This is a genomic window from Staphylococcus succinus (assembly GCF_029024945.1).
GTDB lineage: Bacteria > Bacillota > Bacilli > Staphylococcales > Staphylococcaceae > Staphylococcus > Staphylococcus succinus.
On sequence record NZ_CP118976.1, the window covers coordinates 57,672 to 980,417 of the forward strand.

Consider the following 922,746-nt stretch of genomic DNA (forward strand, 5'->3'; position numbering starts at 1 on the left):
TAGATTAAGGCATACATTAAAAATATCCAACGAAGCGCAATAAATTTAATGATTACTGAAGCAAATAAAGGACCTATCATTAATGCAACTTGATTTATTGTCATTGAAAGGGAACTATACTGGTTAATAAATAGTTCACTTTTCTTTTCGACTAATTGTGAAAACCAAAATTCTAAACTTGTTTCCAATAGAAAAAATACAATCCATAAAGCAAAATTTAGAATAATTAATTGCAGTGCATTTTGATAGCATATCGTTATGACAATGACTATATAAAATAGTATTAAGAAAGATAATTTTGTAAGGCTATCACCTGAATAATTTTTAAAGAATAACTTTATTAGAAATGGAGTGAATATTGCTGGAACAAATGAAAGAATTGTAGCAATTGCTAACTCACTGGTAGATTCAGGGTTTGCTAGTTCCCAATTTATAATGAGGATTAAACCACCACAGATAAATCGGTATAGTGCAGTAATGGTTAAATAGTTAGTCATTGTGAGCATCACTGCAATCAAAAATTTTATTTGCTAATTCATTGGCTTTGTGAATATGTTTGTATGTTTTGGTAGTTGGTAACTCAGGCCAGTTAAATTGAATAAGCCCCTCACGATTGCTCCAATTTTCAGGATCAGTTACGGTTTCCCCAACATTTTTAAATACATTTATTTTTTTGATTTCGGTATCTTTTGATACATCTGGATAATTAATCTGCATTATCTTACCTTTTTGTGCTTTCATAAATGCTATGGCAGATGCTTTTTTGGGCGTAAATGCATGTGTAGGCTTTACTTCATTATTTATATACATGGATATATGAAGTCTGTAGGGGTTAATGTCATAAGAAGATTCGACTAAATCCATAATAGCATCGCCACCAGGTCTAGCTGCAACTTCTATAACATAGAGGTTGTTGTCTTTTATTTTTATTTCAACATGAGCGACTCCACGCGTAATACCTAAAGATTTACACGCTTGTATTGCAAGATCTTTAATATTTTTATCTTTATACCTGAAACTGGGAACTAAATGTCCCATTTCTGTAAACCACGGTCGAGGTGATAAATATTTCTCTGTAACAGTAATAACTTCATAGAAATTGTGTCCGCACAATACTTCAACTGAAACTTCGTCATCACTATCAATAAATTCTTCGATTAGGAATTCATTTTTAGATACTTGAAAGTCATCTGCATAAATCTCCATCGTTTGTTTCGATTTAGTATAGGCGTCCATACATTCTTGTTTATTATTAGCTAAGTAAACACCGCCACTACCTCCAAAATCAACTGGCTTTATAATTACTGGAAAATTGAATTTATTCATTAGCTGTTTTAATTGTAAAGCATTATCAAAATACATAGACTTTGGTGTGGGAATATTAACTTTTTTAAATATTGATTTCATGATGCTTTTATTTCTACATGCATCGATAACTTGTTCCTCAAGGTAAGGCAAACCGTAGTCTTGATTTAGTCTGTTGGCTACTTTTAGCGTCCAATCATTTAAAGGAACGATAGCTTTTGGTTCGTAACCTTGAGATTTATGATAAGCTAGTTCATTTTTTAAATCTTCATAGCTTAAAGGATTGGCATTTATACAATAATCAAAATATGAATTATATTGATATTTCGCATTTTTAATAGCTGTCCAAATTTGAAAATCTCCGATTGCTTTACCTCCTGCATAAGACCGTTCTCTAAGAAATTGATCTGCACCTAACAACAATAGATATGCTTTCATATTAGCCTCCTCATTTTATGAAATGTTTATTATATAAAAATAATACCATATAAATTTAAGTTATAAAATATTAGAGAAATGAATTGTAGGATATCTATATAGATGCTTCTCAGAAGATGTTACCTTTAAAATATAGTGAATTAATTTCAGTAAGGATTACATATTAGAGAAATTTATATTCAAATATAATTAGCTATAATTCTTGTTGTGACAATGAAATTCCGTTTTTACATAATTTCAGTTAAAATAGAAATAATAAAAACATTAAATTAGTAATAGAGATAAATATTAATTTTTAAAAAAATAATAATTGGGATATGTTTTAATATGTGTTCCTATAAAAGGGAGAATATATGGCTGTTTTTTATGTGTTTCAAGGTTTAACGTATGATATAGAAAGAAAGGGTGGATATGTGTGGTCACCTCAATTAACTAAGAATGGGAAAAAGAATGCTGGATATAGTAACATGACAAAAATTAAAAAAGGTGATTTTATCCTCCATAATCAAAATGGTAAAGTAATTGCCATAAGCGTTGCTAAAGACGACTGTAAGGAAGCAAATCAACCTAGTGAGCTTATGGAAGATGAATCATCAAGTTTATGGAATAACGAAGGATATCTTGTTCAATTAATCTATTATCCTTTTGATGTAAATATCAGCACTGCTGATTTTAGACAGTGGCTTATAGACAATTATAAGAAAAATAGTGCTTTTGGGGTGGATGGTAAAGGAAAGCAGCAATACATGTGTAATTTAGCTGAAGAGCATGCGGTATTTATTCTAGAAAAAGCGATTGAAATTCAAGAGAATCCTGAAGTATTACTACATTTAAAAGGAGCATTGAGTGAAATTGTAGATGAAAAAAATCCAGAATATGATCAAGTGGAAAAAGATTTAATCAATATAGACTTAGAGAATAAAATAAATGAAGATCAAATCGATACAGAGACATCGAAATTTGAACCGCAAACAACAACGATTTCTAATTCAACTGGAAGAGAAATCCCTAAAAGAAATCCTAAAAAGGCAGTGGCAGCTCTAATATTAGCTGATTATAAGTGTGAATATAATCCAGAAGATAGAACGTTTACTAGAAAAAATGGTAAGGAATATACTGAGCCTCATCATCTAATTCCAATAAGTAAGTATCGAGAGTTCGATAGAAGCCTAGACGTTAAAGAAAATATTGTTTCCTTGTGTAGCCATTGCCATAACCTGATTCATTATGGGAGGTTAGAGGAGAAAAAAGAAATATTAGAAAAATTATTACTTGATAGACAAGATCAGTTAAGTAAATATGGCATTTTCATAGATTTAGAACAATTATATATTTATTATAAATAAACCAAATAATAATATCTAATGATGAATCGCAGCAAGGTTTGTAATTTTTAGCTGGATTAGGAACCCATATGAACTGAATTATAGAAGTTCAGCCATCTGATTCTAGTAATATAATCGATGAATTATAGACTATTAACGAGTTATGCTATTTTGTTATCAACATTATAAATATCATCATTTGTAGGTGGTGTAAGCATTCATCCCTGTCTTAAACCTATCAGTATTATAAACAGTCCTATTGTTAACCAATAATAATTTGATGAATGAATTAATATTAATTATCCTACTACCAATACGCCACTTTTTTATAAAAAAACCCCTCCGAATCAATTCATATTAATATGAAAAGTTCGGAGGGGTCTTTATTTTACTACCACTAATTGGCTTTAGTACCATTAGTGCAAATGCTCAAGGTGAAACGGCAAGCCTTATGACTTTATGTCATCCATTTGGGCTTCGAAGGCATCGAGCAATGCGAGAGCTTCGTCTGTCGTATTTGTATGCATCAATTGATGGCGGAGTTCACTAGCACCTCTCATGCCACGTACGTAAATTTTAAAGAATCTACGTAGAGGCTTGAATAGTCGAGGTTCATCTTTGGAATATTTTTTGAACAATGCTAGATGTAATCTCAATAGGCCTAATAGTTCTTTATTCGTATGTTCGCGTGGTTCTTTTTCAAAGGCATAGGGATTATGAAAAATACCTCTGCCAATCATTACACCATCAATGCCATATTTTTCTGCAAGTTCAAGGCCAGTTTTTCTATCTGGAATATCACCGTTAATAGTTAACAATGTATTTGGAGCAATGTTGTCGCGCAATTTTTTGACTGCTTCGATTAATTCCCAATGTGCATCTACTTTACTCATCTCTTTACGCGTACGGAGATGGATAGATAAGTTTGCAATGTCTTGTTCGAAGACGTGTTTTAACCAATCTTTCCACTCGTCTATTTCATAATAACCGAGACGTGTTTTAACACTTACCGGTAGACCGCCTGCTTTAGTTGCTTGAATAATTTCGGCTGCGGTTTCAGGGCGTAGAATCAGGCCAGAACCTTTACCTTTGCTTGCAACATTAGCTACTGGACAGCCCATATTTAAATCAATGCCTTTAAAGCCCATCTCTGCCATACCGATACTCATTTCTCGGAAATGCTCTGGCTTGTCCCCCCATATATGAGCGACCATAGGCTGTTCATCTTCACTGAATGTTAAGCGTCCGCGAACACTGTGTATACCTTCAGGGTGACAAAAGCTTTCAGTGTTTGTAAATTCAGTGAAAAATACATCAGGTCTACCTGCTTCACTAACAACATGGCGAAAGACGATATCAGTAACGTCTTCCATAGGCGCCAAAATAAAAAATGGACGTGGTAAGTCACGCCAAAAATTTTCTTTCATAATATATTTAAACCTTCTTTTCTATTAATATATCGACTTTTTATCCATGATGATATTACCATAAATTGACAACTTACACAAAAGGATATTGACTCGTCACTGCCTTAACGGAGGGATGTCTCTCAGTAGTCTAAAAGGAGAATTAGGACTATGGCGACGCTACCAATGGAGACTGAAATAAATAATTGCCTTTACTTATTTACAGTTATTAAAAGATTGCTTCAAAAAATCACGAGTAATTGTAGCAGCAAAGATAGAAAATACTGTAGCGAACCAATTAGGTATATCACAATAGCTCATATTTAAAAAAAGCTAAATAATATTTGAATAGATCAATTACGCACTCAAATGTCTTAATTTACATTTTAAAAAATAATCAATTTATTAAAGAAAACGAGAGAGTTTATATATTTAAATATGTAAAGTAGTAGCAGTTATTGAAATGTCTAATGGAGAAAGCAAAGACTGAATCTTGAAGGACAAATCTAAAGTGATGCTTGATAATAGTCTTATTGCAAAGGACCAAGTAAAACAAACGATATTTGAGGCATAATGTTTCATGTGGAACAGTTTTTTGATTTTAGTCAATTTGAAACTATGGTCATAGACTCACAAATAGTAAAAAACTTTTAGATGCTAGTGAAGAAATATTAAATGTATAAATAAAGAGAGTGAATCATATATAATTCACTCTCTTTATTTATAGTTTATTAAGAAATGTTTGAGTGCACACGTCGTAAATCGATAAATAGAATTTTACGTCCTACACTCATGCCATATATTAACACTATTTAATTGTCGTCATTTAAAATAAAATTAATCGCTTTTTTAGAATGTAGCAGGCTTAAGCTTTCAGTTGCTTCTTTAAGTCCACTAAGCGAATCATCAAAATAAATAATTGTTACTTGATAGATGCCATTCCCTGTATCTAAAAATGTAGCTCTTACATTTTCTTTACCTAATCGAGCCATAACCATTTTAGAAGATTTAACATACTCTGCTAATGCTTCTATCATTAATGGATAGCTTTGTGCTATACAAAAATAACGTTCTACGCCATTATCTTTTTGAGTTCGCTTCAAATAATGAGTGTCTATGGGCTGCACTTCATATTTATCATTTTCTATAATACTTGTTTTAGTTTTAAACATATTTCAACCTCTGCTTTCATAATCAAGGTATTAAGTGGGCAGTACTTTGAATCATTTATTCAAGTATTTTAAAGGAATTACTGATATACCGACGTGCGTATGTTACCAACACTACACGTTATTTGAGTGAATTTTATGATTAATTTTTATATAAAAAAAGTATATGTATATTTAATTTAAATTATTCCTTTAATGTTTACTGTTTCTACTTAATCACTTACGATTCAACATCATAACAATTTTTATAATAATAATCACGGTTTATTATCCATAAAAATGCATAGAAATGAAATTGTAAATTCTCAGTAATTTTTATGTAATATACTACATCAGAATTTAATGAATGTTTTAACTAAAGGTATGGATTAAAGGAATTCACTTGTTCAAAGTGGTGTGTAAGACTCTTATATATTAGAAAAAAATGATGTACAACAAAGTATAGTTGTTTATAGAAAAAATGAATATATATAAATAATTGTATCAATTATACAGCCATTCTCGACAAGAGAAGAATTTGAAAATATACTTCAGGATAATCAAGAATTTTAATAATTTAATATCAAAAAAAGCTGGGACATTATAAATAATAGTATCCCAGTCTTTTTTATGTTTATTGAAGATATGTCATTTTTGATTTGAGTATAATCAATATATAACTATCATTTTGCTAATTTTTCTTTTGTTTCTTTTAGACCATGTATCAAAAAATATACTATACCAGTTAAAAGTATAATAATAGCCATTAGTCCAAACATATGAGCATAACCGGTGATTGGCGTGATATAACCTAATAAATAGGGGGAGAGCCCTAGACCTGCATCGAAACATATAAAGTATGTCGATGTCGCTACGCTGATACGTGATTTAGATGCAGATTTAACTGCGATGACTTGCGTAGCAGATTGTAAATTACCAAATCCGAGCCCCATAATGCCACCGATAAGTAATAGTACGAAACCATTGTTAACCGTACTCAGCATAAACATACTTAAAGCGTAAAAAATAAAAGCTGGATACATAACAATATTATGTCCTCTATAATCCATTAGTTTTCCGGTTAAAGGTCGTGATAAAAATACCATAATCGAATACATGATGAAGAAGAAACTAGCAATATGAGTTAAATTGATTTGAGATGCATATAAATTAAGGTACGTAAGCACGCCAGAATAGGCAAAACTTAATAATAGAATGATAATCCCAATAGGAATCGTATTAATTTCTATAGAATTCTTGATAATATCCTTGAACTTAAGCGCTTTGGTATGAATCGCTTGGGATTGATCGTCTGATATGAATTTAACAGAAAAACTAATCATTAAAGATAATCCCATTAAAATTAAGCAAACTAGAAATAATACAGGGAATGTTGTATGTTGAGTCATAAAAATCCCTAAGAATGGACCAAAGGCAGTGGCTAAAGTAGTACTCATACTATAATAATTGATGCCTTCAGATTTTCTGGATTCAGGAATATTTTGAGCAACAATCGAACTTATTGCAGTTAATGCCATTCCATGAGGCACCCCATGTAAAAATCGTAGCAAAACTAAAAAAACAATACCGAAATCCATAAAGTAAAGTCCAATCAAGATAATACATATGCTAATCGTTATTATCAGTAAACGATTAGCACCTAATTTATGAATTAAAGCGCCACTAATTAAGCGACCGGTTAAGCCTCCGATAACGAACAAACCACTAACTAGACCAGACGTACTGATAGAAGCATGATATTGTTCGATGGCATAAGTAGCCATTGTAACTATCAGTAAATAAAAGACTAAAGTTAGGAAAAAATTTATAAACGAGGACCCTATAAAGTCCTTCGTCCAAAGTTTATGAGATTGCATGAAATTCCTCTTTTCTAAATTATGAATGCATAAAAAAATAGACAACTTGAAGACCAAGTTGTCTATATATCTAATCTGTGAACGAACGCTAATAAAGATATGACTTATTTATTAGAGTATGGGCTAAGATAAAAGATTTGGTCGCTGTAATGAATATAAATGGATTAAAAATAGATAGATTTCTCCCGTGGCAACGTATCTTTTCGTGTCTTAAATAATTTTTTAATCGAATTGGCATAATATATACAACGTCCATAGCTTTTACCTCCTCCTTTTTTGCAACATGCTTCATCATACGCTGTAGCTATTGAAAAGACAATAGGATACAACCAAATTGCTAATTTTAAAATAATTAAGAGACGCCTTATTAATAAAGCGTCTCTTTTGCTATAACTTATGATGATGAAAGGTTATGGCATCTAGCTATTTGCTTCATCATAAATGGATGTAGCGTGATTTTTTAATGATTATTAACGATCTATAAAAGAATTTGTTAAAAAATGATCAATAACTTGACTCATTTCGATATATCGTTTAAATTAACGATATATCGAAAAAGGAAAGGTGATTATAATGTTTAATAGACTATTTCACAATCAAAGGTTTGCAATGATGCAGCAAGAAGGTAGTGGTGGCCGTGATTTTGATGGATTTGAAAGAATGTTTTCTGCTATGAATGGAAGAGACCGCTTCTTTAAAAAAGGGAATTTACAATTTAGTATATTAAAGTTATTAGAAGAAGAGCCTCAACATGGCTATCAAATCATTAAAGGTCTAGAAGCACGATTTAAAGGATTTTATTCACCAAGTCCAGGTAGTGTTTATCCGATTCTACAAATGTTAGAAGATCGTGGATTTGTTTCAGTTTCAAAAGAAGGTAAAAAGAAAATCTACACAGTGACAAAAGAAGGATCACAATTTTTAAAAGAAAATGGTAGTAACGACGCATTTACAAAACGTATGGAACAATTCGAAAATATGGACATGGATAAAATGCAAGAATCAAGAGATAAATTACAAGCATTGTTCAAATCATTTATGTTAGCGGGTCAAAGCGCAATGCAAGACGAGCAAACATATGAAGCATTTCAGCAACTTATTAAAGAAACTAATGACAAACTATTACAATTCCGTAAAGAGAAATAAATTTGAAAAAGAAGGTTTAATGATGAAAAAACAAGATTTAAAACATATAGCAATTATTGGCGGAGGGCCAGGTGGACTGATGTTAGGTTTACTCTTACAACGCCAAGGGTTACCCTTTACCATCTATGAACGTGGATATAAAACCACGAACAATGATCGAGGCGGTTCCCTAGATATTCATGAGGAAAGTGGCCAGTTACCATTGAAAGAAGCAGGTATATATGATGATTTCCGTAAATACGCGCGCTATGAAGGGGAAGATACGCGCATTGTACGTAAAGATGGAACAATATTATACGATGAAGATGCAGAAGATGAGGGTGAAAGACCTGAAATCGATCGAGGAAAATTATGTGATATTATTATTGAACAAATTCACCCAGAACATATGAAATATGGTTATCAATATGAAAAGATGATACCACAAAAGAATGGCCAAGTTGAACTCATATTTGAATCAGGTGCCACAGTAATGACAGATTTAGTTGTTGGTGCAGATGGCGCATTTTCAAAAATCCGTCCATATTTAACAACTGCTGAGCCCGAGTATACAGGCATTTCTATGATAGAGATGAATTCAAATGAAAATGAACATCCAGATCTTCTGAAGTTCAATAAAAATGGGAAAGTCATGGGACTAGGTGGCGATCAAGCAATATTAGGTCAACGTAATGGAGATGGACGTATTATGGCATACATCAGTTCTAAAATGAGCTATGAAAGACTTGATGATTACCGCAACCTTTCGTTAGATGAATTAAAAGCCACACTGTTAAATGAGTTTGCTGAGTGGGGCACAGAGCTAAAAAAATATATTGCATATAGTTATGACGATATTAAGTTTCGTCGTATTTACAAACTCCCTATAGGATTAACATGGAAAACACAACCTAATATTACAATTATTGGAGATGCTGCTCACCTTATGAGTCCATTTGCAGGTGAAGGAGTAAATATGGCTTTATATGATGCATACCTTTTAGCGGAGTCATTCAAAACTTACGATAATCTGTCTGAAATATTGAAAGTTTATGAGCAACAAATGTTCGAAATTACAGAAGTTCACGCGAAAGAATCGCAAGATAATTTAGAAATATTCTTCTCAGAAAATGGTGCAGAAACCATGGCGGAATTCTTTACGGGTATGGAATAAGTGCTACTAAGAAAATAAAAATATGACTGATCTATGGGTGGTTATATTATTTGTTGTAATACTTTCTAAAAGTTTTGTTATTAAAGTGAAACTTAATTATTTAAACTTTAGTAATGATTTCAGAAAAAGAAAGGTGAGCGCGAATGATGATAAGTACAGGGGTTATCGAATGTAGGAGATACAGCAAAGATGGAATTGTTGTATCTCCTATTCACTAAATGTAAAAAATCCTCAAAACCGTTTAGTGTAACTGGCAGATTGTGGAACAATTAGAAAAGGATATGAAATAGTAAAATAGCTAAAAAGTAAAAATCATAAGAAAAGCTATTTATAGAATTAAAAATAATAGTTAAAAATGATGATAATTTTAAAAAATAGAAAACTATCTAAAAATAAATATCGTCTCCTATATACTTAAAACTACATTTATAATAAAATAATTAAAGTGAACAATTATTAAATGACATATATGATTAGGAGACTAGTAACATGAATTTATTAATATTAATTGGCATTGCTGCTATAGTCGGGATTTTGCTACTTGCCGCTATAGTTTGGTATCTTTACATGAAAGCAAGATTTAAGACGGTTCCATCAAATGAAGCTTTAATCATTACAGGCCCAAATATTGGTGATCCAAAAACTGAGTCGAATGTTTATCAAGACGATGAAGGTCGTCATATGAGAGTAGTGCGTGGCGGCGGTTATAGAATGAAAATGTTCCAATCTTCAACACGGGTTTCATTAAAATCATTTCAATTAGAAATCAAAACACCTGTGGTTTGGACGAAAGCTGGCGTTGGCATTGAAGCTGAGGCAGTCGCTACGGTTAAGGTTGCTGATCAATTACAAGGTATCGTTAAATATGCTGAACAATTCTTAGGTAAGTCAAAAGACGAAGTATCAGATGAGATATCCCAAGTCTTAAATACAAACTTACGAGCTATTCTATCTAAGATGACAGTTGAGGAAATCAACTCAGATAGAGAAGCATTTAACAATAAAGTAACTGAGGTTGCGCAAGAACAACTGAATAATATGGGCTTTAGCATCACTTCATTAGGTTTATCTGACATTAGCGATAACGAAGGCTATTTAGAAAATCTAGGTAAGCCAGAGATTGCTAAAATTAAGAAAAAAGCTGATATTGCTGAAAGTGATGCTTTACGAGAAACTGAAATGAAAGTAGCAGAAAACACTGAATTAACTGAGAAAGAAAAGATTTCTCGTCAAATGAATGTAGCCGATTCTCGTAGAGAGAAAGACCTAAAAGAACAATCCATATTGAGTGAAACAAATAAAGCACAAGCTCAGGCCGAAGCTTCTGGTCAATTAGAGAAAGAGTCTAGAGCTTTAGAAATTAAAGAAAAACAATTGAATGTTGAACGTACTGAGAAAGAAAATGAGTTGCATTTAATCCAGATGGAACGTGAGAATGATGTACGTATCCAACGTCAAAAAGATGATGTGCGTCGTCAACAATCAGAAACAGATGCAGCAATCAAGATTAAACAAGCTGAAGCATCATATGAAGCACGTATCAAAGAAGGTAAGGCTGAAGCTGAAGTTATTAGAGAACAAGAAAAAGCAAAAGCTGATGGCTTAAGAGAAAGAGCTAATGCACTTGCTGAAAATAAAGACGTTATGTTAGCTGAATTGATGATTAAAACATTACCTGAATTCGCTAAAGCAATTGCCGAACCATTATCTAATGTTGAGAATATCCGTATTCTTGATGGTGGTAATGGCGAAGGTATAAACAGTTTATCAAATGGCATTATATCTCAAATGGCTAATGCTGAAGAAGGTTTAAACCAAATGACGGGCTTTAATCTAACTCAGATGCTTGAAAACGTCTCAAATCAAAAGAAAACGTATGCCTTTGAACAAAATGCATCATCTGATGAGGAAGTAGAAGTTCCAATTGAAAATGATGCGCCTCATGATGAAGATATAAGTGAAGACGAGAAATAATTTAATCGTATAAATATTACATTGTAATCTCAAAAGTAAAATAATGAGCTATTAAATGTGTTATTGGTAGCAATAGTTGAAAAGTGAAAATGAAATAGTAGCTCACACTAAAAGAGAAGATATTGTAGAACATTTTGAGTTTAAAATAATTAAGAGACGCCTTATTAATAAGGCGTCTCTTTTAATATGTCTATGTGTCTAATATCCATCAATGATGAGAAGACATCCCAATCAACGAGGAACATTTATTATTTCCTTAATTCAGATAAAATAACATGATTTAGTGTCGAAGATACTCTACACATTACTGTCTTTATATTACCTTATTCATATACAAATTGTAGGTTATATATAAATTAATTTTTGTTTAATTAAAATATAAGGTTGTGTTGAAATTAATTTTCGGAGTGATATAATAAGTTGTGTAATACATAATGTGAGGGGTGAAAATAATGGACCTTATATTGAAATTATTCGGGCTTAATGAAGTGAATTTAGGTATTGTGAAATACAAATACAAAGGCAAAAAGCACCGTTGGTAATAAGGTGAAGGCTGGCTCCAAGAGTCAGTCTTCACTCTTATAAAGTGAGGAAGCACATATACATGAATATTTTAAAGATAAATAGTTACTCTAAAATAGAAAGTATTTTTCTTTGTTTAGCACTTACAATACTTGCGGTATTTATTCTGAATGTAGGAAGCTTGTTTATGATTTTACTTCCAATTGCTAATGGTAATAAGCTTCAACTCATTGGGGCGGGTGTAAGTATGATATTGGGATTTATATTAATTCCAGTATTAGTTTTAAAATCTTTGATAGGTTTTAATTACAGTATTTTAAATATTTTTAATTTAAAGAGATTTTTAATATATACAATCATTATTTTCATAGTATTATCATTGTGTTCTATAAACATAGAAGAAATAATCCATCCTTTCATTGTGGCTACTTGTGAAGAATTTCTTTTTAGAGGGCTAATGTTTAGCTTGTTGTTAAATAAATTTACTAAATTCAAATCTATAGTTATTGGATCATTGATTTTTTCTTTACTACTACACTTGAATGGAAATTTCGTAGGTAATTTTCTAACTAAGTTTCCTTCAAGCATAATTCTATATTTAGTAAGAGATAAATTTGGATTACCAGAAGCTATCATAACGCATTGGCTATACAATTTGTTCATAACAAAATTATTATATTAGGAGGCAAAACATGTTCTTAAAATATTTTTTGATAGCACTTAGTAATATTTTCATATTTTCTATTGGAATATTATGGAATACACGTATGTCGTTGTTAGCATTTATTTTAATAGCATATTTATTGCCTATAATTCTCAATAATATTATTAATCTTTCTATAGAAAGTACACGTAATGTAAAAATTTATGTAATAACTTCTGGAATCACTACATTTTGTTATTTTATTTTCAGTATTTATTTCATTTCACGTCCTGGTTTTGATTATTTTATTTCTGAAAATCAAATAGACACAGGAAATGTTTCTATAGAGATTAATACAGGTTTGGCAAATATAGAACAATTAATCTTTGTATTTTTATTAAATTTTATAGCTTTATTTTTAATAAGCCTATTTATTAGAAAGAAGGATTTAAATGTTAGAAATAAAAAATTTAAGTAAAAAATTTAAAAAAAACGACAGGTATTCACTTAAAGATGTAAGCTTCAAAGTGGAACAAGGAGAGATAGTTGGATTAATAGGAAAAAATGGTGCTGGTAAAACCACACTAATGAAACTTATAGCTAAAGCAATCAAACCAACTAGCGGGGATGTACTAATTAACGAAAAGAGTATATTAACTACGTCAAATGGACTTCAGAATTTTGGATTTATGATTGAGAGTGCATTATTTAATCATCTGAATGCGCTAGATCATTTAAAATATTTCATTAGTTTAAATGGAAAAGAAACACATTATCAAAACATTGAAGAAGTATTAAAACTTGTTGATTTGTGGGAGAAACGAAAAGTAAATCCTAACAATTTTTCATTCGGTATGAAACAAAGACTTTCATTAGCAGTTTGTTTAGTAACAGAACCCAAGATACTCATATTAGATGAACCATTTGTAGGTTTAGACCCTAATGGTGTAGAAAAATTAATTTCTACATTACAACAATGGGTGCAAAAGCAAGATACAGCTATAATTATTTCTAGTCATCAACTAAGTGAATTAGAAGCAATTTGCAATCGTTATTTATTTATAGATAACGGAGAGCTAAAAGAAGATTTTAATTCCGAAAAAAATGACGGAACCATAATAGAATTGAACAAAGATTTTGTTCTAACTTCTGTTTTTAAAGAGAAGTATAAAGATTATATCGCGATAACTTCTGCAAATAATGTTATTGAAGTAACGACTAAAAAAGATATTTTAAATGAGTTGCTTTCAGATTTAATACAAGAATATAAAATATTAAGCATAAAAGATAAAAAAGACTACATACATCAAAAATTCAAAGGAGAAAATAGATAGTATGGTAAAATTTAAACCTATTTTTTTAAATTTACTTAAAATGAAGGCTTCATGGCTTTATCTAGCGTTCGGTATGTTTCCATTAATACTTTTTATCGTAGCTTTCTTTAATACTAATTTTATGCAGTTAAGTGGAGAGAAGCATGCTTTAAGTTTCTTAGAGTTCTTTTCATCTGTATTTGTGATACAAAACAATGCTGTTATTCCTTTAGTTATATTAACTTATATTATTGGACTTAATTTTTACTCTGAAAAGGTTAAAGGGCAACTGTATTTCTACAAAGATCTTCATAGAGCAAAATTATTTAATAGTAAATTACTTTCTCTAATATATTTATACTTAATTTTTATATTAATACTTTTGATTAGTTCTTTAATACTATACTATTTCCACATCAATAACATGGAATTATCTGCACATAGAGTCTTTCCATCTAATATGAGTGATTTACAGTACGTTATCATAGAATTTTTAGGTACGTTTTGTATACAAATATTATGTATTATGTTAGCAGTCTTACTTTCTATTAATTTACCAAATGGTTACACGATATTAGGGGTCTTAGCTTTCTTTATCATAAGTTCTATTGCTCCATTTTTAAAATCATTAAAATTCATATTTCCAAATGGGTATCAAGAACAGTATACAAACTCTAATTTTGGCAGTGTATTTATTTTAATTATAGGTATATTTTTGGCATACACTTTAATATTTTATGCGATTAGTGTATACAAATATAAAAAACTTGAATTTTAAGGAGATGTTACTTATGAAAATTAGAGATTATATTTCACAAGTAAAAGAAAATGTACTGAACATGGAAGTTAAGTCTAAGAGCTTTGTTATAATGATAGTTTCTATAATTATTTTAAGTATTGTTTTCACACCGTTTATCGGTGTGCCAGCAGGATTCATTATTGGCTCATATTCATACTCAAAACATTGATAACTTATTTATAACAATACTTCTATAATAAAAAACTGATTGATATTGTGAAATAAATGCAGCAATCAGTTTTTTATGTTGAATATAGACAACAATAAAAGAAGCGTAGCTAATATAATTAAATAAGATTAAAATATTTTGTTTTATATAAAAGTAGTACGCTAAAATGACATTTTTAGCGTACTACTTAAAAGCGTTATTAAATTATTATTTAAGTGAATTTATAATTGCTTCGTTAAACGCATTAAGGTCATCTGGTGTTCTACTAGTTATTATGTTGCCATCAATAACAACAGGTTGTTCTAATATTTGTGCACCAGCATTTTTCAAATCTTTTCTAACAGAAATGAAACTTGTAAGTTGTTTGCCTTGAATAAGGTCCGTATCTATTAATAACTGAGGTCCGTGACAGATAGCAAAAGAAGGTTTATCTTCTTCTAAAAAGTGTTTAGTAAATAAACCAAATCTTCCTTTTTCATCACCACGTAGCAAATCTGGAGAAAATCCACCAGGTAAAAGTAAGCCATCAAAGTTTGATGGAATTGCATCCTCAATACCTTGATCAACTTTGTATTCTGTACCATGCTTGCCTATTACAACTTGCTTGTTGTCTTCACTAATAATTGTTAAAGTATGTCCTTCATTTTTTAAAGATTCTTCAGGACTAGTTAATTCAATATCCTCGAATTGATCGGTAACTAATACAGCTATATTTGCCATAATATCTCTCCTTTATTTTGCTTATATATATTACTCTACAAGAAATAAGACATAAAAAAAATAACGCACAATTTTGTGCGTTATCTTCAATCATCAGAAATATTATATTTAGGAGTTAACTTTAACGCGTCAATTCTTTGCTCTCCCCAGTCATACATGGCATCAATAATAGGTATTAAACTCTCTCCAATTGATGTCAAAACATAAAATGTATATTTACGATGATTGATTGTTTCATTATATCTATAAATCACTCCATCTTCTTCTAATTCTCTTAACTGTTTAGTTAAGATACGATGTGTAATCTTAGGCAATAAACGCATTAACTCATTAAAGTGATAAGCACCTTCATGGCCTAAATGGTATAAAATAACAATCTTCCATTTTCCACTAATAATTGAAAGTGTATACTCTTTAGAACAACTATAATCTCCATTTAGTAATCTTTTTTTAACATCTTCTCTAATATTTAGTTTTTCCATTTTAATCTCCTATTTTTTTATAATTATATACATGAATGCCCCATTTATATAACTCTTCAGCTAAAGGTTTTAAAGATTCTCCTAGTTCGGTTAATGTATATTCAACTTTAGGAGGCATGACCGGATAAATCGTACGTGTGACAAGCGCATCTTTTTCTAATTCTTTTAATTGATTAATTAATACACGTTGATGTGCGTTAGGAATAGCTTTTTCAATTTGATTTAAACGTAATGGTGCGCCACGTAATAACTCCCATACAATCATAAGTTTCCATTTTCCGCCAATGATACTTAGTGCAAGCTCTTTTTCGCAATTAAAGCTTTGATTTTTAAACTCTATCAATTTGTTCAATCCTTTCATAATCTATACTGTTAAAATAATCAGTATATCTATTTTTACACTGTATTTACTATATAGTACATAGGCATTATATTATAACAAAAAGGAGGTCGTTATTATGAATAAATTATTTATTAACGGGCAATTTGTAGAAAGTGATTCTACGAATCAATTATCAGTTATTAATCCTGTTACAGAAGAAATTATTGATACAGTCACTTTAGCTAATGAAAAAGATACGAAAAAAGCAATCAATGGCGCCAAAGAGGCACAATTGAAATGGGAAAAAGTTAATATTGTTAAAAGAGCTAAAATTGTTCAAGATTTAGCTGAGGAATTGGAAAAATATAAACATGAATTGGCTGAAATTTATGTTGAAGAACAAGGTAAACCACTATATGCAGCAATAGGTGAAATAGAGAAATCTATTGAGTATATTAATTACATGTGTAGTTTAGCTAGAAAAAATAATGGTGAAGTTTTACAAAGTGAAGTTGAAAACGAGACAATTATATTAACTAAAAAGCCTGTAGGTAATACTGCTGGTATCATTCCTTGGAATGCGCCTATCTTTGTTTTAATACGGAAACTTATTCCTGCTTTAGTTACTGGTTGTTCTATTGTTATAAAACCAAGCGAAGAGACACCCTTTGGCGCGTTTAAAATTGCTGAATATATTCAAAAGACTGACATTCCAAATGGCTTAGTCCAAATTATAACAGGGACAGGTTCAGAAGTTGGTAACTTATTATCACAAAGCGAAGACATTGACTTGATTTCAATTACAGGTAGTACTGGTGCCGGTAAATCAGTTATGGCAAGCGCAGCAAATAATGTGAAAGGCGTGAACTTGGAACTAGGCGGTAAAGCCCCTGCAATTGTTACGAAGAATGCCGATATTGAAAAAGCAGCTAGTTATATTGTACAGGCAAGAATTAATAACAGCGGTCAGGTATGTACATGTCCTGAACGTATCTATGTAGCCAAAGATATATTTGCTGAATTTATAACACTCGTTAAAGACAAAATGAATAAAGTTCGTCCTGGAGATCCCTATGATAAGGATACGACAATGGGTCCTATTATTAATCACAAACAATTAGACGCTATAAACGAAAAAGTACAAACTGCAGTAGCTGAAGGTGCCACGATAGAATTAGGCGGTCATATCATAGATAGGAAAGGTTTCTTCTACGCACCAACAATTTTAACCAACCTTTCCAAAGATTCTATAGTTATGAAAGAAGAAATTTTTGGACCTGTACTTCCGATTGTAAGTTTTGAAAACTTTGAAGAAGTATTAGATGAAGCAAATAATTCTGATTATGGCCTTTCTTCTTATGTTTTTACAGAAAACCTAAAAGAAGCTATGGTAGCTAGTGAAAGACTAAAATTCGGTGAAGTTTATGTTAACTGTGAAGCTGAAGAAGCTATTGTTGGCTATCATGCGGGATGGCGTCAATCAGGTCTTGGTGGTGCAGATGGTGTAAATGGTTTTGACGAATATTTAAATACAACTGTAACTTATATTCGATATGAGTAAATCAATATTAAAGTTATGCACATACCTTATCTAAAATAAAATATACAAGACGTTTGTTAAATTGATTAGCTGATCTCGTTGGTGTTAAGTATAAAGCATAAGTATATAGAACTATAAAAAGTATGCAGACTAGCAAAAACACAGTTTGACAATGTAGTTAAAGATAAATAAAAAATGATGCCCATATGATATGGGCATCATTTTCTATAATATTACATTGTACTTATATCAATTACAAAACGATATTTAACATCTGAAGATAAGACTCTCTCATATGCTTCATCAATTTGATCAGCTGAAATGACTTCAATTTGAGGTTCAATATTGTGTTTTGAACAAAAGTCTAGCATTTCCTGAGTCTCTCTAATACCACCAATAGCTGAACCAGCAAATGATCTACGATGACCAATTAAATTGGCAACACGTAATGATATAGGTTCTGCTGGCGCTCCAACATTAACAATTGTGCCATCTAACGCTAATAATTTAAGATAATCATCTAATTTTAGGTTAGCACTTACTGTATTAATAATTAAGTCAAATGAGCTTGCAAGTTGTTCGAACGTTGCTTCATCACTTGTTGCATAATAATGTGATGCGCCTAATTTCAAACCGTCTTCTTTTTTATTTAATGTTCTTGATAATACCGTTACATCAGCACCCATAGCATGTGCAATTTGAACAGCCATGTGTCCAAGTCCACCCATACCTATTACCGCTACCTTTTTACCTTCATATGCTTTCCAATGATTTAAAGGCGAATAAGTCGTAATACCAGCACAGAGTAAAGGTGCAGCAGCATCTAAACCAATATTGTCAGGAATACGTAGTACAAAGTCTTCATGTACGACGATATGAGTTGAGTATCCACCTTGCGTTGGTTCACCATATCTATCTGTACCTGCATATGTACCGACATTTCCTTTTAAACAGTATTGTTCTTCACCGTTTTGGCAATGTTCACATTCTCCACAAGAATCTACCATGCAACCAACACCGACACGGTCATCTATTTGATATTTACTTACTTCAGAACCGACTTCTTTAACAATACCAGCGATTTCATGACCTGGGACTAATGGATAATGAACAGGTCCCCATTCTCCATGTGCAGTGTGAATATCAGAATGGCAGATTCCTGCGTATTTAATTTCTATCAAAATATCGTGTGTATCAAGGTCACGTCTTTTAATTTCTGTAGCGTAAAAATCAGAATCTGGACTATTTACAGCTCTAGCTTTGGCATTTATCATAAATTAATTCCTCCATTATTTTACAATAGAATATTTTCATTAATATTCTTCATTGCTTATCATAGACCCTGGAGTGGACTCTAGGTCAATAGAAATGACTTTTCGTATTAATTTAATGTATGCACTTAGATAACAAATAATTAAAAGTGCGAGCATTATAAAACAATACTGTTTATTTAGACGATGATTATATTGATATTCATTCTATCGATATGGCAAAATGTATGTATTACCATAAGGGGTGTTATATGAAAATAAATAAAATCATAAATAACAACGTGATTAGTGTCAATCAAAATGACCAAGAACGTGTCGTGATGGGTAAAGGGATTGGGTTTCAAAAGCAAGAAGGTGACATAGTAGAAGAATCAAAGATTGATAAGATTTTTGATTTAAGTAACCAAGAAATATCAGAACGCTTCAAAACGTTATTAATTGAAGTTCCTATTGAGGTAGTTCAAGCAGTTGAGAAAATTATTGAGGTTACTAAGAAGGAATATCATAAAGACTTAAGTGATACGATTTATGTTGCACTTACGGATCATATTAACTTTGCAATTGAGCGCCAACAAACAGGTATGGCAATAAAAAATGGCTTGTTATGGGAAATTAAAAAATTCTATCCGACTGAGTATGAAATTGGGATACGTGCTTTAGGATGGATTGAAGAAAGTGTTGGTATTAAATTACCTGTTGATGAAGCGGCATTTATCGCGATTCATTTGTTAAATGCAGAGCATAATAATCTAGCAGACTACAATCAGGTGACTGAAATGGTACAGAATATTTTAAGTTTAGTAAAATATCATTTTAGGTTAGAGTTTGATGAAGAAAGCCTAACTTATTTCAGGTTTGTGACACACTTAAAGTTTCTTGCGCAACGTATTTATGCTAAGCAGCCACTCAATACAAGTGAAATGGAACTTTATGATATTGTGAAAGAGAAGTATCAAGGTGCATTTAAGTGTGTGAAGAAGATTGAAACTTTTTTACAGAAAAAATATCATTATGAAATGACACATGACGAAGCGTTATATTTAACTATTCATGTGCAAAGATTAATTTCTAGAAATGAAAGCGTTGACAATTTGTGATTATGTGGTAGATTTATGTTAAGAAAACAAAATAAACAATTAATCGTTTAGGATTGTAACTGTTCGGCAGGCGAGACCTAGACCATTAATAGATGATTTTATCTTAGGATAAGTGTGTCTATTTATGGTTTAGGTCTCTTTTTATTGTTCTAAATCACATGGGAGTGAGAAAAATGGGAAATGATCAAAGAATGGCTGATGAAATTTTAAAAAATATCGGGGGTATTGATAATGTAAAAAATTTAACACATTGTATGACACGTTTAAGATTTGTATTAAAAGATGACAGTAAAGCAAATGATGAGAACATAAAAGATATAGATGGAGTAATGGGTTTGCGTAAACAAGGGGGACAATACCAAGTTATCGTCGGTAATAACGTTTCGAAGACGTATGCTGAATTAATGAAATTAGGTGTGAGCGGTGGTGCTAAAAGTAATGAACCAGTTAAAAAGAAAAAATTAACACTCAAACAAATTGGTATTAACATTTTGGATGCCATCATTGGTACGATGTCACCGTTAATTCCAGCCATTATCGGTGGATCAATGATTAAATTATTGGTAATGATTTTGAATATGACGGGGGTATTATCGGAAGAAAGTTCCACATATAATATATTAAATACCATAGGAGATGCGCCGTTCTTCTTCTTACCGATGCTTGTCGCAGTATCGGCAGCTAAGAAATTTAACAGCAATGTGTTCCTAGCTCTAGCAGTCGCAGGAGTCATGGTTCATCCAGTATTTATGGAAATTATGGAAAAGGCATCTGAAGGTCAAGCAGCAACATTTGCATATATTCCAGTTATGTCTGTGAAGTACACGTATACAATTATACCTGCAATTGTCATGACTTGGTTACTAAAATACATTGAAGATTTAGTAGATTATATTACGCCAATTGTTATGAAAAACTTTTTGAAACCGATGTTAATCTTATTAATCGCAGCGCCCATTGCGATTGTTATTGTAGGACCGACTGGTATTTTAATTGGTACAGGATTATCTCAAATTGTATTTTTTGTACATGGTCAATTAGGATTTCTAGCAGTAGCAATTGTTGGTGCGTTATGGCCATTATTAGTTATGACAGGCATGCACCGTGTGTTTACACCAACGATTGTGCAAACTATTGCAGAAACAGGAAAAGAAGGCATGGTGATGCCATCAGAGATTGGTGCAAATTTATCTCTTGGCGGTGTTTCGCTGGCAGTAGCATTGAAAACTAAAAATAGAGAATTACGTCAAACCGCATTGGCAGCAGCATCATCAGCCATTATTGCCGGTATTACTGAACCCGCACTATATGGCGTAGCAATCCGATTAAAGCGTCCAATGATTGCAGCAATGATTACGGGATTTGTTGCGGGAGCGGTTGCGGGGCTTGCAGGGCTTGCAAGTCGATCTATGGCAGCCCCTGGATTGTTTACAAGTGTGCAATTTATAGATCAAGATAATCCCATGAGTATCATATGGATTATAGTCGTTATGGTCTTATCCATTGTGCTGTCGTTTATTTTAACGTTAGTGCTTGGCTTTGAAGATATTCCTGAATCAGAAGATGATGCATTAGATATAGGGACGAGAGGAAATATGATTGTTGAATCTCCAGTTAAAGGTAAAGTGAAACCAATTGAAAGTGTTGAAGATGATGTATTCAGTAGAGAGGTGATTGGAAAGAGTGTTGCGATTGAACCCATCGGTCATAACATTTATGCGCCTGTCACAGGTACAGTGACTTCCGTCTTCCCAACAAAACATGCAGTTGGTATTACAAGTGACGATGGTGTTGAAGTGTTAATTCACGTAGGTATCGATACAGTGAAGTTAGGTGGAGCGCCATTCACTTCTGCAATTGCACAAGGTGATCACGTAAAAAGTGGTGACGTCATTGGTACTTTTGATTTATCCCAAATTATTGAAGCGGGTTATGACCCTACAACAATCGTAGTAATTACAAATACAGATGATTATGACGCTATTACAGCATTCGACAGCACTGATGTTGAGGCGCATACATCAATATTAGGAGTGGTTAAAAAATGACTATAAATTATTTCCCAGAAAATTTTCTTTGGGGTGGCGCTATTGCAGCAAATCAGACTGAAGGTGCGTGGGACATAGATGGTAGAGGATTAAGTAATATAGACTTAATCCCTCATGGCCCTGACCGTCAATCCATTAAATTAGGATATAAAAAAGCTAAGATGAGTGATAACGAATATTATCCGAGTCACACAGGAATAGATTTTTATCATCGTTATAAAGAAGATATTGCTTTACTTGCTGAAATGGGATTGAAAGTGTTTAGAACCTCTATTTCTTGGAGTAGAATTTATCCAAATGGCGATGAAGCTACACCAAACCAAGCAGGTATCGATTATTACACTGATTTATTTAAAACATGTAAAGCCCATAATATGGAGTTACTCGTGACACTTGCGCACTTTGATATTCCAATGGGTATTGTAGAGCAATATAATGGTTGGAAGCACCGAGCAACCATCGATTTATATGTTAAGTTTGCAGAAACGTGTTTTGAATGTTTTGGGGATTATGTTAATTACTGGATTCCATTTAATGAAATTAACGTAGTGTTACATAGTCCATTTTCAGGCGGTGGATTATACTTTGATGATACTGAGAATAGAGAAGAGAAGTTATATCAAGCAGCGCATTATATGTTAGTCGCAAGTGCAAGCGCTGTTGAAAGTTGTCATCGTATTACACCAAAAGCTAAAATTGGGTGTATGATCGCTGGTGGCAGTTTCTATCCTTATAGCTGTAATCCGGAAGATGTTTGGCAGTCTATGAACGATGAGAGAACAAATACATTCTTTGTAGATGTCCAAGCGAAAGGGAAATACCCTTATTATATGGATGCATTCTTTAAATCTAAAGGTATTCATGTTGATATCAGTGAAAATGATAAAGACATATTGAAACAAACTGTAGACTTTGTAGCCTTCAGTTATTATGCATCTAGAACTTCCATTGCTGATATTTCAAGAGTGGAAAAGAATGAAGGAAATATTATTGTATCTGCCAAGAACCCTTACTTGAAAATGAGTGACTGGGGATGGGTCATTGATCCACTTGGTTTAAGAATTACGATGAACCAAATATATGAAAGATTTGAGAAACCACTTTTTGTCGTAGAAAATGGTTTAGGTGCAAAAGATATCATAGAAGCAGATGGAACCATTCAAGATGATTATCGTATTGATTACATGAACCAACATTTTCAAGCGATGTATGATGGCATCCAAGATGGCGTGCCACTATTAGGCTATATTAGTTGGGGCGTTATTGATTTAGTATCCGCATCAACAGGAGAAATGAGTAAGCGCTACGGAATGATTTTTGTAGATAAAGATGATGCTGGTGACGGAACTTTAGCGCGTAAAAAGAAAAAATCCTTCGATTGGTATAAACAAGTCATACAACAAAATGGAGTAGAAATATAAATAGAGAGAATCAAGTGTTTACACTTGATTCTCTCTCTATTTATGAAGCCTTATTGGGTTTGAACTTTTGCCTAGTAATTCTGTAACTTCACTAGAGACATCACTTTAGAGGATTGAGTTCATTAATTACTGATACCATATCTTCATGAAGCACTAAGCTGGCACGACTGTCATAAGGTGTAGCATCTCTATTGATAATAATAAGATTTTGACCTTTGAAATTTGAAATAAGCCCTGCTGCTGGTTGAACTACGAGCGATGACCCTAGGACGACTAATGTATCTGCTTCTTTAATTTTATGTAAGGCATTAAATATAGTGCTTTGATTTAATATTTCTCCATACAGCACAATGTCGGGTCTGATCGCGTTGCCACATGACTCACAAGTACGTAAATCATTGTCAATGACATCACATTTCGAATAATGATTATGGCACTGCACACAATAAAAGTGATTTAAGGTACCATGTAGTTCGTCTACGTTCACACTGCCTGCATCTGTATGTAGACCGTCAATATTTTGGGTAATCACACCTAAGGATTGATGGTTTTTTTCAAGTTGTGCTATCCATTGATGAACAATATTAGGCTGTTTATTAGCAAAAAGTAAGTATTTATGACAAAAATTAATAAATCCTGTTGGGTCACTTTGTAAATAATCTGCACTTAATAAGTATTCCGGTAAGTAGCCATCTTTCGAAACTTTGTCATATAAACCACCTATAGAACGAAAATCAGGAATGCCACTTGCCACAGAAATCCCTGCACCTGTAAAAAATGTAATTTTATCGGAAGTATCAATAATGTCTTTGAACAGTTCAATATTACGATTCATAGCAAACAACTCCACTTAAAGATTAAATTTCAATTTCAAAACTTATTTTAGCAAATATAGAAAAATAAAGAAATGCGATGAACAGAGTAATAAGATGCTAGATACGTATTTAGTCATACAACTAATAAGTAGGGTATATTATTATAAATTAAAAAAAAGGGAGCATTTTATTTAAAATGCTCCCTTAAACTTCTTATATTTATGTTTGTTCTTCAATTTCTTTTATTTTTAGTTCGGGATCTTTTGTAACGCTATCCAGTATATCAATAAATGTATTTAGCATTTGTTCGATTGTTGTTGCATCAAACAATTCACTGGCATATTTTAATGATAATTGATAATCCTCATGACCTTCGATCATCATGTGTAAATCAAATTTAACATTGGTGCCGGAAACTTCTTTTTCTTCAATTTCCCAATCGTCTATTTCCAATATTGTATTATTGATATTTTGAAATGCGAATGTTACATCATGCAATGTAGAGCGTTTTAAACCATGTTTTTCGGTTACTTCATCTTTCAATTTTTCAATAGGATAATCTTGATTGTCTAAAGCTTTTAATGATAAGTCTGTAATTTCTGATAGTAATTGATTGAATGATTTATGACTTTCTGGGTATCCACGCATAGCAATCCTGTTAAAAAAGGCGCCTATGACTTTTTCAGTGTTTTTGTGGGTACGTCCGGAAACAGGACTACCAATGACAATATCTTCTTGATGTGTATATTTACGTAATAAAATAAATAATGAAGTTAATAAAATCGTGTAGTCGGTGCTACCAGTTGTTTGCGCTAAACTTTGCATTGCATCTTTCAGTGCACTCGGCATATTTACAGTAACGGTTTTACCTTCAAAAGTCTGTTGCTTAGGTCTCGGACGGTCTAAAGGTAAGTCTAAAATAGGTAATGTATCTTCAAATTGTGATAACCAGAATGTGCGTTGTTTACTAAAATCAGTATTATTAATCCATTCACTGTAATCTTTATACTGTAATTTGACTTCTCCTAACTTGTGCCCTTGATACAATTGTGAAAATTCTCTAATGACATTGTAGATGGATGCACCATCTGAAATAATGTGATGGATATCAAATAGTAAAATATAACGTTGATCATCACGTTTCACTATCTTAACTTTGAATAAAGGCGCTATTTGTAAGTTAAATGGTTTTACAAAATCTTCTAAAAGTTCGTCAATATCAGCGTTTGGTTCTTTTTCATAGTCTATCTTAATCTGTGTATGTGGTTCGATGACTTGTACAAGAGATCCATCAATTGTTTCAAAGCGTGTTCTTAATGCTTCATGTCGATGAATTAAAGATTGAAAAGCGTATTGTACGCGTTCAATATCTACGTTACCTGTAATATTAAATATGCCCGGCATATTATAGGCTGTCGTTTGTTTACCTGCTATTTCGTTCAATATATAAATATGCTGTTGTATTGGAGAAATAGCATAATATGGCTTATCTGTAGCTTTTGGAATATCTTGAATATGTTTCATGTCGCTGCTATTTTTTATAAATTTAGCCAATTGTTCAATCGTTGGTCTTTCAAAAATAATTTTTACCGGTATACGTATACCGGTCTCATTTTCGATTTCGTTTATGATACCTAATGCTTTAAGCGAATGGCCCCCAATATCAAAGAAATTATCCTCTATACCTACACGTTCAATATTCAAGATGTTTTCAAATACTTGAGTCAGCATGATTTCTGTATTATTTGTGGGCGCGACATAACTTTTACTTTCAATTTTAATATCAGGTAATTGTTGTTTATCTAACTTACCGTTAGCTGTGACTGGTATTTGTTCAATTTGTTCTATATATGTTGGAACCATATAATTTGGTAATTGTTTGCTTAATTCTGTTTTAATAGCATCAAACGCAATTACTTTATCTGATACTAAGTAAGCGCATATCGCTAATTCTTCATCTGCCATTGCTTTGGCAATGACTGCAACATCTATAATATCTTCAATTTGACGCAAGATACTTTCAATTTCACCAAGTTCAATGCGATAGCCACGTATTTTTACTTGATCGTCGATACGTCCTAAATATGCAATATTTCCATCATCTTGCCACTTTGCTAAATCACCCGTACGATATAATTTACCTTCACCGAATGGATTGTCGATGAATTTTTCTTGAGTTAATTCTGGACGATTTAAGTAACCATCAGTTACGCCTACACCACCAATACAAAGTTCTCCAGGCATATTAATGCCCATAAGATTATTGTCTTCGTTCATAATATACGCTTGCGTATTGGCAATAGGCTGACCAATGGGTATAGCCTCATAGGTAACATGGCTTTCACAATCAAAATTGGTAACATCAATCGTAGTTTCAGTGGGCCCATACACATTAATTAATTGTGTATTGTTTGTTTGGCCAATCCATTTGTTAAATTCATTCACTAATTCTGCTGTCACTGCCTCACCGCCAACTAAGACATAGTTTAAACTAGAAAGTAAGTGTGCTTGTTTTGTCGACTTAATGTAAGTGATAAACGGATTAAACATAGAAGGCACAAAGACAGCTAGTGTTACTTTAGAATTTTGAATTAATGAAGTAATGCGTTCTGGGTTACCTTCTTCACCTGAAGGTAATATTGTTGCCTGTGCACCCACCATTGCCCATCCAAATAATTCCCATATAGACGGATCAAAGGTAAAAGGCATTTTAAACAGAATGTTGTCATCACTACTGATATTAAATCGATGAATTCTTCTATTAAGATTATTCATCACGCTTCTGTAAGACATCATGACACCTTTAGGCTTTCCAGTTGTTCCAGAAGTATAAATAACACACATTAAATGAGTTACATCTGTGACATGCGGCAAGTTTTCTACAGGTTCTGTTGATGCGTTAGCATGGTCCTTCAAATCTATAATTGTTTGATTAAATTCAATAGCATTGTCTATAGCGCAATCGGTTAGTAATACTGTCGCTCGACTATCTTCTAGGATATAGTCGATACGGTCATTGGGATAATTTGGATCAATTGGAACGTATGCGGCGCCAGCTTTTAGAATGGCATAAATACCAATAACCATTTCTAAATGACGGTGTGTCATTATGCCTACAAGACGATTAGGTTTAACGCCATTATTACGTAACTGATGCGCTAATTGATTCGCACGAGCATTTAATGCTTGATAGCTTAGACTTTCACCTTCATATGTGATTGCTGTTTTCTCTGGTGTTTTAGCTACTTGATTTTCAAAACGTTCTATAAATGTCGCTGAATTATTAAGTGATAGTTGTGTATCGTTAAAATCATTTAAAACGAGTGACCTTTCTTCTTTTGCAATAATCTCAATTTCACTGATTTTTTGCATTGGGTTTTCTAATATTGCATTTAAAATTTCTATAATATTAGTGTGTAAGCGCATAACTTCTTTTTTACTAACAATATCTATTTGGTAATCATAATCTATATCTAAATTATCTTCGCCATGCCTATTACTTATATTAAGATTTAATGGGACATTAGTAGTTCCGGAGTCTAACCACTCCTCTGAATATCCTCTTTTTATAAAGTCAGCATTATGTTGTGTATTTTGGAATGAAAGGACGAAATCTAGTAAGCCTTTAGCATTGCCACTATCTTCTAATATATAACTATTTGCATACTTTCGGTGTTTTAATACGTTGAAAGTTTCCTTTTTTATTGTTCGTAAAAAAGTATCGATAGATGAGTGTTTATCAATTTCAACGATGATAGGTAACACTCTTGAATAAACGCCCGTTACTTTCTTTTCAAATTGCGTATTCCTATTGTGTAATACTAATCCAATCGAGTTTTTGTTTGATGAAGTTTTTTTATGTTTTAAAATCTGCATAACTGCAGAAAATAAATTACTAATACTTAATGTGTTTCTTTCACAAAAATTTATAATTTTTTGTGTGAAGTCGTCTGATAATTGATAATTTAGTCTATCTCCTTGAGCGCTATGCATCCAGTTATTCTCGAATAACTCATTATCTTCTAAATTTTCTGTTTTTTTGAGCCAAAATTGTTTATCTTTTACGAACCTTCCAGAATTTTTATAATTTATTTCATCTTCAATACAATTTAAATACGTATACTCAAAATTCTCATTTTTGTTCCCGTAAATTAAAGATTCACATAAGGTGTTTCCAGCTATGGTCATACTCCATCCATCTGAAATAATATGATGCTGCAGTAATAATATACCGGTATCTCCTTGGGGAAGTGTTAAAATCACAAATTTAAATAAGTCACTATTCAAATTGAATATATTTGATTTTACCTGTGTATGAATCCATTGATCAAAGCCTTTTTGATTGGCATTAAAATCGATATAATCAAACGTTTTACTTTGAAATGCATCAATATATTGCTTATACTCGGTGTTCACTTTTTTGATTTTAATTCTATAACTATCATGTATTTGTATTAAATGATTTAGAGATTTCTCAATATCTGATGTTTTAACTTTATCTTTGATAGTCACAAGCGCTGCAATATTATTAATACTTGTATTTTCATAATATTCCTCTAACTGAATAATTTCACGTTGTGCTTCAGATAATATATAGTCTTTCATTGAATTTATCCTCCATGTTTTCAATTTATATAATATTTAATTATATAAATTATATATGTTCGAAGTGTTTTGAATAGTGACTTGTGGTTACATGTCACTACACTATGATGTTATAACATAATTAGCAGAGATAGGCACCTATTTGTCTGTTTTTTTATTTACTTAAGTTACTATAAAAATAAAATGACACCTTTGGAAGTGACTATAATTGTGAGTTAACAAAGTAAGTATTACAATTAAAATCTCGTAAAATACATGGATAGTATTAGGTGCATTTTATTAGTGGTAAAAATGATTAGATGTCTGTGAAGCAAATAAATTAAGAAGAAGCTAAGCAAATACTTGCTTAGCTTCGTTAAAACACTACTTGTCTAAAGGCAATACTCAAAATAAAATAGATATGCTTTTTGACCATAGGTATCAATGTTAATTAACATATAAACGATTGGGACATCAATTTAATATTAAAAGTCAAATACCGTAATTTGGTAATAGGCTTTTTATAATGCTAGAGTCAGGATGTTATAGTTCCGGGTAGAACATCACTTTATCGAAGTGTTTCTTTTTATGAACAATTGCATCAAAAGTTTCAGGCCCTTTTTTTAATTCTAATCGGTCTGAAATCATAGGGGCGACTTTGATGTCACCTGTAGACATGTAATGGAGTGTTGCAGACCATTCTTCTCCAGGGAAAGGCGCAGACAGACCATTCCAAGATCCAATCACATTAAGCTCATTTCGTAATATTTTTTCGAAGTGTGTGCGTTCCATTTCGATATCGGAGTAGGGAATACCGAGTAGTAACACTTCTCCACCTTTGGTCGGCAGTGTTAGGACTTGGCCAATTGTAAATGGTGAACCTGCGGACTCCACCGCCACATCTATATTAAATGGAATCCGAGCTATAGCTGCATCTAAATTTTCATTTTTAGAGTTGATGACATAATCAGCGCCAAAGGTTTGGGCAATGTCTAATTTATGGGAGTCAATATCAATAGCAATGATATTCGCAGCACCAAATATTTTAGACCACTGGATGGCTAACAATCCAATACTACCACAACCCATGATAGCTACTGTCGCACCCGGTTTCATACTTGTTCTATAGAAACCATGTGCGACAACTGCAGAAGGTTCCACCATAGCAGCTGTATCAAAGTCTACATTTTCTGGTAATTTTAAAACGTTAGAAGCAGAGAGCTTAACGTATTCTGCAAAACAGCCCGGTTGATAGGAACCTATGACAAATAGCTGTGCACATCTTGAATAATTTCCTTTTTCGCATTGCTCACAAGCATGACAAACAATAGCTGGACATCCAGTGACTGCATCGCCAATTTGGACATGTGTAACTTGACTCCCGATACTTTCGACAATACCTGAAAATTCATGTCCAAATGTCATGCCTGTTTGATAAGGGCCTAATTTTTTATAACGAGAGATATCTGACCCACATATACCTGTGGCTACGACTTTGATAATCACATCGTCTGCTGCCATAATTTGGGGCGAGGAAGTGTCTTCATATCTCAAATCTTCAGTATGATAAAGGTTTAAAGCTTTCAAAGAGATTCACCTCTTTATTTTCTATAATTTAAAGTTCTAGTTTTATTCGGAAACAACTTTTCTTTTTTTAAATAATTTAGCGCCAAAATAGCCTAAAAATACAACTGCATTACAATAAAGTAAATGATCCATATAAAAGTCAGTAATTCCTCTCATTGGCCCAAGCATAAAATCTAACATCATTTCTACCATAATGACTATCTCCTTATCATTTGAATTTTAAAATGAAATGTAATGAACCAGATTAATTAATGGGGCGGAGTAGTACTTTAATGCCTGCACCATCCTTAATATGCTTGTAACCTTCATCCCATTGTGAAATATCAAGTTCATTGGTGATCAGTGCTTCAGCGTCAACATCTCCATTACTTAATAACTGAAGTGATGGTTCCCAATCAGCGGGCTTTTGGCTTCTACTTCCTACTACACGTATTTCTTTTTGCACGATTTTTTCTAAACTGAAAGGAATTTCAGGTTCTTTAAAAATGCCAACTTGCACATATAACCCTTTTTTACGTAAGATATCAAGCCCTTGTTTGGCTGCAGGTACAGCGCCAGAACATTCTAAGACAATATCGGCACCGTTGCCATCAGTAAGCTCATTTACATACGCTTTTAAATCTGTTTTTTGAATATTTACAACATGGTCTAAATTAAGCTCAGTAGCTTTATCTAATCTTGCTTTATCAGCATCTAATCCCGTGATAATTACTTTAGCCCCTTTACTTTTAACGACTTGGGCTACAAGTAATCCGATAGGCCCAGGACCCATAATTACAGCGACATCATCGGGTTTTATTTCTATTTTAGAGACAGCGTGATGCGCACATGCTAAAGGTTCTGTCATTGCTGCTGCCTTATAAGAAACGTTATCGGGTAGATGGTGAACACTCGCTGCACGTGCTACTAAGTATTGCGTAAATCCACCATTTTGCTGAGTGCCTAAGCCTTTTCGATAGTTACATAAATTATAATCTCCACTTTGACAGTACTGGCATTCACCACATATATAATATGTCGTTTCAGATGTAACGCGATCACCAATTTTGAAGTTTGTGACATTTGCCCCTATGTCTACAACTTCTCCTGAAAATTCATGGCCCAGTGTAACAGGAACATTTACTTTATAATGTCCTTCGTAAGTATGAATATCAGTACCACAAATACCGGCATAATGAACTTTGATTTTGACTTCATCTGCAGTAGGAGAGGGGATTTCTCTATCTAATAATGCTAAGTTTCCGAATCCTAATCCAGTTTTTACAAGTGCTTTCATGTAAAGTCAGCTCCTATATATTAATTAAATAAACTAAAGAATTTGAAAATAATATAATTCAAGATGTTACCACCTTGGTCAAGACTTGAAATTTGAGCGGCTCCAGAAGGCATTTTGACTTTCGTACCATCTGCCATACTTGTGAAAATTGGTGCTACATCTGTTGCAATATATAAGGAAATAGCAATCATGATGGTACCGACAATAACAGAGTGTATGATATTACCACGCGCAGCACCAACGATAAACGCTATAATAAATGGAATCGTGGCTAAATCACCAAACGGTAATACTTGGTTACCAGGTAAAATCACTGCTAATAATACAGTAATAGGTACTAAAATTAGTGCAGTAGCGATTACTGCAGGATGTCCTAATGCTACTGCAGCATCTAGACCAATATAAATCTCACGATCTCCAAAGCGTTTGTTTAACCATGTACGGGCAGATTCTGAGACAGGCATAAGTCCTTCCATAAGAATCTTAACCATGCGAGGCATTAATACCATTACTGCAGCCATCGACATACCCAGATTAATAACGTCTCCTACGTTATAGCCTGCTAATATACCAATTGCTAAACCAAGTACTAAGCCAACAAAGATAGACTCTCCAAATGCACCAAAACGTTTTTGAATTGTTTCTGGATCTGCATTCAATTTATTGATGCCAGGAATTTTTTGTAATCCCTGAACTAGAAAGATACCAGGGACATAAGAAATTGTACTACCAGTAGCAATAGAAACACCTGGCAAATCATAGAATTTGCTCATCATTGGTGCAGTCCAATCTGCTACTTTTAAACAGACGATTTGGAATATAACTGCAGCAACTAAAGATTGCCACAGGCTGCCAGATACAGCGTAGACCATCGCACCACAAAACGTATAATGCCAAAAGTTCCATATATCTACGTTCATCGTGCGGGTAGTCTTCGTTAATAGCATAGCAATATTAATAATGATATCTAAGGGGATAATAAAGGCTGCAATGACTGAAGCCCATGCAATAGAAGAAGTTGCTGGCCAACCGACATCAATCACATTTAGACTTACCCCTAAGTTTTTAACCATGGCTTGTGCAGCGGGCCCTAAATTATTTACTAATAAATCAATAACTAAGAAAATACCTACAAATGCGACACCAATCGTCAAACCAGATCTAAAGGCAGAACCTATTTTTTGTCTGAAAAATAATCCAAGTATAAATATGACGATTGGAAGAATAACGGTTGCCCCTAAATCTAGAAATGCTTGTATAAAATCTACAAATCTACCCATCCCTTACACCATCCTCTTTAATATAAAGTGATGTTGGAATAAATAAAGATGCCATTTTCTAATGAATGAACTTCTTTTATGATATTTATCCCAACTGTTGATTTCATTTAAATTAGCTTTTTAATACATCTAGAATTTCTTTTTTAGTATCTTCAACGCCGATGCCTGTTAAGAAATTACGAGCGTTAATGACAGGGAAATCATATTCTTTTTGTGTCATAGCTGTTGTGACTAATAAATCTGCAGTATCTACGTAAGCACTGACTTCCGATATTTTGATTTGCTTTAAATCTACTTTAATATTATGTTCTTTTGCCATTTCTTCGATTGCGCTATTAACTACCGTTGACGTTGCAATACCTGCACCACATGCGACTAATACTTGTTTCATAATAAATTCCTCCTAATTTTGAGCATTCCATCTTTGAATTGCTCATCCTGTTAAATGTTTAGTGAATAAATATTTACGTTTCAGCTAACTCTTGTTCTATAACTTGTGCGATTTCATTGCGTGTTTTGGCATTTACGATTGTTTTGAGTAATTGATCGTTTTGAAAAACGCCCATTAATTTTTGTAATAATGATAATTGCGCATCTTCTTTATCCATCGCAAGCATAAATATCAATTTGACGTCAGTTGTCTCTTTAACTTCTCCCATAATGACGAATGGGACAGTATCTTTAAGTACGGCGACACCTATGGATTTAGCTTCTACATGCTCAATATCTGTGTGTGGAATAGCCACAGAACAATACACAGTGGGTAACCCAGTAGCAAATGACTTTTCTCTTGCGATAACTGCATCTTTATAAGATGCCTTTACATAGCCATTGCTATACATTAATTCAGCTAATTCACTCAATGCTGCATCGCTTGTTCTAGCCTCTAAATTAAGAATGATATTTGAGGCATCTATCTTTAAACCTTGCATATGACATAACCCCTTTGCTTTAATCTATATTTGAGAACGTCTTAATCGTCTCAAAAATTTGTGATTTCGATTCAGATTGTATGATACTTTGAATGCTTTTATGGTCTTGTGCTAAATCTCGTAATTGTAATAGGGGTCTTAAATGTTTGAATTTATCTGTTGCTGCGATAACTACAAAGATATGAACGTCAAACCCAGTACTGAGTGTTAAGGGTTCTTCTAATACCAACATACTCATAGCTGTTCTATTTACATTTTGTTCATTCTCAGCATGAGGTATAGCAATATTTTGGTGAATAACCATATAAGTTTCGTCAAAGGATTTAATCATTGAATCAATGTAGTTAGCATCTATATATTGTTGTGTCAAAAGTGGTTCGGCTGCTAAACGTATTGCTACTTCCATATCTGAAATGCACTGCGCAAACTGGATATGGTGTATTGGCAATAAATCTTGTAAATTCAAATTACCATTTAACGAAATAGATGATGATGTTATTGAAGCATATGCATGAATATCATCAAATTGATTTTTAATTTCTCGTAACAATACTTGTTCGTTATGAATGTGAGCATGCTCACGTATGATAGCTAGCATTTTTTCAGCGTATATGTCTGTTTCGAAAGTATGATTGAGTTGACCCAACACGTGTTGTCGGAGATCTTGTTTTTCTTGTGCGGTTAATATTGCTTTAGTAATATACAGCCTTTTATGTGTCATGACTTGCATGGGCGAGAACACAACATCAAAATCTAGTGTATAGTGATTAAACTCACGTAGTGAAAGTGCATCTAAAAATATAAATTCTGGAAACACATTTCGTAGTTCTTGTAACATTAATTGAGAAATGGAGGTTCCTTGTGTGCATACGACTACTGCTTTTACTTTTTTATCGATATCTTCGTTTTGTCTTCTTAAAGTGCCACCGATAAGTATTGTTAAATAAGCAATTTCATTATCGGGTAAAGGACGTTGAAAGAACTGTTCCATAGGTTTAGAAGATAATTTAACTAAATGAAATAGTTCTTTGTAATCATCTTTCAGAGTATTCTGTAAACTTTCGATATCAGATAAGTCATATTTGATCCTGTAAAAAGCTGGCTTCATATGAAACATTAGTTGATTGATTAAAGTGTGCCGGTCTTCAAATGTAATAAAAGTGAGTTTCTCGAATTGATTAATCATAGCTTCCAACGCTAATTGTAATGATGGTAAATACTTAGCATCATTTAATTCTGACCATTGCACACTTGTAGATAAAAGTTGCAAGGTAATAAATAATTTCTCTTGTCGAGGTATATCAGGATAGTTTGATGTTAAAATTTCAGTCGCTTGATATTCCTCAGTGTCAGATAGATCATCGTAACCAATTGAAAAAGGTGAAATGATTTTGCCATGTTGAATTCTTCTTATAATGAAATACAGTTTATAGCGCAATGTTTCTGTACTTTGATCAATAAACTTATTCTCTAAATATTGTTCAATTTTGTTAATTTGATCATCAATGATATGAAGTTTTTTTTCTTTTAATTTTAAATTTCGCAAAATATCATCTTGAGTGATATTTAAAGTAAAGATTCTATCAATTAAATTGGTTAAAAGTTTTCTGATTTCAAATTCATTACCCTTGAGATAATATCCCTCCTGTCGTGAATATTTCAGGCTAATTTCATAAGGTGTCAGTAATGATTTTAGTTTTTTCAAATCATTTAATATGGTATTCTTACTCACTTTTAAATCTATTGCAAAATGATTTAATGATAACATTTCATCTTCCCTTAACAACATCAGCAAAATGAGGTGCGCGCGTTGGTAAGCAGTATATACCTGCTCATTTTCCTGTTGGAGAGATGTTGTGGATACATTAAGAAAATTTTTAATCATATCATCAACTATGAAGAAACCTTGACTCGTACGTTCGATTGGCGGGCAATTTTGTTCTACTAACCAATCATTAATTTTTTGGATACGATAGCCAAGCTGTCTTCGCGAAATCTTGAACATCGTTTCTAAGTCTTTCCCTTTAACATTGGGGTTTTTAATCATTTCAGTAATGATATTAAAGTTTTCTGTTTGTATATTAACTCCCTCCTTTGTTGTTGAATCTAATTTAGCACAGGTCATCAAAGAGTTGTACAACTGTTAGACACAAATGTTTTTGTATATAATGTACAATGCTGTGATGATGATGAAAGAAACGCTAACCTACGCATTTAGGCTAATACTTGTACAATGACTTTTTATTTAAGCATTCTAGTGATATATGATTGACTATAATTATTTTTAAATTCAAGTTGATAGTATTTAGACATAAAAATATCCCCAAAAGTTAGATTGTTAAGTCCAAATTTGGGGGAACCTCAGAATATGCGTGTGTGTATTAGATATCTTGATTTTAAGATGCAACATTCAAGTGTTTATTTATATTCATAAATATGATACATAATCTTGATAAAAAGTCATAGAATTTCTTAAGTTTATTTAAAAAATCAAAAGACTCAATGGTATGGTAATTAATAATGTGAGCACTACTCTTAAGAACCAAATTACGATTAGCTTCCAAACTGGTATCTTGATTTCTGTAGCTAAGATACACGGGACTAATGCTGAAAAGAAAATGATGGCAGAGACGCTGACAACGCCAACGATGAATTTTGTACTTAGCGCTGCTTTTGCAACGAGTAATGATGGTAAGAACATTTCGATAATTGATATTGCGGATGCCTTGGCAAGTAATGCTTGGTCTGGTGTTGGGAATATATAAATAAATGGATAGAATATATAGCTCATCCAGTCTATTATGGGTGTAAAGTTTGCTAATAGTAACCCCAAGAAACCAATAGATAGAATAGAAGGTAAGATTGCGATAGTCATTTCTAAGCCATCTTTTAAATTTCCCCACACATTTTTAGCTAAAGAAGGTGTAGTGGCATTCTTTTTTAAAGCTTCGGCATATGCTGTTTTTAATCGGCTACCCACAATTTCTACATCGGCTTCACCTTTTTGATTATTATAATAGTCTGTTGACTCATTTACAATGGGCGGCAACCATGCTGTAATAGCAGTTACGACAAATGTAATCACTAACGTACCCCAGAAGTATAAATTCCAATGTGGCATTAAGCCAAGTGTATTTGCAACGATAATCATAAATGTGGCTGAAACCGTAGAGAAACCAGTGGCAATGATAGTAGCCTCTCTTTTGTTATAAAGACCTTCTTTATATACTCTATTTGTAATTAATAGCCCCAAAGAATAACTACCCACAAATGAGGCGACGGCATCTACCGCAGATTTTCCTGGTGTCTTAAATATGGGACGCATTACTGGTTCCATGAATACACCGACAAATTCAAGTAGACCATAGCTAATAAGTAAAGATAGTGCTATGGCACCAACAGGAATAAGTACACTTAATGGCAACATTAATTGATCAAATAGAAACGGACCGTAGTCCTTTTTAAATAACAGTGTAGGACCTATTTTAAAGACATACATGATACCAATCACTGCACCAAGTACTTTAAATACAATGATGACAAAATCAGCAATTGACTTTTTATAACTTTGTCTTATCAAAGGTAAAATAGCACCTGCTAAAATCATAGCTAGCGCGATATATTGCATGAATCCACCGAATAGAGCGCGAATGGCTAGGTGAACGTGATCTACTATAATAGAACTTGTGCCATTAATTTGAATTGGTACGAAAAAGCATAAAATACCGATAAAACTAAAAACAAAAAATCTCCATTTAATATTGCGATGTTGTGATTGAACATACCCCTTATTCATAATATCACCCTAAATTTTTGAATTAAGAAATCTTATTTTAGCGTCTTCAAAGCATGTTTGTATCATCCCTTATACAAAAACATGTAAGACTTTGCCTTCATAAATGAATTTTTCAGATAACTTATTATTATTTATTGTATAGGGGTAAAATGTAAACAACCAATATAAAAAAGTTAATTATTTATAGTTTTAAACTATAAGGGTGAAAATTTTTATGGGATGTCCATTTATTTTTAGCTAAATTAGTGATCATATGTAAATAAAAACCCAACGGTGAATATGTTCACCGTTGGGTTTGTTGATTTTATATCTTAAAATTTATCTTTTAAATCTTTCGCTTTATCTTGCGCTTGATCTTTTAGCTCATCTTTTTTTTCATCGTCATTTTTAATTTCGTTGGCTTTATCTTCTGCTTGATCTTTGAATTCATCAAATTTACTCATAATAAATGCCTCCTTTTAAAAGTTATATTAATGTCATTCCACTGATAGCAAAAGTTAAACATATTTTATTTACTGAGTAATATTAAAGGAGAGTAACGAATTCAATTTCCATATGTTTTTCTTTTATTTTTGTCTCTAAATATTAATGATATGTAATGAATTTTACATTTGGGTGTGTTCGCACTTTGTTTCAAAAATTCAAAAATTAGTTTTATTTTTAATTTATATAATAAATTGACTAAATTTTAACACAGTGATAACATAATCCTTACTAAAACAATCGGAGTAAATTGATGTTGGAGGGATTAGGTTGAAGCGAATGACATTAGGCTATTTTTTAACTGGTTATGGGCATCATATAGCAAGTTATAGACATCCAAATACACAAAAAAATGGAGGAATGAATTTCAAAGAAATTATCGAACAAGCAAAAATTGCGGAAAAAGCTAAATTTGATTTTTTATTTATTTCAGATAATTTGTATCTTGATAAAAAAACACATCCAGATGCAGTAACACGTTTTGAACCGTTTACTTTAATGCCAATTATTGCTATGGAAACACAACATTTAGGATTGGTGGTTACAGCATCTACTTCCTTTTCAGAACCGTTTCATCTAGCTAGAAGTTTGTCCTCATTAGATCATTTGAGTAATGGAAGGGCAGGATGGAATATTGTTACATCTGGTGTTAGTGATGCTGCTAAAAACTTTAGCAAAACAACTACTATGGAACATGATTTAAGGTATCATCAAGCAGATGAATTTCTAGATGTAACAGTGAAATTGTGGGATTCTTGGAAAAATATAAGCCAATCAAACGCAGAATTCATTAACACTCAAAGGCCTGAACCAATTAACTATGTAGGCCAATTTTATAGTGTTAAAGGACCTCTAAATATAGAGCAATCACCACAAATACGACCGTTACTTGTTCAAGCGGGTTCTTCTAAAAAAGGAATCGAATTTGCTTCAAAACATGCAGAAGTTGTTTTTACTGCTCAAAACGATATTGATGATGCAGTTACATTTGCAAAAGATTTAAAAAAACAAGTGAAACAAAAAAGAGCTTCGCAACAAGACGTTTTAATCATGCCAGGTATTTTTCCAGTGATTGGGGAAACTCGAGCAAAGGCAAATGCTAATTATCAAGAATTACAAGATTTGATAGTACCAGAAATAGGGTTAGAATTATTATCTCACTATTTAGGGGATATTGATTTGAGTCACTATGATTTAACTACACCCTTTGACAATATAGTGCTCGAAGGCAGTAATAGTATACAAAGCCGAGTAGATCTTATTAAAGAAACAGCACAAAAGCATCACTTAACTTTAGAAGATGTAATGAAATATGTTGCTGGTGGAAGAGGGCACCATATAGTCATTGGAACAGCTCAAGATGTAGCAGATAGAATGGAGGAATGGTTTATAAAAGGTGCTGCAGATGGATTTAATATTATGCCACCGTTAAACCCAACGCAATTCGAATTGTTTGTTAAAGAAGTCATTCCGATTTTGCAGGATAAAGGATTGGTTCAAAACAAATATAACAATGGAACATTACGTGAAAAATTAGGCTTAATATAGCGCATAGCGCGATAAATCAATGTTCATTATTTATAGTTCATTTGCATAAGGGGATTTCATATAATAATTTGTCAGAATTTTCTTTCATTTTTTCGAGCGATAGATTTAATTAAATATAGCAATATCATCTTAATAATTTCAAAAGGGGTTGGAAATTATAATGTATATAGCGTTCACGTTAATATCATGTGCATTTTTTATGGGTTTAGTAGCTTGGTATTCTTATTATAAAACTAAAAATACAATAAGTAGTTCAGGTGGATTTTTTTTAGGAGGAAGAGGGTTAACCGGTAGTTTTATTGCGGGAGCTCTAATTTTAACTAATTTATCTGCTGAACAATTAATTGGTTTAAATGGTCAAGGTTATAAGAATAATCTATCGAGTATGGGGTGGGAAGTAACTGCTGGTATTTCTATTATTATTCTAGCAACTATTTTACTTCCTAAATATTTGGGTGGTGCATTTACAACACTTCCAGAATTTATTAATCATCGTTTTGATCAGCAGACACGATTTTTAGTCGTTTTATTATTCATGGTAGGTTATGGACTAATAACGATACCTTCTGTACTCTATTCAGGCTCTATAGCTGTGTTACAAATATTTGATATACCTAAAATGTTTGGAATAACGTTTGAACAATCTATATGGATTATCGTTTGGGTTATTGGAATAGTTGGAACTTTGTATGCAATTTTAGGTGGTTTGAAAGCTATCGCAATATCAGACACTTTAAATGGTATTGGTTTACTAATAGTTGGTATTTTAGTACCCATACTTGGATTTATTACGCTTGGTCATGGGAGTTTGCTTGAAGGTATGAAGACAATTGCGACAGTACACCCAGAAAAACTGAATGCCATCGGTTCTAGTAAAGATGATGTGCCATTTGGAACAATTTTTACTGGTATTATATTTGCAAATTTGTTTTATTGGGGAACAAATCAATATGTTATACAAAGAACGTTAGGTGCTAAAAGTTTGGCTGAAGGTCAAAAAGGAGCGTTATTTACAGGTTTTCTTAAAGTACTCGTACCGTTTTTAATGATGATTCCTGGCGTCATTGCATTTCATTTATATGGCGCAGGGTTGAAAAATATGGATTTAGCCTATCCTACATTAATCAAAGATATTTTCCCTACATTCTTAAACGGTTTTTTTCTTGCAGTATTATTAGGAGCAGTGTTTTCTAGTTTTAATGCATTGTTAAATAGTGCTTCAACGTTGTTTGTATATGATATTTATAAAGTTATGATAAATAAAAATGCAAGCGATAGACAAATGATACATGTAAGCCAATGGTTTGGAGTTATTTTAGCTTTAGTGACATTTTTTATTTCACCAATGTTAATCAATGCACCTAAAGGTTTATGGACTATTATCCGTGAATTTACGGGATTTTTTAATATACCTATTATAGCAATTGTATTAATTGGTATTTTTTCAAAAAAAGTTCCTGCAATAGCTCCCAAAATCATCATTATTTCACATGTAGTTGTGTATTATTTAATGATTTGGGGATTGCCGATGTTGTTTCATATTGAATTTTCTATAAATTTTATTTACATTCAAGGATTAATGTTTGTAGTAGAAATTTTAGTGATGCTGATAATTGGATGGATAAATCCATTAAAGAGTCCATTTACTTTTAAATCCAATCCTAAAGTCGATATGACGCCTTGGAAATATACTCTGCCTGTCACAGTGATTTTACTCGGCACAATAGTATTCACATACATTTTATTTTCTCCAATTGGCCTAGCTTCACAACATAATATTGTATCTTTCTGGTTCTGGCCAGTAACTTTCTTGTTAATTGTGATAGTCACAATCTGTTATTATTTTGCTTTAAAACATTGGAGTGAAAAATATAATTTACTTATAAAACAGCAGTATAAAAGAAGTATTAATGAAGAAATATATACTAATGAAAAGATAGAAAAACAGCTTGTTTAAATATATTTGATAATCTACTCACTTCCTACAATAATAAGTGAGTGGATTTTTTATGATATTACAAATGAATATCTAAATGTTTATTATAGTTATTAAGTTGGATAGATTTCATAAAGTAACACCGCTTTATATTTTAGTAATATATGATAATATGATTATTATGGAAAAAAAGAAAATAACTCGACGTTTAATTATTGATACAGCACATACATTGATTCAGGAAACGCAAAAATCCGAAATTTCTCTCTCAAAAATTGCTACATCATTGCATATTACACACGCAGCAATATATAAACATTTTGAAAATAAAAAGGACTTATGGATTGCTGTTTGTGCGGACTGGTTTGAAACATATATTATTAATCATATTGATATCAATGATGATGATTATGAAGATAAACAGCAATGGTTACATGATTATCTTTGGGCATTCGTTAATGCTAAAAAGGCGGCATATCAAACAAATCGTTTAATGTTTGATTTAAACACTCGGTATGTTGAAAAAGATCCTTTTATATTACAAGAAATTTTAAAACCGTGTTTTATACGTATACAACAAAAAATGGGTTATGATGACAGTAATTTATATAAACCAGAAGTGATTCTTTCGGCCTTTTCGACATTTACTCTGCCTATGTTTAAAGACACTTGGAACCAGCCAGACTATGACTTGAGATTTGAGATGACTTGGGATTTAATCAAATTCAATGTATAGCATAAGCGATGATTTATCATCGCTTATTTTTATTGTAATGTTTACAATTTTAACACCATGTAATGATGAATTACGAGAAGCGTAGGTATCAATATAGCCAAGCTAAAGGTTTGAATCCCGTTAGCTTGGCTTTTAATTTGAAAGGATAATAAAGGCGAAAATACTGATTTGATACAAAGTCAGCCTTCGGGTTGTCTGACGTTATTGTTCGCGTAGTCTAATAACGAGTAGGAATTACAGCCCAAAACGTTTTTCATTTTTGAATGATATTAACTATGACGTTTTAACATAAATTCAAATAACTCTATTTTTGAGAGCTAGTTACTTAAATAGTTGAATATAGGTTTTGGTCGATCTAAGTATAAATCGGTAATGATGTGTTGTCCATCTACGATTTTATGAACGGGAAAGTCTGCTAATGGTGCCATAACGTGTTCAAATAATTGGAGTCTTGCGGGTGAACGGTAGGCTTCTTTGATTTCTAGATTTGTGATTTGACTACGTGTTAGTTCACTTTTTTCGAGATTTCCATCATAATCGCGTACTTGTTTTAACATAAATTGAGGTTTAGATATAATATGTTGAGCCTCTTGTTTGTCTATGGGGAAGTATTTATAACCCATGGTCATCTGAGCCACACGTAATGATCCATAATCTAGAGTACCAACAACGACATCGTTATCGGTGTATAGGTTAGGTTGACCGGCTTTTTTAGGATAGGCAGCAATTTCACGACCTGAAGTAATGGCTGCTTGGTTATTGACGTACATACTTAAATAGAATTCTCCCTCTTCACCATTATATTCAACTGGGATGACTTGACCTGCCTCAAGATAAGCCCCTAGTCCTGTGCTATCAGGCATATTAATTACTTCAAATTTAATTAAATTACTTATTACTTTTAACGGTTCAGGAACAACTGCCTTTAAAGCATCTATGTCAGTTTCATATAACACTTGTACAAATTCTCTGTTTTTAAAAAAAGGATTGATTGGTGGAAATGCTGGTGCATTTATTGGTGTAGTAATGATATTATTTACATCTTCTTTTCTCAAAGTGATTCACCTCTATACATTTTGTAATAAACTCTTTAAAGATTTTTCAAATTCGGGAAGTTGATTGGTTTGAGATGCTGTGGTTACAATATCAACGATTTTCTGATTAAAAGGTGTAGGTATTTTTACTTTTTCCCCAATTTCTACAATTAATCCATTGATATTATTAATTTCAGTCTGTCGCTGTTTTCTTAAATCTTGTAACATACTTGCTTCTAAATTTTTACTAGGTTGCATGAAGGAATTTAGCTTTTCAGGGGCATTATGATTTTCGAAATTATCTATGGGATGGTTAGCCATATGTGCAAATTTTATATGATTGGCATGTCCTACTTTAATGCCCTCATCTAGAATAATCATTGCAATTTTAAATGCTAAAGGGTGTTTTAATACATCTCCATATGTGCAATTTAAAGCAGCGGAGAGACCGCTGAAAGCACTATTTATCAATAATTTAGACCATTTCGTTCCCAGTAAATTGTCGGATAAATGTGTGTTTCCGATACTATCTAATATAGTTTTTATTGTTTTTAGCCTAAGCGTTATTTCACCATTCAACTCACCAATTTGTAGGGCGTAATTTTTAAAGGCTGTGAAGTCAGTTGTTAACGCTGACACACCAGGACTTTTGAAAGTGGCGCCAAATTCAACTGCTCCTGCAATGATATTTTTTTTAGGTATATGCTGCTGAATCAATTCTTCAGGTACACCATTTTGTAACGATAATAGGACACCGTCTGTTTTTAATATATTTTTTATCATTGGTAATACAGTTGAATTATAAGTTTGTTTTGTTAATAAAAGAATTAAATCATAGGTCTTCGTAATTTCTTCTGGTTTTAACGCGTGAACGTTTATGTGGAAATCTGTTGTGCCTTCTACAGTTGCACCTTCTTTATTTAGTGTGTCGATATGTGCATCATATGTATCAATAAGATCTACGCTATGTTCCGTTGTTGATAAATAAGCACCTATTATTGTGCCTAATGAACCACATCCATAAACTGCTATATTCATTAAATATCACCTCGATGACTACTATATAATCAACGATACATATATACTAATATATATTATTGATAGTTATATAAATAGAAACTTATATAAAGGTAGGGGATTTTTTGGAATTATTGCATTTAAAGTACTTTAAATATGTAGCGGAACATTTGAATTATACTAAAGCTGCCCACGAACTTAATATTAGTCAGCCTGCATTGAGTATGATGATAAAAAAATTAGAGCAAGAATTGAATACTAAATTATTCTATAAAAAAGGAAGAAATATATTTTTAACTGACAATGGATACATTTTATTAAAATCAGTAGATAATATTATGTATGAATTAAGCAAAGCAGGGGATTTAATTTATAAAAATGAGCACAGTAAACAGAATACGATAAATTTTGCATCTTCGCATAGTAGATTGATTTCTTATATATTTGATGATTATATAGTCCGTAATCCACAATATATGTTTAATTGTGGAATTGAAACGATGGGACAAATAATTGAAAAGTTACTAAACTATAATATTCAATTTGCACTGAGTATGATGCGAATCCAACATCCAGATATTGAATGTAGAGCTATTATCGATGAAGATATTGTCATTACTTATCCTAAGCAGTTTGATAGTGAACAAACAATTGATTTTTTATATAATGATAATGTATATAAAACATTTGTCTTTCCTTCTCATAATGAGGATTATAATAATTTAGCGAAAAATAAGGTTCTGGAAATGAATCTTACAATTAATAATGTCAATTATATAGATGATGCATTTATCACTTCTATAGCAAAACAAAGACAATACTTTGCATTTATGCCAGTTAGTATGTGTAAAAAACTTAACTTACCATATATTAATGATGATGAATTAATTATCCAGACTTCAATCTACTTATCTTCGATAAAAAACGTAGAGTTAGGTAAGGCAAATTTTGATATGTATCAATTTATTGAAACTTATTTTAAACAAAACCAAGCATTTTATCTTGCTGATTGATGGATTGAGTATACATAATTTTAGGTATGTAATTGTATTTTAATTTTTATATAATATATAAGAACAAGGTGAATTTTATGAAATATTTAAAAATAATTGGAATGTTTATGCTATCTTTAGTGATTATGGGAATTGCGCAGGGCATAGCTCAGCTATTTGATAGTCTAATTCCTTTTTTGAGAGGTACTATCTTTTTTGCCTTTATGTACGTTATCTTCGCATACGTTGCAGTGAAGTTTGTTGTAACTAGAGTATTAAGCGGTGTGTTAGAATCATATCGTATTACTTTACCTCGTTTTAATAAAATATATGTGATATTAGGATTCATGTTACCAATTGTGGTCTATAGTACTTATGTCATTTTTGTACCAGGAGAATTTTTAATACAAAGATTGGAGTTTTCACAGGATTATTTAAGGAATATCTTTTGGGCTATATTTGTGAACGGTTTTGCGGCAGCAATCGTTGAGGAAATGGTGTGTAGGGGGTTACTTATGGGATATGTTGAAAAGAAAACTAACATATACATAGCTGTGGTTTCTTCTGCACTATTTTTTGCTCTTATTCATCTACTTAATGGTGGATTAAATACAATTAGTTTTTGTATGCTATTGATAAGTGGTACGTTAGTAGGTCTAATGTTTGGCATGGCGACATATATATTTAACACTATTTGGGCGAGTATTACTTTGCATTTCCTGTGGAACATAAGTCAGCTTCTATTCATTAGTGGGAAGGCAAGTAACGACCAACCCTTCCAGTATATTTTACATAATCAAAGTATCCTATTAACAGGTGGAGAATTTGGCATAGAGTCTTCTATTATATCAACCGTTGGATACAGTATGGTTATTTTAATATTACTGATTATACATAGAAGAAAAGCTATTTAATAAATCAAAATTCTAAAATAATAAAAAGTGAAGCGACTTTATAGCCACTTCACTTTTTATTTATTATTATTTTTTGTTCTTAGCATTTTGATTGGCTTGTTTCAAATCTATTGTTGCAACTAAAGGATCATGGTCACTTGCACGACCGGACATATCAGTAAAATCACTGTTTACATGCACGGCGTCTAATTTTGTAAATTCAGCTAGATTATTTGATACGAGTACATGATCTAGTGTTTGAGCATTACCTTGATAGTTGTATGAATAACGCGATTTTAGGGGCACACTGTTAATCATATTTGTCATATTATAACTTTCTAATGTTTTCAGTGGTTTTGACCAAGGGAAATCGTTATAGTCACCTACAGATATGATATTCGCATCAGGGTTGTCTTTATGAACTTGCTCGATGAAATGGCCCACTGCTTTAGCAATTTCAACACGTTGGTTCTCACTTTTTAACACTGGTGGTTGTTGACTACCGAACATCGGCGTATCGCCATTTTTAGAATTCCAATGATTAGCTAACATAATAACTTGTTCTCCATGAAATTTAAATTGAGCTGCTAAAGGTTTTCTAGAATCATCAAAAGCAGGGTTGTTCGGATCGATACGTCCAGGATTTAATGTCAAGTTGCCATCTTCATAAGATACAGCAGTATCGGCATCTCCAGATTTAATAGATTTATCAAATTGGACTCGCTTCGGATTGTATAGATAACCAACACGAATATTTGCGTTGGGCTGCCCACCATCTTCATTCATGTCAGGGTCGATATTGGCGTATTTATACTTTGGACCACCAGATTCTTCAATTTTATGAATTAAACGTTCATAAGATTCATTCGCTTTAGGGCCACCTTCTTTAGGGCCGTCGTTATCTTGTACTTCTGTAACGCCAATAATATCAGGATTCTTCATATTTTCTGTAATACCTTTTGCTATTTTTTGTGCTTTATCGTCTGTGGTAGAAGTAGCATTATTTGAGAAATTTTCTAGATTATATGAAGCGACATTGAGTTTTTGTTGGCTTGGCTCTAGAGAAGTTGCTTTTGGTTTAGTATCACCTTTAATATGAGCTTTCTTTATTGCATCAAAATCCACATTCAATTTATAGTTTTGATATCCATAATTTACATAACCAATGATTGGGCCTTTAAATTTATCACCAGTAGCTACATCAAAATCACGTGCTGCTTTATTGTCATATATTTTGAGTGGGATACGTTCGCCATGTTGATTGTTCTCTTTTAATCGGATACCGCCATTATTTGTTTCATGCGGTTGGTCATCGCTCACAGTAAAGACTTCCCCGTGTTCCTGAGGTGCAACACTTCTGACATCACCAATTTGGACACGCATACCTTCTAAAGATTCCCAAAAGTCAATGGCGTAGTGATTACGGTCAAATGTTTGGAATTGATCATTTGCTGAAATTTTATTTGGTACTTTATCAATGACATAAGGTTTTGGCAGCTTTTGGTTGTGGGATTCAATTGAAATATTACCGCCTTTATCATCGCGTGCGTTGATTTGAGTTACAGGTAAGTCAGTCTTACTTTTGTCGCTATAACCATCGATATGATATTCATCTACGGTGCCAGTAACTTTTATAGCATCACCAACTTTAGCATTATAGTCTTGGTTCCCCATATAGACAATTAGCCCTTCTGAGGTATTCAGATTATCATCCTTTTTACTATCAGGTGTTTGGATATGTAAATAATTAGCTCCATTTAATTTATATTTATAAGTCACTATTCCCTCTATATTATTGACCTTCTTATTGTCGTAAGGTGATTGATATCCTTCTCCTTGAATATCATGAATAGATACATTTTTCATTCCGGCTTCCTTTGTCGTAGTCGAACTATGATTAGCTTTTGCGTGCATTGTATTCGGTACCAATAACATCAAAGCTATAGATGCAATAATCGAGCATGTAAGTTTTTTCAAAATAACTCCCCCTTAAAATTTAAACTTTAATATATTGTACCAAAGGTAATTAGATGGGAATATTAAGATAAGGTAAATTTATATGAAATTTAAAACAATGTTATGACGATAATAGAAAATAAAGGTTATTATGGTCTTTAGTTTATTATAATTAAATTTTATGGTTGATAGATATATAATTAGAATAAGTTATTAAGATGAAAAAATACTTCCTTTCAGGGTCTACTGATGGAGGTGATTCTTTAGTACATCATAATATTTCCTCGGAAATATTAAACGATGTTTTAATCAATGCATAGGCTGAATTAAGCACAATATGAAGGTGCACTTTTATGAATTATAAATAAAACATCTAGTCTTTTATTATAAAAAGAAAAAACACCTCCTCGTTGAATACATGTTTCCAAGTGAGCCACGAAATCAGTGGGATATAAGATGGAAAATATTCAAAAAGGAAGGTGTTTTTAGTTTTTACTTATTGATATTCTACCCATTGGGAACCTTGATCTGCTGAGGCCACGCAATTTTCAATCCAACATACGCCTTCAATACCCGAATTAATATCAGGATAGATGAGTTGAGACAGTGTTTCTTCATCACCGCGGTTTTTAGCATCAATTGCTAATGCTATGTTTAAGTAAATGTTGCCCCACGCTTCTGTTAATCCTTCTTGATGGAGGATGCCGAGACGTTCATTTTGTTTAGCTAAGTCATCTAAATATTCTGCTCCTCTATATAAAGTTTGATTCGGCGCGCCTTGCGGTTGGTAAAGGAGTTCATTCGGTGCGCTATCCCACCATTCTAAACTGCCAGTTGATCCTACAATACGGATGCGTTGACCATCCATTTGACCTGAATCTACAGCTGATGTCCACATGCGTCCAACTGCGCCATTATCATAATGCATCAATACATATGCGTTGTCTTCAAGAGGGTAACGTGAACCCACAAAACTTTGTCTATCACACAATAATTTCTTGATTGATAAATGAGGGAGTACAAGTTTTGAAATATAATACGTATGAATAGATAAGTCACCAATGACGAATGTAGGACCAGCTATTTTAGGATCGACACGCCATTTTTGTGCAGCGTTGTCTTTATCTCCTTGTGAATTACCTGCGTATCCATGCGTATATTGCATTTCAACTAAATGGATGTCGCCGATTTTATTTTGTTCAATCATAGATCTCATTTGTAAAATGATTGAATTTCCGGAATAACCGTAAGTGACACCTACAATAAGGCCTTGTTGTTCAGCAAATGCTTTTATCTCTTCAGCTTCTTTAGTTGTGAAAACTAAAGGCTTTTCACAAATTACATGTAGACCAGCTTCTAGTGCTGCCATCGTAATTTCATAATGAGTGCCATTTGGTGTGGCAATAGATACAACTTCTACACCGTCCGTGCGTTTAGCTTCTTCTTCAATTAGCGTTTGATAATCATCATAACAGCGATTTTTATCTACACCCAAATTAACACCGAAGGACTTGCCACGTTCACTATCAATATCGAATGCACCAGCAACTAATTCATAAGTTCTATCACGTAAAGCGCCACTGCGGTGTTTATATCCTACTTGACTTGTTCTACCGCCACCAATCATACCCCAACGCAAAGATCTTTCCATTTTCTTTTCACCATTATTCATATAAAAAACTCCCTTCATTTAATAGCATAATTTTATTACACAATGACTTGTTGCAAAGCTTCTATAGACACGTCAACACCGTCTTCAGCAGACATTGTAAAGTCTTCCATCTCTAGAGATACATAACCATCGTAACCGACCATCCTAACAACAGAGAAGAAAGTCTTCCACCACTGTAAATCATGCCCATGGCCTACAGCGACATAATTCCATGCTCTATTTTTAGTATCTTTGATATCTTTTGTTTCTAGCACAGTATTTAAACCAACGGGTCCAGCTTCAATTCTCAAATCTTTACCATGCATGTGGTGTATGGCGTCTTCAAGCTTTCGCGCACATTGAATGGGGTCACCACCCATCCAAAATAAATGGCTTGGATCTAGGTTCATGCCAATCATAGGATCAACAGCCTGTCTTAATTTAAATAAAGTTTCTGGATTATAGACGAGCTGTGTCCCGTGGTTTTCTAGCGCTATTTTTTCAATGCCATATTGCTTGGCAATAGGTACGAGCTGTTTCCAATAAGGAATAGCTACTTCATACCATTGGTAATCCAGTGACACTTTTAACTCTGGCGGCCAACTTACAGTGGTTGTAATCCAATTCGGTGTTTCATCATTTGGTGAAGCGGGAGGCAATCCACTCATCATAACAATCGTCTTTACGTCGAGAAGTTTCGCTAATTTAAATGTGTTTAATGTAACTTCTCGATGTTGCTTACCAGTTTCTCTTGGATCCAAAGGGTTACCTGAGCAGTTTAAAGCAACGATTTTCACGCCATACTTAGCAAGTAGTGATTGTAAGTCAGCACGTGCTGTATCATTGGATAGAAGTTCGTTAAGATTTAAGTGAGGCGCAGGGGACCAACCTCCTGTCGCCAGTTCTATATGATAGACACCTTGTTGTGTAATCTTTTTTAATACTGCTTCAAGTGACATATGAGGAAGACTATCTGTGTAATATGCAAGTTTCATTATTCATACCTCCGCTTATCATTTATATTGTTTAACGATGTTTTGCGTATTTTGTTTTTTTGTTTTCATTTGTGATTTGAAATAATCTTCAATATCTTCAAGTGATTTGCCTTTTGTTTCAGGTAAGAACTTTTTAACGAAAATAATTGAAATGACATTAAGCACTGCAAATATGATGAATGTGTTAGATAAACCGATATTGCCTAGAAGGATAGGGAATATTAAGCTAACTAAAAAATTAGCAATCCATAAGAAAAATACACTAGCCCCCATGCCAAAACCTCTAACCTTTAACGGGAATATTTCAGATAGCATCAACCACGTTACCGGAGCGATAGCGCCTTGCATAAACCCTAAAAAGGTCACGGTTAAAGCAAGTACAATATATGGAAATATGGGGCTATCCCCTAATATAATTGGGAAAATACCTAGCAAAGTGAGTGTAGAAATAACCCCTAATTGACCAACCATTAACATAGGTTTCCGTCCAACTTTACCTAATAACCAAATGCCTACAAATACAGCTAATACTGACACAATGCCGTTAGCTATGTTACCAATGAGTGCTGCTTTGGTAGCAAGCCCTGCATCTCTTAATATCTCCGTCCCATAATACATAATTGAATTAACACCAGTAACTTGTTGAACGACGCCAATTCCAATACCAATATAAAGGATACGTCGAACCCATGGTTGTTTAAATGAGATTCTAGATTCTAATTTTAAACGTTGTTCATTATCAATATGTGTCTTAATTTCACGTACTTCAGTTTCTGCGGTTTTTTCATCTCTTAATGATCGTAAAATGTTGTAAGCTGGCCAGTATTTATGTTTACTTGCGTACCACCTAGGACTTTCTGGCACAGTGAGCATGCCAAACCATAGGAAGATTGCAGGCACAGTTGCGACTAATAACATAACACGCCAAATACCTTCATTATCGACGACATTACCTAAAACAGCATTGACTATATAAGCGGTGAGCTGACCAGTAACAATCATGAGTTCGTTTTGTGTAACCATTCGGCCACGCTGTTCTTTAGAAGCCATTTCAGATAAGAATGTAGGGACGATTACTGAAGCACCACCAACAGCTAAACCTAAAATGATTCGAAATAAGACCATCGAAAAGACGTTAGGTGATAATCCACAGCCAATTGTTGCGAAGAAGAAAATGATGGCTAAACACATAATCATTTTCTTCCTGCCAAATGTATCTGAAAGTGTACCTCCTGATATTGCACCAAAAGCTGCACCGAAGATGAGCGAACTCGATACTAAGCCTTCTGTGGCTGGTGTTAAATCCAGTTGACTTGAAAGTGACATATACGGTAGTGCACCATTAATAACCCCTGTATCAAACCCAAAAAGTAAACCACCTAATGTAGAAATAATTGTAATTTTGAGCATCTTTCTGTTTTTTATATCATTTGATGAGTGTTTTATGATTAAAACCTCCGTTCTTTATAAGAAAAACCAATAAATTACTAAAATATAATCAACAGTTGTTATTAAAAACACTATAATTGTAAACCTTTCCTAGTCAAATATTTTTTGGCTTATAATGGTTTTAATATTTAGTGAAAATGCTAGAGTGTTCGTAAATAGTGGGATTGAGAGGATTAATAAAAATTTATTTAAAAAGTAATATTACAAGTTTGAGTTGCGAGATAATTCGAAAAAATGTACAAAAATATAGTTATATAAAATGTTTCACGAAAAACAATTTTTAATCAAAGAAGTTTAATTATTTGAATGTGTAAGAGGGGATAGGTTGCTTGTTATAACATAAAGTGTAGAAAATTTAAGAAATGCATTAGTAAAATAAAAAACACGCAATAATGTAAATAGGTCTCGTGTGATGTCGATATAACACGGGGCACTAAATCAAAAATGCGTGTTCGTTATAAACTAATTTTGATAAATATACTTTTTATTCAGAAGGCTTTATTTTTTGACCTTCTTGAAGATTGGATTTAGGATGCTTAATTAGTTTTTCTCCAACTTTCAAGCCTTGTTTAACGATAACTTTATCATCTGTATGACCAGTTATGATAGCACGTTTGTGAACTCTGTTGTGCTCGTCGACTACAAATACGTTGTTATCTTTGGTTAGGACAGTTGTTGGCAATTGAATTGTATTTACATGAATATTCATGTCTACAGTAAAGCCATCTTTAATAGGTGTATTTAAATTGCCAACTGTTACCGCATATTTAGAAGGCTTACTTACATCTTGAATGGGTGTTGATTTATCTTTAGAAGCATGATCGACACTTTTTTGTGATTCTGTCGACAAATCTGCAATTTGTATCACTTTACCTTGTAGTTTTTTATCCCCTTTATTGACCGAAATATTTACTTTATCGCCTTCTTTTACTTTATCTATATCATATTCTGAAATAGTCGTTTTAATTTGAGGTTGATTAGAGATAAGTTGGAGAATATTTCCATTTTTATCAATATCTTTATTAATATAATTTACTTTACCATCAAATGTGGCGTAGATATCTTTACTTGATTTGTTGTCATGTAACGTTAAGTTTTGTTGAGCTTGACTTAATTTATCCTGATCTTTACTCAATCGTTGTTGATACGTTTGATTATTAGGATGTTTATTAATTAAATCATAATCTCTCTCAATATAGTTTTGCATTTTTTTAACATCTTCAACTAACTTCGGTCGAATACTATGATTAGTATCGTAATACACAAGCGGTGTTCCTTTGCGTACTGTTTGGTTATTTTGAATTTGTGGACGTATGTATTCTCCAATTTCTCGATTTTCTTGGTAAGTTTTAATTGTTTGTGGAGAGGACTTGCCTTTTAATTTTAAAGCATTTGATTTTTTTACCGTATAAGTTTGGTAAGAACTATGTTGTTTTTGATCTATTACATGCGTTTGTTTTAATACAAAATAGGACACTACAATAATTAATACAATAAGCATGATAATAAATATCCATAATTTTTTATTTTTCATTATATATCACCTGCCAACTTGATAAGTACCCATAGAAAATAAGTTGAAACGTTGTTCACAACTGTATTGAAGGTCGTTGAACTGAGTGGGAAAACTTTAAGGGCATTTTATTTGTACATAATACTTTTTAACAAAATAAATTTTTAAAACTTTTAAATCAATTGTCCTACATATATAATTAGAGTTAATATATTAAACATAGATGTTTATTAATAGGGGTGAGTGTATGTACTTAGCATGGAATGAAATACGTAGAAATAAGCTGAAATTCGGACTAATTATTGGGATTTTAGTTATGGTTAGTTACCTTTTATTCTTTTTATCCGGGTTGGCGAACGGGTTAATTAATATGAACCGAGAAGGTATAGATAAGTGGCATGCAGATGCCATTATTTTAAATAAAGATGCCAATAAGACAGTAGCACAGTCAGTGATTGATAAAAAAGAAGTAGATGGAAATTTTAAAAAAGAAGCATATTTAACACAAACAGGAGTTATTGTTTCCAATGCTAAGGAAAAAGAAAATGCACTGTTGTTTGGCGTTGCATCTAAATCCTTTTTAATGCCTAAATTAATTTCTGGTCATGCTTTTAAGGAAAATAATGAAGTCGTTGCAGACAAAACTTTAAAGGAAAAAGGATTCAAATTAGGTGATAAGTTAACGTTGTCTCAGTCAGATGAATCCTTGACCATCGTTGGCTTTAGTGAAAGTGCTAAGTATAATGCTTCTCCGGTGCTGTTTTCTAATGCTCAAACAATGGAGAAGATAAATCCTATGTTTAATGAGGATAAGACAAATGCAGTAGTAATTAAAGATGAAAATTGGAAAGAGCAAGATTTAAGTAATAATTTAGAAGCAGTTGCCATTTCAGATTTTGTGGAATCATTACCAGGGTACCAAGCACAGAATACGACGTTGAATTTTATGATTGTCTTCTTGTTTATTATTTCTGCAGCTGTAATAGGTATTTTCTTGTATGTAATTACGCTACAAAAAACGAGTTTATTTGGTGTACTTAAGGCACAAGGTTTTACTAATGGCTATTTAGCTAGAGTCGTTTTAGCACAAACGTTTATTATCGCCCTTATAGGCACTGTTATAGGTTTAGTACTTACATTAATTACAGGTGCTTTTATACCAGCAGCTGTTCCTGTCGCGTTTAATGCACTAACATTGATTCTTTTTGGAATAGGATTGATTTTAGTATCTATTGTTGGCAGTTTATTTTCAATATTGACAGTTCGAAAAGTAGATCCATTGAAAGCTATAGGCTAAAGGAGTGATTAAAATGTTAGAGTTTAAAAAGGTTACAAAATCTTTTAAAGACGGTGATAGGACCATTGAAGCTGTAAAATCTACAGATTTAACTTTTCATAAAGGGGAAGTGGTAGGTATTGTTGGCCCTTCTGGTTCAGGGAAGAGTACTTTCCTTACTATGGCAGGCGCTTTACAGACACCGACTTCCGGTAGAATCATTATAAATAGCAAAGATATTACTGAAATGAATCAAAAACAATTGTCTCAATCGAGAATGGCGGAAATTGGTTTCATTTTACAAGCAACCAATTTAGTACCATTTTTAACGGTAAAACAACAATTTGTATTATTAAAAAAACATAGCAACCAAGTATTAAAAGATAATACATTACGTGAACTCATGGACAAGCTTGGCTTATCAACTATCAAAAATAAATTACCCAATGAAATTTCTGGGGGACAAAAGCAACGTGTAGCGATTGTCAAAGCGCTTTATACAAATCCAAGTATCATCCTAGCAGACGAACCCACGGCTTCTTTAGATACTGATAATGCTTTAGAAGTAATGAATATCTTAAAACAACAAACAAAAGATTTAAATAAAGTGTGTCTCGTTGTGACACATGATGAAAGATTAAAAAGTTATTGCGATAAAGTTTATACTATGGAAGATGGCAAACTGAGTTTAGAAACTGTTGAAAGATAATCTACAAAATCACCTTATTAACGATTTATAAGTTAGTGAGGTGGTTTTATTTTGTATGAGGTTCTAATAAACAGAAGTGAACAGACCGATATAGGTCACTGTGCCGGGAGTGTTAATAGATAAATAATAGTATCTGTATAATGATAATTAATTCAAATAGTTTTCTAATATTAACCTAGAGTTAACTCTAGAGTGTACACTTTTTTGCATCGGGTAATATTAACTAGAGTTAAATGACATATAGTTAACATTTTTGATCTTCATATAAAATATAAAGGTGGAATGCTGATATGTGTGAAAAATGCCAAACACGTGTGATACAAGCCGTAACTTCAGATTATGAATCATTTGAAACAAATATAATTACAAGAAGAGAATTAAGAGAAGACGATATAGCAATTGATATTAAATATTGTGGGATTTGTCATTCGGATATTCACGTGGTAGATAATGATTTTGGTAGTGCAAATTTCCCGATAGTACCAGGACATGAAATTACTGGTGTTGTGTCAGCAGTAGGTAGTGATGTAACCAAATTTAAAGTTGGAGATCGTGTTGGCGTAGGTTGTTTTGTCGATTCATGTGGGGTGTGTGAACATTGCCAAAATGGTGATGAACAATTCTGTATAGAAGGTGTAGTTGTCGTCTTTAACAGTAAAGGTTACGATGGCGAACTTACTTATGGTGGTTACGCTAATGATATTGTTGTTAAAGATCATTTTGTAATTGGTATTCCAGATACATTGGACTTGGATGTGGCTAGTCCACTTCTATGCGCGGGCGTGACTACTTATAATCCTATGAAAAAATGGAATGTAGGTCCTGGAAAGAAAGTTGGCATTATTGGAATGGGTGGACTTGGTCATTTAGCAGTCCAATTTGCACATAAAATGGGAGCCGAAGTAACAGTACTGGGTCATTCTAAAGGTAAGAATGAAGAAGCCAAAAGATTTGGTGCGGATGCCTATGAATTAACAACTGAAGTTGAAACTTTTAATAAATTAAAAGGTAAATTTGATTTTATATTAAATACAGTAGCGGTAAGTTTAGATGTTGATGCCTATGTTAGCTTATTAAAAGTAAATGGTGCGATGGTTTATGTTGGACTCGCTGGCGAACCGCAAACATTCCATGTAGGCAGTTTATTTGGAAAACAAGCTATATTAACAGCGTCAAATGTAGGTGGTATAGCGATTACTGAAGAAATGATACAATTTGCAGCCGATAATCAAGTTCTACCGATGATTGAAACAATTCAAGCCAATCCTAAAGCAGTTCAAGAGGCATATAACCGTATATTAGCAAGTGATGTAAGATATCGTTTTGTTATAGATATGGAAATATTATAAAAATATAAGATAAAAGCGCCTACTTCTAATGATAGAAGTGGGTGTTTTTTATATTAAAAAACAACTGAAATATATATTATAAAATTTCGAATATAAAATTTACATAATATTAATAAAACGACTTATTATATTAACTAATTATTAACATTTTATTTATATAATAAAATATAAGAAGGTAAAGGAGGGGCTAATGTGAAGAAAAGTAAATTGAAATTTTTAACAACAGGGGCAGCGAGTTTATTGCTCATGTTATCATTCGGAATGCCAACAAATAGTGTAGAAGCGAGTGCACCAGGTGGCGAGCCAAATACACAAACTGAAAGTACACAGCAAGAAAATAAGGGAATCAAAATTTTAAAAAATAAACCAGAGGTAGCACCAGTACCTGAAAAGAACAACCCTAATCGAATTATTACTAATTTTAATGGTGACACTAAGAATAAGATGGGATTCAATTGGTATACTACGGATAAATTTAAAGATGCAAAAGTATGGGTCTCGGAAACGGGTGATTTTAGTGACGCAAAATCATTTGATGCAAAAGCTAAGAAAGTAAAGTCGAAGTACATAGAAAGAGATAAGAATGGGAACTTTATATTTGCTGACATAGAAAAAGATGATGAAGGTAAGGCAATTAAAGATGAAAATGGGAAAGAAAAAGTGAACGGCTATTATACTGATAAAAACGCTAGTGGCCCTGAATGGACACGTGGTGACATGCAAGGTAAATCAGAAATGACAAATGTTGAAGAGTATAATTATAAAGCTAAAGCTAAAAATTTGAAACCGAACACCAAGTATTACTATAAAGTCGGTAGTGAAAATGGTCCTCAAAGTGAAGTAGGCCAATTTCAAACATCTGGAGATAAAGGCGATCCATTTAAGTTTGTCCAATACACAGATACTCAAAATGCCTATTGGAACGAACATGTAAGAAATGAAGCGCAGTTTGGTGCAGATACTTTGAACCAAGCCATCAACACTGCAGGAAATCCTAATTTTGCTTTACATACAGGAGATTATGTAGAAACAGCGCAAGTCGAAGATGAATGGTTAGATTTATATGAACAATCAAGACCATCATTCATGTCTTTACCTATAGCTACTGCAGCAGGTAACCATGATGAATACGCATTAAATGAAGAAGATGATAAATTATTAAATGCATATAATAACCATGTCAATGTACCAAAAGAAAATAACGCTGTAAATGGAGGATCGTATTATTCATTTGATTACAATGGTGCACATATGGTTGTAGCGAATACGAATGATAATAAAAAATCAAAAGATAATCCAGATGAAAAAGCAATTGGTAAAGAACAAATGAAATGGATTAAAGAAGATATCAAGAAGGCTAAAGCAAATGGAGCGAACTGGGTTGTCTTGAATCTTCACAAACCAATGTATTCTAAATCTTATCATGCACTATCAGATGAAGATGTCCGTAAGATAAGAAAAGAATTAACGAAACAAATTGATGAATTAGATGTAGATTTAGTACTACAAGGTCATGACCATGTGTTATCTCGTACACATCCTTTAGAACACACATCTACTAAGAATAGTTTTGTTAATGCGAAACGAGAAGATGCGTCTCAAGTTCTAGGTAAAGATAATGTAGAATACTATGATAATCCTAAAGGTTCAGTTTATGTATTACCTAATACAGGTGGCACAAAAGCTTATGATAATTTATATGACAGATCCTTAGAGCATATTAAAAAAGTACGTCCAGAGTTGAGTAATTTAACGCAAAAACAACTGGATCACTATAACAGTTTGTTTGCATTAGGTAATCAACCACATAAATCTAAAGCATTTAAAGACAGTCATGAAAATAACCGTGATGCTTCAGAGCAAAACTTCTCTGTATATGAAGTAGAAGGCGATAAACTTAAAGTTAAAATTTATCAGCTATATGGAGACATCAGTAAAGGTGAACAACGCGAAGTTAAATTAGTAGACGAATTCGGAATTTTAAAAGATAAAGCACCTCAAAAATAGTCATGTGTGTTAAATCATATACGAGATTGGTTTGGTATGACATTACCATGCTAATCTCGTATATTCATATATTATAAGGAGTTTTGACATGAAAAGCGTAATTTATAGTTTGCTATCATTGGGTATCATACTTTCTGCTACGGGTTGTCAGAGTCAACAACATCATGAAAAATCAGAAAAAGATACACAAGCAGCACATCAGAAAAAAGAAACCAAATCATTTACAAAGGCACAAAGACAGCAGCTTAAAAAAGACGTATTAAATATATCTGATCAAGTAGCTAAAAAGCAAGGTTTAGCTGTGTCGAATCGTTATTTAAGCAACGGAAGTTATACTAATAGTGATTTTTACGGTTTAACGAATGACGGAGAAATTCAAGTCATTGATAATAAAAAACCCGGTACCAAGCATTTTAAAATACATAACCTAGTGGGAGTTTCAATGTACACATCAAATAATAAAACTAAAGGATATGATGAAGCGGCAAAGCAGCTCTCAAATATTGAGGGATACCAATCTGTTGCAAACATGGAACAACCCATTAAAAAGTATTTGTTCGCAGACAACGGTAAAGTATATTATTATGCTTTTCAATCGGACGAATCTGTGACGCTATCTAGTGGTTTTTCATATAAAGACTATAATGACAAAGATCCAAACTTAAAGCCGAATGTCATTTTCAAAGAAACGAAAAATAAAACGTTGAAGAAAGAATGGAAAAAAATATTGGAGAAATCTAAAGATTGATAAGACCAGTCTAAAACAATGAAGTGCTCATCAAAACGTTACGTTTGATGAGTTTTTTTGTCGTTCATAGCAAAATATATCACCACTTGTATTAAAATTATTACCGTTAATCTATGCTATATTTAAAAAAAGCATCGCATTTGATTTAATATTAGTTAGGGAGGGTAACTTGATGAAATTGAAAGTAAACATCGATTCCAATTTAACAGAAAATGCTGTCTACATTGATGCCATTGAGATGTCTAGTGATATTAATTGTTTAATACAGTATGTTCAATCAATTGATGCTACAAAGGTATTAATTGGTAAATTAGGCGACCATATTTATCGCGTGAATTTATCTGAAGTTTATAGGTTTTTTACTGAAAACAAAGTTGTAAAAATGGAGACAGAGACAAAAAAATTTGTGCTTAATAAAAGACTTTATGAAATTGAAGCAATCATCAATCATCATTTCATAAAGATATCTAAATCAGAAATTATTAATATACACTATCTTGATCACCTTTCAATGACGACCACAGGTCAAATTAAAATTTTTTTCAAAAATGATATTGTCACTTATTCATCTAGACGTTACCTAAAATCTATAAAAGAGAGGTTGGAATTATGATAAGAATTTTTAAGGGTGTTTCAGTAGGGTGGTTTATAGGTATAGTGATTTCTATTTTCTTTTCGTTCTTGGCGAAAGATGGATGTTATCATCCAGTTAGCAGTTCTTCATACATGGGTGAAATTTATGAAAAGCATTTAAATGCCCTACAAATTTTTGTTATTGCGTTGTTAATATGGGCAGCAATAGGAATTATATTTGCTTTTGCTAGCATGATTTTTTCTCACACTGACATGAATATTACTCAGGCAACAATAACGCATTTTTTAGTGATTTTATTTTTATTTTTTCCAATGGCTATACTGGCAGGCTGGTTTCCTTTGAAAATATATAGTCTTCTTAGTTTTGTAATTATATTTCTCACTCTTTATTTTATTATATGGTTTATTGCTCGATCAAAAAATCAAAAAACTATCGATAATATTAATAATAAATTGCATAATCTTAAATAAAAGGACATGCATGTACAATGAAAACTAATTGTACGTCCATGTCTTTTTTTTATCCAATTATTCAACGAAACGACAATAAGCGCTTAATATAAACTCAGTAAAATTATTCTTCCACAATAAATTGATGATCTGATAAATCACGGACTGCGTTGTCTAATATTTTTTCAGTATGGGCAGAGATCGTATGTAAGTGCATACCATCAGTTAAGTTTGCGATCATTTTACCTTTATATTTGTCCATACGTTCTAAAAATTGTTGTAAATCTTTATGCGTTTCTATCATTAAGTCGGCTTTTAATGTGCCATATACGGGATGTTCAATGGATACATCATCAATCATTGCCCCATTATCGAGTATGATTTGCAGTTCTTCAGCCATAGATTCTTGAGCATGTTGGCAAACGATGATGCGTTTGTAGCCTTTACCTTGGGGTGCTATATCGATATGATAACCCTTGCTCGTAGCATTGATATTATAGTGATGCGACTTCAGTATTGAAATATCTTTAACGATAATTTGACGAGAAACATCAAATTGTTCACTTAATTGTTTACCGCTAATAGGTTGTTGTGAAGCGGTAAGTAATTGTACGATTTGGCTTCTACGTTGATCAGGTGTTTCCATAACAATCTCTCCTTAAATAATCATTGCTAAATGGTTAAAGCAACTATCAATGTCTGCAATCGTATTGTTTTTAGAAAATGACAGACGCATATATTGGTCTAACGCATCATGAGCTATTGTATTTATTTTAACCTGTAAACCCTCACTTAACAACATACCATGCCCACAAGCAGTTCCTGTAGAGATACAAATATTTTTACTCGAAAGTGACTGCATGATATATTGCGCCTCAAATTTAGGAGATAATAATGCCAGTATATGAGAGGATTCCTTATTGAATCGAATAGGAGAAAAATTCAAAGCTTGTGCGCGTTTAAGTGCATGCGTCTTTAATTGAACCATATGTTTCAAGTCAGTTGTCATAGATAAAGCTTTAGTCATTGCCACAATACTTGGAGTATCTAGTGTGCCATTTTGTGTGAACTGTTCATGAAAATAATGACTATTTAATGGTTTTACATATTCATGGCTAATTAATAAAGTCCCCACGCCTTTCGTACCATGAAATTTATGACTTGAAAATGCATAAGAGGTAAACATAGATATATCTATGTCAGGTAACTTGTTTACAGCTTGGACACCGTCAACATGAATAGGTATACAATATTGTTGCGCGTATTTAGCAATAGTATCTACTGGTAAAATATATCCGGTTTCGGAATTAACATGCTGCATAATAATCAAAGCAATGTCACCGTTCAATAAAGCTTGTGTTTGATTAATATCAATTTCTCCCTCGTCATTAAGTGGAGTAAATATGATGGTAAATTGATCTTTAAAAGACTCTAGTGCTGAGAAAATAGAAGGATGTTCAAATGGTGACACTAATATTTTGGATCTTGTGCTATAAGTTAAATAGCTATGTATGGCAATTTCATTACCATGGGAACCACTACGTGTAAAAATGACTTCTTTTTCAGTATTGAAATAAGATTTTAAATAGTTTCTACAATCTCTCAAGAGATAATCTACATGATTTCCCCCAGTATGTAAGCTTTCACTATTATAAAATGCATTGTGCTGTGTTTGCTGATAGATATCGAGTACTACCTTATCAGGTTGAGTTGTCGCTGCATTGTCTAAATAAATCATTGTTTTTTACCCCCACTTGTAATATACAGTAATTTGTGTAAATATAGTTGTAAACTAAATGTTAACATATATGTAAAGTTAGGTGTAAATTTGAAGAAAATTATTGTAATTGGTTCAGGTATTGCCGCATTGTCATTTGTACATGCACTTCATAAAGACATTCAAATTATATGTATGACAAAAGACACTTTGAAACAAAATAATAGTCATTTGGCACAAGGGGGCGTTTGTTTTTCCAATCAAGAAAAGGATTTAGCTAGATTACATGTTGAAGATACATTTATGTCTGGGCACAAATTAGGTGATGAGTATATTATTCAAGAAATGATACAGCATAGTCATGTGTGTATCCAACAACTAATAGATGAAGGTATGAATTTTGATAAACGGATTGATGGAGAAACCTTGGCATTAGCAATGGAAGGGGCACATTCAAAGCCGCGTATTGTACATGCTGGTGGAGATCAAACAGGGCAATACATCATGAAACATTTAATACAAGCAGTTAAAGATAAGGCTGTCACATTTTATGAAGAAACTGAAGTTGTGGATTTATTACGAGATGATAATGGTGAAGTTTCAGGTGTGTTAGCCATTGATAAAAATAATCATCAAATAGTAGTTCAAGGTGATGAAATTGTTTTAGCATCCGGAGGTTATAGTAATTTATTCCAAACACATTCGAGTGCTTCAAACACTTTAAGTACAGGGCATTTAATAGCACTACATCATGGGATCCCACTAAGACATATGGAAATGATTCAATTTCATCCAACTTTATTAGGTACATCCACGCAAACATTTGGTTTAGTATCTGAAGCAGTACGGGGCGATGGAGGTAAGTTAGTTAATGAATATGGAAAGCAATTTATGGATGAAGTACATCCATTGGCAAGTCTAGCGCCAAGAGATATTACCAGTAGAACCATATTTCACCAACAGCGTTTGGGTCATACATGCATGATTGATATTAAACCTATTGAAGACTTCTCCAAAAAATTTCCCGGGATATACCGCAACGTTATAACATACTTTCCGGATGAATATAAATCGCAACGAATTCCTGTTTCGTGTGGGGCGCATTATACGATGGGAGGAATTAAGGCGAATATTGATGGCACAACGTCACTGGCGCATGTATATGCCATTGGTGAAGTCAGTAATACGAATTTTCATGGTGCGAATCGTTTAGCAAGTAACTCATTATTGGAAGGTCTAGTGATGGGACAACGGTGTGCGGCCATCGTAAATAACTTGCCGATACGTCAAAAATCAAGATGTCAGCCGTCTCAACTTCGAATTCCAAAAATTGATCAAAGACTATATGAACAATTAATCTCACAGAGCTTTGACAAATTAGGTATAGAAAGAGATGGGCAATCTATGAAGCGCTATTTGAAAGAGCTTCAGCAATGCCTTATGGAACATACAATAGTAGAAGACTTCACACGAGAGGATTGGCAAAAATATGCCAGACTAAAAACTTTGGAAATTGTATGTATGTCAGCTGTAAATAGAACAGAATCAAGAGGAGCACATTATCGTATAGATTATCCAAAGCGCAATAAAAATTTTCAAAATATTGATATTGAAATAGAAATGGGGGCAGCATTACGTGTTAAACAAATTAAACGTTCAAGAGAAACTCAAGCAATTTTACATAGAGGATAATCATTATGGAGATCTCGCTACAAGTATTTTTGATGTACAGCAATGTGGAACGTTAACGATTGTATCTAAAGCAGAAGGTATATTTTGTGGAACTATCATTATTAATGAAAGTTTTAAATTAATTGAACCTAGTATTCATATTGATCTATTAGTGGAAGATGGTGATACAATTCAGCAAGGTCAAACGCTAGCGATAGTACAAGGGCATGTACAAACGTTACTTACAATGGAACGTATCACTTTAAATTTAATTCAACGTATGTCTGGTATTGCTACGATGACAAATGAAATTGTCAGCAAGGTTAGACACACGGGCGTCCAAATTGTAGATACTAGAAAGACTACACCAGGGTTAGGCATGTTTGAAAAGTATGCTGTACAAGTTGGTGGTGGGTATAATCATCGACGTACATTAAATGACGGCATTATGTTGAAAGATAACCATATTGCCTATAGTGAATCATTATCACAAGCGGTGCTTAAAGCAAAGACAATGATGGGGCCTATGGATAAGATAGAAGTAGAAATTGAGACGCTTGAAGCACTGGATGAAGCGATTCAAGTAGGCGTAGATATCATCATGTTTGATAATAGATCTCCTTCTTGGATTCAGCAATACATCACCCGCGTGCCTTCTAATATTAAGACAGAAGCTTCTGGCAATATTAATATTAATAATGTCATAGATTATGCAAATACAGGTGTCAATTATATTTCGATTGGTGCCATTTTTTATACACAACGTGCATTAGATATATCAGCAAAGGTGGTCATGTAATGTTTAATCCTATATTAGAAGATGCTCAAGCTTTACCAGAAAAATATGTTAATATGTCAGAAACTGAATTAATCGACAAAATAAAGGCGATTAAAGAAACGTTAGGGTCTAGGTTGTTTATGCCAACGCATCATTATCAAAAGGATGAAGTTGCACAGTTTGCAGATGTAATGGGCGACTCATTGGAATTGGCTAGAATATGTAAGGAAAACACTGAAGCGGAGTATTTCATATTTAATGGTGTGCATTTTATGGCTGAAACTGCAGATATATTAACCAATGACAATCAACATATTTATTTACCTGATTTATCTGCGGGTTGTTCCATGGCAGATATGGCAAATATTGAACAAGCTTTATACGGGTACAAAGTCCTTACCGAGCGATTAGGTGATGATATATTACCATTAACATACGTCAACTCTACAGCTGCTATTAAAAAGTTTGTTGGTGAAAATGGGGGATCATGCGTTACTAGTGGTAACGCTGATAGTGTTATTCAGTGGGCACTTGATCAAGGATCCAAAATTTTATTTTTACCGGATCAACATTTAGGCAGAAATACCGCTTATAAATTGGGGATCGATTTAGATGCAATGGCTGTTTGGAACCCTATTACTAAGGAACTAGAATATGACGGCGATGAAGAGAACATTAGTATTATCTTATGGAAAGGGCACTGCTCTGTACATGAAAAATTTTATCCTGCGCATATTGATTATGCCCGCGAGCGTGATCCAGAAGTAAATGTTATCGTTCATCCAGAATGCACCTTTGAGGTCGTTGAAAAAGCGGATTATGCAGGGTCAACAAAATATATTATTGATACCATTAAGCATGCTCCCAAAGGAAGTAAATGGGTGATTGGTACAGAGATGAACTTGGTTCATCGATTGAAGCAAACCTATACAGACATTGAAATAGAGTCATTGAATCGGTTGATGTGTTCATGTTTGACAATGAATCGGATAGACTTACCCCATCTTGCGTGGTGTCTAGATAAAATACAACAGGGTAATCATGATAATATTATTAAAGTAGATGCAGCTACAACATATTATGCTAAACAATCTTTAGAGCGCATGTTAGCTATAACATAAGTAATGAATATATAAAGATAGAATAAAGAAAGGCCCTTAAACAACATTCAAACTTGTTTAAGGGCTTTATTTATTTTGTGACACTTTTAATATGAATAAGATGTAGTTTTGTCAGGTTGTGTAATTTCTAAATCTGTTAATGACGTGTTATAACTAGCGTGAAATTGTTCTAAAATATGCATTAAACTCTCATGCATGCGTTCAATTTGTGTTTCATTGAGAAAAGCTGTTTTAAAGTCATAATCAACGTCTAATACATCTGAATTAATTCTGTTATGAAGGTGTACTTTTAAAGTGTTACCCATTGCGTCGTTGGATAACCATTCGTGGCTGAATCCTTTGTTGTCTAGTGCCTTATCACGTTGTTGATTTTGATATGAGACGAAACAGGAACTTAACCCCTTGGCATGTTTATTGTCAGCAAGAATTTTAAGGAATGGGTATCTTTTATGTTTCATTAACCTGAAATTTTCCTGACGAATCATTTCGAGGTATATACCCACTGACGCATTGTAGTCTATATCTATGACGAAAGGCAACAATCTGGCAAATTGACCACAAATTGATTTTTCTTGATAAGTATTTCTATTATGAAATAACAAACTGATAGCATTATTGTTTGTATTCGTCGTATATCCCATATATAAATGTAGTAAAGATGAGAATAATGTACTCACACCGATAGAAAAGTCATCACAAATTTTATAAAGCATGCTTGCTCTATCTTTATTTAATTGATGTGATGAGCGAGATGCTGTGATGGGTGTCTCAGCTGTCGGAATCGGAAAGGCGCTCTGTTCATAGTTTGATAATTTATTTAACCAATAGGCACGGTCACGTTCAAAGCGTGGTGACAATTGATATTGTTCATCTATTTTTACTGTTTCAAGGTAACTGTGATAATTGATTTGTGTTTCATAGCCGGTAAGCTGTTTCATTATAAAATGATTTGTAATAGCCATGCTCCAACCATCTGAAATTAAATGATGGTGAAGTAGCATTATAGTATATTGATTGTTTGCGTTTTTAATAATTTTAAAGTCATAAAGTGGTTGATTATAATCAAACACACATCTATGTCTCTGTTCATTTAAATAGTTTTCATAATGTGTATAATCACTAAATTCAATTAATGGAAATTCTTGAAATTGAAATGCTGTTATATACTGTTTTGTGATTTGATGAGAATTATCAATGCGTAATCTATAAGCGTCATAATTTTCAATAAGTTGATTTAAACTTTCGTTAATAGCATTGTAAGTATAGTCGCCATCAATGTGAAGTAAAGTTAAAATATTATTGATGTTAGTATTTGGAACCAATAAATCCATGATAATATTCTCTTCTTGTGCATAAGTAAGTCCTTCTAAAGACATTTAAGCCCTCCTGTAAAAATCATTTAAAAGAATCTACTTAGTATATTATATTTTCTTAAAAAAATAAACACACTTTTATAATACCCTTTTATAAAAAGAGTAAAACAAGAAAATAATAATTTTATTAAAGTTTATTGAATGTTTTATTAAGAATTTTAATTTTTTGTGTAGTTACGTTCGAATGGTGGTGGGTGGCACGTTGCGTCATTTATTTAGAGCGATTTTAAAGGGGATAGGTTTAAACTATACATTTTAGACAAGAAGTAAATCGTACATAGTTGTTATAATTATTAGATTTGACTATAGAAAAGAGGGTAAACAACTAGAAATATTAATTGTAAGCGCTTACTGTGGTGGCGTCTTTTAAATATAGCTTCAAAGGAGAATGCTTAATGAAGGATAAAGTGATTTTGGTAACAGGCGGTAGTAGTGGTATGGGGAAAGCAATGGCTCAACGATTTGCGAAAGAAGGTGCCAAGGTCGTAATAACGGGACGTACTTTAGAACGGTTAGAGATGACAAAAAAAGAGATTGAACAGTATGAGGGACAAGTACTATGCATTGATATGGACGTACGGGATTCTGAAAGAGTGCAGTATACTATAGAAGAAACGATTAAAAAATTTGGCAAGATTGATGGTTTAGTTAATAACGCGGCTGGTAATTTTATTTGTCCTGCAGAGGATTTATCTATTAATGGATGGAATTCTGTAATTGATATTGTATTGAATGGCACTTGGAATTGTACACAAGCAGTGGGTAAGCTATGGATTAAAAATGGTCAAAAAGGGCGTATCCTCAATATGGTAGCAACATATGCGTGGAGAGCTGGTCCTGGTGTTGTTCATTCAGCGAGTGCCAAAGCAGGTGTATTAGCTATGACAAGAACACTTGCTGTGGAATGGGGATCAAAATATGGTATTTGTGTGAATGCTATTGCACCAGGTCCGATTGAAAACACTGGTGGCGCCCAGAAACTAACGTTATCAGAAACAGCCCGTCAACAAACACTTGAAAGTATACCAATAGGAAGAATGGGACGAACTGAAGAAATAGCAGGTCTAGCACGGTTTCTATTTTCTGATGATGCAGACTTTATTAATGGTGAATGTATTACGATGGATGGCGGACAGTGGCTAAACCAGAATGCATTTTAAATAAAAAGATATTTCCTTTACTTCCTATAAGAGAAGTTGCAATAGGCAAAGTTAATTATAAAAAAGCATCTTTGGTACTATTAATATATTACAAAGGTGCGATTTGTCGTGCCTTTATTACAAAGAATTACATATAATTTTGTGCGTTTACCGAATTATAGACCTCCATAGCAGTTTTTTTGATTATTACAGACTGAGTTATTAAGTTATAACATGTCATTTGAGTGTAATGAAGTGGCTGTTATTTTCACCTCACTGTAACCTGCTAGGGTTTTATAGGTGTTATAGTGAATCTAGCAAATTAATCATAAAACTAATTACCTTATAGGAGGATTTTTTAATAATGAAAAAAACAGTAATCGCGTCAACGTTAGCAGTAGGTCTAGGAGTAACAGGAGCAGCATCAGCAGGAAATGCAGCAGACGCTTCAGAACAAGGTGTAGATAAAGCACAATTAGCACAACAAGCACAATCAAATTCAAGCCAATTAAATGAATCAGCTATCCAAGATGGTTCATATAACTATAATTTTAGTCAAGATGGTGTAAACTATAACTTCAAATCAGATGGTGAAAACTTTAGCTGGAGTTACGGTGAAGGTTCAAATACTTCATCTAACCAATCTACAGATAATAGTTCACAACAAGCTTCAGGGGAACAAGCACAACAATCAGCTCCACAACAAACAGAACAAGCACAACAACCACAACAAGAAGCGGCACCACAAACAGAACAAACTGAACAGCCACAACAAGCATCAACTTCAACACAGTCATCAAATGAATCAAGTGAAGCTTCGGAAGGTTCATCAGTAAATGTTAACTCTCATTTAAAACAAATTGCAGAACGTGAATCTGGTGGCGATCTTAAAGCAGTTAATCCATCATCAGGTGCAGCAGGTAAATACCAATTCTTACAAAGCACTTGGGATTCAGTAGCACCTGACGAATATAAAGGTCAATCACCAACTGAAGCACCAGAATCAGTACAAGACCAAGCAGCAGTAGATTTATATAACTCAGCAGGTGCATCACAATGGGTTACTGCATAATCTAAAAAATGAATTATTATAAAATAAAGTGTTTCATCCCCGCCTCGATATAGAGGCGGGTTTTTTATAGCGTATAAAAAATAAGTTATGGTATAGATTTCCGAGGAAATAAAGTAGCATTAAATGTTGTAGCTATAATCTATCATAAATAAACGTATTAAGAGTTAAGCGTTTATTTAAATCTAAAAAAGTGAATATTAAATGAGGATAGATATGTTTTTAAATATTTAATTATAGAGAAAAGGTGATTGAAATGGATGTGAAATTCCCTATTGGACCTTTAGAAGTTCCAGAGGTAGTAACTTTAGACAATGTTCAATATTGGTTAGGAGAAATAAATACATATACTGACCAATTAAGAGAGACAGTAGATACCTTGAATGATGTAGACTTGACTAAAACATATCGTGAAGGTAGCTGGACAGTTCGTCAACTTGTACACCATATTGCAGATTCGCAATTAAATATGTATCAGCGTTTAAAGCTAGCTTTAACGGAGAATAATCCGACAATAACTACGTTTGATCAAGAAAAGTGGGCAATTCAACCTGACACTGCCTTGCCTGTAGAAAGTTCGATTAAATTGTTAGAAGGTTTAAATAATCGAATTGTAGCGTTAGGAAATAGTTTGAATGAATCAGATTTACATCGAATATTTACGCTTGAGGGTAGTGGTGAAATTTCAGTTGCTAAAAAAATAGCCAAATTAGCTTGGCATGAAGCACACCATCTAGCACATATTAAAATAGCATTATCAAAATAAAAGTAAGCTGCCTAAGATAAAGCGTTTTAGGCGGCTTACTTTGTTGTAAAACAATAATAATTACTTGTAAAATACATATTCAAAAAATAGTTTGCATCAAATGTTTTTAAAAAATGAAATATCTATTTAAAAAAGTATAAATACGGATTTTTCGTAACTTGTTACACTTGTGTTACAGTGGAATACAACGTAATTTATGTAATTAAAGCTTACATGAAAGTATTTGAATCGCTTTTTGCCAAGAAAAGCATTATTTTTCTTGTCATTAGGATGTAAAGAAAGACTTGTTTTTTTCACCTGCCTGTAACCTACAACTCATTTTTAGGTGTTATAGTAAATCTAGCAAATTAATCGAACGACTAATTATCTTATTTGGGAGGACTTTTTAATAATGAAAAAAGCAGTAATCGTATCAACGTTAGCAGTAGGACTTGGGGTAACAGCAGGAGCAGCAGGAAATTCAGCGGATGCTTCAGAAACAGGGATTAATGAGGCACAATTAGCGCAACAAGCACAAACAAATTCAAGCCAATTAAATGCATCACCTATTCAAGAAGGTGCATATAACTATAACTTTAATGTAGATGGTGTTAATTATCACTTTGAATCAGACGGTCAAAACTTTAGCTGGGGCTTTGGTGGAGATGCTAATGGTTCAGTAGAACAATCTACAGATAACAGTGAACAAGCTCAACAAACAGAACAACCACAACAAGAAGCGGCACCACAACAAGAAGCGGCACCACAACAAGAAGCGGCACCACAACAAGAAGCGGCACCACAAACAGCAGAAACACAACAACCACAACAAGAAGCGACTACAACTCAATCAAGTCAAGCTTCAGAAGGTTCATCAGTAAATGTTAACGCTCATTTACAACAAATCGCTCAACGTGAATCAGGTGGCGATCTTAAAGCTGTAAACCCTTCATCAGGTGCAGCAGGTAAATACCAATTCTTACAAAGTACATGGGATTCAGTAGCACCTGCAGAATATAAAGGTGTATCACCAACTGAAGCACCAGAATCAGTACAAGACCAAGCAGCAGTAGATTTATACAACTCAGCTGGTGCATCACAATGGGTTACTGCATAATTTAAAAAGCAGTATTTACTTAATATAAAAGACATAAGATACCCCTATTTCTATTTTAGAGATAGGGGGTTTTTTGTGTTAACTTAGTTAAATAAATATATATCACTTTGGATTCATTTTACTCAATTTTTTACTACCCATAAATAACATTGATAAATAAAAATGTTGCTATTGATAAGCATATAGATGTAATAATGACAGCGACTAATGGTTTGAACGCACGATTTTTTAAATCTTTAAATGATACATTTAAGCCTAAAGCTACCATAGCCATAAGTAAGCTCAGCGTAGTGATGATATTGATTACTTGCATCAATACTGCGGGTATATCAACATAAGTATGAATAAAAGCCATTACCACAAATCCTATTAAGAAATAGGGGATATCAATTCGTTGTGGTCTTGTAGACGTTTTTGATTTTAAATTCATTACAATAATCAAAATAATACTTAATGGTATTAATAAGAACACACGACCAAGTTTGCCTAATAAACCGAGCTCTAATGCTGTTTGACCTGAGTAGTCTGCGGCAAGAATAACGTGGGCTATTTCATGTAAGCTAATACCTGACCATATACCGTAAACTTGTGGGGAAATTGTAAAAATAGAATATATCAGTGTATAAGCCAGTGAAAATACAGTGCCAATTAGAGCAATAATACCAATACTTATTGCGGAATCTTTTTCACGAGATTTCAAGATAGGCGAAACAGCTGCAACGGCAGCAGCACCGCACACAGCAGTACCTATACCTAAAAGTAACACTAAGTGTTTGTCACCTTTTAAAAATATGTTAATTACAAATATAAATGCAATGGTCAAAATGATGACGCCAATATCTATAAATAGTAAGCCGCTACCTTGGCCAATAACATCATAAATATTTAATTTTAGACCGTATAAAATAATAGCGAATTTCAATAATCGTTTAGAAGAGAAAGTAATACCCTGACGGTACTTTTCTGGATAACCTTTAAAATGTCTATATATAATCGCAATTAATATTGCTATAGATAAGGCGCCAACTTTATCTAATATTGGTAACTTTGTAACTAATAAACTAATGATCGCAATCATAAATGTAAATAATAGGCCAATGACGAATGATTTATTTTTAAAAGTTATCACGGTTATCTCCTCCTTATATTGAAAGTCTAGCACCATATTTCTATAACGAGAAATAAATATTTGGTATGTAACCCATAACAAAATTGTTATAATATGAGAGATAATAATGAGGAGGTATGACTTGTGGATCCATTTAAAGTGTTAACTGAAGTAGTAAAGGCGCAAAGTTTCACTAAAGCTGCTGAGAATTTATACACATCTCAACCATCTATCAGTCGAGATATTAAACGACTTGAAACACAATATGATGTAAAAATATTCGAGTTTAGACATGCACAATTAACATTAACAAATGATGGTAAAAAGTTATTTCAATATGCATTGCAACGTGCACATTTAGAAGAAGCACTATGGCATGATTTAAAAATGAAGCCAAATACAATTTCAGGCGAGATTACAATAGGAAGTAGTTTCACCTATGGAGAATATCGATTATCTCAACACCTTACAGATTTAGCAGAGAGATATCCCGAACTATACATCCATGTACACTTAGATAATTCAGAATCAATGATACAAAATATTAAAAACAACATTATTGATTTAGGGATTATTGAAAAAGAAATTCATGATCATATGATACACAGTACACGTATTGCGAAAGATGAAATGGTGTTAATTCATAAAAAAACAAAATCAGTGCTTACAGATACGTGTTTTATTCGTGAAAGAGGTTCCGGTACGCGTGTCTATCAAGAAATTGGCTTATCACAGTTACAATTACATCCGAACTTAGTAGAAATTAATAATACGAGTTTAATTAAGCATATGGTTCATTCAGGGAATGGGTTCGCTATTGTTTCAAAAACAACGCTTACACCATACGATTTTGAAAAGTTAGATGTTCAACCATTAAACATAGAACGTTATTTTTATTTACTGACACATAAAAATAAATATATAGATACAAATTTAAAAATTTTAATTGAAAATTTGAAGAAGGATTATTAACTCTAGAGTCAACGATAGGAGAGATTGCTAGTTATTACTATAAATTGATAAGAACTATAAATCAGCTATACAAAGAAAACGGATTTGGAATTTTAAATATAGGGAATCAATATAGGGCAAATAAAATTAAAATGCATTACTGTTGACTCGGTCTGAACTCGAGGGTGTATGATAAAACGAGATAAAGGAAGTGAGAATTTGCTTATATCAGAAGTAAGTAAAAAAATGGAAATAAGTATAGATACACTTCGTTATTATGAAAAAATTGGGATCATTCCACAAATTTCTAGAACAAATGGTGGTGTCAGAAATTATACTGAAGATGATTTGAATTGGATTAATTTAGCGAAATGTATGAGACAGTCTGGACTTTCAATCGAGGCATTGGCACATTACTTAGAGCTCTTTCAGCAAGGTGAAGATACTCAAGCGGAGCGACTGGCCATATTATCAGAGCAAAGAGAAACGGTATTAAATACAATACAACAAATGAATGATACTTTAGAGCTTCTCAATAAAAAGATAGATAATTATGAAACAGTTTTAAAGCCAAGGGAAGAAGCGCTTAGACAATGATTGATACATCGCGTATCATAGTATTTAAAATAGATACAAGAATATTTTAAATAGAAATCACCTGGAATCTAGGTAGTAAAATTATATTAGATAACAAATTAATATTAAAAAAAGCCAAATGCATTTTAGCATTTGACTTGTCTGTGTGCTAAACCAACATATTATTATGTTGGTTTTATTTAGCTATAAGCGCGGTTAATTCACCTTTAAAGACAATATCATCGTCTTGATTAAATGTCGATAAACGCACAGTTAATAGACCACTGTCTGGTTTGATAGAATGTTTATCTATGACTTTAATAACAACATGTAAAGAATCATTGGGAAAGACGGGTTTAATAAATTTAATATTATTCATTTGTGTTCCAGCAATGATGTCTTCACCATATTTTTTGGTTTCAACCCATAATTTAAAAGAAAGTGAAAGGGTATGTATACCAGAAGCAATAATCCCTTTAAAGCGACCTTGCTCAGCTTTTTCTTTATCTATATGTATATATTGTGGATCAAATTCGCTGGCAAATTCATGAATATCTTTATCTGTCACTTTATAATCGTTGGTTGTAAATGTATCTCCAATTGAGAATTCATCAAATTTCATAATAAGTACCTCACTTGTTAATATTTAAAAAATTATACTATAAATATTTTCGCACTACATAAGAAGTAGATAGGAAAGAGAACAAGCTTTATAGCACTAATAATCATATCATTTATAATAAAAGCTATCCATTAAACTGCTAGGCTTTACGCAAGATTCTCAATAAATAATATGACATTGGAAAATGTTAGTCGTGTGATACAAATTTAAGGTCTAATGTATCAATATTTGCGATGACCTTTTCAAAGCTTAAAGGTTGGGGTTCATTAGGGAACGTCGTGAAATCATAGGGTTCACCTAATGTTCGGAAGAAAGGTTCAAATAATCCAGGTACTAATAAACCAATCATTTTACTATAGTGTGCATCGAAACGATAAGAGTGTATTGTCCCTGCTGGTGCATGTAAAAAATCACCAGGATATAAAACAATTTCCTGACTTTGTTCTCCTACCCACATTGTGACTTTGCCATCAAAGCAGTAAAACGTTTCTGTATGTTTTTCATGATAATGAGATACAATCGCATCTCCAATTGGTCCTTCTGTAGACACGACAATATAGTTGTCTTCTGTGTCTTTTTGAGTTGTTATTAATGAATGTAACTGATCACCTGTTAAGACATTGTCTCCCTCGCCTGAAGGCCAATATAAAATTTTAGAATCAGTGGAATTTTTATCAGTAAATTTTATATCAAATTGAGTTTCTAAGTCTAATTTCGCTAAAGTTTCAGCCCGACTAATATAAGCAGGGTGTTTGGAATGACTATACTGTTGACCTATAAATTGATACATCTCCGTTATGTTGCCGTCAATCGTATAAGTTAGTATTTTTGTACGGTGGGCTTGCATACTATAGCCATGACTTAAACCAGGTGGGATAAGTACATAATCACCTCTGTTTAATGTTAATGTTTTGTTTTCTAAATGAATATCAAGTACACCTTCCGTTACTAATATGGACTCATACATTTTTTCATGTAGATGCGCAGGAAAACATTCATTTTTTCCACCTGTAATAGTGACAACTTCAAACATATTTCCTGTACTTTTGTTTGTTGATAAAAAGGTGAATACTTGTCTATTCCATATAAAATGTTCGCCAGAACCATTTTCGATAATATAAGGTATCTTTGTAGTAGGTAACTCATTTCTTAATATATCCAAATTGAATCTCCTCATTTTCTTCTATATTTATAAGTAAAGTGAACGTATATAAATCAACACTATCTTTTTATTTTATATAAATTATAACTCTTTCATAAGTGACAATTTTAAGAACAATATAAACGCTTCTAGTTGAAATTTTACGTTATTTTTAAAATTTGTTTAGTTTATCTATTTGAAATGAAGGGGATTATGTACTAGTATAGTAGCTTGTGTGATTATAACGAACGTCATAAAAATATGTTTAAAACTTTTTAGTAGCGAACTAGAGAGTTTCTTTTTTATGTTTATAGATAGGTTGTTAAATGATTGGGGAACGGGTTTTGATTTAAAAAAATAACCTGAGAAAGAGAGGGAGCAATATGTTATATAGAATTCATTTTAAAAATATATGCTATTGTATTTTAGGGACTTTTATCATTGCTATTGGAATCAATGCATTTATCATTGCTTCTAATTTAGGTGAGGGTGGTACTGTCGGTGTTTCATTAAACTTAAAATATACACTTGGATTATCGCCAGCACTCACTTCACTGATTATAAATTTGATTCTGATTGTTGTCGGTTGGAAATATTTAAGTAAAACGACAGCGATTTATACTTTAATTACAGTTATTTCAAGTTCTTTTTTTATTGGTATCACAGAACCATTAAATTTACACATAGAATCTGATTTTATAAATACTGTCTTTTCTGGTGTATTAATAGGGATAGGTTCAGGACTAGTTATCGCAGCACGCAGTACACTTGGGGGAACATCTGTTATTGCGAAGATTATCAATAAATACACTGAAATTAAGACTTCCCAAGCGTTGTTTGTCTTGGACTCATTGATTGTATTATCATTCTTAATTGTTTTACCTATAGAAAAAGTATTGTATACCATCGTAATGTTATTCATTGTGGAAAAAAGTATGTCATTTGTCATCGAAGGGTTTAACCCTAAAAAGGCAATTACCATTATTTCTGAAGCTAATACGAAGATTAGTAATCAAATTAATCGGGAGACGGGTCGTGGATCAACATTATTAAATGGCGTAGGCGGTTTTGGGCAAAAAGAGAGACAAGTACTGTATGTGGTCGTGCCTCAAAACCAACTTTCGCATATAAAGAAAATCGTAAATTCACACGATGAACATGCATTTCTTGTTATTCATGATGTGAGAGATGTGTTGGGTAATGGCTTTATGAATCTACAATAATTAAATAGTATTAAAAATCCTGCCATGGCTAAAGCATGGCAGGATTTTTTAATACTATTGATGTACAAGGTCTTTAAAGTTTTCTAAGCGTTGTGTTTTTTCTTCATCACTGATGTTATGCGTTTTTACATAACGATTGCTTTCTTGTGCAGCACAATCATGTGAGCAAGCACCTAAATAACGTGCTTCGTTTTCTTCTGAAACTAGAATTTGACGATTACATTCAGGGTTACTACAGTTGATATAACGCTCGCAAGGTGTACCATCGAACCATTCTTTGCCTACAACATTTTTATCTACTTGGTTGATTTCTACACTAATACGTTCATCGAAGACGTACATTTTACCGTCCCATAATTCGCCTTGAGTTTCAGGGTCTTTACCATAAGTAGCGATACCACCTTCAAGTTGGCTAACATCTTCAAAGCCTTCTTTTAATAAGAAGCCAGAGAATTTTTCACAACGAATACCGCCAGTACAATAAGTGACAATTTTCTTGTCCATAAATTGTTCTTTGTTTTCTTTAATCCAGTCAGGTAAGTCTCTAAATCTAGTAATATTTGGACGAACAGCACCACGGAAATGACCTAAGTCATATTCATAGTCATTACGCGCATCGATGACTACAGTATCATCTGATTGTAATGCTTCTTTAAATTCTTTTGGAGATAAGTATGCTCCTGTTAATTCTCTAGGATTAACGTCATCTTCTAAGTCTAAAGCAACAATTTCCTCACGCGCACGCACGTGCATCTTCTTGAATGCATGACCTTCAGATTCATCAATTTTAAAAGTAATTCCTTTAAATCTTTCGTCTGATTGTAATGCTTCCATATATTGGTCAGTTGCTTCAACAGTACCAGATACAGTACCATTAATTCCTTCTGTTGATACTAAAATACGACCTTTAAGATCTAATGATTTACAAAAATCTAAGTGCTCAGTAGCAAATGTTTCGGGCTCATCAAGTGATGTATATTTATAATACAATAATACTCTATAATCCATAATTCAATTCTCCTCTAGTATAGTCTTTTCATTATTTGTTTATATAAAATTTAAGTTTGAACGGTTGTTATATATAATCTATAGCTGTTATCTTCAACTTTAAAAGTTTTAATCACACCGATTAAGTCACTTTGAATAAAAGAACAAAATTCTCCTCACTATATTGTAACAAAAAAGGTATATTATTCAATTCAAAAATTCCGATAAAAGAAGTAATTTTTGAATTGAATGAAAATAGCAAATAACGGCAAAGATAACCAACAAAAATATATGAATTTTAATTGTTAATGATACATTAAGTAAGATATCAAAGGCATATTGGTTTAACCTTTCATGATATAAGAATAAACATTATAATGATTGCGTTTACAAACATTATAATGTTATAATCTTTTTCGAGAGGTGAGACATTGTGGAAAGTACAGGACTTATCAAAAATATTGCAACTATAGAAGGAAAACGGATAGATATTTTACTTGAAAAGGGTATCATCAAGAAAATAAGCGAGGGCGATACATTAGAAGGGAACATTTTATTTGATGGCTCTGATTCGTTTGTGTCAACTGGGTGGATTGATATGCACGTTCATGCGTTCTCTGATTTTAGCCCATATGGTGATGAAATAGACGCTATAGGAGTAAAACAAGGTGTGACCACAATAGTGGATGCTGGTAGCTGTGGAGCAAATAGAATAAATGAGTTATATCAAAGAGCGCAACAGAGTCAAACGAATGTTTTAGCATTTATAAATATATCTAATATTGGCCTCGAAAGAATTGATGAACTATCCAACTTAGATTGGATTAATCAACATCAATGCATAGCAGCTTGTAAGTTATACGAGGATATGATTATTGGATTAAAAACACGTATCAGTAGCAGTGTTGTTAAAGGGAATGGCGTTATCCCATTAGAAAAAGCGATAGAGATTAGTAATGAAATAAGCTTGCCTATCATGACACATATTGGCTCGGCGCCGCCAAAAATTGAAGATGTTATTCCATTGCTTAGAAAAGGGGATATCATTACACATTATTTAAATGGTAAGGAGAATAATTTGTTTGATGAAAACGGCGAACCGTTGACTGTATTGAAAGACGCAGTTGATAGAGGTGTTTATTTAGACGTCGGGCATGGTAATGCGAGTTTTTCATTTAAAGTGGCTCAACAAGCTCGAAAGGCGCATGTAAAATTCAATACGATTAGTACTGATATTTATAAAAAAAATAGGGTCGAAGGGCCAGTGTTTAGTTTATCTAACGTATTAACTAAGTTTTTATGTTTGGGTTATACGTTAGAAGATATTATTAGTGCAGTAACTACTATGCCAGCAAAAATAATCGATAGACCTGAACTAGCAGAATTGAAAGAAGGTATTAAAGCTAATTTAACGATATTTGATGTGTCGGACAACAACCAAAAACTGATAGATTCAGATAATCAAATCATGAATAGTTCTAAAATAATTAAAGAAAGAGGCGTGGTTTCAAATGGTAGATTCATTAAACTCTAAATATGGATTAAAACAAGTAATTAATGCGAGTGGCAGAATGAGTATCCTCGGCGTTTCATCACCAACTGATACTGTAATGAATGCAATGAAATTTGGCGGTCAAAATTATGTTGAAATTTCAGACTTAGTTAATAAATCAGGACGCTATATTGCAGAAAAAATAAATGCTGAAGATGCAGTAGTTGTGAACTCAGCCTCTAGTGGTATCGCGTTATCAGTTGCTGGAGTAATTACAGGCGGAAATAAACGTATGAGTCAGCGCTTGCACAATGACCACATAGATAAAAAAGAAATAATTATATTTAAGGGACACAATGTACAATATGGTGCCCCGATAGAGACTATGATTTATTTAGGTGGAGGCTCAGTAGTTGAAGTTGGTTATGCCAATGAAGGGAATGCCACTCATGTACAAGAGGCTATTAATAATAATACTGCTGCCATTTTATATGTCAAATCACACCACGCAGTTCAAAAAAATATGGCATCTGTAGAAGACATTTATGCAATAGCGCAAGAATATCATATCCCATTAATTGTAGATGCAGCTGCGGAAGAAGACTTGGAAAAATATGTAAAATATTCAGATTTAGCGATATACAGTGGATCAAAAGCAATTCAAGGTCCTACGACTGGTATTGTAGCTGGAAAAAGATTACTCATTGAATCAGTAAAAGTACAATTAAACTTTATTGGAAGAAGTATGAAAGTAGGCAAGGAGTCAACCTTTGGTCTGCTGCAAGCTTTAGACGAATATTTTGAGAAAAAAGATAACTCACAATATGAAAGAAATGAGTTAAAAAAACTAGAGCCACTAAATGATTATGACGGTGTGAATTTAGAGATGATACAAGATGAAGCCGGAAGAGCAATTTATAGAACACGTGTGCATGTAGCCCCTAAAATATTGAATCTAACTGCAGAAGTATTTACAGAAAAATTAAAGCAAGCTGAAATTGCAATCTATACGCGTGATTATGGCGTGAAACAAGGGTATTTTGATATTGACCCTAGACCATTAAAGCAAGGTGAAATTGAAGTGATTTTTAAAACGATGACTCAAATTATAGAGGGGGAAATATAAATGAAAATTTCAAACAGATTTTATAAAGATAGAGTCTCGCTTAATGTATTGGCAAAAGGTGAGAAAAACATTATAGATATTTATCAAGCAGCAGAAAAAAATGTAGTGATAGGGGTTTTATCGAAGGATTATGAAAGTGTAGCTGAAGCTGTAGACGGGATGCGTGCGTATGGTGTGCATGTAGATGATGCAATTTCAATAGGACTAGGTGCTGGAGATAATAGACAAGCGAAAGTTGTATCAGATATTGCACGCTCATACCAAGGATCTCATATTAACCAAGTATTCACGAGTGTCGGTCAAACGGCAGCCAATAGTGGAGAAGATACCTGGGTGAATGCATTAGTATCTCCTTCTGGCAAGACTGGGTATGTCAATATTTCAACTGGGCCTTTTAGTAGTGCATGTTCTGAAAAAGCGATTATACCTGTTGAAGCTGCAATTCAATTAATTAAAGATATGGGTGGAGCTTCAATTAAATTTTTCCCAATGAACGGTTTAGAAACAATTGAAGAGTATAAATATGTCGCACAAGCATGTGGTGCTGCAGGTTTTGGATTAGAACCAACCGGGGGCATTACCAAGGAGAATTTTGAAGAAATTTTACAAATTGCATTAGAATCTAATGTGCCTAAAATTATTCCTCATGTTTATTCTTCGATTATTGATAAAGATACTGGATTAACGAATATCGATGATGTGGCATGGCTTACGCATAAAATAAAAAGCTTAGTTGATCATTATGAATAAAAAACATGTTGCAGCATACGGAGAAATAATGATGCGCTTAGAAGCACCAAACCATTTACTACTAAGACAATCTGAGAATTTGAATTTTTCGTTTACTGGCACAGGTGTTAATGTAACAGGCTTACTCGCACAATTTGGATATGATTCAAGTTTGATTAGTGCTGTACCGAATAATTCTATTGGGACGGCAGCTATTGGTGCGATACGCAAGCTAGGTATTCGTAGTGAATTTATTATTAAAAATAATGATAATTTAGGAATGTATTTTTTAGAAAAAGGATTTGGTCCTAGGGCTAGTATAGTAACTTATGCCAATAGACAACAGAGTAGTTTTAACACGACTGATATTTCGCAATACAATCTTTTACAGAAGCTCGAAAATGTCGATGTACTACATATTTGTGGTATTACTTTAGCGATGAATTCACTTACCAGAGAAAACGTATTAAGTTTAGTGAAATTAGCGAAAACACAAGGAATAAAAATTGTGTTTGATTGTAATTTTAGACCCTCATTATGGGGGGATAATGGAAATATCAATGCTAAACCATTCTATGAAAAGATTTTAGCAGAAGCGGATATAGTTATCATGAGTGAAAAAGACGCTATGCTCACGCTGGGTTTACAAACAACTGAACTAACTCGAGAGGGACAACTAGAGTCATTGTTACCTGTAGTGGCTGATAAATATAATATTAATACAATTGCTGGAACAATACGTACGATTCGTGGTAGCAATCATAATGTCATTAAAGGTTACTTATATAGTGGGAATGAGATGTACTATTCGAAATCATTTAATGTAGACATTTTAGATAGAATTGGTACAGGCGATGCATACACTTGTGGCGTCATTCATGGCACACTTTCCAACATGAATCACCAAGATACAGTTAACTTTTCAGCTGCATCATGTATTCTTGCACATACTATTTCGGGAGATACACCATTGTTTGATACTGATGATATAATTAAAATCATAAATGAGGAAAAAAATGATATAGAGAGGTAATTGATTTATGACTAAATTATCATCAGATAAAGGCCCGTTATATTTACAAATAAAGCAAATTATTGAAGATAGAATTATTCACGGTATATATACTGTAGGTAATCTTATCCCTACTGAAATTGAATTTGAAAAAGAATTCAATGTAAGTAAAGTAACAGTGAGAGCCGCCATCAAAGAGTTAGTAGCTTTAGGTTATTTAGAGAAAAAAAGCGGCAAAGGAACGACGGTTATCAATCACAAAGTACAAAATAGTGTTACACACAATAAAAACTTTACAGAAAAACTCGTAGAGCAAGGGAATAAAATTCAGAAGATTATTAAAGATATTACGGTAGTTACACACGAAAAAGAAAGTAAACTATTTCAAATGTTTGGTGTGAAATCCTATAAGATTACAAGAGTCTATCTATTAAATGATACGCCCTATATTCTATTTAATCATTATTTACCGTATTCGATCAATCGTTTAAATGAGTCTGCGGAGCTCAAACAAAATAATGATTTATCTGTGTATAAAATTCTAGAAGAAGATGGGATAGAAATTGAAGCAATAGAAGATCATTTCTCTGTAGGGTTTGATGAGCAAGCGACAACAGAATTAAATCTTGACTCATCAGAACCAGTATTAATTAGAGAAAGAGAATCTTATTCAACGCAAGGTGATATTGTTGAATATAGTATCGGTTATTATAATAGTAAATTTAAAAAATATAGTATTAGTTTAAAAGACTAATGTAAAACTTTTGTAACTTGTTGGTAGCGCTAGCATTATTGGGGGAAAAGGGATGGATACTAATATTTATTTATTAATTATTACGCTACTTTCAATTGTTATTGTCATATTAGGAGTTGCATGGTGGAAATGGCATGCATTTATTAGTTTAACTGTTGCTGGATTATTTTTAGCAATTATGGCTGGTTTATCACCAGAAAAGATAGTGACTGCATACGAGACAGGTGTCGGCGATGTATTAGGTCATTTAGTTGGCATTTTAGCTTTAGGAACGATACTAGGAAAATTAATGTCTGATTCAGGGGCAGGCATGCAAATATCTGATTATCTTATTAAGTCTTTAGGTTATAAAAAATTACCTTGGGCGATGATGTTATCAGGTTTTATAATTGGTATTCCTGTATTTTTCGAAGTTGGTATCGTTATTTTATTACCACTTGTGATTTCTATTCATAAAACGACGAAAACAAATATATTACTTATAGCGATTCCCTTATTAGCTGGATTATCTATTGTACATGGTATTGTGCCACCACATCCTGGCGCGATGACAGCTATTGGTATTTATGATGCTAATTTAGGAAAAGTATTATTATACTCATTAATCATAGCCTTACCGACTGCCATATTAGCTGGTCCAGTCTTTGGGAAGTTTATAAGTAAACGACTCATTCCAGAAAATCCGCCAAATATTATTAAAGTTAGTAATAAAACCAATGGATTTCCAAGCGTACCAGTATCATTTCTAGTTATTGTACTACCTGTATTATTGATGTTGTTATCTATCGTTACACCCTACTTAGGTGAGATACCAACCATACTAAAAAATGCGTTATTATTTATAGGTAGTCCAGTCATAGCTTTATTAATTTCATGTTTTGTTGCTTTTTATTTATTAGGATTCAAGCAAGGGATGACTAAAAATGTAATTAAAGATTTAGTTGAGGAATGTATTATACCAGTGGGCTCTATTATATTAATTATAGGTGCTGGTGGTGGTTTTAAACAAATTTTAATTGAAACTGGCGTAGGTAACACGATTGCACAAATGACAGAACATCTTTCGCTTTCACCTTTATTATTAGCTTTTTTAGTAGCTGGATTAATACGTGTGGCTACAGGTTCTGCTACTGTAGCATTAACAACAGCAGCGGGCATTGTATCGCCGATTATTCAACACATGTCTGGCGTAAATTTAGAATTACTCGTTATTGCTACTGGTGCAGGTTCGCTGATGTTATCACATGTAAATGATGCTGGATTTTGGATGGTCAAAGAATACTTAGGGTTAAATGTCATAGAAACCTTTAAAACATGGACGGTAATGGAAACATTATTAGCTGTAATCGCATTTACTTTTGCATTTATTATTGATGCCTTAGTATAGTGCAGCATATATAAAATATTAAAAAAATATAAAAGTTTCACTTAGGAGGTATGTATCGGCATATCTCCTTTTATTTGGTTTCTCGTTGACTTTTTTTAAGCAAAATTTCATAATAGGTTAAGAATAAAATTTTCTAAAAATTCACAACATTATATTGTTTGGAATGATGCATGATTAATAAGACGAGAAAAATATGTAAGAAGCATACAAGTTTAACGGAATTAGAAATTTTAAAAATAGAGCAACTTGCGGATCATTTACAAGAAATTGCAGATTTGAATAATGCTGATGTATTTATAGATTGTCCTGCAGTTGAATTTAATCAAATTATCGTTGTAGCAGAAGCGGCGCCTAAGCACGTGAAAACCCTGTACCAAAATTCTGTATTAGAACAAAATGTCTACGAGAAATTTGAACCAGCTGTATTTCGAACATTAAAGACAGGTCAATCAGAACACCAGCACAGAGCAGTGTCGCAAGAAGGGAAAGTCGTAGAACAAAATGTAACGCCTGTGACCTTAAACAATCACACTATTGGTGCATTAATTATGGAAAAAGATGTGAGTAATAAAGTTTTGGAAGAAGATAAGATGAAGGCACTCACGCATGCTACCGACACATTGAGTCGTATTGTTTCCCAATCCAATGAAAGCCAAATATTTTTTCCAGACATGATAGAAGAGAGTTTGTTCAACATTGATCGGGATTTGAATATAAGATATTTTAACCTGACCGCTGAAGAGCTTGTGCAAGATTTATTAAATGTGACTTGTGAAACTGGAAAGTCGTTTATAGACTTATTTCCAAGTATTGAAGATATGTTAACGGACGGCCAAATTATTACTATAGAAGAACGCGAAATGGAACAATACTACTTCCAAGTTAAATGTATTAGGCTTTTTGAACATAATTGTGTGACAGGCCATCTTATTATGTTAAAAGATATTACAGATTTAAAAGAAAAAGAAAAAGAATTGATTTCCAAATCTGTAGCCATTAGAGAAGTACATCATCGTGTTAAAAATAACTTACAAACTGTAGCGAGTTTATTAAGATTACAAATGCGACGAGGCTTACCAGACGATAGTAAACCATATTTTCAAGAAAGTCTGAATCGTATATTAAGTATTGCTTCTGTATATGAAGTGATACTAGACGAATCTTATACAGATAGAGTTAATATAGGAAAATTAATAAAGAAAATAGGGAACATGCTCGTTTATAATGAATCAACTACTGATACAACGATACATATGACTTACAACTTGAGTGATTCCATATTTTTACCTTCTAATGTGGCAGTGTCGTTAGCTCTAATCGCAAATGAATTGATTACTAATTGCGTGAAACACGCATTTAACCAGCAGAGCGTGGGGAGAATATGTGTAGCTTTAACTTATGAAAGTAATTCAAAGACGCTAAATTTATCAATTCAAGACGATGGAGAAGCAGAGTCGAAATTTCAAGAATCATTTGGTTTGAATATTGTTAATACAATTACAGAAAATGATTTAGATGGATCTTTTGATATCGTGAGGAATTCAATAGGTACTTTAGGACAAATTACATTTCATTATAAGGAGCGTATCTGATATGAAGAAAATTATGGTCGTTGAAGACGAATCAATTGTTCGTTTAGATATTGTGGAAATGTTAAAAGCAGCAAGATATGACATTGCCTCTGCAGTTAGCAATGGTGAAAAAGCAATTGAAGCAACTGAAAAGGTTAAGCCAGATTTAATTATCATGGATATTAAAATGCCGAAGTTAAATGGGCTAAAAGCAAGTAAGATTATTGGAAAGAAATACGAAGACATACCTATCCTGATACTTACTGCATATAGTCAAAGTGAATTTGTAGAAGAAGCAAAGCAACCTAACATTGTAGGATATATCGTCAAACCTATTTCAGAATCACAATTATTACCAGCAGTCGAAATTGCATTAGCACAGTCTGATAAAATGAAAACATTAAAAAATGAAATCGAACAATCTTATATTGAGATTGAAAATCGAAAAATCATTGAAAAAGCCAAAGGACATCTGATGACACAGCTTAAAATCAGTGAAAATGAGGCCTATCAAAAGCTTAGGAAACTGAGCATGGATAATCAAGTGGGTATTGATATCGTAGCGCGAAAAGTTATTAGTCAATAAAATTGAAAAGTAAATTTTAAAAGTGAATATATTAAAGCAAAGATGCTTATTTGGTACAACCGATAGGCATCTTTTTGTTTTCTATATGAAATTGTAAATTATGGGGTGGATGAGTTATGGAACATATTGGAACGATAATTATTTATATTATTATGGCATGTGCGGTGATGGGGGCTTTTGGCGCAATTAGAAATGCACAAAAGGGTATAGGTAAAGAATTTATGGAAGGTATATATACGATAGGGCCGATATTTGCGAATTCTGCTGGGATTATGGCTTCTATTCCGTTTATTTCCAAATTTATTGAAAATGTATTCGGACCTATGTTTGATAAAATAGGTGCGGATCCTGCGATTGCAGCGACATCTATTCTAGCTACCGACATGGGAGGGTATCAGCTGGCGGAAGTCTTAAAGCAAAGTTATGAAGGTTGGATTATGGCGATGGTTGTTGGATTTATGGCGGGTGCTACTATTGTCTTTACTATTCCGTTAGGCTTACCGATGTTAGATAAAAGGGACCATAAATACATGGCTTTAGGTATTATGTCTGGATTACTAGCAATTCCATTTGGTGTATTTATTTCAACGACTATTATGTTGCTCAGTCATATGAAGGTGCGTACGGCCATTGAGACGGCTGGAGCAGCATCCCATATATTTTCAATAAGTTTTACGTCGATATTTTTGAATTTATTACCATTGATTATTTTTGTAGTTGTAACGGCGCTAGGTTTATATTTCTTCTCTGATATGATGATTAAATTATTTATCATTTTTGGTAAAATACTTGATACTGTAATTAAACTGGTATTTGTTTTTTCAGTAGTAGAAATTTTCACAGGGTTTTTCACACACGTATTTGGCGTATGGGGATTTGATCCCATTATGGCTGATAAAGAAGATAATTTTAGAGCCTTAGAAAATGCAGGTAATATTGCTATTATGTTATCAGGTGCATTCCCAATGGTGTACTTGATAAGGAAATATTTTTCTGGCATCTTAACTAAGGCAGGTAAAAAAGTTGGTTTAAGTGAAGTAGGAAGTGCTGGCATTATAGCAACAATAGCTAATATTTTAGCGATGTTTAAATTGGTTAAAGATATGCCACCTAAGGATAAAGTGATTAACATTGCGTTCGGTGTATGTGCGGCTTTCTTATTAGGAGATCATTTATCTTATACTGCCAACTTCCAACCGACATTAATTCCAGCAGTATTAGTAGGAAAGTTGAGTGCAGGGGTGCTAGCAATTATCTTTGCCTACTTACTTTGTCTACCAAAAGCAAGGAAGCTTGAAGCTATTGATAGACAGTCAGGGATTATCGGCCCAGATGAATATATTAAAAAATAACATTTAATCATGGTATAAAGTATTTTGTGAAAATCGGTTATAGCTGTGTGTTTGGTAGTCGCAGTTACTGTTAGACAAATTGAAACAGCTTATAGATTACCTGAATGGTAGTTTATAAGCTGTTTTATGTTGTTGAAATATTTTTTGTTTTAGAAATAGTTAGCGGTAATACCACCGTCAACGTTAATATTAGCGCCGTTTGTCCAATCAGACTCATCAGAAGCTAAGTATAAAGCGCAGTTTACGATATCTTCAGGTTTACCGAAACGACCTGCGGGTTGTCTATTTAAGCGTACATTTTTAGCGTCTTCGTCAGAAACGAGCCATTCCATAAGTAATGGTGTTTCTATAGGTCCTGGACTGATAGCATTTGTGCGAATCCCTTTAGGTCTAAATTGGATAGCCAATGATTTCGTAAGTGATACAACTGCGCCTTTTGAAGCAGTGTAAGCATCTTGAGGGACTGAGCAACCCATTTGGGCAACAAATGAAGCGATATTAATAATAGAGCCTGATTGATTTTTTTCCATTTCGGGAATCACATATTTGGTCATTAAGAAAATCCCTTTAACATTGATGTTCATGACTAAATCCCAAACGTCTTCACTTGTATTTACAACTGAATTATCAGCTTCTGGCATGACGCCAGCATTATTGTATAATACATCAATCTTTCCAAATGTTTGTACTGTTGCTTCTACAGCATTTTTAACATTATCTTCATTGGCAATATCTACTTTAAAGAATTGAGCTTGGCCACCATTTTTGGTAATTTCATCTACAGTTGTTTGGCCAGCTTGTGCATCTCTTTCAAAAACGGCAATTTTGGCACCTTCATTCGCAAACATTTGTGCGGCAACTCGGCCCATACCTCCGCCAGCACCTGTGATAATACATACTTTATCTTGTAATCTCATATGATTATTCCTCCTTATTATCAATTAGCTTTGTTCAAAGTACCTTGAACGCTCCCATGTCGTTACATATGAATCAAAATCATTTTGTTCTGTTTGAGCGGCGTGTAAATAATGTTGTGCGACATCTTCGCCAAGCACTGATTTAACTACATCACTGTTTTTCCAAGTGAGTATAGCTTCATGTAAAGATGAAGGTATACGTTCAACGTCATCTTGGTTATATGCGTTACCTTTTAATTCTTCGGAAAGTGGTATTTTATGTTCTATACCATATAAACCAGCACCGATTAATGCAGAGTATGCCAAGTAGGGATTCATGTCTGCGCCTGCAATGCGAGATTCAAATCTTAATGCATTACCACAACCTACCATTCGATATCCAGCAGAACGGTTATCTTTACTCCACGCAATACTGACTGGTGCCCATGAGTTAGGTGCAAAACGCTTATAGGAGTTCACATATGGTGCAAACATTAATGCAAAATCTCTTGTGTATTTGATGATGCCTGCTAAAAAGTGACGCATAGTTTCGGACATTGGATTTTCAGCGTCTTCACCATTGTAAAATGCATTATTGTGTGTACCTTTTTCCATCATACTAAGATGGATATGACCACTAGAACCTGTCCACGCTTCGTATGGTTTAGCCATAAAAGTAACGGATTTATCATTTTGAATACAAATTTCTTTCATGCCATGTTTAAACATTAAATGCTGATCGGCAGCTTTTAATGCATTTGAGTATTTTAAGTTAATTTCATGTTGTCCTTTGTAAGCTTCGCCTTTAGATGATTCAATGACAATGCCCATAAGATGCATTTGATGTCTAATTTCTTGATAAATTGGCTCGTTTTTAGATCCTTGCAATAAGTTATAATCTTCATTTAGATGGCCAGCTGGTTCTAATTGGCTGTATCCTTTTTTATTAATATTTGAGAAAGAATCATTAAATAAATAAAATTCAAGCTCACTTGCCATATGTGGAGATAAACCATGAGCTTCAGCTTTTTCAATTTGTTTTTTGAGTATATTTCGTGGGGCAATTTCAATTTTTTCTTCGCCATCCACGGTGTAAACATCACAAAATACTAAAGCTGTTCTTTCCAGCCAAGGTACTACTTTCAAAGTGTCCAAATCAGGTTTAGCTAAATAATCTCCATAGCCTTTGTCCCAATTCATATATTCGTATCCATCATTTGTATCCATTTCAAAATTAGTACCTAGTAAATAGTTACAAAAGTGTGTACCTTCTGAGATATCATTTTCTAAAATAAAATCACCTGTGATACGTTTTCCCATAAGACGTCCCTGCATATCGCAAAATCCAAGTACGACAGTATCAATCTTTTCTTCTTTTATTAATTCGAGTAACTTATCTTTAGTAATGCTTCCAGTTATGTTTGATTCAGTCATAATATCTAACTCCTTTGAGTAATTAGTCTTGCAACGATAATGAAATATATTTTAATTCTAGGAACCCATCTAAGCCATGATGTCCACCTTCGCGTCCCATGCCGCTTTCTTTAATGCCACCAAAAGGCGCTTGAGGTACGCTAAGTTGCGTGCCATTGACACCAATCATGCCAAATTCAAGATTTTCACTCATGTTGTAAATAGTATTAACATTATTAGTGAAGAAATAAGCTGCAAGGCCAAATTGGGACGCATTGGCAATTTCGATTGCTTCATCTATAGTATCGAATTGAATGATTGGAGCTACAGGACCAAATATTTCTTCTTGTGCAATTGCCATCGTATGTTTTACGTCGGTAATAACGGTAGGTTCATAAAACAATCCAAAGTCTGAGATAGCTGATTTTTGACCACCCGTTACAATTTGAGCACCATTATCTTGTGCATCTGAGACTAATTTTTCTACTTTTTCAATTGCAGCAGCGTTAATTAGTGGGCCAACTTGAACACCATCTTCAGTTGCAGGACCAACTTTCAACTGTTGAACACGTGCAACGATTTTTTCAGTCATTGCTGATTTAATATCTTTATGCACGAGAATTGTATTAATTCCGTTACACATTTGTCCTGTATTTTCGAATTTATTTTCTACGATTGCATCAGCAGCATTATCTAAGTCTGCATCTGGTAAAACAATTGTAGGGGCATTGCCGCCAAGTTCTAATGAAATCCGTTTCACTTGATCTGCTGCTTGTTTCATTAACGTTTTACCAATAGCAGTTGATCCAGTAAATGAAATTTTACGTACTCTTTGATCACTAAATAATGTATTAGAAATCATTGATGAGCGACCGGTTATGATATTAGCCACGCCCTTATCGATATTTGTGGCCATTAATTCATCAAATATTGCAATAGCAATTCTTGGTGTTTCGCTTGAAGGTTTTACAATTACTGTGCAACCTGCAGCTAATGCTGGCGCTACTTTACGGGCAATCATTGCTCCTGGAAAGTTCCATGGGGTGATGAGACCGCAGACTCCAACGGGCTGTTTGATAACAGAGATGCGCTGTTGAGGTGAAGACGGAGGAATAATTTCTCCGTAAATTCTTTTTCCTTCTTCTGCATTCCATTTTATGAATTTTGCACATACACCTATTTCGCCATATGCTTCAGCAAACGGTTTACCTTGTTCTTCACTCATGATGTGTGCAAGTTCATCTTGCTTGTTCAACAAATTGGTAGCCCATTGATTTAAAATATCTCCACGTTGCTCTGCAGTGTATTTTGACCATTTTTTAAATGCTTGATGGGCTGATTCTATGGATTGCTTTACCTTATTTTCATCAATGCTTGGTACTTGACCGATGACATTTCCATTCGCTGGATTAATCACTTCTGTCGTTTGATCTGTATGAACTTTTTCACCGTTAATCCAATTGTAATTAAATTTTTCGACCATTTAATATCCCCCTTAATATAAAAAAAGACCTACATAACCATCCTATAGATGTGTTATATAAGCCTCATTGCTCAATAAGTATTCACTTTTAAAATAATGCATCGACTGAAAACGCATGCATTTAATTTAGTTGAAGTTTACTAAATTTTCAAAACCTTGTCAATTTTCAATCATTAAATTATACTTTGAAAGAATTTACTATCGAAGGAGGAAATGTATATTATGACGAAAACACTTAATTTATTATTGGATCTCATAGCATTTGATAGCTCTACTAAAGAAAGAGCCAATGACACCATACAATATTGTTATGATTGGTTAAAAGAAGCATCACTTCATCCTGAGATATTATCGAATAATGGATATCAAATGTTAGTTTGTAATGTAGGTAAAGGTGACAAGAAGCTTATTTTAAATGGACATGTCGATGTCGTCAGTGGTAAGGCAAGCCAATTTAGCCCTGAAATTAAAGATGGTAAAGTATATGGCAGGGGAACAGCTGACATGAAGGCTGGCGTAAGTGCAATGATGGTTGCTTTAACTGAGCTTCAAGAAAGCGATTTGAATGAGACTACAGTACAATTACAGCTGATGTCTGATGAAGAAATCGGTGGTTATAATTGTGCCGCTTATTTAACAGAGCAAGGTTATTTAGGTGATTTTGTTATTTGTGCAGAACCAACTCAACTTGGTATTGGTTTTCAAGCGAAAGGGATCTTACAAATAGATATTGAATTAAGAGGTGCTTCAGCACATAGTAGTAGGCCGTGGGAAGGAGAAAATGCAGTCGTAAAAGCTTTTGAATTATATCAACAGCTTATTAGCTTACCATTTGCTAAGGAATCTACAGAGGTTTACGACCAACCTTCTATAAATTTAGCTAAAATTAATGCTGGAGATGTATATAATAAGGTGCCAGATATATGCCATATATCATTTGATATCCGCTACTTACCAACACAAAATAAAGAACAAATTATAAAAGAAATTGAAAGTATTATGGATGGTCATATTGATATTCACTTAGAAGGTGCAGCTGTCCAAAATGATGTAGATGACGTGTATATTCAAAAATTAATAAAACATATAAAGCAAATGACTGGTGAAAGTTCTGTGGATATTTTTGGGCAACATGGCTATGCAGATACAAGGTATTTTTCAAGGTATCATGTACCTGCTATTGAATTTGGACCTAGTGGTGGCGCCTGGCATGGAGATGGTGAATATGCAGATATAGAATCTATAGAGGCTTTTAAAGACACCTTAGTTTCATTTGCGAAAAGATTTAATGACTAAAAGATAGATAATAAATGAGGAGGTATATAAACATGGCTCCTTATTTTTATTGGATATGAATATAAAGACTTACGTATAGCGCATAGTCATATTGCAGTATGCTCATCGCTTGTCATAACGTCACTAAATGCGAAGGAAGGAGATTCACAATGAAAGAAACAATATATTTAGCAGGAGGATGCCTTTGGGGTGTCCAGGCATTTTTTAAGTTAATTCCTGGCGTAATTGACACAGAAGCAGGGAGAGCAAATGGAAAATCTCAAACGATCGATGGTGTTTACGATGGTTATACAGAATGTGTGAAAATTACATTTAATACTGAAGTGGTGACAGTTAAAGTATTAATGGGACATCTGTTTGAAATTATTGATCCTTATAGTTTGAATAAACAAGGTGAAGATGTAGGTTTAAAATATCGTACTGGTGTTTACAGTGAGCAATCACAGCATTTGAATGAAGCTCAAAATTTTATTGCAAAAAGAGCTGATTGTAAACGTATTGCTGTTGAGGTATTACCATTAACAAACTATGTGAAAAGCTCAGAAGTACATCAAGATAGATTAGATAAGTTTCCTAAAGATTATTGTCACATCCCAATAGAATTAATGAAAAAATACAAAAGAAACGGTAAATCGTAGCCTGAAAATATTGCTTTTATATGCTTGACAAATGATTTTAAAGGGCGTATTATTTGTGAATGTACAAGGGGTGTACTATGTATGGTGAATAGTGCACACGACGTAGAAAAGGTGTAGTATTGTATCTTTAAAACCCATTGCAAAGGAACTTTGATGCTGTGGGTATAATTTTATTTTAATGGTACACGGGGTGTACAATAGAAAGGAAAGGTAGTCAAAATATGTTTAATGAGTTCAAGTTTATATTCAGAAATAAAATGTTAGTTGTGGCACTTTTTTCAGTTGCTATAGTGTCTATGCTTTACGTTGCACTGTTTGTTGGTTCAATTTGGGATCCATACGACAAAACAGATCAATTAAAAATTTCAGTCGTTAACCATGATGAATCTGCAAAATTGAATGGTAAAAAGGTATCGATTGGTGATGATTTAGTTGATAAGTTAAAAGATAATGATAAATTTAAATTCCAAGAGGTTTCTGAAAAAGAAGCTTCAAAACAATTGAAAAAAGGGAATAGTGTAGGTACGATTATCGTCCCTAAAGATGCTTCTCATAATGCGACAACATTATTAGATAAACATCCTAAAAAGATAAATTTAGAAACACAAGTTAACCCTGGATCTAGTTATACAGGTAGTCAGTCAGCACAAAAAGCGATTAATACAGTAACTGATACGATTAAAGATAATATTCGTTCAAATTACTTAGATGAATTATTTGCCAGTGCTAAGAAATCAAAATCTGGTTATGAAGATACATCAAATGCTCTAGGTAAAATGTCGGACTCAGAGTCACAATTGATTGATGGCAATCAACAAGTGACAGATGGTCTTAAACAATTGGCACCTTCAGTTGGTCAACCAGCACAACAATTAATTTCTGGTAATCAGCAAGTGACAGATGGTCTAAATCAGTTACAAGCTAATAATGATAAATTAAAAGAGAAAATCGATAGTTCAGTTACACAGCAAAAAAATGTAGCTTTTGAAAGTAAAAATGAGAAGGCTTTAAATAATGTGACAAAAGTGAATGAAAACAACCCTACACATGCAGATAAATATGGTGAGACAATCGTTCCTTATATGGCTAGTGTAAGTATATTTGTATCAGCAGTTTCATTCAGTGCGATATATCCATTGAGAAAAACAGTTGATAAAGGGGTATCTTCATTGAAACAAGCCTTAGGTAAATTGTTATTGTATATCATCCAAGGTTCGTTAACGGCATTACTTATGAGTAGTTGGGTTATCTTTGTATTCAACATGTCTATCGACAATGTAGGTAAATTTATATTGGTCGGATTGCTTTGGGCAATTGCTTCAATTACAATTACGACATTCTTAGGTTTATTTTTAGATAGAATTGGCTTATTCTTATCTATGTTGTTATTGATATTACAATTAAGTTCTAGTGAAGGTATGTTCCCGATTGAACAATCAGCACAGTTCTTTAGATGGATCCACCCATTTTCACCAATGTCATATGCAATTCAAGGTTATAGAGAAGCAATCTTTACGAATGCTGGACACTTTAGCTTTGCCTTTATCATAGTTGTATTGACAAGTATTATTGTAGGTATGATGTTATTACAATACTTGGTATTGTTATGGTTTAATAAGAGAGATAGAGTGCCGTTTTCAATGCAATTTAAGTAAAGTTCAGAAATAAGGGGAGTAACATATGGAAAATGTTGATCAAACGATTGAAGTAGCGATTAATAAATTTCAAGTAGTCATGTTGCGTTTGAATAAAGAAATAGTCGAAATCGTTAAAGAAACTGGATTAGCAAATTTACTTTCTAGAGAACAAATTGAAGCAATGCGAATTATACAGACCGAAGGTAAAGTAACCATCAATGAATTAGCAACATTGCAAAATATATTTAAGACAGCAGCTTCTAAACGTGTGGCTAAATTAGAAGATATGGGATATGTTCAAAGAGCGCATTCGGACAATAAACGTATAAAGTTGATAATGTTAAGCTCGGAAGGTGAAGCATTTTTAAAAGAAGCAACTACTGTGATAACAAAAGCTGTGAAAGCACGTTTAGGGAATAAATTTACAACGGATGAGATAGAACAGTTTGTAGATCAGTTGACGCATATTGATGAAGTTTTTCGAGAAAGCAAAAGTTAATACTAACAAATAGTAAAAGTGGGAATATTATTTGAATCTAAAACTGATAGGAGTCCTAGTCTGAAATGGCTTGAACTTCTGTCAGTTTTTTTGTAGTATTTGGGTGCATACTTTTGCTATTTGCTAGTAAAATATTTAGATTTACAACATTTTACATATATAATGTTAGTTATTCAATGTATACTGAAATTAAGCATAGAGTGTGAGGTTAAATGTCTTAATTTTATTACCTAAAAATGATTTGAAGGAGACTTTATTATGATAAAAAGAACAATAGAGCGTGTACTTTCATGGATTGGTATTGTTTTGCAGCTAATCGGAGTCGTTGCTATGGCACTTTTCTTACCTTTAATGGGGAATAGTGACTTTAAAGATACAGTAGTTCAAAGTATGCAAGAACAAGATAGTAGTTTCACCAAACAAGACAGTACAGAGATATTGGATATATTGAGTAGTCTAATTACATTTGGATTGGTATTCTCTATTATTGTACTTATCATAGCAATTATTGCTGCTACACTTATTGGTAAGAAAGCAAAATTGGCTGGAGTTTTGTTAATTATTGCGGGTGTTGTTTCTATATTAGGAAACTGGATTAATGCAATTTTATGGATTGTAGCTGGTATCATGCTACTAGTTAGAAAACCTAAAAACGACAATGATGATAATAAAGTTCATACACAAGATGATGATTTAGAATATTTGGATAAAGAGGAACAATCAGCATCTCAACACCAAAATGATCGAGATAATAATTATAAGTATTAATTAGAATTTAAATATAATTAATTTAAGAAAGTCTAGAATGCCAATTGGAGCATTCTAGGCTTTTTAATTAGAGATTTTGATAGATAAATACATTATTAAAATAACAGAATTAATGTATCTTTAGTGACATTATTGTCATAGCAGATGACTTAAGATAGAAAAATACGCTATGATATTTTTAAGCATTGTACTTAGTTAAAATTTAAATAATTATTTATATAAATGAGGTGAGTCAAATGATGATATTAGTGATGTTATCTCCATTATTGATAGTTGGTTTTATCATAATGGCTATTATGGAAGAAAAGAAAAGAAAAAAATAAATGTTAGGAACAAAACAGCTCAATAGATAGGGGAGGGGAGATGCAAGTCTAATTATTATGGAAAAGTAAAGCTATACACACCAAGTTAGACTAACACTTGTCTTCCCGAAGACTTACGGTAGTCTTGATTAATGTGATTTCTTGATAGATTATAAATTTTTGAAAAATAGATATACGAAGTTGTAAGTCAAATGGGAGTGTTTGACGTGAAACATTTTTGAATGACTACTAGAATACTTAAAATTACTATGTTGTAAAATGAGTGTTTTAGTCACAAACAGTATATTCTCATGTATAATTTCGATTAAGGGGGGTTATGCTATGAGTGAAATGTTGTACATCTTGCAGACTGTACTATTGCCCATTTTTATCATGATCATTTTAGGTTTTGTTTTACACAAGAAATTTACATTAGACTTAAATACACTAGCGAAACTAAACATATATGTTTTTGTGCCAGGGTTTATCTTTGTTAAATTTTACAAAACAAAATTTGAACTAAGTTTATTATTTTATATTGTTGTATTTTTTATAATTTACATGCTGGTATTGTATATTTTAGGGCGTGTAATAACGAAGTTGAGGAAAGGCGACAAAGGGGAAGCCACGACGCTGACCAATAGTATTTTATTTTTTAATTCTGGAAATTATGGAGTTCCTGTAAATGACTTAGTGTTTAAGGGAGACCCATTAGCAATGTCAGTGCAAGTAATTGTGCTTTCGTTGCAAAATATATTTACATTTTCATACGGTATTTTCGCTATTCAATCTGTACAAATCGGTAAATTAAAAGCTTTGGTTGGATATTTTAAAATGCCTGTATTATATGCTTTGTTACTAGCAATTATATTGAATTATAATCATGTACCCATTCCCAAATTTATTTGGACGCCAGCAAACTATGTCGCTGACGCTATGATTGCGATTGCCTTATTATTACTTGGAGCCCAAATTGCGAACATTAAATTTAGTTTGAAATTGTCGGCCTCATACATATATATATTAATTAGACTGATCATTGGTCCGTTAATTGGGCTTGTAATTATTAAGTTTATGGGGATAGAAGGCATTATTGCCCAGACCTTGTTTATTGCCTCAGCCATGCCAACATCAGTAAATAGTTCGGTCATTGCGCAAGAATATGATAATAATCCTGAACTTGCAGCAGAATTGGTGTTTTTATCCACTTTATTTAGTGCGATTACGGTTGTTGTAGTTATATATCTCTCTAAGATATTATTTTAATGAATTTGTATATTAAGCAAACTCAAAAAGGATAACACTCATCTGATAAGATGGTGTTATCCTTTTTATTTGTAGAAGTTCATGAGGCATATTTAACTTAAAATTCTACAACTGTATATTGTTTCAAAACTTTTTTGAACGGGCTTTGAGGCTTGTCCCCTTCTTTAGCTTTTTTGTTCATTTCTTTATGTTCAGCCACATGAGATGGTCTGGAAACCCAAGCTTGGAAGTGTTGCTTTTCTTGCCACTTACTGACAATAACGTACTCGACTTCATCACCTTTAGATTTTGTCCATACCTCTGCATCGATTAAGCCGTCAACATCCACTAATTCATTGGCGTTTTTTTCGACTTTATCATACAATTTTTGTTCATTTTCTTTAGTTGTTGAAAATGCTACTTCAGTAATAAACATGATGGACCTCCTTAAAAAATTAAATATGGTATTTATGCTATCACTTTTAAAATTTTTTCTCTAGCGGAATTTTTAAAGCATTTGATTTTTATTTTTAACGTGTTATAACTAGTTCTTGTAAAAACCAAAACTGTATGACTATATATTATTTTTAAAAATCTACTTAAAAAGGACGATTAAATTGACTGAAGCTGTATTAGGTATTGATGTAGGCACGAGCTCTGTAAAAGTAATCGCAGTAAATAGAAATGGTGAAGTAATACAAACGGTAAGTGAACCCTTAAAAATAATTCAACATCAATCTGGGTTTAATGAACAATGTCCAAACGATTGGTTTGAAACTACTCAAAGTTGTATTAAGCAATTATTAAAAACACATGAAATGCGTCATATTGATGTTAAGGGGTTATCGCTATCGGGTCAAATGCATAGTTTAGTTATATTAGACCATGCACATCAACCGATACGTGATGCCATTTTATGGAATGACACTAGGTCAACTATACAGTGCGAACAAATTAAAAAGGAATTAGGAGAATATGTATTATCAAACCCTGTGTTAGAGGGGTTTACTTTAACCAAATTATTATGGATTAAAGATAATGAACCACATAATTGGGAGAAGATAGAGGTCTTTTTACTGCCTAAAGATTATGTGCGTTTCAAATTAACTGGAAAAATAAATATGGAATACTCTGATGCATCTAGTACGTTACTGTTAAATCCTAAGGAAAAAGCATGGTCTAAAGAAATAGGAGGACGGTTTGGTCTTCGTGATATATACCCAGATCTTGTCGCATCGCATGATTTCGTGGGCTATGTCGATACTTCTATTGCTAATGATTTAGGGTTTAATAACGATGTAGCGGTATTCGCAGGTGGGGGCGATAATGCTTGTGGTGCATTGGGAGCTGGTATTACTCAGGTTGATGAAACATTGTGCAGTATAGGGACCTCAGGTGTTATCTTGGCATGTGAAAATTCACAAGATGCAGTATATAAACAAAATATACATTACTTTAATCATGCTATGGACCAAATGTCTTATGTTATGGGGGTTACATTGGCAGCTGGTGATAGTCTGCACTGGTTACGTAATAAAGTATTGTCAGACCTGAGCTTTGAACAAATTATAGATTTAGCAAGTCAATCGCCATTAGGAAGTCGAGGATTACTGTTTACGCCATATTTATCTGGAGAGCGCACTCCTCATGGAGATGCCAGTATTAGAGGGAGCTTTATAGGTCTTAGTATGTTGCATAATAACAGTGATATAGCAAGATCAGTGATTGAAGGTATTACATTTTCTCTCTATGAATCCATCAAATACTTACGTGAAAGTGGTAAGGATATACGACATATTGTATCAATTGGTGGAGGTGCTAAAAGTGATTTTTGGTTACAATTGCAAGCGGATACATTTGATGCAAAGATTAGTCGACTTAAGTATGAAGAAGGTCCGTGCATGGGTGCGGCAATCTTAGCAGTATATGGATTGGGGTGGTATAATAATTTCGAAAAAATTATTCAGAAATTCATATGTTATGAAAAATCTTTTGTACCACATCAACAGTATCATCAATTGTACATGAAATACTTTGAAGTGTACGAAGGGGTATATCGTCAAACACAACCCCTAACACAACGCTTATTAAAGTTATCTGAAGGATCAAAATGATTATAATTTGGAATTTTGTGTTGTTAGAGATATGATAAAGTTAATCTTATATTTTGACGTATCATTTGTCTTTTTTATCAAAGAAACTTGAAAAAATAAAGATAATGCGTTAGATTGAATGTAATAATTCTTGCACTAAAAGCAAGTGTAATTTATGTAATTCAAAATTTAATAGATGCTTGACCACTGGAAGTGCCTTTTAATAAAGGCTGAGACCGAAGTAGCAACTGAGGGATTCCTTGAACCTGATCCAGCTTATACTGGCGTAGGAAAGTGGCGTTATAGACAATGTATATTCGTTAATTCAACGTTATTTTTCCAGCCGGAGAAATAACGTTTTTTTTATTATTTGAGGTGAGAAAATTGTTTGTTGCAATTACACAGTATGATTATTTGTCGAAACAAGACGCCAAACATTATCAACACATTGAACAATATATTGATTACTTGATTGTCAGAACGCCGATGCCCACAGCCATGTTAGTGTCATGGATAACGGACCTCGTACAATATGGTTTTCCTAAAGACAAAATTATTATCCACGACAATGTATGTGTCTTAAGGCGCTGTAATTTAAAGGCAATCCATTTTAGAGAATGTGATGCACGCGTGAAACGTTTTAAATATAATCAACCGGAAATTCAAGTGAGTATGTCAACACATAGTCAGACGGCTATTAGGTATGCTGAGCAATTAAATCTAGACTTCGTATTGTTTGGTCATGTGTTCGAAACCAATTCAAAAGTTGGAAAAATGCCAAGAACAACGGCTGAAATAATCGAAGCGGTTAATAGCAACATTCCTATTATTGCGTTGGGAGGGATTAATCAACAAACCTTAAAGCAATTACCTAAAGGATTCAATGGTATAGCAGGTATTTCTATTTTTCAGAGGAAAAGTGACACAAATATAGGTCGTCTAAAGGAGGTTTGGACTGAATATGTATGATGCCATCATTGTTGGTTCAGGGGTTATAGGAATGTCAGTGGCAAGAACAATGAGTGAATTGGGAATGCATATTGCTGTTGTAGATCGTGATGTCCCAGGTATGCATGCTTCATACAAAGCAGGAGGCATGCTTGGCGCACAGAATGAATTTACGGAAGAAAGTAGTCTTTTTCATATAGCTCAAACTTCTCGAAGTATGTTCGAAGATTTGCGTAACAATTTGTTAGACGAAGTAGGTGTAGATATTGAATATTTAAGTAGTGGCTTAATTAAAATGGCTGCAAATCTTGAAGATAATGCCAGTGTCATACAACAATATCAATTTTTACACCAGCACGACGATTCAGTGAAGATGCTATCTTCAGAAGGTGTGTCGCAACTTTCTAATGGCGGTATTATATCAGATGGTTTATCAGCAATCCATATTCCTAATGATCATCAAATTAATGCGAATCAATATACTAAAGCACTTTTAAAATCATTAAGTCATCGTCATATTCATCGTATTTATAATACGGAAGTTCATAACATTGAGTGCCATCACCTTGGTGGTTATCGCGTTGTGACAAAAGATGAAGTGCTATTATCAGAAAAGGTAATAGTGGCAGGAGGCGCCTGGAGCGGTAAATTATTGAATAACTATATGCCACGAAATAAAGTCAGTGGTATCAAAGGTGAGGCGTTACTCGTTGAACATACTAAGTTAGATTTAAAAACCACGCTCTTTATGACAAATGGTTGTTATATTATACCTAAAATGAACCATCGTTATTTAATTGGAGCTACTAGTTATATGGATGATTTTTCAGTTGGTGTGTCAGAAAGTGGAAAGCAATGGTTGTTAACGCATGCAATACAATATATGCCTAAGCTAAAAGAGAGTCAGTTAATAAAACAATGGTCGGGAATCAGACCGTATTGTACAAATGAACAACCCATTATGGATGAAGTAGATAAAGGTTTATTTGTGATTACTGGTCATTATCGTAATGGTATTTTACTTTCACCATACATAGGATCATTGATGGGTAGATGGATTCAAAGTGGTCATAGACCTACTCAACTCGAAGATTTTCAATTTGAAGGGAGCCAAAAAAATGAGATGTATCATAAACGGTGATCATTTTACATTTGAGAGATCATTAAATATTCAAGAATTAATACATGAGATTGGTTTAGATGAGCAACGCGTCATAGTAGAACATAATGAAGAACTCATCAGTCAAAAACAATTTCCAACACAAATAGTTAACGACAAAGATTGTTTAGAATTACTAGAATTTGTAGGAGGCGGATAGGATGTTCAATATAGGACCATTTACATTAAATTCAAGATTATTATTAGGTACTGGAAAATTTGAAGATGAGGTCACGCAAACAAAAGCGATTAATGCTTCAGAGACGGAAGTATTAACATTTGCTGTACGTAGAATGAACTTGTATGACAAAAACTTACCGAATCCTTTAGCTAAAGTAGATTTAACGAAATTTACTACCTTTCCAAATACTGCAGGTGCTAAATCAGCAAAAGAAGCGGTGCGTATTGCTGAAATTGCAAACCATGCCGGCGTATGTGACATGATTAAAGTAGAGGTTATCGGTGATGACGAAACGTTATTACCAGATCCAATAGAAACGTATGAGGCATGCAAAATATTATTAGAAAAAGGTTATATAGTATGTCCTTATATTTCGAACGATGTTGTATTGGCTAAACGTTTAGAAACATTAGGTGTCCATGCAGTCATGCCACTGGCATCGCCTATAGGTACGGGGAGAGGTATTAATAATCCTTTGAATTTACGTTATATTATTGAGCGTGCAAATGTACCAGTTATTGTAGACGCAGGTATTGGCTCACCTAAAGATGCTTGTCATGCCATGGAGTTAGGTGCAGACGGTATCTTATTGAACACAGCGATTTCAAGTGCACAAGATCCAGTGAAAATGGCTGAAGCAATGAAATTAGGTATTCATGCAGGTCGAATGAGCTATGAAGCAGGAAGAATACCAGTGAAATATACAGCGCAAGCAAGTAGTCCAACTGAAGGTATAGGATTCTTATGATACAACGCTATAACCGTCAAATTCGATATGACGCTTTTGGTGAGAGCGGTCAACATCAATTGCAACATACGCACGTTATGATTATGGGAGCAGGCGCACTTGGGAGCCATTGCGCAGAATTATTAACCCGTATGGGCGTGGGAAAACTGACAATTATAGACATGGATATTGTAGAGGAATCTAATCTACATAGACAAGCATTATATGATGAAAAAGATGCAGCACAAATGCTTCCCAAAGTTGTAGCGCTAAAAGCGAAACTTGAATGTATCAATAGTGAAGTAGATATTACAGCAGTTTATCGAGAGCTGACAAATACTAATATAGAAGCAATAATCAATGATTATCAACCACATATCATTATGGATGGCATGGATCATTTTGAGATTAGATATTTAATCAATGAAATTTGTCACAAATATCGTCTCCCGTGGATTTATGGTGCAGCAGTAGGTAGTAAAGGTACTGTTTATGGTATCGATTATGAAGGCCCTTGTTTGAAATGTTTACTAGAAACTATACCTTCAACTGGAGAAAGCTGTGCTATTAATGGGGTCTTACCACCAGTGATTTATCAAGTTGCCAGCGCAGAAGTATCGGAATTAATTAGATGGGTATCTGGATATGGTTTTTCCCACAAACTTTTAACTATGGATTGTTTTAAGATGAACTTTAAAGCATTGAATATTAATAAGTTGAAAAACGAGGATTGCCATGTTTGTGAACTAAGTGAATATAAGTTACTGAATCATCCCAGCCAAAGTAAAATAGAAAAACAATGTGGAGATGCATTTTTGCTAAGATTTAATCAAAAAATATTTGATCATGTGGATTATTTGCCTGTTAAAATTGTTAGGTATAACCCATTTGCAAAAGTAATGCGCTATAAAGACTGTCATATGACTGTTTTTAAAGATGGTCGAATGAATGTGTATGGCATTGAAAATGAGCAACAAGCGAGATCGTTATATGAAAAGTTTATTAAATGTTTGAAATGATAGGATGAGTTGTTAATCGTCTTGTTGAAGTCAACGTAATATTGAATATATAAGCGATACAGTCTTATAATCTTAAAATTTATAAGACTGTACTTTTTTGAGAAAGAAACTAAAGTTCATGAAAATTTCTAAAAGTTATTGCAAATTTGTTAACAACCTACCTTCGAATTGAAACTATATATAGTGCTCTATATTTTTTAGACATAATATAGAGAATGAACTGGGATAATATGAATCACTTAGAAATAGATTTAAAAAACTTGGTTAATAAAGCTCCAACGGTAGTGAATGAAAATCCCAATATTGATTCTCGTAGAGTATATGAATATATCAAAAGTTAAAAACAGCTATTATTTATTAAAAGAGCAGCAGTTATGAATAATCATAACTACTACTCTCTTTTTTTATATTGAAATTCAATAGGCGTTTGCTAATGATAAATGAGTTAATTTTTTAAATGTTTTTGAACAGCAGGAATAATTTCGTTACCAATAAGTTCAATATTTTTCATGATTTGATTAAATGGAACGCCACCAAAATCAATTTGTCCCATGAATCGTTGATGATGATACAACTCATGTTGGTAGAGTATTTTTTCTATAATTTGTTGTGGACTGCCCACCATTAAGGCATCTCTATAATCTGGCGCATTATCAAATTGTTGTTTTGGGTAACCGTTGCCTCTAATAAATGATGTCCCTACGTTAAGGTGCGGGTAAAATTCTTTTAAAGCGTCCTGAGTTGTTTTCGCAGTATAAAATAGGCTGGCAGTTGAAACAGGTAAGACTTCCGGAGAAGTATCAAAACCATGTTCTTTAGCAGTTGAACGATAAACATCTATTGAGTTTTTAAATGTTTGAGCAGGCCCACCCAATGTGGTAATCATCATCGGTATACCTTGACGTCCAGCTTTGATTGCACTATCAGGCCCACCGCCAACAGCACGCCATATAGGAAGTACATCATCAATAGGTCTAGGAAATATTTTCATATTATTTAAATCTGGTCTAAATTTGCCAGACCATGTTATTTTATCGTTTTGATTAAGCTCTAATAATAAATTAAGCTTTTCTTCATATAATTCTTCATAATCGTTGATGTCTAAGCCAAATAGATCGAACAGACCAGTTCGTGATGCTCTGCCAGCTACAATTTCTGCGCGACCATGTGAAATCAAATCAAGTGTGGCAAAATCTTCGAAGACTCTAACTGGATCTGCTGCACTGATAATTGATGAAGAGCTAGACACTTTAATGCTATTTGTGGCTTGTGCAATAGCGCCAAGCACAACAGTGTGTGCTTGTGTCGTAAAATGTTCTTGATGACTTTCACCAACAGCGAAGACATCCATGCCTGCTTGTTCAGCTAACTGGCTAGCTTCTATGAGTTCTTGAATACGTTGCTCGTAACTAATCTTTTGCCCATTTGTTGGATTAAGCAGATGGTCTCCAAGTGAATAGATACCAAATTCTAGTGCTTTATTTTTATTAATATTTAATTGTGCCACGATATGTGCCTCCTTTTATAAATCGTGTAAGTTACTTTCGATTTCTTTCCTTTGATTCTCTAAAAAATCAGGTAAATTAAGTGATTGTCCTAAATCTTCTATGCGTGTATCAATGGTAAAACCGGGATCTGCTGTGGCAAACTCATACAAAATTTTATTTTGACGATAATATAAAGATTTGAAAAAATAGCGATCTATAATACCTGAGTTACTTTTAGGTAGTTGCTCTATTTTATGATATACGGCATCCAAATCAGCACCAGTTGGTGTATTGACGGCGATATGGTGAATATAACCTTGACCGGGTCTCGCACGTTCACCTTGTTGTTCAACAATGACAAAATCGCTATACAACCCATTACTATCGAGCGTCAACGTTGTTTCATCGGTATTAGGACGTATTTGATATTGAAGTGTATTTGTCAAGAATTCTATCGTTGGTTTGGCTTCGCGCACTCTTAACTCTACAGGTCCCATGCCGAGTATTTGATACTGTTGTGGTATATCGCTATAAGGGTTTTTGCGCCATGCTTGAGGCGTTTGGTACGTATCATTCACAATTAACAACACTTCAAGACCATCCATATCTTTAAATGATAGTGCTGATTGGTTTAAATATGTGAGACCTTCCCATGCCACTTTATATTTATTCAAGCGCTGTTTGAAATATTCCAGTGATGCATTGTCAGGGATGAGTAAAGAAAGACGGTATATCGAATCTGTTCCGCGTCTGGGTTTACCTAAGTTAGGGATTTCAAAGAAGCTTAATAGTGTGCCTTCTGAACCAATCTCATCTCCAAAAAATAAATGATACATAGATGGATTATCCTGATTTACAGATTTTTCAACTAAACGTAATCCTAATATTTGCGTATAAAATGCTTTGTTCTGCTGAGCATTTTTTGTATACATTGAAATGTGATGATGACCAATAATGTTCATAATGTGAACCTCCCTATAAATGAGTTCATTTCAAAAGTAAAATAAGGTACTAGAGATATTTAGAATAACCATATCCGTTTTGGTGGCATTTAAAACAGTTAGAGTATAAAAAATATACTTCTTGTTTATAATATATCTCGAATTCGAGATAATTGCAAGTGCTGTGATTTAAAATAAATATTTAATGTTAATTAGCATCAGCTATTATTTGGTTGTTGCTATAGTTAATACAAAAAGCAGGAAAATTTTAGAATTTTCCTGCTGAATCACACTATTCACTTTTTTTGAAATCTAAATAATAAAGGCTAAATTCAAGATCATTTTTTAAATGAGTTTCTAACAATGATACTGCTAAATCAATGTTTCTGTCGAAAAGTGCATCTACGATTTCTCTGTGCTCTTCAATAAGACCGGGACGACGTTGGTAGATGACAGTTTGGCTAAATAAGTAAATGAAACTTTTATATTTTTGATATGTGTCGAGTATAAATTGATTTCTTGTAGCTGCGATAATTTTTTGATGGAATTTATCATTAGTTGCGATAATTTTATCTTCATGTTCTTGATGCATATCGATTTCTGTATAGCTTTTTAACTCTTCTAAATCAGCATCTGTATAAACAATCGCTGCTTTTTTTAAGGCATGCGTTTCTAATAGAATACGCATCTCAAAAATCTGTCTATATTCTTCAGTTGTAGGAATAAAAATATAAGAGTTCTTTATAAAATATTCCAGTTCTAATTGTTTGAGTGCTTCACGTATAGGTGTTCGGCTGACTTCGTATTTTTTGGCAAGTTTTGCTTCAGTAATTTTTTCATCCTTCTTCAATGCACCTGAAATAATATCATTTCTTATCTTTTGATATATCGTTAATTCGTTTGTATTCAATTTATTCACCTCATCATCTTAAGTGTACTATAAAAAATTTCTCTTTAAAATGTATACATTTTATTGATTTTAGTATACACTATTCACTGTAAACGTTTTCAATAGGAGGAGTATTTATGATGAAGGTAGGATTTATAGGATTAGGTATTATGGGAAAACCCATGGTTAAAAATTTATTGAAAGCAAATATAGATGTATATGTGAATGATTTAAACAAAGAAGCTGAGCAAGAAGTAGTTTCTGACGGTGCACAATCAGTGTCAATTGAACAAATGGCACAAGAAGTAGATCATATTATTACTTCATTACCGAATGGTGCCATTGTTAAAGCTGTTTTATATAGTGGAGAAGATGCGATTTTAAAGCAATCAGAAATTAAAGTACAATCTGTGATTGATACAAGCTCGCTAACACCAAATGAATCTTTAGAGATAAGTAAAGTTTTAGAAAAGAAAGCTGTGAAATATATTGATGCACCAGTAAGTGGTGGAGAGCCTTTAGCAATCACAGGCGAGTTATCTGTGATGATTGGTTGTGATGAAAGTGATTTAGCTACGATACAAGACGTGTTAGCGCCGATATCATCATCGGTGATTAGAGTTGGTGATGTCGGCGCAGGCAGTGTTGTTAAGTTGGCAAATCAAATTATCGTAAATACCAATATAGCAGCATTGTCCGAGGCTGTGGTTTTAGCCAAAAAATTTGATATAGAGCTGGAAAGTATGTATGAAGCCATCAAAGGTGGCCTTGCGGGATCAAGCGTTATGGATGCGAAATTCCCTAAGATGATACAAGAGGATTATCGACCTGGGGGCACATTAAATATTAATTTAAAGGATATGAAAAATGTGAGTTCTACGGCTGATACAGTAGGCTTAACTTTACCTTTGTCCAACCAAGTTAAAGAAATATATAAATCAGAAGTAGCACATGGTAATGGGATGAATGACCATTCAGGGATTATTAAATACTTTGAAAAAATAAATAAGATGTAGGTGAGGCAATGTTAACAGATAAGCTAATTAACCAATATAAAAATGATGCTATCGACAAACAATTAAAGGATTTTAAATATAAAGTGATTGTCTTAGATGATGATCCAACAGGTACACAAACTGTTAAAGATTTACCGGTATATACAGAATGGTCAGAAACGTTGATAGAGGATGGATTTAATCAACAAAATCACATGTTCTACATATTAACCAATTCAAGAGCATTAAATGAGCAAGAAACGATGCGATTACATCAAGAAATTAGTCATAATATTGAACGCGTATCACAACGATTAAATCATCCTTATATCATTATCAGTAGAGGTGATTCCACGTTACGGGGACACTTTTACATTGAACCTAAGGTATTAAGCGATGCGTCAGATAGCGCATTTGATGGTGTATTCTACCTTCCAGAATTTTTTGAAGGCAATCGCTATACGTATAACGGTGTACATTATCTTAAAGAAAATGACCAATATATACCAGTTGCTGATAGTGAATTTGCTAAAGATACAACATTTGGTTTTAAATCTAAAAATATGGCTGATTTTATAGAAGAGAAAAGTGATGGACAAATTAAAGCAGAAAATGTACGTCATATTACATTAATGCAAATACGTGAGCGTAATGAAAAAGCAATCATGCAAGTATTCAATGATGTTTCAAATTTTGACGCTGTCATCGTGGATGCATTAAATGATGAAGATATGGATTATTTTGTTGCTTGTTTAACCCATTTCTTAGCACATAATAAGAAAAAGTTTATATTTAGAACGGCTGCTTCATTTGTAAAAGCGCTGTGCCCGACACCTGGTGAGATTATTAATCTTAACCAATTCAGTGATAACAATCATGGAGGCATTATTATAGTGGGCTCCCACGTTAAGAAGACCTCATCACAATTGCAGCATTTATTAAAGCATGTGGCGATTTCATCGATTGAATTTGATGTTAAGGAAGTAACTAAAGATAAATTATCATATTATATTAAACAACAAATTCATAAAGTTGAGTCATTGATTGCAAATGGAAAGGATGTAGTGGTCTATACATCACGAGATGTGATAAAAACAGAAGATTTAACAAATAACTTAAGTATTTCTACGAATATTTCTAATGCTTTAGTTGAAATTGTTAAAGGTCTAACAATAAAGCCAAGATTTATTATTGCCAAGGGTGGAATCACTTCTAGCGATGTTGCAACAAAGGGATTAAATATCAAAAAAGCACAGGTTATTGGTCAAATAACACAAGGGGTACCTGTTTGGTTAACAGGTGATGAAGCGAAATATAGCCATATGCCATACGTTATTTTCCCGGGAAATATCGGGGATGTAGATACGTTAACAGAAGTTTATAAAATGAATAAACGCGTTCAAGAGTAATAGGAAGTAGGGATATAGTATGTTGGGAGAAATTTGGCCATTAATTGCAGTGGTAATTGGGGTATTAATATTATTAATGTTAATTATGGCATTCAAGTTAAATACATTTATAGCATTAATTATTACATCGATGGTAACTGGCATATTACTAGGTATGCCATTAGATACAATTGTGACAACAATTGAAAAAGGTATGGGTGACACATTAGGTCATATCGCTATTATTTTTGGATTAGGTTCGATTTTAGGTAAATTATTATCAGATGGTGGCGGTGCAACCAGTATCGCAGATACATTAATTCGCATATTTGGAAAAAAATATGTCACATGGGCCATGATTATTGCTTCATTTATTATTGGTATTTCATTATTTTTAGAAGTTGCTTTTGTATTGCTAGTACCACTAGTATTTACGTTAGCAAGAAGAATGGAAATTTCTAATCTTAAAGTTGGTTTACCAATGGCTACATCTATTGCGGTGACACATGGCTTTTTACCACCGCATCCAGGTCCAGTGGCTATTTCTGAAGCAGTGAATGCGAACATTGGTCATGTGCTTATGTATGGAATCATTGTAGGTGTTCCGTTAGCTATCATTGTAGGTGGTACTTTTCCTAAGTTAGCACTTAAGTTATCGCCAAATGCTTTTAAGAGGGAAGGTAACACGGCAGCAGTAGGTGAGATGAAGCATATAGAACAAGCACAGTTACCTAGTTTTGGTTTAAGCTTATTAACAGCACTTGCACCAGTCATTTTAATGTTATTAGCGACAATAGTACAACTTGTTACGGGGAATGAAGCAGGTCATGCTAAAGGATTTGAAGGATTCATTTACTTTATTGGTACATCAGTCACAGCGATGTTAATTGCAGTTTTATTTGCTATTTATACCATGGGTGTGCGACGTAAACAAAGTATGAAAGAAATTATGGACACAGTGACGAATGCAATCACACCTATAGCAATGTTAATTCTAATTATTGGTGGCGGTGGCACATTTAAACAAGTATTAATTGACGGTGGCGTAGGAGATACAATTTCAGAAATATTTAAAGGTACTGAAATGTCACCACTTATTCTTGCGTGGTTAGCGGCAGCCTTATTACGTACTGCACTGGGTTCAACGACAGTTGCTGCAATATCTTCAGTTGGTATTGTGTTACCATTGTTGCAGACGACAGACGTTAATACGTCATTGGTTGTATTAGCAATTGGTGCAGGGAGCATCTTCTGTTCACACGTGAATGATGCCGGTTTCTGGATGTTTAAAGAATATTTTGGTTTAACGATGAAAGAAACCTTTTTAACATGGACACTACTCGAATCAATCTTATCAGTCGTAGGATTAGGTCTTATTTTAATCGTGAACTTAATGGTATAAATAATTATAAGTTGAAGCTTTTGTAATACGTTGATGAACGTATTACAAAAGCTTTTTTGAATCTATTGAAATGATCTTATGTACATATAAGTATATTCATAAAAGTGATATTTATATTTTGTTATTGATATAGTTTGACTCTATAAGCGTTAAGTGTTATTTTAAAACATACTAAAGTAATCGGATTGATAAGAAAAAAGGAGTGGCGTAATGGGGGAAATGAAATTAGGTCTTTTTTTAGCGGGTTATGGTCATCATCTTGCAAGTTGGAGGCATCCAAAATCGATTGAAAAAGGACCAATAGATATCGATCACTTAGTCAATATAAGTCAGTTAGCTGAACAAGGTAAATTTGATTTAGTATTTTTATCAGATGCTTTATATATCGATGACACAGCACACCCAGATCTGATGAGTCGTTTAGACCCATTCACTTTAATGTCCATCATAGCGAGAGAGACGTCGGATATTGGTTTAGCGGCCACAGTATCGACAACGTATTCTCAGCCATTCCATCTAGCTAGATCGTTCAGTTCACTAGATCACATTAGTGGTGGACGCGCAGCATGGAATATTGTAACTTCTGCAGTGAATAATACTGCACAAAATTTTAATGGCAATGTGAACGTTGATCATGATTTAAGATACGAGCAAGCAGAAGAATTTGTAGACGTAGCCAATAAATTATGGAAGTCATGGGAACCAGATGCCTTTAAAAAGGATAAAGTAGAAGGCGTGTTTGTAGATGAAACAAAATTACATGAGGTAAACCATGATGGTAAGTATTACAAGGTTAAAGGCCCACTTAATTTGGAACATTCACCACAAGGGCAGCCATTATTGATTCAAGCAGGGTCTTCGCCGACCGGTACAGATTTAGCAGCTCGTGTTGCTGATGTTGTTTTTACAGCACAAACAAATGCAGAAGAAGCGAAAGTATTTAATGATAGATTACGTTCAAAATTGGTGAAACAAGGAAGATCAGAATCAGACCTCACTATCATGCCAGGTCTTTTTCCAGTAATTGGTGATACTGAAGCAGAGGCACAGGCTAATTATAATGAATTGCAAGATTTGATTTTACCAGAAATAGGATTAAAACTATTGTCACCTTATGTTGGGGATGTTGATTTGATGCAATATGATATTAAGACACCCTTTGCTGATATAGATGCTTCTGAAGGTAATGGTATTAAAAGTAGATATGAATTAATTAAAAAAGAAGCCATTGAGCAAAATTTAACGTTAGAAGATGTTATGAAAAAAATAGCCGGTGCTCGAGGCCATTATATTGTTGTTGGTACACCAGAGAAAATTGCTGATACGATGCAATATTGGTATGAAATCGGTGCGGCTGATGGTTTTAATATTATGCCACCACTTTTTCCGACACAATTACAGCTTTTTGTTGATAAAGTTGTTCCGATTTTACAATCACGTGGATTAACACAAACAGAATACAAAGCAGGTACGTTACGTGAAAAATTCGATTTACCAAATTTATAATTTTAAAGCTAATGCACCGCACATATCTATAAATATATCAAAGCCACTCACTAGTACTAGTGAGTGGCTTTTTATAATTTAAGCATTTAACTCTTCAGGTGTTTTTAAGAAAGGCGTAAGAATCGCACTTATAATATAGAATCCTGAATAAATGAATAATACAACACCAGCGCCAAACGGTTCGAAAAATAAAGTTACAATTGCTGGAGCGATAAAAGTACTCAGGCCAGCTCCTAAATTTAACACAGACATAGCAGCTCCTTTATTATCTGGAGCAAGCATTGGGAACAGTGCTGATAAAGGTACATAACCAGCCATACCGATTCCACACAGACATAATATTATCGTCATTAGCCAATAATTGTGGCCAATCGTCATAGGTGCAAAGTATATGAGCAGCATGACTAAAGCATAAAATACACCGCCAACCCATTGCACGGTTTTTCGCCAGCCCCACTTATCGCCAATATATCCGAAGAATAGATTAGCAAAAATTGCTACGGTGAATATAGTTGACCACATTCTTAACCATTCTGTGTCTGTATAACCAAATTCCCTTAAGTATAAAGGTAAAAATAACAACAAGCCATATTGAGCAAAGCCATTAATACTTTTAACGATGAGTCCTATTGCTATCACGGGACGTTTGATAATGGTCACAGCTTTAATTAATTCTGAAACTTTGAAATCTGTGATTTCTGATTGAGGTACATGATCTTTGTTAATAATAATAGCTAAAAAAGCCCCTATTAACGTGAAAATGATACCTGTCCACATAGCATTGATATGTCCGACAATCGGTATGATAAAAGAAGCATATAAAGGTCCAAATACGCTCAATCCTAAAGAAAACATAAATCAAAACCAACCCGCAGCAGTACTTCTTCTTTCTAGTGGTGTACTATAATTTATCCACACTAAAAATGAATAAGCAAACATAGGATAACCAAAACCACGTATGGCATAAAAGGGTGCCATGATATAATAATTCAAACTATACATCCCTAAACCAATAAATCCTATGCTACCTATTAAAAAAGCAATTGTACCTAATATCATAGCCTTTCTAGGCCCTAAAGTTTGAACAAACACGCCTGATAGCCATGCGGAAATAGTAACAGTAACACCATAAATTGTAATTAGAAATGACGCTGCGGAGGCAGACATATTCTGATCGACTAAATATGGTACGAGCCAAGCTTGTTCGATGCCATCACCAATCATAAATAATACTAATCCGATATATCCCCAAATTAAGTTACTAGGTAAACCTATTTTTCTAAGCATGTAAAACATCCCCTTTGAATAACTATGATTCATATTTTCTTATTACTTTAAGAGCGAATAAGAGAATTTTTGTATTTCTGTAGAGTCTTTCGTATTTATTAAATATTCGATATTTTCTACTCCATACTCATAGATAGTTTGTTCAAGTTTTTTATACATAGCTATATTCATTTCACATTCTTTAACCGGATCTTCGCGAATAGGGAAAGTATCAAAATAAATTAAACCTTCATAGTTATATTTTATGGCATAGTATATAAACTCTATAGTTTGTAAAAGGTGGACACTACCCAACATTAATCCATCATCATTATCTTTATAACCATCATTTAAATGAAAGCCCATCAAACGGTTTTTTCTTGCTGCAAGTGCTAAAGCGTATGCAGGATTTTCTTTTTTCATTAGCATATGACAAAAATCTAAAGTTACTCCAAAATTAGGTAAATTGACATCATCTAATAATAAAAGTGTTAACCCAATATCACCAACGAGAGCAAAAGACCTTGGTTGATAAGGTTTATATTCAAAACTAATATTCATTTCGGGATATTGTTCTCCTATATCCCTTAAAGCTGCAACAGTTTTATCCCAAGATTTTTCATAATCTATTTGGAATGGATAATCAAATCCATCATTTGCCAACCAAATAGTAGTTGTATTTCCCCCTAATTTTTTACAGGTCTCTATAGCCTCTTTAGTTGTTTTAATGGCTTTATTTCTTATACTGTCATCAGGATTAATAAATTCACCATCATCATATATTTCACTAAATCGCAAAGCTATACCACTTACCGTTAAATGAGAATTTTCTAATGCTTCATTGATTTCGGTAAGGGTATTTTTTTTGAAATGTTCTGGGTAATTGAGTTCAATTTGAGTCAGCCCCTCCACTGTGGCCATGCGTTTAATTAATGAGACGGTATTGATATTGTCCTCCTCATTAAAAAAGAGTTCGGGTTTAGTTTTAAATGAATTTAATCTTGCTGAAAAGTTCATAATTAGTCATCCTTTCAAAGTGTTTACGTATCCAAACGTTGTTCACTGATTATTGAAAATGTTAATAATATTTCACAATAAAGTAAATAAAAACAAATTATTTTACCGAAAATATTTTATTGTAAGCTTAATAATTGTTAATATTTTACTTTTGTAAAATCGAAAATAAAAAATGTAGATATAAATTGAGGTATTGTGATAACATAATTGAAACGTATCCAAATGAAAGGATTTTCTATCTTATGGAAAGTAAAACATTCACTGGTAAAGAAATTGTTTTATATGCAAGAAGCATTTCGCCTTCTCTAGCAAATAAAGAACGTCGAGTTGCTCAATTTATTGCAAATAATTATGAAGTTCTAGCAGAAAGTACAATTAGCGATGTAGCAGAACATTTAAAAATAAGTGAAGCGACAATTACAAAAGTTTGTAAGAAGTTGCAATGCAGCGGTTATTTACAATTGAAGAAATCGATAAAAGCATATATTGAAAACACGCACAAATCAGAGTCTTATGAAGAATATTCTGATTTCAGGAAAGAAGATTCTAATACGCTTATTGCAGAAAAAGTTTTATTAAATGCGATGTTAGCACTTCAAGAAACATTAGATATTTTTAATTATGATGCGTTCAATAAAGCGTGTGAAATTTTCAATAACAAGAATAGAAATAATAAAATTATATTAGTCGGTAGCGGTGGTTCTTCGGTTATATGTGAAGATTTTCAACATAAATTATTAAAAATAGGAATTGTATCACATGTATATAAAGATTCACATATGCAGCTCATGTTCACTTCATTGATTGATGAAGGGGATATTGTGTTAGGCGTTTCGCATTCTGGTACTACACAACATATTGTGAACGTAATCAAAGCAGCAAAAGATAGAGGCGCACACACTATTAGTGTGACAAACTATATGAATAGTGAAATTACAAAAGTGGCAGAGGTCAATCTTGTTTCAACAGCACAAAACACACCTATTACAGGAGAAAATGCAGCTGCACGTATTGTACAGTTAACGATATTAGATGCGCTTTATACAAATTTAGCTATTAAAGGGTCTGAAGAATACTCTGAAAGTTTAATAAAAACAAGTGATGTTGTTAAAGACTACCGTTATTGAATAAAGGGGTTTATATTCAAATGGAAAATAAAAATGTTGTTGTGTTAGGTAGTTTGAATTACGATTTAATATTAACGCAGGAACGTTTACCACATAAAGGTGAAACGTTTTATGCAGATAGTTTACTGCAAGGACCAGGTGGAAAAGGGGCAAACCAAGCTGTACAATGTGCGAAGTTAGGATTAAATACAACACTCATTGGAAAAGTTGGAGAAGATCGATTTGGTGAAGCACTGATTGGCTCTATGCGTTCAGCAGGTATTCATACTGAGAAAATAAAACAAAAAGGGCAGAGTGGTTTAGGATTAGTCAATGTATTATATGATGGAGACTATCATAGTACTATTTTAAAAGGAGCGAATTATTTACTTGATATAGAAGATGTTGAAAAAGAGGACGCATTGTTTAAATCCGCAGACTATATTATATTGCAACAGGAGATTCCAGCTCATGTTAATGATTATGTGATAAAAAAATACAACGATAATACAACGATTATTTTGAATAATGCACCTGCCCGAAACATAGAAAAAAATATATTGAAAAAGCTAGACTATTTGGTCGTTAATGAAACAGAGGCTGAATTTATGGTGGGTAAAGTCGTATCAAATGTCAAGCAAGCGTTTGAAGCAGCTCAAGAATTGTATTCAAAAATAGAAACAACGATTGTTTTAACGCTAGGTAAATCAGGTGTTGTCTTAAATGATGGGAAACAAATTTTTCATGTGCCTGCAGAAGAAGTCAAAGCTATAGATACTACTGGAGCTGGAGATTCTTTTATAGGCGCTTTTGTTTATAGTTTAACTCAAGGATATCATTTAAAAGAGGCAGTACAATTTGCCAATCATGTCAGTGCACTAACCGTTAAAAATAACGGAGGAAGTGAATCCTTTCCTGTGTTAAAAGATTGTGTAGCAGCGGATTCGAACAAAATATAGTGACTTAGATACTTTCATAATGGGCATGTTTACTTCTGAATTCTAATTTCTTTATGATACAGATATTTTCTTGTACAATAACGCTTATTAATAGCATAAGAGGTATAATTCAAATCAGCTATTGCGCAATGTAATATAATAACATAATCATGATTTCGAATAGATTTCAAAGGTGTACAAAAAATAGGATGAAAAGGAGATTTGGAGTAAGTTGAAAAAATTCATGGCATTATGTGGAAGTAATCATCGTAATTCTCAGAATCAAAAATTATTACTTGATTTAAAGCAAAGCCTTTCTACAAATCATACATTTCAAATTTATAATAAAATTTATGATTTTCCGATATTTCATTCTAATATTGAATACGAAGATTATCCAACCATTATTAAAAATTTTATGAATGATATAGAGCAAAGTGATCATATTGTAATCGCCACTCCGGAGTATATAAAAGGTGTACCTGCAGCTTTGAAAAACGCATTAGAATGGTTAGTAGCTTCAGCTGTACTTTATGATAAACCTGTTTCTTTTATAGTAAATAGCCCACATGGAGAGTCATGTTATCAATCATTACTCAAACATTTGAAAATTTTAAATCCACAAATGCAAGAGGAAGGTATGCTATTAATATCAGGGAAAGACCGACTGAGAAATGAGGATGGAACGTTTTGTTCTTTAAAAACTCAAAAAGAAGTAGCTGAATTTTTAACATTTTTAGAAAAAAATTAATTGTAATTATAGCTGGATTTATAGAAGAGCCTGGGATGATATCCTAGGCTCTTTTAACTATAACTCTGAAGCGCAGAAGTCCAACCATTCAATATAAGCTTGCTCACGTAATATAGCTTTTTTCAATATTAAAATGTGTTGTAAATCATTCTGAGGGTCGAGTTGATTATATATAGAGTTTAAGTAAGTTAACTTTTCGGTTTTAGCATTTTTCTTTTGGGATAATAATTTTTGTTTGTCTTCATGGTCTAAGTGCTCAAAGAAATATATTTTAATAGCAAAAGGATCTTTGTTATTTTCTTCCTCTTCTGCCGTTTCAATCCAATGATACAGTGCTTCTTTACCAAGTGATGTAATACTATATACTTTTTTAGTAACTTTGCTAGATTCATCTATGTTTGAAATATAGATATGCTCACTTTGTAATAACTTTTTGAGTTCGTTATAGATTTGACTATGTTTAGCTGTCCAAATCTCACCAATAACCTCACTAAAAGATTTGTAAATTTCGTAACCAGTTAATGCTTTATTGTTTAGTAACCCTAAAATTGTGTATTGTAGAACATTTTTCATATCTTTCACTCCTGAATGTTTTGACAGATTTAGTTTAAAGGATTATCATGTAAAAGTAAACATGTAATTAATTACATATATAGGAGGTAATTATGGAAACTTTAAATGATTTTATAGGCACACATATGATTTATACTTATGATAATGGATGGGAATATGAAATGTACGTAAAAAATGAAAATACCATTGACTATCGTATCCACTCAGGAATGGTTGCAGGTAGATGGGTAAAAGAACAACGTGCAGATATTGTACAAATTGTTGAAGGCGTATATAAAATTTCTTGGACAGAACCAACAGGGACAGACGTTTCATTGAATTTTGTACCAGACAAAAATATTATGCATGGCGTGATTTTCTTCCCTAAATGGGTTCACGAACGTCCAGATATTACAGTTTGTTACCAAAATGATTATATAGATTTAATGGAAGCATCTAGAGAAAAATACGAAACTTATCCTAAATATGTTGTTCCTGAGTTTGCGACAATAACATATGTAGGACAGCCCGGCATAGATAATGAACAAGTTGTTGCATTAGCGCCATATGAAGGCATGACTCAAGATATTAGAGATGGCAAACTAGTATTTTAAACACAAAGTTATGAGATGATTATCAATGAATGAAAAAATATTTGAAATTAGAATGAAAGTAGGAAAACCAATAGTAGTTGGTCAAGATGATATCGTGGGGAGACGACAGTTAATACCTATTGAATCTGGTACGGTATCTGGAAACCATGTTTCTGGGCATGTATTGCCTGGAGGAGTTGATAGCCAACTGATTGATTCAGATGGAAAGTGCACATTGTCTGCGAGATATGCCATAAAATTAACTGACGGCGCAACGATTTATATAGAGAATAATGGCATACGCACAGTGCCAGAAAGTTATAAAAAGGCAGTAACTAAAGGAGAATTTATTGATTCTGAGTTATATTACTTTCGTACTGTACCGATATTTGAGACTTATGATACTCCATATAAATGGTTAATGGAAAAAATATTTGTTGGTTATGCCTCAAGAACGACGGATGAAGTTCTATTAACGATTTATATGGTTTGATAAAATAAGAAACACTTTATAAGCGACTAAGACTGTAATTTATTAAAAATTGCAGTCTTTTTTAATGAAATTACAGGCGAAAAGTTATTAGAATATCATTAACAACGTTCCGATTATGATAGCGAAATATTTTTTATAACAGCATATGTAAAATAACTTTCGCATTATTTTTTAAAAATTCAATGAATTCTGAATTTATATTGACGCTTAAAAGATAATAGCCTATAATTTCATTATTCTTATTAGATTAGTAAGGATTAATGGAGGGGGCTACGCGTTGATTGAATTTGAACATGTAAATAAAGTATTTCACAAGAAAAAAGAACGTATTCATGCTTTGAAAAATGTATCATTTACCGTGAATAAGCATGACATATTTGGAGTTATTGGTTATAGTGGCGCTGGAAAAAGCACACTAGTTCGGTTAGTAAATCAATTAGAACGTGTGAGTGAAGGTAAAGTGGTCGTCGATGGCCATGCACTAGATACATATAAAGAAAAAGAATTGAGAGCTGTAAAAAAAGAGATTGGAATGATTTTCCAACACTTTAACCTGTTAAATTCAAGTACGGTATATAAAAACGTTGCAATGCCGCTTATTTTGAGTGGGGAAAATAAGAATGATATTAAGAAAAAAGTAGAAGAAATGTTAGCATTTGTTAATTTGTCGGATAAAATACATCAGTACCCAGATGAACTTTCTGGAGGACAAAAGCAGCGTGTAGCGATTGCGCGTGCTTTAGTAACGAATCCTAAAATTTTACTGTGCGATGAAGCTACAAGTGCTTTAGACCCTGCGACAACGAGTTCGATTTTAGATTTGTTAAAACGTGTAAACCAAACATTTGGCATTACAATTTTAATCATTACACATGAAATGGGTGTTATTCAAAAAATTTGTAATAGGGTCGCTGTAATGGAACAAGGGGAAGTTGTAGAAATTGGAAATGTTAAGAATGTATTTAGTCATCCTCAAACAAGCACGGCTAAAAACTTTGTATCTACTGTTATCAATACAGAACCATCCAAGTCACTGAAAGCAGTATTTAACCATCGACCAGATCAAAATTACATAGACTATAAATTATTTTTAGAAACGGAGCAAATTGAACAACCTATTTTAAATGAATTAACGCAAAAATATCAATTGAACGTCAATGTACTATTTTCCTCTATGTCAACGATTCAAGAGGAAACGGTGTGTTACCTTTGGCTGAGATTTGAAAAAGACCAACACTTTAATAAAGATATAGTAGAACAATATTTCCAAAATAAAGTTATTACGTTTGAGGAGGTTTAGTCATATGCTTGGTTCAAGTATTGATAGCGCACAGTTGTTTGAGTCTTTATATCAAACATTATATATGGTTACAGTTTCATTGATTATTGGAGCAATAATAGGTATACCACTCGGTGTACTACTGGTTGCTACCAGAAAAAAGGGGATATGGCCGAATACGATTGTTCACCAAATATTGAATCCAGTGATTAATATATTAAGATCTATTCCGTTTATTATTTTATTGATTTCAATTGTACCGTTCACTAAATTATTAGTTGGTACATCTATTGGCACAACAGCAGCAATTGTACCATTAACAGTGTATGTAGCTCCTTATATTGCACGACTTGTAGAGAACTCACTATTAGAAGTAGACGAGGGGATTGTGGAAGCAGCTAAAGCTATGGGGGCGTCCCCAGTACAAATTATCTGGCACTTCTTATTGCCAGAAGCACTAGGTTCACTCGTATTAGCGATTACGACTGCGATCATAGGACTCGTAGGAGCTACAGCTATGGCAGGTGCCGTTGGTGGTGGAGGAATTGGTGATTTAGCGCTTGTATATGGTTATCAACGTTTTGATACATTGGTCATCATAATTACTGTTGTAGTATTGGTAATTATTGTACAAATCATCCAATCACTAGGCAATTATTTATCTAAAACAATTAGAAGAAATTAACATAAGGGAGTTTTAATATGAAAAGATTATTAATTTTAGTGCTTTCTGCTTTATTTGTGTTAGCAGCATGTTCAGGAAGTAAAGAGAAAGTGACTATTGGTGTTGCTTTAAATGATACTAAAGCTTGGGAGAAGGTTAAAGATTTAGCTAAAGAAGAAGATATTGAGTTAGAGATTAAACAATTCTCTGATTATAATGTACCTAACAAAGCTTTGAGTGATGGTGATATCGATATGAATGCATTCCAGCACTTTGCATTTTTAAATGAATATAAAAAAGCGCATAAAGATGCAGATATTTCATCCTTAAGCACTACTGTTCTAGCTCCATTGGGCATTTATTCAGATGATATTAAAAATATTAAAAAGGTAAGAAATGGTGCGAAAGTCATTGTGCCAAATGATGTTTCAAACCAAGCGCGTTCATTAAAATTATTAGAAGCAGCAGGGCTTATTAAGCTAGATAAAGATTTTGATTTAAGTGGCTCGATTAAAGACATTAAAGAAAATCCTAAAAAGTTAAAATTTAAAGCTGTAGATGCACAACAAACTGCGCGAGCGTTATCGGATGTTGATTTATCAGTAATTAATAATGGGGTAGCTTCAAAAGCAGGATTAGATCCTAGGAAAGATCCAATTTATACTGAAAATGCTAAAAATGATGCAGTAAAACCATACATTAATGTTGTAGCGACAAAAGACAGTGAAAAAAATAATCAAACATATAAAAAAATCATAAAGCTATATCATTCAAAAGAACCGCAACAAGCACTTAAAAAAGATACAAAAGATGGAGAGTACCCTATAGACTTATCCAAAAAAGAAATTGAAAAAATCGAAAGTAACTTAAAAAACAAAAAATAATTAAACGTTCGTTCAAATACTAGTCTTAGACTGTCAGCAAAGTTTCCAACTTTGTGGCAGTTTTTTATGTATATTTCCCTGAGTACTGCTTCATAATTTAGGCAAGTCGTTTATAGATGAATCTTAAAAAGTTGCAACTCGTCTAAGTTCTGATATTAACTTAACAACTAGCACTTTTGATTTTTTAGTAGGCCATTTTGACAGTAGAAAAAGGGATAGTAAATGAATAATTATGTAATGAAATTATATATATAGTGGAGGGATTTTGAATGATTCTGGAAGGCGCAATGTTACAAGTCAAAGAGGGTATGGAGCATAATTTTGAATTAACATTTCAAGAAGCATCGAAGATTATTGCTTCGATGGAGGGATATATTGAACACTCAATACATAGGTGTTTTGAAGTTGAGGGTAAATATTTATTATTAGTAAAATGGGAGCGATTAGAAGACCATACTATAGGTTTTCGCCAATCTGAGAAATATGAAAAATGGAAAACGATGTTACACCATTATTATGAACCATTTCCAATTGTTGAACATTTTCAGAAAATAGAATTATAATAGCATTAATACTCAAAAATTAATAACATGACCATAATCTAACAATTATAATTTAGTGAAAAAGTGAATGGCAACATTCACTTTTTTATATTGTGATAACAAAACAGCATTAGTCATAGTGGTGTGTAAAAAAATAAGGTAATAGCGCTAGTGCCATTATCTTGAAAAAACGATGTTAACAAGACTAGAAGTAACTGATTTTATATGAAAATTTAGGTTTACAATGATGATTGCACCAATCAAAGCGATTATCCTAAAATGTCAGCGAATGATGTGATAAATCGCTTTAATTTTTGGATTTAACATGACAAGTATGTATTCTCTTAAAGCATGAGTTTACTTTAATTGATAAGTTTTCCATACGAGATATAGTGCTTCTATCAAATTGATGAAAAAAGCAATCACTCATACAATTACGACTAGAATTACAATCCTCTTTCTAAACTCAAAATTTTATTTATCTTCAACGTTATGTCTATTTTTAAATTTAACAATCATAGAACTGATAATAACTATTCCCCAAATTAGGAATACTGTAGCAGTTACATAAGATGACGTGTAGAAATTCCATAGCGCATAAACAATAGCAATTAAAAAGGTTAAGGCTTGTATTATAAAAGCTAAGTTCTTATTCACATGATATCTGTCCCTTTAAAATATTATGGTATTTAAAAAAACACCTTATTTATAATAACATAAAATATTTTTGTTTTGGACTACCATTTAAATGATACTAAGCAAAGAGAGAAGTGCATACCATTATGTCTTTAGTTAAATAATATACAAGGTATCTCTGTGAAGTTAAAGAAAAAATGACACCAATAGTTAAATACTATTGGTGTCATTTTTGTAGGATGTCATCGGTAATACAGATGAATAGCCTAATATTTGGGAACTGTTGGGACTTCCGATATAAGTTTTTGCGTGTAAGGTGCTTGTGGATTTGTGATAAGACGTTCAGTATCATTGAGTTCAATAATTTTGCCATTTTGCATTACAGCGATTCGGTCACACATTTCATTGATAACACCCATGTCATGCGTTATAAAGATGTATGTAATACCCATATCTTCTTGTAATTGCTTCAATAACTGGATAATTTCTTTTTGGATAGAGACATCTAGTGCAGAGACTGCTTCATCACAGACGATAACTTTTGGATTCATAGAAATCGCACGTGCGATACTGATTCTTTGGCGTTGGCCACCTGATAATTCATGAGGAAAACGATAAAGGAAACTTTCATCAAGCCCCACGCGATGTAACAATGCAATGACTGCTGTTTCTAATGCATTTTCATCATTTATCATATTGTGAATTTTCAAAGGTCGGCCAATAATATCAATCACTTTAAACCTTGGATTAATGGAAGCATAAGGATCTTGGAAAATCATTTGGATATCCTTTCTTAAACTTTTCATTTCTTTAGCGCTAAATAGATTTAAAGGAAGATTTTTATACCAAATATAGCCTTCTGAGATTTCATTTAGACCGACGACCGTCTTAGCTAGAGATGATTTTCCGGAACCGGATTCTCCAACAATACCTAAAGCTTCTCCACTTTTAATGTTTAAATTAACATGTTTTACCGCTCTAAACTGTGCGCCATTGCCTATAGGGTAATCGACACTCACATCTTCAAACTTCAAAAGTGTATCGCTATTTATTTGACGCGGCGTTTTGGGCGCGTATAAATCTGGAATAGAGTCAATTAAGTGGCGCGTATATGCAGATTGTGGGTTTTGAAATATGGTTTCGACACTACCGCTTTCTACAACTTCGCCTTGTTTCATGACTATAAGTTCATCACAAAATTGGTAAACGATACCTAAATCGTGTGTGATAAATAAAATAGATGTATCAATGTATTCATATAAGCTTTTCATCAGTTCGAGTAATTGATTTTGTGTACTTACATCGAGTGCGGTAGTCGGTTCATCTGCGATTAATACTTGTGGTTCTAATACGAGTGCCATTGCAATCATGACACGTTGACGCATGCCACCGGAAAATTCATAGGGATAAGCATTAAAATTACGTTCTATGTTTTGAATGCCTACTTTTTCTAAGATATCAATTGTCATCGCTTTTGCTTGTTTTTTATCAATTTTCTTATGTTGCAATATAACTTCAGTAATTTGTTTACCTATTGTAATACGTGGATTCAATGATGAAATAGGATCTTGAAAAATCATCGCAATATCTTTGCCACGAATTTTCTGAAAGGATTGATTCGAAAAGTTATTTAAATGGGCATCGTTAAATATAATCTCACCCGATAAAGTATGGTCAGGATAATCAGGTAACAAACCCATAATTGATTTTGCAGTAATACTTTTTCCAGAACCAGACTCCCCAACAATTCCTAAAATTTTCTTTTTATCTAGTTTGAAACTAATGTCTTTAACAGCTTGAATTGATGTTTCTTCATAATTGAAAGTCACGCCTAGATTTTTGACCTCTAATAAAGTTGGCATGAGGTAATTCCTCCCTATTCACAAATAGTTACTTTTAATCTATACTTTATATATCATACTAATCTACTCGAGTATAAGTTACAAGGAGTGATATTTTATTAACCATTATCAACAGGCTTTCAAACGATTATATAACAAAACGTTTTATCGCATTCTTTTTTCTCTATTAAGTTTACCGCTTTTTATATATGCAATTTGTAAGTATTTAATCATAGCGGATAAAATAACTGAGCCAGCACAAACTTCTGAAATTGAAGAAATCGTTGCTGCATTAAAGCAAAAGTATATATTTTTAGAACAACTTCGATCTGATATGCAACTGCAAAAGGAAGCACATCAAATATATCGTCGGCGCTACCGTAATAACGATACAAAAACTACAAATGATTTTACTTCATTTTATCAAGGTATTTTATTTAAAAACTTAATTGCATTAAAAATAATATTTGCTATTCCTTTGTTTATTGTACTGAGTTTTTATTTAAATCCAATGATCCGATACATATTTGAACGTATAGTAATGGCGGTTGTCGTTATTATTGGAGTGATAGTTGTTGTATTTACTATTCTTTATCTGTCTCCATTAGATGCTGCATACAGTATATTAGGACCAGATGCAACGAAGGCGCAAATCTATCAATTTAATGAAGCGCACCATTTAAATAGTCCTTATCTTGTGCAGTTATGGGATGCAATTAAAGGTGTATTTACATTCGATTTAGGTACGACGTATAAAGGGAATGAAGTCGTAACACATGCTGTGGCTTCAAGAATACCTATTACATTATTACTTACTGTGATTGCGTTAATTATTGCGGTTGTAATTGCCATCCCTATTGGTGTTGTGAGCGCTCTAAAACGTAACAGTTGGTTAGATGTCATACTTATGACACTAGCGCTCATTGGTTTATCGATTCCTAATTTTTGGCAAGGTTTGTTATTTATATTAGCTTTTTCACTGAAATTAGACGTCCTGCCACCATCTTATATGCCAGATAATCCTTTATCATTAATTTTACCAGTGTTGGTGATTGGGACAGCGATTGCTGCCTCTATCACACGCATGACAAGATCTTCTGTATTAGAAGTCATGAGAAATGATTACGTGATGACAGCATATGCTAAAGGCTTGTCAACAACACAAGTCGTCACTAGACATATATTGAAAAATGCAATTATTCCAATCATTACACTAATCGGTTTACTTGTTGCAGAATTACTTGGTGGGTCGGCTGTAACAGAGCAAGTCTTTAACATTAATGGTATTGGCCGCTATATCGTTCAGAAACAACTTGTCCCTGACATACCTGCAGTTATGGGCGGTGTAGTTTATATTTCAATTGTCATATCGCTGGTCAATTTAGCGATTGATATTTTCTATGCAATCGTCGATCCAAAACTTCGTAGTGAAATTAAGGAAAGGGAGTAATTATATGTCACAAAGAAAATCAAAAATAGCTTCCTTACATTTCTTCACAATATGTGCAGTTTTCACATATATAGTTACTATATTGACAGGATGTATTAATTTATTTAAAGGGTATGTAGCAGATACATTTTATATAGCGCAATTGGCACTTGTCATTCTTACAATTTTAATCGCTGTGATTGCAATGTGTGAAAGGTATTGGCGTTATAATCAAACTTTACGCTACGTAGTCTATGTGATACTTATTGCGGCAACGTTTACTGGAAATGTATTTACATTACTTATGTTTGTGAGCGTTCTGCGATATTACCAAACTTCTATGAAAGGTATTTACAATGGCTGGGAATCTTTTGTGAAGAAAATGAAGTCAAATCGTATTGCTATGATTGGTATGATTATTCTAGTGTTTATGTTGACCTTATCTACTGCGTCTAACTTTGTGTTTGATACCACTTTGGCCACACAAAATCAATTTAACGATTTATTGAAACGCCCTAGTTTGGTACATCCATTTGGGACAGATGATTTTGGCCGTGATTTATTTACGCGCATTGTGGTTGGCACTAAATTAACGTTCTTTATTTCAATTATTTCTGTAGTGATATCTGTAATATTAGGTATGATCTTAGGCATGATTGCTGGTTATTTTGTGAAGGTAGATAACACTATTATGCGTTTCCTAGATGTCATTTTTGCTATTCCATCCTTATTATTAGCTGTTGCGATTATAGCTTCATTTGGAGCAAGTACGATGAATCTAATCATTGCATTGAGTATTGGAAATATTCCTTCTTTCGCAAGGACTATGCGGGCCAATGTATTAGAAGTCAAACGTACAGAGTACGTGGATGCAGCACGTATCACAGGGGAAAGTACTTTACGCATTTTATGGAGTTATATTCTGCCAAATGCCTTGTCACCAATGATTGTACGTTTTTCACTTAACATAGGTGTAGTGGTATTAACAACAAGTAGTCTAAGCTTTTTAGGTTTAGGCGTATCGCCAGAAGTACCTGAGTGGGGAAATATCTTACGTACAGGTAGTAATTATCTTGAAACACATAGTAACCTCGCAGTATTTCCTGGGTTATGTATTATGTTGCTTGTCTTATCATTTAACTTTATTGGAGATGCAGTGCGTGATGCACTCGATCCAAAAATTCAATAGAAGGGTAGGGAACGAAGTTGAAGAAAATCATAAGTATCGCCACGTTAAGTTTGGCATTAATTTTAAGCGGTTGTAGTGTTCCTACCAAATCTGAATTGCCGGATAAAGCCCAAAAAGTAGATGTTAAAGGTAAAAAACCTACAATTCGTTTTTTAGGACAAGCAAGTTATGAAAATGATATGAATATTGTTAAAGAACAGTTAGAACAGGCAGGATTTAATGTGAAAATGAACATCCAACCTGACTATGGAAGCTATCGAACACAACGAGAAGCAGGAAATTATGATATTCAAATCGATGATTGGACGACTGTATTCGGTGATCCTAACTATTCAATGAGCGCTTTATTTAGTTCCGAAGGGTCAAACAGTTTGTTAAAAAATAAGAAAATAGATCAAATGATTAATACTGCATCTACGGAAGAAAAATCAGAAGCCAAACAAGCATATAAAGCATTAGAAGATGAAGTTATCTTTAATAAAGCTTATATGGCACCTTTATATGGCGCGAAGAAAAATTTAGTTTATGACAATCAAGTATTGGATAAAAATAGCGTAGGATTACCAAACTCTCGCGCATTAATATGGCAACAATTTGATTATAAAAATAAAAAAGAGCGTGATACGAGACCGCTTGTAATGACGCAACCTGATGGTGAGATTTCTACATTGGATCCAATTCGTTCAATAGCGCCATCTGTTTATGGTATAGATATGAATATGTATACGCGGTTATTAACATTAGATGAAAATGACCAGATTACAACTAAAGGTTCTTTAAGTCGTGATTATGCCACGAATAAAGAGAATAATGAATTTTATTTCTTATTACGTGATGATGATTACTTTGCGAAAGTTGAGAATGGTCAAGCTAAACGTACAAATGAAAGCGTAACTGCCGACGACGTGACATTCTCACTAAATCGTGCCAAAGATCAACACTCAGTTCCTGATAATAACACCTACAATATGCATCAACATATTAAAAACATAAGTGAGTTATCGGATTCCGATATAGAGAACCTAAAGGATACCAAAAGTAAAGGTAATCAATCTGTATATGATAAATTGATAAAGCAACATCAAGTCAAATCTTTAACTACGGATGACTCACAAGTAAGTAATAAAGATGGAAAATATCAAATGGTTAAAATTACTACAGATCAACCCATGCCTAAAGAAGTGAATTACCTCACACATTCATCGGCAGGTATTTTGTCTAAAAAATATGTTACAGAAATGAATGATGACAAACAATCAAAAGATTATGGTGATAGTAGCACTGTACCATCCAAAGATAGTGGGAAAAACCAACTCTATGCAAGTGGTGCTTACATTATGACTAAGAAAAATTCATATCAAGCGACGTTACAACGTAATCCTGGTTTTAATGAAAAAGAAAATAATGCCTATGGACCTGGGAAAATTAAAAACATAACGATGAAATTTAATGATGATCCAGACAATACAGTTTCTGAAGTAAGAAACCATTCGATTGATATGTTAGCGGATGTGGATCAAAAAAACTTTGATCTAATTAAATCTGATAGCGATTTAAGTATTGCACGTAAAAACGGTCGCAAATCAGTATTTTTAATGTTGAATAGTAAAAGAGGTATATTTAAAGATCAACCTGCCTTAAGACGAGCAGTTGTTAATGCAGTAGATCAAGATCAGTTTATTAAATTCTATAGAGGCGATAAGTTTAGAATTGCATCACCTGTTACGCCGTTATTAGACACGGGAAATAAGCAACGACAAAATTTAGAACAAGTTGAAAAAGAAATGAATCAAACAAGAAAATAACTCATAGAAAAGTTAGGTCTTATAATGGTCCTAACTTTTCATTATGATTAAGGAGGCATTAAATGTCAGCAAATAATCACAAAGTACATAATGAGACGCAATCTACAGAAGGGCTTATCTCTGTATCTCATCCTCTAGCAGCCGAAGTGGGGAAAAAAGTATTAGAGCAAGGCGGTAATGCAATGGATGCCGTCATCGCTATACAGCTTTCTTTGAATGTAGTTGAACCTTTTACTTCAGGAATCGGAGGCGGGGGGTACTTACTCTATTTTGATAATACAACAAAAGAAATAACAGCTTTTGATGCACGAGAAACAGCGCCAGCAGATATAGACCGTCAATTTTATCTCGATGACAAAGGGCAACATAAGACATTTTTTGAATTAAGTACGCATGGTAAAACAGTAGCAGTTCCAGCTATTCCTAAATTATTTGAATACATTCATGCAAAGTATAGTAATTTATCATTGGAGGATTTAATTAACCCAGCAATTGAACAAGCCGAAAAAGGACATCGAGCGAACTGGGCTACTGAAAAATATTCTTGGCATCAAATTGAGCGCATCCATAAATTTGCTGAAACACGTAAAGTATATACTAATGCACATGATGACTATTTCCATGAAGGAGATTGGGTAACATTGCCCGATCTTGCGAAAACATTTCGTATTTTAAGAGATGAGGGATTTAGTGCTTTTTATAAAGGTGACATCGCTAATCAACTCGTGAATATCGTTCGAGAAAATGGTGGAACAATGACTGAAAAGGATTTAGCGGCATATGATATACGTATTAAACAACCGATTTCAGCTAATTACAGAGGTTATGATATTCATGCAATGGGACCTTCTAGTTCTGGTGGCATCACTACAATTCAGATTTTAAAATTATTAGAGCAATTTGATATTCAATCAATGGGTCCACGCTCGACCGATTATTTGAATCATTTAATTCAAGCAATGCATATTGCATACAGTGATCGTGCACATTATTTAGCAGACGATGACTTTTATGATATTCCTGTAGATGCTTTAATTGATGAAGGTTATTTAAAAGAACGTAGCAATTTAATACAAAGTAACAGGGCGAATTTTGATATCGAGCACGGCACTAGCATCCCTTCATCTATAGCACATACTGATGTTGATGAAAAACATACTGAAACAACGCATTTTTCAGTAACAGATCAATATGGTAATGTGGCATCATTCACAACTTCTATAGGTATGATCTATGGTTCGGGTATGACAGTTCCGGGCTATGGCGTCCTATTAAATACAACGATTGATGGCTTTGATGTTGTGACAGGTGGCATAAATGAAATTGAGCCACGGAAACGTTCATTGAGCAACATGGCACCGACTATTGTTACTAAAAATGGTAAACCTATACTTGAAGTTGGAGCGCCGGGAGCGATTAGTATTATCGCAAGTGTTGTTCAAACACTAATCAATGTGATTGACTTTGATATGACCATTCAACAAGCGATTGATGAACCGAGAATTTATAGTAGTAACCCATCACGTATTGAATGGGAACCTCAGTTTACGCAAAGTACAATTTTAAAACTGATTGCTAAAGGACATGCATTTGAACGTAAACCTGAAATTTATATTGGAGATGTACATGGTTTACAGATAGATGAAAAAACAAATGCAGCCTCAGGTGGCGCTGATGATACGCGAGAAGGTGTCATTATCGGAGGCGACGTTCATATTGTTCGAGACAAACCATCAGTGATTAAATTTAAGGATGGAGCTGATTATAATGTGACGTTAAATCGTGTAGCATTACCACTTTATCATGATCAAACACTTATTTCAGAACAACGCTATTGGTTGCGCCAAGACGTAGCCATTGATGTGTTTTCAAACGATATTTCTCATATAGAAAATCATGCTTGTCAAAAATTCGACAACCAAAGCTATATTGATATTTTTGTGTTTGCTGAAGCACTCGGATATCAAGTAGAGATAAAAAATAATCATATTTCACTATTTAAAGATTATGAGCAACGTGTTGATGAAGAAGAAGCGGCATATTATCGCTATGACAAAGAAAGTATCACAAGATAATATTAGTGGTGTGAAATAGGTGTTTATAGTTGTAGGTACAGTATTTCAAACCTGAAATAGAGCGCATCGAATAGGCTTTTATGTGAGAAAACATGACTTTTGAAGTTATGTTTTTTTACACAAATTTTTAAAAAATAGAATATTCAGATAATATATGTGTATACCTATTAGAAATGGAGTGATACATATGTTATCAGGCGTATTGAAACCAATTGTTGACTTAGTAGCTGCATTAGGATTGTAATTTTTAAGGCATGAGTAATAGTGTATAAGATATGAAATAGCTAGTATATTTATATAGAAATGGAGTGATAAACATGTTATCAGGATTATTAAAACCAATTGTTGATTTAGTAGCTGCATTAGGATTGTAATGTTATAAGACGAGGAAAAACAGTGCATAAGATAAATAAATCCAGTATATTTATATAGAAAAAATCTGAAGCTTACAGTAAGTTATCTTGTTCACACCATGATTGCTGACTTCAGTAACGCAAACATATCTTCTTTGAATCATTGAGCGAAAATTGGCGATGCTAATCCTAATCCTATCTAAAAAAAGCCCTCACTATACGGGAGTGAGGGCTTTTTTAGATTTAGTATATAAAATCTAAACATCTACTAGAAAAGATAAAAAGTCTGTTTTAGGTCTGGATTTTTATTAAAAACATTAATGAATATCAAAATTTAAAAGGCAAAAAAGTTGCCGGAGTCATGGGATCAAATCATACAGAGGCTTTAGAGCAGTTTAATAAAGACAAACAGTATGATATTAAAACTAAGACCTATGAAAATAGAGAAAGTGCTATGTTAGATTTAGATAATAAACGTATAGATGGCTACATTAATTCCAGTTCGGTATTATCTGCAGAGAAAAACAAAAAAGGGAAAGATATTAAATTCATAGAAAAAGCAATCAATGTTGAACCTACCAGTTTCCCATTCAAAAAAGATAATGCAGATAAGAAAAAAGCTATAGATAAAGGTATCAAAGCATTAAAAGATGATGGAGAATTAAAAAAATCGTCAGAGAAATATTTGGGGGAAGATACTACCCAAAAATAATGTGACATATTAATTTGATTAAGAAGAAAGGTATGATTAAATTCACCTAAAAAGACGAAAAAACTGTTTTCACAAATTTTTGAAAACAGTTTTTTCGTCTTTTTAGTTAATGCGAATTGAAGATTGTATCTATAAAAATATAAGTTTTAAGTTTGATGAAGATATAAGTTAAATAGATTTAACGAGTAAAGAAAATGTTCTCCAATTTTTAATGAGTCAATTCAATAAGCAGTTAAAGGAGAAGGAAGTAGCTTTAAAAAACGAATATTTCTATCTTAGATTTGCACAAAAATCTATTTTGAAAGCGATTAATAGTGGTTGGATTAATCAAGTTGATAATTTACAGCAATTAAAGGGTAGTGTAAATAATAGACAAAGTGGACAGCGCAATGCGATTTTTGAATATCACAAAAGCGCGCTAGATTCTTTTGAAAGTATGAATTATAAAATCAAGGGAAATATAATTAGAAATCTCTGTCAGAGTATGATTACCTATGACGAAGATGGTGATTTAGTCATTCATTTCCCATAATTATTGAGGTGTATTGAAATGACGATTTATAATATGAATTTTGGCATAGGATGGGCGAGTAGTGGTGTTGAATATGCACAGGCATATCGTGCAAAATTGCTAAGAAATACGCAACATTCGATGAAGTTTATATTTTTAGACTTTATTCAGTCTGAAAATATTCAAACACTAACAAGTAATATGGGTTTTCATGATACTGAAGTAATATGGTTGTATCAATATTTTACAGATATAAAGATAGCGCCAACGTCTTATACAATTGAAGATATTAAAAGTAAGCTTGGAACAGAGGTCACACATGTTGAGCATAAGGGGAAAATCAAAAGACTTTATCTAAACAACGCACAAACCTTTGTAACATGTTATTTAAAAGAAGTAGATAAAGATTTGGTTGATCGTGCTGAATTTGTAGTAAATGGCATGCTCATCAGGAAAGATTTTTATAGTTATGTAAGAATTTTCTCAGAATATTACGCACCACATGATAATAAATCCAAACTTTATATGAGGCAATTTTATAATGAAGATGGGTCTATTGTATATAATGAATATATTGATGGTGATTCAAATATCTATGCGTTTGAAGATGCTAAATTATATAGTAAAGAAGAATTGGTTGGTTATTTTATCCAGCAATTACAATTAACAAAGCAAGACATTATTATTTTAGATAGGTCATCTAAAATTGGTCAAGCTGTATTACAACATAAAGGCTCAAGTAGGATTGGCGTAGTTGTACATGCCGAACATTTTAGTAAAAGTATTAAAGACGATGATCATATCTTATGGAATAACTACTATGAGTATCAATTTTCACAGGCGAAGGATATTGATTTCTTTATTACAGCTACAGATCTACAAAACAAAATTTTACGAGAGCAATTCAAAAAATATTATGGGATTATACCAAGAATTCGAACGATACCAGTGGGAAGCTTGGATCAATTAAAATATCCTACACAACCACGCAAACCGTATGCTATGGTTACAGCTTCACGACTAGCAACTGAGAAACATATTGACTGGTTGGTTCGGGCTGCAATAAAAGCCAAAGCAGAGGTCCCAGAATTAACATTAGATATATATGGGGAAGGTGCAGAAAAAGCACACATTACCCATATAATTGATGATTATAATGCGCAAAGTTATATCAACATGTTAGGACATGTTAAATTGGATGATATTTACGCAAAATATGAATTGTTTGTCTCCGCATCGACGAGTGAGGGATTCGGACTCACACTGATGGAAGCGGTTGGTTCCGGATTGAGTATGTTAGGTTTTGATGTGAATTATGGAAATCCAACGTTTATACGTAATAATAAGAATGGATTTTTGGTTCCAATTTCACTAAATGATGATGGCATGGAAGTTATAGTGAATCGCTTAGCTGAATATATGATTAGATATTTTAATAAAGGACTTCAACAGCCTCATGAAATTTCTTATGAAATTGCTAAACCATTTATGACTGCCCAAATAGAGCAAAAATGGAATAAACTAATAGAAGAGGTGCTGCATGATTAATTTATTTGAACGCTTTGATTCTAAAACACAAGTGTTATATAAATCCTTGCAGTTAGCAGGGCATCAAAATTATACAATTGTCATTCATGATGATGGATTTTTACCAGATAATATAACTTCCCCGTATCAGTTTTTTGCCAATAATCCAACTTCAGCTAATGATAAGTCGATGTTTTTTAATGGCATTGAAATTCCAAAATACTGGGAAATCGAAGGTAATAATGATGAAGCATGGATAAAAGATATGGGAGAAATACGCGGCAAAATTGTTTATCAAAAACAATATAAATCTAGGATTGTCAATCGAGTAGAATGGCTTGATAAAAATGGGAAAGTTCGTTTTATAGATCATTATACTAAAAATGGCATCAAATTTTCTCAAACTGTATTGGATGAAAATGGGAAAGCGATATTAAAAAAATATATGAATCGAGAAGGCAAGGAAGTCATTTATGAAAACTATATAACAAAAGATATTGTTTTAGAATGGCAAGATAAGACATATTTCTTTGATTCTGAAGTTGCTTTCATATTATTCTATTTACAAGCTTTAAATATCGAAATGAACCAATTTGTGATTAATTCTTTATCAACTCCATTTGCTGTATTATATAATATGAATATATCAGGAAATGATGTATTGTTTTGGCAAGAACAAAGTGGCGGAAGCATTCCTGGAAATATGAAATTGATTTTTAATGCAGATATGGTGCGCCAATTTAAAATCATTGTGCCTGAACATGCAGAACATCAAACTTTGACGAATTCTATGCAAGCATTTGAAAAAACATGTGTATTTAAATCTGGGTATCTCTATGACTATGTTAAAAGAAATGAATATACAAAAAATGCATTAATTATGACAAATTCAGATCAATTAGAACATATTGAATCTATTGTAGCGGCGGTACCATACGTGTCATTCCATATCGCTGCGTTAACTGATATGTCTTCAAAGTTATTGAATTTAAGTCAGTATAATAATGTGAAACTATTTCCAACAGTAGATGAAGATACAATTCAGGCATTATATGAAAAGTGTGATGTCTATTTAGATATTAATGAAGGTAAAGAAATAGTGGACGCGTTAAGAAAAGCGCTTGATTATGACATGTTGATTATGGGCTACGAAGATATTGTACATAATAAAACTGTTACTGCCATTGAAAACTTATTCACTAAAGAAGATGAGGCACAGGCGTTAATTCAAGCATTGCACAAAATTTATAAAAGAAGAAAAGTGTTCAACCAACGTTTACAATTTCAGAAGGAGCATATTAACGAAGTAAGTGTTCAATTATTTAATCATAAATTAAAGGTGTAATTCGCTTTATGGAATTTTAAACAAGTGAAAAAGTTATAAAAAAACAGATTGTTTACTTATTATAGTAAGCAATCTGTTTTTTTTATAGTGAAAATAACTTAGCAGTTAACCATATTGGTATTATAAATCACCGGTTAAGAATTGTGCTTTGCCGTTAAAAAAGCTCCAATCTTCATCAGTATTTTCTACTAAACTAATCATGATGTCCTCTTTACGTATGTCAGTATGTTCATGCAACGTATCTGCAAGCTTTTGATAGAAGTTTGTTTTCTCGCTTTGAGTTCTTGGTCTCGTAACAATCGTAAACACAAGCACATTTTCTGTGCGTTCAACACCTAAACCGGTATCTAATATTTGCATTTCGTAATCCTCATGTTGATTTACAATTTGGTATCTATCTCCCTCAGGCGCACCAAACGTTTCAAGCATTACACGATAAGATATATCTAATATCTCTTTGATTTCTGCTTTTTCTCTACCTTTGATCATATCAATTTTAATTAATGGCATTTTTAGGCTCCTCTTCTTCTATAAAAATTTTGTGTATTATATTATTTTTAAATATGCACAATCATATACGAGTTATAGTATATGCTATACCCCACTTATAACAATTTAATTGCCCAGGAAATATACATAAAAAGCATTAAAAGGCTTTAATTAAAAAATACATTTAATCTTAAGCCGATTATTTGAATTGATATTAATATCAGCGTAATATTCGATTGGTCTTAATTTATATCAGAATGTAATTTAAGCTGAATATGAATATAAAAGGTTAAGAGGAGTGGTAATATGTTCGATCAAACAAAACAATATATTAATGGCCAATGGGTCGAAAGTCACAGTAATGAAACAATGGATGTCATTAATCCAGCGACAGAAGAGGCTTTTGGTAAAATAGCTAAAGGTAATGCACAAGACGTGGAAGATGCAGTCAATGCAGCTGATAGTGTTTACTTAGAATTCAGACATTCATCAATTGAATATCGTAAAAATTTGCTTAACGATATTGTAAAAGAATATGAAAATCGTAAAGCAGATCTAGTTGAGGCGATGACTTTAGAACTTGGTACGCCTGTTACTGCTTCTGAAAACGTACATTATGAAATGGGATTAGCGCATTTTAAAGCAGCTAGAGATGCATTAGATAACTTCAACTTCAGAGAACGTCGAGGCAACAATATCGTAATTAAAGAAGCGATTGGTGTGGCAGGATTAATTACACCTTGGAACTTCCCTACCAATCAAACGGCATTAAAACTAGCTGGGGCATTTGCTGCAGGTAGTACTGTTGTCTTAAAACCTTCTGAAGAAACGCCGTTTGCAGCGATTATTCTAGCTGAAATTTTTGATAAAGTTGGCATGCCTAAAGGTGTATTCAACTTAGTAAATGGTGATGGATTAGGTGTAGGAAATCCAATTTCTGAAAATGAAAAAATTAGAATGGTTTCATTTACAGGATCAGGTAATACGGGTAGTAAAATTATGGAAAAAGCAAGTAAAGACTTCAAAAAAGTTTCGCTAGAATTAGGTGGGAAATCACCTTATATAATTTTAGAAGATGCTGATTTGGATAAAGCGGCTGATGCAGCTGTGCATAAAGTTGTCGATAATTCTGGACAAGTATGTATCGCTGGTTCAAGAACGATTGTTCCTGAATCTATCAAAGATGCGTTCATAGAAAAAGTTAAAGAAAAAATGAGCGACATTAAAGTCGGAGATCCACAAGATGCTACAGTTGATATGGGTCCAGTTATAAACAGCAAACAATTTAATCAAATTCAAGAATTTATTAAAATTGGTGCACAAGAAGGTGCTACAATTGAATTCGGTGGCGAAGGTAAACCTGAAGGTCTTGAAACGGGATACTTTGTAAAACCTACAATTTTCACTAACGTCGAAAATAGCATGACAATAGCACAAGAAGAAATATTTGGCCCAGTGATGTCTATTATTACTTACAGTGATGTTGATGAAGCAATTCGAATCGCAAATGATACAAAATATGGCCTAGCTGGTTATGTATATGGTACAGATATGGAAGTATTACAAAAAGTAGCTACTTCACTTGAAGCTGGTGTGATTGAAATTAATGAATATCCAAGAAGTGCTGATATGCCATTTGGTGGTTATAAACAATCTGGTATTGGCAGAGAATGGGGAGACTATGGTATTGAAGAATTCTTAGAAGTTAAAACAATTTCTGGTTTCTTCCAATAATCATAAGCAAAAATCCGTAGACAATAAGTTGTCTGCGGATTTTTTTATTTGTTGATAGGGTTAATTGATTACATCATTTGTAACTTCAATAAATCTAGTACGCCACTTGAACTGCCAGGGAAAGCAAAAATCATTTGATTTAACTCTTGAGCAGTTATTTGTTTATTAATAATAAAAGTCATTAAATTAATTAAGTCTGGCGCATCATTGGCGTAAATTTCAACACCAACGAGTCGTTTTTGTTGGTCGAGTATAATATCCATTTCAGCGGTTACTTCATTTTTATATTCAAATAAAAGTTGTTGGCCAAAGGGAATCGTCTTAATCGTATAAGATGATTCTTTATCTTGTGCTTCTTCAACAGTCACACCAATTTGTGCAAGGCGTGGTAAAGAATATAATACAGAAGGGATAGCAGGATATGTGATAGGGTTAACTTCTGTACCTAAAATGTGACTAGCAATATAATTAGACTCAAATGTGGCTGTAGGTGTTAACTTAGGAATGGTTTTATCTAATACGTCGCCACTTGCATAAACATTTGGGATATTTGTTCTTAAATATTCATCAACTTGAATTCCACTGTGACTATATTCAATACCAACATGCTCTAAACCAATGCCTTCCACATTTGGAAGACGTCCAGTTGCATCAAGAATATAGTCTGTATTGATCACATCGCCATTATTGGTTTGAATAACCAAACCGTTATCTGTTTTATTAATTTCTTTAGGAGAAGTACTTAGATAAAATTGAACTCCTTCTTGTGATAATTTATTTATTAATTTAGTCACATGATTGCGATTAAATCCTCTTAGCGGTTCGTTTGAATGATGTATGACTTTAACTTCTGAACCATTTTTTACAGCAATAGATGCAAATTCAATACCAATAATACCTGCGCCAACAATAGTCATACGTTTAGGAAATTGCTCTAATGATAAGAAATCACGACTGTCATTAGTGAATGAAGATCCCACGATATCTAATTTATTACTGTGTTGTCCGGTAGCAAGTACAATATGATTTGAAGTGATATGGGTTTTATTAACAGATACAGTATGTGGGTCGACTAAAGTGCCGGCACCATGGAATACATCAATGCCATATTGTGTGAACATATGTTCTAAAGTATTTGATAATGGTGATATCACTTGGTGTTTATAGTTCATCAAATTAGACCAGTTTATAGATAATTGGTCTTGATTAATGATATTAGGGTAACTTTGGGCAGCTTCTAAAATTTCATATGGGCCTTCAAGTAAAATTTTTGCATTACATCCATAGTTTGTACAAGTGCCAGCGATTTTGTCTTTTTCAATAATTGCTACTTTTTTATTAGCTTGTTTCAGTGTGATGGCAGCATGCCAAGCTGCATGACCACTTCCGATAAATACGACGTCATAATTGTATGTTTCTGACATGTATAATTCCTCCTGTTTTTGTGTTAAGACACAATGTTTTTTAATGAAAGCTCTAATTTATCCATAATATCTTTAGCTTCTTGATATTCTTGTAAATTCATTTGTTCTGAGACACATTGAGATATAGCCTGATAAATATCATGTTGCTGAGATTTGCCTTTGTCAGTGAGCTTAATGAGTAGTTGTCTTTTATCGGATGCAATTTTTTTTCGTTCAATCCAACCAGCTGTCTCTAATCGTTTTAGTAATGGTGTGAGTGTATTGCTTTTGAGATTCAGTGATTGACCAATGTTATATAGTGTTTGATTATCTTGTTCCCACAATGAAACAAGTACTAAATATTGTGAATAAGTTAAACCAAAATCTGAAAGCACTTGCTCATAAAATTTAGTGAATAAGCGACTGACATTATAGACTGAGAAACACAGTTGATTGGTTAGTTTCATTGTTTCATCCAAATAAAGCACCTCCTGATATATATTAATCGCGCGCGATTGATTATATGTTAACGCCAGCTCAAATGAATTGCAAGCAATTAGTTTGGAGATTTATTATTTAGAGAAGTAGGATGCTTTCTTTAAAGCATGTAAGACTATCAATTATAAAATAAAAATACTAGGTGCTAAGAAAGGCTATCATGCAAGGAGAAAATAAACTTGATAGATATAAGTATGGTTTTATAGCTGAAATGTAGAAATCATGATGCTTTATTCGAAAATCATCATACATGCTAATATAACTAAACACGAAGCCATGGATATTTTATAGAACAAGTTATATTTGAGAATCCACTTTTTGAAACAAAGCCCCATCAATGCCCACGTAATTGCTCCAGATACACCTATTAAAGCAATAATAAGTGTATAAGAAATACTTATAAAAATTCCGGTAGTTTGTGATGTAATATATGTGATAATTGCAGTGATAACGTAAACAATTGTTTTAGGGTTCATATACTGAAGATATAGGCCATCTCTTAAACGATAACAATTATGATTGTGAGTATCACTTTGTTTGTGCGTAAACACAGAATATGCGAGATATAATAAGTAAATAAAACCGATGATTTTAATAATGGTAATGAACTTGTCAAAATATGAAGCGACATATGTGCTAAATAGTAGGCAAATTAATGATAGTGATAAGAAACCTAAACCGATTCCTATTAAAAATCTTAGTGTACCTCTGATACCTAAACGTAGAGCACCGTCTAATGCTAATAAATTATTAGGACCGGGTGTATAACTCATGAAAAGTGTATAGATTATAAATGAAATGAACAAATTGCATTCTCCTTATCACATCCTGTATCATGGATATATATTAGATTGATTTCCAGTATATAGGAAATTCCCTTTAAAGGGAATTTATATCCGCTATACTGGAAAGTCAATAAAAAAAGGAGTCATAATTGTGGAGTTCCATAAAATAGTAGCTAAAAATATTTATTTATACAGAAAGAAAAATAAAATTAGTTTGGAACAATTATCTAAACTCACGGGTGTGAGCACTTCGTCATTAAACGAGATTGAAAAAGGCAATACAATTCCATCAATTAATACAGTATGGAAAATTAGTAACGGTTTGAAGTTGTCATTTAGTAGTTTAATGAATGAAGCAGAGTCAGATTATACTCAAGTAAATAAAGAAGATATTGTACCTGTAACAGAAGACGAAGGGAAATATCGTGTATATCCATATTTTCCATTTGAAAAGAGCAAGTCTTTTGAATTCTTTTATGTAGAACTTGATCCAGGTGCAAAGTTAGATTCTGAACCACATTTATCCGGTTCAGAAGAATCTATTATAGTAATCAAAGGACAATTGGAAATGCACTTAGAAAGTAATGTACTGAATTTAAATAAAAGAGACGCTTTAAGATTTAAGTCAGATGTAAAGCATAGCTATATTAATAATGGCGATGATGTTACAGTCATTTCTATGGTCATAGACTATCAATAAAATGATATATAAATTAAAGTATTAATTCATGAATAGGTGTATATGGTAGTGTATTTGAAATGTAGTTGATACAAAGGAGAAATCATATGATTGCTAGACTATAGATTTAAATCTACTTTTAGATATCTACGTTTGTGACATATAGTTAGGATTTTATCTTGAAAAAGTACATTATACTTTTAATAGAAGGCGTACTTTTCATTAGCTACTGATGCTTTTGTTATGGACATATTTCAAAGAATGAAAAGGTTATTTGTTTGTTTTTGAACAATATTACAACGAAGGTGTGTGCGGTTTGTCTGACTCAAGAAGGAAAGATGTCTAAAAATTACAATATTATTGTAGTTGGAACGAATAAATTAATACACTGATATTGATATTTTTACATGGCAAAGTTTAACTCCTAAATTTAAAGAGATGTATATAAGCATAAGCAGTCATAAAATTATGACTGCTTTAATTCATATATCTTATAATCAATGCAAAATAAAATGAGTATAATTAATCATGTTTATCCATGGCGTCATCATTTTTGGCTCGATCAAACCAAAAATGTGCATTAGGTGCTTCTTGTTGTGTCGGTCTGAAAACAGCAAGCTTCCCAGAACCTTTTGCTTTCTTTTGTTGTTCAAAATCTTTTAAAGCATGGAATGCAGGTTTACAAAGTATCCAAATGGCGACGATATTTAACCATGCCATCATACCGACACCTAAATCACCCATTGCCCAAGCAGCGTCAGCAGTCTTAAGTGTTCCATATGCAGTGGCAAAAATTAATATTAATCGTGTTATAGTGATAAAAATATTGGATTTTTTGGCACTCATCTTTCGTGTGAGATAAGCAGTATTCGTTTCTGTAATATAGGAATATGCCAAAATAGTTGTAAATGCAAAGAAAAATAGTGCAATAGCGATAAAGTAAGAACCAAAACCAGCGAAATTAGGATCGAAATGATAATCGCCTCCTTGAAATGCTTTATCGATACCAGATTGGACATACATTGCTGTGCCAGAAGGGTCTTTAGAACCATCTGCATTTAATACATAAACCCCATTATCTTCAACTAAATTCGGTTTTCCATTTGCATTTTCCGTGCCATCTGTTGTATTGAAAGTTCCTGAAATCAAGATGATTAATGCAGTTGCTGTACAGACAAAAAGTGTATCTATATAAGCAGAAAATGCTTGTACCAGTCCTTGTTTAGCAGGATGAGATACTTCGGCAGCTGAAGCAGCATGTGGACCAGTACCTTGACCCGCTTCATTAGAATAAAGTCCTCGCTTTACCCCAATTTCTATCATGGCGCCAATAATTCCACCGAAAGTAGAGTGTAAACCAAATGCCGATTTAAAGATAAGTGTTAGGAGTTCAGGCACTTGGCTAATATTTAAACAAATTACAATAGCGGCTAAAAGTATATAAGCAATAGCCATAAAAGGAACGATAGCAGTTGCCATACTCGCAATTCGTTTAATACCACCAAATATAATAAGTGACAGTAATACTACAAGAAATATAGTAACTATCCATTTAGGAATGTTAAAAGCACTATGTAAAGAAGTAGCAATAGCGTTGGATTGTACGCCAGGCATTAATAAACCTATTGAGATAATTGTAATGACTGCAAAAATTAGAGCGAATATTTTACCAAATTTTCCGCCTATACCATTTTCGATATAATAAGCTGGTCCACCTCTATACTCGCCATTTTCTTTTTGTTTGTATATTTGACCTAAAGTTGATTCTACAAAAGCTGTACTCGCGCCTAATAAAGCAGTAACCCACATCCAGAATACTGCGCCAGGGCCACCAATAAATATTGCAGCTGAAACGCCCACGATATTACCGGTTCCTACTCTTCCAGCTAAAGATAATGAAATAGCTTGAAAACTAGAAATACCTTGAGGAGATTTCTCGCCTTTAAATAAAAGACGAATCATTTCTTTGAACTGTCTAACTTGTGCAAAACGTGTAACAATTGAAAATAATAGTCCAGTAATTAATAACCCAAATACTAATGGTGGGCTCCATACAATCTTATCTAACGTATCAATAATTTCTGTAAGCAAAATAACTCTCCTAACTTAAGATGAATGAATATCACAAAATGTAAGCGCTTGCTAGCCATTTTACACTTTTGAAAATTGTTAGCAAGAGTGTCAATTAATTCGTTAACAGTTTAATGAATTAAATTATTGAATGAATAGTTAATATGTTTAGTATTTTTATTTATAAAAAAAGAACAAAGTGAGTTTGGTGTTAAAACCTTAATCGCCCACTTCGTTCTAATTATTTTGTAACTTTTATATTATGTTATTTTGTTGTGTGTATATTGATACGTTTATTCAATAGAATAAAGAACAATACGAAAGCCACTGTTAGAAAAATATGGCCTAAACCAGCGATTCCAGCAATTGCAGGACTGACGCTGAAATCTTTAATTGTAGCTATACCATTTACGAATTGCATAGCTACTGTTACTAGAACACCTAAGTGAAAAATATAGAAAAAACTATTAAATAGTTTACTATGTTTAGTTAATTTAAGTTGGTACTCAATCATCATAAATATCAAGAACATTATTGTACCTAATACCAATAGGTGCGTGTGTGTTATGTTTAATTGTGAATAACCACTAAAATTTTCTCCTTTCGCCATTTCACGATAAAATAAGCCGCTGAGTAATCCTAATAACGTATAAAATGCAGAGCTGTACATTAATTTTTTCATTTTATTCGACCTCCAATTTCTTAATACTGGAAATATACATTACTTTTGTGAACTGTTTATGAACTGTTTAAAAGTACATAAAGCTTCACTATATACCAGTAATATCGAAGGCCAACTGTACGACTGAAAATAATTTTTGATTATTAAATAAAAGTGGATATGAGTATTCAAATGATTGAAAAGCAATTTAGAAATGCTGTAAATAGTGTGTCATAATGAGTTGTTAACGTCTTAACATATCATGACTGACAACTTAATATTTTTGTTGTGCTAACAATAATGGATAAACGGTATCTAACACAGGTGTAAATAATTTATGAGTTCTAGCTTTATTAAATAAAAAGCCTTGAATACCTTCAATTTCTAATGGTTTGTTCGAGATAATATCATAATACATACTCGTACCCATTTCATTAGGATAGCCGTTATATATAGACATAATATCTTGTATGACATCTTTATTGAAATTTACATTTTCCGCCTGGGCGATGCTAACACCTTCTGTCAATAATTGCTGACATAACGTTTTTATGCCAGGTGTTTGGAGTACGATTGCAGTTTGTCTCGTAAGTGCAGTGACGGTATTTATAGCTAAATTAACTAACAGTTTGTACCATATCGCTTGATTGATATCACTTGTAAGTTCAATGTTTAAATCAGTATTTGTGGCCATTTTTTTTATTAACCGTGTTTGAGGCGCGTCTTGTAAAACGAGCTTGTGGTCTCGATAATGTGTTACAGTAGCCCCATTTTTTTGACCACTAATATAGACAACGGCTTGAAAGACATTGGGATATTGAAGACGGGATAATTGGCCATAGCCATTTTGTGCTAAAATAATTATCGTTTGATCATGGATGAGATCATCTATTTTTGGTAGTATCGATTCAAGTTGGGGTATTTTAACTGCAATGATTAATACGTCAATCTTGGAGTAGCTTGCTTTTAAAGATGATACTGTTAATGTGTATGGATGTTTTGTATTACCATTGGCATAGTATGTCAGGTCATAATCTTGTCGTCCAAGTAATAGTAAGGATTTGTATTTAGGGTAAAGGTCGAAAGCGATTGTGCTACCAACTGCTCCAGGTCCAATGATTGCAATATTATTCATATTTTTATTTCCTTTTCTATATAGATTCGTTAAGATATTGATAGTATTATAAATATAACAAATTGTGAGGTAGATTTTAATTGAAAACGTTAAACCAATTAATGACAATGAAACAAAATAATGAAAAGATTTCTATGATTACTGCCTATGATTTTCCGAGTGCAAAGCAAGCAGAAGCAGCGCAAATAGACACGATATTAGTTGGAGATTCTTTAGGAATGACAGTGCTAGGTTATGAAAGCACTGTTCAAGTGACGATTGAAGATATGATTCACCATGCTAAGGCTGTAAGACGTGGTGCGCCAAATACATATGTGATTGTAGACGTTCCTTTTGGTGCTGTGGGTCTAAATGAGCAGTATGATTTAGAACTAGCAGTGAAATTATACCGAGATACGCAGGCAAACGCGCTTAAGGCAGAAGGTGCACATTTAACGCAATACATTAAAAACTGTAGAAATATGGGCATTCCAATTGTGTCACATCTTGGACTGACACCACAAAGTGTGGGTATCACTGGATATAAAATGCAAGCAAGTACGAAAGCAGCGGCACAGCAACTTGTTGATGACGCATTGGCTGTTCAACAAGCAGGTGCATCTATGATAGTTCTAGAGGCAGTACCTAGTGATTTAGCGCAGGACATCACACTTAAACTGGATGTCCCAGTTATAGGTATTGGTGCTGGGAATAGCACAGATGGTCAAGTATTGGTATATCATGATGTACTAAACTATGGGGTAGAACATCAAGCGAAATTTGTAAAACAATATGGCGACTTTTCCGTTGGAACAGAAGCATTAGCGAAATATAATGAAGAAGTCAAAGCACAACAATTTCCAGATGCGGCACATACATATAAGAAGCAAGTGTTAGAAGCAGGTGAAGAGTCAGAATGACAAGTTTAGTTACCACTATAGAAGAAATGAATCAGATTTCACGACAATGCGCTGAAGACAAAAAACGCATTGGTTTTGTACCAACAATGGGGGCTTTACACGAAGGACATTTAAAAATGATGAAACAGTCAGTTGGAGAAAATGATGTGACAGTCATTAGTGTGTTTGTTAATCCGTTACAGTTTGGTCCTAATGAAGATTTAGCAGCATATCCTCGTGACATTCAAACCGATATGGCTAAAGCCGAAACAGTTGGAGTAGATTATATTTTTTATCCGAATGAACAAGAAATGTACCCACAACGGCCTACTATTGAAATTAAAGCAGGACGTCTGGCATCAGTCTTAGAAGGTGAACAACGTCCCGGACATTTTGATGGAGTAGTAACTGTAGTTAATAAATTATTTAATATCGTCAAACCACAACAAGCATATTTTGGTAAGAAAGATGCGCAACAATTAGCAATAGTAGAGAAGTTGGTAGAAGATTTTAATCATCCTATAAAAATTGTAGGTATTGATACTGTTCGTGAATCTGATGGTTTAGCGAAAAGTTCACGTAATGTCTATTTATCTGAAGCAGAGAGAATCGAAGCACCGCATCTTTACCAAAGCCTAAAATTAGCCCAAAGACTATATAATCAAGGCGAACGTAATAGTGCGACATTAATAGCGGAAGCACAAAACTATATTGAACAACATACAAGTGGTGTCGTAGAAACTGTAGCTGTATATAGTTATCCAGAACTAGTAGAACAATCCAAAATCAGCGGAAGTATTTTTATTTCTTTAGCCGTCAAATTTAGCCAAGCACGTTTGATTGACAATATTATTATTGAATCATGATACACTTAAAACTTTTATACTAATAGGCATATAATCATAAAAAGTAAGCGTTATCTTAATATACATTTTACATTTTATGAGTGTTGATTTATTATAGGTTATGAGAGATATTTATCGATAAAACTAGTATAGAATAATTCGAATAGTACAAAGGTGTGCCTAAAATAAATCATTAAAGTGATTTGTTTTTTGTTGTATCTTAGAAAAACTATTCAGTATTTTATATGATTTATTCAAAAAAGTGATTATGAAAGGTGGTAAAAAAATGAGTGAATCAAACTCAAAAGACGTCATTTTAATTGGCGCGGGTGTTTTAAGTACAACATTCGGCTCATTTTTAAAAGATCTTGCACCAGATTGGAATATTAAACTTTTTGAAAGACTTGAAAAGCCTGCAATTGAAAGTTCAAATGAGCGTCACAATGCCGGTACTGGACATGCTGCATTATGTGAATTGAACTATACAGTTGAGCAAAAAGATGGTTCTATCGATATTGAAAAAGCAAAAGAGATTAACGAACAATTCGAAATTTCTAAACAATTTTGGTCATACTTAGTAAAAAGTAAACAAATCCAAAATCCACAAGAATTTATTAGACCTTTACCGCATATTAGTTTTGTGCAAGGGGAAAAAAATGTAAATTTCTTGAAAAGACGTTTTGAAGCACTGTCTCCATTATCAATGTTCAAAGGTATAGAATATACTGAAGATCATAATAAGTTAAAAGAATGGATGCCATTAGTAATGGAAGGCCGAGATCCAAATGAAAAAGTTGCTGCTAGTAAAATTGATGAAGGTACAGATGTTAACTTTGGAGAGCTTACTAGAAAAATGGCTAAAAATCTAAATGAACATGATAATGCAGAGCTCTTCTATAAACATGAAGTACAGGATTTTAACCGTCGTAAAGATGGTAAATGGGAAGTTAAGGTTAAAGATCTTAACACGAATAAAGTAGAACATCACATTACGGATTATTTATTTATTGGCGCAGGTGGCGCAGCAATACCATTATTACAAAAAACTGGTATCCCAGAGAGCAAACATTTAGGTGGCTTCCCGATAACAGGAGAATTCTTAGTATGTAATAACCCTGAAGTCGTAGCCAAACATGAAGTTAAAGCTTATGGAAAAGAACCAGAAGGTACACCGCCAATGACTGTACCGCATTTAGATAGACGTTATATTCAAGATGAAAACTCACTGTTATTCGGACCATTTGCAGCAATTGGACCTAAATTCTTAAAAAATGGTTCTAACTTAGATTTATTTAAGTCTATTAATACGAGTAACGTGGTTACTATGTTATCATCAGCAGTTAAGAACTTCCCGTTAATTAAATATTCTATTCAAGAAGTTTTGGCTAAGAAAGCAGATAGAATGAAAGAGTTACGTCGATTTGTACCTGATGCAAAAGATGAAGATTGGGATATTATGCAAGCTGGTAAACGCGTTCAAGTTATTAAAGATACGAAAGAACATGGCAGAGGCTTTATCCAATTTGGTACAGAAGTAGTTAATTCAAAAGACCACTCAGTTATTGCATTGTTAGGTGAGTCTCCAGGAGCTTCTACATCAGTTTCCGTAGCATTAGAAGTCATAGAGAAAAACTTCTCAGAATATATTAATGAATGGGAACCTAAAATCCAAGAAATGATTCCATCTTATGGCAAATCGTTAATTGAGGATTATGCATTGCTAAAAGAAGTACGTCAAGCAAGTGATAACGAGTTACAACTAAATAATATATAATCAAAAACTCCTTGAGCCTCATTGGTTTCAAGGGGTTTTTTGTATGGGAATGATTAAATAGAATAAATAAGTATTAATTTATACATAAGATAAGATGTGAAATAAAAATATAATTCACAAAATATTTTGACAAATGTACATGTTATGAGTAATAATAAACTAAAGTAGACAAAAAGTACTCAGGGGTTGTTACAAATTGAAATATCGTATTAGTTTATTATTCGCTTCAGCTATTTTAATCACCTTAACTTTATTATTAACAGCACATTATTCTATTGGACCGAATGCTATTAGCTTTAATGAGCCTTATGAATTAATGATAAATATTGCATTTACGTTATTATTATTTTTGCCAGCCTTAATATTAGGCGTATTTAAATATACAGCAACAGGTATATTATCTGGTATATGGCAATTATGTTTCGCCTTCATTTTTATAATGGGTGGATTAGTACTTACTTTTATATCACCAATTATTCTATTGTTATTCATGTTATTTTTGACTGGAATCATATTGGTTATCAGTTCTATCGTCTCAATGACCACACGTTGATTTACTTTTATACATAGCTTTATTAGGCTATTATGTCTCAATTTATATGAGGGACATGATAGTCTTTTTTGTAGATTTTAAGGTAAGCGCTTACTATAAGGGCGTCAAGGGTATAGAAGTGAATAAAGGGGGCTATACTATGATATTTACTAATCCAAATGAAAAAGATGCAAAGTATAAAGTTAAATCACAATATGCCAATTTTATTGGAGGTCAATGGACAGAACCTCAAGAGGGCAATTATTTTGATAATATTTCGCCAATTACAGGAGAAGCATATGCCAAGATTCCAAGGTCTACAAAAAAGGATGTAGATTTAGCAGTTGTAGCAGCACGTAAAGCACAAGAAGACTGGGGGAAAAAATCTCCAGCCGAAAGATCACAATTACTACTTAATATTGCTGATAGAGTAGAAGAAAATTTAGAATATTTAGCAGTGATAGAAACATTTGATAATGGAAAGCCTGTTAGAGAAACGCTTACCGCAGATTTACCATTAGTCGTGGATCATTTTAGATATTTTGCAGGGGTGATACGTGCAGAAGAAGGTGGTATTTCCCAAATCGATAACGATACAGTCGCTTATCATTATAAAGAGCCACTCGGCGTTGTAGGACAAATTATACCGTGGAATTTCCCGCTACTTATGGCAACGTGGAAGATAGCTCCAGCGTTAGTTACAGGTAATACAGTTGTACTTAAGCCAGCAGAACAAACACCAGTATCTATTTTGCATTTTATTGAGTTGATAGAAGATTTATTACCAGCAGGTGTATTAAATGTAGTAAATGGATTTGGTGCAGAAACGGGAGAAGCACTTGCGACGCATAATGATATTAATAAAGTAGCGTTCACAGGAGAAACTACAACCGGAAAAATTATTATGAAAAATGCTAGTGATCGTGTTATTCCGGTGACGTTAGAACTTGGTGGCAAATCACCAAACGTCTTTTTTAAAGATATTATGGATGAAAAAGATGAATTTTTAGACAAAGCGGTTGAAGGCTTAGTGATGTTTGCATTGAACCAAGGTGAAGTGTGTACTTGTCCTTCAAGAGCACTCATACATGAGGATATATATGAATCATTTATTGATTTATGTATAGATAAAGTTAAAAAAATTAAACTTGGAAATCCTTTAGATGATACTACGATGGTAGGCGCACAAACTTCAAATGAGCAACAAGAAAAGATAGAGAGATACTTAAATATCGGAAAATCAGAAGGCGCAGAACTACTCGTCGGTGGAAATACTAGAAAAGAAAGTAATGATTTAGAAAACGGATTTTATATTGAGCCAACCATATTTAAAGGAACTCAAGATATGAGAATATTCCAAGAAGAAATATTTGGACCTGTGCTTTCAGTCGCAACATTTAAAGATGATGATGAAGCAGTAAAAATGGCCAATGACACAATGTATGGATTAGGCGCAGGTATTTGGACACGAAATCAAAATACAGCATATCGTGCGGGTAGAGGTATTCAAGCTGGACGAGTGTGGGTTAATAATTACCATACTTATCCGGCGCATGCAGCATTCGGTGGTTATAAAATGAGTGGTATTGGTCGAGAAAACCATTTAATGATGCTAGATCATTATCAACAAACAAAAAACTTGCTTGTCAGTTATGATACGAAACCAACGGGATTATTTTAATAAATAAAATAATCCAATAATAATAAAATCCCTTCCAAAAGTTTACCTTTGGAAGGGATTTTTTAAGCGAAACGCCTTTGAATATTAGAGTACTAACAATTTCATATCAAAATTAATTTGTTCTATTAGTAGTGAAATTAAATCCGTACAATTAAAAATATTATTAAGCACGATAAAGCCCACTGTTGAAAAACAATGGGTTTTTAATGTTTTTAGCTATATAAAAAATCCTAAGTATTATACAAGAGTATCATATAATTAAAAGTTAAAAACTTTTCGAAATTACTTAAAAAAATTATCGTATTGTGCTATCATATAAAATGTAATTATTTTCAAATTATACAATGTGGAGGAAACTAATGAATAATAATTGTAATTTTATGTCGAGTCATTTGAATAAGTATTCGATAAGAAAGCTTACAGTTGGTACAGCATCACTACTTATAGGTGCAACATTAGTATTTGGATTAAATAAAGAGGCAAAAGCAGATGAAATAGAAAAAAATCAATTTGCTCAAAGCTCTGAATATTCAAATGAAAATTCTGAAACGCTTAAAGAAAATGATGAAGCTTCAACAGTTAATGAAGAACACATTGATAGCGACGCAACTTCAGAGAATCAACCAACTAACAATGTAGAAATGAAAAAGGCTAACTTATCGCAAATAACTTCAGAAAGCCAAAATACAGAGAATATAAATGCAGAGGAGGAGGTTGATAATGTTCAACTCCCTTCTAAAGAGAAAGATATTATTTCAAATACCGATGATACAACAGAAGGCGTAAAAGAAGATATAAGAGATGAACTAGATAAACCCAATACATCTAAAACCTCAAAAGATGACTTTAATAAACAAAGCACTGTACATACAAAATCATCTGAATATAAACATAATGTTGAGAGTGAAAATGCTAAGGATAAAATAATAGATGTACAAACATCTCAAAACGCACCATCAATGACAAAAGCATATTTGCAAAGTTCTAAGGAACCAATAGGTAAGAAGGAAAATAGAAAGACACTCCGACAAACGCGATCCACGCAACTAACTGCCATGCCAAAGGCTAGGCGCAACTTCAAAACATCACCTAACATTTCGACAAGAGAGGCTACTGAGGATAATTCATTGGAAACATTGCCTTACTCAGATAACTATACGTTTCAGTCACTTATTTTTGATCCAGAAAATTTAACAGAAAAAAAAGTTTTGAAAAGTAAAGTCATTCCTTTTAAAATACATAGCTACTTAACAGGAGCTAATTCAGGGGATAGGTATAAAATTAATTTACAACTAGATCCTTTTATAGCTGACCACGTCAAAAGTATTACAATTAAACCAGCAAATAGGGAAAATATTGTTGCATTTAATCGTGTCATCAATAATGTAGGTAAGAAGACTAATATTTGGCAAATAAATTATATTAGAGCAAATGGAGGATTATTTGGTGGAGCAGAAATTCTCAGCCAATACACTGCTGAAGGAGGAAGAATAGAATTAGATGACACAGTAGAAAATGTTTTAGCGAAAGTTGAAAATTTAGATAACGATAAAATGAATTATTTAATTTACGTGAAAGATTCATTGGAAAATAAAAAAATCAGAACTTCTGAGAGTAGTGGTTATTTTTTAACGTTGTCTGAAACAACTTATAATAATTTAAAACATTCGAAATCTGTTGCTGCTAATAGTGCATTTAAAGCAAGCAGTGGTTCGGTACAATACGATCCATCAATTGGTGGATTTGGTGGTCTTGTGGCAGATCAGCAAATAATGAAAAATGGGATATTTAATTATGGCGGTCCTTTACTAGATTTAGGTTTAAATAAGCAATGGACATATAATTATAAAATTGATCCAGAACTTTTACCATTTATTGAATCATTAGAGTTACATAGATATGATTTTGAAGGTGTATCAGGATTTGATAAAAAATATTATGAAAATAACAAAGTTGCTAACCTTACAGTAGATTCACAAGGTCATGGATCTATATCTGCTGAAAATTTAAATACACTTATAGAATTTAATAATGCATTACCAGAAACAGTTGGTATAAGAATAGTGGCTAAATTTAATCAAAGTCCAAATAACATATTAACTAGAGAGTCAGGTTTTGATGACCAAGATGGAAATTTAATAGGGCAAACATCCAAAATCAAAGAAGATTTTACTTTTTACGGATATTTGACTGATAGAGATGGTGGTATGATTGACAATACTTTTGGAACATCATCTTACTATATTCAAGATATTGATCAAGATGGGCTTACAGATAATTTTGAAATACATCAATCACTTTCAGATCCTATGAATCAAGATACGGATAATGATGGTAAAAAAGATGGGGAAGAATATTTAATCCATAAAACATCACCATTAGTAGGAAGACCTATTGTTTCAGACATAACTACAGATGAAACAGTTGTCTCAGGAAATGTATACCTTGCACCAAATGCAGTAGGACAAATAGCAAAAGTATTGAATGAAAAAGGTGAAGAAATAGGTAGAAATAACGTGGAACCTAATGGAGATTTTACGATAGATATAGCTAATGCATCGGCTGGGAAATATACTATTGCTATTGAATCACCTCATTATGACAATGATGAAATCAGTGAATTTAATATTATTGATATGCATGAAATATTAAAACCGACACTGGATCCTATTACGGATGCAGATAAAGAGATAACAATTCATGGTATAGAAGGGGCAACGGTTACTTTACAAGATGATAATGGAAATATTATAGGTAGTGCTAAAATTGAGAAAGGAAAAAATGATGTCTCAATAAAATTGATAAAACCACTAGCTGCTGGAACAATCGTAACAGCTCTAGCAGAAAAAGATGGAACAGAAAGTTACCCATCAGATTTAATTATAGTTTCAGATGGAACCCCTCCGACAGCACCAACGGTGAATCAAGTGACAAGTGAAGATACTGAAATTCGTGGGACAGTGGAAGCAGGATCCACGGTCAAAGTAATACTGCCAAGTGGAGTAGAGCTGATAACAGAAGCAGACGACGAAGGAAATTATATTGTCGATTTACCGGAGAATGAGAAATATGAAGGCGGAGAAGTATTACAAGTAACAGCGGTTGACGCATCAGGAAATGAATCCGAATTGGTAGAAGTTGTGATAGAAGATAAGACGCCACCAACAGCACCAACGGTGAATCAAGTGACAAGTGAAGATAGCGAAATTCATGGAACAGCAGAACCAGGATCCACAGTTAAAGTAACATTACCAAGTGGCCAAGAGCTGACAACAGAAGCAGATGACGAAGGGAATTACAGTGTTGATTTACCAGAGAATGAGAAATATGAAGGTGGAGAAGTACTACAAGTCACAGCAACGGATGAAGCAGGAAATGAATCCGAATTGGTAGAAGTTGTGATAGAAGATAAGACGCCACCAGCAGTACCGACGGTGAATCAAGTAACGAGTGAAGATACTGAAATTCGTGGAACAGCAGAGCCAGGATCCACGGTCAAAGTAACACTACCAAGTGGAAAAGAACTGACAACAGAAGCAGACAATCAAGGCAATTACAGTGTTGATTTACCGGAGAATGAGAAATATGAAGGCGGAGAAGTACTACAAGTCGCAGCAACGGATGAAGCAGGCAACGAATCAGAAGAGAGAGAAGTTGTGATAGAAGATAAGACGCCACCAACAGCACCAACGGTGAATCAAGTGACAAGTGAATCGCCACAAGTGAGTGGAACAGCAGAACCTGGATCAACGGTCAAAGTAACACTGCCAAGTGGCCAAGAACTGACAACAGAAGCAGACGATGAAGGCAATTACAGCATTGATTTACCAGAGAATGAGAAATATGAAGGTGGAGAAGTAATACAAGTCACAGCAACGGATGAAGCAGGAAATGAATCGGAAGAGAGAGAAGTTGTGATAGAAGATAAGACACCGCCGACAGCACCAACGGTGAACCAAGTGACAAGTGAAGATACTGAAATTCGTGGAACAGCAGAACCAGGAGCAACAGTCAAAGTAACACTGCCAAGTGGCCAAGAACTGACAACAGAAGCAGATGACGAAGGCAATTACACTATTGATTTACCAGAGAATGAGAAATATGAAGGTGGAGAAGTACTACAAGTCACAGCGATTGATGCATCAGGAAATGAATCGGAAGAGAATGAAGTTGTGATAGAAGATAAGACACCACCAACAGCACCGACGGTGAATCAAGTGACAAGTGAATCGCCACAAGTGAGTGGAACAGCAGAACCAGGATCCACAGTCAAAGTAACACTACCAAGTGGCCAAGAGCTGACAACAGAAGCAGACGATGAAGGCAATTATATTGTCGATTTACCGGAGAATGAGAAATATGAAGGTGGAGAAGTAATACAAGTCACAGCAACGGATGAAGCAGGAAACGAATCGGAAGAGAATGAAGTTGTGATAGAAGATAAGACGCCACCAACAGCACCGACGGTGAATCAAGTGACAAGCGAATCGCCACAAGTGAGTGGAACAGCAGAACCAGGATCCACAGTCAAAGTAACACTACCAAGTGGCCAAGAGCTGACAACAGAAGCAGACGATGAAGGCAATTATATTGTCGATTTACCGGAGAATGAGAAATATGAAGGTGGAGAAGTAATACAAGTCACAGCAACGGATGAAGCAGGAAACGAATCGGAAGAGAATGAAGTTGTGATAGAAGATAAGACGCCACCAACAGCACCGACGGTGAATCAAGTGACAAGTGAATCGCCACAAGTGAGTGGAACAGCAGAGCCAGGATCAACAGTTAAAGTAACATTACCAAGTGGCCATGAGCTGACAACAGAAGCAGATGATGAAGGCAATTATAGTGTCGATTTACCAGAGAATGAGAAATATAAAGGCGGAGAAGTACTACAAGTTACAGCAACGGATGAAGCAGGCAACGAATCGGAAGAGAGAGAAGTGGTGATAGAAGATAAGACACCACCAACAGCACCGACGGTGAATCAAGTGACAAGTGAATCGCCGCAAGTGAGTGGAACAGCAGAGCCAGGATCCACGGTCAAAGTAACACTGCCAAATGGACAAGAGCTGACAACAGAAGCAGATGACGAAGGAAATTACAGCATTAATTTACCAGAGAATGAGAAATATGAAGGTGGAGAAGTACTACAAGTTACAGCAACGGATGAAGCAGGCAACGAATCAGAAGAGAGAGAAGTTGTGATAGAAGATAAGACACCTCCGAGAGTACCGACGGTGAATCAAGTGACAAGTGAAGATACTGAAATTCATGGAACAGCAGAGCCAGGATCAACAGTTAAAGTAACATTACCAAGTGGCCAAGAGCTGACAACAGAAGCAGACGATGAAGGAAATTACACTATTGATTTACCAGAGAAAGAGAAATATGAAGGCGGAGAAGTACTACAAGTCACAGCAACGGATGAAGCAGGAAATGAATCCGAATTGGTAGAAGTTGTGATAGAAGATAAGACACCTCCGACAGCACCAACGGTGAATCAAGTGACAAGTGAAGATACCGAAATTCGTGGAACAGCAGAGCCAGGATCCACAGTCAAAGTAACACTACCAAGTGGACAAGAGCTGATAACAGAAGCAGACGACGAAGGAAATTATATTGTCGATTTACCGGATAATGAGAAATATGAAGGTGGAGAAACGCTACAAGTCACAGCGGTTGACGCATCAGGAAATGAATCCGAATTGGTAGAAGTTGTGATAGAAGATAAGACGCCACCAGCAGTACCGACGGTGAATCAAGTGACAAGTGAAGATACTGAAATTCATGGAACAGCAGAGCCAGGATCCACAGTTAAAGTAACATTACCAAGTGGCCAAGAGCTGACAACAGAAGCAGACGACGAAGGAAATTACACTATTGATTTATCAGAGAATGAGAAATATGAAGGCGGAGAAGTATTACAAGTAACAGCGGTTGACGCATCAGGAAATGAATCCGAAGTGGTAGAAGTTGTGATAGAAGATAAGACGCCACCAGCAGTACCGACGGTGAATCAAGTAACAAGTGAAGATAGCGAAATTCATGGAACAGCAGAACCAGGATCCACGGTCAAAGTAACACTACCAAGTGGAAAAGAACTGACAACAGAAGCAGACAATCAAGGCAATTACATTATTGATTTACCGGAGAATGAGAAATATGAAGGCGGAGAAGTATTACAAGTAACAGCGGTTGACGCATCAGGAAATGAATCCGAAGTGGTAGAAGTTGTGATAGAAGATAAGACGCCACCAGCAGTACCGACGGTGAATCAAGTAACAAGTGAAGATAGCGAAATTCATGGAACAGCAGAACCAGGATCCACAGTCAAAGTAACACTGCCAAGTGGCCAAGAACTGACAACAGAAGCAGATGACGAAGGAAATTACAGCATTGATTTACCAGAGAATGAGAAATATAAAGGTGGAGAAGTACTACAAGTCACAGCGATTGATGCATCAGGAAATGAATCGGAAGAGAGAGAAGTGGTGGTAGAAGATAAGACGCCGCCGACAGCACCAACGGTGAATCAAGTGACAAGTGAAGATACTGAAATTCGTGGAACAGCAGAACCAGGAGCAACAGTCAAAGTAACACTGCCAAGTGGCCAAGAACTGACAACAGAAGCAGATGACGAAGGCAATTACACTATTGATTTACCAGAGAATGAGAAATATGAAGGTGGAGAAGTAATACAAGTCACAGCGATTGATGCATCAGGAAATGAATCGGAAGAGAATGAAGTTGTGATAGAAGATAAGACACCACCAACAGCACCGACGGTGAATCAAGTGACAAGTGAATCGCCACAAGTGAGTGGAACAGCAGAACCAGGAGCAACAGTCAAAGTAACACTACCAAGTGGCCAAGAGCTGACAACAGAAGCAGACGATGAAGGCAATTATATTGTCGATTTACCGGAGAATGAGAAATATGAAGGTGGAGAAGTAATACAAGTCACAGCAACGGATGAAGCAGGAAACGAATCGGAAGAGAATGAAGTTGTGATAGAAGATAAGACACCTCCGAGAGTACCAACGGTGAATCAAGTGACGAGTGAGGATACCGAAATTCGTGGAACAGCAGAGCCGGGAGTAACGGTCAAAGTAACACTACCAAGTGGCCAAGAGCTGACAACAGAAGCAGACGATGAAGGAAATTACAGCATTGATTTACCGGAGAATGAGAAATATGAAGGTGGAGAAGTAATACAAGTCACAGCGACGGATGAAGCAGGCAACGAATCGGAAGAGAGAGAAGTTGTGATAGAAGATAAGACGCCTCCGAGAGTACCGACGGTGAATCAAGTGACAAGTGAAGATACTGAAATTCGTGGAACAGCAGAACCAGGAGCAACAGTTAAAGTAACATTACCAAATGGACAAGAGCTGACAACAGAAGCAGACGATGAAGGAAATTACAGCATTGATTTACCAGAGAATGAGAAATATAAAGGCGGAGAAGTACTACAAATCACAGCGGTTGATGCATCAGGCAACGAATCGGAAGAGAGAGAAGTATTAATAGAAGATAAGACACCACCAACAGCACCGACGGTGAATCAAGTGACAAGTGAATCGCCGCAAGTGAGTGGAACAGCAGAGCCAGGATCCACAGTAATAATCGTATTACCAAATGAAAAAGAAATAAAACACGTAGTTGATAATAATGGTCACTTTGTGATTACTTTACCTAAAGATGGCCATCTTCATGCTGATGATATTATAATGATACAAGCTATAGACAAAAATGGTAATGCTTCTGAACATGTGAATATAATTGTAAAAACGGCACAAACAGCTATTTCAAATCAAGCAGACGAGCCGCATAAGACTAAACAAATAAACCATTTAATAGATGAAACGAAAAATAATACTATTGATGTGCCAGACCAATTGGTTAAAGTGAAAGATAAAGATGCGATGAAAAATAATATAATGTCATTGAGCAAGCAAAATTTAGAGCGGATGAATCAAGACAATGCCACGCTTAATTCAAGTAATAGAAAAGAATCAATACATCGAAATAAGCAATTGCCTAAAACTGGTATTAATTATGAGACACACAGTATGTTATTGAGTAGTTTGTTCGTTACAATAGGAACGTTATTGTTACTTGGAAAACGTCGTAAAAAAACATCCTCAGATCAATAATATGTATCATTTATATTTTAAATTAGTAAAGTAAGTATCAAAAAATGCCCCTACTGAGAAGTAGGGGCATTTTGGGTTTAAGAAAATGATGTCTAGCCAATAAAATAAGATTTATACTATGCCTTGAAGGCGTAATACAATTTCTGCGACTACAGCAGAACCTACGTAGGTGCTAATAAGTATAACGATTCCTACTACTACTGTTTTCCACCCTAATTTTGCGAAATCTGTCCAAGAATTCCCGATAGATACACCAGCATAGGCTACTACAGGGGTAGCTAATGAAAGTAAGTCAACTTTTTCAGTCCATTCAATGATATGCATTGAGCCGGGGACGCCTGGAATGGTTAATATTAAACCAAGAATACCGATATACGCAATACTAGGGATATTGTGCGGTATAATATTGCAAAGTATTAAACCAATTAAAGCTATTACCATAAGCACGATTATGCCTGGAAGTGCGTTGAAAGGTAGCGTGCCATAGCCAATCCAATTACTCATAAGTGAAATAAAACCTACAACGATTAATGTGAGAATCCAATTTGAAATTTTAGCCGACACTTTAATCACTCCTTGCTTTTGCTGAATTTATTTTTAACTTTCATAATTAAATTGTAGTATTTACGTGTTAGTGGTAGTGCTATCAACATACCTATGTAAAGTCCTGTTACGGAAGTTAACAAATTACTAACGCCTGAAAATGCGGTTATAGTACTCGTCTGATTGGGATACATTTCAACTAGTGGACCCAATGCTGCTGCTGTCATTACACCACTCCCAACTCCAGTAGCCATCGCATAAGCAATAGGACTTAACGGTAAAATAGATATGATAAGTCCAGAAAAAATACTAAAAAATATAGCGCCAAATATGGTGCCGAAAATATACATAGACATTACACCGCGCCATTCGGGGGAAGCGATCCCAAATTTTTCAGTAATCAGTGCTAAGTTTGGCTCACGGCCAATAGAATGAGTCATACCAATGGATTCTCGTCGAAGACCAAGTAGTATCGCTAAAGGTAATGAGAGAATAATGGTTCCTAAATTACCTAACTCTTGTAATATAAGAGCGGGGCCAGCAGCAATAATTTTGGGTAATGCAGGACCGGCTTCAACACCAAATTTTGCAATGAGTAAAGCAACTGATATGAAAACCATAGATTCAGAATTTTTAGCTTGCTTTTGCTTAATAATTGGCGTGAAGTAAACAGCTAACCCTAGTAATACAGCGTAGACTACCGGTAACAAGAGGATTGAAGTCATACCTAAAGGAATCTTGTGTGCGCCAATAACTTCCGAAATAATCATTATCAACAACACAATACCGTGTAACCTCCAGTCTTTCCATAGTGTATTTGAATGTTCCATTTCAAAGCCTCCTCAATTTTAATTTAAAGAATATTCTGACATTAATGTTATCTATTCTATACTTCTGTTTTTAAAAATGAAAGAGCATATAGTATATTTTAAGTATTTAAATTGTTAAAAAGTAGTATCGCATGTATGTAATATTTAAAGTTAAGCGTATAATGGCATTATGATATATAAAGGGGCGTAAAAGATGCAGCATGCATATAAACAGTTGATATTAGGAATGGTTTGTTTGTTCATCGTTATGGCTATTGGGCGTTTTGCATACACGCCAATTATGCCATTTATGCAACATGTAGAAGGAATGAATGACCAAAATGCAGGTATACTAGCAACGATTAACTATTTAGGTTATTTGATTGGGGCAATAATCCCTATTTGGATTATAATATTTAATAAAGTGACAGACTTAAAAATATATTTATTAATAAATATTATTACTACTTTATTAATGGGGATTTCTGAGAATTTCACATTATGGATAACGTTTAGGCTTATTTCTGGCATAACAAGTGGTACTGTGTTTGTTTTAGCATCGAATATAACGCTAGAAGCTTTGAGGTTAGCTAACAAAGAACGTATGTCAGGTATGTTGTATAGTGCAGTAGGTTTAGGGATTTTTGCAAGTAGTATATTTGTATTTATATTTACTACTTCTCAATCATGGTCAATGACATGGATAATACTTGGTCTATGTTCTTTGGTTATAGGAAGTTTTGTTGTTATGGGAATGAGACAAAATCCTACCTTTGATAATAGGGAGTCAGTAGCACATGAAAAAGTTTCTGCATCTCGGGTTAAGCTGAATAAAAGATTTATGTTTTGGTTTTCTGTATCTTATTTTTGTGAAGGTGCAGGTTATATCATTACAGGGACCTTCTTAGTAGCAATTGTTAAATCGATTCCAGCATTGTCCGAGTATGCGGCATTGAGCTGGATGTTTGTAGGATTAGGTGCTATCCCTTCTACCATTTTGTGGTCTGTATTGGCTGATAAAATAGGACGTGGTAAGGCAATTTATCTAGCATTTATTTTACAAATCATAGGTGTGGTATTACCAGTATTCTCTGAAAGCATGGTCAGTCTCATCATTAGTTCACTATTATTTGGAGGTACGTTTCTGGGTCTAACAACATTATTTATGTCTGAAGGACAAAATTTAATGTTCAAAAGTGAAAGTAAAATCAATTTAGTAGCCACTTTAACTGTAATATATAGTTTGGGTCAGATGATTGCGCCTACCGTATCAGGTGTACTGATTGGAAACAGCGGAAATTATAATGCAGCATTGATTTTTGCTTCAGTTATTTTAATTCTGGGTTTATTAGCGAGTATGTATAGTTATAAGACAGTATAAGTATAAGCTAACGAAGTTCAAACGATAAAAAAAGGGGCTGATAATTTCAGCCCCTTTTTTATAATGGTCTAACCTAATAAAGTTCAGCGTTGTTTGATTGTTGCTGAAATAATGAATGCAATAATCATAAATAATGTGATCATCATAACCACACCTGACCATTGGAATAAACCATAGAAATAACCTGCTAAAGTTCCTCCGACAGAAGACCCCATGTAATAAAATAATAAGTATAAACTTGAAGCTTGTGCTCTATGGTGTTCAGCACGTCCAGCGACTACTGCACTTGATATAGCGTGGCCGCTGAAAAATGCGTAAACACTAAAAGCTAAGCCGATTATTTTAAAACCTAATGGCGGTAAGAGGGTGATCCAAATTCCAAAAATTAACATGAGTATACTGAATTTCAAAGCATTTAACGTCCCTAACTTTGCACGTAATTTTGCGTTTAAAATAGAAGACAACATGCCAATGAGAAATAATAAGTAAATAAAGCTAATGATACTATCATGTAATTGATAAGGTCTAGATGCTAAAACAAAGCTAATATAGTTAAAAGCAGCAATATTACATCCTAAGAGTAAAAAACCTAGCATAAAGGGTTTTAATAACCGAATGTTTTTTAAATGTTGGGCATAGCTAGAAAATAAATCCTTAATTGAAAAACGTTGCTTTTCAAAATGATTAGACGGTGGTAGTAGAATTGTGAATAGTAATGCAGCTATAACGCTTATAATTCCGATGGACAGTAAGCCTACTTGGTAGCCGTAGATACTTGAAATAAAACCTGTAAAAATTCTTCCAAACGCACCCCCAAAAGCATTTCCACTAATATAGATACCCATAGCTTCGGGCAAATTTTTGATGGAGATTTCTTCCCCAATATAGGCCATCGCTATAGAAGGTAATCCTGCTAGACAAATACCCTGAATGAACCGAATAATTAAAAAAGTATTAAAATCTGTAATGAAGGATTGTACTAAAGCTAATATAGATACAGAAATAACTGAGAATACCATGATTGGTTTACGACCAATGACTTCTGATATAGCACCAAAAAACAACATAGCTATGGCTAACGTTAAAGTAGTTGAAGATAAAGCTAAACTTGCCATTGTTTCACTGACGTGAAATGTTTTGGTGAAATGAGGTATTAACGGTTGTACACTATACAGTATTGAGAATATAGTGAAGCCTGAGATGAAGAGGGCAACAATGATTTTTATGTATGATTTTGAACCCTTTTCAACATAGTTGTTACTTAGATTATCCAATTGCACTTACCTCACTTATGGTTGATGATTTTATGTTAGCATGGAATAGATAAGATAAAAAATGCATAATTATCATATAATCAATGTGTTTAGTGCATAAGAGGTGAAAGTAATGGAATGGCATCATTTTGAATACTTTAAACAATTAGCGAAATCAGAAAATATGTCTGAGACTGCAAAGACTTTAAATGTAAGCCAATCTGCATTGAGTAGGTCAATTAAAAATTTGGAAAAAGAATTAGGTGTCCCTTTGTTTAATCGAATAGGTAGGACGATAAAGTTAAATAAATATGGGACAGAATTTCTTCAAACGACAAATAATATTATGAGTGAGATGGAAATATATAGAAGTAATATTATAAATTCTACGCATGCCTATCATGGTAAACTGACGATTGGATTTTTACATTCTGTGGGTGTGACTTATATTTCAGAATTTCTTAAATCATTTAAGCTTAAATTTCCAGATATTCAATTAAAACTTGTACAGAACAATGCTAAAAATCTGTTGAAAATGGTAGATGACGGAGAGGCAGATATTGTAATTACCACTGTGTCTGAAATTACACAAAACACCCAATTTGAGCCATTATTAAAGGAAGCGTTATACGTAACACTGAATGAAACGCATCCATTAGCGCAGCGAACAGAGATATCCATAAAGGAACTCATTGATGAAAAGTTTATTTTACTTAAACAAGACTACGTTTTAAGAGAACAAGTAGATGAAATATTCAAAGCATATGAATTTAGTCCAGAAATTAATTTTGAAGGTGATGAGACGATTACTATTGCCGCTTTTATTAGCTCTGGATTGGGTATATCCATATTACCGCATCTAAGAAATATAGAAATTGCAAATTTAAAGCAAATTCCAATTAAAAACTATGTAGCAAATAGAACGATAGGTATTTGTTATAAAAGTAAAAGTAATATGGTTCCCATTATTAATAAAACAAGAGAAAGTATTGTGGAATATTTTGAAAATCTAAAAAGTAAATCGTCTCTAGAAGTCGAATGATAAAAATACTATAAACACATATTTTTGATTATTTGTAATATACTGTTTATCATATTCATAATTACTTTAAATTACATTTTTAAGGAGAAGAGTAGATGTTTACAGTATATGGTCATAGAGGGTTACCGAGCAAAGCACCAGAAAATACATTGGCTTCGTATAAAGCTGCTTCGAAAGTATCGGGATTAAAATGGGTTGAATTCGACGTAGCAATTACCAAAGATGAGCAGTTAGTCATTATCCATGATGATTATTTAGATCGTACCACAGATATGGTAGGAGAGGTTACACAGCTCAATTATAACGAATTACAGAATGCATCAGCAGGTAGTTGGTTTGGTCCTAATTTCAAAGAGGAAAAGTTACCTACATTTGATGATGTCATAAAATTTGCGAATTCAGCACAAGTGAATTTAAATGTAGAATTAAAAGGTGTCACTGGAGACCAAGGTACAAAGTTGTCTAAAAGTATGGTCACACAAGTTGCAGAAAAATTAAAAGTATTAGATGCACATTTAGAGGTAATGATATCGAGCTTTAATATTCCATTAGTAAAATTATCTGAGCGTATTATGCCAAAATATAAAAGAGCAGTGCTTTTTAAAGCAGCGGCCTTTGAGAGTGATTGGAGAACTGTATTAGAATTTTGTGGGTCGAAAACAGTGAATATCGAAGATGCGAAACTAACACAAGCACGTGTTAAAATGATAAAAAATGCTGGATATGAACTTAATGTTTGGACAGTTAATAAAAAATTAAGAGCAAACCAATTAGCAAATTGGGGTGTAGACGGCATTTTTACAGATAAAGCTGATGATATGGTTCATTTAGAAAAATCTTAATATAATATTATAAGATGCTGTGAATGGTGTGATGTATCTTATAAATATGGTTTAATCAATGAAAGCCTATTTGCTAAGTGATATACACGAACAAATAGGTCTTTTTTACGGAAAAATATAAAGATAAATAACGTCCTTTGTCTTTATTATACTATAAATAAAAATATTATTATAGACTACTTCTTGAGACTGCAGAGGTTTATACTGATGAATAGCTTAAGGAGAAACGGAGTGTTGAGTGATGATTGAACAAAATGATGTATTAGACCAAGGGCCATTCTTTCATGGTACGAAAGCTGCGTTAGAGTTAGGAACATTACTTCATGCACAACGTAAGTCAAATTATCAAGATAGAATCATGAATCATATTTACTTTACTGGATCATTAGATACTGCTAAATGGGGAGCGGAACTTGCTGCGGCGTTAAGTGATGGACCAGCTAAAGAACATATTTATATTGTTGAACCTACAGGAGATTTTGAAAATGACCCTAACGTTACCGATAAAAAACTTCCTGGCAACCCTACACGTTCATATCGTTCAACTGAACCATTAAGAATTATTGGCGAATTAGCTACATGGGAAAGTCATTCAGAAGACACAATTAATCAAATGCTAGAGGGCTTGGGCTTGAAGGAACTAAGAGAAAAAGGGTTAGATATTATCGAAAATTAATACGTATTAAAGTATTTATGGCTTAAAGCATAGTGTAACCTTGCTTTAAGCTATTTTTTATATTTAAAATTTTGATTTAATCTAAATATAACTTTTTATGAAAAATATACGCCAAAAATTTATATAAAAATGATTACTCAATTTTTACTAGGGTATCTTATCATAAAAAGGGGGCAATCATTATGAATAAAATATTAGATTCTTTAATGAGTGTATTAGATAAAATTATTAGCTTTGTTCCAAACATTATTGGCGCGCTTATATTCTTACTTATTGCATGGATAATCGCAGTAATAGTTAAGAAAATTATAGTCAAGGGTCTTGGAGCATTAGGATTTGAATCTTGGTTACAAAAGAAAGGATTAGTAGATGCTGACAGTGGCAAGTCCGAATCTTCAGGTATTATACAAACATTTGGTAAACTTGCTTATTTCTTAGTATTCCTATTATTCTTACCATCAGTATTTGATACTTTAAATATGCAATCAGTATCAAAACCGATTAAAGGTATGACAAGTAGCATACTTAACTTTGCACCTAAAATTATTGTTGCTGTAATTATTCTAGTCTTAGGATTGTTTATCGCAAAAGTTTTAGGTACGTTAGTGAAAAACTTACTCGCAAGTTTAAATGTAAGTCGTTTTAATCGTTATGTGAATTTTGGTGAGAACAAAGATAGTATTGATATACCAACAGCAGCGGGATGGGTTATAACTACATTAATTGGTCTGTTTTTCACAGTACAAGCGTTAAATACTGTTAATTTATCAGTATTAAATAAAATCGGTGAAGCCATTATTGGTTATTTACCATTAGTAATTTCAGCGGCTATTATCTTAGCATTAGGATTAATTGGTGGTAATTTAGTATCAAAATTAATCAATAAATCTACAGGTAACGCTATGTTAGCTGAAATTGTGAAATATTTAGTGATTATTGTTTCGGTATTTATGACATTGGATCAACTGAACTTCGCTCAAAGCATTGTTAACGTAGCATTCTTGTTAATTCTAGGTGCCGTTGCGGTAGCATTTGCGATTGCATTTGGTATTGGTGGTAAAGCATTTGCAGAGAAACAATTAAGTAAGTTCTCGGATAAAATTGATTCAGAAAAAGATAAGCGCTAAGTAAGATAAGATTTTATCATCTTACTGATATTATTTAGGCTATTGTACCTAATTACTAGGTACAATAGCCTATTTTTATCACTTTATTCTATTGAACAATGGAAAGTTATACTTTAAAAATAGGTTAATAGTGATAAGATAAAGATGTTCGTATCATTGTGATGAAAATGTTTAAAATAGTATATATCGGTTGTAAAGGAATGTGAGTAATGGAAGGAAATAATAATGATTATGAAAATTTGCTGTTTTATTTTGCATATAAAACATTTATAAATACAGCGGATGAAATTATTGAAGCGTATGGTTTAAATAGACAACATCATAGATTTTTATTTTTTATAGAAAAAGTCCCTGGAATTACTATCAAAGATTTATTGAAAAGTATGGAAATTTCAAAACAAGGTAGTCATGCAGCCCTTAAAAAATTAAAAGATGAAGCATATATTATAGAAAAGCAAACTGAAGCGGACAAGCGAATTAAAGCGTTATACCCTACAGAAAAAGGTACAAAGTTGGTTAAGGAACTTAATAAAGCACAAAATGACTTATTCCAAGAAATTCAAAAAAAAGTGGGTAACGATTGGTATGCTATTATGGAAGAATTTGCTTCATACCGCACAGGTTTTCAAGAAGTTAAATACTTAAAAGATGAAATAGAATAAAGCATATAGCATATTGTTAAGCACAGCTCACGAGCTGTGCTTTTTTCATTGTTGTGGATGGGTTGCGTGGTAAATCAATTCATTCTACGATAAAGATAGATAAACAAAGGGGGATTTAGATGTATAAAATAGCAATAGCAGGAACTGGTGCAATGGGTGGACGTGTAGGTATACAAATGGCACAAGCTGGGTATGATGTTACGCTAGTGGATGAATGGGCTGAACATATTGAATGTATCAATAAAGAGGGTATGAGCGTCCAAACGGAAACAAGTACATATCAATATGACATTAAAGCACGATACCCAGAACAAGTCACTGACACTTATGATTTAATTATTGTTTTGACTAAAGCTATGGATTCAGAAACGATGATTAAAAAACTCAATATAGCACATGCAATTAAAGAAGATACTGCAATTCTGACCATGATGAATGGTCTTGGGCATGATGAACGGTTCGCAAATATTGTTCCGAAATCCCAAATATTTTTAGCGGTAACGATGTGGACGGCTGGTCTTAAAGGGCCGGGCCAATTACTCTTAGAAGGTACAGGTACGATTGAATTGCAACGCTCAGATGGCCACGAAGATCAACGTACGATTGAGATTAACAACGTTTTTAATGAAGCTAAATTAAATTCAAAGATTAGTGACGATGTCTTTCAATCCATTTGGTCGAAAGCAACGTTAAATAGTGTACTCAATCCATTATGTACAATTTTAGATAAGACAATTAATCAATTCTCACAATATCCTAATACACGACAAATGATTGAACCTGTTATTGAAGAAATCGTTGCAGTCGCTAAAGCAAGGGGTTTGGAACTTGATTTTGAAACTTTAGTTAATAAGATTGAGGCAGCATACCCTATAGAGGCTCAAGGGTTACATTATCCATCTATGCATCAAGATCTATACAAAGGAAGATTAACAGAAATAGACTATTTAAATGGTCAAATCGTAAAATATGGAAAAAAAGTTGGCATACCAACGCCTAACAATGAAATGTTGATGCATATGATTCACCAATTAGAATTAAAAGCAGAAAGTTAAACTATTTATTTAAGTCAATATAGTTGACCTTTTTTATTGTTTGAGTTACGTTTGTAGTGTAGTAAAGAAAGATAAAAAGGGGAAATGATGTATGAAAAAACGTATAGGGCAATATTTAATGGACTGTATTAGTGCTGTAGGCGTGGACAAAGTTTTCGGAGTTCCTGGAGATTTTAATCTTACATTTTTAGACGATATTATAAGTAGAGATGACATGGAATGGATTGGTAATACAAATGAATTAAATGCAAGTTATGCTGCAGACGGTTATGCACGCATTAAAGGTATTGGAGCCATGGTTACAACGTTTGGCGTCGGTGAATTAAGTGCAGTTAACGGAATTGCAGGGGCCTTTGCTGAGCGTGTCCCAGTTATACAAATTACTGGCGCGCCAACACGTAAGGTAGAAAGTGCAGGTAAATATGTCCATCATTCTTTAGGAGAAGGGAATTTTGATGACTATAGAAAAATGTACGAACCAATTACAACAGCACAAGCGTATATCGCACCTGAAAACGCACAAATTGAAATTCCAAGAGTAATTAAAGCGGCTATTAATGAAAAAAGACCAGTGCACATACATCTACCTATTGATGTAGCAGCGATTGAAATAGAAGTAACTGAAGCATTTCAATTTGACGATAATCAGTTTAAAGATACTGAAAAATATATCAATATGGTTAAAGAAAAATTGCAAAGCGCAGATCACCCTGTAATTATTGTAGGTCATGAAATTAACAGTTTTAATTTACACAAAAAATTTGTGGAATTTGTAGAAAAAACACATATTCCAGTTGCACAATTATCATTAGGTAAAGGTGCATTTAATGAAGAACACCCATACTATATGGGGGTTTATGACGGTATTTTAGCAGAAGAAGGAATTAGAGATTATGTAGATCAAAGCGATGCAATTTTAAATATTGGAGCTAAATTGACTGATTCGGCAACAGCCGGTTATTCTTACCAATTTGACATAGATGATGTAGTAATGATGAACCATCGTAATTTTAAAATGAATGAAACGGAAAATGAGCATATTACACTTTCAGAATTACTAGATGCTTTAATCTCAATAGATTATGTGAATCATTCAGATTTTCCAAAATATCAACGTCCAAAATCACAAGACTATGAATTGAATCGTGATCCTTTGACTCAAGCGACCTACTTTAAAATGATGCAAGATTTTATTAAAGACGATGACGTCGTTATCGCTGAGCAGGGAACTTCTTTCTTTGGGGCATATGATTTAGCATTATACAGTACTAATAAATTTATTGGACAACCACTATGGGGTTCTATAGGTTATACACTACCTTCGACACTAGGCACACAAATAGCGGATCCTAATCGAAGAAATGTGCTACTAATTGGTGATGGGTCATTGCAACTCACAGTACAAGAAATGTCGACAATGATTAGAGAAAAAGTTAAGCCAGTTATCTTTATAATTAATAATGATGGCTACACAGTAGAGCGTAAGATTCATGGTGAACATGCTGTGTATAATGACATTAAAATGTGGGACTATAAATTATTACCTACAGTGTTTGGCGGTGCTGATGAAGTGAGTGTTCATGATGTTTCTACTAGCGAATCATTGCAACAAGCCTTTGACCAAATTAATGAACAACCTCATATGATGCATTTAATCGAAGTGAAGATGGGCGTACATGATGCCCCAATAAAACTCAATGCTATTGGACAAGCATTTGCAAAACAGAACGGTTAATCAAATAAATATAATGTTAACTAAAAGCACCGATAACATGATAGATGTTACTGGTGCTTTTTTATACATGAAATATTGTAAAATAAAAGTGCATTTGTCATAAGGTCATTTGAAATCAGTTAAATGATTGGAAAGTTGATATTTCAATTAATAGAATTACCAATCTATAATCAAATTTTCTTTATTAGTGTCATTAAACCATGTATGATGCAAAGTGAAAAGGGAATCGTAGTATAGCATTTCACACAAACCATAATCATTTTACATATAGTAGAACAATACTATAACAAGAGAGAAGAAGTGAATTTATTTTGTATGCTATACTTGAAATTATTAATAATATAACGGTAGAACTAGGAGATTGTATTTATGAATAAGCCCAAATATCAAGTGATAGCGGATGAAATTAAAAGCAAAATAATTAGTAAAGACTACCAAGTAGGTACTTTATTACCTACGGAAAAAGACTTTCAAACCATGTACAGTGTCAGTCGATACACGATTAGGCAAGCGATGGAATTACTTGTGACTGAAGGATACATAAAGAAAAGAAAAGGTTCCGGATCGTACGTAAGTTATGAGTATTTGAATTTAGATCAAAAAAACAATTCAAAGAAAATCGGACTTATTGTCACATATCTATCTGATTATATATTTCCAAGTATCATTCGTGGTATAGAAACAGTATTAAGAGAAAATGGTTATTCATTAATATTAGCCAGCACTAATAATAATCATATTGATGAAAGACAATGTCTAGAAATGATGTTGAATCAAGGTATTAAAGGGCTAATCGTTGAGCCTACTAAGAGTAATATATATAATCCTAATTTATCTTACTATTCATTATTTAAACAACGTCATATCCCAATATTATCTATAAATGCAAAGTATGAAGAGTTGAATTTACCCTATATTGCTATTGATGATATTAAATCAGGGCATTTAGCTACAAAATATTTAATAGATAAAGGTCATGATAATATCGCATTAATTACTAAAATTGATGACAATCAGGGTAAGTTACGAATGAAAGGATATTTCAATGCTTTTGAGAGCAATCATAAAGTATTTAAAGGTGAATATATCTATACCTATGATACAGAAAGTAAAGATTCTGTGTTAAACCAATTTATTCAACATGTTAAAGACAAACAAATTAATATCTCTGCTGTAGTTTGTTATAACGATCAAATCGCATATTATATTATGAAAAACCTAGAAAAAATAGGGGTTTCTGTCCCAGAGGATATATCTATCGTAGGTGAAGATAATTCAGTACTTAGTAAGTTAGATGATATAAAATTAACGACAACATCCCATCCTCAAGAGTTGCTAGGTGAAAAGGCAGCGAATTGGATGTTAAAAACGATTGAAACCGGAAAAATGCAGCCTTCAGAATTGATTGATACATACATTATTGAAAGAAATTCAGTTAAATAGTAGTTAAACCCAAGCCTAATAGTATTAGGCTTTTTTTAATGTATTACTTATACGGACAAAAAATAATTTGTGTTGACATGTACGGACAAATATTCTATGATGTTAATGAAAACGATTACAAGAGAAGGTGTTAATAATGCAAAGGGCTACACAATTGAAGGATAGCTCAGGTATTTCAATAGGCATAGAGTTTGGATCCACAAGAATTAAGACGGTTGCGATTGATGAACAATTCAATACTTTAGCATCTGGCTATTATGAATGGGAGAATCAATTTACAAACGGTTATTGGACATATTCTGTAAATGATATCTGGATTGGAATACAAAAAAGTTATAAAGATATGGCAACAACATTCCAAACACAATATGGTTTAACGTTGAAAACGATAAATAGTATTGGCATAAGTGGTATGATGCATGGTTACTTAGCATTTAATGAATATGAAGACTTATTGGTACCTTTTAGAACATGGAGAAATAGCTATACGACAGAAGCGGCACAGAAACTTCGAGAAGTATTTAAATATAATATACCTGAAAGATGGAGTGTTGCACACTTATATCAAGCAATATTAAACAAGGAAACACACGTTTCAAGCGTGAATTATATAACTACGCTATCGGGTTATATTCATTGGTATTTAACAGGTGAAAAAGTATTAGGTATTGGGGATGCATCGGGGATGTTCCCTGTAGATGTCCAAAACCAAAGTTATAGAAAAGATTTATTAGCCAAAGCTGACCAGTTATTACAAGCACATGGATTTAATAAATCAATGTGTGACATGTTACCTTCAATTAAATCAGCTGGTGAAGTAGCGGGATATCTTACTAAAGAAGGTGCACAACTACTTGATCCAGAGGGCAACTTAGAGCCTGGATGTATTATGTGTCCACCAGAAGGGGATGCAGGCACTGGAATGGTAGCCACGAATGCCATTACGCCACAATCAGGTAATATATCAGCGGGTACGAGTGCTTTTGCAATGATTGTCCTAGATCATTCACTTCAAAAGGTATACCCAGAAGTTGATATTGTTGCTACACCGTCAAGCAGTGAAGTAGCGATGATTCATTCAAATAACTGTACATCAGAAATCAATGCTTGGATGAATTTATTTGAAGAGCTTTTTAAAACAATGGGCGTGAACTTTTCACAAGATGATTTGTACGGACAAATTTTAAAGGCATCTGAAAAGAGTGATGATGACTTAGGAGGCTTATTATCTTATGGATATGTATCAGGAGAAAATATTACCAATGTTGAAGTTGGTTACCCATTATTTATAAGAGAACCGAACCATAACTTTACGATAGCAAACTTTATGAAAATGCAATTATTTAGTGCATTCAGTACGTTGAAAATAGGTATGGATTTATTAAAAAATAATGAAAATATAACAATAAATAAGCTGATTGCACATGGTGGCATTTTTAAAACAGAAGGTATTGCACAGTCAGTTTTAGCTGCTGCTATGGATGCTCCAATCACAGTGATGAAGCATGCCAGTGAAGGTGGAGCATGGGGGATAAGTGTCTTAGCACAGTTCGCTACATTAAAGCACAAGACAACATTAGAAGCATTCTTAAGCGAAAGGGTGTTTGCTACTGCAGATGAGACAACGCTAACACCTCAAAAGAAAGATGTGGATAACTTTAATCATTATATTGAAAAGACAATAAAAGCCTTGCCTATAGAACAATCGATGAATAAATATCTAGAGGGTGAATAAAATGCTAGAAAAATTAAAACAAGAAGTTTATCAAGCAAATTTAGAACTTCCTCAAAGAGGATTAATTAAATATACGTGGGGAAATGTCAGTGGATTTGATGAAGCAACGCAACTATTTGTCATCAAACCTAGCGGTGTTGATTACGATGAAATGAGTGCTGACGACATGGTTGTTTGTAATTTGAACTGTGAAGTAGTAGAAGGTAATTTAAATCCATCGTCGGATATGCCTACACACGCGGTACTTTATAAATCATTTGAGGGCATTGGAAGTGTAGTACATACACATTCTCCTTGGGCGACGGTATGGGCACAAGCTGGAATGGATGTTCCAGCAATGGGTACAACACATGCAGATACATTTTATGGTGCAGTACCTTGTGCGCGATTTTTAACTGCCGAAGAAGTAAATAGTAATTATGAGTATGAAACAGGAAAACTCATAGTTGAAACATTTGAAGATAAGAATATTAAACCAAATGAAGTACCTGCCGTTTTATTACAAGGGCATGCACCTTTTGTTTGGGCAAAAGATTGTGCGCACGCTGTGATGAATGCAGTAGTACTTGAAGAAGTATGTAAAATGAATTTATTTTCTAAACAACTTAACCAAGAAGCTCCAGCATTGCCACAAGAAATATTAGATAAACATTATGAACGTAAACATGGAAAAAACGCATATTATGGACAAAATTAAGGAGGAAATTTTATGACTAACAATAAAAAGTTTTGGTTTGTTATAGGATCACAAGAACTGTATGGGAAAGAAGCTTTAGAACAAGTAAGAGAAGATGCACAAGTAATTGCTGACTATTTAAATGAAAATGCCAATTTACCTTTTAAATTAGAATTGCATGAACAATTGGCAACTTCTGCAGATGTAATTACAGACATTATGAAAGAAGTAAATTACAGAGAAGAAATAGCAGGTGTAGTGACATGGATGCATACATTTTCTCCAGCCAAAATGTGGATACAAGGAACACAGTTATTACAAAAGCCATTATTACACTTAGCGACGCAATTCTACAATGATATTTCCTGGGAAAACATTGATATGGATTATATGAACTTACACCAATCAGCTCATGGTGACAGAGAATATGGTTATATAAACAAACGATTAAATAAAAATAATGAGATTGTATTTGGGCATTGGAAAGATGAAGGTACTCAGATTAAGGTCAGAGAATGGATGCTTATTGCAAATGCATATAATGAAAGTTTCAACTTAAAAGTAGCAAGATTTGGTGATAATATGCGAAATGTTGCAGTTACAGATGGAGATAAAATAGAAGCCCAAATCAAATTTGGTTGGACTGTAGACTACTACGGAATTGGAGATTTAGTAGCTTATGTTAACGAGGTTTCAGATAGTGAAATTAATGAACAATTTGAAACGTATCAACAGCTGTATGATTTTGATTACAGAGATTATTCAGTTGAAAAATTCAATGAATCAGTCATTGAACAAATTAAATATGAAGTTGCGATTAAAAAATTCTTAGATGATGGCGCATATACAGCCTTCACTACAAACTTTGAAGACTTACATGGGATGAAGCAATTACCTGGATTAGCGGTACAAAGATTGAATGAACAAGGGTATGGCTTTGCAGGTGAAGGCGACTGGAAAACGGCAGCGTTAGACAGATTATTGAAAATTGCAACTCAAAATAAATCAACAGGATTTATGGAAGATTACACTTATGATCTGAGAAGTAATCAACAACGTATTTTAGGTTCTCACATGTTAGAAGTTGATCCAACGTTAGCAGGAGAAAGACCAAAAATCGTAGTAAATCCATTAGGTATAGGAGATAAAAATGACCCTGCCCGTCTTGTTTTTGATGGTAAAGCAGGAGATGGCGTAGTAGTTACGATGCTAGATTTGGGGACACACTTTAAATTTATCGTAAATGAAATCACTGCGGAAACATTAACAGCGCCAGCACCGAACTTGCCAGTTGCGAGAGTATTATGGAAAGTCAAACCATCATTAGAAGAGGGCGTGAAAAGCTGGATTGAAGAAGGCGGTGGCCACCATACGGTATTATCACTTGAACTCAATACCAATCAATTAGTAACACTTATGAAAATGTTTGATGCAGAGTATGCATTAATACGATAACAAGCGACTTGTTTTGCGAATTACAAAAAGAGGGTGAATGGGATGAAAACGAATAGTAAGGTGTCCAATAGTTTTATATATTTCTTTGGTGCATTTGGGGGTATACTATTTGGTTATGACATTGGTGTGATGACTGGAGCTTTACCATTTTTGAGAGAAGATTGGGGTATAGAAAGTGGATTTATTATAGGTTTAATTACTTCTTCTGTAATGTTAGGAGCTATATTTGGGGGAATATTAGCTGGAAGATTATCAGATAGACTCGGACGTCGAAAAATGATATTAATCTCTGCATTAATTTTCATCGTAGGGTCTATATTATCTGGTATAGCACCACATGAAGGTAGTTACTTTTTGATTTTCTCAAGAATAATTTTAGGATTAGCGGTTGGTGCAGCATCAGCTTTAGTACCTGCATATATGTCTGAAATGGCACCAGCAAAGTATAGAGGGCAACTTTCAGGGTTAAATCAAACTATGATTGTTTCTGGAATGCTCTTGTCATATATTGTCGATTATTTATTAAGAGATTTACCTGTAGAATTAGGATGGAGATTAATGCTAGGTGTAGCAGCGGTACCAGCATTAATATTATTTTTAGGTGTATTAAGATTACCAGAATCTCCAAGATTTTTAATAAAAAATCAAAAGTTCGAAGAAGCTAAACATGTACTGTTAAATTTAAGAAAACAAGGTGATATTAAAAATGAATTGGAAGAAATTCAAACAACCATTCAAAAAGAAAGTAAATTGACGACAAATCATACCTTGAGCACACTGTTTAATAGTAAATATAAATACTTAGTTGTTGCAGGTTTAGGTGTAGCAGCATTTCAACAATTCCAAGGTGCGAATGCAATTTTTTACTATATACCTTTAATTGTTGAACAAGCAACAGGCAGTTCGGCAAGTTCAGCATTGTTATGGCCAATTATTCAAGGTATTATTTTAGTACTTGGATCATTGTTATTTATATGTATTGCAGATAAATTCAACAGAAGAACTTTGTTAATATTAGGTGGAACAGTAATGGGATTATCCTTTATATTACCAGTATTTATCAAAATGATTATTCCCAATGTAAACCCAATTATTATTGTAGTATTTTTAAGTATCTATGTTGCCTTTTATTCGTTCACTTGGGCACCACTTACTTGGGTAATCGTTGGAGAGATATTCCCATTAACAATAAGAGGATTTGCGTCTGGTTTCGCTTCTTCGTTAAACTGGATAGGATCATTTATGGTGGGGTTATTGTTCCCAATTATGACAGCTTATTTTTCTCAAGAAATTGTGTTTGCCATTTTCGGGATAATTTGTATGTTAGGTGTAGTGTTTGTTAAAAAATGTGTTCCAGAATCTAGAGGTAAAACATTAGAAGAAATTGAAAGCATTGGTGATAATAAACAATGTGACAAAGACAAAGACAAAGTTTTTGTATAATAATATAAAATGAGGCTAACTATATAGATGAGTTAGCCTTTTTTTATTTATCAATCTATTTTACGTTATGCTATAGTTTATAGTAAGTGAAAATGTTGTATTTATTGCTATTTTTGAGAGGTGAAGCAATTTGGATGAATTAAACGTGCTTAAATTAGATGAAAACCAAAAGCGAGTGATACAGCAAATATTTAAAAATAAATTGATTTCTAGAATTCAAATATCAAAAAACTTGGGAATTAACAAGGCAACTATTTCTAATATTTTAAATAAATTAAAGGATAAAGGTTTTGTTAATGAAGTCGGACAAGGTAAAAGTACTAAAAGTGGAGGACGTAAACCAATTCTTTTAGAGATTAACCCTCATTTTGGATATGTCATATCTATGGATATTGCATACCATTCCATTGAATTAATGTATAATTATTTTGATGGAAAGATATTAAAGCATGAATCGATACCACTAACTAATAATAAAATGAGTAGTATTTTAGAAGTGTTAGCAAACCATATTGATTCAGAAGAGAAATATCAAACAAATTATGGCTTATTGGGGATGTCTATTTCTATTCATGGTATCGTAAATGATAACCAAGAGATTACTCATTTACCATTTCACGATATTGAAAATATTTCTATAACTGAAAAATTAAAAACAATTGCCGATGTTCCTGTGATTGTTGAAAATGAAGCTAACTTATCAGCTATTTACGAAAGAGATTATGGTAGTCATAAAAATATTAATAATTTAATCACATTGAGTATACATAAAGGTATTGGTGCAGGGTTAATTATTGATAAAAAATTGTATAGAGGTACAAATGGTGAAGCTGGAGAAATAGGTAAAACTTTGGTATCCACTTATGAAAATGGGGAAAAGGTTTATTACAAAATCGAAGATCTATGCTCACAGGAAGCATTGATTCAAACCATCAATAGTAGGATGCAAAGCGAAGTATCTATTGATAAGATTAAAGATTTATACTATGACCACAATCCAATCATTACTGAAGAAATTAAACAATTTTCAACTAGAATTGCTATCTTAATACATAATCTGAATACACAAATTAGCCCTGAAGCAATATATATTAATTGTCCACTTATTAATGAAATTCCTGAAATATTAGAAGACATCAAAAATGAATTTATTATATATACAAGTAAAAAAGTACATATAAAATTAACGTCTAATGTACAATATGCAACATTACTAGGCGCGGCGTTAGCTATAACGCAAAAATTATTAGATATTGAACATATCAAACTTAATTTTTAAAAAAGCATTAAAGTCTTTCAACACTTGTTGAGAGACTTTTTTTAATTAGAATTAACGAAAGCGTTTACAAAAAGTGAGGGAGGTGTTATATTAAATAAAAAGTTAGTTAGTTTAATAAACAAACTAACCAAAAATTCTTCAGGAGGAATTCAAATGACATATTTTGATATTGAAAAAGTTAAGTACGAAGGTCCTAAATCGAACAATCCGTTTAGTTTTAAGTATTATAATCCAGAGGAGAAATTTGGAAATAAAACGATGTCAGAACATTTAAGATTTAGTGTAGCTTATTGGCACACATTCACAGCTGACTTATCAGATCCTTTTGGAGTGGGAGCAGCAGAACGTGATTGGGATGAGTTAAATGACATGGATAAAGCAAAAGCAAGGGTAGAAGCTATTTTTGAATTTATGGAAAAAACGGGCATTGAATATTTTTGTTTCCATGACATTGATATTGCGCCAGAAGGTGAAAACTTAAAAGAATCTAATGAGAATTTAGATGAAATTGTTTCTTTAATTAAACAAAAAATGGATGAAACAGGTAAAAAGCTGCTTTGGAATACTACTAATAATTTTACACATCAAAGATTTGTACATGGTGCAGCAACATCTTCTAATGCAGACGTGTTCGCATACGCTGCAGCTAAGGTAAAGAAATCTCTTGAAATAGCTAAAACTTTAGGTGCAGAGAATTTTGTCTTTTGGGGTGGAAGAGAAGGTTATGAAAGTTTATTAAATACAGACATGAAGTTAGAATTAGATAATTTAGCAAAATTCTTTAAATTAGCAATAGCATATGCTAAAGAAATAGGATTTAATGGCCAGTTCTTAATTGAACCTAAACCGAAAGAACCCACAACACATCAATATGATACAGATGTTGCAACAGCACATGCATTTCTTCAAAAGTATGGTTTAGACAAAGATTTTAAATTTAATATTGAGGCAAATCATGCAACACTAGCTGGTCATTCATTCCAACATGAATTGAGATATGCCAGAGATAATCAAATGCTTGGTTCTGTAGATGCTAACCAAGGACATCCACAATTAGGGTGGGATACAGATGAGTTTCCTACGGATATTTATGATACAACATTAGCCATGTACGAAATATTGAAAAATGGAGGATTGTCATCTGGTGGTCTTAATTTTGATGCTAAACCAAGACGTACCTCATTTAAACAAGAAGATTTAGTATTGACACATATTGCTGGTATGGATGCTTTTGCGTTAGGTTTAAGAATTGCTTATAAAATGATAGACGATCAATTCTTTGAAAATATTGTTAAAGATAAATATCAATCATATACGACAGGTATCGGTCAGAAAATTGTAGATGACCAAACTTCATTTGCCGAATTAGAAAAATATGCTTTGAATTTGTCTGAAATCACCAATGAATCAGACCATTTAGAAGTTATTAAGGCACAAATAAATCAATATATTTTAAATATAAATAATGGGGATTAAATATGGAAAAATATGTGATTGGAATGGATATTGGGACGAGTGGACTCAAGAGTATCGTTGTTAATCAAACAGGTCAGGTAGTAGATAGTTACAGCATCTCTTATCAAACACAACATCCTCATACAGGATATAGCGAAATAGATCCTAATATTTGGTACGAAGCGACGTTAGATAGTTTGAAACATTTAATGGCTAAATACGATTCAAATTTGATATCCGGTATAAGTTTTTCTGGTCAAATGCATGGTCTAGTTGTAGTGAACCGTAAAGGTGACGTGATTAGACCAGCTATATTATGGAATGACACGCGCACGTCTGATGAAGTAGAAAATATTAAAACACAACTCGGTTTAGAATTTTTATTAGAACACACGCAAAATACTGTGTTAGAAGGTTTTACATTACCGAAACTTATATGGTTGAAAAATCATGAGCCAAGCCACTTTGAAAATATATATAAATTTATGCTGCCTAAAGATTACGTTATATATAAATTGACCGGGCATATATCTACTGATCCATCTGATGCAGCTGGTACGATTATGTTTAATGTGAAAGAAGAAAGCTGGTCTAACGCTATTCTAGAAAAATTAGATATTGAGCCATCTATTTGCCCTGAAGTAATAGCATCACATGGGAAAAGTGGAGAATTAACAAAAGAAATTATGGAAAGTATTGGTATTGAAAATTCTATTCATGTTTATCAAGGTGGCGCTGATAATGCTTGTGGTGCATTAGGTGCAGGTATCACTGATGATAGTATGCAGCTAGTAAGTATTGGTACATCTGGTGTGACGTTATCTATACAAAATGATAAAGAATATAAAAATGATGGGAAAGTACATTATTTTAATCACTGTGTACCTAATCAAAAATATATTATGGGCGTGACACTATCGGCAGGATATAGTTTAGAATGGTTAAAACAATTAATGGCAGCTGAAGAAAGTTTCGATGAATTCTTAAAAGATATTAATCAAACGAAAATTGGCGCGTGCGGATTAATCTATACACCCTATTTATTAGGGGAACGTACGCCACATAATGATGCTGATATTAGAGGAAGTATAGTAGGATTAGATGCCAAAACGAATTTAACTGATATCAAACGCGCTGTATTAGAAGGTATAACATTTTCACTTAAAGATAGTATAGAAATTATAAAAAAAGAAGGTAAATGTATCTCTGAAATTGTTTCTATCGGCGGAGGTGCTAAAAATAAAAACTGGTTGCAAATGCAATCTGATATATTTGAAGCACAAGTCACTACGAGAACAGAGGAACAAGGTCCTGCCTATGGTGCTGCGATGTTAGCTGCAATGGGAGCACAATGGTTTAAAGATTTTGATGAGATTAGCCGAGCGTGGATAAAATATAATGACTTTGTTTCATATCATAACGACGACGTTAATCTATATAAAGATTTATATAAAATTTATAAGACTGTGTACTTTAATACTAAGCAAATATCGAAGGAATTAGTTCAATTTAAGTAGTGACTAAGGGGATGGGAACATGTCATCTTATAATAATAAGAAGTTTATCTTTACTATTGCATTAATAGCGACATTAGGTGGATTGTTATTTGGTTATGACACTGCGGTGATTTCAGGGGCTGAGCAATCATTACAGAAATATCTAACAGCTGATTATGGAAGTTTTATCCATGGTATGACTGTCTCAAGTGCTTTAATAGGGTGTGTCATTGGTGGATTATTATCTTCAAGTTTTTCCAGCCGATTAGGTCGAAAGCGTTCATTACAAGTAGCTTCAGTGTTGTTTATTATTTCTGCATTATTGTCTGGGTACCCAGAGTTTATATTTTTTGAACCTGGACAATCAACTTTAGGGTTATTGTTAATGTTTAATTGCTATAGGATTTTAGGGGGCATTGGCGTTGGATTAGCTTCTGCAATTTCGCCAATGTATATCAGTGAAATATCTCCTTCCTCGATAAGAGGGACACTTGTGTCATGGAATCAGTTTGCGATTATATTTGGAATGTTAGTTGTATATTTTGTAAACTATGGTATAACATTTGGAGAAACACAACAGTGGATTGATTCAACAGGCTGGCGTTATATGTTTATGACAGCCGCTTTACCAGCAGTGCTATTTTTCGTATTACTATTCTTTGTGCCAGAGACACCAAGATATCTCACTTTGGTGAATAAGAATGAAGATGCGCTTTCAGTACTTAATAAAATATATCTTTCAAAAGAACATGCACAAAAAGTGTTGAATGATATTTTATCAACTAAAAATAAAAAAACAGATGTAAAAGCACCACTATTTAGTTTCGGTAAAACAGTGATTATTATCGGCATTGTTTTATCGATTTTCCAACAATTTATAGGTATCAATGTTGCGCTGTATTATGCACCTAGAATTTTTGAAAACTTAGGTGCAGGAGGACATGCATCGATGATCCAAACTGTAGTAATGGGGTTTGTAAATGTAATATTCACAATCATTGCTATCATTTATGTAGATAAGTTTGGACGTAAACCTTTATTGATTATTGGATCAACAGGTATGGCAATAGGCATGCTTGGTATGAGTATTTTAACTGCTAATGGTACGTTTGGTGTTATAACATTAGTCTTTATGGTCATTTATACAGCTTAATTTATGATGAGTTGGGGACCAATTATCTGGGTATTATTGTCAGAGATATTCCCGAATAGAATTAGAAGTGCAGCAATGGCTTTAGCTGTAGCTGTTCAATGGCTTGCGAATTTCACAATAACATCTACATATCCTTTTATGATGGATATCAGTGGGACGATGACTTATGGTTTTTATGCGTTGATGAGTATTTTATCAGGCATATTTATTTGGAAATTTATCCCTGAAACAAAAGGTAGAACATTAGAAGAAATTGAAGATATCTGGAAATCTGCTTAGTCATTTAAAGAAGAGGTTGGGTCAATGGTTTGTATTGGTATACCGTTCAACGGATATCAGTGCGTAAACTATTAATGTCCCAGCCTTTTTTATATGAGTATGAAAAAATGAATTAATTAAATCATATTTAGAGTAAAGAAACTTATTAAAATTGACAAAAATATGATAACGATTATGCTTACTAGTAAGTGTAATATAAATTTTCTAGTTAAAAGGGGTATAGAATATGAATATTGGTATAGTAGGCGCAGGTAAAATTGTTAAAGAGGCATTGCCGATTATGGAACAAATTCCAGATATCGTCTTTCAAAGTATTGTTTCGTCAGGGCGAAATCCTCAAAACGTTGAAGCCTTACAAAAGCAATTTAACATTAAAACAGTATATGAAGATTACGATAAATTTTTAGCAGATGAAAATATAGATACTATATATTTAGCAGTACCAAATCACTTACATTTTACATATGCTCGAAAAGCAATTGAACAGCAGAAAAATGTGATTTGTGAAAAACCATTTACTTTAACAAAAGAAGAACTGGAAACGTTGAAATCTCTAGCTGAAACACATAGTGTAATCATTATTGAAGCGATTACGAATCTTTATTTAAGTAACTTTGATGTCTTGAAGCAATCACTAAAAGAAATAGGAACATGTAAAATTGCGCAATTTAACTATTCACAGTATTCTTCAAGATATGACAACTTTAAACAAGGTATTATACAACCTGCTTTCGATCCTCAAAAAGGTGGTGGCGCATTGATGGACATTAACGTTTATAATATCCATCTGGCCATTGGGCTTTTCGGTATGCCTAAAGGTGTGGCGTATTTTGCAAATGTAGAAAACCATATAGATACGTCTGGCATTTTACAACTTGATTATGATGGAATGAAAGTGGTTTGTATCGGGGCAAAAGACTCAAGTTCTGATAATCAATCTTATATTCAAGGTGAAGCGGCAACGATCCAGATAAAGGGCCCAACGAATGAACTCAATGAGTTTGAATTAAAATATCATACCGGTGGTACACAAGTATTTAAAGTGAATCAACATGAACACCGAATGTATGAAGAATTTGTAAAAATCACTGAAATTATTCAAAATAAAAATTACGACTTTGTGCGTCAACAGTTGGAACATAGTATTCATGTGATAGAGGTATTAGAATTAGCCTTAGATAGCGCGAATATCAAGGTAGGACCTTCTTACAAATAATTAAAAGAGGATGGGGTATAAATTTCATCCTCAAAATAAAAGACTAATCCATATGAGAATGGATTAGTCCTTTTTATATTTAAAATGAAGAAGTGAAAGTGACGAGCAGAAGAAATAAAGTAATATACATAAACGTAAGTATGAAGGGAGCGGAGCATAGGAGAGCGCCCGCTTCTTTTTTTGTTATTTTGATTAACGAAAATCAAATAGAATAAACCAAGCAAAAGAATACTAACTAACACAAAGCGTATCTTATTCATCGTACAGAAAGGGCGCTAACATCTTACGCATAGCGCGATCTATTATAACCCTTGCTTTTGTTTATAGACTTTAATTAGTCATAATATGATTTTTAATTTCATTTTGTATATGATTGTATACATTTGAAAATGATTCGTCAGACTGGAGCGCTGCATTTTTTACATCTTCAAATTCAGGTTTTGCTTTAATGATTTGATCTTGAAATATGCCTAATTTCACTGAAATTTCACCATACTTAGTATGTATCTTTTGGAATTGACGCTGCAGAATTTTGCGATGAACTGCGAAACTTCTCAAGCCTAAAGAAGTGGTGTGTCTCAGTATATAGTTTTCGAAGTGTTGCGCATTTTCAACACTACATAAGACGGTAAGTTGTATAGCAGGTCTACTTTTTTTCATAGTAACGGGTGTGTAGTAAGCATCTAATGCACCATCATCTATGACTTGTTCAATAAAAAAACCTAGCATTTCTGGTGTCATGTCATCGATTTGGCACTCAAGTACTTGAACTTGTGTGGGAGTACTTTTAGGTTCAGTATATTGTATTACACGTAAGACATTGGGAAAATCAAAGTCCTTTGTACCCCCTCCATAGCCAATATGTTCCATAGTGATAGCAGGTAAAGCGCAAACATCGGAAACCAAAGCTTTAATAAACCCCGCTCCAGTTGGTGTTGTAAGTTCGCTATTAACATCAAATGAAGCAAGTGGAATACCTTTAAGTATTTCAGCAGTAGCTGGTGCAGGGACAGGATATATACCATGGGCGATATTGATTTTTCCGTTACCAGTAGGGATGGGGGATGCATATATTTTATCGATATCTAAAGATTCAAGTGCAAGGCATCCCCCGATAATATCGATAATCGAATCCATGGCACCAACTTCATGAAAGTGCACATCTTCTATAGGCATACCGTGAATCTTAGCCTCTGCTTGTGCGATGATTTCAAAGATATCTAAACTTCTTTGTTTAACACGTTTAGGTAAGGAGCTTTGTTTAATGATTTTAAAGATATCTGAAGCTTTACGATGGTGATGTCCTTCCTCAAAATCAATGGATAAAGTTGTTGCTTGTATACCTTGTTTATTTTGAATTGAAAAATTAAGTTTAAAATTACTCAAAGGTAATTGTTGCAATTGTTGTTCAATATAATTTGTATCTGCACCTAAATCAACTAAAGCAGATAATAGCATGTCACCGGCGATACCCGCGTGACAATCAAGATAAATAGTTTTTGTCATTGCAATTCACTCCGCTTCTAATGACTTTCAATCATTTTAACAATCATGGCAGCGTTATATCCGCCTCCAAAGCCATTATCGATATTCAACACACTTGTACCAGGCGCACAACTATTAATCATAGCTAAAAGGGTAGTAACACCTTCTAGATTCGCGCCATATCCGATACTCGTTGGTACTGAGTATAAGGGATGATCAACCAAACCTGAGACTACACTAGATAAAGCGCCTTCCATTCCAGCAATTACAACGGATACTTTTCCTTTACGAATTGCCTCAATATGTGCGAATAGGCGATGAATTCCTGATACACCAACATCGTAAAAGCGTTGCACAGAGACACCCATAACTTCAGCAGTAATCGCAGCTTCTTCGGCTATCGGCAAATCAGACGTACCGGCACAAATAATTGAAGCATAGTGTTTGGTTTTTTCGATAGAGTCTATAGGTGTGCATACAATATTGGCAATAGTATGATATTCGAGTTGTGGATAATGTGCGATAATAGCATTTGCTTTTGACTTATCGATACGCGTAATCAATATAATTTCATTGTGCTTCAATAAACTCTCAATAATTTTAATTAATTGAGCTTTAGTTTTACCTTCTCCAAAAATGACTTCTGGAAATCCTTGACGTTTCTTTCTGTGCAAATCGATTTTAGCAAAACCAAGTTCGTCGTAGTGACTTAACTGCTGTTTTGCTTCGTCAATCGAAAGCGTATTATGTTTGACTGCTTTAAGCAAGGATTCAATTGGATCATGTTTTTCAGTCATAACTGTGCCACCTTCACTATGTTATATTTCATTGTGCGTTTGAATAACTTCGTTCATACTACCTGTGCGATAGCCTTCCATGTCTATCGTCACATAATCAAAACCAAGCGCTTTTAAACGTTGTGTGATTTGTGTTCGAAGTTGGATAATTGTAGAAATATCATTTTCAGGCACTTCGATTCTGGCAATATTATGATGATAACGCACTCTTACATTATCTACGCCTAAATTTAAAATGAATTTCTCGGCTTCATTCACTTTATTTACTTTAGCAAAAGTTAAAGTTTCTCCATATGGGATACGGGAAGCTAAACTACATAAGGCCGGTTTATTCCATACTGGGAGGCCATTAGATTTGCTGATTGCTCTTACTTCTGATTTATATAAGTTAGATTCTTGTAATACACTTCTAACGTTGAATTCAGTTCTAGCTTTTAAACCAGGTCTGAAATCATCTAAGTCATCCATAATCATACCGTCTAACACATAATTAAAGTGATTAGCTACTCTGATATTTTCAAGTTGTGTATACAATAAGCGTTTGCTGTAATACCAACTTTCCGGAGTGTTTTCAATAATATAAGGGTTTTTTAACTCTTCTATTTCAGTTTCAGTAACATGCGCATTTAAATTTTCCGCTAAGCGATAGGCTTGTTCAAATTCTTCATTTCTAAAAAGTTCAGATTTTACTATAACCGCTTTAACATTATCAGTGCCTAAAACGTCGATGGCTTTTTTTAGTACAAGGCTACTATCGACACCGCCAGAAAAAGCAACAATGACACGTTCCATGTCACTTAAGATAGTTTCCAATTGTTGTTCTTTATTCATTATTTTAGTTAACATAGTTTTTCCTCCTATAATTATGATTCTACATATGGAATCGTAAGTGGACCCAAAGGCATCACGCCAATAGACATATCTTGCCCATATTTATGTTCAAGATCTTCGAGTGTGTCAGCGATATTATGAATAGGATGTATCATCGCATCTCGTGCTTGTTGGTCGCTAAGCGTTGAATATAAATAAACGTCTGCAAAATTTTGAATAGAGGCTTGCTTTTGAACTTGCCATTGATCAAGCATCCCAAATTTAGGGTCATTAATCATATCGAGTAATTTCTGTGGCGAATCTGCCATTTTCAAGATTTCAGCAAAATTACCATGGTCAGGATATCCATCAATACACTCTGAAAACATAATAATGCTACCGCCTTTTTTAACAACTTTATGTGCCGCACTCATGCCTTTAACGGTTTGATATAAATTTTGGTCTAATGGATAACCTGAATTAGAAGCTATAACAACATCAAAGCGTTTTTCACACTTGAACATTGCATGTGCTTTAGCATATTCACAGCCTTTATCATGTGCTTGATATAACTCTCCAGAAAATACTGCAGTAATATTCTTTTCCTTATTTAATGTAACGTTAAGCATAAAGTCCGGTTTACACATAGCATTTATTTCCCGGGTCATATTTTGTACGGGATTGTCATACATATTGCCCCAAGTAGAACGTATATCACCAATCATCTTAGCATTATGAAAAGTCATAATTGTTTCGATACCAGCAATTCCTGGCATGATGCCTTTAGGGCCACCTGAAAATCCAGCAAAGAAATGAGGCTCAATAAAACCAGTGACAATCTTAAAATCAGATTCTACATATTCTTTATTTAAATAAACGTCACAACCATATCGACTATGACCGACTTTTTTCAAAGCAGCTTTATCATTACAGTGGTTATGGACAATCTTAACTTTATTAACGATATCTTCGCCAAGCATTTGAATGAGTTCATCTCGTGTTTGATCACGATGTGTACCAGTTCCATTAATAATGACAAAATTTTCTATAGGTACATGGCTCAGTGTTTCTATGAGTAAAGGTACTAAAATGTGATTAGGTGTAGGACGAGTAATATCGCTTATCACAATTGATACAGTTTGATCAGATCGAACCATTTCTTGTAAAGGTTTAGTGCCAATAGGGTGTTGTAAAGATGATTTAATTGCTCCAATATCATCGTCAAGTGCTGCTATATTTTGGGGTTCAATTAGTATGCTGTGTTCAGGTAAATCTAATTCAATTTCAGATTGACCATATAATATATTTGTTTTCAAAATGGGCCTCCTTAACTTTTGAACTTAATTTCGGTACTGATATCGAGATGCAGTTACCTGTTTTAATTTATAAAATTTTGGTTTAGTTTTTTTAAAATGTTCTTCTGTACCAATAATTCCTTTGTTTTTTTGATATTTATCTATTAAAATGACGCCAATTGGACATAGTATCGCTGTTGTAATAGAAGAAACTGAAATTTGTGCTGTAGCGATGGGGGCTACTTTTTCTATCATTTGAAATTCACTATGACTTAAATTACCATTAGCTAAAGCTGTTGAAGCTGCAGCTACAACAGCTGCAGGTGTAGAGACTGCATTACCTGCCGTAGATGCTTCTGAAATCGGAGCGATGACGCTTTTTTCTTTAAATAATTTGAATGCTAAAATACCTGTAATTGCAGTACCAATAAATGTTAAAACTGCTAAAGTTAAACCACCAGATAGCACAGAAAAATTAAAGAATTCAGCTAAATTCATGCCTGCTCCTAGTGAAAAAGCAAAAAAAGGTATGAGTATAGATTCCCCAGGTCTTAAAAAATCCGAAATCTTAGAATCTAAATTACCTAAAATCATACCTATACTCAGTGGAAGTAGGACTGAAATAAATGAAATTATCGGGAAACTTGTACCTATAAAGCCTAAAGATATTAACGTCAGTAATGGGCCGTCATTTATTGCTAGTATAGATAATCCACCTATATCCGAACGGTTTCCATATGAACTAGTCAAAGCTGCATACACACCGCTATTACTATTAGTCATTGCAGCGATGATAGCTATAGTAGATAATCCAAACAAGCCTGACCATGGATCAAATATACTACCGAGCAATAGACCGACACCTAATCCAGAAAAATATTTCGTAGATGTAAGTAATATACCCTTTTTTAAAGCTTTACCACCGATTTTTAAGTTCATTTGGCTCCCTACGCAGAAGATAAAGAGCGCAATGAGTACTAAAGAACTATCTTTAAATAGTTCTTGGGAAAATCCACCAATTTGCAACATTTCATAATTGCCATTTTCTGTTTCAGGTGCGCCTAAAAATTTTAATGTATTCATAATAATAGGTAAATGTAATTGATCAATTGTATTGATAGTAGCTCCTAATAGTAATGGAACAACCATTAATCCCCCAGGTATTTTTTCTATTGTATCTTTGATTCTCATAACAAACATCCCCTTAAATATGTGATTAGTTATGGAAAAATGTTCTTACAATATTCTTAGTTGCTTTTTTTATTAATTTTTCCGAATTTGCTATTGTCTCTGCAAGTGACCTTGGACCATCCGATAAACTAAAAGCACTAACTACACCGAAATCTTTATATTGTTCAATGTCTATATCCACAGTACCTCCGATAAAAATAACTGGAACATTATAGCGTTTGGCACATTTCGCAATCCCTATAGGTGTTTTTCCAAAAAATGTTTGAAAATCTATTTTGCCTTCACCGGTAATTAGTAAATCTGCATTCGGTAAATAGCTTTCTAAATGAGTGTGGGCAATAACGACTTGGATTCCATCTTCAAAATGACTTGGAAAAAATGCTTTGAAGGCACCACCAAGTCCTCCAGCAGCACCAGCGCCTGGTAGGGTATGTAGACGAATACCTGTGTAACTTTCTATGATATTTGCCCAATGTGCCATATATTTATCTAGTTGTTGGCGCTCAATTTCCGAAGCACCTTTTTGTTTGGCAAATACATGAGAAGCACCATCCGGACCAATGAATGGATTTTGTACATCTGTAGCGATTGTAAATTCACTGTGTGCAATACGATCATCGAAAGAAGATAAATCAATTTGCTTAATATGTTGTAAGTTACCGCCACCAAAATTGATCTGATTACCAAAATCATCTATTAACTGTGCACCTAACGCTTGTAACATACCAGCGCCACCATCATTCGTTGCAGAACCACCGATAGCTAAAATAAATTTAGTATATCCTTTGTCTAAAGCATGTTTAATTATTTCACCAGTACCAAAAGTTGTAGTCAGCATAGCATTTAAGCGATGCTCTGGAACATGCTTTAAGCCAGATGCTTCTGCCATTTCAATGACACATGTTTCGTTATCGCCTAATATTCCGTACTGTGCACGCACTTTATTACCTAGCGGACCGGTTACATTAACGGGGATAAATTGGCCAGTAGTAGCATTAACTAAAGCTTCCATAGTTCCTTCGCCACCATCTCCGACAGGTAAGGCGTGTATCTCTGCTAATGGATAGACTTCTCTGATACTCTCAGTCATAAATTGTGTCACTTCTGTAGCTGACATACTTCCTTTGAATGAATCTGGAGCTAGAATAATTTTCAATTTAAACACCTCTTTGTAAGCGATTTCTTTTTGCGTTGTTATTTTATTGTATCGATTTAATTTTGGTCAGAATAGGGTTAAAATGTACAAATATAGTGCACTGAATTTGTATAAAAAGGATAGGGGATAATCGTATGGATGTCTTAACAGCAGATATAGCAGCATTAATCGTTGATGAAACTGTAAAAAGAACACAACACAATATCAATATAATGAATTTTAATGGAGAAATTCTTGCTTCTTATGATAAATCAAGAATTGGCACACGTCATGAAGGGGCATGTATGGTTATCGAAGAAGGGCGAACAATGGTATTTTCAGATAGTGAGAGTGAAGGTATGCAAGGTACACAAGCAGGTGTGAATTTACCGATTATTTTTCAAGATAATATCGTGGGTGTTATAGGAATTACAGGGGATCCTAAAGCATTGGAGCAAATAGCAGATCTCGTGAAAATGTCCACAGAACTATTACTGTATCAAAATTATTTTACATATGAATTGGAAGGTAACATACGTAGTCAGGAATTATTAGTTGAAGAATTATTGAAAAGTGAACCCTCAAAATCTTTCATTCAGTATTTAACCCAACAATTAAATACACAGTTATATACTTTTAGAAAATGCATTATTGTTAATATAGAGAAGCAAATATTTTCTAAAAATAGTATTGTTCGTACGTTAGCAAGTCAATTGGAGACGCAATCTTTTATTATTGCATTTACAAATTCCAATAGAATTGTCATTTTAATTACAGGCGAGGTACAAAATGAACTCGACTTTAAAGTTAAAAATATATATCAAATCTTTAAGAGGTTAAAGTTAGATATTCAAATGGCATCAAGTCTTGTATTTAAGCATTTAAAGGATTTTAAAAATGCATATGAAGAATGTGAACTTGTCTTTATGTTAAACGAGCACAATCAACCATTAATGTCATTTGAAGATGTTGAAGAAAAAACACTACTTTACCAAATTGATAAAGAAATTAGAGAGCGCTATAAGAAGCGAGTACTTGGTTCACTAGATTTACAAAGTATTGAAACACTAAAACACTTTTTTAAAAATGATTTAAACATTGCCAAAACCGCTAAGTATTTATATATTCATCGTAATACATTACTTTATCGCTTAGAAAAATGTGAAGCAATAACAGGATTAAATCCTAAAAAATATGCAGATGCTTTAAAATTACAAATAGCGCTGTGGTGCTAAGATTAAAATATGATATAACCGGAATGGTGGTAAAGATTTACTCTATAAAATTTAGTTAATCAAAAGCCCCCACTATTTAAACAGTGAGGGCTTTTTAAAGTGTCTTACGTATTGTGTATGATTACGTTTAACTAGAGCGTTAAACGTGATTAGATTACAATGTTACTCTAGGTTTTCAGTAAAGAGTTCAGCATCATTTTTATTTTTTGATGACATTTTTGTGCTTATTAAAATATAAAGCGTATTGAATGCTACAAATGCGATACCAATGATAACGGAGATCCGCGTTTCACTGTTAAAAATCATACCTATAACAACTGCAATGAGCATAATAAAGGTGATGATATTTGAATAAGGTGCAAAAGGCATTTTAAATGGATGATTCTTAATTTTTTCTTTCTTTCTGAAATATAAATGACTAATTAATATAGCAAACCAAGGCACCATACCAGGGAACACACCAGCACTAAAGACATAGACAAATATATTAGTACCTTTACCTAAAATAAGCGGTAAAAGAATGTTGAGTAATACGCCACCCAAAATACCAACACAAACTGCGATGACTGAATAATAAGGAACGCCGTTAGCATTTGTTTTTTGAAATATTTTAGGTGCGTGATTTTGTTTAGATAAAGTATATAACATTCTACTCGTACTAAATATACCTGAGTTACAACCAGACATAGCTGCAGTGATGACCACAAAGTTTATAATCGTAGCAGCTGAAGTAATACCAACTTTTGTAAAAGTAGCTACAAAAGGTGAACCCAGTTCACTAATAGCATTCCATGGATAAACAGTTACGATAATAAATATAGATCCAATATAAAATATAAGAATTCTCCATATTACACCATTGATAGATTTGACGACTGTTTTTTGTGGGTTTTTAGCCTCTCCGGCAGTCGTTCCTATTAACTCAATACCGATATAAGATCCAAATATAATAGATAGTGAAAAGAAAAAGCCAGTAAATCCATTTGTAAAGAATCCGCCATGACTCCATAAATTGGATAGACCTATTGGATGGAAACCATTGCCAATTCCAAAGAATACAATACCCAATCCAGCAATAATCATTAAAATAATAGTTATCACTTTGATTAATGCAAACCAAAATTCAAATTCACCAAACCATTTTACTGAAGCCAAATTGGCAGTTAATAGTAAAAGGACAACAATCAGTCCTGGGACCCAGCCAGGTAAATCTGGCCACCAAAACTTCATGTAAGAGCCAACAGCTATGACCTCACTCATGCCTACGACAATCCAATTAAATATACTACTACTTGCTGTTATGTAACCAATAGAAGGGTGAATATAATCGCTGGCAAACTTAGCAAATGAACCAGTATCGGGATATGTATATACCATTTCGCCTAATGCTCTCATAATTAGAAAAACAAATACACCTGCAATCAAATAGGAAAGTATGACTGAAGGGCCTGTCCATTTAATCGTACTAGATGCCCCCATAAATAATCCAACGCCAATAGTTCCTCCAAGTGCAATCATCTGTATTTGTCTAGAAGTTAATTCTCTTTTTAATTCGGTCTTCATAAAGATTCTCCTACTTTTAAATAATAAAATCACTAACTTTACATTATTTACTTAAAGTTATTCTTCCTATTATATCATTTGTATAATAAATATATATATATAAACATTTTGTTAACGCTTTATTTATAAACTGAATGAATGGAGCCTCATTAGAAGTGTATTTATATTTAAATTTAAATTAGTTTTGCCTTTTCAAATAGAATCAAAACAACCTCTAAAAGGAGGGAATTTGGAAGAATTGATTGCGATATTTCTAATTACAATAAGTATGGATAAAAATTAAATAAAAAATGAAAAAAATAACTTTACAAACTTCATGAACGACAATATAATAAAAATAAGTTATTGCTAAATAATTCTATAATTTTTACAAAAAATATTTTATAGGTAAAATATCAAGATGATTAACTTGGTAAAGTAGGGCGCCCACAGTGAATTATTGAGTAGTAACGTAGATCAATGGCATGTCATTGATTTAGTTTATATCATAAGGAGTGTGAGTAACATGAATTGATAAGAATTTTATATTATGAAATGTATCCATTACTTAAGACGCAAGTTAAAAAATATATTACACTACATTTAGCATAGAAAACATTGAATTATAATATTAGTATGTCATAAATAGTATAATTCAAACATATTTCCTCTTAATACTACGAAAGCAATGATTATATATTAAAAACTTACCCATTTCAGACTGTTGATTGATAGTTGAACCGTCGAATTGAATGAATTAAACCACCATTATCGTCTCCACATATCAAATAATATTAGTTTAAGTTATCTATTTATCCCACTTTACAATTTCTTTTTAAATATATCGACCAGTTTATAACCAGAATAACAAATTAAAATAGGACAATACTTATATTGAAAGCGAATAAGATGATATGAAGGTGACATAATGGAATATTATAGAAAATGCGTATGATTAAGCCCCCAATATTTGTGAAATCATAATTGAAGCGTATTTAATGCGATATGGATCATTCAATACTGACAATAAGCTGGTGGAATGAGAAGTCCCGAGTAACGATACAAGTTGCTCGGGACTTTTTTTTATGAAGGATTATGAGTAACAAAAGAAATATATTTTGTTAAATTTCAATATATGAGTTGTCATTTTCATAATATTATGACATACTCTATAACAATTAGTATAACATATTTAGGAGTAGAGGTGTTTAGTATGACAAAATACATTTATGCATTTGATGAAGGTCAGAAATCAATGAAAGATTTACTTGGAGGTAAAGGTGCAAATTTAGCTGAAATGAAACGATTGGGTTTACCAGTACCAGATGGGTTCACGCTTACAACAGAAGCCTGCATAGAATACTTGAAGCATGATTTAAAACTTCCAGAAGCTTTAATGGATCAATTGGAGACACAACTAGAATCATTTTCACAACGTACAGGAAAGTCATTTTCTTCAAACGAACAATTATTACTCGTATCTGTACGTAGCGGTGCAAAGATATCTATGCCTGGTATGATGGACACAATTTTAAATTTAGGATTAAATGATGAGAACGTAGAAAAATTATCTGAGAAAACGAACGATTGCCGCTTTGCGTATGACTGTTACCGCAGATTGTTACAAATGTTTGGCCAAGTTGTATATAACATTCCTATGGCATCTTTTGATACATACTTTGAGGAATATAAACAACAGCATAGTTATCAAAATGATGCAGATATTCCTGCTGAAGGATTACAAGAAATTTGTAATTATTTCAAAGAAGTATATTTAAATGAAGTTTACAAACCATTTCCTCAAAAACCATTAGAACAATTAACAGAAGCAATCGAAGCTGTATTTAAATCGTGGGATAATGATCGGGCACGTGTCTATCGTCAATTAAACGAAATACCGCACGATATTGGTACTGCAGTTAATATTCAAGAAATGGTGTTTGGCAATAGTGGAGAGCGAAGTGGTACAGGTGTTGCATTTACTCGAAATCCAGTAACAGGTGATGCAAAATTATTCGGAGAATATTTGTTAAATGCACAAGGCGAAGATGTAGTAGCCGGCATTCGTACACCTAAAGATATTGAGACATTAAAAAAACAAATGCCACATGTACATCAACAATTTTTAGAAGTTTCTCAAAGATTAGAGACGCACTATAAAGATATGCAAGATATTGAGTTTACAATCGAAAACGAGCAACTCTATATTTTACAGACGCGTAGTGGGAAACGTACGGCTCATGCAGCAATACACATTGCAGTCGATCTAGTTGAAGAAGGGATATTGACTCAATCAGAGGCTGTTATGAATGTTGAAGTTAAATCTATAGATCAATTGTTACATCCAAGCTTTGATGCACAGGCTTTACAACAGGCAACTATAATATCTAAACTTGGCTTGCCTGCTAGCCCTGGGGCAGCGAGTGGTAAAATCGTATTTTCAGCTGAAGAGGCGAAAATACAACACGAACAAGGTGAACGAGTGATATTAATGCGTCCTGAAACATCACCAGAAGATATTGAAGGGATGATTGCTAGTGAAGCAATTGTAACGACACATGGAGGTATGACCTCTCATGCTGCAGTAGTCGCAAGAGGTATGGGGAAATGTTGTGTGACAGGATGTTCTGATTTAGAAATAAATGTCGTGGATAAAGTTGTTAAATATGGTACAGGTACCTTAAAAGAAGGGGATATGGTTTCTGTCGATGGTGCTAAAGGTGATATTTACTTTGGAGAAGTGGCAACGATGAAGGCAGAACGTAGTCATGCATTTGAACAATTCATGAAATGGTCCAAAGATATAGCACGGTTAGATGTACGTATGAACGCTGAAACGCCTCAAGATATCCAAGCTGGGTATCAGTTTTGCGCTACAGGTATTGGGTTGGTTCGTACAGAGCATATGTTCTTTGGGCCGGAACGATTAGTTGAAATGCGACGTTTTATTTTGTCAGATACACGAGAAAAACGTATTGAAGCATTAAATCAAATTAGAGAATACCAAACTGAAGATTTCGAAGAGATATTAAGGTTATCTGGATCACGCCCTACAATTATTAGGTTATTGGATCCACCATTACATGAGTTTTTACCGAAGTCAGAGGAAGAAAAGGCAGTAGTTGCAAAGCAATTAAACGTTTCAGGTCGAACTTTGACACAATATATAGAAAGTTTAGAAGAGGTTAATCCGATGTTAGGACATCGAGGTTGTCGTTTAGCAATTACGTATCCTGAACTTTATATTATGCAGACGGAAGCAATAATTAAGAGTGCACTATACCTAAAATCTCAAGGCATTCATTGTCAGCCAGAAATTATGATACCACTTGTTTCAACAGTATCAGAATTCACGATATTAAAAAATCAAATTAATGAACGTATTGAAACGCTATTTGAAGAGCACGGTGAGTCACTCCATTACCTCATTGGTACGATGATAGAAACGCCACGTGCATGTCTTATTGCAGGTGATTTAGCAAGAGAGTGTGATTTCTTTAGTTTTGGGACAAATGATTTAACTCAATTAACGTTTGGTTTCTCACGTGACGATGCCGGTAAATTTATTGGAGCATATGCTGAACAAGGTATTTTGGATACAGACCCTTTCCAGACTTTAGACCAACACGGGGTAGGCCAACTTGTGAAAACTGCGACAGAACAAGCAAAAGCGATTAATCCTACAATTAAAATAGGCGTTTGTGGAGAATTAGGTGGAGACCATAAATCAATACAATATTTTAATACATTAGACATTGATTATGTATCATGCTCACCATTCAGGGTATCAGGAGCCTTGCTTTCTACCGCACAAAGTGAAGTTAAAGGCGGTCGATTACGTGTATAGTAAAACCTCCAATCCACAACTAAGGTTATTTGTTGTATCTGATTCAATTGGTGAAACAGCACAACGTATGATACATGCTACATTGACACAATTTCCTGATTTAGCACAAATTGAAATAAAAAAGTATCCATTTATTAAAAATGAAGAAGAACTATTACAGGTGTTAAATCGGGCACAAATACAGTCAGCAGTAGTGGTTACGACGTTAGTGAATCCTGCTTTCAATAAAGTTGGGCAAAATTATGCGCGTGAACACAATATTCCATATGTAGACTATATGTCAAATTTAATAGGTATTATTCAGCAACAGACCCATTGTTCACCTATCATGGAAAGCGGTGCATTACGTAAGCTAGATGAAAGTTACTTTAAACGTATAGAAGCAATAGAGTATTCTGTAAAATATGATGATGGCAAACATTTTACAGATATAGGGGAAGCGGATGCTTTAATCGTAGGTGTATCAAGAACTTCTAAGACACCATTGAGTATGTATTTAGCTAATAAAGGATATAAAGTAGCTAATATTCCATTAGTTCCAGAAATTGATATACCAGATGAAGTATTTAAGTATAAGAATTTAAAGGTATTTGGTTTAACTGCTAGTCCACATTATATTTTAAATATACGTAATGAGCGGGTTAAAGTATTGGGGCTTCATGGTCCAACAAATTATAATAGTATAGAACGAATTAAAACAGAGTTAACATATGCAGAAGAAGTTTTTGAAAAATTAAATGCAACTATTATTAATACTGAATATAAATCTATTGAAGAATCGGCATTTTATATTGAAAAATTTTTATGAGCGTATCATTATTTAAGCATTGAACGCTTTGATTATTTTATATAGAACTATTTTAAAATATGTTATTTAAGCGGTTGGATTGTGTTTATTAATTACAAATGACTGTCCTGTCATTATTTGGGTATTGTCATATAAGTGTGTTTTTAAACACTATATAAGGAGTGAATATTATGCTCAAAAGTGTGACGCCATATTTATTTTTTAATGGTACATGTAAAGTAGCGCTCGATTTTTACAGTGAGGCATTAGGGGGTAGTATCAAAGAAATAATGACTTACGGAGAGGCTAATCAACAAGTTACAGATGATTTCGATCGAATTATTCATGGACAACTTGAAATTGATGGTCAAATGTTTATGTTATCAGATATTCCTAAAGATGACTCAACGATGTTAGAAGACCGAAATGTTTATATTGTTTTAGAATTTGATAGTGAATCAGCAGTAACAGAAGCGTACGAAAGGCTTAAGGATGGCGGAGAAGTACAAATGGAATTAGCTGATATGTTTTGGGGAGCAAAGTATGCCAAACTTGTAGATAAATATGATATTGGTTGGGATTTAAGTTACACATATCCAAAGTCATAATAATTACTGTGTGATTTTAGAACGGTGACAAATAGTATTACATTATTAAAACTAAAGACACTTTCATTGAATCCAGTATATGGATACCAATGAAAGTGTTTTTTTAGGTGTCAAAATAAAAACGGTAGTAAGAAGAAATAAAACATTTAAAAGATGTCATAGTCTCTATTTTCATTTAAATAGGTTTGGGCAATTTTAGGTGTGTAGCTGTCTTTTCGCCAAGCAATTTTAGTTTTTGTAATCCATGGATTAGATTTAATACGCTTGATTGTGTAGTTATTTAAAATATCTGACGTTATCGTAGCGGAGGGGAGTATGGTTACGCCAACGCCTTTGGATAAAAGTTGTATTAGCATAGAAGAATCATGACATTCACATAGAATATTAGCTTTTAACTTACGCTGAGTAAAACTATTTAAAATTTGTTTGTGCAAACCAGAATCAGTATTTGCTACTAATAGCACTAAAGGTAAATTAGCTAATTCTTCAACAGAAATTTCTTCTTTAGATATACAGACATTAATGTTTTGAGGGACTACGCAAACGCAATAATCATTCATAACTGTTTCAGTAATTATACCATCGGCTTGAACATCTTCGGTTATATAAGCCACATCTATTTTTCTTTCTTTTAATAACTGAAGTAAGCGAACACTATCTGATTCCCATATGTTAAACCTTACATGTGGTTTATCTTGCTTAAACGCTTCAATTTGATTAAACATGATTTGAGAGCTGTAGATAGTAGTACCTATGGCGAGTGTTTGGTTAATTTGTTCATGATATTCTCGAGATTCTACAAGAGAATCTTCCAATATATTTAATAGATTTTTGGACTTATTTAAGAAAAATTGACCCTGTAATGTTAGTGTTACTTTTTTCTTTTTATTTCTTTCAAATAAATCAAAGCCTAGTTCACTTTCTAAATCTTTAAGCTGTCTACTCAATGGTGGTTGGGCAATATGCAAATTCTCTGCTGCTTTCGTGATACTCCCAGCTTCAGCAATCGCTAAAAAATAACGTAAATGTCGTAATTCCATTTACAAATAACCTCCTTAATACCTTAAAAGTATATAAAGCATATTTAATATATATTTATTGTATTATATCTATTACTTTTATACTAATTGTTGAGAGGAGCGTTAAAGTAATGAAATTAATTATTGGTATTTCGGGGGCCACAGGAGCAATTTTTGGCGTTCGCTTATTAGAAATATTGCGAGATGTTGAAGATGTTGAAACACATTTAGTAATGTCCAACTGGGCAAAGACTACAATCATTGAAGAAACAAATTATAGTGTAGCAGAAGTCCAATCATTGGCTGATTATCAATATTCACCAAAAGATTTAGGGGCTGCTATTTCTAGTGGATCTTTCCACATTGATGGCATGATTGTAGCGCCGTGTAGTATGAAATCTCTTGCGTCAATAAGCATAGGGTTAGCAGATAATTTAATTACGCGTGCTGCAGACGTGATGCTCAAGGAAAGCAAAAAAATAGTCTTAATGACGCGAGAAACGCCATTAAACCAAATACATTTAGAAAACATGTTGAAATTATCACAAATGGGAGTAACTATTTTCCCGCCAATGCCAGCTTTTTATAATCATCCTAAAGATTTAGCAGATATGATTGATCACATTATATATCGGTTGATTGCACAATTTGGTATTGATCAATTACCTCAAGAAAAAGTTTGGACGGGGTTTTCGAATAAAGCACAACATATTTAAATATATTCAGAAAGGGAGATACAATAATGGCTTACAAAGATTTAAGAGGATTTTTAGATTTGTTAGAAGCGGAACAGCAATTGATTAGAGTAAAAGATGAAGTTATGCCAGAACCTGATTTGAGTGCGATTGGAAGAAGCGCACCAGATATGGAAAGTGCACCTGCAGTACTAGTAGAAAATATAAGAGGCTATCATACGCCTGTGGTTTTAAATGTACATGGCAGCTGGCAAAATCATGCATTAATGCTTAACTTACCTAAAAATACACCTACCAAAGATCAATTCTTTGCTTTAAAAGAAAAATGGGATAGATATCCGATTAAGCCTAAATGGGTGGATGCGAAAGATGCACCAGTAAAGGAAAATATTATAACTGAAGAAGATGGAATAAATTTATTTGATGTATTACCACTATTTAGAATAAATGAATTTGATGCAGGGTTTTATTTATCTAAAGCTCTAATTGTTAGTAAAGATCCTAATAAACCTGATAATTATGAAGAACAAAATGCTGGAACATACCGTGTTCAAGTTAAAGGCAAGGATAAAGTGGGGATTCAACCGTTACCATTCCATGATATTGCTGTACATTTACAACATGCAGAGGAAAAAAATGAGCGTTTACCTATAGCGATTTGTCTTGGTAATGATCCGGTATTGAGTTTTATGGCAAGTACACCAATTGAATATGTTCAATCAGAATATGACTTTGCAGGTGCTCTAAAAGGGGAACCGATAGAACTAACGAAAAGTGAGTACGGCAATTTAGATATTCCCGCACGTAGTGAAATTGTGTTAGAAGGATATATAGAGCCACGTGAACGTGAGATAGAAGGACCATTTGGTGAATTTCCTGGTAGTTACTCAGGTGCAAGAAAGCAACCTATTGTAAAAATCACGAAGATTACGCATAGAGATAATCCAATATTTGAAAACTTGTATCTCGGTATGCCATGGACTGAAATTGATTATCTTATTGCTTTGAACACAAGTTTACCGCTATATAAACAATTAAAAAGAGATTTTCCAGAGGTAGAAGCAGTAAATGCTATGTATACACATGGTATTGGAGCAATCGTGTCTACTAAATCTAGATTAGGCGGTTATGGTAAAGCGGTGGCCATGCGTTTACTATCAACACCACATGGAATGCCATATACCAAAATAGCCATTATAGTAGATGAGTTTGTGGATCCATTTAATCTTGAGCAAGTGATGTGGGCGCTAACAACACGAGTTCGACCAGATAAAGATGTTTTTAAAGTGCCTTATGCACCAGGAATGCCATTAGATCCGTCTTCTGAACCGGCTGGACTGCACACGAAATTAGTTATTGATGCTACAACACCAGTAGGTGCAGATATTGGGCGAGATACTGAATTACTTGGTACACCTAAAGATGCGAATGAATGGAAAGAAAGACTTAGTCATTTAAATAGAGGAAAGGAAGATTAATATGATATGTCCAAGATGTGATTCAGAAAAAGTAGAATTGTTAACGACAGCACCTAAAGATAATGCCTGGGAAGTCTATATATGTGAGACTTGCACATTTTCTTGGAGAAATACAGAAGGTGAAAACATTACTAATCCTGAACAATATAGCTCTAAATTCAAATTAAAACCAGAAGAATTTGAGCATTTAGATCAAATTCCACCTATTCCTGATTTGATTAATAAATAAGCGAGGTATAGATTATGAATTTACCTAAAGAAATTATTGAATTATTGAACGGGCAGGACTTAGAAGACAAAAAACATTTAGTTATGATGTTACAGTCTATTACAGCTGAAGGATACCCACATACAGCTATGGTGAGCGTAGGGGAAATTGTTGCTATAGATTCTGATAATATAAGAATAGCTTTATGGCCAGATACCCAAACAGCACAACGTTTAGTTGAAACAGGAAAAGGCAGTCTTGTTATTGTTTACGCTAAAAAAATATATTATATTGAATTGGATTTAAGCGTATTACCTAGCTTGAACAATGAAATTTATTGCAGGTTACGATTTGAAGCATCGGTCAAAACAGTAAAAGAAGATAATGCAAAATATGCAGAGATTATTTCAGGTATATCAATACAATTATATGACGCTGAAAATGTCGTTGAACGCTGGAAAGTAACTGTGAAAGAGTTGCTTGATGCTTAAAATAATTACAGAAATTGTAATGGACAATAGTTTGTATAGAATAGTTTGTTGAGTCATAATTATAATTTAAAATAGGCCAGTTCACTTGTCAAAAAGTGGACTGGCCTATTATTGGATGGAATTGACTTGGTGAAAATAAACAGTACATATGCGCACTTTATTTTTCAAGAAATATATATATACTATTAACACTTGTAATATATAAGTATAAGAATTATTGATAGTAAATTGTAGCAGTAAATACGACTGTTTTATCTAACGGGTTAAAGTATGTGTGTGTGACATCACTTTTAAAACGAAACGCTTGATTACTATTTATTGTATATTTTTCAGAATTAATCGCAATTTCCAACTGACCAGCACTTACAATAATGTATTCTTCAGATTCTGGATGATGAGGCTCGGAAATCATTTTTCCACCAGGTTCAATTTGCATTTTAAACATTTCGAATTTTTTTTGATCATCATACGGAAAGTAAGGATAGATAGCGACTTGGTCTTCGATAATTGGGATAATGTCGGATTCATCGATAAAGTCTATACTTTCATCATTTACAGCAGTTAATTGTGACAATGATAAATGCAAGCCATTGGCAATTTTCCATAAAGTAGTAATGGTCGGATTAGAAGCGCCCTTTTCAATTTGACTTAACATATTTTTGCTGACGCCAGTCATTGTTGCTAATTTATCTAAACTGAGTTGATGCTTTTTACGATAATTTAAAATATTTTTAGCTACTATGTTTTGGATATTATACAAATAATCGCTCCCTATTTACATTATAACGTACATATTGTACCATATAATGTGTTGTTTTTAAAAAATAAGTTTTAAGGCGGTCAAAAAATGGACTCATATAAGAAAAATAAACCAGTTAATTGGTTATTATTTATAGGCATATTATTAGTTGCAGCAAACCTTAGAGCACCTATTACATCTATTGGTGTTGCGTTACCTGATATAAAAACGGATTTAGCGATGTCTAATAGTGCCGTTAGTGTGATAACGGTTGTTCCATTATTAGCATTTGCAGTGATTTCTCTATTTGCGGCGAGAACGAGTAATAAGTTTGGATTAGAGAAAACCATTTTTGTTGCATTGTGTCTTATACTTATCGGCATAATTGTAAGGTCAATCACTGGCATTTCATGGCTTTATATAGGTACCGTGTTGATTGGTGTTGGGATAGGTTTTGGCAACGTGCTTGCACCAGCAGTAATCAAATCAAAATTCCCATTACATATTGGGGTAATGACAGGTTATTATACAGTCGTGATGAATGTATTTGGTGGCCTATCATCTTATGGTACAGCTCCTTTAGTTAAAGCGTTTAATTATAATATTGCTATAAGTGCAATTGGTTTGATTACGCTACTAACACTAGTCGTTTGGTCATTTCAAATAAAAGGCAAGCAAGAAACTGCTACGGCACTATCGTATGAAAGTGTCAATGTATGGAAATCCCCACTATCGTGGCAAATTACGATACTCATGGGTGGGCAATCTCTTATATTTTATTCTTTGATTAATTGGATGCCAGCTTATTTATCACAAAATGGACTCTCTATTAGCGAAGCGGGTGCGTATCTATCTATAATGCAAATAGCTATTATCCCTTTTACTTTTATTACACCAATATTCGCAACAAAAATGAAATCACAATTTCTGTTGACGTTTATTACCGGACTACTCTTTGTTGCAGGGGTTGCTATTATGCTATTTATGCCAACACTTGCAATTATTTCTACTATATTAATAGGTATTGCAGGAGGATTGGCATTTGGATTGGTGAATACGTTCTTTAGTTTAAGAACAGAGCACATACAAACATCAGCGAAACTATCAGGTATGGCCCAATCGGTTGGCTATCTTTTTGCAGCATTAGGCCCGTTATTATTTGGTATATTACATGACTTAACAGGACAATGGCTTGCTTCATTAAGTATATTATTGATTACAGCGGTTGGTATAACTTTATTTGGTTCGCAAGCAGGGCGTAATCGCACAATAGAACAAACATTGAAAAAATAGTTTTATTATATTTATAAATAAATCTAGATAAAGCATAATAAATAGCAACTGTATGCACTTTAGAATATAATGGAAACCATTCATAGTAGGTAACAGGTGTATAAAAAATGCATTGCTTACAGAAATTATTATAGAAAATTTATAGTGGAGATGAAAAGAGAAAGTATGAGGTGATTTGATGCAACTAATATTTGATGCAAGTGTAAGCCCGATATATCGAGGTGTATTAGCTTTTTTCTTTATAATTAATATTGTTTTAGCTTTATTAATTGTATTTTTAGACAGAGATAGAAGGGATGCAACTGCAACATGGGCTTGGTTGTTCTTGCTTTTTGTTATGCCAATCCTAGGTTTCATCGTCTATATATTCTTTGGACGAGGCATTCGTAAAAAACGTGAAAAGGGATTTCAACATAATCAAATTGAAGATGGAATGAATAGGGTGAAAGCACAACTCCAAGATTCAACGAATCATATCTTTAATTCGGAAAACCCGATTGTTAGAAAGCATGCAGATATTGCCCAAACGTTAATGTCTAAAGAATCATCATTTTTAAGTAATGATAATAAAGTAGACATCTATACAGATGGTCATGATTTATATGATCAAATGAAAGCAGATTTACGTAATGCCAAAAGCTATATTCATATGGAATATTATGTTTTAGAATTAGATGGTTTAGGTACCGAAATCATAAATATTTTAGAACAAAAGGCTAGTGAAGGATTAGAAGTTAAATTACTTTATGACGCAGTAGGATCTAAAACGGTACATAAATCAAAATTTAAAAAATTTCAATCTTTAGGTGGACAAGTTGAAGCCTTTTTCAAAGCTAAAATTCCGTTTGTGAATTTTAGAGTGAATAACCGAAATCATCGAAAAATAGTTGTCATTGATGGTATGACGGGATATGTAGGCGGTTTTAATATCGGTGATGAGTACCTAGGTTTAAATGAAAAATTTGGCTATTGGAGAGACACGCATCTCAGAGTTAAAGGTGACGGCGTTGATGCATTACAATTAAGTTTTATTCACGATTGGAATTCACAAGCAAAACGAGAGCAATTGGATTATAATGCGAAATATTTCCCAGATAACGCACAACAGGGCGGGGATGTATCTATGCAAATGGCGGTCAGTGCACCAAGTGACAATTGGCACCAAATAGAATTTGGTTATATGAAAATGATTATGAATGCTAAAGAATCTATATACATGCACAGTCCATATTTTATACCTGATAAAGGTTATATCAATGCATTACGCATTGCAGCTAAATCCGGTGTCGATGTCCAATTAATTATTCCATGTAAACCGGACCATATTTTTGTTTATTGGGCTACCATCACTAGTGTGGCGCAATTGATAAAAGATGGGGTTAAAGTGTACACATATGAGAATGGATTTATTCATTCGAAAATGATGATTATAGATGATGAAGTTTCAAGTGTAGGGTCATCAAACATGGATATCCGTAGTTTCGAATTGAATTTTGAAATTAATGCTTTTATGTATGATGAACAAATTGCTAAAAAACTAAAAGCTGCTTTCTTTGAGGATTTAAAAGTATCGAAGGAGCTTACTATAGAACGTTATGAACAACGTTCTAATTGGATCAAGTTTAAGCAAGCTATAGCAAAGTTAGCATCACCTATTTTATAGAATGAAATTGAATGTTATTAATGAATGAGTATTTTAAAACAGTGGTTATCGAGAGGATAATCGCTGTTTTTGATTAGAAATTAAAAATGTAGAGCGATTTATAAATTCATTAACAACTCTATCTAAACAATGTGTATAATATATAAATTATAGAAAGAATTAAAGGGGTGTAATCATGCAACGAGACACAGAGCAGTATATTTATCGAGAAATATATAATCGTTTAAAAGAAGACATACTTGCATTTAAATACGATAGCCATGAAAAGTTACCGTCTAAAAGGGGAATGGCAGAACATCTTAGTGTGAGTGTCAATAGTGTGAAATCAGCTTATGAACAATTATTAGCAGAGGGATATATTTACACTAAAGAACGGAAAGGATATTTTATTGAACCCTTAGATAAATTAATTATTGATCCACATGCGCATATTACATTAGAAGCACATGAAAGTAATCTTGAAGAGGCTTATGATTTTTCTTTTTCTCATATGAGTACCGACATCTCAGAATTTCCAGTAGATACGTGGACGAAATTAATGAAAAGAGTATTTCAAAATTACGATTATTATTTATCCGCGATACCACATATCAAAGGGCCAGTAGAACTGAGACAGTCTATAGCTAAGTTAGTATCATATCAAAGAGGGATACAGTGCCATCCAGAGCAAATTGTTATAGGGTCTGGGACGAATACATTATTAATGAAGTTAATCCAGCTAATGGAAGATGACGTTAAGGTTGCAGTGGAAAATCCTGGCTATTCGAGGTTTCGAGCGTTGTTAAAGCAAACAGAGACACACATTTTACCTATAGAATTAGATCATAAAGGCATATCTATAAATCAAATTAAACAGCTGCAGCCACAAGCTGTAATTGTGACGCCTTCACATCAATTTCCAATGGGAACAATTATGCCTGTTTCAAGACGAATCGATTTATTAAATTGGGCGAGTCAAAACCATAGCTATATTATAGAAGATGATTACGACAGTGAATTTAAATATGAAACTGATAATATCCCCTCATTATTCAGTTTCGATAAAAATGAAAGTGTCATCTATTTAGGTACATTTTCGAAAACACTTATGCCTGGACTTCGTATAAGTTATATGATTTTACCAAGTACATTAATTAAAAAGTTTGAATCACAGAATCATAATATGATTCCTGATTTTTCTATGTTAAATGCATTGACATTAAATTTAATGATTAAAGAAGGACACTATGAAAAATATCTTAAGAAAATGCATCAACTCTATGGCAAAAAAAGAGCGTATTTAATAGCAGAGCTCAATAAAGTATTAAAATCTGATATCACGATTAAAGATACGCAAGCAGGATTACATTTTATAGTAGAAGCAAAGTCTCGATACACATACAAAGAAATTGAAACACGTGCAAGAGCTCAAAAATTAGAACTTTATACAATAAACAGGTTTTCTGTGAAAGCGCTTCAAAATAATTCTGAATCTAAATTACTAATCATAGGTTTCTCTAAAATTCAGCAACAGCAAGTACCAGAAGCTGTTCAACGTTTAAAAAAAGTATTGTTAGGATGAGTTGGTACCATCTATTAAGGGAAACTGGTGCTTTACACAATACCAATAATATTCTAAATTTTTAGATAACATTAAAATTTTGAATATAAAAGTGTAGGGGGTTTCTTTATGTCAGAGCAATTTGAATATTATAAAGCAAAAAGAGAACAATATGTAGCACGCGGTGTTGGTAACGGTAATTTACATGTTGCAGATAAAGCACAAGGTTCTACGATTACCGATATAGATGGCAATACATTCATTGATTTTGCAGGTGCAATTGGTACATTGAATGTAGGACACACACATCCTAAAATAACAAAACATTTAAAAGAACAGTTAGATAAATTCATACATCCCGGTTTTAATGTCATTATGTATGAAAGTTATTTGAATTTAGCCCAAAAACTAACTGAAATTACACCTGGTCATTTTGATAAAAAAGCAATTTTACTTAATTCTGGTGCTGAAGCAGTTGAAAACGCTGTGAAAATTGCACGTAAATATACAGGAAGACAGGCAGTTGTTTCATTTGTCAGAGGTTTCCATGGGCGTACAAATTTAACGATGTCTATGACAAGTAAAGTAAGACCTTATAAGTATGGATTTGGACCATTTGCTCCAGAAGTCTATCAAGCCCCATATCCAAATGTCTCTGAAAAAGCCGAATCATTATCAGAAGCTGAATACATTGATCAAGTCATTAATAAATTACATGATTTCTTTATCGAAACAGTAGATCCAAGTGAAGTAGCATGTATTGTTATGGAGCCAGTACAAGGTGAAGGTGGATTTATTATTCCAGATTCAAAATTTGTGGCAGCAGTTAAACAAATTTGTGAAGATAATGGTATTGTTTTTGTTGTAGATGAAATTCAGACAGGATTTGCACGTACTGGGAAAACATTTGCAATAGAACACTTTGATATTGCGCCCGATTTAATCACAGTTTCAAAATCATTGGCTGCAGGTTTTCCGTTAAGTGCAGTTGTAGGTAAAGCGGAAATTGTTGATAGTGCATCCCCAGGTGAATTAGGTGGGACATATGCTGGTAATCCATTAGCTTGTGAAGCGGCATTAAAAGTTATTGATATTATAGAAGAAGAGCAGTTAAATGAGAAAGCAGAAACATTAGGATATAATTTAGAAAATTATTTATACACGTTAAGTGAAAAACATGACAGTATAGCAAATATTCGTCGTTTGGGGGCAATGGTTGCATTAGAGATTATAGATCCTAAAACGGGGCAACCAGATAAAGTACGCACTGGAAAAATTGTACAGGCAGCAAACCAAAACGGTTTATTATTATTATCTGCTGGTATAAAAGGAAATGTGATTCGTTTCTTAGCGCCATTAGTTATTACTGATGAAGAACTTAACCAAGGATTGACAATCTTAAAAGAAGTATTTGATCAAGTTGCAACGACACACCGTATATCATAAATTGACATAAAATAGAGCCAGTTTAAAGCATACGTTTTTAAAGGTAATGATTTAGTATAACTAAAGTTAAAAAGGGGAGTCGAACATATGACACAATTGGAAGTTACTAATCCAGCGACAAATGAAGTCATTGAACGTCTAGAATATACAAGCCATGAGGATATTCATACACAAATTGAACGTACACATCAAGCTTTTGAAAAGTGGAAATATAAAGATGCTCATGAACGTTCAGCTAAGTTATTACAGTGGGCAACACTTATTGATGAACATCAGGATGAACTTGCACGTCTTATTACATTAGAGGGCGGTAAGCCATTAGCAGAAGCAAAAGGCGAAGTTATTTACGCGAATTCATATGTAAAATGGTATGCCGAAGAAGCTAAGCGTGTATATGGACGTACAATACCAGCTAACACACCGTCTAAGAAGATTGTTGTAGATAAGTTTCCTGTAGGCGTTGTTGGTGCAATAACACCATGGAATTTCCCAGCAGCTATGATAACACGCAAAATCGCACCAGCTTTGGCAGCAGGGTGTACAATTATATGTAAACCAGCAGTTAAGACGCCTTTAACAACGATTAGACTAGTAGAACTTGCGCATGAAGCGGGGATACCAAAAGATGCTGTGTCTTATATTATTGCTTCCGGCAAAGATGCTGGCGATATATTTACAAGTCATGAGCTTATCAATAAAGTGACCTTTACTGGATCGACAGGTGTGGGGAAAACACTTATTGAACAATCCGCGCAGACAGTTAAAAATGTAACGATGGAACTCGGTGGTTTGGCACCGTTTATTGTCCATAAGGATGCGGACTTAGAGGCTGCGGTGGATGGAACAATAGCTTCTAAATTTAGAAATGCAGGACAAACGTGTATTTGTGCAAACCGTATATATGTACATGAAGATATTGCTGACCAATATATTGAAAGCCTTACAGAAAAAGTCCATGACTTAAAAATTGGTAATGGATTAGATGAAGGTGTGAAGGTTGGTCCAGTCATCGATGCTAATGCAGTGGAAAAAGTCCTGTCACACATTACAGATGCTCAAGATAAAGGTGGTAAATTATCTAGAAGTGTTGATGATATCCAATCACTAGGTGGTAATTTCTTGAAACCAGTTGTGATATCTAATGCAAATACAAATATGAAGGCAATGTATGAGGAGACTTTCGGTCCCGTAGCGCCAGTCATGACATATAGTGACTTAGATGAAGTCATTCGTATTGCTAATGATACAGAATTTGGCTTAGCATCATACTTCTTTACTAATGATTATCGTACAGGATTAAAATTATTTAACGAGTTAGATTATGGTGTAATTGGTTGGAATGATGGTGGACCATCTGCAGCACATGCACCGTTTGGCGGATTGAAAGAAAGTGGATATGGCAGAGAAGGCGGTACAGAAGGTATTGAACCATACTTAGAAACAAAATATCTCTCTGTAGAAGTCTAAAAATAGAAATACATGAAAGTTAACAATATATATAAACAAAGGCAGTCATAAATGAAATATAGCAATTAACTGATGGTAGGTTAAGGATGAAAAAGACAGTAATTTCAATCTTAACCTATCACTTTTTAAAATTTAATGAATGTTATGGGGTATGTTCAATGAAATCGAAATCGCAATTTAATAAAACGATGAATGTTGTTGACGTCTTGTTCCTTGCTATTGGTGCCATGCTAGGATGGGGTTGGGTTGTCCTTTCGGGGGAATGGGTGTCTACAGCAGGTTTTGTAGGTAGTATTATCGCATTTTTACTAGGTGGATTTTTAGTTATAGTAATTGGATTAACTTATGCGGAACTTGCTTCTGCTATACCAGAAACGGGTGGAGGCTTCATCTTTGTGAAGAAAGCTTTTTCTCCGGGGATCGCATTTATCTCTGGTTGGTCTGTATTATTTGGATACGTTTCAGTTATAACGTTTGAAGCTGTGGCATTACCAACTGTAATTGATTATGTAGTACCCTTTGAACACCAAGGTTTAATGTGGAATATTGCTGGATGGGATGTTTATGTTACGTGGGTATTAATTGGTTCTGTAGGTAGTATTTTATTGACGTCGTTGAATTATTTTGGCGTCAAACCAGCAGCTATTATGCAAACGGTATTTACTATTTTTATTGTTGCAGTAGGTTTATTATTAGTATTCGGTGCTGGATTTAACGGTGACTTTAGTAATTTAAAACCTTTTGAAAATGGTGTGGGCGGTACCATGTCTGTGCTAATGATGATACCATTCCTATTTGTTGGATTTGATGTTATACCTTAAATTGCTGAAGAAGTAAAAGCGCCTTCGAAAAAAATTGGTGGCATTTTAATATTCTCCATTGTTGCTTCGGTAATATTTTACTTACTTATCGTATTTGGTGTGGCAACAGGACTTTCTCCAAAGGCGTTATCAAGCAGTAATTTAGCGACTGCTGACGCTATGGTTAATCTGTTTGGCAGTAATGGGTTTGGTGTCTTACTTGTACTTGGTGGCGTAGCAGGTATTATTACAAGTTGGAACGCCTTTATTATAGGAGGCAGCCGCATATTGTATGCAATGGCAAACAACGGAATGATTCCCAAGTGGTTCGCCTATATACATCCGAAATTTAAAACACCAACACATGGTATTCTATTCTTAGGTATTCTAGCTTTTGTAGCGCCTTTATTAGGACGACCGGCCCTTTTATGGATTGTTAATGCGGGAGGAATTGGTGTGGTGTTAGGCTACTTGCTTGTTGCTTTTTCATTTCTGAAGTTACGTAAGAGCCAACCAGGATTGGAACGACCTTATCGTATTAAGAATGGCAGAGCGGTGGGAATTATTGCTATTATTTTAAGTATTTTATTTATTGTAATTTATTTGCCAGGAATGCCTTCTTCTTTAGCTTGGCCATCTGAGTGGTTAATTGTTATTGTATGGTATTTGATAGCATTTGTGCTTTATTTTACACAAAAAAGAAAAACGACTAGTCATTATAATATACCAGCACATATAGAAAAAGAATAAATAAAAAAAGCATGTCTTCTAAAATAATGAAGATGTGCTTTTTTATTAACAATACTTGAATAAAATAAATGATATAGATGTTTGAAACATAGCAATTGTTATTATTTTAAGTATTAAGTATAATTACACATAGCTTAAAGACATGTTGCTTATTTTAAAACAATATATAGCGTTATTGTTTAAAGGAGAATACAAAAATGAAAAAATTATTAGCAAATCAATTATCAGATGTGCAAAATTATAAATTATTATCGGGGAGTATTATTCCCAGACCTATCGCTTTCGTAACATCACAAAATAATAATGGTGTCTTGAATGCGGCACCGTTTAGCTTTTTTAATATTGTAAATAACGCACCACCTATGATATCAATTTCAGCACAACGCGCAGGTGGTAAACGTAAGGATACAGCTTTAAATATAGAAGAAGTGGGCGAATTTGTCGTTCACATTACTGATGAAAACAATGTGGAAAATGTCAATATAACAGCAGCACAATTGAAACCAGAAGAAAATGAGCTGGACCACACTAAGTTTACACTTGTTGACTCTGAAAACATTACGGTGCCAGGTATAAAAGAGGCGAAGATTCGATTAGAATGTAAATTGGAGCGAATTGTAGAAATCGGTTCAAAAGATGACGGTGCAGACCTTATTATAGGTGAAGTGGTGAAGTATCATATCGATGAAGATATTTATTTTGGGGATAGCAAGATAGACGCATTGAAACTTGAACCTGTCGCACGTTTAGCAGGAAATGATTACGCAAAATCAGGAGACACATTTACAATTGAACGACCTGAATAGTGAATTTTATTAATATAAGTATTACGGATGAACGAGTTAGGGACAAAGTATGTTATGAAATATTGAAAGTGAAAAGAAATAAACTCGAATAACATAAAAAGGAAGATTTCTATATTAAAATAGAAACCTTCCTTTTTTAAGTTATCTAAAGTATTTGTAATGCTTAAGATTTCCTAGGAAATACTATTTAAAGAAAAAGTAAGCTTACAAAATTATAAATTTTTGTTAACAGAAGCGTCGTAGATAGAATCTACTGTTTCAGCTAAAATTTTGTCAAATTCTTCTTCAGATTGATTTACATTTAAATCATTAATTAAGGCACGTGAGAAACTAGCAATAAGACCTTCGTTTTGTTTTAGTACTTCGTTCGCATGTTCTCTACTATAACCGCCAGACAACGCAACAACTCTAACAACATTTGGGTGATTAATTAATGATTGGAATTGGTTAACGTTAGTAGGTATAGACAATTTCAACATGACAAGTTGATCTTCGTCTAATTTATTTAATTCTTCTAAAATAGCGTCAGTTAAATAGGATTCTATTTCTGCTTTTTCTTCAGCATTTATATTAACTTCAGGTTCGATGATAGGCACTAATCCAGCAGCAATGATTTGTTTAGCAACTTCAAATTGTTGTTTTACAACTGAATCAATGCCTGCTTTATTAAGCTCTAGAATGTTAGAGCGCATTTTCGTACCAAAAATTTTATGTTCATTTGCACGACGTAATAAATCGTCTAAATCTGGCATTGGTTTCATTAATTGAACGCCATCTTTTTCTTCGGCTAAGCCTTTATCGACTTTTAAGAATGGGACAACGCCTTTATCTGCTAAGAAATCGCCAGTATGTTTGCCATCGACTTCGCGGTCCATTGTTTGTTCGAAAAGGATAGCACCAATAATTTTTTCTGAGCTGAATGCAGGTGATGATACAATACGCGTGCGCATATCATGAACGAGCTTGAACATTTCGTCTTCACTACTATATTGATCTTCAGTAACGCCGTAATCTTTTAAGGCTTTAGGTGTACTCCCACCACTTTGGTCTAACGCAGCGATGAAGCCTTTACCATTTTTTACTTTATCCAATTGTTCTTTATTCATTCTTACCACTCCTTATACTTTGTTCAACTTCAACTATAGTATGATAAAAATTACACTATAACGCAAGTTCTGAGCATCTTAGATTTAGAAATATAATAAATAGAATACTAACTTTAATAAATAATAGGGATACTTAGGAGAAAGGCTTAGTAATGGCAATTAAAAAAATAGGTGTTGGGTTATAAAAAGCATCTTTTTTTCTATATACACGTTGATAAACGTCAACATCGACATGAATATGCTTAAAACCTAAACGCTGCAGAATTTCAATGTCGTATTGTGGTCGTTGTTGTTGATTAATTGAAATACTTTGCTTAATGGCTTCGCTTTCTTGCAACATAGTATCGCCTAATGCGAGGTGGGCATGATCATCAGGGATATTACTATAGTCTTCAAATGAATCTTTACCATAGTCTCCATCAATATTAATGAGTGTGCCATTGGCTTTTAATACTCTGAGCCATTCACTATATACTCCTTGTGTATTTGACAATAACCAAGTGACATTTCGAGCAATAACGACGTCAAATGTTGCATCTTCAAAATCTAATTGCTCAGCATCCATAATTTGAAATTGTATTTGTTGTTGAAAATGTTGTGCATTTTGTTGTGCCGATTTAATCATGTCCGAAGATATATCAATACCTGTAACATCGCCACCTTGTTGTGCACATAAAATAGCTAGGAATCCTGCTCCAGTACCTATATCCAAAATTTTCATGCCTTCTTGAATCGATGTAACATTATTAATTTCCTTTATCCATGCTTGAGCATGGGCACTTTCTAATTCCGCTTGTTTATCTTTGCTAAAAGATAGTGCACGCTTGTCCCAATAGTTAATGATTTTATTTTTATTCATTTTAATGACCTCTTTGTTAAAATTCTTATAAATATCTACTACATATTATAGAATAAATTCACTCGAAAGTAAGAAAAGATGATAGTAATATTTTATAAGAAAAAATTGATTTTAAAAAATATGACGCTATATTGCTATATTAATATTGAAAAAGGAGGCTTAATTTTTGATGAAAAACAACTTCATTTCATCAAAAAACAAGAGAATATAAATTCAACAATTTATTAAAAAATTCTGTTATTTTTACATGTAAGCTAAAAAAATACAAAGAAATATTTATACATTTTTATTGCATAAAAATACATAATGTAAACTTTGTAAGATTTGTTCAATTCGTTAAATTTAAACTTAACACTGTGATTGTGGCAATTTTCTTAAGATGATAAATTAATATGATTATATAATTATTCATCTTTTTAAGATGATAAATTTGAATGCAAGTTGCATTATTATTTAAAGTTCGTTAGGCTCATGTTTGTGAATAACTAAATGATTTGTTTATAGGAACGAAGATTATAAGACAAATTTTTACATAATATTCAATTTATGAGGAGTGCTCAAAAGTGAAAAACAATAAAGTTATGGATTGGCCGACGTTTATAGGCACAGTAATTGTATTATTATTTGCTGTTGTGCCAATGATCGTGTTTCCTAAAGCAAGTCAAGAAGTAATTACCGGGTTGAATAAAGCCGTGTCAAATTCTCTTGGCTCAGTATATTTATTACTTGGATTAGTAATTTTTGGATTTGTACTTTACATAGCATTTGGTAAGTACGGAAATGTCACATTAGGTAAAGCTACAGATAAGCCTGAATTTAATGATTTTAGTTGGGCTTCAATGTTGTTCTGTGCGGGTATTGGCTCAGATATTTTATACTGGGGTGTTATCGAATGGGCATATTATTATCAAACACCACCACATGGTGGCAAAGGCATGACAGATCATGCATTAGAGTATGCAACAATGTATGGCATGTTCCATTGGGGACCAATTGCATGGGCAATATACGTGTTACCTGCATTGCCAATCGGTTATTTAGTATTTGTTAAAAAGAAACCGATATTTAAAATTAGCCAAGCTTGTCGACCAATTTTAAAAGGACAAACAGATAAGTTTTTAGGTAAAGTTGTAGATATCGTGTTTATTTTGGCCTTATTATGTGGGGCAGCAACTTCATTGGGACTAGGTGTACCTTTGATTTCAGCAGCTATTGAGCGTTTAACAGGTATTGATGGGCATAATATGTGGATGCGCACAATTATTCTATTATTAATCACATTAGTCTTTGCCATAAGTTCTTATACAGGGCTTAAAAAGGGTATACAAGTCTTAAGTGACGTCAATGTATGGATTTCGTTACTGTTGTTAGCATTTGTATTTATAGTGGGACCAACAGTATTTATTATGGAAACAACAGTTACTGCATTCGGTGATATGTTGAAGAATTTCTTCCAAATGGCAACATGGCTTGAACCTTTTGGGGGCATTGGTGGACGAAAAGATACGAATTTCCCTCAACAATGGACTATATTTTATTGGTCTTGGTGGATTGTTTATGCGCCATTTATTGGTTTGTTTATTGCCCGTATTTCAAAGGGACGTACTCTAAAAGAAGTTATTTTAGGGACAATTGGTTATGGGACATTAGGTTGCTTGATGTTCTTTGGTATTTTTGGAAACTATGCAGTGTATTTGCAAATTTCAGGACAATTTAATGTTATTAATTTCTTGAATTCACATAGTGCAGAATCAACAATTATTGAAGTTATGCATCAACTACCATTTCCAAATCTGATTGTTGTATTATTTGTTATAGCAGCTTTCTTATTCTTAGTTACTACTTTTGATTCTGCTTCTTATATTTTAGCGGCAGCAACTCAAAAACAAGTAATAGGTGAACCGGTACGTGCTAATAGATTATTCTGGGCATTTGCATTAAGTTTATTACCTTATTCATTGATGTTAGTTGGAGGACAAAATGCATTAGACGTCTTGAAGACAGCATCACTTTTAGCGAGTGTTCCTTTAATTGTGGTATTTGTTATCATGATGATATCGTTTATACGAACATTAGAGGGTGATCGTCTGAAACTTGAGAGACGTGCAGATAAATTTAAAGAAGTGGAAAGACGTTCACTTAGAATGATACAAGTAAGAGAGAAAAAAGAAGACGATAATTTATAGATGTAAGTAAAGAAACTGCCAGCTTAAGTTGGCAGTTTCTTTTTATTTTTTTAGAGATAAATAAAAAAAGCACTAAGAAATTAAACTTTCTTAGTGCTTTAGCAATTATTATTTAACTTTCTTTTCGGGTATTGGAAAGTATTCGAATATTTCTCCACTTTCGATTGCATGACTCAAATTTTCTAGCCATTCGTAATACGGTAAAGTATCGATTAACTGCTGTTTGATTTCATGAGCTTCTTGTTTTGTAGGCTCATCGACATTTTTATCGTTGATAAGGTCATCAAGTAATGCAACGGAATCATGTACGGCTTCAGAATTGATAACAATCTCTCTATGCCATTTACGTGTGAAGAAATTACTGAAGAAATTGAAAAAGTTTTTTTCGGCGGTAAAATGTTGTTTTCGACTACCACGTGTAAATTGCTGTTTAACAATATCAAATTCTTGAAGCCTTTTAACGCCAGCGCTCATACTTGGCTTACTCATTTGAAGTTGTTCGCGCATTTCATCTAACGTCATACTACCTTCAAAGAGCATTGTGCCGTATAAATTTCCTACACTACGGTTAATTCCATAGAGATCCATCGTTTCTCCAATTGCGTTAATAACGATGTCTTTTGCTTCATTTAATTGGTGATCAGGGTTGTTTGAATGTACCAAAATGTACACCTCCGACATATTATTTTAAAAAATACAAATTTAAAATATTAGGCTAATTTGCCTTAATAGCGAGGAAACTAACCATTTTCTATTTAAACTCGTTTGACACCCTTTCGTTTACTATGCTAACATAAAATCTATAAAATTCGTTAAATAAAAATTTAACAAACTTAACGGAGGTAATTTTAATGGAACTTGTAAAAAATTTATCTCGTCGTCAATATATTGATGGTGAGTGGGTAGATAGCTCTAATAAAGAAACAAGAAAAATTATTAATCCATATAATCAAGAAGTTATTTTTGAAGTAGCTGAAGGTACTTCAGAAGATAGCGAACGTGCAATTGTTGCAGCTAAAAAAGCTTTTAATAAAGGTGAATGGGCACAAGAAACGAGCGAAAATAGAGGTAAAAAAGTCAAAGCAATCGCTGATTTAATCGTAACGCATCGTGAAGAGCTTGCTAGACTTGAAACTTTAGATACTGGTAAAACATTAGAAGAATCATATGCCGATATGGACGACATTGCGAATGTATTTAACTACTTTGCTGGTTTAGCCGATAAAGATGGTGGAGAAATTATAGATTCACCGATTCCAAATACGGACAGTAAAATTGTGAAAGAACCGGTAGGCGTGGCAACACAAATTACACCGTGGAATTATCCTTTACTACAAGCATCATGGAAAATCGCTCCAGCTTTAGTTACAGGGTGTTCATTGGTTATGAAACCAAGTGAAATCACACCATTAACAACAATTCGTGTATTTGAATTGATGGAAGAAGTTGGATTTCCTCAAGGTGTAATTAACTTAGTATTAGGTAAAGGTTCTGAAGTTGGTGAACCATTATCGTCACATAAAGATGTTGACTTAGTTTCGTTTACAGGTGGTATTGAAACAGGTAAACACATCATGAAACAAGCAGCTAATCACGTTACAAATGTTGCATTAGAATTAGGTGGTAAAAACCCTAACATTATTTTTGATGACGCAGATTTTGAACTTGCAGTTGATCAAGCATTAAATGGCGGTTTCTTCCATGCAGGTCAAGTTTGTTCTGCAGGCGCAAGAATTATCGTCCATAACGATATTAAAGATAAATTTGAAGCTGCTTTAATAGAAAGAATTAAACGTATTAAATTAGGTGATGGTTTTGATCCTGAAACTGAAATGGGACCAGTCATCTCAGCAGAACATAGAGAAAAAATAGAAAAATATATGGAAGTTGCTAAATCTGAAAATGCGACTATCGCTATAGGTGGTAAACGTCCTGAACGTGAAGATTTACAAGATGGTTTCTTCTTTGAACCAACAGTTATTACAGATTGTGATACTTCAATGCGTATTGTACAAGAAGAAGTATTCGGGCCTGTTGTTACAATTGAAGGCTTCTCAACAGAAGAAGAGGCAATTGAGCTTGCAAATGACTCAATTTATGGCTTAGCTGGCGGACTATTTACTAATGATATTAACAAAGCAGAGCGTGTTGTTAATAAATTGAGAATGGGGACAGTTTGGATTAATGACTTCCACCCATACTTTGCACAAGCACCATGGGGTGGTTATAAACAATCAGGTATTGGTAGAGAACTTGGTAGAGAAGGTTTAGCAGAATATCAAGTAGAAAAACATATTCTACGTAATACGAATCCAGAACCAGTGAACTGGTTCGGCAGTAAGTAAGCGACAATTATTTAAATTAAGCTTTATTCATATAAACAACACAATTAAAATTCAGGAGGCAATATATAAATGAGACAATCTTATGATTATATTATCATTGGTGGGGGTAGCGCTGGTTCAGTATTAGGTGGCAGAATAAGTGAAGATGCTTCAAATAATGTGCTTGTATTGGAAGCAGGACGAAGTGACTATCCGTGGGATTTATTAATTCAAATGCCAGCAGCGTTAATGTATCCAGCAGGTAACAAACTATACGATTGGATTTATGAAACAAATGCAGAACCACATATGGATGGACGTAAAGTAGGCCATGCACGTGGTAAAGTATTAGGTGGTTCAAGTTCAATCAACGGTATGATTTATCAAAGAGGTAATCCTATGGACTATGAAAAATGGGCTAAACCAAAAGGTATGGAGCATTGGGACTTTGCACATTGTTTACCATATTTCAAACGTTTAGAGACAACATTTGGTTCTAATAAAGATGATGAATATCGTGGGCACCATGGTCCAATTAAATTAAGACGTGGTCCTGCTACAAACCCATTATTCCAAGCATTCTTCAATGCAGGAGTGGACGCTGGATATAATAAAACGCCAGATGTAAATGGTTTCCGTCAAGAAGGATTTGGACCATTCGATAGCCAAGTACATAATGGACGTCGTGTTTCAGCTTCTAGAGCTTACTTACACCCAGCTATGAAACGAAAAAATTTGGAAGTACAAACGCGTGCATTTGTAACTAAATTAAACTTCGAAGGTAATAAAGTAACAGGTGTTACATTTAAGAAAAATGGCAAAGAGCATACTGTAAGTGCAAAAGAAGTTATTTTATCAGGTGGAGCAATTAACTCACCTCAATTATTACAATTATCAGGTATCGGTGATTCAGAACATTTACGTTCATTAGGTATTGAACCTCGTTTACACTTACCAGGTGTTGGTGAAAATTTTGAAGACCATTTAGAAGTTTATGTGCAACATGCATGTAAAGAACCAGTTTCGTTACAACCGAGTTTAAATAAACTTAAAATGCCATTCATTGGTTTGCAATGGATTTTAGGACGTAAGGGCGCAGCTGCCTCAAACCACTTTGAGGGTGGCGGGTTCGTTCGTTCAAATGATGAAGTAGATTATCCAAACTTAATGTTCCACTTCTTACCAATTGCTGTAAGATATGATGGTACAAAAGCACCAACTGCACATGGTTATCAAGTGCATGTAGGGCCAATGTATTCTAATTCTCGCGGACACCTAAAAATTAAATCTAAAGATCCGTTTGTTAAACCAGACTTCGTATTTAACTATTTATCAACAGAAGAAGATAAACGTGAATGGGTAGAAGCTATAAAAGTAGCAAGAAATATCTTGAACCAAAAATCTTTAGATCCATTCAATGGTGGGGAAATTTCACCAGGACCTGAAGTACAAACAGATGATGAGATTATTGAATGGGTTAAACGTGACGGTGAAACAGCATTACATCCATCATGTAGCTGTAAAATGGGACCTAAATCTGATGAAATGTCAGTTGTAGATCCAGATACATTCAAAGTACACGGTATGGAAAATCTACGTGTTGTAGATGCTTCTGTAATGCCTCGTACTACAAATGGTAATATTCACTCTCCAGTCTTAATGATGGCTGAAAGAGCAGCAGACATCATTAGAGGTAAGAAACCTTTAGAACCTGAGTATGTTGATTATTATCGTCATGGTGTACATGATAAAAATGCAGGTACAATTAAATAAAATGTAAACAAAAAGTAACCGCTGGCCTTATCACAAGGCTAACGGTTACTTTTTTGTTTACAAATGCTTTATTCTTGTTCCAATAATTTGAATTTATTTTCTAATGTTTTTAATCCTTCATCAATGAGCGCTTTTTGCTCTAATAAATTGTTTTGATGTTCTGTAAAAATTGCTTTTCTTTTTTCAATTGTAGATGGTCCTTGGTGATAAAGTTCAGCAATTACTTTAATTTGAGCAATGGGCATATGCGTTTGCCGCATACATTTGATAAACTCAATCCAGTATAAGTCTTCAGATTTGAAGTCTCTATAACCATTGCTGTCGCGTTCTACGAAAGGAAATAACCCAGATTTATCATAATATCTGATTGTATGTGCGCTTATACCAATTTGTTGTGCTGCAGTTTTAACATTCATATAGAAAATCTCCTAATTTAATGAATATGTGACAGACTAGAAGTTTTATATAATGTCTACATATTTTAATTTAGTTTAACTTGGTTAATTGATTAATGAGTGTTTCGTGATGTGTATTAATGATGGCTTTAAAGCCGAAAGTATTTTCTAGCGCTTCAATGAGCCTTGCTTTATTATCATAATGAATTAATTTAACATCAGTTATGCATAAACCAATCCCTTTAATATCATCATGATATAAATTGTTTTGGTGTGATAGTTCGATAAGATAATGTGCTAAATCTTTTACGTAATTTTCTGTTGCGATTTGTACGGTTTGCTGATCGATAGTCTTGTTGTTATCGTCAATAATACTTAGTTGAGTTTCTAGATTTGAAAAGTTTGCAACGAAATATTGCATCATAAAACCTCCATTTATCTTGTAGTATAGCCGCCATTTGCAAATAATGTTTGACCGTTAATCCACCAACCTTCTAAAGTTAAGAATTTAATAATTGGCACTATGTCTTCTATTTGTGTGAGTTGATTGTGTAATGCTTGAGATTTATGGAACGTCACTGCATCATCAGATTCTTGTGGATAAAAGAAAGGTGTATCCATAGGGCCAGGCGCCACGTTATTGACAGATATACCACGTGACATAAACTCTTTTGAAGCAGCGCGTGTATAATGTTCTAAAGGTGCCTTTTCGCCTGCGTAGGTGGAATAATACCCAGTATATGCTGATAATAAGGAAGTAGCAATTGATATTATTTTTCCATGATTATTCATATATTGTTCGGCATACTTTATAAAAAAATAGGCTTGTTTAGCATTAACGTCTTGCATCGTATTATAATCAGATTCTGTTGTATCTGAAATAGATTGCTTTAATACTTTTCCGACTGTATTAATAGCAATATCGACTTTACCAAATGTTTTTACTGCAAATTGGAACAGAGCTTCTATATTGCTTACAATTGTTAAATCACCTGAAAAAAGGGCGCCTTGTCCCCCTAAAGATTTCACTTGTTGAAGTGTATATTGTGCTTCTTCAAGACTGTGTTCATCATGATGGTGAATAATAATATTCGCACCGCTTTGTGCATAAGACTGACTTAGCAATCCCCCTAGATTTTTAGCACCACCAGCAATAACGACGACCTTATCTTGTAAACTATTGAATTTTCCCATATAAAAACCTCCTTTGGAATATACAGAGACTGTACACCTTAGAGCGCACTATCAAGCAAATATAAGGGCATATAGTTGGGACTTAAAAAAGGGTAGAAAACATTATGTTTTCTACCCTTAAAAAATTCATTTGGAATTGTTATTTAACAGAGATTAAGATTGTTTGCGCGTAATTATATCAGCAATGGCACGGGATGATGCTCCGTCCTCTAATGCACAAAAGTCATTATAGAAGCGCTCGATTTTATCTTTATATTCAGCTTCGATTTGATCTAAGTTTTTAAGATCTTCGGCTAGTTTATATGCATCTTGATAAATAGGACCTGGTAAATCGTTGTTGTAATCAAGATAGAAACCTCTTAAATCTTGGCCATATTTATCTAAATCATAGGCAAAGAATATTTGTGGACGTTTTAATACACCATAATCAAAGAAGACAGATGAATAATCGGTAATTAAGCAATCTGAGACTAAATATAATTCAGAGATGTCACTATAGTTTGAAACATCGATAGCAAAGTCTTCATATCCTCTTAAATCAAGTGCATTAGAGATTAAGTAGTGCATTCTTAATAAAATAACATACTCATCGCCTAATTTTTGTTGTAAGTTGTCTAAATCAATTTTTAAATCGAATAAATATTTACCTTTTTTAACAAACTCATCATCTCTCCACGTTGGAGCGTACATGATGACTTTTTTATCTTGTGGCAAGTTTAAACTCTCTTTAAGTTCTTGGATATAAGCTTCGTCATTGGCACGATTAACTAATAAATCATTTCTTGGATAACCAACTTCAAGTATTTTTTCAGGTGGCATCCAAAATGCTGTTTCAAATATTTTAGTTGAATAAGCATTAGGAGAAACTAAATAGTCCCAACGACTCGTTTCTTCTCTGAAATTACGTTTGTAGTTATCTGTTGTAGTTCCTGGCATACGAATAACTTTCATATCATTTGCTAAACGTTTTAAAGGTGTCCCATGCCATGTTTGGATATAAACTTGGTTAGGCTTTTTATTTAAATAAAGTGGTAATCTAGCATTAGCAACCCAGTATTTTGCTTTAGAATAAGCTTCATAGTAGGCGGCTGAGCCTTTTTTAACTTTTTTAGCTGGACCTGGAAGGTAAACATTACCTGGCTTTTTAAATACCCAAATAAACTCATAATTAGGGTGATGTTTCATCATATACTCATAAACATATTTAGGGCTATCACTGTAGTTTTTACCGCCGAAAGCTTCAAATACTATTGTGTTAGGACTTACTTTATCTTCACTATCTGTAAGTTGATAATGCGCACGATTTTTATTTTTTCTACCTAGTGCGACACTTTTTAGTAGTCTCGTATTTTTTCTTAACTTGTTGATTTTATGAGCGGTGTCACGTTTGTTTAACATCAACATTAATGATTCTAAAATAAATAAGGGCTTTTCATTTTTGAAAATATTAAATATTAAAGATCTTGTAACTTTTGGTAGTAATTCACTATGATTTTCATATCTTTCGTCAGTTTTTCTTAAAGAAGGTTCGAAAGAATATTTATATAAATGTCTCATTTTATTTTTTATGAAACGTTTATTTTCTTTATTAGGTGCACGTTTAATAGAGTCGGCAAAACTGGAAACATAATCACTAAAAACGATACTGAATTCTTGTTGTGATAACGTTGGTTTCAAGAAAGGATCATAGATTTCACCTTTGATATAAAATGGGAATCGACTGATACGTACAAAGTTATCAGCATATTTGATAAATTCTAAAACGAATGACCAATCGATAAACACATTTAAATCTTCACTAAACTGTAAGTTATGTCCGCGTGCAATTGCTGTTTTAAAGACAATATTACATACTGAGTGTTTTCGTAAAAATTGATTAGATTTATTTTCTGTTTTTAAAAATTCAACTTTCACTAAATTTTGATCCACGTATTGTGGGATGTCTAAAGTGAACGAATGGATTGGTGCGATAAGTGCATCATAGTGACGGATCTTCTTCATATAGAATGAAAGTGCATATGATGCTAAATAATCATCTGAATCAATGAAAATGAAATAAGGTGCATCAATTTCTTTTAAAGCGACGTTTCTTGCATGTGCGTGTCCTGTATTTTGTTCTAAGTCGATTTCTTTGACTGTTATATCCCAATCTTGTAGACAGTGAGAAGCAATTGTTTTAGATTGATCAGTTGACCCATCATTAACTAAAATTAACTCAAAATCTTGAAATCTTTGTTGTTTAAGACTACTTAAACATCTTTCTATATAATCTTCCGAATTGTAATAAGTAACTATAACGGATATAGACTTCATCGTTTTCCCTCTTTTTTTAAATTTTTCTTATATTTACATATAAAATAGAATGTAGCAAATTTTCACTATCATTATCAAATATAAAGTGATAGTAATTGATTTGTGGTGTGTGAAATGTTACGAATTTAAAGTAAAAATTCTGTTTTTATAGCTTTATATGATACTAAAGACCACATTGTAGCATTTTCAGTAGAATTAAATAAAACATAAACCCTTTAATGGGGATGATAATGTTTATTATAATACAAAGAAAATAACTGGCAACACTTTGTGAAATAATCATTGAACTCTTTTATTTTACTATAAATATATAATATATCCAGTAAATTAACAAAAGTATATACTATAACTATTTATCTAATAATAAAAAAGTTATAATAATTTCAATAGAATTTGTTTTTTTACAATGTTAAATTCTTTGTTAAGCTTAATGTTATAGGCTTGTGTAAAAAATATAATCTTATGAAAAGTAAAATGCACAAGGTCAAGCATAATAGTAACAAGTTCTATGAGTGACTTTTAAAAGTAACACTTTAATAAAAAGTCATTCATAGATATAACTAAAAGTGAGCGGTGATATAGATGGTAATTAGAAAAGCGACACAGAGTGATTTAGCTATGATTGACCGTATGATACCAAAAGTATTTAAAGAATCTATGGACACTAAAATAAACTTAACTGATGAAACAATGCAATCAATGTCTAGAGCGTTGGTACATCAAGGCGCGGTGTATTATATATTTGTAGAAGATGGAAAAGTGAAAGGATTTATTCTTATAGATTTTAAAAAAGATGACATCGCTCAACATGATTACGGTTTTATATATGAATTATATGTTATAGATATATATAGAAACCAAAGAATTGGAGAAAGTTTATTGAATTTTGTTGAAAAAATTTTTCAAGATCATGATATGAGTGAAATTAGATTAAACGTTTATGCGAATAACTTTGCTAAATTGCTATATCAAAAATTAGGTTATCAAGAGAGAAATATAACAATGTCTAAGGTGATTATAAATAAAGAAAGCCAATGACTTTAATAGGAGACATGATTGATAATTTGATATTCATTTCCGCAATGATTGTAGTGTTTATACATATAATTGCGATATGCTTCCTCAGACCAGTTATGAGATGAAATTTGGAAATACGCTGTACATAATAGTTTGAATGAATATTATGGGAATAAGCATATTTTATAAATGAAGCAAGTATTTCTAAAATAAAAACCTATAATTTTATGACGTATTAAAATTATAGATTATATGTAGTGATATAAAAGCGTGTATTTAATCATCGCATAGAAGTATGATTCACAGAATAGTAGAAATATTTCAATCCTAAACAGATGATTTGTAAATTATAATAAATTGAGTATAATTTGATTTTGTATAAAATGATTAAGGAGACTTGAATAATGATTAATAATAATTTTGAAGATGTAGTAATGAATAGAAAATCAGTTAAAGTTTTTGATGAACAGGTAAAAATACCACAAGAAGAAATGGATGAAATGATCCGTAAAGCAACAAAAGCACCATCATCAGTGAATATGCAACCGTGGAGATTCTTAGTAGTAGAAAGTGATGAAGGTAAAGATAAATTACGTCCGTTAATTCGTTTTAATACACGTCAAAATGACAGTTCATCAGCTATGGTAGTTATCTTTGGAGATATGCACAACTATGAGCACGGAGAAGAAATATATAATAGCGCTGTTGAGCAAGGCATGATGCCAGCAGATGTAAAAGATGAATTACTAGGTAAAGTATTACCATACTATAAAAGTTTATCTAAACCAGAAATGAACGATATTATTAAAATAGATAGCAGTTTAGCAGCAATGCAATTTATGCTTGTTGCTAGAGCATACGGTTATGATACAAATCCAATTGGTGGTTTTGAACGCGATCAAATCGCAGAAACATTTGGTTATGATTCAGAACGTTACGAACCAGTAATGATTATCGCAATCGGTAAAGAGAAAAACCCTGGTCACGATTCATATAGATTACCTACTGAAAAGGTAACAAAATACGTATAAAATATATAATAAGATTAAATGAAAAGTGCCGTATAATATACGGTGCTTTTTTTGTGGGTATATAGTAAAAAGGTTGGCGCTTAGTGGTAAGTGCCAACCTTTATTGTATAAGATGATTTTTGCAAATTTACAATGTAATTTTTTTAGCTAAGCTAGTTATATAATTAAAGAAATCATCGCGATTCACATTATCTACGACTGAAACAGGTCTACCATTTATTTGATCAATATAAGTTTGACCTTGACTTGGGCCATCTGTATGTACTGATACATTGACCATGTGTTGTTGAACGAGTTCTGGTTTACCAATATAAGCCGTTGTTAAGACATCCCACATAAAATAAGTGGAGTTGGTCTGGAAATGTGTCAACGGCGGTACGGCTGCATAACTGACGCCTAAAAAATCAACGCCGGGATAGTGACGTTCATTGGCCCACGCTTGTCTTACCTCCCATGTCATAGGTACTTGGTTTGTACTTTCTAAAGCCACCATATCAATTTTTATGTTTGTATCAAAAATCACTTGAACGGCTTCTGGGTCCCAAAATGCATTCCATTCTGCTGAACCATCGTGCTCTGGTTCCTCTACATTCCCTCTTTCTAGAAAAGTGCCCCCCATCCATACAAGTCGTTTGATATTTGAAACAATTTTAGGCGCAACTGTTATCGCTTTTGCTAAGTCTGTAAGAGGGCCGGTAAAAAGTAATGTGACAGGTTCTTGAGCATTATGTAATTTTTCAATAATATCCTCATAAGCTTGGTGTTTAAGTAACTTAGATTGCTTAGAAGTAGGTTCATTTAATATAGGTAGTGCATCCATAAAAAAGGCGTGCATTCTCCAATCTTTAGGAAATGGGTTTTTACCTCGTTCCTTAGAAGTAGCAACGTGAACAGGTGTTTGTGTAAAACGGTTGATAATTTTTTGAGAAGCGCTTACTGCTGGTTCAACATAACTGTCTGCCCCAATAGCGCTTACGCCAATTAGATTTACATTTTCCATATGTAATAACAGAAATAATGACACGAGATCATCTACACCGCCGTCATGATTAAAGTAAATTTGTTCCATAATTAAAAACCTCCATATTAGATTTCATATCTATTATATCAAATAGATAAGTCTGAATATTACAAGTTGTCTAACTCTCTATAACACGCCGTTAAAAACAATTTCCCCCAATATAACGTAAGTATATTAGTGGTTTATATATTTTTGAAATTGTTTATAAAAAATTACAGAGGCTATGTTATATGAATAAGAAAAAATTAAGGGGTGTTTTTGTTTGTGAAATTTAAAAAAGAGAAAGTGAATCGAGTTGATCCAGATCAATCGAAAAAGAGCATAGTCGCTACAGGGATTGGTAATGCCATTGAATGGTTTGATTTCGGGCTATATGCGCAATTAGCTGTAATTTTAAGTGCGAATTTCTTTGGTAATTTGCCTCAAGAAATGCAAATTGTCTCAACTTTTGCGGTGTTTGCATTTGCATTTATTGTTAGGCCTGTTGGTGGAATATTTTTCAGTCACTTAGGGGATAAATATGGACGGAAAATTGTATTATCAACGACGATTTTATTAATGGCTGCTTCAACTTTAATGTTGGGATTATTGCCGACACAAGATCAAATTGGTATATGGGCGCCTATTCTATTACTTGTTGTCCGTATGATTCAGTCTTTTTCAACTGGTGGAGAGTATGCTGGAGCAATGACATATATTGCTGAAACTGCGCCCGATAAGACACGTGGGAAGTTAGGTAGTGGTCTTGAAATAGGAACCCTTGTAGGTAATATTATGGCTGCGATTATGGCAGGGTTAATGTATGCGTTATTAAGCGATCAACAAATGATGGATTGGGGTTGGAGAATTCCATTTATCATTGCTGCACCATTAGGTATTGTAGGTATATTGCTACGTACAAATCTGGATGAGAGCCCTGCATATGAATCGACATTAGAAGAAAAAGAAGAGTTAGAATATTCATATTTGGATATATTTAAATATTATTGGAAAGACGTGGTTGTCTGCTTCACGGGTGTCGCTTTCTTGAATGTCGCTAATTATATGGTCCTATCTTTCATGCCATCCTTCTTAAATAAGACAATAAACTTAGGTGGAACGATGGGTTCAATATTAAGTACTGTCACAATGATTGCAATGATACCAGCTGTGTTCTTTTTTGGTTGGTATAGCGATAAAGTCGGCAATAAACGTACAATTATTTTTGGTTTAGCAGGATTCAGTTTATTTTCAGTATTAGCATTTTGGTTAATGAGTATACCAATCTTGCCACTTGTTATAGTAGGATTATTTATTATTGCGTTGTTTATGTCTACTTTTGAAGGGGTTATGCCATCGTTATTACCGAGCATGTTCCATACCAAAGTCAGATTACGTACATTATCACTGGTATATAATATTGGTGCTGCGATATTTGGTGGTTTAACACCATTTATTCTTTCTACTTTAGTAGAAACTACAGGGCAAGAAATTGCACCTTCTTATTACCTCATGTTTATTAATGTTATAGGGCTAATCATTTTCCTTACAATGTTTAAATCTACTTCAAACAAATCGTTAAGAGGGTCCTACCCAAATGTAGAAACAGAAGAAGAGTATGAAGACGTCATAAAAAATCCTGAAGATGCACTGTGGTGGGAAAAAGAAATAGAGAAAAATTAATATTAAGAAACGTAGTATAGAGAAATAAATTTATACTACGTTTCTTAATTTTTTCAAAGTTAATCGATAAAAAGCGTGAAATCCTATTGAACAAATGTGCAAACATTTAAATTTTAATATTTGAGTAACATTAAAACGAGATGATTTTTAAGTATTTTATAATAAAAAAACGTTGGAAAATAACATATATTGTAAAAGTACAATTAAATAGTAAAGATGTACAAATTCGTTTTTTTTAATGGTGATATAGCGCTTCAAGTACTGGTATAAAAGCGTTTGTGCGTATTTTAATCAAAAAGACCACTTTAGAGTTAATATACCTTTTATGAATAATTGAGTAACATTGATAAAAAATGCTTCATCTACTTTGTATAAGGGGGCGAAAGGTAATGGATTGCACAAAACCTATATGCAGTATCCGTCTCTAATAGTTATAAATATACGATATTATACAATGTTCCGGCTGATAAATGTTGATTTGACTTGAATTCTAATACGAGTATAATAGCAACATATACAAGAGCGTGTATAAGTTTTACATATAACTTGATATGAATATAAAAGATGAACAGTAGGAGTTTTTATGGGGAAACAGGAAGAAAGTAAAAAAATTAATTTAGCACAGCTTGTATTATTGGGCTTAGGTTCGCTTATTGGCTCTGGTTGGTTATTCGGAGCTTGGGAAGCGTCTTCTATTGCTGGACCAGCTGCAATTATTTCATGGATTATAGGTTTTGTAGTTATTGGTTCCATTGCATATAACTACGTTGAAATAGGTACAATGTTTCCACAATCAGGTGGTATGAGTAATTATGCTCAATATACACACGGTTCTTTATTAGGTTTTATAGCGGCTTGGGCAAACTGGGTATCGCTGGTAACAATTATTCCAATTGAAGCAGTTTCTGCAGTACAATACATGAGCTCATGGCCTTGGGATTGGGCGAAATTTACTTCGGGATTAATGAAGGATGGTTCAATTAGTAATGCAGGGTTATTGGCTGTATTCGTCATCATTATCATATTTTCATTATTAAATTATTGGTCAGTGAAATTATTGACTTCATTTACAAGTTTAATTTCATTCTTTAAATTAGGTGTGCCCTTATTAACAATTATTATGTTAATGATTTCAGGTTTTGATACAGGTAATTACGGACACTCAGCAGGCGAATTTATGCCTTATGGTTCTGCGCCGATATTTGCTGCGACAACAGCTTCAGGCATTATCTTTTCATTTAATGCTTTCCAAACAATTATTAATATGGGATCAGAAATTCAAAAGCCTGAAAAAAATATTGCACGTGGTATAGCGATTTCACTTACTTTGAGTGCGGTACTCTATATTGTGTTGCAAAGTACTTTTATTACTTCTATGCCAAGCGACATGATTCATGGTGAAGGGTGGAGCGGTATTAACTTCAATTCACCATTCGCAGATATGGCAATATTATTAGGTTTAAATTGGTTGGCAATTTTACTTTATATAGAAGCAGTTGTATCGCCGTTTGGTACGGGCGTATCATTTGTAGCAGTGACAGGTCGTGTATTGCGTGCAATGGAAAAAAATGGTCATATTCCTAAATTCTTAGGTAAAATGAATGATAAATATAATATTCCACGAGTAGCTATCATATTTAATGCAATTATAAGTATGTTAATGGTGTCACTGTTCCGTGATTGGGCTACATTGGCAAGTGTAATTTCTACAGCGACTTTAGTAGCGTATCTTACAGGACCAACGACGGTTATATCATTACGTAAAATGGCACCGAAAATGCATAGACCATTCCGTGCAAATATGCTGAGATTTATGGCGCCGTTCTCATTTGTTTTAGCTTCATTAGCAATTTATTGGGCGATGTGGCCGACAACTGCAGAAGTCATATTAATTATTATTTTAGGTTTGCCAATATATTTCTTCTATGAATATAAAACAAATTGGAAAAATACTAAGAAACAAATTGGTGGTAGTTTATGGATTATTTTCTACCTTATTCTTTTGGCCTTTTTCTCATTCATTGGTAGTAAAGAATTTAATGGTATGAACTGGATCCATTACCCATACGATTTCATAGTGATTGCTATTGTAGCATTAATATTTTATAAACTTGGTACTACAAGTTACTTTGAAAGTATCTATTTTAAACGTGCGAAGAAAATTAATAAAGATATGAACGACAAATTAGAAGCACAAGAAAGACGTGAAGTATAAATAATTATAAAAGCAAACTGGACTTACTTGAGTTGGATTCAGTTTGCTTTTTTTATTAAAAAGTAGATATCTCGTTTTTACATTTAATAAGATTGTAAATTATTATCAAAAAATGATATACAATATATGCAAAATAAATGCATTTTTTAAAGTGAGGTTATCTCAAGCCTATAAAGGCATGAACATCGGTTTGTTAAAATAAAAATCAGTAGGTTTGCAATTTTTAATATAAAAACAAAATATTTATTTTATTGTTAACCTTTGACTAATTGTAAAAAAAAGTGTATTATTTTGAATATTAATTCAAATTTAAGAATAAATATAAAGAAACGAGGGTTTTGATGAACGACTTATTTTCACTAACAGATCAGTACAGTTCGAATAATTACAGCCCACTCAAATTGGCTTTGACAAAAGGACGTGGCGCTAAAGTTTGGGACGTTGAAGATAATAGCTACATTGATTGTATTTCAGGTTTTTCGGTTGTCAATCAAGGGCATTGTCATCCTAAAATTATAAAAGCGTTTCAAGAGCAAAGTGAAAAAATTACCATGGTATCACGAGCATTGTATAGTGATAATCTAGGTAAATGGGAAGAGAAAATTTGCACACTAGCTAATAAAGAAAAAGTGCTACCCATGAATACTGGGACGGAAGCCATAGAAACTGCAATTAAAATTGCACGTAAATGGGGTTCGGATGTTAAAGGTATTGCGGATGATAAAAGTGAAATCATCGCAATGAATGGTAATTTCCATGGGCGTACTTTAGGTGCTTTATCTTTATCTTCGCAAAAGAGTTATAAAAAAGGATTTGGGCCGCTTTTAGATAATGTTCACTATATTGACTTTGGTGATGTCGCTCACTTAAAATCATTAATTAACAATAATACCGCCGCGGTAGTTCTTGAACCTATACAAGGTGAGGGTGGCGTTAACATTCCCCCAGATTACTTTATTGAAGAAGTACGTCATCTATGCGACGAACATAATATTTTATTTATCGCTGATGAAATTCAAGTAGGACTTGGTAGAACTGGCAAAATGTTTGCTATGGAATGGGAAGGCGTAGAACCGGATATATACTTATTAGGAAAATCGCTGGGCGGTGGCCTTTATCCGATGTCAGCTGTTATAGCGAATCATGATGTGATGGATGTATTAACACCTGGTACACATGGCTCTACATTTGGAGGCAATCCACTTGCGTGTGCAGTATCTATTGCAGCATTAGATGTACTGATTGATGAAAATCTGATTGAACGTTCTGCAGATTTGGGACAAAAGTTGCTTAATCAATTACAACTCATAGATAGCAACATCATTACAGATGTGAGAGGTAGGGGATTATTTATCGGTATCGAACTTAGCGAATCAGCGCAACCATATTGTTTAGAAATGATTGAAAAAGGTGTGCTTTGTAAAGAAACACAAGGAAATATTATAAGACTGGCACCGCCACTTGTTATTAATGAAGAAGAAATAAATAAAGTCATAAATGTCATTACTGAAGTACTTGAAAAAGGTAATAAATAACAATAAAAAATGTCCGAATATTCAGAAAGGAATGAACGTTATGATAGAAGTTGGGATTGTCGGAGGAAGTGGTTATGGTGCTGTCGAATTGATTCGTTTATTAGAGCATCATCCTCAAGTTAGGATTAAACATATATTTTCACATTCAAAGGTAGATGAACCCATCAATAAGACCTTTCCTCACTTAAATCATTTAACACATCATTACGAAGATTTAAATATTGAAGATGTTACTTGCGATGTGATATTTTTTGCAACACCATCTAACGTTAGTAAACATATCGCCCCTAAGTTAATTGAAAAAAATATAAAAGTCATCGACTTGTCAGGAGACTTTAGATTAACAAACAGAGATGTGTATAAACAGTTTTATGGAGAAACAGCAGCTACACAACAACATCTAGACCAAGCATTTTATAGTATTGCTGAATGGGGCACAACAAATCAAAAGGATTTACAACTTATTGCAAATCCAGGGTGTTTTCCTACTGCAACATTGCTTGCCCTACACCCACTCGTTGATAATAAAGTGATACAGAATGACTCAATTATTATTGATGCAAAAACTGGGGTTTCAGGTGCAGGAAGGTCACTTGCTCAGCATGTGCATTATGCAGAAATGAATGAAAATTTTAGTGCTTATGCAATAGGTAAGCATAAACATAAACCTGAAATAGAACAATATATTTCACGACTTGCAAATGAAGAGATAAAGGTAGTGTTTACCCCACATCTTGTACCAATGACACGTGGTATATTATCAACAATATATGTGAAACTTAATAAACAAATGACGGCTGAACACTTACATGATGTATATCAACAATACTATGATAATAAAACGTTTGTGCGCATCAGAGATTTAGGTGAATATCCAAAAACTAAAGAAGTCTATGGCAGTAATAACTGTGATATTGGAATCTATGTTGATGAAGAAAGTCAAACAGCGATTATTGTGTCAGTCATAGATAATTTAGTTAAAGGTGCAAGTGGTCAAGCAATACAAAATTTAAACTTAATGTATGGATTGAATGAAGCGACAGGTTTACAACAGTTGCCAGTTTATCCATAAAAACAAAGGAGCGATGGGATGAAAGACATTGAAACGATAGATACATTAGATCAATTAAATATAGATTTACAAGGTGATGTAAGTTCTCCGTTGGGATTCATCGCAGGCGGCTTACATGCAGGTTTAAGAAGAACAAGAAAAGACTTTGGTTGGATTTATTCTACGACTGAGGCAAATGCAGCAGGGGTCTATACATTGAATCGCTTTAAAGCAGCGCCTTTAATAGTGACAGAAGCTTGTATTAAAAATAATCAAGTGTTACAAGCTATTGTAGTTAACTCAGCTAATGCCAATGCTTGTACAGGCGAAAAAGGCTTGCAAGACGCAAAAGATACACAAGCATGGGTAGCGAAGCAATTGAACATAACGCAACAACATGTAGGTATTGCATCGACAGGCGTTATTGGATCATTTTTGCCGATGGATAAAATTCAGCATGGTACAGAACATGTAATGGAAGAACAATATAATCATGGAGAGTATTTCAATCAAGCTATTCTTACTACTGATACAGCTACGAAACATTTATCAGTACAAGTTGAAATTGAAGGTAAGACAGTGACTATTGGTGGTACAGCTAAAGGATCAGGAATGATACACCCAAATATGGCAACAATGCTTGGCTTTATTACGACAGATGCTAATATTGAAAGCGACACACTTGATGGTTGTTTGAGAGAATCCGTGGATGAGTCATTTAATATGATTACAGTAGATGGCGATACAAGTACGAATGATATGGTTTTATGCATGGCTAATGGACAAGCTAATCATACTACATTGGATGCATCACATCCTGAGTGGCATAAATTTGAACATGCATTTAACTTTGTAAGTCAGTACCTTGCTAAATCTATAGCAAAAGATGGAGAAGGTGCTACTAAATTGGTTACAGCAAAAGTTAAAGGCGCGATTACTACAGAAGAAGCAAGAAAAATTGCTAAGAGCATCGTATCTTCAAGTTTGGTCAAGACAGCAATCCATGGAGAAGATGCAAATTTTGGGAGAATCGTTGCAGCAATGGGTTATGCCTCAGACTCGATAGTACCAAGCGAGACCTTTGTTACATTAGCTAAAATATCAGTTGTTGATGAAGGTATGTCTGTTGCATTTGATGAAGCCGATTTAAAAGCAAAATTGCAAGAAGATAATATCGTTATAGAAGCAACAGTCGGTCAAGGTAATGGTGAAGCAGCAGCGTATGGCTGTGATTTATCATATGATTATGTAAGTATCAATGCTTCATATAGAACATAAGGGGTGTAAGACATGAGTTATATTGTAATTAAAATAGGTGGTAGCACATTGACACATTTGCATGATTCTACCATTGAAGATATCGCAGCATTAAAACAACAAGGTTATCACCCTATTATTGTACACGGCGGAGGTCCTTTTATTAATGAAGCATTGGCACAACGAAATGTGGATCCAATGTTTCAAGATGGCTTAAGAGTAACTACAAGTGAGGTACTCGATGTAACTAGTCAGACTTTAATAGGTAAAGTGAATCCTGAACTTGTGAGTAAACTAAACCGAACAACATTACAAAGTATCGGTATCAATGGTTTAGATGCGAAAATTTTTGATATCCAACCTTTGGATAAAAAATATGGTTACGTGGGAGAACCTGTAGATATAGATACAAACGTCATCTCTGTATTGGGTGAAAGTTTTGTACCTGTCATTGCTTCAATAGGCATTAAACAAGATAGTGGCCAGTTGTATAATATCAATGCTGATACATTGGCTTATAAAATAGCGCAAGCCTTGAATGCACCCATTTATCTACTTAGTGATATCCCGGGCGTGTTGATTGATAATAAAGTACAATCAATACTAAATGCAGAGCGCATTAACCAATACATTGATCAAGAATTGATTTATGGTGGAATGATTCCTAAAGTACAAGATGCCATTCAAGCCATTGAGCTAGGATGCCAAAAAGTAGTAATCGCTGCGGGCAATGAACCACATATTATTCAGAAACTCCAAAGCGGTCAAAATGTTGGTACAACGATTCAACAATAGTATAAATATAGCGACTATATGATAACATCAAACAGGGTCCCACTTAGATTAAGTGAGACCCTGTTCGATGTTATCAATTACATGGATATTTAAGATTGCTTTAGTTTGGTATCTAGCTAAAAATATAACTATACTGAATGATTTTCAGAATAAGTTGTTAATAATTCGATGTAAAAATCAATGAATTTTAAATACATGTCTTTTTCTACACGTTCATTCACTTGGTGTGGCTCACTACCAGGGCCAAATACTAGGAATGGGAAAGATTCATCTTTACCGCGAAGTAAGTTAGAAGCATCTGTTACGCCTCCGATTGGAGCAGCAAGTAAATCTTTGTTAAATGTGCGGTCACCAATGACTTTGGCTGTGTCAATTAAGCTGTTCTTACCAGTTGTAAGTACAGGTTCTAAATCTAAGTATAAGTCACTTTCTAAGTCTGCACCTTGGTTATTGTGTTTTTCAATCATTTCGTCAAATAAAGCTTTCACTTTATCATTATCGTATTCAGGAATTGTACGAATATTGAAGTCTGCATCTGCTTCTTCAGGAACAGAATTCACCTGTACGCCACCTTTAATTAAAGTGTTACTGATAACTAAACCTTTTAGTACGTCTTCAATTTCATTTTGATCCATTGAAGATGGTAAAGCACTGCTGAATTTTTGTAATAAGTTCGTGAAATCTAAAGATTCACCTTTAACTTCTTTAGAAATTTTGGCATAAGATTCGTCAATATCTTGGATAAACTCAATAAGTGGTTTAATCGCATTAACGCCAAGAATAGGCATTGAACTATGTGCAGATCTACCAGTTGACTTGATGCGATAATCCATAGAACCTTTGTGTGCATAGACAAGCATATCTTGGCATGGTTCAGCAATTACAAGTGCGTCTACATCATCCATATAACCTTTTTCATATAGACTTTGAGAACCTAATTGCTCCATTTCTTCACCAGTTGTAGCTAAAAACTTAATGCGTCCTTTTTTAAGGGCATTAGAATTTTTAATCTCGATTAAAGCAATTGCAAATGCTGCAAGACCTGATTTCATATCAGCTGCACCTCGACCATATAGGTAGCCGTTATCTTCAGTAAGTTTAAATGGATCATAAGTCCATTGATCACGATTACCTTCTGATACAACATCCATATGTCCAGAAATACCTATAACTGGGCTACCTTCACCGATTTCTGCAATTAAGTTAGCGCGACGGTCATCTACTTTATCTATTGTTGACTCGATACCGTGTTGTGCAAATAATTTTTGGAAGTATTCGCAAACTTCAATTTCATTATCATTTACTGTATTCATTTCTACAATATCTGATAAGATTTGCACTTTTTCCTCATTTGAAAATGTGCTCATAATATACCACTCCTTTAACAAACTATATAAAGTATACATCTCAATAAATATTTTGATAAGTAAAATGCTTGCGAATAAAAAGATTATAAAAATTTTATTATTATAATGTATAATAGTTGTCAAAAAAGAATAATTACACAAAATATATTTCAGGATGATAATAATACGAAAATTTAACTTCAAATCAATTTATGAAATAGCCATAGATAGGTAATCGTGTGCTTTTCATTTTATGACTAAGGAATAAATGATGAGTCATAAATCATTAATTAACGGAAAAGAGGAAATACTAAAGTTAAGTAAGCTTTATAAATAGAGAGGAGTGTATAGTCATGGCAAAAGTAGCAATTATTGCAGGGGGAAATAAAATTCAATCTCGTTTAACCGGTGTGGTAGAATATGCTAAAAATTATTTGGATTATGTAGATATCGAAACAAATGTGATACATGTGCACCAATTGAATGCGCAAGCTTTAATTACAGCTGATTTTAGTGATTCAACAATTAATAAAGCGCATGAAATTATTGCAGAATCAGATGGTATCATTATTGTTTCACCTGTATTTAAAGCAGCGTATTCAGGTATTGTAAAAACGTATTTAGATTTGTTACCACGTGATGCATTTAGAGGGAAGACAGTGTTACCTTTAGCGTTAGGTGGAACATTTGCACATGTATTAGCAATTCAATATAGTTTAGATCCAGTTATTAAAGAATTAGGTGCAGATACGATTCATAAAGGTAGATTTATATTAGATCAACATATCTTTACCAACAAGGATGGCACATACGAATATGATGATGAAGCGAGAAATGGATTAGATAAGACATTAAAGAAATTTGTCAGTGATAAATCACAAGTACAAGGTTAAGCAATTATACAAAGGAACGTTTATGTAAATAATAATATATAAGCCACGACATTGTATCTAATATGAATAGTAGATACAATGTCGTGGCGTTATGTATATATTCAGGATGAAGTTAAGTGCCATTGGTCGTTTATATCATAAGTTAAGTTAAAGGCTGGCGTTTTAATTTTAATAGGATAAGCGATAGAAACCTTTTCTGAAAATAACCATTTTCTATTTTCTGGAGTGAGCAAAATATAACTTTCATCTTGTGTATCACCAATGAAATTTAATTCATTAGGAGAAAATGGACGATGCTCATATGTGTCTAGCTGATATTGTGATAAAGCACAGTACACTTCATAGCTATCATTACAGACGAAACCTATCTCACTTATTCTACTGAATTCAGGGTCATCTGTGATGTTGGATACCCTAGCAATCAATTCTACAACATTACCAGAAGGATCATTGAAATACATTGAGTGTGCAACGAATGATTCAAAGTAAGCCGTATGTCTACCTTCCTCCATAAGTAAAAATAATATATTTTGATAGTGTTGCTTCATATCATAAAAATGATTATAAGGAATATCGATAGCAAAATGATAATATGGTTGAGATAAATCTGTTGATTTCATAAATTTTAATTCTGTTTCCCCAATATGAACAATAAATGTATCTTGATTAATGACTTGAACAGGGCATTCCAATGTTTCATCATAAAATTGTAATGTTTCATCAAAGTTTGAAGTTAATAATGTAATACTTTCAAATTTCATATATTCATCCCATCCCATCCCAAGGTTTAGCACATAACTATAATTAAGTAATTTAACTGTACTTTATCAAATTAATAAGAAAAATGATAATATTAAGAATTTATAAAGTGAAAATATACTTAATAAATTTCAAATTTCTAAAAATATGTTGTTTAAGTAGCGTTGTAATATATAAAACTTTTAGATAGAATGATGAAATGAAAACGTGCTGGAAAATTATATAACGAAAAAAAGTGAAACAAAACGAAAATAAATTTGCATTATTAGAAAAAATGAAATAATATTATATCAATAAATGAAAGCGTTTTCTAAAATGTATTAAGCATATAGAGAGTTCTAATTTATTTCATAGGGGTGTGTTAAGTATGAATGGAAAATTGGCTAAGATGGGGATGCCACCAACTTTATTATGGGGGTATATTGGCGTACTTATATTTATGATGGGCGATGGTTTAGAGCTTGCTTGGATCAGCCCATACTTACATGATCACGGTTTATCAGTGCAACAAACAGCAATTTTAACTACTTGTTATGGTGTGACAATTGCAATAGGTTCATGGCTTTCGGGTGTACTTGTTGAAATTATTGGACCGCGAAAAGTGATGTTAATAGGGACAGGGTTATATATTATTGGTCACATAATATTTGTTGGGTTTGCAATTCCTTCAATGAATTATGGCTTGATGATTCCTTCATATGCAATACGAGGTTTTGGTTATCCATTATTTGCATATTCATTTTTAGTATGGGTTGCATATCGCTCTCCACAAAAAAGGTTGGGGGCGGCTGTTGGTTGGTTCTGGTTTGTATTCACCGGAGGATTGAGTGTGTTAGGTTCTTTCTATTCATCAATGGCTATACAATTGTTCGGTCATTTCTTTACACTGTGGACTGCGATTGTATGGGTTCTTATAGGAACATTCTTGGCAGTATTTGTAAATAGAGATCAATTTGAAATTGAAGATAAAGGACATGGTTTCAAAGAACATTTAAAAGAAATGAGTGCAGGTATTACAATTTTAAGAAGAGAACCACGCGTAGCAGTGGCATGTATTGTACGAATCATCAATCAGGCTGCCCAATATGCTTTTCCATTATTTTTACCGATATATTTGGCATCAAAGGGTATTGCTACTACCACATGGTTAAATATATGGGGAACAATTTTTATAGCAAATATCATATTTAATTTAATATTTGGAGCATTGAGTGATAAAATTGGTTGGAAAAATACGATATCATATATTGGTGGAATTGGATGTGCAGTGTTTACATTAGGTTTGTATTTTGTCCCAGAACTTTTTACAGGTAATGTATTTGTAGTAGGAACGGTCGGATTTTTATGGGGAATGTGTTTAGCAGGATTTGTGCCGATTTCTGCACTTGTACCATCACTTGTTAAAGATGGCGACAAAGGGCCAGCGATGGCTATATTAAATTTAGGGGCTGGTTTATGTGTGTTCGCTGGGCCAGGTCTCGTTGCATTATTTTATGATAGTATTGGCGTTCAAGGCATGATGTATTTAATTTTTGGACTGTATGTAGCGAGTGCAATTATGACTCGATTTTTAAAAACACCTGAAGAACGTGCAAGGGTCAAAAAGCAAGAAGCGATATAGCTATAAAGTAACCAAACGTGAGCAGCGCGTTTGGTTTTTCTTTTTCTTAAAATTTTTACGAAATAGGTGAACCGTTTCATAGTAAATACATATAGTGAACGTGCTTAGATAATCATAGCGATAACTGCACATAATAAAGACTGTCAATAAAGCAATAAACTTTATCGACAGCCAAAGAGAGATCCATGACTTACTTTGAGTTTAAATAAAAATTAACAAAATAGTTATGATGCATTATTTTTCTTGGAAGCCACCTGAAATAAATTGAGCAACAATCTGTTTGATTAAAGCCAAGATTTCACTGAACATATCATTACACCTCCATAAGGAAATATTTATATGTATATTGTACTTTATATTTATTGTGTACATACAAATAGTGCGCAATTCGGAAGAAATAATTCATAATTGTACCTCCTTAAGCATCTTCGATACAAAAATGCATTGAAAAATGTGGTAAACGTTTGTTTGGATTATATGAACAAAAGCATGAGTGTATTATTAAGCTAATATTTATAAGATTATTTAATTTTATACATAAAACAGTATATTTATACTTGATTTTTATGTTATTTACCTTTAATATGTATATTAATCTTATAAATACATTGGAGTGATGGAATTGGGGCGTACACAACAGCATTAAACAAGTTACAGAGTTTTAAAGGTAAGCATTTTTTGAAAACATGTGATTTTTCAACAGACGAATTAAATACATTAATTGACTTTACTGGTGAATTAAAAGAGAAGAAAAAGCGTGGTATTCCACATCCATATTTAAAAGGGAAAAACTTAGCACTGCTATTTGAAAAGCCATCTACAAGAACACGCTCAGCATTTAGTGTAGCTGCATATGACTTAGGTGCTTATCCAGAATATTTTGGTCAAGGTGATATCCATTTAGGTGTAAAAGAATCGACTGCAGATACTGCCAAAGTGTTAGGCAGTATGTATGATGGAATTGAATTTAGAGGTTTTCATCAAAAAGATGTAGAATCTTTGGCAGAAAATGCAAATGTCCCAGTATGGAATGGCTTAACCAATGAATGGCATCCAACGCAAATGATTGCGGATTTCTATACATTGAAAGAAAATTGGGGAACATTAAAAGGAAAAACGTTAACTTATGTCGGAGATGCTAGAAATAATGTAGCACATGACTTATTAGTTACTGGTGCTATACTGGGTGTTAATGTGCATATAGCTGCGCCTAAGTCTTTACAGCCTGATGAAGCTATTCAAGCATTAGCAAAGCAGTATGCCGAACAGTCCGAAAGTGAGATATTAATCACTGATGATGTTCAACAAGCGACGTATCAAACAGATGCCATTTATACAGATGTGTGGTTTTCAATGGGTGAAGACCAATCTGTGTTGGAACCACGTATTAATCAATTATTGCCCTATCAAGTTAATGAATCTATGTTATTGAATACAATGAATTCTGATGTGATTGTATTGCATTGTCTGCCAGCTTTTCATGATGTGAATACAGAAGTAGGACAACAAATATATGAAACATATGGTTTATCAGAAATGGAAATTACAGATGATGTGTTCAAAGGAAATCACTCAGTAGTATTTGATCAAGCTGAAAATAGATTACATTCTATAAAAGCAATCATGTCTGTAACATTAGGCGATATATTTTAAAAAATGAACAGGTTTTGCGATTTTAAGCAAGTTCTATAATATTATTTTAATTAAACCAACAAAGTATTTTTACTTTGTTGGTTTTTTGTATTTTTGAAAAAGTATTCAATAATTATGAATAAAAATTAATAAGGGAAGGCTAATTAACTATAAAATGAAAATGTTTTTCATAAATAGAAATATTGTTGATTATTATTTTCTCTAACTGTATATTTAGGGGGATTAGGAGGTTAACGTTATGAGTAAATTGTTTGATAAAGCGCAACAATTTGGTAAATCTTTTATGTTACCTATAGCAATTTTACCGGCAGCAGGTCTATTATTAGGCATCGGAGGAGCATTAAGTAATCCCAATACAATTAAAGCATATCCGATGTTAGATATAGCATTATTGCAAAATATATTTATTTTAATGTCATCTGCTGGTAATATTGTCTTCCAAAATTTACCGATTATATTTGCTGTTGGTGTGGCAATAGGATTAGCGAAACAAGATAAAGGGACAGCGGGATTGGCAGCGATGCTAGGTTTTCTAATCATGAATGCTTCAATGAACGGCTTATTGACTATTACCGACACGATAGCTAAAAATAATTTAGCAGAAGAAGGACAAAGCATGGTTTTAGGTATACAAACTGTTGAAACAGGTGTGTTTGGTGGGATTATTACAGGAGTAATGACCGCAAGCTTGCACAATAAATTTCATAAGATCACGCTACCTACTTATTTAGGGTTTTTTGGGGGTTCTCGATTCGTACCTATTATTACAGCTTTAGCTTCAATATTATTAGGTGTATGTATGTTTTTTATATGGCCGACAATACAAGGATGGATATTTGGTGTAGGTGGTTTAGTTGAGAAAACAGGAATCATTGGTACTTTTTTCTTTGGTTTTATTTTAAGATTATTAGGACCTTTTGGATTACACCATATTTTCTATTTGCCATTTTGGCAGACTGCACTCGGCGGCTCAATAGAGGTGAAAGGACATATTGTTCAAGGGACACAGAATATCTTTTTTGCACAATTGGGAGATCCAGATGTTACAAAATACTACGAAGGTGTTTCTAGATATATGTCAGGTAGATTTATTACTATGATGTTTGGCCTGTGTGGTGCGGCATTAGCAATTTATCATACTGCTAAACCAGAACATAAAAAAGTCGTTGGTGGGCTAATGCTATCCGCAGCATTAACATCATTTTTAACCGGTATTACAGAACCGTTGGAGTTTAGCTTTTTATTTGTAGCACCAATTCTGTATATTATTCATGCGTTTCTAGATGGTTTAGCTTTTATGATGGCTGATATTTTTAACATTACAATTGGCCAAACATTTAGTGGTGGTTTTATTGATTTCTTACTATTTGGCTTACTTCAAGGGAATGCGAAAACGAACTTTATTTGGATCCTTCCTATAGGTGTGGTTTGGTTCATAGTGTACTATGGCATTTTTAGATATTTAATAACGAAATTCAACTTTAAAACACCAGGACGTGAATCTGAAGAAGTGCTACAAACCGTAGACAAAAATGAACGAGCAGAAACAATTATTAAAGGGCTCGGTGGTATAGATAATATAGAGCTTGTTGACTGTTGTGCAACAAGATTAAGGGTTTCTTTAAAATCAAATGAAGCAGTTGATAAGAAGTTGTTAGAATCGACAGAGGCGCGTGGTGTGATTCAAAAGGGAAATGGTGTTCAGATTATCTATGGTCCCCATGTAACAACTATCAAAAATGAAGTCGAAGCTTTCATAGAGTATCAACGTTCATAAGATATTTATATAACAACACTAATATAAGAAAAACATATGAAAAAAGAAAGTGAATGGTGAGAAGATGAATATTTTAAATTTAAAAAATCGTACAATTGCAAGCCAGTATGTTGCTACGGAACTCATAAAGGTAATGAAAGCAAGGCCGAATGCAGTATTAGGGTTGGCAACGGGAAGTACGATGACGGATGTTTATCGATATTTAGTCACATTGATTAACGCTAATGATATGGAATTAAATAGTATCGTGACTTTTAACTTAGATGAGTATATTGGTTTGGCTCCAGATCACAAACAAAGTTATTATACGTACATGCATCAGCATTTATTTAATCATCATAAAGATTGGAATAAAAGTAATATTTACGTACCTAATGGTATTGCTAAAGATTTACAACGTGCTTGTTCTGATTATGAACAAGCACTACGAAATCAAGGGCCGGCAGATATACAAATTTTAGGTATTGGTGAAAATGGTCATATAGGATTTAATGAACCATATTCTCCATTCGATAGTCAAACGAGGGTCGTAGATTTAACAGCCTCTACAATCAATGCTAACAGTTATCATTTTAGCCATATTGAAGATGTGCCTAAACAAGCAATATCAATGGGGTTAGATTCCATTATGAGTGCTAAACGAATCATTTTATTAGCTTTAGGTAGCCGTAAGAAAGATATTGTCAAACAGCTGATAGAAGGTCAAATATCAGAAAAGTTACCTGCTTCAATATTACATCGCCATGATAATGTTGAAATTATTGTTGATGATGAGGCATATGGAGCAAATAATTAAATAAAAAGAGCGCGATAATTTCTATCGCGCTCTTTTTAATGAGTTGTAAAGGTAATAATGAATTGTTGTTAATGGTAGTAATTTATAGAAAAAAATCAATAATCCTCTATTTATACAAAGTAATGTATACACTTCTATTTTTATTGTAAACTTATGAATGAAAAAAGTTTACAATAGTGATATAATCTTTATACATTAGATAAGGGGGAAAAATAATGAAGATAGCGAGTCGTATTTTAGAAGGTGAGTCCTTAACGAAAGAAGAAGCGTTGGCATTATATACAAACGAAACAATAGATACTTTGGATTTGGTTCATGAAGCCTATCAACTACGCAAACATTATTATGGACATAAAGTTAAGTTGAATATGATTTTGAATGCTAAAAGTGGTATTTGTCCTGAGGATTGCGGGTATTGTGGACAATCGCGTGATATGAAAGTTAAAACACGCTATGGCCTTGTTTCTCAAGAGAAGATTACAGAGGGGGCTAGTGTTGCGCATGAAAATAATATTGGTACGTATTGTATAGTCATGAGCGGTAGAGGTCCGAGCAATAGAGAAGTAGATTACATAGCTGACACTGTGAAAGATATCAAACAAATGCATCCACAACTTAAAATTTGTGCCTGTCTAGGCATCGCCAATGATGATCAAGCTGAAAAACTAAAAAATGCTGGTGTAGATAGATATAACCATAATTTAAATACAAGTGAAAATTATCATAGTACTGTAGTGTCTACACATACATATGAACAACGTGTGGAAACTGTAGAAACGATGAAGAAGCATCAAATTTCACCATGTTCTGGTGTGATATGTGGTATGGGAGAAACGAGCCAAGATCGTATAGATATGGCATTCGCTTTAAAGGAAATAGATGCTGATAGTATCCCCATTAATTTTTTACATCCTATTAAAGGAACTAAATTTGGAGATATGGATGAATTAACTCCAATGAAATGTTTACGTATTTTAGCATTATTTAGAATAGTTAATCCTACAAAAGAAATTAGAATTGCAGGAGGTCGTGAGGTGAATTTAAAAGCATTACAATCAACTTCATTAATGATTGCGAATTCAATTTTTGTTGGAGATTATTTAATTACAGGCGGGCAGCCAAATAAAATGGATTTTGATATGATTTCAGATATGGGCTTTGAAATAGATTACGGAAATTTGGTCTCAGAAATATAAAGAACGAGATGATTGAGTGTTGTTATAGATTAGGTTGTTAATAGTAAATAAATAAAACTATGCGCTCTAAAGTGCATAGTTTTATTTATTTTGAATAATGGTAAAATATTTAAAAACTCATAAATTTATATTGAATTACTGATATAATATAGTTAACTTAAATAAGGTCTGTATAAATAATATATAGAAGTACATTATAAGGTTTTTAAGAAATATACTGAAATAATACATAATTAGGAGTCAACGTAGAATGAAATTTATCAAAGTTTTTTTTATACTCATCTTATCTGCAGTTATACTCAGTGGTTGTGATAACAATGGACATGATGTGTCACTTACAGATTTAAAAAAATGGGAAAAAGATATTGAAAATGTTACGCATAGTGTAGAACAACTTGTGTCTAGTAGTACACCAGACTTAAAGAATACGAAAGAAGATCAAGATTTAATTGGTTCACAGACAAATAATGAAAACTATGCGTATATAAACAATAATAAAACTGAGCTAAACACTACAGATCAAAAGAAATTAAAAGAAAAAGGCAATCATAAATTTTGGGTAGAATATCCTGATTTAGATGGTCAAGGGAGAGCAGGACAGGTGACTGCATTAGTTACGAGTGATGCTGTACATAGTCATTCATCGCAAGTGATACAACGTCCGTCTTTTGCTTATGGCGTACATGTTGCTGGGGAATATGAAGATGGTATCTATAATCCAATGAAACAAACTTGGAAGGGCGAACATTCAAACAATAAAATACTGCAATTAGATGGTTATCGTGGATATATTTATAATAAGTCACACTCATTGGCTTGGTCGTTAGGTGGGGATATGGAAACGCATAATTTAACACTAGGCACACGCGCACAAAACGTTGGTACAAATAGAGATAGTGAGGGCGGCGGTATGGGTTATTCAGAAACACAGATTAGAAATGCAATACATGACCAGCCACAAACTAAAGTGTACTATCAAATCACCCCAGTGTATAAGGGGAAGGAATTAATTCCTAGAGGTTCTCATGTAAGAGCATATTCTATAAATGATGATGGCCAGACGATTAATTTAAATGTTTGGGTATCAAATACACAAAAAGGTGTTAACATTAACTACGATAATGGTACATATACGAAAAATTAAATGATAACAAAAAGCTACATTTCAATAATCATAGAAATGTAGCTTTTTGTATAGTTGAAATTGTGACACTGTAAAATAAAGTGCTCAATTAGATTGTGGGGCATATAATAGATTCCAAATAACAAATAACTTGCAATTTTGATAAAAAAGTTATTGACTAAAGGGAAGGATAGGAATAGAATACTTTTATTCCGATTAGAATAATAAGAATAGAGGGGCGAATTATGAAAAAATTATTATACAGTATAATAACATTAATATTAGTTTTGGCACTTGCTGCATGTGGAAACGGTAATTCGAATAAAAAAGATAGCGATAGTAAACATAAAACAGCGAGCGAAGACAAAACATTTATAGTAGGTACGGAAGGCACATATGCACCATTCTCATACCATGACAAAAAAGATAAATTAACAGGTTATGATGTAGAGGTTATGAAAGCTGTAGCAAAAGAAATGGGATATAAAGTGAAGTTCAAAGAAACACAATGGGACTCAATGTTTGCCGGATTAGATTCTGGACGTTTTAATGTCATTGCAAACCAAGTTGGTATTAATAAAGAGCGCAAAGAGAAGTATAAATTTTCAGAGCCATATACGTACTCAGAAGCTGTATTAGTTGTAAATAAAAACAATAAAAATATTAAGTCATTCGATGATGTTAAAGGCAAAAAATTAGCACAAACGTTTACATCAAATTATGGAAAACTTGCTAAATCTAAAGGCGCAGAAATTACAAAAGTTGATGGCTTTAACCAATCAATGGATTTATTACAATCCAACAGAGTAGAAGGTACATTTAACGACAATATTTCATATTTAGATTATAAAAAGCAAAAACCAAACGCTAAAGTTAAAGTCATCGAAGGGAATGCTGAGAAGAGCCAATCAGCTTTAACATTCAGTAAAAAAGAAGATGATAAAACAATCGAAAAAGTAAACAAAGCAATGAAAAAATTAAAAGATAATGGTGAATTAGAAAAAATAAGTAAGAAATGGTTTGGCGAAGATGTTTCTAAATCTTAATGATGAACAACAACATGCAATAGATGCAGCAGGTCAAGCGTTCATACCGATGCTTGAAGGGTTAGTAAAATATTCTATACCAATTACGTTAGTGACATTTGTATTTGGTTTGATTATTGCATTACTTACAGCCTTAATGCGTATTTCAACAAGCCGAGTTTTAAGAGGAATAGCACGTTTTTATATTTCAGTCATTAGAGGTACACCAATGATTGTTCAATTATTCATTATCTTTTATGGTATTCCAGAACTCGGTAGGTTGATCACAAACGATTCCGAAAACCAATGGACTTTAGCACCGGTGATTGCAGCGATTATAGGTTTATCTTTAAATGTAGGTGCATATGCCTCAGAAATTATACGTGGTGGTATCATGTCTATCCCTAAAGGGCAAACAGAAGCGGCCTTTTCTATAGGTATGAATTATCGACAAACCATTCAACGTATTATTTTACCTCAAGCGATTAGAGTATCTGTGCCAGCGTTGGGTAATACTTTTTTAAGTTTAATTAAAGATACTTCGCTGTTAGGATTTATATTAGTTGGTGAGATGTTTAGGAAATCACAAGAAGTTGCTTCGACGACTTATGAGTATTTAACGATATATATCCTAGTTGCTTTAATGTATTGGGTTGTATGTTTTATCATTTCAATCGTCCAGAACTTTTACGAATCTTATCTTGAAAGAGGGTATCGTTCATGATTGAATTAAAAAATATTAAAAAGTCATTTGACGATAAATCAGTCATTAAAGGCATAGATTTAAGTGTCGATAAAGGTGAAGTTGTCACATTTATAGGGCGTTCAGGTTCTGGTAAAACAACTTTATTACGCATGATAAATGCATTAGAATTACCAACTGAAGGTATGGTTTATGTAAATGGTGAATCTTATAATAATAAAGATAAAAAATCACAAATTAAAGTACGTAAACAATCGGGCATGGTCTTTCAAAGTTATAACTTATTTCCTCATAAGACAGCATTAGAAAATGTAATGGAAGGATTAATAACCGTTAAAAAGACGAAAAAAGCTGAAGCAGAACAACAAGCACTCGTCTTACTTGAAAAAGTTGGTTTAACTGCAGTGAAAGACCAACGTCCGAATGCTTTATCTGGTGGACAACAACAGCGTGTGGCTATTGCACGAGCATTGGCGATGAAGCCGAAAGTAATGCTTTTTGATGAGCCAACTTCTGCGTTAGATCCAGAGTTAGTAAATGATGTGCTACGTGTAATCAAAGACTTGGCAAATGATGGCATGACAATGATTATCGTGACTCATGAAATGCGTTTTGCTAAAGAAGTGTCCAACAAAATTGTATTCATTCATGATGGTATCATTGCCGAAGAAGGTCCACCAGAACAATTATTTAATCATCCTAAGACAACAGAACTACAAAGGTTCTTGAATATGATTCGTGAAGTCTAAATTTGAATTGAATAATGTTGTTAATAATCAATAAAACGACATAAATTACAAATATCCCTATATTATGGATTTCGAATCCATGATTAGGGGTATTTTTGTATATTGTGGTAAAGTAATTTTAAGATTTATTTCAGTATTAGAAAATATAATTAAAAATTATTTACTCAAAAGGAGTTAAAGTAAGATATGTATTTTACTAAAAGTGAGTGGCTCAAAAATGAATTTTCAAAAACAATTGATATCCAAAATTTAGATTTACAGAAAATCGTAAGTTTAAATGACAAATTAACACAAAAAGAGATTTGTGATATCTATATACCACTAGTGGAATATTTAAGTGAAAAAGTAAAAAAAGAGAAGGCCTTTTTAACTTATGTTCAAGACAATATTTTAAATAACAAAAAAGAAATTCCATTTATTTTAGGTGTTTCTGGTGGCGTATCAGTAGGTAAAAGTACATTGTCGAGATTATTTTTAGAACTATTACGTTTATACAACCCTAATTGGAAAATTGATTTAATTACGACTGATGGTTATATTTATCCTAAACAAAAGCTATTTGAAAAAGGAATAATGACTAAAAAAGGCTTTCCAGAAAGTTATGAAACAGAAAAACTAATCAAAGACTTGAAAAAAATTAAATATGGTCATGAAAATGTGCCTACCTATACATATTCACATTTGACATACGACAGGTTGAAAGACAATTATTATTACGTAAATCGACCAGACATACTTATTATAGAAGGCGTGAATATATTTCAAACGAATAATTATTCAGAGGAATTAGTGAGTGATTATTTAGATTATAAAATATATTTAGATAGTGAAATACCACAAATGAAAAAATGGTATATAGAAAGGTTCTTTAAATTACAACAAGAGGCATTTCAAAATCCAGAATCCCATTTCTACCAATATAAAGATTTAAATAAACAAGAAACAGAGAATCTAGCTATTGAATTATGGGAAAATATAAATGAAGTTAATATTAATAAAAATATTCTTCCTACTAAAAAAAGGGCAGATTTAGTACTGCACAAAGATGCTAATCATGAAATTGATAATATAAATTTCCAAAGATTTTAGCATGTATAGGAGATAAATTAAAAGACATATCAAATATGAAAAAAGCATTCTATAATTGAAAATAGGATGCTTTTTTTGATGCGCAACTTTTCGTATTTTATTACGAAATAGATTACACATCTACTATCTATAGAAAGCGTTTACAATGTAACTGTAAGGAGGTTGCTAATGTGTTAAGCAAGAGACAACATCAGATACTAACGTTCTTACTTGAGCGAAAGGCCTTTGTTCAAATTCATAATTTAGCAATGCAATTCAATGTATCGGAACGAACGATTCAATATGATTTAGAGTACATTGAAAGTATGGAACAACAATTAGATTTAAACATTCAACGTAATAAATATAAAGGTATTAAAATCAGTACAATTAACAAGCGAGTGGAAGCTATAGAACCACGATTTACGGCAGGTACATTACATTATTCCAAAGACGAGCGATTATTATATATTACTTTGAAATTATTTGAATCTATTGAACCGACGTCATCTCAAGAGTTGGCGACGATAGTGTCAGTAACAAGACGTACAATCGTTGAAGATTTAAAGCGAGTGCAGTTATGGCTCGAGCAACAAGGATTGAAACTGGCGTATAAGAAAAACAAAGGTTTTGTAATTCAGGGTGAAGAAAGCGCCTTTCGTAAAGCTTATGCGATACGCGTACATGATTATTTTCAAACGCATACTCATCAGATAGGGCATCAACTTTTTTCAAATAAAGAATTAGAACAAATTCGTTTATCGGTAACATCAATTTTGTTAGCTGCAAATTATCAACTGGTACAAAGTGCAATTGATGGTTTAATTTATCATATTTTAATTGCAATTCATCGTGCCAATGAAAAATTTGTATTTGAAATTCCAGACAAAGAATATGAAAAACTTAAGAATACTGAACAATTTCGAATCGCATTACAAATTCAACGAAAACTAGAAGATATTTTTCAAATTCATTTTCCACAGAGTGAAGCAGCATTTATTACATTACATTTATTAGGTGCTAAAACAGCAGAAATAGGTGAACTGAATCATGAAATTGATGATTTAGAAATTCTGACAGAACAATTAATCGAACGCATGAGTGGGGAACTAGGTTTAGATTTAATGTCAGACCGTAAATTATTAAATGGTTTAATCGTACATCTTAGACCTGCAATTCACAGAATGTTATTTGACATGACACATCAGAACCCATTGAATGAAGAAATTCATAATCAGTATCGACATATTGTAGAAGGTATTCAAAGACATATGTGGGGAATTGAAGAAAATTTTCAAATTGAATTTACAGATGATGAAATATCATATATTACCTTACATTTTGCATCAGCGATTGAGCGTATTTCAGCTATAACAACAAATGCGATAAAAGTTATTTTACTTTGTGGTTCAGGGATAGGAACATCTCAATTGTTGAAAAGTCGAATAGATCATATTTATCCAGAATTAGAAATTGTAGATGCTTATTCTATATATGAAATTGATGAAACATTACTGAGACACGAAGGTATAGATTATATTATTTCCACAGTTCCCTTTGAAGAAAGTACAGTACCAGTCATTCGAGTGACGCCATTTTTAAATAAAGATGATAGAAAGCAGCTCAATGAAATCATCAATCACGCTAGAGAAAAATATGTCAATGAAGTAAGAGGTCTAGGTCCCACCTTACAAGAAGTATTGCCACAATCAAGAGTTTTAACACATCAACCCACATTGGCAAGAGATGATGCAATTAAGCAAAGTGTATCGTTGCTAGTCAAAGATGGTGTTGTAAATGATGCCTATGCTGATGAAATCATTGAGCAACTAGATGCTTTTGGACCATATATGGTCATTAGTAAACACATTGCACTGATTCATGCTAAACATAATCATGTCAATAAATCAGTTGGCTTTAGCTTGATTCATTTTGAAAAAGGCGTGAATTTTAATCATCAACAATATGATCCAGTGCATATTATTATTACGTTAGCAACGGAGCAACCGCAAATTCATTTAAATGCGCTAAGACAATTTAGTGAATTAGTGATGGATGATAAAGCAAGACAAACATTATTTTCAGGACACTTGCCAGATATAATGTCATGTATTTATAAAGTAAGTCAACATTAAGGAGGGGATATAGGTGAGTTTGGAAATTTTGTCAGCGGACAAGGTTCAGATACAAGATCAGGTTTCTAGTTGGGACGAGGCTATTACAATTGCAGCAATGCCTTTATTAGATCAAGGTTATTTTGAGCAAAGTTATATAGATGCGATGATTAAAAGTGTAGAAAAATTAGGCCCTTATATTGTTATAGCTCCTGAGATAGCTATTGCTCATGCAAGGCCCAATGATGATGTGCATCAAGTTGGATTAAGTTTATTAAAGCTTAATCAACATGTGGGATTTTCTAAAGATGGCCATTACGCCTCTCTAATATTTGTATTGAGTGCTGTGGATAATCAAGGTCATCTTGAAATATTGAGAAGCTTAGCAACAACACTAGGGAACCAAGATATTGTAGAAAAACTATTAGCTTCTAAAGAAAAAAATGAAATTATAAAGATATTTAAAGGAGAATGATTAATATGAAAATTTTAGTTGTATGTGGTCACGGTTTAGGAAGTAGCTTTATGGTAGAGATGAATGCACAAGAAGCACTGAAACAATTAAATGCACCGTCAGATATCAAAGTTGAACATAGTGATGTTATGAGTGCAAGTCCAGAAATGGCAGATTTATTTATATGTGGTAGGGATTTAGAAGAGAACACTAAAAATTTAGGTGATGTCATTGTGTTAGATAACATTTTAGATAAAGATGAGTTACAAAACAAATTAAATGAAAAATTAAGTGAATTGAATATTTTATAAATTGTAAGTAAGGGGGTAGCGTTATGAAACCTATACTAGATTTTATTGTAGATGTATTAAGTCAACCAGCGATATTAGTTGCCTTAATTGCATTGATAGGATTAATTGTACAGAAAAAATCAGCAGCTGATATTACATCAGGCACGATTAAAACAATTCTTGGATTTTTAGTACTGAGTGCAGGCGCCAATGTTGTCACACAATCATTAGAGCCATTTGGAAAAATATTCCAACATGCTTTTGGTGTGCAAGGCGTTGTTCCTAATAATGAAGCGATTATATCTATCGCTTTAGAACAGTACGGCACAACAGCGGCTTTAATTATGGTGTTTGGAATGATAGTGAATATAATTATTGCGCGTATCACAAATTTAAAATATATATTTTTAACGGGTCATCATACTTTCTATATGGCGGCTTTCTTAGCCATATTATTGTCAGTAGGACATATCACTGGTACGCTAACTGTGATTATTGGATCTGTTATTTTAGGTTTGATTATGGCAATATTGCCAGCCTTAGCGCAGCCAACAATGCATAAGATAACTGGAAATAATCAAGTAGCTTTAGGACATTTTGGCACAGTGAGTTACTGGGCTGCTGGTCAAGTTGGAAAATTATTCAAAGGAAAGTCTAAATCTACTGAAGAAATTAACTTTCCTAAAGGCTTAAGTTTTCTTAGAGAAAGTACAATTAGTATATCATTGACAATGATTTTATTATATTTCGTTGCATCGTTATGTGCTGGTCCTCAATATGTACATACAGAAATTAGTGATGGTCAAAACTTTATAGTCTTTTCATTAATTCAAGGTGTTACTTTTGCAGCAGGTGTATTTATTATTTTAACTGGTGTTCGTTTGATATTAGCAGAAATTGTACCTGCATTTAAAGGGATTTCTGAAAAACTTGTACCTAATACAAAGCCAGCTTTAGATTGTCCGATTGTTTTCCCTTATGCACAAAATGCAGTGTTAATTGGCTTCTTTGTCAGCTTTATCGTTGGTGTATTGGGAATGTTTTTACTCTTCTTGTTTGGTGGAGTAGTCATCTTACCTGGTGTGGTAGCGCACTTCTTCTTAGGTGCAACTTCCGGTGTGTTTGGAAATGCGCGTGGTGGTATTAAAGGCGCTATCGCAGGATCAGCGTTAAATGGTATACTTATTACATTTTTACCTCTAGTATTTTTACCATTCTTAGGAGATCTTGGTGGTGCAGCAACGACTTTCTCTGATACTGATTTCCTAGTAGTAGGTGTTGTAGTAGGCAATATTGCTAAATATCTTGGACTCATCGGTATTATCGTGTTAATTGTTATTATTGCGGCACTAGCAATGTGGTTACAAAAACGTACAAACCAAAAAGAAATAAAAGAACAATAGGTTAACGTGATATAAATTTTAATCTATATGATTTAAAAAGAGGCATAGTAAGCATATATAATATGCTTACTATGCCTCTTTTTCACTACTATGAGCTGTACTTTGAATTATAAACCTATCACGGATAATAAAATTTAGAATTTATTGTCTGCTGCCGTGATAGGAGTAATCAAACTGTATAGATATTTAATAGCTTTGCTTACTATTTAATGTAGCATTTCTTTGTAAACTTTGTGACTTTGATAGACACAAGTTAATAAAGGGGCATTAATTTTATAATATTTAGCTAACTGAAGTAAGTATCCTTGTAAATGATCTGCTTCAATGTTAAATCCTTTTTCCATATCTCGTTGCATAGATGTTTTAAAATGATAAGACAATTGTTGAAGTGATTTCATATATTGATCTACGATGTTATGTGAAAGTGGAGCACCATGAGCACGCATGATAGATGATGCCTCATTATATAAGGATTCAATAAAGTCACCACCGCCTTCACTATCACGGATTGGACCGATTGGTGCATGCATCAATGTCGTTACACTTGAGAGTACAGTAATCATTAAATATTTATGCCACATACCTTGTTTGATATTGGGGTTTAAGACGAATTCTGCTTTAGTATTAGAGAAAGCTTGTGCAATATGTTTTGAACGCTTACTATTATTACCATCAATTTCACCAAAATATAGTTTGTCAAAAGGGCTTGTATGAATGATTTCGCCTGCTGTGTCTAAAGTGGTTTCAATGACACAGTAACCCCCTAAAATTTTATCTTTACCAAAAGCTGATTGAAGTTTTGGTATATGCGCAACACCGTTAAGTACTGGAATGATAGATGTCGTACTATTTACGAAAGGCTTTAAATCTTCAATTGCATGATCTAAATGATAAGATTTGGATGATAAAATGACTACATCGAAAGGTTCAACGCGATCCTCTTTAGTGATTAATTGTGGTTTGAAACTATAATCCCCTTTTTCACTGTGTATGGTTAAGCCGTATTTATCTAAAAATGATTTACGCTTTGGACGTACAAGAAATGTTACGTTTTGTCCACTTTCAGCCAAACGTCCTCCATAATAGCCACCAATACCGCCGGCGCCCAAGACTAGTATACGCATATAAACAACTCCTTAGTTATGTATTAATTATTTAATAATATACATATACCACTTATTCAAGTTAAATACGCATTTTATATAAAATGTATATTCTAGTATTTTAATTTGTGAAGCTAGTGTTTCACATGGAACAATATCTAATAGAATTCATAAATAATACGCTTAAATAATTTGGAATTTTCTAAAAACTTATTGACTAATCATGAGCACAATGCTAGGATTAAAACAATTCAATTACATAGGTTTTACTCTTATCCAGAGTGGTGGAGGGATTGTGCCCAATGAAACCCAGCAACCGTCGTTTAACGAAATGGTGCTAATTCACAGAAAGTAGTGTTACTTTCGGAGATGAGAGAAGGTGTAAGCTTTCTCTAAAAATCATGAGAAAGCTTATTTTTTTAGACTATTAAAAATAAAGGAGTACTAAAATATGAAAAAAATAATCAGTTCAGTTACATTAGTAATTTTTGTATTATTGCTTACAGCATGTGGTAATACAAATGGTAAAAATAATGATAAAAAAATTACAATAGCAGCATCACCAGCGCCGCATGGTGAGGTGCTTGAACATGCTAAAGAAGAAATGAAGAAAAAAGGTTATGATTTGAAAATAAAAACAGTTAATGACTATAAAGTGCCGAATAAATTATTAGATAAAGGGGATGTGGATGCAAACTTTTTCCAACATGTACCATATTTAAAAGCTGAAAAAGCAGATCATAATTACAATATTGAAGAAGTAGGAAAAGTGTTTACAACGCCCATGGGTGTGTATAGTAAGAAATATAAAGATATCAAAGATATACCAAATGGATCGAAAATTTATGTATCGAATAATCCAGCAGAAGAAGGGCGTTTCTTATCTTTCTTTGTGAATAAAGGCTTAATTAAAATTAAAAAAGGTGTAAATATTGAAGATGCTAAATTTGAAGATATTGTAGAAAACAAGAAAAACTTAAAATTTAATAATCAGCAGGGTGCTGAATTTTTACCTAAAACATATAATAGTAAAGAAGGCGCGGCAGTCATAATGAACTCTAACTATGCTATTGATAATGGGTTAACTCCACATAAAGATGCGATAGCAGTGGAAGGAAAATCTTCCCCATTTGCTAATATTTTAGCTGTACAAAAAGGACATAAAGATGATAAGAAATATCAAACGTTAATAAAAGTGCTCCAATCTAAAGACATGAAGTCATTTATAGAGCAAAAATATGGAGAAGATGTCATACCTTATCAAAAATAATGTAGATAATCAAATTACAATCTTTATATAGTTAAAATCAATAAACATATAGAACTTAAAATGGATGAAGTAGGGAAGGGATAAAATGTCTAAATTAGGTATTGTAGGTCTTGGAAGAGTAGGAAGCCAAATATTAACTGATGTTCAAAATTTGAATTTATTTTCCGAAATCATATTGATAGATACAAATAAAGAAGTGGCGAGTGGTGAAGCTTTAGATCATTCTCATATACAAGGTTTGTCAAATTCTACAAATATAGATATTCATGTAGGAGATTATCAAGAATTAGCAGATGCCTCTTTTATTATTATAGCGTCAAGCGCACCGACAGACCCGAATGAGGGGGATCGTGTGTTACTCGCACAAGATAATCGTCAAATGATTGAAGCGGTTATGTCACAAATTCAACAAGTTACACAAGAAGCGATTGTAATCTTAATATCAAACCCAGTAGATACGATTACTTATATAGCAAATCGATTTGATTATCCGGCGCATAAATTAATAGGAACGGGTACTTCTCTAGAAACATCAAGATTTAAAACATTAATCGCAAATCACTATAAAATAGACCCTAAAAATGTTGAAGCCTTTGTAATAGGAGAGCATGGACAACATGCTGTGCCAGTTTGGAGTAAAGTACGTATTCATGGAATGTCGTTAGATGAATTTGAAGCATTAACTGATGTTCCAGAGATTGATAAAGCAAATATTAGTGCGAAAGTAGATCAAGTTTCTATGGATGTTTTTTATCAAAAAGGTTGGACGAATGCTGCAATTTCTAAAGTGACAGTAAATATTATACAGGCCATTGCACTCAACCAACGATCAATTATCCCATTAACAACTATTAATTATGAATTTGGTTTAACAGATAGTGCATTTAGCTTACCTACACTAATTGATAGAGAAGGTGTCATTCAACGATTTGAAATAAAATTAAATCAAAGTGAATGGATTCAACTTAAAGCAGCGCATCAATATATCAAGCAAACAATTAACCAAGTATTAAAAACAGATAAGTGATAATTATATTATTGTTTGAACAATATAAGCTATAGCTGGTTTCATAATTAATATATGAAATCAGTTTTTTTACAGGTGAAAATGGAAACGCTTTAATAAAATGTTATAATGTATTACTGAGACGAGAGAAATTAATATACGATATACTAAATAAAATAAAGAATGGAGGTACAAAGCAATGCCATTATTTTTAAAACCTGTGTTTCAAGAACGTATCTGGGGTGGCACAGCGCTCAAATCATTTAATTACGATCTACCAAATAATCATATAGGAGAATATTGGGCGATATCGGCACATCCTAACGGCCCAAATAAAATTGAAAACGGCAAACATAAGGATAAAACACTAGAAGAAGTTTGGAATGAAGACAAGAGTTTGTTTGGTGAAACCAGTGAAGCAAAATTCCCATTGCTTACTAAAATCTTAGATGCCAATGATAAGTTATCTGTCCAAGTCCATCCAAATGATACATATGCACAAATTAATGAGGGAGAGTATGGTAAAACAGAATGTTGGTATATATTAGATGCTAAAGAAGATGCAGAAATTATTTATGGTGTGAATGCAAAGGATCAAGATGAATTAGCACAAATGATAGATAATGCACAATTTGAGGACTTATTTCACACAGTAAAAGTGAAGCCTGGAGACTTTTTTTATGTACCAGCGGGAACTGTTCATGCTATTGGGGAGGGCATTTTAATATTAGAAACCCAACAGTCCTCAGATACCACATATAGAATTTATGATTATAATCGTACAGATAAAGATGGTAATACAAGAGACTTACATTTAGAACAAAGTAAAGCTGTCATTAATCTCAATACGCAAACACCCAACACCATCCCTAAATATGAAATGATTCAAGGTCAATCATATACGCAGTTTGTTTCGAATACATTTTTTACAGTTGAACGTTGGATTATTTCAGGTAGTTTAACATATACAAAGCCCTATCATTATTGTCTCATCTCCATTGTGGAAGGGCAGGGTGTTGTTACTATTGAAGAGGAAGTATACCAATTAGAAAAGGGGATACATTTTATATTAACGACTGAGGATAAGGATATAGCATTTAACGGTGACATGACAATGATAGTTAGTCATGTATAAATGGCGCATTATAACTAAATAATGAAGTACTTTCAGTAGAGGGAGTATATCATCACTATATTGAGAAAAAATAATGGAGTTGGTAGCAAATGTTGAAAATTTGTGTTGATATTGGTGGAACAAAAACCATCGTAGGTCTAATTAATGAAGATTTGAAAATTATAGACAGTAAAAAATTTGAAACAAATAAAGTTGACCCTACAGCGCAGTTTAATGAAATTTTGAAAATTGCGAAACAGTATGTGACTGATTTTAAAAGTATAGATGATACAGTATTAAATATCGCTATGCCTGGTCCGTGTGATTACACGAAAGGCTTATTTTTAAATCCTCCTAATTTACAAGCTTACAATGGTTTTAATGCTGAAGCATATATCACAGAACATAGTGATTTTAAACCTCAATTTGTTAATGATACAGATGCTGCAATTCTAGCAGAGTATCAATATATTGAAGATGGAGTGGAAGATTTTATATATTTAACGATTAGTACTGGCATAGGTATGGCATATGTTCGAAAAGGGAAAATTGTATCGGGTGTGGATGGTAATTTCGGAGAGATAGGTCACACTGTCATTAAAAGTAACAGTGATTATAAGTGTCCGGTTTGTCAGCAATATGGTTGTGTGGAAAATGAAATTTCTGGATCAGCCATTAGTAGAAAAGCAAGTGAAATATTAAATAGAGTAGTCAGCACAAGAGAAGCGATACAAATGTATATAGACGGTGACAATAAAGCAGTCAAAGATATGATAGAAGAAGTAATTAAGTTAACGCAGCAGCTTTGTATCAATTTATTTAGCGTGTTTAACATTTATTATATAGTTCTTGGTGGAGGTGTCACACAAAGTTCACTTCCATATAAAGAAAGCATTAAATCATATGCAACAGCCCATCACTTGATTCGTAATAGCACTTTCAATGTTGAAGTGAGTCACTTAGAGGCTAATGTACTTACAGGTTTATATTTTGTAGGTAAATAAACATAAGAAACTTCACAATTTCAACGAAATCTTCCTCTGTAAGTTCTGATTAAAATTGAGGGAAGCGTCGTGAATTGTGAAGTTTTTTGAATATATTTGTTTTTCTAAATAAGTATAAGCTAAGCGTATAAATCATTGGAATGTTTTAAAATCTATATGGTTTGATTGATAAAGGTTAGTCTTCGGTTTGTGTGCGCGTTTTATAGAGGGATGTCTAAAAACGCCTTTACTGTGAAGTTCTTTAGAGCATAGGGAGTATTTATTGTATGCTCCAATGATAAGGGTCTTTAAGCGTACCCCAATTCTGCTCAATTTCAGTTGAATTTAGTAAACAATTATCAAGCTCCTTTGTTATTTTTTCTTCATCTAAATCGGTTCCGATAATGACAAACTGAGTATGTCTGTCTCCATATTGAATGTCCCAATTTTCTCTTACATCGTCTCGTTCTTTTAGGATCAAACGTTGTTTAGAAGCTTCCATAGCTGCTACCCAGTATGTCACGGGCTTTAAGTCGATTGCTGAGCCCGCTTGTGAAAGTAGGCAAGCAACTTGATTGTATTGAGCTAGCCAGACAATACCTTTAGTACGGACGATATTTTTATCAAGATGTTCCAACCAGTGATTGAAGCGGGCGGCATGAAAAGGTAAAGTCCTACTATAAACCATTGAAGAAATACCGTATTCTTCAGTTTCTGGTGCGTGGTGCGCGTGACCGCCATTTGTCAGTTCTCGTAGCCAACCTGCCGAGTTACTGGATGTTTCATAATCAAAGCGTTTAGTATTTAACACATCTTTTATATCTACTTGACCAAAAGTTGTACTAATGAACTTTGCTTCAGGCTGTAGTTTTCGCAACACAGTTATAAGTTTTTCTAATTCCTTTGAGCTAACTAAATCTGTTTTGTTTAATATTAAGACATTACAAAATTCAATTTGGTCAATTAATAAATCGGCAATTGTCCGTTCATCCTCAGCGCTCACGCCTTGTTGTCTATCTATAAGTAAATCCTCTGAACGAATATCATTTATAAAACGATTGGCATCAACTACTGTAACCATGGTATCTAGACGACATAATTTTGATAAGTCGATACCCATATCTTCGTCCATATACGAAAATGTTTGCGCAACTGGGACAGGTTCTGAAATACCTGTTGACTCGATAATGATTTGATCTATCCCTCCCTTTTTACATAGGTACTCAACTTCTTTAAGTAAATCTTCACGTAGTGTACAACAAATACAACCATTAGATAATTCAATTAATTTCTCATCTGTACGAGAAATCCCTCCACCATCTGCAATTAAATCTTTATCAATATTAATTTCACTCATATCATTAACAATTACAGCGATTTTTAAATTTTGGCGATTATTTAATACATTATTCATTATTGTCGTTTTACCTGATCCTAGATAACCACTTAATACGGTAACTGGTATGTTATTCATTGAAAATTCCCCTCATTTTAATATTATTCGTCATATTGACTAATATAAACTTTAAACGTATACTTATAAAATGTAAATAGGAATCATTCCTATTTATAAAAATATACTTGAATTATCCAGTTAATCATTTCCTTGGAAATATTTTCAACAAATTAAATGGTATTAGCTGAAACAACAACGAGATGTGAAGCATCATATAAAGGTAAATATCAAGGACAATCAACAACTACAGGAAGTATGAGTTATAAAGATTTAAATAATGGAAGTGTGTGATAATATGGAAATTGTTATTATCGGTGGATTTTTAGGCGGGGGAAAAACCACAGTTTTGAACCATTTAATTCAAGAAGCACTGAATAACGGTAAGAAACCAGCAGTACTTATGAATGAATTCGGTGAAAAAAGTGTAGATAGTTATTTGATAAATCGTAATATACAGGTTAATGAAATCGTAAATGGATGTATATGCTGCGAATTAAAGACGGATGTCACAAAACAATTACATGAAATTTATATGACTTTTAAACCTGATATTGTCTTTATAGAATGTAGTGGTATAGCGCATCCAAGTGAGGTATTAGACGCATGCTTAACGCCTGTACTTGCGCCATTCTCAAAGGTCATAAGTATCCTTGGCGTATTAGATGCCCATTTATATTATAACTTAGAGAAATTACCGAAAAGGATACAAAAGTTAGTAGATGTCCAGTTACAACATTGTTCAAATATACTTCTAAATAAAGTTGATTTATTAAACTCAGAGAAAATATTGGAAATATTGAATGTACTAAAGCGTAAACATCCCAAAATTAAATGCTTTATAACAAAATATGGTGACATTAAGATACAAAATATAACAATAGCTGAAGAAGAAAAATGGATTAAAAAAAGTGATGATCAAATTTTTCATGGGAGTATAGGTCACTGTTTATATCAATTTTCATCGAATTGGCATAAAAATGATTTTATACATTGGATACAAAATTTACCATCATACGTGTATAGAGTTAAAGGATTTATAGATTTTGGTGAGAACGGCTTGAAAAGTCAGATTCAGTATGCAAATAATCAGTTAAATATACAAACGACAGATTTGAATGTGGATAATTATATTGTCATTATAGGCCACAATATAAATAATGACGAAATTATTAGATCAATTAAGCAATCTAAAAAAGATATATAAGTATAACTTCTATACTGTTACTATTTATAAATAGAACTTAAGCAATAAAACAAACCAAATGCTATTACAGCACTTGGTTTGTTTACATTTATATTTATTTTTCTTAAGCGTTTCCTAGTGATGCTTTAAAACTTTGGTCAATGTCAGAAATAATATCGTCAATTTTTTCTGTACCAACTGATAATCTAACAAGTTCTGGGACGACACCTGAAGCCTGTTGTTCTTCAGGTGATAATTGTAAATGTGTCGTACTGGCTGGATGTATAACTAATGATTTTGAATCTCCAACATTTGCTAAATGTGAAAACAACTTTAAGTTTTCTACAAATTTACCAATATCTTCTACGCTGCCATCAACACCAAATGTAAGTATTGCGCCTTGACCATCTGGTAAATACTTTTGACCCAATTCATAATATGCGTTACTTTCTAACCCTGGATAGTTCACCCATGTCACTTTAGGATGTTGTTCTAAAAATTGCGCTACACGTAGTGCATTTTCTGAATGACGTTCTAAACGAAGATGTAATGTTTCTAAACCAATTAAAAATTCATGAACATTAAATGGGGATACGGCTGAACCTAAGTCACGTAATAATTGAACACGAGCTTTTGTAATATAAGCGGCATCACCAACATCATTAACATAAGATACCCCATGATAACTTGAGTCTGGTTCTACTAATCCTGGGAATTTACCGTTATCCCAATTGAATTTACCGCTATCAACAATTACGCCCCCAATCGACGTGCCATGCCCTCCAATAAATTTAGTTGCGGAATGAATAATAATATCTGCTCCATATTCAAAAGGACGTAATAAATAAGGCGTAGGGAAGGTGTTGTCTACAATAAGGGGGATATCATGGTCATGTGCAACTTTTGCTACAGCTTCAATATCTAACACATCAATACGTGGATTACCAATTGTCTCTGCATAGACAACTTTTGTCTTATCAGTAATTGCATGTGCAAAATTTTCAGGGTTACTAGGATCTACGAATGTAACTTTGATACCTAGTTTTTTAAACGTTACATTTAGTAAATTGTATGTACCTCCATATAAATTAGAAGAAGCGACAATTTCATCACCAGATTCTACAATATTTAAAAGTGCAAGATGGATAGCTGCTTGACCTGATGAAGTGGCTAAAGCGCCAACACCACCTTCTAAAGCCGCAATACGTTCCTCAAAAACGTTTTGAGTAGGATTCATAATTCTAGTATAAATATTGCCTTCTTCTGCAAGCGAAAATAATTTTTGTGCATGATCTGTACTATCGAACACGTAACTGGAAGTTTGATAAATAGGGACTGCACGTGCTTTTGAAAAGTCATCTACCTCTTGTCCTCCGTGAATAGATAACGTATCTAAATGCCAAGATTTTTGAGTCATAAAACAAATCCTCCTATAAGATTGAATTTTCTGATAATTACAACTATACAAGAGCTTAAATGCTATTTCAAGTTTTCTTACTAAAAAGCTAGGAATTGTAAAAGGCATTTTACAATATTTTAAAAATAATATTTGCAAAACATGGAATAATTAATTATAATTCTTATCAGTATAGTAGGGAATAGAAAAAGGAATAACTGCATGTATGGAGGACTATGATGATTGGGTATGATTTAATAGGCAATACACCGCTTGTATTATTAACATCTTTTAGTAATGAGGATGTACAAATCTATGCTAAATTAGAACAATTTAATCCTGGCGGGAGTGTTAAAGATAGATTGGGTAAGTTTGTAATAGAGCGCGCATTGGAGAAGAAGTTAATAAACAAAGGTGATACTATTGTAGAAGCTTCAGCAGGTAATACGGGTATTGGATTAGCGATTTCAGGTAATCATTTTGGCATCCATACAGTTATTTTTGTGCCTGGAGGTTTCTCAGAAGAAAAGATATCTATTATGCAAGCCTTAGGTGCTGAAATTAAAAGAACTGATAAAGCATTGGGCATGAAAGGGGCTCAAAATGCAGCCAAACAATATGAAGCAGATACTGGAGCACTATATATAAATCAATTTGAAAATGAAGATAACCCTAGAACTTATGCGCATACTTTAGCAAAAGAAATTACATTAGAGTTACCTGAAATAGATTACTTTGTTGCTGGTGTCGGCTCAGGAGGTACATTTTCTGGGGTTGCTCAATATTTGGCATCATTTGATGTCGAGAGTGTCATTGTAGAACCTGAAGGTTCAATATTAAGCGGAGGTAAACAGCATCCACATGATATTGAAGGTATCGGATCGGAACAATGGCCACGGTTTTTACCTCGTTCATTGGTAAGTGATATTGTGAAAGTAAGTGACAAAGAAGCTTTCAATAATGTAAAGCAATTGGCTAAAAAAGAAGGCTTATTTGTTGGTAGTTCTTCAGGGGCTGCGTTACAAGGGGCGCTAGAAGTAAAGAAACACATCAATAAAGGTGTCATCGTAATAATATTCCCAGATGGTAGTGATCGTTACATGTCTAAACAAATATTTGATTATAAGGAGAATTTATAATGAATAAAAAACACAATTAATTCACGGCGGATTAACGACAGATCCTTACACAGGCGCGGTAACAACACCGATTTATCAAACAAGTACGTATATCCAAGATGAGATTGGTGATTTAAGACAAGGCTACGAATATTCACGGTCAGCAAATCCGACACGCAGTGCTTTAGAGGGTGTTATTGCTGATTTAGAGCAAGCTCAGTATGGTTTTGCTTTTGGTTCTGGGATGGCCGCAATCACTGCAGTAATCATGTTATTAGATGAAGGCGACCATTTATTGTTAAATTCTGATGTCTACGGTGGGACTTATAGAGCATTAACAAAGGTCTTTACGCGTTACGGTATAGAGGTAGATTTTATTGATACTACACACATTGACCAAGTAGAGCAATATATTAAACCAGAAACAAAAATGTTATATATTGAAACACCTTCTAACCCTTTATTACGTGTTACAGACATTCAACAAACAGCGGAAATTGCTAAGAAATATGAGTTGATTTCTGTAGTGGATAATACATTTATGACGCCTTATTTTCAAAATCCATTAGTACTAGGCATTGATATTGTATTACATTCAGCTACGAAATATTTAGGAGGGCATAGTGATGTTGTCTCAGGATTAGTTGCTACAAGCGACAATAATTTAGCAGAGCGCATCGGCTTCATTCAAAATTCAACGGGTGGTGTCTTAGGACCCCAAGATAGTTACTTATTGATACGCGGTATTAAAACACTTGGTCTGCGTATGGAGCAAATACAACGTAATGCGTTTGCAATCATTGAAATGTTACAACAGCATCAAGCGGTAGAACAAGTATTCCATCCAAGTATTGAAACACACTTAAATCATGATATTCATCAAGCACAAGCGGAGGGACATACAGGTGTTATTGCTTTTGAGGTTTCTAATATAGCTAGTGCTAAGGCAGTTATCCGTGAATTACAATATTTTACGTTAGCTGAAAGTTTAGGAGCAGTAGAAAGCTTAGTCTCTGTCCCAGCCTTAATGACACATGCTTCTATTCCCAAAGACGTTCGTGAAAAAGAAGGTATTGCAGATGGTCTTATTCGTTTATCGGTAGGTATTGAAGATACTGAAGACTTAGTTGAAGATTTAAAACAATCTTTAGATAAATTAAATAAATAACACAAAGTTAGATGTTAATATAAAATAACCTAGGAAATTATTCCTAGGTTATTTTATATTTTAGTAATTTTTAATGATTGAATATATGAAAGGACTATATATAAAATAGTCTGTTTTTGAGAGTACTATGAAATAAAAATAAGGTCATTAAGCATATGACTTATAGGGTAATTAATACGTATATATAATTTGTTAACACACTTTAGTGTAGTGTTACATTTGGAAGGTATGAAAATTATTGCGAAGTAAGGGGTTAAAGAGATGATAGAAGTTCATAATATTAATAAGTCATTTGACAAAAAACATATACTTAAAGATATAAATGTTACTTTTGAAAAGGGGAAAATTGTCGGACTCATTGGACCCTCTGGCACAGGAAAAACGACACTCATACAATGTATATTGGGTATGGAAAAAACAGATACAGGTTGGGTAACAGTAAATGATAGAGAAATTCCAAATAGGAAAGTATTGAAAGATATTGGCTATATGGCACAAAGTGATGCTTTATATGAAGATTTAACAGGTAAGGAAAATTTGAAATTCTTCGCTGGAATCTATATTAAGAAACGTAAATATATTAAAGAACGTATTAAAAGTTGTAGTGAAATGGTACAACTTCAAGATGCGTTAAATCAAAAGGTATCTACATATTCTGGAGGCATGAAAAGACGACTGTCTTTAGCGATTAGCTTTTTACAGGACCCTAATATTTTAATTTTAGATGAGCCTACGGTCGGTATAGATCCCAAATTGAGACAAGCTGTATGGCAAGATTTAGAGGAGGCGAAACAAAGAAATAAGAGTATATTGGTAACGACGCATGTGCTAGATGAAGCTTCTCGCTGTGATAAATTATTACTAATGAATCACGGAAAAATTATTGCTTCAGGTTCGCCTGACGAATTAAAGCAGCAATATAATGCAAAGACAATTGAAGAAGTATTCTTGAAGATGGAGGATTAATTATGAAGTCATTACACATTGCGAAACGTATATTTAAACAAACGATTAGAGATATCAGAACGCTAATGCTGTTATTAGTTGCTCCAATACTTATTTTATCATTACTATATTATATATTTTCCGTTTCAGATAATACAAATGGCGTGAAAGTAGGCGTTCAAAATGTGCCACAAACGCTTGTAGCTGAATTACATAAACAAGATATTTCCACACAAAACTATACGAGCCATAAAAATATAGCTGATAAAATTAAAAAAGGGGAGCTTACAGGATTTATCTATCAAAAAGGTGGTAACTTGCATGTTACTTTAGCTAATGATAATCCAACAGAGTCAGGAACATTAGCTTCTACAAATCAAAAATGGGTCATTAGTCATAATATGGGACAAATGAAAGCTAATACAAATCAACTACAAAAGGCCTTAAGACAAGCTAACACTCCCGAAGTTATTCAAACAGATGCAGGTAATAATGATATGAGTAAAGAGCCTATGAATATAAAGACGCATTATTTATATGGTGATAAAGATTCGACATACTTCGATATGATCAATCCGATACTAATTGGTTTCTTTGTATTTTTCTTTACGTTTTTAATATCAGGAATCGGGTTATTAAAAGAAAGAACATCTGGTACTTTAGAAAGGTTACTGGCCTCACCCATTAAGCGTAGTCAAATTATTTTTGGCTACATCATGGGTTATGGTCTGTTTAGTATTATTCAAACTTTTGTGGTAGTAATGTTTGCTATTTATGTATTGAATATTGCTGTTCAAGGGCCGATTTGGTTGGTGTTAGTGACTACAATTTTAACTGCACTCGTAGCATTAACGTTCGGTATTTTATTATCTACCTTTGCATCATCAGAGTTTCAAATGATTCAATTTATTCCACTTGTCATTGTCCCTCAAGTGTTATTTGCTGGACTGATACCAATCGCATCTATGAATGTGGGATTACAATATTTTGCGCACCTTATGCCATTATTCTATACTGGACAAGCAATGCAAGATGTCATGATTAAAGGTTATGGTATAGAAGATGTTTATATGAACTTAGCGATATTATTCGGCATATTTGTTGTCCTATTAATTTTAAATATTTTTGGGATGAAACGATATAGAAAAGTATAGAAAGTTTAATTCAAGTCATTGTAATAAAAATTTTTATCATATTAATATAAGAGGCCTAATCAAATTATGAGATTTTGATTAGGCCTCTATATTTTATATGTTACTTTTAATTTTTGGAATACCTATGACATGCCCAAGTTGTTTTGGAATTTCAAACGGTTGTTGTTTGTCAAAGTAGCTTTTTATTTTTTCATATATTGCTTTTGGAAATGTTGTACTGCGACGAGTTTGGTTATCCACACACATCATAATGACTTCATAAGTCGCAATGCGTTCATTTTGTAAGTTATACATTGTAAGGAATAGATGGACTCTCTTTTGATCATAATCATAAATATATGGTTTGATATAAAATGCTTCATCGAGTAATAACTCTTTCAAAAAAGATATATGTGCTTCGACACTAAAAATAGTGACGGCTTGATTTTGTCTATATGATACTGTGAAATCTATTGAATCGAAAAAGCCAACGACTGCATCACTGAAAACTGAATAATATTGTGCGTCATGCATATGATTGTTATGATCTATCCAAGATTGTTGCACAGTGTTCTTATAAATATATAGTTCAGTCATAAGATCACTCCTATAAAAATTTTACTGTTAATATCTATTATTTATTGTACCAATAATAAAAATAAGAAGTTAGCAATTTGTTTTATTATAAATAAAAAATAGCGCAATTTAAAAGTGGGTGGTGTACCAATTCTGTTATATATAAGTAAAGTAGTGCTTTGTGTATGTAAATGAAAATATAATTAAAGAGATAGTGTTACGATAGAACTGTACTATAATACATAGGAAGGGGTTCTGTGTGATGTTTTTGATATCATTGATAGTGTTTTTTATATCTTTAGTCTTACTTATTTATTCAATTGCCTTATTAATGGGGAAAGATGGATCATTATTTAGTTTATTTACGAAAAAAGAAAATGCATTAAGCAAAGGACAGAAATTATTAATTTATATTGCAACAATTGTATTATTATTAATTAGTGTGATAGGGCTACTTAGTACATTATAATATTTGGTGTTTAATGAAGCGTAAGAAACGAGGCATATAGATAAGAGGGTCATCAGTTCAGTCTGATGACCCTCTTACTTTTGGAATTCTATCCCAGAAGATTTAATATTTTCTTAAAAAGTCTAAGTCTCGATCAAAAATTTGTTTTAAAACATAACTTTGTAAAGTTGTTAAAATTTTCTCGATAACTTGTGTCTTATTAGACAAGATACGAATCGTGAAACCGTGAGTAGGTAATTGTGTAATACCAAATCTGCAATCATATTCTTGCTGAAAATGCTTGATTTGGTCATAAACATTATCGATGAATTTCTGATTCACTTGAGGATGTATGAAATAACAAGATCCAAGGTGTGTATAGTTTTCCATATAGCCAATATCATTAACATTGTTCTTTTTTGGATCGAGTAGCATATTATCAAAAACAACAAGGGTATCATCAACATAAACTTCATTTAGTAAATGCATATACGTATAGCTAAATGTTTTATCCTCTTTAGAATAACCTGGGGTTAAGATATCAGTATAAAATAGTGCAGCATTTTGACTTAAGTTGAAAGTATTGTGTTGATAGAATTTTGCGTTTTCAAAAGCGATAATCGGATCTCCGACATATTCTGCATAGCCGTTATCTTTAATATTAAATGTTTGATATTGTTCCACGTGATCTTTTAGTGTTTTATAAATCTTAGTAGCCCCTTGTGATGTTAAAATAACTTTAGCATTTGAATCTATATTAAAATTCATTTTATAACGATCACCATCTAAGTAGCCACCTCCGACATTGACGATATAAAATGTTGGAATATTAGAACCATTTAAATAAACAGGGCGCATCACTTTTAATGCTTTTTCAAAAAAGATATCTCTTGCCACAGATTTTTTTCCGTTATTAAAAACAGATAAATCTAATTGGCCAGTCCATATTTTCTTGGATTGAGCCATTAAGCTAATCCTTTAAGCAATACATCTTGATCAATCCATTGTAGAACGTCATCTAAACCTTCATCTGTTTTCAGATTGGTAAAAGTAAATGGACGATGCGCACGGAATATTTGTGTATCTTCCGCCATGCGTTCTAAAGAAGCGCCAACATACGGGGCTAAATCTGTCTTATTGATGATGAAGTAGTCAGATTTAATCATCCCTTGTCCGCCTTTACGAGGTATTTTCTCCCCTTGAGCAACATCAATAATATAAATTGAAAAGTCAACAAGCTCTGGACTAAATGTAGCAGCGAGGTTATCTCCACCAGATTCAATAAAAATAAGTTCTATATCGTCATTACGCTCTATTAATTCATCGATTGCAGCAAAGTTCATTGATGCGTCTTCACGGATAGCTGTATGAGGACAACCTCCAGTTTCTACACCAATAATTCTATCTTCTGGTAATACGCCTGAGTTAACCAATATTTTTTCGTCTTCTTTTGTATAGATATCATTAGTGATAACACCAATGCTCATATCTTTCGATAATCGTTTAACAATTTTTTCAATAAGTTGGGTTTTTCCAGCACCAACTGGGCCACCAATACCAATTTTAATGGCTTCTGACATAATTTAGTCCTCCTAAGATATAAATATTCTTACATTTACGTTTTCATGTTCCATTTGATTTATTTCGAGGCCTGGTGCAGTAATACCAAGTTGTGATTCATCTAAAGTGAGTATATGTGCTCTCGTTTCTTTCATTTTAGGAATCATTTGATGGACGATACGTTGTCCAGCAGTCTGGCCTAAAGGAATTGCCCGTACAGCATTTTGAGTGAGGCTAGAAATATTCTGATAAAGATAATAATCAATAATCGTTTCTATATCTAATTCCAGAAAATGACCAAGCATCGTAAAACAAATCGCAGGATGCAAATGTGCCTTTTTCTCTTTCATTTGTGTGTAATACCACATCAACCATTCACTGTCATAAAGTTCTTGAGCGAGTTTAACCATACGATTTCCCATTTGTTTAGAACCTTGTCTTGTTTCTTTAGGTAAACTTTGTACAAAGAGGAGTTGATCTAATCGTAAAATAGCTGCTTCATCCTGATGATTCAGTGCATCATAGACTAGACGCATTGTTAAGCCATCTGCATATGTTAATTGCTCATTTAGAAACAGTGTAAGCCATTGTTGGAAGCTTGCTTCATCGTGAACAGTGCGGCGTTGAATATAGGTTTCAAGGCCGAACGAATGACTGAATGCACCTGTCGGAACTTGTGAATCACAAAATTGGAACAGGCGAAAGTGTGCATGATTAATCATGTGAATGTCCTATATGTCTAAATGCTTGATTCACTTTACGGTCTTCATGACTGTAAGGGATGCCTAAATCTTTAAGTAAAGTTTCTACTAAATAATCATATTGAACAAGCATTTCATTTTCAGTGAATTGTGCTGGCAAGTGTCGATTGCCAAGTTGATGTGCGATATCACCCATTTCTTTTAGGGTGCGTGGTTGAATGACAAGTAAATCTTCGGTATTAACGTCAACGATAATCATATTGGTCTCATCTTTATATAAAATATCGCCATATTGAAGATCGATAGGTTGTTTTAAACGTATACCGATTTCATTTCCATGATCTGTAGTTACACGTTGAATACGTTTAACCAAATCTGAATTTTCAAGATAGACTTTCTCAATATGTTTGCCTTTTTCGCTATCGGATAGATTCGCGACGTTGCCTACAATTTCTTCGATGATCATATTTATCCTCCTAGAATAAGAAATAACGTTGTGTTAGTGGAAGTTCTGTAGCTGGTTCACTCGTGATTTTTTTACCATCTACGAACACTTCATATGTTTGTGGATCAACTTCTATTTTGGGTGTTGCATTATTATTTTTCATATCGGCTTTGCTCAGTTTACGTATATTATGCACAGGTCTTAGTTTACGTTTGAGTCCTAGTAATTGACCAATATCATTATCATAGGCAGTTGTAGATACAAAAGTCATAGACGTACTTTGCATATTACCACCTAATTGACCATACATTTTACGGTACTTAAGTGGTTCAGAAGTAGGAATAGAGCCGTTAGCATCACCATTTATAGCGGTATTTATTAAGCCACCTTTAATGATGACATCTGGTTTTACTCCAAAAAATGCTGAATCCCACATGATAATATCTGCAAGTTTGCCTTCATCTATGGAACCAACATATTCTGAAATGCCATGTGTAATTGCAGGATTAATTGTATATTTAGCGATATAACGCTTGATACGTGTATTATCATTATATTCACCATCACCATCTAACGGTCCACGCTGTTCTTTCATACGATGAGCAACTTGCCAAGTACGCGTAATTACTTCCCCGACGCGTCCCATAGCTTGGGAATCGGAACTTACCATGCTGAATACGCCCATATCTTGTAGGACATCTTCTGCAGCAATCGTTTCTTTGCGAATACGAGAATCAGCAAAGGCGATATCTTCAGGAATTGCAGCATTTAAATGATGTGTAATCATTACCATATCTAGATGTTCATCCACTGTATTAATCGTATAAGGGAGTGTTGGATTAGTAGATGAAGGGAGAATATTACTGTAAGCAGCTGATTTTATTAAATCAGGAGCATGACCTCCCCCAGCACCTTCAGTATGATACATGTGTAGTACGCGGTCTTTCACAGCAGCCATAGTTTCTTCCATAAAACCAGCTTCATTCAATGTATCGGCATGTAATGCGATTTGAATATCATATTCATCCGCTACACTTAATGCATGATTTAAAGCAGAAGGCGTTGCGCCCCAATCCTCATGTACTTTTAACCCTATAGCACCTGCATGGATTTGCTCTACTAAAGCAGTATGGTTTACAGCTTGTCCCTTGGCGGTAAATCCAATATTTAAAGGTAAGGATTCGGCTGCTTCTAGCATACGATGGAGATGCCATGGACCAGGCGTTACAGTTGTTGCTTTTGAACCTTCTGAAGCACCTGTACCGCCACCGATATGCGTTGTAACGCCACTTTCAAGAGCTACTTGGGATTGTTCTGGATTTATAAAATGGACATGTGTATCAATACCACCAGCAGTGATGATTTTCCCTTCAGCAGAAATAACATCTGTTGTAGCACCAATAATGATATCGACATTATCCATAATATCTGGGTTGCCAGCTTTACCAATTTTCATGATATATCCATTTTTTACGCCAATATCCGCTTTGATGACTTTGTTATAGTCAATAATCATTGCATTTGTAATGACTAAATCTGCAACTTTCTTGTCATCACGTGTCACGTTAGGGTTTTGGGCCATCCCGTCTCGAATAGATTTGCCGCCACCAAATGCTGCTTCGTCTCCGTACGTAGCATAATCTTTTTCAACTCTAGCAAATAAATTTGTATCACCAAGTCTAACGGAATCACCAACAGTTGGACCATAAAGACTCGTATATTGTGATTGCGTCATTTTAAAACTCATCGTTATTCCCACTTTCTTTATTGACATTAGTACTAGATCGCTTAGCTTTTTGGTTCACTATAATATTTGTGTCGTCTTTATTTGGTTTGTAGACACGTGTATCATCTATGGGTCCGTCAACGGCACCATGGAATCCAAAAATTTTACGTTTCCCAGTATATTCCACAAGCTGAATTTCTTTTTCGTCTCCTGGTTCGAAACGAACAGCTGCACCTGCAGGAATGTCTAGACGTTTGCCATAAGCTTTTTCACGATTGAAATGAAGCGCAGGGTTAACTTCGAAAAAGTGATAATGTGAACCAACTTGAATAGGTCGATCACCAGTATTTTTAACGTCTATAATCGTTGCATCAAGCCCTTTATTCACTTCAATTTCAGTACGTTTTACAATAATTTCACCAGGTTTCATATAAACTATTCCTCCTTATACAATAGGGTGATGAACTGTAATTAATTTCGTCCCATCAGGGAAAGTGGCTTCAATCTCTAAGTCGGTTAACATATCAGCAACACCTTCCATTACATCATCTTCACCTAATATTTGTCTGCCATAACTCATAAGCTCTGCAACAGTTTTTCCGTCTCTTGCGCCTTCTAGCAATTCAAAACTAATAATTGCTACGGCTTCAGGATAATTTAATTTTAGCCCTCTTTGTTGCCGTCTGCGCGCTAAATCAGCAGCTACGACTAACATCAATTTATCTTGTTCACGTTGTGTGAAATGCACGAACCTCACTACCTTCCCATTTTATATAATTTGTACATAATATATACGTGAACTTTAATAATAAGACGAATAGGATTGAACTACAAGAATTACACATTGGAATTCATTTCACAGATAAAAAGTAATTTTGCGACAAAAAATATGTATTGCTTTAAATTCAATATAGATTAATATATTATAAATTAAGTTAGAGCATATTTAGAAATCAGGTGACAAAGTGAATGCAATGCAGATTGTATTGAAGAATATTGCACAGGTTTTGCTGTTAAATCATGCATGGACGGGATTGTTTATATTAGTTGGTTTGTTTATAGGTAATTGGAAAGTAGGACTCATGGCTTTAATTGCCAGTGTCATTTCATTATTGCTAGCTAAAAGAACAAATTATTCAGAACAAGAAATCAATATGGGATTGGCAGGATTTAATCCTGTATTAACTGCAATTGCTTTAACACTTTTTTTAGTTCCTAAATGGTATAGCATCATCATTATATTAGTAGCTATAGTTATAACAATGCCAATTGGGGCAGCGTTTAGAGTTTTTTTAAAGCCGTTTGGTGTGCCCATGCTAACGATGCCATATGTATTTGTAAGTTGGATGATTTTATTAATGTCATTTCAATTTAAATTTGTAAATGCAGATGTCAATATTTTACCTGACACTGTACAAGAGATTAAATTTTCGAGCCATAGTATACATTTTATAAATGCTTTTTTATCAGGCTTTAGTGAAATATTTTTATTGAAAAGTATACTAGCAGGTATATCAATTCTAATAGGTATATTCATTGCTTCTAGAAAAGCGGGAGTATTTGCCATGATTGCTAATGTCATTGGTTTTGCAGCGGTAATAGTATTAGGTGCTAATCACGATCAAATAAATGATGGATTGTTTGGTTATAATGTCATACTTACTGTGCTAGCATTGGGTATAAACTTTAATACGAAAATTTCGCGTTATATAAGTATCATTTTAGGTATTTTACTAACGGTTATTTTACATGCTAGTATGACGACGCTATTAACACCTTTTGGGTTGCCAGTATTTACGCTCCCATTTATTATAGCGACTTGGATTATGCTTTTTGCAGGTAACCAAAGAGAAGAGAAATGGCAACGCTAGCTCATGAGATTTAAAAATGTGTTTTCGGTCAAACCAAAAGTTATCTGAATCTAAACATTTAACAATGATTACTTTGGAAAGAAGGAGAATAAATGAAAAAAATGCTTGCACTTTTAGCGACTTCTGCAGTTGTTTTAGCAGGATGTAGTAGCTCAGGGGATTCATCTAAAGGAAAAACATTGAATGTTGAATTGCCTTTGAAAACAACATCAATTGCTCCATATAATACAGATGTGCTAGTGAAAGTTGGCGCTGCAGAATCTTTATTTAAAGCTACAGCTGAAGGTAAAGTTCAAAAGTTATTAGTTAAGTCTTATCATCAAACTTCACCAACGCAATTAGAATTAACGTTAAGGGATGATATTAAATTCCAAAATGGTAAAAAAGTTACTGGTAAAGCAGTGAAATCAAGCATAGAAGAGAGTATTAAAAAAAGCGATTTGGTTAAAGGGTCACTCCCGATTAAAGCGATTACAACAAAGGGGCAACAGGTGACGATAACAACCAAAGCACCATATCCAGAATTGGTGTCAGAGTTAGCGAGTCCTTTTTCTGCAATTTATGATACGAAAGCCGATGGGAATATCAACAAGAAACCGGTTGGAACTGGACCATATAAAATAAAGGATTATCAACAGTCTCAGAGTATTAAATTAGATCGTAATGATGATTATTGGCAAGGCAAGCCTAAGTTAGATCATATTAAAGTAACTTATCAAGAAGATGGTAATGCACGTACAAGTGATTTAGATTCAGGTAAAGCAGATGTCATTACTGATGTACCAGTTGAAAAAGTGACAACATTAAAAAACAGTGAGAATTCAAAAGTTTCAACTGTTTCTGGATTTAGGACTGGCCTACTTATGTATAATCATAAAAGTGATAAAATGACGAAACCTGTTCGAGAAGCACTTGATAAAGTTATAAATCGTGATAGTATCGCCCGAAATGTGGCTAAAGGCTATGCCACACCAGCAACTGGGCCGTTTAATACGAAATTAGATTTTATAAACAATCAAGATATACAAACACAAGATATAGCTAAAGCGAAAGCGTTAATGAAAGCAGAAGGATATACAAAGTCACATCCATTGAAACTAACAGTTTCTACATATAATGGACGTCCAGAGCTACCTAAAATGGCACAGGTAATTCAATCGGATGCTAAAAAAGCTAATATAGATATCACTTTAAGAAATGTAGATGACATTGACGGTTATTTAAAAGATAAAAAACAATGGGACGCTTCACTTTATAGCTTCGGCACAATTCCAAGAGGGGATACAGGATACTTCTTTAATCAAGCTTATAAAAGTGAAGGGGCTATTAATGCTGGCAGTTATAGTAATAAAAGAGTAACTGCACTAATTAATCGCTTTAATACTACAGTGAATAAAGATGAACGCAACCGACTAACAAATGAAATCATAGATATTACAAATAAAGATTTAGCAAATAGTTACATTACCTACAATGATAATATCGTTGGTTTAAGTAAAAACGTAGAAAATTTAAAAGCTGCACCAGAGGGTATTTATCTTATCGATTATAAGGTTAATAAAAAACAATGATATTAAAAAATATATTATCTAGAATTGGACAAATGATCATTGTATTATTTGTCCTTTCTACAATCACATTTATTTTAATGAAACTTACGCCTGGAGACCCTGTTAATAAAATATTGCATCTAGATGTAGCAAATGTATCTAATGATCAAATCAAAGCAACAAAAGAAAAATTAGGGTTAAACCAACCTATATTAATACAATATATCCAATGGTTGGGACAAATTATAAGATTGAATTTTGGTAAGAGCTACCAAACAGGCGAGCCAGTGATTAACGAACTGATATATTATACACCTACAACATTAATAATTGCTTTATGTACAATCATCTTGGTATTCATAGTAGCTGTCCCTTTAGGAATAATCGCAGCTAAATATTACCATACATGGATAGACACAATTATACGAACGGTGACCTCTTTCACGGTGAGTATGCCATCATTTTTCTTAGGAACGATGCTAATATATATTTTTTCACAAAAATTTGGTTTATTACCTTCTTCTGGAGTTGACTCTATTGCAGGTTACATCCTTCCGATAACTTCGCTTAGTATCGGTATGAGTGCTTATTATGTAAGACTCATGCGTTCGAGCTTAGTTGAACTATACCAGTCTAAAGAAGTGAAAGCTTCAAGGTTGAGAGGTATGTCAGAACGTTATATATTATGGGAAGATTTATTTAAACCTGCCATTATACCTATAATTACTGTACTTGGAATGTCTATAGGAAGTCTTATCGGCGGCACTGTTGTGATTGAAAACCTCTTTGGAATTCCAGGTGTTGGTCGATTCCTTGTAGACAGTATTAGAGCGAGAGATTATCCTGTCGTACAAGGTGCAGTCATTATGATTGGTTGCTTTGTAGTGCTCGCTAATACATTAGGTGACTTATTATTATTGTGGATAGATCCTAAAAGACGTTACATGAATTTGAAACATAAAAATAATGGCGATGGTCAAGGTGGTGCCCCATTATGAGACGTCTAAACAAACAGAATATTATTTTCTATGTCTTTGCTTGTTATATCGTTGCACTTTTTATTGCTCAATGCTTTGTGTCATCACATAATGCGTTAGAGGTAAATCTAAATCAAACGTTAGAGATGCCAAGTCTGTCGCATTGGCTAGGTACAGATGATTATGGTAGAGATTTAATGTCTCGGATAATTATGGGCGCAAGGTATACGCTGATTATTAGTTTGATTACTTTGTTGATTACTGTATGTATTGGTGTACCACTTGGACTGATGGCAGGATATAAAAAGGGAATCATCGATACAATAATTATGCGGGTGATTGATATAGGCTTAAGTATTCCAGAATTTATATTAATGATTGCGATGGCAAGTTTTTTTAAACCTAGTATTTGGAACTTGGTTTTAGCTATTACAGTAATTAAATGGATGACCTACACTAGAATGACGCGTGCAATTGTCAGTAGTGAGACGACTAAACCGTATATACAAATGGCTAAATTATTTAATGTGCCATCATGGAAAATTATCATCAAACACTTCTTGCCACAGGTGATGCCATCTATCATTGTTTTAATGACTGTAGATTTTGGGAAAATCATTTTATATATTTCATCATTATCATTTCTAGGTTTAGGTGCACAACCACCTTTACCGGAATGGGGAGCAATGTTAAACGCTGGACGGGATTACATCAGTTCATATCCACTGTTATTACTAGCGCCTGCTTGCTTAATTACTGTGACCATCCTCTTATTTAACTTAGCAGGTGATGCGTTGCGAGATAAACTATTGAAAGGGGACCGACATAGAGATGTCTAACATTCTTGAAATAACGCATTTAACGATTAAGGATAATAAAGGTGTTGAGTTAATACGTAATGTTGATCTTGCACTAAAAGAAGGTAAAGTCAATGTGTTAGTCGGAGAAAGTGGTTCAGGAAAAAGTCTGACAGCTAAAGCTATGGTTCAACAAGTCCCTGACATGTTAAACATGTATTATGAGCGATTTTGTTATAACAACCATAATGTGACTAATGTGCAAGCGTTACTCGGAAAAGATATTGGTTTTATATCTCAGGATTATACACACAGTTTTAATGATCATACAAAATTAGGCAAACAATTGATTGCGATTTATCGAGGCCATTATAAGGTTGAAAAATCAACTGCCAAACAAATCGTGAGGCAGTCATTGGAATCTGTAGATTTAAATCCTGATGAGGTTATGAAACGCTATCGTTTTAGTATATCAGGTGGACAACTTGCTAGAGTTCAAATTGCAAGTGTGCTCATGTTGAAACCTAAACTGCTCATTGCAGATGAACCGACAGCGTCTTTAGATGCGATTACAGGATTTCACGTGATGCATTTGATTAAACATTTGACAGAGGTACACGGAGTGACACTATTACTTATCACTCATAATTTATCTCATGTCTTACATTTTAGCGATTGGATTCATGTTATAAGACATGGGCACATCATAGATTCAAATCATGTAACAGCTTTTACAGAAGGTAATATAAAACCATATAGTTTGAAATTATTTAACGCCCGAAGTCAGTTGAGAAACGAGGGTGCATATGATTGAATTGAAAGAAATACACTTTAATTATAAACACACAACTATTTTAAGAGATATAAATCTAACAATAGATTCAAATGAAATTATTGGTATTGTAGGTGAAAGTGGTTCAGGAAAGACAACATTAGTACGTATGATGTTGGGATTACTTCACCCCAAACATGGTAAAATTTATACAAATGGCTTGCAGTTATTACCTATTTTTCAACATGCATATGATAGTTTTAACCCTAAATATACTATTCAAAAATCACTAGAAGAACCTATGCAATATTATCAATATGGGAAGTTGGCAGTCGTTAGAGATAGAGCGAAATCATTAATGCAGCATATGCATTTGGAGGTTAAGTTGTTAGAGCGATATCCAGATGAATTAAGCGGAGGTCAATTACAAAGGTTCAATATGATACGCACGCTCATGTTGCAACCCGATGTGCTTATTTGTGATGAAATTACAGCAAGTTTAGATGTGATTGCAGAGCAGAGAATGATAGAATTATTGAAAGACTATCATACTAAAACAAATAAAGGGATGATTGTAATTTCTCATGATATCGCTTTTCTTAATCAATTTGTAGAGCGGATTATCGTAATGAATGATGGCGCAGTTGTAGATGATTTTAAACGAGAAGCATTATTTGATGAACAACGTCATCATTATACAAAGCAGTTACTTTCGATATACTAATGAAATAGCTGTTTAGTTGAATTGTTAACTATAAGGTTAAATAACATTGAAATTTAAATATAATAATAAAGATGTGCCCGAGGGTGTAACTTAAATATAAACAATAAATAAGGTAATTACGGGTAGCACATGTTATGATTTGGGAAAGTAAAAAGTCGTTTGAACACACTGAACTTCAGTAGTGATTGGAGGGAGAAGCGATGGAAAGACAACAAAAAATTGATAATTGGATAGAAGTGACCAAATACGTGCATTATATCGATATGATGATAGAAAAAACGTTGAAAGAAAAATATAATTTAAGTTTGAAAGAATTTTATGTACTTTATGAAATTTTTAAAGCAAAAGGTAAAAAATATAAAATTAATGATCTAATTAAAATAATAGATTTAAGTCAAAGTGCAATGTCACGACTTATTGTGAGGATAGAAAAAGTAGAGAAACCATTAGTTGTTAGACAAGAATGTACTGCAGACCAACGTGCAATGTATATTTATTTAACAGATGAAGGAAAACGAGTTATTGACTTAGCATTAGAAACTTATAATCAGTTAATTAATAAAGTGAATCTTAACGCAGTAAGAGCACTTATAGCCAATGAGGAAGTGAAGTAATATTATGAAATATTATATTACCGCAATAAATATGAATAGTGAGAGTTGAATCTTGTTTAGGTTGTTGCTGTCGATAAAGTTTTATAACTTTGTCGACAGTTTTTTTATGTGATTGTAACCACACATTACGATTTTCGATTTATATTAATCTAAACTGAAACATGAATAAGGAGTAGATTAATATAACCGGGGAAATGATATATGCTCATCAAAATAAAAGTAATGTTCATTCTGATCTAGATCAGAACGAACATTACTTTATAAATTAAATATTTGAGGTTTAATATCGGGGTCATGGTTAGCAAGGACTTGAATACATTGAGGATGTGTCGCTTGAGATTTGATCCAATTTAAAGAGTTGATAGTTTCTTCCTTATTGTTAACGAGACCTGGCAAAATACCATAATTCCATGATTTTGAAGCATATGCTGCATCTGAAGCTAACAGTAAAAAAGCATCATCGTCTTTATGTGCTTTGATACGTGCCGCGCATTGGCCTATGCTATGACCTGGTGTATGTACAAACTCAATCGTACCATCATCGAATAAGTCAAATGACTTACCTGTGGGTCCTATACCGTTATGAGTGAATGCAAAGGTATCAATATTGATATTCTCCCATTGATGAGGTTCATACCCGATTGTATTATGATTAGCCGCATCTAGCTCTTCTTGGCTAACTAAAATGTGATTTGCAGTTGAAACATGTCTTAGACCATCTGCATGATCACAATGTAGATGGCTTAAGACAACATAATCTAAATCTGAAACTTGGTAGCCAAGTTGCTCAATATGTTCATGGACAGCTTCACCTTCAGGTAGATCAGCTTTGTAAATTGGATAGGCTAAAGATAGATTTTTAAATGGCTTTGTCCGATTAATTGCGTGCCAACCTGTATCAATTAAGACAAGTCCTTTAGGGTGTTCAATAAGATAAATAGATACAGGTAAACGCATTTGTTTCTTTTTGGATCTAAATAGACCTGTCCAAGCAAAAGGTGGATTAGATTTGTAGTTGAACGGTAAAGCTTCATCTACAATAACTGAGCCAGTATGTAGAACATGGACTTGAATTGAACTAGACATTAATTTAATTACCTCCTTAATGGAACCACAATGAATGCAGTGAACACGAGAGCTATAATGATATGTGTTTTTATGTCTAATAAAGCACGTTCAATGCTTCATTTAAGTTAATTTTAAAATGATACTATTTCATTTTTTAGTTAAGATTACAGCAATTGATGCATCATACAGGAACTACGACGTGACATGATATAAGTTGTTGCATTGATTACTGTCTGTTTTAACTTAAGTCAGTCAAAGATACTTTAGGTAAGTAAATAAGATGTTGAACACTTTAACTTAATAGAGATAATGTGTCAAATAAATGGTAGAAACATTACTTATGTGTAATTTTATGTTTTACTGTAATTGAAGTATATAAATTTGATGAAAAGTAGAGGAGTGGTGAAATGGATATACAATCAGCATGGCTCAATTTACCTGTAAAAAATCTTAAAGCAAGTGAAAAATTTTTCGAATCAATTGGCTTTGGTATTAAGCAACAAGAAAGCGTAATAGATAAAATGATAGGGATTGAAACAAAAGATAATAAAATTATTATGTTAATTGAATATAGCCAGTTTGAAAAAGTAGTGCAACTATCAGAAATAGGTGCGCATGAATCACTTGTTTCTATATCCGTATCATCAGAACAAGAAGTTGACGAATTATTAAAATTAGTAAAAGAAGCGGCTGGTGAGGTTTTGCAAAGTGGTACCAGACATGAAGGCTATTATGGTGGTTTATTTAGTGATATAGATGGTCACTTATTTAACGTCATTGCGATGTAAGCCAACAGCGGTCTTATGGTATTTTATATTATAAAATAAAATTTGAAAGGCGTGTATGTATGATTAAAGCAATTGCAGTAGATAAAGATGGTACGTTTTTAAAATCTGATCACACATTTGATGAGGCACATTTTGAAAAGATATTTAATGAACTTATGGCTAAAAATTTAAAATTTATCGTGGCAAGTGGTAATCAATATGCACAGTTGCGATCAATATTTTCTGGAAAAGAAGAAGCAATTACGTATGTTGCAGAAAATGGCGCAGTTACTTATTTTAATGATGAAATTATAGCATCACATTATTTTGATCGTGAACTTATTTTAGATTTACTGCACACAATTATTCACGATTATAAAGTAAAGGATATCGTTTTAAGTGGTATTAAATCTGCATATATTAGCCAAGATAGTAGTGAAGAATTTATTGAGTTTATAAAACATTATTATTACGATATTGAAAAAGTTGCAGATTTAAAGCAAGTTGAAAATGATTACTTTGTTAAAATAGCACTTAGAATTAAGGATGAATTTAAAGTAAAAAAAGTTATCGCAAGTTTAGAAGAAACTTTTGCAGGTGAAGTGAGAGCTGTTACAAGTGGAAATGACAGTGTTGATTTAATTTTGCCTGAAGTGAATAAAGGGGTAGCAATCCAAACGCTTCTAACACAGTGGGGGCTGAAAAATAATGAACTGCTGGCGTTTGGTGATGCAAATAATGATTTAGAGATGTTAGCGTTGACTGAACATAGTTATGCAATGGAGCATTGTAGTTCAGAACTTGCGAAAGTTGCAAAATACAGGGCACCTTCTAATGATGAATCAGGTGTTTTACAAGTTATTGAGACTTACTTGAAACCGTAAACCAGTAGCGGGATGTAGGCTAACTAAAAAGTATTTATAAAAAAACTCAAAAGCTATTTCAATAAAAGTCGTTAGCGACCAAGATTGAAAGATTTTGAGTTTTTGTATTTATAGACTATTTGATGATTAGAACGGGAATATTAGCGTTGTTTGCAATTTTATGAGTGACATTTCCTAGTACATTTTTGAGTTCAGGTTTTGAACGTTTATTACTCATCACAATCATTTCATAATTGTTTTCTTCGATTTCTTCTAAAATCATCTGCTTAATATAACCAGTAGCAAATTTAACTGTAACATTTAAACCCTTATCTTCTAATTGTTTTACAAAAGGTTTAAGTTTTTCGCTCTTTTCCTGTGCGATTTCTTCAAAGTGTTTATCATCATAACGTACAGAAGTTTGCAGTTCACCTTCCGGAATTACATTGAATATAGTAATTTCTGCATCATCTGCGTGTTCAGTCAATTTTAGTAATTGCTCAGGTACGTTGTTGAACGTATTGTTAAAGTCATAGGCCAATAATATATTTTTATACATAATAGTGCCTCCTTTATGATATAAATACCCTTTTAAAATCAAAGTAATAATATACCGCTACTTATTCTTTAATAACATTATAAACTATTTTACATCTAAGCCAATAATTTCACTTACATGATTATAACCATGGGACTCAAGATATTGTGTGAGCGATTTGTTTAGTTTTTTAGTTAATCCGGGCCCTTCAAATACCAAAGAACTGTAAATTTGAACAAGTGAGGCACCGTGACGTAACATCATTATCACATCATCAGTATCGAATATACCACCAGTACCAATGATTAAAAATTGCCCGTTTGTTTTTTTATAAGTATAGTTAATCATTTCTAAATTGCGTTCAAATAAAGGTCTGCCACTTAATCCACCAGCTTCTGAACGATTAGTTGAATGTAAATTATCACGTTGTTGCGTTGTGTTTGCTAAGATAATCCCATCAAATGTCTCTACAATAGGATCTAGCATGCGTCCCAATCCAGGTAAGTCCAAGTCAGAAGTTAATTTAATAAAAATAGGAACAGATATATCATGCTTTATTTTATAAGATTGAATAGCTGAACAAAGTTGAGAAAATTCATCTTTATCATGGAAACTTTGCAGATTTTCAGTATTAGGCGAGCTAATATTTACAGTGAAAAACGTGACATCATTTTTAAAAGTATCAATGACTCTAATATAATCTTGGTAACGTTCTTCGTAAGGCGTAAGTTTATTAACACCTATATTTAACCCAACTGGAATCTTATAACTATATTTACGCAAATTGCTCAATGCTTTATTCATGCCGATATTATTAAAGCCCATACGGTTGATTATAGCATCATCTTCGACCAATCTATACATACGTGGTTTAGGGTTTCCTGGTTGGGGCTTAGGTGTGATGCCGCCTAATTCAAGTGCGCCGAACCCAGCGTTTTCTAAAGCTTTTGGCACTTCACAAGATTTGTCAAAGCCTGCTGCAAGTGCTATTGGATTGGGGAAAGAAACCCCTTTAATATTTTGTTTTAATATTGGATTTTCATAATGGAATAGCTGACGAACTACAGGTAATAACTTTGAGTGTCTTTGAACAAATTTTAATGCATCGATAGTCATACCGTGTGCTTTTTCAGGATCAAATTGAAATAAAATAGGTTTAATAAGTTTATACATGATATTACCGCTCCATTTATCAAATTTTAGTATTTATTACTTTCGAAAATATGTATATAAATCACATTACACAATGAACTGTCACAAGTTTGTGAAATGGATGTCTTTAATAGACTAGCATTTTACACAATGTATGCCTAGAGTAAACTTATATAATTTATAGAAGTGTCACATTAATTAAATGGAAGCATACATTGTTGATTAACATGGTAATAAAAAGGTAATAACAATAAGGTGATAAATTTAATGACATAAGTTAATGGAGGCATAAAAAATGAAGCAACAATGGCAGGAACAACTTCCATTGGACAATATTAAATCCATATCTCCAGTTGGTGGCGGTGATGTAAATGAGGCCTTTCAAGTAAAAACATCAGAAGATACTTATTTTTTACTTGTGCAACGGAACAGAGACAAATCATTTTTTAAAGCAGAAATAGCAGGACTAGATTTATTTGAAGTATATCATATCAACGCGCCTCGAGTCATTGACAGTGGAGAAATTCATGGTGATGCGTATTTATTATTAACATTTTTACAAGAAGGAGCGACAGGAAGCCAGCGTGAACTTGGGCAACTTGTGGCAAAGATGCATAGTCAGCAACAACAAGATCAAAAGTTTGGATTTGATTTACCGTATGAAGGTGGAAACATTTCATTTGATAATAGTTGGACAAACGAGTGGGTTACTTTATTTGTAGAACGTCGTTTAGATCATCTAAAAGATGAATTATACTACCAAGGACTTTGGACAGATGAAGATGTTAGACGGTATAACCAGGTGAGAGCTGTTATTGTAGATAAATTAGAACAGCATAATAGTAAAGCTTCGCTTTTACATGGTGATTTATGGGCTGGTAATTTTATGTTTTTAGAAGATGGAACGCCAGCATTATTTGATCCGGCTCCGTTATATGGGGATAGAGAGTTTGATATTGGAATAACTACTGTTTTTGGAGGATTTACACAAGCATTTTATGATGAATATAATCAGCATTATCCTTTAGCGCATGGGGCGGAAACGCGTATAGAATTTTATAGATTGTATTTATTAATGGTGCACTTACTAAAATTTGGAAGCATGTACGACCATAGCGTTAATCGTTCAATGGAAAAAATTTTAACAGAAGCATATTAAATATATTTATGAAGAATAGTAGCTTGTTAGGCTACTATTTTTATGTGTAAGTATAGAAGTAAAAATAGTTGAAGTTATATTAAAGAAATTTTCATATTTAATTAGAATTTTCTTAATTTTAAAAATATATTTGTTATACTTGTAACATGTTAATTAAATAAATTTAATAATAGTGTAATAAATAGGCTCTTTAAAGGTTGAATATACGAAATATGGAGTGTCATGTAAAGATAGCGTAAATACAATCTAGGCATAGGTGATGAATATAATTTCATCAATTTCTCTAAATTAAGTTGAAATGGTTATATATTTAGAATCTAACGTAAAATTATACATAATTAAATGAAACACTTTAGACGCAAAATAAAGGGGTGTCTAAATAGCATATAGGAGGATAAAAATTGAAAACATCTAACAAACTTATATTCAATCGTACGTTCATGCTGATGTTGTTGGCAGGTATTTTTGCGATGATTGGATTTAGTACAATTTTAACGACAATTACATGGTATGCCGTAAAAGAATTAAAGTCTTCTATGGCATTAGGGTACATTTTGGTGGCTGCAACAGTTCCAAGGTTGATAATGATGACATTTAGTGGCATGGTAGCTGATAAATTTAAGAAAACGACAATAATGTATTATTCAAATATTGCGGAAGCTTTAGTATTAGTCATTCTTTACTTTTTAATTATTAATGATCAATTATCACTTGTACCCTTGATGATTTTAGCTGCATTTTTTGGCATGCTAGATGCTTTCTTTGGGCCTGCGAGTACATCACTGATACCTAAAGTAGTCGAGCAGTTCCAACTCCAAAGAGCGAATTCATTGTTTCAGGGCGGTACACAAATATCATTTATTTTTGGTCCAATTATCGCTGGAATCGTCATGGAACATTACTCTATAGCAACGAGTTTTTATTTGGCTTTGATTTTCGTATTCTTGTCAGCAATTTTTGTATTCCCTCCATTAATTAAAGAAACAAGTGCGGTTGAGCATTCTAATAATACGCCGGTTAGAGATATTATTGAAGGATTTAGATATGTAAAATCTTCACGTTTTTTAATAACGGGTATTATTATACTGATAACTGCTAACTTTTTTGGACTAGGTGCATTAAGTGTAGGTATTCCTATATTAGTAGAAGCATCTGGAGGAACGCCGATTAATTTAACTTATCTTCAATCAAGTTTAGGCGTGGGGATGTTGACTGGAACAGCACTGTTAAGCGTTATTACTTTTAAAAAGGGACGCGGGAAGATAACACTCTTCACTTTATTATTTATGCTTGTACTGTTCCTAGTATTCACACAGGTAAATGCAGTAATATGGCAAGTGCTCTTACTATTCTTAATAGGTCTAACGTATACGATTGTGTATATTCCATTTATCACAATGGCACAAGAATTCTCTGATGAAAAAGTGACAGGTCGTGTGATGAGTTTGATATTTTTAGCGATGACTGGATTCGATCCAATATCATATGTGCTTATTTCAGGACTAAATACAATGAATATCTCTATTTTCTCAGTATTAGCAATATCTGCCTCAGTCAGTCTAGTGGTATGGGTGTTTATTTTATTTAATTCAAAAACATACAGACACACAGATTGATACCTTTAATTAAGAAGGTAGTTTTCAATAAAATGGATAAATAACTTGGAGGTATTTAGATGAAATTTTTGAGTAATAAATGGCAATATCTTACTATTGTCGTGTTCGTAATACTTTTAATTTATATGATTCTATGGGGGCACCAACAACTTAATGATCTCCAAGTGATATTAATGTATAGTCTAATCGCGTTGGCGATACATCAATTTGAGGAATATATTTTACCTGGTGGCGGACCTATTGCTATTAATAAAGCAAGTTTTAAAGAAGAAAGTGATTTTTCGCGGTTTCCAGCAAATGCTTTATCGACATGCATTATTAATTTAAGCGTATATATTTTTTATATTTTAGCTCTAATCTTTCCTCAACTTATTTGGTTAGGTTTGGCTACAATGATCTTTAACTTAATGCAACTTGTAGGGCATGGATACTCAATAAACAAGGCTATGGGCACTTGGTATAATCCTGGCTTAGTTACTAGTGTTATTCTTTTTGCACCAATTAGCATCTATTATATATTTTATATTTATCAACATGGTTTAATTAGTATTTTCACATGGGTTATAGCTATTGTAGTTTATTTTATAGTTGTTTATTTAACAATCAATATACCTATGCAGAGTTTAAAAAATAGAAATTCTAAATATCCCTTTTCAAATTGGCAAATAAAACAATATGATAAAGTTGAAAAATTTTGTAGTCTGAAAAAGTAATACTTATGATTTGAATGCTATGAACCATAAGTATAAAAACCTGGCAATCACTTTAAATGGTTGCCAGGTTTTTTTTGATAGAAATATGTAAATTAAAAGTGGTGCAATATATTTTACTTTCAGTAGATAATATTACAAAATGAATTGATGATTGAAGTGAATATTTATAATTGGTTTGAAATTTTTGGGAATTAATACTATAAAAATGTGTTAAAAGGAGTTGTATGAGATTGAAAAAAGTAATGAGTTATAATGATTTATTGAATGAAATAAACACAAAAGATAGACTTATATTATATGTAATGTCTGAAAATTGTAGCGTTTGCCATGCTGATTTTCCTAAAGTAAATGCATTAGCTGAAACCTATAATGTAGACAGTGTAAACATTATGATTAATGAAATACCAGAAGCAGCTGGTCAATTATCACTATTTACATCCCCAGCGGTCATTTTATATTATAAGAATAAAGAAATGCATAGACAGGCGAGAATCATAGACTTTGAAGATTTAGAGTATCGTATTAAACAATTAACTGAAATTGAAGACTAATTATAGCGTCTCACCCCGATCTTAATAAACTAAGATTGGGTTTTTTTTAATTAGAGTTAAATAAATCTCAAAATAAATTAGACCTTTAATTAACTTTGCCAAAAGTTAATTAAAGGTCAAGACAATGCTTTAGAATTTATTTATGAAATAAAGATTTAATTATAAAAATCCTTTTTCAAGCAGTTCTAAGATTTTTAATAATAGTGGCATAGCTGTATCAGTCATATGTATTACCTCCTTAAAGTAGTAAATACGCAGTATCAGTACATTCAAAAATGCTGTAACCACATTTATTGAAGATAAGACTGTGCGCATAGCGTAATCCGCTAACATTATGCATATACCCGTAATAATCTTAAAAAAACAAAAAAATTTTAAAATTATAAAAAAATATTATCGTAATATTTTTTGGGTAGTATAGAGTAAATTTAAGAGAAGAATTAAAACTTATTTTAATCTACTATTTGATTACCATTGATAAAAATACGAAATTTTGAAAGATATAAAACATTCAAATTGACAAACCGTTAAATGACGATGTATCATGCGTATATAATAAAAATGATTTAATGATTTGTGGTTTAAATGTAATTAGCTGTGTTTCGTAATTTATGAATTGATTTATGAAAAGGACTAAAGCTTTTACAGAATAAACACTATATAAAATTATATATATCGTTATTTCGTTTAATGTTTAAATGTAAACAAAAAGAAGGAGTGAATGTATTATGAAAGCATGGAGAAAAGAAGGTATCGGATTAGAAAATTTAAAATTAGTAGAAACTGAGACACCAGAACCAGGTCCTAGACAAATATTGGTAAAAGTAAAATCAGTATCTTTGAATTTCAGAGATAAGTCAATTATTGATGGCGATTATTTACCAGATTTAATGAACAAACCATTTATTCCAGTTTCTGATGCGGTAGGAGAAATTGTGAAAGTTGGCAACGAAGTAACTAAATTTAAAAAAGGTGATCGAGTGGTATCTCATTTATACACTAAATGGATTAATGGTGCACCAAGTCAAGATTATGCACCAACAGCAATTGGTGGGCCAAATGATGGTGGGTTAGCTGAATATATGATATTAGAAGAATATGCAGCTGTCATGGCACCTTCAAACTTATCTGATGAAGAAGCATCCACATTACCTATCGCAGCATTGACTGTGTGGTTTTCTTTAGTAGAGTATGGAAACATCAAAGCTGGGGATACTGTGCTTGTACTAGGGACAGGCGGTGTATCAGTTTATGCAATCCAAATTGCTTCAGCTTTAGGTGCTAGGGTTATTGTCACAACAAGTAGCAATAGCAAAGGAGAAAAAGCAAAAGAATTAGGTGCAAGTGAAATTATCAATTATGTAGACACGCCTAATTGGGAAGAAGAAGTATTGAAATTAACAGATGGTGAAGGTGCACAACACATTATTGAAGTCGTAGGTGGAGAAAGTATTAATCGTTCAATCAAAGCTGTTGCTTTACAAGGTCATATATACGTTGTTGGATTTCTAAAAAGCATGTTTGCAGAAGTGAACTTATTTGATTTATTAGCAAAGCAAGCACATATTCAAGGTATATATGTAGGGCATAGTAGAGCATTTGCAGATATGAATAAAGCCTTTAATGAATTAAACATACACCCTATCATAGATACAGTGTACTCATTTAATCAAGCAATAGAAGCATATGAACATTTAGGTCGTGGCGCCTTTGGAAAAATAGTTATTAAGGTTTCAGAGTAATAAAAAAGCGAATTTTATAAAATAAATAAACATTTTATGATAGGCTATTGTCTCACAAGTAAAAAATGAGGCAATAGCCTCATTTTTATTTTATTAATGAAGAAAATCATCATATAAATAGTATGTGTGTTTTAACAAGATATATAGTTTTTTATGATTGTTAGGGAAATAAGGATATTTTTTATAGAAGCAATAACGCACTTCTTTCAGATATATTTATGTATAATGCTAAATAAAGGAATAAATCTTATATTGAGCTATATTGTTTTTATTAATATTATAGAATAGGATAAAGTATGTTTAATGTATGAATATTTTTATAGATAATATTTTGAGAAGGTTATCGTAAAAATTAAATATAGCATCTTAAAGATGGAGGATATTAATGAATAAAGTGGAGCCAGTAGACATTTTTAAAGCTTTGGGTAATGAGACAAGATTACAAATATTGCAATGGTTGAAAGAACCTGAAAAGCATTTTACGCCACAACCAGCAGAAGTTAGCGATTTTCAAGAAGTAGGGGTCTGTGTAACCCAATTTCATGAAAAGCTTGGGGTTACACAATCAACAGCATCTCAGCATTTATCTATATTATTACGTGCTGGATTATTAACATCACGACGATTTGGTAAGTATACTTACTATAAAAGAAATGAAGAAGCATTCCAACAAGCAAAAGAGATAGTAGGACATGAGATATAATATAGGAGATTGATACTTAAACTGTTAGAAAGAGATTTAGTCTTATTTTGACAATCAGAGTATATGGTATTTGATCAATCTAAGAAATATTATTAGTATTTTAAAAAGAACGCTTAATGTAGGCTTATAACAAAAGGTAGACCCCTATTTGGGGTCTACCTTTTGTTATATATTCTTAAATTACAGTAACACCAATATTTTAATTGAGTTCTAGTGTACCCATATCTTCACGCAATTGATACACTTTGTCTGGTGTTACATCTTCACCTAATGGATCTACAACTTTTAATGTTGAGAAAGTGTTAATTACCTGTCCACGAATCATTTTTAAATATTCTTGTCTTAATGCTTGTTGTTCTTGTTTTTCTTCAGTGCTCAACGGTTGAATTTTTTCTTTATTTGCAAGTGTATTAATTCTATCTAATAATGTCATAATATGGTTTCCTCCTATAATTGATGAGGTGGAAAATGCGGAATAATATAATTTCCTACCTCTGTTAATAAATCTTGATATGATCTTTCTGTTGTAATAAATTGCAACATAATATGGTTAGTTCCTATGCGTTCATAGGATTGTAGTATTTTTAATAAGGTATTTCTGCCTAAACGATATCCACCTTTAATTGGTTTTACCAGTTCATTTGGATGACTTGATAAGTCAATGACTAGGGGATGCATAAATGGTTTGAATGAATCATTATTATGCCAATCTTGTAAAAGTGCCTTTTGCTGTTGAAATGGTTGTGGGTAGAACATCCATCCATCAACATGTTTTTTTAACCAGGATATGTCTTGTTTTGAATAACCAGTCGCAAACATAGGCACATGTTTATGTTTAGGTAGCACTTGTAAACCTGAATCCTCATGCAATTCAAATAAGTCATTTGAGATTTGGGGAGAATGGTCTTGCCATAAGTCATTTAAAGCAGTTATGGTACTTTGAAATGACTGCTTTAATTGGTTTGTTTTAACTTTAAATGCTGGAAATTCAAATGGTCGATCTCCAGTTGCTATTCCTAACAAAAATCGCTCGTTTGAAATTAAGTCAAGAGAAGTAGCAGCTTTGGCTATGTGAATTGGATGACGTAATGTAGCAACAATACTAGATGTTCCGAGAGCGATTTTTGAAGTTTTAGCGCTTAAATAAGTTAAAAATACAAACGGATCGTAGTTTGTCGTTACATTACCTAAATGTGGACTATATAGTGGGTTATCCCGCACAAAAAGGCTCGTAAATCCAAGTTCTTCAGCATATTGTGCTAAATCACTTTGATCTTCAAACGACAATGCGACATGTTCAGAATTATCAAAAGGGAGCATTAACCCTAAGGTTAAATGACCATCTTGAAAAGTCCGTTTGAAACCATTGTGTTTTTGAATTGTTGTCACGTCTATCCCTCCTAACATTAATATTAAACAACACGCATTAACTAACTAACATGTGTTGTATAGATGTATTGTATACTGAGTTGTCATACAACGCAAACGACATGCTTAGCTATATATTGCATAAACAACATATAGTCATTTATGTTGTTTAAAGTAAAATAGATAGAAATACTTTGATATTAATTTTATATATTAGTGTTTAAATACTTTTGTAATAAGTGGATTTATAATGATAAATATTATTATCATTTGATTATTGTCGGAAAATTCTATAAGTTTAAAGAGTCAAATTATTTTTAATTGGAGGTTATTTATGTTTTTAAGAAAATTGATTAGCAGTGTTACATTATCTCTAGCTTTATTATTAACACTTGCATCAGGTAGTCACTTTGCCAACGCAGATGTAGAAAATAATGAAGTAAGCAAGCAGCCAGCGCAATCTACAGAAGTACAACAAGATGATAATAAAACGAATCAACCATCTAACGTCTCTCAAAAGGTTATATTACCAAACGAGGATAGACATCAAATTGAAAATACAGAAACAGGTCATTACCAGTCCGTAGGATTTATTAATCTCGGACAAAATATTGCAACAGGTGTAGTGATTGATAAAAATACGGTGCTAACCAATAAACATGTTGCCAATCTTTCAGACGGTAATATGACATTTGCACCAGCTGCTAAAGAAAAAGATGATTTTCCTTATGGTACGTTTGCAGAAAAAGATGTTCAACCGTATCCTGGTTCAGCAGATTTAGTGCTTGTACATTTTAAAGAAAATAGTGAAGGACAGTCTGTAGGTGATGTAGTACAGCCAGCGACACTTAAAGACGCATCTACTGTTTCGAAAGATGATGCAGTAACGATTACGGGTTACCCTGGTGATAAACCATTAGCAACAATGTGGGAAAGTGCAGGGAAAATCATAGATAACCAAGGAACAGAACTCACTTATGATGCAAGTACATATGGTGGTAACTCTGGTTCGCCAGTATTTGATGAAAATAATCAAGTCATTGGATTACATCATGGCGGTATAGAGGGTGAAAGTAATAATGCCGTTGCAATTACAGGTGATGTGTTAGACTTTATTAATAATAATAAAGAATAGAGCATAACGAAATTAATGATAAACAACATATAAAAATCCCCTGAAGTATTAACAGTACTTTAGGGGGTTTTTAAATACTATTTTAATATTTGAGTCGTTAATAAGGGTAATGCTTTATCAATATAAACGCGTGCAGGCAAGTCACTCGTATGGAACCAATGCTTGGCGATACCATATAGTCCCCACGATAAAAATCTTGCGCTAGTAGCAAGTGCTTCTCTGTCTTCATTTGGATGTTCTTGTACGAGTAATGTTAGGAAGATATCTTCTAATTCTTCTTTTATTCTTTTTTCTACTACTTCACCATAGGCGTCGCTATTTAACTGACATTCATTATGGGTTTCATTAATATAGCGAGTGATTTTAATGAAGATAGTACATAGCGTTTGTGCGTTAAGCTCAGATACAATGTCTAAAGTATCATTTAAGTTTTTAAGAATAGTTTGCGATAATGTATAGTCCATAATATCGTATTTATCATAAAAATGAGCGTAAAAGGTTGCACGATTGACAGTAGCGCGATCTGTAATATCTTTCACAGTAATTGTATGGATTTTTTTCTCTTTAGCAATTTCGCGAAAAGCGTCCATTAATAATTTTTTAGTTCTTGTAATTCGCGGATCAACATGTGTTGTCGTCATTACTTTCATACCTCCTTCAAACAAGCCATCATTTATAGAATTTATACAAATTATCTTGTTTTCTTTAGTGAATGTCAACGTGGTTGATTGGAAGAAAGTACTTGTTAGATTATAAATTTAAGTGATGCGTGTGATTGTTTTATAAAATAGAACTCTATTTTATGAAACAATTTGACTCCAACTTTAAAGCTCAGCTTTATTTTCTTGAATCAAACTATTTAGATAGCAATATATAAATATGCCTAGTGTAATTAAGGAGATACCAATTAAACTCACAGCATCAGGTAACGGTAGACCGAGGAAAATCATTTCACCAATAAGTGTGAATATAATTTCTGTTGCCTGTGTTGCTTCGACCGCAGCAAGCTTACCTTGGTTGTGTTTGACTAAGTTTGTAGCATAGAAAAAGAGTGCAGTTGCTATGATTCCAGAAAAAATGGCAACTGAAAAGGTTTGTAATACTTGATTAGAGGAAGGTAAGCCATTTTTAGCTACGCCTACGCCAAAAATGATAAACCATATTGGCAGTGTAACCAGTGTCATACCATACATACGCTCAATAGTAGTAAGTTTATTATCTACTAAGACCATCATCTTACGGTTGCCTAATGGATAACAAAAAGCAGCAATAATCAAGGGCACAATAGAGATAATGAAAGTGTGAAGTTCAATATTAGAAATTTGTGGAATCTGAACGAGGACAACACCAATAATCATGAGAGTAGAAGTCCCGACTGAACGCCACGAAATACGTTCTCTTATTTTAACGGTTTGTTGCTCATATTGGACATATTCATAGAATAACGGCGCTAGTAATAATCCACAAATAATTGTCAGTTGCCAAGTAGCGGCAATAAGCCAACCAGGGCTAAAGCTGGAAACAAATGTAATGGGCACATAGAAGCATACAAAACCTAAAGTGCTCCATAAGAGCCACAACATAAAATGTTTTCTAATATGTAATAAAATAATATGATGACGCTGTTGAAACCATACAAAAATGAAAAGAAAAGGGAACATAAAGATAAATCGAAGTGATGAACTAAACATCCAACTTCCACCATCATCGGACATAGCATGATTCAAAATAAACGTAACAGAAAAAAACATAGCCCCCAAAATGCCTATTAAAATTGCTCTCATTGAATTACACCTCACTTAAAAAATATTAATAGTTTTAATTTATCAGTTTTTTAAATATTATCAAGGGTACACTATAGATAAATATACATATTACAAACGATGGGGGACTTTGTAATTTCAAGTAATATTAAATAATGTTGCACACTTTGTTACAAAAAGACTTATTATAATGTGCGCACTTTACATCTAAGGGGTAGAATATATGGGAGAGCAATTAAAGAGAGAACTCAGCAATAGACACATCCAATTGATCGCAATTGGGGGTGCAATCGGTACAGGACTATTTCTAGGCGCTGGGCAATCAATACATTTAGCGGGTCCATCGATATTGTTAACTTATATTATAGTTGGATTTGTATTGTTTATGTTTATGAGAGCAATGGGAGAAATGTTGCTATCTAATACGAAATTTAATTCATTTGCAGATATTACACATGAATATGTAGGATCTTTAGCAGGTTTTATTACTGGTTGGACTTATTGGCTAACTTGGATTATATCTGGAATGGCTGAAGTAACGGCTGTTGCGAAATATGTTTCGTTTTGGTGGCCACAAATACCTAATTGGCTATCTGCATTAGCATGTGTATTGTTATTGATGTGTTTCAATTTATTAAGTACTAGATTATTTGGTGAGCTAGAATTTTGGTTTGCGATTATTAAAGTTGCGACAATACTGGCATTAATTGCTGTAGGTGTTGTGATGATTGTCATGGCTTACCAAACGCCGTATGGAGAAGCAAGTGTTTCTAATATTTATAGTCATGGGGGAATTTTCCCCAATGGACTATCGGGATTCTTTATGTCTTTCCAAATGGCAATATTTTCATTCTTAGGGATTGAAATGATAGGTATTACAGCCGGTGAAACAAAAAATCCGGAAAAGACTATTCCTAAGGCAATTAACAATGTACCATTTAGAATTTTAATATTTTATATCGGTGCAATTGCTGTCATTATTTCTATTATTCCGTGGAATGAGTTAGATCCCGAAAGTAGCCCATTTGTTAAATTATTTGCATTAGTTGGTATACCTTTTGCAGCAGGAATTATTAACTTTGTTGTACTAACTGCTGCAGCATCTGCATGTAATAGTGGTATTTTTGCAAATAGTAGAACGTTGTTTGGTTTGGCAGATAGGCAACAAGCACCACCTAAGTTTCAAGTTACAAATCGTAGAGGTATACCACTTACAGCGATACTCGTAACATGTTCATTTTTAATGTTTGCCGTATTGCTTAATTATTTCATACCTAATGCAACTACAGTGTTTGTATATATTAGTACAGTATCGACAGTATTGAATATTTTTATCTGGACGCTTATTACAATAGCTTATTATAGATACACAAAACAACGACCTGATTTACATAAACGAAGTAAATATAAGATGCCAGGTGGAAAGCATATGGCTGTTTGTATCATAATATTCTTTATCTTTATTTTTGGGGTATTACTCGTAAATCCTGAGACACGTATTGGTGTGATTTTTGCGCCATTATGGTTGATTGTACTTGCTCTCATGTATCGTCAGTATAAGAAACATGCGGCACTATAATAAGATAAAATAATATAGAACTATAGATAGGAGTGATGAATATGCGTAAAAAAATTATAATGGATTGTGATCCTGGTCATGATGATGCAATTGCACTCATACTAGCTGGGGCAAAGTTAAGTACATTAGATATTTTAGCTGTGACAACTGTTGCTGGTAATCAAGCAGTTGAAAAAAATACTAAAAATGCATTAAATGTGTTAGAGGTTATGGGGAGACCTGATATTGATGTTTCTATTGGCGCGACACGTCCGCTGATTAAATCAGCTTCCTTTGCTTCTGAAATTCATGGTGATACTGGCTTGGATGGACCGAAATTACCAGAAGTACCATCGCTTAAACCTACTCAAAGTCATGCTGTCGATGTAATTATTGAACAGCTCAAAAATAGTATAGAACCGGTAACGATTGTCGCAACTGGCCCATTAACGAACATAGCGACAGCATTAATCAAAGATCCTAGTATCACGCAATATATTGAGTCAATTACTATTATGGGTGGTGGTACGTTCGGAAATTGGACACCTACTGCTGAATTTAATATATGGGTAGATGCCGAAGCGGCTAAACGTGTATTTGATAGCGGCATCCATATAAACGTTTTTGGTTTGGATGTCACACATCAAGTGCTTGCGACAACTCAAATTATTGACCGTTTTAAATGTATAGACAATCAAATTGCTCGGTTTGTTGTAGAATTATTAGAATTCTTTAAATCTACATATAAAACACACTTTGATATGGACGGTGGCCCTATTCATGATGCATGTACCATACTTTATTTATTAGACCCAACGTTATTTACAATGCAACATACTCATATTGATATAGAGCACCAGAGTGCATTAACATATGGAACAATGGTTGTAGATTTGAATAATATTACGCAAGGTGAAAAAAATGCCTACTTTGCAACAGCGGTTGATGTAGAGCGTGTTTGGAGCTTGATGGAAAGTATGTTAAAAAGCTATAACTCATAAGAGGAAAGATTCTTATAATGATGAAATATAATTGAGAGATATAAAAATAAAGGCAAGCCATATTATTTGTAATGAATTAATAGTGGCTTGCCTTTATTTTGAGTTTTATACAACTAAAGTATGAGCAGTTTTTGAGTTATATGATTAGCAAAGTTATAATATAAAAATTATACTAATATTATAATAAGCAAAAAATATGAAGGTGACTCAAATAGTGGCAAATATACTTAGAACATTTATTCTTTTAGTTATTATTATTGTACCTATTGTGCTATTAATAACGAATTTAGAATCCATACAAGAGAGTATAAATAAAAATTTAACTGAGCAACGAAGAGATGATCGTAGTAATCATTCCTCATCTTATAGTGATTTTTTTGATCGTAGTAGAGAAACAGAAACATTTGGTGAATATAAATATAGTGATTTTGATGGCAAACACTTCGGCATTGATTATGATTTACCAGAAGACACACCAGTAAAGGCAGCTTCAGATGGCAAAGTTACAAGAACATTTAATAATGAATTAGGAGGAAAAGTAGTACAAATCGCAGAATCAAATGGCCGCTATCACCAATGGTATATGCACTTGAATGATTTTAAAGTGAATGTGGGAGATGAGGTTAAAGCTGGAGAGGTGATTGCACTTTCAGGTAATACAGGAGAACAAACAACAGGCTCACATTTGCACTTTCAACGTATGAAAGATGGCATAGGAAATGATTATGCAGTAAACCCTAAATCCTTTGTGGAAAGTTTGCCTGAAGGAGAAGAAAGTTTATTTGATCATTAGCTTACAATAGTTAACGCACGAATAAAGCCTTGGATTATATGCTAAGGCTTTATTCGTGCGTTAATATCATTGATGATGAAATAGGATCGGTGCTTATCTGTTATTTCACTTGGGATTAAAAATATAGGATTTTAGTAAAATGAATTTTGCAAAACAACAGCTTGATTATGATCTTTATCCTTAGAGCCAAATAATAAAACGATATCTTGATTAGACTGTTTTATGATAGATTTTAATTCGTCGAAAGCTTGGCGTTGTTGTTCATTTTCACGTAATTCTTTTTTATATTTTTCTGTAAATGCAGCGTATAATTGGGGATCGTGATTAAACCATTTTCTTAGATGTGACGTAGGGGCAATATCTTTTAACCAATAATCTAAATTGGCCTTATCTTTCGATATACCTCTTGGCCACACGCGGTCAACCAGTATACGTATACCTTCAATTTGTGTATCATCATATATTCTTTGGATATAGATAGTCATATGTCACAACCTCTCATATATAATTATTTATATATCATTTTGCCACGCATTCATATTTAAAAACATCAAGTTCCTGTAGTTTTATATAGAAGAAAGAGAAAAGGGTATAGGTTTATAAAAGGAAAAGGAGTGAACTATGATGACTCAATTTGATGATATTTTACCGCCTAAAACATTTAAATATAGAAATAATGCAGTATTAATAAAGACTTTTTATGAATTTAAATGTGACAATAGAATTTATTTTACAGAAAAATTGCACAAAGACTTGGAAAATCAACAATATAAATTTAATGTAGAGATTTTATCTGAAATAGATCGTTATGGCTTGGCTATGGATTTTAATGAAGTTGACAAGCTCTATAAGGCACACATTGCGCCCTACTTAGAACATCAATTAGTTAATGAGACATTGCCAGAAATGAATACAACTGCTGAAAATATTGCTTTTTGGATATGGGAACAATTTGAAAAATTTTTACCTCAAAACAATAAGTTGCAAAAACTAGAATTTTTTGAAAATGACACACAAGGTCTCGTACTTACTGGAAAACTCATGGATAACTAAGCGTATTAAAAATAAATATTGAAGCAACTGACTAAAGCACATTTTTCTAAAGTTAAGAAAGTAGTTTACTTTCTTGAGGAAGTTTGGAAAGATGTGTTTTAGTATGTTATGACGAGTCGACGTGTAAAAGAAAAAGTTACAAAATAAATATTCTGAAAATTAAGAAAATATGATATAGTATATTTTACTACAGCTTAGGAGGAACTTCTATGATTAAGATGAGCCCGAAACAATTTATCAATAATGTATTATCCGGTGTAGCAATAGCAATTGTTGCAGGTCTTATTCCTAATGCGATTTTAGGAGAGCTGTTTAAATTATTTGCCCCGAAATATGCTATATTCCAAACATTACTACAAATAGTAGAAAGTATTCAATTTACTGTGCCCCTTTTAGTTGGCGCATTGATTGCGATGCGTTTTAAACTTACACCTTTAGCGACAGCAGTCGTTGCTAGTTCTGCGTTTGTTGGTAGCGGTGCAGCACAATTTAAAGATGGTATATGGATGCTTGTAGGAGTTGGAGATTTAATTAACACAATGATTACAGCTGCAATTGCAGTATTCTTTATATTAGTGATAGGAGAACGATTTGGTAGTTTGACTTTAATTATTTTACCTACGATAGTTGGCGTGTTAGCCAGCCTTATAGGTGTTCTTATACTTCCATACATAAAATTAATTACGACAGGCATAGGAAATCTTGTCAATTCATTTACTGAATTACAACCTATATTAATGTCGATGCTCATTGCATTGGTGTTCAGTTTTATTATTATTAGTCCGATATCTACGGTGGCAACGGCATTGGCTATAGGAATTAGTGGGCTTGCTGCAGGCTCTGCGTCTCTTGGTATCGTTGCATGTGAAGGTGTACTTGTTGCAGGTACAGTTAAGATAAATAGATCTGGCGTGCCAATAACAATTTTCTTAGGCGGGGTTAAGATGATGATTCCCAACATGGTGAGGCATCCCATTATCTTATTACCTATATTTACTACTGCACTAATTACGGGTTTTGTAGGGGCGCTGATAGGCATTGGAGGAACAAAAGAATCAGCAGGCTTTGGCATTATAGGACTTGTTGGTCCGATAAGTGGATTTAGATTTATGGATCATTCACCATTATTAAGTTTACTGCTCGTATTTATTGCGTTCTTTGTAGTTCCATTTGTTAGTGGTTATTTGGTGAACACATTCTATATGAAAGTATTAAAATTATATGATAGAGAAATATTCAAATTCTTAGTTTAAAACGTAAATTTTGTTAAGGAAATAAAGTTTTATGCTTCACCACAAAAAAAGTAAAATTACTCAAAAAGGCTACGTAACAGTAGTCTTTTTATATTTTCTTAATAATATAATTACAAGCATTGCACTAAAATATAATTTTTCTGTCGAATTTTTATTTTACAATTATGTAACAAAAACGGTTTCTGTAATAATTCAGAAAATAATTTATTGTTTTTAAAAATGTAATTAAACACTTATATGAAAGGGTTTATAAATAAAAATAGATTGAAAGAAGAGAATTTAAGCGTTATAAAACAAAACGAAAAGGTTTCCAATATTACAAAGAGAAATTACTTTTGTAAAGTTTTGTTATACAAGTGTAATATAAATCGGCGAAATTTATGGTATATTATTTGTGGCGAAAAAATAGCGCATAAAAAAATTAAACAATTTTGGTAGATATGTTAACTAGCAGATACGATAAATAATTTAACTAAAAATATAATTTTACTTACAAAAGATTTAAATGGAGGATTTTTTTATTATGAAGAAGACAATTTTAGCATCATCATTAGCAGTAGCATTAGGTGTAACAGGTTATGCATCAACAGATCACAATGAAGCACACGCTTCAGAATCAAACATTGACCAAGGTCATTTAGCTGAATTAGCTCAAAGTGGAGCTGCTCAATTAAACGAAAAACCATTACACGCTGGTGCGTACAACTATGACTTCGTATTAAATGGTTACGAATATACTTTCACTTCAGACGGTAGTTCATGGTCATGGAAATATGATGTAGCAGGTGCTCAAAGTACAACTTCTCAAAGCACAGCTTCACAAGATGTAAGTTCACAAGCTTCATCAAATACTAATGAAACAGCTGCTAGTGAAGTTCGTTCACAAGCAACTACAAAAACAACAAACGTAGAAGCAGTTGAAGCACCTAAAGCTTCATCAAAATCTAACGTTCAAACAGCTCAAACAAGTACTGCAACTAAAACTTATGAAGCTGCAAAAACTACAGCTGCTTCAACTGGTGGATCAGTTAAATCTCAATTCTTAGCTGCTGGTGGTACAGAAGCTATGTGGAATACAATTGTAATGCCTGAATCAAGCGGTAATCCAAATGCTGTTAACGAATTAGGTTACCAAGGTTTAGGACAAACTAAAGAATCATGGGGAACTGGTTCAGTAGCTACTCAAACTAAAGGTATGCTTAACTACGCTAAAGAGCGTTATGGTTCAGTTGACGCAGCACTTGCTTTCCGTGCTCAAAACAACTGGTGGTAAGATTTAAGTAACTAAATGATAAACATTTAGTCCTATATATCAGAGAGTGACTCTTATGAGTCACTCTCTTTTTTTATTAATAGATGATTGACAAGTATGAATATTCTGATAAAATTATAATTAATTTAATAATGACAAACTTATCCAGAGAAGTTGAGGGATTTGGCCCATTGATACTTCAGCAACAGACTTGCATGTCGAGTACTGTGCTTCGTCCAACAAGTAATATGACTTGAAAGATAGGTGACATGTGAAAGCTATATGCCACTTTAAAAGGTATATAGCTTTTTTATTTTTATAGGAGGACATAAAATGGTGATTTCTGATAAATTATCTCAAATTCCTGATAGTTATTTTGGGAAAACAATGGGACGTAAGGTAGAACATGGTAGTAAAACACTCATTAATATGGCAGTGGGCATCCCAGACGGTGAGACACCCCAAGGTATTATTGACTGCTTTAGTGAATCGATACGGATTCCAGAGAATCAAAAATATGGAGCATTTCATGGTAAAGATAGCTTTAAACAAGCGATTGTCGACTTTTATAAACGACAGTATCAAGTTGAGTTAGATAAGGAAGACGAAGTTTGTATATTGTATGGCACAAAAAACGGCTTAGTAAATTTACCACAATGTATTGTTAAACCTGGGGAATATGTTTTGCTCCCTGATCCAGGTTATACAGATTATTTAGCTGGTGTATTATTAGCTGATGCTAAGCCACATGCTCTGGTACTCAAAGCACCTTACTACTTACCAGAATGGAATAAAGTAGATAAAGAGGTTTTATCAAAGACACGTCTAGTTTATTTGACTTATCCTAATAACCCAACTGGTTCAGTTGCTACACAATCTGTATTTGATGAAGCTGTAGCTCAATTTAAAAACACAAAAACTAAAATTGTACATGACTTTGCGTATAGTGCTTTTGGTTTTGATAACAAAAATCCAAGCATACTCCAATCTGAAGGTGCTAAAGATTTAGCTGTTGAGGTATTTTCTTTATCTAAGGGATATAATATGTCTGGTTTTAGAGTAGGGTTTGCGGTTGGAAATAAAGAAATGATACAAGCCTTGAAAAAATTTCAAACACATACACAAGCTGGGATGTTTGGTGCACTTCAAGATGCTGCCACATATGCGTTAAATCATTATGATTCATTTTTAGAAGCTCAAAATGAAACTTTTAAACGAAGAAGAGATGAATTTGAGAAGAAATTAATAGAAGCTCATATTCCTTTTGAACCAATGAGAGGTGGCATATTCTTATGGTTACAAACACCTAAAGGATACGATGGAGAAGCATTTGTAACGTATTTATTACAAGAACAGTCTATTCTAGTGGCCCCAGGCATCCCATTTGGTGAACATGGGAAAAATTATGTACGAATTTCATTAGCACTTAGTGATTCAGAGCTAGTAGAAGCAGCGAAAAGAATCCAGTCATTAAGATATCTATACCAATAAAACATTAGGAGTGAAATGATTATGACAACGATTAAACTGTTTGGAGTGAGACCAGAGGATATACCCTATATTGAAGCGTGGTCTACACAGCGGGCGGTCGAAGTTGATTTAGACACAGATTTGCTTACTATAGATACAGTTCATCGTGTTAAAGGTTTTGATGGTGTATCTTTGTCTCAACAAATTCCATTAGATGAAGAAGTGTATAAAAAATTACATGAATTTGGTATTAAGCAGATTGCCCAACGAAGCGCAGGGTTTGATTGCTATGATTTTGAGTTAGCTAAGAAATATGATTTAATCATCTCTAATGTGCCGTCCTATTCACCACATTCTATAGCTGAATATACGGTATCTCAAGCGTTGAACTTAATTCGTAATTATAATGATATTCAACAAAAAACAGCAGAGTTTGATTTTAGATGGCAACCTGAAATATTATCACGTTCTATTAAAGATTTAAAAGTAGCTGTTATTGGTACAGGACGTATTGGGAGTATTGTTGCTAAAATTTTCGCTAAAGGCTTCGAAACGAAAGTCGTTGCTTATGATATTTTTCAAAATGAATCGTTAAAATCATTTTTAACATATGAATCAAGTATTAGTGAGGCTATTAAAGATGCTGATATTGTTACAGTACATATCCCGGCAAGTAAAGAAAATGACTACTTATTCAATGAAGCGTTATTTAATCAATTTAAAAAAGGTGCAGTATTTATTAACTGTGCCCGGGGTACGATTGTTGATACGAAAGCATTATTAAATGCGCTTGATAATGGGACAATTAAAGGCGCTGCACTTGATACCTATGAAGGTGAAAAAGGTTTGTTTCCAAGTGATCAACGCGAGGGCACATTTGAAGATGAGTTGTTAAAACATTTAATCACGCGTCGAGATGTTATTGTATCACCACATATCGCATTTTATACAGATGCGGCTGTGGAAAACTTAATCGTTGATGCATTGGATGCAACGATAGAAGTATTGCAAACAGGGGATACGCAACTACGTGTGAATTAGAATAGCTAAAGTACCAACGTGAAGTGTACGTATAATTAACTTATGAAAAGTAGTTATAAATAAAAAATGGTGATTACATCGTCGATATGTAATCACCATTTTACTTTACATTGAGTAAAGCTATTTTACGTCGTACCCTTGATCCTCGATTGCATCTTTCATATGAGAAAATGTTACTTTATTGTCATCATAATCGACATCAACATGCCCTTCTGAAAGATTGACCGTAGCAGTTGATACGCCATCTAAATTTGTTAGGGCAGATTCCACGGCTTGTTTACAGTGATCACAACTCATACCTTCAATATTAATTGTTTCTGTTTTCATATTAATCACCTCCTTAAATTCAATTGAAGCATAGCTAATATTATTTTAACTATAACTTCATGCGTTTTAAGCGCAATGCGTTAGTGACAACACTCACTGAACTTAAAGCCATTGCAGCGCCGGCAACCCATGGTGCTAGTAATCCAATTGCAGCGATAGGAATACCAGCTATATTATAAGCGAGTGCCCAAAATAAATTTTGACGAATGTTACGTATTGTAGATTTACTAGCAAAAATTGCTTTGGGTAATAATAATAAATCGCCACCTAGAATAGTTACATCAGCTGCTTCAATTGCTACTTCAGCACCTGTACCTATTGCAATACCAATATCAGCTTGAACGAGTGCAGGTGCATCATTTACACCATCACCAACCATAGCGACAGTTTCACCAGTGTTCTGTAATTCATTAATCTTTGAAGCTTTTTCTTCTGGTAATACTTGGGCAATAACAGTATCAATATTTACTTGTTTTGCGATGGCTTGTGCAGTACGTTCGTTATCTCCAGTCAACATTGCGACGTTTATACCTAAGTTATGAAGTTGTTGAATTGCTTTATTAGCTGAATCTTTAACAGTGTCAGCAACAGCGATGATCCCTCTTAATTCATCATCTATAGCAATAAGCATTGCAGTTTTACCTGCTTCTTCATATTTAGTCATTTGTGACTCCATTTTATCAATAGATATAGATTGCTCAAGCATAAATTTACGGGTACCAACATACAGTGATTTACCGTCAAATGTAGCTGATATACCGTGACCAGGTATAGCTTCAAAGTAATCGACATCTAATAATGTGATCTGGTTAGTATGTGCATATTGAACAATTGCTTCTGCAAGTGGGTGTTCAGATCCTTTTTCTGCACTAGCTAACAATTGCAATGTTTCGGTATCACCTTCGAAATCAGTGACGATTGGTTTACCATTTGTGATAGTACCAGTCTTGTCTAGGACAATGGTATCAATGTTGTGTGTGCGTTCGATATGTTCGCCACCTTTAAATAAAATACCATTTTCAGCAGCTTTTCCTGTTCCTACCATGATTGAAGTAGGCGTTGCTAAGCCTAGTGCACAAGGACAGGCAATGACAAGTACTGCAATAGAAGCTACAAGTGCGGGTTCAAATTCACCGTATTGAATCAGTGTAATCCATACAATGAAAGTAATTAGTGATATACCAACTACGATAGGAACGAAATAACTAGAAATAATATCTGCTAAACGTTGGATTGGGGCTTTTGAACCTTGGGCGTCTTCTACGACTTTAATGATAGAAGCAAGTGCAGTATCTTTACCAACTTTAGTAGCTTCAATAGAAATTGAACCATTCTTGTTCATTGTTGAACCAATGACTGTATCATTTGTTGATTTTTCAATAGGGATAGATTCCCCCGTTAACATAGACTCGTCAATTGAAGTATTACCTTTGATGACTTTCCCATCTACAGGGACTTTCTCACCAGGTTTAATGATTAGAATGTCACCTTTGACGACTTCATTCAAAGGAATCATTTGTTCTTCATTACTTCGCAATACACGTGCTTCTTTCGCTTGAAGGTTGAGTAATTCACTTAAAGCATTAGTTGTTTGTGTCTTAGCACGTGTTTCTAAATATTTCCCGAATAGAATCAGAGTAATTAATACAGCACTTGTTTCAAAATATAAATGCGGTGCATAATTTTGGAAGGTAAGCCATTTTATCATCTCATAAATACTATAGAAATATGCAGCACTTGTTCCTAAAGCGACAAGTACATCCATATTTGCAGAACCATTGCGTAAGTTTTTATAAGCACCAACATAGAATTGCCAACCAATTATAAATTGTACTGGTGTAGCAAGTGTGATTTGAAACCAAGGGTTCATGAAAATATGTGGTATGGGCAGACCGAAAAGGTGCACAAGCATTGTTAATAATAAAGGCGCAGTTAATATAGCTGAAATAATAAGTTTAATACGTTTATGGCTTAATTCCTGTTTTTTACGAGAATCTTTTTCTGTTGCTTCACGTTTCGGTTGTGCATCGTAACCAATTTTTTGAACTTTTTGAATTAAATCTTCTACAGATACTTCATTAGGATTATAGAATACCACAGCATTTTCAGTTGTTAAGTTGACATTAGCTGAAGTAACCCCATCCGTTCGATTGAGCACCTTTTCTATTCTATTTGAACATGCTGCACATGTCATACCTATCACATCTAGTTCGGTTTTTTCCATATGCACGCCGTATCCTGTTTTTTCAATGTTTTTAGTGATATCTGATGTGCTTAAAGTATGCGGATTATATTCAATAGTCGCTTTTTCAGTTGTAACATTAACATTTGCGTTAACATCACTCATTTTGTTTAAATTCTTTTCGACGCGATTCGCACAAGCAGCGCATGTCATTCCTGTAATATCTAAGGTTGTTTTTTTTCTATCTTCCATATATATACCTCCTTTATATTAAATTGCATTAATTTTATGGTTATGTGTTATCTTAATGCTTAATATACCCCCTAAGGGTATAAAAGTCAATTGACATGTTTAAAAAAAGAGATTAAGCTACGCAAATTTTTTAAAAATTTTGCATAGCTTAATCTCAGTCGTTATTTTAAAGTAGATGTTGTTGATTTACTTTGCTTAGTTCAGAAACAATCTTTCTACTGTCTTTGTTTAAATGTTGTACATAAATGGTATTATTCTTTTTGTTATAATTTTCAATTAAAGTATCAATCGCATTGACTGCGGAATCGTCCCATAAATGTGCATTGCTAAAATCTAAATAGATGATTTGATTTCTTAATTCCAAGTCTAATTGGTTCATCAAAGCATCTATAGAGACAAAGAAAATTTGTCCTTTGATTTGATAATGGATAGCTCCATCTATTTCTTTATATTGGACCACAACGTTAGAAATCTTTGTAGCAAAGCATAGCGCGCTAACGATGACACCGACGATAACGCCTAAAGCAAGGTTATTAGAAATTAATACGATAGCAACGGTTAAAATCATTACAAAAGCATCCGTACGTGGGGCCTTCTTTATAAATTTAAATGAGCGCCAATCAAATGTTCCAACAGAAACCATAATCATGATGCCTGCAAGAATTGGCATAGGTATTTGTACAACCCACTCTCCAAAAACCATAATTAAAATAATTAAAAATATGCCTGCTGTAAACGTAGATAAACGTGTAGTTGCACCAGAACGGACGTTTATTACAGACTGACCAATCATCGCGCAACCACCCATGGCGCCGAAGAAACCGGTGATCATATTGGCTATACCTTGACCACGTGATTCTTGGTTCTTATTACTATAAGTATCTGTTGCTTGATCTACGATACGAGCTGTAAGTAAACTTTCTACAAGTCCTACAATTGCCATAGATAATGCATAGGGGAAAATAATTTGTAATGTTTCAAAATTGAATGGCACATCAGGTACAAAGAAGTGTGGTAATGAACGTTTAATTTCACCTAAATCACCAACTGTCTTAACATTAGCACCACTGACGATTGCAATTGTCGTCAATAACACAATAGCAACAAGAGGTGCAGGTATTCTATTGAATACACGTGGTAATAAATAAACAATAAGTAGGGTAAAGATAACGAAAAGATATGTAGGGATAGAAATACCAAAGATATGCTTAAGCTGTGTCATAAATATTAGAATTGCTAAGGCATTTACAAAACCAATCATGACAGAGTTTGGAATGAATTTCATTAATCGTCCTACTTTTAATATACCAAATATAATTTGGATAATTCCCATTAATATGGTGGCGGCAAGTAAATATTGAACACCATGATCTTTCACTAACGGTACGATGACGAGCGCGACAGAACCTGTCGCTGCAGAAATCATAGCGGGCCTACCACCGACAAATGAAATGACTACGGCAATAATAAATGAAGAATATAAACCTACCATAGGGTCTACGCCAGCAATGATTGAGAAAGAAAGGGCCTCAGGGATCAATGCGAGTGCGACTACAATACCAGCTAATATATTGGTACCTGGCGCAGTGAACCATTCTTTTTTTATTTTATTTAACATATCTAATACTCCTTTTTTAATTTGAACTAGGCTATTATATCATATGAAAAAAGTAGTGATTGAAATAATACAATAAATATTTTGATGATAAAATATCCTAAAATGAACTTTTATGAATGATGCATGTGACAACTTTGTCATTTGAATCTTTGTTTTTGTTAGTTGTAACGAACGAATCTAACTCAAAATTAAGCTATGATAAATACATATAAAAACAAACGAAGGAGTGAAAATATGTCTATATTAAAAGTTGAAGGACTAACTAAAAAGTATGGCAATAGACACCGACAACAAGAAGTGCTAAAAGGTATTGATTTTTCTATTGAACAAGGCGAATTTGTTACAATTATGGGGCCTTCAGGATCAGGCAAGACGACATTATTGAATGTGTTAAGTTCAATTGATTATATTACCAGTGGTACAGTGGAAATTAATGGGCATAAGATAAATAAAATGAGTAATAAAGCTTTAGCAGATTTTCGAAAAAAGGAAGTAGGCTTTATTTTTCAAAATTATAGCGTGCTTCATACACTGACGGTAAAAGAAAATATTATGCTACCATTGTCGATACAAAAGATGTCTAAAAAAGTGAAAGAAGAAAACTATAATGAAGTAACAGAAGCACTAGGAATTAAAGATCTAGGTGATAAATATCCAAATGAAATTTCAGGTGGTCAACAACAACGTACAGCTGCTGCCCGCGCATCTGTACATAAACCAGCAATTATTTTTGCTGACGAACCTACAGGTGCTTTAGACTCTAAGAGTGCACAAGATTTATTAAATAGGCTTGAAGATATGAATAAAAATATGAATGCAACGATTGTTATGGTGACACATGATCCTGTAGCAGCAAGTTATTCCAATCGGGTTATCATGTTGAAAGATGGCAATATCCATTCAGAAATATACCAAGGCGATGATTCTAATCAAGTATTTTATAAAAATATCATTCATATGCAAACAGCCTTAGGTGGTGTAACGAATGAACTTTAATCAAATTGTATTAAAGAATTTCACTAAAAATATACGACATTATGCGATGTTCATTTTTTCGTTAATTGTCAGTATTGTATTATTTTTTAGTTTCGTTACATTAAAATATACAAATAGTATTAACAACGAAAATTCAATGAAAGTTATCCAAAAGGGTTCAGAAATAGGAGCTAATTTTCTGTTCTTTATTATTGTGGTTTTTCTATTGTATGCGAGTCATTTATTTATAAAACGTCGTACACGTGAATTTGCGTTGTACCAATTGATTGGACTAACTAGAAAAAATATCATACGAATGTTATTTATAGAACAGTTCATCATGTTCTTTATTACAGGAATTATTGGTATGGTGATAGGCGTATTTGGGTCGAAAATCCTTTTGATGATTGTGCTCAAAGTGCTAGATATAAATACAAGTGTATCGCTGTCATTTCAGTTTCCAGCAATCTTACAAACATTCATTTTGTTAATGGTTTCATTTATACTCATACTCATACAAGGATATTTGTTTTTACGAAAACGTAGTATCTTAGATATGATAAATGATAATTCGAAAAGTGAAGCGACCAAACCTAAAATTACAATTATAGAAGTGATTTTAGGTGTTTTAGGCATTATTATGATTGGCTTTGGTTATTATATGTCGACAGAAATGTTTGGTGAATTCGCTCGTATTGTTATGTTTGTCCCGTTTATTATCTTAGCTTTAACAGTTATAGGCGCATATTTATTTTTTAGAAGTTCGGTGTCGCTGATATTTAAAACATTAAAACGTTCTAAACATGGTAATGTGAGTGTTACTGATGTAGTCTTCACTTCTTCAATCATGCATAAAATGAAAAAGAATGCGCTATCTTTAACAATTATTGCTATCATTTCTGCTGTTACAGTTACAGTCTTGTGTTTTGGAGCTGTTAGTCGATCGATGATTGATGATACTGTTAATCAATCATCACCACAAGATTTTAATTTTATAAAAGCAAAACAAGCTGAACAATTTGAAGATAAATTAGAACAAGCGCATATTCGTTACACGCCTGTATATAAAGAATTATCAGAAGTTAAAGTTTTGAAAGATGATTTCTTTAAAAAATCAATGAATTATAATGCTACAGATAGAATATTTATTACTAGCAATAAATATTTTAATGATAAAGATATTGTTGGGAACCATGCGAAAATGGTGAATTTCGCTACTTCGTCTAGTTTACTCAAATATAATTTAAATAAAGATATAGAAATTAAAGGTGAAACAAAAGAATCGTTTAAAGTTATAGATGTGAATAAAGAAGTCGACTTTAAAAACGAAGTGAGTTACAGCGCACCTGTGTTATTAGTTAGTGCTGATAAATATGATCAACTTAAAAAATATAGTACAGAAATACACAAACAATATGGATACAATTTAATGAACTCGGCAGATTGGTCCAAAGTAAATAAACTAGCAAAATCAGTCGATCCCAATATTCAGTCCCAAAAAGTAGTGCGTCAAGATTTTAATGATAGCATGGGTATCTTATTATTTGTAACTTCATTTTTAGGTTTAGCTTTCTTAGTTGCAGCTGGGTGTATTATTTATATTAAACAGATGGACGAAACAGAAGATGAGATGCCTAATTTCCGAATTCTACGTAAAATAGGGTATACACATCAGGATATGTTGAAAGGATTAGCTTTGAAGATTTTGTTTAATTTTGGTTTACCACTTATTATCTCACTATTACATGCTTATTTTGCAGCGAAAGCCTTTATGGTATTGATGGGTGCTACAAATATGCTTCCAGTTTATATTGTCATGGTGATTTATTCAGTGATTTACTTTATATTTGCAATTATGTCATTCATACATTCGAGTCGTATTGTAAAACATTCTATTTAAAATGAGCTAAAAGTTCAGAGTGAAAATTTTATATTTCGTATAGTGTCCAATCAGATTTCGAAATCTGATTGGACACTTATTATATACAGTGATATTTCGTAATAGCGTCATGTAATCATTATAAATTGATTACAATTTAAGAAAAATGTTACATGTTTGCTTTAGGAGAAAAGTGGTATCTTGCAATACAAAGACGTAAAATGGAGGTAATTATATGAATCTAACTGAATTTCATAAACAAATCCAAGGTTACACGCAAGATCAACAGCCAGGTATCGAAAAAGATATGAATCCACAACCACTGTCTGAAATGGAAAATTATAAAAGTGGTGGTAAATTAAAAGGGAAAGTAGCTTTAATAACAGGTGGCGATTCAGGAATTGGGCGAGCCGTAGCTATACTTTATGCGAAAGAAGGCGCTAATGTCGCGATTGGTTATTACAATGAGCACGATGATGCACAGACAGTTGTGACTCGTTTGAAGGAAATTGGGGTACAAGCAAAGGCATATGCGCATGATTTAAAAGATGTAACGTCATCTCAAGATTTGATTAACCACGTCATCGATGATTTTGGCGGACTGAATATATTGGTTAACAATGGTGGTGTACAATTTCCAAGAGATCATTTTGAAGAGGTAACACCAGAGCAAGTAAAAGAAACATTTGAAACCAATATTTTTGGTATGATGTTCTTGTCACAAGCTGCCATGCCTCATTTGAAAGAAGGAGATGCAATTGTTAACACAACAAGTGTCACAGCATATAGAGGATCTGCGCATTTGATAGATTATTCCGCAACTAAAGGTGCGATTGTTGCTTTTACACGTTCTTTAGCATCATCTTTGGTTGAAAAAGGTGTACGTGTGAATGCTGTGGCACCTGGCCCGATATATACCCCTTTAATTCCAGCTACATTTTCAGCAGATAAAGTTGAAAATCAAGGCAGCGATACACCAATGCAACGTCGAGGACAACCAGCAGAATTAGCACCTTCGTATGTATTTTTAGCTTCGTATGCTGATAGTTCTTATATTACCGGACAGGTTATTCATGTAAATGGCGGAGATTATATTACTTCTTAATACAAAAAATAAAGCAGTGTAATACACTTAATTTGTGTGTATTATACTGCTTTTCTTATGGAATCAAGTAATTAGAATATACGAAGTAAGTCATATTAGTTAATAATTAAAAGAAATCTGAAGGTTTAAGATTATCAAAATTCATATTTTTAAGTGAATCAAAATTTAGGTTTTCTACATTTTGTAGTATTTCACCACTTTTGATTTGATTATAATACGTTGTCGCTTCCGTCGCTACATCATGTTCTTGGAAAGTTTTGACAACACCTAGAATAAGTACTATAGCAATAGCGCCTTTAAAGAGTGTCTTCATATTAAATGGCTCCTTTTGTAAGTTTATACTATAATATTAAACTATTTTGTACGATATGACATGCGTCCATAGTATAGAAGCCTCATCATACCTTAGTAGTATAAGGCGATATTTTAGTATACAACTTTAATAATATTATATACCAAAGGCTATAGGCAACCAGAAATATGCAAAGAGAGAGATGATTATAATTGCGAATATATTTAAGATAAACCCAGCTCTTACCATGTCTTTCATTTCTAATTCGTCTGAACTGAACACAGCAGCGTTAGGAGGTGTAGAAATAGGTAACATAAATGCACAAGTTGATGATAATGCGACAATCCCCATAATAATAAACGGATCTCTACTAATCGCAGCTGCAAAACCAATACTGATTGGCATTAACATATTGGATACAGCAGTATTCGACATGACTTCTGTTAAGAATAAAATTGCCGTCGTTAAAACGATTACGATTAAAATCATAGGTAATGGTTTTACAACACCTAACATGCCACCAAACCATTTTGTAAGACCAGAATCTTCAAATGCGGCTGCTAATGATAGACCGCCACCAAACAACAGAAGAATTCCCCATGGCAATTTACTCATATCATCCCAAATGAGTAATCCACCTTTTTTAGATTTAGCAGGTATAAGAAATAATAATACAGCGCCGAGTATAGCAATGACTGTATCAGATAAATGTAAAGCTTCTGGTAATAAATTACCACCAATCCATAAAAGACTGACGAACAGAAAGACCATACCAGTTAGCTTTTCTTCGTTGCTCATTGGCCCCAAATCATGTAAAGCTTTTTTGGCAAAGTCAGAAGATATTTTATCAGCATCTTCAATTTTAAATAACCACTTTGTCATCATAAAATAGAGAACAACTAATAGAATAATTGTCACTGGTAACGCAAATATCATCCATTGTAAAAATGAAACTTTTCGATCTAAGCTAGAAGCGGCAATAGCTGCGAAAACAGCGTTTGGTACAGAACCAATCAGTGTAGCTAATCCACCAATTGATGCTGAGTAGGCGACGGTTAATAGTAATGCTTTACCAAATTTATGTGCGGATTCAGGTTTTAAAAATTGTGCTTCTTTGATTTCTTGAATTAAAGCTAATGCAATTGGTAGCATCATAAGCGCAGTTGCTGCATTGGAAATCCACATAGAAATAAACGATGTTGCAATCATTGTACCTAGAATAATGCGGTTACTGTTAGAACCCATCATGGAAATAATTGTCATAGCGATACGTTTATGTAAGGACCATTTTTCAATTGCTAAAGCTATGATAAATCCTCCCATATACATAAAGACGATAGGATCTGCATAAGCACTTGATGCAACTTTTTCATCCGTCCCTCCAGTTAATGGTAATAAAACAAGTGGTATAAGTGAGGTGGCAGGAATTGGAATAGCTTCTGTAATCCACCATGTGGCAACAAACACTGTAACAGCAAGTACTGCTCTTGGCGCATCATCAAGACCTGTAATACCAGGTATAAAATAAATGATGATAAAAAACAAAGGTCCAAGAATCAAACCAATCTTTTTCTTCATATGTAAATCCCCCTGTGTTTATAAGTTTATTATTTTAAGAATAGCAATTTCACAACACGAAGACAATTTATTTTCTGAAAATTATAAAAATTAAAGCCGGATACTGTTAAAATTAAGTTATTATAGTTGGAAATTTTAAATAGAGGAGAGATTTATATGGTTATAGGTGCATTTATAGCTAAAGATGATACATGGATGTTATGGGCAATAATTATCGTATGGGCAACGATGAGTTTGTTTTTAGAACAACGTTATCAATGGGCAAGTACAATTTCTGGAGCAATCATAGCGCTTGTAGGTGCGATGTTATTATCGAACTTTAAAGTTATTCCTACAAGCTCTCCAGTGTATGATACAGTGTGGGATTATATTGTACCATTATCTATTCCGTTATTATTGTTTAGTTCTAATATAATGAAGATTTGGAGGGAGAGTAGGCGGTTATTAATTATTTTCTTAATCGCTTCTATAGGAACAATGATTGGCACGACCGTTGCTTTTTTAACGCTACATCAGTGGATACCTTTTCTTTCGAAGATAGGAGCTATGATGACGGGAAGTTACATAGGAGGCGGTGTGAATTTTGCTGCATTAAGCTCTAAATTTGAAACGCCGAGTGATATGATTTCTTCTGCTGTCGTTGCTGATAATAGTGTAATGGCACTGTATTTTATGTTATTAATTGCCATGCCTTCATTGCCTTGGATTAAAAATTATTTTTTAACAGATTATAAGAAAGATGTTTCACGAGAGTCTCGGCAGTCTTATTGGCAGCCTAAAAAAATACAATTACTAGATATTGCATTTTCAGTAGCGAGTGCAATTGCACTCGTGGCAATTAGTTTTAAGGCTGCTGAATTGATTCAACAATGGGTCCCTAAAAGTAATTTAATATTAACGTTGATTGTTTCTTTTTTTGGAGATTCATACTTGCTGCTCACCACACTGACTTTAATTGTTGTAGCGATATGGGGTGACTTTTTTGAAAAATTAGCGGGTGCAACAGAAATTGGGACGTTTCTTATTTATATATTTTTTGTAGTTATAGGAACACCAGCGTCATTTGCGACAATTATTACGACTGCTCCGTTATTATTTATTTTTGTCATTATTATACTTATATTTAATTTGGGATTGAGTCTTGTAGTGGGAAAATTATTTAATTTTAAAATTGAAGAAATACTATTAGCAAGTAATGCAACGGCAGGTGGTCCTACGACTGCAGCAGCTTTGGCGATTGGCAAAGGATGGTCAGGTTTAGTAGGTCCTATACTAATTATTGGTACATTAGGATATGTTATTGGGAATTATGCTGGCACATTTATGTATCAAATACTAACCTATATAGTATAGGATGAACTTTGCTAATTTATTTAATCGTATGAGAGTAATATATGAAATGTCATGCTATAGTACATAATTTTATAGGAGGGATTATTATGAATGAAAAAGAAAAAATGTTAGCTGGAGAGTGGTATGATGCTAACTTCGATGAAGCTTTAGCAAGCGAAAGAATAAGAGCAAAGGATTTGTGTTTAGAACTGAATCAAACCAAATTAAGTAATAAAAATAGGAGGCTGGCGATTCAAAAAGAATTGTTTCGCTATGAACCAAAGCACTTAGAATTATTGAGCCCATTTCAAGTTGATTATGGTTATAACATTGACATAGGAGAGCGTGTGTTTATTAACCATGATTGTTATTTTATGGATGGTGCTAAAATTACAATTGGAGACCACGTGTTTTTCGGACCGAATTGTGGTCTTTATACTGCGAACCATCCGCTTCCTTATAAAGAAAGAGATAAAGGATTAGAACAGGCGTTACCCATTCATATAGGAAATCATGTTTGGTTAGGTGCGAATGTAATTATTTTACCTGGAGTGACCATTGGTGATGGTTCTGTTATAAGTGCAGGTAGTGTCGTTACTAAAGATATTCCAGAAAATACTTTAGCTATGGGGATACCAGCACAAGTAGTAAAAAATATTAATAATGAATGAAATTGAGCATTAAGAAAAGCATTCTCGTTGTCTTTGATATACGTGAATGCTTTTTTGTTGTTTTAAACAGCACATTCATTACTAATGGTATAATATGATACTTGTTTTATGAATAAATTGTGTAATATTGAAATTATAATTAAAATAATTTAGGAAAATATTCCGCGGAGCTTAAATTGAAAATAATAAAATTGTTCGGAATATAATTAAGAAATATGATAAAATAAAAAAATGTGAGCAGTTAGATAGGGGTAATAAGTTATAAGTAGTATGACTAGTGTGATTATTTCTAATGTAAGGGTAGATATTGAATATTTGACTTATAGTAAAAAATTACATAATCCTTATGTGAATCATAATGACTTTAAGAATAGGAAAGAGGAATATCGAAGATGGATATATTGATAGGAACGTTGTTTTTAGTTGTTGTATTAGCTTTATTTACCCTTTTTACATATAGAGCACCTCAAGGTATGCGTGCAATGGGCGCTTTAGCAAATGCAGCTATTGCAACTTTTTTAGTAGAAGCATTTCATAAATATGTAGGTGGAGATTTATTAGGTATTAAATTCTTAGGTGATTTAGGAGATGCTGCTGGAAGTCTTGGCGGGGTTGCTGCTGCAGGGTTAGTGGCACTTGCGATAGGTGTTTCTCCTGTTTATGCATTAGCTATTGCAGCTTCATGTGGTGGTTTAGATTTAATTCCTGGTTTCGTAGCAGGTTATGCTATTGGTTTTTTAATGAAATATGCTGAGCGTAAAGTACCAGATGGTATTGACTTAATTGTAGGAATTATTATTATTGCACCTTTAGCAAGATTAGTTGCAACAGGTGTTACGCCTATAGTTAATAATTCATTGTTGAAGATTGGTGATATTATTCAAAGTTCAACAGAAGTAAGTCCAATTATTATGGGGCTTATACTTGGTGGAGTGATTACAGTTGTCGGGACAGCACCTTTAAGTTCTATGGCATTAACTGCTTTATTAGGTCTTACAGGCATGCCAATGGCTATAGCGGCAATGGTTTCATTTGCTTCCTCATTTATTAATGGCATAATGTTTAATAAATTGAAACTAGGCGATCGTAAATCTAGAATTGCAGTGTGTATTGAACCGTTATCACAAGCAGATGTTGTATCTGCTAATCCAGTGCCGATTTACACAGCAAATTTTATTGGTGGAGCTTTAGCAGGAGCAGTTATTGCATCATCAGGTATGGTCAATGATGCTACTGGAACGGCGACACCATTAGCAGGATTTTTAGTTATGTTTGGCTTTAACAATCCATTAGAGATATTTATTTATGGTGCTATCGTAGGTATCATCGGACTCATTGTAGGTTATATTTGTTCGAAATTATTTAAAAATTATCCAATCGTATCTAAAGAAGATATAGAAGCACGATAATAAAAAAAGACTTTGGCAGTTTTATATATGCCAAAGTCTTTTTTTATTAATTACTCAACTGACTTTCATGTATATCGGTGATAAACATATGACCCGGCGCATGGGTTATCATGAGTTCAGGTTTCGCATCTAAAGCTACGGATTGTGGGGTAACGCCGCATCCCCAAAAAACGGGAACCTCATTGTCTTTAATTGTCACAGGTTCTCCAAAATCAGGTTGTGTGATATTGTTTATACCAATTTCTTCAGGGTTTCCAATGTGTAAGGGCGCTCCGTGAACATTATTAAAATGTGTGGTGATTTCAGTTGCTTTAATTGCTTGTTGCATTGTCATCGGACGCATACTCACAGTGATATTACCTTTGAATTGACCGCTTGTATTTGCGGGTATATTTGTCATATACATAGGGACATTGTGTTTTTCTTCTAGGTGACGTATTGGAATGCCCGCTGCTAATAATGCATGTTCAAAAGTAAAACTACAGCCAATTAAAAAGCTAACCATATCTTTGGTGAATAAATGTGAAATATTGGACGTAGTTTCAATGAGTTCTCCGTTACGATATATACGATAAGCGGCTACCTCAGTACATATATTTGCTTCTTTGCCATATATAGGAAAAGATGTTTCGCCTGTTTCTGAAACATCTAAAAGTGGGCAAGTCTTTGGATTTTTAAAACAAAACTTTAAAAAGTCATAAGCATACTTAGAGGGTAATATCACAACATTTGCTTGGATAAAACCTTTAGCCATGCCACTAGTATGGTCAGTAAGTTGTCCATCACTTATCATTTTTCTAAGTGTATGTGGTTGTTGATCTTGCAAGTTCATATCATCATCCCCTTGAGTTTAATTCTTAAATCTATTTTAGCAAAAAAAGAACTTTTATAAGGGAATAAGCATTTGGATAAAGAAAAAAACGTGATAAAATTAGATGTTCGCTCTATACATCATTCCATATGGGCATAATATATATTAGCTTTTATGTCAGATGGGTATATTAACGTTACATAGGCTTATGTACTCCTAACATTTGCGTTGATTTCATGTTGGAGGGGTATAGTATAAATAAATTGAGTAGTATACGCACAGGGGGAATTATTATGAAAAGGACTATTGAAAAAATATTAACATGGGTTGGGATTCTCTTACAGTTTTTATTAATATTTGTAATGGCGCTGATTGTTCCATTTTTAAATGATGAAAGTGCAAAAGATTCATTGATACAAGCTATTAATAATAGCGGGGAATTCAATCAAAATGTAACTCAAGTTGATCCATCACGCTACATTGACATTGCTAGTAGCTTATTCCTTATGGCTTTAGGTGCAGTGATTGTGTGTACGATTATAGCATTAATATGTGCATTGCTTATTAATAGATTGCCTAAAGTAGTTGGAGTAGTATTGATCTTGATAGCTATCGTAACAGTATTTACGTTTAACTTAATCACAGCATTGTTATGGTTAATCGCAGGTATTATGTTATTGGTAAGGAAGCCGCAACAGCCTATATATGAAAATGGACACTATAACATCAATGACGATGATAGAATGTATCCAGCGTCTTCACATCAAAAGGAGAATGATGTTACAGAAAATAAAGATGACTCTAACGCTAGCAATGATATTAATGAGCAACCTCATAAAAACAACGAACAAAATGCGCAAGGTAATGATATTGCAGACAAGGTCGAATCCGATGAACATAGACATTATCGTAGACAAGATCGTCATCATAAATAATAAAAAAATAAACCAGCCGATAAGCTTAAGCAACTTATCGGCTGGTTTATTTATAGGCTAATCCATTTTACCGTTTTTATAGCTTTCATATACTGTTTCATACTTTACATGCCCAATACCACCAACAATGAACTTACCGAATTTAAATAAATTAAATAAATAGGCTAAGCAAATCGATATCGTTATGGTGATAATAAAATTGAAAGCAATATTTCTAAGTGAACTGTCGGCTCTTAGTAAACCTAAGTTATGAACAAAGAAGTAGTGTATTAAATAGATACAGAATGAATAGTTACTAATAAAAAGAATAAATTTCGGTACATATTTTACATATGAAGAGAATAAGAAAAATAGTAAAATAACCATTGTTACATAAAATGGAATGTCGAAGCGTTTTGATTCGACCCATGTACTAATACCAAATACAAAGTTACAAATTAGTATCGCCATAGACACTAAAGTACCTAATATAATGTACCAAGTATATTTTTGGATATTGCGCATAAATGTCTCATAGTAAACCCCAGTATAAAATCCAAGTAAGAAATAACTAATCCATCCAAAGCAAAGCATCCAGCCTTCTCTTTCCCAAAAAAGCCCTAATATTGGATGATGTGATTGGGGTACAAACTCCCTAAAAGCCCAGTACAAAGTGGTGAATAAGATTGAGCCAACAATAACCGGCACGGGTTTCCATTTAACAATATATTTAGCAAAGAAAAAGTGTAATATGTAAAATTGGAAAATAATAACAATAAAATAAGTGATTGCACCACCATGAAACATTGTATCTCCAACATATTGAACAAACTCATTAAAGTTTTTAGGTTTAAAATAAAAGAATGATATACCCAAGTTAATCAATATATAGGGAATACCTAAATAAAGCAATTTGTTTTTAAAAAAACCGGGCTTGGTTTTAACATGGTAACTTTTAGCTAGTAAAAATTCCGAAATAAATACAAATAGTGGGGTACTGAACATTAGTAATAACTGAATGATTCGAATTATTGTCCCATGGCCAACATAATCCATTTTAGAAAAGGTTGTCGTTATTGAGTGAATAAGTACAATACTTAAACAAGCGATTGTACGCATCCAAAATATAACAGATGTGTAGGTCTTCATGAATAACTTTTCCTTTCATCTATATATAAATTATAGAAATGATATTTATAGTTAACTTTCAATTTAACATATAAAAGTTAAATTAAATGTAAAAATAAGGTTACAAATAATTAAATTATTATAATGAAAAATGGGTATAATACATATGAATATATTTTTATATAATATCAGCAATTAATTTATATTGCTAATTAGACAGAAAAATATCTGTTTTCAGAAAATTAACTGAAAGCGATTGCATTTATTGTGCTATACATATACAATGAAAAAAGAATGGATTGTATCCATTTCAGTTTTCTATTTACAAACTTACATGGGGGTAGAAAAATGGTAGTTAATTATCACAACGAACCAGGCATAGACTTTTCAAATAGTCAAAATGTCGAATCATTCAACGAGGTATTAAAAAAAGTTAAAGGTGAATTGAATAGAAAAATTCCTTTAGTTATTAATGGAGAAGAAAAATTCACACAAGACACTTATCAGTCTATCAATCCTGCTAATACTACTGAAGTTATTGCAGAAGTTTCAAAAGCAACTCAAAAAGATGTGGATGATGCATTTAAAGCTGCTGATGAAGCTTATAAATCATGGAAGAAATGGTCTCATAAAGATCGTGCGGAATTCTTATTAAGAGTTTCAGCAATTATTAGACGTCGTAAAGAAGAAATCTCAGCAATCATGGTATATGAAGCGGGTAAACCATGGGATGAAGCTGTAGGCGATGCTGCTGAAGGTATTGATTTTATAGAATACTATGCAAGATCAATGATGGAATTAGCAGATGGTAAACCAGTTTTAGATAGAGAAGGCGAACATAATAAATACTTCTATAAACCAATTGGTACTGGTGTAACTATTCCACCATGGAATTTCCCATTCGCAATAATGGCTGGTACAACTTTAGCACCAGTTGTTGCAGGAAATACAGTGTTATTAAAACCAGCTGAAGATACCCCGTTAACTGCTTATGTATTAATGGAAATCTTAGAAGAAGCTGGCTTACCAAAAGGTGTTGTTAACTTTGTACCTGGTGATCCCAAAGAAATTGGTGACTACCTTGTAGATAGTGTTCACACGCATTTTGTAACTTTCACAGGTTCACGTGCAACTGGTACACGCATTTTTGAAAGATCTGCAAAAGTTCAAGAAGGACAACAATTCTTGAAACGTGTAATAGCTGAAATGGGCGGTAAAGATGCAATCATCGTCGATAAAGAAATTGATACTGACTTAGCAGCAGAAGCTATTGTTACTTCAGCATTTGGATTTTCAGGGCAAAAATGTTCTGCATGTTCACGTGCGATTGTACACCAAGATGTGTACGATGAAGTGCTAGAAAAATCAGTTAAACTAACTAAGGAGCTCACTTTAGGTAATACTGAGAGTAATACGAATATGGGACCAGTTATTAATCAAAAGCAATTCGATAAAATCAAAAATTATATCGAAATTGGTAGTAAAGAAGGCAACTTAGAGCAAGGTGGCGGTGCCGATGATTCAACAGGTTACTTTATAGAACCTACGATTATTTCAGGTCTTAAATCAAGTGACCGAATCATGCAAGAAGAAATTTTCGGACCAGTTGTTGGATTTGTCAAAGGTAAGGATTTCGAAGAATTATTAGACATTGCTAACGATACAGATTATGGTTTAACAGGTGCTGTTATTACTAATAATCGTGAAAATTGGATTCAAGCTGTAGAAGAATACGATGTAGGTAATTTATATCTTAATCGTGGTTGTACTGCGGCAGTTGTTGGTTATCACCCATTCGGTGGTTTTAAAATGTCAGGTACGGATGCTAAAACAGGTAGCCCAGACTACTTATTAAACTTCTTAGAGCAAAAAGTAGTTTCAGAAATGTTCTAATCTTTATATAGAATAATAAGAGACGAGTGAAGATAATATATTTTCACTCGTTTCTTTTTAGTTTTTCGAGATTAATTAGAAAAATTATTTATTCGTCTTTGACATGAATATTAATCATTTTATGAAATAGTTCATCAATGTCCTTTGCCGGAAGCTTTATACAATGGTCTCTGATCCATCCCATAAAGCCAAAAAGGCTTGCACCATACACATAAAGTATAAGTTCCGTTGGCACACTTGAGTCTATTGTAATTCTATGTTCATTTTCTTTGATATCTGTTTGTAAAATACGTATAAAATGATTAGCAATGGTACGTTCGAATGCTTGGTCTTCTTTTTGCTTATCTGCAATACGTTTCAATTCATCGAGATTACTCATTGTATTTTCTATAGTAGTAAAAGGATTGTTAATACGTTCTTTGAAATTACTAGAGAAGAAGTCTTTTGTTAAATCAGTAATAAGATAAATCAATAAATCATATTTATCATAGAAGTGTTTATAAAAAGTTGTTCGATGGATCAAGGCATCATCACAAATTTGATTGACTGTTATTGTTGAAAAGAGTTTATTTTCGAGTAGCTTATAAAAACTTTGAGAAAGTGCACGTTTTGTTTTAATGACGCGTAAATCATTTTCATTCATTCTACATTTCTCCTTATTTGTAGTTTAAATATACATTTTAGTATAATTAATTCTTTATATATTAGGGGGAGCATGTTTATTATGATATTATAGATAATCTACACATTACATTTAAACTATAACGTTGATTAAATAAGGAGGCAATAGTTTGGCAAAGTTTTTATATAAATTGGGATCGCTTGTTGCAAAACATAAATGGTGGAGTATTATTGTTTGGGTTGTATTATTGGCAGCAATCATTACAACGTTAACGATGAACGCACCTAAATTCGATAATGATATTAAAATGAATGGTTTAGAATCACTAGATACTAATAAAAAAATCGAAGATGAATTTGGTCAAGATAGTGAAAAGGCCCAAATTAGAATAGTAATGAAAAGTGATGCTGATAATGGCATCGTTAAACAAGATATGATGAAGGATATTAAAGATACGTTAAAAGATATCAAAGATGATGATAAAGATATTAAAGACGTTTCAGATCCTTATGATAATAAGCAAATTAGTAAAGATAAAACTACAGCATTTGCTGATGTAAACTATGACGTATCAGCGACTTCTTTAACAGATAAATCTAAAGATAATGTTAAAGACACAGTTAAACAATTAGAAAAAGATCACAATGTACAAGTTGAATTGATGGGAACAGGCATGGAATCTACAGAGATAGGTGGTTCATCTGAACTCATAGGTATTATTGTAGCGTTTGTCGTACTTTTACTTACATTCGGATCAGTAATTGCCGCGGGTATGCCAATTATAAGTGCATTACTTGGTTTAGGCACTGGCGTAGGTATTATTTCATTACTGACGTATATATTTGATATTCCAAATGTGACACTAACCCTGTCTGTGATGATTGGATTGGCAGTAGGTATAGATTATGCACTATTTATATTATTTAGATATAGAAAAATTGTGAAGACCGAACCGGATCATGTTAAAGCAGTAGGTTTAGCTGTAGGTACAGCAGGTAGCGCAGTTATATTTGCTGGTGTCACGGTCATTATTGCTGTTTGTGGTCTTTCCCTTGTAGGTATAGATTTCTTAGCAGTCATGGGATTTGCTTCTTCAATCAGCGTGCTTGTAGCAGTTATTAGTGCACTCACTTTACTACCTGCATTGATTAGTATTTTCCATAAACAAATTAAGCCCAAACGTACGAAATCAGAATTCAAAGGTGATGTTGATACAGCTTGGTCTAAATTTGTAGTAGGTAAGCCGTTAGCAGCTGTGCTCATCGGTTTAATCATCTTAGTTCTAGTTGCTATTCCAGTTAAAGATATGCGTTTAGGTATACCGGATGACGGTATGAAAACAGCAGATTCTACTCAGAAAAAAGCATATGATATTATTTCTGATAAATTTGGCGAAGGTTACAATGGTCAAATCGCAATGCTTGTAAATGTAAAAGATAAAAAGGATAATCCTCAAGAATTACAAAAAGATTTACAAGATATGAGTAAAGATATTAACAATAAAGAACATGTAGATATGGTTACCCCTCCACAACTTAGTAAGGATAAAGATTATGCATTAGTGGTGGTTATTCCTGAACACGGACCAAATGCTAAATCTACTGAAAATCTCGTTCATGATTTGAGAGACTACAATAATAAAGCTCAAGATGATTATGACTTCAAAACAGAAGTATCAGGTCAGAGCGTAATTAATATAGATATGTCTCAAAAACTAAATGAAGCTATTCCATTATTTGCTGGTGTAATTGTTGCTTTAGCATTTATTCTATTAATGGTAGTATTCCGTTCTATCATTATTCCGTTAAAAGCTGTACTCGGATTTGTGCTATCACTTGCAGCCACACTTGGTTTTACAACATTAATCATGCAAGAAGGATTTATGTCTGGATTGTTTGGTATTGATACAACTGGTCCATTGCTTGCATTCTTACCAGTAATTACAATCGGTTTATTATTTGGTCTTGCTATGGATTACGAAGTATTCTTAATGTCTCGTATTCATGAAGAATATAGTAAAACACGTGATAATGACTACTCTATTAAAGTAGGTATTAAAGAAAGTGGTCCTGTAGTTGTTGCAGCTGCATTGATTATGTTCAGTGTGTTTATTGCATTCGTTTTCCAAGAAGATGTTATGATTAAATCAATGGGTATCGCATTAGGTTTTGGTGTATTATTTGATGCATTTGTCGTGCGCTTATTGCTAATACCATCGCTTACTAAATTATTTGGGAAAGCGTCATGGTATATGCCAGCTTGGTTAAGTAAAATTGTGCCACATATTGATATTGAAGGGCATGCTTTACAAAAAGATATGATGTCAAAATCTCAAAACACAAATAAGAAAAAATAAGAAAAAGTTCAATTAAATGTTAGCAGTCTGCCAAATTATTTTGGCAGACTTTTTTTGTCTAAAAATCAACAAAATCAAAAAAATATGGAATAATAATGCGTTTGAATTTAAATTAGAAATTGAAAAGAGGTGGACTATGAAAAAATTTTATGAGATAGAATTTAATGAACAGTTTGGAAATGACACAAGGATGAATGAAGGTCTTCGTATTGTACTTGTATTAAACAGCACCCTGAAAGTATGGGGGCATAAGAGTATTAAAGTGTATCAAAAAGGAGACGTTTTTATAATTAATCACAGAGAACAGTTTCGTATGATTGAGAATAAAGACACACTTTATATGTCTCTGCACTTATCTAGGGATTATTTGAAACAGTACATAAATGACTTTACTGATAAAAAATTTATTTTGAAGAAGCATATATTACAAGATGTCATATATCAGCAAATCATTAATTCTTTAGCAATGATGGGTGTTGTTTATATTAGAAAAGGACGATTTTACAGATTGTATATTGAACAACAGTTAATAGACTTACTATTTATAATTGTGAAATACTTACCTACAAGACAAAATGAAGGTGTGGATAATAGTACAAAAGATCATAGGTTAGAATCGATTTGTGACTATATAGATAATCACTATACAGAATCAATTACGTTAAGTGAAATAGCTAAAATGGTTGGTCTGAGCAATGCGTATTTATCCAGATACTTCACTCGTCATATGGGTGTTGGCATTAATCATTATGTTAATCAAGTGAGGATAGAGCACTGTAAAAGAGATTTAATTCATACCAATGACACCATAACGCAAATTGCTTTTAAAAATGGTTTTACGAATTCAAATATGTTAATCAAATATTTTAAAGAAGATATGCACATGACTCCTACGGTATTTAGGGAAAAATATCGAAAGTTGAAAAAGATTGAACTGTTAGAAAATGGAAAAAAAGAAACGACATATCAACATTATTTGTATTACTTATCAATGTTTGTAAATCAAAATATTAAAAAAATAGTACAGTCTCCAGAAGCACAAAAAGTATGGGATGTCTCATTAAGAAACGACAATAAATATTTAAAGCATTATAATCATGTGATACAAATAGGTGATTTAGAAGCGTTGCTTGTCCAAAGGTTTAGGACACAATTACTAGAAGTGAAAGCATGTTTAGGATTGAATCATATTTTAATTAAAGATCCGATCAGAGTTGGGAAGATTATCAATGACAGGGTTGAAAGTGATGAATTGATACCTAATACTCATCCATACATGAAAATAGATGAATGCTTAAACTTTTTATTGGCACATCAAATTGGTTTGGGAATAGAAATTGAACCACCGAAAAGCAACAAGCAATTTAATAACTATTATAAAGAATTATCATATTTGTTAGAGCATATGCATAATACAGTAATAAATAATAATGTGTTACACATTATTATTTATATGAAAGTTGCGGATTCCCATCTATTTCAAAAAATGTGTACATTATTTAAACACTATTTTGAAAAGGTAACCATCGTATTAAATGTTAATATAGATGATCCAATGGAATCTTCAAAAGCGAAAGCTATTTTAAATTCAAACGTATATCACATAGATCGTGTCGCATTTTGTGCAAATCAAAATGATATGATTAATTTTAACTCTTTAGAAAGTAAACAATATGATATTGCTAAGAATCATATTACATTGCAAGTAAATAAAATGATGAAGTTATTAGAGGTTGATACACAAGATATACCTTGTATATTGCTAAACTGGAATACATTAACAGGTGATACAAATTTAACCAATGGTGAATATTTCAGAGCAGGCATCATTTTTGAACAACTTATTGAAATAAATAATCGTATAGATACAGTCGGTTATTGGTTAAACTATGAAATACATCAGAGATTTAATCATAAAAACACTTCGACGCAATTAAGTGGTATAGACTTATATCACCAATTTGATGGTAAAAGACCAGCATTTTTTACAAGTATGTTTTTCAAAAAATTATTTAGATGTATTTTATATATGAATGATAATTGTATGGTATTAGGTGATTATCATCATTTTCAAATAGTTGTATGGGATGCAGAACACTATAATCCTCATTTCACACTTAATGATTATACAGGAAGCTTAAATCATAAAGAGTACCAAATTAATATTACACACGCCAAACAAGGTACATACAAAGTGAAACACTTAACCTTAGATAAAAATCATGGTGCTTTATATAAGGTATGGCAACAATATAATACGCAATACGGTATGGATGAGGAGACTGTAGATTATGTAAATAGAATATCCTATCCTAAACTAGACATTAGTGAGGTAGAAGTTAAAGGCGTATTGACTTATCATTTGAAATTGCTGACTAATGCAATTCAAATGATAGAATTCAGAAGATATATTAAAGCATAATAATCTTAAAGACTAATCGAAAAATACACGGAGCTGCTATTTTTCAATTAGTCTATTTTTTAATATGACAATAAGACAAAAATAATATATCTAAATTTGTCATAAGTATTAAATGAAAATAAATAGCTACAAATAAACTACTAAAACAGCAAACATTATATATCTAAAAAAAAGACTGCACGTTAAAATCACTTCTAGAAAGGTATCAAAAACTCTATTTTATTAAAGTTAATAAAAATCATGGGCTGTTAATCATACGTTTTTGAACTTTCAATATGTCATTTTCAAAATTATTTAGGAGGACGAGTGAATGACTCAAGTGAGAAATGTACAGAAATATCAAGGTGATAACAAGCTTATTTTAGGTATTGTACTAGGCGTAGTTACATTTTGGTTATTTGCGCAATCATTATTAAATGTCGTTCCAACGTTACAACAATCATTTAGTAGTGATATTGGTACAGTGAGTATTGCTGTAAGTATAACAGCGTTATTCTCAGGGATGTTTGTAGTAGGCGCCGGAAGTTTGGCAGATAAAGTAGGGCGCGTCAAAATTACGTATATAGGATTATGGTTAAGTATTATTGGTTCATTATTAATTATAATCACGAATTTACCTGTTTTATTAATATTAGGAAGAGTTATACAAGGATTGTCTGCAGCAGCTATAATGCCCTCCACTTTAGCAATTATGAAGACTTATTATGAAGGCAAAGAGCGGCAACGTGCTTTAAGTTATTGGTCCATTGGTTCGTGGGGGGGTTCAGGATTAGCATCATTATTTGGGGGTATGGTTTCAACCTTTATTGGTTGGCGTTGGATTTTTATATTATCTATAATCATTGCACTTGTAGCAATGATGTTGATAAAGGGAACACCCGAGACTAAATCACAAAGTAATATAAAAGCAAGCTTTGATTTTATAGGTTTAATATTATTTGTTGTGATGATGTTAAGTATTAATGTCATCATTACAAAAAGTGCAGCATTTGGTCTAATGTCACCACTAATTTTAGGATTAATCGTAGTATTCATTATTTCAACAGTTATCTTTATTAAAATTGAAAATAGTATAAAAAACCCTTTGATAGACTTTAAATTATTTAGTAATAAAGCATATACGGGGGCAACGCTGTCTAATTTTCTATTAAATGGTGTTGCTGGTGCACTTTTAGTAGCTAATACATTTGTGCAACAAGGCTTAGGATTTAATGCATTTCAAACTGGATTATTATCTATTACATATTTGGTCACTGTATTACTTATGATACGCGTAGGAGAAAAAGTATTACAAAAAGTTGGAGCGAAAAAACCAATGCTCCTCGGTACGTTTTTCAACATGATGGGAATCATATTAATTTCATTAACATTTTTACCAAGTATGATTTATGTAGTGGTCTGTATTGTTGGTTACTTACTTTATGGTTTAGGACTAGGATTTTATGCTACACCGTCAACAGATATGGCAATCTCCAATTCTCCTGAAGATAAAGTAGGTGTCGCCTCTGGTATTTATAAGATGGCTTCATCATTAGGTGGTGCATTCGGTATAGCATTATCTGGTGCTCTGTTTGGAATTGTAGCAAATGCTACGAACGTACAAATAGGCGCATGTATTGGTTTGTGGCTTAATGTCTTTATGGCATTGCTATCATTACTTATTATTTGCTTTACTGTACCTTCAATAAGAAAATAAGAGTACATCAATGAATATCAATCTGGCGTATCATGTTATTTACACAGCCTAACGAATAAAAATATGAATTTCATTATAGGAGTGAACGGTTATGATGAATCAATTAATTGAAAAGTTGAAATGTAAAGAGCAACGCATGATAGAAATAAGACGATATTTACATCAATATCCTGAGTTATCGTTTCAAGAAAAAGAAACACCCAAGTATATTGCTGATTTCTATAAAGATAAAGATTGTAAAGTAGAAACCAATGTGGGGCCTAATGGTGTGAAGGTAACAATTGATAGTGGAAACCCAGGTAAAACACTGGCAATACGTGCAGACTTTGATGCCTTACCGATAGAAGAAGAGACAGGTTTAGACTTCTCATCCAAGCACAAAGGCGTCATGCACGCATGTGGTCACGATGCACATACTGCTTATATGCTTATTCTTGCTGAAACGCTAATTGAACTAAAAGATCAATTTAATGGTAAGGTGATCGTCATCCATCAACCTGCTGAAGAAGTGCCTCCAGGCGGCGCACAAGGTATGATTAAAGATGGTGTGTTAGATGGTGTTGATCATGTATTAGGATTGCATGTAATGAGTAACATGACAGTAGGTAATATATACTATCGTGAAGGTAACGTACAAACAGGAAGAGATTTCTTTAAACTCAAAGTCATTGGACAAGGTGGTCATGGTTCATCTCCACATGCAGCAAATGATACGATCGTCGCCGGAGCGCACTTTGTTACAGCACTTCAAACGATTGTATCAAGAAGATTAAATCCATTTGAGACAGGTGTAGTGACTGTTGGATCCTTCGATGGTAAAGGACAATTTAATATTATTAAAGATAGCATTGAAATAGAAGGAGACGTACGTGCTCTGACAGATGAAACGAAGCATACAATTAAAAAAGAGGTGCAACGTCTATCAAAAGGATTAGAAGCCATGTTTGGTGTGACTTGCGAGTTAGATTATCAAGATGATTATCCGGCATTGTATAATGATCCACAATTCACTCAATTTGTAGTTGAGTCACTAAAAAATGCGAATACAGATGCCCTTCAAAGTGTTGAAATGTGTGAAGCTCAACCACCATCTGAAGACTTTGCCTATTATGCCAAAGCGATACCAAGCTCATTTATATATGCTGGAGCTGCACCAGAGAATGGTGACATCCATCCTCATCATCATCCAAAATTTAATATTAGTGAAAAATCACTACGCGTTGCAGCTGAGGCAGTAGGGATTAGTGTTTTAAATTATTTGAAATAGTGAGCATAATTAAAGTTAAAGGTTTTGACCTCAATCAGATGGTCGAAACCTTTATTTGTTATAAAATAAAGTATGATGTAATTGAAATTTGAAGTTTATAGTTTATTATCGTGCCATATAGTGTATATATTATATAATTCAAAAATTGAAAAAGGATGATGAATTATGAATGGAGATAAGCAATTAACGGGACTCTTAGAAGAGTATAAGAAACCTTTAAAAAAACTTTTTAAGTATGATAAATCAAGTGCTTTAACATTTGATAAAGCAAGCAGAAGTCAAGTTCAAGAACAAAAGGGAATATTTGTAATTTTCAAAAATAAAAAACCAATATTTGTTGGGCAAGCTGGGGGATTTATGACAGGATACAAACTAACTCAAAAAGATTTGGAAAGTAAACTGTCGCAATTTAATTTACGTTCGGATGCGGGGACTGCCAGATTTAGAAAAGTTTATGTTGAACAACACAATCTTGATGAATCAGAATTGAAAAATATTAATGCTGAAGAACAAAATTTGAAATTTCAATATATTAAAATTAAAGAAAATCCAGCAATGATTAACATTTTAGAAATTTTAGCTTTAGAATATGCCAAAGAAAATGAAATCGAGTTATATAATTTTATGTAATACCGATTGGTTTTTAGTTTGAAGTGAAAAAGAGGTGAATGCTATGCGTATTAGAACGCTTAACTTTCGATATCAAGATCACGATATCAGAGTAAAATTGCCCAAAAGTTATTTTAAGCAAAATTCAAAGTCCTATCCACTCATTGTAGTTCAAGATGGAAATTTCTTATTTAAAGATATTGAAAAAGAGGTTATATTTGTTGGGATTGTACCAAACGAAAGAATAAGAGAATACACGCCTTGGGAAGCGGTAGTTCATAATATAAAGTACGAGGGAGAAGCCGAGAGCTATGTGACTTGGATGACTGATGAATTATTACCGTATTTAAAAAAATGTTTCAACATATCACAACATCATTCTGATATTGCAATCGCTGGAGCTTCGTTTGGTGGATTAGTTTCGCTATATACAATATTTAAAAAAACAAATGTATTTGGTACTTATATATTAATTTCACCTTCAGTTTGGTACCCCAATTTTATAAATTTTATGAGAAAACAAGAAAGTATTGATACAGAAAAGCATATATATTGGTATGTAGGGGCGCTTGAAGGGACACATAGTACCGAGCTAACCCGAAATATGTTCACAGATACAGAACATGGTGTCGATATATTAGATGAATTGTTATATTCAGAAAAAACTACGTTCCAATTTATAATTAATAGAAAAGGACTACACCGAAAACCTATATTTAAAAAACATTTTAAGCGTGCGGTTCAAAAGTTATTTTAGTATATAAAAAGGAGCTAGCAGAAAATATTATCTGAAAATTCTAAAAAATATCAAGAGATTCGTATCACCTATGTCCAAAGCGTGATAATATTTAATACAAGTAGCATGAATATAAGGATCAATTATGTGTTTAATGTTATTTATGTTTTATTTATATGTATGATTTAATTAATTGATTCAACAGACTGAAATGGTCTTTCTGTATTAAATGCTACTTATATTTTGGAATAATATAGGGGATGCTTATATGACAAAAGATGATAATCAATTTTCTGGTAGTAAACTGTTGTTGGGAATTGTGTTAGCAATTTTGACTTATTGGTTATTTGCACAAACGTTTTTAAATATTGGTCCTAAAGTACAATCTACATATGGTACTACGCCCGATATAGTAAATATTTCTGTGAGTTTAACATCGTTTGTTACAGGTGTATTTATGGTCGTAGCGGGCAATCTTTCGGATAAATTTGGTAAAGTTAGAATGACGCGTATTGCTCTAGTCTTAAGTATGATTGGTTCACTTATGCTTATTATTTCAGGCAATGTAGTATTACTTTTGTTAGGAAGGGTGCTTCAGGGGCTTTCTGCTGCTATTATTATGCCAGCTACGATTTCAATTGTGAACACATTTTTCGAAGGAGATAAAAGACAAAGCGCTTTGAGTTTTTGGTCTATCGGCGCATTTGGAGGTACAGGATTAGCTTCATTCTTTGCTGGTGCTATGGCAACATTTATATCTTGGCAAGCCATATTTATCCTTTCTATACTTGTAACGATTGTTGCATTGTTATTGTTGAAAAAATTACCTGAGGCTAAACAAGTTAAGGCTAAGCGAAGTGATTTTGATTATATGGGGCTAATCATATTTGTAATGATGATTGCAAGTATTAGTTTTGTCATTACTCAAGGATATAAAATTGGATGGTTAAGTGTTCCAATAGTTACTTTATTAGTGGTCTTTTTAATTTGTATATATTTATTCTTTAAGGTCGAGCGTGATAAGGCGTTACCATTTATTGATTTGAAACTTTTTAAGAACAAACCTTATATTGGGGCGGTATGTGCCAATTTTTTATTGAATACTGGCGTAGGCGTTATTGCGTTATTTAATATATATTTACAAGGTGGATTAAAGCTTAGTTCTTTTCAAGCTGGGTTACTGACGTTACCTTATTTAATTGCTTTATTGCTTATTATACGACTTGGTGAAAAGAGTATAAAAAGATTTGGAGCCAAACGCGCCATGATAATTGGACCAATATTTACAGCTTTGGGAGTTTTATTATTCAGTTTTACGTTCTTGAATGATTCAGTATATATAATTGTAGCGTTGATTGCTGCAATTTTCTTTGGAGGAGGTACAGGATTATTTGCCACTCCTGCACTAAGTACAGCAGTATCCACGACGCCCTCTGAGAAAGTTGGTGTCGCGTCGGGCATTTTTAAAATGGGATCTACATTAGGTGGTGCATTTGGTATTGCTATTATGACTTCAATCTATACAGGTATGATTCAAAATGGATACCATTTAAATACTGCTGCAGGGATTAGCTTTGTAGTTGGTGCATGTCTTATTATCGGTGCAATATGTACAAGTGTATTTGTGCTTCCGACCCGAAAAATAAATAGTTAAAAACAGTGTGCCCTTGCGTGTGAGAAGTTTGCAAGGGTTTTTATCATGTTGCAATACTATGAGAGATTCTATTATATGTTGTGTATCGTAATTTAGACCTTTGTATCGTTCTGTGGCTTTACTTAAAAGTGGGAAAGAATTATGATAAAAATAATGAATATCGATATAAAAGGGGGAGTTATGATGCATTATAAGAAATACTATGAATCTCCAATAGGTCAACTTGCTATGACATCCGATGGTAAAAATATTACAGGATTGTGGTTACCTAATCATGAAGATTTTGAATTAAAGTTTAATGAAAAATTGTTTGAGGCAGATTTAATCATTTTTAATAAAGCAGTAGCCTGGTTAGATGATTATTTCTTAGGAAATAATCCAGTTATTGATTTTCCTTTAAAAGCTGAAGGTACAGAATTTCGTAAACAAGTTTGGGAGATTCTGTTAGATATACCTTATGGCGAAACGATTACTTATGGTGAAATTGCCAAGCAAATGGCACAAATAAGAGGGAAAAAAACAATGTCAGCGCAAGCAGTTGGCGGGGCAGTAGGAAATAATCCAATATCAATAATGATTCCTTGTCATAGAGTTGTCGGAAAAGATGGTAATTTAACAGGTTATGACGGCGGTATTGATACTAAAATTGAACTTCTTAAATTAGAACAAATGGATATGAATGCTTATTATAAACCGAAACATAGCACCAAACCTTAAAGAAATACTAGTATTTTAACTGTTCATAAATATGATTTAAAAATAATATCGCAATATATGATTTAAATATAAAAATACCCCTAGTAAAGCACTTTGAAAGATGTGCATATTACTAGGGGTTATATATTTAATAGAATAGTATAATTAAATAACAATAAAATTTAAAAACTTGCAATTAAACGAGATACGATTAAGTGATTTAAGAATTAATTTAAGGTATTATAATTACGGATATGATCATTAATACTTTCAAGATAGAAGATTGTATTTTGTTCATTATCTAACTCAGTTTCGTGATCGAATTCTAATGCATCAAAACGATTGAAGAATGATTCATATGCTTCAACTGAAATTTCAGTACGATTATTTAGTAAATCTTTATGGCCTTGAATATCAAGTGCTTCTTGGTAACCTTCAACAAGTTTACCGCTAAAGAATTCACCGACAGAACCAGAACCATAACTAAATAATCCAATGTTATCACCAGCTGAAAGTTTATGTGTTTCTAATAAAGAAATTAAACTTAAATAAAGCGAACCTGTATAGATATTACCCACATAACGGTTATAGTACGTAGCAGCGTCATATCCAGTTGTTAAACGTTCTTTTGTTTGTTCATCTACATCATTTGTTAAAATTGAATCAAGTGCTTTTTTACCCATTTTAGTAAATGGTACATGGAAGCATAATGACGCAAAATCATTTAATGATTTGTTATGACGTCGAGCATATTCCTGCCAACTTTCTTGGAATGAGTGAATATAAGCATCTTTTGATAAGGCACCATCTACTAAAGGATAAGGTTGACCACTAGGACGCCAGAAATCATAAACATCTTCAGTGAAAGCAACAGCATCATCATTTAGTTCAAGTATACGTGGGTTTTGTGATATTATCATAGCAACAGCGCCTGCGCCTTGTGTAGGTTCGCCACCAGAGTTTATGCCATAACGTGCAGTATCACTAGCGATAACTAATACTTTTTCATCTGGGCGTTGAGCTAAATAATCTTTAGCTAACTGAATTGCAGGTGTAGCAGCATAACATGCTTCTTTCATTTCAATACAACGAGCGAAGGGTTGAATACCTAGCAAGTTATGTATTTGGACTGCTGAAGCTTTAGCAGAATCTATTGCTGATTCTGTTGCTACGATAACCATAGTGATTTGTTTCTTATCTTCATCAGTAACAATTTCTTTGGCCGCATTAGCACCCATTGATACGATGTCTTGACTCATTGGACTTACAGACATTTCTGTTTGCCCAATCCCGAGTAAAAATTTATTTGGATCAACTTGGCGTGCTTCCGCAAGTTTAGCCATATCTACATAAAATCTTGGAACATAAAAATTAATTTGATCAATACCAACTGTCATAAAGCGTATCGACACCTTTCTGTTTATAAATAAGCAATTGTATCATACCAAAACGAGCTTATAAAATACAATAATTTAAAAGAGTGATAAAGGAGAATGCATAATGAATAATATAGCGATAGTAAGTGCTAAGCGCACACCGATAGGAAGATATAAAGGGAAATTAAGTAATTATTCTGCAGTAGAACTTGGTACAAAGACTTTAGAAGCAGCTATGAAAGCAATCCATCTTGATCCACAAGTAGTAGACCAAGTCATTTATGGGAATGTACTACAAAGTGGAAGCGGACAAAATCCTGCACGTCAAATAGGTATTAATGCTGGTATACCAAATACAGCACCTGCAATGACAATCAATGAAGTATGTGGTTCTGGATTGAAATCTATTATTCTTGGTAAACAGTTGATTCAATTAGGGGAAGCTAAGGTGGTTGCAGTTGGTGGCGTTGAAAGCATGACAAATGCACCCAAATTAATTCTAAATGAAGATGCGTCACCTGTTCAAAGTTTCATGCACGATGGATTAACAGATGCTTTTTTAAATGTACCAATGGGGATTACTGCAGAAACAATAGCAGAGACATATAATGTGACACGTGAACAACAAGACCAATTTGCGAACGACTCACACCTTAAAGCACACGAAGCTACTGAAGCAGGTAAGTTTAATGACGAAATTGTTCCCCTAGAAGATGTAAATGGAGAATTGATGACAACAGATGAAGGTATTCGTGGTACAAGTAGTGTAGATAAGTTAGCAACATTGAAAACAATTTTTAAAGAAGATGGCACTGTTACAGGTGGGAACGCGTCTAGTATTAATGATGGAGCTTCAACAGTTATTTTGATGGATGCTACGTATGCCAAACAAGAAGGCTATGAAATTTTAGCATATTTAGGTGATCACGCTGAAATTGGTTGTGACCCTGAATATATGGGTTATGCCCCATACCAAGCAGTTACACAGTTGTTAGATAAAACTAATAAAACAATGACAGATATAGATGTTGTTGAAATGACTGAAGCCTTTGCTTCACAAAGCATTCCAGTTAAAAATAATTTAGCCATTCCAGATGAAAAGTTAAATATATATGGTGGTGCTATTGCATTGGGTCATCCAATTGGCGCTAGTGGCACACGAATAGTTTCTACATTAATTCATGCATTATCGCAAGAAGATAAACAAACAGGTATTGCTACTGCTTGTATAGGTGGCGGTTTAGGTATCGCGCTATATGTTGAAAAGGGTGATAAATGATGGAAGTATTAGATAAGTCATTTCGTCATTTATCACGTTTTGAAAAATTACAACAATTAGAACAAAAAGGATGGCTAAGTAAGGAAAATAAAGAAATATTACTTAATAATCCTTTGATTTCTGAAGAAGTTGCGAATAGTTTGATTGAAAATGTAATAGGACAGGGCACGCTACCGGTTGGATTAGTGCCGGAGATGATTGTTGATGAAAAAGCATATGTGGTACCAATGATGGTAGAAGAGCCATCAGTTGTAGCTGCAGCAAGTTATGGCGCAAAGCTTGTCAATCAAACAGGAGGCTTTAAAATAGTCACAAGTGAACGTTTAATGATTGGTCAAATTGTATTCGATGCTGTAGAGGATACTGAAGCTTTAGAGATAACAATAAACAATCTTGAACCTAAAATAAAAAAAATTGCTGATGAAGTTTATCCCTCAATTATTGAAAGAGGCGGTGGATATCGTCGTATAGAAATTGATAAATTCCCAAATGAAGGGATGTTATCATTAAAAGTTTTTGTAGATACTAAAGATGCTATGGGCGCAAATATGCTTAATACAATATTAGAAGGTATTACGTCTTATTTAAAAAATGAATTAGAAGGTATCGATATACTGATGAGTATTTTATCTAATCATGCAACAGCGTCTGTAGTAAAAGTTCAAGGTGAAATAGCAGTTGCGGCATTATCTAAAGGGGGACACGATGGAGAGACAGTTGCTAAACGAATGGAACGCGCATCTGTATTAGCCCAAGTTGATATTCATCGTGCAGCTACACATAACAAAGGTGTCATGAATGGTATACATGCAGTTGTGTTAGCCACTGGGAATGATACACGTGGCGCAGAAGCTAGTGCGCACGCATATGCAAGTAAAGATGGTCAATATCGTGGACTAGCTACATGGCATTATGATCAAACACGTCAAACACTGGTTGGAACCATTGAAGTGCCTATGACTTTAGCTACGGTGGGTGGAGGCACGAAGGTCTTACCGATTGCTAAAGCTTCATTAGATTTAATGAACGTGTCATCAGCACAAGAACTTGGACATGTTGTAGCTGCGGTAGGACTTGCCCAGAATTTTGCAGCTTGTCGTGCACTTGTATCGGAAGGTATTCAAAAAGGACATATGAGTTTACAGTATAAATCATTAGCCATAGTGGTAGGTGCTGAAGGCGAAGAAATCGTTCAAGTAGCGGATATGCTAAAGCAACAACCAAGAGCAAATACGGCGGTAGCACAACAAATATTAGAAATGTTAAGAAGCAATAAATAAGCGATATAATAGTTTTTATTATTTATGGTGATGCCAAAACGACATTAGTTTTGACTATGTAAAACATATATATTAATTAGAGACCAATCAGCGTTATCTGATTGGTCTCTTTGTAATTGTTAGTAAAAAATACAGATTTTTTTGAAATGATAACTCATTTATTTTCTGGGAAATAAAGCTATTATTTTTAATGGAGAAACCAGTGTCATATAATGAGTGTATTAAATATGTGGAGGTTAGGATTGATGGAAAATAACACGATACCAGCATTAGTATATAAAGAAAATACAAATAATATTGTGCCTATATTATCACATGAGGCACATCTCCAAACAGTGATGGCAGAACAGTGGTTAAAGATTTCTGATGAAGGTTTACAACTTGAAGGATTATGCTTTGATAGAGAAGGACATTTAAAGCTATGCGAAGTGTTTGGGGGCACGGTTTTTCATGTTGCATTACCAGAGAAAAAGGTAACTAAATTGTTTCAATCTAATAAGCAAAATCCAGCCGCAGTAAAGATTCATAAAGATGGTAGGCTGTTTGTTTGTTATTTAGGTGATTTTAACCACACAGGGGGAATTTTTGCGGTAGATTCAAATGGGGAAAAGCAAGAGGATATTATATCTGATATAGATACAGCCTATTGTATTGATGATTTAGTATTCGACAGTAAAGGTGGTTTTTATTTTACTGACTTTAGAGGTTATTCTACAAATCCTAAAGGTGGCGTGTACTATGTATCTCCAGATTTTCAAACGATTACGCCTATCATCCAAAACCTTGCTGTTGCAAATGGTGTGGCTTTAAGTACTGATGAAAAAACATTATGGGTTACAGAAACCAATGCGAATCGATTACATCGAATTGACTTATTAGAAGATGGGGTGACGATTGCTCCGTTTGGCGCTTCTGTTCCATATCATTTTACAGGTCATGAAGGTCCAGATTCTTGTTGTATCGATAGTGATGATAATTTATATGTGGCCATGTATGGCCAAGGAAGAGTATTAGTATTTAATAAGAAAGGCTATCCAATAGGACAAATTCTGATTCCTGGGCGTGAAAGTGGCCATATGTTGCGATCAACCCACCCTGCATTTATTCCAGGGACGGATCAACTTATTATATGTGCAAATGATATAGAAATGGGCGGCGGATCTTGGTTATTTACAGTGAAAGGCTTTGCTAAAGGGCATCAAAGTTATCAATTTCAGGTTTAGCTGATTAAGCATTAGAAAAAGAGGGTGAGACATAAATAGCTTGAATAAGCGTGTCTCAACCTCTTTGTTTAATAAAATACGATAATCAATAGATATAATGGTAATTTGAAGCGGCAGATTTACTTAGTATACGAGTACCAAAGGCATATGGATGATTGTAATTATATTCAGAGACTTTAATACTCCCGTTTTTATAAACATAACTGACATATGCGACGTGACCATATGTACCAGCAGTTGATTGCATAATAGCTTTTTTGGCAGGCTTTCGTCCTACATGGTAACCACTTTTTTTAGCATTGCTATACCAATATTTAGCATTGCCCCAACCATTTGGTACCGGCTTCCCAACTGAAGCTCTTTTTTTAAATACATACCATGTACAGTTATATTTTGCATAGTAATTTACTGCTGCTTTGGTAATATTATTCTCGTTTAGCGATTGGTACGAGATAGAACCAGTAAATAAAAGCGTAGTAGCGATGAAGATACGACCAATTTGACTTCTAAAATTCATACTTTTCTCCAGACATTTTTAATAATATAAGTATAATTTGAAATTACGTTCAATACAATATTGGACATAATTAATACAACTAATTTTAATACTAATGAAATATAAGTAGTATTTTTGTAATTCATTACAGGTAATTTAAAAATAAATTTATGTGAGCAAATATACTAACCACTTTCTTTATATGCATCATTGTAGTTTTCAGGAACATAGGCGTGATAAAAAACCGATATTGAAAGCGCATACATTTTTAGGTATGATGTAAATAACTTAGGGGGTGCTCATTATCTTGAAAAGAAAAAATTATAAAACAGGTAGTAAAAAGAATGTAAAAAGAAATCTTGGCTTAACATCAGCATTAATTACTTTGTCAGTAATGATAGTGGCGATGTTATTTACAGTTGCAGTATTAGAAAAGGAACCACATATCCCGTTAATGATAGGTACTGCTATAGCAATCATGGTTACGATGTTACATGGTTATGCATTTAGCGAAGTAGAAGAAATGATGTATAAGGGTATCCGTCATGCTTTACCTGCCATAGTAATCATAATTCTAGTAGGTTTAATTATTGGATCATGGATCGGTAGCGGTGTTGTCGCTACAATGATTTATTATGGTTTACAATTAATTGATCCAAACTATTTTTTAATGGTAGTCGTATTATTGTGTGGCATAGTAGCTTTAGCGATAGGCAGTAGTTGGTCTACGATGGCGACAGTAGGTGTAGCGTCTATGGGAATTGGAATAAGTATGGGCATCTCACCAGGAATGGTTGCAGGCGCAGTTATATGTGGATCGTACTTTGGTGATAAGATGAGTCCGTTATCTGATACTACTAACTTAGCGTCAGGTTTATCAGGTGTAGATTTGTTTGAGCATATCAAACATATGTTTTATACGACGGTTCCTGCATTGGTTATTACGCTAGTGTTCTTTTTCTTTATAGGTCAACGTTTTGGTGCAAGTCATTTTGATACGAAAAACATAGATACAATTTTAAAAACAATGCAAGATAATTTTGTAATTACGCCATGGTTAATGCTGATACCATTAGTTGTTATTGCTTTAGTGGTTGTTAAAATACCAGCAGTTCCCGCCATTTGTGTAGGGATTATACTAGGTTTTTTTGCTCAAATATTTATACAGGGCGGTTCGCTGATTGAAGCGATGACTGCTTTACAAACTGGATATAGCATCGATTCTGGAAATAAACTCGTAGATGAATTATTCAACCGAGGTGGTCTAGAATCTATGTTCTATACGATTTCACTAACACTTGTAGCAATGACCTTTGGTGGTGTATTAGAATATTCTGGTATGCTTTCAGCATTGATATCAGTTATTTTGAAGTTTGCCAAGTCTACGGGCAGTTTAATTGCTTCTGTTATAGTATCTTGTATTGGTACAAACTTCACTTGCTCAGAGCAATACATATCCATTATCGTTCCTTCTAGAATGTATGCAAGTACCTTTAAAGAAAAAAAGCTCCATGCTAAGAATTTATCAAGAGCATTAGAAGACGGTGGTACATTAACATCTGTATTTGTACCTTGGAACACATGTGGTGTATTTATAGCATCTACGCTTGGCGTGTCTGTATTTGAATATGCACCCTACGCAATATTAAATTATACAGTACCGATAATTTCTATTATATTTGGATATATAGGTTTTAAAATTATAAAACTTACCGATGAGGAAATAGAAGAGAATGACAAGAAACAAGCTAAAGAAACGACTTTGGCATAATATAAGTGTTAGTGTGAATAGGTCAGGAATTTTACTACACAAGTATAGTTAAGAATGAAGAGAGAAAACAGTTCTCTCTTCACTTTTTATAATCATTGCATATTGAAAAATTATATATTAACCGTATACTGTAATATATTAATTATATTTTAAGTAAAGGAGAAAGTGCATGGATATTAAACAAATGAAGTACTTTGTTGAAGTTGTAAACCAAAATGGTATGACAAATGCTTCCAAATCTTTATATATTGCGCAACCCACAATTAGTAAAGCAATAAAAGATTTAGAAAAAGAGTTAAACATGACACTTTTCGATCGTAGTAAACGACAACTTGTACTGACCGATGCGGGAAAAGTATTCTTTCAAAAATGCAAAGAGATACTCACGCTTTATAATGATTTACCAAAAGAAATAAACAGTTTGTTAGGGCTAGAAACTGGGCACATTAGTATTGGTTTATCAGCGGTTATGAATATGAATAAATTCATTCATATACTAGGAGAATTTCATCAAAAATATCCAAATGTAACCTATAATTTAGTGGAGAATGGTGGGAAAATGATAGAAACGCAATTAATCAACGATGAAATAGATATAGGCATCACTACACTACCTGTTGATAAAGCTATTTTCCACTCTATTCCTTTATATCAAGAAGATTTGAAGTTGGTCTTAAATAGAGAACATCGTTTAGCTGAATATAAAAAAATAGATATGAGTATGCTTAAAGATGAGGACTTTATTTTATTTAATGAAGATTTTTATTTAAATGATAAAATCATAGAAGCGGCTAAAAATGCTGGCTTTATACCAAACACTATTTCAAAAATTTCGCAGTGGAATTTTATAGAAAATCTTTTGAATGCCCACCTTGGGGTTAGTATATTGCCAGAAAATATTGTGAATATGCTAGATAGTAGTTTTAAAAATATTCAACTTGATGATCCGGCCATGCGTTGGGAACTTGGCGTGATTTGGAAGAAAGATAAATATTTAAGCCATGCAACGCGGCAGTGGATTGATTTTATGAAAAAAAGATTATAATAATAAGAGGAAAGACAACAATCGCTATACTAAGATTGTTGTCTTTCTTTTTATTACTGGTGACTGTATATCGTGTGACTTTTAGTACGCACTAATTGAGTAATCATAATAAATTATAATGACATAAATCGCTTTCATAGATAAAAGTAATGTGTCCTATTGAAAATCAATATTTTTATTATGATTATTAGTGCTTTATACTGAAGTATGTAATCAATAAAACAGTCGAAGAGTACTGAAATATAAAGGATGATGAGTATTGCAAATATCACTGAAAGTAGTTAGAGTTTTATTGCAAATAATAATTATAATGGGTGTCACATACGTGGGGAATATTTTGCAAAGTGTTTTGCATATTCCAATCGCAGGAAGTATTGTTGGATTAATTTTATTTTTCCTGCTACTTCAATTTAAAATAATTCCTTCTAAATGGGTAAGTGAAGGTTCTAATTTCTTTTTAACATTTATGGTATTTTTCTTTGTGCCATCAGTTGTTGGTGTCATGGACGTAGTTTCTGAAATTAACTTGAACTTTATACTGTTCTTCGTAATGATTGTTCTAGGAACTTGCTGTGTTGCGCTTGTTTCAGGATTTATCGCTGAAAAAATGGTTAAAGGCCCACGATACGGGAATGGACAAAATTAGATGATGATTTTACAAGCAGCATTAATGATTGGTTTAACACTTATCATGTTTATAGGAGCAAAGAAATTACAGAAAAAGTATAATAGCCCATTTTTAAATCCAGCCTTAATATCATCTATCGGTATTGTTGTTGTATTACTATTATTTAATGTAGATTATAACGGGTATATGATAGGTGGTAAATGGATTAATTATTTATTAAATTGTACAGTTGTATGTTTAGCATTCCCTTTATATCAAAATCGACATAAAATATTAGAACACTCCGCTATTATTTTTAGTAGTGTATTTGCGGCAGTAATGTTAAATTTCATCTTCGTATATACCATATTGAAGGCTTTCGGTTATTCAAAAGAAGTCATTGCAACAATGTTACCAAGATCTATGACCGCAGCGGTAGGGATTGAAGTATCCCATCAGCTTGGTGGTGTAGATACGATTACAGTTATGTTTATCGTGGCAACAGGCTTAATTGGCAGTATTGTCGGTTCTTACCTGTTAAAATTGGGCAGATTTAAGACTTCGATTGCTAGAGGTTTAACTTATGGTAATGCATCACACGCGTTTGGCACAGCGCGGGCACTAGAAATAGATTTAGAATCAGGTGCTTTTAGTTCAATTGGTATGATTTTAACGGCGGTACTCAGTTCAATACTACTACCAATACTCATCCTCTTTTTATATTAAATGTAGCAGTGTTAAAGATTATTTTTAATAATAAAATATATATTTAAACACAGGGAATTTGAAAGGAGCTATTTATATAATGGCAAAAATTAAAGCAAATCATGCATTAGTAAGAGCGTTAAAAGTTTGGGACATAGATCATTTATATGGTATTCCAGGAGATTCTATAGATGCAGTCGTGGATAGTTTGAGAACAGAAAGAAATAATATTGAATTTGTTCATGTGCGTCATGAAGAAGTAGCAAGTTTAGCAGCAGCAAGCTACACAAAATTAACTGGGAAAATTGGTGTAGCTTTGAGTATCGGCGGCCCTGGTATCGTTCATTTATTAAACGGTATGTATGATGCAAAAATGGACAATGTGCCACAGTTAATATTAGCTGGTCAAACTGATAGTACAGCATTAGGAACAAAAGCATTCCAAGAAACTGATATTAGTAAAATGGTTGAAGATGTTGCGGTTTATAATCGCCAAATTTCAGAAAATGATAAAGATATCTTTGGTATTGTAAATGAAGCGATTCGCACAGCTTATGAGAAAAAAGGCGTAGCAGTTTTAATATTGCCTAACAACTTATTGACAAACAAAGTGAAAGATACAACAAATACGAAAGTTGATACTGCGCCTCCAGCTCGAATTGCGCCAAAACCACGTAGTATTAAAAAAGCGACAAAACTTATAGATAAAAGTAAACGTCCGGTTATTTTAATTGGCACAGGTGCCAAAAAAGCTAAAGATGAAGTACGTGAATTTATAGAAGCAGCTAAGATTCCTTCAATTATCACGTTGCCGGCTAAAGGTATTTTACCTGATGCACATCCATATAATATTGGTAATTTAGGTAAAATCGGTACAAAAACATCTTATCAAACAATTCAAGATGCGGACTTATTAATTATGGTAGGTACAAATTATCCATACGTTGATTATTTACCTAAAAAAAATATTAAAGCAATCCAGATAGATACAAACCCAGAAAACATTGGACATCGTTTCGATGTCAATGTAGGTATTATTGGAGATAGTAAAATTGCATTACAACAATTAACAGACTCTGTAAAACATGTATCTAATAGAGAGTTCTTGAATAAAACATTAGAAAGAAAAGCAACTTGGGATTCATGGATGGCTAAAGATAAAGCTGACGAAAGTTCACCAATTCGTCCAGAACGTCTTATGGATAGTATCAATCAAGTCAGAACTGATGACGCAATCTTTTCTATCGATGTAGGGACATCAACAGTTTGGTCAACACGTTATTTAGACTTAACAGTGAACAACAAATTTATTATATCAAGTTGGTTAGGTACGATGGGTTGTGCTTTACCAGGTGCAATCGCTGCAAAACGTGCGTATCCAAATCGTCAAGTCGTAGGTATTGCTGGAGATGGTGCTTTTGAAATGGTCATGCAAGATTTTGCGACAGCTGTACAATATGATTTACCGATGACGATATTTGTATTAAATAATCAACAATTATCATTCATTAAATATGAACAGCAAGCAGCTGGTGAATTAGAGTATGCCATTGATTTCACTGATATCGATTTAGCAAAATTTGCTGAAAGTTGTGGTGGTATAGGATATACGTTGAAAGATCCTAATAGAATCGATGATGTAGTAGAAGAAGCTATGTCACAAGATAAACCAACAATAGTGAATGTGTACGTTGATCCAACTGCGGCTCCGCTTCCAGGTAAAATTGTAAAAGATGAAGCAATTAACTACGGTAAATGGGCATATAGATCCATTACTGAAGATAAAAAATTAGACTTTGATGAGATTCCACCAATGTCAACAGCGGTTAAACGTTTCTTCTAAGATGAGATGAAGTGAAATGAACAAAGCTATCAAACCATAAAGGGTTTGATAGCTTTTTTATTATGGAATATCTAACTTAAGTACGTTAGTCATAGTAAATAGCTGTTCACGTCATCGTTGCATGCACCTTATTGAACAGGCAATCAAAGCATATTTATATAGAAATAGGTTATATATAAATCAAACGCTATTGTGGAAATATGTTGTCTGTTATCAAGAAAGGAAGATTGCTAATGTTTAAATCAATGTTCAAAAATATTCATTTGAAGACACCACATACTTATGCATTATTGTTACTTATAATTATATTTGCAAGTTTACTGACATATATAATTCCAGCAGGGGAGTATGCGCGTGAGGAAAAAGGAGGACAAACACTTGTAGTTTCAGGTTCATATCAAGAAGTTCAACAACAAGGTGTGTCCTTTTTCGACATATTTAGGGCCATACCTGAAGGCTTAATTAGTGGTGGTGAGATAGTCTTTTATATCTTTTTGGTTGGTGGTGCTTTTGGAATTGTACATAAGACAGGCGCTTTTGAAAATGGTGTTAACAAAGCTATGCAAGTGTTGGGTTCATTTAAGTTTCTCATGATTCCATTGACTATGGTTATTTTTTCTATATTAGGATTTTCTATTGGCTTAGCAGAAGAAACCATTATATTTGTGCCTATTGGTATTATTATTGCACGGACATTAGGCTACGATGCACTTACAGGTGCTGCAATGATTATTTTAGGTGCAGCTAGTGGTTTTATAGGTGGTATGCTCAATCCTTTTACAGTTGGTGTTGCACAGTCTGTAGCAGAGTTGCCGATGTTTTCAGGATGGGGTTTAAGAACAATCATTTATCTGTTTATTTTAACTGCAGCTATTATTACAGTAATGATTTATGCACACAAAGTTAAAGGTGACATGACAAAGAGTTTAGTATACGAACTAGAACAAGTCGAAGAAAAGAAAGAAACGAAGATGGACATGCCACGTTTTACGAAAAGTCAGGCTACAGGTTTAGCGCTCATCATTGCAGCTATTATTTTAAACGTGTTTGGCATATTTAGATATGGATGGTCTTTTAATGAAATGAGTGCAAACTTCCTGTTGGCTGGATTGTTAGCAGGTTTAATAGGTGGACTAGGTTTAAATGGCACATTTGATGCAATGATTGAAGGCATGAAAGATATACTCTTCGGTGCGATGATCGTTGGATTTGCTAAAGGGATTATTGTGATACTAGAAAATGGCAAGGTTATTGATACAATCGTACATGGTATGTCAACTTTGTTAGGTGATGTGCCGTCATCTATCGTTATCTTGTCGATGTTTGTCTTACAATTTTTATTGAATTTCTTTATACCATCTGGTTCAGGACAAGCATTAACAACAATGCCTTTAATGGTACCTATTTCAGACTTATTAAATATTAATCGACAACTTACAGTATTGGCCTTTCAATATGGTGATGCAATTAGTAATATTTTATTTCCCACGTCGGCGATACTCATGGGGGCACTGGCAGTGGGGAAAATTACTTACACACAATGGTTAAAATTTGCGTGGAAATTAATTATAGTATGGGTATTGATTTGTAGTATTGCCATGTCTATTGCATTAGTGGTTGGATATTAGTGATATCATATCAATAGATAAATCTAATATTTTGAGTAATACTTCACTGTGTTGAACGATATAAGTTGTTGTTTATTTTTAAATAATAGTATATAATATAAAAAAACAAATCATCATATTGCGTGTTACTGGTAAAGCAGGCATGAGCAAACATAATGACTATTGGGAATAGTCTGTTTGCTCATGCCTTTTTTGTATGCAGTTTGATGATATAAATTAAAGAAGGGATGTTTTTAAATGTTTAAAAAACTTTTTGGACAGCTTCAACGTATTGGTAAAGCATTGATGTTACCAGTCGCTATTTTGCCAGCTGCTGGATTGTTACTAGCTTTAGGCACAGCGTTTCAAGGGGAAGCGTTGCAATCTTATTTACCGTTTATAAAAGTAGAGGGATTTCAAAATGTAGCTAAAATGATGGAAGGTGCGGGGGGAATTATCTTTGATAATTTACCAATCATCTTTGCATTAGGTGTTGCTATAGGGTTAGCCAGTGGAGATGGTGTTGCTGCTATTGCTGCATTTGTAGGATTTATTGTTATGAATAAAACAATGGGCGCATTTTTAGAAATTACGCCTGACAATGTTGATGATGCAGCAAGTGGTTATGCCAATGTCTTAGGGATTCCCACACTACAAACAGGTGTGTTCGGTGGTATTATCGTCGGTGCACTTGCTGCATGGTGTTATAATAAATTTTATAATATTACCTTACCAAGTTATTTAGGCTTTTTTGCGGGTAAACGATTTGTGCCAATTATGATGGCTACATGCTCATTTATACTTGCTTTTCCAATGGCGTGGGTATGGCCAGTCATTCAAGATGGGCTTAATACATTTAGTGAAGGGTTACTCGATTCAAATACTGGAATAGCAGTATTCTTATTTGGATTTATTAAACGTTTATTAATTCCATTTGGATTACATCATATTTTCCATGCGCCATTTTGGTTTGAATTTGGTAGCTTTAAAAATGCTGCAGGTCAAATCATCCATGGTGATCAACGTATCTTTATTGAACAAATTCGTGATAATGTACCATTAACTGCTGGTAAGTTTATGGGTGGAGAATTCCCAGTTATGATGTTTGGTCTTCCAGCTGCAGCTTTAGCGATTTATCATTCAGCTAAGAAGGCAAATAGAAAAGTCGTAGGCGGGTTGATGTTATCCGGTGCTTTAACATCATTCCTTACAGGTATTACAGAACCTTTAGAGTTCTCATTCTTATTTGTTGCTCCATTATTATTCTTTATTCACGCAGTATTAGACGGTTTAGGTTTCTTAGTTATGTATTTACTCAATGTGCATTTAGGCTATACGTTCTCAGGTGGATTTATTGATTTCTTATTACTCAATATCATGCCTAATAGAACAGCGTGGTGGCTAGTTATACCAGTTGGACTGGTCTATGCTGTCATTTATTACTTTGTTTTTAGATTTGTAATTAAAAAATTAAATTACAAAACGCCTGGTAGAGAAGATGAAGAAATGCAAAATAGTTCTGTCGCAAAGAACGAATTGCCGTTTGAAGTATTACACGCAATGGGTGGTAAAGAAAATATTAAACACCTTGATGCTTGTATAACACGATTAAGAGTTGAAGTTAATGATAAAGCAAAAGTGAAAGTTGATGTTTTGAAACAGCTCGGTGCTTCGGGAGTACTTGAAGTTGGAAATAATATGCAAGCAATTTTCGGTCCTAAATCTGATCAAATCAAGCATGACATGGCGAGGATCATAAATGGTGAAATTACAAGACCAAGTGAGACAACATTAACAGAAGAAGATGATAGTAAAGTAGTGAAATTATCTGAGTCTGAAGACAACAATGGCGTAGTATCACAATCAGAAATAGAAGTATGCTCTCCAGGTAGAGGCAAGTTGGTCCCACTCTCTGAAGTACCTGATGAAGTTTTTGCTCAAAAAATGATGGGTGATGGCGTTGCGCTGATACCTGAAGATGGTGAAATTGTTGCACCATTTGATGGTACAGTGAAAACAATTTTTCCAACGAAGCATGCAATTGGATTAGAATCTAAAGATGGTCTTGAATTACTAATTCATATTGGAATTGATACGGTTAAGCTAGAAGGTAAAGGTTTTGAGCGTATGGTTGCTACAGGGGACACGATTAAAAAAGGACAACTATTAATGAAGGTTGACTTAGACTATGTACAAGCACATGCGCCAAGTATTATAACACCTATAGTGATTACAAATATTGAAAATCGTACACTTAAAATTGAAAGTAAAGATATGATAGAACCACAACAACTGTTGATGACAATTAAGTAGATTCTTAAATCAGCATATCCAATAGCGTCATGAATATATAGGTATAAATAACAATATTCAAAAATAAAAGTGCACTTTCATTTATATGAGAGTGCACTTTTTTTGATTAAAAACGAAAACAAAATAAAACTATGAATGCTTGAATATGCATACCTTTTATTTATAAAAACGAAGTATTAATTAACAAAAACGAAAATTTATTTTGTAAATATACACTTATCTTGTTGGTTAACTGTTGAAAAATTCTGAAAAAATAAATAGGATGGGTTATAATGACTAACAATGACGAATAGAAAATGAAGGTGAAACGATGAAATATCATTTATCAATAGAAGTTATGCCTCAAGTTAAACTCGTACAACCAGAGTTATATATGGCTGAAGAATTGTACCATACGATTAAAGAAAACTTTTCACATTTAGCACAGTTTTTAGACTTTTTGAAAGAAGATATGACAATTGCGGATGAAAGTGCATATTTGAAGATGATGATGCAACAACAAGTTGAGAATAAAGGGAGATTATTTCTAATCTATCATAATGATAAATTAATAGGGACAGTGGACTTACATAAAATTGACAATAAAAATAAAAAAGCTGAGATTGGCTATTGGATTGCCAAAGGATATACAGGAAAATCTATTATCACGACATGTGTGAAATATATTTGTGATTTCTCCTTTGAAGTAATGGGCTTAAATAAACTTATTATTATGGCAGACTTAAGGAACAAAGCGAGTAAGAAAGTTGCAGAAAAAGTTGGTTTCACGTTTGTATCTACTGATTTTGAGGACGTGTTTGATGGCGAGACCTATCGTGATATGAATCGATATATATTATTGAGAAAAGATTATTTTTAACATCATCCACAAGTTATATAGGATTAAAAAAGCATATATTTAGTGAACATATGAGAAGGGTGGTAACTCATGAACACGACTAGAGGAATTAACCATATTGGTTTAACTGTTCCCAATATTGAAGCAGCAACTTTATTTTTTAAAGAAGCTTTAGGTGGGAGAATTGCGTATGATAGTCAAACAACAGCTAATCCTCCACGTGAAGGTAGATTTGTAGAACAGGTATTAGGAATAGAAAAAGGAGCGAAAATTATAAAAAAGCGTATGTTGGTATTTAACCATGGGCCTAATATAGAGTTGTTTGAATTTAAAGAAGCGAACCAAAGAAATCCAGAATCATTACAAGATATAGGCTACACACATTTGTCATTTTATGTAGATAATTTTGATTATGCGTTTAAACGTATAAAATTAGCAGGAGGTGTCCCTATTTCTGAACCGCATGCAAATACAAAATATGAAGATACTAAAGACAATAAAACTGTATATGTACGTGCACCATGGGGAAGTTTGATAGAATTACAAACCATACCGAATGGCTATTATTATCCAGAAGATAGTGAAGCTGAAGTATTCATACCTGAAAAATAAAGGAGCAATTAAAGATGTTACAACGTAAATTAAATATTGCCAATTTAAACACACCTATACATAAGTTAGAGCATTTAAGCCAAACGCTTGGTAAAGATATATATATCAAAAGGGATGATTTCACTGGGACAGAAATATCTGGAAATAAAGTACGGAAATTAGAGTATACAATACAATATGTCTTAGATCATGGTTATGACACTGTGATTACTACTGGGGCAATCACTTCGAATCATGCACGAGCAACCGCTGCACTTTGCGCGCAATTTAATATAGAATGTCATCTTGTATTGAGAGGAACAAATACGGAATATGAAGGTAATTTATTTTTAGAGGCGATGTTAGGTGCTCATATCCATATCATTAAACCGAGTGAATCTAGAGAAGAAGCGATGAATATATTATATAGCAAGCTTGAGCAAGAAGGAAAGACACCATTTCTTATTCCAGTAGGCGCATCAGATTGGATTGGCACGCATGGCTATGTTAATGCTTATGAAGAAATTATTGAGCAAGAAGCTGAATTAGGCATTAAATTCGATTCTATTAATTTAGCTGTAGGTTCTGGTGGCACATATGCAGGACTTTGGTACGGTAATGCAAGTAACAACTTGGCAACTAAGATTATAGGGTATGCTGTAGATCAAAGCACAGAGGACTTTGAACAAAAAGTAAAAGAGATTGTGAAACAGTTAGATCAAAATATACTATCTTTTAATACATTACATATCAATGATAACTATGTAGGACTTGGATATGGTCAAGCGACAGATGAAGAACTACAATTCTATATTAATATTGCTAAAACGGAAGGGATTATTTTGGATCCTATATATACCGGCAAAGCGTTTAGTGGATTAGTTCAAGAAATAAAACAAGGGAACTATGATGACCAACAAGCAATCTTATTTATTCATACAGGTGGAATTTATGGTTATACTCAAGAAATGAGAGAGCGTATAAAACAACTATTACCTGATATTTCAGATGCAGTATAATAACTAAGTAAGAATTGAATATATTCGCGATATTACCGATTTACATGTATGCTTATTTTATATTAAATAGTCAGTTTTATATAGCATTACTCCATTACAGTATAGTTAATAATAGGTGTATTTGACGTTATATTGTTTGATATTGAGCGTGAATCCTTTGATTCTTCACGGAACAATGTTTCATAATAGAATACAATTTACGCAGTAAGGGTGGTGTTCACCAATGAAACAAGATTTGGTTACGATTGAAGATTTTCATGATTTTATAGTAAGTCATGATCTTGCTGTAATACATGTGATGAGAGATAGGTGTAGTGTATGTCGGGCAATATTACCACAAATCGAAGGTCTTGTGAACGATTTCCCGCAAGTGGCATTAGGTGTGATTAACCAGAGTCATTTAGAAGCAATTGCAAGTGAGTTATCTATATATACGGCGCCAGTAGACTTGATCTATTTAAAAGGAAAAGAAATGCATAGACAAGGTCGTTTTATTGATATGCAACAATTTGAGCATCAATTGGAGTTGTTGACTTATAATGGTGACTATTCATGAATGAGACATAAGTTATAAATGTGAAAGATAAATAAATCTTATTTGAAATGAAATTGATATGGAGATAATACGATAAACGTCTTTGAGAGTGAAAACTTGAGAAGACGTTTTTAATTTGCGCTATAAACATGATGTTTACGCACCCAATTTATGTAGTTAGAAATAAAAGTGTGCAAAATTGAATAATAAGTATCTTATTTATATATAATAATGTATGATGGTATTAATCAATTGGATGAAGGTGATGATCATGCGCGTAGAAAGAATATGTCCTAATGAAGCGGAAGCACTTTATGACTGTATGAAGCAGATAGATCAAGAAGCACAGTATATGCTCTATCTTCCAGAAGAACGCACATTCAATAAAGATAAATTAGTTGAGCATCTTAGATATCAGTTTTATATAGGTGTCAAAACAGAAGATAATAAAATCATGGGTTATTTGTCTGTACATATGAGTACTTTATATAAATTGAAACACATTGGTTACATTAGCATAGGATTAGTGGAAGAACTTCAACAGCAAGGATTGGCGACTAAAATGTTTGAAGAAACGATTAAATGGGCGCAACGTAAGGGGTTAAGACGTTTAGAGTTAACGGTGATTACTTACAATACACCAGCTATAAAATTCTATGAAAAGTTAGGATTTAAAATTGAAGGTATTAAACGTGAGTCTATTTATATGAATGAGCATTTCTATGATGAATTATATATGGCAATGATGTTAAATGAAATGAATATAACAAAATCTGATAATTTATGGTAATTTACGTTTATTGTTAGAGATAAGTGTTTTTTGCTGAAATCATTATTCTATCTCATATAAAATGAATATAACATGAGGAGGTAGATTATGGTTGTAAAGAAAATGATAGCATTAACAAGTGCGTTACTAACAACATCATATTTATACATCAAGATAAAAGAAAAACGTAGTTACAAAAGTTTTTTATGTGAAATGATGCTAAGAGTGAATAGAGTGAAACGTGCATTTTTAACTGTAGAAGGTGCACAACGTGCATTAAATGGAGTTGAACAAGATACAAAAGGTTTATATCAAGGAACACAGTATCAATTTCAAAATAATGTAGAAAAGACTTTTTATCAAAATGTAACTACATATGTTGTGAATGATAAATCTCAAAATCAACAAGCTGTTATTTTGTATTTACATGGAGGTGCATGGTTTCAAAATCCATTAGACCACCATTTTGCATATATTGATATGCTGGCGAATCATTTTGGTGCTAAAGTCATCATGCCTATTTATCCCAAAGTACCTCATGCTACATATCAAGATACATTTGATTTGCTAGTAGAAATATATGATGAGTTAAGTGAAACGATACAACCTGGGAAGCAATTAACCATTATGGGAGATTCAGCAGGTGGACAAATTGCTTTGTCCTTTGCACAGTTATTAAAATACAAAGGATTAAGCCAACCGCAACATATTGTCCTATTATCCCCCGTATTAGATGCAACTTTTAGTAATCCAGAAGCACAAGAATATGAGCGTATTGATCCTATGCTAGGTATTGAAGGAAGTAAATATTTCTTGAAATTATGGGCAGGAGATCTACCATTAGATAATTGGAAAATATCACCCATCAATGGTGATTTAACAGATTTAGGGCATATAACCATTTCTGTAGGCACAAAAGAAACATTATATCCAGATGCAGTGAAATTATCTGATTTGCTTAATAAACAAAATATTGTGCATGAATTTTTGCCAGGATATAATTTATTTCACATTTATCAAGTGTTTCCGATTCCAGAACGTCAACAAGTACTATTGAAATTAAAGCAGATTATTAAAGTAGACTAATAATATAGGATGAGTCATATCGTTTTCTAAATGGTTACACTATTATAAAGTGTATATAAATAAAAAATAAGCACATTTCAACTACCTTTGTTGAGATGTGCTTATTTTGTTATTGTTGCTTTTATTTTTGAAATGAGATAGCCGTTGTTTACAATAAAAATCATTAGCAAGATTAAGGTGAATAGAACTTAGATGTAAAAGTAATTATAGATACTTAAAAATAAAAAATCATACAAGGTTTTCAGAAGATGGATTATCTAAAGCTCTTGTATGAGATTGAATTGAGTTAAAAGATGATATTTGTTTTATCAAACTTGATTGTGAATCATTAGGCACGCTATTCGTTTCTGTTGTAGTTTGTTTAGAAGTGTTATTGATATGATCCACGTTTTCAACACGTTTAGAATTATCAGTATCTAAAACCGAATTTTTCATGTCATTTCCTTGCATGCTACCGATTAAAATCAAGATTAAATAGCTACAAGTTAATACGGATACAATGACAAGGTAAATTGAAACGGTTAGTTTTACAGGTCTACTCATAAACTGCCTCCTAAATAGCTCTATTAGTACTTTCACATATAACTTAACATTTAAATTTTAATATCATGTAAAGATGTAGTAAATTTTGCATATTTGTTTATTACAATTTATTGCTAGAGTAGTAACTATTATTTTTATTTTTTTATTAAAATAAAGATATTTTTTAATTTCCATAAAACGCCGTCATATAAGTGTTTTCAAAAGTCTTAAGTTTAATATTACACTAAATGTAAATCTTTATTTACAAATTATTAACAACCCCTTTAAACAGTTAAAACTAAATCAATAACAGCATGATAGCATATCTGTAATGAATGGTAGGAAATGATTAAGCAGTATGAGAACAATACATAAGCTTTACGTATTGTATGACCCCATATGATTGACCTATCTTAAAATTTCATAAAACTTTAACTACGCTGATGAAAAGAGGGACAAAATTTGCTACTGATCATAATATGTGTAGGGTTAATTCTTTGGTTGGGCATTGTTGAGAAACAAAGGCATTCCAACAGATTGGAAAAAATCCCAATACGCATCAATATTAATGGTATTAGAGGTAAATCTACTATAACAAGATTAATTTATAGTATTTTACGTGAAGATAAATACCGAGTAATAGGTAAAACAACAGGGACTGATGCACGTTTACTGTATTGGTTTACACCTAGAGAATATCCAGTTTATAGGAAACCACAAGGTGCTAATATCGGAGAACAACGTGACATTATTCGCAAGGTTGTGAAGCAAAAGGGTAATGCACTTGTGAACGAATGTATGGCAGTTAATCCAGATTATCAAATTACCTTCCAACGAGATTTAGTTAAAGCAAACATTGGCGTTATTGTTAACGTAATGGAAGATCATATGGATGTCTTAGGTCCTACATTGAAAGAAGTTGCAGAAGCATTTACAGCTACAATTCCTTATAAAGGACATCTTGTAGTTATGAAAGATGATTACACAGACTTTTTTGCCAAAGTAGCTAAAAGACGTAAAACAAAACTTATAGTAGTAGATAAAGAAGAGGTGCCTGAATCTTATTTAAGAAAGTTTGGTTACATTGTGTTCCCAGATAACGTAGCAATTGCTATGGGTGTAGCAGAAGCATTAGGTATTGATCGAGATACTGCTTTAAGAGGCATGCTCAATGCGCCACCAGATGTAGGTGCCGTTGAAGTTAAATACTTTAATGCAAACCAAACTACAAACGTTTATGTAAATGCATTTGCAGCGAATGAACCTCAGTCAACAAAAGCGATATTAAATAAAGTGGAAAGTTACAATTATCCATACCGAAAAGTTGTTATCGTATTAAATTGTCGTGATGACAGAGTGGATCGAACGAGACAATTTGTTGAGAACTTTATAACAGAAGTTGAATTTGACACTTTAATTTGTACTGGTAAAAGTACCCAAATGGTCACTGACGCAATGAAGGGTCAGAAACACAAAAAATATCTAAACTTTGAAGGTAAAGATATGAAACAAGTTGAAGATGCGTTGTACAAGGAATCTGAAAATGCCCTGATTTTCTGTGTAGGTAATATACACGGTCCAGGTAAACAAATAGCGCAATATATAGAAGGGATCAAATAATATGATAGGTTCAGAGTTATATTTTTCATTATTTGTAGGCATTGTGCTCAGTTTAATCTTTGCCGAAAAATTTGGTATCAGCCCAGCAGGTTTAGTTGTACCAGGATACTTAGCACTTATATTTGACCAACCAATAATGTTATTATCCGTGCTAATTATTAGTTGTATTACATATTTTATAGTAAATCATGGCATCAGTCGTTTCGTAATTTTATACGGGCGCAGGAAATTTGCAGCAATGATACTAACGGGTATGGTATTAAAATTTGTATTCGATTTGCTCTATCCTATAACCCCGTTTGAAATGGTTGAAATGTCTGGTATAGGTGTTGTTATTCCAGGAATCATAGCTAATACGATACAAAAACAAGGTGTCATTATCACTTTATCTACATGTATGCTGCTAACATGTATCACTTACGTCATCTTATTCTTATATAGCTTTATCAATTAGTAAGGAGCATAAATATGAAGAATTCTAAACGATTTTCTATAGATGAGCGTGTATTAAAATGGACGAAACGCCATAAAAAGCGCAACTCCATATACACCAGTATCATTCTAATAATAGCTATTGTACTTATAGTATTTGCTATGAACTCAGAAAAGATAGTCCCCGTTAAAGCTATGAGTAAAAGTCAAGGTGACATAAGGATGACTTATTTAGGCAATGTGGAGTTAAATAACCATATCCGAAAAAATAATATCAATGAATCATTTGGTGCTATTAAAGATATTTTAAAAGGAAGTGATTATTCAACAGCAAGTTTAAAACTTTCCGAGTTTTCAAATGATAAAAAAACGAATATTAACAATAACTTAGAGAATGTAATGTTTTTAAAGGAATTAAACGTTAAAAGTTTGAATATTGTTAACCAAGTTACAGATAATATAACAGCTAGAGATTTTAGCAAAGCTGTGGAAGCACAAGCGGGCTATAATTATTTAACTGGAAATGGTTCTAACCCGATAAATAGTAAAACAGTGCAACAAACTGTTAAAGGGAAAAAAATCGCTAATGTTTCATTTACTGATGTTGAATCCGATTATACAGATCCAATAAAAAATACAACCTCAGTAAGTTTAGAACCCAATATTTTTATTCCTTTAATAAAAAAACTTAAAGAAAATAATGATTATGTCGTCGTCAACGTAGACTGGGGTATTACCGATGAACGAGCAGTTACAACGAGGCAAAGACAATATGCACATGCACTTTCAGATGCTGGTGCTGATGTAATTATTGGACATAACACAGTAGTTCAAAAAATAGAGAAATATAAAGGAACAAGCATCTTTTATAGTTTGGGTAATGTTACATCAGAAGGATTTCTATCTAAGAATAAACAAGGATTGGCAGTGCAACAAAATTGGAATGGAAAGCAATCGCAATTTATGGTTACACCAATTAAATCACAAGCAGGAAAAATTACTGAAGCACGCCCTAATAAAGTAGAAGAAATTAAAATGCTAAATAATATTCAAAGTAAAAGCGTGAAGCTTAAAAAAGAGAATGGAGGGTACATATATGAACATTAAAGAACATTGGGTAAGTATTACAGTCATTGCAGTAGTATTAGTCATTTTTCTATTAATTATATTCGCTAAAGCGAATGAAGGACTTGATCCATATGAGCTAAATGAACTTAAATCATCTCATCATCAATATTTGTCTAAAGGAGCTTAGTTATGAGTATTTATAATCGAAAAACGCTCATCGTAATATTACTCCTAACTATAATCATTTCTATCCTGTTTTTTATGGCAACCAAAAAAGATAACTATGATAAAGATGATTTATATGAGAATAAAATTGCTGATCATGATCAAGATACATCAGACAAAAATTACGGTGTTGCTTCAAATAACCCCATAGCAACACGTGTGGGCGAAAAAATATTGAAAGACGGTGGTAATGCAGTTGATGCCTCCATGGGTGTGTCCTATGCGCTTGCTATAACAGAACCACACTCATCTGGTTTAGGTGGTGGTGGTGCCATGTTATCTTACGACGGTCAACCTAATGTTGCGCCGAAGCAATGGCAATATAAAGATATATCTTCTTTTAATTTTAAAAATAAAGATCAAACAGGTACCCCAGGATTTGTGCGTGGTCTGCATGATGCCCATAAAGAAGCAGGAAAGATGGATGAAAAGAAAATTATGAATTACGTTATCCCTCTTGCTGAAGATGGATTTGAAGTCGATTCTGAATTAGAACGTAGTTTGAAGCTTTATGGTTCTGATGTTGATAGAGATTCTCCTTTCTTTGATGGTAAACAAACCAAAAGAGAGGGAGATGTTATAAAACAACCAGAATTAGCTGAAACATTAAGAGGGATTAGAGATAAAGGTCCTGATTATTTTTATGACAAAGTTGGTAAGAGTATTTCTAAACAACTTGATGATAAATTGACAGAAAAAGATTTTAAGAGTTATAAATCAGAGAAAAAAGAACCTGTGAGTACAGATTACTTAAATAATAAAGTATATTCTGCGTCTAATCCATTAGGTGGCACATTAATGCTACAAGGATTAAAAATTGATGAAGCAACTGATAATCAAGCTGCCCCAGATAATCGCTTAGATTACATAACTGGCATATTGAAATCAAGAGCACTGATGTACAGAAATAGAGATATCGTAAATGGTCAGGATGAAGATTATGATGAATACTTATCGCAAGACTATTTATTAGGCAAGTTGAATGAAATTAACTTTAATAGTAATTTTAATACGACAAATGTTGATAATACGAGTACGACACATTTCGTTGTTATTGATAAAGACGGTAAGTTAACAAGCACTACAAATACGTTATCTAGCTTCTTTGGAACAGGTAAGTTTATGAAAGAGGGCTTTTATATGAACAACTCTTTATCAAACTTTTCTTCGAACCCTGCGAGTCCGAATTATGCTGGTAAACATAAAGAGCCTAGGTCATTTACAGCGCCAAGTATAGTAGTTGGACCGGATTATTATATGGGCATTGGTACACCAGGTGGTAATAAAATACCAACCACGATTAACGAAGTGCTTATAGATTATTTGAGAGGTAACGGTACACTACAAGAATCTATTGATAAGCCACGCTTCTATAATGATTATGGCAAAATTTTCTATGAAAATGCGACGAACAAGCAAGATATTGATATTTTCAAGAGTTTAGGTTTCCAAGTTGAAGAGAAACGTAATGACCCTAACTTTGGAAGTGTTCAAGCTGCATTATATAATCGAAATGATAAGACAGTAGAAATTGGTCACGATGTAGGTAATAGATAATCAAGTTGATATAAGATGATTAGATATCCTATAAACTACGATAAGGAAAGGCTTAAATAAAACATAAAAGCAAGTGGATATCCTATTGCAGGATGTCTACTGGCTTTTTGCATTTAGAGAGTAAACTTCAGGTAATGTGAACTGAAGTTCAAATAATATAGAAAATAATATAAGTATGACAATGATTAACTTGAGGCAATATGGATATAACTAGAAAAGAAATTTGAAAATTGGTAATATTATACTTAAATATTAACTTTGTACACTATTGGTGGGAGGTATTTTTTTAAGTATTCATATAGAGAAATTCAATAAATTTTACAATAATAATAACTATGAATGAACCGGATATTTAGGAGGAAAATATATGATATATGCTGGTATATTAGCTGGAGGTATTGGTTCGAGAATGGGAAACGTTCCTTTACCTAAACAATTCTTAGATTTAGATGGCAAGCCGATACTTATTCATACAGTTGAAAAATTCTTACTTACAAGTGAATTTGATAAAATTTTTATTGCAACACCTCAAAAATGGATTTCACATACAAAAGATACTTTACGTAAACATAATATTACTGACGACAGAATTGAAGTTGTACAAGGTGGTTCCGACCGCAATGAAACGATTATGAACATCATTCATGCAGTTGAAGTAGAAAATGGAGTCAATGAAGAAGATGTAATTATAACGCATGATGCAGTACGTCCGTTTTTAACGCGACGTATCATCAAAGAAAATATAGAAACTGTGATTCAACATGGTGCGGTTGATACCGTGATACCAGCTACAGATACCATTATTACTTCGGATGATGGGGAATCCATTCAATCTATCCCTGTAAGAAGTGAAATGTATCAAGGGCAAACCCCTCAATCATTTAATATTCAATTGTTAAAACATACTTACAATGAGTTATCAAATGAGAATAAGAAAATATTGACGGATGCTTGTAAGATACTGGTAGTGGCAGGTAAACCTGTGAAAATTGTCATGGGAGAATTATACAATATTAAAATTACGACCCCTTATGATCTTAAAGTTGCTAACTCAATCATAAAAGGTGGGATGTCGCGTGATTAATCAAGTATATCAACTTGTATCGCCCAGACAATTTGAAGTAACGTACAATAACGAAGATATAAAAAGTGATAAAGTCATTGTACGCCCTTTGTATTTATCTATTTGTGCAGCGGACCAAAGGTATTATACAGGAAGTAGAAATCATAAAGTTTTAGAACAAAAGCTACCTATGTCATTAATTCATGAGGGTGTAGGAGAAGTAGTTTATGACAATAAAGGGATATATCATCCAGGTACAAGAGTACTTATGGTTCCAAATACACCCGTAGAAGAAGATGAAGTGATTGCTGAGAACTATTTAGCAAGTAGCAAATTTAGGTCTAGCGGTTATGATGGATTTATGCAAGATTATGTTTTTATGAATCATGATAGAGTAGTTGAAATAGATGAGGGTATAGAAGATTTAAGTACGATTGCCTATTCTGAATTAGTAACAGTGAGTTGGCATGCAATACAACGCTTTGAACGTAAATCTATTGCTTATAAGAATAGTTTTGCAGTTTGGGGAGATGGGAATTTAGGATATATAACTGCTATCTTACTTCACACAGTTTATCCAAACGCTAAAATTTACGTATTTGGTAAAACAGATTATAAACTAAGTCATTTTTCATTTGTAGAAAAGGTCTTTCATATACATGATGTACCTGAAGGTGTAACGTTTGATCATGGTTTTGAATGTGTAGGTGGAAAAGGTAGTCAATCAGCCATTAACCAGATCATCGATTTGATTTCTCCAGAAGGGACGATTAGCTTATTAGGCGTAAATGAATATCCTGTAGAAGTAAATACGCGTTTAGTATTAGAAAAAGGATTAACGCTATTTGGTAGTAGTAGAAGTGGTGTGCAAGACTTTAAAGATATTGCTAATTTATATAAAAATCATCCTGATGTTGTTGAAAAGTTAGCCTTATTAAAAGGAAATGAGTTTGAAGTTAAGAACATTAATGATGCTGTGAAAGCTTTTGAAGAAGATTTATCAACATCATGGGGAAAAACGGTAATTAAATGGATTATGTAATTAGCACATATACTTTCTCGATTCAGCAATCATACTCATTCGCTTGAATCTACACAATTAAGATGAAAGATAAACTTCATAACGCAATTAGAGAGGATTTGTTAAATTGGGTAAATCTAAAATAATAATTGATAATATCTACTGGGAACGTATTCAATTATTTATTGAAGGTCATGTAGATGACATCATAATGAATAAGCACAATTTTATATTACGAAATTTAACTGAGACAAAGGAGCTACTTGCCAATAATGTACAGATAAATGGTAATAAATTTAAAGCACGCTTTAATGTAGCAATTCTTGATAATGGAAACTACCTTCCATCAGGAGAATATTTGTTAATTTATAAAGGTGACTACGATTACATTGGAAATATTAATGAACGATTATTAGATGCAAATGAATATGAGTTAACAGAGGAACAATTAGAAGCATATGAAAACCAGGAAACAGAAAATGGTAAAAACAATTATCTATTAAATTGCTATAAGTGGACATTCAAAAAAGGTGGCAACTCAAAGACAACAGAATATACCGTTAGACCAATGATTTCGAGTGAAGTAAATGAATTTGTATTAAATATTAATTTTAAAGTGCCTGTACCTAAAATGAATCCAGTCAAAGAAAAGATGAAAGAGTTAAAATTAAAATATAATCAATATTCTTTTAATGTACGAAATACAATGTTTAAATTCATTTTTAATACAACAAAATTTTTCCATTTGAAAAAAGGGAATACGGTCTTGTTTACTTCTGATTCAAGAGCCGATATATCTGGGAATTTTGAGTATGTATATAATGAAATGTTAAGACAAAATTTAGACGAAAAATACAAAATTCATTGTTTATTTAAATCTAATATTTCTGCGAGAAGAAACTTTATTGATAAATTTAAATTCCCATATTTACTAGGTAAAGCTGATTATATATTTGTAGATGATTTTCACCCATTACTTTATACTGTGAATTTTAGGAAAAGCCAAGAAATCATTCAAGTTTGGCATGCTGTAGGTGCATTTAAAACTGTTGGATACAGCCGTGCAGGTAAAAAGGGCGGTCCATTTTTCAACTCTGTTAATCATAGAAATTACACAAAAGCCTTTGTGTCATCAGAAACAGATATTCCATTTTATGGGGAGGCTTTTGGGATAAAAGAACAAAATATTATTCCAACTGGTGTACCTAGAACAGATACGTTATTTGACAAAAACTATGAGCAACAAATAGTTGCAGAAATGGAAGAAGTATTACCTATTATTAAAGGAAAAAAAGTAGTGCTTTTTGCGCCTACATTTAGAGGTAATGGTCATCATACTGCACACTATCCATTTTTTAAAATTGATTTTGCAAGATTTGCGCGTTATTGTCGTGAAAATAATGCAGTCGTATTATTTAAAATGCATCCATTTGTTAAAAATAGATTAAGAATTCCTAGAGAATATGAACAATACTTTGTAGATGTATCAGATATGAGAGAAGTAAACGATATCTTGTTTATTACAGACATTTTAATCAGTGATTATTCTTCCTTGGTATACGAATTTGCAGTTTTCAAACGCCCTATGCTATTTTATGCGTTTGATTTAGAAGACTACATTACTTCTCGGGACTTTTATGAACCATATGAGACTTTCGTTCCAGGAAAGATTGTTCAATCATTCGATAATTTAATTACGTCATTAGACAACGAAGATTATGAACTAGAGAAAGTAGAGCCCTTCTTAGATAAACACTTTAAATATCAAGATGGACGCTCTAGTGAACGTTTGGTAAGACATTTATTCGGAAGTTAAGAATATCTATAAGCTAAATATAAGGTTAAATTTTGTGAGTGAAGTGCAAAGGAAAATATAAACTCTAAGTATATGAAGATTGAACAGCACTATTGTTAAGAAATCCATAAAGTAGGATTGTTAACTAACAAGCGACTGATTTTTTAATATCTTTATTGAGCGCAGTATACGACTTTGTAATGGCACTCACTTTTTTACGAGGTGAGGTTAGTAATGAAATTTTCAATTATAGTACCGAGTTATAATTCAGAGGCATATATCAAAGAGCTTATGCAAAGCCTTCAACAACAAACGTTTAATAAAAAAGATTTTGAAGTGATACTTGTTGATGATTGCTCTACAGATGACACACTAAAAATCGTAGAACCTTTTAAGAACACATTGAATTTGGTTGTAAAGCAGCTTGAATTTAATTCAGGTGGACCAGGTAAACCAAGAAATACAGCGTTAGAAATTGCACAAGGGGAGTATGTATTCTTTGTAGATTCTGACGATTACATTAACCCAGATACTTTAAAAGATGTCGCAGGTTTTGTGGACAATAATAATGCTGATGTAGTCTTAGTGAAAATGCAAGGCGTCAATGGTCGTGGAGTGCCAAAATCAATGTTCCAAAGAACCAGTGATTCTGTGACACTTTCCAATTCTAGAATTATGTACACATTGAGTCCTACAAAGTTTTATAGAACCTCACTTCTAAAAAAGCATGGTATTGTATTCCCAGAAGATTTGAAAAGTGCGGAAGACCAATTATTTACTATGAAAGCATATATAAATGCTCAAAAAATAGCAGTACTCTGTGATAAACCATATTATTATGCAACAAAACGTGAAGGGGAACATATGAGTTCAGCTTATGTCTCACCTAAAGATTTTTATCAAGTCATGTCATTGATTACTGAAGAAATCATAAATAGTACGTTAGATAATAAAGATGAAGTATTAGCATATTTCATAGACAGACATTTTTCTTTCTCAAGAACAAACAACTTTTCGTTAAAAATAGCAGATGATAAAAAACAAGAGTGGATGGATGCCTTAGGTGATTTTATCCTAAAAGTACCTTCACGCGTGGATGCATTATTAAAAGATGGGTTAAAACCATTATTATATTATGCACGTAAGAAGGATATGAACCATTATCAAATTGTCGAAGAAAGCTATAAGAATGGTGGATTTTATAACTTTAATGCATACCAAGAAGGATTAGAAATTCAATTCGATAAAGATGAGCCATTTTTTAAATTTCAACAACTTACTAAACCTGATTTAATGCTTACACAATTTAATTTTAATGATAAAGGTTTTAATTTAGAAGTAGAGTTTTTAAAATCCATTATTAATCCTAACCAGGTAGCTACTATGATTCAATTAAAACTTGTTTCGCGAAATAAGAAAGAAATGATTTATATACCTTTAGCAGTTAATGATCAAACACGCTTTAAATTTGGGGTGACTATGGACGAGATTATGCCATATTTAATTAAAGAAAAAGTGTGGGATATATTTTTAGAAATGCGTATTGATAATATGACGATTGAAAAGCGTATTGGTAATAAACGTAAAGCATATCCTTATGAGGCGGAGACAAGCACAATCACGAAAAATGGGAACCACTACTATCGCTTTACACCTTATTTTACAAAAGACTATGATAATTTATCGTTTTATGTAACACAAAATAGGTTGAACGATATGATAGAAGTGAAGGCTGTGGATAAAAATACGATGCAGTTACGAAGTTTAGAATTTAATTATTTAATATCTGAAGGTATGACAGCACTTATGTTAGGAAGTGATTTTACATATGGCTATCTAACTACAGCTACAGATGAAAAATGGATGATATATAAATTGACGCTTTTAAATAAGATAAAAACAAGTGAATTAAAAAAAGACTTTCGTATTGAAACACCGCACTTAGTTTTAAAATATTAATTGTATATAATGGAAAGTGGTCTAATGATATATTAGATCACTTTCTTTAATATACAGCGCGCTGTTATTGATAATCGTTTTCAATTATAGTATCGTGGGAATATGTAGAGTACGATCGTTAATTACATATTTGTAACAGTGTTTGATATTGAAGAAGCAAATGTTGATTGATGTTAAAAGGAGTTATCGATGAAGAATAATAAGATTGATGTTAAAGACTTAATAAATATTGGATTGTTTACGGCTGTCTATTTCATTTTTATAGCACCACCAGGTATTTTAGGCATTATCCCTATTTTTATGGTGTTACTTCCAGCAATGATAGGTTTAATTGGTGCTATTCCTATAATGTTACTACTCAGTAAAACTCAAAAATTTGGAGCGCTGACCATATGTGGAATAGTGGTTAGTTTAATATTAGCAATCATGGGACATCCATGGATAGCATTGATCCTCAGTGTCCCAATAATAATTATTGCAGATGTTATCATGTCTGTTGGACGCTATAAAAGTTGGAAATATAATATTGTAGGTTATATCGTATTTTCATTTTGGTCTGTTGGTAATTTATTGCCATTCTACTTTATGAGAACTTCATATTTATCATTTATTCGAGAAAAATATGGTGCAAATTATGAGGCGACAGTAGCAGGATTATTTTCATTTGGAATGATTCCTGTAATCATTATTACAACAATTGTTGGGGCATGGTTAGGCGCATATATTGCAAAAGGTGTATTGAAAAAGCATTTTAAGCGTGCAGGTATGATTTAATATGTATAATCATATAATAAAGCAAGATAAATTATATAATCTGGACCCAAGAATAAAGTTAGCACTTATGATCATTGTATCGCTTATCTCATTGACCGGTAGTGTAACTGGTAATCAAGTTATAGTGAGATTATTAATTATGTTGATACCAGTCGTATTAATAGTGATGATAGGTAAATATGTAAAAGGTATATCAGCACTTGTACTCATTACTTGTGCTTGGTATGGAGAAGCCTTCATTACAGTTGGTCAGAGTCAATTTGCAACACTAGCAATATTTATTCCTTCAGGTATTGTTACGCGCTTTTTACCGGCACTTGTTATGGGGTATTATATTTTCAAGACTACACAAGTAGAAGTGCTCATCGTTGGGTTGGAAAGTTTGAAGTTACCTAGACAGATTACGATACCTATATCAGTGATGTTTAGATTCATACCGACAATTAAGGTGGAATCAGCTTTAATTAGAGATGCTATGAAAATGAGAGGCATCTCATTGCGATTTGCTTTAAAAAAACCAATTCAATACATAGAATATCGTATTGTACCGATGTTAAGTAGTGTTGTGAAAATAGGCAATGAATTGACTGTTGCTGCAATGACGCGTGGCTTGAATTTAACGCATAGAAGAACAGCTATCATAAAATTAAAGTTAAGTTGGTTGGATTGGTTGTTTTTAGGTATAGGATTATTATTATACATTGCTTATTATCTATTGTGAGGTTAAAAAATGATTGAAATAAAAGGATTATCGTTTAATTATGAAAATGAACAAAAGGCACTGAACGATATAAATCTTACTGTAAATAAAGGGGAAGTGATTTGTTTAACCGGCGCTTCAGGTTGTGGTAAAACGACATTAACGCGCATATTAAACGGAGCAATACCTCATTTTTTTAAGGGGCATATTGAAGGTGAAATAATAATCAATAATAAAGATATGAAAGACCAATCTATCTATGATGTTTCTAAAGAAAGTGGGTCCGTATTTCAGAATCCTAGATCTCAATTTTTTTGCTTGAACACAACAAGTGAACTTGCCTTTGAACCTGAAAATTATGGCGTTAACCCTACGCAAATAAAATCAGATATTGGATATAGCGCATATCAATTTAACCTCGAACATTTACTAGATAGAGGTATTTTTAGCCTTTCAGGAGGAGAAAAGCAACTTATTGCATGCACGGCAATTCAAGTTTCTGGACATGCATTGATTATACTTGATGAACCCTCATCTAACTTAGATTTTAAGATGATTACTAGATTAAAAAGCATGATTGAACTTTGGAAAAGCACAGGAAAGACTATAGTAATTGCGGAGCATCGCTTACACTATTTAATAGATGTAGTAGATCGTTTTATCGTTATGGAGCAAGGAACTATAAAAAAAAGATATGATAATTACACTTTTAATACATTATCACTTGAGACGTTGACTTCATTAGGTTTGAGGCACACGCATCTCACTCATATGAAACCCAAACGAGTTAAAAGTAAAAGTACCACGTATTTAAACTTACATAACTTTTATTTCAGATACAAAGCTAAACAACCACTTGCATTGAATATCGATAAGCTAAAGTTACCTAAAGGAGAAGTGACAGCTTTAATTGGTTACAATGGTTCTGGAAAATCTACGTTTGCACGTTGCTTAACAGGTCTTGAACGTAAATTTAAAGGTAAAGTAAATAATGAAAAGAGTGTATTAACTCGAAACCAGAGATTAAATCATGTATATATGGTTTTTCAAGATGTTAATAATCAGCTATTTGCAGAAAATGTGGAAGAAGAACTGAGATTAAGTAATGATCAATTGAGTGATGAAGCAATTAAATCGTGTTTAACAAGATATGGGATAGCTAGTCATATTGAGCGGCATCCATTAGCACTTTCAGGTGGTGAAAAACAACGTTTAGCCATTGCTAGCGCTGTGGAAACCCAAAGAGACGTTTTAATATTTGATGAACCATCAAGTGGTCTAGATGGTAAAAGAATGAGAGAAATGAGCGAAATTATTAATGATTTGGCCCAGCAAGGGCATACAATAATAGTAATAACTCATGATTATGAGTTATTACTATCATGTGCAGATGAAGTATTACAATTGGAAGCAGGTTCTGTCGTATCACAGTATAGATTAGATGAATATAACTTAGAAAAATTGCAAACGTTCTTTGAAATAGAGAAGCCCTCAGATGAATAATATCTGGGGCTTTTTGTGGTTAATTTGGTGGAATAACTACATATTGTATAGATGAATTAGAAAGGGCATATGTAATAGCTTGATTATGATTATGTAAGCTTAATTTAGCTAATGGATGATTTGCCTTATTAATTTGTGTTAACAATGAAGGCTCAATAGAATTTAAATTTAAATCAGCTGAAATCATATTCGTTATAATGCCATGGTTTTGATTCAGCAGGCGCGTGAATATTGGGAAATCTTTAGAATAATGGTGATAAATGTTAACAATTATAGATGATTGACTAGGGTTCCTGATGAGATTAGTAAATAAAAATAAATGATAGTGATTATTTATTTTACTTACCATACCACAGGAATGCAACATGATATGTTGATTGATAAATGGTTGTAATAAATTGTAAATATGCACAATTGGCATTGTACTTTGATGACTTCCAATAAGCATGAGTCTATTCTTATCATTTGAGTAGTAAGGATAACCCAGACCACCAATTTTTTGATTTAAATCAATTAGTAAATGGAGTAAAAGTATGTGACTTTCGCAATTAAGATTATTAAAGTAGCGTCTCAATGCGTGATGTGTAATATTATTGAAAATTAATTTGTGTGAATAGGCGTTAGTCATGCGATTAATAAAGAGTAAGATTGATTCTCTTAAATTGTATTCGTTGTTATTTTGTTTTGATTTTTGCTTTAATTGTGTTCCTAGTTCAATAAAATCAAGATTAATATAATAATAATCAACATCGAAAGCAGTGATAGTTGTAATCATGTCACTTAAAGTTAATTTAGTGAGGATGATATCGTCTACACAAATGCCTAATTTTAAATTAGAATATTTTTTTTGTAGACGTTTAACTAAGTGATTCGTCTTATTGATACTATGAGATGTAAGCTCAAATAGTAGGGAGATACTATTTAAACATTGTATGTAAGATAGTGATGTATTAAATGCTTGTAATATATAATAGTTGAACGATTGGAATGAAGAGATATTAGTGATTTTAAATGTTAAGTGGCAATGTTTCCGTGTCAGAAATTCAATTGCATTAAATAGTTTTTGCATTGCTAGATTATTTATAAAATCAAAGTTTATGTTTTTAATTAGTAATATTACTTTTGAAAATTGTGAATAGATTATACTTTCTATATTATTTCTCTTGAAATTTAATAAATCGTACATGTTTTCTAACTCAATTACGATATAAGGATCTTTAAAATAATGGTTATATTTAATGTGAGTTAAATCTATATCGTTAACAGCTTCATTATTAGAAGTAGTATGTTTATAAAATTCAGAGATATGTTTGGACAAAACTATATGATCAGTTACAGGCCGATAAGGGATATCAAACTCTCCACATCTAAAGAGGTAGATATATCGCTTAGGTGGCATATTAACATAATATTTAAAATGCTTTGTATATGTACTTACATTTTTAAAACTATATTTAGCGGCAATATCATAAATATTTTTATTGTCTTGTGCCAAGTCATACAAAGACAAAGCTATTTTTAAGGAAGTAGTATAATATTTGAAATTAATATTCAATACTTTTGTAAATAGAATAGAAATATAAGATTGAGATATATAAAACGCCTTAGAAATTTGTTGGGTCGTGAGTGTTCCAAATATATTTTTATGTATATATTGAATGATTTTATTTAATAAAGGATGTTTTGTATGTAGTTGAGGTAAATATATATTCTGCAAAGGCACTTTGGCTTCTTTTATTAAATAATCTATTATTTTAGAAATATAGGAAGTGAGATGCGCTTCTTTAGAAAAATCTTTGTGTAATTCTTGCAAAATCATATTTTTAAATTGATCTATATGCTTAATACGGTTAAAGTCAAAATAAGCATTGACTAGGTAAGCATCTCTTGTCATAAATAAAGGTAACGGTATTTTTATTTCAATAAGATTATGGACATCTAACAATTGATATAAGTCTGCATTATTAATGATTATGCCGTCTTCTATGGTAACAACAGCCCCATTTAAAAATAATTTACAGGGATCTCCTAACGGTATTAATATCATGGTTTCATTTATACATCGTGCTAATTCAGTTGAGTAATGGTTTCTTATAGATATAGAACTAATCACAAATATCACCTTTGGCCTCAAATGGTACTATTATTAATAAGTAATAAAACTATTTTACAACTGTAAGCCCTTAAAAATGAATGGATATTAACAAAGATTAATAAAGGTATATTTAGAATTAATAATTAGAAGTTGGAAAGATAATTTTTAACTTATTAAAGAGAGAGTAGTAAAAAAAATATAGGTTTGATTAATAAATTTACTAAAAGTGAGTTAAAGGAATAGTTGTAAGAGAAAGTGTTCGGTTAAATATATGAAAAACAGGTTTCACATGGAAAGTGCATTTAAATGTATGAGTGGTTAATAATTATATTGTGTTACGAAGTATAACTTGAGAATCAGCAGTTTTAAAACATACATGAGTGAATAACACACGAATATTGAAAGAGATCTAAAATCACTGCCTGAAAGCGATTTTAGATCTCTTTTTTCAAATAAGCTTCTTGTGTATAAGCTTGAATTTGATAAGAATGCGGTTTTATATCATGTATTTTTAATGGGTGCATAAAGTTTAATTCTGGGAATGGAATATAACTATGATGATAGATGGCACATTGATAGAATTGATATAAAACACTAAAGCATTCTCTAAGAATATTATATAACTTGCATTGTAATGTTACAATATAATTTTTATTAGAATTATAATTCATACAACTTAAAGTAGGCTATAAAGAACTACGAAAGTTGTTAATATAGCTAAAATATAAAATTAATTTTTGAAAGTGCTATCTTTTTTTTATATAAAGGTCTAAAGATTTATAAACGACAAGCACGAATGAAATGATTAAAAATAAAGTGAATAAACCGTTAAACAAAGTGTTGTTAAAAATTTTAAAAATAGTAATTGAACTTAAAGTTTCTAAAAATACAGAACCGGTTGTTTTTACTTCAAAAATATCAAATACAAATAGCGTTAAAGTAATCAAGACCATATAACAGAACGCGATGAAAAAGAGATTGAATAAATCATGTGCAAATAATTTTCTCATAACAACCAGCCTCCTCTCTTACTTTTCTATATCCGATTTTAAGAATGTTAATGTTGCAATTTGTAAATTTACACAAAATTTACAAAGAGCCCCATAAAAAAATATTGAAAATACAATAGAACCTGTTTTAAATTATTGTGAAAGTGTATAAGAGTAAGTAAGTTTGATTTTTTATTTGTAAGAGGGAGGGTTAATATGTATAAAGCTATAATCTTTGATGTATATGGCACAATTTTTGATATATCATCTCTAAAAAATAATATGCCAGATTTTGATGATGATTTAGCGACCTCTATTGCAAAGTTGTGGAGAGAGACGCAAATGAGGCACATGTTTTTAAGGCAAGCAATGCAACGTTATATTTCATTTGATGAATTGACTAAAGAGACATTACGTTACGCTTTAGATGTTCATGAAATTCAATATAATCGTGAGGACGTTAATAGATTATTTGAAGCATATTTAGATTTAACCTATTTTAAGGAAATCCCTAGAGCATTATCAGATATAAAAGCAAAGAATATAGATTTGGGTGTGCTTTCAAATGGTAGTGATAATATGCTCATGCCATTAGTTGATAATTCAAAGATAGCTGAATATATCGATACCGTAATTAGCGTGGATGAAATTAAACAATATAAACCGAGTCCTGCTAGCTATGCACTCGTTTTAGAATATTATAAATTAAAGCGTGAAGATATTTTATTCGTATCATCGAATACATGGGATGTTACAGGCGCTGCCAATTTTGGATTTAACACGGTTTGGGTAAATCGAAAAAATGAAGTGTTTGATGAAAATGGTCAGCAACCTACTATTACAGTGAACAATCTTAATGAAATGGTAAAGTGGCTGGAAATGAATAAATAATTCTAAAAGAACATTTATATTATAATGGATAATAAACAAAGTAAAACGACAGATCTCATGTTATAGAGGTCTGTCGTTTTATGTCTGACTGAGCATAACTCAGTATATGAAGAACTTTTTATGAAAATAATTTTCGCTACTCATTTAATATATCATTTTATAGGAGATTTGTGACCTTACAGTACTGTCACATTAACTAAAAATGAGGAATATTTATAATTATGAAATTTAATCTTAAATTGCTAAGTTTACTGCGTTAATAAAGATGAATAACAATATAATATTTAAATTTCAAACATATTTTTCTTTGTTAAGGGTAATGATGAGTTGGAAAATATTTTTAATTCAAATAAATAATTTTTAAAATTTTGGTTATTTGAAGTCTGGAGGATATATGGTTATTTCGAAAAGATTAGCGACACTCATTCTAGTCATACTTAGTAGCATTTTACTTGTGGCTTTATGGATTGACTTACCTGTTTCACAATTTCTTATGAATCAGAATTCTGTATTTGGAACAATATTTCAAGATTTAGGGTTATTTCCGCCTACGTTAATATTAATTATTTCAATGATTATTTTAAATTTTTATATATTTTCAAGATTACATAGCAAATTAGCTAAATATATCATTCTAATTATGACATTTATTTATACTTTAATAAAAACTAATTCACTTCTATCAGAAACAGTGCAGTATGTCGTATCAAGTTTAGATAATATTAAGAAGCATAAACCGATAGGCGTGGCTAGTAATGAAGGTGATGCAGGAAGTGCATTATCTATAGGTGCAGGGTACTTAATTACATTTATTATTTTGCTTATTATTATACTAGTTGTCTATCAATTTTGGTTAAAACGTATAGATCAAAATGAAATAGAAAGGTTGTTTAAAGTAGCGCTAGTTAGTTTTTTTGTATTACTTGTTGGATTAGAAACTATTGATAGTTTAAAAGAATTATGGGGACGCGCAAGACCATATGAAATCGGCACTCATGGAGCGCATTTTACAAATTGGTTAACGATAAATGGTAATACTGGACATAGTTCTTTCCCTTCAGGGCATACGACTGATGCGGCATATTTTATGTTTATAGCCTTTTATTTTAAAAAGTTAAAATCGCAAAAAGTGATATTCAATATTGGATTGGCGTATACAATTATTATGTGTCTCAGTCGTTTACGTATTGGTGCCCATTTTTTAGGCGACGTTACGATGTCGTTTATGTTAATTTTTATGCTAATGATTGCAGCAGATTATATGATTAATAAGTTGAATACGTACAAAATGTAATATTTGAAGTTAATATATATTCAAAATAAGTTTAAGCTAGAGGATATTGAAGTACTATATATCTTCTGGCTTTTTTACAGGATTTAGCGCACTGATAAATTAGACAGTGAAAAATATGATGAATTTTTGAAAAAGAATATGAATATTTTTTATAAATTTATTTGTAATTAAAAATGATTAGTGTTAAGTTTGAATCAGAATTTAATATCAATTGCTAGGGGTGCTTTTCAATAGCTGAAAGAGACATTGGTCTCAACCCTTTGAACCTGATCTGGTTAATACCAGCGTAGGGAAGCATAACATAGCAGTTTCAAAATGTAATTTGATACTGTTTGTTGTTTAACTTCACTATATATGCGATTTCTGACCAGGTCTCCTAGCAATAATACATGCTAAGGAGTTTTTTTATGGAACAAGATAAAATTGAATTAAAGAAACAATTTCCATCTAGTCAACGATTATGGATTAGCGGTGAAGAACGAGATATTCAAGTGCCTTTTAGGTCAATAGAACTATCACCGACTGTCACAGAGCAAGGCACAACGCCTAATGAATCAGTAGTTGTTTATGATACTGCTGGACCTTATCATGATGATGATTATGAAGTGAATGTTCAAAAAGGCATACCACAATTACGAGCCAAGTGGATTGAAGAACGTGACGATACGAACTTTTATGAAGGACGTAAAGTCGTTTCATTGGATAATGGTTTTAAAAAAGATAACCATAAAAAATTCGTAGAAACACCCTTTGAATATAAACCACGTAAAGCAAAACCTGGAAAAAATGTGACACAAATGCATTATGCAAGACAAGGTATTATTACAAAAGAAATGAAATTTATTGCAACAAGAGAAGATATATCAGCTGAGTATGTACGTTCTGAAATTGCACGTGGACGCGCAATTATTCCTAATAATATAAATCATCCAGAATCAGAACCAATGATTATCGGGAAAAATTTCCAAGTGAAAATTAATGCTAATATAGGGAATTCAGCAGTGAGTTCTTCAATAGAAGCAGAAATAGAAAAATTAGTATGGTCAATTCACTGGGGTGCTGACACAATTATGGATCTCTCAACTGGTAAAAATATTCACGCAACACGTGAGTTTTTATTACGTAATTCTCCTGTTCCAGTTGGGACAGTTCCAATATATCAAGCGTTAGAAAAAGTAGATGGTAACGCACAAGATCTTACTTGGGAAATTTATAGAGATACCTTAATCGAACAAGCTGAACAAGGTGTAGACTATTTTACGATTCATGCAGGCGTATTATTAAGATATGTACCAACTACAGTGAGTCGTTTAACGGGTATTGTTTCGCGTGGTGGTTCAATTATGGCACAATGGTGTTTAGCGCATCATGAAGAAAGTTTCTTATATATGCACTTTAGCGAAATTTGTGAAATTTTAAGAGAATATGATATTGCAATATCTTTAGGCGATGGTTTACGACCTGGATCAATTTATGATGCAAATGATGAAAGCCAAATCTTGGAATTAAAAACATTAGGAGAACTTACAGCTATTGCATGGAAGTATGATGTTCAAGTGATGGTTGAAGGTCCAGGCCATGTGCCAATTCATAAAATAAAAGAAAATCAGGAACTTGAAGATTTTTATTGTCAAGAAGCACCATTTTATACTTTAGGACCGCTTACAACAGATATTGCCCCAGCTTATGATCATATTACTTCTGCAATAGGAGCGGCACAGATTGCGAGTTATGGCACTGCGATGTTGTGTTACGTTACACCTAAAGAACATCTAGGATTGCCTAACAAAGATGATGTAAGAGAAGGGGTAGTCACATATAAGATAGCGGCACATGCAGCTGATTTAGCAAAAGGTATGAAAGGTGCCCAAAAAAGAGACGATGAGATCAGTAGGGCACGGTTTGAATTTAGATGGTATGACCAATTCAACCTTTCTTTAGATCCTGATAAAGCGAGATCATTTCACGATGAGACGTTACCGGCAGAATCAGCAAAAGTTGCGCATTTTTGTAGTATGTGTGGGCCGAAATTCTGTTCAATGCGTATCTCTCATGATTTACGAAAAAACCCCGAATTGAAAGCAGAAGGATTGAAACAAAAGTCAGAAGAATTTGTGTCCGAAGGTAGTAAAATATACCATTAAATATAAGGTCACAGCATATAATGTTTAGTTTCAGACTGCCAACAAGGTTCCCGACTTTGTGGCAGTTTTTTTGTATGCTTTCTTCAATCATTATCTAGAAATTTAAGTTAATATATGTCATTATCTTTAAACATAATGTTTTTGCAATAAAAATCACCTTAAATGAGCGATTTATTCGTTGTTACTTAAGTCGAGTTGATAGAAAGCTAAGTCTAGCCATTTATTAAATTTATAGCCTACATTATGAATTGTGCCTGAATGGGTGAATTTAAACTTCTTATGTAGGTAGATACTATAATCATTAGTTGCATCAATACCAGCTACTAATGTTTTATATCCATGATCACGTGCAGTTTGAATAATTTCAGCAAGCAATAGAGAAGCAATACCTTTACCTCTATGGTGCTTATTTACATAAATAGAATGTTCAATGGAATATTGATAGGCTGGCCAATCACGAAAAGACCCATAAGTTGCAAATGCGATTGCTTCGCCTTGTTCTTCATATACGAGTACAGGTTCATGATTATTTGCTTTTTTTTCAAACCATTCTTCACGTGCCTCAATAGTTTGTGGATTGTATGTATATACTGCAGTAGTATTTAAGATTGCATCATTATAGATATCTAATATATTTGGTAAATCTGTTTTAGTAGCATGACGTATCATAAGCAAACCATCCTTTTTCGATTATTTTAGGTAATGTAATTATAAATTATCTATTTATTTATATTTAACACTTATTTTGATTAAGGTGCAATTTATTGTAATAAAATTTACGAAAATATCACGATAAGGTATGATAAATATAAATATATATGATAAAGTGTTGCGCTATATTTAAAGTAATAAATGTAACTGTAAAGGGAGGTATTAGAGCATGAAAAAATGGGGCGACCGACTCATTACAACTGTTGGCATATTACTCATATTAACTGCTGTTTATATGTTTGCTAAACCATCCATTCAACACTATTTTGCTGTCAAAGATAATGAAAAAAAAGTTGAAAAATACGAACGTAGGCAGCGACATCATACATCCACCGCTATACCTAAAGATAAAACAAAAATGGTCGGTTATATTTCGGTACCAGATGCTGACATAAAGACGCCAGTTTATCCTGGTCCTGCTACGCCGAATCAACTTGATAGAGGGGTAAGTTTTGCTGAAGGAAATGAGTCACTAAACGATCAAAATATTGCGATTGCAGGACATACAGTTAAAGGATCTTCTGATTATCAATTTTCAAGTTTACCTAAAGTACATAAAGGCAGTAAAGTTTATTTCAATGTAGGAAACGAAAAGCGCACTTATAAGATTACTAAAGTATTTGATGTGCAACCAGATGATGTACAAGTGCTAGATGAGCAAGATACATCTACTAAACAATTAACTTTGATAACATGTGACAACTATAATGAACAAACAGGGGAATGGGAAAAACGTAAAATATTTATAGCAAAAGAGATATAAATCAATAAAGACCGCAATGACATCAATGTTTGAGTAATTAATTACACAATGCATGTTCACGGTCTTTTATCTGTTTACTGATTCATAGCTTGTATAAAGCGTTTGGTAATTTCCTTAGGACGTGTAATTGCGCCACCTACTACTGTGCAATGAACACCAAGATCCGTGACTTGTTTTAACATTTCAGGTGTCATAACATTACCTTCAGCAATGACTTTGGCATTTACTTGATTGAGCACATCTTTAAGAAATTGGAAGTCATCTTCGAATAAAATATGACCTTGTGTATATGGTGTATAGCCTCGTAAAGTCGTTCCAATATAATCAAATCCGAGTTTATCAGCATACTGTGCTTCTTCCACTGTAGAAATATCAGCCATTAGCTCAATATTCGGTGCAGTTTCTCGTAAATAAGCAACAAGGTCTTGAAGTGATTCTTTGGGACGCGTTTGCATTGTAGCATCTAGGGCAATAACTTCACACTGGCTTGTAATAAGTTCATCAATTTCTTGACGTGTGGCAGTAATAAAGACATTTGATCCAGCATAATCTCGTTTAACAATACCAATAACAGGCAAATCTATTTCTTTTTTGATTGCGATAATATCTTCTTTCGAATTTGCTCTAATACCAACTGCGCCACCTTCATATGCTGCTAGGGCCATTTTTGACATGATAAATGATGAATGCAATGGTTCGTCAGATAATGCTTGGCAAGAAACAATTAATCCCTTTGGTAACATAATTACACACTCCATAACTTTAGTAATTTTAAAAAATAATTTTAATTATATTTGGCAGGTAATTTCAATATAACACCAAGAAAATATTAATCAATACATTTGTTTGTTATGAAAAACATTTTCATTTATACTTTGTTTATACTTATTTTGAGAGGTGACTTAAATGAAATTTGAAAACCGAATACAACGCTATCATCACTTATTTACCAAGACGGATAAGCAAATTGTAGATTATATTCAAAATAATGATTTTGATGATACATTTTCAACCATCAATTCTTTGGCTTATGCAATCGGTACATCACCAGCTACGATTACGCGTTTTAGCAATAAATTGAATTACGAGAATTTTCAAGATTTGAAATTCAATTTACAGCAAGAAATGACAGATAAAAAAATTGAAAATAGCCCGCTTATACAACGTATCCACAAATATCATCAAGATATCATACAACAAACAGGTGAATTTATCGCAGATGATAAAATACAGAGTTTCGTGAATCAAATCATACGTAGTCGACAAATTATTTATGCTGGATTAGGTAGTTCTGGCTTATCGGCTACAGAATTTTATTATCGGATGATGCGTATGGGATTGAAAGGAAATGTTTCAACAGATGCCCATCAAATGAAAATTTTTGCTTCTCTATTATCGGCATCAGATACATTTGTAGCTATATCGAATAGTGGTGAAACTGCAGAACTTATCGCAGCAGCAGAAATTGCACATGAGCAAGGGGCTTACGTCGTTGCAATTACAAATTATGAGGGTAGTGCTTTAACACAATGTGCAGATTTAGTGTTAATCACAACAGATCAATCTAGAATCAATGATTCCAGATTTATTAATACTCAAATCGCTACACTTTTTTTAATTGATATCGTAAGTTATTTATTGTTAGACGATGAGTATATGCAAGGTGTTTATCAAAAAACGAAGCATGTTATTTTGAATGAATAAAAAATTAACCTGAGAAATACTGATGTTCCAATATCAAATATTTCTCAGGTTATATTAAAATCTAGACACTGCACCGAATAAAGCGGCATGATTTTCACTACGTACAGTTTGAATAGGTGCATGTCCAAATTGGTGTGGTAAAAATTGATTGATTTTCGGTGTAATATATTTAAGTAATTGGTTACCTTGAGTCGATATACCACCACCAATCAGAATTAATCCTGGATCATACATAATTTGTATTTGAGCAAGACCTTCTGCAACATCGTTCCCCCATTGGTTAAGTATAGCTAGAGCTGTACTGTCATGATATTTTGCTGCTTCGAATAACTTAGGTACATCATCAGCATATGCAAACGCATAGTCATGCATCAATGATTTAAGTGCTGAAGTGGAGGCACGTTGTTCAAATGTTGTACCATCTTCTATTTTATATAATAAATATCCTATTTCATTAGCCCTATTTCGTTCACCATTATATAGCTGTAACGTATTATTATAAAACGCGCCACCAATACCAGTACCCAAAGTAAGGCAAAATATATTTTCCTGATCGTATTTATGGAAAACGAGTTCACCTAATAATGCAGCATTTACATCGTTAAACACATGTACTTGAGCACTTAAAGGTGATAGTAACGTATGGAAATTTGTACTTTTGAAGTTAGGAATAGTTGGTCCACTATAAACCACTCTGCCATGAACCTCATCAATGACACCTGCACTAGAAATACCAACTTTTAAAGGATTAATGTTATATAGCTGTTGGTATGTTTCTACTAAGTCATATACGACATCAACGATAAAGTGATTGATATTGTTTGGCGTAGGTACTTTTTTATAATCTATGAAATGATATGATTCATCTAAAACTGCAGCTTTAATCGCGGTGCCTCCAATATCTATTGCTATTTTATAATTTTCCACCTAGAATCAGCCTCCTTGATTTTTAATTACTAATCCATACACAAATGAAGGGGAATGTCTGTTGTTTTATGAAAAATATTTTCAAAGATATATAGACTATTTGATTATTATTTTCATAAAGCTATTGCCACTCTCTATGATAGCGTTTACAATTTGAACTGTAAATGAAAAATATACGCCTGTTCGTATGGGCATGAGACTTAAAAAATGGAGGTTATTATATGGAAGATACATTGAAAGGTTTATACGCAGCATTGTTAGTGCCATTTGATGAACGAGGTCAAGTTAAAGAAGAAGGATTAAAACAAATTGCCCAAAATGCCATTGAAACTGAAAAGTTAGATGGATTATATGTAAATGGGAGTTCCGGAGAAAATTTTTTAATAAATAAAGAACAGAAGAAACAGATATTTAGACTAGCAAAGGAAGCCGTTAGTGAAGATGTGAAAATGATTGCTCAAATTGGTTCACTAGACTTGAATGAAGCAATAGAACTAGGTAAATATGCTACAGAATTAGGCTATGACGCGATTTCTGCAGTTACACCATTTTATTATCCTTTTTCATTTGAAGAGATTAAAGCGTATTATTTTGAGTTAATTGAAGCTACTCAAAATGACCTTATTATATATGCAATACCTGATTTAACAGGAGTAAATATTTCTATTGAACAATTTGGAGAACTCTTTGACCATGAAAAAGTCATTGGTGTGAAATACACAGCGCCTAATTTCTTTTTACTTGAACGCATTCGAAATGCTTTTCCAAATAAATTAATACTTTCTGGTTTTGATGAAATGTTAGTGCAAGCAGTAATATCTGGTGTGGATGGTGCAATTGGATCGACATATAATGTGAACGGAAAACGTGCAAGACAGATTTTTGACAAAGCTCAAAATGGAGATATTGCTGAAGCTTATCAAATTCAACATGATACTAATGACATTATTGAAAATATATTAGCTATGGGCATATACCCAACATTAAAAGAAATATTAAGTTCACGCGGGATTGATGGTGGTCAACCTAAACGTCCATTTAAACCTTTTGATGAAAGTAATCGAAGCCAATTAGAAACTTTAATTAAAAAATATAACTTATAAGACATCGCATAAGGGGATGAAATGAATGCAACAAATAGGATTTGGTCTATGGAACTGGGTAGCTGTGATTGTATATCTCGTAATAATGCTATTAGTCGGTGTTTATTTTACAAAACGTGCAAGTCAAAATACTGATAGCTTCTTTACTGGTGGAGGACGGTTACCTTCTTGGGCGATAGGTTTTTCTATCTATGCTACGACACTAAGCGCCATTACATTTATGTCAACACCGGAAAAAGCATTTTTAACAGATTGGTCATATATCGTTGGTAATATCGCGATTGTGGCGATTATTCCATTGTTAATATATTTTTATGTACCTTTTTTCAAAAAGCTAAAAGTAACTTCAGCATATGAGTATTTAGAAGCACGATTTGGACCGAGCGTGCGCGTAATTGGGTCAATGCTCTTTGTACTATTCCATTTAGGACGCGTTGCAATAGTAATCTACTTACCCACATTGGCAATCACTTCTGTATCTGACATAAATCCTTTTTTAGTTGCAAGTCTTGTCGGTATACTATGTATATTATATACCTTTTTGGGTGGATTTGAAGGTGTCGTTTGGAGTGACTTTATTCAAGGCGTTATTTTATTATGTGGCGCTGCAGCCATTATTATCCTAGGCGTCATTCATATTCAAGGTGGTATGGGAACAGTTGTCAGTGATGCGATTGACCACAAAAAAATAGTGAGTGTAGATAATTGGAAATTGAACTCTGCCGCTGCTGCAATACCAATTATTTTTTTAGGTAACATTTTTAATAATTTACATCAATATACCGCGAGTCAAGATGTAGTACAACGTTATCAAGCTTCAGACTCTTTGAAAGAAACGACTAAATCATTATGGATGAATGGTGCCTTAGCGTTAATATCTGCACCTTTATTTTACGGTATGGGGACAATGATGTATTCATTTTATAATCATGAAAGTACATTGCCGAAAGGGTTTAACACGTCTTCTGTAGTACCATACTTTATTCTTACAGAAATGCCACCATTTGTAGCTGGATTGTTAATTGCTGCAATTTTTGCAGCAGCACAATCAACGATTTCATCCAGTTTAAATTCAATTTCTGCATGTTTGTCAATTGATATAAAACATAGATTTTTTGGTAAAGGTAACGAGAAGCATGAAGTGAGCTTTGCGAGATGGATGATTATTATATCAGGCATTATTGGTTTTGGTATGTCTATTTACCTTATTGCCTCGGACTCTAATGATTTGTGGGATTTATTCTTACTTATTACTGGTCTAGTTGGTGTACCACTTGCAGGTGTATTTGCGGTAGGCATATTTACAAAACGTACGAATACCTTTGGGGTAATTATGGGGCTGATATTTGGCGTAGTATTTGCTTATATTTTTAACGGTATAGGCGGTGGGAATTCACCATTCTTTGTTTCAATCATTTCATTTGCAGTTGCTTTTGTCTTTTCCTACTTGATTAGTTTAGTAGTACCAGGAAAGAAAAAGGACATCAAAGGATTAACTATTTTTGATAAAAATGAACAGTCGAATTACATTTCCAAAATACATGTAAGAGAAAAATAATAGTAATGTTTATTTATATTTAGTATGAAAAATGACTGTAAGCGTTTAGGCAAATTATTTTTCTTTTAGTCATAGTAAGTTTAATATAAAATTATTAAATTTGAATTAAAGAGAGGAAAATGAAAATTGTCTACATTAGTGATTGTTGCACATCCAGATATTACAAGTTCTACAGTCAATAAACAATGGAGAGATGCTTTATCAAAACATGAAGATATAGTAACAGTACATGAACTATATCCAGAATATCCTCACGGCAAAATTGATATTGAGAAAGAACAAAAGTTATTAGAGACACATGATCATATTGTGTTTCAATATCCGCTATATTGGTATAGTAGTCCTCCATTATTGAAACAATATTTAGATGAAGTACTTACTTATGGATGGGCCTATGGCTCTGAAGGTAATGCTTTAAAAGGAAAAAGTATTGCGCTTGCTGTATCCATTGGTGCGTTACCGGAATCATATACATTAGAAGGCAATGTGAAGTATACGGTTGATGAATTATTGAGTCCAATGATTGCGACGTCTAGATTTGTTAAAGCGAATTATGTAGGTTCTCATAAATTATATGGTGCACTCACTATTACATCAAGTCAACTTACAAATAATACAGAAGCATATGTGGAATTTATAAAACAATTAGAACAATAAGGCATATCGCTATTCATACCTTTGAAGCTTCTTTAAGCGATCAAAGGTATTTTTTTATTTTAATTTAATTGAAGTAGTAGAGTTACTTTGAATAGCGTGAGATAGTAGATATAATAAAGACATTACAATAATTGGAAGATTTGAGGGGACAATATGATAAAAGCGATTGCGGTTGATATGGATGGTACGTTTTTAGATTCAAAGAAAAATTATGATCAAGATAGATTTGAAAGTATTTTTCAAAAACTCAAAGCTCAAGACATTAAATTTATAGCAGCAAGTGGGAACCAATATGCTAAATTAAAATCCATTTTTGGACAACGAGATATGTTGTTTGTTGCTGAAAATGGCGCAGTGATATATGAAGGTAATACATTATATGATTACTGTGCGTTTGATAGAAAACAATATCAAAGTGTAATTGACTACTTAAATATTGAACGAGGCATCGATAATCTCATCGTTTGTGGTTTGAATAGTGCTTACATCTTAAAAGATACTGCAGAGATGTTTAAAGAAATTGCTCATTTTTATTATCATCAATTAGAAGAAATTGATTCCTTTCAACAATTGCCAGAAGATGAATACGTAAAAATTGCATTAAATATTGATAGACACACGCACCCAACGCTAGACCAAGATTTAAATGACTATTTCAGTGAAAATGTAAAACTGGTCTCCAGTGGACGCGATAGTATCGACCTTATTATACCTGGGATGACGAAAGGGAATGCATTACAGAGGTTATTGACCAAATGGGATATGACAGGGGATAACTTAATGGCTTTTGGTGATGCAAATAATGATTTAGATATGTTGCAACTAGCTAAACATAGCTATGTTATGAAGAACAGTGATGACAAATCACTATTTGATATCGCAAATCATATTGCACCTTCCAATGATGAGCAAGGCGTGTTAACAGTGATTGAAGATAACGTGTTAACAGCAATCGGCAAAGAATAGATACAGATTATTTGTGGACGTCTTTTCAATCCAGCAAGATTTCTATAAATGCTATTAAGCCATGCTAATGGTTTATAAACATATTACTTTAATAAGAAATAAACTTTAGCTTATACTGAGTAATATAAAAATGAACCATTAGGAAAGGTAGGGCATAAAGTAATGACACAAATGCAAGGACATATTATTGAGGCATTTAATTTTAGACATGCAACGAAACGTTTTGATGCAACGAAACAAATTAGTTCAGATGAATTTAATACAATTTTAGAAGCGGGGAGACTGTCTCCAAGCTCACTTGGATTAGAACCATGGAGATTTGTCGTTGTACAAAATAAAACACTTAGAGAAAAATTAAAAGCTATAAGTTGGGGCGCGCAGGGACAATTAGATACTGCAAGTCACTTTGTAGTAATTTTAGCGCGAAAAAATGTTACTTCTAAATCACCGTTTGTGCAACATTTATTACGCGATATTAAACAATATAGTGAAGAAAGTATTCCAGCAACAGAAGAAAAATTCGATAATTTCCAAACCGGATTTCATATCAATGATAATGAACGTACATTATTGGATTGGGCTAGAAAACAAACATATATAGCACTTGGTAACATGATGACAAGTGCAGCATTATTAAATATAGATTCTTGTCCTATTGAAGGGTTTGATTTAGATGCAGTGAACCAATTGTTAATTGATGAAGGTATTATGGATGGAGAACATTTTGCGCCTTCAGTAATGGTCGCATTTGGTTATAGAGAAACTGAACCTAAAGCTAAAATACGCCAACCACAGTCAGATGTTGTGAAATGGTTTGAATAAAAGCACTAAATTAAACTAGACATCTATACTCTAAACTTAAAAAGAGACCTATCAGAATTTAAAAAACTGATAGGTCTCTTTGATTTTTAATATAACGGATTATGTGATTTTAACTAATAAATGGAAAAGTATAAGTCTATATTTCAATACCCTTATACTTTTGATGTTTATAGTGCATTTCCATTAGTTTCAATCACTTTTTTATACCAATTAAAAGAATCCTTTTTGAATCGTTTTTTACTACCATTTCCATAATCGTCTTGGTCGACATAAATAAATCCATAGCGTTTACTCATCTCACTTGTTGACATAGAAATTAAATCTATAGGGCCCCACGCTAAGTAGCCGATTAAATCGACACCGTCTTCAACAGCCTTTTTAGCTTCAGAAATATGGTGTTGGAGATACTCAATTCTATAATCATCATGAATTTTTCCATCTTCAAAAACGTCTTTCGCCCCTAAACCATTTTCAACAATGAATAAAGGTTTTTGATATCTATCCCATAGTTCGTTTAATACAATTCTTAGACCAATTGGATCGATTTGCCATCCCCAATCTGAAGCGCTTACGTAAGGATTTTTAAGGCTATTCATTAAATTACCTCCTATTGTTTCCCCTTCAGGTGTCACTGAGGATAACAGTGACATATAATAACTAAATGAAATATAATCTACTGGATATTGTTGGATAATAGCTAAATCTGCATCAGTAATTTCTAAATCAATATTATTGTCTGCTAAGAATTTATGGTAATAGTTTGGATATTCACCTTTTGCTTGCACATCAGTGTAAAGTAAATTAGCTTGGTCTTCTTGCTGAGCCTTAAGCACATCTTCTGGATTACAAGTGTAAGGATAATGTTTCATACGTGCTAACATACATCCCATTTGCCCATGAGGGATAATTTGCTTTAAACTTTTAGTTGCTAAGGCAGAGGCTACGAATTGGTGATGTAATGCTTGATACGAAGCGGTAATTGGGTTATCTTCTTTACCTGAAATAATGCCCCCTCCAGTATAAGGTGAGATATTAATAATGTTAATCTCATTAAAGGTTATCCAATACTTTACTTTGTCTTTGTAACGATTAAAAACTGTTTCAGCATAACGTACAAAATGATTGATGACTTCTCTATTGACCCAACCGTTATATTTTTCAGTTAATCCAAAAGGTGTTTCATAATGACTTAAAGTTACAACAGGTTCTATATTATAAGATAATAAAGTGTCAAAGACATCGTCGTAAAATGCTAAGCCTGCTTCATTAGGTTCAAGGTCATAGCCATTTGGGAAGATACGAGACCAGTGAATAGACATGCGAAATGCTTTAAAACCTAACTCTGCAAAAAGTTTGATATCTTCTTTATACGTATGATAAAAATCAATACCATCGCGTTTAGGAAAACGACCATCATAATCATTTGATAATACTTTTTGTACATGTTCATAAGTCATATCCATGTTGTGGTCACCTGTACGTTGTGACTTTGGTATAAATTCCACAAAATCTGCACTAGACAGCCCCTTGCCATCTTTATTGTAGGCACCTTCTATTTGGTTAGCAGCAGTAGCACCTCCCCATAAAAAATCTTCTTTAAATCCATTGTTAATAAACATAAAAGAATTCCTCCTCAATTTGTATTAATAAGATAAATCTTCACCATTAGAATGAATCACTTTTTGATACCAATAGAATGAATCTTTGCGTGTACGTTTTAAAGAGCCTTTGCCTTTATTATCACGGTCTACATAGATGTAGCCATAACGCTTTTTCATTTCACCACTGCCTGCAGATACAATATCTATACATCCCCAAGATGTATAACCAAGAAGTGGTACACCGTCTTTTACAGCTTCAAGCATTTGTGCTAAATGTTCACTTAAGTATTTAATTCTATAGCTATCATGAATTGCGCCATCATCTTGAACTTCATCAATTTCACCTAAGCCATTTTCTACGATGAAAAGTGGTTTTTGATATCGATCGTAGATTTGATTCATAGTTACTCTTAAACCTACAGGATCGATTTGCCATCCCCAATTTGAAGATTCGAGGTAGGGGTTTTTAAGTGATGCAAACGCATTACCAGATGATTTATGTTTATTAATTGCATCATCACCACTTTCGAGACGACTAGAATAATAAGAGAAGGAAATATAATCTACAGGGTACTGTTTTAAAATTTCATCGTCTCCGACTTCTTTATTAATAGTGACGCCTAATTCCTCAAACATGCGCTTACTATAATTTGGATATGCACCACGTGCTTGCACATCTATAAAGATATATTGCTCTCTATTTTTTTGAACAGCTGCCATAATATCATTTGGATGGCAAGTATTTGGATAGACATCACCAGCAGCTAACATACATCCAATAGTATTATCTTTATCGACGCACTTAGCAATTTTTGTTGCTAAACTTGAAGCAATTAATTGATGATGTGCAGCTTGGTACTTGATTTGGTTTGCGTTGTCTTCATCTTTAATAATTAAACCACCCCCAATATAAGGAATGTGTAAAATCATATTAATTTCATTATGAGTAATCCAGTATTTTACTCGATGACTATAGCGTTCGAATAAGACAGTGGCATAATTTAAAAAGAAGTCAATTGTTTTACGGTTATACCAACCACCATATGTTTTGGCTAAATAATAAGGTGTGTCAAAATGATTGATGGTAACAATTGGTTCAATGTCATATTTTTCTAGCGTATCAAATATTTTATCGTAAAAAGCTAAACCACTTTCATTAGGCTCTGATTCGTCACCGTTCGGGAAAATTCTAGGCCATGAAATTGAAAAGCGTAATGCTTTGAATCCCATTTCTGCAAAAAGTTTAATATCTTCCTCATATTGATGATAAAAATCAATGGATTTATGACTAGGATAAAAGTCAAAATGATTAGACAATGCTTTAGCAGGATTAAATAAAGGTTCTTTTCGCTCATCGCCTGCTGGTAATAAATCAACTAAACTTAATCCTTTTCCATCACTATCATATGCACCTTCTATTTGATTAGCGGCAATTGCGCCACCCCATAAAAAATCTTTGTGTAATACAGTCATTATTATGCCTCCTAATATTTAATAAATTACTGAAATTAAAGCATCTTTAGTATTAATATCTTTTTTATCTTCAACAACAACATCTTTCGCAATATTTGTATTCGTCACAACAATCATTACAATGTCATCTAAAGAAGCATTTCGAATGATTTGACTGTCAAATTCAATTAATGGTTGACCTGACGTTACAGTATCTCCTTGTGACACCAGAGGTCTGAATCCTTCCCCATTTAATTTCACAGTATCTATACCTATATGAATCAATAATTCTGTTCCATTATTGGACTTCAATCCAATGGCGTGACCGGTAGGGAAAAGACTTTCAACAGTTGCGTCGAATGGAGCAATAATTACATTAGATTTTGGTTTAATTGCAATACCTTTGCCCATAGCAAGCGATGAAAAGACAGGATCGTCAACTTTTTCTAATTTAATAAGTTCACCTGTTAATGGAGCTTTAATAAAATCATCAGATCCTAGTGGCACCGTGTCATTTTGTTGCGTTATTTGGTCAGTATTTTCATGTTTATTATCAGTTGATTGGTCTTTTGTTGAGGCGTCAGATTGAGTTAAACCTTCTTTTTTATCAGAATGAGCAATGAAACCTACGATTGTAGCAACTAACATACTCAGAATAGATGCCAATACAATGAGCCAAACTGTAGCATCTAATCCATTGTCTCCAATATATGCTGTGTATCCGAAAATGCCTAAACCTCCCATAAAATAAAGCTTTGTGCCAGCGAAGGCCACAAAACCTCCAAAAATACCGGCGATGATACAGCTATAAATAAACATTTTCTTTCGGGGTAAGGTAATACCATAAATTGAAGGTTCAGTTACTCCAAAAATACCTGATATGGTAGCTGGGAAGGCTAAGGATTTTAATTTAGTATTTTTAGTCTTTAAGAAAATACCTAGTACAATACCAGTTTGAGCGAAAGAGGCTGCAAATATTAAGGGATGAATAATATCGAACCCAGAAGTAGAAATATTATTCATCATGATTGCTACAAGGCCCCAATGGAGTCCAAAAATAACTAATACTTGCCAGAAAGCACCTAACAATATGCCTGCAACTATAGGACTCAAAGCATGAATACTAAGTGCACCTACACCAATCCAATTGGCAATCCAAGATGAAATTGGACCAATAATTAAGAACGTTAAAGGAACAACAACTAATAATGTAAAGAAGGGAACTAAGAATGTCTTAACAACATCAGGTATAATAGTTTTTAATTTTCGCTCAAGCCTACTCGCAAAATAAACAGCGATAATGATAGGAATGACACTAGATGTATATGTCATAGAAATGACAGGCAATCCTAAAAAGGTTAAATTTGACTCTACTTCGAATAAAGTGCCAGAGAACAGCGCGCTTGCACCCTTGGCACCCATTTCCATAGCACTAACTAGCGTTGGATATACTAAAGCTGCACCAATAGCCATGCCGAGGAAGTGGCTTGAACCAAATTTTTTAGCTGCTGTAAATCCTAAAAATATTGGAAAGAAATAAAAAATAGAGTCTCCAATAGCATGTAAGATTTGATAGGTACCAGATTGTTCAGTAATCCATCCCAAAGCTAAAAATAAAGCAGCAAATCCTTTAATCATCCCAGCTGCAGCAAGTACACCCAAGATAGGTTGAAAGATACCAGAAACTATATCTATAAATCGATTGAATAGGTTTCCTTTATGTTCATCGCTATTTGCTTCGTCATCGCTATGGTTAAAGTTTGCAACATGGTTAACTGCAGTGTATACATCAGGAACATGGTTACCTATAACCACCTGATATTGACCACCCGATTGCATTACTGTGACAATATCATCCCGATTTTTTAAGTATTCCGTATCTGCTTTGGCTTCATCTTTCAACTTAAAACGAAGACGTGTAATACAATGTGTTAAAGAATTTATATTATCAACGCCACCAACCTTTTCAACAATGTCTTTAGCTAATAACTCATATTTCATAATAAAATCACCCCAATTTGTTATGAATAGCTATATAGTTAAGAAATGAGCAGTTTAAGTCGAGGATATACGTTTAATTTTTTTGTGGCCACTGAAGAAAAATTTCCGTTTACCAAGCATCTAAAATGATCTTAACTAAAATAGCAAAAATAAAAACCCAGAATAATACACATACGATGCCATAAGGTACCGTTATGCATTACTCTGGGTTTTGCCTACTTAAAGTTACAACCCCAAACGTCGATAGTGACGTCTAAAGTAACAATAATATAAGATTAAAAACATTATAGCGCTTTAAATATTTAATGTCAACGCTTACATTGTGATTTTAACAAGCGTGCAATATGCAAAATAAGATATACACGTTCATCACTTGATACTTCATGTTGGTAATGTTTTTGGAGGAAGTCAGAAATTTTATCAACACAAACATCAGATTGTTCATATTTTTGCTTTAAAATATCTAATAAGCTTTCATCTGTAACTTCGTTTAAAGATTCTACATTAATCAGCCTTTGGCTAAAAAACTTAAGATGCGTTACAAATCTTGAGTAATTATGTTCGTCTTCATTAATGTGTAAGTTAAAATGATAACGTACAATATCAAGTATACTTTTGGTGATTTTAGTAATTTCATAGATATTCGAAATATTTTCATCCATACTTGCGTTAACGATGTGCATAGCAATAAAACCTGCCTCATCTTTAGGCAGTTGTGTCTCAAAACGCTGTTGAATAACTTTAATGGCTTTTAAACCAATTTTAAACTCTTGAGGATAAAGTTTGGCAATTTCATAAAGTAATGGATTTTCGATATTATGACCCTGTTTTGTACGTTTAATTGCATAATCAACGTGATCTGTGAGTGAAATATAGATTGATTCTGAAATAGGTGTTTCATATAATCGATTGGCTTCAATAATTATATCTTGAATGGTTATTAATATGTCTTGATCAATTTCATTTAGTAGTGTAAGCAAATGCTCTTGTTCTTTACTGGTGAGTCTAAAAATTTTATCGATTTTATTTTTATCTAAAAGCTGACCATTTTCTTTCCCAAACGCGATTCCTTTTCCCATTACGATGCGTTCTTCATGATTGATAGTAGAAATAACAACATTATTATTTAGTATTTTAGTAATCTTCATGATAAATAACATCCCTTATTTATTAATTATCTAATATAAAAAATTTGTATATTAAATATAGTTTAAGAGATTGTAATAAGTCAAAAGAAAATGAAGTATAATAATCAATTTAGTATCAGTTAAAACGAAAATAGACTTGAAGTGACCCAAGTCTATGCATATAAATGAATTTAATTTTTGTCTGCTACACATGAAGTGTCGCTGTGAATAGTTACACTAAATCCTTCTGGAGAAAGTAATAGTAGTTTTTCAGATTCTGGTTTGTAGATGTCTACATGCGTTAAGCCAAGGCTATTTGAATTATCTATACGAACTGTATCAGATTGCCAAGTGTTCGTAGCGATATGATGATGATAGTTATTCGTAGACATAAATAAAGCTTGAGGGAAGTCGGATATGTGTTGCAAACCGAGTTGCCCCATATAGAACTGTTTGGCTTGCGCTAAATCAGCTACTTTTAAGTGTAAGTGGCCTATCTTAGCATTGTCAGGCATACTGTCCCATCCTGTTTCAGTACGTTGTGCGACTAAATCATTTACATCTACTGCAAGTGTATCCATTTTGACTTTACCGTTATCCCACGCCCAAGTAGATTTAGGGCGGTCATAATAGACTTCAATGCCGTTACCTTCTGGATCAGCGAAGTATAATGCTTCACTAACAAGATGATCGCCACCACTAACTTGAATTCCCATACTTGAGGCATGGTATAAAAAATTGCCTAAGTCAGCGCGTGTGGGTAGCAGAATAGCAATATGGAATAAACCAGCCTCTCTCATAGAAGGGCGTCGTGCATCGATAATTTCATTTAAAGTAAGCGTATGACTGTTTTTTCCTATATTAAAAACGATAGATGTTTTGTTCTCATATCTAATTGTTAAACCTAATATCTGCTTATAGAATATGCGCATAGTAGATAAATCAGAAACATTGAGTGTAATATTTGTTACGTGTGTTGAGGCATTATCATGAAAAGTCATTATATCAAACTCCTTACATCAAACTTGTATTCTTATTAGTTACAAGTTTGATGTTAATATAAAAAATATACTAGGTCAACTATTAAGTTCTTTAGGTGAGTGTGGAAATAAGTTGTTTCTTGTATATTGAGTCATTTAAAATGGGTATAGAATACAAATCATACTTAATAGGGGATAGGTTCATGGCACATTATTATTTTAAAGAAAATTTTTTTAATACTTCAAAATCTGCTATTGATGTTTTTAATGATAGTGATGAAGCGTGTTTCAAATTACAGTTATTTTATACATCTGCTACGCAAGAAGCATTTGCAATGTTTGGCAATAATAAACAAAATTTTGAAATTACTGATGGCCAAGCTACTTATCGTATTTTACAAGAAAAAACAATACGTGGTGCGCTTAAAACACCGTTTAAAACTGTCTGGCAAGTTGAGAAAAATGGGACGGTTATTGGAACGTTTCGTTCAAAAATGGGAATTAAAGCAACTATGTTATTCGAAGGGAATAAGGGAGATGTTTTAAAATTCCAATCAGGTTTTATTTCAAGAAGTGTGAAAGTTATGGAGGGGCGTCATGAAATTATGCACAGTAAATCGGAGCGCTTCAAATTAGCATCTCGTCATGACCTTGATATATACACTGAAACATATCATCCTGCTATGCTTGTAATGTTGTTTCAAGTATTTTATGAATTTCAAGAACAACAAAGAAAGCAATCGAATTAATCATTGATACTAATATTTTTGGGAAATAGAAATACGAAAAAAGCACCACTAACTATAGTTTTAGTTAATGGTGCTTCTTGTTTAAAGAGAGTTATATCAAGATTTAACCTACATATACATCTTGATATTCTGGATTCTTTTCAATGACACTCTTGGCGAATGGACAAGATGCTACTACTTTTAAATCGTTGTCGCGGGCGTAGTCAACTACAGATTTAACAAGTGAAGAACCAATGCCTTGGCCGCCTAATTCATCAGGAACACCAGTATGATTAATGTCAATTTGATTATCGTCTTGTGATTGGAAAGTGATTTCTGCTTGTGGATTATTCTCATCGTCACCAATATAGAATTTATTTGTACCTTGTTTAATTTCAGCCATTTTACCACTCCTTTTATAATACGTAACACTTACTAAATATCACGTTTTGAGATAACTTAAACAATTATATCTAAACGTTTAAGTTATCTCTAACCAAATTAATAGTATAAAATAGTATGATTTGAGCATTAACCATTGAAATATAGTTGAAATAAGTTTATAGTTTTAACGGAATAATTTCGATTTGGAGGGGCGGATTTTGAAAAAAAGTATACTATTGTTACTCATATGTACGCTCGGTATAGTATTAGGTGCATGTGGAAACACAAACGAAGAAGAAAAAAAAGATGTAAGCACAAAGAATAAATTAGAGATATCTACTACTGCATTTGCTTTTCAAAGTTTTACAGAACAGATTGGCGGTAAATATGTGGACGTGCATTCAATATATCCTCCAGGGGCAGATATTCATTCTTTTGAACCAACACAAAAAGATATGATTGATATCGCAAAAGATGATTTATTTATATATTCAAATAATGAAATGGATCCAGTGGCTAAAAAGATTGCTAAGTCTATTAAAAATGATGATTTGAAATTGCCTTTAGCCCAAAATTTAAGTAGTCATGACCTTGTAGCAAATGATGAACACGAGCATGAGCACGAACATGAACATGAAGCTCATGAAGAAGGCAGTGAAGACCCACACGTATGGCTTGACCCAGTCTTAGATAAAAAATTTGCTAAAGAAATTAAAAATAATTTGGTGAAAAAAGATCCGGAACATAAAGCCTACTATGAAGCAAATTATAAAAAAGTTGCAAAAGACATCAACGCAATCGATAAAAAATTAAAAGTAATTACTAATCAACCAAAACGAGACACTGTAATTATTTCACATGATTCTATTGGTTATTTAGCGAAGCGCTACGGCTTCAAGCAAGAAGGCGTTAGTGGTATGAATAATGAAGAACCAAGTCAAAAAGCTTTAATGGGAATTGTGGAAGATATAGAAAAATCACAACAACCCTACGTTTTATATGAACAGAACATTTCATCTAAGGTAACTGATGTTATCAAGAAAGAATCAAATACAACGCCGGTAAGTTTCCATAACATGGCAACTTTATCCAAAGATGAAGAAAAGGAAAGAAATATATCATATCAATCATTGATGAAACGTAATATTAAATCTTTAGACAAAGCGTTAAATCATTAAAAATATAGGATGAATATTAAGAAAAGCCTCGAAATAGTGATGAAAAATCACATGATTTCGAGGCTTTCATAATATTGATTAACAGCTATAAATGATTAGCTAGGTATCAATCATATCGAATATAGGATACTGTAGTATTGTAATATTCTTCAAAGCCATGAATACCATCAGCGCCACCTAAACCTGATTCTCTCCAACCAGCATGATAGCCGTTAACTACTTCTTCAGCTTCACAATTTGCATAAACCTCTCCAAATTTAAGTTTTTCAGTTGCACGCATAACTTCTTTTAAATCTTCTGAAAAGATATAAGATGATAATCCAGCGTTTGTGTCATTAGCTAAATTGATTGCATCATCAAAATTTTTATAAGTAACTATTGGTAATACAGGTCCAAAAATTTCATCTTTAAAAGCACTATCCGTTGTTTTAACGTTGTCTAAAATTGTTGGCGCATAAAAATAGCCGGTTTGATCAATTTTATGACCACCTGTTATTAAAGTAGCGCCATTTTGTATGGCAGATTGTACTTTTTCATCGATGCTATCTAATTGCTGCTGATTAATTATTGCACCATAGTCAGTAGTTTCAGAGAATGGGTCGCCAACTGTTAATTTCTCCATTTTGGCTTTTAATTTATTAATAAATGCGTCATGTACAGCATCATGTACAAAAATCCGTTCAGGACAAGTACAAACTTGTCCTGCATTATTAATTCTAGCTGCTACGAGATAGTCGACAGCTTTGTCTAAATTAGCGTTTTCTGTAACAAGGGCAGGGGCATTACCACCTAATTCTAAATTAACTTTTTTAACAGTATTTGCACTTGATGCATAAACAGATTTACCTGCACGCATACTGCCAGTTAATGATATTAATTGGATATCTGGATGTTGTGCTAATTGTGTACCTACTGTTTCTCCAGTGCCAGGGAGTATTTGTACTAATCCAGCAGGAATAGTAGACTCACGGATAAGTTCGGCAAGTTTTAATGTTATTAACGAGGTTGCTTCACTTGGTTTAATAACAACAGAGCAGCCTGTGATAACAGCGGGAATGACTTTTCTCATTAAGACCATTATTGGAGCGTTCCAAGGTACGATACCTGCAGTCACACCGAGTGGTTTTTTAGTAAGTAAAATCGTTTCATTTTCTCGACTATTTTGTAAAACTTCGCCCTTGTTAGACATACTCAAGCTCGTCATATAATCTATAAATTGAATTGATTTATCTATTTCACCTTTGGCTGAAGCTAGCGTTTTGCCTTGTTCTTTAACATATAGGTCTGCTAATGTATCTTTATACTTCTCTAGTAAAGGTATTAATAATTTTACATAATCAGCGCGTGTAGGTTCTGGCACTTGTTCCCATTCTAACTGTGCTTGTTTAGATTTTGCTACTGCATCATTGACTTCTGATTCGGTAGCAAATGTTATTGTATCTAGCTTGTCTCCTGTAGCAGGGTTAATTACATCCATTGTGTCAGTCGATTTGCTTGCTATAAATTCATTGTTAATAAATAGTTTATTCAATGTTTGACACCTCCACATTATCACTTCTACCACTTATAAAGAATGTGAAAACAGAAATAACATAATTCTAGTCACCTTTGTAGAAGAATATTTATTTTGCAAAATGAAAAAGATTGTTAAAGATGGCGTTTAATAGATGAACAAGGTAATGATTTTATAAAGTAATATATTTTTTATACTTATGTGTTGACTTATTTTTAGTATGGCGTTATAATTTATCTCGAATTCGAAATAAATTTAAAGTAGGTGATGTGGTGAATCGTACTAAAGAATCATTAAATACATTTATTGGGTTAAACCGTACACTTGATCATTTAGAAAAAATTGTTCGTAAAGATGTACAACGTCATGGGCTAAATATAACAGAATTTGCAGTAATGGAGCTACTTTATAATAAAGGTGATCAACCTATCCAACGTATTGGTAATAAAGTATTGATTGCTAGTAGCAGTATTACTTATGTTGTAGACAAATTAGAAGAAAAGGGTTGCGTCATTCGAAGACGCAATAATAAAGATAAACGTGTGACCAATGCTTCGCTTACGGAGAAAGGTCGTACGATGATGGATCAAATATTCCCAGAACATGCAGAAACTTTAGAATCAACATTTTCGGTACTAACCGATGCAGAGATTACAACCTTACAGAAAGCTTTGAAAAAATTAAGTGCGCGACCTATAAAGTAGGATAAGCACTTAAATTTTTAACTAAAAATACTTCGAAACCGAGATAAAATTAAAAAGAGAGAGGCGTTTATTATGACAAATAATCAATTATTAGGAATTCATCATGTAACAGCAATGACAGATGATGCAGAAAGAAATTATAAATTTTTTACAGAAGTATTAGGTATGAGACTTGTTAAAAAAACAGTGAACCAAGATGATATTTATACGTATCATACATTCTTTGCAGATGATGAAGGCTCTCCAGGCACAGATATGACATTTTTCGATTTTCCAAATAATCCTAAAGGTGCAGCGGGCACAAATTCAATCTCTCGCGCAGCATTTAGAGTACCTAATGATGACGCACTTGCATATTATGAACAACGGTTTAATGAATATGGAGTAAAACACGAAGGCATTCAGTCATTGTTTGGAAAAAAAGTTTTACCGTTTGAAGAAGCGGATGGTCAAAGTTATCAATTAGTTTCTGATGAAAATAATAAAGGTGTAGCACCTGGAAAACCATGGAAAAATGGTCCAGTGCCAACAGATAAAGCAATATATGGTCTTGGTCCTATTGAAATAACAGTAAGCTATTTTGAAGATTTCAAAAAAATATTAGAACAAATTTATGGAATGAAAGAAATCGCAAGTGAGGATAATGTTGCATTATTAGAAGTTGGTGAAGGTGGCAATGGTGGTCAAGTTATTTTAAGAAAAGATACAGAAACACCGGCAGCACGTCAAGGATATGGTGAAGTACATCACGTATCCTTTAGATTACCAGATCATGAAGCGATTGAACAATGGTTAGAAAAATATCAATCCGCAGGTATAGGAAACTCAGGTCTAGTTGATAGATTCTACTTTGAAGCTTTATATGCACGTATTGGACATATCTTAATTGAGGTATCTACAGATGGACCAGGATTCATGGGAGATGAGCCATACGAAACATTAGGTGAAAGCTTAGCTTTACCACCATTTTTAGAGAAACAACGTGAATATATCGAATCAGAAATTCGACCATTCAATACAAAAAGATAAATGATAAATATAAGCTTATTTTAGAATGTTGTGGTAATATTTCAACATTTCAAAGCGTTATAAATGAAGGAGGTTATACTATGGAAGCTATCCAACATATTCATCATATTTCAGCAATTGTAGGTAATCCAGAAGAAAATATTAAATTTTATAGAGACATTTTAAATTTAAAATTAATCAAAAAAACAGTCAATTTCGATGATCCATCTACGTATCATTTATATTTTTCTAATGATGGTGTGGACAATGGAACAATTCTAACATTCTTTAATTGGCCAAATGCACATAAAGGTCGTATTGGTTCAGGCCAAGTTGAAAGAATTGCTTTTAGAATTCCAAAAGATGCAATAAGTCACTGGGAAAAACATTTGAAAGCACATGATATAGAAGTCTCTCGCACTCAACTATTTGATAGAGAAACATTGGAATTTAATGATGTTCATGAGCTACCATTGGCATTGGTTGAAAGTGAAGATATGCACGATGGAAGTCAAGATATTATTGGTTTTCATGGCGTAACGATGTTATCAGCTGATCCCTTGGCAACAGTGCACACACTAACTAATGATATGGGATTAGAGAAAATAAACGAAGATGAAACGCACATCCACTTAGAAACTGTTGGTGATTGGCAACATCATGTTATGGTAAAAAAAGAGACACCTGAAACGGCGGTACACTGGGGTGTAGGCGTTGTACATCACATTGCTTGGTCAGTACCATCAACACAAGTACATCGTGCTTGGCAGGTAAAAATGAGTGGGAAAGGTTATCATGTTACTGATGTCAAAGATCGCAATTATTTTGAAGCAATTTATATGAAAGAGCGTGGCGGTATTATTTTTGAATTTGCTACTGAAGGTCCGGGATTTACTATTGACGAACGATTTGACGAATTGGGATCTAGTCTAGTCTTACCACCTCAACTTGAAGAACAAAGAGCAGCGTTATTGCAATTATTACCACCCATCCGTATATAACGTAAAAGGGCTATTATTATAACTAACTACAATGGCTAATTTATTGATTTAAAAAGGAGCTGAAATAATATGGAACATATTTATAGAGAAGGCGAAGCAAATGCGCCGACATTTATTTTATTGCATGGCACTGGTGGAGACGAGAAAGATTTATTACCTTTGGCTACAGTATTAAATGATAAATATAATGTATTAAGTGTAAGAGGTGAAATTTCTGAAAATGGTATGAATCGCTTTTTCAAACGTCATGGAGAAGGTCAGTATGATGTTGAAGATCTTAATTATAGAACTGAACGTTTAATTACATTTTTAAAAGAAGCGGCTCAAAGATATAATTTTGATTTGTCACAAGCGGTACCTGTAGGTTTTTCAAATGGTTCAAACATTGCAATTAGTATGATATTACATGAAGATACTATTTTTAATACAGCGCTATTGTATGCACCACTTTATCCTATAGAGATTACAAACGATAAAGACTTAAGTCAAATGAATGTATTGCTTTCTATGGGAGAAAATGACCCAATTGTCACAGTAGAAGATAGTAAGAATGTCATTGATATTTTTAAAAATCGCGGAGCGAATGTGACTGAGGTATGGGTAAATAGCCATGAACTTACACAAGCGGGTGTACAAGCAGGGCAAAAAGTGTTGAATCAGTAAGTGGCATTTAAATGATTTGAATTTTAAGCGTTGAGACAAATATTGCTTTAGTAGAGGATAAAACCTATTTTCTGAAAGCATAACTTGTGTCTCAACGCTTTTTTAGTGAATGGAAAAATAACATATTAAGTGTTAGTGGTAGATGTAGAAATAAACTAATATTTAGATATTCAAAATAAAGTAAGCTACAATTATAAAATATAAATATAACGAAATTAAAGGTGGCCATCATTATGGAAAATAGCGCGTTAATAGTAATGGATATGCAAAATGGCATTGTAAATGGTTTAGAATTTAAAGATGAGGTAATTAAACATAATCAGCAAGCTATTGAAGCAGCAAGGCAAAATAACATACCAGTTATATTTGTAAGAGTGGCTTTTAATGGAACATTTCTAGAAGTCTCTCCCAATAACAAAATGTTCTCTGAATATCAAGCAAGCGGTCAACAGATGTCATTGACTGATGAATCAACACAAATCATTGAATCATTAAATCGTAAAGAAGATGAACCAATTGTAACTAAACATCGGCTAAGTGCATTTACAGGCAGTAATTTAGAAGTATTATTACGAGGCCTTCAAGTTAATCATATAGTGTTAACAGGTGTAAGTACGAGCGGAGTCGTGTTATCTACGACAGTTGAAGCAGCAGATAAAGACTATAAAATCACTATATTAGAAGATGCTGTCACTGATAACAATAGTAAAAAGCATCAATTCTTAATGAATGAAATACTGACAAGATATGCTGAAATCAGTTCAACACATTCATGGACAGCAGTACAATAAAATTAAAGCCCCAAGTTATCGTCGAAGATTCAGTTCTGGCATTTAAAGCCAAGGGAATCGAGCGTTAACTTGGGGTTTTTATATTACATAAGGCCGATAAGTTTCATCCAAAGTGAGCCAATACCTAACCATACAACAAAGTAAAATATAGCTAATATAGCATTCATTGCCCACCAGCGATTTTGAGTTACATAGCCGGCAGAATAAAGAATAGGAGCAGGGCCACTACTATAGTGTGTTGTAGATGCCATTAAATTACCAAAGAAACCTAATATTAAAGCGCTGAATAATGGTGGCGCACCTGTTGCAATTGCCACGGCAAGTAAAGCAGAATACATGGCACTCACATGTGCTGTCGAACTTGCAAACAGATAGTGAGAGTAGAAGTAGAAGAGCACTAGTATGATGAGGACAATTGGCCAACTTAAGCCGCCTAAACTGCCTGATATACTTTTACTTAACCACGGTATAAAACCAAGTTCATTGAGTTGATTTGCCATCATAACTAAGATTGAGAACCAAACTAATGTATTCCAAGCACCTGTTTCTTTTAAGACGTCGTTCCATGTCAGTACGCCTGTAATGAGTAAAAGAGATAATGCAATAAATGCAGTTAAGGTTGCATCAATATTTAAGAGGCTACCTAATACCCAAAGTATGAGTGCTATTAAAAAGATACCGATCATGAATTTTTCACTCTTAGATATTGTACCCATATCGTTTAACTCATTTTGAGCCCATGTTTTGGCATTTGGTGTTTCTTTAATTTCAGGTGGATATAACTTATAGATGATTAACGGTACTAAAATTAAAGAAATAATTCCGGGGATGAGGGCGGCTAAGAACCAGTTCATCCAAGTAATATCGACGCCTTGATGTTTTGCGAGTGATTGAGCTAATGGATTACCAGCCATCGCAGTTAAAAACATAGCAGCTGTAATTAAATTACCATGAAATTCTGTAAAAATAAGAAATGCTCCCATTTTACGTTGTGTACCGTCTTCAGGTTTAGAACCAAAAGAGCGAGAGAGCGCATTAATAATTGGGAACATAATCCCACCAGCACGAGCCGTGTTACTTGGGGTTGCAGGTGCTAAAATCAGATCAACACCTATCAGTGAATAGCCTAGACCTAAAGTCTTCTTGCCGAATAGTTTGACGAATTGCAATGCGATACGTCTCCCTAAGCCTGTTTTTACAAATCCTCTTGAGATAAAAAAAGCCATGGCAATTAGCCAAATACTACTGTTACCAAACCCAGCGACCGCAGTATCTATTTTGACCGTACTCGTAAGCACAGTGAGTGAGAAACCAATCATTGCGACTGCACCAATTGGTAAAGGTTGAGTAATACAACCAATAATCGTTGCAACGAATATAGCGAACATATGCCATGCTGTTGCATCTACGCCATCTGGTTTAAATGGGGTAAGAAACCAGATGATGAGCCCAACAACTACAGGGATAATGAACTTTTTATAATTAATATTACTATTCACAAATCTTCACCTTTCTTTACTTTCAATTTTTAAAATATTAGGAACTAAGCTTGCATGCATAGCTACCCACTATCAATAAAAGAGAAAAGACTATTATAAGTTTGAATGAAGTGACGTAACGCGTATGGATTCGTATATCTTATATCTTCAATAGTTCCATCTCATTTCTTAATTTATATATATAATTTTCATAATAATTATAGTGTCAGCAAAACATATTGTAAAGGTGACATAAACATTAACATTATCAAAGGTAGGAACAGCAAATATTAGCTGTTTTATGTAAGACAATAATTGATTATATAATATCATTAATAGGAAACATAAAGACATGTGAAGGATTGATTAAACTATCGTAATTTTTAAAAATAAATGATAACGTTTTCATATAGAGGAAGGCCTTCTAATCAAAATTTATTGCAACAATTTAAACCCAAAATGAATATGAGTAGGTGACAAGTAAATGGAAAGAAATTTAACTAAATTTCAAAAGTATGCATTTGGATTTGGTACAGTCGGCAAGGACGCTGTATTTAACATTGTAAGTTTATTTTTGATGTTTTATATGAGTGATATTTTAGGATTATCTCCCGCTTTTGCAGGAGTGTTATTTTTTGTTGCTAGGATTTGGGATGCTATTAATGATCCAGTGATGGGGATGATTGTAGATAATACACGTAATAAGCTAGGTAAATTTAAAACATGGCTTATTGTAGGAACATTGATTAATGCAGTAATCACGGTATTATTATTTACCAATTTTGATATGTCTACCACTTCGATGTACGTATATATATCGATTGTATATATACTGTGGGGAATGACATATACAATTATGGATATTCCTTATTGGTCTTGGTTACCAAACTTAACAAGTAACCCCAGGGAAAGAGAAGAAATAGCTGTAGTTCCGCGATTTTTTGCGAGCTTTGCAGCATTAATTATTGGTAGTTTTGGTCTATGGTTTATAGATGAATTAGGTGCTTTGTTTGATAGTGGTTCTAGGGAAACAGGTATCTTTATACTAGCTATTATTTGTAGTGTTATTTTTATTATAACTATAGGAATCACAGTCATTTTTGTTAAAGAAGATGTAGAAATTGAAAGGCAGAATGCTATTAAAGTTAATTTTAAAGATATATGGCGTATTTTATTTAAAAATAAAGAACTATTAGCGATTATTGGTGTAATTCTTGCATTTAACTTATGTGGTCAAATGATTAATGGCATTATTATTTACTATTTTAAATATGTAACAAACGCTGAAAGTTTATTCTCGCTATTTAATACATTAATTATTATGGAAATGGTAGCTTTGTTAGTCTTTCCATTTTTAGTGAAAAGGTTAGGACGTACCATAGTATTTAATAGTGCTATTTTAAGTGTTATTATGGGTCTCTTTGTCATATTAATTGCAGGATTTGTAGCACCCCAAGCGCCTTTATGGATTATTTTAGGAGGTGGTCTCATCAGATATGGTACTGGAACATTAGTAGGTGTAAATACTGTCGCATTAGCAGATGTTATAGATTATAGTGAAGTTAAATTTGGGCAACGCAATGAAAGTGTGATTACATCTACACAAACATTTTTAGTGAAGTTGGCACAAGCGATAGCTGGCTTATGTGTAGGTCTTGGTCTTTCACTTGTAGGTTATATCCCTAACCAAGCCCAAACAGCAGGAACAATTTTAGGAATGAGAATTGAAATGATTGGTATACCGCTCATATTTATTATTGCTTGTGGTGTACTTTACCATAAGGCATTTAATTTAAAAGGCGATTTTTTAAGTGATATACAAAAAACGTTATATTATAAGCGTAAAAATAAAGAAAAACAAACCGATATTTAGTCGTTGTATCATTGCGAATTAAACACCGTAACGTGCTCTATATGCTGTAGCACTTATTTTGAAATAGTGCTTAAATGACTTAGAAAAAACGAGCGGGTCTTTATAACCTACACTGTAAGCAATATAGCTAATAGGGTGTGAAGTTTGTATTAACAGTTGAGCAGCTTGATACATACGAAGATGTATCAAATATGTTTTAGGTGATACATTGAAATGCTTAATAAACATTTTATAAAGATAACTTCTACTCAAATTCGCTTTTTTAGCAACGTCATCAATAGTAATGTTTGAAGTGAAATTCTGGTTTATAAAATCTAATGCCACTTGAATATTTGTATGTAATTGTTGGTTATCTAGAATGTCTTGATGGGTCGGAAATGTTTCTTGTAAGCAATGTAACAACTCAAATAAGTATTGATTTAATAAGATATCTTGTGATTTTTTAATATCCATATTTGCGGATAAATCACATATTTTAGAAATAATTGAAAATAGTAGTGTTGTATCATAATTTTTCATTACAATATGCTCAGCTAAAGCTGAACGAGAAAAATAGGTATGTGCTTGTTTGCCACTTATACCTACCCAATAATAGCGCCAAGGCTTATTTATTGAAGGGTTATATTGAACTTTCATGCCTTTTTTTAAAACAAAAACATCGCCAGCACATAAATGATGCGTTACGCCATCATATATAAAATCACCTTCACCTTCTGAAACAATGTGAATTACAACAGGGCGAGTAACAATATAATCATATCCAATAATAGATGTGCCTATTTCAATACCGCATTCATCAACTTGGGCTTCATAATTAAATTTTTTGAATTTTTTCCATAATAAATGCATGAGGACACCCACTTTATAAAGATTAGTTTTAAATTATTATACCACATATATATTAAATAATATTTGAATATATTATTGGAGAAGATAAAAGTTAGGAGCGGATTTGTTTGAATTTTAAATTTCATACTGATATAGAAAAACAAAGTGTAAACGCATTACCGAAACATGCTTATTTTGTACCATATACTAATAAGACAGAAGCTTTTTCTAATCCGAAGCGGGAACATATGAATAGAGTAACGTTGCTCAATGGAACATGGAAATTTAGATATTTTGAGAGTTTAAATGAGTTTTTAAAGCAGCATGAATTATTAGAATTTGATGAAATTCCTGTACCAAGCGTTTGGAATTTACATGGATATGATCAATTACAGTATACAAATGTACAATATCCTATTCCATACGATCCTCCTTATGTACCTGAAAAGAATCCATGTGGTTTTTACCAAAAAGATTTTGATATAAAAAATTACGATGAAAAATTAGACTATCATTTAAACTTTGAAGGTGTAGCTGGTGCATATTATGTATGGGTAAATCACCAATTTGTAGGATACGGACAAATTGCACATGATATTAATGAATTTGATATTTCTTCATTTGTAAGAGCACAAAATAATAAAATTGAAGTATTAGTGTTCAAATATTCGGATGCCACTTATTTTGAGGGTCAAGACATGTTTAGACATTCGGGTATTTTTAGAGATGTTTATGTGGTAGGGAGAAGTAAAAAACGGATTATTGATTTCAAAATAGAGACAAAATTAGGTGAGTATGAAGCAGCGACGATTGAAGTAGCGATTTTAAAGCAGAAACAAAACCCTGAAGTAACTTATCAATTATTAGATAATGAAGGCAATGTTATTGCTGTTGATAATGCAGCATTAGAAGGATTTTCAATCACTGTGCCAGAAGCGAAATTATGGAGTGCAGAGCGTCCCTATTTATATGAATTATTTGTAATAACAGCGGATGAAGTAATTAGCCAAAAAATCGGAATTAGGGAAGTTACTATTTCTAATAATAAATTATTAATCAATGACCAAGCGATTAAATTAAGAGGGGTCAATTACCATGATAGTGATCCTGAAACTGGATATTCAATAAGTAAAGAACGATTACTTGAGGATTTTAAACTTATGAAAGCAGGCAATTTTAATGCGATTCGTACAGCGCACTATCCAAAGTCCCCGTATTTTTATGAACTTGCGAATCAATATGGCTTTTACGTTATGAGCGAAGCAGACCTTGAAACACATGGTGTCGTATTACTATATGGTGAAGAGAATAACGAGGATTATAACCTCATTGCAGATGATAAACGATTTGAGAAACCCATTATAGAAAGAGTAGTATCATCGATCGTCCCATTGAAAAATTTTACTTCAATTATTTCATGGTCTATGGGCAATGAAGCTGGTTTTGGCTGTAACTTTGAGAGGGCGTTGGAACAAGCAAAGCAATTAGATACTACGAGACCATTACATTATGAAGGGGCGTTGTATGCTGAGGATCATCATGATTTATCACTAATTGATATGATTAGTAGAATGTATCCTTCTACCGATGAATTGGTACAACGCTATCTATCAAAAGAAGATTTAGATAAACCTATTGTTCTATGTGAGTATGCACACGCTATGGGAAATTCTCCTGGAGGTCTTAAAGAATATCATGAATTAATGGAGAATTATGATGCGTTTATAGGTGGTTTTGTATGGGAGTGGTGTGATCATGCAATCAAAACAACTATCCAAAATGGCACATCGGTATATAGATATGGCGGCGATTTTGGAGAAAAGGTACATGATGGTAACTTTTGTGTAGATGGCATTGTGAACCCAGATAGGGTGCCTCATGATAATTATTTTGAATTTCAACAAATACATCGTCCTATTATTTTAAAAGAACACAACGCTACTAATTATATTTTCGAAAATAGACTGGATTTTGTTGATGTATCTGAAATAATTAATATAATTTGTACAGTAACTCATCGAGACGGTGAAAAGGTTGTATTTGAGCTAGAGTTACCTGAATTTAAACCTCATACAATTATCGAAATGAATTTGAGTGAATATATTATGCTAGATACAGTCAGTGATGTTTCATTTGCTTATGTAGTTAAAAAGGATCAATTATTATTACAAAAAGATACCTATTTAGGTACCGATCAAGTTATTTATAAACGAAGAGATATAGCTGCTTTGAATAACAAGCAGCAAGAAAAGGTTTCTCTAATCAAGAACACATCACAAGAAGTCGTTGTTAAGTACCAGAATTGGTATTATGTTTTTGATAAACATTGTGGTGTTCTATCGAAAGTGGTGCACGAGCAGCATATTTTAGTCAATAACCCTATACAACTTACAGTATGGAGAGCCCCGACAGACAATGATAGTCATGTCAAAGTTGAATGGAAAAAGATGAATTATGATTCATTACGTCCAAGAGTTTATGAGACATCTGTGAAGCAACATCATGATGGAAGCGTTACGATTTGTTTCGACCTAGCACTTATAGAAGATCGTCGACCTAAAGTGATGACAGGGACACTAACATGGAGTGTTTTAAATCAAGGTGAAATATCAGTAGATTACAATATGAAGAAAGAGGCAAGAGCGCCATTTTTACCTAGATTCGGTATGACGTTCAAATTATCTGAGCAGTTTGAAGCATTAAAATATTATGGTTTCGGGCCATTCTGTAGTTATATTGATAAAAGAGAAGCAAGTTATTTAGATATGTTTGAAACAACCGTAACTCAGAATTTTGAACATCATATTATGCCTCAAGAAACAGGAAGTCACATTGATACAAGTTACATCGCATTAAGTGATGGCCAGTATCAAGCAGAAGTGATAGCAGAAAAACCAATAAGTTTTAATGCAAAACATTATTCAGATTACCAATTAACGGTAGCTAATCATGATGATGAATTAACCGCAGAACCCTATACATTTTTAACTATTGATGAGGGACAAAGTGGTATTGGTACAAATAGCTGTGGGCCTAGACTACCAGAAAAGTATCAATTAAACCAATCACAATTTAAATTGAAATATAAAATACATTTTAACAAGCTTTAAAATTGAAACAATCATGTGATATTTAGGTAGCAGAAGTATGAGGTAATAAAAATTGTTATAAATTTAGAAGTAACTGAAAGATACATTACTTGTGTCTTTCAGTTTTTTGACGTTTATCTAATGTTAAATAGGTATATAGTTATAATGTAAATTTAGACAAAAAGAAAAATAATATAAAAGTGAACTTAATTTGTATATTATGAGTAATAAATGAAGCTTATTTTAATGCGTTACGCTCCAAATTTTGGTAGTATGTTTGCTTAATGCTTTTTTGAGTGATATCGTTCGTTGAATTGCATGATTGTAGACGTTTGATAATTAAATGAAATAGAGAGAGGGAGTATACGTGTCTTTACTAAATTTGCCACTAATGCTAGTCATTGTTATATTTTTAGCATTAGGTATTTTCAGCCAGTGGTTTGCTTCTAGAATCAAATGGCCATCTATTGTAGTTATGGCTATAGTAGGGTTGCTTGTGGGACCTGTGTTTGGCTTAATTAATCCACAAGAAAGTTTAGGAGAATCAGCGTTTAGTCCGTTAGTGTCTATAGCAGTTGCGATTATACTTTTTGAAGGTAGCAGTAATTTGGATTTTCGTGAGTTAAGAGGTATATCCAAAGCAGTGGTTCGCATTATTACAATTGGTGCAATTATCGCATGGATTTTAGGTGCAATTACGCTGCACTATGTGCTTGATTTTTCAATTGCAATTTCGTTGGTTTTGGGTGGACTGTTTTTAATAACTGGACCAACTGTGATTCAACCCTTATTAAAGCAGGCTAAAGTGCGCAAAAGTGTGGATTCAATATTAAGATGGGAAAGTATTATCCTAGATCCTATTGGACCGATGTTAGCGTTAGGTGCATTTTATGTCTTTCAAATTATAGAACAAGGCTTTAACTTACAAATTATTTTGAGTTTTGTCTTACGTTCATTCATTGCTGTCATTGTTGGATTTGCAGCATCTTATTTATTTATGTGGTTAATTAAACGTGATCTTATACCACAAAATTTAATGCCACCGATTCAATTGGTATTCATCCTACTGACTTTTGCGATTTGTGATGAATTCCTACCAGAATCAGGTTTATTAGCAGTTACAATATTTGGTTTAATGATGGCTCGAATGAAGCGACATGACCTCATATTTAAAGAATCAGATCACTTTATTGAAAATATGTCGACAATTATGGTTTCAACCGTATTTATATTGATTACTTCATCGTTGACCTTAGAAGTCTTGAAAAGTATCTTATCGTGGAAATTATTTATTTTTTGTGCAATTATGATTATTTTAGTTAGACCTTTATCAATTTTGTTAGCTACAATTAATACTGAAATTTCAAAACGAGAACGAGCAATGGTATCAATGATGGCACCAAGAGGTATCGTTGTGCTAACAGTAGCTCAGTTCTTTGGTGGTTTGTTTGTAGAAAAGGGCACACCGATGGCTGAATATATTACTCCGGTTACTTTTGGCTTGGTATTTGTAACAGTGGTTATTTATGGTTTTAGTTTCTTGCCATTGAGTAAAGTTATGCGGCTTTCAAGTACAGAACCACCAGGCGTAATCATAGTAGGCGAAAGTGAATTTTCTTTTCATCTCGGTGCGAAGCTAAGAGCGCATCGAATACCAGTTATGACATTTAATTTATTTAATAATACATCACAACGTTCCAAAGATTTGGATTTCGAAGTATTTGAAGGTAACTTACTTTCAAGTAATGATCGTATTTATGCAGATATGACGCGTTATAATAAATGTTTACTTATGACGCAATCATTTGTCTTTAATAGTTTAGCCTTTAATGAACTTGTACCTGAATTCGGATTGAAAAATGTCGACATGATGCCAGTGTCATTCACTGATGAACACGCTCGTAGTAATGTCGATGGACCGATTAGAAACCATATTTTATTTGATAAAAATTTCACTTCACATTGGTTTAATCGTTTTATCGTTAATCATAATATATTAGAAATTCCAGTTTCAAATAAGCGACAATTAACTAAAAATGACATGATCTTATATCATATTAGCGATAATAAAGTTGTTACTTTTAAACGTAATAATAGTTTAATTGATGCAGATAATGGCACAATTGGCTATTTGAAAGATGCATATTTACATCAAAATATATAATGAAAACCCATTTGCGCTTAATTAAATTTTTGGGCAAATGGGTTTTAAATTTGTTTTATGTTTTAGGTATTTAGTTTACATAACGATCATGCATCAGTTCTTTGAGTATGTCTATTTTTTCCTGAATTTCTTGACCTGTATTAGTATCTCTTATTTTTTTTCGTTTCAATTCTTTATCAACAACACGACGAATAGATAATTCATCGGCACCGTTAAGTAATACATGTTTTTTTGAATTGAAATGTTGATGTGCTACGAGTTGCATACCAAATGAATTATAAAGTAGCGTGTAGCCGGCGATACCAGTTGTTGACTGGTATGCTTTAGAGAAACCACCATCAATCACAATCATTTTACCTTCAGCTTTAATGGGGTTTTCACCATCAATTTCTTTAACCGGTGTATGTCCATTAATGATATGGCCTTGATCTGGATCGAGTCCAAAGTCTTTAAGCATTTTTCTGCACATATTTACATCTTCACGTAAATGATAATATGGATTTTTGGTTTCTTTATGAGCAGATTTATCTTTTATGAAGTAACGTTCGAAAGTTGTCATAGCACGTTTACCAAATAATGAAGAATATTTCCCGGTCCATAAATACCATACAAGATCTGTTGCCAAATCATCCTCGATGTCTTTGTGATCAAAGGCGACTCTCACATAATCTTCGAAATGGTCTAATAGATCTCTACCATAATGTTTAACCCCATCAATAGTCATGGATTCCATCTCTCCATTTTCATCTACAGGAATACAGCCATGTATAAGCAAGTTTCCATTATAAGGCAAATACAGTTTTCCTTTTTGCATTAAAAATGTCATGTGACGTTTTAATTTTTCAGATTGTTGTACTGACAATAGTAGTTTGTCCATGACCTCAGCTTCTTCTTCAATTAATTTATTTGGGTCTTCAGGGTCAATTGTTTGGAAGCAAGTATTATCTAAAGTATATGTTTTTCCATAAAGCGTTGCTTCATTTTTTTCATAATCAATACTTTCTAATACTAAGCGTTCTTCCATTTCAAAAGTTGGACGACGCTTAATAATAGGTGCTTCTAGTTTGAACTGTATGATTGCGATAGCTTGATGTATCTTAGTAATTTGTTCTAATTCTGGATCTGTCAATGCTTCAGGATTTTTAGGTCTAAAAGCTAAATTTGAGCCATCATAATATTTTTCAGCAAGTGTTAATAAGGGACGTAAATTTATACCATAAGCATCTTCTATAATATCTAAATTATCATAGCGAGCACAGATACGTAGTAAATTAGCTAAGCAAACTTTAGATCCTGCATAGGCACCTATCCATAAAACATCATGATTGCCCCATTGAATATCCACAGAAGGGTACGCAATCAGAGTTTCCATAATTTTGTCAGGTTCAGGGCCACGGTCATAAATATCTCCAACAACATGTAAGTGATTGACAACAAGGTGTTGAACAGTAAAGGACAGCCCAATAATTAAATCGTCAGATTGTTCAAGTTCGATGATTTGATTGATTAGTTTTTCATAATAAGATTGTTTGTTGTTATATTTATTACTTTTATAAAGGAGTTCTTCAATGATAAAAACATAATTTTTAGGTAAAGACTTTCGTAATTTTGTACGTGTATATTTTGAAGATGCATAAGTAATTAATTTAATTAAACGATTAATGGTTGTAATGTACCATTCATTCAATTCAGATTTAGAGTTAAAACTATTTTTGATTAATTTTAATTTTTCCTCGGGATAATAAACAAGTGCTGCAAATTCATTAATTTCTCTACGTGTGAGTGTATCTTGAAAGATGTCATTTATTTTGGAACGCACATTTCCAGAACCGTTGCGTAATACATGTTGGAATGCATGAAATTCTCCATGTAAATCACTAACGAAATGTTCCGTACCCTTTGGAAGCTCTAGTATAGATTCAAGGTTAATGATTTCTGTAGCTAACTCTTCTTTATTGTTAAATTGTTCAGATAAGAGATCTAAGTATCTCCCCTTCACGCTTTTGTCTGTTGGTTTACGCATTATTTAGGTCACTCCAGTTGTAATATTTTCATTTATATGGTCTACACGTCTGAGTAAAACGCTTCCATTTATATCGTATATTGTAGCACTAATTTTGACTGCTTTGTCTATTTCTTATTATATTATGAATTTTAATTAAATTCTAAAATATGGCTTGTTGTATAACATAAATTAATTGAAAGTTAGGGGGATAGTAGTTAAAACAACTGTAAAGATTATGATTTTAAGGTGTTAATAAGGGAAAAAGAAATTATGTTACTCAAATATATAAAAATGGTTATTTGTATAAACATTGTAGAAAACATTCATTTTAATGAATGTTAATATGTGTTTTATTACTAATTGAAAAACTAAATACACTATTGGTTATGTAACTTATAAAACCCTTTTAAATGTTGATATATAGCTAAAAAGTGCGTTTTGTCGTAATTGAATATAGAATTAATTTATAAAAAGCCCTTTAAAAATCTCTATACTTTTGTATAATGAATGCATGTAACAAAATTATTTATAGGGGAGTTATTTCATGTTTACATTGGGGGCAACATTGTCGAGCCAAGTTAATCCAAATTGGCAGACATATATTATGCTTAGTGCTTACTTCCTAGTGTTATTGATTATTGGGTATTATGGATATAAACAATCAACAGGGAATTTAAGCGAGTATATGTTAGGTGGTAGAAATATTGGTCCATATGTAACAGCGTTATCTGCAGGTGCATCTGACATGAGTGGATGGATGGTAATGGGCTTGCCAGGCGAAGTGTATACAACTGGTTTATCAGCAGCATGGCTAGCAATTGGTTTAACAATTGGCGCATACATAAACTATATCGTGGTAGCACCACGTCTTCGTGTATATACAGAGAAGGCTGGAGATGCAATTACATTGCCAGATTTTTTTAAGAATCGTTTAGATGATCAATCAAATGTGATTAAGATTATTTCCGGTGCAATTATAGTAGTGTTTTTTACGCTTTATACTCACTCGGGAATGGTATCTGGAGGTAAGTTATTCGATAGTGCATTTGGATTAAATTATCATTTTGGATTAGTTTTAGTAGCTGCAATCGTTATTGCATATACATTTTTCGGTGGCTATTTAGCCGTGTCTATAACAGATTTTTTTCAAGGGGTAATCATGTTAATTGCCATGGTAATGGTACCGATAGTTGCAATGATGCAATTGAGTGGTCTTGATACATTATCACAAGCAGCAGCGTTAAAACCTACAAACCTAGATTTATTTAGAGGGACGACAGTGATAGGTATTATTTCGTTCTTTGCTTGGGGCCTAGGTTATTTTGGGCAACCTCATATTATTGTTCGTTTTATGTCTATTAAATCAGTCGCACAACTTAAAACAGCCAGACGTTTTGGGATAGGGTGGATGATAATTAGCTTATTAGGTGCAGTAGGTGTTGGATTAGTAGGAATTACATTTGTCAATGAAGGCGGTGTAACGCTAGAAGATCCAGAAACATTATTTATTTTAATGGGACAAATATTATTTCATCCTTTAGTTGGTGGATTCTTATTAGCTGCAATTTTAGCTGCAATTATGAGTACGATTTCTTCACAACTATTAGTAACATCAAGTTCTTTAACTGAAGATTTCTACAAACTGTTTCGTGGAGAAGCGGCAGCTAAGGCACATGAAAAAGAATTTGTACTTGTTGGACGTTTATCTGTTATCGTTGTAGCCATCATTTCAATTATAATTGCTTGGTCTCCAAACGATACAATTTTAAATCTTGTAGGTAATGCCTGGGCAGGTTTTGGTGCAGCATTTGGACCACTTGTTCTATTGTCATTATATTGGAAAGGATTAAGTCGAACTGGTGCAGTAAGTGGGATGTTAGCTGGTGCAATCGTAGTTGTATTATGGATTGTATATGTTAAACCACTAGGAGAGGTAAATGATTTCTTCAATTTATATGAAATTATACCTGGGTTCTTAACGAGTTTGATAGTAACAGTTGTTATTAGTAAGTTTACTAAGAAGCCTCAAATTGATGTTGAATCGGATTTAGAGGAAGTACGACAACTTGTTAAAGGTGACATTAAGAACTAACAATTATAATTTATTTAGGGGTTAAATTATGATTGATAATTAAACAAAGTACTAGACTTAGCACTTCTTTGATTTGTATTACTTAATATCAATTGTCTAGATGAAAAAGGGAGAAATATAGAGAACGTGAAAGACTAACTTCAAAGGGGGAGTTAGTCTTTTTTTACATCAAAAAAGGACTACGCTTACGTAGCCCTTAATAGTAAGAAATTACTGTGCACGATTTTTTTTGAATAAATAATAAAAAATATAAATGATTGCTAAAAAAATAATTGCGTACATAATATAAGAGTATGTATGTAATCCGTTCATTAATACATCCCAACTGCCACTTAGCACACTACCTAAATAAATTAAAGCGAAATTCCAAATTGTCGTACCAATTAATGATAATATGACAAAAATAAAAATGTTCATTCTATTAATCCCAGCAGGAATAGTAATAAGTACACGTAATACAGGGATAAATCGACATATAAATACTGCGATTGGACCATAATGTTTAAACCAGTTATTCGCGCGTTCTACGTCTTTGCCTCTGAGCTTAATCCATTTTCCATATTTATCCACAAAACGGTATAAACGTTTTTCTGAAACGAGTCTACTGATATAGTAGAGTACAATTAATCCTATAAGAGAAGCGAATGTAGATATGATAAACAGCGTGCCGATGGATAAGTCAGATTTAACAGACATTAAGCCAGCAAAGGTTAATATAATTTCAGAGGGTATAAAAGGTAGTATATTTTCTAATAATATTAGTATCGCAATGGCTGCATAGCCCCATGTGCTGATAAAATTAGTAAGTATTTGTTCCATAATTATGAAATGAGCTCCTTTGAAAATGAACGTATTATTATTGCTTTTTAAGCATTTGCATTCATTATAGTCCAATTTAGAGAATTGTGCAGAAAAAGTTACTACTACTTTAGTATGAATTCATTCTAAAAAGATAAGATTTATTTTTTAAGATAAGTTTAAATAAATTCCTTTTATAAGAGTAATATGTAAAAAAAGATTGTAAGCGATTACACGATGTGGTAATATCTAGGAAACACAATAGGTCATATGATGACTAGTAACTTTAAGGGAGAAAGTGTGGAGAGAATATGGAACAAAAAAGATCAAATGTCAGATGGTATTTTGCGATTGCATTTTTTATTATTGGGGTTATTGCTTATATGGATCGTTCTAATATATCTATTATTGCTGGACCAATGATGGAAGATTTACATTTAACTAAGACACAGTTCGGTTTGTTAGCATCATTTTTCTCATTAGGATATGCATTAATGCAAGTTCCTTCAGGATTTTTAGCAGAAAAATTTGGTTCTAAAAAAATGCTTACCATTGCACTTGTATGGTGGAGTGCATTTACGATTTTGACGGGCGTTGTGAAAAACCATGGTCTGTTATATGCAGTACGTTTCCTATTTGGTATAGGGGAAGCACCAATGTATCCTTCGAATGCAGTATTCAATTCATTTTGGTTTGCAAAAGGGGAAAAGGGACGTGCATCTAGTGTTTTATTAGCAGGTTCCTATTTTGGACCGGTTATTGCACCGGTAGTTACAATCGCTATCGTGAATATGTTTGGTTGGCAAGCAGTGTTTTATATCTTTGGTGTCATTGGGTTATTGATTTCAGTATTATGGGTTATTATTTCTAAAGATTTACCAGAGCAACATAAAATGGTTAATGAAGCTGAAAGACAGTATATATTGGAAAATCGTGATGTTATTAAAACTGAAAAAGCAAATGCGCCTTGGAATTTATTTTTAAAAAGATTCAGTTTTTATGCACTTGCAGCACAATATTTTGTAGTACAATTTGTTGTTTCATTATTTTTAATTTGGTTACCAACTTACCTAACAGAACAGTATCATGTTAAATTAAGTGATCCTGATATGGCTTGGGCAGCTGGAGCACCATGGATAGCGATGTTTATTTTGATTCTCCTTGGTGGAGCGATTTCAGACAAACTTTTACAAAGTGGAAAATCTCGCTTTGTTGCACGTGCTTCTATAGCAATTATTGGGTTTTTAGTCTTTTGTATTTCACTCTTTATGTCTATACAAACAGATAGTCTTGTAGTTAATGTTTTCTGGTTATCGCTATGTTTAGGTGGTATTGGAATTGCCACAGGAATGAGCTGGGCAGCAGCAACTGATTTAGGGCGTAATTTCTCTGGTTCAGTTTCAGGTTGGATGAACTTATGGGGAAATATTGGTGCGTTATTAAGTCCATTATTAGCAGGTATGATGGTAGATATCGTTGGCTGGACTGTCACATTAGAGCTTGTCATTATCCCAGTTATATTTGCAATCATTATGTGGTTCTTTGTACAACCTGATAAACCGCTCTTAATTGAAAAAGAAGATCTATAAAGTTTACATTATTTGTGTTTTGGTTATTATTAAGTATAATTGTTATACTTAGGAGGGAAAATATATGATTACAATTAATGCAATAATGAAAGTAGATCCATCAAAGCGTGAAGATTATTTAGAATTAGTGAAACCTTTAGTTGAAGGTGCTAGTAAAGAAGAAGGTTCATTATTTTATAAACAATTTGAACAAACTGACGAACCAAATACATTTGCGTTTATCGAGCAATATAAAGATGAAGAAGCGGTAGAAGCTCACAATAATTCGGAGCATTTCCAACAATTTTTCAAAGAAGTAAGTCAATATCTTACTGAAAAGCCTGCTATAACTGTTTCTCAAAGCAAATAAAATTTGTGGAATAATATGAGATAAAACCTAAGCTTACCTAATAGGGTATAAGTTTAGGTTTTATTTTTTAGAAAGTGAGAAATAATAATAACTATAACAGCGTATAAATTTAAACGTCTATAGTCATATTAATCGATTAATATAAAGCGGAATTTGTTTTGATAAGGGGGAGAAATAATCATGTTATATCAACACGGTACACTAGGCTTATTAATGGCTGGTTTATTAGATGGTACTGCATCAATCAATGAAGTATTAGAACATGGCAATCTAGGTATTGGGACGTTAACAGGTTCAGATGGGGAAGTCATTATATTAGATGGCGTGGCTTATCATGCCAATGAATTTGGTGATTTTAAACAATTAGATGGTCATGAGATGACGCCTTATGCTACAGTGACACCATTTCAACCTAATAATCATTTTGAAATACGTAATATTACAGATTCAGAAGCTGTTTTGAATGAAGTTCAGTGTAAAGCTGGAAGTAACAGTGTATTTATAGCGATTAAAATTACAGGTGAATTTGAGTTTATGCACGTTAGAATGATGCCAAAACAAGAAAAACCTTATACAAAACTTATAGAGTCAGCTAAAAGACAACCAGAATTTCAATATGAACACGTAAGGGGCAGCATTGTAGGGTTTTATACACCACAACTGTTCCATGGCATAGCTGCAAGTGGATTTCATTTACATTTTATTGATGAAGCTAGAACGTTAGGTGGTCATGTATTAAACTTTGAAGTTAACAAAGGATTAGTAGAATTAAGTAATATTGAGACATTAGAGCAACATTTTCCTACTAATGACAAAACTTTTTTAGAATCAGACATTGATTATTCGACTGTGAATGAAGATATAAAAGAAACAGAATAACTATTTGGATAAAGCACTGGTATGACAGAAAACATATTATTATATGAGAATGACAATTATAAAATTTATATAAAGCCTGTAGATGATTAAAAAATTAGTGTTAAAATAGTAGAGTATTGTTTGGATTTTGAACATGTGCATCATTTTAATATTGTAATGTATTAGATAATAAATGATATAGCACTTCAGTAATTAAATGACATATGTTTATGCCAAAATACGTTATTGCTAAATAACGTATTTTTGTATGCAATTTTTTCTATAGTATATTTAAAAACATAGAAAGTAAAAGATAAATTAATAAAGGAGATGCTTTCCAACTTTGATTAAATATTTAAAATCACTGATACGTTTTAATACAATGAAAATTGACGTCGCTAAAGGTTTCAGGCAAGGTATATTAATGCTTATTCCACTCATAATTGGTTACTTAACCAATCATTTTTCTACAGGGTTATTAATTGCCACTGGTACGTTAGCGCATATATATGTATTTGGTGGACCAGCGCAATCTAAACTTCGTGTTGTTTTCTTTTCAACGGTAGGATTATCGATAGCGATGATGTTAGGATCGCTCACTGTAAATCAACCTATATTATTTGGTATCTTATTACTGGTTATTACAATTATTCCGCATTACATATTCAGTTCTCTAAATATTGTAGGGCCTTCATCAATCTTTTTTATCGTGGCATTTAGTTTGCCTACAAATTTACCTTTCGCTCCAGAGGATGCTTTGTATAGAGGGATGGCCATGTTTGCAGGAGGATTACTAGCCACATTAATGGTTATTATTGTTATACTATTTTCTAAAGAATCTGCAGAAATGAAAGCTGTTAAAAGTGATTATAATATCATTAAACAGTTGATATATAATTTTGACGATCCTAAAGCATTTGCAAAAGCTTCACAGTTTGCAGTGAGTGCATTTAGAAACTCTGATAATCAATTAATCACTTCTAGCACGTTTAAATCGAAAGCTTCTCCTGAATTTCAACGCTTATTGCTATTACATAATACAGCTCAGGGTATTCATTCAGAATTATTAGAGTTGAATGAGAAACAAATACGCCCTTTACCGAAAGAAATTAAACAGATGGCAGATTTTGTCATTAAAATGGTGTTTTCAGAAGGTAATATTAAGACACAATGGACTCAAAAAGTAGAAATAGATTCCCAGTATCAAAATTTAGTTGATAATATATTTAAAGTTGATGCTATTATAAATGCTGATAATGAACGTGTAGAACATGAGGTGAATGTCCGCATGCCAGTATATGGACACCGCATGTTATCTAATCTAACTTTGGATTCCTTTGTCTTTAGAAATATTTTGAAGTATGCAATTATTATGGGAATTTCAATTTTTATTGCATTAATGTTTGATTTTGATAAAGCATATTGGATTCCTTTGAGTACACATACGGTGTTGGTAGGTGCCACTACTTTACATAGCTTTGAACGAGCAGGGGCAAGATGTATAGGAACAATCATTGGTGTGCTCGTGCTGTCATTAATATTGTTAACAACGCCTCCAATACTGGTTGCTATTATTTTGTTAGCTGCGTCAGCGGCAATAACAGAGATGTTTGTAGGTGCTAATTATTCTTTTGCGGTTATTTTTATCACAATCCAAGTTATTTTGTTAAATGGCTTAGCGTCTAATCATTTATCTATTGTCATCGCCTTACCACGAATTACTGATGTGATAGTAGGCATTGTGATTGCAGTGGTTTGTTTACTCTTTATTGGACGAAAAACAGCGTCATCAATGTTACCGGGGTCGCTTGCAGATGTTGCTAGAAATGAAGCAGTGTTGTTCCATTATCTATTCTCAAGTAATAAATACTCATCTATAAAACAAGATAAACGCGAATTATTAAACCTCAGTGTTAAACTCAATAATATGATACAAATATATAATAATGCGAACGGCGAACTTTTTAGTAATAAAAGTGAGATTCAATATTATTATCCAAGTATTTACGCATTAGAAGAGTTAAGCTTTATGTTCAATAGGGCATTGAATAACGAACAAAGATATCATATTAACGACGAAAAAATGGGACAATATTTACTTGTTTTTGAAAATATAGCGAAACATTTTGAAAGAGGTACAAATATCCAAATTCAAAATCTACCAGAATTACCACAATATATTAATATACGGACATCATTAACGAATATTCAAAGTAATTGTATGAATGCTAGATAAAATGCTTCGTTATCACAGTTTTAACAGGATAAGTCAATTCACGATTATTGCTTCGTGGTTTGGCTTATTTTTGTTGTGATAAAAATGATTTTATATAAATTGCTGAGTACACGCGCAGTCTACGGTTTGTGTAACGGAAGTATGAGTGATGGCTATTAAAAATAATTATTTAAACAGAAATATAGCTATGAAATATTAAAAAAATATAGATATATGCAATTTTACTCACTGTTTATTTTAATTTATAAGAGGTAAACACTATATAAAGAAAATAAAAGTATAGGAGGTTTTTTGTGATGCCTTGGACTATGGATGACTTTCCACAAAGTTGGAAAAATATGGATAAGTTGGAGCGCAAAAAAGCGATTGATATTGGTAATGCAATGCTAAAAGATGGTTATAAAGAAGAGAATGCTATTCCTATCGCTACTAAACAAGCTGAATCTTGGTATAAAGATGCTTCTGAAAAAGATTTAGAGCAATTAAAAAATAAAAAAATAACTAAGCATGACGCGGATGATTCGTCTAATCCACAATTGAATGAAAAAGATGTACATGTTTATTTTGAAGACGACGTATGGAAAATTAAATCTGATAGTGCTAAGCAAGCATCTGATAGTTTTGAGAGGAAGGCAGATGCGATGAAACGTGCCAGAAATATTGCCGATAATAGAAATACAGAAATTATTGAGCATAAAAAAGACGAATAAATCATTATATTTTTATCTTAAATTGATAGGTGGATGCTTTTGTCATAAATTATGAAAACATATGCGATATTTAATGTTAATATTACGTGAAACGTTTTATAAACAGTGACGATGGACGTTTTCTTATGATTTGAAATATAAAATTACATTAGATAAAATGTTTTTCAATGAGTAAACACTTTGGAGGTCCAACATATGTACGTAGAGAGAAAGCCTTCATTAAACATAGAAGATTTGAAGGCGGAACTAAAAGAAAGTATAGGCCAATTTAGTAGTGATGAATCAGCATTCGATATGTTGATTGGATTTGTTGCACTTGAGCAATTATATTCTTCAGCACTAAAAGAAATAAGTACTAAATTAGATATATTAGATGATAATTTCCAACAAATGTACAAACATAATCCAATTCACCATATGGAACGTCGTGTTAAAACAATGAGAAGTTTAATTAATAAGTTAAATCGTAAAGGTTATGATATTAGTACTGATGCAGCTAAAGCGCATATCTTAGATATTGCAGGTATCAGAGTAGTTTGCAATTATATCGATGATATATACGTGATTGAATCATTATTACTTAAACAAGAGAATGTAAAATTACTGAAACGTAAAGATTATATTGAAAATCCTAAAGATAATGGTTATCGAAGTCTGCATATTGTTGTTTCTGTCCATGTATTTTTAGCAAATTCAGTTGAAACAGTGCCGGTAGAAATTCAAATTAGAACTATAGGCATGGATATGTGGGCAAGTTTAGAACATAAAATACGGTACAAAAATAATGCTGACACTGAATGTTATAGATCAGCATTAAAAACATGTGCGGGAGAAATTTCTACTGTTGAAAGTAAAATGCAGAATATACGCTCAGAAGTGTTCGATAATTAAATAAACAAAGTTGAAACGCATTGTGACTTGAATTAACGAGTATTGAAAATTCGTTATGAGTGACAATGTGTTTCAATTTTTTTGTAGGCTTTTGTTTTTTAGCAAATACTTAATTGTGATGCAATGTAACTGTGATAAAAGGACCATCAAATGTTCAAACGTACAAGACAAGTAGTGTTTATGCGATGATAAGAGTATGGGAATTTCAAAAATATTTTAATATATCAGACGTACGTATGCTGTTTAAAAGATACTAATTGACTATCATCTTGTAAGTAATTGATATAAAAGTACATAAATGAAAAGCATGATTTATAAAAATTTTTTACTGCCGGCAAATTTGGTTCAATACTGAATGTGTCGGTATTTTTATAAAAAAGAATAATGAAATTATTGTTGCAAGCGCTTGCAATTATAGAAGTTGTGTATTACCATACTTGTATACAAGTATATTGCAATAATGAATAGGAGATGTCATAGTGAAGTATGAATATCCCGAACAATGGTTAGATGGCGTATCTAAGGGTGAAATGATAGCAGCTGAGATTCGATTAAGAATCGTTGATGGTTCTATTAAACCAGATACATTATTGACAGAAAATCAAATTGCTAAAGAATTTAATGTGAGTCGTTCTCCTGTTAGAGATGCTTTTAAATTATTAAAACAAGACCAGTTAATTCATTTAGAACGTATGGGTGCAGAAGTATTACCGTTTGATGATAATGAAAAAAAAGAACTTTATGATTTAAGAATTATGTTAGAGTCTTTTGCTTTTAGTAGAATTAAGGCGAAAAATCATGACCAGATTGTAAAGGAGTTACGCAAACAACTAGAAATGATGAAAGTTGCCGTTCAATTCCAAGATGCAGAAGCTTTCACTGAACATGATATGAAATTTCATGAGGTGACTATACTGGCTTCTAAACACCAATATTTAAAGACGTATTGGAATAATTTAAAGCCTGTAATGGAAGCGCTTATTCTACTTTCGATGCGTAAGCGTATGAATGAAAATCCTGAAGATTTTGAGCGTATTCATCACAATCACGAGGTATTTATAGAAGCCATAGCTAGACAAGACGCTGAAAAACTCAGAGAGGCATTCCATTTGAACTTCGATGATGTCGGCGAAGATATTGATAGTTTCTGGTTAAATTAGCATTTTAAACTGGAAAAGTATTAGGAGGAAGAATCATGAAATACATGATAGGTGTAGATATAGGAACAACAAGTACCAAGTCCGTACTGTATGATGAAAAAGGACAATTTATAATGAAACACAATATTGGTTATCCATTGCATACACCTAACGTGGAAGTCTCAGAAGAGAATCCAGATGAATTATTTGATGCAGTATTGATGACAATTAAATATGTTATGAGAGAAGCGAATATTGCTAAAGAAGACCTTAAATTAATTTCCTTTAGTGCTCAAATGCACAGTTTGATAGCAATGGATGCAAGCAATCAACGACTTACTGAGAATTTAACTTGGGCGGATAATCGTGCAAGTCAATATGCAGATAAAATTAAAAATGAGCATGACGGTATTGAAATATACAAGAGAACGGGAACACCTATTCATCCAATGTCCCCATTGTCTAAAATATTTTGGATGAAACATGAACAACAAGAAATATATAATCAGACAGCAACGTTTGCTGATATAAAAACGTATATTTTTTATCAACTGTTTGAGAAATTTGTTATAGATCAATCTATGGCATCAGCGACAGGTATGTTTAACCTCGAATCACTTTCTTGGGATAAAGAGGCGTTAGCATTACTAGGTATTAATGAGTCACAACTCCCTGAGGTCGTTCCTACTACCCATATTTTAAAAGGCATGAAACGACGCTATGCAACATTAATGGGCATAGATGAGAACACACCAATAGTCGTTGGTGCAAGTGATGGTGTGCTTTCTAATCTAGGTGTAAATGCATTTAAAAAAGGAGAAGTTGCTGTAACTATTGGTACTTCGGGCGCAATTAGAACAGTGATTGATAAACCGCGTACAGATTATAAAGGACGTATTTTCTGTTATGTATTAACAGAGGATCATTATGTTATTGGAGGACCAGTAAACAATGGTGGCGTGGTATTAAGATGGCTACGTGATGAATTATTAGCAAGTGAAGTTGAAACAGCTAAACGTCTTGGTGTAGATCCATATGATGTGTTAACTAGAATTGCAAATAATGTGAAACCTGGTGCTGAAGGATTGATATTCCATCCATATCTTGCTGGTGAGCGTGCCCCACTATGGAATGCAGATGCACGGGGATCATTCTTTGGTTTAACATTAACTCATAAAAAAGAGCATATGATTCGAGCAGCTTTAGAAGGTGTGCTTTATAATCTTTATACGGTTTATTTAGCACTTGTTGAGGTAATGAACGAAACACCATCCACGATTAAGGCGACAGGTGGTTTTGCTAAAAGTGAAGTATGGCGTCAAATGATGGCAGATATTTTCGATACAAACTTAATTGTACCTGAAAGTTATGAGAGCTCATGTTTGGGTGCTTGTGTATTAGGAATGAAAGCACTTGGTGAAATCGAAGACTTCTCAATCATTGAAGATATGGTTGGTACAACAAATGAACACAAACCGAATCAAGATAATGTTCAAATGTATCAACAATTGATTTCAATCTTCATTAATTTAAGTCGTTCATTGGAAGAGCGTTATACAGAAATAGCGGCTTTCCAACGAGAACACATGAGTAATACAAAATAGTAAGCTAATTCAATGTAGGTGTGGGATTAAATCTAAAAGACATGCAACGTGGTATAAGGGAACGTTAATACATGTTACTGTCTTTGGAACCTACTATATGCTTTTAGTTGTAATTAACATATGAAAATTTTTTAGTCATTAAAGAAAGCGTTATCAAGTGTGGAGTATCTTTAAATTAGAAGTGTCTTCTATCTTGAATTTGGAAGGGGAGAACAATTATGTTTGAAACAATTTGGCCATTAATTACGGTCGTAATCGGAATCATTGTACTATTATCACTTATTATTTTCTTGAAATTAAATACTTTTATTTCTTTAATTATCACATCAATCGTAACAGCAATATTACTCGGTATGCCTTTAGATAAAATCATTGACACAATCGAAGAAGGTATGGGAAGTACACTTGGACATATTGCGTTAATATTTGGTTTGGGCGCTATTCTTGGTAAATTACTTGCAGATGGCGGTGGTGCTACGCGAATAGCTGATACCCTTATTAAAAAGTTTGGACACAAACATGTACAATGGGCAATGCTTATTGCGGCGTTTATCGTCGGTATAGCTTTATTCTTTGAAGTTGGTTTAGTATTGTTGATACCTTTAGTATTTACGATTGCTAAACGTGCAAATGTATCACAATTGAAATTAGGCTTACCGATGGTTGTAGCATTGTCGGTAACTCATGGATTTCTGCCTCCACACCCAGGACCAGTAGTTATTGCAAAAGAATTACAAGCAAACCTTGGTCATGTATTACTATACGGTATTATTATTGCAATTCCAGTGACGATTATTGCTGGACCAATTTTCAATAAAATAGCACAAAAAATTGCACCAACAGCTTATAATCGTCAAGGTGATATTTCAGCTCTAGGTGCACAAAGAGAGTTCTCTGAAGAAGAAATGCCAGGATTTGGAGTTAGTTTAATAACAGCAATTTCACCAGTTATTTTAATGCTGTTATCAACAATTGTACAATTAATTACTGGTCATGAAGAAGCTAAAAATGGCTTCGAATCAGTTGTTTACTTTATTGGTACTGCAGGTACAGCAATGCTTATTGCTGTATTACTAGCTATCTTTACAATGGGAATTAAGCAAGGTCGCAAAAATGCAGATATTATGGATTCTGTATCAAATGCAATTTATCCGATTGGTATGATGATTTTAATTATCGGTGGCGGTGGTACGTTTAAACAAGTATTAATTGATGGTGGCGTAGGAGACACTATAGCTAAGATGTTTGAAGGTACAGAAATGTCTCCAATACTATTAGCTTGGATTGTAGCCGCAGTGCTACGCATAGCCTTAGGATCATCAACAGTAGCGGCGATATCATCAACGGGTATTGTATTACCATTACTTCAAGCTTCAGATGTGAACGTTTCATTAGTAGTACTTGCAATTGGTGCAGGTAGTGTTATTTTATCTCATGTAAATGATGCTGGTTTCTGGATGTTCAAAGAGTATTTTGGACTAACGGTAAAAGAAACATTCCTTACATGGTCACTATTAGAAACTATTATTTCAGTATCTGGTTTAGTATTTATATTAATATTAAGTATATTTGTGTAAACTGAGTACATTGATAATAAGAACTATTTTTATTTCAACATTTATTAAACTGACAATAAGTCATATGACTTATTGTCAGTTTTTTTGCATATTGTCCATGTATATAAATTTATTTTTATAATACATGAGTCTTTTTATTATTAAACATATCACTGATTATAAATTTTATGCATTTAAAGAGAAGTTAAAGTATAAAAATCTTAATCATAATTATGTGATAACTTATATACATATAGAAAATTAAGCGGTGAATGTATAAATAAATACGATACGATTTAACTAGAAAATGATAAAATGAAGTAGTTGTTAAATTTTCATTTTATTTAGATACAGTTGAAAAATATAAATGATAAACAGTATGTGAAGTTAGCATTGAACTATACTTGTTGAAAAATTTATATGAAAAGCTACAGCAAAGGGGATTGAATAATGAAAAGAATTTTATTAATCGCAAGTGCTTTTATCGGGGTTATCGTAGGTGCGGGATTTGCTTCAGGTCAAGAAGTTTTACAGTATTTTACGAGTTTTGGATTAATGGGAACGATAGGTGCAATTATAACAACGGCGTTATTTGCTTATGTAGGTATGATGCTCGTCTGGTTAGGGAGTAAATCAAAAACAGATTCCCATAAAGAAGTTATACACCAAATTACGGGCGCTTCTACGTTTGGAAAATTACTTGGATGGATTATTGATTTAGTGATTATTTTTACGCTTTTTGGTGTAGGTGTTGTAATGATTGCAGGTGCAGGGTCAAACTTAAATCAACAGTTCGGGTTACCACCTATTATTGGAACACTCTTAATGACAGTACTCATTATTTTGGCAGGCATGTTAAAGGTTGAAGGAGTAGTCAAAGTGATTGGAAATATAACACCTTTTCTAATCATATTTATTTTGATTATTTCTTTTTATAGTTTTCTTTCAACAGATACGCCGATATCTCAATTGAATGACTTATCTAATGCGAAACCATCATCTTTACCTAACTGGTTTGTTGCAGGTATTAATTATGCATCATTTAATACTGCAGTAGGTGCTTCTATGGCAATTGTCATGGGAGGATCAGAAAAAAACACCAAGGTAGCAGCTACAGGTGGTTTAGTTGGTGGCATTGCTCTAGGCGTTATGATCGTATTAAGTCACTTAGCTATTTTCAAACAAATAGATGTTGTTGGGGATATGGAAATGCCGATGTTAGGAATTGTAAATCATATTTCTCCAATACTTGGAATTATAATGGCAATTGTTATCTTTGGTATGATTTTTAACACAGGTTTAGGGATGTTTTATGCATTTGCTACGCGTTTTACAGTTGTAGATACAGTACGCTTTAAAATATTTTACACTAGTGCTGTGATTATAGGATTATTATTGAGCTTTGTTGGATTCACAGATTTAGTTGCTATTTTTTATCCATTAATTGGTTATCTTGGCCTAGTCTTAATCTTAGTGTTATTCTATGCACCATTTAAATTAAAATTTGGTAAAAAAACATTATAATGTAGTATTAACAACCAATCATCTAACTTAATAAAGGAAGATGATTTTTTGTTATTGTAAGGATTGTACTAAAAAGTGATGTAGATTTTGTCTTTTCAGACACGTCTTAATTGTTAATTTTCGCTATAATGGAATTAGAAGATTAGGGGGTGTTTTTATGAATGAAGAGACGTTGGAGATTTTACAAATGCATGCACTTCAACTATTAGGAATTCGGCTAGAAAGTTATGAAAGCAATAATATTAAAGGCATAGGTAATTGCATTAGGACACCGTTTACAAGGACAACAAGCAAACAATACAAAGATGAGTTGAAGCATTTCTTAAAGTATATGAATAGTAATAAAATTTATCATTATAAGAACCAATTTGGCGTGAATTTTTTAATGTTCAAGTTTAAAAAGTATAAACAAATTTATATTATAGGTCCCTTTATAGAAAAGCGTCCAAATGAGCGCCGCTGTTATGAAATTATGAAAGAATTAAATATTGACTATGGCCAGTTTTCAATTTTAAAACAATACTTACTAAAAATTCCCTTATGTCATAAGCTTAAAGCTCAAAAAATGTGTCGATTAGCCATTCAATTTTTGAAGAAAAGAAATAATATTTATGATATTGTAAAAATTGATTTTCATTTTCATGTAAAGAAAGAAAATATTGCGTCTAACCAAGTTCAAATGGATTATACATTAGAAGATATTGAATATCGTTATAAATTGGAAAATCAACTCCTTACAGCAGTAGAATATGGAAACGTTGATGAAGCAATAGCAACATTCCATAAGATGTCTGTATCTCTGGTAGGACTAAGTCGAGTCAAAGATGACTTATCAAATGAACGCTATAAAGCATACTTGATTAATACATTATGTAGAAAAGCTATAGAAAAAGTAGGAGTGGGTCTGTTACAAATTGATGAAATTTCTACAAGTTTTGCTTCACGTATTGATCAAGCTAAAGACATAGTAACGTTAGATGAATTAATGGCTTCAACAATTATAGCTTATTCAAAATTAGCAATGAAGGCAAAATTCAATGATTTCAGTCCCAAATTAAGTAAAGCAATTCAATATATAGAGCGTAATTTAAATAGTGTTCTCACACTAAATAAACTTGCTGAACATGTTGAACTTGCTCCAAGTTATTTATCTAGAATATTTAATCAAGAACTACATAAATCAATTTCTCAATATATTACAGAATTACGAATCGAAAAAGGTCGAGATCTTCTGGTTAGAACAAACATGACGATTGCTGAAGTTGCCTGTTATGTAGGATTTAGAGAACAAAGCTACTTCTCACAATGCTTTAAAAAGCAATATGGTAAGTCACCTTTGAAGTTTCGGACGGAACATAAAGTATTTTATTAATATAGATTACTTTGAAACCATCACTTAACGTAATTTTTTATTTTATGTTAATATTTTATAAAAAATATTAACAATATTATAAAAAACGCCTTAAATTAAAAGGAATTGCTCTCTTCATGAACTGTGATAAAAACAGTTCTTGTGTGCAAATTTAAAATGTACTGTAGGTGTTATATATTCGAAGATGCTTTAGATATAGAGTTTGTAAATATTTGCAAATGATCAAGATCAATTTTTAATAATATCATTTTATAACAACGTTGTTATTTTGTTGTTGACTGTTTCAAAATTAAAAATATAATGAAAGTAAGATCTCTATAAAAAGCGGACGAGAGATATATTTTATATAAATATATGAACTCGGTTTATGGAGATAAAAAAATTTAAGCATATAAGAAAACGCTTACAATTATATGCTTGATTTGCACAGATTGATGGCCACAATCACTAATACTTACTACGGAGCGCTTTTATCATTGAGTGAGAATATCATTACGTTTCGATAGTGGAAAGAGGTAGTCGACATGGTTACAGCAAAGCTAAAACCAGCAAATAAAAAGTTAATGAAATTCAAAGAAATCCAAGAACCCAAATTGAAATTCAAAGAGAAACTCGCATACGGATTTGGAGATTTAGGTAATGGCATGATGTTTGACATGGGTCAAATTTATTTACTTAAATTTTTTACTGATATTTTAGGTATTTCGCCATTTTATGGTGGGTTAGTATTCTTGGTTTCTAAAATATTTGATGCTTTTGTTGATACAGGAGTAGGCACAATGGTAGATAATAGACGCAACTTTGGAAAGAAAGGTAAGTTTCGACCATTTATTTTATATGGAACGATTCCTTTAGCCTTACTTACTGTCTTAACTTTCCTTTCTCCAGATATCAGTTACGAGGGAAAAGTGATATGGGCTTTTGCAACTTACATGTTATTTAATATGGCTTATTCATTTGTTAATATCCCTTATGGTTCATTATCTGCTTCAATGACAATTAATGCAGAGGATCGTACACAATTATCAGTATTTCGTAACTTAGGGTCACAAGGCGCAATGTTTATTGCAGGTATTGTTGTTATTCCTATGGTTAATCTATTTCCAAATCATGCAACAGGGTATCCAATTGCGGTTGGCTTACTTGCAATATGTGGCGTAGTATTTCATTTAATTTGTTATAAAGGTGTGAAAGAGCGTCATACTGTTGAGCGACCTAAAGAAAAAGGAATAGGTCGTAAAGCCTTTTTAAATTTATTGAAAAACAGACCATTTATCATATTGGCAATTTATACACTTTTAACAATCATGGCACTGTTTTTACAACAGTCTTCACAACTATACTATTTCCAATATGTATTAGATGAACCCAATTTAGTAGGTATTGTAAGTGCGTTAAACTTTTTAGTTTTGATTCCAGGGCTATTACTTACAACATTTTTGAGTAAAAAAGTTGGAAAGAAAATGACAGCAATCATTGGTGTTTCTGGGTTTGTAGTATTTCAATTTATTAACTTCTTTTTCTTTGCAGACGAAACTATGACATTTTTAGTTGTAAATTCACTCGCATCACTATTCTTAGTGATACCTAATACAGTGACTTGGGCCTTTATTGCTGATGTCGTTGAATATGGACAATGGCAAACTGGCATAAGGTCAGAAGGTATCATCTATTCTAGTTATAGTTTTACTAGAAAAGTATCACAAGCATTGGCAGGGTTCTTACCAGGACTTGCTTTAACAGTTATCGGTTATGTGCCTAATGTCGCACAATCTGCGGACACAATAACAGGATTAAAAGTATTATTCTTTGTTGTTCCTGCTACGGCATGTCTAATAGCTTTAATTTTATTTTTCTTCGCATATCCTTTAACCGATCATCGTCATAAACAAATTGTTAAAGAGTTGGCAATTAGAGATGAATTATAAAGTTTTTAAGGTTAAATAATAAAACAATATTTAGATAACGAAAGGAGCATGTTTACATGTTATATCCAGTGACAAATGAAACTAGAAATATTATTGAGTTAAACGGAGTGTGGAATTTTAAATTAGAAAATGAAAAGGATGAAATCGATGTTTCTAAACCCTTAGATACTGAACTAGTCATGGCGGTGCCTGGTTCATATAATGACCAAGGTGTAACTGCTGATATACGTAATCATGTGGGAAATGTTTGGTATGAAAGAAATTTTACTATTCCCAATATTTTACGTGATGAACGTAAGGTATTGCGATTTGGCTCTGCTACACATTTTGCGACAGTTTATATTGATGGACAAGAAATAACTTCACATAAAGGTGGATTTCTACCGTTTGAAGTGGAGTTAGATTCTCAATTTTCAACTGGCCAACACCGCCTCACAGTTTGTGTCAATAATATATTAGATGAAACAACCTTACCTGTAGGTGATTATAGTGAAACGGTAGATAATCAGGGAAATAAAATTAAGAAAAATACACCTAATTTTGACTTTTTTAATTATTCAGGTCTTCATAGACCAGTTAAGATATATACAACACCAAAAGTATTTGTTGAAGATATTGAAATTGTGCCAGAAGTTTTAGAAGACTTGGCTAGAGTGAATTATAGAGTTACTACGAGTGAGACAATCAACGATATTAAAATTCGTTTACTTGATAAACAAGGTAATGTCGTTGCTACAACTAGTGGAGCGGAGGGCGTAATAGAAGTTACACAACCTCATTTATGGCAACCTTTAAATGCCTATTTATACTACTTAGAAGTAACGATACTTAAAGATGGAAAAGCTATAGATACGTATTCAGAACGTTTTGGTATCCGTTCAGTTGAAGTGAAAGATGGAAAATTTTTAATTAATAATGAACCTTTTTATTTCAAAGGTTTCGGTAAACATGAGGATTCCTATTATAATGGCCGTGGTATGAATGAAGTTACAAATGTATTAGATTTTAATCTTATGAAATGGATCGGTGCTAATTCATTCCGTACGTCACACTATCCATACTCAGAGGAAATGATGCGTCTTGCTGATGAACAAGGAATAGTTATTATAGATGAGACAACAGCTGTCGGTGTACATCTTAACTTTAGTGCTATATTATCTGGCGAGTCAACGCGTAAAACATTCGAAGAAATAGGTACAAAAGCAGCACATGAAGCTGTGATTAAGGAACTTATAGCACGTGATAAGAATTATGCTTGTGTAGTGATGTGGTCAATTGCGAATGAGCCTGCTTCGACAGAAGAAGGTGCAAAAGAATATTTTGAACCTTTAGTAAACTTAGCACGTGCATGTGATCCGCAAAAACGTCCAGTCACTATTGTGACAATACTGACTGCACAACCTGATGCATGTCAAGTTCAAGATTTGATAGATGTGCTTTGTCTAAATAGGTATTATGGTTGGTATACACAAACGGGGGATTTAACAGCTGCAAAAGAAGCTTTGAAAATAGAATTGGATGGCTGGAGTAAGAAACAACCAGATAAACCAATTATGTTTACAGAATATGGGGCTGATACAATTGCCGGCATGCATGCTATAAATGACGAATTATTTACAGAAGAATATCAACTTCGTTATTACGAAGCTAATCATGAAGTTATTGATAAATATCCACAATTTATTGGTGAACAAACTTGGAATTTTGCAGACTTTGAAACAGCTAGTGGGTTAATAAGGGTACAAGGGAATAAGAAAGGTATCTTCACTCGTGAAAGACGACCTAAAGCAGTTGCTCACTATTTTAAAAAGCGTTGGGATAATATACCCAATTTTGGATATAAAAAGTAAACTTACCAATCCAATGAAAATATAATATTATTTTGTGAAAATATGTCAACTATTAACAGTTCGTGAAAAAATAAATAAAAGCATTTGTGATAGTTTTGTGAAAACAATCACAAATGCTTTATTTCTCTTCAAGATTCGATTAATATAATAAGTGTAAGAGGCATATATAGCATAGCGAAAGCTAAAATATGGAGTGATCAAGATGAGAAAAGTAATTGAACAGGTCATTTTTTCAGATGAAAGTAGTTATGATATTTACACACACACAGGTGTGAATCAAGGTATTATTAATGATATTAAAGATGGATACAGAAGTATTGATTATATAGCTTATGTTGATGCAGAAAAGATTTACAACTATGGTTTAAAGAAAAAGATATTAGTGAATAATTAATACGCTGTATACATCTATGTGTAGTGATTTTAAGATACTACCTCGGATGAAATTATCTTAGATAATGAATAATAGTGTCTTAAGATATTGCATATTTTTCTCCCCAGTAGCACCTTTCATGATTTACGAAACGCGCTTAAGCAATAACAAAAGCCTACAACTACTAAAATTAAGTAGTGTAGGCTTTTGTTATGCTCAAAATTCGGGTATATATTATACATACGATTTAAAGTTGTTTTTTATTTCATTGTAATCATAAAAAGAATTATACATATGCATGCGAATGTGATCTTCAGAGGTATAAGGAATACGTAAATGGTCATGGTTTTCTATAAATATACGAAATTCACGTTCTGAATTTTTACGTTGTGGTATTGACATATTTAACCATTCTTGTTTATCAAATAAATCTTCAAATTGAAAGTTAAAGCTTGTACGTCCTAAATTTGCTCTTAACTGTTTGATACGTTGATCGAAGTCAAAATGCATTATGCATCCTCCTTTATAAAATTTTATGTATTAATATATACCCACTTTATTATGATTTAAGAGTGATGACAAGGGGATAGGGAAGTTAGTAATGATATAACATGATATTTGATGATAGATTAACTGAAAATAGGGAATGGCATAAATAAGTGTTTTAATAGTTAATAAATAGAAAGGAAGATATAAATGATAGAGTTACAGGATAAGGTGGCAATTGTAACAGGTGCGAGTAGTGGAATAGGAGCGAGTATTGCACATGCGCTTTCTAATCATGGTGTGAAAGTAGTATTGTCTGGACGAAATGAATCACGTTTAAATGCAGTGGCAAAACGCATTCAAGAAGAAGTACAAACAGAGGTGGATACGTTAACTGTAGATGTCACACAAAAAAGTGATATTGAACGACTTGTGCGTCATACTCAGGAAAAATTTGGTAGGGTGGATATATTAGTAAATAGCGCTGGTAAGATGCTTTCATCAGCAATTACAGATGATGATGTAGATGCTTGGGATACGATGCTTGATGTTAATGTGAAAGGTACACTTTATGGTATACATGCAGTATTACCGGAATTTTTAAAACAGTCTAGTGGTCATATTATCAATATTTCATCTATTTCTGGTTTTGAAGTCACAAAAAAAAGTACGCTATATAGCGCAACGAAAGCAGCTATACACTCTATTACTCAAGGTTTAGAAAAGGAATTAGCGAAGACAGGTGTGAGAGCTACAAGTATTTCGCCTGGCATGGTAGATACACCATTGAGTGGAGATACAGATTGGGGAGAACGTAAAAAGCTGGACCCTAACGACATTGCAGAAGCAGTGCTATATGCATTACAACAACCGAGTCATGTTAACGTGAATGAAATAACAGTACGCCCTGTTTAAATAAGATACATGAAATATAAATAATGCTTCAGGTAATAGTGAAAAATGAAAGAAGTGATAATATGTTCATTCGGTATTTAAATGAAGATGACGTAGAGCAATATAGAGCTTTACGTTTAACATCATTAAAGACGGATCCAAACGGTTTTGCTTCGACATATGATAGAGAAATTAAATTACCTATGGATGCGTTCAAATCACGCATTGCCTCTTCCTCAGAAAAATTTACGATGGGGACTTTTGAGCATGAAAAATTAATTTGTATGGCGACGTTTTATAGTGAAACTTTAGAAAAGGTTCAACACAAAGGCAATTTAGTTGGCGTATATTGTCATGTTGATTTTAGAAGACAGGGGTTAGCACAACAATTGATACACAACATTATAGATATTGTCACTCAACAAGGCAAAGTAAAGACAATCGCTTTATCTGTCTTATCGGACAATTATCATGCAATTGCTTTATATGAAAAGTTAGGTTTTAGAAGATATGGCATCGAACCGAAATCATTGTTTGATGGAAATGTTTATTATGATGAAGATTTAATGTGTTTAGAACTTTAATGGCAATATGAGGATAATTATTTAAGGAGGGGTACTGAATGGAAACAAACTGCGTGATAGAACATACCCGTATTATGGAGACAAACTTTATTATTGAGACGGAACGTTTATTTTTAATTCGACCTTCGCACTATTATCTTGAAAAGCTACACCAATTACATGCTAATCCTAAAACTAATCTATATAATCCCGATGGGCCACATCAAAGCATTGAAGAAACTAAAGCGATGCTTAAAACATGGATGAATCATTGGTTGAGATATAGCTTTGGATATTGTTTAATGATTGAAAAGAAAACAGGTAAAATGTTAGGAATATGTGGATTGAGCTATAAACAATTAGATGGTGAAACATATTTAAATTTAGCTTATAGACTTGAAACGCAACATACGCGTAAAGGTTATACTAAAGAAGCATGTAAGGCAGTTATTGAGAATGTGAAAACGACTGCAAAAGTAAATAATAAAATATTAGTTCGTACAAAAATAAATAATTTGCCATCTATTAAGACTGCAGAATCATTAGGTTTCGTAAGAGATAGTCATTATGATGATTTTGAATCCTATGATGACGTTTATTTTTTTGAATCCTAAAGTATAAATAATATGCCTGCACATCAAATGAGCTTTGTGCAGGTATATTATTTATTATGTTGTAAGATATGCTATTAGCTATAACCACTCGATAATTTCAATTCTATTGCCAAAAGGATCAGAGATATAAAATCGATCGGCGCCTTCAAGCTCATCTCCGTAAACTATTTCTACACCTTTGGATTCTAGATGTCTTCTTATATCTGAAATGTTTTCTACAAGTAATGCAGGATGCGCTTTTTGGGATGGTATAAAGTCTTTTTGAACACCAACATGTAGTTGTTGGTGTCCAATTTCAAACCACACCCCTCCATTTCTAGCTAATCGATCTGGTTTAGTAATTTCTTTCAATCCAAGTGTTTCAGCATAAAATTGTCGCGCTTCTACTTCATGATGTGCTGGTGCAGCCACTTGGACATGATCAATACCTAAGAATTTATTTTTCATAGTATCATCCCCCTTATTCTAATTTTATAATAGCAAATAATATTATATAAAACGAAGGATAGTTGGAAACGAAAAAATTTTCAATAATATAATTTTAAAAATTAAATTAATAACGTTGTAAGTGATAATGGTTTTCATTTATAATATAGGTAATATAAAATGAAAGAGGTTATTTTTTGAAAAAATTATTATGCTTGATATTATGTTTAACCATGTTTATTGCAGCTTGCGGTAATCACGATAAAAGTAATTCAAATACAGGTGAAGAGAAGCGTACATATACTACTGATGATGGCAAAGAAATACAAATACCTCAACATCCTAAAAGAGTGCTAGATTTAACAGCTAATTATGGTAATTTTAAAAAATTGGGCGTTAAACCTATTGCTATAACAAGTTTGTTTCCAAATTCTAAATATTTGAATATGGATAAAGTGAAAAAAATTGATCCAGAAGATGTAGAAGCTGCAGCTAAACTAAAACCGGATTTAATCATTACTTATAAAGAAAATAAAAATAATAAAAAATTAGCAAAAATTGCACCTACTGTGCCAATAAAAGTACAGAATATGGATTATAAAGAAACACATATTGAAATAGGTAAATTGGTGGGTAAAGAAGCAAAAGCTAAAAAGCAAGCACGTACATTATCTAAAAAATTAGCTGAAGATGGTCAAGCGATTAAAAAACAAATAGGTAAGGATAAGACGTTTTCTATAATGGATGTCCAGGCAAAAGATATATATCAATTTGGTCCTCGATTTGGTAGGGGAAGTGAAGCGATTTATGAAGGATTTGGTTTTAAAGAAGACGCTGATGCTAAAGCAGCTATGCCTAAAGATAAATTTATGAAGGTCCCTAAAGAAAAATTTAATGATTATTCAGGCGATTATTTAATGATACCTTCAAAAGATGGTAAGCAGCCAAATAATGATTTTGTTAAATCAGACGTATGGAAAAACAATGAAGCAGTAAAAAATAATAACGTAATTTATTACCCAATGGATGAAGCAATTTATGCAGATGTAATATCAATAGAAAAACAAGCTGAAGTATTCAAAAAAGAACTAATGAAGAAGAATGAATGATGTAAAGTGACTGGAAGCATGATTGTAGATAAATACTTTATATTCAAAAGTGCAAGCGTTTAATAATAAAAATACACATCCGTGTATAAACGGATGTGTATTTTTTATGCTTTTTAATATTGAATAGTAATTTTAAAAGGGGATTAGCATAATTTAATAGTAGATATTACCAATTTTCAACATCAGTACGTTCACCTTTAAAATTATTTGAAGTTTGATGGCGTTCTGCGAGTATTTGTTCAACATCATCAAATTTTATGTCTAAAGCGTGTAACAATACAAATAAATGATACATAAGATCAGCAGTTTCATTTGTTACTTCACTTTTATCTGACTTCATAGCTCCTATAACGACTTCAAAGGATTCTTCACCGAATTTTTTAGTGATTTTTTCAAGTCCCTCATTGAGTAGATATTTCGTATAGGAGTTATCTTTGTTTGAGTTTGCGCTAGTAGCAACAGTTTGTTCTAATTGTTGTACTTTGAAGGGGACATCCGTATTAAAACAACTTTGACTACCTGTATGACATGTAGGGCCATTAGGTATTACATCAATTAAAATAGTATCTTCATCACAATCCAAATAAATATTTTGAACAACTTGGGTATGACCAGAAGTCTCTCCTTTTGTCCATAATCGCTGTTTAGAACGTGAATAAAAGCATACGACACCATCCACTAGTGTTTTTTTATAAGCTGCTTCATTCATATAACCAAGCATTAAGACTTGCTTTGTATTTACATCTTGCAAGATAGCAGGTAATAGTCCTTTGCTAAAATCAGGTTGTTGTTGGGTCATCTTACTGGAATACCTCCTTGTGACATCGTTTTTTTAATTTCATCAACGGTTGTTTCTTTATCGTGTAAAATACTGGCTGCTAGTCCTGCAGATACATCAGTCTGTTTAAATAAATCAACAAAATGGTCTGCGTTACCACCGCCTCCAGAAGCTATAACAGGGATATTAACAAGTTTTTCGATTTCATGTAAATGTTTTACGTCAAATCCTTGCTTCATACCGTCATGTGTCATACTCGTTATGAGTAGTTCCCCAGCACCTAATGTTTCGACTTTTTGCACCCAATCATAGACACGTATATCTGTGCGTTGTTTACCACCATGTGTATAACAAAAATAGTCATTAAGTTCGCTGTCGTAATTGCTATCGATAGCAATACAAATACATTGGCTACCGAACTTTTCACTGGCTTCTTTAATAAATTGTGGGTTTTTGAGTGCGCTAGAATTCAAGGATACTTTATCTGCCCCATGATTTAATAATTGTGAAATATCATCTAATGTTGAGATGCCCCCACCGACAGTGAGTGGTATGAATAATTTTTCAGCAGTCTCTTCAATGACATCAAGCACAAGGTCATGACCAGCCTCAGTGCGAGAAATATCCAAAAACACCAGCTCATCTGCCCCCTGATCGTTATAATACATGGCATAATCTACAGGGTTGCCGATATCGCGTAATCCTTTAAACTGAATCCCTTTAACTACACGGCCGTCTTTGACATCTAGGCAGGGAATGATTCTTTTTTTTATCATGAAAGGCCCTCCCAAAAATCAGGGTTATGGGCAGCTTTACCAACTATTGCAGCATCTACACCTAGCGTTTCTAATTGAGCGAGGTCATCTTGATGACGTATCCCTCCGGAAGCAATAACAGGTTTTTGAGTAGCCTGAACTAATTGTCCTGTAATTTCAAAGTTAGGTCCTGATAGACGACCATCTTTGGAAATATCAGTATAGATTATGCCACCAAGCGGTAAGGATTCAATTTTATTAACTAATTCAAATAAATCAAGTTGTGCATCTTGTTCCCAACCATTAATTTTCACTTCGCGACGATAAGCATCTACAGATAAATATAAACGGTTAGGATATTGATTAGTCATTGTTTCTAACCAATCTAAATCTTGAATGCCTTTAGTCCCGATAATACAATAATCTATGCCATCTGCAAAGTATTGCTCGATAGTATCTAAACTCCGTATGCCGCCACCAACTTCCATTGGTTTTTCCGTAAGCGTACGGAGCAGTTTAATATAATTTTGTTCAACAGAAGACTGTTGTTTGGCACCGATTAAATCAACGATATGAATACGGTCTACACAATCAAATTGGTTGTAAAATTTAACGCTTTCTTCAGCGCTTCGTGCCATTTTTTCTTCTGAATCATATTTACCTTCTGTAAGTCGAACACTTGTTGCATTGATTAGATCAATTGCTGGCCAAAGTTTGATCATTTAAGAAACCGCCTTTCAAAGCTTGATTGAGTATTGTTAAACCATAAGCACCACTTTTTTCTGGGTGAAATTGAATCCCTATATAATGTTTATATTGCACAATTGCCGGTACTTGTGTTCCATAATCAGCATAAGCAACAACATGTTCAGACATCTGTGCCTGGTAAGAATGGACAAAATAAACATCACGGGTCAATTGAGGATGGTCGCTGATTAAGTTGTTCCAACCTAAATGTGGTACTGGATAAGGTGTTTGGATAGGAACAATATTTCCAGGTAAAAATTTAAGTCCATCTACATTACCTTCTGCGCTCCATTCAAATAATAATTGCATACCGAGACAGATACCGATAATTGGTTTATCTGTAATATTTTTTAAAATAGCTTTAAGTCCACGTTGTTCAATTGCTTGCATCGCATCTTTAAAGTGTCCTACGCCAGGTAGTATGATGATATCTGCCGCTTCAATTTCACTTTGTTTATCAGTTAAAATCACGTCATAACCTAAATGTTTTACAGCACGCTGTACATTCTTAATATTACCTAATCCATAATCAATGATGGCAATCATTCAATCACACCCTTGGAAGATGGTGTGCTGTCATAATCACTATCAGATAGAGCATCTTTGAGGGCATGTGCAAATGATTTGAAAATCCCTTCGATTTCATGATGTGTGTTACCGCCACGTAATAAATCAATATGTGTTGTAAGTCGAGCATTAATTACCAATGCTCGGAAGAACTCTTCAACAAGTTCTGTGTCAAAGGTACCAACTTTTTCTTTACTTAATTCTGCATTGAAAGAAAGGTAAGGTCTGCCGCTAATGTCTACCACTGCACGTGCAAGTGATTCATCCATAGGGATATAACTTACACCATATCTTTGGAAAGCTGTACGTGATTTAACCATTTCTAATAGAAGTTGTCCGAGTACAATACCAATATCTTCAGTAACATGGTGATCATCAACTTCCGTATCACCATTTGCCTCAATGGTGATAGTCAATTTACTGTGAAAGGCAAAGAGTGTCAACATATGATCTAGGAAACCGACGCCTGTTTGGATATTACTCGGACTATTATCATCAGCTATAGCAATTTTTAATTGTGTTTCGGCAGTATTACGTGTTTTTTGATAAATCATACTGAGACCTCCAATTTTTTATGAGTTCCTTTAATTCGTCTAATTGTTCATCTGTAGCAATAGAATAACGTACATAGTCAGCCATTAATGGTTCATCGTATAACCTAGGAAGAAAACCATTTGATTTTATATAGCGTCCTAAGTTATGGGCGGCATCACCTTTAGTCAATACAAAGTTTGTGGCTGACGGATAAACTGTCATAATGTCAGAAACTAAATCAGTAAACATTTGACGAAGTTTTAAAGCTAATTGTCTTTGGTGATTCACGAAATCAGTTGTCATTTCTCGATGTTCAAACATATATATAGCAATATGCAATGTGATTGTATTGAGCGGGTAGGGGTGCTCTAATTTTTGTATTTGTTGTATTGTATTTTGGGTACTAATTAATACACCTAATCTCAATCCAGCAATACCGAATGCTTTCGATAAAGTGCGCATTTGCAGGATATGCGGTTGCATCGTTAATTCATAAGACTCTCCGAAATCTAAATATGCTTCATCAATGACAAAATACCCGCCTATAGCTTTTATTTTGTCAGAAATTGCCTGTAAAAATGCTGTACTATATTGAATACCAGTTGGATTATGCGGATTGCTCATGATAAAGAAAGCAGGTTGAACTTCATCAATGCGCTGCAGTATACGCTCAAGACTAAAGCTTAAATCTGGTTCTGCATCTACAAATTCAATAGGGCGGTCTACTTGTGCAGCATAAGCTTGATACATGAAAAAGTCTGGGTTTAGAGTAAGTGCCGGGCCTTTAGGCATAATCAGCATTAATTTTTGAATTAACTCATCAGATCCATTGCCTGCAATGACTTGTGCTGCAGAAATATTATAGTATTTAGCATAAGCTGCTTTAAAACGCTCATATTCATCATCAGGATAAAAATTAAATGAGGCTTCTTGAATAAGTGTTGCTAGTTGTGCTGCTGATAAAGGGCGTAGTGGGCTTTCATTTTTGTTAATTCTTATCATCAGTAGACTCCTTTGTTGTTCGGACTTTGATAGATTGTTCATGGTTATAAAGTGCTTCCACATGTGCAAGATCACGTGCGGATTTTTCAATTTGGTTAAAAGTATCTTCAGATAGATCTATAACTGAATGACGTGTTAAAAAGTCATTTACAGATAAACCGTTTGTGAATCTAGCTGTTTGATTAGTTGGTAACACGTGACTTGGACCAGCAACATAATCACCGATAACTTCAGGAGAATAGTGACCTAAGAATAGCGCGCCAACGTAACGTACATGTTGTAAATAATCTCGCGGTGAAGCGGTTTGAATTGATGCATGCTCTGGTGCGATTTGATTCATTAAGTCACATGCAGCATCAAAATTATCCACTGAGATTAAAAAATGATTGTGTGCTAAACTTGCTTCTACAATCGGTTGACGCTCAATCTGTGTCAGTTTGTCTTGGATACGTTGCTCTAGTTGTTGTAATAAACGTGTATCTTCACTAATTACGAATGTTCGAGCTAGTTCATCATGTTCAGCTTGGGCAAATACATCGTATGTGATTGCATCTAAGTCAGCTGTATCGTCGATAATTAAAGCAATTTCGCTTGGACCAGCAATTTGATCAATACCGATTTGACCGAATAGATATTTCTTTGCATAGGCTACATATTGATTACCTGGACCAACGATTTTATCTACTTTTGGAAGTGTTTCGGTACCATAAGCTAGCGCTGCAATACTTTGTGCGCCTCCCACTTGAAAGACACGATCCGCGCCAGCAATATAGCAGGCAGCTAATACAATATCTGGTACCCCGTCTGATTGTGGTGGTGTAACGACAGAAATATTTTTGACACCAGCGACTTTAGCAAGTGTGACGGTCATTAATACTGTAGAAGGATAACTTGCTTTTCCACCTGGCACATAAACGCCTACCCGTTCTAAGGGGTGATACATTTCATAACATTCAGACGAGCCTTGTTTGTCTGACCATTTAATAGACGTTTGATAAGCTTTGATACGGGCGTGGCTTTGTTGAAGTGCACTGCGCAAATTTTCATCTATATTGTTATAGGCTGTTTCTAAATCTTGCATAGGTATTTCAAGTTCCGGTGTAGTGACATGATCCAGCTGTTCGTTATAATTTCTTAAGGCTTGATCACCATGATATTTAACATTGTCACAAATGTCTTTGACGATTGGATATAAATCTTCATTTAATGCAGATTGACTTAAATAATCATTGAGAAATGTGTTTTTATTTATAATCAACGAGAGACACCTCCAATGTCTTAATTAAATCATCAATCTCACTAGATTTTTTGAAGTAAGATTGTTTATTAGTAATAAGCTTAGCGTTTATATTTTTAATAGTATCTTTTTCAACTAAACCATTTGATTTTAATGTAGTACCAGTTTGAACAATATCTACGATGCCGTCTACCATATCAACTAAACAAGCCAATTCGATTGAACCTGATAATTTGACTAGTTCGACATCTAAACCTTGTGATTCAAAATAATTTCTTGCTGTTTGAGTATAGGAAGTTGCAATTTTCTTGAAATGAGTAGTTTCAGGTTTTGCAGCTAAGGCAAAATGACAATCACCAAAAGGCAAATCGAGTAAGTTGTTAATTGCATAATTGCCTTCTTCTAAAATATCACTACCTACAATTCCTACGTCTGCAACACCTTGTTCTACATAAATAGGGACATCACTGCCTTTGACTAAGACAAATTGGATATCTCCTATAGAAATAAGCAGTTGGCGATCTCTTTGCTCTAGTGCAACTGCCATTTCATTAGCGTTTATATCATTTAAATAAGCAATAAAACTTTTAAGTAATCTACCTTTTGCTAAAGCTACAGTAAGCATGATGTTCTCTCCTTTAAAATATGAGTTAAAGTATAAATCCTAGTCCAAACCCTTCTAGTTGACCTTTGTAAAATCCTCCGGTTAATTGCTGTGTTTTATTATTTTTAAGATGACATCTCATAAATGCACCTTTGTAATATGAACGTGGTGGTTGAGGCGTAATATCTAAGTGAATATCGGTAATATTTTGTGATTTAAACCATTGTTCCCAACGACGTAAAGCTTGAATCGTACGGTGATCGTGTGGAAAGAGTTGGCTTAATAAATCTAATTGTTCTGTTGTTTTTGTTGTTAATAGTTGAACTACAGGGTGTGAGATACTCAACTGCGATGTCAGTTCAGATATATTGCGTTCTTGTATTAACTTTAATATTGATGAACTCTGTTCTTTTGGAGTCAAGAGTAAATCAATTAATTGATAGTGACCGAGTATAACAAAATCTATATCATCATTGAGTGTTGTTTTAATATAATCATAAAATGTTGTAAAGTCATTTTGCATATCGGTTATAGTTGGATTGTAATGTTCGATACCTAGCTGAGTATATACATCATTATCACGAACAATAGGTCCTGTATATGCGACACTTTGATATTGCGGCGGGTAATTGCTGTAATAACGTAATAGTTGATCGGTAAAATCATTGCGGAGCGCAAAGATGTGATGGTCATGTTGCCAGAAACTACGCTCAGTCATTTGTTGCAAATCATCAGTTGTAAGTGTTTGCCATGACAAGGATTCAATAAAGCTGAAATCTACAAGATGATATCCAGCTTGTTGAAAATGTTTTAAAAAGGCTAATTCGTATTCTTTATTTTTGATTAAAGTTGTTGTATCCATGGTATGACCACCTCTTATTTATTTACTTTGTCTCTCTACCGAACTAAAGTATTTGCGATAAACAATACTTTAACACAGTTATTTTTTAAATTCAATAAATATTCAGAAAATAATAGTGATGGTTTATATTTGCGATGTATTATATCTCTGATTAAGTGTGTGAATCACCAAATATATACAAAAAGCTAAGCCAATTATAAGTTCGGCCTAGCGCTTTGTGTGCGGTAATTTACCACGGATTATGACATTTAATATTTCGTATTTAAAAAAGTAGGTGTATTTTTAAACAACGCTATGACCATAGTCTAAATATTTTTGCATTTCTTCTTGAGGAACCATGTGCCCACCTGTTGCCCAAACAATATGATTAGCATTTTCTATAGGAATACCATCTATTAACGCTTGGTTGATTGTGCTTGAAATACCAGCAAAACCTGAAGCGGCGGAGGGTTCTATAAAAATATCTTCCTTTTGATGTAGCATATATAAGTACTTGTACATTTGATTATCCTCCACTGTACACGAACCATATAATAGTGTATCCATAATTTGTCCAACTAAACGAGAAGGGCGAGACACTGCAAGCCCGTCTGCATCTGTGCGACCATCTAATCCGATATCTGATACAGAAATTTGATCATGCCTTTGTGTCATCATACCAAGCATCATACAGGGTGCATGTGTTGGTTCTACAAAAACACAATAGACATGTGTACCCAATATTTTATTTAACCCAAATGCGACGCCACCAGGACCTCCACCGACACCACATGGTAAATAAACAAATAATGGGTGTTGAGCATCAATTTGAATATTTTGAGCTTCTAATTGTGCTTTGAGGCGTAGCGCAGCAACTGTATAACCCAAGAAAAGATCTACAGAACCCTCATCATCCACAAAATGACAATTTGGATCATCTTTAGCTATTTTTCTACCTTCTGCTACAGCGAACTGATAATCAGATTGATGTTCGATAACGCTAACCCCTCGAGCGTGCAGTAAGTCTTTTTTCCATTGGCGTGCATCGCTAGACATATGTACAGTCACACTGAAGCCTAACTTAGCACTCATAATTCCGATGCTTAGACCTAAGTTACCAGTAGAACCAACTGAGATATTATATTTGCTGAATAATTGTTTATAATAGGGTTCGTCTAACTTAGCATAATCATCTGTCCATTTGAGATTCCCATGTTTCATAGCGATTGTTTCAGCAAATTTAAGTACTTCATATATGCCACCACGTGCTTTAATTGACCCTGATATAGCGAGGTGACTATCACACTTTAACCACACTTTACCAGAGCTTCTCAATTTTTCTGTACGCGCGATTTCGCTGTGCATATTTGGTATTTGCTTGAGCGGTGATTCAATGATGCCTTGGTCTGTTTCAGTTTCTGGAAAAACCTTACGAATATAACTACTAAAACGATCAAGACGAGCAGCAGCATCTTTAATATCATGGATTGAGAAAGGGAAAGGCGCAGGGGCTCTAAAGTTAGGATTCTTCCAAAAAATAGGCGTATAGTTAGCTATGTCATTAATTAAAGGGAAATCTTTTTTTAGCTGTACGTAATCTGTCATGAAAATCCTCCAATAAGTTATTATCAATTTTTTATGCGTTTACAATAAAAATTATAGCAAATTCAGAAAAAAGTATGTAAAGGTTAACAACGATAAAAAGAACTGATAGATGAGCTATAAAATGTTCTATCAGTTCTTGATTTAAAGGTAATAATAATAATAATTACGCTTATTTTTTGAAAGAATTACGAATTTTAGAAAACCAACTATGCTTTGAATTGACAGGCAATCCTAGAGGTTGCGTAATTTCATTTTTAAATTCTAATCCGCATTCTGTAGCTTCTTTCATCAAGTAAGCTTGGGAGTTCAAAGGTGAGGCGCTATTATTTATATAATGGTAATTACCATATTGATCTTGATAACGTCCTTTTTGATTATCTGATAATTGAAGCTGCAAGTAATCTAATAAGCGTTTAGCAATAGATTTGTTTTCGATAGGAAACAAAATTTCTACACGTTTAATCATATTACGTGTCATGGCATCAGCAGAAGATAGATAGATTTTTTCATCACCATTATTATGGAAATAGTAAATACGGGAATGTTCTAGGAAGCGACCGATAATACTAACAACCTCGATATTTTCGCTAATGCCGGGGACACCTGGTTTTAAGCAACAAATGCCACGAATGATTAATTGAACTTTAACACCTGCACATGAAGCTTTAAATAGTTGCAGAATAATATCTTTATCTGTTAAAGAATTCATCTTCATGATGATATGTCCATTGCCGTGTTGACGGTGGGCTCTAATTTCACATTCAATACGTTCTAAAAAGACATCCCTGATATCAAAGGGGGCTACGATAAGTTTGTTATAAATAGGTTTGACTGAGTATCCGCTCAAATAATTAAAGAATTTGATTGCATCTTCCGCGATTTCCTTATCAGTTGTAATTAAACCCATATCTGTATAAATATTCGCAGTCTTATCATTGTAATTTCCAGTACCTAAATGAACAAAAGAAGTCAGTGTGTTATTAATACGTTTGACAACAAGTGAAATTTTACTGTGTGTTTTTAAGTGAGTCATGCCATAAATCACATGGCAACCAGCATCTTCCAACATTCTTGCCCAATGTACATTGTTTTCCTCATCAAAACGTGCTTTAAGTTCAACGAGTACCGTGACTTGCTTTCCTTTTTCAGCGGCTACTTTCAAACTATTAATAATGGGAGAATCTTTGCTTACACGATATAAGGTTTGCTTAATTGCAATTGTGTTGGGATCATCGGCGGCTTCGCGAATAAAATCAACAATCGGTTCAAATGACTCATAAGGATGATGGAAGAAAATATCTTGTTTTAACGCAACATCAAATATATTTTCATTACCTAAATCTCTAGGTAGTTGAGGGACATATTTGTTGTATGTTAAATGATTTAATTTATGTGATAAATGACCTACTAAGTCAAAAAGCATAGTTAAATCTAGGGGGCCATTCAAGAAATATACATCTTCATCCTGGACTTCTAATTGATTCATAATCCAAAGAATATCTTCATTAGTGGCATGTCTTCCATCTACTTCTAAACGTACAGCTGTACCGCTTTTACGCTCTTTTAAGAAGCGTTCTATTTCGATTAATAAATCTTCAGCACCATCTTCATGAATAGTTAAGTCGGCATTCCTTGTTATTCTAAAAGTAAAAGTATTTAATACTTCATATCCTGTAAATAAATCATTAATAAAGTAAGTAATAATATCTTCGACCATGATAATATATTGTTTTTCACCTTGATTTAATGACCAAAAACGAGGTATTAGTGATGGAATCTGGACAATTGCTGAGTTAATTGCATCCTCAGTATCTATATCAACAAATATATTTAAACTTTTATTATTTAATTTGGGGAAAGGATGATACGCATCAATACCTAGCGGTGTAAGTGTTGGTAGTATATCCTTTGTAAATTCTGATTGTAATTGCGGTAGAAGTGACTCAGGGAGTTCCTCTGGTTTAACAATTTCAACATGATACTGACGTAATTCGTCTACTAATTCATTATAACGCATGTATTGTAATTCTACATTTTTCTTATTTTTAATTTTAATTTGTTTAAGCTGTTGTAATGGTGTTAACTGCGATTTATTTTCAGGTTTGTTGTATCCCAATTTAACTTGATCTTGTAGGCCAGCTACACGAACCATGAAAAATTCATCTAAGTTAGAGCTGAAAATTGAAATGAAGTTAAGTTGTTCGAGGAGAGGATTATTTTTATCTTTGGCTTCTTGTAATACACGATAATTAAAATCCAACCAACTCAATTCTCTATTATTATAATATTGTGGTAAATTGAAATCTTTTTCTCCCAAATTTCTCTGCATAGCGCTTTTTACACCTCTTATAGTCTAAATTACATATTGTGCTACGTATAACATAGCATATGAGTTTTAAGATTTTGTAAAGATTATAGACAGTTCCGTTTTTAATATTTTTTCAATATGTTTTTTCTGTCTTTGTGCCTGATATTCTTCTGCAATAGGTTCTCCAGAATAGTAAACATATAGCGTATAACCGTCGTTATTGTGTTGTAACTCAATGCGATCAACTGAATTCGTGTGCGAAATATTTAAAGCGTTCACGAATTTGATAATGCCACCTAAATATTGAATATTATCGAGCTCTTTACCACGTAACCATTTTGTTTCGTGACTAAAGAATTTTAATAGCGATTTATTCTTGAAACTGGCAAGTAGTGCGAGTTTTACTCTATCTTCATGAGAGAAGCCATCAATCATTGAATTGGCGATAATATAATACGTATGTGGTGAACTTGAATCAGCATCTATAAAGCGACCTAAGTAATACAGAAATGCACCTTCGGCAAATAATCTCACTTCATTTCTAGATACTTCTAATTGATTTAAAGCAATCAATTGATTTAATAAGGAATAGGCTAATTTAGCACGTTGTTCAGCACTTTCTTCCTCAATGCCGTATTCATTAGCTAAATGATATAAAGCATCTTTTCTAATATTTTCTTTTTTAAATTCTTCAGGATGACGTTCACTAATTAATTTCATAGCATAACCTTCACGTAACCCTTTACGCGAAAAGGTAAACTGTGTTGCATTCATTTTATTGAATAAAGTCTTGAATACGGCAACAGCTGGTAAAATAATATCCACGCGGTCTCTACTTAATCCATCGATATCTTTTAATTCATCTCGCGAGCTTTTTTTGATAATTGAATAGACTTCCTCAATATTATCTTCAACCATTGTATAATTATGTACACCCCCAATAGGGTAGGCATGTTCAGATTGATGAATACGTGCTACGTTACGTGCTGATCCTCCGATACCAACTAATCTGACTTTTTGATTTTTAATCCATGCAAGTTGATCAAATTGTTTTGAAATAAATTTTTCCATAGATTTTATTGCTGCTTTATCATTATGTTCTTTGTTTTCAAAGAACTTTCTTTTTAGCGTAACCACACCAAATGGAAAACTGTATGCTTCTATTAATTTTTTATCTTTAAATAAAGTGACTTCAGTCGAGCCACCACCAATATCCACAGATATACCATCATTAATATCTGTTGTATGCGTAATTGCATAGAAACCATAAAAAGCTTCTTCTTTTTCTGGAATTATTTTTATATGAATATCGAGCTCTTTTTTTATATGAGTAAGAATAGTGTCATGGTTTGAAGATTGTCTGATGGCAGCTGTAGCAACAGGATGTAATTCATTAACTTTGAATTTTTCAGCCACCTTTTTAAAGCTATATAATGCCTTAGTTAATACCGAAATACCTTCATCGTTCATGGATAAATCCGGAGTTAAATATTGACTTAATCTGGCAGGTGTTTTTATGTTTAATATTTCGTTTAATCCTGTTTTAGTATCAAATTCAAAAATAACAAGTCTAATGGTATTTGAACCAATATCTATTAATCCTATACGTTCCATGGTTGCCTCCTATACATATATGGTTAAATACTTTTATGTATATGTTTACCCGTTTATTACCTTAATATTACAGTAAATAAAATAATTTGAACCAAATATATTAATTGTAATTAAATAAAAATTAGAATGAATTTACGTTTTAATATGTAATAAAATTTTAAAAGTAAGATAAGCAATCGAGAGGAAGGTGTTTCTATGCTACGCAATAGCATGCCTCGCGATTGCTTATTTTGTAAGAAAATATAGTATAGTGTTTAATGTTTAATCATTAATGGCCCCCCTGGACCAAGTGGCCATCCTAATAAATACCAAATAATCATAAATAATGGCCAAACAATACTTAGAATAATGGTATAGGGCATTAAACTAGATAATAACGACCCTAACTTCATATTGTTATCATATTTTTGCGCATAAGATAATAACAATGGTAAGTAAGGCATCATTGGAGTTATTGGGTTACTGATTGAATCCCCTATACGATAAAGCATTTGCGTAAAAGCAGGATGAAATCCTACAATCATCAACATTGGTACAAAAATAGGAGCCAAAATGCCCCATTTAGCCGAAGCACTACCGATAAGTAAATTAATCATAGCACTTAATAATATGATACCTAAAATGAGAACGACACCGTTTTGATCTTGAAGCAAGGCAGCCCCCTTAACAGCTACAATAATACCTAAATTACTCCATTGTAGAAAAGCGAGCAATTGAGCAGCAAAGAATACGATAACGATAAATGAACCCATAGAAGACATTGAGTCAGCAAGCATCTTACCTAAGTCTTTTGTACTTCTGAATTTTTTCATCATAACGCCATAAACTAGTCCAGGTACTAAAAATAGTATTAAGATGAGTAATCCAACGCCGTTTATAATTGGAGCATCATTCAGTAAACTGCCAGTTTTTGCATTTCTTAAAAAACTATTCTGCGGTATAGAACAGATAATGATTAGTGCGATAACTACAAAAAAGCTAATATTAGCCCAAAATACCGCTCGATTCTCTTGTGGTGTCAGACCGGAATTGGCATCATTCACCTGAATGTCAGACTGAGATGCATCGAATTTGCCGAGTCTTGGAATAACAAAGCGCATGGTTACCCAATAAACAGCAGGTAATAATACGATGATGCTAGCAGCAATAAAATACCAATTCATAGCTACATTGATATGTACATCATCAGAAACTATTTTTGCTGCAGGCTCCGTAAATGAATAGAGCAAAGCATCTGACATACCAATCATGAAATTTGCTGAAAAGCCTCCAATAGCAGCGGCATAGGCCATCGCTAGTCCTGCGATAGGGTGATAGCCTAACTTAATAAATACCATTGCTGTAAGCGGAGGTAATACAATTGGAGCAGCATCACCAGCAGCATTTCCCAAAATACCAATAATTATAATAACGGGTATGATAATTTTTTGAGGTGTTTTATGTACAACTTGAACCATGAGCTTATCAAAATAACCTGTTTTTTCAGCAACGCCGATACCAAGCATAACTGCGAGTACTAACCCCAGTGCTGGAAATTCCGAAAAATTCTTAATGGCATCATTGAGAATCATCGCGAGTCCATCTTTACTTAAAATACTTTTAATTGTGATCGTATCACCAGTACCGGGATGTTTAACAGTAATATGAAATAGTGAGACAAGCCATGTAAGTATAGCGAGACCCAAACACATTAAAAAAAATAAAATGCTGGGATCCGGTAACCGATTTCCTACTTTTTCAACAATGTTTAAAAACTTATTTATAAAAGATATCTTTGCTTTCGAGTTATTAGCCATTGTACCGACCTCCCAAACAAGTTAACGAAATTATATCAAATTATGCATGTAAATAGAAAGAATATTCAGAAAAATTTCATTAGAAAATAATTGTTTATTGCTTTTAAGGTAAATTTGATGTGATTTAAAAATGATTCGCTATAGATTATTAAGGAGAATAGATGAGAGACGTTTTAGTAACTTGTAGAAAGGAAATACAGGTAATGATGTGATAATAATAAAGGAGTTGTGATTATAAATGGGAAGATTAGATCATAAAGTGGCAGTACTCACTGGTACAAGTACGGGAATTGGCGCAGCAACAGCCCAAATTTTGGCTAACGAGGGTGCACATGTATTAGCGGCAGATATTTCTGATAAAGTACATGATATCGTAAAAAAAATTAATGAAGCGGGTCAAAAGGCTTCCGGGTATGTTGTTGATATCTCTGATGAACATGCTGTAGAACGTTTTGCCGAATCAGTTAAAGAGGACTACGGTAAAATAGATATTTTGTTTAATAATGCAGGGGTAGACAATGCTGCTGGACGTATACATGAATACCCAGTTGAAGTATTCGATAAAATTATGGGTGTTGATTTAAGAGGTACATTTCTAATGACGAAATTCTTTATTCCAATGATGATGGATCAAGGAGGCTCTATAATTAATACTGCTTCATTCTCAGGCCATGCGGCAGATTTAAATCGTTCTGGATATAATGCCGCTAAAGGTGGTGTTGTGAACTTTACACGTTCAACAGCGATTGAATACGGTCGAGAAAATATTAGAGCAAATGCAATTGCACCGGGAACAATTGAAACACCACTTGTAGATAAACTTACGGGGACGGCTGAAGATGAAGCTGGAAAAGTTTTCAGAGAAAATCAAAAATGGGTAACACCACTTGGTAGATTAGGTACACCAGAGGAAGTGGGGAAACTCGTAGCATTTTTAGCTTCAGATGACAGCTCATTTATCACAGGTGAGTCAATTACAATAGATGGCGGTGTGATGGCATATACATGGCCGGGAGAGATGTTAAGTGATAAAAGTTGGCAACAAAACATTAAATAGTGAAAGAGTTATTGTTTTTAGAGTTTAAACATTATGTTTACTTAAAAAAATAATATTTGGGTTTTGAACACAACAAAGGTTATCTCGTTTAAAATACGAGATAACCTTTGTTTATAATTATTTTATTTGAGACTTTTAAAGGTTTCGATAACTAAATCTCTACTCAATTTATGATCTATCAATGCTTTTGGATAATCTGTGCCTACTGTTATATTATACTCACTTTTTAGTATATCTTTATTACTTGTAGGATCATGGATGAACTTACTAGGTATGTTTTTAAAAATGGATAATCGTGACTTAATAAAATCTCCTTGTAAATCGAAACGCTCACTTTGTCGAACAGGATTAAACATTCTGAAATAGGGTGCTGCGTCTGTTCCTGTTGACGCTGACCATTGCCACCCATGAACATTAGACGCATTATCATAATCAATTAAATATTTTCTGAAATAACATTCACCGAGGGTCCAATCAATAAATAAATCTTTTGTTAAAAATTGAGATACAATCATTCTTAGACGATTATGCATAAAACCAGTTTGCTTTAATTTTTGCATTGCAGCATCAACAATTGGAAATCCAGTTTCACCATTTTTCCAAGCTTCAAAATTTTGAGTATGATTTGACCATTGTATAGTACGGTATTTTTTATTAAACGATTGAGTGGCAGTTGCTGGATAGTAAGTCATCAAAATATAATAAAATTCGCGAAACATTAATTCTCTTATATATGCTTCATAATTAACTTCATCACTATCATAACCATTTAACAAATCATTAATGATTTCCTGAATATCAACTAATCCAAAAGCTAAATAAATACTTAATCCGCTCACATAATCGTTTGAAATATCATTGGTTAAATCTTTGTAAGAAGAAATATCAAAATCCAAAAAATTTTGCCAATCTTTTAGTGCCATTTCCTCTAAGTCTTGTGTATAACGTAATGATAGTTTACTTTGATTCGAACCTTTTTCTGCGATTTGACTTAATTGCTTTAAATCATAATTTTTATTTGAACGATTCGCAATATATTTTCTATTGGTTTTGTAAAAACTTGTGAAAATTTTGTAAGGATGTAATTGCTTATTCAAAGTACTTGAAGGTTTAAAATAATGGTTCACGCGTTTGCCAATCACCTTTATATTAAAGTTATTGAAACGTGATTTAAGGTGTGGGAAATCATATTCATCATGGTGATAACTCATTATATCTTTTCCTATTAATATATGACTTAACTCTAGTTGATTAGCTAATGTCGGTAAAGTTTTATACGGGACAATGTAAGGGTGAATATTATGTTGCTGTAAGGAGTTAATAAAACCGCTTGCTACACTTTCATAATAATCTTGCTTTGCTTTTCCTGCATCTGAAAGGTCTTCTAAAGGTATAATAAGATATAGTTTTTTGATTTTATCTTGATTATGTATTACATAATCAAATAATGGATTGTTGTTAATTCTAAAAACACGATTAAGTAAGACCCCTAAATACATAATAATAATGCCTCCTTGCCTTTTAAACTATTTTAGTATTGTACTTTCAATTAAATATTGGATTTGATATTGATGCGCTAACTTCTTTAAAAATAGTCTCAGTACTTCTTCGCCTTTTTCATCATTTTTAAAAGCAGATTTAAGTTCTAAATAATGCGTTTTTTCTTCAAATGATGCTCGTTTTTTAAAATATCCCCACATATGATCAGCGGCGTTAATAACATTGGATTTTGTAATAGGTGTTTTTAAAGCTATTTTAATTTCATTCTCAACTACTGGATAGGAGGCGTCATCTTTTAATAATTCACGTATGTATAAATAACTTTTATGATTGTGCCATAGAACATTATATTTTTCTGTACGCCATAAACGTTCGGTTTTTTGTTTTTCTTTCATAAATAACTCCTTATCTCCTAATAAACAATTTAGTGTGTCTTGGTAATCCTAAATAGGGTGTTTACAATTCATTTTTAGGGTAATGATTAAATAGAGGTGAATTAAAAAATGAACAATGATAAAATACTTTCAACCATAAATAATATATTAAGCCAATCAAAAATTGGCGTCTTATCAACTGCACATCATAATGTACCTCGTAGCAGGTATATGGTGTTCTACAATGACGGATTGACACTCTTTACTAAGACGAGTATAGATTCTATTAAAGTTAAAGCATTTAAGGATAATCCTAGAACTCACGTTTTACTTGGATATGATGAAATGAACAATCGTAGTTTTCTTGAAATAGATGGGCTTGTGGAAATTACTAAAGATCAAGCAACGATTGATTGGTTATGGGAACAGCAAGATAAAACATTTTTCGATTCTAAGGAAGATACTGACTTATGCGTACTAAAAATAACGCCAAAATCAATAAAAGTTATGAATGATGATAATATAGATACACCACAAACAATTACATTTGAGTAATTTAAAGACGTTCAATTTCACTTAGGAAACGGTGAGATTGAACGTTTTTACATATTTTGACTAATTAGTGATAATCAGGATTATCTTTATTTAAAAACCAATTACCAGTAGTCAGATAACTCGCAAATGTAGACCATAATACATAAGGAATCATAATTAAGCCACTAAGTTTATGTGCTTTAAAAAACTTCATACACATAACAATAACTGATAATAATAGAATATAACTTTCTATTAAAGCCAAGCCACGTAATTTAAATTTAAAATATAACAAGGACCATAAATAATTCAATCCTAATTGTGTATAATGTACGCTTGTAATGTGTGATGAATTATTTTGAGTATTTTTTGCTAAAGTATATGCAATACCCATGCATGTATATAATATAGACCAAACTATAGGAAATACATAGCCAGGTGGTGAAAAAGGTGGCTTTTTTGTTTTTCTTAAATCTGCACGTGCATTTTTTACTGCATATGCACCTATGAATTTACCACCTATGAGAGGTAAAGTTATTCTGAATATATTAGTAATTATAGACAAAATGGCACACTCCTTAGTGTTTGACATTCAATAGTATATTTTTCTTTGGTAAAAGTTTTGTGGATGTTATTAAAATAGCGAAAAACCCTAATGAAATACTAAGGTTTTGAATTAATTTTTTTTTAATTTTAATATTATGAGTATGAGCAAAGTCGGGTTTTGAGAGCGTATTCATTTTTCGTGCGAAAATATTCATTACGCTTTTGTGAATTTTAGCTTGCGTTAAAGTATAAACAAACCATGGTAATGTAGGTTGGTATTCTTGCAACGCAATTAAAGCTTTGTCGCTATCTAAGATGCGTCGAAATTCCAGCGTTGCTTTACCACCATTCGTTGAATAAGCAAAGTCACCACCAATAATTCTATATAAGACTCTATTAGTATTAGATGCTTCATGATCTTTTTTTAATAGTAATAATAATTTATTCAGTAGGGGTATTTTTATTTTAAAGTAATTATGATTAATTTCGCTTTTAACAAAGTTAAAAGTAAAGCGTCTTAAAAAATCTGAATACTCGTTTGCTACATCATTTATTGTATAGTCGTGAGGCACTTTTATACGTGTAATTGCTCTAACATCTTTGATTTGAAACTGTTTTTTTGTATTAGCACTTTTATTTGAGCTTTGTTTTTCTTCTTCTTTTAGTGCCCGTTCAACACTTTCTTCATAATTTATTTTACCGATTGAAATGTCATTTACGGTGTGTTTTTGTGATCTAGTCATGTCGTGAATTAGGCTATCCATTAAAGGATACACCATTTCTTTTGAAGTTCCAGAAATCACTTTTACCCAATATTTACTTAACCATATTGGAATGATTGGGATATCAATCATAGGTAAATTTTTTTCAAGTACGCGGGAGGTGCGTCTGAATAACGATTTATACGTCATATGTTCAGGGCCACCGATATCAATGGACTCGTTTTGTTTAGGCTGTCTGTCAACTAAAGTTGTGAGGCCATTGATAACGTCATTAATTGAAACAGGTAATGTCATGTTATAGGCCCAAGCAGGTAAAACAAGTAATGGTAATCGCTCAACGAGTTTTTTGAGTATGGGATAGGAACTGCCTTTGGCACCGATAATTAGACCAGCTCTTAGTGTACTAACAGGTATTCCATAAGAACCTAGTATTTTTTCACATTCTAATCTACTTCTCAGATGGGGAGATAAAGTGTCAGTATTTGGAATTAGTCCACTTAAAAAAATAATGTGTTTAATACTATTTTTCTGTGCAGCTCTAGCAAAATTATCTGCAAGTAAAGCATCCATATCTTCAAAATTAGCTTGCGTAAGCTTGGCTGACGGCATCATCGAATGAACCAAATAAATCGCTATATCAACATCTTTCATTACCTCACTTATTTCATCTAAATCAAATAGATCTGCAGCTTTCCATGTCACATTTTTTTCATTTTTTTTATTTTTTATATTTCTTGAAATAGCAACTATTTCATGATTTTTTTGGAGGTTTTCTTTAAGGTGCCCGCCGATATAACCCGAAGCACCTGTTAATAAGATTTTTGGCATACTTCACACTCCTCTACCTCATATTTTTATTAAGACAATCCTTATTCAGAACAATGAAGAAAAGTAAAATATCATAAGTAATTGATTAAAAGTTAAGTGGATAATTTCTTGAAATTATCCACTTATTTATAAAAATATTCCCTTTATTAGGGGGAGGAAACATGTAACGTAATACATTAAATTTAAATAAAAGGGTTAAAATATATTCTATAAGAAAATGTTAGATAGAGATGAATTTATAGGAGGATAAAGCATATAAAATAATCTCTTACAAAAAATTGTAAGAGATTATTGCAATGACTAATATAATAGACAAAACGTATATTTAGACTGTGAAATATTATATATGAATAATGCCAAGTATTACCAAATAATTTGATCAATAACATCATCATTTAATGACTTAACAATTTCAGTGACTAAAGCGACAGAATTTTTATAATCATCTGTGTGTAATACAGAAACATTTGAATGCATATAACGTAATGCTACGCCGATAGATACAGTTGGCGTACCCTCATTGGCTACATGTATACTTCCCGCATCTGTACCACCACCAGCAGTTGTATCTAATTGAATTGAAATATTATGTTTTTGGGCAACGGCTTTAATATGTTTGGTAAACCCAACATGACCGATATTTGACGCATCCATTATAATTACAACAGGTCCATTACCAAGTGCAGTATCACTTACTTGACCAGACATACCTGGTGTGTCATAAGCCACTGCAACATCAACTGCGATTGCTAAGTCTGGTTTAACTTTATTTGCTGCAACTTTCGCACCACGAAGACCGACTTCTTCTTGTACATTCGCTCCAGAGACAAGGTTCACATCAATTGCTTCATTTTTGAGATTTTGTAATACATCTACAGCTAATGCACAACCATAGCGATTATCAAATGCTTTAGCGGTTAAATATTTTTGGTTTGCTAAAGTTTCAAATTCGCTATAAGGCGTGACCATATTACCGACCTCAATACCGTATTGTTCGGCTTCTTTTTTACTTTTAACGCCGATATCAATAAACATTTCTTTCATATCGACATTTTTTTTACGATCTTCAGGAGATAATACATGAGGTGGTTTTGAACCGATAATGCCTCTTATTTTTCTGCCGTCATCAGTAGTAATAGTTACTTTTTGAGATAACATGACTTGATTCCACCAACCACCAATAGGCGTGAATTTTAAGTAGCCTTCATTATCTATTTTAGTAACAATGAATCCTATTTCATCTAAATGACCAGCAACCATTAAAGTTTTAGTCCCATTAGTTGCGGACTTTTTACCGAAGATGCCACCTAAATTGTCCTCTACAATTTCATCGCTCACTGGTTCTAAATAATCATGCATTAGAGCTTTAACGTCCATTTCATGTCCGGCAATACCATCAACATCTGTTAAAGATTTTAATAATTTTACTGACTTGTTCATATAATTCCTCCCATTAAAATTTGATAACTTTATTTTACCATGAAGTTATTGAATATATAGTAATTTGAATATCACAGCTGTTGATAAATACTAGGATATAGAAATACAAACTTTAGTTTAAGTCCGAGTTAAAAAGTAAGACTAAAAAGGTGCAATAAATAAATAGCCATGTTTCAATATAAATATAAGAAGAGTGGAGGGATTTTTATATGACAGAAATAACACATCTTACTTTTGGTTCGGACGATGCAGCTATTACAGTAGAATCATTTATAAACTTTGCATGTCCTTATTGTAAAAATTATTTTAAAGCTGCAGATAAAACACTGCAACCGCTTATAGAGCAAGGAAAAGTGAAACACGTCATCAAACACTTTGATAAAACAAAGCAAGGTTTATTAAAAGGTACAATTGCTAATATTTATTTGGATTATCACCAACCAGATGAAACATTAAAAATCATTCATAAACTATATGATACGCAACGAGAATGGAAAGTCAGCTTTGCTGCTATTGAAGGGAAAATGGAGCAAGAATTTAAATTAACGCCTCGAAATTCGGCAGATGCGCGGTCATTGGCAATTCATACAGAAACCTTTGAAAGGGGAATCAACGGAATTCCAACAGTGTTTATTAATGGTGAAAAGTTTGAGTTTAATCCCTTAGAAGATACACAAAATGTCATCGAATCAAAATTAGTACAACAAATAAATGAAGCATAATTTTTTATAAAAATAAGCTCTATGACTACGAACAGTATGTTGGGTACTGATGCATATCATAGAGCTTTTTATATTATTTAGTAGATTCAATTAATTTTAATTTATAGTCTTGGACGGATTGAATGCCGCCATCTTTCTTTTTAATAATAATATGTTCTTTAGATATCTTTGTAGGAGATTCTACGCCCACTGCAGCTGCTATATTAAATAATCCCTCGTGCAAGCTTGTAACAAAATTAGTTACGCGATATTTTTTCTCATCTATACTCAAACCTTTTTCTCTCTTAGGATCAGTCGTTGCCACTCCAACAGGACAAGTATTCATATGACATTGTTGGCTCATAATACATCCAACACTAATCATCATCCCACGAGCTACATTTATTACATCAGCACCAAGGCCTAGTGCAATCGCAATTTTATCAGGGGTTATGAGTTTACCGGAGGCGAAAATTTTAATACGATCTCGGATTCCATATTTTTCAAGTATTGCTGTTAAGATAGGTAAAGCAGTAAATAATGGTAAACCGACACCATCTTCTAATTCCTGGAAGGTAGCGCCTGTGCCGCCTTCTCCACCATCAACAGTAATAAAGTTTGGATATTGTTGAGTCTGAATCATAGCATCAACTAGCGCTTCAACTTCAGATATTTTGCTGATGACAATTTTAAAGCCAACAGGTTTTTGACCATGATATTGTAGATTATTTACCCAATTGAGCAATGCTTCTGGTGTATCTATATTATCAAAACGATTAGGAGAATTAATTGTTTTCCAAGGTTCAACATTTCTAATTTCTGCTATTTCCTCTGTAACTTTGTTGCCTTGCATGTGTCCACCACGCGTTTTTGCACCTTGCGCCAACTTAATTTCAAATGCTTTTACTGCTTTATTATTAGCAAGCTGTAGAAATGCTTTTAAATCAAACTCACCTGCTTTATTTCTTACTCCAAAGTAACCGGGGCCTATTTGAAAGATGATATCAGCATGCCCTGAAAGGTGATATTTTGACAATCCGCCTTCACCTGTATTCATCCAAGTACCAGCGCGTCCCAGTCCTTTTGAAAGTGCAGTAATAGCGTGACTACCTAAGGCGCCGTAGCTCATACCAGATTGACCGACTAACCGCTTCAATTTGAAAGGATACTTAAGGTCATTACCGAGTATTATGGCATCTTCATCAGATAAATAATAGGGATCTATTTCAGTTTTATTACGATGTTCTTCACGATCCAATAAACGTTCATTATCAATGTGGTATACAAACGTTGAAATCATAGGTGATTGATCGATGTGTAATTCAGTCGTTTGAAGTGGAAACATTGTATTTTGAATATAAAAGCCATCTTCGTATTTTTGTTGTGTACCAAAACTTGTCATGCGCGTATTGTATTTTCCTGCAATCACAATATTAATAAAGTCATTACGTGAAAAGGGCTTACCTTCAGTATCTGCCAAAAATAAATACTGTCGGAGTTCTGGGCCTATTTTTTCAACGAAGTAACGTACACGCGCAAGTAAAGGATAATTTCGTAACACGCTATGTTGTTTTTGACGTTTATCTTTAAATAGTAATAGTACGCCAATGATGAGCATACTTAATAAAAATAAAACAATAGTGATGTTCACGATGAATTGCAATACAGTTAATATAGCCATTTCATACCCCTCCTATTTATGTATATACTACAACAAAAAACAAATATTACAACAATTCTATCAACGAAAAAATATATCTTTTAATATTATATTTTTTATAAAAATATATAAACTTTCATTTTATGAGATGTACATATTTAGAATAAATCGTGATATATTGTATATATTATTGAGAAAGGTGTTTTATTTACATGACAGAACAATTAAAACAACAAAGAGATGTTACAGATGAAATGAATATTTGGCGACAAAATAAAGTTGTAAAAAAAGATTTTTGGCTAATTCCTATTTATATAATTACTTATACTATTATTCCTACAATGTTATTTCTTTTTCTCTATATTATAATGTTAACCTTAAATATGAAAAATGAAGCTTTAATTTCAACTAATACGATTACAATTTTAGGTGGATTACTTGCTGAAATCATTATTTTATTAAGTTTTTATGCCTTTCATCATAAAGAGGGTATTGCTTATATTGGTATAAAGCGGTTTAAAAATGTAACTAGATATATATTACTTATAATAGCGACCTATATGTTCATTATTATTTTATCACCTATATATGAATGGTTAATCACCTTTTTACCTAAAGCATTGCAATATGGGGTAACAGAGAATCAAAAAGAAATAAACGGTATGTTTAAAGAGAAGTGGCTATTACCGTTAGTGTTTTTAGATATTGTAATCCTTACACCTATGATTGAGGAATTATTATTTAGACATTTAATTATTCATGAATTAGGCAAAAAAATTACATATAGTTTGGCAGCAATGCTTTCTGTGATTCTCTTTGCAAGCATTCACGTATTGGGAGCAACTTCTCCATTTGAAATTGGTGGATATATCATTATCGCTACAGGTCTTGTTTTTGTTTATCTTAAGAGTGGTATGAATTTGGCGGTATCTATTTCGCTACATGCATTAATTAATTTTATTTCATTTATAGCTACAATCGTTTTTAAATAAAAGTATAACGCAGAGCGTTGTTTATAAAGACTTATATATCCTAGCAATCAGAATGATAGTCATTTGTCATGTTAATAAAGCATATATAGTAATGCTTTATTAATACCGCTATCTGTTTGGGATATCATTTAAATGGCGTATCAATGATAGGAGGTTATAAGATGTTAAAATTAGAAAATATCTCATATAAGGTAGATAATCGAGTCATTATTAATGATCTTAACCTAAAGATAGAAAAAGGTGACACAATTGCTATTATAGGGCCTTCTGGAAGTGGTAAGAGCACCTTGTTACGCCTTATTAGTAATCTAATTAGCCCTACGCAAGGTGAATTATATTTAAACGGCAAAGCATACAATCAAATTAACCCGGAAAGATTACGCATGGATATCAGTTATTTACTACAAGAAAGTGATTTATTTGATAGAACCATAGGTGAAAATTTAGCATTTCCATCTATTGCGAGGGGTGATAAATTTGATCGAAAAAAAGCCAAATCATTATTGAAAGCAGTAGGATTAGGACATTATCATTTTAATACTCGAGTAGAGCGATTATCTGGTGGAGAACGTCAACGTATTACAATCGCTAGACAATTGATGTATACACCTAAAATGCTGTTGTTAGACGAAGCAACAAGTGCTTTAGATACTGAAAATAGCGAAAATATTGAAAGAATTATATTTAAATTAGCTGAAGAAGGCATTTCTGTTTTGTGGATTACACATAGTAATAATCAAAGTATGAGACATTTTAAAAAGCGTATTCGACTCGTTGATGGCAAAATTGAGAAGGAGGAGCATTTACGATGAGTACAACCGCGTTAGCACTTACAGGATTATTGTTGCTCTTTCCAATTATTGTATCGTATAAAGAGAAATTACATATTATTAAAGACTTACTTATTGCCACGATACGTGCTGTTGTACAGCTTGTGATTTTGGGATACTTATTGCATTTTATTTTTAATGTGAATCAAAAATGGATCTTACTCTTATTTGTGCTAGTCATCATTATAAATGCTTCTTGGAATACGATAGGTAGGGCATCACCTGTAATGCATCATGTTTTCTGGATATCATTCATTGCGATTTTTATTGGTGTGGCATTGCCTTTAACAGGTGTTATATTAACTGGAGCAATTCAATTTAAACCTAATGAACTAATACCTGTATCTGGAATGTTGGGGAGTAATGGGATGATTGCAATCAATTTGGCATATCAGAATTTAGATAGAGAATTTGTAAAAGAAATGAGTCAGATTGAGGCGAAGTTGGCATTAGGAGCAAACCCCAAAATTTCTTCTAAAGCAACGATTCGTGATAGTGTAAAGACTGCAATTGTACCAACTATTGACTCAGTAAAGACTTATGGCATTGTATCTATACCAGGAATGATGACAGGTTTAATCATTGGGGGCGTTGCGCCATTAGATGCAGTTAAATTTCAATTAATGGTTGTATTTATTCATACCACAGCGACGATTATGTCAGCGCTTATTGCAACTTATTTAAGTTATAAACAATTTTTCAATGAACGTCATCAACTTATAGGGCGAGAGTTATTGAAAGAAAAAAAGTTATGAAAATTAAATCTGGATATTGTTATAAATCATATTTATCCCTCTTTAATATAGTCGTATTAAAGGGGGTTTCTATGTGCAAGATATTTTAAGTTATATAGTTCATATTTTTCTCAATAAAAGGTAATTAAATTATTAATCTTATATAAGGATAAAGCGTCAATGTGTTGACGTATGGTTTATAATATAAGAGTTATGAAAAATTTTAAAAATAACTCGAGAAAGGAGTGTATAGTATGTCAGCTATGCGTATCATAACCTTTATTTTAAGTATATTTATCGTGGGTATGGTAGAAATGATGGTAGCCGGTATTATGAATTTAATGAGTAATGATCTTCATGTATCTGAAGCTATAGTGGGTCAGTTGGTGACATTATATGCCATCACTTTTGCAATTGCTGGTCCTATATTAGTTAAACTGACAAATCGTTTTTCACCAAGACCTGTTTTATTATCGGCGCTTGCGATTTTTATTGTAGGCAACGTAATTATCGCAATAGCGCCGAATTTTACAATTTTAGTGTTGGGCCGTATATTATCATCTGCAGCGGCAGCTTTAATCGTTGTAAAAATTCTTGCTTTAACAGCATTGTTAACTGCGCCTCAACATCGTGGGAAAATGATAGGTATCGTTTATTCTGGTTTTAGTGGTGCCAATGTATTTGGTGTGCCGATTGGGACAATTATTGGCGATCTTGTAGGATGGCGTTATACCTTTTTATTTATTGTTGCTGTCAGTCTTATTGTAGGCGTGTTAATGTTTATATATGTGCCTAAACCAATGTTTCAAGAGACTACTGAAACGAGTAATAATAGAGAAAACTCAAGTACAAAATCTAAAATTTTACGACCTACAGAAATTGTGAAATTCCTAGGTATCACATTCTTATTACTTGTAGCTAATTCAGTAACATTTATTTATATTAATCCGTTAATATTATCTGGAGGTCATGATTTATCATTTGTATCAATAGCGTTACTCATTAATGGTATCGCAGGTGTAATAGGGACTTCTATGGGTGGTTTCTTATCAGATAAATTAACAAGTAAACGTTGGTTAACGATTGCCACAACCATTTTTATTATCATGCTATTGATATTGAATATATTCTTGCCAGGAACAGGTTTACTATTATTGGTGATATTTATGTGGAACATTATGCAATGGAGTACTAATCCAGCTATCCAAAGTGGTATGATCGAACATGTCGAAGGTGATACAAGCCAAGTAATGAGCTGGAATATGTCCAGTCTTAATGCCGGTATAGGTATTGGCGGTATAGTTGGAGGATTAGTCGTGTCGAACCTCAACGTACTTGCGACTACTTATTTCTCTGCTGCAATTGCTATTGTGGCTCTTATCTTAGTATTGAGTTTGAAAAATATTTCAAAATATAATCATGCATAAAAGAGTATAGACAAAAGTTGAACATTTGGAAGGTTTCTAAAAATACCAAACAACTGATATGCCCGTTTAATTTAAAACAAAGTTAAACTTTTATGCCAGAGCAAAAACAAACCAAGCGCTAAAAGTAGAGTTTGGTTTGTTTTTTTATTAAATTCTTAATTTGGCTAATTTCATTATAATTTCAAAGTTTTTTTAATGCACTTTGCTATTTTAATTTTTTAATCAGTATATAGCAGATAATGAATCAAGATTTAATTGTTTCTTTAGATTGTTTAGCTGTATTAAAAGTTATTGAATTAATTTTTAAATTAAGTTTACGATTAGAAAAGTGCGCGATCAATGCTGAAAGTGCAATATAGGTGACAGTTCCAATAATATAGATTAATTTCAAATCAGAAATGAGCAAATAGGATTGATATATTAATACAATAACTGCTATAACAGCAATGATTAATAATATAGGATACGGTATGTTAAATGGAGATTGCTGATATGCTTTAGGATATTTTTTAGGCAATTGTGTGACAGCAATCGCTGGAAATGCAAAGACTATAAGTGATATGCCTGTACCGAGTTGAGCAACGACGTTTAAAGACATGCCGAAAATAATAGGTAAAGCGCCTATAATATAAAAGATGAATAATAACCAATGAGGTGTTCCAAAGCGTTTATTTACATTACCTAAGGCTTTGGGTAAGTAACCATCCTGTATGGCTATAAGTAAACTTTTGGTTACCCATGTAAATGTAGAGTTTAACGTGGTTGCCAATGCAAACATTGCACCACCTACCATAAAGAAAATAAAAATGGGTGTAGGTAATACTTCTTTGGCAACACTTGTTAATGGTCTCCCAGAGACTTCCGGTATAGGTAGTACGCCGACAGCTATTGACGCAATAAATGCGTACAGTAAACCTACAAAAATCGTCGCAACTATTATAACAATAGGTATATCACGTTTAGGGTTTTTCATTTCACCACCAAGTTCAGCTACAACTTGAGCGCCACCTGTAGCAAAAGATACTAAGCCTACCGCAGTAAAGAATCCTGTGAAACCGTCAGGTAACATTGAAGCCGGTGTGAATACATTAAAGTTAACATGAGGCATACCAAAAATGATGAAGCATGAAAGTGCAATGATTAAGGTAATAACCATTAAATTACCAACGATAGAGGCTGATTTTACACCTACAAGATTCACTATAAATAGAAGTGTCAATAACACAAATGCAGCTGTTCTAATTGGTATACTAGGGAACAAACCTTCAAGGTATTGAGCAAATGAAAGTGCATAGAGAGATAATGTAATTTGTATGAAAATGAAAAGGAGCAACCAAAATATTCCGATTTTTGGAGATAATAAACGACTTGTATATTGATACATTCCACCTGTTGTAGGTAACGTTGAACCTAAAATTGCGATAGGAAACATTGTTAGTAACGTTATAATTGAGGATAAAATAAATGCTGGTGTGATGCCGCTACCAGTCATTTGAATCCCGATGCCAGTGAGTGACATGACCCCTGCCCCTATAATTTGTCCGATTGCAATCCCCATAACATCAGTTAAACCTAATACTTTTTTTAAATTTGTTGTTTGTTGCACTCAATCACCCCTGAAAATGTATGTAATAAAATAATTAAAAGTATCATAGCATAATATTTTATTAATTCATAGTAAGTCAATCGGAATACTTTGTTTATTTTGGATTTACCTCATATACATAGATAAATAAAAGAGAATCATAGTAAAATGAGGGTAAATATAAATAAAATGAAAAGGTGGGATATCTAATGGCTAATCAACAACACCATGTAAAGGTAGATGCTTTTATAGAGCGGTTAAATCAATGGCAAGAGGAGTTCAAAACACTCAGAACAATCATTCAGAAAACAGAATTAATCGAAGATTATAAGTGGATGCATCCATGCTATACTTTTGAAAATAAAAATGTTGTAATTGTCCAAGATTTTAAACATTATTGTGCTTTATTATTTGAAAAAGGGGCAATTATGGATGATCCTTATGAATCATTGATTCAACAAACCAAAAATGTACAAGCTGCTAGACAGTTGAGATTTAAAAATTTAGAAGAAATAGAGCGACGTAAAGATGAAATTAAGTGGTATCTAGACGAAGCCATACGTATAGAACAATCTGGAAAACAAGTACCTATGAAGCAAACCGAAGATTATGCTATGCCAGATGAGTTGCAAGCGAAACTCGAAACTATGCCTGAACTGAAAGAAGCATTTAATCAGTTAACTCCAGGAAGACAACGGCAATACATGTTTTATATTGGACAGGCTAAAAGATCGACAACACGAGAACAACGCGTAGAAAAGTATGTAACACATATTTTAGATGGAAAAGGCTTGAAGGATAAATAAACGTTAAACACTTGTTAATACAATGTGTATAGACGAGTGGTAAAAAAGATAAGTTGCAACGTGGTACTATATCATATATAGTTTGCTCGAATAAATAAATTTTTAGGTGACTAGGAAATTGAAAGGGAGATGTACGCATGCCAAGAGTTTCTAAGAGAACACAATTACTTGAAGCAGCGGCGGCAATTGTCAATGAACAAGGTAGTGAATACTTAACTTTGGATGCGGTTGCTAAGAAAGCTGGGGTTAGTAAAGGTGGATTACTGTATCATTTTAAAAATAAATTAACATTAGTACAAGGACTCGTTGATCATGCTGATGAATTGTATAGAAGTAATGTGAATCACCGTGTGCAAGAAGATCCACAAGAACAAGGTAAGTGGGTACGGGCATTTATTGAAGCGACACGGGAACATCGTTCAGAAAATGCTTCTATAACTTCAGGGATGCTTGCAGCGCAAGGTATTAACAGTCAATTATTATTACCATTGCAAGACACTTATAAGACATGGCAAAACAAAATTGAGCATGACGGTCTTGATAAGGTTGACGCTACGATAATAAGGTTGGCGATAGATGGTTTATGGTTATCGGAAATCTTTGGATTAGATGCCCTTGATGAGTCTATGAGAGCACAAGTGTTAGATCGTTTAACAACTTATACAGACAATTCAAATACTTAAAAATATAAAAATATAAAAAGAATTATAAAAAATAAAATACGTTATAAGGTGCAATAGTATAGGAATAATCAACAAGTTAAAGTTGATTATTCTTTTTTTTAAATTTTCAAGGACTTGAAACTAAACCGTCCAGTTGGTACACTAACCGATGTATTAAAAACTCTCTTGGAGGTTTATATCAATGAAAAAAGTTATGCTAACAGCAGCATTGACAGGTGCTGGAGATACTGTAGATAAAAATAAGCATGTCCCTGTGACGCCACAAGAAATTGCTGATTCTGCAATTAAATGTGCAAAGGCTGGTGCTACTGTAGCACATATTCATGCGAGAGACCCAAAAACAGGGGGGATTAGTCATGATGTGGAGTTTTTTAGAGAAGCAGTAAGACTAATTAGAGAAGCAGATGAAGATATCATTATTAATATTACATCAGGTGGAGGCGGAGATTTTATTCCAAGCCTCGAAGATCCGTATAAAGCAGAAAAAGGATCCGATATGCAAACCCCTGATGAGCGACATGAACCAGTTGGTACGTTATTACCTGAAATGTGTACATTAGATTGTGGCAGCGTCAATATGGGCGACGCTATTTATTTGAGTCCTGCAGATTGGTTGAGGAAACAAGCTCAATTGGTCAAGGATGCAGGGGTTAAACCAGAACTAGAGTGCTTTGATAGTGGTCATATTTCTTTTGCAAAACAATTGATAAATGAAGGGCTTATTGAAGGTACACCGCTATTCCAATTCTGTTTAGGTATTCCATGGGGCGCTGAAAATGATCCAGAAACCATCGAATATTTTAAAACACGTATACCTGAAAATGCAGAATGGTCAGCATTTGGTATTGGAAGAATGCAATTTCCAACAGTAGAGGAAGCAGCAAAACGTGGTGGTAACGTTCGTGTTGGGTTAGAGGACAATTTATATATAGCAAAGGGTGTAAAAGCATCTAACGAACAACTTGTTGAAAAAGCAGTGGAAATACTCAAAGATTTAGACATTGAGCCGATGACACCGGCAGAGGCGCGTGAAAAGTATCAGCTTAGATCGCCACAAGGAGGTACAAAATGAAGTTTGCAGTTGTAGGTACGGGTGTAATAGGTAGCGGTTGGATTACAAGAATATTAGCACATGGACATGAAGTCATTGCGACAGATCCGAGTGAAAATGCATTTGAAAGTATGTTGAAACAAGTGAAACAAAATTGGCCATATGCTGAACAAATTGGCTTAGCAGAAAATGCATCCTTAGAAAATTTAACGTTTACCCCTCATTTAGAAGAAGCAGTTAAAGATGCAGATCACATTCAAGAGAATGTGCCAGAAATTGAATCATTAAAGGATCAAGTATTAACTGAGATAGATTTCTATGCAAAACCTGATGCTATAATAGGTTCTAGTACATCAGGTATCATGCCTTCAGAATTACAAAAGAATTTACAACACCCAGAAAGGCTTGTGGTAGCGCATCCATTCCATCCTGTATATATTTTACCATTAGTTGAAATTGTTCCTGGTAAATTAACTACAGAAGAAACAACTGTAAAAGCTGAAACAATTTACGAGAGTATTGGTATGGATGTACTACATGTGAGACATGAAATTGAAGGACATGTAGCTGACAGACTGATGGAGGCTTTATGGAGAGAAGCATTGCATATAGTCAATGATGGCATCGCTACTACAGAAGAAGTAGATAAAGCATTTACCCACGCAGCTGGATTGCGTTATGCACAATATGGTCCGTTTATGACATTCCATTTAGCTGGTGGTGAGGGCGGTATGCGTCATATGTTAAAACAATTTGGCCCTGCATTGAAAAAACCTTGGACTAAGTTATTAGCTCCTGAATTAACACAAGAACTTTATGATGAAGTCGTCAATGGATGTGAATCTTCATCACAAGGACAAACAATGTCAGAACTTGACCAAAAACGAAATGAATTTTTAGTTAAAGTGAAACAACTTGCAGAAACATATTGGCCAGAAGATACACCTTCAATGAAAAAAAGCAATACTCAGTCGGTGTATTAATATGACTCAATCACTATTTGAATATACGACAACCGTAAAACAAATTTGGGTAGATCATAATGGTCATATGAATGATGCTGAATATAATCGAGTATTCAGCGATGCAACAGACGCGTGGTTAGCTACTTTAGGGTTAGATTTACAAGCGATTGAACAATTGAAATATACAATATTCACGCTTGAAAATCACGTGATGTATTTAAAAGAAATAAAAGTAAATGAGTTCATCACTGTCACAGTAGAATTGTTTGATTTTGACGCAAAGCGTTTACACGTATTTATGACATTAAAAAATGAGCAAAATGACAGATGTGCGACATATGAAGTGATGCTAATGGGTATGGATACTGAATCTAATAAACCGAAGCCATTTCCAGAAACTATTAGAAAAGCAGTTGAATTTTATGCAGATATTGCATTAATTCAACATCAACCAGAAGAACTTGGGCATCATATTGGAATCAAACGAAAATAAATTTTAGGCTATTGAATAAAAGTTTTTTTGAATGTGTGAAGAAACAAAGTTCGCTATTATAAATTGTTTAATTTTATTAATTGATGTATCTTATTATATATAGGTTGATAAAATATCTAAGCAAAAATGGCTATTTATTTATATGTATTTAGCGAAACATGAATAAATTAGGGCTATATGTGCTCATGTTTTTACTTATTTTAGAATTTGTATAACATCCACAGGTAGCCCTAAATTTATTAGGGAATAGTTGAAATTGAATATGTACATAGAAAGGAATTGACCCATGTTAAGTATTAAAAACTTATCTAAAGTCTATGGCGGCGGTAAAAAAGCTGTGGATAATATTTCATTAGAGGTTGAATCTGGTGAATTTATAGCATTTATTGGTACGAGTGGTAGTGGTAAGACAACTGCCTTAAGAATGATAAATAGGATGATAGAAGCAACTGAGGGACAAATTACAATTAATGGCAAAGATGTCCGTAAGATGAATCCAGTGGAATTGCGTAGAAAAATTGGTTACGTTATACAACAAATCGGATTGATGCCACATATGACTATTAGAGAAAATATTGTTTTAGTACCTAAGTTATTGAAATGGTCACAAGAAAAGAAAGAAAAAAAGGCAAAAGAATTAATTAAATTAGTCGACTTACCTGAAGAGTTTTTAGATAGATACCCATCACAACTTTCTGGTGGTCAACAACAGCGTATAGGTGTTGTTAGAGCATTGGCAGCTGAACAAGATGTTATTCTGATGGACGAGCCTTTTGGGGCATTAGATCCAATTACTAGAGACACGCTACAAGATTTAGTTAAAGAGTTACAACAAAAATTAGGTAAAACATTTATATTTGTCACTCATGATATGGATGAGGCTATCAAGCTAGCCGACAAAATTTGTATTATGTCAGAAGGACAAGTGATTCAATATGACACACCTGACAATATTTTGCGTCATCCAGCAAACGACTTTGTACGTGACTTTATTGGTCAAAATAGATTGATACAAGATAGACCTAACATGCGTACGGTTAAAGATGCGATGATTAAACCAGTTACAGTACATGCAGATAGTACACTGAATGAAGCGGTAGAAATTATGAGGGCACGTCGTGTCGATACTATTTTTGTAGTAGGTAACAATAGCAGATTATTAGGCTACTTAGATATTGAAGATATCAATCAAGGTTTAAGAACGCATAAGGATCTTATTGATATGATGCAACGTGATATTTATAGAGTGAGAATAGACAGTAAATTACAAGACTCTGTTCGTACTATTCTTAAGAGAAATGTAAGAAATGTGCCAGTAGTGGATAGTGATGGTAAAACATTGATTGGATTAGTTACGAGAGCCAACTTAGTAGATATCGTTTATGACAGTATTTGGGGAGAATTAGATGAAGATGTTAGCGCTACTGAAGATGCAATTGTAGAGCCCGATAATGTAGGAGCTGATATATAATGAAACAATTCATAGAGCAATATGGTGGTCAACTGATTTCTAAAACAGTAGAACACTTTTATATCTCAATGATCGCTTTGTTGATTGCCATTGTAGTAGCTGTGCCTTTAGGAATAATTCTATCCAAGATGAAGAGAACTTCAAACATTGTGCTTACAGTTGCTGGTGTATTACAAACGATTCCTACATTGGCTGTACTTGCGGTTATGATACCAATTTTTGGTGTTGGAAAATTACCAGCAATCATAGCTTTATTTATCTATGTACTTTTACCAATATTAAATAATACTGTTTTAGGTGTTAAAAATATCGATAGTAATATTAAAGAAGCGGCAATAAGTATGGGCATGACTCGTTTTCAATTAATGAAAGATGTGGAATTGCCATTAGCTTTACCGTTGATTTTAGGTGGTATTCGATTATCATCAGTTTATGTAATCAGCTGGGCTACACTTGCGAGTTATGTCGGTGCTGGCGGTTTAGGTGACTTTGTATTTAACGGCTTGAATTTATATGATCCATTAATGATTGTAAGTGCAGCAGTATTAGTAACGGCATTAGCCCTAATTGTTGATGTGTTACTATCATTAGTTGAAAAATGGGCAGTGCCAAAAGGATTAAAAGTATCCAGATAAATTAAGGAGGACATTATGAAACGATTGAAACAGTATTGTATCGCACTTGTACTGTGTCTGACGGTGTTATCTGGATGTAGTTTACCCGGTTTAGGTGGAAATAGCTCAGACAACGAAGTTAAGATTACAGCGCTTGCGACGAGTGAATCACAAATTATGTCTCATATGTTGAGGCTTTTAATAGAACATGATACAGATGGAAAGATTAAACCAACATTAATAAATAACTTAGGATCGAGTACAATTCAGCACAACGCTCTTGTAAATGGTGATGCTAATATGTCTGGTGCTCGTTACAATGGTACAGACTTAACAGGTGCATTAAATGAAGATCCTATTAAAGATCCAGAAAAAGCAATGAAAGCTACCCAAGAAGGTTTCCAAAAGAAATTTAATCAAACGTTCTTTAATTCATATGGTTTTGCAAATACATATGCGTTTATGGTTACAAAAGAAACAGCTAAAAAATATAATTTGGAAACAGTGTCTGATTTGAAAGCACATAGTGATGAATTAAAATTAGGTGTCGATAGTTCATGGTTAAATCGTGCAGGTGATGGTTATCCAGGGTTTACAAAAGAATATGGATTTAAATTTAATACAGTTAGACCGATGCAAATTGGTTTAGTATATGATGCATTAAATTCTAAAAACCTTGATGTAGCAGTAGGGTATTCAACAGATGGGAGAATTGCGGCATATGATTTAAAAGTATTGAAAGATGATAGACGCTTTTTCCCACCTTATGCAGCTAGTTCTGTAGCAACAAATGAATTATTAGATAAATATCCTGAATTAAAACCGATTATTAATAAGTTAGAGAAGAAGATTTCAACAAGTGAAATGCAAGAGCTTAATTATCAAGCTGATGGTAAAGGTAAAGAGCCAGCAGTTGTTGCAGAAAACTTCTTGAAAAAATATAACTATTTTGAAAATGATAAGAAGGGTGGTCAAAACTAATGGAGGGTAATTTATTACAGCAATTAGTCGAATATTATTCAGTAAACTTTGGCTACCTTTGGGATTTATTTATTAAGCATTTACTTATGTCTGTGTATGGTGTGTTATTTGCAGCAATTGTGGGTATTCCACTAGGTATTATTATAGCTAGATATAAGAAACTATCATGGGCGATTATTACGATTGCGAATATTATACAAACAGTACCAGTCATTGCAATGCTAGCGATTTTAATGTTAGTTATGGGATTAGGCCCTACCACAGTAGTGGTAACGGTGTTCTTATATGCATTACTCCCGATTATTAAAAATACTTTTACCGGTATTGTCGGTGTAGATGAAAATATCAAAGACGCTGGTAAAGGCATGGGAATGACACGCAATCAGGTATTGCGTATGATTGAATTACCATTGTCTTTGTCTGTAATCTTAGGTGGTTTAAGAATAGCGCTTGTTGTAGCTATCGGCGTTGTAGCTGTTGGTTCATTTATAGGTGCGCCAACATTAGGTGATATTGTAATTCGAGGTACGAATGCTACTGATGGGACGACATTTATTTTAGCAGGTGCAATACCGATCGCATTAATTGCAATTCTAATAGATGTTGGGTTAAGATTTTTAGAAAAACGATTAGATCCTACAACTAGAACTCAGAAAAAACAAAAACCTCAAGGGATTAATCAATGATGAAAGTAGTGAAATGATATGGCAATGTTAACTATCAATTATAAGTCGAAAACGATTGGTATGAATCATCAATTTATAGCAATATTACCAGAAGATATAAGTTACTTTAATACCGATAAAGAACCGAAACAATTAAAAACTATGTTATTATTACATGGCTTATCAAGTGACGAAACATCATATATGCGTTATACAAGTATTGAACGTTATGCTAATGATCATCAAATGGCAGTGATTATGCCAAATGCTGATCATAGTGGTTATAGTAATATGGAATTTGGTCATAAATACTTTGACTATGTGTTGGAAGTGTTAGATTATGCACACCAAATTTTACCATTATCACATGCAAGAGAAGATAATTTTATCGCAGGGCACTCAATGGGTGGATATGGAACGATAAAATATGCTTTAACTCATGGACATCGCTTTGCAAAAGCCTGTCCACTGTCATCTGTATTTAATGCACAAGCATTCATGGATATTGATTGGCACGATTTTTCAGGACAAGCCATTGCAGGTGTTGATAAAACAACTAAGGGGACAGAACTAGATCCTTATTATTTAGTCGATGAAGCTATAAATAAAGATAAAAGCATCCCTGAGTTACTTATTATGTGTGGTACAGAAGATATGCTCTATGAGGATAATAAACAATTTATAAATTATTTAGAAGATAAAGGGATACGATATCAATTTGAAGATGGACCTGGTAACCATGATTATGCTTATTGGGATCAAGCTATTAAACGTGCAATTGAATGGTTTGTAGCGTAACTAACGCTAACTGAAAAAAATAAAAAGCCTCATGCCATTGGTACACAACAATGTACCGATAAAGCATGAGGCTTTTTATTATATTATGATACGAAATAACTTTAGGTTATATAGTTAAAGTACTGATATAAATCATTGCCTATATCTCAAGGCAGTGTAATAGTTGCGTATCATATAATTACAATAATAAAGTTGCGAGAATAGGGGCAACAACTACGACAATCACACCTACGATGACTAATGAAATGGATGCCATTGATGCTTCGGTTTCACCGAATTCTTGCGCAGATGATACACCAAGGGAATGTCCGCTGGTACCGAGTGCAAGACCACGAGCAATAGGGTTAGTAATATTAAATAATTTAATAAGTTTTGTACCTAAAGCATAAATGATGACACCATTCAGAATCACGGCAAGAGATGTTAATTCTTTAATACCACCGATATCTGCTGATACAGGTAGTGCAATCGCAGTTGTAGCGCCTTGAGGCAACATAGATGCAATGATGCCATTAGAAAATTGAAATGCTTCTGCTATTAAATAAATGCAAATTAGTGCAGCTGTTGTACCGAGTGTAATACCTCCAAGTACTTGTTTCCAATATTTTTTTAAAACATCACGTCTTTTATATAATGGAATAGCAAAACAAATTGTTGCTGGTTCCAAGAAGAAATTAATGATGTCTCCGCCAATTTTATAATTTGCATAATCGATTCCAGTTAATTTTAGAAATGCAATACCTACAACCATAGATACAAATAATGGTGTGAATAGGAAGAAACCTTTTGTTTTTTTGAATAACAAAGTCGCAATAATAAAAGGTATTAATGATAGTAAAATACCGAAATAGGGTGTGTTAATCGCTAAATGTTCAATCATATCTTATCCTCCGCAAGTCTTTTGTGTGTTTTTTTTCTGGGAATAAAGGATTTGGTAATAAGCATTTGGGAAAAGAATCCTGTACACAATAGCAACAATAGTGTTGATATAATTATTAATAAAATAATGAGTATTGGACTCGTACTTAAAACACCAAGTGAATTAATGACTGATATGCCTGCAGGTACGAATAAGAACCCAATATTATTTGTTAAAGTTGTTCCGACTTTTTCAACTTCACCTAGTTTAATAATTCCTGTACAAAGTGCTATGAACAGTAGCACTAACCCTATTACTGAAGCAGGCATTGGAATTGGCATAAAGCTTTCAATAATATTTGATACAAACATTATGATTGCTATTACTAGTGCTTGGTGGAAAAAATGATATGTTTTTGATGGATGTTTATTTTCTGTATCTTGTAGGTTTTTAGCTTTCATAATAAATTGCCTCCCGTAATGATCTTGGGTCAATTATAAAATGAAAGCGATTACTTATGTGTGGTTTTAAAGTGACTTACTAGACGTTATCTCTGAAATGCATAAATTAGAATGTGAAAATCAAGATAATCCCATATCTTGTTTGAACGGTTTCATGTAAGAGCGACTGACTTGAAATTTTAATTGATTAGTCATAGTGAGTAGGTACGTGTAATTAAACCAATGCTCAATCGTTAGAATATGTGCTTTGTTAATAAGGGTTGCACGATGTATACGCATAAATTGTTGGTTAGAAATACGTTTTTCATATTGACTAAGTGGTTCGTTTGTTTCAAAATCTTCCGTTTTAGTGTGTATCGTGGTTATACCATTATTTACGGAAATTGCAATAATATCTTCAAGATTAATAATGTGAATACGTTCGTTAACTTCAATTGGTAATACAGCTTGAGGGAATTCAATACTGTCAGTATGTGTCTGTGCATTATGCGATAAATCAACATTATTACTTTTAACAGAGTATGTTTCTAGAGCAATTTCTACTTTATGAATGGCTTGTGTAATACGCTGTAATTCAAATGGCTTTAATATATAGTCAATGGCATTTAATTCAAAAGCTTTAACTGCAAATGTATCGTGTGCTGTTGCAAAAATAATATAAGGTGAATGCTTCATTTTTTTAATTTTTTTAGCGAGATCTAATCCACTTTCATCCATCAAATTTATATCTAAAAAGATCACATCGTAATCCTCATACAAAAGTAATTCTAAGGTTTCAGCTACATTTTCAGCTTCGTCTATAGCTTCGAATGTGCGTATTTTATTCAATAAATAGCGAAGTTCATTACGCGCTAAAGGTTCATCATCGACAATGATTGATTTCAATTGTTATCCTCCTCAGAAGTATAATATGGAATAGTATAACTCACATTTGTACCCAATTGGTTAGAATCAATTTTGAGTTTTGCAGTTAAACCAAATAGGCCATCTAATCTGCGGTTTAAATTTTCTAAGGCGCTGCCTGTACCAGAGTCTGAATACACACTTGTTTTACCAAGTATATTCAGTTTGTCTTTTGGTATACCCAATCCGTTATCAGAAACAGATATTTGTATGCCATTTTCATTTTTAATTACTTTAACGAGTATTTTATTATCATGCTTACGATTTTTAAAAGCATGCTTGATGGCATTTTCTACCAGTATTTGAATTGCAAATGGTGGTACGAGTGCATCATAGCAAGACGACTCTATTTCGAAATCAACATCAAAACGATTTGGATAGCGTGCTTGTTCTAATGATAGGTAAGAACTGACTTGTTGTAATTCTTTTTCTAAAGAGATTATATTATTACGGGCGCCTTGGAGGTTAGACCGGAAAAATTGGCTTAATTGTAAAAGTAATTCTCGTGCTTTTTCGCTATCGATTCTGACTAAAGCAGAAATTGTATTAATCGCATTAAAAAAGAAATGAGGATTAACTTGTGCTTGCAAGGACTTTATTTCTGCATCACGAATTAAGGCACTTTGTGTTTCGGCTTTACCGAGTTCGAGTTGACTTGAAAATATATCAGCAAGTCCAGTAGCAAGTTGTTTATCTGAAAAAGTGACATCATTTTTGTCAGTGAAATACAATTTTAAAGTTCCAGCAACTTCATTTTTTACATGTAAAGGAACGACGATGGCAGCTTGTAATGGACACCCTGGATGATTACAACCAATTTCTTCGCTTGAATAGGCTTCTTTAAGCGTACCACTTTGAATCGCTTTTTTTGATAAGTTAGTAATGATTTGTTTTTGAGCAACATGATGATTACTTGCTACACCTACATGAGTTAGTATATCTTTACGATTTGTAATAGCGACAGCTGAAACTTGCATAAGGTTTAGAATAATTTCAGCAGCTTGTTTAGCTGATTGTTCATTTAAACCAGACCGGAAGTAGGGAAGTGTTTGATTTGCTAATTGTAAAACATCATGTGTTTGAATCGCTCGTGTTTCTTCTTCTTTTTTAATGGTTGATAAGATAATAGATAAAAAGATTGCAGTACCAATTGAGTTAATTGAAATCATTGGAAGTGCAATTAATTTTACTAAATTCCAAGCATGCTCAGTGTTGTTTGAAAATATGAGTATACAAAGCATTTGGATGACTTCGGTAGTAGCTCCAATGAGTGCACCTTTGAAAATCGTAGGATAGCGACGTTCACACATAGCTTTATGGCCAAAGTATCCAGATACGAGTGCAATAATAATAGAAGAAATTAAATAGATATAAGCATCGGCACCGCCGATATATACACGATAGAGTCCAGAAATAATAGCTACGGCTAATGCTACAATCGGTCCGCCAATTAAACCAGAAACTCCAATTGTTAACACACGTGTATTTGCTAATGAAGCATCAGGGTTTAAATGATTGTATACGGATCCATTAATCACTTGATCACCTTGAATTTGAATACCAGTGAAATTTGAAAGCATAGAAAAGCAGCCAAAAATGATGATGAGTTGCCATTGCGCATAGCGTTTATCCCTTTCATTCATCATTGTTTTGAAATGGTTGATATTCATGAGGATATAGGCGATTAAAATAATCAGTCCTACCCGCTCAAGTAATAAAATAAATAAATTTAACATGATAGACACCTTTTTAAATAGATTGTTTATATTATTATACAGCAGACTTCTTTTTTTAAATAGTTCATTAATGATAATCATCAATGACGATAATATTGTTTTAATGATGGCAGTTATTCTTTATAGAAGCAATTAAGTGAATACTATTTGAAAAAAAGAACAAAGTAATATAGCATAAATTACAAATTATATTTAAAATTACAATGAATCGATTGGCTATAAAAGTATCATGTATTATAATTTGGATAACGCTTACATCAAGGGGGTCGTTGAGTGACAAAAGCATTGTGGCAATCATACGAAGATAGAGCAACTTTATTAAATCGTTTAGTAAAGCACCAAACAGTTACCAATACAGAAGGTGAATTAACATTTCCTAGTTTTATAAAGCAACTATTATTACAACTTACATATTTTCAAATGAATAAGTCTCATATACAAATGGTTCAAACGGAAGATGATAAAGAAGCGGTAGTCGCATTTTATAAGGCACATACTTCAACTAAAACGATTACTTTAATCAGTCACTATGACACGGTAAGTGTGGATGATTATGGCTATTTTTCTGCTGAAGCATTTGATTCGGATGCATTAACAGCTTTATTCAAACAAAATGATAGTTATTTAAATGAACAAGCAATTAAAGATTTGAACGATGACACGTATTTATTTGGCCGAGGAACAATGGATATGAAAGCAGGATTAATGTTACATCTATCCTTAATTGAACGTGCTAGCCTCGAGGCATGGGATGTTAACTTAATATTAGTTACAGTGCCTGATGAAGAGGTCAATTCTTCGGGAATGAGAAAAGCTATAGAAACAATTGCTGAATTAAAAGAGCGTTATCAATTGGACTTTCAGTTACATTTAAATAGTGAACCGACATTTCAACAAGCAGGTTCAGATGAAAAGCATTATACCTATTCAGGTTCTATAGGGAAAATCATGCCTGGTGTATTATGTTATGGAAAAGAAACACATGTAGGTAATCCACTTGAAGGGCTAAGTTCCAACTTTATGATGAGTTATATTACTCAAGCTATCGAATATAATATTGCGTTTAAAGAGCATTTTGAAGATGAAGCGACGCCTGTACCTGTTTCACTAGTAACGCGAGACAAAAAATCGACATATGATGTACAAACGCCTTTTCGAACAATAGGGCTCTTTAATATGTTTTTATTTAAAAAAACACCAGATGAATTATTTAGACAATTTATTGATAATGTGATTCGGGCTATAGAACGTTGCGAAAGTGACTGGTTAACAATTTTAGAAGAAGAGGACATACAATTCGACACAAAAATTAATGTCCTAACATATAATCAATTAAAACAATATGCGATTAAACAGCATGGTGAAAAATATGTGAATCAACAAATTGACAAAGCGATACAACACACGCAAGCATTACATATGCAAAGTGTTAATGTAGTTGATGCTTTAATGCAATTATGTAGAAATATTGCACCAGCCGTTGTAACATTTTTTGCTACACCGTATTATCCTGCTGTAAACGCTTCTTATGACGCACGAGTTGAGGATACTATCGCAATTGTGCATCATACTTTACGAAACCAATTTAATCATGAGAGCCAACGTATCCATTATTTTAATGGAATCAGTGACTCAAGTTATTTGAAATTTGATGGTAACATAGAACAAATGGCAACCTATAGTCAAAATGCACCAAATTTTAACCAAACCTACACAATACCTTTTGAGTCAATGCAGAAGGTAAGCGCACCCACATTATTATGTGGTCCAATTGGTAAAGATGCACATAAAGTGAGTGAACGTTTGCATAAACAAAGTGCTTTTGAAGAATTACCTATAGTTTTAGAGCAGATTATAAAAAGTTTTATAGATGAAACTTAGTTAAATCGTAAACAGCTATTACTAATATATTACAGTTTGTGAAAATATATATTATTGTGCATGGATTTTAATCTAAAGGGTATTACGATATATTAGTTAATGTAAAATACATGGCAATGTCCACAACAAAGAAAATGGAGTGGTTGCAATATGTTAAAGGCGTATAAGGAATTTTGGAAAAGATACATAGATTTTCAAGGTAAATCTGATCGATTAGAATTTTGGACACCAGTATTAATTCATATTATTGGTCTGTTCATTATCGCAGTGATTGGTATTTTTAGTTTTATAGCAGGGTCATTTATTATAGGAGTGATCTTGTCTGCTTTGGTAGGAATGTTTGTTATAGCTATACTAGTACCTATGTTTGCTGTGACTTTACGTCGTTTTTATGATGCCGGTAGAAAAAGAATATCTGCCGTTATATTAATTGTTACATCCATACTAGTAGATATTGGTTTTGATATCAGTCAAATTAATGGTATTGCGATTACATTAAATATAATTTCAGTGATTTGTACCCTGATACTCATCGTAATAACATTATTACCTTCACGGCATGTGGATGATGAACAATTAAAATGGTTATAAATATTGTTACATACATTAATAATGTAATCTTTCAAAGGTGAGTATTTAAATAAGGGCCGCTACTAAATGTTAGTAAATGTGGAAGTATTCGTTTATAGGAATGAATGCTTCCATTTTCATATTTAAGGAGGGGAAAATTAATATGAATATATTAGTTGCAGGATTCGATCCATTTGGTGATGAACAAATTAATCCAGCTATGGAAATTTTAAAATTATTGCCGAAAAAAATTAACGGGAGTGTTATAGATAAACTAGAGATACCTACTGTATTTCATAAAAGTAAAACAGTCATTGAAGGGAAATTGCAGCAAAAAGTATATGATATTGTATTAGTAGTTGGTCAAGCAGGTGGTAGATTTGAAATTACACCTGAGCGCATAGCTATGAATATTGACGATGCACGTATACCAGATAATGAAGGAAATCAACCAATTGATGAAGTGATACAAATTACCGGAGCACAAGCATATTTTTCAAATTTACCAGTAAAAAGTATGACAGCAGCGATTAAAGCACAAGGTATACCTGCACGTTTATCAAATACAGCTGGGACTTTTGTATGTAATCACATTTTATATCAACTAGGCTTCTTACAAGATACCCAATATCCTAAGATGAAATTTGGTTTTATCCATGTGCCATTTATCCCTGAACAGGTTGTGAACAAAGTGAATCAACCGTCCATGTCATTAGAAATGATGGAAAGAGGATTACAAGCAGCAATAGCAACGATAGTAGATACGAATGAAGATATAAAGAAGCCTTTAGGTGAAATTCAATAATATTTTAGCTTTGGACCTGAGTCACTAAACAAGTGAAATCTATAACAAAAACAAAACGCACGTCGTATGAAATCACGGCGTGCGTTTCTTAATAATCATGATCTATACGTACATAATTCATACGCACTTCATTATATAATTTCCCGAAGTAAACAGGTTCCTTTTGGTTTGTTTGTTTAAATCCAACTTGTTCATAGAATTGGATTGCATTTTCATTTTCTTCTACAACCCAAAGTGTAACATTGTCTGGATAGGATAATTCAAGTGCACGCTGTGTTAACGCAAAACCAATCATATGGTGTTGATATTCTTCTAATAGATATAAAGCATAAATTTCACTCCAATTATCAGATGCAGTATAGTTATGCGTCTTACCATAAGAAATAAATCCAACAACTTCATTGTCTACGACAGCGACTAGGGTAGGCACATCATGTAAGGAGGATTTTTTTATAAACTGTTCTTTATCAAGATTTTCTAAGTAATCATTAACAGAAATATGATTATAAGTCTCTAACCAACTTTCATAATGGACAATGGCTTTACTATGTTTATCTTTTTCTGTCAGCTCTCTAATTGTGAATTCCATAAACAGCCCCCTTACATACTAAATTGATTTTATTATAGCATCAATAATTTTGGAAAAACAATTTTTAAAATAATTATAAGTAATTTATTGATTGAAAGCATATGCCGAATGAAACTATGATTTATATAAGGCACATCAAAAATTCACTCCAATACAAACTTTATCAAATATAAACGCAATGCAATAGAATGCATGTTTGAAATAATAAAATAGATGAAATTTCAGGTATATAAAAATCGTTGTACCAATGCTAAAAAATACTAAGCATGGAACAACGATTTCTGTTTATTCTGTTGTAACTATAATTTCATTGTAATTAATATTTTCTCTTATTTGAGCAGCGATAGATGCATCAATTTGTTTGTTACGAATAAGTTCATCTAAATGCTTTCTTTGTAAATAAAGCCCTTCTAATTTAAGGTCAACTGTAGTTGAATCAGATGTTGGGAAGCGTTTGTTCTGATTCTTTCTAATTGATCGAAGGCGATTATAATATTGATTAAGGACGATACTTACTTCTAAAACATTGTCGTTTGTTTGTTCGGCTTTTATACGCAATGTAACATTATGATGTACAATACGCATTACCTTTTTCACTTCTTGGAAGTTTGATTTATATTGTTCAAATTTAGTTATATTTGAACGGCGTTTCGCTCTTAGGCGCAAGACTAACATTTTAATGACAATATTAAATTTATGAAGTGTGGTTGATTCTTGGTATTGTCTAGATGCTTCTAATGCAGAACGATAATTTAAAATCGTTTGTCTATCTATTTTATTTTGAGCGATTAATTTTTCTAAAGTCTCAGTTTCTATTTCATTAGCTAAATCCTCTAAGCGTTTTACTTCTTTAGAATTTTCATTTTCAGGTGTCATCTGTAGTAAGAAGAACATTTCATCAAAGTATTCTGATATCACAGCATTATAATCTGTTGTTTGTTCCTTTTTAGATAAAGATTTAAAATGAGAAATGACATTTTCGATGATATATATTTTGGCTACAGGGTAACTCATTGTGGATGTAGTTATTTTACGTTCTGATGGTGTAATTAACGGCAAGATAATCTGTGCAGATACCAAGCTAATAAGCACCATCAGGGAAGCAATAAATAATAAATCATTTTTAAATTCAAATGGCTGATTTTGCGACAATAATGTTGGTAAGGTTAAGGCCATAGAAAGTGAAATTGTACCGTGAATACCACACATGGTCATGATAAACGCATAGTGTGCACGCTTAGGCGGCACTTCTTGTTCATCGTTAAGATAAGATTGGATATTATTTGGATAATAAAATTGTTTAAATAGAATGAATATCCATATAAAACGAAAAACATATATGGCTAATGCAATTAAAAGTGTAGTAATAATTAAAAATTTAATATTTTGTGGTTCTTCTTTGATGATTTCAGCTACAACTTTAGGAACGATAAAACCTAATACCACAAATACAAAGCCGTTAAGTGCATAGCTCAAAGTACTCCATATCTGGTTATAGTTCATTTGAAGTTCAGTCTGCGCTCGAATCAAACGATCACGTTCAAAGCCATGCATGAGTCCAGCTACAACCACTGCGATAATCCCTGATGCGTGAAAAACTTCTGCGATAAGATATACAACGAAAGGTGTTAATAGTTGTATGAATATCATTGTATTACTATCTTTGAGACCTTTATGCATAGATAAATAAATACGTAATCGAACTATTACAAAACCAAAAATAGCCCCGATAAGTATACCGATAATCGTTGAAATGATAAATTGTTCAATAGCTTGAAAAGCCGAAAAAGTGCCAGTTACTAACGCTGTAACTGCGATTTTGAAAGAAATAATACCAGCTGCATCATTTAGTAATGATTCACCTTCAAGAATATTCATCGAACCTTTAGGTAATATTTTACCTTTTGTAATGGCTTGAACGGCTACTGCATCAGTTGGACATAGGATTGCTGCAATTGCAAAAGCAGCAGGCATAGGTAATTCAGGCCAAAACCAATGAATAAAGTAACCTACGCCTATAACAGTCGTAAATACTAAAGCCATTGCCATCAGAATAATAGGTTTGCGATATTCTAATAACTTTGTGCGTGATACATGGGTACCTTCAACAAATAGTAATGGTGCAATGACAGCCATCATAAACACTTCTGAATCAAATTCAAAATGGATAGGTATGGGAAGAATGTATACACAGACGCCAAGTGCAATTTGTATAAAAGCCATGGGTATTTTAGGGAATTTATTATGTATGATTGAGCTGATAATGACAGCGATGATGAAAATTAAAAATGCTTCTAATAATAACATAAATACTCCTCTATATAATTTTGTTTGTTCTATTTTACCATTATATAAAACGCATAAACAGTAGTTTTTCTTATAAGGCAAATAAAAATAAAAAGATTTTAATAGTGCTTAATATAATATATAAGCGCATTATTTCTTAAGTAATAAGTAATTATGTGATAATGACATTGTTATAAAAAAAGAGGAATGTGATAAATAATGGAAATAGGCGTGATTTCAGATTTACATGTTGATAGACATAAAACTTTGACACCTGAAGATTATCAGAACGTTTTAAGCAATGTATTATATCAACGTCATATAGATTTATTATTGATTGCTGGAGACATTTCGAATAATTACAAGTTGACTAATCAATTTGTAAAGTACATTGAGTATGAAATGCAAATTAAAGTACTATTTATTCCAGGAAATCATGATTTTTGGGCAACGGAAACCGATGTGACCTCTGCAGAAATTTTAGATTTTTATCTACAAATGGATGCGTGTCTCATAGGAAAACCTTATGTAATCAATGATGAATGGGCCATTGTTGGTAATACAGGGTGGTATGATTACACCTATGCTAATCCGAAATTTTCGCTTGAACGAGTGGCACGCAGAAAGTATTATGGCGCTACTTGGCAAGACAAGGTGAAGATTGATTGGCCCATGGAAGACCGAAAGTTATCAAATATAGCGGCAAGACAAGCGACTAAAGATATTGAACGAGTTAAAGACAAGAAAATAATTCTTATGACTCATATTGTGACGCACCCTAGATTTGCTGTACCCACACCACACAGAATATTTGATTACTTTAATGCATTTATTGGAACATCTGATTTTGATCAGATATATCAGCAGTATGATATCCGTTATAGTATTATGGGCCATGTTCATTTTAGGAATACATTTGTAGAAAACGGCACAACATATATATGTCCTTGTCTAGGTTACCAACGGGAATGGCGTACTTCTAATATTGAGCAAGAAATCAATCATGCATTGTATAGTTTCTCATTATAAGTAAGCGCGTTAATACAACTTATAATCAACAAGGAAGTTATAAGGATAAATCCTTGTTGATATATTGGTAAATCGATTTTCCATAGCTAACACAGTAGGGGGTCTATAATTTTTAGCGGCACCGAAATATAGATTGTAAATTTATTTGAAAACTAAAGGGTAGTGTTTTAATTTTTGTGTTTCATTAAAAAACGTGTGATGAGATTGGCAACGTGTTATTTAAAGAGCCGAATTAAGTATTATGACTGAATATGAAAACTCATTTGGCCCGGCGCATTGTAGCTTGCTTCTAACTTAGATTTTCTAATTTTAATAACTTGGTATTTATTCGGTATGAATGCTGGTAAAATAATTGATTTTCCAATATGTGACCATAAAGGATCAATATAATAATAGTAGTTCGCGTCGTAACCAATTAAAACAGTTACATGGATATTCGATACAAGTTTAGTGGGTTGTTCATCTAATTTAAATATACGCTTATAAGGGCGTTGACCTAAAACAGTATGATAGATAACAATGGGTTGACCATGATCAATAACCTGACATAATTCTGATAAAGATTGTCCTGTACTATCTACGATATGTTTATTATATTGTTTGAGATGAGGAACTAAAGCTGTAGGGAATATTGTTTGATGATGCCCCCACTTAACCCAGAGATGATGTCCAACGTACCCTTTATATGGATTGTTTTTATGTTTAGGCCAATGTTTCATAATTTCAGTGGCTGGAACTGCATGTTGGTTAAATTGTAGAATCATGGCAGCAGATACGCCTTCGCATCCCATAACCATAGGTATTGGGAAAAGTTGACTAATCGGTTTTACTGGTAAAATTAATTGACTCATGGTGTCGTCACCCCTAGTTCATTTTATGAAATATGTTGTGTTTTATTATTTTTATTGGTTATATTATATATTTATTTAGTGAATATACATATTAAAATGCTTAAAAGAAATCGACAGATTGTAATAGTTAAGTTGAGTACTTACCCTAATAAAAAAGTAAGAGGATAGAGACTATAGCGTAGTCTCTATCCTCTTACTTTTGGAACCTACTCTATTTTATTTTAACGTACCAAATTATTTTTATTCATGACTTTTAATGATATTTCCAATAAGATAATTAATATGGTTGTGATAATTAAAATGACTAAGTAAGGTGTAGTGTTAAATTCACCTTTTATCCCTATAAGTGGGGACATAATACCACCTAGTATGAATTGGAAAAGACCAAGTAAACTTGAAGCGTTGCCACTACCACCAGTCCGCGACTCCATTGCTAAAGCAAAGCTTAAAGGTCCGATACCTGTTACAGGACAGACATTTAAAAAGAACGCAATGACTAATACCCAAATAGGTAAATGTAATGTCAGAGTAAAGATAATGAGTATTACACCCGAAATTTGTATAAGTGTAAGGCAAATGAGTAAAACATAGCGGTTTACATATTCCACTAATTTAGCAGTTAATTGACTCATAATAATTAACCCAATACCATTAACCGCAAACAGTACACTAAATTGTTGAGCAGACATGTCATAAATTTTCTGTGTGATGAACGGTGCAGCTGAAGAAAAGCTAAATAACATTACATATGTTAGACCTTGTAATAACATAGGTATAATAAATGTTGGTTTCTTTAATAAATAACCAAAATCTTTAAAAATCGCACCAAAGTTTAATTTTGAAAGATCTCGTGTATGAGTTTCTTCCATTTTCCATAATGCAAACAAAAATATAACTAAACTAACGATAGTTAGTATTAGGAAAATGGCTTTCCAATTTGCAATACTCAGTGCATAGCCACCAAGTAGCGGGGCAATAATAGTAATAATCCCATTTACTACTAGTAGTGAGGCTAGGCCTTTAGCTAAAGATTTGCCATTATGCTTGTCACCAATAGACGCCTTAGCAATTACAATTGCACCACCGCCTGTTAATCCTTGAATCAAACGTAATATCAATAAAAGTGACATAGAAGAAGTGAATATTGCTGTAAATGAAGTGAGCACATATATAGCAATAATAATCAATGCAATTTTTTTACGTCCAAATGCATCTGATAGTGGCCCAAAGATAAATTGTCCAATTGCCAGACCAATCAGAGCGAATGATAGTGATAGTTGCGCTTGTGATGCAGTTGTACTAAAATCACTCTGTACACTTGGTAATGATGGAACGTACATATCTATTGTTAAAGGACCAAAAGTAGTCATAATACCTAAGACGATGATGACCATCAAAGGCAATTGACGTGTGGAAGTTTTGTCCATATTATGTTCTCCTTTTTTCATGTTTCTAATGTTTTATTATAACCATGTTTAGTTACTTTGTAACTAAGTAATTATTACATATGATTTATGAAATGCAATCATCGTTTATGTTCGGTTCATTTGTTTCTTTTTAGTTGAATCATACATTTCATACTATATTATGATACAGTATGAAGCGTAATCTAAGTATCATGTAAATAATTAATGATAAATTAATTTTTACATATAGAGTGAAGGCATATTTTTAATATTTAACATAGTGCAAAGGGGTAAATGTATGAAGTTAAGTATAAGTAAAACCCATTATGAGATTATAAAATTTGTGATTGTAGGGGGCATTAATACACTCGATTACTATATTATTTATTTATTCTTATTAAAAATACTTGGGTTGAATTATTTGGTTAGTCATATTAGTGGGTTTATTGTTAGTTTTATTATTTCATATTATTTAAACTGCTACTTTGTATATAAAGTAACACCAACTTGGCGGAAATTCATTCAATTTCCTTTAACACAAGTGATCAATATGGGCACTCAAACAGTGTTATTATATATCTTTGTACAGTGGTTCCACGTTTCATCAGTCGTCGCACCATTTGTAGGCTTAATCATTACAATTCCTATCACATTTGTGTTATCTAAATACATACTTAAAGATTAATATAAGAAGGGTCAAATCTTAAATTTGAAGAGGCGCCCTTCTTAATTTTTGTGCAATTTAATAATCATTTTTAGGAAAGGCTAAAAAATAATTAGAACAATTATATTAAATAATTTTTTAATAAAAAATTATTGTAAATGTGCTTGCAATAGGTCATAATATATATCCAATATCTATTAAGGTGGTCGCAGGTCATGTCACAAACTGAAAATTTAAAAATTGCTCAAAAAGGCGCATATCTAAGTCTATTCGTCTATATCATACTCTCTATAGCTAAGTTTACTGTAGGTTATTTATATAATTCAGCGGCTGTACGAGCGGATAGTTTAAATAATATGACTGATATTATCGTTTCATTGGCGGTGATTATTGGTTTGAAAATCTCAATTAAGCCAGCAGATAAAAATCATCCATATGGCCACTTAAAGTCTGAAAATATTTCAACATTATTAGTTTCATTCATCATCATGTTTGTTGGTATTCAAGTCGTAATAGAGAATTTTCCTAGAATATTTACAAATGAACATCATACACCTAACATTATTACAATTTATGTTAGTGTTATCAGTGGAATCATTATGATTGGTGTATTTTTCATTAATCAACGATTAGCCAAGCGTACAAATAGCAGCTCGTTAAATTCAGCAGCAAAAGATAATTTATCAGATGCACTGGTAAGTATTGGTACTGCAATCGGTTTGGTTTTTACTCAATTTGGATTACCAATCATTGATACGATTTTAGCGACCATTTTAGGGTTATTAATTTTATATACAGGGTTTGGAATTTTTAAAGAATCTATCTTTACGTTAAGTGATGGGTTTAATGAACAAGAGTTAGAAGAGTATAGAAACTATGTATTAGATATCGAAGATGTCATAGACGTTCAAAATATTAAAGGGCGCTATCACGGTAGTAGCGTATTTGTTGACGTGACAATTGTTGTTGAATCAGATCTTTCGTTAGAAGATGCGCACCATATATGTGATGCTGTTGAACAACACATGCATGAGAAGGGGATTTCTTCAGTTTATGTACACCCTGAGCCAGCGTCTATTCAATGATAGTGAATTAACGCACATATTTAAGAAACCTATAAAAGCTGGGCATGTAAATGCCTGGCTTTTATTATTTTAGTAACTAACTATAAGTGATAGTAGTAATAATTTAGGGAATATACAAAAAAACTGCCACAAAGTCAGTAACTTTGTAGGCAGTCTATTGTAAAGCGATTTCACTGTTTTCTTAGCATAATTTATGTTTAGTAGAAAGCTACTAAACATTGATTTTACCACCAGCCATTAGCTACATGGAAATCTACTGCTGCATCGATTGAGCCATAACGTTCTTCAGCATAATTAATCATACCTTTAGTTTGTTCTTCTACTGAACCTGTTCCCCATGCTTCTTTAGTTTGTCCTAGACCTTTATATCCTAATTCGTTTACAGCGTCAGGGTTACCACTTGATTCAGGCATTACAACATTATCCCAAAGTGATTTAGTGCCACCAGCTTCAATAAATTGGCTGTAAACCTCACTTGTTGATTGTGTAGCTTCTTGTGTTTCAGCGGCATCTGCTGTTTGTATATTAGAGCTTACTCCGAAACCAGTTGCTGCAATAGTGATTGATGCGAAAGATGCTAATAATAATTTTTTCATTAAATAAATCCTCCTAATAGATTTACCTGATACATAATCGTGGATAGTCAGGTTTAATTTTTCTAGTCACATGCAATGTGATGTGTACTAAGCGTCATGAGTGCTGTATGTTTTTTCTTAATTCAACGTTTACAACTATAACATCAAAAATTAGTACATAGGTTACAGAAAAATAAAAAAAAGACTTCATTTATGAACAAAAGAATACAATTATTTCAAAGTTCAGTGTAAATTGTTATAATTTTAATGTGTACATTCTAGAGAAAAAGAGAGAAATGACTTAGCAAAGGGCTTTGTAGTAACGAAGCGAAGCCATTGTACTGTAACGAGTTTGTAAAAGTTGTGACAAACTTAATGAAATGAAAGGAAGATAGTGTATGCCAAAATTAATTTTATGTCGTCACGGTCAAAGTGAATGGAATGCAAAAAATTTATTTACTGGATGGGCAGATGTTGATTTATCAGATCAAGGTAGAGCAGAAGCGAAAACATCTGGTAAAAAGTTAAAAGAACAAGGCATAGAGATTGATATTGTTTTTACTTCATTATTAGCTAGGGCAATTAAAACGACGTATCATTTGTTATCAGAATCTGATCAGTTATTTATACCGATTGTAAAATCATGGCGATTAAATGAACGTCATTATGGTGGTTTGCAAGGATTAAATAAAGATGATGCGCGTGATAAATTTGGTGAAGAACAGGTTCATATTTGGAGACGGTCCTATGATGTAGCACCTCCTAAACAAAGTGAATCTCAAAGGAATGATTACTTAAAAGATAAAAAATATGAGCATCTCGATAGAAGAGTTATGCCAGAATCAGAAAGTTTGAAAGATACCTTAATTAGAGTAATCCCATATTGGAACGATCAAATATCACAACAATTATTAGATGGTAAAACAGTCTTAGTATCTGCACATGGCAACTCTTTACGTGCACTTATTAAATATTTAGAACATATATCTGATGAAGATATCATTGGTTATGAAATAAAAACTGGGGCGCCATTAATTTTTGAACTTACTGATGACTTACAAGTCATAGATAAATATTACTTATAAAAGTATTCAATTTTAGAATGACTGAGAAGATACAAATATCATTATAGTTTCTTATTAAGGTAAGAGACATATGTTATTTATTAAAATTGATATATAAAAGTTGTATAAAAAAGAATCTAATAGGGTGCCTAATCATTAGGTACCCTATTAGATTCTTAAATGGTTAGTATAAGATTCTAGAAATGGTTCATTTGGTTCATTAAAATATAAAAATAGTTGAGTATAAAAAGATTAATCATATTTTCAGCAAAAGCGAATATGTAATCAAAATTGTAAAAGTGGTAATTTAATTATGACTTATTACGTTTATGTTGCTGAATAATTTTGCGCGCAAGCTTACGTGTTTTGATATTAGGGCTGTTTAAATTACGGCGAGCAGTTTGTAAATCTAGTTTCATGGAAATGACCTCCTTTAGTAACTAACACAATTATGAAGGAAAAACAGCGTTTTGTAAATAGTAATAATTACGATTTATAACAAATGTGTCTGAACTTAATTAGAACAATAAAGTTTTTTACAATATGCCAAACTTTTTTAATGATATGTTAATAAAATATATGTATAATTCATTATTACAGCTAATTTTAAGTTTTATATATTATTGTAGAAAAGGAGAAAGGTATGAAGCACAAAACAAAATTAATAATGATATTTGTAATGCTGCTTGGTGGATTCTTTGGACTATTAAATGAAACCTTATTAACGACAGCATTACCTAGTATAATGAAAGAATTTAATATAGATTATACAAAAGTACAATGGCTTACAACGGCATTCTTATTAACTAATGGGGTAGTTGTCCCATTATCAGCAATGATTATACAAAGATTTACAACAAGGCAGGTCTTTTTAACTGGAATATTAATCTTCCTGATCGGTACGCTTATTGCTGGGTTCAGTCCGAACTTTACAATATTATTAATAGCAAGAATTGTTCAGGCGTTAGGTTCAGGAATTATGATGCCATTAATGATGACTACGGTCTTAGATGTATTTGAACCACATGAACGAGGTAAATACATGGGGATGTTTGGGCTAGTTATTGCTTTAGCACCAGCGATTGGTCCGACACTTTCTGGTTATCTAGTTGAGTATTTCGAGTGGCGCTCACTTTTCCATGTGGTTACGCCAGTTGCTGCTGTTACATTCCTCGCAGCACTTAAATTTGTGAAAAATGTTGGTTTGAAAAAGAAAGCACCTATTGATGTACTTTCAATCATTATGTCGGTACTAGGCTTTGGTAGTGTACTATATGGTACAAGTACAATTTCTCGTGAGGGATGGAATGATCCAATCGTACTAACAACTGTCATCGGTGGAATCATTTTAATCGCATTGTTTATATTTAGACAAACACGATTGGAAAATCCATTACTCGACTTTTCACTATTTAAAATCAATCAATTTACTATAGGGATTATAATCATGTCATTTACGATGATATCAATGATTGGTTCTGAAACAATATTACCTATGTTTGTGCAAAATATTATGAAAGATTCTGCATTACAATCAGGTCTTATATTATTGCCTGGCGCTATAGTCATGGGAGTGATGTCAGTATTATCTGGATTATTATTTGACAAGTATGGTGCTAGAATTTTAGCTATTATAGGTATGATTATTGTAGTTATAACGACTTCTTATTTTGTCGTTATGGATGAGCATACATCTGCTACTATGCTAGCAACTATTTATGGTATCCGTATGGTGGGTATTGCTTTAGGATTAATGCCATTAATGACGCATACAATGAACTTCTTATCATATGAAATGAATGCGCATGGTTCAGCTATGACTAATACATTACAACAAATTTCAGCATCTATTGGTACAGCAGCACTTTTCACAACAATGAGTCAATCATCAAAAAACTTCACACCAGACATGAGTGACTATAAAGGAATGGGTAAACAAGAAATAGCAGCTCAAGTGCAACATGATGCATTGCTAAATGGCTATCATAGCGCCTTCTGGTTTGCTGTAATTATTTCTTTCCTTAGTTTAATTTGTGTATTCCTGTTGAAAAGTAAGAAGAAAATGAATTTAGAACAAGAATAAGTATATAATAGCTGATAGATATGTGGGCGAGGGGACAACTCAAACAGAACATCTATCGGCTTTTTCTTTATCAGTAATAATTTATAGAGGATCATAATAATTTGAAGTCTATAAATAGCATAGTAAGTTATTTTCAAAATAAATGAGGTAAATAAATAATGGATCATAATATGAAATTGTATGATAAGCCATTTCGGTTAATTGAAAATGGCTCAAAAACGATTGAAGTCAGACTAAATGATAAGAAGAGACAAGAAGTACAGGCGGGAGATTTTATCGTTTTTGAAAATATTGAGAAGAATCAAAGTATTAAAGTTGAAGTGTTAAAAGTAATACAATATATATCGTTTCAAGCATTGCTTAAAGCATATTCTAATAAAGAAATTGGCACGGATGAAAAAATGCAATTATCTCAAAAATTGGCTCAAATTTATCAAATATATAGTCAAACAGATGAATTAAACTATGGGGCATTAGCTATAAAAATACGTGTAGTATCAAAATAATCTTGATAAACATGTCGGTTATAATTAGGTAAATAGACTGTAATATCAACTCAAAACAAAGACCACTGCTATTTATTAAATAACAGTGGTCTTTCAAATAATTTCAGAATTTGTTACAATTCAAATTTCCGTTTTCAAGTCCATAATAGCTATTTGATCGAACATCTACTATAAAGATGCAAGGCTAAAAATAGAGTGTGTGGATGTGGAAAGTATAAAAAAACTGACGCTAAGTTGGAATCTTTGTCGACAGACTAAATCCAATCGACATCGTCGTCGATTGGATTACTGAACGACTCATATTTCGCTTATTATAATTTCCCTATTAATTTGCCAATATTATAGACTAAAGGTTTAATAGGTTTTACAAAGTCCCCGATATATTCTTCAACATCAGCATTGAAGCCTTTTTTGAATTGCTGTACACCATAATCCTCAGCATCCTCACTGAAATCTCCAGTAATGCCATAGAAATTGTAGCGGTCAATATTATGTCTCTTAGCAAATTTAATCATTTCCCACTGTAGTTTATACGCACCCATATATGCATTATAGTTAGGATTAGAGCCACTTGATAAATAATATACTTCATAATCGTTATAAATATAAATTGCAGCGGCCAAATCTAGTATTGAGCCATCTGTAGCTATAGTTGCTGCTGTATCATCTATTTTTCGCTGTGCACTATTAATTTGTTGTGTTAATTGTGTATGCTTTGTTTTTTGTTTTTTTGAATTTGGACTTTCTGTTAATGCTGTTTCAACTTCAAGTAGTTGATTGTTTAAGGTATTATGTTTTTCTTTTAAGCTCGCGATATATTCGTTTAAGTCAATATAAGCTAACTGTAAAGAAGCATAACCTTTATATGCTTTTTGTAACTCTTCAAAGTAAGGCTCATCTCGGAAAGAGAAACCGTGTTTTTCTTCTGCCATTTTAAATAACTTGAAAAATCTTTCAGTTTCTTCAATAGGAAGTGTTGTAACTTTAACTCCCATCTCTTCAGTTCTTTTAATGTTTCGGCGTGTTTGATAATCCATCTCTTTTAATAATTGCTGTTCGGTCTTATTTTTTAAGTCTAAAACAGATAGCCAACGAATTTGACTAGTCTTTGAATAACCAACAGGATAGCCTTGATGCTTATAACCTAATTGGTCTAATGTACTAATTAACATGCGATTATCATAAGACTTAATGATTTCACCATCTGCATTCCTTAAATTTTCTAAAATATAAGGATCGAGTAATACATATAGACAGTTATGTTTTTTTAAATATGAAGTTAGTGATTTGAAGTAAAAATTAACTAATGCAATATTATTGTAGTCTAGTACAGGACCACGTTGACTATAAAAATATTTGAAAAATTTTAAAGCACGTGCTTCGGTAAACATACCAGCAGCAATGATTTCACCATTTTTATTTTTAACACCTAGTAAATGTGCGTCGGATTGATCTTGTGCTTCATAATTCACACGCGTCTGAGTATAATGAGAAAAATTATTGTGTGTGAATTCAGCAAATTCTTCAGGGGTAATATTCACAAATTGCATAGGATTTCTTTTCCTCCTTAAAGGGGTAATTTAAATTTTTTTTATTAAATTGGTTGATATATAAACAGTATATCAAAATTAATGTTAAATGACATTGTATAAGAAGATTGTTGATATAGTGATTAATTGTGAGATGCATATAATTGTTAGTGGTTTTTCACATAATTTCTATGGGCAAAATAGACTAGAACATTTGGATTTTTCGTTGTATGATGTTACATACGGAATAATGGTGTATATTAAAATAGAATTCTATTAAAAAAATGGGGATGTTTTAGGAGAGGTAAGTAATGAAAAAGTTATTGATTTTGATTGTTGTATCGGTAGCAATAAGTGCGGGATGCAGCAGTAGTAAATATACAGACAAAATAGAAAAAGCTGTCAATCAGCAACAAACATATCAAAAGCATTTAGCTCAGAAACAAGAAGGCGATGCGCATAAAAAATTCGATAAAAAAGAAGCTAATATTTATGTATATGAAAAAGGGAAATATGTAACATTAGCTTATAAACCATTAAAAGAAGATGCCGAAGTGCATTATTATACTTATAAATTTAAAAATGGAAAAGCTAAATATTTAATTGATTTTAATTCAAAAGGCTATACACAAACTCATGAAGCAGATTATAAAGAAGAAAATATGAATATTAATGAATAAAGAAGCCGCAGTTTAGCTATTATTCAAAAGGCAATCGAGGTGTCCACATAAGCATATGAAAAAGTTATGGATAAGTTTAATGATAGCAGCAACAATATTACTGTTGGTGGGATGTACGAATCCAGAGCATGCACATAAAGATGACAAACGTGATAGTAATGGCAAAATAAAAATCATCGAATATGGTGATTTTAAATGTCCTTATTGTAAAAAAGTTGAACATAATATCATGCCAAAACTAAAAAGAGATTATATCGACAAGAACAAAGTAAACTATCAATTTGTAAATATGGCATTTTTAGGAAAAGATTCTATAATTGGATCTAGAGCTGGGCATGCAGTTAAACAAATAGCACCAAGTCGCTATTTAAAATTTCAATCATTAATGTTTGAACAACAACCCGATTCAGAAAAAAAATGGATTACCGAAGAAGTGGTGGACAAACAAATTGATAAATTAGCGATTAAAAAGACGACTAAAGAGAAAATAAAAAAAGAATATAAAACAAAAAATAGTAAATCATGGCAAGCAGCTAAAGATGATCAAAAGCAATACAAAGATAAACACATTGATACTGCACCTACAGTTTATATTGCTGGTAAAAAACTAGAAGACCCTTATCACTATGATAATTATAAAAAGTTATTAGATAAGCAATAATTAAATTATGCCTCAGTACAATTTCATAAAAGATTGTACTGGGGTTTTTTTATGATTTTTAAATCGTAATTATTACGAAAAAATATTTTAAGGTATTGCTTTTCAAACGAACTAAGGCTATAATTTTAAATCGTAACGATTACTATTTGATGGAGGGAAATTATGAAGAGAACAATATACATATCATTTCTAGTTATTATCTTATCTATTGTAATGACAGCATGTGGAAAAGACGATGCAGAGCGTAACGTTCAAGGAGATGACAAAAAATTAAAAATAAACACTACAGTTTATCCGTTAAAATCATTTGCAGAACAAATTGGTGGAGAGCATGTTTCTGTAGAATCTATTTATCCAGAAGGCACAGACATGCACAGCTTTGAACCAACACAAAAAGATATTATCAGCGCGAGTAAGGCTGATTTATTCATTTACACGGGTGATGATTTAGACCCTGTTGCTAAAAAAGTAGCAGCCACAATTAAAACACAAGATAAAAAATTGGCATTGGAAGATAAATTGGATAAATCGCAATTACTGACAGACCAACATAGTCACGAGGAGTCAGAAGAACATAATCACGGTAGTGAAGAAGGTCATCATCATCATGGTGGATATGATCCACACATATGGCTAGATCCTAAGTTTGATCAAACCTTTGCGAAAGAAATTAAAGATGAGTTGATTAAAAAAGACCCAAATCATAAAAAAGAATACGAGAAAAATTATAAAAAATTAAATAAAGAATTAACACAAATTGATGAAAAAATGAAAGATACAACAAAGGATAAAAAAGGGAACGCAGTATTTATTTCTCATGAATCAATGGGATATCTAGCTAATCGTTATGGATTTGTACAAAAAGGTGTCCAAAATATGAATGCTGAAGATCCTTCACAAAAAGATTTAACTAAAATTGTAAAAGAAATTAATGAGTCTGGTACTAAATATATTCTCTATGAAGATAACGTTTCAAATAAGGTGACAGATACAATACGTAAAGAAACTAAGGCAAAACCATTAAAATTTTATAATATGGAATCATTAACTAAAGCACAACAAAGTGATAAAACAATCACCTTCCAATCATTAATGAAGAAAAACATTAAGCATATTAATATGGCTTTAAATGATAATATTAAAGTCAACGATGACAGTAAAAAGAACAAGCATGAGAAAGCTATATCGGAAGGTTATTTTAAAGATAGCCAAGTTAAAGATAGAAAGCTTTCAGATTATAATGGTGACTGGCAATCAATATATCCATACTTAAAAGATGGTAGCTTGGATGAAGTAATGAAACATAAAGCTAATGAAGATGATTCAATGTCAGAAAAAGAATATAAGGCATATTATGAAAAGGGTTACGAAACTGATATTGAAAATTTGAAAATAAATAATGATACGATTGAATTCACGAAGGATGGTAAGAAAATACAAGGTAAATATAAATATGATGGAAAAGATATTTTGAAATATGAAAAAGGTAATAGAGGTGTTAGGTTTACGTATAAACTTACAGAAGGCGAAGATAAAACATTACCTAAATATGTGCAATTTAGTGATCATAATATAGCGCCGACAAAATCACATCATTTTCATATATTTATAGGTAATGATAGAGGAAAAGTCTTAAAAGAATTAGATAACTGGCCGACGTATTATCCTCAAGATTTAACTAAAAAGGAAATAAAAGAGGAGATGTTAGCACACTAATCATAAATAAGGTGGTTTTAAACTTTTACGAAACCTTAATAATAAAAATGAGTAAATTGACATTTAAAGGGAATAAAATTTAAAGAGTGAAAATAGAAAGCATTTTTGTTGATATATAAAATATAGTTGATATAATAAGTATAGTGGTAAAATTCAAAAATACTTTGGAGGTATGTTTCTATGACAACATTTAATTTTGACCCAGCACATTCAGCAGTGGAATTTTCAATTAAGCATTTAGTTATTTCAAACATTAAAGGTAGATTTAATGATTTTGATGCTAAAATAGAAGGCGATGTAAATGATTTGAGTACACTTAAAGGTGAGTTCGCTATTAAAGCTGATTCAATTGATACGCGTGTAGAAGATCGCGATGGGCATTTACGTAGCGGTGATTTCCTAGATGTTGAAAACTATCCAGAAATCAAATTTGAAATTACTCATGCTGATAATAAATCAATTACTGGTAACTTAACTATAAAAGATGTAACAAAAGAAGAAACATTTGAATTGAATTATGAAGGAAAAAGTAAAAATCCAATGAATGGTGCCGAAACGGTAGGTTTTATCGTAAATGGTGCAATTGAACGTGACAAATATGGGGTTACATTTAACCAAACGCTCGAAACAGGTGGCGTTATGATTGGCAAAGATATTAAATTTCAAGTGAGTTTAGAATTTGCTTTAGAAGATTAATATTATGCATTATTTAAAGTAAGAAAATAAAATTATAGATGTTACAAAGCTAAGTTATAAAAGAACTCTATCAGGTATTAAAAGCTGATAGAGTTCTTTCTTTATTATTAGTGGTGGATATCCTAATAAAATATTGATTATAAAAAATATATACTAATCCTATTGAGTAACATAGTAAATATTCAAACATGACTTGTAAAAAATATTTTGATAAAGAGATATAAAATAATATGTTTGAATTAAAAATCATGCGTAGGGGGTATAGTGGAGATAAGAAAGGGGCGATAATATGACTACGGACATACCTGAAATTGGCGTTCCTGCCACAAAAGCACTAAAAGAACTCGGAGTAACAAACTTAGAAGAAGTAGCAAGTTATGAACGAACAACGTTATTAGATATACATGGTATTGGTCCTAAAGCTATTGAGATACTTGAACAAGCATTAAAGGACGTAGATTTAAGTTTTAAAAATGATGTGTTGCCCGCGTTACCATTTAAGTTAACAGGAGATTTAAATTGTGATAATGCACCTAAAAGGCGTATGATGTTAGAATTTTTAATTGGTTGTGCCCTCATTGAAAAGGAAAAACTAATTAAAACTGTCACTGAAAATTTTGTTTGGAATGTAGTCGATGCATTTCAGATACAAGGGTTAGATGCTTTTTATGAAGAATTGGAATCACACCAAGTTGAAATAGTTTCATTAAATGTTACGCAAAATTTATCTCATGGTAAGTTTGGTGCGTTGCATGGTACTCAAATTGCAAAGGATGGTTCAACGATATATTTTGCAGATTTCTTTGAATTTGAAAGTCACCAGAAAGATGCTAAAGTAAAAACAATAACCTCATATGTCATTATGGACGAAGGAGATGTATAAATGAGTATACAAATTGAACAAAATAAAATTATATTTATTAGAAATTTTAATGCAACGGCAGATCAGATATTTAATGCCTATACGGAACAAGCTTTATTTGAGCAATGGTTCCATCCTAAAGGCGCAATCACAGAAGTATATACGTTTAATGTTCAGACCGAGGGCAATGCATTTTTTGCTATTCGAGGCCCTCAAGGAACAAGTTATACTGTAACAAATTATAATGATGTCCAACGCCCTACACTTATTGATTACTATGATTACTTTGCAGATCAAGATGGGAATATCGATAAGACAATGGCAGGCATGCATAATACGATTCATATTAAAGATAATAAAGATGGCACTACAACCATTAAATCAATTGCTGAATTACCAGATGCCGAAGCAGCTCAACAATTACTGGATATGGGTGTTGAAGAAGGTATGGACGGTACTTTTGATAACTTGGAAGCACTAGTGAAAACATTTTAGAAAAGTCAAAAATATGTTGAAAATACAACGTCTATTTAAAAGCTAACCTCGTTATAATAGAAGATGAAAAGAGGTGGGTCTATTGAATAAACGTTATGTTAAAGTACTTGGCTTATATACATTGAGTACACTTATACCAGCTGGTATTATAAATGAAAAATGTATAAATAAACGTATGTTCAAATGGTTTTTACGTACATTAATGGGCTATGCTATTTTTGCTTATGGTTTGCGCACTTTAAGTAAATTTAAAGTTTGATTTTATAATAAGAAGTCAGAGCATTACTAATGTATGCTCTGACTTCTTTGTGTAGATATTTAAGTTAATTAAGTACTTCTCCATTTGTTTCAATTACTTTACGATACCAATCAAATGACGCTTTCTTTTTACGTTCTAATGTACCATTGCCATTATTGTCTCTATCTACATAGATAAGACCATAACGCTTTTTCATTTCGCCAGTAGTAAAGGAAATGATGTCAATAATGCCCCAAGGTGTATATCCCATTAGATTTACACCGTCCTCATCAACCGCAGCAATAGCCGCTTCAATATGTGATTTTAAATAGTCAATACGGTAAGTATCATGTATTTGGCCATTTTCATCAAATTCATCAATAGCGCCAAAGCCATTTTCAACAATAAAGAGTGGTATCTGATAACGATCATATAATACGTTTAAAGTATAACGTAAACCAGTAGGATCAATGGCCCATCCCCAGTCGCTTTGTTGAATATGCGGGTTATCAACCGAATGTGCTAAACCACCATTGGTAACATTCTCGCCGGTATAAGACTCTGCATCGTGCTTAACCACTGTTGTCATATAGTAGCTAAAACCAATATAATCTACAGTACCTTCACGTAATATTTGCTCATCTCCATCTAGCCAGCCAATATCATAGCCTTTACGTTCGAGCATTTTATTAGCATAACTTGGATAGTAACCACGTACCTGTACATCTGGGAAGAAGAAGCGGAGACGGTTCGCTTTAACAGCTTCCATCATGTCTTCTGGATTACAAGAATACGGATAAATAGCCACATGAGAAATCATTAAGCCTATTTCGAAATCTGGGTTAATCTCTTTTCCTATTTTCACTGCTTTAGCACTAGCGATGAGTTCATTGTGAGCTACTTGATATAGTACTTCTTCGGGGTCTTCATGTGCTTTAACTTGCACACCAGAATTTGTCCATAGGAAAATAGGATTATCTGTATCCATTTGATTATTGATTTCATTAAAAGTCATCCAATATTTTACTTTATCTTTATAGCGTTTAAAGACTGTTTCGGCAAAGTGTGCAAAGAAATCAGCCACTTTTCTATTTCTAAAGCCACCGTATTCACGAGCTAAATGCAATGGCATTTCAAAATGGGAGAGTGTGATAACAGGTTCTATACCATATTTTAAGAGCTCATCAAAAACATTATCATAAAATTGAAGTCCGGCTTCATTTGGTTCTGTTTCATCACCTTTAGGGAAAATACGAGACCATGCGATAGAAGTACGTAAACATTTAAGTCCCATTTCATTAAACAGTGCTATATCTTCTTTATAGCGATTGTAGAAATCGATTCCGATATGATTAGGATAATATTTATTATCATCAATGTCCTGAGTGATTTCTCGTGCTTGACCATGTTCACCGTTCGTCATTACATCAATTACACTTAACCCTTTGCCATCTTCATCATATCCGCCTTCAAATTGATTGGCAGCCAAAGCGCCACCCCATAGAAAGTCTTTAGGTAATTTTGTCATTTTAATCAAGCTCCTTTATATTATTTATTTATAATTGTAAATATTGCTTCGTTTTGTTTAACTTCAGCTGGGTCTTCAACGATAATGTCGTCAAATTCATTCGAATTTGTAATTATAATAGGAATGACAGTATCGTAGCCTTGTGACTGAATTGTATCTTTATCAAAATTTAATAATGGTTGATTACGTGTGATCGTGTCATTTTCTTGAATTAATAATTCAAATCCTTTTCCGTTTAATTGAACTGTATCAAGTCCAACATGTATTAATAGTTCAACGCCATTTTCAGAAGTAATGCCAATAGCATGCTTACTTGGTGCAATCATACTAATCACACCATCAAGAGGAGCCAGTATAGTGTTATCATGTGGCTTAATAGCAATTCCTTTTCCCATCATGCCCTCTGAAAATATAGGATCGTTAACTTCTGATAATGCGATGGTTTGACCATGGATTGGTGCATAAATCGTTGTTTCGAGATGTTCATTTTGAGGCGAAATCATAGATGTATCATCGTTATTCGCATTAGTAGTATTAACATCCTCTGTTGTATCATCTCCATAACCGAAAATTTGAATTAATATAATTGGTAAAATAATAGCAATAGCACTACCAATTAAGATGCCCCAAATTGAGGTAGGATTATCTGCGCTATAACCATTAACTATAGTTATAGGACCAGGAAGGCCAGCATAGGCATAATATTTTGGATTAAAGAAACTAGCTACGAAGGCACCTATGGCACCACTAATACATGCGATGATAAAGGGTTTTTTAAAGCGTAAGTTCACACCATACATTGCAGGTTCAGTGATACCGAAGATTGCTGTGATACCAGCAGATGATGACACTCTCTTAATTTCTGTACGCTTAGCTTTGATGAATACACCTAATACTGCGCCAAATTGTGAAATGACAGCAATTGTCTGGAAAGCTTGGAACGCATCACTCTTATGTTGTTCAAAGTTGGCTAAAATAACAGGAGTGATTCCCCAATGAACACCAAAGATTACAAATATTTGCCATAATCCTCCAATTAAAGCGCCTGCCAACCAAGGAGCAACAGCTACTAGGTAGTTAAAGCCACCCGCAATACCATGTGCAGCAAGTGTGGATATTGGACCAATTACAAGCAAAGTGATTGGGACCATTATAATAATACTGAAAAAGGGTGTGAATAATGGCTTAACCACATCATGTATCCACTTATTTAAATATTTTTCAACGTAAGATAATATCCAGACTAATAATAAAGGCGGTAAAACAGATGATGTATAGCTCGTTTCTGTTAATGGAATACCAAATAGTCGTACCGATTCACCATCTTGGATTTTAGCTACTATATCACTTAACTCAGGGCTAACGAGTGCTGCAGTACAAGCGACTGCAATATAAATATTTACATTAAAATGTCTGGCTGCAGTGATTGCTATGAATATAGGTAAAAATGTAAAAGGCGCCCATGATATTAAATTAAACACTTCATAAGTGCCAGTATTTTTAAAAGTAGGGGCAATGAGGTTGATAACAATTAGTAAACCTTGCAATATACCTGCGGCAGCTAAAATATATATAAAAGGTGCAAATACTGCAGACATAGTTGCGATAACTCTGTTAATAACAGTGCCTTTATTTTCTTGTTCTTGGTTGCTACTTCTAACATCAGCGCCTGTTAAAGATTCGAATGATTGATATACCTCACCAACATTATTACCTATAACTACTTGAAACTGCCCATTATTTTCAACGACTGTAACGACGCCATCAATTTCGGACACTTTCTTTTTAGCATCAGGTATAGATCTTTTTAATACTAAACGCAATCTAGTTGCGCAATGCGTACTATTGACAAGGTTTTCTTCGCCACCAACAGCATCTAAGATTTGCTGGGCAAGCACTTCATTTTTATCTGCCATATTTTTGCAACTCCTTCATTGATATATTAAACACACTTTAATGTAAGCGATTTACTTCATTATAATTATACCGGTACAATTTGTAAAGACCCTAACAAATTATATGTGATGTATGTTAAAATGAAGTTCATGTTATAATGATTTGAATTTTATTATAAAAGGGGTATACGTATGCTCAAGTATGAACAAATTGCTCAACAGTTAAATCAGTATATTGTAGAAGGAAATTTTCAAGCTGGTGATAAATTACCGAGCGTGGAAGCTTTGAAAACTAAATATAATGTGAGTAAGAGTACAATCATCAAAGCGTTAGAAGCTTTGGAGAAAAAGGGGAATATTTACCAAGCTCGTGGTAGTGGCATATATGTGCGTAATCAAAAAAGAGAAGGATATCTTAATTTATTTTCTTCTAGTGGATTTAGTGATGAAATTGAGGGCAGTCATGTAACGAATAAAGTGTTGCGTGTAGAAGAGGTGTTACCCCCTAAAGATGTTTGTCAGAAGTTAAAGCTATCTCATGATACATCTGTATATGTATTGGAACGTATAGTTTATGTTGATGGAGCAGTATTATGTTTCGAACAATCATACTTTAATAAAGATATTGTATTATATTTAAATGAATCTATAGCTGAAAATTCTGTGTTTAAATATTTAGAGCAAAATTTAAAAGTAAAAATAGGATTTTCAGATATTTATTTTGCAGTTGATAAATTAAAGTCACAGGAAGCTGAAAAGTTAGAATTAAGTAATGGAGACCCTTGTTTAAGATACGAACAAATATTTTATACTACCACGGGCATACCATTCGATTGTTCAAATTTGTTATATCATTACCAAAATGCACATTTTTATATTCCATCTCAAAAATAAAAGGCTTGTTTATCTTGTAATGACTTAACTTTAATTAAGTACATCACAAGGTAAACAAGCTTTTTAAAAGCGATTAATAACACTTTGGATAGTATATATATTAAGTTGATTGACGATTGCATGATCTACCTCATTGTATATTTCGTCTAAGGCATGGCTAATATTTTTCCCAACATAACAATTAGGATTTGTATCATTATGAATTTTGGCAAAGTGTGCAGTTTCTGAAAATATTAATTGATATAAATCCCCTAATTTAATTTCTGTTGCAGGTATAGACAAATTATACCCCGCCTTACCTTGGCTACTATGAATAAAATGGCCATTTTTTAAATAACGACATATTTTTCTCACTAAAGTTGCATTACTATTAATACTATCAGCTATATATTGACTAGATACTGCCTCTTTTTCTGTAGCTAACAAAGTAAGTATATGAATTGAAACTGAAAATTGTGTGTTCAAGTGAGCGCCTCCAATACTAGATACTTGTGTATTTATTATATACAAGTAAAGTTTACGCCATTTTTTTAGAACTATCAATGTATTAAAATATGAAACAGTGACATATTGAACTATTAAAAATAGCTTGAAAATAATATAATGGCTTTAATGTATGAGTAATATTTCATATTAGGAAATTTAATTGTATAAGGGGGGCGCTTTTATGATAGATAATCATAAAGCAATCAAAGATACATATATGTCGAGGGAAACAATTGAAAATATGAATAGTCAGGTACAGATGAAAACGGTATTATTCAGTCAAACGCCAGGGCGTTATGCTTTAAAGGCAATAATGTCAGGGTTTCTATTAGCGCTTGTCACTGTATTTATGCTCGCAATCAAGGCGCAATTTGAAGGGGCCAATGAAGGGTTAGTTAATTTAGTGGGAGCTATTGCATTTAGTTTAGCTTTAGTATTGATTGTACTTACACACTCAGAATTATTAACGAGTAACTTTATGTATTTAACTGTAGGTTGGTATTATAAAGTAATCGCGCTTAATAAAGCGTTAGCTATTGCATTAGTATGCTTCTTTTTTAATATTATAGGTGGTTTTATTTTGTTTATCATAATGAAAATCACCCCTATCATGACACCCGAAATGATTGAGAGTTTGCGTGCGCTTGTAGATAGTAAGACGGTTCATAGCACTTGGTTTGCAATATTGGGTAAAGCTATCTTTTGTAACTTTTTTATTAATATTGGCATTTATATCTCAATACAATTTAAAGATGGTTTATCGAAAGCATTTTTTATCGCATGTGGTGTGATTGTTTTCGTATTTATGGGTTATGAGCACGTAGTATTTAATGCTGGACTTTATGTAGGGATGATTTTTTATGACTTTGATGCCGTAGCTTGGTTACATGTATTAAAAAATATTACATTTGCATTTATCGGTAACTTTATCGGTGGTGGTATTTTTGTAGGTTTATTATATGCCTATTTGAATGGTAAAAGAGATAGTTTGCAGTAGATATAATTATTATAAAATATGTTCGAAAAGCCTCGTAATCAAAATTATGAGGTTTTTTATTTGAAGGGCTTACATAAAAAGTGTGATACATCTAGATATACAAGGATTTTATTTTTATAAAACGTATCAATTGACTCAAATATCAAGAACCCATATTGTATTGTTATGATTATAAAAAGAAATGTTGATTTTAAATATAATTATAGTAGAAAATATATACTGCATATAAAAAAGGAGTGTCTCAATGTCTGAATATAACATCAGAGTGGCTGTAGAAGCGGATGCTGAAGAATTACAAAAATTAATGTATGAAGCATTCACCCCACTAAGAGAATTAGAGATAGATTGGCCATCAGTCAATGCCAGTGTGGATTTAGTGAAAAATAATCTTATCACTAGCACAACGTTTGTTTTAGAAAATGAAACTGAAATCATTTCTACGATCACTGTTCGCTATCCATGGGAAGGTAAGCGTCGTATATCTATTTATCCATTTGTTTGGTGGTTTGCTACAAAACCCTCATACGATGGTAAGGGATTAGGGAGTAAATTATTAAAATATGTAGAAGAGACATATTTAAGAGATACACTCAAAGCACCGGCAGTAACGTTAGGTACTTCTGCACGTAAGCATCCATGGTTACTTGATATTTATAAAAAACGTGGCTATGAAGTTTATGCTGAACACGAAAGTGATGATGGCGATTTAGGTGTTATTATGAGAAAAGTACTTATACCTGAACGTTTTCACGAAGATGTCCTTGGTCATCCACCGTTTTAATCAATAATAAAAAACCTAGATGAGTGCAATGACCACTCGTCCAGGTTTTTTATTTTATGAAATAGTGTTGCAAACTTACTATTATTGCAGAGTTACTAGTTTGTTTAATCGATTTGAATATTTGTTTTTGATTCGTCGTTAACTGATTTCTTAGGTAATCTCACATTGAGCACACCTTTATCATAAGCAGCTTGAATTGCATTTTCATCTACATTATTAAATGTAAACTGACGTTTTACATCATTAAAGCTACGTTCTTGATGAAGCACTTGCCCGTTATCATCTGCTGATTTATTTTCAGTTGTCTGTTTACCTTCGATTGTGAGTATATTGTTCTCAAATTCTAGAGAAATATTTCTTTTTTCGAATCCTGGCAGTTCAGCTTCAACGACATATTGATCATCTAACTCTTTTACATCTGCTTTAATAGAACTGTTACCAGGGAATTGTTCAAAAAATTGACGGCCAAAGTCTTTGAATAAGTCGCTAGGATTCACGTCAAATAATGGATTGTTAAAAGATTTTTTTTCAAAAGTCATGATACATTGCTCCTTTATAGTTAATTTTAAATAAATTTAATCGATAATAATTTGTTTTTTATATTGTTTTTTAGGAAGCTTAACAGTCAACATACCATCAGCCATTGATGCTGAAATGTTTGTATCATTAATATTTTTGAATATGAATTTTCTGCTAACTTCACTTGTGTTTCGCTCTTTAATTATATAGGATGATATTTCTTCATTTGTAGTATTAACGTTCGATGCTGTTATTGTTAAAGTATTTTCATTATATTCAATAGAAACGTTTTCTTTATTAAATCCAGGGAGTTCAGCTTTCACAAAGTATTGATTTTCATCTTGATAAACATCTACTTTGAAATCTTGGCGTTCTGGTAACAAACTATCAAATAAATCGTTTGGAAGATTACGAGTGCTAGTATTTTGTATCATCTTAAACACCTCTCCTTTAACTTTATAACCATATTATAAGATATTAGTCAAAGAAAGTCAAAGTCAAGGCTTATGTATAAAATTTAAATGTGCTGTAAGTGAATAGGGGTATAATAATAGATATTGCTAAAATAGAAAGGTGAGTATGGAAAGTGAATAATTAAGAAAAGGGTATAAAAAAGAGGCAATAAAAAGTTGAAGAATGGCTGCAATGATTACAAATCCTTACTTTTAAATTACCTCATGTATAGTTAGATATCTTTAGAAAAATTCTTATTAACGAAATGTTGTAATGTCTCTTTTAAGTGAATAGCTTCATCAAGATCCATGTTAAATTCGCTAAAAACTTTTCTTGAAATTTTTGAGAGTGGTTCTCGTACTTCTACACCTTTATCAGTAAGCGTGATTTGTAAATTACGCTCATCATCTAATTCACGTGTTCGAGTGACATAACCCTTCTTCTCAAGTTTTTTTAATAAAGGTGTCAGTGTACCTGAGTCTAGAAAAACACGTTCACCAAGTGTTTTAATATTAATCTTGTCATCTGCTTTAATTGCGAGTAAGACAATATAACCTGTGTATGTTAAATCAAACTCTTTTAAATAGGAAGTATACTTTTTAATTATTTCTTTAGAAGAAACATAAAAAAGAAAGCAAAGTTGTCGTTCGAGATAGCTATCTTTTTCCTCCATTTAATCACCCCTTTTGAAATTTAACCTTATTATGAACGATAGTCATTGTCAAGGAACGGTTGTGCGCCTCTTTTGGAAATTTTTTATACTATTAATAATAGATTACATAGTGATAAATATAAAAAGGTTAAATAAACTCATAATACACAAGATAATTGTTAAAAATAAAAGGTCATATGAAGTATTATAAATATGATTAAAGCAAGGGTGAACAACTTTAATGTGATTACTGCAATTAAAAAAATGATGTCAGCTCAAAAATTGTTAAAGCATAATAATATAAGGAGATTTTGTTACAGAAATGTTATACCTCTTTATAAATTAATTATAATCAGTCATACTAATAACATTATGATTGAAAATAAGTATGAATACTCAGGCGGACTAAATCATTCGTATTTGTTGTCAAAAGGACTTATTTTAATATAGGAAGATATTGATTCAACTAAAGGAGAATTAAGATGAAGACATTTTTTAAAATTTTTGGGTTACTCGTTTTATCACTTATAATTGCTATTGTATTTTTCTTTAGCTTAAGAACGTATCAAGGTCATAAAAATTTGGAACTTGTTGACCATTATATGAAAGAACAAAATTTGACTGAACAAATAAAATCCGAAAAAACATTATATAGTGGTAAAAAAGGATTGTATTATAAAGAGGTTAAATTTAAAGATGATTCAAGTCTAACGTATGTCGTTCAACCTGTCAGTACGTATAAAGGTATTGTTGTTCAAGGCTTTGATTCAGAAACGAAGAAAAATGTAAAAGATGCAAAGCACAATGCGTTTAAAAAGGACTATAAACCTAAAGATTAACTCGTTTTAATTATCATAAAAGAAGATTTAAAGTATAAAAGCACCTACAATTTATTGTAGGTGCTTTTATACTTTGTCGGTGTTATTGATTAATAGTGTTTTTGAAGCACTGTTTATCCTATATATTATTGAAGTATTAAGTTAAGAATGTTATAAATATTCATCAAAACTCAGGTAAGACAAGGAGCGTTAAAGATCATTTTGATAGTATGTTACTCAAATACAATTAATTGGAAAAGAGTAGTGATAAATAGTGTTGAAATACTAGAAAAAAAGGAAGATAAATATGCGTTTAACGACTGTTACTGTAGTTATAAGGAGATTTTAAAGTGAGGCGCAAAAACCTTCATGTTACTTATATATATGATTATAGGGTTAAATGTAAATTTAAGGTAAAAAAATAACTTTTTTGTATAAAAATTTTATATCTAAAGAAAATGTAATTTGATATAATTAAGCAATGTCAGAAGAAGGGGAGAAACATCATGGCAATTTTTAGAAGAATTAGTTTGCCGATGCAAGTTATTATCGCATTGGTGTTAGGTGTGATTGTAGGGTTATTACTCTACGGGCACGATGAACTCGTTAATTATATTCAACCGTTTGGCGATATCTTCTTGAATTTAATAAAAATGATCGTTATACCAGTTGTTTTCTGTTCACTAGCTTTATCTATTTCAAATGTAGGTGAATCTAAAACAGTCGGCCGTTATGGCTTTAAAACAATCGTATACTTTGAGATTATAACAACTATTGCTATAGCATTAGGGATAATTTTTGCAAATATATTTAAACCAGGTATGGGATTAAATCCGGACAAATTACCGAAAGGTGATATTTCAAATTATGAATCGTCTGCGAAGGCAGCAGAGCATAGTACATACGGAAATCATTTTATCGATACAATTGTTAATATAGTACCTACAAACTTTTTTGAAGCTTTAACTAAAGGTGAATTATTACCTATTATATTCTTTGCAGTATTTTTTGGAATTGCATTGTCAGCAGTTGGTGACAAGGGCCAACCGGTTAAAGACGTGCTTAATGGTGCTTTAGAAGCTGTATTTTGGATGATAAATAAAATTCTTAAATTAGCACCAATAGGTGTATTCGCATTTATTTGTACAACGATAATGACATTTGGTGCTTCAGCACTACTGCCATTATTAAAATTATTACTTGTCGTTGTTGGTGCAATGGTATTCTTCGTTGTTGTTGTATTAGGGATTGTAGCTAAAATTTGTGGTGTTAATATTTTCTCAATAATGAAAATATTAAAAAATGAATTGTTACTAGCCTTTTCAACTTCAAGTTCTGAATCTGTACTTCCTATAATTATGCAAAAAATGGAGCGATTTGGTTCTCCAAAAGAAGTTACATCTTTTGTAGTGCCTATAGGTTATACATTTAACCTTGATGGTTCTGCTTTGTACCAATCTATTGCAGCATTATTTGTTGCCCAAATGTATGGTATAGATATGTCTATCGGTCAGCAAATTATGTTAATGGTAACATTAATGGTTGCATCAAAAGGTATGGCAGGAGTTCCAGGTGTCTCCATTGTAGTATTAATTACAACGTTGACTTCTATGGGACTTCCGGCAGAAGGACTAGCACTTATTATAGGGATTGATCGTCTGCTTGATATGGTAAGAACATGCGTAAACGTAATGGGTAACGCATTATCTACTATAGTCATTGCGAAATGGGAAAATGTTTATGATAAAGAAAAAGGGCAAGAATACTTAAAAACAATATAAAATTTTAATTCTGACATTAAAACACCAAGTAGTGTATACACTACTTGGTGTTTTTATAATGATATGACATTAGTGCTCAATTAGAAAATCAATAAGCTATTCAATGTAATAGAAGATATTTAAATATGAGCTAGGTTATGAAATTACATACCTTTCATTTCGCCCATATCATGAATTTTCATCATTAAACCATGAGGAATATCATCATGACTTACAACTTCCATTTTACTAAAAGCATCATCGCCGTCAGTTTTAATTAATTTTACAAAATCGCCATGTTTTGGTGAAAAGCCTGATTCAGAAGGAAGTTTGACATTTTTTTCTACTTTATGATCTTTTTCACTCACTATTTTTTCAGCAGTAGTATCATTTTTCATGTAACCATAATAGGTTTCTTTTTGCCCACCAGACATCATCATAATGACTAATACAATAGCTACAATCAACATGATAGCACTTATAGTAATCGCAAATACTTTATTGTTTTTCAACGTTGAATTCTCCTTTATGTTTATTTACTCTGTTATATCTAAAAAGGTAAAATAATGCAATTAAAAGATGAATACATAAGCCAACTTAAAATAATTGTTTCATCAACACACATTGTTAATATATTCCATTTTAAGTGTAACATTGAATACGTCTTATTGTGGTGAAATGCGAATGTATTTTAATTCATTCTGGGCAATTGTAAATGTTAAGGAATTATTTAGTGTGGTAAGCTGCTTGATTTCAGCTTTAGGTTGACTTGATTGTTCAATATGTTGCAAAATGGAACGTTCAATATATGTATTATCGAAAGACGGAGGCAATACATAGTCAATTAACCCATGTTCTTTATTAAGTGTTTGGATGAATACAACGGATTGTCTTGATAAATCATAATGCTTTAAAACAAATGTTTGAGAGTGATTTGTTGTTAAATGTTGATGTAATGCATTGAATAACAATATGTGTATGTTACTTTCGTCTTTAAAAACAATATAATTTTGATGCATATATAAACGTTTTCCGATAAAAGGGTTTATAAATTGATACAAATAGATTAACGGCTCATAAAGACAATAATGGTTCATTATTGCTAACTCTGTCTCATTTTTATTTATAAGTGAATAACCCACACCACAACCATTGGTAAGCATAGCCATCATATGACACATTAAATCTGAAAGTTTTAATGGAATATTGGATTCATAATATTTGAAACAATTTTTGGTTAATTTCGTATATACAAATTTAGTAGATGGAATATGTGATATTTCAATAAGTTTATTATAGCACTCAAAATAACTCATTTCTTTTTTGAAATCCTTATGCAGCGCATATAAAGAAGAACGTGTGTTAGATGTTTCGATATCAATGAAATTGAAGTCAAAGTTAAAATTATGTAACTGCTTTAAAGCCAAAGTTAATGAACTTGATTGATTGATAACACCTTCTACAGTTATAGCTAATTTAATTTGAGTATTTATATTTCGGATCTTACTTGAAAAACGCTTGATATCTTTAAGGGAAAGTTGTTTTGCATCAAAGAGTAACAGTAAGTTATCCATATTGCTTTGAATATCAAATGCCAGGGTAGAGTTTGTAATTTGTAAAATAATATTTTCGATTGCTATAAATTGATTTATTGTTTCAATACGTACCGCTAAGTGAACTTGATTTGAAAATACTGAATTCAAAAATGTTATCACAGTTGTGAGAGATAATTTTTCAAGAGCAAGGTTATTTAAGTTATTCAACAGTAAATATATTTCCGCAAAATCACTGAATTTCATTTTACTGTTTATGTTAGCTTGAATCATATCAGTTATATGATCTATGTGAATAAATACCTTGGGAACTTTGGTTAATGTGTCATAGCATAAATCATCTAAATCAACATTTATTTGATTATATTTGGTAGGTTGATTTATTTCTATTGACTTGAAATAGGGGGCATAATTAACAATATCCGCAGTAACAAGTTTTATTGGAATTGTGTTATTACGGTTACAATTTTTTCTATACATATTAGGTGTTATATTTAAATACTTTTTAAAATGATGTGTATAAATTGAATAATGATTAAAACCTACATGTTCTGAAATTCGATGGATGGTGTTTTGGGTATACATTAATTCGTCTAAGGAAAGTGCAATTTTTAAACTTGCAACATAATGTTTGAAATTAATGCCTAAATATTTTTTGAATAGAATGGAAATATAGGATGTTGAAATGTAAAAGACATTTGTGATTTCTTTTGAAGTAACGGGATAAGTACTATGTGTTTTTATAAATTCTGTAATATTATTTAATAAAGCATTCTCTGATAAGATGCTCGGAATATAGAGCGTGTCTAAATGAATTTTCGTTTCGCTATTTAAAATATCTATCAACTTAGAAATGGTTTGGTCATCCACTTCATATTGATTATATAATTGTTCTATCATAGTTAAAATATGATGTTTAATATCGTCAGTTGAAGTAAGTTGTTTGAAATTATAATAGGTGTTGAAAAACGGTTGATGCACTGTATTAAACTGTTGTATTGGTAATACGAGTTCTACAAGTTTAGTTGCATGCTTAATTTGAAATAAATCATTGTGATTAATAATGATAACATCATTATTTACAGATTCATATTTGCCATTAATTACAATGTTAAATTGATGATTTAAAGAAAATAGTACTATTACTTGATTTATACATCTTCGAGTATTAGTAGTTAAAAGTTCATGAATACATAATGTACCTTTCACTGATTAACAACTCCTGATAATAAATGTAATTTGTTACTGAATAAATTACATTATATAACAAAACGTTATGAATATTAATGCTTTAAATATAAAAAGTAATGTTGAATGACGTTTGTTACTTTATAAAATGAAGTCTCAGGAAATTCACAGTGCAAATATCATATTACAATTCATGTAATGAAATTGAATGAATAAAATAGAGACACACTATTATACAAATAAAAAGGTTACGCTTCATTTCTAGCCAATATCATATAAAAAAGTTATTGCGTTATTTATTGAAACCGATTACAATGATGTTATTGAAATTTTTGGAACCGGTTCTATTTTAATAGGAGGCTTACATATGAACTATAAGAAATCAGCTGAAGATATTTTACATGCAATAGGTGGAGAAGCAAATATTGATGCAATGGCACATTGTGCGACGCGTTTAAGGCTTGTCCTTAAAGATGAAAGCATAGTTGATGAAAAGAAATTATCTAATTTAGATGTGGTTAAGGGAACCTTTTCTACAGGGGGACAATATCAAATCATTATTGGTTCTGGGACAGTAAATAAGGTGTTTTCAGAGTTAGAATTAATAACAGGGAAAGAAGCATCAACAACCTCTGAAGTTAAATCTGAGGGCAATAAAAACATGAATCCATTTCAAAAATTTGTGAAAATGTTATCAGATATTTTTGTACCCATTATACCAGCTATTGTTGCTGGAGGATTATTAATGGGAATCAATAACATTCTGACTGCACCAGGAATATTTTATGATAAACAATCATTGATTGATGTGCATGATCAATTTAAAGGTTTAGCAGAAATGATAAATATTTTTGCTAATGCGCCCTTTACTTTATTACCTATTTTAATTGGTTTTAGTGCTGCCAAAAGATTTGGTGGTAATGCTTTTCTAGGAGCGGCATTGGGGATGATACTCGTCCATCCAGACCTGATGAGTGCATATGACTATCCAAAAGCTTTAGAAGAAGGTAAAGTCATTCCTCATTGGAATTTATTTGGTTTAGAAATTAACCAAGTCGGTTATCAGGGACAAGTTTTACCAATGTTAGCTGCTGCTTATATTTTGGCGAACATTGAAAAAGGGCTACGTAAAATTGTACCAACCGTTTTAGATAATCTATTAACACCGTTACTTTCTATATTGATTACAGCATTTTTAACATTTTTATTTGTTGGACCAATTACTAGGACGTTAGGTTACTGGTTATCTGACGGATTAACATGGCTATATGAATTTGGTGGTGCTATCGGAGGATTACTATTTGGCTTACTCTATGCACCTATCGTTATAACGGGTATGCATCATAGCTTCATTGCAATAGAAACACAACTTATTGCTGATAGTGCAACGACAGGAGGATCTTTTATTTTCCCAATTGCAACAATGTCTAATATCTCGCAAGGAGCAGCCGCAATTGCAGCATTCTTTATTGTGAAAAATAATAAGAAATTAAAAGGTGTGGCATCTGCAGCAGGTATATCTTCACTTTTAGGCATTACTGAACCAGCAATGTTTGGTGTGAACTTGAAACTGAGATACCCATTTATTGGCGCTATTATAGGTTCAGGGATAGGGTCAGCTTATATATCGTTTTTTAAAGTGAAAGGTATTGCACTAGGTACAGCAGGCATACCGGGATTTATTTCAATCAGTGGTCAAAATAATGGATGGCTACACTATGGTATTGGGATGATTGTTACATTTATAGTAGCATTCGCAATTACGTATGCCCTTTCATATAAGAAAGTATATAAGGATTCTGTAGAATAACGGCAAAGTGAAAATCTAGATTTTATAATGTTTACAAATATCAAAGAGGATCGGCAGGATGTCTGCCAATCCTCTATTGAATTTCTAAAACGATTGTTATAACTTTTGCTTACGCCAGAGAAAAGCACCAACAATTGAAACTATGACCAAAGATATTCCGATAACAATTAGCCATGAAATATAACTTTGATCATTAATAGGTAAAGGTACATTCATACCAAAAAAGCTAAAAACTAAAGTAGGTAATGTTAAAAACACTGTAAATAATGTGAGTGTTTTCATTGTATTATTCATTTCATTAGAAAGTAGTGAAGCATAAGAGGTCGTTATACTTTCCAGTATATCCGTGTACAACCCGGTCGTTTCAATTGCTTGGTTATTTTCAATCACTAAATCTTCTAACAAATCTTCATCTTCATCAAAACGTTTAATTGCAGGAAGTCTGAATAGTTTTTTTATAATACTGTCATTACCTTTCAGTGCTGCAAGAAAATATACTAAACTTTTCTCTACTTCCATTAAGTTATAAAGTTGTTTATTGGTAACATTATTCTTAAGATTACGTTCGATACGTAAACGTGTCTTATTAAGTAAACGTAAATTTCTATTATAGTGATTAGCAATAGTCAATAAGATATTAAGTGCAAATCGACTATGAAAGTGCAAGTTCATATTTTGACGTGCAAAATTTTCAAGGAATTCATTCTCTACATTACAAACGGTTAGTATCTTTTTATTCCCAATGATAATACCTAAAGGAATGGTAATAAATGAAAGTACCTTTAAGTTGGTATCATTAACAATAGGGATATCGACTATAATCAGTGAGTAACCAGTATCTTCGTCATATTCTACACGAGCACTTTCTTCAGAATCTAATGGATCTCTTATAAAGTCTTCGGGGATATTATATAAATTCATTAATGTCTCTATTTCTTCACGAGTCGGATCGACGACATTAATCCAAGAAGTATTATAATCCAATTTAGATTCAATAATCTCATGTGTATTTGCGTGTTTATATGGATTAATCATAATACAAATATATCCTTTCTTATAAAATTCTTTTTAATATTAGCGAAGAAATAGATAGATGACAAGATTTATTTAAATCGACTATTCATTATGTGGTCTCACTAAAAGACGTAAAGGGCCGTTAAAGATGATTTTAAATATGTGTTCAACTAAAGTATCTGGGGCCATTCTTTGCTCATCTTGTACCCAATGTTTAATCAATGAAATCATAGCCCCTGCAGTATAACTATGGAAATAGTCTAAAGGAATATCTGCAATTGTATTGTTTTTTGAAACATGTTTTTTCATATTATTCAGCATAATATCAGAAATTTTATTTTCAATTTGACTTTTACGTTCTAAGCTAATAATAACTTTGTAGAAATCTATATGATCATGTAAATAAGTCACTACTTTTATTAAAATGTCTTCTGTAAAATGCTTAGCAAAAGCTTCTAAGTCATCATTCTGCATAATGACTTTGTCGAAATCAACTGCAGACGATAAAGCTAAGGTATACTCATCTTCTATATTCGAAAGTAAAATATATTTATCTTCATAATGCAAATAGAAAGTACCACGGTTAATATCAGCCTGTGATGTAATATCTTGTATCGTTATGTTATCTAATGCTTTTATTTTCAATAAATTTATAAATGCATGTTTAATAGCAGCTTTCGTTTTTCTTACGCGTCGATCTTCCTGCATTATAAATGCTCCTTCCTACTTAATAGACAATTTAGGTCTATGTGTTGATAAATGAACAATACGTTAATCATTGCATATTGAATATCTTATATTCCTTATTATAATAAACAAAGTAATGAATCACCAATACGATAATATATAAGGAGTTTATGGTTATGAATATATTTAAAAATAAATTGTTATGGATTACACCAATAGTAATTTTAATATTATTAATTATATTTTCAACTGCGTTTTATCCTGCCTATAACCCGCAGCCTAAAGATATGCCTATTGCGATTGTAAATCATGATAAAGGTACGGATATACAAGGTAGAACTATCAATGTTGGAGAGAATTTAGAAGATAAATTGAGCGACAGTGAATCAGATAAGATAAAATGGATTAAAGTTGATAATGAAAAAGAAGCACGTCAAGGATTAAATGAGCAAAAGTATTTTGGTGTAGCAATCCTTGAACAAGACTTTTCTAAACAAGCTATGAGTCAAACACAACAGGTAGTCATGGATAGTAAGAAGCAAGAAATGGAAGACAAAATAAAATCTGGACAGATACCTCGAGAGCAAGCTCAACAAATGAAAGAGAAGATGGATAAATCTAATAGTGCGAATCATATCACAGGTGAGCAAGCGACATTTAATGCAATAACAAACGGTGGCGCAAATTTACAAGCATCTCAAATTGCCAATAATGTATTAACTAGTATCGGCGATAACCTCAATAAACAAATTTCTAAACAGAGTTTAGCTACATTGGATAAACAACATGTGAAAGTGAGCGCTACAGATATTGAGGGTATTACGAATCCTATTAAAATAGATGATCAAACAGTAAATCCAGTTAAAAAGCATCAAGGTAGTGGAAATGCGCCATTCTTAATGTTCATGCCAGTCTGGATGAGCTCAATTGTTAGTTCTTTATTATTATTCTTTGCCTTCAGAAAAAGTAATAATATTAAGATTTCACAACGTTTAATTGCTTCTCTAGGGCAAATGATATTAGCAGTCATTACGGCTTTAGTCGGTGGATTTGGTTATGTTTATTTTATGTCTGGTGTTCAAGGGTTTGATTTTACAGATATAAATAAAATTGCTATTTATATCACTATAGCGATACTTGGTTTTATCGGTTTGATACTAGGGGTTATGACATGGTTAGGTATAAAGTCAATTCCAATCTTCTTTATACTCATGTTCTTTAGTATGCAGCTCGTCACATTTCCTAAGCAACTCTTACCACAATTTTACCAAGACTATATCGTAAGTTGGAATCCATTCACACATTATGCTGAATATTTAAGAGCGTTAATATATATGGGACAACCATTACAAATGAACGCAACAATGTGGATGTTTATTGGGTTTATGATTTTTGGAATACTTTCTATGTTACTTGCTTCAATAGTTAGAAAACATAGTGAAAAACGTACAGAAATACCGTCATAATTCAATAGGTTTATTTTTGGAAGGTGATACTTTTTAGATTGAAAAGTATCATCTTCTTTTATCATAAAACACGCTAAAGAATATTTAAAAATAAATTTATACAAGGTGATATCCTATTCAAATGTAATCCGCAAGTTAGCATAAACATAATGGTGAAATATTATTACAAGTTTAATAAGGAAAAAATTTAAATTTTAACGTTGTCTTAACACTAAATTAACAAAAATAAGTTACACTTCACATAGTTTACAAATAATTTAAAGAGGTGTGACAATGGATTCATCTGTGATGGAAATAATTTTCACTTTTATCGGTGGGTTAGGAATATTTCTATATGGTATTAAACAAATGGGTGACGGTCTTCAAGCGACTGCTGGTGATCGACTCAGGAGTATCTTAAATAAATTTACGAGTAATCCAATTATGGGCGTTTTAGCCGGCATGATTGTGACTATTTTAATACAAAGTAGTTCAGGTACAACAGTTATCACGATAGGGCTTGTAAGCGCAGGTTTCATGACGATGCGCCAAGCAATTGGAGTAGTAATGGGGGCGAATATAGGTACAACGGTTACAGCATTTATTATAGGTATTGATATTGGTGCTTATGCGTTACCCATTCTAGCAATTGGTGCATTTTTAATCTTCTTTATTCAAAGAAGAAAAGTTAAAAATATAGGTATGATTCTATTTGGTTTTGGAGCGCTTTTCTATGGATTAGAATTAATGAGTGGTGCCGTTAAACCATTAGCAAACTTAAAAGGATTCAATCAAATCATGTTAGACATGTCAGCGAATCCAATTTTAGGTGTGTTTGCAGGTACGCTAGTAACGGTCATTATACAAAGCTCAAGTGCAACTATTGGTATACTACAAGGATTTTTTGCTAATGATTTAATCAGTTTAAAAGGTGCCTTACCTGTATTGTTAGGCGACAATATTGGCACAACAATTACAGCTGTATTAGCAAGTTTAGCAGGTTCAATGGCTGCAAAACGTGTAGCAGCGGTACATGTGTTGTTTAATGTCATAGGTGCAACGATATTCCTAGCCATTTTACCGTTATATCAATGGGTTATGGAATGGATGCAAAGTGTATTACAGTTAAAACCTGAAATGGTTATCGCATTTGCACATGGAACATTTAATGTGACAAATACATTAATACAATTGCCATTTATATTTGTCCTAGCGTGGATAGTGACAAAAATTATTCCAGGTGAAGATTTAAATGAAAAATATAAACCAAGACACTTAGATAAAGGTATTATCGATAGGGCACCTAGCATTGCTTTACAAGAAGCACAAGATGAAATTCAAAACATTGGTCGTATGACTTTTGCGATGTTAAATGATGTAAACAATTATGACGTGAAAATTGAAAAAGAAATCATGCAAAAGCACGGCGCTGTGGAGAATATGTATGATAACGTTAGACAATATTTAACGAAAATTTCTGAGAAAAAATTATCTGAAAAAGACGCCAAAAGAATGTCGGTATTATTTGATGTAAATAGAACAATGGTAAAAGTAGCAGGTTTATCACAGGCGTATTTACTAGATTTAAAGAAAAAAGAAACAGAGTCGATTAAAATTTCAGATAAGGCTGAACAAAGCATAGATAAATTATATAATCATGTAAATATTTCTTTTGAAAAAACTGTTGAAATGTTTAATGTATATGACAGTGTGAAAAAGGATGAAATTGTTAATTTGAGTAAAGATTCATACATGCTCGAGCATGATTTAAGAAAAAAACATATTAAGCGATTAAGTTCAGGTGAATGTTCACCAGATGGCAGTCTATTGTATTTAGATTTAATTGCAATATTAGAACGTATTGGTTACCATTCTAGAAATATTTCAGAATCTATGATTAATATAGATGAACTTGAAACAGATGATCAGTCGCCCCATTCGCTTGAATGGGCCTACTAAACGCGATGTTATTACAAAGGCACTTTGAATATAATATCTTTTCTTTAGAAGATTAATGTAGTAGAAACGTAAAGGTTCTGAATTGTGAACCTTTACGTTTTTTTATTATAAAAAATTAACAATAGTTTAGGGTAAGCGTTTACACTATTATTCATAAGTTATTTATCTTACAATTATAAATAACTTATGAAATAAATGGAGGTTACTATTATGAGTGTATTAGATAAGTTCAAATTAGATAATCAGGTTGCTATCATTACCGGTGGTGCTTCAGGGTTAGGTAAAGCAATGGGAAAAGGTTTAGCAGAAGCAGGAGCGCATCTCGTGATAGCTGACATTAACTATGATTTAGCTAAAGCTACGGCAACAGAATTTGAAACTGAAACTGGTAATAAAGCAATAGCATGTAAAGTCGATGTGACAGATGTAGATGATGTAGCGCATATGGTAACCGATGTCATGAATCATTTTGGTCGTATTGATATCTTATTTAATAATGCTGGTATTAATGAGCATGTTAAATTTGAAGATATGGCATATGAACGTTGGATAAAAAATATGGATGTCAATATCAATAGTATGTTTTTAGTATCACAAGCCGTTGGAAAAGTAATGATTGAGCAGAAAAAAGGAACGATTATTAACACGTCTTCCATGTCAGGTATTATCGTAAATACACCACAACCTCAAGCTGCTTATAATACATCAAAAGGTGCTGTTATTATGTTTACTAAAAGTCTAGCTAGTGAATGGGCTCAACATGGTATTCGTGTTAATACCATTGCGCCTGGATATATGAAAACAGAGCTAACTAAGTCGTACTTTGCAAAGGGTGGAGACATGATAGATACATGGATGCGTTTCACTCCACTTGGTAGACCTGGGATACCTGAAGAGTTACAAGGTGCTGCACTATACCTAGCTTCAGATGCTTCATCTTTTGTGACAGGTAGTGTAATCACAGTTGATGGAGGTTATACAGCTTTATAAACTATAGTAAATATAACTTGATAAATAACTTCAATAAAGAAAACCTGAAATCTATGTGTGCAGATTTCAGGTTTTCTTTATATGAAAGGGCTATGAACATCAAACAATTATTGATTTTTAATAGAGTTACAATCATTTACGTAAGTAGTATTATAATTCTTAGTAAAGCGATAGGGATACTTGACAAAGGAACATGAGAAAGCTAATATTACTATAAATTAAAATTAGATTTAAGGGGGATTGTATGGCATCTATTAGTATCCTTGATCAAAGTCCAATTGATATAAATGAAACTGTAAGAGATGGTATCGCGCGCTCAGTTGAATTAGCACAATTAGCAGATAAATTGAATTATAAGCGATATTTTGTTGCTGAGCATCATAATATGCCAGAAGTAGTAGGGACGAGTCCAGAAATATTAGTCACACATATTCTCAATCACACCCAGAATATACGGGTAGGTTCAGGAGGGGTGATGTTACAACATTACAGCCCATTTAAAATCATAGAACAATTTCATTTGATAAGTAATTTAGCGCCTGGAAGAGTTGATTTAGGTATAGGAAAGGCACCGGGAGGATTTCCTCTATCTACACAAGCATTACAAGCTGAATTGAAAGACCCACAAAAACCATTTGAAGATAAATTTCGTTTATTAAATCAATTCAATACACAGTCATTCTCAAAAGATGATGCATACAATCAGTTACAAACCTCAATTCGAAATAAAGAAGTAATTGCACCAAAAATATTTTTACTTGGAGGAAGTGAGCAATCAGCGCAACTTGCAGCTGAAGAACAGGTCGGCTTTATATATGCATATTTCATTAATTCTAATATCAATGTATTGAAACAAGCAATTAGCACATATAAATCGATATACCCTGAAGGTAAAGTAATTGTGGCAGTAGCCGCAGTTGTTACAGAAACACAAGATGATCAAGATCTGGTCGAAGAAGGAAGAACAAATTACGCTTTACATTTTAAAGATGGTAAAAAAATTACTGTTAATACAAAATCTCAAGTCGAGACGTTTAAAAAGCAAAGTAATGAAGTGTTTACAATTGAAGAAAAACAAATAGAAGTTTTTAATGGTTCTGCCAACGACATAAGAGATCAATTAAATCAACTTAATAAAGAGGGTAATATAAATGAATTTATGTTGCATATGCCAGTATATAAACATGCGCTAAGGGTTAAAACAGTTAAGCAACTTGCACCTATTTATAAAAAGAAATTTCAGAGAGAAGGGGTAGTATGAGTCGAAAAAAAATAGATTTTGGAATCATGTTGAACGGTCCAGGAAGTCATATGCATGCTTGGAAATCAAAAGAAGTACCAAGTGATGCGAGTACAAATTTTGATTTTCAGTTGGAAATTGCTAAAAAAGCAGAAGAAGCAGGCTTTAGTTTTTTATTCGTTGCAGATGGACTCTATATACATGAAAAATCGATACCTCATTTTTTAGACCGTCATGAACCTTTAACTTTTCTAGCGGCACTTGCACCAGTAACAAAGCATATTGGCTTAGTGGGAACTATTTCAACGTCATATAGTGAACCATTCACAGTCGCACGTCAACTTGCGACAATCGATAAGATTAGTCACGGACGTGCAGGATGGAACGTGGTGACATCTCCACTTGAAGGTAGCGCAAATAATTACAGTAAGGGTAAGCACCCTGAACATGATATAAGATATGATATTGCAGAAGAACATATTCAAGTCGTACAAGGATTATGGGATTCATATGAAGATGATGCATTTACATTTGATGTTAAGAACGATGCGTATGTTAATAAGAAAAAAATGCATACACTAGATTATAAAGGACAGTATTTTAATGTGAAAGGGCCTTTAAATACGAGTCGTTCAGAACAAGGGCAACCAGTAATATTTCAAGCAGGTGCCTCGCCAAAAGGTCAAGCATATGCTGCGAAATATGCAGATGCAGTATTTACGTTAGGTGAGTCTTTAGAAATTGCCAAAAGTAATTACGATAGTATTAAAGAGCAGGCTGTCGCATTTGGAAGGAATCCTGAAGATATTAAGGTCTATCCGATGTTAGCACCAGTTATTGGAAAAACGCATGACGAAGCGGAGGCACGATTTGATGAAATAAAATCATTAGCCACAATCGATGATGCTTTAGACTATTTAGGTCGTTATTATGATCATCATGACTTTAGCCAATATGATTTAGATGCCCCATTTCCTGAATTAGGAGAAGTAGGACAAAATAGTTTTCGTGCAACGACTGATGCCATTGCTAATAGAGCCAAACAAGGGAACTTAACTTTAAGAGATGTAGCTTTGGAAGAAACTGCCCGACGTTCGCCTTTTACTGGAACATATGAAGAAGTAGCAGACTTAATGATTGAGTGGTTTGAACAAGGTGCAGCAGATGGATTTATTTTTGGTCCACATATTTATGGAGAGATTTATGAAGATTTTTTAACTGAAGTATTACCTATATTAGAAACAAAAGGCTACTTCACTAAGCAGCATCAAGGTCATACATTGCGTGAAAACATAGGTGTACCCTATAAAGAAAATAGATACAGCAAATCAGTGATTACACATTAAGTTAATAAAAAATAGGCACACCTTATTTAATAAAGTGTGCCTATTTTTTATTTATTTAGCAATTGTTAATGTGAAAGGCATGTCATGTGTCCATTTATTATCTGGCATTTCATCGGTTATAACTTCAGTAATATCACTGATTTTTGCGAATGATAGCGTAGAAGAAACATCGAATTTACTTTTATCTATAAGTGCTATCACATTTTCACTTTCTTGAACCATTTGTTTTTTTAGCTGTACTTCTGGTAGTGAAAAGTCAGTCAAACCATTTTGGAATGTAAAACCATTCGCAGATAAAAAGAAATAATCGATATGGTACATTTCCAGAATTTGAGAATCTATATTACCAGTAATTGCGTTTGAATCTTGAGAGACAAACCCTCCCACAACTAAGACAGTTAAGTGTGGATTTTCTTTTAATAATACTGCGTTTTCTAAGCCATTTGTAATAATCGTTAGTTCCATTGTTGTTTCTGATAATAGTTTGGCTAATTCGTAAGTCGTTGAACTCGCATCAATCATAATACATTGTTGTGGTTGGATTTTCTTCAGAGCAAATTTGCTGATTTTATATTTTTCAGTATGCTTTTGTGTTAAACGATATGAAAAGTTTAACTTTGAAGTTATATTTTCAGTAACTTTTGCGGCACCATGCGTTCGTGTCAATTTATTTTCACTTTCTAATCGTCTAAGGTCACTTCTAACAGTAGCTTCAGTAACACTTAAATAGTCAGAAAGTTGCTTTACAGTAGCACGTTTATGCGACTTGATATAAGTGTAGATATGCTCTCTACGTTCGTCTGCATACATTTTCAAATGAATCACATCCTCTTCAGTATCGTAATTCATTTTAACATAAATCATATATAAACAAAGCGAAAAAATACAAAATGAAAATAAACGAAAAAATATTTGAAAGAAATAAAAAAATATATTAGAATAATAGTTGTAAATGAAAGCGTTTTCTAATAAAAGGGGAGTTGCTGATATGATGAATAATAAAAATTATCCAAACAAAATGAATGCAGTAGTAGCTTATGCACCTGGTGACTATAAATATGAAACTGTCAATACACCAACAATCGATGACCCAAAAGAAATTGTTGTTAAAGTAGAGGCTTGCGGTATTTGTGCAGGTGATATTAAAGCTTATGGTGGTGCGCCAAGTTTCTGGGGAGATGAAACACAACCTTCATATATTAAGGCGCCAATGATACCAGGTCACGAATTTATCGCGCGTATTGTAGATAAAGGTGAAGCAGTTGAAGATTTTGAAATTGGTGATCGTGTAATTTCTGAACAAATTGTTCCTTGTTGGGACTGTAGATTTTGTAACCGTGGAGAATATTGGATGTGTGAAAAGCATGATTTATATGGGTTCCAAAATAATGTGAATGGTGGAATGGCTGAATATATGAAATTTACCAAAGAGGCCATCAATTATAAGGTGCCTGAGGATATGCCAATTGAAAAAGCAATTTTAATAGAGCCATACGCATGTAGTTTACATGCAGTACAGCGTGCAAATATTAAATTAGGAGATTTCGTTGTACTATCCGGAGCAGGCACTTTAGGCTTAGGAATGGTCGGTGCAGCTAAAAAATCTGGAGCAGAGACATTAGTCGTACTAGATATGAAAGAGGATCGCTTAGAATTAGCAAAACAATTTGGTGCGGATATAGTCATGAATCCAGCGAAAGTAGATGTTGTTAAAGAGATTAAAGATATGACTGAAGGCTATGGTTGTGATATTTATATTGAAGCTACGGGACATCCTAAATCAGTTGAACAGGGATTAAGTGCAATTAGAAAACTGGGACGTTTTGTAGAATTTTCAGTATTTGGAGAGCCTGTAACAGTAGATTGGAGTATTATTTCTGATCGTAAAGAACTTGATTTATTAGGTAGCCATTTAGGTCCTTATTGTTATCCGCTTGTAATTGACGGTATTCAAAAAGATGATTTTCCCACAGAAGGGGTTGTAACGCATCAACTAGCACTAAAAGATTTTGAAGAAGGATTTGAGCTAATGAAAAAAGGTGATAAATCATTAAAAGTAGTGCTCGTACCATAAATAACTAAAAATTGATTGAGTGCGGAGAAATAAAGGAGAGAAATGTAATGAAAAAGATGATTAATAACCCTGATCATGTTATTGAAGAACTAATGGAAGGTTATATAATTGCATATCCTGAATATATTAGACGAACAGAACTCCATCAAAGAGCATTAATAGGTAAAAAACGGAATCCTAATCGTAAAGTAAGCATATTAATTGGTGGTGGTTCTGGTCATGAACCGGCATTTATAGGTTATGTAGGTGCAGGAATGGCTGATGGTGTGGCAGTGGGAAATATTTTTGCTTCCCCATCTCCGATACCAATTCAAGCTGTAACAAAAGAAATTCATAATGGTCACGGCGTGTTATATATATATGGTAATTATGCTGGAGATTTAATGAATTTTGAAATGGCGAGTGAAATGACTGAAATAGAAGACGAAATTCAAACAGCTGCTGTAATTGGAAATGATGATGTCGCTTCTTCCAAAGATATAGATGATCGCAGAGGTATAGCGGGAGAACTTTTAGTGTATAAAACTGCAGGAGCGGCCGCTGACTTTGGTTATGATTTAGAAGAAGTACGTCGTATTGCTCAACAAGCTAATGATAATACGCGTTCTATGGGTATTGGTTTGAGCCCTTGCTATTTGCCACAAACAGGAAAGCCAAGTTTTGATTTAGAAGATAATGAAATGGAAATTGGTTTAGGTCATCATGGTGAACCTGGTATAGAAAAAACGACGATTCGTACAGCGAAGGAAACTGTACAAGTTATGATGCAAAATATTTTAAAAGAGGGTTTATATAAAGAAAACGATGATGTAGTTGTACTTGTAAATGGTTTAGGCGCTACATCACAAATGGAACTTTATATTATTAACAAAGAGGTAGATGCAATATTAAAAGCACGTGAAATCAATACGTATAAATCATATGTTGGTAATTTTATTACGTCTATGGAAATGGGTGGCTTTTCTGTGACGTTAATGAAATTAAATGAAACTTTAAAATCTTGCATTGATCATCCAGTAGATTGCCCAAACTTTAAGGAAGTCTAGGAGGAAGTTGTTATGGTATTAACAAGTCAATCTTTTAAATCATACATTTTAAATTTAACAGAGTTGTTTGAGCAACAAAAAGATGAATTGTGTGAATTAGATCGTAAAATAGGCGATGGAGATCATGGGATCACAATGAATATTGGTTATCAGGCAGTTAAAACAACACTTCAGAATGAATTACATTCTCAAGATGACATTGCCAAAATTAGTGTAGCAGTTGGTAAAACGTTCTTAGATGCTGTTGGTTCTTCAGTAGGTCCGCTATATGCTTCTGGCTTTTTAAAAGCAGCAGTTGCAGTAAAAAATAAAACACAATTAGATGACACAGCTTTATATGATTTTTGGATCGCGTTTAGCAAAGGGATTAAAGATAGAGGTAAGGCAGAAATAGGAGACAAAACAATGGTAGATACGTTAGAGCCTTTTTATAAATCACTTGAAGATTCACAATCTCAAAATAAGTCATTTGCCAATGCATATATTGAAGCTTTATCTAATGCCAAAGCTGGAATGGAAAGTACAAAAGATATTATATCGAATAAAGGGCGTTCGAAAAGATTAGGTTATCGTTCTCAAGGGCATGTTGATCCGGGTGCGATGTCTTCGTATCTTATGTTAGATGAATTTAAAACATTTATTTAAGTAACCAAATTAATGAGGAGGAATTAGTATGAAGATAGCTATTGGTGCAGACCATAACGGATATGATTTAAAAGAAGCAGTTAAGGCTCATGTTGAATCATTAGGGCATGAAGTAGAAGATTTTGGTTGTCATCAATGCGCAGAGACTGACTATCCGGATGTAGCAGTAGAAGTGGGGCAAAGTATCCAACAAGGTCACAATGAAAGAGGAATACTCATTTGTGGTACTGGAATAGGTGTAGCCATTACAGCTAATAAATTGAAAGGGATTAGAGCCGCATTAGCACATGATTATTACTCAGCAGAACGTGCACAACTCAGTAATAATGCCCAAATATTAACGATGGGTGCCCAAATTATTGGAATAGAAGTTGCTAAGAAAAATGTCGAAGCATATCTTAATGTAAGCTGGGAAGGTGGCTCCCAACGTAAAGTAGATAAAATTGATCAAGTAGAAATAGACGAAAATAAATAGAAAAAAGACAAAAATGCATGCCTAATATGTTAAGTATTAGGCATGCATTTTTGTCTTTTTCAAATTTTTATCAACAATTATAAAATATAAGGAGAAGTATTTTATTCAAGTAAGTTATACTATTTCAAATAATTATTTGAAGCAATTTGTCTGAAATATGACAAATTATAATTAATATTGTGAATGGGCTTTGATTTTAATATGATTAAATATAAAGACATAACTAGGGAGGAATAATCGTGCAATTTGCACATAGGTTTTCCAAAACAACGATAATATTATTTATTATCATTTTTTTAACTGTTTTTCTAGGATTAACTCAGCAAGCATCAGCTCATGCTACTTTAGAAAAAGTGACACCTACGGAAAATAGTGTAGTTGATAACCCACCCAATAACATTGAACTGCAATTTAATGAACCGGTTCATGCAAAGTATTCTAGTATTAAATTATTTGATGATAAGGGGAAGCAAATATCTGAAATTAAGCCTGATACATCAGCTTCAACACAAACTTTATCATTTACTGTTCCCGATTTAGACAGTGGCACACATCATGTTCAATGGCATACGATGTCAGCAGATGGACATGAAATTAGTAATTCATTTGATTTTTCAATCGGGAAGGCTACCGCTGGTCATATTGATACCTCAATACCACTTTATGAAAAAGCCGATTTTTGGTTTGGACTCATACGTTTTATTACTGAAGGTAGTATTATCGTATTCACAGGAGTATTTTTAGTGAATCAATTAGCAAAAAGACAAAAGATAATGTACTTTGCTACTGATCAATATAAGCAACCTATAATTTGGATAATAGCTATGCTAACAGTTATGACAGGGGCAATGTATCTTATGACACTTTCTTCAGATGTTGTCACAGATATAATCACATTACAAACAGCTACATTATCACAAACGCCATTCATCTTAACTATAATTGCAATCATCGTATTGCTTTTCCTCTTCACATTGCGAAATATGATGCATGTTTGGTATATATTAGTGTCTATATCATTGTTAGTGACGTTGAGTATGTCTGGTCATGCATGGTCTCAAAGTGTGCCGTTATGGTCTATAATGATTAGGACGATGCATATTAGTGGAATTGCAATGTGGATAGGGGCGCTTATTTATTTAGTCTTTGTTATAAAAACACATAGACCATATGATGTAAAACAAATAAGGGGTTTCTTACTGAAAGTAAACATAACGGCTGTGGCGTTGATTATCATTTCAGGGGTGTTAATGTCTATAGATCAAACAAATATATTGGGGATTTGGTCAAATATTCAAACATGGAGTGCATTACTTATAGTGAAAGCACTCGTAACATTACTTATGATGTTGTTAGGTTTTTATCAAACAACGCGTGCTTTAAAAATTAGACAGCGTGCGAATAAAAAGGCTTTATATTTAGAACTCATATTGGGACTTTTATTGATACTTGTAGGTGTTATTATGAGTCAAATCAATATTCCAGGATAAGGAAGTGAAAACGATGTTAAAACAAATTATATCAATAATAATGTTTTGTGTGATAGCAGTGGCATTGTCAAAGAATGCGGATGCTCATGTAACGTTAAACCCAGATACGAGTGAACCAGGATCATATGAAAAATATGATGTGAGAGTTCCTGTAGAAAAAGATGCACATACGACTAAAATTGAATTGAAAGTTCCTAAAGGACTCAGTGTTGTAGGAATAGAGCCGACCCCTTTATTTGAACATAAATTAAAAAAGGATAAAAATGGGAACATAACAAAAATAACTTGGACTGCAACGGATAAAGGGATTGGACCCAATGAATTTGTCGATTTACCGATTCAAGTAGCAAATCCAGAAAAAGAGGCCTCATTTAAATGGAATGCTTATCAAACTTATGATGATGGAGAGACTGTAAAATGGATTGGTGACGAAAAGGCAGAAAAGCCAGCGCCAGTTACAAAAGTTGTAAAAAATAGTGACACATCAAAAGAATTAAGTGAAAGTAGTCAAGCAAGTAATGGTCCTATTATACTGTGGATTGTATCTATCATAGCTATTATCTTATCTTTAATAGCATTATTTAAGCAAAAGAGCGATAAGTCATAAACTTAGAAATTTTAATGAAATTTATCACTGTAATGATTAGTGAGTTAGCCTATAATAGCATTAAGGAGGAGTATCGATGCGCAGAATATTGTATGCATTTTTAGTTTATACAATCCTAGGATTACTGAGTGGATTTTATTATCGAGAATTAACAGTTGCACATCATTTTACAGGAGATACGCAACTTGTGGTCGTACATACACACACACTGATATTAGGAATGTTTATGCACCTTATTTTACTACCTATAACAAAAATATTTAAATTAAGCAGTTATTATCTGTTTAATTGGTTCTTTATCGTTTATAATATCGGCGTCTTAACTACGATAGGTATGATGTTTACGAAAGGAACGTACCAAGTGTTAGGACTTGCAGTACCTGAATCATTTGCTGGGTTTGCAGGGATTGGACATACAACGCTTACAGCAGGATTCATATTATTATTTTTCCTACTTAGAAATGCGATTGTAAAGGACCCTAAAGATGAGTAAGGCTCATCTGGCGGTCATATAACGAAATGATAATGTTAAGTAAAAGCCTAGCTATTTCATTAGAATAGTTAGGCTTTTCTTTATGATCAAGTGAATTTTATTCTATATCAGCGTTGTAAATATCGTTTTCATTGATAATAGTTATCAATTGTAGCATAATGAAGATTAAAAGATAAGATAGATTTTTGGGAGGATGCATTATGGATGATGTAATAATTATTGGTGGCGGTCCAGCTGGCTTATTTGCTAGTTTCTATTCTGGATTAAGAGGAATGAGCGTGCGCATTATAGATATTCAGGATAAACTTGGCGGTAAGATGCAAGTTTATCCTGAGAAGATTATTTGGGATATCGGGGGGCTAGCTCCTAAACCATGTTATGAAGTTATAAAAGATACAATTGCGCAAGGTCTGCATTTCAATCCAAAAGTTAGCTTAGAAGAACGTGTCATAGATATTAGAAAAATAGATGAACAGCATTTTGAAGTTGAAACGGCAAAAGGAAATATATATGAATCTAAATCAGTTATTATAGCTATTGGTGGCGGAATTATTAATCCTAAACAACTTGATATTAAGGATGCTGAGAGATATGAACTAACGAATTTAAACTATGTAGTTCAGTCATTGAAAAAATTTAAGGATAAAGATGTCTTAATTTCTGGTGCAGGTAATTCGGCCTTGGATTGGGCTAAAGACTTAAGTGGATATGCTAAGAGTGTTACGCTTATTTATCGCAAATCAGATATTAAAGGCTATGAAGCCATGAAAAAAATACTCAGCGAATTAAATATAGATAAGTTGCCTAACACACATATACATCAACTTATAGGTGATCAATCGCATAGTAAAATAGAACAAGTGATATTAGAACATACTGAGACAAAAGAGAAAACAACAAGGGTTTTTGATGAAGTAATTATCAGCCATGGATTTGATGTAGAAAATACTTTGCTTGAACAGTCTTCAACACAAGTAGATATGTTTAATGAATATGCAATTAAAGGATTTGGTAATACATCTACAAGTGTTAATGGTTTGTATGCCTGTGGCGATATTATTTATCATGAAGCTAAAGCACACCTTATTGCTAGTGCATTTAGTGATGCGGCCAATGCAGCTAATTTAGCAAAATTATATATTGAACCTCAAGCTAAACCAGAAGGTTTTGTCTCAAGTCATAACGAGGTTTTCAAAGCATCTAATCAAATAGTCATGAAAAAATATTTATAAAAACTGGGAATTAAAGATAAAACAGTTACTTTCAAAAACATAAATATTTACTTTTGAGAGATTATAACTCATTTTATAGTGTTTTAGGAGATGTTAAAGTATGATTGAAATAAAACATGAACCACCTACAGTTTCAAATTATCGTAATTTGAGAAAAATAGCTGGATTAAGTGAAAAATCTCAGGCCGCAGCCGAAAAAGGTCTGGCCAATGCTTGTTTTAATGTGACGATATATGATAATCAGTTACTGATAGGAATGGGCAGAGTGATTGGCGATGGCGGAACAGCCTTTCAAATCATTGATATAGCAGTGGATCCAAACTATCAAGGAATGGGATATGGGAAGACTATTATGAATCATGTAATGGCATATATTTCCTCTGTAGCAGAATCAGGTACCTATGTTAGTCTTATAGCTGATTATCCCGCTGACAAACTCTATGCTCAGTATGGATTTATAACTACTGAACCTTATTCAGGTGGAATGTATAGAAAATATTAAATTGAAACAGAATGATTTAGCACATGAACAATTGTTTTTAAAGTAAAAGTACACCTCCTTTCGTTACAGAGGTGTACTTTTTTATGTTCGATATATTATTCTTTAACTGTCCATGCTTGTGATGATGGTGGTACAAAGTGCCGATTTTTCACCTATACTAGAGTTTTAGATAAGTACATTATAAAATATTTTCAATAGATAGATAAAAAGATGATTTCTGCAAAACTTAAATAGAAATCATCTTTTTAAATTATCTAAGAAGATACTTATTCCTCAACATCTTTTATTATATTGAATTGAATTTATTCTGTTTTATCAATTTGAGCGTTAGTAGCATTAGTTCTAGAACGTAAATCAGCTTCAATTTCCTCTAAACTACGTCCTCTTGTTTCAGGTAAGTATTTAACAACAAAAACTAAAGCCCCAATACCAATAATTGCAAAGATTAAGAATACTTGTTCAACTGGTAATACATCAGTCAATATAGGGAAGAATTGCGCCACGAGTAGACTACCAATTGATAATACTAATGCGGCTATCCCAGTTGCTGCACCACGCGCACGCATTGGAAATAATTCTGGTAACATAACCCAAAGTACTGGGCCCCATGTGAAACCAAAGAATATAATGAAAAGTGTTAAACATATGATAATAATCCAAGAAGAAGATTGGATACCAATTGCCCAAATTAAAATTGCCATAATTAATAATGAAGCAACCATGCCAATATTTCCTATTACTAATAAGCGTTTACGGTCAATTTTATCAATAATCATAATGGCAATAATAGTAACTAATACATTGACTGTGCCGATGCCGACTGTTCCTAAAATAGAAGTAGCATCTCCTAAACCAGCCTTACTAAATATAGAAGGTGCGTAGTAAATAATTGCATTTATGCCAATAATTTGTTGGAATAGCGCAAATACACTGCCAATTATCAATGTAGGTCTTAACCATGGAGACTTTAATACTTTCCATGTACTTTCTGAAATACGATTGATTTCTTTCATGTCGGCAATTTCTTTATCAATTTCACTGTGCTCAAATGTCAGTCCCATTACATCTCTAGCGGCCTTTTCACTTTTATGTTCAAGTAACCATCTTGGACTTTCTGGCATGAATATGACACCAATTAATAAGATAAGCGAAGGTAACACAGCTAAACCTAGCATCCATCTCCAACCTTCAATAGGCGTGAAAGCATAGTTAATTAGATATGAAGATAAAATACCTATTGTAATCATCAATTGGTTTAATGAACTTAAAGAACCTCTTTGTGCTGTTGGTGCCATTTCTGATAAGTATACAGGCACAATTGCAGTAGAACCACCTACGGCAACACCGATGACTAATCGCCCAATAACTAATATTGGCATTGATGGTGCTAATGCTAATATTAAGGCTCCCACAATATATATAATAGCTATAATAAATACGACACGTCTACGTCCGAGCCTATCTGATAATGGGCCACTTGCACCTGCCCCAAAGATAGCCCCTACTAACATTGAGGCAACAACAAGGCCCTCTGTAACACTGTTTAAAGGTATATCATCTTTTATAAATAGTAAGGCACCAGAGATTACTCCCATATCATAACCATAGAGTAAGCCTCCCAAAGCACCAAGGAAAAAGATGAGTTTTTTGCTTACTTTAATTCCCATAAAAACCCTCCTGATTGTTTTAGACACACATAAGTATACGCTTACATTTATTGCTTGTAAATGTTAAAGTATAAGAATTTTATTTGTTGTTTTATGTTTATATCAAACAAAATACTTTTGTCATTAAAATATAAATGTGCGCATATTTAAATAGATATAAAAGTAAGAAAGGGAGTAAAAATTATACATAATATTAATGAGAGTAGGTTTAAATATCGATATATAGATATTTAAAAATGATAGCTATTGTAGGGGATACATATTTAATATTTGTAATTTAATAATAAAAAACGCCCTTCAAAATAGGCACTTATATTATGTCTACTTTGAAGGGCGCATATCAAAATCCATTAGCGCTTCATTATAATGGAATATATGCTTCAATCATTATAATGAAATGAAGATTATATTACTTATGCTTCTAAATCAACAACAATTCTACCAGAATTATTATGTTTTAACACATTTTTTATATTTTCTTCTATATCATCAAATTTAATGACTTGTTTAATTTCATGTAACTGATCTGGTTTTAAATCTTTAGCGAGTCTGCGCCAAATATGTTTACGTTGTCTCATTTCTGTATAAACAGAATCAACGCCTATGATATTTGTACCTCTTAATATGAAAGGAAATATCGAACTATCAAATTGATTGCCACCAGTCATTCCAATCACTGCGACACTGCCGTTGTAATCAAGGTGTTTGATAATTTGTGATAAGCTTTCGCCACCTACAGGGTCAATCACTGCTTGCCAAGTACGCTTCCCAAGTGGTTTATTATCAGTTTCTGTAATACGAGGAATGACTTCTTTTGCACCTAATGATTTAAGTTTAGCTTCAGTATTTGTTTTACCAGTACTTGCAATAACATCATAGCCAATAGAATCTAACATCATTACGGCTAGTGTACCAACGCCACCAGTTGCACCTCTAACAAGCACAGCTTCATTTTCTACAGATAGACCGTTGTGTTCTAATTTTTCAATAGCTAAACCTGCTGTATACCCAGCCGTACCATAAATCATTGCCTCTTCAAGTGTTAGGTCTTTAGGTAATGGTACAATCCATTCTTCTTTGATACGTGCATATTCACTAAACCCACCGAAATGGCTTATTCCTAAATCATATCCAGTAACGATGACTTTATCTCCTGGTTCAAAAGCTGGCGTCTCTGAACTTTCTACAACACCTGCTAAATCAATTCCCGGTACGATAGGGTAAGATTTTACAACTTTTGTATTTTCTACTGTTGCTAGTGCGTCTTTATAATTAATCCCTGAATACTTAACTTTAATAAGCACTTCACCTGCTGGAAGGTCATCTATAGTTATATTTTTAATTTGGTTAGTAACTTTGCCGTCTTGTTCGTCGACCACAAAAGCTTTAAATGTTTCAGTCATTGCCACTAGGCACTCCCTTTATGTATATATTTATGAACAATTAAAAAACTAGAACCACTTTATCATGTAATTGAATATTACACAATATGCCTGTTTAACAGCGTTTAGAGGTAAGCGCTTTATTTTGTAATTAAATAAATTTTGTTCTAATTCAAAAAAATTAATTAATGTAAAACAAATAAATATTATTTGAATATTCTAATAATTCATAGTAAATTCAAGCTCATTTTAGTATAATAAATGATAAATATTTATATTAAAAGGAGGAAGATTTATGAGTTATAGTATTGAAAAAGTCAAACTATCAGAAGTCGAGCAGTTACAAAATTTGGCTATTCAAACCTTTAAAAACACTTTTAAAGATGAAGAACAATATACAGATGAAGATTTTAGCCATTATTTTGCTAACGCTTATAGTGTTAAACAGTTAACAAGTGAACTATTAGATGAACATGCTTTTACATATTTTTATAAAGAAGATGAAGAAGTTGTAGGTTATTTTAAATTAAATATAAATGATGCACAAACTGAAAAAATGGGAGACGCACATCTTGAGTTGCAACGAATTTATTTCTTACCACATGCCCAAGGTGGTGGCAGAGGTAAGCATGTATTTGAATTCACAATACAAAAAGCTAAAGAGCTAAATAAAATTAAAATATGGTTAGGAGTCTATGAAAAAAATAAACAAGCTTTTGAATTTTATAAAAAACAGGGGTTAAATGTAACGGGGAAACATTATTTTTATACAGGATCAGTTGAAGACGTTGATTTAATTATGGAAAAAGAACTATAAAATTATCTGAAATTAAGTTATAGTAATAATACACATTAAGTTTGTTTTTACAAAGTCGAAAAGAGGGCAATTAAAGTTTATGTAAAGCATATTTAAAGTTTATTTAGCTTGTATTATTTTTTTATAAAAAGAGATGGATTTCCAATAAAAAACGTTTATTTATTGTTTTCAGGTGAATAACGTACTAATGCTCAATAAGACTGTGTAATTAAATATAAATATTGCATGGTTATTGAGTATTAAAATTTTAGGAGGTCTTTCAATAATGAAAAAATATTTAGCTGGTTTTCTTACTTTATCTTTAGCACTTGCAGCATGTTCAAATGGTGGCGAGGATAGTGGTAAAGCAGGTTCTGAAAAAGAAAAAACTGAAGAAAAAGCGAAAGACAAAGCAAAAGAAAAAACTGAAGAAAAAAAAGATAGCAAAGATAGCTCAAGTAGTTCAGATAGTAAATCAAGTGATAGCGGTTCAGAAAGCTCAGACCAAGGATCATCAAGTAGTCAAACGAGCGATAGCGGTTCAGAAAGCTCAGACCAAGGATCATCAAGTAGTCAAACGAGCGATAGCGGTTCAGAAAGCTCAGACCAAGGATCATCAAGTAGTCAAACGAGCGATAGTGGTTCAGAAAGCTCAGACCAAGGATCATCAAGTAGCCAAACGAGCGATAGCGGTTCAGAAAGCTCAGATCAAGGGTCATCAAGTAGCCAAACGAGCGACAGCGGTTCAACTAGTTCAACAGAAGACTCAGCAAGCACTGAATCATAGGATATATAAGGTCTAGAAGAAGTAGTTTAAGTAGTGATACTTAAACTACTTCAAATTCATCTAGTGAAAAAGATGACTTGTGAAAACATAACAATAATGTAGATTAAAAATAAGGTGGTCTTTCAATCATGAAAAAACTATTAGCAGGTTTCTTAACATTATCTTTAGCATTAGCGGCATGTTCAAATGGTGGCGAGGATGATAGTAGTAAAAAGGACGATAGCGCTAAGGATAAACAATCTTCTGATGATAAGTCAAAAGATTCAAAAAATGATGATAAAAAGAATAATGATAGCTCTGATAAAGACAAAGACTCAAGTAAAGATGATAAAGATAGTTCAAGCGAAGATTCAAATGGTGACTCTAGCAATGATAAATCAGATAGTGGAAGTACTGATGATAGTAATAGCGATAGTAACTCTAGCAATGGTGCCTCATCAAGTACTGATAGTAGCTCAGATTCAGATAATGATGGCACTAATGGTAGTAGCAGTGCAGGTAGTTCAAATGGTACAAGTGATAACAGTGGTGGCACTACAGATGGAAGCAGTAGTAATACAAATGGTTCAGATAGTAATTCAGATACGACAGCAAATGCCAATAGTAACGCGAATAACAATAGTTCGAATAATGGAACAACACAATATGTTGTGCCATATCAAGGACAGAATGCAGTACCAGTATCACAAAACATTTCATCAGGTAGTGTCAATAATCAAACCGCGTTACAACATTTACCTAATTTTCAAAATTCACTAGATAACGCTACAGCTGAAGTGAATGCAATTAATGGTCAGTCTAATTATTACAATGACTATAGTGTTGAAGGCAGTGAGGGTAATTATAGTTATATCTTTAGCTTCCAAAATCAAGCACAACCAGGTACTTATTCTATTGCTACAGTAGATCAACAAGGTACTGTAAGAGTTGTAGATCCAGCTTATCAACAATAAAAATACTTTGCTTTTAAAAGATATAATGACTACGTTTGTTAACATTAAATAAAAAACTGGACAACCTCAATATAGATGAGGATGTCCAGTTTTTAATTATGTAGCCATAATTTTTAGTCTTATTAAAGCAATAAAATTGTTAAGTGTTAATACATTTTTTTATTATATGGGAAAGTGTTTCGAAGGCATGATTATCCTTATTGACAAATGCACTAGTGTGGATGTCTTTCATTTGATGACTGATTAAATCATTGAGCAATGCTTTTGAATCACTATATCTTACTGTAGCAAGTGAGTGCATGACATCCTCATATACACCTCGTTCTGAAATATATTTTTCGTGATCAGGTGTATACTGACACACAATTTTATCAATAGTTAATGCATCAAAGATAATAGAAGAATAGTCTGTTAAAACGATATCCGAAACTAATAATAAATCTTGGACCTCAATATGGGCAGGAGCAAGGATAGCATTTTCAGGTATATAGTCAGAGTTATCTTCAATATGACCTTTAAAAATAACATTATATTTATTAAGTAACCCATCACTGATAGGTAATAAATCAGATTCGTTGGTTTCAGTTTTCCATGTTGGTGCGTAAAGTAAAGTTGGTTTATTAGTATCTAGTTTTAGCTCTTGCTTGATGAATGACAGGTATGGTTGATCAGATTGTTTATCTAATAAGTACCTAATTCTTGGATACCCACAATTTAATATATGTGTATGTTGCTGTGGGAATGCTGTTTTAAAATAATCAATAATATCTTCACAATCACTTATAAAATAATCTTGATGTAACCATTTGTTATATTTTCTTGCACGATAATTATATATATTCAAATTTTGTTGTGGTTCTCGACTATCTAGGAAAAGTTTCTTTATTGGAGTACCATGCCAAAGTTGTATAATTGTGCCGTTAGGTTTTAAATTATCTGGAATATAACTTTCCAAAATGACTACACGTGCACTTTCAATAATTTCTTTGGCTTTTGGATCATCTGGTTTAATAAAATTTGGACCGTTTACGTCAGCAGTAATAAAATAAATCGGCAATTTCGTAAAATGCTTCGCAAAATGGTTAAATAAATAACGTGAATTACCTCTAAAACCATAATCAAAACCTAAAAATACGATATGATTCTTAATTTTTGAAGTATCCTTTTCATAAATATAGCTTAATGCGCGATGTTTTTTCACAAAGTGATGATGTATTGAGTTGAAAATCCAGTGGGGAACTTTAAAACCTGTGGACTTCAATAACTTATCAGTAAAACGCATTTGTTCTGGTGAAAGTGTTTCACTAGATTTAAATGGCAATGCATGTTTATGTGCGTAAGCTAGCTTATTCAAATTAAAAGCTGTAGTGTTTAATGGTTCGAATCGATGTATATCCTTCCAAACTTCTTTACTCGTTATGAGTTCTGAAGAGAAATCAAAGACAACATGACTATCTGTGATTACTTCATCTTGTAGCAAAGATAGCAATGCTAAATCGAATAAATGATTGACCTTAAAACTACTTAATATGGATTGGGTAGTTTCGATATGAAAGATGATATTTGGGTAATGATTGATATTTTCAATCCAGTCATTAAAAGTAATGTTTTTTTTACCGAAATAGCGACAGTCATTTAAATATTGTTGATGAATCGTATAATCAGGAACAATAGTACAAGGTTCTAATTGCACATGAGCCATCATATTTTTATATATTTTTATATTATTATTTGTTAGTACAATATGTGAATACCCTTCTGAAAATGCTTTTTGAAGTTGATCTTCTAAAAGGTCCCACGAATCTAAATCAATTTGTTTTATCATTAATATCCCTCTACTCAATAGTTGTTCCCTTTATTTTACCACGTCCCATACTTTAGATAAAAGAATCCTTTATAACTGGAAAAAGAAAAAATTAAAACACAAGATTATATAACATAAATGTCTAATTTATTGAAACTATTCACAATATAAAACAAGTAAAAAAGTTAATGTGAATTTTAAAAAACATATTGTTTTTAGCGTTAAAAGTGATATAATCTAATTGTGAAATAATTCACAATAACTTTTACATATTCTAGCTAGATATAAATAAATATAGAAAATGGAAGTGAGTCAAAATGTTTGTAGATAATTTTAACCCTTTTAACAACATGTTGCTATCTAGTATAGTGGCAGCAATTCCAATTATTTTATTTTTATTATGTTTAACAGTTTTTAAGATGAAAGGTATATATGGGGCTATTACTACGGTAGTTGTAACTTTAATCATTGCGATTTCATGTTTTAAATTACCAATTGGGATTGCATCTGGAGCATTTGTGGAAGGATTTTTTCAAGGCGTATTACCAATTGGTTATATTGTAATCATGGCAGTATTACTTTACAAAATAACAAATGAAACTGGACAATTTCATACAATTAAAGACAGTATCTCTAGTATTTCACAAGATCAACGTATTCAGTTGCTGTTAATTGCTTTTGCATTTAATGGTTTTTTAGAAGGCGTAGCAGGATTTGGGGTTCCAATAGCTATATGTGCATTATTACTTACACAACTTGGATTTGGTCCTTTACAAGCAGCTATGTTATGTCTAATTGCTAATGCTTCAGCAGGTGCTTTTGGCGCAATTGGATTACCGGTATCAGTCATAGATTCACTTAATTTAACTGGAGATATTAAAAGTATGGCTGTTTCACAAATGTCCGTACTGACTTTAGCAATCATTAATATGTTTATTCCATTTTTATTAATATGGATAGTAGATGGTTTTAAAGGTATCAAGGAAACATTACCTGCAATATTAGTTGTAGGCAGTACGTATACAATATTACAAGGCGTGATTACATTCTTTATTGGACCTGAATTAGCGGACATCATTCCACCGTTAGCATCCATGCTAGCATTAGCATTATTTTCTAAAAGATTCCAACCCAAACATATTTTCAGAGTTCAAAAAGATGTTAAGCCAGAACCAGTAGTAAAACATAAATTTAAATCAGTAATGTACGCATGGAGTCCTTTTTATATTTTGACAGTTATTGTTATGATTTGGAGCACACCTCAATTTAAAAGTTTATTTGAGCCAAACGGAGCGCTTGCACATTTAGTAGCAAATATAACAGTGCCTGGAACTTATAGCGAGGTTGCTAACAAAGCGATTGTATTGCCATTGAATATCGTAGGACAAACGGGCACAGCAATTTTAATTGTTATATTAATTACCTTATTGTTGTCTAAACAAGTTCATTTTTTAGATGCATGTCGTTTATTTAAAGAAACATTTAAAGAATTATGGTTATCTATTCTAACAATATGTTTTATATTGGTTATTTCAAAATTAATGACATATGCTGGATTAAGTTCAATATTAGGAGAAAGTATCGCTAAAACTGGAAATGTATTTCCACTACTATCTCCAGTACTTGGGTGGTTAGGTGTCTTTATGACAGGGTCAGTTGTAAATAATAATTCATTGTTCGCACCTATCCAAGCTGCGGTTGCCCATAATATAGGTACAAACGGCTCTTTATTAGTTTCAGCTAATACTGTCGGGGGCGTATCAGGTAAATTAATTTCTCCGCAATCTATTGCAATTGCGACAGCGGCAGTTAAACAAGTAGGTAAAGAATCTGAATTGTTAAAAATGACATTACGCTATAGTTTTGCATTATTAATATTCATTTGTATTTGGACATTCATCTTAAACTTGTTGATTTAAAATAATTTTATAAGTCATTAAAATAAGCGAAAGTATTTTGCGTTATTTAAATTATTCAAAGACACTTGATATGCTGTGTTTAATGATAATTTAACAATGCTGAAAATACTTTCGCTTATAAAATTTTACTTAATGTGGTGCGTTATAATTTAACAGTGTTTCAAATTTTTGATAAATAGCGTCTGGTGCATATGCTTTCACTGTTTGATAGGCATTATGAATAATTACAGTTTCTTTAAATTCTTGATTAATCAGTCTACGTAATTTATTTGATAGCGCATCGACATTATCATGTTCTACTAAGTAACCATTCACATTGTTTTTAATAATTGAATCAGGACCTACGTTACCATCAAAACTAACGACAATATTACTTTGGTTCATTGCTTCTAAAATAACCATTCCGAATCCTTCATTTCGAGAAGGGATGACAGTAATTTCACTAATAGATAGTTTCTCATTTAACTGTTGTGTTGATCCTTGTAATTTTACAATGTCATGCAGTTGATATTGATCAATGAGTTGTTGTAATTCAGCTGCTTCTTGACCACTACCATATATATGCACTTGATAACCGAACTGCCGAACAATTTGTTGAATGGGATTAATACTTTTAATTAGTAAATCAAATCCCTTTTCAAATTCCAAACGGCCTGCAGCAGTAATTAATTTTTCCTTAGTTTTATTGAATCTCGGCTCATTTAAAATATTTGGCACAACAAACACAGGAGTTTGGATATACGCTTGATATTTTTGTTGATCTGCTGAAGTAAGTGTTGTTACTTTATCCAAATAAGTATATGCATTTAAGATTTCGCGTTGATAGGCCTCAGGATGTGCATCCAAATTCATATGTTCCATACCAACTTTATCTACAGATTTGCCAGCATATTTTGCAATTAAAATATTAAAGCTTGCTCTTGTTCCAACAATTACATCAGTGTTCACTTTGTGAATTGCTTTAATCATTTTTTTTTCAATATAATGCGAGAATTGGTTGATGCCTGGCTCATATTGAGAGAGCAGACGAGGATTAGAAAATGATGTGTATTTGCTAATGCGATTAAATACAAGGTCTTTAATATTTAATGGATGTAATTGATAATTAATTAAAGGTTTTATCTTTATAGAATTATGAAGATCAAAATAGGGACGATCGTTTCCTTTAAATACTGAGATTATCTCTACACTATGTCCTTTTTCTGCGAGTGTGTTAGCTAATTGCGAAATAGATTTAACCGTACCTCCCATAGCGTAAACATTGTGCATGAAAAATGTGATTGATTTCATAAGAAAACCTCCAAAATTGTCTAAACTTAAATTAAAATACATTATAGCATGAAATGTTTTTAAGCACCTTATAACATCAAAAAAGATACACTTTAGCATGGTAAATAGGATGAAATCAATCTTTGACGCAATCGTAGGTGGACGAATGGCTTCGATGCTAGTTAACACATATTAACAAAATTTGTGTAGAATTACTGAAATCCCTTTTTTCATAGGGCAATAACGTATATAATTAGAGTAGTTAAGAAGGTTTATATCGTTATGACATTGTTCTTTAAGATGAAAATAGCGTTGAAAAGTTTTTTATTTTTTAGTTATAGAAAACGCTTTATTCTATGAAAAATAGATTGGTTTCTAATTTTAAGTAGATGAAGATAACGTATCTATAAACATATATAAAGGGGGACTGTGTTTGTTATGAGTAAACTACATAGCAAAACAGATGTCATCTTAATTGGTGGCGGTATTATGAGCGCAACATTAGGAACTTTATTAAAAGAATTTGCACCCGATAAAGAAATTAAGGTGTTTGAAAGATTAGCTACACCAGCTGAAGAAAGTTCTAATGCATGGAATAATGCGGGGACAGGGCATTCTGCATTATGTGAATTAAACTATACAAACGAAAATAAAGACGGATCAATAGATATTAGTAAAGCTGTAAAAATTAATGAACAGTTTCAAATTTCTAAACAATTTTGGAGTTACTTAGTTAAAGATGGTCAGCTTGATAGTCCAGAATCATTTATTAAACCGGTACCGCATATGAGTTTTGTTCAAGGGGTGCGTAATGTAGATTTCTTGAAAAGACGTGTGGATAGACTAAATAAAAACGTTTTGTTTAATAATATGGAATTTACAGATGATAAAGAGAAAATCGCTGAATGGACGCCATTAATAATGGAAGGGCGCACGTCTCATATTCCTATGGCAATTACATATGATAAAACTGGAACAGATGTGAATTTTAGTGAATTAACTAAAAAATTATTTAAAAATCTTGAAACGAAACAGGTTGAATTAAACTATGAACACGAAGTAGAAGATTTGAAACAACGTAAGGATGGGCTTTGGGAAGTTAAAGTAAAAGACTTAAAAACAAACAAAGTTACGGTTGTTGAAAGTAAATTTGTATTTATTGGTGCAGGTGGCGCGAGTTTACAATTACTACAAAAAACAGGAGTCAAAGAATCTAAGCACATAGGCGGTTTCCCAGTTAGTGGTTTATTCTTAGTTTGTAAAAATGAAGATATTACAAAAAAACATCTTGGAAAAGTTTATGGTAAAGCTTCAGTAGGTGCGCCACCAATGTCAGTACCGCATTTAGATACACGTTACATTGATGGAGAAAGAACATTGTTATTTGGACCTTTTGCTGGTTTCTCACCTAAGTTTATGAAAACTGGATCAAATTTAGACTTAATTAAATCTGTTAAGCCTAATAATATTATTACAATGTTATCTGCAGGTATTAAAGAAATGAATTTAACAAAATATTTAATTTCACAACTAACGCTATCTAATGAGCAGCGCATGGAAGATTTACGTGAATTTGTTCCAAATGCTAAGACTGAAGATTGGGAAATAGTTGTTGCTGGTCAACGCGTACAAGTTATTAAAGATACTGAAAATGGTGGTAAAGGTACCTTACAGTTTGGTACAGAAGTTATCACGTCAGAAGATGGATCATTATCGGCTTTATTAGGTGCATCACCAGGAGCTTCTACTGCTGTAGATATTATGCTTGATTTACTTAAGCGTTGTTATAAGGATGAATTCCAACTTTGGGAGGAAAAAATCAAGACGCTTGTTCCTTCGTATGGTATGAAACTATCTGAAAATGAAGCACTCTACACGCAGGTTAATAAAGAAATTAAAGAATATTTAAAAATAGATTAATTTTAATTATTTAATAATAAAAGCAATACAGTATTAAGCGCACCGTTCTTCTAGATGTATTTCTAAAAGAAGGGTGCGCTTTTTTATTGATTATCTATACTGATAGAAAATGTAGTTCCATTATTTTTTTTGCTCTTCACACTGATGCTTCCCCCATGAAGTTCAAAAACGGCTTTAGCAATAGCGAGGCCTAAACCGTTACTATTATCGTTATTACCTGCTTTATAAAAACGTTCAAACAAATGTGCTTGTGTTTCTTCTGTCATACCTTGTCCATCATCAGTAATTGTACAAATGATAGTATCAATATTTTGTTTGAGTGTAACTTCAATGGTACCACCGTGTTTTGAATATTTAATCGCATTAGTTATTAAATTTTGAAATGCTTGATATAGTAATCGTTCATTGCCAATAATTTGTACATCTGCTAAATCGGACATAATGATGAGATCTTTTTGATTTGCTAAAAATTGTTCGTGACGGATGATTTGTTTTAAAAGTTTATTTAAAGTGATGTGATCTTTAAACTCTAAATGCGCGCCATTATCTATTTCTGAAAGTAACAATAATTCTTTAGTTAACTCGCTTAATTGTGTTGTGATTTGATATATATCACCAATATATTGATTTCGTTCTGTACTTGATTTTGCATATTTCATTTGATCAAGTAAGTGATGGATGTGTGTTAATGGTGTTTTAATTTCATGTGATACATTTTGAACGAAATGTTGTCTCATATCATCAAGTTGTTTGAGTGAGAGGCGCATTTTGTCAAAACGATATTGTAACGTACCGAACTCGTCTTTGCGTGTAATGTTAATGGAAGTGTCAAAGTTGCCTTGCATAAGTCTATTAGTTGCTTGTTTTAATTGCTGTATCGGTTTAATAATCGAATAAGTTGAAGAAATTATTAATATAATTGAAAATATAAGCAATAAAGTAATTAAAATAGCTAAAAATATTCTAAACTCACTAAATGTTTTGCCTATATCAGGTCGCATAAACACCGCAGTCTTTTCATTATTTTGATTAAAAGTAATACCTACTGTATTTTTAGTGGTATTTTCGAAAAAACCAGTTACAAAAGGATTGTAAGGGAGATTTTTAATTCCATGATAATCATGACCTTGTAATACAGATTGTATTTCTTGCTTAGAAATATTATCTTTTCTAAAAGCAGTACCGTAAAAGGATTTTTTGCCTTTTTCAGAAACAGTCATGACTTGATAGTTCATTTCGCCCATATGTTGAAAAAATGCTGGTAAATTGTGCATACTAGATTCTTTTTGATATGTACTTGAATCTTTTAAAGTACGCATGATTTTAGCGTCATTATTAGCTTTTAAATGGTTGTGATAAATAATATTAGTACATAAGAAACTGACAATCGCACTAAATAACATAACCATAACTGTATAAACTGCAATGCGCGTATAGAGTGATTTAAACATAATCATCCACCTTATAACCTAAGCCACGAACGGTATGAATTGTTACAGAGGCTTCTAGTTTTTCTAACCTTTTTCTAAGACGTTTAATATGTACATCGACAGTACGTTCATCTCCTTCGTAATCAAATCCCCAAATTCTTTCGATTAAATCATCACGATTAAAAACTTGTTTTGGATGTGAAGCAAGTAAAAAAAGTAATTGGAATTCTTTGTTTGGTAAATTCATTGCTTTTGTGGCAGATGCTACTTCAAGGTATGATTGATTCAATGTCAAATTACCAATAGTTATTTCGTTATTTGCATTGATGTTATAACGCTTAAGTACTGCCTTAATCCTAAAGATAAGTTCTTTGACTTCAAAAGGTTTAGTGACATAATCATCGGTGCCTGAAAAGTATGCTTGTTCTTTGTCACTGAGTGCATCACGTGCAGTTAGCATAATAACAGGGATTTTATAGTCTTCTTTTAATAATTTACAAAGTTCAAAACCACTCATACCTCCCATCATAATATCAACGATTGCAATATCTACCTGTTGAGTTTCAAGATAAGTTAAGGCATCTTCTGCACTGGATTGGGTAATAGTTTTTAAACCTTCACGACTAATATAATTTGAAACATACTCCAAAATTTTAATGTCATCGTCGACGATTAGGCAACTTGTCATGTATAAGGTCTCCTTAGTCATTTTATAGCTATTATAAACGTTACTTTTGTACATAACAAATTTTGAAAAGTAGAAAAATGTATTGTTGTTCATATTGAGTTCATATAAGTGTCCTAAACTCTATTTATAAGTTTTAGAGAAGGAGAGAAACAATAATGAAATTAGCATGGCAAGAAATTAAATTTTATAAGTTCCGTTTTATATTAATCATGTTGATCATTTTACTACTAGGTATAATGGTATTGTTTATAAGTGGATTAGCACAAGGGTTAGCAAGAGAAAACGTATCGATGTTAGATAACATGAAAACTGAGAAGTATATATTACAAGATAATAAGAAACCGCAAATTGAAAAATCATTAATTAAGCCAGGACAACAAAAGAAAATAGAAGATATTACTGATCAAAAACCATTAAAGTTAGCTTCTCAGACATTGAATATTGATAAAAGTGAAGAAGATGTAATCATGACTAATACTGTTAATAATGAAAAGCCAAAATTAAAAGAAGGTAGTTATCCAACTGATAATAATGAAGTTGCGCTAAACAATAAATTAACTGCTGGTGGTATTACTATTGGAGATACTGTAAAAGTTAAAGGCGGCAAAAAATTAAAAGTATCGGGTATTCTTGATGATACAATGTATTCACATAGTTCAGTCGTGATGATGAATAACGCTGGTTTCGATAAATTAAATGAACAAGTAAGTACAGTGTATCCTGTAAAAGATTTATCAGAGAAACAACAAAAAGAGATAGACCAAATGGCTGGTGTAAAAACGTTCAGTGAAGATGAAATTACAAGTGAAATTGCAAGTTATCAAGCAGAACAGTCGCCATTAAACATGATGATTGTCAGTCTGTTTGTAATATCAGCAATTGTATTGAGTGCATTTTTCTACGTAATGACGATTCAAAAAATATCAGAAATAGGTATTTTAAAAGCTATAGGTATTAAAACAAAACACTTACTGAGCGCTTTAGTTATCCAAATATTAATTACAACAATGATTGGTGTACTAATATCTGTTGGAATTGTCAGTAGTTTATCATTAGTGATGCCAGTAACAATGCCATTTCATATTACACTTTCAAATCTATTGTTAGTTGTAGCTGTATTCATTATTGTTGCAATTATTGGAGCAGCATTATCATTTATTAAATTATTCAAAGTAGATCCTATTGAAGCAATCGGAGGTGCAGATTAATGACGCTACAAGTTAAAGACATAAAAAAATCATTTGGTAAAGGAACGTCAGAAACGACTGTATTAAAAGGTATAAATTTTGAAGTGAATGATGGAGAATTTGTAATTCTTAATGGTGCATCAGGTTCAGGTAAGACTACTTTGCTTACTATTTTGGGTGGGTTACTTTCACAAGATAGTGGAGACATTGTATATAATGATGAGCCTTTATATTCTGTTAAAAATAAGCCGGCAGATTTAAGATTAAATGAGATTGGATTTATATTCCAATCTTCACACTTAGTACCTTATTTAAAAGTTAAAGCGCAATTGACAACGATTGGAAAAGAAGCGGGCATGTCAAAAAAAGATGCGGAACAAAGAGCGGAGATGTTATTAAGCCAAATAGGATTGGCACACCGCTTGAACGTTTTCCCTCATATGTTATCGGGAGGCGAGAAGCAACGTGTAGCAATAATGCGTGCTTTTATGAATAATCCTAAAATTATACTTGCAGATGAACCAACAGCAAGTTTAGATGCTAAGCGAGCTACAGAAGTTATAGAAATGATAAAATCGCAAATTCAAAATAAAAAAATGATTGGAATCATGATTACACACGATAAGCGATTATTTGATTATGCAGATAGAGTTATAGAATTAGATGATGGAGTTATTGTAAATTCATAAACTATAACTTAGCACTTTAACATTAGAAATATCAAAAGAATATATTAAGGCATAAAGTTTAGAAACTAATAAGAGGACAACCAGTTCAATCTGGTTGTCCTCTTATTTATAGTTTAAGTATTAAAATCTCGGTATATACCATAATGTGAGTGCACAGATTAAAAATAATGAGGCAAAATATATGGTCAATAAAAGTTTATATTGATACATTAAGGCTAAAAAATCACGAATCAATGCAATTTCAAAAAAATGATAAGGCGTAGTACTGCCGACACCATTTAATTTAAGGTTTAATTTTTGTCCGAATCGCAAGGCACGCATAATATGAAATTGGCTAGTTATACAGACGATGTTTGGTGTAATATCATAGGTGCGCGCTATAAGTGCTTTTGTATATTTAATATTTTCATAGGTACTGGTAGATTGGTCTTCCATTAATATACGTGATGAGTCAACGCCTTGTGCTTCTAAATAACGACGCATAGCTAACGCTTCTGAAATAGGTTCATCATTACCTTTGCCTCCACTCACAATAAAATGTGCATTAGGGTGTTGGCGGAAGAGTGTTAATGCTTGATCAAGACGATTGGCCAACATAGGTGTGACTTGTTCACTAAATATACCTGCTCCCAAGACGAAAATTATGTCAAAGTGTTTGATATGATTGGTATTTAGATAACGTGAAGAAGTAGATATAAAGCACAGAAAAGTATAAAGTGCACTTAAAGCTATAGCAGATAGCCATAAAAATATGATGTTGATAGCATTTGGAATCAAGGAAATATAAGCACATGCCACCATAAAGATAATAACTTTAAAAATAATCATATATAAACGTTTTATAAATAGTACACTTTGACGTTCTTGGAATAAGTGCTTATGTTTAAAGTGAAGTAATAAACAACCTATAACCATGGCAACGATTAAATAGAGTGGTAATGTGTGATATCCGATATTCAATATTATAACTATATAACCTAATATTGCCTGGGAAATAAAGAAACGGATGTTTGCCGAATATTTTAAATTTAAATATAGGGCTACGAAATGAATTAGAATAATTAAACAGCAAAATAATGACAAAATGTCCATGTTACACCCCGATTTTTTATTGTATATTAAATGTAGAGTAAAGATTTGAATTAATCAAATGTATCTATGTTATTACACGTATTTTGTTTGAGCAACGTTTTGTAGCGTGAAAGTTCTGAAATTTCTACCTTTTATAAAGATGGGAATATTGATAATATTAATATGAATATTGAATAATCAAAAAACGAATTGTATTTAGTCGGATGATAGAGGTGCAAATACGGTGAAAAATATAAAAGATCATATAGAATTTATGAGAGAATTTATCAATGATGTTAATACATTGTTAGCTAAATTATTAAAAGAATTACGCGAGGTTTATAATATATCAAAAGAGCAAGCGAACGTTATATTAATGTTAGAAAAAGAAAAGGCAATGACTTTAACAGAAATTACTGAGAGACAAGGCGTGAATAAAGCTGCTGTCAGTAGAAGGATTAAAAAATTAATTCAAGCAGAATTAGTTCAGTGGGATAAGTCTGAAGAAAGTGCAGATCAACGCTTAAAGTATATAAAATTGACTGAAAAAGGAAAACAGTTTAACCGTGAAAGTAAGTCTATAATAAGTAACATCGTAAGTGATATTCTACATGATTTATCCGAAGATGAAATTGAACAAGCTCGTTCCGTATTAGAGGTTATAGACCAACGTTTGAAGAATTTTAATGTTGGAGGCCATTTGTAAAACAATTTGAAAAAGCTATAATAATACTTAGTCATTTATGTGAGTATGTATATAGATTATTACGATATAGTACCACTTCTTATTGTTAGTAGAAGTGGTATTTTTTGAGGTTATTTGTTTACTGATGATATCAGCATTATAGGGCCAACCATATTAGACTAAATATGTATATCTATTTTTTATGACGCCTTATATAATTAAAAATATAGAAATAAAATAGGAGAAGTTTCTCCAAATTACAATACTATTTCAACTGTGACAGTGTTAATACAATCATATGGTTTCGACCCATGTTATGTTAAAATAATGTGATGGTGTAAAAAATGTAAGTATGAAGAGGTGATAAAATGCAAAAGTGTCCTAAGTGTGGGGGAAACATGAGAAATGGACAGAAATTATGTCGTCATTGTGGGTATCAGGTTAGTCAAAATGACTCTGAAAAAATGACACGAGCATCTAAAGAAGGTAATAAAACCACAAACATTAGTGCACGTAAAATTATTCCTTGGGGAATTGCATTCTTTATCATTATACTACTCATTATTATTTTCTTTTTATTGAAAAATTTCAATTCACCTGAAGCACAATCTGAAATCTTAATAAATGCAGTAGATAACAATGATACACAGAAGCTTGCCACGCTATTAAGCACACAAGACAATAGTGTAGATGAAAATGAGGCTAAGGCTTATACTAAATATATTAAAAAAGAAGTTGGCATGAAAAACTTTGTGAATGATGTAAATAGTCAAATTAAACAATTAAATAAGAGTGAGAATAAAGAAGCGAATTTTGTCACAGCTAAAAATGGGGAAAAAGTATTGCGCATCAGTAAAAATGGGAGACGTTATTTCTTATTTAATAACATGAATTTTACTGCACCAACAAAAGAGGCAATTGTAAAGCCCAAGTACGATACAAAGTATAAATTTAAAGCTGATGATAAAGAAAAAACAGTTATTGCAGATAAAAATAAAGCAACGTCCTTAGGTCATTTTATTCCAGGTAGTTACATACTTGAAGCAAAGAAAGAAATGGCTAATGGCCAGTTTAATGGTGAACTTAAGTTTAACTTTAATGATAGTAATAATGAAACAATAGAAGTTAATGAAGATTTTAATGAAGCTCATGTCTTGATAGATTTAAGTGGTGCGAGTGAAATAGATAAACGTACGCTTAAAATTAAAATAAATGATAAAATGTTTGATTATGAAAAGGCTAAAGAAATTGGACCATATCCAAAAACAAAAGAATTAACGATTTCTGCAGAAGGCCAAGCGAAGAAAAAAACATTTAAATCAAGTGAAACTATAGTTAAAACGGATAATCTTAAAGATCAAACGCATGTCACTTTGAATTTTGATAGTGATGAGATTAAAACGTATGTCGAAAAAAAGGAAAAAGAAGAAAATAGCTTTAGAAATAAAGTGACTAATTTTTTCGGGAAATATACTTCGGCGCTGAATAATGCATATAGTCAAAGTGATTTTAAAGTAATTTCTTCTTATTTAAAGAAAGATACGGAAAGCTACAAAGAAACTAAAAATAACGTAACGTCACAAACTTTAACATATTTCCAACAACCGCAAATTACTGAAATTGTAAAGCAAGGTAAAACGTTTTATGTTACTGCACAAACGATTAAATCGGATGGCCAATATGGTAAAGTGGACTACCAATTAGAGGGCAATGATAATGCAAGTAATTTAAAAGTAGTGAAATACTCAGAATAAATTATCTCAGCAGATTATATTTGAATAGAACTTAAAGACGCTAAGCAAAGCATTTTATAAATTTGCTTAGTGTTTTTTTATGTTTTATAAGTAATCTACTTTAAGCTATTTAAAATTGTTCTGGCAAAAGCTATAATTATAGCAACATACAAAGAAAATAACTTACCTAAATGAAGAACGTATTAAAAAGTGAGTAATCATCTGTAGATGATATAACTCTAAAAACTAAATAAATAGTTCACTATAAAATTCAAGGAGCATGAGTATGACTAACAATCAAGAACAACATAAGCAGTCATTACTGTTTATTATTATATTAGGAGCGCTGACTGCTATAGGAGCATTATCTATCGATATGTTCTTACCTGGCTTGCCCCAAATACAGTCGGATTTTAGCACGACAACTTCAAATACACAACTGACACTTTCTTTATTTATGATTGGTTTAGCGTTAGGTAACTTATTCGTTGGACCAATATCTGATGGAATCGGACGTAAAAAACCATTAGCAATAGCAATGTTATTATTTACGTTAGCTAGTATTGGTATTATATTTGTAGACAATATTTGGTTGATGATTGCGCTTCGTTTTGTGCAAGGATTCTGCGGAGGTGCAGCTGCTGTAATCTCAAGAGCAATCTCAAGTGATTTATATAGTGGAAAGCAATTAACTAAATTTTTGGCATTACTCATGTTGGTAAATGGTGTTGCCCCAGTCCTTGCGCCAGCTTTGGGCGGAATCATTTTAACTTTTTCAACATGGCGTATGGTTTTTGTCATACTAACAATATTTGGATTGTTAATGCTGTGTGGTTCTATATTTAAGGTTAAAGAATCACTATCAACTGATCATCGCGACAGTCCACATCTTGGTAGAATTTTTAAAGGTTTCAAACAATTATTAATTACACCTCGATTTGTATTGCCAATGTTAATACAGGGTGTAACATTTATTATGTTGTTTAGTTATATCTCGGCTTCTCCTTTTATTACACAAAATATATATGGAATGACTGCACAACAATTTAGTTACATGTTTGCAGCTATTGGCATTAGTCTTATATTTTCGAGTCAACTGACAGGGAAGTTAGTGGATTATATTGATAGGCAAGTATTGTTACGGATATTAACGATGATTCAATTGCTAGGTGTTGTTTTGGTCGTGTTGACTTTATTATCACATTTATCGATTTGGTTGTTATTTATAAGTTTTATTATTCTTGTAGCACCTGTGACAGGTGTGGCTACCTTAGGGTTTTCAATTGCTATGGAAGAACGCACAGGTGGCAATGGAAGTGCTTCTAGTTTATTAGGATTAGTTCAATCTTTGTTAGGTGGACTTGTTTCCCCGCTTGTAGGTATGATGGGGGAAGAAAGCTATATGCCTTATATTACAATCATTATTATTGCTGGTATTTTATTAATTAGTTTACAAACATTGAATTATTTTGTATTTAGACACGTGCCTCGACAAACATAATTAGAAAAATAAGACCACTCAGATTGTTGAGTGGTCTTATTATTTTTGGATGCTTCTGATTAAATACTTTTATTGGTATCAACTAGCGTCTCATTTTAATCGTATTAGATAGTAAAATTTGTGCCAATTCATCTTCAGATTCAGGACAACCTTCGCGAATCCAATAATAGACAAGACCGATTTGTCCACCCACAGCATAAATGACGACTTGCTTCTTATTTAATACAGTCGTATAGTCTTCTAACATTTTTGTATAAGTTTCTTTGGTAGTTTGAATGTATTCAGAGAATAAATCTCGATTTGGATGAGCGACTAAAATGGCATGAAAGAAACCATAATGACGACTAATATAAGATAGTATAACTTTGAAGAATTTATATAGTTTATAGTGATTGATTTCTGACTTATCATAGCTAAAGTATAAAGCATTTAATAAATGGGTATATTTCTGTAAATGATGTTTTTGAATTGTAGACAGCAGATCATATTTATCTAAAAAGTAATCATAAAATGTAGTTCTGTTAATACCACTATAGGCACAAATCATTTTAATAGTAATATTTTCAAAAGGTTGCTCTTCTAAGAGGATAATCATATTTTTGATAATTTTATTTTTGGCATTCTGTTTCATTTTTTCTCCTTCAAAAAAACAACTTATGATGATTACCCGACACATTTTAATGATGTGTTGGTGTTTTTTTATTTTACATGTCTCTATAATAGACAAAGTGTAATTTAAAAGCAAATAGGAGGAATAGTGTAATGAAGAAAATGGTATTAGTAAATGTCATTACCATTGTAGTACTTGTAATTATAGGAGTAGTTGGTTTCCACTTTTATAATCAAGCTACAGGATATGTAAGTACTGACAATGCTAAAGTTGATGGAGAGCAAATTAAGGTTTCTGCACCCGCATCTGGAGAAATAAAATCTTTCGACGTTAAAAACAATGACAAATTAAGTAAAGGCGACACAGTTGCAAAAATCGCAGCTAAAGGTGAAGATGGCCAGTCACAAAATATGGATGTTAAAATGCCACAAAAAGGTACAATCGTTAAAACTGACGGTATAGAGGGTTCAATGGCTCAAGCTGGGACTCCAATTGCTTATGCTTATAATTTAGATGATACTTATATTACTGCAAATGTTGATGAAAAAGATATTGCAGATGTTGAAGAAGGTAAAGATGTAAATGTAAAACTTGACGGTGAAAAAGCCGAACTTAAAGGTAAAGTAGAAGAAGTTGGTAAAGCAACAGCTGCAAGCTTCTCAATGATGCCTTCATCAAATAGTGATGGTAATTATACTAAAGTATCTCAAGTTGTACCTGTGAAAATTTCACTTGATTCAAAACCATCTAAAAACGTTGTTCCAGGAATGAACGCTGAAGTTAAAATTCACAAAAATTAAGGGGGGTCTAAAATGACAATGACCTTCATTATTATTTACGTAGTCATAGCGCTCATTCTTGTCGGTTTGATTAATGTAATTTTCACTAAAAGTCGAAAAAAACAAGCTAATCGACAAATGGAACAAACAAAGCATAAAAATAATGCGTCTAACGAAGATTATCAATCTAAATTTAAAGTTAAAGACCGTGCAGATTCTACAGAATCAACTGAGGCGTCAGTAACAAAAAGCAAGATGAATGACGATGAAGAAGAAGTATCTGAATTACAACAATCTGGTGATGAAGCATTCGAGACAGATGTGAATGATGATCAACGACCTACAGATGTTGATCATGAAAGTATCAATCCAGACTCAGAAGAAGCTATCGTTAATGAAAAGCTTAAACAAAAACATAGTTCATTTATGTTTGGAAAAGGGACATCACAAGGTAAAGTTTTAATTGCGATGATTTTCGGGATGTTTATTGCAATTTTAAACCAAACTTTACTTAATGTAGCCTTGCCTAGAATAAATACGGATTTCAATATCTCTGCCAATACAGGTCAGTGGCTTATGACAGGGTTTATGTTAGTGAACGGAATCTTGATTCCTATCAGTGCGTATTTATTTAATAAATATTCTTACCGTAAACTATTTTTAGTTGCAATGACATTGTTTACACTAGGATCGCTAGTCTGTGGTTTATCAGGTTCATTTACAATGATGATGGCAGGTCGTGTATTACAAGCGATTGGTGCAGGTGTATTAATGCCATTAGGGACTAACGTATTCATGACAATCTTCCCACCAGAAAAACGTGGGGCAGCAATGGGTACTTTAGGTATTGCGATGATATTAGCGCCAGCAATTGGACCAACATTATCAGGTTATATCGTTGAGAACTATCATTGGAACGTAATGTTTTATGGTATGTTTATCATCGGTTTAGTGTCATTAGCAATTGCATATATTTGGTTTAGAGTTTATCAAGTTACAACAAATCCAAAAGCGGATGTACCAGGTATTATATTTAGTACAATAGGTTTTGGAGCCTTGTTATATGGCTTTAGTGAGGCCGGTAATAATACTTGGAGCTCACCAATTGTTGTGATTTCACTCATATTAGGTGTTATTTTTATCGCAGCATTTGTTATTCGTGAATTGACAATGCGTGTACCGATGTTAAGTATGGAAGTACTGAAATATTCAGGATTCACCTTAACAACAGTCATTAATATGATTGTTACAATGAGTTTGTTTGGTGGTATGATTCTTTTACCACTATACTTACAAAACTTAAGAGGATTCTCACCAATTCAATCAGGTTTACTCTTACTGCCAGGCGCATTAATTATGGGATTAATGGGTCCAATAGCGGGTAAATTATTAGATACAATTGGTATTAAACCATTGGCACTCGTAGGTACAGGTATTATGACTTATGCCACTTGGGAATTGACTAAACTAAATATGAATACGACATATGGTCATTTAATGATGATTTATATTGTACGTTCATTCGGTATGAGTTTTATCATGATGCCTATTATGACGGCTGGTATGAATTCATTACCACCACGTTTAATTTCACATGGTAATGCTTTATCCAATACACTAAGACAATTGGCTGGTTCTATTGGTACTGCCTTGTTAGTTACAGTAATGTCTACGCAAACAACAGAACATGTAGCAACATATACACAAGATCTTGATAAAACGAATCCGTTCTTAAAAGATCGTTTACAAGAAATGGGACAAGCAATGGGTGGAGATCAAATGGCTACACAACAAGTGCTTGAATTTGTTCAAAAACTCGCTTCGATTAATGGTGTGAATAGTGCATTCTTAATCGCAACAGGATTAAGTGCACTTGCATTTATTTTAAGTTTATTCTTAAAAGGCAAATCACATTATATGTCAAAAGAAAATTAAGAGATGATAAAAAAACAGGAAGCCTCATATATGGGCTTCCTGTTTTTATTAGATTAAGCTATAAATCATGAAATACTATGAGTGAAGTTTAGGTTTTCTATTTCTAAAAAAGAGACTTATAATAATTAATGCGATACAACAAGTTAATAGAATAATAGCATTATGAATAGCATCAGATTCTGTTAATATTTGTTCAGGCTTTACAGTAACATAGTATTGACTCATTGAGTCAGAAATACGAACAGCAATATTTTTAATAAGATATGAAAAACCAAATGTAATAACTAGCATAATTGCCAGAATGAATAAATTAACAATTTTTAAAATAGTTCTATTAAAAACTAAAGTGAAAATGGTTAATATTAAACTCAAGATACAAGCGGCAAAAAATACATAAAATACTAAAATTAACAAATCAATTTTAGATTGCAAGTTATCAATGTTTTCAATATTTATATTTAAATTTGTTATATTATTAACCGTTTCTTGAAAGTTTGTAAGTTGATGGAAAGTGACAGCCTCTTTTGCAAACTCAAGATTAAATATAGGTTCTTTAAACATACTATAACCTGTAATAGCCACTAAAATCAGCACTATAAATTGAATGATCATGCTCATCCAAGATTTTTTCTTTTTTCCATAGGGGTTGCCTCTATGCATAGGCTCACTTGTTAGCGTATGTTCGAAATCTTTGAATTGACGGTTATTCTCAGGCATAAACTGCTCCTTTCTCTATAGGGGACAATAGCATCGACTTATTTTATGACTTTTATTTTTGTTTTGTTATAATATGCAATAACTGATAAATAGTAACTATTGGTGTTAACAATTTAAATTTATATAGTGTTTAAAAGCGCTATTTTTAAGTTACTCGCATTATATTATAACTATTGTTTTAATGTCATTAAATTAATTTTACCATAATATTTATTTTGAAAACTAAGTTATACTAAAAAATTCCATTGGATTGAACATTTATTATAAAACTGAGATTGGGTTGATTATACATGAAATCAGGATTGACAACTAAATTTATTAATAAGTATTTATTACCTCATAGATCTATAACGTTTAAAGACAATCAAGACTTTGAAAAATTTTTAGATTTACGATTGAAATTAAATAAAGAAAAACACAAGCAACCAGAAACCTTAAATGTTAAGTCAGATTTAGATAAACAGTTTATTGGTGATATACAACTTTTTAGATTTAGATTTAGACATAGCCAAAAGCAAAAAATACTTTATATCCACGGAGGATATAATATTTTACAGCCTTCTGCATTTCATTGGAGGTTCATGGATAAATTGGCATTAAGTACGTTATATGAAGTTGTTATGCCAATATATCCTAAAGCACCACAATATCATATAAATGATACTTTCCAAGCGATTCGAGATGTGTATCAACAGTTGCTCTCAGAAGTTAGTCATAAAGATATTGTAGTTATGGGTGATGGTACGGGAGGCGCACTAGCTTTAAGCTTCGTACAGCAATTAAAAATTGAGAATCAACCATTGCCAAACAAACTTTATTTATTTTCTCCATTGTTAGACGCTAACTTAAATAATGAGTCAATAACGCCAGAATTAGAGAAAAAAGATGTCATTATTAATAGAGATGGTGTGCAAAAAATCATGAATTATTGGGCAGATGGTTTATTACTAAATGATGCTAAAGTTTCGCCTATTTATGGGGAGTTAAGCAATCTACCACCGTTATATTTGTTTGGTGGTGAAAGAGAGGTTTATTTACCTGATATGTACAAGTTAGCGAATATGATGACTGCACAACAACAACCTATACATCTCTATGAATATAAGAGAATGGTGAACGCATTTCCATTATTACCAATAAGAGAGTCACATAAGGTCGTGAAACATATAGTCGAGACGCTTAATACGTAAAATGGATTTAATATAGAAATGAGTATAGAATTTGAGATGTAAATATCCATAGGTAAAAGAAAAAGCACACTTTCATTTAAATGAAAGTGTGCTTTTTCTGCGTATGAATTAAATGTGTATATTAAATTCATATGGCTCGATTCGCTAATTTTTTATGCACAAAACCACAGCATTTGGATAAGCTAAGCATGAATGCTACAAAAACAGTACAGTGATATAAAAGTATGCTTGCCATAAAATACTACGCCTATAATAAATAGGATACTAAAGAAATAAAAAAGGCATGAAATTAGGAATTTCTAACGCTGAATCAGTTGTTTACAAGCGTATTGATTGTATTAATAATTGATTTTTGACCCAGTAACTGATAATAATTTGCTAAAAAAATTTCGAATTCATCTTGTGGATATATCATATTTTGAAATTGAGTCTTCGATGATTCAAACTCCTGTATATAATTTTTTGCATATTGATTGTAGTAATTGATGAAATCTTGTGTGGCAGGGTATGTTTTTAAAATAGTATTAATTGCATCAATAGCTTTTTTTTGTCCTTGCAAATAACTAATATCTAATCCACGCTTAATTAATTTACTATCTGGACCATTAATATCTAAACTTTTATTTTGATTTAATTCACTAAGTTTAAATTTAGTATCATCAAATAAATCGTAAAGTTGTAATTGGACAATTTCATTTATGCTTTGTGTCATGTAAATACAGCTCCTTAATTTGGTATGTTGATTCGGTGACCAAGTTGTTTTGGCCAAACTATATGCGGTTGCTGACAATAGTATTGCTTGATTTGATGTGCATATTGCTGTGGAAAGGGAGCGGTTTTTTTTATTACGCTATCTATACCTAGCATCATTACTTCATTGGTAGCTACAGTTGTACCATTTTCTTGGGTCATAATGGAAAAGAAATGCACTCTTTTTTCATCATAATTGTATAAATAAATTGTCACCTTAAATTGATCACCTTCAACTAATTCAGAAAGATAAGATGTATGTTCTTCTACTGTAAAAAGCGTATAGTTCAATAGTGTGCGATCTTTTAAAGACAAGCCATGATGATAATTAAATTGATTAATAGCTTCACTAAATATGATGTTATAATTGGCATCATGTACATGGCCATTATGATCAATCATATCGTTAGTGACGTGTTGATACATTGTAAAAGGTGTTTCCATACCAAACAGCTCCTTGATTATTAGAAAAATTATATTTTGAAATTTATATTTTAAGGCTAGTTTACTAAAAATACTCAAAACTTACACGGGTTGTATTTCATGGTAAAATAAAGAAAATGATTTGAGGTGTGAAATGATGAGTGTCACAATAAAATATCAGACTGCTGATATCTCGTTAAAGGAGGTTTCACACTTTGATGAGATTCCACAATCCGCAACATTTATATGGTGCGACTTTAATGAGCCAACTGAATCAGAAGATACGCTACTAAAATCATACTTTAACTTTAATAAATTAGAAATCGATGATACAGTGAATGGAACGCCACGAGCTAAGTATAAAGCTTATGATTCATATCAATACCTTGTATTTCATAGTATTGATAATAAATATGAGGGGATTAAGGCACTCAATTTATTTATTAAAGATGACATGCTGGTTACCTATCATCACAAGCCGTTTGATATATTGGATACGGTAAATACTTCGATTTCTAATCATTTTCAAAATGACTTAGATGCATCTGATGTTGTTTTATATATATTAGATAAATTCGTTGATGAATACTTTGAACCGATTTATGCTATTGAAGATAAAGTATATGAGTTTGAAGATAGACATGTTAATGATAACTCAAGTCAAACAGTTATGGACAATGTGTTTAAAATACGTTCTAATATTATAAAAATAAAGCGTTTGATTTATCCAATGCGTGAATTAGTAGATAATATAAAAGAAAACAGTCTTTTACTTGTAGATGATAAAAATCATATGTATATTCAACATATAGATGACCATATGATTAAACAGGTAAACATATTGAAAATGTCACAAGAAATGACGAATGAAATTAGGGATAATTATGCTTCCTATACATCGTTTAAAATGAATAATATTATGCAGATACTCACACTCGTATCGGTCGTATTTCTACCTTTAACATTAATTACGGGTATTTATGGGATGAATTTTGCGCATATGCCAGAACTCAAATGGCATTATGGTTATTATATAGTACTCACGATAATGTTGTTGATTAGTCTAGTTTGTATTGTTTATTTTAAACGGAAGAAATGGTTTTAATTATTTGTTGTAAGGTAAAGAAAATTATAGTTTAAATATAAAAAGTATTGAAAGTAGGAGCAAAAAAGATGAGCGATTTAAAAAGGGAACAAAGAAAAAATGAACACGTAGAAATTGCAATGGCACAAAGTGATTCTACAATTTCAGACTTTGATGAAATTAGGTTTGTACATCACTCTATTCCTAATATTGATGTGGAGAATATTAATTTACAAAGCCAGTTGAAAGACTTTACGCTTGAGCATCCGTTGTATATTAATGCGATGACTGGTGGGAGTGAATGGACCAAGCAAATAAATGAAAAACTAGGGGTTATTGCTAGAGAAACCGGAATGGCAATGGCTGTAGGTTCTACGCATGCAGCATTACGTAATAGTAAAATGGCTTCTTCTTTTACTGTAGTGAGAGAGATGAATCCACAAGGGATTATTTTCAGTAATGTTGGTGCAGATGTACCTGTAGATAAAGCAAAAGAATCAGTACAACTACTGGATGCGCAAGCACTCCAAGTCCACGTAAATGCACCACAAGAGCTTGTGATGCCAGAAGGAAATAGAACGTTTTCCACTTGGATGGACAATTTATCTCAAATTGTAGCACACGTAGATGTACCTGTTATCGTTAAAGAAGTTGGTTTCGGAATGAGTAAGGAAACTATTAAACAATTAAATGAAATAGGCGTGCGTTATGTTGATGTCAGTGGACGCGGAGGAACGAATTTCGTTGATATAGAAAATGAAAGACGTGCTTATAAAGATATGGATTATCTTGGTTTATGGGGACAAACTACAGTTGAGTCTATGTTAGAAAGTACAGGCGCACAACAAGACATGGATATACTTGCAAGCGGTGGCGTACGTACACCATTAGACGCAGTGAAGTGTCTGGCTTTAGGTGCAAGTGCAGTTGGAATGTCACGTCCATTTTTAAATCAAGTTGAAAATAATGGTATTACAGCTACGTTAGAATATGTTGAACAATTTTCTGATCATATGAAGAAAATTATGACAATGCTTAATGCTAAAGACATAGAAGATTTAAGACATGCGCAAATGATTTTCAGTCCTAAACTTCAATCATGGATTGAACAGAGAAATTTAAATATTTAATAATAAAAAGTGCCATCAAACAATTGAGTTTGATGGCACTTTTAATATATTGAAGTCACTGTTAACTATTTAAAAATATTAATGAACGTAGTAACGATAGGGACGCCTAATAAATCTATTAGAAATGCGCCAACGATTGGTACGACAAGATAAGCTTTTGGTGAAGCACCAAATTTTTTCGTAATAACATCCAAGTTAGCCATTGCGTTAGGTGTAGCACCTAAACCGTGACCAATGAAACCACCAATCATAACTGCAGCATCATAATTTTTACCTAAGCCACGGAACACAACAAATACTGAGAATAAAACAATAAATATAACTTGCACTAATACAATAACAATTAAAGGAATAGCTAATTTATAGATTTCAGTTAGTTGAATACTCATTAAAGCTATAGATAAGAAAAGGCTCAATGATACATCACTTATACTATCTACAATCTTCATATCTATAAGATTTAAATTATTAAATTCTGAAATATTTCGTATGATTACGGCAACAAACATAGCACCTACATATATAGGAACATTAATTCCTGTTAAATCAGTAAAAGTATTGCCAATGTAAGTTCCAATTGCCATACAAATCGCCACAATTGTAAATTGAATAAAGAAGACAGTCGTAGGTTTCATACGCTTATGTAAATAATGATTTGATTTTACATTTCCATAATCTTTAGTCGCTTCATCTGCATGTTGTGGTTTTAAATCGTACTTACTAATTAAGTATTTAACTACAGGTCCTCCAATTAACCCTCCAGCTACAAGTCCTAATGTAGCAGCAGCTAAAGCAGCAGTTAAAGCAGAATCGATTCCCAAACCTTGTATTGTTTGACCATATGCGGCAGCATTGCCATGGCCACCTTCCATTGACATTGAACCTGCTGTTAGACCAAGTAAGGCAGGTATATTGAGCACTTTGGCTAAAGAGACGCCAATAATATTTTGGCAAACGGCAAGTAATCCACAAAAGATAAAATACAGTATTAAGACTTTCCCACCTAAGCGTAACAATTTGAGTGACGCGCCGAGTCCAATAGTTGTAAAGAACGCAAGCATGAAGAAATTCTGAAGAAATTCAGAATCTAGTTTAATTGTTATGATATGTGTTGATTGTAAAATTGCAACGACTATCGAGAATAACAAACCACCTATAACCGGTGCAGGTATACATAATCGTCTCAGTATAGAGACATGGTCAACTATAAATATACCTAAAAGATATAAGACACATGCCAGTGCTAAAGTTGTAATAGCATCTAGTTCTAGCATTTTCATTCCCCCTTAATATACGAATCAAGCTGATTGGTACATGATTTATAAATAAAAAAGTGATTATTAAAAGCGTTTACAAAACGCCGTGATTGTTATTATACAGATGTGAGAATCATAATGCTAGTTAAGAATTAATGACAGGACATAAGGATGGGTTAAGTATAATTAAATTATACCATTGTTACAGGGATAAACTTATTTTAAACTAATATAAAATAATATTTGTGATACTATGTTCGCCATGTAAAGTCAGGATTTGTCATCTCTGACTTTCGCATTCTAGAGACATAAGGGTTCCCTTTTACTGTAAAACGAAGCGGTTTTAATGTCCATTCTCCCTTGTTTGGGATTCCAATACGGCCACTCTCTTCAATGGCTTGAGGATATTTTCTATGTTTTGTATCTATCAGTAAACGGCCTTCATTTAAACGAGAGCCGTCTAAATGTCGAGGTATATTGAAAGCCTTTGTCCATTTCCCAGGACCATTTGTTAGTTCGACCCCTTTTTTACCTCGGTTTAATTGCATAACTTCAATACCTTCTTCAGGCTCGACAGCCCTAATTAAAACCCCTTCAGGAACACCTTCCGTTTTTGTAACAAAATTAATTAAAAGATGTGTATGCATCACATGTGCATAGATTGTACCACCACTTTTATATAGCGATTCCACTTTTGGCGTTCTTTTTCCTTTATAACCGTGTGCAGCTTGATCTTGTTCACCTACATATGCCTCCGTTTCCACTATATAACCAGTAAAGGTTTGCAGCTCATCTTTAAAGACGATACGTATACCTAATAAATCTTTAGCTATAGTAATTGTATCTCTACTTACAAAGTCCATTGATTGTGCCTCCATTTTAATTTTAAAAAAATATTTATTTTTAAAATTATTAAAAATTATATTATCAATCCCGTTGTGTTTTGTTAAACTAAGTATATTGGGATGAGTTTCATTTATATATAATGTATCAAAATTTAATACAAAACTAAAATCTAGCTAATGAACTAACGTATGTGAAATGAGGGTATTATATGGAGAGAAAAATAGGCTTTGGCCAAGCATTGAAACTATTTTGGAAGAATTATATTAACTTTAAAGGTCGTGCACGTCGAAGTGAGTATTGGTATATGGCGCTGTGGCATCTTATTTTTATAGTTCCGGGTCTTATCTTATTATTAATTGGTTTAACGACTATGATTACAGGCATTTCCACATATAATTCAACTACAGCAATGGTAGGTCTTATTTTATTATTTATAAGTTGGATATATATCGCTATTTATAATTTAGCGACATTAATTCCGAATTGGGCCATGTTGATCAGACGTTTTCATGATACAGGGAGAACAATGGTACTCCCGCTTATATTTTTAACTATATTAATTATAACTTGCATATTAATGTCGATAATAAATTATCAAGATCCTGAATACCAGTATTTATCAAGTACTATTATTGTTATTGTAAGTTATGTGATGTATATAGTTGTGGGTGTCTATAACATAGTGATTTGTTGTCTAGATAGTGAGAGAAGAACAAACAAATATGGTCCGAGCCATAAATATGGTAATCATCTTAAACCAGTAAGTCATGGTAACGTAGATATTTATAATTAAGAAATAGTAGATTAAAAACCAATGTAATCTAAGAAATAAAATAATGGGTGAATCACAAGGTAATTTTAAATAATAATAATAAAACGCTGTAGCCTTTAATTATATAAGACTACAGCGTTTTATTATTATTTAATATAAGACAATTCAGGGTGTGATATGCCTAATAAATCATGTAAAGCTTGATAGCGTTCGAATAGCCGTTCATATTGTTTAACTTTTGTTGGTTCAGGATATTTACGATAATATACAGGTTGTTTCATATGCATGACGGTTGATTTTAGAGAATCATAAGCGCCGCCAACATGGGCTCCTAGCATAGCCGCCCCCAATGCAGTAGCATTACTTGAATCTATGACGACGACTTCTTTGTTAAGTACGTTTGCATAAATATCGACAAGAAGTTTACTTTTAATAGGAATACCACCCGCTGCATAGACGGTATGGACTGGAATGTTATTATTCTCAAACTGTTGCATTATCATTTTTGTTCCAAAAGCAGTAGATTCCAAATATGCGCGATGAATCATTTCAAAAGGTGTTTGTAATGTTAAACCAAAGATACTGCCAGTGAGGTGACTATCACTTAAAATACTACGATTACCATTATGCCAATCTAGCACTGTGACGTGTTGCTTATCGATAGAAATATTAGAGGCTAATATTTCTAAATATTCAATGACGGTCATATTTTTAGCTTCGGCTGCATCAACGATGTGTTTGGGTGCTAGGCTAGCAGAATAATTAAATAGGTCACCTACAGCTGCTTGTCCTGCTTCATAAGCATATAAACCTGGAATAATTGCATCTTTTACTGAACCTGTAATGGCAGGAATCGCTTCTTGTTTAGCATCAAGCATTAAATGGCACGTACTGGTGCCGATGACTGGAGTAAATTCACCTTGCTCAATTGCTCCAACCCCAAGTACACCAGAGTGTGCGTCGATGATATATGGAGAGATTTGGACTTCTTTAGATAACCCCCACAAACTTTGGAAATATGGAGAAAGACTTCCCGCACTTTCACCGATGTTAATTACTTCACCTTCACATTTTGATTTAATAATATCAGGTAATTCAGCATCTACTGCTTTGAAAAATTTATAATTAAAACCATCACCTTCATTGTAAAAGCCTTTAAATCCAATACCACAATTAGAACGAATGTTTTTACCAGTTAATAAACTAACTAAATAATCACCTGCTTCCATAATATAAGCAGTTTGCTTTAAGATTTCTGGAGCTTGATGTTTGACCTCTAATATTTTAGGAATCATCCATTCGCTATTCACGCTATGCCCATAGTAATCTAACCAAGAAGGATCAATAGCGTCACTGATTTTTTTCATATGAGTGGCTTCATCTTGTGCACCATGATGTTTCCATAATTTTACATACGCGTGGGGATTATCTTTTAAATCATCGTGCATATGTAATGGTTTAAATGCTTCATCTAAAAATACAATCGTACAACTTGTGAAATCAATACCGATACCAATGATGGCAGTAGGGTCAACTTTACTGTCATCAATTACTTGTTGTACACCGTCTTTAAGTATATTTGTATAGTCTTCTGCATGTTGTAAAAAATAATTATGAGGAAGTTCTTTACCATTTAGTGATCCTGAAATTGTACCATGTGGATATGCTTTGATATAAGTAGAAATAATCTCTCCGTTCGATGTATCTACTAAGAATACACGACCAGAAGCAGTACCATAATCGATTCCGATACTATAACTCATGTTGTGAAGCCTCCTAAATAATTAGTAGTGAAAATAAAGAACAATCTATTTTAATATAATGATAGTGCTTACATAATATAATGTAAAGTTTATATACCTAATATGTTTTTTGGTGAAAGAAGGCATAGATTGTATGAAAGATTAGAAAGTGACATAAAAAATAACACCCTATAAAGTAGTGTGTATTTAAATTTGAAGTGGTATCATCAAGGTATATTATTTACAAAAGAGAGGTGTCGAACAAATGTCATTAAAAATCGAACATATTACTAAAAGATATAAAGATTTTACTGCGGTCAATGATATTTCATTATCGTTAGACCAAGGTAAAATGTTGGGTTTTTTAGGTAGAAATGGTGCAGGGAAGACGACGACTTTCCGGATGATATTAGGTTTAACGCCTATTACTGAGGGAGAAATAACCTATAATAACAAAGTAATCGATCGAAGTTTATATAACCGGATAGGTTATTTACCGGAAGAAAGAGGCTTACACCCTAAGATGAAAGTTGAAAAAGAGTTACGTTATCTCGCTACTTTAAAAGGTATGAAAGCAAAAGAAATAACAAAAGCTATAGATTACTGGTTAAATCGTTTTGATATTAGCGAAAATAGAGAAAAGAAAATTGAAGCTTTATCAAAAGGCAATCAACAGAAGATTCAACTTTTAGCAAGCATGTTACACAACCCTGAGTTACTGATTTTAGATGAGCCTTTCAGTGGTTTAGATCCCGTTAACGTAGAGCTATTAAAATCAGCAGTACAAGATTTAAATAATGCTGGTACAACAATAATTTATAGCTCACATAGAATGGAACATGTAGAAGAACTTTGTGATGATGTATGTATATTGAATAAGGGGAAATTAGTTGTATCAGGGCCCATAAACGAAGTGAAGGCCAACCATGGCAACAAGAGCGTCATTATAGAAACAGAACACGAAATGAAAGAAATTGATAATTTACCAGGTGTACTTCAGGTAGAAAGAAATAAGAAAGAGATTAAAGCGATGATTGAATCAGAAGCAATTGCTGAAAGTATTTATGAGGTTGTTATACAATATGGTTTTGTAAAAAGGTTCCAAGTTGTTGAACCATCACTTAATGAGATTTTTATAGATAAAGTTGGTGATTTGCATGGATAAATTTCTTTCGACCTTTTCCTTAACATACAAAAACAAAATCAAGACGAAATCATTTATGATATTCACAACAATTGTCATTATTTTAATAATTGCCGCTTCAAATGTAAATAAAATCATGGATGTGTTTGATGACGGACCAGATAAAGTAGGAGTCGTTACTTCAAATGATGATATTTATAAAGCTATTCAGGCACAAGGCAAACAAATGGATGATGATACTAAGTTTAAGAAAGTAACAGAGAAACAAGCTAAATATCAAATAGAGAACAAGAAGTTGGATAAGGCTTATATGATCCACTTAAATAAAGATAACAAGCTATCGGGAAACATTTTGAGTAAAGATCCTGTATCAGAAGAAGATAAGCAAAAATTACAAGGTACTTTAACCACCATTCAAACACAAATTATAGCTTCGAATTTAGATCTTACTCCAAAAGAACTGAAACAATTACAATCACAAAGTAAGGTGACAACAGAACTTATCTCTGATAATGGTAGTCAGTCAAATTTAAGTGAAGCACAAAAAACATTTAATACTGTAATGGTATATGTAGGGATAATGTTAATGTTCTTTATCATTATCAATTATGCAGGGCAAGTTGCGATGGAGATTGCAACTGAGAAAACGTCACGCGTCATTGAAATGATTATAACAAGCGTTTCTCCAGTGACTCATATACTTGCTAAGATTTCAGCTGTCATTGCAGTTGCTTTAACACAAATTGTGATTATTATATTAACAGGCGTTATCTGTTTCTTTATATTTGATATCGGAGAGATGCTCAAAGGATTTAATATAGAGCCTAATGAATTAACGATGCAGTTGACGATTGTAGGTATCGTTTCTTGGATTATCGGTATTTTATCGTATGTTATTTTGGCAGCTATTTTAGGTTCGATTACTGCACGTATTGAAGATATCAATCAAGCACTCATGCCTATGACTTTAATGAGTATGATAGCTTTTTATATCTCGATTTTTAGTGCTACCAACCCAGATACATTATTAGCAAAAATCACAAGCTTTATTCCTTTACTCTCTCCGTTTGTAATGTTTGTGCGTGCTTCAACGCCTGATGTAGCTGTTTGGGAAATTTTAGTGAGTATTGCGTTATCGATAATAACAATTTTTGTGTTGTTATGGATAGCAGTACGAAGTTATAAAGATACGATACTAAGTTTTGATAAAGGTTTTATGAATTCTATGAAAAATATCTTTAATAAAAATTAAAGTTTAGAAACGGTTAAACCCCAACCAGGGAAGTAACCGTTTCTTTTTAAAACCTAAATATATAATAAATATAGACAAGTAATATATGATTTATAATTTGAAAATGTTAAAAATAGAAAGAAATTTTGCGTTGAAAATACATAGTATTGTAAAAAAGTATAACAATTTTAGAAATAGTTTGATAGAATTGACGATTAGTATAGATATATATTTGTATAAATTGTTACAATATAAGAGTATAACGAATTAAAAGTAAGAGGAATGCATTCATACTATGAGTTATGATTAATGTTAAATTTCTTTCAGTAATGCACTTATGTTTAAGGGAAGCATGAGAGCACCCATTCGGATACAGAAACATGTAGTAGTATGACAGTTGATGATTTTAGCGAATTTAAGAATTACCTATAACCGATACATAACCCCGTTTGCATTGGTTATAGGTTACGTTTGTAATTGATGTTTTATTCATGATAAAACCATGCGTTGATATAAAGAGAAAATGTTTGGTTTGAAAGGGAGTAATTGATGATGTTTGCAAAAGTAGAAAGTCAAAGTAATGGAATTGATTTAATAAAAATTGATAATGAGGAAACGAAAATTGTTTTTACGAATTATGGTGCACGAATAGTTTCATGGAAATTTGATGATAATAATATTGTACTTGGTAATGTAGTAGAAGCGGATGAGTTTTACACAGAAAATCCATTTAATTTTGGTGCTACAATTGGTCGCTATGGTGGTAGAATAGCCAATGCAACTTTCCAATTAGATGGAAAAACGTATCAACTTGATTCCAATAATGGCCAACATAATATTCATGGCGGTCCACACGGACTTGATACACAATTTTTTGATTATGAAGTTGAAGAGCAAGTTGGACAAGTGAAAGTTATTTTTAAAACTACAATTAAGAGCTCAGTTGACCATTTCCCTGGAGATATTGATTTAGAAGTCATACATACGTACGATGTTGATCATAAATGGACAATTGAATATAAAGCGATAGCTACTGAAAAGACGATATTTAATCCAATGAATCATGTGTACTTTAACTTGAATAGAGATAATAAGGTTATTGATAATCACAGTATTGCAAGTTCCAAGCTAGATATGTATTTATTGAATGAAGACAATATTGTTCAAAGTTTAGAGCCAGTAGATTTAGTGAATAAATTTAATTCTGAGAATATACAATTTAAAGATATATTTAATAGTGAAGATTCAGTAATTAAAGAACAAATGAATCGTTTTGGTGGTATCGATCATCCATTTGATTTAGGAAGTAATGAAATGACTGTCGAAAACAAACATTTTTTATTAAAAGTAAAAACTGATATGCCAAATATTGTGATATTCACATTTAACGATACTACAAGTTGGCAAAGTGACTTTAATATTTATAAAGCACATTCTGGTTTTACACTTGAAACGCAATGTATACCTAATGATATTAATTTATTAGGAGATAAAGCACCTTCAATCTTAGAAGCTAATAAACCATATTACTCTAAAACGTCTTATAAGATTTTTGAAAAATAAATAAGATCATCTAAAAAGAACATACCATTGAAGTGGTATGTTCTTTTTAATTGATTATTATGCGCTTATATATGAATAGGTTTTATTTGTTTTCGAGGGTTTGTGCACGTGTTAAGAATTTCTCTAACTTAGAAATACGTTCGTCAGTTAAGTATGGATTATTTAATGCATATGTTAATCTAGATATGTTTTTATTGTCATTGTAATAAATATCATTAAGTTCAAAAACAGAGAGTGATGTAGCTTTATCGGCTGATTTTATTAATTTTAAATTAGAAGAATCATGTACCACACCTTCTTTCAATACTCTGAAATAAAAGCCTGTTCTACATGAACGGGACATACGTTTGACTAAGTCAGGGATTTGATATTTCTCCTGAATTTTCCAACAAGGCTCTCTGATTTCAGCAACTTCGACAATGGCTTCTCCGAGTGAGAATTGATCACCAAAATGGACATCTTTTTCATCTAAATCAAGGACAGTTAAATTCTCCCCAAACATAGCGTAATTAGGTAAAGTTGGTAAATCGTCTTTCCATAATTTATAATTCTTTTTACTGTAAACACAAACTGCCTTATTAGGACCACCATGTCCTTTATATTCTTGCTCATCTTCAATAAATCCAGTTTTAGTGAGTAACATTGTACCTTGAAATTTTTCTTTGTTTAGTGCTGAACGCATAGGGCGTTTCTTACTATAAGGTAAATCTTGAATTTTACCAGTTGAGATTGCATTTAAGGCATATATCATTATTTTCCCCCTTAAAGACTAATTATTATAATTTTAAAACAATATTCCTATTATGCAAACTAAACCAATAAATTAGAAGTGAAAATTCTTTTTTAACTATGTATTTTTATAAATCTCATGTACAATAAAAGGAAAAGTACTGTGTGTAAAGGGGAAGCATTATGGATAAGAAACAGTTGAAAATAAGTACATTTAATGATGCGTTAGACCAAATTAAAGACGGTATGATTGTGGGTATTGGTTCTGGATCAACAATAGAATTGCTTGTTCCCAAAATTGCTAGCAAACTAGATCAAGAAAACATTCATATTACAGGCGTATGTACATCGAATAAGACTGCATTTATAGCAAAAGAATTAGGTATTCGAGTAGTGGATGTGAATGATGTTGATCGAATTGATGTTGCAATTGATGGTGCGGATGAAGTAGATGAAAATTTAAATTTGATTAAAGGCGGCGGGGGAGCGTTATTTAGAGAAAAAGTCATCGATGCAATGGCAGATAGGTTTATTGTATTAGTTGATGAATCTAAACGTGTAGACTACCTAGGCCAAACATTTAAATTACCAGTTGAGGTAGATAAATTTAATTGGTTACTCGTTTCCAAAAAAATTGAAGCAGACCAAAATGTAAAAACGATTCGTCGTGTGGTTGATGATGTACCATTTATAACAGATAATGGGAATTACATACTTGATATTGTATTGCATAAAAATATAGATCCATATGCTATGCATGAATATCTTATTCATCTTGTAGGCGTATTGGAAACAGGATATTTCCTAGATGTAACTGACCAAGTGATTATTGGTACACAAGCAGGCGTGAAAGTGATTCAAAAATAATTTATCTTTAACGATATGAAAACCTTCACATTAAAACAATGTAAGTTTAAGATTGTTGACCAGCGTTCTGACTTTGTGGCAGTTTTTTTGTGGATATTTTCTGAGAGTATTGTCTTACTTTATAATGTTTAGTTATTATTTTTCCTTCAAGAATGAGCCTGAAAATCCTTCTATGAAGTTAAAAATGGTAATTAGTCTTGTAAAAAGGCTGCGACTCTACGGTCATTATGCAACATTGTATTTGATAAATGAAAAGACAAAGCAAATGCTATTTTTAGCACTTGCTTTGTCTTTTTTTTGATATTTTACTATGAGTTAAGTGTCACTACACTATCGACGATGGCCACGTTTACTTTTTAGTTTAAAAGGAGAACGCTGTGCCGATTTATTATTATTTGACTCTTCATTTTGAGTTGTTTGCTGTGGTTCAGCTGAATCTTGTTCATTATCTTCCGTTATAGATGCTTTAGCGTTTTTCACCGCAGAAGATTTACGGTTTGAACCGTAGCGTTTTTTTTTCATAATTGTTTCATCTTGTGTACCTTTTGAAGTATCAGTGTGTGCTTTTTCCGTTGAAGCTTCAACAGGACTATAGCGTTTTTGTTTACTATCTACTTGCTTTGTTTGATTTGAATCTTCTTTATCCTCAGATGTAGGCTGTGAAATAATATTTGCACGACTATCATCATTGATTGAATCATTCTGTATGTCTTGATTATTATTGGCATTAGCTTTTGATTCATCATGACGATGTTCAAGGTCTTGTTCATCAACAGGCGATGTATGGTTTGTGCTTGCGTGATTTGATTGTTGATTAGCACGTGAATCCTTTGCATGTTGCGAGTCTTGTTGCTGTGTACTGTCATTGTCTACTGGTGTGTCCTCTACTTGTTTATCATGTTGAGTTGTAGCTGGCTCACTTTTTTGTGATTTATCATCATGTTTTGTATGAGATTGTGCCGCGGCATTATCATTTTCAGAGTCTTCGTTAACATGATCTAAGTAATTGTTTTCATCTACTTCGTCTAAGTTACGTTTAGTAAAGAAGTAGAAAATACCACGAATAATGAAGCTTAACACAATATAGATAACTGCTACTACTGTTGTAGAAAGCGCGATGACTTTCATAGAAAATACATAACCTAATTCTTCATTGAACAAGAATACTAGGCCAAATGCCATTGCTGCATGAAATATTGTAGCGATATAGATTGTACGACCTTTTGTAGCTCTAATTAGCTCACCGATAATCATAGAAAATGCGAAATAATATAAGAAACTATATAACGTATATTCAAAACTGAATGCTATATTAATACTCCATATTGCATACATAATACCGACTAAAATAGAAGCGAATAAGGTATTCATCTTAGTTTCAACGATATGTTGTAAGTAAGAACGGAAACCCAACTCCACTAAGAATGCCATTATTAACTGTCCGAGTATAACTGAGAAAATAGATACTGATAAATCTTCAGATTGTAATAAAACATAACTATCAGCAAAGACATTAAAACTTGCCATTGCTATAATAAAAATGATTAATGGCAAAATGAGTGCTAATAAGATTCGCTCAATCACCTTTAAGCTGATTGTGAATTTCAAACTACCTAATTGAGTCGTTCTATGTTTGAAAACGATAATACATAGAATTGTAGCGATGAACGGTGCCAAGACACTCATATCAAAAACAAAACTTTTAAACGGCACTGTATTTTGAAAATCTTTTAGTATAATTGGTAATGCATAAGAGATGATAAAGAAAATAAATATCATCATTGCCCATTGAAAACCGGGTATACGCTTTTTATTCATTATGTAACCTCCATTTGGGTTTCAGAAAAATCATTTGTTTTTAATTATACATACTTATTAAACAGAAATAAATTAAATTAAAGTATTTATCATTGAAATGTAATAGTTTTACGTAAACTAACATGTAAATGAAATATTTAAAGTGTATTTTAAATATTATATTTGGGACTATCGGGTAAAGGTAAGTATAAATTGAATTGACAAAAATGTAAGCGTATACTTAAATGTGTTGTAGCATTTCAAAGGAGGAAGACTATGTATAAGTTAGCACAACGTGAATTATGGACAGGTAGAATTGACAGTGAAACAGATGAAAAGCAGTTTAGACATTTTCAAACAATCCAATTCCGAAATATAAAGGAAGAATCCAATGAATCACGACATGGTGTAGGGATATTAGGTTATGCAGTTGATAAAGGTGTTGAATTGAATAAGGGAAGGTTAGGGGCTAGTGAAGGGCCTGATGCCATTAAACAAAACTTTGCCAATCTTCCTGTTGTGCGTGAATGTGCCGTGTATGATTATGGAAACGTTGAACACGATCATGAAACATTAGAGGAAACACAACAAGAATTCGGACATTATGTAGCAACTTCAATTCAAAGGCATAACCAAACTTTTTTACTTGGTGGAGGACATGATATTGCATATGCGCAATATCTCGGGACACGAGAAGCATATCCAGATGCATCGATTGGTGTAATTAATATTGATGCCCACTTTGATACAAGAGAAGAAGGAAAATCTACATCTGGTACTAGCTTTAGACAAATTTTAGAAGAAGATAATAACGCTGACTATCTAGTATTAGGTATCCAGCAAGGAGGCAATACACAAGGGCTTTTTGATTATGCAGAAGAGAAAAATATTGGCTATGTATATTCTGATGAACTCTTACATCAAATATCTCCTCCAATAAAAGATAAAATTGAACGTTTTATACATGATCATGATGTTATTATGTTTACAATTTGTATGGATGTAATTGATAGTGCATTTGCACCTGGTGTGAGCGCCAATGCAGTTTTGGGTTTATTCCCTCATGTTGTATTAGAACTAGCTAAACGTATTATTCCAAATGAAAAGGTTTCAACAATTAGTATCGCTGAAACCAATCCTAAGTATGACGTTGATAATCGTACTGCAAAATTGACAGCTCATTTTTTCCATCATTTTATTCTTTAATATTCCAATAAGAAATGCAATGTTCAATTAACGAAAGTACTCGTTCAGAGTGCTTTCGTTTTTTTAAATAATTAATATAGATGGTACGCCCAATTTGTGGTCGGATATCTATGGCATCTAAATCACGGGCGTTAAATGATTGATAGTATACACGAGGAATCACAGCATAGCCTAATCTTCTATGTACAAAATTAGTAGCCGCTTCAAAACGATCAACTTCCATGATGATTTCGGGATGTATATTCATCCGTTTAAAGTAATCATCTAGATGTTTACGTACTTGAGAACCTTGAGTTGGTAATATGAGTGGTAATGATTGAATAGATAATGCTTTCGTTTTTGGAAATGTATCTTTAGGTGCAATCAAGACATAGGATTCTTCATATAATGGTATAGATTCTATAGCTTCATGTGTAATCTGTTCGTTGGTAAAAGCAATATGATTTTCGAAGTTTAGTAACTGCTCAAGAATTTTATTTTGATCGTGAATCTCTGAAACGAGATAAGTTTGGTTCATATGGTGCTTATGGTGGGCAGCAATAACTTGTGACACCCATTGGTTAGATGATTCTAATATGGATAACTTGATTTTAGGTTCTTGGCTAGTATTGAGATCATGCATTTTTTCAACAGTTTGATGATAAGTTTGTATGAGTTCTTCGGCATAATTGTAAAATTGTATTCCTTTTTCAGTAATCTTAATATCTTTTGTCGTGCGTATGAAAAGTTCATAACCTAGTTCGTTCTCTAATTTTTTAATAGTAGCGGTTAATGAAGGTTGGCTAATATGTAAAAAGTTAGCTGCTTTTGTAAAATTATTATATTTTACCACCGCGACAAAATATTCTAATTGAATAATCTTCATGTACATCCTCCTAATAATAATTAGTTGATTTATAGCTTTGAATTATAAGTGATTAGTTTATTTATATTGGTAGTCTATATATTAACATATTATACTAAGAAATATAGAAGAAAATATGCTTTCGAATGAGATGTCTGAGCTGGTATGAAATAGTTAAGTGCTTGGTTGTTGAAAGTATTCAATCAAGAAATAAATCAATGATTCATTGAACGACTTACAAACATTAAGTACAGACTTTGTATCATCACATTCGTAATCATTAAAATGATTTTCTTAGTTAACATGCGTATTTAAAAATAATTTTTTACTGGAATAAGGTATTTTATTAAACACAAGGAGTGATGGTTCATGAGAAAAATAGTAGCGAAAAAAGGTTTAGATATTGAATGTAAAGGTTGGGAACAAGAAGCAGTGCTGAGAATGTTGTATAACAATTTAGATCCTGAAGTTGCTGAACGCCCAGAAGATTTAGTTGTTTATGGAGGTATAGGGAAAGCGGCTCGAAATTGGGAAGCATTTGAAGCAATCGAAGAAACATTACGTTCTTTAGAAGCTGATGAAACTATGTTAGTCCAATCGGGTAAACCTGTTGCAGTATTTAAAACACATGAAGAAGCACCACGCGTATTACTATCAAATTCAGTTCTTGTACCAGAATGGGCAAACTGGGATCATTTTAATGAGTTAGATAAAAAAGGTCTTATGATGTATGGGCAAATGACGGCGGGTAGTTGGATTTACATTGGCTCACAAGGTATTGTTCAAGGCACATATGAAACATTTGGTGAGCTGGCAAACCAACATTACGATGGAAAACTCAATGGCACAGTTACTTTAACTGCGGGATTAGGAGGCATGGGCGGTGCACAACCACTTGCGGTTACAATGAATGGCGGTGTAGTCATTGGCGTTGAAGTAGATGAAACAAGAATAGATAAACGTATTGAAACACGTTATTGCGATGTTAAAACACATGATTTAGATGAAGCTTTGCGCTTGGCTGAAGAGGCACGTCAGCAAAGTAATCCGCTTTCTATTGGTTTAGTTGGTAATGCTGTAGATACACACAAAGCAATTTTAGATAAAAACTTTAAAATTGATATAGTCACTGATCAAACGAGTGCACATGATCCATTAAATGGCTATATTCCACAAGGCTATACTTTAGAAGAAGCAAAAGCATTGCGCAATAAAGATCCAAAAGAATATGTGAAAAAATCAGAAGCTTCAATGAAAGCACATGTCCAATTGATGCTCGAATTTCAAGAAAAAGGTGCAGTTACATTTGATTATGGAAACAATATTCGCCAAGTTGCATTTAATAATGGATTAGAGAATGCTTTTGACTTTCCAGGGTTTGTTCCAGCTTATATTCGCCCATTATTCTGTGAAGGTAAAGGACCATTTCGCTTTGCAGCATTGAGTGGAGACCCGAAAGATATAGCGCGTGCTGATAAAGAAATGAGAAAATTATTCCCTGATAATGAAAAATTAATTCGTTGGTTAGATTTAGCAGAAGAAAAAATTGCCTTTCAAGGTTTGCCTTCTCGTATTGCTTGGTTAGGTTATGAAGAACGTGCCAAAATGGGGTTAGCATTAAATAAATTAGTGAGAGACGGTGAAATTTCGGCACCGATTGTTATAGGCCGTGATCACTTAGATTCTGGTTCAGTTGCGAGTCCAAATCGGGAAACAGAAGGTATGAAAGATGGTTCTGATGCTGTAGGGGATTGGGCAATCTTGAACGCTTTGATTAATACAGCAGCAGGTGGTTCTTGGATTTCATTCCATCATGGTGGTGGCGTTGGCATGGGTTATTCTTTACATGCTGGTATGGTTGTAGTAGCAGATGGGACAGAACGCGCTGATCGTCGCTTAGGGCGTGTATTGACGACAGATCCGGGTATGGGTGTAGTGAGACATGCTGATGCAGGTTATCAATCATCTATCGATGTAGCAAAAACAAAAGGTATTAAAATTCCAATGATTACAGGCAAAGGAGATAAAAAATGAACGATTTAATGATTCAAAATATTAAACAATTAATTTTACCTAAATCTACAGATCGTCCTTTAAAAGGAAAGGAATTAGACGAACTAGAGATTGTTGAGAATGGAACAGTAGTCATCCATGAAGGCAAGGTTATATATTCGGGGACACATACTGATAACTATGAGGCCAAAGAAACAATCGATGCAACAGGTAAGGTGGTGTCGCCAGCACTTGTAGAAGCACACACACATCTAGTACACGGCGGTTCTCGAGAACACGAAATGTCCCTTAAAAGACAAGGTGTTTCTTATTTAGAAATACTTGAGCAAGGTGGAGGTATTTTATCTACTGTTGAAGCTACACGCAATGCGACAGAGGATGAACTGTTTAACAAAGCAGAGAAAAACTTATTAACGATGATTCAACATGGTGTGCTAGCTGTCGAAAGTAAAAGCGGTTACGGATTAGATAAGGATAACGAATTAAAACAATTACGTGTATCTAATCGCTTAGCTGAAAAATATAACTTAGATATGAGACATACCTTCTTAGGTCCGCATGCTGTGCCGAAAGATGCAAAATCAAATCAAGCGTTCTTGCAAGAAATGATAGATTTATTGCCAAAAGTTAAAGGATACGCAGATTTTGCAGATATTTTCTGTGAAACTGGAGTGTTTACAGTTGAAGAGTCTAGGCAATATATGGAAGCTGCGAAAGCATTAGGTTTCAAAGTTAAAATACATGCAGATGAGATTGATCCTCTTGGTGGTTTAGAACTTGCCATTGATGAAGCAGCTATTTCTGCAGATCATTTAGTGGCTTCAAGTACAGAAGGTAAAATGAAATTGAAAGATAGTGATACTGTAGCTGTATTATTACCAGGTACGACATTTTATTTAGGCAAAGAGCAATATGCCGATGCAAGAGGTATGATAGACAATAATGGTGCGATAGCAATTGCGACAGACTTCAATCCAGGAAGTTGTGTAACGAATAATCTGCAACTGATTATGTCAATTGCAGCATTAAAATTAAAATTATCACCTAATGAAATTTGGAATGCAGTTACAGTTAATGCTGCTAAAGCAATAGATGTAGATGCAGGTACTATTAACGAAGGCGATAAGGCAAATATCGTTATTTGGGATGCGCCTAATCATGAATATATTCCATATCACTATGGCATTAATCATGCTGAAAAAGTGATTAAAGATGGTGCAGTTATTATTGATAATAAATTGAGTTTATAAAAGATAAGTGCAGTTAAGCTATATAAAGCTTAACTGCATTTTTTTGTTGAAATAAGGATAAACTATAATTGATTAAATATTTTGACAATTATGATAACATAAGTATTAAAGGTATGGGGAGGTGACGTTTAATGTGAGCGAGACCACTTATGTTAAACAGTGGCAAGGAAATATAAGTAACAATATATTATCCGGTATATTACTTGCATTGGCTTTACTTCCTGGAGCGATAGCTTTTTCCTTCATTGCGGGTGTTAGCCCGACGATTGGATTGATAAGCACAGGGCTGATGATGCTTGTGATTAGTGTGACAGGCAATAGGACATTGATGGTATCTGCACCAAGCAGTGGGGTGTCACTTGTAGTCGCACCACTTGCAGCGAGTCATGGTTTGCAGGCATTAATTATGGCAACAATTTTTATGGGGACGATACAAATCATCTTAGGATATTGCAATATTAATAAATTGTTAGATTTGATTCCTTTAGGTGTTGTAATTGGATTTATGAATGCTTTAGGTATACTATTATTTACATCTCAGTTGAAAAATATCTTCAATATCTCAATAGAAACCTATATGATTACGATTGTTTCATTTTTCTTTATCTGGATTGCGCCTAAGTTTATAAAAATAATACCAGCACCTTTAATAGCAATCATCATATTAACTGTGTTTGCCTGGGTCTTCAAACCGAATATTAAAGTAGTTAGTGATATGGCACCAATTCATATAAAGATACCACAGCCATCTATTCCAAAAGACGTATGGGATTGGCATTTTTTAATGATTACATTTGTATATGGCGTGACAATGGCTATCGTAGCTATCGTGCAGACAACGTTAACAGCTCGTATGATGGATGATGTGACAGCTTCAAAAAGTGATAAAAATAAAGAGTCTATTGGACAAGGCATAGCAAATTTTATTGTTGGTATCTTAGGCGGTTATGGGGGCAGTGCACTTGTAGGACAATCTCGATTCAATGTGTCAATGGGTGCAAGTTCCAGACTTTCTACATTTATAACAGGCAGTTTCTTACTGGTGAGTATATTTATTTTTGGAGCAATCATTGGTCAAATACCAATGGCTGTTTTATCTACGGTATTAATTACCATTTCACTTAATACTTTTGACCGTCGTACAATACCATTTATAAAACGCGCTCCAATACTTAATGGTAGTACCGTAATATTAACATTCGTTATTATATTAATTACGAATAACCTTGCAGTTGGTGTTGTTTTGGTAACAATTGGTTATTATATAGTTAATAATTTAAAAAAGAAAGGTAGTGACACATAATGCCACAATATGAAGATTACGTTAATTGGAGAAGAACTTTTCATCAATTTCCAGAATTGTCGGATGTTGAATATGAAACAACAAAAAGATTAAAACGTATTTTAGAATCATATGATATAAAAGTATTAGATTTACCTTTAGAGACTGGATTAGTCGCTGAAGTTGGACAAGGGGAGCAATTTGTAGCTGTAAGAACTGATATCGATGCCTTGCCTATTGATGAACAGGTGATTCATGAATTCACTTCAACAAATAAAGGAGTGATGCATGCGTGTGGTCATGACATACATATGGCTAGTGTGTTAGCTGTAGCCACGAGATTAAAAGCGATTGAAGATCAACTCAATAGGCGTGTGCGTCTTATTTTTCAACCAGCTGAAGAATTGGGCTATGGAGCGTTTCACATAACAGATACTGGCGCTATTGATGGCGCTAAAGCTGTTTTAGGTTATCATAACTATCCAACGTTAGACATTGGACACTTTGCAGTAAAACCTGGTGTTATCACATCATCAGTAGATCGTTTCGAATTTAAAATCAAAGGCAAAGGCGCTCATGCAGCTAAACCTGAACAAGGGAATGATCCTACCATCGTACTGGGCCAATTAATAAATAGCATCCAGTCTATTGTTAGCAGAAACTTATCAGCTTTCGATAGTGCTGTTGTCACAATCGGTGAAGTTTCAAGTGGTAATACATGGAATGTTATTGCAGATCAAGCCTATGTTCAAGGTACTGTGAGAACTTTTGATGCAGAGAAACGAGATTATATAGAAGCACGTTTGAAATCGATAGGTAAAGGGTTGGCAGAGGCTTTTGGTGTTGATATTGAAACGATTTATCATCGCTTGCCTGGAGCTGTTGAAAATGATGAAAAGCTAACTAATGATGCGATTGAAGTTGCAAAACAAGTAGGTTATAACGTTGAGATTATGGACAAACCATTAACAATAGGAGAGGATTTTTCTGGTTTTTCACAAAAATATCCTAGTGTGTTTGTTTTTATAGGTTCAAATAGTGAATATGATTTACATCACCCTAAGTATGATCCAGATGAACGCATTTTAGAAAAAGTGCCAGACTACTTTATTACATTTGTACTAAAGCTTTTGAATGAAAACTAACTAGAAAACAGATGTATCTATGTATTAAATTAAATGAAAATTGGGTAAGGATGAAAGACGACATTAATTGAAGGAGTGTTAATAATGGCATCTCAAGATCCTAGAACAAAATTTTCAAATGCGGATTTCCCTCAACAAGAACAACAGGCGCCTGGACTACAACAACAATTAGATCCTAAACCTGATTGTGGTGAAACCTCTTATAAGGGATATGGACGCTTGAAAGACTATAAGATGTTAGTCACAGGTGGCGATTCAGCTATTGGTCGTGCTGCCGCAATTGCTTATGCAAAAGAAGGAGCAGACGTAGCAATCAACTATTTACCCGATGAAGAAGAAGATGCAAAAGAGGTAAAAGAAATCATAGAAAATGAAGGTCGACATGCTGTTTTAATATCAGGTGATTTACGTAATGAACAATTCAATTATGATTTGGTTGAAGAAGCTTATCATAAACTGGGTGGTTTAGATAATGTCACACTTGTTGCAGGTCATCAACAATACAAAAATAGTATAAAAGATTTTGATACCGCATCATTTTCGGAAACTTTTGAAACCAATGTCTATCCGATATTTTGGACAGTTCAAAAAGCATTAGACTATTTACAGGCAGGAGCAACGATTACATTAACTTCATCAGTACAGGGCTATAATCCTAGTCCTATTTTACATGATTATGCCGCTACAAAAGCTGCTATCATCTCATTAACCAAGAGTTTATCAGAGGAATTGGGAGCTAAAGGTATCCGAGTAAACTGTGTAGCACCAGGGCCATTTTGGTCTCCGCTACAAATCTCGGGTGGTCAACCACAATCTAAAATACCAACCTTTGGGCAAAAAGAAGTACTGGGTAGAGCAGGGCAACCTGTAGAACTTTCAGGTGTTTATGTCCATTTAGCTTCTGAAGAATCAAGTTATACTACAGGTCAAGTATACGGTGTAACTGGAGGCACGCAGTTAGACTAAATTTATAGACCAAATTTAGAAGCTAGAAAATCATACCACAGATTTTCTAGCTTCTTATTATGCCAAAGTTAAGTTAATGCTTTATTATAAATTCTTGTATTTGTCATTTTCAGCTCTAATATCGTATTGACAAAAAGTATATACCATATTAACATTTAGCAGTATTTGTCGTATGATGAGCTATTAAGTACTGTAAGAAAATCATTGAAATATTTATCAAGAGAGGTATAGGGCAGGTCTGTCGATACTTCGACAACATGGTAATGCATGTGCTAATTTCAATAGCTTGGATGAATGCTAGAAGATAGCAATCAATTATAAACGTATACTCTTTTCTTCAATGAAGTAGGAAAGAGTTTTTAATTTTTATATGTATACATGTTAGTGCGATGAAAGTATTGTGATATTATCCTTGGAGAAAGTTGGTTAGGTATGGAGGAAACAAAGAAAGGCAATGTATGGGCATTAATTCCCTTAATTGTATTTGTAGGTTTGTTTTTAGGTGTTGGCATTGGCACAGGAGACTTTTCAACAATGCCGTTAAATGTTGCTATTATAGTAGCATCAATTGTAGGTTTAGTATTAAATCGTAAAGAAACATTCGCTCAAAAAGTAGAGGTTTTCACGAAAGGCGCTGGGCACTCTAATATTATATTGATGATGCTTATCTTCTTATTAGCAGGTGCTTTTTCACAAACTACAGAGGACATGGGAGGCGTGAAATCGACTGTTAATTTAGGTTTATCATTAATACCTGAAAACCTAATTATCGTAGGATTATTTATCATATGTATGTTTGTTTCTGTTTCGATGGGTACTTCTGTAGGTACAGTTGCTGCTATTGCTCCTGTAGGATTTGGATTAAGTCAAGCGACAGATGTTTCAGCAGCAATCACAATGGCAACAGTTGTTGGTGGAGCAATGTTTGGTGATAACTTATCAATGATTTCCGACACAACGATTGCAGCCGTGCGTACCCAAAAAACTAAGATGGGTGACAAATTTAAAGTGAACATTAAAATTGTATTACCAGGGGCAATCTTTACGATTATTGTTTTATGGTTCTTAACAAAAGGTGCTCACATCGATGCAACTAAAGACTACGGCTACAATTTTATTAAAGTTGTACCTTATTTATTAGTATTGATATTAGCAATCATTGGAATCAACGTAATTATTGTTCTGATTGGCGGTATTGTATTATCATCAGTAATTGGTTTAATTGATGGATCATTTGGATGGTCAGGGTTATTAACCTCTATTTCTAAAGGTATCATTGGTATGGAGGACATTGCTATTATAGCATTACTTATTGGTGGCCTTGTAGCTCTGATTCAGCATAACGGTGGTATCACATGGCTGCTCAATTTCGTTCGTAGAAGAGTTAAATCTAAACGTGGCGCAGAGTTAGGTATTGCTGGGTTAGTAAGTACTGCTGACATAGCAACAGCCAATAATACGATTTCAATATTGATGGCAGGACCTTTAGCTAAAAATATATCAGAAGCGTATGATGTAGACCCGAGAAAGTCGGCAAGTATTTTAGATATGTTTGCAAGCTGTTTCCAAGGATTATTACCTTATAGCCCTCAACTTATAGCGGCTGCGGGCGTTGCGTCTATATCACCGTTTGAGTTAGTCCCATATTCTATTTATCCAATGATTTTAGGTGTGTGTGGATTAATTGCAATAGTATTTGGATTGCCTAGATTAGATAAAAAATAAATATGAATGCATTGTGGGAAGGCCTCTCTAAACAAAATTTTGTTAAACATGCCTTCCTACTTTATATATAAGCTTAATTTTTAAAAATTAGAGTGATTATAGTGTAATATATAGTTATAAAATAGCATTGTTTTTAATAAATTCATTCACTTTTCTAGAAAACAAAATATGTAAATCGCCTGTTTTAGTATAAATACAATGAACATTTTGTAAATATCATGATTATAGTTTAGAAGTCTCGTGTAATAAGTTAGAATAGACTTAAGAGTGAAAGTAGGTGAACAAGCGTGGCTAAATATAATGTAGAAAATGAAAACGTTGAAATAAGACTTGAGCGATTATTTAAAGTCGAACCTGAATTATTGTATCAAGCATGGACAGATCAACGATTTCTTAAGCAATGGTTTATGACAACTGCAAGAACGAATAAATCTATACAAGTAAATACAGAGCAAAATGGCAGTTATGAAATTATTGATGCTCGTAACGGAAAACAAAATGTGATAAAAGGTGCTTTTATTACATTAACACCGTATGAATATATTGTCATGACAATTGGTATGCCAGAATTAAGTGATTCGGAAGATACGATTGAAGTGGAAATATTTGAAAGAGAACCAGGTATTACACAAATGATTTTTAATTATATTGCTTTAGTACCAAGAGAAAGACGATATACAACTTTAGAATATAAACAAAAGAAAAAAGAATATCATGATTCTACGGCTCATGGCTTTGAAACTATGTTTGATAAGTTACAACTTACGTTAGAAGAGTTCGAAGCGGGACTATAATACCCAGTTTGAAATATAACTGTATATGGCGCTGAAGATTAATTGTGATACATAAAAGGCTTATTGCATACTTTTAGTGGATGCGATAAGCCTTTTTTATTTAAACATAGCAAATAAAGCTATGAGGTAGTTTTAAATGATCTCCCCGTTTTCTTTACGTTCATTAAACTTACGAAGTAGGGTTTCAAAAAATATATGATAGCTTATAAAACTAGAATAGTCCGTCCCATCCTCTAAATAAAATGTATTGCTAGAAACATAAATATTATAATTCGCTCGTTGAGCAAGCATATTATCTTTTAAAGTAGTCACTGAAATAAAGTAATTTTGGCGTAGTTGCAATAAATTCGTAATATCTGACAGTTGATGGGATTCTCCTGACAGTGAAATGATGAAAAAGATGTCTTTAGATGTTGCTTTATTTAAAATCATTTTAAATTCATGTATATCATGTAATACGATAATGTTTTTATGTATGGTGAGGAAGATTCTTTGTGCTTCTTGCGCGACATTCATTTGTGCTAAACCTGTACCATATAGATAAATGGTTTCTGATTGATTAATTTTATTAGTGACCAGTTCAAAGTCGATACGATCTAAATATGAAAATGTATTTTCAATTTCTTGTTTAAATCCTTCAATAGAATCAGAAGGAAGTTGATGAGATTGCTCAGCTTCGAATTTTAAATAAGATTTAAAATCACTATATCCATCAAAGCCTAATTTGCGTGTGAAACGATGAATTGTAGCATTGGAAGCATGCGTATGCTCAGCCAAGTCTTGTATTTTCATTGTCTTACAAGCCTTTATATGTGTGTTGATAAAATGAGCAATATGTAAGTCATTTTCGTTTAATTTATTAAAATTATTATTAATACGACTGTCTAAAAACATTAGATCACCTCGCGCTTCCTGAAAATATTTTCACATATTGAAAATATAATCTGATTATACAAAATTATTCGGAATGGCGTCAAACTATTGTTTAAATGTAAGCGTTACCTTTATGATTAAAATAAGAATTAAAAGCATTGATTGCAGCGTTAAATATTATTTTTGAAATATTGTAGCTGTATCATTCATTTACAATGTAAGTGAGTCAATTTGTCATAAATGGGGGTAGTTCTATGAACACAATTAAGAGATTTGGTAGTGCAATGATTGTACCAGTACTTATGTTTGCATTCTTTGGTATTGTATTAGGGTTTGCTACTTTATTTAAAAACCCTTCAATAATGGGAAGTATCGCCAATGACGGAACCACGTGGTTTAAGATTTGGTCCGTAATCGAAGCGGGCGGTTGGACAATATTTGATCATATGGAAATGGTATTTGTCGTAGGGCTGCCACTGTCATTAGCGAAAAAAGCGCCAGGCCATGCGGCACTTGCAGCTTTAATGGGATATTTAATGTTCAATACATTTATCAATGCAATACTTACACAATGGCCACACACGTTTGGCGCTAACTTAGAAAAAGGTGTTGAAAATGTTACTGGTCTTAAGGCTATTGCAGGTATTGAAACGTTAGACACAAATATTTTAGGTGGCATTGTTATTTCTAGTATTGTGACATGGGTACATAATAGATTTTACAGTAAAAAATTACCAGAAATGTTAGGTGTTTTCCAAGGATTAACATTTGTTGTCACAATTTCATTTTTTATCATGTTACCATTAGCGGTTATCACTTGCATTGTATGGCCTACAATTCAAGATGGTATTTCATCATTACAAGGCTTTATTATTGGTTCGGGTTATATTGGTGTGTGGCTATTCCATTTTTTAGAAAGAGTACTTATTCCAACAGGACTACATCACTTTATTTATGCGCCTATTGAAGTAGGTCCAGTTGTTGTAAATCAAGGCTTAAAAGCTGAATGGTTTGAACATGTTAATGATTTTGCGAAGAGTACAAAACCATTAAAAGAGCAATTTCCATATGGTTTTATGTTACAAGGTAATGGTAAAGTCTTTGGGGCAATAGGTATTGCACTAGCAATGTATTCGACGACGCCTACAGAAAATAGAAAGAAAATTGCGGCATTACTTATACCTGCAACATTAACTGCTGTAGTGGTAGGTATTACTGAGCCTTTAGAATTCACGTTTTTATTTATTGCTCCATATTTATTCGTACTACACGCAATACTTTCAGCGACAATGGATACATTGATGTATGGATTTGGGCTTGTAGGTAATTTTGGTGGTGGGTTGATCGATTTCTTTGCAACAAATTGGATCCCCCTTGCACAGAATCATTGGTTAACTTATGTAATACAACTGATTATAGGTCTCGCATTTACAGGTATATATTTCGTTGTGTTCCGTTTCTTAATTTTAAAATTTAATATACCACTTCCAGGGCGTAAAAAAGACGAAGAAGGTGTTAAGCTTTATAGTAAGCAAGACTATAAAGGAAAAAAATCTGACCAGTCACCGCAAGGAACTGCTGGCAATGAGTTTGAAGATAAAGCGATATATTATTTAGAAGGATTAGGTGGCAAAGATAATATCAAAGATGTCACTAATTGTGCAACACGCTTAAGATTGACAGTCAATGATATGGAACAAGTAGAACATAATGATTACTTTATCCATAATCAAATGGCCCATGGATTAGTTAAAAGTGGAAAAAATGTCCAAGTCATTGTTGGTATGTCTGTACCTCAAGTTAGAGAAGCGTTTGAACATCTTGTTGGAAATGAAGAAAATTAGTCAACATTAGACGTTATTGACTTAAATAAACTTAAAAAAGCACAGACTACAGTAAAGAAACTACTGAGAGTTTGTGCTTTTTATTAAAATGATATATAAATTCTAAGAAATTCTAGCTTTAGTGATTAAACGCGGTTGATAAATTGCACCGTGTATATCTATGTTGTGTGTAGCAATTTGATAGATTAGTTTAGCAAATGTTGAGGGCGAACATGAGACATTAATCTTATCTCTGTTGAAGGTATACATGACTTGTTCTGTATTGTTGATTAAATTCATAATATCTATCATTTTATCTTTAATAAAAGCATCACGTAATCCATCAATGGATAGTTCAAAACGTTTGGATGATGATAGTAAATGGGTTGGATCTAATAATTCTTCAATATGATGATTTTCTAAAATTTGATAAATCGTATAGTTATGGAAGCTAAGGAAACTAATTATATATGGTAGTTGCTGCTTTGGTAAATTAATCTTTAAAGCATACAAGTTTTTTTCTTTGAAAATTGTAAATTTGAATGTATCACAAAAATTAATTTGATTACATAGTTTAGTTAATTGTTTTCGTGTGGCGCGTTGGTTGAGTCCGCCTATATTTAATACAAATGTTTCTGTTCTATCTAAAAACATATTATACCTCCACCTCTATATAAAGTCACATTTAGGATATTATGCATAATATTCTTTTGTACTTAAATTTTACCTGTTTTAATTTCTATTAAATTGTACCATTCTTTTTTAACCTTAGCACTAGGTCTTTAGAACGAAGTTGAAATTATACGACAATGCAGTGTTTGCCTCGGTCGAAAAGATTTTGAATATTTAGAAAATTATATTGTTAACTTGTATAAAATGTGATACATTTTTCTTTATTAATACATAGAGGAAGTGTTTAAAGATGTTATCCAAAGTAAGTAGATTTGCAACAAACACATTCTTGGTATGGATGTTAATCGCAGCGATAATTGGATTCTTTTTCCCAAATCAACTCGCTACGTTGAGTGGATGGGTTCCATATTTATTAGGTATTGTTATGCTTGGTATGGGTTTAACAATTGATCCTAAAGATTTTAAAATCGTATTTCAATCACCTAAAGCAGTTGGCATTGGTGTGATATTACAATATACAATTATGCCAGTTACAGCATATTTAATTGCTAAGTTATTCCATTTATCACCAGAAGTTGCCATTGGAGTAATCTTAGTAGGTTGTTGCCCAGGTGGTACATCGAGTAATGTGATGAGTTATTTAGCGAATGCAAATGTCGCATTATCTGTGGCTATTACAAGTGTTTCTACATTGTTAGCCCCAATATTAACGCCAGCGCTTATTTACTTATTTGCACATCAATGGTTGCAAGTTTCGTTTATGAGTATGTTTTGGTCAGTTATTCAAGTCATACTTATCCCAATCATTATAGGGTTTATTTTACAGAAAGTGTTTAAGAAATTTGCTGAAAAATCAGCGACTGCTTTACCTATCGTATCTGTTATAGCAATTTCATTAATATTGGCTTCAGTTGTAGGGGGCAGTAAATCACAAATTTTACAAACAGGCTTATTAATTTTTGCAGTAGTCATATTACACAATATTATAGGTTATACATTAGGCTATACATTAGCAAAAATATTTAAACTTGAAAGAGCGGATAAAAAAGCTGTCTCAATTGAAGTAGGTATGCAAAACTCTGGTTTAGCGGTTTCGTTAGCTACTGTGCATTTTAGCCCGTTGGCGGCAGTACCTGGGGCAGTCTTTAGTTTGGTACATAATATAACTGGACCTATATTAGCAAAATACTGGCACAAAAAATAATTGTATTTATTACTTTGTGTAAGAAACATCGTTATAAGTTAGCTCACTCTAATTGAGTGAGTTTTTTTATGAAGTAAGAACTAAAAATAAGGTGGGAATACATAATTATCAGTCATATTATGATAAGCTTTTAGTAAATTCATTTTGAATAGGCAAGATAAATAGATGCTTAAATGTGATTGATATATAAGCATTTATAATTTGTTTAAACTCAAACGATAAATTGAAAAGGGAGAATCATTATGTATAGAGCAGTAATATTTGATTTTGATGGCACTATTATTGATACAGAAAAGCACTTATTTCAAATTATTAATAAACATTTAAAGCAAAATGGTTTAACAGAAATTTCGCTAGATTATTATCGACAATCTATTGGTGGTGCTGCAACAGAATTACATAACTATTTAGAAAATCAACTAGGTATAGATAACAAGCAAAAAATTTATGAAGAACATAATCTTACTAGCGTTGACCTACCTATTATTGCAGATGTTAAACAGTTGATGGATTATTGTAAGAAACGTCATATACCTATGGCGGTAGCTACAAGTAGTTATAGAAAAGATATTCTACCAACTTTTAAGAACTTAGGACTAGATGCATATATTGAGATTATCGTGGCTAGAGAAGATGTTGAATCTGTGAAACCTGATCCGGAGTTATATTTAACTGCAGTACAACAACTTAACTACGCTCCGGGTAATTGTTTAGCGATAGAAGATTCAGTGAATGGAGCCACAGCAGCTGTTACTGCAGGGTTAGATGTTATTGTTAATACTAATGAAATGACGGAGCAACAAGATTTTAGTAAAGTTGCATATTCAGGTAGAGATTTAACAGTAAATGAAATGATTGCGAGTTATTTTGAGAAAAAATAGGAGTTAGATACATGAATGGATACTTAATTTTATTTTTTTTAGCTGGCCCTGTAGTTTTGGCGCTCAGTAATTTAGTCTTGGGACCTATATTTAATAAAAAAATACCATTCACCATACAATTTAGGTCATTTATGGTTGGAACAGTAATTTATTTATTGTGTGCTGTTGTTTTATATTACTTAGTGTTACAAGACCGATTTTAAAAGGGAATAGACAAATAAAACATCCTTATTGCTTCTTTATTAAAGAAGCAATAAGGATGTTATTTAATTTAAAAATTGAAAAAGTAGTGTGACTACCACTAATACAAGGAGTATCGCATCGATACCAACCATAATAGCAAAACGAGGATTCTTTTCGCCGTTTGCTTTAGAATTTTTAACTGCTTTAAAGTTGGGAATTAAGCTGACAACCAATAAAATAATGATAATAATACCTAGAATTATACTCATCTGTGATCACCACCATTTTTATTTTTCTCTATAAATTCCCACATATATCCTGCAATCACACCGATGAGTAAACCAACAATAATACCTATTTTGATAGTGGCTACTATCGAGCAGATAATAATTGCAACTAATAGGGCAATAGGGATAGTGATACCAAATTTATATTTGCGTTCTGGAGAATTGACTATAGAAAATAAAACATAATATAAAATGCCTAAGACGATCATAGCAAGTAAAGATTTTAAAATTAATTGACCAACTGCATTATGGTGTGAGCTACTAAAATAATTTAATAAGAAAAATAACACACCAAATACAATTGAAATGGTAATCGTTCGTTTGATTAAGTGTTTATTCATAGCGAACTCCTTTGTGATCAAATCTAAACAAAATTATAACATATTAAGGATATAATATAGAGTTTTAGAAATTACGATTTGTGGTTCGTATCAAATTGATGATGGTCATTTAAATAAGCATAGAATAAACCAATGATAAGTCCACCGCCAATATAGTTACCTATTGCAGCGGCAATCAAATTTATTGCAGCAGGTATAAATGATAGAACATGACTTTGATAGACAACGCCACCAGCAAATAATACGGAATTATATACAACATGCTCATAACCCATAAAAGCAAATATTGAAACTCCAAACATCATGACAAACATCTTAGCTAAAATATCTTCTATTTGCATAGCGATAACTAGAGAAATATTTATAAAAAAATTAGCAAAGATACCTTTTGTAATGATTGAGATAAAACTTGCTGTTAATGTTTTATGTATAATAGTTGATTCTAATTGATTAAACATTTCAGGAGACATGACATCTGAACATCTTAATAATAAGAAAAATATAAGACCGCCAAGTGCATTACCTATAAAACATAAAGCAAAAATATTTAATACACGTAAAGGCTTTATTACACGGTAATACAGACCAACTGTAAAATACATAAAATTACTAGTTAATAATTCAGAGTTAGTAAATAGTATTAAAACTAAAGCAAAACTAAATGCTACGGAAGCTATGATATTAACAACACTAGGAGGTATATCATGATTGAGTGATGCTTTTAGCAACAATACAAATATCGTTATTGTCCCCAATATAAAGCCAGCCATAATAGCGCGCAACAGGTAGCGCTTGAAATAGAAACTCTGAAGTATATCTTTCGTTCTAATTGTTTCAACTACATGGGTAACCCAGACCTTACCATAAAATATTTTATCCCATTTAATATTTTTTTCGTTCAATTTATTTCGCCTCACTTTCTACAGATTAATTATACAATGGAAAGTATTTATTGTGATTATTTTCACAATAAATACACATTATATTGATATAAAGGTATTGGGTAGCATAACTATATTTTGAAAACGGCGAGATAATAAAAGAATCTTCTAATATACTTTGCTTTTTATTGTAAAATCGCCTACAATAGATAGCGGGAAATGTAAGGGCTTACATTTTTAAAGATAATTGTTTTAATTTTTAGAATTTATAGTATAATAGCGACATGATAAGTGATTTTTTATACTTATATTTGAAAGAGATGGGGTTTGAATAATGAAAGAGAATAATGAACTGCAAAGGGGATTAGGTGCACGTCAAATGCGTATGATTGCGCTTGGCGGAACAATTGGGGTAGGACTATTTATGGGTGCAACAAGCACTATAAAGTGGACGGGTCCTTCTGTAATATTTGCATATTTGATTGCAGGTATGTTTTTATTTTTAGTTATGAGAGCAATGGGAGAAATGGTGTATTTAGATCCAACATCAGGCTCTTTTGCTAACTTTGCTAGTGATTACATACATCCTGTGGCAGGCTATCTAACTGCATGGAGCAATATATTCCAGTGGATTGTCGTAGGGATGAGTGAAGTTATTGCGGTCGGTGAATATATGAACTATTGGTTCCCAGATTTACCACAATGGATACCTGGGGTCATCGTAGTTGCTTTATTAGCAAGTGCTAATCTTGTATCAGTAAAAGCGTTTGGTGAATTTGAATTCTGGTTTGCAATGATAAAAGTAGTGACGATTGTATTAATGATTGTTGCTGGCTTTGGACTTATATTCTTTGGTTTAGGTAACGGTGGAGAAGCTATTGGTATTTCAAACTTATGGTCACATGGTGCCTTTATGCCTAATGGTTGGCTTGGATTCTTCTTTGCCCTTTCAATCGTTATCGGATCTTATCAAGGTGTTGAATTAATCGGTATTACAGCCGGTGAAACAAAAGACCCACAAAAGAATATTAAAAGCGCGGTTAATGGCGTAATTTGGCGTATATTAATCTTCTATCTAGGCGCAATATTTGTTATTGTAACAGTTTATCCTTGGGACGAATTAGGCAATATAGGTAGCCCATTTGTTGCTACATTCTCTAAAGTTGGTATCACTTTTGCAGCTGGTTTAATTAACTTTGTTGTATTGACTGCTGCTATGTCCGGATGTAATTCAGGTATATTCAGTGCTAGTCGTATGACACTTACATTAGCTAAAAATGGACAAATGCCTAAATTCTTTACGAAAGTAATGAAAAATGGTGTTCCAGTATGGACTGTGAGCGCAATTTCACTTGGCATTTTAGTGGGTGCTTTATTAAATGTCATCTTACCTTTATTTATTAAAGGTGCAGATAGTATCTTTGTTTATGTATATAGTGCTTCTATTTTACCGGGTATGGTACCTTGGTTCATGATTTTAATTAGTCACTTGAGATTTAGAAAGCAATACCCTGAAAAGGTTAAAGGTCATCCATTTAAGATGCCTGGCGGTGCATTTACTAATTATATAACAATGGCATTCTTTATTATGGTATTAATCGGAATGTTGTTTAATAAAGAAACAGTAGTATCTATTGTTATAGGTATTATCTTCCTAGCATTTATGACTGTGTTCTATTTCATTAAGGGATATCATAAGTTAAGTAAAGATGAACAAATTTAAATTTAAGCATAGCTGAGCAGTTTGATATTATAGAACATTAATCATTTTAAATATAAATATAAATACATAGTTACATGTCGATAGTAAAACAATCGATGTGTAACTATTTTTTTGAGAAGGTATGGAATTTAGTTTAATTATCTTCCTTTAGAGTGTAATATTTCGAAATTATAATTAGCATTTTCAAATTCAAATAATATTTATTTTACATAAACTTAACAAAATAAAAATGATCACTCAAAAAACTTTCAGTACACTAAATGTAAAGGTAAGATAATACATATTAAAGGAGTTATTAATTTATGAAATTTCATAATAAGTTAGCAACTGTTTCTATAGCTAGTGCAATTTTTGTTGGTAGTGCATTGGGAAATACACCAACTACATATGCTTCAAGTGGAGGACAAGCGCCGACAAATAAAGAGGATGTATCATATATGGGAAATACTAAAAATCCTAAAAATGTTATTTTCTTAGTTGGAGATGGTATGGGACCTTCGTACAATTCTGCTTATCGCTATTTTGCTGATAAACCAGAAACAAAAGAAATGGAAAAAACAGCATTTGATAAGCATTTAACAGGTACACAGCGTACAAATCCTAATGATTCTAAAGAGAATGTAACTGATTCAGCAGCTGGGGCAACTGCTTTTAGTTCTGGACATAAAACATATAATGGTGCTATTGGTGTAGATGAAAACAAACAGAGTGTTAAAACTGTTTTAGAACAAGCAAAAGAGAATGGTAAATCTACAGGGCTAGTTTCAACTGCTGAACTTACTGATGCGACGCCAGCTGCTTATGCTTCACACGTAGACAGCCGTGATAAAAAGGAAGCAATTGCAAAGCAATTTTATAATGACAAAATTAACGGTGAACACAAAGTAGATGTTTTACTTGGTGGAGGTGCTGAATATTTTGGTGAAAAAAATGGAAATATTGCTGATAAATTCAAGGCAGATGGTTATGATGTAGTAGATAATAAAACAGATTTACAAAATTCAACAAATAAAAAAGTATTAGGTTTATTCGCGGATAACGATATGCCTTTACAAGTAGATGCACCTGATAAAAATCCAAAACTTGTAGATATGACTGATAGTGCAGTTAAACGTTTGCAACAAAATGATAAAGGTTTCTTTTTAATGGTAGAAGGTGCGTCTATTGATAAATCGGGCCATCCAAATGATGTTACTGGAGTTATGTCAGAAATGGCAGGTTTTGAGAAATCATTTGATTACGCTATGGATTACGCAAAACAAAATCCAGATACATTAGTTGTCGCTACTGCCGATCATTCAACAGGTGGTATGACAATTGCTAAAGGTAAAGACTATTTATGGAACCCTAAAGCTATACGAGAAATGAAACATTCAGGTTCATATATGACAAAAGCCATTGCAGATGGTAAAGATCCTGAAAAAGTTATTAAAGAAGGTTATGGTTTTGAAGTATCTGCTAATCAAATCCAAAAAATAAGCAATGAAGCTAAAAAGCTGAAAAAATTGGATGAAGCAGATAAGAAGTATGAAGATCAGTTACAAAAATTACAAGATGCAGTTCAAAAACCAATTAATGACGCATCACATACAGGTTGGACTACGAATGGTCATACGGGTGAAGATGTAAACACATATGCGTATGGACCAGGCAGTGATAAGTTTGAAGGCAATATTGATAATACAGACAGTGCTAAAAATATATTTGATTTTTTCAAAAATGATGTGCAACAGTAATTAGACTATATTGAATATTAATCTATTTATAGATAGAGACAAGCAGTGCAAACCCTAGCTGCTTGTCTCTTTTTATTGTAAATATGAATAAGTCTCTATCTTCTCTTATCCTGTAAGCCAGATGATTATTTAAATGTATTACGGTGTCAATGTTTGGATTGGATAGTAGTTAAGTACCTATGATACTCATCTAAAGCTAGTTTAGATTGTGTAATCAAATTGAGTGAATTTTGATAATTTAATGCAATATAACGATAGTAAAGTATATCTACTGTGAATAATTGCGCGAAAAGGGAAGTTGTTGCAGCCATGCGCAATTCATTCTCATCTGTTTCTCCATAGATTAAAGTGTAATCAGCAATTTTAGCGAGAGGGTTATTATCATTACTAGAGATGGTGATGATATTTACATGATTATTAGATGCGATTGTAGCCATCGATAGCATTTCACTATGAATACCTTTATTAGTTACAAAGATGATACAATCATGTGCATCATGTGAAGCTAATGTTGACATTAATAAGTGGGTCTCTTGCAGTAAACGTACATTGATACCGATGCGTGAAAATTTTTGGAAAAGATCAGTAACAATTATCATGGATGCACCATAACCAAATAGAAATACTGTGCGGGCATGTTTAATTGTTTTGCAAATAGCATCTATATCATGATCATTGATTTGTACGGATGCGCAATTCATGGTGTCTGTCACACGCGCTAACATATTTGATTTGAGTGTAGCTACACTTTCGTTATCAGCTAGCTCAAAGTGATTAAGTTGCTTGGTATCTTCAGGTAAGTAACGAGATATAGAAAGTTTTAGTTCTTGAAATCCTTTTTCGGTAATTTTTTTACTAAACCTAACTATAGAGGCGGTACTGGTATTGATTGTTTCAGATAAGTCTTGAACTGACATATTTATGATTTCATGAGGTGAAGCTAAAATAAAATCAGCAATTTTTCTTTCGCTTTTAGTTAATTGATCATATTGTTTATTAATTTTATAAAGTATATTGGTCATTATTAGCCACCTAAACTATCTGTTTCTCTCATGGATTTAGTAGTACCAAAGAAATATGTGAAAATGAAGCCGCCTATATATGCTGAAAGTAGCCCTGCAATATACCCTATATACATATGGTCTGAAATAAGTGGAAGTAAAGAAATACCACTAGGTCCTATAGCAGTTGACCCAATATGGCCAATGCCGCCAATAACAGCACCACCGATGCCACCACCAATACAAGCTGTAAAGAATGGTTTACCAAGTGGCAATGTGACACCATATATTAATGGTTCACCTATACCTAAGAAACCAACTGGTAAAGCACCTTTTAAAGTGTTTCTCAATGTAGTATTTCTTTTGCATCTTACCCATAATGCCAATGCAGCACCTACTTGTCCAGCACCTGCCATAGCTGCAATAGGTAATAAATAGGTTGCACCTGTTTGATTAATCATTTCAATATGAATAGGTGTAAAAATATGGTGCAGTCCTAACATGACTAATGGTAAGAAAAAGGCACCAATAATAAAACCACTGAAAATGCCGCCAATACTAATAATAGCGTTGATTACTGATACGAGACCATCAGATACAAAGCCCGCTAATGGCATAAAGATAAATATTGTTAATAAGCCAATAATAAATAAAGTGACAGTTGGAGTAACAATAATATCTATGGCATTTGGGACGATTTTATGCAATCTTTTCTCTACAATGCTTAGGAGCCATACTGCGAAAATAACACCTATAATGCCGCCTTGTCCTGGTTGAAGTGGCTCACCTGTAAATATGTTAGTAATCATATTTTTATCTGTTAAGCCTGTTAATAGTGTTGTACCTCCAATGACACCACCTAGTCCTGGTGTGGCTCCAAATTCTTTAGCTGCGTTAATTCCAGTGAATATTGCTAAATAAGCTAACATTCCATCTTTAATAACATTGAATACGGTTACAAGTTGTGTGACCCAATCTCCAGAAATCTGACCAGCAGCTAATAAGTTACTCAAGACAGCGGCGATACCACCGATTAACCCAGCCCCAATGAAAGCGGGAATTAAGGGGATGAAGATATTGGCTATTGTTTTTAATAATTTATTAAACTTGCCTCTTTTTTGATTACTTTGAAATGCAGTCTTATTTTCTTGTGCTTTAGCTTGTGCTTCAGCTTTATAATTTTTAGTGTCGTGAGGGATAGTTTCACCTAATTTTACACCGCTTAGTTGTGAGATATGGTCGGCTACTTTATTTACTGTGCCAGGCCCAACTACTATTTGTATGCGTTCATCCTTGACTACGCCCATGACACCGTCAATTGCTTTTAATGTGTCGTAGTCAATTTTAGTTTCATCTATGATTTTAATTCTTACACGTGTCATACAATTAATAACATTATCTATATTATTCATGCCCCCGACAGCATCTATAATACGTTCTGCTAATACTTGTTCTTTGGTCATAATTTGTTTACCTCCTTATATAGCAAAGCTTCATCATTTTAATGTTTAAATCGAATGAGTTATTGAGTACTAATCTTTAATGGCCTGTTTAATAATATAGTCATTTTGACGTAACTTTGTTTCAGCTTGTATTTTTGAAATATCACATAAATACATAACGACAGCCGTTTTGATGTTTTTGTCTGCATCAGTATAGAGTTCTTGAGCTGCTTCATAAGACATATCGCAAATGTCTTGAACGATTCTTATAGATCGATCAATTAACTTGTCATTCGACGCTTTTACATCAACCATGAGATTGCCATATACTTTACCTGCGCCTACCATAGTAATTGTTGAAATCATATTAAGTATAAGTTTTTGTGCTGTACCAGATTTAAGTCTAGTCGAACCAGTTAAGACTTCAGGACCGACATTAACCTCTATAGGTATTTGTGCAATCTGACCTATTTCACTGCCTACATTGCAGGATATAGCAACGGTATGTGCGCCTAGCTCATTTGCATATGTTAATCCTGCTTTAACGTAAGGTGTACTGCCGCTTGCTGCTAACCCTATGACGACATCTTTATCTGTGAGATGGATATGTGATAAGTCTGCTTCAGCAAGTGTCTGACTATCTTCAGCACCTTCAACTGCAACAGTCATAGCACGTTGTCCTCCTGCGATCAAACCGATAAAATCATTCGATGTTGTATTGAAAGTTGGCACACACTCTGCAGCATCAAGTACCCCTAATCTACCGCTTGTACCTGCCCCCATATAGATGATACGTCCACCATTTTTAAATTGATGTGTGGTGATTTCGATTACTCTAGTTAACTCAGGGAGGACTTGTTTTATTTGCTGTGGAACCTTTTGATCTTCATTATTCATAGTTTCTAATGCTTGAAGAATAGTCATTTCATCTAGTTGCATCGTATTTTCATTTCTAGATTCTGTAATTAAATGATTCATTATCTCAACTCCGTAGATTTATTTATAAAATTAAACTTGTCGTTTGGCCGCATACAATGCAACAATGATTCGTCTTCTGCCAAGACTTTTCCTACTATATTGATGTGTTCATGTGATGGTAAATGTTCTTTTATAAGTTGTAATTCGCCTTGATAGCGACCATTTCGTATATTATCTATAGTAATTGCACCGTAGTATCGCTCATTCGTTAAGAAGGGTTGGATTTCTGTTGTACAGTAGTGTCGAGCTTCTTGTGATCTGATGACTTTGCCTGGGTTATCTGGACGTACAGTATGTGTTTTTTCTAAAATATATTGCGCTTGTTGATCTAAAACTTCAATCGTTAGTGAGAAATGTCTGTGTCGTAAGAAATCCATAAGTCGTTTAGCATATTCTAGATGGAGCTGTGTATCTCCTATCATAATATGTGCAACGAAATGATCTCTTAATATCTGAGCACTCTCAATGGGGTGTTTGTATCTAGTAGCTTCAATCGTTGGTAAACCTTTATATATTGGACCACGTAGTGTTGAGCCAGCGATAAACCCATAAATATTTGCATGTGCATTATATTTAAGAATCATTTCATTTTGTGCTTTTACAAATTGTGATTCTAAACCAGTGTCTGGACGCGGATAATAATTATGGCAATAGCATAGATGAGAGAAATCTTCTAATTGATAGGAAAGCTGTTGTAGTAAAAGTTCTGAGACAATACTAGCGTTGAGGCAACAATGAAAACCGTGGTTGATGATTTCGGTGACAATATCAATAGAGGTGCTATGATCAATACGGATAATAAAATGAGCTTGCTCATATTGTTGTAAAAATTGGTAAAAAGAATGGTTGAGTAACGAAGGGTTAATATCAATCATATACGTAACTTGTTTTGTTGATAAATAATCTAGTAGCTCAATTAAATAGCGATATTTCGTGTCATCATCTTCTTCTGGAATTTGTACTGATGTAAAAATAGTTGTATAACCTAAATCAATCATGCTGTCTATATACGACTTGTCTATAGGATGACTTAGATAAATAGAAAATCCATGCATTTAAAACACTCCTCACATATAAGTAATCGCTTTCATTATACGATAAATGAAATAGTATTACAATTTTCGATTATAATATCTTTTTATTTGAAATATTGTTACAAAAATAATGATAGTAATTGATGGATTCGATATAATCGCTGTTGAACGCTGTTTATATACTTGACTGTATGACCAACGGTAAGTTCATCGATAGGTTGGGTCTTTTGATCAGTGATGAATTGGAAATAATTATAATGGATCAATGAGTGATGCAGGAGTGAATCTTGCTTCATAGTGACATATTCTTTATCAATAAAATCATGTATATCTTTTTTATATTGTTCTTTCTTTTTATTATTTGTAACTATGCTATATTTATAGATTTCTATAAGGTTGAGTAACTTAGAAATACGTTGTTCTAATTGGTGAAATGTTTGATTATACATATAGACTTCCTTTCTTCAAGGTTTACTGGGGCTTTAATTTATTATGATGTAATAAAAGTGGTATACTGTGGCTAATTATTTTTTGACATATTAAAAATAATTAATGCCAAAATAGTAACTTTAGCTAAAATGAAAATTGAAAGATTATAAAGTTGAAAGAGGTAGACATAAAATGAAACAAGAAAAGTTTCAATTTAAAGATATTGTGTGGAAAGATTTTTCTCTAATTGTGATATTTATAGTGACTATGTTTATATTATCTAATGTTAGTATAGTCTATGGTACTTTTTATTTAGAAGAACGAAGTGAAAGCAGTGACATGCTATTAAGTTCACTTGCCCAATTGTTAGCATATGTTGTCACTATATTTTGTTTTTATTTTCTACATTGGCATGATTTTGAACCGCGATTTAAAGCGAATGCCTATTATTTAAAGCGTCATGTATTCTTTTTATTAATGATATTTATTACTATGTTTATTTGCTCATATGGATATAATATAGGTGTTCAATATTTACCTGGAGATTTAGGATTTGATGAAACTCAAAATGAAAGAGAATTAAATATTTTATTTCAAAATCCCAAATTTTTACCATTTACTTTCTTACTTGTGGTGGTGGCAGCAGCATTTGTAGAAGAAATAGTCTTTAGACACTTACTTATTGGTGAGTTAGGGAAGAAATTTAATTTTAAAGTGATGGGAGTCATTTCAGCGATATTATTCTCACTGATGCATGTGACTGGTGCTGAGTCACCTTTAGAATTTGGAAGTTACTTTATTTTAGCGATAGGATTAGTGTATGCGTATTTAAAATCAGGAAGGAAATTGATTTCAAGTTTAAGTTTACATATGTTAAATAATTTGATTTCTTTTATATTAACAATTTACACACTAAATTAAACATATAATATAAAAACCCAACTGATTGGTTATGGCTCAGTTGGGTTTAAAAATTGTTGGTAATTATTTATAGTAATATCTTGTGTTTTAATCGTTTTCTCAAAAGAATAAGAAATATCTTGTATATCTACAATTGGAATTTCATTAGTTTTACCAAGACCAATTTCAAAAACGACTGCTTTCCACAAGCCACCTTCACATAATAAGCCAATGAATATAACATTTTCTGTAATGACACGGCTATGATTATCATACTCCATTGCCATTACGTTCCTTTCGGTACAATAAATAAGAACATTAGAGAAAATTGCCGGTAAATTTGTATATTGTTGATCATCAAATTTAATATAGCGATCTAACTTTTTGAGCGTACGTCGCATTTTAGTATAAGGTAAGTTTAAACATTTTTTTATAATTGCATTGATTTCCTCTTTATAAGGAAGCGTTGAGATAGATTGACTTTCGTTAAGGACTAAGAATAAAGCGGATAGTTGGTTCTCAGTTAATTCAATTTCATAACTATTTGGTGTTTCCTGTAGCTGATAGCCCCCAAGTTTTCCATGCTTTGCTAGAATTTTTACACCTTGGTCTTCTAAATCTTGAATATCTCTTAATATTGTTCTTTTCGATACATTTAACTTTGTTGCCAATTCTGATGCTGTAATTTGTCTATTCTCTTGAATAGCTTGAACAAGTTTATTTTGTCGCTCGCGTTTATTCACTAAGAAAGTCACCTCCCAAATGATTACATATTACATTTATTATATCATAAAAGTGACAATGACGACATTTATAAAACTTTTTTAAAAAACTTTAGAGAAAACGCTTACATTAATTGGAAAGTTGTGATAATATGTAGTTAGTAACAAGGGGGTAGGCTATTACATATAGTTTTGATTACACCTATTCGTACGAGTTACTAAAGCAAACATCTTCAATATTTATTACTTACTTTCCTTTCTATTGAACCGGCTAGAGTATCTAGTCGGTTTTATTTTTTATGTCATAAAAGTGAGACGTTGAATAATAAGGCTAAATTTTCTTGAATCTAATTATGTTTATCATATATTTCACTAATAATATTATGATAAGATATAACAAATTATACATAGTAAGCTATTGATAGCAATGCTTACATTTAATTATTAAAAAGAGGTGTAGAAATGGAGAAAGAACAATTAACTTTTATCGATGATGCTGTCAGAGAGTGGCTCGCTACACTAGATGATATTATTCCACAACTCATACAAGATATGGTTACAGGCACGAAACAAAATAGATTTGATTTAGTGACTAACGTGGATAAATCAATTCAAGATAAATTCGAATTATTTTTAAATAAGCATTTTCCAGAACATCAATTGCTAGCTGAAGAAAAATCGAACGATGAAGTACATGCCAAAAAAGGCCATGTGTGGGTTATGGATCCAATTGATGGGACGACAAATTTAGTTAAGCAGCAAGAAGATTATTGTATTATATTAGGATATTTTGTTGATGGAGAACCGGTATTGTCGTACATATATGATTATCCTCATAGTAAGCTTTATAAAGCTGTAAAAGGATTTGGTGCATATGTAAATGGAGAACCATTAAAACAACCAGAAAATATTGAATTAAAAGATGCGATCATTTCATTTAATTCTTTAGTAATGAATGATGAAACGATGCATGACTTGCATGATGCATCATTTAGCTATCGTTTCATTGGTTCATGTGGTCTAGACTCTATTCGAGTAATTAATGGACAATTTGGAGCGCATATAAATACAAACCCAAAACCTTGGGATATAGCAGCGCAATTCTTATTTGCACGTGAATTAGGACTGAAGATGACTTCTTTAAATAACCAACCAGTTGATTTTTCCAAAGGCGGCAATTTTATAATTAGTAATCGTGCATGTCATGAACAAATTTTACAAATATTAAATTCTGGACAAGGTTATGAAAAATAAAGGGGCATAACAAAGTTATTCAAGTTGAGGTGGACTATAGGTCTCAAGCACTATGTCAAAACAAGCTAATTACTATATAATGAATGTATTAAATGAAAATTGAATACAGAATGGGGCATGATAAGAGTGAGTCGCTCTAATTATTACAAACAAAAAAAATGGGGTTATCCAAAAAAATTGTATTATGGTTTTTTGGCATATTAGTTTTATTAGCGCTAATAGCAGTAATCTATCTAGGTTTTAAAATATTTTCTGTCGGTGGTTCGATACACAATCCTTTAGATAGAAATAAATCCTCGCTACGAGATAAAGATGTCAATTTAAATAATGGTGATCCATTTACTGTTGCATTATTTGGTGTAGATTCTGATGCAAAAAGAACTGCTAACGGTGGTGGTCAACGTAGTGATACAATCATGGTGTTATCTATCAATCCTCAGAAAAAAACAACTGAAATTGTAAGCATTCCGAGAGACACGCAAGCAGAAATTGTTGGTAAAGGAACAACAGAAAAAATTAACCATGCTTATGCCTATGGCGGACCAGACATGGCAGTGAAGTCGGTAGAGAAATTATTAAATGTGCCAATTGATCATTATGCGACAATTGATATGGATGGCATGCAAGATATGATTGATACAGTGGGTGGCATTGACGTAACAAGTAATGCTACATTCTCATATGACGGCCAACAATTTAATGAAGGCGAAAAAACACATATGGATGGACAACAAGCGATGGCTTTTATAAGAAGTCGTAAAGAAGAAGGCGCAGGCGGAGATTTCGGACGTCAAGAACGCCAACAGATTGTTATAGAAGGATTAGCCAACAAACTTACAAGTGTAAGTTCTATTCCACATTTTAATTCCATAATGAATCATATTAAAGATAATGTGAAGACAGATTTATCGATTGGTGAATTAAACAAAATTAGAAGTAAATATAATGATGCTAATGATAATGTGAATAGACACCAATTACAGGGTCAAGGCGGCATTCAAGACGATGGCTTGTACTATTTTGTACCAAGCGACAGTTCGCTAAGTGAAATAGAGTCCAGTATTAAAGATAATTTAGGTATTTAATAATTATAAATTCTATGAGTTTTAAGCAATTGCTTAAAACTCATATTTTTTTTAGGTAAAATAAAAGTCTAAAGTAAATGTTGCTTTTCTATTATATGGACCTAACTTTGTTATTGATGAAAATTAAAATTGAAAGGGAAAGCCTTAACATTCTGAAGAAATACGTATACAATATAACTAACATTAAATTAAAAAGTGTGGGGCTTTTTAGATTAAATGTTAGTTGTGAATTTGTAATGCACATACGGGTATAGTACATGAAACTAATAGGGGTGAAAACTATGCAAGAACACTTAATTGTCTCGTTAGATGGGAAAGATTATCTTGTTGAACCAGGGACAAATTTACTTGAATTTATTAAATCTCAAGATACTTTTGTTCCATCAATTTGTTACAACGAATCGCTAGGTCCGATTCAAACGTGTGATACTTGTACTGTTGAGATAGATGGTCAAATGGCACGTGCTTGTAGCACAATAATTGATAAGCCTATGGTCGTTCATACACAAAATAATAACGTCCAGACAAGTCAAAAAGAAGCTTTAGATAGAATATTAGAAAAGCATATGCTTTATTGTACAGTTTGTGATTATAACAATGGTGACTGCGAGATTCATAATACAATGGATCAGTGGGGACTAGAACATCAAACATATGAATATAAAGAAAAACCATACGAAAAAGATTACGGTCCATTTTATCGTTATGACCCAAATCAATGTATTTTATGTGGGCGTTGTGTAGAAGTATGTCAAGACGTTCAAGTCAATGAAACACTTACAATTGATTGGGAACGCCAACAACCACGTGTAATTTGGGACAATGATACTACTATTAATGATTCTTCATGTGTCGGGTGTGGGCAATGTGCAACAGTTTGTCCATGTAATGCCATGATGGAAGTCAATATGGAAGGTAATGCTGGTTATATGACAGATTTAGAACCAGGTTCATTAGCAGCCATGATTGATTTAACTAAAAAAGCTGAACCTGGATATGGTCCATTATTTGCAGTTTCAGATTCAGAAGCAGCTATGCGTGAAGAACGTATCGAAAAAACAAAGACAGTATGTACCTATTGTGGTGTCGGATGTTCGTTCGATGTGTGGACAAAAGATAGAGAAGTAATAAAAGTACAACCTCAACACGAATCTCCAGCAAATAAAATTTCATCTTGTGTTAAAGGAAAATTTGGTTGGGATTATGTCGATTCTGAAGAACGATTAACTAAACCGTTAGTACGTAAAAATGGTCAGTTTGAAGAAGTAGAATGGGAAGAAGCGTTGAAAGTCGTATCTGAAAACTTCTTGAAAGTAAAAGCTACGCACGGGCCAGATGGTTTAGCATTCATTTCTTCTTCTAAAGCAACGAATGAAGAATCATATTTAATGCAAAAATTAGCACGCCAAGTAATTGGTACAAATAACGTTGATAATTGTTCCCGTTATTGCCAAGCACCTGCAACTAAAGGTTTATTTAGAACAGTAGGACACGGCGGAGATTCGGGTTCTATCGATGATCTTGAAATCGCAGATATGGTTGTACTCATAGGTACGAACACAGCTGAAGCACACCCGGTTATTGCGTCCCGTATTAAACGTGGTCACAAATTATATAATAATACTTTAAATGTTTTTGATATACGTAAGCATGAAATGGCAGAACGTGCTGACAATTTCTATCAGCCTAAACCAGGTACTGATTTAGTTTGGTTGTCAGCTGTTACAAAATACATTATTGATCATGGGCTTCACGATGAATCATTTGTTACCACGTGGGTAAATCATTTTGAAGAATACTATAAATCTTTAGCACCATTCACAATGGAATTTGCAGAAGAAACGACTGGTATTTCTCAAGAAGCGTTAATTGATTTCGCAAAACAAGTTGTGAACGCTGAATCAGTATCTATTTGTTGGGCTATGGGAGTCACACAACAGGATATCGGTAGCGATACATCAACTGCAATTTCAAATCTATTATTAGCTACTGGAAACTATAGAAAACCAGGCACAGGCGCATATCCTTTACGAGGACATAATAATGTTCAAGGCTGTAGTGATATGGGAAGTATGCCTGATCAATTTCCTGGCTATCAAAAAGTAGTGGATGATGAAATTAGAGCGAAATTTGAACGTGAATACGGTGAAGCGTTACCTGATAAAGTCGGTCGAGATAATCACCAAATGATGGAAGGTATTCATGAAGGTGAAATAGATGCACTTTATCTATATGGTGAAGATACAGGTATAGTAGATTCTAATATTAATTTTGTACAAGCCGCGCTTGAAAAAGTAGGTTTCTTAGTTGTACAAGATGAGTTTTTCACATTTACTGCATCGTATGCAGATGTAGTATTACCAGCAAGTCCTTCATTAGAAAAAACAGGAACATTTACAAATACTGAACGTCGTATCCAACGCTTATATCAAGCATTGGAACCCAAAGGCGATTCTAAGCCAGATTGGCAAATCATACAATCGGTTGCAAAGACTTTAGGCTATGATTGGAATTATCAACACCCGAGTGAAATCATGGATGAAATCGCTAGAGTAACGCCATTATATTCAGGTGTGAATTATGATCGACTAGAAGGATATAGCAGTTTACAATGGCCTGTAGCTGAAGATGGTACAGACGAACCAACACTTTATATAGAAGGATTTAACTTTGAGGATGGTAAAGCCCAATTCTATCCATTAACATTTGATAATTTCTTTAAAGTAAATGAAAAATATGATTTACATGTGAACAATGGACGACTATTAGAGCATTTTCATGAAGGCAATATGACTTATAAAGTACCTGGCCTTGAATACAAAATGCCAAGTACGTTTGTCGAAGTTTCACCGGAATTAGCAAAAGAGCGCGGAATTCACGAAGGTGCAGAAATTAAATTAATTTCTGATACGGGGGAAGCTGAGTTAATCGCTCATGTTACCGATAGAGTGAAAGGCAAAGAAATCTATATACCACTGAATAACAATGCAATGGTTAATGGCGATCATGGTGCGATTAACTTACTGACAAATAGTGATGTAGATAAAGATACAGATACGCCGTCGTATAAACGTACAAGTTGTCGTATGGAAGTGAAGACACGTAGAGGTAAGTCCCCGTTAAATCCAACAAACTTCCGTGTGAATAAACAACGCCAACCGCAATATAGTGTACGAGTTGAAGATAAGTGGAAACGTGAAGACTATACTTTCCCAGGAAATCAGGTGGATAGATAATGGCTGAAAGAATATCTAAAATTAAACGTATGGAAAAGTCAGAAGCGCAGATCAAACAAGAAAGTTTAGAAGAAGTGACAGATGCAATTGTTGAGAATAAAGATAGTATTTTGAAAGCAATCAACATTATTAGTACTTTAGACGATGCGAAAATACTAGATGCTTTATCTGGTGCAGTTAAAAGTAGAGGGGTTATTGCTAACAAATTTGCAGTTGAATTAAATAAGGACACTTATTCTGGTTTGATTTCTAATATGGCCTCACTTGTATTTTTACTAGGTGATTTAAATGTAAATGATTTATCTGAGATGCTAAACAAAGTAAATAAAGGTTTGCATGTGGCTAATCAAGCTAATCCAAATCAAAAAACATCAATAACAGGATTGATGGGCATCTTAAAAGATGACGAAATGAATCGCAGCTTAACGTATATGCTTAATATGCTAAGAGGAATGTCAAGATAATAGCGATATAATCGCATAATTATAAAGTTAACACTCGATTTAGGCTACGGCACAAATCGAGTGTTATCTTTTGTTGTCTCTAAAATGACATATTTGCAACAGTAATAAATATGATACAATTTCTATTATTAGAATTTAAATATTACATATGTTTTACGATGAGGAGTGGAAGCTTATCAATCCGAAAATGATAAAAGTGATGGCTATATTTTCAAATATTTTATTAGTCATTGGGATAATTTTTTTAATTACTTTAAATATGGTGATGGCGATTACAATGTTTGTATTGTCACTGGTGATTAGTTTAACGATATTTAATACTTTATTTAGAGATCGAAAAGGCATGAGGATAACAATTAATATTTCTTTTATAATTGTCTTAATTGCTATTATTTTTGCTTATGTTACATTGACTAAATAAATGTAAGTTAGGGAGTTTTTCTCAAAATGAATGAAAATATAAAGCGGAGGTTACCGTTAATATTATTGATAATCATAAGTGCTGTTTTTGCGATTCTGCTTATCATTAATGAAACACATTTATTTGATAATCAAAAGTCATATACATTTGACGAAGCGGTTGATAGACAACTTGGTGAAGGCACTTTGAATATGAAAGAAAAAAATGGCCAATTTATAAATGCTTCGAAGGCAGATGTAAAAAAAGCTATGGATGTAAACAGTGATAAAGCAAATTTGAATCATATGGATATCTCTGAGGCAGTATCGATGTCAGAAGATGAATTAAATCACATTTTAAAAGATAAAGGTATATTAAAAAATCAAGGTGCGGCATTTTTAAAAGCTCAAGATAAATATGAAGTGAATGTATTATATTTAGTGAGTCATGCACTTGTAGAAACTGGGCACGGTAAATCAGAGCTTGCAAATGGTATCGAAGATGGTGGGAAAAAATATTATAATTTTTATGGTATTGGTGCATTTGATGTAAATGCGGTTCACACGGGCAGTAGTTTTGCTAAAGAACAATCATGGACATCCCCAGAAAGAGCAATTATGGGTGGAGCAAAGTTTGTACGTAAAAATTATCTTAATAAGGAGCAATTAACGTTGTACCAAATGCGTTGGAATCCCGAAAACCCTGGCAATCATCAATATGCTAGTGACGTAGAGTGGGATGAAAACATAGCTAGTTTTATGAAACATTATTATAAACAATTAGGTATTAGAAAAGATCATATTCATGATGACTACTATTTATAACGATTGAGTTATACTAGCATTATGGCAAAGATAACATAAGGTTTTAATGTTATCTTTTTTATCTGTATAAGGCATTTAAAATTAGCATTAATATTTATGAGTAATATGGAAAAGACTAGGGAAATGTGGAGTGAATGAAAAATGAAAATAGCAATAGTAGGCGCAGGCATCGGTGGTTTAACAGCAGCAGCTTTATTAAATGAACAAGGCCATGAGGTTAAAATTTTTGAAAAAAATAGTCAAGTCTCTGAAGTAGGTGCAGGCATCGGAATCGGTGGCAATGTCATTGAAAAATTAGGGAAACATGATTTAGCAAAAGGCATTAAAAATGTTGGCCAAGTGATTGACACGATGGAAGTGTTAGACGACAAAAATAATATGTTATCTAAAATGAAATTGAAAAAAAACACAGTTAATTTAACAATGACACGTCAGTCATTGATAGATATTATTAAGTCATATGTACCTAATCAAATAATATTTACAAATCATCATGTTACAGATATCGATAATGGTGCATTAAAAGTGACATTACATTTTGAAACGCAGGAACAGGAGTCATTTGATCTGTGTATTGGGGCAGATGGCATTCATGCAAAAACACGTGAGGTTACAGTACCCAATAGTAAACCTATATATCAAGGTTATACAGTATTTAGAGGCTTAGTGGAAGATGTAGATATTAAACATACAAACATAGCCAAAGAATATTGGTCTAAAAAAGGCAGAGTAGGTATTGTACCACTACTAAATAATCAAGCTTATTGGTTTATTTCTATCAATGCAAAAGAAAAAGATACAAAGATGCAATCATATGGTAAACCGCACCTCCAGGCTAGATTTAATCATTTTCCTAATGAAGTGAGAAAAATACTGGATAAACAAAGTGAAACAGATATATTATTACACGATATTTATGATCTTAATCCTTTGAAGTCATTTATTTATCAACGCGTTGTTTTATTAGGTGATGCAGCGCATGCAACGACACCAAATATGGGACAAGGTGCAGGACAGGCAATGGAAGATGCGATTATTTTAGCAAACTGTATTGCCAGTTATGATTTTGACGAAGCACTTCAACGTTATGATAAACTAAGAGTAAAACATACTAAAAAAGTAACGCTACGTTCTAGAAAAATAGGCAAAATTGCGCAACGACGCAATCGTTTTGTGGTTGCAGTTAGAAATGCTATTGCGAAAATGATACCCAACAAATTAATAAGTAATCAAACGAGATTTTTATATAAATCTAAACAAAAATAATTAATAATTATAAAACAAAACCTAGCTACACATCATATTCAATATATGTGCAGCTAGGTTTTTATTGTATGCGGATATAGCTAAAGTAAGTATTTAATAATCATTTGGCAAGTTAATTCACTAAGAATTTTGGCTGTTTATGATTCAATTTACATATAGTATCATTAGCCACGATTTTAGACATCATATCGCGAGATTCATATGTGGCATTACCAATGTGTGGTGTGAGTACTACATTATCTAAAGATTTTAATGCATCAGTTATTTCGGGTTCGTATTCAAAAACATCTAAAGCTGCACCTTCAATTTCTTTATCTTTCAACGCTTGTACTAAGGCTTGTTCATGCACAATAGGTCCTCGTGAGGCATTGATAAGATAACTTGTTGTTTTCATCAATTTAAATTTCTCAGTATCAATTTGGTGGTGTAAATCAGGTGTATAAGCGGCATTAATTGTTACAAAATCAGAATGTTTCAACAAAGTATCTAAGTCTACGTACTTTGCGCCAATTTCACGTTCTTTATCTTTCTTTTGATGTGGACCTGTATATAATACAGTCATATCAAATGCTTTAGCTCTTCTAGCGACAGCGCCTCCAATTTCACCTAAACCGATAATACCAATGGTTTTACCCGATACTTCTCTTCCTCGAAAGAACAGTGGCGCCCATCCATCAAAACCCGTAGTACGACACAATGTATCACCTTCTGGGATACGTCTTGCAACGGCAAGTACAAGGCCAAACGTTAACTCTGCGGTAGAGTTAGTAGAAGCTTTGGGCGTATTTGTAACGTCGATTTGTTTTTGACGTGCATAAGTAATGTCTATATTATTAAAACCAGCACCATAATTGGCAATAATTTTTAAATGTTTACCTGCATCAATGATTGATTGATCGACATTTGTAGAAAGTAGACTGATTAACGCATCTGCATCTTTTACACCTTGCTTTAGACTATCTTGATCTATAATACCCTGACCTTCATAAACATCTACATCAAAACCTTGTTCTTTTAATAAATTAAGTCCTACTTCAGGTATTGGACCAGCGATAAAAACTTTTACCATATGTAATCACTTCCTTTACTTAAAGTATAGTAAATAATAAAGTGTGAAACAAATTTTTGAATAGTAATTGACTATGAAATTTAAGCGCTTACAAAAAACAAGAGGGATTTAGTGAAGGATTATCTCATTATTATAAAGTAAAAGAGATGAATAGTAATTGAAATCGATTGTTCATAATCCTCTTCACTTGTTTAAAAAATATTAATAGTATGATGATACATCTATACAATAAAATGGCACCGCACCTAATTAAATTAGTTGCAGTACCATCTTTAGAGTCTGTATATTGGATTTGGTAATTTTGAATTAATAGTGCTATAAGTTTGTTTTATGAGATGGTATTGTAGATGATTGTTAGTTAACTTACTAGTCTTAATCCTACAATTGATAAAATAATTAGCGTAATAAAGAACATACGTTTAGCATTTTTAGATTCTTTATAAACAATCATGCCAACGAGTGTGCCACCACCTGTACCTATTCCGCTCCATATTGCATAGGCTGTGCCCATAGGTATATCATTCATTGCTACTTTAAGCGTACTAAAGCTACAAATAAATGCAACAGCTAATAGCGCAACCAGCCATTTCTTTTTAGTGCGCGAAATCTCATTTAAGATGACTACGCCTAGTACTTCTAGTAGTCCCGCAATTAGTAATATAACCCAAGTCATTATGCTTCAGCCTCCTCAGTAGTAAGTTTTAATCCAATAATACCGATAATCAATAATACAATTAGCGCTAATTTAATCAAACTAAAAGGATCTCCAAAAACAATCATATCTACGAGTACTGTACCAACAGCCCCAATACCGACAAATACGGCATATACTGTACCAACAGGTAAGGATTTACATGCTGATATGACCAGAAAGAAACTAATAACAATAATAATTAAGACGCCAATCCAACTTAGAAAAGAATCGGCAACGTTTAAACCGGTTACCCATAATATTTCGATGAGTCCAGCTAGTATAACTTTCAACCATTGCATGGTGTGTGTGCCTCCTTTTTTACGAAACGTATTTATTTTCTCAAATATCTTAAGCAACTGCAATAGCGTTTTTTAAGACATAAAAAAACCAGTAAAGTCTATGACTTTACTGGTTTTAAAGGGGATGTTCGTTGATTAGTCAACGTGGATATAGTTATATGATCCAGCTTCACCAGCAGGAATAGTACGTTCACTTACAGAGTATGGTCCGCCATTATAGTTCATTTCAGAAACATGTACTGAACCATCACTATTTACATCTTCAACATAAGCCACGTGTCCATAAGGTCCTGAAGTTGATTGTAAAATTGATCCTTCTTCTGGAGAGTTGTTAACTGTATAACCCGCAGCTGATGCAGCTGATGCCCAGTTATTTGCATTTCCCCAAGTAGAACCGATGCTACCGTCTACTTTATCAAATACATACCAAGTACATTGACCTGAAGTATATAAGTTAGCGCTTGAACCTGAAGCTGATTGTGTAGTAGATTCGTTAGTTGTTTGTGTTTGTTCTGCTGCATTTGCATCATGTCCATGATCTAATCCTACCATTGCTGCGCCAATACCTGCTGTTAAAGTTGTTGCTGTTAATAATTTTTTCATAATTAATAAATCCTCCCAAAATTTTAAAGCTTATATAATAATTCAATCGTTTATTTGTTAATTGAATGTTTGATTTCTTCTTTGCTTTTCACGACAAACAATACTTTAACAGATGAATCAAGGTTTGTGTGGTTTGTTACGTTTTTGTAAACCAATTAAAAAGACCTCACATATCGTTGTAATAAACGATATGTGAGGTTACAAGATGAAGTCAGGACCTAAAGGGCTATTCAACAGTTTTTACGGAAAATTAACATTGAAAATCACTTTTTAATATTACACTACTTGTAAATAATCTTAATATTGTGATTAGTATTATTTAAAAAATTTGATAGATAATGGAGGTAAATAATCTTCTCCATTATATGATTTTACAGCAGCTACGATAGTAAATATAAAATTTAAAAGTGCAATAACAGGAACTAAAATAAAACCTATTAAAATAAAGATAGAAATTAATGCAAGTATAGACCAAATAAAATAGGAAAGTAAAAAGTTGAAGTAATTTTTACTCACTTTGTCCACAAATGGTGAATCTTCTCGATTAATTAGCCAAATAATAAGTGGTGCAATAAGTGAAGTAAAGAAGCTTAATACATAAATCAATGTAGCCATCATTCGTTCGTCACGAGTAGGAGAGAATTGTTGTACTGTTTCAGATGTGTATGCATTATATTGTTCATTCATCATATGTGCCTCCTTTGAATGTATTAACTATACCAAATTTTTTTGATTATTGATATTTCAATTGAGCAAATGTTATTTTTAAGGAAATTTGAATAAAAAATTGCTTAATGAGGCAATATTCAAAAAGTTTAATCATAAATGAAAGGGGAGAAACCTGGGTTTATTGAAATTATTAATAGGTTATACAATGAAGTAAAGCTTAAAGTTAAAATGATATTATTTATTAAAGAAAGAAGGGAAATAATGAAAATTGCAATTGTTGGTTCAGGGAATGGAGCTGTAACTGCAGCATTAGATATGGTAGAGAAAGGACACGAGGTTAAATTATACTGTAGAAACCAATCTATTGATAAATTTAATAAAGCTATAGAACAAAATGGTTTTACTTTTAATAATGAAGGTAAAGAAAGTTTCGTTGCATTTAGCGATATCAGTGATGATATGGAATATGTGCTTGATGATGCAGAAGTTATTCAAGTGATTATGCCATCTTCTTTTATTGAACAGTATGCCCATACAATGGCACCTTTTTTGAAAAATAATCAATTAATTCTATTTAATATGGCAGCTGCAATGGCATCCATTCGTTTTATAAACGTTTTAGAAGAAATGCATATAGATGCATTACCACAATTCGCAGAAGTAAATACATTAACTTACGGCACACGTGTCAATTTTGAGTTAGCGCGCGTTGACTTATCTTTAAATGTAAGAAAAGTTTACTTTTCAACTTATGATAAAACATATTTAAGTGAGAGTTTTGATAAAATAGAAACGCTATATCCATACTTGATTAAAGAAGAAAGTTTGTGGAAGACCAATCTTGAAAATGGGAATCCTGAAGTACATCCAGGCCCAACATTGTTAAATGTAGGACGTATCGATTATGCAAATGACTTTGCTCTATATGGCGAAGGAATCACAAAGCATACTGTGCGTTTATTACATGCCGTTGAATTGGAGCGCTTAACATTGGGACGTAAATTAGGATTTGAACTGTCAACAGCGAAAGAAGCTCGTATTGAACGGGGATATTTAGATAAAAAGGATGAGGACGAACCACTCAATAGATTATTTAATACCAGTCCAGTTTTTTCACAAATCAAAGGACCAAACCATGTGAAAAATCGGTATTTAACTGAAGATATTACATATGGTTTGGTCTTATGGTCCAGTCTAGGACATCATATTGGCGTTGCAACGCCAAATATAGACGCAATCATTACGATAGCATCTACAATATTAGAGCGTGATTTGTTTGAAGAAGGCCTTACAATAGATGAATTAGGAAAAGGAAAATTAGGATTGGAATAGCTACGAAAGATTATTTTAATAAAATCATTAAAGGGAGGTATGTGTATGATAAGGCAGCCCACATTTTTAGAGTCTATTTCAACAATCATAATCATGATTATCATCGTGATCACAGGTTTTGTCGTATTTGAAATTCCAATTCAGCCCTTATTAATTTTAGCTTCAGCATATGCAGCTTGGATTGCAAGACGAGTGGGATTGAAATGGAGAGATTTAGAAGAAGGCATAACGCATCGTTTAGCAACAGCAATGCCAGCTATATTTATTATTTTAGCAGTAGGCATCATCGTGGGTACTTGGATGTACTCAGGGACTGTCCCATCTTTGATTTACTATGGTTTAGAATTTCTTAATCCTCATTTATTTTTAGTATCTGCTTTTATTATTTGTGCAATTACTTCTGTTGCTACAGGTACTGCTTGGGGTTCTGCATCTACGGCGGGCATTGCACTGATGGCGGTTGGGAGCGAGTTAAATATCAGTTCGGGTATGGCAGCAGGTGCAATTATCGCGGGTGCAGTATTCGGTGATAAAATGTCTCCACTATCTGATACGACAAATCTAGCTGCACTGGTTACTAAAGTGAATATTTTTGCGCATATTAGAGCTATGATATGGACAACCATACCAGCCTCAATCATCGGTTTGATTGTATGGTATATTGCTGGAAGACAATATAGTGGGAATACAAATACAAGACAAGTTAATCAAATGTTAACAGAGCTATCTCAAATTTATCATATTAATATATTTGTTTGGATACCAGTTATCGTTATTGTAGCTTGTTTAGCATGTAAGGTTGCTACAGTACCAGCGATGTTATTATCAAGCTTAAGCGCTATAGGTGTGGGTGCGTTAAATAATGGTTTTAATATTATAGACGGTTTCAAAGCAACATTTGATGGATTCACCAAGAGTATGGTTCCTGCTAGTAGTGGATCACTTTCAGAAAGATCAATAACCTTGATTGAACAAGGTGGCATGATGAGCATGACTGAAATCGTTGTGACTATCTTTTGTGGTTATGCGTTTGCTGGAATCGTAGAAAAAGCAGGATGTTTAGATGTTATATTACACAAAATATCAAAAAATATAAATACGGTAGGTCAATTGATATTAACTACCATCATTGGTAGTTTAATAATGGTATTAGCAGCAGGTGTAGCTTCTGTAGTTATCATTATGGTGGGTGTATTAATGATGGATATGTATAATAAGATGGATTTGGATCGAACAAATTTATCTAGAACGCTAGAAGATTCAGGTACAATGATTATTCCGCTTATACCTTGGGGAACATCAGGTATTTACTATACACAACAGTTAGGTGTAACTGTAGATCAATTCTTTATCTGGACGGTCCCATGTTATTTATGTATATGTTTTGCATTATTTTATGGATTTACAGGTATTACTATAAAGAAAGCAAAAGCATGACTATAAGTATTAGTGATAAAAATAGAGATAAAGAGCTAGACATTATTTGATTTTTGGAGATGAATTTTCACTGATAAGTTTAAAAGTATATAATTCGGATAAACATAAGTATAGATGAGGTGATTCCATCTGCCTTATAGTGATAATTGTAGCGATATTGCTATGAGTCATGGTATTCATCGATACTTCTAATGAAGATAAAGTTTAAAATATCCTTCTTTTATCTATTTTGTAATCGGTTTTGTATTGTATATTGTAGCGATGATGCAATATAGAACCGGTTAATTATGAATTTAGTGTTTAGATGAGCGTCATTTTAATAATACTATAATTATTTTATTGGGAATGTTTAAAGGTTATAATCCAACGCGTTTAATTAATCACTTAATACTAGACTAATACTTTTAGTTCTATTTATATAAAAGAAAGATAATCTATAAGTACTATTTTAATCAACAATTTTTCCCATTTTCTCATGTAGAGCACCAGTGCTAATTTTAGACTAGTGCTTACTACACGCGTGATCTGAAAGATTCACATGACGAACCTAAAAAATGGTGAAGATAACTATAATTTAGAAATTTAAAGTTAATTAATAAAAAAAACAAAGCAAACGCTAAAAATAGCGTTTGCTTTGTCATTTATATTCACTTATTAGTGGATATAGTTGTAGCTTGAAGCTTCACCAGCTGAAATTGTACGTGAAGTAACAACACCAGGGCCAGCGCCGTAGTTCATTTCTGAAACTTCGATTGAACCATCACTATTTACATTTTCAACGTATGCAACGTGACCGTAAGCACCAGCTGAAGATTGTAAAATAGAACCTTGTGAAGGTGAGTTATTTACTGTATAACCTGAACCAGCTGCTGCGCTTGCCCAGTTATTAGCATTACCCCAAGTTGAACTGATTTTTCCACCAACTCTGTCGAATACATAATATGTACATTGACCAGAAGTATAAAGGTTATTTGAAGAACCTGAATTACTTGCAAATGAGCTTGATGAATTTGATGAACTTGATGGTGCACTAGTTGTACTTACTTTAACATTGCTTGTTGAAGTAGAGTGTGAAACTGCGCCTCTTCCACCAGTTGTATTATTGCTTGCTGTATATGATTGAGTAGAACTAGCTTGTGTATTGTAGCTATAACCACTATTATTATTTTCTTGTTGTGCTTGTTTAGGGCTCCAATTACCTTTCCAATCATAATTGTAGTTACCTTGTTGATCTATTGTATATGAATATTCGAATGATGTAGGATCATTAGGATTATACCCACCATTGTTATTTTCTGCTGCGTCTGCATCATGTTGTGCAAAAGCAAAAGTAGCGATTCCTGCAGTTGCGATTGTAGCTGTAGCGATTTTCTTCATTGTAAAATATCCTCCTAAAAATTGTTTCGTAATGCTATCCCAGTCTCTAATGACAAATTTATAATTTTTATTCGCTGTTTCAACGACAAGAATTACTTTATCAGAAAAACATACCTTTGTGGGCGATGTTATCGTTTTGTAATTTAGTTCTAATAATTTATTCAGTTATGTAATAAATTGGTGTTATTAAAATAGTTAGGAAAGGTTGTTATATCAACGTTTTTTGAATTATTAGTGTATAATTGCACTATGCTTTATTACAACGCTGTAAAATAACAGAAAATTTCAAACAATAATAAATGAGAGAAAATAGTTATTAAAATAAACTAAAATTTACTAACTTAAGATATTATATAAAAAACATATATTCAATAATTAATATAGTAGTCAGAATAAGGCCTTGAATAAAAGAAACTAAATTGTAAGCATAGATATTGACACTTACTTAATGAAGCCTTAATATAATGGTATAAAAAATATACTAGTTAAGTGAGGTGAAGCAATGAAAGTTGAACTCGGCTTAACATCTTTTGCTGATAATACTGATATTTATGTAGAGGATGGACAACAAAGTGCGGTGACTAATGCACAAAGAATACGAAATATTATCGAAGAAATTGAAACGGCAGATTACTATGGATTAGATGTTTACGGTTTAGGAGAGCACCATCGATCAGATTATGCAGTTTCTGACCCTGTTACTGTCTTAGCGGCAGCAGCTAGAAATACATCGCACATTAAATTGAGTAGTGCAGTAACAGTACTTTCGTCAGATGATCCTGTACGTGTGTTTGAACGCTTTTCTACATTAGATGCTGTTTCAAATGGGCGTGCTGAAATTATGGTTGGTCGAGGATCGTTTATTGAATCATTTCCATTATTTGGATACAATTTAAATGATTATGAACAACTTTTTAATGAAAAAATTGATTTATTGATGAACATTAATCATAATCCCATCGTAAATTGGGAAGGTGAACTAAGACCATCCATACAAAATTTAGGTGTGTATCCAAGACCTGAAAATGGGCCATTACCGATTGCGATAGCAACAGGAGGGACACCTGAATCTTCGTTAAAAGCAGGAGCGTTAGGATTACCTATAACTTATGCTATAATCGGTGGAGACCCAAAAAGATTTAAACGCAATATAGATATGTACAAATCTATAGCAGAATCTTATGGACACAATGTAAAAGAATTATCTATTGCGACACATTCATGGGGATATATTGCGGAAACAGATGAACAAGCAAAGCGCGAGTTCTTCCCTTCTGTCAAATTTAGTCATGATGTGCTAGCCAAAGAAAGAGGTTGGGCACCTTATGATGAAAATAGTTTTGAACGAGAGGCTGGTCCAAATGGTGCAATGTACGTAGGGAGTCCAGAGACTGTCGCACAAAAGATAATCGAAACGGTTGAAACACTAGGTCTTACACGTTTTATGTTACACACCCCAGTAGGTTCTATACCTCATACTAGAACACTGACTACTATCAAATTGTTAGCACAACGTGTGAAACCTATTGTAGATAAATATTTTGAAAACAAATAGAAGGAGCGTTTATAATGATATTACGTTATTTAACAAATTTAAAATTAGCCAAAGAATTGTATGATGCAGCAAAACCTAAATTAAAAGGTGACCAATCAATGAAAGATACTTTTGTAGAGGTATTTAACTTACCTTCAAGCGCAGTGCCTTTAGCTGGAGCAGTTGAAGCTTTAAGTGCAGTATTTTTTGTATTAAGTTTTGCGAGTAAAAAATTATCACGTTTAGGTTCGCTTTTATCAATTTCAGTATTAGGCGTTGCAGCTTATAAACATTTTGAAGCTGGACACGGTAAAGCTGGTGCTAAACACGCTCTAGACTTAACTGGTTTAGCAGCATTAAGTTTATTAGATACAATCAATTGTAAGAAAAAATAATAACTGATTTTAAGTATTAAAAAGAACTGGCTCACACATCATCATTGTGTGAGCCAGTTCTTTTTTGTTTCACATTACAATAGGAAGTTCTTGGAAAAATAAAGTTATAGCGTTGAAAATTTAATTGTTTATCTATTCAATTTTTAGTAATAAAAAGTATCTATAGACCACTAAAATTTGAAAATTAAAACAAAACATTAAAAAAAGAGTAGGAAATCTTAATATTTTTCATAGTTAGTCATATTGAATCAAAAGTGTTAAATAGGATAAAATTATTATATTAACAACTAGAAATAACATAAGGAGTGGTTATATGAAACTACAACATTTTAAATCATTAAATGAACTTATCGAAAAATACCAACAAGGTAAAAATTTCTTTAAACAATCAAAGTACCAATACCAATTGAATTATGAAGAAGTATTTATTTTAAACTATATTTACAATAATAATAATAACGAAATTACTGCTAAGGACATTGCGCAATATTCACAGTTGAAGCCTTATTACCTAACAAAATCACTTCAAAAATTAATAAAAATGGAATATTTAAATAAAAAAAGAAGCGATATTGATGAACGTACAATCGTTGTTTATGTAAATGCGCAACAACGTGAAAAAATAAAGCATACTATAGAAAATTTACAAAAACAGCTTTAAGATAAGACAAAAAGCTGAATGAGCAAGTTAGATAAAGAAGTTGCGAATAAAGATAATAAGATAATCAATAATCATAAAAAACAAACTATTGCTGTTTTAATAATAGTTTGTTTTTTTAGTAAGAGACTGTATATAATATATGATTTACAAAATTGTTTAGTTTAATCATCGTCGTAACAGTCCCTTATCCAGAGCGCAATCAATCCTGTTAAACTTAGTAGGATTCTATTGGTTTTTTAATGTGAATTGAATTTAAATAATTACGTAAACGTTAAAAAGATACTAGATAAAGCTTATAGGTGTAGAAAGGTTTGACACTGAAAAACTTTCTTTCAATAAAGTCGAGTGTTAAACTAGGAATATCTAGGATAGAAGCTAACTATGAGGTGATGAAAGTGAGTTATTCCGCGTTAATACATTCGGATATCCAAAAAAAATGGATTGAAAAATTAGATACAGTAAAAGAACAATTTAAAGATAAGTCAGATTATAATGATATACATTCGCGCTTTCCTTATGAAAATATTGAATGGTTAGTCAATGAAGGTTATACCTTATTAACGCTACCTAAAGCTTATGGTGGAGAAGGTGCAACCATAGAAGATATGGTAATTATACAAAGTTATTTAGGAACGATTGATGGCCCAACAGCACTTTCTATAGGATGGCATTTAAGTGTGGTTGGTCAACTATACGAACAACAAATGTGGGAGCCATCTATGCTCAAGATGTTTTCAGATGAAATGAAAAACGGGGCACTAGTTAATAGGGCTATCAGTGAAGCAGAAACAGGTAGTCCAACTCGTGGTGGTAGACCATCTACAAATGCGGTTGAAGTGGATGATGGATTTGTAATTAACGGTGTGAAGACTTTTACGTCTATGAGTAAAGGATTAACGCATTTCATTGTAAGTGCATATGATACTGCAAGAGAGCAAGTAGGTTATTTTCTAATTCCCAAAGAGACTGTGGGTGTAGAAATAGCTGATAATTGGAATATGATAGGTATGCGTGCTACAGAAAGTCATGACTTAGTGTTAAATGATGTGCATGTCTCTAAAAGTAATTTTGTCGAACTCAGAAGTGCTGCTGGAAAGAAACCCAACGGATGGATTTTACATATTCCGAGTGTGTATTTAGGTATCGCACAAGCAGCAAGAGACTATGCTATTGATTTTGCTAAAGCACATAGTCCAAATAGTATAGAAGGAACGATTGGTGATTTATCTACAGTTCAACAAAATATAGGAAAGATGGAATCACTTTTACTATCGGCGCGTCACTTTTTATGGAGTACAGCTGCTTTGTATACAACCAATGATGAGGACACGCAATTATGGAATGAAACAGCTGCAAGCAAAATCTTAGTGATGAATCAAGGACTCGAAGTGATTGATATTGCAATGCGAATCGTAGGGGCTAAGAGTCTTGAAATGGACAGACCGCTTCAACGTTATTACAGAGATATGCGTGCAGGGTTACATAATCCTCCTATGGAAGATATGGCATACACCAATATAGCAGCATCGGTATTAGGTCTTTTTGATAAAAAATAAGGCCATCACTATATTTAACTAGGCAAATTTTATGTTGATGTTTAGTTAATGCGCATGTAAAAATAAGGCTTTAACGACTTAGTATCTGTAAGCGTCATCTGGTAATTTAAATTTACTAGATACGTATTATGTCGTTAAAGCCTATTATTTTGGTTTAGTATTAATAAATGATTGCTTTGGCTACAACTAAATTATACTAAACTGTTAGCTGTGGTCTTAGATTAATAACTCGCTTTATCCAAAAATTCATCATCAATTACATTCTTAGTGATTTCATTTAAATGTGTTTTAGACATGTGACTATCATCTTGGTATTGTACGCCGTGTTTTTTAGCTAAGTCATTTGTGTAATCATCTAACATATATAGTTCGAAATTTTTTTTAAGACTTCCCAGACGCTGATTCTGTGTTTCATAATGGTTAACGATAGAGCGCCATTTTACATTATCTATATAAGTTTGCCCAAGTTGTTTTTTGATGTCAAATTGAATACTACCTCCTAAATGATTACTCTCCGTACCTGTTTCTTGACCATTCAAGAAGTTACCAAGTGAATAGGCAACTAATGTTTTATGATTATTTTTTCCTTGAACCCATTTTACAGGTTGAATGACATGAGGATGTGTGCCTAACACAACATCAACATTTTGATTAGCTAAAAATTGAGCATAATGTCTTTGCATTTTATTTGGCTTATGTTTACCTTCATTTCCCCAGTGAGCTGAGACCATAACAAGGTCACTGTGTTTTTTTGCCTTATGGATATCTTTTTTCATTTGTGTTTTATTAAAATAATTAATTTGGTACGGCTTATCTGTTTTTAATCCATTTGTACCAAAGGTATAACTTAATAATGAAATTTTAATGCCTTTAGATTTGAATACATGAATTTTATCACGTGATTCTTTTGAGTTAAATGTTCCAGTGAAAAGAGCTTCTTTTTTATATTTATTCCAAGTTTGAATTCTTTGTTCAACTCCGTGAGTGCCTTGATCTAAAGAATGGTTATTTGATCCATTGATTACGTTAAAGCCTGTGTCGACTAAATCTTTAGCAACTGAGCTTGGTGTATTAAACCTTTTGAAACCAGAATATGGTATATCATCACCACCCATAGGAGATTCTTGGTTTACAAAGGCTACATCCTTATCTTTTATGTATGGTTTAATAGCTGCATACATAGGTTTAAAGTCATAGCTATGAGCAGCAATTTTTGCATTATTGTAGACCACAGGATGTATGAGATTATCACCGACAGCGACAAAATCTGCTTTTTTGCTACTATTAGTAACGGATAATAGTAAAATAGTTAAATTAATAATCAATAATAGACTACAAATGAATGCAACTAGAAGTGTTGAAAGTAGCATGAACTTTTTCATCATATCCTCCTTCTGATGAGTAAATAAGCGAGTATATCAAACATAAATATTACTGCTACTGCGTTTGTTCATTAATGTTAAAAGTTTAGATTAGTTATTCAGTGGATTGTAAACACATACTAATCCGCCTAAGAATTGTAATTGAAATCATCATGCCCGCTGAATGAATGACTATGTTAATTTATTTGGTCGTTATGATTTGCTTTAATAACAAGTGAATAATCCTCTTTGGATACTCATACCACTTTTTCCAACATTTTATGTTTAGATTTTTAATTTAATTATTTTATTTATCTTTTGGTAAATATGAAAATGGAATTGTGCCTTATATGTCATTATAGCAGGTGTATTAACATTTAATTATTTAAACCCTTTCAATATATAAAGTAAACATTGATTATCCTTCATGTATTAATATAGTATTTATATTTTTGTGATATCAAATGAGATATATTTAATAAACTAAGTATTGTAAATTTACTTGAAAGATTATATAATCAAATTTAACTGATAATGATTTTCAATGGAGGAAGAATGATGAAAAAATTATTGTTTCCGTTAATTGCTTTAGTCTTAATTTTAGCAGCATGCGGTAATAAATCTGATAGTGATTCTAGTAAGGAAGATACAAAATCATACAAACAAGATAGTGGGAAAAGTATAGATGTACCGAAAAATCCAAAACGCATAGCTGTTGTAGCGCCAACATATGCAGGTGGGATTAAATATCTTGATGGAAAAATTGTTGCTGTCAATAAACAAGTCGATAGTAGTAAACTTCTAAAAGATAAATTCAAAGGCGTTGAAAAAATTGGGGAAAATGATGTAGAAAAAGTTGCAAAAACAAAACCAGATTTAATTATCGTTTACTCTACAGATAAAAATATTAAAAAGTATAAGAAAATAGCACCAACAGTTGTCTTTGATTATGGAAAACATAAATACTTAGATCAACAAAAAGAATTAGCTAAGTTATTAGGCAAAGAAGAAAAAGCAAAAGCTTGGGAAGATAAATGGAAATCCCAAACTAAAAAAGATGGGAAAGAAATTAAAGAGAAAATTGGCGCAGATGCAACAGTCTCAATCTTTGATGAATTCGATAAAAAACTATATAGCTATGGACCAAACTGGGGACGCGGTGGCGAAGTTTTATATCAAGCATTTGGTCTGAATATGCCAGATAAACTAGAGAAATTAGTTAAAAAAGAAGGCTGGGCAGAAGTAAAACAAGAGAAGATTGCTGATTATGCAGGTGATTATATTGTTTCTACAAGTGAAGGAAAATCTAAACCTGCTTATGAAAAAACTAACTTATGGAACAACTTACCTGCCGTCCAGAAAGACAATGTTATACAAGTTCAAGCTGAAACATATTGGTACAATGATCCTTATACATTAGAATATATGAGAAAAGATTTAAAAGAGAAATTTTTAAACAAATAATTAAATGAATTTAAAAATGATTTATCAGTGACTTATTAGGGGAAAAGCTATCAACTTGAATGTTGATAGCTTTTTTAATGTTAAAAATAACGCTACTTTATGTAAACTTTTTATTTTTAAATGTTTACATTAGTGGTATAATTTTTACATTGAGGAGGAGTGAACATGACTACAAAATATTTAGTATATACAGGTTTGATGACAGCGATTATAGCTGTATTAGGTTTTGTACCTGCGATTCCATTACCAATTATGCCAGTACCTATTGTCTTGCAAAACATAGGCATTTTCTTAGCAGCTATTTTGCTAGGACGTAAATATGGGACATTAAGTGTAATTATCTTATTAATACTTGTTGCTACTGGATTGCCATTGTTATCTGGCGGACGCGGTGGTATCGGCGTATTTGCAGGACCTTCAGCTGGTTTTTTATTCATGTATCCAGTTGTTGCATATCTCATTGGTTTAGTTAGAGATTTGTATTTTAAAAAGATTAACTTTATTGTATTATTAATTACAACAATTGTGATTGGGGCAATCTTGCTTGATGTTGTGGGTACAATAATCATGGGACTTATTACTAATTTACCAATATCTAAGTCAATCACTTTGTCATTGGTTTTTATACCAGGAGATATTGTAAAGGCGATTATAGCAAGTTTAGTTGGGAATGTTTTACTTAATCATAGTCGTTTTCAGCAATTGTTAAAATAAAATTCATAAGTATAAGCGTAGGTGATTTGCTAGTGGTGATATCAATGGAAGATATATATCAACAAGGTACTGTTTATAGTTACGATGCTCAAAAAACAATCTATTTAACACCCGAAGAACCGCTTGTATTTGATGTGAATAAATGGGCCTATAAACAGATGCCTACGATTAAAACTTGGAAAAAGGATATGCTTAAACAATTTCAATTACATAAACGACAAGGTTCAAATCATTTGGCATTTACTTTTCCAGAAAATGAAAGTTTAGAACAGAAATGGATGGATGAATTAAAGTCGGAACACTTTGAATTAGGTATAATGGAGCTATATGCAATTGAAAGTACAAATATAAAACAAAGATATCATGAACACATAGAAGTGTCATTTGTCCATTCAGGTATATTAGAAGATTATATTGAAATTTATAAGCAATTTGCAGAACCTTATGGGAAAGCATATGCGGAAGAAAGTATTAAGATGATAAGAAGTCAATTTAATGATGATCAAAAGTCACGTTTGATAGCATACGATAGAGGCGTACCAGTAGGTATTTTAGACTTAATTCTTACCGATAAGACGGTAGAAATAGATGGTTTTGGCGTGTTAGAGCGTTATCAAAATAAAGGCATTGGTAGCATTATGCAATCTTTTGTTGCAAATGTTGCTGGTGCCAGACCTATCATACTTATTGCAGATGGTGAAGATAGCGCTAAACACATGTATATAAAGCAAGGTTATATCTTTATTAGTTTCTGTTATCAAATTTTAAAAGAAAATGTAGATTAAATAACGTATAGATTTAAAATAATTTAAAGCTGTGAAGGCAACCGAAGGATAATTAATCTTCTGTTGCTTCCACAGCTTTAATACGTTCTGCGTGGCTATAGATATTGAAATTACCGTCTCTAATGAAACCAATTGCAGTTATATTTAAATCTTCAGCGAGGGTAATGGCTAATGTTGTTGGCGCAGATTTTGAAAGGATGATACCAACGCCGATTTTTGCAGCTTTAATTAATATTTCAGACGATATTCGGCCACTAAAAATGAGTACTTTGTCACGTATTGGAATATGTCTTTGGATACAAAAACCATATAATTTATCTAAAGCGTTATGGCGTCCGATATCTTGTCGATGTTCAAAGAATGTATCTCCATCACTGATTGCCGCATTATGGAGACCACCAGTTTGTTTGAATATAGTACTAGCACTTTGTAATCTTGTCATCATGTTCACGACTTGAAGTGGGCTTAAAGTTACTTTAGACATAGAAGTTTTGGCAATAGCGGCATCATTGTGAAAATAAAATTCTCTACTTTTGCCACAACATGAAGCAATCATACGTTTTGTAGAGTATGTGAATCGATCGTCTAATGTGTGTGTTAATTCCACATGAGCAAAGCCTTTACTATCATCAATTTGAATAGATTTTAAATCAGCGCTTTTCAGAATGGCTCCTTCAGAGGCTAAGAAACCTAGTACTAATTCTTCTAGGTTGTTTGGACTACAAATAACTGTTGCAAATTCTTCTCCATTGACCATTATAGTTAGTGGGAATTCAGTTACATAATGATCTGTAGTGTGAAATAGCTTTCCTTGCTCGTATCTTACAATAGGTTGATTTGTTAATATATCCTCGTTCATATACCCACCTCACTTTATAATTCACTGTTCATTTTAGCGCATTTCCACCCATAAAAAAAAGAATCAGATTTGATTTTATAGTTAGTGATGAACTGAAATTATAGGTATGAACGTAAGAAATTGGTGAATTGAAATAACTATCATTGTTGCTATAAAAATCATATACAGGTAAACTTAAAGTAAACAATAGTTAGAGGTGAGTCGAATGGCAAGTATTAGAGATATCGCGCGAGCAGCAGAGGTGAGTCCAGGTACAGTTTCACGAGTGTTAAATAATGATCCAACACTCTCAGTATCTAAAACTACAAGACAAAGAATACATGACATCGCTGATAAATTACAATATCAAAAATCATCTAGAAAGAATAAAAGCATACAGATAATCACATATGCTTCAAGAGCTAAAGAAATGTCGGATCCGTACTATCGGGAGATTCGTTTAGCGATTGAAGCGGAAGTTAAACGATTAAACTTGTCACTTAAGCGTACTATTAGAATAGATGGTAATCAATCAGAAGTAGATTTAGCAAAAATTGATAAGGCTGGCGCAATCATTGTTGTAGGGAATTTTTCTCGAGATGCAATAGAAATCCTTAAACAACGCAATAAAAATATTATCGTTATTAATAATCCGAATACGCCTAAATCAATAGATGCAGTGTATTCTGATCTTAATCATTCAATGACGCATTTACTTAATCAGTTAGGTCAATTGAAGTTATCTAAAATTGCGTATGTCGGCGGTTATCATACTATACGAAATTTGTCAGGTGAGCCATTTTATAATAATACAGATGTCAGATATGAAGCATATAAAAAATGGTGTAAACAACAACAAATTGAAGATATTTCAATACTTGATGGTTGGGACAAAGAAGATGGAGAACGAGCAGTAAAAGTATTAGCGAAGCAACAATCACTGCCAGAAGTGTTTATAGCAGGTAATGACATGGTGGCTATTGGCATTCTACAACAGTTGCAATATGAAAAAGTTACAATTCCAGATGAAATTAAATTGATTAGTTTTAATGATTTGGAAGTGATTAAGTATACTGTACCTTCCATTAGTAGTGTGCATATACCAGTTGATGAATTTGGCAGGATAGCAGTTAGAATGGCGGAAGAACGTATCAATAACACACGACGTATTGCAATACATGTGGTGGTAGAAGCACAACTTATTGAGAGAAATACATTTAAATCAAACACATAGTCTTGTTTGACAAAACAATTAGTAAACAAGTAAACTTTATTTGTGTTTACTTACTTAAGGGGTCTATTAACTTAATTGAATTATTGAAACATTAAAGGAGTGGGATTGTTATGTTACAAGCAATGCATCAAAAGTTTGAGTCATTATATGGAGTAAAGGCGGAAGTAAGTGCTTTTGCACCTGGACGAATCAACCTTATTGGGGAACATACGGATTATAATGGTGGCTATGTTTTTCCTGCGGCCATAGAACTAGGTACTTATGGTCTAGCAAGCAAAAGAGATGATCGTATTATACAACTTTATTCAAATAATTTTGAAGATATCGGCATCATTACATTTACTTTGGAGGAATTACGTTTTGATTCTAAGCACGATTGGGCAAATTATCCTAAGGGCGTAATTAAATATTTATCTCAAGAATTTGAGCATATTGATTCAGGGTTTGATGTATTAATAGAAGGTAATATTCCTAATGGTGCAAGTCTTTCTTCTTCAGCTTCAATTGAGTTATTGACAGGTTGGTTAATGAAAGCATTGTTTGGATTAGATTTAGAGCGATTGCAACTGATTCAGATAGGTCAAACTGTAGAAAATAAATTTATGGGCGTTAATTCAGGTATTATGGACCAATTTATTATTGGCATGGGTAAATCTGAACATGCGATATTGCTTGATACAGCAACTTTAGCATATGATTATGTCCCTGCGAAGTTCGGTGACTATGTCATTTCAATTATGAATACTAATAAACGTCGGTCATTAACAGAGAGTAAATATAATGAACGTCGTGCTGAGTGTGAGGATGCATTAGCTGCATTACAACAACAACTTGATATTGATGCTTTAGGGGAATTATCTTTTGAGCAATTTGAGCAACATCAAAAGTTAATTAAAGATAAGGTTAAATTACGTCGTGCGAGACATGCTGTAACTGAAAATGAACGTACACTAAAAGCACATCAATATTTAAAAGAAAATGATTTTAGTAGTTTTGGACAATTATTAAATGCATCTCATGCTTCCCTGAAAGTTGATTATGAAGTTACTGGAATTGAATTAGACACGCTAGCTGAAACAGCACAACGAGTTGAAGGTGTACTAGGTGCGAGGATGACAGGTGCCGGGTTTGCAGGCTGTGCGATTGCATTAGTACATAAAGATAGCATCAAACATTTGGAAGACAAGGTATCTCACGCGTATAAAGAAAAAATTGGATATTTACCATCATTTTATCATGTAGGTATTAGTGATGGCGTGAAAATATTATAAAAACGATACTATAAATCGAGAGAGGATTTTTAATATGGCTGTTTTAGTTTTAGGTGGCGCAGGATATATAGGTAGTCACGCGGTAGATCAACTTATTTCTAGAGGATATGACGTCGTAGTCGTAGATAATTTAGGCACAGGTCATAGACAATCTGTTCATAGAGACGCGAAATTTTATGAAGGAGATATCCGAGACCAAGGGTTTTTAACGCACATATTTACTAATGAATCTATAGAAGGTGTCTTTCATTTTTGCGCGTATTCTTTAGTAGGAGAATCTGTACAAAAGCCGTTAGCGTATTTTAATAATAATGTACAAGGTTTGCAAGTTCTACTTGAAGTAATGTATGCACACCAAGTTGAGTATATTATTTTTTCATCAACTGCAGCAGTATATGGAGAACCAGATTCAGTACCAATTACAGAAGAAGATTCTAAAACACCGACAAGTCCATATGGTGAAAGTAAGTTAATGATGGAAAAAATGATGCATTGGAGTCACGAAGCCTATGGAGTAAAATATGCTGCATTACGCTATTTCAATGTAGCTGGTGCTAAAGAAGATGGCACAATTGGCGAGGATCACCGTCCAGAAACGCATCTTATTCCCATTGTATTACAAACTGCACTAGGTCAAAGAGATCAAATAACCGTATTTGGAGATGATTATGATACGGAAGATGGTTCATGTATACGTGATTACTTACATGTTGAAGATTTGATAGAGGCGCATATTTTAGCATATGAATATTTACAAAATGATGGGGAGCCAGGTGCATTTAACTTAGGTAGTAGTCAAGGGTACTCTGTATTTGAAATATTAGAAGCAGCTCGTAATGTGACTCAAAAAGAGATTAAAGCTATTGTAGGTGAACGAAGAGCAGGTGATCCAAGTAAATTAGTGGCATCAAGTGATAAAGCACGACAATTATTAGGTTGGCAATCAAAACATGACAATATCAATGACATCATTGGATCAGCTTGGCAATGGCATTACCAACATCCAAATGGTTATCAAGAAGATATGGAGGGGTAAGACGTGTTATTAAACCAACAATTAGTTCAACAATTTGTATCTCAAGCCGTCATGTATGGAGATTATGAAGTAGAAGATGCCATATATATTCAAAATCAATTGATCCGTATTTTAAATGCAAGCGGTATAGATAATACTTCAATAGCTACATTAAATGAAAGTGCGACAGCAAACGAGATAACGCAATATTGGATACAAAATGCAGTTGATCAAAATTGTATTGAAGATGTATTGTATCAAAGAGAAATTGTTGAAGCACAAATTTTAGATTTAATTACACCGCGTCCTTCTGTGGTTAATCGTGAGTTTAATAAAGCTTACAAGGTATCACCTGAAGCGGCCACAGATTACTTTTATACATTATCAAAACGTAATCATTATGTGAAAGAAGATGCGATTGCTCATAATATTAATTATGACGTAGAGACAGAATATGGTGACATTGAAATTACAATTAACCTTTCAAAACCAGAAAAAGATGCGCAGCAAATTGCACAAGCGAAAGAAGCACCAAGTTCAGATTATCCTCAATGTGCATTATGTGTTGAAAATGAAGGATACGTAGGTTCAGTATTACAAGCTGCTCGATCAAATCATCGAATCGTTCATTTAATGCTAGGAAATCAGCGATGGGCATTTCAATATTCTCCATATGCCTATTTTAATGAACACAGTATTGTATTATCAGAAAGCCATGTACCTATGAAAATCAACCAACAAACTTTCGTTAATTTGTTGGATTTTATTGACCAATTTCCACATTATTTTATAGGTTCAAATGCTGATATACCAGTTGTGGGGGGATCTATTTTATCTCATAATCATTACCAATCTGGGAAATATGTCTTTCCTATGGATAATGCTGCTGAAGTTGAAAATTTTAAGATAGTTGAGTACCCTTCAATTCAAGCGAGTACACTAAATTGGCCGATGAGTGTTATTCGTTTAAAAAGTACAAAGAAAAATGAACTGATTGAAGCAGCAACATACGTCATGAATCAGTGGAATCAATATACAGACGAAGCAGTTGCAATTAGAGCATATAGCAATAAAGGAGAACGTCATCACACAGTTACACCTATTGCAAGATACAGACACCAACAATATGAGCTAGACATTGTCTTGCGTGACAATCAAACCTCAGAGCAATATCCTGATGGTATATTCCATCCACATAAAGACGTACAACATATAAAAAAAGAAAACATTGGTCTTATAGAAGTAATGGGCACTGCCATATTACCTGGACGCTTGAAGCAAGAATTGAGACAGGTGAAAAGATACTTGTTAGGTGAGTCACAATTAGATATAGGTGTTCACCAACAATGGGCAGAAAAGATGTTGCAGAACTATGATATTAGTAGTTCAAATGTCGACCAAATCGTGGATAATGAAGTTGGTTACAAGTTCAAACGTGTATTGGAGGATGCAGGCGTATTTAAAAATACAGACCAAGGACAGCAAGCTTTTAGTCGTTTTATTAATAGCTTATAGTATCAATTTAATTTACAAAAGAGATGGGTCAAAATATATTTCGTTTTGGCCAGCTCTTTTGTTTTTTTATAATTAAGCATATAATAATGACCAAAAGGAGTTGCTAAAATGAAAGTTAAATACAGACATATCATATTAGTGGTAGTTGCATTTTGTCTTGTCTTAGCAGGCTGTTCAAGTTCGACCGATCACAATGCTAAGCATAAAGATAATGAAAAGCAAGAATTGCAAGTATCAGCAGCAGCAAGTTTAACTGATGTTACAAAAGATTTAGAGCAGGCATTTGAAACAAAGCATAAATCAATTAATGTTACTTTTAATTATGGTGGTTCTGGTGCGTTAAGACAACAAATTGAAAAAGGAGCACCTGTAGATGTACTCATGTCAGCTAATACGAAAGATGTTGATGCATTAAAAGAACAAAAGAAAGCAAGCTATACATATGAATATGCCAAAAATAAGCTAGTGCTTATTGGAACAAAAGATAGTACATATACATCGGTAAAAGATTTAAATGCGAATGATAAATTAGCGATTGGAGAAACTAAATCTGTGCCTGCAGGCAAATATGCTGAACAATATTTGAGAGCGCATCATCTTTATGACCAAGTAAAAAGTAATTTGGTCTTTGCTAAAGATGTGCGTCAAGTTCTTAATTACGTAGAAAAAGGTAACGCACAATTGGGTTATGTTTATAAAACAGACTTGTATCAAAGTCAGGAAAATGGAAATAGTAAAGTTAAAGCGCTAAATACTGCAAATTTGAATAACCCAATTATTTATAAGGCGGCTGCAACGTCAGATAAAAAAACAGCTAAAGCTTGGATAGATTTCCTTAAAACTGACAAAGCTAAAAATATTTTGAAAAAATATCAATTTGAAATCTAGGAGGTCCTGATAATGCCAGATATTACACCGTTTTGGATATCGCTCAAAGTAGCAATAATAAGTACGATTATCGTTACTTTTGTCGGTATTTTTATCTCGAGATGGTTGTATAAAAGGCATGGCTTTTTTGCTAGAGTTTTAGAGAGTATAATTGTTTTACCTATTGTATTACCTCCAACAGTAATGGGATTTATTTTGCTAATTATATTTTCACCGCGAAATATAATCGGTTCATTTTTCGATAATGTATTACATTTACCTGTCGTATTTACAATGACAGGGGCCATTATAGCATCTGTAATTGTAAGTTTACCTTTGATGTACCAACATACGGTCCAAGGGTTTCGTAGTATTGATAATAAGATGCTCAATACTGCAAGAACGATGGGGGCAAGCGAGAGTAAAATATTTTTTGAATTAATTTTACCTTTATCAAAACGATCCATATTATCTGGAGTTATGATGAGTTTCGCACGTGCCATTGGAGAGTTCGGAGCAACGCTAATGGTTGCCGGATATATTCCAAATAAAACTAATACGTTACCTTTAGAAATTTATTTTTTAGTAGAACAAGGTAAAGAACATCAAGCTTGGCTTTGGGTGATTGTGCTTGTTGCATTTGCGATTACAGTGATTGGGACAATTAATGTGTTAAACAAAGACCGTTTTCAGGAGGTAGATTAATTGTTAAATATAAAAATTAATCATAGTCTAGAACATACACGCTTAGATATTCATCTACATCATAAAAACCCTAAAATATGTGCAATTAAAGGACCGTCTGGAATTGGTAAAACAACATTATTAAATATTATCGCTGGTTTAAAACCTGCAGATCAGGCATATATTGAATTAAAAGACCATGTTCTAACAGATACAACGCAGCATATTGAAGTTAAAATTCAACACAGGAATATAGGATATTTGTTTCAAGATTATCAATTGTTTCCTAATAAGAATGTGTATCAAAATATCACATTTATGGCTGAACCATCTGAGCATATTGAAAAAGTAATGCACCAATTAAATATAGGACATTTAAAGCAACAATTTCCAGCACGGTTATCAGGTGGGGAAGCACAACGCGTAGCACTTGCTAGAACTTTAAGTACTAAACCGGACTTAATACTATTAGATGAGCCATTCTCTAGTCTTGATGATGCGACGAAAGAAGAAAGTATTCGTTTAGTTCAGCATATATTTGACGAATGGCAAATTCCGTTGATTTTTGTAACACATTCAAATTATGAAGCTGAATTATTAGCACAAGAAGTAGTTGAAATTGGTTGACTGCAATAGAGGTGTGAAAATCTGATGTTCTCTCGATTTGAAAAACATGTGCAAGGTGAAAACTACGACATAATAAAAAGGCGTGAAGTCACCGTGATGTGCTTCATGCCTTTTACTATTTATCTTCTGGTATAGGAAAATAGTCGAAAATCTTGCCGCTAGCTAATGCATCACTTAGTGTTGAAAGCCAAGCGTAATAGACTTTAGAATGTTCAATTTGAATTAATACTTCTTGTGCTTCCTCTATGATTTCTGGAGCTGCTGTATTTGAATGTACAATGGGATTAAGTATATTTTCAGCTTTATGTATCGCTTCTATATTTAACTTAATTTCACGTTTCCATTTTAAAGAAAAGAAATTGCCAAAGAATGTGAAAAAATCTTTTTCAGCAGTGAAATGTTGCTTCCTACTGCCTCTGATAAATTGTTGCTTAACACCATCGAACTCTTGAAGTTTTTTAACACCTGCACTCATACTTGGTTTACTCATTTGTAATTCATAACGCATTTCATCTAAAGTCATACTTTTTTGTTCGAAGACCATCGTACCATATAAGTTACCGACACTACGGTTAACCCCATAAAGGTCCATTGTTTCTCCGATAGAGTTTATGACTATATCTTTAGCTTGTTCAAGCTGTTCTTCGTAGCCTTTTGAACGTGCCATTCATTCACCTCCATATTATATTCAATTTATTGTACCACGAACGCATATTCAATGGATATTATTTATAGTGAGCAATTTAATATTTTACTATTTTCATAAATGGATACTTGTATTTAAGTAATATACATGATTCAGGCCACAATTATAGGTTAAGAGAACATTTCAAATAATAAATGCAGCATCTAAGCTATTGTATTAAAAATTTTAAGTGATAATAAGTACCCGAATTAGGGAATACACGTGTTTATACATTATCGATACCAAACCATTGTGACATTCTGATGCAAGATTTATAATGGAAGCAATGACGTATAGAGAGGATTATTGTGGTGACTATAGACCGATATTCTAGACAAACATTATTTAAAGCTATTGGTAACAATGGACAATATAAAATTAAGCATTCTCATGTACTCATAATTGGTATGGGAGCTTTAGGCACGCATCTTGCAGAAAGTTTGGTAAGAGCAGGAGTGAGTGAAATAACGATTGTTGACAGGGATTATATTGAATTCAGTAATTTGCAAAGGCAAACATTATTTACAGAAATAGATGCAAAAGCAGCATTGCCTAAAGTGATTGCTGCAGAAAATAAGCTGACTGAAATTCGATCAGATTTAAAAGTTCATGCGCATATTGCACACGTCGACAGACAATTTTTAGAGCATTATGGTACAAAGGTAAGTTTAATCTTAGATGCCACTGATAATTTTGAAACTCGACAATTAATTAATGATTTTGCTTTTCAACAGAATATTCCTTGGATTTATGGTGGCGTAGTTCAAAGTACATATATAGAAGCAGCATTTATTCCAGGTAAGACACCTTGCTTTAACTGTTTAGTGCCTCAATTACCAATGATAAATATGACTTGTGATACTGTAGGTGTGATACAGCCCGCGGTGACAATGACTACGAGTTTACAATCACGAGATGCACTTAAAATACTAACGCAACAAAACATACCTACAAAATTAACCTATGGTGATATATGGGAAGGCAACCACTACGTATTTGGATTTAGTAAAATACAAAGAGAGACGTGCCCTACATGTGGTAAAAACCCAAGTTATCCTTATATAAATGAAACAAAGCGACAGTATGTAAGTTTATGCGGAAGAGATACAATTCAATACCAAAACCCAGAAATTTCCCAGGAAATAATAGAATCATTTTTAGTTAAGCAAGCCATTGATTATCAACGGAATCCATATATGTTACGTTTCGAATTTAAAGGACATCCTATTGTGAGTTTTAGAGGCGGTAGATTATTAATTCATAAAATGAAACACCCAAACCAAGCTATAACCTTAATCAACCAACTTTTTGGGTAAAGGAGCGCGTTTATGCATACAAATATTAAATTAGATAGAGACATTCAATGTGCAGTGTTAACGGTTTCAGATACAAGAGATTATAAAACAGATAAAGGTGGTAATTTAATAATAACGTTATTATCAGAAATAAATGCTTCAGTAGAAAAGGAGCATTACTGTATTGTTAAAGATGATATATCTGAAATATTAAATCAATTAAAGATATGGTTGTCTCAAGATATTGACGTAATTATTACTACTGGTGGTACAGGCATAGCCAAAAGAGATGTGACAATAGAAGCAGTTTCTTCATTATTAACGAAAGAGATAGAAGGATTTGGAGAATTATTTAGATATTTAAGTTATACAGAAGATGTAGGGACACGCGCATTATTGTCACGTGCAGTTGCAGGCACAGTTGAGGATAAATTGATATTTAGCCTCCCAGGGTCAACAGGAGCAATTAAATTAGCATTAGACAGATTAATAAAACCTGAACTCAATCATTTAGTAACAGAAATTAAAAAATAATTAGAGCCCAAACAAAATTGGGCTCGTGCTATTTATTCCTGCTCTTTTGAGGATAACTAAGCGTCACGTTGGAAGTCCCCAGTTTTACCACCAGATTTAGATAACAAATAGGTTTCGCCAATAATCATGCCTTTATCTAAGGCTTTGGCCATGTCATAAACAGTTAAGGCTGTCGCAGAAGCTGCTGTAAGAGCTTCCATTTCTACACCAGTTTTACCAGTTGTTGACACAGTGACCTGAATGTTTAATGTATAAGTAGTTTTATTTGTTTGCCAAGTAAAATCAACATCGACACCAGTGAGCGGTAATGGATGACACATAGGGATAATGTCAGCAGTCTTTTTAGCAGCCATAATACCGGCAATTTGTGCAGTATTTAAGACGTTTCCTTTTTTATTTGTGTGATCAACAATCTGTTTATAAATTTCTGGGTTTACCGTAATACTAGAGTGAGCAATTGCTATACGTTTGGTAATGTTTTTTTCTGAAACATCAACCATTTTGGCATTTCCTTGGGCATTAATATGTGTGAATTCAGACAAAAATATCCCTCCTAATCGTTTTTTAGTATATCACGAAATAAATATATGTAAGGAGTAGATTATATGACAGTTGAAAAGAGAAATCCAATTTCTGTTAGTAGTGCTATTGAACGTGTTGTTAGTCAAAATATCGTTATGACACAAACAACGGTCGCATTACATGAAAGTATAAATCATATATTAGCTGAAGACATTGTAGCTACTTATGATATTCCTCGGTTTAATAAATCCCCATATGATGGTTTTGCGATTAGAAGCCAAGATACGGTAGGTGCAAATGGTGATCATAGAATAAAATTTAATGTGATTGATCATATTGGTGCGGGTTCTGTTTCCAAAAAAACTGTCGGTGAATTTGAAGCGGTCAGAATTATGACAGGGGCAGCTATACCTGAAGGGGCAGATGCAGTTGTAATGTTAGAACAAACTGTTGAAAGTAATCAAAGTTTTACGTTGCGCAAACCATTTGAAGCCAATGAAAATATATCGCTAAAAGGTGAAGAAACGCGGACAGGTGATATTGTATTGCAAAAAGGACAACAAATAAATCCAGGAGCTATTGCAGTACTGGCGACATATGGTTATGGAGAAGTTCCTGTTTTTAAAAAGCCTACTATTGCAGTAATAGCAACAGGTAGTGAGTTGCTAGATGTTACAGATAATTTACAGGCTGGTAAAATTAGAAATTCAAATGGTCCTATGATTGTTGCGTTAGCTCAAAAGTTAGATTTAAAGGTAGAATCTTATAAAATACAACAAGACGATCTCAAAAGTAGTATACAAGCTGTCAAAGAAGCTATGAGCTGTCATGATATTGTTATTACAACAGGTGGTGTATCTGTTGGTGATTTTGATTACTTGCCTGAGATATATGCAGCAATAGAAGCTGAAGTATTATTTAATAAAATTGCAATGAGACCTGGGAGTGTCACTACAGTAGCAGTTGCAGATGGAAAATACTTATTTGGTTTATCTGGAAACCCCTCAGCATGCTTTACTGGTTTCGAGCTATACGTCAAGCCGGCAGTGCAACATATGATGGGGGCTAAGGCGATATACCCACAAGTAGTACGAGCTACATTAATGGAAGACTTTAAAAAGCCTAACCCCTTTACGCGATTTATTCGCGCACGTGCAACCTTTAATGGTAAAGAAATGACTGTAGTGCCTTCAGGCTTTAACAAATCAGGCGCGGTAGTAGCTATAGCACATAGCAATGTAATGATCATGTTACCGGGGGGAACAAGAGGCTATAAAAAGGGTTATACAGTGAATGTATTATTGACTGAATCACAAAGTTATGAAATGGAATGGCAACTATGATTTTACAAATTGTAGGTTATAAAAACACAGGTAAAACAACGCTAATGATGCACACAGTTCAATTTTTAAAGTCACAAGGCTTTAATATAGCAACAATTAAACATCATGGACATGATATGGATGATATTACGCTACAAGGCGATGATGTCGATCATATGAAACACTTTCAAGCTGGTGCGGATCAAAGTATTGTTCAAGGAACAAGTTATCAACAATCGGTTACAAGAAAATACAGACAATCTCTAGATGAAATCATCAATGAATCTGTTACAATAGAAACAAACTTTATATTAGTAGAAGGCTTTAAAGAAGCGAATTTTGATAAAGTGTTAGTTTATAGAGACAAAAGTGAGTTAAATGTATTAGAGCATCTTACAAATATACAATATCGTATTAATTTAGACGAAGTGGATGCATTACCTAAGTATGAGCAATGGTTATTATCTTTTTTTAATATAGAAGGAATGAACTAAATGAAGCAATTCGAAATTGTAAGTGAACCTATCCAAACAGAGCAGTATAGAGAATACGTGCTTAATGCGCACCAAGGCGCAGTAGTCATTTTCACTGGTCATGTAAGAGAATGGACTAAAGGGATTAAAACAGAATCTTTAGAATATGAAGCTTATATTCCAATGGCTGAAAAGATGTTAGCACAAATCGGAAATGAGATATCAGTGAAATGGCCAGGCACCTACTCGGCAATTGTTCACAGAATTGGTCCATTAAAAATTTCAGATATCGCAGTTTTAATCAGTGTTTCTTCCCCACATAGAAAAGATGCATATGAAGCAAATGAGTATGCGATTGAACGTATAAAAGAAATTGTCCCTATATGGAAAAAAGAAATATGGGAAGATGGTGCGCAATGGCAAGGGCACCAACATGGAAGTTATGAAGATGCAATTGAAGGAGGTCAATCATGAAAGTACTTTATTTTGCAGAAATTAAAGAAATATTAGAGAAAGATACGGAAGATATAAATTTAAACTATGATATCACTGTGGAAGATTTTATAATTGATCTATTTAAACGTTATCCTAGTATCAGTGATAAAAAATTTCAAGTCGCAGTAAATGAAGAATTTGTAAAAAATGACGATATTGTTCGACCTAATGACATTATTGCATTGATTCCACCAGTTAGCGGAGGTTAAAGAGAGATGAAAGCTATTATACTTGCCGGAGGACAATCTGAGAGATTCGGTGAACCCAAGGCTTTTGCACAGATTGAGTCGCAAACGTTTTATAAGAGAATTATTGATGTGTTAGAAGCCACAAATATGTTTAATCAAATTGTTATAAGTACAAATGAACAATTAGCGAGTCATTTTGATTATCCTAATATAGTTATAGATGACGACCAAAATAAAGATAAAGGACCATTGGCAGGTATTCGCTCAGTTATGCGTCAATATAAGGATGAAGAATTATTTTTTGTGATATCTGTGGATACCCCAATGATTACACAAAAGGCAATTAGTAAATTATACCAATTTATGATTGAACACCTTATAGAGGATCAATTAGATATCGCGGGTTTTAAAGACAATGGAAGACCCATTCCTACACTAGCTTTTTATAGTCCACATGCTTTGCAATATATAGATGAAGCCTTAGCTTCAGACGATTATAGTTTAAAGAATGTATATACAAAAGTTGAAAGTGATTGGCTAGATGTTCAAGCAATTGAATCAACATCATATTGGTACAAAAACATTAACTATCAACAAGATTTGAACGATTTAAAGCAAGTTATGATGAATAGATAAGGAGGCCTATTGCTATGGTAGAACAAATAACTGATAAACTCGGACGTCCAATTCGCGATTTAAGATTGTCAGTTACCGATCGTTGCAATTTTCGTTGTGATTATTGTATGCCAAAAGAAATTTTTGGTGATGACTTTGTTTTTTTACCTAAAGATGAATTGCTTACATTTGATGAAATGGCACGTATAGCGAAAGTGTATACACAATTAGGCGTGAAAAAAATTCGGATTACAGGCGGTGAGCCATTGCTCAGACGTGATTTATATAAATTAATATATAAACTCAATGAAATTGATGGTGTGGAAGATATAGGTTTGACAACCAACGGATTACTTTTGAAAAAGCACGGTCAAAACCTATACAATGCTGGATTAAGACGAATAAATGTGAGCTTAGATGCCATTGATGATGAAGTATTTCAAGCAATAAATAATCGAAATATCAAGGCTGCAACTATTTTAGACCAAATTGATTACGCCGTTTCTATTGGCTTTCATGTGAAAGTTAATATGGTTGTTCAAAAAGGTGTGAATGACAGCCAAATCGTTCCAATGGTTCAATATTTTAAAGAGAAGCATATTGAAATTAGATTTATTGAATTTATGGATGTTGGCAATGACAATGGATGGGACTTTAGTAAAGTGGTATCCAAAGCAGATATGCTTAATATGATAGAGTCTAGATTTGATATTTCCCCTGTACCACCTAAGTATTATGGGGAAGTAGCGAAGTATTATCGACATAACGATAATGATGCACAGTTTGGATTGATTACCAGTGTGTCGCAATCTTTTTGTTCAACGTGTACACGTGCACGGCTTTCATCAGATGGTAAGTTTTATGGTTGTCTCTTCAGTGAAATGGATGGCTTTAATGTTAAATCTTTTATGCGTTCAGGTGTAAGTGACAATGCATTGTTAGAACAATTTAAAGCATTGTGGCATATAAGAGATGATCGTTACTCTGATGAACGGACCGAACAAACTGTGGCAAATAGAAAACGTAAAAAGATAAATATGAATTATATTGGTGGATAAGAGGAAGAAGATAGGCGTTATCAATTTAGTGCATCATTAATGAGGTGCTTTATATGTTAACTAGTGATAATAAAATAAGCGCTATACTAAAAACTAAAGGACTGAAGTATCTCACATGTTGAAGTACTTCAGTTCTTTATATTGTCTAAAAAGTGAAAGATATAAATCTATTCATGGCATTTTTATGAAAATAAAATATAACCTAAAATCGTATATTATCAAATTATAAATTAAATGAGCAATTTGTTTAAAATATTATTTCAAATGATTTAGTAAGAAATTGAAAGAAGTAAACGCTAATTATAAAAAAGGTATTAGATTATATGAATCAAAAATGATATGTATGGTAGGATATATAAATTATTTTCTATAGTAGAAAACATTTATCTGTTTCTTTAAAAATAATAGATTTAATGAAGAAAGTGTTATATAATATTTTAAAAGCTTATTCATTATATAAAGCCATTTAATACAACTAGAGTAGACAATGAGGAGGCAACTATTATGGAAAGTAAAGTATCATATTTTATTACATCAGAGAGAGCTTTGAGTCAATTGAAGCATTGGCTTAAATCAATACATAGTTTATCTATAGAAGAGTTCGTAGTCTTGTATAAAGTTTATGATGCTCAAAAAATTAGTGGAAAAGAATTACGAGATACCTTACATTTCGAGATGTTATGGGACACAAGTAAAATTGATGTGATTATTAGAAAAATATATAAGAAAGAGTTGATATCAAAAGTGCGTTCAGAAACTGATGAACGTCAAGTATTTTACTATTTCAATACAGTTCAAATCAAATTACTAGATGAGATTATAAGTGAAATAGAAAATATTAAAATCGCTCAATAGCATAAGATTAATTTTAAGAAGATATAAAAAAAACGTAACATTCCACAATGACGAATGTTACGTTTTTTGTTACGCATTGATGTGTTTCACTTTTCTACCATGTACAAGGAAGTATATAATCATTGTAATTGCTACAATAATTGCCATTATAGCGTAGAGTTGAGCATATGAAACCGATGAAGTTGCAAATCCAAGTACATATGGACCAAATCCTAAACCTAAATCTAAACCAATAAAATAGGTTGATGTAGCAATACCATATTTAGCTGGTGGAGATACTTTTATGGCGATAGCTTGCATACATGATGAAATGTTGCCATAACCAGCGCCTAATAACAAACCAGCAAGAATGAGAGTCCAACCATTACTTGTGACACTGAGTGCAATGAATGTTAAAAATAAGAATATGAACGCTGGATAAGCAACCACATTTTCATTTTTTTGATCCATCAGACGACCGGCAATTGGACGAGTAATTAGTGATGCAATTGCATAAAATATAAAGAAATAACTAGAAAGTGTTACTAAGTTAATTTCTTGTGCAAAAAATTGTAAAAATGTAAGTATTGATGAGTAAGTTAATCCAGATATTAGCATAATTACAGCTACAGGCACCGCTTCTTTTGCAATGTAGTTGCTTAGATTGAATTTTTTACTTGGTGCTTTTTCAATAGCATCTTGATTCGAAATGATGTCAAATTGAAGGTTAACAAAGAACGATATGATTAGGCTTACTACCCCACAAATAAGGCAAATAGAAAATAATAGTTTTATTGGAAATGTATTAATAAGTAATAGGCCAAAGAAAGGACCAATTGCTGCACCAATAACTAGACTTAATGAGAATAAACTAATGCCCTCACTTTTTCTTTCAGGTGGTGTAACATAAGCGGCAATGGTACCAGTAGCAGTAGTTGTTACACCAGTAGCAATACCATTAATTAATCGAGTAAACATAAGTAAAGCCAATGACCCTTCTATAAAGTAAAATAGTTGGGTGATGACTAATAGAGCTAAACCGATAAGCAATATACGCTTAGGTCCTACTTTATTGACATATTTTCCTGTTGCGAAACGACCAATTAAGGAGCCAATAATAAAGAGTCCGGATACTAAACCAGCTACACTATCTGAAACATTGTATTCGGATTTAGTATAACTAGCAATAATGACTATGAGTAGATACATACATAGATAAACTAAAAAATTTGTAATAAAGTTAATGTTAAAGCTTTTAGTCCATATGGGCGCTTTAACTGTTTGTGATTGGTTCATGTCATGCTTCCTCCATTTTTGATATTTGTTCATGAATTGATTGAATGGTTGTAATTGCTTCATCTAATTGTGATGAAGATAGATTCGTATGTTTAACAATATCATCTTGTACGGTTTCGATACGTTGAGTAATATTATCGAATAATATTTTTCCATCTTCAGATAACGTTAATATTTTTTCACGTTTATCTATACCTTGTTCTATTGTGAGTAAAGATTTTTCAGAAAGAATTTTTAAAATTTTCCGTGTAGTCGGTTTCTCTATTGCACGTCGTTTTGAAATTTGTACTAGAGTTGTTGGGCCATTATATGCGAGGTCTTTTAATACTAACCATTGTGCAGGATATACTTCGAATTCATCAAAGATAGGTTGTAATAATTTTATATAGGGTCTATAAACAGCAGTTAAGTGGTTGAAGAAGTCTTTTGTATACATGTGAACCTCCGAAAGTAGTTAGCTTTGCTAACTTAATTTGTAACAATATTATTGTAATCCTTTTTTTGTAATAAAGCAATAGGAGATTACGAAGAAGGGGCGATGGGTAAATAATAGACAACGTAAAATTTTTAATTAGGATTATTCAGCAAGGGCTAATTCTAATTTCTAAAAGCGGTTGAAACAGGTAATACATTGCGCAGTTTGGTAATATGGAACTGTAAACAAACGTTAAGGGGCCACTTACTATGCAAAACTTAAAATTAGATCACATTATCCATTATGTTCATCAATTAAATGACTTTAAATACCCAGGGCATTTATTCACTTTACACCAAGGGGGTCAACATGTAAGATTAGGTACTTTTAATCGATTAGCTTACCTAAACAATGCCTATATTGAACTATTAGATGTATTTAAGCCTGAGATATTACAAAAAGTTATAAAGTCTGACGAAGGGCGCGTTTCTTTTCCATCAAAAATAGTACAAGATAATTATAAACAAGGGGTAAAGACATTAGCGTTTCGTACGCAAGATATTGAGCAGTTGAAGAGGGATTTAGAAAACCGAAATATAGAAGTGATTGGACCAGTAAACATGCAGAGAGAGAATAAAAAGGGCGATAAAACATCTTGGAAATTATTGTATATTGCTGATCCAGATTATAGAGTTAAACCTCCCTTTTTCATACAGTGGAATGAACGTGAAGAAGTGAGAAATAAAAAAATAGCGCCTTTCCAACAAAAAGAATTTAGTGTGAAAGGTATTGAATTATATAGTACAGAACGCGCACATACTGTAAAGAAATGGCAAGAATGGTTTGATATGACAATCATTAGCGAATCAGCCACAGAGACAGTATTAAAATTAAAAGCAGATGATATAACATATCGTATATTGGATGGAGAGTACTCTGGTTATAAATCTATTGTGATCAAAGATACGTTAACAACATCGCCTTATACGCTCATCATAAGAGGCGTGAGTTATCGTTTTGAAGCTGATTAATAGATATAAACATAAGCGCTATGTGCAATAATAAAAATGTGTATCAAAGAAATAATTAATGTTAAAATAGTTAAATAAGTTGAGAATTTATTCGTGCGCAATAATAATAGATATATTGTTAGAATAAAAGTTAATGCCGCAAACAAAATCCTTAAACTAAGATATGAAATGGTAAGGGTTTGACCTAAAGAATGAATCACAAAGATAACGTTTATAATTAATAGTAGACTAAGAATAAAAATGCGCATGTTAAATACCTCTTTTTTTACTTTTATTATAGTATAGCAAATCAATGGTTTATATGTGAAAGAATGAGTCAAGCAATGTATAATATTAATGTACTGTAAGATAAAGGAGATATCAGTTTTATGGAAAAGATGAATATCACAAATCAAGAACATGATGCATTTGTTAAAGCTCATCCTCAAGGTGATTTATTACAATTGACTAAATGGGCGGAAACAAAAAAACTAACTGGATGGTATTCAAAGCGTATTGCAGTTGGGGAAGCGGGAGAAATCGTTGGAGTGGCACAACTTTTATTTAAAAAAGTGCCTAAACTACCTTATACGCTATGTTATATATCTAGAGGTTTTGTTACTGATTATAGTAACAAACTTGCACTAGAATCACTTTTAGAATATGCGATGCAAATTGCTAAAGAAGAAAAAGCTTATGCAATTAAAATTGACCCTAATGTTGAAGTAGACGAAGGCGCGGATGCATTAACAAATCTACGAGCGCTAGGTTTCAAGCATAAAGGCTTTAAAGAAGGACTATCAAAAGATTACATTCAGCCAAGAATGACGATGATTACACCAATCGAAAAAGACGATGAAGCGTTGATTCAAAGCTTTGAAAGACGTAACCGTTCTAAAGTTAGATTGGCATTAAAACGTGGTACTACTATAGAGCGTTCGAATAGAGAAGGCTTAAAAACATTTGCAAACTTGATGCAGATTACGGGTGAACGAGATGGTTTCTTAACACGAGATATTAGCTATTTCCAAAATATATATGATGCGCTTCATCCAGACGGTGATGCGGAACTATTTTTAGTTAAGCTTCAACCGAAACCAGTTTTAAATGACTTGAGACAGGATTTAGCAGATTTAGAACTTGAAAAAGCTAAATTAGCTGATAAAAAGCAAGATAAAAAAACGTTAAATAAAATTAATGATGCTGAACAAAAAATGAATAAAACTGCAGAACTTATAAAAGAAATGGAAGCATTAGAAGCAAAACATCCTGAAGGTATCTATTTATCTGGAGCGTTATTGACGTTTGCAGGCAATAAAGCATATTATTTATATGGTGCTTCATCCAATGAATATCGTGAGTTTTTACCGAATCACCATATGCAATTTGCTATGATGCAGTTTGCTAGAGAACATGGAGCGACAACATATGATTTTGGTGGCACAGATAATAATCCTGACAAAGATTCAGATCATTATGGATTATGGACTTTTAAAAAGGTTTGGGGTACTTATTTAAGTGAAAAAATTGGAGAATTTGATTATGTTTTAAACAAACCTCTCTATCAAATCATTGAAAACGTTAAGCCTAAGTTAACAAAAGCTAAAGTTAAAATTTCGCGCAAGTTAAAACGTAAATAATACATTATAAAATAAAGACAAACATTTTACCTATTAAGTTTTTTAATAGTATACCTCCTATGTTAAAGACGGTAAGTGATTCAGACTTACTCATATTTATTGGTACATAGAATGGGTTACTAAAAAAGCGTAATAGGTTTTTTTGATGAGGAAAATAATTATTATTAGTATATTATATAAATTTTTTATCATTGTGTTTTTATAGAATTATTAGAATATAGATATTTTAGTAATTCAACTTATGGTAAATTGATTATATGATATGAAAGTGGGAGAGAGGAATGAGGGAATGATTAAAAAGTTATTGCAATTTTCATTGGGAAATAAATTTGCGATTTTCTTAATGGTATTACTTGTCATTTTAGGAGGGGTATATTCAAGTTCGAAAATGAAACTTGAACTATTGCCAGATGTTGAACCCCCTATGATTAAAGTGCAAACAATGCTTCCGGGAGCGACGCCAGAAACAGTAAAAGAAGAAGTAAGTGACAAGATTGATAATCAAGTGAGGTCTATGGCTAATGTTAAAAGCGTTAGCGCACAATCTATTCAAAATGCATCTATCATTTCTGTAGAATATGAAGAAGGCGTAGATTTAGATAATGTTGAAAATGAATTAAAAAAAGAAATTGATAAAATTAAATTTAAAGAAGAAGTAGATGACCCCGAGTTAAGTAGAAGTTCTATGAATGCTTTTCCTATTGTTGCATATTCATTTACGATGAAAGGTGATCATTTAAGAGATACTACGAGTAATCTTAAAAACCATTTACTTCCTAAACTCCAAACGATAAATGGTGTCCAAAATGCGCAACTTAATGGCCAAACAACAAGGGAAGTATCAATTAACTTTGATCAAGATAAACTTGAACAAACGGGAATGACTGCTGACGGCGTTCAACAATATTTGAAAAGTGCTACGAGCCAGACACCATTAGGGCTTTTCCAATTTAATAAAACAGAAAAATCTGTTGTTGTTGATGGGCAATTTGCGTCTGTAAGTGCATTAAAACAATTAAGTATTCCAATTCAAGCAGGTGCAGGTGCTCAGTCACAAGGGGAAAGTGAAGTACAGGACGCGCCAAATTCCTCTGTTCAGGGACCATCTTCTAGTAATAGCGGTAAAGCTGTTAAATTAAGCGATATTGCTACAGTGACTATAGGAGATGAACGTACATCAATATCTAAAACAAATGGGAAAGATGCAGTTAATGTACAAGTAATTAAGGCACAAGATGCGAATACAGTACAAGTTGCTAAAGATACCAAGAAAGAAATAGCACAGTTTGTAAAAGATAATCCTAATATGGTGGCCACTAAAGTTATGGATACGGCAAAACCTATTGAAGATTCAATTTATACAATGATAGAAAAAGCAGTTTTAGGAACTATTTTTGCAATCATCGTAATTTTATTATTTTTAAGAAATATTAGAACAACTGCCATTTCAATTGTATCTATACCAATGTCGATACTTATAGCTATGGTTGCATTGAAGTTGTGCAATGTATCATTAAATATTTTAACACTTGGCGCTTTGACTATTGCCATTGGTCGAGTTATTGATGACTCAATTGTAGTAGTAGAAAATATTTATAGACGGTTATCGCAACAAGACGAAAGGTTAACAGGAGACGCGTTAATAGTAAGTGCAACAAATGAAGTGTTTAAACCAATCATGTCATCAACAATTGTAACCATCATTGTGTTTTTACCTTTAGCATTTGTAACAGGATCAGTTGGTGAAATGTTTAGGCCGTTTGCTTTAGCCATTGCGTTTAGTCTGTTAGCTTCACTACTTGTTTCAATTACGATTGTACCTGCGTTGAGTGCGACATTATTTAAGAACGGTATTAAACAACGTAAAGCAACTTCATTAGGAAGAGTAGGCAGAAACTATAAAAGTGTATTGAAATGGTCATTAAACCATAAGTGGTTTGTGATTATTGTGAGTACCTTGATTTTATTATTGAGTATTGGATTAGGCGCTGCTAAGCTAGGAACGAGTTTTATTTCAACAGGTTCAGATAAATATATGGCTTTGACCTATACTCCAGAACCAGGGGAAACAAAACAAAGCGTACTCAAGCATGCGAAAGAAATTCAAGGCTACTTAAATGACAAAAGCAAAGTGGAAACTGTGCAGTATTCTGTTGGTGGTGCGACGCCAACAGATCCTACCGGTAATTCTAAGAGTTTAGCGCTTATGGTTGAATATCAATCTGACACACCTCACTTTGATGAAGAGCCAGATAAAGTATTAAAACATATAAAAAAATACAATCATCCAGGTGAGTGGTCGAATCAAGACATGGGTACAGGTGGTAATAATAATGAATTGAAAGTTACCGTTAGTGGACCGTCATTAAATGCGATAAAAGGAACATTAAATAAAATAGAAGATAATATGAAAGCTATAAAAGGGATAGCTAATGTTAAATCTGATTTATCACAAACCTATGACCAATATAATATTAAAGTAGATCAAAACAAAGCGTCTAACTATGGATTATCAGCTTCACAGTTAGCTATGACTTTAAATCAAAACACACCTGAAGATAGTATAACTACTGTGAAAGAGCATGGTAAATCAATAAATGTAAAAATTAAAAAAAATCAAGAAACACATTGGACTCAAAACAAATTAGAACAAACAGAATTAAAAACACCAACGGGAAATACTATCGTATTAAGCGATATTGCTCATCTAGAAATGTCGACTACACCAAACAAAATAAATACTAAAGCAGGTGATTACGCAGCGACAGTTTCAGCAAAAGTAACAAATGATGATGTTGGTGGAACATCACAAAAAGTCATGACTAAAGTGGACAACATGGATAAACCAAGCAATGTAAAAACCAACGTTGGCGGTGCAAATGAAGATATTACTAAGGCGATTACTCAGCTAGCAGTGGCAATGTTAGCAGCAATCATCATTGTTTACTTAGTACTCGTATTAACATTTAAAGGCCCATTAGCGCCATTAACAATTCTATTCTCATTACCGTATACAATTATAGGTGTCGTTATAGCACTTATTCTGACCGGTGAAACGATTTCAGTACCAAGTATGATAGGTATGCTAATGTTGATAGGTATTGTCGTGACGAATGCAATTGTACTCGTAGACAGAGTAATTAATCAGCAACAACAAGGTATGGATATGCAAGCAGCATTATTAGAGGCGGGTGCCACACGTATTAGACCTATTTTAATGACTGCACTAGCAACCATTGGTGCCTTATCACCAATGCTATTTGGTGAAAGCAGTTCGATTATAATATCAAAAGGAATGGCAGCCACTGTTGTAGGCGGACTTATTTCCTCTACGTTATTAACATTAATAGTCGTACCAGTGATTTATGAAATACTATTTACTTTGAAAGGTAAGTTGATAAACAAGAGAAAGTATAAGTAATGACATAATGAAAGGCATGGGTATCGATAAAATACCCATGCCTTTTTGTATAAATAAAAAGTACAGAAATAAATTACTATTTCTGTACTGATACATATACTGTTTAATTTTAATATAACACTAAAGATAAAATAACATATATTACAAATAATATAACACTCATTATGTTTAAAATATTTACAGCTTTTTGATCTTTTTTGCCGTATTTAAAAGCAGTTATTTCTACATTCCCAACAATGAGTATGAGTATAACAAATACCCACCAATTTAATGCAGGGAAGGATAACGTTGTAATAGCTACAACAAATAATAAAAGCAAAGCCATGATTATACGTAAAATACGGGTTATAATCGTATTCAATTTAAATATACTTATGTAACTGACGATTAAATATAATATGGGTAAAAAGATAAGATACAATTGCATTAAATGACATCCTTTCTATATTCGTTCTTAATCTTAGCATGTAAATTTTTTGTTGACTAGGATGTTATTAGTGTTCTTTTTGACTAATTTCTGAACGCACTTCAGCAATTTCTTGTTCTATATCTTCAAGTTGGCGTAATAATGGGTCAACTTGCTGGTTGACGGACTCTCTTTTTTCTAAATCGCCTTGTAATCTTACGTAGTCATGTTTAAGTTCAGCTAATTTTTCATTTAAATCCATTATAACGTACTCCTTTATCGATACAGTGAAAACTGTAGTATTTTAATAAAGTATAACACGAAATTGAACGCTTCTAAAATAGCGAAGAAATATGTTAATATATGAAAATAGAATGAAAACGAAAGAAGGATTATTGTGACACAACAATTTATCATAATTATTTTACTCATCGCATTAGGTTATGCACTTAAAAGAATTAATTATTTTAAGGCTAACGATAGTCAAGTCTTTTCAACGTTAGTTCTCAACGTCACACTTCCTTCTCTTGTGATAGTGAATTTAAATAAAGCGGATTTAGATGTGTCTCTTTCTATATTGCCTATTATGATGATTTTATACGGCGTTCTAGCAAAGGTGATAGTAATTTGGTTATTTGTAAAATATGATAATCAAATTAGAGGAACAACGGGTATGATGATGGCTTCTTTGAACATAGGTTTGTTTGCATATCCACTTGTTGAAGCAATTTGGCCAAAAACTGGCATGATATATTTTGGTATGGCAGATATTGGTGGAGCGATTATTATGTTTGGTGTTACTTATTTTGTGGGGAGTTATTTTAGTAGTGCAGGGGATAGTTTTGATTTTAAATATTTAGGTAAAAATTTAGTGAAATCAGTCCCTTTAATGACTTATATCACAATGTTTATTTTAAATATGCTTAATATTCATTTTCCGGCACCAGTGATTGATTTCTTCTCTGTGTTATCTAGTGCAAATATGCCATTATCAATGATACTACTAGGATTAATGTTGAATTTCAGTATTGATAAAAGATTTTTACCTATTGCAATGAAATATTTAGCTATTCATTATGGGCTGGGTATTACGATAGGTTTACTTGTTCATTTCTTTTTACCTGTGGACAATCAAATGATTAAAACAACATTGCAAGTTGCATGGTTATTACCGGTAGGTGTAGCAATTATTCCATATTCTATTCAATTTAAATATAAAACATTGCCACTTGTTGGGATGGTCACAAACTTAACGATAGTGATAAGTATTGTTATATTGTATATATACCAAGCATTGTTTGTATAGCATGACTTAATATTAATGATTAAAGTATAGTTGAAATGTAATTTTCGCAAATCCATGATGGTTAAATAAAACATAAAAAAGCGTTCCTGTTTTAAGAACAGGAACGCTTTTTATAATATTAAGCAATAATATTATAGTTATTATCCTTTTCCACCCATAAATGCTGGATAGTTCGTCATACCACCATCAACATAGATTGTTGTACCGTGAATATAACTTGCTAAGTCTGATGCTAAGAATAAAGCAACATTTGAAACTTGATCAGCTTCGCCAATCTCTTTTGATGGAATCATTTCAATTGTTTCTGCGCGTGTAGCTGGATCAGAGAATTTTTCTCTTGTATGTTCAGTAACAATTGCCCCTGGTGAAATGTTATTGATGCGGATACCGTATTGAGCGTACTCCATTGACATTGTTTCCATCATTAATTTTAATCCGCCTTTACTTGCTGCGTAGTTTGCATAGTTAGGCCATGGAATTGTGTCATGAACACTTGAAGTATTAAGGATTACACCTTTTTTATCTTCTTTGAAGAATTGGTTAACTGCAGCTTTTGAACCAATAAAAGCACCAGTTAAGTTAATATCAATGACTCTTTTCCATTCTTCTAAAGGCATTTCATGCGTAGGGATTGGTTTTTCAAATCCAGCATTGTTGATCATGATATCAAGTGTACCAAAATGATCTACGGCTGTTTGAACCAATCTATTTACGTCGTCTTCTACTGAAACGTCAGCTTGAACTTTAATAGCTTGGCCGCCAGCTTCTTCGATAAGTTGGATAGATTTATCTACATCTGCTATATGACCTTCAGAACGATAGTTCATGACTACTTTTGCTTTTGCTTGACCAAATGATTCTGCGAATGACTTACCAATACCACTTCCGGCACCTGTAATTACTACTACTTTTCCTTCTAAATCTGCAAACATTGTTTGACTCCTCCTTAAATATAAAACACATTAAACATCTCTTAAACTTAAAATTTGTCCCATAATACAATATCACTTTCATTAATTGAAAGCTATGATTAAGAATCGCGATTATCTATCCTTTAATATTACCTAAAAGGAAGGCTGCAACGATAATTAAAACAATACCTGCCCAAATGCCAACCATTTGACGCTTGTCTTTACGTTCGCCTAATAGGAAGATACCACCAAGTGTAGAAACGATTACTAGTAATTGTGAAAATGAAAAGCTTGTTGCTACACCAACTTTTGGTTGTGAGTAGAACATAAATAAGTTACCGATACCCCAAACAACACCTGGAATTAAGTTCCATAATGTACTTTTCGCTGAAGTTTCGTGTTTTGCTGATAAGATTAAACCACCAATAGCCATACCAATAGATTGGAAGAATAAGGCACTTGTACCATCTACTCCAAAAATTTGTGCGATAACTACATATACAACATAACCTACAGTAGAAATAAGTAAGATAGGCATAGCTTTACCAAAGTTCTTAGAACTTTCGCTCGCTTCATTCTTACCTTTCATTGAAGTCATAGTAATACCAATAACAAGTAAGACCATGGCAGTTAAGCCTAATACAACTTGTGTACCAGTACTCCATTCTCCTAAGAAAATGGCACTAAATAATGTCGTTCCTACTAATTGTAATCCTGTAGAAATAGGCATTGTCTTAGATACACCTATCAAACTTACTGATTTTAATTGGTATCCTTGACCAAGCGCCCAGAAAGCACCTGAGATTAAACCAACAATGATAACGGTAAAGTCATCGAATTTGGCGTTACCAGTTAATAACAAGATCACACCAATAATTAATGCACCAAAAGTAGTCCCTCTAATTTGGTTATAAGGTCCTCCTCCTACAAGAACATTAATTAATACTACACTACCCCAAAATAGTGCAGGTAACAGGGCAATTAATAAATCCATACAATTACTCACTCTTTCTCTATTTATTTTTACTTACTTCCTAAAAAACAATCCTAATGATTGCCTTTAATAAACCATTTTAAACCAAAATAAGAAGATAGTAAAAATAATTGTTTAATATTTGACATTTTTTTTAATTATGTTGCATGAATTCTTTCTATATCAGTGTTTTTGCAGATAATGAAAAGGACTTAATTGAATAAAAAAAGAATAGAAAACCATTGATTTTCCATTCTTTTTTTAAATTAACTTGTTAATTGCTAAATGTGACTCGCGACATATTTGAATTTTTTGTATTCGTAATTGATATTAAATCCAAGTTCATTAAAACGTTCTACTAATGTAGTATTTTTACTACGTATTTTAAAATATATTTTGTTAATATCATAAGTGCTAAACGCGAAATGTAATGCATGAGTAAGTAAATCAAAGGCTATACCCATTAATCTATAATCTGAATGAGAAGAAAAATATTTAATTTCTGCATTTTTTTTATGCTCATATACTTGGAGATAAACATAACCTTTAAGTAAGCCTTCCGACATAAATACAAATAGATGATTATTTTCATCTAGAGAATCTATAATTTCGTCGGCAGTCATGACATCATGTTTAAATGTATTCTCATGTAATTTACAAAAAGAGCGATAATAGGCTGGATGATAATTGGTGATATTTTGTGCATGTTCAATTTCTCCAACATCCTGAGTAGTGATGAGGTGGTAATCAGTGAAACTGTAAGATGATTGGATGTCTTTCATAAATTGTAAAAAAGTTTGCTCTGTTTCTTCAAATGAAAAGTTGAAATTAGTAGTTTTAGGTTTACTTTGTGCCAGGGATTCGAATAAAGATTGAAATTCTGTCACGTTTGGAGTTACATCTGTTCTAAGGAATGGACCAACAACTTTGTACTTTTCTTCTTCATATTTAAAGGCTAATATCAACATGATAATTTGCTCTTGATCATCTACATGTGCGAATACACCAGGGTCAATGATGGCTTGTCGAATTTTATCTTCAACATCTTCATGTGCTTGGGGTAATTTGTATAAATAAGAAGCAGAGTGATAATCTGCATTATTTATAAAATCCGCAATTTGATTATAGTCATTTAATTTGATAGTTTTCATAACATACCTCCGTCTGATGAACTATTAACTTAATTATATGAACTTTTGGCAATAAATGGAAGTTTAGATGTGCTATATACATGTTACAATAAATACCATATTGAATTTGAAAGGACGAAATTATGAAATCACTGATTATAGCAGAAAAACCTTCAGTAGGTCGTGATATTGCAAATACGTTGAATATCAATGAAAAGCGCAATGGCTATTTTGAAAATAATAAATACATTGTTACATGGGCGTTAGGGCATTTAGTTACGAATGCGACTCCAGAACAATATGATAATAATTATAAAGAATGGAAACTTAATGATTTACCTATTATACCAAATAAAATGAAAACAGTTGTTATTAGTAAGACTAAAAAACAATTTTCCACAGTACAAGCATTAATAAATAACAATAAAGTAAAGGATATTATTATTGCAACGGATGCTGGGAGAGAGGGAGAACTTGTTGCACGCTTAATTTTAGACAAAGCGCATAATAAGAAACCTATTCAGCGCTTATGGATTAGTTCAGTAACTAATAAAGCAATAAAAGACGGCTTTAATAAACTTAAAGATGGTAAGCAATTCAATAATTTATATTATGCAGCATTAGCGCGTAGTGAAGCAGATTGGATTGTAGGTATTAATGCGACACGTGCACTAACTACTAAATATGATGCACAACTTTCGCTAGGACGTGTTCAAACACCAACCATTCAACTAGTACAAATGAGACAAAATGAAATAAATCAGTTCAAACCTCAAACTTATTATACGATGAACTTAACTGCGGGAGGATTAACATTCCAAAGTATAAAGCCGCAATCAACTCATGAGAAAAAAGTTTTTGAAGATATAAAAAAAGCAATTGAAGGGCAAGAAGGTGTGATCCAATCTATTACTAAGAGTCACAAGAAATCATATCCACAGCAATTGTTTAGTTTAACTGATTTACAGCAAGAAGCATATAAACGTTATCACCTTGGTCCAAAGGAAACATTAAATACATTACAGGCACTATATGAGAGACATAAAATTGTAACCTATCCACGTACGGATTCAAATTACTTAACTGACGATATGGTCGACACTCTAAAAGATAGACTGCGTGCGATAATGGCTACTTCATTAAAAGACATTGCCAAAACACAAATGAACCAATCATTTTCTGTGAAACAAAGATTCATAAATAACGGCAAAGTTTCAGATCATCATGCTATTATTCCAACAGAAGTACGACCAGATATGAGTCAACTAAGTCAACGTGAAACAAAAGTATATATGATGATTGCACAAAGATATCTTGAAAATCTTATGCCCCCCCATGAATATGAAGCGATATCGATAGATTTAAAAGTGGGGGATAATATATTTGCGTTTAAAGATAAAGTAACTACTAAATTAGGATATAAAGCAATATTTGATCATCAAGATAAAGTGAATGAACATATTGCACATTTAGAAAAAGACGCCAAACTCAAAGTTAGTCGTGTAAATATTGAACAACATGAAACAACACCGCCTGCATACTTTAATGAAGGAACTTTACTAAAAGCGATGGAAAGCCCACAAAAATTCTTTAAATTAGATGATAAAAAACACAATGAAACGTTAAAAGAAACCGGTGGCATTGGTACTGTTGCGACAAGAGCAGATATCATCGAAAAATTATTTAATATGAATGCAATTGAGAGTCGCGATGGTAAAATAAAAGTAACATCAAAAGGAAAACAAATACTAGAATTGGCACCACAAAAACTAACTTCTCCATTATTAACAGCAGAATGGGAAGAAAAATTATCGTTAATTGAAAAGGGACAATATAATCCGAAACAGTTTATTGCTGAAATGAAGCAGTTTACAAACAATGTAGTTAATGAAATTAAAGAAAGTGAACAAAATTATAAACATGATAATTTAACGACAACTGAATGTCCAACATGTGGAAAATTTATGATTAAAGTAAAAACTAAAAATGGTCAAATGTTGGTCTGCCAAGATCCTACATGTAAAACTAAAAAAAATGTCCAACGAAAAACGAATGCACGTTGTCCAAATTGTCATAAAAAAATGACGCTTTTCGGTAGAGGGAAAGATGCTGTATATCGCTGTGTATGTGGACACACAGAAACACAAGCACAAATGGATAAACGTCATCAAAGTAAAAAAACAGGAAAAGTGAATAAAAAAGATATGAAGAAATATATGAATAATGATGAGGGGTTAGAAAACAATCCATTTCAAGATGCTTTAAAAGGCCTTAAATTCTAATTTTATCGAACAAAGAATTCTTGAAATATCACAAAGTTCGTGTTTGCTATTGTAAAATAGTGTGATTGGTATTAGAATATTAAGGTATTTTAAAAAAAGGAGAACTAACCGTGAAAAAGTATTTCAAGTTTGATAAACATGGAACAAACTATAAGAAAGAGATACTTGGTGGGCTTACAACTTTCTTGTCTATGGCATATATTTTAGCTGTTAATCCACAAGTACTCAGTTTAGCAGGCGTAGATGGTGTGTCTGACGACATGAAGATGGACCAAGGCGCTATATTTGTCGCTACAGCACTTGCAGCATTCGTAGGATCTTTATTTATGGGGCTGATTGCTAGATATCCAATTGCATTAGCGCCTGGAATGGGCTTAAATGCATTCTTTGCATTTACAGTCGTATTAACTATGGGTATACCATGGCAGGTTGGATTAACAGGGGTACTATTTTCAGGGATAGTCTTTGCGATACTAACAATGACCGGATTGAGGGAAACCATTATAAATGCTATTCCCTATCAAATGAAAATGGCAGTTTCAGCAGGTATAGGGCTCTTTATAACATTTGTAGGGTTACAAAGCTCAGGAATTATTGTTAAAAATGACTCAACACTTGTTACATTAGGCCATATAACAGATGGTCCTGTATTGCTAACAATTTTCGGTATTCTAGTTACTGTAATACTCTATGCTAGAAGAGTACCAGGCGCTATATTTATAGGTATGGTGTTAACATCAATACTTGGGATGTTAACAGGACTTATACATACGCCTAGTGGCATCGTAGGGAATGTGCCAAGTATCGAACCAACATTTGGTGCAGCGTTTGATGCTTTTAAAGACCCTAGTCAACTATTTACAGTACAATTTTTAATCGTAATATTAACATTTTTATTTATTGATTTCTTCGATACTGCAGGTACACTAGTAGCTGTTGCATCACAAGCAGGAATCATGAAAGACAACAAATTACCAAGAGCAGGTCGAGCGTTATTTTCAGATTCATTAGCAACAATTGTTGGTGCAATCTTTGGTACAACGACGACAACATCATATATTGAATCAACGTCAGGCGTGGCGGTAGGTGCAAGAACAGGTTTTGCCAGCGTCGTCACTGGGTTCTGCTTCTTGTTAGCAGTATTTTTTAGCCCATTGATGGAGATTGTAACGAGTGCAGTCACTACCCCTGCATTAGTAGTAGTTGGTGTATTAATGGCTGCTAATTTTGCAGAAATTGATTGGAAGAAATTTGAAGTAGCAGTACCAGCATTTATTACAATCATTATGATGCCTTTATCATACTCTATTGCAACGGGTATTGCATGTGGCTTTATATTCTATCCAATTACGATGCTGATTTCTAAAAGACATAAAGAAGTACATCCAATCATGTACGGACTTATGGTATTATTTATACTTTACTTCGTGTTTGTTCACGGATAATAAAAAAACACTGATCGAAGTCGTGATGACTCGGATCAGTGTTTTTTTATTAGTATAGATATATTATAATGAAAAATAAAACAACTAGTGTACCCATGAAAGTTGAATATAGTTAAAAAATAACAAAACCAGTTTCTTCATTATATAGTGAAATTAAAAGGGTAGATAATATAACATGAAATGAATTGGTTGGAATGAACTAATTAAAGACTTTCAATTCAAATGTAAGTACAGAATTATAATAAGCTTGTGATGTAACAATTGAAACTGGGGTTATAATAAATTCTGCATTATCGATTTTGTTATATTATATAAATATTAAATATGATCTTTACGTCTGTCTTCTGTATAAACAACCTTAGCATGTTTGTTCGGAACATATAAAGGCGTAGAAAACAAAATAAAAATCAAGAACAACATTAAAAAGAATAAAACCCAATGTACTACCATCCCAATAACAGGAATAAACGCAATGAAAGATCCAATGATTCCTAATAGAGGAATAATCATCATTGGTTTAATGGAATTTTGTTTATCTACTATTAATATAATCATCGTAATTAAGTATAGTAGTGCATTAATTAATAGTGGTTGCCATCCAAAACTAAGAATTATACTTCCACCTAAGAAAGGAATACCATAAACAAATTCACCGATTAGCAAAACAATACTTAATATAATGAGCGCAGTACGAATACCACTTTTCATACCATATCACCACCTTATTTATCTATTATAGTATATCGAAAAGAAATTCTATAATAAAAAAATAGCAATATCACAAAGAAATTTGAGGAATATCTGAAAAGAGGTTGAACTATAAAGTGAATTCAAGTACAATAACAAAGTATGTGTTAGACAAAAGTTAAAAAACTTTTAAAGAAAAGCTTGATAAATCACGTCTTTTCATGTAACATATCTAATGTTGGACTTTAAGAACACGCGATGAAGCGAAAGGTTACTGACACACCCGGCCGCTTTGCCATGGCGCTGTGTGAGATAGTTTTCGTGGAGAAGTCTATCACTTAAATGTAGACGAATAAGGAGGGAAAATTATGGCAAAACAAAAAATCAGAATCAGATTAAAAGCTTATGATCACAGAGTAATTGATCAATCAGCAGAAAAAATTGTTGAAACAGCGAAACGTTCTGGTGCAGATGTATCTGGACCAATTCCGTTACCGACTGAAAAATCAGTTTACACGATTATCCGTGCCGTGCATAAGTACAAAGATTCACGTGAACAATTCGAACAACGTACACATAAACGTTTAATCGATATTGTTAACCCTACACCAAAAACAGTTGATGCTCTTATGGGCTTAAACTTACCATCAGGCGTAGACATCGAAATCAAATTATAATAGAAAAAATTAGGAGGTGGACTTTCGATGACCAAAGGAATCTTAGGAAGAAAAATCGGGATGACACAAGTTTTCGGAGAAAACGGTGATTTAATTCCAGTAACAGTAGTAGAAGCAAGCCAAAACGTTGTATTACAAAAGAAAACTGAAGAAGTTGACGGATACAACGCTATTCAAGTAGGCTACGAAGATAAAAAAGCTTACAAAAAAAATAGTAAAACAAACAAATACGCTAACAAACCAGCTGAAGGACATGCTAAAAAAGCTGACACAGCACCTAAGCGCTTCATTCGTGAATTCAGAAACGTTAATGTTGATGAATACGAAGTAGGTCAAGAAGTCTCAGTTGATACATTTGAAGCTGGCGACGTAATTGATGTAACTGGCGTATCTAAAGGTAAAGGTTTCCAAGGTGCCATTAAACGTCATAATCAAGCACGTGGTCCAATGTCACATGGTTCTCATTTCCATAGATCACCAGGTTCAATTGGTATGGCATCAGATGCTTCAAAAGTCTTTAAAGGACAAAAAATGCCTGGACGTATGGGTGGTAACACTGTTACAGTTCAAAACTTAGAAGTAGTTCAAACTGACGTAGAAAACAATGTTATTTTAGTAAAAGGTAATGTACCTGGACCTAAAAAAGGATTTTTAGAAATCTCATCATCAATCAAAGGTAATAAATAATATATAGCGAAAGGAGGAAATGCATAATGGCTAATTATGATGTATTTAAAGTAGACGGATCTAAATCAGGTTCAGTTGAATTAAGCGATGCAGTATTTGCAATCGAACCAAACAACAACGTTCTTTTTGAAGCAATCACTTTACAACGTGCTTCATTACGCCAAGGTACACATGCTGTTAAGAATCGCTCAGCAGTACGTGGTGGTGGACGTAAACCATGGAGACAAAAAGGTACAGGACGTGCGCGTCAAGGTACAATCCGTGCTCCACAATGGCGTGGTGGTGGTGTCGTATTCGGACCAACACCAAGAAGCTACTCATACAAAATGCCTAAGAAAATGCGCCGTTTAGCATTACGCTCAGCATTATCATTCAAAGTACAAGAAAAAGGTTTAACTGTTGTTGATACATTAAACTTAGAAGCTCCAAAAACTAAAGAGTTCAAATCTGTACTTTCTAATTTAGAACAACCTAAAAAAGTATTAGTAGTTACAGAATCAGAAGATGTGAACGTTGCTTTATCAGCACGTAACATTCCTGGTGTACAAGTTACTACAGCTCAAGGTTTAAATGTTCTAGATATCACAAGCGCTGACAGTGTAATAATCACAGAATCAGCTGCTAAAAAAGTTGAGGAGGTGCTAGGATAATGGAAGCAAGAGACGTTCTTAAGCGCCCCGTAATCACTGAAAAATCTTCAGTCGCTATGGCTGAAGACAAATATACATTCGACGTTGATACTCGTGCTAACAAAACACAAGTTAAAATCGCCGTTGAAGAAATCTTTGACGTAAAAGTTGATAAAGTAAACATCATCAACTACAAACCAAAGAAAAAACGTATGGGCCGTTACCAAGGCTATACAAACAAAAGACGCGTAGCAATTGTTAAATTAAAAGAAGGATCAATCGATCTATTCAACTAAAATATTACCAATAAGGAGGTAAACGACAATGGCTCTAAAAAAATATAAGCCAATTACTAATGGTCGTCGTAATATGACTTCGTTAGATTTCGCAGAAATTACGAAAACTACACCAGAAAAGTCATTATTACAACCGCTACCGAAAAAAGCGGGACGAAATAACCAAGGTAAATTGACAGTTCGCCATCATGGTGGAGGACATAAACGTCAATACCGTGTTATTGATTTCAAACGTAATAAAGATGGCATCAACGCTAAAGTTGATTCAATTCAATATGATCCAAACCGTTCAGCAAACATTGCTTTATTAGTTTACGCTGATGGAGAAAAACGCTATATCATCGCTCCAAAAAACCTAAAAGTAGGTCAAGTACTTGAGAGTGGTGAAGAAGCAGATATCAAATTAGGTAATGCATTACCATTACAATTCATTCCAGTAGGTACAGTAGTTCACAACATCGAGTTAAAACCTGGTAAAGGTGGACAAATCGCTCGTTCAGCTGGTGCTAGTGCACAAGTACTTGGTAAAGAAGGAAAATATGTGTTAATCAGATTGAGATCTGGTGAAGTACGTATGATTCTTTCAACTTGCCGTGCTACTATTGGTCAAGTTGGTAACATCCAACATGAACTTGTAAACGTTGGTAAAGCAGGACGTTCAAGATGGAAAGGCATTCGCCCTACAGTTCGTGGTTCTGTAATGAACCCTAACGATCACCCACACGGTGGTGGTGAAGGTCGTGCACCTATCGGTAGACCATCTCCAATGTCACCTTGGGGTAAACCTACGCTTGGTAAGAAAACTCGTCGTGGTAAAAAATCATCAGACAAACTTATCGTTCGTGGTCGTAAGAAAAAATAAAAATAACTTATTTGCGTGTGCGGCATAATTGCTGCACGCACACAATAAGAAGGGAGGCGCCACTATGGCTCGTAGTATTAAAAAAGGACCTTTCGCTGACGATCATCTAAAGAAAAAAGTTGAAGCGCAAAGCGGAAGCGAGAAAAAACAAGTAATTAAAACTTGGTCACGTCGTTCAACTATTTTCCCTGATTTCATCGGACATACATTCGCTGTATATGATGGTCGTAAACATGTTCCAGTATTCGTTACTGAAGATATGGTTGGTCATAAATTAGGAGAATTTGCTCCGACACGTACATTCAAAGGTCACGTAGCAGATGACAAAAAAACTAGAAGATAATTCTAACAGGTAGAGGAGGAACTCTGAATGGAAGCAAAAGCGGTTGCTAAAACAATAAGAATCGCACCTCGTAAAGTTAGATTAGTATTAGATCTAATTAGAGGCAAAAGCGCTGGTGAAGCGATTGCGATTTTAAAATTAAAAAACAAAGCTTCATCACCAGTAGTTGAAAAATTACTAATGTCCGCTCTAGCAAATGCTGAACATAACTATGACATGAACACTGATGAATTAATAGTTAAAGAAGCTTATGCTAATGAAGGACCAACATTAAAACGTTTCCGTCCACGTGCACAAGGTCGTGCAAGTGCGATAAACAAACGTACAAGCCACATTACAATCGTCGTAAGTGACGGTAAAGAAGAAGCTAAAGAAGCTTAATCATTTTTTAAGGAGGGAACACTGTGGGTCAAAAAATTAATCCAATCGGACTTCGTGTTGGTGTAATCCGTGATTGGGAAGCTAAATGGTATGCAGAAAAAGACTTCGCATCATTATTACACGAAGATTTAAAAATCCGTAAGTTTATTGATAACGCATTAAATGAAGCATCAGTTTCTCACGTTGACATTGAACGTGCTGCTAATCGTATCAACATCGCTATTCATACTGGTAAGCCAGGTATGGTAATTGGTAAAGGCGGTTCAGAAATTGAAAAATTACGTAACAAATTAAATACATTAACAAGCAAAAAAGTACACATCAATGTAATTGAAATCAAAAAAGTTGATTTAGATGCTAAACTTGTTGCAGAAAACATTGCACGTCAATTAGAAAACCGTGCATCATTCCGTCGTGTACAAAAACAAGCTATTACAAGAGCTATGAAGATTGGTGCTAAAGGTATCAAAACTCAAGTTTCAGGTCGTTTAGGCGGAGCTGACATCGCTCGTGCTGAGCAATATTCAGAAGGAACTGTTCCACTTCATACACTACGTGCTGACATTAGTTATGCACATGCAGAAGCTGACACAACTTATGGTAAATTAGGTGTCAAAGTATGGATCTATCGTGGAGAAGTTCTTCCTACTAAGAACACTAGTGAAGGAGGAAAATAATAATGTTACTACCAAAACGTGTAAAATATCGTCGTCAACATCGTCCTAAAACAACTGGTCGTTCTAAAGGCGGTAACTATGTAACATTTGGTGAGTATGGTTTACAAGCTACTACAACATCTTGGATCACATCTCGTCAAATCGAATCAGCTCGTATTGCAATGACACGTTTCATGAAGCGTGGCGGGAAAGTTTGGATTAAAATCTTCCCACATACACCTTACACTAAAAAACCTCTAGAAGTACGTATGGGTGCTGGTAAAGGTGCCGTTGAAGGCTGGATTGCTGTAGCAAAACCAGGTAGAATTTTATTTGAAATCGCAGGCGTTGATGAAGAAACAGCGCGCGAAGCATTACGTTTAGCAAGTCACAAACTTCCAGTGAAAACTAAGTTTGTAAAACGTGAAGAATTGGGTGGTGAAACAAATGAAAGCTAAGGAAATTAGAGACTTAACCACTTCAGAGATAGAAGAACAAATTAAATCTTCTAAAGAAGAGCTTTTTAACCTACGCTTTCAGTTAGCTACAGGTCAATTAGAAGAGACTGCACGTATTCGCACAGTAAGAAAAACGATTGCACGTCTAAAAACTGTTGCTCGTGAAAGAGAAATTGAACAAGGTAAAGCTAATCAATAATTAATTGAAAGAGGAGGTTACAAAAGTGAGCGAAAGAAATGATCGTAAAGTTTATGTAGGTAGAGTCGTTTCCGATAAAATGGACAAAACTGTAACTGTACTTGTTGAAACATACAAAACGCACAAATTATATGGTAAACGAGTAAAATACTCTAAAAAATACAAAACTCATGATGAAAACAACTCAGCTAAATTAGGGGACACAGTTAAGATTCAAGAAACACGTCCTTTATCAGCAACTAAACGTTTCCGTTTGGTAGAAATTGTTGAAGAATCAGTTATTATTTAATAAATAGTGAAGATAAAGGAGGTTTAACTCATGATCCAACAAGAAACACGTTTGAAAGTAGCAGATAACTCTGGTGCACGTGAAGTTCTTACAATCAAAGTATTAGGTGGATCTGGTCGTAAAACAGCTAATATTGGTGACGTTATCGTAGTAAGTGTTAAAAATGCTACACCAGGTGGCGTTGTCAAAAAAGGTGAAGTAGTTAAAGCTGTTGTCGTACGTACTAAATCAGGCGTACGTCGTAACGATGGTTCATACATCAAATTTGATGAAAATGCATGTGTCATTATTCGTGACGACAAAGGCCCACGCGGTACTCGTATCTTTGGACCAGTTGCTCGTGAATTACGTGAAGGTAACTTCATGAAAATTGTATCATTAGCTCCAGAAGTACTTTAATAATCATTTATAAATATATAAATTTAAGGAGGTGCCACACATGCATATCAAAAAAGGTGACAACGTAAAAGTTATCGCAGGTAAAGACAAAGGTAAAGAAGGTAAAGTTGTTTCAACTGAACCTAAAAAAGACCGTGTCGTTGTGGAAGGTGTCAATTTTATTAAAAAGCACCAAAAACCAACTCAATTTAATCCTGAAGGTGGAATCTTAGAAACAGAGGCAGCAATCCATGTTTCTAACGTACAATTATTAGACCCTAAAACGAATGAACCAACTCGTGTTGGATATAAATTCGAAGATGGTAAAAAAGTTCGTATCGCTAAAAAATCAGGCGAAGAAATTAAATCTAATAATTAATAACTAATTGAAAGGAGGATCCACTGTGAACCGTTTAAAAGAAAAATACAACACTGAAGTTGCTCAAAACTTAGTTAAACAATTTGACTATAGTTCAGTAATGGAAGTACCAAAAATAGAAAAAATAGTTGTGAATATGGGTGTTGGTGACGCTGTTCAAAACACTAAAGTACTAGATGATGCTGTTGAAGAATTACAAGCAATCACTGGTCAAAAACCATTAGTAACAAAAGCTAAAAAATCAGTAGCTACATTCCGTTTACGTGAAGGTATGCCAATCGGTGCGAAAGTAACACTTCGCGGAGAAAGAATGTATGACTTTATTGATAAATTAATCTCAGTTTCACTACCACGTGTACGTGATTTCCGCGGTGTATCAAAATCTGCATTCGACGGTAGAGGTAACTACACTTTAGGTGTTAAAGAACAATTAATTTTCCCAGAAATCGATTATGACCGAGTAAGTAAAATACGAGGAATGGATATCGTTATCGTAACAACTGCTAACACTGACGAGGAAGCTCGTGAATTGTTAACACAATTCGGTATGCCATTTCAAAAATAATCTCTAAAGGAGGCTAATTAAGTGGCTAAAACTTCAATGGTTGCTAAGCAACAAAAAAAACAAAAGTTCCAAGTACGTGAATACACTCGTTGTGAACGCTGTGGTCGTCCACATTCCGTATACCGTAAATTTAAATTATGCCGTATTTGTTTCCGTGAATTAGCTTATAAAGGCCAAATCCCTGGCGTACGTAAAGCTAGCTGGTAATACAAAATAGTCTGAAAGGAGGCAACAATCAATGACAATCAACGATCCAATTGCAGATATGCTAACTCGTGTAAGAAACGCAAACATGGTGCGTCACGATAAATTAGAATTACCTGCTTCAAACATTAAAAAAGAAATTGCTGAAATTTTAAAAAGTGAAGGTTTCATTAAAAACGTAGAATTTGTTGAAGACGATAAACAAGGGGTAATCCGTTTATTCCTTAAATATGGTCAAAACAATGAACGTGTTATCACTGGATTAAAACGTATCTCTAAACCTGGTTTACGTGTTTATGCAAAAGCTAACGAAGTACCTAAAGTACTTAACGGTTTAGGAATTGCATTAGTATCTACTTCAGAAGGTGTTATCACTGATAAAGAAGCTAGAAAACGTAATGTCGGTGGAGAAATTTTAGGATACGTTTGGTAATAATAAATAAGGAGGTGCGATAACATGAGTCGTGTTGGTAAAAAAATTATTGACATTCCTAGTGACGTAACAGTAAGTATTGAAAAACATACAATAACTGTTAAAGGTCCTAAAGGTGAATTATCTAGAACATTTAATGAAAGAATGACATATAAACAAGATGAAAGTACTATTGAAGTTGTAAGACCAACTGATTCTAAAGATGATAGAACAGTACATGGTACAACTCGTGCTTTACTCAACAATATGATACAAGGTGTTTCAAAAGGATACCAAAAAACGCTTGAACTTGTTGGTGTTGGTTACCGTGCTCAAATGCAAGGTAACGACTTAATCTTAAACGTTGGTTACTCTCATCCAGTTGAATTTAAAGCTGAAGACGGTATCACTTTCTCAGTTGAGAAAAACACAACAGTAACAGTAGCTGGTATTTCTAAAGAACAAGTTGGAGGAATAGCTTCTAACATCCGTTCAGTAAGACCTCCAGAACCTTATAAAGGTAAAGGAATTCGTTACCAAGGTGAACACGTTCGCCGTAAAGAAGGTAAAACTGGTAAATAATAAATAACTTTCAGAAGAAAGGAGTAATAAAATGATCAGCAAAATTGATAAAAACAAAGTGCGTTTAAAAAGACATGCACGTGTCCGTACTAAGTTATCTGGCACAGCTGAAAAACCACGCTTAAACATCTATCGTTCAAACAAGCATATCTATGCACAAGTTATCGATGATATTAATGGCAAAACATTAGCTCAAGCTTCTACACAAGAAACAGAATTAGCTAATGAAACAGGTTCAAAAGTTGAATTGTCAGCAAAAGTCGGCGAAACAGTAGCTAAAAGAGCTAGCGAAAAAGGCGTTAAAGCAATCGTATTTGACCGTGGAGGATATTTATACCATGGCCGTGTTAAAGCCTTAGCAGATGCAGCTCGTGAAAATGGTTTAGAATTTTAATTTAAAGGAGGGACATTTACATGGCTCGTAGAGAAGAAGAAGCGAAAGAATTTGAAGAACGCGTTGTTACAATTAACCGTGTCGCAAAAGTTGTAAAAGGTGGTCGTCGTTTCCGTTTCACTGCTTTAGTAGTAGTTGGAGATAGAAATGGTCGCGTTGGATTCGGTACTGGTAAAGCTCAAGAGGTACCTGAAGCAATCAAAAAAGCTGTTGAAGCAGCTAAAAAAGATCTAGTCGTAGTTCCACGTGTTGAAGGTACTACACCTCACACAGTTACTGGACGTTTCAGTTCAGGTAGCGTATTTATGAAACCAGCTGCACCTGGTACAGGTGTTATCGCAGGTGGCCCTGTTCGTGCCGTATTAGAATTAGCAGGTATCACTGATATCTTAAGTAAATCATTAGGTTCAAATACACCAATCAACATGGTTCGTGCAACACTTAATGGATTAAAAAACCTTAAAAATGCTGAAGAAGTTGCAAAATTACGTGGCAAATCAGTAGAAGAATTATACAATTAAGGAGGGAAAATAAGTTATGGCTAAATTACAAATTACCCTCAGTCGTAGTGTTATAGGTCGTCCAGAAACACAACGTAAAACTGTTGAAGCTTTAGGTTTGAAAAAAACGAATTCTTCAGTAGTTGTTGAAGATAACCCAGCTATTCGCGGGCAAATCAACAAAGTAAGTCACTTAGTGACAGTAGAAGAAAAATAATTATAAGGAGGTGCCGAAATGAAATTACATGAGTTAAAACCGGCAGAAGGTTCTCGTAAAGTTCGTAACCGCGTTGGACGTGGTGCAGCTACTGGTAACGGTAAAACTAGTGGTCGTGGACAAAAAGGTCAAAAAGCTCGTTCAGGTGGTAGTGTAAGACCAGGCTTCGAAGGTGGTCAATTACCATTATTCCGTCGCTTGCCAAAACGAGGTTTTACTAACATCAACCGTAAAGAATATGCTATTGTTAACTTAGACCAACTTAATAAATTTGAGGATGGTACTGAAGTAACTCCTGCTTTATTAGTAGAATCTGGTGTAGTTAAGAGTGAAAAATCTGGTATTAAAGTACTAGGTAATGGCTCACTTGACAAAAAGTTATCAGTGAAAGCTCACAAATTCTCTGCATCTGCAGCAGAAGCTATTGATGCTAAAGGTGGAGCACACGAGGTGATCTAATGGTAGAAACGCTTGTGAACTTCTTTAAAACTAAAGAAGTTCGTAACAAGATCTTTTTTACTCTCGCAATGTTAGTTATTTTTAAGATAGGTACTTATATTCCAGCGCCTGGGGTGAACCCAGCTGCCTTTGACAGTCAACAAGGTTCTCAAGGTGTCACTGATTTGTTAAATACATTTGGTGGCGGAGCCTTGAAGAACTTTTCTATCTTTGCCATGGGTATAATGCCTTATATAACTGCATCCATAGTTATGCAGTTATTACAAATGGATATTATTCCGAAGTTTACAGAGTGGGCAAAACAAGGTGATGCAGGTAGAAAAAAACTTAATAACGTAACGCGTTATTTTGCAATTATTCTTGCATTTATCCAATCAATTGGTATGGCTTTCCAATTTAATAATTATTTGAAAGGTCAGTTGATCATGGATCAATCGATTTTCAGTTATTTATTAATTGCTGTTGTTTTAACAGCTGGAACGGCATTCTTAATTTGGTTAGGTGAACAAATCACTCAGTTTGGTGTTGGTAATGGTATTTCAATAATTATCTTTGCAGGCATTTTGTCTTCATTACCTTCATCCTTAATTCAATTCTATCAACAAGCGTTTGTAGGGCAAGATGATGTCACTATGGCGTGGTTGAAAGTACTTGGATTAGTTGTGGGAATGATATTATTAACTGTTGGAGCAATTTACGTATTACAAGCTGTTCGTAAAATTCCAATTCAATATGCCAAGAAACAATCAACACAGCGATTAGGTTCACAAGCAACGTATTTACCTTTGAAAGTTAACTCTGCAGGGGTTATCCCAGTTATCTTTTCAATGGCGTTCTTCTTGTTACCAAGAACATTAACATTGTTCTTCCCTGACGCTAGTTGGGCGCAAAAGATTTCAGATGTTGCAAATCCATCGAATAATATCGGTATGATCGTATACGTAGTACTGATTATTGCTTTCGCATACTTCTATGCATTTGTGCAAGTTAATCCTGAAAAGATGGCAGATAACCTTAAGAAACAAGGAAGTTATGTTCCGGGCATTAGACCTGGCGAGCAAACAAAAAAATATATTACTAGAGTACTCTATCGTTTAACATTTGTTGGATCAATATTCTTAGCTGTAATTGCGATTCTTCCAATTATTGCAACTAAAGTAATGAGCTTGCCTCAATCGATTCAAGTAGGCGGTACTAGCTTACTAATCGTAATTGGTGTTGCAATTGAAACGATGAAGAGTCTTGAGGCTCAAGTGAGTCAAAAAGACTATAGAGGCTTTGGTGGTAGATAAATTGTAGGAGGGCACTTATGAATATCATTTTAATGGGTTTACCTGGAGCAGGTAAAGGAACTCAAGCGAGTGAAATTGTAAAGAAATTCCCAATTCCACACATATCTACTGGCGACATGTTCAGAAAAGCGATTAAAGATGAAACTGATTTAGGTAAAGAAGCTAAATCATACATGGATCGTGGAGAATTAGTCCCTGATGAAGTTACTGTGGGTATCGTTAAAGAAAGAATTTCTGAAGACGATGCGAAAAAAGGATTCTTATTAGATGGTTTTCCTCGTACTATTGAACAAGCTGAAGCATTAAGTGAAATCATGCAAGAATTAGATAGAAAAATTGATGCTGTTATCAATATAGAGGTACCTGAAGAAGAATTAATGAACCGCCTTACTGGTCGTAGAATCTGTGAAAAATGCGGAACTACTTATCATCTTGTATTCAATCCTCCAAAAGTTGATGGTATTTGTGATCTTGACGGTGGTAAATTATATCAACGTGAAGACGACAATCCAGAAACAGTTGCTAATCGTTTAAACGTCAATGTTAAACAATCTAAACCTATCTTGGAATTCTATGATAATAAACAAGTATTAAATAACATTGATGGTTCTAGAGATATTAAAGTCGTTACTGAAGACGTTATTAGTATCTTAGAAGACTTAAAATAAAATCAACTTTGTACGGTCTATGTAATGCTAAAAAGTATAATTGAATAAGAGTGACAATGCGATTAAGTAATTCATTTTAATTTTGTTAAACTTATTAACAACACTTATAGACTCGTATGGTTAGAGTTGATTGTCGACGATAACCAACTATTGCAAGAAGGGGGAAGTTAATAAATGGCTAAACAAGATGTAATTGAATTAGAAGGTACTGTATTAGATACTTTACCAAATGCAATGTTTAAAGTAGAATTAGAAAATGGTCATGAGATTTTAGCTCACGTTAGTGGTAAAATCAGAATGAATTATATTCGTATTCTACCTGGCGACAAAGTAACAGTAGAAATGTCTCCGTATGACTTAACACGCGGCAGAATTACTTATCGTTATAAATAGTTGTCACTCCATAATATAGGGAGGTATTAAAATGAAAGTAAGACCATCAGTAAAACCAATTTGCGAAAAATGTAAAGTCATTAAACGTAAAGGTAAAGTAATGGTAATTTGTAGCAATCCTAAGCATAAACAAAGACAAGGCTAAAAAAGAGAGGTGTAAATAATTATGGCACGTATTGCAGGAGTAGATATTCCACGTGAAAAACGTATTGTTATTTCATTAACATATGTATATGGTATCGGTACAACTACAGCAAACAAAATTGCTGAAGAAGCAAATGTATCACCAGAAACTCGCGTTAAAGATTTAACAGATGATGAATTAGGTCGTATCCGTGAAGTTGTTGACAGCTATAAAGTAGAAGGTGACTTACGTCGTGAGCAAAATTTAAACATTAAACGTTTAATGGAAATCTCATCATACCGTGGTATCCGTCACCGTCGTGGCTTACCAGTACGCGGACAAAAGACTAAAAACAATGCTCGTACTCGTAAAGGCCCAGTTAAAACTGTAGCTAACAAGAAAAAATAATAGGTAAAGGAGGCAAAATTTAAATGGCACGTAAACAAGTATCTCGTAAACGTAGAGTGAAAAAGAATATTGAAAATGGTGTGGCACACATCCGTTCAACATTCAACAATACAATCGTAACAATCACTGATGAATTCGGTAATGCTTTATCATGGTCATCAGCAGGTGCACTTGGATTTAGAGGATCAAAAAAATCAACTCCATTTGCAGCACAAATGGCAGCAGAAACTGCTTCAAAAACAGCTATGGAACATGGCTTGAAAACTGTTGAAGTAACTGTAAAAGGTCCAGGTCCTGGTCGTGAATCAGCTATCCGTGCATTACAATCAGCTGGATTAGAAGTAACTGCTATTCGTGACGTTACTCCAGTTCCACACAATGGTTGTCGTCCACCAAAACGTCGTCGCGTATAATTTTATTGTTATTGTCGCAGGTCACTGAGAAATACAGTACAAATCAAGTCGACGTAATCAAGGAGGATATTTGTAAATGATTGAAATCGAAAAACCTAGAATTGAAACAATTGAAATTAGTGATGATGCTAAATTCGGTAAGTTCGTTGTTGAACCACTAGAACGTGGCTACGGTACTACACTAGGAAACTCCTTACGTCGTATCCTACTATCTTCATTACCAGGTGCAGCCGTTAAGTACATTGAAATCGAAGGCGTTTTACACGAATTCTCAGCTATAGATAATGTTGTTGAAGATGTTTCTACGATTATTATGAACATCAAAAAATTAGCATTAAAAATCTATTCTGAAGAAGATAAAACTTTAGAAATCGATGTTAAAGATGAAGGCGAAGTAACTGCGAGTGACATTACTCATGATAGTGATGTAGAGATTTTAAATCCTGAGATTAAAATCGCAACAGTTTCAAAAGGTGGACATTTAAAAATCCGTCTAGTTGCCAATAAGGGTAGAGGTTACGCATTAGCAGAACAAAATAATACTAGTGATTTACCAATTGGTGTAATTCCAGTGGATTCACTTTATTCACCTGTTGAACGTGTTAACTATACAGTAGAAAACACGCGCGTAGGTCAAAGTAGTGATTTTGATAAATTAACTTTGGATGTTTGGACTAATGGTTCTATTACGCCACAAGAATCTGTTTCATTAGCTGCAAAAATCTTAACTGAACACTTGAATATCTTCGTTGGATTAACTGATGAAGCTCAAAATGCTGAAATCATGATTGAAAAAGAAGAAGATCAAAAAGAAAAAGTACTTGAAATGTCAATTGAAGAATTAGACTTATCTGTCCGTTCTTATAATTGTTTAAAACGCGCAGGTATCAACTCTGTTCAAGAATTAGCTGATAAATCAGAAGCAGATATGATGAAAGTGCGTAATTTAGGTCGTAAATCTTTAGAAGAAGTTAAATATAAACTTGAAGACTTAGGTTTAGGCTTAAGAAAAGAAGATTAATATAAAGGAGGTTAACTCATGGGTTACAGAAAATTAGGTCGTACTTCTGATCAACGTAAAGCTATGTTACGCGATTTAGCTACTTCACTTATCGTTAGTGAGCGTGTTGAAACTACAGAAGCTCGTGCAAAAGAATTACGTAGTGTTGTTGAAAAATTAATCACTTTAGGTAAAAAAGGAGATTTAGCTTCACGTCGTCAAGCTGCTAAAACTTTACGTAATGTAGAAATCTTAAATGAAGATGAAACGATTCAAACTGCGCTACAAAAATTATTCGGTGAAATTGCTGAACGTTATACAGAACGTCAAGGTGGTTACACTCGTATTCTTAAAGTAGGTCCTCGTCGCGGCGACGGTGCTGAATCAGTTATTATCGAATTAGTTTAATTTAAATATGCGTACTACTATATATAAAGCAAATGAGTGCAATGATAATGTTTGCCACATACAAATATTGTCTAGCTCAGAGTGCCCCATCAACTAAATAAACTTTAAAGCGTGAACTCAAAAACAATGATGGGGTGCGCGCTTTTTTTATTTTTAGTCCCCCTTGACTCTTAAGAGCTTAGGGGGACTTATGCAATTGCAAAGCAATAGCGAACCCATTAAGCCCTTGACTCTTAAGAGCTTAGGGAGACTTATGCAATTGCAAAGCAATAGCGAACCATTAAGCCCTTGACTCATAAGAGCTTAGGGGGACTTATGCAATTGCGAAGCAATAGCGAACCATTAAGCCCTTGACTCATAAGAGCTTAGGGGGACTTATGTAATTGCAAAGCAATAGCGAACCCATTAAGCCCTTGACTCATAAGAGCTTAGGGGGACTTATGCAATTGCAAAGCAATAGCGAACCATTAAGCCCTTGACTCTTAAGAGCTTAGGGGCGTTGGTGACATAAAGTTATGTATTTACTAGCAAATGCATAAAAAGTACTAAAGCTAAAAAAAGTTTATTAGTACTTCTTTAACATGCATTCACTCAATATTTCATGTAAAATAGAAAAGGTATATAAAGTGAGAATCAAAAACTTTTGGAGGCAATTGATATGGATACGCAAGAAAATATCATTAAATTTAATCATGTTTCATTTAAATATAATAGTGATGAACCACTTGCGTTAAGTGACGTATCTTTTGATATTCCAAAAGGTAAATGGACATCCATTGTTGGTCACAATGGATCTGGTAAATCTACTATAGCAAAATTGATGATTGGTATTGAATCACCTGCTGAAGGTCATATTTACTTTAAAGATAAGTGTATTAATAAAGAAGATTTGAATTATTTAAGAAAACATATCGGTATCGTTTTTCAAAATCCAGAAAATCAATTTGTTGGTTCTACAGTAGAATATGACGTGGCTTTTGGTCTCGAAAATCATGCAGTTACTTATGAGAAAATGCGTGAACTTGTTCCTAAAGCTTTATTAGATGTAGATATGTTAGATAGAGCAGAATATGAACCACAGTCCTTATCTGGTGGTCAAAAGCAACGTGTAGCTATAGCGGGTGTACTTGCGTTAAATACAGACATTATAATTTTAGATGAGGCGACATCAATGTTAGATCCTGCGGGTAGAAAAGAATTATTGACATTAATTCATCAGCTTAAGGCTGATAATGATGTAACTATTATTTCTATTACGCATGACTTAAGTGAGGCAGCAGAAGCAGACCATTTAGTAGTTTTGAATGAAGGTACAGTATTTCAAACTGGTTTACCTCAAAGTATTTTTAATTATGCAGATAGATTAACGGATATTGGATTAGACCTGCCGTTTTCAATACGTATGAATCAATATCTATCTGATACTACTGAATACATAACTTATGAAGGGTTGTTGAAAAAGCTATGACAGTCAACTTTAACAAAGTCAGTTATGTTTATCAAAGAGGTACACCATTTGAGCATCTTGCATTAAGAGATGTGGTAACGTCCTTTGAACAAGGTAAATACTACGCTATTATAGGTCAAACAGGGTCAGGTAAATCAACATTGATACAGCACTTTAATGGCTTGTTAAAGCCATCTAAAGGCGCGTTACAAGTCGATGATGTAACGATCACTCATAAGACAAAGGATAAGCAATTAAAGCAGTTACGTAAGCGTGTAGGTGTTGTGTTTCAATTTCCTGAGTCTCAATTATTTGAGGATTCTGTAGAACGAGAAATTATGTTTGGCCCTAAGAATTTTGACATGCCTTTAGATGAAGTGAAAGATAGAGCCTTCCATTTACTTTTAGACTTTGATTTCAATAGAGATATACTACAGCAGTCTCCTTTTCAAATGTCAGGGGGACAAATGAGAAAAATAGCTATTACATCGATTTTAGCTATGGATCCTGATGTTGTTATTCTTGATGAACCTACAGCTGGTTTAGATCCAAAAAGTAGAAAACAAATTATGGAGTTAATTAAAAAGTTACAAATAGAACAAAATAAAACCATTATACTTGTGACACATGAAATGAATGACGTAGCTAAGTATGTAGATGAAGTTAAAATTATGAAACGTGGGAAACTGATTGAATCATGCTCACCACGCAAGTTATTTAGTGATACTAATTATGTGAATCAACTTCATTTAGATGTGCCAGATATTGTGAAATTACAGAGAGATATAGAAGATAAATATCAATACGATTTCAGTAAAATTGCGTTAACAGAAGCAGAGTTCATCGCGATGTATAAAGAGTGGCGCCAAGATGAAAGATAAGTTTATTATTGGACGTTACTTACCCTTAGACACATTAGTGCATCGTTTAGATCCACGCGCAAAATTAATATTTGTGTTCTTCTTTATCATTTTAATCTTTTTTGCACATTCATTTGCTACTTATTTATGGTTGTTTATTTTAATTCTTTTATTTGTGAAGCTAGCTCATATCAAACTTTGGTTCTTATTTAAAGGCTTAACACCCATTTGGATTTTCCTAGTGTTTACATTGCTTATGCACTTGTTTTTAACTAAAGGTGGAACACGATTAGTTGAATTGAGCTTTATTTCAATTGACACACAAGGGATATTAGAAGGTATCTATATTGTTTTAAGACTGATGTTTATTATTATGATATCAACTATTATGACGTTGACTACAAGCCCTATAGACTTAACAGATGCGTTTGAACGTTTATTATCACCGTTAAAATTGATTAAAATACCTGTACATCAGCTGAGTATGATGATGTCAATCGCATTGCGTTTTATCCCCACATTGATGAATGAGTTAGATAAGATTATTTTAGCTCAAAAGTCACGTGGCTCAGAAATTAGTTCTGGTGGTTTAGCGAATCGTATAAAGGCATTTATTCCATTATTGATTCCACTATTTATTTCTGCATTTCAAAGGGCAGAAGATTTAGCCATTGCTATGGAAGTAAGAGGCTATGAAACAAATAAGCAAAGAACGAGTTATCGAAAGCTAAAATGGCAATGGCCGGATAGTTTGTTATTGGTATTACTATTACCCATAATAGTTATATTATTTGCTTTGAAATTAATAGGAGTGTAAGTTAATGCGCGTTTTGGTAAATATTTCGTATCAAGGAAGCCAGTTTCTTGGTTTTCAAATACAGCAAAATGGTAGAACAGTACAACAACAATTCGAAAGAATATTAAAAAGAATGCACAAACATCATGTTCGTATACAGGCCACAAGTCGCACAGATAGAGGCGTACATGCCATACAACAATATTTTCACTTTGATTCAGAATTAAATATTTCTGAGCAACAATGGAAATATGTTATGAATCGTGCTTTGCCAGATGATGTATATGTCAAAGACGTCAGGTTTGTTGATGAAGCTTTTCATTGTAGATATGATTGTGTAGGAAAATCCTATCGCTATAAAGTTTATCAATCGCCACATAAGGATCCATTTCAAAGTGGGTTAAAAACATATATACCAGATACATTAGATATTGATAAAATGGACCGTGCAGCGCAATTATTTATAGGTACACATGATTTTACTGGTTTTTGTTCTCAAAAAACAGAGATAGAAAGTAAAGTGCGCACATTATATAATAGTAGAATTAAAAAAACAACAGATGGCTTTGATTATATTGTAACTGGCTCTGGTTTCCTATATAATATGGTACGTGTGTTAATGGCTTTTCTAATAGAAGTTGGCAAAGGAAAACGGGAACCTGAAGAAGTACCATATTTATTAGAATTGAAAGATCGTAATCAAATTCCGTTCACAGCGCCGGCAGAAGGATTATATTTAGAAAAAATATATTTTACTTCTGAAGAACTAAAAAATGATTATGGCCATGATATAGAAATACATCAAAAAAATTCATCGAAAAATATCTAAATTACATTGACAAAACGACATAAAAATTATACGATTACTAACGGTATTGTTTTATATCACCCACGATAAGCCCCGGAATCTTATTGTGTTACAAGATATAGAAGCACGTAGAACAACAATTAAAAAATAAATGAAATTTATGATTTAAAAGTAATAACTATTAAACAAGAAATATTTATTTATTTATTTACTCTAGGAGGACAATTATTATGCGTCAAACATTTATGGCAAATGAATCAAACATTGAGCGCAAATGGTATGTTATTGATGCTGACGGTCAAACACTTGGTCGTTTATCATCAGAAGTAGCATCTATTTTACGCGGTAAAAATAAAGTAACTTTTACACCACACGTTGATAGTGGTGATTATGTAATCATCATCAATGCTTCAAACATTCAGTTCACAGGTAATAAAGAGCAAGATAAAATGTATTACCGTCACTCAAACCATCCAGGTGGAATTAAATCAATTTCTGCTGGTGAGTTAAAAGCAACTAACCCAGAACGTTTAATTGAAAACTCAATTAAAGGTATGTTACCAAGTACTCGTTTAGGCGAAAAACAAGGTAAAAAATTATTTGTATATGGTGGCGCTGAACATCCACACGCTGCACAACAACCAGAAAACTACGAGTTACGTGGTTAATTAGAAGGAGGAAATTACATTGGCACAAGTTGAATATAGAGGTACAGGCCGTCGTAAAAACTCAGTAGCACGTGTACGTTTAGTACCAGGTGAAGGTAACATCACAGTTAATGACCGTGACGTACGTAGCTACTTACCATTTGAATCATTAATTTTAGATATAAACCAAGCATTCGATGTAACAGAAACTAAAGGTAACTATGATGTATTAGTTAACGTTAAAGGTGGCGGTTTCACTGGACAAGCTCAAGCTATCCGTCACGGTATTTCTCGTGCATTATTAGAAGCTGATCCTGAATACAGAGGTTCTTTAAAACGCGCTGGATTACTTACTCGTGACCCACGTATGAAAGAACGTAAAAAACCAGGTCTTAAAAAAGCACGTCGTTCACCACAATTCTCAAAACGTTAAGAATTACTGGATTTGTTGCAAACGTGTTTGCAGCTTCCGTATACGAGTATGCATAGCATATGACTTAACCTTAAGAGACTTCAAAAGCACTCCTCGAATTTATTCGAGGGGTGCTTTTTTGCGTGAAAAATAATTAGGATCAAACAACAGTAAAACTAAATGGAACTAAGGCACAATATTTGAATGGTGACAGATGGTTTATGTATAAAGTAATGATTTAATTTCTATTAGCTAATGTCACTTATAAGATTTGGACTAGAACTAAACATATTTGCTAAAAAGAAAAGGTAGAGTTGTCTTTAATAGCGCGAAATTGTATTTTTCTATGAATAATTTTATTGGAATTGAGCATTACTTCTAAGATTTTAACAGTTATCAATAAAGTTTTTTAATGTTTTATAAACTTAATATTAACTTTATGTTGTTTGTATAAATAACGTTTTTTGAAAGCATACTCATAAAATACAAGGGTAAGCAAAGAATAGTATGTAGCATCATTTATATACATGCTTACTAACTTAATATTTTTATAAGAGGTGAAGTGCAATTGAAACTACATAGCAAAAATATTTTAATGCGAATGGTCACAATCGTCACGATAGCAACGTTAACTGTAATGTCACTATTACTTTTTGTTGATGCAAATAACGATATTAAGGCTGCTGAAAAACCTGAGCAACAAAGTGTGCCGACATTTTATTTACATGGTCACAGTGGTTCTGAAAAATCTATGCGATACTTAATTCAATCTGCTGTTAACAAAGGTGTTACAAAAAATGTCATTAAAGCGCATGTTTCAGCTGATGGAAATGTAACATTTGAAGGAGATATAAATGCGAATGATCCACACCCGATTGTTCAAATTATATTAGAAGATAATAAAAATTGGGATTACGAGCAAAACGCTGTATGGTTAAAAAATGTCATAACTGAAACAAATAAGCATATGGAATTTAATAAGTTTAATATGGTGGCACATTCAATGGGGAATTTGACGTTAAGTTATTATATGCTTAATTACGGTGATGATGATTCATTACCACAACTTAACAAGCAAGTGGATACTGGTGCCCCGTTGAATGGCATATTAGGTAGAGACGATAAGCCGAATCGTGTTAAATTAGATGAAAATAGCAAGCCAGATAAAATGACTGATGAATATAAAGAGTTGCAACAAATGAAGTATAATTATCCTCAACAATCAGTGGAGGTATTAAATATCTACGGTGATCTATTAGATGGTACGCATTCAGATGGTAAGGTAACCACGCAATCTTCATTATCATTAAAGTATTTATTAGATGGTTATGTAAAATCATATAGAACGTTCAAAGTTGAAGGTGAACATGGAGAGCATAGCGCATTGCATGATTATAATGTAGTAGCAGAGGAAGTTAATGCATTCTTATGGAATGAATAAAAAAAGCACTGTAATTTGGGTCAATGATTGGATTGACGCATTACAGTGCTTTTTAAATGGTTAAATCGATCTCTCTCGCTATTAAATCCAACATATTTTTTCTGTTTTCTTCTCCGAATATATGTGGTTGTATCATTATTTCATCTACCTCATAAGAAGAACGTATAGCTTTTAATTGCTTAATGATTTCAGCAGGCATACCACTAATTACACGGCGTTTATTTTTTTCTACTTTTAATAGCTCTCTATCTGAAAAATCTCTAGCCTCGGCATATTGGATAGATGGATAAGATTTGGGTTGATCTAAATAGTTTATACGCAATAGCCATAAATGAAATGCGCGTTCTAAACTAGATAATTGTTCGCTTGTTGAAGCGGTAATGACAAATGTAGAAATGATGACATAAGGCTGTTTATCATGATGAAGTTGTTTAAATAAATTACGGTAATGTTCGATGACATTAGAGACATTGTCATTACTTTGACCCATTAAAGCAATGACAAAAGATAATCCTTGTTGAGCTGCTAATGTAGCACTCTTCATACTCATACCTAGAATATACATTATAGGTTTAGAGTTTATGATGGGGGTTGCATACAAATCTGTAAAACGTGTTTGGTCGCTAGTGTCATCATTGAAATAATGAACTAAATCAGAGATTTGTGTATCGTAATCGACTGGTTTAGATTTATGCTCATTTAATGCATGATTTACGTTTTTAAAACTGGGGGAATGTCCAGTACCTAAATTAACTCTACCAGGATGCCTAGCTTCCATTATTTTAAATTGTTCAGCTACTTTATAAGCACTATAATGCGGTAACATAACCCCACCACTACCAATATGAATTGTTGAAGTATTTTCTAACAGTGACATCATGACCATTTCTGGGGCACTTGATGCTACTGAAAATACTTGGTGATGCTCAGCTACCCAATAACGATGGAAACCTAAGCGTTCTGCTAATTGTGCTAATTCTATTGTATGATTTAAAGCTTGTGCTGCATTTTGGCCTTCGAAAATAGGGACATAATCTAAAATACTTAGTTTCACAAAAATTCTCCTTATCACTTTAAGATTAGCCATAGCGCTAATTTAAAACAATCATAACACGTTCATAAATAATCGAATAAGCGATTTGTTTGAATGCACATGACTATAACTATAAAATAAGAGAAAAGAAAGAATGGAGGCAATATAATGAAAACAGAACAAATCGTGTTAGCCAAAAGACCAGAAGGTGTTCCTTCAGATGATGTATTTAGATATGAAACTACTGAACTAAATGAGCTCAAAAAAGATGAGATTCAAGTTGAAGCCCTGTACATTTCAGTTGATCCATACATGAGAGGTCGTATGGACGATAGTGATTCTTATATTCAACCATTCCAAATAGACCAACCACTGTCAGGTCATGTGGTTGGTAAAGTATTAGCATCCAATGTAGAGCAATTCGAAAAAGGTGATATTGTCACTGGACAATTACCATGGCAAAAAATAACTAATATACCAGCCAAACATGTTATTAAAGTATCAAATCAAGATATTCCTTTATATTTATATTTAAGTGTATTGGGAATGACTGGTCAAACAGCCTATCATGGATTACTGAAAATTGGGCAACCTGAAGCGGGAGAAACAGTAGTAGTCTCAGCTGCTTCAGGTGCAGTTGGATCTGTCGTAGGCCAAATTGCCAAGCTAAAAGGGGCATACGTAGTGGGTATAGCTGGAGGCCCTGAAAAAACAGCTTATTTAACTGATGAGTTAGGATTTGATGTGGGAATTGATTATAAAGATGAGCAGTTTTCTGAACAGCTTGCTAATGCGGTGCCCAAAGGAGTAGATGTCTATTTCGAAAATGTTGGTGGCGCCATTGCAGATGAAGTTATGAAACACTTAAATCAATTTGCGAGAATCCCTGTGTGTGGTGCTATATCTGGATATAATGATACAACAGTTGATTATGGCCCTAGAATACAACCAACTTTGATTAAAGCACAAGCACTAATGAAAGGATTTGTTGTAGCTAATTATGCCGATGATTTTTCAGCCGCAAGTAAACAATTAGCACAATGGGTTCAAGAAGATAAAATTAAAACAAAAACATCTGTAATGGATGGATTTGAAAATATCCCAAATGCTTTTAGAAATTTATTTACTGGTGATAATTTTGGTAAACAAGTAGTTAAAGTTTCAGATCATACCTAATTAAATAAAGGAGCTGTGTATTATGAAAGCGATTGGTGCAGATGATGGTTTTGCTTTAGAAGATGGGAACAAATTCTATGAGTTCGATATTGATCAACCTCAACCGAAACAATATGACTTACTCATTCGTGTACAAGCAATAAGTATCAACCCAGTAGATACTAAGATAAGACAATCTCCAGTTACTCAAGCACCACGTGTATTAGGATTTGACGCAGTAGGTGTGGTTGAAGCTGTAGGTGAAGAAGTAAAGCATTTTAAAGTTGGAGATGAGGTTTATTATTCTGGTTCTCCCTCGTATCAAGGTTCAAATCAGACGTATCAGCTTGTGGATGAAAGGCTAGTCGCCAAGAAACCACAAAATATTACCGCCGTCGAAGCAGCAAGCATACCATTAACAGGTCTAACTGCTTCTGAAACACTATTTGATGTATTTCAAATTTCACATAAGCCAGATGAAAATAGAGGAAAATCTATATTAATAATCAATGGCGCGGGTGGTGTAGGCAGTATAGCGACACAAATTGCAAAACACCACGGATTACATGTGATTACGACAGCGTCTAGAGACGAAACGCATGAATGGTCAAAAAATATGGGTGCAGATATTGTACTTAATCATAAAAATGATTTAACTGATGAATTTAAAAAATATGAAATTAGTGAAGTGGATTATATCTTTTGTACATTTAATACAGATCTTTATTTTGAAAAAATGATTGAATTAGTAAAACCACGAGGAATCATTGCCACAATAGTAGCTTTTAAAGAAAAGCAAGATTTAAACTTATTGAAGCAAAAAAGCATTACTTTTACACATGAATATATGTACTCGAGACCATTGTACAACACAGAAGATATGCATACGCATCGCCAATACCTTACTGATATTACAGAAAAAATAGAAGCGGGCGTCTATCAAACGACATTAAATGAAGTGATAGAAGGTTTAACGGCTGACCATTTATTTAAAGCACATCAAAAAATAGAAAAGCAAAGTATGATTGGAAAATTAGTGATTCAATTATAAATTAAGATAACTCAAAACCCTACAATACTATCTCTATTAAGATAGTATTGTAGGGTTTTATATTTTAGTATAGAAATTCCAAATAAATATTTAAGTATTTGGTTTTATATAAGAGGGAATAATGACTTTGAACATTAGTTGTGACGTGCTAAATCAAAATAGAAGCCATCAATTATTTGAAACGAATACTTTGGAAAAGAGAGGGTATGTACTTTACATAAAGTAAAGGGAGAGTGGGATTTAGATATGCGTTTAACTAAAATGACTATGGTGTTTTGGCTTGCGTTGTTTATCTGTACCTTATTTGTTATTTATGGAGCAATTGCACCGAAACAATTGGAAGCAGGTACACAAAACATCACAAATTTTATTGCAGTTAATTTTGGCTGGTATTATCTCCTTCTAGTATTAGTTATTTTAATTGTATGTATTTACTTACTATTTTCTAGATATTCATCTATTGTTTTAGGTGAGGAGGGAGAAGATCCTGAGTTTTCATTAAAATCATGGTTTGCAATGTTATTTAGTGCTGGTATGGGTATAGGATTAGTTTTTTGGACAACTGCAGAACCTATTAGTCATGCTTTCACATTAACACCATTACATAAAGCTGGCACACAGACAGCTATAAATGAGGCGATGCAATTTTCATTCTTTCATTGGGGGATTCATGCTTGGGCTGTCTACGGTATCGTAGGTTTGGTATTTGCATACTTTAGTTTCCACAAAGGCTATCCTGGATTGGTAAGTGCTACCTTAACACCTATACTAGGTACCAAAATGATGAGGGGGCCTGTTGGTGGTGCAATTGACGTACTGGCAATCATTGCAACAGTAACTGGTGTGGCAGCTACATTAGGATTTGGAGCATTACAAATAAATGAAGGTCTAAACTTTTTATTTGATATTCCTTCAAATTTTGGCACACAAGTGATTATTATTGTTGTTGCCACGTTATTGTTTACGTGGTCAGCCTGGTCGGGTATTGATAAAGGAATTAAACATTTAAGTAATATAAATATGATTTTAGCATTTATCGTACTTATCATATTATTTTGTGTCGGTCCAACACTGAGCATATTAAATACATTTACCAATTCACTTGGTGATTATGTTGCTAACTTCTTTAAAATGAGTTTACGTATACCGCAATCGGGCGGAGAAAAGTACCAATGGTTACAACAATGGACGATATTCTATTGGGCATGGTGGATTTCATGGGCGCCATTTGTAGGCATTTTTATTGCACGTGTATCACGTGGTAGGACAATTAAGGAATTTATCTTGGGCGTCCTATTTGTCCCATCGTTAGTTTGTTTCATGTTTTTTGCAGTGTTTGGTGCTTCAGCTATCTATTTGCAACAAAATGGTATCGCTCATATTGCTAAAGAAGCAACAGAAACAGCTACTTTCGCCACACTGGAACATTTTCCGTTAGGCTTCTTGCTCAGTATTTTGACTCTAATCGTAATTATGATATTTTTTGTTACTTCTGCAGATTCAGCGACATATGTTTTAGGCATGTTAAGTTCTAATGGGAGTATACATCCATCTGGTATTGTAAAAGTAAGTTGGGGTATTATTTTAGCGTTATTTGCAGTTATTATGATATATACGGGAGGTACGCAATCGATTCAAAATTTATTAATTATTGCGGCACTACCATTTTCAATCGTAATCATTCTAATGATATGGTCGTTATTTAAATCATTGGCAATCGAAAAGCCAAGACCGAGTAATAAGCTTTTTGTCTCAGATGATAAATTGTTACAATATCGCAAATCAAATAAACAAGAAAAACATTAAAAGTAAAGAAAACAACAAAATAAAATGAATGAATTTATTTTATCAAAGAAAATTAAAAGGAAATTGAATAAAAATGTTTCCAAGATTTTTTTTGAGGGTATTAGTCTGATATGACAAGTACATAATATAGAAGCATAGGAGGTGTCATACGAGGTGAAGCGACTTAAGAATTTTATCTTAGGATTATTGATTGTAGTAATCGTTGGTTTTTTATTATTTATGTTTATCAAAGATTCACGAATAAGTAAGTATCAAGATTACTTATTACAATTTAACTGGTTTATACCAACATTAATTGCGTTATCAGCTTTACTCATCTTAATAGGCCTAATACTAGTATTTAGCTTGTTTAAACCTACGTATAGAAAACCTGGACTTTATAAAGATTTCGAGGATGGTCATATTTATGTATCAAGAAAAGCAGTTGAAAAATCTGCCTACGATACGATTGTTCAGTATGACGAGGTACGTCAACCCAATGTTATTGCAAAATTGTATAACAAGAAAAAGAAATCACACATTGCTTTAAAAGCTGACTTTTTCGTTCCTGGAGATGTCCAGGTAAAATCACTGACAGAAGAAATACGCAATGAAGTTAAACAAAATGTAGAGCATTTTACGGAGTTGCCAGTATCCAAATTAGAAATTAATGTTAGAGATCAAAAAAGCTCAGGCAAACGCGTGTTGTAAGGGAGGGTTATCATGGCTAACAATAATAACCAAAATGGACAAGATTCTACGCAACAACTTATTGATTTTTTCAAGACGTTTAAATGGAGAATCATTGGCTTTTTAGCATTTTTAATTATAGCAATACTATTCTTAACACTTGGTTTCTGGAGCACAATTTTAATCATTGTATTATGTTTGATTGGAATTGGAATTGGGTATACTAAAGACCGTACACAAGACTTTTTAAACTTCTTAAATCGATGGAGTTAAGAAGTTTAAAATAAAAAAATGATGATTTAGGCAAATAAATTTGATAACAAAAAGGAGAATTTATTATGGCAGTAGATAATAACAAAGCAAAACAAGCATATAACAACCAAACTGGAGTTAAAGAACAAGAAGTTCAAGAGCAACAACAACAGCAACAACAAAATCAAGAACCTGAATTCTCAAACAAATTAACTTTTTCTGACGAAGTAATAGAAAAAATCGCGGGCATCGCTGCGCGTGAAGTAAATGGTATTTTAGAAATGAAAGGTGGATTTGTAGATAATATCTCAAGTTCATTTGGTAGCAGCAATAACGTAACTCAAGGTGTTAGCGTAGAAGTTGGCGAAAAACAAGCTGCTGTTGACTTAAAAGTAGTATTAGAATATGGTGAATCAGCACCTAAAATCTTCCGCAAAGTTACTGACTTAGTTAAAGAACAAGTGAAATATATCACTGGTTTAGAAGTAGTTGAAGTTAACATGCGTGTTGAAGATGTAATGACTAAAAAAGAATGGTCACAAAAAAATCAAAAGAATGAAAAAAATGAAGGATCAAGTAGCGAACAAAAAGGCTTACAATAAGCAATCTGTTCATAACTTAAAAAACTACCGATAAAGCATAATGCTTTATCGGTAGTTTTTTGTTGTTTATTATTGTTTTCGGTACAAAGGATTAGTAACTTGTATATAAGTATAGTAATCCGCTTCATCTTCAAGGCGCATTGTTGTCACACATTTATAATCAATCTTAGGTGCAAATAGAATCGAGCGTATTTGAGATATCCTTTGAGGATTCTCCATAGTCTGAGCGATTTCGATTAATTTCTGGTTTAAATTATCACTAATTAGAGACCAAATTGTTTGTTCTAAATCTAATACAGTACTAGATTTAGCAATATTTACAATAAGTTCTCCTAAATGATTTTGTATACTGGAGTAAAAGACTTTATTAAATACAGTTTGTGCTTGATCGGTTAATATTAATGATTTTTCATGAAATTCATTTGTGCTATAGCCCATTTCGTTTAAATAAGCTTCTTCGATACGTAACCCTTCAAAATCACGAATATATAATTTGTTTAGTGAACCATCTTTGTTAAATGCAGCTATTGTATTTTGTAAATGTGCTTCTAATGCTATACCGTATTTTACATATAATGGTAAAGCAATATCTATCATTGCTTGGCTATAACGTTCAAACCAGGCTATACATGCTTTTTCGTAACTATCAAAATGATGCGTTGCTTCATATGTACGAATTAAAGTTGTTAAAGGTGTTTCCTGGTTATTAGGATAATTTGCTACTAAGCTTGATGGAATCACAGGTGTAGCATTCTGTTGTACTAACTCATAGATATTTGTTCTAAATAACGTTCCTAACTGTTCACTTCTAGTTGTCTGTATCTCATCTGAGTCATTGGAATTGTAGAAATGTATACCCGCGACCTCATCAATTGTATCGGCATTGATTTGTTGAAATAAAAGATCTTGATATTTTATATCGTTAAGTATATTTGTCACCAGTGGTCCATTTATTGTTGTTTGTTCTGATAAGGTTCTAATTTCGCCAGTGATGTGCACATTAGTTGATAATTTAATATGCGGTGATGTTACTGGTTTCTTTGGCATTAACGTTCTGAAAGAAAGTCCTGCATAATAATCAAGTTGATAATCAATCGGAATAATTTGATTTGATTGTAATTCATTATCATAGTCTTTTCCTAATATTTCATTATACTGCCAAGGATGGACGACCATTACATAATATTGCTGCATCTCCTTAACTCCTACTGTATTAACAACTGCATCATATAGCCCTTCAAATAATGTATAAATCAACTCATTATAATCTGGTGATAAAGATTTTACTTTGGCAATATCTTTTTGGATTAATATAAATTTCATCCCAATCGCATGACCAAATTCAGATGAATAATCTATGGCTGTTTTTGGTGTCATTCCTTTGCGTAGTTTGGCACCTGGGTGGAGAGGGTGACCTTCTACAACAGCCTGCTCAGACCGTAAATAGCTATCAGTATCATTGGCAATTAATTGCCATAGTGGCGCATATTCATTGGCTAAAGCATACGCTTGAAAACTAAGCGCAATTGCCATATTAGCAACACTGTTATTGATATCAGATGAAAACTGTGCACTTGCTTCATTGTTAAGCTCAGGTGCTTCAGTTAAAATACACGATAAAATTTCATCCGGATGATATATTCTTTCAATTTCATTCTTGTCTTCAAAATAAAATGGTCCTTCTACATCAATTCTGTCAAAAGCATGTTCGCCTGTAATTGGGGCGAATAAAGTTTTTTGAGATTTTGGGAATTGAATTTTGAGTAATTTTTTTTGTTCTGTTTCAAATGGGAAGTGCAATGATTGTGTTGTTATAATCTCGCTATGCGCACGGCTATAGACTAAGTTCTCCCTATGTAATGAGGTGATGAGACGTTGTGAAACTTTATCTCTACTCACTAATAACATCGTATTAAAATAGTCTGCCCATTCATTATCGATAGAAGATAAATGTTCAAAAGCATGTTTTTCATCAATAGTGAGATTTCTAATTAAGTTGTGGTTGTTTCTTTTCGAATTCATAAAAGCACCTCTAAAAAATTATTTTACAAAAACATAATATATTTGTATAATCTATAATAACGATAATGATAATTATTATCAATTAAAAAGACGGGTGGATTTTCATGGCTAAGTATTTTTTTTCTAGTTCCTTTCTTTTATTTTTAGGGAATTGGATAGGACAAATTGCATTGAATTGGTATGTGTTTAATTTATATCATAATGCAATTTATTTAGGATTGATTAATTTTTTCCGTCTTGTCCCCATTTTACTTATTAGTGTATGGGCTGGCGCATTGGCAGATCGATGCGATAGAGGAAAATTATTAAAAATCACAATCACATCATCATTTATATTAACAACTATACTTTGTATTTTAACATTTCAAAGTAAACAATTGCCTATAATTATATTTTTGTTATACGCATTAGGGAGAGGCATTATGAGTGCAATCGAAACACCTGTGCGTCAGGCGGTATTGCCTGATTTAACACAAAGACTTACGACAACACAGACGGTATCTTATCACTCATTTATCATAAATATTTGTCGGTCAATAGGTCCGGCTGTCGCAGGATTTATTATGGCAGCTTATAGTGCACAAATGGCTTTTGCATTACAGGCATTATGTTATTTGATTTCAATACTATTTTGTTTACCGTTAAAATTTAAAGTAAATAAACAACCTAAAGCTGAAACGGAAATGAACATAAAGATTGTTGTCGATTATTTTAAAGAAAATAATGTAGGTGCAAGAATATTTATAACATCACTTTTGATTATGGCAACAGGCTTTTCATATACAACTTTATTACCAGTATTGACAGATAAAACATTCCCAGACCAAGTACAAATATTTGGTACTGCTATGACGTGTTGTGCTATAGGTGGTATTATCGCAACAATTATATTACCAAATATACTAGATAAAATTTCAATGGTAAAAATGTACTATATGAGTTCTGCACTTTTCGGAATCTCATTATTAGGGACGATTAGTAGCAATACATTCTTACTCTTTTTATCTATATTTTTCATCGGTTTATTCAGTCAATGGGCGCGTACAACAAATAGAATTTACTTTCAGCACCGTGTAGAATCTGAACATAGGGGGAAAGTATTAAGTGTTGTCATGATGGATAGAGGTATGATTCCATTAGGTGCGATGTTGATGAGTTTTTCAGCAGAACTATTGGGTATAATAGAAACGTTTATCGCTATGGGCGTAAGTACAATAGTTATTGCATTATTATTTGGTTTATTAAGTAGACAAAGGAAAGATGGAGGCAATGTGATATGATGCGTCAAACATGGCAGTTAGCCGATAAAAATGTACAGTATCGTATTTTTAATGCGATTATAAAAGAACACATATACCCTGAGAAAACGTTATTTAATGAATATAAAAATTCAGTGGAAATACAGTATGAAGGGCAACTTTTAAAAGTTGAAACAACGAGAAAAAGTGCAATGGCAAGATACGTATTTAACGGCGCAATTCAATATATGAAGGGTGACGTTATAACGGAGATTAACTCAGTAGAACAATTACTTGATATTCTGCATAATCAATTTAATATTCCAGTTAGTGAGAGGTTAAAAGAAGAATTACTTTCTAGTAGAGATGGATTTGTATTAACTTATGAACATTTCAGTAATAGACAGGCTTTAATTGATGCGACATTAAAGTTTTCTAGAATGCCAGAGACAATTAATTTCTTTTCCTGGTTACAACATATGACAGATTCAGGCCAAATGGATGACTTGAGTTATTCAGAAAGTTTAGTTGTAGAAGGTCATCCTACGCATCCTTTATCTAAGACAAAATTACCTCTGACAAATGATGAAGTGAAAAAATATGCGCCAGAATTTGAAAAAATCATTCCATTAAAAGTTATGCTTATTCATGAAAATAATTGTGTAACAACTTCAATGGAGGATGATGCGCAATATATCCTTGATTATATTATTCCTGAATATCGTTATAAATTAAAAGCATTTTTAGATCCATATGGTTTGGAGCTCAATAATTATAGAATACTACTTGTGCACCCATGGCAATATAATAATGTCATTGTTAAGCAATTTGCCGATTGGATTGAGGATAGTCGTTTATTACCAACGCCTTTTGAGATTGAATCAAAGGCAACATTATCATTTAGAACGATGGAACTTGTTCATAAGCCATTTCATATTAAATTACCTATAAATGTACAAGCTACGAGTGCGGTGAGAACTGTTTCACCAGTGACCACAGTAGATGGTCCTAAACTAAGCTATGAATTACAAGATATGTTAGATATATATCCGCAATTACAAGTTTCCATGGAACCATACGGAATACACGTTCAAGCAGATCCAGATATTGCAAGACATCTGGGGTGTATTATAAGATATCAACCTGTGATAGCTGATAACGGACTTACGCTTGTGACAGCAAGTCTGGTGAATAAGAATCCAGTCGATAATAAAGCAATTGTAGATAGTTATTTAGATTGGGTAGGTGAAGGTCCAACATTAGATTCGATAAAACAATTTATGATAAGTTACGCAAGAACTTTAATCGAACCTTTAATTGCATATATACAGGATTATGGTATTGCTTTAGAAGCACATATGCAAAATACTATCGTAAACCTCGGCTCTAATTATCAAATGAAGTTCATTATTAGGGATTTAGGTGGTTCTAGAATTGATTTAGAAACATTGAAAAGTAAATTGCCTAATATTGATATTACGAATACAAGCTTAATTGCAGAAAATATTGAAGCGGTTATCGCTAAATTTCAACATGCAGTAATACAAAATCAAATTGCTGAACTTATTCATCATTTTTCACAGTATGATCAAGTTAATGAAGCAGTACTTTTTGATATCGTACGCGACATTATAAATAAAGCAATTGATCCATCAAAGGCCCATGCTCAAATTTTATCAAAAGTATTGTTTGGTAAATACATCACGGTAAAAGCACTTTTACGTATGCGCATGGAAAGCAAAGTGAAACAATATGTCACAATTGATATAAGTAACCCGATATATAAAGAGGTGTAAATATGGCAAAAGTAAAAATTAATCTATCTAAAATTCAATATAACGCTAGGGTGTTATATGCATTATTCAATCAACACAACATTCAATTTACACCAGTGATTAAATGCGTCGGAGGAGACAAACAAATCGTAGATACTTTGAAAAATATTGGTATCACCCATTTTGCTGATGCAAGAATTGATAATATTACTAAGAGTTTAGATAAAGATTTAACATATACAATGATAAGAACACCTAATCAAAACGAACTTGAAGATGTTGTACGTTACACTAAAATGAGTATGCAAACTGAAATGTCGACTATTCGCCAACTCAATGACATTGCTGAGCAACAACGAGTAAAACATCAAATTTTACTCATGGTAGATTGGAAAGACGCTAGAGAAGGAATTTTAACTTATGACGTAGTAGATTATATTAAAGAAATTTTAAATATGCACCACATTAGTATTGCTGGACTATCATTTAACTTTATGTGTTTTCAATCAATTGTGCCTACGGATTTAGACGTAGATATGGTGAATCAATTTGTTAGTTCTGTGGAGTTAGAAACAGGTATCCGTTTTAGAGTTATTTCTGGTGGTAATTCTAGCATGTTACCTCAAATGTTATACAGTGATTTAGGAAAAATTAATGAATTAAGAATTGGAGAAACTTTGTTTAGAGGGGTAGAAACGACTACAGGTCAGCCAATTGCCTCATTATTCCAAGATGCAATCATTTTAGAAACTGAAATTGTTGAAATTAAACCTAGAGTTAATATCACTACGGGACAACATTATTTGCAAGCAATCATTGATATAGGCAATTTAGATACAGATGTTTCAGAAATCAAGCCCTTGCATCATCAGATTAAAGTGTTAGGAGCCACAAGTGATCACGTTATGTTAGACTTATTAAATCACGACCATTATCAAGTTGGTGATAAAATACAATTTAGCTTAGGTTATAAAGCGTTAGCACAAAGTATGTATATGCCTAATTTAGCTAAATCCTATGTTTATGATGAAGCGGTACAAAAAGTGAAGTACGATTTTAATACACCAAAATTAAAGAAACACTAAATAGAATTTTGAAGAAAAATAGTGTTGACATTGATAATTATTATCAATAGAATTAAGTATGTAATCATACATACTTAAGGAGTGAAGACGATGAAGCATAGCTATAAAATTATGGGTATCTTGTTGTTAACGTTGACAGTCGTTTTGCTAACAGCTTGTGGTAGTGTTAGTAACAATGATGCTGACCAATCAAAAAAGAATAAATCAGGAAAAGACGACATAACGATTAAGCATGATACAGGAACAACTAAGATTGCTAAAAATCCTAAACGTGTAGTAGCATTAGAATTTTCATTTGTTGATGCACTTGCAGCACTCGGTGTAAAACCAGTCGGAGTTGCTGATGATGGCGATAAGAATAGAATTTTAGAACCTATTCGCAAAGACATTGGGAACTATAAATCAGTAGGTGCGCGTAAGCAACCTAACTTAGAAGAAATTAGTAATCAAAAACCAGATTTAATTATTGCAGATACAAATAGACATAAAGGTATACAAAAAGACTTGGAAAAAATTGCACCAACAATCATGTTACCAAGTTTTGATAGTGATTATAAAGATAATATAGAAGCCTTTAAAACTATTGCTAAAGCAGTAGGAAAAGAAGATAAAGGTAAAGAAAGATTAAAAGAGCATAATAAATTAATGGATAAATATAGTAAGGAAATTACAATGGATAAATCTGAAGCTGTTTTACCAGCTGTAATTTCTAAATCTGGATTATTAGCACATCCAGATAACACATATGTTGGAGAACTTTTAAAAGAACTAGGGTTCAAAAACGCATTAAATAAAACAAAAACAGATCATCTATCTAAATATCTAAAAGGCCCTTACCTTCAATTAAATTCTGAAGTACTTTCAGACATTAATCCGGGACGCATGTTTATCATGGCTGATGAAGGGAAAAATGATCCAAACCTAAAAAATCAAGAAAAAGATCCAGTTTGGAATGATTTGGATGCAGTTAAGAATGATCGAGTTTCTGTAGTGGATAGAAATACATGGGCACGTGCACGTGGTATCATTTCTTCTGAAGAAATTGCTAAGGAACTTGTTGAAATTTCTAAACAAAAGCAAAATGATAAACAACAAAAGTAAGGTGAATGGTAGATGACTAAATCAAAACGCATTAGTCAAACCAATACAAATGATAATAAAATGCAAACACGCACAGCACTCACATTTTTTGTGAGTGTATGTGCGCTTTTTGTCATTATATATTTCAATTTAAGTGTTGGTTCATCGCATATTGCGATACAAGATTTTAAAGATTATTTTTGGAGCCATACAGATACGAAACAAACTTTTTTAATACATAATGTGCGTATGCCGAGAATGGTAGCGGGGCTACTTATAGGTGCTGCACTAGGCTTGGCAGGTTTACTTATGCAGGCAATGACTAGAAACCCCTTAGCATCACCACAAATTTTTGGTGTAAATTCAGGGGCTTCTTTTGTGATTGTATTTATTACAATGGTTGTGCCTGCTCTGACAGCTTATTCAACGATATTAGCATTTATTGGAGCATTTATAGGTGGGTTAACTGTATACATGTTATCTGGTTCTACGAGAGGTATGACACCAGTTAAATTAGCGCTTGCCGGTATGGCAATCCATTTATTCTTCTCTAGCTTGACACAAGGAATTATATTACTTAATGAAGATGCAACATCGACAGTAATGTTCTGGCTTGTAGGTTCACTATCTACAATAAAATGGGCACAAATTATGGGGATATTGCCTTGGCTAGTCATGGCGTTTATTGGCACAATTATTATATCTAGACAATTAACGATCATGGAGTTGGGGGAAGACCTCGCTAAAGCATTAGGACAAAATGTAAAAGTAATTAGAATTACAACGGGCTTACTCGTTATCGTTTTGGCAGGGGCTTCAGTCTCTATTGCTGGCCCGATAGGTTTTGTAGGATTGATTGTACCTCATATCGTCAAACATTATATACGTACAGATTATAAGTTAATGGTCCCATTAACAATGATTATAGGTGCAGACTTATTACTATTGTCGGATGTATTGAGTCGTTTAATTGCATTTCCGTTTGAATCGCCAGTAGGTATTGTCACGTCCTTTATAGGTGCACTTTACTTCCTAGCTATTACGGTTAAAGGAGTGGATCGACAATGAGTAGACGACTAATGTTTCGATATAGTATTGTTATTATTTTGCTTATTCTTTCATCTATTGCAACATTATCGGTAGGTGCAGTATTTATAAACCCAATTGAAGCAATTAAAAGCGTATTTTCGCAAGATAATTTTATATTAAATGAGTATCGTTTACCTAGAATGTGGTTAGCATTGATTGTAGGTAGTAGCTTGGCTATCTCTGGAGCGTTAATACAAGGTGTTGTAAGAAATGCACTCGCATCACCTGATGTAATTGGTATAACAAAAGGTGCAAGTTTATCAGCGGTTACAATTATTATGTTATTTCCGTCAGCGCCATTATTTGTTTTGCCATTCGGATCTTTTGCAGGTGCACTATGTATCAGTTTAATTTTAACGTTACTTATATCAAAATTTAATGTAAAAGGTTCAAAATTAGCTTTAATCGGTTTAGCTATTGGTGCAATTTGTACAGCAATTGTACAATACTTATTAATAAGAAATCCCTTAGACGCCAATACGGCATTGGTGTGGCTTACAGGGAGTCTGTATGGTCATAATATGTCTAATGTATGGGTGATATTACCATGGTTTGTTATCGCATTACCTCTTATATTCTATTATTGTCATCAGTTAGATATTTTAACACTTGGTGATGAGGTTGCTACTGCATTAGGCTCTAAAGTAAAAAAAGTGAAAATGATATTATTGTTTTTAGCAGTTGTCTTAGCTGGAGCTTCAATTTCAGTAGTTGGGGGATTGAGCTTTTTAGGATTAATTGCACCACACATTGCTAGACGTATCGTTGGTCATAAACATATACACATTACGATAATGTCTGGTTTAATTGGTGCCTTATTACTGACAATTAGTGATTGTTTAGCAAAAGGAATCCATCCACCTATTGATATCCCGGTAGGCGTTGTTGTAGCTATCGTAGGTGTACCATACTTTTTATTCCTATTAAGAAAAATATAGAGAAAAATATATAAAACATTGAAATGGTAAGCGCTTTCATATAAAGTGGAATTGACTCTAATTAAGTTAGAGTCAATTTTTTTAGTATTACTAAAACTGACACAAAATATATATTTACATATTTATACATAATAGGTTATAATTATTGCTGTTGTTTTTTTAGTTTATATAAAAATATAGACACCTGAGGGGTGAATGAAATGAATCAATATAGCAAATCGCAAATCAAGCGAGGGAGACTTAAATTCATTATCATGTCGTTAATTGGTATTATTTTATTTTTGATACCTATTTCTGTGACACAAGATGGTGAAAAACAAACCACTTTACCTGTAGCATTTTTAGCGGGAGTGTTAAAGGACTTACTCGGTAATGCCATGCCGATTATCATTGTTGCTATTGTAACAATATCTGGTATCTTATCGATTCTATGCACGACAGTATTAAAAAATAAATTAAATCCAGATGGACTTTTATATAATGCATTTAACGTCAAAATTGTTTGGTTAATTTTGAGAATATTAGCAGTAGTATTTGTGTGGATGACGTATTTAAAAATAGGTACAAAAGTGATTTATTCAGAAGATACAGGTGGTCTAGTCTTTGATGGCCTACTACCAACCTTGGTGACCGTATTCTTCTTTGCAGCACTCTTTTTACCTTTATTAATGGAATATGGTTTATTGGAGCTATTAGGGCCAGTGTTTAGACCAATTATGCGACCATTGTTTACATTGCCAGGTCGTTCAACTGTAGATAATTTAGCGTCATTTATTGGTGATGGCACAGTGGGTGTCTTAATCACAAGCCGTCAATATGCAGAGGGCTTTTACTCACGACGAGAGGCGACTGTTATTGCCACAACTTTTAGTGTTGTATCTATAACATTTGCGATTGTCGTAGCTGAAACAGTACACATGCAGAAACACTTCTTTTACTTCTATTCGGCAGTTATTATTTCATGTTTAGTTTGTGCCTTTATTTTGCCTAGGATATGGCCATTGAGATCGATTAAGGATGAATATTCAAAAGAAGTATCGGAAGAGACACGTACCGAAAAATTACCTGAAAATAAAACCGCACTTGGACATGGTTTTGATATGGCAACGGAAACTGGTATAAAAGCGCCAGGAGTTAAAGCCTTTTTCGCATCAGGCTTTAAAACAGTTATTGATATGTGGTTTGTGATTTTACCAGTTGTTATGAGTATTGGTACAATTGCTACCATAGTTGCTAATTACACGCCATTATTTGCGATTATAGGAAAACCATTTGTACCATACTTAGAGTTACTACAAATACCTGAAGCTGCACAGGCATCTGAAACAGTATTGATAGGGTTTGCTGATATGTTCTTACCTTCTATTTTAATTGAAGGTGTAGGTAATAATATTACATTATTTGTAGTTGGTGCCTTAAGTATTAGTCAATTAATATATTTATCAGAAGTCGGTGGGGTTATATTAGGTTCGAAAATTCCAGTAAGCATGTTTAAGTTATTTGTAATTTTCTTGATCAGAACGATTATTTCATTACCAATCATTGCTTTGATGGCTCATTTATATTTTAATTAATGCGTCTGTATTATGATTAACTATGTAATAAAAGATGAAATAAAAGCACACGAGATGCCGATTAAATCGGTAAATCACGTGTGCTTTTTTATCTATTTTAAACAATAAGGCTACAGCATGACTAATTCAGTGTTGATAAAACATTTGCTTTAACCACTTTATTTCCAATTACAGGCGATTCACCTTCTTCGGATTTTGATTTTCCGCTATGTGCTTCTTTAAAGGCATCACTTTTTAACCAGGCGTTGAAATCTTCTTGAGTTTCCCACCACGTATTGACGTACATTTGATCGTGATCAGAATCTTCATCTACTTGCCAAACTTCAATTTTTTTGAATCCTTTTAATTCTTGAATCTTTCCACCTTGTGTAAAGTGAGGAGCCATTTTTTCGGCAAACCCTTTTTTGAGTTCTATTCTATTTGTAACAACGTACATAAAGTGCACCTACTTTCATTAATGATACGATTATTATAGCATTATTTTCTATAGATAAAGACTCATAACATTGTCGCGTAACATCTTAAAGATAGCAGAGTTACATGTAATGTTAATAAATATTGTTAATGCTTATGTAATATTTGGAATAGTTGATTTGAATAAGTAGAGGTAGAGTGGTATTAACTAAATATAAAACAACATCTGGTACCCTTGGAGTTACAAAACTGGTTCTTTCTAAACTATCCAGAATTATAGTAAAATTCAGATAATTAAATTAAGCATCGTCTGATTGTGCGCTCGTACGCGATAAAGAAGCATGTTTAGTTTTATGGAATGTGCTAGCACTTTTGCTTAATTTACTTTTTAAACAAAGGGGAAATGTTATATGAGGATTTCAATAGCACAAATGGAGCCAGTATTAGGTGATTTGAAAGCAAATATAGAATATATTTGTAATACGTTAGCTGAAGAAAGTACAAGAAGTTCACAATTGGTATTATTTCCTGAACTTTCTATTTCAGGCTATGTACAATCACATGAATTATTGGATAAGGTGGCAATTACAGAATATTCAAGGACGTTAGCGCAGATAAAAAAAACATGTAGTGATTATAAAATTGAAACTATGATTTCTTTTCCAGAAGTGGATGAACACCAATTTTATATTACGGCAATGTATATTGATGAAAATGGAGAAGTATTAGGAAAATATAGAAAAACACATTTGTTTGCCAATGAACAGGAATTATTTACAAGGGGTAAAGATTTTCCAATTTTAAAGACTCAGTTTGGCTATATCGGAATGATGATATGCTATGACCTAGAGTTTCCAGAAGTCGCGAGATTATTAAAGTTAAAAGGTGCTGAAATAATTTTAATTTCGACAGCAAATATGACACCTTATGAAAAACATCAAAATGTTTATATTGCAAGTAGAGCATTAGAAAATGAACTTCCAATAGCAGTTGCCAATCAATATGGCATGAATGACCCGCATCAGTTTTTTGGTCATAGTGCAGTCGTTGATCACAACGGTAATTTTCAATTATATATTGAAAAAGGCGTTTCAACGAAATATGTAGATATAAGTATGCAAATTGAAAGAGATCCACAACTTGAATATACAAAACAGATTCTTCCTACGATATACCATCAATTGAGTCATGCGATGGGGGAGGATGAGTAGTATGGAACAAGGTGAATTAAAGCAATCACTCTCTTTATATCAAGTTATTATGTTTGGTTTAGCATATATGGCACCAATGATAGTATTTGGTACGTATGGTACTTTGTACGAAACGACAAATGGTTTTGTACCTTATGCTTATTTATTTGCTACGATAGCAATGTTATTTACAGCATATAGTTATGGACAAATGGCTAAAGCATTTCCATCTGCAGGATCAGCGTATACATTTGTAAGTAAAAGTTTACATCCATCATTAGGATTTATGGTTGGTTGGACAATCCTCTTAGACTATCTGTTTTTACCCTTAGTCATTTGGCTTATAGGAGCAGAATATCTAACGACTGCATTTCCGATGATTCCTAGTTGGGCGTGGATTATTATTTTTATAGTAGTTACAACCTTAGTTAATATTATAGGAATAAATACAACTACATCGATGAATTTACTTATAATGATTTTCCAGTTATTAGTAATTATCATATTTATTATTTTATGTATATGGAGTGTTATGCATGGTATGGGGGAAGGTCATCTAGTTAGTAAACATATCTTGTCGCTAAAAGGTAATCATATATCACCTATTCTAGCTGGTGCTGCAATAGCATGTTATTCATTTTTGGGATTTGACGCGGTAACTACACTTGCAGAAGAAACGAATAACCCTAGAAAAACGATACCAAAAGCGATAATGTTAATTACGATTATTGGCGGATGCTTATTTGTCTTAGTTGCATATGTATTATCGATAACGATTCCTAATTTTAATGCTATACACAATACTGAATCCGCTGCATTTGAAATTGCTAAAATTGTAGGAGGTAATTTTTTATCTGCTTTATTTTTAAGTGGTTTAGTATTAGCCCAATTAGCATCAGGTTTATCTGCTCAAACGAGTGGTGCGCGTTTACTTTATGCGATGGGAAGAGATGGCGTTTTAAATAAACAAATATTTGGTTTTATAGAAAGAAGAAGTCAAACGCCTATATTTAATTTATTATTTATCGGGGTTGTGGGTATTGTAGGAGTGTTTATGAGTATAAGTACATCTACATCATTTATTAATTTCGGAGCATTTATATCTTTCGCATTTGTAAATATCTCTGTTATTGCCTATTATTTTATAAAACTAGAGAAAAGAAAAGGATTGAAGTGGATACCATATTTACTCGTACCAGTTATTGGTGTGATATTAGATGTAAGTCTATTTCTCAGTTTAGATAAACATGCGTTGATATTAGGTGGAGTTTGGACATGCCTCGGATTCTTATACTTAATGTATTTGACAAAGTGTTTTTCAAAATTACCACCGAGTCTTGCAATATAATCGTGATGATAGGAACCAGAATAAAAATAGCTTAATTATAGAAAACCATGAGTAATTTAAAAACTTATTCATGGTTTTATTAAAGAGAAAAAACAGACGGCATTCTTTTGAATAAGAAGTGTCGTCTGTTCGTTTTATATTATATATTTTAAAAGATTGTGAATAGTTATTATTTCGTTACTTCATTGTATACTTTTTGATCGTTCTGAGTATAAATAATGTATTCATGGTCATTAGTGTCAATAATAACACGATTTGTTTTACCAAAAGTAGAACCAATACGTGAAACTTTATCTCTATCTACTTTAGGAACTTCATGGATATTTTGATCTTGTGAAATATTTTTAATATCACTTGTTGGTATCTTGATATCTGCAACTCTCCATTGAATTCTCACTTCATTATTATCTTTTTTAACTGTCATTGCCATATCTGAACACATCCTTTAAGTAATTTATAGCTACATCATACAATATATTGAAATCGTTTTCAACCATTGTGTGATACTTTTTTTGAATAGGTTATACTCATGTAATTTTCTACGAAAGTATGTTCGCATTTGGTGTATAGATATGGTAAAATAAAATCCGATAAGGAGAAGTGAAAATGACAGGTAAAACCCACGCATCATGCGGTTTATTAGTAGGCGCATTAACTATAGAATACTTTCAAACAGATTTATTTACATCAATTACAGTTATAACGCTGGCAGTTATTTCAAGTTTATTACCTGATATTTGTCACGCACAAAGTAAGATAGGAAGAAGATTTAAAATAATAAGTTTTATAGTTAGAAAACTATTTGGGCATAGGACATTTACCCATTCGATATTATTTATGGCCATCATTGCAGGATTACTATATTTTATACAATCTCCGATATATTATTTAGTAACTATTATATTTGGTTTGCTTTCACATGTTATACTAGATATGTTAACTCCTAGGGGCGTTAAATTATTTTATCCTATCCCGATAAGTGTAAGGTTCCCTTTGGTATTTAAAACTGGCGGTCTCGTTGATGGGGCATTAGCGAGCGCATTAACTTTTGGTGCATTATATGTGCTTTTTCAACCATTTTTTATTGAACTAATTTCTAAATGGCTATGATAATAGTTGTACATAGATATATAATAATATAAAGTACATAAAGTGAAATTATATGTTAGGGACAAAAATAAGATTTTATTTTTATATAATCTTGGAATATTAAGGAGAGAAAATATGCTAGACAAGAAAGGGTTAGAAAAGTTTAATCAAGAACATTTAATTGAATTTGAAAAATTAATGAGTAATAACGAGAAAGAACAACTAGCTACCAAAGTCGACTCATTAAACTTATCTAATATTCAAGATTTATACGAAGATTTGTACGTGAATAAAAAAGTTATTGATGATGTTTCTTCGGTAAGTGAAGTAAAATATGATATTAAAGAGAATTTCTCTGATGAAGAGATTGAACAATACGAAAAAGTAGGCTATGAAGCGATTAAAAAAGGCAAATTTGCTGTGTTGTTAATGGCTGGTGGTCAAGGTACACGTTTAGGTTTTAAAGGACCAAAAGGATCATTTGAAATTGAAGGTGTAAGTCTATTTGAAATTCAAGCGAGACAATTATTGGCATTGAAAGAACGAACGGGTGTTTTTGTAGATTGGTATATCATGACGAGTAAAGTTAATGATAGAGAGACACAACTATATTTTGAAGACCAAAATTACTTTGGCTATGATTCAGACCATGTTCACTTTTTTAAACAGGAAAATATTGTTGCACTATCTGAAGAAGGTAAATTAGTATTAGATGTCGATGGCAATATATTAGAAACACCTAACGGTAACGGTGGCGTATTTAAATCACTTAAAAAATCTGGTTATTTAGATGAAATGACTGGAAATGGTGTGGAGTATATTTTCCTAAATAATATTGACAATGTATTGGTTAAAGTACTAGATCCATTATTTGCAGGTTATACTTTCCAAAAGAGTATGGATATTACTACGAAGTCTATTAAACCTAAAGATGGTGAAAGTGTTGGACGATTAGTTAATGCTCAACAAAAAGATACTGTATATGAATATTCTGAGTTAGACGCAGAAGTGGCTAATGAATTTAATAATGCTAATATCGGCATACATTCATTTAAACTTTTATTCATAAATAATGTTGTAGATAATGAATTACCATATCATTTGGCTGTGAAAAATTTAAAACAGTTAGATGAAGACTTTGGTGTAATAGAGCAACCGACACTTAAATTTGAATTGTTCTATTTTGATATATTCCGATATGCTAATAGCTTTATCACACTACAAGTACCAAGAGAAGAGGAATTTTCTCCATTAAAGAACAAAGAAGGTAACGATAGCGTTGAAACAGCTACTGCTGATTTGAAACGCATGAACATGATTTAATAGAGGGTGGTTACACTTATGGCTAATTCAGTAGAAGCTGGTAATAATAAACAAGCTGTAAAAACATTTAAAAATATTATGCCTTTAACATTTGGTGAAGAAATAGGGAATTCTGTTTCTCATGGTGTAGCTGCGTTTCTAGCATTGATCGCATTACCATATGCAGCGATTCAAAGTTACTTAACAAATGGGGTATTAGGTTCGTTCAGTGTTTCAGTATACGTGATTAGTATATTCTTGATGTTTATTTCATCAACGGTGTATCATGCTATGGCTAACGATTCATCGCATAAGTTTATTCTTAGAATTATTGATCATAGTATGATATACATCGCAATTGCTGGAACATATACACCGATATGCCTCATTTTAGTTGGTGGTTGGTTAGGTTGGACGGCAATGGCTGTACTTTGGGGTATAACGATTTGGGGTATCCTTTATAAATCTTTAGCAAATCATGTAAGTCACAAATTAAGTTTAGCAATGTATCTTATTATGGGATGGATAGGGGTGCTATTTTTACCAACAATCATTCATGAAACCTCGGTAACATTTATGTTGTTTATATTGTTTGGTGGTATTGCCTATACTGTCGGTGCATGGTTTTATGCTCAAAAAGATCGACCGTATTTTCATATGATATGGCATTTCTTCATAGTAGCTGCATCAGTATTTCATTTTATAGCTATTATGTATTTTATGTAACTGTAAGACTAAATGATTTCAAATATAAATGATTATAGGTATCTACATGTTCTGTGTAGGTACTTTTTTTAATAAATATTTATAGGTCAATAGACTTATTTTGGTGAAATTGTATTGAATTTATATGAATTTAAGGAATAATAAGTGTTATTTAATTAGTGGAAATAAGGAAAGTTGGAGGTTAATTATGAATATTAAATCGTTTAGCATTGTAGTAGCTCTGATTTTAATCATGTTTATGTCTGCAATAGAAACATCTATTGTTTCATTAGCAGTACCAACGATAAAAGCTGATTTAAATGTCGGTACATCAATTTCATTGGTTTTTGCTGTATATTTTATTGCTATCGTTATTGCTAATCCTATAGTAGGCGAGCTTTTAGATCGAACAAAAATTATATACATAACACTTGTAGGTTTAATGCTATTTAGTATCGGAAGTTTACTCTCGGGATTAAGTAGTACGTTTGTAATACTGATAATTTCTCGTTTTATTCAAGGTTTAGGTGCAGGGGTTATGATGGCGCTTAGCCAAATTGTACCTAAATTAGCTTTTGCAATCCCATTACGTTATAAAATTATGGGCATTGTTGGAAGTGTGTGGGGAATATCGAGCATTATTGGTCCGGTTTTAGGTGGCGGTATTTTAGAATTAGCTTCTTGGCATTGGTTATTCTTTGTAAACATACCTATTGCAATTTTAGCGATGATATTAGTCGTCAGTACATTTCATTTTGAACAAGAGGTTACAAATGTAAAAAACAAATTAGATATTAAAGGATTAACGTTATTCTATATCTTTGTATTCTTTTTGATGTTTGCAGTCATGAATAAATCTGCAATATATTTAAATTTAATAGCTATTATGATAGCCTGTGTAGTCGCTTATATTTTGTATAAAAATGAAAAAGGTATTAAAATGCCGTTTGTACCAGTAGAAGAGTTTAATAAAACTATAATATTAATATTTATAACTGATTTTGCTTATGCGATGATTCTTATGGGCTATAATTTGTATATGCCAGTCTACTTACAAGAAGATTTAGGGCTTTCTCCTTTGCAAAGTGGTTTTGTCATTTTCCCAATTTCTTTAGCATGGTTGGCCTTGAATTTTTCATTAGATAAAATACAAGCTAAAATGAGTCGAAAAGGATTATATATATTCGCTTTTACGCTTTTAATGGCTTGTGGCATCTTAGTTTTTGTAGGAACAAGCTCTCCAGTATTTATTGGTTTTAGTTTATTGCTTGCAGGTATGAGCTTTGGTACGGTGTATACAAAAGATAGTGTTATTACTCAAGAGGAAACAGCACCAGAAAATATGAAGCGGATGATGTCTCTTTATACATTAACAAAAAGTTTAGGAAATTCTATAGGTGCCACTATTATGGGTTACACATATGCATTATCTTTTACATTTATTAAATTCCATATACACAATGTTATCTTACTTACCCTCATTATCTTAATCGTATTAATAACCATGTGGATTTGCTGTTATAGACAACAGACGCATACGCTAAAAGTATAGCAGCGCTTTATACAAACATAGCTTAATATAGTAAGGCATTTTATTATTAAGAAAATGTTAATTTTAGAGTTGTTTATTTGTATTTGGTAGTGAGTTGTTATAATGGTAATATATAAATGCTATTATAACTTGGAATTATCATTTAAATATGAAGTGAACAATTACGAAGTGAACGAATTGAAGTTAAGTTTAAGGGGAGGACAGTAAGCAATGAAATATATTAGGTACTTATTTACAACGCTTATTGTACTTTCTGTATTTATCGTTTCAGGAGCTATATTTTTAGCCTTTTTAGGTTTTGGTTTATATGGATTAAGTAGAATTCTTATATACTTACATCTTGCTTATTTTGGTTATAATAAAAGTTTTTATGATAATTTAGTCTATTATGGTAGTTACATTGTGCTTGGATATTTCACTTTATTTACTATCGAAAATCTAATGGACTATTTTAGAAAAAAAATACCGGAAAGTCCTTATTTTAAAGGAGTAACTTACCATTTAATTACTTTTACTGTAACTACCTTACTTTTTTATTTTATTGTTCATATTCATTATACGTATATCAACATTGATTTTTGGGTCATAGTTTTAATCATGGGAATCTTATTTATATGTAAAGAAATATTTTATCCAGAAAGCGAAGATTTAAATCAAAAGAGATAAAATTCGTGAGTACAAAGTGTGCTTTTCTAACGAATTTTGGTTGAGTATGAAATTGAGAATAAAAGAAAAGGTGTGAATTTATGACGAACGCAAATTTATCTAAATCTCAAAGAAATATGATTGTTGCAGTAATGATTGTCAGTGCATTTGTCGCAATATTAAATCAAACATTATTGAATACAGCTTTGCCTCATATTATGAAAGGTTTGAATATTACTGAAAATACTTCCCAATGGTTAGTGACAGGATTTATGTTAGTTAATGGTGTAATGATTCCGCTCACTGCCTATTTTATGGATAGAATTAAAACGAGACCTCTATTCTTAATGGCAATGGGCGTATTTTTAGTGGGTTCTATAGTTGCAGCCATTGCACCAACATTTGAAGTGTTAATGTTAGCGCGTGTTATACAAGCTATCGGTGCGGGTGTGATTATGCCGCTAATGCAATTTACATTGTTTATGCTTTTCCCAAAAGATGAACGCGGTTTTGCTATGGGTTTAGCAGGGTTAGTAATTCAATTTGCCCCAGCGATTGGACCAACGTTGTCAGGTTTAATTGTTGATACCACAAGTTGGAGAATGCCTTTTGTAATTGTTGTAGGCGTTGCGCTGATTGGCTTTATATTCGGTGCGATATTCCTTAGAAGTTATAACGAAACCAAAGATACCAAATTAGATAAGCGATCAGTTGTTTATTCTACTTTAGGGTTTGGCATGATGCTATATGCTTTCAGTAGTGCTGGTAATTTAGGATTTAGTAGTCCGGTTGTGATTATTTCACTCATTATAAGCTTGTTTATCATTAGTGCGTTTATTAGAAGACAATTTAATATTACCAATCCTTTGTTAAATTTAGCGGTATTTAAAAATAAAGTTTTTACATTAACTACAGTTTCTTCAATGATAGTAATGATGGCGATGGTCGGTCCTGCATTATTGATACCATTATATGTTCAAAATGCTTTAGGTCTTTCTGCGTTATTATCTGGCTTGGTTATAATGCCAGGCGCTATAATCAATGGTGTAATGTCTATTTATACAGGAAAGTTCTATGATAAATACGGCGCAAGACCACTTGTACTGACTGGATTCTTTCTATTAACTATTTTTACAATTATGTTATGTTTCTTAAAAGCAGATACCTCTTACACATATTTAATTATTGTTTATGCATTGAGGATGTTCTCTGTTTCACTGTTGATGATGCCTTTAAATACTGCAGGCATTAATTCGTTACAAAATAAAGATATATCACATGGTACAGCAATTAGTAACTTTGGGAGAGTGACAGCCGGCTCATTAGGTACAGCACTAATGGTTACAATTATGTCTATTGGGGCTAAAAACTTAGCGCCCAAACCTTTTCCAAATGAAAGTAAAAGTTTAATACACAGAGAAGCTGTTGCTGCTGGTGTAGATTTATCATTTGCTGTTGTGAGTGTATTGGTTATTATTGGGTTTATTTTAGCTTTCTTTATTAAAGAAAAAGAGGAGAATCCATCCATAAATACACGTGAGGTATAGTTATTATTAAGAAGTTAGTTCGATATAAGCTCAATACTGAGATAATATTGAGCTAACTTCTTTTTTATTATACAAATTCAATTTATACTTAATATTAACTATTTAAAGCAAACATAGATTTTGTTTGTTAGAATATATATCATAATTGTTTTAATTTTAAGGGGGACGCTTTGTGTTAACGATAGAGGAAGTTAAAGCACTTATTGGTGAAGTAAAAGATCCAATAATAGATGTACCATTGAAGGAAACAGATGGAATAGTAGATGTTACTATTAAAGAAGAAATTGAGCACGTAAGTGTTAAAGTCGCTATGGCTCAATTAGGTGGACAGCCACAATTAAATTTACAAATGGCTATCGTAGAGGTATTAAAAGAAAATGGTGCAAACACTGTAGGAATTAGATTTGAAGAATTGCCAGCTGAAAAGGTTGAAGCTTATAGGGGCTCAAGCGATGATCAACCGCAAACTATCGAAGGTTTATTGTCCAAAGATAATCCTGTTGAATTTATAGCGATTGCGTCTGGTAAAGGTGGCGTCGGTAAATCAACTGTCGCAGTTAACTTAGCAGTATCATTAGCTAGAGAAGGTAAAAAAGTTGGTTTAGTAGATGCAGATATTTATGGCTTTAGTGTTCCAGATATGATGGGTATTGATGAAAAGCCAGGTGTTCAAGGCAAAGAAATCATACCTGTAGAACGCTATGGTGTAAAAGTGATTTCAATGGCATTCTTTGTTGAAGAGAATGCGCCAGTAATATGGAGAGGGCCAATGTTGGGTAAAATGCTCACTAACTTTTTCACTGAAGTAAAATGGGGAGAATTAGATTATTTGATTTTAGATTTACCTCCAGGCACGGGGGATGTTGCGCTAGATGTACATACAATGTTGCCTTCAAGTAAAGAGATTATTGTAACAACACCACATCCTACAGCAGCATTTGTAGCAGCAAGAGCTGGTGCAATGGCTAAACATACAGAACATTCTATTTTAGGTGTGATTGAAAATATGTCTTATTTCCAAAGTAAAGAAACAGGGAATAAGGAATACGTTTTTGGAACAGGTGGCGGAGAAAAATTAGCAGAAGAACTACAAACAGACGTGTTAGGTCATCTACCATTAGAGCAACCATCATGGAATCCTAAAGATTTTGCACCTTCAATTTATCAAGCTGACGATAGACTTGGTGAAATATATCAATCTATGGCACAAAAGATCATAGATAAGACTACAAAATAGAGCTGTTTATTAAATGAAGAGAAATTAATTTAATTTCTCTTCATTTTTTATTGCAATTATTTAAAATGATGGTAAAATAGTTTCTTGTGACCGCAAAAGAAATGTTTTGAGACCGGCACAGCAAAATTAAAAAAGATGATATAAAGTATTGACTTTGTACTTCGAACTTGATATTATATAAAAGTCGTCAAAAACGACAAAAACATTATTTAATTCAATTTCAAAAAAAGTGTAAAAAATATACTTGTAATCTTCGAAATAATATATTAATATTATTAAAGTAATGTTAAATGATTGTTACGAAATATTAATTTTCTATTGACACAATGTTGAAAGAAATGATATGATAATAAAGCAATTATTCAAATGAACATTGAAAACTGAATCGCAATATGTCAACGTTAATTCCGAACACAACATTAAATTGTTGGTTCAAACGTGTTAGAGATAACACACAAATTAGTATTTTATGAGCTAATCAAACATCATAATCATTTATGGAGAGTTTGATCCTGGCTCAGGATGAACGCTGGCGGCGTGCCTAATACATGCAAGTCGAGCGAACGGATAAGGAGCTTGCTCCTTTGAAGTTAGCGGCGGACGGGTGAGTAACACGTGGGTAACCTACCTATAAGACTGGAATAACTTCGGGAAACCGGAGCTAATGCCGGATAACATATAGAACCGCATGGTTCTATAGTGAAAGATGGTTTTGCTATCACTTATAGATGGACCCGCGCCGTATTAGCTAGTTGGTAAGGTAATGGCTTACCAAGGCGACGATACGTAGCCGACCTGAGAGGGTGATCGGCCACACTGGAACTGAGACACGGTCCAGACTCCTACGGGAGGCAGCAGTAGGGAATCTTCCGCAATGGGCGAAAGCCTGACGGAGCAACGCCGCGTGAGTGATGAAGGTTTTCGGATCGTAAAACTCTGTTATTAGGGAAGAACAAATGCGTAAGTAACTGTGCGCATCTTGACGGTACCTAATCAGAAAGCCACGGCTAACTACGTGCCAGCAGCCGCGGTAATACGTAGGTGGCAAGCGTTATCCGGAATTATTGGGCGTAAAGCGCGCGTAGGCGGTTTCTTAAGTCTGATGTGAAAGCCCACGGCTCAACCGTGGAGGGTCATTGGAAACTGGGAAACTTGAGTGCAGAAGAGGAAAGTGGAATTCCATGTGTAGCGGTGAAATGCGCAGAGATATGGAGGAACACCAGTGGCGAAGGCGACTTTCTGGTCTGTAACTGACGCTGATGTGCGAAAGCGTGGGGATCAAACAGGATTAGATACCCTGGTAGTCCACGCCGTAAACGATGAGTGCTAAGTGTTAGGGGGTTTCCGCCCCTTAGTGCTGCAGCTAACGCATTAAGCACTCCGCCTGGGGAGTACGACCGCAAGGTTGAAACTCAAAGGAATTGACGGGGACCCGCACAAGCGGTGGAGCATGTGGTTTAATTCGAAGCAACGCGAAGAACCTTACCAAATCTTGACATCCTTTGAAAACTCTAGAGATAGAGCCTTCCCCTTCGGGGGACAAAGTGACAGGTGGTGCATGGTTGTCGTCAGCTCGTGTCGTGAGATGTTGGGTTAAGTCCCGCAACGAGCGCAACCCTTAAGCTTAGTTGCCATCATTAAGTTGGGCACTCTAGGTTGACTGCCGGTGACAAACCGGAGGAAGGTGGGGATGACGTCAAATCATCATGCCCCTTATGATTTGGGCTACACACGTGCTACAATGGACAATACAAAGGGCAGCTAAACCGCGAGGTCATGCAAATCCCATAAAGTTGTTCTCAGTTCGGATTGTAGTCTGCAACTCGACTACATGAAGCTGGAATCGCTAGTAATCGTAGATCAGCATGCTACGGTGAATACGTTCCCGGGTCTTGTACACACCGCCCGTCACACCACGAGAGTTTGTAACACCCGAAGCCGGTGGAGTAACCATTTATGGAGCTAGCCGTCGAAGGTGGGACAAATGATTGGGGTGAAGTCGTAACAAGGTAGCCGTATCGGAAGGTGCGGCTGGATCACCTCCTTTCTAAGGATATATTCGGAACATCTTCTTTAGAAGATGACAGAGGAATAACATTGACATATTGTATTCAGTTTTGAATGCTCATTGGAGTATTCAGTGCATAATTTGTACATTGAAAACTAGATAAGTAAGTAAAATATATAGATTTTACCAAGAAAAACCGAGTGAATTAGAGTTTTAAATAAGCTTGAATTCAAAAAGAAATAATCGCTAGTGTTCGAAAGAACACTCACAGATTAATAACATTTTGGGTTTTTAACCGACTTCGTCGTGTTAAAAGTCAAAAAAGATTAAGTTATTAAGGGCGCACGGTGGATACCTTGGCACTAGAAGCCTATGAAGGACGTTACTAACGACGATATGCTTTGGGGAGCTGTAAGTAAGCTTTGATCCAGAGATTTCCGAATGGGGAAACCCAGCACGAGTTATGTCGTGTTATCGATATGTGAATACATAGCATATTCGAAGGCAGACGCGGAGAACTGAAACATCTTAGTACCCGCAGGAAGAGAAAGAAAAATCGATTCCCTGAGTAGCGGCGAGCGAAACGGGAAGAGCCCAAACCAACGAGCTTGCTTGTTGGGGTTGTAGGACACTCTATACGGAGTTACAAAAGAACAAATTAGACGAATCATCTGGAAAGATGAATCAAAGAAGGTAATAATCCTGTAGTCGAAAGTTTGTTCACTCTTGAGTGGATCCTGAGTACGGCGGAACACGAGAAATTCCGTCGGAATCCGGGAGGACCATCTCCCAAGGCTAAATACTCTCTAGTGACCGATAGTGAACCAGTACCGTGAGGGAAAGGTGAAAAGTACCCCGGAAGGGGAGTGAAATAGAACTTGAAACCGTGTGCTTACAAGTAGTCAGAGCCCATTAATGGGTGATGGCGTGCCTTTTGTAGAATGAACCGGCGAGTTACGATTTGATGCAAGGTTAAGCAGTAAATGTGGAGCCGTAGCGAAAGCGAGTCTGAATAGGGCGTTGAGTATTTGGTCGTAGACCCGAAACCAGGTGATCTACCCATGACCAGGCTGAAGTTCAGGTAACACTGAATGGAGGGCCGAACCGACTTACGTTGAAAAGTGAGCGGATGAGTTGTGGGTAGCGGAGAAATTCCAATCGAACCTGGAGATAGCTGGTTCTCTCCGAAATAGCTTTAGGGCTAGCCTCAAGTGATGATTATTGGAGGTAGAGCACTGTTTGGACGAGGGGCCCTTATCGGGTTACCGAATTCAGACAAACTCCGAATGCCAATCAATTTAACTTGGGAGTCAGAACGCGGGTGATAAGGTCCGTGTTCGAGAGGGAAACAGCCCAGACCACCAGCTAAGGTCCCAAAATATATGTTAAGTGGAAAAGGATGTGGCGTTGCCCAGACAACTAGGATGTTGGCTTAGAAGCAGCCATCATTTAAAGAGTGCGTAATAGCTCACTAGTCGAGTGACACTGCGCCGAAAATGTACCGGGGCTAAACATATTACCGAAGCTGTGGATTGTCCGTAGGACAATGGTAGGAGAGCGTTCTAAGGGCGTTGAAGCATGATCGCAAGGACATGTGGAGCGCTTAGAAGTGAGAATGCCGGTGTGAGTAGCGAAAGACGGGTGAGAATCCCGTCCACCGATTGACTAAGGTTTCCAGAGGAAGGCTCGTCCGCTCTGGGTTAGTCGGGTCCTAAGCTGAGGCCGATAGGCGTAGGCGATGGATAACAGGTTGATATTCCTGTACCACCAAAATTCGTTTTGAGCGATGGGGGGACGCAGTAGGATAGGCGAAGCGTGCTGTTGGAGTGCACGTCCAAGCAATAAGACTGAGTATTAGGCAAATCCGGTACTCTTAAGGTCAAGTTGTGATGGGGAGAGGAAATTTTTTCCTCGAGTCGTTGATTTCACACTGCCAAGAAAAGCCTCTAGCTAGAATTTTGGTGCCCGTACCGCAAACCGACACAGGTAGTCAAGATGAGAATTCTAAGGTGAGCGAGCGAACTCTCGTTAAGGAACTCGGCAAAATGACCCCGTAACTTCGGGAGAAGGGGTGCTCTTTAGGGTTAACGCCCAGGAGAGCCGCAGTGAATAGGCCCAAGCGACTGTTTATCAAAAACACAGGTCTCTGCTAAACCGTAAGGTGATGTATAGGGGCTGACGCCTGCCCGGTGCTGGAAGGTTAAGAGGAGTGGTTAGCTTCGGCGAAGCTACGAATCGAAGCCCCAGTAAACGGCGGCCGTAACTATAACGGTCCTAAGGTAGCGAAATTCCTTGTCGGGTAAGTTCCGACCCGCACGAAAGGCGTAACGATTTGGGCACTGTCTCAACGAGAGACTCGGTGAAATCATAGTACCTGTGAAGATGCAGGTTACCCGCGACAGGACGGAAAGACCCCGTGGAGCTTTACTGTAGTCTGATATTGAAATTCGTCACAGCTTGTACAGGATAGGTAGGAGCCTTTGATACGTGAGCGCTAGCTTACGTGGAGGCGTTGTTGGGATACTACCCTCGCTGTGTTGGATTTCTAACCCGCACCATTTATCATGGTGGGAGACAGTGTCAGATGGGCAGTTTGACTGGGGCGGTCGCCTCCTAAAGAGTAACGGAGGCGCTCAAAGGTTTCCTCAGAATGGTTGGAAATCATTCATAGAGTGTAAAGGCATAAGGAAGCTTGACTGCGAGACTTACAAGTCGAGCAGGGTCGAAAGACGGACTTAGTGATCCGGTGGTTCCGCATGGAAGGGCCATCGCTCAACGGATAAAAGCTACCCCGGGGATAACAGGCTTATCTCCCCCAAGAGTTCACATCGACGGGGAGGTTTGGCACCTCGATGTCGGCTCATCGCATCCTGGGGCTGTAGTCGGTCCCAAGGGTTGGGCTGTTCGCCCATTAAAGCGGTACGCGAGCTGGGTTCAGAACGTCGTGAGACAGTTCGGTCCCTATCCGTCGTGGGCGTAGGAAATTTGAGAGGAGCTGTCCTTAGTACGAGAGGACCGGGATGGACATACCTCTGGTGTACCAGTTGTCGTGCCAACGGCATCGCTGGGTAGCTATGTATGGACGGGATAAGTGCTGAAAGCATCTAAGCATGAAGCCCCCCTCAAGATGAGATTTCCCAACTTCGGTTATAAGATCCCTCAAAGATGATGAGGTTAATAGGTTCGAGGTGGAAGCATAGCGATATGTGGAGCTGACGAATACTAATCGATCGAAGACTTAATCAAATATTAAACCAGTTTTGATTGGTAACTTTTAAATTTTACTTACTATCTAGTTTTGAATGTATAATTTCATACATTTCATTGTCTGGTGACAATGGCAAAGAGGTCACACCTGTTCCCATGCCGAACACAGAAGTTAAGCTCTTTAGCGCCGATGGTAGTCGGACTTACGTTCCGCGAGAGTAGGACGTTGCCAGGCATTGTAATTATTCCACAGTAGCTCAGTGGTAGAGCTATCGGCTGTTAACCGATCGGTCGTAGGTTCGAGTCCTACCTGTGGAGCCATATGGCCCCGTGGTCAAGCGGTTAAGACACCGCCCTTTCACGGCGGTAACACGGGTTCGAGTCCCGTCGGGGTCATACAATATTGGAGGATTAGCTCAGCTGGGAGAGCATCTGCCTTACAAGCAGAGGGTCGGCGGTTCGAACCCGTCATCCTCCACCATCTTTAACTTAATAGCGCGGAGGGGTAGCGAAGTGGCTAAACGCGGCGGACTGTAAATCCGCTCCTTCGGGTTCGGCAGTTCGAATCTGCCCCCCTCCACCATTTATGGGCTATAGCCAAGCGGTAAGGCAACGGACTTTGACTCCGTCACGCGCTGGTTCGAATCCAGCTAGCCCAGCCATTAGAGCCATTAGCTCAGTTGGTAGAGCATCTGACTTTTAATCAGAGGGTCAGAGGTTCGAATCCTCTATGGCTCACTCTATTGCATTCCTCTTTTGAGGGATGCTTTTTTTGTATACTTATTTATAATATAGTCAATTCAATTGATATGTAAATGGGATATTAACTGAAAATTATAAAAAATTTTTATATACATAAATATGACTAAAAACCTTTAAAATAGGCAGTATGGCTCGTTTTTATGAATTATAAATCATTATTATGTTTTAATATGTAAAATGCAAAATTTATAAGGATGTTTGGCTAATGAATTGGCTTGAATCTTCTATGTGTTTAGATTATTCTAGTATCACACGAAGACAAAGGGGTTTTAAACATGGACAAGAAAATAGAAATTATTGGCGCGCCTTCTACATATGGTCAACGAAAACTTGGTGTCAATTTAGGACCAGATGCAATAAGATATGCTGGACTTGTAGAGCGTATTAGAGCAATTGGTTTATCAGTAGAAGATACTGGTAATATTGAGGTACCAACGATTGATTTAGATAAATTTAATTCTGAACAAAATGGATTACGTAATTTAGAAGAAATTATAACAGTTTCAAATAATTTAAGTGAAGCAGTATCAAAGAGCATAGAGAAAAATCATTTTCCATTAACGTTAGGTGGAGATCATTCTATTGCCATTGGTTCTATTTCTGGAGTTAGCAAGCATTATGATAATCTAGGGGTGATTTGGTATGATGCCCATGGAGATTTGAATATACCTGAAGAGTCACCATCCGGTAATATTCATGGCATGCCATTACGTGTGTTAGCTGGTGACGGCGATGAACAGCTTGTAAACATTTCGAATTATACACCTAAAGTCAAACCAGAACATATAGTGCTCATAGGTATGAGGGATTTAGATGAAGGAGAACGCCGTTACATAAAAGAAAATAATATTAAGACCTATACAATGGCTGATGTAGACCGTTATGGTATTCAACAGATTATTGAAGAAACAATTGAATATTTAGAACATAAAACAGATGGTATTCATTTATCTTTAGATGTCGATGGTTTAGATCCAGTAGAAACACCAGGGACAGGTACGAGAGTATTAGGTGGATTAACATATAGAGAAAGTCACTTCGCTTTAGAGTTATTACATAGCTCTAATTTAATTACTTCAATGGATATCGTTGAAGTAAATCCACTAATTGACCAAAATAATCATACAGCGGAACAAGCAGTAAGTTTAGTAGGCAGCTTTTTTGGAGAAACACTTTTATAAAAATATTATAGATAAAACTGGTATGGCGTAAGCTGTATCAGTTTTATTAATTTTACTGGGAAAAGCAATACTAAATATGACAGTTAGTGTTATGATTGGTATAATATATAGCATGGGAATAGAATACCGGAGGAGATGTTATGGATTTATCCAATTTTTTTGATAACTGGAGTACAGTGAAAATTATTGCCGGTGTACTCGACTTACTCATAGTATGGTATGTACTTTATCTTCTCATCACAGTTTTTAAAGGTACAAAAGCCATTCAATTATTAAAAGGCATTGTAGTAATCGTTATTGGTCAACAAGTGAGTAAAATGTTAAATTTAACAGCCACATCCCGTTTATTTGATTTAGTGATCCAATGGGGTGTTTTAGCTTTAATCGTGATATTCCAACCAGAAATTAGACGAGCATTAGAGCAACTAGGACGAGGTAGTCTTTTTAAACGTTATTCGTCCAATTTAAATAGTGATGAAGACAAACTTATTTCATCAGTATCAAAAGCCGTACAATATATGGCTAAACGTCGTATAGGAGCATTAATCGTGTTTGAAAAAGAAACAGGATTACAGGATTACATTGAAACAGGTATTGCAATGAATTCAGAAATATCTCAAGAACTATTAACAAACGTATTTATACCTAATACCCCATTACATGATGGTGCGATGATTGTTCAGGAGAATAAAATAGCAAGTGCGGCAAGTTATTTACCACTATCAGATAGTGCAAAAATTGCTAAAAGTTTAGGTACAAGACACAGAGCAGCAGTTGGCATATCTGAAGTATCAGATGCATTTACGGTAGTTGTATCAGAAGAAACTGGTTCAATCTCAGTTACATTTGATGGCAAATTAAGAAAAGATATTTCAACCGAAGCTTTTGAAGAATTATTAGCTGAACATTGGTTTGGCACACACTTTCATCAGAAAGGTGTGAAGTAAAATGTTAGAAAGTAAATGGGGATTAAGATTAATTGCACTTGTATTAGCGCTTGTATTTTTCTTATCAGCAAATAATATGTTTGGTAATATATTTGATGCTGACCACCTTGGACAGAAATCAACTGATACCATTCAAGATGTTCCTGTTCAAGTAAAGTATAACAATGAATCTTTATATGCGAGCGATGTTCCTAATAAGGTGGATGTAGAAATATCTGGGCCACAGTCACAGGTGCTTAAAGCTGAAAATGGAGAAAATATTAAAGCAGTATTAGACCTCAGAGGACAAAAAGCAGGGAACCACACTGCTCAATTCCAAGTTAATGGTCTTAATGAAGATATTGACTATAATGTTAAACCTAAAGAAACCACAGTTAGCCTGGAAAAAAAAGTTCATAAAACATTGAAAGTAGAACCAGATGTAAGTAATAGTGATTTGAATTCTGATTTTAAAGTCGGTGATCAAACTGTTTCACCAGATTCTGTTGAAGTGACAGGTGGTCAGGATCAAATTGATAATATAGCTTATTTAAAAGCAACATATAAAAATAAAAGTAAGATTTCTAAAGATACTACAGATGTAGCAAAAATTACAGCCTTTGATAGAAACTTAAATAAAATTAATGTTTCGGTACAACCAGAAGAAGTTAATTTGAGTGTTAAGGTAGAAGATTACAGTAAAAAAGTTAAAGTGAAACCGAAAACTATAGGTACTTTATCAAATGGGCTAGAATTAGATAATGTCAGTTTAGACAATGAAGAAGTTGAAATTTATGGTAATAGAGATGATTTAGATGACATTGATTCTTTGACAGCTGAAGTTAATTTGGATGGTGTGACTGAATCAACTGAAAAACATGTAAAATTCAAATTACCTGATGGAGTATCTAAAGTAGAACCTAAAGCAACAGATGCTAAGATTACAATTAAGTAGATTTCTTATAATAAAGGAGACATAAATAATGGCAAAATATTTTGGTACAGATGGCGTAAGGGGCATAGCAAATAAAGAATTAACACCAGAACTTGCGTTTAAATTAGGGCGTTATGGTGGCTATGTTTTAGCACATAATAAAGGTGAAGATCACCCTAAAGTACTAGTAGGTAGAGATACACGAGTGTCAGGTGAAATGTTAGAGTCAGCATTAATTGCAGGGCTTATTTCAATTGGCGCAGAGGTTATGCGTTTAGGCATTATTTCTACGCCAGGTGTTGCTTATTTAACTCGTGAGATGGAAGCTGAACTAGGTGTCATGATATCTGCATCGCATAACCCAGTTGCAGATAATGGAATCAAATTTTTTGGTTCAGATGGTTTTAAATTATCAGATGACCAAGAACAAGAAATTGAAACACTATTAGATCAGGAGAATCCAGAACTACCTAGACCAGTAGGCGAAGATATTGTTCATTACTCTGATTATTTTGAAGGTGCTCAAAAATATATTAGCTATCTAAAATCAACAGTTGATGTTGACTTAGATGGAATGAAGATTGCTCTAGATGGCGCCAACGGTTCAACTTCATCTTTAGCACCATTTTTATTCGGTGATTTAGAAGCTGATACAGTTACTGTTGGATGTAATCCAAATGGTTATAATATAAATGAAAATGTTGGTTCAACACATCCTGAAACATTAGCAAAATTAGTCGTTGAATCTGAGAGTGATTTTGGCTTAGCGTTTGATGGCGATGGTGATAGACTTATTGCTGTTGATGAAAATGGCGACATTGTAGATGGTGATCAAATCATGTTTATTATCGGTCAAGCAATGTCAAAAAACCAAGAACTTAATGATAATATGATTGTTTCTACAGTTATGAGTAATTTAGGTTTTTATAAAGCTTTAGAAAATGAAGACATTCAGTCAAACAAAACTAAAGTGGGCGATCGCTACGTTGTAGAAGAAATGAGACGAGGTAATTATAATTTAGGTGGCGAACAATCAGGACATATTGTTTTAATGGATTATAATACTACTGGTGATGGCTTGTTAACAGGTGTTCAATTAGCCAGTGTAATCAAAATGACTGGTAAACGATTAAGCCAACTTGCAAGTCAAATGAAAAAATATCCTCAATCATTGGTCAACGTACGTGTTACAGATAAGTATCGTGTTGAAGAAAATATAGATGTACAAGAAGCTATGACAAAAGTAGAAGTAGAGATGAATGGAGAAGGTCGTATATTAGTTAGACCTTCAGGCACAGAACCACTTGTACGTGTTATGGTTGAAGCTGCAACTGATGAAGATGCACAACGTTTTGCACAAACGATTGCAGATGTAGTTCAAGAAAAAATGGGATTAGAATAATAAGACGTGTATAGTGATTAACACGAATAAGCTACCGATCAAGTATCATTGTCGGTAGCTATTTTTATTTTATTAATGCATTATTATACGTCTGCAACATAATAAAACCGAGAGATACTTAGATTTAAGTATCTCTCGGTTTTTACTTGTTATAGTACATTATATTCTTTAACGATTTCAGTCGCTAATTGATCATCTATCTTAGCGTAATTTTTTAAGAATGCTTCGACACCATGAGCGTTAATATAATTATTTTTTTCAACAGTTTCTTCATCATTTGTATCATCATATTTCAATAATAATGCTGCTGCTTTTACTAAGCCATCATGTTTTAAGTTGTTTTTGTATAAATAATTTAATGGTTTAATAATACGGTCTTGTGGACCAATTTTACGAATAGAACCACGTCCTACACGCGTCACTTCATCAGAAAGGTTGGCATTTTTAAAACGATCAATAATTTTTTCGACATATTGTACCTGCTCTTGTTCTGTAAAGTTAAACTCACTTGTGATGTACTGACTTGTTTCATTTAATACATTTTGTAAACCATATCTGATATTTTCATCATTTACTGCTTCTAAAATCGTTGTTTGATTATGATAGCTTCCTGCATAGGCAAGGTAAGCATGTCCTGTATTTACGGTTAAAAGTTTTCTTTCAATGTAAGGCGTTAAATTATCAACATACTTAATGTGATTTAATTCTGGACCGAACCATGCATCTTTTTCAACCACCCATTCATAGAAAGGTTCAACCATTACATCTAAAATATTTTCATTTGTTTGTAATGGAACGATTCGATCAACAGCTGAATTGGCAAAATGAATATGATCACCGAGAGGCCCAGTTAAATCTAAAATTGCTTTTTTCAAAGTGTTAGTTGCCATAATTGCATTTTCACATGCAACTATATTTACAGGTGTTTCCTTTTCTTTTAAATAGGAAGCAAAAGATTTAGCGATAATTGGTAAAATATTAACGCCCACAGCAGTTGTAATTAAATCAGCCTCTAACACAGCTTGTCTCAAGCTATCAGAAGGCGCTGCTGAATTAATGGCATCAACATTGTGTACACGTGTTGTTGTATGTGCTTCATCAGCTAAAATAACGTCATATTCATGTACTTCATCTAATTTATTAATAATATCGGTATTAACATCTGCAAAAGTTACTTTCACATTGTTGTCAGCTAATATATAACCAATAAAACCTCGACCAATATTTCCAGCACCAAAGTGTAATGCTTTCATTATGCATCAGCCTCCTCAAAGACTTGTTTAATTTCTTCAGCAGACGAAGCATTTACGATACGCTCTACATTTTCTTCTTCGCTAAAAGTGATTGCGATTTGTGAAAGTAAATCCAAATGCTCACCATCTTTACCAGCAATACCTACAACAACTTTCACTTCTTCGCCGTCCCAGTCAACGCCTTCAGGTATTTGGATTAAAGTAAGTCCAGATTTTAATACACTTGTTTTAGCTTCATCAGTACCATGTGGGATAGCTAAGCCATTGCCCATAAATGTAGTCACTATTTCTTCACGGTCTTTCATTGCTTGAATATATGCTTCTGTCACAGCACCACTTGATACTAAAGCTTGTCCTGCTTTTTCGATTGCTTCGTTTTGTGTTCCAACTTTTTGGTTAATAAATATATTTTCATTACTGAATAATTCGCTCATTTTTCTTCACTCCATGTTTAATTGATTTTTTAAATGTATTAGATAATGCTGTTTCAACATATCTTTTAGTTGTTCAGGGTGTTTCATAAATTCATCAATTTGCTTTAAATGTTCTACCATGTCTCCAGATATATCACTGACAAGACTAGCCAAATAATCATCAGGGGGTATAAACATATTCAACAAATATTTTATCGATTGATTGTCATTTTGATTACTTTTAAGCAAGATGGGTTCATTCAAAATAGTAATTAAAATAATAGGTTTTTGAATGATTTCATGCTTTAAATGAGGTATAGCTATCGGATAAGGTTCTAGGACAAAACCTTGTTTATCTATACAATCTTTAATAAGTTCAGCGAATGACGAGTGATGATGAATGATTTCATATGATATAAGTTTGTCAGTTAAATAATTGGACAAGTCAGATATACTCGTATAATCAATATATACAGAATCTATAAGTTCTAAACCTTTTCTAATGTATTTAAGTTGATCCTCAGGAGCTTTAATATGTTGTTTGATATTTTCAATTTCTGAACCTGTCGTTGCTATTGAATCTTTACGCATATTTAAAAATGCAGCTACATGGTTAATATCTGAATCTGGCAATAAAGGGTTCACAGTTAGATAGGGAACAGTTATGTCTAAATCAACGGTTGAAATAATAGCATCGTATTGTGATGTATCAATTTCAATTAAGTCACCTACAGATGCTTGTTTAGGATGTTGTATTTCGCTGAATGTTTGTTGTAATCGTGTAGCGAGTAGACGACTTGTGCCAATACCACTACTACAAACAACTAATACTTTATAGTTGTTTGTACTTTGACTTTGAATTGCACCCCCAAAATGCAAGACGATAAAAGCAATTTCACTATCTGGGAAAACAAAGTTCGGCCAAGTCTGAATGAGACCTTGGTGGACACTTTCGAAAAGGCTAGGGTATTTATACTTAATCATTTCTGTTAATGGATTATATGTTTCAATATTAGCGTTCAAACGATTAATTGCAGGAATAATATGGAGTCTTAAACCTTCTGTTAAGGTTTCTAAATCGTTAAATTTATGAGATGAATTGTTAATAACAAATTGTGTGAACTGATTGATTTTATTCTCATCTTTTTCATCTTTCTCATCTTTAAATATATCGTCAGACTCTTTTCGTTTGGCGCCACGTAAGTGAATGGTAATGAAAGTAACTTCAGCTTGATTAAATTGAACATCATAGATGTCTTCTAAATGTATAGCTAAAGCATGTGCAACTTCATGTTCAAATGAATCTTTAACACTATTATAGATATCCTCACTAATAGAGACATACTCACCATTTAACATACGATCGATACTTAAGACGATGTGGACAGTCAAAGTGAGATAACTTGATTCAGTTAATGCGTATGGAAGCTGGCCTAAGTGATCCATAAGTATGCGCTCGACTTGGAAAATTTTGTCCATATCCACCATAGATAATTGAGAGTGATTTAAGGACTGATACACAAAATGATTTTCAATAACAGAATAAACACTTGTACTATTTAAATTATTAACCATAAGTTGACTTAATAACTCACGTTTTTTTGACTCAGTTCCTTCCAAACGAATGCCTTCACCACGTTTTTTATGAAGCTGCAATTGATATTGGTCGAGCTCATAATCTAATTCATCTAGTAATTTAGCTAATGTTTGTGTAGATACACCAATTTCCTGTGCCAAGCCATATTGTTTAATCGGTTCTTTAGCTTGAATTAAACCATATAAAATAATTACTTTTTGTTCTTCATGAGATAAGTCAATTGTATTTTGCTTGAGCAGCATATTTTTGAGTGCAGTAATAGCTTGTTCATCTCCATCAAATTGTATGCCTTTTTTTGTTACGCGTTCTAATTTGATATTAAATGAATTAATATAAGACTCGATAGATTTTAATTCCCTATGAATAGTACGAGAGGATACAGCTAAGTATTGAGCAATGTCATAAATTTTGACATATTGACCGTGATACTTAATTAACATTTCGATAATTTCTTTTTCACGTGTACTCAAAAACATAGCCGGACCCTCCCGTATCGTTCTATTTTAATGTAAATTAATTTTCTTCATTTTTTAGATTTTCTAATAGTTCGTCATATCTTGGTGAATTCAAGAAATTATCAACAGAGATATGAATTGCACTTGGAACTTGTTTGATTGCTCTATCTGTTAGTTTTTTCTGTGTGATAACAAGTTGAGCATCACTTGGTAATTGATTAATTGCTGTATTAGTCACATTTACATCTTGTATGCCTGCTTTTTTAAATTTATTGCGTAACATGCTTGCACCCATAGCACTAGATCCCATACCTGCATCACATGCGAATATCACATGATTTACTTTACTATAATCATGCGCATGGACATTTTCTGTATCATAATCATCTAATATGTCTGCATCATTATTTGCATCGCTATTTGAAGTTTCATCGGTAGCTGTGCCTGTAGTCGCGCCAGCAGTTGTTGTAGCTTTACTATCTTCTTTCCCTGATAACTTAGAAGCTACACTTGATTTTTTACCCTTTGTTGCTTCCATCTTCTCAGTAGCCGCTTCTAAATCTTCTTCGGGTTCTTTTGTGAATTTTAGGATAATAGCAGCAACTATAAATGAAACGAGAGCCGCTAATAATACACCTAAAATCATGTGGAAGAACTCTCCTTTAGGGGCATTAAGAATATAAACTATGAAAGACCCTGGTGAGGCAGGGCTCTTGAATCCAAAGTCAAAAAGTGAAAATGTAGCAACACCTGTCATACCACCTAAGATTACAGCAATGAATAATAGCGGGCGCATTAACACATAAGGGAAGTAAATCTCATGAATACCACCTAAGAAGTGTATGATACCAGCGCCGTATGATGTTGCCTTGGCAGTCCCTTTACCAAAAATCATATAAGCTACTAAGATACCTAAACCAGGTCCAGGATTTGATTCGATTGTATATAAAATAGATTGACCTGCTGAAGCTGCTTGATCAGCACCGAGCGGGGTAAACACACCATGGTTAATCGCATTGTTTAAGAATACGATTTTTGCTGGTTCAACAATGATACTGACTAATGGAAGTAAATGCGCATGTACCAAAGCCTCAACAGCTACGGATAAGATATGCATAATAAATTCCATTATTGGTGCTAAAACTTTAAATCCAATAATTGTCATGATAAAACCTAAAATACCAGCTGAGAAATTATTGAATAGCATTTCAAAGCCTTGAGGCGTTCTTGGTTGAATAAAGCCATCGACTTTTTTCATTAGCCACCCTACAAGTGGTCCCATGATCATTGCACCAAGTAACATTGGGGTATCTGGTAAGGCAACGATAACACCCATTGTTGCTACAGCAGCAATAATACCACCGCGCATTTCATGTATAAGGCGACCACCACTGTATGCGATAAGTAATGGAATTAAGTAAGTGATCATTGGTCCAGCTAACTCACTTAAATCTTTATTTGGCCACCAACCACCATCAATAAATATCGCTGCAATAAATCCCCATGCGATAAAAGCACCGATGTTTGGCATAATCATACTACTTAGGAAAGAGCCGAATGCTTGAACTTTACGTCCAATACCGTTTTTTTCTTCAGTTTGAGTTTGTGACATAATTTGCACCTCTTTTTCTCTTTTATTTGTAACTTCATTGTATGGTTGTTCATCTAATTTAACAACTTAAAGTAATTTCAATTTTGTCACAATGTTTTTGACAAGTTTATGACTATAGTGACCGAAAAGAATTAATATTTTGCATAATATATACGATAGTAAAAATTTTAAAAGATTATGAACACGAAATTAATATATTATTTGCAATAGATATATTAAACATTGTACAATGGGTTGTATTGAAGGAAGGGAGGTTAATTAACAAGCGAGTTCAATTAAAGCGCCTGTACAAGTGAAGAGGTTATATGTTTAAAATTTAAGGTTTATAACAGAAATCTTAATAGACATCATATCGAAGCTTGTAGACGAGGAGGATAGTTATCGAACCATCGGCGGATGCTATCCCGGATGTGGCTCATTCGAGAGCTTATTAAGTAAAACATTGGGGCAACCTAGTGCACAAAGTTAATAAGATAGCCAATAATTAAATAAAAATACTATTATAAGGTGAGAGGGATAGCTGCATGCTTTTTTAGACAGGACTTTCCTATTACTTAACAATAGGAAGCGGTCTGTCTAAAATAGGGCTATGCTATTTAAAAACAAGTTCGTTTACGCTGAACGTAGAAACCCAATCACCATAACATTGGAGGAAATTATAAATGTGTGGAATTGTTGGATATATCGGGCATGATAATGCTAAAGAATTATTATTAAAAGGTTTAGAGAAATTAGAGTACAGAGGCTATGATTCAGCTGGTGTAGCAGTAGTCAATGATGAAGGTACATCTGTATTTAAAGCAAAAGGTCGTATTGCTGAGCTTAGAAAAGTTGCTGATAGTGATGCAACAGATGGCAGTGTAGGCATCGGTCATACACGTTGGGCAACACATGGTGTTCCAAACTATGAAAATTCACACCCACATCAATCATCTTCAAATCGTTTTACACTTGTACATAACGGTGTAATTGAAAACTATGAAGAACTAAGAAATGAATATTTGAGTGAAATTGCATTCCAATCAGAAACTGATACAGAAGTTATTGTACAATTGGTCGAATATTTTTCAAATGAAGGACTTCCAACTGAAGAAGCATTTACAAAAGTAGTATCATTATTGGAAGGTTCGTATGCGCTTGGTTTAATCGATAGTGCTGATCGAGATACAATCTTCGTGGCTAAAAATAAATCGCCGCTATTAATTGGTGTTGGTGATGATTTCAATGTTATTGCTTCAGATGCAATTGCGATGTTACAAGTAACTAATAGATATAAAGAAATCCATGATCATGAGATTGTTATCGTTAAACGTGATGAAGTTATCATTAAGGCTCAAGATGGCAGTGTTCAAGAAAGAGATGCTTATACAGCGCAAATTGATGCTTCTGATACTGAAAAAGGTGTCTATGATCACTATATGCTTAAAGAGATTCATGAGCAGCCTGCAGTAATGCGTAGAATCATTCAAGAATATCAAGATGAAGATGGTAACTTGAAGATGGATGCGGATATTATTAAGGATGTAGCAGAAGCAGATCGTATTTATATTGTTGCAGCTGGAACAAGTTATCATGCAGGTTTAGTAGGCAGAGAGTTTATTGAGAAATGGGCTGGTGTTCCTACAGAAGTACATGTAGCCTCAGAGTTTGTCTATAATATGCCGTTACTTTCAGAAAAGCCTTTATTCATTTATATTTCACAATCAGGTGAGACTGCAGACAGTCGTGCAGTATTGGTAGAAACTAATAAATTAGGTCATAAATCACTAACTATTACTAATGTGGCTGGCTCTACACTTTCTCGTGAAGCTAATCATACATTATTGTTACATGCAGGTCCTGAAATTGCTGTAGCTTCTACTAAAGCTTATACAGCACAAATTGCGGTATTATCAATACTTTCACAAATCGTTGCACAAGAGCACGGTAGAGAAGCAAATATTGATTTATTACCAGAATTAGCAAAGGTAACTACAGCAATTGAAGCTATTGTTGATGATGCAGACATTATGGAACAAATAGCTACTGATTTCTTAGCAACAACACGTAACGCATTCTTTATCGGTAGAACAATGGATTATAATGTGAGTTTAGAAGGCGCATTAAAACTCAAAGAAATTTCATACATTCAAGCAGAAGGATTTGCTGGTGGTGAATTGAAACACGGTACAATCGCGCTTATTGAAGAAGGTACACCAATCATTGCTTTAGCGACACAAAAAAATGTTAATCTTTCAATCAGAGGTAACGTGAAAGAAGTTGTGGCACGTGGTGCAAACCCTTGTATTATTTCAATGGATGGACTTAACAAAGAGGGCGACACTTATGTAATTCCACATGTACATGAGTTATTAACACCGTTAGTGTCAGTTGTCACAACACAATTAATTGCTTATTATGCTTCATTACACAGAGATTTAGATGTGGATAAACCACGTAACTTGGCAAAATCAGTTACTGTAGAATAAATCTATTTTGTAACAGGTGTTGGATATGACAGTTCATATCTAACACCTGTTTTTTAGTATATATTCTATTTACTAAGATGAAGATATAGCTGTATAATGCTTAGACAAATTATTTTCAAATGACAAAAGATTCTATTATGCTTAAATTATTATATTATAGGTCTTATGGAAGATAAAGGGGAAATGATAGTGACTAAACCAAAAGTATATACAATGGCGTTCAGGTCCGTGTATCCTCATCTTATAACTAAAGTTGAGAAAAAGGGAAGAACCAAAGCAGAAGCAGATTTATTAATTCGATGGATGACTGGATATTCCCAAAAACAGATAGATCAAATGTTAGAAGATGATACAGACTATGAAACATTTATTGTGAAAGCGCCACAGTTAAATCCAGATAGAAATAAAATCACTGGTGTCATTTGTGGTGTTCGGGTAGAAGATATGGAAGCATCAGTTATGAAAGAAATTCGTTATTTAGATAAAATAATTGATGAATTAGCAAAAGGCAAGGCGATTGAAAATATCATGAGAGAAGATAAATAGAAAATATCGTGCAAGTACAGTTAGGAAAAGGGGAATATGGATGCTTATTGATTTAAAGCATATTGCTAGAAGAAAGCAAGGGAAAGAAATAATTAAAAATGTAAGTTGGCAAGTCAATAAAGGTGATAAGTGGATGTTATATGGGTTAAACGGTGCTGGTAAAACGACATTGCTTAATATTTTAAATGCATATGAACCTCATACTTCAGGTGAACTTACATTATTTGGAATGCAACCAGGTAAAAAGGGCTATTCTGCGGATAATGTACGCGCGCAAATAGGATTTGTGTCGAATAGTTTAATGGACCGATTTCAAGATGGGGAAATCGTGATAGATGTAGTTATAAGTGGCATATTTAAGTCTATAGGTATTTTCCAAGAAGTGCATCAATCATATATAGATATGGCTAAAAAGTATTTGGCACAAATGGGTATGTCAGATTTTGAAAATCAATATTATGGCTATTTATCTACAGGAGAAAGGCAAAAAGTACTTATAGCAAGAGCGTTGATGGGTAGCCCACAATTACTTATTTTAGATGAACCGGCTTCAGGATTAGATTTTATTGCGCGTGAAGATTTATTAAATGCGTTAGATTCACTTTATAAACAAAATCCACAACTAGCAGTGATTTATGTTACCCATTTTGTAGAAGAAATAACATGTAGTATCCAAAAAGGTTTTTTATTAAAAGATGGTAGCTGTTATAAGCAAGGGGATTTAACTTCAGTCCTTAATAGTAATACATTGAGTGAATTTTTCAATAGAAATGTATATGTTAATAATCAAAATCAACGTTATTCATTATTTTTACAGGAATAGTGCATTGCAGAAATGAAAAGATAGTGCAATAATTTAATACGATAATATGTGATGGGGGACTTATAGAAATGGATAATGTTAAAGCAATATTTTTAGATATGGACGGTACAATTTTACATAAAGATAACCGTGTAGATATAGAGACAGTAAAAGTCATCAGTCAGTTGAGAAATCAGGGTTATAAAGTATTCTTAGCTACTGGAAGAGCGCATGATGAAATACATTATTTAGTACCTGAGTCTTTTGAAGTAGACGGTATTATTAGTTCAAATGGTACATTAGGTGTAGTTGAAGAAGAAACGATATTTAAGCATAGTTTATCTTATAATACAGTGCTTGAAATCGTGAAACGTGCAAAACAACAAGCAATTTATTATGAGGTATTTCCCTTTGATAGACAGCGTATTGTACTTAAAGAAGATAAAGCATGGGCTGAAGAACTATTTGAAGCTAATACACCACCTGGAAAAGTTGGTGAGAGCGAATGGACTTCAAGAAAAGAATCTATTGTGAAAAAAGTTGATTGGGAAGATAGCATACCCGATAGTACTTTTTCTAAAATATATTTATTTTCACCAGACTATGATAAGATTACAAATTTTCGTAATCAATTAATCGAAGATGAAGTGGCACTACACATAAGTGTTTCTAATTCATCACGCTTCAACGCTGAAACAATGGCATTTGAAGTAGACAAAGGTACTGGTATAAAAGAAATGATAGAACATTTTGGCATTCGACAAGAAGAAACATTAGTTATTGGTGACAGCGATAATGATAGAGCGATGTTTGCATTTGGTCATTATACGGTTGCTATGAAGAATGCAAGACCCGAAATACAAGCATTAGCCAAAGATGTTACTTCATTAACAAATGAAGAAAATGGTGCTGCAGCATACTTAAGTGAACATTTTATAAATAACTAAGTATTTTAGTGTAGTTAATTTAAAAATTAAGAAATTAAGCCAAGTTACAGTGTTACAGTTAACCTATTGTGACTTGGCTTTTATTATTTAGACAATATTTTTTAAGAAGATTTCTATTGATTAATATAAAGTATGATATGAAATACGTTTATAATCGATAGAGAAGCTGCTAAATTGAACCATTAATCATAAAAGGTATAATTATCCAACATATTACAAAAAGCCAATGTAGCTATTCTATGAGCTACATTGGCTTTTATAAAATGAACAGGTTATTTATCTGATTTATTAAATTGATCTTTTAATTCTGAAGATTTGTTTTGTACATCATCATTTTTATCATTTAAATTAGATTTAACATTATTTTGTACATCTTCTTTTTTATTATTCAAATCTGACTTTTCAGTTTGATTTGAAACACTGTTTTTAACTTTTGATTGTTGTTCGGATTGATCTGTTTTTTTATCTTTTTTGTTTTCAGTAGATGTGATAGGTTCACCATCGTTATTATAATATTGAATGATAGCTAACATATTTGTATAGTAAACAGCTAATCTAATGAGTACAACAAGCACACTTACAATGTAGATGATTGTTAATGCAACTTTTTGTGAAATGCTACCAGTGCCAATTGAAATCAGTTGACTTACTGGATTAGCAAGAATAATTACAAGTAAATTTAATAACAATAATCCAATGAAGAATTTGAACCATGTTTTTCTACCATTTTTAATACCTTTAAATCCACGTTTGATACATCCCCAAGCACCTTTATTAGGGTCTTTAATGAATGCTAATGTGAAGTTGATAATTAAAATAGTAATAAACCAATAAATAAATGATTGAATAAACACGACTAAAGTTGCTGCAATAATTTGTAATGTCAATGAAATGCCAAGCGCATGATCAGAACTACTTAAAGGACCTTGTAACGCACCAAATAATTGAGCAATACCTAGATTTAGTAATTTAGATAATAATATATTAACTACTAATAGAAGGATTATAAATATTAAGGCGAATAAAGATAGTTTTAAGCTTTTAGCATATTTTCCTTTTTTAAATGTTGAAAATAAATCTTTAAAGTTTACCTTGTCTTTATTTATTGCTTTGTCTATAGTGTAGATAGTTCCTGATATTAATGGATAGCCAATAAATACAAAGAACAATAATGGAACAAGTAATGTTAGGATTAATATAAATATTGAACCTACGATTGATTGTTGCATAGCCATAGCCATAGCGAATTTATATAGCGCTGGTTGAACTGGCATAAACGTCAATATAGTTAAAGCAAATAATATGACAAAACTTACTATTGTAAAAAGTAAAATTTTAGCATGTTGTGGTTTAGCATTTTGTAAAGCTAGTTTATGAAATTTAAACAAATTTTAAGCACTCCTTTTTAGTGATAAGATTACGATATCAGAAAATTAAAGATTTTAAAATTAATAGGTAACAAAACAGCAATAAAATGTTAAAATATCGGAATGAACTCAAGTTGAAAGGAGATATCATCATGAAATTTGCAATAATTACTGATGTCCACGGAAATTTTGATGCCTTAGAATCAGTTTTAGATGATATTGATAGAAGAGAAAAAATCGATAAAATTTATAACTTAGGCGATAATATTGGAGTCGGACATGAAACGAACAAAGTACTGGATGCTATCTTTGATAGAGATGATATGGAAATTATAGCAGGTAACCATGATGAAGCAGTGATGTCGCTCGTCAATGAAACACCCTATCCAGAAGATTTAAAAGATAAATTCTATGAACATCATCAATGGATTGAAAGTCATTTAGATGAAGATTATTATGATAGATTAAATGGCTTATCACGTGTCATGGAGCTGACATTGAATAATAAAAAAATATTATTTATTCACTACGAAATTCCTAATGAGAAATTAGAGACACCAATTGATGGGCAACCATTTAGTCCAATTGTTGAGCCAAGTGAAGAAAATGTTAAAGCGTTATTTGCTGATAAAAATGCGGATTTAATTGTATTTGGACATAATCATACTGTACATTTATATGATGACAAATCAACTGTTTATTTCAATCCTGGATCAGTAGGATTAAATAATGGCGCATATGCAGTGTATGGCATTGTAACAATTGAGGAAGATGAATTTTCATTTGAACGTGTGAAAGTACCTTATGATAATGAAGAATTCATAAGAGGATTTAATGAGAAACAAGTACCAGCGAAAGAGCTCATATTTGATAAATTTTTATAACAGAAAACTGTTAAAACTAAACTAAGCACCGTATCATTTACTTTAGATGATACGGTGCTTAGTTGTTTAAGATTTAGAATAAAAAGGTTAATGGGCATGGGCATGTACATCAGAACCTTTATCAATAGATGAACATAATGTTGCATTATCATGCTGATGTGCGTTTGTTTCTAATTGGATGGTCATATGTTGAATATTTAAATGTTCTAACTTATGCTCTAGTCGATTTAAGAGCACTTCGCCCTCTTGGATAGACATAGTATCAGCTACAACAGCATGACAGCTTAAGGCGTTCATTTCATTTGATATTGTCCATATATGGCAATCATGTACATTTTCAACCTGGGGCTCATCAATAATTGTAGAAATGACTTTAGACAAATTGACGTCACTTGGTGTACCTTCCATTAATATATTTAAAGAGGATTTTGTGATACCCCAACTACTTTTTATAATTAGAATAGAAACAATGATACTTGCTATAGGATCAGCAATTGTAAAATTAAATCCCCAAATGAGTAAAGCAGCAATAATTGCACCCACTGAACCTAATAAGTCACCCATAACGTGAAGGAAGGCACCTCGCATATTAATATTATGAGAGGTATCTCCGCCTTTAAACATTAAAGCGGCAACTATAATATTTATAATAAGTCCAAGAAGACTAATGATGAACATTTCTGTGGACTTAACATCTTCTGGTGTAAAGAAACGTCCAATAGCTTCTACAATTATGACAACCCCTATAACGAATAAAGTAATGCCATTAAATAGCGCGGCAAGTATTTCAAATCTTTTATAACCAAATGTTTTAGATTGCGTTGCATGCTTTTCGGCATATATAAAAGCAAGCAGAGCAACGCCTAATGAAATTGTATCGCTAAACATGTGTAAACCATCAGATAACAATGCTAAACTGTTGGCAACAAAGCCGCCGATAATTTCAACAATCATGAATATACCTATGATTAAGAAACTAATTAGTAATATTTTTTTGTTATTTGTGTGTACATGACCATGATTATGGTTGTGTTTTTCAGTCATACGAAAAACCACCTTTCTTAGCTTATTTATGAGTGGCGTGATGTATCGCTTGTTTTAACAAAGTTGTTACATGTGTGTCATCTAAAGTATAAATCATAGATTGTCCGTCACGTTTTGACTTAACTAAATGGGCTTGCTTTAATAAACGCAATTGATGTGAAACGTTAGATTGACTAATATCCAAAGTGTGTGCAATATGACCAACACTACATTCTCCATGTGATAATAAATGCATAATTCGGATACGATTCCCGTCGCTTAAAGCCTTGAAAATTTCAGTTACGCTATCAATCGTTTGTTGATCAAATGAATCATCCATATCGAGACCCCCTACATATTAATATATGAACATTTATTCATATGTTAATATGTAGGGCGGAAATTGTCAAATTAAGCTATGAGATTGTATATACGAGCACTTTGGTTTGAATATCCTATAAAAGTGGTAAACTTTAAATATCAATATTATTAAGGAGGTAAAATTTTATGAGTATTTTAGTTATTGGAGCCAATGGTGGCGTTGGCCAGCATTTAGTAAATCAATTAAAAGATAGCAATGAATCTTTCACTGCAGGTGTGAGAAAAGAAGAACAAGTCAAATCTTTAAAAGATAAAGGTATTGAAGCTACTTTAATTGATGTAGAAGCTGATGATTTAGCTACACTTACAGAAAAAATTAAAGGCTATGATAAAGTGATCTTTTCAGTAGGATCAGGTGGAAGTACTGGTGCAGATAAAACAATCAGTGTAGATTTAGATGGTGCAATTAAATCTATCAAAGCAAGTGAAGCAAATCATGTGAAACAATATGTGATGGTTTCAACTTATGATTCTAGAAGAGAAGCATTTGATGCAAGCGGAGATTTAAAACCATATACGATTGCAAAACACTATGCCGATGAATACTTAAAACAAGCTAATATACCATACACAATTGTGCATCCAGGCGGCTTAACAGATGAAGCGGGTACGAATAAAATTGAAGTGGGAGCGTTTTTTGAAGGACGAGGCACTATTCCACGAGAAGATGTAGCGACAGTACTCAAAGAAGTAGTTACTACAGATTATTTGCTTAACACAGAGTTTCAAATCATTAGTGGAGAAGAAGAAATCACTAGTGCTTTAACTAACTTTACAAAATAAGTAAGTGAAACTTATTTAAGAGCCAATTTACATTTGTATGTAAATTGGCTCTTTTTTAATATATATGACTTTTACAATAAAATAATGGTATAAATTTGATACAATAGTACATATCGTTTGGAGGTAATCATGAAAATTTCAAACAAAAAAATTTATGAACAAGTTGCAGATATTATATTAGAAAGTATTAAGTCAGGTGAGTACAAGGTAGGAGATAAATTACCTTCTATTCAAAAGTTAGCTCAGACTTATGGGGTAAGCGTGGCATCGATTAGGGAGGCGTTGAATGCGCTACGAACAATAGGGGTTATTGAGTTAAAGCAAGGATATGGAACGTTTATCAAACAAATTGAACCTAAATTCTTTGAATTAGGTGATAAATTTAATTCCGTAGTACAAATTAAAGAACTACTAGAGTTAAGAGAAATTGTAGAAAGTTCTACAGTTGAAAAGGCTGCCATAAATCGAAGTGAAGAGGATTTAAAGAGGCTGGAAGAAGCATTAAATGAAATGGGAGAGGCTGTCACAGATGGGACTTCAGGTGAAAAGGCAGACTTAAGGTTTCATTTATTAATTGCTAAAGCAGCGCAAAATTCCCTATTAGTTGAATTGTTAAATAATATTTCAGGACTGATGAAAGATTCTATGGAAGAAACACGTAAAATATTTATCTATAGTGCTCAAAAAACAATGCATAGATTACATGAAGAACATGTAGCTATTTATAATGCTATTCTTGAGCAAGATAGTAAACGTGCTGTTAAGGCTATGCAATCTCATTTGCTAGAAGTCAAAGTAACAATTTTAGCAAATTTTAAAGAGCAGTAATACAATAATAAAATGCCATTTCAAAATATAAATTGAAATGGCATTTTTATAATTGTATAGTTAAAGTATGTTAGCTTGGGTTGAAACTAAGTGCTGCAATGGAGTTAAATGGGAGCACAGCAAATTAAAAAAGCCCAAACTTTTCCGGAGTTTGGACTTAATAGCAAATTTTATATTTTTGAAAAAGTACTTAACCTTTTTCAAGTGTATAATTCATCATGTAATTACCTTATATGTAACACGAGTAGAGCACGTTTCCGTAACTCTTTTGTCATTATACTATTTGAAGTAATCATTTGGCAAGATAAATTTAAAAACAATTTAAAAACTAATCAAAAACAATTTAACAAATATATTATTGTAATTTGTATATATGAGGTTGGGCGAAACTAATGTAAGAAACCGTCATATGAGTGTGGTGATATCATCAAGGACAGCATAAGTTATTAAAATCTCAATATATACTTTCATAGTAAGTTTAAATCTATGATACAATCACAATAGTTCAGAAAAACATAAAAAATACATAGATACATAAGCAGTGACTTGTATACGATAAAAAAATAGATAAAAAGTAAAGTATTAATCAACTTAAGAATTTGGAGGTGTGATTCATGGCGTTATTTTTGAAGCCAATATTTCATGAAAAAATATGGGGTGGTAGCAGACTTAAATCGTTTGGCTATAATATCCCTAGTGACAATATCGGAGAAGTGTGGGGCATATCCGCACATCCCAACGGTAGCTGTGAAATATTAAATGGACCATATCAAGGGCAAACTTTAGATCAAGTGTGGAATGAACATAGAGAATTATTTGGAGATTTTCCGAGTAAGGATTTTCCTTTAATGACTAAAATAGTAGACGCTAAGAAAGCATTATCAGTTCATGTACATCCTGATGATGCATATGCTTATGAAAATGAAGCAGGGCAATATGGTAAATCAGAGTGTTGGTACATCGTGGATGCTGAAAAAGACGCTGAAATTATATACGGTCTTAATATAGATACTAAAGAAAATGCAATAGATAAACTAAATGAAGCACAATATGAATCATCAATGTTTAATAAAGTTAAAGTTAAGCCAGGAGAGTTTTATTTCATTCCTGCAGGGACGATTCATTCGATTGGTGCTGGTATACTAGTATATGAAACAATGCAATCTTCGGATGTAACATACAGAGTATATGACTATAATCGAGAAAATGAAGCGGGTCATACACGTCCCTTAAGCCAAAGCAAAGCAAAAGATGTGATTGAAGTCTCTAATGAAAGCATCAATATATCAACCGATACAGAAATTGTTGAAAATCATAAACGGATACAGTTAGTATCTAATGATTTTTTTACTATGGTGAAATGGGAAATTTCAGGTACATTAAATTATATGAAACCGAGAGAGTTTGTGTTAGTTTCAGTACTGAAAGGACAAGGTCAAGTTATAGTAGATGGTGAAGTTTATACATTGAATAAAGGCCAAAATTTTATTTTAACTTCAGAAGATTTAGATACAATTTTTGAAGGTGATTATGAATTGATAGTAAGTTACTTATAGTAAAAGGAGGGTCATAAAAAATGTATAAATTTTTGTATATATCATTAATATGTGGAATTATATCTGGCATAGGCATATTTCTGAAAATACCTGATTATCCTTCGCTAGCATTTCCAATTACGATTGGTGTACTTGGCATAGTTACAGCACTGATTACAATTCCTGACAAAGAAATAAGTGGTTTATTAAAGTTAGGCGGCGTATTAATTAATTTTATGCCAATCATGGGCGCTTTGACAGTAGCCTAATAGTTAAATAAAAAGTATCTTTACATACGTGTAAAAGATACTTTTTTTATGAGTTGATTTTCTTATGTCATTCTAAGCATTATGAAACAGTAGGAGGATTAAATATTTGAAATAAGCTCAACAATCTTAATTGATGACAAGATAATCAATAAAATAAAATTAAATAACATGCTATTTATCTATGCAGTTTATTTAAATAAAAATATGGTAAAATGGAATTTGAATTGGAGGTGGAAAGGTGAATAAGACTAGAGGAATTATCATGACCTTAGTAATCGCAATGGTTGCAACAATATTAGGGAGTAAATTTCCAGTAGTAGGTAGTGCAATTTTTGCGATTGTTATAGGTATCATTATTAATAATTTGTTTGTGATCCCTAAAAAATATGAAGCGGGCATCCAATTCAGTAGTAAAAAAATCTTGCATTATAGCATTGTAGTATTAGGATTTACATTGAGTTTTCACTCTATAGGGGCGATAGGATGGAAGTCACTTCCAATTATAATTATCACATTAGGCGCAGCATTTCTTACCGTTTATTTATTGATGAAATGGTTGAGGACTAGTGAGAATTTAAGTATTTTAATAGCTGTAGGAACATCTATTTGTGGTGGTTCAGCTATTGCAGCAACAAGTCCTGTAATTAAAGCTAAAGAAAGTGAAGTTGCTTTGGCGATTGCCACAATTTTTTTATTCAACTTAATTGCAGTGTTCATTTTTCCGCCGTTAGGACATGTTCTAAATATGGGGGAAGTAGCATTTGGATATTTTGGAGGCACGGCTATTAATGATACTTCAAGCGTAATAGCAGCGACTTCAAACTATGGTAATACAGCATTAGAAACTGGTGCAATTACAAAATTAACGAGAACTTTAATGATAATACCAGTTGTATTATTCTTTACATACAGAACTATTCGTCAAGCACGATCAGAACAGTCTAAGATAGCAGTGAAAAATGTATTTCCTTGGTTCATAATGTGGTTTGTAGTAGCATCACTGATTAGTACAATTTTAAACTTTTCCCCTACAATAATTAATATTTTTCATCAACTTTCCTTGTTTTTAATTACTATGGCAATGGGCGGCATTGGATTAACAGTTCAATTTAGACAGTTTAGACAAGCCGGTTTTAAACCGCTATTTATAGGTTTAATCACGTGGATTGTAGTTATTGTAACAAGCTTACTTACTATGAAATTAATAAACTTATTGTAATGATTGTTACATAAGTACTTTTTGCATATAATAGGAAAGATAGAATTTTTACATGAGATAAGGAGTATCTAAATGGCAGAGGAAATAAGTTATTTTTGGTTGAATTGCGGATATAATCGCTGGAATCATAACGAATCTTTAGTTGGGCAAGAGACATTATTTGAATCAGGTGCACAATTTAATCCTTCACAAGGTTTCAGATCTTTCAAACAAGCTAAAGTGGGAGATCGTGTTATCTTTTATCAAGTCCAAATGGATACTGGTTTATTAGGGTGTGGTGAAATTACCAGCGTACAAACGGGTGCTCAAAATAAAATTCGTGTGCAATTTCAATTACAAGAGGAACTTAAACCATTAACAACAGACTATTTAAAACGAAGTGAACAATTAGAGTTTAGAATAAGAAATATGAAAGAAACATTATTTAATGAAATATCACAGGACGAATTTGATTTAATTGTCCGTTTAGGTAAAGGTGAGGCTAAGATACCTAGGTATTTCTTCATAGCTGAAGAAGTAGAATTTGAGCCGAAATCTTATAATACGATATATACACATACTTATAATGGCATAAAACGTAATGGGTACCATTTTTATACTCAACTTGAAATTGGTGACCAAATCATTTTTTATAATAAAAAGCGGGACCAATCTGTAATTGGCGTTGGTGAAGTAAGCCGACATATACATGAAAAAGCCCCAATTCCGGGTAGAACAAACAGCACAGCTATCGAAGTGTATTTTGAACAAGAAATTGATCCCGTATCATTAGGGACATTAAATAAACATCCAAAATTAAAAAATTTATATTACTTGCAAGAGAATGCCAAGCAAGCAATAGCGAGTATGTCACAAACTCAATTTGAAGCAATACTTGAAATGAGTGAAAATGATGGATTGAAATCTCAATTTGAGGCTGTTAAGAGTGATAATATCATTGATAAACCTGACGAAGATATCAAACCATTTATATTACTTTTGGTAGATAAAGGTGAGGGCTTAAAAGCTGCTGAAGATTTATTGCAAAAAGCAAATGCCAATCCAGTTATTATTGCGGGACACCCGGATTTCACTGAGAACATGCTTTATGGTAAATATTTACCTAATGAAGCTGGCGCACTGTATTACAGAGAAGGATTTATTACAAGTCTAATGCCACGCAAAGATAAAAGCCATTTAGTTATAGATAATTTTAACCGCATTGATCCAGATATATTCCAAACGTACATTAACGTTTTAGAAGGTTACGAAATGACTTTACCACGTTATAATAAAGAAGGTAATATGATTAAATGGTCAAGGAAAAAGGATTCATTCTATCACTTTAATCCTAATTGGCATATTGTAGGTATTACTTATGATGATTTGAATGAAATTAAACGTAAGTATACAGAACAATTTTTAAAATATGCGCGAATTGTAAAAGTGAATCAAGACGTATAGTGAATGAATAAAAATTACTCAATTAATTCATTTTGGAGCTAGAACTTCAAAACACCGCCAAACTTAATTCGTTTGGCGGTGTTTTTTAAGATATTCATACTTGTAAGCATTTTGCCCTATGTTTGAAATCCAGTATATATAGTGGCTATAGTACCATATTGAATTTCAAGTAATGTGCTATTTATAGAAGATAAAAGATAGAAATATAATTTCATCTGGTTTCCAACTTCGTACATAGCTAAACGCTTCTAATTTTTCATAACATTTTTTATAAAATGTAGTGTATAGTAATATTTGTTGGAAGCGCATACTTTTATAAGGGGTTATATGATTTATTTTGGTGAATTTAGGATATAATATATAGAGAGACTGAACATATTCGAATCTTAAAAGAAAGAAAATTTTATACTGTTAGGATGTGTATTGATATGCCAATTATTTATTATGATGGTACTTGTGTTTATTGCTATAATTATGCGATTTGGCTCATCAAAAATGGGCTATCAAGTCGTTATCAATTTGCACAATTACAAGGTGAAACAGCACAAAACTTGTTAGAAAATTATCCAGAAGCACGTCAATATAATAGTGTGATATTACAAGAAGGAGATCATTTACAATATAAGTCAGATGCGATTGCTACTTTAATTATGTCACTGACAACTTATAAATGGCTAGGTATATTACTAAAATTGACGCCTAAAATTTTAAGAGATTTAGGATATAATTTATTTGCAGATAATAGAAATAGAATGTGGAAAACACATTGGCATAAGCCTAATGAATATGAAAAAACATTTTTTATTGACTGAATAGACGGAGGAAGCAAAATGGGAAATATTATTGTAGTCGGCAGTGCGTCCATAGACTTAGTAGTGAAAACAAACATGATACCTAAAGCGGGTGAAACGGTGATGGGAGATACATTTTTTACTACACCTGGTGGAAAAGGGGCTAACCAAGCTGTAGCAGCAGCACGTTTAAGTGATAACGTATATATGATTGGTGCAGTAGGTGAAGATGAATATGGAAAACAGATTATTCGAAACTTAGAACAAAACAATGTAAATACAGATTATATAGATATAATAGAAAATGAAGCATCTGGGACAGCTCATATTACATTATTTGAAGATGATAACCGTATTATAGTTGTACCGGCTGCTAACAGTTATGTTACAGCTGATAAAGTATTACCTAAGTTAGAGCATTTTAATGCTGGAGATATTATCGTCATGCAACATGAGATACCTGAAGAAACAATAGCAGCGGTAGTTAGTTTTGCAGAGAAACATGATATGAAAGTCATATTAAATCCTGCACCTTATCGTAAGCTTGATCATGACATTATAGAAAAAGTGACTTGGGTTACGCCAAATGAATCAGAAAGTGAATTATTATTTGAAAATCAGGTGGATAAAGCATTAACAAATTATCCTAATAAATTGATAGTCACAAAAGGCGCATCAGGAGCGGTTTTCTATAGCGATTCTCAACGGCTTGTAGCAGGTTATAAGAAAGAAGTCATTGATACTACTGGGGCTGGAGATACATTTAACGGTGCATTGGCAGTGGCACTAATTGAAAATAAAACACTTGATGATGCAGTTGCATTTGCAAATTTAGCGGGCAGTTATGCTATAACAGGATTAGGTGCGCAAAGCGCTATGCCATACAGAAAAGACTTAGATTAACGATGGATAATCAGGGTATATATTCAATGTGATAGCGCTAGTTCTTAATTTAAAATAATTCTAATTTAGAGAGCTATCACCCTTTACAGATTATAATTATTATTATATAATAATTAATGTAATCAAGAACATGAGTTGTTTTTTCGAACTAACAACGAAATTTAAAGGAGAGATTTAAACATGGCAAAAAATGAAGACGTAGTAGTAGTATTAAATCAACAAGTAGCAAACTGGACAGTAGCGTTCACCAAATTACACAATTTTCATTGGTATGTTAAAGGGCCAAATTTCTTCTCTTTACACACAAAATTTGAAGAGTTATATGATGAAGCAAGCCAATATATAGATGATTTAGCTGAACGTATTTTAGCAGCAGGAGGCAATCCTGTAGCAACTTTAAAAGAAAGTTTAGAACTTTCAATTATTAAAGAAGCTGGCAAAGGTTATAAAGCTGAAGAAATGGTAGAAGAATTATCTAAAGATTTCACAAATGTTTCAAAACAATTAGAAGAAGCAATAGAAGTAGCTTCAAATGCTAATGATGATGTAACAGAAGACATGTTTATCGGTATGCGTACTAATATTGATAAACATAATTGGATGTTAAAATCTTATTTAGGACAATAATACGAGATATAATAAAAGAGGACTAGATTTAAAAATCTAATCCTCTTTATAAATACATATAGCGTATGGATCAACCAACTTAAAAGATAAACTAAGAAAACACTATGTATAAAATTAAGCCGGTAAAGGGTTTCCTTTACCGGCTTTTGTATTCCCAAAATGTTATAAATGACGAAAATTATTCAGCCATTTCAAGTGCGATTTCCATCATTTGAGTAAACGAATTTTGACGTTCTTCTGCAGTAGTTGCTTCATTACGCAAAATATGATCACTAACAGTAAATACACCTAACGCTTTTTTGTTAGCATACGTAGCATTTAAGTATAAAGCAGCAGATTCCATTTCTATTCCTAATATACCCATGCGTTGCCATCTTTCATTAAATGTCTCATCTGCATTATAGAAAGTATCAGAAGATAAAATATTACCTACATGTGTAGTTGCACCAATGTCATCAGCCTTTTGTTTAGCTTTCAAGATTAAGTCAAAATCAGCTAAAGGAGCAAAGTGGCCAGGGATATTATATTGATCTACATAACTAGAGTTCGTAGAAGCACCTTGCGCTATAATAATATCGTAAAGATTAACATTGTCTTGTAATGCACCACAAGATCCGATACGGATAATAGTATCAACATCAAAGAAATTGTATAACTCATAAGAGTAAATACCAATACTTGGTATACCCATGCCAGAGCCCATAACTGAAATTTCTTTACCTTTATATGTGCCAGTATAACCAAACATATTTCTTACTTCATTAAATTGTTCAACATTTTCTAAATAATTATCGGCTATGTATTTTGCACGAAGTGGATCTCCCGGCATCAATACAGTCTTTGCAATTTTAGTCCCGTTAGGTTGAATATGAGGTGTACCTTTTGTCATAATCATCTTCTCCTTTAAATTCTTATCAATTTAAAGATAACATTTGTTTATTATTTTTGCGAATTTTTGTAGTATAAGGGTTAAAGGGAAAGTTTATTAAGGATAAGTTTTTAATTTTGCTTTATAATTGTAAGCGATATTGAACATATTTTTATAAACAAAAAATTAGGAGGATTCCAAATGAATTACGCAAAGTATATAGATCATACACTACTTAAGCCTGAAGCAACAAGAGTGCAAATTGATAAAATTATTGAAGAGGCAAAAGATTTTAATTTTAAATCTATTTGTATTAACCCTACACATGTGAAGTATGCAGCTGAGTTGTTAGGCAATTCAGATGTTTTAGTATGTACAGTGATAGGTTTTCCATTAGGTGCAACAACTACAAAATCAAAAGTATTTGAAGCAGAAGATGCTATAAATAATGGCGCATCAGAAGTAGATATGGTTATCAATATTGGTGCTTTAAAAGATGGACGTTATGAAGAAGTTCAAAAAGATATCGAAGGTGTAGTAGCTGCTGCTAATGGTAAGACGGTAAAAGTTATTATCGAAACATGTTTATTAACAGATGATGAGAAGGTAAAAGCTTGTGAATTGAGTAAAGCAGCAGGTGCTGATTTCGTTAAAACATCGACTGGTTTCGCAGGCGGCGGAGCTACTCCACAAGATGTTAAATTAATGAAAGATACTGTTGGTGATGCTTTAGAAGTGAAAGCATCAGGTGGCGTAAGAAATTTAGAAGATTTTAATAATATGATTGAAGCGGGTGCTACACGTATCGGCGCTAGCGCAGGAGTTCAAATTATTCAAGGCTTAGAAAGTGACTCTGATTACTAATTTTAAAGAATAGTATACTTATCTATGAATAAGCATGATATACAAAAGGGGAGGTCTACTGATATGAGAATGGTAGATTTAATTGAAAAAAAACGTGATGGCCAAGCACTTACTCAAGAAGAAATTGAATTTTTTATCACTGGTTATACTAATGGTGATATTCCAGACTATCAAGCTTCTAGTCTAGCTATGGCGGTATTTTTTCAAGATATGAATGATGAAGAAAGAGCAGCTTTGACTATGGCAATGGTCAATTCAGGAGATGTCATTGATTTATCGGATATAAATGGTATCAAAGTTGATAAACATTCTACAGGTGGCGTTGGCGATACAACAACATTGGTACTTGCACCTTTAGTTGCATCAGTTGGCGTACCAGTCGCTAAAATGAGTGGTAGAGGACTAGGTCATACAGGTGGGACAATTGATAAGTTAGAATCTGTCAAAGGATTCCATGTTGAAATCAGTGAGGAAAAATTTGTTAAACTGGTTAATGAATCTAAAGTTGCTGTAATAGGACAAACAGGCAATTTAACGCCTGCAGATAAAAAATTATACGGTTTACGTGATGTTACAGGCACAGTAAATTCAATACCATTAATAGCATCATCAATAATGAGTAAAAAAATTGCTGCTGGTGCCGATGCTATTGTTTTAGATGTGAAAACAGGTAACGGTGCATTTATGAAAACATTAGAAGATGCTGAAGCATTAGCACACGCTATGGTTAGCATTGGTAATAATGTAGGTAGAAATACAATGGCAATTATTTCTGATATGGGTCAACCATTAGGTAATGCTATAGGTAATGCTTTAGAAGTTAAAGAGGCCATTGAAACGCTACAAGGCAAAGGACCCGAAGATTTAACTGAATTAGTCATGACTTTAGGTTCCCAAATGATTGTAGTAGGCGGGAAAGCTAAAGACCTAGAGGAAGCACGTACAATGCTTCAACAAGCAATTGAAGATGAATCAGCATTAGAGACATTTAGAACGTTTTTAGAAAATCAAGACGGCGATGGTTCAGTTGTAGATGACTTGTCTCAATTACCTCAAGCTAAATATAAAATTGAATTACCAGCGCAATCATCTGGCGTTGTGACTGAAATTATTGCCAATGAAGTGGGTGTAGCTTCAATGATGTTAGGTGCAGGTAGACAAACGAAAGAAGACGATATTGATCTTAGTGTTGGTCTGGTACTACACAAAAAAGTTGGAGATAAAGTTAGTGAAGGTGACGCGTTACTAACAATACACAGTAATCGAGACAACATTGATGATGTGATAGAAAAGTTAAATCAAAGTATTACAGTAAGTGAACAGGGAGAAGCACCAACATTGATTCATAAAATTATTACAGAATAGGAGTGGACATAATGACTACACCTTTTAAAAGAGTACACTTAATCGTAATGGACTCAGTAGGTATTGGTGAAGGTCCTGATGCAAAAGCATTTAATGATGAAGGTAGTCATACATTAAAGCATACATTAGAAGGTTTTAATCAGACGTTACCCAATTTACAAAAATTAGGATTAGGTAATATTGATGATTTACCAGTAATTGACAAAGAAACAACACCTCAAGCGTTTTATACTAAAATGAGTGAGGCATCAGTAGGCAAAGATACAATGACAGGTCATTGGGAAATTATGGGTTTAAATATCATGCAACCATTTAAAGTGTACCCAGAAGGGTTTCCAGATGAACTTATTACTGAAATTGAAACAATGACTGGACGTAAAGTTGTAGCGAATCGCCCTGCTTCTGGTACGCAAATTATCGATGAATGGGGCGAACATCAAATGAAGACAGGCGACTTAATCGTTTATACTTCTGCTGATCCTGTACTTCAAATAGCTGCACATGAAGATATCATACCTTTAGAAGAACTTTATGATATTTGTGAAAAAGTAAGAGAATTAACGAAAGATCCCAAATATTTAATAGGTAGAATTATTGCTAGGCCTTATTTAGGTGAGCCAGGTGCTTTTCAAAGGACATCGAATAGACATGATTATGCATTGAAACCATTTGGTAAAACAGTTATGAATGAGTTGAGCGATGGAGGCTATGATGTTATTGCCTTAGGAAAAATTAATGATATTTTTGATGGTGAAGGGGTAACAGAATCTGTACGTACTAAAGATAATATGGACGGTATGGATAAACTCATAGACACTGTAAAACATGATTTTAATGGTTTGAGCTTTTTAAATTTAGTTGATTTTGATGCTTTGTATGGTCATCGTCGTGATAAATCAGGCTATGCCCAAGCGATTAAAGCATTTGATGAACGGTTACCCGAACTTATAGATAATTTGAGAGAAGATGATTTAGTCATTATTACAGCCGATCACGGAAACGATCCAACGGCTGAGGGCACTGATCATACAAGAGAGTATATTCCAGTACTTATGTTTAGTCCCAAAATCGATAAATACCATGAGCTTTCAACAGATGATACATTTAGTTCAATAGGTGCTACGATTGCGGATAATTTCAATGTGAAATTACCTGAATTTGGGAAAAGTTATTTGAAAGAAATGGGTGTAGAAAGATGAGGCAGTTGCTTCGTATCATCATCGGTATAGCTTTTAGTATAATAGGATTATTACATTTTAAAAATGAAGAAAGTTTTAGAAATATTGTTCCAGACTACTTACCATTTAGAAAGGCAGCAGTACTTATAACTGGTGTGTTTGAAATTGTGTTTGGGATAGTATTAATTTCTAAACGACCATCATTGTGTTTAAAAAGAGGAATCAATGCATTTTTATTAGCAGTGTTACCGGCAAACATTTATATGGCCCAACATAACATTCCTTTAGGTGATAAAAAATTACCTAAATGGGCTTTATATAGTCGACTTCCATTACAATTTGTAATGATGAGAGTTATTCATAAATTATAATAATAAAAAGCACAATTGTATCAGTAATGATAGTGTAAGTGTATAAATCAAAGCCCCAACAGACATTTTAAATTCTGTTGAGGCTTTATTATTATGCTAGGAGATATAGCCTAGACTTTTATTTATTTTCACCAAATACATCATGCCATTCAGATCTTTTATCTAAAAAGGTTTGTGCAATTTCTTTAGCGCCTTCAAGTGAATGGCTTGCTGCCCAACCACATTGTACTTCATTGCACGCTGGAACTTCTGATGCATTTAAGACATCATGAATAGTTTGTTCAATAATATTTAAAACATCCTCATAGTCATCGTGATTAATAAATGAAACATAGAAACCTGTTTGGCAACCCATAGGGCTAATATCAACGACTTTATCAGAGTGATTTCTAATGTTTTCAGCCATTAAGTGTTCTAGTGAATGTAATCCTGGCATCTCCATGTGTTCCTTATTCGGTTGTTTAAAGCGAATATCGTATTTATGAATAACATCTCCATTAGCGCCTTCCATTTTGCCAGCTAATCTAACAAAAGGTGCATCGACGATTGTGTGATCTAAATTGAAACTTTCAACGTTCATTTTTGGCATGTTATATCCTCCTAATATGTTCAGTAAATTAATTGTAACAAGAAGGCTAAGTATTTACAATTTCTGAAATGTGGTATAGATACAAAGATAAAGAAAGATATTTACTAAAATTTCAGATAATTGATGACAGAAACTTATAAAGCCGATAAAATAAGTAATAATTAAAATGTGTTTTGTGTATATAGAATAATATGGGGATATGATATTGCTTTTTTACTTATTGCATATTATTCAAGCAATTGACAATGTTGTTGTATCTTAGGAGGTAAGTGGAGTATATGGAAAACAAACAAATTATCTTAGATTATATAGAGAACGAAAAACTTAATTATTTGGAAATAAGTCACCAAATTCATCAAAGACCTGAATTGGGTAATGAAGAGATTTTTGCTGCTAGAACACTCATTGAAAATTTAACAAGACATGACTTTGAATTAGAGACAGATATCGCGGGTCATGCGACAGGTTTTATTGCACGTTATGATTCAGGACAACCAGGTCCGACAATAGGGTATTTAGCAGAATACGATGCACTACCAGGGTTAGGACATGCATGTGGCCATAATATTATAGGTACTGCTAGTGTATTAGCGGGTATAACTTTAAAACAAGTCATCAATAAAATTGGTGGTAAAGTAGTTGTGTTAGGTTGCCCAGCAGAAGAAGGCGGTGAAAATGGCAGCGCTAAAGCTACGTACGTAAAAGAAGGCGTTATCGATGAATTAGACGTAGCTCTAATGGTTCATCCTGGCAATGAAACTTATAGAACGATAAATACTTTGGCTGTAGATGTTTTAGATATAAAATTTTATGGTAAAAGTACGCATGCGTCTGAAAATGCAGATGAAGCAAGAAATGCGCTTGATGCTATGATTTCTTATTTTAATGGGGTCTCCCAATTACGCCAACACATTAAAAAAAGTCAGCGCGTACATGGTGTAATTTTAGATGGAGGTAAAGCAGCAAATATTATTCCAGACTTTACACATGCTAGATTCTATACAAGAGCTACCTCGCGTAAAGAGTTAGATGTGTTAACAGAGCGTGTGGGTCAAATAGCTAAAGGTGCCGCTATTCAAACAGGTTGTGACTATGAATTTGGACCTATACAAAATGGTGTGAATGAATTTATAAAAACATCTAAGTTAGACGACCTGTTTGCGAAATATGCTACCGAAATGGGGGAAGCAGTGATTGATGATGATTTTGGATATGGTTCTACAGATACTGGAAATGTGAGTCATATCGTACCAACCATTCATCCGCACATTAAAATAGGGTCACGTAACTTAGTTGGACATACCCATCGCTTTCGTGAAGCAGCAGGTAGTACGCATGGTGATCAAGCGCTAATTAGAGGAGCTAAAATCTTATCATTAATGGGATTAGAATTAATTGAAAACCAAACATTATTTGAATCCATAATTGAACAACATCAATTTATAAAGGAGCACAAGAAATGACAAATCGAAGCTCTCTAAGTCCTAAACTAACCCTTAGTGATCTTTATGATTCGAATATCGTTTATACGTCTAGGCCATCCTATATTTCAAATCCTTGGTTGGAACCAGAAGAACACCAATCCAATTTTTTAACTGGTCGAGAACTTATCATAGCAAATCAATTACCAGTTATTGTACACGAGGCAAGTGTTACAGATAAATTGAAGACGTTATTAGAAACAATTGGTAAAACTATGCCTACAAATGTGTTTAAGTTCAAAGATCAAGAGAGCTATGAGCAATTAATTAAATATTTAGCACATAAAGAAAATAAAAAAATATATTTTCAATATATTCATGATGAAACGATTCTAAATAAATCATTTTATGCATTAGATAAAGATATATTTTCGGCATTAAATAACAAAGCGCGTATACCAGAATGGACAAATTATAAATATTTGCCAAATAGAGAAGTGATTGATATCCAGCATTTCACGGATGCAGTATCGAAGTGGAATTTCCCATTTGTGCTAAAGCCTGGAGATGATTTGCCTACTGCAGGCGGTTATGGTGTTATGATTTGTTATAATGAGCATGATTTAACTAAGGCGACAACGCGTATTATGGCTGCGCAAGAAGAAACAGATAGTATAATTATTGAACAAAAAGTAGAAGCTATAGCAAATTATTGTGTTCAATATGCATATTCAGAACAAGAAGGTATTAGATATATAGGAACCTCTGAACAGCTAACAGGAAAATATGGTCATTATAAAGGAAATCAAAATGTGCAACAAGTACCTGAAACAGTTATTGAAGCGGGTAGAGAAATTATGGAAATAGGGGTTTCTAAAGGTTACTATGGAGTAGCAGGATTCGATTTATTATTAGATAAAAATGGAGACGTTTATGCTATTGATTTGAACTTTAGACAAAATGGTTCTACAAGTATGTTATTACTTGAGCCATTATTAGACAAAGGCTATCACAAATTTTATAGTTATATATCCTCCGTTGATAATGCACATTTTTTTAATACAATTCTAAAATATGTTAATAAAGGTGTGTTATTCCCATTATCATATTATGATGGTGATTGGTATGATAATGAAGACGTAAAATCAAGATTTGGGTGCATATGGCATGGCGAATCAAAAGCGGAAATTGAAGCAATTGAGCAACAATTTTTAAAAGAACTAGATGTAAATTGAATATAAAATTCGAAACAATTCTGGTATCTATGGCTCAACGTACACCATAGGCGTTATAAGCCTTAACCTATAGGGATGAAATAGAGATTGACTATCACTACAGAATTATTTATATTCACAGTATAGGTACTTTATTAAAAATGAATTGAAGGTGTTAGAATGTCTTACAAAGAAAGTTCATTTTATCAAGATATTTTAGTAAATGAAGTGTTTTACGTTGCTACAAAATCAAAACAATTAATCAAACATGAGATTTTGGGTAAGGATATTGTATGCGTTTGGACAGACAAAGCAAAAGCTAAGTCATTTTTAGACAAACATGAAATTGAGTATAGCCACATTAAACAACTTGATGTTGATCGATTTGTCACTTATGAAATGGAAAAAGTGTTTGATGAAGGCGAAGAAATATTGATGAACCCTGTGACTCATACAGATGGAGATTTAATAGATATTTATAAAGTGGCGGACGAAATGATGTCTGATTTAGATCATATTCGTTTGAAAGAATTTGTTAAGGATGTAGCAAAAGATGATGCGGTATTTGGGCTCACAAACAAAAATGAAAAGAGATTCATATTAATAAGTGATGATCGACCAGATAAGCCGCAAATCATGCCAGTTTGGAGTATTAGAAATAGAGCAGAAAAAGTAAGAAATGCAGATTTTGAAGAATGTGAAATCATTGAAATTGAGGGCGAAGTCTTTGGTGAATGGTTAGATACTTTACGCGATGATCATAAGGCAGTAGCTATTGATTTGAAACCCGGCGCTATTGGCACAATAGTATCTCCACAAAAAGTTATAGATCAACTCACATTCTAATATATGGTTGAGGATTAAATTTAATTATTTTTAGACATGTCTGAGATGTCAAAAAGCGAGTAACGCACATATTCCGTTACTCGCTTTTGGTTTATAATTACTTATAAATGAATAGCGCCAAGTGCTCCAGAAAAAGCGCCGTGTTCAATATAATAGGGCTTACATCCACGTAATACTGTGTAATCTTCAACGACTTCTCTTAATAAGGCATTGTTATGGAATGATGACCCTATATATGCAACATTTTCAGTTTGATGTTCCCTTGCCACAGTCACTGACATTGTTGTAATAACTTCGCCAACAACGCCTATGACAGAAGCTAATTTATCTGCATCTGTAAAGGTATGATCTAAGTTATGTAAGACATGACCAAAATTTGCAGCTGTTAGATCACCAGATAAAGGCGGTTCACTGTCTTTATATATATGTTTAACTTTTAGGTCAATAATTTCTCTATTACCATTTTGCGCAGTGTTTGTTAATTTTTGATAATCTTTAATGCCTGTTAATAAGTATCCCAGTCCTTGAATCATTCCACCGCCGGTACCCACGCCACCAACACGTTGTTGACTTTTACCATTTGAATAGTGTAATGAAGTACCTGTACCTACATTGGTAAATATATAATCATCTAAAAAGTGACCTTGCTCTTTTAAAAGTATTTCTAAACCTCTTGAAGCAGCGTCAAATTCAACAAATGTCTGTGAATCAGACTTTAATTGTTTTTGAATTAATGCAGCTTGCCCACCTGTTAAACTGATATGCGCTCCATCTTGTTGATTTAGCCAAGCAATAACTTCATCAATTTCTGTTGTTAATTTAGTCTTATATTTTCGTTTGCCATGATTTTCTTGAACAATCTTGATTAGAGTGCCTCCAGCATCAATGCCAATCTTCATCTAAGCGTCCCCCCAAATATTTTACATTATAACTAATATTATAATAAAATATTAGAAAATCAAATATGAAGTTAAAGAGTACGCAATTAATATTTAACTAAGCCTATGTATTTAAGTTAATGATGTAATTAAAGCGATTAATTTTTATGGAAATGCTAATTGGAAGACAAGAAAAAATACTTAATAAAACCAATGGTGGGTGTTACGTGCTGAATTACATAATAATGAAACGTGATATTCCATATTTTAAGTACATAGGGTCATGAATGAAGCGATGACAACACCAACGTTATTTCATATACCTTCTAATGATATGATTGAACAACAATGCGTATATGATGCGCTGTGTGAATGGGGTAAAACACATATGCCTATTGAAAAAATTTTTTAATGCAATGCATGGCCAAATAAAGGCCAGTTTAAAGTAATTTGGTTAATAAATTTTTAAAATTTAAAATAAATAATAAAACATCAATTATAAAGATTATAAATATTGCAAAAGTGGTATTGTAAGATAATGAATACGATTTAAATAGGGGATTAAATATGTTTATTAAAAAGCAATTCGAAAATATTACTGTTCAAGTGTACGAAGAACAATATAAAGATGAACTCTATAATTTTAAATTAAATGAGCGCCAACAAATTTATTCGTCTTTACCTAAAGATGTTTTAGAAGACGCGATTCATGATGAAAATAGAATTCCAAATATTGCTTTAAATGATAAAGGCCAAGTAGTGGGATTTTTTGTGTTGCACCAATATTATCAACATGAAGGTTACGATACACCTAACCAAGTCATTTACGTGAGATCATTATCAATTAATGAGCATTTCCAAGGTTTTGGTTATGGGACAAAAATGATGATGCATCTTCCGCAATATGTTCAACTGCTATTTCCGGAGTTTAATCATTTATATTTAGTTGTCGATGCTGAAAATAAAAGTGCTTGGAATGTATATGAACGCGCTGGTTTTATGCATGCTGCAACTAAAGAAGAAGGACCTATTGGTAAAGAACGCTTGTATTATTTAGATTTAGATTCAAAATATGTATCTTCTTTGAAATTAAAACCTAGCACGGATGATACACCTTATAATATACACATCATTGATTTATTTAAAGATGATTACAAAGTAGGATTTATTGCATTAGAAAAACACGACGACCGAATGAACATATCGTCAGTAGAAGTTAATAAAGAAGAACGGCATCATGGTATTGCTGAAAGCGCATTGAGACAGCTCTCAACATATATAAGAATACAGTTTGGTGGAGTTAAATTATTAACGATAACTTTATATGGCGAAAATAACGAATTAAAACCGTTATGCATAAATAGCAATTTTGTAGAAATTGATGCCGCAGATGATTTTATCGTTTTTGAAAAATACCTAAATTATTAATAGCGATTGCGAAATCTCATATTGTCATTTATAATTTACATTTGTTAATATAATTTAAGACGAACACAGTACTGATTTGGATAATGCCTTTGAAAGGAAGAATATTTAATTATGAGAATTCAAGATTATACAAAAGAAATGGTTGATGAGAAATCATTTATCGATATGGCCTATACGTTATTGCATGAAAAAAGCGATACGATGAATCTATATGATATTATTGATGAGTTTAAAGCACTTGGTCACTATGAAGATCGTGAAATTGAAGATAGAATTGTACAGTTTTACACTGATTTAAATACGGATGGTCGTTTCTTAAATGTTGGAGAAAACATTTGGGGCTTACGTGATTGGTATTCAGTAGATGATATTGAAGAAAAAATCGCGCCAACAATCCAAAAATTCGACATCCTTGATAAAGATGATGAAGAAGATAAAAACTTAAAATTACTTGGTGAAGACGAAACAGACGATGATGATGACATTCCAGCTGTTACAGACGATCAAGAAACTTTAAATGATCCAGAAGATCCAGAAGAAGACGACGTTGATGAAGAAATTGATGAATCTGATATCGTGATAGATGAAGATGATGAAGACTTAGATGACGAAGAAGAAGAAGAAGATTTTGAAGAAGAGGAAGAAACAGAAAAGTAATTCTGTGATATTTAATTGACTTTTCTCGTGAACATGATAAAATTTTATTCGGGCTCCTTTAATTAGGACGACGTGTATAAATATTATACGCTCCCCCTTACAAACTTGTGAGAGGGAGCGATTTTTTTATTTTATTTACTATAAAAGTTTTAGTTTATTTTAAAAGTTGTTTATTACAGTAATACATATCAATAATATTAAACAATAATTTTAATATGTAAAACAGGATAAACCACAAATAAGCAAGTGAATCGAATCAAACACTAAAGTGTCAATATCTGGTATTGAAAGAAAATACCGTTTTATTAATAGGAGGCATAACATGACAAAATTTATTTTTGTAACTGGTGGAGTCGTTTCTTCATTAGGTAAAGGTATTACAGCTGCATCATTAGGAAGATTATTAAAAGATAGAGGATTAAAGGTAACAATTCAAAAATTCGATCCATACTTAAACGTTGATCCAGGTACTATGAGTCCATATCAACATGGGGAAGTATTTGTGACGGATGATGGTGCAGAAACAGATTTAGACTTAGGACATTATGAACGTTTTATTGATATTAACTTAAATAAATATTCAAACGTAACAGCAGGGAAAGTATATTCTCACGTATTGAAAAAAGAACGTCGTGGAGATTATCTAGGTGGAACTGTTCAGGTCATTCCTCATATTACAAATGAAATTAAAGAGCGTTTATTATTAGCGGGGGAAAGTACAAATGCTGATGTTGTTATCACAGAAATTGGTGGAACAACAGGAGATATTGAATCATTACCTTTTATTGAAGCAATTAGACAAATTAGAAGTGATTTAGGTCGAGAAAATGTAATGTATGTACATTGTACGCTATTACCATACATTAAAGCGGCAGGAGAAATGAAAACAAAACCAACGCAACACAGTGTTAAAGAGTTACGTGGTTTAGGCATTCAACCTGATTTGATTGTCGTTCGTACTGAATATGAATTAACGCAAGATTTAAAAGACAAAATTGCATTATTCTGTGATATCGATAAAGCTAGCGTTATTGAATGTCGTGATGCGGATTCATTATATGAAATTCCATTACAATTGAGTAAACAAGATATGGATGATATTGTAATCGAGAGATTAGAACTCAATGCTAAATATGATACACAATTAGATGAATGGCAACACCTATTAGATACCGTGAATGGTTTAGAAGGAACAATAACTATTGGTTTAGTTGGGAAATATGTTAGTTTGCAAGATGCTTATTTATCTGTAGTAGAATCATTAAAACACGCAGGTTATCCATTCAAGAAAGATATAGAAGTGAAATGGATTGATTCAAGTGAAGTTACGGATGATAATGTAGCAGATATATTATCTGAAGTAGATGGTATCTTAGTTCCAGGAGGATTTGGATTCCGTGCGAGTGAAGGTAAGATTTCAGCAATTAAATATGCTCGTGAAAATAACGTACCATACTTCGGCATATGTTTAGGTATGCAACTAGCAACTGTAGAGTTTGCGAGAAACGTAATTGGTTTAGAAGGTGCACATTCAGCGGAATTAGATCCAAATACACCATACCCAATTATCGATTTATTACCAGAACAAAAAGATATCGAAGATTTAGGTGGTACTTTACGTTTAGGACTATATCCTTGTCATATTAAAGAAGGTACTTTAGCGCATTCTATTTATAATGAATCTGATATTGAAGAAAGACACCGTCATCGTTATGAATTTAACAATGAATATAGAGAACAGCTAGAAGCTAAAGGAATGGTTTTCTCTGGTACTAGCCCTGATGGCAGATTAGTTGAAATGGTAGAAATTCCTGAAAATGACTTCTTCGTTGCATGTCAATTCCATCCAGAATTTTTATCTAGACCTAACCGTCCACAACAAATTTTCAGAGCGTTTATCGAAGCGTCATTAAAAAATCAACAAAATAAATAACATACAAAAAACGCATGGTTTATTATAAGTTAAATAACCATGCGTTTTATTTTTAAAATTTCAAATTATAAAGTTTAGTGATGAAAATAGTATTTAACGTTATTGGTATAAAAATATATGATTTTTAATAAGTAATTGTAAACGAAAGTGTGTAAAGTTGTGATTTTACAAAAAATAAGATGATAAATATACTCATTTATAGGATTTAAAAATAAAAAATGAAATAAAAACGCTTACAATTATACAGAATAATGCAAAAAGTTTGTGTTTTTGATATAATTAGATTGTAAAAATATGTGCTTAAAGCACCAAGGAGGAACTTTCATGCCTTTAGTTTCAATGAAAGAAATGTTAATAGATGCAAAAGAAAATGGTTATGCGGTTGGTCAATACAACTTAAATAACTTAGAATTTACACAAGCGATCTTAGAAGCTTCTCAAGAAGAGAATGCTCCAGTTATCTTAGGTGTATCTGAAGGTGCTGCTCGTTATATGGGTGGTTTCTACACTGTAGTGAAAATGGTTGAAGGTTTAATGCACGACAAAGAAATTACAGTTCCTGTAGCAATTCACTTAGACCACGGTTCAAGCTTTGAAAAATGTAAAGAAGCAATTGATGCTGGATTTACTTCAGTTATGATTGATGCTTCACATGAATCATTTGAAGACAATATCGAAATCACTTCAAAAGTTGTAGAATATGCTCATGAACATGGCGTATCAGTTGAAGCTGAGTTAGGTACTGTTGGTGGACAAGAAGACGACATAATCGCTGAAGGCGTTATCTATGCAGATCCTAAAGAGTGTCAAGAACTTGTTGAAAGAACAGGAATTGATACATTAGCACCAGCATTAGGTTCAGTACACGGACCTTATAAAGGTGAACCACAATTAGGTTTCAAAGAAATGGAAGAAATTGGTGCTTCAACTGGTTTACCATTAGTATTACACGGTGGTACTGGTATCCCAACTAAAGATATCCAAAAAGCAATTCCATTTGGCACAGCTAAAATCAACGTAAATACTGAAAACCAAATTGCTTCTGCTAAAGCTGTTCGTGAAGCTTTAAACAATGATTCTGAAATGTATGATCCTCGTAAATATTTAGGACCAGCACGTGAAGCAATCAAAGCAACTGTTATTGGTAAAATTAAAGAGTTTGGCACTTCTAACCAAGCAAAATAATTTAATAACTATTATAAAATAACTATTATACTATTGTATAATAGTTATTTTTTTATGTTATAATTTAACTGTATTTAGTAATGAATACAGAATATTAAATGCGAAGTATTTACATAAATTTTATAAGAAAAACATATTATTATGATTTAGACTGTAAAACATTGGGAATAAAAAAGGTAGCGAAAAAAATTATTCATGTTATACATTACTTAATATTATTTTGAAAAAGTTTTGGTAAATTGATGAACTTTACAAATCGTAAAAATTTAATTTATAATGCTAATGTTGTAGTGGAATAGAAATACCGATAGAAAGGTAAAGGAGAACAAGCGAATGGCTCAAGAAGTGATTAAAATTAGAGGTGGTCAAACACTTAAAGGCGAAGTGAATATTCATGGAGCAAAGAATAGTGCAGTAGCTATTATCCCGGCTGCAATTTTAGCAGAGGATAATGTAACAATTGAAGGCCTTCCGCAAATCTCTGACGTTGAAACTTTAGTCAGTTTATTAGGAGATTTAAATATTAAGACGGATTTAGATGGAACGACTTTAGAAATAGATCCAAATGAAATTGAAAATGCTGTGCTTCCTAACAATAAAGTTGAATCTTTACGCGCATCTTATTATATGATGGGAGCTATGCTTGGTAGGTTTAAAAAATGTGTCATCGGTTTGCCTGGAGGCTGTCCATTAGGACCTAGACCAATTGATCAACATATCAAAGGTTTTAAAGCTTTAGGAGCAAAGATTGATGAATCTAGCGAAACATCAATGAAAATCGAAGCAGATAAGTTAACAGGCGCTAACATATTCTTAGATATTGTGAGTGTTGGTGCAACGATAAATATTATGTTGGCTGCTGTGCGTGCTGAGGGACATACAGTGATAGAAAATGCTGCCAAAGAACCTGAAGTTGTAGATGTAGCTTCATTTTTAATAAGCCTGGGTGCTGATATTAAAGGTGCAGGTACGAGTACGATTAAGATTAATGGTGTGGAACATTTGCATGGCTCACGTCATCAAGTTATTCCAGATCGCATTGAAGCGGGTACGTATATGTGTATAGCAGGTGCATGTGGCGATGGTATTCAAGTCAATAATATTATATCTACGCATATAGAACCTTTAATAGTAAAATTAAAAGAATTAGGCGTTGATATTGAAGTTGGAGAAGACAGCGCAAGAATTAAGCGTAGTTTACCTTATACAAGCGTAGATATTAAAACATTAGTCTATCCAGGTTTTGCTACTGACTTGCAACAACCAATTACACCATTATTATTTATGGCTGATGGGGTTTCTTTTGTAACTGAGACAATATATCCTGCACGTTTTAAACATGTAGATGAGTTACGTCAAATGGGTGCGGATATTACAGCAGATGACGGCACAGCTAAAATTAAACCATCTAAACTTACAGGTGCTGAAGTTTATGCAAGTGACTTACGTGCAGGTGCATGTCTTATAGTTGCTGGTTTATTAGCAGAAGGTGTAACAACAATTTATAACGTAAAACATATTTATCGTGGATATACAGATATCGTTGAAACATTAAAATCACTTGGTGCAGACATTTGGACTGAAGAAGTTTAATTTTTGTGGTATAATAAGTATACTAAAAAATTAAAGTTTTGATTTAAGTGACTTTAATTATAGAATATAAGCGATATGAGGTGATGACCATGGAGGTTTGCCCTTATCTAGAAGAAACCTTTAAAATAGTAGGGAGAAGTTGGAACGGTCTTATAATTAATTATTTATCTAGGTGTACAGAAAGTTCAGCACATTTTTCTGACATGAAACGTGATTTGAAAACAATCACACCACGTGCACTTAGTATAAAATTAACAGACTTAAGTGAATGGGGATTAGTAGAGAAAAAAATTGTTTCTACTAGTCCAATGAATATCATATACCAACTTACAGATAAAGGTAATGCTTTGGCAAAAGCATTAGTACCAATGGAAAAATGGGCTCAAGATTATATTGAACTTGAGAACAATTAATTTTGATTTTAAACATGTATTGGCTGAAGGTTAGAAATAACATTCAGTCCGAATACTTGTAGGACACTCATTTACTAGGTGAGTGTCTTTTTTTATAAAATTTTTAATAAATACATTATTTTTATCAACAACAGTAATTAAAGCATTTCCTATATAAATAATTTAGGTAAAGCGTATGAATAACTATGAAGGCGTAAAGTAAATGATAAAGAAAACGTTTTATGTTATTTTTGTGAGCAGTATTGTTTAAAAATTTTAAAATTTGGTTAGAATATGGGTATCAACACAAGTTAAGGAGTGAATGATTAATGAGAAGTTTCAATAAACAATATATCAATGGACAATGGGTTGAAAGTGCGAGTGGAGAAACGCTTGAAGTGATTAATCCAGCTACAGAAGAAGTAGCAGGTACAATCGCTAAAGGTAACGAGGAAGACGTTAACAAAGCAGTAGAAGCCGCAGAAAATGTTTATTTAGAATTTAGAAATACTCCAGTTCAAGAAAGAAAAGAACTATTAGATAAAATTGTTCAAGAATATAAAAATAGAAAAGAAGACCTTATTGAAGCGATGACGGACGAATTGGGTGCACCGCTATCAGTCTCAGAAGAAGTTCACTATCGTATGGGATTAGATCATTTTGAAGCAGCGCGCGATGCATTAAATGATTTTCAGTTTGAAGAAAGACGTGGCGACGATTTAGTAGTGAAAGAGGCTATTGGCGTTTCTGGTCTAATTACCCCTTGGAATTTCCCAACTAACCAAACTTCATTAAAATTAGCTGCTGCATTTGCTGCAGGTAGTCCAGTCGTATTAAAACCATCTGAAGAAACACCATTCGCTGCAATTATCTTAGCAGAAATATTTGATAAAGTAGGCGTGCCAAAAGGTGTGTTCAACTTAGTGAATGGAGACGGAATTGGTGTAGGTAATCCATTGACTTCACATCCTAAAGTGAGAATGGTTTCATTTACTGGTTCAGGTCCTACTGGTACGAGTATTATGAAAAAAGCCGCAGAAGATTTCAAAAAAGTATCACTTGAATTAGGTGGTAAATCACCATTCATCATTTTAGATGATTCAGATATTGAAGGTGCTGCTAGTGCTGCTATGAATAAAGTTATTCACAATACTGGACAAGTTTGTACTGCAGGTACAAGAACATTAGTGCCAGAGAGTATCAAAGCAGAATTTTTAACTGCTATTAAAGCGCAATTTAGTCAAGTTAAAGTAGGTGATCCTAGAGCAGAAGGTACTCAAGTTGGACCACTTATTAATAAAAAACAATTTGACCAAGTTCAATCATATATCGATAAAGGTATTGAAGAAGGTGCTGAATTACTATTCGGTGGACCTGGTAAACCTGAAGGAATCAACGAAGGATATTTTGCACGTCCGACAGTATTTAATAACGTCGATAACAAAATGACAATTGCACAAGAAGAAATTTTTGGTCCTGTCATGTCTATTATCACATATAATGATTTAGATGAAGCAATTGAAATTGCTAATGATACAAAATATGGTTTAGCTGGATATGTATATGGTAAAGATACAGCTAACTTACAAAAAGTAGCACGTTCAATTGAAGCTGGAACAGTTGAAATTAATAATGCTGGACGTAAACCAGATCTACCATTTGGTGGTTATAAACAATCAGGTATTGGACGTGAATGGGGCGACTATGGTATTGAAGAATTCTTAGAAGTAAAATCAATTGCTGGTTATTATAAATAATCAGTTGTTTGAAAGCAAGACAGTCTATCTGTCTTGCTTTTTTTGATATTTAGTAAGTAAAATACATTTTGTAATTAAATAAAAAATTTGCTATAGTTAGAAAAGTAAATAGCGCTATGCAAAACGTTATTTAAATACTTATTTATGAAATGGGTGCAAGATAATGCCTGACAAAGTACGAACATCACCTCAATATGAGTCGTTCCACGAATTGTACAAAAATTACACTACAAAAGATCTCACTCAAAAAGCAAAATCTCTTAAATTAATAAATTATAGTAAACTTAATAAAAAAGAACTCGTTCTTGCTATTATGGAAGCGCAAATGGAAAAAGACGGTAATTATTATATGGAAGGTATCTTAGATGATATCCAACAAGATGGTTATGGTTTCCTAAGAACAGTCAATTATTCTAAAGGTGAAAAAGATATTTATATATCTGCCAGTCAAATCCGACGTTTTGAAATTAAACGTGGTGATAAAGTTACTGGTAAAGTAAGAAAGCCTAAAGATAATGAAAAATATTATGGTTTATTACAAGTTGATTTTGTAAATGATGAGAATGCAGAAGAAGTAAAAAAGCGTCCTCACTTCCAAGCGTTAACACCATTATATCCAGAAGAACGTATCATGTTAGAAACAACACAACAAAATTATTCAACTCGGATTATGGATCTAATAACGCCGATAGGTTTAGGTCAACGTGGTCTGATTGTTGCACCACCAAAAGCAGGTAAAACTTCTTTATTAAAAGAAATTGCCAACGCGATTGCTATCAATAAACCAGATGCAGAATTATTTGTATTACTCGTTGGAGAACGTCCAGAGGAAGTTACAGATATAGAACGTTCAGTAGAATCAGCAGAAGTTGTACATTCTACGTTTGATGAACCACCACAACACCATGTCAAAGTGGCGGAATTACTATTGGAGCGTGCAAAGAGACTTGTTGAAGTCGGGAAAGATGTCATTATCTTAATGGATTCTATTACAAGATTGGCGCGTGCGTATAATTTAGTGATACCACCAAGTGGCCGTACTTTATCTGGTGGATTGGATCCAGCGTCATTACACAAGCCTAAAGCGTTCTTTGGCGCTGCAAGAAATATTGAAGCAGGTGGCAGTATGACGATATTAGCAACTGCCTTAGTAGATACAGGTTCTCGTATGGATGACATGATATACGAAGAGTTTAAAGGTACAGGTAATATGGAATTACACTTAGACCGTAAATTAGCGGAACGACGTGTATTTCCAGCCATTGATATTGGTCGTAGTTCTACAAGGAAAGAAGAATTATTGATTTCTCCTAAAGAATTAGAATCATTATGGCAATTACGTAATATGTTTACAGATTCGCTTGACTTCACAGAAAGATTTGTACGTAAATTGAAACGTACAGATAACAATAAAGAATTTTTTGAACAATTACAAAAAGCTGCTAAAGAAAGCACTAAGACAGGAAAACCAATTATTTAAAGTTTAAATAACCGAGTCCATAATAACTTAATATCGGATAAAGGGTTGCGTTTTATAATTAAAGCAATTATAATTATCAAGTATTGGGTAAAAAACTCACAAATAAACTCTGTTCCAGATGGTTCAGGGCAAAGGAGCTGAAAACAATGAGACAAAATATTCATCCTGAATACCACACTGTTATATTTTACGATACAACAACGGATTTTAAATTCCTAAGTGGTTCAACTAAATCTTCATCTGAAACAATGGAATGGGAAGATGGCAACGAATACCCAGTTATTCGTTTAGACATTTCATCTGACTCACATCCATTTTACACAGGACGCCAAAAATTCGCTGCTGCGGATGGTCGTGTGGAACGTTTCAACAAAAAATTTGGTTACAAATCAAGCAACGAATAATTGTTGCGAAAAAGCATTCTCATATAATGAGAGTGCTTTTTTTGTATTATCACGTATTTGATAGTGTGAAATACGATGAAATTAAGAACGGGTTTCAACCGTTCTGATACATAAAATAACAAAATATCTTAGAAAAATAGCATATTTCATTTCATAAAATATGATATAATGAATCGATTATGTTTTGAAAAAAGGTGGAACGCATGATGTATGAAACTTATCATTCCGGATGGATTGAATGTATTACTGGAAGTATGTTTAGTGGTAAATCTGAAGAATTAATTCGTCGATTAAGAAGAGGCCTTTATGCTAAGCAAAAAGTAGTTGTATTTAAACCGGCTATAGATGACCGCTATCATAAAGATAAGATTGTTTCTCACAATGGTAATGCTATTGAAGCAATCAATATTTCAACAGCAGCCGAGATACTAAAACACGATTTGACAGAAGTTGATGTCATAGGTATAGATGAAGTGCAATTTTTTGAAGAAGGCGTAGTAAAAATTGTTGAACAATTAGCTGCAAAAGGTCATAGAGTCATTACAGCAGGATTAGATATGGACTTTAGAGGTCAACCCTTTGAACCAATCCCTAAACTATTGGCTGTGAGTGAAGCAGTTACGAAACTGCAAGCAGTTTGTGCTGTTTGTGGTGCTTCTTCAAGTCGCACACAAAGATTAATTGATGGAAACCCAGCAAAAATAGATGATCCAGTTATATTAGTTGGAGCAAATGAAAGTTATGAACCGAGATGTAGGGCCCATCACATCGTTGCACCAAGTGATCATATGAAGGAGGAAATGTAGTGTTTGATCAATTAGATATTGTAGAAGAAAGATACGAACAATTAAATGAATTATTGAGTGATCCAGAAGTTGTAAACGATCCTAATAACTTACGTAAATATTCAAAAGAACAAGCAGATTTACAAAAAACTGTTGAGGTTTATCGTGAATATAAACAAGTAAAAGAAGACGTTGCAGATGTAGAAGAAATGTTAAAAGAAACAAAAGACAAAGAAGAAATCGAAATGTTAAAAGAAGAGAGTCAATCTCTAAACAGCAGAATACCTGAACTTGAAGAATCACTTAAATTATTATTGATTCCTAAAGACCCAAATGACGATAAAAACGTAATTGTTGAAATTCGTGCTGCTGCTGGTGGAGACGAAGCAGCAATTTTTGCGGGTGACTTATATAGAATGTATTCTAAGTATGCTGAAATTCAAAATTATAAAACTGAAATTGTTGAAGCAGCTGAAAGTGACCATGGTGGTTATAAAGAAATCAGTTTCTCAGTTTCAGGTACAGGTGCATTTAGTAAATTAAAATATGAAAATGGTGCGCATCGTGTACAACGTGTTCCAGAGACAGAATCAGGTGGACGTATCCATACTTCAACTGCAACGGTGGCAGTATTACCAGAAGTAGAAGATGTTGAAATAGAAGTTCGCAACGAAGATATTAAAATCGATACGTACCGTTCTAGTGGTGCGGGTGGTCAACATGTCAATACTACAGATTCAGCTGTGCGTATTACACATATTCCAACAGGCATCATTGCAACCTCTTCAGAAAAATCTCAAATACAAAACCGTGAAAAAGCGATGAAAGTATTAAAAGCGCGCTTATTTGATATGAAATTACAAGAAGAGCAACAAAAATATGCTGCTCAACGTAAATCAGCTGTTGGTTCAGGTGATCGTTCAGAACGTATTAGAACATACAATTATCCTCAAAGTCGTGTGACTGACCACCGCATTGGTTTAACACTGCAAAAGTTAGATCAAATTATGGAAGGGAAATTGGACGAAGTTATAGATGCATTAACAGTAGCAGAACAAACTGACAAATTGAAAGAGCTTAATAATGGTGAATTATAAAGCTGTGCTTGATGAAGCAAAAGCCAAGTGTGTTGAGATAGGTTTTGAACCTAGTCGTGCCGAGTGGTTAATGTTAGATTTGTTTCGTTGGAGTAAATCAGACTTTATCACGCATCTTAATGATGATGTTCCCAATGAACATTTGTTGCTTTTTAATACCGCTAAAGAACGAATGTTAACGGGAGAACCTATTCAATATATTGTAGGATTCCAATCGTTTTACGGAGAAACCTTTAAAGTGAGTCAACATTGTTTGATACCACGACCAGAAACTGAAGAAGTTATGCTTCATTTCTTTAAACAATTAAATCATGGTGATTGCGTGGTTGATATAGGAACTGGGAGTGGCAATATTCCGGTCACGCTAAAAATGATGGATGAAACATTAGAAGTGTATGCCACGGATCTATATAGTGAACCATTGATGATTGCAAAAGAAAATGCACAATTACATCAGGTAGATGTCCAATTTCTACAAGGTGATACATTGGAACCATTAATCACTCAAGGTATAAAAGTGAATGGGCTTATTTCCAATCCTCCTTATATAGACGATGATGAGGCAACGCTCATGGATGACACTGTTTTAAAATATGAACCGCATAATGCGCTTTTTGCAGAGGATAAAGGGTATAAAATATACGAAAAGATATTGGAGCAGTTACCAGAAATATTATTACCTCAAGCTAAAGTAGTATTTGAAATCGGGTTTAAACAAGGTCCAACGTTAAAACAAAAAATTAATGCTAAATATCCGTTATTAGATGTTCATATTATAAAAGACATTAATGGAAATGATAGAATCATTTCCTTTGAGTGGTGATAGGAAGTTATGTACTAGACATGATTAGTCATGTAAGTGCATAACTTCTTATTTTGTTTTAAAATTAATAATGTAATGAAAGGATGTGTTTGGATGGAAACGAAGATATGGGATGTACGTGATTATAAAAATCAACTGAGCGATTATCCTTATATTAATGAAATAAAAGATATATTTGAACAAGGTGGATTAATTGCCTTGCCTACAGAGACAGTATATGGATTAGGCGCCGATGCTAGAAATGATGAAGCGGTTAAAAAGATTTTTGAGGCAAAAGGAAGACCGTCAGATAACCCATTGATTGTACACATATATGATATAAATGATTTAAAAGCCTTTACTACTGGGTTAACAGAGGATATCAAATTATTGATGAAACATTTTTGGCCAGGGCCAATTTCCTTTATCTTACCTTTGAAAGAAGGGTACTTATGTAAACGTGTAAGTGGAGGTCTTGCATCGATAGCAGTGAGAATGCCAAGCCATCCAATTGGAAGAGAAATATTAAGATATGTAGATATGCCAATAGCTGCACCTAGTGCAAATTTAAGTGGTAGACCCTCACCGACAACTTTTGATCACGTGTTTAATGATTTAGCTGGACGTATAGATGGCATTATTCATGGTGATCAAAGTGAAGAAGGGTTAGAAAGTACCGTATTAGACTGTACACAATTTCCATTTAGGATAGCTAGACCTGGTTCAATTACAAAGACAATGATTGAAAGTATTATCCCAAATAGTATTGCTACAGAAACAACTTTAAATATAGAACAACCTATAGCCCCGGGTATGAAATATAAGCATTATGCCCCGGATACGCCGATACAGATTGTTGAAGAATTAAATGGTGACACTCCTATCTCAAATAAAGACTGGAGTCATACTGCTTTTATTTTGCCTAAAAGTAAACGAAATATTGTACCTAAAACAGCTATTTTCATACCTTTATGTGAAACTGAGGATGATATTAAAGGTGCTAATCATAACCTATATCCTATATTGCATCAAATCGATGAAGAAACGACAATTGAAAATGCATATATTTATGGTTTTCAAATCAACGATAGTACAACAGCAATTATGAATAGAATGATGAAAGCTACAAATCAATCAATCATAAAAGGAGAGCAGCTATGAGAATAATTTTTGTTTGTACAGGTAATACTTGTAGAAGTCCTATGGCAGAAAGTATAGCTAAAGCTAAAATGCCATCAATCACAATTGAATCACGTGGTATTTTTGCAATAGAGGGAGCATCGACTTCACAACACACATTGAATATATTAAATGAAAACAAGTTGCCTAACCCATCTCATGCAAAGGTATTTAACGAAACAGATTTGAATGCCGATTTAATATTGACGATGTCGCGAGCACATAAAGCAGCAATTCAACAAAATTATGTTGATACTGAAAAAGTGTTTACTTTAAATGAATACGTTCAGCAAAATGGAGAAGTCTTTGACCCATATGGCGGGAATGAAGCAGACTACCTTAAAATTTATGACGAATTGACTATACTGATAGAACGTTTAAAAAATAAAATATTAAAGTAATAAATTTGTGAAATTGGTATAAGTGAGTAACTAAATACGTTATAATAATGACGTGTAGCAAATTTGCTATCGGTTATTTTTTGTATGTTTCATCACATCTAGGTATATATATACTTTTAAAATCAATGTTTTAAATGGGGTGGGAGAATGGAAGATTTGAAGTTATTGCTAAATGAGTTAAAGTCAAAATCATTCTTTAAAGCTAATGAATTATGCGTAATTGGTTGTTCTACTTCAGAAGTTATTGGTCAACGTATAGGCAGTGTTGGATCAATGGAAGTAGCACAAGAAATTTTTGAAGCACTTAAAGAAGTTGAACATGAAACAGGTACATCTTTTGTGTTTCAAGGCTGCGAACATATTAATAGAGCAATAACCATTGAAAGGTCTAATTTCAACCCACTTACGATGGAAGAAGTGACAGTAATACCTGATGTTCATGCAGGTGGTAGCTTATCAACATATGCCTATCGTCATATGCAAGATCCAATCGTAGTTGAACACATATCAGTTCCAAGAGGTATTGATATAGGTCAAACTTTAATTGGGATGCATATACAGCATGTAGCGATTCCAGAACGTACAAGTGTTAAGCAAATTGGTGAAGCAATTGTAACAATCGCTTCTTCAAGACCTAAGAAAATTGGTGGCGAAAGAGCAAAATATATCTAATACAGAAACGAGGAAATTACCCAATGTCATTTATTCAAGAGCAAGATAAAGAAATATATGAAGTGATTCAAAATGAATTCAACCGTCAAAACAACAATATCGAGCTTATTGCTTCAGAAAACTTTGTTTCAGAAGCAGTTATGGAAGCGCAAGGTTCAGTATTAACAAACAAATATGCTGAAGGTTATCCAAACAGAAGATACTATGGCGGTTGTGAATATGTGGATGTATCTGAAACTTTAGCAATCGAACGTGCCAAAAAATTATTTGGTGCTGAACATGTCAATGTCCAACCACACTCTGGTTCTCAGGCAAATATGGCTGTTTATCTCGTAGCATTAGAACACGGTGATACTGTATTAGGAATGAACTTAAGTCATGGAGGCCACTTAACACACGGTGCCCCTGTAAACTTTAGTGGCCAATTCTACAATTTTGTTGAGTATGGTGTAGACAAAGAAAATGAACAAATCGATTATGATGAAGTATTAAAAGTTGCTAAAGAAAGTCAACCTAAATTAATTGTCGCAGGTGCTTCAGCTTACTCTAGAACTATTGATTTCAAAAAATTCAGAGAAATTGCAGATGAAGTAGGCGCAAAATTAATGGTAGATATGGCACACATCGCTGGTTTAGTTGCTGTTGGTTTACATCCAAATCCTGTAGAATACGCAGACTTTGTAACTACAACTACACATAAAACATTACGCGGACCTCGTGGTGGAATGATTTTATGTAAAGAAGAATACAAAAAACAAATTGATAAAACAATTTTCCCTGGTATTCAAGGCGGACCTTTAGAGCATGTTATCGCTGCTAAAGCAGTAGCATTTGGTGAAGCGCTACAAGATGACTTTAAAGTATACCAACAACAAGTAGTTAAAAATGCTAAAACGCTAGCTGAAACACTTATAAGTGAAGGTTTCAAAGTTGTATCAGGCGGTACCGATAATCATTTAGTTGCTTTAAACGTTAAAGATTCTGTTGGCATTACAGGTAAAGCAGCTGAAGAAGCATTAGACGCTATCGGCATTACATGTAATAAAAATACAATTCCTTTTGACCAAGAAAAACCATTCGTAACAAGTGGTGTTCGTTTAGGTACACCTGCTGCAACAACACGTGGATTTGATGAAGCTGCTTTTGAAGAAGTTGCAAAAATAATCAGCTTAGTATTAAAAAATCCTGAGGATGAAAAAGCATTAGAAGAAGGAAAAGAAAGAGTTAAAGCTCTAACTACAAAACATCCTTTATATAATTAAAATTGGAGGAAGTAAATTATGGGCAAAGTACATGTTTTTGATCACCCGCTAATTCAACACAAATTAAGTTATATTCGTGATGTACATACTGGGACAAAAGAATTCAGAGAGTTAGTAGATGAAGTGGGTATGCTTATGGCATACGAAGTAACGAGAGATTTAGAATTACAAGACGTTGAAGTTGAAACACCTGTGACTAAAATGATAGCTAAACGTTTAACTGGTAAAAAATTAGCGTTTGTACCGATTCTTAGAGCAGGTTTAGGTATGACACAAGGCATACTTAATTTAGTACCGGCAGCTAGAATTGGTCACGTTGGTTTATATAGAGATCCAGAAACACTTGAAGCGGTAGAATATTTTGTGAAATTACCACAAGATATTGAAGAAAGAGAAATCGTAGTCGTGGACCCTATGTTAGCAACAGGTGCATCAGCTATTGAAGCTATTAATTCTTTGAAGAAACGTGGCGCGAAAAACATTCGTTTTATGTGCTTAATCGCAGCGCCTGAAGGTGTAGAAAAACTACAAGAAGCACATGAAGATGTCGATATTTTCATCGCAGCATTAGATGAAAAATTAGATGATCATGCTTATATTACACCAGGGCTAGGTGATGCAGGAGACCGTTTATTCGGAACAAAATAGTTTCGTCCAGGAGTGGAGTAAAATGAAAAAAATAATGACTGTCTTTGGGACACGTCCTGAAGCAGTGAAAATGGCACCTCTAGTATTAGAATTGCAAAATGATGCTGAACTAGAACCTGTAGTTGTGGTTACTGCACAGCATAGAGAAATGTTAGATTCTGTACTAACCAGCTTTCATATAGAACCAGACTATGATTTGAATATTATGAAACAAGGTCAGTCACTATCTGATATTACTTCTCGTATATTGACAAGGATTGAGGATGTTATCAAAAAAGAACAACCGGATATGATACTTGTTCATGGTGATACTATGACAACATTCGCTGGGAGTTTAGCAGCATTATATAATCAGATTCCTATCGGTCACGTGGAAGCGGGATTAAGAACATGGGATAAATATGCTCCATTTCCTGAAGAAATGAATAGGCAAATGGTAGGAGTAATGGCTGATTTAAACTTTGCTCCTACCAATAATGCTGCAAATAATCTGATTGCAGAAAATAAACCTTTAGAATCTATTGTTGTTACAGGTAACACTGCAATTGATGCGATGAAGACAACAATTCATAATAATTATCAATCAGCAATTATTGAAAAACATAGAGACAAACGCATTATTTTATTAACTGCACATAGACGTGAGAATATAGGTGAACCTATGGCTCATATCTTTAAAGCTATTAGAGATATTGTAGAATTGTATGAAGATGTTGTAGTGGTTTATCCTGTACACAAAAATCCGAAAGTTAGACAAATAGCAGACAAATATTTGTCTAACCATGCACGTATTGAACTGATAGAACCGTTAGAAGTGGTTGATTTTCATAATTTTGCTCAACAAGCTTATCTGATATTAACAGATTCGGGTGGTGTACAAGAAGAAGCGCCGTCACTGGGGAAACCTGTTTTAGTATTGAGAGATGCTACTGAAAGGCCCGAAGGCGTGGATGCAGGCACACTGAAAATCGTTGGTACAAATGAGCAACATATATTTGAATCAACAAAACAATTGTTAGAAGATGAGACGGTATATCAATCTATGAGTGAAGCACGTAATCCTTATGGAGATGGTAAAGCATCAAAAAGAATTTGTGAAAATATAAAATACTATTTCCACTTAATTTCAGAAAAACCGGAGTCTTTCAAATAATATTGGGCTTAATGTGTCGATTTTGTGACAAGCTTGTAAAAATTTTAACTACAATTTGAATAGAATTGACACGTTAACTACCCTATATTATTATTAAAACTATATGATTGGAACGGTTTTCATAAATGAACTATAAAATGAAACGAGGCACAAAAATGAAACGTTTCAATATCATTTTTAATCAGTACATACAGTACTATTTATATGGTATCATTGTACTAGTTATTGTGTTTATTTTCACATGCTCGCCATTTATATTAGGTCTTGTTATTGGAACAATAGGTTCACTTATTAACACCTTTACGTTTGAATATTTTTTAGCAAAAGCTAAAGAAAAGGATAACATACATATTTCAACGGGCAACGTGTGGAGATATTTAACGGTGATCCTAGCTTGTTGCATTTGGGTATTATTTAAAGACTATATTAATATTTTTGGTGTAATTGTTGGTTTATTGATTTCATATGTTTTAATTATCTTCAAACCATTTATTCAAAAGAACTAAATTTTTAAAAATGAAAGAGGTGAGAAAGAATGCAACATGAACACCCTCTAGTCGGTTGGAATGTGTTTGGTATAGACATCGTGTTTAATCTATCGTCTATTATGATGTTGATTATTTCAGCGGTTATTGTTTTTATCATAGCTATTATATGCACACGAAACCTCAAGAAACGTCCAACTGGTAAACAGAACTTTATAGAATGGGTATTTGACTTTGTTAGAGGCATTATAGAAAGTAATTTGGCATGGTCAAAAGGTGGACAATTCCACTTCCTTGCAGTGACATTGATACTGTTTCTATTTGTTAGTAATATGATTGGTTTACCGTTCTCTATTGTTTCAGGACATACCTTGTGGTGGAAATCACCAACTGCTGATGCAACAGTAACGCTAACATTGTCTACATTAATAATATTGTTAACACATTTTTATGGACTTAAGATGAAAAGCACCAAGAAATACTTTGGAAATTATACAAAACCTATATTCCTTATGCCGATTAACGTGTTTGAAGAGTTTACTTCAACCCTAACGTTAGGGTTACGTTTATACGGTAACATTTTTGCAGGTGAGCTATTACTAGGCTTATTAGCTGGTTTAATATTTAACTTCCCAGCATGGGGTTGGATTATAGGGTTGCCAGGTTTAGTTATTTGGCAAGCATTCTCAATATTTATTGGCGCAATACAGGCTTATATATTCATAATGTTATCAATGGTGTATATGTCCCATAAAGTTCAGGACAGCCATTAAAAATAAAAAAATTAAAAGAGAAAATTAGGAGGATTTAATAAATGAATTTAATCGCAGCAGCAATCGCAATCGGTTTATCAGCACTAGGAGCAGGTATTGGTAATGGTCTTATCGTTTCAAGAACAGTAGAAGGTGTCGCTCGTCAACCAGAAGCACGTGGACAGTTAATGTCAATTATGTTTATCGGTATTGGTTTAGTTGAAGCATTACCTATCCTTGGTCTTGTAATTTCATTCATCGTAATGTTCATGTAATTACATTTTTCGTAAAAGGCGAAGCCATTATGTGCTTTCGCCATTCGTTTTTATCTATAGAATTACGATTATAATGAATGAAAGGAGTGTCTATGTAAGTGACTGCTACGACAAATATGTTCGTACTTGGTGCAGCTGAAGTTTCAGGTGTTCAGTGGGGGACAGCACTTGTTACATTTGTAACATTTCTAGTCCTGCTGGCTTTATTGAAAAAATTCGCATGGGGTCCATTAAAAGAAGTAATGGATAAACGTGAACGCGATATTAATAAAGATATTGATGATGCCGAACAAGCTAAGCTAAATGCACAAAAGTTAGAAGAACAAAACAAACAAACACTAAAAGAAACACAAGATGAGGTTCAAAAGATTTTAGAAGACTCTAAAATTCAAGCACGCAAACAACATGAAGAAATTATTCATGAAGCAAATATTAGAGCAAATGGCATGGTTGAAACTGCACAAAATGAAATCAACAGCCAAAAAGAACGCGCTATTGCTGATATTAACAATCAAGTTTCTGAGCTTTCTGTATTAATAGCTTCTAAAGTATTACAAAAAGAAATTTCAGAAAAAGACCAAAAAGAATTAGTTGAAAAGTACATTAAAGAGGCAGGCGATAAATAATGGCTAACATAGCAAAAAAATATGCCAAGGCGTTATTTGACACTGCTATAGATAATAATAATCTTGATTTAATGTACGAAGAACTTTCAACAATCAATGAAGCAGTTCAAACAGAGACAAAAAAATTAAAAGCGTTTGATGAAGATCCTCATAAAGATGTTCAGCAACGTCGTCGTTTTGTAACTGTTGTTTTTGGCCATGCCAATCAATACTTACAAAACATGTTAACGATACTTGCTAATAATCGTCATCTTTCACATATTCATGATATATATATCGCTTTTGTAGCTATGTATAATCAACATCATAATCAAGATGAGGCAGTAGTTGAATCCGTGTATGAATTATCTGAAGAAGATTTATCACGCATGGAATCACTAATTAAATCACGTACAAATCTTACTAAAGTTATGATTACAAATAAAATTAATCCAGAGCTTATTGGTGGCGTTCGAATTAAAGTCGGCACAAAAGTAATGGATGCAAGTATTCAAAAAGATCTTGCTCAATTAGAAAAGCAATTTATTAGAGTGAAATAAAAAATTGAAGGAGTGACATAGATGGCCATTAAAGCTGAAGAAATCAGTGCATTACTTCGCTCACAAATAGAAAATTATGAGTCAGAAACTACTGTTACTGATGTAGGCACAGTTCTACAAATTGGTGATGGTATAGCTTTAATCCACGGATTAAATGATGTTATGGCTGGAGAGCTCGTAGAATTTAAAAGCGGCGTTCTAGGTTTAGCACAAAATTTAGAAGAATCGAATGTTGGTGTTGTTATTTTAGGACCTTACACTGATATTAAAGAAGGGGACGAAGTAAAACGTACTGGACGTATTATGGAAGTTCCTGTCGGTGACGAGTTAATTGGAAGAGTTGTGAATCCATTAGGTCAACCAATTGATGGTCAAGGACCAGTTAATACTACTAAGTCACGCCCAGTTGAGAAAAAAGCAACTGGTGTAATGGACCGTAAATCAGTAGACGAACCATTACAAACAGGTATTAAAGCGATTGATGCACTTGTACCTATTGGACGTGGACAACGTGAATTGATCATCGGTGATCGTCAAACAGGTAAAACGACTGTCGCTATCGATACAATCTTAAATCAAAAAGATCAAGGTACAATTTGTATCTATGTTGCAATCGGACAAAAAGATTCAACTGTACGTGCAAACGTCGAAAAATTACGCCAAGAAGGCGCACTTGATTATACAATTATAGTTTCAGCATCAGCTGCAGACCCAGCACCTATGTTATATATTGCACCTTATGCTGGTGTTACTATGGGTGAAGAATTTATGTTTAATGGTAAGCATGTGTTAGTTGTTTATGATGACTTAACAAAACAAGCATCAGCTTATCGTGAACTATCACTATTATTACGTAGACCTCCAGGCCGTGAAGCTTATCCTGGTGATGTATTCTACATACATAGTAGATTATTAGAAAGAGCTGCAAAACTCAATGACGAGCTTGGTGGCGGTTCAATTACTGCATTACCAATTATTGAAACACAGGCAGGAGATATTTCGTCATATGTCCCTACAAACGTAATTTCTATTACTGATGGACAAATCTTCTTACAATCAGACTTGTTCTTCTCTGGTGTTAGACCAGCAATCAATGCTGGACAATCAGTATCACGTGTAGGTGGTTCTGCACAAATTAAAGCAATGAAAAAAGTTGCGGGTACGTTACGTTTAGACTTAGCGTCTTACCGTGAGTTAGAATCATTTGCTCAATTTGGTTCTGATTTAGATGAATTTACAGCTCAAAAATTAGAACGTGGTAAACGTACGGTTGAAGTGTTAAAACAAGATCAAAACAAACCACTACCTGTAGAAAACCAAGTATTAATTATCTATGCTTTAACTAAAGGTTATTTAGATGATATTCCTGTTGTAGATATTACTCGTTTTGAAGATGAATTAAATCAATGGGCTAAATCTAATGCTTCAGAGTTATTAGAAGAAATTAAAACTTCAGGTGGATTACCGAATGACGATGCATTTGAAAAAGCTATTACTGAATTCAAAAAAAGTTTTAGTAGAACAGAAGCATAATCGTTAAAGTAAATAAAAGGTGGTGAGATAATGGCATCTCTAAAAGAGATTGATACACGTATAAAATCAACCCAAAAAATGAAACAAATCACGAAAGCAATGAACATGGTATCTAGTTCCAAATTGCGTCGTGCTGAAAAAAATACTAAGCAATTTAGACCTTATATGGAAAAAATGCAAGATGCAATAACTGCTGTTGCTGGTGCAGATAAAAATTCACACCACCCAATGTTAAAACAACGTGAAGTGAAGAAGAGTGGCTATCTGGTTATTACTAGTGATAAGGGATTAGCAGGAGCGTATAATGCAAATGTATTAAAACACCTAATAAAAGATATAGAAAGTAAGCATGCAAGTAAAGATGAATACACTATCTTAGTATTAGGACAAACAGGTGTTGATTTCCTTAAAAACAAAGGTTATGAAATTCGTGAATCATTAACAGAAGTTCCTGATCAACCTTCATTTAAAGAAGTACAAGCAATTGCTAAAAAAGCAATTGATTTATACAGTGATGAAGATGTAGATGAAGTAAAAATCTATTTCAGTCATTTCGTAAGTGTATTAGAACATAAGCCGTCAATGAAAACTGTACTTCCATTATCTCCAGAAGATTCAAGTTTAGGACATGGCCAAATGTCTTCTTATGAATTTGAACCAGATAAGGAATCGATATTAAGCGTTATTCTACCGCAATATGTAGAAAGCTTAATATACGGTACAATTCTAGATGCAAAAGCGAGTGAACATGCAACACGAATGACTGCAATGAAAAATGCATCTGACAATGCGACAGAACTTATTGATGATTTATCATTAGAATATAATAGAGCTAGACAAGCAGCAATCACACAACAAATCACAGAAATTGTTGGCGGTTCGGCTGCACTTGAATAACTATTAAAGGAGGAAAACAGCATGGGATTAGGCCGTGTAACACAAGTTATGGGTCCAGTAATTGATGTTCGTTTTGAACACAATGAAGTTCCAGAAATTAACAATGCCTTAGTACTTAATGTTGAAAAAGATAATGAAACTATTGCTTTAACATTAGAAGTAGCGTTACAACTTGGTGATGACGTAGTCCGTACGATAGCTATGGATTCGACTGATGGTGTAAAACGTGGTACGGAAGTAAGAGACAGTGGTCAAAGTATTAGTGTTCCAGTTGGAGATGCTACTTTAGGTAGAGTGTTCAACGTATTAGGCGAAACGATTGATTTAGATGAAAAAATTGATGATTCAGCTCGCCGTGATCCAATTCACAGAGAAGCGCCTGCATTTGATCAATTATCTACAAAAGTTGAAATTTTAGAAACAGGAATTAAAGTTGTTGATTTACTCGCACCTTATATTAAAGGTGGTAAAATCGGATTATTCGGTGGTGCCGGTGTTGGTAAAACAGTTTTAATCCAAGAATTAATTAATAACATTGCTCAAGAGCATGGTGGTATATCAGTATTTGCTGGTGTAGGTGAACGTACACGTGAGGGTAACGACTTGTACTTTGAAATGAGTGAAAGTGGTGTTATTAAGAAAACAGCAATGGTATTTGGTCAAATGAATGAGCCACCTGGTGCACGTATGCGTGTAGCTTTATCTGGCTTAACTATGGCAGAATACTTCCGTGATGAAGAAGGAAAAGATGTTTTACTATTTATTGATAATATCTTCAGATTCACGCAAGCTGGTTCTGAAGTATCAGCATTGTTAGGTCGTATGCCTTCTGCGGTTGGTTATCAACCAACATTAGCAACGGAAATGGGTCAATTACAAGAACGTATTACATCAACAAACAAAGGATCGGTAACTTCTATTCAAGCAGTTTTCGTACCTGCGGATGACTATACAGACCCAGCACCAGCGACGGCATTTGCGCATTTAGATGCTACAACAAACTTAGAGCGTAAATTGACAGAAATGGGTATTTATCCAGCTGTTGATCCATTAGCATCAACATCAAGAGCGCTTGAACCAACTATTGTTGGACAAGAGCACTATGAAATTGCACGTAACGTACAATCTACATTACAGAAGTATAGAGAATTACAAGATATCATCGCTATATTAGGTATGGATGAATTATCTGAAGAAGACAAGCAAACTGTTGAACGTGCGCGTCGTATTCAGTTCTTCTTATCTCAAAACTTCCACGTAGCTGAACAATTTACTGGTCAAAAAGGTTCATATGTACCAGTTAAGAAAACTGTAGAAGACTTCAAAGCAATCTTAGAAGGTAAATACGATCATATCCCTGAAGATGCATTCAGACTTGTTGGTGGTATGGATGACGTAATTGCAAAAGCTAAAGATATGGGTGTTGAAGTTTAAAAATTAGGAGGTATGGATAATGAACACATTAAGCCTAAATATTGTCACTCCTAATGGTTCTGTTTACGACCGAGATGATGTTAATCTTGCAGTATTACAAACTACTGCTGGAGACATTGGTGTCATGTATGGACATATTCCTACAGTTGCAGCGCTTGAAATTGGCTATGCCAAAATTAATTTTGACGGCGGTTCAGAATATATTGCAGTGAGTGAAGGTTTTGTTGAGGTTAGACAAGATAAGTTATCCATTATTGTACAAACTGCAGAACCTGCTGAAGAAATAGATGTGGCTAGAGCAGAATTAGCTAAATCTAGAGCAGAATCTCATTTGAATAATGATGAAGATGATAGTGACATTAATAGAGCCAAACGTGCATTAGAACGTGCAAATAACCGTATTCGTGTTGCTAACTTACAATAGACTTAAAAAATTGAAGTTCCTTAAAATAGGAGCTTCAATTTTTTTATGTCTCCTCTTAATAATTTGAAATATTATTTTTTAGTAATTGATGAATAAAGCACAGGATAATGGGAAAAATATCTTATAATAAAGTATAATAGAGCATGCCATATAATTTGGGGCTTCAGTATCTTTTGGGTCATATTTCATGTAAAATAAATAATTAGTGAATAGCGAGGTGCAGGACTTATGGAATATATGGGACAATTTTCAATTGTTCATCTCATATTGCATGTTATTTGTATTTGTCTTGCTTATTGGGCACTTAATGCTGTGAGATTAGATCAATTTTTTAAAAAGGGATATCCTCTGCAAGTACAAATATGTATGATATTTGTAGCGATTTTATTAGGAACAGCTGTTAGCAACTTTATTGTTGATTTATTACAATTTTCAACTCAAATAAAATATTTGGCGCAATAATTCAATTACTGTATCTTTTTTGAGAATATAGATATAATGATTTGGAAGTAACAAGAAATTAAAAAACGTAATTTTAAAAGTAGTTAAGTGGAGGATTTAAGATGGATAAGATAGAAATTAATGGTGGAAATAGATTAACAGGCGAAGTTAAGGTGTCAGGCGCAAAAAATGCTGTTTTACCCGTACTAACTGCTTCACTTTTAGCATCTGAAGGTGTGAGTAAACTTAAGAATGTACCGGCACTAAGTGATGTCGAAACAATAAACAATGTGATATCGACGTTAAACGCTGATGTTTCTTATGATAAAGAAGCAGAATTAGTAACTGTTGATGCTACAAAACAATTAAATGAAGAAGCACCATATGAATACGTGAGTAAAATGAGAGCAAGTATTTTAGTTATGGGACCACTTCTAGCCCGTCTTGGCCATGCAAAAGTAGCACTTCCAGGTGGCTGTGCTATTGGTTCAAGACCTATCGAACAACATATTAAAGGGTTTGAAGAGCTAGGGGCAGACATCCATATGGATGGCGGATTTATTTATGCTAGCACCAAAGATGGTTTGAAAGGAACAACAATTCATTTAGATTTTCCAAGTGTAGGAGCTACGCAAAATATTATAATGGCTGCTTCTTTAGCTGAAGGTAAAACAGTCTTAGAAAATGTAGCACGTGAACCTGAAATTGTTGATTTAGCGAATTATATTAATGAAATGGGTGGTAATGTAGTAGGTGCAGGTACTGATACTATTACAATTCATGGTGTTGAAAAGTTACACGGTGTTGAACATTCAATCATTCCTGACAGAATTGAAGCAGGTACATTACTTATCGCTGGTGCTATCACACGTGGAGATATCGTGGTTCATGGTGCCATTAAAGAGCATATGACAAGCCTAGTGTATAAACTAGAAGAGATGGGTGTTAATTTAGAATATCAAGGTGACTCGATTCGAGTTAGTGTAGATGGTCCACTAAAACCAGTGGATATTAAAACATTGCCACATCCTGGTTTTCCGACAGATATGCAGTCTCAAATGATGGCATTATTATTAACTGCAGATGGTCACAAAGTTGTAACTGAAACGGTATTTGAAAATAGATTCATGCATGTTGCTGAATTCCAACGTATGAATGCTCAAATAACAGTAGAAGGCAGAAGCGCTAAGATAGAAGGAAAAAGTGAACTTCAAGGTGCTCAAGTCAAAGCAACAGATTTACGTGCAGCTGCGGCATTAATATTAGCTGGTCTAGTAGCTGATGGAACGACTCAAGTAACTGAACTCATACATTTAGACAGAGGATATGTGGACTTACATGGCAAATTAAAAGCTTTAGGTGCAGATATTAAACGTACTCAAGACTAATACTGTGTTAGTATTTAAATATTAATCATCAGAGGATAAAGAGTTGGAGGAAGCAAAATGGAAACAATTTTTGACTATAACCAAATTAAAGAAATCATACCACATAGACAGCCATTTCTATTAATAGATAGAGTTGTTGAATATGAAGAAGGTAAACGTTGTGTAGCAATTAAACAGGTATCTGGTAATGAACCGTTTTTCCAAGGCCACTTCCCTGAATATGCAGTAATGCCTGGTGTTCTTATTACTGAAGCTTTGGCACAAACTGGTGCAGTAGCTATGTTAAATGATGACGCCAATAAAGGAAAACTTGCATTGTTTGCAGGCATCGATAAATGTAGATTCAAGAGACAGGTAACACCTGGAGATACATTGGTATTAGAAGTTGAGATTACTAAGATGAGAGGGCCTATCGGTAAAGGTAATGCGAAAGCTACTGTAGATGGTCAACTTGCTTGTAGTTGTGAGCTAACGTTTGCGTTGCAAGATAAATAATAAATAAAAAAGCCTTAAAGATTTGATAGCATTAACAAATCTTTAAGGCTTTTTTATGTTAATTTCTTTCAATTCTTTCATCTTTGAGCCTTGGTTTAGATTGCATCATTCGATTAAATGATTTTTTTAAGTCTTCTCCAGTTAGGCCTTCGTCTATCAATTGTTCTAATAAACTTTCAGCATATACTTGTCTAAGTGTATAAATATGACATTCAAAAACTACAGAAATTGAATGTTCAAGGCGACTAATATTTTTTATTGTAGCATCAAAGAGCGCTGGATCATTCGCTGGACGTGTAATAACTACACGTATATCAAGTAAAGTCTCATCTTCCATGTGTTGCTTCATTGTTTCATAATGGAAGTCTGAAATGACGATTTCAAGTAACCAACCAGTGCCACTATTTTCCTTGTTTATAATGACCCCATCATCTAATTCGTATTCAGTCACTCCACCACTTTCTGATACGATTTGAAAGCGAACGGCTTTAAATGTTTTCATCGTCTTCACATCCAATTAGTAAATTTAAATTCTACAATTACTTTATTTATATAATCATTATAACGTAGTTTTAAAACAGAAAGGAAATAATTGTAGAAAACTGTGAGATTTTACTTTTGAAAAAGTTGAAAGTGTATTTTGACTCTAAAATCGAAATTAAATATGATTAGAACATGAAGGAGGTGACACATGATAAATAATATCGTCATTGTAGGACGACTTACTAAAGCTCCAAAAATATTTGAAAAGGAGGGCGGTAAATTAGCTACATTTTGTGTAGCAGTAACTAGAAACTATAAGGATAAGCATCAAAATACGATTTGTGACTATTTATATTGTAAAGCATTTGGGAAGATAGCCAGTAATATTGAAAAATATATCAACCAAGGTTCACTGGTAGGTATTACAGGACAAATGCAATCACGTAAATTTACAAAAGAAGGACAGACACACTTTGTATCAGAAATTTATATTGAAACCATCAAATTTATGTCTCCACAATCAACAGTTGAAACAGAAAAGGTATTTGAGCCATTCCAACTAGAACCCAACCATGAGTCATTAGATGAAATAACTGTACAACAAAATGATATATATGAAACTGTATAATACTCCCACATCATAACTATCCCAAATATAATCCATCCAAATTAATATACATCAAATCCTACTATCAATTATACTTCTTTCTGGCTATCTCTCTTAAAATCCAAATAAGAGAGATAGCTACTTTATTGAATGCAATACTCTGCTGATAACTTTATTTATGATGATTGAGGAAAAGTGAAAATATAGTTGAAAAATAATGCTAAGCATACTGAAAAACTAAGATTATTAGACTGAATAATCTGATAAATTACAAAGCTATTACACGACAGGGTAGACTAATTTAGTATTTAAATAGCATTATGATGAAGTTTAAATTATAAGTTTGGTAGAATAATACATATTTAGCATGTAATTTGCATGTAAAAAAATCCTTGTTTTTTTTATTTCTCTGTAACCTACTACATATTTTTAGATGTTATAGTTGTAACTAGCAAATTAATCATAAAACTAATTACCTTATAGGAGGACTTTTTGGAAATGAAAAAAACAATTATTGCATCAACAGTAGCAGTAGGTCTAGGAGTTACAGGAGCAGCATCAGCAGGAAATACAGCAGATGCTTCAGAACAAGGTATCGATAAAGCGCAGTTAGCACAACTAGCGCAATCAAATTCAAGCCAATTAAATGAATCTCCTGTTCAAGAAGGTTCATATAACTATAATTTTAATTTAAATGGTGTTGACTATCACTTTGAATCAGACGGCCAAAACTTTAGCTGGAGCTATGGTGAAAATGTTAATGGTTCAGTAGAACAATCTACAGATAACAGTGAACAAGCTCAACAAACAGAACAACCAAAACAAGAATCTGCACCAAAACAAGAAGCGGCACCACAAACAGCAGAAACACAACAACCACAACAAGAAGCGACTACAACTCAATCAAGTCAAGCTTCAGAAGGTTCATCAGTAAATGTTAACGCGCATTTACAACAAATCGCTCAACGTGAATCAGGCGGCGATCTTAAAGCTGTAAACCCTTCATCAGGTGCAGCAGGTAAATACCAATTCTTACAAAGTACATGGGATTCAGTAGCACCTGCAGAATATAAAGGTGTATCACCAACTGAAGCACCAGAATCAGTACAAGACCAAGCAGCAGTAGATTTATATAACTCAGCTGGTGCATCACAATGGGTTACTGCATAATTTCAAGTAGTACCTTTGGATTACTATTTTAATATTAAAGTAAGCATCTCTATTATAACGATAGGGATGCTTTTTTGTATGAAGCGCATTCTTTTGCATTATTTAATACATTTTGTTATGTTTAAATAAATATAAAATTTATAAAATTACTACTAGGGGAGCCTTTGTGCTGAGATGAATTTATTCAGACCCTTACAACCTGATTTGGTTAATACCAACGTAGGAAAGTAGTTTAATTCATAGTTTAATTCATTAATTTTCCTATCAATTAACTACATACCTAGTTGGGTTTGTAGTTTTTTTTATTATATGGAGGACTAAGAGTGTTATTTTCAAGTGAGTTAAAACAAGCTTCACAACCAATCATAGAAGATATTTATCAAGATCCGTTCATCCAAGGTATGCTAAAAGGTGATTTACCTAAAGATGTAATTAAGTATTACCTGAGGGCAGATGCCTCATACTTAAAAGAATTTGCAAATATTTATGCGTTGCTTATACCAAAAATGCAGGAATTAGAAGATATCCAATTTTTAGTGGAACAAATTCAGTTTATTGTAGATGGGGAAGTAGAGGCACATGAAATATTATCTGATTTTGTTAACGAGCCTTATAATGAAATTATAAAAGAGAAAGTATGGCCGCCAAGTGGTGATCATTATATAAAACATATGTATTTTAATGCTTATGCAAAAGAAAACGCGGCATATACAATTGCAGCAATGGCACCTTGTCCCTATGTCTATCAGGTCATTGCTAAACAAGCTTTGCAAGATGAATTGCTTAATAACGATGCACTATTGAAAGAATGGTTTGTCTTTTACAGTACAGAAATGGATGAGCTTGTGCATGTTTTTGATAATTTAATGGATAAATTAACTCAAAATTGTACTAATCAAGAAAAAAACGATATCAAAGACTGTTTTTTACAGAGTACAGTACATGAACGTAATTTCTTTAATATGTCAGTTAATGAAGAATTTTGGTCTTACGGAGGAGATAATAATGAATAAACCTAAAATTGCATTAACCATAGCTGGAACAGATCCAACTGGAGGGGCTGGCGTAATGGCAGACTTAAAGTCATTTCATGCTTGTGGTGTATACGGTATGGCAGCGGTTACAAGCATTGTGGCTCAAAATACCAAAGGCGTGCAACACATTCACAATCTTGAAACAAGCTGGCTATCTGAACAACTTGAAAGCGTATATGATGATGAATTACCTCAAGCTCTAAAAACAGGTATGATTGCATCTAAAGAAATGATGGAATTAATTCAATCATATTTAAAAAAATATCCTGAAATTCCATATGTGATAGATCCAGTGATGTTAGCTAAAAGTGGTGATGCTTTAATGGATGATGATGCCAAATCAGATTTACAAAATATTTTATTACCTTATGCAAAAGTTGCTACACCAAACTTACCAGAGGCTGAAGAAATTACAGGATTAAAGATAACGGATGAAGCTTCAATTTATAAGGCTGGTAATATATTTATTAACGATATTGGTAGTAAAGGTGTGGTCATTAAAGGTGGTCATTCAGAAAACCTTGATACAGCAAAAGACTATTTATTTACCAAAGAAGATGTATTCACGTTTGAGTCACCGCGTTATGAAACACAACATACGCATGGTACTGGTTGCACATTTTCAGCAGTGATTACTGCTGAGTTAGCTAAAGGAAAATCGATTTATGATGCTGTAAACAAAGCTAAACAATTTATCGCATTAAGTATTAAATATACTCCTGAAATTGGTCAAGGAAGAGGGCCAGTAAATCATTTTGCGTATATGAAAGAGGTCGGTTTAGATGACGAATAATATAGAAATACTAAGAGCTAATCAACCGTTAGTTATTTGCTATACTAATGATGTAGTTAAAAATTTTACTGCTAATGGTTTATTAAGTTTAGGAGCGAGTCCTGCAATGAGTGAAGCACCAGAAGAGGCTACCGATATGTTAAACGCAGCGCATGCATTATTAATAAATATCGGTACACTCACAAAAGCAAAAGAAGAAGACATTATGACTATTGCAAAGACTGCGAATAAAGTGGGTACTCATGTGGTATTCGACCCAGTTGCAGTAGGCGCTTCACAATATCGTAAAGCATTTTGTCATCGTTTTTTACAAGAAGTAGATATTGCGGTAATTAAAGGTAATGCATCTGAAATTTTAACCTTAGTACACAATGATACAACTATGAAAGGCACAGATGGCGATGTGACATTAAATCCTGTTGAAATTGCGAAACTTGCACATGAGTATTTAAAAACAACCATAGTCGTTACAGGAAAAGAAGATGTCATTATACAAGATAACAAAATTATAAAAAGTGCAAATGGTTCTCCGATGCTTACTAAAGTCACAGGTGCTGGCTGTCTATTAGGCGGAGTAATAGCTAGTTTTTTACCATCTCAAAAAGATCAAGCAAGAGAAGCGATAGTAGAAGCAGTAACTCTATATAATATCGCTGCTGAACAAGCAGAAGCAGTGGCTCATCATAAAGGTCCTGGCACTTTTATGATTGAATTACTTAATGCGCTTTATCATATTTCATTCGATGATTATTTAACCTATCGTCGTATACAAGAGGTGTAATACATGTTTAACAAAGAGTACTTAAAAGTCTACTTCATTTGTGGTACACAAGATGTACCTGAAAATACTTCTATTAAAGAGATATTGACTAAAGCACTAGAGGCTGGTATTACAATGTTTCAATTTAGAGAAAAAGGTACGACAGCACTAAAAGGACAAGCGAAAGTCAAATTGGCGAGACAGTTATGTGCGCTGTGTCATAGTTATCAAGTTCCATTTATAGTTAATGATGATGTAGCTCTAGCCGAAGAAATTAATGCTGATGGAATACATGTAGGGCAGGATGATCTGGATGTAAGTACATTTGCTAAGCAATTTAAAGACAAAATAATCGGTCTTAGTGTAAGTGATGTTGAAGAATATAATCGGTCTGATTTAACATACGTTGATTACATTGGTGTAGGTCCAATGTATGCCACGGCATCTAAAGGAGATGCAAACGCGCCAGTAGGGCCAGAAATGATACCTCAATTAAGAAATTATATAGATAACTTTCCGATTGTTGCGATTGGCGGTATTAGTTTAGAGAATGCAAGCGACGTCGTACGTGCAGGTGCAGATGGTCTTTCTCTAATATCAGCGATTGCTAAAAGTGAACATATCGAACAAACGGTGCAACAATTTTTACAAACTGTCGAATAAAGTATAATATTTTCTTTTTTTGTTTTCTACTTTTCCTTGAGTGTGATAAAATAAATTCTATGTGAATATATCATTAGAGGTGGAAAAATGAAGAAGAAAGCGCTACTACCTTTATTATTAGGTGTAATGGTCTTTTTAGCAGGCTGTGACTATTCAAAACCTGAAAATAAGGATGGATTTTTCTATAATACGTTCGTTGAGCCGATGGACAAAGTTATACATTGGTTGGGGACTAGTTTTAATAATGACTATGGTTTAGCAATTATCGTACTTGTATTGGCAATTCGTTTAGTATTATTGCCATTCATGTTATCTAATTATAAAAATAGTCATATGATGCGTGAAAAAATGAAAGTTGCAAAACCTGATATTGATGCGATTCAAGAGAAGGTTAAGCGTTCGCGTACCCAAGAAGAAAAAATGGCAGCAAACCAAGAAATGATGGAAGTATATAAAAAATATGATATGAACCCAATGAAGAGTATGTTAGGTTGTTTACCAATGCTAATACAAATGCCAATCATTATGGGATTATTCTTTGTATTGAAATATCCTTCTAGCGGTGGTTTTACAGAGCATCCTAATTTCTTATGGTTCAACTTATCCAAACCTGACATTTGGATTACAATTATTGCAGGTATCTTATACTTCTTACAAGCTTATGTTTCAAGTAAGAGTATGCCAAACGAACAGCGTCAAATGGGTTATATGATGATGGTGATTTCACCAATTATGATTGTGTGGATTTCATTAAGTTCAGCATCAGCTTTAGGTTTATATTGGTCAGTGAGTGCGGCTTTCTTAATCGTACAAACACAAGTAGCGAATATGTATTATTCTAAACTTGCTCAAAAAGAAGTTGCGCCAATGATAGAAGCGATGAAACAAAACACAGCAAACTCAGTAACTAAAGGGTCAAATACGCAAGTGGTTTCAAAGAAAAATAAGAAAAAATAACTTATTTTAATTATTGATTGAAACCTATAAAAGCGTTTATGGTAAAAATAGCCATACTCAAAATAAAAGTACCCGTCTATTTTTTAATAGGCGGGTACTTTTTTGTGGTTTAAAATAAAATCTGTGCAACTTCAACATTAAACATACCATTCTTTAAAGAATTGATTCACAAACCCTTTCATATATTCATGGCGTTGTTGGGCGATACGTTTACCAGTTTCAGTATGCATTAAATCTTTGAGTTTGAATAATTTTTCATAGAAATGCTTAATCGCTGAAGGAGACCAGTCAATATAATCCGTAGTTTCATGGTTAGACGCTGCATCAGATTGTATATCAACCCACATGGGTTCGTTAAAATGACCAGCAAACTGAAATGTACGAGCGATTCCAATGGCACCAATTGCATCAAGTCTATCAGCATCACGCACGATTTGACCTTCTATAGATAATTTTACTGAATTATTTTGTCCATCTTGATAACTCATATTTTCAATAATATGTAGAATGTCTGCTTGCTGATGTGAGGATAGTGCAAGTTGATTTAAAAATTCCAATAATTTTATTTTTGCTTGTTTACCATCAGTAAGTTTCTCATCAATTGTATCGTGTAATAAACAGGCTAATTCAATAATTAATAAATCTCCATCATTTTCCTTATTAGCGATATATTTAGCCATATTTACAACACGTTTGATATGGGCAACATCATGCCCAGTAGAATCACTAGTGTGAAAAGTAATCATGTAAGATTCTGCGGATTTTAGTATATCATTTGTATGCATACAATATTGCTCCTTTATATATGTTTAATTGATTTAAAAAGATTTGTAACAAAAAGGTCTAAAGTAGCTTTTATTAAAAGCGTTACTTTAGACCTGTAATACAACTACAGAATAGGTGATAATAATTGCGAAATGCCTTCTTTAAATTTAATCCATAAACTTCGTTTTTCATAAAGTTCTGTGGTTAATCTATAAGATACAGTCAAATCTTTTTCAAAAGCTACTCTAAGTTCTCGTGCGATAAGCGTATCATAAATAAAAGCATTAACTTCGAAGTTAAGTGTGAAACTGCGATGGTCCATATTTGCTGTTCCAACACTAGCTACTTCGTCATCAATAATAAGCATTTTTGAATGTAAAAAACCGTTGTTATAATGGAAAATATTAACGCCTGCTTCTAAGAGGGAAGCTACATTTTTATAGGTAACCCAATAAACAAATGGATGGTCAGGTTTATTAGGTATCATAATATTTACATTCACACCACCTAAAGCAGCAATTTTAACTGCATCTAGAAAAGCTTGATCAGGAATAAAATAAGGAGACTGGATATAAATAGAATGTTTTGCGGAAGCAATCATTTTTAGATATCCATATTTTATCTGTTCCCATGTTTCATCAGGACCACTTGAAGCGATCTGAATACCTACAGTACCATCAGACTCAACATCAGGAAAATAACGCTCGGCATATTTCAGATTATCCCTAGTGGACTGTGAATTCCAGTCCAACATAAAACGTAACTGCAAGGCATTGACTGCATCACCTACAATACGTAAATGTGTATCTCTCCAATACCCAAATTTTTTCTTTAATCCTAGATACTCATCACCAACATTAAAACCACCAACGTAACCAATATGGCCATCAATAATTACGATTTTTCTATGGTTTCTGTTGTTCATTCTAAGATTGATCAATGGAAGTTTTGAAGGGAAGAAAGCTTCTACTTGACCACCTTTTTTGTGGAAGCTTTTAAAATCCTTCAAAGATAATGTACGAGACCCCATATCGTCATACAACATCTTAACTTCTAAGCCTTCTTCAAGTTTTTGCTCAAGTGCTCTTAAAATACGATTTCCTAAACCATCATTTCTAAAAATGTAATATTGAATATGAATATAATCTTGGGCATCGTAAATATCCTTAATTAGAGCATCAAATTTTTCCTTACCGTCTGTAAATATTTTGAGGTTATTGTCTGTAGTTAAAAACGCTGCGTTATTGTATAACAGCATTTGAACCATATCTTTGAATTTAACTATTTGATGGTTACCTTTGGAAAACTCATCATTTTTCAATGCCTCAAGCTGTTCTTTCACAATCATTTCTATGCCAATCTTATCTTTTTCATCTATTGAAAAGATATGAGTACGTTGGATTTGTCTACCAAATAATAGATAAATGATAAAACCAAGTACTGGGATAAAGACTAAAACTAAGACCCATGCCCAAATTGAACCTGCAGATCGTCGTTCCATAAAAATAATGATAAAAGCAAAGATAAGGTTTAATATAAATGCACTAATTAAAAGAACATTTATTATTAAGTTTGTGTGACTATATGAAATTGAAAAAATATCTATCATATTAAACCCCCAAAAATGCAAAGCAATTTATTTAAATTTGTAAAAGTCTCAATTATTGTAACACGTCCATAGCCTTTTATCACTTGACTTATACCTATCAGGGGTATATTATATAGTTCAAATCAATAGGAGGTCCTTAATATATGGAGGAAATACAAAAAGCACACCACTCGGAACAGAATAAAGCTAATTTAAAATCGAGATTGAACCGTATAGAGGGTCAAGTAAGAGCAATTAATAGAATGGTCGATGAAGATGTATATTGTGATGATGTGTTGACACAAATTAGAGCTACACGGTCAGCATTAAATAGTGTGGCAACGAAGTTATTAGATCACCACATGAAAAGTTGTATCATGAATAAAGTCAATCAAGGGCAACAAGAAGAAGCAATGGAAGAATTGTTAGTTACTTTTCAAAAATTAATGAAAGATTAGAGGTATAATAGGAAGATGAAATCTAAAGTCATTCATGTATCGGGTATAAATAACAAGACACAACAAAAGCAGCTTGAAGAACATTTGAAATTGATAGATGGTGTGAAAAAAGTGTCAGTAAATCAAACCAATGAGACCATATCAATTGATTTTGAAACGCCAGCAAGTTTAAATAACCTAGAAAAAGAAGTGTATGATTTAGGCTTTGCCATCCTATAATTCAGTAGCATAATTTTTTAATTACTTTTTACATTTTTAAAAGTTGCATTAGATATGTTTGAGTTGTTTTTATATTTTTTATGGTATTTATACAACGTAAATATGTCGAAAATTTAGACTGGAATTTTAATAAATTAAAAAAATTTGGTTATAATGTAGTAATTTATATATAATTGGGGTAATATGAAGTAGAAGCTGAAAGTTAGGGGTGATGATATGAGTAAGGATAACGATAAGATTCAAAACGTAGTTAATCTATTATCATCATTAGGGGTAAACATAAAGAAAACCAAATCAAGATTAGAAGTTATGCATACTTTACCAACTACTGTGAAAACCGCTAACGAACTGAAATAGTATGTTACTTAATTAAGCAATTGGAGTCAACGACTCTTGTCGTTTTTTTATTGTTTTGTAAATATAAGAATATAAAAACTGCTAAAATCAGGTCTATTGATTTTAGCAGTTTTTATAGTTAAATTAAAAAATGTTTGTTAACTTCTAGTTAATTTAGTATTTTCTAATGCAGGCGCATATTGTTTAGGTTGATGATAAGTAATTGATAATAATATCCCTATACCAAACATGAGACTCCATATTGAACTACCACCATAGCTTATAAATGGTAATGGAATACCTGTAATAGGCAACAATTGTATTGTCATACCTATATTTTGTAAGACATGGAAAAGAATGAGCGCTACATAACCAATAATAAATAACTTGTTAAAGGACATATTTGTTTGTGTCGCAAGCCTTACTAAATGGAAAATAAGGGCTAAATATACCAAAATTAATATTACAGATCCAATAAATCCAAATTCTTCTCCAATGACAGAGAAAATAAAGTCAGTATGATTTTCCGGTATATAAACTTCACCATGATTAAAACCTTTACCAAAAAGTTGACCGGAACCAATAGCTTTAAGAGACTCAGTTAAATGATAGCCGTCTCCACTACTATATGTATAAGGATCAAGCCATGAATTGATTCTACCAAGTTGATAAGTTTTAATACCTAAGCCACTTTCTATTAGAGAAGGTTTGTATATTATTGACAAGATAATACCAGAAGCAAACACGATAATTCCAATAAATAAAGGTGCTAGAATTTTCCAAGAAATACCACTAACAATCATTACGCCTATGATAATAGCGCATATGACTAACGTCGTACCTAGGTCATTTTGTAATAGAATTAATGCCATTGGAAGAATAGAGACACCTATGATTTTAAATAGTAATTTAAAATCAGTCTCAATAGATTTATTGAAAGTAAATTTATTATGTTTTGTAATTAATTTTGCTAACGCCAAAATTAATATGACTTTCATAAACTCTGATGGTTGTACGCTAATAGGGCCTAATTTATACCAACTTTTAGCGCCATTAATAATTGGCGTAAACGGTGTCTCTGGAATGATGATTAATACAAACAGCCCAAGACAAAGGATGAAGTATAGTAAGTATGTATATTTCATCCATTTTTTTGGGGAAACAAGCATGATTAAAAATGCAATGAACCCACCAAAGACATAATACAAAATCTGCCTAATACTGAAATTGGCACTATATTGTCCGCCGCCCATTGCTGAATTGATAATTGTGACACTAATAATTGCAAATAATGCTAGGATAGCTATTAATTTCCAGTCTATCCGACGTATCCAATGGTTTTTTTTCAATTGACGTGAAGTACTCATTTCTTACTCCTTTGAAAAGCTAAATTTCTCTATCTATGTATTATATATAGATTTTACCGAATTTTTTAACATATTGCTAGAAGTAGGGTGCTAAATCGAAAATTTAAAATAGATTATTTTGAATTTATAGAAATAGGTGAGTTACATAAACTTTCAAAACATCTATATAATAGAACGAAAAATAAATGATTATTAAACTACTTTACAAATGCAAAAAATTATTAAATCGTGATATGATGTAGTTTAAGAATTGTATATGGAGGCAAAATTATGGCTAAGGAAAATGTATGTATCGTATACGGAGGAAAGAGTGCGGAACACGATGTTTCAATATTAACAGCACAAAATGTCTTAAATGCCATTGATAAAGATCAGTATCAAGTAGACATTATTTACATCACAAATGATGGTGACTGGAAAAAGAAAGAGAATATCGTGGACACTATAAATAATATAGACACTTTACGTTTAACTGACGTTGCTGCTGGTGAAATCTCTCAATTACTAAGTGTTGGTAGTACAGGAGATAGATATAGCGCAGTATTTCCACTATTACATGGTCCAAATGGTGAAGATGGAACGATACAAGGTTTATTTGAAGTGCTAGATTTACCATATGTAGGTAACGGTGTATTAGCAGCTTCAAGTTCGATGGATAAGCTAGTAATGAAACAATTATTCGAACATAGAGGATTACCGCAATTACCATATGTAAGTTTTTTGAGAAGTGAATACCATAAATATGAAAATAATATTTTAAAATTAGTACATGATAAATTAGAATATCCAGTATTTGTTAAACCTGCAAATTTAGGTTCTAGTGTAGGTATCAGTAAATGTAATAATGAAGAAGAATTAAAATCAGGAATTGAAGAAGCATTTCAGTTTGACCGTAAATTAGTGATTGAACAAGGTATTGATGCAAGAGAAATAGAAGTCGCTGTATTAGGTAATGACTATCCTGAAACGACTTGGCCAGGTGAAGTGATTAAGGAAGTAGCCTTCTATGATTATAAAGCTAAGTACAAAGATGGAAATATTAAATTAGATATTCCAGCTGATTTAGATGAAGAAGTTCAAATGACACTAAGAAATATGGCAGTTGAAGCGTTTAAAGCTACTGACTGTTCTGGTTTATTACGTGCAGACTTTTTTGTTACAGAAGACAATCAAATTTTCATAAATGAAACAAATGCTATGCCAGGATTTACTGCATTTAGTATGTACCCTAGTCTGTGGGAAAATATGGGCGTTTCATATTCTGATTTAATTAAGAAGTTAATTGAGTTAGCAAAAGAAAAACATGAAGATAAAAAACAAAATAAATATATAATTGATTGAGGAGTATAAACCATGATTGAAGTAACTTTAGAGCAAGTCAAAGACTGGATTCCATGTGACATCGATAATGAATATATGGATTATACAATTAAAGGTGTATCTATAGATTCACGCGTTGTTAATGATCAAAATTTATTTATTCCATTTAAAGGAGAGCATGTTGATGGACATCGATACGTTGCTCAAGCATTGAAAGATGGTGCAAGTGCAGCTTTTTATCAAAAAGATGTTGCTTTAGATGAACAAGTTACTGGTCCAATCATATGGGTTGATGACACGCTTGAAGCATTACAACAATTATCTAAAGCGTATTTAGAATTTGTAAATCCTCAAGTGATAGCCGTGACAGGCTCAAATGGGAAAACAACCACTAAAGATATGATTGAAAGTGTGTTGAAACCTCAATTTAAAGTAAAGAAAACACAAGGTAATTATAATAATGAAATTGGATTACCGTTAACCATATTACAATTAGATTTAGACACTGAGATATCTATTTTAGAAATGGGGATGTCTGGTTTTCACGAGATTGAGCTGTTATCAAAATTAGCTGAACCTAATATTGCAGTGATTACCAATATTGGAGAATCACACATGCAAGATTTAGGGTCTAGAGAAGGTATTGCACAAGCTAAAGCTGAAATTACACTAGGTTTAAAGAAAGACGGTTTATTTATTTATGATGGCGATGAACCATTATTAGAACCACATGTTCAAAATTTAAAAGAAGTTGAATTAGTAAGCGTAGGTCAAGCAGCTCATAATACACTCGTTTGTCATTTAGAAGATATTGAAAATGAAGGTATAGCATTTAATGTTAATGGTGAAGAACGATATGAATTGCCAATATTAGGTGAACATAATATGAAGAATGCTACCTATGCTATTGCTATAGGTAAACGATTGAATTTAAATTACGATACGATATTTCATAATTTAGCTCAAGTGACGTTGACTGGTATGAGAATGGAACAGCATATTACTGAGGATCATACGGTAGTAATAAATGATGCATATAATGCGAGTCCTACAAGTATGAAAGCAGCCATAGATACACTTTCTGGTATGAGAGGACGAAAAATCATTGTGCTTGGTGATGTATTAGAATTAGGTACTGATAGCCAAATGATGCATGAAGCTGTAGGAAAGTACTTGAAAGATAAAGATATCAGTACATTATTTACATTTGGCCAAGAAGCGGCTTACATCTATAATAGTGGAAAGGATTACGTCCAACACGCTGAACACTATGAAGATAAAAATGCTTTGATAGCTGCACTACTCACACATCTACAACCTGAAGATAAAGTGCTTATAAAAGGTTCGAGAGGTATGAAGTTAGAGGAAGTTGTAGAAACACTTTTGAAATAAATAGTTTGAATGCTATTTTAATATAGTACAAAGTAAATATTATGAGAATACGTAAAATATAATAATGGAGATTTCAACACAATATATTTCTTGAATAGAGATATATTGTGTTTTATGTTTTAAATGCGTAATAGCGATTAGAGAACAACACATAAAGTGTTAGTGTAGTATTTAAACGGGTAAAAGAATATAGGTATTAAGAAATGATATTATATACCTATGTGTTAAAAATCTCTGTAATCTATATGTATAAACATCTAACAATTATTTTAAATAACAATTAAATAAAGTGTAATATACCGAAAGAATAATCAGACAATTAACTGAATAAATAAATTAACAAATTTTTTTTAGAAGAAAAAAAGTAATCACCTGAAAGTCAATCAAACGCTTACAACCTATATATCACAACATTTACAAAAGAGTAGTAATTAGGAAACTATTGATAATCGACCCATTTATTCAAATTTGGTTTATTGCGATTATACACTTGAGGTGGTACTATTAAGAAGTTGAAGAAACTTAAGTGAACATATATGTATAGAAATACAGATAAATAAAGGAGAATTATATTGCAAAATTTTAAAGAATTAGGGATCTCAGATAAGATGGCAGAAACCCTAGAAACAATGGGGTTCAGTGATGCCACTCCTATTCAAAAAGAGAGTATCCCTCTTGCCTTAGAAGGCAAAGACGTTCTTGGCCAAGCGCAAACTGGTACAGGTAAAACAGGCGCATTTGGTATTCCGTTAATCGAAAAAGTAGCGGGTCGAGAAGGTGTTCAATCACTAATCCTTGCACCAACAAGAGAATTAGCTATGCAAGTAGCTGAATCTATTAAAGAATTTAGTAAAGGCCAAAACGTACAAGTCGTTACTGTTTTTGGTGGTATGCCAATAGATCGTCAAATTAGATCTCTTAAAAAAGGACCACAAGTAGTAGTAGGTACACCAGGTCGTGTAATTGACCATTTAAATCGTCGTACTTTGAAAACTACTGATATTCATACGCTTATATTAGATGAAGCGGATGAAATGATGAACATGGGCTTCATCGATGATATGAAATTTATCATGGACAAAATCCCAGCATCACAACGTCAAACAATGTTGTTTTCTGCTACAATGCCGAAAGCAATCCAAACACTAGTACAACAATTTATGAAGTCTCCAGTTATTGTTAAAACAATGAACAATGAAACTTCAAATCCTCAAATTGAAGAATTCTATACAATTGTAAAAGAATTAGAAAAATTTGATACTTTCACAAGCTTTTTAGATGTACATCAGCCAGAATTAGCAATTGTATTCGGACGTACAAAACGTCGTGTAGATGAATTAACAAGTGCGTTAATTTCTAAAGGATATAAAGCTGAAGGCTTACATGGTGATATCACACAAGCTAAACGTTTAGAAGTATTGAAAAAATTCAAAAACGATCAACTAGATATCTTAGTTGCGACTGATGTTGCAGCAAGAGGACTTGATATTTCAGGCGTGAGTCATGTTTATAACTTCGATATCCCTCAAGATACAGAAAGTTATACTCATAGAATCGGACGTACAGGTCGTGCTGGTAAAGAAGGTATTGCAATTACATTTGTTAACCCAATTGAGATGGATTACATCCGTCAAATTGAACAAGCTAACAAGCGAGAAATGCAAGCATTAAGACCACCTCATCGTAAAGAAGTGTTAAAAGCACGTGAAAACGATATTAAAGGTAAAGTTCAAAATTGGATGACTAGAGAAAATGAACCTAGATTACAACGCATTGCTTCTGAATTAATTGAAGAATATAGCGATGTTGATTTAGTTGCTTCATTATTACAAGAATTAGTAGAGTCAAATGATGATGTTGATGTACAATTAACATTTGAAAAACCATTATCTCGTAAAGGCCGTCAAAGCAAAGGCCCAAGACGTGGTGGTAATAACAATAAACGTGGTAACAACAACAAGTTCGATAACAAAAATCGTCGCTCAAAAGGCGGATTCAACAATAACAAGAAGAAGAACGAAAAACCTTCTTCTGACAAAAACAATAACAAGAAATCAATGAAAGGTCGCACATTCGCAGACCATAAAAAATAGAATGCTTTATCATATATGAAATTTAGGTTTAATCATCTCATTAACGTGAGATGATTTTTTTTGTTGTATATCAAGTTGTAGGATAGTTTCTATAATATAAATAACCAAAACAACTTATTTGTTTGATATTTAAATTGTAGTACATTTTAAAGGGACGATGAAGTATATATAAATGCTATGTTATAATTAATTGGAATCTTTATTAAGGAGTGTACAAATGGCTAAAGACCTATTGTTTAAGAGAAGTCCAAAGGAAGCTATGAAGTATTACTATACAATAAAAGTATTAGAATTTATGTTGAGTATGGTTATAGCAACGGTTGTATTTTTTTTATGGAGTCACTTTAATTGGTGGCATTTTATCTTGTATTTAATCATTGCTTTTATAGTTTTTAATATTTTGTATACTTTAATTACACCCTGGATAAAATATAAGTATGCTTTTTATCGAGTAGAAAATAAACATATTGAAATAAAATATGATTTCTTTTTTAAATCTCATAAAATAGTGAAATTAGAACGAACTCAATTGATTGAGCGCAAATATAATCCTATATTAAGTAGATTAGGATTAGCTAAAGTTTCATTAATAACTGCGGGACATACAGTTAGTTTTCCATTATTGACTGATGAAGAAGCGATAGTTATTGAATCGAAATCATTAAGTTACCTAAGAGGAGCTGATTACGATGTATAATCCTCAAAAGTTACATCCTATTTCATACTTAGCGGGTATTATTGATGCGATCAAACAAAATATCTTTTTAGTAATTATCTTTTTAGTGTTTAACTTGAAAGATTTTGACTTTACTAATATACGTTCATACATATTTCCAGGGATAGTGTTTATATTCTTTCTGTTTTCTTTTGTGACGCAAGTTCTAAAAGTATATAATACGAGTTATTGGATAGAAAACGATCACTTTGTATTAACGACAGGTATATTTACAAAAGCACGAAAAGAATTGAATATACGTCGTATTCAAACATTAGATACTACGCAAGGCGTCATTCATCAACTTGTGGGAGGCGTAAAATTACAGATTAAAACGCCGAGTGATGGCATTGATTTAGATACAGTTTCTAAAAATCAAAGTGAACTCATTCAACAAGCTATTAAAGCAAAACAACAAGATTTAATCAATACTGCTGAAGTTTCCCAACAAGATGATACTTTACAAGGACATGATAAGACATTAGAAACTAAAGGTCCTCAAATCATTCATTTGTATAAATTGAAATTTAAGGAACTTTTATTGATGGCTCTAACAAGTGGAGCAATTGGAGTAGCTTTTGCTGCGTTATCACCTATTATAGGTGGATTTTCTGATGTAATTCCTTGGGAAAAAATAACAGGACAATTTGCGCATATATCACAAGCTATTTCAGTAATTATCATTATGATGATTGCTTTGGTTATAGTAGGTAGTTATGCGATTGGTACATTGATTGTAATTATACGTAATTTTAATTATACAGTTACGCAACAAGACAATCAGTTAAACATTAAATATGGCTTATTTAATGTTAAAAATATTACGGTGCCTACAGATAGGGTACAATCAGTGGTTGAAAAACAATCATTTTTAAGAAACTTATTTGGCTATACCTCTATACATTTTGTTATTACAAGTGATATGGAAGATTTTGATAAAGATGATGTTTCGTTAGATGGTAACGTTATGATTTTGCCGTTTATCAAGCGTGAAAAGGCCTTTGAAATAATTAAAAATCTTATGCCAAATATGGCGTTTGCGCCAGCGAAACAAGGTATGCCTTGGAGAGGATTTCATAGGTTGTTTTGGAGGCAAGCTTTATTGCTTATTATCATTGCTAGTGTTGTGGCATACTTTTGGAAACCGTGGATTTTTCTTGTTGTTGGGTTAATTATCATAGTACATATTATCCATAGTTTGAAAGTAGTAAAAGTATCCGGTTTTAAAATTCAAAACGATGAACTAGTTGTGCGTAATGTGACGCCATTTGGATTTAAAAATACTTACTTTAAACATGATAAAATATTAGGTATGGAAATTAAAAAAAATCCATTTTTAGAAAAAAATAATTTGGCTAATTTTAATTTTATAATTGCCAAAGGTCCTTCGAATGATAATATCGGATTAAAGTATAGTAATGATAGTGATGTGACAGCTTTACAATCATGGTATTTAGGAGGAAATCCTCATGACTAATTATAATTATATGGATTCATCTGGAAAAAAAGTCATGCGACTTACTGGTATTATTATAGTTGCCGTCTTATGTATGGTGATTGCAGCAGTGTATGTTGTTTACTCATTATGGCTAGATTGGCTAGCCCCAAATGTAATGAATTGGATATTGATTATCGGTTTTATCATAGTACTATTACTTTTGATATTTGAAGTTGTAATCATTCCAATATACAAATTTAAAATTTTCAAATATAAGTTAACTGAGAATGAAATTATTGTGAGAAATGGTTTTTGGTTTATTAAAATAGTGAAAATCCCGTTATTTAGAATACAAAATGTTGATACACATGAAGGTATATTAATGAGAAAATACGGTTTGTCTAGTATCACATTATCAACTGCTGGCGGTAATGCTAAAATAAATTTGATAAAAAAAGAAACTGCGATTTTGCTTAAAAAGCAAATAAAGCAAATAAATTATCCGCATTCTTCAGAGTCAGATACAAATAATGCTTAAAAATCCAAACATACTTAAATTTGTTATTAAGCGTATCAATATGAGGAGGGGCCTATGATACATGGTATTGGTATAGATTTAATAGAAATTGATAGAATAAAAACACTTTTGCAAAGGCAAGGTAAATTAGTAGAGCGTGTATTAAGTGAAAATGAACAACAAAAGTTCAATGATTTGAACTTGGAAAAACGTAAAATTGAGTTTTTAGCTGGACGATTTGCTTGTAAAGAAGCATTTAGTAAAGCATTAGGTACAGGTCTTGGTAAAACAATCGCGTTGAATGAAATAGATTGTTTTAATGATGAATTAGGCAAACCGTGTATTAATTATGAAGGGTTTAGCGTTCATGTGAGTATTACACATACTGAACATTATGCTATGAGCCAAGTCATTTTAGAAGTATAATATTTGAAAATATATAAATGTCAGTATGTTTAATTTGGCTATCCTATCTAGCTTATTATAAAATTGAGTTAATTATAGAAAAACTTATTTAATTAATACAGGAGGTATTTATTTTATGTCTGATAAGTATTATAGATCGACCTATTTGAATGTAGACTTAAATGCTATCGTTTCAAACTTCCAAGTGTTTCAGAAACTACATCCTAGTAAAACAGTTATCCCAGTAGTTAAAGCAAATGGTTATGGACTTGGTAGTATAATGATTGCACGTCAACTCATGGATAACGGTGCTGAGTTTTTTGCAGTAGCAACTTTAGATGAAGCTATAGAATTACGCATGCATGGTATTAACGCCAAGATACTGGTATTAGGTGTAATCCCTTCATATGATATAAATAAAGCGATACAGCATCGTGTTGCAATCACTGTCCCTTCTGAAAAATGGTTGAATGAGGCAATACAGCAAATATCAGAAAAAAATGAAAAAGATCTATGGATTCATGTCAAATTAGATACTGGTATGGGCAGATTAGGTGTGAAGAATGTTGAAGAATATCAATCTGTGATAGATTTGATTCATTCGCATGATCATTTGATTTTTGAAGGAGTATTTACTCACTTTGCTTGTGCAGACGAACCTGGAGATTCAATGAATCAACAACAATCCAATTTTGAAGAAATTGTTAATCAAGTAGAAAGACCTGATTATATTCATTCCCAAAATTCTGCAGGTGCATTAATGAAAGACACTCAATTTTGTAATGCAGTGAGAATAGGAATTTCGTTATATGGTTATTATCCTTCAGAATATGTAAAATCAAATGTTAAAGTACATTTGAAACCTAGCGCACAATGGATTAGTGAAGTTGTTCAAACTAAGGTATTACAAGCAGGTGAATCTGTGAGTTATGGCAGCATCTATACAGCAAATGAACCTACCAAAATAGGAATTATTCCAGTCGGATATGCAGATGGTTACCCAAGATTAATGTCTGGATTCAATGTGAACGTCAATGGTCACCAATGTGAAGTGATAGGAAAAGTATGTATGGACCAAATTATAATAAAAATTCCTGAAGTAGTTACAGCGGGAGATAAAGTGATTTTAATGGACCATCATAGCGATAGTCCACAATCTGCAGAAGCTTTGGCACAACAACAACAAACAATTAATTATGAAGTTTTATGTCGCTTTAATAGAAGACTCCCACGGGTATATCATGGGACCGAGGACCTAGAAATTCGCAATGAATTATTAAAATAGTATAGTCACTGTGTGTAAAATTTGTTATTATGTATCTAACAACAAAACATATTATATTCTATTTTAGTCTCATGGAGGTCTTTATTCATGGTAAGTTTTACTCAAAGCAGAAATCACAGTATTGAACAATTACTAAAAGAAGGCTATTCTCAAATGGCCGACTTAAACCTCTCCCTTGCAGCAGAAGCATTTCCATTTGAATGTGAAGCTTGTGATTGCAACGAAGTCTACATCAGCTCTAAGAATAACAATGAATGATGAGAAGAGGCGACGTTTATTTAGCTGATTTATCACCAGTGCAAGGGTCTGAGCAAGGGGGAATTAGACCTGTCGTGATTATACAAAACGATACTGGAAATAAATATAGTCCTACCGTAATTGTAGCAGCAATTACTGGTAGGATAAATAAAGCTAAAATACCAACACATGTAGAAATAGAAAAAAGTAAGTATAAGCTAGATAAAGATTCTGTTATTTTGTTAGAACAAATTAGAACTTTAGATAAAAACAGACTGAAAGAAAAATTAACTTATCTCTCTGATGATAAAATGAGAGAAGTAAACAATGCTATTGACATAAGCTTAGGATTACATAGTGTTAGGACAAACAAATCCTAATTTTAAAGGTGAGTTAAACAAATTAATACAATAGTGAATTATAGACATCAATTCTCTATAACATGTAATAAGCACTTAAATACAAAATTAAATGGATTCAAGATTATAGTGATTTCCAGTTTTTGTAGTATAAGACCTTTAAATAGGATGTCTAAGTTGAAAAGCTTTAGGTTATCCTAAAGCTTTTTTAATACCCAAAGATAATGGCTGAGCCTAATTGAAATAGTATATTTATAAAATATTCGATATAAATGTTATTAATATGATGACAAGATGGACGTAAAGTTTTGAGATATGTTAAAGATCGGTATACGCGATTTATATTTGCATTTTGAGGAGGAATTACTGCGTGGAAGAATTCAAAAATCAATATAAAGCGCTAATTGATGAAAGTTTAATTACAACAGACACAACAGATTTATTGAATAAAACTGAAATCTTCACAAACGAGGTGATAAAAAAAGATTTATTACCAGAAGATATTGTGGAAATGCATAAAAATTATGTGAAAATGTTGAATTTAGATGAAACTCAAATATTAAAAACTTTCAATGTGCTTAAAGAAGTAGTAAAAGGTTTTGGTTATAATTATAGAGATTACCAACAACTTGTAAATCGATTGCAATATCATGATAAAGAAATCGACTTAGCTTCGAGATTACAACAAACTATGCTTAAAACCGATATTCCTCAATTCGATAGTATTCAAATTGGCGTTATCTCTGTAGCTGCACAAAAGGTGAGCGGAGATTACTTTAATTTAATAGATCACAAAGATGGAACAATGAGTTTTGCAGTAGCTGATGTCATTGGTAAGGGTATACCAGCAGCGCTAGCGATGAGTATGATTAAATTTGGTATGGACTCATACGGTCATTCCCAACTTCCAAGTGATGGTTTAAAACGTCTAAATAGAGTAGTAGAAAAAAATGTTAACCAAAACATGTTTGTAACGATGTTTTATGGGTTATATGAAGAGTTAAATCATCTGTTATATTGTAGTTCTGCTGGTCATGAACCAGGCTATATCTATAGGGCTGAAACAGAAGAATTTGAGGAAATTAGTGTAAGAGGCAGAGTATTAGGTGTTAATCAACAAACTAGGTATAAACAACAAGAAATACCGATATATATAGATGACTTTGTAATTATATTTACGGATGGTGTTACTGAAGTTAGAAATGAACAAGGTGACTTTTTAGATAAAAGCCATCTTTTAAGTATGATTCACAAATACAAACACATGCATCCTCAAGATATTGTTCAACTTCTTTATGAAGCGATATTGAAGATACAAAACCCTGATAAGAGAGATGATTTGACTATATTAATTATAAAAAGGGTTAATTAGATTCTTAATAGTTAAGGTTAGTTTTGTATTTTAAGGGTATAAAAGTTAAGAATTAGACTATAATTAGGAGTGTAATGTTATGAATCTTAATATTGAAACAGTAACTCATGATACGCATTATGAGGTGAAAGTTGGCGGTGAGTTAGACGTTTATACTGTTCCGGAATTAGAAGAAGTCTTAGTGCCGATGCGCCAAGAAGGAACTCATGATATATATGTGAATTTAGAAAACGTAAGTTACATGGATTCCACTGGTTTAGGATTATTCGTAGGTACGTTAAAAGCGCTAAATCAACATGATAAAGAATTATTTATATTAGGTGTTTCAGATCGAATAAGTCGATTGTTTGATATCACTGGATTAAAAGATTTGATGCATGTTAATGAAGGAACGGAGGTCGAATAACATGCAATTAAAACAAGATTATATTGAAATGCGGTTACCAGCCTCTGCGGAATATGTGAGTTTAATACGCTTGACGCTATCAGGTGTTTTTTCACGTGCGGGTGCATCATATGATGATATTGAAGATGCTAAAATTGCAGTAAGTGAAGCGGTGACTAATGCGGTAAAACATGCATACAAAAATGATCCAGATGATGTAGGAATGATAAATCTTTGTTTTGAAATTTTTGATGATAAAATTAAAATTGTAATTTCTGATCAAGGAGAAAGCTTTGATTATGAAGAAACAAAAGAAAAATTAGGACCATATAGAGAAGACGAAAATATAGATTTCCTAAGAGAAGGCGGATTGGGTCTATTTTTAATTGAATCATTAATGGATGAAGTTACGGTTGATAAAAAATCAGGCGTGACAATCAGCATGATAAAGTATATTAAAAAAGAGCAGGTGCGAAATAATGGCGAGAGAGTCGAAATCAGTTAATGATGTATCACCTGAACAAATTAACCAATGGATAAATGAGCAACAAAATAATAAAAATACAGATGCTCAAGATAAACTTGTTAGACATTATAGAAAGTTAATCGAATCATTGGCATATAAATATTCAAAAGGTCAATCTCATCACGAAGACCTCGTTCAGGTTGGTATGGTTGGTTTGATTGGGGCGATAAACCGATTTGACCTATCCTTTGATAGAAAGTTTGAAGCCTTTTTAGTACCGACTGTTATTGGCGAGATTAAACGTTATTTACGTGATAAAACATGGAGTGTTCATGTACCGAGAAGGATTAAAGAGATTGGTCCTCGTATTAAAAAAGTAAGCGATGAGCTAACTAATGAATTAGAACGGTCACCATCAATTTAAGAAATTGCCAATAGACTTGAAGTGAGTGAAGAAGAAGTACTTGAAGCAATGGAGATGGGGCAGAGTTATAATGCACTTAGTGTTGACCACTCAATCGAAGCAGATAAAGATGGTTCGACGGTGACCTTATTAGATATTATGGGTCAACAAGATGATAATTATGATTTAACTGAAAAAAGAATGATATTAGAGAAGATATTGCCAATTTTGACTGACAGAGAGAGACAAATAATTCAATGTACCTTTATTGAAGGGTTAAGTCAGAAAGAAACAGGCGAAAGAATTGGGTTAAGTCAAATGCATGTATCTAGGCTGCAAAGAACAGCAATTAAAAAACTTCAAGATGCAGCAAATAAATGATAACAATAAAATAAGGCAGCATTCCTACACTATTAGGAGCTGCCTTATTTTTTATGTAATTCAATCATCCCGATACTACTTTTAAAAAAGGTATTATCTTTATATGTTAAAATATATGTAGACAAAAATAAATAGGAATAAATGAGTGGAGGATTCTATGGATAGTAACTTAATACAATCTATAAATGAAAAGTATAATTTTTCAACAAAACAAATCAATGCTGTTTTATCATTATTAGAAGATAAAAACACGGTACCTTTTATTGCTCGTTACAGAAAAGAGCAAACTGGGGGATTAGATGAAGTTGAAATTAAACAAATAGATGATGAATACCAATATATGGTTAATCTTCAAAAAAGAAAAGAAGAAGTCATACATAATATAGAAGAACAAGGTCTATTATCTGTGGATCTTAAAAATGATATTTTAAAACAAACAAAATTACAACGTGTAGAAGACTTATATAGACCATTTAAACAAAAGAAAAAAACAAGAGCTACTGAAGCTAAAAGAAAAGGTCTTGAACCATTAGCTAAATGGTTACAGCAAACGAATTTAAATGAAAAGATTGAGACGAAAGCACAACAATTTATAAATGATGAGATTGATTCAATAGAAGCAGCAATTAAAGGTGCACAAGATATTATCGCAGAATTAGTTTCAGATGAACCTAAATATAGAACAAAAATATTGAAAGATACGTTCCAGCACGGAAATATCATTACACAAAAGAAAAAGAATGCAGAAGATGAAAAAGAAATATTCTCCATGTATTATGATTATTCAGAACCAATTAGAAAAATTGCCAATCACAGAGTATTAGCAGTAAACCGTGGTGAAAAAGAAAAAGTGCTATCCGTAAAATTAGATATGGATACTCAAGGCATCGACAATTTTATACGTAAAAATGAAATTAAAGGTCAGCATGAAGGTACCTACATCATAGAAGATGCGATTAAAGATAGTTTGAAACGTCTAATTATGCCTTCTATCGAAAGAGAGATAAGGGCTGATTTAACTGATAAAGCAGAAAATCATGCTATTGATGTTTTTAGTGAAAATTTAAGAAACCTATTATTACAACCACCTATGCAAGGTAAACAAATATTAGGTGTAGACCCTGCATTTAGAACAGGGTGTAAACTGGCTGTGATTAATCCTTTTGGCACATTCGTTGCAAAAGGCGTCATGTATCCACATCCACCAGTTAATAAAAAAGCAGAAGCTGAAAGTTTATTTGTTAAATTTGTTAAGGATTATGACGTAGAACTTATAGCAATAGGTAATGGTACAGCAAGTCGAGAAACAGAACAATTTGTTGCTACAATGATACAAACGCATAAACTTAACGTACAATTTATCATCGTTAACGAAGCCGGAGCATCCGTTTATTCTGCATCAGAAGTAGCAAGAACGGAATTTCCAGATTTTCAAGTAGAAGAACGTAGTGCTGTGTCTATTGGTAGAAGAGTACAAGATCCTTTAAGTGAACTCGTTAAAATAGATCCTAAATCTATAGGCGTTGGTCAATATCAACATGATGTGAATCAAAAAGCATTAGAAGGCGCGTTAACTTTTGTCGTAGAAACAGCAGTTAACCAAGTAGGTGTAGATGTAAATACAGCATCGAGATCATTATTACAATATGTTTCTGGTTTATCAACAACCATAGCTCAAAATATTATTGACTACAGAGAAGAAAATGGTGCTATAAAACATAATAAAGATATAGCCAAAGTTAAACGACTTGGGGCTAAAACGTTTGAACAAAGTATAGGATTTTTAAGAATTGTAGATGGTACAGAAGCCCTAGACAATACATCTATTCATCCAGAAAGTTACGATGCAACGTATCAATTACTTAGTGAAATTAAAATGGATACGCAAGATTTAGGAACAGAAAGACTTAAAGCTGCTCTAAATCAATTAGACGTAGTAACGATGGCTGAAAAATTAAATATTGGCCAACCAACATTAGAAGATATAATTCAATCATTGATTGCACCAAATAGAGATCCACGTGATGAATTTGAAACACCAATATTAAAATCAGACGTATTGTCCATTGAAGACTTATCTAAAAATATGAAATTAAGTGGTACAGTTAGAAACGTTGTAGATTTTGGTGCATTCGTTGATATAGGAGTAAAACAAGATGGGCTTGTTCACGTCTCTAAACTTTCTAAGAAATTTGTAAAAAATCCAATGGACATTGTTAGTGTTGGTGATATTGTAGATGTCTGGATTCTTGATATAGATGATAAAAAAGGGAAAGTTTCATTAACGATGATTGATCCTAATGGATAATAAGACGTTACAACGATTAACAGAAACTATTTCTGAAGAATATTTTGGTATGCCTTTTAAACATAAAGCGTATTTCAACAAAAGGCTAAAAACAACTGGCGGACGTTACTTACTCAGAAATCATAATATTGAGGTTAATGAAAAACAGTATTATAAATTTGGACAAGAAGCGATTGAAAGTATAATCAAGCATGAGTTATGCCATTATCATCTTCATATTCAAGGTAAAGGTTATAAACACAAAGATAATGATTTTAAAGTGTTAAGTACAAAGACTGGGGCACCTAGATATTGTGCAGCATTAGAAACTTATGAAGAAAGAGCAAATTATATTTATAAATGTAATAAATGTGAAATGGAATTTCCGAGAATAAGAAAAGTAGATACAGCTAAAATGGTTTGTGGACATTGCAAAGGTAAATTAGTACAACAAAAATAAAGCGATTAGGCGAGTAGAAAATCAATGATAAAGATGATTTTCTACTCGCTTTTTATATTTATTATGGCAAAAATGCTGTTTTAGAAGCTGAATACATATGTTTTTTTATGTAATTTGTGATAATAAGATAAATATATGTGAAACAATGTCATTTTACTCGTTTTTGTTTTGAAATAACATTGACGATAGTTTGATTATATTATATGATAATAAACGTTGCGAAATTGATAAGCAATCAAGTAAAGCAAACATTAATTTTGTTAATTAAATTTTAAAAACGTATTGACAAATATTTACAAATAGATTACAATTAATGTTGTAACTTTAATAATTAATCGTTTAGCCAAGCGGTCGTGGCGGAACGGCAGACGCGCTAGGTTGAGGGCCTAGTGGGAGTAATCCCGTGGAGGTTCAAATCCTCTCGGCCGCATCAAAAAACTTTTAATTATTCGAAATAAAGCGGGTGTAGTTTAATGGCAAAACCTCAGCCTTCCAAGCTGATGTTGTGGGTTCGATTCCCATCACCCGCTCCATTAGAAACATTGATGAACATTGAAAACTGAATCGCAATATGTCAACGTTAATTCCGAACACAACATTAAATTGTTGGTTCAAACGTGTTAGAGATAACACACAAATTAGTATTTTATGAGCTAATCAAACATCATAATCATTTATGGAGAGTTTGATCCTGGCTCAGGATGAACGCTGGCGGCGTGCCTAATACATGCAAGTCGAGCGAACGGATAAGGAGCTTGCTCCTTTGAAGTTAGCGGCGGACGGGTGAGTAACACGTGGGTAACCTACCTATAAGACTGGAATAACTTCGGGAAACCGGAGCTAATACCGGATAACATATAGAACCGCATGGTTCTATAGTGAAAGATGGTTTTGCTATCACTTATAGATGGACCCGCGCCGTATTAGCTAGTTGGTAAGGTAATGGCTTACCAAGGCGACGATACGTAGCCGACCTGAGAGGGTGATCGGCCACACTGGAACTGAGACACGGTCCAGACTCCTACGGGAGGCAGCAGTAGGGAATCTTCCGCAATGGGCGAAAGCCTGACGGAGCAACGCCGCGTGAGTGATGAAGGTTTTCGGATCGTAAAACTCTGTTATTAGGGAAGAACAAATGCGTAAGTAACTGTGCGCATCTTGACGGTACCTAATCAGAAAGCCACGGCTAACTACGTGCCAGCAGCCGCGGTAATACGTAGGTGGCAAGCGTTATCCGGAATTATTGGGCGTAAAGCGCGCGTAGGCGGTTTCTTAAGTCTGATGTGAAAGCCCACGGCTCAACCGTGGAGGGTCATTGGAAACTGGGAAACTTGAGTGCAGAAGAGGAAAGTGGAATTCCATGTGTAGCGGTGAAATGCGCAGAGATATGGAGGAACACCAGTGGCGAAGGCGACTTTCTGGTCTGTAACTGACGCTGATGTGCGAAAGCGTGGGGATCAAACAGGATTAGATACCCTGGTAGTCCACGCCGTAAACGATGAGTGCTAAGTGTTAGGGGGTTTCCGCCCCTTAGTGCTGCAGCTAACGCATTAAGCACTCCGCCTGGGGAGTACGACCGCAAGGTTGAAACTCAAAGGAATTGACGGGGACCCGCACAAGCGGTGGAGCATGTGGTTTAATTCGAAGCAACGCGAAGAACCTTACCAAATCTTGACATCCTTTGAAAACTCTAGAGATAGAGCCTTCCCCTTCGGGGGACAAAGTGACAGGTGGTGCATGGTTGTCGTCAGCTCGTGTCGTGAGATGTTGGGTTAAGTCCCGCAACGAGCGCAACCCTTAAGCTTAGTTGCCATCATTAAGTTGGGCACTCTAGGTTGACTGCCGGTGACAAACCGGAGGAAGGTGGGGATGACGTCAAATCATCATGCCCCTTATGATTTGGGCTACACACGTGCTACAATGGACAATACAAAGGGCAGCTAAACCGCGAGGTCATGCAAATCCCATAAAGTTGTTCTCAGTTCGGATTGTAGTCTGCAACTCGACTACATGAAGCTGGAATCGCTAGTAATCGTAGATCAGCATGCTACGGTGAATACGTTCCCGGGTCTTGTACACACCGCCCGTCACACCACGAGAGTTTGTAACACCCGAAGCCGGTGGAGTAACCATTTTATGGAGCTAGCCGTCGAAGGTGGGACAAATGATTGGGGTGAAGTCGTAACAAGGTAGCCGTATCGGAAGGTGCGGCTGGATCACCTCCTTTCTAAGGATATATTCGGAACATCTTCTTTAGAAGATGACAGAGGAATAACATTGACATATTGTATTCAGTTTTGAATGCTCATTGGAGTATTCAGTGCATAATTTGTACATTGAAAACTAGATAAGTAAGTAAAATATATAGATTTTACCAAGAAAAACCGAGTGAATTAGAGTTTTAAATAAGCTTGAATTCAAAAAGAAATAATCGCTAGTGTTCGAAAGAACACTCACAGATTAATAACATTTTGGGTTTTTAACCGACTTCGTCGTGTTAAAAGTCAAAAAAGATTAAGTTATTAAGGGCGCACGGTGGATACCTTGGCACTAGAAGCCTATGAAGGACGTTACTAACGACGATATGCTTTGGGGAGCTGTAAGTAAGCTTTGATCCAGAGATTTCCGAATGGGGAAACCCAGCACGAGTTATGTCGTGTTATCGATATGTGAATACATAGCATATTCGAAGGCAGACGCGGAGAACTGAAACATCTTAGTACCCGCAGGAAGAGAAAGAAAAATCGATTCCCTGAGTAGCGGCGAGCGAAACGGGAAGAGCCCAAACCAACGAGCTTGCTTGTTGGGGTTGTAGGACACTCTATACGGAGTTACAAAAGAACAAATTAGACGAATCATCTGGAAAGATGAATCAAAGAAGGTAATAATCCTGTAGTCGAAAGTTTGTTCACTCTTGAGTGGATCCTGAGTACGGCGGAACACGAGAAATTCCGTCGGAATCCGGGAGGACCATCTCCCAAGGCTAAATACTCTCTAGTGACCGATAGTGAACCAGTACCGTGAGGGAAAGGTGAAAAGTACCCCGGAAGGGGAGTGAAATAGAACTTGAAACCGTGTGCTTACAAGTAGTCAGAGCCCGTTAATGGGTGATGGCGTGCCTTTTGTAGAATGAACCGGCGAGTTACGATTTGATGCAAGGTTAAGCAGTAAATGTGGAGCCGTAGCGAAAGCGAGTCTGAATAGGGCGTTGAGTATTTGGTCGTAGACCCGAAACCAGGTGATCTACCCATGACCAGGCTGAAGTTCAGGTAACACTGAATGGAGGGCCGAACCGACTTACGTTGAAAAGTGAGCGGATGAGTTGTGGGTAGCGGAGAAATTCCAATCGAACCTGGAGATAGCTGGTTCTCTCCGAAATAGCTTTAGGGCTAGCCTCAAGTGATGATTATTGGAGGTAGAGCACTGTTTGGACGAGGGGCCCTTATCGGGTTACCGAATTCAGACAAACTCCGAATGCCAATCAATTTAACTTGGGAGTCAGAACGCGGGTGATAAGGTCCGTGTTCGAGAGGGAAACAGCCCAGACCACCAGCTAAGGTCCCAAAATATATGTTAAGTGGAAAAGGATGTGGCGTTGCCCAGACAACTAGGATGTTGGCTTAGAAGCAGCCATCATTTAAAGAGTGCGTAATAGCTCACTAGTCGAGTGACACTGCGCCGAAAATGTACCGGGGCTAAACATATTACCGAAGCTGTGGATTGTCCGTAGGACAATGGTAGGAGAGCGTTCTAAGGGCGTTGAAGCATGATCGCAAGGACATGTGGAGCGCTTAGAAGTGAGAATGCCGGTGTGAGTAGCGAAAGACGGGTGAGAATCCCGTCCACCGATTGACTAAGGTTTCCAGAGGAAGGCTCGTCCGCTCTGGGTTAGTCGGGTCCTAAGCTGAGGCCGATAGGCGTAGGCGATGGATAACAGGTTGATATTCCTGTACCACCAAAATTCGTTTTGAGCGATGGGGGGACGCAGTAGGATAGGCGAAGCGTGCTGTTGGAGTGCACGTCCAAGCAATAAGACTGAGTATTAGGCAAATCCGGTACTCTTAAGGTCAAGTTGTGATGGGGAGAGGAAATTTTTTCCTCGAGTCGTTGATTTCACACTGCCAAGAAAAGCCTCTAGCTAGAATTTTGGTGCCCGTACCGCAAACCGACACAGGTAGTCAAGATGAGAATTCTAAGGTGAGCGAGCGAACTCTCGTTAAGGAACTCGGCAAAATGACCCCGTAACTTCGGGAGAAGGGGTGCTCTTTAGGGTTAACGCCCAGGAGAGCCGCAGTGAATAGGCCCAAGCGACTGTTTATCAAAAACACAGGTCTCTGCTAAACCGTAAGGTGATGTATAGGGGCTGACGCCTGCCCGGTGCTGGAAGGTTAAGAGGAGTGGTTAGCTTCGGCGAAGCTACGAATCGAAGCCCCAGTAAACGGCGGCCGTAACTATAACGGTCCTAAGGTAGCGAAATTCCTTGTCGGGTAAGTTCCGACCCGCACGAAAGGCGTAACGATTTGGGCACTGTCTCAACGAGAGACTCGGTGAAATCATAGTACCTGTGAAGATGCAGGTTACCCGCGACAGGACGGAAAGACCCCGTGGAGCTTTACTGTAGTCTGATATTGAAATTCGTCACAGCTTGTACAGGATAGGTAGGAGCCTTTGATACGTGAGCGCTAGCTTACGTGGAGGCGTTGTTGGGATACTACCCTCGCTGTGTTGGATTTCTAACCCGCACCATTTATCATGGTGGGAGACAGTGTCAGATGGGCAGTTTGACTGGGGCGGTCGCCTCCTAAAGAGTAACGGAGGCGCTCAAAGGTTTCCTCAGAATGGTTGGAAATCATTCATAGAGTGTAAAGGCATAAGGAAGCTTGACTGCGAGACTTACAAGTCGAGCAGGGTCGAAAGACGGACTTAGTGATCCGGTGGTTCCGCATGGAAGGGCCATCGCTCAACGGATAAAAGCTACCCCGGGGATAACAGGCTTATCTCCCCCAAGAGTTCACATCGACGGGGAGGTTTGGCACCTCGATGTCGGCTCATCGCATCCTGGGGCTGTAGTCGGTCCCAAGGGTTGGGCTGTTCGCCCATTAAAGCGGTACGCGAGCTGGGTTCAGAACGTCGTGAGACAGTTCGGTCCCTATCCGTCGTGGGCGTAGGAAATTTGAGAGGAGCTGTCCTTAGTACGAGAGGACCGGGATGGACATACCTCTGGTGTACCAGTTGTCGTGCCAACGGCATCGCTGGGTAGCTATGTATGGACGGGATAAGTGCTGAAAGCATCTAAGCATGAAGCCCCCCTCAAGATGAGATTTCCCAACTTCGGTTATAAGATCCCTCAAAGATGATGAGGTTAATAGGTTCGAGGTGGAAGCATAGCGATATGTGGAGCTGACGAATACTAATCGATCGAAGACTTAATCAAATATTAAACCAGTTTTGATTGGTAACTTTTTAAATTTTACTTACTATCTAGTTTTGAATGTATAATTTCATACATTTCATTGTCTGGTGACAATGGCAAAGAGGTCACACCTGTTCCCATGCCGAACACAGAAGTTAAGCTCTTTAGCGCCGATGGTAGTCGGACTTACGTTCCGCGAGAGTAGGACGTTGCCAGGCAGTTTGAGACCTTAGAGGGTCTCTTTTTTTTATTATAAAAAAGTAATTTAATATCATTTGAGGCTCTTAGGAGTCTCTTTTTATTTATCATAAAATATAAATACAACTCTTTTTTATCCGACTAAGCCTGTTCAATAAAAGAAGAATTATGGCCTACAATGAATAAACTAATAATTGAGAAGTGTAACTTTAAGGAATACCTGAGCCAAGGCTCATGCATAAGAACCACTAATCTCAATAAATTGAGAAGTGTAACTTTAAGGAATACCTGAGCTAAAGCTCATGCATAAGAACCACTAATCTCAATAAATTGAGAAGTGTAACTTTAAGGAATACCTGAGCTAAAGCTCATGCATAAGAACCACTAATCTCAATAAATTGAGAAGTGTAACTTTAAGGAATACCTGAGCTAAAGCTCATGCATAAGAACCACTAATCTCAATAAATTGAGAAGTGTAACTTTAAGGAATACCTGAGCTAAAGCTCATGCATAAGAACCACTAATCTCAATAAATTGAGAAGTGGTTCTATAAAAAAAAGGCTTAGCATGATTGCTAAGCTTTTAAATAAGAAGTGAGTAAAGCATTTTATTTTCATTGATATAAATATTTGAGGAATCAAATTCATCAACATTGGCTTTTAAATTATCTAAACCTGCATGGTTATATAATTGTATGCCTATGATTACTGTACCTGTATTTTGTGATGATTTTTTCAAATATTCAAATTTAGTAATGTCGTCTTTTGGACCAAGTACATCGTTAACAAACTCTCTTAAAGCACCAGGACGTTGAGGGAAGTTTAATATAAAATAGTGTTTCATTTCTTCAAATAACAATGAACGTTCTTCTATTTCCTTCATGCGGTTAATATCATTATTACCACCACTAACTACGCATACAACTGTTTTACCTTTAATTTGTGATTTATATTGATCAAGCGCAGCTACGCTTAAAGCGCCAGCAGGTTCTGCTATAATTGCTTGTTTTGAATACATATCCAAGATTGTTGTGCATACTGCTCCTTCATGGACTTGAACATAATCATCAACTACATCTTTAGCAATATCATAAGTGATTTGACCTACTCTAGCTACTGAAGCGCCATCTACAAACTTATCAATATTAGGTAATGTTACGATTTGATTTTCAACAACTACGGATTGATACATACTACTGGCTCCAGCAGGTTCTACGCCTACTATTGAGGTTTGAGGTGAATGATTTTTAAAGTAAGTACCAACACCGGAAATGAGTCCACCGCCACCAATAGCAGCAAATAAATAATCAAATTGTACATTGTCTTCTTTAGATTGTTCAATAATTTCTTTAGCAAGTGTACCTTGTCCTGCAATTGTATAAATATTATTAAAGGGATCAATAAAATTCATTTTATTATCTTCTGTATACAGGAGTGCTTCTTTTAAGCAATCATCAAAAGTATCACCTGTAAGAATGACTTCAGTGTTTTCACCACCAAAGAATTTAACTTGATTTATCTTTTGAAGTGGTGTAGTTACAGGCATAAAGATAACTGCATTCAAATTTAATTTACTCGCAGTATATGCTACACCTTGCGCATGGTTGCCTGCACTTGCACACGTAATACCACTTTGTCTTTCACTTTCAGTTAGGGTTACAATCGCATTGTAAGCACCTCTAAGTTTGAAAGATCTTACCCATTGTAAATCTTCTCTTTTTAGGTATACATTACATTCATATTTATGAGATAAATAATGATCTTTTTGTAATGGTGTCTCTTTAACAATATCTTTTAATTGTAAGAAAGCTTCATCGATATCTTTTGAAGAAACAGTTGTTTTTACAGTCATAAATTTCACACCTTTATATATTTATATTACTAGAACGTTTTAGCAGTTTCATAGGCTTTTATTTCATTTTCGTATTCCAAAGTTAATGCGACATCGTCTAGGCCATTAACAAGTTTGTTTTTCCACGTTTCATCTATATCGAAGCTAAAAGTTTTATCAGAAGTTGATACAGTTTGATTTGGTAAATTTACTGTAATTTCCTTAGCCTCAGCTAGATATCTTCTTATATCTTCATTTAAAATAATTGGTAGCATTGCGTTTTTAGTACAGTTCATATAAAAGATATCACTGTAACTACCGGCAATGATAATATCAAAGCCATAGTCTTTTAGGGCCCAAGCAGCATGCTCACGACTTGAGCCACAGCCGAAGTTATCTCCAGTAATTAAAATCGTGGCATCTCGATATTCAGGCTTGTTTGGGTTAAAATCAGGATTATCTGTTCCATCATCTAAATAACGCCATTCATCGAAAGCAAAAGGGCCGAACCCGGTTTTGGAAATTCTTTTCAAATGGGCTTTAGGTATAATTTGGTCTGTATCAATATTGTCATGAAAAAGTGGAACTACTTTTCCAGTATAGGTTGTGATTGGTTTAATCTCCATTTTATACAACCACCTTTCTAACATCTACGAATTTACCTTTGATTGCTGCAGCTGCTGCCATTGCTGGGGATACAAGGTGTGTTCTTGCACCTTTACCTTGTCGGCCTTCAAAATTACGATTACTTGTTGAGGCACAATGTACACCATTTGGCACTTGGTCAGGGTTCATACCTAAACACATTGAACATCCAGGTTCTCTCCATTCAAAACCTGCCTCTTTAAAAATTTTGTCTAAACCGAGCTTTTCTGCTTCAATCTTAACAGTACGTGAACCAGGTACAACTATTGCAGTGATATTAGGATGTACGGTATGACCATTAACGATATGACTTGCTTCTACTAAATCAGATAGGCGAGCATTCGTACAGGAACCTAAAAATACATAACCCAAATCAATATCTTCAGCTTTTTGGCCAGGTTCTAGCCCCATATATTTATAAGCACGTTCATCATTTACATTTTGTATTTCAGGGAAGGGTGTGCTAAAGCTTACGCCCATTTCTGGGCTTGTTCCCCAAGTGACTTGAGGCTCTAAGTCTGTTACATCCATTTCGATGACTTTATCAAATACGGCATCATCATCACTATACAGCTCACGCCATTCATCTACTGAATATTCAAAATTAGTTGCATAAGGACGACCTTTTACATATTCAAAAGTAGTTTCGTCTGGTTGCATCATGCCGTATTTTGCACCGGCTTCAATAGCCATATTACAAATGGTCATTCTTGCGTCCATAGATAAATTTCGAATTGTTTCACCAGAGAATTCTAAAGCATAGCCTGTGCCGAAATCTACACCATATTGACTAATTAAGTGCAGAATAATATCCTTCGCGTAAACGCCATTTGGTAATTTGCCGTTAACATCAATTTTGAGATTTTTTGGCTTAGTTTGCCAAAGTGATTGTGTGGCAAATACATGTTCAACTTCACTTGTACCAATACCAAAAGCAATAGCTCCAAAAGCACCATGTGTTGCTGTATGTGAATCGCCACATACAATTGTTTTACCTGGTTGTGTTAAGCCAGTTTCTGGTCCAACCATATGCACAATACCTTGTTCATCGGATCCCATATCAAAAATATGAACGCCAAATGCTTTAGCATTGTCTTGCAATGTAGTGATTTGTTTATTTGCTATTTCGTCTTTAATGTTATAAATATCTACTGTTGGTACATTGTGGTCTAGTGTTGCAAAAGTTAAATCTGGGCGACGTAATTGTCTGTTTTGAATTCTAAGTCCTTCAAATGCTTGAGGAGATGTAACTTCATGTATAAGGTGCAAATCTATATATAATAACTGTGGGTCACCTTCTTTACCAGTTAAGACATGCTTATTCCAAACTTTATCAAATAGTGTTTTACCCATATGACATCTCCTCCTTTTTATATTTTACCTTTAACAAAATTAAAAATTTCTGACGTTTTATATTTACCGTTCAAATCACTAGTAGTTTTACCATCTTTTATTAATTCATATATAATCGTTTCTAATTTTTCAGCAGCTTCTAATTCATTTAGACTCTCTCTCAGACACATTACCACTGACAGTAACATACCAAATGGATTAGCTTTATCTTGATTAGCAATATCAGGTGCTGAACCATGAATTGGTTCATAAAGTCTTGGACCGCGTTCACTAAAGCTTGCTGATGGTGACAAACCTAAGGAACCAGGAATCACTGAAGCTTCATCACTTAAAATATCACCAAATAAATTTTCAGTAACAATAACATCAAATTGAGATGGGTTTGTAATTAAATGCATGGCACAAGCGTCAACAAGTAAATGATTAACTTCCACTTCTGGATAATCTTGTGCAACATCATTAATTACTTTACGCCATAATTTACTGGATGAAAGGACGTTTTCTTTGTCGACTGAAGTTAGTTTTTTATCACGTTTTTGAGCTAAATCAAAAGCTACTCTAGCAATTCTATCTATCTCAGTACGTGAATAAGTGAGTGAATCAAGCGCATTGTTGTCATCCCATTTTTTAGGTTCTCCGAAATAAATACCACCTGTGAGTTCTCTTACGAGAATGAAATCTGTACCTGCAACGCGTTCTTCTTTAATAGGGGATAAATGACTCGTGCCATTCGTTACTGTAGTGGGGCGTATATTTGCAAATAGACCTAAGGCTTTGCGTATGCCTAATAAACCTTGTTCCGGTCTATTATTTGGGTCTGTCCAATTAGGTCCCCCCACAGCACCTAAAAGGATTGCATTTGCATTTTTACATGCGGTTAATGTTGAATCTGGAAGTGGTATGCCATGGTTATCTATAGCGATACCGCCGAAATCATGTTTCTCTAATTCATAATTAAAATTGAATGATTGACTTAGAAGTTCTAAAATTTCTAACGACCCATTTAAAATTTCTGGGCCAATGCCATCACCTGGAAGTGCTACAATCTTATAACTCATTAATGTATACCTTCTTTCTTTGCAGCGTTGGTTACATATTTAGCATGAGCTTCGACATATGCCTTACAAGAAGCAAGTAGTATATCGTGATCAATACCTACACCTGTAACAATTTGCTCGTCAATTTTAAGCTGTACATGTACTTCACCTTGAGCATCAGTACCCTCAGTTACCGAATCAATGCGATAATCTAAAAGTTCAGTTTCACGATTAAAGATGCGATCCACTGCGTTATAAATAGATACGATAGAACCTGTACCAATACTTGAATCTTGATAGGTATGTCCATCTTTATCTTTAATCACCACGACAGCACTTTGTAAACCGTTTGATACAAATTGTAATTGTAGATTTTCAACTTGATAGATTGCATTTTGCTCGTGCTCAGTACCTTGTATTAAAGCGTGTATGTCACGGTCTGTAACAGCTTTCTTCTTATCAGCAATTGTTTTAAATTGTTTGAAGAGAGATTTTTGTTCTTCAGTTCCAATTTCATAACCTAGAGCTGTTAGCTTTTCAGCAAAAGCATGTTTACCTGAAAGTTTACCAAGCGGCAACGCTGTTGTATTTACTCCAACAAGTTGAGGTGTCATAATCTCATAAGTTTCAGGATTCTTAAGTACACCGTCTTGATGGATGCCTGATTCGTGGCTAAATGCATTTTGGCCAACAATCGCCTTATTTCTAGGGACTCGAATACCTGCAAATCTAGCAATTAAATCAGATGTTTGTTTCGTTTCTTCTAAATTAATTTGAGTTTGATTGTTGTAATGATCTTGTCGAACGTAAAGGCCAAGAGCAACTTCTTCAAGCGCTGTATTACCTGCACGTTCCCCAATACCATTTAGAGTGCCTTCAATACGTTTTGCGCCATTTTCAATTGCTGCCATACTATTTGCTACTGCTAGTCCAAGGTCATCATGACAATGTGCGCTATAAATCACATCATGATTTGCAGTTATTGATTCTTGAAGTGTTTTGAAAATTTGACCATATTCTGATGGATAACTAAATCCAACAGTATCAGGTATATTGATAACACTAGCACCGGCATTAACAGCTGTTTGAACACATTCTATTAAGAAGGGCAATTCCGTTCTTGTAGCATCTTCTGGTGAAAATTGAACAATATCGAAATATTGCTTAGCATATGATACGTGTTCAGTGATAGATGCTAATACTTCTTCTTTAGACATCATAAGTTTAGAGTCTCGATGTATAGGACTTGTCGCAATAAATACATGAATTCTTGGTTTTGCTGCTTCTTTAGTTGATTCATAAACTGCATCTATATCTTTTTTTACACAACGTGCTAATCCACAAACAGCTGTTGTAGTTAATGCTTTAGAAATGGCTTCTATAGATTTAAAACTACCTGTGCTTGATGCAGGGAATCCTGCTTCAATAATATCGACGCCCCATTTTTCAAGTTGCTTTGCAATTTTCAACCGTTCATCGAATGAAAAGTTAACACCTGGTGTTTGTTCGCCGTCTCTTAGTGTTGTATCAAATATTTGAATATGGCTACTCATTTTCAACATCTCCTCACAATAATTAGTAACTAGTAACTTAATAAAAGCATGAAATTGTAATAAGTGAAGAGTTATAAGTGGAAAAGTGATATCACGCTATCATTGATAGGGAAGTCACTTCATCCAATTAATAACTCTTTAGTTATCATAACTTTTTAGTGCTAAATTTTATTTTTCAATACTTTTAGATTTAATGAATGGCATCATTTCACGTAGGTCTTTACCAACTGCTTCGATTTGATGACCATGTTGTTCTTCACGTAATCTATGGAATTCTTCAAAGTTATTTTCGTTATCTTTGATGAAACGATCACTGAAGTTACCTTTTTGGATATCTTCTAATACTGCTTTCATATTATCTTTAACGTCTGGTGTAATAACACGAGGACCAGAAACGTAGTCACCAAATTCAGCTGTATTTGAAATTGAATAACGCATGTTTTCCATACCGCCTTCATACATTAAATCAACGATAAGTTTCATTTCGTGTAATACTTCGAAATATGCAATTTCAGGTTGGTAACCAGCTTCTACTAATGTTTCAAAACCAGATTGGATTAATTTAGTTACGCCGCCACAAAGTACAGCCTGTTCACCAAATAAATCTGTTTCAGTTTCTTCTTTGAATGAAGTTTCAAGTACACCAGCACGTGTTGCGCCAATGCCTTTAGCATAACTTAATGCTAAGTCTCTAGCATGACCACTAGCATCTTGTTCTACTGCGAATAGGGCAGGTACTGCACTACCTTCAGCGAATGTACGACGAACTAAATGTCCAGGCCCTTTAGGTGCTACTAAGAATACGTCTACATTTTCAGGTGCTTGGATAACATCGAAATGGACATTAAATCCATGAGCAAAAACTAATGCATTATTGGCTTCTAAATTAGGTTCGATTTCTTCTTTATATACTTGCCCTTGAATTTCATCTGGTAAAAGAACCATGATGACATCAGCTTGTTTTGCTGCTTCATTTACAGGATATACTTCGAAACCATCGTCTTTAGCTTTATCAAAAGAACGTCCAGGTCTGATACCGATAATTACATCATAACCATTGTCTTTTAAATTTTGAGCATGGGCATGTCCTTGAGAACCATACCCTACGATAGCTACTTTTTTACCTTGTAAAGCGTCATTTGTTACTGATTGGTCATAATAAACTGTTGTCATAATTAAATCCTCCATGTTTTTTATTTAAGTATTTGCAATTTTCTAAAAAATTTAGCTAGATAATACCAGCTGAACCTGTTCTAGAAACTTGTTCAATTTGATATGATGATAGGTCATCTAATAGATTATCCATCGTATATTGTGGACCTGATGCCTGAAGATACGTAAAAGGCTCTTCATTTTTCAGAATAGATACTAGCGCATCATACGGTTTAATAACTTTTTGTAATTCATTTTGATCTTTTGGTGTTTTCAATTTAACAAGTACGAGTTCTCTGTTATAAGTATTTGTATCTGTAATGTCTTCTACATGTATAATATTAATTTGTTTCTCTAATTGTTGTATTAGATTACGTAATACATCTGTATCAGGCACTTCAGCTACAAAAGTGATATCAGAGGTTCCTTCTTCTAGTGTAGGCGTGGCAGATAACGTAACAATATTAAACTGTCTACGAACAAAGATACTTGTTAATCTGTTTAAAGTACCTGCCTTGTCTCTTACTTTAGTTCTAAAAGTTCTTCTCATTTATAGTCCCTCCATCTCATGGTTAGCTTTACCACTTGGTACCATAGGAGATACTGTTTCAACTGGTGAAATGCGAACCTCAATTAAAGCTGGACCGTCGTACTGGAAAGCTTCGTCAAGTTGTTGTTCTAATTGTGTTGGATCATCTATTAGATAACCTTTTACATTATAAGCCTCAGATAATTTTATAAAATCTGGTTGATCATTAAATACTGAGTGAGAAAAACGTTTATTAAAGAATTTATCTTGCCATTGCTTAACCATGCCTAGCGTACCATTATTGATTAATACGATTTTAATATTAATACCGTATTCGTCTAAAATAGCCATTTCCTGATTGGTCATTTGGAAGCCACCATCACCAACAAAGGCAATAACTGTTTTGTCAGGTTGAGCTAACTTAGCACCAATCGCTGATGGTATACCGAATCCCATAGTACCTAAACCACCACTTGTAACAAGTTGACCGTGATTTTTAAATGGGTAGAATTGTGCAACCCACATTTGATGCTGTCCTACGTCAGTGGTTACAATTGCATCACCATTTGTGATATCTCCAATATATTCAATCGTACGTTGTGGTTTAGAGAAAGTACCATCTTCATCATCTTTATAAGTAAAAGGATGTTGTGCCTTATTCGAATTACACGTTTCTAACCAATTTTCATGTTTAATAGAATAACTTTCAAAATCTAATAAAGCTTCCAAAGTTGCTTTACAATCGGCAACAATACCTAAATCTACTTTAATCACTTTATTTATTTCAGAAGGATCAATGTCAACGTGGACTATTTTGGCATTTGGTGCAAATTCGTCAGGGTTACTTGCTAATCTATCATCAAACCTACTGCCAAAGTTAATGAGTAAGTCACATTCTGTTAATGCCATGTTACTAGCATATGATCCATGCATACCTCCCATTCCTAAGAATAGGGGGTGTTCATAAGGAATTGCTCCTAAGCCAAGAAGGGTGCTTACTACAGGTAATTGATGTCTATTTACAAATTCTGTGAATACTTTATTTGCTTTTGCATGATTAATACCAGCGCCAGAAAGTACAATTGGTTTTTTTGCACTTTTCAAGTAGTCACGTAATTTTTGAATATCATCTTTCTTAGGTTTATCAGGAATAGAATAACCCGGAAGTTCTAATTCATCAGTTACCGGTGTATTCGTTGAGAGCACACCCATATCTTTAGGGAAATCTATAACTACTGGTCCTTTTCTACCTGTATTAGCGATATGGAAAGCTTCATGAATAATTTTAGGAATATCACTTACATTTTTTACTTGATAATTATGTTTTGTGATAGGCGTCGTCATTGACAATAAATCTGCTTCTTGGAAGGCGTCTTTACCGATACCTGGTGTTGCAACTTGTCCTGTTATAACTACCAAGGGTAATGAGTCACTGTAAGCATCAGCAATACCAGTAATCGCATTTGTAGCTCCTGGGCCACTCGTCACGACTACAACACCGGTATTTCCAGATACACGTGCGTATCCTTCAGCAGCATGTGTAGCACCTTGCTCATGTCTTGCTAAGATATGTTTGATCTTAGCATCATAAAATGTATCGTATAATGGGAGCACAGCGCCTCCTGGATAACCAAAGATAAAGTCAACATCTTCATTTACTAGTGATTCGACTAATAACTCTGAACCAGATCTCATTTTATCTACTGTCTCTTGTTCTAATTCAACTTCTGGTTCTATGGATTCAGCAGCTTCTAAATAATCGAAATTTTCTGACATTTCATAATCAAGCGTTTTTGTTTGTTTAGACATTGTTCTCACTCCTTAAATAAGGTTTTCGGGTACTTGCATAACGCCGCCTGTATTTGCACTTGTAACTAACGCCGTGTAACGCGCAAGGTAACCAGTTTTTACTTTGGCTTTAAAAGGTTTCAAGTCTTGCTTTCTAGAATCTAAAGTTTCTGTCGAAACATCTACATCTAAAGTACGGTTTGTTAAATCAATGATAATTTCATCGTCATCTCTAATTAACCCAATTGGACCACCAAATGCTGCTTCAGGAGATACATGTCCTACTGCAATACCTCTAGTTGCTCCTGAAAAACGACCATCTGTAATTAATGCTACATCTTTTCCTAAGCCTCTACCGACAATTGAAGAAGTAGGTGCTAACATTTCAGGCATTCCTGGACCACCTTTAGGCCCTTCGTATCGAATAACAACGACGTGTCCTTCTCGAACAACATGGTTATCAATTGCTTCTACAGCTTCATCATGTGAATCGAAACAAATTGCTTTACCTTTAAATACTTTAATTGAAGGATCAACACCACCGACTTTAATAACTGCACCGTTTGGAGCTAAATTACCATAGAGTATTGAAAGACCACCTTGTTTATCATAGGGATTGTCTAAGTGTCTGATAACATCACTGTTTAAAATTTCTTTGTTTTCGTTATTTTCTCTAAGCGTTTTGCCTGTTGCTGTAACACGGTCAGGGTGTAATGTACCTTCTTTTTTAAATAATTCATTTATAATTGCTGGTACGCCGCCTGCTTCATGAACATCGTGCATTGAGTATGAAGAACTTGGAGCAATTTTTGAAAGATACGGTGTCTTCTTAGCAATTTCATTGATTTTAGATAAATCATAATCAATGCCCGCTTCATTTGCGATAGCTAATGTGTGTAATACAGTGTTTGTAGAACCACCCATTGCCATGTCTAATGCGAAAGCATCGTCAATTGCGTCTTCAGTAATGATATCTCTAGGTTTTAAATCATTTTTAATATTATCTACTAATTTGAATGCAGCTTCTCTTATCATTTCTCTACGTTGGTCGCTGACTGCTAATGCTGTACCATTGTATGGTAATGCTAAGCCTAAGACCTCCATCAAACAGTTCATCGAGTTAGCTGTAAACATTCCTGAGCAAGAACCACAGGTAGGGCAAGCATTTTGTTCCATGTCTAAAAATTCATCTTTTGAAATAGAACCATCTTTAAATGCACCAACTGCTTCAAACATTGAAGATAATGTTAATGCTTTACCTTCAGAAGATAAGCCAGCTTTCATTGGACCACCTGAACAAAATATAGCTGGTACATTTGTTCTTACTGATGCAAGTAACATACCTGGAGTAATCTTGTCACAGTTAGGGATGTAAAATACACCGTCGAACCAATGTGCATTAATTACTGTTTCAGCAGCATCTGCAATGATTTCTCTCGAAGGTAGAGAGTACCTCATTCCAATATGTCCCATTGCGATACCATCATCTACGCCAATAGTATTGAATTCAAAAGGAATAGCACCAGCTTCACGAATTGCTTCTTTAGCTATATCTCCTAATTCTCTTAAGTGAACATGTCCTGGAACAATATCGATGTATGAATTACAAACAGCTACGAAAGGTTTATTCATATCAGTTGGTTTCTCTAATGCACCTGTAGCGTGTAAAAGACTTCTTGCTGGAGCTTGTTGATCTCCTTTTTTGATCATATCGCTTCTCATGTATAATTCCCCCATAAAATTGAAAATAAAAAAGCGTCCCAATAAATAATTGGGACGCTTTTAAGTCCCATTCAACTAGAAATAGGACTTAAACGTTTAGTAGTTGCTTTACTAAAGTTCCAGTCCTACGAGCATAATAAAATGACTAAAATATTTGAAGTTGTTGGTTTGTAGTGCATTGAATTTTGGGTCATTTTATTATACTCCTCTCGATAGAATGGTTTATTATTTTTGATTTGTTTGAAATATCTAAAAATTTGATAAATTAAATTTACTACAATGTAGGGGGTGTGTCAACAATTATTTGCAATTTTCTTTCAATTCTAACTATTTTAAGTTTAACTAAGAAGTTGTATCGCTGTGACGTAAAATGCTTAAAAATTTGTTAAACTATAAGAGTTAATTTAATAGAAGCATCAATAATTTCTTTCAATTCACTTATAATCTTTTACATTGTAGATAGAAACTATTGGTATATTCATTACAGAAATTCATGTTAGCGAAGATATTACTTATATTGAGCAAACTCATGCATAACCACCAGTAATCTCAATAAATTGAGAACTGTTTAAGAGGTATACATGAGCAAACTCATGCATAACCACCAGTAATCTCAATAAATTGAGAACTGTTTAAGAGGTATACATGAGCAAACTCATGCATAACCGCCAGTAATCTCAATAAATTGAGAACTGTTTAAGAGGTATACATGAGCAAACTCATGCATAACCGCCAGTAATCTCAATAAATTGAGAACTGTTTAAGAAGTATACATGAGCAAACTCATGCATAACCGCCAGTAATCTCAATAAATTGAGAACTGTTTAAGAAGTATACATGAGCAAGCTCATGCATAACCGCCAGTAACCTCAATAAATTGAGAACTGTTTAAAAAGTATACATGAGCAAACTCATGCATAACCGCCAGTAATCTCAATAAATTGAGAACTGTTTAAGAAGTATACATGAGCAAACTCATGCATAACCGCCAGTAATCTCAATAAATTGAGAACTGTTTAAGAAGTATACATGAGCAAACTCATGCATAACCGCCAGTAATCTCAATAAATTGAGAACTGTTTAAGAAGTATACATGAGCAAACTCATGCATAACCGCCAGTAATCTCAATAAATTGAGAACTGTTTAAGAAGTATACATGAGCAAACTCATGCATAACCGCCAGTAATCTCAATAAATTGAGAACTGTTTAAGAAGTATACATGAGCAAACTCATGCATAACCGCCAGTAATCTCAATAAATTGAGAACTGGCGATAAAAAGGAGAGGGACGTCATTAATATCAAGGGTTTAGATGATATGGCTATGTTTGGTGAAACGTTAGCGAAGCACTTATCTCAAGGTGATTTGATTTTACTCAATGGTGACTTAGGTGCAGGGAAAACTACACTGAGTCAAATGATTGGTAAAGCTTTGGGTGTGAAGCGTAATATTAATTCGCCAACATTTAATATTATTAAGTCATATCAAGGTACAAATTTGAAATTACATCATATGGATTGTTATAGATTAGAAAATTCGGAAGAAGATTTAGGATTTGATGAGTATTTTGAAGATGAGGCGGTCATTTTGATTGAGTGGAGCCAATTTATAGAAGAATTTTTACCTTCAACTCATTTAACAATAAATATTACAACAATAGGTAACACAGAACGGAGTATTGAAATGATAGCTGAAGGCAATCATTATTCAACAATAAAGGAGGCAGTTGAAAGTGAATTATCTAATGATTGATACATCGAATCAACCGATGTCAGTTGCAGTGATGCAAGATGATAATGTGCTAAGTGAAATTAATTCGAATTTAAAAAAGAATCATTCTGTACAGTTAATGCCTGCGATAGAGCAAGTTATTGCTGAAAGTCAATTAGATAAAACAGATATTAATGCAATTGTTGTGGCAGAGGGACCTGGCTCATATACTGGCTTGAGAATAGGGGTTACAGTTGCCAAAACATTGGCTTATGCTTTAAATACAGAATTATATGGCGTATCATCACTTAAAGCTTTAGCAGCTACTGCTGAAGAAGATGGACGCTTGATTGTTCCAATCTTTGATGCTAGACGTGAAGCAGTATATACCGGGATATATCAATATCAAGCTGGACAAATAGTAGAAGTTGAAGCAGATCAATACTTACCTATAAAGGAATTACTATCATTGTTACACGAAAAAGGGCAAGCATATAAATTTATAGGCATAGATACCGAACATTTAAATCATTTACTTGATAGTTCTTGTGAACCTAACATACCACAAGCCAAACTAATGAAAACACTTATAAATACGCCTGCAAATGTCCATCAATTTAAACCAAACTATATTAAATTATCTGAGGCTGAACGTAATTGGTTAAACCAGAAGAACAAGAACTAAATATTCGCTTAATGGCTAAAAGTGATGTGCCGCAAGTATTTGATATTGAACGAAATAGTTTTAATGATAGTAGTTGGACGATTGATGCGTTTTATCATGAAATAGAACAAAATGAATTTGCGCATTATTTCATTGTAGAGTTTAAGGACAAAATAATAGGATATATTGGCGTATGGATAGTAATTGATCAAGCACAAGTAACGACGGTTGCCATTGATGAAGCATATAGAGGCTATGGTCTAGGGCAATTGTTATTAAAATATGCAATGAATTATGTACAAACAAAATGTGACGTAATGAGTTTAGAAGTACGTGTAGATAATGATGTTGCACAACATGTCTATACAAACTTAGGTTTTCAATTTGGAGGAAAACGAAAAAATTATTATGGTCAAGGTGAGGATGCGTTAGTAATGTGGGTGAATTTAAATGAGTAAAGAAACATTAATATTAGCAATAGAGTCGAGTTGTGATGAAACAAGTGTAAGTATTATTAAAAATGGTACTGAAATATTAACAAATATCGTATTAAGTCAAATAGAGAGCCATAAGCGTTTTGGTGGTGTAGTTCCAGAAGTTGCAAGTCGCCATCATGTTGAAGGAATTACAACAACTGTTGATGAGGCGCTTATTGAGGCTGAGATTACAATGAACGATGTTGATGCAATTGCAGTGACACAAGGTCCAGGATTAATTGGTGCGTTACTCGTAGGTATTAATGCAGCCAAAGCTTTAGCTTTTGCCTATGATAAGCCTTTAGTACCTGTACATCATATTGCTGGGCATATTTATGCCAATAATTTAGAGGAGCCCTTACAGTTCCCATTAATGGCATTGATTGTTTCAGGTGGTCATACAGAACTCGTATATATGAAAGACCATTTGAGTTTTGAAGTGATTGGTGAAACGAGAGATGATGCTGTAGGTGAAGCATATGATAAAGTGGCAAGAACGATTGGTCTTAATTATCCAGGTGGGCCTCAAGTTGATCGTCTAGCAAGTGAAGGGCAGGATAGTTATCATTTTCCAAGAGTTTGGCTCGATAAAGATAGCTATGATTTTAGCTTTAGTGGATTGAAAAGCGCAGTAATCAATAAACTGCATAATTTACGTCAAAAAGGTGAAAATATTAATCATGCGGACGTGGCTACAAGTTTTCAAAACAGTGTGGTAGAAGTATTGGTAGGGAAATCAATTTCGGCTTGTAAACATTATAATGTGAAACAACTTCTTGTTGCTGGAGGCGTAGCTAGTAATAAAGGATTACGTTCAAATCTAGTAGAAGCGTGTGCTTCACAAAATATTGCATTGTCTATACCAAGCCCAGCATTGTGTACAGATAACGCTGCAATGATTGGAGCAGCAGGGTATTATTTATATCAAGCAGGCTTAACAGCTGATATGACATTAAATGGATTTAACAGCATGGATATTGAATCCTTTTCAATATAGTTATGATTAACCTCGTGTTGTAACGATTAAATAGACACTAACGAACAGTGTAAATAAACCCAAGTGTTTGATGTTTAAAATGAAAGGCCATGTTACGTAAATAGTAACGTGGCCTTTTACTTTGGATATTTTTTAAAGGACAATGGGATAATTTATTGAAACGTTTTTATACGAACTGTAAAAGGGTATAGCTATAAGTAGAATTAAAAAATGTAATTTGTAATTATAGATAGTAAAACTGCGCAAATAAATGAAATTTAAAGGAGGAATTATAGATGAAATCAATTCAATATTTTAACTTTCAAAATAGCTTGTCAGCTTTGAACTTTTATGAAAAACACTTAGGTGCAACGAATATTCAACGGCTCGGTGGAGATGATGAGATGTTTGACGATATGCCTAAGGAATACCAAGTAGATGATGATTTTACGATGCATGCATCTTTTGAAATATTAGGTGAAACGTTTTATTGTAGTGATACAATGGACAATAAAAAGATAGATAATAGTGGTGCAATTGCAGTTTTTACATTTGATTATACGAATGAAGCGGATAAGGATAAAGCGGTGGCATTTTATAATAAAGCCATCGAAGGTGGATGTAAAGCGACAATGCCATTAGGTAAAACGGAATGGTCTAAACTATATGGTATGTTTAATGATCCATTTGGTGTAACTTGGATGATTAATGCTGAATAAATCAATATAAAGAAGGCCCTTTTATCAAAATAAAAGGGCCTTCTTTATATAATCAGTCTACTTTTGACTTGGCGCGATTATAGATTTGATGTGGGAAGTCCATGATTCTTAGCAGTTCAATCGCATTACGTGTGTTTGCTTTACCCGCTTTGATTTTATAGTCAAAGACAATGTTATCATCAGCTATGGATTCATTAAAATGAAAATTCTCATAGGTTTTTTCTAATAATGAGGATAGTTCAATATCATGTGTAGCTGCGATAACGTGATAGCCAGAAAGTTGGTCTAAATAACTCAATACCGATTCTGAAGCGGCAATACGTTCGGTTGTATTAGTACCTTTAAAAATTTCATCAATAAAACAATATACTTTACTTTGGGAATGAAGCTCAAATAAACGTCTTATCGATTTGATTTCTGTCATAAAATAGCTATCACCTGATAATATATCATCTTGATTGACCATTGAAGTATAGACTAAACCTGGCTTATAAGTGAAGCGAGATGCTGTAACAGTGTCTACAGTTTGTGCTAAGACAAGGTTTAACGCAACTGCTTTCATAAAAGTAGATTTACCCGATGCATTTGATCCTGTGAGTAAGATAGGGTACTTTATTTTTAAATCATTTGAGATAGCCTCAGAAATGAGAGGGTGAGTTAGCTCATCAAAATCAAGAACATCAGCTTGTGTGCGCTCAGGAACAGTGTAATTATCTAATGTTTCTCTCCATAATGCGACGGAATAATGATTATCGATACTAGAGATGTACTCATAACAAGCCATAACTTCTTCATCATAAGTTTTGAAACTCTTTTGAATTAAATGGAATATTTGATAATCCAACATAAACATTAATTTAAATAGCATAGCAATAACAAAAGCTTCATCATTAGAATTAATGCGACCTAACAATCCACTAAATTTGCGTGCCGTTTTAAAATGATTGAAGTTAACATTTAACTTAGGCGCTTGTTCTAAATTATGTATATCATAGGCCTTTTTAATAACGGTTGACGTATAAAACATGGAATTTAAATCTTGATCAAATGTTTTTTTTAACGAACCACTTAAAATCATGTTAAAAATTAACGAAAAAATGGTTAATATTATTCCGATACTAGGCGCAAAAAAGGTCGCGATTAAAAAAATCAAAGGTAAGTATGTACACAGCATGAAAAAGTTATTACGTTTTACATACAATAATTGGTTAGGAAACATAGGATAAATCGCTTTGCCTATTTGTGCTAAATGGAAAGAAATCTGCTGTCTAAAAGAGACATCTGTTTTAAAATGTCTAATAAGTTTACTATCTTTAACTTCGAACATACGTCTTAATGTAGCATATAATCTCATTTCACCAATTGCAGTGAAATTAAAATTCATCTTATCAAATACAGCATCCATATTTAAATCAGACCATGTTTTATCATCTAAAAGAATGTGCGCATCATATTGATGCTTGAAAGAATCATATTGATAACTATATCTGTGATAAGGGCGTATAAAATTTTCTAAAGGTTTTCGTCTATCCCATAAAGATTGAATATTGTGTTTTAGTTTTTTATTACCTATGATTTTTGATGATAATGTGATTAAAATAGCAGCTACAACAAAGGCGATAAAAAACCATAATAGTGTGGGCATAAATAAGGTCATTCCTTTCTTAATATTGCGAAACAATACACTTTAATTATGACATGGTTGTTTGATTTGAACAAATGACAGTTTGTACAAAGACATGTTGCGTTTGTTTAAAAGTCAATAGGGAACATGCGTACTTATCAACAAAAAGTGTATAACGTGTGGATAAGTGGTGGTTATCTATGTGGATATGCTCCGATTTCTGAAAATTAAAAACAAGAAAAGCTTCGAATTCTCCTGTGGATAACTGGGATAACTCTGTGGATAGCCATAACAAAGGGAAATTCATTGTGAATAGAATGAAAGTAGGAATATATAATAAAAAAAGTGAAAGTAGAATAGTCTACTTTCACTTTGATACACTTAATGTGTGTTATAACAACATTTCTTGTAATTCTGCCCATTCAGCCATAACTTCTTCTAAATGCTGTTCGGCTGTTGCTTTTTTAATTGCTATGTCATTTGCTTTGTCTGGGTTTGAATAAATATCAGGTAAGGTGAGTTGTTCGTTGAGGTCACTAATTTCTTGTTCATAACTTTCAATTTGTACTTCACATTGCTCTATTTTTCGCTCAATTTGTCTTTGCTCACGTTTTTGCTGTTTCTGATCAATATAAGTATTACTTTGTTGAGCTACAATATCCGACTGTGAAGGATTATCTAATTCTTTTTTCGCCTGAATAGCTGCTTTTTCTTCTAATTTTTCAATATAATATTGATAGTCACCTAAATAAATTGTGCCGCCATCATGATCTAAATCTAAAATTTTATTTGCTAATTGATTTATAAAGTAACGATCATGCGAGACGAATAATATTGTACCTTCAAAATGGTCTAAAGCTTGCTCTAACATTTCTTTTGAATCAATGTCTAAGTGGTTGGTAGGTTCATCTAAGATGAGTACATTATTGCGTTCTAACATAAGTAATGCTAATTGTAATCTAGCTTTTTCGCCACCAGATAAGTCATTAATTATTTTTTTTACATCTTCTTGAACGAATAAAAATCGTCCTAAAACAGCACGAATATCCTTTTCGTTCATTGTAGGATATTGATCCCAAAGGTAATCGAGAATTGTTTTATTTGATTTAAATTCAGCTTGCTTTTGATCGTAATAGCCTATTTTTAAATTAGCACCTTTGGTAATTTCACCATTTAACTTCTCTTGTATACCGGCGATAGTTTTGATTAAGGTTGATTTACCTATACCATTGGGTCCAATAATAGCTACGTGATCGCCCTTAGTGATTTCCATATTAATGCCTTTAGTTATTGGAGTTTCATAACCGATTTCTAAATTTTTTATATGGAAGACATCGTTACCTGTGTTTCGATTGAAATCGAATTGAATGTTCGCACTTTTAGCATCAATCATAGGTTTGCTCACACGTTCAATTTTTTCTAGCATTTTACGTCGACTTTTGGCCATACCAGTAGTCGAAGCACGAGCAATATTTTTTTCGACAAACGTTTCAAGACGTTTAATCTCAGCTTGCTGATTTTCATATTCTTGCATACGTTTCTCATAGTATTTATCTCTTTGCTCTATAAATTGACCATAATTACCTACATAATGTTGTACATCTCCAAGCGCTACATCATATACTTGATTGACAATTTTATCTAAGAAGTATCTGTCATGACTGATAATGACGATAGCACCTTTAAAGTAATTAAGGTAACCTTCAAGCCATTGCGTTGTTTCCATATCTAAATGGTTAGTAGGCTCATCCAATAGTAATAAATCAGGTTCACTTAGTAGCATTTGTGCTAGTGATAAACGTGTTTTTTGTCCTCCGCTAAAATCATTAATAGGACGATTAAAATCCGCTTCTGTAAAGTTTAAACCATGTAGTACAGTTTTAATTTTACTTTCATATTGGTAACCTTCTTGTTGCTCAAATTGATTAGATAATGATTCATAACGATCGATATGATATTTGTAATCTTCGGTATCATATTCATTTGCATGCTGTGCTAACCAATCTGTTTCTTTCTTCATTTCCATTTCCATTTGCTTCATATGTTCAAATGGCTTTGACATTTCTTCAAAAACAGTTTGTTTCGTATCTAAAGTCATTTGTTGGGTCAAATAACCTAATTTAAGATTTTTAATTTTAGAAATTTGTCCAGTATCATAATCTTCGACGCCAGCAATAATTTTCATTAAAGTAGATTTTCCGGCACCATTTCGACCTACAATGCCTATACGTTCGCCAGTTTTAACTTCGAAATCTACATTATTAAAAATGTCTTCTCCATCGAATGATTTTGATATGTCGTTAAGTTGTAATAGTATCATCTGATTTGCACCTCTCTATTCATTATCATTCTACAGTATTCAAGGCTTGGATAAAACTATCAGTGTTTATTTTTATTAGTCATTAATGTATAATGTTGTAGTGATTATAAGATTATTCAGTATTAGATAATGAAATAGGGGGACAACATCTTGGCTAATCAAAGCGAAAAGATTCCTCGTGCCACATTGAAACGTTTACCGTTGTATTATAGATTCGTCAATACATTGAAATCTAAAGGCATTGATAGAGTTAATTCAAAAGCTATTAGTGAAGGATTAAATATTGATTCTGCAACTATCCGTCGTGATTTTTCATACTTTGGTGAGCTTGGCAAAAAAGGCTATGGCTATAACATAGATAGTTTATTACATTTTTTTAAAAATGAAATAAGTGAAAATGACGAAATTAAGATTGCAATCGTAGGTGTAGGGAATTTAGGGAAAGCATTATTAACATATAATTTCTCTATACATGATGAGATGACGATAACGGAAGCTTTTGATATACGAGATGAAGTAATAGGGACAGAAATAGGTAATGTCAGTGTAAGTGCATATAATGAAATTACTGACATACTTACACGAGAAGATATAGATATTGTCATATTGACCACACCTGAAGATGTAGCACAACAAGTGGCAGACACTTTAGTAGCAGCAGGTGTGAAAGGTATATTAAACTTTACTCCGAGTCGTGTAATAACGCCATCTGATGTTCAAGTACATCATATTGATTTAGGGATTGAATTACAGTCGTTATTATTCTTTATGAAAAATTATAGCAATAAATAATATAGGTAAAGTAAAGCTAGCTTATAATCAATACTAGACGTGATACGATGCGTTGTGTATTGAGTAAGCTAGCTTTTTTATAAGTGTTTTGCATTGGATTACAAGATGAGGGTTAAGTTAAATTGACAATTGAATGCATTATCTCGTATTACAAAGCTTCATTAATTGTAATTAATTTTCGCGCTTGATTTGTAATAATATTTAGAAACAACTTTTTCTGATGAAGTATATGAGTATAGAGGTTGAAATTTTATACAATTTCTAATATCATTAATCTTATTGATTTTATCGGGAAAGAGGTTATGGAATGACTTGGTTAATAATTAGTGGTCTTGTTGTGGGAGCACTTTTGGGCTTTGTTATGCAAAGGACAAGGTTTTGTTTAGCAGGTGGATTTAGAGATATGTATGTGCAAAAAAACAATAAAATGTTTTATGCCTTATTGATTGCAATAACTGTTCAAAGTATTGGGTTACTGATACTGACATCTACTGGAATGGTTCAAATTCCAGAATCAACGTATCCAATTATTGGTACGGTTATCGGTTCATTTATTTTTGGTATAGGTATTATTTTATCAGGTGGCTGTGCAACAGGTACTTGGTATAGAGCAGGAGAGGGATTAATCGGAAGTTGGTTAGCACTGATAGCTTACGCATTTACTTCAGCTGCAACTAAATTTGGTATTCTGTTACCATTAATGAATGGTTTGAATAAACCGACAACAGTAAATACAAGTATGTCACAAACGACAGGTATTCCTACTTGGGTATGGGTAGCGTTATTAACAATCATTACAGTGATTTTTGTAACTAAAACGTTACGTAAACCAAAACCTAAATTTGCAGTACCAAAATTAAAACAAAAATTTACAGGTGTACGCCATTATTTATTTGAAAAAAAATACCACCCATTTGTTGCAGCCATTGCGGTAGGATTAATTGCGTTACTTGCATGGCCTGTAAGTGAAACGACAGGTAGAATGTATGGATTAGGTATAACGACGCCATCAGCGAATATAATTCAATTTTTAGTGACAGGTGATACAAAACTAATAGACTGGGGCGTATTCCTTGTGCTTGGGATATTCTTAGGATCTTATATTGCAGCTAGAGGCTCAAGAGAATTTAAATGGAGATTGCCAGATAAGAAAACGATACGTAATAGTGTCATTGGTGGTATTTGCATGGGATTTGGTGCTTCAGTAGCAGGTGGATGTTCAATTGGCAACGGCCTAGTTGAAACAGCAACGATGTCTTGGAAAGGTTGGATTGCACTCGTATCTATGATATTAGGCGCATGGTTCATGAGTTATTTTATTTTTATTAGACCAATGAAGAAAGCGCAAAGTGCATCACAAACAGAAAAAAATACAGTATCTTCTCATACGCAAACAACTTAATTTTGAAGGAGGAAATGCATAATGGTATATGAATTAGGAACAGTCGGAATGGTTTGTCCATTCCCTTTAATTGAAGCTCAGAAGAAAATGAACACGTTAGATAACGGTGATGAATTAAAAATAGATTTTGACTGCACGCAAGCTACAGAGGCATTACCAAACTGGGCAGCAGAACAAGGTTATCCTATAACGAACTACGAACAACTAGACGATGCTTCATGGACGATTACGATTCAAAAATCTGAATAAAACAAAGCATAAACCAACTTGCAATAATTAGGAGTTATATACTTAATTATCTAAGTTGGTTTTTGTTTTAAATAGTATTTAAAGCGGTTGCAATATGATAGAATGAATACTGTTTACAATAGCTAATTAATGAGAGTGAGAAGACTATGAAAAATATTGCTGATATTGCAAAAATTGCTGGCGTATCAAAGAGTACTGTTTCTAGATATCTAAATAACGGGTCGGTAAGTGTAAAAACAAAGCAAAAATTGGATAAAATCATTCAAGAAAATGACTATCAACCTAATCAATTTGCGCAAAGTTTAAGAGCGCATAGAACAAATATGATTGGTGCAATTATACCTAGGATGAATTCTTATGCAGTAGATGAAACGATAAAAGGCGTAAAATCAGTGTGTAATGATTTAAACTATAGGTTATTGCTAAATTATACCAATTTAGATGTTGAATTGGAGATAGATGCCTTAGAAACTTTTTACAGAAGTAAAGTCGACGGTATTATATTGATGGCTACAGAAATTACACAAAGACATTTAGAAGTCATTAATAAAATTAATGTACCGGTTATTATCGTGGGTCAAGAACATAAAGACTTACATTGTATTATTCATGATGATTTTCATGCTGGATACCTTGTGGGTGACACTATAGGAACAAAAGGATATAAAGATGTCCAATTCTTTGGTGTAACAGAAAGTGATATTGCAGTTGGTATACATAGAAAAGAAGGCTTGATTGCGGGTTTGAGAACACACGGTATTACACCTCATATTTCGCATACTTCCTTTAATTATAAAGAAGCGATGATAGATGTTGCCAGTGAATTGGAAACCCATACGCATTATGACGCAGTTGTAGGTGCTACAGATTCGATTGCATTAGCAGTTCATAAATTCACCTCGGAGCATAAAAATCAATTAAAAAATCAACTTATTGTTGGATTTGGCGGAGATCCCGTTACCGAAATTGTATCTCCATCTATTAGTACAGTAATTTATCATTTTGAACAAGCAGGAGAAGTATCGATGAATAAATTAAATCAAATGATTCAACAACAACATATTGAAACGCGAATAACGATAGATGTGACGCTATCATTTAAAAGGTAGACGAAACATAATATATATAATAGAATTATATGGAACCGGTACCAAAAACAGAAAATAAACATACTAAAGTTAAAATGTTGATAGTAGGAGGAAATTGTAATGACTGAATGGACGAGAGAAAAACGCTATCAAAGATATGAGGAGGTCGATCAACAAACGATTGATATATTAACTGATCAAGTTGAAAAATCTAAATATAGACAAACATTTCATATTCAACCTAAGACTGGATTACTGAATGATCCCAATGGATTGATATATTTTAATGGGGTTTATTATGTATCGCATCAATGGTTTCCTTTAGGTCCAGTGCATGGTTTAAAATATTGGTATACATATACAAGTAAAGATTTGATACATTTTAATGCGGAAGGGCCATCGTTGAAGCCAGATACGAGAGATGATAGTCATGGGGTATATAGCGGTAGCGCCTTTGAATATAATGGCAATTTATATTACATGTATACAGCAAATCACCGTGATGATGACTGGAATAGAATTTCCACACAACACATAGCAAAAGTAAATCATGATGGGAGTGTAGAAAAGTTTCCCAAAGCAGTCATTAGTGCACCACCAGAAGGATATACCCAACACTTCAGAGATCCTAAAGTATTTACTAAAGATGGTGTTTTCTATGCAATAATAGCTGCTCAAAATGATTTAGAGCAAGGTAGAATTCTACAATATTATTCTACAGATATTGTGAATTGGGAATTACAAGGTGAGATTCAAACCAATTTAGAAGCGTTTGGTTATATGTGGGAATGTCCAGATTATTTTGATTTAGATGGTCATGATTTAATGCTATTCTGTCCGCAAGGTATTGAACCCTCTGGTGAGCAATTTCGAAATATTTATCAATCTGGTTATATTATGGGACAATATGATCTCAATCAGTTGAAAATGAATCACGCGGATTTTCATGAATTAGATTACGGGTTTGATTTTTATGCGCCTCAAACATTTTTAGACGAAAATGGTCAACGTATCTTAATAGGTTGGATGGGGTTGCCAGAAATAAATTATCCTTCTGATAAAGATGGATGGGCGCATTGTTTAACCATACCTCGTGTGCTCTCGGTTGAAGAAGGTAACTTAAAGCAACGACCTATTAAAGCCCTCGAACAATTAAGAACAAATAAAGAAACGGCTTTAGGTTATGCCAATAAATTCACCAGACAATTACATCCTTATGATGGTAAACAGTATGAACTAATTATTGATATATTGGAAAATGAAGCTACAGAAATATATTTCGAAGTACGAACGTCTAAATCTCAAACAACTTTGATTACTTATAATACTAGAGCAAAGAAAGTAACATTAGACCGAAGTGAAAGTGGCAAACTACCAGAACACGTTGATGGTACTACACGTAGTACCTATTTAGATACGCCATTATCAAATTTACAAATATTTATTGATACTTCAAGTATTGAAATCTTTTGTAATAACGGTGAACGTGTAATGACCTCAAGAATATTTACAGATGATGGTGCTACTGGTATAAAAGCTTCCACAGAATCAGGACAAGTATACCTTAGATTTACAAAATATGATTTGAAGGATGATGAAGGATGAAACGACTATTAGCGATTGGCGAAGCTTTAATTGATTTTATACCTAATACGACAGACTCTAAATTAAAAGATGTCGAAGGATTTTCGAGACAAGTAGGAGGCGCACCTTGCAATGTAGCGAGTGCTACTACTAAATTAGGTGGTAAAGCTGAAATGATTACCCAATTAGGTAATGATGCATTTGGTGATTTAATTGTAGAAACAATAGAGGATATAGGTGTCAATACCAACTATATTAAACGTACAAACGAAGCCAATACTGCATTAGCTTTTGTCAGTTTGACAAAAGAAGGAGAACGAGATTTTTCTTTTTATCGGAAGCCTTCCGCTGATATGCTCTATCAACCAGAGTATATTCAGGATATTGATGTAACACAAGATGATGTATTGCATTTTTGTTCTGTTGATTTAGTGGAGAGTCCAATGAAGCAAGCACATAAAGCTTTAATTAAAAAAGTGAGCATTGCAGGAGGCACAATAGTTTTTGATCCTAATGTACGATTGCCACTATGGGAAAACGAAGCGGATTGTAAACATGCAATTCAAGAATTCATACCACTTGCCAATATAGTTAAAATTTCGGATGAAGAGTTAACTTTTGTCACCGGTCAGAATGAAGAACTACAAGCTATTCAATGGTTATTTCAAGGTAAAGTTGAAGCGGTAATTTATACGAAAGGTCCAGACGGGGCTGTGATTTATTTGAAAGATGGCACGGTAGTTGAACAACCAGGATTTAAAGTGACGGCCGTTGATACTACTGGAGCAGGTGATGCCTTTATTGGTGCGTTAATAAGTAAATTATTGACTTCCGAATGTAATGAGCCAATTCAATTATTAAAAAATAATGGTCATGCCATACTTGAATTCAGTAATTATGTAGCAGCCATGGTTACAACTCAATATGGAGCAATTGGAAGTATTCCTACTATAGACGAAGTAAACAAAGCTTTGATTAAATAACAATAAAAAGAAGACTTAACATGGTGGATAATCACATGTTAAGTCTTCTTTTTATGTATTATATTTTCTTGACGTTTCTCACTGAAGCATAGCAATGTTCGTTGTTTTTAAAGTAAACAATACGTGATTTAGAATCTATAGACTCTATGTTATGTCGATTTATAACAAAACTATTATGACATCGGAAGAATCTATCATCAAGTTGATCCAGCTCTTTAAGATTGCCGTAAAATTCGATTTGACGATTATCTAAATGAGCAATTAATCTATGTGATTTAGTAGAGGATTCGAAAAACATAACATCATCATATTGAACATAGACTGAATTACTGCCACGTTTTAATTCTATCGTTTCCACATTAGATTCTTTGGAAAGTAGTTGCAATCTAGATTCAGAGGTATTAAGACAATCAATAATTCTTGATTTTAATTCATCAGGGTCATCTTTGAAGATGAAGTCCATAGCAGCAACTTTATACACGAAAGTAAGATAGGTAAGTTCACTATGACTTGTAACAAAAATAATATTACCGACAGGATCATATTTACGAATTTCACTTGCGAGTTTAATACCATTAATATCAGAGTTTAATTGAATATCTAAGAAGTAACATCCAATGTCGCTCGTGTTTTTTGAACGTTCTAGTATTTCATAAGGATCATCAGTTGCAACTTCAATTTGCATGGGTTTCTCTTCAATCATGATGTAGTTGTTGATGATTGATATCATGTTTTCACGTTGTCTTGCATCATCTTCACATATGAATATTTTCATGTTTTCACATCCTTATGAGTCAGAATTTAAAATTTCTACTTTTTGAATAAAGTAGTCATTATCAATGGTTGTATCTAATAAAACATTAGATGTGGCATCAGTCAACTCTTTTAAAGTAGATAACCCTAGACCACGATTTTTACCTTTTGTAGAGAAATTCTCTTGAAAGAGTGTGTGGATACGTGGCATATTCGGTTCACATTTATTCATCACAATAAACATTACTGAATCATCATTGTCTTTAATGAAAGCAATACGAATAAGTGGATCGTCTTCTATTTTTTCGGAAGCTTCTATTGCATTATCAAGTACGATGCCAATGACTCTGCTTAAATTAATAATAGGCATATCAATTCTCTCTATAGGTTCTGGCACTTCTATACTAATTCTAATACTTTTTTCTTGCGCTTGTAATATCTTTGTTGTTAATAGACCCTTGATTTCACGGACTTTTAGGTTTTCAATACCGTTAATTTTTATAGTGTTCATTTGCATACTATCTTGCATAGGTAAAATTTCTTCGTTGAAATATTTTTTTAAACCGTCCATATCACTTTCCCTAATGAATTCAGACATAGTAGATAGTATGTTCACATAATCATGACGGAACTTACGCATCTCATTATTAATATTTTCTATTTGTAGAGTATATTTATAATAATTTTCAATTTCCTGCATATTACGCTTGTACTGAATTTGTCGAATAATACTAAAAGAGATAGTAATAATGAGTATAGCAATCGTAATTATGAAAACAGCATACATTACAACTACAAATTTAATATCAGCAAAGGACATTATTTTATTAGGAACATAAGAATAAAGTAATAACAAGGCTATCAAAAGTAAAGTACCAACAATACTTAAATAAATTTTATTTAATGATAAATCAGATCTTAATAGCTGATTCATGAAAAATCTGGCTATAAATGAAAAAAATAAAGTTATTATAGCAAAAATAATTAAATATAATATATTAAAAATCAAACTAGTTTCTATATAATCATAAATCATTGCAGCTAACCAGATTGATAAAAAATTTGCTATATATAAAATGAAGAAAATAATTAAAATAGAAACAAGACCAATAACTTTGTTCTTAAAATATATAAATATTGCTGAACCTATCAATAAAACGATCATAGCTTTAGTATTGAAAAAGTAAAAAACAATAGTAGAAGGGATTATAATCCCTAAAATAGAAATATAATCCCTGAAATTGTAGTTAATATTATTTAATATTTTTATGATGACAAATAAAATTATTGCTTGAAATAACGTTAAAATTATTGAGTTTAAGATTGCCATTTTCCACACACTTTCTAAAGAAACATTATTCGTACAATTTAGTTATTTCTGATGGTACTTCAGGCTCATCAAAAAAACCACCGCAAGGTTTTGCTCCTGCAATCACACCTAGTACTGAGAAAAATTTAGCAAATAAGTTTAAAATAGATTCAAAAATATTCATGATTTAACATCCTCCTTAGGGAAAAATATAGGTAGTTGAGTTCCTGCAATTAATACAATACCCAAAAGTATTAATTGTTGGTAAGAATCTTTGAAAAAAACTGAAATAATTAATAATAATAAAGTTACGACAATTGTTTTGGATTTTTTTCTTTTTTTCAATCTTATTGGAATTGGTTGTTTTTTTGTTTCTGCTGGTGCATAAATTACTAAAACAACAAAGCCAATGATTGCTAATGAATACATAAACAGACTAGACACGTTCATATACCCTAAAAGCCAAGGTAATAAAACAAAAAATAATAAATTTTGCATATGACATAGTAATGAAGATTTTGCATGAGCTCCATGTGCATATAGTCTAATGAAAAAATATGATAAATGTACAGTCAGTGTATAAAGAAAGAGATGGCATAGGATTGAAACGCCATATGTTACTAATGCTTTAAAAAAGTTACTGACAACTACTTGCATTCCCAAACGCATCTTTAAATATTCAATGTGTTCTAAGTTATTGCGCTGTTGTAAGTATTTTGAAAACTTATCAATTTTATTATCAATTAACTTTGACATTGCGTTTCTCTCCTTATGCGTATTATACAATTTTAATTAAGTTTTAGGCGTCTTATTGCGTAACTGTATATTTTGTGTTCCTAACTGTTGAAAATCTATATCTGTTCAATTTTAACATATATTTTTGTACAGTTAAGAATAAAATATTACAAGTTAAGGAATTTTTAACGAAGTACGTAAAATACATGGTTTAATGTACTTGTATCACAAAGAAGTGATAAACATTTTACAAATCATCTAATAACTTTTGTTTGAATGATGATGTTAATTAGGCTTAAGAGCAGGGGCCTAATTAATTAACTAATATTGTAGCTCTACTTTCTTCGTATAGTTGTTATAGTTACAAATTAGTTCTCGTTTTTCAATTCTTTGAATACAAACAGAGGAGGCTGATGTAGTGACAAATGACATTCCAGCAGCAATTAGTGGTTTTGTAAAATAGTACTAACAAGTACATAAGTGCTTAATTTATTAAGCAAACTTGTTTGATTTGTAGAATATTCCCAATTCTCCTATCGACTTGTATTTATTTCAGATTTGTAGACCTTCCCAGTCTCGAATCGAGAATCATTTTAATTATTCAGATTTGCAGACCTTTCCCAGTCTCTAATCGAGTTTCATTTAATTACTTGGATTTGTAGACCTTTCCCAGTCTCGAATCAAGAATCATTTTAATTATTCGCATTTGAAGAACATTCCCAATCTCAAAGCGGATACTATTTAGATTTGTAGACCCTTCCCAGTCTCAAGTCAAATAACATTTTAACATTGTCTATAACAGAGACAATTTAAAGTATTAACATGTAAGCTATCGTAAACATCATTCAATTTATCATTATAATCGGTAAATTCACTAAATTTTTTTCATAATTAATAACATCCCCAAAAATAGATAGAGAAATAACTGTAAAACATTCCCTTAATAATAAGTTACAAAAACCGTGAGCCCCTCCCAAGCTCACGGTTTTTATTATGCTATTATTTATATAAATGTGGTCTTAAGTTTTTAAAGACAGGTATTGCTTCACGTTGTGCTGTGACTTCATCTAAATCTAATGAACATGATAAATGGTCAGGTTTATCTTTTAATTGTGCAATAATTTCACCATTTGGATTAATTACAAGAGAATGTCCTGCATATTGAGTCTTTCCATCATCGCCACAACCATTACAAGCTACAACATATATATCATTTTCAATTGCACGTGCTTTTAAAAGGGCGATCCAATGATCTACTCTTACTTCAGGCCATTGAGCAACGTAAAACACAATTTGTGCTTCCTTTCTAGCGGGATAGCGTAGTAATTCGGGAAAGCGGAGGTCGTAACATATAATTTGTGTTACTTTTGCTCCATTAGATAAGGTGAATGCTTCGGGCACAGCATTTCCAGCAGATAAATAACTAGGTTCATTGAGCATTGGTACAAGGTGGACTTTATTATAGCTATTGATCAAATAACCATTTCTTGATACTGCAAAAGCAGTGTTATAAATATCGCCTTTTAAATTATTTGATACAGATCCTGCAATGACATCGACTTTATATTGGATAGCGAGTTTGGAAATAAATTCAAAACTTCTTGATAATTGATTATCTGATAATTCTTTTAATTGGGGTAGGGCATAACCATTGTTCCACATTTCTGGTAAGACTACGATATCTGTTTCTGACGTGACATATTCTGCAAACCAATTTGTAATTGTTTCTTCATTTAAAGAAACATTGGCTGGTTCAACTTTAAATTGAAATATTTCTATATTCATCTCTATCGCCCCTTAGCTTAGTGTTAGGACAAATATACTAGATATAAATGTATAATTCAAAATTAATATAAGATTTTTTAAATAGTTCAATTCAATCATAAGTAACAAATAATAAAACTGTCGATAATGAAAGGGTCATTATCGACAGTTTTATTTTGATTTATAAATGATTATTTAGCTATATTAATTATTTTCTAACTAAAAAGCGTTTGCTTACATCATGAAATTCTTTATCGCCAGCTTCTTCACGAATATTCCCGAAAGGCATTTGTGCTACTAATTTCCATGTGTTAGGAATTTCGAAAGTTTCAGTTACAGCTGCGTCAACTAATGGATTATAGTGTTGTAATGATGCCCCTACGCCTTCAGTACTCAAAGCAGTCCAAATTGCAAATTGGTGCATTGCATTTGTTTGGCTTGACCAAATAGCAAAATTCTCAGCATAATTAGGCATTTGATTCTGTAAACCTTCAATTACTTCTTGATCTTCAAAGTAGAGGATTGTGCCGTGTGAATGTTTGAAGTTATCAATTTTATCAGAAGTAGGTTGGAAATCACGGTCATCGCCCATAACTTTTTTCAGTTCATCTTTAGCAATGTTCCAAAATTTATTATGGTTATCATTTAATAACAATACGATTCTTGTTGATTGAGAGTTAAATGAAGACGGTACGTGTTTGATTGCATGCTCTATAATGCTTTCTACCTCATTGTCAGAAATTGAAATATCTTGATCTAAGCTATAGATTGTACGTCTTGATTCTATTGCATTTTGAAAAGTAGTTAAGCTACTTGTATTTTTACTAAAAAGTCCCATTGTGAAAACTCCTTCTTAATCTAATTTATATATCAAGTATAATAATTATATTCGAGTTTGTAAATAGGGTTTTACATAAAATTTCAAAAAGGTTAATATTATCTTTCAAAACCTTACTTTTAATGAAAAAAACTACGATTTCTAATATACTAAGTTATGATAGTGAAAAATTCTTTTAGGAGGTGAGTGTATGAAAAATTATATTTCACATAAATTGATAGTTTCCAGCTTTGCATTTGCTTTAAGTGCAACCTTAGTATCCAAACCAACACATGCTGCAGGTGAGCAATTGGATAATCAGCTGCAAAATAATTCAAGGACTAATAGCGAAATAAATGATAATCAAGAGACTTCAAATATATTGAATGATGATACTAACCAAGATATGCAACAAAAAGTGAATAGCTCAGGGATAAATCATCCAAGATTGGTTGAAGATCCAGCTCAAGTGGTATCTGCAGTGAGTGGTAGTGATAAAACGAAAAATATAACAGATACCTCACAATCTAATGATACGGATCAAGATAACAGCGATGGAACCGAGGAACCAACGCAACCAGATAATCGAAGCGATGATGGAGCAGGAGACACTTCACAACCCGATGATACGGATCAAGACAATAGCGATGGAACTGAGGAGCCAACGCAACCAGATAATCCAAGCGATGATGGAGCAGGAGACACTTCACAACCCGATGATACGAATCAAGACAACAGTGATGGAACCGAGAAACCAACAGAACCAGATAAACCAAGTGATGGCGGAACCGAGGAGCCAACAGAACCAGATAATCCGAGTGATGATGGAACAGGAGACACTTCAAAGCCCGACGATACGGATCAAGACAATAGCGACGGAACTGAGAAACCAACAGAACCAGATAATCCGAGTGATGGCGGAACAGGAGACACTTCAAAGCCCGATGACACGAATCAAGATAATAGCGATGGAGCCGAGGAACCAACGGAGCCAGATAACCCGAGTGATGATGGAGCAGGAGACACTTCAAAGCCCGATGACACGAATCAAGATAATAGCGATGGAGCCGAGGAACCAACGGAGCCAGATAACCCGAGTGATGATGGAGCAGGAGACACTTCAAAGCCCGATGATACGGATCAAGATAACAGTGATGGAACCGAGGAACCAACACAACCAGATAAACCGAGCGATGATGGAGCAGGAGACACTTCAAAGCCCGATGATACGGATCAAAACAACAGTGATGGAACCGAGGAACCAACGGAGCCAGATAAACCGAGCGATGATGGAACAGGAGACACTTCACAACCCGATGATACGGGTCAAGACAACAGTGATGGAACCGAGAAACCAACAGAACCAGATAAACCAAGTGATGGCGGAACAGGAGAGCCAACACAACCAGATAAACCGAGCGATGATGGAGCAGGAGACACTTCAAAGCCCGATGATACGGATCAAAACAACAGTGATGGAACCGAGGAACCAACGGAGCCAGATAACCCGAGCGATGATGGAACAGGAGACACTTCACAACCCGATGATACGGGTCAAGACAACAGTGATGGAACCGAGAAACCAACAGAACCAGATAAACCAAGTGATGGCGGAACAGGAGAGCCAACGCAACCAGATAACCCGAGCGATGATGGGGTAGGAGACACTTCACAACCCGATGATTCAAATAAAACTACATCATCAGGTAGTACAAATCAAAACAATAGCGCCCCAAATAATCCGACAGAGCTAAATCAATCAGATGATAGTAAAAGTAATACAGGAGGGCATGCTACCGAACCTACCAACACAAGCAGTAGTATACTAGCCAATCCAATAGAATCATCCAAGTCTAATAAGTCAATGGGGTCTTCAAATTCATTAACAACTATTAAACCAAGTGAAAGTGCTACTCATGAGTCAAACACTACAGAAAAGACAAAATCGTCTCAAACTATTGATAACAATGAGAATGACCAAAATCTTAGTAGCAATGAACATAGTAATGCATCCACGCAATATGTTTCAGGGAATAATGAGGATAATATCACTTATAGTGATTTAGCTGTAAATGATGAAGAAAAGAACGAGGACTCAGATGATGGACAATTGATTAGTAGATTTAATCAAATGTCAGTAGGGTCTTTTAAATATAATCCATTTGTATTAAATCAAGTAAGGCAGTTAAATAATAATGTAGACAAAGTATCAGATAAAGATATTTCAGCGATTTTAAGAAAACAAGATTTTGCTGATAATTCTTATTTAAATAAGTTACAAAAAGATACGAATTATTTTAAGTTCCAATATTTTAATCCTTTAAAGTCTAGTGACTATTATAAGAACTTAGATAAACAAGTTTTAGCATTAATTACAGGAGATATTGGAACGATGCCGGATTTGAAAAAACCAGAAGGTAAAGCTTTAACTGGTAAATACGAATATCATTCTAGTAGCAATGAAGAGATGACCCATACAAAAGAAAAAGAAGCCTCAGATACCATTGATATAAAATTTGAGAGAACCTTATTTGCGCTAATGACAGCAATGATTATGATATTTATAGGTATGGTTGTTGGTTATTTTGTACATCGTAAAAATAAAAAGTAGTAATACTAAATTTGGATTGAAGAATCATCTAAAATAATAAAAAGGCAGTGCTCATTTACTAATGAGCACTGCCTTTTATAGTCTATCCATATCCATATTAATAAAGGAAATGAAGAATAAAAGAAGCTGATTCTTGTAGCTCTTTTATTTTTTCAGGTCCAAGGAAGACTTGTATAATAACTACAAACCCATTTTGCATTATATGTACAAGGATTGGAACCCAGATTCGCTTAGTATAGGTATATAAAGCAGCAAAGATGAAGCCCATACCAAAGTAAATCATGAAGAATGAAGGATCACCATGAGCAGCGCTAAAGATAATTGAACTTACAATTGCAGCTACAAGGAAACGTAAAGTTTTATTCCCCTTCATAATATTATATAATTCTCCGAAGATTACCTTCCTAAAGACAAATTCCTCTAAAATAGGTCCAACAATTGAAATTAAAATAATAAATATAGGTATTTCATTTGCTACCTTCATTAATCTTTCAGTGTTAGGACTTTTATTAGGCGCACCAAATACGTACATGTTGATTACGCCAGCAACAACTTGGTAAATCATTACGATAACATAACCTATAATTGCCCAAAGAATAACATACCGTTTTTTCTCTTTGGGTTGTTGTTCTAAACGTGTAGGATTAGCTATGAAATTATTTATAATAATAATGATAACTGCTGCAATAATAAATAATGCTACTTGCGCGTAAATATTAGCAAAGAGAAGCTCTTTGCCAGTAAAATTGTTAAATAAACCTGCCATTTGTATGAAAGCAACACCAAATTGTGCAAGTCCGTAAATAATTAATGTCAAAATGGACACCCATATACGAGACATAATGAACCTCCAAAAATTAGATTATAATTTATTTTATCGTAAAACTGCTCGGTACACAAAATTTAGTTCAATAGTTTTAACTTGAAATATTGACCAAATTTGATTATTATAGAAAGTAGATTAGCACTCACAATCTTTAAGTGCTAAAAGATTTACTATTTTAAGGAGGAACATTCAATGTTAAAGCCATTAGGTAGTCGAGTAGTTATTCAGAAAACAGAACAAGAGCAAACAACAAAAAGTGGTATCGTTTTAACGGATAGCGCTAAAGAAAAATCTAACGAAGGTACTATAATTGCAGTAGGTGCAGGTCGTACTCTAGAAGATGGTTCTCGAATTGCTCCTGAAGTAAAAGAAGGCGACAAAGTAGTATTCCAACAGTTTGCTGGTACAGAAGTTAAACGTGGAGACGAAACATACTTAATCGTTAATGATGACGATATATTAGCAGTTATTGAAGCATAATAAAATTTAAAATAAACATATAATAATACGAACATGATGGAGGTAAAAATAATATGGCAAAAGATTTAAAATTTTCCGAAGACGCACGTCAATCCATGTTAAGAGGTGTTGATAAATTAGCTAACGCCGTGAAGGTAACAATTGGACCAAAAGGACGTAATGTTGTATTAGATAAAGAGTATACGTCACCACTTATTACAAACGATGGTGTTACTATTGCAAAAGAAATCGAATTAGAAGACCCTTATGAAAATATGGGTGCCAAACTAGTTCAAGAAGTTGCAAATAAAACAAATGAAATTGCTGGCGATGGTACTACAACAGCTACCGTTCTTGCTCAAGCTATGATTCAAGAAGGCTTGAAAAACGTAACGAGTGGCGCAAACCCAGTAGGATTACGTCAAGGTATTGATAAAGCTGTAGACGTAGCAATCGATGCATTACATGAAATTTCTCAAAAAGTTGATAATAAAAATGAAATCGCACAAGTTGGCGCAATTTCTGCAGCGGATGAAGAAATTGGTAAATACATTTCAGAAGCGATGGAAAAAGTTGGCAACGATGGTGTCATTACAATTGAAGAATCTAGTGGATTTAATACTGAATTAGAAGTCGTTGAAGGTATGCAATTTGATCGTGGTTATCAGTCACCATACATGGTCACAGATTCAGATAAAATGGTAGCTGAACTTGAAAGACCATATATTTTAATTACTGATAAGAAAATTTCTTCTTTCCAAGACATTCTTCCATTATTAGAACAAGTTGTTCAAGCAAGTAGACCGATCTTAATTGTTGCAGATGATGTAGAAGGAGATGCACTTACTAACATCGTGCTTAACCGTATGCGTGGTACATTTACAGCAGTTGCTGTTAAGGCACCTGGATTTGGAGATCGTCGTAAGGCAATGTTAGAAGATTTAGCCATCTTAACTGGTGCACAAGTTATTACTGATGACTTAGGATTAGAGTTAAAAGATGCAACAATTGATATGTTAGGTACTTCAAATAAAGCTGAAATTACTAAAGATAATACAACAATTGTAGATGGTAATGGTGACCAAAATAGTATTGATGCACGTGTGAGTCAAATCAAATCACAAATTGAAGAGACTGATTCTGAATTCGATAAAGAAAAATTACAAGAACGTTTAGCGAAACTCGCTGGTGGTGTTGCAGTAATTAAAGTTGGTGCAGCGAGCGAAACAGAATTGAAAGAACGTAAATTACGTATTGAAGATGCTTTGAATTCTACTAGAGCAGCAGTTGAAGAAGGTATTGTTGCCGGCGGTGGTACAGCACTTATGAATATTTACGACAAGGTTGCACAAATCGATGCTGAAGGCGATGTTGCTACAGGTATTAATATCGTATTAAAAGCATTAGAAGCACCTGTTCGCCAAATTGCTGAAAATGCTGGTCTGGAAGGATCTATCATTGTTGAAAGACTTAAAAATGCAGAAGTTAACGTTGGTTTCAATGCCGCTACAAATGAGTGGGGCAATATGTTAGAAGCAGGAATTGTTGATCCTACTAAAGTTACGCGTTCTTCATTACAACATGCAGCAAGCGTTGCCGCAATGTTCTTAACAACTGAAGCAGTTGTAGCTCGCATTCCAGAAGAAACTAACAACGAGGCACAAGCAGGTGGCATGGGCGGTATGCCAGGGATGATGTAATTTTACGTCACAAACCAAACATAGAACAATTATTAATATTTCATTATGGTAAGCTCCTCGCTATATTAAATATAGTGAGGAGCTTACTTGATGGTTTTATAACGTTTTCATATTCAAAAGAAATTTATATCTAATTTATTAAAAAATAAGTATATCAATAAGTGAATAATAAATATTAATATAGGGTAGAGATGGAATAGTCTTTGCTACATAGATGCTGTGATGTGAATCGTTTTAAACTTTGAAAACGAAAGGGAGCTAAATTATGACAAATAAATCAGTTTATGAGGTTATCGATTCAGGTATAAATTATATTATTACGGGATACGACAACTGGAATAATGAACAAGTACTTGATGATAAAATAGACGCTTTTCCAAATACGATCCATTGGCAATATGGTCACGTTTTAACAATATTTGAAACAGTTCTATCATTATGCGAACAAAATGAAGTGGATGTAGCAAAATATACAAAACTATTTGGTTATGGTTCGTCTCCAGATAAGTGGGGAGATGCAGATATTCCGAGTGTTGACGAAATATTTACTCACCTTAAAACATTAGGTGAACGTGCAAGAAAATTAACTGATCAGCAGTTAGAAGCAGAACTTACAGAAACTATAGCTGGTTGTAGTACATTAGATGAACTATTGGTTTTAAATGCCATTCATATTCCTATACATGCTGGTAAAATAGAAGAAATGTCACGTTTGTTAAGACAACAACAATAATAAAAATAAAAGAGATGGGTCACCTGAATTTAGGCGATCCATCTCTTTTATTTGTGCATAAAGTAAAATATAGTAATTAATTTTGTAAATCTGCAATAGCTTTGGCAATAGTATCAAAGACATGTGGAATATCGTCTTTTTCTACACAACTAAAGGCAATACGTATATCTGTAGCATTAAGTGCGATAATCCCAATAGAGTATTGATCAATGAGGTGTTTACGTAATTGTTCTGGATCTACATCTTTAACTTGTAAAGCCATGAAATAACCTGAATTGAAGTCATAGGGCTGCCAAAACTGTGCATATTTATCATCATAAACGACAGCTTTTGTTACTTCATATCTTGCTTGTAATGTGTCTATATTTTGTTGGATTTCTTTATTAAATGTTTCACTATGTTCTAATACATATTTTACTGCGCTTTGAGAAGGCATAGGCCCGCTTGAAATATTACTACGAATCATACCTTTGACTTTGGCTTCTAGCACTTGTTTTGTTATTTCATTGTTTACGCCGAAAGTGATGAAACCTACGCGTAATCCCCAAGCAAAAAATTCTTTAGTTGCACCATCTAAACGGATAGGCAAGATATTGTCTAAGTGTAAGTTTGTTAAAGCCGTAAATAAAGACTGTGTATATACATCTTCATAGAATAAGCCATAATAAGCATCATCGACTAATGCAATTACGTTTGTACCACGTTCTGCAAGTGATTTAATAGCATTAACAATTGTTGTAACTTCATCTTGAGTAGGTGTATAACCCGTAGGATTATTTGGATAGTTTAATATTAAGATAACTTTATCTTTTTTATAATTTTCTAAAGTATTGACTAATGCTTCAGTCGTAAAGTGACCTTCTTCATCAAAAATATCGTATGTTTCGATTTCAGCATTATGTCTAGTACTATAAACAAGTTTGTAATTACCCCAGTTATGAGTAGGTAATAATAATGTATCACCACTATCAACGAACATATCGCCAACTAATGATAAACCATGAGTTAAAGCATTTGTAAGAATAGGTCTAGTCATATCTTTTTTATCTAAATCTGGATTTTCTTTTAGCATTTTTTGTTGCCATAAATCGCGCAGGGGTTCAATACCTTGTGGTGGTGCATAAGGGAAGATATCGTCAGGCTCTAAATGGTTAAACATATCATTTAAAGTATTGGCATACATCTTACTATCACTGTAAGTTGCCATACCAATTGTTGCATTATATTGTGTAGATTTTGCTTCTGCAGATTGAGATAATATACCTTTTGGATAGTACATTAATTTGCCAAGATCTGATAGCATATCTGCAACCTCTGGATTTGATTTAGATAACTGTTCATTTAAATCTAAAGCTAATGGATTCATAGTTGGTCAGCCTCTCTTTACTTATTGATATACTTATATTATCTCTAAATTGATTAAATTTAAAGTCTTGGCTGTATTTTAAAGTGAATTTGTAAAAAATGAATATTTTTACCGAACATACGTTCTGTTTTATGTTAGAATATAAACAGGCCATCCAATCCCTACATGGTACTTTTTTCTGTGGGAGGTGTAGTATGAATACGTGGTGGCAAGAAATGATTACAACTTTGGTGACAGGTAGCTTACTTGTGGTATTCCGTGTTTGGTTAGAAATAAAATGGAAAGACAAATAGGTGGCCTTACACAAAAAAACCCCAAGTCTGATGACGCAGACTTGGGGTTGTGTAGTATAATCCGTGGATACATAAATAATTTTATCATCAAAAATAAAAGTCTGCAAACATAATATTTTATTGTATTAAATAGAAATTGAGAGGAGATAGTCATACCATCACTTTTAGAAATTGAAGTCGAAGTTTGATACAATGATATTGTTCGAGGTGAAGGAAATGAAACATTTAACAAAAATATTTGTGATCATAGCATTGATATCGTTTGTCGTTGGTTATTATTTACAGGCTACTGGTCATGAAAGTTCTGGCATAAAATTGTTGATTGCAGCAATTATGTTTATGATTTGTGCGTTTATAAATAGAAATAATAATAGACGTCAAAGAAATAATCAGCAAAAAAAATAAAATTTTAAAACAATGCTCTAAGTGAGGTAGCTAAATATTATACCTTAATTAGAGCATTGTTTTTTATTATGAATCATAATTATAGTAGTGAAATGCATTAAAAAATGATTTTTAACTGTGGACTATAATGTTACATGGGGTTTACAAGACTGTATATATTGTATATATTGTATATATACAGCTGTGAAGGAGGACGTCCATGAAAATACTTCTGAAAAATAGTAGCGAAAGCCCTATTTATGAACAGATAAAACAACAAATTAAAGAGAATATTTTAAAAGGTTATGTGGCGCCAGGTGAAGATTTACCATCAATGAGAGAACTCGCTCAAGACCTAAGTGTAAGTGTGATTACTACTAAACGGGCGTATGAAGATTTAGAAAAAGACGGATTTGTTTATACAATTAGAGGTAAAGGTACTTATGTAAAAGAACAAGATAGTGCAATATTGAAAGAAAAACAATTTATAGTGATTGAATCATTAGCTAAGTCAATGAGTAACGAAGCTAAGTCAATAGATATGCCACTATGTGAGTTGCAAGAAATTTTAGCAATAATCTATGAGGAGGACACTGAATGAATGCAATAGAATTAAATGCTATAACATATCGGCGTAAAGCATTCGAACTGAATGATATCAGTTTTCGTGTTCCTCAAGGATTTGTAACAGGGTTTATTGGTTCCAATGGAGTTGGTAAAACAACAATAATTAGAATGATAATGGATTTAATTGAACCAGAAAATGGTGAAATTCTAATTTTTAATGAAACAATGAAAGATAATGCAGTTGATATAAAAAATAAGATAGGATTTATCTATTCTGATTTATATTTGAATGATAAATGGACAATTAAAAAGGCTGAGTCATATATTGCTCCTTTTTATAGTCATTGGAATCATGCGCTGTTTTTAGATTATCTTGAAAAGTTTAATTTACCTTATAAAAGAAAGATAAAAACATTTTCTACAGGTATGAAAATGAAGTTATCTATTGCTATTGCTTTTAGTCATAACGCTAAATTATTCATATTAGATGAGCCAACATCAGGTTTAGACCCAATTGTCAGAAATGAAGTATTAGATATAATCCAAAAAGAGCTTATCGATGAAAATAAATCCGTATTCATTTCAACACATATTATTTCTGATTTAGAAAAGATTGCAGATTACTTAGTTTATATTAAAAATGGTGAAATTGTATTAAATGAATTTTTAGATGATATCCTTAATAAATTTAAAGTCGTTAAAGGTGATCCACAGCATTTGGATGATGAATTAAAGCAATTAACGTATTATTTAGAAGAACATAAAACAGGATATATTGCTCTAACAGAACATGCGAATGTATTTAGTGAGATTTTTGGTGGCAGCGTTACAATAACTAAACCAACCATTGAGGATTTAATGGTTTATCTTGAAAAAGGTACGCACAAGTACAATCACCAAATCGATGAATCTTAACAACAGGAGGATATTAGATGAAAAATTTACTTATTAGAAATTTTAAATTACGTAAGTGGACCATTATTTTATATGCAATTTTGTTAATTATTTCTCCATTACAATTAGTGATAGACAATAATAATACTTTCACACAAACACTGTATGCTTCTGTTGCTATGATTTTACTTTTTGTATCGTTATTAGATTCTGGTCATGTATTTCGCTTTTACAGCAAATTAGGGCATAAGCATACGTATGATTTTTTTGGAAGTCTTCCGGTCTCTAAAAAAGCATTGTTAAATGCAAACTATTTAACGATACTCATTTTTACTATAGTAGGTGCAAGTATTTTATCTTTATATAATATGCCAAATTCTGATATAGCAAAGAACACGATTAATATTAGTTTTACTTTACCTTTTTCTTATATAACTTTAAATTTTCTAGCAGTGCCTATTGCATTTAAACGGTACACGGAACAAAAATCTGAGTATATCTCTTTTTTAACTTATTTACTTGTTATGCTTATACTTATACCCTTTGCTATAGTGCTGATATTGATTGGTATATCGGAACTATATGATTATCATTTTGTAAATTCAAATTACTTTGAGAACAGTCTTAATTACGGATTTTTAGCAGTGAGTATTATCTTTTTTGTATCTAATTATTTTATTCAATATAACAAACTCAATAAATACTAAAAGGAGGCGCATTTATGCAATTACAAGATATTACGAAAACGTTTGGTAATAATAATGTTTTAAATCATATCGATTTTGATTTTGGAAAAAGCCGTATCGTAGGATTAATTGGAAAAAATGGTGTCGGAAAAACAACTTTAATGAAAGTAATGAATGGAAATATCGTCAATTATAAAGGTGAAGTGAAATTAGGAAACAAAGAAAATGTAGGTTATCTCATTGAACATCCTAAACTTTACGATAATAAATCCGGTTTATATAATTTAAAATTGTTTTCTCATGTTTTAGGTAAAGGGTTTGATAAAAAGTATACAGATTATATTATTGATGCTTTTGGTATGAGACCTTATATTAAAAAGAAAGTTAAGAAATACTCAATGGGGATGAAACAGAAATTGGCAATTGCTGTTTCTTTAATGAATAAACCTAAATACTTAATACTAGATGAGCCTACAAATGGAATGGATCCGGATGGTTCAATAGATGTATTGAAAACAATTGAGACTTTAGTAAAAGATTTGGATATGAAAATTTTAATTTCTAGTCACAAACTTGAGGATATTGAATTAATTTGTGATAGAGCAGTGTTTTTAAGTGATGGTAATTTTGTTCAAGATGTTGATATGCGTGAAGGGACGCCAACGGATTCTACAATTTTAATTGTCGCAAAGAAAGACTTTGAAAAGTCATTAGAGTATTTAAGTCAAGCGTTTGAGGTTATTCAATCTGAACAAGCGAGTGGAGAAATTATTTTGACAGCACAAAAGAATTATCAAAAGATACTAAAAGGTTTAGCAAATATAGAAGTATTTCCTGAATTTATTGAGACGCGTAAAAGTTCATTACGTGATACGTATTTCAATATTAATAAGAAAGGTGGCCAATAATGAATAGTTTACAGCTTGTTAAATATGATATGTATAGCATTATAAAAAGTCCGTTAACTTATTTAGCGTTACTTTTAACGATTGCGCCGTTAATTGGTTTTACAGTATTATTTGTTCAACAATCAGATGAAATGAATGGTAATATTTTGCTTTCTGCAGGAAGTTGGTTCTTTTCACTTATGGGCTTACTTTTTGTAATTAAAACTATTACACGTGACATTTCACAAGGTACGCTTCAACTATATATGAATAAAAAATCTAATCGTGTAGGTTATATTATCGCAAAAGTTATCTCAATCATATTAATCGCCCTAATAGTCACTACTATACTTACAGCTTTTGTACTTATCGTACAAGGCATCGTTGATGGTGAAAATGTAAAAACTGAAAAGTTCTTTGATTTACTATGGTTCTTCATACTTTTCCATCTGTTTTATGGGCTATTATTGTATTTATTTGCATTAATTGTTCCTAAAACAGCGCTTATATTTACATTGGGAATTTTCTTAGTATTAATCGTGCCTTTTGCTGAACCATTCTTGCCGATGATTCCTAAAATTGGTGACAACATTCAAGATTCATTGAAGTATGTGCCATTTAGCTATTTAACATCGAAAACGACATCCAGTGATTATACATTTACGCATTGGCAATGGTTCATAACTGTAGCTTCGATTGTAGTATTATTCATCATTAATTTATTCTATGTTACGAAGAAAGATATATAAATTAAAAACGTATGAATTGTCGGTTAATCACCGAAATTCATACGTTTTTCTTATTTTACAATTAGTTTATCTAAAATTGAATCATATACATATTTCCACATTTGAGAATCTGTTTGGTAACGATTGCTGATAATTGTATGAGCCTCGGCAGCTTTATCTTCATAAGCAGGATCATCTTTTTGAGGCAAATCAGAGCGCGTTTCTTCTACAAAATGTTGCACTTGTCTTGCACGTGGACCCCAAACCGTTTCTTGTTCAAAATCATCATTTAGAAAAACAAAAATCGGTATTGATCTAGCAGTGCCATTTGTTAAATATTGATCTATTAAATCAGTGTTCTCATCACGATGGAAGACACGAACTTCTAAATTTAAACTCTCTGAAATATGCTTTAAAATAGGGACGTTCATCATGGCATCCCCACACCAATCTTCTGTGATAACAAGCACTTTACTGTAATTTAATGATTTTATTTTTTCAAGACGGTCATCATCTTGTGGTAAAGAGAAAGAATGATATATCGCTTCTAAATTCTCTTTATTTTCAGTCATAGCTGCAATATATTGATCAAGCGGTTGACTGTTTTTGAAATAAGTTTCTAGACTTGTCATAGTGTTTCCCCCTTTAATGTATTAGATATTATTATATCAATAAATTAATATGAAAGAAAATTATTAATACTTATAAAAGTAATATGTTTTTAAGTTCATAGTTTAGAGATGAAAGTGGATTTACCCTATGCTATATTTAGTTATGAATAATGGAGAGTGATGACAACATTGAAAATACATAAGATAATTTTAATCATAGGATTGAGTATGGTGGTGCTGATAGGTCTAGGCGCATGGGTTAGTATCCATTATGCTATATCTGATCGTTCGACTAACTTATCTTCATTGACAGTCAATCGCCAAAAAATTGGGGATAAACTAGATAAAGATGAATATATAGTGGATGAAGCTATGATTACAAAAAAGTACAGAGCGTATTATAGAAAAGAATATCCTGATTTAATTTTTATTGTTAAGAAGAAAAATTCGGAAATTGTGGGTATTACATTAATTCATGACAGAGGTATTCGTACTAATTTTAATGCTACGATAGAAGGACCTATCGAAAATGTAATCGATAAATTAGGTCGTGATTATAAGGAAAAACAACTGCATAATGGTTTTAAATCTATAAATTTTCTGGATAAAGATAATAAAATAAAGTTATCTATCATTTGCAAACATGATAAAATAAAGAGAATTGAATTATATAAGAAATAAAAATTTAAAAATGACATTCCCATGAGGCGTGTCATTTTTAAATTTACATAAATGTTCAAAAACGAATTAAATTGTGAATGGCGGTAGATATTTTGGATAAAATCACTTTTTTAAATGAACTAGAACAGGAACTAGACAATTTACCAAGAAGTGAACGAGATAAAGTGATGTATGAATATGAAGAATATTTTTTTGATCAAGAAAGTGAAGGGAAAAATGAGTATCAAATCATAGGCGCACTTGAATCTCCTAAAAAAATTGGAAAAGAAATTACGGCCAAAAATGCTATTGCTTCTGCAGAATATCGACCTAATGTTAGAACAATTGTTAGAGCTATAATGGCTTCTTTAGGCATGGGGATATTGTCATTACTTATCATTTTAATACCTATGATATTTGTGGGAATATTTATGTTTATTTTATTATTATTTTCTTTGTTTTTAACACTTAGCCCTGTTTTATTGATTATTAATGGCTTTTTTAATAATAATTTTAGTTTTGCTATTAGTAACTACTTATTCGCAATTTCTTATACTGGTTTAGGTATTGTCCTGTTTGTTTTCATTGCCAAGCTAGCGAAATTCGTCTACAGATTGATATTAAAATATTTACGTTGGAATATCAAAACGATTAGAGGGAGTGCAGTCGAATGAAGAAATTATTCATAGGTGGTTTAGTATTATTTATCACATGCTTTCTTTTAGGATGCCTGACTTGGTTTAGTTTTGAAAAACAAAATAATCAACTTAACTACGTAAATAAAACATTTGATAATGACAATATTAGTAATTTGAAAATAGATAGTCAAAATAGTGTTATTGAAGTTAAAAAAGGCGATAAATTTTCAGTTCACTATACTGGAAAAAAGAATGTAGATGTTACTAAGGAAAAAAAGAGTTTAATAATCCAGCAAAATAGTAATACTAAAGATCACTATGGTTTGAATTTTAATCCATTTAGAAGAGCTAATAGTAAAATGATAGTGACGGTGCCTGAAAAGAAAATTAATGAATTAGTTTTATCTAGTCAAATCAATTCTATCTCTGTAGATGATGTAGATATGAAATCAGCTAAATTTTTAATGACTGATTCGGGTGGAGCGAGCGTTAAAATCGACAATAGTAACATAGATCAATTCTATTATAGAGGCGTAAATTCTCCAGTTCATTTGACGAATGATAAAATACAAAATGCTAATATTAAAATAAAAAATGAAGACATAACTGTAAATGATTCACTTATTGAAAAATCTGTGTTATTAGCAAATAAAGGTGACATTAATTTGAGTAAGATGAATATCGAGTCTGATTTCAAAGCTTCTACGCAAGATGGTGATATACAAATGACGTACAACAAAGCCCCTCAAAATACGTTGTTGAAATTAAATCCTGAAAAAGGGAAAGCCGTGATTAATAATAAGCATTTTGAAGATGACAAAGTAGGTAATGGTGATAATGATTTGGAGTTTTATACAAGTCATGGTGATATTCATATTGATTAAAGTGAAATTTCTACTGATATTTAGAACCTAAGATGACAGCTACAATGTTATCTTAGGTTCTTTTGGTATGTGTGTAGTATTAATGAGTAGCAAATGTTAAGTCTGTATCAATTTGACCTTCTAGAGATGTGATATTTAAAGGTTGGCCTTCTAACCATTTGCCAAAATTAATTTGAGTCGGTGTTTTATTTTCACCTAATGCGATATGTGTAGTTAATGATTGCGGTTCGTACATACTAGTATGAATTGTTCCAGACCAACTTTTAAATAATTTACTGTATATTTCAAATTCTGGATTATTGAATAATTCAAAGGCACTCATTTTGTCTATTGAAGCAGGTGTTTTTTTTAATAGTCTTCTCAAACGCTCTTTAGATTCTTTAGTATAATTTCTATTTTCATGTGTTAATAATTTAAAGTGATTTGTACATGTACGATCGTAACGCACATCAATCGTACGGGGAGACACCTCAATGATTGCATGGTTCAAATGTTTATCCATGACAATATAGCTAAAAGAACTTCTATGAGGGATTTCTTTTAGTAGTTGAATGACTTCTGGCACGTCTTTACAATATTGTAAAATAAGCCTGCCAATCATATAACATACAAATCCATCACCAGGATGCTTTCTATGCATAAAATTATATCCCATTGATAGACCCGCTTCATTCATTCCATCCATTCTACCAGTAACTCGAGAAGTAGGGCCAATTTGTGCTAATCCACCATCATTGGGCTGAAATAATAAATAGCGGCCATCATATGTTGCAGGATGATAGTCATAATTACGTATCATATAATCTTGTCCTAAAAAAACGGTGCAACCACTATTTTTTAATGGTGTGAAACGATAGTGAGCAAAGTTAAGAATCATTTGACTGGTTGGTAAATTAAGAACTTCTTGCATACCTTGAAGTTCTTCCCAAATTTGTGGGGCGTATGCTTGAAAAATATCGTAAGTCTCTTTGATATGAATATCAAAACGTGGCATACGCTTCTTCCATTCTTTTTCTCTATTTTTGAGTAAAGGTGTTTGTTGTAACCATTCGCCTGTTTTTACTCCCAAATCAAAATGAGAACCTCGATGTGTTAAGATATCTGAATTAACTGTTTGCATATTTAAAATCTCCTGTTTTTCTGAATCTTACATAAATGTAACTTTATTGTAACTCTATGTTAATTGTAATGTACATGGTAAGTCGTTATTATAAGGATAACATCAGCGAGTAACTAATAAAATTACTTTATTGAGGTGATTATTATGTCAAATTATTATAGTTCTTTTAAAGACGCAGTATCTTCTTGGTGGGGTAAATGATATATAATATGTGAAGCGGCTAATACTTAATTATATTAGTCGCTTTTTTATATGACTATATATAACTACAACTGGAGATTTTTAATAGTTTTGTGATATCAATAAATATGTATATTTGTCTATTGATTAGTATTAAGCTGATACTTATAGAGTGAATTTCAAAATTATATGTATTTGTACAATTATGACATAAAATTACTTTTGTATTATTTAAGAATAAAATGATGAAAAGTGGGTATATATTTATTGATGCTTTTAAATATGCTATCATTAATATAGATATTGTTAATAATTTATTGAGGTGAAACAGAATGTGGAATTTTATTAAAGGTTTAGTTAAATTTGTATTCGGTACAATCCTTACTGTGTCATTAGTAGCAGGAATTGGTGCAGTAGCATTTGCTTATATTTTCAAAAAAGATTTTGAAGATATTGAAAGCAAAACAAAAGAGATTGTCTCAGATATCGAAACAAATAATTAATTGATTGATAGAACACTTAAAAGTGTTCTATTTTTTTTAGTCGCCGTTCAACGAAGTTGTTACGGCGACTTATGCAGTCGAAGAGACTGCGACCCGAAAAGAGTGCAACGAAGTTGTTACGGCGACTAAAAATTAAATCGTTAATAAATAACCCAAGCTAATATTTTTACTGAATATTGTCTTGAGTTATTTTAGTGATATCTAACAAAGACAATTGAATAGATGAGTTATCACTAATATTGCGGCCCTTTAGAATCATATGAGTCATATCGATGTGTTTGACTTGAACCAACATGGTTTCTAACCAACCAGATTGATAATATTCAATATGAACATATTGCTCAGTATGTAAAGCTTGGTGAAGTTGGAAGTTGAGCTCGTTTAATTGATCATCAGACAAAGTTGGACGGCCAATTTTATTTTGATCTATTATAAATTGTTGAATCGTCTCAAATTGTTCTGGTAACGTCGCAAAGGGAGCCCATTTGATTTTTCCACGTCCTTTAGGAATTCTAGGATTTAAATACTCGCTAGGAATCTTTCTATAATCTGTTTCATACTTATATTCATCTGGAGCATTAGGATTTGGCATCATAAAAATCACCTCACTCTCAATATAGAACATACGTTCCCGTTTTTCAAGTGATAATAAAAAAAGACTATCTAGTTGAATAATACACCCCTCTAAAATTAGACACTTTAAATATAAAAAGTGAACTATAATCAGAGGAGTGTATTTTTATGACTAGAAATAAAATGCCTGTAGAAAAATGCATGAAAATAGTTGAAGATATTATTAATGAAAATATTATTAATGAAAATATATCTATATATAATGCAGCAAAAAATAATGAAGTTTCTAGTGTTACATGACAAGAGTGGGTAAGAATAGATAAAGTTTATAGTGTAGAAGGATTAAAACTGTTTAGCAAAAGAACTAAATATTCTTCTGAGCTTAAAGCAATTGCAATAGAAAATGTTTTAGAGCGAATATTCCACCGTATAAACTTGTGAAAAAGTATAAAATTAGCTCTATATCAGTTTTGAAGTTGTGTTAAAGAATTATAATAAAATAAAATCTAAAAAGCGCACTGAAAAAGGACTTTCTACTATGAAAAAAGTGATTGAATAACATATTAATAAATGTTAATATGTTATTCATATTAGATATAGATAATATGAGGTGGATTAAATGCATGACATTGAGTTAAAAGCACATTTTATACATGGTCTTTCTAATAAAGCACGTTTGACCATATTAGAGTTGCTTAAATCGAATGAAATGACTGTCAATGAGATTGTTAAACAATCTCAAATAAGTCAATCTAGTATTTCTCAACATTTAGCTTGTCTCAAAGGGTGCGGTTTGGTTAATTCTAGACAAGAAGGTAAATACGTTTATTACCAAATAAAAAACAATCAAATTTTAGAACTGCTTAAACTTATTGATTCTGTAGTTGAAAATACTGAAGATGATATTCAAAGTTGCCAGCATCATACTATATAACGAAAGAAGATGACTTAAATGAGTACTAATTGCTGTAATAATAAAGCTGAATCCAATACTTGTTGCACAAGTAACTCAGTTAACGAAAACAAGTGTTGTGGTAATGAGCCTAAGGTAGCAAATCAAAATGACAAATGCTGTACAAATAACGGTGAAAGCATCGATTCAACTCATAACATTTCATGTAATGCTATGAGTAATAGTTCTGAAGAAGACGATGAAGTAGCCACCCCATTTTCAAATTATAATTTTAAAGTAACAGGTATGGATTGTAGTTCATGTGCAATAACCATTGAAAAAGCATTAAGACCTTTAGACGATGTAACTAACCCTAAAGTTAATTTTTCTACAAGTAAATTAAGTGTTGGACTAAAATCTCAAAGTAGTATTAATCAAGTGACTCAAATACTAAAAAAATTGGGTTATGGTATCGAAGAAAATGATAGCAATCAAAACTATACAACATTTTCAATAGAAGGTATGGATTGTGGTAGTTGTGCTAAAAGTATTGAAAAACATTTGAACAATTTACCCTATGTAAATGACACACAAGTTAGTTTTTCAACTGGAAAAATGCAGATTGATTTTGAAGGCAATCAAACTAAAAATATTGAAAAAGAAGTTTCTAAAATCGGTTATTCTGCTACATTACAATCCAGTAATAAAAATAATAATACGAAGTGGCATTTGTTTAGTAAGCCTATTATATCAACACTATTTCTTATTCTCGGTATTGTTTCATCTATGGTATCATTACCCATCTGGCTAACTAATTTGATGTATATCATTGCTATTGTAGTCAGTGGTATAAAACCCTTAAAAAGTGGCTATTATGCTATTAAATCTAAGAGTTTAGATATGAATGTTTTAATGTCTGTAGCTGTTATTGGTGCCATATTAATTGGTGAGTTTTTTGAAGGCGCAATCGTCGTTTTACTATTTACTATTGGCACTTTATTACAAACTATTTCTATAGATAAAACAAGAAATTCTATTCAATCGTTAATGGATATTACACCAACAGAAGCAAACGTTGTAACAGAAAGAGGAATCATTTCAAAAAACTTAAAAAACATTAGTGTTGGAGAAATTTTACTTGTAAAACCAGGCGATCGAATACCATTAGACGGTACGATTATAGAAGGATATTCAAGTTTAAATCAGGCACCTATAACTGGTGAATCTATTCCTGTAGACAAAACGATAAATGAAGAAACTTATGCAGGTTCTATTAATGAAAACGGCACTTTAAAAATACGTGTTTCAAGATTAGTTAAAGATACCACGCTATCTAAAATCATTCATATGGTTGAAGAAGCACAAGAAAATAAAGCACCTACACAAGCTTTTATTGACCGATTTTCTGAAATTTATACACCTATTGTATTCATTTTAGCATTATTAGTAATGGTAGTCCCTCCTATTTTTTCTTTAGGAACATGGGGAGAATGGTTTTATAAAGGTCTTGAACTGCTTGTTATAGCATGTCCATGTGCACTAGTTATTTCTACTCCTGTAGCTATTGTTACGGGTATTGGCAGCGCAGCAAAAAAAGGTGTACTTATCAAAGGTGGCAATCATTTGGAAACTTTAGGTACACTATCAGCTTTAGCATTTGATAAAACTGGAACGCTGACTGAAGGACGCCCAAAAGTTTCAGACATTAAAACAATCGAATCTGACAAAGAAATGTTTTTGGATATTGCGCTAAGTTTAGAAGCATACTCAACGCATCCAATTAGCAATGCAATTGTCGACTATGTCTCTCAATTTAAATCCATAACATACGATGTTACTGATTTTGAAAATATTGTTGGACGAGGTGTTAAAGGTAAAATAGACCATAATAATATTTATGCTGGAAACATAAAGTTAATAGAATCTATTAATGAAAATATTGAGAATTATAAAGATGAAATATATTCATACGAGCAACAAGGATACACAATTATTATTATTGCATCATCAGATAAAATCTATGGTTTTATTACTGTTGAAGATCCATTACGATCGGATATCAATCAAACAATACAACAATTAAATGGAGCTAATATTAAAAACACTATAATGCTTACAGGTGATAATAAAGGAACTGCTCATAAAATAGCACAACTTTCAGGTATCAAAGAGGTTTATGCTGAGTTAATGCCTGAAGATAAATTATCAGCTATCAGAGACTTACAAAACAAAGGCTATCGTGTAGGTATGATTGGAGATGGTATCAATGATGCTCCTGCTTTAGCACAAAGCGAAGTAGGTATTGCAATGGGTGGTATTGGATCAGATACTGCAATGGAAACAGCAGATGTAGTATTAATGTCAGATAATATAAATCAGCTAACAGATACTATCTCTATTAGTAAGAAAGTTAAGAATATAATTAAACAAAATATATATTTTTCAATTATTATTAAAATAATTGCCTTTATCTTAGTATTTCCTGGATTATTAACACTTTGGTTAGCCGTATTAAGCGATACAGGTGCAGCAATATTAGTTATATTAAATTCATTGCGCTTATTAAAAACTAAGTAAAAAACTTATAATGAAAAAGTTTTGTATATATAGTTATAAAGTAGTTTGAATATAGTAAAATTAACTATAACAAAAGCTAGAACAGTGAGGATTGTTCTAGCTTTTATATTTTCTTATGTATTAAGTGAAATTATTTTCAATATAGCAATTTAATGACAGTTAATAGTAAATACATGGATTATTATATAAAGAAAAGATACGTTCTGTAGTTTAACAGATTATTGCCAAACTCTAGAACGTATCTAAATAATTAATTTTATATTTAAGGTGTCTACCTTGACGATAGTGGTTTAAAAGATAGTCTTTTTTGTTACTATGCTTGATTAAATTGTTTTATTCTTTGTCCGATTTCATCTCTAACACGTTGGAATTCTGACCACTCTTTACCTGCTGGGTCATCAAAACCCCAGTGCTCTTTTTTGACGTTTGGTGGTAAGATAGGGCAATTATCGTCTGCATCACTACATAACGTTACGACCAAATCTGATTGTTTTAAGATATCACTATTAATCAAGTCTGATGTATGGTTTGATATGTCAATATCTACTTCTTTCATAGCTTCTATTGCTTTAGGATTAACGCCATGTGTTTCAATACCAGCAGAATAGACATTCCAATCTTCACCTAATATTTTCTTCCCCCAACCCTCAGCCATCTGGCTACGACAAGAGTTTCCAGTACATATAAAATAAATTGTTTTTTTATCCATAATTAATTCCTCTTTTCTTAAAATATAATGAGTGTAAGATATAAACCTAACAGTGTTACCAATAGCACAGGAATGGTAATAATGATTCCTGTTTTAAAGTAAACACCCCAAGAAATTTTTACGCCTTTTTGTGTTAACACATGCAACCAAAGTAATGTTGCTAAAGAACCGATAGGTGTTATTTTAGGACCTAAATCTGAGCCGATAACATTCGCATAAATCATACCTTCTTTTAATATACCTGTGGCATTAGATTGTCCAATTGCAATAGCATCAATCAAAACAGTAGGCATATTATTCATAATTGAAGAAAGAAAGGCAGCTATCAGGCCTGTGCCCATAATACTGCTGAATAAACCATAGTTTGAAATATTAGTTAAAATGTCAGCTAGAATAGTAGTGATTCCTACATTTTTCAAACCAAATACTACGAGATACATGCCAATTGAAAATATTACAATATTCCAAGGCGCGCCTTTAACGACTTGTCGCGTATTCACAGCAGGTGATTTGCGTGCTAATAAAAGGAATATAATCGCAATCGTTCCCGCGATGAAGGACACCGGAATATGGATAAATTCACTTATAAGGTAGCCTATAAGTAAGATAGCTAAGACAAACCAAGATAAATGAAAAAGTTTCTTATCTTTAATTGCTTCCTGTGGAATTTTAAGATTGTTATCATCAAATGTCTTGGGTATTGACTTGTTGAAGTATACCCATAGTATTAAAATACTAGCAATGAGTGAAAAAATATTTGGGATAATCATTCGACTAAAATATTCAATGAACCCAATGTCAAAGTAATCTGCAGAAACGATATTAACCAAGTTACTAACAATTAAAGGTAGCGAGGTTGTATCTGCGATAAAACCACTAGCTATAATAAAAGGGAAAATAATTTTTTGATTAAATCCTAAATTACGGACCATAGCTAAAACAATAGGTGTTAAAATCAATGCAGCTCCGTCATTAGCAAAGAAAGCTGCTACAACTGATCCGAGTAATGAAATATAGATAAACATCGTTAATCCATTGCCTTTTGAAGCTTTGACCATATGACGGGCAGACCATTCGAAGAAACCAATTTCATCCAATATTAACGATATAATAATAACGGCTATGAAGGTTAAGGTAGCATTCCAAACAATTCCTGTAACTTCTACGACATCATTTAATGATACAACGCCTGTAATGATAGCTAATATGGCTCCAATGGCGGCTGTGATTCCTATATCTAGGCCTTTAGGCTGCCATATTACAAAAAGGAGCGTTAAGACAAAAATAAAAATAGCTAATGCTACCATTAGTTACACTCACCTTTCGTTATAACGTCACATATACATGGCATATTATTGGTATTCAATAGAGTGAGACGTTTTGTAATGTCAGCTAATACATCATGATTCAACTTGTATAAATTTTTGTTACCTTCTTTTCTATAGGTAACAAGGTTATTATCTTTAAGTACTTTCATATGGTGACTCAAAGTAGGTTGGGAAAAAGAAAAATGTTCTAATAAGTCACAAGCACATTGTTCACCACAAGACAGTAAATCTAAAATTTCGAGGCGATTACTATCAGCAATCACTTTTAAATATTGAGAAGTTTCTTTATAATTCATTTTTCTTCCTTTCATTGTGGAGAGTTTAAAATAAATGTAATTCACCTACATAGATTAACATCTATATAGTTTTAAGTCTATGTAGTTTATAAAAAAATAAAATAACTATCAAAATAGCTATATGCATAAAACAACCAATTGATTGTTAATTGATTGAATATTTATTAAAATGGAACTATATCAAAATGGAGGGGTTTATATGACGACGATAGGTTATATAGGTACATACACGAAAAAAGAGGGGAAAGGAATTTATCGCTTTCAATTAGATGAACAAACTGGGAAAGTGACAGAAGTTGAAACAGGATATGAACTTGAAGCATCAACCTACGTCAATCAGCACAAATCATTTTTATATGCTATTACACGTGAAGGTGATTATTGCGGCATTGCTAGCCTTAAAATTGGTGAAGAGGGTAAGCTCACTTTAATCAATAAATGTCTAGCATCTACAGCTGGTACTGGTTGTTACATTGATGTATCACCAGATGGAAAATATGTCTTTGAATCAGTTTATGGTGCGGGTTTAGCACGCTTATATGAAGCTAATCCATCAACAGGCGAAGTTGTTCGCTTAATTCAGGAATTAGAACATACGTATCCAACAGGACCAAACGAAAGACAAGACAATCCACATGTACATTATCTTAGTACAACACCAGATGACAAATACGTTGTCGCAATGGATTTAGGTACGGATAAAGTGGTTACTTATGAATTCAGTGATAATGGATTAAAGCCATACGCGGAGACTGATGTTGAACCAGGAGATGGCCCAAGGCATATCGCTTTCCATGAAAATGGAGAATACGGATATATTGTGCATGAAATATCAAACAACGTAAGTGTTGTGAAATATGAAGATGGTCGGTTTACTGAAATTGAGCGTTATTCAACAATTCCAGAAAATTTTGAAGACGAAACAAAACTCGCAGGTGTAAGACTATCTCATGATCAAAAATTCTTGTATATAAGTAATAGAGGACACGATAGCATAGCTATTTTCAAAGTAGGAGAAGATGGCGCATCAATTTCATTTGTAGATATAGTACCTAGTGGTGGAGCATTCCCACGTGATTTTAATATCACTCAATCAGATGATTATTTAGTTTGTGCACACCAAGAAGGAGATTATGCGTTAACCGTTTTTAAACGTGATAAAGTAACAGGTGAATTAGAAAAAGTAGATCATCAACAAGCTGCTCCAGAAGGCGTGTGTGTACAGTTTTTACAATAAGTAGAATGAGAAGCTAAAAAATATACCTGGTATGCGTAACGAACGCATACCAGGTATATTTTATTTATTAAAAAAAGTTTTAATATATTTAAATTTGCCTTTGTAAGGAGGGAAGAAAAGACTAGATTCAAGGCGAGTAGATTTGAAAATATAAGATTTGGCGTGACTAAACGTGTCAAAGCTATATTTTCCATGATATTGACCAATTCCAGAAGCGCCGACGCCCCCGAAAGGTAAATTTGAATTTGCTAAGTGCATAATCGTATCGTTGATTGCACCACCACCAAATGAAATTTCATTAAGCACACGTTCTGTAGCATTTTCATCTTCACTAAATAAATATAAGCTAAGTGGTTTAGGTTTGGTACGAATTAAGTCAATAGCTTCATCAAAGTCGTCATAAGTAATGATTGGTAATATTGGACCAAAAATTTCATCTTCCATAATTTTTGAATCAAAGGTAATATTGTCTAAAATTGTTGGTGCAATATATTTATCATTTTCAGATGTTTGGCCACCAAATACAATATTTGAGTAATGTGTTTTTAATAAATTATCCAAACGATGGAAGTGTTGTTGATTAACAATTCTTCCAAAATCAGGACTATCTTGAATAGACTTGCCATAAAACTCAGTTATGGTTTGTTTCAATGAGGTGATCAACGCGTCTTTAACTTTACTATTGACTAAAATATAATCTGGAGCAACACAAGTTTGCCCAGCATTTATAAATTTACCAAAGCTGATACGTTCACTAGCCACTTTGATATTTGCAGTTTCATCTACAATCACTGGTGATTTACCGCCTAATTCAAGCGTAACAGGAGTTAAATGTTCACTTGCTGCTTGATAAACAATTCTGCCTACTTGTTCACTACCAGTAAAGAAGACGTAATCGAACGGCAAATGAATTAGTGATTGCGTTGTTTCCGCATCTCCTGGACATACGCTAATGTATTCAGGAGCAAAGACATCTTCGATAAGCTGCTGTATAACAGCTGAAACATGAGGTGTGAATTCTGACGGTTTAAGTATAACTGTATTACCTGCCGCTATGGCACCAATTAATGGTTCAATCAGTAATTGGAAAGGATAGTTGAAAGGACCGATAATTAAAACAGTCCCATAAGGTTCTTTCATAATATAACTTTTAGTAGGGAACATAAAAATAGGTGTGTTAACCTGTTTTTGCTTCGACCAGTTTTTCAACTCTTTACGTGCTGTTTTAAGGCTTTTTAAAGTGAAACCAATCTCTGTTGCATAACTTTCTACTTTATTTTTACCTAAATCTTTTTGGAAAGCATCAAGTAAATCATTTTCATGGTTTTTGATACTTTTAGTTAAGAGTTTAAGTTGTTTTTTTCTAAACTTAATATCTTTTGTTTCATGAGTGCTAAAGTATTGTTTACTATTATGGAAAGTTTGTTCTATCGAATTCAAATCATATCCTCCTATTCTGACCGGTGTTAGAGTTACATAATTTTGATAAAAAACTGGAACATATTAACTATGCTCCAGTATAATTTAAATTCTATATAAAATCATTGTTTACAACTCACGATAAACAACTTAGTTTAATGCTTCAGTAATTTGAGGAACGACTTGTTTTTTACGTGATACAACACCAGGTAAGAATGCAGTGCCATTATTAAGTTCTACATTAAAGGCAGTACCTACTTTGTCTTTTTCAGGTCCTACAACTAAAATTTTAGAATTACTATTAATAATATCAGTAACGACTAATACAAATAAGTCATATTTTTCATTTGCACTTGTTTCTAACATTTCTTTTTCTAATTCTTCTTGGCGCTCAAATACTTCATCGATATCAACTGCATTTACTTGACCGATACGTGTTGTGTAATCCCCCATGTTAAATGATTTCGCATCCATAGTTAATAAATCTGTAGCTGATTTATTAGAAGTAGAAGCACCTGCTTTTAACATCTCTAAACCATAAGATTCTAAATCTACATCGGCAATTGCTTTTAATGCTTCAGCAGCTTGTACGTCTTCTTCAGTACAAGTTGGAGATTTGAATAATAAGCTATCTGAGATGATTGCAGAAATCATTAATCCAGCAATCTTAGGACTAATTTCAAACCCACGTTCTTTATACATTTTGTATAAGATGGTAGCTGTACAACCTACAGGTTCAGCACGATAATATAATGGAGCTGCAGTTTCAAAATTAGAAATACGATGGTGATCTACAACGTGTTGGATTGTAGCATCGGCGATTGAATCAGCACTTTGTTGGAATTCATTATGGTCAACTAAAATAACGTTTTGATCTGCTAAATTATCGTTGAGTAGTTCTGGAGCATCTACTTTGAATTGATCTAAAGCAAATTGTGTTTCAGGACCTACTTCACCTAAACGATAGGGTGTAGCCTCTGTATTACCAGTTTGTTGTTCAAAGTCTGCCATGATGATTGCAGATGAAATTGCGTCTGTATCTGGGTTTTTATGCCCGAAAATATAAGTTTTTGCCATGTTTAAATTCTCCTTATTTTTATATTTAATATTATATTATCATGATTTTACATTGTTATTCTACTTCTGCACCTAATGAATTTTTAAAATGTCCTAAAGCCCACTCGTGACCAGATGGATTAAATGAGGCAACACCCTTTGGAGATATTGTTATAGCATAGCCTAAATTGTAAGCCGAAATAGCTGTATGTAAGACACAAATATCAGTACACACACCAACAATTTCTAAGTGCTTAATATTTCTCTCTCTTAACATACTATCTAATGGCGTACCATAAAATGAGTCATAACGTGTTTTATCTAAAAAGTGTACGAAATCATTAAATAAAATATTTTGATAAATATCATATACTTTTCCGTAAAGTTCTCTGCCCAGTGTCCCAATAATATTATGAGGAGGGAACAGTTTGTTTTCAGGATGATAGCTATTTTCTTCAAAATGTAAATCCATCATAAAAAAGATTTCTTGCTTTTCTCGATTATAAGCTTCTATTCTTTCAACAATATATTTTTCGATTTGTTGTCCTGCTTTGCCACAAGTTAATTGACCGTTGTCAGCAACAAAGTCATTTGAATAATCTACAACAATCAGTGCACTTTTTTTCATAATTATAGAAACACTCCCAACTTTTAAAGATTATAGCTATTATATACTAAGTAGGGAAATGGATAAAGGTATAGTAAAAGCGTTTAAATATACGTGTTTATGTTTAATATATAATTAAGATGGAAGAAAGGAATTCAATTATGATTATAAATGCAAACGAATTTGGCTTGAAAGGTAACAATAAAAGAGCAGATACACGTGCAATGCAGCGCGCATTAAATTATGCAAGAAAGCATGCGCCGATAACAATATATGTACCAAAAGGTGAATATCATATAAAAAAAGCGCTTGTGATTTATGATTCGACTACTTTGTTATTGCATGATGAAGCGGTACTTAAAAGATGTGGAAAAGATGCACTGCTCAAAAATGGAAGGAAGTTAAAGCCTTATTATGGTTATAAAGGGAATAGTCATATTCATATTGCAGGTGGCACATTTGATATGAATGGTTATGAGTATCCATATAACAATACTGTGATGAGTATAGGTCATGCCCAAGATATCCAAATTATAAACGTAACCTTTAAAGATGTTGTTGGAGGCCATGCACTAGATGCTTGTGGTTTGAATGGGTTATATATGAAGGAATGTCAGTTTTTAGGATTTAATGATAGTGAAGGTAAACGTAGTTTTTCAGAGGCTATCCAAATAGATATTCAAGTAAAAGGTGCCTTTCCTAAATTTGGGAAGGCTGATGGTACAATTACGAAAAATGTCATTATTGAGCACTGTTATTTTGGTAGTTCTGATACACCGAATATGAATGCTTGGAATCGTGCAATTGGTTCACACGCTAGCCGTTATAACCAATTTTATAATAATATCCATATTCGCTTTAATACGTTCGAAGGTATGAATCAATATGCATTAACACCTCTGAAGTCGAAACACACTTATATTCATAACAACCATTTTATTAACTGTGCAGGAGGCATTCGTTTCTTAGCAGTTAAAGAAGGAAAGAATGCTAAAGATTTAAACGGAAAAGAAAGAACTACTCAAGCTGGAAGTGACTTGAATATTTATCAAAATTATTTTACTGGAGTAATGAAAAATGATGCTATACGTATACAAAGTTATAATAATGTAAAGCATGAAAAAATACTAATAGCACAAAATGAATTTGACCATGCGTCACAACGTTTGTATTTGGATGGTATTAAAGAATTGGTATTGTCGCATAACTCAAAGGTTAAAATCAAAAAAAATAATATAGAGTGATTATTAATTATAATAATTAATCATAATAATTAATCATAAGTATAAGTGATGAAAGCGTTTTAAAATCAAGGTACGTTCTCCCTTTTTTGTATGTTATACTTTAATGAATTATTGTGAATATTCAGATAATGATTGAAGGGGGAACATTATGAATGACTTGAAACCGGGAAATATGAGAGGATCACACTACTTAACGTTTTTTTCAAAAAAGAAAGAAAAGAAGTCTTATAACATGGGACAACTGATAGGTTTGATATTGGGACCGTTACTTTTTGCGTTAACATTATTATTCTTTCACCCTGAAGATTTAACGACAAAAGGCATATTCGTTTTAGCCATAACATTATGGATAGCGGTATGGTGGATTACAGAAGCAATTCCTATTGCAGCTACGAGTTTATTACCTTTAATTTTATTACCGATAGGACATGTACTGAACCCTGAAGAAGTTTCAGCACAATATGGTAATGATATTATCTTCTTATTTTTAGGTGGTTTTATTTTAGCTATTGCAATGGAAAGATGGAATTTACATACACGCGTTGCACTAACAATTATAAATTATCTTGGGACGAGTACTAGTAAGATTCTACTTGGTTTTATGATTGCAACTGCTTTTTTATCGATGTTTGTATCAAATACAGCTGCGGTAATGATTATGATTCCAATTGGTTTGGCGATCATTAAAGAAGCGAATGAATTGAAAAATGATCATACAAATTCTGCAAGTATTAACAAATTCGAACAATCATTGGTCTTAGCTATTGGTTATGCTGGGACTATAGGAGGATTAGGAACGCTAATTGGAACGCCTCCATTAATTATATTAAAAGGGCAATACCAGTCCGCGTTTGGTGAAGAGATTAGTTTTGCAAAGTGGATGATTATAGGTGTACCGACTGTCATTGTTTTGCTCTTCTTGGTGTGGACTTACATTCGTTTTATTGCATTTAAGCATGACATGAAAGAATTACCAGGTGGACAATACTTGATTAAGCAAAAATTAGATGAACTAGGTGAAATGAAATACGAAGAGAAAGTTGTACAATTTATTTTCCTACTTGCAAGTTTTTTATGGATAAGTCGGGAATTCTTGTTGAAAAATTGGGCTTTCACTTCAGAAGTCGCCGATGGAACAATAGCAATATTTATATCTGTTTTATTATTTTTAATTCCTGCTAAAAATAAAGCAAAACATAAGCGTATTATAGATTGGGAAGTAGCAAAAGACTTGCCGTGGGGGGTACTCATCTTATTCGGTGGGGGGCTAGCATTAGCCAAAGGTATATCTTCTAGTGGATTGGCAAAATGGCTTGGTGATCAATTAAGGTTAATAGAAGGTGTTAGTCCACTACTTATAGTAATAGTTATTACATTATTTGTATTATTTTTAACTGAAATAACGTCGAATACTGCAACAGCAACTATGATTTTACCGATACTTGCAACATTGTCAGTAGCTGTAAATGTACATCCTTTATTACTTATGGTACCAGCCGCTATGGCAGCAAACTGTGCTTATATGTTACCAGTTGGAACTCCGCCAAATGCCATTGTTTTCGGTACAGGGATTATATCGATTAAAAGGATGGCTTCTGTCGGATTTTGGGTTAACATAGTAAGTGTAATTATTATTGTACTTGTTGTGTACTACCTTGTACCTCCAGTGTTAGGGATAGATGTAACGAAGCCACTACCATTGAAATAAAAAATTGAAGTAAAAAAAGCATCATTTCAGATATTTGAAATGATGCTCTTTTTTATTTATTTTAGGTTAAGTGATTTTATTGAATGAGCCGATAATTGTAACTTGGAAATCCAATGTATTTAATATTTTTATCACTTTAGTTAAATCTTCATTGATTGACGTGTCAGCTTGTACAAAGAAATGGTACATGCCTAGTTGTGTTTTTAAAGGACGCGATTCAATCCATGAAAGGTTAATATTAAATAAGACAAACGTATTTAATATGCTAGCTAATAAACCTGCTTTATCGAATTTAGGTGTGATTAATAACATAGTGTCACTTGCTTGCTCGATGTGTTGTGGTTGATTGCTTACGACTAAGAAACGTGTTGTGTTATGTGGATAGTCTTGGATGTTCTGGTCGATAGGGTAGTAACCATAAGCTTCACCACTTCCTAATGGTGCAATTGCACCCACACCATCTGAAATTTTTTCAAGGCTACTAATTGTACTATCTACGTAATCATATTTAAAATCATGTTTCTGAATGTATTCGCTTGTCTGACTTATTGCAGGTGCGATGGAATATACCTTTGAAATATCTTTTACATCTGCATTTTGTGTACCATATAAAGCGAATTGAATATTTAAATGCAGTTCACCCAATGCGTATATATTTTGTTGAGTCAGCGCATCGGCTACTATATTAATTGTACCTTCGATAGAATTTTCAATAGGAACAACTGCAATGCTATTATCGTCATTAGATACAGCGTTCACTACTTCGTAAAGGTTGGATTTTGATTCAAAATCCATTTCTGTTTCAGATTTATATTGTTTTGCTGCTAAATAAGAAAATGTCCCTTTTGGACCTAAATAGTATAATTTCATGCATCGATACCCCTTGTCTATGTATGGCGAGTTAGCAGTTCTAATGGAATGGACAACCTGTTGATTCGGTATTTTTATAATGAAAGTTAGGGTCTTTAATCTCATTGTGATAACCATGATGATAATTGGATACTAACGTTGGAGACAACGAAGGTACTAACCATGACCATTTACCTGTAACTTCTCTACCATTTTTATATTCGTTCTTTTCGAACATTTCAAATTGCTTTGATGCAGTTAAATGATCGACAATAGAGACGCCCTCATTTTTAAAGGAATGATATACCGCATCATTTAATTCAACAAGGGCACGATCTTTATTAAAAGAATTATTCTTAAGTGTATCAAATTCAAAAGCTTCTGCAACACTTTCTAGTAAATTGTAGCGATATGAATCAGTGAAATTACGAACTGCAATTTCATTTACCATATACCAACCATTAAAAGGTGCGGTGGGATAAGTAATACCACCAATTTTTAAATCCATATTAGAAATAATTGGTACTGCATACCACTTTAAACCGAGTTGTTGTAATTTAGGATAGCGGTCGTGTGTAATAGGAACCTCTTTAATAATTTCTGGATTATAATTATGATACTTTAAATCACCATCTGACATTTTATAAATTAAAGGTAATATATCAAAGTCAGTATGTGCTCCTTGCCAACCTAAATGTTCAGCAAGTTGAGTAATTGTTTTTTCTGCAGGATCCCCTTTATCTGCATATCCAGCATATCTAATTAATTGATTATTATAGATTTGCGGTGGGTGATGAGGAGAGAAAATAGTGATATAAGGTTTAATCTTGCCATTGTTAGTTGCTGTTTCGATATGATTTTCAATAGTATTGATAAATTCATGCTCAGTTTGTATGTGCCTTGCATCTTTTATGGTTAGAGAGTCCCAAAAAAAACGACCGATACAACGATTCGAGTTTCTCCAAGCCATTTTTGCCCCATAGACTAATTCTTCTTGTGTATGAGTATAGCTTCCCATTGTAAGAATTTCTTGTTCAATTTCGTTTAATCTATTTAAAATTGTTTGTTCATCATAATCCAATTCTTTATACATGGATTCAACAAATAATTTAGCTTCATTTAGCATATATAACACCTCGTATAACATTATAGGACATTTTAGACCTTTTACAGTAAAAAACAAGAGAAATGTCATGATATTGTCCAACTGTCTGACACAGATTTATCATAATTAAATAGTTAAGTTAGAGAATAGCTACAAAATAATACAGTACAGAGCTTAAATAGGGATTGTATTTCAGGTGCTAAGACGCTTTCTTTTATGCTAAACTAATGGAAAAGCTGATTGGAGAGATAGTTGTGTACCAATACGAAGATGATACATTTGTACTACATAATGATTTATATCAAATAAATATGGCTGAAAGTTATTGGAATGATGGGATTCATGAACGTTGGTCAGTGTTTGATTTATACTTTAGGAATATGCCGTTCGATAGCGGTTATGCAGTTTTTAATGGATTAAAACGTGTTATAGACTTTATAAATAATTTTCATTTTTCTGAATCAGACATAGAATACTTGAAATCAATTGGCTATCAAGAAGACTTCTTAAGCTACTTAAAAGATTTGAAATTTACTGGGAATATCCGTTCGATGCATGAGGGTGAACTTTGTTTTGGAAATGAACCATTAATCAGAGTAGAAGCACCGCTTATCCAAGCACAATTAATAGAAACAATGTTACTAAATATAGTGAATTTCCATACACTTATTACTACAAAAGCGAGCAGAATTAGACAAGTTGCAAGTGACGATATACTCATGGAATTTGGTACAAGACGTGCTCAAGAAGCGGATGCAGCATTGTGGGGAGCTAGAGCTGCCTTTATAGGAGGATTTAATGCAACGAGCAATGTTCGCGCTGGAAAGTTATTTGATATTCCAGTTTCTGGTACACATGCACATGCAATGGTTCAAGCTTATGGAGATGAATATATAGCTTTTAAAAAATATGCAGAGCGACATAAAGATTGTGTGTTTTTAGTAGATACTTTCCATACATTAAAATCAGGCGTCCCTACTGCAATTAAAGTAGCAAAAGAATTAGGAGATAAAATTAACTTTATCGGTATTCGATTAGATTCTGGGGATATTGCCTATCTCTCAAAAGAGGCGCGTAGAATGTTAGATGAAGCCGGATTTACAGATGCCAAAATTATCGCTTCTAATGATTTAGATGAACAAACAATTACAAGCTTAAAATCCCAAGGTGCGAAAGTTGATTCATGGGGTGTGGGTACTAAGTTAGTGACAGGTTATGATCAACCGGCGTTAGGTGCGGTGTACAAATTGGTTGCTGTGGAAGATAGTTCGGGACAATACGTGGATCGTATCAAATTATCCAACAATGCTGAGAAAGTGACCACACCAGGTAAGAAAAACGTGTACCGTATCATTAACAAGAAAACAAATAAAGCGGAAGGAGATTACATCACATTAGATCAAGAGAATCCATACGATGAATCACCGCTTAAATTATTCCATCCAGTACACACTTATAAAATGAAATTTATAAAGTCGTTTATAGCCAAAGATTTACATCATGATATTTTCAAGGATGGTAAACTGGTATATAATTTACCTACTGAAAAAGAAGCTCAGACATATTTAAATGAAAGTCTTGAGTATCTATGGGATGAAAATAAACGTCACCTCAACCCCCAAGAGTATCCAGTTGATTTAAGTACTGCATGCTGGGAAAATAAACATAAACGTATATTTGAAGTAGCAGAACATGTGAAGGAGATGGAAGAAGACAATGAGTAATTTACAAGATATTATCGTCAAAGAAATGAAAGTAAAGCCAGTAATTGATAGTAAAGAAGAAACGCGTAATATCATTCAATTTATTAAAAGTTATATCCAGTCTCATTCTTTTATTAAATCTTTAGTATTGGGTATATCGGGTGGACAAGATTCGACATTAACTGGAAAATTATGCCAAATAGCTGTCAATGAACTGAAACAAGAAGGCATTGACTGCCAATTTATTGCTGTGAAACTACCTTATGGTATACAAAGTGACGCAGCTGAAGTAGAAGATGCATTAAACTTTATTCAACCTGATAAAGTAGTTACAGTGAATATCAAAGCAGCTGTAGATCAAAGCGTACATTCACTCGAAGAAGCAGGTATACAATTGACAGATTTTCAAAAAGGAAATGAAAAAGCACGTGAACGTATGAAGGTACAATTCTCTATAGCATCTAATATGCAAGGCATTGTTGTAGGTACGGACCATTCTGCTGAAAATATTACCGGTTTTTATACAAAATATGGTGATGGTGCTGCTGATATTGCGCCAATATTTGGACTGAATAAGCGACAAGGACAGCAATTATTAACGTATCTTGATGCTCCAAAACATTTATATGAAAAAGTACCAACAGCTGATTTAGAAGAAGATAAGCCACAACTTCCAGATGAAGAAGCACTGGGTGTAAGTTATAACGATATTGATGATTACTTAGAAGGTAAAACTGTTTCAAGTGAAGCTAAAGATGTGATTGAAAAACATTATATTAAAACTGCACACAAAAGAGAACTTGCTTATACAAGATATTCATGGCCTAAAAATTAAATGTGAGTTATTTTATTTTTTAGTGACAAAATAAATAGTTGCTGTTAAAATTACTTGAATTTATTGTACGAGAAAGGAAAATGGATATGTCAGTGATAACATCTAATCCATGGTTAATGGTATTAGCAATTTTTATTATCAATGTTACTTATGTAACATGTTTAACGATGAGAACAATATTAACACTTAAAGGTTATCGCTATGTAGCAGCTATTGTCAGCTTTTTAGAAGTTCTTGTTTATGTAGTTGGTTTAGGCATGGTCATGTCTAGTTTAGACCAAATTCAGAATGTATTAGCGTATGCGTTTGGATTTTCAATTGGTATTATTGTTGGTATGAAGATTGAAGAAAAGTTAGCATTAGGGTATACAGTTGTTAATGTTACTTCATCAGAATATGAATTAGATTTGCCGAGACAATTAAGAGATTTAGGCTATGGTGTTACACATAGTACAGCATATGGTAGAGACGGAAAACGTTTGATTTTACAAATACTTACGCCAAGACGCTTTGAATTTAAACTAATTGATACAATTAAACAAATGGATGAAAAGGCATTTATTGTCGCATATGAACCACGTACTATACATGGTGGTTTCTGGGCTAAAGGATTGAAGAGTAAGAAACTTAAACAATACGATACGGATGAAGTTGAAAGTATATGAAGAAACAACAAAAATTTAAAGTTGAAGAAAATGAATCCATACAAGACTGTTTACAACGTATGCGTGAAGCGGGTTACACACCAGTTAAACGTTACGAAAAACCTGTTTACAAAGAGAATAAAGACGGTAGTGTAGAAGTGCTTAGACAAAAAATTGAGTTTGTCGGCAAGTTACAAGAGCTATAAGTCATGAACCGCATGGTTTACCCATAGCGGTTCATTTTCTTTGTAAATGTAAATATTTTATAAAGAAGACCGAAAAGACTTATACATTTTAAGGCAATTCTGTTAAACTAGTATTGAAGGTATTAAACACGAACTTTAAACTCATTTAATCTTTAAATGTACATGTTTTGAGGGTTTGTGAACTAAAACTTACGTAAGATAGGAGCTTATTTCAATGATTGAACGCTATTCTAGAGAAGAAATGACAAATATTTGGACAGATCAAAATCGCTATGAAGCTTGGTTAGAGGTAGAGATACTTGCATGTGAGGCTTGGAGTAAATTAGGTGATATCCCTGAAGAAGATGTAAAGAAAATACGTCAAAATGCTAAAGTTGATGTCGAACGCGCGCAAGAAATTGAACAAGAAACTCGTCATGATGTTGTGGCTTTTACAAGACAAGTTTCTGAAACATTAGGTGAAGAACGTAAGTGGGTACATTATGGTTTAACTTCGACAGACGTTGTTGATACTGCATTAAGCTATGTTATTAAACAAGCCAATGATATTATTGAAAAAGATTTAGAAAGATTTATCGAAGTATTAGCGCAAAAAGCAAAGGATTACAAATATACATTGATGATGGGGCGTACACATGGTGTACATGCTGAACCAACTACTTTTGGTGTTAAAATGGCACTATGGTATACAGAGATGCAACGTAATTTAGAACGTTTTAAACGCGTTAGAGAAGAGATTGAAGTAGGTAAAATGAGCGGAGCTGTAGGTACATTTGCTAATATCCCACCAGAAATAGAAGCGTATGTATGTGAAAATTTAGGTATCGATATTGCTTCAGTTTCAACACAAACATTACAACGTGATCGTCATGCTTATTACATTGCGACGCTCGCATTAATTGGAACATCAATGGAAAAATTTGCTGTTGAAATTCGTAATTTACAAAAAACTGAAACACGTGAAGTAGAAGAAGCATTCGCTAAAGGACAAAAAGGTTCATCAGCAATGCCTCATAAACGTAACCCAATTGGTTCTGAAAATATCACAGGCATTGCACGCGTGATTAGAGGCTATGTAACAACAGCTTATGAAAATGTACCGTTATGGCATGAAAGAGACATCTCACACTCATCTGCAGAACGTATTATGTTACCAGATGTTACCATTGCATTAGATTACGCTTTAAATCGTTTTACAAATATTGTAGATAGACTTACAGTATTTGAAGACAATATGCTTGAAAACATCGATAAAACTTATGGTTTAATCTTCTCACAACGTGTATTGTTAGCGTTGATCAATAAAGGTTTAGCACGTGAAGAGGCTTATGATAAAGTTCAACCTAAAGCGATGGAATCTTGGGAAACTAAAACACCATTTAGAGCATTAATTGAGCAAGATAGTTCGATAACTGATTTATTAACTACAGAAGACTTAGATGAATGTTTCAATCCAAAACATCATTTAAACCAAGTTGACACTATTTTTGAAAGAGCTGGACTGGTTTAAAACAACATTGCTTGAATTTTTCAATGGAAATCGTTACACTTTAATGTGTTAGTACGTTAAAATGAGATAAAATTGAAAGATACAGGGGTTGTTTTTATGCAAATTGAAAAGTTAAGAGGCCATGCATTAGATGAATTATTTGATGCTATTCTAACGCTTGAAAATAGAGAAGAATGTTATCAATTTTTTGATGATTTGTGTACGGTGAATGAGTTACAGTCATTGTCACAACGTTTGCAAGTCGCTAAGATGATTAAACAAGGATATACTTATGCGACGATAGAGCAAGAGTCAGGTGCATCAACTGCAACAATTTCTCGAGTGAAAAGATCATTGCAATGGGGTAATGATGCATACACGATAATTCTAGACCGCATGAATATTGAAACAGCCGATTAAATTTAATATATACACAAGATTAATGCGATAGTTAATCTTAAACTGTCGACAAGGTAATTACTTTGTCGGCTTTTTTGATAAATTAAAAAGACTATAAAATTTAATTTTATACCAAAAAATTATTGAATGTTTATAAAACTGAATGAGATTAATGTGAGAATTCACTATTAAAATGGTAATATAATTGTGTTGTGATATCTTGTAGTATAAGAGCATGAAAGGAAGTTGATTATGCTAAAGAAATGGATTGTTGGGATATTTACTTTAATTGTTGGCACAATCATCTTAATTGTCACATTCATTCTATTGATTCTAAGCATGAAACAAAATCCTCAATCTACAACTCCAGAAATTGTTAAACCACGGAATGCGTTACCAATCATTACGGAAAAACGTGGAATTACGCGTATCAATGGCCATGTTATAGTCAATAAACAATACGGCTTACCACAAACATATAAACCAGGAGAAAATAAAGCGGCAAGATATAAACTCAATCAATTACTGCACAAAGCAGAAAAAGAACATATAAGTTTAAAATATATTAGTGGTTATCGTAGTTATGATGACCAAAAACAAGTGGTTGAGACATATACACAAAAAGATGGAAAACAGACAGCTCAGAGTTATACGGCTCCACCAGGACATTCAGAGCATCAAACGGGTTTGGCTTTTGATGTAGGTACAGATCTTCCAATGAAAGATTTTCATAAGGATTTTGAAAAATCTGAAGAAAGTAAATGGTTGACTCAACATGCTGCTGATTATGGTTTTATTATTCGCTATCCCAAAGGGCAATCTCAACAAACCGGCTACGCCTATGAACCATGGCATTTACGTTATGTAGGTCATCAATTAGCTAATATTATAACTGAAGAAGATACAAATTTAGAAAGTTATTATCATTTAAATCATGAGTTAAAATAGCAACAAAGTAGCACGCAATACTAATGAATCACTTCAAATAAATGAGGTGATTTTTTTCTACTTCCTTTTAGAACTCACAGACTAAAAATGCTATAATCATATGTATGCTAAAAAAAGGAGTAACATATCATGTATGACATTAAAAAATGGAAACATATTTTTAAATTAGATCCTGCAAAGTCAATTACCGATGCACATTTAGAGATGATTTGTATGTCGGATACCGATGCAATTATCATTGGCGGGACAGATGATGTTACTGAAGATAATGTTGTTCATTTAATGAGTCGAGTTAGAAGGTATTCGCTACCTTTAGCATTGGAGATTTCTAATGTAGAAAGTGTAGTGGCTGGTTTTGATTGTTATTTTGTACCAAGTGTATTAAATAGTAGTAATGTTAAGTATCATAATGGCATTTTATTAGAGGCACTTAAATCATATGGACAGATGATTGATTTTGAAGAAGTTGTGTTTGAAGGTTATGTTGTTCTAAATCCAGATTGTAAAGTAGCACAATTAACACAAGCTCAGACAAAGTTAGATCAAGAAGATATTGAAGCTTATGCACAAATGATTAATGATATGTACAAGCTACCAGTTATGTATATTGAATACAGTGGTACATACGGTGAAATTGAAATGATAAAATCAGCATCAGCAATGTTAACCCATACACAATTATTCTATGGTGGTGGCATAAATAGCTTTGACGAAGCACAAGACATGGCTGCTTATGCAGACACAATAATAGTTGGCGATATTATATATACAGATATAGATAAAGCATTAAATACAGTTAAGATAAAGGAGTCACATAAATAATGAATGCATTAGTTAATAAGATGAATGACGAGCAAAGCCAAGCAGTAAGAACTACAGAAGGGCCTTTACTTATAATGGCAGGTGCAGGATCGGGCAAAACACGTGTGTTAACACATCGCATTGCTTATTTGTTAGATGAAAAAGATGTGTCTCCATATAATGTTTTGGCGATAACCTTTACAAATAAAGCAGCTAAAGAAATGAAAGAACGTGTTGAAGCATTGGTTGGTGAACAAGCTCAAGTTCTTTGGATGTCCACATTCCACTCTATGTGTGTGAGAATTCTTCGTAGAGATGCAGACAGAATTGGAATTGAACGTAATTTTACAATTATTGATCCAACCGATCAAAAATCTGTTATTAAAGATGTATTGAAGAATGAGAACATAGATAGCAAAAAATTTGAGCCTAGAATGTTTATTGGGGCTATTAGTAATTTAAAAAATGAATTAAAAACACCTGAAGATGCACAAAAAGAAGCTAATGATTACCATACTCAAATGGTAGCTACAGTGTATAAAGGTTATCAACGACAACTTACAAGAAATGAAGCATTAGACTTCGATGATTTAATCATGGTAACTATCCGCTTATTTGAACGAGTACCAGAAGTATTGGACTACTATCAAAATAAATTCCAATACATACACGTGGATGAATACCAAGATACCAATAAAGCCCAATACACATTAGTTAAATTATTAGCTAGTAAATTCAAAAATTTATGTGTTGTTGGTGACTCCGACCAATCTATCTATGGTTGGCGTGGTGCGGATATTCAAAATATTCTATCATTTGAAGAAGATTATCCAGAAGCAAAAACAATCTTCTTAGAACAAAACTATCGTTCAACAAAAAATATTTTAAATGCAGCCAATGAAGTGATAAAAAATAATTCAGAACGTAAACCTAAAGGGTTGTGGACTGGTAATACAGATGGAGATAAAATTCATTATTATGAAGCGACGACAGAGAGAGACGAGGCGGAATATGTTGTTCGTGAAATTATGAAACAGCAACGCAACGGCAAGAAATTTAAAGATATGGCAATTTTATATCGTACAAATGCGCAATCACGTGTACTTGAAGAAACATTTATGAAATCGAATATTCCATATACTATGGTTGGCGGTCAAAAGTTCTATGATAGAAAAGAGATTAAAGATCTATTAAGTTACTTACGTATTATTGCAAACAGTAATGATGATATTAGTTTGCAACGTATTATCAATGTTCCTAAACGAGGTATCGGACCATCCTCAGTAGAGAAAATCCAAGCTTATGCTGTACAAAATGACTTGAGTATGTTTGATGCATTAGCAGAAGTAGATTTTATAGGTTTATCAAAAAAAGTAACGCAAGAATGTATTAACTTTTATGATGTTATGCAAAATATTATAAAACAACAAGAGTTTTTAGAAATTAGTGAAATTGTAGAAGAAGCTTTAACAAAATCAGGTTACCGTGAAATGTTGGAACGTGAACAAAGTTTAGAGTCGAGAAGTAGATTAGAAAATATAGATGAGTTCATGTCTGTTCCAAAAGATTATGAAAAGAATACACCATTAGAAGAACAGTCATTAATTAATTTCTTAACAGATCTATCACTAGTTGCAGATATTGATGAAGCACAAATCGATGACGGTATAACACTAATGACGATGCACTCTGCCAAAGGTTTGGAGTTTCCTATCGTATTTATTATGGGCATGGAAGAATCACTATTTCCACATATAAGAGCAATTAAAAGTGAAGATGAACATGAGATGCAAGAAGAAAGACGTATCTGCTACGTAGCTATTACACGTGCTGAAGAAACTTTATATATCACACATGCTACTTCACGAATGTTATTTGGACGTCCACAATCGAATATGGCTTCAAGGTTTTTGAGAGAAATACCAGAAGAGTTAGTGGAAAATGATAATAAATCTAAAGCTAAATCAGCGAATAATGGATTTAAATCAGCAACGAAACAACCGGCCAAAAGAGGTTATAGTCAACGGGCGGCTACTTCGAAGAAAACTCAAGTATCTACAGATTGGAAAATCGGTGATAAAGTGGTTCATAAATCTTGGGGTGAGGGTATGGTAAGTAATGTCAACGAGAAAAATGGTTCAGTAGAATTAGACATTATTTTTAAATCCGAAGGTCCTAAACGTCTGCTTGCACAATTTGCACCGATTGAAAAGAAGGGGGAATAGTTCGTGGCTGATTTACAATCACGTGTGAATGACTTACATCAACTTTTAAATCAATATAGTTATGAATATTATGTTCAAGACAGCCCATCCGTGCCTGATAGTGAATATGATAAGTTATTACATGAACTCATTGATATTGAAACAGCTCATCCAGAATATCGTACAGAAGATTCACCTACTGTTCGTGTAGGTGGAGCTGCACAATCAACCTTTGAAAAAGTAGCACATGATACCCCGATGTTGAGCTTAGGAAATGCCTTTAACGAAGAAGACTTGAGAAAATTCGATCAACGAATACGCGATCGAATCGGTGATATAGAGTATATGTGTGAATTGAAAATTGACGGGTTAGCGGTATCTCTTAAATATGAAAACGGCAGATTTATACAAGGTTTAACGCGTGGTGATGGTACGACAGGTGAAGATATCACTGAAAATTTAAAAACGATACATGCCATTCCATTAAAAATTAAAGACTCTAGAACTTTTGAAGTTCGTGGTGAAGCATATATGCCAAGACAATCCTTTATTGATTTAAACCAAGCGAAAGATACCAACGGTGAACAACCATTTGCAAATCCGAGAAATGCAGCGGCAGGCTCATTAAGACAATTAGATTCTAAATTGGCAGCAAAACGAAAATTAAGTGTGTTTTTGTATAGTGTAAATGATTTTACTCAGTTTAATGCAGATACTCAAAGTGAAGCGTTAGATGAATTGGACCAATTAGGATTTAAAACAAATCAAGAGCGTCAACGTGTACAAACTATAGATGAGGTCATGGCGTATATTGAAAAATGGACTGAACAGCGTGAAAAGTTACCTTATGATATTGACGGTATTGTGATAAAAGTAAATGCATTGGAGCATCAAGAAGAATTAGGCTTTACTCAGAAATCACCAAGGTGGGCGATAGCATATAAATTTCCAGCTGAAGAGGTTATTACTGAATTGCGTGATATCGAGTTAAGTATCGGTAGAACTGGTGTGGTGACACCTACAGCGGTTTTGAATCCAGTTAAAGTAGCAGGAACTACGGTTTCTCGAGCATCATTACATAATGAAGACTTGATTCATGATAGAGATATTAGAATTGGTGATAGTGTCGTGATTAAAAAAGCAGGTGATATCATACCTGAAGTTATTAAAAGCGTGTTAGATAGACGTCCTAATGATGCACAAGTTTATCACATGCCGACACATTGTCCGAGTTGTCAACACGAGCTAGTGAGAATTGAAGGAGAAGTTGCACTTCGTTGTATTAACCCTAAATGCCAAGCTCAATTGATTGAAGGCTTGATTCATTTTGTATCAAGACAAGCAATGAATATCGATGGCCTTGGCACAAAAATTATTCAACAACTTTATGAAAATGAGAAAATTAAAGATGTTGCCGATATTTTTTATCTAACTAAGGAAGATTTATTACCGCTTGATCGTATGGGTGAAAAAAAGGTAGACAACTTATTAAATGCGATTGAAATTTCTAAAGAAAATTCATTAGAACAACTGCTATTTGGTTTAGGTATTAGACATTTAGGCGTAAAAGCAAGCCAAGTACTCGCTGAGAAGTATGGATCAATAGACCAATTATTTAATGTATCAGAAGAAGATTTAATCAATATTCATGATATTGGACATAAGTTAGCACAATCAGTAGTAACTTACTTAGAAAATGAAGATATCCGTGCTCTAATAAATAAATTAAAAGAAAAAAATGTTAATATGACATATAAAGGCGTGAAAACAACAGAGATTGAAGGTCATCCAGAGTTTAAAGATAAAACGATTGTACTCACAGGTAAGTTACATCAAATGACAAGAAATGAAGCTTCAAAATGGTTAGAACTTCAAGGTGCAAAGGTAACAAGTAGTGTTACAAAAAGTACAGATTTAGTAATTGCAGGTGAAGATGCAGGTTCTAAATTAGCGAAAGCTGAAAAGTTTGGTACAGAAATTTGGTCAGAAGAAGACTTTGTTAAAAAACAAAATGATATCGAGGGATAGAGGAGATAATGCATGAAACGAACGATTATACTATTCATCTCAGCAATTTTTGTATTATCAGCATGTGGCAATGATGATGAAAATAAAAAGCAAGAATCCAATGACAATGAACAACAGCAAGAATCCGGTTCTGTGAAAAAAATAGCAACTGACAAAAATGTACAAGGTAATAATTATAGAACGATTTTACCTTTCAAAGAAAGCCAAGCACGTGGTTTATTGCAAGATAATATGGCGAATAGCTATAACGGTGAAGATTTTGAAGACGGCCTATTAGAACTAAGTAAAGAAGTATTCCCAACAGATGAATACTTATATCAAGATGGTCAGTATCTAGATAAAGATATGATTAATGCGTATTTGCAACCTAAATATACAAAATCTGAAATTGATAAAATGGATGAAGATGAAATCAAAGAAAAAAAAGCTAATGAAAATCTAGGCTTGAATCCTTCACATAGGGGAGAAACTGATCCTGAAAAAATCGCAGATAAGTCACCAGCATATTTGTCTAATATTTTAGAACAAGATTTCTATAGTGATGGTGATACAAAAGGGAAGCATATTAAAGGAATGACTATTGGTTTAGCCATGAATGGTACATATTATTATCAAAAAGAAAAAAATGGTGAATCTTACAGTAAAGATTTGAAAAATAAAGAAATTAAAAAACAAGGACAGCAGATGGCGAGCGAAATTCTGTCTAGAATACGTGAGAATAAAGAATTAAAAGATATACCTATTCATTTCGCAATTTATAAACAATCTGGTGAAAATTCAATTGCCCCAGGTGAATTTATGAGTGGCACGACAGTTGAAGAAGGTAAAACACGTATCAACGAATGGAATGATATCAATCAAAAAACTGCTTTATTACCTTCTGAAGAAGCAGCAGAAATAGATGATAATTTAAATTCAGACTTCAAACAATTTAATGATAACTTGCAAAATTATTTTAATAACTTTACACAAGCAGTAGGTACTGCGAAGTTTGAAAATAAAAAAGCAAAACAACTATCTGTAGATGTACCAATTGATTATTATGGCAAAGCAGAAACAATTGGTATTACGCAATATGTTACAGAGCAAGCAGAAAAATACTTTGATGGCATTGATGAATATGAAATTCATATTAAAGATGGTAATAACCCTAAAGCATTAATCAGTAAAACCAAAGAGGATAAAGAACCACAAGTACACATTTACAAAAACAATAATTAATACTAATACAGTGTTTGAGCAAACATAAAGCATCAACAGTTATAGTTAAGAAAACACCCTATAAGGTATGCACTAATAAGTGTCTACCTTATAGGGTGTTTTATATTATTCTTTGATTATTTTTTTTACATTATCTAGGTCACGAGCTACAAAATCACCAGGAGTTTTAGTGAATTTACTTACAAAGACAGTTACTAAAACACTAGCTATAAAACCAGGAATAATCTCATACATTCCAAAGATTTCATTGATTGAAGCGAGAGGCTTAATCCAAGCAATCCAAATAATTACGATTAAAGCACCGGTAATCATTCCACTCAATGCACCTGTGCGCGTCAATCCTTTCCAATATAAAGAAAAGATTACAAGTGGACTGAATGCAGCACCGAAGCCAGCCCATGCATTTCCGACTAAGTTTAAAATAGTGTCATTAGGTGACCAAGCAATCCAAATGGCTACAATGGCAACTAATAATACCGATAAACGACCAACCATCACAAATTCTTTTTCATGCGTTTTAGCTTTGTCTTCACCACGTATAAGCTTATAAAAATCTTCAGTTAGCGAACTAGAAGTTACTAATAACTGTGAAGAAATGGTGCTCATGATTGCGGCTAAAATAGCTGCTAATAAGAAACCACCCACTAATGGATGAAATAATATTTGACTCATAATAATAAATAATGTTTCTGGATCTTCCATCTTGATATTACGCTCAGAAATGAAAGCAATTCCAGTTAATCCTACGGCTACAGCGCCTATTAGGCCAATAACCATCCAGCTGATACCTAAACGTCTGGCTTTTGGTAATAGTTTATGTGTCTTAATAGACATAAAGCGGACAATAATATGAGGTTGCCCGAAATAACCCAATCCCCAAGCAAGTAAAGAGATAATACCTAATACAGTCGTCCCTTTAAAAAAATCTAAGTTTGTAGGTTTCATCTCAGCAACTTGTCTAAATGTATCAATACCGTCAAGTTGAATCAATGCCACGATAGGTACCATTACCATTGCAATAAGCATGATTACCCCTTGGAAGAAATCAGTAATTGAAACAGCAAGATAACCTCCGAAGAACGTATAAAATATTACAATGGCTGCTACTAATATGAGTCCTAAGTGATAATTTAAACCAAAAGCACTTTCGAATAGTTTTCCACCTGAGACAAAACCAGAATGTGTATATAATGTAAAAAACACAACAATTATTAATCCTGAAATAATTTTTAAATAGTTATTTCTATCATCTAATCTATTTTTGAAAAAATCTGGTAACGTTATGGCATCACCAGCAAGTTCAGTATATACGCGAAGTCTTGGCGCTACAACAAAGTAGTTTATGTAAGCACCTAAGGATAACCCTATAGTAATCCACATTGCAGATAACCCTGTACTATAAACTGAACCAGGAAGCCCCATAATCATCCAACCACTCATATCAGAAGCACCTGCAGAAAGTGCAGTGACATAAGGGCCAATGCTTCTCCCCCCAAGCATAAACTCACTTAAATTGCCCGTAGATTGTTTATATCCGTAATATCCAATGAATAATAAGACAACAAAATACACTGCAATCATGATATAAGTTTGCCAACTTGCATGAACTTGATTGGCTAAAGAAGTACCCAATATCATCATGATTCATCATCTCCCTTTGTTTAACATATTAAATTGTATTACATGAATTATTATACAGTTAAATTAATGTAGAGAGTAGCTTTTTATAAAATAATAATAAAATCACACTATAACAGCAGAATCGCAACCACGTATAGACCGAAGTAAAATTACTCTATTTATAAATAAAGACGAATGATTATACATTACTAGTATTTTCACTAACTGATATTAATAAATATTTGCTAATAGTTAACAATAAATCATAATATTATGTAGTAAAATAAATATAAATAGCTTTAATTTAGGCTTATTGTTGAAAAACTTAGATTTTTAGACGAAATTTTGGTACAATTTTGTAATGAATGAGTAAAAAGGAGGCTTTTATTTAATGGCTAAAGTTACACGTGAAGAAGTTGAGCATATAGCTAATTTAGCTAGACTTCAAATTACTGAAGATGAAACTACTGAAATGCAAGGTACATTAGAAAGTATTTTGAATTTCGCCAACCATATTGATACAGCAGATACAAACGATATTGAACCAACATATCATGTTTTAGATTTACAAAATGTATTACGTGAAGATAAAGCAATCGAGGGCATTCCTCAAGAGCTTGCATTAAAAAATGCTAAAGAAACGGAAGATGGACAATTCAAAGTCCCATCTATCATGAATGAGGAGGACGCTTAAGATGACCATCCGTTATGAGTCTGTTGAAAATTTGATCAACTTAATTAAAAACAAAGAAATAAAACCTTCACAAATTGTGAATGATATTTATGATGCTATTGAAGAAACTGATCCTACAATAAAATCATTTCTTGCCTTAGATAAAGAAAATGCTTTGAAAAAAGCTCAAGAATTAGATGAATTACAAGCAAAAGACCAAATGGAAGGTAAATTGTTCGGTATTCCAATGGGCATTAAAGATAACATTATTACTGAAGGTGTAGAAACAACTTGCGCAAGTAAAATGTTAGAAGGGTTTGTACCTATCTATGAATCTACTGTAATGAAAAAATTACATAATGAGCAAGCGGTACTTATCGGTAAAGTTAACATGGATGAATTTGCAATGGGTGGTTCTACGGAAACATCTTACTTCAAAAAAACAATAAACCCATTTGATCACAGTGCAGTACCTGGTGGTTCTTCTGGTGGTTCAGCAGCAGCAGTTGCCGCAGGACTTGTTCCATTTACTTTAGGTTCTGATACAGGTGGTTCAATTCGTCAACCAGCAGCATATTGTGGAATTGTAGGCTTAAAACCTACCTATGGCCGCGTATCTCGTTTTGGTTTAGTTGCGTTTGCATCTTCATTAGATCAAATCGGACCATTAACACGTACCGTTAAAGATAATGCTTTAGTGTTAGAAGCCATAACAGGTTTGGATGAAAATGATTCAACAAGTGCACCTGTCGAGGATTCGGACTTCACTTCAGACATCGGTAAAGATATTCAAGGACTAAAAATTGCATTACCTAAAGAGTACCTTGGTGAAGGTGTTTCAGAAGAAGTGAAAGCTTCAGTTGAACAAGCAGTAGAAACATTAAAAGATTTAGGCGCAACAGTTGAAGAAGTTTCATTACCAAATACTGAATACGGTATTCCATCTTATTATGTTATCGCATCATCTGAAGCTTCATCAAATCTATCCCGTTTTGATGGTATTAGATATGGTTATCATTCACCAGAAGCTAATTCATTAGAAGAATTATATAAAATGTCTAGAAGTGAAGGCTTTGGTGAAGAAGTTAAACGTCGTATCTTCTTAGGTACGTTTGCCTTAAGTTCAGGTTATTATGACGCTTTTTATAAGAAATCTCAAAAAGTAAGAACGCTAATTAAAAACGACTTTGACCGTATTTTTGAAAACTATGACGTAGTAGTAGGGCCAACAACACCAACAACTGCATTTAATTTAGGTGAAGAAATTGATGATCCACTTACAATGTATGCGAATGATTTATTAACGACACCTGTAAACTTAGCTGGTTTACCAGGTATTTCCGTTCCTTGTGGTCAATCAAATGGTCGACCAATTGGTTTACAATTTATTGGAAAACCTTTCGATGAGAAGACGTTATATCGTGTCGCTTACCAATATGAAACAAAATTTAATTTTCATAATGAATACGAAAAATTATAAGGAGTGGAAATCATGCATTTTGAAACAGTTATTGGACTAGAAGTCCATGTTGAGTTAAAAACAGAATCTAAAATGTTCTCTCCAGCACCAGCACATTTTGGAGCAAAAGCTAACTCAAACACAAACGTAATTGACCTTGCATATCCTGGAGTATTACCAGTCGTAAATAGACGTGCTGTTGATTGGGCAATGAGAGCTTCAATGGCACTCAACATGGATATTGCAACAGAATCTAAATTTGATCGTAAAAACTATTTCTATCCAGATAATCCAAAGGCGTATCAAATTTCACAATTTGACCAACCTATTGGTGAAAATGGTTATATTGATATTGAAGTAGATGGTAAAACGAAACGTATAGGCATTACACGTTTACACATGGAAGAAGATGCTGGTAAATCAACACATAAAGATGGCTATTCTTTAGTTGACTTAAACAGACAAGGGACACCTTTAATTGAAATAGTTTCTGAGCCAGATATTCGTTCACCACAAGAAGCATATGCATATTTAGAAAAACTACGTGCAATTATTCAATACACTGGTGTTTCTGATTGTAAGATGGAAGAAGGTTCACTACGTTGTGATGCTAATATTTCATTACGTCCATATGGTCAAGAAGAGTTTGGTACAAAAGCAGAGCTGAAAAACCTGAACTCATTCACATATGTTCGTAAAGGTCTGGAGTATGAAGAAAAACGCCAAGAAGAAGAATTATTAAACGGTGGAGAAATTTTACAAGAAACACGCCGCTTTGACGAGTCTAATGGTAAAACACTATTAATGCGTATTAAAGAAGGATCTGACGATTACCGTTACTTCCCAGAGCCAGATATCGTACCTTTATATGTAGATGAAGCTTGGAAAGAACGTGTTCGTCAAACTATTCCTGAGTTACCAGACGAAAGAAAAGAAAAATACGTGAACGAATTCGGCTTACCTGCTTATGATGCTCACGTATTAACTTTAACAAAAGAAATGTCTGATTTCTTTGAAGGCGCAGTTGCTGCAGGTGCCGACGTTAAATTAACTTCAAACTGGTTAATGGGTGGCGTTAATGAATATCTAAATAAAAATCAAGTAGATTTATTAGACACGAAATTAACTCCAGAGAACTTAGCTGGGATGATTAAATTAATTGAAGATGGTACTATGAGTAGTAAAATTGCTAAAAAAGTGTTCCCAGAACTTGCTGAAAATGGTGGGGACGCAAAACAAATTATGGAAGATAAAGGTTTAGTTCAAATTTCGGATGAAGCTACACTTCTAAAATTTGTGAATGATGCATTAGATAATAATGAACAATCAATTGAAGACTATAAAAATGGTAAAGGTAAGGCGATGGGCTTCTTAGTTGGACAAATTATGAAAGCTTCAAAAGGCCAAGCTAATCCTCAATTAGTGAATCAATTATTAAAACAAGAATTAGACAAGCGATAAAATGATAGATAGGATTGCTTAATTTTAGAAGTAAATCCTATAAAATGTTCGGGCCTGTAGACAAAGACTGTTTACGGGCCCTTTCATTTATTTATAACTTCGTACTTATTCAATAAAATTCAACCTAAATGCTTTTATCATGTAACTAAATCATTTAATATAGATAATGAGTAAACGAAGTTGAGGGATAAAATATGAGAAAACGAGCTAGAATCATTTATAATCCAACATCAGGTAAAGAATTATTTAAACGAACATTACCAGATGTTTTAATTAAATTAGAAAAAGCAGGTTTCGAAACGAGTGCATACGCAACGGAAAAAGTTGGAGATGCAACGACCGAAGCTACACGTAGTTTAGAGCAAAATTATGATGTATTAATAGCTGCAGGTGGTGATGGCACACTTAATGAAGTAATCAATGGAATTGCGGAACAACCCAATAGACCCAATATAGGGATTATACCTATGGGGACTGTCAATGACTTTGGACGTGCGTTACATTTGCCAAGTGATATTATGAGTGCCATAGATGTTATTATAGAAGGACACACGACATGCGTAGATATTGGTAAGATGAACAGTCGTTATTTTATAAACTTAGCTGCTGGAGGACAACTAACACAAGTTTCATATGAGACACCAAGCAAGTTGAAATCCATTGTTGGACCCTTTGCTTATTATATAAAAGGCTTCGAAATGTTGCCGCAAATGAAAGCTGTTGATATTCGCATTGAATATGACGACGAAGTTTTCCAAGGTGAGGCATTATTATTCTTATTAGGCTTGACGAATTCTATGGCGGGCTTTGAAAAGCTAGTACCTGACGCTAAATTAGATGATGGTTATTTTACGTTAATCATTGTGGAAAAAGCCAATCTTGCTGAACTAGGACATATTATGTCATTAGCTTCAAGGGGAGAGCATACTAAGCATCCTAAAGTCCATTATAAAAAAGCGAAAGCAATAAGCGTTTCATCATTCGTTGATATGCAATTAAATGTGGATGGAGAATATGGTGGTAAACTTCCGGGTAATTTCTTGAATTTAAAACAACATATAGAAGTATATACACCGAGTGACATTAATAATCAAGAGTTAATAGAGCAATAATAAATTAAATGAGCTTGAATCCTTTGTGACTTTTAAGGTAAAATAAATAGTCGAAAAAATTAAAAATACAACGACGAGGTTAGGTACAGACATTAGATGCTCCTAACCTCTTTTAATGTGGGGTGAAATAATGAATGTAATAGAAAAGAATGAAGTAAGAGAAGGGCAAGTCATTGATTTAACACATGAAGGGCATGGTGTCGTTAAGTTAGATAGGTATCCAATTTTTATCCCAAACGCATTGATTAATGAAACGATAGAATACAAAGTCATAAAAGTTAAGAAAAATTTTGCTATTGGAAAACTCATTGATATTAAAGCGAAAAGTGAAGAAAGAGTTGAGCCTCCGTGTGTATATTACTATAAATGTGGAGGATGTCAGTTACAGCATATGACTTATCAAGCTCAATTAAATATGAAAAAAGAACAAGTTATTAATTTGTTTCAACGCAAAGCTGGATTTAAAGATACTGTAATTCACGATACAGTTGGTATGGATAACCCTTGGTATTATCGTAACAAATCACAAATTCCAGTAGGAAAAAATGATGAACAAAATGTTATTATGGGTTACTATCGACAAAGAAGTCATCAAATTATAGATATGGATGAGTGTTTGATACAAGATAATATTCATCAAGATGTGATGAATAAAATTAAATTATGGTTCAATGAGCTTAACGTGAGTACTTATAATGAGCATAAAAAGCAAGGACTTATGCGTCATGTTGTCATTAGAACGGGCCACCATTCAGGAGAACTCATGGTCGTTTTTGTGACGAATGGTAAAAAGTTCAAGCAAAGTGCAATTATGGTTGAAAAATTATTGACTGCTTTTCCTAACATAGTAAGCATTAAACATAATATTAATGATACACATTCAAATGTTATTATGGGTCAAACTTCTTATACTTTATACGGTAAAGATGAAATTCAAGATACGTTATCAGATGTTACATTTAAAATAAATGATCAATCTTTTTATCAAATTAATTCAGTACAGACTGAGAAATTATACCAAAAAGCCATAGACTACGCCGAACTTCAAGGTGAAGAAACAGTGCTAGATACGTATTGTGGTATAGGAACAATTGGTCTCTATATGGCACCTAAGGCTAAGCATGTTTATGGTGTGGAAATTGTGGCTGAAGCGATTGCAGATGCGCAACAAAATGCGACCTTAAACCAGTTTGAAAATACTACTTTTGTCTGTGGTAAGGCAGAAGAAGTTATTTTAAAATGGAAAGCAGATGGTATTAAACCAGATGTAGTAATGGTTGATCCACCACGAAAAGGGTGTGACGAAAGTTTCTTAGATACATTATTAGAATTAAATCCTAGAAAAATCGTCTATATTTCTTGTAATCCATCAACACAGCAACGTGACGCTCAACAATTAGCAACACAATATAAATTAACTCAAATTACGCCAGTTGATATGTTCCCGCATACAACACATGTTGAAACAGTGGCCCAATTTGAAAGACGTTAGACGACAGTAGTATAGACAAATATTGTGTGGAATTTATTTTTAAAAATTGTTAGCTCAACATTGCAGATTATTGCAAATCAAGTAAGTTTATTAAAATTCAGTTACAAGCAACTAACTTTCTTGAAATGCCCTTTATTAGTGGTTACAATCGTTGTATACTTTAGGTAATAGAGAGCGAGATGGAGGGCTTACTAATGTTTAAAATTGAATTACTTTCCAGCAAAAAAGCATTGGAAGGTTTCATGCTATTTCAATTTACTATAGTGATGATTAGCATTTTATTATTTTATAAATTAGCATATACGTTTACACATATAATCGAACAGAATATTTTATTTAACGTTTTGTACGGTGTTGCAGGCTTCGCGATAGTTTATGTCTTACATGAGTTTATCCATAATATTATGTTCCGCTTGTTATCAAAAGGCAATAAACCTACGTATCGTATTCGATCAGGTATGTTTACAACACATATGCCCAATGTTTACTTTAAAAAATGGCAATACATCACTATCATGTTGGCTCCATTAGTTATCGTTACAACAATATTATTAATTCTATTTTCCTTATTTACACTCTCATCCATTATTTTTATTGCAAGTTTCCATATTGGATATTGTTTGTTGGATATGTATTTTTTATCGGGCATATTTAATGGTAAAGTAAAATATATAGAAGATACTGAAGAAGGTATTATATTTTACTTGCAAAGCCCAGCGCAGTTTCCGGCAGAAGTAGAATAAATATATGGAATAAAATATTTAATTTATTTTTATCACTTGTTAGTTGTTAGCTTGCAAAAGTGCGTTGATTTTTCAACATAAAGTACTTTTAGAGCAAGTATCAGCTAACTTTTTTTATGTTTATAATGATGTGAGCAAATATAAAGTTCAAATAGATGTAACAAGTTAAGATAATAAAAAAGGAAGGAATTTCATAAGTATAGGAGGTGAGCGCATTGACAGAAAGACGTATCATTCATATAGATATGGATTATTTTTTCGCACAAGTTGAAATGAGAGACAACCCTAAACTAAAAGGAAAGCCCGTCATTGTAGGTGGTAAAGCGAGTAACAGAGGCGTAGTTTCAACGGCATCGTATGAAGCAAGAAAATACGGTGTACATTCTGCAATGCCTACCGCTCAAGCACATAAATTATGTCCCAATGGTTATTATCTTTCTCCGCGATTTGAGGCCTATAGAACGGCTTCTGATCAAATTATGAAAATATTTAAAAGTTATACAGACATTGTTGAACCGTTGTCATTGGATGAGGCTTATTTAGATATCACACATTTAGTAAGGGCGGATTTAGCAGCATCCCAAATAGCGCAATATATACGTAGAGATATATTTGAGCAAACAGGATTAACTTCCTCGGCAGGCGTTTCTTATAATAAGTTTTTAGCGAAATTAGCCAGTGGTATGAATAAACCTAATGGGCTTACTGTGATTGATTATGATAACGTGCATAAAATATTGATGGGGTTAGATATTGGTGACTTTCCTGGAGTAGGAAAAGCTTCAAAAGAAAAAATGCATGAACATGACATATATAATGGACAAGATTTGTTTAACCAAAGCGAACGAGAACTCATAAGATTGTTTGGTAAACGTGGACATGGTTTGTATAATAAAGCGAGAGGTATAGATTATAATCCAGTAAAGTCTACTAGAATTAGAAAGTCAGTAGGTACTGAACGTACATTTGCTATGGATATGAATGATGATGACCAAATCCTGCAAAAGCTTTGGGAATTGAGTAATAAAACTGCAGAACGCTTGGCGAAATTACAAAAGTCAGGGAAGACAGTTACAGTGAAAATAAAAACATTTAAATTTGAGTCACTATCTAAACAGCGAAGTTTAAGAGATCCTATAAGAAATGAAACAGATATTTATAATATTGCATATAGTTTATACACTGAGTTAAAAGATGCTGATATACCTATTCGTTTAGTTGGGGTAACAGTAGGGAGTTTAGAAAAAGCTACATTTGAAAATATGACAATCTATGATTATATATAATGTGTGATCAAAATATGAAAAAAAGACGAGTGAAAATGACCACCCTTAAAGGCGATTCATTTTTACGCGTCTTTTTCTTTTAAATCTTTCCCATAGACATTGAGCATGCTATTTAAGTCATCATAGTGCTTTAATAATCGGAACGTAATCATTGCGCAAGCTTTAGCATCATTAAGCGCATCATGATGGCCATGGAAGTCTAAATTATAATATTCCATCATATAATTTAAACCGTAACGATGGTGTTTAATCGTTCTACGTGCCAATTGTAACGAACAAAAGTATGTCATGTTCGGTGTAACTGTACCAATAGCTTTGATACTCTCATGTAAAACATTCATATCAAATGCTGCGTTATGTGCTACGACAGGTAAGCCATCGATAAATTGCATCATATAAGGAAATACTGCATCAAACGTTGGTGCATCAGTCACTTCGTCTGCTTGTATACCATGGACAGCAATATTTTGTTGTGAAAAATAATCGTTTGGATTCACTAAAGTGTGAAAAGTTTCTGTGATTTGATGATTAACGACTTTCACCATACCGACAGAACAAATACTTGTACGTTTACCATTTGCAGTTTCAAAGTCTAAAGCAATGAATGCGTCAGATTGCATTAAGCAAGATTCCTTTCTATATATCAATATGTAATGACTTTATATAATTCTATTCTGTTAGTCAAGTTAACTAGATTAGATAAGTTTTAATTTTAATAGGGAGTAGAAAAATTAAATAGAAGTTATTATCAAGGGTTTACAATGAATGATTTGGGATATAAATGAAGTATATAGCTGAGACGAACGTTTTAACGGAATTAAAAAATTCTCCACTTCAAATTATTTGTTGAAGGGAGAGTCAATCTGAGACCTATGAACTTAAGTTGTACAAGTCAATGATATATTGACGAATTTATTCTTCGTTAAACGTGCGGGCAGCAAGTTCTTTTTCGTATAAGTAAAGCGTATTACTATCGTCCCCAATGCGTTTTAAATAATCAATATGTGTTTCAAACATAGATTCTTCTTCAACTTGTTCATCTAAGAACCAATTTAAGAATGAAATAGTTGCATAATCTTTATCTTCATTCGCTAAGTCAGATAAATTATAGAACCTACGTGTAACATCTTTTTCTTGAGCTAGACCATCTTCAAAAGTTTCAAGGATGCTATTGAAATCTGATTTTGGCGCAGGGATAGCTGTAAATTTAGCGTGTTCGCCACGATCGTTAATATAGTCATATATTTTTTGTCCGTGGAATCTTTCTTCCTTCGCTTGTTGAATATAAAAGTTTGCGAAACCTTCATAAGATCCATTGTCACAATATGCAGCCATAGCCATGTATGCATGGGCAGCGAAAAATTCATGATTCATTTGGTCATTCAAAGCATCTAATAAGTCTTTTTTCAACATAAGTGATAGCCTCCATTTATCGTTTTTTAAAGTATATCAAATCTATTCTCATTAGTAAATAATAATAATTATAATCTGGGAATGAAAATGGCAATTAGCGTTGAGAATTGTTTGGAATACAACTTAATCGTGTTATAATATTTTGAGTGGAGAGAAGAGGAGGAAGTAGATGAGACGTTGGACTGCAACTCGATTAGCAATAATGGCGAGAAAGGCCAGCAAAGCCGTTGGAAAAAAGGGAACGGACTTACCTGGTCAAATTGCTAGAAAAGTAGATAAAAATATATTAAGAAAATTAGCATCTCAAGTAGACGAGATTGTTTTTATAAGTGGCACAAATGGGAAAACAACAACTTCAAATTTAATTGGGCATACACTAAAAGCAAACAATATCGAGATCATACATAATAATGAAGGTGCGAATATGGCTGCAGGTATAACTTCAGCGTTTATTTTGCAAATTAAGCAAAATACTAAAATTGCGGTTATTGAGATAGACGAAGGCTCAATACCGAGGGTACTTAACGAAGTCACGCCAACAATGATGGTTGTCACTAACTTCTTCCGTGACCAAATGGATCGTTTTGGGGAAATAGATATTATGGTAAATAATATTGCTAATGCGATTAGTAACAAGGGAATAAAACTGTTGCTAAATGCAGATGATCCATTTGTAAGTAGGTTGAAGATCGCAAGTGATACAGTTGTTTATTATGGTATGAAGGCACATGCCCATGAATTTGAGCAGAGTACAATGAATGAGAGTCGCTATTGTCCTAACTGTGGTCGCTTATTACATTATGATTATATTCAATATAATCAAATCGGTCATTACCATTGTGAATGTGGTTTTAAACGAGAAGATACGAAATATGAAGTATCGCATTTTGATTTAACACCATTTATTGATTTAAGTGTGGACAATACAACATTTAATATGAAAATTGCTGGAGATTTTAATGCTTATAATGCAATTGCTGCCTATACTGTATTGAAAGAATTAGGTCTAAATGATGCAGCGATTAAAAATGGTTTTGAAACGTATACTTCAAATAATGGTCGTATGCAGTACTTTAAGAAAGATGAGAAAGAAGCAATGATAAACCTTGCTAAAAATCCAGCGGGAATGAATGCAAGTTTATCAGTTGGTGAGCAACTCGAAGGTAGTAAAGTTTATGTTTTGAGCTTAAATGATAATGCAGCAGATGGCAGAGATACATCATGGATATATGATGCAGACTTTGAAAAGCTAAGAAGACAACAAATTGAGGCGATTATAGTAACAGGAACGCGTGCAGAAGAATTACAGCTCAGACTAAAATTAGCAGGTGTGGAAACACCAATTATTTTAGAAAAAGATATATATAAAGCCACTGCTAAATCTATGGATTATAAGGAAAGCTTTACGGTTGCGATTCCTAACTATACTTCTTTAGCGCCAATGTTAGAACAATTAAACCACTCTTTTGAGGAGGGGCAAATTAAATGAATGAATTGACAGTTTATCATTTCATGCCTGATAAATTAAATCTATATAGTGATATAGGTAATATCATCGCTTTAAGACAACGAGCAAAATTACGCAATATAGATTTGAAGGTTAGAAATATTAACGAAACAGAAGGTGTGACACTCGATCAATGTGATATCTTCTTTATTGGTGGTGGCAGTGATCGGGAACAAGCACTTGCTACTAAAGAATTAAGTAAAATCAAAGATAAATTAAAAGAAGCGATTGAAGCCGGTATGCCTGGCTTAACAATATGTGGTGGTTATCAGTTTTTAGGCAGTAAATATATTACACCCGATGGTACAGAACTTGAGGGATTGAATGTATTGGATTTTTATACTGAATCACAAAAAGACAGACTTACTGGGGATATTGTAATCGAAAGTGATACATTTGGTACGATTGTAGGATTTGAAAATCATGGCGGTCGAACGTATCATTCTTTCGGTACATTAGGTAACGTTACTTACGGTTATGGTAATAATGATGATGATGCTAAAGAAGGTATTCATTATAAAAATTTACTTGGAACGTACTTACATGGGCCTATATTACCTAAAAATCATGAAATTACTGATTATTTATTAGAAAAAGCTTGTGAACGCAAGGGCATTCTTTTTGAACCAAGAAATGTAGATAACACAGAAGAAGAAGCCGCTAAGCAAGTTATCATTAACCGTTCAACACATAAATAAATTTATAAATCGCAATTTGGATATTGAATTTAAAAAGAGGCAGCACACCTATTGCGTGTGTTGCCTCTTTTTAAAATCATTTAAGAAAATGTGTTAAGCGAAACGATGATCTAATATACGATATATTAATAAAATTTCATAGATAACATGACTTTTTAATTGGTTTTCATCAAATTCGTCTAAGCCTTTCACAGAAGTTTTAAGTAATGATGCAGATTGTTGATAACGTTCAAAATGACCAGTTGTATAGATTTGATTAATACTTTGGGCAATGTTTAATATAGCCATGCGTTCTTCGCAACTAAATATAATTTGAGTATCTTTAGGCAAATAAACTAAGTTGGATAAATGTGTTATAAACAACCTATTTGTGTGTGAACGTGTGGTTAACTCCCGAAGACGAATCCATTCAGAATCTCGATGTTTATGATAGCTCAGTTCATCTCGTTGATAGGAGAGTAGGGTTTCTATTTTTTGATTTAAATCTAACAACTCATTGAGCTGGCGATATGGGACGCCATTTGTGAATTTTCCTAATAGTAACTGGCGCATTCTTTCGTAGAATAAGGCGTACATTTTAGATTCAGTATCACTGATAGATGTTTCGAGTTGGTCATAGTATTTTGGCGGTAATATAATAAAGTTAACTAGCCCAGCAGTAACCAAACCGATAATAGCAGTTAATAATCTTGAAAAGAAATTAAAGAAATAAGCTTCATGAATACCTGGAATCATGGCCATAGCTGTTAATGTTGCAACAGTAGTACCAACATGAAGGTTTAACTTTGTACATAAGATGATTGTGAATGTGGCGCTTAATGCGTAAGTGAATGGAGAATGGTCTCCTAATATAAATGTGAAAACTACAGAGAACAAAGCACCTATAACCGTTGCAGGTAAACGTTTATAGCCCTTTTTTAAAGAGGCTTTTGCTGTTGGTTCTATGGTAACTATAGCTGTTAAAATAGCAAATATTGGATTTAGATTTAATGCTAAACAGATAAAAGCAGTTAAAAAGGTAGCTAACCCTGTTTTGAGGGTACGCGCACCAATGATTCTTTTATACCAATTATCATTCATTGAAAAACTCCCAGTAGTCTATGTAGCTAAGCATTTTTACTTATTGTAAAAGTGTTGATGTCATTATACAAGCAAAATGTTAAACTATACATGTTCAAATTTTCTCATTTATTATATCAAAAAAAGTCTGCTATAATAAGGAAGAATATAATTTATTAAAAGGAACGGGATAATATGATTGTAAAAACAGAAGAAGAATTAATCGCACTAAAAGATATTGGTTACATTTGTGCTTTAGTAAGAGATAAAATGCAAGCAGCTACAAAACCAGGTATTACAACAAAAGAGTTAGATGATATTGCAAAAGCGTTATTTGAAGAACATGGCGCAATCTCAGCACCGATTCATGATGAAAACTTCCCAGGACAAACATGTATTAGTGTAAATGAAGAAGTGGCACATGGTATACCTGGAAAACGTACGATACGTGACGGGGACTTAGTAAACATCGATGTTTCAGCTTTGAAAAACGGCTATTACGCAGATACTGGTATTTCATTTGTGGTAGGTGAATCAGCACATCCATTAAAACAAAAAGTCTGTGATGTTGCTTTAGAAGCCTTTGAAGCAGCAATGACAAGAGTTAAACCTGGTGCAAAATTAAGCCAAATTGGTAAAGCGGTTCATGCAACAGCACGTAAAAACGATTTAACAGTAATTAAAAATTTAACTGGTCATGGTGTAGGCCAATCATTACATGAAGCGCCTAGTCATGTTATGAACTATTATGATCCTAAAGATAAAACTTTATTAAAAGAAGGAACAGTTATTGCTGTTGAACCGTTTATTTCTACAAAAGCAACTTATGTTACTGAAGGTAAAAATGAATGGGCATTTGAGACAAAAGATAAAAGTTTTGTAGCACAAATTGAACATACAGTCATTGTGACAAAAGAAGGGCCAGTATTAACTACAAAAATAGATTAGCTTGTGTTTCGGTCTAAAGTCGTAATATAAGATGGTTCCGGAGCCTATATCAATGGCTCCGGAAATTTTTTATAATAGAGTTTAATCGATGATGAGGTGATTCTATGAATTATATTACGACATACTTAGAAAAGATGACGAAACACACATTTCATAACAGTTTGGTAGAATATCAAAAGTTTCTTGATAAAAAATTAAGAAGCATTGAAATGTACATCAAATACTTATTAGAACGAAAAGCTTATGTGGAAGAATTAATAGATAATTTAACATTAGTCTTAGAAAATAAATATATTGATATGTTAGAAGAGCATCATATTTATTATGCGCAAGAAATTGAAAATTCAGAGATAGAAAATATAAAAAAAGAACTAAATGAAATCGAAGCGGAATACGCGCGAATGGAATCCAGTTTATCACAGCAAGTAACAGAAAGAGCACATATTGAAACAGAATGTGATATAATCGCGCAAATGAGTTTAGTCGCTTGAAGAAAGGTGGCGAAATATGACACATAAATATATATCAACTGAGATGTTAATTATCTTTACAGCATTAATGATTATAGCCAATTTTTATTACATATTTTTTGAAAAAATTGGCTTTTTACTTGTGTTATTACTTGGTTGTATTTTGGTTTATGTAGGTTACCTATATTTTCATAAAGTACGTGGATTATTATCATTTTGGATTGGGGTCTTATTGATAGCATTCACACTTTTATCAAATAAATACACAATTATCATCTTGCTTGTATTTTTACTCGTATTAATAATAAGATATATTATTTATAAATTTAAACCATTAAAAGTCATAGCTACAGAAGAAGATATAGAGTCACCTGAATTTATTAAGCAAAAGTGGTTCGGCGAACAAAGAACACCGGTCTATGTTTATAAATGGGAAGATTTGCAAGTACAACATGGTGTAGGCGATATTCATATAGATATGTCTAAAGCAGCCAATATTAAAGAAAATAATACAATTGTAGTTCGTCATATTTTAGGTAAAGTTCAGATTATCGTACCATTGAATTACAACATCAATTTACATTTTACAACGCTGTATGGGAATGCATATATTAATGAAAACGCATATAGAGTGGAAAATAATAATATTAAAGTTGTTGAAGAGACTAAAGTTGAAAATTACGCAGTAAATATTTATGTTTCAACTTTCTTAGGTGATGTTGAGGTGATTTATAAATGAATCACTACTTAAGAGCAATAGGATCCATGTTAATTTTAGTCTATAGTACATTTTTCGCGATATTCTTTATTGATAAAGTCTTTGTAAACATCATGTACTTTCAAGGTATGTTTTATACACAAATATTTGGAATACCAGTTTTACTATTTTTAAATTTATTGGTTATATTGCTCTGTATTATAGTAGGATCAGTATTAGCTTATAAAATTAATCAACAGAACCATTGGTTACAAGAACAAATTGAACGTTCTATAGAAGGTCAAACTGTAGGGATTAATGATCAAAATATAGAGTTGTATAATGAAACGATAGAATTATATCAAACGCTTGTACCATTAAACCAAGAAGTGCACAAATTAAGAATGAAAACACAAAATTTGACGAATGAATCTTACAATATCAACGATGTAAAGGTTAAAAAGATTATAGAAGATGAACGACAAAGACTAGCACGTGAATTACACGATTCTGTAAGTCAACAATTATTTGCTGCAAGTATGATGCTTTCTGCTATCAAAGAATCTCAATTAGAAGCACCTTTGGATCAACAAATCCCAGTACTTGAAAAGATGATACAAGACTCTCAATTAGAGATGAGAGCACTATTATTACACTTAAGACCACTCGGCTTAAAAGATAAATCCTTAGGTGAAGGGATTAAAGATTTAGTTGTAGATTTACAGAAAAAGGTACCAATGAAAGTTGTCCATGATATCGAAGAGTTTAAAGTACCAAAGGGTATTGAAGATCATTTGTTTAGAATTACACAAGAAGCAATTTCTAATACTTTGAGACATTCTAAGGGTACTAAGGTTACGATTGAATTGTTTAATAGAACAGATTATTTGCTATTGCGTATACAAGATAATGGTAAAGGGTTTAATGTAGATGAAAAGGCTGAACAAAGTTATGGGTTGAAAAATATGAGAGAACGCGCATTGGAAATTGGCGCTACATATCATATTGTATCTTTACCAGACTCGGGAACAAGGATAGAAGTTAAGGCACCATTAAATAAGGAGGATTCATATGCCGATTAAAGTTTTATTTGTTGATGATCATGAAATGGTACGAATAGGTATTTCTAGTTATTTATCAACACAACCAGATATTGATGTTGTAGGAGAAGGTAAGTCAGGGAATGAAGCGATAGAAAAAGCACATCAACTTAATCCAGATTTAATCCTCATGGACTTACTTATGGATGATATGGATGGTGTTGAAGCTACAGAACTTATTAAAAAAGATTTACCTCATATTAAAGTTGTCATGTTAACAAGTTACATTGAGGATAATGAAGTATACCGCGCCTTAGATTCAGGTGTGGACAGTTATATTTTAAAAACTACAAGTGCAAGTGATATTGCTGAAGCAATACGTAAGACATATAATGATGAGTCTGTATTTGAAGCAGAAGTATTAGTGAAAATGAGAAATAGAATGAAACAACGTGCCGAGTTATATGAAATGCTTACAGAACGTGAAATGGAAATTTTATTACTTATTGCTAAAGGATACTCGAATCAAGAAATAGCTAGTGCTTCACATATTACAATCAAAACCGTTAAGACGCATGTAAGTAATATATTAAGTAAATTGGAAGTACAAGATAGAACACAAGCAGTTATTTATGCGTTCCAACATAATTTAATACAATAGAAGTGTACTTATTTAAAAAATATCAGAAGTTGAGGTATAAATGCAAAAAGTGTTATTGCATTCGCACCTCAACTTTTTTAATTTATACATAGCTATAGAAATCCTCATAGTTTTAAAATCAAATATATGATTCAAAATTGTGTTGAAAAACAAACAACCAAACGTAATAAACTACGTTTGGTTGTATTATAATAACTATTTATGTTGATTATTTGATTCAATCGTGTCATCTGAGACATTGTCTGAATCAGTTTCAATTGAATTTGATTGTTGATTTGAATTGTTCTCTTCTATATTAGCAAGCTTTTTTTCTTCAGGTGTTTGGCCTGAAACTATTTTTCTTTGATGTATAATCGCATTGATTTCTGCACCAATAATGATGATGAAACCAGTGATATATAGCCATAACATTAAAATAATGATACCTGCGATACTACCATATGTTTTAGAGTAGTTAGCAAAATTTGAAATATATATACCAAATAAGTATGAACCTACTAAGAATACTATAGTAGCAAAAATAGACCCTGGGATAACAGACATCATTTTAATTTTGACATTCGGTGCAAGTGTATATAAGAGCATAAAGGCAACAAAGACTACAATCAATGGCAAGATCACACGAATGATATTAAAAACCCATTTGACTTGGTCGCCTAATCCAATAGGTCCAAATAATAATGAACTAATTTGTTCACCGAAAGTTGGTAAAATAAGCGCTAAAGGTAACACAACAATTAAAGCAAGTGTAAATAATACGCTTAATAATTTGGAAACAATAAAGTTTCTGCTATCTTCTACGTCATAAGCAACATTGAATGAATTCATTAAGGCAGTCATACCATTAGAAGCTGACCATAGTGCTACAATCAAACCAATAGATAGCAAGCCACCACTTGCATTACCCATAATATCGCCAATAATACTTGATACTTGAGGTGCGTAGTCAGGCGGTACATGTTCTTTAATCATATCTCTTATTGTAGATTGCTTTACACCTACAACTGGGACGATAGATAATAAAAATAATAGCATCGGGAATAAAGACAACATAAAATAATAAGAGAGTTGTGCTGATAAGCCAGATGCATCATCTTTTCCTATTCTATAAACGAGATAAGAGAAAAAGTTTGAATTCTTTGTATACTTTGCTGGTTTATTAATTCTTGATACGAAGAAAGCCTGATTGCTTTTCTTCGGTGATTTTGACTTAAATTCATCAGGTGTAATGTATGTACGATCTCGTTCAATTTGTTCTTTTTTTGCTTGATTAGCCTTTTTTTCTTCCTCTTCTTTGACGTCATTTAGAAATTCAGAGGTTGTACGCTTCTTTTTAGACATATCAAATCTCCTTATGTATCGTTATTTTCAATATACACTTTAATATACTTTAAAAAATGAAGAAGGTAAATATGTGTTGCTATATTATTTGCAAAAAAGCAAGTTCAAGCATTGAAAAATATTGTGTGTTATATAAATAGACAATACCTAGTAACAAATGATTAGGTATTGTCTATAAAAATTATTAAATTAACGTCAATATTTAATGTGCAATTTTATCCGTTAAGACGATTATTTTTGCGTTCAACAAATGTGTCTTTGGCATCTTTTAAAGAACGTTCTAACTCTGGATTATTGCGTCTAATTTCTTCGACTGCATCCTTCCAATATAACACTTCATCCTTAATGTTTTTAATCGCTGAAGGTTTTTGAGAACGATTGCCTTCTTTTTTATCTTTAATTGATTGTTTTAATGATTGGCGCGTTGATTTATCAGCTAATGTGATAGAACCTCCAATCACAGCACCTAATAAAATACCTGGAATTAATTTGTTTTGCATTATGCTTTACCCCTCTCTAAATTTGAATCTTTAACTATAAAATCAATTAAATTATCACAAGATGATTGTACCATTTTATATACGCCTTCGAAATTATTTGTATAGTATGGATCAGGTACATCAGTTTCTTCCATATCACTAAAGTCCAATAGTTTATATAATTGTCCTCTAATGTTAGGATTAATCTGTTTAATATTCTCTACATTACTTTGATCCATAGCAATGATATAATCAAAATCATCATCAGAAGTAAATAATTCACTAATCATGCCATCGAATGTTATGTCATGTCTATTGAGAATATCTTGTGTACCCTCGTGAGGTGGTTGGTCTAAGTTCCATTTACCAGTACCTCGAGAGGCAACCTGTACATTTGTAATGTTTTTGTCAAGTAATCTTTGTCGCATAATAGCTTCGGCCATTGGAGAACGACATATATTACCTAAACAAACGAATCCGACTGTAATCATTTGTGTACCTCCAAATTATATAATCCTAGTTCCCATTTTAAAGCTTTTTTAATCATTTCTAAAGCATTATTATCGGAAAAGTTTTACAAGGTACACATATTTGATAAAATAAATTGAAAAAGAGGTGAATATAGTGACAGCTAATAATAATGAAAAAATGATTGAAGAGATTAGACAACGATTGAATCTTGTGAATCAAAGTTTAATTAATCCAGAAAATTATAAAAGTGCTGATGAACAGGAAGTACAAGAGATTTATGAATACGTAACATCTAAAGCATCATTTACACCAAGTGAAGCATCTGCAATTGCGGATGCACTAGGACAAATTCGTAAATAAAAGGAGTGTATGGTTATGACTCAATTAGAAAATAAATTACAACAATATGCCGAACTATTAGTCGGTGTAGGAATGAATGTACAAAAAGGTCAACCTGTTTTTATTCGCTCAAGTGTCGAAGCTATTGAACTGACACATTACATAGTAGAAGCAGCTTATAAACGAGGGGCTTCTGACGTGAAAGTAGAATATAGTGATGACCGTCTGTCACGTTTGAAATTTGAATATGAATCAGTAGAGCATTTTGAAAATAACGAAGTGAAATCATATGAAGTAGATAAACGCATGGACTATGTCAAGAGAGGGGCAGCGAATTTAGCATTGATTACGCAAGACCCAGACTTATTAAATGGCATTGATCGTGATAAATTAGCAACTTTCCAAAGACAATATTCTACCGCATATAAAAGTTACATGGAAGCAAGTCAAAAGAATCAATTTCCTTGGTGTGTAGCAGCATTCCCATCTAAAGCATGGGCTGCGCGTGTGTACCCAGATTTGCCTGCTGATGAGGCATATAGCAAATTCATAACTGAAGTATTAGACATTGTACGTGTAGACGGCAACAACCCTGTAGAAAATTGGCAAGCACATGTAGCTGATTTAAGTAAACATGCACATAGATTACAAGAAAAGAATTACAAAGCATTGCACTATATTTCAGAAGGTACAGATTTAGTAATTGGTCTCCCAGAAGGTCATATATGGGAAGACGCTACAAGTTATACTAGTGAAGGTCAAAGTTTTGTAGCAAATATTCCGACTGAAGAAGTATTTACAGCGCCACATCGTTTGGATGTAAATGGTTATGTTACGAATAAACTACCTTTAAGTCATAATGGTAATATAATAGATGGCTTTACACTAACGTTTAAAGATGGTGAGGTCGTAGATTATAAAGCGGAAAAAGGTGAAGAAGTACTACGTGATTTATTAAATACAGATGAAGGTGCTAAACGATTAGGCGAAGTTGCGCTTGTACCAGATGATTCCCCAATATCTAATCGTAATACGATCTTTTATAATACACTGTTTGATGAAAATGCGTCGTGTCATATTGCATTGGGATCAGCATATGGGTTTAACATAAAAGGTGGAACAGAAATGACAACTGAAGAAAAGATTGCTCATGGCTTAAATGACTCCCTTATACATGTTGACTTTATGATTGGAAGTGCTGATTTAACGATTTATGGTATTACACAAGAGGATGCCAAAGAACTCGTTTTTGAACAAGGTAACTGGGCGAAAAAATAGCAGTAGTTTTATTAAATAGAGTTATGTAATCTGCATAACGAATAAATATAAGTGAAAATTAAATTGGGAATTGAAACTAGGATTGAAAGGCTATTTTTGTTTGTAAATAAATGACTATTTTTCAAAATACACTTTGGAAAATGACAGAGATGTGAAAGGGAAATGATTAAACTATGGGAAGTTCAAAAAGCAAGTCTATGTCTGAAGCTAGAAGTATTAAAACAAGACAAGTTTTTCCTCAGGATACCAATCACCATCATACGATGTTCGGTGGTATGTTGATGGCAAATATAGATGAAATTTCAGCGATTACAGCGATGAAACATAGCAATGCACAAGTCGTGACAGCTTCGACTGATTCAGTAGATTTTTTAAAGCCAATCAAGACAGGAGATATTGTTTCGTACGAAGCAATGGTTTCATATGCAGGTAGATCTTCAATGGAGGTTTGTGTTCAAATTATTATTGAAGATGTATTTGAAGATGAACGACACTTAGCAGCGTTGAGTTTTTTAACTTTTGTAGCTTTAGACCAAGAGGGTAAACCTAAAGAAGTGCCACAGGTTTATCCAGAAACAAAAACGGAAAAATGGTTTCATGAGACAGCACCTACCAGAGTAAAAAGAAGAAAAGAACGTAGAGATGAAAGCAAAGAAACAATCGCATTTTTATCTGAATTTCAGCATATAGAATAAAAAAAGGTAAGCAAGGGGAAATAGCCTTGCTTACCTTTTTTATTTACGACATCTGATATATATTATGCATACGTTGTTCATTTGATTTGAAATCTGTATTTTGATAATACATATTTTTAACTAACACATTAGGGCCTAAGCAGCTAAATTCTGAACAGTGACAATTTAAAGACTGAGCTAATGGAGAACTTAACCATTGACTGAATACATCTGGCAATTTGTCATTTTTTATATTTGAAATTGTACCATTTTCATCTCCAAAGTCAGTGACAATAACATTTCCAGTAAAGACATTTACATTAAGCCTATTTCGACCATCTGGATCATTTCGCATCGAAACATTATTTGTACTTCTTAATCGTTGTAATAAGGCTTGATCATTTTCATCATTGATACAAGGATATATAGGAAGGGTACCGAAGAGCATCCACGTGTTCGGGTCTCGGAAGTCTAGTAAATGATGAATTGCTTCTTTCATTTCTTTAAGTGACAATACTTCTAATTGACTTGCAAAATCTGCAGGATACATTGGATGGATTTCATGTCTTTGACAATTCATATCATTGACGATTTCTTGATGTATTTTCTTAAGATATGGGACTGTACTTTGATTAAGCATAGTTTCTGCTGAGACAAACATTCCTTGTTCTGAAAGCGTTCTAGAATTTGTAATCATTTGATCATATAATTTTAATTTTGCTTTTAAAGGTGGCTGTTTTTCCATAGCACCAAAGCCAACATCGGTAAATGATTCGATTGTTCCCCAATTATGAGATATATGCATGACATCAATATATTCAGCGATATCTAAATATCTATCTAATGGTAACGTTAGATTAGAATTCATTTGCACATAAATACCACGATCATAGGCATATTTTAGAAGTGGTTTCACTACATTTTTAATAGATTTTTTAGAAAACATAGGTTCTCCACCAGTAATAGACATCGTAGTAAGGTGAGGAATTTCATCCAAACGTCGATAAATGAGATCCATTGGTAGCGGATCGGGATCGGCAGTTTGAAGCGTATAACCTACTGCACAATGACTACAACGCATATTACATAAGTTTGTAGTAGTGAATTCAATATTGCTTAATGTCAAACCATTATGTGATTGCATATCATTGTAAGCTTCCCACGGGTCATTAGTCATAGAGATAGGTTTTTTTATATTTGAAGTGTACGTTTTTAACATTATTTAAAACTTCCTTTTTATTAGCTTTTACCATTCTAATATTTTTTTCAATAATTTAATATAGTAAATGATGCATTCACATAAAAATTTTAACGAGATTTATTTGAAATAACAGTTGTTTTATAGTTTTCAAAATAAAATAATGACAGTATGTGTGTTATTCTAAAAGGCACAACATATTCTTTTCGACTATAAATATTATTAAGACTTTACCAAATTTTGTCAAATCCATGTTAGGATAATGTTATCTTATAAAAAGGAGTTTCTTTTAAAAATGAATGAAAACCAAACGATTGATCAAATCAAAGAAAGATTAGAAAAATTTATCGATGATATCGACCATGTGAATCCAAACGAAGTGAAAGTTGAAGACATTGATGAGTGGATAGGATTATTAGATCAATTAGAAGAAAAAGTTAAAACAGTATCTAAAACTTCGGAGTAATTTCAGCACTTGATTGTAGAAAATTTTAAGTGAAATGTTTAAATTGCTGTATTTTCGTTTATATATCATATAGAACTTAAATAGAGAAAGGTGATTATACATGGCTAAAAAAGTAGCAATCATAGTAACTGATGAATTTGAAGATAGTGAGTTAACAAGCCCTAAAGAAGCAATTGAAGAAGCGGGACATGAAACAGTTATTATCGGTGACGAAGCTAATAGTGAAGTGGTTGGTAAACATGGTGCAAAAGCGACTGTTGATATAAGTATTGCTGACGCACAACCTGAAGATTATGACGGATTATTAATCCCTGGTGGATTCTCTCCAGACCATTTACGTGGTGATTCAGAAGGTAGATATGGTACATTTGCTAAATATTTCACTAAAAATGATGTTCCAACATTTGCCATATGCCATGGACCACAAATTTTAATAGATACAGATGATTTAAATGGACGTACTTTAACTGCAGTGTTAAACGTACGCAAAGATTTATCTAATGCAGGCGCACAAGTTGTAGATGAATCAGTAGTAGTAGATAATAATATAGTGACTAGCCGTACACCTGACGATTTAGATGATTTCAATAGAGAAATTGTTAATCAATTAAATGATTAATTTGTGTGTCAAACTGTATCATATATAGCGCTAAGTTTTGATTGTTATATGTTAATATACAGCATAATTAGTACCCTCTTAAGCTTAATTTTAAAAATTAAACTTAAGAGGGTAAATTTATGTGTTAAAAAGTTAGTGATTCTAAATTACTAACAAGTTTAAAAAATAAGATATATTAAATTTATACATAAACTACGTTGCATGAAATTATTTAAATCTTCAGTATAAAACTTCGTGTTGATACTATCATACACCCTTGGACTGATTTTTACATTTTGCTATAGATAAACATTTAAACTATTGTTAAACTCACTTATAATGATATGAGAGCAATATAAAGGAGCTATGGCATGAAAAGAAGCGATCGTTATAAGCAACATACAAAACAAACAAGAGAAAAAAAGCCAAATATGCCACAACATAATACTTACTTTCAACCAGTGGGTAAACCACCAAAAAGAAAAAAAGGTAAAGGTATATTTTTAAAATTATTAATACCTATTGTTATTGTATTGGCTATTTTTATAGGTGCAATGTATGCTTTGTCTTTAAGAGCTAATGTAGATGATTTGAAATCAATTGAAGATAAAGACACATTTGTTTCTGTATCAAATATGCCTGACTATACCAAAGGCGCATTTATTGCTATGGAAGATGAAAGATACTATAAGCACCATGGTTTTGATATTAAAGGTACTTCAAGAGCACTATTTTCAACTTTAAGCGATAAAAGTGTTCAAGGCGGAAGTACATTAACACAACAAGTTGTTAAAAATTATTATTATGATAATGAGCAATCATTTACAAGGAAAGTCAAAGAGTTGTTCGTTGCACATCGAGTAGAAAAAGCATATGACAAAAATGAAATACTTAGTTTTTATGTCAATAACATTTACTTTGGAAGTAACCAATACACTGTTGAAGGGGCAGCCAATCATTATTTTGGAGCAACTACAGATAAAAACAATACAAATTTACCACAGATTACAGTACTTCAAAGTGCGATGCTAGCAAGTAAGGTGAATGCGCCAAGCGTTTACGATATCAATGATATGTCTGATAATTATATTAATCGTGTCAAAATAGATTTGGAAAAAATGAAACAACAAAATTACATTACAGATGTAGAATATGAAAATGCAATTCAAGAGCTAGGTGTTTAATTCAAAAAAAGCTTAATATCATGAAGATGATATTAAGCTTTTTTTGATGTTATAATTTATTTAGTTAGTAATAAATTATAGTTATGATTTTTAATTATTAGAAAATAAAGTCAACTATTAAAAAGTTGTGTGGCATAAAAGTAGTAGTATATATAAGAAAATTAGAGTTTACTTTTACTAAGCTATAAAATGGTGTGGGATATTGGTGGCTCATATTTATAATAAATCTGTTGCATATAAGCTAACCACTATAATTCCATTCATTCTTAATATAAGTTATTCTAAATAAGTGGAGTGAATAAAATGCCTAAAATAACTAAAATAGAAGTGCAAAAAAAGAATAAAGAGCGTTTTAACCTGTTTTTAGATGATGAATTTGAAATGGGAATAGATATTGACACTTTTGTTTATTTTAATTTGAAAAAAGATCAAATTGTCGAAGCAAAAGATATGGAAGCCATTCAAAGTTATGAACAGTATAGACAAGCTATTAATACAGCAATTCAATACCTTTCTTATCGGAAGCGTACAGATCACGAGGTTGTTCAACATCTTACGAAAAAAGAGTTTTCAGAGTCAGTTATATCTAAAGTTTTAGATTATTGTCATGCACAAAAACTTATAGATCACAATGATTATGCAAATAGTTTAAAAAATACAATGATATTAACTACAGACAAAGGGCCAGGCATATATAAACAAAAATTACGTGAAGCTGGTATTGAACAAGTCATCATTGATGAATATACCGAGCTTTATGAAAAGGAGCAATCTATGGAAGATATCCTAAAAGTTGCCAATAAGATTTTAAAACAAAAAAAGGGTCCATTAGTAAAAAGGAAAGAAAAATTAACGCAGTCATTAATGCAAAAAGGTTATAGTTTTGAAAAGATTAAAGAAGTTATGGAAGACCTTGATTTCTCTCAACCTGATGAAGAATTAGACAATTTATTGCAACAAGAATTAGAGAAAGTCTATAATAAGTATTCTAGAAAGTATTCTGGAAGAAAATTAATTAATAAAACTATAGAAGGCCTTATGAGAAAAGGGTATAAATATGATAAAATTAAAGCTAAATTAGAAGAGAGTGGAATTGTTGATGGAACAGAAGAAATTGAGTGAAATGAGTGAAGTAGAACTACGCCACGAAATTCAAGGTTACAAAGAAAAAATGCGTAAAGCAGAAATGAATGGTATCTTTAACGAATATGATGTATACCAAAGCAAAGTTATAGTTGCTGAAAGTTATTTGGTGGATAGAAACAAGATTGAAATTGGTAAAATATATAAATTAAATGATGGTACAGACAGCTATTTTAAAGTTGAGCGACTGAAAGGTATCTTTGCATGGGGTTTTAGAATTAAAAGTGCCGAACCTGAAGAGGGTTTACCAGTTGCATTATTAAAATTGTAGAAGGATGAAGATAGGATGGGTAGTTCAATTATATTAAAGTTACTTAATGTAACTCATTATTATAGAAATAAAAAATCAAAAAAATGGTATCTACCATTTGGTTATGATGCAGAAGATATAGAATTGAATAATATCAACCTACATATCTATCAAGGCGAGGCTTTAGGGATTATTGGGGAACCAGAGTCATCTAAAGAACTCATCGGTCGTTTATTAAGTGGTGAAATAAAACCTGATAAAGGTAGAATTGTTAGAAAGAAAGATTTGTTTTTTGCAGATATAGAAGATAAGTTATTGCAAGTAGACACTGTGGAGGACTATATAGCAAATGTTGTTACTTTGTTTCCATATAAAACTTCAGATCATAAAAATGAACAAATTTTAAAATATGCGCATCTTCAAGAAAAATCCCAAGTGCAGATTCGCCATTTATCTGACGCTGAGTATGCTCAGTTGCTATTTACATTAGCGCGTACCTCTAAAGCGACAGTAGTTATACTGAATCAAGTATTACAACACTTAGAAGATTATTATTTTGAAAAAGCGATAGCACTCTCAGATGAATACATAAATAATCAACTGACCATTGTCATGATAGATGACAATGTGCAACGAATAGCTCAGGCCAGTAAC

855 protein-coding genes, 8 tRNA genes, 6 rRNA genes, 6 pseudogenes and 5 riboswitches (2 of these 880 running past the window's edge) are annotated in these 922,746 nt (G+C 33.1%); of the genes and pseudogenes, 608 read left to right on the forward strand and 267 right to left on the reverse strand.

The genetic code is table 11. The features are described from left to right. Together PYW31_RS00230 and PYW31_RS00235 are read right to left on the reverse strand one after the other, a co-directional pair. Nucleotides 1-497: the start of an MFS transporter gene (locus PYW31_RS00230; protein ID WP_046837640.1), read on the reverse strand. It extends 625 nt beyond the left edge of the window; only the first 497 of its 1,122 coding nucleotides appear in the window; it begins with the start codon at nucleotides 495-497; its stop codon lies beyond the left edge, outside the window. Further along, nucleotides 490-1,743 (reverse strand): ATP-grasp domain-containing protein, encoded by a 1,254-nt coding sequence (locus PYW31_RS00235; RefSeq protein WP_046837639.1) that lies wholly within the window; start codon nucleotides 1,741-1,743, stop codon nucleotides 490-492. Before PYW31_RS00235 ends, PYW31_RS00230 begins: the two co-directional genes overlap by 8 nt. Before the next feature lie 353 nt (nucleotides 1,744-2,096). On the opposite strand from PYW31_RS00235, the gene PYW31_RS00240 reads away from it, so the two are divergent. After that, a complete protein-coding gene (locus tag PYW31_RS00240; RefSeq protein ID WP_053042484.1) occupies nucleotides 2,097-3,089 on the forward strand; it encodes an HNH endonuclease in 993 nt (330 codons plus the stop codon). Nucleotides 3,090-3,517: 428 nt separating this feature from the next. Here PYW31_RS00240 and PYW31_RS00245 read toward each other — a convergent pair whose 3' ends face one another. From PYW31_RS00245 to PYW31_RS00255, 3 genes are all read right to left on the reverse strand, one after another. Continuing rightward, a complete protein-coding gene (locus PYW31_RS00245; RefSeq protein WP_046837638.1) occupies nucleotides 3,518-4,495 on the reverse strand; it encodes a tRNA dihydrouridine synthase in 978 nt (325 codons plus the stop codon). A 791-nt stretch (nucleotides 4,496-5,286) separates the two neighbouring features. Further along, the gene (locus tag PYW31_RS00250) at nucleotides 5,287-5,646 is read right to left on the reverse strand and encodes a hypothetical protein (RefSeq protein WP_046837637.1); all 360 of its coding nucleotides are present in this window, start codon (nucleotides 5,644-5,646) and stop codon (nucleotides 5,287-5,289) included. 659 nt (nucleotides 5,647-6,305) lie between these two features. Beyond that, nucleotides 6,306-7,499 (reverse strand): MFS transporter, encoded by a 1,194-nt coding sequence (locus tag PYW31_RS00255; protein ID WP_046837636.1) that lies wholly within the window; start codon nucleotides 7,497-7,499, stop codon nucleotides 6,306-6,308. Between the two features lie 573 nt (nucleotides 7,500-8,072). Between PYW31_RS00255 and PYW31_RS00260 the strand changes: the two genes are divergently transcribed. The 8 genes from PYW31_RS00260 to PYW31_RS00295 all read left to right on the forward strand — a co-directional run bounded on the left by PYW31_RS00260 (nucleotide 8,073) and on the right by PYW31_RS00295 (nucleotide 15,218). Beyond that, nucleotides 8,073-8,645 carry a PadR family transcriptional regulator gene (locus PYW31_RS00260; protein ID WP_046837635.1) on the forward strand — a complete coding sequence of 191 codons (573 nt, stop codon included), beginning with the start codon at nucleotides 8,073-8,075 and terminating at the stop codon, nucleotides 8,643-8,645. A 22-nt stretch (nucleotides 8,646-8,667) separates the two neighbouring features. Continuing rightward, nucleotides 8,668-9,798: an FAD-dependent oxidoreductase gene (locus PYW31_RS00265; protein WP_046837634.1), complete on the forward strand. Its 1,131-nt coding sequence runs from the start codon at nucleotides 8,668-8,670 to the stop codon at nucleotides 9,796-9,798. Nucleotides 9,799-10,287: 489 nt separating this feature from the next. Continuing rightward, complete coding sequence (locus PYW31_RS00270; protein WP_046837633.1) at nucleotides 10,288-11,772, forward strand: flotillin family protein; 1,485 nt, start codon at nucleotides 10,288-10,290, stop codon at nucleotides 11,770-11,772. Nucleotides 11,773-12,751: 979 nt separating this feature from the next. Next, nucleotides 12,752-12,976: a CPBP family glutamic-type intramembrane protease gene (locus PYW31_RS00275; RefSeq protein WP_235602267.1), complete on the forward strand. Its 225-nt coding sequence runs from the start codon at nucleotides 12,752-12,754 to the stop codon at nucleotides 12,974-12,976. Between the two features lie 10 nt (nucleotides 12,977-12,986). Further along, on the forward strand, nucleotides 12,987-13,415 hold the full coding sequence (locus tag PYW31_RS00280; protein WP_046837631.1) for an Msa family membrane protein: 429 nt from the start codon (nucleotides 12,987-12,989) through the stop codon (nucleotides 13,413-13,415). Beyond that, the gene (locus PYW31_RS00285) at nucleotides 13,390-14,271 is read left to right on the forward strand and encodes an ABC transporter ATP-binding protein (RefSeq protein WP_046837630.1); all 882 of its coding nucleotides are present in this window, start codon (nucleotides 13,390-13,392) and stop codon (nucleotides 14,269-14,271) included. Before PYW31_RS00280 ends, PYW31_RS00285 begins: the two co-directional genes overlap by 26 nt. 1 nt (nucleotide 14,272) lies before the next feature. After that, entirely contained in the window at nucleotides 14,273-15,028 is a 756-nt protein-coding gene (locus tag PYW31_RS00290; protein WP_046837629.1) for a hypothetical protein, read from the forward strand. Between the two features lie 13 nt (nucleotides 15,029-15,041). Further along, the gene (locus PYW31_RS00295) at nucleotides 15,042-15,218 is read left to right on the forward strand and encodes a VraH family peptide resistance protein (protein ID WP_141768356.1); all 177 of its coding nucleotides are present in this window, start codon (nucleotides 15,042-15,044) and stop codon (nucleotides 15,216-15,218) included. Nucleotides 15,219-15,425: 207 nt separating this feature from the next. Here the strand turns inward: PYW31_RS00295 and PYW31_RS00300 are convergent, their stop codons facing one another. From PYW31_RS00300 to PYW31_RS00310, 3 genes are all read right to left on the reverse strand, one after another. Beyond that, the gene (locus PYW31_RS00300; RefSeq protein ID WP_101117829.1) at nucleotides 15,426-15,941 is read right to left on the reverse strand and encodes a type 1 glutamine amidotransferase domain-containing protein; all 516 of its coding nucleotides are present in this window, start codon (nucleotides 15,939-15,941) and stop codon (nucleotides 15,426-15,428) included. 83 nt (nucleotides 15,942-16,024) lie between these two features. After that, nucleotides 16,025-16,420 (reverse strand): winged helix-turn-helix transcriptional regulator, encoded by a 396-nt coding sequence (locus tag PYW31_RS00305; RefSeq protein WP_046837627.1) that lies wholly within the window; start codon nucleotides 16,418-16,420, stop codon nucleotides 16,025-16,027. A gap of 1 nt (nucleotide 16,421) precedes the next feature. After that, nucleotides 16,422-16,763 (reverse strand): winged helix-turn-helix transcriptional regulator, encoded by a 342-nt coding sequence (locus tag PYW31_RS00310; protein WP_107600799.1) that lies wholly within the window; start codon nucleotides 16,761-16,763, stop codon nucleotides 16,422-16,424. 112 nt (nucleotides 16,764-16,875) lie between these two features. Here PYW31_RS00310 and aldA (PYW31_RS00315) point away from each other — a divergent pair, with 112 nt between their 5' ends. Then, entirely contained in the window at nucleotides 16,876-18,303 is a 1,428-nt protein-coding gene (gene aldA, locus PYW31_RS00315) for an aldehyde dehydrogenase (RefSeq protein ID WP_046837625.1), read from the forward strand. 212 nt (nucleotides 18,304-18,515) lie between these two features. Here aldA (PYW31_RS00315) and PYW31_RS00320 read toward each other — a convergent pair whose 3' ends face one another. Beyond that, complete coding sequence (locus PYW31_RS00320; RefSeq protein ID WP_046837624.1) at nucleotides 18,516-19,556, reverse strand: NAD(P)-dependent alcohol dehydrogenase; 1,041 nt, start codon at nucleotides 19,554-19,556, stop codon at nucleotides 18,516-18,518. A 248-nt stretch (nucleotides 19,557-19,804) separates the two neighbouring features. On the opposite strand from PYW31_RS00320, the gene licT (PYW31_RS00325) reads away from it, so the two are divergent. From licT (PYW31_RS00325) to ascB, 3 genes are all read left to right on the forward strand, one after another. Beyond that, nucleotides 19,805-20,650, forward strand: a complete 846-nt coding sequence (licT, locus tag PYW31_RS00325; protein ID WP_046837623.1) for a BglG family transcription antiterminator LicT — start codon at nucleotides 19,805-19,807, stop codon at nucleotides 20,648-20,650. A gap of 173 nt (nucleotides 20,651-20,823) precedes the next feature. Continuing rightward, complete coding sequence (ascF, locus tag PYW31_RS00330; protein WP_046837622.1) at nucleotides 20,824-22,698, forward strand: PTS cellobiose/arbutin/salicin transporter subunit IIBC; 1,875 nt, start codon at nucleotides 20,824-20,826, stop codon at nucleotides 22,696-22,698. Continuing rightward, nucleotides 22,695-24,119: a 6-phospho-beta-glucosidase gene (gene ascB / locus PYW31_RS00335; protein WP_046837621.1), complete on the forward strand. Its 1,425-nt coding sequence runs from the start codon at nucleotides 22,695-22,697 to the stop codon at nucleotides 24,117-24,119. The genes ascF and ascB overlap by 4 nt, the downstream gene beginning before the upstream one ends. A gap of 100 nt (nucleotides 24,120-24,219) precedes the next feature. Here the strand turns inward: ascB and PYW31_RS00340 are convergent, their stop codons facing one another. From PYW31_RS00340 to PYW31_RS00390, 11 genes are all read right to left on the reverse strand, one after another. Continuing rightward, complete coding sequence (locus tag PYW31_RS00340; protein WP_046837620.1) at nucleotides 24,220-24,954, reverse strand: NAD-dependent protein deacylase; 735 nt, start codon at nucleotides 24,952-24,954, stop codon at nucleotides 24,220-24,222. A gap of 199 nt (nucleotides 24,955-25,153) precedes the next feature. Beyond that, nucleotides 25,154-29,539: a non-ribosomal peptide synthetase gene (locus PYW31_RS00345; RefSeq protein ID WP_046837619.1), complete on the reverse strand. Its 4,386-nt coding sequence runs from the start codon at nucleotides 29,537-29,539 to the stop codon at nucleotides 25,154-25,156. A gap of 522 nt (nucleotides 29,540-30,061) precedes the next feature. Further along, nucleotides 30,062-31,105 carry a galactitol-1-phosphate 5-dehydrogenase gene (locus tag PYW31_RS00350; protein WP_046837618.1) on the reverse strand — a complete coding sequence of 348 codons (1,044 nt, stop codon included), beginning with the start codon at nucleotides 31,103-31,105 and terminating at the stop codon, nucleotides 30,062-30,064. A 42-nt stretch (nucleotides 31,106-31,147) separates the two neighbouring features. Beyond that, nucleotides 31,148-31,297: a hypothetical protein gene (locus tag PYW31_RS00355; protein WP_169746242.1), complete on the reverse strand. Its 150-nt coding sequence runs from the start codon at nucleotides 31,295-31,297 to the stop codon at nucleotides 31,148-31,150. Between the two features lie 52 nt (nucleotides 31,298-31,349). Next, nucleotides 31,350-32,381: a zinc-binding dehydrogenase gene (locus PYW31_RS00360; protein ID WP_046837617.1), complete on the reverse strand. Its 1,032-nt coding sequence runs from the start codon at nucleotides 32,379-32,381 to the stop codon at nucleotides 31,350-31,352. A gap of 20 nt (nucleotides 32,382-32,401) precedes the next feature. Then, a complete protein-coding gene (locus PYW31_RS00365; protein WP_046837616.1) occupies nucleotides 32,402-33,661 on the reverse strand; it encodes a PTS galactitol transporter subunit IIC in 1,260 nt (419 codons plus the stop codon). A gap of 112 nt (nucleotides 33,662-33,773) precedes the next feature. Next, nucleotides 33,774-34,052, reverse strand: a complete 279-nt coding sequence (locus PYW31_RS00370) for a PTS sugar transporter subunit IIB (RefSeq protein ID WP_046837615.1) — start codon at nucleotides 34,050-34,052, stop codon at nucleotides 33,774-33,776. A gap of 73 nt (nucleotides 34,053-34,125) precedes the next feature. Next, nucleotides 34,126-34,593: a PTS sugar transporter subunit IIA gene (locus tag PYW31_RS00375; RefSeq protein WP_046837614.1), complete on the reverse strand. Its 468-nt coding sequence runs from the start codon at nucleotides 34,591-34,593 to the stop codon at nucleotides 34,126-34,128. Between the two features lie 19 nt (nucleotides 34,594-34,612). Beyond that, the gene (locus PYW31_RS00380; protein WP_046837613.1) at nucleotides 34,613-36,718 is read right to left on the reverse strand and encodes a BglG family transcription antiterminator; all 2,106 of its coding nucleotides are present in this window, start codon (nucleotides 36,716-36,718) and stop codon (nucleotides 34,613-34,615) included. Between the two features lie 357 nt (nucleotides 36,719-37,075). Continuing rightward, a complete protein-coding gene (locus PYW31_RS00385; RefSeq protein WP_046837612.1) occupies nucleotides 37,076-38,389 on the reverse strand; it encodes a YjiH family protein in 1,314 nt (437 codons plus the stop codon). 311 nt (nucleotides 38,390-38,700) lie between these two features. Next, nucleotides 38,701-38,832 (reverse strand): hypothetical protein, encoded by a 132-nt coding sequence (locus PYW31_RS00390; protein ID WP_256121772.1) that lies wholly within the window; start codon nucleotides 38,830-38,832, stop codon nucleotides 38,701-38,703. Between the two features lie 319 nt (nucleotides 38,833-39,151). Here PYW31_RS00390 and PYW31_RS00395 point away from each other — a divergent pair, with 319 nt between their 5' ends. From PYW31_RS00395 to PYW31_RS00405, 3 genes are all read left to right on the forward strand, one after another. Next, nucleotides 39,152-40,420, forward strand: a complete 1,269-nt coding sequence (locus tag PYW31_RS00395; protein WP_046837676.1) for an LLM class flavin-dependent oxidoreductase — start codon at nucleotides 39,152-39,154, stop codon at nucleotides 40,418-40,420. Nucleotides 40,421-40,619: 199 nt separating this feature from the next. Further along, nucleotides 40,620-42,377, forward strand: coding sequence for a solute:sodium symporter family transporter (locus tag PYW31_RS00400; protein ID WP_235602258.1), 1,758 nt, complete (start codon nucleotides 40,620-40,622; stop codon nucleotides 42,375-42,377). Nucleotides 42,378-42,537: 160 nt separating this feature from the next. After that, nucleotides 42,538-43,092, forward strand: coding sequence for a TetR/AcrR family transcriptional regulator (locus tag PYW31_RS00405; RefSeq protein ID WP_046837675.1), 555 nt, complete (start codon nucleotides 42,538-42,540; stop codon nucleotides 43,090-43,092). 317 nt (nucleotides 43,093-43,409) lie between these two features. Here PYW31_RS00405 and PYW31_RS00410 read toward each other — a convergent pair whose 3' ends face one another. Both PYW31_RS00410 and PYW31_RS00415 read right to left on the reverse strand, forming a co-directional pair. Next, nucleotides 43,410-44,153, reverse strand: a complete 744-nt coding sequence (locus PYW31_RS00410) for an acetoacetate decarboxylase (protein WP_177165121.1) — start codon at nucleotides 44,151-44,153, stop codon at nucleotides 43,410-43,412. 6 nt (nucleotides 44,154-44,159) lie between these two features. Continuing rightward, entirely contained in the window at nucleotides 44,160-45,164 is a 1,005-nt protein-coding gene (locus PYW31_RS00415) for a ketopantoate reductase family protein (protein ID WP_046837609.1), read from the reverse strand. Nucleotides 45,165-45,268: 104 nt separating this feature from the next. Here PYW31_RS00415 and PYW31_RS00420 point away from each other — a divergent pair, with 104 nt between their 5' ends. Continuing rightward, nucleotides 45,269-46,156: a LysR family transcriptional regulator gene (locus tag PYW31_RS00420; protein ID WP_046837608.1), complete on the forward strand. Its 888-nt coding sequence runs from the start codon at nucleotides 45,269-45,271 to the stop codon at nucleotides 46,154-46,156. A gap of 77 nt (nucleotides 46,157-46,233) precedes the next feature. After that, nucleotides 46,234-47,049 (forward strand): CPBP family intramembrane glutamic endopeptidase, encoded by an 816-nt coding sequence (locus PYW31_RS00425; RefSeq protein ID WP_046837607.1) that lies wholly within the window; start codon nucleotides 46,234-46,236, stop codon nucleotides 47,047-47,049. A gap of 66 nt (nucleotides 47,050-47,115) precedes the next feature. On the opposite strand, the gene PYW31_RS00430 is transcribed toward PYW31_RS00425, so the two are convergent. The 5 genes from PYW31_RS00430 to PYW31_RS00450 all read right to left on the reverse strand — a co-directional run bounded on the left by PYW31_RS00430 (nucleotide 47,116) and on the right by PYW31_RS00450 (nucleotide 54,613). Next, on the reverse strand, nucleotides 47,116-48,942 hold the full coding sequence (locus PYW31_RS00430) for an endonuclease/exonuclease/phosphatase family protein (RefSeq protein WP_371261087.1): 1,827 nt from the start codon (nucleotides 48,940-48,942) through the stop codon (nucleotides 47,116-47,118). A gap of 538 nt (nucleotides 48,943-49,480) precedes the next feature. Further along, on the reverse strand, nucleotides 49,481-50,656 hold the full coding sequence (locus tag PYW31_RS00435; protein ID WP_046837606.1) for a Gfo/Idh/MocA family protein: 1,176 nt from the start codon (nucleotides 50,654-50,656) through the stop codon (nucleotides 49,481-49,483). 35 nt (nucleotides 50,657-50,691) lie between these two features. Continuing rightward, entirely contained in the window at nucleotides 50,692-51,630 is a 939-nt protein-coding gene (locus PYW31_RS00440) for a sugar phosphate isomerase/epimerase family protein (protein WP_046837605.1), read from the reverse strand. Nucleotides 51,631-51,648: 18 nt separating this feature from the next. Next, on the reverse strand, nucleotides 51,649-53,076 hold the full coding sequence (locus tag PYW31_RS00445) for a sugar porter family MFS transporter (protein ID WP_394298761.1): 1,428 nt from the start codon (nucleotides 53,074-53,076) through the stop codon (nucleotides 51,649-51,651). Nucleotides 53,077-53,563: 487 nt separating this feature from the next. Further along, nucleotides 53,564-54,613, reverse strand: coding sequence for an efflux RND transporter periplasmic adaptor subunit (locus PYW31_RS00450; protein ID WP_046837603.1), 1,050 nt, complete (start codon nucleotides 54,611-54,613; stop codon nucleotides 53,564-53,566). 226 nt (nucleotides 54,614-54,839) lie between these two features. Here PYW31_RS00450 and PYW31_RS00455 point away from each other — a divergent pair, with 226 nt between their 5' ends. The 7 genes from PYW31_RS00455 to PYW31_RS00485 all read left to right on the forward strand — a co-directional run bounded on the left by PYW31_RS00455 (nucleotide 54,840) and on the right by PYW31_RS00485 (nucleotide 61,746). Then, nucleotides 54,840-55,889: an ABC transporter permease gene (locus tag PYW31_RS00455; protein ID WP_046837602.1), complete on the forward strand. Its 1,050-nt coding sequence runs from the start codon at nucleotides 54,840-54,842 to the stop codon at nucleotides 55,887-55,889. Between the two features lie 13 nt (nucleotides 55,890-55,902). Continuing rightward, complete coding sequence (locus PYW31_RS00460) at nucleotides 55,903-56,577, forward strand: ABC transporter ATP-binding protein (protein WP_046837601.1); 675 nt, start codon at nucleotides 55,903-55,905, stop codon at nucleotides 56,575-56,577. Nucleotides 56,578-56,867: 290 nt separating this feature from the next. Then, nucleotides 56,868-57,926: an NAD(P)-dependent alcohol dehydrogenase gene (locus PYW31_RS00465; RefSeq protein ID WP_046837600.1), complete on the forward strand. Its 1,059-nt coding sequence runs from the start codon at nucleotides 56,868-56,870 to the stop codon at nucleotides 57,924-57,926. A 246-nt stretch (nucleotides 57,927-58,172) separates the two neighbouring features. Beyond that, nucleotides 58,173-59,933 (forward strand): purple acid phosphatase family protein, encoded by a 1,761-nt coding sequence (locus PYW31_RS00470; RefSeq protein ID WP_046837673.1) that lies wholly within the window; start codon nucleotides 58,173-58,175, stop codon nucleotides 59,931-59,933. A gap of 88 nt (nucleotides 59,934-60,021) precedes the next feature. Further along, nucleotides 60,022-60,681, forward strand: coding sequence for a hypothetical protein (locus PYW31_RS00475; RefSeq protein ID WP_046837599.1), 660 nt, complete (start codon nucleotides 60,022-60,024; stop codon nucleotides 60,679-60,681). A 172-nt stretch (nucleotides 60,682-60,853) separates the two neighbouring features. Next, a complete protein-coding gene (locus PYW31_RS00480; protein ID WP_046837598.1) occupies nucleotides 60,854-61,294 on the forward strand; it encodes a LytTR family DNA-binding domain-containing protein in 441 nt (146 codons plus the stop codon). After that, nucleotides 61,291-61,746, forward strand: coding sequence for a DUF3021 domain-containing protein (locus PYW31_RS00485; RefSeq protein ID WP_046837597.1), 456 nt, complete (start codon nucleotides 61,291-61,293; stop codon nucleotides 61,744-61,746). Before PYW31_RS00480 ends, PYW31_RS00485 begins: the two co-directional genes overlap by 4 nt. 103 nt (nucleotides 61,747-61,849) lie before the next feature. Here the strand turns inward: PYW31_RS00485 and PYW31_RS00490 are convergent, their stop codons facing one another. Together PYW31_RS00490 and PYW31_RS00495 are read right to left on the reverse strand one after the other, a co-directional pair. Next, a complete protein-coding gene (locus PYW31_RS00490) occupies nucleotides 61,850-62,371 on the reverse strand; it encodes a transcription repressor NadR (protein WP_046837596.1) in 522 nt (173 codons plus the stop codon). 12 nt (nucleotides 62,372-62,383) lie between these two features. After that, nucleotides 62,384-63,463, reverse strand: a complete 1,080-nt coding sequence (locus tag PYW31_RS00495) for a cysteine desulfurase family protein (RefSeq protein ID WP_046837595.1) — start codon at nucleotides 63,461-63,463, stop codon at nucleotides 62,384-62,386. Nucleotides 63,464-63,553: 90 nt separating this feature from the next. Between PYW31_RS00495 and PYW31_RS00500 the strand changes: the two genes are divergently transcribed. Genes PYW31_RS00500 through nadA form a run of 3 tightly spaced genes read left to right on the forward strand, consistent with a single transcriptional unit; the run spans nucleotide 63,554 to nucleotide 67,012 of the window. Then, nucleotides 63,554-65,134: an L-aspartate oxidase gene (locus PYW31_RS00500; protein ID WP_046837594.1), complete on the forward strand. Its 1,581-nt coding sequence runs from the start codon at nucleotides 63,554-63,556 to the stop codon at nucleotides 65,132-65,134. After that, nucleotides 65,079-65,912: a carboxylating nicotinate-nucleotide diphosphorylase gene (gene nadC, locus PYW31_RS00505; RefSeq protein WP_046837593.1), complete on the forward strand. Its 834-nt coding sequence runs from the start codon at nucleotides 65,079-65,081 to the stop codon at nucleotides 65,910-65,912. The genes PYW31_RS00500 and nadC overlap by 56 nt, the downstream gene beginning before the upstream one ends. Continuing rightward, nucleotides 65,912-67,012, forward strand: a complete 1,101-nt coding sequence (nadA, locus tag PYW31_RS00510) for a quinolinate synthase NadA (protein ID WP_046837592.1) — start codon at nucleotides 65,912-65,914, stop codon at nucleotides 67,010-67,012. Before nadC ends, nadA begins: the two co-directional genes overlap by 1 nt. 86 nt (nucleotides 67,013-67,098) lie before the next feature. On the opposite strand, the gene PYW31_RS00515 is transcribed toward nadA, so the two are convergent. Then, nucleotides 67,099-68,388: a condensation domain-containing protein gene (locus PYW31_RS00515; protein WP_046837591.1), complete on the reverse strand. Its 1,290-nt coding sequence runs from the start codon at nucleotides 68,386-68,388 to the stop codon at nucleotides 67,099-67,101. 392 nt (nucleotides 68,389-68,780) lie between these two features. Here PYW31_RS00515 and fadH point away from each other — a divergent pair, with 392 nt between their 5' ends. The 4 genes from fadH (at nucleotide 68,781) to PYW31_RS00535 (ending at nucleotide 72,455) form a co-directional block, all read left to right on the forward strand. After that, nucleotides 68,781-69,545, forward strand: a complete 765-nt coding sequence (gene fadH, locus PYW31_RS00520) for a 2,4-dienoyl-CoA reductase (RefSeq protein ID WP_046837590.1) — start codon at nucleotides 68,781-68,783, stop codon at nucleotides 69,543-69,545. Nucleotides 69,546-69,888: 343 nt separating this feature from the next. Then, on the forward strand, nucleotides 69,889-70,596 hold the full coding sequence (locus PYW31_RS00525) for a transglycosylase family protein (protein WP_046837589.1): 708 nt from the start codon (nucleotides 69,889-69,891) through the stop codon (nucleotides 70,594-70,596). Nucleotides 70,597-70,849: 253 nt separating this feature from the next. Beyond that, nucleotides 70,850-71,359, forward strand: a complete 510-nt coding sequence (locus PYW31_RS00530; protein WP_046838003.1) for a YfiT family bacillithiol transferase — start codon at nucleotides 70,850-70,852, stop codon at nucleotides 71,357-71,359. Between the two features lie 391 nt (nucleotides 71,360-71,750). Then, complete coding sequence (locus PYW31_RS00535) at nucleotides 71,751-72,455, forward strand: transglycosylase family protein (RefSeq protein ID WP_046838004.1); 705 nt, start codon at nucleotides 71,751-71,753, stop codon at nucleotides 72,453-72,455. A 133-nt stretch (nucleotides 72,456-72,588) separates the two neighbouring features. Here the strand turns inward: PYW31_RS00535 and PYW31_RS00540 are convergent, their stop codons facing one another. Next, nucleotides 72,589-73,584 (reverse strand): YeiH family protein, encoded by a 996-nt coding sequence (locus tag PYW31_RS00540; protein WP_046838005.1) that lies wholly within the window; start codon nucleotides 73,582-73,584, stop codon nucleotides 72,589-72,591. A gap of 123 nt (nucleotides 73,585-73,707) precedes the next feature. Between PYW31_RS00540 and PYW31_RS00545 the strand changes: the two genes are divergently transcribed. Together PYW31_RS00545 and PYW31_RS00550 are read left to right on the forward strand one after the other, a co-directional pair. Next, nucleotides 73,708-74,535: a LysR family transcriptional regulator gene (locus tag PYW31_RS00545; protein WP_046838006.1), complete on the forward strand. Its 828-nt coding sequence runs from the start codon at nucleotides 73,708-73,710 to the stop codon at nucleotides 74,533-74,535. A gap of 168 nt (nucleotides 74,536-74,703) precedes the next feature. Further along, entirely contained in the window at nucleotides 74,704-75,111 is a 408-nt protein-coding gene (locus PYW31_RS00550) for a MerR family transcriptional regulator (RefSeq protein ID WP_232772333.1), read from the forward strand. 175 nt (nucleotides 75,112-75,286) lie between these two features. Here the strand turns inward: PYW31_RS00550 and PYW31_RS00555 are convergent, their stop codons facing one another. After that, complete coding sequence (locus tag PYW31_RS00555) at nucleotides 75,287-75,712, reverse strand: MaoC family dehydratase (RefSeq protein WP_046838008.1); 426 nt, start codon at nucleotides 75,710-75,712, stop codon at nucleotides 75,287-75,289. A gap of 187 nt (nucleotides 75,713-75,899) precedes the next feature. Next, complete coding sequence (locus PYW31_RS00560) at nucleotides 75,900-76,874, reverse strand: quercetin 2,3-dioxygenase (RefSeq protein ID WP_053042490.1); 975 nt, start codon at nucleotides 76,872-76,874, stop codon at nucleotides 75,900-75,902. Nucleotides 76,875-77,236: 362 nt separating this feature from the next. Between PYW31_RS00560 and PYW31_RS00565 the strand changes: the two genes are divergently transcribed. Further along, the gene (locus tag PYW31_RS00565) at nucleotides 77,237-78,076 is read left to right on the forward strand and encodes a YitT family protein (RefSeq protein ID WP_046838010.1); all 840 of its coding nucleotides are present in this window, start codon (nucleotides 77,237-77,239) and stop codon (nucleotides 78,074-78,076) included. 54 nt (nucleotides 78,077-78,130) lie between these two features. Here the strand turns inward: PYW31_RS00565 and trhO are convergent, their stop codons facing one another. Continuing rightward, entirely contained in the window at nucleotides 78,131-79,084 is a 954-nt protein-coding gene (gene trhO, locus PYW31_RS00570; RefSeq protein ID WP_046838011.1) for an oxygen-dependent tRNA uridine(34) hydroxylase TrhO, read from the reverse strand. 412 nt (nucleotides 79,085-79,496) lie between these two features. Here trhO and PYW31_RS00575 point away from each other — a divergent pair, with 412 nt between their 5' ends. From PYW31_RS00575 to eutH, 9 genes are all read left to right on the forward strand, one after another. Then, on the forward strand, nucleotides 79,497-80,597 hold the full coding sequence (locus PYW31_RS00575; RefSeq protein ID WP_046838012.1) for an amidohydrolase/deacetylase family metallohydrolase: 1,101 nt from the start codon (nucleotides 79,497-79,499) through the stop codon (nucleotides 80,595-80,597). Next, nucleotides 80,575-81,681, forward strand: coding sequence for a DgaE family pyridoxal phosphate-dependent ammonia lyase (locus PYW31_RS00580; protein ID WP_046838013.1), 1,107 nt, complete (start codon nucleotides 80,575-80,577; stop codon nucleotides 81,679-81,681). Before PYW31_RS00575 ends, PYW31_RS00580 begins: the two co-directional genes overlap by 23 nt. Further along, on the forward strand, nucleotides 81,682-82,431 hold the full coding sequence (dagF, locus tag PYW31_RS00585) for a 2-dehydro-3-deoxy-phosphogluconate aldolase (protein WP_046838014.1): 750 nt from the start codon (nucleotides 81,682-81,684) through the stop codon (nucleotides 82,429-82,431). Further along, nucleotides 82,424-83,443: a sugar kinase gene (locus PYW31_RS00590; RefSeq protein WP_046838015.1), complete on the forward strand. Its 1,020-nt coding sequence runs from the start codon at nucleotides 82,424-82,426 to the stop codon at nucleotides 83,441-83,443. Before dagF ends, PYW31_RS00590 begins: the two co-directional genes overlap by 8 nt. Nucleotides 83,444-83,450: 7 nt before the next feature. Further along, nucleotides 83,451-84,176, forward strand: a complete 726-nt coding sequence (locus PYW31_RS00595; RefSeq protein ID WP_046838016.1) for a GntR family transcriptional regulator — start codon at nucleotides 83,451-83,453, stop codon at nucleotides 84,174-84,176. A gap of 52 nt (nucleotides 84,177-84,228) precedes the next feature. Continuing rightward, nucleotides 84,229-85,563 (forward strand): GntT/GntP/DsdX family permease, encoded by a 1,335-nt coding sequence (locus PYW31_RS00600; protein WP_046838017.1) that lies wholly within the window; start codon nucleotides 84,229-84,231, stop codon nucleotides 85,561-85,563. 170 nt (nucleotides 85,564-85,733) lie between these two features. Beyond that, a complete protein-coding gene (locus PYW31_RS00605) occupies nucleotides 85,734-87,155 on the forward strand; it encodes a sensor histidine kinase (protein ID WP_046838018.1) in 1,422 nt (473 codons plus the stop codon). A gap of 1 nt (nucleotide 87,156) precedes the next feature. Beyond that, nucleotides 87,157-87,720 carry an ANTAR domain-containing response regulator gene (locus PYW31_RS00610; protein WP_046838019.1) on the forward strand — a complete coding sequence of 188 codons (564 nt, stop codon included), beginning with the start codon at nucleotides 87,157-87,159 and terminating at the stop codon, nucleotides 87,718-87,720. Nucleotides 87,721-87,836: 116 nt separating this feature from the next. Next, on the forward strand, nucleotides 87,837-89,072 hold the full coding sequence (gene eutH, locus PYW31_RS00615) for an ethanolamine utilization protein EutH (RefSeq protein WP_046838020.1): 1,236 nt from the start codon (nucleotides 87,837-87,839) through the stop codon (nucleotides 89,070-89,072). 149 nt (nucleotides 89,073-89,221) lie between these two features. Here the strand turns inward: eutH and PYW31_RS00620 are convergent, their stop codons facing one another. Genes PYW31_RS00620 through PYW31_RS00630 form a run of 3 tightly spaced genes read right to left on the reverse strand, consistent with a single transcriptional unit; the run spans nucleotide 89,222 to nucleotide 92,864 of the window. After that, nucleotides 89,222-89,989, reverse strand: a complete 768-nt coding sequence (locus PYW31_RS00620; RefSeq protein WP_046838021.1) for an SDR family NAD(P)-dependent oxidoreductase — start codon at nucleotides 89,987-89,989, stop codon at nucleotides 89,222-89,224. Between the two features lie 24 nt (nucleotides 89,990-90,013). Further along, entirely contained in the window at nucleotides 90,014-91,402 is a 1,389-nt protein-coding gene (locus PYW31_RS00625; protein WP_046838022.1) for a glutamine synthetase family protein, read from the reverse strand. A 22-nt stretch (nucleotides 91,403-91,424) separates the two neighbouring features. Continuing rightward, nucleotides 91,425-92,864 carry an NAD-dependent succinate-semialdehyde dehydrogenase gene (locus PYW31_RS00630; RefSeq protein WP_046838023.1) on the reverse strand — a complete coding sequence of 480 codons (1,440 nt, stop codon included), beginning with the start codon at nucleotides 92,862-92,864 and terminating at the stop codon, nucleotides 91,425-91,427. Between the two features lie 222 nt (nucleotides 92,865-93,086). On the opposite strand from PYW31_RS00630, the gene PYW31_RS00635 reads away from it, so the two are divergent. From PYW31_RS00635 to PYW31_RS00660, 6 genes are all read left to right on the forward strand, one after another. After that, the gene (locus PYW31_RS00635; RefSeq protein WP_046838024.1) at nucleotides 93,087-94,160 is read left to right on the forward strand and encodes a M20 family metallopeptidase; all 1,074 of its coding nucleotides are present in this window, start codon (nucleotides 93,087-93,089) and stop codon (nucleotides 94,158-94,160) included. 149 nt (nucleotides 94,161-94,309) lie between these two features. Further along, nucleotides 94,310-94,798: a peptide-methionine (S)-S-oxide reductase gene (locus PYW31_RS00640; protein ID WP_046838025.1), complete on the forward strand. Its 489-nt coding sequence runs from the start codon at nucleotides 94,310-94,312 to the stop codon at nucleotides 94,796-94,798. Between the two features lie 221 nt (nucleotides 94,799-95,019). Further along, nucleotides 95,020-96,453, forward strand: coding sequence for a YhgE/Pip family protein (locus PYW31_RS00645; protein WP_046838026.1), 1,434 nt, complete (start codon nucleotides 95,020-95,022; stop codon nucleotides 96,451-96,453). Nucleotides 96,454-96,478: 25 nt separating this feature from the next. Beyond that, the gene (locus PYW31_RS00650; protein WP_046838027.1) at nucleotides 96,479-96,934 is read left to right on the forward strand and encodes a MarR family winged helix-turn-helix transcriptional regulator; all 456 of its coding nucleotides are present in this window, start codon (nucleotides 96,479-96,481) and stop codon (nucleotides 96,932-96,934) included. Nucleotides 96,935-97,192: 258 nt separating this feature from the next. Further along, the gene (locus PYW31_RS00655) at nucleotides 97,193-97,702 is read left to right on the forward strand and encodes a DUF4064 domain-containing protein (RefSeq protein ID WP_046838028.1); all 510 of its coding nucleotides are present in this window, start codon (nucleotides 97,193-97,195) and stop codon (nucleotides 97,700-97,702) included. A 644-nt stretch (nucleotides 97,703-98,346) separates the two neighbouring features. Continuing rightward, entirely contained in the window at nucleotides 98,347-99,270 is a 924-nt protein-coding gene (locus PYW31_RS00660; RefSeq protein ID WP_046838029.1) for an AEC family transporter, read from the forward strand. Between the two features lie 97 nt (nucleotides 99,271-99,367). On the opposite strand, the gene PYW31_RS00665 is transcribed toward PYW31_RS00660, so the two are convergent. Next, on the reverse strand, nucleotides 99,368-99,685 hold the full coding sequence (locus tag PYW31_RS00665; RefSeq protein WP_046838030.1) for an antibiotic biosynthesis monooxygenase family protein: 318 nt from the start codon (nucleotides 99,683-99,685) through the stop codon (nucleotides 99,368-99,370). 181 nt (nucleotides 99,686-99,866) lie between these two features. Between PYW31_RS00665 and xylB (PYW31_RS00670) the strand changes: the two genes are divergently transcribed. The 6 genes from xylB (PYW31_RS00670) to PYW31_RS00695 all read left to right on the forward strand — a co-directional run bounded on the left by xylB (PYW31_RS00670) (nucleotide 99,867) and on the right by PYW31_RS00695 (nucleotide 105,376). Continuing rightward, the gene (xylB, locus tag PYW31_RS00670; protein WP_046838031.1) at nucleotides 99,867-101,363 is read left to right on the forward strand and encodes a xylulokinase; all 1,497 of its coding nucleotides are present in this window, start codon (nucleotides 99,867-99,869) and stop codon (nucleotides 101,361-101,363) included. A 178-nt stretch (nucleotides 101,364-101,541) separates the two neighbouring features. After that, a riboswitch (TPP riboswitch) is annotated at nucleotides 101,542-101,652 on the forward strand. Between the two features lie 65 nt (nucleotides 101,653-101,717). After that, complete coding sequence (locus PYW31_RS00675) at nucleotides 101,718-102,311, forward strand: thiamine phosphate synthase (RefSeq protein ID WP_241961674.1); 594 nt, start codon at nucleotides 101,718-101,720, stop codon at nucleotides 102,309-102,311. After that, entirely contained in the window at nucleotides 102,304-103,431 is a 1,128-nt protein-coding gene (locus PYW31_RS00680) for an NAD(P)/FAD-dependent oxidoreductase (RefSeq protein WP_063410228.1), read from the forward strand. The genes PYW31_RS00675 and PYW31_RS00680 overlap by 8 nt, the downstream gene beginning before the upstream one ends. Continuing rightward, nucleotides 103,409-103,609 carry a sulfur carrier protein ThiS gene (thiS, locus tag PYW31_RS00685; protein ID WP_046838056.1) on the forward strand — a complete coding sequence of 67 codons (201 nt, stop codon included), beginning with the start codon at nucleotides 103,409-103,411 and terminating at the stop codon, nucleotides 103,607-103,609. Before PYW31_RS00680 ends, thiS begins: the two co-directional genes overlap by 23 nt. Nucleotide 103,610: 1 nt before the next feature. Continuing rightward, nucleotides 103,611-104,378, forward strand: coding sequence for a thiazole synthase (locus PYW31_RS00690; protein WP_046838057.1), 768 nt, complete (start codon nucleotides 103,611-103,613; stop codon nucleotides 104,376-104,378). After that, nucleotides 104,375-105,376 carry a ThiF family adenylyltransferase gene (locus PYW31_RS00695; RefSeq protein ID WP_046838058.1) on the forward strand — a complete coding sequence of 334 codons (1,002 nt, stop codon included), beginning with the start codon at nucleotides 104,375-104,377 and terminating at the stop codon, nucleotides 105,374-105,376. The genes PYW31_RS00690 and PYW31_RS00695 overlap by 4 nt, the downstream gene beginning before the upstream one ends. Nucleotides 105,377-105,821: 445 nt before the next feature. On the opposite strand, the gene PYW31_RS00700 is transcribed toward PYW31_RS00695, so the two are convergent. The 3 genes from PYW31_RS00700 to PYW31_RS00710 all read right to left on the reverse strand — a co-directional run bounded on the left by PYW31_RS00700 (nucleotide 105,822) and on the right by PYW31_RS00710 (nucleotide 108,723). After that, entirely contained in the window at nucleotides 105,822-106,883 is a 1,062-nt protein-coding gene (locus tag PYW31_RS00700) for an LLM class flavin-dependent oxidoreductase (protein WP_046838059.1), read from the reverse strand. A gap of 15 nt (nucleotides 106,884-106,898) precedes the next feature. Then, nucleotides 106,899-107,825 carry a VOC family protein gene (locus PYW31_RS00705; protein ID WP_046838060.1) on the reverse strand — a complete coding sequence of 309 codons (927 nt, stop codon included), beginning with the start codon at nucleotides 107,823-107,825 and terminating at the stop codon, nucleotides 106,899-106,901. A 271-nt stretch (nucleotides 107,826-108,096) separates the two neighbouring features. Continuing rightward, nucleotides 108,097-108,723, reverse strand: a complete 627-nt coding sequence (locus PYW31_RS00710; RefSeq protein WP_326021729.1) for a GntR family transcriptional regulator — start codon at nucleotides 108,721-108,723, stop codon at nucleotides 108,097-108,099. Between the two features lie 107 nt (nucleotides 108,724-108,830). Between PYW31_RS00710 and PYW31_RS00715 the strand changes: the two genes are divergently transcribed. The 4 genes from PYW31_RS00715 (at nucleotide 108,831) to PYW31_RS00730 (ending at nucleotide 113,984) form a co-directional block, all read left to right on the forward strand. Next, nucleotides 108,831-109,709, forward strand: coding sequence for an NAD(P)-binding domain-containing protein (locus PYW31_RS00715; protein WP_235602260.1), 879 nt, complete (start codon nucleotides 108,831-108,833; stop codon nucleotides 109,707-109,709). Nucleotides 109,710-109,717: 8 nt separating this feature from the next. Further along, on the forward strand, nucleotides 109,718-111,097 hold the full coding sequence (locus tag PYW31_RS00720) for a four-carbon acid sugar kinase family protein (RefSeq protein ID WP_046838062.1): 1,380 nt from the start codon (nucleotides 109,718-109,720) through the stop codon (nucleotides 111,095-111,097). A gap of 19 nt (nucleotides 111,098-111,116) precedes the next feature. After that, the gene (locus tag PYW31_RS00725; RefSeq protein WP_046838063.1) at nucleotides 111,117-112,478 is read left to right on the forward strand and encodes a gluconate:H+ symporter; all 1,362 of its coding nucleotides are present in this window, start codon (nucleotides 111,117-111,119) and stop codon (nucleotides 112,476-112,478) included. Nucleotides 112,479-112,688: 210 nt separating this feature from the next. Beyond that, nucleotides 112,689-113,984, forward strand: coding sequence for an LLM class flavin-dependent oxidoreductase (locus PYW31_RS00730; RefSeq protein ID WP_046838064.1), 1,296 nt, complete (start codon nucleotides 112,689-112,691; stop codon nucleotides 113,982-113,984). Between the two features lie 78 nt (nucleotides 113,985-114,062). Here PYW31_RS00730 and PYW31_RS13700 read toward each other — a convergent pair. Beyond that, nucleotides 114,063-115,304: pseudogene (locus PYW31_RS13700) on the reverse strand (MFS transporter). Between the two features lie 9 nt (nucleotides 115,305-115,313). Continuing rightward, entirely contained in the window at nucleotides 115,314-116,267 is a 954-nt protein-coding gene (locus PYW31_RS00745; protein ID WP_046838065.1) for a sugar phosphate isomerase/epimerase family protein, read from the reverse strand. A gap of 242 nt (nucleotides 116,268-116,509) precedes the next feature. Between PYW31_RS00745 and PYW31_RS00750 the strand changes: the two genes are divergently transcribed. From PYW31_RS00750 to PYW31_RS00760, 3 genes are all read left to right on the forward strand, one after another. Then, nucleotides 116,510-117,394: an SIS domain-containing protein gene (locus PYW31_RS00750; RefSeq protein ID WP_046838066.1), complete on the forward strand. Its 885-nt coding sequence runs from the start codon at nucleotides 116,510-116,512 to the stop codon at nucleotides 117,392-117,394. A 20-nt stretch (nucleotides 117,395-117,414) separates the two neighbouring features. Beyond that, complete coding sequence (locus PYW31_RS00755; protein ID WP_046838067.1) at nucleotides 117,415-118,332, forward strand: ribokinase; 918 nt, start codon at nucleotides 117,415-117,417, stop codon at nucleotides 118,330-118,332. 211 nt (nucleotides 118,333-118,543) lie between these two features. Continuing rightward, a complete protein-coding gene (locus tag PYW31_RS00760) occupies nucleotides 118,544-119,062 on the forward strand; it encodes an NADPH-dependent FMN reductase (RefSeq protein WP_053042493.1) in 519 nt (172 codons plus the stop codon). A gap of 57 nt (nucleotides 119,063-119,119) precedes the next feature. Here the strand turns inward: PYW31_RS00760 and PYW31_RS00765 are convergent, their stop codons facing one another. Then, nucleotides 119,120-119,635 (reverse strand): PadR family transcriptional regulator, encoded by a 516-nt coding sequence (locus PYW31_RS00765; RefSeq protein WP_046838068.1) that lies wholly within the window; start codon nucleotides 119,633-119,635, stop codon nucleotides 119,120-119,122. Nucleotides 119,636-119,727: 92 nt separating this feature from the next. On the opposite strand from PYW31_RS00765, the gene PYW31_RS00770 reads away from it, so the two are divergent. The 6 genes from PYW31_RS00770 to PYW31_RS00795 all read left to right on the forward strand — a co-directional run bounded on the left by PYW31_RS00770 (nucleotide 119,728) and on the right by PYW31_RS00795 (nucleotide 124,090). Then, on the forward strand, nucleotides 119,728-120,228 hold the full coding sequence (locus PYW31_RS00770) for a phenolic acid decarboxylase (protein WP_046838069.1): 501 nt from the start codon (nucleotides 119,728-119,730) through the stop codon (nucleotides 120,226-120,228). 25 nt (nucleotides 120,229-120,253) lie between these two features. Next, nucleotides 120,254-120,700: a DUF3237 domain-containing protein gene (locus tag PYW31_RS00775; RefSeq protein ID WP_046838070.1), complete on the forward strand. Its 447-nt coding sequence runs from the start codon at nucleotides 120,254-120,256 to the stop codon at nucleotides 120,698-120,700. 277 nt (nucleotides 120,701-120,977) lie between these two features. Further along, nucleotides 120,978-122,000, forward strand: a complete 1,023-nt coding sequence (locus PYW31_RS00780) for a methionine ABC transporter ATP-binding protein (RefSeq protein WP_046838071.1) — start codon at nucleotides 120,978-120,980, stop codon at nucleotides 121,998-122,000. A gap of 4 nt (nucleotides 122,001-122,004) precedes the next feature. Further along, a complete protein-coding gene (locus tag PYW31_RS00785) occupies nucleotides 122,005-122,664 on the forward strand; it encodes a methionine ABC transporter permease (protein WP_046838072.1) in 660 nt (219 codons plus the stop codon). Between the two features lie 17 nt (nucleotides 122,665-122,681). After that, a complete protein-coding gene (gmpC, locus tag PYW31_RS00790) occupies nucleotides 122,682-123,527 on the forward strand; it encodes a dipeptide ABC transporter glycylmethionine-binding lipoprotein (RefSeq protein ID WP_046838073.1) in 846 nt (281 codons plus the stop codon). Between the two features lie 269 nt (nucleotides 123,528-123,796). Continuing rightward, complete coding sequence (locus PYW31_RS00795; protein ID WP_046838074.1) at nucleotides 123,797-124,090, forward strand: antibiotic biosynthesis monooxygenase family protein; 294 nt, start codon at nucleotides 123,797-123,799, stop codon at nucleotides 124,088-124,090. Between the two features lie 453 nt (nucleotides 124,091-124,543). On the opposite strand, the gene PYW31_RS00800 is transcribed toward PYW31_RS00795, so the two are convergent. Together PYW31_RS00800 and PYW31_RS00805 are read right to left on the reverse strand one after the other, a co-directional pair. Continuing rightward, the gene (locus PYW31_RS00800; protein WP_141768354.1) at nucleotides 124,544-124,726 is read right to left on the reverse strand and encodes a hypothetical protein; all 183 of its coding nucleotides are present in this window, start codon (nucleotides 124,724-124,726) and stop codon (nucleotides 124,544-124,546) included. A 245-nt stretch (nucleotides 124,727-124,971) separates the two neighbouring features. Further along, nucleotides 124,972-126,567 carry an ABC transporter ATP-binding protein gene (locus PYW31_RS00805; protein ID WP_046838075.1) on the reverse strand — a complete coding sequence of 532 codons (1,596 nt, stop codon included), beginning with the start codon at nucleotides 126,565-126,567 and terminating at the stop codon, nucleotides 124,972-124,974. Between the two features lie 433 nt (nucleotides 126,568-127,000). Here PYW31_RS00805 and PYW31_RS00810 point away from each other — a divergent pair. The 8 genes and pseudogenes from PYW31_RS00810 to gtfB all read left to right on the forward strand — a co-directional run. Then, a pseudogene (locus tag PYW31_RS00810) lies at nucleotides 127,001-127,996 on the forward strand (ABC transporter permease); the annotation flags it as partial. Nucleotides 127,997-128,000: 4 nt separating this feature from the next. After that, on the forward strand, nucleotides 128,001-129,164 hold the full coding sequence (locus PYW31_RS00815) for an ABC transporter permease (protein ID WP_046838077.1): 1,164 nt from the start codon (nucleotides 128,001-128,003) through the stop codon (nucleotides 129,162-129,164). A gap of 17 nt (nucleotides 129,165-129,181) precedes the next feature. Continuing rightward, the gene (locus tag PYW31_RS00820; protein ID WP_063410230.1) at nucleotides 129,182-130,969 is read left to right on the forward strand and encodes an ABC transporter substrate-binding protein; all 1,788 of its coding nucleotides are present in this window, start codon (nucleotides 129,182-129,184) and stop codon (nucleotides 130,967-130,969) included. A gap of 62 nt (nucleotides 130,970-131,031) precedes the next feature. Next, nucleotides 131,032-133,044, forward strand: a complete 2,013-nt coding sequence (gene ggt, locus PYW31_RS00825) for a gamma-glutamyltransferase (protein WP_046838050.1) — start codon at nucleotides 131,032-131,034, stop codon at nucleotides 133,042-133,044. Between the two features lie 714 nt (nucleotides 133,045-133,758). Then, nucleotides 133,759-134,109: a transporter substrate-binding domain-containing protein gene (locus PYW31_RS00830; protein ID WP_053042492.1), complete on the forward strand. Its 351-nt coding sequence runs from the start codon at nucleotides 133,759-133,761 to the stop codon at nucleotides 134,107-134,109. Nucleotides 134,110-134,281: 172 nt separating this feature from the next. Further along, nucleotides 134,282-134,641, forward strand: coding sequence for a preprotein translocase subunit SecA (locus tag PYW31_RS00835; RefSeq protein ID WP_103356889.1), 360 nt, complete (start codon nucleotides 134,282-134,284; stop codon nucleotides 134,639-134,641). A gap of 18 nt (nucleotides 134,642-134,659) precedes the next feature. After that, the gene (gtfA, locus tag PYW31_RS00840; RefSeq protein WP_046838048.1) at nucleotides 134,660-136,168 is read left to right on the forward strand and encodes an accessory Sec system glycosyltransferase GtfA; all 1,509 of its coding nucleotides are present in this window, start codon (nucleotides 134,660-134,662) and stop codon (nucleotides 136,166-136,168) included. Further along, nucleotides 136,161-137,492: an accessory Sec system glycosylation chaperone GtfB gene (gene gtfB, locus PYW31_RS00845; RefSeq protein ID WP_046838047.1), complete on the forward strand. Its 1,332-nt coding sequence runs from the start codon at nucleotides 136,161-136,163 to the stop codon at nucleotides 137,490-137,492. The genes gtfA and gtfB overlap by 8 nt, the downstream gene beginning before the upstream one ends. A gap of 120 nt (nucleotides 137,493-137,612) precedes the next feature. On the opposite strand, the gene PYW31_RS00850 is transcribed toward gtfB, so the two are convergent. After that, nucleotides 137,613-138,002, reverse strand: a complete 390-nt coding sequence (locus tag PYW31_RS00850) for a tautomerase family protein (protein ID WP_046838046.1) — start codon at nucleotides 138,000-138,002, stop codon at nucleotides 137,613-137,615. Between the two features lie 285 nt (nucleotides 138,003-138,287). On the opposite strand from PYW31_RS00850, the gene PYW31_RS00855 reads away from it, so the two are divergent. Continuing rightward, nucleotides 138,288-139,715, forward strand: coding sequence for an aldehyde dehydrogenase family protein (locus PYW31_RS00855; protein WP_046838045.1), 1,428 nt, complete (start codon nucleotides 138,288-138,290; stop codon nucleotides 139,713-139,715). Nucleotides 139,716-139,783: 68 nt separating this feature from the next. Here the strand turns inward: PYW31_RS00855 and PYW31_RS00860 are convergent, their stop codons facing one another. The 3 genes from PYW31_RS00860 to PYW31_RS00870 form a co-directional block, all read right to left on the reverse strand. Beyond that, complete coding sequence (locus PYW31_RS00860; RefSeq protein WP_046838044.1) at nucleotides 139,784-141,139, reverse strand: dihydrolipoyl dehydrogenase family protein; 1,356 nt, start codon at nucleotides 141,137-141,139, stop codon at nucleotides 139,784-139,786. A 23-nt stretch (nucleotides 141,140-141,162) separates the two neighbouring features. Beyond that, a complete protein-coding gene (locus PYW31_RS00865; protein WP_046838053.1) occupies nucleotides 141,163-141,585 on the reverse strand; it encodes a MarR family winged helix-turn-helix transcriptional regulator in 423 nt (140 codons plus the stop codon). A gap of 261 nt (nucleotides 141,586-141,846) precedes the next feature. Next, on the reverse strand, nucleotides 141,847-142,422 hold the full coding sequence (locus PYW31_RS00870; RefSeq protein WP_046838043.1) for a LysE family transporter: 576 nt from the start codon (nucleotides 142,420-142,422) through the stop codon (nucleotides 141,847-141,849). A 130-nt stretch (nucleotides 142,423-142,552) separates the two neighbouring features. On the opposite strand from PYW31_RS00870, the gene PYW31_RS00875 reads away from it, so the two are divergent. Then, entirely contained in the window at nucleotides 142,553-143,101 is a 549-nt protein-coding gene (locus tag PYW31_RS00875) for a helix-turn-helix domain-containing protein (protein WP_046838042.1), read from the forward strand. A gap of 501 nt (nucleotides 143,102-143,602) precedes the next feature. On the opposite strand, the gene PYW31_RS00880 is transcribed toward PYW31_RS00875, so the two are convergent. The 3 genes from PYW31_RS00880 to PYW31_RS00890 all read right to left on the reverse strand — a co-directional run bounded on the left by PYW31_RS00880 (nucleotide 143,603) and on the right by PYW31_RS00890 (nucleotide 146,946). Further along, nucleotides 143,603-145,171: an alanine/glycine:cation symporter family protein gene (locus PYW31_RS00880; protein ID WP_046838041.1), complete on the reverse strand. Its 1,569-nt coding sequence runs from the start codon at nucleotides 145,169-145,171 to the stop codon at nucleotides 143,603-143,605. A gap of 244 nt (nucleotides 145,172-145,415) precedes the next feature. Continuing rightward, nucleotides 145,416-145,832, reverse strand: a complete 417-nt coding sequence (locus PYW31_RS00885) for a DUF2871 domain-containing protein (protein WP_046838040.1) — start codon at nucleotides 145,830-145,832, stop codon at nucleotides 145,416-145,418. Between the two features lie 253 nt (nucleotides 145,833-146,085). Further along, nucleotides 146,086-146,946 carry an oxidoreductase gene (locus tag PYW31_RS00890; protein ID WP_046838039.1) on the reverse strand — a complete coding sequence of 287 codons (861 nt, stop codon included), beginning with the start codon at nucleotides 146,944-146,946 and terminating at the stop codon, nucleotides 146,086-146,088. Nucleotides 146,947-147,026: 80 nt separating this feature from the next. On the opposite strand from PYW31_RS00890, the gene panB reads away from it, so the two are divergent. The 6 genes from panB (at nucleotide 147,027) to PYW31_RS00920 (ending at nucleotide 160,815) form a co-directional block, all read left to right on the forward strand. Next, nucleotides 147,027-147,845, forward strand: coding sequence for a 3-methyl-2-oxobutanoate hydroxymethyltransferase (panB, locus tag PYW31_RS00895; RefSeq protein WP_046838038.1), 819 nt, complete (start codon nucleotides 147,027-147,029; stop codon nucleotides 147,843-147,845). Next, the gene (gene panC / locus PYW31_RS00900) at nucleotides 147,842-148,690 is read left to right on the forward strand and encodes a pantoate--beta-alanine ligase (protein ID WP_046838037.1); all 849 of its coding nucleotides are present in this window, start codon (nucleotides 147,842-147,844) and stop codon (nucleotides 148,688-148,690) included. Before panB ends, panC begins: the two co-directional genes overlap by 4 nt. Nucleotides 148,691-148,934: 244 nt before the next feature. Beyond that, on the forward strand, nucleotides 148,935-150,443 hold the full coding sequence (gene mqo, locus PYW31_RS00905) for a malate dehydrogenase (quinone) (protein WP_256201618.1): 1,509 nt from the start codon (nucleotides 148,935-148,937) through the stop codon (nucleotides 150,441-150,443). Between the two features lie 196 nt (nucleotides 150,444-150,639). Continuing rightward, complete coding sequence (locus PYW31_RS00910; RefSeq protein WP_046838035.1) at nucleotides 150,640-150,996, forward strand: hypothetical protein; 357 nt, start codon at nucleotides 150,640-150,642, stop codon at nucleotides 150,994-150,996. Nucleotides 150,997-151,135: 139 nt separating this feature from the next. After that, complete coding sequence (exaC, locus tag PYW31_RS00915; RefSeq protein ID WP_046838034.1) at nucleotides 151,136-152,656, forward strand: acetaldehyde dehydrogenase ExaC; 1,521 nt, start codon at nucleotides 151,136-151,138, stop codon at nucleotides 152,654-152,656. A gap of 359 nt (nucleotides 152,657-153,015) precedes the next feature. Then, nucleotides 153,016-160,815 carry an Ig-like domain-containing protein gene (locus PYW31_RS00920; protein WP_275115343.1) on the forward strand — a complete coding sequence of 2,600 codons (7,800 nt, stop codon included), beginning with the start codon at nucleotides 153,016-153,018 and terminating at the stop codon, nucleotides 160,813-160,815. A 111-nt stretch (nucleotides 160,816-160,926) separates the two neighbouring features. Here the strand turns inward: PYW31_RS00920 and PYW31_RS00925 are convergent, their stop codons facing one another. Together PYW31_RS00925 and PYW31_RS00930 are read right to left on the reverse strand one after the other, a co-directional pair. After that, nucleotides 160,927-161,379, reverse strand: a complete 453-nt coding sequence (locus tag PYW31_RS00925) for a hypothetical protein (RefSeq protein WP_103356903.1) — start codon at nucleotides 161,377-161,379, stop codon at nucleotides 160,927-160,929. A gap of 5 nt (nucleotides 161,380-161,384) precedes the next feature. Further along, entirely contained in the window at nucleotides 161,385-162,188 is an 804-nt protein-coding gene (locus PYW31_RS00930) for a DUF3100 domain-containing protein (RefSeq protein ID WP_046837475.1), read from the reverse strand. A gap of 193 nt (nucleotides 162,189-162,381) precedes the next feature. Here PYW31_RS00930 and PYW31_RS00935 point away from each other — a divergent pair, with 193 nt between their 5' ends. Beyond that, a complete protein-coding gene (locus tag PYW31_RS00935) occupies nucleotides 162,382-163,548 on the forward strand; it encodes a YbfB/YjiJ family MFS transporter (protein ID WP_046837476.1) in 1,167 nt (388 codons plus the stop codon). A gap of 83 nt (nucleotides 163,549-163,631) precedes the next feature. Here the strand turns inward: PYW31_RS00935 and PYW31_RS00940 are convergent, their stop codons facing one another. Next, nucleotides 163,632-164,822 carry an MFS transporter gene (locus tag PYW31_RS00940; protein WP_046837477.1) on the reverse strand — a complete coding sequence of 397 codons (1,191 nt, stop codon included), beginning with the start codon at nucleotides 164,820-164,822 and terminating at the stop codon, nucleotides 163,632-163,634. Between the two features lie 112 nt (nucleotides 164,823-164,934). Here PYW31_RS00940 and PYW31_RS00945 point away from each other — a divergent pair, with 112 nt between their 5' ends. The 17 genes and pseudogenes from PYW31_RS00945 (at nucleotide 164,935) to PYW31_RS01025 (ending at nucleotide 185,570) form a co-directional block, all read left to right on the forward strand. Continuing rightward, nucleotides 164,935-165,843, forward strand: a complete 909-nt coding sequence (locus PYW31_RS00945) for a LysR family transcriptional regulator (protein ID WP_046837478.1) — start codon at nucleotides 164,935-164,937, stop codon at nucleotides 165,841-165,843. 95 nt (nucleotides 165,844-165,938) lie between these two features. After that, the gene (locus tag PYW31_RS00950; protein WP_046837479.1) at nucleotides 165,939-166,685 is read left to right on the forward strand and encodes a glycerophosphoryl diester phosphodiesterase; all 747 of its coding nucleotides are present in this window, start codon (nucleotides 165,939-165,941) and stop codon (nucleotides 166,683-166,685) included. Between the two features lie 241 nt (nucleotides 166,686-166,926). After that, nucleotides 166,927-167,361 (forward strand): NAD(+)--rifampin ADP-ribosyltransferase, encoded by a 435-nt coding sequence (gene arr, locus PYW31_RS00955; RefSeq protein WP_046837480.1) that lies wholly within the window; start codon nucleotides 166,927-166,929, stop codon nucleotides 167,359-167,361. Nucleotides 167,362-167,543: 182 nt separating this feature from the next. Beyond that, the gene (locus PYW31_RS00960; protein ID WP_046837481.1) at nucleotides 167,544-168,488 is read left to right on the forward strand and encodes a mechanosensitive ion channel; all 945 of its coding nucleotides are present in this window, start codon (nucleotides 167,544-167,546) and stop codon (nucleotides 168,486-168,488) included. Between the two features lie 209 nt (nucleotides 168,489-168,697). Next, nucleotides 168,698-169,150: a MarR family winged helix-turn-helix transcriptional regulator gene (locus tag PYW31_RS00965; RefSeq protein ID WP_046837482.1), complete on the forward strand. Its 453-nt coding sequence runs from the start codon at nucleotides 168,698-168,700 to the stop codon at nucleotides 169,148-169,150. A 119-nt stretch (nucleotides 169,151-169,269) separates the two neighbouring features. Beyond that, nucleotides 169,270-170,205, forward strand: a complete 936-nt coding sequence (locus PYW31_RS00970; RefSeq protein ID WP_046837483.1) for a ketopantoate reductase family protein — start codon at nucleotides 169,270-169,272, stop codon at nucleotides 170,203-170,205. A gap of 91 nt (nucleotides 170,206-170,296) precedes the next feature. Continuing rightward, the gene (locus tag PYW31_RS00975) at nucleotides 170,297-171,940 is read left to right on the forward strand and encodes an alpha-keto acid decarboxylase family protein (RefSeq protein WP_046837484.1); all 1,644 of its coding nucleotides are present in this window, start codon (nucleotides 170,297-170,299) and stop codon (nucleotides 171,938-171,940) included. A 369-nt stretch (nucleotides 171,941-172,309) separates the two neighbouring features. Then, entirely contained in the window at nucleotides 172,310-173,383 is a 1,074-nt protein-coding gene (locus PYW31_RS00980; protein WP_046837485.1) for a GntR family transcriptional regulator, read from the forward strand. Nucleotides 173,384-173,519: 136 nt separating this feature from the next. Then, a complete protein-coding gene (locus PYW31_RS00985) occupies nucleotides 173,520-175,118 on the forward strand; it encodes a xylulokinase (protein ID WP_046837486.1) in 1,599 nt (532 codons plus the stop codon). A gap of 1 nt (nucleotide 175,119) precedes the next feature. Continuing rightward, the gene (locus tag PYW31_RS00990; protein WP_046837487.1) at nucleotides 175,120-175,815 is read left to right on the forward strand and encodes an L-ribulose-5-phosphate 4-epimerase; all 696 of its coding nucleotides are present in this window, start codon (nucleotides 175,120-175,122) and stop codon (nucleotides 175,813-175,815) included. A gap of 12 nt (nucleotides 175,816-175,827) precedes the next feature. Next, on the forward strand, nucleotides 175,828-177,249 hold the full coding sequence (gene araA / locus PYW31_RS00995; protein ID WP_046837488.1) for an L-arabinose isomerase: 1,422 nt from the start codon (nucleotides 175,828-175,830) through the stop codon (nucleotides 177,247-177,249). Between the two features lie 42 nt (nucleotides 177,250-177,291). Further along, nucleotides 177,292-178,692 carry a sugar porter family MFS transporter gene (locus PYW31_RS01000; protein WP_046837489.1) on the forward strand — a complete coding sequence of 467 codons (1,401 nt, stop codon included), beginning with the start codon at nucleotides 177,292-177,294 and terminating at the stop codon, nucleotides 178,690-178,692. A gap of 130 nt (nucleotides 178,693-178,822) precedes the next feature. Further along, nucleotides 178,823-179,971, forward strand: coding sequence for an ROK family transcriptional regulator (locus tag PYW31_RS01005; protein WP_073505399.1), 1,149 nt, complete (start codon nucleotides 178,823-178,825; stop codon nucleotides 179,969-179,971). A 153-nt stretch (nucleotides 179,972-180,124) separates the two neighbouring features. Then, nucleotides 180,125-181,447 (forward strand): xylose isomerase, encoded by a 1,323-nt coding sequence (xylA, locus tag PYW31_RS01010; RefSeq protein ID WP_046837490.1) that lies wholly within the window; start codon nucleotides 180,125-180,127, stop codon nucleotides 181,445-181,447. Between the two features lie 2 nt (nucleotides 181,448-181,449). Further along, nucleotides 181,450-182,943 carry a xylulokinase gene (gene xylB / locus PYW31_RS01015; RefSeq protein WP_046837491.1) on the forward strand — a complete coding sequence of 498 codons (1,494 nt, stop codon included), beginning with the start codon at nucleotides 181,450-181,452 and terminating at the stop codon, nucleotides 182,941-182,943. A 19-nt stretch (nucleotides 182,944-182,962) separates the two neighbouring features. Further along, nucleotides 182,963-184,354, forward strand: a pseudogene (gene xylE / locus PYW31_RS01020) (D-xylose transporter XylE). 226 nt (nucleotides 184,355-184,580) lie between these two features. Further along, on the forward strand, nucleotides 184,581-185,570 hold the full coding sequence (locus tag PYW31_RS01025; protein ID WP_046837492.1) for a Gfo/Idh/MocA family protein: 990 nt from the start codon (nucleotides 184,581-184,583) through the stop codon (nucleotides 185,568-185,570). Nucleotides 185,571-185,900: 330 nt separating this feature from the next. Here PYW31_RS01025 and larC read toward each other — a convergent pair whose 3' ends face one another. The 6 genes from larC to PYW31_RS01055 are packed head-to-tail and all read right to left on the reverse strand — an operon-like array spanning nucleotide 185,901 to nucleotide 192,304. Beyond that, nucleotides 185,901-187,076 carry a nickel pincer cofactor biosynthesis protein LarC gene (gene larC / locus PYW31_RS01030; RefSeq protein WP_046837493.1) on the reverse strand — a complete coding sequence of 392 codons (1,176 nt, stop codon included), beginning with the start codon at nucleotides 187,074-187,076 and terminating at the stop codon, nucleotides 185,901-185,903. 17 nt (nucleotides 187,077-187,093) lie between these two features. Next, nucleotides 187,094-187,852, reverse strand: a complete 759-nt coding sequence (gene larB / locus PYW31_RS01035) for a nickel pincer cofactor biosynthesis protein LarB (protein ID WP_046837494.1) — start codon at nucleotides 187,850-187,852, stop codon at nucleotides 187,094-187,096. Between the two features lie 21 nt (nucleotides 187,853-187,873). After that, nucleotides 187,874-188,698, reverse strand: a complete 825-nt coding sequence (gene larE, locus PYW31_RS01040) for an ATP-dependent sacrificial sulfur transferase LarE (RefSeq protein WP_046837495.1) — start codon at nucleotides 188,696-188,698, stop codon at nucleotides 187,874-187,876. Nucleotides 188,699-188,715: 17 nt separating this feature from the next. Then, nucleotides 188,716-189,978, reverse strand: a complete 1,263-nt coding sequence (gene larA / locus PYW31_RS01045; protein WP_046837496.1) for a nickel-dependent lactate racemase — start codon at nucleotides 189,976-189,978, stop codon at nucleotides 188,716-188,718. 24 nt (nucleotides 189,979-190,002) lie between these two features. Beyond that, entirely contained in the window at nucleotides 190,003-191,148 is a 1,146-nt protein-coding gene (locus PYW31_RS01050) for a 2-keto-3-deoxygluconate permease (RefSeq protein WP_046837497.1), read from the reverse strand. A gap of 25 nt (nucleotides 191,149-191,173) precedes the next feature. Continuing rightward, nucleotides 191,174-192,304: a glycerate kinase gene (locus tag PYW31_RS01055; protein WP_046837498.1), complete on the reverse strand. Its 1,131-nt coding sequence runs from the start codon at nucleotides 192,302-192,304 to the stop codon at nucleotides 191,174-191,176. 134 nt (nucleotides 192,305-192,438) lie between these two features. Here PYW31_RS01055 and PYW31_RS01060 point away from each other — a divergent pair, with 134 nt between their 5' ends. After that, entirely contained in the window at nucleotides 192,439-193,518 is a 1,080-nt protein-coding gene (locus PYW31_RS01060) for a CdaR family transcriptional regulator (protein WP_046837499.1), read from the forward strand. Nucleotides 193,519-193,680: 162 nt separating this feature from the next. On the opposite strand, the gene PYW31_RS01065 is transcribed toward PYW31_RS01060, so the two are convergent. Further along, a complete protein-coding gene (locus PYW31_RS01065) occupies nucleotides 193,681-195,081 on the reverse strand; it encodes an amino acid permease (protein ID WP_046837500.1) in 1,401 nt (466 codons plus the stop codon). A gap of 1,192 nt (nucleotides 195,082-196,273) precedes the next feature. Between PYW31_RS01065 and ppdK the strand changes: the two genes are divergently transcribed. The 3 genes from ppdK (at nucleotide 196,274) to PYW31_RS01080 (ending at nucleotide 200,302) form a co-directional block, all read left to right on the forward strand. Next, nucleotides 196,274-198,907 carry a pyruvate, phosphate dikinase gene (gene ppdK, locus PYW31_RS01070; protein WP_046837501.1) on the forward strand — a complete coding sequence of 878 codons (2,634 nt, stop codon included), beginning with the start codon at nucleotides 196,274-196,276 and terminating at the stop codon, nucleotides 198,905-198,907. Next, nucleotides 198,900-199,715: a pyruvate, water dikinase regulatory protein gene (locus PYW31_RS01075; RefSeq protein WP_046837502.1), complete on the forward strand. Its 816-nt coding sequence runs from the start codon at nucleotides 198,900-198,902 to the stop codon at nucleotides 199,713-199,715. The genes ppdK and PYW31_RS01075 overlap by 8 nt, the downstream gene beginning before the upstream one ends. Nucleotides 199,716-199,885: 170 nt before the next feature. After that, complete coding sequence (locus PYW31_RS01080) at nucleotides 199,886-200,302, forward strand: VOC family protein (protein WP_046837503.1); 417 nt, start codon at nucleotides 199,886-199,888, stop codon at nucleotides 200,300-200,302. Between the two features lie 146 nt (nucleotides 200,303-200,448). Here PYW31_RS01080 and PYW31_RS01085 read toward each other — a convergent pair whose 3' ends face one another. After that, nucleotides 200,449-201,342 (reverse strand): LysR family transcriptional regulator, encoded by an 894-nt coding sequence (locus PYW31_RS01085; RefSeq protein ID WP_046837504.1) that lies wholly within the window; start codon nucleotides 201,340-201,342, stop codon nucleotides 200,449-200,451. 110 nt (nucleotides 201,343-201,452) lie between these two features. Between PYW31_RS01085 and PYW31_RS01090 the strand changes: the two genes are divergently transcribed. From PYW31_RS01090 to PYW31_RS01105, 4 genes are read left to right on the forward strand one after another with little or no spacing between them, the layout of a single operon-like run. Next, nucleotides 201,453-202,037, forward strand: coding sequence for a non-oxidative hydroxyarylic acid decarboxylases subunit B (locus PYW31_RS01090; protein WP_046837505.1), 585 nt, complete (start codon nucleotides 201,453-201,455; stop codon nucleotides 202,035-202,037). Nucleotides 202,038-202,063: 26 nt separating this feature from the next. Further along, nucleotides 202,064-203,494 carry a non-oxidative hydroxyarylic acid decarboxylases subunit C gene (locus PYW31_RS01095; RefSeq protein ID WP_046837506.1) on the forward strand — a complete coding sequence of 477 codons (1,431 nt, stop codon included), beginning with the start codon at nucleotides 202,064-202,066 and terminating at the stop codon, nucleotides 203,492-203,494. Between the two features lies 1 nt (nucleotide 203,495). After that, a complete protein-coding gene (locus PYW31_RS01100; RefSeq protein WP_046837507.1) occupies nucleotides 203,496-203,723 on the forward strand; it encodes a non-oxidative hydroxyarylic acid decarboxylases subunit D in 228 nt (75 codons plus the stop codon). A 14-nt stretch (nucleotides 203,724-203,737) separates the two neighbouring features. Further along, on the forward strand, nucleotides 203,738-204,193 hold the full coding sequence (locus tag PYW31_RS01105) for a pyridoxamine 5'-phosphate oxidase family protein (RefSeq protein ID WP_046837508.1): 456 nt from the start codon (nucleotides 203,738-203,740) through the stop codon (nucleotides 204,191-204,193). 214 nt (nucleotides 204,194-204,407) lie between these two features. On the opposite strand, the gene PYW31_RS01110 is transcribed toward PYW31_RS01105, so the two are convergent. Next, the gene (locus tag PYW31_RS01110) at nucleotides 204,408-204,953 is read right to left on the reverse strand and encodes a helix-turn-helix domain-containing protein (RefSeq protein ID WP_046837509.1); all 546 of its coding nucleotides are present in this window, start codon (nucleotides 204,951-204,953) and stop codon (nucleotides 204,408-204,410) included. Nucleotides 204,954-205,040: 87 nt separating this feature from the next. On the opposite strand from PYW31_RS01110, the gene PYW31_RS01115 reads away from it, so the two are divergent. The 7 genes and pseudogenes from PYW31_RS01115 to PYW31_RS01145 all read left to right on the forward strand — a co-directional run bounded on the left by PYW31_RS01115 (nucleotide 205,041) and on the right by PYW31_RS01145 (nucleotide 214,697). Continuing rightward, nucleotides 205,041-206,225, forward strand: a complete 1,185-nt coding sequence (locus PYW31_RS01115) for a CynX/NimT family MFS transporter (RefSeq protein WP_046837510.1) — start codon at nucleotides 205,041-205,043, stop codon at nucleotides 206,223-206,225. Between the two features lie 178 nt (nucleotides 206,226-206,403). Further along, a complete protein-coding gene (cls, locus tag PYW31_RS01120; protein ID WP_046837511.1) occupies nucleotides 206,404-207,888 on the forward strand; it encodes a cardiolipin synthase in 1,485 nt (494 codons plus the stop codon). Between the two features lie 175 nt (nucleotides 207,889-208,063). After that, nucleotides 208,064-209,449, forward strand: coding sequence for a MocR-like transcriptional regulator GabR (gene gabR, locus PYW31_RS01125; RefSeq protein WP_046837512.1), 1,386 nt, complete (start codon nucleotides 208,064-208,066; stop codon nucleotides 209,447-209,449). Between the two features lie 108 nt (nucleotides 209,450-209,557). Beyond that, nucleotides 209,558-210,874, forward strand: coding sequence for a 4-aminobutyrate--2-oxoglutarate transaminase (gene gabT, locus PYW31_RS01130; protein ID WP_046837513.1), 1,317 nt, complete (start codon nucleotides 209,558-209,560; stop codon nucleotides 210,872-210,874). A gap of 87 nt (nucleotides 210,875-210,961) precedes the next feature. Beyond that, complete coding sequence (locus PYW31_RS01135) at nucleotides 210,962-212,341, forward strand: NAD-dependent succinate-semialdehyde dehydrogenase (RefSeq protein WP_046837514.1); 1,380 nt, start codon at nucleotides 210,962-210,964, stop codon at nucleotides 212,339-212,341. Between the two features lie 158 nt (nucleotides 212,342-212,499). Beyond that, nucleotides 212,500-213,891, forward strand: a pseudogene (locus tag PYW31_RS01140) (APC family permease). 197 nt (nucleotides 213,892-214,088) lie between these two features. Continuing rightward, nucleotides 214,089-214,697 (forward strand): flavin reductase family protein, encoded by a 609-nt coding sequence (locus tag PYW31_RS01145; protein ID WP_046837515.1) that lies wholly within the window; start codon nucleotides 214,089-214,091, stop codon nucleotides 214,695-214,697. Between the two features lie 212 nt (nucleotides 214,698-214,909). Here PYW31_RS01145 and PYW31_RS01150 read toward each other — a convergent pair whose 3' ends face one another. Beyond that, entirely contained in the window at nucleotides 214,910-215,803 is an 894-nt protein-coding gene (locus PYW31_RS01150) for a fructose bisphosphate aldolase (RefSeq protein WP_046837516.1), read from the reverse strand. 133 nt (nucleotides 215,804-215,936) lie between these two features. After that, nucleotides 215,937-216,662: a class I SAM-dependent methyltransferase gene (locus PYW31_RS01155; protein ID WP_046837517.1), complete on the reverse strand. Its 726-nt coding sequence runs from the start codon at nucleotides 216,660-216,662 to the stop codon at nucleotides 215,937-215,939. Nucleotides 216,663-217,225: 563 nt separating this feature from the next. Here PYW31_RS01155 and PYW31_RS01160 point away from each other — a divergent pair. After that, nucleotides 217,226-218,848 carry a BCCT family transporter gene (locus PYW31_RS01160; protein ID WP_046837518.1) on the forward strand — a complete coding sequence of 541 codons (1,623 nt, stop codon included), beginning with the start codon at nucleotides 217,226-217,228 and terminating at the stop codon, nucleotides 218,846-218,848. Between the two features lie 108 nt (nucleotides 218,849-218,956). Here PYW31_RS01160 and cudC (PYW31_RS01165) read toward each other — a convergent pair whose 3' ends face one another. Then, nucleotides 218,957-219,511, reverse strand: coding sequence for a choline uptake/conversion transcriptional regulator CudC (gene cudC, locus PYW31_RS01165; protein WP_046837519.1), 555 nt, complete (start codon nucleotides 219,509-219,511; stop codon nucleotides 218,957-218,959). A gap of 188 nt (nucleotides 219,512-219,699) precedes the next feature. Here cudC (PYW31_RS01165) and betB point away from each other — a divergent pair, with 188 nt between their 5' ends. Beyond that, nucleotides 219,700-221,193, forward strand: coding sequence for a betaine-aldehyde dehydrogenase (betB, locus tag PYW31_RS01170; RefSeq protein WP_046837520.1), 1,494 nt, complete (start codon nucleotides 219,700-219,702; stop codon nucleotides 221,191-221,193). Between the two features lie 69 nt (nucleotides 221,194-221,262). Continuing rightward, on the forward strand, nucleotides 221,263-222,945 hold the full coding sequence (gene betA / locus PYW31_RS01175) for a choline dehydrogenase (RefSeq protein WP_046837521.1): 1,683 nt from the start codon (nucleotides 221,263-221,265) through the stop codon (nucleotides 222,943-222,945). A gap of 68 nt (nucleotides 222,946-223,013) precedes the next feature. On the opposite strand, the gene PYW31_RS01180 is transcribed toward betA, so the two are convergent. The 4 genes from PYW31_RS01180 to PYW31_RS01195 all read right to left on the reverse strand — a co-directional run bounded on the left by PYW31_RS01180 (nucleotide 223,014) and on the right by PYW31_RS01195 (nucleotide 226,847). Continuing rightward, nucleotides 223,014-223,361 (reverse strand): MerR family transcriptional regulator, encoded by a 348-nt coding sequence (locus tag PYW31_RS01180; RefSeq protein ID WP_046837522.1) that lies wholly within the window; start codon nucleotides 223,359-223,361, stop codon nucleotides 223,014-223,016. Between the two features lie 70 nt (nucleotides 223,362-223,431). Then, entirely contained in the window at nucleotides 223,432-223,764 is a 333-nt protein-coding gene (locus PYW31_RS01185) for a hypothetical protein (RefSeq protein WP_248827332.1), read from the reverse strand. Between the two features lie 11 nt (nucleotides 223,765-223,775). Further along, on the reverse strand, nucleotides 223,776-224,534 hold the full coding sequence (locus tag PYW31_RS01190) for an SDR family oxidoreductase (RefSeq protein WP_046837524.1): 759 nt from the start codon (nucleotides 224,532-224,534) through the stop codon (nucleotides 223,776-223,778). Between the two features lie 153 nt (nucleotides 224,535-224,687). Next, nucleotides 224,688-226,847, reverse strand: a complete 2,160-nt coding sequence (locus PYW31_RS01195) for a bifunctional glycosyltransferase/CDP-glycerol:glycerophosphate glycerophosphotransferase (RefSeq protein WP_046837525.1) — start codon at nucleotides 226,845-226,847, stop codon at nucleotides 224,688-224,690. A 582-nt stretch (nucleotides 226,848-227,429) separates the two neighbouring features. Between PYW31_RS01195 and PYW31_RS01200 the strand changes: the two genes are divergently transcribed. Beyond that, a complete protein-coding gene (locus tag PYW31_RS01200) occupies nucleotides 227,430-227,885 on the forward strand; it encodes a GNAT family N-acetyltransferase (protein ID WP_046837526.1) in 456 nt (151 codons plus the stop codon). A 383-nt stretch (nucleotides 227,886-228,268) separates the two neighbouring features. Beyond that, the gene (locus tag PYW31_RS01205; RefSeq protein WP_046837527.1) at nucleotides 228,269-228,895 is read left to right on the forward strand and encodes a nitroreductase family protein; all 627 of its coding nucleotides are present in this window, start codon (nucleotides 228,269-228,271) and stop codon (nucleotides 228,893-228,895) included. A 127-nt stretch (nucleotides 228,896-229,022) separates the two neighbouring features. On the opposite strand, the gene PYW31_RS01210 is transcribed toward PYW31_RS01205, so the two are convergent. Further along, nucleotides 229,023-229,964 carry a nucleoside hydrolase gene (locus PYW31_RS01210; protein WP_046837528.1) on the reverse strand — a complete coding sequence of 314 codons (942 nt, stop codon included), beginning with the start codon at nucleotides 229,962-229,964 and terminating at the stop codon, nucleotides 229,023-229,025. A gap of 216 nt (nucleotides 229,965-230,180) precedes the next feature. Here PYW31_RS01210 and PYW31_RS01215 point away from each other — a divergent pair, with 216 nt between their 5' ends. The 6 genes from PYW31_RS01215 to argB all read left to right on the forward strand — a co-directional run bounded on the left by PYW31_RS01215 (nucleotide 230,181) and on the right by argB (nucleotide 238,431). Next, nucleotides 230,181-231,578: an MFS transporter gene (locus tag PYW31_RS01215; protein WP_046837529.1), complete on the forward strand. Its 1,398-nt coding sequence runs from the start codon at nucleotides 230,181-230,183 to the stop codon at nucleotides 231,576-231,578. Nucleotides 231,579-232,161: 583 nt separating this feature from the next. Then, nucleotides 232,162-233,793 carry an APC family permease gene (locus PYW31_RS01220; RefSeq protein ID WP_046837530.1) on the forward strand — a complete coding sequence of 544 codons (1,632 nt, stop codon included), beginning with the start codon at nucleotides 232,162-232,164 and terminating at the stop codon, nucleotides 233,791-233,793. Nucleotides 233,794-234,134: 341 nt separating this feature from the next. Then, nucleotides 234,135-235,328 carry an ornithine--oxo-acid transaminase gene (gene rocD / locus PYW31_RS01225; protein ID WP_046837531.1) on the forward strand — a complete coding sequence of 398 codons (1,194 nt, stop codon included), beginning with the start codon at nucleotides 234,135-234,137 and terminating at the stop codon, nucleotides 235,326-235,328. A 40-nt stretch (nucleotides 235,329-235,368) separates the two neighbouring features. Then, the gene (argC, locus tag PYW31_RS01230) at nucleotides 235,369-236,400 is read left to right on the forward strand and encodes an N-acetyl-gamma-glutamyl-phosphate reductase (RefSeq protein WP_046837532.1); all 1,032 of its coding nucleotides are present in this window, start codon (nucleotides 235,369-235,371) and stop codon (nucleotides 236,398-236,400) included. An 18-nt stretch (nucleotides 236,401-236,418) separates the two neighbouring features. Continuing rightward, complete coding sequence (gene argJ / locus PYW31_RS01235; RefSeq protein WP_046837533.1) at nucleotides 236,419-237,657, forward strand: bifunctional glutamate N-acetyltransferase/amino-acid acetyltransferase ArgJ; 1,239 nt, start codon at nucleotides 236,419-236,421, stop codon at nucleotides 237,655-237,657. A gap of 12 nt (nucleotides 237,658-237,669) precedes the next feature. After that, the gene (gene argB, locus PYW31_RS01240) at nucleotides 237,670-238,431 is read left to right on the forward strand and encodes an acetylglutamate kinase (protein ID WP_046837534.1); all 762 of its coding nucleotides are present in this window, start codon (nucleotides 237,670-237,672) and stop codon (nucleotides 238,429-238,431) included. Between the two features lie 128 nt (nucleotides 238,432-238,559). Here argB and PYW31_RS01245 read toward each other — a convergent pair whose 3' ends face one another. Beyond that, on the reverse strand, nucleotides 238,560-239,798 hold the full coding sequence (locus tag PYW31_RS01245; RefSeq protein WP_046837535.1) for an ArgE/DapE family deacylase: 1,239 nt from the start codon (nucleotides 239,796-239,798) through the stop codon (nucleotides 238,560-238,562). A 332-nt stretch (nucleotides 239,799-240,130) separates the two neighbouring features. On the opposite strand from PYW31_RS01245, the gene ssuE reads away from it, so the two are divergent. Beyond that, nucleotides 240,131-240,670, forward strand: coding sequence for an NADPH-dependent FMN reductase (gene ssuE, locus PYW31_RS01250; RefSeq protein WP_046837536.1), 540 nt, complete (start codon nucleotides 240,131-240,133; stop codon nucleotides 240,668-240,670). 101 nt (nucleotides 240,671-240,771) lie between these two features. On the opposite strand, the gene PYW31_RS01255 is transcribed toward ssuE, so the two are convergent. Continuing rightward, nucleotides 240,772-241,431, reverse strand: coding sequence for a hypothetical protein (locus tag PYW31_RS01255; RefSeq protein WP_046837537.1), 660 nt, complete (start codon nucleotides 241,429-241,431; stop codon nucleotides 240,772-240,774). A gap of 365 nt (nucleotides 241,432-241,796) precedes the next feature. Between PYW31_RS01255 and PYW31_RS01260 the strand changes: the two genes are divergently transcribed. The 14 genes from PYW31_RS01260 to PYW31_RS01325 all read left to right on the forward strand — a co-directional run bounded on the left by PYW31_RS01260 (nucleotide 241,797) and on the right by PYW31_RS01325 (nucleotide 257,401). Continuing rightward, the gene (locus tag PYW31_RS01260) at nucleotides 241,797-243,050 is read left to right on the forward strand and encodes an MFS transporter (RefSeq protein ID WP_046837538.1); all 1,254 of its coding nucleotides are present in this window, start codon (nucleotides 241,797-241,799) and stop codon (nucleotides 243,048-243,050) included. A 621-nt stretch (nucleotides 243,051-243,671) separates the two neighbouring features. Further along, nucleotides 243,672-244,703 carry an ornithine carbamoyltransferase gene (gene argF, locus PYW31_RS01265; RefSeq protein WP_082104721.1) on the forward strand — a complete coding sequence of 344 codons (1,032 nt, stop codon included), beginning with the start codon at nucleotides 243,672-243,674 and terminating at the stop codon, nucleotides 244,701-244,703. A gap of 238 nt (nucleotides 244,704-244,941) precedes the next feature. After that, nucleotides 244,942-246,480: a PTS transporter subunit EIIC gene (locus tag PYW31_RS01270; RefSeq protein ID WP_046837540.1), complete on the forward strand. Its 1,539-nt coding sequence runs from the start codon at nucleotides 244,942-244,944 to the stop codon at nucleotides 246,478-246,480. A 64-nt stretch (nucleotides 246,481-246,544) separates the two neighbouring features. Continuing rightward, nucleotides 246,545-247,276 carry a glucosamine-6-phosphate deaminase gene (nagB, locus tag PYW31_RS01275; protein WP_046837541.1) on the forward strand — a complete coding sequence of 244 codons (732 nt, stop codon included), beginning with the start codon at nucleotides 246,545-246,547 and terminating at the stop codon, nucleotides 247,274-247,276. Between the two features lie 215 nt (nucleotides 247,277-247,491). Next, nucleotides 247,492-248,472, forward strand: coding sequence for a biotin synthase BioB (gene bioB / locus PYW31_RS01280; protein ID WP_046837542.1), 981 nt, complete (start codon nucleotides 247,492-247,494; stop codon nucleotides 248,470-248,472). 250 nt (nucleotides 248,473-248,722) lie between these two features. Further along, nucleotides 248,723-249,616 carry a DNA/RNA non-specific endonuclease gene (locus tag PYW31_RS01285; RefSeq protein WP_046837543.1) on the forward strand — a complete coding sequence of 298 codons (894 nt, stop codon included), beginning with the start codon at nucleotides 248,723-248,725 and terminating at the stop codon, nucleotides 249,614-249,616. 224 nt (nucleotides 249,617-249,840) lie between these two features. Then, nucleotides 249,841-250,641: an amino acid ABC transporter substrate-binding protein gene (locus tag PYW31_RS01290; RefSeq protein WP_046837544.1), complete on the forward strand. Its 801-nt coding sequence runs from the start codon at nucleotides 249,841-249,843 to the stop codon at nucleotides 250,639-250,641. Continuing rightward, nucleotides 250,625-251,344 carry an amino acid ABC transporter permease gene (locus PYW31_RS01295; protein WP_046837545.1) on the forward strand — a complete coding sequence of 240 codons (720 nt, stop codon included), beginning with the start codon at nucleotides 250,625-250,627 and terminating at the stop codon, nucleotides 251,342-251,344. The genes PYW31_RS01290 and PYW31_RS01295 overlap by 17 nt, the downstream gene beginning before the upstream one ends. After that, complete coding sequence (locus PYW31_RS01300) at nucleotides 251,341-252,072, forward strand: amino acid ABC transporter ATP-binding protein (protein WP_046837546.1); 732 nt, start codon at nucleotides 251,341-251,343, stop codon at nucleotides 252,070-252,072. Before PYW31_RS01295 ends, PYW31_RS01300 begins: the two co-directional genes overlap by 4 nt. 186 nt (nucleotides 252,073-252,258) lie before the next feature. Further along, a complete protein-coding gene (gene coaA, locus PYW31_RS01305; RefSeq protein ID WP_046837547.1) occupies nucleotides 252,259-253,161 on the forward strand; it encodes a type I pantothenate kinase in 903 nt (300 codons plus the stop codon). Between the two features lie 170 nt (nucleotides 253,162-253,331). Continuing rightward, nucleotides 253,332-255,275 (forward strand): BglG family transcription antiterminator, encoded by a 1,944-nt coding sequence (locus tag PYW31_RS01310; RefSeq protein WP_063410250.1) that lies wholly within the window; start codon nucleotides 253,332-253,334, stop codon nucleotides 255,273-255,275. 13 nt (nucleotides 255,276-255,288) lie between these two features. Continuing rightward, entirely contained in the window at nucleotides 255,289-255,729 is a 441-nt protein-coding gene (locus tag PYW31_RS01315) for a PTS sugar transporter subunit IIA (protein WP_046836457.1), read from the forward strand. Between the two features lie 5 nt (nucleotides 255,730-255,734). Further along, entirely contained in the window at nucleotides 255,735-256,019 is a 285-nt protein-coding gene (locus tag PYW31_RS01320) for a PTS sugar transporter subunit IIB (protein ID WP_046836456.1), read from the forward strand. 23 nt (nucleotides 256,020-256,042) lie between these two features. Next, nucleotides 256,043-257,401, forward strand: a complete 1,359-nt coding sequence (locus tag PYW31_RS01325; protein WP_046836455.1) for a PTS ascorbate transporter subunit IIC — start codon at nucleotides 256,043-256,045, stop codon at nucleotides 257,399-257,401. 206 nt (nucleotides 257,402-257,607) lie between these two features. On the opposite strand, the gene panE is transcribed toward PYW31_RS01325, so the two are convergent. Further along, on the reverse strand, nucleotides 257,608-258,525 hold the full coding sequence (panE, locus tag PYW31_RS01330) for a 2-dehydropantoate 2-reductase (RefSeq protein ID WP_046836454.1): 918 nt from the start codon (nucleotides 258,523-258,525) through the stop codon (nucleotides 257,608-257,610). A 248-nt stretch (nucleotides 258,526-258,773) separates the two neighbouring features. Then, nucleotides 258,774-258,880: riboswitch (SAM riboswitch) on the forward strand. Between the two features lie 75 nt (nucleotides 258,881-258,955). Here panE and PYW31_RS01335 point away from each other — a divergent pair. The 4 genes from PYW31_RS01335 (at nucleotide 258,956) to PYW31_RS01350 (ending at nucleotide 262,898) form a co-directional block, all read left to right on the forward strand. Further along, nucleotides 258,956-259,774, forward strand: coding sequence for a MetQ/NlpA family ABC transporter substrate-binding protein (locus PYW31_RS01335; RefSeq protein ID WP_046836453.1), 819 nt, complete (start codon nucleotides 258,956-258,958; stop codon nucleotides 259,772-259,774). A gap of 85 nt (nucleotides 259,775-259,859) precedes the next feature. Next, nucleotides 259,860-260,801 carry a lactate/malate family dehydrogenase gene (locus tag PYW31_RS01340; RefSeq protein ID WP_046836452.1) on the forward strand — a complete coding sequence of 314 codons (942 nt, stop codon included), beginning with the start codon at nucleotides 259,860-259,862 and terminating at the stop codon, nucleotides 260,799-260,801. Nucleotides 260,802-260,979: 178 nt separating this feature from the next. Continuing rightward, on the forward strand, nucleotides 260,980-261,915 hold the full coding sequence (gene manA / locus PYW31_RS01345; protein WP_046836451.1) for a mannose-6-phosphate isomerase, class I: 936 nt from the start codon (nucleotides 260,980-260,982) through the stop codon (nucleotides 261,913-261,915). An 89-nt stretch (nucleotides 261,916-262,004) separates the two neighbouring features. Then, nucleotides 262,005-262,898 carry an ROK family protein gene (locus PYW31_RS01350; RefSeq protein WP_046836450.1) on the forward strand — a complete coding sequence of 298 codons (894 nt, stop codon included), beginning with the start codon at nucleotides 262,005-262,007 and terminating at the stop codon, nucleotides 262,896-262,898. 259 nt (nucleotides 262,899-263,157) lie between these two features. Here the strand turns inward: PYW31_RS01350 and PYW31_RS01355 are convergent, their stop codons facing one another. After that, on the reverse strand, nucleotides 263,158-264,351 hold the full coding sequence (locus PYW31_RS01355; RefSeq protein WP_046836449.1) for a GTP-binding protein: 1,194 nt from the start codon (nucleotides 264,349-264,351) through the stop codon (nucleotides 263,158-263,160). Between the two features lie 277 nt (nucleotides 264,352-264,628). Here PYW31_RS01355 and PYW31_RS01360 point away from each other — a divergent pair, with 277 nt between their 5' ends. Next, nucleotides 264,629-265,537 carry a CobW family GTP-binding protein gene (locus tag PYW31_RS01360; RefSeq protein ID WP_046836448.1) on the forward strand — a complete coding sequence of 303 codons (909 nt, stop codon included), beginning with the start codon at nucleotides 264,629-264,631 and terminating at the stop codon, nucleotides 265,535-265,537. A 103-nt stretch (nucleotides 265,538-265,640) separates the two neighbouring features. On the opposite strand, the gene PYW31_RS01365 is transcribed toward PYW31_RS01360, so the two are convergent. Next, nucleotides 265,641-266,933, reverse strand: a complete 1,293-nt coding sequence (locus PYW31_RS01365) for a homocysteine synthase (protein WP_046836447.1) — start codon at nucleotides 266,931-266,933, stop codon at nucleotides 265,641-265,643. A 218-nt stretch (nucleotides 266,934-267,151) separates the two neighbouring features. On the opposite strand from PYW31_RS01365, the gene PYW31_RS01370 reads away from it, so the two are divergent. The 4 genes from PYW31_RS01370 (at nucleotide 267,152) to PYW31_RS01385 (ending at nucleotide 271,297) form a co-directional block, all read left to right on the forward strand. After that, nucleotides 267,152-268,051 carry a PLP-dependent cysteine synthase family protein gene (locus PYW31_RS01370; RefSeq protein WP_046836446.1) on the forward strand — a complete coding sequence of 300 codons (900 nt, stop codon included), beginning with the start codon at nucleotides 267,152-267,154 and terminating at the stop codon, nucleotides 268,049-268,051. A 19-nt stretch (nucleotides 268,052-268,070) separates the two neighbouring features. After that, a complete protein-coding gene (locus PYW31_RS01375) occupies nucleotides 268,071-269,198 on the forward strand; it encodes an aminotransferase class I/II-fold pyridoxal phosphate-dependent enzyme (protein WP_103356912.1) in 1,128 nt (375 codons plus the stop codon). A 261-nt stretch (nucleotides 269,199-269,459) separates the two neighbouring features. Next, the gene (locus tag PYW31_RS01380; protein WP_046836445.1) at nucleotides 269,460-270,164 is read left to right on the forward strand and encodes an ABC transporter ATP-binding protein; all 705 of its coding nucleotides are present in this window, start codon (nucleotides 269,460-269,462) and stop codon (nucleotides 270,162-270,164) included. 2 nt (nucleotides 270,165-270,166) lie between these two features. Then, nucleotides 270,167-271,297, forward strand: a complete 1,131-nt coding sequence (locus tag PYW31_RS01385; protein ID WP_046836444.1) for an ABC transporter permease — start codon at nucleotides 270,167-270,169, stop codon at nucleotides 271,295-271,297. Nucleotides 271,298-271,390: 93 nt separating this feature from the next. On the opposite strand, the gene PYW31_RS01390 is transcribed toward PYW31_RS01385, so the two are convergent. Continuing rightward, on the reverse strand, nucleotides 271,391-271,873 hold the full coding sequence (locus PYW31_RS01390; protein ID WP_046836443.1) for a thioesterase family protein: 483 nt from the start codon (nucleotides 271,871-271,873) through the stop codon (nucleotides 271,391-271,393). A 241-nt stretch (nucleotides 271,874-272,114) separates the two neighbouring features. Here PYW31_RS01390 and PYW31_RS01395 point away from each other — a divergent pair, with 241 nt between their 5' ends. Then, a complete protein-coding gene (locus PYW31_RS01395; protein ID WP_046836442.1) occupies nucleotides 272,115-272,321 on the forward strand; it encodes a hypothetical protein in 207 nt (68 codons plus the stop codon). A gap of 102 nt (nucleotides 272,322-272,423) precedes the next feature. On the opposite strand, the gene PYW31_RS01400 is transcribed toward PYW31_RS01395, so the two are convergent. From PYW31_RS01400 to PYW31_RS01430, 7 genes are read right to left on the reverse strand one after another with little or no spacing between them, the layout of a single operon-like run. Then, nucleotides 272,424-273,266 carry an urease accessory protein UreD gene (locus PYW31_RS01400; RefSeq protein ID WP_046836441.1) on the reverse strand — a complete coding sequence of 281 codons (843 nt, stop codon included), beginning with the start codon at nucleotides 273,264-273,266 and terminating at the stop codon, nucleotides 272,424-272,426. Beyond that, nucleotides 273,266-273,880, reverse strand: coding sequence for an urease accessory protein UreG (gene ureG / locus PYW31_RS01405; RefSeq protein ID WP_046836440.1), 615 nt, complete (start codon nucleotides 273,878-273,880; stop codon nucleotides 273,266-273,268). Before ureG ends, PYW31_RS01400 begins: the two co-directional genes overlap by 1 nt. A gap of 12 nt (nucleotides 273,881-273,892) precedes the next feature. Continuing rightward, complete coding sequence (locus PYW31_RS01410; protein WP_046836439.1) at nucleotides 273,893-274,582, reverse strand: urease accessory protein UreF; 690 nt, start codon at nucleotides 274,580-274,582, stop codon at nucleotides 273,893-273,895. Further along, entirely contained in the window at nucleotides 274,575-275,027 is a 453-nt protein-coding gene (gene ureE / locus PYW31_RS01415; protein ID WP_046836438.1) for an urease accessory protein UreE, read from the reverse strand. The genes PYW31_RS01410 and ureE overlap by 8 nt, the downstream gene beginning before the upstream one ends. A 10-nt stretch (nucleotides 275,028-275,037) precedes the next feature. After that, complete coding sequence (gene ureC, locus PYW31_RS01420) at nucleotides 275,038-276,753, reverse strand: urease subunit alpha (protein WP_046836437.1); 1,716 nt, start codon at nucleotides 276,751-276,753, stop codon at nucleotides 275,038-275,040. Then, entirely contained in the window at nucleotides 276,743-277,162 is a 420-nt protein-coding gene (locus PYW31_RS01425) for an urease subunit beta (protein WP_046836436.1), read from the reverse strand. The genes ureC and PYW31_RS01425 overlap by 11 nt, the downstream gene beginning before the upstream one ends. Before the next feature lie 15 nt (nucleotides 277,163-277,177). Beyond that, nucleotides 277,178-277,480, reverse strand: a complete 303-nt coding sequence (locus PYW31_RS01430) for an urease subunit gamma (protein WP_046836435.1) — start codon at nucleotides 277,478-277,480, stop codon at nucleotides 277,178-277,180. A 217-nt stretch (nucleotides 277,481-277,697) separates the two neighbouring features. Here PYW31_RS01430 and yut point away from each other — a divergent pair, with 217 nt between their 5' ends. The 7 genes from yut (at nucleotide 277,698) to PYW31_RS01465 (ending at nucleotide 284,037) form a co-directional block, all read left to right on the forward strand. After that, on the forward strand, nucleotides 277,698-278,603 hold the full coding sequence (gene yut / locus PYW31_RS01435; protein WP_046836434.1) for an urea transporter: 906 nt from the start codon (nucleotides 277,698-277,700) through the stop codon (nucleotides 278,601-278,603). 92 nt (nucleotides 278,604-278,695) lie between these two features. Further along, nucleotides 278,696-280,174 (forward strand): nickel ABC transporter substrate-binding protein, encoded by a 1,479-nt coding sequence (gene nikA, locus PYW31_RS01440; RefSeq protein WP_046836433.1) that lies wholly within the window; start codon nucleotides 278,696-278,698, stop codon nucleotides 280,172-280,174. Further along, entirely contained in the window at nucleotides 280,174-281,151 is a 978-nt protein-coding gene (nikB, locus tag PYW31_RS01445; protein ID WP_177165120.1) for a nickel ABC transporter permease, read from the forward strand. The genes nikA and nikB overlap by 1 nt, the downstream gene beginning before the upstream one ends. Continuing rightward, nucleotides 281,148-281,969: a nickel transporter permease gene (gene nikC, locus PYW31_RS01450; protein WP_046836431.1), complete on the forward strand. Its 822-nt coding sequence runs from the start codon at nucleotides 281,148-281,150 to the stop codon at nucleotides 281,967-281,969. The genes nikB and nikC overlap by 4 nt, the downstream gene beginning before the upstream one ends. Continuing rightward, complete coding sequence (locus PYW31_RS01455) at nucleotides 281,962-282,741, forward strand: ATP-binding cassette domain-containing protein (RefSeq protein ID WP_046836430.1); 780 nt, start codon at nucleotides 281,962-281,964, stop codon at nucleotides 282,739-282,741. Before nikC ends, PYW31_RS01455 begins: the two co-directional genes overlap by 8 nt. Next, complete coding sequence (locus tag PYW31_RS01460; RefSeq protein ID WP_046836429.1) at nucleotides 282,734-283,423, forward strand: ATP-binding cassette domain-containing protein; 690 nt, start codon at nucleotides 282,734-282,736, stop codon at nucleotides 283,421-283,423. The genes PYW31_RS01455 and PYW31_RS01460 overlap by 8 nt, the downstream gene beginning before the upstream one ends. 200 nt (nucleotides 283,424-283,623) lie before the next feature. Beyond that, nucleotides 283,624-284,037: a transcriptional regulator, SarA/Rot family gene (locus PYW31_RS01465; RefSeq protein WP_046836428.1), complete on the forward strand. Its 414-nt coding sequence runs from the start codon at nucleotides 283,624-283,626 to the stop codon at nucleotides 284,035-284,037. A 258-nt stretch (nucleotides 284,038-284,295) separates the two neighbouring features. On the opposite strand, the gene PYW31_RS01470 is transcribed toward PYW31_RS01465, so the two are convergent. Then, nucleotides 284,296-285,123, reverse strand: coding sequence for an N-acyl homoserine lactonase family protein (locus PYW31_RS01470; RefSeq protein WP_046836427.1), 828 nt, complete (start codon nucleotides 285,121-285,123; stop codon nucleotides 284,296-284,298). A gap of 389 nt (nucleotides 285,124-285,512) precedes the next feature. On the opposite strand from PYW31_RS01470, the gene PYW31_RS01475 reads away from it, so the two are divergent. Further along, nucleotides 285,513-285,893: a VOC family protein gene (locus PYW31_RS01475; RefSeq protein ID WP_046836426.1), complete on the forward strand. Its 381-nt coding sequence runs from the start codon at nucleotides 285,513-285,515 to the stop codon at nucleotides 285,891-285,893. Between the two features lie 59 nt (nucleotides 285,894-285,952). Continuing rightward, nucleotides 285,953-286,756 (forward strand): Cof-type HAD-IIB family hydrolase, encoded by an 804-nt coding sequence (locus PYW31_RS01480; protein WP_046836425.1) that lies wholly within the window; start codon nucleotides 285,953-285,955, stop codon nucleotides 286,754-286,756. Nucleotides 286,757-286,871: 115 nt separating this feature from the next. On the opposite strand, the gene PYW31_RS01485 is transcribed toward PYW31_RS01480, so the two are convergent. Both PYW31_RS01485 and PYW31_RS01490 read right to left on the reverse strand, forming a co-directional pair. Next, nucleotides 286,872-287,294, reverse strand: a complete 423-nt coding sequence (locus tag PYW31_RS01485) for a universal stress protein (protein WP_046836424.1) — start codon at nucleotides 287,292-287,294, stop codon at nucleotides 286,872-286,874. Between the two features lie 84 nt (nucleotides 287,295-287,378). Next, a complete protein-coding gene (locus PYW31_RS01490; RefSeq protein ID WP_046836423.1) occupies nucleotides 287,379-288,446 on the reverse strand; it encodes a quinone-dependent dihydroorotate dehydrogenase in 1,068 nt (355 codons plus the stop codon). 274 nt (nucleotides 288,447-288,720) lie between these two features. On the opposite strand from PYW31_RS01490, the gene PYW31_RS01495 reads away from it, so the two are divergent. The 4 genes from PYW31_RS01495 (at nucleotide 288,721) to PYW31_RS01510 (ending at nucleotide 292,464) form a co-directional block, all read left to right on the forward strand. Beyond that, the gene (locus PYW31_RS01495) at nucleotides 288,721-289,584 is read left to right on the forward strand and encodes a fructosamine kinase family protein (RefSeq protein WP_046836422.1); all 864 of its coding nucleotides are present in this window, start codon (nucleotides 288,721-288,723) and stop codon (nucleotides 289,582-289,584) included. 401 nt (nucleotides 289,585-289,985) lie between these two features. Continuing rightward, nucleotides 289,986-291,200 (forward strand): MFS transporter, encoded by a 1,215-nt coding sequence (locus PYW31_RS01500; protein ID WP_103356911.1) that lies wholly within the window; start codon nucleotides 289,986-289,988, stop codon nucleotides 291,198-291,200. Nucleotides 291,201-291,259: 59 nt separating this feature from the next. Next, nucleotides 291,260-291,913: an HXXEE domain-containing protein gene (locus PYW31_RS01505; RefSeq protein WP_046836421.1), complete on the forward strand. Its 654-nt coding sequence runs from the start codon at nucleotides 291,260-291,262 to the stop codon at nucleotides 291,911-291,913. 230 nt (nucleotides 291,914-292,143) lie between these two features. After that, nucleotides 292,144-292,464 (forward strand): thioredoxin family protein, encoded by a 321-nt coding sequence (locus PYW31_RS01510; RefSeq protein ID WP_046836420.1) that lies wholly within the window; start codon nucleotides 292,144-292,146, stop codon nucleotides 292,462-292,464. Nucleotides 292,465-292,623: 159 nt separating this feature from the next. Here the strand turns inward: PYW31_RS01510 and PYW31_RS01515 are convergent, their stop codons facing one another. Then, nucleotides 292,624-292,752 (reverse strand): hypothetical protein, encoded by a 129-nt coding sequence (locus tag PYW31_RS01515; RefSeq protein ID WP_275115344.1) that lies wholly within the window; start codon nucleotides 292,750-292,752, stop codon nucleotides 292,624-292,626. 440 nt (nucleotides 292,753-293,192) lie between these two features. Here PYW31_RS01515 and PYW31_RS01520 point away from each other — a divergent pair, with 440 nt between their 5' ends. After that, nucleotides 293,193-294,206: a zinc-dependent alcohol dehydrogenase family protein gene (locus PYW31_RS01520; RefSeq protein WP_046836419.1), complete on the forward strand. Its 1,014-nt coding sequence runs from the start codon at nucleotides 293,193-293,195 to the stop codon at nucleotides 294,204-294,206. A gap of 394 nt (nucleotides 294,207-294,600) precedes the next feature. Further along, nucleotides 294,601-294,909 carry an ArsR/SmtB family transcription factor gene (locus PYW31_RS01525; protein WP_046836458.1) on the forward strand — a complete coding sequence of 103 codons (309 nt, stop codon included), beginning with the start codon at nucleotides 294,601-294,603 and terminating at the stop codon, nucleotides 294,907-294,909. Between the two features lie 199 nt (nucleotides 294,910-295,108). Here PYW31_RS01525 and PYW31_RS01530 read toward each other — a convergent pair whose 3' ends face one another. Together PYW31_RS01530 and PYW31_RS01535 are read right to left on the reverse strand one after the other, a co-directional pair. Then, entirely contained in the window at nucleotides 295,109-295,342 is a 234-nt protein-coding gene (locus tag PYW31_RS01530; RefSeq protein ID WP_046836418.1) for a DUF896 domain-containing protein, read from the reverse strand. A gap of 14 nt (nucleotides 295,343-295,356) precedes the next feature. Further along, entirely contained in the window at nucleotides 295,357-296,298 is a 942-nt protein-coding gene (locus PYW31_RS01535) for an LLM class oxidoreductase (protein ID WP_046836417.1), read from the reverse strand. A gap of 313 nt (nucleotides 296,299-296,611) precedes the next feature. On the opposite strand from PYW31_RS01535, the gene PYW31_RS01540 reads away from it, so the two are divergent. Continuing rightward, the gene (locus PYW31_RS01540; protein ID WP_046836416.1) at nucleotides 296,612-297,412 is read left to right on the forward strand and encodes a trypsin-like serine peptidase; all 801 of its coding nucleotides are present in this window, start codon (nucleotides 296,612-296,614) and stop codon (nucleotides 297,410-297,412) included. 77 nt (nucleotides 297,413-297,489) lie between these two features. Here PYW31_RS01540 and PYW31_RS01545 read toward each other — a convergent pair whose 3' ends face one another. Together PYW31_RS01545 and PYW31_RS01550 are read right to left on the reverse strand one after the other, a co-directional pair. Continuing rightward, nucleotides 297,490-298,053 carry a TetR/AcrR family transcriptional regulator gene (locus tag PYW31_RS01545; RefSeq protein ID WP_046836415.1) on the reverse strand — a complete coding sequence of 188 codons (564 nt, stop codon included), beginning with the start codon at nucleotides 298,051-298,053 and terminating at the stop codon, nucleotides 297,490-297,492. 183 nt (nucleotides 298,054-298,236) lie between these two features. Further along, nucleotides 298,237-299,196, reverse strand: a complete 960-nt coding sequence (locus PYW31_RS01550) for a DMT family transporter (RefSeq protein ID WP_046836414.1) — start codon at nucleotides 299,194-299,196, stop codon at nucleotides 298,237-298,239. Between the two features lie 202 nt (nucleotides 299,197-299,398). Here PYW31_RS01550 and PYW31_RS01555 point away from each other — a divergent pair, with 202 nt between their 5' ends. The 3 genes from PYW31_RS01555 (at nucleotide 299,399) to PYW31_RS01565 (ending at nucleotide 302,527) form a co-directional block, all read left to right on the forward strand. Beyond that, entirely contained in the window at nucleotides 299,399-300,754 is a 1,356-nt protein-coding gene (locus tag PYW31_RS01555) for an amino acid permease (RefSeq protein WP_046836413.1), read from the forward strand. A 41-nt stretch (nucleotides 300,755-300,795) separates the two neighbouring features. Further along, nucleotides 300,796-301,734, forward strand: coding sequence for a nucleoside hydrolase (locus PYW31_RS01560; RefSeq protein WP_046836412.1), 939 nt, complete (start codon nucleotides 300,796-300,798; stop codon nucleotides 301,732-301,734). 214 nt (nucleotides 301,735-301,948) lie between these two features. Beyond that, complete coding sequence (locus PYW31_RS01565) at nucleotides 301,949-302,527, forward strand: M23 family metallopeptidase (protein WP_082104702.1); 579 nt, start codon at nucleotides 301,949-301,951, stop codon at nucleotides 302,525-302,527. A gap of 131 nt (nucleotides 302,528-302,658) precedes the next feature. Here the strand turns inward: PYW31_RS01565 and PYW31_RS01570 are convergent, their stop codons facing one another. Beyond that, complete coding sequence (locus tag PYW31_RS01570) at nucleotides 302,659-303,012, reverse strand: DUF488 domain-containing protein (RefSeq protein ID WP_046836410.1); 354 nt, start codon at nucleotides 303,010-303,012, stop codon at nucleotides 302,659-302,661. Between the two features lie 139 nt (nucleotides 303,013-303,151). On the opposite strand from PYW31_RS01570, the gene PYW31_RS01575 reads away from it, so the two are divergent. The 5 genes from PYW31_RS01575 to PYW31_RS01595 all read left to right on the forward strand — a co-directional run bounded on the left by PYW31_RS01575 (nucleotide 303,152) and on the right by PYW31_RS01595 (nucleotide 308,596). Further along, nucleotides 303,152-303,580 (forward strand): 6-pyruvoyl trahydropterin synthase family protein, encoded by a 429-nt coding sequence (locus PYW31_RS01575; protein WP_046836409.1) that lies wholly within the window; start codon nucleotides 303,152-303,154, stop codon nucleotides 303,578-303,580. A gap of 209 nt (nucleotides 303,581-303,789) precedes the next feature. Beyond that, nucleotides 303,790-304,833, forward strand: coding sequence for a PTS sugar transporter subunit IIC (locus PYW31_RS01580; RefSeq protein ID WP_046836408.1), 1,044 nt, complete (start codon nucleotides 303,790-303,792; stop codon nucleotides 304,831-304,833). A gap of 523 nt (nucleotides 304,834-305,356) precedes the next feature. After that, the gene (locus PYW31_RS01585; RefSeq protein ID WP_046836407.1) at nucleotides 305,357-306,106 is read left to right on the forward strand and encodes an aggregation-promoting factor C-terminal-like domain-containing protein; all 750 of its coding nucleotides are present in this window, start codon (nucleotides 305,357-305,359) and stop codon (nucleotides 306,104-306,106) included. Nucleotides 306,107-306,243: 137 nt separating this feature from the next. Next, nucleotides 306,244-306,352, forward strand: a riboswitch (SAM riboswitch). A 66-nt stretch (nucleotides 306,353-306,418) separates the two neighbouring features. Further along, a complete protein-coding gene (locus tag PYW31_RS01590) occupies nucleotides 306,419-307,576 on the forward strand; it encodes an aminotransferase class I/II-fold pyridoxal phosphate-dependent enzyme (RefSeq protein ID WP_046836406.1) in 1,158 nt (385 codons plus the stop codon). 21 nt (nucleotides 307,577-307,597) lie between these two features. After that, the gene (locus PYW31_RS01595; protein ID WP_046836405.1) at nucleotides 307,598-308,596 is read left to right on the forward strand and encodes a D-lactate dehydrogenase; all 999 of its coding nucleotides are present in this window, start codon (nucleotides 307,598-307,600) and stop codon (nucleotides 308,594-308,596) included. A gap of 120 nt (nucleotides 308,597-308,716) precedes the next feature. Here PYW31_RS01595 and copZ read toward each other — a convergent pair whose 3' ends face one another. The 3 genes from copZ to PYW31_RS01610 form a co-directional block, all read right to left on the reverse strand. Further along, a complete protein-coding gene (gene copZ, locus PYW31_RS01600; RefSeq protein ID WP_046836404.1) occupies nucleotides 308,717-308,923 on the reverse strand; it encodes a copper chaperone CopZ in 207 nt (68 codons plus the stop codon). A gap of 49 nt (nucleotides 308,924-308,972) precedes the next feature. Then, nucleotides 308,973-311,357, reverse strand: coding sequence for a heavy metal translocating P-type ATPase (locus PYW31_RS01605; RefSeq protein WP_046836403.1), 2,385 nt, complete (start codon nucleotides 311,355-311,357; stop codon nucleotides 308,973-308,975). A gap of 166 nt (nucleotides 311,358-311,523) precedes the next feature. Then, complete coding sequence (locus PYW31_RS01610; RefSeq protein WP_046836402.1) at nucleotides 311,524-312,975, reverse strand: SulP family inorganic anion transporter; 1,452 nt, start codon at nucleotides 312,973-312,975, stop codon at nucleotides 311,524-311,526. A gap of 234 nt (nucleotides 312,976-313,209) precedes the next feature. Here PYW31_RS01610 and PYW31_RS01615 point away from each other — a divergent pair, with 234 nt between their 5' ends. The 3 genes from PYW31_RS01615 to PYW31_RS01625 all read left to right on the forward strand — a co-directional run bounded on the left by PYW31_RS01615 (nucleotide 313,210) and on the right by PYW31_RS01625 (nucleotide 316,934). Next, nucleotides 313,210-313,971, forward strand: a complete 762-nt coding sequence (locus PYW31_RS01615) for an ABC transporter ATP-binding protein (RefSeq protein ID WP_046836401.1) — start codon at nucleotides 313,210-313,212, stop codon at nucleotides 313,969-313,971. After that, nucleotides 313,961-315,850: an ABC transporter permease gene (locus PYW31_RS01620; RefSeq protein WP_046836400.1), complete on the forward strand. Its 1,890-nt coding sequence runs from the start codon at nucleotides 313,961-313,963 to the stop codon at nucleotides 315,848-315,850. The genes PYW31_RS01615 and PYW31_RS01620 overlap by 11 nt, the downstream gene beginning before the upstream one ends. Before the next feature lie 214 nt (nucleotides 315,851-316,064). After that, nucleotides 316,065-316,934: an SDR family oxidoreductase gene (locus tag PYW31_RS01625; RefSeq protein ID WP_046836399.1), complete on the forward strand. Its 870-nt coding sequence runs from the start codon at nucleotides 316,065-316,067 to the stop codon at nucleotides 316,932-316,934. Nucleotides 316,935-317,040: 106 nt separating this feature from the next. Here the strand turns inward: PYW31_RS01625 and PYW31_RS01630 are convergent, their stop codons facing one another. Beyond that, nucleotides 317,041-317,247 (reverse strand): hypothetical protein, encoded by a 207-nt coding sequence (locus PYW31_RS01630; RefSeq protein ID WP_046836398.1) that lies wholly within the window; start codon nucleotides 317,245-317,247, stop codon nucleotides 317,041-317,043. Between the two features lie 135 nt (nucleotides 317,248-317,382). Next, a complete protein-coding gene (locus PYW31_RS01635) occupies nucleotides 317,383-318,804 on the reverse strand; it encodes an SLC13 family permease (protein WP_046836397.1) in 1,422 nt (473 codons plus the stop codon). A gap of 156 nt (nucleotides 318,805-318,960) precedes the next feature. Here PYW31_RS01635 and PYW31_RS01640 point away from each other — a divergent pair, with 156 nt between their 5' ends. The 3 genes from PYW31_RS01640 (at nucleotide 318,961) to PYW31_RS01650 (ending at nucleotide 322,216) form a co-directional block, all read left to right on the forward strand. Further along, on the forward strand, nucleotides 318,961-320,157 hold the full coding sequence (locus PYW31_RS01640; RefSeq protein ID WP_046836396.1) for a DUF819 family protein: 1,197 nt from the start codon (nucleotides 318,961-318,963) through the stop codon (nucleotides 320,155-320,157). A gap of 86 nt (nucleotides 320,158-320,243) precedes the next feature. Then, nucleotides 320,244-320,807: a sugar O-acetyltransferase gene (locus PYW31_RS01645; RefSeq protein ID WP_046836395.1), complete on the forward strand. Its 564-nt coding sequence runs from the start codon at nucleotides 320,244-320,246 to the stop codon at nucleotides 320,805-320,807. A gap of 392 nt (nucleotides 320,808-321,199) precedes the next feature. Further along, entirely contained in the window at nucleotides 321,200-322,216 is a 1,017-nt protein-coding gene (locus tag PYW31_RS01650; protein WP_046836394.1) for a PTS sugar transporter subunit IIC, read from the forward strand. Between the two features lie 46 nt (nucleotides 322,217-322,262). Here PYW31_RS01650 and PYW31_RS01655 read toward each other — a convergent pair whose 3' ends face one another. Further along, the gene (locus PYW31_RS01655) at nucleotides 322,263-323,048 is read right to left on the reverse strand and encodes a putative hydro-lyase (protein ID WP_046836393.1); all 786 of its coding nucleotides are present in this window, start codon (nucleotides 323,046-323,048) and stop codon (nucleotides 322,263-322,265) included. Between the two features lie 272 nt (nucleotides 323,049-323,320). Between PYW31_RS01655 and PYW31_RS01660 the strand changes: the two genes are divergently transcribed. Then, nucleotides 323,321-323,962: a DUF4064 domain-containing protein gene (locus tag PYW31_RS01660; RefSeq protein ID WP_046836392.1), complete on the forward strand. Its 642-nt coding sequence runs from the start codon at nucleotides 323,321-323,323 to the stop codon at nucleotides 323,960-323,962. Between the two features lie 57 nt (nucleotides 323,963-324,019). Here PYW31_RS01660 and PYW31_RS01665 read toward each other — a convergent pair whose 3' ends face one another. Then, nucleotides 324,020-325,090 (reverse strand): acyltransferase family protein, encoded by a 1,071-nt coding sequence (locus PYW31_RS01665; protein ID WP_046835968.1) that lies wholly within the window; start codon nucleotides 325,088-325,090, stop codon nucleotides 324,020-324,022. Nucleotides 325,091-325,417: 327 nt separating this feature from the next. On the opposite strand from PYW31_RS01665, the gene pruA reads away from it, so the two are divergent. Continuing rightward, a complete protein-coding gene (pruA, locus tag PYW31_RS01670; RefSeq protein WP_046835967.1) occupies nucleotides 325,418-326,962 on the forward strand; it encodes an L-glutamate gamma-semialdehyde dehydrogenase in 1,545 nt (514 codons plus the stop codon). Between the two features lie 88 nt (nucleotides 326,963-327,050). Here pruA and PYW31_RS01675 read toward each other — a convergent pair whose 3' ends face one another. Beyond that, complete coding sequence (locus PYW31_RS01675; RefSeq protein ID WP_046835966.1) at nucleotides 327,051-327,605, reverse strand: TetR/AcrR family transcriptional regulator; 555 nt, start codon at nucleotides 327,603-327,605, stop codon at nucleotides 327,051-327,053. 148 nt (nucleotides 327,606-327,753) lie between these two features. On the opposite strand from PYW31_RS01675, the gene PYW31_RS01680 reads away from it, so the two are divergent. The 8 genes from PYW31_RS01680 (at nucleotide 327,754) to PYW31_RS01715 (ending at nucleotide 339,041) form a co-directional block, all read left to right on the forward strand. Then, complete coding sequence (locus PYW31_RS01680; protein ID WP_046835965.1) at nucleotides 327,754-329,940, forward strand: MMPL family transporter; 2,187 nt, start codon at nucleotides 327,754-327,756, stop codon at nucleotides 329,938-329,940. Nucleotides 329,941-330,076: 136 nt separating this feature from the next. Further along, the gene (gene aryK, locus PYW31_RS01685) at nucleotides 330,077-332,362 is read left to right on the forward strand and encodes a transcriptional regulator AryK (protein ID WP_046835964.1); all 2,286 of its coding nucleotides are present in this window, start codon (nucleotides 330,077-330,079) and stop codon (nucleotides 332,360-332,362) included. 310 nt (nucleotides 332,363-332,672) lie between these two features. Continuing rightward, complete coding sequence (locus PYW31_RS01690) at nucleotides 332,673-334,058, forward strand: MFS transporter (RefSeq protein ID WP_046835963.1); 1,386 nt, start codon at nucleotides 332,673-332,675, stop codon at nucleotides 334,056-334,058. 91 nt (nucleotides 334,059-334,149) lie between these two features. Next, entirely contained in the window at nucleotides 334,150-335,325 is a 1,176-nt protein-coding gene (locus tag PYW31_RS01695; protein ID WP_046835962.1) for a M20 family metallopeptidase, read from the forward strand. Nucleotides 335,326-335,490: 165 nt separating this feature from the next. Continuing rightward, nucleotides 335,491-335,955 carry a hypothetical protein gene (locus PYW31_RS01700; protein ID WP_046835961.1) on the forward strand — a complete coding sequence of 155 codons (465 nt, stop codon included), beginning with the start codon at nucleotides 335,491-335,493 and terminating at the stop codon, nucleotides 335,953-335,955. A 43-nt stretch (nucleotides 335,956-335,998) separates the two neighbouring features. Next, nucleotides 335,999-336,691, forward strand: a complete 693-nt coding sequence (locus PYW31_RS01705; RefSeq protein ID WP_046835960.1) for an alpha/beta hydrolase — start codon at nucleotides 335,999-336,001, stop codon at nucleotides 336,689-336,691. A gap of 247 nt (nucleotides 336,692-336,938) precedes the next feature. Continuing rightward, the gene (locus tag PYW31_RS01710) at nucleotides 336,939-338,324 is read left to right on the forward strand and encodes an MFS transporter (protein WP_046835959.1); all 1,386 of its coding nucleotides are present in this window, start codon (nucleotides 336,939-336,941) and stop codon (nucleotides 338,322-338,324) included. A 183-nt stretch (nucleotides 338,325-338,507) separates the two neighbouring features. Then, nucleotides 338,508-339,041 (forward strand): methylated-DNA--[protein]-cysteine S-methyltransferase, encoded by a 534-nt coding sequence (locus PYW31_RS01715; protein ID WP_046835958.1) that lies wholly within the window; start codon nucleotides 338,508-338,510, stop codon nucleotides 339,039-339,041. Nucleotides 339,042-339,247: 206 nt separating this feature from the next. On the opposite strand, the gene PYW31_RS01720 is transcribed toward PYW31_RS01715, so the two are convergent. Further along, on the reverse strand, nucleotides 339,248-340,417 hold the full coding sequence (locus PYW31_RS01720) for a hydroxymethylglutaryl-CoA synthase (protein WP_046835957.1): 1,170 nt from the start codon (nucleotides 340,415-340,417) through the stop codon (nucleotides 339,248-339,250). A gap of 103 nt (nucleotides 340,418-340,520) precedes the next feature. Here PYW31_RS01720 and PYW31_RS01725 point away from each other — a divergent pair, with 103 nt between their 5' ends. The 3 genes from PYW31_RS01725 to PYW31_RS01735 all read left to right on the forward strand — a co-directional run bounded on the left by PYW31_RS01725 (nucleotide 340,521) and on the right by PYW31_RS01735 (nucleotide 344,178). After that, complete coding sequence (locus PYW31_RS01725; protein WP_046835956.1) at nucleotides 340,521-341,675, forward strand: thiolase family protein; 1,155 nt, start codon at nucleotides 340,521-340,523, stop codon at nucleotides 341,673-341,675. Beyond that, a complete protein-coding gene (locus PYW31_RS01730) occupies nucleotides 341,675-342,955 on the forward strand; it encodes a hydroxymethylglutaryl-CoA reductase, degradative (RefSeq protein ID WP_046835955.1) in 1,281 nt (426 codons plus the stop codon). The genes PYW31_RS01725 and PYW31_RS01730 overlap by 1 nt, the downstream gene beginning before the upstream one ends. Before the next feature lie 245 nt (nucleotides 342,956-343,200). Then, on the forward strand, nucleotides 343,201-344,178 hold the full coding sequence (locus tag PYW31_RS01735; RefSeq protein ID WP_046835954.1) for an SMP-30/gluconolactonase/LRE family protein: 978 nt from the start codon (nucleotides 343,201-343,203) through the stop codon (nucleotides 344,176-344,178). 85 nt (nucleotides 344,179-344,263) lie between these two features. On the opposite strand, the gene PYW31_RS01740 is transcribed toward PYW31_RS01735, so the two are convergent. Next, nucleotides 344,264-344,695 carry a CHAP domain-containing protein gene (locus tag PYW31_RS01740; protein WP_046835953.1) on the reverse strand — a complete coding sequence of 144 codons (432 nt, stop codon included), beginning with the start codon at nucleotides 344,693-344,695 and terminating at the stop codon, nucleotides 344,264-344,266. Nucleotides 344,696-344,981: 286 nt separating this feature from the next. Between PYW31_RS01740 and nhaC (PYW31_RS01745) the strand changes: the two genes are divergently transcribed. The 13 genes from nhaC (PYW31_RS01745) to PYW31_RS01805 all read left to right on the forward strand — a co-directional run bounded on the left by nhaC (PYW31_RS01745) (nucleotide 344,982) and on the right by PYW31_RS01805 (nucleotide 359,403). Next, nucleotides 344,982-346,445 (forward strand): Na+/H+ antiporter NhaC, encoded by a 1,464-nt coding sequence (gene nhaC, locus PYW31_RS01745; RefSeq protein ID WP_103356913.1) that lies wholly within the window; start codon nucleotides 344,982-344,984, stop codon nucleotides 346,443-346,445. Between the two features lie 169 nt (nucleotides 346,446-346,614). Then, complete coding sequence (gene cidR / locus PYW31_RS01750) at nucleotides 346,615-347,490, forward strand: cidABC operon transcriptional activator CidR (protein ID WP_046835952.1); 876 nt, start codon at nucleotides 346,615-346,617, stop codon at nucleotides 347,488-347,490. A gap of 259 nt (nucleotides 347,491-347,749) precedes the next feature. Then, nucleotides 347,750-348,136 carry a CidA/LrgA family protein gene (locus PYW31_RS01755; RefSeq protein ID WP_046835951.1) on the forward strand — a complete coding sequence of 129 codons (387 nt, stop codon included), beginning with the start codon at nucleotides 347,750-347,752 and terminating at the stop codon, nucleotides 348,134-348,136. Continuing rightward, the gene (locus tag PYW31_RS01760; protein ID WP_046835950.1) at nucleotides 348,137-348,823 is read left to right on the forward strand and encodes an LrgB family protein; all 687 of its coding nucleotides are present in this window, start codon (nucleotides 348,137-348,139) and stop codon (nucleotides 348,821-348,823) included. A gap of 79 nt (nucleotides 348,824-348,902) precedes the next feature. Then, the gene (locus tag PYW31_RS01765) at nucleotides 348,903-350,645 is read left to right on the forward strand and encodes a pyruvate oxidase (RefSeq protein WP_046835949.1); all 1,743 of its coding nucleotides are present in this window, start codon (nucleotides 348,903-348,905) and stop codon (nucleotides 350,643-350,645) included. A gap of 233 nt (nucleotides 350,646-350,878) precedes the next feature. After that, nucleotides 350,879-352,273 carry a YfcC family protein gene (locus PYW31_RS01770; protein WP_046835948.1) on the forward strand — a complete coding sequence of 465 codons (1,395 nt, stop codon included), beginning with the start codon at nucleotides 350,879-350,881 and terminating at the stop codon, nucleotides 352,271-352,273. A 237-nt stretch (nucleotides 352,274-352,510) separates the two neighbouring features. Beyond that, nucleotides 352,511-354,565 carry a glucose-specific PTS transporter subunit IIBC gene (gene ptsG, locus PYW31_RS01775; protein WP_046835947.1) on the forward strand — a complete coding sequence of 685 codons (2,055 nt, stop codon included), beginning with the start codon at nucleotides 352,511-352,513 and terminating at the stop codon, nucleotides 354,563-354,565. Nucleotides 354,566-354,875: 310 nt separating this feature from the next. Further along, nucleotides 354,876-355,424, forward strand: coding sequence for a GNAT family N-acetyltransferase (locus tag PYW31_RS01780; protein ID WP_046835946.1), 549 nt, complete (start codon nucleotides 354,876-354,878; stop codon nucleotides 355,422-355,424). Nucleotides 355,425-355,493: 69 nt separating this feature from the next. Beyond that, the gene (locus PYW31_RS01785; protein ID WP_046835945.1) at nucleotides 355,494-356,015 is read left to right on the forward strand and encodes a VOC family protein; all 522 of its coding nucleotides are present in this window, start codon (nucleotides 355,494-355,496) and stop codon (nucleotides 356,013-356,015) included. A gap of 14 nt (nucleotides 356,016-356,029) precedes the next feature. Further along, on the forward strand, nucleotides 356,030-357,013 hold the full coding sequence (locus tag PYW31_RS01790) for a D-cysteine desulfhydrase family protein (RefSeq protein ID WP_046835944.1): 984 nt from the start codon (nucleotides 356,030-356,032) through the stop codon (nucleotides 357,011-357,013). A 223-nt stretch (nucleotides 357,014-357,236) separates the two neighbouring features. After that, nucleotides 357,237-357,569, forward strand: a complete 333-nt coding sequence (locus PYW31_RS01795; RefSeq protein WP_046835943.1) for a thioredoxin family protein — start codon at nucleotides 357,237-357,239, stop codon at nucleotides 357,567-357,569. Between the two features lie 250 nt (nucleotides 357,570-357,819). Beyond that, nucleotides 357,820-358,338, forward strand: coding sequence for a GNAT family N-acetyltransferase (locus PYW31_RS01800; RefSeq protein WP_046835942.1), 519 nt, complete (start codon nucleotides 357,820-357,822; stop codon nucleotides 358,336-358,338). An 87-nt stretch (nucleotides 358,339-358,425) separates the two neighbouring features. Next, entirely contained in the window at nucleotides 358,426-359,403 is a 978-nt protein-coding gene (locus PYW31_RS01805; protein ID WP_046835941.1) for an alpha/beta hydrolase fold domain-containing protein, read from the forward strand. Between the two features lie 228 nt (nucleotides 359,404-359,631). Here PYW31_RS01805 and PYW31_RS01810 read toward each other — a convergent pair whose 3' ends face one another. Beyond that, complete coding sequence (locus PYW31_RS01810; protein ID WP_046835940.1) at nucleotides 359,632-359,946, reverse strand: hypothetical protein; 315 nt, start codon at nucleotides 359,944-359,946, stop codon at nucleotides 359,632-359,634. Nucleotides 359,947-360,387: 441 nt separating this feature from the next. On the opposite strand from PYW31_RS01810, the gene pgsB reads away from it, so the two are divergent. From pgsB to PYW31_RS01870, 12 genes are all read left to right on the forward strand, one after another. Next, complete coding sequence (gene pgsB, locus PYW31_RS01815) at nucleotides 360,388-361,545, forward strand: poly-gamma-glutamate synthase PgsB (protein ID WP_046835939.1); 1,158 nt, start codon at nucleotides 360,388-360,390, stop codon at nucleotides 361,543-361,545. Nucleotide 361,546: 1 nt separating this feature from the next. Beyond that, a complete protein-coding gene (pgsC, locus tag PYW31_RS01820; RefSeq protein WP_046835938.1) occupies nucleotides 361,547-361,999 on the forward strand; it encodes a poly-gamma-glutamate biosynthesis protein PgsC in 453 nt (150 codons plus the stop codon). A gap of 14 nt (nucleotides 362,000-362,013) precedes the next feature. Further along, nucleotides 362,014-363,084, forward strand: coding sequence for a CapA family protein (locus PYW31_RS01825; RefSeq protein WP_046835937.1), 1,071 nt, complete (start codon nucleotides 362,014-362,016; stop codon nucleotides 363,082-363,084). Then, a complete protein-coding gene (locus PYW31_RS01830; protein WP_167693335.1) occupies nucleotides 363,074-363,232 on the forward strand; it encodes a hypothetical protein in 159 nt (52 codons plus the stop codon). Before PYW31_RS01825 ends, PYW31_RS01830 begins: the two co-directional genes overlap by 11 nt. A gap of 2 nt (nucleotides 363,233-363,234) precedes the next feature. Beyond that, nucleotides 363,235-364,827, forward strand: a complete 1,593-nt coding sequence (locus tag PYW31_RS01835) for a gamma-glutamyltransferase (RefSeq protein ID WP_046835936.1) — start codon at nucleotides 363,235-363,237, stop codon at nucleotides 364,825-364,827. Between the two features lie 367 nt (nucleotides 364,828-365,194). Beyond that, nucleotides 365,195-365,911: a D-ribitol-5-phosphate cytidylyltransferase gene (locus PYW31_RS01840; protein WP_046835935.1), complete on the forward strand. Its 717-nt coding sequence runs from the start codon at nucleotides 365,195-365,197 to the stop codon at nucleotides 365,909-365,911. Beyond that, entirely contained in the window at nucleotides 365,904-366,932 is a 1,029-nt protein-coding gene (locus tag PYW31_RS01845) for an alcohol dehydrogenase catalytic domain-containing protein (RefSeq protein ID WP_046835934.1), read from the forward strand. The genes PYW31_RS01840 and PYW31_RS01845 overlap by 8 nt, the downstream gene beginning before the upstream one ends. A 106-nt stretch (nucleotides 366,933-367,038) precedes the next feature. Next, nucleotides 367,039-368,727, forward strand: coding sequence for a teichoic acid ribitol-phosphate polymerase TarL (tarL, locus tag PYW31_RS01850; protein ID WP_046835933.1), 1,689 nt, complete (start codon nucleotides 367,039-367,041; stop codon nucleotides 368,725-368,727). A gap of 213 nt (nucleotides 368,728-368,940) precedes the next feature. Continuing rightward, nucleotides 368,941-370,665, forward strand: coding sequence for a glycosyltransferase family 2 protein (locus tag PYW31_RS01855; protein WP_046835932.1), 1,725 nt, complete (start codon nucleotides 368,941-368,943; stop codon nucleotides 370,663-370,665). A gap of 189 nt (nucleotides 370,666-370,854) precedes the next feature. Next, nucleotides 370,855-371,439 carry an MptD family putative ECF transporter S component gene (locus PYW31_RS01860; protein ID WP_046835931.1) on the forward strand — a complete coding sequence of 195 codons (585 nt, stop codon included), beginning with the start codon at nucleotides 370,855-370,857 and terminating at the stop codon, nucleotides 371,437-371,439. A 1-nt stretch (nucleotide 371,440) separates the two neighbouring features. Continuing rightward, nucleotides 371,441-372,160 carry an energy-coupling factor transporter transmembrane component T gene (locus tag PYW31_RS01865; RefSeq protein ID WP_046835930.1) on the forward strand — a complete coding sequence of 240 codons (720 nt, stop codon included), beginning with the start codon at nucleotides 371,441-371,443 and terminating at the stop codon, nucleotides 372,158-372,160. Nucleotides 372,161-372,169: 9 nt separating this feature from the next. Then, nucleotides 372,170-373,642 (forward strand): ABC transporter ATP-binding protein, encoded by a 1,473-nt coding sequence (locus tag PYW31_RS01870; RefSeq protein WP_046835929.1) that lies wholly within the window; start codon nucleotides 372,170-372,172, stop codon nucleotides 373,640-373,642. 19 nt (nucleotides 373,643-373,661) lie between these two features. Here the strand turns inward: PYW31_RS01870 and PYW31_RS01875 are convergent, their stop codons facing one another. Then, the gene (locus PYW31_RS01875) at nucleotides 373,662-375,755 is read right to left on the reverse strand and encodes a helix-turn-helix domain-containing protein (RefSeq protein ID WP_046835928.1); all 2,094 of its coding nucleotides are present in this window, start codon (nucleotides 375,753-375,755) and stop codon (nucleotides 373,662-373,664) included. A 728-nt stretch (nucleotides 375,756-376,483) separates the two neighbouring features. Continuing rightward, nucleotides 376,484-376,747 (reverse strand): hypothetical protein, encoded by a 264-nt coding sequence (locus PYW31_RS01880; RefSeq protein WP_046835927.1) that lies wholly within the window; start codon nucleotides 376,745-376,747, stop codon nucleotides 376,484-376,486. A gap of 195 nt (nucleotides 376,748-376,942) precedes the next feature. Between PYW31_RS01880 and PYW31_RS01885 the strand changes: the two genes are divergently transcribed. From PYW31_RS01885 to thiC, 3 genes are all read left to right on the forward strand, one after another. Further along, nucleotides 376,943-377,617, forward strand: coding sequence for a haloacid dehalogenase type II (locus PYW31_RS01885; RefSeq protein ID WP_046835926.1), 675 nt, complete (start codon nucleotides 376,943-376,945; stop codon nucleotides 377,615-377,617). A 394-nt stretch (nucleotides 377,618-378,011) separates the two neighbouring features. Beyond that, a complete protein-coding gene (locus PYW31_RS01890) occupies nucleotides 378,012-378,911 on the forward strand; it encodes a phosphatase PAP2 family protein (RefSeq protein WP_046835925.1) in 900 nt (299 codons plus the stop codon). A 206-nt stretch (nucleotides 378,912-379,117) separates the two neighbouring features. Beyond that, a riboswitch (TPP riboswitch) is annotated at nucleotides 379,118-379,221 on the forward strand. 97 nt (nucleotides 379,222-379,318) lie between these two features. Then, entirely contained in the window at nucleotides 379,319-381,055 is a 1,737-nt protein-coding gene (gene thiC / locus PYW31_RS01895) for a phosphomethylpyrimidine synthase ThiC (protein WP_046835924.1), read from the forward strand. 171 nt (nucleotides 381,056-381,226) lie between these two features. Here thiC and PYW31_RS01900 read toward each other — a convergent pair whose 3' ends face one another. Next, nucleotides 381,227-381,724, reverse strand: a complete 498-nt coding sequence (locus PYW31_RS01900) for a GNAT family N-acetyltransferase (RefSeq protein ID WP_046835923.1) — start codon at nucleotides 381,722-381,724, stop codon at nucleotides 381,227-381,229. 211 nt (nucleotides 381,725-381,935) lie between these two features. On the opposite strand from PYW31_RS01900, the gene srtA reads away from it, so the two are divergent. Beyond that, a complete protein-coding gene (srtA, locus tag PYW31_RS01905) occupies nucleotides 381,936-382,529 on the forward strand; it encodes a class A sortase SrtA (protein ID WP_046835922.1) in 594 nt (197 codons plus the stop codon). Nucleotides 382,530-382,603: 74 nt separating this feature from the next. On the opposite strand, the gene PYW31_RS01910 is transcribed toward srtA, so the two are convergent. Next, nucleotides 382,604-383,272 carry an N-acetylmannosamine-6-phosphate 2-epimerase gene (locus PYW31_RS01910; RefSeq protein ID WP_046835921.1) on the reverse strand — a complete coding sequence of 223 codons (669 nt, stop codon included), beginning with the start codon at nucleotides 383,270-383,272 and terminating at the stop codon, nucleotides 382,604-382,606. Nucleotides 383,273-383,435: 163 nt separating this feature from the next. Between PYW31_RS01910 and PYW31_RS01915 the strand changes: the two genes are divergently transcribed. After that, on the forward strand, nucleotides 383,436-384,233 hold the full coding sequence (locus PYW31_RS01915) for a MurR/RpiR family transcriptional regulator (protein WP_046835920.1): 798 nt from the start codon (nucleotides 383,436-383,438) through the stop codon (nucleotides 384,231-384,233). Nucleotides 384,234-384,287: 54 nt separating this feature from the next. Here PYW31_RS01915 and PYW31_RS01920 read toward each other — a convergent pair whose 3' ends face one another. Further along, on the reverse strand, nucleotides 384,288-385,160 hold the full coding sequence (locus PYW31_RS01920) for an ROK family protein (RefSeq protein WP_046835919.1): 873 nt from the start codon (nucleotides 385,158-385,160) through the stop codon (nucleotides 384,288-384,290). A 221-nt stretch (nucleotides 385,161-385,381) separates the two neighbouring features. Here PYW31_RS01920 and PYW31_RS01925 point away from each other — a divergent pair, with 221 nt between their 5' ends. The 5 genes from PYW31_RS01925 to PYW31_RS01945 all read left to right on the forward strand — a co-directional run bounded on the left by PYW31_RS01925 (nucleotide 385,382) and on the right by PYW31_RS01945 (nucleotide 390,266). Beyond that, a complete protein-coding gene (locus PYW31_RS01925) occupies nucleotides 385,382-386,263 on the forward strand; it encodes an N-acetylneuraminate lyase (protein ID WP_046835918.1) in 882 nt (293 codons plus the stop codon). A 25-nt stretch (nucleotides 386,264-386,288) separates the two neighbouring features. Then, entirely contained in the window at nucleotides 386,289-387,821 is a 1,533-nt protein-coding gene (locus PYW31_RS01930; RefSeq protein WP_046835917.1) for a sodium:solute symporter family protein, read from the forward strand. A 126-nt stretch (nucleotides 387,822-387,947) separates the two neighbouring features. After that, nucleotides 387,948-388,478, forward strand: coding sequence for an NAD(P)H-dependent oxidoreductase (locus PYW31_RS01935; protein ID WP_046835916.1), 531 nt, complete (start codon nucleotides 387,948-387,950; stop codon nucleotides 388,476-388,478). 153 nt (nucleotides 388,479-388,631) lie between these two features. Next, nucleotides 388,632-389,444 (forward strand): Cof-type HAD-IIB family hydrolase, encoded by an 813-nt coding sequence (locus tag PYW31_RS01940; RefSeq protein WP_046835915.1) that lies wholly within the window; start codon nucleotides 388,632-388,634, stop codon nucleotides 389,442-389,444. 162 nt (nucleotides 389,445-389,606) lie between these two features. After that, complete coding sequence (locus PYW31_RS01945) at nucleotides 389,607-390,266, forward strand: NAD(P)H-dependent oxidoreductase (protein ID WP_046835914.1); 660 nt, start codon at nucleotides 389,607-389,609, stop codon at nucleotides 390,264-390,266. A 167-nt stretch (nucleotides 390,267-390,433) separates the two neighbouring features. On the opposite strand, the gene PYW31_RS01950 is transcribed toward PYW31_RS01945, so the two are convergent. The 5 genes from PYW31_RS01950 to PYW31_RS01970 all read right to left on the reverse strand — a co-directional run bounded on the left by PYW31_RS01950 (nucleotide 390,434) and on the right by PYW31_RS01970 (nucleotide 397,448). Beyond that, a complete protein-coding gene (locus PYW31_RS01950; protein ID WP_046835913.1) occupies nucleotides 390,434-391,885 on the reverse strand; it encodes a glycoside hydrolase family 1 protein in 1,452 nt (483 codons plus the stop codon). A 24-nt stretch (nucleotides 391,886-391,909) separates the two neighbouring features. Next, nucleotides 391,910-393,340, reverse strand: a complete 1,431-nt coding sequence (locus tag PYW31_RS01955) for a 6-phospho-beta-glucosidase (protein ID WP_046835912.1) — start codon at nucleotides 393,338-393,340, stop codon at nucleotides 391,910-391,912. Between the two features lie 18 nt (nucleotides 393,341-393,358). Further along, nucleotides 393,359-395,320, reverse strand: coding sequence for a beta-glucoside-specific PTS transporter subunit IIABC (locus PYW31_RS01960; RefSeq protein ID WP_046835911.1), 1,962 nt, complete (start codon nucleotides 395,318-395,320; stop codon nucleotides 393,359-393,361). A gap of 308 nt (nucleotides 395,321-395,628) precedes the next feature. Continuing rightward, a complete protein-coding gene (gene licT / locus PYW31_RS01965) occupies nucleotides 395,629-396,468 on the reverse strand; it encodes a BglG family transcription antiterminator LicT (RefSeq protein ID WP_046835910.1) in 840 nt (279 codons plus the stop codon). Between the two features lie 170 nt (nucleotides 396,469-396,638). Beyond that, the gene (locus PYW31_RS01970; protein ID WP_046835909.1) at nucleotides 396,639-397,448 is read right to left on the reverse strand and encodes a VOC family protein; all 810 of its coding nucleotides are present in this window, start codon (nucleotides 397,446-397,448) and stop codon (nucleotides 396,639-396,641) included. 182 nt (nucleotides 397,449-397,630) lie between these two features. Here PYW31_RS01970 and PYW31_RS01975 point away from each other — a divergent pair, with 182 nt between their 5' ends. Then, nucleotides 397,631-398,176, forward strand: a complete 546-nt coding sequence (locus tag PYW31_RS01975) for an LURP-one-related/scramblase family protein (RefSeq protein WP_046835908.1) — start codon at nucleotides 397,631-397,633, stop codon at nucleotides 398,174-398,176. A 103-nt stretch (nucleotides 398,177-398,279) separates the two neighbouring features. Here the strand turns inward: PYW31_RS01975 and PYW31_RS01980 are convergent, their stop codons facing one another. Continuing rightward, a complete protein-coding gene (locus tag PYW31_RS01980) occupies nucleotides 398,280-398,558 on the reverse strand; it encodes a GNAT family N-acetyltransferase (RefSeq protein ID WP_046835907.1) in 279 nt (92 codons plus the stop codon). 199 nt (nucleotides 398,559-398,757) lie between these two features. Between PYW31_RS01980 and PYW31_RS01985 the strand changes: the two genes are divergently transcribed. Further along, nucleotides 398,758-399,717: a metal ABC transporter solute-binding protein, Zn/Mn family gene (locus PYW31_RS01985; protein ID WP_046835906.1), complete on the forward strand. Its 960-nt coding sequence runs from the start codon at nucleotides 398,758-398,760 to the stop codon at nucleotides 399,715-399,717. 106 nt (nucleotides 399,718-399,823) lie between these two features. Here PYW31_RS01985 and aldA (PYW31_RS01990) read toward each other — a convergent pair whose 3' ends face one another. After that, nucleotides 399,824-401,266, reverse strand: a complete 1,443-nt coding sequence (gene aldA, locus PYW31_RS01990) for an aldehyde dehydrogenase (protein ID WP_046835905.1) — start codon at nucleotides 401,264-401,266, stop codon at nucleotides 399,824-399,826. Between the two features lie 236 nt (nucleotides 401,267-401,502). Here aldA (PYW31_RS01990) and PYW31_RS01995 point away from each other — a divergent pair, with 236 nt between their 5' ends. From PYW31_RS01995 to PYW31_RS02015, 5 genes are all read left to right on the forward strand, one after another. After that, the gene (locus tag PYW31_RS01995) at nucleotides 401,503-401,934 is read left to right on the forward strand and encodes a MarR family winged helix-turn-helix transcriptional regulator (RefSeq protein ID WP_046835904.1); all 432 of its coding nucleotides are present in this window, start codon (nucleotides 401,503-401,505) and stop codon (nucleotides 401,932-401,934) included. Nucleotides 401,935-402,006: 72 nt separating this feature from the next. Then, on the forward strand, nucleotides 402,007-402,963 hold the full coding sequence (gene mhqE / locus PYW31_RS02000) for a ring-cleaving dioxygenase MhqE (protein WP_046835903.1): 957 nt from the start codon (nucleotides 402,007-402,009) through the stop codon (nucleotides 402,961-402,963). Nucleotides 402,964-403,043: 80 nt separating this feature from the next. Then, the gene (locus PYW31_RS02005) at nucleotides 403,044-403,943 is read left to right on the forward strand and encodes a VOC family protein (protein ID WP_046835902.1); all 900 of its coding nucleotides are present in this window, start codon (nucleotides 403,044-403,046) and stop codon (nucleotides 403,941-403,943) included. A 69-nt stretch (nucleotides 403,944-404,012) separates the two neighbouring features. Further along, a complete protein-coding gene (gene mhqD, locus PYW31_RS02010) occupies nucleotides 404,013-404,606 on the forward strand; it encodes a methylhydroquinone degradation carboxylesterase MhqD (protein WP_046835901.1) in 594 nt (197 codons plus the stop codon). Nucleotides 404,607-404,839: 233 nt separating this feature from the next. Continuing rightward, complete coding sequence (locus tag PYW31_RS02015; RefSeq protein WP_046835900.1) at nucleotides 404,840-405,397, forward strand: cysteine hydrolase family protein; 558 nt, start codon at nucleotides 404,840-404,842, stop codon at nucleotides 405,395-405,397. An 83-nt stretch (nucleotides 405,398-405,480) separates the two neighbouring features. On the opposite strand, the gene PYW31_RS02020 is transcribed toward PYW31_RS02015, so the two are convergent. Further along, entirely contained in the window at nucleotides 405,481-406,896 is a 1,416-nt protein-coding gene (locus PYW31_RS02020) for an anion permease (protein ID WP_046835899.1), read from the reverse strand. Nucleotides 406,897-407,359: 463 nt separating this feature from the next. Between PYW31_RS02020 and melB the strand changes: the two genes are divergently transcribed. Continuing rightward, nucleotides 407,360-408,748, forward strand: a complete 1,389-nt coding sequence (gene melB / locus PYW31_RS02025) for a melibiose:sodium transporter MelB (RefSeq protein WP_046835898.1) — start codon at nucleotides 407,360-407,362, stop codon at nucleotides 408,746-408,748. Nucleotides 408,749-408,766: 18 nt separating this feature from the next. Here melB and PYW31_RS02030 read toward each other — a convergent pair whose 3' ends face one another. Further along, nucleotides 408,767-409,597 (reverse strand): AraC family transcriptional regulator, encoded by an 831-nt coding sequence (locus PYW31_RS02030; RefSeq protein WP_046835897.1) that lies wholly within the window; start codon nucleotides 409,595-409,597, stop codon nucleotides 408,767-408,769. 107 nt (nucleotides 409,598-409,704) lie between these two features. Between PYW31_RS02030 and PYW31_RS02035 the strand changes: the two genes are divergently transcribed. Both PYW31_RS02035 and PYW31_RS02040 read left to right on the forward strand, forming a co-directional pair. Continuing rightward, nucleotides 409,705-412,686, forward strand: coding sequence for a glycoside hydrolase family 2 TIM barrel-domain containing protein (locus PYW31_RS02035; protein WP_046835896.1), 2,982 nt, complete (start codon nucleotides 409,705-409,707; stop codon nucleotides 412,684-412,686). Between the two features lie 370 nt (nucleotides 412,687-413,056). Then, nucleotides 413,057-414,829, forward strand: coding sequence for a cation:proton antiporter (locus tag PYW31_RS02040; protein WP_063410256.1), 1,773 nt, complete (start codon nucleotides 413,057-413,059; stop codon nucleotides 414,827-414,829). A gap of 70 nt (nucleotides 414,830-414,899) precedes the next feature. Here the strand turns inward: PYW31_RS02040 and PYW31_RS02045 are convergent, their stop codons facing one another. Beyond that, complete coding sequence (locus PYW31_RS02045; RefSeq protein WP_046835894.1) at nucleotides 414,900-416,852, reverse strand: fructose-bisphosphatase class III; 1,953 nt, start codon at nucleotides 416,850-416,852, stop codon at nucleotides 414,900-414,902. A 526-nt stretch (nucleotides 416,853-417,378) separates the two neighbouring features. On the opposite strand from PYW31_RS02045, the gene putP (PYW31_RS02050) reads away from it, so the two are divergent. After that, on the forward strand, nucleotides 417,379-418,926 hold the full coding sequence (putP, locus tag PYW31_RS02050; protein ID WP_046835893.1) for a sodium/proline symporter PutP: 1,548 nt from the start codon (nucleotides 417,379-417,381) through the stop codon (nucleotides 418,924-418,926). A 210-nt stretch (nucleotides 418,927-419,136) separates the two neighbouring features. Here the strand turns inward: putP (PYW31_RS02050) and uptA are convergent, their stop codons facing one another. Beyond that, nucleotides 419,137-419,745, reverse strand: coding sequence for an undecaprenyl phosphate transporter UptA (gene uptA / locus PYW31_RS02055; protein ID WP_046835892.1), 609 nt, complete (start codon nucleotides 419,743-419,745; stop codon nucleotides 419,137-419,139). A 290-nt stretch (nucleotides 419,746-420,035) separates the two neighbouring features. Between uptA and PYW31_RS02060 the strand changes: the two genes are divergently transcribed. The 14 genes from PYW31_RS02060 to PYW31_RS02125 all read left to right on the forward strand — a co-directional run bounded on the left by PYW31_RS02060 (nucleotide 420,036) and on the right by PYW31_RS02125 (nucleotide 437,724). Further along, on the forward strand, nucleotides 420,036-421,313 hold the full coding sequence (locus PYW31_RS02060) for a pyruvate MFS transporter (RefSeq protein WP_046835891.1): 1,278 nt from the start codon (nucleotides 420,036-420,038) through the stop codon (nucleotides 421,311-421,313). A gap of 64 nt (nucleotides 421,314-421,377) precedes the next feature. Next, the gene (locus PYW31_RS02065; RefSeq protein WP_046835890.1) at nucleotides 421,378-421,662 is read left to right on the forward strand and encodes a putative quinol monooxygenase; all 285 of its coding nucleotides are present in this window, start codon (nucleotides 421,378-421,380) and stop codon (nucleotides 421,660-421,662) included. 180 nt (nucleotides 421,663-421,842) lie between these two features. Beyond that, nucleotides 421,843-422,541 (forward strand): acetolactate decarboxylase, encoded by a 699-nt coding sequence (gene budA, locus PYW31_RS02070; protein ID WP_046835889.1) that lies wholly within the window; start codon nucleotides 421,843-421,845, stop codon nucleotides 422,539-422,541. Between the two features lie 361 nt (nucleotides 422,542-422,902). Continuing rightward, on the forward strand, nucleotides 422,903-424,756 hold the full coding sequence (locus PYW31_RS02075) for an FUSC family protein (protein WP_046835982.1): 1,854 nt from the start codon (nucleotides 422,903-422,905) through the stop codon (nucleotides 424,754-424,756). A 296-nt stretch (nucleotides 424,757-425,052) separates the two neighbouring features. Then, nucleotides 425,053-425,466 (forward strand): DUF2188 domain-containing protein, encoded by a 414-nt coding sequence (locus PYW31_RS02080; protein ID WP_046835888.1) that lies wholly within the window; start codon nucleotides 425,053-425,055, stop codon nucleotides 425,464-425,466. Between the two features lie 195 nt (nucleotides 425,467-425,661). Then, the gene (locus tag PYW31_RS02085; protein WP_046835887.1) at nucleotides 425,662-426,357 is read left to right on the forward strand and encodes a GTP pyrophosphokinase; all 696 of its coding nucleotides are present in this window, start codon (nucleotides 425,662-425,664) and stop codon (nucleotides 426,355-426,357) included. 479 nt (nucleotides 426,358-426,836) lie between these two features. Then, entirely contained in the window at nucleotides 426,837-427,517 is a 681-nt protein-coding gene (locus PYW31_RS02090; protein ID WP_046835886.1) for a GntR family transcriptional regulator, read from the forward strand. A 35-nt stretch (nucleotides 427,518-427,552) separates the two neighbouring features. Then, on the forward strand, nucleotides 427,553-429,100 hold the full coding sequence (gene gntK / locus PYW31_RS02095; RefSeq protein WP_046835885.1) for a gluconokinase: 1,548 nt from the start codon (nucleotides 427,553-427,555) through the stop codon (nucleotides 429,098-429,100). A 218-nt stretch (nucleotides 429,101-429,318) separates the two neighbouring features. Next, nucleotides 429,319-430,677 carry a gluconate:H+ symporter gene (locus PYW31_RS02100; protein ID WP_046835884.1) on the forward strand — a complete coding sequence of 453 codons (1,359 nt, stop codon included), beginning with the start codon at nucleotides 429,319-429,321 and terminating at the stop codon, nucleotides 430,675-430,677. Between the two features lie 429 nt (nucleotides 430,678-431,106). Further along, nucleotides 431,107-432,180 (forward strand): YkvI family membrane protein, encoded by a 1,074-nt coding sequence (locus tag PYW31_RS02105; protein WP_046835883.1) that lies wholly within the window; start codon nucleotides 431,107-431,109, stop codon nucleotides 432,178-432,180. 157 nt (nucleotides 432,181-432,337) lie between these two features. Continuing rightward, complete coding sequence (locus PYW31_RS02110; RefSeq protein WP_046835882.1) at nucleotides 432,338-433,552, forward strand: helix-turn-helix domain-containing protein; 1,215 nt, start codon at nucleotides 432,338-432,340, stop codon at nucleotides 433,550-433,552. Nucleotides 433,553-434,076: 524 nt separating this feature from the next. Further along, on the forward strand, nucleotides 434,077-435,480 hold the full coding sequence (locus PYW31_RS02115; RefSeq protein ID WP_046835881.1) for a glycoside-pentoside-hexuronide (GPH):cation symporter: 1,404 nt from the start codon (nucleotides 434,077-434,079) through the stop codon (nucleotides 435,478-435,480). A 56-nt stretch (nucleotides 435,481-435,536) separates the two neighbouring features. Next, on the forward strand, nucleotides 435,537-437,330 hold the full coding sequence (uidA, locus tag PYW31_RS02120) for a beta-glucuronidase (protein ID WP_046835880.1): 1,794 nt from the start codon (nucleotides 435,537-435,539) through the stop codon (nucleotides 437,328-437,330). Between the two features lie 202 nt (nucleotides 437,331-437,532). Beyond that, a complete protein-coding gene (locus PYW31_RS02125) occupies nucleotides 437,533-437,724 on the forward strand; it encodes a hypothetical protein (RefSeq protein WP_046835879.1) in 192 nt (63 codons plus the stop codon). Nucleotides 437,725-437,937: 213 nt separating this feature from the next. On the opposite strand, the gene PYW31_RS02130 is transcribed toward PYW31_RS02125, so the two are convergent. Then, complete coding sequence (locus tag PYW31_RS02130) at nucleotides 437,938-438,213, reverse strand: DUF1413 domain-containing protein (protein WP_046835878.1); 276 nt, start codon at nucleotides 438,211-438,213, stop codon at nucleotides 437,938-437,940. A 186-nt stretch (nucleotides 438,214-438,399) separates the two neighbouring features. On the opposite strand from PYW31_RS02130, the gene PYW31_RS02135 reads away from it, so the two are divergent. The 3 genes from PYW31_RS02135 to PYW31_RS02145 all read left to right on the forward strand — a co-directional run bounded on the left by PYW31_RS02135 (nucleotide 438,400) and on the right by PYW31_RS02145 (nucleotide 440,260). Beyond that, nucleotides 438,400-439,104: an SDR family oxidoreductase gene (locus PYW31_RS02135; RefSeq protein ID WP_046835877.1), complete on the forward strand. Its 705-nt coding sequence runs from the start codon at nucleotides 438,400-438,402 to the stop codon at nucleotides 439,102-439,104. 62 nt (nucleotides 439,105-439,166) lie between these two features. After that, on the forward strand, nucleotides 439,167-439,667 hold the full coding sequence (locus tag PYW31_RS02140) for a GNAT family N-acetyltransferase (RefSeq protein WP_046835876.1): 501 nt from the start codon (nucleotides 439,167-439,169) through the stop codon (nucleotides 439,665-439,667). Nucleotides 439,668-439,705: 38 nt separating this feature from the next. Next, nucleotides 439,706-440,260 carry a GNAT family N-acetyltransferase gene (locus PYW31_RS02145; protein WP_053042460.1) on the forward strand — a complete coding sequence of 185 codons (555 nt, stop codon included), beginning with the start codon at nucleotides 439,706-439,708 and terminating at the stop codon, nucleotides 440,258-440,260. Nucleotides 440,261-440,338: 78 nt separating this feature from the next. Here the strand turns inward: PYW31_RS02145 and PYW31_RS02150 are convergent, their stop codons facing one another. Next, nucleotides 440,339-440,707: a VOC family protein gene (locus PYW31_RS02150; protein ID WP_046835875.1), complete on the reverse strand. Its 369-nt coding sequence runs from the start codon at nucleotides 440,705-440,707 to the stop codon at nucleotides 440,339-440,341. 176 nt (nucleotides 440,708-440,883) lie between these two features. Here PYW31_RS02150 and PYW31_RS02155 point away from each other — a divergent pair, with 176 nt between their 5' ends. Beyond that, the gene (locus PYW31_RS02155; protein ID WP_082104690.1) at nucleotides 440,884-441,795 is read left to right on the forward strand and encodes an ABC transporter substrate-binding protein; all 912 of its coding nucleotides are present in this window, start codon (nucleotides 440,884-440,886) and stop codon (nucleotides 441,793-441,795) included. Between the two features lie 166 nt (nucleotides 441,796-441,961). On the opposite strand, the pseudogene hisF reads toward PYW31_RS02155, so the two are convergent. The 12 genes and pseudogenes from hisF to PYW31_RS02215 form a co-directional block, all read right to left on the reverse strand. Beyond that, a pseudogene (gene hisF, locus PYW31_RS02160) lies at nucleotides 441,962-443,349 on the reverse strand (imidazole glycerol phosphate synthase subunit HisF). Continuing rightward, nucleotides 443,346-444,050: a 1-(5-phosphoribosyl)-5-((5-phosphoribosylamino)methylideneamino)imidazole-4-carboxamide isomerase gene (gene hisA / locus PYW31_RS02165; protein WP_046835872.1), complete on the reverse strand. Its 705-nt coding sequence runs from the start codon at nucleotides 444,048-444,050 to the stop codon at nucleotides 443,346-443,348. The pseudogene hisF and the gene hisA overlap by 4 nt, the downstream one beginning before the upstream one ends. Next, complete coding sequence (gene hisH, locus PYW31_RS02170) at nucleotides 444,025-444,621, reverse strand: imidazole glycerol phosphate synthase subunit HisH (RefSeq protein WP_046835871.1); 597 nt, start codon at nucleotides 444,619-444,621, stop codon at nucleotides 444,025-444,027. The genes hisA and hisH overlap by 26 nt, the downstream gene beginning before the upstream one ends. Further along, nucleotides 444,618-445,196 (reverse strand): imidazoleglycerol-phosphate dehydratase HisB, encoded by a 579-nt coding sequence (hisB, locus tag PYW31_RS02175; protein ID WP_046835870.1) that lies wholly within the window; start codon nucleotides 445,194-445,196, stop codon nucleotides 444,618-444,620. The genes hisH and hisB overlap by 4 nt, the downstream gene beginning before the upstream one ends. Continuing rightward, the gene (locus tag PYW31_RS02180) at nucleotides 445,174-446,178 is read right to left on the reverse strand and encodes a pyridoxal phosphate-dependent aminotransferase (RefSeq protein ID WP_046835869.1); all 1,005 of its coding nucleotides are present in this window, start codon (nucleotides 446,176-446,178) and stop codon (nucleotides 445,174-445,176) included. The genes hisB and PYW31_RS02180 overlap by 23 nt, the downstream gene beginning before the upstream one ends. After that, the gene (hisD, locus tag PYW31_RS02185; protein ID WP_235602276.1) at nucleotides 446,165-447,433 is read right to left on the reverse strand and encodes a histidinol dehydrogenase; all 1,269 of its coding nucleotides are present in this window, start codon (nucleotides 447,431-447,433) and stop codon (nucleotides 446,165-446,167) included. The genes PYW31_RS02180 and hisD overlap by 14 nt, the downstream gene beginning before the upstream one ends. Continuing rightward, nucleotides 447,423-448,040, reverse strand: coding sequence for an ATP phosphoribosyltransferase (gene hisG / locus PYW31_RS02190; RefSeq protein WP_046835867.1), 618 nt, complete (start codon nucleotides 448,038-448,040; stop codon nucleotides 447,423-447,425). The genes hisD and hisG overlap by 11 nt, the downstream gene beginning before the upstream one ends. 25 nt (nucleotides 448,041-448,065) lie before the next feature. Beyond that, entirely contained in the window at nucleotides 448,066-448,881 is an 816-nt protein-coding gene (locus tag PYW31_RS02195; protein WP_046835866.1) for an ATP phosphoribosyltransferase regulatory subunit, read from the reverse strand. A gap of 282 nt (nucleotides 448,882-449,163) precedes the next feature. Continuing rightward, on the reverse strand, nucleotides 449,164-450,465 hold the full coding sequence (locus PYW31_RS02200) for a D-serine ammonia-lyase (RefSeq protein ID WP_046835865.1): 1,302 nt from the start codon (nucleotides 450,463-450,465) through the stop codon (nucleotides 449,164-449,166). Nucleotides 450,466-450,634: 169 nt separating this feature from the next. Further along, on the reverse strand, nucleotides 450,635-452,794 hold the full coding sequence (locus PYW31_RS02205; protein WP_046835864.1) for an RNA degradosome polyphosphate kinase: 2,160 nt from the start codon (nucleotides 452,792-452,794) through the stop codon (nucleotides 450,635-450,637). Between the two features lie 66 nt (nucleotides 452,795-452,860). Beyond that, nucleotides 452,861-454,387 (reverse strand): exopolyphosphatase, encoded by a 1,527-nt coding sequence (gene ppx / locus PYW31_RS02210; protein WP_046835863.1) that lies wholly within the window; start codon nucleotides 454,385-454,387, stop codon nucleotides 452,861-452,863. Between the two features lie 254 nt (nucleotides 454,388-454,641). Further along, entirely contained in the window at nucleotides 454,642-456,183 is a 1,542-nt protein-coding gene (locus PYW31_RS02215; protein ID WP_046835862.1) for an AbgT family transporter, read from the reverse strand. 238 nt (nucleotides 456,184-456,421) lie between these two features. Between PYW31_RS02215 and PYW31_RS02220 the strand changes: the two genes are divergently transcribed. Further along, nucleotides 456,422-457,240 (forward strand): SDR family oxidoreductase, encoded by an 819-nt coding sequence (locus PYW31_RS02220; RefSeq protein ID WP_046835861.1) that lies wholly within the window; start codon nucleotides 456,422-456,424, stop codon nucleotides 457,238-457,240. 122 nt (nucleotides 457,241-457,362) lie between these two features. Here the strand turns inward: PYW31_RS02220 and PYW31_RS02225 are convergent, their stop codons facing one another. Continuing rightward, a complete protein-coding gene (locus PYW31_RS02225; RefSeq protein ID WP_046835860.1) occupies nucleotides 457,363-458,739 on the reverse strand; it encodes a cryptochrome/photolyase family protein in 1,377 nt (458 codons plus the stop codon). A 27-nt stretch (nucleotides 458,740-458,766) separates the two neighbouring features. Continuing rightward, a complete protein-coding gene (locus PYW31_RS02230; protein ID WP_046835859.1) occupies nucleotides 458,767-459,135 on the reverse strand; it encodes a DUF1722 domain-containing protein in 369 nt (122 codons plus the stop codon). Nucleotides 459,136-459,243: 108 nt separating this feature from the next. On the opposite strand from PYW31_RS02230, the gene PYW31_RS02235 reads away from it, so the two are divergent. Then, nucleotides 459,244-459,669, forward strand: a complete 426-nt coding sequence (locus PYW31_RS02235) for a pyridoxamine 5'-phosphate oxidase family protein (protein WP_046835858.1) — start codon at nucleotides 459,244-459,246, stop codon at nucleotides 459,667-459,669. A gap of 64 nt (nucleotides 459,670-459,733) precedes the next feature. Here PYW31_RS02235 and PYW31_RS02240 read toward each other — a convergent pair whose 3' ends face one another. The 3 genes from PYW31_RS02240 to PYW31_RS02250 all read right to left on the reverse strand — a co-directional run bounded on the left by PYW31_RS02240 (nucleotide 459,734) and on the right by PYW31_RS02250 (nucleotide 463,184). Further along, a complete protein-coding gene (locus PYW31_RS02240) occupies nucleotides 459,734-460,240 on the reverse strand; it encodes a TspO/MBR family protein (protein ID WP_046835857.1) in 507 nt (168 codons plus the stop codon). Further along, the gene (locus PYW31_RS02245) at nucleotides 460,227-461,744 is read right to left on the reverse strand and encodes an NAD(P)H-binding protein (RefSeq protein ID WP_063410242.1); all 1,518 of its coding nucleotides are present in this window, start codon (nucleotides 461,742-461,744) and stop codon (nucleotides 460,227-460,229) included. Before PYW31_RS02245 ends, PYW31_RS02240 begins: the two co-directional genes overlap by 14 nt. A gap of 363 nt (nucleotides 461,745-462,107) precedes the next feature. Further along, complete coding sequence (locus tag PYW31_RS02250; RefSeq protein ID WP_046835856.1) at nucleotides 462,108-463,184, reverse strand: M42 family metallopeptidase; 1,077 nt, start codon at nucleotides 463,182-463,184, stop codon at nucleotides 462,108-462,110. Between the two features lie 209 nt (nucleotides 463,185-463,393). Between PYW31_RS02250 and PYW31_RS02255 the strand changes: the two genes are divergently transcribed. Further along, a complete protein-coding gene (locus PYW31_RS02255) occupies nucleotides 463,394-463,906 on the forward strand; it encodes a thioredoxin domain-containing protein (protein ID WP_046835855.1) in 513 nt (170 codons plus the stop codon). 73 nt (nucleotides 463,907-463,979) lie between these two features. On the opposite strand, the gene PYW31_RS02260 is transcribed toward PYW31_RS02255, so the two are convergent. Next, nucleotides 463,980-465,566, reverse strand: a complete 1,587-nt coding sequence (locus tag PYW31_RS02260) for an FMN-binding glutamate synthase family protein (protein WP_046835854.1) — start codon at nucleotides 465,564-465,566, stop codon at nucleotides 463,980-463,982. Between the two features lie 191 nt (nucleotides 465,567-465,757). Between PYW31_RS02260 and PYW31_RS02265 the strand changes: the two genes are divergently transcribed. The 4 genes from PYW31_RS02265 to PYW31_RS02280 all read left to right on the forward strand — a co-directional run bounded on the left by PYW31_RS02265 (nucleotide 465,758) and on the right by PYW31_RS02280 (nucleotide 469,528). Further along, nucleotides 465,758-466,537, forward strand: a complete 780-nt coding sequence (locus PYW31_RS02265; protein ID WP_046835853.1) for a CPBP family intramembrane glutamic endopeptidase — start codon at nucleotides 465,758-465,760, stop codon at nucleotides 466,535-466,537. A 161-nt stretch (nucleotides 466,538-466,698) separates the two neighbouring features. After that, complete coding sequence (locus PYW31_RS02270) at nucleotides 466,699-467,349, forward strand: ABC transporter ATP-binding protein (protein WP_046835852.1); 651 nt, start codon at nucleotides 466,699-466,701, stop codon at nucleotides 467,347-467,349. Continuing rightward, entirely contained in the window at nucleotides 467,346-468,122 is a 777-nt protein-coding gene (locus tag PYW31_RS02275; RefSeq protein ID WP_046835851.1) for an ABC transporter permease, read from the forward strand. The genes PYW31_RS02270 and PYW31_RS02275 overlap by 4 nt, the downstream gene beginning before the upstream one ends. Nucleotides 468,123-468,355: 233 nt before the next feature. Next, nucleotides 468,356-469,528 (forward strand): MFS transporter, encoded by a 1,173-nt coding sequence (locus PYW31_RS02280; protein ID WP_046835850.1) that lies wholly within the window; start codon nucleotides 468,356-468,358, stop codon nucleotides 469,526-469,528. A 244-nt stretch (nucleotides 469,529-469,772) separates the two neighbouring features. Here the strand turns inward: PYW31_RS02280 and PYW31_RS02285 are convergent, their stop codons facing one another. Continuing rightward, entirely contained in the window at nucleotides 469,773-471,134 is a 1,362-nt protein-coding gene (locus PYW31_RS02285) for an APC family permease (protein ID WP_046835849.1), read from the reverse strand. A gap of 188 nt (nucleotides 471,135-471,322) precedes the next feature. Here PYW31_RS02285 and PYW31_RS02290 point away from each other — a divergent pair, with 188 nt between their 5' ends. The 10 genes from PYW31_RS02290 (at nucleotide 471,323) to PYW31_RS02335 (ending at nucleotide 479,640) form a co-directional block, all read left to right on the forward strand. Next, the gene (locus tag PYW31_RS02290; RefSeq protein WP_046835848.1) at nucleotides 471,323-471,919 is read left to right on the forward strand and encodes a YdeI/OmpD-associated family protein; all 597 of its coding nucleotides are present in this window, start codon (nucleotides 471,323-471,325) and stop codon (nucleotides 471,917-471,919) included. A gap of 137 nt (nucleotides 471,920-472,056) precedes the next feature. After that, the gene (locus PYW31_RS02295; protein ID WP_046835847.1) at nucleotides 472,057-472,602 is read left to right on the forward strand and encodes a TetR/AcrR family transcriptional regulator; all 546 of its coding nucleotides are present in this window, start codon (nucleotides 472,057-472,059) and stop codon (nucleotides 472,600-472,602) included. A 181-nt stretch (nucleotides 472,603-472,783) separates the two neighbouring features. Further along, a complete protein-coding gene (locus PYW31_RS02300) occupies nucleotides 472,784-473,674 on the forward strand; it encodes a beta-keto acid cleavage family enzyme (protein ID WP_046835846.1) in 891 nt (296 codons plus the stop codon). Next, entirely contained in the window at nucleotides 473,671-474,636 is a 966-nt protein-coding gene (locus tag PYW31_RS02305; protein WP_046835845.1) for a 3-hydroxyacyl-CoA dehydrogenase NAD-binding domain-containing protein, read from the forward strand. Before PYW31_RS02300 ends, PYW31_RS02305 begins: the two co-directional genes overlap by 4 nt. Before the next feature lies 1 nt (nucleotide 474,637). After that, on the forward strand, nucleotides 474,638-475,111 hold the full coding sequence (locus PYW31_RS02310) for a thioesterase family protein (protein WP_046835844.1): 474 nt from the start codon (nucleotides 474,638-474,640) through the stop codon (nucleotides 475,109-475,111). A gap of 286 nt (nucleotides 475,112-475,397) precedes the next feature. After that, entirely contained in the window at nucleotides 475,398-476,582 is a 1,185-nt protein-coding gene (locus PYW31_RS02315) for a betaine/proline/choline family ABC transporter ATP-binding protein (protein ID WP_046835843.1), read from the forward strand. Further along, a complete protein-coding gene (locus PYW31_RS02320) occupies nucleotides 476,582-477,217 on the forward strand; it encodes an ABC transporter permease (RefSeq protein WP_046835842.1) in 636 nt (211 codons plus the stop codon). The genes PYW31_RS02315 and PYW31_RS02320 overlap by 1 nt, the downstream gene beginning before the upstream one ends. A gap of 15 nt (nucleotides 477,218-477,232) precedes the next feature. Continuing rightward, entirely contained in the window at nucleotides 477,233-478,177 is a 945-nt protein-coding gene (locus tag PYW31_RS02325; protein ID WP_046835841.1) for an osmoprotectant ABC transporter substrate-binding protein, read from the forward strand. Beyond that, complete coding sequence (locus PYW31_RS02330; protein WP_046835840.1) at nucleotides 478,177-478,863, forward strand: ABC transporter permease; 687 nt, start codon at nucleotides 478,177-478,179, stop codon at nucleotides 478,861-478,863. Before PYW31_RS02325 ends, PYW31_RS02330 begins: the two co-directional genes overlap by 1 nt. A gap of 18 nt (nucleotides 478,864-478,881) precedes the next feature. Beyond that, nucleotides 478,882-479,640 (forward strand): alpha/beta hydrolase, encoded by a 759-nt coding sequence (locus PYW31_RS02335; protein ID WP_046835839.1) that lies wholly within the window; start codon nucleotides 478,882-478,884, stop codon nucleotides 479,638-479,640. Between the two features lie 178 nt (nucleotides 479,641-479,818). On the opposite strand, the gene lrgB is transcribed toward PYW31_RS02335, so the two are convergent. The 4 genes from lrgB to PYW31_RS02355 form a co-directional block, all read right to left on the reverse strand. Next, nucleotides 479,819-480,520, reverse strand: a complete 702-nt coding sequence (lrgB, locus tag PYW31_RS02340; protein WP_046835838.1) for an antiholin-like protein LrgB — start codon at nucleotides 480,518-480,520, stop codon at nucleotides 479,819-479,821. Continuing rightward, nucleotides 480,517-480,960, reverse strand: a complete 444-nt coding sequence (gene lrgA / locus PYW31_RS02345; RefSeq protein ID WP_046835837.1) for an antiholin-like murein hydrolase modulator LrgA — start codon at nucleotides 480,958-480,960, stop codon at nucleotides 480,517-480,519. Before lrgA ends, lrgB begins: the two co-directional genes overlap by 4 nt. A gap of 120 nt (nucleotides 480,961-481,080) precedes the next feature. Beyond that, nucleotides 481,081-481,845: a response regulator transcription factor LytR gene (locus PYW31_RS02350; protein ID WP_046835836.1), complete on the reverse strand. Its 765-nt coding sequence runs from the start codon at nucleotides 481,843-481,845 to the stop codon at nucleotides 481,081-481,083. Then, complete coding sequence (locus tag PYW31_RS02355; protein ID WP_046835835.1) at nucleotides 481,842-483,599, reverse strand: sensor histidine kinase; 1,758 nt, start codon at nucleotides 483,597-483,599, stop codon at nucleotides 481,842-481,844. The genes PYW31_RS02350 and PYW31_RS02355 overlap by 4 nt, the downstream gene beginning before the upstream one ends. A 273-nt stretch (nucleotides 483,600-483,872) precedes the next feature. Between PYW31_RS02355 and PYW31_RS02360 the strand changes: the two genes are divergently transcribed. The 3 genes from PYW31_RS02360 (at nucleotide 483,873) to pcp (ending at nucleotide 486,855) form a co-directional block, all read left to right on the forward strand. Continuing rightward, nucleotides 483,873-485,480, forward strand: a complete 1,608-nt coding sequence (locus PYW31_RS02360; protein WP_046835834.1) for a M20/M25/M40 family metallo-hydrolase — start codon at nucleotides 483,873-483,875, stop codon at nucleotides 485,478-485,480. Between the two features lie 150 nt (nucleotides 485,481-485,630). After that, entirely contained in the window at nucleotides 485,631-486,071 is a 441-nt protein-coding gene (locus tag PYW31_RS02365; protein ID WP_046835833.1) for a DUF805 domain-containing protein, read from the forward strand. 142 nt (nucleotides 486,072-486,213) lie between these two features. After that, a complete protein-coding gene (gene pcp, locus PYW31_RS02370; RefSeq protein ID WP_046835832.1) occupies nucleotides 486,214-486,855 on the forward strand; it encodes a pyroglutamyl-peptidase I in 642 nt (213 codons plus the stop codon). Between the two features lie 88 nt (nucleotides 486,856-486,943). Here pcp and PYW31_RS02375 read toward each other — a convergent pair whose 3' ends face one another. Both PYW31_RS02375 and PYW31_RS02380 read right to left on the reverse strand, forming a co-directional pair. Next, nucleotides 486,944-487,444 (reverse strand): GNAT family N-acetyltransferase, encoded by a 501-nt coding sequence (locus tag PYW31_RS02375; protein WP_046835831.1) that lies wholly within the window; start codon nucleotides 487,442-487,444, stop codon nucleotides 486,944-486,946. 285 nt (nucleotides 487,445-487,729) lie between these two features. Beyond that, nucleotides 487,730-489,751 (reverse strand): cation:proton antiporter, encoded by a 2,022-nt coding sequence (locus tag PYW31_RS02380; protein WP_046835830.1) that lies wholly within the window; start codon nucleotides 489,749-489,751, stop codon nucleotides 487,730-487,732. 198 nt (nucleotides 489,752-489,949) lie between these two features. Here PYW31_RS02380 and PYW31_RS02385 point away from each other — a divergent pair, with 198 nt between their 5' ends. Further along, complete coding sequence (locus PYW31_RS02385) at nucleotides 489,950-490,759, forward strand: metallophosphoesterase (protein WP_046835829.1); 810 nt, start codon at nucleotides 489,950-489,952, stop codon at nucleotides 490,757-490,759. Nucleotides 490,760-490,998: 239 nt separating this feature from the next. On the opposite strand, the gene PYW31_RS02390 is transcribed toward PYW31_RS02385, so the two are convergent. Next, a complete protein-coding gene (locus PYW31_RS02390; protein WP_046835828.1) occupies nucleotides 490,999-491,610 on the reverse strand; it encodes a C39 family peptidase in 612 nt (203 codons plus the stop codon). 221 nt (nucleotides 491,611-491,831) lie between these two features. Next, nucleotides 491,832-493,037 (reverse strand): putative multidrug effflux MFS transporter TcaB, encoded by a 1,206-nt coding sequence (locus PYW31_RS02395; RefSeq protein ID WP_046835827.1) that lies wholly within the window; start codon nucleotides 493,035-493,037, stop codon nucleotides 491,832-491,834. 277 nt (nucleotides 493,038-493,314) lie between these two features. Between PYW31_RS02395 and PYW31_RS02400 the strand changes: the two genes are divergently transcribed. Further along, nucleotides 493,315-493,701, forward strand: coding sequence for a GtrA family protein (locus tag PYW31_RS02400; protein WP_046835826.1), 387 nt, complete (start codon nucleotides 493,315-493,317; stop codon nucleotides 493,699-493,701). 194 nt (nucleotides 493,702-493,895) lie between these two features. Next, nucleotides 493,896-494,765 (forward strand): cation diffusion facilitator family transporter, encoded by an 870-nt coding sequence (locus PYW31_RS02405; RefSeq protein ID WP_046835825.1) that lies wholly within the window; start codon nucleotides 493,896-493,898, stop codon nucleotides 494,763-494,765. Nucleotides 494,766-494,989: 224 nt separating this feature from the next. Here the strand turns inward: PYW31_RS02405 and PYW31_RS02410 are convergent, their stop codons facing one another. Next, nucleotides 494,990-495,361, reverse strand: a complete 372-nt coding sequence (locus PYW31_RS02410; protein ID WP_046835824.1) for an aggregation-promoting factor C-terminal-like domain-containing protein — start codon at nucleotides 495,359-495,361, stop codon at nucleotides 494,990-494,992. A gap of 377 nt (nucleotides 495,362-495,738) precedes the next feature. Between PYW31_RS02410 and PYW31_RS02415 the strand changes: the two genes are divergently transcribed. Further along, nucleotides 495,739-496,425 carry a 2,3-diphosphoglycerate-dependent phosphoglycerate mutase gene (locus PYW31_RS02415; RefSeq protein ID WP_046835823.1) on the forward strand — a complete coding sequence of 229 codons (687 nt, stop codon included), beginning with the start codon at nucleotides 495,739-495,741 and terminating at the stop codon, nucleotides 496,423-496,425. Nucleotides 496,426-496,715: 290 nt separating this feature from the next. Here PYW31_RS02415 and PYW31_RS02420 read toward each other — a convergent pair whose 3' ends face one another. Continuing rightward, nucleotides 496,716-496,823: a putative metal homeostasis protein gene (locus PYW31_RS02420; RefSeq protein WP_101118117.1), complete on the reverse strand. Its 108-nt coding sequence runs from the start codon at nucleotides 496,821-496,823 to the stop codon at nucleotides 496,716-496,718. 224 nt (nucleotides 496,824-497,047) lie between these two features. Here PYW31_RS02420 and PYW31_RS02425 point away from each other — a divergent pair, with 224 nt between their 5' ends. After that, nucleotides 497,048-498,487: an MDR family MFS transporter gene (locus tag PYW31_RS02425; protein ID WP_046835822.1), complete on the forward strand. Its 1,440-nt coding sequence runs from the start codon at nucleotides 497,048-497,050 to the stop codon at nucleotides 498,485-498,487. 158 nt (nucleotides 498,488-498,645) lie between these two features. Further along, nucleotides 498,646-498,993, forward strand: a complete 348-nt coding sequence (locus PYW31_RS02430; protein ID WP_046835821.1) for an ASCH domain-containing protein — start codon at nucleotides 498,646-498,648, stop codon at nucleotides 498,991-498,993. A gap of 311 nt (nucleotides 498,994-499,304) precedes the next feature. Here the strand turns inward: PYW31_RS02430 and PYW31_RS02435 are convergent, their stop codons facing one another. Beyond that, nucleotides 499,305-500,543 (reverse strand): aminoacyltransferase, encoded by a 1,239-nt coding sequence (locus tag PYW31_RS02435; RefSeq protein WP_046835820.1) that lies wholly within the window; start codon nucleotides 500,541-500,543, stop codon nucleotides 499,305-499,307. 290 nt (nucleotides 500,544-500,833) lie between these two features. Between PYW31_RS02435 and PYW31_RS02440 the strand changes: the two genes are divergently transcribed. The 7 genes from PYW31_RS02440 to PYW31_RS02470 all read left to right on the forward strand — a co-directional run bounded on the left by PYW31_RS02440 (nucleotide 500,834) and on the right by PYW31_RS02470 (nucleotide 505,891). Then, nucleotides 500,834-501,202 carry a cystatin-like fold lipoprotein gene (locus PYW31_RS02440; protein WP_046835819.1) on the forward strand — a complete coding sequence of 123 codons (369 nt, stop codon included), beginning with the start codon at nucleotides 500,834-500,836 and terminating at the stop codon, nucleotides 501,200-501,202. Between the two features lie 55 nt (nucleotides 501,203-501,257). Continuing rightward, nucleotides 501,258-501,863, forward strand: a complete 606-nt coding sequence (locus PYW31_RS02445; RefSeq protein WP_046835818.1) for a DsbA family protein — start codon at nucleotides 501,258-501,260, stop codon at nucleotides 501,861-501,863. Nucleotides 501,864-502,025: 162 nt separating this feature from the next. After that, the gene (gene adcA, locus PYW31_RS02450; RefSeq protein ID WP_046835817.1) at nucleotides 502,026-503,579 is read left to right on the forward strand and encodes a zinc ABC transporter substrate-binding lipoprotein AdcA; all 1,554 of its coding nucleotides are present in this window, start codon (nucleotides 502,026-502,028) and stop codon (nucleotides 503,577-503,579) included. Between the two features lie 180 nt (nucleotides 503,580-503,759). Beyond that, nucleotides 503,760-504,275 carry a YceI family protein gene (locus PYW31_RS02455; protein ID WP_046835816.1) on the forward strand — a complete coding sequence of 172 codons (516 nt, stop codon included), beginning with the start codon at nucleotides 503,760-503,762 and terminating at the stop codon, nucleotides 504,273-504,275. A 289-nt stretch (nucleotides 504,276-504,564) separates the two neighbouring features. Continuing rightward, nucleotides 504,565-505,158, forward strand: coding sequence for a helix-hairpin-helix domain-containing protein (locus tag PYW31_RS02460; protein WP_046835815.1), 594 nt, complete (start codon nucleotides 504,565-504,567; stop codon nucleotides 505,156-505,158). Continuing rightward, nucleotides 505,159-505,632 carry an SRPBCC family protein gene (locus tag PYW31_RS02465; protein WP_046835814.1) on the forward strand — a complete coding sequence of 158 codons (474 nt, stop codon included), beginning with the start codon at nucleotides 505,159-505,161 and terminating at the stop codon, nucleotides 505,630-505,632. It begins immediately after the preceding gene. Nucleotides 505,633-505,714: 82 nt separating this feature from the next. Further along, complete coding sequence (locus PYW31_RS02470) at nucleotides 505,715-505,891, forward strand: hypothetical protein (RefSeq protein WP_046835813.1); 177 nt, start codon at nucleotides 505,715-505,717, stop codon at nucleotides 505,889-505,891. A gap of 64 nt (nucleotides 505,892-505,955) precedes the next feature. Here the strand turns inward: PYW31_RS02470 and PYW31_RS02475 are convergent, their stop codons facing one another. After that, nucleotides 505,956-507,398 carry a 6-phospho-beta-glucosidase gene (locus PYW31_RS02475; RefSeq protein ID WP_046835812.1) on the reverse strand — a complete coding sequence of 481 codons (1,443 nt, stop codon included), beginning with the start codon at nucleotides 507,396-507,398 and terminating at the stop codon, nucleotides 505,956-505,958. Between the two features lie 20 nt (nucleotides 507,399-507,418). Next, on the reverse strand, nucleotides 507,419-509,314 hold the full coding sequence (locus tag PYW31_RS02480) for a beta-glucoside-specific PTS transporter subunit IIABC (protein ID WP_046835811.1): 1,896 nt from the start codon (nucleotides 509,312-509,314) through the stop codon (nucleotides 507,419-507,421). Nucleotides 509,315-509,485: 171 nt separating this feature from the next. Between PYW31_RS02480 and PYW31_RS02485 the strand changes: the two genes are divergently transcribed. Continuing rightward, nucleotides 509,486-510,187 (forward strand): GntR family transcriptional regulator, encoded by a 702-nt coding sequence (locus PYW31_RS02485; RefSeq protein ID WP_046835810.1) that lies wholly within the window; start codon nucleotides 509,486-509,488, stop codon nucleotides 510,185-510,187. 63 nt (nucleotides 510,188-510,250) lie between these two features. Here PYW31_RS02485 and PYW31_RS02490 read toward each other — a convergent pair whose 3' ends face one another. Then, nucleotides 510,251-510,652, reverse strand: a complete 402-nt coding sequence (locus PYW31_RS02490; RefSeq protein WP_046835809.1) for an Rrf2 family transcriptional regulator — start codon at nucleotides 510,650-510,652, stop codon at nucleotides 510,251-510,253. Nucleotides 510,653-510,854: 202 nt separating this feature from the next. Between PYW31_RS02490 and PYW31_RS02495 the strand changes: the two genes are divergently transcribed. Both PYW31_RS02495 and PYW31_RS02500 read left to right on the forward strand, forming a co-directional pair. Beyond that, nucleotides 510,855-511,670 (forward strand): formate/nitrite transporter family protein, encoded by an 816-nt coding sequence (locus PYW31_RS02495; RefSeq protein WP_046835808.1) that lies wholly within the window; start codon nucleotides 510,855-510,857, stop codon nucleotides 511,668-511,670. A 244-nt stretch (nucleotides 511,671-511,914) separates the two neighbouring features. Next, nucleotides 511,915-512,451, forward strand: coding sequence for a GNAT family N-acetyltransferase (locus tag PYW31_RS02500; protein ID WP_046835807.1), 537 nt, complete (start codon nucleotides 511,915-511,917; stop codon nucleotides 512,449-512,451). 104 nt (nucleotides 512,452-512,555) lie between these two features. On the opposite strand, the gene PYW31_RS02505 is transcribed toward PYW31_RS02500, so the two are convergent. From PYW31_RS02505 to PYW31_RS02515, 3 genes are all read right to left on the reverse strand, one after another. After that, entirely contained in the window at nucleotides 512,556-512,990 is a 435-nt protein-coding gene (locus PYW31_RS02505; protein WP_046835806.1) for an Hsp20/alpha crystallin family protein, read from the reverse strand. Between the two features lie 36 nt (nucleotides 512,991-513,026). Beyond that, nucleotides 513,027-513,404, reverse strand: a complete 378-nt coding sequence (locus PYW31_RS02510) for an Hsp20 family protein (protein WP_046835805.1) — start codon at nucleotides 513,402-513,404, stop codon at nucleotides 513,027-513,029. A 251-nt stretch (nucleotides 513,405-513,655) separates the two neighbouring features. Beyond that, complete coding sequence (locus tag PYW31_RS02515; protein WP_046835804.1) at nucleotides 513,656-514,096, reverse strand: MarR family winged helix-turn-helix transcriptional regulator; 441 nt, start codon at nucleotides 514,094-514,096, stop codon at nucleotides 513,656-513,658. A gap of 461 nt (nucleotides 514,097-514,557) precedes the next feature. Here PYW31_RS02515 and PYW31_RS02520 point away from each other — a divergent pair, with 461 nt between their 5' ends. Further along, complete coding sequence (locus PYW31_RS02520) at nucleotides 514,558-514,914, forward strand: DUF3139 domain-containing protein (RefSeq protein WP_046835803.1); 357 nt, start codon at nucleotides 514,558-514,560, stop codon at nucleotides 514,912-514,914. A gap of 485 nt (nucleotides 514,915-515,399) precedes the next feature. Beyond that, complete coding sequence (locus PYW31_RS02525) at nucleotides 515,400-516,674, forward strand: cation:dicarboxylate symporter family transporter (RefSeq protein ID WP_046835802.1); 1,275 nt, start codon at nucleotides 515,400-515,402, stop codon at nucleotides 516,672-516,674. A 143-nt stretch (nucleotides 516,675-516,817) separates the two neighbouring features. Here PYW31_RS02525 and PYW31_RS02530 read toward each other — a convergent pair whose 3' ends face one another. Both PYW31_RS02530 and rsp read right to left on the reverse strand, forming a co-directional pair. After that, entirely contained in the window at nucleotides 516,818-517,165 is a 348-nt protein-coding gene (locus PYW31_RS02530) for a DUF4889 domain-containing protein (protein ID WP_046835801.1), read from the reverse strand. Between the two features lie 153 nt (nucleotides 517,166-517,318). After that, the gene (gene rsp, locus PYW31_RS02535) at nucleotides 517,319-519,415 is read right to left on the reverse strand and encodes an AraC family transcriptional regulator Rsp (RefSeq protein WP_046835800.1); all 2,097 of its coding nucleotides are present in this window, start codon (nucleotides 519,413-519,415) and stop codon (nucleotides 517,319-517,321) included. A gap of 346 nt (nucleotides 519,416-519,761) precedes the next feature. Between rsp and PYW31_RS02540 the strand changes: the two genes are divergently transcribed. Then, a complete protein-coding gene (locus PYW31_RS02540) occupies nucleotides 519,762-521,204 on the forward strand; it encodes a sucrose-specific PTS transporter subunit IIBC (RefSeq protein ID WP_046835799.1) in 1,443 nt (480 codons plus the stop codon). Nucleotides 521,205-521,300: 96 nt separating this feature from the next. Here PYW31_RS02540 and PYW31_RS02545 read toward each other — a convergent pair whose 3' ends face one another. Then, nucleotides 521,301-522,239: a magnesium transporter CorA family protein gene (locus tag PYW31_RS02545; protein WP_046835798.1), complete on the reverse strand. Its 939-nt coding sequence runs from the start codon at nucleotides 522,237-522,239 to the stop codon at nucleotides 521,301-521,303. 81 nt (nucleotides 522,240-522,320) lie between these two features. Further along, nucleotides 522,321-522,926 (reverse strand): TetR/AcrR family transcriptional regulator, encoded by a 606-nt coding sequence (locus PYW31_RS02550; protein WP_046835797.1) that lies wholly within the window; start codon nucleotides 522,924-522,926, stop codon nucleotides 522,321-522,323. A 155-nt stretch (nucleotides 522,927-523,081) separates the two neighbouring features. On the opposite strand from PYW31_RS02550, the gene PYW31_RS02555 reads away from it, so the two are divergent. The 5 genes from PYW31_RS02555 (at nucleotide 523,082) to PYW31_RS02575 (ending at nucleotide 529,885) form a co-directional block, all read left to right on the forward strand. Beyond that, nucleotides 523,082-524,371: a YhgE/Pip domain-containing protein gene (locus PYW31_RS02555; protein ID WP_046835796.1), complete on the forward strand. Its 1,290-nt coding sequence runs from the start codon at nucleotides 523,082-523,084 to the stop codon at nucleotides 524,369-524,371. Nucleotides 524,372-524,644: 273 nt separating this feature from the next. Beyond that, nucleotides 524,645-526,309: a Na/Pi cotransporter family protein gene (locus PYW31_RS02560; protein WP_046835795.1), complete on the forward strand. Its 1,665-nt coding sequence runs from the start codon at nucleotides 524,645-524,647 to the stop codon at nucleotides 526,307-526,309. 210 nt (nucleotides 526,310-526,519) lie between these two features. Beyond that, nucleotides 526,520-527,299, forward strand: a complete 780-nt coding sequence (locus tag PYW31_RS02565; RefSeq protein WP_046835794.1) for an SDR family NAD(P)-dependent oxidoreductase — start codon at nucleotides 526,520-526,522, stop codon at nucleotides 527,297-527,299. Between the two features lie 244 nt (nucleotides 527,300-527,543). Further along, the gene (locus tag PYW31_RS02570; protein WP_046835793.1) at nucleotides 527,544-528,560 is read left to right on the forward strand and encodes an MsnO8 family LLM class oxidoreductase; all 1,017 of its coding nucleotides are present in this window, start codon (nucleotides 527,544-527,546) and stop codon (nucleotides 528,558-528,560) included. Then, nucleotides 528,557-529,885, forward strand: coding sequence for an LLM class flavin-dependent oxidoreductase (locus PYW31_RS02575; RefSeq protein WP_046835792.1), 1,329 nt, complete (start codon nucleotides 528,557-528,559; stop codon nucleotides 529,883-529,885). Before PYW31_RS02570 ends, PYW31_RS02575 begins: the two co-directional genes overlap by 4 nt. Before the next feature lie 51 nt (nucleotides 529,886-529,936). Here PYW31_RS02575 and PYW31_RS02580 read toward each other — a convergent pair whose 3' ends face one another. Then, nucleotides 529,937-530,701 (reverse strand): DeoR/GlpR family DNA-binding transcription regulator, encoded by a 765-nt coding sequence (locus tag PYW31_RS02580; protein ID WP_046835791.1) that lies wholly within the window; start codon nucleotides 530,699-530,701, stop codon nucleotides 529,937-529,939. A 175-nt stretch (nucleotides 530,702-530,876) separates the two neighbouring features. Between PYW31_RS02580 and PYW31_RS02585 the strand changes: the two genes are divergently transcribed. From PYW31_RS02585 to PYW31_RS02625, 9 genes are all read left to right on the forward strand, one after another. Continuing rightward, on the forward strand, nucleotides 530,877-531,959 hold the full coding sequence (locus PYW31_RS02585; RefSeq protein ID WP_046835978.1) for an MDR/zinc-dependent alcohol dehydrogenase-like family protein: 1,083 nt from the start codon (nucleotides 530,877-530,879) through the stop codon (nucleotides 531,957-531,959). Between the two features lie 47 nt (nucleotides 531,960-532,006). Further along, nucleotides 532,007-533,005: a dihydroxyacetone kinase subunit DhaK gene (locus PYW31_RS02590; protein WP_046835790.1), complete on the forward strand. Its 999-nt coding sequence runs from the start codon at nucleotides 532,007-532,009 to the stop codon at nucleotides 533,003-533,005. A 12-nt stretch (nucleotides 533,006-533,017) separates the two neighbouring features. After that, nucleotides 533,018-533,650: a dihydroxyacetone kinase subunit DhaL gene (dhaL, locus tag PYW31_RS02595; RefSeq protein WP_046835789.1), complete on the forward strand. Its 633-nt coding sequence runs from the start codon at nucleotides 533,018-533,020 to the stop codon at nucleotides 533,648-533,650. 28 nt (nucleotides 533,651-533,678) lie between these two features. Then, nucleotides 533,679-534,125: a ribose 5-phosphate isomerase B gene (gene rpiB, locus PYW31_RS02600; protein ID WP_046835788.1), complete on the forward strand. Its 447-nt coding sequence runs from the start codon at nucleotides 533,679-533,681 to the stop codon at nucleotides 534,123-534,125. Between the two features lie 239 nt (nucleotides 534,126-534,364). Then, nucleotides 534,365-535,615: a copper resistance CopC/CopD family protein gene (locus PYW31_RS02605; protein ID WP_046835787.1), complete on the forward strand. Its 1,251-nt coding sequence runs from the start codon at nucleotides 534,365-534,367 to the stop codon at nucleotides 535,613-535,615. A 13-nt stretch (nucleotides 535,616-535,628) separates the two neighbouring features. Further along, entirely contained in the window at nucleotides 535,629-536,222 is a 594-nt protein-coding gene (locus PYW31_RS02610; RefSeq protein ID WP_046835786.1) for a YcnI family protein, read from the forward strand. A gap of 76 nt (nucleotides 536,223-536,298) precedes the next feature. Continuing rightward, nucleotides 536,299-536,715 carry a DUF2871 domain-containing protein gene (locus PYW31_RS02615; protein ID WP_046835785.1) on the forward strand — a complete coding sequence of 139 codons (417 nt, stop codon included), beginning with the start codon at nucleotides 536,299-536,301 and terminating at the stop codon, nucleotides 536,713-536,715. A gap of 200 nt (nucleotides 536,716-536,915) precedes the next feature. Further along, nucleotides 536,916-537,947 carry an NAD(P)/FAD-dependent oxidoreductase gene (locus PYW31_RS02620; protein WP_046835784.1) on the forward strand — a complete coding sequence of 344 codons (1,032 nt, stop codon included), beginning with the start codon at nucleotides 536,916-536,918 and terminating at the stop codon, nucleotides 537,945-537,947. A 100-nt stretch (nucleotides 537,948-538,047) separates the two neighbouring features. Next, nucleotides 538,048-538,449, forward strand: coding sequence for a GNAT family N-acetyltransferase (locus tag PYW31_RS02625; protein WP_046835783.1), 402 nt, complete (start codon nucleotides 538,048-538,050; stop codon nucleotides 538,447-538,449). Between the two features lie 302 nt (nucleotides 538,450-538,751). On the opposite strand, the gene glcP is transcribed toward PYW31_RS02625, so the two are convergent. Continuing rightward, on the reverse strand, nucleotides 538,752-540,116 hold the full coding sequence (gene glcP / locus PYW31_RS02630) for a glucose transporter GlcP (protein WP_177165114.1): 1,365 nt from the start codon (nucleotides 540,114-540,116) through the stop codon (nucleotides 538,752-538,754). A 413-nt stretch (nucleotides 540,117-540,529) separates the two neighbouring features. Further along, complete coding sequence (locus PYW31_RS02635; RefSeq protein ID WP_046835976.1) at nucleotides 540,530-541,519, reverse strand: acrylyl-CoA reductase family protein; 990 nt, start codon at nucleotides 541,517-541,519, stop codon at nucleotides 540,530-540,532. A gap of 274 nt (nucleotides 541,520-541,793) precedes the next feature. Here PYW31_RS02635 and PYW31_RS02640 point away from each other — a divergent pair, with 274 nt between their 5' ends. The 3 genes from PYW31_RS02640 (at nucleotide 541,794) to PYW31_RS02650 (ending at nucleotide 544,034) form a co-directional block, all read left to right on the forward strand. Continuing rightward, nucleotides 541,794-542,315 carry a GNAT family N-acetyltransferase gene (locus PYW31_RS02640; protein WP_046835782.1) on the forward strand — a complete coding sequence of 174 codons (522 nt, stop codon included), beginning with the start codon at nucleotides 541,794-541,796 and terminating at the stop codon, nucleotides 542,313-542,315. 265 nt (nucleotides 542,316-542,580) lie between these two features. After that, nucleotides 542,581-543,081: a hypothetical protein gene (locus tag PYW31_RS02645; RefSeq protein WP_046835975.1), complete on the forward strand. Its 501-nt coding sequence runs from the start codon at nucleotides 542,581-542,583 to the stop codon at nucleotides 543,079-543,081. Between the two features lie 128 nt (nucleotides 543,082-543,209). After that, nucleotides 543,210-544,034 carry a hypothetical protein gene (locus tag PYW31_RS02650; protein WP_046835781.1) on the forward strand — a complete coding sequence of 275 codons (825 nt, stop codon included), beginning with the start codon at nucleotides 543,210-543,212 and terminating at the stop codon, nucleotides 544,032-544,034. Nucleotides 544,035-544,173: 139 nt separating this feature from the next. On the opposite strand, the gene PYW31_RS02655 is transcribed toward PYW31_RS02650, so the two are convergent. Beyond that, nucleotides 544,174-545,859, reverse strand: a complete 1,686-nt coding sequence (locus PYW31_RS02655; protein ID WP_046835780.1) for a CDP-glycerol glycerophosphotransferase family protein — start codon at nucleotides 545,857-545,859, stop codon at nucleotides 544,174-544,176. Nucleotides 545,860-546,155: 296 nt separating this feature from the next. Here PYW31_RS02655 and PYW31_RS02660 point away from each other — a divergent pair, with 296 nt between their 5' ends. Continuing rightward, a complete protein-coding gene (locus tag PYW31_RS02660) occupies nucleotides 546,156-547,757 on the forward strand; it encodes an L-lactate permease (RefSeq protein ID WP_046835779.1) in 1,602 nt (533 codons plus the stop codon). Nucleotides 547,758-547,886: 129 nt separating this feature from the next. On the opposite strand, the gene PYW31_RS02665 is transcribed toward PYW31_RS02660, so the two are convergent. Further along, nucleotides 547,887-549,047 (reverse strand): glycosyltransferase family 4 protein, encoded by a 1,161-nt coding sequence (locus PYW31_RS02665; RefSeq protein WP_046835778.1) that lies wholly within the window; start codon nucleotides 549,045-549,047, stop codon nucleotides 547,887-547,889. A gap of 417 nt (nucleotides 549,048-549,464) precedes the next feature. Here PYW31_RS02665 and mqo (PYW31_RS02670) point away from each other — a divergent pair, with 417 nt between their 5' ends. Continuing rightward, a complete protein-coding gene (mqo, locus tag PYW31_RS02670) occupies nucleotides 549,465-550,946 on the forward strand; it encodes a malate dehydrogenase (quinone) (RefSeq protein ID WP_046835777.1) in 1,482 nt (493 codons plus the stop codon). An 83-nt stretch (nucleotides 550,947-551,029) separates the two neighbouring features. On the opposite strand, the gene PYW31_RS02675 is transcribed toward mqo (PYW31_RS02670), so the two are convergent. Both PYW31_RS02675 and PYW31_RS02680 read right to left on the reverse strand, forming a co-directional pair. Further along, nucleotides 551,030-552,397 (reverse strand): HAMP domain-containing sensor histidine kinase, encoded by a 1,368-nt coding sequence (locus PYW31_RS02675; protein WP_046835776.1) that lies wholly within the window; start codon nucleotides 552,395-552,397, stop codon nucleotides 551,030-551,032. Further along, nucleotides 552,390-553,064: a response regulator transcription factor gene (locus PYW31_RS02680; protein ID WP_046835775.1), complete on the reverse strand. Its 675-nt coding sequence runs from the start codon at nucleotides 553,062-553,064 to the stop codon at nucleotides 552,390-552,392. Before PYW31_RS02680 ends, PYW31_RS02675 begins: the two co-directional genes overlap by 8 nt. Nucleotides 553,065-553,219: 155 nt before the next feature. Between PYW31_RS02680 and PYW31_RS02685 the strand changes: the two genes are divergently transcribed. Both PYW31_RS02685 and PYW31_RS02690 read left to right on the forward strand, forming a co-directional pair. Further along, entirely contained in the window at nucleotides 553,220-554,272 is a 1,053-nt protein-coding gene (locus PYW31_RS02685; protein WP_046835774.1) for an ABC transporter permease, read from the forward strand. Beyond that, entirely contained in the window at nucleotides 554,272-554,940 is a 669-nt protein-coding gene (locus PYW31_RS02690; protein WP_046835773.1) for an ABC transporter ATP-binding protein, read from the forward strand. Before PYW31_RS02685 ends, PYW31_RS02690 begins: the two co-directional genes overlap by 1 nt. A gap of 120 nt (nucleotides 554,941-555,060) precedes the next feature. Here PYW31_RS02690 and PYW31_RS02695 read toward each other — a convergent pair whose 3' ends face one another. Then, entirely contained in the window at nucleotides 555,061-555,900 is an 840-nt protein-coding gene (locus PYW31_RS02695) for a YdcF family protein (protein ID WP_235602270.1), read from the reverse strand. A gap of 385 nt (nucleotides 555,901-556,285) precedes the next feature. On the opposite strand from PYW31_RS02695, the gene PYW31_RS02700 reads away from it, so the two are divergent. The 3 genes from PYW31_RS02700 to PYW31_RS02710 all read left to right on the forward strand — a co-directional run bounded on the left by PYW31_RS02700 (nucleotide 556,286) and on the right by PYW31_RS02710 (nucleotide 559,930). Continuing rightward, entirely contained in the window at nucleotides 556,286-556,717 is a 432-nt protein-coding gene (locus PYW31_RS02700; RefSeq protein ID WP_046835974.1) for a MarR family transcriptional regulator TcaR, read from the forward strand. A gap of 377 nt (nucleotides 556,718-557,094) precedes the next feature. After that, entirely contained in the window at nucleotides 557,095-558,450 is a 1,356-nt protein-coding gene (locus tag PYW31_RS02705; RefSeq protein WP_235602269.1) for a membrane-associated protein TcaA, read from the forward strand. A gap of 265 nt (nucleotides 558,451-558,715) precedes the next feature. After that, nucleotides 558,716-559,930: a putative multidrug effflux MFS transporter TcaB gene (locus tag PYW31_RS02710; RefSeq protein ID WP_046835770.1), complete on the forward strand. Its 1,215-nt coding sequence runs from the start codon at nucleotides 558,716-558,718 to the stop codon at nucleotides 559,928-559,930. A gap of 82 nt (nucleotides 559,931-560,012) precedes the next feature. On the opposite strand, the gene PYW31_RS02715 is transcribed toward PYW31_RS02710, so the two are convergent. Beyond that, nucleotides 560,013-560,561: a TetR/AcrR family transcriptional regulator gene (locus PYW31_RS02715; protein WP_046835769.1), complete on the reverse strand. Its 549-nt coding sequence runs from the start codon at nucleotides 560,559-560,561 to the stop codon at nucleotides 560,013-560,015. A gap of 131 nt (nucleotides 560,562-560,692) precedes the next feature. Here PYW31_RS02715 and PYW31_RS02720 point away from each other — a divergent pair, with 131 nt between their 5' ends. Continuing rightward, nucleotides 560,693-561,340, forward strand: a complete 648-nt coding sequence (locus tag PYW31_RS02720; protein ID WP_046835768.1) for an HlyD family secretion protein — start codon at nucleotides 560,693-560,695, stop codon at nucleotides 561,338-561,340. A 12-nt stretch (nucleotides 561,341-561,352) separates the two neighbouring features. Further along, a complete protein-coding gene (locus PYW31_RS02725; protein ID WP_046835767.1) occupies nucleotides 561,353-563,254 on the forward strand; it encodes a DHA2 family efflux MFS transporter permease subunit in 1,902 nt (633 codons plus the stop codon). A 75-nt stretch (nucleotides 563,255-563,329) separates the two neighbouring features. Here PYW31_RS02725 and PYW31_RS02730 read toward each other — a convergent pair whose 3' ends face one another. Next, nucleotides 563,330-563,971: a hypothetical protein gene (locus PYW31_RS02730; RefSeq protein ID WP_046835766.1), complete on the reverse strand. Its 642-nt coding sequence runs from the start codon at nucleotides 563,969-563,971 to the stop codon at nucleotides 563,330-563,332. Between the two features lie 290 nt (nucleotides 563,972-564,261). Here PYW31_RS02730 and PYW31_RS02735 point away from each other — a divergent pair, with 290 nt between their 5' ends. Continuing rightward, complete coding sequence (locus PYW31_RS02735; protein ID WP_046835765.1) at nucleotides 564,262-565,161, forward strand: alpha/beta hydrolase fold domain-containing protein; 900 nt, start codon at nucleotides 564,262-564,264, stop codon at nucleotides 565,159-565,161. Nucleotides 565,162-565,471: 310 nt separating this feature from the next. On the opposite strand, the gene PYW31_RS02740 is transcribed toward PYW31_RS02735, so the two are convergent. Next, entirely contained in the window at nucleotides 565,472-565,873 is a 402-nt protein-coding gene (locus PYW31_RS02740) for a hypothetical protein (RefSeq protein ID WP_046835764.1), read from the reverse strand. A gap of 14 nt (nucleotides 565,874-565,887) precedes the next feature. After that, the gene (locus PYW31_RS02745; RefSeq protein ID WP_046835763.1) at nucleotides 565,888-566,355 is read right to left on the reverse strand and encodes a thioesterase family protein; all 468 of its coding nucleotides are present in this window, start codon (nucleotides 566,353-566,355) and stop codon (nucleotides 565,888-565,890) included. A gap of 136 nt (nucleotides 566,356-566,491) precedes the next feature. Between PYW31_RS02745 and corA the strand changes: the two genes are divergently transcribed. Together corA and fni are read left to right on the forward strand one after the other, a co-directional pair. Next, on the forward strand, nucleotides 566,492-567,439 hold the full coding sequence (corA, locus tag PYW31_RS02750; RefSeq protein ID WP_046835762.1) for a magnesium/cobalt transporter CorA: 948 nt from the start codon (nucleotides 566,492-566,494) through the stop codon (nucleotides 567,437-567,439). A 68-nt stretch (nucleotides 567,440-567,507) separates the two neighbouring features. Further along, nucleotides 567,508-568,548, forward strand: a complete 1,041-nt coding sequence (gene fni, locus PYW31_RS02755) for a type 2 isopentenyl-diphosphate Delta-isomerase (protein ID WP_046835761.1) — start codon at nucleotides 567,508-567,510, stop codon at nucleotides 568,546-568,548. Nucleotides 568,549-568,613: 65 nt separating this feature from the next. On the opposite strand, the gene gltS is transcribed toward fni, so the two are convergent. Further along, complete coding sequence (gltS, locus tag PYW31_RS02760; RefSeq protein WP_046835760.1) at nucleotides 568,614-569,822, reverse strand: sodium/glutamate symporter; 1,209 nt, start codon at nucleotides 569,820-569,822, stop codon at nucleotides 568,614-568,616. A gap of 233 nt (nucleotides 569,823-570,055) precedes the next feature. Continuing rightward, complete coding sequence (locus tag PYW31_RS02765) at nucleotides 570,056-570,667, reverse strand: DNA-3-methyladenine glycosylase (protein WP_046835759.1); 612 nt, start codon at nucleotides 570,665-570,667, stop codon at nucleotides 570,056-570,058. A gap of 191 nt (nucleotides 570,668-570,858) precedes the next feature. Here PYW31_RS02765 and PYW31_RS02770 point away from each other — a divergent pair, with 191 nt between their 5' ends. After that, a complete protein-coding gene (locus PYW31_RS02770) occupies nucleotides 570,859-571,443 on the forward strand; it encodes a DUF805 domain-containing protein (RefSeq protein ID WP_046835758.1) in 585 nt (194 codons plus the stop codon). 125 nt (nucleotides 571,444-571,568) lie between these two features. Here the strand turns inward: PYW31_RS02770 and PYW31_RS02775 are convergent, their stop codons facing one another. Then, entirely contained in the window at nucleotides 571,569-573,185 is a 1,617-nt protein-coding gene (locus PYW31_RS02775; protein WP_046835757.1) for a ribulokinase, read from the reverse strand. 244 nt (nucleotides 573,186-573,429) lie between these two features. Between PYW31_RS02775 and PYW31_RS02780 the strand changes: the two genes are divergently transcribed. The 3 genes from PYW31_RS02780 to PYW31_RS02790 all read left to right on the forward strand — a co-directional run bounded on the left by PYW31_RS02780 (nucleotide 573,430) and on the right by PYW31_RS02790 (nucleotide 577,102). Next, the gene (locus PYW31_RS02780) at nucleotides 573,430-574,329 is read left to right on the forward strand and encodes an ABC transporter ATP-binding protein (protein ID WP_046835756.1); all 900 of its coding nucleotides are present in this window, start codon (nucleotides 573,430-573,432) and stop codon (nucleotides 574,327-574,329) included. Further along, nucleotides 574,322-575,560, forward strand: coding sequence for an ABC transporter permease (locus PYW31_RS02785; RefSeq protein ID WP_046835755.1), 1,239 nt, complete (start codon nucleotides 574,322-574,324; stop codon nucleotides 575,558-575,560). Before PYW31_RS02780 ends, PYW31_RS02785 begins: the two co-directional genes overlap by 8 nt. Nucleotides 575,561-576,091: 531 nt before the next feature. Then, on the forward strand, nucleotides 576,092-577,102 hold the full coding sequence (locus tag PYW31_RS02790; protein WP_046835754.1) for an aldose epimerase family protein: 1,011 nt from the start codon (nucleotides 576,092-576,094) through the stop codon (nucleotides 577,100-577,102). A gap of 82 nt (nucleotides 577,103-577,184) precedes the next feature. Here the strand turns inward: PYW31_RS02790 and PYW31_RS02795 are convergent, their stop codons facing one another. Next, on the reverse strand, nucleotides 577,185-577,853 hold the full coding sequence (locus tag PYW31_RS02795; RefSeq protein ID WP_046835753.1) for an MOSC domain-containing protein: 669 nt from the start codon (nucleotides 577,851-577,853) through the stop codon (nucleotides 577,185-577,187). 158 nt (nucleotides 577,854-578,011) lie between these two features. On the opposite strand from PYW31_RS02795, the gene PYW31_RS02800 reads away from it, so the two are divergent. Further along, the gene (locus PYW31_RS02800; RefSeq protein ID WP_201035633.1) at nucleotides 578,012-578,698 is read left to right on the forward strand and encodes a ribose 5-phosphate isomerase A; all 687 of its coding nucleotides are present in this window, start codon (nucleotides 578,012-578,014) and stop codon (nucleotides 578,696-578,698) included. A gap of 330 nt (nucleotides 578,699-579,028) precedes the next feature. On the opposite strand, the gene sdpC is transcribed toward PYW31_RS02800, so the two are convergent. Then, nucleotides 579,029-580,516 (reverse strand): peptidoglycan release complex CPBP-like subunit SdpC, encoded by a 1,488-nt coding sequence (gene sdpC, locus PYW31_RS02805; RefSeq protein ID WP_046835751.1) that lies wholly within the window; start codon nucleotides 580,514-580,516, stop codon nucleotides 579,029-579,031. 255 nt (nucleotides 580,517-580,771) lie between these two features. Here sdpC and hutG point away from each other — a divergent pair, with 255 nt between their 5' ends. Then, on the forward strand, nucleotides 580,772-581,701 hold the full coding sequence (gene hutG / locus PYW31_RS02810; protein WP_046835750.1) for a formimidoylglutamase: 930 nt from the start codon (nucleotides 580,772-580,774) through the stop codon (nucleotides 581,699-581,701). Here hutG and PYW31_RS02815 read toward each other — a convergent pair. Beyond that, nucleotides 581,691-582,566 (reverse strand): LysR family transcriptional regulator, encoded by an 876-nt coding sequence (locus PYW31_RS02815; RefSeq protein WP_046835749.1) that lies wholly within the window; start codon nucleotides 582,564-582,566, stop codon nucleotides 581,691-581,693. The two genes, hutG and PYW31_RS02815, sit on opposite strands and share 11 nt — an antisense overlap. A gap of 348 nt (nucleotides 582,567-582,914) precedes the next feature. Here PYW31_RS02815 and hutU point away from each other — a divergent pair, with 348 nt between their 5' ends. From hutU to PYW31_RS02850, 7 genes are all read left to right on the forward strand, one after another. Beyond that, on the forward strand, nucleotides 582,915-584,579 hold the full coding sequence (hutU, locus tag PYW31_RS02820; protein WP_046835748.1) for a urocanate hydratase: 1,665 nt from the start codon (nucleotides 582,915-582,917) through the stop codon (nucleotides 584,577-584,579). Then, nucleotides 584,576-585,808, forward strand: a complete 1,233-nt coding sequence (hutI, locus tag PYW31_RS02825; protein WP_046835747.1) for an imidazolonepropionase — start codon at nucleotides 584,576-584,578, stop codon at nucleotides 585,806-585,808. Before hutU ends, hutI begins: the two co-directional genes overlap by 4 nt. A 133-nt stretch (nucleotides 585,809-585,941) precedes the next feature. Further along, the gene (locus tag PYW31_RS02830; RefSeq protein WP_046835746.1) at nucleotides 585,942-587,111 is read left to right on the forward strand and encodes a SulP family inorganic anion transporter; all 1,170 of its coding nucleotides are present in this window, start codon (nucleotides 585,942-585,944) and stop codon (nucleotides 587,109-587,111) included. Then, nucleotides 587,111-588,235 (forward strand): amidohydrolase, encoded by a 1,125-nt coding sequence (locus PYW31_RS02835; protein WP_046835745.1) that lies wholly within the window; start codon nucleotides 587,111-587,113, stop codon nucleotides 588,233-588,235. Before PYW31_RS02830 ends, PYW31_RS02835 begins: the two co-directional genes overlap by 1 nt. Nucleotides 588,236-588,319: 84 nt before the next feature. Beyond that, on the forward strand, nucleotides 588,320-589,201 hold the full coding sequence (locus tag PYW31_RS02840; RefSeq protein ID WP_046835744.1) for an SDR family oxidoreductase: 882 nt from the start codon (nucleotides 588,320-588,322) through the stop codon (nucleotides 589,199-589,201). A 432-nt stretch (nucleotides 589,202-589,633) separates the two neighbouring features. Continuing rightward, the gene (locus tag PYW31_RS02845) at nucleotides 589,634-590,926 is read left to right on the forward strand and encodes a Na+/H+ antiporter NhaC family protein (RefSeq protein ID WP_046835743.1); all 1,293 of its coding nucleotides are present in this window, start codon (nucleotides 589,634-589,636) and stop codon (nucleotides 590,924-590,926) included. Between the two features lie 287 nt (nucleotides 590,927-591,213). Then, the gene (locus PYW31_RS02850; RefSeq protein ID WP_046835742.1) at nucleotides 591,214-591,720 is read left to right on the forward strand and encodes an SRPBCC family protein; all 507 of its coding nucleotides are present in this window, start codon (nucleotides 591,214-591,216) and stop codon (nucleotides 591,718-591,720) included. Between the two features lie 132 nt (nucleotides 591,721-591,852). Here PYW31_RS02850 and PYW31_RS02855 read toward each other — a convergent pair whose 3' ends face one another. Continuing rightward, nucleotides 591,853-592,614 (reverse strand): MurR/RpiR family transcriptional regulator, encoded by a 762-nt coding sequence (locus tag PYW31_RS02855; RefSeq protein ID WP_046835741.1) that lies wholly within the window; start codon nucleotides 592,612-592,614, stop codon nucleotides 591,853-591,855. A 233-nt stretch (nucleotides 592,615-592,847) separates the two neighbouring features. Between PYW31_RS02855 and PYW31_RS02860 the strand changes: the two genes are divergently transcribed. Continuing rightward, a complete protein-coding gene (locus PYW31_RS02860) occupies nucleotides 592,848-594,437 on the forward strand; it encodes an alpha-glucoside-specific PTS transporter subunit IIBC (protein ID WP_046835740.1) in 1,590 nt (529 codons plus the stop codon). A 102-nt stretch (nucleotides 594,438-594,539) separates the two neighbouring features. On the opposite strand, the gene PYW31_RS02865 is transcribed toward PYW31_RS02860, so the two are convergent. Further along, complete coding sequence (locus tag PYW31_RS02865) at nucleotides 594,540-595,070, reverse strand: hypothetical protein (protein WP_046835739.1); 531 nt, start codon at nucleotides 595,068-595,070, stop codon at nucleotides 594,540-594,542. Nucleotides 595,071-595,338: 268 nt separating this feature from the next. Here PYW31_RS02865 and PYW31_RS02870 point away from each other — a divergent pair, with 268 nt between their 5' ends. From PYW31_RS02870 to PYW31_RS02880, 3 genes are all read left to right on the forward strand, one after another. Then, nucleotides 595,339-596,253, forward strand: a complete 915-nt coding sequence (locus tag PYW31_RS02870) for a bile acid:sodium symporter family protein (RefSeq protein WP_046835738.1) — start codon at nucleotides 595,339-595,341, stop codon at nucleotides 596,251-596,253. Between the two features lie 242 nt (nucleotides 596,254-596,495). Further along, complete coding sequence (locus PYW31_RS02875; protein WP_046835737.1) at nucleotides 596,496-597,134, forward strand: HAD family hydrolase; 639 nt, start codon at nucleotides 596,496-596,498, stop codon at nucleotides 597,132-597,134. 11 nt (nucleotides 597,135-597,145) lie between these two features. Beyond that, nucleotides 597,146-597,337, forward strand: a complete 192-nt coding sequence (locus PYW31_RS02880; protein ID WP_046835736.1) for a hypothetical protein — start codon at nucleotides 597,146-597,148, stop codon at nucleotides 597,335-597,337. Nucleotides 597,338-597,400: 63 nt separating this feature from the next. On the opposite strand, the gene PYW31_RS02885 is transcribed toward PYW31_RS02880, so the two are convergent. The 3 genes from PYW31_RS02885 to PYW31_RS02895 form a co-directional block, all read right to left on the reverse strand. Then, nucleotides 597,401-597,586 carry a hypothetical protein gene (locus PYW31_RS02885; protein ID WP_046835735.1) on the reverse strand — a complete coding sequence of 62 codons (186 nt, stop codon included), beginning with the start codon at nucleotides 597,584-597,586 and terminating at the stop codon, nucleotides 597,401-597,403. Beyond that, a complete protein-coding gene (locus PYW31_RS02890) occupies nucleotides 597,583-597,945 on the reverse strand; it encodes a hypothetical protein (RefSeq protein WP_046835734.1) in 363 nt (120 codons plus the stop codon). Before PYW31_RS02890 ends, PYW31_RS02885 begins: the two co-directional genes overlap by 4 nt. A 71-nt stretch (nucleotides 597,946-598,016) precedes the next feature. After that, nucleotides 598,017-598,847, reverse strand: coding sequence for a formate/nitrite transporter family protein (locus PYW31_RS02895; protein WP_046835733.1), 831 nt, complete (start codon nucleotides 598,845-598,847; stop codon nucleotides 598,017-598,019). A gap of 313 nt (nucleotides 598,848-599,160) precedes the next feature. Here PYW31_RS02895 and PYW31_RS02900 point away from each other — a divergent pair, with 313 nt between their 5' ends. Then, the gene (locus PYW31_RS02900; protein ID WP_046835732.1) at nucleotides 599,161-600,549 is read left to right on the forward strand and encodes an amino acid permease; all 1,389 of its coding nucleotides are present in this window, start codon (nucleotides 599,161-599,163) and stop codon (nucleotides 600,547-600,549) included. Between the two features lie 302 nt (nucleotides 600,550-600,851). Then, the gene (locus PYW31_RS02905) at nucleotides 600,852-602,285 is read left to right on the forward strand and encodes an alkaline phosphatase (RefSeq protein WP_046835731.1); all 1,434 of its coding nucleotides are present in this window, start codon (nucleotides 600,852-600,854) and stop codon (nucleotides 602,283-602,285) included. A gap of 146 nt (nucleotides 602,286-602,431) precedes the next feature. On the opposite strand, the gene PYW31_RS02910 is transcribed toward PYW31_RS02905, so the two are convergent. The 5 genes from PYW31_RS02910 to PYW31_RS02930 all read right to left on the reverse strand — a co-directional run bounded on the left by PYW31_RS02910 (nucleotide 602,432) and on the right by PYW31_RS02930 (nucleotide 607,189). Beyond that, nucleotides 602,432-603,307 carry a MurR/RpiR family transcriptional regulator gene (locus PYW31_RS02910; protein WP_046835730.1) on the reverse strand — a complete coding sequence of 292 codons (876 nt, stop codon included), beginning with the start codon at nucleotides 603,305-603,307 and terminating at the stop codon, nucleotides 602,432-602,434. A gap of 2 nt (nucleotides 603,308-603,309) precedes the next feature. After that, a complete protein-coding gene (locus PYW31_RS02915; protein WP_046835729.1) occupies nucleotides 603,310-604,749 on the reverse strand; it encodes a PTS transporter subunit EIIC in 1,440 nt (479 codons plus the stop codon). Between the two features lie 69 nt (nucleotides 604,750-604,818). Then, nucleotides 604,819-605,706, reverse strand: coding sequence for an N-acetylmuramic acid 6-phosphate etherase (gene murQ, locus PYW31_RS02920; RefSeq protein WP_046835728.1), 888 nt, complete (start codon nucleotides 605,704-605,706; stop codon nucleotides 604,819-604,821). Continuing rightward, entirely contained in the window at nucleotides 605,706-606,761 is a 1,056-nt protein-coding gene (locus PYW31_RS02925) for a MupG family TIM beta-alpha barrel fold protein (RefSeq protein ID WP_046835727.1), read from the reverse strand. Before PYW31_RS02925 ends, murQ begins: the two co-directional genes overlap by 1 nt. Before the next feature lie 98 nt (nucleotides 606,762-606,859). Then, nucleotides 606,860-607,189: a hypothetical protein gene (locus PYW31_RS02930; protein ID WP_046835726.1), complete on the reverse strand. Its 330-nt coding sequence runs from the start codon at nucleotides 607,187-607,189 to the stop codon at nucleotides 606,860-606,862. Between the two features lie 172 nt (nucleotides 607,190-607,361). On the opposite strand from PYW31_RS02930, the gene PYW31_RS02935 reads away from it, so the two are divergent. Further along, nucleotides 607,362-608,090, forward strand: coding sequence for a CPBP family intramembrane glutamic endopeptidase (locus PYW31_RS02935; RefSeq protein ID WP_046835725.1), 729 nt, complete (start codon nucleotides 607,362-607,364; stop codon nucleotides 608,088-608,090). A 29-nt stretch (nucleotides 608,091-608,119) separates the two neighbouring features. On the opposite strand, the gene PYW31_RS02940 is transcribed toward PYW31_RS02935, so the two are convergent. After that, the gene (locus tag PYW31_RS02940) at nucleotides 608,120-608,812 is read right to left on the reverse strand and encodes a helix-turn-helix transcriptional regulator (protein ID WP_046835724.1); all 693 of its coding nucleotides are present in this window, start codon (nucleotides 608,810-608,812) and stop codon (nucleotides 608,120-608,122) included. A gap of 441 nt (nucleotides 608,813-609,253) precedes the next feature. On the opposite strand from PYW31_RS02940, the gene PYW31_RS02945 reads away from it, so the two are divergent. From PYW31_RS02945 to PYW31_RS02980, 8 genes are all read left to right on the forward strand, one after another. Then, on the forward strand, nucleotides 609,254-610,045 hold the full coding sequence (locus tag PYW31_RS02945) for an inositol monophosphatase family protein (RefSeq protein WP_046835723.1): 792 nt from the start codon (nucleotides 609,254-609,256) through the stop codon (nucleotides 610,043-610,045). Nucleotides 610,046-610,203: 158 nt separating this feature from the next. Next, nucleotides 610,204-611,130 carry an LCP family glycopolymer transferase gene (locus PYW31_RS02950; protein ID WP_046835722.1) on the forward strand — a complete coding sequence of 309 codons (927 nt, stop codon included), beginning with the start codon at nucleotides 610,204-610,206 and terminating at the stop codon, nucleotides 611,128-611,130. Between the two features lie 281 nt (nucleotides 611,131-611,411). Further along, on the forward strand, nucleotides 611,412-614,366 hold the full coding sequence (fdhF, locus tag PYW31_RS02955) for a formate dehydrogenase subunit alpha (protein ID WP_046835721.1): 2,955 nt from the start codon (nucleotides 611,412-611,414) through the stop codon (nucleotides 614,364-614,366). After that, the gene (locus PYW31_RS02960; protein WP_046835720.1) at nucleotides 614,366-614,830 is read left to right on the forward strand and encodes a helical membrane plugin domain-containing protein; all 465 of its coding nucleotides are present in this window, start codon (nucleotides 614,366-614,368) and stop codon (nucleotides 614,828-614,830) included. Before fdhF ends, PYW31_RS02960 begins: the two co-directional genes overlap by 1 nt. A 165-nt stretch (nucleotides 614,831-614,995) precedes the next feature. Further along, nucleotides 614,996-615,133, forward strand: coding sequence for a hypothetical protein (locus PYW31_RS02965; protein WP_161939130.1), 138 nt, complete (start codon nucleotides 614,996-614,998; stop codon nucleotides 615,131-615,133). Then, complete coding sequence (locus PYW31_RS02970) at nucleotides 615,069-615,251, forward strand: hypothetical protein (protein WP_235602275.1); 183 nt, start codon at nucleotides 615,069-615,071, stop codon at nucleotides 615,249-615,251. Before PYW31_RS02965 ends, PYW31_RS02970 begins: the two co-directional genes overlap by 65 nt. A gap of 26 nt (nucleotides 615,252-615,277) precedes the next feature. Beyond that, nucleotides 615,278-616,054: an N-acetylglucosaminidase gene (locus tag PYW31_RS02975; RefSeq protein WP_046835718.1), complete on the forward strand. Its 777-nt coding sequence runs from the start codon at nucleotides 615,278-615,280 to the stop codon at nucleotides 616,052-616,054. Nucleotides 616,055-616,195: 141 nt separating this feature from the next. Beyond that, nucleotides 616,196-617,320 (forward strand): FAD-dependent monooxygenase, encoded by a 1,125-nt coding sequence (locus tag PYW31_RS02980; RefSeq protein ID WP_046835717.1) that lies wholly within the window; start codon nucleotides 616,196-616,198, stop codon nucleotides 617,318-617,320. Nucleotides 617,321-617,432: 112 nt separating this feature from the next. On the opposite strand, the gene PYW31_RS02985 is transcribed toward PYW31_RS02980, so the two are convergent. From PYW31_RS02985 to PYW31_RS03005, 5 genes are all read right to left on the reverse strand, one after another. After that, nucleotides 617,433-618,389 (reverse strand): 2-hydroxyacid dehydrogenase family protein, encoded by a 957-nt coding sequence (locus tag PYW31_RS02985; RefSeq protein WP_046835716.1) that lies wholly within the window; start codon nucleotides 618,387-618,389, stop codon nucleotides 617,433-617,435. 358 nt (nucleotides 618,390-618,747) lie between these two features. Then, nucleotides 618,748-619,062 (reverse strand): DMT family transporter, encoded by a 315-nt coding sequence (locus PYW31_RS02990; protein WP_046835715.1) that lies wholly within the window; start codon nucleotides 619,060-619,062, stop codon nucleotides 618,748-618,750. Next, nucleotides 619,062-619,382 carry a DMT family transporter gene (locus PYW31_RS02995; RefSeq protein WP_046835714.1) on the reverse strand — a complete coding sequence of 107 codons (321 nt, stop codon included), beginning with the start codon at nucleotides 619,380-619,382 and terminating at the stop codon, nucleotides 619,062-619,064. Before PYW31_RS02995 ends, PYW31_RS02990 begins: the two co-directional genes overlap by 1 nt. A gap of 135 nt (nucleotides 619,383-619,517) precedes the next feature. Further along, nucleotides 619,518-619,985, reverse strand: coding sequence for a CHAP domain-containing protein (locus PYW31_RS03000; protein ID WP_046835713.1), 468 nt, complete (start codon nucleotides 619,983-619,985; stop codon nucleotides 619,518-619,520). Between the two features lie 315 nt (nucleotides 619,986-620,300). Further along, complete coding sequence (locus tag PYW31_RS03005; RefSeq protein WP_046835712.1) at nucleotides 620,301-620,672, reverse strand: DUF4870 domain-containing protein; 372 nt, start codon at nucleotides 620,670-620,672, stop codon at nucleotides 620,301-620,303. A 243-nt stretch (nucleotides 620,673-620,915) separates the two neighbouring features. Here PYW31_RS03005 and PYW31_RS03010 point away from each other — a divergent pair, with 243 nt between their 5' ends. Both PYW31_RS03010 and nhaC (PYW31_RS03015) read left to right on the forward strand, forming a co-directional pair. Then, entirely contained in the window at nucleotides 620,916-621,986 is a 1,071-nt protein-coding gene (locus PYW31_RS03010) for an NAD/NADP-dependent octopine/nopaline dehydrogenase family protein (RefSeq protein WP_046835973.1), read from the forward strand. 45 nt (nucleotides 621,987-622,031) lie between these two features. Beyond that, nucleotides 622,032-623,423: a Na+/H+ antiporter NhaC gene (gene nhaC, locus PYW31_RS03015; protein WP_046835711.1), complete on the forward strand. Its 1,392-nt coding sequence runs from the start codon at nucleotides 622,032-622,034 to the stop codon at nucleotides 623,421-623,423. Nucleotides 623,424-624,077: 654 nt separating this feature from the next. Here nhaC (PYW31_RS03015) and PYW31_RS03020 read toward each other — a convergent pair. Continuing rightward, nucleotides 624,078-624,800 (reverse strand): CHAP domain-containing protein, encoded by a 723-nt coding sequence (locus PYW31_RS03020; protein WP_046835710.1) that lies wholly within the window; start codon nucleotides 624,798-624,800, stop codon nucleotides 624,078-624,080. Between the two features lie 502 nt (nucleotides 624,801-625,302). On the opposite strand from PYW31_RS03020, the gene PYW31_RS03025 reads away from it, so the two are divergent. The 4 genes from PYW31_RS03025 (at nucleotide 625,303) to PYW31_RS03040 (ending at nucleotide 628,946) form a co-directional block, all read left to right on the forward strand. Then, on the forward strand, nucleotides 625,303-626,355 hold the full coding sequence (locus PYW31_RS03025; RefSeq protein WP_046835709.1) for an LLM class flavin-dependent oxidoreductase: 1,053 nt from the start codon (nucleotides 625,303-625,305) through the stop codon (nucleotides 626,353-626,355). Nucleotides 626,356-626,369: 14 nt separating this feature from the next. Beyond that, entirely contained in the window at nucleotides 626,370-626,729 is a 360-nt protein-coding gene (locus PYW31_RS03030) for a membrane protein (RefSeq protein WP_046835708.1), read from the forward strand. Between the two features lie 313 nt (nucleotides 626,730-627,042). Beyond that, entirely contained in the window at nucleotides 627,043-627,390 is a 348-nt protein-coding gene (locus PYW31_RS03035; RefSeq protein ID WP_046835707.1) for a transcriptional regulator, SarA/Rot family, read from the forward strand. Nucleotides 627,391-627,785: 395 nt separating this feature from the next. Next, on the forward strand, nucleotides 627,786-628,946 hold the full coding sequence (locus PYW31_RS03040; RefSeq protein ID WP_103356953.1) for an acyl-CoA dehydrogenase family protein: 1,161 nt from the start codon (nucleotides 627,786-627,788) through the stop codon (nucleotides 628,944-628,946). Between the two features lie 221 nt (nucleotides 628,947-629,167). Here the strand turns inward: PYW31_RS03040 and PYW31_RS03045 are convergent, their stop codons facing one another. Beyond that, the gene (locus PYW31_RS03045) at nucleotides 629,168-630,331 is read right to left on the reverse strand and encodes a CapA family protein (RefSeq protein WP_082104687.1); all 1,164 of its coding nucleotides are present in this window, start codon (nucleotides 630,329-630,331) and stop codon (nucleotides 629,168-629,170) included. 534 nt (nucleotides 630,332-630,865) lie between these two features. Between PYW31_RS03045 and PYW31_RS03050 the strand changes: the two genes are divergently transcribed. The 3 genes from PYW31_RS03050 (at nucleotide 630,866) to PYW31_RS03060 (ending at nucleotide 633,270) form a co-directional block, all read left to right on the forward strand. Further along, complete coding sequence (locus PYW31_RS03050) at nucleotides 630,866-631,771, forward strand: ABC transporter substrate-binding protein (RefSeq protein WP_046835704.1); 906 nt, start codon at nucleotides 630,866-630,868, stop codon at nucleotides 631,769-631,771. Nucleotides 631,772-631,936: 165 nt separating this feature from the next. Continuing rightward, on the forward strand, nucleotides 631,937-632,485 hold the full coding sequence (locus PYW31_RS03055) for a biotin transporter BioY (RefSeq protein ID WP_046835703.1): 549 nt from the start codon (nucleotides 631,937-631,939) through the stop codon (nucleotides 632,483-632,485). A gap of 44 nt (nucleotides 632,486-632,529) precedes the next feature. Then, nucleotides 632,530-633,270: a GNAT family N-acetyltransferase gene (locus PYW31_RS03060; RefSeq protein ID WP_046835972.1), complete on the forward strand. Its 741-nt coding sequence runs from the start codon at nucleotides 632,530-632,532 to the stop codon at nucleotides 633,268-633,270. A gap of 52 nt (nucleotides 633,271-633,322) precedes the next feature. Here PYW31_RS03060 and fdhD read toward each other — a convergent pair whose 3' ends face one another. Further along, a complete protein-coding gene (fdhD, locus tag PYW31_RS03065; RefSeq protein WP_046835702.1) occupies nucleotides 633,323-634,129 on the reverse strand; it encodes a formate dehydrogenase accessory sulfurtransferase FdhD in 807 nt (268 codons plus the stop codon). 205 nt (nucleotides 634,130-634,334) lie between these two features. Here fdhD and PYW31_RS03070 point away from each other — a divergent pair, with 205 nt between their 5' ends. From PYW31_RS03070 to PYW31_RS03100, 7 genes are all read left to right on the forward strand, one after another. Continuing rightward, complete coding sequence (locus PYW31_RS03070; protein WP_046835701.1) at nucleotides 634,335-635,342, forward strand: LacI family DNA-binding transcriptional regulator; 1,008 nt, start codon at nucleotides 634,335-634,337, stop codon at nucleotides 635,340-635,342. A gap of 110 nt (nucleotides 635,343-635,452) precedes the next feature. Continuing rightward, a complete protein-coding gene (locus PYW31_RS03075; protein WP_046835700.1) occupies nucleotides 635,453-636,613 on the forward strand; it encodes a galactokinase in 1,161 nt (386 codons plus the stop codon). 34 nt (nucleotides 636,614-636,647) lie between these two features. Then, nucleotides 636,648-637,649, forward strand: a complete 1,002-nt coding sequence (galE, locus tag PYW31_RS03080; protein ID WP_046835699.1) for a UDP-glucose 4-epimerase GalE — start codon at nucleotides 636,648-636,650, stop codon at nucleotides 637,647-637,649. Between the two features lie 3 nt (nucleotides 637,650-637,652). Then, nucleotides 637,653-639,143, forward strand: a complete 1,491-nt coding sequence (galT, locus tag PYW31_RS03085; RefSeq protein ID WP_046835698.1) for a UDP-glucose--hexose-1-phosphate uridylyltransferase — start codon at nucleotides 637,653-637,655, stop codon at nucleotides 639,141-639,143. A gap of 108 nt (nucleotides 639,144-639,251) precedes the next feature. Continuing rightward, nucleotides 639,252-640,031 (forward strand): molybdate ABC transporter substrate-binding protein, encoded by a 780-nt coding sequence (modA, locus tag PYW31_RS03090; RefSeq protein WP_046835697.1) that lies wholly within the window; start codon nucleotides 639,252-639,254, stop codon nucleotides 640,029-640,031. A 12-nt stretch (nucleotides 640,032-640,043) separates the two neighbouring features. Beyond that, the gene (gene modB, locus PYW31_RS03095) at nucleotides 640,044-640,715 is read left to right on the forward strand and encodes a molybdate ABC transporter permease subunit (RefSeq protein WP_046835696.1); all 672 of its coding nucleotides are present in this window, start codon (nucleotides 640,044-640,046) and stop codon (nucleotides 640,713-640,715) included. Further along, nucleotides 640,716-641,321, forward strand: a complete 606-nt coding sequence (locus PYW31_RS03100) for an ATP-binding cassette domain-containing protein (protein WP_046835695.1) — start codon at nucleotides 640,716-640,718, stop codon at nucleotides 641,319-641,321. 115 nt (nucleotides 641,322-641,436) lie between these two features. Here PYW31_RS03100 and cudC (PYW31_RS03105) read toward each other — a convergent pair whose 3' ends face one another. Then, complete coding sequence (gene cudC, locus PYW31_RS03105; RefSeq protein ID WP_046835694.1) at nucleotides 641,437-641,988, reverse strand: choline uptake/conversion transcriptional regulator CudC; 552 nt, start codon at nucleotides 641,986-641,988, stop codon at nucleotides 641,437-641,439. Nucleotides 641,989-642,317: 329 nt separating this feature from the next. Here cudC (PYW31_RS03105) and PYW31_RS03110 point away from each other — a divergent pair, with 329 nt between their 5' ends. Both PYW31_RS03110 and PYW31_RS03115 read left to right on the forward strand, forming a co-directional pair. Further along, nucleotides 642,318-643,322 (forward strand): ThiF family adenylyltransferase, encoded by a 1,005-nt coding sequence (locus PYW31_RS03110; protein ID WP_046835971.1) that lies wholly within the window; start codon nucleotides 642,318-642,320, stop codon nucleotides 643,320-643,322. A 12-nt stretch (nucleotides 643,323-643,334) separates the two neighbouring features. Further along, entirely contained in the window at nucleotides 643,335-643,835 is a 501-nt protein-coding gene (locus PYW31_RS03115; RefSeq protein ID WP_046835693.1) for a MogA/MoaB family molybdenum cofactor biosynthesis protein, read from the forward strand. Between the two features lie 56 nt (nucleotides 643,836-643,891). Here the strand turns inward: PYW31_RS03115 and moaC are convergent, their stop codons facing one another. Continuing rightward, entirely contained in the window at nucleotides 643,892-644,377 is a 486-nt protein-coding gene (moaC, locus tag PYW31_RS03120) for a cyclic pyranopterin monophosphate synthase MoaC (protein ID WP_046835692.1), read from the reverse strand. A gap of 63 nt (nucleotides 644,378-644,440) precedes the next feature. Here moaC and PYW31_RS03125 point away from each other — a divergent pair, with 63 nt between their 5' ends. From PYW31_RS03125 to PYW31_RS03155, 7 genes are all read left to right on the forward strand, one after another. After that, nucleotides 644,441-645,700, forward strand: coding sequence for a molybdopterin molybdotransferase MoeA (locus PYW31_RS03125; protein WP_046835691.1), 1,260 nt, complete (start codon nucleotides 644,441-644,443; stop codon nucleotides 645,698-645,700). After that, a complete protein-coding gene (gene mobB / locus PYW31_RS03130) occupies nucleotides 645,697-646,173 on the forward strand; it encodes a molybdopterin-guanine dinucleotide biosynthesis protein B (protein WP_046835690.1) in 477 nt (158 codons plus the stop codon). The genes PYW31_RS03125 and mobB overlap by 4 nt, the downstream gene beginning before the upstream one ends. Further along, nucleotides 646,174-646,626: a molybdenum cofactor biosynthesis protein MoaE gene (locus tag PYW31_RS03135; RefSeq protein ID WP_046835689.1), complete on the forward strand. Its 453-nt coding sequence runs from the start codon at nucleotides 646,174-646,176 to the stop codon at nucleotides 646,624-646,626. It abuts the gene before it with no gap. Next, nucleotides 646,623-646,856, forward strand: coding sequence for a molybdopterin converting factor subunit 1 (gene moaD, locus PYW31_RS03140; RefSeq protein ID WP_046835688.1), 234 nt, complete (start codon nucleotides 646,623-646,625; stop codon nucleotides 646,854-646,856). The genes PYW31_RS03135 and moaD overlap by 4 nt, the downstream gene beginning before the upstream one ends. A 6-nt stretch (nucleotides 646,857-646,862) precedes the next feature. Beyond that, nucleotides 646,863-647,471, forward strand: a complete 609-nt coding sequence (mobA, locus tag PYW31_RS03145) for a molybdenum cofactor guanylyltransferase MobA (RefSeq protein WP_046835687.1) — start codon at nucleotides 646,863-646,865, stop codon at nucleotides 647,469-647,471. A 14-nt stretch (nucleotides 647,472-647,485) separates the two neighbouring features. Then, nucleotides 647,486-648,508, forward strand: coding sequence for a GTP 3',8-cyclase MoaA (moaA, locus tag PYW31_RS03150; protein WP_046835686.1), 1,023 nt, complete (start codon nucleotides 647,486-647,488; stop codon nucleotides 648,506-648,508). A gap of 504 nt (nucleotides 648,509-649,012) precedes the next feature. Continuing rightward, entirely contained in the window at nucleotides 649,013-649,363 is a 351-nt protein-coding gene (locus tag PYW31_RS03155) for a transcriptional regulator, SarA/Rot family (RefSeq protein WP_046835685.1), read from the forward strand. A gap of 69 nt (nucleotides 649,364-649,432) precedes the next feature. On the opposite strand, the gene PYW31_RS03160 is transcribed toward PYW31_RS03155, so the two are convergent. Then, entirely contained in the window at nucleotides 649,433-650,638 is a 1,206-nt protein-coding gene (locus PYW31_RS03160) for an MFS transporter (protein WP_046835684.1), read from the reverse strand. A gap of 1 nt (nucleotide 650,639) precedes the next feature. Further along, nucleotides 650,640-651,074, reverse strand: coding sequence for a MarR family winged helix-turn-helix transcriptional regulator (locus PYW31_RS03165; protein ID WP_046835683.1), 435 nt, complete (start codon nucleotides 651,072-651,074; stop codon nucleotides 650,640-650,642). Between the two features lie 248 nt (nucleotides 651,075-651,322). Between PYW31_RS03165 and PYW31_RS03170 the strand changes: the two genes are divergently transcribed. The 3 genes from PYW31_RS03170 (at nucleotide 651,323) to PYW31_RS03180 (ending at nucleotide 657,124) form a co-directional block, all read left to right on the forward strand. Beyond that, on the forward strand, nucleotides 651,323-652,084 hold the full coding sequence (locus tag PYW31_RS03170) for a VOC family protein (RefSeq protein ID WP_046835682.1): 762 nt from the start codon (nucleotides 651,323-651,325) through the stop codon (nucleotides 652,082-652,084). A 368-nt stretch (nucleotides 652,085-652,452) separates the two neighbouring features. Next, complete coding sequence (locus PYW31_RS03175) at nucleotides 652,453-653,703, forward strand: lipid II:glycine glycyltransferase FemX (protein WP_046835681.1); 1,251 nt, start codon at nucleotides 652,453-652,455, stop codon at nucleotides 653,701-653,703. 289 nt (nucleotides 653,704-653,992) lie between these two features. Next, the gene (locus PYW31_RS03180; RefSeq protein ID WP_046835680.1) at nucleotides 653,993-657,124 is read left to right on the forward strand and encodes an efflux RND transporter permease subunit; all 3,132 of its coding nucleotides are present in this window, start codon (nucleotides 653,993-653,995) and stop codon (nucleotides 657,122-657,124) included. Between the two features lie 109 nt (nucleotides 657,125-657,233). Here PYW31_RS03180 and mspA read toward each other — a convergent pair whose 3' ends face one another. Both mspA and PYW31_RS03190 read right to left on the reverse strand, forming a co-directional pair. Beyond that, complete coding sequence (gene mspA, locus PYW31_RS03185; RefSeq protein WP_046835679.1) at nucleotides 657,234-657,551, reverse strand: membrane stabilizing protein MspA; 318 nt, start codon at nucleotides 657,549-657,551, stop codon at nucleotides 657,234-657,236. Nucleotides 657,552-657,618: 67 nt separating this feature from the next. Further along, a complete protein-coding gene (locus PYW31_RS03190) occupies nucleotides 657,619-657,792 on the reverse strand; it encodes an SE1832 family protein (protein ID WP_169746230.1) in 174 nt (57 codons plus the stop codon). A 135-nt stretch (nucleotides 657,793-657,927) separates the two neighbouring features. Between PYW31_RS03190 and PYW31_RS03195 the strand changes: the two genes are divergently transcribed. Continuing rightward, entirely contained in the window at nucleotides 657,928-658,836 is a 909-nt protein-coding gene (locus PYW31_RS03195) for an AEC family transporter (RefSeq protein ID WP_046835678.1), read from the forward strand. Between the two features lie 140 nt (nucleotides 658,837-658,976). On the opposite strand, the gene PYW31_RS03200 is transcribed toward PYW31_RS03195, so the two are convergent. The 3 genes from PYW31_RS03200 to PYW31_RS03210 form a co-directional block, all read right to left on the reverse strand. Next, nucleotides 658,977-659,768, reverse strand: coding sequence for a glucose 1-dehydrogenase (locus tag PYW31_RS03200; RefSeq protein WP_046835677.1), 792 nt, complete (start codon nucleotides 659,766-659,768; stop codon nucleotides 658,977-658,979). A gap of 115 nt (nucleotides 659,769-659,883) precedes the next feature. Beyond that, complete coding sequence (locus tag PYW31_RS03205; RefSeq protein ID WP_046835676.1) at nucleotides 659,884-660,741, reverse strand: RhaT/GlcU family sugar-proton symporter; 858 nt, start codon at nucleotides 660,739-660,741, stop codon at nucleotides 659,884-659,886. A 260-nt stretch (nucleotides 660,742-661,001) separates the two neighbouring features. Beyond that, nucleotides 661,002-661,871, reverse strand: a complete 870-nt coding sequence (locus tag PYW31_RS03210) for a GNAT family N-acetyltransferase (protein WP_046835675.1) — start codon at nucleotides 661,869-661,871, stop codon at nucleotides 661,002-661,004. 122 nt (nucleotides 661,872-661,993) lie between these two features. Between PYW31_RS03210 and PYW31_RS03215 the strand changes: the two genes are divergently transcribed. Both PYW31_RS03215 and PYW31_RS03220 read left to right on the forward strand, forming a co-directional pair. After that, nucleotides 661,994-664,132 (forward strand): DNA topoisomerase III, encoded by a 2,139-nt coding sequence (locus PYW31_RS03215; protein WP_046835674.1) that lies wholly within the window; start codon nucleotides 661,994-661,996, stop codon nucleotides 664,130-664,132. 110 nt (nucleotides 664,133-664,242) lie between these two features. Further along, complete coding sequence (locus PYW31_RS03220; protein WP_046835673.1) at nucleotides 664,243-665,577, forward strand: NCS2 family permease; 1,335 nt, start codon at nucleotides 664,243-664,245, stop codon at nucleotides 665,575-665,577. A 318-nt stretch (nucleotides 665,578-665,895) separates the two neighbouring features. Here PYW31_RS03220 and PYW31_RS03225 read toward each other — a convergent pair whose 3' ends face one another. Continuing rightward, nucleotides 665,896-666,285 (reverse strand): hypothetical protein, encoded by a 390-nt coding sequence (locus tag PYW31_RS03225; protein WP_046835672.1) that lies wholly within the window; start codon nucleotides 666,283-666,285, stop codon nucleotides 665,896-665,898. 347 nt (nucleotides 666,286-666,632) lie between these two features. Here PYW31_RS03225 and rpsJ point away from each other — a divergent pair, with 347 nt between their 5' ends. The 36 genes from rpsJ (at nucleotide 666,633) to PYW31_RS03405 (ending at nucleotide 686,948) form a co-directional block, all read left to right on the forward strand. Next, complete coding sequence (rpsJ, locus tag PYW31_RS03230; protein WP_001118667.1) at nucleotides 666,633-666,941, forward strand: 30S ribosomal protein S10; 309 nt, start codon at nucleotides 666,633-666,635, stop codon at nucleotides 666,939-666,941. Between the two features lie 27 nt (nucleotides 666,942-666,968). Then, complete coding sequence (gene rplC, locus PYW31_RS03235) at nucleotides 666,969-667,628, forward strand: 50S ribosomal protein L3 (RefSeq protein WP_046835671.1); 660 nt, start codon at nucleotides 666,969-666,971, stop codon at nucleotides 667,626-667,628. Between the two features lie 26 nt (nucleotides 667,629-667,654). Continuing rightward, nucleotides 667,655-668,278, forward strand: a complete 624-nt coding sequence (rplD, locus tag PYW31_RS03240) for a 50S ribosomal protein L4 (protein WP_046835670.1) — start codon at nucleotides 667,655-667,657, stop codon at nucleotides 668,276-668,278. Continuing rightward, on the forward strand, nucleotides 668,278-668,553 hold the full coding sequence (gene rplW / locus PYW31_RS03245; protein WP_042739083.1) for a 50S ribosomal protein L23: 276 nt from the start codon (nucleotides 668,278-668,280) through the stop codon (nucleotides 668,551-668,553). The genes rplD and rplW overlap by 1 nt, the downstream gene beginning before the upstream one ends. Nucleotides 668,554-668,581: 28 nt before the next feature. Continuing rightward, nucleotides 668,582-669,415, forward strand: a complete 834-nt coding sequence (rplB, locus tag PYW31_RS03250) for a 50S ribosomal protein L2 (protein ID WP_046835669.1) — start codon at nucleotides 668,582-668,584, stop codon at nucleotides 669,413-669,415. Nucleotides 669,416-669,479: 64 nt separating this feature from the next. Continuing rightward, nucleotides 669,480-669,758 (forward strand): 30S ribosomal protein S19, encoded by a 279-nt coding sequence (gene rpsS / locus PYW31_RS03255; RefSeq protein WP_046835668.1) that lies wholly within the window; start codon nucleotides 669,480-669,482, stop codon nucleotides 669,756-669,758. A gap of 27 nt (nucleotides 669,759-669,785) precedes the next feature. Further along, nucleotides 669,786-670,139 (forward strand): 50S ribosomal protein L22, encoded by a 354-nt coding sequence (gene rplV / locus PYW31_RS03260; protein WP_002482617.1) that lies wholly within the window; start codon nucleotides 669,786-669,788, stop codon nucleotides 670,137-670,139. A 23-nt stretch (nucleotides 670,140-670,162) separates the two neighbouring features. Next, complete coding sequence (gene rpsC, locus PYW31_RS03265) at nucleotides 670,163-670,816, forward strand: 30S ribosomal protein S3 (protein WP_046835667.1); 654 nt, start codon at nucleotides 670,163-670,165, stop codon at nucleotides 670,814-670,816. Between the two features lie 2 nt (nucleotides 670,817-670,818). Continuing rightward, nucleotides 670,819-671,253, forward strand: a complete 435-nt coding sequence (gene rplP, locus PYW31_RS03270; RefSeq protein ID WP_046835666.1) for a 50S ribosomal protein L16 — start codon at nucleotides 670,819-670,821, stop codon at nucleotides 671,251-671,253. Continuing rightward, on the forward strand, nucleotides 671,243-671,452 hold the full coding sequence (rpmC, locus tag PYW31_RS03275; RefSeq protein WP_002482620.1) for a 50S ribosomal protein L29: 210 nt from the start codon (nucleotides 671,243-671,245) through the stop codon (nucleotides 671,450-671,452). Before rplP ends, rpmC begins: the two co-directional genes overlap by 11 nt. Nucleotides 671,453-671,477: 25 nt before the next feature. Continuing rightward, on the forward strand, nucleotides 671,478-671,741 hold the full coding sequence (gene rpsQ / locus PYW31_RS03280; protein ID WP_046835665.1) for a 30S ribosomal protein S17: 264 nt from the start codon (nucleotides 671,478-671,480) through the stop codon (nucleotides 671,739-671,741). Nucleotides 671,742-671,771: 30 nt separating this feature from the next. Then, a complete protein-coding gene (rplN, locus tag PYW31_RS03285) occupies nucleotides 671,772-672,140 on the forward strand; it encodes a 50S ribosomal protein L14 (RefSeq protein ID WP_002482622.1) in 369 nt (122 codons plus the stop codon). A 40-nt stretch (nucleotides 672,141-672,180) separates the two neighbouring features. Next, complete coding sequence (rplX, locus tag PYW31_RS03290) at nucleotides 672,181-672,498, forward strand: 50S ribosomal protein L24 (protein WP_046835664.1); 318 nt, start codon at nucleotides 672,181-672,183, stop codon at nucleotides 672,496-672,498. Between the two features lie 25 nt (nucleotides 672,499-672,523). Next, on the forward strand, nucleotides 672,524-673,063 hold the full coding sequence (gene rplE, locus PYW31_RS03295) for a 50S ribosomal protein L5 (RefSeq protein ID WP_046835663.1): 540 nt from the start codon (nucleotides 672,524-672,526) through the stop codon (nucleotides 673,061-673,063). 21 nt (nucleotides 673,064-673,084) lie between these two features. Then, complete coding sequence (locus tag PYW31_RS03300; RefSeq protein WP_002482625.1) at nucleotides 673,085-673,270, forward strand: type Z 30S ribosomal protein S14; 186 nt, start codon at nucleotides 673,085-673,087, stop codon at nucleotides 673,268-673,270. Between the two features lie 31 nt (nucleotides 673,271-673,301). Next, the gene (gene rpsH, locus PYW31_RS03305; RefSeq protein ID WP_046835662.1) at nucleotides 673,302-673,700 is read left to right on the forward strand and encodes a 30S ribosomal protein S8; all 399 of its coding nucleotides are present in this window, start codon (nucleotides 673,302-673,304) and stop codon (nucleotides 673,698-673,700) included. 24 nt (nucleotides 673,701-673,724) lie between these two features. Next, on the forward strand, nucleotides 673,725-674,261 hold the full coding sequence (gene rplF / locus PYW31_RS03310; RefSeq protein ID WP_046835661.1) for a 50S ribosomal protein L6: 537 nt from the start codon (nucleotides 673,725-673,727) through the stop codon (nucleotides 674,259-674,261). 31 nt (nucleotides 674,262-674,292) lie between these two features. Continuing rightward, nucleotides 674,293-674,655 (forward strand): 50S ribosomal protein L18, encoded by a 363-nt coding sequence (gene rplR, locus PYW31_RS03315; RefSeq protein ID WP_046835660.1) that lies wholly within the window; start codon nucleotides 674,293-674,295, stop codon nucleotides 674,653-674,655. Between the two features lie 20 nt (nucleotides 674,656-674,675). Beyond that, nucleotides 674,676-675,176 carry a 30S ribosomal protein S5 gene (gene rpsE, locus PYW31_RS03320; protein WP_046835659.1) on the forward strand — a complete coding sequence of 167 codons (501 nt, stop codon included), beginning with the start codon at nucleotides 674,676-674,678 and terminating at the stop codon, nucleotides 675,174-675,176. 16 nt (nucleotides 675,177-675,192) lie between these two features. Continuing rightward, a complete protein-coding gene (gene rpmD, locus PYW31_RS03325; protein WP_046835658.1) occupies nucleotides 675,193-675,372 on the forward strand; it encodes a 50S ribosomal protein L30 in 180 nt (59 codons plus the stop codon). An 18-nt stretch (nucleotides 675,373-675,390) separates the two neighbouring features. Continuing rightward, a complete protein-coding gene (gene rplO, locus PYW31_RS03330; protein WP_046835657.1) occupies nucleotides 675,391-675,831 on the forward strand; it encodes a 50S ribosomal protein L15 in 441 nt (146 codons plus the stop codon). Beyond that, on the forward strand, nucleotides 675,831-677,123 hold the full coding sequence (gene secY / locus PYW31_RS03335; protein WP_046835656.1) for a preprotein translocase subunit SecY: 1,293 nt from the start codon (nucleotides 675,831-675,833) through the stop codon (nucleotides 677,121-677,123). Before rplO ends, secY begins: the two co-directional genes overlap by 1 nt. A 17-nt stretch (nucleotides 677,124-677,140) precedes the next feature. Continuing rightward, complete coding sequence (locus PYW31_RS03340; protein ID WP_046835655.1) at nucleotides 677,141-677,791, forward strand: adenylate kinase; 651 nt, start codon at nucleotides 677,141-677,143, stop codon at nucleotides 677,789-677,791. Between the two features lie 174 nt (nucleotides 677,792-677,965). Beyond that, nucleotides 677,966-678,184, forward strand: a complete 219-nt coding sequence (infA, locus tag PYW31_RS03345; RefSeq protein ID WP_001118443.1) for a translation initiation factor IF-1 — start codon at nucleotides 677,966-677,968, stop codon at nucleotides 678,182-678,184. Nucleotides 678,185-678,215: 31 nt separating this feature from the next. Next, nucleotides 678,216-678,329 (forward strand): 50S ribosomal protein L36, encoded by a 114-nt coding sequence (rpmJ, locus tag PYW31_RS03350; RefSeq protein ID WP_002482634.1) that lies wholly within the window; start codon nucleotides 678,216-678,218, stop codon nucleotides 678,327-678,329. A 21-nt stretch (nucleotides 678,330-678,350) separates the two neighbouring features. Further along, entirely contained in the window at nucleotides 678,351-678,716 is a 366-nt protein-coding gene (gene rpsM, locus PYW31_RS03355) for a 30S ribosomal protein S13 (protein WP_029378523.1), read from the forward strand. A 23-nt stretch (nucleotides 678,717-678,739) separates the two neighbouring features. Further along, the gene (gene rpsK / locus PYW31_RS03360) at nucleotides 678,740-679,129 is read left to right on the forward strand and encodes a 30S ribosomal protein S11 (protein WP_046835654.1); all 390 of its coding nucleotides are present in this window, start codon (nucleotides 678,740-678,742) and stop codon (nucleotides 679,127-679,129) included. 76 nt (nucleotides 679,130-679,205) lie between these two features. Further along, nucleotides 679,206-680,150, forward strand: coding sequence for a DNA-directed RNA polymerase subunit alpha (locus PYW31_RS03365; RefSeq protein ID WP_046835653.1), 945 nt, complete (start codon nucleotides 679,206-679,208; stop codon nucleotides 680,148-680,150). Nucleotides 680,151-680,168: 18 nt separating this feature from the next. Further along, a complete protein-coding gene (rplQ, locus tag PYW31_RS03370; protein WP_046835652.1) occupies nucleotides 680,169-680,537 on the forward strand; it encodes a 50S ribosomal protein L17 in 369 nt (122 codons plus the stop codon). A 658-nt stretch (nucleotides 680,538-681,195) separates the two neighbouring features. Further along, nucleotides 681,196-682,005, forward strand: coding sequence for an energy-coupling factor transporter ATPase (locus PYW31_RS03375; protein WP_046835651.1), 810 nt, complete (start codon nucleotides 681,196-681,198; stop codon nucleotides 682,003-682,005). Further along, a complete protein-coding gene (locus tag PYW31_RS03380) occupies nucleotides 682,002-682,865 on the forward strand; it encodes an energy-coupling factor transporter ATPase (RefSeq protein ID WP_046835650.1) in 864 nt (287 codons plus the stop codon). Before PYW31_RS03375 ends, PYW31_RS03380 begins: the two co-directional genes overlap by 4 nt. Beyond that, on the forward strand, nucleotides 682,855-683,661 hold the full coding sequence (locus tag PYW31_RS03385; protein ID WP_046835649.1) for an energy-coupling factor transporter transmembrane component T family protein: 807 nt from the start codon (nucleotides 682,855-682,857) through the stop codon (nucleotides 683,659-683,661). The genes PYW31_RS03380 and PYW31_RS03385 overlap by 11 nt, the downstream gene beginning before the upstream one ends. 4 nt (nucleotides 683,662-683,665) lie before the next feature. Then, entirely contained in the window at nucleotides 683,666-684,469 is an 804-nt protein-coding gene (truA, locus tag PYW31_RS03390; protein WP_046835648.1) for a tRNA pseudouridine(38-40) synthase TruA, read from the forward strand. A 209-nt stretch (nucleotides 684,470-684,678) separates the two neighbouring features. Further along, entirely contained in the window at nucleotides 684,679-685,116 is a 438-nt protein-coding gene (gene rplM, locus PYW31_RS03395) for a 50S ribosomal protein L13 (protein ID WP_046835647.1), read from the forward strand. Between the two features lie 19 nt (nucleotides 685,117-685,135). Next, nucleotides 685,136-685,528: a 30S ribosomal protein S9 gene (rpsI, locus tag PYW31_RS03400; protein WP_046835646.1), complete on the forward strand. Its 393-nt coding sequence runs from the start codon at nucleotides 685,136-685,138 to the stop codon at nucleotides 685,526-685,528. A 547-nt stretch (nucleotides 685,529-686,075) separates the two neighbouring features. Then, entirely contained in the window at nucleotides 686,076-686,948 is an 873-nt protein-coding gene (locus PYW31_RS03405) for an alpha/beta hydrolase (RefSeq protein WP_053042459.1), read from the forward strand. A 52-nt stretch (nucleotides 686,949-687,000) separates the two neighbouring features. Here PYW31_RS03405 and PYW31_RS03410 read toward each other — a convergent pair whose 3' ends face one another. After that, on the reverse strand, nucleotides 687,001-688,002 hold the full coding sequence (locus PYW31_RS03410; protein WP_046835645.1) for an LLM class flavin-dependent oxidoreductase: 1,002 nt from the start codon (nucleotides 688,000-688,002) through the stop codon (nucleotides 687,001-687,003). 147 nt (nucleotides 688,003-688,149) lie between these two features. On the opposite strand from PYW31_RS03410, the gene PYW31_RS03415 reads away from it, so the two are divergent. The 6 genes from PYW31_RS03415 to PYW31_RS03440 all read left to right on the forward strand — a co-directional run bounded on the left by PYW31_RS03415 (nucleotide 688,150) and on the right by PYW31_RS03440 (nucleotide 693,516). Then, entirely contained in the window at nucleotides 688,150-689,157 is a 1,008-nt protein-coding gene (locus PYW31_RS03415) for an NADP-dependent oxidoreductase (protein ID WP_046835644.1), read from the forward strand. A gap of 22 nt (nucleotides 689,158-689,179) precedes the next feature. Then, nucleotides 689,180-690,187: a zinc-binding alcohol dehydrogenase family protein gene (locus tag PYW31_RS03420; RefSeq protein WP_046835643.1), complete on the forward strand. Its 1,008-nt coding sequence runs from the start codon at nucleotides 689,180-689,182 to the stop codon at nucleotides 690,185-690,187. A gap of 246 nt (nucleotides 690,188-690,433) precedes the next feature. Beyond that, nucleotides 690,434-691,993, forward strand: a complete 1,560-nt coding sequence (locus PYW31_RS03425; RefSeq protein ID WP_046835642.1) for a BCCT family transporter — start codon at nucleotides 690,434-690,436, stop codon at nucleotides 691,991-691,993. Nucleotides 691,994-692,146: 153 nt separating this feature from the next. Further along, a complete protein-coding gene (gene amaP, locus PYW31_RS03430; protein WP_046835641.1) occupies nucleotides 692,147-692,683 on the forward strand; it encodes an alkaline shock response membrane anchor protein AmaP in 537 nt (178 codons plus the stop codon). Nucleotides 692,684-692,695: 12 nt separating this feature from the next. Next, nucleotides 692,696-692,935, forward strand: coding sequence for a DUF2273 domain-containing protein (locus tag PYW31_RS03435; RefSeq protein ID WP_046835640.1), 240 nt, complete (start codon nucleotides 692,696-692,698; stop codon nucleotides 692,933-692,935). A gap of 65 nt (nucleotides 692,936-693,000) precedes the next feature. Next, a complete protein-coding gene (locus PYW31_RS03440) occupies nucleotides 693,001-693,516 on the forward strand; it encodes an Asp23/Gls24 family envelope stress response protein (protein WP_046835639.1) in 516 nt (171 codons plus the stop codon). A gap of 69 nt (nucleotides 693,517-693,585) precedes the next feature. Here PYW31_RS03440 and PYW31_RS03445 read toward each other — a convergent pair whose 3' ends face one another. Beyond that, nucleotides 693,586-695,538, reverse strand: coding sequence for an IucA/IucC family protein (locus PYW31_RS03445; RefSeq protein WP_046835638.1), 1,953 nt, complete (start codon nucleotides 695,536-695,538; stop codon nucleotides 693,586-693,588). 104 nt (nucleotides 695,539-695,642) lie between these two features. On the opposite strand from PYW31_RS03445, the gene PYW31_RS03450 reads away from it, so the two are divergent. From PYW31_RS03450 to PYW31_RS03480, 7 genes are all read left to right on the forward strand, one after another. Next, a complete protein-coding gene (locus PYW31_RS03450) occupies nucleotides 695,643-696,818 on the forward strand; it encodes an MFS transporter (RefSeq protein ID WP_046835637.1) in 1,176 nt (391 codons plus the stop codon). Continuing rightward, nucleotides 696,815-698,572, forward strand: coding sequence for an IucA/IucC family protein (locus tag PYW31_RS03455; RefSeq protein WP_046835636.1), 1,758 nt, complete (start codon nucleotides 696,815-696,817; stop codon nucleotides 698,570-698,572). Before PYW31_RS03450 ends, PYW31_RS03455 begins: the two co-directional genes overlap by 4 nt. A gap of 2 nt (nucleotides 698,573-698,574) precedes the next feature. Further along, nucleotides 698,575-699,636: an alanine/ornithine racemase family PLP-dependent enzyme gene (locus tag PYW31_RS03460; RefSeq protein ID WP_046835635.1), complete on the forward strand. Its 1,062-nt coding sequence runs from the start codon at nucleotides 698,575-698,577 to the stop codon at nucleotides 699,634-699,636. Nucleotides 699,637-699,726: 90 nt separating this feature from the next. Beyond that, the gene (locus PYW31_RS03465; protein ID WP_046835634.1) at nucleotides 699,727-700,737 is read left to right on the forward strand and encodes an ABC transporter substrate-binding protein; all 1,011 of its coding nucleotides are present in this window, start codon (nucleotides 699,727-699,729) and stop codon (nucleotides 700,735-700,737) included. Between the two features lie 12 nt (nucleotides 700,738-700,749). Further along, the gene (locus tag PYW31_RS03470) at nucleotides 700,750-701,784 is read left to right on the forward strand and encodes a FecCD family ABC transporter permease (protein ID WP_046835633.1); all 1,035 of its coding nucleotides are present in this window, start codon (nucleotides 700,750-700,752) and stop codon (nucleotides 701,782-701,784) included. After that, entirely contained in the window at nucleotides 701,781-702,743 is a 963-nt protein-coding gene (locus PYW31_RS03475) for a FecCD family ABC transporter permease (protein WP_046835632.1), read from the forward strand. The genes PYW31_RS03470 and PYW31_RS03475 overlap by 4 nt, the downstream gene beginning before the upstream one ends. 200 nt (nucleotides 702,744-702,943) lie before the next feature. Beyond that, complete coding sequence (locus tag PYW31_RS03480) at nucleotides 702,944-704,317, forward strand: YjiH family protein (RefSeq protein ID WP_046835631.1); 1,374 nt, start codon at nucleotides 702,944-702,946, stop codon at nucleotides 704,315-704,317. Nucleotides 704,318-704,438: 121 nt separating this feature from the next. Here the strand turns inward: PYW31_RS03480 and PYW31_RS03485 are convergent, their stop codons facing one another. Beyond that, a complete protein-coding gene (locus tag PYW31_RS03485) occupies nucleotides 704,439-704,753 on the reverse strand; it encodes a heme oxygenase (protein ID WP_046835630.1) in 315 nt (104 codons plus the stop codon). 388 nt (nucleotides 704,754-705,141) lie between these two features. Here PYW31_RS03485 and PYW31_RS03490 point away from each other — a divergent pair, with 388 nt between their 5' ends. Further along, complete coding sequence (locus PYW31_RS03490) at nucleotides 705,142-705,942, forward strand: carbon-nitrogen hydrolase family protein (protein ID WP_053042458.1); 801 nt, start codon at nucleotides 705,142-705,144, stop codon at nucleotides 705,940-705,942. 1 nt (nucleotide 705,943) lies between these two features. Continuing rightward, a complete protein-coding gene (locus PYW31_RS03495; RefSeq protein ID WP_046835629.1) occupies nucleotides 705,944-707,269 on the forward strand; it encodes an APC family permease in 1,326 nt (441 codons plus the stop codon). A 169-nt stretch (nucleotides 707,270-707,438) separates the two neighbouring features. Here the strand turns inward: PYW31_RS03495 and PYW31_RS03500 are convergent, their stop codons facing one another. After that, entirely contained in the window at nucleotides 707,439-707,699 is a 261-nt protein-coding gene (locus PYW31_RS03500) for a SunI/YnzG family protein (RefSeq protein WP_046835628.1), read from the reverse strand. Between the two features lie 176 nt (nucleotides 707,700-707,875). Between PYW31_RS03500 and PYW31_RS03505 the strand changes: the two genes are divergently transcribed. The 20 genes from PYW31_RS03505 (at nucleotide 707,876) to glmM (ending at nucleotide 725,766) form a co-directional block, all read left to right on the forward strand. Further along, complete coding sequence (locus PYW31_RS03505; RefSeq protein WP_046835627.1) at nucleotides 707,876-708,379, forward strand: metal-dependent hydrolase; 504 nt, start codon at nucleotides 707,876-707,878, stop codon at nucleotides 708,377-708,379. A 114-nt stretch (nucleotides 708,380-708,493) separates the two neighbouring features. After that, nucleotides 708,494-709,681, forward strand: coding sequence for a UTP--glucose-1-phosphate uridylyltransferase (locus PYW31_RS03510; RefSeq protein ID WP_046835626.1), 1,188 nt, complete (start codon nucleotides 708,494-708,496; stop codon nucleotides 709,679-709,681). A gap of 18 nt (nucleotides 709,682-709,699) precedes the next feature. Then, entirely contained in the window at nucleotides 709,700-710,386 is a 687-nt protein-coding gene (gene trhA / locus PYW31_RS03515) for a PAQR family membrane homeostasis protein TrhA (RefSeq protein ID WP_046835625.1), read from the forward strand. 187 nt (nucleotides 710,387-710,573) lie between these two features. After that, a complete protein-coding gene (sdrM, locus tag PYW31_RS03520) occupies nucleotides 710,574-711,917 on the forward strand; it encodes a multidrug efflux MFS transporter SdrM (protein WP_046835624.1) in 1,344 nt (447 codons plus the stop codon). Nucleotides 711,918-712,127: 210 nt separating this feature from the next. Then, nucleotides 712,128-712,583, forward strand: coding sequence for a SepA family multidrug efflux transporter (locus PYW31_RS03525; protein ID WP_046835623.1), 456 nt, complete (start codon nucleotides 712,128-712,130; stop codon nucleotides 712,581-712,583). An 80-nt stretch (nucleotides 712,584-712,663) separates the two neighbouring features. Next, a complete protein-coding gene (locus PYW31_RS03530; RefSeq protein WP_046835622.1) occupies nucleotides 712,664-714,109 on the forward strand; it encodes an MDR family MFS transporter in 1,446 nt (481 codons plus the stop codon). 172 nt (nucleotides 714,110-714,281) lie between these two features. Next, the gene (locus tag PYW31_RS03535; protein WP_046835621.1) at nucleotides 714,282-715,346 is read left to right on the forward strand and encodes an Mrp/NBP35 family ATP-binding protein; all 1,065 of its coding nucleotides are present in this window, start codon (nucleotides 714,282-714,284) and stop codon (nucleotides 715,344-715,346) included. Between the two features lie 494 nt (nucleotides 715,347-715,840). Further along, nucleotides 715,841-717,393: ribosomal RNA gene (locus tag PYW31_RS03540) — 16S ribosomal RNA — on the forward strand. Between the two features lie 285 nt (nucleotides 717,394-717,678). After that, a 23S ribosomal RNA gene (locus tag PYW31_RS03545) occupies nucleotides 717,679-720,600 on the forward strand. 81 nt (nucleotides 720,601-720,681) lie between these two features. Continuing rightward, a 5S ribosomal RNA gene (gene rrf / locus PYW31_RS03550) occupies nucleotides 720,682-720,796 on the forward strand. Together the 16S, 23S and 5S rRNA genes with 6 tRNA genes alongside form the textbook arrangement of a ribosomal RNA operon. An 11-nt stretch (nucleotides 720,797-720,807) precedes the next feature. Further along, nucleotides 720,808-720,882: transfer RNA gene (locus tag PYW31_RS03555), tRNA-Asn, on the forward strand. Between the two features lie 3 nt (nucleotides 720,883-720,885). Then, nucleotides 720,886-720,957, forward strand: a tRNA-Glu gene (locus PYW31_RS03560). Nucleotides 720,958-720,966: 9 nt separating this feature from the next. Continuing rightward, a tRNA-Val gene (locus PYW31_RS03565) sits at nucleotides 720,967-721,042 on the forward strand. An 18-nt stretch (nucleotides 721,043-721,060) separates the two neighbouring features. Then, a tRNA-Tyr gene (locus PYW31_RS03570) sits at nucleotides 721,061-721,144 on the forward strand. Nucleotides 721,145-721,148: 4 nt separating this feature from the next. Further along, nucleotides 721,149-721,223, forward strand: a tRNA-Gln gene (locus PYW31_RS03575). Nucleotides 721,224-721,226: 3 nt separating this feature from the next. Then, nucleotides 721,227-721,299: transfer RNA gene (locus PYW31_RS03580), tRNA-Lys, on the forward strand. Nucleotides 721,300-721,598: 299 nt separating this feature from the next. Next, complete coding sequence (gene rocF / locus PYW31_RS03585; protein WP_046837859.1) at nucleotides 721,599-722,504, forward strand: arginase; 906 nt, start codon at nucleotides 721,599-721,601, stop codon at nucleotides 722,502-722,504. Nucleotides 722,505-722,644: 140 nt separating this feature from the next. Further along, nucleotides 722,645-723,451: a diadenylate cyclase CdaA gene (cdaA, locus tag PYW31_RS03590; protein WP_046837858.1), complete on the forward strand. Its 807-nt coding sequence runs from the start codon at nucleotides 722,645-722,647 to the stop codon at nucleotides 723,449-723,451. Nucleotide 723,452: 1 nt separating this feature from the next. Further along, a complete protein-coding gene (locus PYW31_RS03595) occupies nucleotides 723,453-724,385 on the forward strand; it encodes a CdaR family protein (protein WP_046837857.1) in 933 nt (310 codons plus the stop codon). Between the two features lie 28 nt (nucleotides 724,386-724,413). After that, nucleotides 724,414-725,766 carry a phosphoglucosamine mutase gene (glmM, locus tag PYW31_RS03600; RefSeq protein ID WP_046837856.1) on the forward strand — a complete coding sequence of 451 codons (1,353 nt, stop codon included), beginning with the start codon at nucleotides 724,414-724,416 and terminating at the stop codon, nucleotides 725,764-725,766. A 149-nt stretch (nucleotides 725,767-725,915) separates the two neighbouring features. Here glmM and PYW31_RS03605 read toward each other — a convergent pair whose 3' ends face one another. From PYW31_RS03605 to PYW31_RS03620, 4 genes are read right to left on the reverse strand one after another with little or no spacing between them, the layout of a single operon-like run. Next, complete coding sequence (locus PYW31_RS03605) at nucleotides 725,916-727,019, reverse strand: mannitol-1-phosphate 5-dehydrogenase (RefSeq protein ID WP_046837855.1); 1,104 nt, start codon at nucleotides 727,017-727,019, stop codon at nucleotides 725,916-725,918. Next, complete coding sequence (locus tag PYW31_RS03610; protein WP_046837854.1) at nucleotides 727,019-727,453, reverse strand: PTS mannitol transporter subunit IIA; 435 nt, start codon at nucleotides 727,451-727,453, stop codon at nucleotides 727,019-727,021. Before PYW31_RS03610 ends, PYW31_RS03605 begins: the two co-directional genes overlap by 1 nt. A 6-nt stretch (nucleotides 727,454-727,459) precedes the next feature. Then, a complete protein-coding gene (locus tag PYW31_RS03615) occupies nucleotides 727,460-729,505 on the reverse strand; it encodes a BglG family transcription antiterminator (protein WP_046837853.1) in 2,046 nt (681 codons plus the stop codon). Between the two features lie 37 nt (nucleotides 729,506-729,542). After that, nucleotides 729,543-731,096 (reverse strand): PTS mannitol transporter subunit IIBC, encoded by a 1,554-nt coding sequence (locus tag PYW31_RS03620; protein ID WP_046837852.1) that lies wholly within the window; start codon nucleotides 731,094-731,096, stop codon nucleotides 729,543-729,545. Nucleotides 731,097-731,758: 662 nt separating this feature from the next. Here PYW31_RS03620 and glmS point away from each other — a divergent pair. The 4 genes from glmS (at nucleotide 731,759) to PYW31_RS03640 (ending at nucleotide 735,859) form a co-directional block, all read left to right on the forward strand. Next, entirely contained in the window at nucleotides 731,759-733,564 is a 1,806-nt protein-coding gene (gene glmS, locus PYW31_RS03625; RefSeq protein ID WP_046837851.1) for a glutamine--fructose-6-phosphate transaminase (isomerizing), read from the forward strand. A gap of 189 nt (nucleotides 733,565-733,753) precedes the next feature. Next, complete coding sequence (locus PYW31_RS03630) at nucleotides 733,754-734,110, forward strand: DUF2200 domain-containing protein (RefSeq protein WP_046837850.1); 357 nt, start codon at nucleotides 733,754-733,756, stop codon at nucleotides 734,108-734,110. A gap of 40 nt (nucleotides 734,111-734,150) precedes the next feature. Continuing rightward, on the forward strand, nucleotides 734,151-734,933 hold the full coding sequence (locus PYW31_RS03635; RefSeq protein WP_046837849.1) for an ABC transporter ATP-binding protein: 783 nt from the start codon (nucleotides 734,151-734,153) through the stop codon (nucleotides 734,931-734,933). 68 nt (nucleotides 734,934-735,001) lie between these two features. After that, nucleotides 735,002-735,859, forward strand: coding sequence for an HAD family hydrolase (locus tag PYW31_RS03640; RefSeq protein ID WP_046837848.1), 858 nt, complete (start codon nucleotides 735,002-735,004; stop codon nucleotides 735,857-735,859). Between the two features lie 272 nt (nucleotides 735,860-736,131). On the opposite strand, the gene PYW31_RS03645 is transcribed toward PYW31_RS03640, so the two are convergent. Beyond that, entirely contained in the window at nucleotides 736,132-737,247 is a 1,116-nt protein-coding gene (locus PYW31_RS03645) for a hypothetical protein (protein ID WP_046837847.1), read from the reverse strand. Between the two features lie 131 nt (nucleotides 737,248-737,378). Here PYW31_RS03645 and PYW31_RS03650 point away from each other — a divergent pair, with 131 nt between their 5' ends. After that, nucleotides 737,379-738,110, forward strand: coding sequence for a metallophosphoesterase family protein (locus PYW31_RS03650; protein ID WP_046837846.1), 732 nt, complete (start codon nucleotides 737,379-737,381; stop codon nucleotides 738,108-738,110). 87 nt (nucleotides 738,111-738,197) lie between these two features. On the opposite strand, the gene czrB is transcribed toward PYW31_RS03650, so the two are convergent. Both czrB and PYW31_RS03660 read right to left on the reverse strand, forming a co-directional pair. Further along, the gene (czrB, locus tag PYW31_RS03655) at nucleotides 738,198-739,154 is read right to left on the reverse strand and encodes a CDF family zinc efflux transporter CzrB (RefSeq protein ID WP_046837845.1); all 957 of its coding nucleotides are present in this window, start codon (nucleotides 739,152-739,154) and stop codon (nucleotides 738,198-738,200) included. A gap of 22 nt (nucleotides 739,155-739,176) precedes the next feature. Then, nucleotides 739,177-739,473 (reverse strand): ArsR/SmtB family transcription factor, encoded by a 297-nt coding sequence (locus PYW31_RS03660; RefSeq protein WP_046837844.1) that lies wholly within the window; start codon nucleotides 739,471-739,473, stop codon nucleotides 739,177-739,179. Nucleotides 739,474-739,640: 167 nt separating this feature from the next. Between PYW31_RS03660 and PYW31_RS03665 the strand changes: the two genes are divergently transcribed. The 9 genes from PYW31_RS03665 (at nucleotide 739,641) to PYW31_RS03705 (ending at nucleotide 747,912) form a co-directional block, all read left to right on the forward strand. Beyond that, nucleotides 739,641-740,297 (forward strand): SDR family oxidoreductase, encoded by a 657-nt coding sequence (locus tag PYW31_RS03665; RefSeq protein ID WP_046837843.1) that lies wholly within the window; start codon nucleotides 739,641-739,643, stop codon nucleotides 740,295-740,297. A gap of 129 nt (nucleotides 740,298-740,426) precedes the next feature. After that, nucleotides 740,427-741,125, forward strand: a complete 699-nt coding sequence (locus tag PYW31_RS03670) for a FadR/GntR family transcriptional regulator (protein ID WP_046837842.1) — start codon at nucleotides 740,427-740,429, stop codon at nucleotides 741,123-741,125. A gap of 614 nt (nucleotides 741,126-741,739) precedes the next feature. After that, nucleotides 741,740-742,681 carry a type I phosphomannose isomerase catalytic subunit gene (locus PYW31_RS03675; RefSeq protein ID WP_046837840.1) on the forward strand — a complete coding sequence of 314 codons (942 nt, stop codon included), beginning with the start codon at nucleotides 741,740-741,742 and terminating at the stop codon, nucleotides 742,679-742,681. 20 nt (nucleotides 742,682-742,701) lie between these two features. Further along, nucleotides 742,702-742,929, forward strand: coding sequence for a hypothetical protein (locus PYW31_RS03680; RefSeq protein WP_046837839.1), 228 nt, complete (start codon nucleotides 742,702-742,704; stop codon nucleotides 742,927-742,929). Nucleotides 742,930-743,167: 238 nt separating this feature from the next. After that, the gene (locus PYW31_RS03685; RefSeq protein ID WP_046837838.1) at nucleotides 743,168-744,148 is read left to right on the forward strand and encodes a YeiH family protein; all 981 of its coding nucleotides are present in this window, start codon (nucleotides 743,168-743,170) and stop codon (nucleotides 744,146-744,148) included. Nucleotides 744,149-744,220: 72 nt separating this feature from the next. After that, on the forward strand, nucleotides 744,221-745,591 hold the full coding sequence (locus PYW31_RS03690) for an EVE domain-containing protein (RefSeq protein WP_046837837.1): 1,371 nt from the start codon (nucleotides 744,221-744,223) through the stop codon (nucleotides 745,589-745,591). Between the two features lie 428 nt (nucleotides 745,592-746,019). Continuing rightward, entirely contained in the window at nucleotides 746,020-746,403 is a 384-nt protein-coding gene (locus PYW31_RS03695) for a thiol-disulfide oxidoreductase DCC family protein (RefSeq protein WP_046837836.1), read from the forward strand. Nucleotides 746,404-746,421: 18 nt separating this feature from the next. Further along, nucleotides 746,422-747,285: a ribokinase gene (gene rbsK, locus PYW31_RS03700; protein WP_046837835.1), complete on the forward strand. Its 864-nt coding sequence runs from the start codon at nucleotides 746,422-746,424 to the stop codon at nucleotides 747,283-747,285. A 180-nt stretch (nucleotides 747,286-747,465) separates the two neighbouring features. Then, on the forward strand, nucleotides 747,466-747,912 hold the full coding sequence (locus PYW31_RS03705; RefSeq protein ID WP_046837834.1) for a Dps family protein: 447 nt from the start codon (nucleotides 747,466-747,468) through the stop codon (nucleotides 747,910-747,912). Between the two features lie 178 nt (nucleotides 747,913-748,090). On the opposite strand, the gene deoD is transcribed toward PYW31_RS03705, so the two are convergent. Next, complete coding sequence (deoD, locus tag PYW31_RS03710; RefSeq protein WP_046837833.1) at nucleotides 748,091-748,801, reverse strand: purine-nucleoside phosphorylase; 711 nt, start codon at nucleotides 748,799-748,801, stop codon at nucleotides 748,091-748,093. Between the two features lie 180 nt (nucleotides 748,802-748,981). Between deoD and deoC the strand changes: the two genes are divergently transcribed. From deoC to PYW31_RS03730, 4 genes are all read left to right on the forward strand, one after another. Next, nucleotides 748,982-749,644, forward strand: coding sequence for a deoxyribose-phosphate aldolase (deoC, locus tag PYW31_RS03715; RefSeq protein WP_046837832.1), 663 nt, complete (start codon nucleotides 748,982-748,984; stop codon nucleotides 749,642-749,644). Between the two features lie 63 nt (nucleotides 749,645-749,707). Further along, on the forward strand, nucleotides 749,708-751,009 hold the full coding sequence (locus PYW31_RS03720) for a pyrimidine-nucleoside phosphorylase (protein ID WP_046837831.1): 1,302 nt from the start codon (nucleotides 749,708-749,710) through the stop codon (nucleotides 751,007-751,009). Nucleotides 751,010-751,020: 11 nt separating this feature from the next. Further along, entirely contained in the window at nucleotides 751,021-752,208 is a 1,188-nt protein-coding gene (deoB, locus tag PYW31_RS03725) for a phosphopentomutase (protein WP_046837830.1), read from the forward strand. Next, nucleotides 752,205-752,558 carry a DoxX family protein gene (locus tag PYW31_RS03730; protein WP_046837829.1) on the forward strand — a complete coding sequence of 118 codons (354 nt, stop codon included), beginning with the start codon at nucleotides 752,205-752,207 and terminating at the stop codon, nucleotides 752,556-752,558. Before deoB ends, PYW31_RS03730 begins: the two co-directional genes overlap by 4 nt. A gap of 118 nt (nucleotides 752,559-752,676) precedes the next feature. Here the strand turns inward: PYW31_RS03730 and PYW31_RS03735 are convergent, their stop codons facing one another. Beyond that, nucleotides 752,677-753,147, reverse strand: a complete 471-nt coding sequence (locus PYW31_RS03735; protein ID WP_046837828.1) for an S-ribosylhomocysteine lyase — start codon at nucleotides 753,145-753,147, stop codon at nucleotides 752,677-752,679. A gap of 278 nt (nucleotides 753,148-753,425) precedes the next feature. Between PYW31_RS03735 and PYW31_RS03740 the strand changes: the two genes are divergently transcribed. The 3 genes from PYW31_RS03740 (at nucleotide 753,426) to PYW31_RS03750 (ending at nucleotide 756,628) form a co-directional block, all read left to right on the forward strand. Then, a complete protein-coding gene (locus PYW31_RS03740) occupies nucleotides 753,426-754,610 on the forward strand; it encodes a M20 family metallopeptidase (RefSeq protein WP_046837827.1) in 1,185 nt (394 codons plus the stop codon). Further along, entirely contained in the window at nucleotides 754,607-755,803 is a 1,197-nt protein-coding gene (gene ldmS / locus PYW31_RS03745; protein WP_046837826.1) for an L-aspartate--L-methionine ligase LdmS, read from the forward strand. The genes PYW31_RS03740 and ldmS overlap by 4 nt, the downstream gene beginning before the upstream one ends. A 159-nt stretch (nucleotides 755,804-755,962) precedes the next feature. Then, a complete protein-coding gene (locus PYW31_RS03750; RefSeq protein WP_046837825.1) occupies nucleotides 755,963-756,628 on the forward strand; it encodes a DUF2750 domain-containing protein in 666 nt (221 codons plus the stop codon). A gap of 101 nt (nucleotides 756,629-756,729) precedes the next feature. Here the strand turns inward: PYW31_RS03750 and coaW are convergent, their stop codons facing one another. Then, entirely contained in the window at nucleotides 756,730-757,527 is a 798-nt protein-coding gene (coaW, locus tag PYW31_RS03755; protein WP_046837824.1) for a type II pantothenate kinase, read from the reverse strand. A gap of 262 nt (nucleotides 757,528-757,789) precedes the next feature. On the opposite strand from coaW, the gene PYW31_RS03760 reads away from it, so the two are divergent. From PYW31_RS03760 to fabZ, 31 genes are all read left to right on the forward strand, one after another. Next, nucleotides 757,790-757,918, forward strand: a complete 129-nt coding sequence (locus PYW31_RS03760; RefSeq protein ID WP_256201634.1) for a hypothetical protein — start codon at nucleotides 757,790-757,792, stop codon at nucleotides 757,916-757,918. Between the two features lie 155 nt (nucleotides 757,919-758,073). Further along, nucleotides 758,074-758,934, forward strand: coding sequence for a GNAT family N-acetyltransferase (locus PYW31_RS03765; RefSeq protein ID WP_046837823.1), 861 nt, complete (start codon nucleotides 758,074-758,076; stop codon nucleotides 758,932-758,934). A 111-nt stretch (nucleotides 758,935-759,045) separates the two neighbouring features. After that, nucleotides 759,046-759,591 carry a DNA-directed RNA polymerase subunit delta gene (gene rpoE, locus PYW31_RS03770; protein WP_046837822.1) on the forward strand — a complete coding sequence of 182 codons (546 nt, stop codon included), beginning with the start codon at nucleotides 759,046-759,048 and terminating at the stop codon, nucleotides 759,589-759,591. Between the two features lie 322 nt (nucleotides 759,592-759,913). After that, complete coding sequence (locus tag PYW31_RS03775; RefSeq protein ID WP_046837821.1) at nucleotides 759,914-761,524, forward strand: CTP synthase; 1,611 nt, start codon at nucleotides 759,914-759,916, stop codon at nucleotides 761,522-761,524. 324 nt (nucleotides 761,525-761,848) lie between these two features. Continuing rightward, on the forward strand, nucleotides 761,849-762,709 hold the full coding sequence (fdaB, locus tag PYW31_RS03780) for a class IIb fructose-bisphosphate aldolase FdaB (protein WP_046837820.1): 861 nt from the start codon (nucleotides 761,849-761,851) through the stop codon (nucleotides 762,707-762,709). 333 nt (nucleotides 762,710-763,042) lie between these two features. Then, a complete protein-coding gene (locus PYW31_RS03785; RefSeq protein ID WP_046837819.1) occupies nucleotides 763,043-764,302 on the forward strand; it encodes a UDP-N-acetylglucosamine 1-carboxyvinyltransferase in 1,260 nt (419 codons plus the stop codon). A gap of 89 nt (nucleotides 764,303-764,391) precedes the next feature. Next, a complete protein-coding gene (locus PYW31_RS03790) occupies nucleotides 764,392-764,715 on the forward strand; it encodes a winged helix-turn-helix transcriptional regulator (protein WP_046837818.1) in 324 nt (107 codons plus the stop codon). A gap of 308 nt (nucleotides 764,716-765,023) precedes the next feature. After that, entirely contained in the window at nucleotides 765,024-766,451 is a 1,428-nt protein-coding gene (locus PYW31_RS03795) for an aldehyde dehydrogenase family protein (protein ID WP_046837817.1), read from the forward strand. A gap of 163 nt (nucleotides 766,452-766,614) precedes the next feature. Continuing rightward, the gene (gene rho / locus PYW31_RS03800) at nucleotides 766,615-767,931 is read left to right on the forward strand and encodes a transcription termination factor Rho (protein WP_046837816.1); all 1,317 of its coding nucleotides are present in this window, start codon (nucleotides 766,615-766,617) and stop codon (nucleotides 767,929-767,931) included. A 146-nt stretch (nucleotides 767,932-768,077) separates the two neighbouring features. Further along, entirely contained in the window at nucleotides 768,078-768,335 is a 258-nt protein-coding gene (locus PYW31_RS03805; protein WP_046837815.1) for a type B 50S ribosomal protein L31, read from the forward strand. 206 nt (nucleotides 768,336-768,541) lie between these two features. Then, nucleotides 768,542-769,141 (forward strand): thymidine kinase, encoded by a 600-nt coding sequence (locus PYW31_RS03810; protein ID WP_046837814.1) that lies wholly within the window; start codon nucleotides 768,542-768,544, stop codon nucleotides 769,139-769,141. Then, nucleotides 769,141-770,217 (forward strand): peptide chain release factor 1, encoded by a 1,077-nt coding sequence (prfA, locus tag PYW31_RS03815; protein WP_046837813.1) that lies wholly within the window; start codon nucleotides 769,141-769,143, stop codon nucleotides 770,215-770,217. Before PYW31_RS03810 ends, prfA begins: the two co-directional genes overlap by 1 nt. Further along, nucleotides 770,204-771,040 carry a peptide chain release factor N(5)-glutamine methyltransferase gene (prmC, locus tag PYW31_RS03820; RefSeq protein ID WP_046837812.1) on the forward strand — a complete coding sequence of 279 codons (837 nt, stop codon included), beginning with the start codon at nucleotides 770,204-770,206 and terminating at the stop codon, nucleotides 771,038-771,040. The genes prfA and prmC overlap by 14 nt, the downstream gene beginning before the upstream one ends. A 93-nt stretch (nucleotides 771,041-771,133) precedes the next feature. Beyond that, nucleotides 771,134-772,180: an L-threonylcarbamoyladenylate synthase gene (locus PYW31_RS03825; protein ID WP_046837811.1), complete on the forward strand. Its 1,047-nt coding sequence runs from the start codon at nucleotides 771,134-771,136 to the stop codon at nucleotides 772,178-772,180. Next, nucleotides 772,177-772,599 carry a low molecular weight protein arginine phosphatase gene (locus PYW31_RS03830; RefSeq protein WP_046837810.1) on the forward strand — a complete coding sequence of 141 codons (423 nt, stop codon included), beginning with the start codon at nucleotides 772,177-772,179 and terminating at the stop codon, nucleotides 772,597-772,599. The genes PYW31_RS03825 and PYW31_RS03830 overlap by 4 nt, the downstream gene beginning before the upstream one ends. A gap of 147 nt (nucleotides 772,600-772,746) precedes the next feature. Next, a complete protein-coding gene (locus PYW31_RS03835) occupies nucleotides 772,747-773,271 on the forward strand; it encodes a TIGR01440 family protein (RefSeq protein WP_046837809.1) in 525 nt (174 codons plus the stop codon). A gap of 23 nt (nucleotides 773,272-773,294) precedes the next feature. Beyond that, entirely contained in the window at nucleotides 773,295-774,533 is a 1,239-nt protein-coding gene (gene glyA, locus PYW31_RS03840; protein WP_046837808.1) for a serine hydroxymethyltransferase, read from the forward strand. A gap of 18 nt (nucleotides 774,534-774,551) precedes the next feature. Next, entirely contained in the window at nucleotides 774,552-775,181 is a 630-nt protein-coding gene (gene upp / locus PYW31_RS03845; protein ID WP_046837807.1) for a uracil phosphoribosyltransferase, read from the forward strand. Nucleotides 775,182-775,203: 22 nt separating this feature from the next. Continuing rightward, nucleotides 775,204-776,334 (forward strand): non-hydrolyzing UDP-N-acetylglucosamine 2-epimerase, encoded by a 1,131-nt coding sequence (wecB, locus tag PYW31_RS03850; RefSeq protein ID WP_046837806.1) that lies wholly within the window; start codon nucleotides 775,204-775,206, stop codon nucleotides 776,332-776,334. A 155-nt stretch (nucleotides 776,335-776,489) separates the two neighbouring features. Further along, on the forward strand, nucleotides 776,490-776,840 hold the full coding sequence (locus PYW31_RS03855) for an ATP synthase subunit I (RefSeq protein ID WP_046837805.1): 351 nt from the start codon (nucleotides 776,490-776,492) through the stop codon (nucleotides 776,838-776,840). A gap of 29 nt (nucleotides 776,841-776,869) precedes the next feature. Then, on the forward strand, nucleotides 776,870-777,592 hold the full coding sequence (gene atpB / locus PYW31_RS03860; protein WP_046837804.1) for a F0F1 ATP synthase subunit A: 723 nt from the start codon (nucleotides 776,870-776,872) through the stop codon (nucleotides 777,590-777,592). A gap of 41 nt (nucleotides 777,593-777,633) precedes the next feature. Beyond that, nucleotides 777,634-777,846: a F0F1 ATP synthase subunit C gene (gene atpE / locus PYW31_RS03865; RefSeq protein WP_002510315.1), complete on the forward strand. Its 213-nt coding sequence runs from the start codon at nucleotides 777,634-777,636 to the stop codon at nucleotides 777,844-777,846. Nucleotides 777,847-777,944: 98 nt separating this feature from the next. Then, nucleotides 777,945-778,472 (forward strand): F0F1 ATP synthase subunit B, encoded by a 528-nt coding sequence (locus PYW31_RS03870; protein ID WP_046837803.1) that lies wholly within the window; start codon nucleotides 777,945-777,947, stop codon nucleotides 778,470-778,472. Beyond that, a complete protein-coding gene (locus PYW31_RS03875; protein WP_046837802.1) occupies nucleotides 778,472-779,011 on the forward strand; it encodes a F0F1 ATP synthase subunit delta in 540 nt (179 codons plus the stop codon). The genes PYW31_RS03870 and PYW31_RS03875 overlap by 1 nt, the downstream gene beginning before the upstream one ends. A 21-nt stretch (nucleotides 779,012-779,032) precedes the next feature. Continuing rightward, entirely contained in the window at nucleotides 779,033-780,544 is a 1,512-nt protein-coding gene (atpA, locus tag PYW31_RS03880; protein ID WP_046837801.1) for a F0F1 ATP synthase subunit alpha, read from the forward strand. 30 nt (nucleotides 780,545-780,574) lie between these two features. After that, on the forward strand, nucleotides 780,575-781,441 hold the full coding sequence (gene atpG / locus PYW31_RS03885; protein WP_046837800.1) for an ATP synthase F1 subunit gamma: 867 nt from the start codon (nucleotides 780,575-780,577) through the stop codon (nucleotides 781,439-781,441). Nucleotides 781,442-781,462: 21 nt separating this feature from the next. Beyond that, nucleotides 781,463-782,875: a F0F1 ATP synthase subunit beta gene (gene atpD / locus PYW31_RS03890; protein WP_046837799.1), complete on the forward strand. Its 1,413-nt coding sequence runs from the start codon at nucleotides 781,463-781,465 to the stop codon at nucleotides 782,873-782,875. A gap of 19 nt (nucleotides 782,876-782,894) precedes the next feature. Beyond that, a complete protein-coding gene (locus PYW31_RS03895) occupies nucleotides 782,895-783,299 on the forward strand; it encodes a F0F1 ATP synthase subunit epsilon (protein ID WP_046837798.1) in 405 nt (134 codons plus the stop codon). A 228-nt stretch (nucleotides 783,300-783,527) separates the two neighbouring features. Further along, nucleotides 783,528-783,761: a DUF1146 family protein gene (locus PYW31_RS03900; RefSeq protein ID WP_046837797.1), complete on the forward strand. Its 234-nt coding sequence runs from the start codon at nucleotides 783,528-783,530 to the stop codon at nucleotides 783,759-783,761. Nucleotides 783,762-783,862: 101 nt separating this feature from the next. After that, nucleotides 783,863-785,128 (forward strand): UDP-N-acetylglucosamine 1-carboxyvinyltransferase, encoded by a 1,266-nt coding sequence (gene murA / locus PYW31_RS03905; RefSeq protein WP_046837796.1) that lies wholly within the window; start codon nucleotides 783,863-783,865, stop codon nucleotides 785,126-785,128. Between the two features lie 57 nt (nucleotides 785,129-785,185). After that, nucleotides 785,186-785,623 carry a 3-hydroxyacyl-ACP dehydratase FabZ gene (gene fabZ / locus PYW31_RS03910; RefSeq protein ID WP_046837795.1) on the forward strand — a complete coding sequence of 146 codons (438 nt, stop codon included), beginning with the start codon at nucleotides 785,186-785,188 and terminating at the stop codon, nucleotides 785,621-785,623. 58 nt (nucleotides 785,624-785,681) lie between these two features. On the opposite strand, the gene PYW31_RS03915 is transcribed toward fabZ, so the two are convergent. Then, a complete protein-coding gene (locus PYW31_RS03915; RefSeq protein ID WP_046837794.1) occupies nucleotides 785,682-786,125 on the reverse strand; it encodes a YwpF-like family protein in 444 nt (147 codons plus the stop codon). Between the two features lie 189 nt (nucleotides 786,126-786,314). Here PYW31_RS03915 and PYW31_RS03920 point away from each other — a divergent pair, with 189 nt between their 5' ends. The 7 genes from PYW31_RS03920 to yidC all read left to right on the forward strand — a co-directional run bounded on the left by PYW31_RS03920 (nucleotide 786,315) and on the right by yidC (nucleotide 792,090). Next, the gene (locus tag PYW31_RS03920) at nucleotides 786,315-786,734 is read left to right on the forward strand and encodes a single-stranded DNA-binding protein (protein WP_046837793.1); all 420 of its coding nucleotides are present in this window, start codon (nucleotides 786,315-786,317) and stop codon (nucleotides 786,732-786,734) included. A 477-nt stretch (nucleotides 786,735-787,211) separates the two neighbouring features. Beyond that, nucleotides 787,212-787,883 (forward strand): transglycosylase family protein, encoded by a 672-nt coding sequence (locus tag PYW31_RS03925; RefSeq protein WP_046837792.1) that lies wholly within the window; start codon nucleotides 787,212-787,214, stop codon nucleotides 787,881-787,883. Between the two features lie 144 nt (nucleotides 787,884-788,027). After that, a riboswitch (TPP riboswitch) is annotated at nucleotides 788,028-788,126 on the forward strand. Nucleotides 788,127-788,206: 80 nt separating this feature from the next. Then, nucleotides 788,207-788,896, forward strand: a complete 690-nt coding sequence (tenA, locus tag PYW31_RS03930) for a thiaminase II (RefSeq protein WP_046837791.1) — start codon at nucleotides 788,207-788,209, stop codon at nucleotides 788,894-788,896. Then, nucleotides 788,889-789,710 carry a bifunctional hydroxymethylpyrimidine kinase/phosphomethylpyrimidine kinase gene (gene thiD, locus PYW31_RS03935; protein WP_046837790.1) on the forward strand — a complete coding sequence of 274 codons (822 nt, stop codon included), beginning with the start codon at nucleotides 788,889-788,891 and terminating at the stop codon, nucleotides 789,708-789,710. The genes tenA and thiD overlap by 8 nt, the downstream gene beginning before the upstream one ends. Next, entirely contained in the window at nucleotides 789,700-790,491 is a 792-nt protein-coding gene (gene thiM, locus PYW31_RS03940; protein ID WP_046837789.1) for a hydroxyethylthiazole kinase, read from the forward strand. Before thiD ends, thiM begins: the two co-directional genes overlap by 11 nt. 3 nt (nucleotides 790,492-790,494) lie before the next feature. Then, nucleotides 790,495-791,133: a thiamine phosphate synthase gene (gene thiE / locus PYW31_RS03945; RefSeq protein WP_046837788.1), complete on the forward strand. Its 639-nt coding sequence runs from the start codon at nucleotides 790,495-790,497 to the stop codon at nucleotides 791,131-791,133. 87 nt (nucleotides 791,134-791,220) lie between these two features. Beyond that, nucleotides 791,221-792,090, forward strand: coding sequence for a membrane protein insertase YidC (gene yidC / locus PYW31_RS03950; protein WP_046837787.1), 870 nt, complete (start codon nucleotides 791,221-791,223; stop codon nucleotides 792,088-792,090). 137 nt (nucleotides 792,091-792,227) lie between these two features. Here yidC and PYW31_RS03955 read toward each other — a convergent pair whose 3' ends face one another. Both PYW31_RS03955 and cls (PYW31_RS03960) read right to left on the reverse strand, forming a co-directional pair. After that, nucleotides 792,228-792,875 carry an HD domain-containing protein gene (locus tag PYW31_RS03955; protein WP_046837786.1) on the reverse strand — a complete coding sequence of 216 codons (648 nt, stop codon included), beginning with the start codon at nucleotides 792,873-792,875 and terminating at the stop codon, nucleotides 792,228-792,230. Nucleotides 792,876-792,979: 104 nt separating this feature from the next. After that, nucleotides 792,980-794,464: a cardiolipin synthase gene (gene cls / locus PYW31_RS03960; RefSeq protein ID WP_046837785.1), complete on the reverse strand. Its 1,485-nt coding sequence runs from the start codon at nucleotides 794,462-794,464 to the stop codon at nucleotides 792,980-792,982. 143 nt (nucleotides 794,465-794,607) lie between these two features. On the opposite strand from cls (PYW31_RS03960), the gene csoR reads away from it, so the two are divergent. The 3 genes from csoR to PYW31_RS03975 all read left to right on the forward strand — a co-directional run bounded on the left by csoR (nucleotide 794,608) and on the right by PYW31_RS03975 (nucleotide 795,477). Beyond that, nucleotides 794,608-794,901 carry a copper-sensing transcriptional repressor CsoR gene (csoR, locus tag PYW31_RS03965; protein WP_046837784.1) on the forward strand — a complete coding sequence of 98 codons (294 nt, stop codon included), beginning with the start codon at nucleotides 794,608-794,610 and terminating at the stop codon, nucleotides 794,899-794,901. A 15-nt stretch (nucleotides 794,902-794,916) separates the two neighbouring features. Then, nucleotides 794,917-795,120 (forward strand): putative copper chaperone CsoZ, encoded by a 204-nt coding sequence (gene csoZ / locus PYW31_RS03970; RefSeq protein ID WP_046837783.1) that lies wholly within the window; start codon nucleotides 794,917-794,919, stop codon nucleotides 795,118-795,120. A 216-nt stretch (nucleotides 795,121-795,336) separates the two neighbouring features. After that, nucleotides 795,337-795,477 carry an Lmo0850 family protein gene (locus PYW31_RS03975; protein ID WP_101118351.1) on the forward strand — a complete coding sequence of 47 codons (141 nt, stop codon included), beginning with the start codon at nucleotides 795,337-795,339 and terminating at the stop codon, nucleotides 795,475-795,477. A 137-nt stretch (nucleotides 795,478-795,614) separates the two neighbouring features. Here PYW31_RS03975 and PYW31_RS03980 read toward each other — a convergent pair whose 3' ends face one another. After that, entirely contained in the window at nucleotides 795,615-796,823 is a 1,209-nt protein-coding gene (locus PYW31_RS03980) for an FtsW/RodA/SpoVE family cell cycle protein (protein ID WP_046837782.1), read from the reverse strand. Nucleotides 796,824-797,093: 270 nt separating this feature from the next. Here PYW31_RS03980 and PYW31_RS03985 point away from each other — a divergent pair, with 270 nt between their 5' ends. The 21 genes and pseudogenes from PYW31_RS03985 (at nucleotide 797,094) to rrf (PYW31_RS04085) (ending at nucleotide 817,969) form a co-directional block, all read left to right on the forward strand. Continuing rightward, complete coding sequence (locus PYW31_RS03985) at nucleotides 797,094-798,164, forward strand: D-alanine--D-alanine ligase (RefSeq protein ID WP_046837781.1); 1,071 nt, start codon at nucleotides 797,094-797,096, stop codon at nucleotides 798,162-798,164. Nucleotides 798,165-798,176: 12 nt separating this feature from the next. Then, entirely contained in the window at nucleotides 798,177-799,535 is a 1,359-nt protein-coding gene (locus tag PYW31_RS03990; RefSeq protein WP_046837780.1) for a UDP-N-acetylmuramoyl-tripeptide--D-alanyl-D-alanine ligase, read from the forward strand. Nucleotides 799,536-800,107: 572 nt separating this feature from the next. Then, complete coding sequence (gene cshA, locus PYW31_RS03995; RefSeq protein WP_046837779.1) at nucleotides 800,108-801,628, forward strand: degradosome RNA helicase CshA; 1,521 nt, start codon at nucleotides 800,108-800,110, stop codon at nucleotides 801,626-801,628. Nucleotides 801,629-801,845: 217 nt separating this feature from the next. Beyond that, nucleotides 801,846-802,325, forward strand: coding sequence for a PH domain-containing protein (locus tag PYW31_RS04000; protein ID WP_046837778.1), 480 nt, complete (start codon nucleotides 801,846-801,848; stop codon nucleotides 802,323-802,325). Next, nucleotides 802,318-803,820: a PH domain-containing protein gene (locus tag PYW31_RS04005; protein WP_046837777.1), complete on the forward strand. Its 1,503-nt coding sequence runs from the start codon at nucleotides 802,318-802,320 to the stop codon at nucleotides 803,818-803,820. The genes PYW31_RS04000 and PYW31_RS04005 overlap by 8 nt, the downstream gene beginning before the upstream one ends. Beyond that, complete coding sequence (locus tag PYW31_RS04010; protein WP_046837776.1) at nucleotides 803,813-804,319, forward strand: PH domain-containing protein; 507 nt, start codon at nucleotides 803,813-803,815, stop codon at nucleotides 804,317-804,319. Before PYW31_RS04005 ends, PYW31_RS04010 begins: the two co-directional genes overlap by 8 nt. A gap of 54 nt (nucleotides 804,320-804,373) precedes the next feature. Next, nucleotides 804,374-804,724, forward strand: a complete 351-nt coding sequence (acpS, locus tag PYW31_RS04015) for a holo-ACP synthase (protein ID WP_046837775.1) — start codon at nucleotides 804,374-804,376, stop codon at nucleotides 804,722-804,724. 115 nt (nucleotides 804,725-804,839) lie between these two features. After that, nucleotides 804,840-805,988 carry an alanine racemase gene (gene alr, locus PYW31_RS04020; RefSeq protein WP_046837774.1) on the forward strand — a complete coding sequence of 383 codons (1,149 nt, stop codon included), beginning with the start codon at nucleotides 804,840-804,842 and terminating at the stop codon, nucleotides 805,986-805,988. 87 nt (nucleotides 805,989-806,075) lie between these two features. Then, nucleotides 806,076-806,246, forward strand: a complete 171-nt coding sequence (gene mazE / locus PYW31_RS04025) for a type II toxin-antitoxin system antitoxin MazE (RefSeq protein ID WP_046837773.1) — start codon at nucleotides 806,076-806,078, stop codon at nucleotides 806,244-806,246. Then, nucleotides 806,243-806,605 carry a type II toxin-antitoxin system PemK/MazF family toxin gene (locus PYW31_RS04030; RefSeq protein ID WP_046837772.1) on the forward strand — a complete coding sequence of 121 codons (363 nt, stop codon included), beginning with the start codon at nucleotides 806,243-806,245 and terminating at the stop codon, nucleotides 806,603-806,605. Before mazE ends, PYW31_RS04030 begins: the two co-directional genes overlap by 4 nt. Nucleotides 806,606-806,954: 349 nt before the next feature. Next, a complete protein-coding gene (locus PYW31_RS04035; RefSeq protein ID WP_046837771.1) occupies nucleotides 806,955-807,956 on the forward strand; it encodes a SpoIIE family protein phosphatase in 1,002 nt (333 codons plus the stop codon). Between the two features lie 79 nt (nucleotides 807,957-808,035). After that, entirely contained in the window at nucleotides 808,036-808,362 is a 327-nt protein-coding gene (locus PYW31_RS04040) for an anti-sigma factor antagonist (protein WP_046837770.1), read from the forward strand. Between the two features lies 1 nt (nucleotide 808,363). Beyond that, complete coding sequence (gene rsbW / locus PYW31_RS04045; RefSeq protein ID WP_046837769.1) at nucleotides 808,364-808,846, forward strand: anti-sigma B factor RsbW; 483 nt, start codon at nucleotides 808,364-808,366, stop codon at nucleotides 808,844-808,846. Further along, a pseudogene (sigB, locus tag PYW31_RS04050) lies at nucleotides 808,821-809,591 on the forward strand (RNA polymerase sigma factor SigB). The gene rsbW and the pseudogene sigB overlap by 26 nt, the downstream one beginning before the upstream one ends. Nucleotides 809,592-809,748: 157 nt before the next feature. Continuing rightward, a complete protein-coding gene (locus PYW31_RS04055) occupies nucleotides 809,749-811,899 on the forward strand; it encodes a Tex family protein (RefSeq protein ID WP_046837768.1) in 2,151 nt (716 codons plus the stop codon). Then, complete coding sequence (locus tag PYW31_RS04060; protein WP_046837767.1) at nucleotides 811,892-812,338, forward strand: SprT family protein; 447 nt, start codon at nucleotides 811,892-811,894, stop codon at nucleotides 812,336-812,338. Before PYW31_RS04055 ends, PYW31_RS04060 begins: the two co-directional genes overlap by 8 nt. 347 nt (nucleotides 812,339-812,685) lie before the next feature. Further along, nucleotides 812,686-812,768, forward strand: a tRNA-Leu gene (locus tag PYW31_RS04065). A 29-nt stretch (nucleotides 812,769-812,797) separates the two neighbouring features. After that, nucleotides 812,798-812,871, forward strand: a tRNA-Gly gene (locus PYW31_RS04070). 140 nt (nucleotides 812,872-813,011) lie between these two features. Further along, a 16S ribosomal RNA gene (locus tag PYW31_RS04075) occupies nucleotides 813,012-814,565 on the forward strand. Between the two features lie 285 nt (nucleotides 814,566-814,850). Next, a 23S ribosomal RNA gene (locus PYW31_RS04080) occupies nucleotides 814,851-817,772 on the forward strand. Nucleotides 817,773-817,854: 82 nt separating this feature from the next. Beyond that, nucleotides 817,855-817,969 (forward strand): 5S ribosomal RNA (gene rrf / locus PYW31_RS04085). Nucleotides 817,970-818,531: 562 nt separating this feature from the next. On the opposite strand, the gene ilvA is transcribed toward rrf (PYW31_RS04085), so the two are convergent. From ilvA to ilvD, 9 genes are all read right to left on the reverse strand, one after another. After that, complete coding sequence (ilvA, locus tag PYW31_RS04090; protein ID WP_046838153.1) at nucleotides 818,532-819,800, reverse strand: threonine ammonia-lyase IlvA; 1,269 nt, start codon at nucleotides 819,798-819,800, stop codon at nucleotides 818,532-818,534. Nucleotides 819,801-819,829: 29 nt separating this feature from the next. After that, nucleotides 819,830-820,405 (reverse strand): 3-isopropylmalate dehydratase small subunit, encoded by a 576-nt coding sequence (gene leuD, locus PYW31_RS04095; protein WP_046838152.1) that lies wholly within the window; start codon nucleotides 820,403-820,405, stop codon nucleotides 819,830-819,832. A gap of 1 nt (nucleotide 820,406) precedes the next feature. Next, nucleotides 820,407-821,777, reverse strand: coding sequence for a 3-isopropylmalate dehydratase large subunit (gene leuC, locus PYW31_RS04100; RefSeq protein ID WP_046838151.1), 1,371 nt, complete (start codon nucleotides 821,775-821,777; stop codon nucleotides 820,407-820,409). A 17-nt stretch (nucleotides 821,778-821,794) separates the two neighbouring features. Next, nucleotides 821,795-822,835 carry a 3-isopropylmalate dehydrogenase gene (gene leuB / locus PYW31_RS04105; RefSeq protein ID WP_046838150.1) on the reverse strand — a complete coding sequence of 347 codons (1,041 nt, stop codon included), beginning with the start codon at nucleotides 822,833-822,835 and terminating at the stop codon, nucleotides 821,795-821,797. Continuing rightward, nucleotides 822,835-824,367 carry a 2-isopropylmalate synthase gene (locus PYW31_RS04110; protein WP_046838149.1) on the reverse strand — a complete coding sequence of 511 codons (1,533 nt, stop codon included), beginning with the start codon at nucleotides 824,365-824,367 and terminating at the stop codon, nucleotides 822,835-822,837. Before PYW31_RS04110 ends, leuB begins: the two co-directional genes overlap by 1 nt. Before the next feature lie 168 nt (nucleotides 824,368-824,535). Further along, nucleotides 824,536-825,540, reverse strand: a complete 1,005-nt coding sequence (gene ilvC / locus PYW31_RS04115; protein ID WP_046838148.1) for a ketol-acid reductoisomerase — start codon at nucleotides 825,538-825,540, stop codon at nucleotides 824,536-824,538. A 55-nt stretch (nucleotides 825,541-825,595) separates the two neighbouring features. Next, nucleotides 825,596-826,069 carry an acetolactate synthase small subunit gene (ilvN, locus tag PYW31_RS04120; RefSeq protein WP_046838147.1) on the reverse strand — a complete coding sequence of 158 codons (474 nt, stop codon included), beginning with the start codon at nucleotides 826,067-826,069 and terminating at the stop codon, nucleotides 825,596-825,598. After that, nucleotides 826,070-827,857, reverse strand: coding sequence for a biosynthetic-type acetolactate synthase large subunit (gene ilvB / locus PYW31_RS04125; RefSeq protein ID WP_046838146.1), 1,788 nt, complete (start codon nucleotides 827,855-827,857; stop codon nucleotides 826,070-826,072). Nucleotides 827,858-827,869: 12 nt separating this feature from the next. Continuing rightward, nucleotides 827,870-829,558 carry a dihydroxy-acid dehydratase gene (gene ilvD / locus PYW31_RS04130; protein WP_046838145.1) on the reverse strand — a complete coding sequence of 563 codons (1,689 nt, stop codon included), beginning with the start codon at nucleotides 829,556-829,558 and terminating at the stop codon, nucleotides 827,870-827,872. A gap of 1,318 nt (nucleotides 829,559-830,876) precedes the next feature. On the opposite strand from ilvD, the gene tsaE reads away from it, so the two are divergent. From tsaE to PYW31_RS04155, 5 genes are all read left to right on the forward strand, one after another. Beyond that, nucleotides 830,877-831,311 (forward strand): tRNA (adenosine(37)-N6)-threonylcarbamoyltransferase complex ATPase subunit type 1 TsaE, encoded by a 435-nt coding sequence (gene tsaE, locus PYW31_RS04135; protein WP_046838119.1) that lies wholly within the window; start codon nucleotides 830,877-830,879, stop codon nucleotides 831,309-831,311. After that, a complete protein-coding gene (tsaB, locus tag PYW31_RS04140; protein WP_046838120.1) occupies nucleotides 831,292-831,954 on the forward strand; it encodes a tRNA (adenosine(37)-N6)-threonylcarbamoyltransferase complex dimerization subunit type 1 TsaB in 663 nt (220 codons plus the stop codon). The genes tsaE and tsaB overlap by 20 nt, the downstream gene beginning before the upstream one ends. Then, a complete protein-coding gene (rimI, locus tag PYW31_RS04145; RefSeq protein WP_046838121.1) occupies nucleotides 831,927-832,391 on the forward strand; it encodes a ribosomal protein S18-alanine N-acetyltransferase in 465 nt (154 codons plus the stop codon). Before tsaB ends, rimI begins: the two co-directional genes overlap by 28 nt. Next, nucleotides 832,384-833,406: a tRNA (adenosine(37)-N6)-threonylcarbamoyltransferase complex transferase subunit TsaD gene (tsaD, locus tag PYW31_RS04150; RefSeq protein ID WP_046838122.1), complete on the forward strand. Its 1,023-nt coding sequence runs from the start codon at nucleotides 832,384-832,386 to the stop codon at nucleotides 833,404-833,406. The genes rimI and tsaD overlap by 8 nt, the downstream gene beginning before the upstream one ends. A gap of 275 nt (nucleotides 833,407-833,681) precedes the next feature. Continuing rightward, on the forward strand, nucleotides 833,682-834,104 hold the full coding sequence (locus PYW31_RS04155; RefSeq protein ID WP_046838123.1) for a VOC family protein: 423 nt from the start codon (nucleotides 833,682-833,684) through the stop codon (nucleotides 834,102-834,104). 52 nt (nucleotides 834,105-834,156) lie between these two features. Here the strand turns inward: PYW31_RS04155 and PYW31_RS04160 are convergent, their stop codons facing one another. Next, nucleotides 834,157-835,749: a MutS-related protein gene (locus tag PYW31_RS04160; protein ID WP_082104732.1), complete on the reverse strand. Its 1,593-nt coding sequence runs from the start codon at nucleotides 835,747-835,749 to the stop codon at nucleotides 834,157-834,159. Between the two features lie 370 nt (nucleotides 835,750-836,119). Then, a complete protein-coding gene (locus tag PYW31_RS04165) occupies nucleotides 836,120-838,048 on the reverse strand; it encodes an ABC-F family ATP-binding cassette domain-containing protein (RefSeq protein ID WP_046838125.1) in 1,929 nt (642 codons plus the stop codon). 150 nt (nucleotides 838,049-838,198) lie between these two features. Here PYW31_RS04165 and PYW31_RS04170 point away from each other — a divergent pair, with 150 nt between their 5' ends. From PYW31_RS04170 to PYW31_RS04195, 6 genes are all read left to right on the forward strand, one after another. Next, a complete protein-coding gene (locus tag PYW31_RS04170; RefSeq protein ID WP_046838126.1) occupies nucleotides 838,199-838,840 on the forward strand; it encodes a redox-sensing transcriptional repressor Rex in 642 nt (213 codons plus the stop codon). A gap of 307 nt (nucleotides 838,841-839,147) precedes the next feature. Beyond that, nucleotides 839,148-840,242 (forward strand): YeeE/YedE family protein, encoded by a 1,095-nt coding sequence (locus tag PYW31_RS04175; RefSeq protein ID WP_046838127.1) that lies wholly within the window; start codon nucleotides 839,148-839,150, stop codon nucleotides 840,240-840,242. A gap of 21 nt (nucleotides 840,243-840,263) precedes the next feature. Further along, nucleotides 840,264-840,491 (forward strand): sulfurtransferase TusA family protein, encoded by a 228-nt coding sequence (locus tag PYW31_RS04180; protein WP_046838128.1) that lies wholly within the window; start codon nucleotides 840,264-840,266, stop codon nucleotides 840,489-840,491. 146 nt (nucleotides 840,492-840,637) lie between these two features. Next, nucleotides 840,638-841,600, forward strand: a complete 963-nt coding sequence (locus PYW31_RS04185) for a LacI family DNA-binding transcriptional regulator (RefSeq protein WP_046838129.1) — start codon at nucleotides 840,638-840,640, stop codon at nucleotides 841,598-841,600. Between the two features lie 99 nt (nucleotides 841,601-841,699). Beyond that, nucleotides 841,700-843,184, forward strand: coding sequence for a sucrose-6-phosphate hydrolase (locus PYW31_RS04190; protein ID WP_046838130.1), 1,485 nt, complete (start codon nucleotides 841,700-841,702; stop codon nucleotides 843,182-843,184). After that, a complete protein-coding gene (locus tag PYW31_RS04195; protein ID WP_046838131.1) occupies nucleotides 843,181-844,146 on the forward strand; it encodes a carbohydrate kinase family protein in 966 nt (321 codons plus the stop codon). Before PYW31_RS04190 ends, PYW31_RS04195 begins: the two co-directional genes overlap by 4 nt. Before the next feature lie 58 nt (nucleotides 844,147-844,204). On the opposite strand, the gene agrA is transcribed toward PYW31_RS04195, so the two are convergent. The 6 genes from agrA to PYW31_RS04225 form a co-directional block, all read right to left on the reverse strand. Then, a complete protein-coding gene (gene agrA, locus PYW31_RS04200; protein ID WP_046838132.1) occupies nucleotides 844,205-844,921 on the reverse strand; it encodes a quorum-sensing response regulator AgrA in 717 nt (238 codons plus the stop codon). 12 nt (nucleotides 844,922-844,933) lie between these two features. Further along, complete coding sequence (agrC, locus tag PYW31_RS04205; RefSeq protein ID WP_046838133.1) at nucleotides 844,934-846,229, reverse strand: quorum-sensing sensor histidine kinase AgrC; 1,296 nt, start codon at nucleotides 846,227-846,229, stop codon at nucleotides 844,934-844,936. Between the two features lie 25 nt (nucleotides 846,230-846,254). Continuing rightward, nucleotides 846,255-846,392 (reverse strand): cyclic lactone autoinducer peptide AgrD, encoded by a 138-nt coding sequence (agrD, locus tag PYW31_RS04210; protein ID WP_046838134.1) that lies wholly within the window; start codon nucleotides 846,390-846,392, stop codon nucleotides 846,255-846,257. Beyond that, nucleotides 846,389-846,964, reverse strand: a complete 576-nt coding sequence (locus PYW31_RS04215) for an accessory gene regulator AgrB (protein ID WP_046838135.1) — start codon at nucleotides 846,962-846,964, stop codon at nucleotides 846,389-846,391. The genes agrD and PYW31_RS04215 overlap by 4 nt, the downstream gene beginning before the upstream one ends. A gap of 978 nt (nucleotides 846,965-847,942) precedes the next feature. After that, a complete protein-coding gene (locus PYW31_RS04220; RefSeq protein WP_046838136.1) occupies nucleotides 847,943-848,728 on the reverse strand; it encodes a carbon-nitrogen family hydrolase in 786 nt (261 codons plus the stop codon). A gap of 187 nt (nucleotides 848,729-848,915) precedes the next feature. Continuing rightward, nucleotides 848,916-849,545 carry a nitroreductase family protein gene (locus tag PYW31_RS04225; RefSeq protein WP_046838137.1) on the reverse strand — a complete coding sequence of 210 codons (630 nt, stop codon included), beginning with the start codon at nucleotides 849,543-849,545 and terminating at the stop codon, nucleotides 848,916-848,918. 190 nt (nucleotides 849,546-849,735) lie between these two features. On the opposite strand from PYW31_RS04225, the gene PYW31_RS04230 reads away from it, so the two are divergent. Further along, the gene (locus tag PYW31_RS04230; RefSeq protein WP_063410333.1) at nucleotides 849,736-852,135 is read left to right on the forward strand and encodes an SdrH family protein; all 2,400 of its coding nucleotides are present in this window, start codon (nucleotides 849,736-849,738) and stop codon (nucleotides 852,133-852,135) included. A 97-nt stretch (nucleotides 852,136-852,232) separates the two neighbouring features. On the opposite strand, the gene mroQ is transcribed toward PYW31_RS04230, so the two are convergent. Beyond that, complete coding sequence (mroQ, locus tag PYW31_RS04235) at nucleotides 852,233-852,976, reverse strand: intramembrane glutamic endopeptidase MroQ (RefSeq protein WP_046837553.1); 744 nt, start codon at nucleotides 852,974-852,976, stop codon at nucleotides 852,233-852,235. 177 nt (nucleotides 852,977-853,153) lie between these two features. On the opposite strand from mroQ, the gene groES reads away from it, so the two are divergent. The 3 genes from groES (at nucleotide 853,154) to PYW31_RS04250 (ending at nucleotide 855,853) form a co-directional block, all read left to right on the forward strand. Beyond that, a complete protein-coding gene (gene groES, locus PYW31_RS04240; RefSeq protein WP_046837554.1) occupies nucleotides 853,154-853,441 on the forward strand; it encodes a co-chaperone GroES in 288 nt (95 codons plus the stop codon). Nucleotides 853,442-853,494: 53 nt separating this feature from the next. Continuing rightward, complete coding sequence (gene groL, locus PYW31_RS04245; protein ID WP_046837555.1) at nucleotides 853,495-855,120, forward strand: chaperonin GroEL; 1,626 nt, start codon at nucleotides 853,495-853,497, stop codon at nucleotides 855,118-855,120. 265 nt (nucleotides 855,121-855,385) lie between these two features. Further along, the gene (locus PYW31_RS04250; protein ID WP_046837556.1) at nucleotides 855,386-855,853 is read left to right on the forward strand and encodes a DinB family protein; all 468 of its coding nucleotides are present in this window, start codon (nucleotides 855,386-855,388) and stop codon (nucleotides 855,851-855,853) included. 76 nt (nucleotides 855,854-855,929) lie between these two features. On the opposite strand, the gene PYW31_RS04255 is transcribed toward PYW31_RS04250, so the two are convergent. Next, entirely contained in the window at nucleotides 855,930-857,219 is a 1,290-nt protein-coding gene (locus PYW31_RS04255; protein WP_046837557.1) for an aminotransferase class I/II-fold pyridoxal phosphate-dependent enzyme, read from the reverse strand. Between the two features lie 194 nt (nucleotides 857,220-857,413). On the opposite strand from PYW31_RS04255, the gene PYW31_RS04260 reads away from it, so the two are divergent. The 7 genes from PYW31_RS04260 (at nucleotide 857,414) to pmtD (ending at nucleotide 861,679) form a co-directional block, all read left to right on the forward strand. Then, nucleotides 857,414-857,512 carry a Trp-rich small protein gene (locus tag PYW31_RS04260; RefSeq protein WP_226956541.1) on the forward strand — a complete coding sequence of 33 codons (99 nt, stop codon included), beginning with the start codon at nucleotides 857,414-857,416 and terminating at the stop codon, nucleotides 857,510-857,512. Nucleotides 857,513-857,728: 216 nt separating this feature from the next. After that, nucleotides 857,729-857,917 (forward strand): SE1626 family protein, encoded by a 189-nt coding sequence (locus tag PYW31_RS04265; protein WP_046837558.1) that lies wholly within the window; start codon nucleotides 857,729-857,731, stop codon nucleotides 857,915-857,917. A 199-nt stretch (nucleotides 857,918-858,116) separates the two neighbouring features. Further along, nucleotides 858,117-858,497, forward strand: coding sequence for a PSM export ABC transporter transcriptional regulator PmtR (pmtR, locus tag PYW31_RS04270; protein ID WP_046837559.1), 381 nt, complete (start codon nucleotides 858,117-858,119; stop codon nucleotides 858,495-858,497). After that, nucleotides 858,494-859,378 carry a phenol-soluble modulin export ABC transporter ATP-binding protein PmtA gene (gene pmtA / locus PYW31_RS04275; protein ID WP_046837560.1) on the forward strand — a complete coding sequence of 295 codons (885 nt, stop codon included), beginning with the start codon at nucleotides 858,494-858,496 and terminating at the stop codon, nucleotides 859,376-859,378. Before pmtR ends, pmtA begins: the two co-directional genes overlap by 4 nt. A 17-nt stretch (nucleotides 859,379-859,395) precedes the next feature. Continuing rightward, nucleotides 859,396-860,064, forward strand: a complete 669-nt coding sequence (gene pmtB, locus PYW31_RS04280) for a phenol-soluble modulin export ABC transporter permease subunit PmtB (protein ID WP_046837561.1) — start codon at nucleotides 859,396-859,398, stop codon at nucleotides 860,062-860,064. A 14-nt stretch (nucleotides 860,065-860,078) separates the two neighbouring features. Then, on the forward strand, nucleotides 860,079-860,951 hold the full coding sequence (pmtC, locus tag PYW31_RS04285) for a phenol-soluble modulin export ABC transporter ATP-binding protein PmtC (protein ID WP_046837562.1): 873 nt from the start codon (nucleotides 860,079-860,081) through the stop codon (nucleotides 860,949-860,951). Further along, a complete protein-coding gene (gene pmtD / locus PYW31_RS04290; protein WP_046837563.1) occupies nucleotides 860,951-861,679 on the forward strand; it encodes a phenol-soluble modulin export ABC transporter permease subunit PmtD in 729 nt (242 codons plus the stop codon). The genes pmtC and pmtD overlap by 1 nt, the downstream gene beginning before the upstream one ends. A gap of 50 nt (nucleotides 861,680-861,729) precedes the next feature. Here pmtD and PYW31_RS04295 read toward each other — a convergent pair whose 3' ends face one another. Further along, a complete protein-coding gene (locus PYW31_RS04295; protein ID WP_046837564.1) occupies nucleotides 861,730-862,290 on the reverse strand; it encodes a thioredoxin family protein in 561 nt (186 codons plus the stop codon). Nucleotides 862,291-862,497: 207 nt separating this feature from the next. Here PYW31_RS04295 and PYW31_RS04300 point away from each other — a divergent pair, with 207 nt between their 5' ends. From PYW31_RS04300 to PYW31_RS04310, 3 genes are all read left to right on the forward strand, one after another. After that, nucleotides 862,498-862,950, forward strand: coding sequence for a hypothetical protein (locus PYW31_RS04300; protein WP_141768369.1), 453 nt, complete (start codon nucleotides 862,498-862,500; stop codon nucleotides 862,948-862,950). Between the two features lie 92 nt (nucleotides 862,951-863,042). Next, complete coding sequence (locus PYW31_RS04305) at nucleotides 863,043-863,603, forward strand: HAAS signaling domain-containing protein (RefSeq protein WP_046837566.1); 561 nt, start codon at nucleotides 863,043-863,045, stop codon at nucleotides 863,601-863,603. After that, on the forward strand, nucleotides 863,600-864,451 hold the full coding sequence (locus tag PYW31_RS04310) for a DUF4097 family beta strand repeat-containing protein (RefSeq protein ID WP_046837567.1): 852 nt from the start codon (nucleotides 863,600-863,602) through the stop codon (nucleotides 864,449-864,451). Before PYW31_RS04305 ends, PYW31_RS04310 begins: the two co-directional genes overlap by 4 nt. A 79-nt stretch (nucleotides 864,452-864,530) precedes the next feature. Here the strand turns inward: PYW31_RS04310 and PYW31_RS04315 are convergent, their stop codons facing one another. Further along, nucleotides 864,531-865,571 carry a C45 family autoproteolytic acyltransferase/hydrolase gene (locus PYW31_RS04315; protein WP_046837568.1) on the reverse strand — a complete coding sequence of 347 codons (1,041 nt, stop codon included), beginning with the start codon at nucleotides 865,569-865,571 and terminating at the stop codon, nucleotides 864,531-864,533. A 512-nt stretch (nucleotides 865,572-866,083) separates the two neighbouring features. On the opposite strand from PYW31_RS04315, the gene PYW31_RS04320 reads away from it, so the two are divergent. Next, nucleotides 866,084-866,254 carry a hypothetical protein gene (locus PYW31_RS04320; RefSeq protein ID WP_101118286.1) on the forward strand — a complete coding sequence of 57 codons (171 nt, stop codon included), beginning with the start codon at nucleotides 866,084-866,086 and terminating at the stop codon, nucleotides 866,252-866,254. Nucleotides 866,255-866,420: 166 nt separating this feature from the next. Here the strand turns inward: PYW31_RS04320 and PYW31_RS04325 are convergent, their stop codons facing one another. Continuing rightward, nucleotides 866,421-866,849, reverse strand: coding sequence for a YolD-like family protein (locus PYW31_RS04325; protein ID WP_046837569.1), 429 nt, complete (start codon nucleotides 866,847-866,849; stop codon nucleotides 866,421-866,423). 146 nt (nucleotides 866,850-866,995) lie between these two features. Here PYW31_RS04325 and PYW31_RS04330 point away from each other — a divergent pair, with 146 nt between their 5' ends. From PYW31_RS04330 to PYW31_RS04340, 3 genes are all read left to right on the forward strand, one after another. Further along, a complete protein-coding gene (locus PYW31_RS04330) occupies nucleotides 866,996-867,127 on the forward strand; it encodes a hypothetical protein (protein WP_268777934.1) in 132 nt (43 codons plus the stop codon). Between the two features lie 319 nt (nucleotides 867,128-867,446). After that, the gene (locus PYW31_RS04335; RefSeq protein WP_046837570.1) at nucleotides 867,447-867,761 is read left to right on the forward strand and encodes an ArsR/SmtB family transcription factor; all 315 of its coding nucleotides are present in this window, start codon (nucleotides 867,447-867,449) and stop codon (nucleotides 867,759-867,761) included. Nucleotides 867,762-867,779: 18 nt separating this feature from the next. Beyond that, nucleotides 867,780-870,296 carry a heavy metal translocating P-type ATPase gene (locus tag PYW31_RS04340; protein WP_046837571.1) on the forward strand — a complete coding sequence of 839 codons (2,517 nt, stop codon included), beginning with the start codon at nucleotides 867,780-867,782 and terminating at the stop codon, nucleotides 870,294-870,296. Between the two features lie 313 nt (nucleotides 870,297-870,609). Here the strand turns inward: PYW31_RS04340 and arsC are convergent, their stop codons facing one another. From arsC to PYW31_RS04355, 3 genes are read right to left on the reverse strand one after another with little or no spacing between them, the layout of a single operon-like run. Further along, entirely contained in the window at nucleotides 870,610-871,005 is a 396-nt protein-coding gene (arsC, locus tag PYW31_RS04345) for an arsenate reductase (thioredoxin) (protein WP_046837572.1), read from the reverse strand. 17 nt (nucleotides 871,006-871,022) lie between these two features. Then, on the reverse strand, nucleotides 871,023-872,312 hold the full coding sequence (arsB, locus tag PYW31_RS04350; RefSeq protein WP_046837573.1) for an arsenite efflux transporter membrane subunit ArsB: 1,290 nt from the start codon (nucleotides 872,310-872,312) through the stop codon (nucleotides 871,023-871,025). Continuing rightward, a complete protein-coding gene (locus tag PYW31_RS04355) occupies nucleotides 872,312-872,629 on the reverse strand; it encodes an ArsR/SmtB family transcription factor (RefSeq protein ID WP_046837574.1) in 318 nt (105 codons plus the stop codon). Before PYW31_RS04355 ends, arsB begins: the two co-directional genes overlap by 1 nt. Nucleotides 872,630-872,828: 199 nt before the next feature. Here PYW31_RS04355 and pglS point away from each other — a divergent pair, with 199 nt between their 5' ends. Next, nucleotides 872,829-873,866: a 6-phosphogluconolactonase gene (gene pglS, locus PYW31_RS04360; protein WP_046837575.1), complete on the forward strand. Its 1,038-nt coding sequence runs from the start codon at nucleotides 872,829-872,831 to the stop codon at nucleotides 873,864-873,866. A 60-nt stretch (nucleotides 873,867-873,926) separates the two neighbouring features. On the opposite strand, the gene PYW31_RS04365 is transcribed toward pglS, so the two are convergent. The 3 genes from PYW31_RS04365 to PYW31_RS04375 form a co-directional block, all read right to left on the reverse strand. Next, nucleotides 873,927-875,306: an aldehyde dehydrogenase gene (locus PYW31_RS04365; RefSeq protein ID WP_046837576.1), complete on the reverse strand. Its 1,380-nt coding sequence runs from the start codon at nucleotides 875,304-875,306 to the stop codon at nucleotides 873,927-873,929. A 129-nt stretch (nucleotides 875,307-875,435) separates the two neighbouring features. Beyond that, the gene (locus PYW31_RS04370; RefSeq protein ID WP_046837577.1) at nucleotides 875,436-876,362 is read right to left on the reverse strand and encodes a manganese-dependent inorganic pyrophosphatase; all 927 of its coding nucleotides are present in this window, start codon (nucleotides 876,360-876,362) and stop codon (nucleotides 875,436-875,438) included. 55 nt (nucleotides 876,363-876,417) lie between these two features. Next, entirely contained in the window at nucleotides 876,418-876,969 is a 552-nt protein-coding gene (locus PYW31_RS04375; RefSeq protein ID WP_046837578.1) for a cysteine hydrolase family protein, read from the reverse strand. Between the two features lie 140 nt (nucleotides 876,970-877,109). On the opposite strand from PYW31_RS04375, the gene PYW31_RS04380 reads away from it, so the two are divergent. Continuing rightward, on the forward strand, nucleotides 877,110-878,192 hold the full coding sequence (locus PYW31_RS04380) for a glycosyl hydrolase family 28-related protein (protein WP_046837579.1): 1,083 nt from the start codon (nucleotides 877,110-877,112) through the stop codon (nucleotides 878,190-878,192). 148 nt (nucleotides 878,193-878,340) lie between these two features. Further along, nucleotides 878,341-879,900, forward strand: a complete 1,560-nt coding sequence (locus PYW31_RS04385) for an SLC13 family permease (RefSeq protein ID WP_063410331.1) — start codon at nucleotides 878,341-878,343, stop codon at nucleotides 879,898-879,900. Nucleotides 879,901-879,966: 66 nt separating this feature from the next. Here the strand turns inward: PYW31_RS04385 and PYW31_RS04390 are convergent, their stop codons facing one another. Then, the gene (locus PYW31_RS04390) at nucleotides 879,967-880,770 is read right to left on the reverse strand and encodes a prephenate dehydratase (RefSeq protein ID WP_046837910.1); all 804 of its coding nucleotides are present in this window, start codon (nucleotides 880,768-880,770) and stop codon (nucleotides 879,967-879,969) included. Nucleotides 880,771-880,810: 40 nt separating this feature from the next. Beyond that, the gene (locus tag PYW31_RS04395) at nucleotides 880,811-881,875 is read right to left on the reverse strand and encodes a nitric oxide synthase oxygenase (RefSeq protein WP_046837909.1); all 1,065 of its coding nucleotides are present in this window, start codon (nucleotides 881,873-881,875) and stop codon (nucleotides 880,811-880,813) included. A gap of 233 nt (nucleotides 881,876-882,108) precedes the next feature. Here PYW31_RS04395 and PYW31_RS04400 point away from each other — a divergent pair, with 233 nt between their 5' ends. The 11 genes from PYW31_RS04400 (at nucleotide 882,109) to PYW31_RS04450 (ending at nucleotide 894,332) form a co-directional block, all read left to right on the forward strand. Continuing rightward, nucleotides 882,109-883,578, forward strand: a complete 1,470-nt coding sequence (locus PYW31_RS04400) for a nicotinate phosphoribosyltransferase (protein ID WP_046837908.1) — start codon at nucleotides 882,109-882,111, stop codon at nucleotides 883,576-883,578. Continuing rightward, nucleotides 883,571-884,392 carry an NAD(+) synthase gene (nadE, locus tag PYW31_RS04405; RefSeq protein WP_046837907.1) on the forward strand — a complete coding sequence of 274 codons (822 nt, stop codon included), beginning with the start codon at nucleotides 883,571-883,573 and terminating at the stop codon, nucleotides 884,390-884,392. The genes PYW31_RS04400 and nadE overlap by 8 nt, the downstream gene beginning before the upstream one ends. Nucleotides 884,393-884,478: 86 nt before the next feature. After that, on the forward strand, nucleotides 884,479-885,057 hold the full coding sequence (locus PYW31_RS04410) for a DUF2179 domain-containing protein (RefSeq protein WP_046837913.1): 579 nt from the start codon (nucleotides 884,479-884,481) through the stop codon (nucleotides 885,055-885,057). Next, nucleotides 885,054-885,242, forward strand: coding sequence for an NETI motif-containing protein (locus PYW31_RS04415; protein WP_046837906.1), 189 nt, complete (start codon nucleotides 885,054-885,056; stop codon nucleotides 885,240-885,242). The genes PYW31_RS04410 and PYW31_RS04415 overlap by 4 nt, the downstream gene beginning before the upstream one ends. 214 nt (nucleotides 885,243-885,456) lie before the next feature. Further along, entirely contained in the window at nucleotides 885,457-886,752 is a 1,296-nt protein-coding gene (gene purB, locus PYW31_RS04420; protein ID WP_046837905.1) for an adenylosuccinate lyase, read from the forward strand. 96 nt (nucleotides 886,753-886,848) lie between these two features. Beyond that, nucleotides 886,849-887,151 (forward strand): YerC/YecD family TrpR-related protein, encoded by a 303-nt coding sequence (locus tag PYW31_RS04425; protein ID WP_046837904.1) that lies wholly within the window; start codon nucleotides 886,849-886,851, stop codon nucleotides 887,149-887,151. 231 nt (nucleotides 887,152-887,382) lie between these two features. Continuing rightward, nucleotides 887,383-888,078, forward strand: coding sequence for a M15 family metallopeptidase (locus PYW31_RS04430; protein ID WP_046837903.1), 696 nt, complete (start codon nucleotides 887,383-887,385; stop codon nucleotides 888,076-888,078). Nucleotides 888,079-888,207: 129 nt separating this feature from the next. After that, nucleotides 888,208-888,900 (forward strand): heptaprenylglyceryl phosphate synthase, encoded by a 693-nt coding sequence (gene pcrB / locus PYW31_RS04435; protein ID WP_046837902.1) that lies wholly within the window; start codon nucleotides 888,208-888,210, stop codon nucleotides 888,898-888,900. Then, the gene (gene pcrA / locus PYW31_RS04440; protein WP_046837901.1) at nucleotides 888,900-891,104 is read left to right on the forward strand and encodes a DNA helicase PcrA; all 2,205 of its coding nucleotides are present in this window, start codon (nucleotides 888,900-888,902) and stop codon (nucleotides 891,102-891,104) included. The genes pcrB and pcrA overlap by 1 nt, the downstream gene beginning before the upstream one ends. 3 nt (nucleotides 891,105-891,107) lie before the next feature. Continuing rightward, nucleotides 891,108-893,111, forward strand: coding sequence for an NAD-dependent DNA ligase LigA (ligA, locus tag PYW31_RS04445; protein WP_046837900.1), 2,004 nt, complete (start codon nucleotides 891,108-891,110; stop codon nucleotides 893,109-893,111). Nucleotides 893,112-893,123: 12 nt separating this feature from the next. Beyond that, nucleotides 893,124-894,332 (forward strand): CamS family sex pheromone protein, encoded by a 1,209-nt coding sequence (locus PYW31_RS04450; protein ID WP_046837899.1) that lies wholly within the window; start codon nucleotides 893,124-893,126, stop codon nucleotides 894,330-894,332. 105 nt (nucleotides 894,333-894,437) lie between these two features. Here the strand turns inward: PYW31_RS04450 and putP (PYW31_RS04455) are convergent, their stop codons facing one another. Continuing rightward, nucleotides 894,438-895,973, reverse strand: coding sequence for a sodium/proline symporter PutP (gene putP, locus PYW31_RS04455; RefSeq protein WP_046837898.1), 1,536 nt, complete (start codon nucleotides 895,971-895,973; stop codon nucleotides 894,438-894,440). Between the two features lie 370 nt (nucleotides 895,974-896,343). On the opposite strand from putP (PYW31_RS04455), the gene gatC reads away from it, so the two are divergent. From gatC to dinB, 7 genes are all read left to right on the forward strand, one after another. Beyond that, entirely contained in the window at nucleotides 896,344-896,646 is a 303-nt protein-coding gene (gene gatC / locus PYW31_RS04460) for an Asp-tRNA(Asn)/Glu-tRNA(Gln) amidotransferase subunit GatC (RefSeq protein WP_046837897.1), read from the forward strand. 1 nt (nucleotide 896,647) lies between these two features. Continuing rightward, a complete protein-coding gene (gene gatA / locus PYW31_RS04465) occupies nucleotides 896,648-898,105 on the forward strand; it encodes an Asp-tRNA(Asn)/Glu-tRNA(Gln) amidotransferase subunit GatA (RefSeq protein ID WP_046837896.1) in 1,458 nt (485 codons plus the stop codon). A 12-nt stretch (nucleotides 898,106-898,117) separates the two neighbouring features. Continuing rightward, nucleotides 898,118-899,545, forward strand: coding sequence for an Asp-tRNA(Asn)/Glu-tRNA(Gln) amidotransferase subunit GatB (gene gatB, locus PYW31_RS04470; RefSeq protein ID WP_046837895.1), 1,428 nt, complete (start codon nucleotides 898,118-898,120; stop codon nucleotides 899,543-899,545). 194 nt (nucleotides 899,546-899,739) lie between these two features. Continuing rightward, on the forward strand, nucleotides 899,740-900,657 hold the full coding sequence (locus PYW31_RS04475; protein ID WP_046837894.1) for a diacylglycerol kinase: 918 nt from the start codon (nucleotides 899,740-899,742) through the stop codon (nucleotides 900,655-900,657). Between the two features lie 130 nt (nucleotides 900,658-900,787). Further along, a complete protein-coding gene (gene rlmD / locus PYW31_RS04480; protein ID WP_046837893.1) occupies nucleotides 900,788-902,149 on the forward strand; it encodes a 23S rRNA (uracil(1939)-C(5))-methyltransferase RlmD in 1,362 nt (453 codons plus the stop codon). A 194-nt stretch (nucleotides 902,150-902,343) separates the two neighbouring features. After that, on the forward strand, nucleotides 902,344-902,892 hold the full coding sequence (locus PYW31_RS04485; RefSeq protein WP_046837892.1) for a DUF3267 domain-containing protein: 549 nt from the start codon (nucleotides 902,344-902,346) through the stop codon (nucleotides 902,890-902,892). A gap of 215 nt (nucleotides 902,893-903,107) precedes the next feature. Then, on the forward strand, nucleotides 903,108-904,178 hold the full coding sequence (gene dinB, locus PYW31_RS04490) for a DNA polymerase IV (protein ID WP_046837891.1): 1,071 nt from the start codon (nucleotides 903,108-903,110) through the stop codon (nucleotides 904,176-904,178). A gap of 62 nt (nucleotides 904,179-904,240) precedes the next feature. On the opposite strand, the gene PYW31_RS04495 is transcribed toward dinB, so the two are convergent. Next, entirely contained in the window at nucleotides 904,241-904,798 is a 558-nt protein-coding gene (locus PYW31_RS04495) for a 3'-5' exonuclease (RefSeq protein ID WP_046837890.1), read from the reverse strand. Between the two features lie 292 nt (nucleotides 904,799-905,090). Beyond that, nucleotides 905,091-905,591: an H-type ferritin FtnA gene (ftnA, locus tag PYW31_RS04500; protein ID WP_046837889.1), complete on the reverse strand. Its 501-nt coding sequence runs from the start codon at nucleotides 905,589-905,591 to the stop codon at nucleotides 905,091-905,093. 169 nt (nucleotides 905,592-905,760) lie between these two features. Between ftnA and murT the strand changes: the two genes are divergently transcribed. After that, nucleotides 905,761-907,080: a lipid II isoglutaminyl synthase subunit MurT gene (gene murT, locus PYW31_RS04505; protein WP_046837888.1), complete on the forward strand. Its 1,320-nt coding sequence runs from the start codon at nucleotides 905,761-905,763 to the stop codon at nucleotides 907,078-907,080. Then, nucleotides 907,077-907,796, forward strand: a complete 720-nt coding sequence (gene gatD, locus PYW31_RS04510; RefSeq protein ID WP_046837887.1) for a lipid II isoglutaminyl synthase subunit GatD — start codon at nucleotides 907,077-907,079, stop codon at nucleotides 907,794-907,796. The genes murT and gatD overlap by 4 nt, the downstream gene beginning before the upstream one ends. Before the next feature lie 93 nt (nucleotides 907,797-907,889). Here the strand turns inward: gatD and PYW31_RS04515 are convergent, their stop codons facing one another. Next, nucleotides 907,890-908,876 (reverse strand): FUSC family protein, encoded by a 987-nt coding sequence (locus PYW31_RS04515; RefSeq protein ID WP_046837886.1) that lies wholly within the window; start codon nucleotides 908,874-908,876, stop codon nucleotides 907,890-907,892. Nucleotides 908,877-909,050: 174 nt separating this feature from the next. Between PYW31_RS04515 and map the strand changes: the two genes are divergently transcribed. The 5 genes from map to vraR all read left to right on the forward strand — a co-directional run bounded on the left by map (nucleotide 909,051) and on the right by vraR (nucleotide 912,671). Then, entirely contained in the window at nucleotides 909,051-909,803 is a 753-nt protein-coding gene (gene map / locus PYW31_RS04520) for a type I methionyl aminopeptidase (protein WP_046837885.1), read from the forward strand. Between the two features lie 104 nt (nucleotides 909,804-909,907). Next, the gene (locus tag PYW31_RS04525; RefSeq protein WP_046837884.1) at nucleotides 909,908-910,294 is read left to right on the forward strand and encodes a hypothetical protein; all 387 of its coding nucleotides are present in this window, start codon (nucleotides 909,908-909,910) and stop codon (nucleotides 910,292-910,294) included. A gap of 16 nt (nucleotides 910,295-910,310) precedes the next feature. Then, complete coding sequence (gene vraT / locus PYW31_RS04530; protein ID WP_046837883.1) at nucleotides 910,311-911,012, forward strand: cell wall-active antibiotics response protein VraT; 702 nt, start codon at nucleotides 910,311-910,313, stop codon at nucleotides 911,010-911,012. Further along, entirely contained in the window at nucleotides 911,009-912,052 is a 1,044-nt protein-coding gene (gene vraS / locus PYW31_RS04535; protein ID WP_046837882.1) for a sensor histidine kinase VraS, read from the forward strand. The genes vraT and vraS overlap by 4 nt, the downstream gene beginning before the upstream one ends. Then, nucleotides 912,042-912,671, forward strand: a complete 630-nt coding sequence (gene vraR / locus PYW31_RS04540; protein ID WP_046837881.1) for a response regulator transcription factor VraR — start codon at nucleotides 912,042-912,044, stop codon at nucleotides 912,669-912,671. The genes vraS and vraR overlap by 11 nt, the downstream gene beginning before the upstream one ends. A 195-nt stretch (nucleotides 912,672-912,866) precedes the next feature. On the opposite strand, the gene PYW31_RS04545 is transcribed toward vraR, so the two are convergent. From PYW31_RS04545 to PYW31_RS04555, 3 genes are all read right to left on the reverse strand, one after another. Further along, nucleotides 912,867-914,012, reverse strand: a complete 1,146-nt coding sequence (locus PYW31_RS04545; protein WP_046837880.1) for a YihY/virulence factor BrkB family protein — start codon at nucleotides 914,010-914,012, stop codon at nucleotides 912,867-912,869. Between the two features lie 215 nt (nucleotides 914,013-914,227). Continuing rightward, nucleotides 914,228-914,512, reverse strand: coding sequence for a hypothetical protein (locus tag PYW31_RS04550; protein WP_046837879.1), 285 nt, complete (start codon nucleotides 914,510-914,512; stop codon nucleotides 914,228-914,230). Beyond that, complete coding sequence (locus PYW31_RS04555; RefSeq protein ID WP_046837878.1) at nucleotides 914,512-914,982, reverse strand: low molecular weight protein-tyrosine-phosphatase; 471 nt, start codon at nucleotides 914,980-914,982, stop codon at nucleotides 914,512-914,514. Before PYW31_RS04555 ends, PYW31_RS04550 begins: the two co-directional genes overlap by 1 nt. A 133-nt stretch (nucleotides 914,983-915,115) precedes the next feature. Between PYW31_RS04555 and PYW31_RS04560 the strand changes: the two genes are divergently transcribed. From PYW31_RS04560 to PYW31_RS04570, 3 genes are all read left to right on the forward strand, one after another. Beyond that, nucleotides 915,116-915,322, forward strand: coding sequence for a DUF1128 family protein (locus PYW31_RS04560; protein WP_082104728.1), 207 nt, complete (start codon nucleotides 915,116-915,118; stop codon nucleotides 915,320-915,322). A gap of 15 nt (nucleotides 915,323-915,337) precedes the next feature. After that, a complete protein-coding gene (locus PYW31_RS04565) occupies nucleotides 915,338-916,579 on the forward strand; it encodes an aminopeptidase (RefSeq protein WP_046837877.1) in 1,242 nt (413 codons plus the stop codon). A 173-nt stretch (nucleotides 916,580-916,752) separates the two neighbouring features. Continuing rightward, entirely contained in the window at nucleotides 916,753-917,274 is a 522-nt protein-coding gene (locus tag PYW31_RS04570; protein WP_046837876.1) for an acyl-CoA thioesterase, read from the forward strand. A gap of 43 nt (nucleotides 917,275-917,317) precedes the next feature. On the opposite strand, the gene yfkAB is transcribed toward PYW31_RS04570, so the two are convergent. Continuing rightward, nucleotides 917,318-918,472: a radical SAM/CxCxxxxC motif protein YfkAB gene (gene yfkAB / locus PYW31_RS04575; RefSeq protein WP_046837875.1), complete on the reverse strand. Its 1,155-nt coding sequence runs from the start codon at nucleotides 918,470-918,472 to the stop codon at nucleotides 917,318-917,320. A gap of 274 nt (nucleotides 918,473-918,746) precedes the next feature. Between yfkAB and PYW31_RS04580 the strand changes: the two genes are divergently transcribed. The 6 genes from PYW31_RS04580 to PYW31_RS04605 all read left to right on the forward strand — a co-directional run. Then, nucleotides 918,747-918,917 (forward strand): SE1561 family protein, encoded by a 171-nt coding sequence (locus tag PYW31_RS04580; RefSeq protein WP_101118258.1) that lies wholly within the window; start codon nucleotides 918,747-918,749, stop codon nucleotides 918,915-918,917. Nucleotides 918,918-919,017: 100 nt separating this feature from the next. Further along, nucleotides 919,018-919,536, forward strand: coding sequence for a type 1 glutamine amidotransferase domain-containing protein (locus tag PYW31_RS04585; RefSeq protein ID WP_046837874.1), 519 nt, complete (start codon nucleotides 919,018-919,020; stop codon nucleotides 919,534-919,536). Nucleotides 919,537-919,886: 350 nt separating this feature from the next. Further along, complete coding sequence (gene sgtB / locus PYW31_RS04590; RefSeq protein WP_046837873.1) at nucleotides 919,887-920,699, forward strand: monofunctional peptidoglycan glycosyltransferase SgtB; 813 nt, start codon at nucleotides 919,887-919,889, stop codon at nucleotides 920,697-920,699. 303 nt (nucleotides 920,700-921,002) lie between these two features. Beyond that, nucleotides 921,003-921,821, forward strand: coding sequence for a recombination regulator RecX (gene recX, locus PYW31_RS04595; protein WP_046837872.1), 819 nt, complete (start codon nucleotides 921,003-921,005; stop codon nucleotides 921,819-921,821). Next, nucleotides 921,799-922,113, forward strand: coding sequence for a YfhH family protein (locus tag PYW31_RS04600; protein ID WP_046837871.1), 315 nt, complete (start codon nucleotides 921,799-921,801; stop codon nucleotides 922,111-922,113). Before recX ends, PYW31_RS04600 begins: the two co-directional genes overlap by 23 nt. 15 nt (nucleotides 922,114-922,128) lie before the next feature. Beyond that, nucleotides 922,129-922,746, forward strand: the beginning of a protein-coding gene (locus PYW31_RS04605; protein ID WP_046837870.1) for an ATP-binding cassette domain-containing protein. Its footprint extends 915 nt past the window's final position; 618 of the gene's 1,533 nt are visible here — the first part of the coding sequence; its start codon is at nucleotides 922,129-922,131; its stop codon lies beyond the right edge, outside the window.

Coding starts and splice junctions, on each gene's coding strand:
- PYW31_RS00235 (WP_046837639.1), bottom strand. CDS start 1,743: ATGAAAGCATATCTATTGTTGTTAGGTGCAGATCAATTTCTTAGAGAA.
- PYW31_RS00240 (WP_053042484.1), top strand. CDS start 2,097: ATGGCTGTTTTTTATGTGTTTCAAGGTTTAACGTATGATATAGAAAGA.
- PYW31_RS00245 (WP_046837638.1), bottom strand. CDS start 4,495: ATGAAAGAAAATTTTTGGCGTGACTTACCACGTCCATTTTTTATTTTG.
- PYW31_RS00250 (WP_046837637.1), bottom strand. CDS start 5,646: ATGTTTAAAACTAAAACAAGTATTATAGAAAATGATAAATATGAAGTG.
- PYW31_RS00255 (WP_046837636.1), bottom strand. CDS start 7,499: ATGCAATCTCATAAACTTTGGACGAAGGACTTTATAGGGTCCTCGTTT.
- PYW31_RS00260 (WP_046837635.1), top strand. CDS start 8,073: ATGTTTAATAGACTATTTCACAATCAAAGGTTTGCAATGATGCAGCAA.
- PYW31_RS00265 (WP_046837634.1), top strand. CDS start 8,668: ATGAAAAAACAAGATTTAAAACATATAGCAATTATTGGCGGAGGGCCA.
- PYW31_RS00270 (WP_046837633.1), top strand. CDS start 10,288: ATGAATTTATTAATATTAATTGGCATTGCTGCTATAGTCGGGATTTTG.
- PYW31_RS00275 (WP_235602267.1), top strand. CDS start 12,752: ATGTTTAGCTTGTTGTTAAATAAATTTACTAAATTCAAATCTATAGTT.
- PYW31_RS00280 (WP_046837631.1), top strand. CDS start 12,987: ATGTTCTTAAAATATTTTTTGATAGCACTTAGTAATATTTTCATATTT.
- PYW31_RS00285 (WP_046837630.1), top strand. CDS start 13,390: ATGTTAGAAATAAAAAATTTAAGTAAAAAATTTAAAAAAAACGACAGG.
- PYW31_RS00290 (WP_046837629.1), top strand. CDS start 14,273: ATGGTAAAATTTAAACCTATTTTTTTAAATTTACTTAAAATGAAGGCT.
- PYW31_RS00295 (WP_141768356.1), top strand. CDS start 15,042: ATGAAAATTAGAGATTATATTTCACAAGTAAAAGAAAATGTACTGAAC.
- PYW31_RS00305 (WP_046837627.1), bottom strand. CDS start 16,420: ATGGAAAAACTAAATATTAGAGAAGATGTTAAAAAAAGATTACTAAAT.
- PYW31_RS00320 (WP_046837624.1), bottom strand. CDS start 19,556: ATGATAAATGCCAAAGCTAGAGCTGTAAATAGTCCAGATTCTGATTTT.
- licT (WP_046837623.1), top strand. CDS start 19,805: ATGAAAATAAATAAAATCATAAATAACAACGTGATTAGTGTCAATCAA.
- ascF (WP_046837622.1), top strand. CDS start 20,824: ATGGGAAATGATCAAAGAATGGCTGATGAAATTTTAAAAAATATCGGG.
- ascB (WP_046837621.1), top strand. CDS start 22,695: ATGACTATAAATTATTTCCCAGAAAATTTTCTTTGGGGTGGCGCTATT.
- PYW31_RS00340 (WP_046837620.1), bottom strand. CDS start 24,954: ATGAATCGTAATATTGAACTGTTCAAAGACATTATTGATACTTCCGAT.
- PYW31_RS00345 (WP_046837619.1), bottom strand. CDS start 29,539: ATGAAAGACTATATATTATCTGAAGCACAACGTGAAATTATTCAGTTA.
- PYW31_RS00355 (WP_169746242.1), bottom strand. CDS start 31,297: ATGGTAGAAATGATGTTAGATTTTATGCTTGGGCCAATGAGAGGAATT.
- PYW31_RS00360 (WP_046837617.1), bottom strand. CDS start 32,381: ATGAAAGCACTTGTAAAAACTGGATTAGGATTCGGAAACTTAGCATTA.
- PYW31_RS00365 (WP_046837616.1), bottom strand. CDS start 33,661: ATGGGTAGATTTGTAGATTTTATACAAGCATTTCTAGATTTAGGGGCA.
- PYW31_RS00370 (WP_046837615.1), bottom strand. CDS start 34,052: ATGAAACAAGTATTAGTCGCATGTGGTGCAGGTATTGCAACGTCAACG.
- PYW31_RS00375 (WP_046837614.1), bottom strand. CDS start 34,593: ATGCAAGGTTTAAAGATAGATGCCTCAAATATCATTCTTAATTTAGAG.
- PYW31_RS00380 (WP_046837613.1), bottom strand. CDS start 36,718: ATGACCTGTGCTAAATTAGATTCAACAACAAAGGAGGGAGTTAATATA.
- PYW31_RS00385 (WP_046837612.1), bottom strand. CDS start 38,389: ATGAATAAGGGGTATGTTCAATCACAACATCGCAATATTAAATGGAGA.
- PYW31_RS00390 (WP_256121772.1), bottom strand. CDS start 38,832: ATGAGTAAATTTGATGAATTCAAAGATCAAGCAGAAGATAAAGCCAAC.
- PYW31_RS00395 (WP_046837676.1), top strand. CDS start 39,152: ATGACATTAGGCTATTTTTTAACTGGTTATGGGCATCATATAGCAAGT.
- PYW31_RS00400 (WP_235602258.1), top strand. CDS start 40,620: ATGGGTTTAGTAGCTTGGTATTCTTATTATAAAACTAAAAATACAATA.
- PYW31_RS00405 (WP_046837675.1), top strand. CDS start 42,538: ATGGAAAAAAAGAAAATAACTCGACGTTTAATTATTGATACAGCACAT.
- PYW31_RS00415 (WP_046837609.1), bottom strand. CDS start 45,164: ATGAATATAGCAGTTTATGGATGTGGTTCATTAGGCACAATAATAGGT.
- PYW31_RS00425 (WP_046837607.1), top strand. CDS start 46,234: ATGAAATATTTAAAAATAATTGGAATGTTTATGCTATCTTTAGTGATT.
- PYW31_RS00430 (WP_371261087.1), bottom strand. CDS start 48,942: ATGCACGCAAAAGCTAATCATAGTTCGACTACGACAAAGGAAGCCGGA.
- PYW31_RS00435 (WP_046837606.1), bottom strand. CDS start 50,656: ATGAATAATGGTGAAAAGAAAATGGAAAGATCTTTGCGTTGGGGTATG.
- PYW31_RS00440 (WP_046837605.1), bottom strand. CDS start 51,630: ATGAAACTTGCATATTACACAGATAGTCTTCCTCATATGTCACTTGAA.
- PYW31_RS00450 (WP_046837603.1), bottom strand. CDS start 54,613: ATGAAAAATAAAAAATTATGGATATTTATTATCATGCTTATTGTATTA.
- PYW31_RS00455 (WP_046837602.1), top strand. CDS start 54,840: ATGTACTTAGCATGGAATGAAATACGTAGAAATAAGCTGAAATTCGGA.
- PYW31_RS00460 (WP_046837601.1), top strand. CDS start 55,903: ATGTTAGAGTTTAAAAAGGTTACAAAATCTTTTAAAGACGGTGATAGG.
- PYW31_RS00465 (WP_046837600.1), top strand. CDS start 56,868: ATGTGTGAAAAATGCCAAACACGTGTGATACAAGCCGTAACTTCAGAT.
- PYW31_RS00470 (WP_046837673.1), top strand. CDS start 58,173: ATGTTATCATTCGGAATGCCAACAAATAGTGTAGAAGCGAGTGCACCA.
- PYW31_RS00475 (WP_046837599.1), top strand. CDS start 60,022: ATGAAAAGCGTAATTTATAGTTTGCTATCATTGGGTATCATACTTTCT.
- PYW31_RS00480 (WP_046837598.1), top strand. CDS start 60,854: ATGAAATTGAAAGTAAACATCGATTCCAATTTAACAGAAAATGCTGTC.
- PYW31_RS00485 (WP_046837597.1), top strand. CDS start 61,291: ATGATAAGAATTTTTAAGGGTGTTTCAGTAGGGTGGTTTATAGGTATA.
- PYW31_RS00490 (WP_046837596.1), bottom strand. CDS start 62,371: ATGGAAACACCTGATCAACGTAGAAGCCAAATCGTACAATTACTTACC.
- PYW31_RS00495 (WP_046837595.1), bottom strand. CDS start 63,463: ATGATTTATTTAGACAATGCAGCGACAACTCAACCTGATAAGGTAGTA.
- nadA (WP_046837592.1), top strand. CDS start 65,912: ATGTTTAATCCTATATTAGAAGATGCTCAAGCTTTACCAGAAAAATAT.
- PYW31_RS00515 (WP_046837591.1), bottom strand. CDS start 68,388: ATGTCTTTAGAAGGACTTACTTATGCACAAGAAGAGAATATTATCATG.
- fadH (WP_046837590.1), top strand. CDS start 68,781: ATGAAGGATAAAGTGATTTTGGTAACAGGCGGTAGTAGTGGTATGGGG.
- PYW31_RS00525 (WP_046837589.1), top strand. CDS start 69,889: ATGAAAAAAACAGTAATCGCGTCAACGTTAGCAGTAGGTCTAGGAGTA.
- PYW31_RS00530 (WP_046838003.1), top strand. CDS start 70,850: ATGGATGTGAAATTCCCTATTGGACCTTTAGAAGTTCCAGAGGTAGTA.
- PYW31_RS00535 (WP_046838004.1), top strand. CDS start 71,751: ATGAAAAAAGCAGTAATCGTATCAACGTTAGCAGTAGGACTTGGGGTA.
- PYW31_RS00550 (WP_232772333.1), top strand. CDS start 74,704: ATGATAAAACGAGATAAAGGAAGTGAGAATTTGCTTATATCAGAAGTA.
- PYW31_RS00555 (WP_046838008.1), bottom strand. CDS start 75,712: ATGAAATTTGATGAATTCTCAATTGGAGATACATTTACAACCAACGAT.
- PYW31_RS00565 (WP_046838010.1), top strand. CDS start 77,237: ATGTTATATAGAATTCATTTTAAAAATATATGCTATTGTATTTTAGGG.
- trhO (WP_046838011.1), bottom strand. CDS start 79,084: ATGGATTATAGAGTATTATTGTATTATAAATATACATCACTTGATGAG.
- PYW31_RS00580 (WP_046838013.1), top strand. CDS start 80,575: ATGGTAGATTCATTAAACTCTAAATATGGATTAAAACAAGTAATTAAT.
- dagF (WP_046838014.1), top strand. CDS start 81,682: ATGAAAATTTCAAACAGATTTTATAAAGATAGAGTCTCGCTTAATGTA.
- PYW31_RS00590 (WP_046838015.1), top strand. CDS start 82,424: ATGAATAAAAAACATGTTGCAGCATACGGAGAAATAATGATGCGCTTA.
- PYW31_RS00595 (WP_046838016.1), top strand. CDS start 83,451: ATGACTAAATTATCATCAGATAAAGGCCCGTTATATTTACAAATAAAG.
- PYW31_RS00600 (WP_046838017.1), top strand. CDS start 84,229: ATGGATACTAATATTTATTTATTAATTATTACGCTACTTTCAATTGTT.
- PYW31_RS00605 (WP_046838018.1), top strand. CDS start 85,734: ATGATTAATAAGACGAGAAAAATATGTAAGAAGCATACAAGTTTAACG.
- PYW31_RS00610 (WP_046838019.1), top strand. CDS start 87,157: ATGAAGAAAATTATGGTCGTTGAAGACGAATCAATTGTTCGTTTAGAT.
- eutH (WP_046838020.1), top strand. CDS start 87,837: ATGGAACATATTGGAACGATAATTATTTATATTATTATGGCATGTGCG.
- PYW31_RS00620 (WP_046838021.1), bottom strand. CDS start 89,989: ATGAGATTACAAGATAAAGTATGTATTATCACAGGTGCTGGCGGAGGT.
- PYW31_RS00625 (WP_046838022.1), bottom strand. CDS start 91,402: ATGACTGAATCAAACATAACTGGAAGCATTACTAAAGATAAGTTACTC.
- PYW31_RS00630 (WP_046838023.1), bottom strand. CDS start 92,864: ATGGTCGAAAAATTTAATTACAATTGGATTAACGGTGAAAAAGTTCAT.
- PYW31_RS00635 (WP_046838024.1), top strand. CDS start 93,087: ATGACGAAAACACTTAATTTATTATTGGATCTCATAGCATTTGATAGC.
- PYW31_RS00640 (WP_046838025.1), top strand. CDS start 94,310: ATGAAAGAAACAATATATTTAGCAGGAGGATGCCTTTGGGGTGTCCAG.
- PYW31_RS00645 (WP_046838026.1), top strand. CDS start 95,020: ATGTTTAATGAGTTCAAGTTTATATTCAGAAATAAAATGTTAGTTGTG.
- PYW31_RS00650 (WP_046838027.1), top strand. CDS start 96,479: ATGGAAAATGTTGATCAAACGATTGAAGTAGCGATTAATAAATTTCAA.
- PYW31_RS00655 (WP_046838028.1), top strand. CDS start 97,193: ATGATAAAAAGAACAATAGAGCGTGTACTTTCATGGATTGGTATTGTT.
- PYW31_RS00660 (WP_046838029.1), top strand. CDS start 98,347: ATGAGTGAAATGTTGTACATCTTGCAGACTGTACTATTGCCCATTTTT.
- PYW31_RS00665 (WP_046838030.1), bottom strand. CDS start 99,685: ATGTTTATTACTGAAGTAGCATTTTCAACAACTAAAGAAAATGAACAA.
- PYW31_RS00680 (WP_063410228.1), top strand. CDS start 102,304: ATGTATGATGCCATCATTGTTGGTTCAGGGGTTATAGGAATGTCAGTG.
- thiS (WP_046838056.1), top strand. CDS start 103,409: ATGAGATGTATCATAAACGGTGATCATTTTACATTTGAGAGATCATTA.
- PYW31_RS00690 (WP_046838057.1), top strand. CDS start 103,611: ATGTTCAATATAGGACCATTTACATTAAATTCAAGATTATTATTAGGT.
- PYW31_RS00695 (WP_046838058.1), top strand. CDS start 104,375: ATGATACAACGCTATAACCGTCAAATTCGATATGACGCTTTTGGTGAG.
- PYW31_RS00705 (WP_046838060.1), bottom strand. CDS start 107,825: ATGAACATTATTGGTCATCATCACATTTCAATGTATACAAAAAATGCT.
- PYW31_RS00715 (WP_235602260.1), top strand. CDS start 108,831: ATGATGAAGGTAGGATTTATAGGATTAGGTATTATGGGAAAACCCATG.
- PYW31_RS00720 (WP_046838062.1), top strand. CDS start 109,718: ATGTTAACAGATAAGCTAATTAACCAATATAAAAATGATGCTATCGAC.
- PYW31_RS00725 (WP_046838063.1), top strand. CDS start 111,117: ATGTTGGGAGAAATTTGGCCATTAATTGCAGTGGTAATTGGGGTATTA.
- PYW31_RS00730 (WP_046838064.1), top strand. CDS start 112,689: ATGGGGGAAATGAAATTAGGTCTTTTTTTAGCGGGTTATGGTCATCAT.
- PYW31_RS00745 (WP_046838065.1), bottom strand. CDS start 116,267: ATGAACTTTTCAGCAAGATTAAATTCATTTAAAACTAAACCCGAACTC.
- PYW31_RS00750 (WP_046838066.1), top strand. CDS start 116,510: ATGGAAAGTAAAACATTCACTGGTAAAGAAATTGTTTTATATGCAAGA.
- PYW31_RS00755 (WP_046838067.1), top strand. CDS start 117,415: ATGGAAAATAAAAATGTTGTTGTGTTAGGTAGTTTGAATTACGATTTA.
- PYW31_RS00765 (WP_046838068.1), bottom strand. CDS start 119,635: ATGAAAAATGTTCTACAATACACAATTTTAGGGTTACTAAACAATAAA.
- PYW31_RS00770 (WP_046838069.1), top strand. CDS start 119,728: ATGGAAACTTTAAATGATTTTATAGGCACACATATGATTTATACTTAT.
- PYW31_RS00775 (WP_046838070.1), top strand. CDS start 120,254: ATGAATGAAAAAATATTTGAAATTAGAATGAAAGTAGGAAAACCAATA.
- PYW31_RS00785 (WP_046838072.1), top strand. CDS start 122,005: ATGCTTGGTTCAAGTATTGATAGCGCACAGTTGTTTGAGTCTTTATAT.
- gmpC (WP_046838073.1), top strand. CDS start 122,682: ATGAAAAGATTATTAATTTTAGTGCTTTCTGCTTTATTTGTGTTAGCA.
- PYW31_RS00795 (WP_046838074.1), top strand. CDS start 123,797: ATGATTCTGGAAGGCGCAATGTTACAAGTCAAAGAGGGTATGGAGCAT.
- PYW31_RS00805 (WP_046838075.1), bottom strand. CDS start 126,567: ATGCCAACTTTATTAGAGGTCAAAAATCTAGGCGTGACTTTCAATTAT.
- PYW31_RS00815 (WP_046838077.1), top strand. CDS start 128,001: ATGTCACAAAGAAAATCAAAAATAGCTTCCTTACATTTCTTCACAATA.
- ggt (WP_046838050.1), top strand. CDS start 131,032: ATGTCAGCAAATAATCACAAAGTACATAATGAGACGCAATCTACAGAA.
- PYW31_RS00830 (WP_053042492.1), top strand. CDS start 133,759: ATGGGATCAAATCATACAGAGGCTTTAGAGCAGTTTAATAAAGACAAA.
- gtfA (WP_046838048.1), top strand. CDS start 134,660: ATGACGATTTATAATATGAATTTTGGCATAGGATGGGCGAGTAGTGGT.
- gtfB (WP_046838047.1), top strand. CDS start 136,161: ATGATTAATTTATTTGAACGCTTTGATTCTAAAACACAAGTGTTATAT.
- PYW31_RS00850 (WP_046838046.1), bottom strand. CDS start 138,002: ATGCCATTAATTAAAATTGATATGATCAAAGGTAGAGAAAAAGCAGAA.
- PYW31_RS00855 (WP_046838045.1), top strand. CDS start 138,288: ATGTTCGATCAAACAAAACAATATATTAATGGCCAATGGGTCGAAAGT.
- PYW31_RS00860 (WP_046838044.1), bottom strand. CDS start 141,139: ATGTCAGAAACATACAATTATGACGTCGTATTTATCGGAAGTGGTCAT.
- PYW31_RS00865 (WP_046838053.1), bottom strand. CDS start 141,585: ATGAAACTAACCAATCAACTGTGTTTCTCAGTCTATAATGTCAGTCGC.
- PYW31_RS00885 (WP_046838040.1), bottom strand. CDS start 145,832: ATGAAAAAATTAATGTACAGCTCTGCATTTTATACGTTATTAGGATTA.
- PYW31_RS00890 (WP_046838039.1), bottom strand. CDS start 146,946: ATGAATAATATTGCAATCATTGGACCTGGAGCAGTTGGTAGCACAATC.
- panC (WP_046838037.1), top strand. CDS start 147,842: ATGACAAGTTTAGTTACCACTATAGAAGAAATGAATCAGATTTCACGA.
- exaC (WP_046838034.1), top strand. CDS start 151,136: ATGATATTTACTAATCCAAATGAAAAAGATGCAAAGTATAAAGTTAAA.
- PYW31_RS00920 (WP_275115343.1), top strand. CDS start 153,016: ATGAATAATAATTGTAATTTTATGTCGAGTCATTTGAATAAGTATTCG.
- PYW31_RS00930 (WP_046837475.1), bottom strand. CDS start 162,188: ATGGAACATTCAAATACACTATGGAAAGACTGGAGGTTACACGGTATT.
- PYW31_RS00935 (WP_046837476.1), top strand. CDS start 162,382: ATGCAGCATGCATATAAACAGTTGATATTAGGAATGGTTTGTTTGTTC.
- PYW31_RS00945 (WP_046837478.1), top strand. CDS start 164,935: ATGGAATGGCATCATTTTGAATACTTTAAACAATTAGCGAAATCAGAA.
- PYW31_RS00950 (WP_046837479.1), top strand. CDS start 165,939: ATGTTTACAGTATATGGTCATAGAGGGTTACCGAGCAAAGCACCAGAA.
- arr (WP_046837480.1), top strand. CDS start 166,927: ATGATTGAACAAAATGATGTATTAGACCAAGGGCCATTCTTTCATGGT.
- PYW31_RS00960 (WP_046837481.1), top strand. CDS start 167,544: ATGAATAAAATATTAGATTCTTTAATGAGTGTATTAGATAAAATTATT.
- PYW31_RS00965 (WP_046837482.1), top strand. CDS start 168,698: ATGGAAGGAAATAATAATGATTATGAAAATTTGCTGTTTTATTTTGCA.
- PYW31_RS00970 (WP_046837483.1), top strand. CDS start 169,270: ATGTATAAAATAGCAATAGCAGGAACTGGTGCAATGGGTGGACGTGTA.
- PYW31_RS00975 (WP_046837484.1), top strand. CDS start 170,297: ATGAAAAAACGTATAGGGCAATATTTAATGGACTGTATTAGTGCTGTA.
- PYW31_RS00980 (WP_046837485.1), top strand. CDS start 172,310: ATGAATAAGCCCAAATATCAAGTGATAGCGGATGAAATTAAAAGCAAA.
- PYW31_RS00985 (WP_046837486.1), top strand. CDS start 173,520: ATGCAAAGGGCTACACAATTGAAGGATAGCTCAGGTATTTCAATAGGC.
- PYW31_RS00990 (WP_046837487.1), top strand. CDS start 175,120: ATGCTAGAAAAATTAAAACAAGAAGTTTATCAAGCAAATTTAGAACTT.
- araA (WP_046837488.1), top strand. CDS start 175,828: ATGACTAACAATAAAAAGTTTTGGTTTGTTATAGGATCACAAGAACTG.
- PYW31_RS01000 (WP_046837489.1), top strand. CDS start 177,292: ATGAAAACGAATAGTAAGGTGTCCAATAGTTTTATATATTTCTTTGGT.
- xylA (WP_046837490.1), top strand. CDS start 180,125: ATGACATATTTTGATATTGAAAAAGTTAAGTACGAAGGTCCTAAATCG.
- xylB (WP_046837491.1), top strand. CDS start 181,450: ATGGAAAAATATGTGATTGGAATGGATATTGGGACGAGTGGACTCAAG.
- PYW31_RS01025 (WP_046837492.1), top strand. CDS start 184,581: ATGAATATTGGTATAGTAGGCGCAGGTAAAATTGTTAAAGAGGCATTG.
- larC (WP_046837493.1), bottom strand. CDS start 187,076: ATGACAAAAACTATTTATCTTGATTGTCACGCGGGTATCGCCGGTGAC.
- larB (WP_046837494.1), bottom strand. CDS start 187,852: ATGACTGAAAAACATGATCCAATTGAATCCTTGCTTAAAGCAGTCAAA.
- larE (WP_046837495.1), bottom strand. CDS start 188,698: ATGTTAACTAAAATAATGAATAAAGAACAACAATTGGAAACTATCTTA.
- PYW31_RS01050 (WP_046837497.1), bottom strand. CDS start 191,148: ATGAGAATCAAAGATACAATAGAAAAAATACCTGGGGGATTAATGGTT.
- PYW31_RS01060 (WP_046837499.1), top strand. CDS start 192,439: ATGGATGTCTTAACAGCAGATATAGCAGCATTAATCGTTGATGAAACT.
- PYW31_RS01065 (WP_046837500.1), bottom strand. CDS start 195,081: ATGAAGACCGAATTAAAAAGAGAATTAACTTCTAGACAAATACAGATG.
- ppdK (WP_046837501.1), top strand. CDS start 196,274: ATGACAAAATACATTTATGCATTTGATGAAGGTCAGAAATCAATGAAA.
- PYW31_RS01080 (WP_046837503.1), top strand. CDS start 199,886: ATGCTCAAAAGTGTGACGCCATATTTATTTTTTAATGGTACATGTAAA.
- PYW31_RS01085 (WP_046837504.1), bottom strand. CDS start 201,342: ATGGAATTACGACATTTACGTTATTTTTTAGCGATTGCTGAAGCTGGG.
- PYW31_RS01090 (WP_046837505.1), top strand. CDS start 201,453: ATGAAATTAATTATTGGTATTTCGGGGGCCACAGGAGCAATTTTTGGC.
- PYW31_RS01095 (WP_046837506.1), top strand. CDS start 202,064: ATGGCTTACAAAGATTTAAGAGGATTTTTAGATTTGTTAGAAGCGGAA.
- PYW31_RS01100 (WP_046837507.1), top strand. CDS start 203,496: ATGATATGTCCAAGATGTGATTCAGAAAAAGTAGAATTGTTAACGACA.
- PYW31_RS01105 (WP_046837508.1), top strand. CDS start 203,738: ATGAATTTACCTAAAGAAATTATTGAATTATTGAACGGGCAGGACTTA.
- PYW31_RS01115 (WP_046837510.1), top strand. CDS start 205,041: ATGGACTCATATAAGAAAAATAAACCAGTTAATTGGTTATTATTTATA.
- cls (WP_046837511.1), top strand. CDS start 206,404: ATGCAACTAATATTTGATGCAAGTGTAAGCCCGATATATCGAGGTGTA.
- gabR (WP_046837512.1), top strand. CDS start 208,064: ATGCAACGAGACACAGAGCAGTATATTTATCGAGAAATATATAATCGT.
- gabT (WP_046837513.1), top strand. CDS start 209,558: ATGTCAGAGCAATTTGAATATTATAAAGCAAAAAGAGAACAATATGTA.
- PYW31_RS01135 (WP_046837514.1), top strand. CDS start 210,962: ATGACACAATTGGAAGTTACTAATCCAGCGACAAATGAAGTCATTGAA.
- PYW31_RS01145 (WP_046837515.1), top strand. CDS start 214,089: ATGAAAAAATTATTAGCAAATCAATTATCAGATGTGCAAAATTATAAA.
- PYW31_RS01150 (WP_046837516.1), bottom strand. CDS start 215,803: ATGAATAAAGAACAATTGGATAAAGTAAAAAATGGTAAAGGCTTCATC.
- PYW31_RS01155 (WP_046837517.1), bottom strand. CDS start 216,662: ATGAATAAAAATAAAATCATTAACTATTGGGACAAGCGTGCACTATCT.
- betB (WP_046837520.1), top strand. CDS start 219,700: ATGGAACTTGTAAAAAATTTATCTCGTCGTCAATATATTGATGGTGAG.
- betA (WP_046837521.1), top strand. CDS start 221,263: ATGAGACAATCTTATGATTATATTATCATTGGTGGGGGTAGCGCTGGT.
- PYW31_RS01180 (WP_046837522.1), bottom strand. CDS start 223,361: ATGAATGTTAAAACTGCAGCACAACAAATTGGTATAAGCGCACATACA.
- PYW31_RS01185 (WP_248827332.1), bottom strand. CDS start 223,764: ATGATGCAATATTTCGTTGCAAACTTTTCAAATCTAGAAACTCAACTA.
- PYW31_RS01190 (WP_046837524.1), bottom strand. CDS start 224,534: ATGGGAAAATTCAATAGTTTACAAGATAAGGTCGTCGTTATTGCTGGT.
- PYW31_RS01195 (WP_046837525.1), bottom strand. CDS start 226,847: ATGAAGTCTATATCCGTTATAGTTACTTATTACAATTCGGAAGATTAT.
- PYW31_RS01200 (WP_046837526.1), top strand. CDS start 227,430: ATGGTAATTAGAAAAGCGACACAGAGTGATTTAGCTATGATTGACCGT.
- PYW31_RS01205 (WP_046837527.1), top strand. CDS start 228,269: ATGATTAATAATAATTTTGAAGATGTAGTAATGAATAGAAAATCAGTT.
- PYW31_RS01210 (WP_046837528.1), bottom strand. CDS start 229,964: ATGGAACAAATTTACTTTAATCATGACGGCGGTGTAGATGATCTCGTG.
- PYW31_RS01220 (WP_046837530.1), top strand. CDS start 232,162: ATGGGGAAACAGGAAGAAAGTAAAAAAATTAATTTAGCACAGCTTGTA.
- rocD (WP_046837531.1), top strand. CDS start 234,135: ATGAACGACTTATTTTCACTAACAGATCAGTACAGTTCGAATAATTAC.
- argC (WP_046837532.1), top strand. CDS start 235,369: ATGATAGAAGTTGGGATTGTCGGAGGAAGTGGTTATGGTGCTGTCGAA.
- argJ (WP_046837533.1), top strand. CDS start 236,419: ATGAAAGACATTGAAACGATAGATACATTAGATCAATTAAATATAGAT.
- argB (WP_046837534.1), top strand. CDS start 237,670: ATGAGTTATATTGTAATTAAAATAGGTGGTAGCACATTGACACATTTG.
- PYW31_RS01245 (WP_046837535.1), bottom strand. CDS start 239,798: ATGAGCACATTTTCAAATGAGGAAAAAGTGCAAATCTTATCAGATATT.
- ssuE (WP_046837536.1), top strand. CDS start 240,131: ATGGCAAAAGTAGCAATTATTGCAGGGGGAAATAAAATTCAATCTCGT.
- PYW31_RS01255 (WP_046837537.1), bottom strand. CDS start 241,431: ATGAAATTTGAAAGTATTACATTATTAACTTCAAACTTTGATGAAACA.
- PYW31_RS01260 (WP_046837538.1), top strand. CDS start 241,797: ATGAATGGAAAATTGGCTAAGATGGGGATGCCACCAACTTTATTATGG.
- PYW31_RS01270 (WP_046837540.1), top strand. CDS start 244,942: ATGAGTAAATTGTTTGATAAAGCGCAACAATTTGGTAAATCTTTTATG.
- nagB (WP_046837541.1), top strand. CDS start 246,545: ATGAATATTTTAAATTTAAAAAATCGTACAATTGCAAGCCAGTATGTT.
- bioB (WP_046837542.1), top strand. CDS start 247,492: ATGAAGATAGCGAGTCGTATTTTAGAAGGTGAGTCCTTAACGAAAGAA.
- PYW31_RS01285 (WP_046837543.1), top strand. CDS start 248,723: ATGAAATTTATCAAAGTTTTTTTTATACTCATCTTATCTGCAGTTATA.
- PYW31_RS01290 (WP_046837544.1), top strand. CDS start 249,841: ATGAAAAAATTATTATACAGTATAATAACATTAATATTAGTTTTGGCA.
- PYW31_RS01295 (WP_046837545.1), top strand. CDS start 250,625: ATGTTTCTAAATCTTAATGATGAACAACAACATGCAATAGATGCAGCA.
- PYW31_RS01300 (WP_046837546.1), top strand. CDS start 251,341: ATGATTGAATTAAAAAATATTAAAAAGTCATTTGACGATAAATCAGTC.
- coaA (WP_046837547.1), top strand. CDS start 252,259: ATGTATTTTACTAAAAGTGAGTGGCTCAAAAATGAATTTTCAAAAACA.
- PYW31_RS01320 (WP_046836456.1), top strand. CDS start 255,735: ATGAAAATTTTAGTTGTATGTGGTCACGGTTTAGGAAGTAGCTTTATG.
- PYW31_RS01325 (WP_046836455.1), top strand. CDS start 256,043: ATGAAACCTATACTAGATTTTATTGTAGATGTATTAAGTCAACCAGCG.
- panE (WP_046836454.1), bottom strand. CDS start 258,525: ATGCGTATACTAGTCTTGGGCGCCGGCGGTATTGGTGGCTATTATGGA.
- PYW31_RS01335 (WP_046836453.1), top strand. CDS start 258,956: ATGAAAAAAATAATCAGTTCAGTTACATTAGTAATTTTTGTATTATTG.
- PYW31_RS01340 (WP_046836452.1), top strand. CDS start 259,860: ATGTCTAAATTAGGTATTGTAGGTCTTGGAAGAGTAGGAAGCCAAATA.
- manA (WP_046836451.1), top strand. CDS start 260,980: ATGCCATTATTTTTAAAACCTGTGTTTCAAGAACGTATCTGGGGTGGC.
- PYW31_RS01350 (WP_046836450.1), top strand. CDS start 262,005: ATGTTGAAAATTTGTGTTGATATTGGTGGAACAAAAACCATCGTAGGT.
- PYW31_RS01355 (WP_046836449.1), bottom strand. CDS start 264,351: ATGAATAACATACCAGTTACCGTATTAAGTGGTTATCTAGGATCAGGT.
- PYW31_RS01360 (WP_046836448.1), top strand. CDS start 264,629: ATGGAAATTGTTATTATCGGTGGATTTTTAGGCGGGGGAAAAACCACA.
- PYW31_RS01365 (WP_046836447.1), bottom strand. CDS start 266,933: ATGACTCAAAAATCTTGGCATTTAGATACGTTATCTATTCACGGAGGA.
- PYW31_RS01370 (WP_046836446.1), top strand. CDS start 267,152: ATGATTGGGTATGATTTAATAGGCAATACACCGCTTGTATTATTAACA.
- PYW31_RS01380 (WP_046836445.1), top strand. CDS start 269,460: ATGATAGAAGTTCATAATATTAATAAGTCATTTGACAAAAAACATATA.
- PYW31_RS01385 (WP_046836444.1), top strand. CDS start 270,167: ATGAAGTCATTACACATTGCGAAACGTATATTTAAACAAACGATTAGA.
- PYW31_RS01390 (WP_046836443.1), bottom strand. CDS start 271,873: ATGACTGAACTATATATTTATAAGAACACTGTGCAACAATCTTGGATA.
- PYW31_RS01395 (WP_046836442.1), top strand. CDS start 272,115: ATGTTTTTGATATCATTGATAGTGTTTTTTATATCTTTAGTCTTACTT.
- PYW31_RS01400 (WP_046836441.1), bottom strand. CDS start 273,266: ATGGCTCAATCCAAGAAAATATGGACTGGCCAATTAGATTTATCTGTT.
- ureG (WP_046836440.1), bottom strand. CDS start 273,880: ATGTCAGAAGCCATTAAAATTGGTATTGGTGGCCCAGTTGGTGCTGGA.
- PYW31_RS01410 (WP_046836439.1), bottom strand. CDS start 274,582: ATGATTAATCATGCACACTTTCGCCTGTTCCAATTTTGTGATTCACAA.
- ureE (WP_046836438.1), bottom strand. CDS start 275,027: ATGATCATCGAAGAAATTGTAGGCAACGTCGCGAATCTATCCGATAGC.
- ureC (WP_046836437.1), bottom strand. CDS start 276,753: ATGAGTTTTAAAATGACGCAATCACAATATACGAGTCTTTATGGTCCA.
- PYW31_RS01425 (WP_046836436.1), bottom strand. CDS start 277,162: ATGAAACCTGGTGAAATTATTGTAAAACGTACTGAAATTGAAGTGAAT.
- nikA (WP_046836433.1), top strand. CDS start 278,696: ATGAAAAAAATGCTTGCACTTTTAGCGACTTCTGCAGTTGTTTTAGCA.
- nikC (WP_046836431.1), top strand. CDS start 281,148: ATGAGACGTCTAAACAAACAGAATATTATTTTCTATGTCTTTGCTTGT.
- PYW31_RS01455 (WP_046836430.1), top strand. CDS start 281,962: ATGTCTAACATTCTTGAAATAACGCATTTAACGATTAAGGATAATAAA.
- PYW31_RS01460 (WP_046836429.1), top strand. CDS start 282,734: ATGATTGAATTGAAAGAAATACACTTTAATTATAAACACACAACTATT.
- PYW31_RS01465 (WP_046836428.1), top strand. CDS start 283,624: ATGGAAAGACAACAAAAAATTGATAATTGGATAGAAGTGACCAAATAC.
- PYW31_RS01470 (WP_046836427.1), bottom strand. CDS start 285,123: ATGTCTAGTTCAATTCAAGTCCATGTTCTACATACTGGCTCAGTTATT.
- PYW31_RS01475 (WP_046836426.1), top strand. CDS start 285,513: ATGGATATACAATCAGCATGGCTCAATTTACCTGTAAAAAATCTTAAA.
- PYW31_RS01480 (WP_046836425.1), top strand. CDS start 285,953: ATGATTAAAGCAATTGCAGTAGATAAAGATGGTACGTTTTTAAAATCT.
- PYW31_RS01485 (WP_046836424.1), bottom strand. CDS start 287,294: ATGTATAAAAATATATTATTGGCCTATGACTTTAACAATACGTTCAAC.
- PYW31_RS01490 (WP_046836423.1), bottom strand. CDS start 288,446: ATGTATAAACTTATTAAACCTATTTTATTTCAATTTGATCCTGAAAAA.
- PYW31_RS01495 (WP_046836422.1), top strand. CDS start 288,721: ATGAAGCAACAATGGCAGGAACAACTTCCATTGGACAATATTAAATCC.
- PYW31_RS01505 (WP_046836421.1), top strand. CDS start 291,260: ATGAAATTTTTGAGTAATAAATGGCAATATCTTACTATTGTCGTGTTC.
- PYW31_RS01520 (WP_046836419.1), top strand. CDS start 293,193: ATGAAAGCATGGAGAAAAGAAGGTATCGGATTAGAAAATTTAAAATTA.
- PYW31_RS01530 (WP_046836418.1), bottom strand. CDS start 295,342: ATGACATTATTAGATAGAATTAATACACTTGCAAATAAAGAAAAAATT.
- PYW31_RS01540 (WP_046836416.1), top strand. CDS start 296,612: ATGTTTTTAAGAAAATTGATTAGCAGTGTTACATTATCTCTAGCTTTA.
- PYW31_RS01545 (WP_046836415.1), bottom strand. CDS start 298,053: ATGACGACAACACATGTTGATCCGCGAATTACAAGAACTAAAAAATTA.
- PYW31_RS01550 (WP_046836414.1), bottom strand. CDS start 299,196: ATGAGAGCAATTTTAATAGGCATTTTGGGGGCTATGTTTTTTTCTGTT.
- PYW31_RS01555 (WP_046836413.1), top strand. CDS start 299,399: ATGGGAGAGCAATTAAAGAGAGAACTCAGCAATAGACACATCCAATTG.
- PYW31_RS01560 (WP_046836412.1), top strand. CDS start 300,796: ATGCGTAAAAAAATTATAATGGATTGTGATCCTGGTCATGATGATGCA.
- PYW31_RS01570 (WP_046836410.1), bottom strand. CDS start 303,012: ATGACTATCTATATCCAAAGAATATATGATGATACACAAATTGAAGGT.
- PYW31_RS01575 (WP_046836409.1), top strand. CDS start 303,152: ATGACTCAATTTGATGATATTTTACCGCCTAAAACATTTAAATATAGA.
- PYW31_RS01580 (WP_046836408.1), top strand. CDS start 303,790: ATGATTAAGATGAGCCCGAAACAATTTATCAATAATGTATTATCCGGT.
- PYW31_RS01585 (WP_046836407.1), top strand. CDS start 305,357: ATGAAGAAGACAATTTTAGCATCATCATTAGCAGTAGCATTAGGTGTA.
- PYW31_RS01590 (WP_046836406.1), top strand. CDS start 306,419: ATGGTGATTTCTGATAAATTATCTCAAATTCCTGATAGTTATTTTGGG.
- PYW31_RS01595 (WP_046836405.1), top strand. CDS start 307,598: ATGACAACGATTAAACTGTTTGGAGTGAGACCAGAGGATATACCCTAT.
- copZ (WP_046836404.1), bottom strand. CDS start 308,923: ATGAAAACAGAAACAATTAATATTGAAGGTATGAGTTGTGATCACTGT.
- PYW31_RS01605 (WP_046836403.1), bottom strand. CDS start 311,357: ATGGAAGATAGAAAAAAAACAACCTTAGATATTACAGGAATGACATGC.
- PYW31_RS01610 (WP_046836402.1), bottom strand. CDS start 312,975: ATGTTAAATAAAATAAAAAAAGAATGGTTCACTGCGCCAGGTACCAAT.
- PYW31_RS01615 (WP_046836401.1), top strand. CDS start 313,210: ATGTCTATATTAAAAGTTGAAGGACTAACTAAAAAGTATGGCAATAGA.
- PYW31_RS01620 (WP_046836400.1), top strand. CDS start 313,961: ATGAACTTTAATCAAATTGTATTAAAGAATTTCACTAAAAATATACGA.
- PYW31_RS01625 (WP_046836399.1), top strand. CDS start 316,065: ATGAATCTAACTGAATTTCATAAACAAATCCAAGGTTACACGCAAGAT.
- PYW31_RS01630 (WP_046836398.1), bottom strand. CDS start 317,247: ATGAAGACACTCTTTAAAGGCGCTATTGCTATAGTACTTATTCTAGGT.
- PYW31_RS01635 (WP_046836397.1), bottom strand. CDS start 318,804: ATGAAGAAAAAGATTGGTTTGATTCTTGGACCTTTGTTTTTTATCATC.
- PYW31_RS01640 (WP_046836396.1), top strand. CDS start 318,961: ATGGTTATAGGTGCATTTATAGCTAAAGATGATACATGGATGTTATGG.
- PYW31_RS01645 (WP_046836395.1), top strand. CDS start 320,244: ATGAATGAAAAAGAAAAAATGTTAGCTGGAGAGTGGTATGATGCTAAC.
- PYW31_RS01650 (WP_046836394.1), top strand. CDS start 321,200: ATGGATATATTGATAGGAACGTTGTTTTTAGTTGTTGTATTAGCTTTA.
- PYW31_RS01655 (WP_046836393.1), bottom strand. CDS start 323,048: ATGAACTTGCAAGATCAACAACCACATACACTTAGAAAAATGATAAGT.
- PYW31_RS01660 (WP_046836392.1), top strand. CDS start 323,321: ATGAAAAGGACTATTGAAAAAATATTAACATGGGTTGGGATTCTCTTA.
- PYW31_RS01665 (WP_046835968.1), bottom strand. CDS start 325,090: ATGAAGACCTACACATCTGTTATATTTTGGATGCGTACAATCGCTTGT.
- pruA (WP_046835967.1), top strand. CDS start 325,418: ATGGTAGTTAATTATCACAACGAACCAGGCATAGACTTTTCAAATAGT.
- PYW31_RS01675 (WP_046835966.1), bottom strand. CDS start 327,605: ATGAATGAAAATGATTTACGCGTCATTAAAACAAAACGTGCACTTTCT.
- aryK (WP_046835964.1), top strand. CDS start 330,077: ATGAAAAAATTTTATGAGATAGAATTTAATGAACAGTTTGGAAATGAC.
- PYW31_RS01690 (WP_046835963.1), top strand. CDS start 332,673: ATGACTCAAGTGAGAAATGTACAGAAATATCAAGGTGATAACAAGCTT.
- PYW31_RS01695 (WP_046835962.1), top strand. CDS start 334,150: ATGATGAATCAATTAATTGAAAAGTTGAAATGTAAAGAGCAACGCATG.
- PYW31_RS01700 (WP_046835961.1), top strand. CDS start 335,491: ATGAATGGAGATAAGCAATTAACGGGACTCTTAGAAGAGTATAAGAAA.
- PYW31_RS01705 (WP_046835960.1), top strand. CDS start 335,999: ATGCGTATTAGAACGCTTAACTTTCGATATCAAGATCACGATATCAGA.
- PYW31_RS01710 (WP_046835959.1), top strand. CDS start 336,939: ATGACAAAAGATGATAATCAATTTTCTGGTAGTAAACTGTTGTTGGGA.
- PYW31_RS01715 (WP_046835958.1), top strand. CDS start 338,508: ATGCATTATAAGAAATACTATGAATCTCCAATAGGTCAACTTGCTATG.
- PYW31_RS01720 (WP_046835957.1), bottom strand. CDS start 340,417: ATGACAGTTGGTATTGATCAAATTAATTTTTATGTTCCAAGATTTTAT.
- PYW31_RS01725 (WP_046835956.1), top strand. CDS start 340,521: ATGAATAATATAGCGATAGTAAGTGCTAAGCGCACACCGATAGGAAGA.
- PYW31_RS01730 (WP_046835955.1), top strand. CDS start 341,675: ATGGAAGTATTAGATAAGTCATTTCGTCATTTATCACGTTTTGAAAAA.
- PYW31_RS01735 (WP_046835954.1), top strand. CDS start 343,201: ATGGAAAATAACACGATACCAGCATTAGTATATAAAGAAAATACAAAT.
- PYW31_RS01740 (WP_046835953.1), bottom strand. CDS start 344,695: ATGAATTTTAGAAGTCAAATTGGTCGTATCTTCATCGCTACTACGCTT.
- cidR (WP_046835952.1), top strand. CDS start 346,615: ATGGATATTAAACAAATGAAGTACTTTGTTGAAGTTGTAAACCAAAAT.
- PYW31_RS01760 (WP_046835950.1), top strand. CDS start 348,137: ATGATGATTTTACAAGCAGCATTAATGATTGGTTTAACACTTATCATG.
- PYW31_RS01765 (WP_046835949.1), top strand. CDS start 348,903: ATGGCAAAAATTAAAGCAAATCATGCATTAGTAAGAGCGTTAAAAGTT.
- PYW31_RS01770 (WP_046835948.1), top strand. CDS start 350,879: ATGTTTAAATCAATGTTCAAAAATATTCATTTGAAGACACCACATACT.
- ptsG (WP_046835947.1), top strand. CDS start 352,511: ATGTTTAAAAAACTTTTTGGACAGCTTCAACGTATTGGTAAAGCATTG.
- PYW31_RS01780 (WP_046835946.1), top strand. CDS start 354,876: ATGAAATATCATTTATCAATAGAAGTTATGCCTCAAGTTAAACTCGTA.
- PYW31_RS01785 (WP_046835945.1), top strand. CDS start 355,494: ATGAACACGACTAGAGGAATTAACCATATTGGTTTAACTGTTCCCAAT.
- PYW31_RS01790 (WP_046835944.1), top strand. CDS start 356,030: ATGTTACAACGTAAATTAAATATTGCCAATTTAAACACACCTATACAT.
- PYW31_RS01795 (WP_046835943.1), top strand. CDS start 357,237: ATGAAACAAGATTTGGTTACGATTGAAGATTTTCATGATTTTATAGTA.
- PYW31_RS01800 (WP_046835942.1), top strand. CDS start 357,820: ATGCGCGTAGAAAGAATATGTCCTAATGAAGCGGAAGCACTTTATGAC.
- PYW31_RS01805 (WP_046835941.1), top strand. CDS start 358,426: ATGGTTGTAAAGAAAATGATAGCATTAACAAGTGCGTTACTAACAACA.
- PYW31_RS01810 (WP_046835940.1), bottom strand. CDS start 359,946: ATGAGTAGACCTGTAAAACTAACCGTTTCAATTTACCTTGTCATTGTA.
- pgsC (WP_046835938.1), top strand. CDS start 361,547: ATGATAGGTTCAGAGTTATATTTTTCATTATTTGTAGGCATTGTGCTC.
- PYW31_RS01825 (WP_046835937.1), top strand. CDS start 362,014: ATGAAGAATTCTAAACGATTTTCTATAGATGAGCGTGTATTAAAATGG.
- PYW31_RS01830 (WP_167693335.1), top strand. CDS start 363,074: ATGAACATTAAAGAACATTGGGTAAGTATTACAGTCATTGCAGTAGTA.
- PYW31_RS01835 (WP_046835936.1), top strand. CDS start 363,235: ATGAGTATTTATAATCGAAAAACGCTCATCGTAATATTACTCCTAACT.
- PYW31_RS01840 (WP_046835935.1), top strand. CDS start 365,195: ATGATATATGCTGGTATATTAGCTGGAGGTATTGGTTCGAGAATGGGA.
- PYW31_RS01855 (WP_046835932.1), top strand. CDS start 368,941: ATGAAATTTTCAATTATAGTACCGAGTTATAATTCAGAGGCATATATC.
- PYW31_RS01860 (WP_046835931.1), top strand. CDS start 370,855: ATGAAGAATAATAAGATTGATGTTAAAGACTTAATAAATATTGGATTG.
- PYW31_RS01865 (WP_046835930.1), top strand. CDS start 371,441: ATGTATAATCATATAATAAAGCAAGATAAATTATATAATCTGGACCCA.
- PYW31_RS01870 (WP_046835929.1), top strand. CDS start 372,170: ATGATTGAAATAAAAGGATTATCGTTTAATTATGAAAATGAACAAAAG.
- PYW31_RS01880 (WP_046835927.1), bottom strand. CDS start 376,747: ATGAGAAAATTATTTGCACATGATTTATTCAATCTCTTTTTCATCGCG.
- PYW31_RS01885 (WP_046835926.1), top strand. CDS start 376,943: ATGTATAAAGCTATAATCTTTGATGTATATGGCACAATTTTTGATATA.
- PYW31_RS01890 (WP_046835925.1), top strand. CDS start 378,012: ATGGTTATTTCGAAAAGATTAGCGACACTCATTCTAGTCATACTTAGT.
- thiC (WP_046835924.1), top strand. CDS start 379,319: ATGGAACAAGATAAAATTGAATTAAAGAAACAATTTCCATCTAGTCAA.
- PYW31_RS01900 (WP_046835923.1), bottom strand. CDS start 381,724: ATGATACGTCATGCTACTAAAACAGATTTACCAAATATATTAGATATC.
- srtA (WP_046835922.1), top strand. CDS start 381,936: ATGAAAAAATGGGGCGACCGACTCATTACAACTGTTGGCATATTACTC.
- PYW31_RS01910 (WP_046835921.1), bottom strand. CDS start 383,272: ATGTTACCAAAGGGATTAATTGTTTCTTGCCAAGCATTATCTGACGAA.
- PYW31_RS01915 (WP_046835920.1), top strand. CDS start 383,436: ATGAAATTTGAAAACCGAATACAACGCTATCATCACTTATTTACCAAG.
- PYW31_RS01925 (WP_046835918.1), top strand. CDS start 385,382: ATGGAAGATACATTGAAAGGTTTATACGCAGCATTGTTAGTGCCATTT.
- PYW31_RS01930 (WP_046835917.1), top strand. CDS start 386,289: ATGCAACAAATAGGATTTGGTCTATGGAACTGGGTAGCTGTGATTGTA.
- PYW31_RS01940 (WP_046835915.1), top strand. CDS start 388,632: ATGATAAAAGCGATTGCGGTTGATATGGATGGTACGTTTTTAGATTCA.
- PYW31_RS01945 (WP_046835914.1), top strand. CDS start 389,607: ATGACACAAATGCAAGGACATATTATTGAGGCATTTAATTTTAGACAT.
- PYW31_RS01950 (WP_046835913.1), bottom strand. CDS start 391,885: ATGTTTATTAACAATGGATTTAAAGAAGATTTTTTATGGGGAGGTGCT.
- PYW31_RS01955 (WP_046835912.1), bottom strand. CDS start 393,340: ATGACTGTATTACACAAAGATTTTTTATGGGGTGGCGCAATTGCCGCT.
- PYW31_RS01960 (WP_046835911.1), bottom strand. CDS start 395,320: ATGAAATATGAGTTATTAGCTAAAGACATTGTTGAAAAGGTTGGTGGC.
- licT (WP_046835910.1), bottom strand. CDS start 396,468: ATGAAGATTACTAAAATACTAAATAATAATGTTGTTATTTCTACTATC.
- PYW31_RS01970 (WP_046835909.1), bottom strand. CDS start 397,448: ATGACTTTTCATGATAATGCCTCAACACACGTAACAAATATTACACTC.
- PYW31_RS01975 (WP_046835908.1), top strand. CDS start 397,631: ATGGCACATTATTATTTTAAAGAAAATTTTTTTAATACTTCAAAATCT.
- PYW31_RS01980 (WP_046835907.1), bottom strand. CDS start 398,558: ATGGCTGAAATTAAACAAGGTACAAATAAATTCTATATTGGTGACGAT.
- aldA (WP_046835905.1), bottom strand. CDS start 401,266: ATGTGGAGGTGTCAAACATTGAATAAACTATTTATTAACAATGAATTT.
- mhqE (WP_046835903.1), top strand. CDS start 402,007: ATGACAAATAATCAATTATTAGGAATTCATCATGTAACAGCAATGACA.
- PYW31_RS02005 (WP_046835902.1), top strand. CDS start 403,044: ATGGAAGCTATCCAACATATTCATCATATTTCAGCAATTGTAGGTAAT.
- mhqD (WP_046835901.1), top strand. CDS start 404,013: ATGGAACATATTTATAGAGAAGGCGAAGCAAATGCGCCGACATTTATT.
- PYW31_RS02015 (WP_046835900.1), top strand. CDS start 404,840: ATGGAAAATAGCGCGTTAATAGTAATGGATATGCAAAATGGCATTGTA.
- melB (WP_046835898.1), top strand. CDS start 407,360: ATGGAAAGAAATTTAACTAAATTTCAAAAGTATGCATTTGGATTTGGT.
- PYW31_RS02030 (WP_046835897.1), bottom strand. CDS start 409,597: ATGCATTTATTATGGAAAAAATTCAAAAAATTTAATTATGAAGCCCAA.
- PYW31_RS02040 (WP_063410256.1), top strand. CDS start 413,057: ATGCTAGTCATTGTTATATTTTTAGCATTAGGTATTTTCAGCCAGTGG.
- PYW31_RS02045 (WP_046835894.1), bottom strand. CDS start 416,852: ATGCGTAAACCAACAGACAAAAGCGTGAAGGGGAGATACTTAGATCTC.
- putP (WP_046835893.1), top strand. CDS start 417,379: ATGTTTACATTGGGGGCAACATTGTCGAGCCAAGTTAATCCAAATTGG.
- uptA (WP_046835892.1), bottom strand. CDS start 419,745: ATGGAACAAATACTTACTAATTTTATCAGCACATGGGGCTATGCAGCC.
- PYW31_RS02060 (WP_046835891.1), top strand. CDS start 420,036: ATGGAACAAAAAAGATCAAATGTCAGATGGTATTTTGCGATTGCATTT.
- PYW31_RS02065 (WP_046835890.1), top strand. CDS start 421,378: ATGATTACAATTAATGCAATAATGAAAGTAGATCCATCAAAGCGTGAA.
- budA (WP_046835889.1), top strand. CDS start 421,843: ATGTTATATCAACACGGTACACTAGGCTTATTAATGGCTGGTTTATTA.
- PYW31_RS02075 (WP_046835982.1), top strand. CDS start 422,903: ATGAAAATTGACGTCGCTAAAGGTTTCAGGCAAGGTATATTAATGCTT.
- PYW31_RS02080 (WP_046835888.1), top strand. CDS start 425,053: ATGCCTTGGACTATGGATGACTTTCCACAAAGTTGGAAAAATATGGAT.
- PYW31_RS02085 (WP_046835887.1), top strand. CDS start 425,662: ATGTACGTAGAGAGAAAGCCTTCATTAAACATAGAAGATTTGAAGGCG.
- gntK (WP_046835885.1), top strand. CDS start 427,553: ATGAAATACATGATAGGTGTAGATATAGGAACAACAAGTACCAAGTCC.
- PYW31_RS02100 (WP_046835884.1), top strand. CDS start 429,319: ATGTTTGAAACAATTTGGCCATTAATTACGGTCGTAATCGGAATCATT.
- PYW31_RS02105 (WP_046835883.1), top strand. CDS start 431,107: ATGAAAAGAATTTTATTAATCGCAAGTGCTTTTATCGGGGTTATCGTA.
- PYW31_RS02110 (WP_046835882.1), top strand. CDS start 432,338: ATGAATGAAGAGACGTTGGAGATTTTACAAATGCATGCACTTCAACTA.
- PYW31_RS02115 (WP_046835881.1), top strand. CDS start 434,077: ATGGTTACAGCAAAGCTAAAACCAGCAAATAAAAAGTTAATGAAATTC.
- uidA (WP_046835880.1), top strand. CDS start 435,537: ATGTTATATCCAGTGACAAATGAAACTAGAAATATTATTGAGTTAAAC.
- PYW31_RS02125 (WP_046835879.1), top strand. CDS start 437,533: ATGAGAAAAGTAATTGAACAGGTCATTTTTTCAGATGAAAGTAGTTAT.
- PYW31_RS02130 (WP_046835878.1), bottom strand. CDS start 438,213: ATGCATTTTGACTTCGATCAACGTATCAAACAGTTAAGAGCAAATTTA.
- PYW31_RS02135 (WP_046835877.1), top strand. CDS start 438,400: ATGATAGAGTTACAGGATAAGGTGGCAATTGTAACAGGTGCGAGTAGT.
- PYW31_RS02140 (WP_046835876.1), top strand. CDS start 439,167: ATGTTCATTCGGTATTTAAATGAAGATGACGTAGAGCAATATAGAGCT.
- PYW31_RS02145 (WP_053042460.1), top strand. CDS start 439,706: ATGGAAACAAACTGCGTGATAGAACATACCCGTATTATGGAGACAAAC.
- PYW31_RS02150 (WP_046835875.1), bottom strand. CDS start 440,707: ATGAAAAATAAATTCTTAGGTATTGATCATGTCCAAGTGGCTGCACCA.
- hisA (WP_046835872.1), bottom strand. CDS start 444,050: ATGATCAAACTTTGGCCAGCAATTGATCTAATCAATGCAACAAGTGTT.
- hisH (WP_046835871.1), bottom strand. CDS start 444,621: ATGATTGCCATCATTGATTATGGATTAGGTAATATTAAGAATGTACAG.
- hisB (WP_046835870.1), bottom strand. CDS start 445,196: ATGATTTATCAAAAAACACGTAATACTGCCGAAACACAATTAAAAATT.
- PYW31_RS02180 (WP_046835869.1), bottom strand. CDS start 446,178: ATGATAAGAATTAACAAAAATGAAAGCCCACTACGCCCTTTATCAGCA.
- hisG (WP_046835867.1), bottom strand. CDS start 448,040: ATGCTTACTGTAGCTTTAGCAAAAGGTAGATTACTTAAAAGTTTTATT.
- PYW31_RS02195 (WP_046835866.1), bottom strand. CDS start 448,881: ATGGATACAACAACTTTAATCAAAAATAAAGAATACGAATTAGCCTTT.
- PYW31_RS02200 (WP_046835865.1), bottom strand. CDS start 450,465: ATGACAGATTACGTACAGCTAAAAAAAGATTTCCCTTTAATTAATGAC.
- PYW31_RS02205 (WP_046835864.1), bottom strand. CDS start 452,794: ATGCAGAGAAATTTGGGAGAAAAAGATTTCAATTTACCACAATATTAT.
- ppx (WP_046835863.1), bottom strand. CDS start 454,387: ATGGAACGTATAGGATTAATAGATATTGGTTCAAATACCATTAGACTT.
- PYW31_RS02215 (WP_046835862.1), bottom strand. CDS start 456,183: ATGGCTAATAACTCGAAAGCAAAGATATCTTTTATAAATAAGTTTTTA.
- PYW31_RS02220 (WP_046835861.1), top strand. CDS start 456,422: ATGGGAAGATTAGATCATAAAGTGGCAGTACTCACTGGTACAAGTACG.
- PYW31_RS02225 (WP_046835860.1), bottom strand. CDS start 458,739: ATGTATTTAGGGGTCTTACTTAATCGTGTTTTTAGAATTAACAACAAT.
- PYW31_RS02230 (WP_046835859.1), bottom strand. CDS start 459,135: ATGAAAGAAAAACAAAAAACCGAACGTTTATGGCGTACAGAAAAATAT.
- PYW31_RS02235 (WP_046835858.1), top strand. CDS start 459,244: ATGAACAATGATAAAATACTTTCAACCATAAATAATATATTAAGCCAA.
- PYW31_RS02240 (WP_046835857.1), bottom strand. CDS start 460,240: ATGTCAAACACTAAGGAGTGTGCCATTTTGTCTATAATTACTAATATA.
- PYW31_RS02245 (WP_063410242.1), bottom strand. CDS start 461,744: ATGCCAAAAATCTTATTAACAGGTGCTTCGGGTTATATCGGCGGGCAC.
- PYW31_RS02250 (WP_046835856.1), bottom strand. CDS start 463,184: ATGAACAAGTCAGTAAAATTATTAAAATCTTTAACAGATGTTGATGGT.
- PYW31_RS02255 (WP_046835855.1), top strand. CDS start 463,394: ATGACAGAAATAACACATCTTACTTTTGGTTCGGACGATGCAGCTATT.
- PYW31_RS02260 (WP_046835854.1), bottom strand. CDS start 465,566: ATGGCTATATTAACTGTATTGCAATTCATCGTGAACATCACTATTGTT.
- PYW31_RS02265 (WP_046835853.1), top strand. CDS start 465,758: ATGACAGAACAATTAAAACAACAAAGAGATGTTACAGATGAAATGAAT.
- PYW31_RS02270 (WP_046835852.1), top strand. CDS start 466,699: ATGTTAAAATTAGAAAATATCTCATATAAGGTAGATAATCGAGTCATT.
- PYW31_RS02275 (WP_046835851.1), top strand. CDS start 467,346: ATGAGTACAACCGCGTTAGCACTTACAGGATTATTGTTGCTCTTTCCA.
- PYW31_RS02280 (WP_046835850.1), top strand. CDS start 468,356: ATGTCAGCTATGCGTATCATAACCTTTATTTTAAGTATATTTATCGTG.
- PYW31_RS02290 (WP_046835848.1), top strand. CDS start 471,323: ATGGCTAATCAACAACACCATGTAAAGGTAGATGCTTTTATAGAGCGG.
- PYW31_RS02295 (WP_046835847.1), top strand. CDS start 472,057: ATGCCAAGAGTTTCTAAGAGAACACAATTACTTGAAGCAGCGGCGGCA.
- PYW31_RS02300 (WP_046835846.1), top strand. CDS start 472,784: ATGAAAAAAGTTATGCTAACAGCAGCATTGACAGGTGCTGGAGATACT.
- PYW31_RS02305 (WP_046835845.1), top strand. CDS start 473,671: ATGAAGTTTGCAGTTGTAGGTACGGGTGTAATAGGTAGCGGTTGGATT.
- PYW31_RS02310 (WP_046835844.1), top strand. CDS start 474,638: ATGACTCAATCACTATTTGAATATACGACAACCGTAAAACAAATTTGG.
- PYW31_RS02315 (WP_046835843.1), top strand. CDS start 475,398: ATGTTAAGTATTAAAAACTTATCTAAAGTCTATGGCGGCGGTAAAAAA.
- PYW31_RS02320 (WP_046835842.1), top strand. CDS start 476,582: ATGAAACAATTCATAGAGCAATATGGTGGTCAACTGATTTCTAAAACA.
- PYW31_RS02325 (WP_046835841.1), top strand. CDS start 477,233: ATGAAACGATTGAAACAGTATTGTATCGCACTTGTACTGTGTCTGACG.
- PYW31_RS02330 (WP_046835840.1), top strand. CDS start 478,177: ATGGAGGGTAATTTATTACAGCAATTAGTCGAATATTATTCAGTAAAC.
- PYW31_RS02335 (WP_046835839.1), top strand. CDS start 478,882: ATGGCAATGTTAACTATCAATTATAAGTCGAAAACGATTGGTATGAAT.
- lrgB (WP_046835838.1), bottom strand. CDS start 480,520: ATGATTGAACATTTAGCGATTAACACACCCTATTTCGGTATTTTACTA.
- lrgA (WP_046835837.1), bottom strand. CDS start 480,960: ATGAAAGCTAAAAACCTACAAGATACAGAAAATAAACATCCATCAAAA.
- PYW31_RS02355 (WP_046835835.1), bottom strand. CDS start 483,599: ATGTTAAATTTATTTATTTTATTACTTGAGCGGGTAGGACTGATTATT.
- PYW31_RS02365 (WP_046835833.1), top strand. CDS start 485,631: ATGTTAAAGGCGTATAAGGAATTTTGGAAAAGATACATAGATTTTCAA.
- pcp (WP_046835832.1), top strand. CDS start 486,214: ATGAATATATTAGTTGCAGGATTCGATCCATTTGGTGATGAACAAATT.
- PYW31_RS02375 (WP_046835831.1), bottom strand. CDS start 487,444: ATGGAATTCACAATTAGAGAGCTGACAGAAAAAGATAAACATAGTAAA.
- PYW31_RS02380 (WP_046835830.1), bottom strand. CDS start 489,751: ATGTTATTATTAGAAGCATTTTTAATTTTCATCATCGCTGTCATTATC.
- PYW31_RS02385 (WP_046835829.1), top strand. CDS start 489,950: ATGGAAATAGGCGTGATTTCAGATTTACATGTTGATAGACATAAAACT.
- PYW31_RS02390 (WP_046835828.1), bottom strand. CDS start 491,610: ATGAGTCAATTAATTTTACCAGTAAAACCGATTAGTCAACTTTTCCCA.
- PYW31_RS02395 (WP_046835827.1), bottom strand. CDS start 493,037: ATGGACAAAACTTCCACACGTCAATTGCCTTTGATGGTCATCATCGTC.
- PYW31_RS02400 (WP_046835826.1), top strand. CDS start 493,315: ATGAAGTTAAGTATAAGTAAAACCCATTATGAGATTATAAAATTTGTG.
- PYW31_RS02405 (WP_046835825.1), top strand. CDS start 493,896: ATGTCACAAACTGAAAATTTAAAAATTGCTCAAAAAGGCGCATATCTA.
- PYW31_RS02410 (WP_046835824.1), bottom strand. CDS start 495,361: ATGAAAAAATTATTATTAGCATCTTTCGCATCAATCACTATTGCAGCA.
- PYW31_RS02415 (WP_046835823.1), top strand. CDS start 495,739: ATGCCAAAATTAATTTTATGTCGTCACGGTCAAAGTGAATGGAATGCA.
- PYW31_RS02420 (WP_101118117.1), bottom strand. CDS start 496,823: ATGAAACTAGATTTACAAACTGCTCGCCGTAATTTAAACAGCCCTAAT.
- PYW31_RS02425 (WP_046835822.1), top strand. CDS start 497,048: ATGAAGCACAAAACAAAATTAATAATGATATTTGTAATGCTGCTTGGT.
- PYW31_RS02430 (WP_046835821.1), top strand. CDS start 498,646: ATGGATCATAATATGAAATTGTATGATAAGCCATTTCGGTTAATTGAA.
- PYW31_RS02435 (WP_046835820.1), bottom strand. CDS start 500,543: ATGCAATTTGTGAATATTACCCCTGAAGAATTTGCTGAATTCACACAC.
- PYW31_RS02440 (WP_046835819.1), top strand. CDS start 500,834: ATGAAAAAGTTATTGATTTTGATTGTTGTATCGGTAGCAATAAGTGCG.
- PYW31_RS02445 (WP_046835818.1), top strand. CDS start 501,258: ATGAAAAAGTTATGGATAAGTTTAATGATAGCAGCAACAATATTACTG.
- adcA (WP_046835817.1), top strand. CDS start 502,026: ATGAAGAGAACAATATACATATCATTTCTAGTTATTATCTTATCTATT.
- PYW31_RS02455 (WP_046835816.1), top strand. CDS start 503,760: ATGACAACATTTAATTTTGACCCAGCACATTCAGCAGTGGAATTTTCA.
- PYW31_RS02460 (WP_046835815.1), top strand. CDS start 504,565: ATGACTACGGACATACCTGAAATTGGCGTTCCTGCCACAAAAGCACTA.
- PYW31_RS02465 (WP_046835814.1), top strand. CDS start 505,159: ATGAGTATACAAATTGAACAAAATAAAATTATATTTATTAGAAATTTT.
- PYW31_RS02475 (WP_046835812.1), bottom strand. CDS start 507,398: ATGACAAAATTACCTAAAGACTTTCTATGGGGTGGCGCTTTGGCTGCC.
- PYW31_RS02480 (WP_046835811.1), bottom strand. CDS start 509,314: ATGGCAGATAAAAATGAAGTGCTTGCCCAGCAAATCTTAGATGCTGTT.
- PYW31_RS02485 (WP_046835810.1), top strand. CDS start 509,486: ATGCTCAAGTATGAACAAATTGCTCAACAGTTAAATCAGTATATTGTA.
- PYW31_RS02495 (WP_046835808.1), top strand. CDS start 510,855: ATGATAGATAATCATAAAGCAATCAAAGATACATATATGTCGAGGGAA.
- PYW31_RS02500 (WP_046835807.1), top strand. CDS start 511,915: ATGTCTGAATATAACATCAGAGTGGCTGTAGAAGCGGATGCTGAAGAA.
- PYW31_RS02505 (WP_046835806.1), bottom strand. CDS start 512,990: ATGACTTTTGAAAAAAAATCTTTTAACAATCCATTATTTGACGTGAAT.
- PYW31_RS02510 (WP_046835805.1), bottom strand. CDS start 513,404: ATGATACAAAATACTAGCACTCGTAATCTTCCAAACGATTTATTTGAT.
- PYW31_RS02515 (WP_046835804.1), bottom strand. CDS start 514,096: ATGGAGGAAAAAGATAGCTATCTCGAACGACAACTTTGCTTTCTTTTT.
- PYW31_RS02520 (WP_046835803.1), top strand. CDS start 514,558: ATGAAGACATTTTTTAAAATTTTTGGGTTACTCGTTTTATCACTTATA.
- PYW31_RS02525 (WP_046835802.1), top strand. CDS start 515,400: ATGGCAATTTTTAGAAGAATTAGTTTGCCGATGCAAGTTATTATCGCA.
- PYW31_RS02540 (WP_046835799.1), top strand. CDS start 519,762: ATGAACTATAAGAAATCAGCTGAAGATATTTTACATGCAATAGGTGGA.
- PYW31_RS02545 (WP_046835798.1), bottom strand. CDS start 522,239: ATGATTAATCCATATAAACACGCAAATACACATGAGATTATTGAATCT.
- PYW31_RS02550 (WP_046835797.1), bottom strand. CDS start 522,926: ATGCAGGAAGATCGACGCGTAAGAAAAACGAAAGCTGCTATTAAACAT.
- PYW31_RS02555 (WP_046835796.1), top strand. CDS start 523,082: ATGAATATATTTAAAAATAAATTGTTATGGATTACACCAATAGTAATT.
- PYW31_RS02560 (WP_046835795.1), top strand. CDS start 524,645: ATGGATTCATCTGTGATGGAAATAATTTTCACTTTTATCGGTGGGTTA.
- PYW31_RS02565 (WP_046835794.1), top strand. CDS start 526,520: ATGAGTGTATTAGATAAGTTCAAATTAGATAATCAGGTTGCTATCATT.
- PYW31_RS02570 (WP_046835793.1), top strand. CDS start 527,544: ATGGCATCTATTAGTATCCTTGATCAAAGTCCAATTGATATAAATGAA.
- PYW31_RS02575 (WP_046835792.1), top strand. CDS start 528,557: ATGAGTCGAAAAAAAATAGATTTTGGAATCATGTTGAACGGTCCAGGA.
- PYW31_RS02585 (WP_046835978.1), top strand. CDS start 530,877: ATGAATAATAAAAATTATCCAAACAAAATGAATGCAGTAGTAGCTTAT.
- PYW31_RS02590 (WP_046835790.1), top strand. CDS start 532,007: ATGAAAAAGATGATTAATAACCCTGATCATGTTATTGAAGAACTAATG.
- dhaL (WP_046835789.1), top strand. CDS start 533,018: ATGGTATTAACAAGTCAATCTTTTAAATCATACATTTTAAATTTAACA.
- rpiB (WP_046835788.1), top strand. CDS start 533,679: ATGAAGATAGCTATTGGTGCAGACCATAACGGATATGATTTAAAAGAA.
- PYW31_RS02610 (WP_046835786.1), top strand. CDS start 535,629: ATGTTAAAACAAATTATATCAATAATAATGTTTTGTGTGATAGCAGTG.
- PYW31_RS02615 (WP_046835785.1), top strand. CDS start 536,299: ATGCGCAGAATATTGTATGCATTTTTAGTTTATACAATCCTAGGATTA.
- PYW31_RS02620 (WP_046835784.1), top strand. CDS start 536,916: ATGGATGATGTAATAATTATTGGTGGCGGTCCAGCTGGCTTATTTGCT.
- PYW31_RS02625 (WP_046835783.1), top strand. CDS start 538,048: ATGATTGAAATAAAACATGAACCACCTACAGTTTCAAATTATCGTAAT.
- glcP (WP_177165114.1), bottom strand. CDS start 540,116: ATGGGAATTAAAGTAAGCAAAAAACTCATCTTTTTCCTTGGTGCTTTG.
- PYW31_RS02635 (WP_046835976.1), bottom strand. CDS start 541,519: ATGACTGAAACATTTAAAGCTTTTGTGGTCGACGAACAAGACGGCAAA.
- PYW31_RS02640 (WP_046835782.1), top strand. CDS start 541,794: ATGAGTTATAGTATTGAAAAAGTCAAACTATCAGAAGTCGAGCAGTTA.
- PYW31_RS02645 (WP_046835975.1), top strand. CDS start 542,581: ATGAAAAAATATTTAGCTGGTTTTCTTACTTTATCTTTAGCACTTGCA.
- PYW31_RS02650 (WP_046835781.1), top strand. CDS start 543,210: ATGAAAAAACTATTAGCAGGTTTCTTAACATTATCTTTAGCATTAGCG.
- PYW31_RS02655 (WP_046835780.1), bottom strand. CDS start 545,859: ATGATAAAACAAATTGATTTAGATTCGTGGGACCTTTTAGAAGATCAA.
- PYW31_RS02660 (WP_046835779.1), top strand. CDS start 546,156: ATGTTTGTAGATAATTTTAACCCTTTTAACAACATGTTGCTATCTAGT.
- PYW31_RS02665 (WP_046835778.1), bottom strand. CDS start 549,047: ATGAAATCAATCACATTTTTCATGCACAATGTTTACGCTATGGGAGGT.
- mqo (WP_046835777.1), top strand. CDS start 549,465: ATGAGTAAACTACATAGCAAAACAGATGTCATCTTAATTGGTGGCGGT.
- PYW31_RS02675 (WP_046835776.1), bottom strand. CDS start 552,397: ATGTTTAAATCACTCTATACGCGCATTGCAGTTTATACAGTTATGGTT.
- PYW31_RS02680 (WP_046835775.1), bottom strand. CDS start 553,064: ATGACAAGTTGCCTAATCGTCGACGATGACATTAAAATTTTGGAGTAT.
- PYW31_RS02685 (WP_046835774.1), top strand. CDS start 553,220: ATGAAATTAGCATGGCAAGAAATTAAATTTTATAAGTTCCGTTTTATA.
- PYW31_RS02690 (WP_046835773.1), top strand. CDS start 554,272: ATGACGCTACAAGTTAAAGACATAAAAAAATCATTTGGTAAAGGAACG.
- PYW31_RS02700 (WP_046835974.1), top strand. CDS start 556,286: ATGAGAGAATTTATCAATGATGTTAATACATTGTTAGCTAAATTATTA.
- PYW31_RS02705 (WP_235602269.1), top strand. CDS start 557,095: ATGAGAAATGGACAGAAATTATGTCGTCATTGTGGGTATCAGGTTAGT.
- PYW31_RS02710 (WP_046835770.1), top strand. CDS start 558,716: ATGACTAACAATCAAGAACAACATAAGCAGTCATTACTGTTTATTATT.
- PYW31_RS02715 (WP_046835769.1), bottom strand. CDS start 560,561: ATGAAACAGAATGCCAAAAATAAAATTATCAAAAATATGATTATCCTC.
- PYW31_RS02720 (WP_046835768.1), top strand. CDS start 560,693: ATGAAGAAAATGGTATTAGTAAATGTCATTACCATTGTAGTACTTGTA.
- PYW31_RS02725 (WP_046835767.1), top strand. CDS start 561,353: ATGACAATGACCTTCATTATTATTTACGTAGTCATAGCGCTCATTCTT.
- PYW31_RS02730 (WP_046835766.1), bottom strand. CDS start 563,971: ATGCCTGAGAATAACCGTCAATTCAAAGATTTCGAACATACGCTAACA.
- PYW31_RS02735 (WP_046835765.1), top strand. CDS start 564,262: ATGAAATCAGGATTGACAACTAAATTTATTAATAAGTATTTATTACCT.
- PYW31_RS02740 (WP_046835764.1), bottom strand. CDS start 565,873: ATGACACAAAGCATAAATGAAATTGTCCAATTACAACTTTACGATTTA.
- PYW31_RS02745 (WP_046835763.1), bottom strand. CDS start 566,355: ATGGAAACACCTTTTACAATGTATCAACACGTCACTAACGATATGATT.
- corA (WP_046835762.1), top strand. CDS start 566,492: ATGAGTGTCACAATAAAATATCAGACTGCTGATATCTCGTTAAAGGAG.
- fni (WP_046835761.1), top strand. CDS start 567,508: ATGAGCGATTTAAAAAGGGAACAAAGAAAAAATGAACACGTAGAAATT.
- gltS (WP_046835760.1), bottom strand. CDS start 569,822: ATGCTAGAACTAGATGCTATTACAACTTTAGCACTGGCATGTGTCTTA.
- PYW31_RS02765 (WP_046835759.1), bottom strand. CDS start 570,667: ATGGACTTTGTAAGTAGAGATACAATTACTATAGCTAAAGATTTATTA.
- PYW31_RS02770 (WP_046835758.1), top strand. CDS start 570,859: ATGGAGAGAAAAATAGGCTTTGGCCAAGCATTGAAACTATTTTGGAAG.
- PYW31_RS02775 (WP_046835757.1), bottom strand. CDS start 573,185: ATGAGTTATAGTATCGGAATCGATTATGGTACTGCTTCTGGTCGTGTA.
- PYW31_RS02780 (WP_046835756.1), top strand. CDS start 573,430: ATGTCATTAAAAATCGAACATATTACTAAAAGATATAAAGATTTTACT.
- PYW31_RS02785 (WP_046835755.1), top strand. CDS start 574,322: ATGGATAAATTTCTTTCGACCTTTTCCTTAACATACAAAAACAAAATC.
- PYW31_RS02790 (WP_046835754.1), top strand. CDS start 576,092: ATGTTTGCAAAAGTAGAAAGTCAAAGTAATGGAATTGATTTAATAAAA.
- PYW31_RS02795 (WP_046835753.1), bottom strand. CDS start 577,853: ATGATATATGCCTTAAATGCAATCTCAACTGGTAAAATTCAAGATTTA.
- sdpC (WP_046835751.1), bottom strand. CDS start 580,516: ATGAATAAAAAGCGTATACCCGGTTTTCAATGGGCAATGATGATATTT.
- hutG (WP_046835750.1), top strand. CDS start 580,772: ATGTATAAGTTAGCACAACGTGAATTATGGACAGGTAGAATTGACAGT.
- PYW31_RS02815 (WP_046835749.1), bottom strand. CDS start 582,566: ATGAAGATTATTCAATTAGAATATTTTGTCGCGGTGGTAAAATATAAT.
- hutU (WP_046835748.1), top strand. CDS start 582,915: ATGAGAAAAATAGTAGCGAAAAAAGGTTTAGATATTGAATGTAAAGGT.
- hutI (WP_046835747.1), top strand. CDS start 584,576: ATGAACGATTTAATGATTCAAAATATTAAACAATTAATTTTACCTAAA.
- PYW31_RS02835 (WP_046835745.1), top strand. CDS start 587,111: ATGCCACAATATGAAGATTACGTTAATTGGAGAAGAACTTTTCATCAA.
- PYW31_RS02840 (WP_046835744.1), top strand. CDS start 588,320: ATGGCATCTCAAGATCCTAGAACAAAATTTTCAAATGCGGATTTCCCT.
- PYW31_RS02845 (WP_046835743.1), top strand. CDS start 589,634: ATGGAGGAAACAAAGAAAGGCAATGTATGGGCATTAATTCCCTTAATT.
- PYW31_RS02855 (WP_046835741.1), bottom strand. CDS start 592,614: ATGTTTTTAGACAGTCGTATTAATAATAATTTTAATAAATTAAACGAA.
- PYW31_RS02860 (WP_046835740.1), top strand. CDS start 592,848: ATGAACACAATTAAGAGATTTGGTAGTGCAATGATTGTACCAGTACTT.
- PYW31_RS02865 (WP_046835739.1), bottom strand. CDS start 595,070: ATGTTTTTAGATAGAACAGAAACATTTGTATTAAATATAGGCGGACTC.
- PYW31_RS02870 (WP_046835738.1), top strand. CDS start 595,339: ATGTTATCCAAAGTAAGTAGATTTGCAACAAACACATTCTTGGTATGG.
- PYW31_RS02875 (WP_046835737.1), top strand. CDS start 596,496: ATGTATAGAGCAGTAATATTTGATTTTGATGGCACTATTATTGATACA.
- PYW31_RS02880 (WP_046835736.1), top strand. CDS start 597,146: ATGAATGGATACTTAATTTTATTTTTTTTAGCTGGCCCTGTAGTTTTG.
- PYW31_RS02885 (WP_046835735.1), bottom strand. CDS start 597,586: ATGAGTATAATTCTAGGTATTATTATCATTATTTTATTGGTTGTCAGC.
- PYW31_RS02890 (WP_046835734.1), bottom strand. CDS start 597,945: ATGAATAAACACTTAATCAAACGAACGATTACCATTTCAATTGTATTT.
- PYW31_RS02900 (WP_046835732.1), top strand. CDS start 599,161: ATGAAAGAGAATAATGAACTGCAAAGGGGATTAGGTGCACGTCAAATG.
- PYW31_RS02905 (WP_046835731.1), top strand. CDS start 600,852: ATGAAATTTCATAATAAGTTAGCAACTGTTTCTATAGCTAGTGCAATT.
- PYW31_RS02910 (WP_046835730.1), bottom strand. CDS start 603,307: ATGACCAATATACTTTATAAAATTAATAAACAATATGATCAATTAACT.
- PYW31_RS02915 (WP_046835729.1), bottom strand. CDS start 604,749: ATGACCAAAGAACAAGTATTAGCAGAACGTATTATAGATGCTGTCGGG.
- murQ (WP_046835728.1), bottom strand. CDS start 605,706: ATGAATCATTTAATTACAGAATCTAGAAATGAAAATACGATGCAACTA.
- PYW31_RS02925 (WP_046835727.1), bottom strand. CDS start 606,761: ATGCATGGATTTTCTATTTATCTAAGTCATCCTATAGACAAGTCGTAT.
- PYW31_RS02930 (WP_046835726.1), bottom strand. CDS start 607,189: ATGTATAATCAAACATTTCACCAATTAGAACAACGTATTTCTAAGTTA.
- PYW31_RS02935 (WP_046835725.1), top strand. CDS start 607,362: ATGAAACAAGAAAAGTTTCAATTTAAAGATATTGTGTGGAAAGATTTT.
- PYW31_RS02945 (WP_046835723.1), top strand. CDS start 609,254: ATGGAGAAAGAACAATTAACTTTTATCGATGATGCTGTCAGAGAGTGG.
- PYW31_RS02950 (WP_046835722.1), top strand. CDS start 610,204: ATGGGGTTATCCAAAAAAATTGTATTATGGTTTTTTGGCATATTAGTT.
- fdhF (WP_046835721.1), top strand. CDS start 611,412: ATGCAAGAACACTTAATTGTCTCGTTAGATGGGAAAGATTATCTTGTT.
- PYW31_RS02960 (WP_046835720.1), top strand. CDS start 614,366: ATGGCTGAAAGAATATCTAAAATTAAACGTATGGAAAAGTCAGAAGCG.
- PYW31_RS02975 (WP_046835718.1), top strand. CDS start 615,278: ATGAATGAAAATATAAAGCGGAGGTTACCGTTAATATTATTGATAATC.
- PYW31_RS02980 (WP_046835717.1), top strand. CDS start 616,196: ATGAAAATAGCAATAGTAGGCGCAGGCATCGGTGGTTTAACAGCAGCA.
- PYW31_RS02985 (WP_046835716.1), bottom strand. CDS start 618,389: ATGGTAAAAGTTTTTATCGCTGGTCCAATACCTGAAGTAGGACTTAAT.
- PYW31_RS02990 (WP_046835715.1), bottom strand. CDS start 619,062: ATGACTTGGGTTATATTACTAATTGCGGGACTACTAGAAGTACTAGGC.
- PYW31_RS02995 (WP_046835714.1), bottom strand. CDS start 619,382: ATGCAATGGTTGAAAGTTATACTAGCTGGACTCATCGAAATATTATGG.
- PYW31_RS03000 (WP_046835713.1), bottom strand. CDS start 619,985: ATGAAAAAATTATTAACAGCAACAACTTTAACAGCAGGTATTGGCGCA.
- PYW31_RS03005 (WP_046835712.1), bottom strand. CDS start 620,672: ATGAATGAACAATATAATGCATACACATCTGAAACAGTACAACAATTC.
- PYW31_RS03010 (WP_046835973.1), top strand. CDS start 620,916: ATGAAAATTGCAATTGTTGGTTCAGGGAATGGAGCTGTAACTGCAGCA.
- nhaC (WP_046835711.1), top strand. CDS start 622,032: ATGATAAGGCAGCCCACATTTTTAGAGTCTATTTCAACAATCATAATC.
- PYW31_RS03020 (WP_046835710.1), bottom strand. CDS start 624,800: ATGAAGAAAATCGCTACAGCTACAATCGCAACTGCAGGAATCGCTACT.
- PYW31_RS03025 (WP_046835709.1), top strand. CDS start 625,303: ATGAAAGTTGAACTCGGCTTAACATCTTTTGCTGATAATACTGATATT.
- PYW31_RS03030 (WP_046835708.1), top strand. CDS start 626,370: ATGATATTACGTTATTTAACAAATTTAAAATTAGCCAAAGAATTGTAT.
- PYW31_RS03035 (WP_046835707.1), top strand. CDS start 627,043: ATGAAACTACAACATTTTAAATCATTAAATGAACTTATCGAAAAATAC.
- PYW31_RS03045 (WP_082104687.1), bottom strand. CDS start 630,331: ATGATGAAAAAGTTCATGCTACTTTCAACACTTCTAGTTGCATTCATT.
- PYW31_RS03050 (WP_046835704.1), top strand. CDS start 630,866: ATGAAAAAATTATTGTTTCCGTTAATTGCTTTAGTCTTAATTTTAGCA.
- PYW31_RS03055 (WP_046835703.1), top strand. CDS start 631,937: ATGACTACAAAATATTTAGTATATACAGGTTTGATGACAGCGATTATA.
- PYW31_RS03060 (WP_046835972.1), top strand. CDS start 632,530: ATGGAAGATATATATCAACAAGGTACTGTTTATAGTTACGATGCTCAA.
- fdhD (WP_046835702.1), bottom strand. CDS start 634,129: ATGAACGAGGATATATTAACAAATCAACCTATTGTAAGATACGAGCAA.
- PYW31_RS03070 (WP_046835701.1), top strand. CDS start 634,335: ATGGCAAGTATTAGAGATATCGCGCGAGCAGCAGAGGTGAGTCCAGGT.
- PYW31_RS03075 (WP_046835700.1), top strand. CDS start 635,453: ATGTTACAAGCAATGCATCAAAAGTTTGAGTCATTATATGGAGTAAAG.
- galE (WP_046835699.1), top strand. CDS start 636,648: ATGGCTGTTTTAGTTTTAGGTGGCGCAGGATATATAGGTAGTCACGCG.
- modA (WP_046835697.1), top strand. CDS start 639,252: ATGAAAGTTAAATACAGACATATCATATTAGTGGTAGTTGCATTTTGT.
- modB (WP_046835696.1), top strand. CDS start 640,044: ATGCCAGATATTACACCGTTTTGGATATCGCTCAAAGTAGCAATAATA.
- cudC (WP_046835694.1), bottom strand. CDS start 641,988: ATGGCACGTTCAAAAGGCTACGAAGAACAGCTTGAACAAGCTAAAGAT.
- PYW31_RS03115 (WP_046835693.1), top strand. CDS start 643,335: ATGCATACAAATATTAAATTAGATAGAGACATTCAATGTGCAGTGTTA.
- PYW31_RS03125 (WP_046835691.1), top strand. CDS start 644,441: ATGACAGTTGAAAAGAGAAATCCAATTTCTGTTAGTAGTGCTATTGAA.
- mobB (WP_046835690.1), top strand. CDS start 645,697: ATGATTTTACAAATTGTAGGTTATAAAAACACAGGTAAAACAACGCTA.
- PYW31_RS03135 (WP_046835689.1), top strand. CDS start 646,174: ATGAAGCAATTCGAAATTGTAAGTGAACCTATCCAAACAGAGCAGTAT.
- moaD (WP_046835688.1), top strand. CDS start 646,623: ATGAAAGTACTTTATTTTGCAGAAATTAAAGAAATATTAGAGAAAGAT.
- mobA (WP_046835687.1), top strand. CDS start 646,863: ATGAAAGCTATTATACTTGCCGGAGGACAATCTGAGAGATTCGGTGAA.
- moaA (WP_046835686.1), top strand. CDS start 647,486: ATGGTAGAACAAATAACTGATAAACTCGGACGTCCAATTCGCGATTTA.
- PYW31_RS03155 (WP_046835685.1), top strand. CDS start 649,013: ATGGAAAGTAAAGTATCATATTTTATTACATCAGAGAGAGCTTTGAGT.
- PYW31_RS03160 (WP_046835684.1), bottom strand. CDS start 650,638: ATGAACCAATCACAAACAGTTAAAGCGCCCATATGGACTAAAAGCTTT.
- PYW31_RS03165 (WP_046835683.1), bottom strand. CDS start 651,074: ATGTATACAAAAGACTTCTTCAACCACTTAACTGCTGTTTATAGACCC.
- PYW31_RS03170 (WP_046835682.1), top strand. CDS start 651,323: ATGCAAAACTTAAAATTAGATCACATTATCCATTATGTTCATCAATTA.
- PYW31_RS03175 (WP_046835681.1), top strand. CDS start 652,453: ATGGAAAAGATGAATATCACAAATCAAGAACATGATGCATTTGTTAAA.
- PYW31_RS03180 (WP_046835680.1), top strand. CDS start 653,993: ATGATTAAAAAGTTATTGCAATTTTCATTGGGAAATAAATTTGCGATT.
- mspA (WP_046835679.1), bottom strand. CDS start 657,551: ATGCAATTGTATCTTATCTTTTTACCCATATTATATTTAATCGTCAGT.
- PYW31_RS03190 (WP_169746230.1), bottom strand. CDS start 657,792: ATGGATTTAAATGAAAAATTAGCTGAACTTAAACATGACTACGTAAGA.
- PYW31_RS03200 (WP_046835677.1), bottom strand. CDS start 659,768: ATGTTTGCAGATTTAGAAGGAAAAGTAGTAGTAATTACAGGTGCCGGA.
- PYW31_RS03205 (WP_046835676.1), bottom strand. CDS start 660,741: ATGGATTTATTAATTGCCCTGTTACCTGCACTATTTTGGGGTAGTGTA.
- PYW31_RS03210 (WP_046835675.1), bottom strand. CDS start 661,871: ATGAAAACTATCAAATTAAATGACTATAATCAAATTGCGGATTTTATA.
- PYW31_RS03215 (WP_046835674.1), top strand. CDS start 661,994: ATGAAATCACTGATTATAGCAGAAAAACCTTCAGTAGGTCGTGATATT.
- PYW31_RS03225 (WP_046835672.1), bottom strand. CDS start 666,285: ATGAAAAGTGGTATTCGTACTGCGCTCATTATATTAAGTATTGTTTTG.
- rpsJ (WP_001118667.1), top strand. CDS start 666,633: ATGGCAAAACAAAAAATCAGAATCAGATTAAAAGCTTATGATCACAGA.
- rplC (WP_046835671.1), top strand. CDS start 666,969: ATGACCAAAGGAATCTTAGGAAGAAAAATCGGGATGACACAAGTTTTC.
- rplD (WP_046835670.1), top strand. CDS start 667,655: ATGGCTAATTATGATGTATTTAAAGTAGACGGATCTAAATCAGGTTCA.
- rplW (WP_042739083.1), top strand. CDS start 668,278: ATGGAAGCAAGAGACGTTCTTAAGCGCCCCGTAATCACTGAAAAATCT.
- rplB (WP_046835669.1), top strand. CDS start 668,582: ATGGCTCTAAAAAAATATAAGCCAATTACTAATGGTCGTCGTAATATG.
- rpsS (WP_046835668.1), top strand. CDS start 669,480: ATGGCTCGTAGTATTAAAAAAGGACCTTTCGCTGACGATCATCTAAAG.
- rplV (WP_002482617.1), top strand. CDS start 669,786: ATGGAAGCAAAAGCGGTTGCTAAAACAATAAGAATCGCACCTCGTAAA.
- rplP (WP_046835666.1), top strand. CDS start 670,819: ATGTTACTACCAAAACGTGTAAAATATCGTCGTCAACATCGTCCTAAA.
- rpmC (WP_002482620.1), top strand. CDS start 671,243: ATGAAAGCTAAGGAAATTAGAGACTTAACCACTTCAGAGATAGAAGAA.
- rplN (WP_002482622.1), top strand. CDS start 671,772: ATGATCCAACAAGAAACACGTTTGAAAGTAGCAGATAACTCTGGTGCA.
- rplX (WP_046835664.1), top strand. CDS start 672,181: ATGCATATCAAAAAAGGTGACAACGTAAAAGTTATCGCAGGTAAAGAC.
- rpsH (WP_046835662.1), top strand. CDS start 673,302: ATGACAATCAACGATCCAATTGCAGATATGCTAACTCGTGTAAGAAAC.
- rplF (WP_046835661.1), top strand. CDS start 673,725: ATGAGTCGTGTTGGTAAAAAAATTATTGACATTCCTAGTGACGTAACA.
- rplR (WP_046835660.1), top strand. CDS start 674,293: ATGATCAGCAAAATTGATAAAAACAAAGTGCGTTTAAAAAGACATGCA.
- rpsE (WP_046835659.1), top strand. CDS start 674,676: ATGGCTCGTAGAGAAGAAGAAGCGAAAGAATTTGAAGAACGCGTTGTT.
- rpmD (WP_046835658.1), top strand. CDS start 675,193: ATGGCTAAATTACAAATTACCCTCAGTCGTAGTGTTATAGGTCGTCCA.
- rplO (WP_046835657.1), top strand. CDS start 675,391: ATGAAATTACATGAGTTAAAACCGGCAGAAGGTTCTCGTAAAGTTCGT.
- secY (WP_046835656.1), top strand. CDS start 675,831: ATGGTAGAAACGCTTGTGAACTTCTTTAAAACTAAAGAAGTTCGTAAC.
- PYW31_RS03340 (WP_046835655.1), top strand. CDS start 677,141: ATGAATATCATTTTAATGGGTTTACCTGGAGCAGGTAAAGGAACTCAA.
- infA (WP_001118443.1), top strand. CDS start 677,966: ATGGCTAAACAAGATGTAATTGAATTAGAAGGTACTGTATTAGATACT.
- rpmJ (WP_002482634.1), top strand. CDS start 678,216: ATGAAAGTAAGACCATCAGTAAAACCAATTTGCGAAAAATGTAAAGTC.
- rpsM (WP_029378523.1), top strand. CDS start 678,351: ATGGCACGTATTGCAGGAGTAGATATTCCACGTGAAAAACGTATTGTT.
- rpsK (WP_046835654.1), top strand. CDS start 678,740: ATGGCACGTAAACAAGTATCTCGTAAACGTAGAGTGAAAAAGAATATT.
- PYW31_RS03365 (WP_046835653.1), top strand. CDS start 679,206: ATGATTGAAATCGAAAAACCTAGAATTGAAACAATTGAAATTAGTGAT.
- rplQ (WP_046835652.1), top strand. CDS start 680,169: ATGGGTTACAGAAAATTAGGTCGTACTTCTGATCAACGTAAAGCTATG.
- PYW31_RS03375 (WP_046835651.1), top strand. CDS start 681,196: ATGGATACGCAAGAAAATATCATTAAATTTAATCATGTTTCATTTAAA.
- PYW31_RS03380 (WP_046835650.1), top strand. CDS start 682,002: ATGACAGTCAACTTTAACAAAGTCAGTTATGTTTATCAAAGAGGTACA.
- PYW31_RS03385 (WP_046835649.1), top strand. CDS start 682,855: ATGAAAGATAAGTTTATTATTGGACGTTACTTACCCTTAGACACATTA.
- truA (WP_046835648.1), top strand. CDS start 683,666: ATGCGCGTTTTGGTAAATATTTCGTATCAAGGAAGCCAGTTTCTTGGT.
- rplM (WP_046835647.1), top strand. CDS start 684,679: ATGCGTCAAACATTTATGGCAAATGAATCAAACATTGAGCGCAAATGG.
- PYW31_RS03415 (WP_046835644.1), top strand. CDS start 688,150: ATGAAAACAGAACAAATCGTGTTAGCCAAAAGACCAGAAGGTGTTCCT.
- PYW31_RS03420 (WP_046835643.1), top strand. CDS start 689,180: ATGAAAGCGATTGGTGCAGATGATGGTTTTGCTTTAGAAGATGGGAAC.
- PYW31_RS03425 (WP_046835642.1), top strand. CDS start 690,434: ATGCGTTTAACTAAAATGACTATGGTGTTTTGGCTTGCGTTGTTTATC.
- PYW31_RS03435 (WP_046835640.1), top strand. CDS start 692,696: ATGGCTAACAATAATAACCAAAATGGACAAGATTCTACGCAACAACTT.
- PYW31_RS03440 (WP_046835639.1), top strand. CDS start 693,001: ATGGCAGTAGATAATAACAAAGCAAAACAAGCATATAACAACCAAACT.
- PYW31_RS03445 (WP_046835638.1), bottom strand. CDS start 695,538: ATGAATTCGAAAAGAAACAACCACAACTTAATTAGAAATCTCACTATT.
- PYW31_RS03450 (WP_046835637.1), top strand. CDS start 695,643: ATGGCTAAGTATTTTTTTTCTAGTTCCTTTCTTTTATTTTTAGGGAAT.
- PYW31_RS03455 (WP_046835636.1), top strand. CDS start 696,815: ATGATGCGTCAAACATGGCAGTTAGCCGATAAAAATGTACAGTATCGT.
- PYW31_RS03460 (WP_046835635.1), top strand. CDS start 698,575: ATGGCAAAAGTAAAAATTAATCTATCTAAAATTCAATATAACGCTAGG.
- PYW31_RS03465 (WP_046835634.1), top strand. CDS start 699,727: ATGAAGCATAGCTATAAAATTATGGGTATCTTGTTGTTAACGTTGACA.
- PYW31_RS03470 (WP_046835633.1), top strand. CDS start 700,750: ATGACTAAATCAAAACGCATTAGTCAAACCAATACAAATGATAATAAA.
- PYW31_RS03475 (WP_046835632.1), top strand. CDS start 701,781: ATGAGTAGACGACTAATGTTTCGATATAGTATTGTTATTATTTTGCTT.
- PYW31_RS03480 (WP_046835631.1), top strand. CDS start 702,944: ATGAATCAATATAGCAAATCGCAAATCAAGCGAGGGAGACTTAAATTC.
- PYW31_RS03485 (WP_046835630.1), bottom strand. CDS start 704,753: ATGTACGTTGTTACAAATAGAATAGAACTCAAAAAAGGGTTTGCCGAA.
- PYW31_RS03490 (WP_053042458.1), top strand. CDS start 705,142: ATGAGGATTTCAATAGCACAAATGGAGCCAGTATTAGGTGATTTGAAA.
- PYW31_RS03495 (WP_046835629.1), top strand. CDS start 705,944: ATGGAACAAGGTGAATTAAAGCAATCACTCTCTTTATATCAAGTTATT.
- PYW31_RS03500 (WP_046835628.1), bottom strand. CDS start 707,699: ATGGCAATGACAGTTAAAAAAGATAATAATGAAGTGAGAATTCAATGG.
- PYW31_RS03505 (WP_046835627.1), top strand. CDS start 707,876: ATGACAGGTAAAACCCACGCATCATGCGGTTTATTAGTAGGCGCATTA.
- PYW31_RS03510 (WP_046835626.1), top strand. CDS start 708,494: ATGCTAGACAAGAAAGGGTTAGAAAAGTTTAATCAAGAACATTTAATT.
- trhA (WP_046835625.1), top strand. CDS start 709,700: ATGGCTAATTCAGTAGAAGCTGGTAATAATAAACAAGCTGTAAAAACA.
- sdrM (WP_046835624.1), top strand. CDS start 710,574: ATGAATATTAAATCGTTTAGCATTGTAGTAGCTCTGATTTTAATCATG.
- PYW31_RS03525 (WP_046835623.1), top strand. CDS start 712,128: ATGAAATATATTAGGTACTTATTTACAACGCTTATTGTACTTTCTGTA.
- PYW31_RS03530 (WP_046835622.1), top strand. CDS start 712,664: ATGACGAACGCAAATTTATCTAAATCTCAAAGAAATATGATTGTTGCA.
- rocF (WP_046837859.1), top strand. CDS start 721,599: ATGGACAAGAAAATAGAAATTATTGGCGCGCCTTCTACATATGGTCAA.
- cdaA (WP_046837858.1), top strand. CDS start 722,645: ATGGATTTATCCAATTTTTTTGATAACTGGAGTACAGTGAAAATTATT.
- PYW31_RS03595 (WP_046837857.1), top strand. CDS start 723,453: ATGTTAGAAAGTAAATGGGGATTAAGATTAATTGCACTTGTATTAGCG.
- glmM (WP_046837856.1), top strand. CDS start 724,414: ATGGCAAAATATTTTGGTACAGATGGCGTAAGGGGCATAGCAAATAAA.
- PYW31_RS03605 (WP_046837855.1), bottom strand. CDS start 727,019: ATGAAAGCATTACACTTTGGTGCTGGAAATATTGGTCGAGGTTTTATT.
- PYW31_RS03610 (WP_046837854.1), bottom strand. CDS start 727,453: ATGAGCGAATTATTCAGTAATGAAAATATATTTATTAACCAAAAAGTT.
- PYW31_RS03615 (WP_046837853.1), bottom strand. CDS start 729,505: ATGTTTTTGAGTACACGTGAAAAAGAAATTATCGAAATGTTAATTAAG.
- PYW31_RS03620 (WP_046837852.1), bottom strand. CDS start 731,096: ATGTCACAAACTCAAACTGAAGAAAAAAACGGTATTGGACGTAAAGTT.
- glmS (WP_046837851.1), top strand. CDS start 731,759: ATGTGTGGAATTGTTGGATATATCGGGCATGATAATGCTAAAGAATTA.
- PYW31_RS03635 (WP_046837849.1), top strand. CDS start 734,151: ATGCTTATTGATTTAAAGCATATTGCTAGAAGAAAGCAAGGGAAAGAA.
- PYW31_RS03640 (WP_046837848.1), top strand. CDS start 735,002: ATGGATAATGTTAAAGCAATATTTTTAGATATGGACGGTACAATTTTA.
- PYW31_RS03650 (WP_046837846.1), top strand. CDS start 737,379: ATGAAATTTGCAATAATTACTGATGTCCACGGAAATTTTGATGCCTTA.
- czrB (WP_046837845.1), bottom strand. CDS start 739,154: ATGACTGAAAAACACAACCATAATCATGGTCATGTACACACAAATAAC.
- PYW31_RS03660 (WP_046837844.1), bottom strand. CDS start 739,473: ATGGATGATTCATTTGATCAACAAACGATTGATAGCGTAACTGAAATT.
- PYW31_RS03665 (WP_046837843.1), top strand. CDS start 739,641: ATGAGTATTTTAGTTATTGGAGCCAATGGTGGCGTTGGCCAGCATTTA.
- PYW31_RS03670 (WP_046837842.1), top strand. CDS start 740,427: ATGAAAATTTCAAACAAAAAAATTTATGAACAAGTTGCAGATATTATA.
- PYW31_RS03675 (WP_046837840.1), top strand. CDS start 741,740: ATGGCGTTATTTTTGAAGCCAATATTTCATGAAAAAATATGGGGTGGT.
- PYW31_RS03680 (WP_046837839.1), top strand. CDS start 742,702: ATGTATAAATTTTTGTATATATCATTAATATGTGGAATTATATCTGGC.
- PYW31_RS03690 (WP_046837837.1), top strand. CDS start 744,221: ATGGCAGAGGAAATAAGTTATTTTTGGTTGAATTGCGGATATAATCGC.
- PYW31_RS03695 (WP_046837836.1), top strand. CDS start 746,020: ATGCCAATTATTTATTATGATGGTACTTGTGTTTATTGCTATAATTAT.
- rbsK (WP_046837835.1), top strand. CDS start 746,422: ATGGGAAATATTATTGTAGTCGGCAGTGCGTCCATAGACTTAGTAGTG.
- PYW31_RS03705 (WP_046837834.1), top strand. CDS start 747,466: ATGGCAAAAAATGAAGACGTAGTAGTAGTATTAAATCAACAAGTAGCA.
- deoD (WP_046837833.1), bottom strand. CDS start 748,801: ATGACAAAAGGTACACCTCATATTCAACCTAACGGGACTAAAATTGCA.
- deoC (WP_046837832.1), top strand. CDS start 748,982: ATGAATTACGCAAAGTATATAGATCATACACTACTTAAGCCTGAAGCA.
- PYW31_RS03720 (WP_046837831.1), top strand. CDS start 749,708: ATGAGAATGGTAGATTTAATTGAAAAAAAACGTGATGGCCAAGCACTT.
- deoB (WP_046837830.1), top strand. CDS start 751,021: ATGACTACACCTTTTAAAAGAGTACACTTAATCGTAATGGACTCAGTA.
- PYW31_RS03730 (WP_046837829.1), top strand. CDS start 752,205: ATGAGGCAGTTGCTTCGTATCATCATCGGTATAGCTTTTAGTATAATA.
- PYW31_RS03735 (WP_046837828.1), bottom strand. CDS start 753,147: ATGCCAAAAATGAACGTTGAAAGTTTCAATTTAGATCACACAATCGTC.
- PYW31_RS03740 (WP_046837827.1), top strand. CDS start 753,426: ATGGAAAACAAACAAATTATCTTAGATTATATAGAGAACGAAAAACTT.
- ldmS (WP_046837826.1), top strand. CDS start 754,607: ATGACAAATCGAAGCTCTCTAAGTCCTAAACTAACCCTTAGTGATCTT.
- PYW31_RS03750 (WP_046837825.1), top strand. CDS start 755,963: ATGTCTTACAAAGAAAGTTCATTTTATCAAGATATTTTAGTAAATGAA.
- coaW (WP_046837824.1), bottom strand. CDS start 757,527: ATGAAGATTGGCATTGATGCTGGAGGCACTCTAATCAAGATTGTTCAA.
- PYW31_RS03760 (WP_256201634.1), top strand. CDS start 757,790: ATGAATGAAGCGATGACAACACCAACGTTATTTCATATACCTTCTAAT.
- PYW31_RS03765 (WP_046837823.1), top strand. CDS start 758,074: ATGTTTATTAAAAAGCAATTCGAAAATATTACTGTTCAAGTGTACGAA.
- rpoE (WP_046837822.1), top strand. CDS start 759,046: ATGAGAATTCAAGATTATACAAAAGAAATGGTTGATGAGAAATCATTT.
- PYW31_RS03775 (WP_046837821.1), top strand. CDS start 759,914: ATGACAAAATTTATTTTTGTAACTGGTGGAGTCGTTTCTTCATTAGGT.
- fdaB (WP_046837820.1), top strand. CDS start 761,849: ATGCCTTTAGTTTCAATGAAAGAAATGTTAATAGATGCAAAAGAAAAT.
- PYW31_RS03785 (WP_046837819.1), top strand. CDS start 763,043: ATGGCTCAAGAAGTGATTAAAATTAGAGGTGGTCAAACACTTAAAGGC.
- PYW31_RS03790 (WP_046837818.1), top strand. CDS start 764,392: ATGGAGGTTTGCCCTTATCTAGAAGAAACCTTTAAAATAGTAGGGAGA.
- PYW31_RS03795 (WP_046837817.1), top strand. CDS start 765,024: ATGAGAAGTTTCAATAAACAATATATCAATGGACAATGGGTTGAAAGT.
- rho (WP_046837816.1), top strand. CDS start 766,615: ATGCCTGACAAAGTACGAACATCACCTCAATATGAGTCGTTCCACGAA.
- PYW31_RS03805 (WP_046837815.1), top strand. CDS start 768,078: ATGAGACAAAATATTCATCCTGAATACCACACTGTTATATTTTACGAT.
- PYW31_RS03810 (WP_046837814.1), top strand. CDS start 768,542: ATGTATGAAACTTATCATTCCGGATGGATTGAATGTATTACTGGAAGT.
- prmC (WP_046837812.1), top strand. CDS start 770,204: ATGGTGAATTATAAAGCTGTGCTTGATGAAGCAAAAGCCAAGTGTGTT.
- PYW31_RS03825 (WP_046837811.1), top strand. CDS start 771,134: ATGGAAACGAAGATATGGGATGTACGTGATTATAAAAATCAACTGAGC.
- PYW31_RS03830 (WP_046837810.1), top strand. CDS start 772,177: ATGAGAATAATTTTTGTTTGTACAGGTAATACTTGTAGAAGTCCTATG.
- PYW31_RS03835 (WP_046837809.1), top strand. CDS start 772,747: ATGGAAGATTTGAAGTTATTGCTAAATGAGTTAAAGTCAAAATCATTC.
- glyA (WP_046837808.1), top strand. CDS start 773,295: ATGTCATTTATTCAAGAGCAAGATAAAGAAATATATGAAGTGATTCAA.
- upp (WP_046837807.1), top strand. CDS start 774,552: ATGGGCAAAGTACATGTTTTTGATCACCCGCTAATTCAACACAAATTA.
- wecB (WP_046837806.1), top strand. CDS start 775,204: ATGAAAAAAATAATGACTGTCTTTGGGACACGTCCTGAAGCAGTGAAA.
- PYW31_RS03855 (WP_046837805.1), top strand. CDS start 776,490: ATGAAACGTTTCAATATCATTTTTAATCAGTACATACAGTACTATTTA.
- atpB (WP_046837804.1), top strand. CDS start 776,870: ATGCAACATGAACACCCTCTAGTCGGTTGGAATGTGTTTGGTATAGAC.
- atpE (WP_002510315.1), top strand. CDS start 777,634: ATGAATTTAATCGCAGCAGCAATCGCAATCGGTTTATCAGCACTAGGA.
- PYW31_RS03875 (WP_046837802.1), top strand. CDS start 778,472: ATGGCTAACATAGCAAAAAAATATGCCAAGGCGTTATTTGACACTGCT.
- atpA (WP_046837801.1), top strand. CDS start 779,033: ATGGCCATTAAAGCTGAAGAAATCAGTGCATTACTTCGCTCACAAATA.
- atpG (WP_046837800.1), top strand. CDS start 780,575: ATGGCATCTCTAAAAGAGATTGATACACGTATAAAATCAACCCAAAAA.
- atpD (WP_046837799.1), top strand. CDS start 781,463: ATGGGATTAGGCCGTGTAACACAAGTTATGGGTCCAGTAATTGATGTT.
- PYW31_RS03895 (WP_046837798.1), top strand. CDS start 782,895: ATGAACACATTAAGCCTAAATATTGTCACTCCTAATGGTTCTGTTTAC.
- PYW31_RS03900 (WP_046837797.1), top strand. CDS start 783,528: ATGGAATATATGGGACAATTTTCAATTGTTCATCTCATATTGCATGTT.
- murA (WP_046837796.1), top strand. CDS start 783,863: ATGGATAAGATAGAAATTAATGGTGGAAATAGATTAACAGGCGAAGTT.
- fabZ (WP_046837795.1), top strand. CDS start 785,186: ATGGAAACAATTTTTGACTATAACCAAATTAAAGAAATCATACCACAT.
- PYW31_RS03915 (WP_046837794.1), bottom strand. CDS start 786,125: ATGAAAACATTTAAAGCCGTTCGCTTTCAAATCGTATCAGAAAGTGGT.
- PYW31_RS03920 (WP_046837793.1), top strand. CDS start 786,315: ATGATAAATAATATCGTCATTGTAGGACGACTTACTAAAGCTCCAAAA.
- PYW31_RS03925 (WP_046837792.1), top strand. CDS start 787,212: ATGAAAAAAACAATTATTGCATCAACAGTAGCAGTAGGTCTAGGAGTT.
- thiD (WP_046837790.1), top strand. CDS start 788,889: ATGAATAAACCTAAAATTGCATTAACCATAGCTGGAACAGATCCAACT.
- thiM (WP_046837789.1), top strand. CDS start 789,700: ATGACGAATAATATAGAAATACTAAGAGCTAATCAACCGTTAGTTATT.
- thiE (WP_046837788.1), top strand. CDS start 790,495: ATGTTTAACAAAGAGTACTTAAAAGTCTACTTCATTTGTGGTACACAA.
- yidC (WP_046837787.1), top strand. CDS start 791,221: ATGAAGAAGAAAGCGCTACTACCTTTATTATTAGGTGTAATGGTCTTT.
- PYW31_RS03955 (WP_046837786.1), bottom strand. CDS start 792,875: ATGCATACAAATGATATACTAAAATCCGCAGAATCTTACATGATTACT.
- cls (WP_046837785.1), bottom strand. CDS start 794,464: ATGATAGATATTTTTTCAATTTCATATAGTCACACAAACTTAATAATA.
- csoR (WP_046837784.1), top strand. CDS start 794,608: ATGGAGGAAATACAAAAAGCACACCACTCGGAACAGAATAAAGCTAAT.
- csoZ (WP_046837783.1), top strand. CDS start 794,917: ATGAAATCTAAAGTCATTCATGTATCGGGTATAAATAACAAGACACAA.
- PYW31_RS03975 (WP_101118351.1), top strand. CDS start 795,337: ATGAGTAAGGATAACGATAAGATTCAAAACGTAGTTAATCTATTATCA.
- PYW31_RS03980 (WP_046837782.1), bottom strand. CDS start 796,823: ATGAGTACTTCACGTCAATTGAAAAAAAACCATTGGATACGTCGGATA.
- PYW31_RS03985 (WP_046837781.1), top strand. CDS start 797,094: ATGGCTAAGGAAAATGTATGTATCGTATACGGAGGAAAGAGTGCGGAA.
- PYW31_RS03990 (WP_046837780.1), top strand. CDS start 798,177: ATGATTGAAGTAACTTTAGAGCAAGTCAAAGACTGGATTCCATGTGAC.
- PYW31_RS04000 (WP_046837778.1), top strand. CDS start 801,846: ATGGCTAAAGACCTATTGTTTAAGAGAAGTCCAAAGGAAGCTATGAAG.
- PYW31_RS04005 (WP_046837777.1), top strand. CDS start 802,318: ATGTATAATCCTCAAAAGTTACATCCTATTTCATACTTAGCGGGTATT.
- PYW31_RS04010 (WP_046837776.1), top strand. CDS start 803,813: ATGACTAATTATAATTATATGGATTCATCTGGAAAAAAAGTCATGCGA.
- acpS (WP_046837775.1), top strand. CDS start 804,374: ATGATACATGGTATTGGTATAGATTTAATAGAAATTGATAGAATAAAA.
- alr (WP_046837774.1), top strand. CDS start 804,840: ATGTCTGATAAGTATTATAGATCGACCTATTTGAATGTAGACTTAAAT.
- mazE (WP_046837773.1), top strand. CDS start 806,076: ATGGTAAGTTTTACTCAAAGCAGAAATCACAGTATTGAACAATTACTA.
- PYW31_RS04030 (WP_046837772.1), top strand. CDS start 806,243: ATGATGAGAAGAGGCGACGTTTATTTAGCTGATTTATCACCAGTGCAA.
- PYW31_RS04040 (WP_046837770.1), top strand. CDS start 808,036: ATGAATCTTAATATTGAAACAGTAACTCATGATACGCATTATGAGGTG.
- rsbW (WP_046837769.1), top strand. CDS start 808,364: ATGCAATTAAAACAAGATTATATTGAAATGCGGTTACCAGCCTCTGCG.
- PYW31_RS04055 (WP_046837768.1), top strand. CDS start 809,749: ATGGATAGTAACTTAATACAATCTATAAATGAAAAGTATAATTTTTCA.
- PYW31_RS04060 (WP_046837767.1), top strand. CDS start 811,892: ATGGATAATAAGACGTTACAACGATTAACAGAAACTATTTCTGAAGAA.
- ilvA (WP_046838153.1), bottom strand. CDS start 819,800: ATGACTGTAAAAACAACTGTTTCTTCAAAAGATATCGATGAAGCTTTC.
- leuD (WP_046838152.1), bottom strand. CDS start 820,405: ATGGAGATTAAACCAATCACAACCTATACTGGAAAAGTAGTTCCACTT.
- leuC (WP_046838151.1), bottom strand. CDS start 821,777: ATGGGTAAAACACTATTTGATAAAGTTTGGAATAAGCATGTCTTAACT.
- leuB (WP_046838150.1), bottom strand. CDS start 822,835: ATGAGTTATAAGATTGTAGCACTTCCAGGTGATGGCATTGGCCCAGAA.
- PYW31_RS04110 (WP_046838149.1), bottom strand. CDS start 824,367: ATGAGTAGCCATATTCAAATATTTGATACAACACTAAGAGACGGCGAA.
- ilvC (WP_046838148.1), bottom strand. CDS start 825,540: ATGACAACAGTTTATTATGACCAATCAGTAACAAATGACGCTTTACAA.
- ilvN (WP_046838147.1), bottom strand. CDS start 826,069: ATGAGAAGAACTTTTAGAACTAAAGTAAGAGACAAGGCAGGTACTTTA.
- ilvB (WP_046838146.1), bottom strand. CDS start 827,857: ATGTCTAAACAAACAAAAACGCTTGATTATGAAATGTCAGAAAATTTC.
- ilvD (WP_046838145.1), bottom strand. CDS start 829,558: ATGAGAAGCGATATGATCAAAAAAGGAGATCAACAAGCTCCAGCAAGA.
- tsaE (WP_046838119.1), top strand. CDS start 830,877: ATGGCTATGTTTGGTGAAACGTTAGCGAAGCACTTATCTCAAGGTGAT.
- tsaD (WP_046838122.1), top strand. CDS start 832,384: ATGAGTAAAGAAACATTAATATTAGCAATAGAGTCGAGTTGTGATGAA.
- PYW31_RS04155 (WP_046838123.1), top strand. CDS start 833,682: ATGAAATCAATTCAATATTTTAACTTTCAAAATAGCTTGTCAGCTTTG.
- PYW31_RS04160 (WP_082104732.1), bottom strand. CDS start 835,749: ATGCCCACACTATTATGGTTTTTTATCGCCTTTGTTGTAGCTGCTATT.
- PYW31_RS04165 (WP_046838125.1), bottom strand. CDS start 838,048: ATGATACTATTACAACTTAACGACATATCAAAATCATTCGATGGAGAA.
- PYW31_RS04175 (WP_046838127.1), top strand. CDS start 839,148: ATGACTTGGTTAATAATTAGTGGTCTTGTTGTGGGAGCACTTTTGGGC.
- PYW31_RS04180 (WP_046838128.1), top strand. CDS start 840,264: ATGGTATATGAATTAGGAACAGTCGGAATGGTTTGTCCATTCCCTTTA.
- PYW31_RS04185 (WP_046838129.1), top strand. CDS start 840,638: ATGAAAAATATTGCTGATATTGCAAAAATTGCTGGCGTATCAAAGAGT.
- PYW31_RS04190 (WP_046838130.1), top strand. CDS start 841,700: ATGACTGAATGGACGAGAGAAAAACGCTATCAAAGATATGAGGAGGTC.
- PYW31_RS04195 (WP_046838131.1), top strand. CDS start 843,181: ATGAAACGACTATTAGCGATTGGCGAAGCTTTAATTGATTTTATACCT.
- agrA (WP_046838132.1), bottom strand. CDS start 844,921: ATGAAAATATTCATATGTGAAGATGATGCAAGACAACGTGAAAACATG.
- agrC (WP_046838133.1), bottom strand. CDS start 846,229: ATGGCAATCTTAAACTCAATAATTTTAACGTTATTTCAAGCAATAATT.
- agrD (WP_046838134.1), bottom strand. CDS start 846,392: ATGAATATTTTTGAATCTATTTTAAACTTATTTGCTAAATTTTTCTCA.
- PYW31_RS04215 (WP_046838135.1), bottom strand. CDS start 846,964: ATGTCAAAGTTAATTGATAATAAAATTGATAAGTTTTCAAAATACTTA.
- PYW31_RS04220 (WP_046838136.1), bottom strand. CDS start 848,728: ATGAATATAGAAATATTTCAATTTAAAGTTGAACCAGCCAATGTTTCT.
- PYW31_RS04225 (WP_046838137.1), bottom strand. CDS start 849,545: ATGGGACTTTTTAGTAAAAATACAAGTAGCTTAACTACTTTTCAAAAT.
- PYW31_RS04230 (WP_063410333.1), top strand. CDS start 849,736: ATGAAAAATTATATTTCACATAAATTGATAGTTTCCAGCTTTGCATTT.
- mroQ (WP_046837553.1), bottom strand. CDS start 852,976: ATGTCTCGTATATGGGTGTCCATTTTGACATTAATTATTTACGGACTT.
- groES (WP_046837554.1), top strand. CDS start 853,154: ATGTTAAAGCCATTAGGTAGTCGAGTAGTTATTCAGAAAACAGAACAA.
- groL (WP_046837555.1), top strand. CDS start 853,495: ATGGCAAAAGATTTAAAATTTTCCGAAGACGCACGTCAATCCATGTTA.
- PYW31_RS04250 (WP_046837556.1), top strand. CDS start 855,386: ATGACAAATAAATCAGTTTATGAGGTTATCGATTCAGGTATAAATTAT.
- PYW31_RS04255 (WP_046837557.1), bottom strand. CDS start 857,219: ATGAATCCATTAGCTTTAGATTTAAATGAACAGTTATCTAAATCAAAT.
- PYW31_RS04260 (WP_226956541.1), top strand. CDS start 857,414: ATGAATACGTGGTGGCAAGAAATGATTACAACTTTGGTGACAGGTAGC.
- PYW31_RS04265 (WP_046837558.1), top strand. CDS start 857,729: ATGAAACATTTAACAAAAATATTTGTGATCATAGCATTGATATCGTTT.
- pmtR (WP_046837559.1), top strand. CDS start 858,117: ATGAAAATACTTCTGAAAAATAGTAGCGAAAGCCCTATTTATGAACAG.
- pmtA (WP_046837560.1), top strand. CDS start 858,494: ATGAATGCAATAGAATTAAATGCTATAACATATCGGCGTAAAGCATTC.
- pmtB (WP_046837561.1), top strand. CDS start 859,396: ATGAAAAATTTACTTATTAGAAATTTTAAATTACGTAAGTGGACCATT.
- pmtC (WP_046837562.1), top strand. CDS start 860,079: ATGCAATTACAAGATATTACGAAAACGTTTGGTAATAATAATGTTTTA.
- pmtD (WP_046837563.1), top strand. CDS start 860,951: ATGAATAGTTTACAGCTTGTTAAATATGATATGTATAGCATTATAAAA.
- PYW31_RS04295 (WP_046837564.1), bottom strand. CDS start 862,290: ATGACAAGTCTAGAAACTTATTTCAAAAACAGTCAACCGCTTGATCAA.
- PYW31_RS04300 (WP_141768369.1), top strand. CDS start 862,498: ATGGTGGTGCTGATAGGTCTAGGCGCATGGGTTAGTATCCATTATGCT.
- PYW31_RS04310 (WP_046837567.1), top strand. CDS start 863,600: ATGAAGAAATTATTCATAGGTGGTTTAGTATTATTTATCACATGCTTT.
- PYW31_RS04315 (WP_046837568.1), bottom strand. CDS start 865,571: ATGCAAACAGTTAATTCAGATATCTTAACACATCGAGGTTCTCATTTT.
- PYW31_RS04320 (WP_101118286.1), top strand. CDS start 866,084: ATGTGGAATTTTATTAAAGGTTTAGTTAAATTTGTATTCGGTACAATC.
- PYW31_RS04325 (WP_046837569.1), bottom strand. CDS start 866,849: ATGATGCCAAATCCTAATGCTCCAGATGAATATAAGTATGAAACAGAT.
- PYW31_RS04330 (WP_268777934.1), top strand. CDS start 866,996: ATGACTAGAAATAAAATGCCTGTAGAAAAATGCATGAAAATAGTTGAA.
- PYW31_RS04335 (WP_046837570.1), top strand. CDS start 867,447: ATGCATGACATTGAGTTAAAAGCACATTTTATACATGGTCTTTCTAAT.
- PYW31_RS04340 (WP_046837571.1), top strand. CDS start 867,780: ATGAGTACTAATTGCTGTAATAATAAAGCTGAATCCAATACTTGTTGC.
- arsC (WP_046837572.1), bottom strand. CDS start 871,005: ATGGATAAAAAAACAATTTATTTTATATGTACTGGAAACTCTTGTCGT.
- arsB (WP_046837573.1), bottom strand. CDS start 872,312: ATGGTAGCATTAGCTATTTTTATTTTTGTCTTAACGCTCCTTTTTGTA.
- PYW31_RS04355 (WP_046837574.1), bottom strand. CDS start 872,629: ATGAATTATAAAGAAACTTCTCAATATTTAAAAGTGATTGCTGATAGT.
- pglS (WP_046837575.1), top strand. CDS start 872,829: ATGACGACGATAGGTTATATAGGTACATACACGAAAAAAGAGGGGAAA.
- PYW31_RS04370 (WP_046837577.1), bottom strand. CDS start 876,362: ATGGCAAAAACTTATATTTTCGGGCATAAAAACCCAGATACAGACGCA.
- PYW31_RS04375 (WP_046837578.1), bottom strand. CDS start 876,969: ATGAAAAAAAGTGCACTGATTGTTGTAGATTATTCAAATGACTTTGTT.
- PYW31_RS04380 (WP_046837579.1), top strand. CDS start 877,110: ATGATTATAAATGCAAACGAATTTGGCTTGAAAGGTAACAATAAAAGA.
- PYW31_RS04385 (WP_063410331.1), top strand. CDS start 878,341: ATGAATGACTTGAAACCGGGAAATATGAGAGGATCACACTACTTAACG.
- PYW31_RS04390 (WP_046837910.1), bottom strand. CDS start 880,770: ATGAAATTATACTATTTAGGTCCAAAAGGGACATTTTCTTATTTAGCA.
- PYW31_RS04395 (WP_046837909.1), bottom strand. CDS start 881,875: ATGCTAAATGAAGCTAAATTATTTGTTGAATCCATGTATAAAGAATTG.
- nadE (WP_046837907.1), top strand. CDS start 883,571: ATGAGTAATTTACAAGATATTATCGTCAAAGAAATGAAAGTAAAGCCA.
- PYW31_RS04410 (WP_046837913.1), top strand. CDS start 884,479: ATGTCAGTGATAACATCTAATCCATGGTTAATGGTATTAGCAATTTTT.
- PYW31_RS04415 (WP_046837906.1), top strand. CDS start 885,054: ATGAAGAAACAACAAAAATTTAAAGTTGAAGAAAATGAATCCATACAA.
- purB (WP_046837905.1), top strand. CDS start 885,457: ATGATTGAACGCTATTCTAGAGAAGAAATGACAAATATTTGGACAGAT.
- PYW31_RS04425 (WP_046837904.1), top strand. CDS start 886,849: ATGCAAATTGAAAAGTTAAGAGGCCATGCATTAGATGAATTATTTGAT.
- PYW31_RS04430 (WP_046837903.1), top strand. CDS start 887,383: ATGCTAAAGAAATGGATTGTTGGGATATTTACTTTAATTGTTGGCACA.
- pcrB (WP_046837902.1), top strand. CDS start 888,208: ATGTATGACATTAAAAAATGGAAACATATTTTTAAATTAGATCCTGCA.
- pcrA (WP_046837901.1), top strand. CDS start 888,900: ATGAATGCATTAGTTAATAAGATGAATGACGAGCAAAGCCAAGCAGTA.
- PYW31_RS04450 (WP_046837899.1), top strand. CDS start 893,124: ATGAAACGAACGATTATACTATTCATCTCAGCAATTTTTGTATTATCA.
- putP (WP_046837898.1), bottom strand. CDS start 895,973: ATGATGATATTGGGTACTTCTTTAGCCAATCAAGTTCATGCAAGTTGG.
- gatC (WP_046837897.1), top strand. CDS start 896,344: ATGGCTAAAGTTACACGTGAAGAAGTTGAGCATATAGCTAATTTAGCT.
- gatA (WP_046837896.1), top strand. CDS start 896,648: ATGACCATCCGTTATGAGTCTGTTGAAAATTTGATCAACTTAATTAAA.
- gatB (WP_046837895.1), top strand. CDS start 898,118: ATGCATTTTGAAACAGTTATTGGACTAGAAGTCCATGTTGAGTTAAAA.
- PYW31_RS04475 (WP_046837894.1), top strand. CDS start 899,740: ATGAGAAAACGAGCTAGAATCATTTATAATCCAACATCAGGTAAAGAA.
- rlmD (WP_046837893.1), top strand. CDS start 900,788: ATGAATGTAATAGAAAAGAATGAAGTAAGAGAAGGGCAAGTCATTGAT.
- PYW31_RS04485 (WP_046837892.1), top strand. CDS start 902,344: ATGTTTAAAATTGAATTACTTTCCAGCAAAAAAGCATTGGAAGGTTTC.
- PYW31_RS04495 (WP_046837890.1), bottom strand. CDS start 904,798: ATGCAATCTGACGCATTCATTGCTTTAGACTTTGAAACTGCAAATGGT.
- ftnA (WP_046837889.1), bottom strand. CDS start 905,591: ATGTTGAAAAAAGACTTATTAGATGCTTTGAATGACCAAATGAATCAT.
- murT (WP_046837888.1), top strand. CDS start 905,761: ATGAGACGTTGGACTGCAACTCGATTAGCAATAATGGCGAGAAAGGCC.
- gatD (WP_046837887.1), top strand. CDS start 907,077: ATGAATGAATTGACAGTTTATCATTTCATGCCTGATAAATTAAATCTA.
- PYW31_RS04515 (WP_046837886.1), bottom strand. CDS start 908,876: ATGAATGATAATTGGTATAAAAGAATCATTGGTGCGCGTACCCTCAAA.
- map (WP_046837885.1), top strand. CDS start 909,051: ATGATTGTAAAAACAGAAGAAGAATTAATCGCACTAAAAGATATTGGT.
- PYW31_RS04525 (WP_046837884.1), top strand. CDS start 909,908: ATGAATTATATTACGACATACTTAGAAAAGATGACGAAACACACATTT.
- vraT (WP_046837883.1), top strand. CDS start 910,311: ATGACACATAAATATATATCAACTGAGATGTTAATTATCTTTACAGCA.
- vraS (WP_046837882.1), top strand. CDS start 911,009: ATGAATCACTACTTAAGAGCAATAGGATCCATGTTAATTTTAGTCTAT.
- vraR (WP_046837881.1), top strand. CDS start 912,042: ATGCCGATTAAAGTTTTATTTGTTGATGATCATGAAATGGTACGAATA.
- PYW31_RS04545 (WP_046837880.1), bottom strand. CDS start 914,012: ATGTCTAAAAAGAAGCGTACAACCTCTGAATTTCTAAATGACGTCAAA.
- PYW31_RS04550 (WP_046837879.1), bottom strand. CDS start 914,512: ATGCAAAACAAATTAATTCCAGGTATTTTATTAGGTGCTGTGATTGGA.
- PYW31_RS04555 (WP_046837878.1), bottom strand. CDS start 914,982: ATGATTACAGTCGGATTCGTTTGTTTAGGTAATATATGTCGTTCTCCA.
- PYW31_RS04565 (WP_046837877.1), top strand. CDS start 915,338: ATGACTCAATTAGAAAATAAATTACAACAATATGCCGAACTATTAGTC.
- PYW31_RS04570 (WP_046837876.1), top strand. CDS start 916,753: ATGGGAAGTTCAAAAAGCAAGTCTATGTCTGAAGCTAGAAGTATTAAA.
- yfkAB (WP_046837875.1), bottom strand. CDS start 918,472: ATGTTAAAAACGTACACTTCAAATATAAAAAAACCTATCTCTATGACT.
- PYW31_RS04580 (WP_101118258.1), top strand. CDS start 918,747: ATGAATGAAAACCAAACGATTGATCAAATCAAAGAAAGATTAGAAAAA.
- PYW31_RS04585 (WP_046837874.1), top strand. CDS start 919,018: ATGGCTAAAAAAGTAGCAATCATAGTAACTGATGAATTTGAAGATAGT.
- sgtB (WP_046837873.1), top strand. CDS start 919,887: ATGAAAAGAAGCGATCGTTATAAGCAACATACAAAACAAACAAGAGAA.
- recX (WP_046837872.1), top strand. CDS start 921,003: ATGCCTAAAATAACTAAAATAGAAGTGCAAAAAAAGAATAAAGAGCGT.
- PYW31_RS04600 (WP_046837871.1), top strand. CDS start 921,799: ATGGAACAGAAGAAATTGAGTGAAATGAGTGAAGTAGAACTACGCCAC.